We start from the raw sequence: 922,746 nt of genomic DNA, 5'->3' as shown, positions 1-922,746 counted from the left end.
AGTTTTGCAACTATCTACCATAGTTCGCTCCAGTTGCTATAGCTGTTCGAAGCGCAAGCGAGTTACAGATATAGTATGCGAAGCGGTTCAGGGCTCTTTTGACTTTTGTCACACTCTCCTTTTTTATTTGAGGAAGATTTTTTCTTTGCAGGTTTTAGTTTTAGAGGAATCTACTTTATGGAATGATTAATTAAATTTACTTAAAATCTGGGACTACAAAGGTAGTTATTATTTGTACTGGAAGAAAATGATGATATGATAGGGTATTATAAGGAGAGTGAAAACATGGAAACACTTTACAGGATTGTCGGTATCGAAAGCCAAAGCCAATATGATTGGCTGGCCCAGCAAATCCAAGACCTTAATCAGGACAAGGGCTTTGCTATTGAACTGGACAAGGATATTGTTCGTTTGAACCGCCAGGAAGAGTTACTTTACTTACGCCGCTTTTTAGCCTTTGAACAGTTCTCCTTGGTTGCCCTAGACCCAGCAGACTTGGAATTAGATAAGGCGAAGCAGCTTCGCTTTAAAAATACCCAGGAAACGGCCAAGAAGATGCGCATGGTCCTCATTTTAAATGCCTTCTTCACGGTTTTTGAGGCCTTCTTTGGTTGGACCTTAAACAGTGCGGCCATCCTATCTGACGCTGTCCACGACTCGGGCGATGTCTTAGCCATTGCCATTGCCTGGTTCTTCGAAAAGATTTCTGACCGTGAGGCTGATAACCGCTATTCCTACGGCTACCGCCGCTTTTCCCTATTAGGGGGTCTGATTACAGCAGTCTTTCTATTATTCGGATCGGCCTTTATTTTAATAACTTCAATTCCCAAGCTCTTTAACCCGGAACCGGTTCATGTGACAGGAATGTTTTGGGTAGCTGTCTTTGCGGTGGTGGTTAATGGTTACTGCTCATGGATGATGCATAAGGGCCAGTCAGCCAATGAACAATTACTCAACCTCCACCTCTTAGAAGATGTCCTCGGGTGGGTAGCCATCCTGATTCTTTCCGTGGTCCTACGCTTTACCAATTGGTATTTCCTCGACCCGCTCTTGTCGATTTTGACTGCGGCTTGGATTATCAGCCAAAGTTTCCCACGTTTTCTGAACATTTCTAAAATTTTCCTCCAAGCGGTTCCTGAAGGCATCGATCCCCAAGTCATTGGCCAACAAATCTTAGACTTAGACGATGATATTGATGGCTTATCCCACTTACATATCTGGTCAACCGATGGGGAACAGCATATGGCTAGTGTTACTGTCCTGACTTGTCGCTTAACCGCTGATGAACAAGAAGACCTCAAACAAAAAATCCGCTCCCTGGTGGCAAAATATAATATAAATCATATAACCATAGACACGGTTTACGATCCTGACCACTTTATCCAAAGAGAAAGTAGCCAGCGTAACTAGGTCAAAGCCGATGAGGTCGCTATTAGTGAATTAAATAGTTGACCTCATCCCTTTTTTTGCTTATTATTAAAGTATATTAGTCAAAGTTAGTCAATAATTAGTGAAGGAGGTGAGGACATGAGCAACCGGAATATGTCAGATATTATTGAAGCCTATCTCAAAGAGGTGCTTCAAGATACTGAACGGGTCGAAATCAGACGGAGTGAAATTGCTGACCGCTTTGAGTGCGTGCCTTCACAGATTAATTATGTGATTAATACGCGATTTACCCCCAAGCAAGGCTATCAAGTCGAAAGTAAGCGGGGTGGTGGCGGTTATATCAGAATTATGAAATTGAATATTATCGACGATGCGGACTATATTGATAATATGATTAGCCTAGTAGGGAACGACATTTCCTTGCGCGATGCTGTATCGATTCTCACCAATTTGATGAAGAATGAACTGCTCAGCGAGAGCGAGGCGGCTATCATGCACTCAGCCATTGACAAGCAAGTCATGTCTAATTTCAAATCCCCGGACCGTGTCCGCGCAGTGATACTTAGGAACATGCTAGAACATTTGAAATATCACTAATTACTCCGGTAATTAGAAAAGGAGACAATTATGAAAGACATCTATACTGAAAAAGCCAAGACCGCGATTGGATTTGCCAAAGAAGAAGCTGAATACTTCCGTCATCCAGCCATTGGTAGCGAGCATATGCTTTTGGGCTTATACCGCGAAAGTGAAGGTGTTGCTCATGCCGTCTTAAGCGACTACTTGCCAAGTTATGAGAGTCTTCGCGAAGAGATTGAATTTGTGACCGGCTACGGGACCAGCGATTCAGCCAAGAGCCAGGAAGACTATGTGCAGTTTTCCCCACGCATGCAAGAAGTCTTGAACCAAGCCAAAGACTTGGCCAAGTCTATGCAAGCTTCCTTAATTGGTACTGAGCACTTATTACTCGCACTCATTAATGAAGAAACCCTGGCCAACCGCCTGCTGAAAAATCTCGATATAGATGTTAATCGTTTGCGTAGTGATGTCTATCAGATGCTGGGCCAAAAAGAACCGGTCAGAAATCGGACCAAAAAACCGTTGGGTAAGCCAAGCAAAAGCAAGACCCCAACCTTGGATAGTATTGCTAAGGATCTGACCCAAGCCGCTAAGGACGGCAAGTTGGACCCAGTGATCGGCCGCCAGCAAGAAATGCGCCGGCTCATGCAGGTCTTAAGCCGTCGGACCAAGAATAATCCGGTCCTGGTTGGTGAACCTGGGGTCGGTAAGACTGCCATTGTCGAAGCCTTAGCTATCCAAATGAGCCAACAGCAAGTCCCAGAAAACATGCTGGATAAACGACTCATGGTCCTAGACATCGGATCTTTAGTGGCTGGGACCAAGTACCGCGGTGAATTTGAAGACCGGATGAAACACTTAATCGAAGAAATTGAAGACCAAGGCAATATTATTCTCTTTATCGATGAAATCCATACCATTATTGGGGCTGGGGGAGCTGAAGGAGCCATTGATGCTTCTAACCTTCTAAAACCTGCCTTAAGTCGGGGACAGGTCCAATTGATCGGGGCCACTACCCTCAACGAATACCAAAAATACATCGAAAAAGATGCCGCCTTGGAAAGACGTTTTGCTAAGATTTTAGTCGAAGAACCTAGCCTAGCGGAAACTGAAGAAATCTTGAAAGGGATCCGGCCCGCTTATGAAAAACACCACCAAGTGGCCATCCCTGATGAGAGTATTACCACCTGTGTGCGTTTAAGCTCCCGTTACCTGTCAGACCGCTTCCTTCCTGATAAGGCGATTGATGTCATGGATGAAGCGGCGGCAACTAAGCGCTTGGACAATCCAGTGGCCAATAGTGGGCGTCGGAAGAAATACCAAATCGAACAGGAATTGAAGCGCCTCAACCAAGAAAAGGAATACCATGTCCGTAACCAAGCCTTTCAAAAGGCAGCCGCGGTCCATGCCCAACAAGCCAACCTCGTCAGAGAACTTAGTCGCTTGGAAGTAGATGAAGGCGACCAGGACAGCCAAGAAGCTTATGACCTCAGTCTGACTAGTCAAGACGTGCAAAACTTGATTCATTCTTGGACCGGTATCCCGGTTCAAGAACTGAGTCAAAGTGATAATGAACGCTTGATCCATTTAGAGGACCGCCTCCATGACCGGGTCAAAGGTCAAGATGAAGCGGTCAATGCAGTGGCCCGGGCCATTAAACGCTCACGCAGCGGCCTTGGCCAAAGAAACAAGCCCATCGGTTCCTTTATGTTCCTTGGCCCAACCGGGGTCGGGAAAACCGAATTGGCCAAGACCTTAGCCGAAACCCTCTTTGGTTCGGAAGAGGCCCTGATTCGTCTAGATATGTCCGAATACATGGAGAAATATTCTTCCAGCCGGATGATCGGTTCAGCACCAGGTTATATTGGCTATGAAGAAGGGGGCCAACTGACTGAGAAGATCCGTCAACATCCTTACTCCATTGTCCTCTTTGATGAAATTGAAAAGGCCCATCCCGACGTCTTTGACCTCTTACTCCAAGTCCTTGATGACGGTTATATTACCGATAGTAAGGGCCGGATGGTGGACTTTAGAAATACAGTGGTCATCATGACCTCCAATATTGGGGCCACTGAATTACGGGATGAAAAACTGGTCGGCTTTGGTCAAGATAACCAACAAAAAGACTATCAAACCATGAAGAAGCGGATCTTGGAAGCCTTAAAGAAAACCTTCAGACCGGAGTTCCTTAACCGGGTGGATGAAGTGATTGTCTTCCACGCCTTAAGTCAAGACCACTTGAAGGATATTGTCCGCAAATTTACTGACCAAATTAGCCAACAAGTGGAAGAACAAGGCTTGACCTTGCGCTTTACCAATGGGGCCATTAAGCAATTGGCTAAGGAGGGTTATGACCCAGAAATGGGCGCCCGGCCAGTTCGCCGCCTCATCCAACGGCAAATTGAAGATGCCCTGAGTGATCTCTTGATTAAAGGCAAGGTCCAAGCTGGGGACAGCCTCCAAGTGGGTAGCCGCCAAGGGACTTTTTACATCCGTACTAAACATGGAGACGGTAGTGAAAGCCAGGCTGACCTGGACAAAGTCGAGGAAAGTCTGTCCCTAGGATAGTCCAAAGAAGACTTTATATCGCTTTTAGTGTATGATAAAGACAAGCTTAAAAAGAGGAGGGTTACTATGGACAAGACAACAAAATTAGTGTTAATTGGTTTAGGAACAGCTGCTGCGATTACAGCCGTTGTGGCCTTAGCAATGTATGAAGAAGACCAAAACCAAACCCTAAGCAAGGCTTGGGACGATGTTTCTAACAAGGCTCAAAAGCAAGGAAAACGTCTAGCTAAACAAGTTGATCAACTCGATTTGCCTGAATGGGTAGAACGTTTTGCCTAAACGCTCATCAGCTAGAGCCTTAAAGAGCTAAAAACGAATCCTTTACTTAAAAGCGGTGATGACTATAGACTCGGTCATGCCGCTTTTTTCTTGCGTTCTTTCATTTTACTCTTTATGAGCATTAATTGAATATGGTTTTTGGGTAGAGAGATGTGAGTAGGAGTGGCGCTTTGAATTGGGTCGTTAGCCATGAACAAGCAAGCGTAGCGAATTATGGATCGTAGGCGTCAGCCATACGAGCCGTTTGAGTCTCGCTAGGCGAGAGACCTTGCGCTCGAGTCGGTGCCATGGCTTTTTAACGACCAAAATTCAAAAGCAGAACGAATACTCATTGAGAGCATTTAATAAAGAATTTTTCATTATTAATAAAAGCTTTTTCTAAATGGCTAGATCCGTGCTACAATAGATTAAAGTAAATTTGCAAAATGTATTAGAAAATCAGTGAAGGAGGAAACACAATGAAAATTGTTATATTAGGTGCCGGTGGTATGGGTTCCCGTTTTGGGTTAATGCTAAAAAAAGCTGGCAAGGATGTGACCTTACTCGATGGTTGGGATAAGAATATTGAAGCCATTCGTGAACATGGTATCCGGGCCAACTATAACGGAGAAGAGGTCCAAGTGGATATTGACATTTATCCAATTGATGACGTTGATCCGGACTTGAAGGCAGACTTACTGATTGTCTTTACCAAGGCCATGCAATTGGAGGATGCTATCCAAGCAACTCGCTCCATTGTGACTGACCAAACCAAGGTTTTATGTCTCATGAACGGAATTGGTTACGATGATATCCTCCGTAAATATTTTGATGATGAACAAATTGTCCTAGGAAACACCATGTGGACCGCTGGTTTAGAAGGGCCTGGCCGTCCGAAATTATTCGGTAATGGCTATGTTAACCTCCTTAACCTGGGTAAGAGCGAAGAGGCGACAGCGGCTGCTAAAGACATCGTGGCTTTACTCGATGAAGTAGGCTTGAATGGGGTTTATGAAAAGGAAATTTTCTACCTGATCTACAAGAAGGTCTGCGTCAACGCCACCATGAACGGCCTCTGTACGATTTTAGAATGTAATATGGCAGACTTGGGAGATGCCCAAGCTTCCCACGACCTCATTAATCAATTAGTCAAAGAAGTGGTTGACGTGGCGAATGCAGAAGGTGTGGAAATGGACCTGGATGAAATGATTGACCACGTGGGTGAATGCTTCAACCGCGAAACCATTGGTGGCCACTTCCCTTCCATGTACCAAGACTTGATCACCAATAACCGCCTGACTGAAATCGACTATATCAATGGAGCCGTGGCTCAAAAGGGTGAAAAACTCAATGTACCAACCCCTTATAACCAATTCTTAACTAGCCTGGTTCATACCAAAGAACAATTACTCGGTGCAAAATAATCTTAATTGAAGTCCTCTTTGATCTTTTGAAAGATTGGAGGACTTTTTAGTTTATTGAAAGTTATTATATATTTGGGAAAGATATTTTAGAGCAGTAGTGGCGCTTTGAAATTAGTCGTTAGCCATGAAGCAGCAAGCGATGTGAATTACGGCTAGTTAGCGCTAGCCGTACTAGCCGTTTGAAGCTCGCTAGGTGAGGAACCTTGGTCCGAACCGGTGCCATGGCTTTTTAACGACTAAATTTTAAAAGCAGAACGAATGCATATTGATATTATTTGCTTGCCCCTGTCGATAAATATTGCTTATAATCAAGGGAAAGGAAGAGAAAGGGGGATGAGCTATGGATGAGAGGGCAGATGATTTTATGCAAGCAGCGATTGACCAGGCCAAAAAGGCCCAGGCCATCGATGAGGTGCCGATCGGGGCAGTGGCTGTCTACCAGGGCCAGGTGATTGGATGGGGCTATAACTTACGGGAGCAGAGTCAGGATGCCACTGACCATGCCGAAATGCAGGCCATCCGCCAGGCCAACCGCTACTTAAATAATTGGCGTTTGAAAGATGTTGATCTCTACGTTACCTTGGAGCCTTGTAGCATGTGCAGTGGGGCCATTGTCCTGAGTCGGATTCGTTGCCTCTACTTTGGGGCTAGCGATCCTAAGGCGGGAACGTGTGGGTCCTTGATGAACTTGGTCCAAGATCCTAGGCTCAACCACCAAGTCGACTTAGTCAGTGGCCTAAGGGGAGAGGAATGCAGTCAACTCCTCAAAAGCTTTTTTAAGGACCTGCGTAAGCGCCGCAAAGCCGCTTCCCGTAAACCCAGGCCTTAGGGTTTGACAAGTCAGGCAAAATCATGCTAGTATATAGTTTGTCGAAAGACCGTACGACAAAGGCAAGGATGTGAACCGAGTCAGATCCGGAAGGAAGCAGCTATAAGCATTGCTTGTCTTGTGTTGTACGTTATGCACTTATTCAAGGTTGGGACAGAAGTTCCAACTTTTTTATTTTCAAAAAAATGACTAAGAATTTGCCCCTAATCCCTAAGAGCTTGCCTAAAAAACTGGCTTTGACTACTTATTTGAGCGGGAACTATTTTATCTCATTCGTGGATATCTAGGGGGGATTTGGTTATAATGGTTGAGAATGAAGGAAGGGAGGCCATGATGAGTTATCAAGCTTTATACCGGAAGTGGCGGCCGCAGACCTTTGCTGATATTGTCGGCCAAGAAGCGGTTTCAAGGACCTTGAAGAACGCCATCAATCAAGATAAGACCAGCCACGCCTATTTGTTTAATGGACCGCGGGGGACAGGAAAGACCAGTGCGGCTAAAATTTTTGCTAAGGCGATTAACTGTCCCAATCAAAGTGATGGGGAACCCTGCAATCAATGCCATCTCTGCCAAGCTATTACTGAAGGCCGCTTGGCAGATGTGATTGAAATCGACGCGGCCTCTAACAATGGGGTGGAGGAAATCCGTGATATCCGCGATAAGGTCCGCTATGCGCCTACCGAAGCGAATTACAAGGTCTACATTATTGATGAAGTCCACATGCTCTCAACCGGGGCCTTTAATGCCCTGTTAAAAACCTTGGAAGAGCCACCCAGCCGGGTCATCTTCATCTTAGCGACTACTGAAGCACATAAAATTCCAGCGACAGTGATTTCACGGACCCAACGTTTTGACTTTAAGCGGCTGTCTAACCAAGCTATTAAGGACCGGATGGCCTATATCTTAGGCCAAGAAGGGGTTACTTATGAAGCTGAGGCCTTGGAATTAATTGCCCAAGATGCCAATGGGGGCATGCGGGATGCTTTGAGTTTGTTGGACCAGGTGATTTCTTTCTCCCAAGGCGAGATTACCACGGCCATGACCCGGCAAGTGACGGGGATTTTAAGCGATGAGCAAAAAATTGCCTATGTTGAAGCTCTAGGACAAGAAGATACTGACCAAGCGTTGGCCGTTCTAAGGCAGATCCTTCAAGCTGGCCGGGAAGCTAGCCGTTTTGTCGAAGAGATGCTGCTTTTTACCCGCGACCTCTTACTAGCTAAGCAAAGTCAAGGGGCTCAAGACACAGACCTGATGAAAAACTATGACCAGTCCTTCTATGACTTGGCCAAGAGCTTAGACCGTGAATTGATTTACCAAATGATGAAGGAATTTCGCTCGGTCCAAGAAGATATCCGTTTTGCCATCCAAGGTGATATTTATTTAGAAGTGGCTACTATTAAGTTAGCCGACTTGCCTACAGGGGAAAGCAGTTCCTCTAGAGCGGCTATGCAGGCTCCAAGTGATGGGGGAGTTCAGCAATTAGCTCAAATAAAGCAAGAAGTTCAAGCCTTAAAGCAAGAAATCGCCCAAGTAAAAGGGGGGCAAGACCCTTCTCCGGCAAGCCCAGCCCCTGCTAAAGAGGAAGCTAAGCCGGCGAGTGACAAGCGACCGAAAAAGCTCCAAGGCCAATTTAAGCCAGCCTATTCAGCTATCTATAAGACTCTGAGCCAGGCCACAAAGACTGATCTCAACCAGGTCATCAGTGTTTGGTCTCAAGTGGTCGAATCTCTTCCTACCGTCCAACAGGCCCTCCTCCATCAAACCGAGCCGGTCGCTGCCAGCCCTGAAGCCTTTGTCTTGAGTTTTGACTATGAGATTTTCTGCCAAAGGGTCTTTGAGGATAAAGAATTACAAGAGACCGTTGCCAAGCACTTACAAAATCAAATCAACCATCCCGGCCGGATGCTGGTGATGACAAGTGAGCAATGGCAGGAGGCTCGGGGACGCTATGTCAAGGCCTACCATGAAGGGCGCAAGGATGAACTGATCCAGTCCCAAGCCGAGAAAGAAAATAGTGATGCCAGCCAAGCAGACAAACCGGCAAGTCCAGCCCCTGCCCAAGAGCCCGATGCTCATGAAAACCAGGAAGTTGATCAGACCGCTCCACTAGCAGAGCCCAGTTCAGCTTGGCTATCACAGGAAGACCAACAATCCCAAGATCCGCTTACCCAAACCATGGCTGATCTTTTTGGGGCGGACAATGACAATATTACCCTCAGCAACGATTAATCAAAGAAGGAAAGAGGAAATTAAATGGCAAATAATATGATGAACATGCAAAAAATGCTCAAAGAAGCTAAAAAAATGCAAGCAAAATTAGAAGAGTCCCAAAAGGACTTGGAAAAACAAGTCTTTGAAGGCAAAGAACCTTCAGGGATGATTAAAGCTAAGGTAGGCGGCGACCGCCGAGTAAAGGCCATCGAAATGGACCCAGCAGTGATTGATCCTGAAGATCCTGACATGCTCAGTGACCTCCTTATTGCTGCAGTCAATGACGGTTTAAGCAAGGTGGATAGTGCTCAAGAATCGAATATGGGAAACCTTTCTAAAGGCTTTCCCGGCTTCTAGGAACTTGCTTTAAGGAGTGGGGGAGCTCAGACGCAAGCGGTCTGAAGATTTTCCCGCTTTTTTATTTAGAAGGAGTTGAAAGCATGCAATATCCCGAACCGATCGCTCGCTTGATTGATAGTTTTAAGAAATTACCTGGAATTGGAGCTAAGACCGCAGCTCGTTTAGCCTTTTTTGTCCTGGAAATGGACCAAGCCGATGTTAATGACTTTGCCGAGGCCCTAAGCCGGGTTAAGCAGGAAATGACCACTTGTTCGGTCTGCGGTAACGTTACCCAGGAAGACCCCTGTTTAATCTGCCGTGATAATGACCGAGACGGCTCAGTAGTGATGGTGGTTGAAGAGGCCCGCGATGTGATGGCTATGGAAAGAATGCAAAACTACCACGGCAAGTATCATGTCCTCCATGGGGTGCTCTCGCCTATGGATGGGACGGGGCCGGATGACTTAAACATTCGCTCGCTCTTGCAACGCTTGCAGGATACCCAGATTCAAGAAGTCATTATTGCCACTAACGCTACCGCTGAAGGGGAGGCCACGGCGACTTACCTAGCTCGTTTAATCAAACCGGCCCAAATCAAGGTCAGTCGGATTGCCTATGGTCTCTCGGTGGGGGGCGATATTGAATACGCAGATGAGATGACCCTCATGCGGGCCCTTGATGGCCGTCAGGAACTCTAAGAGGAGGATTAGAATGCCAGGTGTATTTATAAGCTTTGAAGGACCGGATGGGTCAGGAAAGACTACCCTAATTAAGGGGCTCAAGGCACGTTTGGACCAGGACTTAAAACAGGCCCCAATTTTTTCTAGGGAGCCGGGTGGTGACCGGATCGCTGAAGAAATTCGTGACATTATCCTCTCTCCAGCGAATACCGAGCTCGATGCCCGGTCAGAGGCCTTACTCTATGCGGCGAGTCGGGCTCAGCACCTGACCAAAAAGATCCGTCCTGCCTTAGCCGCTGGGAATATGGTCCTCTGTGACCGCTATGTGGATAGTTCCATTGCCTACCAAGGTTATGGCCGCAAACTAGGGGGCCAGGCCGTCAAGTTGATCAATGCATTTGCTATCGACGGCTTATTGCCCGATTTAACCCTCTACTGTGATATTTCCGCTGAGGAAGGGATCGCCCGGATAGAAGCCGGCCGGACTGATGAAATCAACCGCTTGGACCAAGAATCCATCGCCTTTCACCGCCGGGTCGTCCAAGGCTACCAAGACCTCTTGAAAGAAAACCCTGATCGGATTGTCCCTATTGATGCTAGTCAACCGGCTGAAGCCATGCAAGCGGCCGCCTATGAGTTGATTCGCCAACGTTTCCCTCAATTTTTTTCCTAGTAGAAAGGACCGCCCTAATGACGCAAGTCTTTGCCATTGAAGAAAAACAAAGCCAACTGGCCCAGTTAATGCGCCAAGTCATCCAGAATGGCCGTTTAGCCCACGCCTATTTATTTGAGGGCAATGCCGGTTCTGGTCAAGCCGACATGGCCATTTTTTTGGCAGCAGCTTTATTTTGCAGTCAAGAAGACAAGCCCTGTGGTCAGTGTGACCATTGTCAACGGGTGATCCGGGGTGACCATAGTGATGTGGAATGGCTGACTAAGGATGCCAACAGTATTAAAATTGACCAAATCCGTGAACTTCAGCACAATCTATCCCTGACCGGCTTAGAAGGCCGGGGCAAGGTCTTTGTGATTGAGGCAGCCGAATCCATGACAGTCCAAGCGGCCAATTCCTTGTTGAAATTTCTGGAAGAACCCCACCAAGATGTCTACATCTTCCTCTTAACCAATAATCGAGAAGCAATTTTACCAACTGTCCAGTCCCGCTGTCAGGTGATCCACCTCCCCTCCCTAGCGGTTGACCAAGCCGTCCGTCTCTTTGTCGATCAGGGGATTGGCAAAGCCCAGGCCCAAATCATTGCCTGGTTGACGACGGACTTGGATAGCGCCTTGGCTCTAAATGACAACCAGGTCTTCCATGACCAGTGCCAGCGCCTGGACCAGTGGCTCCAGCTCATTGTGGCTAGAGACGGGCGCGCCTTTACCATGGTAGCCACCGATTGGATGAAGCTCTCCCGCAGCCGCCAGGACAACCAGCTCCTCTTGCAGCTCTTGACTCTCTTACTCAGGGATTGTCTCTTAATTAAGAGTCAAAGTGACCAGGAGATTTTAGACCAGGTTCTCGTCCGCCCCGATCTGAAGACCAACCGCCAGGCCAAATACCAGGCCTACCCAGAGGGCTTATTTCTTGACCTGCTAAAATTAGTGACCAAGGCGCAAAAAATGATCAAGCAAAATGTCAGTCCCCAGGCCAGCTTGGAATACTTTGTCCTAGAAGCCTGGAACTTAGAGAAGAAATACCTATAAAGCAAAGAAAAAGTGCTTCCGGCAAGTTAGGAAATTTGCCAGAAGCACTTTTTTATAATTTTAGTCTTGATAGTAAAATTGCTTTTTAAAGTCCGAATCAATGGGGCGGGAGAAGGCTAATTCAAAACCTTGGCCCACAAAGCCAAGATGGTCATAGAATTTGCGGGCTTGGCTATCGGCATCACAGACTAAGATCAAGGTCTTTTCAGCTTGCTTGGCTTGAGAATAGGCCCACTCCACCAGCCAGCGGCCAATTTCTTGCTTCTGCCAGTCCTCTCTAACGGTCAGATGGTCGATTTCTAAGTAGTCCCGCGAAGCGATCACTTGCATAGCGGCGATTATTTGCCCCGAATCAAAGACAGCGACCTGGTCAATGTTTGTTTTAAGGAAGGCTTCTTGGTAGTAGCCCTGCATTTCTTCTTGGTAAGTTAAGCCATAATCCCTATCATAGTGGACTTGGAAGGCTAAAAAGGCGGGGAGGCTAGCAGCAGTAATTTCTTCTAATTCAAGCTGGTTGGGCTGGCTTTTGCCCCTAGGAGCCTGGTAGTTGCTTAGACTGACTAGTTCAGTAATCGCTAGCTGATAGCCAGCCTCAGAGAGATAGGCATAAAGTGCATCATCAACCCCTTGGTTCATGGGGAGGTGGATATTGATTTCTGGTAGGTCGAAGTCACTGGCATAGTCCATATACTGTTCCTCTAGGATCAGCCACTCGTCCAGCCCCGGGTTAAAATCCAGGGCCATGAAGTTACTGAGTGGCACATGGCGGGCTGCTTGATTGACAAAGACTTGGTAGAGGTCATTATCCTCATAGTGGCTGATCCAATGGTAGGTGGCATTAAAGTCTAACATACTGGCTCCTTTTTGCTGATTTTATCCTTAGTCTACGGGAAAAAAGCCCAAATGAGAATAGGATTGGCTCGATTTTTTCCTGCCTTTAAAAAGCCATAAAAAACTTGAGTCTCTCCCATCGAAAAAAATAGAATTATGATAAAATAGGTTTTGAGTTTAATGGTCTATCAGAATATGGAATAAGGAATGATAGTATGGAGACAAGAGATATTGTCACTCGCCTCAATACCCTCAGCGAGCAACTGGGCCAAATGCAGACCGAACTAGAGACAATTATCGATGAGTGGGGTAAAGAATTAATCAAAAATCAAGACCTACAGATGGAAAACCACTATTTAAGAGAACGGGTCAACCAATTATTAGCCAATGACCAGCCGGAAGAGAAGGAAGCCGCTCCTGAAGAAAAGGACGGACAACGCTCACCAGCCTTACAGAACCTCTTAAATATTTATGAAGATGGTTTTCATATTTGTAATATTTCCTATGGCCAAAGACGAGAAAACGCTGAGCAATGTATGTTTTGCTTGGATATTCTCTATGGTATGGAAGGTAAGCGGTAGAAAGGGGATTGGATGACGCTATTAGCTAACGAGCGCATTGATCAATTAAGCCAATTTGACCGGGAAATCATCCAAAGTGATGATACTTTTTCCCTGTCGACAGACGCCTTGTTTTTAGCCTACTTTGCCCGGGTGAGAAAGACCAAGAAGCAAAAAATTGTCGACTTCTGTTCTGGCAATGGGGCCATTCCCTTGATCTTATCCGCCATGACCCAATCGCCCATCGAAGCTATTGAAATTCAGCCAGAGTTAGCTGATATGGCCAGACGGTCGGTGGCCTTAAATCATTTAGAAGACCAGATCACTATCCATACCGGCAATATCAAATCCGCCACTAGCCTGGTTAAGCCAGAATCGGTCAATGTGATTACCTGTAACCCGCCTTATTTTAAGGTTTACCCGGACTCTTGGATTAATCCTAATGACAAAAAGGCTCTAGCCCGTCATGAAATCGCCATGACCTTGGAGGATATTTTTAAGCAGGGCAAAGCCTTACTCAAAGATCGGGGACGCTTGGTCTTAGTTCACCGGCCAGAACGTTTGACGGAAATGATCCAAGCCGGACTCAAGTACCGGTTAATTCCTAAGCGCTTGCGTTTTGTTCATCCCAAGGCCGATAAGCCGGCCAACACGCTCTTAATTGACTTCATGAAGAATGGCCAAGAAAAGGGTTTGCAAGTTCTACCGCCCCTCTATGTTTATACTAAGGACAATGTTTATACGGAAGAAGTGAAGGCTTATCTCCACTAAGGATAATAAAGAACCCTGCCACTACATGTATGTCCTTCTTTGTCACGATGATAGCCTCTATACCGGCTACACCACTGATGTCGAGCGGCGGCAAGAAGAACATAATAGTGGCAAGGGAGCCAAGTATACCCGCCCAGCCAGCCGGCGACCCTGTGCCATGGTCTTTGCCAAGGCTTTTTCTAGTCGCCAAGCTGCAACCCAGGCGGAGTATCGCTTTAAACAATTCTCCCGTCTAGAGAAAATTAAACGGCTAAAAGCTTACGGGGTGAGTGATTTCCATTACCGGCCGGGCATCCACTGTCAAAAGGTCGGTCTGGATGAAGAATGAAGGAGAGAAAGAAGGTGAATTCATGCAACAACAAAAAAGTTTTTTGGGTGAAGAGACCAAGGGGAGACTTTATTTAGTGCCTACCCCAATTGGTAACCTGGACGATATGACCTTTCGGGCCCTCAAGGTCCTCAAAACAGTGGACTTGATCCTGGCTGAAGATACCCGCCACACCCAGAAGTTATTGAATCATTTTGAAATTGATAAGCCGCAAAAGAGCTTCCATAAGTACAATACCCAGGAGCGGATCCCAGAAGTTCTCTCCCTCTTGGAAAGTGGCAAGGACCTGGCCCAGGTTAGCGATGCTGGTATGCCAGTGATCTCAGATCCGGGCAGCGAACTGGTCCAGGCTTGCCTAGAAGCGGATATCCCAGTGATTCCCCTCCCAGGCGCCAATGCGGCCTTGACCGGGCTGATAGCTTCTGGACTTAAGAGTGAAGCCTTTACTTTTATTGGTTTCCTAGCCAAGAAGGCCAAGGACCGCCGCCAGCAATTAACAGCCTACCAAAATGCTGGGGAAACACTGATCATTTATGAGTCTCCTTATCGGATCAGTCAGACTATTGATACGGCCATTGAGGTCTTTGGCCCCGATCGGCCAGCTTGTGTGGTCCGGGAATTGACCAAGTCCTATGAAGAATTTAACCGGGGAACTTTGGCTGAACTGGATGCTTATTACCAGGAAAATCCTGTCGTCAAGGGAGAAATTTGCTTCTATATTGAAGGCAATCCCCATCCTAAAACGGCATCGGAACAGTTACAGGCTGGAATTGACCACCTGCCCCTCAAAGGTCAAGTGGAATGGTGGATGGAAGAAGGGAAGTTGTCTTCCAAAGAAGCCATTAAAAAAGTGGCCAAGAATAAAGGCTTAAAGAAACAAGAAGTTTACCAGGCCTACCATGAAATTGGTGGGGAGGCCCCATGATTTTTTACCTAGGAGGTGGCCTACTTCTGGCCATCGCTTTATTACTCTTTATTCTCGCCCCGCGTAATCTATGGGACTCCTGGATTGCTAGTCTGGGACTTATCATCCTTTTTTACGCCATGGGAAAGGACCCCAACTTTGCGGAATCCCAGTGGCTGTCCTTGATCTTTCATGGGATCGAAGTCTTTGTGAATTATATTGCCCCTTCCTTACTCTTGATTTTTGGATTGGCCATGTTTACCTATGCCTTATCCCTTTTTCAAGAAGAACATAACTACCTCCAGCTGGTTATTGGACTAAGTCTGGCGGTTTTCTTAATTCTGGTGGGCCTTGTCCATTATTACGTTCGCTTCAACCCAGAATTGATGGCGGATAAGCATTGGCTGCATATTTTAGACTTTGTGGTCGCTTACTATGTCTTACTTTTGATTAATTTCCTGGTCAATTCTTTAAGACTTTGGTTGATTGAGGATGACCGCAAGCAGGATTATATTATTATCTTGGGCTGTTTATTTAATAGTGATAACACGGTGTCTAAGATGTTAAAGCTTCGCTTGGATGCCTGCTTAGCCTATGTGGGGCGTCAGAAGTTCCTCTACCACCACATTCCTATTCTCATTGTTTCTGGAGCAGCTACAGTAGCAAATAGTGACTGTTCGGAAGCTGACGTCATGGCCCAATACTTGAAAGCCCAGGGCATCCCTGAGGAAAAGATTTGGCGAGAAGACCAAGCCACGAATACCCATGGTAACTTTGCCTACAGTAAGCAACTGATCGAGAGGATCCAACCCGTTAAGAGCGCCCATATTGCTTTTATTACCAGTGCTTTCCACCTTTACCGCAGTCAACTCTACGCCAACCTGGAAGGACTCTACCAAGTCACCGGATTCGGGGCCAAAACCACCCTAAGGGAAAGCTTTAAACATGGGATTCGAGAATTCGTCGCCATCTTATTTATGCACCGCAAGCTGCATTTATTGATGACGGTGGTCATGTTTGGGATTGGTTGGCTCAATTATATTCATTTTGATTAAGATGATTTACTAAGAGAGGAGATATTGATATGCTACAAGAATTTAAAGATTTTATTGCTAAGGGTAATGTGATTGAATTAGCCGTCGGGGTTGTTATGGGGACTGCCTTCACTGCCATTGTGAACTCCCTGGTTAAAGATATTTTAACCCCATTATTAGGGATTATTTTAGGAAACATCGACTTGTCAGCTTATAGTATTGAAGTTGCCGGCGCCACATTTGGTGTAGGGAACTTTGTTAACGCTATTATTTCTTTCTTATTAATTGCCCTGGTGCTATTCTTTATTGTTAAGGCTTTTAGCCACTTCAAACATGAAGAAAAGAAAGTTGAAGAAGCTAAAGCAAGTAATGAAGAAGTCTTATTAACAGAAATCCGTGATTTATTAAAGAATAAATAGAAGCTAGGGATCAAGACGGGAAGCGATCCCTCCATTCTATTGTAGGCAAATAAAAAGCGAAGCTAGTCCAATGGCTAGTTTCGCTTTTTGTTTTATTAGAAGTTAATATAGTCTCCAACCGGGTAGTCACTAGGGTCGAGCTGTAAGCCACTGCCTGTGACCATGGCGGCGAGTTCGTGGCCGATAATCGGACCGGTGGTTAAGCCGCTTGAGCCCAGGCCAGAAGCCACATAAATATGGTCATACTTGGGCAGGGACCCGTAAAAGGGGGCAAAGTCGCTGGTATAGGCTCGGGTGCCGACCTTAATAGCTTGGTAGTCAGAGAAATCGATGGCAGGTAGTAAATCCTGAGCTGTTGTCATGATTTCCTCTAAGGCTTGGAGGTCGGGGGTCAGGTCAAAGCCTTGGTCATTTTCATGCGTAGCTCCTAAGAAGAGCCGTTGACCTTGGTGGGGGATGATGTCCGCTTGGCCTTCGGGCATAATTAGGGGCCACTGTTCAGCCTGATTGATGTGGTCATAGACCAATAATTGTCCTTTTTGGGGTCGGACATCCACACTTTCTGTGTAAGGGGCCAGAATCTCTCCTAGCCATGCGCCTGCTGCGATAATGACCCGGTCATAGCTTTGCTGTTGGATCTTGACCTCCGTCGAGCTGATGGCGTCAATGGAGACTGCTTCAGGGATGACGGTTAATCCCTTATCTTGAGCGGCGCTGAGGAGCTCCTGGCAGAGCAAGTCGCCATCAATGACGGCCGCCCCAGAATCAATTTGAATCAGGTCCTGGTCATAGGTCCACGGTTCTAGGGCAGCTTGGGCCTGGCTAGGCTTTAAGCGCCGAATTTGGCCGATGAGGGGGGCGTTTTCCTTACGCCGGTTGGCAATGGCCATGAGTTCGTCAATCATTTTTTCCCGCTTTTTCAAAAGCCAGGTGGTCCGTTTTTGGTAGGCCTTGGAAGTGATGCCGGCTGCTTGTAAATCAGCGATCAATTGGGGATAAAAATGGGCCCCGGCGTTGGCCATCCGGTACCAAGGCTTATTGCGACGCTTGGAGAACCAGGGACAGATAATACCGGCTGCCGCCTTAGTGGCCTGGCCGACCCCGCTATCGTAGAGGGTAACTTGGTGGTCTGTCTGGCTGAGATAGAAGGCGGTTACCGAACCGACAATGCCTCCACCGATGATGGCTATTTTCATGCTTAATCTTCCCCTTTCTTATCTTCGTCATTGTCTTGGTCATGTTTTGCTTGGCGGGCGGCCTTAAGCTTGGCTTCTTTTTCAGCCTTGGCCCGTTTTTTCTTTTGCGACCGGTAGGAAGCCCGACTAATGAGCGGGGTATTAAAGAGTAAGGTTTCCCAAATTCCTGTTCGATTCGTGGTATCTTCCTCAATTTCACGGTCATCAGTTTCTAAGTCATGGGCGTGTCCCTTAGCCAGACGGACATCATCATCGCTTTCTTCTTCCTGGTCATCATCCAGCTTTTGCTTGTTCTTGCCTGGGCTATTCAAGGCCTTGTCATAGACCAAGTAGCCACTGGCAGCCAGGATGAGTAGGAAGACCAGCCAAATGGGGAGCTTGATGACTAAGACTTGGTAAAGTAAGGAAAAATAAGGAACCAAGCCGATGAGGAGGAGAATGATGGTAATAATGACTAAGTAGACCCAATTATAACCTTCATTCCAAGCATCTCCGTAGTCACTGGACCGGGCGAATTGAAACACAAAAAAGATAAACATGATGGAGAGTAAAAGCTCCAATAAAAGCCCCAGGATACTTAGGGGCAGGGGCATATTGAAGGCCTGTCCTAAAGAATTATAGGCATTGAGGCCTTGGAAAAAGATTAAGAGGGCGTAAAAGCCATATGAAATGACTAGAAAGAGTAGCAGATACTTAGTCAGGGTGTGGGGTTGGTCATGGATGGTGACTAAGTGGTGTTTTCTGATAATCTTACGGGCATAAGCTTCTGCATCATTAGGAAAGAGGTATTTGGGCAAGAGATGGCGGGTTTGGGCCCCTTCCAAGCGGTCAAGGAGTTGAGTCAGGTCTTCATCAATTGTCAGTTGGGGTTCAACATGAGTGTAGAGATAGGCCTGACATTGGAAGAAGTACTGCCGCCAAGGTTGGTCGAGATCTTTGGCTCGATTTTGATTATTGTGGTAGACCTTTTTAGCTTGGTCCTTTTCTTTTTTTAGCGCTGCTTTTTCTTCACTGGTTTCAAACACGTGTATTACTCCTTTATTTAAAAGCATCATTATTAGCTATATTTTAAAGGAAGTCGGTCAAAATAGCTACTCCTCAACTAAAGCCAGGAATTTTTATATTTTCCGCCACTCCATATTTTCTATGCTATAATAATCAATAAAAATTTATAATTATTGTGTTTTCTAAAGGAAAGGAAGGATTTTTGTGAAAATTAATCATCGTTACTTAAATACAGCCCCCTCCATTATTCGCGAGTTTGCTGAAACTTTTGCCCAAATTGATGGTCTACTCCCCTTCACAATCGGGGAACCTGATCTTAACGCCCCTGAAACGGTTAAGGACGCCATCAAAAAGGCTCTAGATGAAAATAAGACCCACTATGCATCAGCTAAGGGTCTGGGAGAATTGGTCGAGGCCATCGTTGCTTATTTTAAACGAACACAAGCTCTTGATTTAAAAGCTGATAATGTGATTATTACCAATGGGGTCACCGAAGCTGTAAAAATCGCTATGGATGTTTTCATTAATGAAGGCGATAAAATTATTGTTCCTTCTCCTTTCTTTGGCCTTTATGAAATGACAGCAGCGATTGCGGGGGCAGAATTGGTAACCCTAGATACCAGCCAAACCGATTTCAAGTTAACCCCTAAGGCTTTGGAACGGAGCTTGGATGCTAACCCAGAGACGCGTTTAGTCCTCTTAAACTACCCGAATAATCCGATTGGGAATACCTATACCAAGGATGAAATTCGCGAATTAGCGGAAGTGATTAAGCGCTATGATGTCTTTGTCATTAGTGATGAAATTTATTCAGACATGATCTATGACCAAGACCATTATTCCATCTACAATGAAATTCCTAACCAAACTATCTACCTCAATGGTCCTTCCAAGAGTTACGCCATGACCGGACTTCGGATTGGTTTCATCCACATGCCTGATGGCTATGTGACTCAAGGCTTGGTTTCCCACCAAACCATGGTTACCAGCGTGTCTACCCCTGATCAACATGGGGCTATAGCTGCCTATAATGCCTGTGATGACTTTGTCGTGGAAGCCCGTGATAAATTTAAGAGTCGCCGTGACCTGCTCTTAGAAGAATTACCTAAGATTGGTTTAGAATTCGTTCACCCAGCTGGAGCCTTCTATATCTTTATCAAGGCACCAGAATCATATAATGGTGATGACAAACAATTTGCCCTTGACCTAGCTCATAAGGCCAAGGTAGGGGTGATTCCAGGCTTTGCCTTTGGTAATGCCGGTAAAGGCTATGTCCGTTTCTCCTACGCCTCTTCTTACGAATCCATTCAAGAAGGATTAAAACGTCTAAAAACCTTCGTTGACCAGCTGGACTAGAGAGTGTGACAGTCACGTCAAAGGGCGAAACCGCTACGCATACTATATCTGTAACTCGCTTCGCTTCGAACAGCTATAGCAACTGGAGGAAACTGTCATAAGCTCAGCTAGTCTGAGCGTTGGCAGTTTTTAGTTGGGTTCGACTTGGCAGACTTGGAGTGATTTCGCAAGTCAGAAACAAGCGAACATTCGCTTTTATTCTGACTTGCTCCAATCATCCAAGCCTAGGCGCCAAGTCTCACACCCTGTGTGAAGTGGACGTTCGTCCTGTGACTGGAACAGGTTTGAAAAGGATGTGAGGAAGGATCAGGGAGGGTGATTCCTTGGAGGAAAAGATGATAAGATCAGCCTGCTGATCGTTCAACTTTTCTGAAAGGACATCCCCCTCACCCTTCCGAACTCAACTATAGAGTGTGACAAGCGCTCATCATCACCATAAGTTAAAAAGCCTTCCCGCTTCAAGTAGGGAAGGCTTTTTTTTACTGGTTAAACTAATCTAAGGCCTTTAACTTACCGGTCTTGGTCATGTCATGGATAGCCTTTAAATCAGGTTCAAAGAGGCTGATCTTATCATGATTCTTCCCGTAATAGAGTTCATTTGGAAAATAGAGACGCTCGTCGCCCAGCTCTTGGCCGGTAAAGGCTCGGATCAGTTGACTGGCTTCCGACAGTTCAATGATGGTTCCGTCTTTTTCCAATAATTCAATCTGGGTCCGAGGGTTCTTTTGGCTGGGATCATAGAGGTCATAGGGCAGGTCATAGTTACTGTTATAGGCAGTATAGTAGTTAACATCGTAGCCCATTTGACTGATCTTCTCTTGGAGATCTTGGGCGGTTTCTGCCTGGCTATTGGAGTCAAAGGTAACCGACTTAAAGGGTTTGCGGTTGATGAAACGCTTGGACAAGTCAACCAGAATCGGGTCATCACTCGTTAAGATCCAGTGTTGGAAGTAGGTTTCCATCACACCGTCATCAACATGGAGATAGTCGGTGAGGGTCCATTCATTTTTCAAAAAGGGTACCAAGAGCGGTGAGTGCTTGATAAAGTACTTGGGATTGTCTTGGTAGAGGTCCTTAGCTCGTTTTAAGAGCCGGTTGAGAATCATTTCCATGGCCCGAGAAACCGGGTGGAAGTAGACCTGCATATACATTTGATAGCGGCTGACAATATAGTCTTCTACCGCATGCATACCGGCATAGTCAAACATAATCCCGCCCTGGTAAGGCCGCATGACCCGCAAGATCCGGTTGAGGTCAAAGGCCCCATATTCAGCCCCGGTAAAGTAGGAGTCTCTTAAGAGATAGTCCATCCGGTCGGCGTCGCATTGGCTCGAAATCAGTTGGACCACTTGGGGGTTGGGGTAGCTGTGGTTGATGACGGCAGCCACTTTATTGGGAAAATCAGGAGAAACTGTAGTCAAGATTCGGTTGACTTCGGTCTCAGGGGAGGTAATGATGGCCCGGGTGACCGCTTCATGGTCAGTACCGAAAAGTTTTTCAAAGGTGTGGGAGAAGGCGCCGTGGCCAATATCGTGGAGGATAGCGGCACAGAGGACCACTAAACGTTCCTGGTCATCCCATAAACCATCGCCAAGCTCTTGACTAGGATAATTGCGCTGGAACTGGTTGACAATCCGGCGGGCGATTTCATACACTCCCAGGCAGTGGGCGAAGCGGGTGTGGTCAGCCCCGTGAAAGGTAAAACTGGTCGTGCCTAATTGCTTAACCCGGCGCAGGCGTTGGAATTCCTTGGTATTAATAAGGTCTAAAAAGATTTGGTGTTGGATATGGATATAACCATGCACCGGGTCACGGAAAACTTTTTCCCGGATCCGGCGGTTAGCTTGTTCAAAAGACATAAATAACTACCTTCCTTTTGTTAAACGTCGGTTACGTTTGATCATGCGTTGGACCTGGTCGTTTAAGATACTTTGGTCTAAGGCTGCCAAGTCAATCTCTTCAAAAGAAGTCCCTAAGTCTTGGCTAATGACTCCCTCCAGGGCCTCAGTCACTTGGTTTGTGCTTTGGAGTCTGGGCAGGCTCGCCTTAAGGTTGGCCATACTGTCGGGGTTAATGATAGGGTACTTGGTTTTTGTCGCTTGGTTTTGCTTACCTAATTGGTAGAAGTTTTTCACCACTTGGCCACGGTAATCTTGTTGGCCATAGAGGGAGAGGTAAGTAAAGATCCCAATGGCCCCGCCAATCCGTCTTTGGGCAATACCGGCGATCTTTTTCCCTGCCAAGCTGACATCAAATTTACCCGGACAGTAGGAATCGCTGACTTCGCCGGTGGTCAGTTGGAGTTGGTAGGGGGCTAGTAAGTCCTGGAGGAGTTGGACCTTGATTTGGTAGGCCTGGTCAATGCTTAGCTTATCTGAATAGCTATGGGGACCCAGGTGGAGGGTATAATTCACTACCCCAGGTTCACTAATGACCGCCAAGCCCCCGGCCGGACGCACCACCGCTTGGTAGGGGGTTTTTTCTTCGACGGCTGCTAGCGCTTGGTCCAGATAGGGCAGGCGGGTGTCTTGCATACCAAGGATTAAAGTGGGGTCGGTGGTCCAGGTGTGTAAAATCAAATCGTAGGGGAGGGCTTCCTTGTTGAGACCATTTAATAGGTAGTCGTCAACAGCAAAAGGGAGTAAGGGCGTCTCCTTGGCATAGTGCACATTGAGACGGGCGATTCTGAGTCTTGGCCCTTGATGAAGATAATTCTTGATTAACATGCAATCCCTCCTCGATAATTTGCCTATATTATAGCATAAAGTGAATAAACAAAGCCCCTCTCAGTGACTAGACAACCAGGAAAAAGTCTTGACTTTATTAAAAAAATTCACCTATGCTATACTCATTGAAGAGAAATAGACTGCTTAGTAACAAACAGTGAAAGAGTAAGAGGTGGACTAATGAGCAGAATGAAGGAGACCATCCATATCCGTGGTGTCAACCACATCCAGCAAGCGGGGGAAAAGCAGGAATTGCTCATCGACCAAAAAGGCACATACTTTGCCCACCCCCACGCTTTCTTTATTGAATATGAAGAAGATTTTCAAGGGGCCAAGAGCTGGGTGCGGTTGAAGTTTGACCACAAGCAGGGCCTAACCATTAAGCGCTCGGGTCAGTCTGTCCAGGCCACGATTCCCTTAGCATTGGGGAAAAGGCAGAGCTTCCTCTACCGGATCAAGGGTTTGCCTAACTTAAGCCTAGCGAGTGAACTGGACCAGATCGAGGTAGAAGAGTTTGAAGGAGGGGGCAGGATTAACTGTCACTACCGAATTTTTGAAGACTTGGACCAAGAATTGGGTCAATATCAATTGCAATTGAAATATACTTATGATGTAGTGTAAAATAGATAGAGTATGACAAATTTTTTAGCCTGAAAGGATGACGCTTGAGTGAACTTACAACGCCTAGACCACCAAAATAAGGAGGAGCTGTCTTTATTAGAAGTGGCTTATGAAATTTTGGCTGAGAGTAATGAAGTTTATGATTTCAATCAATTATTAGCAGCTGTGCAAGAATATCTTGACTTGACCGATGACCAAGTGGCTCAACGCATGGTCACCTTCTATACCGAATTAAATACTGATGGGAGTTTCATTTCCTTGGGTGAAAACCGCTGGGGCTTACGGGCTTGGTACCCAATTGATTCTATTAACGAAGCCATTGTTTCTTCCATGGATGATGAAGATATCAAAGAAAAACATAAGACTTCCCGTCGTAAGAAAGTCAATGTCTTTGATGAAGGCAATGAGGACATGATCGACTACAATGCCGATGATCCAGAAGATGTTGATGCTTATGAAGAAGACTTTGATGATGAGGATTACGATGAAGCAGACTATGACGATGTCGACGTGGATGACGACGATGAAGATAGTGACGAAAATGACGAATTGAAAGATTACCAATCGGACTTGGATGAGTTAGGTGATGATGAAACCGAAGATGACTTAGAAGATGGTCTGGAAGGTGACTTAACCATTCTCGATGATGAGGACTTGGAAGACGAAGAGGAAGACGACCACGACTTCTAAATCTTAAAAAAAGAGTGCGACAGTCACGCTAGAGGACGAAAACACTGGAGAAAACTGTCATAAGCTCAACTGGTTTGAGCGTTGGCAGTTTTTGAAGTGGACGTTCGTCCTGTGACTGGAGCACGTTTAAACAAGTGTAGCCAAATTAAGAGGAGTCTGGGACAAAAGTTTCGGACTCCTTTTGCGTTTGTCGCACTCTAGTTGAGCTCGGACGCCAGCCTTGAAGTTGCTTCAGAAAATCCCAACGCACAGGTAGTTGAGTTCAGAAGGGGGAGGGGATGTCCTTTCAGAAAATCTGAACGATCAGCAAGCTGATCTTATCATCTTTTCCTCCAAGGAATCGCCCTCCCTGGTCCTTCCTCTCATCCTTATAGCTGTGCTTATGGTATTTTCCTCCAGCAATTCAAGTCTCTGACGGCGTCCTCACATCCTTTTCAAACCTGCTCCGGGTGCAAGGCAAGCGTCCACTTCACTAAAGGTCAACGAATTCTCTTTGAGAATTCGTTGACCTTTAGCTCCAGTTGCTATAGCTGTAGGAAGCAAAGCGACGTACAGATATAGTATGCGTAGCGGTCTTGCCTTTTGGCGCACCCGTCGCACTCTTTTTTCTTCACAAAGTCTTTTTTAGGAGGATGACTGGGATTTTCTCGATTTAGTTGCTAAAAAGGCTAAATTTTTTATTAAGAATTTTTTGGAGGCTTTTACCGGGGACTGAACTGGTGGATGTTCTTGTGATCGATTTCGTTAGTTGGAACTTATTTTGCCTGATAGGACACTAGGCTTGATAGCAAGGGCTTTTAGGAGGAGAAAGAGATTGAATCAGCTTTTATTTTTACTTTTACTAAGAAAAGGGTTTAAGCCGGAATAAGTTAAAAGCGAGAATACATCGATATAGACTGACTTGGTATTTTAGTATACAATAAATCAGTATAATTATTTTACCCCCCAATCCTCAAATCCTCACTTGTGAAAGGAATTTTATCAACGAAATGAAAAAATTTATTATCGAAGGCGGACGACCACTTAGCGGAGAAGTCTTAGTTTCTGGGGCTAAGAATAGTACAGTGGCGCTGATTCCTGCTGCTATTCTGGCAGATAGTCCTGTTGTCTTAGAGGCTGTTCCAACGATTGATGATGTTGATTCGCTGATTAGTATTTTAAGAGATTTTAATGTGAGTGCTGATTTTCAAGAGCACGTCCTACGTATTGATCCCAGCCAAATGGAAAATGTTCCCATGCCTGAAGGGAAGATTCAAAGTCTGCGGGCTTCCTACTATTTTATGGGGGCCTTACTGGCTAAATATGGCGAGGGCACCGTGGGGCTGCCGGGTGGTTGTTCCCTGGGCCCCCGTCCCATTGACCTCCATATTAAAGGTTTTGAAGCCCTAGGTGCTAAAATTGAAAGCGAAAATGGGGCTATCCACTTTTCCACCCCTAACGGCTTAACGGGAGCTGATATCTATTTAGATGTTGTCAGTGTCGGAGCGACTATTAATATTATGTTGGCGGCTGTCAAGGCTAAGGGGCAAACTGTGATCGATAACGCCGCCCGGGAGCCTGAAATTATTGACGTAGCCACCCTCTTAAATAAGATGGGGGCTAACATTAAAGGGGTAGGGACCTCAACTATCCGGATTGAAGGGGTTGACCACTTACACGGGGTCAGCCATGCCATTATCCCAGACCGGATTGAAGCGGGAACCTATCTCACTGCCGCTGCCCTGGTTGGCCAAGGGGTTTATGTGAAGAACGTGATCTTTGAACATATTGAAGGTTTAGTGGCCAAGATGGGTGAAATGGGCGTCAAGATGGATGTTTACGAAGACAAGATCTATGTCCATCCCCAAGCGGATGACCTGGAGATGGTCAATATTAAAACCGCGGCTTATCCCGGTTTTGCGACTGACCTTCAGCAACCGATAACCCCACTCTTAATTACTGCCCATGGGAGTGGCGTGATCGAGGACACCATCTATCCTAAACGGGTCAACCATGTCCCTGAATTACAACGGATGGGAGCCGATATCCATGTGGTAGACGACACCATCCATATCAAGGGTCCTAAGTCCTTAACCGGTACCAAGGTCACTGCCTCTGATCTTAGAGCAGGGGCTTGTTTGATCAATGCCGGCTTGGCTGCTTCTGGACGGACCGACCTCTACGGGGCGGAGCACATCTTACGGGGTTACGATAACATTTGTGAAAAATTACAGAAATTAGGAGCCAAGATCGACCTGGTTGATATCGATGACTAGGGGCCTTTACTCCTTTAAGAAAGGGTGCCTATGACTAAGAAGAAAGCAAAATTTGAAAAAGATGAGCTCTTAACCTGGGAAGATCTGGAAGGCCTCACCCTCAAGCAAATCTATGACTACGCCAAGGAATATAAGATTCCTTACTACAGTCAAATGAATAAAAAGGAACTGATTCTAGCCGTTATCCGGGCCCAAGAAAAAAGCCAGGGCTATTTTTCAGTGGAGGGCATTCTGGATATTACCGGTAACGAATTTGGTTTCTTGCGCCCGATTAACTATTCCCCCAGCCAAGAAGACATTTATATTTCTAATTCCCAGATGCGCCGCTTTGGCTTACGGAATGGGGATTTGGTTTCAGGGACAGCCCGGCCGCCTAAGAACAATGAACGCTATCTAGGCTTGATGCATGTCTATGGGGTTAACGGCAAGGATCCTGAAGAAGCTAAACAGCGCTCGCATTTTCCAGCCTTAACGCCTATCTATCCTGACCAGGCCTTGCGTTTGGAGTCAGCGCCTAAGCGCCTATCTACCCGGATGATTGACCTCATCGCCCCAGTCGGTTTCGGCCAAAGGGGCTTAATTGCGGCCCCTCCCAAGGCAGGCAAGACGGTTCTCTTAAAAGAAATCGCCAATGGGATTAGTGAAAACTATCCTGAGGCCGAATTAATTATTCTCTTAATCGATGAACGTCCTGAGGAAGTGACTGACCTCGAGCGCAGTGTCCAAGGGGAAGTGGTCAGCTCGACCTTTGACCAAAAACCTGATAACCATGTCCGGGTAGCGGAATTGGTCTTGGAACGGGCCCGGCGTTTGGTCGAAGATAAGCGGGATGTCATCGTCTTGATGGATTCTATTACCCGTCTGGCCCGGGCATATAACTTGATTGAGCCGCCTTCCGGTCGGACCCTATCCGGAGGTCTGGACCCGGCTGCCTTATACGGCCCCAAGCGCTTCTTCGGTTCCGCCAGAAATATTGAAGATGGTGGATCTTTGACCATCCTAGCGACGGCCTTAACCGATACCGGGTCCAGGATGGATGACATGATTTATGAAGAATTTAAGGGCACCGGCAATATGGAATTACACTTGTCCCGGCAACTGGCCGAGCGGCGGATTTTCCCAGCTATTGATATTAAGAAATCCGGCACCCGCAAGGAAGAACTGCTCTTAAGTGACCAAGCCCTAGAAGCTCTCTGGCAACTCCGTCAAGGCATGCAGGGCAATAGCCAAGAGTATACCGAGAGCTTCATCCATGAGTTATCGCAAACCCAGACTAACCAACAATTTATCGAACGCTTAGCATCTTTTGGTCAAGCCTTGAAAGAAAAATAAAAAAGTCTTGAAATCAAAAAAACTCTGTGATAGTATATTGCTGTTATGTAAAAATAATCTCTAAATTGAAAAAGATTTAGGGCGCAAAGGAGAGTAGACGACTAATGAAACAAAATATCCATCCAGATTACCATCCAGTCGTTTTTATGGACACAAGTACAGGTTTTAAATTCCTATCTGGTTCCACAAAAACTTCTGATGAAACCGTTGAATGGGAAGACGGTAACACTTATCCATTGATTCGTGTGGAAATTTCTTCCGACTCCCACCCATTCTATACCGGACGTCAAAAATTCACCCAAGCCGATGGACGTGTGGACCGTTTCAACAAGAAATACGGTTTCGCCGACGCCAACGCCAAGAAAGACTAATAAGATTACAAGAAGGAGCTTGCATTTATGCCAAGCTCTTTTTTTATACTTTGAGAGCTCCGCTCCTAAATTTTTAAGGATTTACTTAAACTTTTTCTATAAAAGTCTTTACTTCAACTTCCTGACTTGTTTTTTTATAATAAGTGGGTAATAATTAGAACGATTTCGTTATGAAGAATAAAGGAGTTATTATGAAGAAGATTAACTGGAGTCGCATATTGGGAATTCTCCTGATTCTTGTAGGAATCGGCTTTATCATTTACCAATATGTTCCCGCTGTGCAAGTGTATATTAACCAAAAAACTTATGCCCTAAGCAATGTCGACCGTGACCAAGTTCTCAAGAACCAGGAAGATAACTCAGGGAACTACGACCCTAACCAAGTGACTATGGTAACCCCTGAAATGGTCCGGGCAGCCCGGAAACGAATCCGTGAAGGCAGTGACGAACTCAATGTGATCGGAGCCTTGGCTATGCCCAAACAAAATATTTCGATTTCGGTGATGAATGGTTTAAGTGAGAGTGTCCTTTTAAGTGGAGCAGGGACCTTTTACCCCAACCAAGAGATGGGGGTCAATAATTATCCCTTGGCCAGCCATAATATGGATGCCATAGCGCCAGGCTTGTTGCTCTCCCCTATGGTGGAAAATACTTCTTTAGGGGATAAAATTTACTTGACTGATATGAAGAACATTTATGAGTATGAAACCTTCTATGCCCAAAAAACCGATCCTAGCCGGGTAGACATGGTGACGCTTGAATCCAAGGAACCGATAGTGACCCTGGTGACTTGTGAAGAATCCACTTCCGCCGCCATGCGTTATATCGTCCAAGGGAAACTGGTTAAACAATGGCCTTTTGAGAAGGCTCCTAAAGAAGTGATCGAATACTTCAGCTAAGCAGCTTCTTAACAAAAAAACTGCCTCCTGTCATATGGACAAGGGGCAGTTTTTTGATTGTCGCGATTACATAAATAAACTTCTAATTAATAATCCGATAATTAAACCCACCACAAAGATTAAAATATAGCGCAGGGTATTGTTATTATTCTCTTTCATAAGTTTTCCTCCTCTTAATGAATGGCTTTTTATTACATAATTGTTACATCCTTACCCTAACAAAAAAACAGCGCTTTCAAAGAATTTTACTCATTGAGTATTTACCTCTCCCGGCTAGTCATTAAATGAGCATAAGCCTGACTAATCTGGACTAGCGGATGAAATTTGGCATTAAACACAAGCAAAAAACACCTTAAGAAGGCTTGATTGAAGCAGTCTTCTTAAGGTGTTTTGCCGTCTGACTCGAGCGATTGTTGGTGATTTATTTCTTTTCCAAGTCTTTGAGGTAGACCTGGGCCAGGTCACGGTAACTTTCCTCTGGGTGCTGGCTAAAGTAAGTGACCCATTTTAAAAACCAGGTCTGGTTGGGATGGCGCCAGTAACGTTGGAGGAGCCTGTCTAAATCAGCCACACCATTGAGGTGGAGAAAGGCGGCGTTAGCCCGGTGGTAGCTGTCGATCGGGGGAGCGGGTAGGGGAAAGTGCCGTTTTTGTCCCAGGCCAAGAAAAGTCTCAAAGTCCTGGGCCAGTAAGAGTTTTTGCCCTGTGGCAAAATTTTGATAGTAAACTTTTGGTTCACTCCGGCTTCCCTTTAAGTCATCGGGGAAGGCCAAGTAAGCCACGGCGGCCTGGTCTTCATAGAAGATAATCTCCTGGTCGCCTAATTCCTGGGAAAATTGGAAGGCCTCTTGGTCCAAAAGGTTGGGTACCAGGTAGGGGCGGTTGACGGGCCTGGGGTAGAGACCGGCAATATAGGGAATGTAGACGGCATCTAGGGCGTCGGGGCTGGGTTTAGGACTCTTGAAATAGCCCTTAGAGCTATAGCCACCATTCACCTGGTTGACTAAATTGTGGTAGGCGATAGGGAGGTCATGGACCATGATCGCTCCTTTGATGGGGGTTTGAGAGAGATAAGTATAGTAATGTTTTTGGAAGGGGAGGGCGAGCAAGTGAATATTATGAGCGCCTTTCATAAAAAGATGTGTCACTCCTGTCTAAAGTTTGGTATCATTATATGGTACTGTGAGGAGGGAGCTGGTGGTTATGAATTATATTTATATTTTGCTTGATCCAACAAGTAATCATGTAACCAGTCGTGGTCTGGGGGTTTTGCACCTAAAAAAGGCCATGAAGAAGTTGCCCCGTAATTTAGTGCTCCTGTCTAGCCCTAAAGATATGGGCTCCTTTGATGATTATACACGTTTTGAACTGATTCGCGGAGAAAAAAGCGTTTCTGATTTCTTGATTGAACAGGAAAGCGTGGCTCATCCCCATGTCAAATGGATTGATTATGATTCTCAGGAGTTATTGCATCAGTTAGATCCCGGTGAAATTGCCGAAATGCTCTATTTGAGTCATGCCAACCGGCACTGGCATTCACCCTTCTTCTATAAATTGCAGAATAATTATGTCTGCCTACCCATGGAAAATCATCTGGTAAAGGTTTATTATCGCTATATCAATGAATTTTTCTATCAATTGGCACTTAGAATTAAAGCCTGTGTGGAAGATAGCGGGGTAGGTAAGCGGCCACTGTTTTTCTTAAGCAGCTCTTTAAGCACTAAGGAAATCCCCCTCCCCTCACTGGAAATAATAGAAGAATTACGACCCTTGCTTTATGAAGGGGCTATTTTTGATTTTTCTAAGGTGGATTGGGCCCGGCAAAGTGACCTAGTTATTCCGATTTATTTGGTAGAGGACCAAGTGGATGAAACCATCAATCGACTATCAGAGGCCAAGTTATTAGCCAAGCTGACCTATGATTCAGCTAAGGGTTGGTCGATTAAAGAACTTTCGAACGAAATATTTGGAGGCTAATTATGAAGATTGTCTTACTATACGGAGGACAAAGTGCTGAGCATGATATTTCTATTATGACGGCGCAATCAATTATTAAGCATATTAATTATCAAAAGCATACTTTGTTGCCTGTCTACATTACTCAGGCCAATCAATGGATTAAGGGGCCGGCGATTGACCAAGCTCCAGAAGCGGACCTTCCGCTCCGCTTTAACTCTGAATTGGACACTAATGACCCTGAACATGGCGACTTAGTCAGTCCTTGCCAAGTCTTTAACGGGGAAGAAGTCATTGCTTTTCCAGCCTTACACGGTCCCCACGGAGAAGATGGTAAGATTCAAGGCTTATTTGAAAGCTTGAATGTGCCTTATGTGGGCGCGGGTGTTCTCGCTAGTGCAGCGGGCATGGATAAAATTATTTCCAAACAGCTCTTCCAACAAGCGCAAATTCCCCAAGTGCCTTTTACCTCATTGACACATTTTGAATGGGACCAAGAACGGGCCAAAAGCCTCACCCGGATTGAAGGGGAATTGGTTTATCCCATCTTCGTCAAGCCCGCTAACCTCGGGTCCAGTGTGGGGATTTCCTGTGCCAATGACCGGGAAGAATTAATTCAAGCCATTGAGTTGGCCTTTAATTATGACCGGCGGGTAATTGTGGAACAAGGAGTAGAAGCCCGTGAGGTAGAAGTGGCCGTGCTCGGTAATGATGCCATTGAAACCTCAGTGGCCGGGGAAGTGGTCAAGTCTAAGAGTTTCTATAACTACGAGGAAAAATACATCAATAATACCGTAGAATTAGCCATTCCTGCTGACCTCCCTGGTGAGATTATGGATAAGATCCGTGCTTACGCTGCTAAGGCCTATGCGGCCATTGATTCTAGTGGCTTAACCCGGGTGGACTTCTTTGTCACCCATAATATGGATATTTACATCAATGAAGTCAACACCATGCCTGGCTTCACCCAATGGTCCATGTATCCATCCTTATGGGAAGCCACTGGTATTCCTTATGACCAATTGCTGGAAAGATTAATCCAATTAGGCTTAGAACGTTTTGAAACTTATAAAGGATTGAAAAATGAGCAGTGATCAGATGAAAGCATTAGCCATCAATGAGATTGTCAAAGCCGTTGGGGCCCTGGACTATGACTCAAGGTCCGCCCATGACTTGATTACATCGGTAGCCTTTAATTCTAAAGAAATAAAGCCAGGGGGCTTGTTTATCCCCCTCAAAGCGGCTCGGGATGGTCACGATTTTATCCAAGATGCCATCGACCATGGGGCCCAAGCCACCTTGTGGGCCAATGATCCCGCCGATGCGCCTAGCCAGATCCCGGTTATCCAGGTGGAAGATACCTTCACCGCCTTTGTTGATCTGGCCAAATATTATCTAGGTCTCATTGGGCCTAAGGTGATTGCCGTTACCGGTTCCGCTGGCAAGACCACGACTAAAGATATGACCGCGGCTACCTTATCAACCACCTTTAATGTCTATAAGACCCAGGGCAATTATAATAACCAGCTGGGTGTTCCCTTTACTATCCTCTCCATGCCGGAAGATACTGAAGTTTTGGTAGTCGAAATGGGGATGTCAGGACCTGGTGAAATTCGTTTCCTCGCCCAACTCTGTCCCATGGATGTTGCGGTGATTACTATGATCGGGGAGAGCCATATTGAATTTCTCGGCTCGCGGGAAAATATTGCCAAGGCCAAGCTAGAGATCCTAGAAGGCTTAAAGGAAGACGGCACCTTCATTTACCCAGGCGACGAGCCCCTGATTGACCAAGCGGTGGTCGAGATGCCGGAAATCAAAAAGATCCGGGTAGGACTGGATGACTCTGAGGATGTCTATGCCGAAAATATTGTCAATGAGCGCGAGCATACTCACTTTTATACCAACTTGTCCCCCAATGTGGAATTATCCATTCCCGTGAGTGGGGATTATAATGTGAAGAATGCCCTCATGGCCTGTGCGGTAGCTTATAGCCAAGGCTTAGCGGTGGAACAAATTAAGACACCCCTGAGTCAATTTAAGCTGACGGCTAACCGCAGTGAGTGGTTATTGGGTAAGGATGACATCCAAATTCTCAACGATACCTATAACGCCAACCCCAGTGCTATGCGGGCAGTTATCCGTAATTTCTCACAATTAGAACGTCCCGCTGTCACCAGCCATAAGGTATTGGTCTTAGGGGATATGTTAGAATTAGGTAAGTACAGCGCCAGCATGCATGCTAGCATTGCTGAGGAGATTGATAGCCCGCATATTGACGGGGTCTATCTCTATGGTCAGGAGATGCAAGCCTTGGCGAGAGCTCTAAAGGATAAGGGCTATCCCGAAGACAAAATTCATTACTATCCTGAAGATAAGGCCGCTTTAATTAAGGACTTATTAGACCAAGTTCACTCCCAAGACCAAATCCTGGTCAAAGCCAGCCACGGTATGGGACTGGCTGAAGTGGTTGCTGCCTTAAAAGCTTAAGGATAAAAAGCTTTAACCAGCAATTTTATGCAATTCGTGCTATACTAGAACAAGTGAATACACCAAGAACATAAGAGCTCGCCTTATGCAGGCGACTCTTTTTTAATAATAAGGAGGAATCTCTTCGTTAATGAAATTTGAAGAACTTAATTTAGATCCTAGACTGCTTCAAGCGGTTAAGAATATGGGCTTTGAAGAAGCCACCCCCATCCAAGCACAAACCATTCCCTACGCCTTAGAAGGACGGGATGTTTTAGGCCAAGCTCAAACCGGTACCGGAAAAACCGCTGCTTTTGGCCTCCCCCTCTTAGAAAAAATCGACCACCATACCGATCACATCCAAGCCTTGGTGATCGCCCCAACCCGGGAACTCGCCATCCAAAATGGCCAAGAACTTTATCGCCTGGGTAAGGAAAAAGGCGTTCGCACCGTTAATGTATACGGTGGGGCCAATATCCGTCGGCAAATCCACCAAATTAAAAAAGGCGCCCCTGTGGTAGTGGGAACGCCAGGCCGGTTAATTGATTTAATGAAACGCAAGGTCTTAAACCTAAACTTTATCGAAACCTTGGTTTTAGATGAAGCTGATGAGATGCTTAATATGGGCTTTATCGAAGACATTGAAACCATTATCCGCGCGACGCCGTCCAACCGGCAAACCTTGCTCTTTTCAGCCACCATGCCTAAGGAAATCCAACGCATTGGTGAGCATTTCATGCAAGATCCGGTAACGGTCAAAATCGAAGCCAAGGAAATGACCGCAGATACCATCGACCAGTACTTTACCAAGTGTCATGACCGGGAAAAATTTGATCTTTTGACTCGCTTCATTGATGTTAGCCATGCCAAACTGGCTATTGTCTTTGCTCGGACCAAACGCCGGGTCGATGAAGTCAGTCGCGGACTGATTGAACGCGGCTACCAGGCCGAAGGAATCCATGGGGACTTATCCCAGGAGAAACGCTCCAGTATTATGAAGGACTTTAAAGACGGCCGTTTGGAAATTTTAGTGGCTACTGATGTGGCGGCCCGTGGCTTAGACATTAGTAACGTAACCCATGTTTATAACTATGATATTCCCCAAGACCCTGAAAGCTATGTCCACCGGATCGGCCGGACGGGACGGGCAGGTAAGGGCGGTATGTCCATTACCTTTGTCTCAAATCATGAAATGGGTTACCTGCGTACTATTGAAAACTTAACCCATAAAAAAATGTCTCCTCTCCGTCCACCAACGGAAGAAGAAGCCTTCACTGGGCAAATCAAGCAATCTCTAGCTGCGGTGGAGGAACTCTTAGAAGAAGACCGTGATGACCAATATGAAGAAGTGGTGAACTACCTCAGCGAAAACTATACGGCTGAACAATTAGCCCTGGCTGTGGTTCGCTCACAAATGAAGGATAAAAATGATGTCAAGGTGTCCATCACGCCTGAGCGGCCTTTAGGGCGGAAACGTTCCGACAAAAACCGTGGCAAGTCCCACTCTAAGAACCGAGGCCAGCATAAGGGGAGAAATCACCACTCCAAGCCAAGACCTAAAAATAATAAGGGCCAAGGCAAGTCTAAGCACACTGGCAACAAAAAACGCAGCCAGGCTAAGAAAGGCAACAAGCCGGCTAAAAACCAATCCACTAAGCAATCATTTACCATTCGTTAAAGGACAGCCGACCATGATCAAAGGAATTGGTACCGACTTAGTTGACATCAAACGGATTGAAAAAGCGCAAAAACAGCGCCCTGATTTTGCCAATCGGGTATTAACAGCAAGTGAACGAGAGGCCATGGAAGCTAATAGCAGCTGGAAGCGTCAGATGGAATTCCTTTCGGGACGCTGGGCGGCTAAAGAGGCCTTTGCCAAGGCCTTGGGGACCGGCATTGGCCTATCCCTATCCTTCCAGGACCTGGAAATATTAAATGACCAAAAGGGCCGCCCCTGCCTGAATACCGCCGCCTATTCGGGCAAGATTTTTCTTTCGATCACCCATACCGATGACTATGCCCAAGCCTTTGTGGTCTTAGAAGAATAAAGAATGCTAGAACTACAGTCTCCGGCAGCATTTTGCCGATTGGCTGTAGTTTTTTGTTTATTCATTTTGCTTTTTTATTTATTATTTCTTTAATTACAATCTGATCTGTGCTAATTTTACTAGGAAGGAGGAAGGCTATGAATCTTTATATTTTACTGTTTATCTTTGGCATTAACTTAATTTACATTATGCTCAATACCATCCGTACCCTACTAGCCATGCGGGGCTACCGGTCCATTGCGCCCTTTATCGCCATGATTGAGGTAACCATTTATACCATCGGGCTCTCGGTGGTCATGAAATACCTGGATACCCCCATCTACCTGGTGGTCTATGCCCTAGGTTACGGGATTGGGATTTACCTGGGCATCCTCTTAGAGGATAAGATCGCTCTTGGCCACGCGGTGATTCAGATTTTTACCCAGTCGACGGATAATCATTTAGCCCAAAGTCTGCGCCAACAGGGTTATGGGGTGACCGTGCAGACCGGTTATGGTCGGGATGGTGACCGCTTAATCATGACGGTCTTAACTCCGCGGTCCAGAGAACAGCAAGTCTGCCGTACCATTGAAGCCATTGATCCCAAGGTCTTCTATATCTCTTATGATGCCAAGTATATCCACGGTGGCTTTTGGACCAAGCGTTTGCGGCCCAGTCTTCCCCATCCTAGAAAACCCATGAGGAAAAAAAGTAAAAGGCAGGGGGAGGATGAAAGCAAGGACAAGGGAGACTAAGCAATCAAAGCCACTTGCTAAGAACTTTCCTCGGACGAGGCCCGAGCTTGTGTGGGATTGGAAGAATAAAATAGTAGAAAGCATGTTTTCTGTTATATCTTAGTGAGCCCCTAGAGTCAAACTTGAAAAAGTTAAACGACTCTAGGGGTTTTCCTGTTTTCTTATGGCAATTGACAAGGAGGAAGACTCTGTATATAATCATTAAATTAATTTAAAAGTAATCAAAAATTCAGGCTCAGTGATGATTAGAAATCGATGATTAGTGGTCCAGGAAAGTGATTTCTGGTCAGTTTATTTAAACAAGCGAAAAGAGGGAATTGCTTATGGGAGGAAATAAAAAGTTAGCTTTAAGACAGGGTCTGCCTTTACTGGCAAATTACGGGGTCTCCTTAATTGGGGGATACCCTTTACTTATTTGCTATCAATTGGTTCCTCGTTTCTCAAACTCAAAATACGGCTTTATTAGGAAAAATAAATAGTATTAGCACTTCAATTTTATTGTTTTCCAATCTTCTAGTCGGCCCGCTTGTTGATCAACTGAATCGAAAAAAATTATTAATCTTTTCAGACTTAATGAGCTTTATAGCTTGCTTAGTCTGCTCTGTATTATATAAAGATTATCTTGCTGATCAATTGATATTAATTCTTACCAGTGCGATTTTGAGCCTTGCTTTGGCCATCAATTCCCCAGTCGCCAAGGTGTTCACGATTATACAAAAGCATAGCGACCAGGAGTTTTTAGGCCGAGTATTTTCATTGCTCTTTGTTTTCAGCTCTTTATTTTCACCTTTAGCTAATGTTGTATTTGGCAAGATCATTCCCCTCATCCAATGGCAGAGCTTTACTTTAGCTGGACTAGGGGTAGTTGTTGTTTCCTATAGCATCAAGAAGTTCTTTTTTGCGGGAGAATAAAGCCTTCTTTTTGAAGAAATAATTGTGTTACAATGGGGAGTGCGTTGTTCGAAACCATCCAACGTAAAAAAACTAGGAGGAAAAATACTATGCAAGAGAACAAAACCCGGCCCTTAGTGATTAATGCCCTAGTGGCGGCGATTTATGTGGTGATCTATTTTATCGCCCCTCAAATCGCCTATGGACCGATCCAATTTCGCTTATCTGAAGGGCTGAACCATTTGAATGCTTTTGACCGCCGCTATAAATGGGGTGTGGTGGCAGGTGTCTTCATTGCCAATTTCTATGGTTTTGCCAATGGTTTAGGTTGGTATGACCTGGTCTTTGGGACCTTCCATACCGTCATCAGTTTCTTAATCTGTGATTGGATCTATCCTAAGCTCCCTTCGGTTAAGGCTCGCTTAGGAGCAACGACAGTGATTTTCTCGTTGATGATTTTCATTGTGGCTTTTGAACTGAATCTAGCCTTCCAATTGCCTTTCTGGTACACTTACTTCACCTTAGTGGTCAGCGAGCTGATTGTTTTAGCGATCACAGCGCCACTAATGTACTGGATCGACCGTCAAGTCCACTTCCACGAAAAAATTGCTTAATATAATTGAATAAAGAATTTGTATTTGAAGCTAGGCTTTGTCCTAGCTTTTTTTATCCAGATTTTTAAATAGGATATATTCAAAGGGTATATAAAATCAATAAAGAAAATGAGACTAACTCTTGATGTCTTTTTCTAAAAAAGGGAATTTTTTCAAAAAAATTTGGGAAAAGACTTGCTTATTACCTAGCGTCATAAGCTAATCTACAGGCAGAAAGGAGGAAAAGCAATGCTTAATGATGAGAAGAAAGGAAGTGAACCTGTGGCAACTTATACAAGTGGTGAATTGGCTAAATTAGCGGGGGTGACTGTGAGAACGGTCCAGTACTACCACAAACGCGGTCTGGTTTTTCCAACCAGTATTTCTGAAGGGGGCCGCCGCTTATATTCCGAAGGCGACCTCAATCAAATGAAGACGATCTGTTTTTTGAAGGACCTGGGCTTTTCCTTAGACGATATCAAACAGGTCTTAGATGAGGACAATGCCCGGGACTTGATTGATTTATTAATCGACCAACAGATCCAAGCCTTGGAGCTTAAGCGCCAGCAAGAAGAAGTTCAGCTTGACCGACTTAGAGCCCTGCAAAAAAGCCTCCATTCATTTACTGATCTTTCCGCCACCGGTTTATCGAGCATTGCCAAAATGATGAATAAACGCAAACATGTTCAACAATTACATCTCTTTATCCTGTTAACGGCCCTGCCGATTAGCCTCTTAGCAGGTTTGGCGATTTTCTTACTCCTGACCCAGGGGAACTTTGCCTGGATGGCCCTTTATTTTATCCTGGCGATTCCTTATGGTTTGGGCATTAGCCGTTATTATTTCAAGCAGGTGGCCTATATTTGTCCGGAATGCCATGATGATTTTCAGCCGGACTTGAAGGCGGCCATCTTTGCTAAACATACCCCCTATACCCGGAAACTAACCTGTCCGCATTGCCACTACCATGGCTATTGCGTGGAAACTCTCGCTCAGAAAGAAGGAGACCATTATGAATAATGTGAGTGAATATTTACCCTTTTTAATTCCCGTTATCGTCTTACAAGTTGCTTTGTTAGTTTACACCCTCCACCATATCCTCACCCATAAGACCTATAAAAGAGGGGGGCGGACCTTCTGGTTGGTCGTGGTGGTCGTCTTTATGCAATTTGTTGGCCCTATTCTCTATCTACTATTTGGTAAGGAGGAGGACTGATGGCAATTTTGACCTTGGACCATGTGACCAAAAAATTCGGTGGTCATACCATCCTTGATAATTTATCCTTGACGGTTCCCCAGGGCAGTGTCTTTGGTTTTATCGGAAGAAACGGAGCGGGGAAGACCACGACCATGAAACTTATCCTAGGCTTAATGCCTGCCGACCAGGGGCAAATTTTTGTTAAAGGTGAGCGGGTCAGCTATGGCCAGACCCAAACCAACCGCTATATCGGCTACCTTCCGGACGTGCCGGCCTTTTATCCCTTTATGAATGGGGAAGAATACCTGCGCTTTTTAGGGCAAATTGCTGGTATGTCTGTCAGGGATGCCAAGAAAAGGAGCCAGGAACTTTTAGACCTGGTAGGCCTAGCCCAAGATAAGCAACGGATCAAGGGCTATTCGCGGGGAATGAAGCAGCGGCTAGGGATTGCTCAAGCCTTAATGGGACGGCCACAATTATTAATTTGTGACGAACCTACCTCCGCCTTGGATCCCTTGGGGCGGCGCGATATCTTAGCGATTCTCTCTAATATCCGTCAGGAAACCACGGTGCTTTTTTCCACCCATATCTTGTCAGACGTGGAAAAGGTCTGTAGCCATGTGGCCCTCTTAAACCAGGGGCAGATTGCCTTAGCTGGGCCGCTGGAAGCTTTGACCCATCAGGTGGGTGGACCCAGCTACCAGGTCGAACTGGATCAGGTTGAAGACCGCTTAAGCTTTCAGACGGCCTTTCCTAAGAGCCAACTCAACCAGGCAGGTAAGTTACGCTTTTCTAGCCAAGATTATCCCTTGAAAGTAGTCTTAGCCTGGTTGGCTGACCAAGATTTAGCGCTCAGGCAAGTGGAGCGGGTGGAGACGTCTTTAGATGATTTATTTCAAGAGGTGGTTCGATGAAGACATTAATGACTTTACTGAAGAAGGAGTTTTTAGCCCAGTGGCGGGGTGGCCAGCTCTTTATTTTAGTTCTGGTTTTCTTTGTCATTGGTTTAATGAATACCGCCTTGGCCTTGGCGACCCCCTGGATGCTGGAACAAATTGCTAACCAAGACAACGGTCTAGCCATCCAGGTCCAAGCGGTGGAAGTGACGGCTTCCATGGCCTGGGAGCAGTTTTTTAAGAACCTCCCCTTAGCCATGCTCTGCTTTGTCTTTTTAGAGAGTCAGCTTTTGACCAAGGAATATCAGACGGGGACCTTGATTCTGGTCTTGACCAAGGGTTTGAAACGGAGCCAATTCCTTCTCGCCAAATTTATCTTCTTGGTCACGCTTTGGACCGGGGCCTATAGCATTTGCTGGCTAACCACCTTAACTTATACCCAATATTATTTGGGCAATGTTAACCAGGACGATTTAACCCTTGCCCTCTTAGCCTGGTATGGCTTTGGGCTTTTGGTTGTCAGTCTTCTCCTCGTATCTTCCACCCTGGCAACTTCCTCTAGTGGGGTCCTAGTGACCTTATTTGCTAGTCTCTTAGTCTTTTATGTGCTGAGTGTCTTCCCACAAAGTAAGGATTATTCTCCGATCCTCTTAACGGAAGGCAAGGCCTTATTGGGAGAAGGTTTGGATTTTGAAGACTGCCGTCAAGCAATCTATACTACGGGAGGGCTGATCCTGGGCAGTCTCTGTCTCAGTTTCCCCCTCTTTAACCGCCGGCAATTGTAGCCAATCCTGTCTAGTGGTCCATTTAATTAGAAAGTGCTTTGCCCGGCTGGTCCGGGCTTTTTTATAGAAAGGCAAAATGAATCAGGGAAAAGCTAGCTTTTCCTATTATAATGCTTGAAGCAAAGTATAGACGGGTGAAAAAAATTATAATATACTAGACTAATATAAAGACATTTTTGAAGCAATGAAGGAGAAATGATATATGGAAGATCCGGGGGCCTCTTCGATCCTAGGACAAATAATTTTAATACTGGTATTAACCTTAATTAACGCTTTCTTAGCTGGGGCAGAAATGGCCTTTGTTTCTGTTAATCAAGGGAAGATCAATCAATTGGCTGAAGACGGCGACCGCCGCGCCATCAAAGTGGTCCAATTATTGGATAAGTCGGATGATTTTCTGTCGACTATTCAAGTGGGGATTACCTTTGCTGGGTTCTTATCCTCGGCATCGGCTGCCAATACCTTTGTGGGCTACATCTTGCCCTATTTAACCAATATTCCCGCTGCCGAAATTCTGGCTACAGCGATTGTTACGGTGATTTTGTCTTATATCTCCCTTGTCTTTGGGGAGCTCTTTCCTAAGCAAGTCGCCATCCAAATACCAGAGAAGTACTGCCTATTTTCGGCAGGAACAATATCATTCTTAAATAAAGTGTTCACCCCTTTCGTCTGGTTATTAACCGCCTCGACTGACGTCTTAAAGGCTATCGCACCGATCGACTTTACCCAAAGAGAAGAACGCTTGACTCGTTCTGAAATGCGGAAGTTAATTGAGAGTGGCCGCAATGACGGAATCATTGATATGGATGAATTTCGGATGATGCAAGGGGTGCTTTCTTTGGATTCCAAGCTAGCTAAGGGCGTGATGGTGCCGCGGACAGATACCTTTATGCTGGATATTGAAGATGACCGCGAGGAGAACTTGCAGCTCATTCTTCAGTCCCAATATTCCAGGATTCCGGTTTACCGGGATGACAAAGACGATATTCTAGGCATTGTTCATGCCAAGGACGTTTTACGGGAAGCTAACCGGGTAGGCTTTGAAAATATTCAAATGGAAAACATCATGCGCGAGCCCTACTTTGCACCGGAAACGGTCTTTATCGATGATTTGCTTTTAGAGTTTAAGCGTAACCACCTCCACATGGCCATCTTAAAAGATGAATACGGGGGAGTGGTCGGTTTAGTGACCTTGGAAGACTTGATTGAAGTCATTGTCGGGGACATAGAAGATGAGTACGATGAAATGTCCTTTAAATATAAGAAGGTTAGTGATGATACCTATATCATTGACGGAAGTATGCCGATTGATAAGTTTAATCAGCTGTTCAATGCCCATATCTATTCGGGCGACTCCGATACGATGGCCGGTATTATTATTGAACACCTGGGCCGCTTTCCCCAAGACACTATTAATGAAAGCATCCAAGTCGACGATTATCTCTTCACCACGACTGATGTAGATGATGGACGGATTCGTAAAATCAGAGTCCACTACCAACCTCGTGAAGAAGACGACAACGAATAAGAAAAAGCCTAAGTTGACCTTGAGCGCTTAAATACGCTGGCCACTTAGGCTTTTTTCTATTGAAGGGATGAATTATCTTGGGCTTTCTTCATAAAGCTTTCCTTATTAACTTTCACGCGGCGGTGGTCTAAACGACCAATTAATTGGCCTTGGCAATAGGCTTGCATTTGGAAATGATAATGACGATCATCGTGGTCAACCAATTCACAATGAATACGAATTTCTTCATTCAAGAGACTAGGAGCCAAATGCTCTAACTGGGCATAAGTTCCCACGGTCGTTTCGTCTTCCTCTAAGTGATCTTTCAAAAAACGTACGGCTGCATTTTCGAAATAACCTAAGAGCCAGGGGCTGGAAAGCACTTCTAAACTTCCCGAGCCGACTTGGTTAGCCAATTGGTGGGGTAAAACAGTAAAATAGGTATCCATAGTAATCCTCCTTGGGCGCATTATAAAAGTTTAAATTAATTATACCATAGCTGTTGACAATGTCTAAATAAGCTGGTAATCTATTAGAGTTGCTTGAGAGCGAATAGCTCCCCAGCAAAAAAATATTTCAGAAAGTTATTGACAAAATCTTCTGAATGATTATATAATATAGTTCCTGGCTGAGAGATTTGCCAACAAAAAAATTGAAATAAAAAATTTTTTTCAAAAAAGTTGTTGACAAACATTCAAAAGCTATGGTATACTAATTAAGTCGCTGTCACAGAAGGCAGTAAGATTAGACCTTTGAAAACTGAACAAAGAAGACGAACCAAATGTGTAGGGCATCAACATTTTGTTGATGAACCAACAATTCAAACAATAAGTCTAGACCAGACTATAACTAGTCAGCAAACAAATGAGCTATCAACGCTCATGATTCTTTCATGAGAGTTTGATCCTGGCTCAGGACGAACGCTGGCGGCGTGCCTAATACATGCAAGTCGAGCGAACCGACGAAGTGCTTGCACTTCTGACGTTAGCGGCGGACGGGTGAGTAACACGTAAGGAACCTACCGATAAGCGGGGGACAACATCCGGAAACGGGTGCTAATACCGCATAGGAAAGGTCACCGCATGGTGACCTTTGGAAAGACGGCTTTGCTGTCACTTATCGATGGCCTTGCGGTGCATTAGCTCGTTGGTGGGGTAACGGCCTACCAAGGCAATGATGCATAGCCGACCTGAGAGGGTAATCGGCCACATTGGGACTGAGACACGGCCCAAACTCCTACGGGAGGCAGCAGTAGGGAATCTTCCGCAATGGGCGCAAGCCTGACGGAGCAACGCCGCGTGAGTGAAGAAGGTTTTCGGATCGTAAAGCTCTGTTGTAAGAGAAGAACAAATTGGAGAGTAACTGCTCCAGTCTTGACGGTATCTTACCAGAAAGCCACGGCTAACTACGTGCCAGCAGCCGCGGTAATACGTAGGTGGCAAGCGTTGTCCGGATTTATTGGGCGTAAAGGGGGCGCAGGCGGTTTCTTAAGTCTGATGTGAAAGCCCACGGCTTAACCGTGGAAGTGCATTGGAAACTGGGGAACTTGAGTACAGAAGAGGAAAGTGGAACTCCATGTGTAGCGGTGGAATGCGTAGATATATGGAAGAACACCAGTGGCGAAGGCGACTTTCTGGTCTGTCACTGACGCTGAGGCCCGAAAGCGTGGGTAGCAAACAGGATTAGATACCCTGGTAGTCCACGCCGTAAACGATGAGTGCTAGGTGTTGGAGGGTTTCCACCCTTCAGTGCCGGAGTTAACGCATTAAGCACTCCGCCTGGGGAGTACGGCCGCAAGGCTGAAACTCAAAGGAATTGACGGGGACCCGCACAAGCGGTGGAGCATGTGGTTTAATTCGAAGCAACGCGAAGAACCTTACCAAGTCTTGACATCCTTTGACCACTCTAGAGATAGAGCTTTCCCTTCGGGGACAAAGTGACAGGTGGTGCATGGTTGTCGTCAGCTCGTGTCGTGAGATGTTGGGTTAAGTCCCGCAACGAGCGCAACCCTTATTGTTAGTTGCCAGCATTAAGTTGGGCACTCTAGCGAGACTGCCGGTGACAAACCGGAGGAAGGCGGGGATGACGTCAAATCATCATGCCCCTTATGACTTGGGCTACACACGTGCTACAATGGATGGTACAACGAGCAGCGACCTTGTGAAAGCAAGCGAATCTCTTAAAGCCATTCTCAGTTCGGATTGTAGTCTGCAACTCGACTACATGAAGCCGGAATCGCTAGTAATCGCGGATCAGCACGCCGCGGTGAATACGTTCCCGGGTCTTGTACACACCGCCCGTCACACCACGAGAGTTTGTAACACCTGAAGTCGGTGAGGTAACCTTTGGAGCCAGCCGCCGAAGGTGGGACAGATGATTGGGGTGAAGTCGTAACAAGGTAGCCGTAGGTGAACCTGCGGCTGGATCACCTCCTTTCTAAGGATATATTCGGAATACATATTTGAGTCTTCTTTGTTTAGTTTTGAGAGGTCTAACTCTCTATTGTTCTTTGAAAACTGAATACTATCATAACATTCCGCATTTCTATTTTTTGCGAGATAGAAATGTCAATAAACCAATTTTACCAAGCGTAAAAACCGAAAAAGAAAGAGTTTTAAAACTTTTCGCATCATACAACTTAACCGGTGGTTAAGTGAATAAGGGCGTACGGTGAATGCCTTGGCACTAGGAGCCGATGAAGGACGGGACGAACACCGATATGCTTCGGGGAGCTGTAAGTAAGCTTTGATCCGGAGATTTCCGAATGGGGGAACCTCATTGTTTTAATCGACAATGGTCCACTCAGTGAACACATAGTTGAGCGGACGGTAGACGTGGTGAACTGAAACATCTCAGTAGCCACAGGAAGAGAAAGAAAAATCGATTTCCCGAGTAGCGGCGAGCGAAACGGAAAGAGGCCAAACCAGCGTGCTTGCATGCTGGGGTTGTAGGACTGATGGACGGGAGTGAATGAGCTAGTCGAACGCCATGGAAAGGGCGATCAGAGAGGGTGACAATCCCGTAGGCGAAAGCTCAGCCACCTCATTCAGTATCCTGAGTACGGCGGTACACGTGAAATTCCGTCGGAATCCGCCAGGACCATCTGGCAAGCCTAAATACTCCCTAGTGACCGATAGTGAACCAGTACCGTGAGGGAAAGGTGAAAAGCACCCCGGAAGGGGAGTGAAAGAGTACCTGAAACCGTATGCCTACAAGCAGTCAGAGCCCGTTAAGGGGTGATGGCGTACTTTTTGTAGAACGGACCGGCGAGTGACGATAGCAAGCAAGGTTAAGCTGAAGAAGCGGAGCCACAGCGAAAGCGAGTCTGAAGAGGGCGTTGAGTTTGTTGTCGTCGACCCGAAACCAAGTGATCTACTCATGTCCAGGCTGAAGGTGTGGTAAAACACACTGGAGGGCCGAACCCACGTCTGTTGAAAAAGGCGGGGATGAGGTGTGGGTAGCGGTGAAATTCCAATCGAACTTGGAGATAGCTGGTTCTCTCCGAAATAGCTTTAGGGCTAGCCTCGGATGATGACTATTGGAGGTAGAGCACTGTTTGATCGAGGGGTCCATCCTGGATTACCGACATCTGATAAACTCCGAATGCCAAATAGTTTAGTCCGGGAGTCAGACTGCGAGTGATAAGATCCGTAGTCGAAAGGGAAAGAGCCCAGACCACCAGCTAAGGTCCCAAAGTTTCAGTTAAGTGGAAAAGGATGTGGGGTTGCTTAGACAACTAGGATGTTGGCTTAGAAGCAGCCATCATTGAAAGAGTGCGTAATAGCTCACTAGTCGAGTGACCCTGCGCCGAAAATGTACCGGGGCTAAACTGAACACCGAAGCTGTGGATCCGTAGGATGGTAGGAGAGCGTTCTATAGGCAGAGAAGCATGATCGTGAGGACATGTGGAGCGTATAGAAGTGAGAATGCCGGTATGAGTAGCGAAAGACGGGTGAGAATCCCGTCCACCGAATGACTAAGGTTTCCTGGGGAAGGCTCGTCCTCCCAGGGTTAGTCGGGACCTAAGCCGAGACCGAAAGGGATAGGCGATGGACAACAGGTTGAGATTCCTGTACTTGTTTGATTTGTTTGAGCGATGGAAGGACACAGAAGGCTAAGCGGAGCGCGGAGATGGAAAAACGCGTCCAAGCAATGAGTGAGAAGGTGAGTGAAAGGCTTGCCTCAGATTTCATGAGTTGTGACGGGGAGGGAAATAAAGTACCGAAGCCGCCGACGTCACGCTGTCAAGAAAAGTTTCTAGTGAGAATCAAACAACCCGTACCGCAAACCGACACAGGTAGTCGAGTGGAGAACACTAAGGTGAGCGAGCGAACTCTCGTTAAGGAACTCGGCAAAATGACCCCGTAACTTCGGGAGAAGGGGTGCTGACCGCAAGGTCAGCCGCAGTGAATAGGCCCAAGCGACTGTTTATCAAAAACATAGGTCTCTGCCAAATCGAAAGATGATGTATAGAGGCTGACGCCTGCCCGGTGCTGGAAGGTTAAGAGGAAGGGTTAGCGTATGCGATGCTCTGAATTGAAGCCCCAGTAAACGGCGGCCGTAACTATAACGGTCCTAAGGTAGCGAAATTCCTTGTCAGGTAAGTTCTGACCCGCACGAAAGGCGTAACGATTTGGGCACTGTCTCAACGAGAGGCTCGGTGAAATTGTAGTACCAGTGAAGATGCTGGTTACCCGCGACAGGACGGAAAGACCCCATGGAGCTTTACTGTAGGTTGATATTGAATGTTTGTGCCACATGTACAGGATAGGTAGGAGCCATCGAAGTCGGGACGCTAGTCTCGATGGAGGCACTGGTGGGATACTACCCTTGTGGGATGACCATTCTAACCCGCGACCATTAGCTGGTCGGGAGACAGTGTCAGTCAGGCAGTTTGACTGGGGCGGTCGCCTCCTAAAGTGTAACGGAGGCGCCCAAAGGTTCCCTCAGAATGGTTGGAAATCATTCGCAGAGTGTAAAGGCAGAAGGGAGCTTGACTGCGAGACCTACAAGTCGAGCAGGGACGAAAGTCGGGCTTAGTGATCCGGTGGTTCCGCATGGAAGGGCCATCGCTCAACGGATAAAAGCTACCCTGGGGATAACAGGCTTATCTCCCCCAAGAGTTCACATCGACGGGGAGGTTTGGCACCTCGATGTCGGCTCATCGCATCCTGGGGCTGAAGTCGGTCCCAAGGGTTGGGCTGTTCGCCCATTAAAGCGGTACGCGAGCTGGGTTCAGAACGTCGTGAGACAGTTCGGTCCCTATCCGTCGCGGGCGTTGGAAATTTGAGAGGAGCTGTCCTTAGTACGAGAGGACCGGGATGGACACACCGCTGGTGTACCAGTTGTTCCACCAGGAGCATGGCTGGGTAGCTATGTGTGGACGGGATAAGCGCTGAAAGCATCTAAGCGTGAAGCCCCCCTCAAGATGAGATTTCCCATACTTTAAAAGTAGTAAGACCCCTGAAAGACGATCAGGTTGATAGGTTTGGAGTGGAAGCTTAGTAATAAGTGGAGCGGACAAATACTAATCGGTCGAGGACTTATCCAAAGGATAAGGTTGTATGAAGGTTTAAGGGGATTATGATAGATTCAGTTTTGAGCGAACAAGCTCAAAAAAATAAATTGTACGGTGACGATGGCAAGAAGGACCCACCTGTATCCATCCCGAACACAGCAGTTAAGCTTCTTAGCGCCGAATGTAGTTGGGGGTTGCCCCCTGTGAGACTAGGACGTTGCCGTGCTAATAAAGAGTCATTCCAATAAGAATGGCTTTTTTTGTGTTTTTCTTTTGGAATAGCTTAAGGCTCTGTGTTTTAATAGATCATAGAATTGGTTAAACTAGGGAGAAATTGCTTATAAGGCAGTAAAAATATAATAAAAACCAGCAAGAACAGGTCTAGTGAATAAGACTTGCTTGCTGGTGGTAACTGTCTCGACCTAGCATTAAGGAGCTAGAGAGAAGTAATATTTTTGAATGCACAGCTAAGAAAGGGTTGACGCCTATGCAAAAAATTGCTGTAGATATGGACGAAGTGATTGCTGATTTTTTAGCCAAGCAAATTCGTTTGTTTAATGAAAACTATGATTTTCAAATTAAAAAAGAAGACCTCCTTGGGAAGAACTTGGATCAATTATTTCCCCAGTACCAAAAAGCACTCCATGATATGGTGGCTGATCCTAATTATTTTGCTGATCTTGGGATCATTGAGGGGGCACAAGAGGCCCTTTGGCAACTCAGTCAGGACTATGAAGTCTTTATTACTACGGCTGCAATGGAGTTTCCGACTTCTTTTACCGCTAAGTATGAGTGGTTAGCCCAGCATTTTGACTTTATCCCCGATAGTCACTATGTCTTCTGTGGGCAAAAGTCGATTTTGGGGGCTGATTATTTGATTGATGATAATAGTCGTCATTTTCAAGGTTTTAATGGTAAGGGGCTGCTCTTTTCAGCACCCCATAACTTGACGGAAAATTATCCCGACCGGCTGGATAGCTGGGAGGCAGCCCTGGACTATTTTTATGGATCTGCTGGCTTGTCTGAATAAGTCCCTCAGCAAAAAGTTTTTTTATTAGTCGTCCTCTTCAAGGTTACTTTCCTTAACCAGGTAAAGGGGACGCCTTTTACTTTCTAGAAAGGTCTTGCCAATATATTTACCCACGATACCTAGGGAAAGCATTTGTAAACCGCCCATGAGTAAAATAATAACAATGGTTGATGTCCAGCCCGAGGTGGGATTACCAAAGAGCAGGGTACGGATCATAAAGAAGGCCGCTAATCCAATAGCTACAATAAAGACAATCAGTCCTAGGATAGCGATGATATTGAGGGGAATTTGTGAAAAGGAAATAATCCCCTCTAAGGAATATACCAAGAGATTCCAAAAGCTAAAATGGCTGTGGCCAAATTGGCGTTGGTGGTTGGGAAAATCGATATAGGTCTTTTGGTAGCCGACCCAATTAAAGATCCCCTTAGAGAAACGGTTGACTTCACTGACTTTGAGGACACTATCGACCATTTGCCGAGTCATCATGCGGTAGTCTCTTTCCCCGCTGCGAATAGGCGTGTGGGATAATTGGTTAATCAGCCAGTAAAAGAGACGGGCACACTGGGAGCGAAACCAAGATTCTCCTTGCCGGTCTTGACGGCGAGTCACCACACAGTCATAGTCTTCTTCTTTGAGTTTTTGGTACATGGGGACCAATAATTCAGGCGGGTCTTGGAGGTCGACGTCCATAATCACAACATAGTCTCCATGGCTGTGTTGTAAACCAGCATAGATGCCCGCTTCCTTGCCGAAGTTCCTAGAAAAAGCTAGGTAAGTCAGCCGCGAATCTGTTTGGCTTAGAACCTTGATTTGTTGGAGTGTCTGGTCTGTGGATCCGTCATCAATAAAGAGGAGCTGCCAGTCCAATTGGTCAGGAAAGTGAGCCATGGTCTCTAACATGGCCTGGTAATAGGGACGGATGTTGTCGGCTTCATTGTAGCAAGGGATAATAATAGAAATTGACTTCAATGGGGTCACCTCATGTTTACTTTACAAGTCTGATTCTCGTGCTTACACCCTTGAGTATAGCAAAAGTCAGGACTTTTATAATTCATTTATTTTAATTTTTATGAAATTTAAGTTATTATAGAAAGGAAAGGTTGTGGAAAATATGGCTTATAGTGAAAGTGAATTTAATGAAGCTGTTGAAAAATTAAACCGGGTGAACGCCAAAGACCTGCTTTCTAATCTAGATAGTAAGGAAGAATCCTTAGTTTTCGTGGGGCGGCCAACTTGTCCTTATTGCCGCAAGTTCCTACCTAAATTAATTGAAATCATTGAAAGCGATGATTTGGAGATTGCTTACTTGGATTCAACCGCCACCGCGGAAAGTGTTGCCATTCAAGAATTTAGAGAACAAGCCCAAGTGGCAACAGTGCCTGCCCTAGTGCGTATCGGTGGGGAAAAACGCTTAGAAAACCTAGGTGTTGATTCCTCAGATTCAATCGAAAGCATTAGAGAGAAAATCGCTCAATAATTTCTCACTAGCGAAAAAATAAAATACGAGCATGTTTATCGAAAAGGTGTCAATACTGGACTGGGCACCTTTTTTCTTTTAGCTAGGCTTTTGCTATAATAGAGAAAAATGAAGTAGGTGATTATAGCAATGAAGCGGTTTTTAACTTTTCTCTTAACGGGAGTTTTAGTCTTTTGCCTAGCGGGTTGCCAAGGCTTGGACCAAGTTCTGGATCAAGTCTCCCATCAGCAGGTAGAAAACCAGGTGGAGTATGGTCAGGTTTATCGCTCTGATGAAGAGGTTAGTGCCTATCTCAATGCCTACCAGGAACTTCCGCCAAATTATATCACTAAAAAAGAAGCCCAGGTGGCTGGATGGGAAAGTGATAAGGGCAATTTATGGGAAGTGACCGATAAGAAAACCATTGGTGGCGATCATTTTGGTAACTTTGAAAAGAAGTTACCGGCTGATGAGACCTACCGGGAAGCTGATGTCAACTACTATGGGGGCTATCGGGGTGATGACCGCCTGGTATATTCCTCATCTGGCGACATCTACTATACGGATGACCATTACCAAAGCTTTAAACAGTTGTATTGAGGTGAAGGACAATGAACGGAAAAAATAAGACTAGGAAAACACAGCCATCTCCTAACCGCTACCATGGCCAGGTGAACAACAACCCCCGGGCCTATCAAGTGATTCTTGACGGTCGCTTGATCAAGGACAGCCAGGATCTCTATCGGGCCTTTGCCCAGGGGATGGATAAGAGCGTGACTTTTGCCGGTAACTTGGACGCTCTATATGATGTTTTGACCGCCAATTCTAAACCTCTCAAGCTTATCTTGAAGCACCCCGTTGACTTAAGAAGCAATTTGGCAAGTAAGGCTGAGCCTTTTTTTACTATGATTAAGGCAGCCGGGGCGGTTAACCCCCAGCTTGAAATTATTGACTAGAAAGGAAGAGTCATGTGACAGCCAGGAAGACTTTACTTTATATTGCTGGTCATTACCCTGACTTAGACAAGGCCGATTTACACTTATTATTAGAGCGGGGGATTGGGATTGTGAGCCAAATTTTTACCCCAGATCGTTTGGATTCGCCCTATGCTCTAAGTGAAGAGCAATGGCTCTTAACCTTTAACCATACGGCATCGGCCTTCTTAGCCTACCGCTTGCTCGACCAGCTTATGTATCCGATTCAGGTCAATGCCAGCATCGCTTATGGTAGCCTTGATTCGCAAGCGGGACTAGTCGCCAGTCCGGCCTACCACTATGCGAGTCAAGCCCTCTTGGAGGCCCAGTCCTTGGGAGAAGGGGTCCTACTCTATAACGCTAATTATTTAGAGGACCAGCTGACCAATATGCTGCTTTTGGCCTGGCAAGAGATCATCAAAGAACAGTCTGAGATCCAAAGAGCCCTGCGACTGTCCTATGAACTCCAATTCCCTCTGTATACCGCCTATGCCATGACCAGTGAATGGCCTTTTCAAGAGATCGAAGCCTTGGAAATCTTAAAAATGCCGGTCTATGCCATGGAGGAGAAGTTACAGGACTATCAAACTATTGACTTTCAAGCGCGAAAGCCCTTAAAAATTGTTGATTTACATGCTAAAATACAGAGTGACCATTTTTATGTGACTGGTCTCTATGAAAAGGGCTATGCTAGTGCCATAGCCAAGATGAACCAAACTAGCCGACAAAACGTGGATTATCATTTAAAGTCAGGACGCTTTGCCGCTGAACGTAATTATGCAGGAGCCATTGTTTTACAATTGGAACGTGAAGAAAATGCTCTTAGTGTTTAAGGAGTCATAAGGAGGATATACATGCAGCTGAAACTTAATCAAAGCAACCGCGAGCTTAAAGATAAGGCTAAGTCAGCCATTTCTGGCAATCGCTTATCTTTAACCGGGATGTTTTTACTGAATCTAGTCATCACTTTTGCTTTTACCAGCCTCTTGGCCTTTTTAGCCAATTGGTTGCAACCCCTTAGTGTCCAATCTTTTTCGATCAACCGGGTATTTTTAGATACGCCGGGTTTGATTGGTGAAATAATTAACCAAGTCGGACAAAGTACCGATCCCATCGCCTTAGGAATCACCCTATTGGTGACCTTCTTAATCAGCTTTTTCATGGTTCAAGTATGGGTCTTTGGCACTCCTTGGTCCTTACTCGAAATGGTTGATGGAGGAAACCATCATATTGGCCGGGTATGGTCAGCCTTTACTCATCGGCCTATCCGCCACTATATTACAAATTTCTTGGCGGCTATTGTGCGTTGGTTCTCTACCTTTGTTTTTTATTTAGTTTTAGCCACAATTTTATTCTTCTATTATGTGGTCGTCCTTTCCACCGCTCGGGCAGCCATTGGCCAGGTGACTGGAATCGTCGTCCATGTGCTCTATCTATTGATTGCGCTATTATTACTGTTTTTACTTGCCCTCTTGACCAGCTGGCTCTACTATGGTTTTAACTTTATTATGTTCCCAACTTACGATAATGAAGAAACTGGGGTTTTCCGGTCTTTGAGAATGAGCTGGCAGTTGATGCGGGGGAATAAATGGCGCCTCTTCAAGATGGGTCTAGGCTATGTTTTTACGCCCCTGATTATTGGTGGACTGGTGAGTCTCTTGATGGCTTACTTTAGAACAGCCTTCCCCCAAGCCGACTATTATTTCTGGGCCCAATTAGGCCTGGGAGCCCTGGTGATCTTATTCTTGTTTGGTAATTTGATTAAGTTCATGGTGGTTCAAGCGGTCTTTTACCGGGAACAAACCAAGCAATACGCTCTCTACCTCAATGACCATTTCCCTGGTTTTGGCGCTGAAGCCAGCGATAATATTGCTGACTTCTACCATACAGAAGACCGGCCTCAATTTACGGCAGATACTATGGCCATCGATGCTTCTGAATTAAATGCCCTAGATGGCTCTGCCTCTTCTAGTGACGACTATCTTTCCGAAGCGGCCTTTAGAGAAACCTATGGCCCAGACCAAGATGATTTTAAGGCAGGTGGTGAAGAGACAGATAGTCAAACCCAAGCCACTTATCCAGAAAATGAGAGTCCTGCTCTTGACCCCGCTTCTTTAGAAAGTCAAGCGGGCGATGATGAGATTATGGTGATGGCACCTGCTGGCAGTCAAGATGAGCCTGTTTCTTCTGATTCTCAAATGGATCATAAGTCCGATAAACCAGATGAAGGGGCCTATGACTATGCTGATCCAGGCTATGTCCTCGATGATAGTCAACAGGAAGAAGTTCTGCCCGCTTCGGATATCTTTGACCTGGCTGAAGACTATAGTCAGCCTGAAGCAAGTTCTACTAAAGAGGAAATCGCTCCAGAGCAAGTGGAAAAGCCGCGAGATAAAGAGTTTGAAGTGACAGAAAGTGACCAAGTTGAGACCAGTCCAGAGGAAGAAGAAACAAGCGCTTTTGACTTCCCAGTCCTAGAAGAATCAACCCCGTCAGAAGACCGTCCAGATTCAGTGGATAAGGCTGACCCAGCGGAAACTGTTGCAGAGGAGTCTACAGCTGCCCCAGCGGATGAAGACGTTGAGAAGAAACCTTATGACCCTTATGGCTACAACACCCCTAAGAAGACTAACTTTAAACAAGCCAAGCATAAGGACGATATCCTCCTCGCCGCTGACCGCAGCGCGCAAAGCAGTTATGACAAATCGATTGTGAATCAATCGGATTTCCTCGATGGCGATCCTTTGACTCCAGACCAAGAAGAAGACCAAGAGTCAACCGATAAGTAGTAAAAAGTGTAAAGAAAAACGGAGTAGCTTGAGGCTTACTCCGTTTTTTGCTGTTCAATTAACTATAAAAGAGGTCTAAGAACTTTTATCCTGGTCTGAGTAGGGCGACCCCTTGTGGCCTTCCCAAGCCAGCCGGTGGATGGACTCGGCCACCTGTTCAGGAATGCCCAATCCTTGGATTTCACTCAGGTCGGCCTGGCGGATGGCCTTAATGGTTTTAAAGTGACTGAGGACCTTGCGCCGGGTTTTAGGGCCCACCCCTTTGACACTATCAAGACGGGATTGGAAAGAATTCTTGTGGTGGACTTGCCGGTGGAAGGTCTTGGCATAGCGGTCGACTTCGATTTGAATTCTCTGAACCAAATGGAAGGCCTGGGACTTGGGATCTAGGGGCACAATGGCATGGTCATCGCCATAGATTAAATGGGAAGTCCGGTGCTTGTCATCTTTGACCATGCCAGCAACTGCTAGGTCGTCGAGGCCCAGTTCATTAACTAAGACATCCCGGGCGGCATTGACTTCAATACTTCCCCCATCCATGAGAACGATATCTGGTAGGTCCTTGCCTTCTTTTAAGAGTCGGCTATAGCGGCGGCGGATGACTTCTTGGGTAGCTTGGTATTCATTGGCCCCTTGGAAAGACTTGATCTTGAACTTGCGGTAAGCCTTCTTATTGGGACGGCCGTCTTCATAGACCACCATTCCACAAACATTGTCCACCCCTGATATATTGGAAAAGTCAAAGCTTTCCATCCGTCTGAGATAGGGCAGATTTAAGGCGGCACTAAGCTCTTCAACAGCTCCCCGGGTTTTCTTCTCATTCATTTCTAATAAGCGGAATTTTTGTTCATGGGCTAATTGGGCGTTCTCGGTAGCCAGGTCGAGCATATGGCGTTTATCCCCGCGTTTAGGGGTGACTACTGAGATTTCGAGAGCATCACCCAAGAGCCGGGTATCGATATTTTCCGGTACCAGTACTTCCTTAGGTAGGGTGTGGTTTTGCTCTTGGTAGAACTGAACAATATAGGAGGTCAATTCTTCTGCGGGATCGTTATAGCAGGCGAAGAGGGCCGAATCCCGTTTGATAATGGAAAATTGACGCAGGAGGAAAACTTGGATGCTGATCCAACCATGGTTGTAGTAATAGGCAAAAACGTCGCGGTTATTGTATTGCTTACTCATGACATTTTGCGGTTCAACGGTTTGCTCAATATAGTTAATTTGGTCGCGGTATTCAGCGGCTCGCTCATAGTGCATATTTTCTGAGGCTTGGGCCATTTTATTCTGAAGGTCCTCTTTAATGGTTTGGACGTCCCCATTCAAAAAGCGGGTGATCCGCTTAATCTGTTGGGCATATTCTTGGGCCGATACTTCGTGGTCACAGCAGCCAATGCATTGGCCCAGATGGTAGTAGAAGCAGGCGCGTTTTTCATTCTTGCCACATTTTCTTAAGGGATAGGTTTTTTGGAGCAGGTCCCGGGTACTGGTCGCGGCATTGACATTGGGATAAGGACCAAAATATTTGCCCCCGTCCTCTTTGACGTCAGAAGTGATGATCAGTTGGGGGTCTTCTTCATTGGTAATTTTCAGGTAGGGATACATGGTCCCATACTTGAGCATAATGTTATAGTGAGGTTTGTATTTTTTGATAAGATTAATTTCCAACAAGAGGCTTTCCTTGTTGGTGTTGGTCATAATGACTTCGAAGTCAGCAATTTCTGATACTAATTGGGCGGTTTTCCCGGTATGCTGACTGCGGAAGTAGGAATGCACCCGGTTAAAGAGATTCTTGGCTTTTCCAATATAGATAATGTGTTGGTTGCGGTCCTTCATAATGTAGCAACCTGGTTTTTTAGGAACTAATTTCAGTTTATTTTCGATCAGTTGGTTGGCCACCAAGAATCATCTCCTTTCTAATCCATAATGTTTATTTACTTTAAACTCATTTATCTATTATAGCAATCCCGCTTAAAAAATCCATCCAAGCCGCCTGGCGGGTGAGCTTAAGTGGGATAAAGCGGACGGCTTATGCTAAAATATAAGAAGTACTTAGCTCACTGAGATCATTTAGTCAAAGGGAGGCAATCATATGAGTCAAAAGAATCAATTCTTTAAGAAGGGCCTGCAATCTGCTGCTGTCATTGGTGGTAGTCTGGCCTATCTTTATTTTCAAAATTATCAACTGGGAACAACCCATTATTTAGTCGAAAGTCCTCGTTATGCTGGCGGTTTGGAAGGGGTAAAAATTGCCCACTTGTCCGACCTTAATTTTCCTGACCAAAGGGTTAAGGCTATAGACATCCTCAAGGCTGTCAAAGAGGAAGAGGTCGATCTGATTGCGATTACAGGAAACCTCATCCATCCCGAAAAGGCCTTTGACCGCCAAGAACTGGCTGTCTTTATCAAGCAATTAGCCAACTTCGCCCCAGTATTCTATGTCAGCGGCTCCAATGAAGTGAAGAGCCCGTATAGCCATTTAATGGAAGAACTCTTGAGACAAGCAGGGGTCAGGGTCTTACATGACCAAGCGGAAACCATCACGCTTCATGGGCAAGACCTGGTCGTCATGGGCCTAGCGGAAAAACCAGGCCGCCACTTCTTAAAAGGGGATGCCTTACGTTATCTCCCTCTTGAAGCGGACCAAGTAGCCTTACCTAAGATCTTACTCGCCCACCATCCAGAAGCTTTCTTACGTTACCATGAATCGATCGAGAAATCACCCGATCTGGTTCTTTCGGGCCATGCCCAAGGTGGTCAGATTCGGATACCGGGACTAGGAGGTCTTTACGCTTCTGACCAAGGCCACTTGCCTCAATATAGCGAAGGAGTTTTCCGCCTGCCGGGTGACCAATACAAGTGTCTAGTGATTTCACGGGGGATTGGGGCGCCTAAGTGGCATGTTCGTTTCAATAACCAAGCAGAACTGGTTGTGGTGCAATTAACTGCTTCTAAAGAAGCTTTCTTGGAACGGGAACTGGCGGAAACCGACCGCGAAATTGCTGCTTATGGGGGCTTGTCCTGGAAGCAAGCCAAGGCCATCCTCAATAATGAAGTCGACGAAGAATTAGCTGCCCAAAATACCCATACGGGCCTTGTCCCGGTCCAGTCAGAAATAGAGGCTGAGACATTAGCTATTACTGGCCCTGACCAGGGGCAAAGAAGCAAGTATTTAAGTGTTAACGAAGAGAGCGATGAGGTTTAACGTTGAAAGTAGAGCATGACACTTTAGTTGTTAGTCACTTAGCCCAGCCCCTTAAGGACCACTGGGAGTCACAAGGCTTTGACCAACCCACACCTGTCCAAGCCGCTGCTTGGCCCAGTATTTTAAAAGGGGAGAACCTCTTAGCCTTATCGGCAACCGGGACCGGGAAGACTCTGGCTTATCTTTTAGCCAGCTTAACTCAGGTCCAAGCCCAGGAGGGGTTACAGTTAATTATCCTGGCTCCTTCCCAGGAATTAGCCAGTCAAATTGCTAGCGTGGCCCGCCCTTGGGCCCAGTCCCTTGACCTAAATCTCCAGCTAGTCATCGGTGGAGCTAACATCAAGCGCCAGATTGACCAATTGAAGGCCAAGCCGGAAATCGTAGTGGCTAGTCCAGGGCGGATTAATGAACTCATTGAACAACGGAAATTAAAAGTCCACCAAGTGAAATATTTGGTCTGTGATGAAGTCGATGACTTGCTAAAAGCTGACAGCCTTCCTCTATTCACAGATTTAATCAAACGTCTCCCCAAACACCGGCAAAATATCGCTTTTGGGGCCACTATCACTACTGACAGTCTGGCAAAGGCTAAGGAACTCTTAGCCATCGACCAAGTGATTGACCTCAGAGATGACCTATCCAGCCAGGCTAATCTCCACCATGGCTACCTGCAAACACCCGTCCGCAAACGAGTGGACCGCCTGCGCAGCCTGGCCCAGTTAGCCGACTTTAGGGCCTTGGTCTTTGTTCGTACCAAGGCCGATGTGGATATGCTTGAGCAAAAGTTAAGCTACCATGGGTTACCTGTGGCGGCCTTGCATGCGGAAATGAGTGGTCAAGACCGGCAAAGAGTCATCCAAGCCTTTAGCCGTGGTCAGCTGCTTTATTTATTCACGACCGACCTGGCCAGCCGGGGCTTGGATCTTCCTGGTTTAGCCTGTGTGATCCAATACGACCTGGCCAAGGACCAAGCTACCTATGTCCACCGCAGTGGCCGGACTGGGCGGATGGGCCAAGAAGGTTTGGTCTTGACTTTCTGTAATAATGACCGCACCCTGAGAGAACTTAAACAAGTCTTACCAGAAGGGACCAAACTGGAAGAGTACTATCTCTACCAAGGTCTCCTGGTCAATGCCACGAGCCAGCCCAAGCCTGACCAGCCAAGCAGAAAGGCGAAAAAGCCTCAAACTTCAAAGCAGGCGACTCATTCATCTGGCCAGTTGGCTGGCAAGAGCAAGAAAAAGAAAAATCGAAAACGCCAGCAAAAGAACAAGGGCGCCCGGCGTAAAAAAGCAAAAAAGAATTGAAGCCCAAGAAAAACTTCATTAGAATAATAGAGGACTAAAAATGAAGGAGTGCATATAAAACAATGGATCGTTATGCGATTATCCTTGCTGCTGGTAAGGGAACCCGGATGAAATCAAATAAGTATAAGGTATTACATGAGGTCGCTAATAAGCCCATGGTGGCTCACGTCTTAGATAATGTTAAGGCAGCCGGCTTTAATGAGGTCATTACCATTGTCGGTTTCGGAGCCGAAGAGGTCGAAAAAGTCTTAGCAGGGCAAAGTCAATTCTGCCTCCAAGAAGAACAATTAGGGACGGGCCATGCGGTTTTACAAGCGGAAGATTTACTGGCTGACAAGGAAGGCTCTACCCTGGTGATTTGTGGAGACACGCCCCTAATTACCCAGGCTACCCTGGAAGACTTACTCGATGTCCATGAAGCTGAGGGGGCTAAGGCCAGCATCTTAACCGCTAAGGCCGAAGACCCAAGTGGCTACGGTCGAATTATCCGTAAGCAAGATGGGTCGGTGTCTAAAATTGTTGAAGAAAAGGATGCCAAGCCAGAAGAAAAGGCAGTGAAGGAAATCAACACCGGAACCTATGTCTTTGATAACCAGGCCCTTTTTGAAGCCCTCCACCAAGTGGGCAATGACAATGCCCAAGGGGAATATTACCTCCCAGATGTGATTGAAATCTTACGTAGCCAAGGCGAACGGATTTCGGCTTATCAAATGGCTGATTTTGGCGAGTCTTTGGGGGTTAATGACCGACAAGCCCTGGCCCAAGCCAACCAGCTCTACTATCAAAGAAACAACCGCTACTGGATGGATAATGGGGTAACTATCTTAGATCCCCAAACAACCAAAATCGATGCGGAAGTCTCCATCGGCCAAGACACCATTATTGAAGGTCAGGTGACCCTCTTAGGACATAGCCGTATCGGTAAGAACTGCCATATTCTAGGTAACAGCCAGATCGTGGATAGCCAAATTGGCGATGAAGTGACGGTAGATTCTTCTAAAATTGAAAGTAGTCAAGTCGGCTCTCATACCTCGATTGGTCCCATGGCCCATCTCAGACCCCAATCAGTCTTGGGAGAATACGTTCATATTGGTAACTTCGTTGAAATTAAAAACGCTAGTCTCGGGGACCACACCAAGGCCGGCCACTTAACCTATGTGGGAGACGCTGACTTAGGCAGCTATATTAACCTCAGTTGCGGGGTGATCTTCTGTAACTATGATGGTTATAGTAAGCACCGCAGTCAGGTCGGCGACTATAGCTTTATCGGTTCCAATGCCAATATTGTTGCCCCGGTTAGCCTGGCTGATCATAGTTTTGTCGCTGCCGGGTCAACCATTACTGAAGACGTTCCTAAGGAGGCCCTGGCCATCGCCCGGTCACGGCAAAGTAATAAAGAAAATTACTGGCACAAATTACCTATTTCTAAAAATAAGCCGGAAAGTTAACCCTAAAGAGCTTACATCTATGGTAAGATAGTATGGTAGGGACATAGTTTTTAAACATTTAGGTTTTAGGAGGAACTTATGACAATGTCAGAACATGAAGATAAAAACTTTAAGCTTTTCTCATTAAATTCTAACAAACCCTTGGCACAGAAGGTTGCTGATTGTTTGGGAATTGAATTGGGAAAAATAAATGTTAACCACTTTAGTGATGGTGAAATTCACATTAACATTGAAGAATCCATTCGTGGCGATAATATTTATATTTTGCAATCGACTTCTGCACCAGTCAATGAGAACTTAATGGAACTAATGATTATGATCGATGCCTGCCGCCGGGCCAGCGCTGATCAAATCAATGTGGTGATTCCTTACTTCGGCTATGCCCGCCAAGACCGTAAGGCCAAACCACGTGAACCGATTACATCCAAATTGGTCGCTAATATGATTGAAGATGCTGGAGCTACCCGAGTGCTTGCCCTCGACCTACACGCCAGCCAAATTCAAGGTTTCTTTGATATTCCGGTGGACCACTTAATGGGGGCTCCTTTACTGGCTAATTACTTCCTTGATAAAGATCTTTATCAAGGCAAAGACATTGTCGTTGTCTCTCCTGACCATGGCGGGGTAACCCGGGCTAGAAAATTGGCTGAATTCCTGGATGCGCCAATTGCTATTATCGACAAGCGTCGTCCACGTGCCAACGTTGCCGAAGTCATGAATATTGTTGGTGAAGTCAAAGGTAAAGATTGTATCATTATCGATGACATGATCGATACCGCCGGCACCATCACTGCTGCTTCCAATGCCTTAGAAGAAGCCGGCGCTGTTTCGGTGACGGTCTGCTGTACCCACCCTGTCTTATCCGGTCCAGCCATTGAACGTCTAGAAAACGCTAATATTGATGAAATTGTGGTAACCGACTCAATCAACCTCCCTGAGGAAAAGAAAATTGATAAGATCACGACAGTTTCTGTTTCTGAACTGATTGCTGAAGCCATCTATCGGATTCAAAATAACAAATCAGTGAGTCCGCTCTTCCGCGAACAATTCAAGGGTATGGAAGCCAAAGACTAGAAAAAATTAAAGAAGAATAATCTTATTGTAGAGGAAGCTTTGACTGATGTCTGAGCTTCTTTTTAATAGCATGCATTCAAAACTGTGTTCCAAGCGCAGAGCAAGCGTCCATTTCAGAAAACGGCTACGAATTCTCTTCGTGAATTCTTACGTCTTTTTCTTCCAATGATCTTGCTCTTTGGTGCACTTGTCACACTCTACTTCCATCTAGGCGAAAAAACTTGTGAGGGTAGCTTTTTTTCGCTAAAATGAAGAAAATTACTAGTAGCAAGTCATCTGTACATCCCCCTCGCTGTGGGCGGTGTACAGATTTTGTTGCGTTAAAAAGAAAAGGATGATCGATATGAAGTTAGTGGTTGGATTAGGAAATCCAGGAAAAGAATACGAAGGTACCCGCCATAATATTGGCTTTATTGTCCTTAATGAATGGGCCTATCGCCACCATGAAAGCTTTGACCGCTCGGCTTTCAATGGGGTTTATTTTAAACGCCGGGTGGCTAATGACCAGGTGATCTTTGTCAAACCCACTACTTTTATGAATCTATCCGGCCAATGTGTGTCTGGCTTTATGAATTATTACCACATCGACTTGGAAGACCTCCTAGTGGTCTATGATGATATGGACATGGAACCCGGCCGCCTCCGCCTGCGAAAAAAAGGCTCTGCGGGCGGTCATAACGGGATGAAAGATATCATTAAAATGCTTAATTCTAAAGACATTCAACGGATCAAATTAGGTGTTGGTCACCCCCAAGGCAAGGGTTCGGTCGTCAACCATGTCCTAGGGAAATTCTCTAAGGAAGACCAGGAGAAGATGTTAGCAAGTAGCCAAGCGGCCGCCGATGCCATTTCTTACTGGTTAGAAGGCAATAGCTTTGAAAACGCCATGAATCGATTTAATAACTAATAGAGAGAAAGACGTGGAAATGAACTTAGAAAATTATCTCAATGAGAAAATTATTGACAGCAAGCTAAAAAACACCTTGAGGACGGGGCAGAGTGTTCTCTACCTGGGTTTACAGGCGGCTAGTAAGGCCTATATGATTGCTGAAATTCAAGCCAGCCATCCCGATAAAAAGACCGTGGTCTTGACCAATAACCTCTTGCAGGCAGAGCGTTTTTATGAAGACCTGCAAACCTTCAATCCAGAAGCTGACCTCCACCTCTATTCCAGTCCAGAAAGTGTGGCTGAAGACTTAGCCATTCAAAGCCCGGAAGCTCTGGGGGACCGCTTGGCAACCTTAGACTGGTTACTTGATGAAGATAGTAGCGGGATCTTAATTAGTCCTATCTTCGGGTTAAAGCGTGCCCTGACTCCTGTATCTGAGTGGAAACACCTAGTTAAAAACATCCAACGGGGCCAAGAGCTGGCAGTCGACCAGTTGAAAGCAGACTTATTGCTTTTGGGGTACGAACGGGTGGAGGCCGTTTTACGACCTGGTGAAATGAGTGTCCGTGGGGATATTGTTGACCTCTTCCCACTAACTAGTCCCCAGCCCTTACGACTGTCTTTGGCCTTCGATGAAGTAGACCGCATCACGACTTTTGATGTTAACAGCCAAAAGAGCCAAGACGACTTAGAAGCAGTCACCATCTTACCGGCTAAAGACCTCTTGTTTAGCCCTGCCCGCCTAAAAGCTGGTGTGGCTCATTTAGAAAAAGTGGCCCAGGAGAAAGCTGAAAAAATCCAAGATGAAGCCATCAAAAAACAAGTCCAAGCCATCTTCCAGGATGAAATCCAAGCCTGGTCAGCTGGGGAGACGACCGAACGTACCCATTATTTTAGTCAGATCCTCTATCCAGACTCTTGCAGCCTGCTTGACTATGTGGGGCAGGGACAGACCCTAGTGCTAGATGATATGACCCGGCTGATTGAATTATCCCAGGAAATTGACCAGCGAGCCGCCCTTTATCTGCAAGGGAAGGTGGAAGCTGGCCACCTGCCTCCGATTGACCAGATCTATTTAGATAGTCACGACCAAGTGATGGCTTATTCAGGACGGAAGTTCTACCTGGCCCAGTGGCAGAAGGGTTACGGCAATATGCGCTTTGATGGTCTCTACCAATTCCAAACGCGGACGGTGACACCTTTTTACCATAATAAGGAAGCTATTAAACTGGAATTTGAAGCCTGGCTGAGAATGGGCCGGTCTTTACTGATCTTTATCGAGGAGGAAGATAAAGCCCGCGACTTAGAAAAAGAGCTCAAAGCCATGGACTTCCAGGCGGTCTTGACCCAGGCAGATCAAATTATTCCTGAGGCTATTAATATTATTGCTGGTCACTTGTCGGGAGGAATTGAATTTGTTGACAGTCAAGTGGTCCTTTTAGCCCAAAGTGACCTTTTTGACCAGGCCAAGCGTCGTCGTCGTAAAAATACCAATAACCTCTCTAACGCTGAGCGCTTAAAGAACTACCAAGAGTTAAAACCCGGCGACTATGTGGTCCATGTTAACCACGGAATTGGTCAGTTCGTTGGGGTAGAGACCATCGAGGTAGCAGGAAACCACAAGGACTATCTCAGCATCGTCTATGCCGATAATGCCTCTATCCACGTCCCCATCGACCAAATTGACTTGGTCCAAAAATATGTTTCAGCAGAGGGCAAGATCCCTAAACTCAACAAAATGGGCGGAACCGAATGGCAAAAGACCAAGCAAAGGGTCAGCAAGAAAATTGAAGATATTGCTGATGACTTGGTGGACTTGTATGCAGAAAGGGAGACCAGAAAGGGCTATGCCTTTAGTCCTGACAATGAGGACCAGGCTGCCTTTGAAGATGAATTTCCTTATCCTGAAACCGATGACCAGCTCCGCTCAATCCAGGAAATTAAAGCCGACATGGAAAAAGAAAAGCCCATGGATCGTCTCCTTGTTGGGGACGTGGGCTTTGGAAAGACTGAAGTTGCTATGCGGGCTGCCTTTAAGGCTATGCTAGATGGTAAGCAAGTCGCCTTCCTGGTGCCAACGACTGTCTTAGCCCAGCAACACTACGAAACCATGCTAGAGCGCTTTAAGGACTATCCCTTTACTATTGACTTATTGAGCCGTTTCCGGAGCCCGGCCGAACAAAAGCATGTCATTAAGTGCTTAAAAGAGGGCAGCGTCCAATTAGTGATCGGTACCCACCGACTCTTATCCAAGGACATTAAGTTCTTAGATCTCGGTTTATTGGTTGTTGATGAGGAACAACGCTTTGGGGTTAAGGCCAAGGAGAGGTTGAAGGCCTTGCGGAAAAATGTCGATGTCCTTACCCTAACGGCAACACCGATCCCTCGTACCTTGAATATGTCCATGATGGGGGTCAGGGACTTGAGTGTGATTGAAACACCACCAGCTAATCGTTTTCCGGTACAGACCTATGTCATGGAACAAAACTATGGGGCCATCCGGGATGCTATTGAACGGGAGTTAGCCCGCAATGGCCAAGTCTTTTACCTCTTTAATAATGTGCAAAATATCCAAGAAAAAGCCAACTTCATTGAGGAATTAGTCCCCCAAGCCCGGGTAGCGATTGCCCATGGCCAGATGCATGCTAATCAATTAGAGGAAGTCTTAATGGATTTCTTGGCCGGAGATGACGATGTCTTAGTCACTACCACCATTATTGAAACCGGGATTGATATGCCTAATGTCAATACTCTCTTGGTGGAGGACGCAGACCGGATGGGCTTATCGACCCTCTATCAATTACGGGGCCGGGTAGGCCGGTCCAACCGGGTAGCCTATGCTTACTTTATGTACCGGCCTGACAAGGCCTTAAATGAGGCCAGCGAAAAACGGCTGACCGCCCTCAAAGACTTTACTGAATTAGGGGCAGGGTTCAAAATCGCCATGCGCGACCTCTCCATTCGGGGAGCCGGCAACCTCCTGGGGCAAGAACAGCACGGTTTTGTCAATTCGGTGGGTTATGACCTCTTTCAACAGATGCTGGATGAAGCCATCCGTAAGAAACAAGGCAAGGCAGCTAAGCGGCCTCAGTCACCCACAGAAATTGAATTGCACATTGATGCTTATATTCCTTCAGAATATATCCAGGATGAAAATCAAAAGGTGGAAATCTACAAACGCATCAACCTGCTGGACGATGTCGATACCATGTGGGACTTGGATGACGAATTGTTGGATCGCTTTGGTGAGCCTCCGGTAGAGGTCCAATGGCTCTTAGCAGTTGGGACAATGAAGTCTTATGCTACTGCAATAGGGGTAGAGAAAATCACGCGTAAGGGGAAGGCGATTGAGCTGGTCTTTACCAAGCAACAAGACCCTAGCCAATTGACTCCGCTCATTTTCCAGGCCTTAGAAGACATCCCAATGAAATTACAAATCAAAATGGCTAATGACCAATTAGTCATGCAGTTAAACACTAAAGACCTCTCAACCGATCAGTGGCTAGACTATCTCCTTCAATTTCTAACCCAGCTCAGTAAGGATTTACAGGTAGATTCTGACCAAGTGGATGGGAGGCAGACTAGAGATGGTGTCGAGTAAAAATCGCCGCAGTCAACAAGCCCTAAAGGGAGCCAGCTTGTTGACCCTAGCCGGCATTATCGCTAAGATTCTCAGTGCGGTTTACCGAGTTCCCTTTCAAAACCTAGTGGGCGATACGGGATTCTATGTCTACCAGCAAGTTTACCCCATTTATGGGATTGGTATGACCTTTGCCCTGAGTGGCTTACCCAATTACGTGGGTAAGCAAATTTCCTGGCAGGTTGACCTGGCCCATCGCCGTCTGTTTTTACGCCGTTATAGTCTCCTAGTAGTCATTTTTTCTTTATTGTGTTTTAGCCTGACCTTTTTTCTAGCCCCGCTTTTAGCCCAGGGAATGGCTGATCCCAACTTGGCAATTGTGATTCGGAGCGTTTCCTACATGTTCCTAGCCATGCCCTTTCTCCTCCTCATCCGGGGAGCTTTTCAGGGGCGCAATGATATGAAACATACCGCCATCTCCCAAGTGATCGAGCAAGTTGTCCGGGTCGGGGTGATCTTAGGGGTGGCCACCCTTTATAGCCAGGGCTTTAGTCAGGATTGGTCCCTTTATGAGATGGGGGCCTGGGCCATGGCCTCGGCTGGGATTGCCGGCTTTACGGCAACTAGCTACCTACTCTTGGCCCTTTTTCAATCCCGGGGCACCCAGCGCCTCTTCCAAGAGTCGAAACGAAGTCGAGCCCTGGCTGAAGATCCGCCTTATCACTTGACCTGGCCCCAAATTCTGAGGACCTTTGTCACCGATGGCCTGGTGATTTGTAGTTTTTCAGCCTTATTGGTCTTCTTTCAATTGATTGATTCTTTTACCCTTTATGACGGTTTACTGGATTTTGGTTTGGATAGCGACCTGGCTAAGGTTTATAAGGGAGTCTATGATCGCGGCCAGCCCTTTGTCCAATTGGGCATGGTCTTTTCCCTGGCCTTCCAGACCTCTTACTTGCCCCTGCTTTCCCAGGCTTTTGTCAAAAAACAAAAGGCCCAATTTCGGGAAGCGGCGGTTCGTTTTAGCCGTTTGACTTTCTTTATTAGTCTCTTGGTTACGGCGGGAATAATGGCGATCTTGCCGGAACTCAATGTGATGCTCTTTAGTGATGCTAAGGGGAGTGGGGTCCTAGAGCAGTATCTATTGATGATTGTCTTGGCCAGCTGGGTATTGATCTACCATAATATTTTCCTAGGTCAGAACCAGTGGTTTTATTCGGCCCTAGCCCTGGGCTTAGCTTTATTGGTTAAGGGGGTCTTTGCCCACTTGCTGGTTAGCCGCTTTGGCCTAGTGGGAGGCGTCTGGTCCAGCTTGCTGGCCTTAATTGTGATGCTGATCTTGATGCACCACTTTATCCCCCATTCGATTAAAACCGAGAGTCAAATGGGGATTTTACTGAGAGACACTAGCCTAGTAGTTCTTCTCATGTGGCTGGCCATTATGGCTTTGCGCTGGATCTTTTGGTTGAATTTTCCTAAAAGTCGGGCCTTCGCCACTTTATTTGTGGGCTTGGCTGTCCTTTTGGGAGCAGGTGTCGTATTATTAGTAGTAAGAAGATACCCGATACTTAATCCGGCTGAGTGGCAAGAGCTTCCCTTAGCTAAATATTGGATCAAAAATAAGGAGAGTTAGGAAGAATCTATGCGAATCGATAAATTTTTAAAGGTTGCTCGAATTATCAAGCGACGTACCGTGGCCAAAGAGGCCTGTGACCAAGGCCGGGTGGCTGTCAATGGGCGGCCGGCCAAGTCCGGAACCAACTTGGAAGTTGGTGATACGGTTAAGATTGAGTTTGGCAATAAGTGGCTGACTTTGAGAGTCGATGCCCTAGAAAATTCGACTAAAAAAGAAGATGCCAGCAAGATGTACACCATTCTCGATGAGGAGTGGAAGGAAAAGGCTAGCGAACCTGAATTTTTTTAATTAAAATAGGAGCTATACTTTTTAAAAGAAGCAAGGTACAATAGGAAGGGTACTATTTTGTGAAAGGATGCTAAAGATGGGCGACCAAGGCAAGGAAAATAAGAATAAAATTACTTCCATTGCACGCTACGCTGGCAAGAAGGAGCAAGAAGATACTAAGAAACAGAAGTGGCATGACTTAATCATGCGCTCGCTCTTAGGATTTTGTTTACTAGGCTCCCTATTATGTCTGTTTGGCGTCTTCCATGCCCAAATCAAGACCCGGTCCTTAAGCGAACAAACTGAGCAGGCTAAGCAACAAAGGCAGAGTGAACAAGAAATTGTTGACTCCCTAAAGAACCAAGTGACCTTATTAAATAATGAGTCTTACTTGGCGAGCTTAGCCCGGGCCCAATATTATCTCAGCAAAGAGGGCGAAATTATTTTCTCCACTCCTGAAGATAATGATTCCATGAAGGCAAAAAGTCTTAACAAGGCATACCTAGAAGCGCAAAATAATCAAAACAAAGTAAATAATGAAAAAAATTAGGAGGATCATAAGCTTTCATGACCGTAGAAGTTGGGGAAAAAGTAACTGGTAAGGTTACAGGAATTGTTAAATTTGGTGTATTTGTCGATCTCGGTGATGGAACCAGTGGCTTAGTCCACATTTCTGAAATTTCCGATAGCTATATTAAAGATATCAACGATTATCTACAAAAAGGCGATGAGGTGACCGCGATTGTCACTAAAATTCAACCGGATGGAAAGATTGCCTTATCCATGAAGGACGCCAAGGATCACAAGCAAGCTGAGCCCAAAGCACATGCTAAGCCTGGTAATAGTGGTCCTAAGCCAGCTAAGGCCAACAATAGCCATAAGAAATTTGACCGTAAGCCACAAGCAAAAACCAGTGACTTTGACGCCATGATGAATAATTTCTTAAAGGAAAGTGATGATCGCTTAACTTCCTTGAAGCGTAATACCGAAGGCAAACGTGGTGGTCGCGGTGGCCGTCGCGGCTAATGACAAGAGATGAAGAATAGAAAAAATTACCAAGAGGTTATGACGCTGGTCACAGCCTCTTTCTTTATTTTTATGAGGAAGGTGGAACATGTCAGAGCTCAGTCAACTTGCTCAAATGATTTACCAAAAGTTAGTGGCAGAAGATAGCGACTATTTAGCCAGTCACAGACCCTATGCCCTGGCCGTTTCTGGCGGTGTGGATTCCATGGTCCTTTTAAGGTGTTTTGAGACACTGCAAGCGACTCATGGGCTAAATTTCTTTGTCATCCATATAAACCACCGCCTGCGCCAAGAGTCAGAAGCCGAGCAGGAAATGATGGTGTCCTATTGCCAAGCGCACGACTTGGACCTCAAGGTAAGTATTTGGCAGCATGGGGCCGATTTAGGCGGCAATGTTGAAGCCAAGGCCCGGGCCTTCCGTTACCATGCCTTTGGAAAAATTCTCAAAGCCCAGTCATCCTTGCGTTTGGTGACGGCTCACCATAGTGATGACCAGGTAGAGACCGGCTTAATGCGCCTGGTTCATGGCGGACATTTGGCTAGTTTTAGGGGAATGGAGGTCCTTAGCCCGCTTTACACCTATCCCAAGGCCCAAATTCTCCGACCTCTTTTAGACGTCGAAAAAGCCAGCCTGTATGACCTAGCTAGAGGTGAAGGGATTCCCTACCAGGAAGACATGACCAATTGGGATAAGCATTTCCAACGTAATCGTTTCCGTCAAGACATTATTCCTTATCTGGAGGGGGAATCTGGTAACTTCAAGGCACATTTCCGTCATTTTCAAACCGACCTCAAGGCTTTATTGAATCTAGCCCAACCCCAGCTCAACCAGCTGCTGACTAACTTATTTGACCAAGAAGTGGGTTGTTTTCGCATCGACCTGGAAGCCCTGGGTCAGTATTCTCAGGCGGAACAAGTCTTACTAATGGAAATGCTTTTCCAGCGCTTTGAGATTCCAGAACTCTTGGCCTTCACCCGGACAGGAATGGAGGAATTGGTCGCTTTCCTTAACCAGGGGGCAGCCCAAGGGCAATGGGCCTTACCGGGAAATTATGTCCTGGATAAGGTCTACCAGGCCGCCTTTGTCCGCTTGAAAACCAGCCCACCTAACTATTATCAAGTCAATCAGAACTTGTCAGAGAGTCAGCTTGAATTAGGTCAACCAGCGATTCAGCTAGAAAACTTCGCCCTAAGTTGGACTTTGGCTGGTCAAGATAAGCAAAAGGACACCAGTAAGAGTTTTTACCTGCCTCAGTCCCTAAGTGACCAAGCCCTGACTATCCGCCACCGCCAAGCTGGCGATTATCTCAAACTCCCTTCAGGAAGCCAGCAAAAAATCCGCCGCTTCTTTATTAATGAGAAGATTCCTCAAGCTGACCGACAGGCGGCATGGCTGATCGTTCGCGACCAGTCTTGGGTACTTGGAATCTTAAGTCAAAAGGGGCAATGGCTCTACCGCTATCCTCTCGAGGGGGAGGCGCTTTTTAGCCAAATTCAGCGAGTCTAAGCATTCCTTAAAAATTGTCTAAAAGGGCTGAAAATGTTGCAGACAGGTAGCTGCTTTTGCTACAATTAAGGACATAATTGAACTTATATAACACGGAGGCTATACATGAACCAAGAGATTAGCGATATCTTAATCAGTACGGAGGAAATCCAAGCCATTAATAAGCGCTTAGGCGAGGAAATTTCCAAAGATTATCAAGACCAAGACCTACTTGTGGTCGGCATCCTTAAGGGATCATTTTTATTTATGGCTGATTTAATCCGAGAAATTAATGTGCCCCTAGAAGTGGACTTTATGGCGGTTTCCTCTTACGGCAATGGCACTGAATCAGGCGGGGACGTTAAGATCCTCAAAGACTTAGAGGCTTCAGTGGCAGGCCGGCATGTCTTATTGGTAGAAGATATTGTCGATACAGGCTATACCTTGGAACACCTAGGTGAACTCTTCAAAGAACGCCAGGCTGCATCGGTTAAAATATGTGCATTTTTGAACAAAGCTGATCGCCGACAGGTAAAAGTTGAGGCTGATTACCTCGGCAAAGAAATTCCTGACGCCTTTGTAGTGGGATACGGCATGGACTATGCGCAAAAATATCGTAATCTACCTTATGTAGGGGTTTTAAAGAGCGATCAGGCTTAATCTGTGTTATACTTACCTATCTGGATAAGACCGATTTAGTTTAAAATTAGAAATGGAGCTAATGTATGCAAAGAAAAGGATCAAAGAGACCCAATAACTTTTTTTCCAGTGGTCTAATTATCATTGTCATTTTCTTGGCGCTACTAGGAATAGTGAATTTCTTCTCGTCAGGAGGAAATTCGGCTGCTTCAGAGGAAATTAACCAATCCGAATTTATTCAAAAACTAAAGGATAAAGAAATTGAAACGGTTCAAATTAAACCTCGCGCAGGCGCCTATGAGATCACCGGGAAGTACCGGGAAGACAAGGAAGGAAGCGAGTCATCAACTTCCAATAATATTCCGATATTAAATAATACTGAACTCGACCAAGCTAAGGGGTTCATTGTCCATGTATTACCTAATGACTCAACCCTCTCAGCCATCAACCAAGCGGCAGAAGATTCAGGGACCGAAGTCGTGGCCCAAGAAGAAGATCAAACCAATATGTGGATTAGCTTGATCATGAGTGCCATTCCCTTAATTTTCTTCGTCTTTATCATGTATATGATGTTCTCACAAACCCAAGGTGGGGGACGGAACAACCCTATGCAAATGGGTAAGAGCCGGGTAGAAGATGTCTCTAAGAAATCACGGGTAAAATTCTCTGACGTTGCTGGTTGTGAGGAAGAGAAGGAAGAACTGGTTGAACTGGTTGACTTCCTTCGTGCTCCCAAGAAATACCACGATATTGGTGCTCGGATCCCTAAAGGGGTCCTCTTAGAAGGCCCTCCCGGAACCGGTAAGACCTTACTAGCTAAAGCCGTAGCCGGGGAAGCTAATGTACCTTTCTACTCCATCTCGGGGTCAGAATTTGTGGAAATGTTTGTCGGTGTTGGGGCTAGCCGGGTGCGTGACCTGTTTGATACGGCCAAGAAAAATTCGCCTGCTATCATCTTCATTGATGAAATTGATGCGGTTGGTCGGCAACGGGGCGCAGCTTCAGGTAGCGGTGGCCACGATGAACGGGAACAAACCCTCAACCAACTTTTAGTTGAAATGGACGGTTTTGAAGAAAAAGACAATGTGATCGTAATTGCGGCCACCAACCGTTCTGATGTTTTAGACCCTGCTTTATTACGTCCAGGACGTTTTGACCGCCAAATCTTAGTCGGTCGTCCAGATGTGAAGGGCCGGGAAGCCATTCTGAAAGTCCACGCCCGCAACAAGCCACTAGCTCAAAATGTCGACCTCAAAGTGGTTGCCCAACAAACACCAGGCTTTACTGGGGCGGAATTAGAAAACGTCCTCAACGAAGCCGCCTTATTGGCTGCCCGTTTGGATAAGAAGAGAATCGAGATGGTAGATGTGGATGAAGCCCAAGACCGTGTGATTGCCGGTCCGGCTAAACCAAACAGCCAACCAAGCTTAGAAGAACGCCGGGTAACCGCCTTCCACGAGGCGGGACATACTGTCTGTGGCATGGTCTTAAGCGACGCCCGCGTTGTCCATAAGGTAACCATTGTTCCTCGTGGTAAAGCAGGGGGGTATGCAGTGATGCTACCTAAGGAAGATCAAACCATGCACTCCAAGAAAAACCTTCACGAACAAATTGTGGGGCTGCTTGGAGGACGTGCTTCAGAAGAAATCTTCTTCGACACCCAGACCACTGGGGCATCCAATGACTTTGAACAAGCAACCTCTTTAGCCCGTAGCATGATTACTGAATATGGAATGAGTGAGGAATTGGGCCCGATTTCTTATGAAGGAAACCACTCCATGAGAGGCACCAACCCTTACCAACAAAAATCCTATTCAGGTGAAACCGCAGCTAAAATTGACCAAGAGCTCCGCAAGGTAATGGACCAAGCTCTAGAAGAGGCTAAAGACATCTTAAGTCAGCATAAGGAGCAAGTCCGTGTGATTGCTGAACATCTCTTGAAACTAGAGACCTTAAATGCTAAACAAATTAAGAGTTTATTTGACACCGGTCATTTACCAGATGATGATGAAAGTCAACAAAGTGGTCATGAAAATGAACCGATTTCTTATGAAGAAGCCAAAGAGAACTTGAAGAAATCTCAAATTGAACGTCAAAAGAAGGTTCAAGAAGAGGTCGATGATTCCAAGGAAGAGACCATTAGCTCTCCAGAGGAAGACCGCCGTGAGGATCATGCAAATGAAACTCAACATGATAATGCCACTTCCCAAGAATCAAATGATGATGACAAAGAATAAGCTTAACTTGATCGGTTAAGTAATTGGGACTGCGCCAAAAGACGCAGTCCTTTTTTCATGAGAAATTTTATGAGAGTCTGGTACATTGCCATGGCTTTTTAACAACCCAAATTCAAAAGCAGAACGGATGCTCTGGCCATTTAGCTGTGAACCAGTAAAATCAATCATTTGCTATTGATAGGTGATTTAGGCATAATAAAAAGGCATTAAGGAAAGGAATTAAAAAATGACAGATAAATTAGTTAAAGCAATTTCTAAAGATGGTTTTGTACGTTGTAGTGTGATCGATGCCGGTGACTTAGTGGAGGACGCCCACCAACGCCATGATACCTGGAGCGCAGCCACAGCCGCTTTGGGACGGACTCTAATCGGGACTTTGCTCTTAGCTGGCGATATTAAAGACGATGCCAGAATGTCGGTTCAAATTAAGGGCAATGGCTTGGGTGGAAAAATTGTCACGACCGCTAATGGAGCGGGCGAGGTCAAAGGTTATATTGACAATCCCCATGTTTCTCTTGACTTGAATGACCAAGGCAAGTTGGATGTCCGTAAAGTGGTTGGCACTGAAGGAAGCTTTTCAGTCACTAAGGACCTGGGTTTGAAGGAACCATTTAGTGGACAAACTCCGATTGTTTCGGGTGAGATTGCCGAGGATTTCACTTATTATTTAGGGGCTTCGGAACAAATTCCTTCTGCCATTGGTCTGGGCGTCCTGGTCAATCCAGATGAATCAGTCAATAAGGCGGGCGGTTGGATGTTACAAGTCCTGCCGGGAGCGAGTGAAGAGACCATTAGCCGCTTGGAGCGCACCGTTCAAGATCTCCCTCACATCACCAAATTACTTAGTCAGCATGCCAGCCTGGAGGAAATTATTGAACGTCTCTTAGGCGAAGGCCAAGCCAATATCTTGTCTACCCATCCGATAAGCTTTACCTGTGACTGCACCAAGGAACGCTTTGCTAAGGGCTTAGTCAGCCTAGGCAGTCAGGAACTCAAAGCCATTATTGAAGAAGATGGTCAAGCAGAAACCGTTTGCCATTTCTGTAATAGTCATTACCACTACAGTAAGGACGACCTGGAGAAACTCCTCGAGGAGGCCAAGGACTAGCCCTTTACCTTTAGTTGCTTAGTTGATTATGCTAAAATAGTAATAATAAATGCCAGAAGCTGATGAAGAGGTGTGTAAAATGGTAGAAAAACTGGATAATTTGCTCTTGACCATTGGAGAGACTCCACTGATTAAATTACAGCGGTCAGTCCCTTACCAAGCAGCGGATGTTTATGTCAAATTAGAAAGGCAAAATCCAACCGGTCACATCAAGGACCGTTCCTTATTAAATTTGCTGGAAGTCTATGAAGAAAAGGGGGACCTAGCTAGCGGGGCTACTTTAGTGGTTTGTGCTGACTTTGTCACTATTCGTTCCTTGGCTTGCCTAGCGGCTATTAAGGGTTATGATGGGGACTTCTTCCTTAATGAAGTGGTCAGTGAGGCTGACTTGAAAGCCCTTCGTGAATACGGTATGACCGTTCATCCTCTCAGCGATCCTGACAAAGTCACTGAGCAAAGACAAGCTGCGATTGAGAGTGGTCAAAATGATCATGCAGTCTTGCTCCATCCTGATAGTGACTATGCCTGCACGGTGGTCCACCAGCTGACTACGGGACCGGAAATTATTGAGGCCTTAGGTGGGAAAGCGCCGAATGCCTTTGTCTCGGCGGTATCAACAGGAGCTAGTCTCTCTGGTATCGGCCGGGCCCTCAAAGACGCGTCGGAAAAGATTGCCATTTTTGCTGTGGAAGCAAGTGGTCAATCAAGCTTAAATGATCTCGACACGGCTAGTGACTTACCTCTCCTTGATACCAGTCTCTTTGCTGAGATAATCCGGGTCCAAGACGGTCGGGCTTACCAAGAACAAGAGTGGTTAAAGGTCAATGAAGGACTTGAAGTTGACTTTCAATCAGCCTTGGCCATTACCGGAGCGATTGCCATTGCTGAACGTCTAGGCCGGGGGCATAAGGTAGTCACCATAGCTAATGGCCGGTAAGATGAAGGATGTGAGGACTCCGTCAGAGACTTGAATTGGTGGAGGAAAATACCATAAGCACAGCTATAAGGATGTGAAGAAGGATCAGGGAGGGCGATTCCTTGGAGGAAAAGATGATAAGATCAGCTATAAGGATGTGAGAACGCCGCTAAAGCCTTGAATTGCTGGAGGAAAATATCATAAGCACAGCAGGACTGTGCGTTGGAATTTTCTGAAGCAACTTCAAGGCTGGCGTTCGAACTCAACTTGTTGATCGTTCATCTTTTCTGAAAGGACATCCCCTACCCCTTCCGAACTCAACTAAACTGTGCCTTGGTATTTTCTGAAGCAACTTCAAGCCTGGCGTTCGAACTCAACTGGTCTGAGCGTTGGCAGTTTTAGTTGGGTTTGACTTGGCAGACTTGGAGTGATTTCACAAGTCAGAAACAAGCGAATGTTTCGCTTTTATTATGACTTGCTCCAATCATCCAAGCCTAGGCGCCAAGTCTCACACCCTGTGCGAAATGGACGTTCGTCCTGTGACTGGAGCAGGTTTAGAGAGTATGACAGTCACATCAAAGGACGAAATCAGAGGAAGAAAAGAGCGGGGCTTTTGTCTCTGCTCTTTTCTTCTGCCGTTTTTTCTGATAGAATCATTTGGTGTGTCTATAATTAGAAAGGGAGTACTATGATCAAAATCGGCAATATTGAAATCACTAACCCCATTGCGGTCGCTCCGATGGCTGGTGTCTCTAACGCCGCCTTTCGAACCATTGTCAAAGCCCAGGGAGCGGGGCTGGTTGTTTGTGAAATGATCTCTGACCAAGGGATTCATTTTAGAAACAAAAAGACCCTATCCATGCTGCATATTGAGGATGAAGAATGGCCCCTTTCCGTGCAAATTTTTGGTAGTCAGGCTGATTCTCTAGCTGAAGCAGCTCAATTTATTGAAGCCAATACCAAGGCTGCTATCATTGATATCAACATGGGCTGCCCGGTGAATAAAGTGGTTAAGACCGATGCAGGATCCAAGGCTCTCTTAGATCCCAATGAAGTTTACAAACGGGTGAAGACGGTTGCCGATGCAGTCTCCCTTCCAGTCACAGTAAAAATGCGGACAGGTTGGGACGATGACCATATTTTGGCGGTAGAGAACGCCCTGGCTGCCCAAGAAGCTGGCGCGAAGATGATTGCTATGCACGGCAGAACCCGGGAGCAAATGTATACCGGTAAGGCTAACTGGGACATTATCAAGCAAGTTAGCCAGCATCTTTCTGTGCCTTTTTACGGCAATGGAGATATCCGGACTCCCGAAGCAGCCAAGTACGCCCTCGATAACTATGGGGTTGATGGTGTTATGGTAGGACGGGGCTGCCTAGGTAACCCTTGGGTGATTCACCGCATGGTTCATTACGTGGAGACTGGCGAACTCCTTCCTGAAAAGACTGGCCTAGAACGGATTGAAGCCTGCAAGGATCACCTGACCCGACTGGTTGACTTAAAAGGGGAAAGTGTTGGGGTCCGGGAATTTCGCTCCATGGTAGCTTATTATCTCAAAGGAATCCCTCGTTCAGCTAAGGTCAAGGTGGCCTGCACCCAGGCTGATTCCTACCAAGAAGTCGTCGACCTGTTAAACAATTTCGCTAAGGCGACTAAAGAGCGTGAAAAGGCGCCTAAACGCCAACGCTTATCGCGGGAAGAACGTTTAGCACAAAGAGAAGCTGCTAAAAACCGTTAAATAGTATAGAATAAGAGGGAAGACCAAAAAAGCATGCCTGAAGGGCTGTTTTTAATAGAATGAAATAAAATAGTATGGGAGTGTCGATAATGGCAAAGGAAAACCAACAGCATGAAGCGATGAATGACCAAATGCAAGTCCGTCGCGAAAAAGTAGATGAATTAATAGAAAATGGCTACCAACCATTTGCGAAAGGCTTTAAGCGCGATGCCCTCGCTCAAGAAATCCATGACCAATATGAAGCTTTTGACAAAGACGAACTAGCTGATAAGGCAGTCTTTGTTAATATTGCTGGCCGCCTCATGACAAAGAGAGGAAAGGGTCGGGCAGGTTTTGGTCATATTCAAGACGGGTCTGGTCAAATTCAAATTTATGTTCGTAAAGACGAAATTGGCGACAAGGATTATATGGATATCTGGAAGAAGGCTGACCTCGGTGATATTATCGCTGTTTCAGGTTATGTGATGCGGACCAATACCGGTGAATTATCGGTTAAGGCAGAAGAATTAAAACATCTAACCAAGGCGCTGCGTCCACTTCCTGACAAGTACCATGGTTTACAAGACAAGGAACAAATCTACCGTCAACGCCATTTGGACTTGATTACTAACCGGGAGAGCTATGACCGCTTTGTTACCCGGTCAAAGATCATTAGTGAAATCCGTCGTTTCCTCGACCAACGTGGCTACTTAGAAGTGGAAACCCCAGTTTTACATAACATTCCTGGGGGAGCCAATGCCCGTCCTTTCGTTACTCACCATAATGCTTTAGATATTGATTTATACCTACGCATTGCTTTGGAACTCCATCTCAAACGCTTAATCGTCGGAGGAATGGAAAAAGTTTATGAAATTGGTCGGGTTTTCAGAAATGAAGGGATTGACCACACCCACAATCCTGAGTTCACCTTGCTGGAACTCTATACTGCTTATAGCGATATGTGGGACGTGATGGACTTAGTCGAAGAATTATACCACCATATTGCTAGCCAAGTGGTGGGATCAACCACCATTCCTTATGGGGACCACCAATTAGACTTCTCTGGTCAGTGGCGCCGGGTCCACATGGTTGACGCTATTAAAGAGGCGACTGGGGTTGACTTCTGGCAAGAAATGACCGATGAAGAAGCGCGTCAATTAGCCAAAGAACATCAGGTTGAATTCAAAGACACGGATGACTTTGGTAAGGTGGTTAACGAATTCTTTGAAACTTTTGTGGAAGAGACTTTAATTCAACCAACCTTTGTTTATGGTCATCCGAAGTCAATCTCACCATTGGCACGGGCCAATGAAGAAGATAGCCGCTTCACCGACCGCTTTGAAGCCTTTATTGCCGGAGCGGAAGCAGGCAATGCCTTTACTGAATTGACCGACCCGATCGACCAACGGCAACGCTTTGAAGCTCAAGTCAAGGAAAGAGAACTCGGTGACGATGAAGCCCAACATATGGATGAGGACTTCGTGGAAGCCCTAGAAACCGGGATGCCACCAACGGGCGGTTTAGGAATTGGGATTGACCGTTTGGTAATGATATTTACCAACTCGGACTCCATCCGCGACATCCTACTTTTCCCAACCATGCGTAATAAATAAAAATAAAAGAGTGCGAGCTGACGACGAAAAGTGAAACGCTGGAAGAAATATGCGGCAATCCTTGAAAAGGATTGCCAAATATTTCTGAAGCGGAGTTCACTTTTGTCAGCGAGCAGGTTTGGGTAGAGTGCGACGGGTGCTCCAAAGAGCAAGACCATTGGAAGAAAAGGGCGTAAAAATTCTTAGAGAGATTTGTCGCCATTTTCTGAAATGGACGCTTGCTCTGCGCTTGGAGCAGGTTTTGATTAGAAAATTTTTGTTTTAAAAAGAGACTGAGTCTTTTGCACCAGCTGATCTGCCATAAGTCTTAGGCTGCTTGATTTTCACTAGAAGGAAGATGAAGCAGCCTTTTTATTGATATAATTAAGTCAAACATACTTATAGATACATAACGATGAACTGACGCCTGCAGACAAGTCACTTGAGGAGGAAAGCTTATGAAAGACGTCACCCATTCAGAAAAAGAAGACCAAAAGAAAAACAGTCAGCTGAAAAGATTGCGCTTGGGCTTACATGCTGGGGCCTTATTAATCTTATTAGGCTACTATTATTTTTACCTGCCCCCTTTGAACTATGCCTCCATGGCTTTTTGGGCCTTTCTTGGTCTGGGAGCCTTACTTTTCTTTATTGCTGAAGCGGTCTATGATAGTGAGCTAAAACGAACTCACCGTCAGAAGGCCCGGCAAGCAAATCTTGGCCAGCGTTTGCGGTCTGCCTTGAGTCAAAAAGACCGGCCTAAGCGTAAATATCGGATTCTTTTTGCTGGAGTAGGGCTGGTACTCCTTGCCTATCTGGCTATCCAGGTGATTTATAGTCCCTTATTCATGGCTGACCGCTATGCCCATATGATCGAACTGGATAAGAAAGATTTTAAGGAAGACTTTCCAGAAACCGATGTGAGTCAGATCCCCTTGATTGACCGCGATACGGCTGCCTTATTAGGAAACCGCCGTCTGGGGGAACTTTCTGAATTGGTTTCTCAGTTTGAAGCGGCTCCTGACTATACGCAAATTAATATTCAAGGCCATCCCTACCGGGTATCCCCCCTGGAATATGCTGGCTTTTTCAAGTGGTTGAATAATTTTAGACAGGGGATTCCTAACTATATCCAAGTCGATATGGTTTCAGGAGATACTAAACTAGTGGGCTTAGAGCAGACCATGAGGTACACCAATGATGATCTCTTCTTCCGCAATGCCAAACGGGTCTTGCGCCTACGCTATCCCTTTGCTATTTTTAACCAACCATCCTTTGAGGTCGACGACCAAGGCCATCCCTACTATGTGGCGACCACTTATGGGAAGCATTTTATAGTCAAGGAGCCTGAACCTACAGGAGTGGTCTTATTGGATGCGGTAAGTGGGGAGACCCAGCACTATCAATTGGACCAAGTGCCTGGCTGGATCGACCGGGTCTATTCTTCCGACATTATCCTTCACCAACTGCAGATGAACGGGAAATACCGGGGCGGCTTTTGGAATGCCTTATTTGCTAAGGCGGGAGTGACCAAGCCCACAGCAGGCTATAATTACTTGCCCATGAACGATGACATCTTCCTTTATACCGGGGTCACTTCGGTAGCCCAAGATGCCTCAAATATCGGCTTTGTCTTGGTTAATATGCGGACCAAGGAGACCAGTTTCTACCCCTTGACCGCGGCTGAGGAAATTTCAGCCATGAAGTCTTCGGAAGGCTCTGTCCAAGAAAAAGGCTACCAAGCGACTTTCCCACTCTTAATCAATTTAAAGGGCAATCCTATGTATATCTTGTCTCTAAAGGACCAGGCTGGGTTAATTAAGCAGTATGCCTTAATTGATGTCAATAACTATCAAAATGTGATCATCGCTCAGTCAGTACCTGCTTTGATTGAAGAGTATGCCAAGGCTAGTGGTGCCCATTTTGAAGAGGTCAGTCAAATGGAAGACCTTAAAACTATTGAAGGGCAATTAGACCAAATCGCTGCCGTAGTCAAAGAGGGCAATTCGGTCTATTACCTGAAGATCGATGGCAGTATCTACCAAGTCCCCATTCAACTTAATGAAGAGCTTCCCTTCCTGGTGCCCGATACGGCGGTTAAACTCCAAGTCAAAGAGGACGGCCAGGTGGAGAAAATGGAAGTCGTCGATTAGTTGATTAAATCAAGAATGAAGGAAAGCCGGATTTCCGGCTTTCTTTTTGTTTTAGCTACTTATTTTCTCTTATTTCTATCTGTAGTGATCTAAAAGAGGAATTTTTAAATGAATTTGTTGACATTAAATCCAAAGGGTGGTAGAGTATTTAAGGTGCTTTTTGTATACAGATTCCTGTAAACAAAATACAGTCGTGCTGACTGATACATCATGGCACAACATAAATCACCAATAATCGATTCACTAGGTGTCGATTATTTCTTTTTTGTAGTAGATGACACACCAGGATGTGTGGCTTTAAAATGAAAACAGAAGAATTGGAAGGAGGAATAATAGTAAATGCCTACTATTAACCAATTATTACGTAAACCTCGTAAATCTAGCAAGGCAAAATCAAATTCACCTGCTTTGAACAGAGGTTATAACTCAATGAAAAAACAACCTACCCGTACCAACTCTCCTCAGAAGCGTGGAGTATGTACCCGTGTAGGGACGATGACACCTAAGAAACCTAACTCAGCCTTACGTAAATACGCTCGTGTACGTTTATCCAACATGGTTGAAGTTACTGCTTATATTCCAGGAATTGGGCACAACCTTCAAGAACACAGTGTCGTACTTATTCGTGGTGGTCGTGTTAAGGACTTACCAGGGGTTCGTTACCACATCGTTCGTGGCGCTTTAGATACTGCTGGTGTTGAAAACCGCCGTCAAAGTCGTTCTAAATACGGAACCAAAAAACCTAGAGACTAAGATTAAATCAGAAAGGAGGGCATTGGATGCCTCGTAAAGGACATGTTGCAAAACGTGATGTATTGCCAGACCCAATTTACAATTCAAAAATGGTTACTCGCCTAATCAGCCAAATTATGGTTGACGGTAAACGTGGTAAAGCAGCAACCATCTTATACAATGCTTTTAATATTATTAAAGAAGAAACTGGAAATGACGCTATGGAAGTTTACCAAGAAGCGCTTGAAAACATTTCTCCAGTTTTAGAAGTTAAAGCGCGTCGTGTTGGGGGTGCTAACTACCAAGTGCCTATGGAAGTTCGCCCAGAACGCCGTCAAACTTTAGCTCTTCGTTGGCTCGTTCAAGCAGCTCGTAACCGTGGTGAAGGAACCATGAACGTTCGTTTAGCGCGTGAAATCATGGACGCTGCTAACAACACCGGTGCTGCCGTTAGAAAACGTGAAGAAACCCACCGTATGGCTGAAGCCAACAAAGCTTTCGCTCACTTCCGCTGGTAATAAATTTTCCTGCTTTATTAGTGGAAATTTCCTAGTACGGCAGGTATCATAAGTGAGGACAAGTTTTTATTCTATTTTAAAGTAAAGGAGAGTTATTCAAAGATGGCTAAAAGAGAATTCCCTCTTGAAAAAACAAGAAACATCGGAATTATGGCCCACATCGATGCCGGTAAGACAACGACGACTGAACGTATCTTGTACTATACCGGTAAAATCCACAAAATTGGTGAAACCCACGAAGGGGCTTCCCAAATGGACTGGATGGAACAAGAACAAGAACGTGGGATTACGATTACTTCTGCAGCGACAACTGCACAATGGAAGGGTTATCGAGTAAACATTATCGACACCCCAGGGCACGTGGACTTCACGGTTGAAGTTGAACGTTCCTTACGTGTTCTTGATGGTGCCGTAACCGTTCTTGACGCTCAATCCGGGGTAGAACCTCAAACAGAAACGGTTTGGCGTCAAGCTGATACCTACCATGTTCCACGTATCGTATTTGCTAACAAGATGGACAAGATCGGTGCTGACTTCTTATATGCTGTTGACACCATCAAAGACCGCTTAGGAGCAAATGCTCACGCAATCCAATTACCTATTGGTGCTGAAGATAATTTCACTGGAATCATTGACTTAGTTAAGATGAAAGCTGAAATTTATGAAGACGAAATGGGTCAAGTGATTGATGAAGAAGATATTCCAGAAGAATATCAAGAACTTGCTGAAAAATGGCGTACTGACCTTGTTGAAGCCGTTGCAGATACTGACGAAGACTTAATGATTGCTTACCTCGAAGGTGAAGAAATCACTGAAGACCAATTAAAAGCTGCTATCCGTAAAGCAACCTTGAACTTGGAATTCTTCCCAGTATTATGTGGATCTGCCTTCAAGAACAAAGGGGTTCAGTTAATGCTAGATGCAGTTATTGACTACTTACCTGCACCTACTGACGTTCCTCCAATTGAAGCAGAACGTGCAAACAACCCAGATGAAACCTTTGAAGTTCGTGCAAACGATGACTCACCATTCTCAGCTTTAGCCTTCAAGGTGATGACAGACCCTTATGTTGGTCGTTTAACCTTCTTCCGCGTTTACTCAGGGACTCTTGAAGCTGGTTCATACGTGCTTAACGCTACTTCTGACACCCGTGAACGTGTCGGACGTATCTTATTGATGCACGCTAACTCTCGTTCAGAAGTTGAAGAAGTCTTCTCTGGTGACATCGCTGCTGCGGTTGGTTTGAAGAACACCACAACTGGTGACACCCTCTGTGATACCAAGAACCCAATTATTTTGGAAAGAATGGAATTCCCAGAACCTGTTATCGAAGTGGCTATCGAACCAAACACCAAGGCTGACCAAGACAAGATGCAAATTGCTTTGGGTAAATTAGCTGAAGAAGATCCAACCTTCCGTGCAAGTACCGACCATGAAACTGGTCAAACCATTATTGCCGGTATGGGTGAGTTGCACTTAGATATTATCGTTGACCGTTTGAAACGTGAATTCAACGTTGAAGCAACTGTTGGTGCTCCTCAAGTGTCTTACCGTGAAACCTTCACCAAACAAACACAAGCCCAAGGTAAGTTTGTTCGTCAATCTGGTGGTAAAGGGCAATACGGGGACGTATGGATCGAATTTACCCCTAACGAAGAAGGTGCCGGTTTCGAATTCGAAGACGCTATCGTCGGTGGGGTTGTTCCTCGTGAATACATCCCTTCAGTTGAAGCTGGTTTGAAAGACGCTATGGAAAATGGTGTCCTCGCAGGCTTCCCATTAGTTGACGTGAAGGCTAAACTTTATGATGGTTCTTACCACGATGTCGACTCCAGTGAAGCAGCCTTCAAGGTTGCCGCTTCTCTTGCATTACGTAATGCAGCTAAAGATGCTGGCGCAGTAATCCTTGAGCCTGTGATGAAGGTTGATATTGTTGTTCCTGAAGATTACTTAGGCGATGTTATGGGACATGTTTCCGCACGTCGTGGCCGTATCGAAGGACAAGAACCACGCGGTAACGCTTTAACCTTACACTCATTTGTGCCACTATCTGAAATGTTTGGGTATGCAACAACCTTACGTTCAGCAACCCAAGGACGTGGGACATTTACCATGACCTTTGACCACTATGAACCGGTTCCAAAATCTGTCAGTGAAGAAATCATTGCTAAATATGGTAAAGGTTCTGAAGATTAGTCTAAAGGCTTAAAAATCAAGGAAAGATGAGGTAGAGTCCTTGACTTTATCAAGGCCTATCTCATATAATTAAACTACTGAATCTATATACATAAGATAGAAATTTAGTGTTAACTTTTAGGAGGAAAATTATACAATGGCAAAAGAACATTTTGATCGTAGTAAACCACACGTAAATATCGGTACTTTAGGTCACGTTGACCACGGTAAAACCACTTTATCAGCAGCTATCGCTACTGTTTTAGCTAAAAATGGTTTCGGTGAAGCTAAAGACTACGCTGCGATCGATAACGCACCTGAAGAACAAGAACGTGGGATTACTATTAACACTTCTCACATCGAATACGAAACAGCTAACCGTCACTACGCTCACGTTGACTGCCCAGGCCACGCGGACTACGTTAAGAACATGATCACCGGTGCTGCTCAAATGGACGGTGCGATCTTAGTTGTTGCCGCAACTGACGGTCCTATGGCTCAAACTCGTGAACACATCTTACTTGCTCGTCAAGTTGGGGTTCCTTACTTCGTTGTATTCTTAAACAAATGTGATATGGTTGACGACGAAGAATTACTTGAATTAGTTGAACTTGAAGTTCGTGACTTATTAAGTGAATATGGTTTCCCAGGAGATGACGTTCCTGTAATTAAAGGTTCTGCATTAAAAGCTCTTGAAGGCGACGCAGATGCTGAACAAGCGATCTTAGACTTAATGGAAGCTGTTGACGAATACATCCCAACTCCAGAACGTGACACTGACAAACCATTCATGATGCCAGTTGAAGACGTATTCTCAATTACCGGTCGTGGTACCGTTGCTACTGGTCGTGTTGAACGTGGTAAGATCGAAGTTGGTAAAGAAGTTGAAATCGTTGGTTTAGCTGACAAACCTGAAAAAACAACTGTTACCGGTCTTGAAATGTTCCGTAAAACACTTGACTACGCTGAAGCAGGTGACAACGTTGGTGCCTTATTACGTGGTATTACCCGTGAAAACATCGAACGTGGTCAAGTTTTAGCTGAACCAGGTACCATTACTCCACATACCGAATTCAAAGCTGAAGTTTATGTTTTAACTAAAGAAGAAGGTGGACGTCACACCCCATTCATGAACAACTACCGTCCACAATTCTACTTCCGTACAACTGACATTACCGGTGAAGTTATCTTACCAGAAGACACACCAATGGTAATGCCTGGTGACAACGTTACTATGGAAGTTAAATTAATTCACCCAATCGCTATTGAAGAAGGTACTAACTTCTCAATCCGTGAAGGTGGCCACACTGTTGGTGCCGGTGTTGTTTCTGAAATTCTTTAATTTTAGAACATTCCAGAAAAAAGAGCTCATCCGAGCTCTTTTTTTATTTTATAAATAATTTTAGAACTAAATGGTTTACAAAACAGGTAATTGTCGGTATTTTATTAATAGTTATTTACTAAATTAAGACAAATTGTTAGAGAAAAAACGAAAGCAACTTGTCGGGGAGGAAAAGATATGGCTAGTAAGCATAATGGAAAAAAGGGCTTTTTAATTGCTCTGGTAACGGTGATCAGTGTCTTAGCACTGGTCTATTTAGGAGGGAGCTATTATTATCAAGGACACTTCCTGCCAGAAACGGTGATGGCTGCAACAGATATTAGTCACCAAAGTCCGGAAGAGGCAGAAAGTCGCCTCAAGGACAAGTTATCCGACTTAGGGGTTAAGGTTACGGAAAAAGATCAAGTAATTAAGGAAGTCAAACCCCAAGATGTTGGAATTCAATTTAATATCAATTCTTCCTTAGAACAGGTCTTAGCTCAACAAAATGCTTGGACTTGGCCTTTAGCTTGGTTTAACCAAGACCATGGTGTCTTAGCCGTTGAAGAAAGTAAGAATAATGAAGCTGCCCTTAAGGGGTTGGTTAATGACTTAGCGATTAATAATGCTGAGCGCCAAGCTCCCACTAATGCCCAAGTGGTAGTGGACCAGGCCAATAACCAATTAAGCATTAAAAAAGAAAGCCATGGGAACCAAGTATCAAAGGAAAAATTAGGCCAATTGATTCAATCAGCCATCGACCAAGGGCAAGATCAGGTGAAGTTGGAGGATGCTTACTTAGAGCCTCAAGTGAAATCCGATGACCCCGAAATACAAAAGCAGATGGAGCAATTTAATAAGATTTCTTCTATGAAGCTAGCCCTTAATATCGAAGATAAAGACTATCCGATTGATCCCGCCACCATTCAAAGTTGGCTGATTGTTCAAGCGGACTCTTCGATTGATGTGGACCGGTCTAAGATTTCAGCTTACTTACAAGAGCTCAACCAAAAAGTGTCTGGCTTATTAAACCCACACGAATTTAAGTCCACCATGTCAGGGACAGTGACCATTTTCCCTGGCATTTATGGCTGGTATATTGACCGTGACCGCGCGGTAGAAGAAGTGGCCCAAGCGGTCTTAGCCGGTGAGGATAAGAGTTTTGAACCAAGTATTGCCGGTCAAGGCTACAAGGTGGATAATTTCTTTGGCGACACTTATATTGAAGTCGATATCCCTAACCAAAAACTATTCCTCTATGAAAATGGCCAACTGAGTCTGGAAACCGATGTGATTACTGGACAAGACAAGTCGCCAACCATTCCGGGTGCCAATGAAATTTGGAATATGGAGTCACCAAGTATCCTAAGAGCCAATTCACCAATCACTGGGATCCCTTATGAGCAACCAGTAGATTATTGGATGGCTTTTGACTACCATGCGGAAGGCATCCATGATGCTAAGTGGCAACCGGCCTTTGGTGGTCAACTCTACCGCAACATGGCAGGGTCCTACGGTTGTGTCAATACCTCAATCAATGTCATGCCTACCATCTTTGCTAAATCTTATGTGGGTATGCCAGTGGTCATCTTTAATGAAGAATCTCTTCATTAAATAAGCAGACTATTTATAGCAACAAAAATGAACATATAATAGTAATATAGGAGAGAAACCGAGTCTTATCAGATAGAAAGCCTCGGTTTCTTTTTGTCTATCTAAGTGAGTCCAGTCGACCAATTCAGCGGGAACTTAGACAATATAGCTCATGCCTAAAGTTATTAGGGGTAGGCTTGGAGACAAGAGGGCGGTTTAAGAAAGTTTTTGGCGATTTTTTTAAAAAAGTAGGCGGAAACCCTTGATATCACATCGACATGTCTGTATAATTGTAAGAGTGCTGTAAATTCCAGGGGTTACTATGCCCTGGGGTCAATCAGCCCAAGCTTTGAAGTATGAGGTTGCGACACACCCGGGAGCTTTGCCAAGAGGGTGGAGCCGGTCTTTCATATGGAGCTAGTCAATCGTAGAATTATGACGAGGAGGAAATATAATGGCAAAACAAAAAATTCGTATCCGCTTAAAGGCTTATGAACATCGTGCGTTAGACCAATCCGCACAAAAAATTGTAGAAACCGCTAAACGTACAGGAGCACAAGTAGCAGGGCCAATCCCACTACCAACTGAACGCTCAATCTTCACCGTGATCCGTGCAACTCACAAGTACAAAGACTCACGGGAACAATTCGAAATGCGTACACACAAACGCCTAGTGGATATTGTTAACCCAACACCTAAAACAGTCGACGCTTTAATGAAACTCGACTTACCAAGTGGTGTGGACATCGAAATCAAACTTTAATTTAGTTAACCAATTTTAAAAAAATAATTTTATGGAGGTGTAATCATGACTAAAGGAATCTTAGGTAAAAAAGTAGGTATGACTCAGTTCTTCACTGAATCTGGCGAATTAGTGCCAGTTACTGTTATCGAAGCTCAAGCTAATGTTGTTTTACAAGTGAAAACTTTGGAAAACGATGGTTACGAAGCTGTTCAATTAGGTTTCGACGACAAACGTGAAGTTCTTGCCAATAAACCTGAACAAGGTCATGTAGCAAAAGCAGAAACTACTCCTAAGCGCTTCATTCGCGAATTCAAAGATGTTGAGCTAGGAGAATACGAAGTAGGTAGCGAAGTAAAGGTGGATATTTTCCAAGAAGGCGACATCGTTGATGTAACTGGAACCTCTAAAGGTAAAGGTTTCCAAGGCGCGATCAAACGTCATGGTCAACAACGTGGTCCTATGTCTCACGGTTCTCACTACCACCGTGCTGCTGGATCAATGGGTATGGCTTCAGATGCTTCCAAAGTCTTTAAGGGTAAAAACTTACCAGGACAAATGGGTGGCAACACTGTAACCATTCAAAACTTAGAAATCGTTAAAGTGATGGCAGATAAGAATGTTATCTTAGTGAAAGGTAATGTTCCAGGTGCCAAGAAATCACTCGTTGAAATCAAGACAGCTGCTAAATCAGCTGAATAATTGAGGAAGGAGGAAGAAAATAATGGCTAAAATCAACTTATATAAACAAGATGGTTCACAAAACGGCGAAATCGAAGTAAAAGACGACATCTTCGCTATTGAACCAAACGAAACCGCAATCTTTGATGTTATTTTGATGCAACGCGCTTCCCGTCGCCAAGGAACACATTCAGTGAAAAACCGTTCCGCTGTTAGTGGTGGTGGACGTAAACCATGGCGTCAAAAAGGAACCGGTCGTGCTCGTCAAGGTTCTATCCGAGCTCCTCAATGGGTTGGTGGTGGACGCGCATTCGGTCCTACCCCACGTTCATACAGCTACAAGTTACCTCGTAAGGTACGTCGCTTAGCTTTACGTTCTGCATTATCACGTAAGGTGAGCCAAGACAACTTAGTGGTTGTTGACGCACTTAGCTTAGATGCACCAAAGACCAAAGAATTCAAAAACATTCTCGAAAACTTAAATGTTAACGAAAAAGTCTTAGTGGTTGTAGATAAAGACAACACTAACGCCCACTTATCTGCACGTAACTTAAACAACGTTACCGTAGTTGATGAAGATAACGTGAACGTTTACGATTTAGAAAACCATGTGAAAGTGCTTATGACTCAATCAGCTCTTTCTAACGTAGAGGAGGTACTTGCATAATGAGTGCTCAAGATATTATTCTACGCCCAATCATTACTGAAGCTTCAATGGAAGCTATGGATGACAACAAGTACACTTTTGAAGTAGCTACAGACGCTAACAAAACTCAAGTGAGACAAGCTGTTGAAGAACTTTTCCAAGTAAAAGTTGTTAAAGTAAACATCCTTAATGTACGTGGCAAGTTAAAACGTATGGGACGTTATGCAGGTTATACCCGCAAACGTCGCAAAGCCATTGTCGAAGTTGCCGAAGGTCAATCAATTGAAATCTTCCCAACAACTGATGAAGATTCTGAAGAATAGGAGGAATTAACGTGGCGATTAAAGTTTATAAAGCGACAACTAACGGACGTCGTAATATGTCAGGTTCTGATTTTTCCGAAATCACCAAGAAAACACCTGAAAAAAGCTTATTAGCTAAACAATCCAGAAGAGCTGGACGCAACAACCAAGGTCGTATCACTGTTCGTCACCATGGTGGTGGCCACAAACAAGCTTATCGTTTAATCGACTTCAAACGTAACAAAGATAACGTTGAAGGCGTGGTTAAGGCTATCGAATACGATCCAAACCGTTCCGCTAACATCGCATTAATCCATTATACTGACGGGGTTAAAACCTACATCATCGCACCTAAAGGCTTACAAGTAGGTACCCGGATCCAATCTGGTGCTGACGCTGATATCAAAGTAGGTAACGCTTTACCTCTTAAGAATATCCCAGTGGGTACTGTGATCCATAACATCGAAACCAAACCTGGTAAGGGTGGCCAATTAGTTCGTGCTGCTGGTACCAGTGCTCAAGTTTTAGGTAAAGAAGACAAATATGTCCTCGTAAAATTAAACTCTGGTGAAGTACGTTTTATCTTAGGGACATGCCGGGCGACAGTCGGTTCTGTTGGTAATGAACAACACGAATTGATTAACAGCGGTAAAGCTGGACGTAGTCGCTGGTTAGGTAAACGCCCAACTGTTCGTGGTTCCGTAATGAACCCTAACGATCACCCACACGGTGGTGGTGAAGGTCGTGCACCAATCGGACGTAAGGTTCAAATGACCCCATGGGGTAAACCAGCTCGTGGTATTAAGACTCGTGATAAGAACGCACGTAGCAATAAATTAATTGTACGTCACCGTAGCAAGAAACGTTAAACTAACTAGATCTTGACGAAAGGAGCCAGAGTAAATGAGCCGTAGTATTAAAAAAGGACCTTTTTGTGACGAACACTTAATGAAAAAGGTTCAAGAACAACAAGACAACGATAAAAAACAAGTAATCAAAACATGGTCCCGTCGTTCAACAATCTTTCCTAACTTCATTGGTTTAACGATTGCTGTTCACGATGGACGTAAACATGTTCCAGTTTATATTCAAGAAGACATGGTTGGACACAAATTAGGTGAATTTGTTCCTACCCGTACTTACCATGGTCATGCTGCAGACGACAAGAAGACACGTCGTTAATGCGAGAGGAGGAAAATAAATAATGGCAGAACAAGTTTTATCTGCAAAAGCTACTGCGAAAACAGTTCGAATTCCAGCCCGTAAAGCGCGCTTAGTAATTGACTTAATTCGCAACAAGAGCGTTGGCGAAGCAATCGCTATTCTAAAAAACACCCCTCGTGCAGCTAGTCCTGTGATTGAAAAGGTGTTAATGTCAGCTGTTGCTAACGCAGAACACAATTCAGACTTAGATGTAACTAAATTATATGTCAGTGAAGCCTATGTGAACGAAGGACCAACCATGAAACGCTTCCGTCCACGTGCTAAAGGCGCAGCTTCACGTATCAATAAACGCACCAGCCACATTACTGTTGTGGTAAAAGAAGCAGAGGAGGAGTAATTAGTGGGTCAAAAAATTAATCCAACCGGTTTACGTATCGGGGTCATTAAAGACTGGGATGCACGCTGGTTTGAAGAAAAAGATTATGCCAACACGTTACATGAAGACTTAGCTGTCCGTGATTATATTGAAGACGCGCTAAAAGATGCTTCAATCTCACAAGTTGAAATTGAACGTGCAGCTAACAAGGTAAACATCAATGTGCATACCGCAAAACCAGGTATGGTTATCGGTAAGGGTGGTTCTGAAGTTGAAAAACTCCGTAAAGACCTCAACCAATTAACCGGTAAACGCGTGCACATCAACGTTATCGAAGTTAAACAACCTGACTTAAGTGCAGAATTAGTCGGCGAAAACATCGCTCAACAATTAGAAAACCGTATTGCTTTCCGTCGTGCGATGAAACAAGCCATTCAACGCACCATGAAAGCAGGCGCTCAAGGTATCAAAGTCCAAGTATCTGGCCGTTTAAACGGTGCTGATATGGCTCGTACCGAAGCATTAGACGAAGGAACTGTTCCACTACATACCCTACGTGCTGACATTGATTATGCCTGGGTAGAAGCAGACACCACCTATGGTAAAATTGGTGTTAAAGTTTGGATTTGCCGTGGAGAAGTTCTTCCAACAACTAATAATCAAGAGGAGGAATAATCGTGTTAGTACCTAAACGTGTTAAACATAGACGTGAGTTCCGCGGAAAAATGCGTGGAGAAGCTAAAGGCGGTAAAGAAATCGCCTATGGTGAATATGGCTTACAAGCATTAGATTCTAAATGGATCACCAACCGCCAAATCGAAGCAGCCCGTATCGCGATGACACGTTATATGAAACGTGGAGGGAAAGTATGGATTAAAATCTTCCCTCACAAACCATACTCCGCCAAAGCCATTGGTGTTCGTATGGGTTCCGGTAAAGGTGCTCCAGAAGGCTGGGTAGCTCCTGTTAAACGCGGAAAAATTTTATTTGAAATTGCAGGGGTGCCTGAAGAAGTTGCTCGTGAAGCGCTACGTCTTGCCGCCCACAAATTACCAATTCGTTGTAAGATTGTCAAACGTGATGTAGGTGGTGAATCGAATGAATAAATTTTCTGAATTAAAAGATCTTTCCGTGGCTGAATTAAACGCAAAGGAACAAGAATACAAACAAGAGTTATTCAATTTACGATTCCAATTGGCAACCGGTCAATTAGAAAATACTGCGCGTATTAAACAAGTTCGTAAACAAATTGCTCGTATTAAAACAGCATTGCGTCAACAAGAACTCGCGTAAAACGTTAATCAGTAAAGGAGGATATTAAAGAAATGGCAGAAAAACGTAATCACCGTAAAGTTCTACAAGGACGCGTTGTTTCCGATAAAATGGATAAGACGATTGTTGTCCAAGTAGACACATTTAAATTCCATCCAACATACAAAAAACGTATTTCGTATTCCAAGAAATATAAAGTACATGATGAAAAGAATTCAGCAAAAGTAGGCGACACCGTTAAAATTATGGAAACCCGTCCACTATCTAAGGATAAATATTTCCGTCTAGTTGAAATTGTTGAAAAATCAGTTATTATTTAACGCTAACTGGAAGGAGGATACTAGAAGATGATTCAAACAGAAAGTCGCTTGAAAGTTGCTGATAACTCAGGAGCACGTGAAGTCCTATGTGTCAGCGTTTTAGGTGGTTCAGGTCGTAAAACAGCTAACATCGGTGACGTTATTGTATGTACAGTAAAACAAGCTACACCCGGTGGCGTTGTTAAAAAAGGTGATGTGGTAAAAGCTGTTATTGTTCGCTCCAAGAGTGGAACACGTCGTGCTGATGGTTCATACATCAAATTCGATGAAAATGCCTGTGTAATTATTCGTGATGACAAAACACCACGTGGAACTCGTATCTTTGGACCAGTAGCTCGTGAATTACGTGAAAACAACTATATGCGTATTATTTCACTCGCTCCAGAAGTACTTTAATCATATTGAAAGAGAGGTGTCCAAAAGATGCGTATTAAAACAGGTGATAAAGTAGAAATTATTGCTGGTAAAGACAAAGGCGTTCAAGGAACAGTTTTAAAAACTTTCCCTAAGAAAGACCGCGTACTCGTTGAAGGCGCAAACTTAGTGAAGAAACACCAACGTCCATCCCAAGCAAATCCACAAGGCGGCATCATCGAAGAAGAAGCTGCAATTCATGTATCAAATGTCCAATTAATTGATCCAGAAACCAACGAAAAGACTCGCGTTGCCATTGAAGAACGTGACGGCAAACGTGTTCGTGTCGCTAAAAAATCTGGCAAAGCCTTAGATTAATTAAGGAAGGAGGAACTAACAGATTATGGCTAATCATTTAAAAGAAAAATACAATAACGAAGTAAAGAACGCTTTAATTGAAAAGTTTAACTATACTTCCCCAATGCAAGTGCCTAAAGTTGACAAGATTGTTTTAAATATGGGTGTCGGAGACGCTGTCTCCAACTCAAAAAATCTTGAAAACGCAGTGGAAGAATTAACCAAGATCTCTGGTCAAAAACCAATTATCACCAAGGCGAAGAAATCAATCGCTGGTTTCCGCTTACGTGAAGGTATGCCTATTGGTACCAAAGTTACCTTACGTGGTGAACGTATGTATGACTTCTTAGACAAGTTAATTAATGTTTCACTTCCTCGTGTTCGTGACTTCCGCGGTATTAGCAAACGTTCCTTTGACGGACGTGGTAACTACACCTTAGGTATTCGTGAACAATTAATCTTCCCAGAAATCGACTTTGATGAAGTTGATAAAGTTCGTGGTCTAGACGTTGTTATCGTCACAACCGCAGAATCCGATGAAGAATCAAGAGAATTATTGGCACAATTAGGAATGCCATTCCAAAAATAGTACAAGGAGGCGAACGGTTTGGCTAAAAAAGCAATGATCGAAAAGAATAAACGTAAACCTAAGTATTCAACACAGGCTTACACACGTTGTGAACGCTGTGGCAGACCCCACTCTGTTTACCGTAAGTTTAAATTATGCCGTATTTGTCTTCGTGAACTTGCCCATAAAGGACAACTTCCAGGGGTCAAGAAGGCTAGTTGGTAATCAAGTAATATAAAGGAGGGTGTACTTAGATGGTCATGACAGATCCAATTGCGGACTTCCTAACTCGTATTCGTAACGCTAACTTAGTGCGTCATGAAACAGTTGAAGTTCCAGCTTCAAAAATGAAAGAAGCAATTGCTAAAATCTTAGAAGAACAAGGCTATATTAAAGGCTATGAAGTCTTAGAAGACGACAAACAAGGGATTATCCGCGTATTCATGAAATACGGTGCCGATAACCAACGTATCATCACAAACTTACGCCGTATTTCTAAACCAGGATTACGCGTTTACGCAAAAAGTGATGAAATTCCTAAAGTCTTAAACGGATTAGGAATTGCCATTGTATCAACATCTGAAGGTGTTGTTACTGACAAAGAAGCACGCCAAAAGAACATTGGTGGCGAAATTCTTGCCTACGTATGGTAAGAGAGAAATCATTATAGAAAGAGGTGCAGCCTAGATGAGTCGTATTGGTTATAAACCAGTTGCCGTACCAAGTGACGTAACCGTATCTATTGACGGTTCTACCGTTACTGTTAAAGGCCCTAAAGGTGAATTAACACGCGAATTCAATCCATTGATTAAAATCGCTCAAAACGAAGAAAATGAATATACTTTTGAACCAGTAAACCAATCAAAAGAAGCCCGTTCTATGCATGGAACGTCACGTTCATTGTTCTATAACATGGTAGTAGGAACCCACGAAGGTTTCTCCAAACAATTGGAACTATCCGGGGTTGGTTACCGTGCGCAATTACAAGGTAAAAAACTTGTCTTACAAGTGGGATTATCCCATCCAGTAGAATTTGAAGCACCAGAAGGTATTGACTTTGAGGTACCAAGCAATACAGAAATCAAAATCAACGGTGCTGACAAAGATAAAGTTGGCGAATTAGCTGCTAAAATCCGTCAAGTACGTAAACCAGAACCTTACAAGGGTAAAGGGATTAAATACGCTGGCGAACACATTATCCGTAAAGAAGGTAAAACTGGTAAGTAATCGACTTACAGTAATCTGCCTAATAAAAATAATAATTAAGAGGTGACAAAATTGATTAGCAAACCAGATAAAAATGCATTACGTCAAAAACGTCATGCACGTATTCGTCGTAATCTTTCTGGAACAGCAGAGTGCCCACGCTTGAGTGTTTACCGCTCAAATAAACACATCTACGCTCAATTAATTGATGACGTAGCGGGTGTTACGCTTGCAAGTGCCTCTGATGCCAATTCAGAATTAAACAAAGGAAGCAAAACTGAAAATGCCCAAGCAGTTGGCCAAGCCATTGCTGAACGCGGAAAAGAAGCAGGAGTGACTGCAGTAGTCTTTGACCGTGGGGGTTACCAATATCACGGCCGTGTGAAAGCCTTAGCAGAAGCCGCTCGTGAAAATGGATTAGAATTCTAAGCAAAGGAGGATACCTAAACATGGCAAAAGATTTCGTTCAAATTGATGACAAAAAAATTGAAGATCGCGTTGTTGCTATTAATCGAGTAACCAAAGTTGTTAAAGGTGGTCGCCGGATGCGCTTTGCAGCCTTAGTGGTTGTTGGTGACGGTGAAGGTCACGTAGGATTTGGTACCGGTAAAGCTTCTGAAGTGCCTGCAGCAATCAATAAAGCGATTGAAAATGGTAAGAAAAACATGATCGCGGTTCCACTTGCTGGTACAACTATTCCACATGAAGTCATTGGTAAATTCAATGGTGGTCGTGTTATGCTTAAACCTGCTAAAGTCGGTTCTGGGGTTGCCGCTGGTGGTCCAATCCGTGCCGTTGTTGAATTAGCCGGTATTGCTGATATTACTTCAAAATCTCTCGGATCCAATACACCAATTAATATGGTTCAAGCAACTATCCAAGGTCTTGCTGAATTAAAAGACCCTAAAGAAGTTGCTCAATTACGTGGTAAATCCGTACAAGAACTATTAGGTTAGGGGGACAAACCATGTCAGAAGTAAAAATTACTTTAAAGAAAAGTTTAATTGGTCGCAAAGAAGATCAAATTAGAACCGTTAAAGCACTAGGTTTAAAACATGTTGGCTACAGTGTTGTTAAGACACGCGATGAAGCAATTAATGGTATGATTAATAAAGTAGCCCACCTAGTCTCTGTTGAAGACGTAAAATAATATCTAAAGGAGGTGCAGACTAGATGGCATTACATGAATTACAACCCGCAAAAGGATCTCGTCATTCACGCAAACGTGTAGGTCGTGGATCAGGGTCAGGTTGGGGTAAAACCTCTACCCGTGGTCAAAAAGGACAATTAGCACGTTCCGGTGGACGTACTCGTCTAGGCTTCGAAGGTGGACAAACTCCACTTTACCGTCGTATCCCTAAACGTGGTTTCACCAACATTAACCGTAAAGAATATGCGATTGTTAATATCGAAGACTTAAATGTTTTTGAAGACGGCTCAGAAGTTTCAGCCAATGAATTAGCTGAAGCAGGTTTAATCAAGAAGGAAAAAGCTGGCGTTAAAATTTTAGGACAAGGTAACTTAGAACGTAAGTTAACAGTAAAAGCTGCTAAATTCTCAGCGTCTGCAAAAGAAGCTATTGAAGCCGCTGGGGGAGTTTGCGAGGTGATCTAATGTTTAGCACCTTGAAACAAGCCTTCAAGGACAAAAATATTAGAGGTCGAATCTTCTTTACTCTATGGATGTTAATTGTCTTTAGAATCGGCTCACATATTACCGTTCCTTTTGTTAATGCTGGAGCGGTATCGACTTTAGCAAATTCGGGCCTATTCGGCTTGTTAAATACCTTTGGTGGTGGAGCCTTAGCGAGTTACTCCATCTTCTCCTTAGGTGTTTCACCCTACATTACTGCTTCGATTGTTATCCAGCTCTTGCAGATGGAAATTGTTCCATCATTCACCGAGTGGTCCAAGCAAGGGGAGGTAGGGCGTCGGAAGTTAAATAAATGGACGCGTTACTTTGCAGTAGCGATCGCTTTCTTTCAATCATTAGCATTGTCATTAGGGTTTAACTCATTAGCCCAATTCGGCTTAATTCAAAACCCAAGTACGACAACTTACTTATTCATTGCCTTGATAATGACCGCTGGATCCATGTTTGTTACTTGGATTGGGGAGCAAATCACCCAATATGGGGTGGGTAACGGAACATCATTGATTATTTTTGCCGGGATCGTTTCTCGTGTCCCTACAGAAATTGTCGCTTTTGTAAGTTCCAAACTTCTCAAGGCAGAAGGCAACGCCTTGGTTCAAAATGGCTTATTGGCACTAGCCTTTATCCTGATAATGATCCTCATCATTACCTTTGTGGTCTTTATCAACCAGGCTGAACGCCGAATTCCGGTGCGTTATTCTAAACGGGCCAATAGCGCTAACCAACGTGCCCACCTACCATTGAAAATCAATTCAGCTGGTGTTATCCCAGTGATCTTTGCTAGTTCCCTAATTATGGTTCCGCAAACGATCTTGAATTTCTTTAGAGCTTCTCATGGAGAGGCTGAATGGTTTAAACTCGTCTCACGGATCTTTTCATTACAAGATCCTTTAGGAATTGCCCTATACGCGGTGACGATTATTCTGTTCACCTTCTTCTATGCCCATATTCAAATTAATCCAGAACGTGTGGCTGAGAACTTCCAAAAATCAGGTGCTTACATTCCTAGTGTTCGTCCTGGTTTAGCGACTGAACAGTTTATTTCAACGGTTCTCAATCGTTTAAGTTTCTTTGGTGCTCTGTTCTTAATGGCCATTGCCACCGCGCCTTTAGTGATTTCTTATGTTTTAGATATGTCACAAAGAGTTGCTTTAAGTGGGACTAGCTTGTTGATCGTTGTCGGAGTCGCATTAGATACCTATAAACAAATTGAAGGACGTTTAATCAAACATCGTTATATTGGATTCATTCGTGAATAGGAAATTGGGAGTGCATAAAGATGAAAAGAAATATTATTTTAATGGGTCTACCTGGTGCAGGTAAGGGAACCCAAGCTGAACGCATTGAAGCAGCTTATAAAATTCCTCATATTTCTACTGGTGATATGTTCCGCCAAGCTATGGCTGACGGTACGGAATTAGGGAAGAAGGCCAAGTCCTACATGGATTCTGGTTCTTTAGTACCTGATGAAGTAACTAACGGCATTGTCAAAGACCGCTTAGCTCAAGTCAAAGACGATGAGGGTTATATGTTAGATGGTTTCCCAAGAACCATCAACCAAGCTGAGGCTTTGGAAGAGATTACGGCAAGTATCGATCAACCCATTGATGCAGTCATTTACATTGATGTTGATCCTGAGGTGCTAAAACAACGTTTAACCGGCAGAAACATTTGTCGTTCGTGTGGGGCAACCTACAATGTGAACTCTAACCCACCAAAAGAAGAAAACACCTGTGACCGTTGTGGTAGTCATGATTTCTACCAACGTGAGGATGACAAAGCTGAAGTTGTCGAAAATCGTATCCAGGTGAACCTCGAACAAACCAAGCCTTTGGTTGAATTCTATGAAGCAAAGGGCAAACTCTACAAGGTTCCTGGCGACATTGGCATTGAAAATGTCTTTAACCGCATTTCTGAAGTTATCGAAGATTAGACTTGATAACTATTCTTTGTTGTGGTAAAATATTCGAGTTAGTCGAAAGATACACCTACTGTTTGAAGCTATTACTTGGATAGACTGGGAGGATATATTGTGGCTAAAGAAGATATGATTGAAGTTGAAGGTACTGTTACTGAATCGTTACCAAATGCAATGTTCAAAGTCGAGCTCGAAAACGGCTTTGAAGTTTTAGCGCATATTTCAGGAAAAATGCGTGTTAATTATATCCGTATTTTACCTGGCGACCGTGTAAAGGTAGAAATGTCTCCTTATGACTTAAGTAAAGGACGTATTACCTACCGATTCAAGTAATGGTGGTATAAGGAGGTAAAAGAGTGAAAGTTAGAGCATCAGTAAAACCTATTTGTGAAAAATGCAAGGTAATTCGCCGTAGTGGCCGTGTGATGGTTATTTGTGCGAACCCTAAACATAAACAACGTCAAGGTTAATTAATAGATAGGAGGGACCAGATAAATGGCACGTATTGCAGGAGTAGATATTCCTAGAGATAAACGCGTTGTTATCTCATTAACCTACATTTTCGGTATCGGTAAAGCCACTGCTGAAAAGATTTGTGAAGCTTGTGATGTTTCCGAAGATACTCGTGTTCGTGACCTCACTAACGATGAACTTGACCGCCTACGTAAAGAAGTGGACAAGATCAAAGTTGAAGGTGACTTACGCCGCGATATCAATATGGATATCAAACGCTTACAAGAAATTGGTTCATACCGTGGTATGCGTCACCGTCGTGGCTTACCAGTTCGTGGACAAAATACTAAAAACAATGCACGTACCCGTAAAGGTAAACGTGGCTTAGCAATCGCTAAGAAGAAATAATTAATTTAAAATAAAGGAGGTTAGCATACAGATGGCAAAAGCAAAACGTCAAGGATCACGTAAACGTCGTGTCAAGAAACATGTTGAGTCAGGCGTCGCACATATTCACTCAACATTCAACAATACTATTGTGATGATTACTGATGAACAAGGAAATGCGATTTCTTGGTCTTCTGCAGGGGCTCTTGGCTTTAAAGGTTCCCGTAAATCAACACCATATGCTGCACAATTAGCTTCAGAAACCGCTGCTAAAACAGCAATGGATCATGGGATGAAAACCGTAGAAGTATCGGTAAAAGGTCCTGGCTCTGGTCGTGAATCTGCTATTCGTGCACTTCAAGCTGCAGGATTAGAAGTTACTGCAATTCGTGATGTAACACCTATTCCTCATAATGGTTGTCGTCCTCCAAAACGTCGTCGTGTTTAATATTTAAAACGATTGATGCATTTGGACTTACTTAAAGGTGCAAGTTTTCACGTTTTGAAAGGGGTAAACTACTAGATGATCGAAATTGAAAAGCCAAATATCGAAACCATTGAAACCAGCGAAGATAATAAGTTTGGTAAATTCGCTGTCGAACCACTAGAGAGAGGTTATGGGACGACTTTAGGTAATTCCCTTCGTCGTGTACTTTTATCCTCATTACCAGGGACAGCTGTAACATCGATAAAGATTGAAAATGTTTTACATGAATTTTCAACTATTCCAGGAGTACGTGAAGACGTTACCCAAATTGTTCTTAATATTAAGCAACTTGCGCTTAAATTATACGATGTCGATGAAAAGGACATTGAACTTGATATTACTGGACCAGCTGAAGTGACTGTGGCAGATATTACTGCTGACGCGGACTTCGATGTTTTGAATCCAGATCTACATATTTGTTCTTTGGCTGAAGGTGCCAAAATCCATATGCTGATGCATGTTAAGAATGGACGTGGCTTTGTTCGTGCAGAAAACAACAAAACGGACGATATGCCTATTGGTGTCATTCCGGTCGATTCAATCTATACACCAATCAAGAAGGTTAACTACCAAGTAGAAAATACCCGGATTGGTGAAGTCAATGAATATGATAAATTGACTTTCGATATTTGGACGGATGGAACGATTGCCCCTAAGGAAGCTTTAAGCTTAGCGGCTAAAGTCTTAACGGAACATCTTGCGATCTTTGTTAGCCTAACTGATGAAGCTCAAGAAGCTGAAATCATGGTTGAGAAAGAAGAAACACAAAAAGAAAAAATGCTCGAAATGACCATTGAGGAATTAGACTTATCGGTACGGTCCTATAACTGCTTGAAACGGGCAGGGATTAATACCGTTGAAGAATTGACTCAAAAGACTGAAGCAGAAATGATGAAGGTCCGTAACTTAGGACGTAAATCATTAGATGAAGTCAAGGGCAAACTCGACGCATTAGACTTATCTTTAAAAGATGATGACTAATATCTTTAAGAAGGAGGAATAGAAAGAATGAGTTACCGTAAATTAGGTCGTAGTAGCTCCCAACGTAAAGCCTTATTACGTGATTTAACTACTGACTTATTAATCAACGAACGCATTACCACGACTGAAACTCGCGCTAAAGAAATTCGTAAAACTGCTGAAAAGATGATCACTTTAGGTAAAAAAGGCGATCTCGCTTCTCGTCGTCGCGCAGCAAGTTATTTACGTAATGAAGTGAGCGATGTTCGTGTTGAAGACGAAAAAATCGTTATTGAAACCGTTCTTCAAAAGTTATTCAATGACTTAGGTGAACGTTACGCTGACCGTCAAGGTGGTTATACTCGTATTTTGAAAACCGAACCACGTCGTGGCGATAACGCTCCAATGGCGATTATTGAATTAGTATAAAACTTTTGAGTGTTATGATGATGGGAAGAAGCTATTCTTCTTCCCGAGTCTAGCTCTTTCATCCCTAGGCCAAAGTCTAGGGGTGAAAAAGTTTGTTTTTTATTGAGGCATTTTATATGTCTTTTTTTTTGCGCTTTTTTAGTTTTCAATAGAGAATATTTGTTATAATAATAATGTTAATGAACATTTATAGAGAAGAGGTTTCCCCCATGCGCCAAGAACGGCTATATTTACCTCAGCTAGATACTCTGAGGCTCTTTGCCATGCTTGCCATCATTTGCTATCATTTCTTCACCAATTCCTTACCGGGTGGCTTTTTAGCGGTGGATATATTTTTGATCCTATCGGGTTATTTGGTGACCGGTCAGTTGGAGCGGCGGTTAAGGGAAGGCAAGTCCTTCAGGCTGGGCTCGCAATTCTTAAGGCGCTTGGGGAAAATGTTTTGGCCCTTGGTCTTTTTTATTATCCTCCTATTAGCGCTCTTATTGCTCTTTCAAGCAAACTTGTTAACCAATATCCGGCCGGTGGTCTTTTCCAGCTTGGCCTTTGTTAATAACTGGTATCAGATTGCCATTGGGTCTTCCTATTTTGCTGAATTTCTCCACCCCTCGCTTTTAACCCATCTTTGGTACTTGGGGGTCTACCTACAATCACTCTTGGTCTTTTATTTCATCTATGGCTTACTGCGGCGGCGCTTGTCTAAGCAGCATTTTACTTATTTCTTGATTGTTTTAGCCCTGATGTCAGCCGCCTGGATGGCCTTTCTCTTTACTCCGGGACAAGATCCTAGCCGGGCCTATTATGGGACTGATAGCCGCTTATTTTCCTTTTTATTAGGGAGCATCGCTTTCTTAATGGGGGAAGAAATCATAGGCTTCTCACATCGTCTGCTTGATAAATCTTGGACCCCTGACTTAATCGCCCTAATGACTGCTGGTATTTTAGCAGTCTTGATGAAGTTCCTGACGGATTCTTCCATATGGACCTACTACGGGGGCATGTTGGTCTTTGACCTGTTGGTAGTCTTATTTATCTTGGCCATTGTCCAAGACCAGTCCTTTATTGGTAAGACCCTTCGTTTCAAGCCCTTGGCCTATATCGGGCGGAAGAATTATTTCGTCTATCTGACCTATTATCCGATCTATATTGTCTTTACTGCCCATGCCAGTCAACAAAACTGGTTTACCATGCAACCTTGGCTACAGGTCCTAGCCATTTTTGTGATAGGCCTGCTCCTAGACGCCTTGGTTAACCAGCGCTTAGTGACAATACCGATTTATTTGCGCCCTAAAGGGGAGCCCTTGCGATTAATTACAGGCTTCCGTCAAGTCCGGTCTAAGGAGACCCCCTGGTACCAAAAACTTCTCTTTTGGGGCTTTACCCTGGTTCTAGCTTTGGCTCTCTTTGCCTTAGTGACAGCACCCAAGGGCGAAGTGGTCCTCAAGTCTGAAGCTGAAGCCCGGGAGGCCCGTGAAGCGATCGAACAAGCCAACCGGGAAAAACATACCATTGCTAGTGATAGTGACGAAGATATTGAAAAATACCGGCAATCGCTTAGCCAAGACCAACAAGCTATCGTGAGTGACTTTTCCAATGAAGTCCTTTACCAGGCTAACGGACTTAGCTTTACCTTCTTAGGGGACTCCTTAACCATCGATGTTTCTAAGGGGATTACGGCCCTCTTCCCACGGTCTAATATCTGTGCCAAGGTGGGACTCCAAGTCTACCAAGCGGGTGAACTGATCGATAGCTTTAGCGCTGAGAATGAGATCCAGGATAAAGTGGTGGTAGACTTAGGAGCCAATGGTGGCTTTACTTCCCAACAAATCAACCAATTACTGAAACGTTTTGAAGGTAAGAAGATTTACCTGGTCAATACCCACGTCAACCGGCCCTGGCGCCAACAAGTTAATGACGCCTTGAAGGCAACCGCTGAGAGTCGAAAAGACTGTCATCTAATCGATTGGTCCGGCTACTACGATCAAAATGCCCAAGCGGATTGGCTCAGTCAAGATGGGATTCATTTCTCTCAAGCAGGAGTCAAGGCTTGGACAGACTATGTGGGACGGGCATTAATTGAAGATAATAAGTGATAAATCAGTTGAAATATAGCACTGGTTCCGTTACACTAAGAAGAGATTTACAGATATCTTCGGGGCAGGGAGCGTTTCCCGACCGGCGGTAAAAGTCCGCAAGCTATCAAGGGATTGATAGGAATGAACTAGTGTAATTCTAGTACCGACAGTAAAGTCTGATAGGAGAAGAGTGAATACGATAACTATAGCCCCTCCGTTACTTTAAACGGAGGGTTTTATTTTAGAAATGGGGAGAAAACTTGGAGTCGATCATCTCTGTCAAAGATGTTAGCTTTCGCTACGATAAAGAAGAAGACAAACAAACCATCAAACAGGTTTCTTTTGATATCTTTGACCAAGAATGGGTAGCCATTATCGGTCATAATGGCTCAGGGAAATCTACCATGGCCAAACTAATTGATGGGTTATTAGAAGCGGAATCTGGCCAGATTACTGTGGCGGGGTTAGCACTCAATGAAGCCAATGTCTGGACGATCCGGCAAAATATCGGCCTGGTTTTTCAAAATCCTGACAACCAATTCGTTGGGGCCACGGTTGAAGACGATGTAGCTTTTGGCTTAGAGAATGCTGGGGTGCCACACGTTGAAATGGTCGAGCGGGTCAATTGGGCCTTAGAAGAGGTCGGCATGTCGGCTTATCGGCAATATGAGCCCAGCAACTTATCAGGAGGGCAAAAACAACGGGTAGCCATTGCTGGGATTATTGCCCTCCAGCCCCGGGTGATTATCTTGGATGAAGCTACCTCCATGCTTGATCCAGAGGGGCGCGAAGAAGTGATGGAAGTTATCCGCCGTCTGAAGGAAAAGAGCCAGCTCACCGTCTTATCGATTACCCATGACTTAAGTGAAGCAGCTAGTGCAGACCGCATCTTAGTTTTCCGCCAGGGTGAAATCGTTAATGAGGGTAAACCCGCAGAGATTTTTTCTTATGGGGATAAGTTGATCGATATGGGACTGGGCGTGCCCTTTAGTGTCCAATTAAAAAACGCCTTAGCCCAACGCGGTTTTAGCTTTGAAAAAGATTATTATACTGAAGAAGGGTTGGTGGATTACTTATGCAAATTGAATTCCAAGGCGTAAGTTATGCTTATGGGGCAGGGACTCCCTTTGAAACCTTGTCTTTGCATGATGTCAATTTAACCATTCCCGACCAAAGTTTTACGGCCTTTATTGGTCATACCGGGAGTGGTAAATCAACTGCCATCAAACACCTTAATGGCCTCTTAAAGCCAACCCAAGGGGCGGTTCAGATTGGACCGGATACCGTGACCAAGAACTCTAAGGGAGAAGTCTTACGGCGCATTCGCAGCCAAGTAGGAATTGTCTTTCAGTTTCCTGAATCGCAACTTTTTGAAGAAACCGTCCTTAAAGATGTTATGTTTGGCCCCTTAAACTACGGAGCCAGTGAAGAAGAAGCCCGTCAAAAAGCCATTGAAGCCCTTGACTTGGTCGGGCTGGCCAGCGAACTTTATGACCAATCTCCCTTTGACTTATCGGGTGGGCAAATGCGCCGGGTAGCCATTGCTGGGATTCTTGCCATGGAGCCCAAGGTCTTAGTCTTGGACGAACCCACGGCTGGTTTGGATCCTAAAGGCCACCGGGACATGATGGCCATGTTCTACCGACTCTATAAGGAACGTCAGTTGACGGTGGTCCTGGTGACCCATCAAATGAATGATGCGGCCCAATATGCTAATCATATTGTCGTGATGAATAAAGGAACCGTGGTCCGTCAAGGCTCAACAGCGGAAATCTTTTCTGACGCTGACTGGCTCAGAGACCATAGCCTGTCACTACCTGATAGTTTAGAATTTAAGGCGGTTTTAGCTGACCAAGCTGGAATTCAACTCCAAGACAATCCGCTAACCGTTGACCAACTCGCGGATAGTATTCTTAACTATTTTGAACTAGGGGAGGTTCAAGATGAAGAATAAATTTATTATGGGACGGTATTTGAACGGGGATTCCCTGGTCCACCGGATGGATCCACGGGCCAAATTGATCATTATGTTCATCTTACTGATCTTTATCTTTTTCGCCAATAATGGCCTGACTTATGGGATCTTAGGCCTCTTAGTAGTGGCCTTTGTCTGGCTGACCGGGATTTCTTTAAAAATCTTTCTCAAGGGCCTTAAGCCGATGATTCTTTTGATCCTGATTACGGTAGCCTTGCAGTTATTCTTTACCCGGACAGGGGAAGTCTACTGGCAATGGGGCTTTTTAGCCATTACCGATGAAGGCTTATGGAACGCCTTGTTTATCTTTTTACGTTTCGTTTATATTATTTTCATTTCTACTATTCTTACTTTAACGACCAAGCCCCTGGATATTACCGATGGTTTGGAAAGTTTGATGAAGCCCTTAAAGAATGTTCTCCCAGTCCATGAAATTGCCTTGATGCTATCGATTGCCCTGCGCTTTGTACCGACCTTATTAGAAGAAACTGACAAGATTATGGACGCTCAATGGGCGCGTGGAGTTGATTTTAGCGAGGGGTCATTAATGAGCCGGATTAAGGCCATTATTCCTATCTTGGTGCCTCTATTTGTCTCTGCCTTTGATCGCGCCTATGACTTATCCATTGCCATGGAAGCGCGCGGCTACCAAGGGGGCGAAGGGCGGTCCAAGTACCGTTTACTCCACTGGCACAAGCGCGATACCATGGCTATTGGCCTAGTGGCTTGCGTTTGCCTAGCAATATTAATCTTTAGGTCCTAATTGGCCAAGATAAGTAAAGAAAAAGAGTGACAAAGCTGGCAGTCAAGGCCGGCTTTTCCTATTTATTTGTGATTTAAAAGAATGAGAGAGGCGTTTGATAATTATGCAACAACGCTATAAAGCGACCATTGCCTATGATGGTACTCCCTATGTGGGTTTTCAAGTCCAACCCAATGGACCTAGCATCCAAGCGGCCCTGGAAAAGGCCCTGAAATTAATGACTAAGGGCCAAGAGATTCCCGTTTATGGGTCCGGACGTACCGATTCTGGCGTCCATGCTCTGGGACAAGTGGTGCATTTTGACTATCCTTCAGAGATTGAGACAGAAGGTTTGTTACGGGCCTTAAATAGTATCTTAGATGACGCTATTTGTGTGAAGGCGGTTGAGCCGGTGGAAAAACACTTCCACGCCCGCTACCATGCCTTGAGAAAGGCTTACTTATATAAGGTTTCCCTGGCCCCCTTTATTTCGCCTTTTGATCGCCACTATGTCCTTCACCATCCCTACCGTACTGATGTATCACGGATTCAAGAGGCCTTACCGGCTTTGATTGGGAGCCATAACTTTAAGAGCTTCTGTTCCACTAAAACGGATAAGACGGTTTTTGACCGGGAGATCTACCGGGCTGAATGTCAGCCATCAGAGGATGGACAGGCTTTGACTTTTTATTTTGAGGGCAATGGTTTTCTCTACAACATGGTAAGGATTATTGTGGGGACCTGTTTGCAGATAGGAGACGGGCTCCGTCCAGTGGAGAATCTTAGTGACTTGTTAAGCATTCAAGACCGGAACGCCGCGGGGCCCACTGCCAAGGCACATGGGCTATACCTGCACCATGTGGATTATCCAAGCCAAGAGGAACGAATCGCCAAGTCCGAAGCAAACGGCTTTTATTAGAGAAAAAACTAGGCCTTTTCTGGCATTTTTGCTATGATGATAGTACTTATTATTTGTAAAAATATTGTGAAATGCACCTTACTATAGGAAATTGAAAAATACTGTATACTGTGATCGGTAAATAATACAAGGAATTGTGGAGGGAAAGATGGTAAAGATAAGTTTCTTGCTCATAGGCTTGATCATCCTAGGCGGCTTTGCTTATTTACTGGTGCGGGCCATTCGTTTAGATAAGTTAAAGGCCACCAAACAAGTATTGGCAGTCATTACAATGATTTTATTTGTACTTAACCTGGCCCTGGCGGTCTCGATTATTCGTCAACAGGCAGCGGGGGAGAAGCAACAGATCGAGCAGATGGCTGACCAATACCTGGCTTGGCTGGATAAGGAAAGTGGAGCCAGCCAATCCAAGGCCTTGGAAAGTGCCTTACAAAGTTTAGTCAGTGACTTGTCAGAAGGACAGGTTGGAATAGCGGTTTTTAACCAAGAGGGGAAAAAGATCGTCGCTATCAATGACCAAGCTGACTTTATTACGGCTTCTACCTATAAGCCCCTTCTCGCCGCCGTTGCGCTTTACCTCTTAGAAGAAGAGGAAATTAGTACCGGGCAGGAAGAGCGGATTAAACAGCTGATTATCCCTACTATTCAGTGGTCTGACAATGACCGCGCCATTACCCTGGGTCGCGATATTGTCGACTATGATCGTTTTAATCAAGTGATGCATAACTGGGGTTTTAATTCCTTCCGAGTCGCTACCGACAGTGACTATTCCCTACATATTACTCCGGAAGACCTGGCCCGCTTTTACCAGGAACTAGAGCAGGGCAAGCTCTTGAACAGCGAACACACAGCCTTCTTGCTCGAGCAATTGCAACAATCCCAGGAACCTATTCCCTTTGACGAGGCCTTGGCTGGCGAGGATAATTATTGGAACAAGTATGGCTTACTGACTGGAATCTATAATGAAAGCGGAATTTATAAAGATGCCAATGGGAAAAGTTATTACCTAGCCGTGATGACGGCTGATTGGTTGGCCAGTGACAGTGAGAAAACGGAATGGTTTAAGCAACTCGCTGAGGTCTTTAGCCAGTACTTGTATGGGGAGTAAGGCCTTAAAGAATGTGACAAGGATTAGACAGATGAGATAGACAGAACAAGGAGCGAAGCAATGCTGATCTTTTTAGGTTTTCTAGTGGCCCTCGGTTTAATTGGGTCCTCTTACTATTTTTACAAGCAGGAAGGGCGAGGCTTCTACCTCCTTTTCGTTCTGATTGGCTTCTTACTACTGGCGGCCATGGTGGTCTTGTCGGCCTATTATTTTTTGGGCTAAGTAGGGGCTAAAAAATAAAAAAGACTTGACTTTAGGTGAAATTAAAGCTATGATATTAGACGGTATTGTTTGCCCCACGATCGGCCCCGGAAACCAATTGTGATACGCAACAATCGTAAAGTAAACGGAGGAAATAAACATGCGTCAAACTTATATGGCAAAAGCTAGCGAAGTTGAACGTAACTGGGTTGTTCTTGACGCGACTGATATTGCATTAGGTCGTTTAGCAGCTGTAGCAACAAACATGTTACGTGGTAAAAATAAACCAACTTTTACCCCTAATGTTGATACTGGTGATCACGTGATTATCATCAACGCTGACAAGGTAAAATTAACTGGTAATAAAGCCCAAGATAAGAAATACTATCACCACACTGGTTACCCAGGTGGGATTAAAGAAACCACTGCTGGTAAATTACGTGCAGAAAAACCTGAACGTTTAATTGAAACCGCAGTTCGTGGTATGTTACCTAAGAATCGTTTAGGCCGTAAACAATTTACCCACTTACATGTATACAGTGGTAGCGACCATAAACATCAAGCGCAACAACCAGAAACCATCGATATTACAGAATTAATTTAAGGAGGGAACAGCAGTGGCACAAGCAAGTTATCAAGCAACAGGACGCCGTAAGGATTCTACTGCCCGCGTACGCTTAGTACCTGGTACTGGTAATATCTTCTTTAACGGTAAAGCCATGGAAGAATACTTACCATACGCATCCTTATTCGTAATCGTTAAACAACCATTAGCCGTAACACAAACTGAAGGTCAATATGACATCCATATTAACGTTCAAGGTGGCGGTTTTGCTGGCCAATCTGGTGCAGCTCGTCACGGTATTGCCCGTGCATTATTGGAAGTAGATCCTGACTTCCGTAAACCATTAAAAGAAGCTGGTTTATTATCACGTGACCCACGTATGAAGGAACGTCGTAAACCAGGTCTTAAGAAAGCGCGTAAGGCACCTCAATTCTCCAAACGTTAGAATTGGCGTCATTACGGCATTTATAACACTTCATGGTTCACGCCATGGGGTGTTTTTTTTGGGTTTTTATCGAAATTCACGCCACTTTTCACGCAAAAATCACGCCATTAGTTTTTCAAGTCAAAGAATTGTCTCATAAAAGTAGAAAGCCTCTCAACAATTTTAACTGGTTGAGAGGCTTTTTCAGTTTTTATTTGGTCATGGTACCTAATCTGTTCCAATAATAGAAGCATAAAAGGAGCAGGATTGAGACCAGAAAGCTCATGGAGACAATGAAACTGGTTGGAAATCGATTGAGCAGCAGACCCATGACCAACAAGCAGAGCATTGAAAATAGGCGTGATACGGTTGATTTTAAAGATACTAGAGAAGAAATATTATCTTCTGAAACGGCATCGTTAAAATAGGAGTTGACCATATATTCAATAAGGAAAAAGAGAAAAACAAATATAATATAGACTGAACTAAATAAAAAGAATTGCTGGGATAGGAGTAAAAAGGGAAGAATTACCATTATCAGTATCAATAGCTGAATAGAGAAATGTCTCTTTTTGAATCGTTCTTTCACTTGGTCAATGGGGATACTATAAGCAACCATAGTGATTATTTGAAATATAACATAATAGAAAATAAAATATTCTTCTTTAACTGACTTTTCTAGTAAAAAAGCCTGCCAAAGCTGGAAATGGGTTTGAAAGAAGAGCTGACTAATCAAAGCTACACAGAATATTTTTCGCAGTTTAGCGTTATGCATGAGTTCGGAAAAACTTTCTCTTATTTGTTCTTTCATTAAGACAGTATTAAGGGAAATAAGGTCTTCATTTTTTCTAGGATTTTCTTGGTAAAGAAAGTAAACCAAGAGAATAGAAATGCCGGTTAATAGAATAGCTAGTAAATAAATAAGGATGTTTATTTTAAAGTATAAAAAACCACCCAAAACACTACCTAATAGTAAAGCTAAGGTTTGGATATTATTATCAATTGAAACAAATTGAGGAATCAGGGCACAGTCACTTTCTTTTAAGGAAACAATAATTTCTGAATCGATTGTACCACTATCAAATGCTGAGGATATGCCATAGGTAAACCAGGCAAGTGCAAGGGTCCAAAAATTTGAAGTAAATAGAACTAAACAGAACATCACTATTAATAAGACTTTAGACAATAAATATAAGGACTTTCTCGACCATAAATCAGCAATGACCCCACTAGGAAACTCGGAAAGAATCATTCCACCACTATAAGCCATTTGGATAATAGCGATTTGTGAGAGTGATACCCCCTTAGCCAGCAAAAGCACAGTTAAAATGGAATGAGGTAGAGCATATGAAACGGTGGTTAAGAAAATCGATAAAAGATAAACTCTAATATTTTTGTTTTGAAGCAGGTTCATCACTTACACCTTCTTGCTAACTATCATTTTGCTAAAATTATTTTATAAATATTAACTCTTTGAGTATAAAAGTCAAGCTGGTGATTAAATAAACATAGTCTTCGCATCTATTATGCATTGATAAGATCTCATGGCTGATATCGTGAGGCTTTTCTATGTATTCTTTTTATTTAAATTCATATATATAATAAAATAATTTACCTTTCATAAATGATCAATTTTATAGATCATGTTACATTTTTGTGACATTTATAACTAATAATAGATTATACCTGTAAAATTTTGTAAAATATTTGAGGATATAGAAGATTAGTAAGCGATTTAAAGATATAAAAGAGGTATACCTATTACTTTTTTATGTCTTCTATATATTAAAACCTTATATTCATCAAAAAGGAGGCGAATTGTTTAATTAATCGATTATTTCACTTTCATACCCTTTAACCAACAAAATATTAGAAGATTTCGATTGATTACACTTATTCTAAATAAAACGCTTCTAAGCGTTTTTTCTGTCTCTCCACTTCAATTTTAAAAAGATGGTAGTACTAGTTATCAGTAAACTTTACCACATATCATAATAACCATGTCTTGCCCTTAGTGTCTACTTTATCTCCAAGTTGAAGTGAGAGATTGATCATCATGAACGCTGCTTAGTGTCTGAATAGTCAGACTAAAAAGTATCAGTAGACGGTGTGACCGACAAGCCTTTTTCTGTAGTTACACCATAGTTCGTGGGAATGTGTAGTAATCTGACCAGAAATTCTAATAGTCGTAAATATCAATCAATAGCATGATGTTTTAAGAGGAGATTTTATGGAAAAATTTGCGAAAATTATCAACCGTAAAAAACAAGAAAGTAGTAATAAAAAAATAAGGTACGGTATTCGGAAGCTTTCAATAGGTATAGTTTCTTGCGCATTAGGTTGCTGGATATTAGCGTCTAGTGATACGGTATATGCCCAAGAAAATACTCCAAGTACAGGCAATCAAGTGAGTGCACCTGCTAATCAGAAAGCAGCTTACCCAGAAGACAAGGCTAAACTGTCAGAAAATACATCAAAAAATATGGAAGTCGATGCCGACAAGACTAAACCAGCTGAATTAACTGCTAAAGAAAATAAGTCAGTGACTCCTGAAAAGGAAAGTCAAGCTGCGGTAAAGCCAAGTTTAGATGAAGCTGTTAAAAATCCTGAAAATGTCCCTGTAAGTGTCAGTCGTAATGCTAAAAAGGAAACTCCAAAACTAGCCAGTCGAGCAAGTGAAGAATATAATAATGATCTCACTCATCGTCCTGCTAAGGAAGATGAAGTTAAGGCGACGACCTATGATGTTTCAGATAAGGATTTAGAGAATTCTGAAGAAGTCAATACCAACAAGCCGAGAGATATTAGTCGTGATGTCCCTAAGTTGGAGCTAAGTATTAACAAAGAAAATGATAGTGATACTCTCCAAGCGGTTGATGGAGAGGCATTGCCCTTTAGTGCTTTCTTTGTGACACCTAAAGGAACTAAAGAGGGCGATACATTTACCCTAACAGTATCCGACAATTATAGCTTAAAAGGGATCGAACCGAAAGTAATCAAGTTCCAGATATCGTTTCAGAGGACGCAGTAATTGCTAAAGGGAGAAAAGAAGGGAATAAAATTATCTATACCTTCACCAAAGCTATTAATGACCGACCACGAGCCTTTGCTGTATTTGCTCTGACTGGCTTTGACAATAAAAAAGTGATCAAGAATTCCAGCAATCAAACTTTTAAAATTCAAGCAGGAGATAAGAGTGCCGTTAAAAATTTGTATGTCAATTACGGTCAACCTTATCGAAAGGGTAAATTAAATATTAATAGTCAATTTACTGAATGGAATAAAGATACCGGAGAATTCACCCAAGTTTTCTATGTGAATCCTAAGTCAGAGACGATAAGAAGTGGCTTAAATGGTATCTTTGAAAATAGCGTAGGTATGGTTGTTCATAATGGCGGTCGAGAGGCTTATAATGTTTTAGCCGTGCCTAGTGATGTATTCTATGATGCAGTAAACACCAAAGTTGAAATCAAGAAAATTCAAAAAGGTGTTCAATTACCTGATGCTGTCTATGAAAATCCTGCTGAAGGCGTTACAATTAAAGATTCAGAAATTAACTACAATAATGGAAAACTATATATAAACTTCAAGAAGAGACAAATTGATTCGCCATATGTTGTCGTAGTAAAGTCAAAGGCTAAATCGCGTGATGGGATTGATTATAATCTATACTCTAGCGGGGTACTACATGGTGACGATGGAATTCCAGGAGAAGTTTATAGCTGGGTAGAAAGCCATAATGTGATCCATAATTTCAATGATAAAGCAATGGGGGGCACTAAAAATGATGGCTATTTTGTAGAACACCATATTTATTACACGAGAGTTAATGGGAAAATCGATAAGAGTCAAACCTTTGAGATGAGCTCTAATACTCTCAAGGGGGGCATAGATAATTACTATGTCACCAGCAAACAAGAGTTTGAAGATTATAAGTTCTCTCATGTGGATCGGAAGAAATTAATAAATCTACCAAGATATAATGAGAATGGTGAACCTCAAGAAGATAACTATATACCTGGCAGGAAAAAAGAAATTACCTATGTTTACTTTAGAGATATCAAACAAGAAGACAAAAATGGTAGTTTCCAAGAACATCATATTTACCGTACTGTGGATGAGGAAGGTAATGTGATTTCTACTGATGAGTCTAAAGACAATGAAGTTACAAGTGGAAAAAGCGATCAAATCTACACCACTTCAAAGCAAGACAGGGATGGTTACAAGTTAGTGTCTGTCACCCCAAGCAATGAAGAATCTAAAAAATCTGGGGTTAAATTCTCTAAAGACGGTCAAGAAACTCGAGGGAATTACTTATCAGATAAGAAACTCGAAGTGACCTACGTCTACGAACGTGTTCAAAAGACAAAAGGGAGCTTCCAAGAACACCACATTTATCGGACAGTCGATGAAGACGGTAATGTGATTTCCACTAATGAGACTAAGGATAACGAGGTAACTAGTGGAAAGACTGATCAAAGCTATACCACCTCAAAACAAGACAAGGCCGGCTACAAGTTAGTTTCAGTGTCACCAAGTAATGAGGAATCAAAGACTTTAGGCGTGAAATACGCTAAAAACGGCCAAGAAACTAAAGGTAACTATGTTTCTGATAAGAAATTAGAAGTGACCTACGTCTACGAACGTGTTCAAAAGACAAAAGGGAGCTTCCAAGAACACCACATTTATCGGACAGTCGATGAAGACGGTAATGTGATTTCCACTGATGAGACTAAGGATAACGAGGTAACTAGTGGAAAAACTGATCAAAGCTATACCACTTCAAAACAAGATAAGGCCGGCTATAAGTTAGTTTCCGTTACTCCAAGTAACGAAGAATCCAAGAATTCTGGTGTAAAATTCTCCAAAGATGGTCAAGAAACCAAAGGTAACTATGTCTCTGACAAAAAACTCGAAGTGACCTACGTTTATGAACGCGTCCAAAAAACTAAGGGTAGCTTCCAAGAGCACCATATCTACCGGACTGTGGACGAAGATGGAAATGTGATTTCAACTGACGAGACGAAGGACAATGAAGTGACAAGTGGTAAATCTGATCAAAGCTATACCACTTCGAAACAAGATAAAGATGGCTACAAGCTAGTATCCGTTACCCCAACTAATGAAGACTCCAAGAATTCTGACGTCAAGTTCTCTAAAGATGGTCAAGAAACCAAAGGTAACTATGTTTCCGATAAGAAACTCGAAGTGACCTACGTCTACGAACGCGTACAAAAGACTAAAGGCAGCTTCCAAGAACACCACATTTATCGAACTGTTGATGAAGATGGCAAAGTAATTTCAACAGATGAGACAAGAGACAACGAAGTCACAAGTGGTAAATCTAACCAAACATACACCACCTCAAAACAAGATAAGGATGGCTATAAGTTAGTTTCTGTTACTCCAAGCAATAAAGAATCGGAAACCTTAGGAGTAAAATTCTCAAAAGATGGTCAAAATACTAAAGGTAACTATGTTGCTGACAAGAAGTTAGGAGTGACCTATGTTTACGAACGGGTTCAAAAGACAAAGGGTAGCTTCCAAGAACACCACATCTACCGGACAGTAGACGAAGACGGTAACGTCATTTCAACAGATGAGACTAAGGATAATGAGGTAACTAGCGGTAAGACTGACCAAAGCTACACCACCTCGAAACAAGACAAGGATGGCTATAAATTAGTTTCCGTTATGCCAACTAACGAAGACTCTAAGAAGTCTGGTGTTAAATTCTCAAAAGATGGCCAAAAAACCAAGGGTAACTACGTCTCTGACAAGAAACTAGAAGTGACCTACGTTTATGAGCGGGTTCAAAGGACTAAAGGTAGCTTCCAAGAACATCATATTTACCGGACAGTGGACGAAGATGGTAATGTGATTTCAACTGATGAGATTAAAGACAATGAAGTCACAACTGGCAAAGTTGATCAAACTTATACCACTTCAAAACAAGACAAGGACGGCTACAAGCTGGTTTCCGTTGCTCCAAGTAACGAAGAGTCTAAGAAGTCCGGTGTGAAGTACGCTAAAGATGGTCAAGAAACTAAAGGAAATTATATTCCTGATAAGAAACTCGAAGTCACCTATATCTATGAACGCCTTCTAAAGAGTGAAAACACTATAGTAGAACACCATAGTCATCCAAAAGAGGATAAAGATAAGATGATTTCAACAAAGGAAAAGACCACTGATCACAGTCAAAAGATTGTTTTAGAACAGTCTAAAGTGTCTGTAATGAAATCAACAGCTCAAACAATTAAGCAATCGACTCTTCCAGCGTCAGCTCCAGCCACTCCAAAACTGACTACAGTAGAAGAGACAGCAGCTGGAACAAGAAAAGACACTCAAGAGTCAAGTGCTCACACCAGCCTTCCTAAGACCGGTGTTGTTGCTGAGCCAGTAGCTATTGAAGTCTTACTCGTCCTAGCTGGAGCCCTATTGGCTATTCCAATTAAACGTAAAAATAACCAATAAAAGTGACTGCAGAGACTATTTAGTATTCTTACTCCTAATCGATCTCAATCTATTTATAAGTTATAGATATGTATCGATCGTTTATAAATAATATACTGTTTTATTTGTAGAAAGATTTTCAAAACTTTTAATAACATCCGCTCTCTCCTAGCGAGTAATATTAGCTCGGAAAGGGCGGTTTTTCTTTGTTTCATCGCAAGAGTGACTACTTACTAAAAATTTCCTTATAAAGTTATAAAATAATATTTAAAAAAACAATTTTGTTTATTTACATATATTTTATTATAATTATTAAAAAGAAATTATTATAGAATATATGCTAAAAATCCTTTATAATAATAGCGCTAACATGTTAGAAAATATTATTTATTAAAAAGAGGAATGTTTATGTTAAGTAAAAATAATCAACATGAGCAGATACGTAAGCGTAGTCAACGTAACTATCACTATGCTATCAAGAATCTTAAAATAGGTGTATTTTCAGTAGCTGTATCGGTAGGATTGAGTTTTCTAGGGCAAGGAGCTATTGTCCAAGCCGCTGAACTCCAAGCTGCTGACACGCTACCAAGTTCTGCTACTGTTGTCGATGAGAATGCTAAAGAAAAGAAGAGCAGCCAAGTACAACCTGAAGCTGTCCACGCTGAAACGCCTGCTTCCAATGCACAAGCAAGCAGCAAGCCAGCTGAAGTTCAGCCAGAAGCGGTAAAACCGGCTGAAACTGGTCAAGCAGATAAGCTTCAACCAGAAGCAGCAAAACCTGCTAAAGCTGAGCCCACAACTGAAGTTCAACCAGTATCTGACGAAAAAGATAATAAAGTAAGTAGTGTAGAGAAGGCAACTTCTCCACAGGCTGAAAAATCTGTTAAAGAAGTCGCTCAACCAGAAAAAGGAGAAGAAAAGCCAGCTCCTAAACATGATGCAGCTTCCGCAGATGAAGTATCGCCAGAAGCACCAAAATTAACAGAAGCTGCGCCAACTAAGCCAGAAGAGAAGCAATCAACAGATGCCCGTACTCAGGCGGGCTATTATGATGATCGTAGTGGTTCTCCTGTGAATACTGGCACTCCTAAGCCAATTAATGAGATTGAATTTCCAGAATATGCTGGCGCCTTGTCCCACAATTTCTTTGAAGAAGGGATTAAAGGGGCTAAACTGATGGACTTTATCAAGGCCAACCCTGAGATTAAAGAAGCCTTAGAAGCTAACAACATTGACTGGTCCAGTGTCAGTTTGGAAGTTGATGATTCCGCTTTGAAAAATACGCGGATCGATCCAGTGCATGGTCCACAGATTCATTCTGTTACTTATGGTCCTAATCGTGAAGAAAGAGCTGCTGACATTTTAATACGGTTGAAATACAACAATCAAGAATCAAAACCAATCAAGCTCAAAGGAATCTATTACAAGTCACCTTATGCGATCAATGCGACTGGTGGTGGTGAGAATCCATCTAACCATACTAACCACAATGCAGGAAAATTAGTTGTGGATGATCCAGACCATATCCAATTAACAAGTGATCAAAAAGAGAAATTAGTCAATGATTTCTTAAAGGCCAATCCTAAACTCGGTCTTGATAAGTCACAGTTGTCTATGGCTGATGATGGCAATCTAACTATTACAAGCAAGGCAAATGATCCTAATCACTGGACCACTGTTGTCCCTAAGACCCAATTTATTTCAGTTATTGCTAAAGTTCCTGATGTTATCGTGTTTAAAGACCCTAAAAACTCCGGTTCTATTCCATTAACCCATCCGGTCGTTGTTGACCTAATGGATGGCGAACATATCCTCAACGCCCGTGGGAACAACGCTATCCAAGCTAATCAAAAGCTAGCGAAAAATGAATTAAACGGGATGAAATTGGAACAAAAAGATGGGAAATTAGTCATTTCAGGTAAATTGGATCGTGAAGACGGCGGGACAGGCCGCTACCTTAAAGTGTGGAGCGGTGACCAAATTCCAGATAAGAAATATGGTCCTGATGATAAAGACTATAACTATCTTTCTTCCTGGTCTAATAACTTTAAGATTCGCCAACTTTTCCCAAATGGCAATACCATTATTCGCTGTGTCGATGAAACCCCTAATCATGTCACTAAAGAGGAGTTTGATAATTCCTTAGATATCGGCTTGAGAGGATTACGTTTTGGTGGAGACAAAGGCGTTGATTTGAAGAAATTAAAGGATGATCTCAATAAGAGTCTGAAACGCGAATGGGACAAGGGGTCAGAATATAGTGATCTTATACATGAGGTTGGGACAAGAAACTTTACTGGGAAATTAGTGACACCAGAAGGTAACTATTCCGGTGAAGTAACTTCTACGGTTATTTACTATACTGAAAAACTGACTAGCGATATTCTAGTCAAGGATCCTAAGAATCTAAACCCAGAAGAGAAGGCAGACATTGCTTCTAAGGTAAAGGAATCCAGCAAACTCGCTCCTACGGATAAGGTTGAAATTGGACCAGATGGTAAAGTGACGATTACCTTTATTCGTGATGGTAAGAAACTAGGAACTAAATCCTTTAAACCATCCTTAGTAACAGCAAAATACGAACCTCAAGAAGAACTCGTTCGTGAAACCGAAGATAAGACCATTAAGGCGCCAATTAAAGGAACAAAGGCTGGAAAAGAATTTACCTTCCCAGAAGGCTCTAAATTTGAACTGCCAAAAGATGCTCCAGCAGGCGTGACTCTAGATCCTAAGACTGGTGAAATCAGCTATAAAGTTCCTAAAAATAACCAAGAGATTTCACTAGAGGGTTCAGTAAATGTGCAGCTCCCAGGCGAAAACCATATCACAAAGGTCCCTTACAAGATCAACGTTCAACGTCCAAGCTTTGCTAAGGTGAAATACGTAACCAGTGATGGTCAAGATATTGATCCTAAGTTCCGGGCAGAAGCTGAAGACAAGTATCCAACTGAGATTGAAGGCAAACGCGATAGTCGGGTAATCGAATACGCCGGGCAAAAGGACTTTGCTGCCCCTAAATTTGTTGGTTACGTCTTTGAAAGACCACAAGTTAACGGTCAAAATCAAAGCTTTAACCCACAAAAGAATGCCACCCTAGAACTTGTTTATAGAAAACTTGACGAAATCATTCCGGCTGATTCCGGACAAGGCAAGCCTGACGGATACGTTAAGGTGACCTTTAAGGATGTTGAAGGTGGGAAACTCGACCAAGCTGATGCTGATAAGGTTTACTTCGTCAATCCAAAAGCGGGCGTCAAAATTTCTGAAGATGGCGCTGACTTAGTTGGCAAGGACAAGGATGGTAAAGAACAAAAAGTTGCTCTGCCAAAAGTTTCTCCCGATGAAAAATATGAGGTCAACTATCACAAACCTTCTGCTGATGAAACCACAACCTGGGCCTATGACAAATACGACGAGGTGGGCAAGGAAATTACCGAAGACAAGGAATTTACCGCCCAAGTCGCTAAGAAAAATAGCGAAGATTATGAGCCTGAATACGGTGAAAGCAAGGGCAAACCAGGCGATACTGTATCAGTAGGAGTCCCAAGTTTTACCAAAGATGGTAAGCCAGTTGAGTCCGCTCCGGAAGGGACGAAATTTGAAGCTCCAGAGGGCGTTAAAGTTAATCCAGATGGCAGCCTCGAAGTAACCATTCCATCAGATAAGAATGATGGCGATGTGATCACTGTACCAGTGACAGTAACCTATCCAGATGGTAGTCAAGACACAGTTAACGCTGTAGTGAAAGTCGTAGACCAACACCAACAAGTTGAGCCAAAATATGGTGAAAAGGTCGCTAAACCAGGGGATAGTGTTCCTGTAGAACAACCAAGCTTTACCGATAAGAATGGTCAACCAACCAAGGCTCCAGAAGGGACCAAGTACAAACTTGGCAAGGATGCTCCACAAGGCGTGACTGTGAACCCAGACGGTAGCTTAACCGTGAAAGTTCCAGAAGGTGCCAAAGATGGTGACGTCATTACAGTTCCTGTGGAAGTAACTTACCCAGACGGGACTACAGACACGGTAAACGCCAAGGTTACTGTAAAAGACCAAAGCCAAACCGTAGAGCCTGAATACCTTCCAAAAGTTGGCAAACCAGGCCAAGAAGTACCGGTAGAGAAACCAAACTTCACCGACAAAGATGGGAATCCAACCAAGGTTCCTGAAGGGACTAAGTACGAACTTGGTAAGGACGCCCCACAAGGCGTGATCGTGAACCCAGACGGTAGTTTAACTGTGAAGGTTCCAGAAGGAGCTAAAGACGGTGATGTCATTACTGTACCTGTTAAGGTCACTTATCCAGACGGTACCACCGACACCGTTAATGCCAAAGTGACCGTCGTTGACCAAAGTCAAAAAGTTGAACCTAAGTATGACGACAAGACCGGCACCCCGGGTAAAGAAGCTAAGGTAGAAAAACCAAACTTCACCGACAAAGATGGCAACCCAACCAAAGCTCCAGAAGGCACTAAGTACGAACTTGGTAAGGACGCCCCACAAGGCGTGACTGTCAACCCAGACGGCAGCTTAACCGTTAAGGTACCAGAAGGCGCCAAAGACGGCGACGTGATTACCGTTCCTGTGAAGGTCACTTACCCAGATGGGACCACCGATACTGTTAACGCCAAAGTGACTGTCGTTGACCAAAGTCAAAAAGTTCAACCTAAGTACGACGACAAGACAGGGACTCCAGGCCAAGAAGTTCCAGTAGAGAAACCAAACTTCACCGAAAAAGACGGTAAGGAAACTCCAGCCCCAGAAGGCACCAAGTACGAACTTGGTAAGGATGCTCCTCAAGGCGTGACCGTAAATCCAGATGGTAGCTTAACCGTGAAAGTACCAGAAGGCGCCAAAGATGGTGACGTAATTACTGTTCCAGTTAAGGTAACTTATCCAGACGGGACCACAGACACGGTAAATGCCAAGGTGACTGTTAGCGATCAAAGTCAAAAGGTCGAACCTAAGTATGACGACAAGACAGGAACTCCAGGTCAAGAAGTGCCAGTGGAGACACCAAGCTTCACCGACAAAGATAATAACCCAACCAAGGCGCCAGAAGGTACCAAGTACGAACTTGGTAAGGATGCTCCACAAGGCGTGACCGTGAATCCAGATGGTAGCTTAACCGTGAAAGTACCAGAAGGTGCCAAAGATGGTGACGTAATTACTGTTCCAGTGAAGGTAACCTATCCAGACGGAACTACAGACACTGTTGAAGCCAAAGTCACTGTCAGCGATCAAAGTCAAAAAGTTCAACCTAAGTATGACGATAAGACCAGCACTCCAGGTCAAGAAGTACCGGTAGAACAACCAGCCTTCACCGATAAAGACGGCAATCCAACCACAGCTCCAGAAGGGACCAAGTACGAACTTGGTAAAGACGCGCCACAAGGTGTAACCGTCAATCCAGACGGTAGCTTAACTGTTAAAGTGCCAGAAGGTGCCAAAGATGGTGACGTGATCACGGTTCCTGTTAAGGTCACTTACCCAGATGGGACAACAGATACTGTTAATGCCAAAGTGACAGTTGTTGACCAAAGTCAAAAAGTTGAACCTAAATATGACGACAAGACAGGAACTCCAGGTCAAGAAGTGCCAGTGGAAAAACCAAACTTCACCGACAAAGATGGGAATCCAACCAAGGCTCCAGAAGGGACCAAGTACGAACTTGGTAAAGACGCGCCACAAGGTGTAACCGTCAATCCAGACGGTAGCTTGACCGTTAAGGTCCCAGAAGGCGCTAAAGATGGCGACGTCATTACTGTTCCACTCAAGGTAACCTACCCAGATGGGACCACCGATACTGTTAACGCCAAAGTAACTGTTGTTGACCAAAGTCAAAAAGTCGAACCTAAGTATGACGACAAGACAGGAACTCCAGGTCAAGAAGTTCCAGTAGAAAAACCAAACTTCACTGACAAAGACGGGAAGCCAACTACAGTTCCAGCAGGCACCAAGTACGAACTTGGAAAAGATGCCCCACAAGGTGTCACTGTTAACCCAGACGGCAGCTTAACTATTAAAGTTCCAGAAGGCGCCAAAGATGGTGACGTGATCACTGTTCCAGTTAAGGTCACTTACCCAGATGGGACCACAGATACTGTTGACGCCAAAGTGACCGTCGTTGACCAAAGTCAAAAGGTTGAACCTAAATATGGTGACAAGACCAGCACCCCAGGCCAAGAAGTACCGGTAGAAGCACCAAACTTCACCGATAAGGATGGGAACCCAACCAAGGCTCCAAAAGGCACCAAGTACGAATTAGGTAAAGACGCCCCTCAAGGTGTGACCGTTAACCCAGACGGTAGCCTAACCGTTAAAGTCCCAGAAGGCGCCAAAGATGGCGACGTGATTACTGTTCCTGTCAAGGTAACCTATCCAGATGGAACCACAGATACCGTCAACGCCAAAGTGACCGTTGTTGACCAAAGTCAAAAAGTCGAACCTAAGTATGACGACAAGACAGGAACTCCAGGTAAAGAAGCTAAGGTAGAAACACCAAACTTCACCGACAAAGACGGTAAGGAAACTCCAGCCCCAGAAGGGACCAAGTACGAACTTGGTAAAGATGCCCCACAAGGCGTGACCGTGAACCCAGACGGTAGCTTAACCGTAAAGGTTCCAGAAGGCGCTAAAGACGGCGACGTCATCACCGTTCCTGTGAAAGTGACTTATCCAGACGGGACCACCGATACTGTTGAAGCCAAAGTCACTGTCAGCGATCAAAGTCAAAAACTTCAACCTAAGTACGACGACAAGACAGGGACTCCAGGTCAAGAAGTGCCTGTAGAAAAACCAGTCTTCACCGACAAAGATGGCAATGCAACTCCGGCTCCAGAAGGCACCAAGTACGAATTAGGTAAGGACGCTCCACAAGGTGTGACCGTGAACCCAGATGGTAGCTTAACCGTTAAGGTTCCAGAAGGTGCCAAAGATGGCGACGTCATCACCGTGCCAGTGAAGGTAACTTATCCAGATGGGACCACTGATACCGTTAATGCCAAAGTGACCGTCGTTGACCAAAGTCAAAAGGTAGAACCTAAATATGGCGACAAGACCGGCACCCCAGGTCAAAAAGTTCCAGTAGAAAAACCAAACTTCACTGACAAAGACGGGAAGCCAACTACAGTTCCAGCAGGCACCAAGTACGAACTCGGTAAAGACGCTCCACAAGGTGTGACCGTGAACCCAGATGGTAGCCTTAAGGTGAAAGTACCGGAAGGCGCAAAAGATGGTGACGTCATCACCGTGCCTGTTAAGGTAACCTACCCAGATGGGACCACCGATACCGTTAATGCCAAAGTGACCGTTGTTGACCAAAGTCAAAAAGTCGAACCTAAGTATGACGACAAGACAGGAACTCCAGGTCAAGAAGTGCCAGTAGAAAAACCAAACTTCACCGACAAAGATGGCAACCCAACCGCAGCACCAGAAGGTACTAAGTATGAACTCGGTAAAGATGCGCCTCAAGGTGTGACCGTGAACCCAGACGGTAGCCTCAAGGTGAAAGTCCCAGAAGGTGCTAAAGACGGTGACGTGATTACCGTTCCTGTTAAGGTGACTTACCCAGATGGCACTAGCGACACGGTGAATGCCAAGGTAACGGTTAAAGACCAAAGTCAAACCGTGGAACCTAAGTACAAAGACAAAGTCGGTACACCAGGTTCATCAGTGAAAGTTGACCAACCAGAATTCACTGGAAAAGACGGCAAGACCACTCCAGCCCCAGACGGTACCAAGTATGAACTAGGTAAGGACGCTCCTCAAGGTGTCACCGTGAACCCAGACGGCAGCTTAACCGTTAAGGTTCCAGAAGGTGCTAAAGACGGTGACGTGATCACCGTTCCTGTTAAGGTATCTTACCCAGACGGCACCAGTGATACGGTTAACGCTAAAGTCACTGTCAGCGACCAAAGTCAAACCGTGGAACCTAAGTACAAAGACAAAGTCGGTACACCAGGTTCATCAGTGAAAGTTGACCAACCAGAATTTACTGGAAAAGATGGCAAGACTACTCCAGCACCAGAAGGTACCAAGTACGAACTCGGCAAGGATGTCCCACAAGGCGTAACCGTAAACCCAGACGGTAGCTTGACTGTTAAAGTGCCAGAAGGCGCCAAAGACGGCGACGTGATTACCGTTCCAGTGAAGGTAACTTATCCAGATGGCACCACAGATACTGTTGAAGCTAAAATCACTGTCAGCGACCAAAGTCAAAAATACACGCCTAAACCAGTGATTACCTTGGTGGATGACTTGAATAAGATCACTAAGGAAGAACAAGACCAAGCAGTCAAGTCGTTGAAAGACTTTAATAAAGACCTACCTAAAGACACGGTGATTACCATCGATAAAGACGGTAATGCGATCTTTACCTATCCAGATGGCACCACAGATCTGATCGAAAAAGATAAAGTCTTTGCTGAACGTGAAACCACCTTGCCACCGGTCTTCGATAAAGTGAAGGAAGGCGACAAGGAAATCAGCGGTAAGACGGAAGCCTTTGCTAAGGTCATTGTGACGATTCCAGGTCTAGATAAGCCAGTTGAAGTCACTGCTGATGAAGACGGCAATTTCCTTGTTTTAGTTCCTGATGGGGTTACACTGAAAGCCAAGGACAAGATTACCGCTACTGCCCAAGGCAAGGATAAGAAGGTTTCAAGACTAGGAGAAGTGCTTGTGGAAGAAATCCCAACTTCACCGCAACCTTGTCCTTCAAGTCCAGAACCAGCTAGTCCAAGCCCTGAACCTAGTCAACCTTCAGCTCCTCAGCTAGAAGACAAGGATCACCCAAGTCAAGAAAGTGATCACAGTCAAAAACCAAATCAAACAACAGAAACTGATCACTCTACTGAAACCATTGTTAAGGAAGGCACTCAAACCGCTGCTACAGCAAGTCCAAATCTAAGCCGAGTGGAAGAGAAAGAAGAATCTCAAACTGAAAAAGCCGCTCAAACTGAGAATGCCAACACCAGCCTACCTAAGACCGGTGTGGTGGCAGCACCAGTAGCCTTGGAACTCTTGTTAGTTGCTGCAGGAGCAATCCTAGCCCTTCCAAGCAAACGGAAAAATAAATAAAAGCTTTTAATCATCTCTGATACAATTCTTACCAACCAAGCACTTGATGTGAAAAAAGCTTAAAAGAAAACCGATTTCTCCTAGCTAGATTACTTACTAGATAGGGGAGATCGGTTTTTACTTTAGCCAAGAAAAAAGGTGTTGAGGAGCAGAAGGCTTTACTCAACACCATATGGCATAGTTATCTAATCGTTATCATTAAGTAAAATATTTATGGTTAAAGAAAACTAAAAAGAAGACAGCTAAGGCAAAGCCAATGGAAATCCAAAGGGTCCCATCGAGCCCGAGCGAAGCGATCGTTAAGCTCCCCAGTAAACTGGAAAGCATGATAGCTAAGTCGTAGGAAGTCGCGCTGACGGAATTGGCTAAGGCCTTGCCATGGTCAACTTGTTTGGTCGTTGCGGTTTGTAGGAGAGTCGTCATCGGTGCAAAGCCTAATCCCCAGAGGGCAAAAGCTAGATAGTTAACCAAGGGACTAGGGACGTTAACCACTAAGATAAAAATGGCGATGGCGGTTAGAGCCGAAATCGCTAGGGTTAATTTAAAGAGATAGCGGTCAATAAAGCGGGCGACAATGCCGATCGATAGGAGAGCACCGACCCCAAAGGCCGCTTGGGCAGAAGCAACGGCAATGCCTGCTGTTTGGGCAATCAGTTGGATAAAAATGTAGGAAATATATTGGGCCATCACGATCAGAATTGTTGCAAAACTGGCAATCAGAATCCCCTTATTTTTTAAGAGTTTGCCGTAGTTGTTATCAGCATTGTATTCTTCACCATCTACTGGAGGGAAGAGTTTCAAACCAAGGAGAGCGGAGGCAATAAATAAAAGCGTAATTAAAACAAATCCCATCCGCCAACCAAAGGCCTTAGCAAAAAGCGTTGCTAGAGGTAGGCCGACACTCAATCCAAAAGTCACTCCCGCCAAAACAATAGCAGTTCCACGCCCTGCTAAATGCAAGGGTAAAAAGCCAATGGGGTAAGATCCTAACATGGCCCAGAGCGCTCCCGCAGCGGCTCCAGCGATAATCCGTGCTAAAAAGGCGATCAGGAAGTTAGGAGCAAAAGCAATGCATAAATTGCTGACAGCGAAGAAGCCACAGACCCATAGCAAATAGGTTTTCCGGTTGACCTGGGAAAAGGCCCGGGTAATGGGAATACCGACTGCGGCCGACATAATGGCATAGGTCCCAATAAAGAGACTCATCCGTCCTAAAGGCACGTTAAAAGCACTGGCCATTTCTTGCAAGAATCCTGAAGGCAGTAATTCTGAAATCATAGCAATACAAGCGATAAAGGCAAGTATTAATAAGTTTTTCCAAGGAAGTTGCTTAGTACTCATAAAACAGTCCTTTCTTTTATTAATAAAATTTTATACAACCCTTGCTATCATATCACGAAAGCAGGGGGATAAAAGAAAAAGAATCGAGATTTTCTCAAAGAAAAGGGGACTAGACATCGTGTTTATTTACTTGCTTGGCTAATAAATGTTCACGATTGAACAGAAGTAAAATTCATCATTTTCTGGAAATTTTAGCGAATTTTGCTAAAATAATGTCCAAAGGAAAAAACAAAACAGGCCGTTTCTTTTTGGTTCAATAAGAATTATTAAAAACTGGCTTGCTAGCGAAAGGATACTTATTATGACTAAAAAATTAACTGATACCGTTACTTTGCGGCATGGGGCTCAATTAAAGGGCCGGATTGTCCAACCGCCAATGTTAACTAATAGTGGGTTGAGTCAAGGCTTCGTCAGTCAAGACACCCTGGATTATTATGCGGCGCGTTCAGAATCAGCTGGACTGGTGATTGTCGAATATTGCTATGTGATTAAGGATGGTGGTCCCTCTCATACCTGGGCAGCCAACAAGGAACAGTTAGGGATCCAAAGTGATGACCATATCGAAGGCTTAAGTAAAATTGCCAAGAGTCTGAAAGCAAAGGGCAACAAGGCCGTTATTCAATTAAACCACTCTGGTAGAGAATCCAACTTCCCAGCCCGCCACGGGGGTCGCGCCTTAGCACCTAGTGCCATTGACTTTTCTTTCTTAGACTATCCGGTCCAAGAAATTACCGAAGAAGAAATTGAAGCGACGATTAAGGCCTTTGGAGAAGCTACCCGCCGCGCCATTGAAGCCGGTTTTGATGGGGTAGAGATCCACGGGGCTAACCATTACCTCCACCAACAATTCTTCTCCAAATGGTCCAATCAACGGACCGATAAGTGGGGCGGTTCCTATGAAAATCGGACACGCTTTATCCGTGAAGTCAATGATGCGGTCTTTGAAGTGGTTAGAAAAGAAGCTCCCGCTGACTTTATTATTGGTTACCGGATCAGTCCAGAAGAAATTCACGGGGACAATGTGGGCTATACTTATGAAGACTCTACCCGCCTAGTGGAAGACTTGGGTAAGAATTATGACTTTGACTATATCCATGTTTCTAACTTAAACTACAAGGGTAAACCTGCCGGTCAAGACAAGACTTATTCCCAATTTTACCGCCAAGTCTTGCCTGATGAAGTGAAGTTAATTGTTGTGGGTGGCATCACTGATGAAGAAAAAGCCCAAGATGCCCTGAACTATGCTGATCTAGCAGCAGTCGGCCGGGGGACTTTGATTGATCCACAATTTGGGAAGAAGATTTTAGAAGGGCGGGGCGATGAAATCGTTACTGCCATTTCGCCAGAACAAGTGAAAATTTCAAAACTGCCACCCGCTTTGATTACCCTCTTCTCTGACCCGCAAATGCCACTGAAAATGCCAGGTCGTGAGTCGATCTACCATCTGCATGATATCTATAAGGGAGACGACTATTATCGCGAAGGCTATTAATAGTCAGCCTTAGTAAGCTGTCAAAGACTAAGAGAGAAGGACCACAACGGACTCATTAGCTAAAAAGGGGACATGACTGTGATTGAGATTATTTGCCATGAAGAGGCTGGATTAGGCCGAGGAAGGGAAGTACTAGACCAGGCCCAAGCTTATCTTGATGACCACCAGCAAGGCTATCGCGTGCATATTACTGCTTATCCGGGCCATATCTTTGACTTAGTGCCGGCACTTTTGGACAATTTTCAAAAGGATAGCCGCCTCCTAGTGATTGGTGGCGATGGGACCCTTCATGAATTGGTAGCCGTCCTCCAAGCTCAACAAGTCGATATTCCCTTGACCTATTTGCCTGCGGGCTCGGGTAATGATTTTTCACGTTATTTCCAGCAGGATAAAAGCCACTTGTCTGACTACCTAGCTCCTTTAGTGGAAGAAAGATCTCCTAAAACCCTTCCTATCTATCACTATCAATTGGGCCAACACGGGCGAAGACGATCCTTGGTCAATAGTTTAGGGTTGGGTTTTGACGGTGTGGTCATTGAACAAGCCATCAAACTCAAAGAAAGTAAGGGAATTTTTCGCAAGCCTTGGGGCAATAAATTACGTTACCTCGTGGGTCTCTTTCAAAGCTTACCCCGGCTGTCACTTTTTAATTGTCAGTTGAAAATCGATGGCAAGTCTTATCAATTTGACCGCTGTGCCTTGGTAGTCTTTATGAATAACCCCTACTTTGGCGGAGGCATTCATCTCTATCCCTTAGAAAAATTCCCGGACCGCAAAGTGTCTGCCATTGTTATTCACGATATTAAAGCTCAGGCGATATTAGACCTCCTCTACCGTATTTTTATCAGTCACCAGCAAGAGTCCTCTCCTTATATGACTCATCTAAGCGGGGAAGTGGTTGAAGTAGAGATTAACAGACCAATGATAAGCCAAGTCGATGGGGAAAGTTTAATGATTGACCAATATCCGGTCCGAGTCTGGCAAGGTCAGCAAGATTTTTATCTGTAGTAGAAGTCGATTGGCCTCTAATGAGACTAGAAACTATAAAAAGTGACTATCAAATTAAAAAAGTAGTGATTTCCTTATTGGTGGTACAAGAAAGCGAGCAGCCCCTTTGTTGGACCTGCTCGCTTTTCAATTTGGTCTTATTTTTCGCCTGCTTTAGGTAAGAGGTCTTCTTCGCTAGGATCAGGAAGGTGGAATAATTGCTCATAGGCAAAACATTGGGGATTTCTAGCGGTACAGATATAGCGGCCAAAGCGGACCAAGGCTTGGTGGGCTTGGCGCCATTGCGATTTGTCTAGTAGGTCTGTTACCCGCCTCTCGACCTCTTTAACGCTGGCGTCCTGGTCAACGATGCGGTGGTGCTTGCAGACTCTTTGGACATGGGTATCCACCGCAAAGGCGGGGACGTCATAGGCGATGCTGAGAACTACATTGGCTGTTTTACGACCGACACCAGTGATGCTTTCGATATCTTTACGGTTATTGGGGACCTGACCGTCGAAGTCTTCAATAATTTGTTGGGCGGCTTTTTGGATGTATTTGGCCTTATTCTTATAGAGACCTATGGGTTGGATATAGGGTTCTAGGTCTTTAGGGTCGGCCTGGGCCATTTTCTCGGCAGTGGGGTAGTCCCTGAATAATTTGGCAGTAACTTTATTAACGCCTTGGTCAGTAGTTTGAGCGCTGAGAATCACAGCAATCAGTAATTGAAAATTCGTCTCATAGTTTAATTCAGTGGTCACATGGGGATAAAACTTAATCATCTCTTGGAGGAGATAATAGGCATTTTTGTCAGATAACATAGAGGTCACCTTTCTTAGTGGAATTCAGCAAGCATTTCTTCCAGTTTGAGAGAAATTTTTGCTAGTAATAACTATACTTTACCATGACTTGAAGAAATTCGCTGTTTAGGTCATTGCAATAGAAAAAGCTGAGCACTTTTGTACTCAGCTTTTTGAGACTTAGGAGGTATTTTACTAAGCTTCCTGGCTAGCGTTCTTGCCGGCAATCCGTCCATAGGTAAAGATATCAGCTAAGGCGTTACCACCTAAACGGTTACCCGCATGGACACCACCAGCTACTTCACCAGCAGCGTATAAGCCTTTGATGATTTCGCCATCTTGGTTGATCACATGGGCATCGGTATCAATCTTCAAGCCACCCATGGTGTGGTGGACAGCTGGTTTACGTGGGGTAGCGTAGAATGGCGCAACTTCTACCTTCAAGTCAAAGGCGTTCTTATGGAAATCAGGGTCTTCCCCTTGGTCCACATAAGAATTATAGGTCGCTACGGTTTCTTCTAGCACACTAGGGTCAACCCCAATTTGTTCTGCTAGTTCGCCAATGGTATCCGCCCGGAAGAGGGTGCCATCTTCCACTTGTTGGTCGATTTTTTCTTGGCTGGTATTATAGGCTGTTTTCTTAATTTCATCATCAGCGATTAAGTAGAAGAGACTGCCGTTAGCGATGGCTGCCTTGGAAATTTCATCCCGGGTACCAAATTCATTAACGAAACGTTTGCCTTCTTGGTTGACCATGAGGAAGTTCGCTGGTGGAACTTGGAGACCGGTGAAGAGTGCCCCGGTTTCTGGGTCACAGGTTGGCAGCATTTGGATCATGCCCATGTCGACTAAGTCAGCGTGGACTTGTTCCCCTAATTGAATCCCGTCACCAGTGATGGCAGGGGAGTTAGAGGTTTTAATGTCGTCATCGATCCGTTCCCAGTAGGTGTTGTATTCTTGGAGCATCTTGGTGTTGGCCCCAAAACCACCAGATCCTAAGACGACGGCCTTAGCTTTAACGGTTAAGCTAGCCCCTTGGTGGTCCGCTTTCACCCCAACCACACGGTCATTTTCGACCAGTAATTCTTTGACGCGGGCTTCAGTGATAATTTGGCCGCCATTGTCTAAGATGAATTTTTCGAGGTTCTTGACATAGGCATAGCCGTTATCACTGGTTGGTTGGTGACCACGCCGCCACATGGCCCCAACTGGCATAGCAACACTTTCGTAGTTAAATTCAACCCCGATATCTTCTAACCAATGCACGGAATCTAGCACATTATCGGTGAGGGTTTTAACTAAGTCATAATTCCCGTAAACTTGATTGCCCTTGAGGTCAGTCCGTTTACCCCCAAGGTAGGTTTGGATCCGGTGAAAGAGGGTGGAGTCGAAGAGATATTCGTCCTTACCATCGACTTCCTCTAAGTAAGCCTTAATTTGTTTTCTTAGTTCACGGAAGTCTTCCAGGTATTCTTGGTCGATTTCGCTTTCATCAAGATTGTAAATTTCTTCGAGGGTGTGGTCTTCACCAGGAAGGGCTTCAAATTTATTTTGCCATTCAGGGTCAGCTGCATTCATGGGGCCACCGGTACGGACGGTATTCCCACCGATCACTGGGAATTTTTCTAACAGGATAACCTTTTTACCGCTTTGTAAACTAGCAGCAGCTGCGGATAGACCAGCACCACCACCACCAACGACTACGACATCCGTTTCCAAGTTTTCGTCTTGGGCTTTTTCTTTTTTAGGTTTAGGACGTTGGCGTAAGACTTCAGGATCGGCGCCGGCTTCTTTGACAGCGTCAGCCACCCCATCGATAATGCCGTGGCTAGATACGGTCGCACCAGAGACAGTATCTACATTTAGGGTTTGCCCAGTAATGATGTCTTGGGGCACTTCAGTAAAGACTGGGCTAGCGATTCCCTTGGTTTCCCCACTAGAATCGACCTCGATTTTTTCGATCCGGTGCTCAGACAGCTCAACTGTCATGGGGAGAGAGCCGTTATGTCCATTGGCACGCACATGATAGGTGCCTGGTTTAAAAGTTAATTCTTTAAATTCACTCATGCTGCTATTCCTTCTTTCTATTTGGTATTTCTTGACACCTTAAGAATAGCACAATTGGCCTATCTTTGTCAGCGCTTTCACTTGTTTTAATAGCTTTTAGCTATGCTTTTTAAGAGATTATTTGATGACTGAATGGTTATAAGTAAGGTTGAAAGCCATGCTTTAAAATTGCTATTTACTGTCCTTTAATTTAAGCTAATGAGAGCTTTAATACTCATCTCACTAGAAGAAAAATCAGCCAGCTAGAAGTGACAAACAAGCATAGTAAGAGGATGGATAAATGATTGCAGAATTAGGAAATATTTTTCAAGAACGCGGTAGTGACTTGCTAGCGGCGACCTGGGAACACCTGACCCTGTCCCTAACCGCCTTATTAATTGCCCTTATCATCGGGATTCCTTTAGCGATTGGACTCCGGTCCAAGCCCCGGATTGCTGAAGGGGCGCTGCAGCTTACTGGTGTCTTACAAACCATTCCTTCATTAGCGCTTTTGGGGCTTTTAATTCCCTTAGTTGGGATTGGAACGATGCCAGCCTTAATCGCCTTAGTCGTCTATGCTCTCCTGCCGATTTTTCAAAATACCTATGTGGGCCTCACGGAGATTGATGCTTCTATCGAAGAGGCGGCGGTGGCTTTTGGTATGTCACCCCTGCGTCGCCTATTAAAGGTGGAAATACCGATTGCCTTACCTGTTATTGTGTCTGGAATTCGCCAAGCCTTGGTTTTGATTATTGGAACGGCTACCCTAGCTGCCCTGATCGGTGGCGGAGGGCTTGGAAACTTTATTCTTTTAGGAATCGACCGTAACCAGCCCCTCTTAACCTTAGTAGGGGCGATCGCTTCGGCCCTCTTAGCTTTGATTTTTTCCACCTTAATAAAGTTTTTGCAGAATAAGAGTCCTTTAGTGGTAGTGACTAGTCTTTTAGGTCTTTTTCTTGTGATTGGTGGGGTGAATCTTTACCAAAATGTTCAAGCTCCTGATCAAAAAGTGGTGATCGCAGGCAAATTAGGTAGTGAGCCGGATATCTTGATCAACATGTACCAAGAGCTCATTCAAGCTGAAGATGATCAGTTTCAAGTAGAATTGAAGCCCAATTTTGGCAAGACTAGCTTTCTTTTTGAGGCGCTTTCCCACCAAGAGGTGGATGTTTATCCAGAATTTTCTGGAACTATTCTTGGCAGTCTCTTGGAAAATCAGCCATCTAGTCATCCAGGACAGCTTTCTAAGGAAGAAACCTATAACTTGGCTAAACAAGGTTTGGAGAAAGAATACCAACTTACCTTATTAGATCCCATGGCCTATGAAAATACCTATGCGATTCTGATGCGCCGTGACCAAGCTGAAGCTATGGGAATTAAGAAAATTTCCGATTTAAGCTCCTATGCGGCTGACTTAAGAGCGGGTTTCACTTTAGAGTTTATTGACCGTGAAGACGGCTACCAAGGCATCCAATCCCTCTATCAATTGCACTTTGGCCAAGTCTCCAGTATGGAACCGGCTCTACGCTACCAGGCCATTGCCCAGGGAGAGGTCGACCTGGTGGATGGTTACTCAACTGATAGTGAAATCAAAGCCTACGACCTGGTAGCTCTAGAAGATGACTTGGGCCTTTTCCCCCACTACCAGGGGGCACCGATGTTGAGAATCGACTATGCCCAGGACCATCCCCAAGTGGTCGTTGCCTTGAACCGCTTAGCCGGCATGATTACTGAAGAAGAAATGATTCAAATGAATTACCAAGTCAGTCAAGAAGGGCAGTCAGCTAAAGACGTTGCTCATCAGTTCTTGCTTGACAAAGGCTTGATTGGAGGTGGCCAATAATGGATGATTTTATCCGTTTTGAATCCGTGAGCAAGATCTACCAAGACAAGTTAGTGGTTGATCACTTGAACCTAGCTATTTCAAGCGGGGAATTCTTTGTTCTCGTAGGGCCATCAGGAAGTGGGAAGACCACCACTCTAAAAATGATTAACGGTTTAGTCCGCCCCGAAGCGGGAAGGGTTTACTTTAAGGGACAAGATATTCGTTCCTATAACTTGAATAAAATGCGCTGGCAGATGGGCTATGTCCTGCAAGATATTGCCCTCTTTCCCACCATGACTGTGGAAGAGAATATCGAAACCATCCCAGAAATGATTGGCATGGCTAAAAAAGAACGGCAGGCTAGGACCAGAGAGCTCCTCGACCAGGTCGGCTTGGATCCTAAAAAATACAGCCAGCGTTATCCCCACGAACTCTCTGGGGGTGAACAGCAGCGGGTGGGGATCTGTCGGGCCATTGCTGCTAAACCGCCTTTGATTCTTATGGACGAGCCTTTTTCCGCACTAGACCCACTTTCTAGGGAGGCCCTCCAGGAATTGTTACTGGACCTCCACCACAAAATCCAAACCACTATCGTCTTTGTTACCCACGACATGGATGAAGCCTTGCGCTTGGGAGATCGGATTGCCGTCATGCAGGCCGGGCGCTTAGTCCAAGTCGACAGCCCTAAAAATATTAAAGCCAAGCCAGCCAATGAATTTGTCCGTCACTTCTTTAAGCAGGGGAGTTTAGTAAATGATGAACCGACTGCAGTCGCTTCACTCTTACAGGCTTTGCCAACGATAAAAGGAGAAGCGGTTGGTGAAATGGCTAAAGATCTGCCCCAGATTGATAGCCAAGCTTCGCTGACTGAGCTCTACCAGGTCCTGGCTCAAGAGCAAGCGGTGCTTATTAGCTATGAGGGGGAAGTGTATGGTCCTTTAAATCGCTCGGAAGTCTTTACTTATCTGGCTGAAGAAGAAAAATAATCGGTCAGTTTTAACCCAAAAATTGTCGCAACCCTTAGCCATTGAATTTGGCCAAGGGCTTTTTTATAACTTTTTTCTGAATTATTGTTACTATATAGGTGGATATTGTTATAGAAAGGAAGTTGTTATATGACAGAAACACGATTATTGGACCAAGAAACCATTAAGAAAATGTTGACCATGGACAAGGTGAATGAAATTGTCGAAAAAACCTTCCAAGAGGTAGGGGAACGTCGGGTAAAGAACCCAACCAAGGTCACCTTAGACCTAGGGAACAATAGTGATTGGCCTGAATATGAAGGCTATATGAATGCTATGCCTGCTTATATTGGTGGTTTAGATGTGGCTGGCTTGAAATGGGTCGGTGGTTTTGATGGCAAACGGAAAGAAGCCGGCTATCCTTACATTAATGGGCTCATTCTCTTAATTGACCCTCAATTGGGGACCTTTAAAGCAGTGATGGATGGGACCTTAATTACTAACCTCAGAACTGGTGCTCAAACGGCTGTTGCCATTAAGTATTTAGGCTTTGAGAAAGGGTCTGACCTTAACTTAGCCCTCTTCGGTACCGGGATGCAAGCTTCGATGCAACTCCATGCCATTGCTGACTGGTTTAATATTAAACATGTTAACCTATGGCACTACCATGACAAAGGCGTTAAGGAATTTATCGCGGAACACGAAGACTTAGTGGATGGTGATATTGACTATGTGACTGATGTCAAGGAAGCCTGTGACGCCGATATTGTGATTACAGCAACCAAGTCACAAGAAGCCTTACTTGACTATCAAGACATTTCTGGCGACACGGTCATCATTCCAATTGGGTCTGGTCATGAGATTGGTAACCACCTGATTAACTATTCTGACCACATTGTTGTCGACCACATTGGCCAAGCCCTACACCGTGGTGCTTTAGCAGATGCAGCGACCAAGTCAATTATTGATGAAGATGATATTGATGCAACCATTGGTCAATTAGCTTCAGGCCGTTTAACCTTGCCAGGCCTACGTAAGGGAACCACTATCTGTGTACCAATTGGTATCGGTGCTTTAGACATTGCCATTGCTGGTCAATTAGCCAAAGAAGCAGAAGCCGAAAATATCGGTTCCACCTTCTCCTTCAACCCTTATTAAAATAAGCGATTAAAAAAGGCTGTCACAGTTTCGTTAGGAATTAAAACGAAGGGCTGTGCAGCCTTTTTCATTGATTAGTCTTTCAAGTTGAGGGTCAGATTGCGGAAGCTCTTATTATCGGTCTCCTTTTCCATGAAGAGTTGGGCATTAGAGTTTTGATAGTGGCGGGCAAAGTCATAGTCATTAAGCCAAGACCGGATATCTTTAGCTTGAACGAAATAGGGCATGCGGTGGTGGACTTCCTGAGCCAGCGCATTAGCCGCTTGGGTCATCAGTACCGCCCGGGGGTGATTTTGCCCAGACTTAGGCATTTGATAACAGCCTCCTACATAGAGAATGTCATTAGTGGAAAAACGGTAGCGTTCTTTGTCCTTGGTCCACTCATAGTAGCTGGACATAGGGAAGAGACAGCGACGGTAGTGAAAATCGGCTTGAAAAGTTGCCTTATCCGTGATGCTTTCCGAGCGGGCATTGATTAATAATTGCCCCTTAGTAAAGCCTGCATATCCCCACTCCATACCGCGCGCATGGATTGACTGATCTGGGTTAGCGCTCAGGGTGAGCACAACCTGGCCAGGGTAGAGGGCCCCAGTTTGGATGTCGGGATCATTGGCCCGTTGGTAGAAGTGCTTGAGTAGGGCTTCTTCCTGATTAAATTCATAACGACCACACATGCTGATTCCTCCTCAATGATTATTTTAGAAGTTTCCAAAATTTATTGCGATTTTCTAATGCTTGCCGGATTTTACTAGTGAGCGGATAGACTTCTTCAGTGGACAAGGCCTAAGCCAATTGCTAAACTTTACCATATAGTATATAAGGAGGTTTTTGGATGAACAAGCAAAACTCATTGATTGAACAACAATTGAACCACCGCACTATTCGTGAATTTACCCAAGACCAGATTAGTGACCAAGTGATTACGCAATTAGAAGAGGTAGCGATCCATACAGCCACTTCAACTGGGATGCAGTATGCCAGCGTTATCCGGGTAAAAGATCCTGATAAGAAAGCCCAAATTGCCAAAGTATGTAATCAAGACTATGTTGCCCGGGCTCCTGAGCTATGGATTTTTATTGTTGATTTGTATCGCAATACTCAAATTGCTAAAGAACATGAAGCAGATACGGCTTCTTCCCACCAATTAGAACGCTTCTTACAAGGTTATAGTGATGCCGTCTTGATGGCGCAAAACGTGAATAATGCTGTGGAATCCTTAGATATGGGAGCTGTCTTTTTGGGGAGCATTCAAAATAACATGGGGGCTATGATTGATATTCTACAGCTTCCCGAATTAACGGCACCTGTCTTAGGCTTGGCCTTTGGTTATCCTAATCAAGAACCCCAATTGAAGCCTAGAATTCCTAAGGAAATGCGAATCTTTGAAGATACCTACCACTATCCAGACAATGCTAAGGAAATCATGGATACCTATGACCAAGAGATGACCACTTACTATGATTTACGTGACTCTAACCGGCGGGTCGACTCCTTCTATGAACAAGTCGTGAAAAAATCCAACCTCCGTCAAAGTCGACGGGAAGAATTAATCGAAGACTTACGTAAACAAGGCTTTAACGTCCAACCCATTGAATAGAGAGTGCGACAGTTACAACAGAGGATGAAACCATTGGAGAAAACTGTCATAAGCTCAGCTAGTCTGAGCGTTGCAGTTTTTGAAATGGACGTTCGTCCTGTGAATGGAGCAGGTTTGAGAGAGTCTGACAAGCGCAATAAGAGGAGAGCACCTCATCACTGGGGTGCTCTTTTTTTACGTCATGAAATATCAATCTTCATCAGTTGTGAACTGGTCTTTAAATATATTCCAGGGCTGCTTATTGAAGGGTGGTGTACTGGTAAAGGTCATTTCTTCTTTTTTGGTGGGGTGGATGAGGCTTAGGTGTTGGGCCCAGAGCGCGATTTGTTGGCCTTTGTGGCTGTATTTTTGACCATATTTTTGGTCACCCCAGAGTGGATGCTGGCGGCTTTGAAATTGGACCCGAATTTGGTGAGACCGTCCGGTATGAAGGCGGACTCTGACCAGGGCAAGTTGGTTTTTCTGCTTTAGTAATTGATAGTCAAGGACAGCTTTTTTACCGCGTTTGTCGTCTTTATTAACCACGCTGACTTTGTTCTTCTTACGGTTCTTGTAGAGGTAATCGGTCCAGGTTTCTTGATCTTTTAGAGTCAAATTTTGGTCTTGCACCACAGCCAGGTAGTCGCGCTTGACCCTATGTCTTCTAAAATCATCCGACAAGCGACTAGCGGCCTTGGATGTCTTTCCAAAGGCCATCACCCCACCCACTGGACGGTCCAGGCGGTGGAGGAGGGCCAAGTAGACATTACCTGGTTTATGGTCCCTTTCCTTAATAAATGCTTTGAGTGCTGACAGTAAATCGAGGTCACCACTAGCATCTTCTTGAACCGGCATATTGATTGGCTTCTCAACAATGAGCAGGTGGTTATCTTCGTAAATAATGGGGATAGGCATGATCTTTTCCTTTCCTGTATGGTCAATTATCAGTATATACTAGATTGGCTTTTAATTCATAGAATAGAAAAAAACAAAAAGAAAGAATTTTCTGAAAATTTACCGCTTCAAAGTCAAAAAGTGTGGTATAGTATGTAACAATAAATGAAAGGAGTGATTGGATGTCACGTCATGTAGCAGTTTTTGGAATGGGAAATGTTGGGTCTACTGTTGCCCATCAATTAATCCTTAATGGCCATGTTGATGAATTGACTTTATTTGATACCAATGAAGCAAAGGTGAAGGCAGATGCCTTAGACTTTGAAGATGCCATGAGTAACTTAAACCACAGCGTCAAAATCAATGTCAATGATCAAGCAGCCCTCAAATCAGCAGAAGTTATTGTTTCTGCTTTAGGGAACATTGGCTTAATTGGTGGCGACAACCCTGACCGCTTCGGTGAGTTAAAACACAACCGTGAACAAGTGAAAAAAGTTGGCCAAACGATTAAAGAATCAGGCTTTTCTGGGGTTTTAGTTGTCATTACTAACCCTAATGACGCGATTTGTAACTTGTACCAAGAAGTTATCGGCTTAGCCAAGGAAAAGGTTATCGGAACCGGGACTTTATTGGACTCCGCACGTTTACAACGGGCTGTGGGTAAATTATTTGATGTTCATCCTAAATCAGTCCAAGGTTACAGTTTAGGGGAACACGGGGACTCCCAATTTGTGGCTTGGTCAACCGTTAAAGTCATGGGCCAAAGCATTTACAAGCTATTAGAAAAAGTCGATTTCAGTTTAGAAGATGTCGACCAAGAAACCCGTGATGGCGGTTACGTGGTCTTCTCTGGCAAAAAATATACCAACTATGGGATTACAGCAGCTGCTGACCGTTTAGTCGACGCTGTTCTCTCCGATAGTCATGAAGAATTACCTGTTTCTAACTACCGTGAAGAATATGGCACCTATCTCTCCTACCCAGCCATCGTTGGTAAGGCAGGAATTGTTAAACAAAGTCAATTAGACTTGACCGAAGAAGAGCTTGCCAAATTACAAAACTCTGCCGACACCATCAAAGAAAAATCTAAAGTCGAAGATTAATATTAGAGTGCGACAAGCACACCAAAGAGCAAGACCTCTGGAAGAAAAGGGGGTAAGAATTCTCGCAGAGAATTTGTCGTCATTTTCTGAAGAGGACGCTTGCTCTGTGCTTGAAGCACGTTTTGATAGAGTGCGACAAGCACCTTCATATTGAGAAAGAGGCTAGGACATTTGCTCCTGCCTCTCTTTTTTCACACTCAAAAGTAAGCGCTTCCCTTGATTTTTAATGGCCTTCTTGACATACTGCAAGTAGAAAATTGTAGCGGTCGATAAGAATATGGAGGGATTAAGATGAAGGAGACTTTTAAAGCTGTTGTTGTGCGTAGCGATGGCGACGAAACCTCTTATGCTTTAGAAGATTACCAATTGGGAAATCAGTCAGTAGATGAGGGCGACACGATCGTCAAGCTGGCTTATTCATCGATGAATTATAAGGATATGCTAGCCACTCAGCACCAGGGAGGCGTGATCCGTTCCTATCCACTCATTCCTGGGATCGATGCCAGCGGGGAAATTGTTGAGTCAAGTCATCCTGAGGCTGAAATTGGGCAAAAAGTGATTAATACCTGTTCACAAGCGGGAGTGACCCATAACGGCGGTTATAGCCAATACCTCAAAGTGCCCTATGAGTGGTTAGTGACTCTGCCAGAGGGATTGAGTGAAAAAGAAGCCATGATCTATGGGACGGCTGGACTAACTGCTGCTTATTCGGTCGATAGTCTATTGAAGCACGGTATGACAGTAGACCAGCAGCCTGAAATATTGGTGACCGGCGCTAGTGGTGGGGTAGGCAGTATCGCCCTAGCTATTTTGCATAAACTAGGTTTTAAAAAGATTAGTGCTTTGATAAGGAAAGATTACCAAGAGCAACTAGTCAAAAGCTTAGGAGCTAATCAGGTCATCTGGCCAGCGGATTTAGAAGGAAACAAACCCTTGAACAAACGCCGCTTTGACTTTGTCTTAGATACAGTCGGTGGTCAAGTAGCTGCCCAAGCCATGACCTTTATTCGTGAGTGGGGTTCGATGACCCTGTGTGGAAATGCTGGTGGTAATCAGCTAGAGACCACTGTTCTCCCCTTGATTCTTAGAGGGGTCAACTTGCTAGGAATTAACAGCCAAGAACTCGATATCCATTACCGGCAGGAATTATGGAATAAACTCGCCAGTGACTGGAAGGTGGTTGATGTATTGACCTATGATAGTGTAGGCTTAAACCAAATTGAAGCGACAGTTGAGGCCTTAAAAGCAGGTAAACATATGGGGCGGACCATTATTGATCTACAAGATTTTTAAGCAATAAATGGACCAGTATAGGCCAGCTTGTGATAATAAACTTTTAAAAAAAGTGAAAATAGAGTAGGATGGAAGTGTAACGATTAAATTAATGGAGGTTATGCTATGAAGAAAAAATTTACTAATGCAGTAATTTATAAGCAAGCAGATGCCAATGAATTCATGGTTGAAGACGGCAAATTTACTGCTTTTGGTAAGGATTTAGGTGAAGCGGATGAAGTGATTGACTTAGGGGGCAAGTTAGTTATCCCACCTTATGTTGATTCTCACCTGCACTTAGACTACTATTTCACCGGAAAAGCTGATAACTCTGAAAATGCGACCGGGACCCTCTATGAAGGGATTGCTCGCTGGTCTCACATTAAACTCGGGCAAAGCAAAAAAGAAGCTAAGGAACGGATGTACCAAGCAGTCCGCGACGTGATGGCATATGGGACCCAATATATTCGGGCCCAAACGGACTGTACCGATCCTGAACTAAAAAATATTGAAGCCATGTTAGAAGTCCGTGATGAATTAAAAGATAAGGTCACCATCCAAGTAGTTGCCTTCCCTCAAGAAGGGGTCTTTGCCTATAAAGATGGTAATGGTCAAGGTTTAGAATTGATGGAAGAAGCCTTGAAAATGGGGGCCGATGTTTTAGGTGGGATTCCTCACTTCGAATGGTCGCGAGAACTCGGCGAAAAATCCATCCACAAAATTGTGGAATTAGCCATGAAATATGACAAGTTGATTGACGTCCACTGTGACGAAACCGACGACCCTGAGTCTCGCTTCGTTCAATTACTCAATGCCTTGGTCTTAACAGAAGGTTATGGACCAAAAACAACGGCTAGCCATACCTGTTCCCTAGGTTCGGCAGATGACGCTTATTTCTTCCGTCTCATGCAACTCTTCCAACAATCGAAGATGAACTTTACCTCCCAACCAACGGAAAATATGTACCTACAAGGTCGGTCAGACTCCTATCCAAAACGTCGTGGCTTAACCCGGGTAGCGGAATTTTTCCACAATGATATTAATGTTTCCTTTGGGCAAGACTCCATTGTCGATCCCTGGTATCCAGCAGGAAATGGGAACATGATGAATATCTTAGATAATGGAATCCATGCTGCTCAAATCATGTCTGACGAAGACTTTGAACGGGTCTTGGATTTAATTACCTATAATGGGGCTAAAACCCTTCATATCGAAGACCAATATGGCCTAGCAGCTGATAAACCAGCTAACTTCATCGTTTTAGATGCGCCAAGTCCATTTGAAGCGGTCCGTAACCGGGTAGAATGCCTGGCTTCGGTTCGCAACGGGGAATACCTCTTCAAGAAGAAACCACGTGAATTTGAAATTGGCTTAGACATTTAATAACAATAAGACTAAAAAAGCAGACGCTCTCAAACTGGTATGCTCCCCTTAAAGTAGACACTTGAAAAAGTAAAACTACTTTAGGGGGAGTTTTTTTATGCGTTCAAATAGAAAGCATTCACCAGCAGAGTTGGCTAAATACATCCATCTTTATGAAGAAGGAACTTCCTATGCCGAGCTTTGTGATCAATATGGTCTCTCAATTGATTCATCTGTCTTTAGAGAATATTATCTCAAATATCTAGAACATGGCTTTGCAGGGCTGGAATCACAGACAAAGAATAATTCTTATAGTGAAAAGTTTAAGCAGAACGTCGTTCAAGAATACTTGAATACAGACATCTCAATTACAAAAATTGCTAGAAAATACAATATCCCTAGCTTTTCTACTGTAAGGAATTGGATTACTAAGTATACTAAAAGGGAAGAATTAAAGGGCTACCACCCTAAACCCGAGGTGTATACAATGAAAAGCCAAAAGAAAACCTATCAGGAAAAAGTTGATATTGTTAAAGATTTTCTTGAAACAGGAATGTCTTATAAAGAGACTGCTGAAAAACATAAAGTTTCCTACAATAATGTTTACTCATGGGTCCAAAAGTATAAGAAATATGGTCCCAATGGGCTCATTGATAGTAGAGGACGCCGCAAACCGATGAGTATTCAAAATGAAGAAGAGAAGTTACGTACAGAATTAGCTGCGCTTAAAGCACGTAATGAATACTTAGAAACGGAAAATGCTGCTCTAAAAAAATTGAAAGAAGTGGAAAGAGAGTTGATGTCCGACGGACAAAATATCAAGCAGAGTTCAAAACAATCGAAAAATTAAGCCAGGAAGGACACAAAATAACATTCTTATGCCATTCGCTAGGTGTCAGTAGATCTGCTTATTATAAATGGCTCAACCGAGAGCCATCCAAGACAGAACAACGTTTACAGTGGCTAATGACTTTAATTCAAGAAGCTTATGATAAATATGAGGGCATCTATGGTTATCGTCGAATCACCATTTATCTTAATCACTTTAAGAATGCGCGGGTCAATCATAAGTGTGTCTATCGTCTCATGAAATTAATGGGTTTAAAATCTGTTATTCGCCGTAGGCGATATCACTACAAAAAAAGTAAGCCTCAGCACGTTGCAGAAAATGTGTTGAACCGTGAATTTGATAAAGATTATGAACCGATGCAGGTGTTGTTGACGGATATTACAGAGTTTAAATATGGCTATAACTATAGTTACAAAGCGTATTTAAGTGCGATTCTTGATTACGGAGCCAATAAGATTATTGCTTTTAAATTATCACAAAGGAATAACAATCAACTTGTTAAAGATACGATTGTTCAAGTAGAAGAAGAACTTATCCCTACAGAAACCCTCTTGCACAGTGACCGTGGTTTCCAATATACTTCGCATTTCTTTAAGCGTTTTGTTGACGAAAAACAGTTAATTCAAAGTATGTCTCGCGTAGGAAAATGTATTGATAACGGACCAATGGAAAATTTCTGGGGCATTATTAAAGAAGAGATGTATCGGTTGAAAACTTATGAAAGCTTTGAACAACTTGAAGAAGATATTAAACGCTACATCGAATTTTATAACACCGAACGTGTCACACTGGATATGGGCCTTAAAATTCCAGCTTAAATCCAAAGGTGATTAGCCGTTTGGCTAAAAAATTTAAAATTAAATCTAGTTTTAGTTAGACTGTCTGGGCTTGTTTGGCTTGTCCATCTTTTAAAACAGCTAATAGGCTTTGTCAAGGTGGAGAGCGGAGCGGACCTTGATAAAGGCTTGAAGCTGTTTACGCTCCCTCCTTGTCAAACAAGCCTGACCGCTAAACTATCTTTCGGATTAAGTTTTATGAAACATCCTATTCACTGATAAATAATACTTTAAAATCTAAAATAAAAACCATGCATGACAAAGATCACACATGGTAAAAAATTTATTTATTTATCTGTCTACTTGACAGGGAGCAGTTCAATCAGGGCGTCTGCTTTTTCTTTGCCTATTATTGGTAATCCTTAAAGTATGAGGTGGTGTCTTGTTGGTTTAATTGGCGGAGGTCCTGCCGGGTGGCTTGGGGTAAAGAACCGCCGTAATCCATAAATTCAACTAAGTCCTTAAAAGCACCTTGAGGAATAGCCAGGTCAGCTAAGTTTTCTGGATGGAGGCTAATATCGATGGTTTCTTCTTGACCTTGGGCCAATTTGGTTACGAAGTCAGGTTCTGTAACAAATACAGAAGAGAGCCCCACCATATCGGCATGTTCTAGGGCTGCTAAGGCCTTGTCGGGAGAATTAATGCCTCCGGTAGCAATGACAGGCACTCGTCCATTGATATGGTCTTTAACCACTTGATTGACATACTCGCCTTGGTGGTTGTCGCTACGGACTTTTTCCAGGTAAATGTCGTGGCCCCAGCTGGCAATGGCATAGTATTGGATATCAGCCACATCAAGGAGACGGTCGAAATAATTATTAAATTCATCGACACTATAGCCAACTTTATTACCCCGGGTTTCTTCTGGGGTGCCGCGAAAGCCCAGGATAAAGTTCTTCACCCCGGATTCATCAATCGCCTCTTGGATGGCTTGGGTGGCCTCAACCCCAAAACGGGCCCGGTTTTCTAAACTTTGGGGGCCGTAGTGGTCCTCTCTTTGGTTAGAGAAGGGGGAGAAGAATTGTTGGGGTAAGAGCCGTTGGGCATTAGAAATTTCTACCCCATCAAAACCGGCTTCAATAGCCCGCCTAGTGGCTTCCTTATATTGTTGGATGACATGGTCAATTTTACGCTGACTCATGGCTAAGACATCATGTTCGACTGGACTCTTGAGATGCATGTAGCTAGGTCCGTAGACGACATGGTAGTCCTTTAAGGTAGCCTTAGCAAAACGCCCAGCGTGGGTCAGTTGGAGGATAGCCTTGGCGCCGTCTTTTTTCATGGCCTTGGCTAGTCGACTTAAGCCTTCAATAAAACGGTCATCGCGGACACTGGGGCCAAATTCAAATAATTGGGCATAGTCTTCAATATAGGCCGCTGTGGTGACCTGTAAGGGGGCAGACTGGCTACGTCTCTTGGCATAGTTGACGTCTTCATCGGTCACAAATCCCTCGCGAGTGGACGAATTAGTCGTCAAGGGGTTTAAGGAAAAGCGGTTAGCCAATTCAATCCCATTGGGCAAGGTCAGTGGTTGGAATAAGGCTTGGTATTTAGGGTTCAATGCTTGCTTCATAATAACCTCCTAATGATTTTATTAATTATATTCTATGGCTTTTAGCTTAAAATGCCAAGTCAAGCTAAGTGTGAATCTTCTCTAGGGTCCAGTGAATGTTCTTAGCCATGCCGTGTTATACTATAAGTGAATAAAATAAAGGAGGTCTATCGGGTGAAAGTAAGTGTTTTAGATTATGCAGTGATTGATGAAGGCGAAACAGCCAGCCAGGCCCTAGCCCATACGATTCAGTTAGCTCAAAAGGCGGAAGCCTTGGGTTATCAGCGCTTTTGGATGGCTGAACACCATAATGTTCCTGCCTTTGCCAGTTCGAGCCCTGAAGTCATTATGATGCAGTTGCTTAACCATACCCAGCGTATTCGGATTGGTTCGGGAGGCATCATGTTGCCCCATTACAGCCCCTACAAAGTGGTGGAAAACTTTAAGGTGATGGAGGCTTATTTTCCAGGGCGGATTGACTTAGGAGTTGGCAATAACATGGGGACACCAGTCGTCAGGAAGGCACTGGAACGGGCTGGCGACAAGATTCCTTCTTATGAAGAGGACTTGAGACAAGTCTATGACTATCTCACTCAAAGCGAGGATGGGCAAACTAAGATTCTAGCCAATCCTCAAGTTGAAGACTTACCGGCAATGTGGCTCTTATCCACTAGTGTTCGCCGGGCTAAGTGGGCCGCTGAAGCAGGCTGTGCCTATGTCTATGGCATCTTCCCTTATGCCAGAGAGGATGCCCTTGAAGTGGGACGGCAAGCCATTGCCACTTACCGCAAGTACTTTAAAGCCTCACAATTATTAGAGGAACCTAAGGCCATGTTTTCAGCCTTTGTGGCGACTGCTGACCAAGAAGAAGAGGCGGAAGACTTGACCCGGTCGCTGGATTTATGGCTTTTAGGTCAAGATCAATTTTCTTACTACCAACGGATGCCATCCGTCAAAACGGCCAAAACAACCGAAATCACCAGTCAGATGGCTGAAAAAATTAAGAGCAACCGTAGTCGGATGCTCCATGGTAAGGCCAGCCAAGTGGCCAGCCAGCTGAAGGACTGGATCGAGTACTTAGATGCCGACGAAGCACTGATTATGCCCCTAGTTCCAGGAATTGACAAGCGAATGCAGACGCTTGAACTTCTGGCTCGCTATTTGGGGACCAAATAGGGTTAGGAACAAAAATACTTTCTTATAATCGTAAAACATCTTTATTTAGTACAAAATATTTGTCGCTTTGTGTAAATTTTAAAGGGAAAGTTCATATTATTTTAAAATATTATTAAAGGTTGATATAATTAAGGTAATAAAAATAGTAATATTTTGTATTAGGAGGAGATTATAATGGATTTCTTACATACTTTATTAGATCCAATTATCGCAGCAGTTCCTAATATCCTAGGGACTATTCTCTTAATCCTTATTGCCTGGATTATTGCGGTAATTGTACGTAAATTGATTGTCAAAGGCCTGCGTGCCATTCATGCTGACCGCACTTTTCAAAAGTGGGGAGTGGCCAAGAATGAATCAGATGCCAAGGGTGTTATTAAAACAGTAGCCAGTGTTGGTTATTACTTGGTCTTTGTATTCTTCTTACCAGCGTTTTTAAATGGGTTAAATATCGGTGGCGTTCTCGAACCAATTACCAATATGTTCGATAAGTTCTTTGCTTTCATTCCAAATATTATTGGGTCTGGACTTATCTTGGTATTGGCTTTCTATCTCTGTGGATTTGTCCGCGACTTGGTACAAGGTTTACTGGAAAAGGTTGATATCGATGGCTGGATGAATAAACTGGTTAACAAATCTGAAGGTGCTGTTGGTGAAACTGTCAAAGACCAAGTTGACGCTGCACCAAGTGGCAATAAATTAGCCAAAGTTGGCGCAACCATTGTTTATGTTTTACTCTTCATCCCACTATTAACCGCTGCTTTAGAAGTTTTAGGTATTGAATCGATTAGCCGTCCAATTATTAATGTCTTAAATATGATGTTAGCGGCTATTCCAAATATCTTGGTAGCAGCGATCTTAATTGCTGTGGGTGGCCTAGTTTCTAAGTTAGTTGGCGACTTGATCGAAAACTTACTGGAAGCAGCTAATATCAATAAATATACCAAGTATCTTAATGCTAGTGGCGATGTCAATGTGAAATTATCAGCGATCGTTGCCAATATCGTCAAAGCAGTCATTGTCATCTTCTTCTTTGTTGAAGCTCTCAACGTCCTTCAATTAGAAGTCTTAAATACCATTGGTGCTGCAATTATTGCCTACCTACCATTAGTATTATCCGCTGTGATCATTCTGATCTTAGGGGTTGTGGGTGGAAATCTCTTATCCCAATTCCTCAAAGAATCAACCGGATCCAATATATTAGCTAATATTGTTCAATATGGTTTAATTGCTCTGGCTATCTTCATGGCTCTTGACCAATTACAATTTGCTCAAACCATTGTTAATACTGGTTTCATGTTCATTGTTGGTGGAGCAGCAGTTGCCTTTGCCTTAGCCTTTGGTTTAGGTGGACGTGACTTTGCTAAGAAGCAATTAGAACACCTTGATCGTAAATTACATGAGGGTGAAGAAGACAAGAAGGACCAAAATGGTGACCACTCTCAATTCTAAAAGTAAGCGATAAATAAAGTAAGACTGTGGCTTTTGTCACAGTCTTTTTTTGACCCTTAAAAGGAAAGGCTTATTTTTAATTAATAAAAACGATATTATTTACAAAGAAAATTATCATTTATTTAATCACTTAAAAGAGATTTAAATTTTTGGGTCTATCTCACTTCTGTGCTAGAATAGTTAAGGGTAAGTTGGGGCCAGTGATTTGCTCCAACATGAAATTTAAACAAAAGGAGAATGAAGAATGACAAAACGTGGAAATTACTTATTTGTAGAACAAAATGGCGATCTTTATACGGTATCCATGACTCCTGAACTACAAGATGATATTGGTACAGTGGGCTATGCTGAATTTGCTCAAGAAGACCAAGTTGAAAAAGATGCTGCCTTGTTAAATATTGAAGCATCAAAAACTGTGATGGAAATTCAATCCCCACTCAAGGGGACCGTGGTTGAACGCCATACTGAAGTGGTTGACCAACCATCCTTATTGAATTCTGCTAAAAGCGAAGAAAACTGGATTGTTCGCTTAAAAGATGTCGACCCAGCTGAATTTGACGCTTTAGAAGAAGCCTAGGGTGATATTGAATGATTCTGTGCTAGAGGCCAGGCCTTTAGCATAGGATTTTTTTATTGGGGGGAGTAGCTTGACATCAGAAGAATTGCTAAGGCAAATGATTGATTATTTAGAAGCCGAGCGAAGGGATAAGTACTATCTCAGAAGGAAGGTTGAAGGCAGACCTGACTATGGTGATTATTCCTTGCATGACAAGTGGCGGGCCCTGATTAATACCCGTCCCGCCTGGCCAATTAGTGAAGATTACCTGGATTTAGAAGATGACTATTTAAAGCGCTGGCGTGATCAAGAAGGGACCGTTAGCCTGGACCAATTAGAGCCAGCCTTAGACCGGATTTATCTTTGGCAAGGCGATATTTGTCGGTTAGCAGTTGATGGGATTGTCAATGCGGCGAATTCCTTTCTGTTAGGGTGTTTTATCCCTAATCACAAGTGCATTGATAATACCATCCAAACCCGCGCCGGTGTTCGTCTGCGCCTAGAGCTGAACGATATCATGGAAGACCAGGGCCACAATGAGCCGGTTGGCAAGGTCAAGACAACCTCGGCTTACCACTTGCCGGCTAAGTATATTCTTCATACCGTGGGCCCAAGAATTGAATCTGACCGGGTCAGTCCCATCCGCCAAAACCTGCTCAAGCAGTCCTATCTTTCCTGCTTAAAAGAGGCCGATCGACTGGGGTTGACGAGCTTAGCTCTCCCATGTATTTCTACGGGCGAGTTCCACTTTCCTAATGATCTCGCTGCTCAAATTGCCTTCAATACAGTAAGAGACTATTTAAAGAAAAGCGGTTCATCTTTGCAAGTGATTTTCAATGTTTATCTGGAACAAGACCTTCATTTATATCAGGACTTAATTGACAGACTAGAAGGGGAAGAGTAGATGAGTGATAAAGAAACAGTTTGGCAAGCCTTAAGCCAAAATTATAGTAATGAATCAGACCTTTTGCGGGCCTTAATGGAAGAAGCCCAGGCCATCCTGGTGGGGATCGGTGCGGGTATGTCAGCTGCTGACGGCTTTACCTATGTGGGGGAGCGCTTTGAACAGGCATTTCCTGACTTTATTGAAAAGTTTAATTTGTTTGATATGTTGCAAGCTTCCCTCTATGATTACCCCAGTTTGGAAGAATATTGGGCTTTTGCCAGTCGCTTTGCCATTATGAATGGGATTGAACAAGAAGCTGGTAAGGCCTACCAACATTTTAACCAATACCTTCAAGGTAAAAATTACTTTATTATTACCACCAATGCTGATAACGCCTTTCCTAAGGCTGGCTATGACATGGATAAGGTCCACTACTACCAAGGGAAGTATGTTCTCATGCAGTGTAAGAAGCATTGCCAGCCAGTGACCTACCGCGATGACGCCTTGCTCTACCGTATGGCTAAGGAACAAGAAAATATGCGGATTCCTAGTGAACTCGTTCCTTATTGCCCAAATTGTGGCGCCCCCTTGGAGTTAAATAAACGGACAGCGGAAAATGGCATGGTAGAGGATAAGGACTGGCAGGTTCACCAAGCAGCCTATGAAGACTTTGTTAAGAAAAATCAATATGATAAGATACTTTATTTAGAAATTGGTGTGGGAAATACCACCCCACAATTTATTCGCCAACCCTTCCAAGCCTGGACTAAGGAAAATCCAAAGGCCTTATATGTGATGATGAATCAAAAACCCTATCATATTCCACCATCCATTAAAGACCAAAGCTTACGGCTAACCGATGATATTCAAAAAACATTATGTGAACTTTAAAAGGACAAGTGAGAAAAAATGTATTTAATTGATTTAAAACGTGATGGTCAACGGATTTATGACGGGTCCCTAGCCTTGGCAGCTCAAGTCTATGCCCAAAGCCATATTTTCTTGGATGAGGACATTCTCTTTCCCTATATGTGTGATCCTAAAGTAGAAATTGGTAAATACCAAAACGCCCGGGCTGAGGTTAACCAAGACTATATTGACCAAGAAAATATTCAAGTGGTTCGCCGCGATACTGGTGGTGGTGCGGTTTACTGCGACCGCGGTGCCATCAATGTCTGCTTTCTAGCTGACCATAAATCCAATGATTTATTTGGTAACTTCGAAAAAATGTACCAACCAGGTATCAAGGCCTTAGAGGACATGGGGGTTCAAGGCTTACATACTAAGGGTCGTAATGACATGTACCTAGGTGATAAGAAGGTGTCAGGCGCTGCCATGACCTTAGTCGGTGACCGGGTCTATGGTGGTTTCTCCCTCCTCTTTGATATTGATGCTGAAGCCATGGTGAAGGCCTTAAATCCTAACCAAAAGAAAATTATTTCTAAGGGGATTAAGTCGGTTAAGAGTCGGGTAGCTCCGATTCGTCCAGCCTTAGCGCCAGAATTTCAAGTCATGTCCATGGATGAGCTCTTTGAAGCCTTAGTTTGCCGCCTCTTTGGTGTAGAGAACTTCGGACAAATTAAACAATATGAATTAACTGAGGAAGATTGGCAAGGAATTGACCAATTAGCTAAGGAAAAATATAAGAATTGGGATTGGAACTATGGCAAGGCTCCTCAATACACTTACAACCGTGATGACCACTTTGACCAAGTAGGAACGGTTGAAATTTCCATTGAGGTTGAAGAGGGTAAAATTAGCCACTGTAAGATCTGGGGCGATTTCTTTGGCCAAGCCGATATTGCTGAATTAGAAAAGCAATTAATCGGTGTGAAGATGCGTCGAGACGACCTCTTAAAGGCACTGGAAAAGGTCCAACTCGAGAATTATATCAGTCACATGACGCCTGAACTACTCGTCGATCTTATTCTCTCTTAATAAGTTAAAAGCGATTTTCTCAATAGTAAGGCTGGGACAAAAGTCTCAGCCTTTTTTTAAAACACGAACTATTTATTCAAAACGTGCTCCAGTCACAGGACGAACGTCCATTTCGCACAGGGTGTGAGACTTGGCGCCTAGGCTTGGATGATTGGAGCAAGTCAGAATAAAAGCGAAACATTCGCTTGTTTCTGACTTGTGAAATCACTCCAAGTCTGCCAAGTCAAACCCAACTAAAAACTGGTAACGCTCAGTTTAGTTGAGTTCGTACGCCAGCCTTGAAGTTGCTTCAGAAAATTCCAACGCACAGATTAGTTGAGTTCGGAAGGGGTAGGGGATGTCCTTTCAGAAAAGATGAACGATCAACAAGTTGATCTTATCATCTTTTCCTCCAAGGAATCGCCCTCCCTGATCCTTCCTCACATCCTTATATCTGAGCTTATCCCAGTTTTCTCCAGCGATTTCGTCCTTTAGTGTGACTGTCACACTCTCTTAAAGAAAATCGCTTTTTTAGTGGTTGAGAATCGTCTCGATTTCAGCGAGGGAAGAGACAAAGTGGATTTGGTCTAATTCTTCTTGGGGCATGAAGGCTTCGGCTACCATAGTCTTGAGGAGGGAGTGGAGGACGTCATAGAAGTGGTCAACGTTGTAAATAATGATGGGGGTCTGCTTCTTACCCAGGCGTTTCCATACCAAACTGTCGAAGAGTTCTTCCATGGTTCCCAAGCCCCCGGGAAAGACAATCATGGCGTCGGCTAATTCCATCAGTTTTTCTTTGCGTTGATTCATGGTATCAACGACCTCTAAGTGATGGATATCGTAATTGGCGACTTCGGCCTCGACTAGGACCAGGGGTATAATTCCGATGACTTGACTACCGCTTTGGCTGGCTGCAGTGGCAATGGTCCCCATTAAACCAGTCCGACCACCGCCATAGACCAACTGATGATTATTTTGGCCAATCCATTCGCCTAATTGCCAGATCAGGTGTTCGTAACGTTCATTGATCCCTAAATGGGAACCACAGTAAACCGTAATTTTCATTCAATAATCTCCTTTTTATCGATGAGAATAAGTGCTTTAACCAGTATAACTAAAGCCAGACCTAAAGTAAAAAAGTGAGAATTGTCTAATTAATTCACAATTGTATATTTTATTTAAATCATTAAAAAAGAATAGCTAAAAATCGCTTGACAAAGGCTTTTGCCTCTTTTAAAATTATCCATGTGAATAAGTAATCTATGCGAAATAGATTAATAATGTGAAGGTTCACACTTATGAAAGGATGAAAGTGATGACTAAGATTTATATGTATGGTGTCAGCGAACAAGAAGAAGATCTCGCTAAAAAATGGGGCGAAGACAACAATGTTGAATTAACCCTTGATGCAGATATTCTTTCTGAAGCAACTGTTGACCGTTGTGAAGGATACGATGGGGTATCTACTTACCAATATACTCCTCTAGAAGACAGCGTTTACCCAGTTTTAAAGAGCTTTGGTATTAAAAACATTGCCCAACGTATGGCTGGTTTCGACCCTTACAACCTTGAATTAGCTGCCGAAAATGACGTGATCATTTCTAATGTGCCAGCTTATTCTCCAGAATCCATTGCTGAATACACTCTAGCACAAGCCTTAAACGCTATTCGTAAATTATATACCGTTAGAGACCATTCTAACCACCATGATTTCAGAGAATCTCTCTATATCCGTGGCCAACGTTTAGGGACTAAGACTGTTGCTATCTTAGGTACGGGCCGTATTGGTCAAGCAACTGCTCGTCTTTTCAAAGGCTTCGGCTGCAAGATCCTTGGTTACGACCTCTATCCAAATGACAAATTAGGGGACTTATTGGAATACCGTGACACACCAGAAGAATGTGTGAAAGAAGCCGACATTATTTCCCTTCACTTACCTTCAACTGATGATACCTATCATTTATTTAACGCTGACTTACTCAAACAATGTAAGGAAGGCGCTGTGATTATCAATGCTGGTCGTGGAGCTTTAATTGACACTGACGCTTTACTTGACGCTCTTGATGCAGGTCATTTACAAGCTGCTATGTTAGACACCTATGAAAACGAATTCGACTATGTCAAACATGACTGGTCACATAAGGGGATTGTTGACCAAACCTTCTTACGTTTATTACATCATCCAGCAGTATCCTACACCCCACATATTGCCTACTATACTGATGAATCTGTTCAAAACATGGTCTTCCATGCCTTGAATGCGACGAAATCAGTGATTGAAACTGGCGATACTGAATTACGCGTTAACTAATTGTTAATAGATAAATATAAACAAAATAAAAAGGCTAGCCCTAGCTGTTAAAGCTATGGGGCTAGTCTTTTTTGCCTTATCAAATAGGTTGTGGGGAAGCCTGCTGTCTTATTTGATTTTAATCCTTTGACCAGGCATAAGCGCAGGCCTGGTCATGCCGTTTAAGGCCATTAACTCGTCGACCGTCATACCATGGTCTTGGGCGATGCGGTAGAGGCTATCGCCGGCTTGGACCTGATAGCTGTCTCCGTTTTGGACCTGGCTCTCTTCTGAGGGATACTCGCTGCTAGAATTTGAGCTATCTGGATCAATGGTCTCTTGTGGCAGCTTGGAATCCGCTACTTTTTCTTCCTCTGGTCGCTTGATTCTTGCAGCCCTTCTTGGGTAACGAGCCCGTTTAGACTCATACTGGGCGATTTTTTCATCGAGAATGGCTGGGTCTTGGTCCTGTTCTTTAGTGGTCAAGGCCTGGTCGGCTGGCTCCGTTTCCTCTGGCCCATGATAAATAGAGACATCGTCTTGGTCAATCTCCCAGTTATCGGCTTGGTAATGGTCTTGGCCAGCCAGTTGTGAGGATTGCGCCTTGAGATTTAAGGGATTATCACTTGTCGTACCCTGATAGCTGGGGCTTGCTAGGAAGAAGATCAGTCCAAAAATGCCAAGGGCCACTCCCCATTGGAGAGGTTTAGCCAGTTTTTGCCAGAAGCTTTTAAGAGGAGTTAAACCCGGCTGGAGTTGGCTATTGACCTTTTCTTGGACTTGACGCTTGAACGGACTGTCTTGCTCCTTGTTTTGTTTGTTGCTGTGAGGCAGGGCCTGGTCAATTCTCTTAAAAAGTGGTAGCAGGATGCGGGTCAGCTGGTCAATGAGATAATAAACTAGGCGGGCCAGCATCTTAATGAGGGATTTGAGGGTGGCTAGGATTTCCTGGACTAACTTGTGCCAGGAAAAATTGGGCCCTTGTGAATCTGACATAGGCTTTCCTTTCTTCATTTAAACAGGTTTTCTCTAGTTTAAACATTTTAGGATGAACATGCAAGCTAGCTAAGAAGCTTTCGGTAAAACTAGCGGGACTTTCTTATTAAAATCAGCCAACAAAAAAGAGCTTGCCAAAAGTGACAAACTCTTTCTTTACCCTTAATCTTCGTAACCGTTAGGGCAGGTTTCTTGCCAGTGCCAGGAATCCCGGCACATGTCAGCTAAATCTTCTTCTGCTTCCCAGCCTAGCAGTTCTTTAGCGTAGGAAGGATCCGCATAACATTCAGCCACATCGCCAGCCCGACGTTCGTCAATAACATAAGGAAGGTCAACATGGTTAACTTCTTGGAAGGTATTGACTAAGTCCAGGACGGAATAGCCTTGACCAGTGCCTAAGTTGACAATTTCAAGGCCTTGGTGTTTATTGGCATAGTCGATAGCTGCGACGTGGCCCTTAGCTAAGTCAACCACGTGGAGGTAATCGCGGACTCCAGTACCATCATGGGTATCGTAGTCATTACCAAAAACATGTAATTTTTCTAACTTACCAATGGCTACCTGGGTGATATAAGGCATGATATTATTAGGAACACCTTGAGGGTCTTCACCAATCAGACCGCTTTCGTGGGCCCCGATCGGGTTGAAGTAACGTAAGATCATAATGGACCAGTCAGGATGAGCCTTATAGGTATCTTTTAAGATTTGTTCGCCCATGACCTTACTATAGCCGTATGGATTGGTAGCACTGGTTGGCAAGTCTTCGGTTAGGGGGGAGACATTGTTCATCCCATAGACCGTGGCACTTGAAGAATAGACAAATTCCTTCACACCAAATTCCTTCATTACTTTTAACACTTGAAGGAGTCCACCCATATTATTGTGATAGTAGTCAATGGGTTTTTCAACGGATTCACCGACCGCTTTAAAGGCTGCATAGTGAATGACAGCATCGATGGATTCTTTTTCAAAGATTTGGCGTAAGGCATCTCCATCTAAGATATTGGCTTCATAGAAAGTTGGACGCTTGCCAGCAATTTTTTCGATGCGATCAAGGACGGTTGGCTTACTATTAGAGAAGTCGTCGACAATAACAACATCGTAGCCAGAGTTGATTAATTCAATAACGGTATGCGAACCAATGTAGCCCGCTCCGCCTGTAACTAAAATGGACATAAGTCTCTCCTTTATTCATTTTATTACTTGGTGAAATTCACTGATTATTCTTATTATACCATTGAAAAGAAGGGCTTCTTTCAAAGATTTTTTAAATATTATTAGAGAATAGGGATAAAAAATAGCTGAGAAAAGTCATCCCAGCTATTTAATCATTCTACTTTGTTTTTAGTGTTTTGATTTCAGGTAGAAGTAGGTTGAGAATAATCCCTACCATAGCGGCTAGGGCGGTTCCTGAAAGGGTAAAGGCACCTAATTTAAGCACTGCGCCGCCTAGACCGAGAACTAACATGGCACTAGCGATGACCAGGTTACGGACTTGGTTGAAGTTTACCCGAGCTTCAATTAAGACTTTGAGGCCGTTACTTGCAATCACCCCATAGAGGAGGATAGACATGCCACCCAGGACAGCTGATGGAATGGTTGAAATGAGGGCGGTGAATTTACCCAAGCAGCTGAGCATAATCGCCAAAAGAGCGGCATTACGGATAACGGAAACTGAAGCCACTCGGGTGAGGCCGATGACTCCGGTGTTTTCTCCGTAAGTGGTATTGGCAGGTCCTCCTAGGAAGGCAGAAACCGAAGTCGCAATCCCGTCCCCCATCAAGGTACGGTGGAGTCCAGGATTCTTGAGAAATTGACGGCCACAAATTTCACTTAAGACGGTATGGTCACCAATATGTTCAGAAATGGTGACTACCGCCACTGGTAAAATCGCAATGGCTTCTGGTCCAAAGTTAAGTTGGTAGCTGTTAAAGAATGGGGTCTTAAAAGGTAGATAGAAATCAGGAATTTCAAACCAAGCAGCGTCAGCCACTGGGCTAATATCTACTAGGCCTAGGCAGGCAGCGACAATGTAACCACCAACTAAACCGATCAAGAAAGGAATCACCCGAATAAATCCCCGACCATAAACGTTAACAAAGGCACAGATCAGAAAAGTGATTAGGGCGGTCAACATTTGTTGCCAGGTCCCGTCTGGAGTGAACCCTGCGTTGGTGACAGCAGATGAGGATAGACTCAAACCGATGACAATGATCATGGGACCGATAACAATTGGAGGCAGGAGGCGGTCAATCCAGCTGCTCCCTAACATTTTAACTAAAAGAGCCACTAAAACATAGATTCCGCCGGCTAGCATGACCCCAGTTTGAGCCGCGGAAATATCGCCACCTAACTGTTCGATAGCGTGGGCCATGGCGCCAATGAAGGCAAAGGATGAGCCCAGATAAACAGGCACCTTATTTTGGGTGGCAAAGTGGTAAATTAAGGTACCAATCCCACTACAGAAGAGAGCGACCGATACCGGTAGACCTAATATTAAGGGAACTAGAATGGTTGCGCCGAACATAGCGAAGACGTGTTGGAAACTTAGAAGCAGTCCCTCACCACGTGGGGGCCGATCCTCGATGTCATAATTCATTTTCATTAAATTTTCTGCTGATGTCATAGTATCTCCTTCCAAAAATCACAAGGGAAATCCCCTAAGCTAAAATAAAGCGGCTAATTTAGGCCAAATCTTCGAAATTATACACCAATACATTAGTCTTGGCAAGGGCTTGGGCAAGAAAATCTACCTTTAATGAATAAGAATAAGCATTTGTCCTCCTACCAATAATCTTGTATACTAGTAAAGAATGAGAATTATTGTCTATTATTGAGGAGTGGCAAGATGAAAATTGGTCAAATAATTAAAGAACAACGCGAGTTAAATAATATTTCCCAAGGACAATTGGCGAGTTATCTAAAAACCACCCAACAAACAGTGTCTAATTGGGAAAATAATAAAAGCTATCCCAACGTGGAAAACTTAATATTATTATCATCGATTTTTGATCAACCGATGGAAGAATTGTTAAATGAAGATATCCAGGATATTTCTGAAGCAACCGGCCGGGTAATTCCAACGCGTTTGGATGATGAAGAAGTGAAGCGCTTTAACTGGAGCCATCTCTTGCTGGGTTTTGGAGCAGGTTGCTTAGTGACCTATTTGCTCAGTCACTTAGGCCAAGAAGACTAGCCGTTTTGTAGCAATACAAACATTTCGATTAATTACCTTTCTAGGCCATGTCAAGTGCCTATATCTATTGGTTGGCTTTTCTATTCCCCCTATTTTCTTGACGGGTTCACTTTGCTGGGAATTTATAAATATTTGAGATAGCTCGTCCAAAGTTTATATCTATGCATTATCTTATGATTTATGTATAATATAAATATAGGATATATGTTTATTAAAAATATTATGATGAGTTGTGTGAAATATTTAGGAGGGGATGAATATGGATACGCATAGAGAAGACCTATCCCTTGATGAAAAAAATATTGCAAGACAACAAGCAAGTATTAAGGCTTCTGATGTGTTGCTAAAAATCCGTCAAGAAAAGGGGCTATCCCAGGCTCAATTAGCGGATATTTCTGGGCGTAAGCAAAGTTATATCTCACGGGTTGAATCACGTCAACAAAATATTAGTTTAGGTACCCTACAAGAAATCGTTAATGCTGTAGGCGGCCATCTCGTTGTCGATGTGCATTTCTAAAACTGATATCAAAGACGGAATCGCTAGGTGCGTAAAACCTTGAAACAACAAATAACTAGAATCTAATCTAGGGATTTGTTGTTTTTTAATATTATAAATTGATAGGGTTACTGCTTAACTATTCAATGACTACCATTAAATGCTCAAAGTGATCTCGGAAAACAGGGGACTCTTTTGTAAAAGCAGGGTAAAAATTAGGTAAAAAGGCAGATGTAAGCGCTTAAAAGAAAGCTTTGTAAATTCCTGGTAAAGAATAGATTAGTTTTAAGTAAAGATAGTCTTTACTTGAGAAATATATGCTATCTTAAAAATGGTTTCTCAAATCGAGAAATAATACGATGAAGGAGTACCAGAAATGTTGGAAAATACGTCGCTAACGTCTTGCCATATGTCCCCGTCTCAAGTGGGAGAAGATCCTACTGCTGTAAATATCAGTGAGGCCCAATCTCTAGAGTCACCAGCTAAGCCGACTCTAGCTAATGAGGTCCCAGAAGCCACTCGGTCATCTGACAATTCTTCCCTTATTTCAAATAAGGATAGTGACCACTGCCAGCACTATGCCTTGAATTTACCACATAAGTATCTTTCTTTAGTAGAGGCTGACGACCTGGTTAGAGCCTATCGGATAGCTCAGGAAGTACCGCGGACTATCGGGCATTTTCGGGAGGATACCCTCATGGTTTTAGAAGTCAAAGGCCGTCTGCTGAAAAATCACACAGATAAAGCCTATTTAAAGGGGTCTTTGATCTTAACCAGTGAGGGCCTCTTATACCGGAGTCAGTGTACTTTGGATCAATTATTAAAATCAACCCTAAAAACGCAAATGGCTGATCGACTGGTTCAAGAGCCAGTGGATCTGGGAAATACTTGGCTTAGACCTTTCTTTTTGGGAAAACATTTATTAATGCCGCTACGTTACCGAAACCAAAATTTTCACGGCTACTTAAACCTCAACTTGGTGAAATACTTTCACTTTTTCCCGGTAGGAGGCCGACCGGTAACTATTGAAACGGTTGCATCGACTTCCTTAGTTTTACCGGTTAAAAATGTACAAATCAAAGCCCAACTTGAATTTGCCTACCACTTGTGGCAGAGTTATTATCTAGACCTCCTATCGAATCCTTTAATTGAGGACCCGATAGAGAAAATGCAGTCTTATTTATTTTTCAAAGAATATTATCAGGAACAGCAAAGTGAAAAAAGTCTGAGCTAGAACAATTATTGAAATCTAGCCCAGACTAAGCGTATGGAATGGTGGAAACATGCTAGAAGATAATCAGCCAGTAAAATTAAGTGAGATCAGTCCGGAGAAAAAGTCCCGCCAAAGAAGAGTCAGAGCCCTAGCCGATGAAAGTGACCAACTGACCAGGCCGAAAAGGAATACTAAAAAAAGCGGCTATCGTCCTAGGAAATCGGTCGCTTCCTCTGGCCGAAGAGACTTAGACCATGACCAGGAGAGGGTCTTAGCAGGTAAGATTACCATGATCGAAGCTCAAAAGCGCCATAAGAAACGCTATAATGTCTACCTTGACGGTGATTTTGCTTTTGGGCTTAGTGAAGATACCCTAGTTCGTTATGCCCTGTCTAAGGGGCAGTACTTAAGCCAAGAGGAAAGCAAAAATATCCTGGCCAGCGAACGCGATAACCGGGCCTATCAGATTGCCCTAAACTATTTAAGCCATAGTTTACGGTCAAAAAAGCAAGTTAGCCAACGCTTAGCTAAGGAAGACTATTCCCAAGCGACTATTGATAAGGTCATGGGGAAATTGGAAGACTTATCCCTAGTTAACGACCTCTATTACGGTCAGTCTTATACCCGGACGGCTAAGACGATCAACCGAAAAGGTCCCAAGGTGATTGCTATGGAACTGAAGGAAAAGGGCCTTAGTGAAGACACCATTGACCAAGCCTTGCTGGAGTATAGTGAGGCTGATCAAATGGAAAATGCTCAACACTTGGCTAAAAAGAAGTTGCCTAGCTTACTTAGAAAGAATTCCAACCTAAAGGCACGGGAGAAATTACAGCAATTCCTCTATAAGAAGGGTTACAATAATGACTTAATTAGCCAAGTTTTATCCCAACTAAAAGAGTCTGACCAGCTCGACCGTGATGAGGGTGCGGCTTTAAATAAGTATTTTAAGCGCTATTGGAAGAAGTACCGGAATTTGGATGAGAAAGAACGACGTTTCAAAGTAAAAACCATGCTTTTTGGCCGTGGCTTTAAGAGTGAAGCTATCGATGCGGCTATAAGGCAGGCAGAGGAAGAAGGAGAACTGTGAGCGGAAGTAATCAAGATTTCTCCCCTAAGGATTGGCTCGGACAATCAGCCATTGTTGATTTAGGGCCGACCATTGCGGGAGTTGAAGTCTGGGGAGAACAAACCAACCAAGCTTTTCGAAAAACCTTGTTTGATTGGTATGATAGGGAGGGCCGCCACTTGCCTTGGCGGGAGAGTAAGGACCCTTACCGAATTTGGATATCAGAGATTATGTTGCAGCAAACCCAGGTCAATACTGTTATTCCTTACTACCAACGCTTTTTACAAGCCTTTCCCACCGTCGAGGACCTGGCAGCGGCAGAAGAAGATGACTTACTGAAACTTTGGGCCGGACTAGGTTATTACTCTAGAGCTAAAAACCTCCATCGGGCAGCTCAGGAGATTGCGAATGACTATGGAGGTCAATTTCCCCGAACCGCTAAGGAACTGAAGAAACTTTCCGGGATTGGACCTTATACGGCTGGCGCCATTGCTTCTATTGCATTTGGCCAGGCCGTACCCGCTATTGATGGCAATGCCATGCGAGTTTTCAGCCGCCTTTTTACTATTAATGCTGATATTAGCCGGCAAAAGAACCATGCTATTTTCCGTGAAGTAGTGACTTATGTGATGGGCAATGAGCGGCCAGGGGACTTTAACCAGGCCCTAATGGACTTGGGGAGTAGTTACGAGACCGCTAAGAAGCCTCTTAGTGATATTAGTCCCATCAAAGACTTTAACCTAGCTACCTTAACCGGAACCGAGTTGGATTATCCGGTGAAATTATCCAAGACCAAGTCCAAAACTATTCACTACCAAGCACTCTTGCTGGAGAATAGTCAAGGCCAGTACCTGATTGAAAAGCGTCCCAGCCAAGGTCTCTTGGCTAATTTGTGGACGGTTCCGCTTTTTGAAGTGGCTGACCAAGGAGCAAGTGACCAGCAAGAGGAAGAAGAGCGCCAGCCTTACCAAAACCTGGTTGCTGAAGCAGAGGCAGTTTATGATGTTAGACCAGTCGTGATGAAAAAATCGATAGGCCATGTCCGGCATGTCTTTTCTCACCGACTTTGGGAAATTGACCTCTACTATGCTAAATTATCCCCCGCAGCCGAAAAACGCTGGCAAGACCAAGAGGATAGTGACTGGGTTTTCTCGCATGACCTTAACCAGCATGCTTATCCTACCGTTCAAATGAACATTTGGCAGGGCTTAAAAGACTATCTGGCTGAATAAAAAAACGTCGACCACTCTATGGTGTCGACGTTTTTTATCAAGACTTTAACTACTTGAAAAGGTATAGCGCATCACGCTATCTGCTTAATCATCACAGTCTGATGATCTTATTACGACTGAATCCGCTTTTTCTTCTTATATTTGTAGCTTTTCTTCCGCCGTTTAAGGCGTTGGGTCAGCTGACAGTAGCGTTCGTACCAGAGATCGACATAAGGTTTTGAAAAGGGACCTCTTTCTTCCTCGATCCAACGTACTAACTCTTTGAGATGGCTTTTAATGATTATATCTAATTCTTTAGAATAATGCATTTCATGACCATGCTCTAAATACTCGTCAATATCTAACAGGCGTTTTTCCCCATCTGGGAAAATTTTAATATCTAAATCATAGTCGATATACTTCAAGGCTTCTTCATCAATGACGTAAGGAGAAGCTAGGTTACTATAATATGAGACACCGTTCTGCCTTAACATGGTGACAATATTGAACCAATATTTTTTATGAAAATAGAGTAAAGCGGGTTCACGTGTCACCCAACGGCGACCATCAGATTCGGTAACAAGAGTGTGGTCGTTACAAGCAATAATACTTTGTTCGCTTGTTTTTAAGACCAAACAGTCGCGCCATGTTCGATGGAGTGAGCCGTCATGTTTATAACTTTTGACTGTGATGAATTCTCCTTCTTTTGGATGATACATCACATGACCTACTTTCTTCACTTGGAAAAACCAAAGTCAAAAATAGTATAACATAGCTTAAGGAATAGTGTATAGGTAAAATATTTTTTTCTCGTTTTTGAATCTGTCTCATGTTACAATCTTTTAAGAAGAAGGAGAGGAGCAAGTTAGATGAACACATCTAGAGATCAACAGCGTAAGATAGCTATTATTGCGACAATAATTACTGTCCTACTAGTGGCTGCTTTTTACCTGATTGGTAAGCAAAGACAAGCAGGGCAAAGTAATGTCGCCTATGAGTCAAAAAGCCAAGCAAGTAGCCAGGTAGAAAGTCAAGCGCCCAAAGCCAGTGATCACAGTCAGGCAGCTAAGCGTTTTGAAGACAAGCGTCAAGAAGCGACTCTTAGCGATTATTTAGCCTATATTAACCAAGCCGGGACCCAAGCTAAAGTGGCTACGGTTAAGGTTCAAGGGGAAAGCGATCAATGGCTAAGTGAATATATCAAGTCCAAAGGCCAAGCAGGAGACTTGGATTTAAACGTTCAAGCTTATGACTATGCGGGCCATAGTAGCCAGTCCTTATTAACGAGCGATTTGGTTGATCAAGTGGCTAAGGAAAAACCACATTTATTAATTCTTCCCTTGACCAGTGAAGTTGACTTTGCCCAAGGGCGAAGCTTTGAAGATACCCTGGTTAATTTGAAACAAGTCTACGGCCATCTGCGGATTGCTTCCCCAGAAACTAATATTGTTTTCCTGGCTTTACCATCCTATAGTGAAGCGGCTAATGGTCAGGGCACATACGGGAGCTTCTTAGTCCGCTTAATCCAAGCCTTAGAAGAGTCTCATATAAATATCATGGACCTTAATAAGGCTTTCGAAGCGAAGAACTTTGCCCCTGAGAAGATCTATGACCAAGAGTCAGGTCTGTTCAATGACCAAGGCTTTAAAGGCTTAGCAGATCTCTTTGGTCAAGCCTTGCAGGAAGAACCCTTTGACCTAAGTCACGGCTTCCAAGGCAAAAATGATGACAAGGCTGCCTTAGAAGAATCCATGGCTAAGGAAAGTCAAAGTATTAGAGATAAGAAGCAAGCGGAGGCCCAAGAAGCCCAAGCGGCCCAAGCTGAGGCTGAAGCAGCGGCTGCTCGTCAAAGCCAAGCCGCTGAGTCACAAAGACAAGAAGAAGCCAAGCAAAGAGAAGCGGCTCAAGCGGAAGCGGACCGCCAAGCTCAAGCAGCCCAAAGGCAACAACAGCAACAGCAGTCCCAAGTGGCGCCTAACCAACAACCAGCCAATGGCCAAGGTCAGGCTCCAGCTCCTCAAGCGCCAGCTGCTGGGAATAATAATCCAGCTCCGGCCAACCCCTATGGTGGACAGGGACAATAGATTCATCGTTTAATCCTTGCCTCAGTCATTTTGAAGGAGGATTAAAACATTAGCAGTCAGCTCTTAGCTAGCAATTGCCTAAGAGCTGACTGCTTTTTTATGGTTTGTTTCAATAGCCAAGATAGCTAAATGCGCCCATCCTGGTTATAATGAAGGAGAAGATGAGTGAGTAAGAAGAATATAAAGAGGTCATTAAGTGAAAAATCAACTAGAAGAACGTTTAGATAAAGTCCTCCAGGGAATCTCTCCCCAAGGCTCCAGCTTAGACCAAGCCATGGATGACCTGGTCAGAGACCCAGAATTCGATGCCTATTTTGCTAGTCAAGCCCGGTTAGGAACTAACTACCAAGCAGAGGCGACTAGTTTTCATCTCTGGGCGCCCCTAGCCAGTGAAGTTAGCCTGCTCATTTACCAGGACTTATATAGTAATCAACAAGCCCAATATCCTATGCAACGTCAAGAACGAGGTGTTTTTAGTCTAGATCTTCCTGGTGATTGGCACAATACTGCCTACCTTTATAAGGTGTCCTTCCCTAATGGGAAGACCAATTTTACGAGAGACCCTTATGCCATTGGAGCAACTCAGAATAGCCAGCGCAGTGTGGTAGTTGATTTAGCTCGGACTAACCCCACAGGTTGGGACCAAGACCAATCGCCAGCTCTAAAGAGTCTTTCTCAAGCCGTGATTTATGAAGCGAGTGTGAGAGATTTGACTAGTGCGGATAATTCAGGCGTCAAGCCCAAGTTGCGGGGGAAATTTCTGGGCCTAAGTCAAAAAGAAACTAAAACGCCCCAAGGACAGACTACTGGCCTTGACTATCTGAAGGACTTAGGAATCAGCCACCTCCAGCTCCTGCCCATGGCTGACTTTAAGACGGTGATTGAAGGCATCGAGGATGGCGATAATTATAATTGGGGTTACGATCCTGCTGATTACAATGTTCCTGAAGGTTCTTATGCCACGGATTCTGCTGACCCCATCTGCCGGATTAAAGAAATGAAAACTATGGTCCAATCCCTCCACCAAGCGGGCATTCGTGTGATTATGGATGTGGTCTACAACCATGTCTATGATTACTTAAACCACCCCCTGCAACTAACTGTCCCTAACTATTATTTTCGTCGCGATCCCGATGGCACCATTAGTAATGGGACGGGCGTGGGGAATGATACCGCCTCAGAAAGAAGGATGATGCGAGAGTATATTGTCCGCTCGGTATGCTATTGGGCCAAGGAGTACCATATTGATGGTTTTCGCTTTGACTTAATGGGGATCCATGACGTCAAGACCATGAATAAAGTCCGCCAAGCTTTAGATGAAATTGATCCAAGCATCCTTATTTTGGGGGAAGGTTGGAACTTAGGCACTTACTTGCCTGATGAAGATAAAGCTTGCCTAGTCAATGCCTATAAAACTCCCCGGATTGCTTATTTTGACGACCATTTTCGTGACAGTGTCAAGGGGTCTGACCAAGGGGAGGGCAGGGATACCGGCTATGCTAGTGGTAAGTTTTCTGTGGAGCGGACGCTCTTAGCCAGTTTTTTAGGTGGGGAGCGGTTGAATAAGTTGGCTATTAACGTCAAATCGCCTTTGCAATTGGTTAAATATGTAGCAGCCCATGATAACTGGACATTATGGGATAAACTAGCCATTAGCCACAGCTTTGAAAGCCAAGCCAAGCGGCAAAAGCGACAACTACTCGCCAATAGCCTCGTCCTTTTAAGTCAAGGCATCCCTTTCTTGCATGCTGGCCAAGAATTCTTCCGGACTAAGCAAGGTGTCCGTAATTCCTACCGCCATGGGGACCGTATCAACCAGATTGACTGGTCCTTACGCAATAAACACCAGGATGCTGTGAACTATCTGAGTGATTTGATTCGTTTTCGCCAGGTTCACCCAGTCTTTCACCTGACTGATTTTGAAAGCATTGACCAGGCGGTGGAGGTTTTGAAGGCAGATTTTCAAATTATTGCTCTTCTTTACCATGGAGAAGACACTGATTACCTGCTGGTATTTAATGGGCAGACCAATACCATTAGTTTTACCCTGCCTGAGGGTGACTGGCAGGTTCTGGCTGAAAATTATCATTTCCGCTCTGCTGATGAAGAGAAGTCCTTATTAAGTAGTGAACATCCTCTTGTTGTTGAGGAACTTTCGCTAAGCATTTTGAAACAGCAAGGATCAGAAAAAGCTTAGCCAATTTCTTGGAAAAAAGAAAAACTCGAGCCTATCCAAGTTCGGTTATCTACCGACTGATCTGCTCGAGTCTTTTTAACTGTTTAATTTATCTTTTAGCGCGTAGTGGTCATGGTCTTCTTCGTGATGGGTATGGTAGGAACGGACTAGGGTATTGAGATGGATGAGAGAACTCTCGACCTTAATCATGGCCCCCGTGATTAAGATTAAGGAGTTGCTCTTCTCAATCCGGTAGTTCAAGGATTCTGTTTCTGGGCCTCTATTGAGGTCGGTTTCCTTGATGATATGATTCATCAACTCCTGGCGGCGAATCTTAGTCGGCTGGAAGAAGTTGACTTCAGCCGGTGAGATGCGGCCGTCAAATTTAAGGAAGATCTGCTCATGGGCGGCACAGAGGGTTTCAATTCGCTCACGTATTTGAATCCGCAGGTCATCATCAATCACAAAGAGAATATTAGTATGGGTGTGGATAGTATGGAGTAAATTAGTCATATCCAATAAAGATTGGATGAAGCTTCGATAAACCACTAGCTGTCGTTTCCTTGATACCCTGCGACTGGCAAACCAAATGGGTTCTTCTTTGGAAAGTTGGAAGAGATCGCGAATATAGTTGATCCGCTTGTAGGCCCAGTCCAAGTCTGAAGTTAGGGAAGAATACTCACCATTTTTTCTCAAGATGGCTCGTAGCCGAATCAATACTTCTGAAGAAGTGTCTGAAATTTCTTTGTAGAGGACATTGTCATACTTCGGTGGCATGATAAAGACATTCACCAAGAAGGAGATGACCACACCGAGGATGTTTTCAATCACCCGGGAAGTCGCAATACCGATTAAGTCATTGACGTTATCCACGGGCTGTAGCATGATGATAACTACGGTAATTGTGGCCAGGGAGATCACGTCTTGGAGTTGAATGGCATTCATAATAGCGATAAAAATAATGACGGTCAGACCAACCACAATGGGACTATTTCCAAAGAAGTAAGACATGACCACGGCGGTTAAACCACCTAAGAAAGCAGCGGCGCCCCGCCTAAATAGGGTATACCAGGTTTTTTTGACGGATTGTTGCAGCCCGAGAACCGCAACAAATGTCGGTTGCATAATCTCAATATGGGGTAGGAGGCTAGAGATAACCATGGCTAGCATGACGCCAATGCCGGTTTTTATCGTGCGAGCACCTAATTTCATTGGTTTTTAATCGTCCTTTTCTATTTTAATCGATACCATTAAGACCTTGAATTACTATATAGCATAGCATGATTTTCTTCAATAAGCATAAGTGAGAATTTTAACAACTTAAGGGAAAAATATGATATTTTACAGGCTTTCAATTATAATTAGCTAAAGGGCTGATGGAAAGGAAGACAACATATGGATTATGAGCAATTATATGTCGATGCGGTCGCTTATCTGCGTGAACGCCGTATTCGCCTAACCTCCCCACGAAAAAAAATACTAAAACATTTGATTGTGGCTGACCATCATCCTACTGCCGAACAAGTCTATCAAGAGCTCTCCCAGGAGGATCAATCGGTGAGCTTGGCGACTGTGTATAATACCTTGAATATCTTTACCGATATTAATCTCGTCAAGGAAGTACGTGCCAATGATGGGGCTACGCATTTCGATTTCTTCTTGAAAAAGCACTATCACATTATTTGTCAAAACTGCGGGAAAATTGTCGATGTCTATTATCCCGATGCGGCTAAAGTCGAACAAGCCCTAACTGAAGTGGAAGACTATGCGGTAGAAGCCACTCAATTTGAAATTACCGGTCACCACCTGGAGTTCTACGGCATCTGCCCTGACTGCCAAGACTTAGACTAGTTATGGGTTAGGAGCCTTGGGTTAAGAAGAAAAAGGCTATCTTGGGATAGCCTCCAGCTTACTTAACTATTGAATACTTTACTATAACTTGAAATTTAGGAGACTTGCCCGCTGGCTTACTTGCCTTTGGCTTTTTGGCAAGCAGCGATGACCGCTTCCATGGCAGCGGTTCGTAAGCCTTTTTCCTCTGCCTTACGGACGCATTCAATGGAGGTGCCAGCAGGTGAGCAGACCGCATCCTTTAGTTGGCCGGGATGTTGTCCAGTTTCTACCACCATCGCTGCAGCCCCCAGGACGGTTTGAGCAGCTAAGCTTTGGGCTTGAGACCGGGGAAGGCCTTGTTGACAGCCGGCGTCTGACATGGCTTCGATTAGCATGTAGACAATGGTGGGACTGGAACCAGACAGTCCCGTGATGGTTGCAAACTGATCTTCATGGACTTCAGCAACTAAGCCTAGACCTTGGAACAAGTCTTTAATTGCTTGACAGTCCCTAGCGGAAACCTGGTCATTAGCAGTCATAGCAATCACGCCTTGGCCGATTTTCACGGCAGTGTTTGGCATGATCCGGACGATAGCGGCTTGGTCGCCGAGAATTGCCCCTGCTTGTTCTAGACTATAACCAGCTGCTACGGTGACGATAACGGCATCCGCTTTGAGGCTGTTCTTAATTTCGTCCAACACCTGGTCCATTAGATAAGGTTTCACTGCCACAATGACGAGGTCAGCTCCTTGGACACAAGTTTGGTTATTAGTTGAGCAGCTAATGGCCAAATTTTGAGCAACTTTATCTGCGCTCGCTTGGCTAGCAGTAGCAGCCTTAATCTCTAACTGTGCTTGATGATCACTAGATTGTAAGCCAGCGATGAGGGCTTGGCCCATATTTCCAGCTCCAATAACGGCAATGGTTTTCATAGTTACGCACTCCTATCACTTACAAGTATTTTCTGAAAATATCATAGCAGAAAGGAACCCCTTCATGCGCTCTTCTTTAAAAAATATTTTAACTTCTGCCTATGTCTATCGCCAAAGACGCTCACTCAACACTTTTGGGATGGTAGTAGTCATTCTTGTCCTAAGTTTAATTTTAACCTTACCCTTTGCTTTAGGTTTTCAGGGGGTAAATAATGAGGTCTTTGACCAATCTTACCAAGAATTACTAGCTGATTTTCCCAGTCAGCGTGTTGACCAGAAGCTAAAGGACTATGCACTCCAAGAAGGGCAATTAGTCTCACGAGAGGGTTCTGAGGAGAGAGAACAAAAGCTCGATGAGCCAGCAATAAGTATTGGGTTTTTACCTGAACTGGAAGAATTAGACACTCTTTTTCTGAATAATCCCTCGGCCTTTATCTTTCTAGAAGATATGATGGTCTATCAGCCTCGGGAAGGCGATGACTTTTCCGCACCTTATAATAGAAACACACAGACCAAGCTAAGTAGTCAGGAATTGCTGGAACAGTTCTATCAAAACTATCAGAAAAATTATCGTAAGAACCAGAAATACTTATTCGTCGGCATGCGTCATATTCTCTTTTTACTGTTTCTTATCTTATATAGCCTATTAGCTGCTGTGGTTCTGAACCGCTTGCGGCTAGCTCAGCGCTTTGATTTTTATAATCTGAAGGAGTGCTACGGCGCCAGTTTACTCTCATTAATTCTACCTAGCCTCCTGGCAAGCTTATGGGGCTACTTTCACTTAAATAATCGTCTAATGGCACTTCTAGTGATCCTATTTAGTATCGGACAGCTCATTATGGCTTATCATTTTACCGGTTTTAAGGAAAAGAGCTTGCCTAAATAGGGATAGGACTAGTATTTATGTAGGATATGAATAGCTAAGAGTAATTAATTATGAAAAAAGTTGGAGAAAGTTATTGACAATCAATGGGGGACTTGGTATTCTATAAAAGTTGTTTCTCACAAGAAATGATTTGTTCCTTAAAACACTTAAGAAAATAAATCAAAAAACTTGTTGACAAACAACTTAGTAATAAGCTATAATAATTCTTGCTGGTCAAACAAAATTGATCGAAATCTTAATTCGTCCACCAGCTTTAAACGCTTCAAAAAACTTTTCAAAAAAGTTGTTGACAAACATTCAAAAGCTATGGTATACTAATTAAGTCGCTGTCACAGAAGGCAGTAAGATTAGACCTTTGAAAACTGAACAAAGAAGACGAACCAAATGTGTAGGGCATCAACATTTTGTTGATGAACCAACAATTCAAACAATAAGTCTAGACCAGACTATAACTAGTCAGCAAACAAATGAGCTATCAACGCTCATGATTCTTTCATGAGAGTTTGATCCTGGCTCAGGACGAACGCTGGCGGCGTGCCTAATACATGCAAGTCGAGCGAACCGACGAAGTGCTTGCACTTCTGACGTTAGCGGCGGACGGGTGAGTAACACGTAAGGAACCTACCGATAAGCGGGGGACAACATCCGGAAACGGGTGCTAATACCGCATAGGAAAGGTCACCGCATGGTGACCTTTGGAAAGACGGCTTTGCTGTCACTTATCGATGGCCTTGCGGTGCATTAGCTCGTTGGTGGGGTAACGGCCTACCAAGGCAATGATGCATAGCCGACCTGAGAGGGTAATCGGCCACATTGGGACTGAGACACGGCCCAAACTCCTACGGGAGGCAGCAGTAGGGAATCTTCCGCAATGGGCGCAAGCCTGACGGAGCAACGCCGCGTGAGTGAAGAAGGTTTTCGGATCGTAAAGCTCTGTTGTAAGAGAAGAACAAATTGGAGAGTAACTGCTCCAGTCTTGACGGTATCTTACCAGAAAGCCACGGCTAACTACGTGCCAGCAGCCGCGGTAATACGTAGGTGGCAAGCGTTGTCCGGATTTATTGGGCGTAAAGGGGGCGCAGGCGGTTTCTTAAGTCTGATGTGAAAGCCCACGGCTTAACCGTGGAAGTGCATTGGAAACTGGGGAACTTGAGTACAGAAGAGGAAAGTGGAACTCCATGTGTAGCGGTGGAATGCGTAGATATATGGAAGAACACCAGTGGCGAAGGCGACTTTCTGGTCTGTCACTGACGCTGAGGCCCGAAAGCGTGGGTAGCAAACAGGATTAGATACCCTGGTAGTCCACGCCGTAAACGATGAGTGCTAGGTGTTGGAGGGTTTCCACCCTTCAGTGCCGGAGTTAACGCATTAAGCACTCCGCCTGGGGAGTACGGCCGCAAGGCTGAAACTCAAAGGAATTGACGGGGACCCGCACAAGCGGTGGAGCATGTGGTTTAATTCGAAGCAACGCGAAGAACCTTACCAAGTCTTGACATCCTTTGACCACTCTAGAGATAGAGCTTTCCCTTCGGGGACAAAGTGACAGGTGGTGCATGGTTGTCGTCAGCTCGTGTCGTGAGATGTTGGGTTAAGTCCCGCAACGAGCGCAACCCTTATTGTTAGTTGCCAGCATTAAGTTGGGCACTCTAGCGAGACTGCCGGTGACAAACCGGAGGAAGGCGGGGATGACGTCAAATCATCATGCCCCTTATGACTTGGGCTACACACGTGCTACAATGGATGGTACAACGAGCAGCGACCTTGTGAAAGCAAGCGAATCTCTTAAAGCCATTCTCAGTTCGGATTGTAGTCTGCAACTCGACTACATGAAGCCGGAATCGCTAGTAATCGCGGATCAGCACGCCGCGGTGAATACGTTCCCGGGTCTTGTACACACCGCCCGTCACACCACGAGAGTTTGTAACACCTGAAGTCGGTGAGGTAACCTTTGGAGCCAGCCGCCGAAGGTGGGACAGATGATTGGGGTGAAGTCGTAACAAGGTAGCCGTAGGTGAACCTGCGGCTGGATCACCTCCTTTCTAAGGATATATTCGGAATACATATTTGAGTCTTCTTTGTTTAGTTTTGAGAGGTCTAACTCTCTATTGTTCTTTGAAAACTGAATACTATCATAACATTCCGTATTTCTATTTTTTGCGAGATAGAAATGTCAATAAACCAATTTTACCAAGCGTAAAAACCGAAAAAGAAAGAGTTTTAAAACTTTTCGCATCATACAACTTAACCGGTGGTTAAGTGAATAAGGGCGTACGGTGAATGCCTTGGCACTAGGAGCCGATGAAGGACGGGACGAACACCGATATGCTTCGGGGAGCTGTAAGTAAGCTTTGATCCGGAGATTTCCGAATGGGGGAACCTCATTGTTTTAATCGACAATGGTCCACTCAGTGAACACATAGTTGAGCGGACGGTAGACGTGGTGAACTGAAACATCTCAGTAGCCACAGGAAGAGAAAGAAAAATCGATTTCCCGAGTAGCGGCGAGCGAAACGGAAAGAGGCCAAACCAGCGTGCTTGCATGCTGGGGTTGTAGGACTGATGGACGGGAGTGAATGAGCTAGTCGAACGCCATGGAAAGGGCGATCAGAGAGGGTGACAATCCCGTAGGCGAAAGCTCAGCCACCTCATTCAGTATCCTGAGTACGGCGGTACACGTGAAATTCCGTCGGAATCCGCCAGGACCATCTGGCAAGCCTAAATACTCCCTAGTGACCGATAGTGAACCAGTACCGTGAGGGAAAGGTGAAAAGCACCCCGGAAGGGGAGTGAAAGAGTACCTGAAACCGTATGCCTACAAGCAGTCAGAGCCCGTTAAGGGGTGATGGCGTACTTTTTGTAGAACGGACCGGCGAGTGACGATAGCAAGCAAGGTTAAGCTGAAGAAGCGGAGCCACAGCGAAAGCGAGTCTGAAGAGGGCGTTGAGTTTGTTGTCGTCGACCCGAAACCAAGTGATCTACTCATGTCCAGGCTGAAGGTGTGGTAAAACACACTGGAGGGCCGAACCCACGTCTGTTGAAAAAGGCGGGGATGAGGTGTGGGTAGCGGTGAAATTCCAATCGAACTTGGAGATAGCTGGTTCTCTCCGAAATAGCTTTAGGGCTAGCCTCGGATGATGACTATTGGAGGTAGAGCACTGTTTGATCGAGGGGTCCATCCTGGATTACCGACATCTGATAAACTCCGAATGCCAAATAGTTTAGTCCGGGAGTCAGACTGCGAGTGATAAGATCCGTAGTCGAAAGGGAAAGAGCCCAGACCACCAGCTAAGGTCCCAAAGTTTCAGTTAAGTGGAAAAGGATGTGGGGTTGCTTAGACAACTAGGATGTTGGCTTAGAAGCAGCCATCATTGAAAGAGTGCGTAATAGCTCACTAGTCGAGTGACCCTGCGCCGAAAATGTACCGGGGCTAAACTGAACACCGAAGCTGTGGATCCGTAGGATGGTAGGAGAGCGTTCTATAGGCAGAGAAGCATGATCGTGAGGACATGTGGAGCGTATAGAAGTGAGAATGCCGGTATGAGTAGCGAAAGACGGGTGAGAATCCCGTCCACCGAATGACTAAGGTTTCCTGGGGAAGGCTCGTCCTCCCAGGGTTAGTCGGGACCTAAGCCGAGACCGAAAGGGATAGGCGATGGACAACAGGTTGAGATTCCTGTACTTGTTTGATTTGTTTGAGCGATGGAAGGACACAGAAGGCTAAGCGGAGCGCGGAGATGGAAAAACGCGTCCAAGCAATGAGTGAGAAGGTGAGTGAAAGGCTTGCCTCAGATTTCATGAGTTGTGACGGGGAGGGAAATAAAGTACCGAAGCCGCCGACGTCACGCTGTCAAGAAAAATTTCTAGTGAGAATCAAACAACCCGTACCGCAAACCGACACAGGTAGTCGAGTGGAGAACACTAAGGTGAGCGAGCGAACTCTCGTTAAGGAACTCGGCAAAATGACCCCGTAACTTCGGGAGAAGGGGTGCTGACCGCAAGGTCAGCCGCAGTGAATAGGCCCAAGCGACTGTTTATCAAAAACATAGGTCTCTGCCAAATCGAAAGATGATGTATAGAGGCTGACGCCTGCCCGGTGCTGGAAGGTTAAGAGGAAGGGTTAGCGTATGCGAAGCTCTGAATTGAAGCCCCAGTAAACGGCGGCCGTAACTATAACGGTCCTAAGGTAGCGAAATTCCTTGTCAGGTAAGTTCTGACCCGCACGAAAGGCGTAACGATTTGGGCACTGTCTCAACGAGAGGCTCGGTGAAATTGTAGTACCAGTGAAGATGCTGGTTACCCGCGACAGGACGGAAAGACCCCATGGAGCTTTACTGTAGGTTGATATTGAATGTTTGTGCCACATGTACAGGATAGGTAGGAGCCATCGAAGTCGGGACGCTAGTCTCGATGGAGGCACTGGTGGGATACTACCCTTGTGGGATGACCATTCTAACCCGCGACCATTAGCTGGTCGGGAGACAGTGTCAGTCAGGCAGTTTGACTGGGGCGGTCGCCTCCTAAAGTGTAACGGAGGCGCCCAAAGGTTCCCTCAGAATGGTTGGAAATCATTCGCAGAGTGTAAAGGCAGAAGGGAGCTTGACTGCGAGACCTACAAGTCGAGCAGGGACGAAAGTCGGGCTTAGTGATCCGGTGGTTCCGCATGGAAGGGCCATCGCTCAACGGATAAAAGCTACCCTGGGGATAACAGGCTTATCTCCCCCAAGAGTTCACATCGACGGGGAGGTTTGGCACCTCGATGTCGGCTCATCGCATCCTGGGGCTGAAGTCGGTCCCAAGGGTTGGGCTGTTCGCCCATTAAAGCGGTACGCGAGCTGGGTTCAGAACGTCGTGAGACAGTTCGGTCCCTATCCGTCGCGGGCGTTGGAAATTTGAGAGGAGCTGTCCTTAGTACGAGAGGACCGGGATGGACACACCGCTGGTGTACCAGTTGTTCCACCAGGAGCATGGCTGGGTAGCTATGTGTGGACGGGATAAGCGCTGAAAGCATCTAAGCGTGAAGCCCCCCTCAAGATGAGATTTCCCATACTTTTAAAGTAGTAAGACCCCTGAAAGACGATCAGGTTGATAGGTTTGGAGTGGAAGCTTAGTAATAAGTGGAGCGGATAAATACTAATCGGTCGAGGACTTATCCAAAGGATAAGGTTGTATGAAGGTTTAAGGGGATTATGATAGATTCAGTTTTGAGCGAACAAGCTCAAAAAAATAAATTGTACGGTGACGATGGCAAGAAGGACCCACCTGTATCCATCCCGAACACAGCAGTTAAGCTTCTTAGCGCCGAATGTAGTTGGGGGTTGCCCCCTGTGAGACTAGGACGTTGCCGTGCAATCTTATTTTATTCCGCAATAGCTCAGTTGGTAGTAGCGCTTGACTGTTAATCAAGATGTCGTAGGTTCGAGTCCTACTTGCGGAGTTATGGCGAGTGAGTCCTCAGGCTTTAAGCTATTGGAGAGTTGTCCGAGAGGCCGAAGGAGCACGATTGGAAATCGTGTAAACGGGAGACCGTTTCAAGGGTTCGAATCCCTTACTCTCCGTTTATATTTTGTTGGCCCGTTGGTCAAGCGGTTAAGACACCGCCCTTTCACGGCGGTAACACGGGTTCGATTCCCGTACGGGTCATTACTTTTTAAGAGTAATCAGGAGAATTAGCTCAGCTGGGAGAGCGTCTGCCTTACAAGCAGAATGTCGGGGGTTCGAGCCCCTCATTCTCCATTATTCATATATTGGTCCGGTGGTGTAGGGGTTAACATGCCTCCCTGTCACGGAGGAGATCGCGGGTTCAAATCCCGTCCGGACCGTTCTTATAATGGGGTCCGATAGCTCAGTTGGTAGAGCACTTGATTGAAGCTCAAGGTGTCGGCAGTTCGATTCTGTCTCGGACCATCCATTAGGAGGGATAGCGAAGCGGCCAAACGCAGCGGACTGTAAATCCGTTCCTTCGGGTTCAGAGGTTCGAATCCTCTTCCCTCCATAAAATGATAGCTATTCTCATTTGAGAATAGGGACATAGTTTAACGGTAAAACTACGGTCTCCAAAACCGTCGATCTGGGTTCGATTCCTAGTGTCCCTGTTAAACCTGTTATATATCATATATATGGCGAACGTGGCGAAGTGGTTAACGCATCGGATTGTGGCTCCGACACTCGGGGGTTCGATTCCCCTCGTTCGCCCTTACATTGGGGTATCGCCAAGCGGTAAGGCAACAGACTTTGACTCTGTCATGCGTTGGTTCGAATCCAGCTACCCCAGTTTAATGATTATCATGCTAGTGGTAATTGTTTAGACCTCTTCTTTTAAGAAGAGGTTAGTTTTTAATTAAATATGGCGGTATAGCCAAGGGGTAAGGCACGGGTCTGCAAAACCTTTATCGCCGGTTCAAATCCGGCTACCGCCTTTTATATATAAGCCGGCGTGGCGGAATTGGCAGACGCGCGGGACTCAAAATCCCGTGTCCTCACGGACGTGTGGGTTCGACCCCCACCGCCGGCACTAAAGAAAACGTTGTTATATCAAGCTTTTTAACAAAGTGATATAACAACGTTTTTTTGTTTTGGTAAAAAGAGTAACGAAAGGTATTCCGATGAGTTTTAAATTTGCCTGTACGATTCTTGCGTTCACGATTTTCTATAAGAGAAATATCCACAATATTTTTTATTATAGTCCTACTCCTCTTACTGACCAAAGTAGAGGGAGTAGGACTATTTTATTTTAGTTCGTCTAATAATGAGTGTTTAGAAGATGAAGATTTCTTATTGTTGTAAGTAGATTCAATTGCTTTTCTAGTACTCCAAAGCCAGTCATTATCTTCATTAAACGTTATATATACATTAAAAGTGTTTTGATCTTTATTTGAGGATAACATAATCCCTAAATTATCTATATAATCGAAACAAAGGCCTCTGTCATTTTGTATTAAGTCGTCTAATTGCTTCAATTTAGGGTAATTTAGTTCTTTAAACAAATTATAAATAAATTGTTTGTCAACATTATCAAAATCAATGCTTTTTATCTTTGTATTTTCATCCCTTGTGAGCATTTTAGCTTTATATTCAAAGTTATATTTTTTATATTTGTTTTCGCCGATCTCCTCATCAGTCACTTGAACTTGTTTAGGATTGATGTGCACAAGTTCAGCAATTCTATTTTGGGTTTCTTTAGGATCTTTTGGATCAATATGTAGCCTTAGGAAATTGCTACCGAACAATAAAGAAAATGAAAATGATACTAATGTAGCAAGCATAAATTTTTTAACGGATTTCTCTTTAGATTTATCATAAATTGCTTTGACTATAAATCCAATAGCCGTTAAAAAGAATAAGCCAGCGAGGTATGTTGCATCTTGAGTAGTAATCATAGATTACCTCCTTTAACCAAGTTATTTATATGTTATAATATATTAGTTCTTATTGAAGTGCCCTGCAAAGGGGCGCTTTTTTACATTATTATGGCAGTAGCTATAATAACTTCATTAAAATCTTAAAAGACTATATCACATTTGAGCGTTAAGAGATACTAGCTTTAGTTGATCATTTTCCAATAACCCTTTCTGTACTCTTAAATTAAATTGTATTCATGACCCTTAAGTTGCAATATACTTAGATTTAAAAGGGAAGTGAATAAAAAAAGAAGAGGTCATTAGAAGACTTCTTCTTAAAGTTCAAATTCATGCTACTACTATTCACAATAGAATTTGTAATAAAATTTAGTCACTAATCGCTTAGGAAGTGGTCCTCCTAAGTGGAAGATTAGTAATAAAAGTTTACCATTTCAGATTACGCTTTTCAAGATGGAAAGAAAGTGAAAATAATGAATAAAGAAAAATGGATAGGGTCATGGTCGCTTGTTAACGAAGAACGAGAAGACAGTCGACAAATAAAAGGCGAATTTAATTTTGGAATTATACCATCAGTATTGGTGTTTGGTTTATTAGCCTATGGTTTATTTAAGTTAATCTTTTAGTGCAAATTAGAAAAAATGAATTAAGTTCGTCTATAGTAGACACTATTGTAATTAGTTTTCCAGCTAGTTCAATAGTGTCTTTTTACTGTATATTGGCTAATAACTTCCATCACACCACCATCAATACTGCTTGATAGAGGACATTAACAACTCCTGCCATGACGATCACTAAAATGGGATTGACCTTGTAGCGGATGAGAATGGCTAAGGCGAGTCCGAAGATGACTACGGCGACCCAATTGATATTGGCTAAGGCTACGGGAGCTTCACCCCAAAAGGCGGATATTAATATTAACAAGCCAGCAGCGGCAATCATCGCTACAACGGCCGGTCGTAAGGCCACTAGAACGTTTTGTAAGAGGCTAAGGTTTCGGTATTTGAAGTAGAGGCGGGCAATGATGCTCACGATAATAATGGAAGGTAAGATCGAACCCAGAGTGGCAACCATAGCGCCCAGGGTTCCAGCTAGCTTAGTTCCTACAAAGGTTGCGGAATTGATAGCGATGGGACCAGGCGTCATTTGCGAAATAGTAATCAAGTCGGTAAATTCTTGCATGGATAGCCAAGCGTGGTTTTCAACGATTTCCTCTTGAATCAAGGGGAGGGCAGCATAACCCCCTCCGAAGCTAAAGGCTCCGACTTTTAAAAAGGAGATAAGTAATTGTAAATAAATCATGATTAGCGTCCTTTCCGTCTTTGTAGCCAGCTATAGACTAATCCCAAGCCGATACAGCTTAAAATAATATAGATGATATTAACAGAGAAGAAATAGTTGGTAATAAAGGCAGCTAGCATAATAATGACCAAGATGGGTTGTTTACGACGCCAAACATCAGCTACCATATCGATAACTACCCCGGCGATAACGGCAGCCACACCGGCTTGCATGCCTTCTAAGAGGGTTTTTACCCAGAAATTTTGGATAAATTGTTGGTAAAAGAGGGCAATCACCGAAATAATTAGCATGGGTGGTAAGATAGTCCCTAAAACAGAAACTAAGATGCCGATAAAACCAGCTAATTTGTAACCAATAACGATGGCGCCATTCACAGCAATAGCACCGGGAGAAGATTGGGCAATCGCTACCAAATCTAGCATCTCGTCCTCTTCAATCCAGCCATAATCATCCACAAAGGTCTTTTTCATGAGGGTTATGATGACGTAACCCCCACCGAAGGTGAAGGCAGAGAGGTAGAAAGTAGACCAAAAGAGTTTGACCAGCATCTGGCGCTTACTTTTTGAGTCTTTAAGCATTTTTTCGTACATTAAGCAAACTCCTTCTTTAATAGTTATCTTTAGTTTACTTTTATATGGTAGATTTAGCAAAGAAATAAGCAAAGGGTTGTGGATATCATTGGCTTATAGGAATCAATTATTATATAATTTATAATATACGATAATATTTTAGAAAGGCTGGGAGAAAATGGCAAAATTTAATCCAGGCACCTACCATGAAGAAGCTCAGGGCTTTCTAGATATGGTAGAAGTTGATGTTAAAGTAAGTGAAGATAAAATTGAAGATATCCAAGTTTCGGAAGCAGATTCAGAAAATGTGGGTAGCCTAGCCATCAAGCACTTGGTGAATCAGATCTTAGACCAACAAAGTGCGGATGTGGATGTCCTGTCAGGAGCGACTCATTCTTCTGAAGGGCTTATCAACGCAGTAAAAGAAGCCTTAAGAATTGCTGCGGGACAACCCGAACCCGATGAATTTACACCTGGCACCTACTATGGTGAAGGCGATGGTTACAAGGGTAAAGTGACCTTAGCAGTTACTGTTGACGAGAATGAAATTACCGATATCAAGTATCGGGGCATTGAAACGCCAGAACTGGGTGGCCAAGCTTCAGAAAAATTAATCCAACAAATCAAGGAAGATGGTAGCAAGCGTGAATTTGATGTGGTCTCTGGGGCAACCTATACTACTATGGGGATGCAATACGCCCTAGACCGCGCCTTAGCCTATGCTAGAGGGGATGAAGATCCTGACGCTGAACCATACTCCTTCCAAACTGATACCCGGGTAGATTTTGGAACAGGCTGGTTAACCTTGGATGAAGTCCAAGCCATCTTGGACAACTTAGAAGTGGAAATTTCCTTTGTCGATAAGCAAAACCGCTTCCTCTACTATAATAACCGTCGCCACCAAGAAGATGCGGGGACACCACGGTCTCCAGTGACCCTAGGTGGAAACGTTTCTGACTGCCATCCACCACAAATCCGTACCAAGGTAGAAGGAATTATGGAAGATCTCCATCATGGTCGTCGTCGCAGTGAGAGTATGTGGTACACCAAGGGTAATGGGAATAAGGTCTACTTACACTACCGTCCGATTTATGACCAAAAAGGCCGCTATCTCGGGGTCTTAGAAACCGTTCAAAATGGTAAACCCTTTATTGATACCGCAGAATCCTCTTGGGACCGGACCTTGCATGATCCACATGTACCAAACCCATTCCTGGGCGAAACCGCTGAAGACGTAAATCAATGGTATCAAGAGCGCTACGAAGCGGGTCTTGATGATGAACTCCAACATGCCATCGAGAAACCTTATATTGAAGCTAGCGAGGGTGGCCCAAGACCAGATACGGTAACCAAGGCAACTTCAAAAGCTAAGGATAAAGAAGAAAATGAAAGTAAGGATGCGGTGTCAGGTGCCTCACAACATGAGCATAAGATGCCTAATCCAATGCCTGAAGAAGAAATTGAAAGAGGCCGGGATAGCGTTTCTGGGCCAACCGCACCTCATTAAAGAGCTGTCAATTTAAAATAATTCACTAAAAAACCTCAAGCTAGGCTAGCATTTGCCCAGGCTTGAGGTCTTTTGTTTAAAGGATATTTTCATAGAAGAAGTCTTGCAGGTCCAACTTCACCAAACGGTAGGTCCAGCGGGGGACATAGAATTGAAATTGTCGGATGAGTTCACCTTGAGGATTATATTCTCCGAGAATATTCGTCATCCCACTGGTAGTAATATAGTTGCCTTTATAGACTTGGGCTGAGGAAACGATGGAGGAATAGGGCACTGGAAAGGCTTGCACCAGGTCGTAAGTCCCGCTCGCTTCATCTACCTGTAAATTATAAAAGTAGGAGTAAGCGTCAAGCTCTTCTGGATCAAATTCTTCGCTCATTTCCGAAGGCAGGTCGATAACTAGGTCATCTCGAGTGTCCAGACGCCAGTAGTTATTATCGAAGAGGGTCAAATTGTAAAAGCCATCATCGATAGGATTGGATTGAAAACGGACACTATGTTGGCCGCCAGTCGGTTTGAAGTCGCTGTTAGGGCTGAGCAGGTAATAGTCATAGCCCGTCCCTGCCCAAACTGCTTCAGGGCCGATAATATAGTCAACTGTCACTTGGTCAAAGACATTGGATAATTTGATCAGTGATGAGGTTTCTCTGGAAGAAAGAATTAATTCATCCCCATTGATCACATCGATAGCGTTAATATGGATCCAGTCTAAATTAGTCAAATTACCCTCTTCATCCAGAACGTTAAATCCGTCGGCAGTGTAATCGATGTCCGAATAGTCTCGGTCAGGATTTTCAGCTAAATAATTAGCAATCTCATTTTGAGCCCGGTTCTGATGGGTGGCCATTACGGGTTGGAAATAATTCGGGAAAATCGCTTTTAAGTCGATCAGTTCCTGACTTTCACCGGTACGTAAGTCAAGATAACTGATAGTATCTTCAATGGTATCGGACTGAATATTAGAGGTGAGTAAGAAGGCACCATCTTTTTTTTCATTAACAATGAAATCATGATGGACAGAAAGGTCAGGCAGTTCATAGATGCGAACGGGTTGGCCTAGTCCATTAAGAACAGCTAATTTACCATTGCTTGCTTTAATCAAGAGGTGGTGTTTATCCAGAAACTGGTAGTTTTCTAAACGGCCGCCGTCAGAGACTAATTCAGAACGAATGAGACCATTATTATCATATAAATAGGAAAACTTCGCATTATCCTGGTCGCTGCCCATACTGGCATAGAAACCATCGGTCAGTTCTTCCCTACCAGAATCATAGAGGACTTCCATTTTGGTCTCGTAGTCAGTGGCTTGGATATTGGGTGCACTAATCTGAAATTGATAGTCTGTTAACTTGTTATCATCAGCATCGTAGAGATTAACCGTTAGCTGGTTAGCTTCATTAGGGACCAGACCGATCATGGTGAATTCATAAGCTCCTGGCTCCTGACTGTAATTGACTGGTTGGAAAGTGAGGGCATCGCTAGATTCAGACTCGATGGTATAGGTCACCTTGCCAATGTCTTGATCAGGGTCAGGCAAGTAAGTATAGATGGATTGAGTGAAGGTCCCAAAGGGGTTCATAATGAAAAGCCCATCTTCATAGGACTTATGTTTGTTTTGTAGACTCCTGATCTGGTCAGAGATACTTGCTTGGACCTCTTCATCATAATAGGAGAGCTCGAGATTTTGGACTTGGTCACTCAAGCTTAGGAGATTGTCTCCTGACTCGACCCTGTCACTTACCGGTTGGTAGATTTCCTTATAATCACTGAGGGATTGGCTCGTGTGATTAGGCGGCTGACAGCCAGCTAATAAGCACAAGGCCAGTATAATAAGATATTTAATGATAAAACTCTCCTTAAATACAAAATTTAAGCGCGAATGGTTATTTTATCACAAAATGTTTATTTTTTATAGGGATAAAACCATTAAATAGTTGGGGAAATTGCTATAATAAGGTAAGTCATTTTGCAAGAATAATATCTTTAAAGAGCAAAGCTTACTCGTGAAAGGAAGTCAAATAATGAAAAGAAGATGGCTAACCGGTCTCTCTCTAGGAGCGCTTCTTGGCTTAGGATTGAGGTCCCTATACAAGCACTTGGACCACGGCCAGGCCCCGCAAGTCTCTGAACTAATTATCGTGGCCGAAGGGCCGGCAGTCGAACGGGCTGAAAAGGCGGTTCACTTACTGAAGGCTGGTTATAGTCGCGCTGAAAAAATTATAGTTTCTCCCCGCTATACTGATGTGGACGAAGATTTATTTGCTGGTTACCAGCAATTGGGAGCCGAGCGGGAGAACTTAATCGAAGAAAAGCAGGCCACTTCCACCTGGACCAACGCGACAACTTCACTAGCTCTCATGGATGATCTGGGTTATCATTCTGCCATTGTCGTGACTAGTGACTATCACATGAGGCGGACACGGCTGGCTTTTGAGCGAGCTAACCGCAACTACGGCTTCCAACTCAATTTTGTGAGCGCCTATTTTCAAGGGGAAAGCTATCCAAATCACCCCTATACCCAAAACATGGCCTTGCAAGAGTTGTATAAGTATATTGGTTATTGCTTGCATTTATATCATTGGATTGATTTGTAAAGCGGATTGATTTGTAAAGAAAAAGGCAGGACTTCCTAAATAGAGGAGGTTCTGCCTTTTTCGCTATCTATTTGTTATTTCGCATGAGCTAATACTTGCGCCTTCTCTTTAGCTTGACGTTTGCTTTCTTCACGTTGCACTTGTTCTAAGCTCTTGTAAGGGCGGCGTTGTTCGAAAAATCTTAACATAATGGTTTTCTTCCTTTCTCTTTTTTGATTTTTACCTTTTAACTAGGCCACTCATTGGCCTTATGTAAATTTTACGTAAACTATTCTAGCGTATTGTAAATTTAATGTAAAGCAAATCCCAGGGCTTTTTACATTTAATTAACATTTCCTAGGAATTTCTTAATCATTCCTTATAAAATTACTTATTAGTTAATATTTGTAAAAAGGCTCATTTTTATTTACCGAAAAAATACCTATTATTTACAAACTTTACTCAAAAGCGGCGCTAGAATTTACATTGCTTGGCTAAAATGGACAATGTACTTTAATGGAAAGGAGAATTCACATGAAGTTTTTGCATCTTTCGGATACCCATTACTTGGATAATTACCAAGGCGAGTTTGAAGTGTTTGGGATCGACTATGAACCCCATGAAAAACTTTTTCACGCTTTAGAGACTTTTGATTTTAGTAGCGTGGATTTTGTGGTGAATACAGGTGATTTGATTCATGATGGTGGCGTTGAGGATTACCAGGCCCTTGACCGAATATTGCGATCTTACATGCCTAAAGATATGCCGCTTTATTATGTATTAGGCAATCACGACAATAAGGCAGCCTTTTACCAAGCCTTGTACGGCAAGGAAGCTGATGAAGGATTGAACTATGTGGCTGATTTTCAAGGCTATCGCTTAATTATCATAGATACTGCCGAACAGAGTCGTCACCACGGTATCATTTCAAAAGAATTAGAAGCTTGGGTGGCTGATCAATTAGCAACGCCTAGTGAAAAGGGGAGCTTACTTTTCCATCACCATCCTCTACTTATTGGCTGGGAACCAGGAGTGATCGAAACTGAGATTAGTGACAGCTATCTGGATCTATTAGAACAGTCCGATGTACGGGGGATTTTTACTGGGCACCTTCATGAAAATCGCCATGCTATGGTTAGAAATATCCCGCAACACACGGCGGCTTCATTAGCTTTTGGTTTAGAACAAGTTGGAGATGTGGCTTTCTTTACTGATCAATTGGGTTATTCCGTGGTTGAAGTGAATGATGAGACCATTGATGTCTTTACGAAGACAACCAATCCCATAACGGAACGCTACAAGCAACAAAGATTATAAGTTATTGGTCACTAGTTATCGCTTAAAGGAGTAGACAAATGAAACTAAAGAAATGGTTGTTGGGTGGTTTAACCTTACTTACAGGTTTCTCACTGGCCGCTTGCGGCAATAGCTCAGGTGGTAATGAAAGTGCTGCTTCAGACGAGCCAATTGAAATTGAATATTGGCATCCTAATGGTGATACCAAGGGAGGGCCAACCGTCACTGAATTAATTAATGAGTTTAACGCGTCTCAAGACGAAGTCCATGTGACGGGTGTCTTTCAATCAGGGACCTTCCAAGGCTTAATGCAAAACTTACAAACCAATGCTGCGGCGGGGAAGACGCCGGCTCTGGTTCAAGTTGGTTGGTCTTATCGTGAATACTTTGCTAATAACTTTGAATATAGTCAGCCACAAGACATTATTGATAACTTATCAAAAGAAGATAGTAGCTTTATCACTGATAAGTTTGAAGAAAACATTTATAACCTGGCCACTGCTAATGATGGTTCGCAAGTTGGTTTACCTTATTCCTTATCGGTAGCTGTTATCTATTTAAATATGGATATTCTGAATGAGGCAGGGGTTAATAAAGACGACCTAAAGACTTGGGAAGATATCCGCCAAGCTGCTCAAACGATAAGCCAAAATACAGACCATATTGGTCTCTATATCCAAGAAGCTCAAGATAATTGGAATATTCAGGCCATGGTTGAGTCTAACGGTTCACAGGTGCTAAAAGATGGCAAAGCCGCTTTTGCTGATGAAAAGGGTAAGGAAACTTACCAGTTTTACCAAGATATGGTTGAAGAAGGAAGCGCCCTTCATGCTACTGGTGAAGAGGGGCAACAAGCCTTTATCTCTGGAAACATCGGGATGTGGCACCAATCGGTTGCTCATCGGACTAACGTGATGAAGAATGCGAATTTTGAAGCGGTAGCGATTCCTTCACCTGCTTTTGAAGGCGAAGAGAATAATAAACCGGCGGGCGGATCTATGCTAGTGGTTACCGGGCAAGATGAGGACCAACAATTAGCCGCTTGGAAATTTATGAAGTTCTTATATGAACCAGACAACATTGCCGCGTGGACTGCTGGAACAGGTTATGTGCCACCAACGAAAGATGCATCTCAAAATGAAGACTTACAAGCCTTAATTAAGGACGATAAAATCTTCCCAGCTGCCTATGCAAACTTAGAAAACATGGTCGCCTGGGCACCATTCCCTGGGGACTCCGGGATGCAAGCAGAAAAAATGCTTATTGACCTCAAAGACCGTGTCCTAAGTGGCGCTGATGTCGATACAGAGGTTACTAAGACCCAGGATGAAATTAACCAATTGATTAAATAGGAATGTTTAACATTTAGAAGCTAAGCATGTCTATAAATGTAAGATTTCTAGTGTAATTTAAGAAAAGGAGTAGAGAAATGAAACTAAAAAAATGGTTATTGAGTGGATTAACCTTATTAACAGGTTTATCACTTGCCGCATGTGGCAATAGTTCTGGCGGTGGCGGCGAAAGTGCCTCATCAGACGGCCCAGTTGAAATTGAATATTGGTATCCTAACGCTGACACCCAAGGGGGACAAACGGTTACTGAACTGATTAATGAGTTTAATGAGTCCCAAGATGAAGTCCATGTGACCGGCGTTTTCCAATCTGGGATGTACCAAGGCTTGATGCAAAATCTTCAAACCAATGCAGCCGCTGGTCAAGTTCCGGCTTTAGTCCAAATTGGTTGGTCTTACCGTGAATACTTTGCCAATAACTTTGAATATAGCCAACCCCAAGAAATTATTGACAACTTATCATCTGAAGACAGCAGCTTTATCACTGATAAATTTGAAGAAAATATCTATAGCCTAGCGACGGCCAATGATGATTCCCAAGTCGGTTTACCTTATTCCTTATCGGTACCGGTGATTTACTTAAATATGGATATCTTAAATGAGGCTGGGGTCAATAAAGACGATCTCAAGACCTGGGAAGATATCCGGGAAGCTGCTCAAACCATTAGTGAAAAGACTGACCATACCGGACTGTATATCCAAGAAGCGGAAGATAACTGGAATATCCAATCCATGGTGGAATCAAACGGTTCTCAAATGCTTAAAGACGGTAAAGCCGCTTTTGCTGACGATAAAGGGAAAGAAACCTACCAATTCTATCAAGATATGGTTGAAGAAGGCAGTGCTATCCACGCTTCAGGAGAAGATGGTCAACAAGCCTTCATCTCTGGAAATATCGGCATGTGGCACCAAACTATCGCTCAACGGACCAATGTCATGAATAATGCCAACTTTGAAGCAGTAGCGATTCCTTCACCTGCCTTTGAAGGCGAAGAAATTAACAAACCAGCTGGAGGTTCCATGTTAGTGGTGACCGCCCAAGATGATGACCAACAATTAGCTGCTTGGAAATTCATGAAGTTCCTCTATGAACCAGACAACATTGCTGCCTGGACTAAGGGAACTGGCTATGTGCCACCAACGAAAGATGCTTCTGATAACGAAGAATTACAAGCTTTAATTAAAGACGATAAGATCTTCCCTGCAGCTTATGCTAACTTAGAAAATCTGGTCCCCTGGGCACCATTCCCTGGTAACTCCGGTATGCAAGCAGAACAAATGCTCATTGACCTTAAAGACCGTGTCTTAGGTGGTGCTGACGTGGATACCGAAGTACAAAAGACCCAGGATGAAATTAACCAATTGATTAAATAACAAGGCTTGATATTTAGAAGGTGAGGAAATATGAAAGAGCGTTATAAACCGCTATGGTATCTACTACCAGCCATTCTCATTTTTGGTATATTTGTAGCTTGGCCTACACTCTATACTTTATATTTGAGTTTCTTTGAATGGAATATGGTCAGTCCTAAGAAGACATTTGTAGGCTTTGACAATTACATCACTTTGTTTACTGATCCCCTAACTTATAAGATTTTATGGAATACCGTGGTCTATATTCTTATTTTGTTAGTTGTTAACTTTGCTGTTCCTTATGTGATTGCCTTTGTGCTTCATTTCTTAATTCCAAAATTCAAAGATTTCTTTAAATCCGCATTTTTCCTACCTTCATTTATTTCAATGGTGGTTGGATCAATCGTTTATAACTGGATCCTGAACCCAACTTCAGGTCCAGTGGCTAAATTATTAGGCTTTATCGGGATTAATCTTCCTAATTGGTCAACCTCCCAAAGCCTGGTTATCTTAGTCATTTGTTACATTACGGCTTGGAAAGTTTTTGGTTATAACTTTATTACACTCTATGCGGCTATTTCAGGGATTGATAATGAAGTGATTGAAAGCGCGCGTTTGGATAAAATTCCTTCCTGGCGTGTCTTCAAGGATATTGTTGTTCCCATGTCCTCCTCAACTGGTCTATACGTATTCATTATGACTATTGTTACTGGTCTTCAATACGTCTATACCCCAATCTCAGTGATTACCTCTGGGGGACCGGATAACGCCTCATCCAACTTGATTTATGAGTCCTATAAGAATGCCTTTGTTCTTTTCCAAACGGGCTATTCGGCAGCCATGTCCATAGTGACCTTGCTACTCTTTTCTATCTTACTGTTCTTGAACTTCAAGTTCAGCGAAAGGGGTGTCTACTATGCAAACTAGGGGCAAATGGAGCGCAAGTAATGTGATTTGGACCATTGTCTTCATTCTTATCGTGATCATTTGGTTAATGCCTATTCTTTTTGCATTAGGAACCTCTTTGAGACGACTCCCGGATGTTTATGACAATGTCCTAGCCTTTATCCCTTTGCAACCGGTCTTTGATAACTACATCAAGTTGATGGACCGCTTACCACTACTTAGGATCGTGATGAATACCTTTACTATCGCCACGACTGTAACGGTGGCTAAGTTAGTGATTTCCTTCTTAGCTGCCTATGCCTTTGTCTACTTTGACTTTAGAGCGAAGAAATCATCCTATTTTCTCTTTATTTCTTCAATCTTTATTCCCTTTACGGTAACCATGATTCCCAACTACCTCATGATTAACCGGATGGGACTGGGAGACAATATTTTTGGGGTAGTCTTCCCCTTAGTTGCTGATGCCACAGGGATCTTATTGATGAACCAAGCCATGCGGAATATTCCGTATTCATTGATTGAAGTGGCCAAGTTGGATAATATCTCTGACTGGCGGATTATGAAGGACATCATTGTGCCCTTGATTCGTCCGCAATTGACCTCGACGGGGATTTGGTTCTTTATCAATTCCTGGAACGAATTTGTATGGCCATCCCTCTTCTTAAAAACCGAAGAAAACTTTACCCTACCACTGGCCTTACAACTCTTTATGTCGGCAGAAGGTGGTACTGACTTTACCGTTGCCATGGCAATATCCGTGATTACCATGAGTATCCCGCTATTACTCTATCTGGTATTCCAAAAATACATTATCGGTACCTTCACCTCAGCCGGTATTAAATAGATTAGCGACAAAGTAAGGAGTGTAAACAAGTAATGACTAGAATCTTATTAGATAACATCAAAAAAGCTTACGGCGATACTGTCATCATGGAAGACATGAGCTTCTCGGTTGAAGAGGGTGAACGTTTAGTTCTACTCGGCCCATCTGGTTGTGGGAAGTCCACCATCTTACGGATGGTTGCCGGCTTTGAAGAAATTACGGATGGTAATTTGATGTTTGACGAACAAAAAGTGAATGAAGTGGCTCCTGGAGACCGTAATGTAGCCATGGTTTTCCAAAACTATGCCCTTTATCCTCATATGAATGTTTATGACAACATCACTTATGGCCTTAAGGTTAACAAGGTCCCTAAAGACCGGATCGATAACCGGGTCAATGAAGTAGTGGATGCCTTAGACTTAGAAAAATACTTACAACGTAAACCCGCTGAATTATCTGGTGGGCAACGGCAACGGGTCGCTTTGGCTCGGGCTACGGTTAAGGATAGTGATGTCTTCCTTTTAGACGAGCCCCTATCTAACTTAGATGCTAAGTTACGGGTCTCTGCCCGGGAATCCTTAGTGGATATTCATAGACGTTATCAACAAACCATGATTTACGTGACTCACGACCAAATCGAGGCCATGACCTTTGCTGATCGGATTGCCTTACTGAACTTTGGGGAATTACAGCAAATCGATTCACCGGAAAATATTTATCATACCCCGGCTAATATCTTTACCGCCCGCTTTATTGGGAACCCACCGATGAATATCTTTGATAACAGTTCCTATAAGGATGGCCGACTCTTTATCCATGAGCAATCGGCACCACTAGCCCCTGAATGGGTAGAATATATTGAAGCAGGTAACTACCGCAACCTCAAAGTGGGGATTCGTCCAGAAGCGATCAAGGTGACTGTGAATCCTACCGAGACCACCTTCACTGGGGTAGTCAGTCATGTTGAAAACCAAGGGGCTAACTACGCTAACTATGTGGATATCGCTGGTGAAACCATGGTGGTCTTAACCCAAATCCGCCTGGCTGATCCAGGGGACCCTATTTATATGGAATTTGAAAAATATGACTTACATTTCTTTGATGTTGATACCACTAATTCCATTGGCTACCCAGAAAATATTCTTAATGCCAAGCGCTTATCTGCTGGTCAAAAACCACTACCAATCGGAGCAGAAGATCACAAAGTTCCAACAGCTAGTAAAAAATAATAATATTATATAGAAAGAGGGTTAAAGAAGGATGTCATTAAAAAATAGAATCTTCAAGGGAGCTATGGCTCTCTTGGCTGGGCTCTCCCTTGCAGCCTGTGGTAATGGTGGTTCAGAATCCGCAAGTAACAATGATGGGAGCGATGGCCCGATTGAAATTGAATATTGGCATGGTAATGCTGATACCCAAGGGGGCCAACAGGTCAAAGAACTGGTGGATAAATTCAATGAATCCCAAGATGAAGTTCACGTGACCCCTGTGTATAATGAAGGTTTATATGTTGGTTTGATGAAGAACCTCCAAACCCAAGCAGCAGCCAAGAAATACCCAGCTGTGGTTCAAATTGGTTGGGCTTACCGGGAATACTTCGATGAGAACTTTGAATCCATGAAGCCTGCTGAGTTAATTGATAACTATGCAGCTGAAGAAGATAAAGACTATATGGACACCAAGTTCCATGATGAATTCACTAACCTCGCTAAGAACTTAGAAGGGGAAGTTCTCGGATTCCCTTACTCCGCTTCCACTGCCGTGATCTTCGTCAATGAAGACTTGCTGGCAGAAGCTGGCGTGAACCCTGATGAAATCAAGACCTATGATGACTTATTTGAAGCGGCTAAAACCGTTAAAGACAAAACCGGAAAATATGGTCTAAACATCGACCAATCCAATGATAACTGGACCTCCCAACAATTAATTGAATCTAACGGGGGTAAAGTGGTAACTGACGATGGTAAGACAGCGATCGGCTCCGATGAATCCGTTGAAGCCATGGGCGCATGGGCTAAGGGGATTGAAGAAGGTTACATCTTCAATGGCCAAACCGCTGATGGACAACAATCCTTCATCACTGGTGACGTTGCTATGACTAACTCCACCATTGCCCAACGCGGAAACATAACCCGTAACGCCAGTTTCAATGCTAAAGCTATCCCACTCCCAAGCTTTGGGGACAAGGAACGTGCGATTCCTGCTGGGGGTTCTTTCTTAGCAGTGACCGCTCAAGATGAAGCTGAACAAGAAGCTTCTTGGAAATTTATTAAATTCCTCTTCGAACCAGACAATATTGCCATTTGGGACGAAGGCACTGGTTACTTACCTCCAACGACCGATGCAACAGAAAACGATACCTTGAAGAAATTAATTGAAGAAGACCAAATGTATCAAACCTCTTATGGTCAAATGGAAGACTTAGTACCGTTCTCATCCTTCCCAGGGACCAATGGCTTACAAGCTTCTGAGAAATTCAGAGATGCACGTGACCGGATCTTTACTGGCGTGTCTGCTTCTGAAGAACTGCCTAAAGCAGAAGATGAAATTAATGAATTATTAAACTAGTCTGATTAAAAGAAAGCTGGGGCAAGTGGATGCTCCAGCTTTTTTCGCTAATTAAGAAAGGGGGATAATATGGTTAAGGTCATTAAGGAATTTATCCAGGGCAAGCACCCTGACCAAGCACTTTGTGAAGACACTTATTTGATAAGCAAAGACTATGTGGCTGTGATCGATGGGGTCAGTTCGAAATCGAACTTTCACTATTATGGAAAAACCACAGGTCAACTAGCCAGCCAAATCATTAAAGAGGCGCTTGGCCAATTGCCAAAAGAAGCCCTTTTGGAAGAGATTTTAGCTACTATCAACGCCGCCATTAACAAATTCTACCAAGACGTCACTTTCGATTTAGACCGGGGAGAATATGGTCTCCAGGCCGTCATGGCCCTATACAGCCGTTATTTGGGTGAAATTTTTCTGGTGGGGGACTGCCAAGCCCGGGTTAATGGTAAGAATTATTACCAGCCCAAGCTATCCGATGAGGTCTTAAGCCAGATGCGCTCACTGGTACTAGCCATTGAATCAGACCAGGGAGCTGACCAGACTAAAGATCCGGGTCGGGAAGTGATCCTGCCTTGGATTATTCAAGCCACTTGCTTTGCTAACCAGGATGACACGCCATATGGCTATGCAGTTATTAATGGGGAATCCATCCCTGTTTCTTTAATTCAGGTCATTCCCGTTCAAGCGGGGGACCAGGTCACCTTAACGAGTGATGGTTATCCCGAGATAAAGGAAGATTTTACTGCCACTGAGTCCTACCTAGAAGCGATACTGACTAAAGATCCACAATTGTCTCGAGACTTTCTCTCTACTAAGGGGCTCAATCCTCGCTATAATAGCTTTGATGACCGGTGTTATGTCGAATTCATTGTGACTTAGGAAGGAAATACTTATGGAAATTAACAACCCGCAAGATAAATTTACCAAGACTGGCCAAGTCGTCTCTAATCCGGGCTATACGGTGATTTCCTTTGCTAATGAGGCGATGGACGACCTCGTCGCTTATGGAAAGCAGGTACAAGCAGCTTTCTCTACTTTACCACAGGGAGACCAAGATAAACTGGCCCTCTTACCTCCGTCTAGTTATCATATCACCGTCCTCGGTCTCTTTAAGGAGCGTGACCAGGGGACAGACAAATGGCCAGCTTTCTTACCCAAAACCTATTCCCGGCAAAAGATCAAACAGGCTCTCCTGCAACGCTTTAACCAGGTGGCTAAACCGCAAAATATCAAAATGAGGGTTAGCGGGCTAATTCCCCAAGCCATTCTTCTAGAGCCTAGTGATGTGGATAGCTATCATCGATTAGACAATTACCGCCGTCAACTGGCGGACGCCTTTCAACTGCCCTTGGAAGAGGATTATCAGTTTCATATGAGCTTGTCCTATCTTTTAGGAGAAGAAAGCTCGGCGATCACTGACGTCTGCCAGCAACTAGAAAGTGAGCTTTTAAAACTGGACCCCTTTCTTTTACCTCAGCCAGACCTGGCCTTCTATGAAGATATGTTAGCCTTTCACCCTTTGCTCAATAGTGAGACTTACTCAGGAGGGAACCATGCGTCAAGTGATTATTGATACTGATCCCGGTACTGATGACAGCTTAGCCATTCTACTTGCCCTTAGTCAGCCAGATGTCGAAGTTCTTGGCCTCACCACGGTCCAGGGTAACCAGTCTTTAGAGCAGATTAATGCCAATGCCACTAGCTTGGTGAATTATCTCAGTCTGGATGTTCCGATTTATTCAGGCTCTCCCCACCAGAGTCAAAATCCAGTGATTGCTAAGAGTCAGCGCCAAGCCTATCACGGAGATAGGGGAATGGGAAGTTTAGAGATCCCTCCTCGAGAAGAGCTTTTGGCTGAAGAGAGCGCGGTTGACTTTATTATCCGAGCGGTTAAGACTAATCCTAAAAAGGTGGATATTCTAACATTGGGCCCACTGACTAATTTAGCTCGTTGTTTGGAAAAAGAGCCCGACTTAGTTAATGAACTAGGTCAGGTTTATTCCATGGGAGGTGGCATTCATAAAGGCAAGCTGACTCCGGTAACGGAATTTAACTATGGCTATGATGCCCAGGCTGCCCAGAGCGTTTACCAGCAAATTGGGACTCAAATACCGATCACTATGTGTGGTTTGGATGCTACTTACCAGGCTGTTTATACGCCTGAGATTGTTCAAGCTATAGAAGATCATTTTCCAAAGATTTCTGAGCTATTCCATGCCTTATTTGATGATCAGATCAAAACCTACCAAGAGCGGGAGAGCTTACCGGGCTGTATTATCCATGATGTTATGGCCTTTATGGTCTATTATGACCCTGACTTTGTTGAAGCAGTCCCCTTAACCGCTATGACCATTGTGACCGATAGCAACTTGGTCCAGGGACTCTGTGTAGCAGACTTGGAAGGGCGTTTTAACCAAGTGACTAATGCACGAGTAGTGATGAGAGTTAATCCTGACCGCTACTTTGACCGACTGATGGAGGCTTTTATGCATTTAGAGACTCACTTGCCCTAAAAAATAGAATATATAATAATAAATCATTCCCTCTAGGTTAGAAGCTTTGCTTCAAAAACTTAGAGGTTTTTTTGTGTGTTTCAAGAAAAAAATCAAAGCTAAAAGAAAATTGTTTTTAAATAAATACAAATATGTATAAAACTGTTCCAAAATTCATCGAGTTTAGCGGCATTTTATAATAAATAAGGCAAATTTAGAGATAATTAATCATAGCTTCCCGAACGGGCACACATATAAAAATACAATAAATTGCACTTTAAACATTTACGTTTCTTAAATAAAATTTATTAAAATCACCGAAAATCCCAATATATAGGGCTTATTTAATTTATTGAAAAAAGAACAATATTGTTTAATTTAATTTTTTTAATGAAAATAATCTAAAGCTTCTAGTAATTCACAGATTTTTTTGATTTACTGACGAGGTAATATTTTTAGTGTCGCCCGAGAAAAAACATGAGTCGATGATAATTCATTCGTCATAAAGAAAGTAGTTGAAAATATGGTAGGAAAAAATAATTTTAAACTGTTGCGGGAGAAAAATAGCAATCGCTATTACCGCTACAGCATTAAACGTTTAAACATTGGGGTAGCCTCAGTCGCTGTTGCGGTTGGTTTACTCTTCATGGGAGACGCTTCAGTAGTTCGCGCTGTTGCTAATGAAACCAACGCTGAAGAAAGCTTACTTCCAACAAATTCTGCCCACGCGCTCACGGCTGATAAGAGTGCAACACTGGGAAATGAAACAAATAGTGAAAGTACGGAGAAAGTAGTTGCTCCTGGGCAAGTCACTCCTGTAAGTGATCAAGATACTTCGACAGCTATCGCTCCAGCAGCAGAAGCAACACCTGTTGAGGAAGCTCCAGCTAAGGCTGAAGAAGTAACAGAAGCGCCAGCAGCTGAAAACAAGGCTCAAGCGCCAGCTGAAGCTGACCAAGCTAAAGAAAATAAAGAAGAAAAAGCAGCTGACACTGTTTCCCCAGAAGTGGGTGAATTGTCAGACAAAGGTAAAAAAGAAGCCTCTCAAAGCCAAGCAGGAAACTATGCGGCAGTAGAAGGAGCAGAAATTCCAGGTACTTCTGCAGAAGCAGCCCGTGATGCAGGCCTCGACCGTTTAGCTAAGAGAATCTTAGGGGCAGCCAACCCTCAAGAAGCGCTGAGAACAGAGCTCAAGGACATCTACACCGACGAAGAGATCGACGGCATTGTTAAGAATGTTGATTTATCTAAAGTCAGCAACGGCCGCCAGTTGATGGAAGAAGTTTCCAAAGCCGGCGTCCAATACGCGGGCGACAAACGCCGCACAGGCTTTGCCTTCTACTCTGTTCCTGAAACCCCAAGTGAAGTGCGGGTTGGTGGAGCGCCTGTTGCCTTAGGGAATGCGAATACGCCGATTACTCATCAAGCAGATGGAACGATTTTTGGTACAGGTAATCCGAATAATGCTCATTATACCCTGAAAGCTGTTCCTAATCGGGCTGCTAATAAAGTTGATTTTGAATTAACTTATCGTTTAGATCCTAAGGCAACAGCTCAATTAGGGGGATCGGTTCAGCACCAAGCCCGCTTTGGTATTGAGCTAGGAAGTGGCTTTAACTATAATCCTACAACAGGTGTACCAGCCCAAGTTAGCATTCCAGGAAATAAAACACGCCGTCCTCAAACTATTCAATTAACCAGTGGGGCAGCTACTGGTTATACTGGTTTATCCATGGGTACTGATTATTCCTTAAGTAACAATGATGCTAAGAATGGTTATCCTGTAGTTTATAAATTCTCAGTCCCGGTTAAAGATTGGAATGGCAAGTTAGACTATAAGACGACAATTGGGATGTTCAACCAAGCTATGGGTTCAAATCCTGGAACAACTGACCCAGTAAATCGCCGTAACTATTTTTACGAAAACAATACCCAACAAGGTGACTTAAACCCAAATGCTAATTTCGGTACGCGTGAAAAGGTCGAAAAAGTACCTGTAAAATTCCAAACCATCTATAAGACGACTACTGAACTGCCTGTAGGTTCAAGTAAAGAAGTACGTCGTGGGGAAGAAGGGGTTGACCGGCTAGTTAAGACGGTTCGTACCTATAAGGGTGTCGATCTCGGAGAAATTGGTACTCTTCGTGAAGTTGAGAAACCTGTTGTTAATGCTGAAATTCTGATTGGGGTTGGACTACCAGAAGGTCAAAAACAACCAATCGAACCCCCAGTAGTGAATCCTCGTTTATCTGGTGATACTACAATTAGTGGTACAGCTGAACCAAACAAACCTGTCACTGTAACTGTGGGTGGACAAACCTATCAAACAAGTACCAATCCTGATGGTGAATTCCAAATTTCTAATGTGACCCCTTTAAACGAAGGCGATACAATTTCAGCTGTCGTTCGAGATGGCGATCGCACTAGTCGCCCAGGCAAGACCATCGTTCCCCGTGATGGACGTACTCCTAAGATTACAACTGAACGTGGGACTAAAGATGGCCGTCCAGGAACAAAGGTTACCGTAATCGATCCAGTAAGTGGTAGAACTCTTAACGAAACCTTCGTTTACGATGGTCAACAAGGGCCTAAAGGTGTAGCCGGTGCTAAGGGGGACAAAGGTGAACCTGGTGTCGCTGGTCCTCAAGGTCCAAAAGGCGAGAAGGGTGAACAAGGTGTAGCCGGCCCTAAAGGTGAGAAAGGCGAACAAGGTGTCGCTGGTCCTCAAGGTCCAAAAGGTGAGAAAGGCGAACAAGGTGTCGCTGGTCCTCAAGGTCCAAAAGGCGAGAAGGGTGAACAAGGTGTAGCCGGACCTAAAGGCGAGAAAGGCGAACAAGGTGTAGCCGGTCTTCAAGGTCCTCAAGGTCCTCAAGGTCCTCAAGGTCCCCAAGGTGAAAAAGGTGATCCAGGTGTAGCCGGACCACAAGAACCTAAGGGTGAACAAGGCGCTCAAGGTGCCAAGGGCGAAGATGGCAAGACCTATGTTCCAGTCGTTGACCGCGATGAAGCGAAGAAAGAAACCACCATTAAGTTCTACCCAGCCAAAGCTGATGGTACGGCTGACACCACTAAGAACCCTATTGCAACTGGTGTCGTTAAAGATGGTAAAGACGGCGCCCAAGGTCAAAAAGGCGACAAGGGCGAAACAGGCGCAACTGGTGCTACCGGCGCAACCGGTGCCCAAGGTGAAAAAGGTGCTGATGGTAAATCCTTCGTTCCAGTCGTAACTCGCGATGAAGCGAAGAAAGAAGCCACCATTAAGTTCTACCCAGCCAAGCCAGATGGTTCTGCTGACACCAGCCAAGAACCAGTCGCTAAAGGTACCGTTAAAGACGGTGAAAAAGGTGAACGCGGCGAAGTTGGTCCACAAGGTCCTCAAGGCGTCGCCGGTCCAAAAGGTGACCAGGGTGAACGTGGCCCTCAAGGTGAACAAGGCCTTCGAGGTGAAACCGGTGCCCAAGGTCCAAAAGGTGACCAGGGTGAACGCGGTCCACAAGGTGAGAAGGGCGAACAAGGTGCCCAAGGAGCCCCAGGTAAGGACGGCCGCGACGGCTTAACACCATTAGTTGACGTACGTCGTAATGATGCTAATGATGGTGTCCTCATCACTGTAACCCCACGCCACTATAACGCCCAAGGACAACCTGAAAACGGGACTCCAACCACTAGCGAAGTTAAAGACGGCGCACCTGGTACAGACGGCAAGACCTATGTTCCAGTCGTTGAAAAGGGCGAAAATGGCGTAACGACCATCAAGTTCTACCCAGCTGATAAGAACGGCAATGCCAACACTAATGAAAACCAGTCGCTACCGGCCAAGTTCAAGACGGGGCTAAAGGTGACCCAGGTGAACGCGGTCTCCAAGGCCCTCAAGGCGAGCGTGGTGAAAAAGGTGAAACTGGTGCAACCGGTGCCCAAGGTGAGAAGGGTAAAGATGGCGTAGATGGTAAGTCCTACGTTCCTGTTGTTGAACGTGATGACGCCAACAAACAAACCACCATCAAATTCTATCCAGCCAAGGCAGACGGTACGGCAGATAAAGATCAAAAGCCTGTCGCTGAAGGTATCGTAAAAGACGGCGAAAAGGGTGAAACCGGTGCAGCTGGTGCTCAAGGTGAGAAGGGTAAAGATGGTGTCGACGGTAAGTCCTACGTTCCAGTAGTTGAACGTGATGACGCCAACAAACAAACCACCATTAAGTTCTACCCAGCCAATGCAGAAGGTAAAGCTGATAAGACCCAAAACCCAATCGCTGAAGGTATTGTCAAAGACGGCGAGAAGGGTGAACAAGGTCTTCAAGGCCCACAAGGCGAACGCGGTGAAAAGGGTGAGACAGGTGCAACCGGAGCCCAAGGTGACCAAGGCGAAAAAGGCCAAGACGGTAAAAATGGTATTGACGGTAAGACCTATGTTCCAGTGGTTGAAAAGGGCGACGATGGGGTAACCCACATCAAGTTCTATCCAGCCAATAAGGAAGGTCAAGCAGACAAGAACCAAAATCCTATTGCTACCGGTCAAGTAACAGACGGTAAAGATGGTAAGGCCCCTCTCGTTGAAACCAGCCGGGTTGAAGACGCAGATGCGACTGTTGACGGCAAGCAACCAGGAACTAAGGTCACCATCAAAGACCCAACCACCGGTGCCGTATTGAGCGAAAGCTTTGTTAAAGACGGTGAAAAAGGTGACAAGGGTGATCCAGGTGACAAGGGCCAAGATGGTAAGAATGGCCGTGATGGCTTAACTCCATTAGTTGACGTTAAACGCAACCCAGCTAACGATGGCGTAATCATTACCCTAACTCCACGTTCCTACAATGACCAAGGTGAAATCGTTACGGGTACCCCTGTGACCAGCGAAGTCAAGGATGGCGCCAACGGTAAGACTTATGCCCCTGTGGTTAAGAAAGGCCAAGACGGTATCACAACGATCAAGTTCTACCCAGTCGATCCTAAGACCGGTAAGGCTGATGAAAACCAAGATCCAATTGCTACTGGCGAAGTCAAAGACGGTGCTAAAGGTGACAAGGGTGATCAAGGTGAACGAGGTGTTGCCGGAGCCCAAGGTGAAAAAGGCCAAGATGGCAAGAATGGTACTGACGGCAAGACCTATGTACCTGTGGTTGAAAAGGGCGCAGATGGGGTAACCCACATCAAGTTCTACCCAGCTGGTAAAGATGGTCAAGCCGATAAGACTCAAGATCCAGTAGCAACTGGCGAGGTCAAAGACGGTAAGACACCAATTGTTGAAACCGCTCGTCTCGAAGATGTTGACCCTAATACCGATGGCAATCAACCAGGGACTAAAGTCACGGTTAAAGATCCTGAAACCAATAAAGTTATCAGTGAAAGCTTTGTCAAAGATGGCACAAAAGGCGACAAGGGTGACCCTGGTAAAAATGGCACTTCCTTTGCTCCAGTAGTTGAAAAGGGTGCCGATGGTGTCACCACCATTAAATTCTACCCAGTTAACCCAGAAACCGGTAAGGCGGATACAAGTAAAAAACCAGTCGCAGAAGGTAGCGTTAAAGATGGAAAAGACGGTAAGGATGGTTTAAGTCCTAAAGTCGAAACCCGTCGTAACGATGCTAACGATGGTGTCATCATCAAGGTGACCCCACAAGTCCGCGACGGTGAAGGCAATGTCATTGACGGAACACCAAGTGAAACCGAAGTCAAAGACGGCCAAGACGGCAAGACCTTTACCCCAGTGGTTGAGAAGGGCCAAGATGGCGTTACTACCATCAAGTTCTACCCAACCGGTAAAGATGGCCAAGCTGACAAGACTCAAGATCCAGTCGCAAGCGGCGAAGTTAAAGACGGCGCCGACGGCAAGACCTTCACCCCAGTGGTTGAAAAAGGTCAAGATGGCGTAACCACTATTAAATTCTACCCAACCGATCCTAAGACTGGTCAAGCCGACAAGACTAAAGACCCAGTGGCTACTGGTGAAGTCAAAGATGGCAAGAGCCCAATTGTTGAAACCACTCGTGTAGAAGACGCAGACCCAACGACTGAAGGCAATCAACCAGGTACCAAGGTAGTTGTCAAAGATCCAGAAACTGGAAAAGTCATCAGCGAAAGCTTTGTTAAAGACGGCGAAAAAGGTCAAGATGGCGCTAAGGGTGAAAAAGGTGACAAAGGCGAAGATGGCAAAACCTACGCTCCAGTAGTTGAAAAAGGCCAAGACGGCGTCACCACCATTAAGTTCTACCCAGTAGATCCTAAGACCGGCAAGCCAGATACCAAACAAGACCCAGTCGCTACCGGCCAAGTCCAAGATGGTGCCAAAGGTGACAAGGGTGACCAAGGTGAAAAAGGTCAAGACGGTGTTGATGGTAAGACTTATGCACCTGTTGTGACTAAGGGTGCAGATGGTACCACCACGATTAAGTTCTATCCAGTAGATCCTAAGACTGGCAAGGCTGATGAAAGTCAACCAGCTGTTGCAGAAGGTTCTGTGAAAGACGGTAAGGACGCTAAGGCTCCTGTTGTTGAAACGGAACGGGTGGAAGACCTTGATCCAAACACCCCTGGTAACCAGGCAGGTACTAAGATCACCGTTAAAGATCCAGAAAACGGCAAGGTCATTAGCGAAACATTTGTGAAGGACGGCCAAGACGTCAAGTCGCCAGAAGTAACCACTAAAGACAATGGCAACGGGACCCACACTATCACCATCAAGAACCCAGATGGCACGACCACCACAACCACCGTCAAAGACGGGGCTAAGGGTGAGAAAGGTGACAAGGGTCAAGACGGCACAAATGGTGTCGACGGCAAGGCCTACGCGCCTGTAGTTGAGAAAGGCCAAGATGGTACCACAACCATCAAGTTCTACCCAGTTGATCCTAAGACTGGTAAGGCTGACACGACCAAACCTGCTGTTGCAGAAGGTGCAGTCAAGGACGGTGCAAACGGCAAGTCTGCCTACACCACTGTCGTTGAAGGACCAAATGCTGCTGGCGAGCCAGGCCGCTGGATCATCAACTACTTCGACAAGAACAACGACGGCAAGTTTACCGACGATGAAGTTGTTTCTGCCCAATTCGTTCGCGACGGTAAGGATGGTCAATCCCCAACGGTTGAAGTGAAAGACAATGGCGATGGTACCCATACCATCACAACCAAGAACCCAGACGGTACAGTAAACTCTACCACCACTGTTAAGAACGGTAAGGACGGCAAGTCGCCAGTCGTTGAAAGTACTCGGGTTGAAGATGCCGATCCAAATACTCCTGGTAACCAAGCTGGTACCAAGATTACGGTTAAAGATCCAGAAACCGGCAAAGTCATCAGCGAAAGCTTCGTTAAAGATGGCCTCAACGGTAAGGATGGTAAAGACGGTAAGAACGGTATCGATGGCAAGAGCTTTGCCCCAGTCGTAGTGAAGGGCGCAGATGGTACAACCACCATTAAGTTCTACCCAGTAGATCCTAAGACCGGCCAGCCAGATACCACTCAAGCACCTGTTGCAGAAGGTTCGGTTAAGGACGGTAAAGATGGCAAGTCTCCAGAAGTCACCACCAAGGACAATGGCGACGGGACTCACACTATTACCATCAAGAACCCAGACGGTACCACTACTACGACAACTGTTAAAGACGGTAAGGATGGCAAGACGCCAGAAGTCGGCGTGAAAGATAACGGCGACGGCAGCCATACCATTACCATCAAGAATCCAGATGGGACAACCACCACAACGACTGTCAGAGACGGTAAGAATGGTCAAAATGGTAAAGATGGCCGCGACGGTATCGACGGCAAGAGCTTTGCCCCAGTCGTTGAGAAGGGTCAAGACAGCACAACTACGATTAAGTTCTACCCAGTAGATCCTAAGACCGGCCAGCCAGATACTACGCAAGCACCTGTCGCAGAAGGCTCTGTCAAAGATGGTAAAGATGGCAAGTCCCCAGAAGTTTCCTTGAAGGACAATGGTGACGGAACCCATACGATTACCGTGAAGAATCCAGATGGTACCACTTCAACCACTACCGTGAAGAATGGTAAGGACGGCAAGTCGCCAGAAGTGACCACTACGGATAACGGCGACGGGACCCACACCATCACCATTAAGAACCCAGACGGCACGACCACAACTACAACTGTCAAAGACGGTAAGGATGGCCGTGACGGTATCGACGGTAAGACTTTTGCCCCAGTGGTTGAGAAAGGTCAAGACGGCACGACTACGATTAAGTTCTACCCAGTAGATCCTAAGACGGACAAGCCAGACACCAGTCAACCAGCTGTAGCGGAAGGTTCCGTCAAGGACGGCCGCGATGGTAAAGACGGAAAAGATGGCAAGTCGCCACAAGTTTCTATCCGAAACAATAACGACGGCAGCCACACCATTACCATCAAGAATCCAGACGGCACGACCACCACAACGACTGTCAAAGACGGTAAAGATGGTCGCGACGGCAAGGATGGAAAAGACGGTAAGGATGGCCATTCCCAACGCATCCGCACCGAAAAAGGTAAGGATAGCCAAGGCAACGAAGGCATTTGGGTCATCATTACCGACGACAAGGGCAATGAATTAAGCCGTGAATTTATCCGCGATGGCAAGACCCCATCTGTCAAGGTGGAAGAAGGCAAGAATAGCCGCGGTGAATCCGGACAATGGATTATTGTCTTCGACGGTGACGGCAATGAAGTTTCCCGTGAATTCGTCCGTGACGGTAAAGACGGCGCGTCATCAAGCCTCGAAACCGTTCCAGGCAAGAATGAAAAAGGCGAATCCGGTCTTTGGGTCATCGTTAAAGATGGCGAAGGCAAGGAATCTAGCCGCCACTTCGTCCGCGACGGTAAAGACGGCAAGGACGGTAAGGATGGCCGCAGCGTACAGAAGATCTACAACCGCCAAGGTAAACTGATCATCATCTTCTCAGACCACACCACGGAAGAGATTGAAATCCCATGCTGCAAACCATGCCCTGAGACGCCAAGAACACCTAAGCCAGAAGACCCAACACCAGAAGTTCCGAACAAACCAGAAACTCCAAAACCAGGTGAGCCTAAGGTACCAGAGAATCCAAGTCCAGAAGTACCAAATGTTCCAGGGAAACCTGAAGAACCAGGCAAGCCAGAACAACCGGAAGTACCTGAACCAGGTCAACCTAAAGTACCGGGCGACCCAACACCGGAAGTACCGAATGTGCCGGGCGAGCCAACACCAGAAGTACCGAACGTGCCAGGTGAGCCAACACCAGAAGTACCGAACGTACCGGGCGAGCCAACACCAGAAGTACCGAACGTACCGGGCGAGCCAACGCCAGAAGTACCAAACGTACCGGGTAACCCAACACCGGAAGTACCGAACGTGCCAGGTAACCCAACACCGGAAGTACCAAATGTATCGGGCAATCCAACACCTGAAATTCCAAACCAACCTAGCGATCCAGCTCCTCAAGTCCCTGGACAAGCTGATCCAGATAATTCATTCAAGAACGAGGGCAATGAATCGGTTACGAATAAAGAACAAAATGGTCAAGCCAAACAAGCGAGCTTACCAGCCACTGGTGCAGAAGTGACATCAGCTATGACAGTGATTATTGCTTCATTACTACTAAGTAGTGGTGCCTTATTAGTCAAAAATAATAAGGAAGATTAATCGCTAATTAGGATGACACTCACTTGGCCTAAAGCGCCTTAGACAAAAAGAAGCAGAACAAGACTGAAAATAATCAGTGCTTGTTCTGCTTTTTTGCATAGCTATAGATAAAAATTAGAATGTGCTTGACGCATGCTATCAAAACGTACTCCAAGCGAAAGGCAAGCGTCCACTTCAGAAAATTCCAACGCACAGTTTCCTGTGCTTGTGGTATTTTTCTTCCAGTTGCTACAGCTGTTCGAAGCGCTTATCACACTTTTTTAATCTAATAAATCATCAAAGACTACCCGATAACGGTAGACTTTACTTTGTTTAACCTTCCATTGGCCGGCAATTTTTTCGAAATAATCATCATAGTAACCATAACCAATAAAGGCCGACACCCCTAGGTTGACTACCCGGTCTTCAAAGGGAAAGTAGGCATGGGCCGTATTTTCTGAGGTGATTTCAATTTCAGGAATGTGTCCCATGTGGGCGCTTTGTACATTCTTACCCATCAAGCGTTTAGCATTTTGAATGATTTCTTCACACGACGTTGAAGGGGTAGTTTTTTGAGGGATTAGTGGATGTTGGCCCTTGATGGGGTCATGAGCTACCAGTGACGTATCAAAAGTGACATCGTCAGCAAATACCGTCCTAAGTAGGTCGAAATCCTTACTATCAATTGCCCGCCAATACCGGGCTTTACATTGTTTAATTTCTTCTATAGCAGCTAATTGGTCGATTGTTTCCATAGTGAACCTCCGTATCCATGATTCAGTAGTTATTTAGAAATAAGTCTACACCCGCTTTTTGTCTTTAACAATAGCTTAATTTTATTTCGATAAAAGTAGAATAAGTAAGGAGGGACTAGCTTTCCATAGTAATTTTTCTACCACGACTTTAGCTTTTCTTAGGCAATCCTTTAAAATTATGCGATAATGACAGTGGATATTATAAAGGAGGCGGTTGTTATTATGGGAAAGCCATTGATTTTTCATAAGGAAATTGCGGCGCAGAAGCCGGAAAACTATCGCAATGAGGGTGCTTACTGTCCCTTCTGTGATCGCGAGGCGCTCACAAATATTTTCCGTGAAGAAGATGATAAGATTTGGCTCATGAATAAATACCGCACTCTGGATGATACAGTGCAAACCCTGGTGATCGAGTCCCAGGAACATTGGGCCGATACCCCTACCTATAGTAAGGAAGAAAACCGCCAAGTTTTTCGCTTCACCTTTGATTGTTGGCTAGACATGCTAAGAGACGACCAATTTGAAAGTGTTCTCTTATTTAAAAATTATGGACCACTTTCCGGCGGGTCTTTGCGCCACCCTCACTCACAGATTGTGGGACTGAAGGATAAGGATGGCTATGAAGAAATTAGCCTGGATGCCTTTAAAGGGTTAGAAGTCGGCAAGAAGGGGGATGTTACCGTTACCCTGTCCACCCAACCAATTATGGGCATGACTGAATTTAATGTCTCGATCGCTGATCTCGACCAGCTGGATGACTTTGCGGACGCTGTCCAAAGCATAGTGACCTATATTTTGACGGATGACTTTAGTTCACGGAGCGGGTCTTACAATCTCTTTTTCTATCCCTTAGGTGGGCGCTATTATTGTAAGGTTTTCCCGCGCTTCATTGCTAGTCCTTATTTTATCGGCTTTAAGATTGGCCAGGTTTCCTACCAGGGGCACCTAGAAAAGGTAGTTGCTGAACTCCAAGACTACCTTCCTTTTTAGATAAACTAAAAATGAGCTTTCCCGAGATCGGGGTAAAGCTCATTTTTTATTTACTAGCACGTTTTGCCTTGCAGGAAGGACACAGGTAGCTGGTAATTGCGGTTAAGGTCGCTATTTGGTTCTTTAATTTTCTTAATTAATAGGTCAGCGATCAGATTGGCGTAATCTTGGATGGGTTGAACAATGGTAGAAAGTTCGGGATGGTAGTTTTGGATAAAACGGCTACCATCATAGCCAACAATTTTTAAGTCGTGGGGGACCTGGAGTCCTAAGTCTTTGGCCGCATCGAGTGTCAGTAGGGCAGTCAGGTCATCGGTACAGAAAATGCCGTCCAACTGGTCCTTTTTCAGGATACTCTGAATGTGTTGTGCGGCTATTTTAGGCGACCGCTGTTCTTGGAGCTGGTAAACATAGGGATTCAGCTTTTGGGTTTCGATAACGGAGAGATAGCCCTCCAAACGTTGGTTGGTCGGTGAGGCAGATTTTTGACTACCGGTAAAGATTCCGATCCTTTTGGCTCCGCGGAGGGCCAGCATTTCTGTCGCCATTTGTCCCCCTTGGAAGTTATCGCTACCAACAATGGGAATTTCTTCGGAAAGATAGCGGTCAAAGGAGACGACTTGTTTTTGATAGTGATGATATTCTTCTATTCCCATATTATGAGCCCCAGCCACAATACCGTCCACCTGGTTAGCAGCCAACATGCGCAAATAATGGCGCTCTTTTTCTTTATTATTAGCTGAATTACAGAGGATGGTGTAATATCCCTCTTCAAAAAAACAGCTTTCCAAGGCCTCCACTAATTCCCCATAGAAGGGGTGGGCCACACTAGGAAAGATCAGACCGATTAATTGAGTCCCCTTTCCTTGTAATGACCGCGCTAAGGCATTGGGTTGATAATTTAATTCCTCCATGGCTTGGCGGACTTTTTTAATGGTCTTCTCACTGAGATAGCCATAATTATTAATCACCCGGGAAACAGTTGTTGCTGACACCCCGGCTTTTTTAGCCACATCGGCTAAGGTAATCGCCATGTCCAGTACTCCTTTACTTGTTAATATTTTCTAGGGGATAGATCCTGCCCCCTAAACGACCACTTCCCTTTATTATAAGCTGATTTTGTCCTTTTTTGGGGAAAATTCTGCCACTAAGAACTCTATAGCCGTCTTGAACAAAAATTTCAAAGGAAGAGGCATCGATAAAGATTTGTAGCTGGAGGTCTTCTCCGCCCTTAAAGTGACTTTTCCGGACTGGGCCGTATTCGGGGTTAACGAGTTCGCCTTGCTCGGTCCGTGTTACCTTGAGTCTGCCCGCTGGAACGTCCACGTCAATGTGAAGGGCGGCAGCTTCTTTCTCATCACTCATGACTAAAAAGTCAAGCTTGGAGTCAGCGGCCAATGAACAATTTATTTCGTAGGCATTGTCTTCGGGATCATAGGTCCATGCTTGACCTGATTCTAGTGTCTCCTCGATGGCGATAGGGGTTTGGCGCAGGCTCTCCATTTCTTTGACTGGTCGTTGGTAGAGATGACCCTGGTCAAAATGGAGTTCCTTGACCAAACTCATGACGGAGGTCCAGCCCCAGTCCGCGTCGGGGTAAGTCAGGTCTGGTAAACCTAACCAAGACACGGCTAAAGCCCGACCGTCAGGCGCGTTAAAGGCCTGAGTGGCATAGACATCGAAGCCATCGTCAAGATTTTTCAAAGCACTAGGCTTAGACAGGGTCAAGTTCTCCCAATCAATGGACTCGGAGGACAAATAGGTATTGGGATAAATGTTTTGATAATTGAGTTCATCCTGGTCCAAGCCTTGCGGGCAAAAGATAAGCAGGTCTTGTCCGTCAACCTTGACATAATTAGGGCACTCCATCATATAAGCACTGTCTCCGCTGGTTAGCTGTAAGGGGCCAAGAAAGTTCCAATCCTTAAGGTCGTCACTTTGGTAGACTAGGATTTGACCTTTAAGCGCTTCGGTTTGGGCGCCCAGTATCATCAGATAGCCGTCTTGGTAGGGGAAGATCTGCGGGTCACGAAAATGATCGGTATAGCCCTCTTCAACTGTTCCAATGAGGGGTGGATCGATTTTAGTGAATTGATAGTCCTTATCCATCCAGGCCCCAACTTGGTAGGGGTGGCGTTGCCAGTTATCGTCCCTAGCGTTTCCAGTGTAAAAGATAAAGAGCTGGTTACCTACAGGGAGGGCAGAGCCTGAATAGACTCCGTGACTATCGTAGGGAGAATCAGGTTCTAGGGCAATGCCATGAGACTCCCAGTGGACCAGGTCTTTGGAGGAGAGATGGTACCAGGACTTGAGCCCGTGGACTGGTCCCATAGGATAATATTGGTAGAAGAGCTGCCAGCGGCCATTGTAGTAGGAGAAACCATTGGGATCATTGAGTAGGCCACTTTCTGGTTGGATGTGGTAGTGTTGGCGCCAGGGGCTGTGGGCAACTTTTTCTTTTAGCTGACCCAGATAGTCACTGGGCCAGTCTTCATAGCTTTGGTAGCGCAATTGCCGGGTCCATTTGGAATCTTGTGTCATGGATAGGCTTCCTTTCTTTCGAATTGATTTTAAAATCAAGTGCATATTTTACAGTAAGTATATGAAAAAGCCAGGAATATGTCAAACGCTTTCATAATGATAAGCTCAGTTAAACTGCACATAAAATATTTTTTAAATTTATTCTGTCAAACGATTGACATAAATAAAAATGCTGCTAAGATATTAAGTGTAAAAGCGTTTTCACCTGAAAGGAGACCAATCATGAATCACAAACAAGTTGCTCAAGATATTGCAGACGCACTTGGTAAGGATAACCTCCTTGCTGCTGCTCACTGTGCAACCCGCTTACGCTTAGTTTTAAAAGATAGTCAGGCCGTCGACCAAGCGGCTATTGATAATAACGAAGGGGTTAAAGGAACCTTTGAAGTGAACGGTCAGTACCAAATCATCATTGGAACTGGGGATGTGGATAAGGTTTATAAGGAACTCACTGCCATTACTGGCGTTCAAGAAGCCTCGACCGAAGATATTAAGGCTGTGGCTCAGTCCCAAGAAAAAAGTAATCCCTTTATGCAGTTGACGAAACTCTTATCGGATATCTTTGTGCCGATCTTGCCGGCCTTAGTTGCAGGGGGCTTACTTCTCGCTTTAAATAATCTGTTAACTTCACCCTTTGGAGGAGTAGCACTGGTCGAACGCTCAGCTGTTATTGCTGACCTTTCTGGAATGCTAGGGGTTATTGCTGGAGCTCCCTTTACATTCTTACCGGTTCTCCTGGGTTTCTCAGCAACCAAGCGTTTCGGCGGCAACCCTTATCTAGGAGCAGCCATTGGTATGGCCATGGTGATGCCGTCCTTAGTGAGTGGTTATGAGGTTGCCACAGTAACCGCTGCTGGGGAAATGCCCTATTGGGACATTTTTGGCTTTAAAATTGCTCAGGCAGGTTACCAAGGGCAAGTATTGCCTGTTTTAGCAGTGGCTTGGATTTTGGCTCGTTTAGAGAACTTCTTCCACGACCATATCCATCCTGCTTTTGACTTTACCTTTACTCCTATGTTAGCCATCATTATCACTGGCTTTTTAACCTTTGCTCTTGTTGGTCCGCTAATGCGGAATGTTTCTGACGCCTTAACCTATGGCTTGACCTGGCTGTATGAAGCGACGGGGGCCTTAGGTATGGGAATATTAGGACTCTTCTATTCACCAATCGTGATTACAGGTCTCCATCAAAGTTTCCCTGCCGTTGAAACCACCTTAATTGCTAACCAAGCCACAACAGGAGGCTCCTTTATCTTCCCAGTGGCATCCATGGCTAATATCGCTCAAGGGGCTGCCTGTTTAGCGGTGATGGTGATTACCCGCAATGAAAAACAAAAAGGGGTCGCTTCGTCAGCTTCAGTATCCGCCTTGCTCGGGATTACTGAACCGGCAATTTTCGGGATTAACCTTAAATTACGTTATCCTTTCTACTGTGCCATGATTGCTTCAGGAATTGCCTCAGCTTGTTTAGGTTTCTTCCACGTCTTAGCGGTTTCTTTGGGCTCAGCCGGTTTCCTTGGCATTATTTCTATTGATTCAAATTCTTGGATTCCTTTCTTAGTCGGAGTTGCTATTAGTTTTATCTCTGCTTTCTTGTTAACCTTCTTCTATGGAAAATACTCCAATAAAGAAGCTGAAAAATCAGAAGCAGTAGCTCTCCAAGCAGAAGAAGCTGCGGCAAGTAAGCCTAGCCAAGCTAATCGCTCAGGTCTTGAAGCTGATTTAATCTTATCTGCAGTGGCTAGCGGCCAAGTCAAAGCCTTAAAAGCAGTGGATGATCCTGTCTTTTCTCAGGAAATGATGGGCAAGGGGATTGCTATTGATCCTAGTGATGGCAAGGTCTATTCACCGGTTGATGGCACTCTGACAGTGGCTTACGATACCAAGCATGCCTATGGTTTAACTGGTGATAATGGGGTAGAAGTCCTGATTCATATTGGAATTGATACCGTCAACTTACAAGGTCAATATTTCACCTCCCAAGTCAGTCAAGGTCAAACCGTCAAACGCGGTGACCTCTTAGGTAGCTTTGATATTGAAGGCATTAGGTCGGCTGGCTATGATCCAACAGTGATGGAAATTATTACCAATACTGGAGAATATCAAGCCATCACAGCTGTGAGAGAAAGCGGGACGACTTTAGCCAATGAAGATCTCCTAGCGATCACTAAATCCTCTTAATTATATTTTGTCTCCCCATGAGGTTGGCTAACATTAGCCACCTCTTTTTTTGTACAGAGTGCGACGGTCACAATAAAGGACGAAAACTGGAAGACAATTTGATTAGCAAATGAGTATCTTTGAAATGAAAGTTAGAATCATCTGACAACTTATTTGCTAAGGAATTTATTTTGACGAAAGTCTGAGTAATCGTTAAAATATGGCTGTAAAAGAAAAAGATGAAATGAGAGGTAGCCATGAAAGAACAAGGCAAAAAGAAAGTTATTAAAAAAGTCAGTTCCGCTTTAAGAAAAGATATTATTATGGTGCCGGAAGTGATTGAAGAAGCACCCGGTATTCAAATCTTTGGACGTACCATAAAATCCTTACTATTTTCTACTGATGTCGCGACCATTACCTACTCTAATGCTGACGCCATCCTAGCGGTCTATCCTTTTACGCCTCACCCCAGCATTATTTCCGCGATCTTACAAGTCGCTTCTCAACCAGTTTTTGCTGGCGTGGGTGGAGGCAAGACTCAAGGCATGCGGAGCGTCGAAATTGCCTTGCTTTCAGAAGCGGAAGGGGCTTTAGGCGTGGTATGTAATGCCCCTATGCCAATCGAAACCATCCAAGCCATAGAGGATCGGATCGATTCCCCAATTATTTCTACCGTGATTTCAGAATATGACTTGCTTTCCAAGTTGAATAGCGGGGTAGATATTCTCAATGTTGCCAATGGCCGGCACACCGTGGAATTAGTCAAGCGGGTTCGTGATCAATTCCCTGATATCCCTATTATTGCCACCGGCGGAAAATCCGAAGAAAATATAAAAAGGGTCATTGAAGCTGGGGCCGACGCGATTTCTTGGACCCCACCAACAAATGCTGAACTCTTCCAAGAAGTGATGGATAATTACCGAGATAAATCGGAAGAGCGCTTTATGTCTAACCATGACGGCCTCACCCTAGACGCTTATGAGGATAAGTATAATTTATAAGAAAGTATTTGCTGAACGAAGAGAGGAGTCTTTTGATGAAAATCGTTAGTGTCCAACCTTTAAATGTAGCAAAAGAATTGATTGATGAATTGGCCCAGCCCTTAATTGAGGCCGGGCATGACTTTGTGTATTATGAAGATAAGACCACTGATCCTGAAGAGATGGCTAAGCGGGCAAAAGGGGCGGAAATCCTGATTATTGATTCTACCCCTTTCCCAGAGGAAGTGGCCTCCAGCTTAGAGGATACTCAATTAGTGGATGTGGCCTTTACCGGAGTAGACCATGTGGCTATGGATGTCCTTAAAGACAAGGGGATTATGGTTAACAATGCCTCTGGTTACGCTAACCAAGCCGTGGCTGAATTATCGCTTGGGCTAACCTTAGCACTCTACCGTCATCTCCAAGCTAATGACCAAGAAACCCGCAAAGGCAGCCAATTAAGCCAAGTATATCAAGGTAGGGAAATTGCTGGTAAAACGGTTGGGATTATCGGAACCGGCTCGATTGGTTTAGCTACGGCTGCTCTCTTTAAGGCCTTTGGCGCTAATTTGATCGCCTATAGCCGCAGTGAAAAAGAAGAAGCCAAGGCTTTAGGGATTGAATACCATAGTCTTGAAGAAGTGATGGCTGAAAGTGATATTGTTTCCATCCACCTACCGAATAATGCCCAAACCAAAGGCATGATTTCTAAGGAAATGATCGGAAAAATGAAACCATCAGCAGTTTTAATTAACGTGGCCCGGGGACCAATTGTGGATAATGAAGCTCTAGCCCAAGCCCTTAACGAAGAGAAGATTGCTGGAGCAGGCATTGATGTCTTTGATAGTGAACCACCATTGGCAGATGATTACCCACTTCTCCATGCTAAAAATATTCAACTCACTCCCCATGTGGGCTATTTAACCGATGAAGCCATGGTAAAATTAGCCAAAACTGCCTTTGATAATATTTATCGTTACCTCAAGGATGATCCGCAAAATATCGTGACCGAATAGCGGGACCGATTAGTAGCTTTGAAAAAGTGAATACAAAAAAAGAGACAGGAATTTTTCTCCTGTCTCTTTTCATTTATTTAACAACTAGTGCCCTTCGGCGAATTCGACTTTACTGTTGGCTAGAGAGGCGATCCGCACTTCTGAATAGAGGTCAACGCCGGCATCGAGGATGCGTTGGCGACCATCTTGGAAGGATTTTTCAATACAGATACCCACACCTACCACTTCAGCTTGGGCTTGGTTAACAATATCAATGAGTCCCATAGCAGCTTCACCATTGGCTAAGAAATCATCGATAATCAGAACCTTATCGTCTGGACTTAAGTATTGTTTACTGATAATCACAAAACTATCGGTATCCTTGGTGTAACTATGCACCTTACTCCCGTAAACAGCTTGGTCCTTAAGGGTAGATGGTTGTTGCTTCTTAGCGAAAACCATAGGAACCCCTAATTTTTCGGCGATGATAATCGATGGTGCGATCCCGGAAGCTTCGACGGTAACAATTTTGGTAATTTCGCGACCTTGGTAGTGAGCAATGATTTTATCAGCAATATCACTGATGACACTAGGATCAATTTGGTGGTTGAGGAATGAATCAACCTTCAATACATTGTTCGGAAATACTTTACCATCTTCAAGAATCCGTTGCTTTAAGTTTGCCACTCTTTTTCCTCCTTTGGTATTTTGAGCAATAATTAGAATAAGTTATCCCTATTCTACCCTTTATCGGGATAAAATGCGAACATTTTTTGAACATTAAGCGATTTTTTCCTGTTTCTAAGTCTTAGTTTCGTAATCATCCGGCTAGGGGTATAATGGATAGGATGAGAATATTTTGAAGAGGAGATTTTAATGACAAACCATATTGTATTATTTGAACCAGAAATTCCAGCCAATACTGGAAATATTGCCCGTACCTGTGCAGCGACTGACACCCACCTGCACTTAATCGAACCCCTGGGTTTTCAAACGGATGATAAGCACTTAAAGCGGGCGGGTCTCGACTATTGGGATGCCCTAGACATTACCTACCATGACGATTTAAAGGCCTTTATGGACTATCTGGCTGATCGACCTCTATATTTGATTAGTAAATTTGCTACGAAGAATTATACCGATATTGATTACATGGCTCATAAAGAGCGGGGCGAAGATATCTTCCTTATGTTTGGTAAGGAAACCACGGGTCTACCGGAAGCTTTTATGCATGAACATGAAGACCAATGTTTGCGTTTGCCTATGGATGATACCCACGTTCGCTGCCTCAATTTATCCAATTGTGCGGCCATTTGTATTTATGAAGTACTTCGCCAACAAGCTTTTAATGACTTAGAACTCACCCATAGCTATGACCATGACAAGCTAGCAAATTTAAAAAAAGATTAAATGATAAATAAGAAAATTTAAATATCGTTTTAAGGATAAATATTGAGGGAGAAACTGTAGTAAGATGAATTGAATACTTGAAAGGGGGCAGCGATATGAATGAGGGAGAACAGCAAGAAAGTTCGTGGTTTGACAAGGTCAAAGCCTTTCTGGGCCACTACTGGAAGAAATTTCGTCTGACGAAGTGGCTAATCTTTCTTGTCCTCTTGATCATCTTTATTTTTGAATCCTATTTAGTAGTTGGAGCAAAGATGACCAATGTTGATGACTTACAGGCCCGTCTCCAAATGACTACCGAGATTTATGATCAATCCGACCAAGCCGTTGGGGAAATGGCTGACGGACGCGGAACCTATGTGTCCTTAAATCAGATTTCACCTAATATTCAAAATGCGGTCATATCGACTGAAGATAAGCGCTTTTATCAACACCCTGGCTTCGATATTATCGGGATCGGCCGGGCCATGGTGGGCTATGTGGTTCACCGCGGAAATGTGGTTGGTGGGGGATCGACTCTGACCCAGCAATTAGTGAAGAATTCCTTCTTAACCAATGAACAGAGTCTGCTGAGAAAGTTTAAAGAACTCTTTATTGCCTTAGAAGTAGAGAAGAAATATTCTAAAGATCAAATCCTAGAAATGTACCTCAACCATACCTATTTTGGTAATGGGGTCTATGGGGTAGAAGATGCTTCCTTAAAATACTTTGGCACCCATGCTGCTGACCTTAATTTACCTAATGCGGCAGTCCTAGCCGGAGCCTTGAAGGGGCCCAGCCTCTATAATCCGATTGATAATTATGAAGAAGCTCAAGGACGCCGTAATTTGGTGCTTTCCCTGATGAGTAATAATGATTTTATCAGTGAAACTGAGGCCCAAAATGCTCAAGGCACAGTGATGCCCCAGATGAATAATCCGGTGGCTAGTGACCAATCGAAGTACCCTTATTATTTCGACAGCGTCTTAGAAGAAGCGATTAATAAGTTTGGTTTGACCGAAGAAGAGGTAATGAATGGTGGTTATAAGATTTATACCAATCTTAATCCAACTTACCAAAGTCAGTTAGAGGCTGCCTATGAGAATAAGCAACTCTTCCCAACCAATAATAGCGGTCAGGCTTCGCAAAGTGCGACCGTGGCCCTAGACCCCTATAATGGCGGTGTCTTAGCCAGTGTTGGTGGCGTGGGCGACTATCACTTCCGTGGCTTTAACCGATCTACCCAAATGAAACGGCAACCAGGTTCAACACTCAAACCTTTAAATGTTTATGTTCCAGCCTTAGAACATGGTTTTTCTAAGAATGACCAAGTGCCTGATGAAGTCCGCTCTTACGGAAGTGACAACTACCGCCCTGAAAACTGGAACCACCAGTCGAATGGCGACTTACCGCTCTGGGAAGCCTTGGCCCTAAGTAAAAACACCTCAGCAGTTTGGTTGATGGACCAAGTGGGAGTCAATACAGCCATGAAGAAACTCGATGCTTTCGGAATTCCTTATACAGATAAGGACCTCTCCTTAGCCAGTGCCTTGGGTGGCTTGACGGAAGGGGTTTCACCTTTACAATTAGCCAGTGCCTATACAGCCTTTCCTAATAATGGGAAACGTTCCGAGGCCTACTTTATCCGGAAAATTGTCGGACCGAATGGTGAAGAAGTGGTTAAGGAACAAAGTCCTAAGCAAAACACGGTGATGTCCCAAGGCGTCGCTAAGGAAATGACCAGCATGATGCTAGCGGTTTATGACGGGAACTATACCGGCTCTCAAGCTGAACCAGCGGGTTACCAAGTAGCTGGGAAGACGGGGACTGTTGAATTGACTTTAGATGATCCCAATGCAGCGGGCTATAACGATGAGTGGTTTGTCGCCTATACCCCTGATGTGGTAGTGACCTCCTGGTTCGGTTTTGACCAAACCTCTTCGGAAAATTATATTTCCGCCTACTCTGGAGTCAATTCCCACTATAGTTTCAATACCATCCTCCAAGGAATTCTTGCTAATAGTCCTGGAACTGCTTTTTCCGTGGAATCTGCGGCTAAGCAATATGGTAATCGCTTTGAATATAATAACGGGGAAGAGGCTAGTCAATCACCTCACTCCAATTCAGACAATGAAGACGTAATCAACCGAATTATTGATGGTGGACGGAATCTCTTTGATTATTTCAGAGGTTTACTCTAGGGCTAGCGCTCAGGCCTTATATCTGTCTGGGTAGTAAAATACTTTAAAAACAATCTTATCCATGGTATATTGAAAAAAACACATAAGGGAGAGATCAATTTGGCAAATATTTACGATACCATTAACCAATTAGAACGTGATATTCGCGAATTAGACGCATATGACGCCTTAAGTGAGGCGATGGATAAGCTTCTTAATGATGACGAAGCGCGTGAACTCTATATTAATTTTAGAAACTACCAAACCAATGTCCAAACTAAGATGCAATTAGGCCAAGAGTTAAGTGAAGAGGATGTTAAGAAAGCTGAAGACATGCAAAAAACCTTGGCTAACAATGCAGTCTTAAGTGAGTTAATGCAAAAGGAACAACAACTCAATCAATACGTTGAAGATGTTAACCAAGCGGTTGGCCGTCCTATTCGAGAGATCTATGACCGTGCTAACCAAGCAACCAAACTCAGTTCAGAAGATAAAGATGGCGAATAATTAAGCTTCTAGTCACCTCAAATCCTTGAGGTGGCTATTTTTTATTTTGAAAATATTTTCTGGTGAGCAATTGTCGAATTCCTATCGCCTTGAATTCGCGGATAAATCTTGCGACAAAGCCCGTTAAAATATGATAAACTAGGGAAGTATTAATAAGGGAAGGGTGCGATGACTTGTTACGCTTTGTTCATGCGGCTGACCTGCATCTCGGTCAAACAATGAAAAAAATAAAAAAACAAAACCATAAAGTGTACCAAGCCTTAAAGCAAGCGACTATTGACTCTTACAATCGGTTAATCGATATTGCTATCAATGAAGAGGTAGATTGTGTCTTATTAGCAGGGGACCTCTATGACAGTCCTGAGGGGACCTTGGCAGAACAGTTTGCCCTCGTTAAGGGCTTGGAGCGCTTGGACCAGGCGGGCATCGCCTCTTTTATTTTGTTTGGTAACCATGACTATAAGAGCCAAAAAGAAAAACACCTGGCCTTGCCAGCCTCTACCCGAGTCTTTCCTCGGCAGGTAACTACTTTAGAGTTTACTAGCGCTAGGGGGGACCAGGTGGCTATTACCGGCTTTTCCTACCCCAAACGCTGGTTAAGGGAAGATTATAGCCAATATTTTCCTAAGCGCTATAATCATGTTGATTACCATATTGGTATGTTTCATGGCCAAGAAAGACAGGGGAACAGCCAACAAGACCACTACGCCCCCTTTCAAAAAAGTCACTTACAACAGTTGGCCTATGATTACTGGGCCTTGGGGCATATTCATGCGGCCCAACAATTATCCGGGCAAACACCTATCGTCTATCCCGGCAATATCCAAGGGACCCATTTCAAAGAAACTGGTCCTAAAGGTGGTGTTCTCGTCTCACTTGAACCAGGAAAGGATCCAATCATTGAAAGCATCGAAACGACTGATTGGCAATTTAAAGTCCACCAAGCAATTGCACCTCCAATTCAAGGGGTGAGTGATTTGCAAACACTTTTCCAAAAAGCTTATCAAGACGAAGTGGACCAGGCAAGAGCAGAGGGCTTGCATTATGTCTTACGCCTTCACTATCGCCTGGATGGGTCAGACAGTGACAGCTTGGCTTTCTGGGAGGACTATGCTAAGGACTTATTCGACCAATTACAGTGGCAGTACCAGGACCAGGATGATGTTTTCCTGGCTGATTTGCGCTATGAAGTCAAAGGAGCAAAAACTTTGGACCAGGCCAGTTTATATGAACAGGCCTTGATGGAGACCCTCGACTACTATCAAGATCCAGAGGCCTTTGACCAGGCCTTAAATGAATTATTCGACCATCCACTTTGGCAGCGCCACTTGCAGCCGGCCATCTCACCAAGCCAGTTCCAAGAAGACGTCTTAGCCGCAACTAGAAATAAAATTTTACTCTCTCTCTATCAAAAATAAGCAAGCACGGAGGAATCATAACAAATGAAACTACAAGCAATCGACATCTTTGGCTATGGGAAATTTGTCCACCGCCAATTTCAATTGACGGATGACTTTAATGTTTTCCTAGGTCCAAACGGGTCGGGAAAATCCACTTTGATGAGCTTCGTTCTAAGTATCATGTTCGGTTTTCCCAACCAACGCCGTAAGGGGAGCCGTGATTTCGATACCAATGACCAAGTCCGTTTCGGGGGGCGTCTATATTTTAAGGATACCCAATGGGGCGATTGTGCCATTGAACGCACCCGGGCGAATGGTAAGCAAGTCTTAAAAATGTCTTTTGCAGGCCAAGAGGCCCAAGAAGTCGATCATTTTAAACAACTTTTTGGGGATTTGACCAGGGACACTTATTTAGCCTATTTTGGCTTTACTGAGCCTGATTTAATGCAATTTATCTGGGAATCGGAAGAAGATTTTGCCCGCAGTTTAGTCAACTTAGGTGTGACCGGTAAGCTCTCTCTCAGACAGGAAATCGACCAATTACAAGCGGACGCCGACAGCCTCTACCGGCCCCAAGGACAAAATCCTAAGCTTAATCAAGAAATGGTTGAATTAGAAAGACAAAACCAAGACTTGCTGGCTGCCCGTCAAGAGGAAGACACCTATTTTGACTTGGACCAAGAATTGTCAGAAAAAAAGGCGGCCTTGGCAGAAGTTCAGAGTGCTGAACAAAATGCTCGCCAAAGCTTAATGGACTTAGAAAAGGCTGACCAACAGAGCGCCTCTGATGAAGAGCGGGTGGCATTGGGCTTTGAACTTGCCCAATATGATGGACCACGTTTTTCAGACCAGGATGTTGACCAATGGCAAAACATTGTGAACACCAAAGACCGCTTGGTTGAGGAGTATCAGGAGCTTAACCCTGAAGGCTTTGTGATCATGGATTCTGTAGAAGCAAAGGCAGAGCCCGAAGAAGAACTGAATAGCGGAGGACAATGGATCAGCGACCATCTCGGCATTAGTGATCAAATGCTGGCAGAAGCCCGAGCTTACCGAGAACAAATTCGGCAAAATGAGAACCTCCATGATCAAATTGTCGAGAAACGTTACCAAGAAACTCGTTTACTTTCAGCTTTAGGAGCTGAATCCATCGATGAATTGCCGCGTGATTTCACCGATGAAGAGCGCGAAGAATGGCAAAAGCGCCAAAAAGCTATCGATAGCCGCCGGGTCTTCTACAAAAATACCAAAGCCGGCCTAGAAAACTTGATGGAAGACCGGGAAAGTCTTGGCCAAGAACGGCAAGAGATTTCCAGTAACTATGATGATTTCAAAGCCACTGTTTATAAATATACCCAGTCCTGGATTCGTCCGATTGGGATGACTTTATTAGCTGTTGGTCTAATTTGCTATGCGATTTCGCTCTTCCACACCAGCCCTTTCTGGCGGGGAGCAGGGATGCCAGCTTTAATACTTGGATTAATCTTTGTCTTAATTGCTTGGTTCCAAGAACGCAAAGGTAAACACTATGTTAATGAAGAAGAGAAGGCCTATCAATTAGACTTACGTGACATTGACAGTGAAACGGCTGAAATCCAACGACAAATCGATAATCAAAACCAACAAATCGCAGAACTAGAGGAAGAATCCAAGCAATTCACCGAGGATTTAGAAGCTTTCTTACGAGCTAAGGGTGGGTCTTCTTACATCATGCCCCTGGTTTGGCTACAAACCGACTATGTGAAACAAATTGAAGACCTGGAAGAGGAAATTAACCAACTAATCCATCAAAGTGGAGCAGGCGCTTTTGGTCAAGCCCACCAAGCGGAATGGTCAGATTACCGCCAAGCAAGCAATAATCAGGCCTTGTCACTGGACTCCTTATTCCAACAGTTTGAGGATGACTACCACAATTACCGGGTTTATGCGGCCAATCTTGATTATGAAGACCAAGAACAAAAAGCCAAGCAAGCCCGTCTCAGCCAGTTAGCTGACCATATTGACCAACTTGAAAAAACTGAGGAGAACTTCTTAAAACAATACAACTTAAGTGACCGTGCGGACCTAGAAAAGGCCTTGACTGCCTATGGTCAATTTAAGGACAAAGAAGCTCGCTACCAACTCTTAAACCAATATTTGGATAAAAAGGCTTCGGCTTTAAATGAAGATGAAGCGGAAGTTAGCGAACAAATTAAGGCCACAAAAGACCAAATCAATAGCTATGAAGGCCAAAGACAAGCCCTACTTGCTGATATTGCTCGGCTTGAAAATCAATTGAAGCAAATGAAAAACAGCCAAGCCTTACAAGCCATGGAACAAGACAAGCAAGAACAAGTTGACCAATCCTATGATACCGCAGTCGCTTGGGCTAGCGATACTTTGGCAGCTAAGACGATGGAGGAAGCGACTCTGGGACAAGGCCAAGATACGGTCCAACGAGTTCTTGCCCAAGCCAATCGCTATCTCTTCGATTTAACCAATACTAAATTTGAAAAGATGCGCTACACTGATGACAGTGTCGAAGTCTATCAACCCATTCAAGGCCAATGGATCAGCGTTAACCAACTCTCTCGGGGAGAGAAGGCTCTCTTATTCGTGGCTATGCGGTTTGCCTTTTTAGATGCCCAACTTGGGCACCAAGACCTACCGATTCTGATCGACGAAGGTTTTGCTCATTTAGACCAAGAATACCGGCAAAATATATATCGCTTCTTGAAAGAAAAGAGTCTATCCCGTCAAATTATTGTCTTTACCTTTGACCTAGAAATTACCCAAGGCTTACATTCCGGCCAAGTTCATCACTTAGAAGCATAGAAAGGAAGCCAACTTAATTTATGGATAAGCGCTTAATTTATGAAATCCCTCAAAATGAAAAATTTGATCTCTATATTTTGATAAAAAATGCCAATGTACGTACTGACCGCAATGGACGCGACTTCATTGCCTTTACCTTCCAAGATAAGTCGGGAACTATTGATGGCATGTATTGGAGTGCTATGGAAGATGAAGTGGAGGCCTTTCAAAGTGGTCGGGTAGTCCGGTTAAAGGGGCACCGGGAATTATATAATGGTCAACCTCAAGTGAAGATTTCGGGTTTGCGTCTAGCCCATGATGGTGAACCCAATGACCCTACCTTGTTTATTGCTGACGGACCTATGAAGGTAGAAGATATGAAGGCTGAAATTGAAGCGGGGATCAAAAGCATTATGCACCCTGTGCTCAAGAAAATTGTGGGCAGCATCATGACCGAATACGATGATATTTTCTACCAATATCCAGCTGCCAAACGCCACCACCATGCCTTTGTTGGAGGATTAGCCTTCCACACCGTTTCCATGTTACGCCTGGCTCAAGCGATTGCTAAACTTTACCCTAATGTAGATAAAAGCTTGCTTTATGCCGGGGTTATCCTCCATGATGCCGCTAAGGTGATTGAATTTGTAGATCCTTTAAGTGGAGATTATTCGATTGAGGGGAACCTTATTGGCCATATCTCTTTGATGGGACAAAAAATTTCCCTCACCGCAGAACAGCTAGGCTACCGCCAAGATGAAGAAGCAGTGGTCTTACTCAAACATATGATTCTTGCCCACCACGGGAGGAATGAATTCGGTAGTCCAGTAACACCACGCCTCTTGGAAGCTGAAATCCTTCATCGGGTGGATGACCTGGATGCAAAGATTAATATGATGACCAGTCACTTAAAGGATGTTGAGCCTGGTGAATTTACGCCAAAAATTATGGGCTTAGAAGGACGTTCTTTCTACCATCCGAGTGATGACTATTACCAAAATATTTAATGAGAATTGAAAAAGGGGATCGGGACCATTGTTCCGATCCCCTTTTTAATATATGGACTGTCTAATCAAAACGAGCTCCAGACACATGACGAACGTCCGCTTCAGAAAATGACGACAAATTCCCTTTGAGAATCCTTACGCCATTCCCTTCCAGTTGCTATAGCTGTAGGAAGCAAAGCGACGTACAGATATAGTATGTGTAGCTCTATCGATCTTTGGCGCACCCGTCGTACTTTTTTTTAACCTGCTCCAGGCGCAGAGCAAGCGTCCACTTCAGAAAATTCCAACGCACAGTTTGCTGTGCTTTTGCAATTTTCTTCCAGTGGTCTTGCTCTTTGGTGCGCCTGTCGCACTCTTTTTGTTGAGAATTTATTAAGCTTTGACTTCTTGGGCTTTAATTTATCTGGGCATGGTAAAGTAAGTTTAAGCTATTTTTCAGTCAAGGAGCTATGGAATGAACTTATTATTTGCCGTTGATGACCACTATGTGGAGCCTATGTTAACCACGCTTTACTCTATCTATAAAAACACAGCCAAGCATGACTATCAAGTCTATATCTTACAGAAGCAGCCCCTGGCGGCCCACGACAAAATCGATCGCTTTTTACAAGCTATGGGCATGACCTACCACCCGGTGCTTATTGATCCAGATATTTTTCAAGATGCACCGGTTTCTAAACGTTATCCAGAGACCATCTATTATCGCTTGCTAGCCCACTATTTCTTACCCGACCAGCTAGAAAAGATTCTCTATTTGGATGCGGATATTCTTTGCATCAATGACTTAGTGCCCTTATACGAGACCGACCTAGGCGATCATTTATATGGTGCGGCCAGCCACGCTAAACTAACTAAGATTACTGACCAGATTAATAAATTGCGCTTAGGGAATAGCCAGGCTGACCACTATTATAATTCTGGAGTTTTATTAATGAATCTTAAGGTTATCCGACAAAAGGTGAAGGCAGAGGATATTTTTGAGTTTATAAAGGAAAACCGCTATCAACTAATTCTACCTGACCAGGATGTCCTCAATGCCTTATACAGTCAGTATATTTTTGACTTACCCGACCATTTCTATAACTATGATGTCCGTTATAGCAAACTTTATGAATTGATTAGTGAAGGGGAGTGGCCTCCCGATTGGGTGGTTAACCACAGCGTTCTCTTACATTTTTGTGGGAAGAAAAAACCTTGGCAAAGTAGGCACTTAGATAACTTTGGCCTGCTTTATGCCCACTATGACCATAAACGGAAATTATTTACCCATTCCAAATAAAGTAAAAAGAGCATGCTCCGAGGAGATCCCTCGGAGCATGCTCTTTTACTGATAGACTATTTTTTATCAGATTCTGACTGACTTTGGCTATTATCTTGTTCTTTTTGACCTTGTTTTTGGTCGTCTTTATTTTCTTCTTTTTTGTCTTGGTCTTTTGATTCTTCTTTGGAATTTTTATCTGCCTTCTTGTCCTCTTCTTTAGGTTTGAATTGGTCGAGTGCAGATTTTAGGTCGGAGTCCTTAATGTCAATATTGTATTTCTTCAAGAGATCACTGGTGACTTGGAGGAGGGTGGAAGGATCTTGCATTTTCTTATTCTTCACTTGTTCAGCTAGCTTATCTTTTTCATCTTCAAAGCTACCTTTTTGACCCTTTTTATCTAATTTAATGACGTGGTAACCGTATTGAGATTTAACCGGTTCCTTGGTGTATTCGCCTTCGTTTAGTTTGAAGGCGGCATCTTCAAATTCTTTGACCATTTGGCCTTTTTCAACTTGGCCTAAAGATCCCCCTTTTTCTTTGCTGCCTGGGTCTTTACTGTGTTCTTTAGCTAAAGCACTAAAGTCGCCACCTTGGTCTAATTGTTTGATGATATCCTTGGCTTCGTTTTCATCTTCTACTAAGATATGCGAAATTTCCGCAGCAGGTTCATAGTCTTCGTAGGCTTTTTTTAATTCTTCGTCAGAAACTGGGATATTTTTCTTGAGGGCCTCTTGGGTGAGGGTGTATTGGATTAGTGATTCTTTGTAGGCTTCTTCAGAAGGCACGCCGGAACTTTTGAGGACATTTTGGAATTTGTCATTGTCACCAACTTGGGCCTTGGTTGCTGCAATTTGTTGGTCAGTTTCTTGTTCAATTTCCTTATAGCGATCCTTGCCGACTTCTTGTTTAGAGATTTCAGAAAGGATGAGTTGGCGAAGGGTTTGATCGCCGGCAACTTTCTTCATTTGGTCATTCAGTTGACCTTGGGTAATTTTAATATCATCACCGGTCGCCACAGCGCTATCATTGCTTTGACTTTGGCAAGCCGCCAGGGTGAAGGCACATAGACTGGATACTAGGCCTAGGGTGAATTTTTTCTTAAATTTCATAAATCAAACTCCTAATCATTTCATTCAATATACTCTAAAAATATAGCACAGCTCTTATTCTAACTCAATCCTAATGAAAAGAAGTCTAAGAACCTTCAAAGATTCTTAAACTTCTTTTCTCTTACTATCTTAGGACTATTCGTCGTCCTTATCGGCCCTTTCATCACTATCTGCTGACCCATTTAAGAGGGCAGAATTATCCACATCGGCCTGTAATTGGGCGACTTGCTCTTGGATACGGTTCATTTGGGGCACGGCTGTGCGTTGGAAGTCGCGGATAGCCAGTTGGATGTCGTCCCGGGCTGAGCCTAGGGTTTGCATGCCTTGGTTGGCTAAATCGCTAATGGCCACTTGGGTTTCTGCTAGAGAGCCAGTCAGGTCGGTGGCTGCTCCTGATAAACGTTTAGAATAATCTTTTAGAATGCGGCGGTTGGTTTCGCCGGAATGGGGCGTTTTTAAGAGGGCATAAGAACCCGCAAGCAGGGCGCCCAAGCCCAAACCTTTTAAAAATGCTTTTAACATCGACTACACCTCAATATTTTCGTTAATGGTTTTAGCAATTTTGGCTAAGTCTTCATCACTATAATTGTCACCGTTATTGGTAAATTTGACAGCAAAACCTTCCTCTTTTTGGTAGCGAGGAATGATGTGAATGTGAGAGTGGAAGACCGATTGATAGGCAATTTCACCGTTGTTATTTAAGATGTTAATCCCTTGAACGTCTGGGTAGGCCTTCTTAATGGCTTCGACAATAATAGGAATCCGTCTAAAAATAGCGCCAGCATCTTTGACATCGTAGTCAAAAATATCTTTTAAATGTTTTTTGGGAACGAGTAGGGTGTGCCCCTTGGTAACTTGAGAATTATCTAAGAAAGCAGTGACTACTTCGTCTTCGTAGACTAGATTAGTGGGGATTTCCCGGTTTGCAATTTTACAGAAAATGCAATCTTCCATGATATATCGTCCTCTCTAATTGACTTATTCATTTAGCTTAAGTTTATCACAAGCCTGGGTAAGTCACAATTTTTCTACGGGGATTTTTTCGGCCGTCCCTGATCGAAAAAATTCTGGATATTTGCTAAACTAGGTGTAAAATGAGGTCTTAAGATTAGATTATCAATAGCAAAGGAATTGAAAAATGACACTATCTGTAGAACATTTAAGTGGGGGTTATAGTAATTATACGGTCCTCCACGATTTAAATTTTTCCGTTCATGCTGGTGAAATTGTCGGCTTGATTGGCTTGAATGGGGCTGGAAAATCGACCACTATTAAGCATATTTTAGGTCTGCTCAAGCCGAGTGCGGGGGAAATATTGGTGAATGGCCATTCACTGGCTGAGGATAGCCAGGCCTACCGCCAAGCCCTTAGCTATATCCCCGAACAACCCATCCTCTATCCAGAGCTCACTTTGCGCGAGCATATCCAAATCATCGCCTTGGCCTACCATATTGACCCTGACCAAGCCATGGCTAATGCCAAACCGCTCTTAGAACGTTTCCGTTTGACCGAACGCTTGGATTGGTTACCCATCCATTTTTCTAAGGGCATGAAGCAAAAGGTCATGATTGTCTGTGCCATGCTGGTGGATACCATGTTGTACATTATTGATGAACCCTTTGTCGGCTTAGATCCACTAGGAATCGATGACTTTACCCAATTATTACTGAAGAAACGCCAAGCCGGGGCAGCGATTTTAATGTCAACCCATATCCTGTCCAGCGCTGAACACTACTGTGACCGCTTTATCTTCCTTCATGAGGGGCAAATTAAGGCCCAAGGGACCTTGCATGAGATCCGTCAGCGCTTCAATAAGGCAGATGCTAGCTTGGATGAACTCTATGTTGACTTAGTAAGAGGGCAGAGCCATGACCTTTAAAGAGCTCTATCCCAAACGCCGTCAAAGTCAGCAAAAACGAATATTCCGTCATTTTAAATATATTTTCAATGACCACTTTATCCTAGCTTTGGCCTTTATTTTAGCGGCCTTGGCCTTTCAATATAGTCAGTGGCTAAAGACTTTGACCAGTTTTAACCCGCTTTACCAATGGGGCTGGCTAGTCATTGCTACGGCCTTAGTTATGGGAATAGGCCACTTAGCTAGCTTCCTTCAAAAGGCGGACACGGTTTTTTTACTCGCACGGGAAGCGGACTTTAAGGATTACTTTAGCCAAGCCTTAATCTATAGTTTACTGCTGCCGACTGGGATCTATGCCTTATTTGTGGGCTTATCTTATCCCTTCTTATTCATTCATCAAGGCTTGTCAGCGAGCCAGGTACTTGCCATCTTTGTGATAATGGTCGGTTTAAAGGCTCTCCAGTTACGTTCAGTTTTAGAAAATTTTCATTTTTACAAACCTAGCCAAAGACGACTCTTGATGGTTTTGACTGCAGCTTATAGCTTTTGTCAGTTGTATTTTGCCGTGCGTGGAAAAATCTTTTTGGCCCTGGCTTTTGTTTTTGTGATGATCGTCATCTATTATCTGACCAGTAAAAACTGGCAGGGTGAAAAGCAATGGGATTGGTTAAAGATTACAAGTGAGGAAAGCCAACGCCAAGAAAGGGTTAACCAGGTTTTGAGCTTGTTTGTTGATGTTCCTACGGGTCAAAAGGCGGTTAAGCGGCGGAAATACTTAGATCCAATGCTTATGACCAGTAAGAACAATCCCTATTATTTTCTCTACCAAAGGGCCTTTTGCCGGAGTCAAGATTATTTTAATTTATGGCTCAGACTCACTGTCCTAGCGACTCTCTTGCTTTATTTCTTACCTAGTCACCTGCTGACCTACTGTTTAGGCCTTTTAATGCTTTATGCCAGTCATTTTCAAATTTTACCGCTCTACCGTCGCTATTATAAGCACCCCTTAATGAAAATCTACCCCCTAGACCAGGGTCAAGCTTTACCTGCTTTTCGTCGCTTTTTATACCTGCCGCTAGGTTTGCAGACGGGCTTACTTGCTATCAGTTTATTAATTAGCAAATCTTGGCAGGACAGTGTGATTTTCTTGATTTTAGCGGGGTTAGTGATTATCCTTTTCACCCAGGTCTATTTACCCCGTCGTTTACGAGGAAAAAATCGTCTCTTGGAAAAATTACATAGATAATTATTGACGATCCTCTAATTTCTGACTAAAATAAGAGATACTGTTTAAATATAATCGGGAGAAAGGGAGGAGAAGTTATGGAGTTCCAATTCGATAAAGAATGGACCTTGCACCCTATAGGTGGCGATACTGGCCAAGCTTTTATGGGAACACATAATCAAGAGCGGATATTTCTGAAGCGAAATTCTTCTCCTTTTTTAGCTGCCTTGTCCATGGAGGGGATTACCCCCCGCTTGATCTGGACCAAAAGAACTGCTAGCGGTGACGTCTACTCCGCCCAAGAATGGCTTTATGGACACACCCTGTCAGCCCAAGAAATCCAGCAAGGCATCGTGACTAAGTTAATGTCACGCTACCACCACTCTGACAATCTCTATAATATGTTGGTGAAGATTGGTGGGAAAACCTATAAACCAGAAGATTTCTTACACGAATTTGAAAACAATCTAAGTGAGGATTTGGACTCCTTAACCTATATTAATAGTGTGAAGGATTACCTTTATGACACCCTGTCTTTTGTGCAAAACGCTCGGCGCACTGTCTGCCATAGCGACCTCAACCGCCGTAATTTTATTTTGTCAGAAGATCATCGCTTATACTTGGTAGACTGGGAGAAGGTCTGCATTGCTGATCCCATTTTTGATATTACCCAGCTCTTAGTCCAATATATTCCCTTGGAAGATTGGGACCACTGGTTTGACCTGTATAACTTACATGTTAGCGAAGAGACTTATTTAAGAATTGAATGGTATTCTTTAATGAACTTGCTCTTTTTAATTAAGGCAGACTATCAAAAAAAACGCATCTATCATATAAATGAAAGCATTTTATTGCTCAGACATATCTATGAAAACCGCTATTTTAAAAGCAGTAACCAAGAAAAAACCATCACTTCCTGGTCTATTGACTAGACAATGATGAGCATCGGATTTGAAAAGTATTTGTCAATTAAAAAAGGTTGTGGCAAGGGTCACAACCTTTTTCTAAGTTAGGAAACAACACTAAGGAGGAAGACTATGCGTGTACGTCACAAACCCTGGGCAAAAGACCTGATCGCCCAACACCCTGAATGGGTCATTACTGACCCCTACGACCAAAAAGGCCACTGGCATGAAATATTTGCCAATGACCATCCTATCCATGTGGAAGTGGGTACCGGGAAGGGCCAATTTCTGATTGAAATGGCTAAGACCTATCCTGAAATTAATTTTATCGGCATCGAAATGATTTCTGATGTCCTAGTTATGGCTCTACAGAAAGCCATGGAAACTGAATTAAGCAACCTGCGTTTCATTCGCGGAGATGGTAACCATGTCAGCGACATGTTTGCCCATGATGAAGTTAGTGAAATTTACTTAAACTTTTCCGATCCTTGGCCCAAAAAGCGCCATGCTAAACGCCGCTTGACCCATGAAAACTTTCTCAAGCAATACCAAGACATCTTAAAAGCAGAGGGTCGCTTAATTTTCAAGACGGATAACCAAGGGCTCTTTGAGTATTCCTTAACCTCGCTCTCCCATTATGGAATGGTCTTAGATGATGTATCCTTGGACCTCCATAATAGTGGGGTGACAGATAATATCATGACCGAGTATGAGGCTAAGTTCTCTCAAAAAGGGCAGCGTATTTACCGTTTAATCGCTCATTTTAAGAATTGAGTGATAAAAGCAAAATCCTATTGATAAAAAAACCAAGCGGGCAGTCTCTTCATTTTGAGCACTTCCGGCTTGGTTTTTCTTAAGCATGATGAATTAGTCAATGGCAAAAATATCAACAATATTGCCTGTGATTGCGTCGGCATAGAATTCATATTGAACGACCTTATTATTTTCTAGACGGGAGATACCACCGTAGTAGAGTGTTTGCTCTTGGCCAAAACGATTAACATGGACCGGTTGGAGTTCAATCCAAGAGCCCTCAATGTCGCCGTCTTTTTGAAAGTGGTCCTTGACGGCCTCTAAAACTTCCATGCCGTCTTTAGCCTTATGGGCTTGGACTTGGTCATAAAGCAAAGCCGCAGCAACGCCGCCAATGACCAAGCCACAGGCAAAGAGGCTGCCTGCCAGGGCATAGCTTTGCTTTTGATCGTTAGGAAAAACGCTATTCTTCAACTGATTAATTAGGGCTTTTTTTACCATAGTGAATGTCAATCTCCTTTGTTTATTGGATAAAACGCAATATTTGCTTTAATTATAACACGCTTAAGCTTTTCTTGCAGGGAGCTAGGGAGAGGGGATATTTTGGAATTAGGCATGAATTGCCTTTTTAACGGTTTCAGTTTATAATTTACACGATACTTTGTAAAGATTTAATGACTTGCTCACAGATTTCAGTAAGGCAAGCAATATAAAGGAGAAGTTAATTATGTGGCTTAGTTTCTACAATCCTCGAGGAGTAGGCGATGTGTTGATGCTGACGTCAGCAGATCTTCCTCGTGAACTAATAGAAACTGAAACGTTGTCTGATGTGACACGTATTTATAACAAGGAAAGTAAAGAAACCATTGGTTATAATATCAATAATATTTCAACTTATATGGAAATAAAGGGAACAGGACACGTTCTCTTAGAAGATGCTCAAATTGAACAAATTAACCAATTATTTTATGAACAAGGTTTTGAAACCATCAAAATCTCAAACGAACCCCGGATTGTGGTAGGAAAGGTACTAGAGTGTGTTGACCATGAAAATTCTGACCACTTGCATGTCACCCAAACCCAAGTAGGTCCGGCGGGCGTTCAACAAATTGTTTGTGGGGCAAGTAATATTGACCAAGGGCAGACCGTAGTCGTTGCCCTGAGTGGGGCAGTCATGCCCAATGGACAGATTATCTGGCCGGGCGAATTGCGCGGGGTGAAAAGTAATGGGATGATTTGTTCCGCCTATGAATTAGGTTTAGACCCTGACCATGAACGTCAAGGCATTTTAGTGCTTGACGATGAATTGACCCCAGGAACGCCTTTTGAATCCATCAAAGACCAAGTGGATTAAAGGAGTCATTGACAGCTTCACTGAAATATTTTACCAAGAAAGGAATGAGAGGATATGGCCTTTGTCCCTTTTTATCGTAAAGAGAATACGCAGCGGATTAAGCCTAAGCACTCTGTCCTTGATTTCCCTAACTATCTAAGCCGTGACTATAGCAATTACCAGGAAAATAATGACCAGCGCATAGGCAAAGAAGCTCCGGTCAGCTTCCATATTGACGATGATCAGATGGTAATTAATAGCTCACCTTATCAAGCTAACCGAGCCTCTGTTCGTCCTGATCGTTCAGAGGCTATGCGGCGTCGCAAAGAAATTAATGATCAGCGGCAAAATAGTCCTTACCAATACAAACAAAACTCCATACGTGAGGATAAAAGAGAAAAGCAGGCCCGCTTACGGCGTGAAATTAAAGAATTTCAAATGTACCAGAGTAAAAAGCCCTTTAAACCGACTGAGCTGCCCTCAACCTGGTTGAATAGCCAGTCCAGCACCCCTGTTCAAGACAAAGGGACAAAAACGGAACTGCCTCCTCGAAGTCCAAGGAAGAAAACGGCGCCGCCAAGGACTAGTGAAAAGCAAGAGTTGGCTTCTACAAATCAGCCTAACTCGAACAAAAGCAAAGCAAGACCCAAGAAGCATTTAAACCGGGGTTTACAGTCAATTATGGCTGAGGAAAGGCCCCTCAAAGGGAATTCTTTTCTAGGACAAGATGATGGCCTAGCTAAGGACCAACCCCCTTTCAAAAAGCATCAAGATGGAAACGGAGACAAATAAGACATGGATAAAGAATTGACCTATCATTTTACCGGAATCAAAGGCACAGGCATGAGTGCTCTCGCACGCGTTCTTAAAGGAGCTGGCTACCAGGTCCAGGGTTCTGATGTCACTGATCATTTCTTTACTGAGGAAGGTTTGAAGGAAGCGGGCATTACCGTTTTACCTTTTGATCCTGACAATATCCATGAAGGCATGACGGTGATTTGTGGGAACGCCTTTAAGGATGACCACCCTGAAGTTGTCCGGGCCAAGGAATTAGGCCTGACCGTTACTCGCTATCATTATTTCTTAGGCGAACTCATTAAGAAATATACCAGTGTTGCTATCACCGGTTCCCACGGAAAAACTTCAACCACCGGTCTGATGGCCCATGTCCTGGGCAGTTTAAAGACCACCTCCTATCTGATTGGAGACGGAACCGGTAAAGGGGTGGAAGACGGCGAATACTTTGTCTTAGAAGCTGACGAATACCGGGAACATTTCTTAGCCTATGAACCTGATTATGCCATCTTTACCAACATCGACTTCGACCATCCCGATTTTTACCATAATATTGAAGAAGTCTTTGCTGCTAACCGAAAATTTGCCCACCAAGTTAAGAATAAAGTGATTGCCTATGGAAACGATCCTTACTTACAAAAATTGAAGGATGAGGTTGACGTTTGGTATTACGGCATTGACAATGATGATTTTGATATTGTCGCCAAGGATATTGTTCGCAACACCAAGGGTTCTCACTTTGATGTCTGGGTCCAAGGTAAGCATTATGGCAACTTTTCTATCCATACCTTTGGTCAACACAGCATCTTGAATAGCCTGGCAGTGATTGGTTTCTGTTATTTAGAAGGTTTTGATCCAGAGGATGTCCAAGAAGCCTTGACCAGCTTTAAGGGCGTGAAACGTCGCTTTAATGAACGTTTTGTTGAGGATATGGTGATTGTTGATGACTATGCCCATCATCCTTCAGAAATCAAAGCGACCATTGATGCCGCCCGCCAACAATATCCAGATAAAGCCGTGATTAGTGTCTTCCAACCTCATACCTATTCGCGGACCCTGGCTTTACTGGACCAATTTGCTGAGGCGCTAGACAAGTCCGATGCGGCTTATGTCTGTGATATTTTTGCTTCAGCACGGGAGACCGATCACCACCAAGTATCCAGCCAAGATGTTCTGGATCGTTTAACGGTTCCGCATGCGGCGCTTGATTTGGAGGATATGACCTCATTACTCGCCTATAAAGATGCGGTTATTCTCTTTATGGGGGCTGGTGATGTTCCTAAATATGCCAAGGCCTATGAAGCCGCCTTGTTAGAAAATGGGCACACAGATAAGGAGTTGTCAGATGATGACCATTAAGAAGGCAGTAATCCCGGCAGCAGGTTTGGGGACACGTTTTCTCCCCATTACCAAAGCTACGGCTAAAGAAATGCTTCCTTTGATGGATAAGCCGGTCATCCAATTTATTGTTGAAGAAGTGCTGGCCAGTGGAATTGAGGAAATTCTCATTGTTACTGGGCGCAACAAGCGCTCTATCGAAGACCATTTCGACTCTAATTACGAATTAGAGCAAAACCTTGCAGAAAAGGGTAAGGAAGGCTTATTGGAAATGGTACAATCCAGCACCTTGCATAATATTCAGTTCAAACGTCAACACTATCCTAAGGGGCTTGGTGACGCCATCCTACAAGCCAAGTCCTTTGTAGGCAATGAACCCTTTCTCTTAACCCTGGGGGATAATATTATGGTTTCTGATAAGCCCGCTTCTAAGCAGGTTATGGAAATTGCCGACCACTACCAAGCAACAGCGATTTTAACCCAAGCAGTCTCCAACCAGGAAGCTAAGCATTATGGGATTGTTGATGAAGCCAGTTCTCGGTCGGAGGATGTCTATGATATAAGCGGTCTAGTGGAGAAACCCACACAACCCAATTATGATCCCGCTATGGCCATTTGTGGACGTTATGTTTTAACCCCTGATATTTTTTCAGCGATTGAAGCGGTTGGCGTTAACCCTCAATCGGGAGAAATTGAACTCACCGACGCTTTAAATTTACTGGCTAAGGACCAAGCAGTCTTATCCACCCACTTCCATGGTCAATGGTATGAAGTGGGAGAACCTTTAGGACTTATCGAGGCTAGCATCCAGTATGCCTTACACCATGAAGAAACCAGCCAAGGCCTCAATGATTATTTAAAGCAAGAAATTATCCCTCGCTTAAAAGCGGAAAAATAAAGTCACCTAGTCTCCTTCAACTAGCTGAGGGAGACTTTTTCAATGGAGGAGAGCAGATTTTTGATTATTAAAGAAGCGATCTTACATATCTATGATCAAAACATTAACCAGGGAGTCATGTCTGAACTTCCCTTAGCCGTTGACAGTAATCATTTATTTAAATACATGCATGCCTTAATCGATAAGGTCTGGGTCACGGATAAGAAGAAGCGGGGGATCTTTCCAGCAGACAATGAAAAATACCAGCAATTTCAAGCGGCCTCAGCAGACTTTATTCCTAATAGCCAAGAATTGGCTAGTCAATGGTTTCAATTTATCCAATTAAACCCTGATATTCCTGCGGCTGACTTACTCTGGCTCCGTTTTTCTGATGACCAAGGTGAGGATTACCTGGCGGCCTTTAAGCTCAACCACAATGAGTCCTATACCCATAACCTGGTCTATAATGATGACAATGTTCAAAATGATCTCATTATTCATAAAAACATCCTGCCTTCTGCTAAACAGGCCATTGATGAAGGTATTGTGGTTAATTTAGCCAGTGGTCAGTATGACTTGGTAGAAAAGAAGCATGAAATTGAAAGCTTAGGGGAAAAGGCCAATTATTTTAGCGAATTGTACCTCAAGGTGCCGACTAAGCCTAGTGCCAAGGAAAGTATTCAAGCTATCAAGAAAGCCGTTGAAAAGACGGCTCACAGTTATGATGAACCGGTCTACCAATCCCTAGCCAAGGCTAAAGATATTCTCTACCATGAAATGAGTGGAGAGGAAGGTTTTTCTAATGAGCGGATTGCTGACTATCTCTACGAAGATAACCTGGCCAAGAAGCAATCCTATTTGGAAGAAACCCAGACTTTCCCTTTTGACAATGAAATGATGCAGGAAGTTGAAAGCATTCCTACAAAACTCCAAAGGCAAAAATTGAAACTGGATAATGGCATTGAAATCACCATCCCCCTCGACTTGTTCTACGATCCCGACGTCATTGAACTAAGCAATAACCCCGATGGGACCATCAGCGTAACCATCAAAAACATCGAATCCATAAAAAACATGTTTTAAGGTTGAGAGTGCGACAGTCACGCTAAAGGACGAAACCACTGGAGGAAACTGGTATAAGCTCAGCTGTGCTGAGTGTTACAAGTTTTCGAAGTGGACGTTCGTCCTGTGACTGGAACAGGTTTGGAATAGAGTGCGACAAAAGGCATAAGAGCCCTGAACCACTGGAGCTAAAGGGCGAAAGAATTCTTAAGAAGAATTCGTCGGCCTTTAGTGAAGTGGATGCTTGCCTTGCACCCAGAACACGTTTGGAATAGAGTGCGCGCTGACAAAATAAAGCTAAGGCTATCCCAGCACGAAAAAACTTAGTATACTATAAGAGAAAGCAGACTTTTGACTGCTCCTATGACTCAAATAGAGTGGGCAGTTTAACCATTGACCTGGATATGTGAAAGGATGACCCAAATTAGATGGATTATGAAGAATTTGAAAAAGATTTACCGGTCTTAGAGCGGGGCAAGTGGACCCTGGGATTAGACCATATTCGCGACCTCATGGCAGTCTTTGATAATCCCCAAGACAAATTGCCTACTGTCCATATCGCTGGCACCAATGGCAAGGGCTCAACCGCCTCAATGATAGCTAGAACCCTCCAATTAGCTGGTTATAAGGTGGGCTTGTATACCTCACCATCCTTAGTGAGTTTTAATGAGCGTATTCGGATTAACGGGGAGAATATCGCTGATGAAAAGCTGCGAGCCATGAAAGACTACATGAAGGAAAAACTTGCCGGCACTAAGATTCAATGCAGCGAGTTTGAGTTATTTACCGCCATGGCTTGGTTGATCTTTTTCCATGAAGACTGCGATATTATTGTTCTAGAAGTGGGCTTAGGTGGTCGTCTGGATGCCACCAACCTGGTAAAGAGTCCCTTAGTCAGTGTGATTACTAAGATTGCCTTAGACCATGAAAATATCCTGGGCCATACCATTTCTGAAATTGCCAAGGAAAAGGCGGGAATTATTAAGTACTACACTCCGGTGGTGGTTTATCCCTATCCTAAAGAGGCGATTGAAGTACTAAGTGCCAGCGCTGAACGTCAAGGAGCGCCCTTAAAGACCATCGATACAGCAAGTATTGAAAATATCTACTTGGAAAACCGCCAACAGGGCTTTAACTATAAGGGAGAAGACTACCAGCTTAATTTATTAGGTAAACACCAAGTGCTTAATGCTTGCTTAGCGATTGAAGCTTTAGCTGAAATCAAACGAGCTGGTTTTAATGTAGAGCTCAAGCAGATAAAAGAAGGCTTACAGACAGTTTCTTGGCCAGGACGCTTTGAATGGGTCCACCAAGATCCAGAAATTATTATTGATGGCAGTCATAATTTAGATGGGGTCCGGGCCATGCGCCATGCCGTTGAGGATTATTTCCCTAATATTCCCCGCCTAGGCATTACCGGCATGCTAAAGGATAAGGATGTTTACCGGATGTTAGGAGAGGTCGTTCACTTATTTGATGAAATTGTCACCATTACCCCTGATTCAGACCGGGCCATGACAGCCAGTGAACTCACTAAGGCCACCCATATGGTTACAGGCCTGCAAAAGGTCAACACCTATACCGCTCAGAATAATGAAGACGCTATGGCCTATGCTAGACGATGGGCTGACCAGCAAGAGGGGGACTGTCTCATCTGTGTTTTTGGCAGTCTCTATCTGGTTGGAGAATTAAGAGAGCTGGTCTTTGAATCCTTTGAAGCCAACCAATAAAAAAGCCGAATGGATCAGTGATCCTTTACACTGATTCATCCGGTTTTTATTTTTATGCAAGATCTTTTACTTTTTTAACTCATATTCCACTCGATTAATTCATAGAAACCATCATGATAGGAAACATGGGCATAGTGACCGTAGTCTAAGACATCGGCTAAGTCAAAATCAGCCAAGACCTCGTGGAGAAAGGCAGAGATCGGGGTATGGTGGGAGATGATGGCGACATTGATTTCGGGTTTCATATGGTCTAGGCGGTATTCTAAAGCCTCATCATGAACCTGCATCATCCCACTTTCTAGGCGATTCCAAAAGGTCATAAAATCTTCAGCTAAGCCTTTAGGATCACGGTGGCTAATGCCATCAATAACATTAGGCACAAATTGTGATTGAGGGATGCCTTCTTCTCGCATGTGGTGGACCATTTCCTGCAAGCTTTCGGGCCAGGCTACTTCGATGGGCTGCCCTTCCATACCGCCGTAATAAATCTCACGAAATTCTTTTAAGGGAGTGGCTATCAGGCCTTGAGGCTGACTCGATAAGAGGATTTGCGCACTCGTTTGACTCCTTGGCATATCACTGGAGTAGGCTAAATCCAAAGGAATATTTTTAAAGTGGTCAGCTAAATCGGCCATTTGTGCTCGACCTACCCGGGTTAGGGGGGTATCGGTCCAGCCTTGTACTTTTTCTTGACCGGCCAGCTTGTTCTGGTTGGCTTCGGTCTCTCCATGGCGGATAAAGTAATAATGTATGGCTTGCATCAGATCACCTCCTCTTTTTTATCTTTTATTTATTTTAGCATATATTTTTACTAAAGGTGAGCCATTGCCTGAAAGAAATTCCCAAAGATAAATAAAGTTGCTCATCAACATAAAGCGTGATACAATGACATAAGTATGAAGACGACTCAGAAGTAGTAACTTGGGCGGAATACTTAGCGAGGATGTGCTTGGTGAAAACATCTTATTCCTAACAGTGAACTCGTCTGATGATTCACACGCAACTTGTTTGCCGTCTCACCTGCGTTATGGGTAAGAAGAGAGCCAACGTAGGTGGTACCACGATCATTCGTCCTATTTATGCAAGATAACTTGTGTAAGGGGCTTTTTTTTTAGGTAAATATTTCATGTTGAAACGGAAGGGGATTACATAATGGCTTATAACCACAAGACAATCGAGAAAAAATGGCAAAAATACTGGAAAGATAATAAAAGCTTTAAAACCTTAGAGGACAAGTCCTTGCCTAAGTTTTATGCATTGGATATGTTCCCTTATCCTTCTGGTCAAGGGCTCCATGTCGGGCACCCAGAAGGTTATACGGCAACCGATATTGTTTCAAGAATGAAGCGGGCCCAAGGTTATAATGTCCTCCATCCTATGGGGTGGGACGCTTTTGGCTTACCAGCTGAACAATATGCCCTCGATACCGGTAATGACCCTGCCGAATTTACCCAAGCTAATATTGGGGTCTTCAAGAAACAAATTGAATCCCTAGGTTTTTCCTATGACTGGGACCGTGAAATTGACACCACTGACCCTGAATATTACAAGTGGACCCAATGGATCTTCACCAAACTCTTTGAAAAGGGGCTAGCCTATGAAGATGAAATCATGGTTAACTGGTGTGAAGCCTTGGGGACGGTTCTGGCTAATGAAGAAGTGATTGACGGCTTGTCTGAACGGGGTAACCATCCAGTAGTACGTCGTCCGATGAAGCAATGGGTATTGAAGATTACCGCCTATGCCGATCGGCTTTTAGATGGTTTAGATGACTTGGATTGGCCAGAGAGCATCAAGGAAATGCAAAGAAACTGGATTGGTCGCTCTGAAGGGGCCGACGTTACCTTTAAAGTGGCGGATTCTGACAAGGAATTTGAAGTCTTCACCACGCGTCCGGATACCCTCTACGGGGCCACTTACTGTGCTTTAGCCCCAGAACATCCATTAATCAAGCAAATTGTGAGCGAAGACCAAAAACAAGCGGTGGCTGACTATGTTGAAGCAGCCAGCCATAAGTCTGACTTAGAACGTACTGATCTCGCTAAGGAGAAGACTGGGGTATTTACTGGGGCCTATGCGGTTAACCCACTCAACGGGGACAAGCTCCCTATTTGGGTGGCTGACTATGTCTTGGTTTCTTATGGGAGTGGTGCGGTGATGGCTGTTCCTGCCCATGACCAAAGGGACTACGAATTTGCTAAGCAATTTGACCTTCCAATAAAAGCTGTCATCGAAGGTGGCGACCTGGAAAAAGAAGCTTACACTGGCGATGGGGTCCACATTCATTCAGAAGAATTGGATGGTTTAGGCAAGGATGAAGCCATTCAAAAAGCCATTGAAATCTTAGAAGACAAGGGCGCTGGCCAAGCTAAGACCTCTTACCGCCTCCGTGACTGGGTCTTCTCACGTCAACGCTACTGGGGTGAACCGATTCCTGTTATCCATTGGGAAGATGGGACCACCACAGCAGTTCCTGAAGCAGACTTACCGGTCTTGTTACCAGAAGGCAAAGATATTAAACCATCAGGTACTGGTGAATCCCCACTCGCCAACTTTGAAGACTGGCTTAACGTTTATGATGAAGAAACTGGCCTCCACGGCAAGCGCGAAACCAACACCATGCCACAATGGGCCGGGTCCAGCTGGTATTATATTCGCTTCTGTGATCCTAAGAATAAGGAAGCTCTTATTAGTCAAGAAGCAGCCGACTATTGGATGAATGTTGACCTTTATATTGGTGGAGCAGAACACGCCGTGCTTCACCTCCTCTATGCGCGTTTCTGGAACATGTTCCTCTATGACTTAGGGGCAGTGCCTACCGAAGAACCCTTCCAAAAACTCTTTAACCAAGGCATGATCCTCGGTGAAGGACATGAAAAAATGTCTAAATCAAAGGGGAACGTGGTCAACCCTGATGACATTGTTGAACGTTATGGTGCCGACACCTTACGTTTGTATGAGATGTTTATGGGACCTCTGGACGCCTCCATTGCTTGGAGTGAAGATGGTTTAGCGGGGGCTCGTCGCTTCCTGGAAAGAGTCTGGCGTTTATTTATCGATAGTGACGACCAATTACGGGACCGAATTACTACCATTGATACGGGTGAATTAGACAAGGTTTACAATCAAACCGTCAAGAAAGTCACTGAAGACCTGGAAAAATTACACTTCAATACGGCCATTTCGCAAATGATGGTCTTTGTTAATGAAGCTAATAAGGCAGAAAGTATTCCTTACGATTATGCCAAGGGATTTGTCCAATTACTGGCTCCAATTGCCCCTCACTTGGGTGAAGAATTGTGGCAACGTCTAACTGGTGAAGCTGGAATTTCATATGTGCCATGGCCAAGTTACGACGAAAGCCAATTGGTCGAAGAAAGTATCGAAATTGTTGTTCAAGTGAACGGTAAGATCAAGGAACGTCTCCAAGTGGCTAGTGGCCTTAGCCAAGAGGAATTGAGTCAAGCGGCCAAAGACTCTGACAAGGTCCAAGCAGCCATTGCTGGTAAGGACGTGGTGAAGGTGATTGCTGTTCCTGATAAATTAGTTAATATTGTGGTCAAATAGGAAGGAAATTGCATGAAGAATATTTTAATCGTCCATGATATTTCCTGCTACGGGAAGTGTTCTTCAACAGTTGCCTTGCCTATCTTAGCCATGATGGAATTAGCGGGGACTTTACTACCTACTTCGCTCTTGTCAACCCACACGGGGCCTGGTTTTGAAGGCTATACTTATCTAGACCTCAGTGATGAAATGGCTAAGATTGTCAATCACTGGCAATCATTTGGTTTAACATTTGATGCGGTTTATGTCGGTTATTTAGGGAGTATTGACCAAATTGACTTCTTAATTGAGAAATTACCCCAGTTAGTCAAGGCTGGTGGGAAAATTTACCTGGATCCAGTCATGGCTGACCAGGGCAAGTTTTATCCCGGCTTTGATGAAGCCTATGCCAAGGCCATGCGCAAACTATGTGATATTGCTGATGTGATCATGCCCAATCAAACCGAGGCAGCCTTTATCTATGACTTACCCTATCAAGAGGGCCTGGCGGGTTATCAAAGCGCTAAAGACTTAGCCGCTTTAATCAACCAGAACAGTGACCAGCCGACTTCACTAGTCCTTACAGGGGTAGGTTATGATGGGGAACAGCAGACCGGGGCCTACTACTATGACGCTGACAATGAGACTGAGGGCTTGATTCAGGCTGATTTTGTCGGCGGACTTTTCCATGGAACCGGTGATATCTTTGCTTCAATATTCGTTGGTGCCCGTGAAAATGGGGCCACTCTAAAAGCAAGTACCGCCTTAGCTGTGGAAACTCTGCCCAAAATTCTCCAAGCCTCTATCGATAATCCCAATATTCACCAAGATGGCCTAGACTTCGAAAAAGCCTGTCCCGACCTTAACCGTTTTGTTCAGGATTTAAAAACTAAATAAAATCAAGTAAGCGATTAACTCTAGCCTTTAAAGGCAGGAGTTAATCGCTTTTTTCCTAGGCAGATAAAAAAACTTTCAGCTCACTGAGCAATATGCTTTTTATGGGAGAAAAGTGTGTTAAAATTATTACTAACAAAAAATAAGTAAATGGAGGGAAGATTTTGCTGCGTCTAGAGAATATTCATAAAACTTTCGCTGATAAGGAAGTTTTAAAGGGGATTGACTTAACCGTCAATGACGGAGAGGTCGTTGCTATTATCGGCCCTAGTGGTACCGGTAAAACGACTCTTTTAAGAACTATTAATTTCCTTGATCCCGCTGACCATGGAAGTATCCAGCTCAATGACCTGACTGTGGCAGTTGACCAAGCCACTAAGCAAGAGATTACTGAAATCCGCCGACGGACGGCTATGGTTTTTCAAAATTATAGCCTCTTTAAAAATAAAACCGTTTTAGAGAATGTGACAGAAGGTTTAATTACCGTCCAAGGCAAGAGTGCTGAAATGGCTGAAAGAATTGCCAAGGCAGAATTAGACCAGGTGGGCATGCTGGACCATTTAGATAAGTATCCTAGCCAGTTATCAGGAGGACAGGCCCAGCGCGTAGGAATTGCCCGGGCAGTGGCTCTAAAACCCGAAATTTTACTTTTAGATGAACCAACCTCGTCATTGGATCCGGAACGGTCAGCAGAATTGCTGAAGATTCTACAAGAGATTGCCCGGACCGGGGTGACGATGTTGATTACTACCCATGAAATGGATTTTGCTAAATACGTTTCTTCCCAGGTTGTTTTTATGGAAAATGGTGAAATCGTTGAATCGGGAAGTCCCCAACAGATTTTTTCAGCAGCTAAGGAAACCCGGACGCGAGATTTTGTTAATAAGATCCAACATCCCTTTTTAACCGAAAGTGAGGAGAATGACTAATGAAAACATTAAAGACTTTAATCATTGTACTAGCGGGACTCTTTTTAGCAGCCTGCGGGAATAGCCAAGGTGGATCCGAATCCGGAGCCCAAACCGTGACTGTTGCGGTTGAGAACGCTTCAAAGCCCTTATCTTTTACCGATGAAAAGGGGAATTTAACCGGATATGAAGTGGAACTGATCCAAGCCTTAGATGAAGCCATGCCTGAATATGACATTAATATTGAAAGTGTTGACTCTGAAGCTGCCCAAGTCGGTTTGGAAACGGGACAATATGATTTTATCGGTGGAGGACTCTATAAGAATCCTGAACGTGAAGCCATGTATCTCTTTCCAGAAAAACATACTGGAGCTAGTGTGATTGAAATTTATAAACGCGCTGATGATAATTCTATTCAAAGTTTAGACGACTTAACAGATAAGAAGGTCCACCCGGTAACACCGAATGGGGGAATCTTTAACTTATTAACTGCTTATAATGAAGCTCACCCTGACAATCAAATTGATATTCAATTGGGTGAATCTGGCTCTTTTGCGGAACGTTTCCAAGCAGTTGACAAGGGCGATTCCGATGCTGTTGTGATGCCGTCCAACCTGGGCGCTGATCAAATTATCGAAGAGTTAGGCTTAAATGTGAATACAGCTGACCAACCGGTTCAAGTCAAAGCCACTTACTTTATGATTGCCCCTGACCGGGAAGATTTAAAAGAAGCTCTGGATAAGGCGATCCAACAACTAGCGGATGAAGGTAAATTACAAGAACTATCAGAGAAATGGTATGGAAAGAATATTTTCGACTATGAAATCAGTGAAGAAAAATAATAGTTGTCAGGCGACTAATCAGTTAATAACCATTAGTCGCTTTTCTTTGTAATAAAGGAGTTGCTTTATGGATTTTGGATTTATTATTAATATACTCCCCGCCCTCCTAAAGACCTTGCCGCTAACCTTGTTTGTCTTTGTAGTTGCCTTAGTTGGTTCCCTATTACTGGCTGTTATTGTGGCCAGTTTACAGGTGAAAAAGATTCCGATAGTCGATCCGCTCTTAAGGATATACACATCCTTTATGCGATCGACCCCAGGGATTATCCACCTTTTCGTGGCCTATTATGGGATACCATTTGTTTTGCGTCCCTTTCATATCTCACTAGGGACCAATAGCCAGGTGACGGCAGCTATTATAGCCTTGGTGGCTTATAATGGGGCCTTTATGGCTGAAATTATCCGCCCCGCCTATCTGGCTGTCGGCCAAGACCAAAAAGAGGCGGCCCTGAGTTTGGGGATGACTGCCAGTCAAAGGAATTGGCGGATTATTTTCCCACAAATTATCCCCATCGCCTTGCCGTCGCTAACGACAGCTGTGATCGATTTGTTAAAGGATACTTCCTTACTTTTCCTTATCGGTTTAGTTGACCTGATGGGACAGGCAGAAATTATTATTGCCAATAACTACGGTCTTTACCAGGTGGAAGTCTACTTTGCTATTGCCCTCATTTATTGGGCCATGTCATCACTATTGATCTTAATCAGTAAGTTAGTGGAAAACCGTTACGCTATGATTTGGAGAAAGGAGGACTAGGCTATGCGCTTTGATCTTAATATTTTATGGGATACTATTTTAGTTGTCTTACAGGCAGTTCCCCGGGTCCTCTTATTAGCCCTGATTGTCTTAATCTTAGGGATTGGCTTAGGGTCTTTAATTGCCTTAGTTCGGCGTCGGCGAATTCCGATTGTTGACCACTTATTAGAAATTTTTATTTCCTATATGCGGGGCGTCCCCCTAATTGTTCATTTATTTATTATCCGCTATAGCTTACCGGACCTGGCGACTAGTTTTATGAACCTGCTGGGCTTTGGTATGGAACCTAGCGATTTCCCCAATATCCTGCTCATTATTGTTGCCTTTACCTTATTAGAAGCGGCCATTGAATCGGAAAATATCCGTGGCGCCCTCAATGCGGTCAGTAAGGACCAAGTGGAGGCGGCCTTATCTATCGGAATGACAAAAAAGCAAAGCCTGCAAAGGATAGTCTTTCCCCAAGCCTTAACAGTTGCCATTCCACTCTTTTTAAACGCTTATTTGAAGGCCATAAAAATTCAGTCCCTGGCCTTCACTGTGGGTGTGGTTGACATTCTTACTCAAGCCCGCTTTGCAGCCGCCTTGTCCTACCATTATCTAGAATCTTACCTGGCAGCAGCCCTCGTTTATTGGTTAATTTGTGGCCTCTTGCAGGTCGTATTTGACCACTTGAGTCAGAAGCTTTCATTTGAGAAAGGAGTCTAGTATGACAAACAAGAAAAAACTCTTAAAAGCCTTTATGGCTAAGCAGGCCAAGGGCTATACGCCTTTTTCGGCTTGGACCCATTATCCTGAAATTGACCGAAATCCTCAGGCGATCAGTCGAGTAAGTTATGACTTTGCCCGCCAATATGACTTAGATTTTATTAAAACTATGAGCAATGGCATGTACACAGTGGAAGACTATGGGGTCGACCTCGATTTTTCTGACATTGCCAAGGGCGGGGTAGCCCAGGTCAAAACCACCCCTATCCATTCCTATCAGGATTGGCGTGAGGTTCCTGATTTAGGTGTTGACCAGGCGCCGGCTTTTCAAAGAGAGTTGGAACACTTGGAGCGCTTAGTGGAGCTGACCAAGGGAGATATTCCTGTTGTAGTCACTGTCCATAGCCCCTTAACTACGGCTAATAAGCTATGTCAGGGTCAGGTTGACCAATACATTGAAGCAGATGGGGAAGGCTACCTCTTACAAGCCTTAGAACGCTTGACACGGCCGACTATTGAATTTGTTCAATTGGCGCTCTCTAAGGGGGCAGACGGGGTTTATCTGGCCAGTCAAATGGCTTCCCATGATAAGCTAAGCCCTCAAGCCTACCAAAAATATGGGGTTCCCTTTGACTTGAAAATTATTGAAGCAGCGGATGCTGCCTGGTTAAACACCATGCATATTCACGGAACTAATATTATGTTTGACCTCATTAAGGATTACCCGCTTCCAATTATTAATTGGCATATCGGTGAGTCTAAACCCGAACTAAGGGAAGGCATCCAAGAGACCGCTAAATTCATTATGGGTGGTTTACGACGGGAAGCTATTACCCAAGCGGATTGGTCAACACTGGAAGACCAGGTAGCACAAGCCAAGGCCATTAATCAAGCAGACAACCGTATACTCTTAACGCCAGGCTGTGTAATCAGACAGCCTTTTTCCAAAGAGACTTTAGCACGGCTTAGAGATTTAATCAGAAGCTAGGAGAGCTTCTTAACTTTCAAAGTCTTTAAGTTTACTTAATGAATCCAGGCCTCAATTGAATTGGGTAAAATTATTGATTAGAATGGATTAATATGAACAAAAATTTTACGTTAGATTTGGGGTAGAACTATGAATGATAATGAGAGGAGCCAGTCTATTCTTCAGGACCAGCAATCCAAGGAGAAACTCAATGAAGGTTCGGCTTGGATGTCAATTGCAAGTGTGGTCTCTAGAATTCTTGGCGTCTTATATATAATTCCCTGGATGCATTGGATTGGAGACCCACAAGTTGGTACCGAAGCCAATGCCCTCTATGGGATTGGTTATAATTATTACTCAATATTCTTAGCCGTAGCTATCGCCGGGGTGCCAGCCGCGATCTCTAAGCAAATGACCAACTATATGGCTAGGGGCCAATACCAAACCAGCAAGCGACTCTTTAAAAGTGGGACTATCATGATGTTAGCAACCGGGATTGTAAGTGCCCTGGCGCTTTATTTCCTGGCTCCCTTTCTAGCCCAGGGAAAGCCGGCGCGAAACGTAGAAGATGTTATCTTAGTCATCCGCTCCTTAGTGCCTGCCTTGACCTTGATTCCCTTGCTATCGATTTTGCGGGGTTATTTTCAGGCCTACTTAGAAATGAAGCCCAGTGCGATTTCCCAGGTTACTGAGCAGTTTGCCCGCGTCATTTATATGTTGGCGACGGTTTATCTGATTCGTGTGGTCATGGATGGCAGTGTCGCTAAGGCGGTCAGTCACTCCACCTTTGCTGCCTTTATTGGCGCAGTCATGGCGATTATGACTTTAGCCTTTTATTACTTCAAAAACCGAGGCAAATATGCGCTTCCCGCTGGCCATGTGGACAGTGATTATGTATCCACCCGGACGCTCTTATTTGAGATAGTCCGCATAGCGATTCCCTTTGTGATTACGGGCTCGATCATCGAAATGGTCAACCTCATTGATATGAATACCTTCATGCCAATCATGCAAAGGGTGAGTGACTTAGGGAAAGGACAGTTAATTTATGAATATGGGGTATTTAATGCTAATGCCCGCCGTGTGATTCAAATTATTATTTCTTTTGCCACGGCAATTTCCTCAACTACTGTTCCGGTGGTGACTGATGCTTATACTCGAGAAGTGGCTAAGTTCCAGACTCGGTCGGCTTATGATAACTACCTGAAACCCGTTTTTGACCACACCTGTGACGTGGTCTTACACAGTATCCATCTCTTCACCTTAGTGATGGTGCCAGCAGCCATTGGCCTAGCTGTTCTCGCTGCCCCAGTCTATCAATTGCTTTACGGAATAAATGACCCCTTGGGTGAATTTTACTTACAAATTTCTTGTGTGATGGCTATTCCTATGGGGCTTTTCTATGTTTTAGTGATGACCTTACAGTCTATGGACCAACAGAAAAAAGCCATCTTTGGGATTGTTTTAGGCCTAGGAATTAAATTGTTGGTCCAGTTTCCGCTCCTGGCGGTTTGTGGCAGCCAAGGGGCCATGTATGCTTCAATACTGGCCTTTATCTTTATGTGTGCCTTTTACCTAGTATGTATTCATAAGCGGATCCAGTTTAGCTTTTCTGACTTAGCTGGACGGATCTGGCCGGCCTTAAAAGTGATCTTGATTATGGGATTAATAAGTGAAGTGACTTATCAAATCCTCCATTGGATTATTCCGGAACCCAATAAGTTAGGGGCTTTCCTGATGATTATCATTGTCGCTCTACTAGGGATTTGGGCCTATTTAATTGGCCTCATCAAGTCGCAACAGCTAGAAATTATTCTTGGACAAGATAAAACGCAAAAATTACGTCAGTTTCTACATTTATAGGATGAGAAAAAAGGCTCTGATACTGGTCAGGGCCTTTTGTCATTAAGGAAAATTTTTAACTATGGGTAAGCGGTGGTAGAGTCTGGTCAGGCTATAGAGGTCCTTGACCAAGCTGTACGTTAAGGCGGTAGCTGACATCCGCCATTGCCAGTTGCCTCCTAAGGTGGAGGGGATATTTATCCGGGCCTGGTCATCAAGATTTAAGAGGTCTTGCATGGTATAGATGACTGTTTGACTGCAAGAGGCGGCTAGGCTTCGGTTTAACATTTCTGCGACACTCTCCGCTTTCTGACGCCCACAATAGGCATCAATATAGTAGCGGCTGGCAGCGTCTTGGCCTAAATACCAGCCCAGGGCAGTTTGGTTGTCATGGGTCCCGACATAGGCAACGGAATTTTTATTGAAATTGTGGGGGAGGTCAGAAGAATCTTCACCAGAAAAGCCAAATTGCATCACATGCATACCGGGAAAACCGGTGACTTCTAGTAAATCAGCAACTTCCTGGGTCAGAAAGCCCAAGTTTTCTGCGATAATGTTGACAGATCCTAGGGCTTCCTTGATGGCTAGGAACAAGTCAAGGCCTGGGCCTTTGACCCATTTGCCACTGGCTGCAGTTGGAGCGCTAGCTGGTATCTCCCAATAGGCTTCAAAGCCCCGAAAATGATCAATTCTTACCATGTCATAGAGATTAAGGCTGGCTTGGATCCGTTTAATCCACCACTGATAATTGTCCTTAGCCATTGTCTCCCAATCATAGATCGGATTTCCCCATAATTGTCCATCAGAAGAAAAGGCGTCTGGAGGACAACCCGCGACTACTTGGGGCTGTCCACTTTGGTTAAGCTTGAAATAACGAGGCGTTTGCCACACCTCCACACTATCACTAGCCACATAAATGGGAATATCCCCAATTAGGTAAATGCCTTTTTGATTGGCGTAGTCCTTGAGGGCAAACCATTGCTTAAAGAAGAAATATTGACTGACATAGTGATAATTGAGGCTATTTTTTTCTTGGACTAGGATTGCCTCTACGGCCTCTTCATCTTTTAAACGGATGGCTTCAGGCCAGTCGCTAATTGGGCTTAGGTCATAATATTCTTTTACCGCCATAAATTCAGCGAAGGGCTGCAGCCAGTCCTGATTATCTTGGACAAAGGTCTGGTAATCAGGATCGCTGTCGGCTTGCTTAAGAAAGCTAGCGACGGCCTTTTCTAGGATGGGGCGTTTATGATAAAAGACTTTGGCATAGTCAATCTGTTCGGGATTATTGCCCCAGTCGACGCCTTGATAGTCGTCGGCTTCAATTAAACCCCAATCGACTAGTGTTTTTAAGTCAATGAAATTGGTGTTACCGGCAAAGGCAGAAAAGGATTGGTAGGGGGAATCTCCATAGCTGGTTGGGCCTAGCGGCAGGATTTGCCAATAGCTTTGCCCGGCTGCGGCTAAGAAGTCCACAAATTGATAGGCGGACTTTCCTAAGCTGCCAATGCCTTCTGCGTTAGCCAAGGAAGATATGGGTAAGAGCACACCGCTTGCACGTGTCATAGGCTTTTTCTCCTTTAATCAAGATTAAACATATTATAGCAAAAAGGTAGAAAAGAATGACTTTTTCCTTTGCTTTAAGCAAAGATTGCCTTCTTTAGGAGACCAGGATGCTCTAGATTAAGGAATAGTGATCAAGCTTGTTCTTGAATATAATTTAGTTAAAGAGAAAGAAATGTTTACTCCCTTAGCCAAGACAAAGGCTCTTGTGCTATAATGTAGCCAATTGGAGGGATGTAGAAGATGACGATTAATTGGCAAGAAGAAGTTGCTAAAGTAAAAGACGACTATCTTAACGATTTATATACTTTACTGAGAATTCCTAGCTACCGTGAAGACGATAAGGCGACGGAAGAAGTACCGCTAGGCCCTGGTCCCAAGGCAGCCTTAGATGCTTTCTTAGCTATGGTTGACCGTGACGGTTTTACCAGTAAGAATGTGGCTAACATGGCAGGGCGCTTTGAATTTGGCCAAGGCGATGAAATTTTGGGGATTATTGGCCACCTCGATGTGGTTCCTGTCGACGATTCTTGGGAAACTGATCCTTTTGAACCAACCCTCATTGATGGTAAACTCTATGCCCGCGGGGTAAGCGATGACAAGGGCCCAATGCTAGCAGCCTACTACGCCTTAAAAATTATCCGTGACTTAGATTTACCTGTATCGAAGAAAGTTCACTTTATTGTCGGAACGGATGAAGAAAGTGAATGGAAGGGCTTGACCCGTTACCTGGAAACCGAACCCCTACCTGACTTTGGCTTTTCACCAGATGCTGAATTTCCGATTATTAATGGGGAAAAAGGAATGTATTCCATTACCTTGAAATTCCCTGCCTTAGAAGGGGCGATTGAGTCCTTTGAATCTGGTATTCGGGAAAATATGGTCCCAGGGGATGCCGATGCGGTCATCAAGGGCTTTGACCTTGAAGACGTCCAAGCAGCTGCTGAAGAATTCCAAGCTAAACAACCGGTTAGCTTGACAGTGGAAGCTAGCGCTGATAATAAGATCCACCTCCACCTACATGGTCGGGTATCACATGGGGCCTTCCCTGAAGCTGGAGAGAATGCGGCGACTTACCTGGCTCTATTCTTAAAGAACCTATCCAGTGATTTAGAAGGCAATTCCTATATTAGCTTCATTGCTAACCTCTTGCACCAAGACTTCAAGGGGCAAAAGACCGGGATTGACCATCATGATGAAGTGATGGGAGACTTATCTTTAAATCCAGGTGTCTTTGGTGCCAAGGATGGTCAACAATTTGTGACCTTGAATATCCGTTTCCCTCAAGGGCAAAGTTTTGAACAATTGGATAAATCCTTTAGTCAATTAGGTGACCAATTTGGCTTCGCTCAAGAAACTGGGACTTCTAACAAAGTGCCTCACTATGTTCCTGGGGATGACCCACTTGTTGAAACCCTCTTAGAGGTTTATGAAGAACATACTGGTATGGAAGGCCATGAAGTTGTTATTGGCGGGGGAACTTACGGCCGTTTAATGGAACGGGGCGTTGCCTTTGGGGCTGAATTCCCAGATGAAGTGTCTACTATGCATGAGCCTAATGAAGTTCAACGCGTTGATCGTCTCCTCTTAACCATGGCGATTTATGCGGATGCGATTTACCGCTTGATCAAGTAATATGCTGACTTCCAAAAATAACCCAAAAATTAAGGATGCCAAAAAATTATTAAGTCGGCGGGGACGGGAAAAGGCTGGTCAATATCTTATTGAAGGCCCCCATCTTTTAGAGGCTGCCTTAGAGGCGGGGGCAGACTTGGCTGAAGTCTTTCTTACTCCCAAACATGAATCTGACTTTAAGCTGGCTAATCAAACCCTGATCAGTCCTGAAATTGCCCAAGAACTATCTGATACTCAAAGGGATCAAGGGGTCTTTGCGGTGGTCAATCGAGACCGAAAAGCCTCTTTAAAACCGGCTTCCCCTGCAGTTCTCTTACTGGATGGGGTTCAAGACCCAGGGAACCTGGGAACCTTGATCCGATCGGCAGATGCCTTTAATTATCAAGATATCTACCTAGGTAAGGGTACCGTTGATCCTTATAGCCCTAAGGTGGTTCGTTCTATGCAGGGCAGTCAATTCCATGTTCGCCTCCACCAAGTGGTTTTAGAAGAAGCCATGGCCAGTTTGAGGGCAGCAGGCTATTGTTTAGCAGCGACCGAATTAAATGACCAAGCCCAAGCTTTAGAAACTTATAACTTGAAAAAACACGAAAGATGGGGCATTATTTTAGGTAACGAAGGAAATGGTGTTCGACCGGAAATCATTGCAGCGAGTGATATTAGTCTCTATATTACCATGCTGGGTCAGGCGGAATCATTGAATGTCGCCATTGCCGGCTCGATCGCTATGCACCACTTTCTTCCTAATTGATCAGTAGGCTCTACAAAAGAAAGGACATGAACTTATTGACAGAAACTAATTACCCTTGGGAAAATGACCGTGACTATTTGGCCTTAATCGATGATATTAAAGACCATGAATTTATTACCGATTTAGGTCTGTTTCGCCAACATATTTATGGGAATCGTTTAGTTCATTCTTATTCTGTCAGTTATTATAGTTATAAAATTGCTAAGCGTTTAAACTTAGACTATCGTTCAGTCGCTCGTGCGGGTTTAATGCATGATCTTTTCTACTATGACACGAAAGAAATGACATTCTCAAAAGGCAATCATTTCACCAATCACCCTTATATTGCACTAAAAAATGCAGAAGTCTTAACCGACTTAAACGAAGTTGAACATGATATTATCATTAAACACATGTGGTTGGCTACTTGGCAACTTCCTGCTTACCCAGAGTCATTTGTGGTGACTTTTGTGGATAAATACTTAGCATCGACAGAATATTTAAGACCTGCCTCTAAGATATGGCGGGATAATTGCCAAACTTTCTGTAGTCAACGCATCCTTAATCCTCTAAACCAAACCATTAATGAGCGTTTGCTGACGCCATTTAATCGGCTGAGGAGAAAATATTTTCCAAACTTAGCAGAAAGTAATAATAAGAAAAATTAACTTTATAAAGAAAGGAAGTGACCGCTTGAGTGAACAGCACATTCCTTCTCTGTGTCGCAAATTTGAGCAAGGTTTCCAATTATTAGGAAAGAAATGGAATGGTTTAATCATTCAAAGCTTACTCAAAGGCCCACTTCGTTTTTCTGAATTACGTGACCATATTGATGGGATTTCCGACCGGGTACTGACCGAACGACTAAGAGAACTGACCTGCCTAGGAATCCTTGAGCGGGTGACACAATGTAGTGATTGCCACAAATATACTTACTATGCCCTAACTCAAAAAGGCCAAGATCTTGAAACCGTCTTAACCTCATTACACTCTTGGTCTGACGAATGGATAGAACTAGATAAGTAAAGAGTGTGACAAGCGCAAAAAGAGGAGAGACCATTGGAAGAAGTACGCAGTAAATCCTCAAAGAGGATTTGCAAGTACTTCTGAAATGGAGCTCACCTCGCGCTTGGAACACGTTTAAGAGAAAGTGTGACGGGTGCGCAAAAGATCGATTTGCGCTTGGAACACATTTTGAAAAGGGACTGGTGTTTACGCGCCAGTCTTTTTTACCTCGGCTAGATTACTTGTTGACGAAAATGACTTTAACGGCTACAATTATCCTTAATGAATACGTTGATAGAAGACGGTTCCTTATCATAGCCTGTAACAGGAAGAGAAATCACCGATTGAGAGTTTCTTACAGGTAAGCGAGGAATTTTTCACTTCTGGAGTAGGTACCGGGCGACAGCAGTCAAAAGGTATCACGACTGGGCTCGTTATCGCCTGAAATGAAGGGTTTATTCGTTTGTTTAATCAAACTGAATAAAAACTAGGGTGGTACCGCGGTCTCTCGTCCCTATTGGGAATGAGAGACTTTTTTTGTGGAAAAATTCTCACATAATCGTTATAAAAAGGAGTTTAAGCATGGATATAATTAGCAATTTACAAGCAATTGAAGGGCAAATCGCTGAAGAAATTCAAAGCATTTCTAGCCTTGATGATGTGCAAGCTATTCGCGTGAAGTACCTAGGGAAAAAGGGGCCAATCACCGAAGCTTTGCGGCACATGAAGGATATTGACCCTAGTGAACGCCCTAAAGTAGGGGCCTATGCCAATGAATTAAAAAATAAAGTGGCTAAAGAACTCGACCAAAAACAAGCTGTTTTAGAAGAAGAAGCCCTTAACCAAAAATTAATGGCGGAAACCATTGACGTGACCCTGCCTGGTAAGCAACAAAAATTAGGTAGTCAACATGTGATTAGTCAAGTCATGGAAGAAATTGAAGACCTCTTCTTAGACCTTGGTTATATCATTGTCGAAGGGCCAGAAATCGAATCGGACTATTACAACTTTAAACGGATGAATTTACCCGAAGACCATCCGGCTCGGGATATGCAAGATACCTTCTATATTGAAGAAAATAAGGTACTTTTACGGACCCACACTTCGCCAGTTCAAGCCCATGCCATGGATCAACATGATTTTTCCAAAGGGCCTTTGCAAATGATTAGTCCAGGTAAGGTTTACCGCCGGGACTCCGATGACGCGACCCACTCCCACCAATTCCACCAAATTGAGGGGCTAGTCGTTGATAAAAATATCGGCCTCTCAGACTTGAAGGGGACACTAGAACTCTTTGCCCGCCATCTCTTTGGAGGCGACCGCCAAGTGCGTCTACGTCCATCCTACTTCCCATTTACTGAACCATCTGTTGAAATTGACATCTCTTGTTTCAAGTGTGGTGGCCAAGGCTGCAACATCTGTAAGAAAACTGGCTGGATTGAAATTCTCGGTGGGGGTATGGTCCATCCTAATGTCTTAGAAATGTCAGGGATTGATAGTGAAGAATACAGTGGCTTTGCCTTTGGCCTGGGACCAGACCGGGTAGCCATGTTGAAATACGGTATTGAAGATATCCGTCATTTCTACCAAAATGATCTCCGCTTTATTCATCAATTTCAAGAAAGAGGGTAATGACTGACATGTTAGCATCACGTAATTGGTTAAATGAATTTGTAGATATTGAAGATATTCAAGATGAAGCTTTAGCAGAAGACTTATCACGGACCGGACTGGAAGTCGATGGCTTGAACCAAGACTTTTCCGGCTTGAAGAAAATTGTAGTTGGAAAGACCTTATCTGTGGAAAAACATCCGAATGCGGACAGCTTGCATGTTTGCCAAGTGGATGTCGGCCAAGAAGAGCCCTTACAAATTGTCTGTGGCGCCCCTAATGTGGCTGCGGGTCAAAAGGTTATTGTTGCTTTACATGGGGCCCGCGTTTCTGGCAACCAAAAGATTAAGAAGGGAAAATTGCGCGGACAAGAGTCCAATGGGATGCTCTGTTCTTTACAAGAGCTTGGCTTTAGCGAAAATGTGATTCCTAAAGAATTTGCTAATGGGATTATGATCTTACCGGAAGACGCTCCCGTAGGCCAAGATATTAAAGACTACTTACACTTAGAAGATACGGTCTTAGACCTCGATATCACTCCTAACCGGGCCGATGCCCTATCCATGCGGGGGGTCGCTTATGAATTAAGTGCCATCTATGACCGTCCTATTGACATCAACACTTATGATGACCAAGCCTTTGAAGCGGGAAGTGATTTAAGTGGTGAGGTCACTGTTGAAATTTCTGATAGTGATCTCTTCCCTCACTACACTGCTCATTTGGTTAAGGATGTTAAAATTCAAGCCAGCCCGATTGATGTACAAATCCGCCTGATGAAAGAAGGTATCCGTCCGATTAATAATGTGGTTGACGCGACCAACTATGTCTTATTGGAATACGGCCAACCCCTTCATGCCTTTGACTATGATAAGTTGCAATCTAAAACCATTGCTCCTCGACTAGCTAAAACCGGGGAAAAATTAGTGACCTTAGACGGTGTGGAAAGAGACTTAACGGATGATGACTTAGTCATCACTGATGGCCAAGAGCCAATTGCCCTAGCTGGAGTGATGGGGGGCTTGTCTACTGAGATTGATGACAATACCACCAATGTTTTGATTGAATCAGCCATGTTTAACTCTTCCCATATCCGCCGCACAGCTAGACGCTTAGCCCTTAGAAGTGAGTCGAGTTTGAGAAATGAACGCGGCTTAAATATCGCCACTATCGATGAAGCCGGCGCCTATGCGGCCCAATTGATGGAAGAGTGGGCTGGCGGACAAGCAGTTAAGGGCCGCGCTTGGGTATCTCACCTTGACGTTAAAAATAAAGAAGTAACGACTAATTTAGCTTATATTACCAGTCTCCTAGGTATGGAAATCAGTTTTGAAGAGGTCAAAGCATCCTTTAGACGGTTGGGTTTTCCAGTTAAAGGTGACGCTGATGAATTTACCGTGTCCGTGCCTACTCGACGTTGGGATATTTCCATTCCAGCTGACCTAGTGGAAGAAGTCGCCCGTATCTATGGTTACGATAAGATCCCTTCCCGGATTTCACCAGTCCAACCCGTCAATATTGGATTAAACGACTGGCAAAAATTTGAACGTCAAAGCCATCGGACTATGGAAGCGCTAGGCTTTGACCAAGTGATTTCTTACAGTTTAACCAGTGAGAAGAAACTTGATGTCTTACAAGCCCAAGCTCATGAAGCCGTAGCCTTGGACTTCCCAATGAGTGACGAACGCCGTTACATGCGGACTAACTTACTGACCAGTTTATTAGATATTGCCCAATACAACCTAGCTCGTAAGGTGAAGGACGTCCAAATCTATGAAATCGGCCGGGTTTTCTATGATGACGAGTTAGAAGATGATCTTCCTCGTGAAGAAAGCCATCTAGCAGCCTTATGGACGGGTGATGTTGAAGGAGATAGCTGGCAAGGGAAGGCCCAAGCGGTTGACTTTTATGATATGAAGGGGGCAGTGGAATCGCTACTGGCTTCTTACAATTTAGCCGGGCAAATTCGCTACCTACAAAGCACTGATCTACCGGATACCCATCCTGGTCGGACAGCCCTTGTACAAGTGGAGGACCAAGGAGAATGGCTAACCATTGGTTACTTAGCTCAACTCCACCCTCAAATTACTAAGGACTATGACCTCAATAACCAAAGTTTCGTGGCTGAGTTTAACTTACAAGCCATCTATGACTTGCCTGAACACCAGGTCATCCAAGAACCCCTGGCAAAATATCCAAGCATTAGCCGCGATATCGCCATGATTGTGGCTGAAGAAGTGAGCCATGCTGAAATTGTAGCTACTATTCAAGCCGCAGCGAATAGCTACCTGGTTAATGTTAAACTCTTTGATATTTACCGTGGTGAACATATCCAAGACGGGCGAAAATCGGTAGCTTATCAACTCACTTATCTGAACCCAGAAGCGACTTTGGTAGATGAAGAAGTCAATGAAGACTTTGCTAAGGTCAAAGCAGCCCTTGCTCATGAATTACAAGCAAAAATTCGGGATTAAGATTCAATCAGTTAGCTGCTAAGCAAGTGCCAAGTGTGTGGCAGTTAAGCTGACATTAGTAATAAAGACTATCTTTAAAGAACCTTGATAAGTCAAGGTTCTTTTTTTGTGAAGAGATTTAAATTTAAAACGATGTCAAAAATCATTACAAAAAACCATTGCTATTTATCGGACTTTTCGCTAATCTAGTAAGGTAAAAACTTTTAATTGATAAAAAGGAGCTGACTTCAGTGACTGAACAACTGATTAATTTTCTGACACCAATCAGCAATGTCCTTTATTACCCGATTTTAATTGTCTTGCTTTTGGGAATTGGTCTTTATTTTACCTTCCGCACTAAGGGGGTTCAAATTAGAGACTTTAAGGAAGCAATTGGGGTAATTATGGAAAAACCCGAAAAAGAAGATTCGGTTTCCTCATTCCAGGCCTTAATGGTTTCAACGGCTTCACGGGTGGGGACTGGGAATATTGTCGGTGTCTCAACAGCGATTTGTTTGGGCGGCTATGGGGCGGTCTTTTGGATGTGGCTAGTGGCTATTATTGGTGGTTCTTCGGCCTTTATTGAATCTACCCTAGCTCAAATTTACAAGAAGAAGACGCCAACTGGGGATTCTTATGGGGGCCCCTCCCATTACATTGAAACGGCCCTCCATAATCGGGGCTTAGGCATTATCTTTTCCGTGTTTTTAATTTTGACTTACGCAGTGGGTTTCAATATGCTGGCTGCCTATAATTTACAAGACTCCTTTCAAGTCTATGACTTCTATCATGCTCAATGGACGCCTTTAATTGTTGGTGGGGTCTTGGCTTTGGTGACCGGCTATTGTATCTTGGGTGGAGGCAAACGGATTATTTCCTTCACTAGTTTTTTAGTTCCCTTTATGGGGACCATTTATGTTGGGGTCGCTTTGATTATGATCCTCTTTAACTTGAATTACCTGCCCACCATCTTTACTTTAATTTTTAAGGATGCCTTTAACTTCAAGGCCATCTTTTCAGGGATTGCTGGGTCTAGTATGATGTATGGAATCAAACGTGGTCTCTTTTCTAATGAGGCAGGGATCGGTTCAGCCCCTAATGCAGCGGCCTCAGCCCATGTGTCCCATCCGGTTAAACAAGGGCTGGTACAAATGATTTCGGTCTTTATTGATACCTTGTTAATTTGTTCAGCAACCGCCTTCATGTGTTTAAGTTCAGGAATAACTCCTGCAGAAGAATTATCTGGAGCGGCTTACGTCCAAGCTTCCCTTGCTACCGTCTTTGGAAACTTTGGAAACATCTTTATTACGGTGTCACTCATGCTTTTTGGCTTTACAACTCTAATTGGGAACTTATATTACGTGGATAATAATATTGCTTATATCTTTAAAGGCACGCCAAGACCTGGGATCATGCGTCTCTTTAGAATTTTTTTCATTCTGGTGGTCTTCTTAGGAGCTTTACAAGAATCGTCTTTGGCCTGGATGACTGCAGATATTCTAATGGCCCTGATGGCTTTAATTAACTTACCGGCCATTTTACTTTTAAGTAAGCAGGCTATAGCGGCTTTAAATGATTACCATAAGCAAAGAAAGGCGGGTAAAAATCCAGTCTTTAGAGCCAAGGATATTGGTCTTGATCCACAAAAATTGGATTTCTGGCAATAATCTAGAAATAAGAGAAGGGAGCGCCTTAGTGCTGGCCTAGTCTTAAAGGACGGCCTAGACTAAGAGGCGCTCTTTTCTTTGTACTGTTTGCATATGATTATTAGAAACGCTCATTTTATGGTAAACTAAAATTAGAATCTAATAATTTATGGAGGTAGAGAAATGGCTTTATTTGATGAATTAAAAGCAAAAATTAAAGGGAAACAAACACGTATCGTTTTTCCAGAAGCTACTGATGAACGGATTCAAGGGGCTGCAGCTCGCTTAAAAGCTGATGACCTCTTAGTTCCTATTTTAGTGGGTAACCCTGATGAAATTCATTCTCAAGCTAAAGACCGCGGCATTGATTTATCTGGAATTGAAATCGTAGATCCTGATAACTATGATGCTTATGAAGAAATGGTCCAAGCTTTTGTTGAACGTCGTAAAGGCAAGGCCACTGAAGAACAAGCACGTGAAATGCTTAAAGACGTCAACTACTTTGGTACCATGTTAGTTTACATGGGTAAAAGTGACGGTTTAGTTTCAGGGGCTGCCCATGCAACTGGTGATACCGTACGTCCTGCTTTACAAATCATCAAGACTAAGGCCGGGGTAAAAAACGTCTCTGGTGCTTTCCTATTGACCCGTCCAAAAGAAGATGGCAGTGAAGAAAAATACATGATGGGGGACTGTGCCATCACCATTAGTCCAGACGCTGAAACCTTAGCGGAAATTGGACTAGTGACAGGGGAAACCGCTAAATTATTTGATGTGGAACCGGATATTGCCTTCTTGTCATTCTCAACTAAAGGTTCAGCTTCTTCTCCAGAACAAGAAAAAGCTGCCCAAGCTACGAAGATTGCTCAAGAAAATGCACCGGAAGACTTTAACGTTGACGGTGAATTACAATTTGACGCGGCTCTGGTTCCAGCTGTTGGGGAAAAGAAAGCCCCTGGTTCAAAAGTAGCTGGTCATGCTAAAGTGCTTATTTTCCCAGAAATTCAATCCGGGAATATTGGCTACAAGATTGCTCAACGCCTCGGTGGCTTTGAAGCGATTGGACCTATCCTACAAGGAATGGCTAAACCAGTAAATGACTTATCACGCGGCTGTAACGAAGAAGATGCCTACAAGTTAGCTATCGTTACTGCCTTACAAGCAGGCTTAAACGAAAACTAAGACTAAGAAGAGATCACGATAAATATGAGCCCTTGCCCCAAGGTAAGGGCTTTTTATAACTATAGGGTTAAGGAAGCTTAAAAAAGTGCTATTGGCTGACTTTTTGCTATAATGATTATCAGAAAAGAGGAAAACTATGCGACGATTTAAGAAATTTTTAGGGGTCCTAGTGATCATCTTAGGACTATTAGCCGCTGCCTTTATTGGCGGTCACTATCTCGGTAAGCAGGATAGCCAAACAGAAATTACTTCGGAATTAGTGGGTAACCGCCTAGAACAAGCTAAGGAGTTAACCACAACCAAATATTTCTACACCAATACGGCATCCTTTGAAAATCAAAGAAAATTCTATAACTGGAAGCTACCTTTTACCACGAAAAAATTTATTGTTTCCTATGACGGGGTGATCCATGTCGGAATCGATCTCAGCGCTATTGATGTCAAGGTTCAAGACCAAACTATTGATGTCACATTGCCTGAGGTGAAGATTCTCTCTCATGATATCGATAGCGATTCGGTCAAGGTCTTTGATGAAGAAGCCTCGATCTTCAATAAAATGACAGTAGATGACTATGCTAATTTCACCAATGAACAAAAGAAAGCCTCGGAAGAAGAAGCCAAAGACAAGGGCCTATTGGAAGCTGCCAAGCAAAATACCGAAAGGACCATTAAAGAAATATTAAATATGGATCCTACCATTCAGGAAAACTATACGATCAATGTTCATTAAAGACTGATGAAAAATCCAAGTGTTGTTTTTACAAGCCTTGGATTTTTTTACTTTATAGGGAGCATTTTTTCAGATCATTCAATTCAGATAAGGAGATTTGCAGACTCGGCCAGGCTTGTCTATACTAAAGCAAGAGGACAAAAATTTGGATAAAGGGGAAAATTATTTATGGAAATTAGACAGTTAAAAGTATCGGATACCCAGGCCAGCTACCAGGTGATTAAGGTGATTTTAGAGCACTTAGATGAACCTTTAATTAATGAATATGGTTGGGAGACTAGTGGCAAAATTATCGCTCAAGCCATGAAGAAACCCTATTACCGTTACGGATACGCTCACGGCTATGGGGTCTTTGAAGCCGACCAATTAGTCGCTGTAGCTTATGCTTATCCAGGCGTCTTGGATCCTATTATTGAGAGCCCCCTGGAAACCACCATGCTGGAAATGGGCTACTCCCTTGATCAAATCCCCAGAAGCTATGCTGAAACAGAAGCCTTAGTGGATGAATTCTACCTGGATTCCTTAGCGACCAAGCAGGGAGAAGAGGGCAAGGGCTATGCCCGTCGATTAATCGCCCATCTAGGCCAAGTCGGCCGTGAAAAAAATTACCACAAGCTTTCCTTAAATGTGGACTTCCATAACCAACGCGCCCTGACGCTTTACCAACGCCTAGGCTTTGAAACCATTTCGGAATTGATTATTGGGGGACATCCGCATTATCATATGATTAAGGCCATTTAAGTTTTCTAAGTAACTCAAATTGTACTTTAAGAAGGTAAATAATTGAGCCAGGGGCTGTGATTCGTTATAATAAAATTGAATTTCAAGGAGAGTCCTTGGCATTTTTATAATAGGAAGGACTATGTCATGTTTCAAGAGCGAAAAGCGATTATTGATATTGGGTCAAACACCATCCGTCTGGTTATCTACGGGATTGATGACTGGTATAATTTTGAAGAACTTCAAAACGTCAAAGTGCCGTCACAATTGAGCCAATACCTCATTGAAAAAGATGATAAAAAATATATGAGTGATACGGGTATTCAACGCTTAATTACTGCCTTAGATGACTTTGCGACCATTATCAAAAACTTTAAAGTGGATGAAATTAAAGCCCTGGCTACGGCAGCCGTCCGGCAATCGGCTAACCAAGAAGAAATTATCGACCGTGTCAAAGAAAAAACCGGCATCACTATTGGGATTATTTCTGAGGAAGAAGAAGCTCGCTTTGGCCAGTATGCCGTCATGCATGCCATTACTATTCCTGATGCGCTTACCATTGATATCGGTGGGGGATCTTGTGAGGTAACCAAGTACCAAGACAAGGCCATGGATACCTTTCATAGCTTTCCCTTCGGTGTGGTCTATATTCGTGAACGCTTTTTTAAGAATAAGGACCATAATGATGAAGAAGCTATTGAAGCGGCGAGGGATTATATCCGCAGTCAATTTAAGCAAGAACCCTGGATCAAGAAGGCTAAGTTGCCTTTAATTGGGATTGGAGGCTCAGTACGTAATGTGGCCGAAATGCATCAGCGTATGCATAATTATCCGATTGCGGGGCTCCATGGTTATCAGATGACTTTAGATGATTTAGAAGAAACCTTGGATATGGTTTTAGACACCAAGCCTAAGGATTTGGATGATATTGAAGGTTTGAGTACTGAGCGGACGGATTTGATCGTACCAGCTTTGATTGCCTTTATTGAACTCTTCAAATTGTCGAAGGCGAAAAATTTCACAGTTTCTACCCAAGGTTTGCGGGAAGGGATTATCTTAGAGGATATTAATAAGAATTATAATACCCCGATTGATACCCAGCTTATCCGCCTGCGTTCCACCAGAAAAATTGCCCATGACCTGCCCTTTAACTCAGCGGGGACCCAGCAACACGTTGATCTTTGTTTGAGTCTTTACCAACAAATGTGTGATTTGGATCAATTTACTTTTGATGATGAAGAAAGAGAAATGATCGAATTTGCGGCCTACCTCTATCGCTTTGCTAGTTTTGTCAGTCGGGAGGCCGATTCCCAACACACCTTCTACCTGCTCTCTAACACTAATCTCCTCGGCTTTTCTCATTTGGACCGGGTACGTTTAGCGCTCTTGTCTTCCTATAAGAACCGGTCGCTCTTCCAACTTTATATGACTAATTTTAAGGATTGGTTTAGTGAGGAAGAAGAAGACCACTTAATGAAAGTGGGCGGAATGATTCGCTTTGCCCAAGCCTTAAATTACTCCAAAACTGATCCAGTCAAAAAATTACGCTTAGAACGTGATGAAGATAACAATTACTTGTTGAAAATCTATCACACAGAGCCTATAATTACCGAAAAATACCGGGCCAACCGCCATAAGAAACATCTCAGCCGGGCCTTGGATGGAAGCTTAAGTTTAGAGTTTATTCCCCTGGATAGTCTTGATGAGTAAGTGTTAAAAGTTAATTTTAATTGAATAGACTAATCCTGGCTGGCTAACCTTCTTACTGGCGTCTAATCATCGATTTGACACATAATTTCTAACTGTTTTTATCGACATTGTCGTATTACTTGTGCATTAAAATGGAGGAGAGTGCAGTATGTCAACCACTAGCAATAATCAAAAAAATACCCAATCCTTGCAGGCTGAAAACTCAGCTGCTCATTATTATTATAATCGGGAGCTGAGTTGGTTAGATTTTAACTATCGTTGCGTTGAAGAAGCCAGTGATCCCAACAATCCCTTGTTAGAACAATTAAATTTTTTAGGGATTGTCAGCTCTAACTTAGATGAGTTTATTATGGTTCGTTTTGCAGGGGTTTATAATCAATACCTTGATGGCGTTCAAGTGGCTGAAAACAAAACCCAAATGTCACCTAAGCAGTTAATGCAAGGTATTCATGACCGTAATACGCGAAATGTGGAAGCCCAATATGCCCGCTACCACGACATGGTAGAATTGTTGGATGAAAAGGGTTACCACCTTAAATCAGTAGCTGATCTCAATGAAGTTCAAAAAGCACAAGTAAAAGAGCAGTTTGAAGAACTGATTTTGCCCACCTTAACGGCTATTGGTATTGATGCCTACCGACCTTTCCCACACTTGAAAAACCATGCCTTGAATATTTTAGTGGAATTAGAGAAGGATCAGAATTCCTATATTGCTGTTGTTCCTATTCCGACCCTACTCAAGCGTTATCTCACTTTAGATGATGGTGAGGGGAAGGCCTATGTTTTAGTAGAAGATGTCGTCATCCATGGACTAAATGCACTCTTCAAGGGTTACACCATTAAACGTCGGATTCCATTTCGGATTGCCCGGAACGCTGACTTTGAATTAAATGAAGATGATGTTATGGACCTCTTGGATGTGATGGAAGACCATGTTAAAAACCGCCTACACGGGAAAACCGTTCGGATTGAATGGGATACCCGCTGGGAGAGTTCGAATGACCACAATAATGAAGATTTCTTAGCGACCGTCCAACCCTATTTGAAGGTGCCAGAAGAAGGCCTTTATCCTATTAACGGTCCCCTTGATCTGACCTTCTTATTTGACCTGGTTGATGATATTAGTGAAGACCACCCCGAATGGAAGTATCCCGATTTTGAACCGGTAGAATATCCCAACTACCACGGCGAAAACCTCTACCAACTTGTTAAAAAGGGAGACTTATTCTTCCACCATCCTTACGACTCCTTCAAACCGATCTTGTCCTTTGTCGACCATGCGGCTTCGGACCCGAAAACAGTCGCTATCAAGATGACCCTCTACCGGGTATCCAAGCATTCGCCGATCGTTAAGTCCTTGAAGAAGGCAGCGGAAAATGGCAAGGAAGTCACCGTCTTGGTGGAACTGAAAGCTCGCTTTGACGAAGAGAATAATGTCCACTGGGCTAGAGAACTCGAAGATGCCGGCTGCCATGTCCTTTATGGTTTAAGTGAACTCAAAACCCACAGTAAAATTACCCTGGTGGTGAGACGGGAAGCTGGAAAAATCCAACGTTATATCCACCTAGGAACCGGGAACTACAATGACAAAACGGCTAAACAATACACGGATATGGGGATCTTATCGACTAATGAAGCCTTAACTAGCGATGGGTCCAAGTTCTTTAACTTCCTGAGCGGCTATAGTGAAGTGCCTGATTATGAGGCCCTCCATGTTTCGCCTTTTGCCATTCGGGATTCTCTGACTGATTATATCGATGAAGAGATTGAAAATCAGAAGAAATACGGTAATGGACGTATTATTGCTAAGATGAACTCACTAACCGATAAACCCCTAATCAAAAAGCTCTATGAGGCTAGCCAGGCTGGGGTGCAAATTGATTTGATTATCCGGGGAATCTGTTGTTTACGTCCCCAAGTCGAAGGCTTATCGGAAAATATTCGGGTCCGCTCGATCGTGGGCCGTTTCTTAGAACACAGCCGGATCTATTACTTCTACCGCAATGGTCAGAAACATGTCTTCCTATCTTCTGCGGATATGATGACCAGAAATATGATCCGCCGGGTGGAAATTGAATTTCCTATTATTGATCAAGATATTGAAGCCCAAATCATTCACTTCTTAGAAGTCGAATTAGCCGATAATCAAAAAGCCAGAGAACTAGGTAGTGATGGAGTCTATCGCCATGTTAAATCCGGCGATAAGGCCATTAATTCCCAAGAACAAATGATGCAAGAAGCTGAAAGTCGGCGGAACGAAAGCGTCATGCGCATCACCCCGTCTTCACCTAATTTTTTCAGACGGATGACCCGGTTTTTAACTAACCGGCATAAAGATGATTAATAGAGATAAGTAAAAAACACTTGCCGATAATCCATGATGGTCTAGCCAGTCTGGGGCTAGAGTTGGAAATCGGGCAAGTGTTTTTATTATGGAATAATTATTTTAATTGATCATTGTAGCGGGCACGTTCGCCGCCAATGAACTTCGGACGGGTACGGGCAGCGTTGACCCAGGCGGAACCGATCCGGTGATTTTCTAGGCGCAGGGGAACAGCTACCGGTTTGAGGTGCATGCCGATTAAGGTGTTCCCAATATCAATCCCTGCATCGGCTTGAATCTCTTCAATAACGATTGGATCTTGGAAGGTCTGGTAGGCAGCGGTGGAAAATGACCCGCCCGCCTTGGGTTGGGGAACTACATTTATTATTGGAGCAAAGGGACGGGCCTCTCGTTCAGTGACAATGGCCCGGTTAAGGTGCTCACAGCATTGGGTGGCGAGGTAAATTCCGGCTTGGTCTAGACTTTGGTGGATGGCGTCAAAGACCGCTTTTCCAATCTCGGGTTGTGAATCCGTCCCAATTCTTTCCCCCATAATTTCGCTAGTGGAGCAGCCAACCACTACGGTCATTCCGGACTTTAGCTTAGCCTTATCGATGAGTTCTTCAATCAGCTTTCGTGCTTGTGCTTGCACTTCTTCTTTCATGATAATCCCTTCTTTTTACTTAGTTTACGCCTATTATAGCAAAAACTATAAGGATTAAGCTTACAATATGCTGGGGAGCTGACTGCCGTGAATAAGATTGGCCCATAAGCGATGAAAAACTAGGCAGCTTTTGTTTACCATGCTAAAATGGAAGGGAGTCTATAAAAAAGAGACAAGAGAGTATTGAGGTGAAAGCATGTCAGAGATCAAATGGCATAACGAAAAGGATACCGAAAAAACCGCCCAAAAATTAGCCGACTTGGTTCAAGCAGGGGACGTTATCTGCCTAGAAGGAGACCTAGGGGCAGGTAAGACGACCTTTACGGGCTATTTTGCCCATGCTTTAGGGATTAATAAGGCGATTAAGAGTCCAACTTTTACCATTATGCGGGAATACCAAATGGGACGTCTGCCCCTCTACCACATGGATGCCTACCGTTTAGAGGAAACGGGAGCTGAAGGTTTGGGGATTGAAGAATACCTAGAGGGCGATGGTGTCACTGTGATTGAATGGCCCCAGTTCATTAAGGAAGACTTAGAAACGCCTTACCTGTGGCTGACTATTCATAAGGAATCGGCTACCGAGCGTCGGATTAGCTTAGCATATAATGGTGGGCGCGGACAGGAATTAGCAGCAGAATTATTAGAAAGTTTGGCAGAATAAGCATGAAACGTGAAGAAATACAAATTACCTTAGTCGATGCAGAGCAAAAACACGCCAAGGCCCTCTTAGACTTCTACAAGAAAGTGGGCGGCGAGTCTGATTTTATCAGTTTCACTTCCCAGGGCCTGGGCATCAACCAGGAACAAGAGCAAAGGTATTTAAAAAGTATTCAGGAAAGCTTGAATAACCGTGTCCTGATTGCTCTCTTAGATGATGAGATTATCGGGGTAGCTTCTATCGGTGCCCCAGAAGGCTCCAAGGAAGAGCATGTGGGAGAATTAGGAATTTCTATTCTCAGACGCTTTTGGAGTCTAGGTTTGAGCCATGTCTTAATGGAAGATATGTTGGGCTGGGCCAAGGAAAGTCCGATTTTGCGCTATATCCGACTGGAAGTGAATGTGAATAATGTTAGAGCCATCAAGCTCTATGAGAAATTTCATTTTGAAGAGCTGGGAGGTATTCCTGGAGGACAATATGCCCAAGGGCACTTTCAAGACACCCTGATTATGGGCTTAAGTGTCTTAAATGACCAGCAAGATGCCGATGATGCGTTGCAAGCAAGTTCAGAAGAAGAGTAATTAGTCAAATAAGAAAAAAGAGTTGCCGGTAATAGGGGCCCCAATAAGTTGGACTATGAATCCAACTTTGGGGGCCACTAGATAATGGGCAACTCTTTTTTAGCGATTTATGACATCCAAAAGACATAAACCATGATAGCGAGTAGGATGAGGTTAATGGCTACTAGGGTCCACTTGAGGCCTGCCTTCTTCTCGTTAAGGGCAAAGATAGTAGCAACAATGGGGATCAAGTGGCCCAAGAAAAGATGGTAGCCGGTCAGTTGGTCTGCCGGTTTTTGCAGTTGGTAGGTCGCATAGATTAAACTTAAGGCGGTCATTAGTAGGGCTTGTCGACGTGATTTGTTCATGGAATTTTCCTTTCTGGTAAAGCATTTAAATGAAAGCGAGGATAAGAAATGCTTAAAAGTGCTTTTGGGTCTAAATTAAAAGACTATTTTATGCTATCATAACATTTGTGATAAGAGTAAGGATTTAACCTAAAAAATGACTTACTCTGATTAAGAAGAAGCGAGGAATACAGATGGATTTTCAAGCCTTTATCGATGCTTTTAGCCCAGAACATATTAAAGTCAATGAGCCGCTGAAGGACTATGCCTATACGAAAACTGGCGGCCCGGCTGATCTCTTGGTCTTTCCCCAAAGCAGTCAAGAACTCCAAGCCATGATCAAAAAGGCCAATGAACTCCAGCTGCCCTTTATGGTGATGGGAAATTCCAGTAATGTTATCGTCCGTGATGGAGGTATTGAAGGAATCGTCTTTATGCTGACTCAAATGGCAGCCATTGAAGTGAAAGATAATAGGATCTTCGCTGAGGCGGGGGCGCGCATTATTGACGTGACCCGGGCTGCTCGTGATTCGGCTTTAACAGGACTGGAATTTGCTTGCGGGATCCCTGGTAGTGTTGGGGGAGCGATCTATATGAATGCTGGGGCCTATGATGGCGAGATTAAGGATCTTCCCTTAAGTGTCCAAGTGGTCGATAAGTATGGCGACTTAAAGACTTATACCAACGAAGAATTACAATTTTCCTATCGCCACAGTATTATCCAAGATAATGGCGACTGTGTGGTGAGTGTAGTCTTCGACCTAAAACCTGGCGACTATGAACAAATAAAGGGGAGAATGAACCACTTAACCCAACTTCGGGAATCCAAGCAACCCCTCGACTTGCCTTCTTGTGGTAGCGTCTTTAAGCGGCCCAAGGGGCACTTTACCGGCCAACTCGTTCAAGCCGCTGACCTTCAAGGTTATACGGTTGGTGGGGCTCAAGTCTCAAAAAAACATGCTGGCTTTATCGTGAACATCGATAACGCAACAGCCGCTGATTATCTGGCCGTCATCCACCACGTTCAAGAAGTGATCAAAAAAGAATTCGATGTCAGCTTGGAAACCGAAGTCCGGATTATAGGTCGCGATCCCAAGTAATATGATTTGAAGACGAAAAATTGTATAAAAGAGATAGTTTATGAAAGATAGGCTCTAGCGAATAAATGCTAGGGCCTTTTTTCTTATAAAAGAGCAAAGAGTGTATATATTGTAAGCGTTTGAAAGACTTTTATTGATGCTTTTTAGTCCGCATAGGTAAAATAGTATTATGCAAAATAAATTTTAGGGATTTTTCATAAAATATTAGGCTAAGTCCAGCTTTTGTGCTATATTTATTAGAATGATACTAGTTTATAAGAGGAGGAGTCAGCGTGTCTAGCCCGTGGATTCAGATGCGTCACTTTAGCTACCGATATCCCCGTCAATATCGGATGGCATTAAGAGATATCAACATAACCCTAAACCATGGTGAGAAAATTTTAATCCTAGGTGCCAATGAATCAGGGAAGTCAACCTTTCTCAAAGCCTTGAAGGGTGATTTACCGGAGGATGGGAAATTTTCTGGTGAAATTATTCACAGTGGTGAGTCTGCCAAGCCCGTTGACGGAACGGCAATTCGTGATGTGATTGATGAAAAAATCGATGATAATCCGAATGAATCAGTTAACCACCACAAAAAAGCGATCGAAAAACGTTGGTATGAACTGGTCGATTGCGAATTACAACCGGAAGAATACCAGGCACTTTCTCGTGGGGAAAAAGAAATCCACCGCATGTCCCACATCTTAAAAGAAGATAATGAAATCTATATTTTTGACGAACCTTTAAAGACTCTGGCTCCTAAACAACAAAAGGTCTTTATCGATATTATTGACGATTACCACGTCCATACTGACGCTACTATTATTATTTCTGAACACCAATTGGAAGCGATGATGTCTCGTCCTATTGACCGCGTCTTAGTTTTTTCAGAAGGGCGGATTGTGTTCGATGGCCAGCTCAAGGCTCTCTTGGAAAGTGGTATTTTAAATCCCTTGGGTATTCGGGAACCCTTCTATATTACTGCCATGCGCTACGCGGCTTATCCTCTAAAAGACGTTTATAATATCCAAGATGTCCACCATATTTTTGGCCCCCAACTCAGGCAAAGAATCGAAAACTGGATTATGACCCTGCCACGTTTTCGTTATCAAGAAAACAAAGAAGTTCTCCTCGAACTCGATAATGTCTCGGCCCTTGTCAATGAGAGCAATCAGCGAGGGCTCCACAATATTAACCTTAAAATCAACCAAGAAGAAATGCTGAGTGTCGTCGGTCCTAATGGCAGTGGCAAGACCCTCCTAGCTCAATTGTGTAGTGGCTCCCTAAGGCCTCAGACGGGTACGATTAAGTGGTTGGGCCAAGAACTTCCCCTGGACCAATTTGACCGCCTCCGCCATAATGTCGGTTTGATTACTAATGACGATGTGACCAATATTAGTCAGTCCCAAGCAGAAACCGTTGCAGACTACCTGGCCCAAAGTCCCGTCCTAGCGGAAGGCGATTACCAGGCTGACGAGCTCAAAGACAAGTTTAATCAAGTCTTAGCTATGGTTAACTTGGATAATCTCTTAGATTTTCCTTTAGACCATCTTTCGGAGATTTCCAAACTCCGCTTAGCCATGGCCCGGTCACTATTAAAGGAGCCTAAATTACTGGTGGTTGAAGAGATCACTGAAGGCCGCGATTTTGTACACTTCCGCGCCATTATGAATACCTTGCAAGACTTAAATAGTCAATACCAGATTGCCATTATGATGACCACCCATGACATTGAAGTCATGCTAGAGTATAGTCGCCGGACCTTGATTATGTCAGAGGGGCATTTGATTATTGATGCTTTACCGGTGGATGTGGCGACTATGCCAGCCTATCTCAATAAGGCCGGCTTACGGGAAACCAGTTTAACCACCTTTGCAAGGCAATTGGACTTGGTCGATCCCTATACCTTTATCCGTAAATTTGTCGACTACGACCGGGAAATGCAACAGAATTTAGATTAAAAAGCAATTGTTTATCGATCGATTAGCTTCTAAATAAGAATACGAAATTTTTAACCAGATAGTAAAAGGACTGTGGAATCGTGCACAGTCCTTTTTTTACTTGAGGGGATTGATACTATTTCTTAAGACGAGGACTTCCCCGACTTCTTCAAAATGAAAAATTTGGCAATTAGAAAAGGCTTGAAGAGGCTGGTTAAGATAATCCAGCATAAAGCGGTACATAATTGATCCATGGCTGACTAGGAGGATATTTTTTTGAGGATAGGCTTTAAGGGATTCATCAAGGGCTGCTTGAAAGCGGACTTTAACTGCAGTGACTGATTCGCCCCCAAATCGACAAAAATAGCGATCACTTGGAGGGTCATTGAGCTTGACGCCTTCTTCCAGTTTGCTGAGCGCTTTCCCTTCAAGACTGCCATAGCGCCATTCCGCTAGCCGTTGATCAGTCACCAGGGGGCAGGGCCTATTTCCCTGAATAATCTTTGCTGTGGCGTAGGCTCGCTTCAAAGGGGAAGATAGGATAAGGTCAATACTTATGCCTGCTTGATCAAAAAAGTTTTTCGCTTGCTCAGCTTCTTGGATGCCTCTAGGACTAAGGGGACTATCGATTTGACCTTGGATTTTCCCCTCTAAGTTATAAAGAGACTGGCCATGCCGAATAATAAAAATTTCTCTTACCATCTTGACTCCTTTGTTTATATTTTTCTTCTAAGGGTATTGATCTTTGACGCGCTTGTCGCACTCTCTAGTTGAGTTTGGAAGGGGTAGGGGATGCCCTTTCAGAAAAGTTGAACGATCAGCAAGCTGATCTTATCAGCTTTTCCTCCAAGGAATCTCCCTACCTGATCCTTCCTCACATCCTTTTTTAACGTGTTCCAGTCACAGGACGAATGTCCGCTTCAGAAAACTCCAACGACTCTGGGACAAAAATCCCAGGCTCTTTTTAAAACACGAACTATGTGCGATAGTTTTGCAACTATCTACCATAGTTCGCTCCAGTTGCTATAGCTGTTCGAAGCGATAGCGAGTTACAGATATAGTATGCGTAGCTCTTCAGGGCTTTTTTGACTTTTGTCACACTCTCTTATGGTATTTTCTTCCAGCGATTTCGTCCTTTAGCGTGACTGTCGCACTCTCCACCATTATATATGAGATTAGTTAGACAATAAATGGTCCATCCAATGCTTCAAGGCGCTTTTAATATTTATTTCACTCCCTTTATTTCTCATCAGAATTTTGATAAAGATAGTCAATTCTTGTGGCATCTGCTAAAATTATTACTAATCTGTGGGAGGTGTTAGACCGGATGAAGAATAAAAAAGGACTCACTTGGTTAAAAAAGTTGGGTATCTCATTAGCACTTGTGACGCTGATTTCCCTAGCGGCCACTTATTTTGTGGGCAATTATTTTGTCAATTATGCCCTGGTGCCTAACCAGGGGGGACAAGACCGGCAAGTTGACCAGGAAGTAAAGCCAGGTCAGAGTCAGTCAGCGGTTCAAGAAATTAGCGCCAATAAGAGCCAGGCCAAAGCGGGCGCTAAGGCTTGGTTAGACCAGGTAAGGGATAAAAAGGAAGCGGTAAGCATAAATTCCCAAGACGGGCTTACTTTAAGTGGAAATTTGTTCCATAATGATTCCGACCAGCACAAATATGCCATTATTGTCCATGGTTACCAGGGCCAAGAGGCGGATTCTTATAATATTGCGCCCGCTTTTTATCAAAAGGGCTACCAGGTTCTAACCATCTCCTTAAGGGCCCATGCGCCTAGTCAGGGCCAATATATTGGCATGGGCTATCTAGACAGCCAGGACTTACTGCAATGGGTTCAGTGGCTTACAGATCGTGATAGCCAGGCCCAAATTGTCCTCCACGGCACATCGATGGGGAGCGCTACCGTTTTAATGGCCTCAGATAAGTTGCCGTCAGCTGTCAAAGCCATTGTGGCTGACTGTGGTTATTCCAGTATCTGGAATATTTTTGCTTCTGAGTTAGATAAACGCTTTAACCTTCCCACTTTTCCCGTTCTCTATATGGCTAACACCATGGCAAGAATCCGGGCAGGCTATGATTTACGCGAGGGGAACACCTTGGAATACGTCGCTAAGTCCTCCCTACCGATTTTATTTATCCACGGCGAAGCGGATGACTTTGTTCCGGTATCGATGGCTCGAGAACTCTATGATGCTAAAACCAAGGGACCCAAGGAACTCTACATCGTTCCCGAAGCTGGCCATGCTGAAGCCAAGTACAAGGAGCCTAGCACTTATTACCAGAAGATCTTCCAATTTATCCAAGACTACGGAGATAATAAAAAAGAATAAAGAGAGATTTTTAAGGAAAATGAAAATAGGGCTTGTTCTTCGCTCAGATATCTGTTATATTACATATAACATATCAGAGAGGAGTCGCTACAATGTCACTTAAACAAATTACTACATTTTCATGGCAAATCCGCATGGTGTAGTTGTGTTTATACTGTGATCAGCATAGATACAACTTCAGCGTTTTTTTGAAGCTGTATCTGTGCGGTAGCTCGACTTAATAAGAATTCCCGCATGGACCACATGAATAGTCTGTGCGGGATTTTTTTGATCCTGCAGCTTCTAGAGTTGGAGGATTTTTTTATTGTAAAGGAGTGCCCTATGAAAAAGATTACAAGTTTTGGAGTTATATTAATTACCGCTTTAGCCGTTTTGTTCTTGGCCATGCCAACTTTAATTCAACATCGGACCGCCAGTGAAAACCAGGCAAAAACCAATGTCAGTCAAGAAGATATCAAAGACACTGACCATAAGATTCGCATCGGACTTTTACAACTAACCGAACACCCAGCCTTAGATGATATTCGTCAAGGGGTCTATGATCAACTGGCTGAGCGGGGCTATGTTGATGGTGAAAACGTTGAAATTGACTTTGCCAATGGGCAAGGGGACCAAAATAATCTGAAAATGTTATCGGATAAAATGGTTTCTGATGGGGCTGAATACTTAGTCGGTATTGCCACACCCGCGGCCCAAGCCCTAAAGAATGTGGCCAATGACCAGGTTCCTGTGGTAATGGCAGCTGTTTCCGACCCAGTTGGGGCTGGCTTAGTTAAAGATTTAGACCAACCAGGCTTCCAAGTGACTGGGGTTCGTGATGTCCCACCAGTCAAGGAACAATTTGACCTGATTAAACGAGTGATGCCAGATATTAAAACTGTTGGTATTATCTACAATTCTTCTGAAACCAATGCCCAAAATAATGTCCGCATGGCTAAAGAACATGCCAAGGAATTAGGCTTGAATGTGGTTGAGAAAACCATCACTTCGACCAACGACCTGGCCCAAGTCGCTGAACAATTGGCCCAAGAAGTGGAAGCTATCTGGGTACCTAATGACAACTCGATTGCTTCTTCAATGAACACCTTAATTTCGGTTACTGACCATTATAAAATTCCAGTCTTCCCAGTGGTTGACACCATGGTTGTTGACGGTGGGATGGCCACAGTTGGACTCAACCAATACCAATTAGGGGTTGATTCAGCCAATGTCCTTGCTGACTTGATTGAGGGTGCTGACCCAAGAAATTATTCCGTTGTTATTCCAGAGAAGAAGGCCTTAACCATTAATTCTAAGAAGGCTAATGAATTAGGCATCGAAATTCCAAGTGATGTTGTCAATGAAGCTACTGACGTGGCAAAGGAGGGTAAATAAAAATGATTGATTTAATTACTAGTGCCCTATCCGAGGGTAGTATCTGGGCTGTCATGGGACTGGGGATTTATATTTCTTTTCGGATTTTAAATGCTCCTGATATGACGACTGAAGGATCCTTTACCCTAGGGGCGGCTTTAGGCGTCCAAGCCATTCATTTTGGTATCCATCCCCTCATCGCTATCCTGATCTCTTTTTTAGGGGGGATGGCCGGAGGTGCCATTACCGGTTTATTAACCACCAAGTTAAGCATTAATCCCTTACTCGCTGGGATTATTACCATGACCGGACTTTACTCTGTCAATCTGAAGATTATGGGATCGGCCAATATTTCTCTAACGGGTCAAAAAACCTTAAAAACCTTGCTAGAACCTCTTAACCTAGGTAGAAATATCGATACCATCGTCATTGGCCTGGTGGTGTCTGCTATTGTGATTTGTTTGATGAGCCTCTTCTTCAAAACCGAAATGGGACAAGCCTTGATTGCTACCGGGGATAATCTGGTCATGGCTAAGTCCTTAGGGATTGATACCCACGAAATGACCATGCTGGGTTACATGCTAGCCAATGGATTGATTGCCGTTGCCGGTGTCTTAGTAGCCAACAGCAATGGTTATGCAGATATCTCCATGGGGATTGGGACTGTGGTGATTGGCTTAGCCGCCATCATTATTGGTGAAGTTCTCTTCCCTAATGTTAGCCTGTCCATGCGTTTAGCTACCATCGTAGCTGGTTCTATTGTCTACCGTTTACTCCTTGGTCTTGTTCTCATGCTGAATTTTGAAGCCAATGACTTTAAGCTCTTCTCAGCCATCATCGTGGGGCTTTGCTTGGCTATTCCAACGATTAGAAGCAAAATGGGAAGCGGCCGGACCAAGAATATTCGCAGTAAGGAGGCTTAATCATGAGTCAAGTATTAAAGCTTAATAACATCAATAAAACCTTTAATCCCGGAACCCTGGATGCCTTTCATGCTTTGAAAGACATTGACCTTTCAGTGAATCAGGGAGACTTCATTACCATTGTTGGGGGGAATGGTGCGGGGAAATCCACCTTACTCAATGCCATTGCGGGAACCTTTGCCTTAGATAGTGGCGAAATCTTCTTGGAGGAGAAGGATATTACCACTAAGAGTGAAGAAGAGCGGGCTGGATCGATTTCTCGTGTCTTCCAAGATCCTAAAATGGGAACAGCTCCGCGGATGACCGTCGCTGAAAACCTGGCCCTGGCTGCTAAACGAGGGCAAAAGCGGGGCTTAAGTATGGCGATTACCAATGACAAAGAGGCCTATTTCAGCCAAACTTTATCGCAAATTGGTCTGGGCCTGGAAAATCGCTTGAATGCTGAAATGGGGAAATTATCCGGTGGACAACGGCAATCCATTGCCTTATTAATGGCTACCATCGTTAAGCCCAAACTCTTATTACTGGATGAACATACAGCAGCCCTAGACCCTAAGACTTCGCGTAGGATTTTAGAGCTGACTGACCAACAAGTGCAAGAAGAAAAACTTACTGCCTTGATGATCACCCACAACTTGCAAGATGCCTTAACCTATGGGAATCGGATGATTTTACTCCATCACGGAGAAATAATCCGCGATTTCACCCAAGAAGAAAAAGAAAATCTATCCAGCCAAGACCTTTATTCGATCATGGAAGACTTGGTATAAGAAAGTGAATTCTTAAAGTCAGATAATTAAGCTAAAGAAAAAGCAGTTATGCATACAATGAACTGCTCCCTGTCAAGTAGACAGATAAATAAATAAATTTTTTACCATGTGTGATCTTTGTCATGCATGGTTTTTATTTTAGATTTTAAAGTATTATTTATCAGTGAATAGGATGTTTCATAAAACTTAATCCGAAAGATAGTTTAGCGGTCAGGCTTGTTTGACAAGGAGGGAGCGTAAACAGCTTCAAGCCTTTATCAAGGTCCGCTCCGCTCTCCACCTTGACAAAGCCTATTAGCTGTTTTAAAAGATGGACAAGCCAAACAAGCCCAGACAGTCTAACTAAAACTAGATTTAATTTTAAATTTTTTAGCCAAACGGCTAATCACCTTTGGATTTAAGCTGGAATTTTAAGGCCCATATCCAGTGTGACACGTTCGGTGTTATAAAATTCGATGTAGCGTTTAATATCTTCTTCAAGTTGTTCAAAGCTTTCATAAGTTTTCAACCGATACATCTCTTCTTTAATAATGCCCCAGAAATTTTCCATTGGTCCGTTATCAATACATTTTCCTACGCGAGACATACTTTGAATTAACTGTTTTTCGTCAACAAAACGCTTAAAGAAATGCGAAGTATATTGGAAACCACGGTCACTGTGCAAGAGGGTTTCTGTAGGGATAAGTTCTTCTTCTACTTGAACAATCGTATCTTTAACAAGTTGATTGTTATTCCTTTGTGATAATTTAAAAGCAATAATCTTATTGGCTCCGTAATCAAGAATCGCACTTAAATACGCTTTGTAACTATAGTTATAGCCATATTTAAACTCTGTAATATCCGTCAACAACACCTGCATCGGTTCATAATCTTTATCAAATTCACGGTTCAACACATTTTCTGCAACGTGCTGAGGCTTACTTTTTTTGTAGTGATATCGCCTACGGCGAATAACAGATTTTAAACCCATTAATTTCATGAGACGATAGACACACTTATGATTGACCCGCGCATTCTTAAAGTGATTAAGATAAATGGTGATTCGACGATAACCATAGATGCCCTCATATTTATCATAAGCTTCTTGAATTAAAGTCATTAGCCACTGTAAACGTTGTTCTGTCTTGGATGGCTCTCGGTTGAGCCATTTATAATAAGCAGATCTACTGACACCTAGCGAATGGCATAAGAATGTTATTTTGTGTCCTTCCTGGCTTAATTTTTCGATTGTTTTGAACTCTGCTTGATATTTTGTCCGTCGGACATCAACTCTCTTTCCACTTCTTTCAATTTTTTTAGAGCAGCATTTTCCGTTTCTAAGTATTCATTACGTGCTTTAAGCGCAGCTAATTCTGTACGTAACTTCTCTTCTTCATTTTGAATACTCATCGGTTTGCGGCGTCCTCTACTATCAATGAGCCCATTGGGACCATATTTCTTATACTTTTGGACCCATGAGTAAACATTATTGTAGGAAACTTTATGTTTTTCAGCAGTCTCTTTATAAGACATTCCTGTTTCAAGAAAATCTTTAACAATATCAACTTTTTCCTGATAGGTTTTCTTTTGGCTTTTCATTGTATACACCTCGGGTTTAGGGTGGTAGCCCTTTAATTCTTCCCTTTTAGTATACTTAGTAATCCAATTCCTTACAGTAGAAAAGCTAGGGATATTGTATTTTCTAGCAATTTTTGTAATTGAGATGTCTGTATTCAAGTATTCTTGAACGACGTTCTGCTTAAACTTTTCACTATAAGAATTATTCTTTGTCTGTGATTCCAGCCCTGCAAAGCCATGTTCTAGATATTTGAGATAATATTCTCTAAAGACAGATGAATGAATTGAGAGACCATATTGATCACAAAGCTCGGCATAGGAAGTTCCTTCTTCATAAAGATGGATATATTTAGCCAACTCTGCTGGTGAATGCTTTCTATTTGAACGCATAAAAAACTCCCCCTAAAGTAGTTTTACTTTTTCAAGTGTCTACTTTAAGGGGAGCATACCACAAAACGCATAACTGCTTTTTTAATAATTAGTTCTCTTTTTGGTGAGTTTGTTCATAGAGGTCTAAGATTTCATTGACTTTTTGGTTGACTTGACTGTTGTTTTTGATTCGGTAGGGCTCTAGGGCATGGACTTGTTCTTCTAAGCTGGCTCCAATGGCAAAGTCAAATTGAGCCTTGGGGATAGCAGCTTGATTAGGAAAGATCCCTTCTTCACTAGCTTGACTGATTGGAATCCGGTATTGGGTATTGTAAGGCCCTGTAAAGCTGCCGGGGAGTGTTCCGGTTTCTTTGACTACTTTTTGGCGGACCAGGTGTTGGGAAGGGGAGAAAGTTTCGCTGGAACCCATCATTTGTGGATCATAGTTATTCAACTGATTGAGCAGGCTCAACCAGTGTTTGGCGTGACGTTCTACCGGATTACCGAAACTGGCATTGCCGTCATCATTTAAGGTATGGCGCTGGTAAGTATTATCGTAACCAATCCATGACATGAGCGTAATCCTTGGGCTTGAGCCTCCAATCCAATGGTCATTGAAATCCTCTGAGGTCCCTGTTTTCATATAAATATCCGAAAAAGCATTCAAACCGCCACTATAGGGTTGGAAAGTCCCGGTTCGGTGGGTGTCTTTCAAGACATCAACCATGATATCACTGCTTTCTTTATCAAAGACAGGTTCTTGGTGATTTTGATGTTGATAAATTAAGTTCCCATTACTATCAGAAATGCTTTCAATGAGGTAAGGGCTGATGCTTTGGCCACCGTTAGCAAAAGTCGCAAAAGCCGCCGCTAATTCAACGACAGTCGGGCCTGTTTGGGTTCCTCCAATGGATAAGGCGACATTATCCTTGACTTCATTTTCCGTAACGGATTGGTCTAGGCCTAAACGATCCACATATTCTTGGATATCGACACCATGTTTTAAGAGGTGTTGGTAGAGATATATGGTCGGGTTATTCAAGGAATTGGCCAGGGCGTGGCGGAAGGTCACTAACTGATTGGAGATATTGTTTCCATAGTTGGACGGTTCATAGTAGGATCCATCGGCTTGTTGGATACGAATAGGAGTATCAGCGATTAGCGTACTTGGAAAGGCTAAGCCCTCTTGGATAGCCGGTCCATAAGTCAGCAGGGGTTTGAACATGGAACCTGGTGACCGTCGCATGTCAAAGGCATGGTCCACTTGGTTTTGGTCGAAGTCAATCCCTCCAACAAAGCCTAAAATTCGTCCGCTGGCATTTTCGATAAGGACGTTGCCCGTTTGGACAGGGAGGGGGATGGCTTCAGTTTCATCCGTTTCTGGATTATTTTGATAGGCCATATAAGTTTGTCCCAGGGAACCGGCTTGGTTGGCGACCGTTTGGTTGAGAAGCTGATAGATATTAGGATCAACGGTGGTCTTAACGGTTAGACCGCCATTACGGTAATAAGAATCGGCCCGTTGTTGGTATTCGCTACGGAGGTTGTCATCGGCTTGAATCTCTTCTTCACTGACTCCATCCATGGCCATAAAGCGCTGCATGAGGAGCTTAAGACTTTGCTTTTCCACTTGCTGGTAGAGATAAGTATTCTTCTGACTAGTGCTGGAGCCTGTCTCATCGACTTGACTTTCAGCTTGGATAAAATCATTTTGAATAGGGTAGTCTTTAGCTTTTTCGTAGTCTGCTTGGCTAATATAATTTTCCAAACGCATCCGGTCGAGGACTTCCTGCATCCGTTCAACACCGTAATTAAGCTCTTCTGGGGATTTTAATTGACCCTCGCTATCATAAGGAGTATAAGTATAAGGGTTTTGGGGCATCCCTACTAAAAAGGCGGCCTGGGGTAAATTGACTTGGTCGGCGCTTTTACCAAAGATACCTTCAGCAGCTGCCTCAATACCAGCAATATTTTCGCCTTTATTGTTACGACCAAAAGGAGAGGTATTAAGATAGGATTCCAGGATTTGTTCCTTAGAAAAATAATTTTCCAAGCGGTTGGCTAAGAGCATTTCTTTAGCCTTACGTTCAAAGGAAACTTCATTAGATAAGAAGCGTTGCTTGACCAATTGCTGGGTAATGGTTGAGCCCCCCGAAGAAGATCCTCCTAGGACTTGGGAGAGGACAGCACGTAGGATAGCACTAGGGACTACACCATGGTGTTTAAAAAAGTGCTCATCTTCAGTAGCCACCAGGCCGTGAACAATCTGTGGCGAAATCTCTTCTAATTGGACATTTTTTCTCACCAGGTCACTGCGGACTTCATCGATCAGGGAACCGTCATTGTAGGTGAGGGTCGAGATTTCTTCCAAGTTTTGAATTTGGCTAGTCATTTCCTCAGGGGAGGGGTTGGGAAGATCTTCGGTTAATCCTAAGAAAAATCCGCTAGCTACCCCCATAGCTAAGGATAAACTGAGTAGGCCCAGAACCAGGACATAGCCTAGCAGGCGTTTGATCACTGAAAAGAAAACATTGCTGGAAAAGAAAAATTTATCTTTCCAAGCAGGTTTTTCCTCTTGATTATTATTGTGGATAGGTGAATGTTGAGTAATAATAATCCCTCCTTATGAGCTCCTAATTATTATAGCAAAAGTCTGGGTGACTGACTATGTGGATGACTGGACCAGTCCGTGAAAGCGGAAGCTTGAACTTGCGCCATTTAGCTGTTTTTGGTAGAATTAAGAATTGTAGATTATAGACTAAAAACGAAAGAAGGTATGTTTCGTGTCGGGACATAATAAGTGGAGCAAAATTAAAAATACTAAGGGCGCTGAAGACGCAAAACGCGCTAAGATCTTCCAAAAATTATCGCGTGAAATTTATATGGCGGTAAAACAAGGTGGACCAGATGCGGATGCTAACCCATCACTTCGTATGGTTATGGACAAAGCCAAAGCAGCAAACATGCCTAAGACCAACATTGAACGGGCCATTGATAAAGGTAGTAATACCGCTGGTGGCGAAGATTACGATGAAGTCACCTATGAAGGCTACGGTCCTAATGGAATTGCTGTTTTTGTGGAAACCTTAACCGACAATACCAACCGTACCTTAACCAACGTGCGGACCATCTTTAACCGTAACGGCGGTAGCTTAGGTGAAAGTGGCTCAGTGGCTTATATGTTTGACCGCAAAGGCTATCTCGCCATTGAACGTGAAGACTTAGATGTTGATGAAGAAACCATGTTTATGGACGCCATTGACGCGGGGGCTGAAGACTTACAAACATCTGATGAAGTCTTTGAAATTTATACCGAGGCCAATGATTTTGGAGCTGTTCGTGACGCCTTGGAAGAAAAAGGCTATAAACTTGCCACTTCTGAATTAACCATGGTACCAAAAACCATGATTGACCTCCCTGAAGACAAGAAAGCCACCTTTGAAACTCTTATTGAAAAATTAGAAGACGACGATGACGTCCAAAACGTCTATTATAACACCGAACTAGACGCGTAATAATAGAGTGCGACGGATGCACCAAAGATCGATAACACTGGAACTAAAGAGCAAAAATTCTTGAAAAGAATTTCTTGCTCTTTAGTGAAGTGGAGGTCGATCTGCATCCGGAGCAGGTTTGGATAGAGTGCGACAAGCGTGGTTACTTGTCTTGCACTAGGAACATATTTTGATAAGAGCATTCTTACTTAAAAAATGGGCTGAGACTTTTGTCGCAGCCTCTTTATTTTATCCTGATATTTAGCCCAAAAAAGGGGCTGAGCAGAACCCCTAAATTATGTTATAGTGTAGGGGTAAATTTTTCAATCTAACTGATATAGAAAGAAGCGATGATTGCATGATTAATCAAGAATTAATTCAACAATTCCATGAAAAATATCATTCTGACCCTAAAAATAGTGCCAGTGAACACGCCATCCGTGAAGTCGGCATTAACAAGGCCAGTGTCAATTATCAAGTTCGCCAAGAACATGACTTTAAATTCTCTGAAGAAACCAAACGTGGTAAGATCACTAACCAAAAACAAAGTGGTCGCTGCTGGATGTTCGCAGCCCTAAATACTGCCCGGGTTTCCACCATGGAAAAATTAAACCTAGAAACTTTTGAATTCTCCCAATCTTATACTCTATTCTGGGATAAGTTAGAGAAGGCTAATTTCTTCTTAACCAGTATTATTGATACGGTTGATGAAGCCCAAGACTCTCGCTTAGTTTGGCATTTACTCCAAACGCCATGTGAAGATGGGGGCCAATGGGAAATGTTTGCGGATATCTTGAAGAAATATGGTTCCGTGCCAAAAGAAGTCATGCCTGAAACCTTCCATTCTTCTAACACCCATCTCTTGGATGAAGTCTTAGAAACCAAGCTCCGTGAATTTGCGGCCCGTTTACGTCAAATGCATGAAGCTGGCAAATCGAAGGCAGACTTAGAAGCAAAACGTGATGAACAACTTTACTTTATTTATAATGTCTTAGTAAAGGCCTTAGGGGAAGTGCCAAGTCAATTTACCTATCAATACCGTGACAAGGATGACCAATTTCATCGGATTGAAGACATTACCCCACAAGAATTCTTCCAAAAATATACCAATCTCGAGGTGAACGACATGGTCAGTCTCTTAAATGCACCAACTGCTGATAAACCTTACCATAAGACTTATACAGTGGATTATTTAGGGTCAATCGTTGAAGGTGAACCGATTAAGTATCTCAACGTACCTATTGAAGCCCTTAAAGATGCAGCCATCAAAGCTATTAAAGACGGCTATCCAGTTTGGTTTGGTTCAGATGTGGGTAAGATGAGTGAACGTGAACTTGGCTTAATGGATACCAAGATGTACCGCTACCAAGATACCTTGGGTGAAAACTATACCTTAAACAAAGCCGAACGCCTTGACTATAGTGTCAGTCTCCTAACCCATGCCATGGTTTTAGTAGGGGTTAACTTGGATAAGGAAGGCAAACCTACCCATTGGAAAGTTGAAAACTCTTGGGGTAAGAAGGTCGGAGACGAAGGAATCTTCTCCATGTCCGATGATTGGTTCGATGAATATACCTTCCAAATCACCGTTCCTAGCCGCTACGTTGATGAAAAATTATTAGAAGAATACCAACAAGAACCTGTCCACCTAAAACCTTGGGATCCAATGGGCTCTTTGGCTAAAGTTCATTAATTTAAAATCATAAATAATAACTTCATATAATAACTAACAACCGCATGCTGTATTACTGCTTGTGCTTGGAACAACTTCCAGTTCCAGCAAGCAATCTAACTGCATAGCGGTTGTTTTTTATTGGATAGAAAATAAATCGGGCATTGGCTCTTTTAAATATTCACTTTTTAGCTTTTATAAAAAATAAAATGAACGCGGTTCATTTTGCTTGCTATAGAAATATGAGGGGCGTATAATCGTCCCTGTTCGATGAAGGAGGAAGAAAAAATGTTTTTAGCTTATAAAGAAATTATACATAGCAAGGTCCGCTACTTATTAATTACGGGACTCTTGTTTTTAATTGCTTACTTGGTTTTCTTTTTAACCGGATTGTCATATGGGTTGGCCCAAGATAACCGTCTAGCCGTGGATGCTTGGTCAGCTGATCAAATTGTATTGGCAAGCGACAGTAACCATGTCTTGGGAAAATCAAATTTTGAAGCAGATTTAGCCAATGAAATTACTGCCGACCAAAAGGCACTCTTTTCGGAAATGCCGGGAGTGGTCAAATTGGATGAGGAGGGTGAGAAGATTAACGTTGCCTTATTTGGGATTCAAGGGGAAGAATTTCTCAAACCGGATATTGTTGCCGGAAAGATGTTTGATGCCCCTGGTCAAGGGGTGGTTGATATAAGTATGAAAGACCAATATGGCCTGGAACTTGGCGATAGTCTGCAAGTAGCTAATATGGACCACCCTATTAAAGTTGTTGGCTTTACTAAAAATCAACGCTTTTCTGTCGCTCCGGTTGTCTTTACTAGCTTAGAAGACCTTAAAGAGATTCGCTACAGTGGCCTAGGGCAAATACCGGAGAAAGATTTTATTAATGCCATCATAATTCGTGGCCAAGCCCACTATGTTCCTGAGGACTTGGAGGCCATAAGTATTGAAGACTTTATTCAAGATATTCCCGGTTACCGGGCTCAGGTGGTGACTTTTAACTTTATGATTGGTTTTCTGATTGTGATTGCAGCTGTGGTGGTTGGCATATTTATCTATGTCCTAACCATGCAAAAGGCGCCAATCTTTGGCGTTATGAAGGCCCAAGGCATTGCAACCAGCTATATTGCTAAGTCGGTTCTTGGCCAAAGTTTCCTCTTAGCCAGTCTTGGGGTGGCTTTCGCCTTGCTGGCAACTTTGGCTTCTGCTTATTTACTGCCAGCAGCGGTGCCCTTTGCTTTAACTTGGGAGTATTTCCTCCTAGTGGGCATTTTAATCATCATTGCAGCGGTCATGGCGGCTCTATTCTCAGTCAGAGCCATTGCTAAGGTTGACCCTCTCGAAGCCATGGCCTAAAACAGAAATTGAGTAAAGGAGTGTTTATATGAAAGCCATTGAATTAATCCATGTTTCTAAATCCTTTCAAGACGGCGATCAAATAATTGAAGCTTTAAAGCCAACTGATTTTTCCGTGAATGATGGGGAATTTGTCGCCATTGTGGGGCCTTCAGGTTCTGGAAAATCGACCTTTCTAACCCTGAGTGGAGGCTTGCAAAGTCCTAGCCAAGGTGAAGTAAGGGTGAAGGGCCAAGCCTTTTCCACTTTAAAGGAAAAGGACAGGGCAAAGCGCCGTTTCCAGGAAATTGGCTTTATCTTACAAGCTTCTAACTTAATTCCCTATTTAACGGTTAAAGATCAATTACGCTTAGTCGATAAAATCCAAGGCCACAGTCATGCAGCCTATGCCCAAGACCTATTCCAAGAACTGGGAGTGGACCACTTATTAAATAAGTATCCAGCAGACTTGTCAGGCGGGGAACGGCAAAGGGTAGCTATTGCTCGGGCTCTCTATCCTGACCCTACTATCATCCTGGCTGATGAACCAACTGCTTCATTAGATAGTCAAAGGGCTTTTGAAGTGGTTAATATATTAGCTAGAGAGAGTAAGGGAAAAAATAAGGCTATTATAATGGTCACCCATGATACCCGCTTAATCCAACACTGTGATCGGGTTTTTGAAATGCGTGATGGTGTTCTGAAGGAAAGCCGTTAATAAAAAAACAGTTGGCTGCTTTAAATTAGCCAACTGTTTTTCCTTGTTGCTTTCTTTTTTAGTCTTTAGACTGATCTAAATCAACTTTTCCGTGGAGAATATCGTCCCGGTGACGGATAAATTGAACTAGGAGGAGCAAGAAAACGAAGACACCCAAGTAACCGATAAAAGGATAAACATAGGAGACCAAACGGGTAAATCCGAAAGCAGAAAGTCCCAGTCCCACGAGAACCATTGGAATCATTAGCTTGGGGACCCGCTGAGGTTGGTTATAGGAGAAGCGTTTGGCTAAAGGATAAAACATGCCGATAGCGGTGTTGAAGATCATTCCAAAGACCACCACACCCATTACAGCGCCCAGCAGGGGATGGATATCATCGAGGACCATAAGCATGGGCATTTCATTAGTATCCAAGCGTTGAATATTACCTACAATGGTAATATAAGCTGCTGCTTGTAAGAGTGTTGTCACGAGTCCGCCGAGTATGCCACCTAGACCTGCTTCAAAGGAAGATTCTTGGTTACCCCCAATCACAATGGCCATGGAAACGCAGGTCATGATCCCTAGTGAAGTATAATTAATGGCAGATACCCACCAATTGGGGAGGGAGGTTTCTGCTTTTTGGGCCAGGTCCAAGGATTCAGAGAAGGGGATAGGGGAAGCTATCAGGGTATAGATTGAAGCCCCTATAATTAAGATTAAAACAAAGGGTGTAATGGCACCGATTAATTGAGTGACCTTGGTGGTATCCAAAAAGGCGGTTAAAATTAGTAATACTGTCAATAAAATGCTGCCTACCCAGGTGGGCAAGGAGAAGATCAGTTTTAAGTTAGTACCCGCTCCGGCAATCATTACAAAACCAATTAAAAATAAGGATAAATTGATAGCAGGGTCAATCAATTTAGCAATGATAGGGCTGGAAATTTTGTCAAAAACAATGCGGTGGTCCTCAGCTGAATAACGAAAACCATAGACTAAAAGTAAATAGCCGCCCATAGCAAAGAAAAAGCAAGATAAGATTAAAGCATAAATACCTTCACGACCAAAGGCAACATAATATTGAAAGGCTTCTTGCCCACTAGCAAATCCGGCTCCGACAATCACCCCGACATAAGCCAAGGCAATGGTAATTAAACGCATGAAACGTCCTGACTTCATATAAAATCCTCCTTACAAATAAATTAGTATCCTATGGCCAGTATAGCAGAGTGGTTTTTATTTTAAAATAAAGCGCTTTCATTAATTAGAAACAAATTTTCCTTGCCTATATTCTTTACTTCTTTATGAATTATCATCAGAAAGAGGTAAAGGATAAGCTTTAGTTAAATATTTCACTAGAAGACCTGATACATTTTTGTTTTTTTGCTTGGGTTAAAGTAAAAAGTGAAAAGTTCCTTGACAGAAAAATGATAATTATTTATGCTTAGACCAAGGAAATGAATGTCTTCCCAGGATTTACTCCTAAACCGCGCATAAGAATTGCTTATGAGCTGATGACTTCTGCAAATAAAAGCAGAAGGGCATCAGCTTTTTTGCTTGAAAAGAAAAGGAGTAGAAGTATGTTACTGTTAAGTTTTGCCTATATTTTTATTTTTGGTCTCCTGGTAGACTGCATCTGTAGGGCCTTTAAGATTCCAAGTTTGGTTGGTTTTCTATTTTTAGGGATAGTATTAGGACCCTATGCTTTCAATTTATTGGATCCGACCATCTTAGACCTTTCTGCTGATTTAAGACAGGTGGCCCTAATTATTATTCTTACCCGGGCCGGCTTATCATTGGATGTGCGCGGTCTTATCAAGGTCGGCAGGCCAGCGCTCTTGATGTGTTTTCTACCCGCAACCTTTGAAATCATAGCCACGAGTCTTTTAGCTCCAAGGATCCTAGGCATTAGTCAAGCAGATGCCATGGTTTTAGGGACAGTATTGGGAGCTGTATCACCAGCAGTGGTAGTTCCTAAAATGTTGAATTTGATTGAAAAAGGCTATGGGACCGAAAAGCAAATCCCACAAATTATCCTAGCCGGGTCGTCAGCTGATGATATCTATGTCTTGGTTCTCTTTTCTTCCTTCTTATCTGTCGCTCAAGGAGGAAGTTTCCAAGTCACCCAACTTCTGACTATCCCGCTTTCTATTATTCTAGGGCTCTTAATCGGTGGGCTTTTGGGAGCTGGCTTAAATAGCCTCTTTGATCGTTTTGCCTTGAGCACTGCCAAGCAATTAATCTTACTCTTATCCCTATCCTTTGTTTTGGTATCGGTGGAGAAAATCCTGCCAGCTATCCCATTCTCAGGAATATTAGCGGTAATGGCTATGGGGCTTGTGATCAATCGTCTAGACTCAGAAAAGGCGGTCGATCTCGGCCAATACTATAATAAATTATGGATTCCTGGTGAAATTTTGCTCTTTGTCTTAGTGGGCGCCTCTGTCAATATTTCCTATGCCTTTCAAGCAGGTTGGCAACCGGTCCTCTTGATTGCTCTAGTCTTAATCTTCCGGTCAATGGGTGTCCTACTTTCCCTAGCTAAGACTCATCTTAGTCTTAAAGAACGCTTATTTTCAGTGATTGCCTACTTGCCTAAAGCAACGGTTCAAGCAGCAATCGGTGGAGTTCCATTGGCGATGGGACTAGGAACCGGTGAAATTATATTAACGGTTTCGGTAGTTGCCATCTTAATTACTGCACCCTTAGGGGCCTTTGGAATTGACCTGACTTATCAAAGACTCTTAGAAAAAGAAGTGAAATAAGTAAAAATAGGGTTCAGCGCTAACAATAGCCTGAGCCTTGTTTTTATCACTTTGTAAAGAATGGGCTTTACTTTCAAGTGAAGAAGTCTATAATATTCACTGAGAGTAGGATTAATGCGTTAAGTGTCAGTGGACGGAATGTTGCTGCTGGACGAAGAGATTACTCGCGATGTTAATCCGCATTCGCTCAAATGCCATCGAGTGTAATGTCCCTTTTTGGGCCTCTCCAATGTATATTAGGAGGGTTTTTTTATTATGTTTAGAAAATGGTTACCTTTAGATGTCGCCTCATCACGGGTGATTACGGGTATGGGTTTATTGATGGCTTTAAACCTCTTACTCAACCAATTCCGTTTAGTTCTAGGACCAACCCTAGAAATCAGTTTTGCCTTTATACCATTAGCTATTATGGGGGCTTTTTACGGACCTATCTATGCAGGAATTGGCGCTGGTTTATGTGATGTGATTGGTTTTGTTCTGAGTCCAAGTGGCTTTTTCTTTCCTGGTTTTACCTTCAATGCGGTCTTAGCCGGTTTGATTTATGGCTTTGTCCTATTCCGTCAAGGCTATAACTTGAAACGAATTCTAATCGCTAAAGTCTTGACTACGGTATCGATCTCATTATTCTTAACGCCTTTATGGCTCAATATGATGTACCAGTCCGGTTTATTTGCCTGGGCTAGAATCATTCGTACAGCGGTACTATTTCCAGTAGATTTATTTCTTCTGATTATTATTTTCAAGATGATCGAAAGAAGTCGGGCCGTCAAGAACATGCGCAGCCAAAGTGCCCATTAATAATTTGATTTAAATGATTTAAGAGACGAGTCTTCGGACTCGTTTTTTATTGACAAAAATTTGCCCAGCTTCTTGCATTGGAGTACCATAGTGAGAAGAAAAAGAAAACAGGAGTCTATTTATGCGAGTTAAAGATGTGATATTAGAAAATAAGGGAAAAGAAATATTAGCTTTTTCCGCCAAGCTGATTGAAGCGGTCCTAGAGCTAATGGTTCCTTATGTTATGGCTGATTTGATTAATAAGGGGATTAATCCTGGCAATACGACCTATATTTGGCAGCGGGGCTTGCTTTTAGTGCTTTTGCCATTCTTAGGTTATTGTTTTGCCTTAGTGTGTCAGTGGTACGCTTCAGTGACTATGCAGACAGTAGGAACTCGATTAAGGTCGGCACTCTTTGACCAAGTTAACCAGTTGACCTTAAATCAGCTCAACCAGGTGGGAGCGGATTCCTTAGTTACCCGGGTAACCAATGACACCAATAATATTCAAGAAGCAGTGGCCAGAGCGTTACGCCTAGCCTCGCGTTCACCGGTGATTGTCATCGGGTCCATTATTATGGCTTATCTGATTAGTCCCCAGTTGTCTCCCATTTTTATTATTGCTGGCTTTATTTTGGGCCTAGCCTTTACAGGGATTACCCTCAATTCAAACCGTCGTTATCAAGGCATCCAGCATGGCTTAGACCGCTTGAGCCAAGTGGTCCGTGAAAATCTCAATGGGATTCGAGTCATCCGGGCCTTTGTTAACCAAAAAACAGAGATCCACCGCTTCCAGAAAGAAAATGACCACTTAGTCGACCAACAAATTCGGGTAGGCCAGGTCCAAGCGCTGGCGACACCCATTTCTTTATCGGTGGTTAATATTGCTATCGGACTGATTCTCTATTTTGGGGGCTGCTTAGTGAATAATGCTTATTTAATGCAGGGAGAAATTATCGCTTTAACTTCCTATATGACTAGTATCTTCTTAGCCTTGAGTGTTTTAGTGCGCTTACTAGTGGTCTTAAGCCGAGGCTTCGCTTCTGCCCGCCGGATTGATGACTTTTTAGCCTTGCCGGTAGCAGGTGAAGAACAGTCTGCTTCGGATAAAAACAGCAAAAACGACCTGGCACAATCCACCGGGCCTTTAGAAATCACTTTTGACCAGGTGAATTTTTCTTACAGTGACCGGCCTCTCCTAAGCGACCTAAGCTTTCAAATTCATGCTGGTGAATTTATCGGTATTATTGGAGGTACTGCAGCAGGCAAAACGAGCTTGGTTAACTTGATCTTAGCCTTCAACCAAAAGCAAAATGGGGACATCATGATTAACGGACAAGCGATCGAAAGTCTCTCTTTAAAAAGTTTACGCCAAGCCATTGCCTTGGTTCCTCAAAAGGCAGTCCTCTTCAAGGGAAGCTTGCGAGATAACTTGAAGATGGACCAGCCAGCTATCTCTGACGCTGACTTGTGGCAGGCCTTAGAAGATGCTCAAGCGGCTGACTTTATCAAGCAGGCCCAGGGGCTGGATACTCCGGTTGACCAAGGTGGGATGAATTTTTCTGGGGGGCAGCGGCAAAGGCTAACTATTGCCCGAGCCCTGGCCCAACCCAGCCGGGCGATTATCTTAGATGATGCGGTATCGGCCTTAGACTTTGCAACTGAAGGGCGCTTACGACAAGTGCTTTTGGAAAAAGAACAGACCCTCATCATGGTTTCCCAACGGATTTCCTCGATTTTACATGCCGATAAAATATTAGTCTTAGACCATGGGGAATTAGTTGGCTTTGCTAGCCATGAAGAGCTCTTAGCGACTTGCCCAACTTACCAAAAAATATACGCTAGCCAATATCCAAAAAGTAACGGAAAGGGGGAAGCCTAGATGCCAGTTGAAACCAGTAAACGCCTAGTTCAATATATAAAAACCTTCCCTGGCTATTTTGTGGGGATCTTAGTGGCTTCGACCCTAGCCGTACTTTTTCAAATTCTGATTCCAATTCAAATTGGTCGGTCAGTGAATTTATTAGTTGCGGCCGGGGCGGTAGATTTCTCCGCTTTGGGACGAGCTATTGGGCTGCTCATTCTCTTAGCACTTTCAGCGGCCTTGGCTTCTTACCTACAAAATGACCTAGCCAGCCGCTTATCCTATCGAATCTCTCACCAATTACGGCAAGAGGTCTTCTATAAAATTCAATCACTTCCCTTGTCTTATTTGGATCAGCATGCCTATGGGGATATTGTTAGCCGGGCTATTAACGATGTTGATTACCTCAGTAATGGCCTCTTGCAAAGTTTTACTTCCCTGTTTTCTGGCCTGGCGACGATTGTAGGGATTATCATTATGATGCTGTCGCTCAATGCCAAGATTGGCCTGATTGTGATCGTTTTGACGCCCATTTCAGTACTTGTTTCTTCCTTGATTGCCAACCGAACCTACCGTTATTTTCAAGAGCAAGTGGCCTTGCGCGGTGAATTAGGGGCCTACATGGATGAAATGGCCAACAACCAATACTTGGTAAAGAGTTTCACCTATGAAGAGCGGAGCCAAGAACGTTTTGATGCCATCAACCAGCGCTTGCATGAGAGTGGGGTAATTTCTCAATTTTACGGGGCCTTGATTAATCCTACTGCCCGGCTTTTAAATGCCATGGTTTATGCAGCAGTGGGGCTTTATGGCGCCTTTGCGGTAGTCAATGGTCAGCTAACTGTGGGACTTTATTCCTCGTTTCTCACCTATGCCAACCAATATACCCAGCCCTTTAATGAAATTTCAGCCGTCATTAACGAAATGCAAACGGCTCTAGCAGCTGCTCAGCGTATTTTTGACTTTTTAAACCAGGCGGATGCTGAGTCTGAGGGAGATCCAGTGGTTCTCAGCGACTGTCAGGGTCAAGTAACCATTCAAGATCTTTACTTTTCCTATGATCCTAATCACCCCTTGATTGAAGACTTCACTTGTCATGTCAAAGCAGGGGATACCGTGGCCATTGTAGGGCCAACCGGAGCCGGAAAAACTACCCTAATCAACTTGTTAATGCGCTTCTATGAACCCGACGCTGGACAGATTCTCATTGATAACATTGATACCCAGGACATGCCTAGGAACCAAGTCCGCCAATTGTTTGGTATGGTTCTCCAAGATGCCTGGATTTTCCAAGGGACTGTGGCTGAAAATATTGCTTACGGCAAGGCAGAGGCCAGTCAAGAAGAAATTATCCAAGCAGCCCAGGCGGCGAGTTTACACCGCTTAATTGAACAAATGCCAGAGGGCTACAACACCATACTGGAAGAGGGCGGGGCCAATATTTCCACGGGGCAAAAGCAGTTGATTTGTATTGCCCGGATCCTCCTGACTGATCCTGACATGTTAATTCTCGATGAAGCGACGAGTTCCATCGATACCGTTACGGAACAGGCTGTCCAAGCGGCCTTCGATAAACTGATGGAAGGGCGGACCAGTTTTGTTGTCGCCCACCGGCTGTCAACCATTCAAGAAGCCGATACAATCTTAGTTCTTGACCAAGGACAGGTGGTGGAACAAGGGCGGCATGAAGAATTACTTGATAAACACGGTTTTTATTACAACTTATACAATAGTCAATTCGATCGTCAGACTTAAGCGGATCTGGCTTTGGCTAATTGACTCGCCGTGTTACACTGGACCTAGATATAGGGCTTAAGTGAAGGAGGAGAGAGACTGTGCAACTTTTTGTGGATGAATCCGGGATGATTACCACCGACCATAAGAAAAATTCGCGTTACTTTGTCATGGCCTTTGCCGAGACAGGGGACCAGAAACAGGTCCGTAGTGTTTTTCGCCAGGCCAAGAAGGAATACCTAGACCAGCATCCAGAAAGTAATTTAGATATCCACCAAGAAATTAAGGGATCGATGATGCCTAATGACATGAAGGCGGCGGTATTTGATGCCATGACTAAAGAAACTGACTTGACTTTTCATTATTTAGTTATTGATAATTTTCAACTTTATGATAATTTGCTGCGGATCCCAGCCTTAACCTTTAACTATTTTATTGGTTTAGCGGTAGGGGCCATCGTTCATTCCCACCAAGACCGTCAAGAAAAACTTTATCTGATGATTGATAACCGCAACCAAGCCATCCAATCCTTGAATTCCTTAGAAGAATACCTGCAGATTAAATTCACCATTGAAAAGAGACGCTTAGCCGATGTCCAGGTGGAATACCAGGATTCCAAGGAGCGGGATATGATCCAAGTGGCGGATATCTTTGCCAATACGGTCTTTCGTATTGCCCGTAATGAAGCCAATGGGGAGGTTGACCAAGTGAGTTTAGATCTCTTGGACCATTGTCGAATTGGGGGACGGCGCTTCTTTCCTCTGGGTAAAAATAACCTCGACTTTATGAGTGAAGATTAAGCTGTCACGGATTGTTCGCGAAAGGAAGGAAAGTATGAAGACCTTAGATGATTATGCGCAAATGATTGACCACACCAATTTGCATGCTGATGCCAGTAGCCAGGCTATCCAAGCACTCTGCCAGGAGGCCATCGACTATCATTTTCGCATGGTAGCTATTAATCCGCTCCAGGTGGAGACCTGTTGCAAGTATTTAAAAGATACGGATGTTCATATCGGCGCGGCCATTGCTTTTCCCTTAGGGCAATTAAGCATTGATGCAAAACGTGTAGAGACTCAAATGGCTATTGAAGCTGGGGCTGATGAGATTGACTATGTGGTGAATTTGACCGCAGTTAAGGACCAAGACTGGGAAACCGTCAAGTCAGAGATGGAGACCATGGCAGAACTCTGTCGAGACCAAGAAGTGATAAGTAAGGTCATTTTTGAAAATTGCTATTTAAGCGACGATGAGATTAGACAGCTGGCTCAAATCGCTAGAGAAGTAAAGATTGATTTTATTAAGACTTCAACTGGTTTTGGCCCCTCAGGAGCCAAGCTGGCTGATGTCCGCCTGATGAAAGAAGTAGTTGGTGACCAGGTCAAGGTCAAGGCAGCCGGGGGGATCCGGACGGCTGAAGACTTCTTAGCCATGGTTGAGGCAGGAGCTGAGCGCATTGGGACCAGCGCTGGAGTCGAAATTATTCAAGCCTTAAAAGAAAAATTGAATTAACAAACTAATAAAGCCCTTACGGCTAGGAAAATTTTCCTAACGGTAAGGGCTTTGTTTTTATTTATAGGATGATATCAGTCGGATTAGAGACTAATCATCATCCCAATCATCGTCGTCCCAGTCATCATCCCAGTCATCGTCATCCCAGTCGTCATCGTCCCAATCATCATTACTTGGATAATATGTTGGTGGACTTTGGGGTTGAACTGGTTGAGGAGCAGGTTGAGCGGGTGCAGGGTTGCTGGGTTGGGGCGCTGGGCGGTTAGGCGCTTGACTTGGCCTTGGCTCTTCATTCCCTGCTTGGGGTTGAGTTGCTCTTGGCGCGCGTTCTCCTTGATTATTGTTTGGTTGATTTTGGCCTTTTGATTCATTGGAAAAGTCTTGGTTTTCTTCCTTCTTATTTTCTTTGTCTTCTTCTTGATCGTCTTCCTTATCCTTTTCTTCTTTATCTTGATCATCTTTTTTCTTTTCTTCATCAGCCTTGTTTTTACCTTTAATCGAGCGGAAGCTGCCATGGCCGCTGAGGCGACTAGCTTTTTCCTGGTCGGAGAGGTCATCATTTTGGTCCTTCTTCCAAATGTCAAGTTGGTACTGGTCCACTAAGTAGGAAGTAAAGGCTGTACCAGCTTCTTTGGTAGCCCGGAATTCACTGGCTTCCCCCCTTAAGAAGATCAGGTCGCCAGAATAGCCCTTGTCTTGGAAATATTTGCTAATGGCTTCTTCAATCTCACGCATAGAGTCCTCATCAGTTTTAGTCATAGCGACTAGGACGTTTTCATTTTCAGGATAATTGATACTATTCAATAGGTCATCGAGAACGTCATTTAGAGCTTGGCCCTTGAAGTCACTATCTGAATGAGGTTGGGCATTGGCGTCATAGACACCGGTGACTTGCTGGTCTCGGTTAGTTGTTACCTGAACACTTGGATTTTGCCCAACGGCTATAGCATTTTCCCGGTTCAACCATTGGCTGGCCCAAGTTCCTGTACCGATCAGTAGGAGGGCCATTGCTGCTAGGGCTAGGGCCTTCCACCAAGGCTTAGCTGTAGTTTTTCTTTTTGACCTTATCGGAACAACTTTGTCTTGACCTGTTTTTTGGATAAGGTCAGCCTCAGTAATATAGATAGTTGCGCCTACATGCATAGTCCCTTTGTTCTTAATCCGTAGAACTTGGCCAGTCCGGGTCATAGCTAAGCTATAGTCTTCTTTAACTTCGATAATAACAACTTCTTGGTACATCTCTTCACCCCCTAATCCAAGCAATTAGCTGCTGGTATTCTTTAAAGAAAATAATTATGACTGAAATGATAAAGGTTTTACTTCCTTTAATTATTTTTTCAGTTACCGAGAACATCCGGCTCATTTTCCGTATGGGAAGTCGTTTCTTAGTAAAGAGGTGGTCGGTAATGGACCTTTTCTTACTGGAAGCCTCAGAAATATCAATGGCCCGTTCTCTGGTATCCTGGTGTTTAGGAGCTTCGTCGGCTAATTTCTCTAGTGTGATGGAAAAGTCTGCCAAGTCTTCCTTCCAGGATTCGATTTCTGCCTTCATATCGAAATTACTTTGAGCCTTATCATCTTTAGGGTCAAAGCCTTGTTCATGAAGGTCATTCAGTGACTCATCCGCTTCTTGCTGGTTTTCTTGCTTTAAATGGGTTAACACCCGACTTTTTATCACTAGTTTACAAAAGGCGAGGAAGTGGCCACGGTCTTCATCATAGCGATCAATCGCTTCATCAAAGGCTAAGAGGGCTACGGAGAAGGCATCGTCATTACCCACTTCCACATAGCGTCCGGTCACTTCCGAAACAGTATTAATAATAAAACCGAAATGCTCCTTGATCAGGGCATCCCGCTGGTCTTTATCCACCATAAATTTTTCTCTCCTTATCAGCCACTCATCTAAGGAGGGGCCTGTCTACTAGATAATACAAAGCGATTATGGATTTTAGGGCCTTTTTTTATTAAAAATGACCATTTAAGCTAAAAATTCCTTTATTAAAAAATAAATCCACTTTAACTATAGCAAAAATGATTTAAGAAGTATGCTTTTAGCCCTAATCCAGTGGATTTGGTCCGGATTCCTAAAATAAAAGACCTTTTTTAAAAAATAAATCAAAAAAGGTCCCTAAAGATTTCCCCGTCCTTGTATTAAGTAGTGATAGCTGCAAAGGAATCCATTTCAGCTAATCATTATTTCAAAAATATGGAAGTGAGAAAGGAAGTATTAGAATGGAATTGAATAAGAAATTATTATTAGGGTTGAGTGCGGTAGGTTTAGGGGTCTTTGGCTTAAGTGATCAAGTGAAAGCCGATGAATATGATGATTTTGATGACTACGACGACATCTATGAAGGTTACGATTATGACGATTACGATGACTATGACAATGATGATTTCGACTACGATGATTACGACGATGATGATGACTGGGACGATGATGACGAGGTCTATTACACTCTTCCAGCTCAGCATTCATCGCCAATTCCAACTCCAGCGCCGGCTGCCTATAGCCATTACCAAGGAGAAGTTGATGACGACCATGCGGATGACTATAATGAAGTCAACCAGCAAAATCCTCAAGTCCAAGCAATTAATGGGACCACTGCCTTAGAAGCTTCCTTAGTTCACAGTGGTGTCGCTGAAGCAGAGATTAGAGACCTAGAAATTGAAGTTGATGAAGAAGACGGGCGCTTGGTTTATGAAGTTGAATTTGAGCACGGTGCCAATGAATATGAATACTTAATTGACGGCTTGAATGCAGCGGTTTTAGATTATGAATATGACTATGATGATGACTTAGATGATTATGACGATGACCAAGACGACGATAACGATGGTCTTGATGATGACCAAGATGACGACATCAATGAAGGCCATGATAAAAAGCCTCAAGGTCAAGGACAACCGTCTCAACCTAAAGAAAATCAGCGTCTAGAAAACCCTCAAGGCGACTCAAAAGCTGACCATGACCAAGAGCCGTCCAATCAAAGTCAAACCGACCAGCCAAGCGCAGAGAATACTGGTGAAAAGCAGCCTATCGCTGACCAGACTTCAACCAGTCAACCTGTCCTTGATCAAGGCGTGTCCATGGAAGAAGCTGTCGTGGCTCATTTCCATGACTTAGTCAATGCTGAGCGGCAAAGTCTTGGCCTTTCAAGCCTCTCCTATGGTAATGCTTATCAAGCAGCATCGGATATCCGTACCAAGGAAATTATCGATGTTTTCTCCCATACCCGTCCTAATGGCCAGGCTTTTAACACCGCTAGCGGTTTTGAAGGGGCTGGAAACTATGTAGGTGAGAATATCCAACAAAGTTATACTCAAGCGGGCACTAGTCCTCAAGCTATCGCCCAGGACTTATTTGATAATTGGAAGGCTAGTCCTGGTCACTATGAAAATATGATTGATCCTGGCTTTAATTCTCAAGCTGTAGGACTTGAATTTGTTCAAGATGGGGACTATATCTTAGTTTACTCCGCCCAAATTCTTGGCCAGTAAGGACGATTAAAAAGGCTTTTTCCGGTGAAAAAAGTAGCTTTCCTATATAATAAGGTTTACCAGTAATCATGAAGGAGGCCTTATTATTATGACCCCAGCAGATAAGAAAAAGACTAGTAAAAGCAATAAAAAAGTTGGCAATAAGAAAAGCCATGCAGAAAAAGTAGCCAAGGTCCAAGACCGAGCCTTGGAAGCCATGTTAAAAGAGCCTTTTAAAGAAAAGACGGTGACTGACATTCAAAAAGAAATGAAACGCCAACAGCGTTATGGGCTTAAGGTTTATGTCAGCCAGTGGGGCGACACACTGTCCCAATTAGCTCAGGCGACTAAGAAAGACGTCATGCAATTAATTGATGAGAATGACTTAGAATATGAGGACCGCTTGAATACTGGGACGGTTTTGAAGAACTTATGGTCTGTCAAGGAAGAACCTGACCAGGAAAAGGCAGAAGCTCCAGAAAATAATGAAAAGGGAAGGCCTTCAGAGGAAGAGCCCGCGTCTTCCAAACCCCAAGTGCGCTTGCTCGACCAGGGTGCTCAAACTAAACAGAATTTAGAGCCTAGCAGGGACCAAGAGAATGAAGGGGGTCTAACAATGTCATCCAACCATGCTAAAGAAAGCGAGAAAGACATGAATGATCAGTCATTTTTAGATATCGTCAATAGCGAACGAGACCATTATGGTCTAGTGCCTTTAAAGACAGTGGACCATAACCATGCCTTCTTAATCAGGGCCTTTAGTGACCAATCCCTGATCTATAGTTACCAAGATCCATCTGGGCGCGTGGTGACTGAACTAGCCTTTCTTTTGAAAGGCCAGAATAAGCCACTTACAGAAGAAGAAGTCTTTCACTTATTTTCCAGACAAGCACTCTTTTACCAGCAAATGCTTCAAGGGCTTTACCGCTACCAGGATTTTGACCTAACTTATGATAAGGTCAATAAGACCTGCCAACTTTACTATGTTTTGTTAACTGAGACTCAGACTAATTAAAAAATACAAGCAGCGATTTATTTTGGTGATTAATCGCTGCTTGTTTTTTCGCTTGCTTTGAGAAAGTCAGGCATGGAGAATTCAAATAAATCGGCCATTTCTTTGGCTTCCAGGCGCTTTTGTGTATTTAAGCGGTATTGCCAGACACTGGCCCCGCCCCGAGACCAAATGGCTAGGGCAAAGCGCTCTTTGGCATTGCTAGGCCGGTGAATATTTTTTTGATAGCGGCTCAACCAGTAGTCATAAAAGATATCAGAGACGAAATCAAAAAAGGAATTTTGCCCCCGTTCGTTTAACATGACCTGCATAAAGGTGGCATCTTCTTGGCCCATAAATAGGGAGAGACCATAGAAAATGTACCAAGGGGAATCTTGACTAGTATCTTGGAAGACCTCTTCAGCCTTTTGTCGGTAATACCAATTGGCCAGGTCAAACTTATCCTCAAAGTGACGGTAGAAGGTGGCCCGGGAAATATGAGCCGCTTGGGCAATTTCAATCACGGTGATTTTCTCAAATGGCTTGCTCTTTAATAATTTTTCTAAAGCTAAAAAAATAATGATTTTTGTATTCATTTAATTTATCCCCTTGCGACAAGAAAGGTGAAATATCTCATAATGAGACATTGGTGACTTTGTGATTATTTTCATTTAGTCTATTTTAACATATGATTAGGCTGTAAATAAAAGAAGCGCTAACATTATAAACAATAAAAGACCTCTACCTAGTCTAGGCGGAGGTCTTTTGAATAGACAAGTCTATTGAAATTTTTATGCTAAAAATCAAGAATTCAGCAAATGTTGTAAAAATATTGCCTTAGCAAAACACATTAGTCTTGTTGAGCGGCGTGTTTTCCAGCAAGTCTCCCAAAGGTTTGAGCACGACTGGCAGCTAGTCCTGGTAATCTTTCACTATAGGATCCGCAGAAGAATCCACCAGAGTCATTACCAGCTGCATAGAGGCCAGGGATTGGATCGTAATTTTTATCAATAACCTGCATATTGGTGTTAATTCTTAATCCATCCAAGGTGCAAAGATTTCTACCAGCTAAATAAACGCCATAGTATGGTCCTTGTTTTACAGGGTGAAGTCTCATTTTTTCCTTGCCAAAATCTTCATCGATGCCTTTTTCGCAACATTCATTATAACGTTCAACGGTTTGGATCAGCTTATCTTTTGGCATTTGTAGTTTTTCAGCAAGTTCTTCTAAGCTATCTGCAACTTGAACAAATCCTTTATCGATATACTTTTCAGTGTTTTCGATTAAGGCTTCTTTGCTCAGCATATATCCTGGGAATCCAATACGTGCACAGCCCACCATATGATTTTCTAAAGCGTCATCTCCATAATTAGCGTCAAAGATCATTGCATAGGCATAGTCCGGTTCGTAGGCTGCAGCATTCAAGATATACTCATAAGGAGAGGATTCGTTAGCAAATCTTTCTCCATTTTTGTTTACCTTTAAGAAGGGTTGACTGCCTAACCAGAGCCAATCTCCGAATTCTTCTGACTCTTTATAGACCTTAGTTGCCTCTTCTCCAGGCTTATACATGCCCCTATCAAAGACCAGTTGAGCAGGTTCTTCATCCTTCCAGCCACCAACTTTTATAGCTTCGACAATACCATCACCATTGGCCCTAGGGGAATCATTGGTAACATTTTTCTTAAGAGAGAGGGGATTCCATTTTTCCAAGAGTTCAGTATTGGCAGAATATCCTCCCGTACACAGGATGGTTCCTTTTTTAGCATTGATTTTGAGGTAAATCTCATTTTCAAGGTCGTAAGCGATGATTCCAGTAACTTTTCCGCTTTCTTTATTGATAGATTTCATAGCTAACTTGAAATGAATATCAACGCCGAGGTCTTTTAATTTTTCGATGAAAAATGGAGTATAGGGAGATAGTTTTCCCTTGTTATTATCAAGCTCTGGATCATTTTGAGTTGGCCAAGCTTGGTAGCGTAAATTTCTATTAAAAGCATCGGGTTCCGACCGCCAGCTCAGTCCATTGGGCTTTAAGACTTGCTCTTCTGTCCAGTCTACAGTTTCAGCAGAGTGATTGGCCCAGGTATAAATGAGTTTTTGATCCACTCGGCCTTGAGCAAAAGCAGTCATGTAATTGACTAAATCATGTTTATCAATATAATTACCAGCTCTTTTTTGCGATTTGGAACCAACAGCCGCAACTGATAAGCGTAACATATTCTCGTTTTCTTCTTTTTCAATCAGAATTGTTTTGCTACCTGCTTCAGCAGCCGCAGCTGCTGCCTGCATACCTGCATTACCAGCTCCTACAACCAACACGTCACAATCTAACTCTTTAGTAATTTTCAAGTTAGCATCCATGTTAAATCCTCCCGATCTATTCGAATTTTTCATTATGTTGTCTACAAAACTTATGATAATAGAAATTAGAATAAGAAAAAGATTCATAATTCTGAAAGTGTCTAATATTAAGACAAAAGCTGAATAATGTCTCATAGGGACTGCGTACTACTTCAGTTGGCCTTTTTGTGCTATTCTAAATGCAGATAAATGACCTAGTCGAGAGGAAAGGGTGGATATTTTGCGTTATCCCTTTAATGAAATTTGTAATTTTCGTGATATTGGTGGCTGTTATAAGGAGTCGGGCCAATGGCTTCCCCGGGGCAAGTATTTCCGATCGTCCATGCTCTTTGGCATTGATGAGGCTGACCTAGACAGGTTAAAAGACTTAAATGTTCAAGCCATTATTGACTTACGGGCCCCCAAGGAAACTGAAAAACAGCCTAATCCCTATCGAAATCTTCTCAAGGATTATCAAAATATTAACTTAAGTGGAGGCCAGGATGTGGGGCGATCAGCCCAATTGGCCAAAGAAAGTGATGATCCTTATTTTATGGCCATTCGCTATTTAGAATATTGTGATAATTACTCAGCTATTAAAGGGGTTTTTGACCAGTTATTGAGCAATAAGGCCAAGGGTTGGGGGACGGTCATCCATTGCAGTGCTGGTAAGGACCGGACTGGGGTGATTACTTATTTGATTTATAAGGCAGCTGGACTCCCCCTAGTAGATATTGTTGCCGATTACCAAGTCTCCTATGCCTATATCAAGCATGACCCTAGGATTATTAAGGAAGGCCACATTCAAAATGTGAACCGATCTTATCCAGAAATTATGGAAAATTTTAACCGTGATTTTATGACAAAATACACCTCCATTGAGAATTATTTCCGTCACTTAGGCTACCAAGATCAGGAAATTGAAGCCATAAAGAATTTGCTGTATTGATTAAGAAAATTTAAGTTGATCTGACTCTTATTTAGTCCTTGTCGTTTGGCAAGGGCCTTTTTTGTGACTAATTTTACTTTCAAGTGGGCAGGAAGATTACGTAAATAGTTGAAAGAAGAACCACTTTTTAAATTAAATATTGAAAATGCATTCACAAAAGTCTATGATTATAGGTGAAAGCGATTACAGCTGGAAAGGAGGGCAAAATGAAAAAGTTTACTGATAGCATTATTCCTTTAATTGAAGCATCTTATGAATCCTTATCCCCTGGGGAGAAAATCATTGGCGATTATTTTATCCAGGCTGATCCAGGCGAGGGGGATTTAGCGGTTGACCAACTGGGTAAGAAACTTCATGTTTCGGATTCCACCTTTACCCGCTTTGCCAAAAAATTAGGTTTCAAGGGCTATCGGGAATTTTTGTTTGAGTACCAGCAAATGCCTAGGCATCGGAGGATCGAGACTTCTAACAAACACACCATGAGGGTGCTCTCGGACTACAATGCCATCATCAATAAAAGCTATAACTTACTTGATGAAAATGATATTCATGACCTAGTGAATGCCTTGATTAATCAAGACCAGATCTATATCTATGGTATCGGCAGTTCTGGACTGGCTGCTCGTGAGTTTAGTCAACGACTGATGCGACTAGGTTTTCCTTGTCAGGCTATTACTGACTATGACTTAATCCGGGTTCATAATGTGGTAGTTAATGCCAAATCATGTGTGCTAGGCTTTTCAGTTTCAGGTCATACAGAGGTCATAAACCAAGCCCTCCATGCGGCCAAGCAAAATCAGGCCTATACTGTTCTATTTACGGCCCATAGCAATGCCAATAAGAATCAGGATTTAGATAACCTGATTAAAATTGCCAGTGTCAAAAACCTTAATTTTGGTAATCGTATTTCTCCCCAATTGCCCCTGATAGTCATGTGTGATGTGATTTATGACTATTTAATGGAAGAAGACCGCTTCAAACGTCAAGCCAACTTCCAACAAAGTTTAAAATCATTAAATGTAAATCCTGATCGCGATAATTTATATATTAAAGAAAAAAAGGAGATTGATAGCAAATGAATAAAGCAGAATTTATCGACCAAGTCTCTGGCGGCTTAATTGTTTCTTGCCAAGCCCTACCAGGCGAACCCCTCTATACCGAAGAAGGAGGCATTATGCCTTTAATGGCCAAGGCTGCTCAGGAGGCTGGAGCGGTTGGTTTACGGGCCAATTCAGTGAGAGATATTAAACAAATCCAGGAAGTTGTCGACCTCCCCATTATTGGAATTATCAAGAAAGATTACCCACCTGAAGAACCCTTCATCACGGCTACTATGGATGAAATTGACCAACTGGTTGAAACGGGTTGTGAAGTGATCGCCCTGGACCTGACTGACCGCAAACGCCATGATGGGCTAACGGTCAATGAATTTATCCACCAAATTAAGGAGAAATATCCAAAGCAATTATTTATGGCTGATATTTCAACCTTTGAAGAAGGCCTTAATGCCCACCGAGAAGGGATTGACTTTGTCGGAACGACTTTGGCAGGTTATACCGATTATAGCGAAAATATTGATGGACCCAATTATGACTTGATTAGCCAACTGGTCGAAGCCGGTTGTGATGTGATTGCTGAAGGAAAAATTCACTATCCCAGTCAAGCCAAGAAGATTCAAGACCTGGGCGCTAAAGGTATTGTTGTTGGCGGGGCGATTACCCGGCCTAAAGAAATTGCCCAACGCTTTATCCAGGCTTTGGATGAATAATAAGGAGGAACAGTCATGTTTGAAAAATTCTCTAAGTTAGGTCAGGCCTTTATGCTGCCGATTGCTATCCTGCCGGTAGCGGGGCTCTTATTGGGCCTAGGGAGCGCCTTATCTAACGATGCCGCTCTGGCTCAATTTCCCTTTTTAGCTAACGATTTTATCCAAGCGGTCTTTACCGTGATGACCATGGCGGGGAATGCAGTCTTCGCTAACTTGCCATTAATTTTCTCCATTGGGATCGCGGTGGGGCTGTCAGAAGCTGACCACGGGACGGCTGGTTTATCCGCTGGGGTGGCTTTCCTCGTCTATACAGCCACCATCAGTGCCTGGTTGCAACTCTTCTCCGAACCTGATGCGACGATTGATACCGGAGTGCTGGGCGCCTTGTTAATTGGTTTAACGGTGACCTATTTACATAACCGCTATCGTAAGATCGAACTTCCGCAATTCTTAGGTTTCTTTGGGGGTAACCGCTTTATTCCTATTGTTTCGGCCATAGCAGCCATTTTCCTAGGATCGATTATTTACGTGATCTGGCCTCCAATTCAAGAAGCCATGGTGGGCTTAGGTGAACAGATTGCAGCCATGGGAAGTATTGGTTCCTTCTTCTATGGCTTCTTCCTCCGTCTAACTGGTGCGGTGGGTCTCCACCATACCATTTATCCACTTTTCTGGTATACCTCACTGGGTGGGGTAGAGACGGTGGCTGGTCAAACCATTGAAGGGGCCCAAAATATTTACTTTGCCCAATTAGCTGACCCTAACTTTACTGGTCTCTATACTTATGGAACCCGTTTTTTTGCGGGACGTTTTGCGACCATGATGTTTGGTTTACCAGCAGCAACTCTCGCTATGTATCATTCTATCCCTAAGGAAAATCGTCCAGCCAATGCAGGTTTTTATTTCTCGAGTGGCCTGACTTCTTTTTTAACCGGGATTACTGAACCGATTGAATTTTCTTTTCTCTTTGCGGCTCCCTGGTTATATGTGATCCACGCCTTCCTTGATGGGGTGTCCTTCTATATTGCCGATATTCTCCAAATCAGGATCGGTAATACTTTCTCAGGAGGACTGATTGACTTCCTGCTCTTTGGTCCCTTCCAAGGCAACAGCCAAACCAACTGGTTCCGGGTGATTCCAATAGGGATTATCTGGGCGATTCTTTACTATATCGTCTTTAGATTCTGTATTAAGAAGTTCCATGTGACGATCCCTGGGATGGAAATGACCGCTGACCAGGCGAACAGTGGAAAGACTCGCTCGGGTCAATCATCAGGCTCTCTTCATGACAAGGCCCTTACCATTATTGAAGGCTTAGGTGGACCGGAAAATATTGACCATGTGACCGCATGTGCTACCCGCTTACGGGTATCGGTTAAAGAAAATGGCAAGGTCAATAAAGACACCCTCAAAAGTTTAGGGGCTACTGGGGTGCTCGATGTCAAGAACGGTATTCAAGCCATTTACGGAGGTAAGTCGAATATTTATAGCGCTGAAATTAATGAAATTTTAGCTGATTCCGATTTTTCCAAAGCAAGTGAAGCCATGAGTCTCTTTACACCAGTGGCGGGGTCCCTTTATAATTTAAGTGAAGTGAATGACCCAGTCTTTAGCCAAGGAACGATGGGACAAGGATTAGCCATTCGCCCTGAAAGTGACCAGGTGATTTCTCCTGTCAATGGGGTAGTGACCAGCCTATTTGAAACAGGCCATGCTATTGGTTTAACCAGTGAAGAGGGTATTGAAATCCTCATTCATATTGGCTTAGATACCGTAGAATTGAAGGGCCAAGGCTTTACCCCAACAGTTAAACAAGGCGACAAGGTAACTATTGGTGACCATCTGATCACTTTTGACCGCCAAGCCATTGAATCTGCCGGCTATGATGCTTCGGTAATTCTTGTGGTAACCAATACGAGTGACTATGATCAAATTGAAACGGTGGCTAATGGGGAAGTCGGTCCTGGAGACGAGATTATCCGCTTGCATAAGTAGCTCACTTCTTGGGGATTGGTGTGAAGGATTAGGTTTCCATTTCAAAGGAAAAGCATATTGAAAGGGTGTTAGTGATGAAATATATCAAGGCAAAGGCCATCTTATTAGCTGACCACAAGGATCAGGAGGCCTATCTCATCGTTAATGATGATGGGACTTTTGGTCAGGTGGTTAAGGCGGTTCCCGACCAGGCAGAAGTGATTGATTATAGTGATAGTATCCTAGCTCCTGGTTTAGTGGATACCCATATCCATGGCTTCCACGGTTACGATGTTATGGACAAAGACCCAGAAGGCATTGAGGCGATTTCTAAGGGGCTCTTGTCTTGTGGGGTGACCTCTTGGCTACCAACCACCTTAACCGATACCAGTGAGAACTTAACCACAGCCTGCCAAGTAATCGCTCAAAGTAAAGACCAAGTCTCCGGTGCTAAAATTCGCGGAATATTCTTTGAAGGCCCCTTCTTCACCGAAGAACATAAGGGCGCCCAAAATGAGAACTATATGTCTGACCCTGATATCGAAAAAGTAAAGACCTGGTTAGAGGCTTCTCAGGGACTCCTCAATAAATTAGCCTTAGCGCCAGAGAGGCAAGGTGTTGTAGACTTCATCCCCCAAGCTGAGGCCTTAGGAGTTCATATTTCTCTCGGACACTCGAATGCGACTTACGATCAAGCCAAAGCTGCTGTTGAAGCTGGTGCTCATTTAATTAACCATACTTATAACGGCATGAGTGGGCTCCACCACCGTGAACCCGGTTTAGTAGGAGCAGCACTGACTCTAGATAACTTATATACCGAATTAATTTGTGACGGCTTCCACGTTCAACCTGGTGCCATTAATGTCGTCTTAAAGGCTCGGAAGAAAAGCGAAGTGGTGCTAATTACAGACTGTATGCGGGCAGGCGGCATGCCAGAAGGCCCCTCAATGTTGGGTGAACTTCCGGTTATCGTTAAAGACGGGGCCGCTCGTTTAGTTAACGGCGGTAACTTAGCAGGTTCTATCCTTACCCTAGCTAAGGCCGTGGAGAATTTGGTGGCCTGGAACTTGGTTTCCTTAGAAGAAGCCGTCCAAATGGCTTCCTATAATCCTGCCAGGTCAGTAGGGATTGAAGACCAATGTGGCCAAATCAAAGCAGGGCTGGACGCGGACTTCATCGTTCTCAATGACCAAGGGCAATTACAAGCCACTTATCTCAATGGAGAAAAAGTTTATTAATCACTAGTGAATGAAAGAGAGTGTGACAAAAGTCAAAAGAGCCCTGAACCGCTTCGCATACTATATCTGTAACTCGCTTGCGCTTCGAACAGCTATAGCAACTGGAGCGAACTATGGTAGATAGTTGCAAAACTATCGGACATAGTTAGTGAAGTGGACGTCAGGGCTGACTTTTGGAGCACGTTTTGAATAGATGGTTCGTGTTTTAAAAAGAGCCTGGGACTTTTGTCCCAGGCTCTTTTTTACATAATATTTAATAGATAAAGTGACAATTGTTTATCCTTTGATCGCTTTTAGCTAAGGTTCTATACAAAAATTGTATTGGAAATCGCCTTTTTCATGAAAATAATTTACCCCCTTGACAAAATGATCTCCCGTGAAAATGCTTATCAAAATAGGCTTGGCTACTAGTGAAATTTTTCGCTTATGCTCTTGTATTTTTACATACACAATATAATGTGGATATCGACTTGTTAGCCACTATATCTTGTGCTAATTTATTCTATGCCAGATCGCATGCATGTAGTCCTGGAAAATTTTAAGTGAAAAGTGGGATAGAAATCATGACAAAAAATTATTATGATCGGTCCGTGTCGCCGGTAGAATATGCCTATTTTGATCAAAGCAAAAATATGAGAGCCATCAATTGGAACAAAATAGTCGATGAAAAAGACTTAGAAGTTTGGAATCGAGTTACCCAAAACTTCTGGTTGCCTGAAAATATACCCGTTTCTAATGACCTCCCGTCGTGGAATGAGCTCGATGATGATTGGCAACAATTAATTACCCGAACCTTCACCGGACTCACCCTGTTAGACACTGTTCAAGCCTCGGTCGGGGATGTGGCTCAGATAAAGAATTCCCTCACTGAACAAGAACAAGTGATTTATGCCAATTTTGCCTTCATGGTTGGTGTCCACGCCCGTTCTTATGGAACTATTTTCTCTACCTTATGTACCAGTGAGCAAATCGAAGAAGCCCACGAATGGGTGGTAGATAATGAAGCCCTCCAAGCCCGTCCCAAGGCTTTGATTCCTTTCTACACCGCAGATGATCCTCTAAAATCTAAAATTGCTGCTGCCTTGATGCCAGGTTTCCTACTTTATGGTGGTTTCTATCTGCCATTTTATTTGTCAGCCCGTGGAAAATTGCCTAACACTTCAGATATCATCCGTCTTATTTTGCGGGATAAAGTGATTCATAATTTCTATAGCGGTTATAAATATCAATTAAAGGTGGCTAAATTAAGTCCTGAAAAACAAGCTGAAATGAAGCAATTTGTTTTCGATCTTTTGTATAAGATGATCGATTTAGAAAAAACTTATTTACGCCAACTCTATGACGGCTTTGGTTTAGCTGATGAAGCCATTCGCTTCTCCTTATATAATGCAGGTAAATTCCTACAAAACCTAGGTTATGAATCACCATTCACCAAGGAAGAAACGCGGATTGCTCCAGAGGTCTTTGCGCAATTATCTGCACGTGCCGACGAAAATCACGACTTCTTCTCAGGAAGTGGGTCATCTTATATTATTGGAACAAGTGAAGAAACACTAGATGAGGACTGGGATTTCTAATGAAAGAATTAATTGTATATTTCTCAACGCAATCAAATAACACCCACCGTTTCGTTCAAAAATTAGACGCCGATTCCATCCGTATTCCTATAGATGAAGAAGACCGGATTAAGGTGGATGAAGACTATGTTTTAGTCGTACCTACTTATTCAGGCGGCAAAGTCACGGATGCCGGCCAGGTTGATGCCCACGGCGCCGTGCCTAAGCAGGTTATTCATTTCTTGAATGATCCAGATAATCGCAAACACTGCCTTGGGGTGATTTCCTCTGGCAATACCAACTTTGGAGATTCTTTTGCCATTGCCGGGCCAGTGATCTCCTATAAATTGAAAGTCCCGCTCTTATATCAATTTGAATTGATTGGGACTAAAGAAGATGTCGAAGAAGTTAACCGCATCATTACCGAAGCCTTTAACGCTGACCAATAAGCAAGTGTAAGCCAAGCCCGAGTGGCAATTATTGAAAGGAGCATGTCTTAATGACATTCAAGCAAGAGGAAAACTACCTGTCACTGAATGCTTTAACCCGTTTTAAAGACCAAGAAGGTCACTATAATTTTCAAGCCGATAAAGAAGCTGTAGCCGTCTATATGAGAGACTATATCCAAGCCAAGACCAAGACTTTTGCTAACTTGGATAGTAAGTTGGACTACCTTTTTGAAAATAACTATTACGAAAAGGAAGTCTTTGACCAATATTCTAAAGACTTTATCCATGAACTCTACCAATGGGCGGAGGACCAAGATTTTGCCTTTCCAAATTTAATTGGGGCCATGAAATTCTATTCCGCCTATGCCTTAAAGACGGATGATAAGGCTTATTATCTAGAAACTTATGAAGATCGGGTAATTGCCAATGCGCTCTTCTTAGCCAATGGTGATCAAGACTTAGCCAAGGATTTGGCAGCGGATATCTTGGTTAATCGCTTTCAACCGGCGACGCCAACCTTCCTCAATGCGGCTAAGAAAAGACGGGGTGAATATATTTCCTGCTATCTCTTAAGGGTAGAGGACAATATGGAATCTATCGCTCGAAGTATTGCGACCAGTCTGCAATTATCCAAAAGAGGCGGGGGCGTAGCACTCTGCCTGACTAATTTAAGAGAGACCACTGCCCCTATTAAGGGAATGGGTAACCAGGCATCTGGTGTGGTGCCCGTGATGAAGCTCTTGGAAGACTCATTTTCTTATGCCAATCAGCTGGGTCAACGGCAAGGAGCAGGGGCGGTCTATCTCCATGCCCACCACCCTGATATCTTGAAATTCCTGGACACCAAACGTGAAAATGCCGATGAAAAAATCCGGATTAAATCCCTATCCTTAGGTATCGTGATTCCAGATATTACCTTCCAACTCGCTAAGGAAAATAAGGATATGGCGCTCTTTTCTCCTTACGACATTCAAAAAGTATACGGTAAGGCCATGTCAGACATCTCCATTACCGAAAAATATGATGAATTAGTAGCTAATCCAGCCATTCATAAGGACTATATTTCGGCGAGAAAGCTTTTCCAAGTGATTGCGGAATTGCATTTTGAATCGGGTTATCCTTACTTGATGTTTGAAGATACGGTTAACCGCCGCAATCCTCATAAGAAAAAAGGACGGATCGTGATGTCCAACTTATGTTCGGAAATTACCCAGGTATCTACTCCTTCCAGCTTTAATGAAGACCTTTCCTACCGCACTATTGGAGAAGACATTTGTTGTAACCTGGGTTCGCTTAATATCGCCAAGGCTATGGATCAAGCCCCAGACTTAGGTCATCTAGTTAACCACGCCATTCAGGCCTTGGACCGGATTTCGAGAAAGTCTGACCTGGAGTCTGCTCCATCAATTAAGAAGGGTAACCAAGCCAACCATGCTGTAGGATTGGGGGCCATGAATTTACATGGTTTCTTAGCCACCAATCATATTTACTATGATTCAGAAGAAGCAGTCGATTTTACTGACATGTTCTTCTATGCACTGGCCTACCATGCCTTCAAGGCCTCACACGCTTTAGTGAAGCAACATGGGCCTTTTGCCGGCTTTGCTGAATCGGAATATGCGGATGGTTCTTACTTTAAGAAATACACTGAAGCAAGGGTTGAACCCAAGACAGAAAGAGTCCGTCAATTACTTCAAGAATACGGCTTAGAATTGCCAAGTCAAGAGGACTGGCAAGCCCTCGCTAAGGTTATTCAAGAAGAAGGTATCGCTAACGCTCATCTGCTAGCAGTCGCTCCAACTGGTTCAATTTCCTACCTGTCTTCATGCACACCGAGCTTACAACCAGTGGTTTCACCGGTAGAAACTCGCAAAGAAGGTAAATTAGGTCGGGTTTATGTTCCTGCTTATCAAATTGATAATGACAACTATGCTTATTACCAACGAGGAGCCTATGAAGTCGGTCCTCAAGCCATCATCGATATTGTGGCAGCTGCCCAAAAGCATGTGGACCAAGCTATTTCCTTGACTCTCTTTATGTCGTCGGAAGCAACGACCCGTGATTTGAACCGGGCCTATATCTATGCCTATAGCAAGGGCTGTTCCACCATTTACTATGTTCGCGTCCGTCAAGATGTTTTAGCCGGCAGTGAACATTTAGAAAGTGATGAACTGCTCTCTCCAGGTCTAACGACTCCAGATCGTCCGTCCTGCAATAGCGACTCGGAATGTGAATCCTGTATGATCTAGGCGAAAACTCCTAGTGAATTAACGGTTAAAAGCATGCAAAAAAGCAGCTCCTGTCCTGAAAAAGGAAGGAGCTGCTTTGATTTACTTAAAATTATTTTTTATGTAAGACAGTTTTATTAACGACGTTGAGGTTTTCGTCGATGTCATAAACGATTGGTTCGCCAGTTGCGATTTCAACGCCCATGATGTCGTCGTCAGAAATGTTTTCAATGTGTTTGGTTAGGGAACGTAAACTGTTACCATGAGCCACCACTAAAACATTTTTGCCGTCTTTTAGTTCTGGAGCAATGTGGTCTTCCCAGTAAGGAAGGGTACGGTCAAGGGTGTCCTTTAGACATTCACCAGCAAGCATGTGGCGGGTGTCTAAGTGGTCATAACGATGGTCAAAGGCTTGTTCGCCGCTAGCTTGTGGAGGACGTACATCGTAAGAACGACGCCAGATATGAACTTGTTCATCACCATATTTTTCAGCGGTTTCAGCTTTGTTTAAACCTTGCAAACCACCATAGTGACGTTCATTTAAACGCCAATTTTTTTCTACTGGTAAGTAGAGGCGGTCCATTTCTTCTAAAACAATGTTACAGGTTTGGATAGCACGGGTTAGTACGGAAGTATGTACGCAATCGAATTCAATACCCGTTTCTTTTAAATCTTGACCCGCTTTAGCCGCTTCTTTACGACCGTTTTCACTTAATTTTGGATCTAACCAACCGGTAAAGACATTGGCTAAGTTTAATTCACTTTCACCGTGACGAATGAATACTAATTTCATTTTTTTCCTCCTAAATAATTCTTGCAAAACACTGTGGCCTAAGCCATAATATCTCACTTTATTCTTATTTTACTTGAGAAAAGCGCAGAGGGCAATAGCTTTTAAAAGAAAGTGATTATATTCACCAAGTTAAAAGCTAGCCTGTGATTATGATAGGATCTCCTTTTTTTGCATGTGGAAGTCGTGGTCAAAATGGTAGACAATAGGAAGGGCATTGGCGATCTCAATTTGGCTGGCTTCTTTGGGATCCAAGTTTTCAATGACTAGGGTCAATGCCCGTAAGAGATTACCGTGGGAGACAATAAGGACATTTTTCCCCTGTTTAAGTTGGGGGATGACTTGGTCTTCTAGGTAAGGCAGTAAGCGGGTTTGGGTATCCTTTAAACTTTCACTTTGTGGAAGGCTTTGACTATCTAAAAAGGAATAGCGCTCGCTGAGTTGGCTATCAGTAGCCAGGGGAGGACGAACATCATAGGAACGTCGCCAGGTGTGGACTTGGTCTTTGCCGAACTTTTCCCGAGCTAAGTCTTTATTCATTCCCTCCAAAGCCCCATAATGGCGGCCATTTAGCCGCCAAGATTTTTGTAAAGGCAGGTAGAGTTGTTCCATGGCTTCCAAAACGAGGTTGCTGGTTTGGATAGCCCGGCTTAAAAGCGAGGTGTGGATAGCATCAACTTGATATCCAGCGGCTTTCAGTCGGAGCCCCGCAGCATAGGCTTGGTCCTTTCCTTTTTGGGTGAGTTTGGCATCGTACCAACCAGTAAATAAGTTATTTAAATTGGAGCTACTTTGTCCATGACGCAGTAATATAAGCATAAGCCTACTCCTTCCATTGATTTTTTCCTCTCTATTTTAAATAAAAGCTTCTTTAAAGTAAATTCTCACTCCAATCATTTTATGGGAGAAATCTTTTCACTAAGTTAAGGATAAAGCCAATAAGAAATACCAAAAATTGTACCTTGTTATTGGCCTGGTGAAGCGCTTTATTCTGCCAAAGCCAGTCTTTAACAAGCATTCTAGGGGCTTGCAATGATTGGCTAAAAAGATCATAAAAAAGATAGGCATCTTACTTGCTTTTATAATTTAATGTTAATAAAGTTAATATAGTTTAATTTTAATAAACATTATTTTAATCTAGAGAGGGAATTATTATGGCAAAAAAAGTTGTAGTTTTAGTAGGTAGTTTACGTGAGGGATCCTATGCACGCAAGATTGCTAAAAATGCGATCGACATGTTTAGTGACAACTATGACGCTGAAATTGTTGAAATTCGTGACTTGCCTCTATATGATGCGGACTATGATGATGCTGAAATGACTAATAAACCTTTACCAGAAAGCTATGTAAGCTTCCGTCAAGCCATTAGTGATGCCGCTGGAGTCTTATTTGTCACCCCCGAAAATAACCGGACTATTCCTGCCTGCCTGAAGAATGCAGTCGATGTAGCTTCAAAACCTAAGGGAGCAGTGGCTTGGACCAATACTCCTGCAGCAATTATCTCGCATTCGGTCGGTGCCATGGGGGGTTACAGTGCTAACAAGAACTTACGTCTGGCCTTATCTTACTTTGTGATGCCAACCATCCAACAACCCGAAGTTTTCTTGGGGCATTCGGCTGATCTTTTAGATGAAAACGGCAAGTTCAAACAAGAATCAACCATCAACTTTGTTCAATCCTATATTGACCAATTTGAAGACTTAATGGCTAAAAATCCTAAAAACTAAGACTTATAAGTAAAGGGACTGTGAATTTACTCACAGTCCCTTTTTGTCATAGTTTTAGAAGTTTTTAAGCAGATAAGGCTGGGTAGCGGTCAACGACTTTCTTCATTGGATAGTAGAGCAGGGTAACCAACACAGCGGTTACGGCTGCTGTAAATAGGCTGGCCGGCATACCGGTAGTGGCGATGGCCATGGCAGCTGCTAATGAATTTCCCAGTAAAACTTGGCGGAAAGTATATTTAATGAAAATGACAATGACCTTGGTCACTCCAGCGACGACTCCAATGCTGGCTAAGCGTCCGATGGTCAACTCTGAATGAAAGACCTTGCGGAAGAGTAGGCTTACGACGGCAATGACGACCAGGTTTTCTAGCACTGTGAAAATAGCCACCGAGGCATAACCATTGAGGACATCATAGAGAAAGAGACCCGCTGCGGCAGCTAAGGTACCCCGTTTTTCGCCCATTAAGAGGACTCCGAGGACCACTAGTGCATTGCCAGGATGAACAAAGCTCTTAGAAATGGCGGAGGGCATGGGAATGTGAATAAAAGTAATGGCTAAAATAATGAGAGCTGCATACATCCCCATGGCTACCCATTCAAAGAGAGAATTGTTTTTATGCATAAGCTATCGCTCCTTTTTAAATTAATTTGCTATAAATTATAACGCATATTTTTCCTGGTAAAAGAAAAATTGAGCATATTGTTCAAATTTTTTGTTCGCTTTTGTTAAAGTGATTGTGAAAAGATAATTAATTTAAAAGAAAAGAAAGGAAAGGGACAATAGAATGGCGACTATCGATGCATGGGTGGCAGGACTGCGTGTATTGGAAGACTGGGGAATTAAGAATGTTTACGGCCTTCCAGCCGGTTCGCTCAACTCTTTAATGGATGCTTTTGAAAAGGAACAGGGCAAGATTAACTTTATCCAGGTCCGTCATGAAGAAACTGGGGCCTTGGCCGCTTCCATGAGTGCTAAATTCACTGGTAAGATTGCGGCTTGTATCGGTTCAGCAGGACCAGGGGCAACCCACCTCTACAATGGTCTCTATGATGCCAAAGAGGATAACGTGCCGGTCTTAGCAATTATCGGCCAACGCCCTGAAGTGCAGTCTAACTATGACATGTTCCAAGAGTTTAACCAAAATCCTTATTTTGCCGATGTAGCTGTTTATAACCGTCGGGTGGCTTATGCTGAACAATTGCCTAAGGTCTTAGACGAAGCTATCCGTACCGCCATTGCCAGAAAAGGCGTGGCTGCAGTTGAAGTACCAGTCAGCTTTGGTTGGGAACCCCTCGAAGAAGATTCCTGGTATTCTTCCGCCAAGAGCTACCGGGACTATCCGCTAATGACACCCGGTGAAAAGGATATCGATGAAGCGGTTAAAGTCTTAGAGGCCAGTGAACGGCCAATTATCTATGCTGGTATTGGGACTCAAGGCAGTGGCCAAGAAGTGATCGAACTTTCTAAGAAAATCAAAGCCCCAGTAGTAGTGACCGGGATTAACTTTGATAACTTCGACTATGAATTTGATGCCCTCTTAGGTTCTGCCTACCGGGTGGCTTGGAAGCCTGCCAATGAAGCCTTAGAAGAAGCGGACACCATTCTCTTTGCTGGGTCTAACTTTCCTTTTGCTGAGGTTGAAGGGACCTTTGACCATGTCAAACATTTCATCCAAATCGATATCGACCAACAAAAACTTGGTAAGCGTCATGATGCTGATGTTAGCATCTTAGGAGATGCGGGAGAAGCTATCCGTCAAATCACAGAAAAAATTGAAGAAAAAACTGATAATGGCTGGTACAAGGCCAATATCGACAATGCCAAAAACTGGAAAGACTATCTCCAAAGTCTAGAACAAAGAAAGGACGGAGATTTGCAACTCTTCCAAGTTTACCATGCTATTAACCAAGTGGCTGATGAAGATGCGGTTTATTCCATTGATGTGGGGAACACTACCCAAACTTCGATCCGTCACTTACATATGACACCTAAGAACACCTGGCGGACTTCTAATATCTTCGCTACCATGGGCAATGGCCTCCCAGGCGCCATTGCTGCAAAACTGGAAATGCCAGACCGTCAAGTATGGAACTTAGCCGGCGACGGGGGCTTCTCCATGGCCATGCAAGATATTGTTACCGCAGTCAAATACAAGCTCCCCATGATTAACGTGGTCTTCACCAATGAGCGTTTCGGTTTTATCCGTGACGAACAAGAAGATACTAACGATAACTTCTATGGGATCGATATTGCCGATGTTGACTTCGCCATGATTGGTAAGGCTCAAGGCGCTGTGTCTTACACAGTGACTGAAATCAGCCAGTTAAAAGATGTCTTCACCCAAGCGGTCGCTGATGAAAAAGACGGTAAAGTGGTTGTGATTGACTGTAAGATCAGTCTGGACCGTCCAATCCCAGTGGAACACTTAGAACTCGATCCTAAACTTCATGAAGAAGAAGCCATCGCTAAGTTTAAAGAACGCTATTACGCTGAAGATCTCAAACCTTTAACCGATTACCTAGAAGCTGAAGGGGTAGAAATCCGTCAGTACCAATGGAAGGAAACCTTGTAAGGCTTCTAGCAAATCCTTAAAAATCTGAGATAAGATTCTATTAATAAATCAAGAGAGAAAATTTTTCTTTTAAATTGTGTTCCGTATACTTCATAAAGCAGCCAGTGATTGAAAGCTCCTGTCTCTGTGACTAGGATGGCTTCAGTCCCTGGCTGCTTTTTTCTTTTGCTTAATGCCTTCAATAGAAAGTTGTGGCCAGACCTTTTGCCAATTTTTTCTTCTCATGCGTGCTTGATACACTTTTAAGCGGTCACTGTTGTCGAGGAAGTAAGGGGTGGGTGATACTTTAAAGTGGATAATATCTTCAACACCGTAGGGAGCATAATATTCGACTTGATCGTCTTCATTCAAACGGGCAGCAATAGCCGTACACTTTTCAGGAAACTTGCTGACAGCATCTTGAGATGAGCTATACCTTTGTCTATGGGGGCTGTGCTTATGCATATAGTATTGGTTTCTGACTTCCCAATTATAGTGGGGGTATTTTTCTTTGATGCTTTTTTCGATGCTCAGTGTTTGCTGGTAGGAGATGTTTTCATCATAGAAGATCACATCGATATCTGAAAAATAAAGACTTTTTCTGAGGTCACCGTGGCTTAAATAGTCCCAAATATAATTTCGTAAGCTACCCGCACAGAGCCAACAATCCGGTAGTTGAAAGGATTGAATTATTTTAAGTAAGTGCATGAGTTCTGGGCTTGATTCAATGATGGCTTTAATATCAATCAATTTAGAGGATTCCTTTCTTAGTTAATGAAAAAATGACCATTATTCTTTACTTATAGATGATAATGCAAGCAGTCCTGCAGTGCTAGTAAATACTAGCCAGGTTATGGTGAGGTTCAAGGGTGATATCATATTAATAATCAAAATTTAATAACAAAAAGTAAGCTAAACACTTTTTCCCAATATCTAATCGTGGTAAAGTTAAGGAAACAGTCTAAGTACTTCCAAGTACTATTAGGGAGAAAACAAGTGATGAATCCAATACAAAACTATATCAAAAATGAAAATACTTCAGCCTTATTTCAAAATACTTCGATTGGAATCGAAAAAGAAGGCCATCGGGTAACCCCAGAAGGGCATATTGCTCAAACCCCTCATCCCAAAAAGGTGGACGGGTCCAGTGAAAACCAGTATATTCAGCGTGACTTTGCGGAGTCACAAACCGAACTCGTCTCACCACCAGTGATTGGCCGGGAAGAGGGCGTGCTCGAGTGGATGCACGCGATCTATGATGTCACCATCAGGCATCTAGACAAGGAAGAAGCGATCTGGCCTTACAGCATGCCACCAAAATTACCTAGTGATGACCAGATTAAGGTGGCCCAACTGGATGATCCTGCAGCTGTGGATTATCGGGAGTACTTAGTAGGAGCCTATGGTAAGAAATTGCAAATGATTTCAGGCCTCCACTATAACTTTGGTCTCGATCCCGACTTTATCAAGGGCTTCTACCAAGCTGGTTATAGTGACTATGGGAGCCTCTTTGACACCCAAAATGCTCTCTACTTAAAATTGGCCCGTAATTTTTTACGCCATCAATGGGTAATTGTTTATTTCTTAGGGGCTAGTCCCTATGCCCACGAGTCCTTCTTTGAACCCGGGGTGGAGCCAGTTAATCATCCGGTGCGGAGTATCCGTAATTCTGAGCACGGCTATGTTAACCATGAAGATGTCCATGTTTCTTACCACGATTTAGAAACTTACATCACCACCCTGGAAAATAATGTTAAAACTGGTCATCTTATTGCTGAGAAGGAATTTTATTCCAATGTCCGCTTACGCGGTGGAGCTAAGGTTAGAGACCTCCTCCATACTGGGATTAAATATTTAGAAGTGCGTAATACCGATATCCAAGGCGATGCCCCTTATGGGATTCGTTTAAGGGAACTTGTCTTTATTAAATACTTCTTACTCTACCTGCTTTGGATAGATGAAATGGCGGATGACCCTGAAATTGAAGAAGGGGTTAAGATGAAGACCCAAGTGGCTAATGAAGACCCCTTCAGTCGAACGGCCTACTATGACGAGGGTAAGGAAATCGCAAATGGCATGCGCGACATGCTTGCAGACCTAGCCGTGAGCCAAGACAAAGTAGACTTGATTGAGGAGGTTCTCCACCGCCTGGAAGCTCCAGATGAAACCCCAGCGGCTCAAATTGTCAAGGCTTATCCGACTGTGGAAGAATGGTTAGCATCTGGCTTAGCCATTGCGGAAAAGAACCGGAAAAATGCCCTCAAGGCCCCTTATCAATTAGGCGGCTTTACCGATATGGAATTGTCCACCCAGATCTTTATAGCTGACGCGATTCGCTCAGGGATCCAAGTGGAAATATTAGACCGAACAGATAACTTACTCCGTCTCTCGGTTGGGGACCATATTGAATATGTCAAAAATGGAAATATCACCAGTAAGGACACCTATATTTCTCACTATCTCTTAGCTAATAAAGAGGTCACCAAACAAATTATCCAAGAAGCTGGTTTTCAAGCGCCTAAATCACGGACCTATCACAGTCTGAATGAGGTTGAAGCGGCGGCCGGACTGTATCTAAATCGTCCCCTAGTGGTTAAACCGAAATCGACCAATATGGGGATTGGGATTTCTATCTTTAAACAGGGGCCTAGTCGTGAGGAACTCTTAGAAGCTTGTCGGATTGCCTTTGAAGCCGATGATAGTGTCCTCTTAGAAGACTATGTGCCAGGAGTGGAGTACCGTTTCTTTGTCCTGGATGGCAAGACCATCGCTGTTTTACTTCGGGTGCCCGCTAATGTGGTTGGTAATGGGAAGGCGACCATCGCAGAATTAGTCGCTGAGAAGAATAAAGACCCTAAGCGAGGCTTAGACCACCGCACCCCATTGGAAAAGATTCAGCTGGGCGATATTGAAGCCTTAAACCTTAAACAACAGGGCTTGACCTTCAACAGTGTCTTAGAAGAAGGGCAAAAGGCTTACTTAAGAGAAAACTCCAATATTTCCACCGGAGGCGACTCCGTCGATGTCACTGACCAAGTTCATCCGTCTTATCTAGACATCGCCAGTCAGATGGCTCAATCCTTAGGCGTTAACATTACAGGCATTGATTTAATGGTCCAAGACATTACCAAAGCTGCCCAAGTCAGTGAAGCAGGGACCAATTATGGCTTTATTGAAGCCAACTTCAACCCCATGATGATGATGCACGTCTATCCTGCCCAAGGCCAAGGCGTCCGTGTGACTGAATCCTTGCTCCACTATCTCTTCCCTGAAAAAGCGTTTTTGAAATAGAGTGCGACAAGCGCGTCAAAAGGCAAGACCGCTACGCATACTATATCTGTAACTCGCTTCGCTTCGAACAGCTATAGCAACTGGAGCTAAAGGACGTAAGAATTCTGAAAGAGAATTCGTCGACCTTTAGTGAAGTGGACGCTTGCCTTGCGCTTGGAGCAGGTTTAAATAGAGTGTGATAAAAGTTAGCAGAAAAAGGCTCAGTTTAGAAACTGGGCCTTTTTACGTGATCAATTGTATCTACAAGCTAGTCACAAAACAGGGATTTTGTGCTTAGCAGACATGCTTTCATAAGTAATGGATTATGAAAGCAATGAAAAAATTATTAGGAGTCTAGTTTACTGTTTTTTTGACCTCTTGTCAACGGTTTTATCGATCACTGCTGCATGCAGATTGCGATATCCCCACTCCTATAATTTGTTCGTTAATCAAAAGTAAATTAGGGCATTCCTTTAATAGAAGAGTGTATTTAATGAAAATTTAAAAAATATATGTTAGAGTAGGATTGACGTACGTTTGTTCGATTGTAATTGAGAGATTAATCAGTAGCTTGGGCATTGCTTATTCCTTACTGATTAGTCCCTGTTTCTTTAAGATAGGGGGATAATTAATGTCAACAATTGAATTGAAAAATGTGAGTAAACGTTATCCGGGCAATAAAAATTACTCCGTCAGAAACTTTAATTTAGATGTTGGTGACGGTGAATTTATTGTCTTTGTCGGCCCATCTGGTTGTGGTAAATCAACCACCTTGCGGATGATTGCCGGCTTGGAAGAGATTAGCCAAGGTGACTTATTAATTGATGGTGAAGTGGTGAATAATAAAGATGCCAAGGACCGCAATATTGCCATGGTCTTTCAAAATTATGCACTCTTCCCACACTTATCGGTTGCCGATAATATTGGCTTTGGCCTAAAAATTAGAAAAGTCGACAAGACTACCCGTCAAAAAGCGGTCAAAGAGGCTGCTGAATTGGTGGGCTTAAGCGACTATTTAGATAAAAAACCAGGTGCCTTATCAGGCGGTCAGATGCAACGGGTTGCCCTTGCCAGAGCCATCGTTAAGTCAGCTGGTATTTTATTGATGGATGAACCTTTGAGTAACTTGGACGCCAAGCTCCGGGTGCAGATGCGGAGTGAAATTGTTAATTTACAAAAACACCTCCATGCCACCACTGTTTACGTGACCCACGACCAAGCCGAAGCCATGACGATGGCCGACCGGATTGTCGTCATGAATCAAGGAGAAATCCAACAAATCGGAGCCCCTTGGGAGGTTTATAACAACCCTAAGAATCTATTTGTGGCAACCTTCCTAGGCACACCACCAATGAATACCATCCAAGCCCACGTCAAAGAGGGCAAGATTTTATCCAAAACGGACCGAGTCTTAGTGGACCACTTACCAGGTGATTTCGCTGAAGGCCAAGACATTGTCGTCGGATTTAGACCGGAAAAGGCCCAAGTGACGGATAATTCTGACCAGGCCCACTTTACTGGGACTATCCAGATGGTAGAACTCCTAGGCGCTGACTATGACCTCCACGTGAAGTTAGAAGTTTCACAAGTAATCATTAAAGAGGCGACTGATAAGCGTTTTGAAGCGGGCCAAGAAATTGCCTTTAATCTGGATAGTAAGGATCTCTACTACTTCGATAAGAAAAGTGGGGAAAGATTGGTGACTGAAAATGATTAAAGACATGAATAAAAAACAGTGGCTCATTTATATTTTAGTCCCACTCCTGCCTTTATTAATTTTCTGGTTCTTACCAATGTTTATTTCCCTTTTTATTTCCTTTACTAACTGGGATTATATCTCACCCACTTATGACGTTGTCGGACTAGAAAATTATACCGACCTCATCACTTCTGAAGAATTTGCTTCATCCTTGTGGAATACCGTAGTCTTTTCACTAGGAACAGTGATTCCAACCTTAGTGATCGGCTTTTTATTAGCTCTTTTATTAATTCGGCAGAAATTTATGCATAATTTCATCCAGGCCTGTCTCTTTGCTCCTTGGGTAACGCCCATGGTTGCCGTTTCCATTGTTTGGTCCTGGATGTATCAACCAGAAGGACTCATCAATAATCTTTTAGCCCATATTGGGGTTTCGGGACCTGACTGGTTGTCTTCATCAACCTTTGCCATGGTGGCAGTCATTATCGTGACCGTTTGGAAGAATGCGGGCTGGGCCATGTTGTTTTATTCCACAGCCATGTCCAGTATTTCTCCGGCCTATGATGAAGTCTGTGATATCGCTGGGGCCAGTTACTGGCAACGGATCCGGACGATTTACTTTCCTATGACCCTACCGACGACCTTGTTTTTATCGGTGATTACCTTAATTTCGTCCATCCAGGCTTATGACCAAATTAACGTCTTAACCCAAGGGGGGCCAGCTGGGGCGACGCGAACCTTGCTATACATGTTCTATCAACTGGCCTTTGAAGAGTTTAACATGGGCAAAGCCACAGCCTTGTCAGTGATTATGCTGGTCATTACTGGTCTCTTAGCCTTTGCGATCTTTAGCTTACAAGGGCACTATCGTAAGGAGGGTATGGCATGAGAAATAAAAAATGGGATAGTAAGGGGATTATTCGTTCGATCTTACTCTTATTCCTCAGCTTTTTAATGGTTTATCCCTTATTATGGATGGCGTCAAATGCCTTTAAAGAGGCAGCCACCATCCTATCTAATCCGGCTTCTTTAGCGCCAGATTTTCTTTCCTTTAAGAATTTTGCCGGCGTCTTTGAATTAGGCCCCTTTGACCTCTATATTTTCAACAGTATCTTTACGGCCTTAGTCATTGTTATTGTGCAGTTAGTTCTGAGTGCCTTGATGGCCTATGGTTTGGTATTTTTCCACTTTAAAGGGAAGAAATTCCTCTATACTTCGATCTTATTAACCTACATGTTACCGGTGGCTACCACTTATGTGCCATCCTTTGTGATCCTAGCCCAAATGGGACTCTTAGACACCTTAACCGGTCTAATCGTTTCTAATATTGCTAGCGTCTTTTCCATCTTTTACTTGGTACAGACCTTCCGCTCGGTGCCGATTGAATTAGTCGAAGCCGGCCAAGTGGAAGGGGCCAATTCCTGGCAAATTTTGTGGCGGATTATCGTTCCATATTCGCGCTCAGCGATTTTAACGACAGCTCTGATCAACTTTGTCACCCACTACAACAACTACATGTGGCCATCCTTGATCATCTCTAGTGAAGCCAAGATGCTGGTCTCCAATGGTTTGAACCAGCTCTTCACCACCCAAGGGAACTTTATCGATAACTTGCCACGGCTGATGGCAGCCAATACCCTGGTTGTCGTTCCGCTATTAATTCTCTTTATCCTCCTACAAAAATGGTTTGTTAAAGGAATTTCTGGTTCAGGGACGAAAGGATGATCAAGATGAAGAAATTTGTAAAATTTTTACTGACTCTGTTTACCGCTCTGCTCTTCCTGGGTGGATGTTCCCAACAAGCCCAGCAAGCCCTGGCTGAATATGACCGCAAACATAGCGACCAAGCAAGCGGCGACCGGGTGGAAATCGAATTTTGGTATGGTTTGGGATCGATTGCCGGGCAAACCATGGAAGAAATCATTGAAGACTTCAATAACAGCCAAGACCAAGTCCGTGTGATCGGTGTGGCTCAAGCCAATTATGATGAAACCTATCAGAAACTCCAAGCAGCTATTGCAGCTGACATTGCCCCGGCTGTGGTCTTATCGGATGACATCGTGGAACAAGCTGACTCGCAAATTCTTAAACCCCTCAACGATTTCATGGATTCTAGCATGGATCCTGATGACTTCCTGTCAGTTTTTATGGACTTAGCCATTTCTGACGGTCAGGTCTACGGATTCCCAGCCTTTGGGACCACCCAGGTCATGTATTACCGTAAGGATATCTTAGACGAGGCGGGTGTTGATCCCGAGGACATGTATGCTTCTTGGGAAAACGTGATGGCCTATTCTAAGCAACTCCAAGAGGAGGGCTATGTCGAAAATGGCCACCAGTTAATGTGGGGGACCGATAATTTGATTGACATCGCCTATAGTTCTGGCGGACAAATTATTTCTGATGATGGCACCAAGGTCCTCATTGACCAGGCCCCTTGGGTTGATTCTTGGAACTTCATCCGGGAGAATATCCATGATGGGACTAGTCCTATTGAATCTGGGGGTCAAGGTTGGGAATATTGGTACCGGACCATCGATAACGTTATGACGGGGAAATCGATTGGCTATACGGGTTCATCTGGGGATAAGGCTGACCTTGATTTTGATATTATTGGGTCAGCCGAACAACCAGGCTACAATGGCCATGAACCCCGTCCTATGTCGGAAGGATTATACTTGGCTATCCCTGACCAAGCCTCTGACCAGGAAGCAAGGGCGGCTTTTGAATGGATCAAATATTTTACCAGTCCCCAAGTCCAAGCTGACTGGACCATGGCGGTGGGTTATGTACCGGTCCGTGTTGACGAAACCATGAATAAGGTGCCTGGCTTTAGTGAATTCTTAGCTGAAAACCCGGCCTATAAGACCCCCATGGACCAATCGACCCATGCTTCATATAGCTTTACGGATCCTACCGGAGGCAAAATTTATCAAGCCCTATCTGACGCCCGTGATAAGGTGGAACTGCAAAATATTCCTGCTGAAGAAGCCCTAGCTGAAGCCCAAGAAACCGCCCAAAAGGCCCTAGACCAAGTCAAAGCTAGAGAAGATTAAGAAAAAAATGTTACAGGAAAAAGCCAAGTTAGCACAAAACTGACTTGGCTTTTTTAAGGAGTAAATTTAACAAGATTTACTAAAACTGTTTTTTCTGAGCTAGCTAGACTGCTAAGCTTTGAGTGATTTGTTACAATAGGAAGCGAACCAGGAAAAGGAGATGGGAAGCGTGACAGTAAGTATTTTTTGTGGACACCCTGACTTGGAAAATTCCAGCAGCCATCAATTTTTACGGGCCGCTTGTCCTGAAGAAATTAAATTCATCCCTGTCCCAACCAATTATAATGATGAGTTTATCCAGGAATCCCAAGAAACCCTTTTAGAGAGTGAGCGAATCTATTTACAGTTCCCCCTCTATTGGTACCAAGCCCCCGGTCATATGGTGCAATGGTTACAGGACCTGTTAAGTGATGATTTCCTAGACCAGAATGGTAAGCATCTTGTAGGAAAATCACTGGGCTTGATAGTGACTGTAGGGAGCCCCTTATCTTATTACCAGGCTGGCGGGAAGAATAATGTCAGTTTATCGACCCTCTTTAGTCCTTATCAAACCCTGTGTCAGACCTTGAAGTGGGAATTTCTACCTGCCTTTATCCTCAGTCAATACCACTATCTCAGTGAAGCGGACCGCGCCCAAAAGTATGTTGCCGTTCAATACTATCTCTTAAACCCTAAGCGGGGTAGTTTTAGTCAACGGAGTCGCTGGTTAATTGAGCATTTGAGCAAGCGGCAGGAAGACTTTTCCCCTGGACTGAGGGGGCAGGTTGATTTGTTAGTCGATGCCTGGGAAGGGCGACTGGATGAATTAGATATGCTGGAAGTTGAATTGCCAAAAACCACCCGGCATTAGGAGGTTATTATGATTGAACATGATCCATTAGGCCCCTGGGCCAAAGAGGTTCTCAAGGAGGCTAAAAAGGAAAGTCAAGACTACGGACAACGCGCCTATCTAAAGGCCTGTCAAGCAGCCATTGAAGCCCTGGACTTACGTTACCAGCAAGCCAGCGGTCAATTAGATGGTCTGTCCTGGGATAAGGAAAACTGGTAAAAACTTCTGTACTAGAAAATGAGACTAAGAACAAGCTAAAAAGCAGCGATTGATTCGCTGCTTTTTGTCTTAACGATAATAATCTTCTCTTAGAAGGCCGTAGTAGGCGGCGTCACAGAGGCCTAGGTTGTTACGGTCAGCTTGGCGGAGGGTTCCCTCATAAACTAGACCGCAATGTTCCATGACCTTACCGGAGGCTGGGTTCTTGGGGTCGTGCATGGATTCAATCCGGTTGACTCCGACTTCATCGAAGAAGAAAGGAATAATACGCTTAAAGGCTTCGGTGGTTATCCCCAAGCCCCACCATTTTTTACCGATAGCATAGCCAATATGGACGGCAGAAATTTTTTCTTTGACATCAACGGCGGAAATACTACCGATCACTTCATTACTTGCCTTTAAAACAATGGCCCATTGGTAGAAGTCCTTGTGGCTATAGTTAGAGACCCATTGGGCAATCACTTCTTTAGTCACAGCTGGAGACTGGTGGCTGGGCCAGGTTAGGTACTTGGTGACTTCTGGATCACTGGTCCAGTGCTTGAAGGCTTGGTCCACATCAATCAATTCAAAGGGCCGTAAGATGAGGCGCTTGCTTTCTAGTTGTTGGCTACCTAAATGATTCATAATAATTAACCTCCCCAAAAGTTAATTCATTATATATCATTTCCCATAAAAAAACTAGCAGCTCTATAGTGGCTGCTAGAAGGGGTTAGGAAAATAATTCTGCTTTGACGACGGCAAGGGCTTCCTGGAGTTTACTGAGGTCAACTGCCGCATCATTCAAGAGAAAGAGCTGGCGACTTTCTACCACTGGCTCCATATCATAGTCGGAAACACTCTTAATCCCGATACCCTGCTTAAGCAATCGGTCTTTTACTTCTCTATCGGACAAGGATGTCTGTAATTTTAAGACCAGATGAAGACCGGTTTCGCCTTCGATAATTTGGCACTGGTCATTGGGAAAGTGGTCTTTAATCAACTGGGTGACTTTTTCTCTTTTCTTACTATAGTGGCGGCGCATCCGGTTAATATGCTTTTCAAAATAACCTTCTCGGATAAACTGGGCTAAACTGTACTGCTCGAAGGTGGACACGGTACAGGAATAGAAGGCCAGCTCTTGATAAAAGCGATTGGCCAGTTGGGCAGGGAGCACCATGTAAGAAATTCGAATGGTCGGAGCCAGAGACTTGGAAAAGGTGTTGAGATAGATCACTTTGGCACTCGCATCAATGCTTTGCAGGGTAGGAAGGGGCTTACCGTGAAAACGAAATTCACTATCATAGTCATCTTCAATAATATAGCGGCCTTCCGCTTGATTGGCCCAGGCCAGCAATTGGTAGCGGCGACTGACCGGCATGGTAGTGCCAGTCGGAAAGTGGTGGGTGGGGTTAAGGTGGGCAATTTGGGCCTGCTGTTTCTCGAGTTCTTCCACCCTTAAGCCTTGGTTATCGATTCCCGCTAAACGACAGGCAACGCCTTGCTTGGTGTAAATTTGCCGTAGTTTGGGGTAGCCCGGATTTTCAATGCAATAGACCTTATCCCGCCCTAGGAGTTGGATCAATAAGCCATAGAGGTATTCTGTTCCTGCTCCCACAATAATCTGCTTGGGGTCGACGGCCATCCCACGAAAAGAAGCCAAGTGACTAGCAATCGCCTCTCTTAAGGCGGCCACTCCACCACCCAGGGGCGGTTTGAGCAGGTCAGCTTGGTAGTTGGCGATGGTGTCATGCATCATCCGGTTCATAATCGAAAAGGGGAAACTATCTAACTGGCTTTGCTTTTCGGAAAAGTTAAAAGTAAAGTGTTCTTCTTCAGGTAGGCGGATATGGTGGTCAATTTTTTCGCGTTCCTTGAGACTGGGAAGGCCTTGCCAATCATTGACATAATAGCCGCGTTTTTCCCGACTATAGACCAGGCCTTCTAGGATCAACTGGTCATAAGCATTTTCAACCGTAATGGTACTAACGCCTAAATTTCTGGCTAAGCTGCGCTTAGAAGGTAGTTTTTCTTCATTTTCCAGTTTGCCGGCAATGATATCGCTTTTAATGGCTTGGTATAACTGTTGATAAAGGGGGATTGGGCCTTTTTTTAGATGGTAGGTTAACATCTTTTTTTACTCCTTACTGGCTTCTTTTTTATTGTGACTTTGACTATTTGTCTATGACCACTTTTGAATTATGATATAGCTTAACAAGCGACAAGCAACAAATCAAGGAGGTCATCAGATGACAAAGACACAATATGAATTAAATCAAGCCCTGGCCCAGATGCTAAAGGGTGGGGTGATTATGGACGTTACCACACCAGAACAAGCCCGGATTGCCGAAGCCGCAGGAGCTGCAGCGGTCATGGCCTTAGAACGGATTCCCGCTGACATCCGAGCAGCCGGTGGGGTGTCGCGGATGAGTGATCCTAAGATGATCAAGGGCATCCAAGAAGCTGTCTCCATTCCCGTCATGGCCAAGGTGCGGATTGGTCACTTTGTTGAAGCGCAAATCCTAGAAGCCATTGAGATTGACTATATTGATGAATCGGAAGTTCTCTCGCCGGCTGATGATGTCTACCATATTGATAAGACCGCCTTCAAGGTGCCTTTTGTCTGTGGGGCTCGTGACCTAGGTGAAGCCTTACGTCGGATTGAAGAAGGAGCCTCCATGATTCGAACTAAGGGGGAACCAGGAACAGGCGACGTCGTCCAAGCGGTCCGTCACTTGCGGAAAATTAATGCCCAAATCCGCCAAGTCGCTTCTTTATCGACAGATGAGCTCTATGAAGCTGCCAAACAACTTAAAGTCCCTTATCATTTAGTTCAATATGTCCATGCCCATGGCAAATTACCTGTGGTTAACTTCTCTGCCGGTGGAGTAGCCACCCCAGCTGATGCCGCCTTGATGATGCAATTAGGGGCGGAAGGGGTCTTTGTCGGTTCAGGAATCTTCAAGTCAGGTGATCCAGCTAAGCGGGCTTCCGCCATCGTCCAAGCCGTTACCAACTACCAAGATGCCCAATTAATTGCCCACTTGTCTGAAGACTTGGGAGAAGCCATGGTAGGGATTAACCCGAGCGAAATTCAAATCATTATGGAAGAGCGAGGCCAGTAAGATGACAGTTGGTGTACTTGCCCTCCAAGGGGCCTTCATTGAACATGAGGATATCCTCCGCCGGCTGGGAGCTCAAGTCAAAGAAATCCGTCAACTCAAAGATCTGGATGATATTGATGGCTTGGTTCTACCTGGAGGCGAAAGTACGGTCCAGGGGCAATTGCTAGAAAAGTTAGGCCTACTAGAGCCTCTGCGCCAGTTGATTCAAGCGGGCCTACCAACCTTAGCCACTTGTGCTGGACTTATCCTCCTGGCTGATGATTTAGCCAATGACTCCCACCGTTACCTAGGAACCTTACCGGTGACGGTGAAGCGGAATGCCTATGGCCGGCAACTGGGGAGTTTTGCCACCCAAAGTCAAGTGGGTCCCCTTAGTGATTACCCGGCAATCTTTATTCGGGCGCCTTATATTGCTGACTATGGTCCAGCAGTTGAAGTCCTCTCCCAAGTGGATGGTAAGGTGGTGGGAGTTGAATATGAAAATCAAATTGGTCTCGCCTTCCATCCCGAATTAACCCAGGACTACCGAATCCACCAGTACTTTCTTCAAAAAGTAGAAGCCTTTAAGCAGGCTGCTATAAAATAAGAAAAAAAATCAGTGCTCAAAGTGGCACTGATTTTTTTGATGAGGAGCGATTTAATCGAAGAATTAAGGCTTAGTTATTTTCGTTTTTTGAGCTTTTTCTTTGGCGGCTTTTTTCTTTAAACGTCGGCGTGCCCGTTCTTGGCGTTGGCGACGGATCTGTTGTTCGGCTAAATTAACAAACATAAAACCAAAAACAATGGCTCCGGATACCTTGAAAACGTCCATTAGGTAGGAGACACTCAACTGATAATTGCCTTGTACGGCATAACGAATAAAGAGATAGGCCGCATTTCCAGGCACCAGGGGGAGAATAGCGGGGGTATTTAAAATAATTACTGGCAAACGCAATTTACGGGAGAGATAGATATAGATAATCCCAATCACAATAGCGGCCATAAAATTAGCCACAATTAAGTCACCAAACCAGGACATGAAAAAGTAATAGGTCATCCAGCCACTGGCTCCGGTTAAGCCACAATAAATTAGGGCTCGCTTGGGGACATTAATAATAGTGGAAAAAGCCACCGTTCCAAAAAAGGAGAGGGCAAATTGTTCAATAATCGTAAACATGGCCAAACTCCTTTCTAACCTAACCATTGCAGGGTGAGGGCAATACCGACACCGAGTACAATAGCAATTAAGATGGCGTTAACCGCTTGAACCATTCTCGAAATTAACTGGCGGGCGAAGAGGTCACGGAGGGCACCAGTAATGGCCAGTCCAGGAAGGAGAGGCATGATACAGCCCGTGATCAAGGAATCCAGGTTATTGACTAGGCCTAGGCGGTTTAAGGACAGGGCTAAAAAGCCGATGACGGTAGTCGCAAAAAAGTCACTGAGGAAGGTAATTTCAAATTCTACCTTGCAGTATTCAGAAATAGCAAAACCGATGATCGCAATGGCAAAGGCAAAACCAATATCCCAGTAGTTGGTTGAGTCAATCATTAACATAAAGGCAGCACTGGCGGCGCCCGCAGCTAATAATTGTACACTAAAAGGGAAGGTTTTTTCTTGCTTATCAACGGCCTGGAGCGCCTGATAGAGTTCTTCCAGACTAAGTTTCCCTTCAGCATAAGACCGGGATAGTTGGTTGGTGTCATCAATTTTGGCTAAGTCGGTGGATGTCTTTTTGACTAAGACCATCTGCATATCTGACTGTTTATTCAAACTCATAAAGACGGCAGTATTGGTGACATAGGAGGCGGTATCGAAACGATGACTATTCTGAGCGATTCGTTGCATAGTATCTTCGACCCGGTAGGATTCGGAACCAGACTCCATCATAATCCTGCCAGCCAGTAAACAAGTGGATAAAAGTAAGTGGTTTTGTTCTTCGCTGATGGCTGCCATAGTAATCTCCTTCCTGGATAATTTGTGCCAGTCATTTACTCTCATTCTAGCATAGAAAGACTTTTGCCGGTCTTATTTAAGCAATCGACGCACAAAAAATGACCCACCGATTAGTGAGTCACTCTTAATCATTTATTTTAAAGTTTTTAATCTTAGTTAAATTGGCCTTCGATAATACCGCGTTCTTGTTCGAGCCGGGCTTGGTAGAAGACGGCAGCGGCTACCTTCGAACGCAGACCGTAGTAAACGGAAACGAACACGATGAAGAGGGCGACAGCAAAGAAGAGGACTAGGCCTAAGAAATTGAGTCCAGAACCATAGCTAGTGTCGACAGCGACAATCACCCCAAAACTTACAAGGAGGGAGATGAAAATGAGCAGGTAGGCGATCCACTTATAGCTAAGCATCAAGCAGAAATATCTCCAGCGGTTGCCTCTCATTAAGCCCCAGCTGGTCGTGATGACTTGGAAAGCACCCATCTCAGGTTCTTCTTTCAACAGGATAGGGGTCATGGCTAAACTAATATTGACCCAATAAGCAATTAAGCCAATCAAAAGTCCCCCGCCAACCAGGACCACTATGAGCCAGGCATCGTCAGAGCCAAAGACTAGAGAGGCAAAAACGAGGAGGGCAAAGGCTGTTAGAAAAGAGATTAGCCAAATCACAATAATATTGACGATTTGTGCTAAGAGGCTGGTCCAAGCATTATGCCAGAAATGCTTCTTAAAAGGTTGGAACACACTCAAAGCTTGATAGGGCGTATGATTTTTTGCGGCGTCGACCAAGCCCCAGGTCATGCCATAGCTCAGCAGGGCAAAGACCAGGGTAGAAATCAAGGTGTTGACCAAATCAATGGAATTCTCAGAGAATTGAAAACGGGCAAAGGTAAAGTCAGTAATTGATGCAATGGCAGAACTAAGAATCACAATAATAGCAAAGTCAGCCAGTAAGAACTTGAGACTTTTTGGGGTAATTTCTTTTTCTGCTTGACGGATCGCCCGGTTAGGAAGCGCTAATTTATCCATAATAAACTCCTTTCCTGAGTTTAAGTGACTAATAATTTTCTTAAGTCTAGGATAACACAGCAGACTTTATTTAAAAATGAAAAAAATGAAGTTCCTCAAGTCATTAAATAGCGAATCGCTTGACTATTTTATACAAAGTGAACCATTAAAAAGGGCCGTGTCTCTTGTGGAGTCACGGCCCGATGTCGATATTTTATCTGGTTAAAAACTTAGGCTTAAACGAATTTTGTGGCAAATTCAGCGAAAGCCTTACCAGCGTTAGCTAAGAATTCTTGGGTATCTTCGGCAGTGATTTCACCGTTTTCACCGATGAAGTTTGCGGAGTTACCAATGTAGAGTTCAGGTTGTTGCATTACTGGCATATCTAAGAAGACTAAGGATTGACGAAGGGTGTGGTTAGCAATGGCCCCACCAATACCCGCTGGAGATTGTGAAGCGACAAGTGCTGGTTTACCTTCCCAAACGCTGGAACCGTATGGACGGGAACCTAGGTCAATGGCATTCTTCAAGCTTGCTGGAACACTGCGGTTGTGTTCTGGAGTCACGAAGATGATAGCATCTTGAGCTTTCACTTCTTCACGGAAACGAGTATATTCTTTCGGTTGTTCTGGCGCTTCGTCATAGTCTTGGCTATAGAGCGGAAGGTCAGCGGTTTCGATGAAGGTAACTTCAGCATCCTCAGGTAAACCTTTCACGAGCCCTTTAGCAATAGCTTCTGAAAATGAGTTTTTACGGATTGAACCTAAAACAACACCATATTTAGTCATTATAATATCTCCTACTTTCATTTTTTATTTTTTTAATTTTTAACTACATTACCTAGTTTAACGGCTTAGAAAGGCAATGACAAATTTTATGCTCACAAAAAGTAAGTACTTTTAATAAGTGAGCAAGAAGTGGCTTCATTAATCAACTTGACAAATAGAACGTATGTTCTTAAAATGAAGAAAAGTTGTTCAAGCAATCACTGAATCAGTTAGAGGATAATAGTCATGAAGCGCTACAATTATGATTTTGATTATAGTAAAGAACCCAAACACGACATCCTATGCATCGATATGAAGTCTTTTTTTGCCAGTGTGGAATGTGTGGCCCGGCAACTGGACCCCTTGACAGCAGAATTGGTGGTCATGTCACGGGGAGAAGCCAATGGTGGGCTGGTTCTTGCTGCTACCCCAACTGTCAAAGCTAAGTATGGCTTGAAAACCGGGTCCCGGCTCTTTGAATTTCCCCGCCACCACAATATTCAAATTGTCCCTCCCAATATGAGCCAATATATTGAGATTAACCTGGATATTAACGAGATTTTCTTGAACTATGTTGCTCCAGAAGATCTTCATATCTATAGTATTGACGAAAGTTTCTTGGATGTTTCTTATAGTCACAAGTTATTTGGCAGTAATGAAGCTATCGCCCGTCAGATTCAAGCCGACGTCTACCAGGCTTTTGGAATTACCGCCACGGTGGGGATTGGAGATAATCTGCTCTTAGCTAAATTATGCCTGGATAACTCGGCCAAGAAGACCCCTCCCTACATTGATTACTGGTCCTATGAATCGATCCCCGAAACGGTTTGGAAGATTGACCCACTGAGGGATTTTTGGGGCATTGCCAAGGGTTTAGAACGCCGGCTCAACCAATTAGGGATCTACAGCGTGGACGACTTGGCCCATGCGGATGTCTACCTCCTACAAAAGCGACTAGGAATTATTGGTGTGGAACTCTTTGAACATGCTAACGGGATTGACCACAGTATTATCCGTGACAAATATGTACCTTCCTCGCGGTCTTTTGGTAAGAGTCAAATTCTCCAGCGTGATTATACTGATCCGAGCCAAGTGGCGATTATTATTCGCGAGATGGGTAACGATATCGCGGCCCGCTTGCGCCAGCACCATTTGCTCGCCGGTCAAGTCTCTCTGTCAATCGGGTATTCCCACGAGGTAGTGGATCGCGGCTTCCGTCACCAAGTCCCCATTGATCCCACCGACCGTCCCGAAGATCTCAACGCCGCCTGGGTGGAGCTCTTTCGTTTGTATTATGAAGATCGGCAACCTATCCGCCAAATCGCCCTCAGCGCCAGCAAGTTTCAAGAGAAGGTAGGTATCCAGCTCAGTCTCTTTGAAGACCCTGAACGTACCTTGCAGAAAGAACGCCTCTATGACACCATGCAAAAAATCCATGACCACTATGGACCCAGCTCACTTTTCTATGCCAATAGTTTGGTGGAAGGGGCGACCGGTCTGGAGCGCAATAAGTTGATCGGCGGCCACCAGGCTTAAATCGTGATTGAGAAGCCAGCAGGGTGGCTATGGATTTGGTGTAAGGCTTATGTTTGCTATAATGGGCTTAGAAAATTAGAGAGAGGAAGATTCTGATGAAAAATACAAAGATCTTGTCAAAATTAAGTAACAATTTCCCGGCTTACTTCTTAAGTCTTCTCACTGCTCTAGCGGTATTCTTACTAGGTGATGGGACTAGTGTATTAGCGGGAACTTATTACAGCCAAAGCCTGCCACAAACTGGGGCCCAAGTGACAAGGACAGCCCTCATTGTCGGTGTCGTCCTACTGATTGTGGGCGGATTTTTCTTCTTCCGTAACCGTAAAAATAAGAAATAGAGTCTTATTTAAGTGAGGTATCGATAAAAGCGAACACTAGTGATGATAAACCGGTATCAGGCGAACACTTGCTAAGGAGCGATTCCTGGTGATAGACTAAGTACATAGTTAATTATCCATAAAATTATCCGGTGATAAGGAGAGTAAGTGTTAGCCACTTTGAAGAGAGGTTCCGTTTGGTGAGAGGAACCAGGTGAAAGGCGCTGAAGATGGCCTTTGAGGATATCTTGTCAATAAGTAGACAAGGTCGGCTGGGCTCGGTCGATAAGAAGAGCGCTAGTCTAGACACTTAGGGTCTCGGCTAGGTCGAGGGGGTTACTACAATGGTATCCATAGTAGTACTCTGAACAAAAGGTGGTAACACGATACGTCGTCCTTTGCTATTCAAGTGAATAGTAGGGGACTTTTTTTATGGAAAATATGAGGAGGTCTTTATAATGAAGAAATGGCAAAAAGTATTAGTAACAAGTGCATTAAGTATCCTCGCCTTGGCAGGGTGTGGGTCTAATAGTGGTAGTGGCAGTGAAGGCAAGCAGGAAACCACAGTCAAACTCGGTGTGGTTGGGGACGATACCCGGGACTGGGATACCGTCAAAGAACGTCTCAAAAATGAAGGAATCGACCTTGAATACGTCAAATTCTCTGACTACAACCAACCTAATAAGGCCTTGGAAGAGGGGGAAGTTGACCTCAATGCCTTCCAACACCAAGTCTTCTTAGATAAATTTAATGAACAATTCGGCACTGACTTAGTCTCCATCGGGAATACCGTGGTGGCACCATTAGGGATCTACTCCCATAAAATTAAGGACCTGTCGGAATTACAAGACGGGGCCACCGTGTCGATTCCTAACGATGTGACCAATGGTGGTCGGGCCATTATCCTCTTAGAATCTGCTGGACTCATTGAAGTGGATGACGCCGCTGGCATTACCCCAACAGTGGATGACATTACTTCAAATCCTAAAAACTTAAAGATTGAAGAAATGGATGCTGCTCAAACCCCAAGGACTTTAAACGATGTGGATATTGCCCTCATTAATAGTGGTTATGCTGTGGATGCTGGCTTAAAACCCCAAGACGCTATTTTCAAAGAACCGGTCGATGAACGGTCTAAACCTTATGTCAATATTGTGGTCGCTCGCCAAGAAGATAAGGATAACCCAACCTATAAGAAGATTGTCGATACCTATCAAACTGATGAAACCGAACAAGTCATTAAGGATAAATCAAACGGGGCTAATGTTGCGGCTTGGAAACAATTTGGCCGTAACTAGACCCTAGCCACATGCTAGCGAAAAATGAAACGAACATATGGAGAGGAAGTATGTCAAATGACCACTACCGATAAAAAAGCCCTACAAGAAACCATCAAAAACTATGTTAAGGAAAACTTGGCCACTTACCAAGACAATGCCCTAAAAATCCATGCCAAGCCAGAAACCAGTAACCATGAATACTATGCCCAAGAAATCTTAACCGATCAGCTGGAAAAGGAAGGCTTCACCGTGAAAAAAGACGTCGCTGGCCATCCTACTGGTTTTGATGCCCGTTATAAGAGCGACAAGGAAGGACCGACTCTGGTTTACTTGGCCGAATTCGATGCCTTACCCGATATCGGCCATGGCTGTGGCCACAACCTTTTTGGTAATTATTCCAGCCTGGCGGCAGCGGCCTTGAAGCAGGTCGTTGACCAAGTGGGCGGTGAAATTCGGGTCTACGGGACGCCTGGTGAAGAAGGTGGGGAGAACGGCTCAGCCAAGGAAAGCTTTGTCCGCGAAGGTTTCTTGGATGATGTCGATGCGGCTCTCTGTGTGCATCCTGGTGGTGACACCAGTCCTAGTGGCCACTTATACGCGAATGACCCTGTTGATATCGAATTCTTTGGCAAGTCAGCCCATGCTACTGCTAACCCAGAAGATGGGATTTCAGCGCTGGAACCACTAATTCTTACCTTTAACGGGATCGATGCTTTACGCCTCCACCTCCATGATGATGTCAGCATCCACGGTGTCATTCTCGATGGCGGTAAAGCTGCCAATGTGATTCCTGATTACTGCCGAGGACGTTTCTATATTCGTGCCTATAATCGTCATACTCTGGACCAGGTCAGAGAGAAAGTAAAAAGAATTGCTGAAGGAGCCGCCCATGCCACAGGTGCAGAGTTGAAGTTTGGCCTTTTCCAAAACAAGGTCGATGATATGATCATTACTCCTTCCTTTGATGATGTTTTCTTCAGTCATGCTGACGAAGTGGGCTTAGACTTAGACACAGTTAAGGAAGCGGACAGCCAAGCCCATGGGTCATCTGATGTTGGCAATATTTCTTATGTGGTGCCGACCATCCAACCCTTTCTAGCCATTTCTGAGGAGCCCGTACCCGGACACTCTAAAGCATTAGTGGCCGCAGCTAAATCAGCAAAGGGATTAGATTCCATCCGCATTGCGGCTACTCTACTGGCTTTAACCGGTTTGGATTTAATTCTTGATCCTGATAAGTTAGCCCAAATTAAGGAAGACCACCAAGCAGCCTTAGCCAAGGGCAACTAGTCTAGCCAAACACGTTAAAGAGATTCAGTTAACACTAAATACACAACAACCTCCTAAGCTCTTATCTTAGTTAATCGCTAAGCTAGGGGCTTTTTTCTTGGAAAAAGGTAAAAATTTTTGTTTTAAAGTCGTAGTCAAAGTCAGTTCTAAGAACCATTAATGACCATTTCAGCCTGACCACAATTGGATAAATATATAAATAAATACAATTTTCTAAAATAATGTTCTTTTTTGCGAAAAACAATATACTAAAGCGTATAAAATCTTAAATTTGCTTTATTTTTACAAAAAATATGAGATAATCCTAACTAAATAATGTACCTTGAGCCCTTATTGTCTCGGGTATTTTCTTATATTTTTAGTCTGATCTATGTCTTTAAATCGTTATTAAGAAGGAGTTGCATATGAGGAAATTTAGGCATGGGGATTATCTAGAAACTGAACGTAAAACACGAGTGAAGATGTACAAAGCCGGGAAGTCCTGGGTGAAATCATGTCTTTCACAATTTGGTTTACTGCGTTTCTTCGGAAAATCACCCGTAATTGAGCATATTGAATCTTCCCAAGTTGAAGAGAATTCTTCAGCGGATAAGAAGGAGTATCTATTTAAAGGACTGACTGCCTTAGGTGCCTTAGCCGGTGGTGCAGCATTAACCACACCACAAGTGAGCGCGGATGAACTACCTAAGGAAAAAGTTCTTGAAAAAGAAACCTTAGTTAATACCGATTCAGCAGCCTTAAAAGCAGTCGAATCAACGACCGAAACGGTTCAAGCAAGTGAAGTCGCGGATGAAGCTTCAGAAAATATTGAAGCAAGCGAATCGGCTTCCATTAGCGCTAGTGAATCGGAATCACTTTCTATTAGTGAGTCTGAGTCGATTAGCGAATCCGAGTCATTATCAGCTTCTGAATCAACTAGTGTGTCGAGCTCAGAGTCAGCGGCCATCAGTGGATTAGAATCGGCTGCCACTAGCGAAAATGACACGGAATCTGAATCCAATTCTAGTGAAAGTTCAGAAAGCTTAGCTGATGAAGATATTAATGTTAGTGAAGAAGAATCTGCTTCACGCATTCAAGAACCAGTAGCGGCTGATGAAAGAGAACGAGCTGTTGAAGATCGCCTGGCGGTTCAAAATGGTGCTGGCTTAAGAAGTGCCTCTAGTCCAGAAAAGCATTATGGAGTTAGCGGGGTAGAAATTCCTGAAGTGCCAGTCAACAATTTTGTGGCGAGAACTGCTAGTGATGCCGCTGATTTAGCTGGTGCAGCAGGTTTAAACAATGGAAAAACCAAAGCGGAAGCAGAACGTCAAGCTAATGACTTACAAGCAAGCCTAGAGCGATCAACCGCCCAAGAAGATGACAGCAACCATGCAGCTTACTATGCGGCTGTCAGCAATCTAGCGGGTAATAAGGCCCAAGTCAAGGAAGACTTAGAGAAAGCCTTAGCCGACAAGGCAGGAGCAAGCAGTGATTTAGCCTCTTATAAGACGCGTATCGATGCGGCAAATACCATTGAAGAAATTGGCGCGGTGGTCCAAGAAGCTCAAGCCAAGTATCCTTCCGCTAATGTCGGGCCAGAAGAGGAAACTGCTGAAGAAGAAGCGCAGAAGGAAGCGGAACTCAATCGCATCAAAGAGTCTGCTAAAGCTAGCGCCAAAACCATCCTAGACGCACGAACCCAGGCGACTAATTCGCAAGCAACTAGCGCTGACCCGGCTCATGTGGCCGCTGTTCAAGCCAAGATTGATGAGGCTAAGTCCGCTGCAGAGGTCGATAAGATTATCTCTGACCTCAACGATTCAACCACAGCGGATACTATCTTGACCCCTAAGACTGACCAAGCTGGCCGGAAATATTTTGAAGATCAGGATACGGGTAAGAAGTATTATCTGGAGCCTAACTGGGATGAGCAGTCTATTAAAGGACAGGGCCTTTCGCGTTGGCCATTAGAAGATGGTCAAGAATTACGAGTAGTTAATAATATATCAGACCCAGTTGGTTCTTATCAGCTGAACTATAAGGGATATCATGAAACTCCAGATGGCGATGTTGTTATCGATATGGTTTATTCGTTTTTCTTAAGATCAGCTAATGTCTGGAATCAAGTAAACTTGAAAGTGTCAGATGAGTTAGAAAAACGGGTTGATTGGACTAAGTCTTATTATAGTGGTAGAAATGGCATAAAACGTTTTTCTAATGGTAATTCATCAACAGATAAACTGATGCGGTTTATTGATATGGAACAAGGTACATTTGCTCAGCATACGCCAATAAAGCTGTATTTAAGAAATACCACTCGGGAAGAATTAGATAATATTGATACAACGATTCAAACTCGAATCCTTGATAGGAGAGGCAGAGTCTATACGCGCTATATGGGTGGAACTAGCGATTCAAATATAGAATTGACAGGATATGGCTCCTATACTTCCGCAGCTTCCATACCAAGATTAGACGAGACAAATTTAAAAACAGGCTTATCTCCCTACTTACAAGTAGTCAGCAGCTTCCTAGCTGACCAGGCTCCATCGTTTATATCAAGTCAAAATAATGTTTCATATAAACCTTCAGAAAATAAACTATATATCGCTACTCAGACAGTCAAAGGAGCAACTACTGCAAATGAAACGCAAAATGGTAATTCATTTGCATATCGTTTAGCTTTTGACAAGTCGCTGCTTGATGTTTTAAAAGAAGATGAGTTTGGCTATATTGGTTACGTTGAACCATCGAAAACATCTGGAGCACAAGCCGGAGTGAATCCAAATCAGACCCGAACAGGATTTACTCGAGACCAAGTAAATGTAGTTGGCAATATGGCATATGTTATTTATGCGCCTAATGATTTTGATTCTAACTCGGAAACTGGACAGGTTATTTATACTGAAGGTAACATGAATGGTTTTACAGATAACTTAGGAACCCGTGTATCTGACCAAGTTTTCACTTTAACAACATTAAATATTGATTCAGATAATCTTAAGAGTTTATATCCAACAATTAATGGCCAAGAGCCAGAAATGACTTCTATAGATGTTCATACGTCCTTTTTGTTAGAAACTCCAAAAGGTATTGATCGCTTAAGTATTCTTACTACTGATGAGGGAACTGCTATAGAAGGGGAAACGGTTGAAATTCGATTTGCCAAACCCCTTAACGAAGTAGTTAATGGAAGTGAATCAGGAGTTAACTTATCAGAAACAGCTAATAAACTAGCTATGAAACTTGGTGAAGCACCAATTTTTGGTAATTTAGGGATTTATCCTAACTCAACAGGTGGTCGTGGAGTCTATGATCGTTATGACTTTGAAGTTTCAAGTGATGGGAAAACTTATACCTATACTATGCCCTATGATACAAAAGTAAATCCAGGCACAGAAATTAAGTTATTTACAGGTCAATTAGGAAATCTAGTTAATAACTCTGGTGAAATTTATATTGGTGGCAAAAAAGTCGCTGCCTTTGGTGAAGGGCAAGCTGAGAAAAGTTTCGCTCCAAGGATGCTAATCGGTACAGAAGTTCAGTCGTCTGCACTTCTTGATCGTACTCAATATATGCCAGTAGTTAAGGATATGTATGACTTTGATAAGGTGATTACCGGTTATACCTATGTCCCTAACCAATTAGTTGAAATTTCCTATATTGATGCTAACTCTGGTCAGACTCGCTATGTCCGGACACTATCAGGCAGCACAGCAGAACCAGGTGCGACTTACACCGTTGAAGGTGACAAGACCTATCCAGAACCAGGCCAAGGTTTGTACAAGTTCGAATATGTCATTCCGGATACAGATCGCCTAGTCAAGGATTCGCCAATCATTGCAAGAGCTTTTGATTATACAACCGCTAGTGTTGAGGAAAAAGCACTTTCTGAAGATGAAGAAGCCATCCAAACAGCAGTGGGTTCGGATGCGGTTATCGCCCGCGTTCTTATCCAGGTGACTTACGACCTCAATAATCCTAACGGGACCTCCGCTCGTCGCGTGATGACTTACGCTGCGCCAGTAGAAACGAATGATGCAGCAGGTAACACGACAGCTATCGAGAACTCTGATGTTCCTCGGAACGAAGACTTCTCCAATGAAGTGGGCTACACCAATAACGGTCTCGAAGGCAACATGGCCAAGGATCCGACCTTGGAAGGTTACCGTTTCTTAGGATGGAATACCGCCCAGGACGGTTCAGGTGACTACATTACACCTGAAACTGCCTTCCAAAACTCAACTACCGTCTATGCCCAATGGGAAAAAGTTACCATGGCTGAAGAATTCGAGCCAGGCTATGACAACATTTCTGTTGAAGAAGGTCAAGCTGACACCGTCGCTGCACCGACTTTCATCAAGAACGGTCAAGTGGTCCAACCAGAAGTTAGCCAATTCACGACTAGTGTAGCGGGTGTCACCGTTAATGCTGACGGCTCAATCACTGTCCCTGCAAGCTTCACTGAAGGCAAGGCTGGCCAAAAAGTTCAAATTCCAGTCACCATTACTTATGCGGATAACACAACAGACACCGCTAATGTTTATGTTGATATTACTCGTAAGCCTGAGAATGAACTCTATGATCCAACTGTAACGCCGGTTGAGAAAGATTATGGCCAAGCAACCACTGAAGATGAGATCAAGAAGGCCGTAACTGTACCTGGTTACCAAGAGAATCCAGCTCATCCAGGTCAAACGCCAACCGTTTCGATTGACAATCCAGATGCTTTACCAGATGGCAAGAACCCAGGCAGTTATGAAGTACCTGTAACTGTTACTTATCCAGATGGGACAACAGATCCAGTGACGGTACAAGTGATTGTAGATAATCCAAACAGCGATAGCTATGAACCTACTTACCCAACTGGACAAGCAGAATCAGGTGAAAATCCAACACCAACGACTGTAAGTCCAAGCTTCAGTAGTGACCTCCCAACTGATCCAAACGATCCAACAGGTCCGAAGACCCACCAAGATAATGTGACACCACCAGCTGGTACGACCTTTACTTTTGGTGATGGAACAACGAACTGGACAGATCCGAATACGGGAGACGCAGCGACAATTGATCCTAATACCGGTGAAGTAACTTTCACTCCGGGTAAAGGACGGCCTGAAGATGGCACTCTAACGATTCCAGTTGTTGTGAATTATCCAGATGGAACCAAGGATGATACTAATGTTACTGTTAATGTGACGAAAGACAACAATAGCATTTCGCAGAGTGAATCAGCTTCCGAATCGTCAGTGAAGTCTGAGTCTGTCAGCGCTTCTCAAAGTGAATCTGCTATGATAGAATCACAATCTGAAAGTGCCAGTCAGTCAGCATCTAGCTCATTAAGTGCTAGTCAATCGGAATCTGCAAAATCAAGTGCGTCTGCATCAGAGTCCGCAAGTTCGAGTGCGTCTGCATCAGAGTCCGCAAGTTCGAGTGCGTCTGCATCAGAGTCCGCAAGCTCAAGCGCGTTGGCGTCAGAATCCGCAAGTTCGAGCGCTTCCGCGTCAGAGTCTGCAAGCTCCAGCGCTTCAGCATCCGAATCCGCAAGTTCAAGTGCGTCCGCGTCTGAATCCGCAAGCTCTAGCGCTTCAGCGTCTGAGTCCGCAAGTTCAAGTGCGTCCGCATCAGAGTCCGCAAGCTCTAGCGCTTCAGCATCCGAATCCGCAAGTTCAAGTGCGTCCGCGTCTGAATCCGCAAGCTCCAGCGCCTCAGCGTCCGACTCCGCAAGTTCAAGTGCTTCAGCGTCAGAGTCCGCAAGCTCCAGTGCCTCTGCATCAGAGTCCGCAAGTTCGAGTGCATCCGCATCTGAGTCAGCAAGTTCGAGCGCTTCAGCGTCCGAGTCTTCAAGCTCCAGTGCGTCCGCGTCTGAGTCAGCAAGTTCGAGCGCCTCAGCGTCCGAATCAGCAAGCTCAAGCGCTTCAGCGTCTGAGTCTTCAAGCTCCAGCGCTTCAGCGTCCGAGTCTTCAAGCTCCAGCGCGTCCGCATCTGAATCTGCAAGTTCAAGTGCATCCGCATCTGAGTCTTCAAGCTCCAGTGCTTCGGCATCGGAATCCTCAAGTTCGAGCGCATCGGCGTCCGAATCATCAAGCTCTAGTGCTTCAGCGTCTGCGTCCGCAAGCTCCAGCGCATCGGCATCTGAGTCTGCAAGTTCGAGCGCTTCAGCCTCAGAGTCCTCAAGTTCGAGCGCATCGGCGTCTGCGTCCGCAAGTTCGAGCGCGTCCGCGTCTGAGTCCGCAAGTTCGAGTGCTTCGGCATCTGAGTCTGCAAGCTCCAGTGCTTCGGCATCGGAATCCTCAAGTTCGAGCGCATCGGCGTCCGAATCATCAAGCTCTAGTGCTTCAGCGTCTGCGTCCGCAAGTTCGAGTGCATCGGCATCGGAATCCGCAAGTTCGAGTGCGTCCGCATCTGAGTCCTCAAGCTCCAGTGCTTCGGCATCGGAATCCGCAAGCTCCAGCGCCTCAGCATCCGAGTCATCAAGTTCGAGTGCTTCAGCCTCTGAGTCCGCAAGCTCCAGTGCCTCGGCATCGGAATCTGCAAGCAGCAGTGCTTCAGCGTCCGACTCTGCAAGCTCCAGCGCTTCAGCGTCTGCGTCCGCAAGCTCCAGTGCTTCAGCATCCGAGTCTGCAAGCAGCAGTGGGTCCGCGTCTGAATCCTCAAGTTCGAGCGCTTTAGCGTCCGACTCTGCAAGTTCGAGTGCATCGGCATCAGAATCTGCAAGCTCCAGCGCTTCAGCGTCTGAGTCCGCAAGCTCTAGCGCTTCAGCGTCCGACTCTGCAAGTTCGAGCGCATCGGCCTCAGCCTCTGCAAGCTCCAGTGCTTCGGCCTCTGACTCTGCAAGTTCGAGTGCCTCAGCCTCAGCCTCTGCAAGTTCGAGTGCGTCGGCATCGGAATCCGCAAGCTCCAGTGCTTCAGCGTCTGAGTCTGCAAGTTCGAGCGCATCGGCCTCAGCCTCTGCAAGCTCCAGTGCTTCGGCCTCTGACTCTGCAAGTTCGAGTGCCTCAGCGTCAGCCTCTGCAAGTTCGAGTGCGTCGGCATCGGAATCCGCAAGCTCCAGTGCTTCAGCGTCTGAGTCTGCAAGTTCGAGCGCATCGGCCTCAGCCTCTGCAAGCTCCAGTGCTTCAGCGTCCGACTCTGCAAGTTCGAGCGCTTCAGCGTCCGACTCTGCAAGCTCCAGTGCTTCGGCCTCTGACTCTGCAAGCTCCAGCGCTTCAGCGTCCGACTCTGCAAGCTCCAGTGCTTCGGCCTCTGACTCTGCAAGCTCCAGCGCTTCAGCGTCTGAGTCTGCAAGTTCGAGTGCATCGGCCTCAGCCTCTGCAAGTTCCAGTGCGTCCGCATCGGAATCTGCAAGTTCGAGCGCTTCAGCGTCCGACTCTGCAAGCTCCAGTGCTTCGGCCTCTGACTCTGCAAGTTCGAGTGCCTCAGCGTCAGCCTCTGCAAGTTCGAGTGCGTCGGCATCGGAATCCGCAAGCTCCAGTGCTTCAGCGTCTGAGTCTGCAAGTTCGAGCGCATCGGCCTCAGCCTCTGCAAGCTCCAGTGCATCGGCCTCAGCCTCTGCAAGTTCGAGTGCGTCGGCATCGGAATCCGCAAGCTCCAGTGCTTCAGCGTCTGACTCTGCAAGTTCGAGCGCATCGGCCTCAGCCTCTGCAAGCTCCAGTGCTTCAGCGTCCGACTCTGCAAGTTCGAGCGCATCGGCCTCAGCCTCTGCAAGCTCCAGTGCTTCAGCGTCCGACTCTGCAAGTTCGAGTGCGTCGGCATCGGAATCCGCAAGCTCCAGTGCTTCGGCCTCTGACTCTGCAAGCTCCAGCGCTTCAGCGTCTGAGTCCGCAAGTTCGAGTGCATCGGCCTCAGCCTCTGCAAGTTCCAGTGCGTCCGCATCGGAATCTGCAAGTTCGAGCGCTTCAGCGTCTGAGTCCTCAAGCAGCAGTGGGTCCGCATCGGAATCCGCAAGTTCGAGTGCCTCAGCGTCCGAATCTGCAAGCTCCAGCGCTTCAACATCAGACTCCGCAAGTTCGAGTGCTTCAGCATCCGAGTCCGCAAGCTCCAGTGCCTCGGCATCGGAATCTGCAAGCAGCAGTGCTTCAGCGTCCGACTCTGCAAGCTCCAGCGCTTCAGCGTCTGCGTCCGCAAGCTCCAGTGCTTCAGCATCCGAGTCTGCAAGCTCCAGCGCCTCTGCATCTGCGTCCGCAAGCAGCAGTGCATCGGCATCAGACTCTGCAAGCTCCAGCGCTTCAGCGTCTGCGTCCGCAAGCTCTAGCGCTTCAGCTTCAGACTCATCAAGTTCAAGTGCATCCGCATCTGAGTCTGCAAGCTCCAGTGCCTCGGTATTCGAATCGGCAAGCTCCAGTGCGTCCGCGTCTGAATCCTCAAGTTCGAGCGCTTTAGCGTCCGAGTCCTCAAGTTCGAGCGCTTTAGCGTCCGAGTCCGCAAGTTCGAGTGCCTCAGCGTCTGAATCTGCAAGTTCGAGTGCATTGGCATCAGAATCTGCAAGCTCCAGCGCTTCAGCGTCTGAGTCCGCAAGCTCTAGCGCTTCAGCGTCCGAGTCCGCAAGTTCGAGTGCTTCCGCATCCGACTCCGCAAGCAGCAGTGCATCGGCATCAGAATCTGCAAGCTCCAGCGCTTCAGCGTCCGAGTCCGCAAGCTCCAGCGCTTCAGCGTCAGACTCATCAAGTTCAAGTGCATCCGCATCTGAGTCTGCAAGTTCGAGCGCCTCAGCATCGGCATCCGCAAGCTCTAGCGCCTCGGCGTCTGAGTCCGCAAGCTCTAGCGCTTCAGCGTCCGAGTCTGCAAGCTCCAGCGCCTCAGCGTCTGAGTCCGCAAGCTCCAGTGCTTCAGCCTCTAACTCTGCAAGCAGCAGTGCTTCGGCATCCGAGTCCGTAAGCGTATCTGCTTCAGAATCAGCAAGTGTGTCTGCCTCTGAATCTGAAGATGCAGCAGCGCCAATCGACTCTAGTGAGTCTGACTCTTCAAGTTCTGAAAGTATTAGCGAAAGTCAATTAGCTTCAGAATCAGCAAGTGTCTCTGATTTGGAACCTGCTCAAGAACATGGATCTGCAAGCATTAGCTCTTCTGAAACTATCGAAGCTTCTGAATCTACATCAGAATCAAGCTCACAAAGTGCTTTGATAAGTGATCAAGATTCTCAAGTTGAAATTAAGCAATCAGGTTTCTTGCCTCAAACAGGAGCCCAAAATACTTCTGTTCTCGGCGCAGGATTAGCTGCAATCCTTGCAGGCCTAAGTGCTTTAGGTTTCAAGAGAAAGAAAGATAATGATGCATAGAATTGTTGATTTATCTTAAGCAAAGCAAAAGAGGGTAAGAATTTATATCTTACCCTCTAGCTTTGTTTTTAGGATGCTAGAGAATGGTTCTCTAACATCCTAAAGATAAAGCTTTGATATAATACAAAGTAAGGAAGTGGTTACTCTGACTATCTATAATATTAATAAGGGAATAGGCTGGGCATCGAGTGGCGTAGAGTATGCGCAGATTTACCGTTATCATATTTTTAAAGAATTATCCTTAGACTGTAAATTTATTTTTACCGATCTGATTTTGAATGAAAATATTGCTCATTTTACTGAAAATATTGGTTTTGCTAATGAGGATGTTATTTGGATGTATTTATACTTTACTGATATCCCACTTAGTCAAACAACAGTCACACTTGACCAAATTAAAGAAAAGCTATCTGATAGCCCTGAGGAAGAAAGGCTAGATAATCGCCGGGTAAAATTGACCTATGATCAAGGTAAGCAGTTTGCTATGTGTTACCTGTCAAGAGAAGGGGAAGATCTTGTTGATCGGGTAGAATATACTGCTAACAACAAATTAATTCGGAAAGATTTCTTTAATCGTTTTAAATTTTTAACTGAATACTATGCCCCAAATAATAATAAAGCTTTGCTCTATATGCGACGTTATTTTAATCAAGATGGCACCACCGCTTATGAAGAATTTATTAACCAAGGCGGTTCGACTTACCGCTTTAAAGATCGTATTATCTATTCCAAGGAAGAGTTAGTCGCTTACTTTATAGAAAAATTAGCCTTAACTGATCAAGACATTGTTTTACTAGACCGCTCCGATGGCATTGGTCAGGGCCTCCTAGACAATTTAAATGGAGCTAAGCTAGGATCAGTTGTGCATGCTGAGCATTATAATCAGCCTTTAACTAATGATCAGAATATCCTGTGGAATAATCATTATGAGTATCCTTTTATGCATTATGGACAATTTGATTTCTATATTACTTCAACCCAAGCTCAGACCCAGAAACTCATAGAGCAATTTGATCATTATTTCGGCATACAGCCGGTGGTTTATACAATTCCAGTAGGAAGTGTTGATCACTTAACGCTAGCTGATAGTCATACCAATCCTTACGCCATGATGACTGCTTCTCGTTTAGCTGGGGAGAAGAATATTGATTGGCTCATTGAAGCAGTCGTCAAGGTTCACGATCAACTTCCACAAGTGCAATTTGATATTTATGGCGAAGGTGGAAAAAGAAAGAGTTTACAGGAGCAAATCAACCGATTTAATGCAGCAGATTATATTGAACTCAAGGGTCATCAACATTTAGATGAAATTTACCCACAATATCCTCTCTATCTCACCGCCTCAACCAGTGAAGGCTTTGGATTAACTTTAGTTGAAGCACTGAGTGCAGGACAGGCTATGATTGGTTTAGATGTTCCTTATGGGAATCCAACCTTCATTGACAATAAGAAAAATGGTTATCTCTTACCTTTTAACCGTGAGATGGAGCGAGAAGAGATTATTAACTCATTTGCTCAAGCGATTATAAGTTATTTCCAAATAGCGGACCGTCCAGCTATGCGCGAATGGTCATACTCTATTGCTAAGCAATATTTACACAAGCAAGTAGAAAATGCATGGAAGCAGTTAGTGGAGGAGGTCCAAGCATGATTCAATTATTTGATAATTATGATGAAGCCACGCGGGATTTTCACCAATCCATGCTCCGTGCTGGATTTAATTTTCCCACTGTGATTTTAAATGAGGATGGATTTTTACCCCAAGGAACGACTTCTCCTTATCGCTTTTTTATGGGGGAAGAGGAAGGGAGTCCGCTATATTTTAATGAAGTGCCAGTTCCCTTAAATTGGGAGATAAAAGCAACAAATACTTCAGCCAGCGTCTGGGATTACCACCATAAGCGGGCCAATATCCATTACTTTACTAATAGTGGACAGCGTCTAGTTAAGACAGTGGATTGGTTGAATGATAAAGAGCAGATCATGTGGACGGATTGTTATAATCAGTTTGGGCGTCGCTATGCTCAAATCATTCGACATGGCCAGGATACGCACATGAAGATCTATTTTGACACTAGGGGTCATGATGTTATTGTTGATAACTTTGTGACTGGTAACGTTATCTTGGATTGGCAAGGGAAAAAGAAGATTTTTCATAATCAAAGGGAGTTTTTCCTATTTTACTTATTGAGATCTGGTCTACCTTTGGAGCGAATAATTATAAATTCATTGGCAACTCCTTTCTTAATTTCGCACACTCTTCCACGACAAGGTCAGGATATTTTAATTTGGCATGAAACTTTGTCAGAAGAGATTCCCGGTAATATGCAGCTCATTCTGAATGGGCAGACACCACGGTGTAATCAGGTCATTATTCCTGACCAGGCCACTTACCAACGTGCACTGGAATTATGTGAATTAAATCAACTACCAAGTGAGGCGATTAAACCCTTAGGCTATATTTATCCTATACTTGAGGGCAAAGAATTTGCTAAAGAAATTTTAATATTAACTAATTCTGATCAGATCGAACAATTAGATCTTTTGTTAGACAATTTGCCTGATTTTCAATTTAGGATCGGTGCCGTAACGGAAATGTCAGAGAGATTAATGGATTATGGGCAATATCCTAATGTACAACTCTATCCTAATATTTCTATGGATTTGATTCAAAAACTACTCAAACAGGCTTGTTTTTACTTAGATATTAATCATGGCAATGAAATTGTTGATGCAGTTCGCGCAGCTTTTGAGTTTCATTGCTTAAACATGGCATTTGAAGAAACCATGCACAAGAAGGCCTATATCGCCGATGAATTTATTTTTTCAATTGAAGAAGCTGCTTCCTTGTCAAATACAATCAAAATTTTAGGAAATAATCAAAAGCAATGGCAGCAAGCCATTTCCTCCCAAATTGTCCAATCCAATCATGTTGGTAAAGAAGTATACCAAGCTATATTTAATGGATAAAGAAGTTGCTAGGAAGGTAGGTTAATCGATGAGAAAGCATATTACCAATTTGCATGGTCACTCTGCTGCAAGTACAGCATTAATTTCTCAAGAGATGACAATGTCAATTGCTCAAAAATTAGATTTTAATGAATTAGCTATTTATGCCTATGAGTCTTCTTACGATTCTGATCAGGAATTAAGTAAACGCTTGGATGGCATCTTAGCTGGAGTTAGTCAAGGTGACCTAGTGGTTGTTCAATTACCAACATGGAACGATAGTCGTTTTGAAAGGGCCTTAATTGATAAAATTAAGTATACTTTCAAAGCACATCTAGCAGTGTTTATACATGATATACCACCAATCATGTTCCCTCAAAATTATTATTTGATGAGTTCTCTTATTGAAATTTACAATGAAGCTGAATTGGTAATTGTTCCTTCTCAAGAAATGTATCAACGCCTTTACTTAGAAGGGCTAACGGTCAATAAGATCTTAGTCCAAGCTATGTGGGACCATCCAACTGATTTCCAACCTAGGGATATTTCCTTTCAAAAGAGGATTCATTTTGCGGGGGATATCAACAAATTTGATTTTATCAAGCACTGGTCACTTGAGACTCCTATCGATGTTTATTCAAATCATGCTAGAGACTTGGACTTACCGCAATCGGTCACTATTAAGGGCTGGTTACCTGATTATGAACTCTTAACAAACTTATCTAAGGGCGGTTTTGGGCTGGTCTGGACTGATCAAGATTATATTCAAGACTATTTCCAAATGTGTATTACCCATAAATTGAGTACGTATTTAGCTGCAGGCATTCCTGTATTTGTTCCTGAAAGCTTATCAAATAAAAAAATTATTGAAGACAATGGCCTAGGCTTTGTCGTCAAGTCATTAGAAGAAGCTAATGAGGTTATAGAAAACATGTCAGAAAGTACTTATCAGGAACTAATCAATAGTGTTGCTAACTTTCGTCAATTGATCACCAAAGGCTACTTTACCCAACGTCTCTTAACGGCAACTGTTTTTAAAATCTTTAGTCGGGGACTTTCAGCTTTTGAAGGGGACCTCAGTCATTGTCCGTTAATGCGACAAGACCATAATATTTTTATTTTGACGGCTCAGGATTACTTATTGCATATTGATGAAATTATTCAAGCTTTACCCAATTATCAATTCCATATTGCGGCTCAAACGCAAATGTCAGATCGCTTATTGGACTTAGAAAAATATCCTAATGTGTCTCTCTATCCAGCGGCAGGAAGAGAACAGATTAATACTCTTTTATTAAAGGCTAATATTTATCTAGATATCAATTACGGGGTAGAAGTGGAAGATATAGTGACAAAAGCTAGCAATCTTGGTTTAAGGATATATTCATTTGAAGGTTATTGTCATCAGATAGATTTATTGAATCCTAATAATATCTTTGGACAAGAAAATTATCAAGATCTAATTGGTCAGATAAAATTGCAAGAGGATCGAGTAAACAAATAGAATAAATACAAGTTATTCTTATGTCACAATAGAGGCAAAGGCAATCAATTCCTTGCCTCTAATTTACTATTTACATGGTATGAAAGGTTGTTTAATTAGTGGCTATCCAAAATAAAGAAAACAGATTTCGTCTACCACTTCTTTATAAAAAGTTATTATTTACTGCCATAATTCTGATTGTCTATATCATTGGACGTTCCATTCCTTTACCCTTAGTTGATTGGCAGGCTATTCAGCAAAGTCCTTCTGGAAATGACTTTCTTTCATTAGCCCTAAGTGCAACTGGTGGTAGCTTTGAACAAGCTTCTTTATTAAGTTTAGGGCTAGGGCCATATATGTCGACTATGATCATTTGGCGTTTTATCTCCATGTCTAAATGGTATAAAGCACTGAAAGTCCCTCCTAGACTGGATAATTATTATCGCAACCTGCTGACCTTAATCCTTGCCTTAGTTCAAGCGATTACTTTAGCGGTAACTTATCCGCTGACTCCCTTACAAGGGACTATAATGTCTAGTGACTTTATGGCTTATGGGACAATTATTTTAGCTTTAGTTGCGGGGACTTTCTTTACCATTTGGCTAGGTGGACGTAACCAAGAAGCTGGGATTGGTGGCCAAACGATCATTATTTTAGCTAATATGCTTCTAAGGATGCCAAGTAATTTTGCTGCATTGAGGATTTTCTTAATTTATCGAGCGTCATTTATTGAACAAGTATTATTAATTAGTGTTTCGGTTTTTGCTTTAATGACAGCATTTACTACTATTGTAATGGATCGGGCTGAATTAAGGATTCCGATAAACCGAGTAATGATAAATAATAATTTTACTGAAAAATCTTACTTGCCGATTAAATTAAATCCGAGTGGGGGGATGGCTATCATGTATGCCATGACTTTAGCCCTCTTACCGCGATATATCATTGACTTAATACTGATATTCTTTCCTAATCTTGACTTATTGAGGAATTTACAATACCAGTTGAGTATGACTCAGCCCTTGGGCGCTTTCTTGTATGTCCTACTAATTATTGCATTAAGCCTTGGGTTTGCTTTTGTTAATGTTGATCCCGAACAATTAAGTGAAAACTTACAAAAATCTGGGGACTATATCGATGGCATCAATCCCGGTAAGCCAACTGAAAAATTTTTAAGAGGAAAAATATTAAATATGGCCATTATAGGAGCTATTTATATGACAGCTGTAGTGGGTTTTCCCATGTCTTTAGGGGTTATATTTCCAGAATATTCCCAATGGCTCAATTTGCCGGGAAGTATAGTTATTTTGGTCGCTCTATTTTTAAATATCATTGATGAAATACGGGCCTTGAGAATAAGAAATCAATATCGACCGCTATTTAATAAACATTAGAAAGGGAAAACAATGTATTACTTTATTCCATCCTGGTATACAAATAATCACTGGGGATCTGGTGAACCTTCCTATATGGACTTATATTTTGATGATACAGTTAATCAACTGCGTTTATTTCAGCGGGCTGAGGAGGCTAATAAGCTATTAATGCTTGATTATGCGCCAATGTTACGGTTGAACTTGCATGATCAAAATGTCGAGATGAATCATTATTGGTCGGTTTTTGATGCTATTCAAGGAATTCATTTAAATAAGGTAAGACCGATTACCCTAGAAGACCTATCCTTTCCGCAGTTTGCTGAATTCGTGCCTACCCCCTTTTTAATGATGGTATTTGTTCAAGACCAACATTTTGCCGATGTTCATTACCAATCAAATGGGTATATTGCTTTTATTGATTATTACCAAGATAAGCAAGTATCAAGACGCTACCTTTTTGATGATCGAGGTTTCTTATCGAGTATTATTTATCATAATGATGATCAAAGCAGTCACCAGGATTATTTAACTTTGTCTGGTCAGTGGGTTATCCGTGAATTTTTAGATAGTGGTCAAATAGAAGTGAACCAAGATCAGCCCGGAAGCAAACAATTTTCTCATCCGACTTACCAATCACTCGTTGACCTAGTAGAGGAAGTCACAAGCAAATATTTGGCTAAACATATAGGTGAAAAGGATGTTCTTGTTGTTGCTTATAACGATAAGCATAATGAATTGTTTAATCGACTTGTTGAAAGAAAGAATATTAATTTAGTCTATTCTCTTTATAGTCAGCGGTCGTTTGACTCTCAGTCAAACACTTTCCTGGAGTCGCTGGATAGGGCTAAGCTTTTGATTACGGATACTGACCAATTGAAGGATAAAGTTAACGAATATGAGAAAGCTTATTCTCTGATGACACCAATTTATCGACTATCTCCCTTTGATACTCGTTTACAGTTAGGATTGAGTCAACGGATTAAGGAATTAATTATTTACTTTGAAGTAAGCCATCTGGGGCTTAAAGAAATTAAAGAAGTTATGGAAGTTATTAAGGATAAGATGAAAAAAGACAATCGTATTCGCTTAGTTTTAGGCGCCTTTCAGATTGATCAAGCTAAAATTGAAGCGATAGAAAACTTATCAGATCGTTTAAATAAATACTTTGATCCTAACTATGGAGAAGTTGTTGAGTTTGCGGATAAGATGCCTGACGCGGAAGAAGAGCCAGTCTGTCAGGTGCAAATTAACCATAGCGAGCGGGACTTTATCCAAAGCTTGAAGTATGTGCGCTTAATGATTGATTGGACATCCCATCCCTGGGTTTACGGACAAATTGCCGGAATTAGTGCAGGAATTCCTCAGATCAACCGAGTGGAATCTGCTTACGTAGAGCATTTAAAGAATGGTTTAATTGCTAAGAACATAGATCAATTAGCTCAAGGGATTGATTATTACTTTAAGGGGCTTAAACATTGGAATGAGGCCTTGGTTTATTCTGTAGAAAAGATTAATCAATATCATAGTGGGGAATTAGTGAGTCAATGGAAAGCCTTGTTAGGAGAGGACAGCTATGACTAGAGTTTTACAAATTGGCTATAGTGACTGGTCACAGGGGGTAGCATTTAAGAATGAAGTCGACTGGACTTTTGTCCTGAATACAGAACTTGCTGATTTTTATGAAAAATCCTTAGAAGAAGATACTTTGCCTCAAAGACCTTATTCCCTTGTATTACTGACTGCTCCTATTAATGAATTACTCATAGATAAGCTACTTCCCTTTATGGAAGCTTATGCCGTAGTAATTGATCAACAATTTGAAGCTTATTACTCAGCTCCAGACTTCAAACTTTTATTTTCCATGAAAAAGGCCCAGTTTATTGAAGTGGAAAATATTGCTGAGACGGTTGTTGAATTAGCAAAAGTTTTCTTTGACGGTAATTATGGCGAAAGACGTGGCGTTCAAGATGTTTCTATTCAAGCCAATTTCCCTGGCCACTATCAATACCTAGGAAACAATTATATTCTTTTCCAAATTAAACAAACAGAACAAATGGCACCTTTGTTATATTGGCGACATCTTATTATCTCTAATATAGATCGCTATCTCGATATCTGGTTAGAGTTTATAAAAGACGAGACTGTTGATCTAAAATTGACGATTACCTTTATTCGTAGGGGAAGCTCTAATCAGGTGGTTGAGCGCATTTCCTACGATAATGAAGCAATTAAAAAGAGAATCTTATTAGATCCGCCTGAGAATTGTTATGCGAGCTTTTCCCTTTGTGTCAAAGGCTCTGGTCAACTAAGAATTGGTCCCTTACATGTTAGACATTCCCGGAGAAAGTGGGGAGACTATTTAGCAGGTGGACAAATTATAGCTGATAATAATCGTGAAGAGTTTGCTTTTTATTATAATCCTGGGAATTTAAAACCTCCTTTAAATGTTTATTTTTCTGGTTATCGTACAGCAGAAGGTTTTGAAGGCTTTCCAATGATGAAGAACTTAAAGCATCCCTTTATATTGATCAATGATTTACGTTTAGAGGGCGGGGCCTTCTATCGAGGAAGTGCCCAATTCGAGGCTACCATTGTTGCTAAGATAATAGAAGTATTAGATGAGTTAAATTTTACTAAGGATCAACTAATCCTTTCAGGTATGTCTATGGGAACCTTTGGTGCTTTGTACTATGGAAGTTTTTTAGACCCTTATGCCATAATTATGGCGCGGCCACTTGTCTATTTAGGAAATATTACCAGAAATCAACGTTTAAGGCGTCCTAATGACTCATTTAAAACATCAATGGATTTAACCTTGAAATTTGGTGACAATGATGATTTGGACACTGATTTAGATATTTTAGACAGTATGTTAATGCCTAGATTAAAACAGACTCATTATAGTCAATCTACCTTTGCAATGACTTACATGCTCAATGAAGATTATGATAATGAGGCATATTATGGATTATTGAAAAATTTGAGCGATAAGCCAATTAAAATTATTAGTAAATCCGTGATGGGACGACATAATGATAATACACCTACTGTTGCAAATTGGTTTATTAATCAATACAAGCGAATTCTCTGGGAAGATTTTGAAAGTAAGGAGATAGAAGAGTGAAAGATTACTATATTGTTCGTTGGGGCTTGATGCATGACGATATATACAGTCATGGTTCTCAAATAGAGTGGCTGTCACCGGATAAGGTATCTTTTAAAAACTCTATGGTTCACTCGGGAATAGTTATTAACCAATGGTCTTCTGAGAAATCTTATGGACTCTATTTTTCATCGCCTAATTTGCCACTTTTAACTAGTAGTAAATCTTACTTTCTTAAATTTATTGGGCAGGTTCAACCCGAAAATTCCCTCATGTTCACGGTTGAATTCTTTGATTATTACGGAGAATCCATGCAAAAGGATTTTGTTCGAACGAGTGAGGATTTTTTTACTGTACCAGATAATTATGGACACTACACTATATCTTTAGTTAATGCAGGCTGCCGCTCTATCGTTTTTAAACGCTTGATAATAGCTGAACTCATCCTAGATAAAGTGATGGCTAAAGATACATTGTTGATTGAAAATGATAAATCCTTTCAGCATTTGATTTTTGTTGAGCCAGGAATAGGGAGTATCCAAGAAGAAGTGAATAAGTTACAGCAATTGCCGGTAGTTAATCACCAGGCTAATTTGCTGGCTAGTGAATTATTAAACGCCCAGCTCTATTTATCAGAAGAAGCCATGTCTGGCGTAGAGACCTTTGTTCAGTCTAGTCAAGCGAGCAATTTTTATTTTATAGGCTATGGTCCTATTTCTAATTTAGCAGCTTCTTATTATGCTGACCGCTATCTTAATTCCCAAGCCCTATTAACAGATGATTATTTAGAGACCTATCAATATGTAAAAATTGCCCAGCAATCTCGCCTTGACGAAAAAGTTATTGATTGGCTGCAGGGAGACAGGGATCAAAGGCCAGAAAATATAAAGTGCTATTATGAAAATAGACTATCTAAAGACCTTTATTTCGGACAGAAATTATTGGACTATCACCATAATCTTTTGAAGTTAGACGGGCAAACCATCAGTTAAGGAGGATACCATGCTTAAAATTGATTTAGATAAAAAACGTTTAAGGCGACTGAATCGTATTCTTGACCAAGTCAATTCTTATGCAGGAGCTATGTCCCGCTTATCAGATGGTAGTCTCAAGGAGAAGACTAATGAATTTAAAGAACGATATCAAGCAGGTGAGTCTTTAGACGACCTCCTACCCGAAGCCTATGCTGCAGTAAGGGAAGCAGCGAAACGTGTTTTAGGGATGTATCCCTATGATGTCCAAGTGATCGGAGCTATTGTACTCCATGAGGGAAATATCGCTGAAATGAAGACCGGAGAAGGTAAGACATTGACTGCAACTATGCCCTTATACCTCAATGCTTTAACTGGTAAGGGAGTAATTCTAGTTACAGTCAACGATTATTTATCCCGCCGTGATGCCGAAGACATGGGGCCCCTTTATCGCTTTATGGGCTTATCTATTGCAATGGGAGTCCCCGAAAATTCAGACGATTTAACCGCTGAAGATAAAAGGAAAATTTATGGAGCTGATATTGTCTATACGACTCATTCTGCTCTAGGCTTCGATTATTTGGGTGATAATTTAGCTGCTGATAAAGAAGATCAATTTTTACGGAATTTTTATTATGTCATTATTGATGAAGTGGATGCAGTTTTACTTGATGGTGCGACTAGTCCTTTAGTGATTTCAGGTTCTCCAAGAGTTCAATCGAATTTCTATCAGCTAGCTAATGACTTTGTAGAAAGCCTTGAAGCAGGACGTGATTATGAAGTGACTGCTGAAAAGGATGCGGTTTGGCTTACCCAAGAGGGGATAGGACATGCAGAAAGATATTTCCGTTTAGATAAATTTTATGCCCAATCCAATCGTGAGCTGGTACGCCATGTGAGTTTAGCCCTTAAGGCCCATGAATTATTCACCAATGAGAAGGACTATGTGGTTCGTGATGGTGAGGTGGAATTATTAGATAGTCGTGACGGTCGGGTTCTAAAAGGAACACGCTTGCAGGCAGGACAGCACCAGGCTATCGAAGCCAAAGAACATGTTGAATTGACTGATGAAAATCGGTCTATGGCTTCGATTACCTATCAAAATTTATTCTTACTCTTTGACCGGATGGCAGGAATGACAGGAACAGGAAAACCGGCTGAGGACGAATTTATTGACACTTATAATATGGAAGTCATTTCGATTCCAACCAATAAGCCCGTCATTCGCAAAGACTATCCGGATGAAATTTACCGCAGTTTTCCAGAAAAACTGGCTGCTTCAATCCAATACATCGAAGAAAAACACGCTACTGGTCAACCCCTATTAATTGCGACCGGATCTGTTCAGTTATCCATGTTGTATTCAACGATTTTGCTGAATGATGGTATCCCCCATAACGTGCTCAATGCCTATAATGAAGCTAAAGAGGCGGAAATGATTAAAGAGGCTGGTCAACATGGAGCTGTGACAGTTGCGACTGCCATGGCTGGCCGCGGAACAGACATTAAGTTAGGACAGAGAGTTGCTGACTTAGGTGGCTTAGCAGTTATTGGAACCGAACGTATGGTTAGTGAACGCATTGATTTACAATTACGTGGCCGTGCAGGAAGGCAGGGAGACCCAGGAATGAGTAAGTTCTTTGTGTCCTTAGAAGACGAACTCATCCAAAAATGGGCACCAGAGCATATTCGTTATCAGTCGGATCCTGATGAAGAGATTGATGATATTAAACAGTTATCTAATTTTCGCTATGAGAAATACTTTAATCAAGCTCAAGAAGCTAGTGATGCTAGTGGGGAAAGTGCTAGAAAACAGATCATACAAATGGATGAAGATATGAGTATTCAAAGAAAACTGATTTATCAAACCCGCGATCAATTGTTAGAAGGTGAAGGATTAGAGGAAGTCAACCTTGGTCACTTAGCAGAGAAAGTCATGAAAAACCTTGTTGATAACCTTGATCCAGATAAAAGTCGTAAGGCCCAGATTGACCGCTGGATTTTTGATAATTTAACTTATAATTATGAACCTAGAAGTATCGATCATTTGTCAGACAAAGCTCTCATCGATTATTTAATGAATATTTTTTTCACTATTTTAGAATCTAAAAAAGAACATTTAGGCCATGGAGAGTATTTTGAGGATTTTGAGCGTAAGTGTATATTAAAAGCCATTGATGAAGTTTGGGTGGAGCAAGTGGACTATTTGACCCAATTTAAGCAAGTTGTTGTAACCAGGAGTTCAGCTCAGCGCAACCCCATTTACGAATACCAAAAAGAAGCGCTATGGTCTTATAATGAAATGAAGGATCGGATTTATCAAAAAATTGTCTATTATTTATCATTGAGTCGAGTTGTGGCTGATAAAAATGGTCAACCTATAATTCAATTTGCATAAAGAAGATAGCCGTATTGAGGTGAGCTTATGAAGAATAATAAGGGAAACTACGTTGATAATGAAATAAAAAAGATGATTAAAGATCAGCGAGAAGAAAAGGAATCAAAAAAAGAGGAAGACGAAAAGACTAGCACAAATAAATTACCTTATTTGATAGCTTTTCTAATGGTTATTTCTATTTTTTTAGCTTTGATTATAAGACTACTAAATATATTTTAATTGAAAGGTAATGAAAGGAAGTAGCTATGAATCCCAAAATTTCAATTATCATTCCAATCTATAAAGTTGAAAAATACCTGATTGAATGCTTAGAGTCAGTGAGAAATCAAACTTTTAAAGATTTTGAAGTGATCATGGTTAACGATGGATCTCCAGATGCTTCTCCCGTTATTGCAGATAACTATTGCCAAAGGGATGAACGCTTTAAGCTGTTTCACCAGGAGAATCAAGGCCTGTCTGCGGCACGGAATTTTGGAACGAGCCAGGCTAAGGGAGAATATATTTTCTTCTTGGATTCAGACGATAAAATTGTTGAAAATACACTAGAAATCTTACACCGCATTGCTCAGAATAAGCAGGCAGATATCGTCATCGGAGCCTGCAAATACTTTAATGATGCTGGCCATTACTGGATGATGACGACAGGGTTGCCTACGATAAGGTCCTATGATAGTCATGATGCTATTAGAAAAGATGAAGATGGGGTGATTCCCCTGTCCTTCACGACGGCATGGTGTAAGTTGGTCAAAGCAGATATTGTGCGCCAGAATTTATTTCCCATAGGGGTCTGGTATGAAGATTCAGCGACAACCTATCGCTGGTATATGGCCGCCTCGGAAATTTTTGCCATTGATTTGAATTTATATGCCTATCGGCAACATGATAGTTCAATTATGTCGACAAGTAGTCGAAATCTAGTTAAACATTTCAATGATAATATCAAGAATTTAAGTAAAAAAATCTCCGACTTGCAAAAATTTGGCTATGATCCTCATATAACTTTAAACGCTTATATTGATAAATTATATCGGGGCCAGAGCCTTTATGAACATTTTGACGATGATGTAAAATCTGCCTGGGATACAGACTATGCCAGATACTTCAGTATGAGGGACTTCTCCCAACATGCTTTCATCTTAACCCACTCAGCCGAAATAGAACAAGTTGAAGACTTAGCACGAGCTCTTCCTGACCTCTGCATCCATATTGTTGCTTATACTGTAGTGGCACCTAGTCTTATCGACTTAGCTGAAAGTCTAGAGAATATTTTCATCCATCCCTTTGCTCACAACGACCTAATCGAAGACCTACTTAACCAAGCTGACATCTACCTAGACATCAACTATTATGACGAAGTCGACGATATTGTCAGCCGCGCCCTCCAAAGGGGCTGTCCGGTGGTCGCCTTTGAATCCACCGTCCACAGACCAGACTTAGTTGATGGGGGACAGATCTTTGCTACAGATGAAGTGAGTGCCATGGTAGCTATGATAAAATCCTTACTCAAAGAGGATAGGAATTCGTCAGAATGATCTAACAACTTATTCGATTAATAATCCTTTTCCAGCCAGCTTTCTCTTCAATGAGTCACTGGCTTTTTTAGTCAAGCTTGATCGAAAATAGGAAACTGATTTTTGAAAAACTGCCAAGTTCTCATTGAATTTACTTATTAGATATTTTATATTCTTAAGTGAGTAAAAATTAATATTACTTAGGTTAATTAATAATAGTTTTTATTACTATTAAACAACTTAATTAATAAAGATGAGAGGTTATTTATGCATATTAAGAGCGGGATTAGAAAACGAGCAATTATTACCACGATTTTAGCCTGTAGTTCTTGGGGGCTAGGGGGGGTATTGAGTCAGCACCTGATGCAGACTTATAACATGTTACCCTTGCAGCTGACCATGTACCGGATGTTAACAGCAGGAATCTCGATTTTTCTTTTCCTGGCTTATAAGAAGAAGTTACCCATAGAAAAGTTAAAACAAGATAAAAGGTCTCTTTTACAAATCGCAATCTTTGGGATATGTGGGATTGTCTTTAATCAATTTTCTTATTTAATGACCATTCACTATAGTAATTCGGGGATGGCGACCATTCTCCAATTTATCGGGCCTATTTTTCTATTGGTTTATTATTGCTTGGTCGGGCGCCGTTGGCCGATTAGAAGGGAAATTGTGGCCCTCTTATTCACTATTATTGGGGTCTTCCTCTTGGTTACCCATGGTCAATTGGGCCACTTTGTTTTATCGACTGAAGCCTTCTTCTGGGGCTTGATGTCAGCTTTTGGCTTAGCGCTCTATAATATCTTACCTTTGCGGGTAATCGAGCACTACGGTTCTCTACCGGTTACTGGAATTGGGATGTTGTTTGGCGGGATTTTCCTTATCTTTTTCAATATTGAGCGTCTAGCCCCACCAGAACTTTCCCTCCACTTTTTAGCTTGGTTTACCTTAACCATTATTGTAGGGACCATTGTTCCTTATATCTTTTATCTTTCCAGTGTGACCTTTATCGGACCCTTGGCAGCTTCCCTGATTGGGTCGGTGGAGCCTTTAACGGCAACGATATTATCTGTTATGATCCTAGGTGAAAGTTTCGTCTGGATCGATTACTTAGGTATGGCCTTTATCTTATTGACGGTCTTCCTAACGGCCCATGAATAGGACTAGAATAATCGTAATATAGGAAATTAAAAAGCATGGACAGGCTTAATCTCTCAATGATTTGAGATTCAAAGCTTGTCATGCTTTTTTAGTTAATGGAGATAATGCTTTAAGCTGTCTATTTGATTTTTGGCGACTTCAACACCGTGGTCGTAGGTGGCTTGTAAGCGTTCAGGATCACGCTCTAGTCGCTTGACTTCTAGGGGATGGGCAGGTTGGAGGACAAAAGCCTGGTTCTTCTTGGCTAATGCTTCCACGCCAGTGACTTCTTGATTGTACATAGAGGTTCTCTGCTCAATCGTTTCCACCAGCTGAGGATAATTTTTACCATAGACCGCTTTAGCAAGGAAATTATTCTTGTCTGCCTTGCGGTAGCCGTAGGGTTGGGTTAAGACGATGATCAAACGGTCCACGCCCAAAGACTGCATGAAGCGGTAGGGGATAGAGTCCGCAATCCCACCATCTAAATACTGTTTACCGTCAATTGGAACAATTTTTGAAACAAAGGGCATCGAACCACTGGCCCTTAAGATATCAATTTGCTCTTCAGCATTTTGAACTAAGAGATATTCAGCCTGACCACTTTCGACATTGGTAACCACCGCATAAAAATCGCTAGAACTGGCTTCATAAGTTTCTTCGTCAAAGGGATCGAGTTCAAAGGGCACTTGGTGGTAGGCAAAATCTGTGGATACTATATTACCGGTCTTCAGCCAATTACCAAGACTAAGATAGCGCTTATCTTGGATATATTTTTTGTTATAGCGCAGGGCGCGCCCTTTTTGTTGAGAAGGGTAATTAACGCCGTAAAGAGCACCTGCTGAAACCCCGACAATCTGGTCAACCTGAATGCCTTCTGATAAAAAGACATCTAAAACTCCTGCGGTAAACAAGGCTCGCATACCGCCACCTTCAAGAACTAATCCAATCGTCAAAATGCCCACATTCCTTTCTACAAACGCTGATAATGGTATCTATTGTAACATAAGTTTTTTCCTAAGAATGGATAAAGAAAAACAGCTTATCAGCCATGAAATGATGTCTTAGTTAGGGGAGTGATTCATGACTAGATAAGCTGTTTGAATGCTTTAATTAGATGACATAGTCACCAATTCGGTTCCAGTTTTTATCATGGAGGATAATCCGAGCCGGCATGCCGACTGCTGTTGCATAGGGCGGTACATCTTCTAGGACAACCGCATTAGCTCCAATTTTACTGTGGTGGCCAATAGTAATATTGCCTAATAATTTAGCACCCGCTCCAATTTCAACATGGTCTTGTATTGTAGGGTGGCGTTTGCAGCCTTTTTCTCTACCGACACCGCCTAAAGTGACACCATGGAAGAGTTTGACATTATCACTAATCACAGCAGTTTCACCGATCACCACGCCCATGCCATGGTCAATAAAGACCGTATCGCTGAGCTTGGCACCAGGGTGAATTTCAATCCCGGTTTCTCGTCGAGATTCCTCAGCTAACTGCCGGGCCAGGTAGTAGTCGCCATTATTATAATAATGGTGGGCTTGTTCATGGGCCCGGAGCGCTTTAATGCTGGGGTAGAGGTCATAGACTTCTTGCCAGGAGTGGGCCGCGGGGTCATTATCATAGATGATTTTGGCTAGGCGGATCCACTTATCTTCATTATCTTCCATCGATTCTAGGGTATCTCTTGTGAGTGAGGAGAGAGACATACCAGGAACGGTTCGTGACTGAATTTTGATGGTTTTTTTCTCCATGTCAGAGGGAAGCTGGTCTTGACCGCTTGCCTTATTCTCCGTCATTTGAGAATGCTCCGGTAGAGAGGTAACGTTCACCGGTATCAGGAAGAACAGTTACAACATGTTTGCCAGGGCCAAGTTCCTTAGCTAGACGTTTAGCAGAAACATAGTTACCACCAGATGAGAAACCAGCGAGGATACCGTATTCATGGGCTAAATGAACAGCACCTTGGATAGCATCTTCGTTGGAAATGATATCAACTTTGTCGAGAACATTTTGGTCTAAGATCTTAGGAATGAAGTTAGCCCCGATCCCTTGAATCTTGTGTGATCCAGCTTTACCTTCGTTTAATAGTGGGGAGCCTTCAGGTTCAACACCCCAAACCACGGTGTTTTTGTCATGGGCTTTTAAGGTTTTACCAACACCAGTTACGGTACCACCAGTACCAATACCAGCCACGAAGCCATCCACTTGGTCTAAGTCGGCTAAGATTTCTTTAGCGGTGGTTTCTTCATGGGCTTGAACGTTTTCATGGCGGACAAATTGGCCAAAGATTGGCGCGTTCTTTTCTTTAGCAATTTCTGCTGCCTTTTCGCCGGCACCTTTCATCCCTTCAGAGCCTGGGGTTAAGACCAGTTCAGCCCCGTAAGCTTGGATCAAGTTACGACGTTCAACCGACATGGTTTCTGGCATCACGATAATCACATGGAGTCCGAAAGCGGCACCTAACATGGAAAGGGCAACCCCAGTATTTCCTGAGGTCGATTCAACAATTGTTCCGCCTTCTTTTAATTCGCCAGAGTCGAGTAGGCTCTTGAGAATGTATTTAACGGGGCGGTCTTTGACTGAACCACCTGGGTTACGAGATTCTAACTTCACATAAATATCAGCAGAATCCTTGTCTTCGTGTGCTAATTTAATAATTGGTGTATTACCAATTGCTTCAGAAATATTGTTATAAACCATTTTAAAATTCCTCCTTAAGCTGTGGATAGAAAGATAAATTGTCACTTACTTTTTGTTAGCAAGTAGCTAATACTATTATAACGCATAATACCTCTTCTGCAAAGCTAACCCCTTCAAAAGCTGGGAATAAATTACCAATCATTACTGATCGCTAGTTCTAGCCAATAAAAAAAGCCCTAACCATAGGCTAGGGAGCTATTAGTTAATAAGCTTATTAGTGAGAACGGTGGCTAAAGTTTTGGTAGGGCATCTGACGGGCTTGGCACCAGTCTCTCACGTGTCCTGAAATAATCAAGTCAGTCTTTTCTAGGTCGCTAAGGCTTTGGCTATTGGTTAGGACCATAAGCATGCGGACCTGGTCTTTGAATTCTTCTACCCAATCAATGGTTTCTTGAACGCCGTGATTGAGAACCAGGTGGAGGAATTGCCCACTCATCCCAACTGCCTTAGCCCCTAAGGCTAGTGACAGGGCCACATGGAGTGGGGTTTTAACGCCCCCTGAAGCGATGATGTCGACTTCATCTTTTAAGCTTTGGGCTTCGAGTAAGGAGATTGCGGTACTTTGCCCCCATTGCGTCAGGTAGTCCATATCCTTAAGACTGCGGCGCTCGTTCTCGATAGCGATAAAATTGGTTCCCCCTTGGCCACTGATATCCACGGTCTTGACACCTAGTGAGAGAAGTTCCTCAATCGTTTCACGACTCATGCCAAAGCCAACTTCCTTGACCATGACTGGGCGGTCAACCCCTTCAACAATAGCTTGGAGATTATCCCTAACGGCTTGGAAGTGGCGGTCGCCTTCTGGCATGGCCAGCTCTTGAGGGGTATTTAAATGAATAGCAAGGGCATCAGCCTCGGTAATTTCAAGCGCTCGTTTAGCTCCTGATAAGCCATGATTCATGCCCACATTAGCAATGATGAAGCCCTCAGGATTAGTTTGGCGGACAATTTGGAAACTATCGGCTGTGTCGGGATCTTTTATGGCTTGGGAGACTGACCCCGTTGCCATCATTAAGCCAGTTTCCCGGGCCACGGTAGCAAATTTTTCGTTAATGGCCTTGGTCCATTCACTGCCTCCAGTCATGGCGTTAATAAAGAAAGGAAAGGGGAATTCTTGACCGAAGAGTTGGGTATTGAGTTGGACTTGGTCAGCATCAATATGGGGCAGGGAATGGTGGACAAAGCGGATGGCATCGAAATCGGTAGCGCTTTGAGCATACTGCCAATCGGCAAGCTTAATGTGGTCATCTTTACGATTCTTCATAGAATTCTCCTTTAAACTTTAGAATAATTTGGTCAATGGCGCCTATTTGTGAGAAGTGGATGGATTACTGGATGAAGCTAGGACACAGTCCCAAGTCGAGTTGGTGGATACCGACTTCCTGCCAGGCCTGGTCAATCTGCTCCCCAATAGCTGGCTGGTCGCTAAAGGCAATAGCACAGTCCCCGCCTCCCGCTCCGGAAACCTTACTTGTTCCTCCGGCAGCTCGGGCCAAATCAATAGCTGACTTTAAAGCGGCGGTTAAGTAAGGTTTTTGTCGGTGTTTGGTATAGTTATACAATAAATGACTGTTATAAGTTAAGGCCTTAGTAAAAACAAAGTAATCTTGGTCGATAATGGCTTGGCGGATTAGAATCACGCATTGTTGACTGGCATAGCGAAAATGGCGTTCGCTAAGTGAGAACTCATGGTCCTCTGTTTTTCTTGTTGACCTACCGGCTAACATGGCTTCGGTAGAACTCGGTTTTTCTGTCCAGGCTACATGGAGCTTCCAATCTGAAGATAAAGTCAGTGGTTCGATGAGCAGGCCATCCCAGTGCATCTGGATGAGGTCTAGGAGATTCATTGGCTCCTGTTTTACCCTTTCCTTCAACCAAGTATGGTCAAAATTTTGATAGTAAATACATCCCCCAAAAGCAGAGGCTGCCAAGTCGCCAAAGGAGCCCTTGAGGTCCATTTTAATTTGAGCGATGGCTCCTAGTTGGTAGAGGAGATAGGCAAAGGCCTTCTTGGAGTGGTCTTGGTCAACCTGATAGAACTTAAGAATCGCGTCTAGGATAGCGATGCTGACTGCAGCACTGGAGCCTAGGCCATATTTTTTTCCGTCAGGACTATCCAGGTCACTGGAGATTTTTAGGTCAATATTCTTAAAGGAATCTTCCACGTGACCGCTTTCCTGTAAAAATTGATAGGCTGTTTGAATCAAGGTCTTGATTAATAAGAATTGCTTAGGGATCCCAGAGATCTCACCGTCATCACTAACTGTCCAGCTAAAAGTTTCTGGAGCCTGGTTAGTCGATAAGCGCGACTGAGCTTGGTCAAGGGGGCGCAATTCGACGGTGACATAGGCGTCAACCGCTACTAATAAAGCCCCTTGAAAGGAATGGACAATGGCGTATTCGCCAGCCAGATATAACTTCCCTGGGCGTTTACTAATAATGGTTTCCATTTACAATTCCTCCTGTGAATCATTAGGATCATGGGGGAGCCGATTTGATGGTCTAAAAAAGTTGTGAGGGGCAGAATGGTTAAAAATTTCTTCTAACTCTTCTTGTAGGGTGAGCTTTTGTTTAGCCAACCGTTTCATAAATTCTTCTTGGCTGTCCACGCCGTCTTCATTCAATTCCTCATTGACTAATTCTAACTTGTCGTCTTCACGGCTTCCTTCTGGGCTTGAGAATTGAAAATTTTTATCGCTAGCCTGATGGTCAGGTAATGCTTCTAAATATTGGATACCTGGGCCCGGACGACTGGCTATGAGTCGGTCAGCCCCAAATTCAGGAGCCAGAGCATCAATAATGGCTTGTGACTGTGAATAAGGGCAGAGAATCTTCACATTAGGTCCAGCATCCATGGTGAAGTAGGCCTTATAGCCTTGTTGGCGTAGACCTTTGACTGCTTCTATGGCCTTGAGTGATTCTGCTTCTAAATAGGTAAAGGCGGGGTTGGCAGATAGGGTAGTGGCATGCATTAACATGGCATGGCTTTCGGCAATTTCTCCCATCCAATCCAAGTCGCGGGCCTTAATAGCGGCTTTCATTTCTAGCAGTTTTTCTTCGCTCACTTGGGGCCATAATTGATAAAAGGGCGAGGTCGCCACCGTGTGCTTCATTCCTCGTCTGGAACTGATAGCCTTCTTTTTGGTGTTTAAGGTTAGGACTACCATGCCTACATCCCAATTGGCATCATCGAAAGGGACAGCTTGGGAATCATGATCGCCACTTCCCTTCTCCCATTCGACAAAGCCACCAAAAATACTGCGGGTGGCTGACCCCGATCCACGCCGGGCTAAGCGGGAGAGGGCAAGAGGGTCCAGGTCCAAGCGGAGGGCTTGGTTACAAGCACCAGCTAAGGCCGCAAAGGCAGAAGCAGATGAGGCCAGGCCTGCCGCAGTGGGCACATGGTTGTAGGAAATGACTTCGCAAGCCAGATCCACCTGGGCTAATTGACGGAAAAGATCAACGAAACGACTAATCTTTTCAACTTCACTATTGTCTTGCCACTCGCCATCGAGTTGGAAGCAGTCTTCCACGATATCCTTAGAAAAACGGACCTGGGTTTCTGAATAAAAACGGTCCAAGGTTAAAGAGAGATTACTATTCATTGGTAGGATGAGTTCATCATCACGTTTTCCCCAATATTTAATCAGGGCGATATTGGTGTGGGCTCGACAAATACCACGATATTTTTCCATAGTTTACTCCTTTTCACTTGTATTTGATTCACTTGAAAAAGGCATTAACCAGCTTTGACAGGCACTAGGACTATCAGCTAGGGCTTGGATGAGTTTTTCACCGGTTTGTCGGTCAGGAACCAGGGCATAGTAGCAGCCCCCGCCTCCGCCACCGGTTAATTTGGCGGCCACGGCCCCATGTTGGCGCATGTAATCAATCCCCCAACTCAATTCTGGACTAGAGACTTGAAGGGCAGTTAGATCATGTTGGGCCGCGTTGATTAATTTTGCAAGTTTTTCTAAGGAAGGCTGTGGGGTTTTTAAGGCCTGGGTCAGGTCAGTAGTTAAGAGTCCTAGATTTTTAATGGTTTTTTGAGTAGCGATTTGCCGGCTAGCAAAGGGGCTTTCATAGGCATCCCGGACATTTCTCACGGTTTGCTTGGTATTTCCTGAAATCCCAGTGTCAGCAATCACTAGCCAATAGGGAGTATGGAAATGGAAGGGTTGAGCTGCTTCTTCTTTTTTGAAGTAGAGGGGTTGGTTATAGGCCGTTACCCGGGCATCAAGGCCACTAGGGGTTCCGTGGCTAATGGTTTCGGCAAAGTCCGCATAATCAAGTAAGACTTCATTGGACAAATCTTTACCTAAGTAATTAAAAAAGGCACGGATAAAGGCCACCGACAAGGCCGCTGAGCTCCCTAAACCGCGTTCAACGGGAATATTACTATTCACCTTAATTAGGAAGTGGTCATGACTGCTTAAGAAATCATGGCGAAGGCGGTTAAAGAGACCGACCAAGGCATCAAGTTTCTTAGGCGCTTCTTCTACCGGACCTTCATAGATGTCACTAAATAAATAGGAATAATTACCAGCGGGCTCCAGAGTCACTTGAATGGTTACCGCTCGAAAGGGTAGGGCAATGGATGGCTGGCCATAGACCACACTGTGCTCGCCCATTAAAATTAATTTTCCATGTGATTTGCCGCAAATTTCGCGCATGATTTTCCCTCGTTTCCGCCATTTCTAATAGCCTTATCATACAATAAAAGCCCTAATTATAACAACTTTGAATTATCTCCCACAGCATTTTAATAAATACTTTATAAAAAGACAGAATTGTTAAAGGATCTCTCTTGGTATCGGTTAAATAGATAGAAAAAGGAATAAATCCGAATTAAAGGAAAGGAATACTAGAATTATGTGCGCGTTTTTGATAAAATGAGAAAGAAATTATAAGGGAAGTGAGTGATAACTTAGGATGAAAGCCTTAAAGGACCTAGAAAAGATCATCGTTCTTGACTACGGCAGCCAGTACAACCAACTGATTACCCGCCGTATTCGTGAATTGGGTGTATATTCTGAATTACAATCTCACCGGCAAACTGCTCAAGAAATTAAAGACCAGGGCCAGGTGAAGGGAATCATTCTTTCGGGAGGACCTAACTCAGTTTATGAAGAAGGCTCCTTCGATATTGACGAGGAAATTTTTAACTTAGGAATACCCGTTTTAGGAATTTGCTATGGCATGCAATTGATCACTAAGAAATTTGGTGGTGTGGTTGAAGCCTCTGACAAACGTGAATATGGTCAACAAGAAATGACCATTCAAAAGACCGATTCTAAAATCTTTAAAGATTTAGCTGAAAAAGAAACTGTCTTAATGAGCCACGGCGACCGTATTGCTGAAATTCCTGAAGGTTTTGAAATCACAGGTGTGGCTCCTCACAGCCCAGCTGCTGCTTTTGAAAACGAAGAAGCCCAAGTTTACGGTTTCCAATACCATCCTGAAGTACGCTCATCCATCCATGGCCAACAAATGTTGAAAAACTTTGTTTATGAAATTTGTGGCTGCCAGGGAGACTGGACCATGGCTGACTTCATTGACATGCAAATTAAAAGCATTCGTGACCGTGTTGGCGATAAGAAAGTTCTCCTCGGTCTTTCCGGTGGGGTAGACTCTTCTGTGGTCGGTGTCCTCTTACAAAAAGCGATCGGAGACCAATTGACCTGTATCTTTGTCGACCACGGTTTACTCCGTAAAGGCGAAGCTGACCAAGTGATGGAAACCTTAGGTGGTAAGTTTGGCTTAAACATCATCAAAGCCGATGCCCAAGAACGCTTCTTAGGTAAATTAGCTGGTGTTTCTGATCCTGAAAGCAAGCGTAAGATTATTGGTCATGAATTTGTTGCCGTATTCGATGACGAAGCGACCAAGTTAGATGGGATGGATTTCCTAGCCCAAGGGACTTTGTATACAGACGTGATTGAATCAGGGACTGAAACTGCCGAAACCATCAAGTCTCACCACAATGTTGGGGGACTACCTGAAGACATGCAATTTGAACTCATTGAGCCCCTCAATACCTTGTTCAAGGATGAAGTGCGTGCTGTGGGGACTGAATTAGGTATGCCAGATAACATTGTTTGGCGCCAACCTTTCCCAGGTCCTGGTTTAGCCATTCGTGTCATTGGCGAAGTCACCAAGGAAAAACTTCATATTGTCCGTGAATCAGATGCCATTCTCCGTGAAGAAATCGCCAATGCCGGTCTAGATCGCGACATTTGGCAATATTTCACTGTCCTCCCTGGCTTTAAGTCAGTTGGCGTTATGGGTGACAAACGGACCTATGAATACACCATTGCTATCCGTGCCATTACCTCAGTGGATGGAATGACCGCGGATTGGGCTCGGATTCCATATGATGTCCTTGACCACATCAGCCGCCGCATTGTTAATGAAGTGGATGGTATTAACCGCGTGGTCTTAGATGTCACCTCTAAGCCGCCAGCCACCGTGGAGTGGGAATAACTTAAAAGATAAAAAAACCGCTACTAGAATTTCTGGTAGCGGCTTTTGTCGTTACAATAAGTTTTTGGCTTAGTGTCTACAAATGTAGAACTGAAAATGGAGATTTTGGGCTTAAATTGGGCTTATTAGAAAAATTCAATCATTAATTTCCTATATTTTAATAGATCTAATTGTTTTCGAGTGAATTAGATTCTTTATTAAAAAAGCACCTCTATCCAAAATGAACAGAGGTGCTAGTCGTACTGGCCTCCTGAGAGATACCAGCGCTTTCTCTATACATATGGTATCAGATTAGGAAAAGTATTCAAGTAGAGAATCCCTTGTATTAGGTTTTAATTATTTTATATGATCAGGGTTAAAAAAATTTATGTTTATATATCGGCTACTGTTAAACTATCATAAACATAATCCAAAGGGTAGTGTTACTGTATATATTTCATATAAAAATTCAGTTTAATTCAATTACCATACACTACTTTATGCCTTTATATTAGCTTATATATGATATATATGATATTGATAACAAAAAATCGCTATATGCACAAAGGGAGCTCTTTTTAAAGAGCTCCCCCTGGTTGGCTGAACTTCAGCCGTTCATTTCGATTAATTTAATTTTACATTGCCTAAGTTGAGGTATCAATAAATAGATATTAATAAAATCAGTCAATTCATTAACACTCTAAGTACTTATCAGCTATTATTCCTTTTCTATTTATTTTTAAATAATTTCTTCAAAAACCAAAGTAGCTTGGATCCGGTCACCACCCAGTAAGCCTGTACTATTGGCGCTACTGGTGGCGATTGTATGTAAGCGATAACCCTTTTTAGCTTGCTGGTTAATCACAGTTTCTAATTTATCCAGGTTTTTAGAACCTGGATAAATTTTTCTTTTAAGGAAACTTGTAAGACGACGTAATTAGGAATTTTCATTTTCTTTACCTCTGTAATTCATTTTTCTTCTATTCGCCCACCATACCATCACCGTCGCGGTCGATCATATATGGATATAACCAGTGGTCGCTTCTGATTGGCATGGAGAAACCTGCCGCTCTAGCTTCTTTGATAGTAACAATGCCATTGCCATCTGTATCGATACCGGCTAACGAAGATTGTGGACCTTGGGCTTGTACTGGTTGCGGAGCTGGTGCTGGTGCAGGCGGTTGTACTGGTTCTGGGGCCGGAGCTGGACTAGGCGCTGGCTCTTGAGCGGATGCTTGATCAGCGGGCTTGTCTTCTGCTTCTGGACGAGCGGTATCTTCAGCAGCAGGACTCGGCTTTTCAGACTCCGTCTTGTTTTCAGTCTTAGCCTTGCTTTCTGACTGTGGCAGTTTTTCTAATTGGGTATCCTTTGAATATTCTTGTGGGCCAGCTGGGCCTTTACTGCTTCCATCGGCATAGTTAATTTCAACATCTTTTTGTCGGTTAGGAATGTAAATATTAAAACAGAGTCCTTTTCCTTCATCTTCGATGGAATAGCCTTCCATATAGATACCGCTAGCTAATAAATTCTTTCCTTCAAAAACTGGAGTTACCCGATATCTCACATGATTGTTGGTTTTTTCAATGTAATTAGCGACAAAGTTTTCAAAGGGGAGCATGCCTTCGTTATTAAACCAATGGGTACCGGTCATTAAATTCTTAGGGTTGGCGTTCTCGCCGGTCAATTGATAACCAATCAGATGGCAACGATTATATAACCATCCACCAGGGATATTTACATAGCGGGCTTGCTTCCAGCCTGTAGGTTTCACTTCAGAGATACTTTCTCTTACCTTATCGGGCATTAATTCTGTCCCTAATACGGCATTGGCAGCGGTAACCCGGCCTAGTTTATCTAAGTCACCGTATTTTTCATAGGCTTCACTACTCTTTAAATCATCATCAGTAAAGAAAGGCTTATTATTATTGACTTCAACATAAGCCTTATCTTGAGGCACCTCTCTGGTTTTAGATAATTCTTTTTCAGCATCGGATTGCGACTTTTTGCTTTCCGATTCGCTCTTAGCTTTTTCCTTATTGGAATCTGAACTCTTTGAAGCGCTTTGACTGACAGCAGCCTGATTAGAAGTGTTTTCTTTATGGTCAAATAGGGTAGGGGTTGCAAATAATGTCCCCAAAAGGCCGACTACTGCACAAAGAATGGCGATATTCCTATTTCTCTGATTGATTTTTCTCTTGGTAAAATAGAAGATAAAAAAGAGCGATAGGGCAAGTATAAATGGTGCCAGATAAGCAAAAAGCATAAAAATAATGCCTATGAATAAGATGGAAAGTATTATTCCTAGGCAGCCAGGATATCCCTGTATAGATTTCTTCATAAAATCTCCCCTTTAAGTGATTTTATTAGTGTATTAAAGGAAGTTAATTGAAAGGGAGCACTTGTAAAATCCAGCCTTGAATTGGATAGAAACATTTCATTTTCGGGCTGAGCATTCATAAACAAGCCAGACCAATTCTTTTAAGCTTAGCCTTTATCGGATTGCTAGTGGGACCTTTTAAGTCTTTCTCTAATACACCATATATATTTTGGGTTATTATACAAGAAAAGTAATCTGTGTAAATATAAAATAAAGTTTCAATTATTAAATAAACTTTACAAGTGAACAGATTTTTTTAATAAAAAAAGCCACTCCTGAGCAATCTAGCAGTGACTAATTTTATAAGGAAAGGCAGACTTAAGTTTTCTATAAACAATGATGCCACCTAAGGGGAGTTATCATGTCTACTAGTAATTTTATGATTTTTACTAGCTACTTATCGGTTGATAAATTTTTTTCTAAAACGCGCACAGTCCTCCCCATGTCGTCAACATCTTGGCGAAAGAAATGATAGTTCATTTTCTCATAGAGACCGACATGTTGGGTAATCGTATATAGCTTTGTATACCCAATATTTTTCGCAACTAACTCGATTTCATTTACCAATTGGTATGAAAAACCTTGCTTGCGGTAGGGAGGATTGACGTAAACCGTGCTTAAAAATGGGCCAAAATCGGCATTGGAGATGATGTCTTCTAAAAATAGGGCCGCAAAGCCGATTAATTGACCAGTTTGGTACCTACAAAAATAAATCATTTCAGTATTTTTCAAGCGCTTATTTTTTAATTTATTGGCTAGGTAGTCAGCGGCTTTCCAGTCGACATCAGCTAATAAATTGAGCCCTTGCTGAATTTCAAAGGGACTTGATTCATTAGTGATTCTTAGATAGGTATTCATTATGATTTCTTCCTCCTAATTTGCTGATTCGTGCTCAAGTAGCTAAGACTTAGTTTTCGTACTTATTCCTTTTTATTAAATCCCCAATATAATATAAATAGTAAAGAAAAAAGAAAATCCGCCATTTAAAAGCTTCTAATGGCGGATCATTTTGTAATGAAAGGCTGGCTTATAGGAAACTATTTCTTGGCATCGTCGTCGATGACCTTACCAGTATCGTCTTGAACATCAAGTTCTTCACGACGGGTGGTTTCAGAAACGGTTTCGGTATCTTGGTGAGTTTGTTTTTCAATTTCAACTTCACCAGTTACCACGGTATTCTTATTCACAGAAACTTCTTCTTCAGAGATTGGAACCACAAATTCTTCTTCTTCAAAGGCATTGTCATCCACTTCGCCTTCACTAGGGGTAACTTTCTTAATATGAATTTCTTCCCGTTGCACAGGAACTTCTACCGTCTTGGTGTCTTCAACGACATTCTTAGACACTTGAACTTCACCGAGGTCTTTTTTGTGTTTTTGAACGTCAACTTGTTCTTCGTGGAGACGGATTCTTTCGGTATCATTATCAGCTGTTTTAGCAGCGCTTGGAGGAGTTTCTTGACGGGAGCTTGCCTCACTTACTGGTCTTTGGTTATCAGTATGGACTGCTTCCTTTTCGTATTCAGGTTCAACGCTACCAGCACTTGCGCCTGCCACACCAGCGGCCGCATAGCCAGTAGCTTCTTCAGTCGCTTCAGGGCCAGTGGTGTAAGGAGAGCGTTCCAAGTTGCTTACCGCACCTTCATATTCTTGGTCGATGAGGACTAAGATATCGCCACGGTTCAAGGAAGCTTCATAACCCTTGTAGTCGATATCGTCACTTCTTGAGTCTTCTTCGTCATCAGAGAAGAAACCTAAGACATTGTCCCACCAACTTCTTTCTTCTCCTTCAATTAATTCATCAGAAGTGACCACGTCAACCTCTGAACCATATTCTTGGTCAATTGGGGCATTGGATACTAAAACGACAGCAGAACGGGGAACACCCTTGCTGATCAAGTCGCTAATCGCAGCACGGGCTTGATCATTAGTTGAAAATACATCATAGACAAAACGCTTAGTCATTATGATACACCCTTTCTAAAGACATCCAATTACAGTGATATAATTCGCACAATTCATACTTTACTTATGCTTAATTATATTTTAAATAAAAATAAAAGCGTTTTCCAACTTAAAGACTTCTAAACAGCTAATTATTTCATTTTTAAAATATAAATAATGCTATAATAAATATAATTTGTACATACAATTCAATTGTAAGGGAACTTAACAGAGGGGCTTTTAATAAGATAAAGGGTATATTCCAATTCGATACAAAAGAGCCCATGCTATTCAAAACATAGGCTCCTTTCAGTAAAATCCGCGATTTGTTATTAATAGGTCATCAGGTCGAATTGTTGGATATCTTCGAGACTTAGACGGCGGAGGAAAGTTTTAACCAGGTGGATCGTATTCAAAAAATCATCATAGGAGCAGAAGCAGGCATTAGTATGGGCGTAGCGACTGGGGATACCGATGGTGGCACAAGGGGTCCCTAGATTACCCAGGTGAATAGGACCAGCGTTGGTACCTCCTCCTTCGCGGACAGCGTGCTGACTAGGAATATTCTCAGCTCTTGCAGTTTGCTTAAAGAGGTCGATTAATTGGGTATTAGCCACATAGGAATTGTCACGGTGGCGGATTTGCGGACCCTGGCCGAGTTGCCCTTGTAGGAGCTCTTTGGAATTAGTAAAGTCATCGGCAGGGGTGCCTTCCAGGATAATCGCGATATTGGGTTTAACCCGCTTAACCGTTAGCGAAGCCCCCCGAGTGCCTACTTCTTCTTGAGCAGCAGGGGCAGCGACTAAGTTAAAGGGAAAATCGCCCACTTCATCCGCTAAATCGCGCATAATAGCGACAGCACAGGCGGTTCCAATCCGGTTGTCAAAGGCCTTGGCTAGGATGGTTCGGGTGACTTCATTATAGGAGAACTTAGTGGCTGGTACGATAGGTTGACCAATTTCAATCCCTAAGTCATTGACGACTTGTTCTCTAGAAGTAGCGCCCATGTCGATCTTAATATCGCTAATGGCGATTTTCTTCTCCCGCTCTTCAGGGGTCATAAAGTGAATGGGCTTGGTGGCTGAAATCCCTTTGTAATATTTTCCGTCACGATTACGGACATAGAAGACTTGGGCGGTTAAGTTAGAGGGGACCCAGCCGCCAATAGTTTGAATGAGGATGAGTCCATCCTTGTCAATGGCTTTCACCATGAGACCGACTTCATCGAGGTGGGAGTCTAGCATAACGGTAGGTTTAGCTGGGTCGACCTGGTCCAAGTTAAGGTAGCAGTTTTTTAAATTATCAACTTGCAGGGTATAATTGCCCTTATATTTATTAATGACTTCAATCACCTCATCTTCGAAGCCAGACATCCCTTTAGCATTGGTTAAATCTTCAATTAATTGTAAATAATCCATCATCAAACGCCCTTTCCAAAGCAGAACTTTATCTATAATTAATCATAGCTTAGCACGTTTTAAGCGAGAAGGCATAGGCTTTAGTGAAAAACGTTTTCCATACATGACAAAAAGTGCACCGGACTAGGGTGTTAAGGCTGTCTGGTGCACTTTTGCTACTATTTAATGGTAAGCTGATCACTTAGCCCTTAGTCGTGGCTCACCTTAGCATGAATACGAGCGAGGGGTTCTTGGGCGTTAAGGGGGTGGAGGTCCATGGTGACTTGGTCAAAAGCTTGACTGGGGTCATACTTGACAAAGAATTGTGAGCGAGCAATTTGGCCTTGGTCGACTGATTTGTCCCCATCTACTCGGTCGATGGCTTCTAATTGATTACCATTTTGGTCTGTGATTGTGAAGTTTTCTGGTCCAATAGCCATGGCATCCTGGGAAGCGATATTCTTATATTCAATTTCAATTGTGGCCAGGGTCTTGTGGTCATAGTTAGGGTCTTCAACCATGTCTTGGGGCAGGGCGTTGACAGTATTTGACACTTGCGTTACTTTCAATTCGGCAATTAATTTTTCTGGATCGTCAGGGCAGAAGATTGGAATGGTTTGATTGACCTGGTAGTTGGCATCTTGGTCAATATTTTCTTGCTTGGTACTATCAGCGGGATTTTCCAGGTTGTGCTGACTAGCTTCTTTATCGGCATCTTCTTTAATCGTATGGGCTTGAGACTGACTTTCGTTTTGAGCTTGAGCACTGGCTGCCTCATTGGCTTGATTTTGACAAGAGCTGAGGAGGAGACCAGTAGTTAATAGAGATAGGCTTATCAGTGAGAACTTTTGTAATTTCATCAGAGGACTCCTTTCATAGCGCTTTTACGAATTGCATTAAGTATAGCAAATCCCAAAGACAAATAAAAAACTTTGGCTAATATTTAATCAAATAATAAGTTATCTGTAACCTCGCTGAAAAATAAATTTTCCCCTTAGAGGTCGGGGCATTTATCCAGTAAAAATCCTAGTTGACGGGCAGGCTGGCCAATAAATCGTGTTATAATTGAACAAATAACAGAAGAGGAAAGGAGCGACCATGAAACAGAATTTTAAAGGCTTCCTCAAGGCTAGTCTTAGCGTTTTAGGACTTAGTAGTCTAGCGATCTTTTTACAGAGGAAGAAGCATGCCTGTCAAAGTCGAATAGCATCTCCCCTAGGAATCCAAGAAAATGTCATCATTCAAGCGGGTGGCATCCCACAGGCTCTGCAATTAAGAGGTAATCAAAGGACTAATCCAGTGATTTTATGGGTTCACGGTGGGCCAGGAATGGCTAATCCCTTTTTAACCTATGCCTATCAACCGGCCCTTGAAGAGGATTATACCTTTGCTTATTGGAGTCAGCGGGGAGCGGGACGGACTTATTACTTAAACCAAGGGCAGGTTTCCAAAATGACCTTGGCCCAAATTATTGATGATATGGATGAGGTCGTGGATTATTTAAGGGCCCGTTTTAAGCAAGAGAAAATCTTTATTATCGGCCACTCTTGGGGGAGTCAAGTGAGCAGCCTCTATATTAAGACCCACCCCCATAAGGTTAGGGCCTATCTGGGAGTGAGCCAGATTATTGATATCATTGCTTCCCAGAGAAGCCTTCTCGACCAGGCAGAAAACACTGCCCGAGCAGCAGGGAATAGGGACGGTTTACTAGAAATTCGTTCTTTAAAACGGGCCAGTGATGATCAACTCAACCATCGTCTGATTCCCGCCCAAGACTACTTAACCATTGAACAGGTAGCAGGAAAATATTTACCGGGTAACCCCATCGCAGACGCTTTAAAAGGGACATGGCTGGCCCTGACTGCCCCCGATTTTTCTTGGCTGGATTTAAGATGGTATGGACTTTTTCTCTTTCAATTGTCGCATTATATTGCCATCCAAGCGCCCTTGATGATTGTTTCCAATCAATTTAAATTGGCCCAAGGGGATAGCTACCAGGTACCGGTTTACTTTGTCTCTGGGGGAAGAGACTGGACTGCGCCTTTTAGTCAGGTCTTTAACTATTATCAGTCCCTAACCGCTCCCGATAAGGCTTTTTACTTGCTGAAAGATTGCGGTCATAGTCCTTATCTTGATGATCCTGACCGCTTTGCTGATCGTGTCAGGGCCTGTTTTGATAAGTATTAAGAGAATTGTTAATAAATAATAGGATAAGAAGGAGGCAGGTCGTTCGATGGAAATTCATCCCATAGCTCATATCCATACTCCCTTTAAGGAAAAGTTTGGCATTCCACGCCAAGGGGTTAAGGCCGAACATTCTTATGGAGAAATTATCTTTGAAAAAGAATACCGCCAGTTGGAAGCTTTTAAAGGAATTGAAGACTTTACCTATCTCTGGTTAATCTGGGGATTTTCTCAAGTCAAGGAGAGTGAAACTTTTAAAGCGACTGTCCGCCCACCTCGTTTAGGTGGCAACCAGCGCGTTGGTGTTTTTGCTTCGCGCTCACCCTTCCGTCCCAACCGTTTAGCTTTGTCAGCAGTGAAATTGGAGGGGTTAGATAGTGATAGTCCCGAGGGACCCAAGTTAATTGTGTCGGGGATCGACATGGTGGACGGCACCCCAATTTATGATATCAAACCCTATTCTAGTGAATCGGATGCGCTAAATGACGGGCAATCTGGCTTTATTGACCAGGTGGCCTTTAATACCCTCCAAGTCCACTGGCCCGAAGACTTGGCGGACCAAGTTTCTCAAGCGGAAAGAGAGGGGATTACTGAGGTCTTAGCCGCTGATCCCAGGCCTGCTTACCAAAGGCAGGAAGATCGTGAATATGGGATGCTTTATGGATCCTATAATATTCGCTTTGAAGTGAAAGACCAGACTTGTTATATTTTATCCCTTGACCCGATTAGCGACTAGGATCTAACTGGGATTCCGGAGTCACTTAGGGTAAAATAAGGGCAGAAATAATTACTGTTTATACAGATAGCCGTCAAAAAGGGAGGAAATCTAATGATTATCGCAATTGCACTTGTTGTCATTCTCGTTTTAATTGTTGTTTGGGGGATCGGTGCTTATAACCGCATGATCCAATCCAAGGAAATGATTGATAATTCCATGGGTCAAATCGCTGCTCAAGTGGAATCACGCTGGGACGCCTTGACGAATTTGATCCAAGCTACCAAGAACTACCAAAGTCATGAAGCCGACACCTTGATTAATGTGGTGAAAAACCGGCAAAAAATTAATCCTGATGCAACGGTTGAAGAAGTGGAACATGACCAAGACCTCTTCCAAAAAGCCATGCGGTCGATTGACGTCGTGGTCGAACAATATCCGGAATTGAAAGCAGCTTCTGTTTACCAAACCACTATGGACAGTGTGAACAACTATGAAAACAATGTCCGTCAAGCCCGGATGATTTTTAATGACACGGTCACTAAATATAACCGCACCATTAAAACTTTCCCTAATTCCTTAGTTGCGGGAATGACTGGTTTCTATCCTGAAGAATACTTCCGGGGTAGTGAGGAAAAACAGGAGATGCCTCAATGGTAGTCAAACGCCTATTTTCTCCATTACTAAAACTAGCCCTAGCCCTGGCTGTTATCTTTTCTTTTGATCTGGTTCGTTCAGACCAGGAGCCCGTCTTAGCGGTTGACCAGGATATCCATTCCATCACGGTGGATACTGTCCTCCAGGAAGATGGTTCGGCCAAGATTACTGAGTACTGGGATATTACTACCCATGAAGGAACCGAAATTTATAAACCCCTGGTCTTGACGGATGCCCAAGAATTATCTGACTACCAGGTCAGCATGGATGGTCAGCCCTTTAGTCCCATAAAAAATTGGGATGTGGATGCTTCTTTTAATGCCAAGGCCTATCAATTTGGTCGCAATGAAAATAGTGAGCTCAACTGGGGAATTTCTGACTATGGCCGTCACACTTACCAGGTTTCCTACCGGATCTCTAACTTTGTCATGCAGACGGCGACTAATCAAATGATCTATTGGCGCTTTATTTCCGATAATTTGGCAGACAGCCCGGAAAATATTCGGATGACCATTGCTTCTGAAAAGGAAGACTTTAACCTGGAATACAATCGGGTTTGGGGCTTTGGTTTTCGTGGACAAGTCCATATTGAAGATGGAAAAGTCGTGGCTGAATCCAAGGAAAGTCTACCTAGCTCTGGAAGCGGCATCCTCTTAGTCCGTATTCCTCAAGGAACCTACCCAACCCAGTGGACTTCGGATAAGGCCTTTGACGATTATGTCAAGGAAGCCTTTGAGGGATCTGACTATAATTGGGAAGATTATGATAGTAATGCTGCGGTTGAAGACATTACCTCCATGCCGGGTGAGGGGATGCCTAAGCTGATCAAATGGGGTCTGGTAGGACTTGGTGGACTGGGGGTAGTCGGTATCCTAGCTGGTGAGTTCCAGTACATCAAGAGAAAACGAGCTTTGAAGAAGTGGTACCCCTCTATTAAACAAAGAAGTCAAGAATTAGACGGTCAGTATTACCGTGATCTGCCTGCTGATAATATTTATTCGGATTACTTTATTTTGGACCAACTAGCTATTGATGACCTCGATAGCAACTATTTAACCGGGACCATCCTTTACTTGGTGAAAGAAGGCGGCCTCAAGTTAGGAGGCGAAACGGGTTTGTTCAAGGATAATCATTACTTTATGGTGAATTCCGCTTACCAAGCGCCAGATTTGGATCCCATTAAGGACTGGTGGCGGATCTTTAATGAAGTTGCAGATGATAAGGGCCAGTTTTCAGAGAAAGACTTCAAAAAATATTGTCAAAGCCGTACGGATCGACTAAAAGGCGTCTCCATATCTTACCGGTCTTATAGTAAAAATTATTTGCTAGGGGGCGATTTTATTCAAAGTCAGACTTATGCCAAGGCTAAGGAAGACCAAGACCAGCGTTACCTAGCGGATAGCCAGGTGACTTATCCCTTTACCGACAAAGGTCATCAATTAAGAGATAATTGGGTCAAATTCTATAACTATCTTAAGGATTTCTCCTTATTAAATGAACGTGGTGCTCAAGAAGTGGCACTGTGGGACCGCTTATTAATTTATGCAGCGGTTTTAGGAATCGCTGCAGAAGTTGCTAAAGAATTTGCCAACCTCTATCCTGATTTTGAAAAACAATCGGTTTATTCCGGTACTGGTGATATTAACTTTTGGCAGTATTACTATATTGCTAATGTTATGAACCGTTCTTATACCCAATCCATAGCTCCAGAAATGACTTCAGCCATGTCCAGTGGTGGCGGCGGATTCTCGAGTTTTGGTGGCGGGGGCGGAGCCTTCGGCGGAGGCGGAGGCGGCGGTGCCCGCTAAAATACACATTATTTTAGACTCTAGAAGAGGTGGGGCCAAGGTCCTGCCTTTTTTTGCGGCCTTATTTTGTCAACAAGGATAGAGTCACTAATATTGTTTATATTTAGGTTAAAAACATTTTAATTTATTTATTAAATAGTGAAGGTTTTGATATAATAAAAGCATTACTATAATTTAAAAAGATTGAGGACTTGTTGATGGATGCATATATAAAAAACTTTGTAGGAAAATTTTCGCGCCAGGAAGCCTTGACCCCGCGCCAGCATGCTATCCTCCAAGCAAGTATTGATTTATTTGCTGATTATGGCTACAGCAATACTTCGACGAAAGCAATCGCTGGCCGGGCTGGCGTAGGGGAAGGAACCCTCTTCAAACATTTTGGCAGCAAACAAAACTTACTCTTCGCCTGTATCTTACCTATCATTGCTGAAATGTCTAAGGAAAAATATGCCCAAGAATTTGACTTACAACGAATTAAAGATGACCAGTGGACCTTCCAAGACTTTGTCCACCATATTCTAGCCAATTGTTTCCAAGAGAATTCTGACCACTACAAGGTAATGAAAATATTTGCCCAAGAGATGCTTTACCGGGAAAATTTCTTAAAGCACTTGGCTGAATTAATTCCGTTCCATTTAAAGACGGGGTTTTTTAACATTTTAGAGTATTTTAAAGACAAGGGAGAACTGAATAACTGGCCCAATGCCCTGATTATTCGGCTCATGATTTCACCGATTTTGTCCTTTCAGTGGGTTCAATTTGAGAGTGCGAGTCAGAAAGATTTTGCTCAAGCCTTGTCTTATATTGAAGCTTTTATTGTCAGGGGACTGTGTTGCTAAAATTAATTATTGCCATTAAAAACTGATTATTATCATATTGTTTGCTCTCTAGAGGACTTAGTGTTACTGTACTTGAGATAAAAGTGAGTCCTCACTCAACCTAGTGGCTGGCCAAGAGACTGTCTTAGCCAAGCCTTTCTTAAAAAGCAAGTAAAAGTAAGGAGTAAGCATATGGCAATATTAAGCTTAAATGCCGTGAACAAATACTATTCCCTGGCTAATGGCGACCGATTTCATGCCTTAAAGGACATTAACTTGGATTTTGAAGCTGGAGAATTAGTCGCCATTGTTGGTGAATCAGGCAGCGGTAAATCCACCCTAATGAATTTAATTGGTGGTTTAGATACTGATTTTACTGGAGATATTTGTGTTGAAGGAGAGATCATCGCTAACTTCAAGGAGCGCGACTTAGTCAATTACCATAAGGATAAGATAGGATTTGTTTTTCAAAACTTTAACTTAATTTCCCATCTTTCCGTCTTAGAGAACGTGGCCCTAGCGATGAATTTATCTAATATTCCTAAAAGCAAACGGGAAAAGCAAGCCCAGGCTGTCCTTGAACAACTAGGCCTTGGTCAGCAAATCCATAAGCGGCCCAACCAGTTATCGGGTGGGCAAAAGCAAAGAGTGGCTATCGCCCGGGCCTTAGTTAATAATCCAGAAATTATTATCGCTGATGAGCCGACTGGGGCCTTAGATTCACAGACAGCTGACGCCGTCTTAGATATCTTTAAGGCCATCGCTGCCTCAGGAAAATTAGTTCTCATCGTCACCCATTCCCAAGCAGTGGCTGGGATCGCTAGCCGTTTAGTCAGGATTGGGGACGGCGAAATCGTTGCCGATGAAAGAGTTAATGAAAATCAAAGAGCACTGGCCAAGTACCAAGGCATGCGCCAGCTGCCCCAAGTGGAAAAAGCCCGATCCAATGCCTTTTCTTTCTGGTCAGCTATCCAACTGGCCTTAAAGAATATGCGGGCTAAGTGGTCGCGTAATCTTTTGATTGCCTTTGGCTTTTCAGTAGGGATCATGAGTATTATTTTGATGCTGGCCTTAGGATCGGGGGTCAATAATTATTTGACGGATACCATGGAAAGCCAGGTTAATCCCCAGGTGACTGAAGTCCGCATGCCTATGAATAATCCAGAAATGGAAGCCATGGAAGAGCGCAACCGGTCAAATGAGGGACAAAATCTTCCCCAAACCACTATCAGCCCCGATTTTCAAGACCCGGCCTTTGACCAGGAAAATATTGAAGAACTTGGGGCGATAAGGGGAGTAGAGGAACTTGAAGTTGGCTATACCAATTTCTCTTTAGGGACCGATTACCTAAAAAAAGAGGATCAGACCTACCCCTTCATGAACTTACAGACGATTTCGTCATTAATCACGCCCGCCAACCTGCCTGAAGGCCATTTATCCGAACAGGGGGAAATCTTAGTTAGTCGGGGGATTGCCGATAAGCTGGCTGAAGATACTGGTCAGTCAGCAATCGGTCAAAAGCTGACCCTCAAGTTGACTTTGAAACAAAAAGATCTCAAAGCAGATTTTACTATTTCTGGCATTTACCAAGCTGACGAAACTATGGGATCAGCTGCTATCTTTGACACCGTCTACTTAAACTATGATGACTTGGAAACGTTAGCAGCAGACCAAGACATTGAACTTAAGCCCAATGTGGTGTATTTAGTGGCTGAAGATGAGAGTCTGACTCCTCAAATCAAGGAGAACATCGCGGATATGGGTTATCGGGGCTCGGCCACCGAAAGTTTGGTCAAAACCTTTACGGAAATGATTGATATCTTCACCTTTGTCCTTATCGGTGTGGCCGGTATTTCCTTACTAGTCTCTGCGATCATGATTTTAACCGTTCTCTATATTAGTGTCGTGGAGCGGACCCAAGAAATTGGGGTTATTAAGGCCATTGGAGGACGGCGTAAGGATATTCGCCGTATCTTTATTTCTGAATCCTTCTTGATTGGTCTTTTCTCCGGACTTTTGGGAGGAGGACTGGCCATTGCCTTTGCTGGTCTGGCTAACCAGGTCTTAAACCAGCTATTCCAAGTTTCCATGTTAGATATTACTTGGCAATTCCTACTTATCGGCTTAGCGATTGCCGTGGTGATTGCTACTATCTCTGGCCTCCTGCCCGCCAACCGGGCTTCCAAACTTGACCCGGTCGAAGCCTTACGGGCAGAGTAAATGGTAGTCGGGTGAATCGGCCCACTCTTTAAAGAAAGTTTAATTTTACCGAAAAATGACCTATAAGGCTGAATTTCGGTTATAATAGTGAAATTAATGATTAATTTGGAGGCATTTTAATGACTGATTCACATAATAATGACATTGAAAATGAAGACAAAGTCTTTTCAAAGGACTGGTGGTTACGCCTAGTCAAAGGGGCTTTTGTCGGTATCGGGGGGATCCTACCGGGCTTATCCGGTGGGGTTTTGGCCGTAATTTTTGGTATTTATGACAAATTACTTAACTTCTTGGGTAATATTACCCATAAATTTTGGCAAAATGTCCGTTATTTTATCCCGGTAGGTATCGGTTTTGTCATCGGGATTATTCTCTTTTCTTTCTTCGTCATGAAGGCCTTTGGCTCTTATGAGGCCCTCTTTACCTGCCTTTTTATCGGTTTTGTGGTAGGAACTTTTCCTTCTCTCTTTAAACAAGCCGGTCAAGAAGGGCGCAGCACAGCCGATTACCTGGTCATGGGTCTGACTGCCTTGGCCTTATTTGCCTTAATGGTCTTTGGTGGCCAACATTTTTCTCACTTAACGCCTTCTTTTGGAGTCTGGTTATTTTCTGGGGCCTTGATCGGTTTAGGCGTAATTGTGCCAGGGATGAGTCCAAGTAATTTCTTGATTTACTTTGGCTTATACGAAAAGATGTCAGCAGGAATTTCTCACTTAAATATGGGCGTCATTATTCCTCTAGGTCTCGGTGCTATCCTCTGTGTCCTGGCCTTAGCTAAAGTGGCCAACTGGCTCTTTGACCACTACTATGCCAAGATGTATCACTTTATTTTAGGGACTGTGATCGGATCTTCCTTAGCCATCTTTCCGACCGTGGTCTTCCCAGCTTTTACCACAGAAGGCTTAATGGAAACAGGCTTGAGCTTTATGACGACTTTAATTCTGGCTATAGTCATGTTTGTTGCGGGAGTCATCTTCTCCTATTGGTTCAGCGGCATCGAAGAGAAATATTCACCCGATAATCGTTAAGTTTTTGAAAGAATGGATGAAACTTCCATTCTTTTTATTTACACTCTAATCCAAATCTGTTTCAGTCACAGGACGAACGTCAGCTTCAGGAAACTCCAACACACAGTCTAGTTGAGTTCGGAATGGGTAGGAGATGTCCTTTTTTGTGACTGTCACACGTTTTTAATGAATAACTAAAAAGATATTGAGATGCTTACTTTTTTCAATTATTATAAATGCTGCAGGTAATTCCGATTTTTCTTAGATAGGTGGGAAGTCGATTTATGAAACGTTTGATTAGTGCTTATCCCAGTGAAGTTAAAAAATTTACTAAGGAGGAGCTCAAAAGAAGCATTCAAGCCAGTGAAGGACGGATTATTATGGCTGAAACGGTGGTAACCGCTGCTCCTTTAATTGAGGGGGTAACCAACGCCGAAGTGATGACGGCTTTTGGTGCCGACCTCATTTGCTTGAATGAATTGGATGTTTTTCACCCTCATATCAAGGGCTTTGAAAGTAAGAAGCCTGTGATTGAAGCCATTAAGGAACTTACCGGGCGGCCCATTGGTATCAACCTGGAACCCGTTTCTGCTGACAGTCAGGTCCTCGATGAAAAAGTTGAAATTAGTCCTGGAAGACGGGCAAGCTCAAAAGCTTTTGCCGCGGCAGAAAAACTAGGCGTGGATTTTGTCATGGTAACCGCTAATCCCTCGACTGGTGTGACTAATGCCGATATCTTAGCTGCCCTAGCAACGGGACGCCAACCCTATTCTGGTTTAATTTTAGCTGGGAAAATGCATGGCGCTGGTAAACGAGAAACTTTGATTGATGCTAGTCTATTTACTCAATTTATTGAAGCAGGTGCGGACGGGGTCTTGATGCCTAGTGTCGGTACAGTGCCTGGAGTATTACTAGAAGAAGCTCATCAGGCTTGCCAAGCGGCCCAAGCCCAAGATGGCTTAGTTATGGCAACCATTGGCACCAGCCAAGAAAGCGCTAGCCCAGAAACTATTCGCGCCTTTGCCTTAAATAATAAGCAGGTTGGGGCGGATATTCATCATATTGGTGACGGCAGTTACGGACGAATGCCAGACCCCGAAAATATTATGGCCTTAAGCATTGCTGTTCGTGGTAAGCGCCACACTTATTTCAAAATGGCTCAGTCCTTGAGACGTTAAATTGTTGAATACTAAAAAGAAAAGAGATTTTATATGTTAGATTACTTACAAAAAATCGGCCGGTCCCTGATGCTGCCTGTTTCTGTATTGGTAGTGGCCTCTTTATTCATGGGAACTGGCTATGCCATCGATGCGAATGCCTTACAAGGAAGTTCCAACGTTTTAGCGACTTTCTTAGTTCAAGCGGGTTTAGTCGTGATTAATAACTTGCCGCTACTTTTTGCTTTGGGAATTTCTATGGGGATTGCTGAAGATAATAATGGGGCAGCTGCCTTGAGTGGGGCGGTTTCTTTCTTAATGATCACAACCTTATTAAGTCCGGAAATTTTAAGTGGGATTACCGGCCAAGCCATCGACCAAGTTAACCCAGCTTTTAAAGCCATCAATAATGTCTTCATAGGGATTATTTCTGGGGTCCTTGCTGGGGAAATGTATAACCGTTTCCACAATGTTAAGTTACCCCAATGGCTAGGTTTCTTCAGTGGTAAACGGGCCGTTCCTATTGTAACGGCTGCTCTGTCAGCACTTTTAGCGGTTATCCTACTCTTCCTTTGGCCCACTGTTTATGGTGGTTTAGTAGCCTTTGGAACCGGAATCGCTAACTTAGGGGATATCGGGGCTGGCATCTACGGCATTACCAACAAATTGATGATTCCCTTTGGTCTCCACCATGCCGTTAACAATGTCTTTTGGTTTGATACCATTGGGATTAATGACATTGGTAATTTCTGGTCCAGTCAAGGAGAACCTGGGGTGACAGGGCGCTATCTAGCCGGTTTCTTCCCGATTATGATGTTTGGCTTACCTGGGGCTGCTTTAGCCATGTATAAGAATGCCCGCCCAGAAAATCGGGCATCGGTTGCTTCCTTACTGATTGCTGGTTCTGTTGCAGCCTTTGTGACTGGAATTACCGAGCCCCTGGAATTTTCCTTTATGTTTGCCGCTCCAGCCCTTTATGCAGTCCATGCTTGTTTAACCGGTTTGTCCCTGTTTATTTGCTCAGCCTTACATGCAACCCTAGGCTTTTCCTTCTCAGCAGGTTTGATTGATATGGCCTTGTCTTGGCGGATGCCTATGGCTAATAACCAATGGATGATCCTTGTTCTAGGTCTAGTCATGTTTGTTATTTATTTCTTCCTCTTTGACTTCTTAATCCGCCGTTTTGATTTTAAAACGCCAGGACGGGAAGCGGTTAGTGAAGCAGACCAAACAGCAAGCAATACAGCTAAGGCTTCTAGCCAAACTGGCGATAAATACCAAGTCATGGCTGAAAATATCTACCAAGGGCTTGGGGGCAAAGACAATCTCGAAATAGTGTCTAACTGCGCTACCCGCCTACGTCTGCAATTGAAGGATAGCAATGCCATTGATGAAGCAAAAATCAAGGCTACCGGTGTCCCTGGTTTAAGAAAAGTGAACGAACATAATTTACAAATCGTAGTCGGTACTGATGTTCAGTTTGTTGCCGATGAATTAAAAGAGATTTTAGAAACAGATAAAAGCCGAGATAAAAACTAGTTTTCATAAAAATGATTAAGGGCTGGGATAACTTTCTCAGCTCTTTTTATTATTAAGGCAATGACTAGTCAAGCCCTCGTGTCAATGGTAAAATAAGGAGTAAATGTTCAGGAAAGGAGACTGTTCATGACTGAGTCGCAGCAAGAATATACCGCTCATTTTGGAAAACAAACTGTAAAAATCGTCGGCAATAAATCCGAAGAACATATTGAAGAAGTGGTTCGTCGGGTGAATATTGCCTTGAATCAAATTAAAAGCAAACCTTCGATTCTCTCTAATCAGAAAATGGCCCTCTTAGTCGCTGTCAATGCGACTTCCAATTGGTTGGAAAGTGAAGCTGAAATAGCCAGCCAAAGAGAGCAAATTGAACGTCTAAGCCGGCAAAAAGCCCGCTTAGAGTCGGAATTAGAAACCCTGAAGCAAAGCGTCCAACAACCTAATTTGACGGCTTTTTCTGAAGGGGGCAAGCTGATTCAAGCTAAAAGTCAACCTTCCTATAGCCAAGCTAGTCGAAGTTTACTTAGTGAAAGTCAGAGACAAGTCAAGGCAGCTAAGATGAGTGAAAACAAAGGGCAAAGTGGTAAAAAGACTTCCAAGTCGGCTAATCCAAGTCAAGGTAAGCAAAAAGCGGACTCTTCTGCGGTTTACTATGACCCCTTTGCAGCCAAGAAAGCCCAAGGCCTCTCCAAGACGCCCCGTGATTAGAAAGGAGGACTTGGCTTGTCTAATACCACCATTACCTTAATCTTAGTCCTGATTTTTTTTGCCTTAACTATTATGGATTATAGTCGCCGGACTTTTGGCGTGCAGCTTCTGCAGGTCCTATCCTTGGGAGTCAGCTTCTTTGTGGCTAAGGAGTACTTTTTACCTTTAGCGGAGAAGTTAGAATTGATTATCCCTTTTCCCGGCTATTCCATGACTAGTGACTTCTCATACTATCCTGATGCAGTCCTGACTAATATGGATGTAATTTACTACCGGGCCATGGCCTTTGCCCTTATTTTAGTGGGGGTCCAAGTCATTAAGAGTTTTATTCTTTACCTCTTCTCACCCTCAAAATATCGAAAAGGCCAAGGAAAAGTCCTGAGCCTGGGAGGCTTCCTTACTGGTTTTATCACTGCCTGGTTCACCTTGTTTTTTGTCTTTGCCATCCTGTCTTTATTGGGACTGGAAGGTGTGCAAGGCTTCTTAAGTCATAACAGTGTGGCAGAGTTCTTTATCCGTCGCACCCCCTTCCTTACCCATGAAGTCTTTAACTTATGGTTTGTCGGCATTGCAATCGCTATTTAGCTAAAGGAGAGTGTGACAAGTGCATTAAAGAGCAAGACCACTGGAAGAAAAGGGCGTCAAAATTCTCAATCAGGATGAGAGGACGCCGTCAAAGACTTGAATCTCTGGAAGAAAATACCATAAGCACAGCTATAAGGATGTGAGGAAGGATTAGTGAGGGAGATTCCTTGGAGGAAAAGATGATAAGATCAGCTTGCTGATCGTTCAACTTTTCTGAAAGGACATCCCCTCACCCTTCCGAACTCGACATGTCTGTGCGTTGGAATTTTCTGAAGTGACTTCAAGTCTGGTGTCCGAACTCAACTAGAGAATTTCGTGCCATTTTCTGAAGCGAATGCTTGCGCTGTACTTGGAACATATTTTGATTAGAAAGTTAGTATTTTGAAGAGAGTTAGGACTTTGTCATAGTCTCTTTTTTTATCAGATGGTCAGTTTATCGTGAAAAAGGAGCATCTCTGTGAATAAAAAAATAGAAAAAATCTTAGAATTCGATAAAATTACCGGGGGTCTCGCCAAAGAAACCGTGACGGCCCTGGGTAAAAACCTAGCTTTACAGCTTAAACCCATGACTGAACCCGAAAAAATCGAAGCCGCTTTGACTGATATTGATGAAATGCAAAGCATTGATGAAGCCCAACGCAGTTTGCCACTGGGGCAATTAGTTGATGTGGGGCCCTTGATGAAACGCTTAGATATCGGCGGCATCTTGAATGGCCAAGAACTCGCCCATGTGGGTCGGGTCTTGAAAAGTGTCAGTGAAGTCAGTCATTTCTTCAAAGAGATCGAGGACTTAGACCTTGCCGTTGAACAGATGCAAGGCTATGTGAGTGACTTTGCTAATCATAAGGACCTGGCTAAAAAGATTAACCAGGCTATTCAAGTGATGGTTCGGTCTATGATGAAGCTAGCAGCCACTTACACAGTATTCGTCAAAGCATCAAGGCGGAAGAGGCCCATATTCGGATGAGTTTGGATAATATCATTAAATCTAGCCAAGCCGACTATCTGAGTGACCAAATTGTGACTATCCGTAATGATCGCTATGTCTTACCAGTCAAGCAAGAATACCGACGCAAGTTCGGTGGCGTGGTTCATGACCAAAGTGCCTCAGGGCAGACCCTCTATATTGAACCTCAGGTCGTGATGGAGTCCAATAATAAGGTCCATAGCCTGCGGATCGAAGAGCAGGCGGAAATCGAGCGGATTTTTGCGGAATTATCAGCCAACCTGTCTCCCCATAGTCAAGAAATAAATCAAAATAACCAAATCTTGGGGCAACTTGATTTCATCCAAGCCAAGTGGCGCTATGCCAAAAAGCAGGGCGCCCATCGGCCTCTCATTGCCCAAGATCACCAGTCTTTGAACTTAGAAGAAGCCGTCCACCCCTTGTTAAATCCTAAGACGGCAGTGGCCAATACCATTAGCTTTAACGGCGACTATCGCATGTTAATCATTACCGGACCCAATACCGGTGGGAAGACCATTACTTTAAAAACAACTGGCTTATTGCAGTTAATGGGACAATCAGGTCTCTATATTACTGCCAAGGCCGATAGCCGTATTGGGGTCTTTGACCGTATCTTTGCTGATATTGGGGATGAACAATCGATTGAAGCTAACCTGTCGACTTTTTCCGGCCATATGACCAATATTATCGCAATCCTAGAGGCGATTGATGACCAGTCCTTAGTCTTGATCGATGAGTTGGGTTCAGGAACTGACCCTAAGGAAGGGGCCGCCCTGGCGATGGCGATTTTAAACCGGCTTGCTCAAGTGGGCTGTACGGTTCTGGCGACCACCCATTATCCTGAACTCAAGGCCTATGCCTTTGAAGAGCCCAATGCGATTAATGCCAGTGTTGAATTCGATGAGAAAACCCTGACGCCGACTTACCGACTATTAATCGGTCAACCGGGTCGCTCTAACGCCTTTGATATTTCCCAACGCCTAGGCTTAGACCAAGGCATCGTGGACGAGGCCCGCTATTATGTAGGAGAAGAAAGTCAGTCCTTAAACGAAATGATCGATGATTTGGATGAGAAACGTCAAGCCTACGAAAGGGATAACCAAGCCCTAAGCCATGATTTGCTAGAAGCTGATAAATTATTAACTGATTTGAAGAAGGCCTACCAAGCCCTGGAAAATGATAAGATTACTTATTTAAACCGGGCGAAGCGAGAAGCTAACGACCTGGTGGCTAAGACCCAGGAAAAGGCCGATAAGCTCTTGGGTGATATTAGAGAATGGCAGAAGAATAACCCTCAGGGCCAAAACGTCAAAGAACATGAAATGATTGACAAGCAAAAGCAAATTTCTAACTTGACCCAGGAAGAGGAACAGTTGAAAAAGAACAAGGTTCTCAAACGTCAAAAACGTAAAAAACATAAAAGTTTGGAAGTTGGTGACGAAGTCAAGGTTATTCCTTATAGTCAGATGGGAACCTTGGTGGAAGAACGAGAAGATAGACACTGGTTGGTACAAATGGGGATGCTGAAGATGGAAATCCCTGAAAAAGACTTAGAGCTCCAAGAAAAGAGCCAACCCAAGTCTAAGGGCAAGAAGGGCTCGAGTAGCGTACGTGCTAGTCAAAGTAAGAATATTAAGTCAGAACTCGATCTCCGGGGGATGCGCTATGAAGAAGCCATGACTGCCCTGGACCGTTATATCGACCAAGCTCTGTTGGCGAATTATCCCCAAGTGACGATTATCCATGGCTTCGGTACTGGAGTCATCCGGGACGGGGTACAGAAATACTTGAGAAATAATAAACGGGTCAAGTCCTTCTCCTACGCTCCCCATAACCTGGGTGGCCAGGGGGCAACTATTGTTAAATTTGGCGACTAGGAGCCTTAACTAAATAAAAGTAAGCAAAAATTTTTTGCTAAATGGGAGAACATGCTATAATTAATCCTGAAAGTGAGGGGATGGTCAATAGCAATTCCCTGCCACTTTAAAGCATTGCTCACAGAGTGACTAATTGAAATAATTTGAGGAGGAAGTTAAATGGTACAAACATTAACTGATCAAAATTTTGTAGAAGAAACTAGTGAAGGCGTCGTTTTAATCGACTTCTGGGCAACTTGGTGTGGTCCTTGTCGGATGCAATCTCCAATTGTTGACCAACTTGATGAAGAAATGGGCGACCAAGTAAAATTTGCTAAGATGGATGTGGATGAAAATCCTGAAACCCCACGTGAATTTGGTATTATGTCTATCCCAACCTTAATCGTTAAAAAAGACGGCCAAGTCGTTGAACAACTGGTTGGTTACACACCAAAAGAAAAATTGGAAAGTATCCTTGAAAACCATTTAGACTAAGCAAGAGTTAAAGGAGTGCTGCATTTAAGTGCGGCGCTTTTTTTATTATTCTGAGGATTTATTATTTAATTTTTAGTGTTACTCGCTCTAGAGACTGGCGGATTTGTTCACAAATTTAAACTTTTATCTTATAACTCTCTTTGAGACTTATGATTTTACATGGACGGATTTTTATTTATACTAAAAATATATGGGAAAGAAAACCTTAGTAAAGCTCAGAAAGCACACCAATAAGGAGATGATCCAGATGGTTAAGTTACTTCGTTTCTTAAATGCAATTCCCTTTATATATATCCTGGTCATTTTTGCCTTGTCAGGTCTGGCCTGGGTAATGTCTAGCCCCGAAATTTTAGAAGCCCTAGGAGGATTATTGCTGTCCCTGATAGTGATTTCCTACCCAGCTATCGGTTTATTTTCCATTCTCCTGCTTAGTTTAGGTCTTCTCGTTTACTTTAAGGAGGGCAGTTCTCAAGCCAAACAAGCCTTGAAGAAACACGCGCTCTTCCTTATCTTTATGAATGCGATTTATTACGCAGCCTTTCCTATTGACGACTTTTTGATGGCAAGAACCCAGTTAAATACTGATTTTGTCGTCTATGGATTATACCTTTCAGTGTTCGTCTTGTCAGGCCTATTATGTTGGAATAACCATAACTGGCGGCTGGTTGATCACTAGAAAATAAGTAAAAAAGAAAAGGTCAACTCGGATTTTCTCTTAATCGAGCAGTCTGAGTTGACCTTATTATTTTGCTTAATCTTCTTTAAGTGGGCGGTTGACGCTGCCGTGACTGAGGTTTTCGCGGATATCGCGGTTAACTTCCCCATCGGCGTAGTTCGCTCGCCAATTAATTAAACCCGCACCAAGCCCGCGGACTAGGACTTCTGCACTACCAATATTGGTGGCTAAGGGAACATTATAGACATCACAGAGACGAATCAGGGCATTCACATCGGGTTCATGGGGCATGGCTGTTAGGGGATCCCTTAAGAAGATGACGCAATCGATCTGATTTTGTGAAACTTCAGCACCAATTTGCTGGTCACCGCCTAAGGGGCCAGATTGGTAGCAATGGACCTTGAGACCAGTCGCTTGACTAATGCACTTGCCAGTGGTCCCGGTCGCCACTAAGTCATGCTGACTTAGAATATTCTGGTAGGCAGTGGTTAATTGGATCATTAATTCTTTCTTACTGTCGTGGGCAATGAGTGCTATCCGCATGGAGGTCTTCCTTTCCTGTGTAATAGAACATTGTTCATTTATATCATAAACAAATTTTTAGGGAAAAGAAAGTTAAGTGATGACTACTAACTGCCTTAAGCAATCAGATGGATGAAGCCGTAGATAGCAAAGATGTTGATAAAGTCAATAAAGAGTGCCCCTACGATAGAAACTGCAAGAAAGGCTAATGGGCTAGCGCCATATTCATGGGTGATTTGCCGCATGCAGGCCATGGCATTGGAGGAGGACCCCATCCCGAAGCCAATAAATCCTGCGGTCATCACGGCTGAGTCGTAGTTCTTACCCATCGTATAAAAGACAATATAACGAGCAAAAGCCAGAGTAACTAGTGTTTCTGCCACAATAATTAAAAGCATCGGTAGGGCCATATCAATAATGGTCCATAACTCTAATCCCACCATGGTTAGGGCCAGAAAGAGATTGAGTGAAATATCTGAAGTTACATCCAGAGCGGCATCATCAAGGATAGGCCGTTCCTTGGCGTCAGAGATATTACGAGCGGTAGCTGCCACAATCATTGGGCCAATATAAACGGGGAAGGTGATTCCTCCCACTAATTTACCCACTACGGTGTTAATAATTTCGGTGACAAAGGTTCCCACAAAAATGACGAGTAAGGTGCCATACAACATATAACCAATCCGTTCAGCGGTTAAGCGTTGGTGTTGGGGATGGCGGTGGTAGCGGTTGCTGGTATTTGCCGAGGCATTGTCATCTTTAGCGGATAGGGAGTATTTTTTGGCAATACCTGAGGCAATTGGGCCACCAGAAAGTGAGCCCAACACAATTCCCAGAGTAGCTGCAATAATCCCTACTGAGGTGGCATTGTCGTAACCCAAGTTGACAATGGTAGGGGAGACAGCTGCCGCCGTCCCTGGGCCACCGACTAAGGCTGGAGAACCGAGCAATAGGGCTAAGGGGCCAGAAATACCTAGGAATTTCCCCAGAACCAGGGCCAGAATATTTTGGATAAAGATGGCTAAAATGGCAATAAAGAGGAACTTCATCACCACACCCTTAGCCCGAGACAAGGCTTGGATACTAGCGGAAAAACCAATTGTGGTAAAGTATACCACCATAAATAGGGTAGATAAGGAAGTGTCCAAGTTAAATGTGACCAGGTTAGTCAAGCGTAGGAACATATTGACTAAGGCAAAGGCTAAGCCACCTACAATGGCAGGGGGCAGGGAATATTCTTCGAGCACCGGAAAGACATTGGTCATCCACTTACCAAAAAATAAGGCAAGCACTGCGAGGCCGAGTGTCTGAACGATATCAAAATTAATTGTAATCATATAATCGCTCCTCAATATGATTGAACATTGTATGTAAATAAGTACTTATAATTATAATACCATGTCTTATAAATTAATGTCATTAATTATGTCATTTAATATATCATATTGGTCCACTTACTAGGTAAATCATTGCCAATTAATAGCAGAGAAAAAGCGATCAAATTAAGGCTTATCGGAAGCTTACCTCTTTTAAAGACTGAAAAAAATGTAATAAAAAATAACATTAGAAATGACTCGCTTATGTTAGGTCACTGGATCTCAATATTTTTAGCTAAGGGATTACTATAATTAGAAAAACACTTTTGCTATAATAGGAGTATTGATTTGACTTTTTATTGTTAGGAGTGTCACCATGAAGCGTCCCATTGGTTTTCTCGATTCAGGAGTGGGTGGATTAACTGTTGTCAAAGAAGCTATGCGCCAGTTGCCCAATGAGTCGATAATTTATATTGGGGATAATGCCCGCTGTCCTTATGGGCCTAGGCCAGTGGCGGAAATTAACGAATTCACCCAAGAATTAGTTGATTTTCTCTTGGAGCAAAATATTAAAATGCTTGTGATTGCTTGTAATACCGCGACAGCAGTGTCACTGGAACGGATTCGTGAACGGGTGAATATTCCGGTCATCGGTGTGATCCACCCCGGTGCCCGGGCAGCAAACCGTTATAGTGAAAACGGCCATATCGGGATTTTGGCTACTGAAGCTACCATCAATAGTCATTTCTATCAAAATGTTTTACTAGACCATAACAAGCATTTAACCTTGTATCCCTTGGTCTGTTCCAAATTCGTGCCTTTAGTAGAAAGTGGCCAATATTCCTCGCCGATAGCTAAAAAAATCGTGGCCGAAAGCCTTTATGATTTGAAACAGACAGCTATCGATACCTTGATTCTGGGTTGCACCCATTATCCCTTATTAGCTCCACTGATCCAAAAATTCATGGGCCCAGAGGTACGTTTGGTCAATTCCGGAGCTGAAACCGTGAGTGATGTTTCGGCAATTCTCGACCTCTATAATCTAGCGGAATCTTCATGGAACCCGGAAGCCGCCACTTATCAGTTTTATACTACCGGAGGGGTGGCCCTGTTTAAGGACATTGCCAAAACCTGGCTGCAAAAAGACATTCCGGTCAGTCGGATTCCCCTCAGTCAATTAGAAGCAAAAAAGGAGTAGACCATGGCTAATAATGATCTTTTAATCGCCACCAAAAATCCTGGCAAGGCCAGGGAATTCCAACAATTGTTTGCCCCCTTAGGTTTTACTATCAAAACCCTCTTAGACTATCCGGACATTGATGACATTCCGGAAACGGGATCCAGCTTTTTAGAAAATGCTAGTCAAAAGGCCAGTACGGCAGCAAAACGCTTACAGGTTCCCACTATCGCTGATGACTCTGGCTTGGAAATTGTAGCCCTCAACGGGGAACCAGGAATCTATTCGGCCCGCTATGCCGGTTTAGACAAGAATGATCAAGCTAACCGGCAAAAAGTCTTATTGGCCATGGAAGCTGTTCCTGATGGCAAGCGTCAGGCCCAATTCACTTGTGCCTTGGTCTTAAGTCATTCGGATGGGCAAATCTATAAACATTATATTGGGCACTTGTCCGGAGAAATCCTAAGGGAAGAGCGGGGGAGTAACGGCTTTGGTTATGATTCAATCTTTTATGTTCCAGACTACCAAAAAACTACAGCCGAAATGGATCCTGACTTAAAAAATAAGATCAGTCACCGTGGCCAAGCCATGGCCCAACTCAAAGCCGATATTGAAGCAGGAAAGGTGGAATTGCAATGAAAATATTACTAATTTCAGATAGTCATGGGGATAGCCAAATCTTATCAGACCTGGTTGCACGCTACCAAGATCAAGTCGACCTCATGCTCCATTGCGGTGACTCTGAATTAGATCCTAGCGACAGTATTTGGAATGTGATCGAACCGGTGAAGGGCAATTGTGATTTTGGCTCCTACCAGCCTGAGCGGATTATAGACACACCAGAAGGCCGGTTGATATATACCCACGGTCATCTCTATGGCGTCAAGGCTGGGGTAGAGAAATACGCTGAATGTGCCAAGAAACAAGGCTGTCAAATTGCTGTCTATGGTCACACGCATATCATGGATGACCAGGTCCTTGATGGGGTACATTTAATTAACCCAGGTTCCGTACGTTTCCCCCGTGGCAACTATCTCATCCCCACCTATGCCATCCTAGACTGGCAAGCTGACCAAGAAGAAGTTACCTTCTACCAAAGAAACGGCGAAAAAGTCCCCGAAAAATTCCTGCCATAGATTAGAGTGCGACAGTCACAACCAAGGACGAAACCACTGGAGAAAACTGGGATAAGCTCAGCTAAGCTGAGCGTTACCAGTTTTTGAAGTGGACGTTCGTCCTGTGACTGGAGCAGGTTTGAGAAGAGTGCGACAAGCGCAAAAAGAGGGGAGACCATTGGAAGAAGTTCGCAGTAAATCCTCTAGGAGGATTTGCAAGGACTTCTGAAATGGAGCTCACCTCGCGCTTGGAACACGTTTAGTAGAGAGTGCGACAAGCGCGCCAAAAGGCAAGACCACTGGAGTGAAAAGGCGAAAGAATTCACGGAGAGGATTCGTTGACATTTCGCGAAGTGGACGTTTGCCTTGCGCTTGGAGCAGGTTTGGAATAGAGTGTGACAAGCGCAACAAGAGGGGAGAGAGCTACGCATACTATATCTGTAACTCGCTAGCGCTTCGAACAGCTATAGAAACTGGAGCCAAAGAGCAAGATCAATGGAAGTATAGATCTTGCCTAAACTAAATATATGAAAAAGGCTGGAAATTTCTCTCCAGCCTATAAGTTTGTCTAAAAAAATATCTTACTGTAGAAAGCCAGTGACGATCGTCATGGCTTTTTATTTGTCTTCGTTTTTACTTTCGGCATGTTTATAATCGACGCTGATATGAGAGACCGCTCTTTGGGAGTCAGGTTGTTCTATACCTGCTTCTCTTAGAGCATTGGTGAGCTCTTCGTAATACTTACTTTGGATATCTTCGTGGCTACCATTCACACAAAAGAAGCGGATTCGATAAATAAGTTGATGGTCAACATTGCGAGTCACTCCCAGTAAAACCGGTGGCTTAGACAGGTTCTTGTCAGGAGCCAAATCATCAAGACGTTTCTTAATGACAGCGACAAATTCATTGATATCGGTATCAGCAAAGTAAGACAGATCGACTTCACTACGGATAGGGTTTCGGGAATTATTGACTACCACTTCAATTTGGCGGTTAGGGATAAAATTCATGGTCCCGTCGAATCCACGAACAACAGTGGTTTTAATCCCAATCTTTTCCACGATCCCGCTGACTTGGTCGATCACTACAGAATCACCAACGTCTAACTGGTGTTCTAGCAGAATGAACATGCCGTTGACCATGTCGGTCACCAAGCCCTGGGCACCAATACCTACTGCAATACTGGCTATCCCAGCACCAGCTAAGAGCGTGGCAACTGGGACGCCAAGAATGGCTAGGGTAGAGTAACCAAGCAGGAAGTAGTAGACATACTGGGTAATATTTGTTAGCAAGGCTTTCATGGTTTTTGACCGGTAGTTATTGTTAGAAAAACGGGCAGTTTTATCAAAGTAGGTATTAATCAAACGCACCGTAATCCGGCGAATGATGTATAGCAAGACTACCGTGAGAACTAATTGTAAGAGGGTGGTGAGTAAGTGGGATAAAATACTTTCAATATCGATATTGCCAAGATAATTAGTGAACCATTGACTGATGAATTGCATTGAGACTTTCCTTTCTTGTTCATAGATATAGTTTATACGTTATTTCAATAAAGGTAAAGCCAAGCCACTGGAAGCGATTATATTTTGTATTATAGGTAAAAAATGGTATCATATAGGTATATTAAAAATAAGAAAGTCACTTAAAAATGTGAGGAGTGATGTATAGCATGACATGGAGTGAGATAGCGGCAATTATTGCTGCAGTATCCTTCGCTGTTTTAGTGGTTTTTCTTGTTTTATTTATCCGTCAATTGACACAAACTGTTAAAGAAGTTGTGAATACAGTTGATGAGGCCAATAAAACAATTGCCGTTCTCCGACGCGATGTCGACGGTATCTCAGTAGAAGCTCAAGGCCTACTTAATAAGACCAACCAACTACTGGAAGACGTTAACGGTAAGGTAGCTAAGGTTGATCCTTTATTCCAAGCAGTGGGAGATGTTGGAGTTTCCATTTCCGATGTGAATGATTCTACCCGCGATTTGGTATTGAATATCACCAATAAAGCGGATGAAAAAGTTGATCAAGCCAAAGCGGGTTATAAGAAAGTGCGTCAAGCCAGTGAAAATAGCCAGGTTGATCCTAAGGTTTCTGGTTTTGAAAAGATTGGAAAATCAGCTAAATTACTTAAGAAAAAACGCGACATGCGTAAGGCCCAAGAACAATCTGAAACCAAGGCATTTTAGCCTAATATAGTGAATGTGTTAAAAAGGAAAGGAAGTATATCTTATGTCAAATAAAACAGGTGCATTTTTACTCGGAGCAATTATTGGTGGATCAGCAGCAGCTGTAACAGCTTTATTATTCGCACCAAAATCTGGTAAAGAATTACGTCAAGACATCAATGACCAAGCGAACAACTTAAAGGACACAGCTATGGACTATGCTGATCTTGCTATTGAAAAAGGAAACACTATCTACGAAGCCACTTCAGATGCAGCTAACGACATCCGCGTTAACTTACAAGAAAGTGCTGACACTCTTAAAGACTCCCTACAAGAAACTGGCCGTGTAGCCAACGAACAATACCACAAGGCTAAAGACGACGTTAAGGAAGCTTACGACTACACCAAGGAATATGTCGATGAAGCTGCTCAAGACGCCAAAGACGAAGCTAAAAAAGCAGGTAAAGAAGTCGAAGAAAAATCAAAAGACGTTGCGGACACCGCTAAAAAAGAAGCTAAAGACGGCAAAGAAGAAGCCAAGAGCCAAGCTAAAAAATAAGGCTTAAGATAAATAAAAAGGAAGCTGGGATCAATCAGCTTCCTTTTTATTTTGGAGATATAAGGCAAAAAGGATAAATTAATAGACATAAAAAAGAAGCCTCTAGGGGCTTCTTTTTTATGCTTCAGACTGCATGCGTTCTTTTTGGGCTTCATCCTTGGCGGTTAAGATGCGTTTAACCACTTTAAGACGGGTGAATTCTTCTCTTTCCTTTTCTTCTAGGGCCGAGGAGATGTCTCTTTGGGCGTCTTGTAATTGCGGAATAGTGATATTCTTCAAGGCGTTAACCCGTTTTTGGGTTTTTTGGATATTTGAGGCTAGCCGGTAAGCGGCGTTTTCCACTTGGGCCAGTTGCATCTCTAAGTCCTTGACTACTTCAAAGGCAATCCGTGCTTCATCCATTATTGTGGTAGTTTGTGAGAAGGAATAGGCCGGTTGCATGGCTTCAGCTTGGTAGTCGACCTCAGGCACCTCACTGCCCATCACGCTACGGACTTTGAGACTAAGGCTATCGGATTGGGGCACATCTTGGGCCCAGTCCGCAATAGTATGTAAACCAATCTCTCTTTGGGCTTCAAAGAGGCATTCATAGGCCTTTTGATAGGCCTCCTTTAATTGCTCTTGGACCTTCTTAGCCTTTTGCACCAGGGACATGATTTCATTCATTAAAATCATCCGTTTACGGTCCATTAATTCGTGGCCGTTCTTGGATAAGCGCAAGGTTTTTTCAACCTGCATGAGATTCCCCTTGGTGGGGGTGTGGTTGACTTCCATTAGTCTTCACCGTCCTGCTTACTATCCTTATCTAGGGCATCTTTCTTGTAAGAATAAGTGGTGTTTTCATAATACTTGTCGAGTAATTGACTATCCATCCGGTTTAACTCGGTCCGTGGGAAGCTACGGAGCAGGTCCCAACCTAAGTTTAAGGTATCGGTAATGGTCCGGTTTTCATCTTGCTTTTGCCCAATAAATTCTTGTTCAAAGGCTTCCCCGAAGGCCAGGTATTTCTTATCTAAGTCAGAAAGTTCTTCTTCCCCAATAACCGATGCTAGCGAACGGGCATCAATCGCTTGGGAGTAGGCAGCAAAGAGTTGGTTAGATACCGCGTCATGGTCTTCACGCGTGTAACCGTCCCCAATCCCGTCTTTCATCAAACGGGACAGGGAAGGGAGAGGGTTAATTGGTGGGTAGATATTCTTCCCTTCAATACTCCGGTCCAATACCACCTGGCCTTCAGTAATATAACCGGTAAGGTCAGGGATCGGGTGGGTGATGTCGTCGTTAGGCATGGTTAGAATTGGAATTTGGGTCACTGAACCTTGCCGCCCTTTAACAATACCTGCCCGTTCATAGATAGTAGCTAACTCGGAATAGAGGTAGCCAGGATAACCTTTACGGGATGGAATTTCTTGCTTAGCATTAGAAACTTCACGTAAAGCTTCACAGAAGGAAGTCATATCGGTCAGAATAACCAAGACATGCTTACCTAAATCATAAGCCAAGTATTCGGCAGTGGTAAGGGCCATCCGTGGGGTAATCAAACGTTCCATCACGGGATCGTCAGCGGTATTGACGAACATGGTCACGTGTTCCATGGCGCCACTTTCTTCAAAGGACCGCTTAAAGAAGTCGGCCACATCGTGTTTAACCCCCATGGCTGCAAAGACGACCGCAAATTCGCCGTCTACGCCGTCACCGAGCTTGGCTTGCTTCGCAATTTGGGCCGCGAGTTGGTTATGGGGCATCCCATCACCGGAGAAGATCGGTAGCTTTTGCCCGCGAATTAGAGTCGTTAGTCCGTCAATGGCGGAAAAACCGGTTTCGATATAGTCACGGGGATAGATCCGTGAAACGGGGTTGAGGGGCGCTCCATTGACATCACGGCTCACTTCAGCGTGGATAGCGCCTAAGCCGTCAATGGGTTGACCGATCCCGTTAAAGGTCCGTCCTAAGATATCAGGACCTAGGCCTAATTCCATTCCCTTACCGGTAAAGTGGGTATGGGTGTTATCCAAGGACATCCCAGTAGTCGAGTCAAAAACCTGTATCAGGGCATGTTCGCCTTCAATTGTGATGATTTGACCCACTTTTTGGTCAGAACGGTTAGTACGGAAGCGGACAATATCACCGTAAGCCGCCCCTCTAACACCGTCGACCACGACAAGAGGGCCTTCAATCGAACTTAATCCTAAATATTCAATTGCCATTTATTTTCCCCCTTATCCATTTTCTTGCATTGCTTTTTCATAGAAACGATCAATATCTTCATAATAATGATTAAAAGCATCTAAGTCATCATTTGGTACATCAAACTTCATAGTAATTAATTGGTTAAAGATATCAGCCTTAGCGATGTAAGACATGGGCATCCCCCATTGGACCAATTGTTGGCAGCGGGAATGGAGATAGAGAATCACATCTAACATCTTGGCTTGCTTAGCAATCGGCACCGCTTGGTCGATTTCGTGGAAGGTGTTTTGTTGTAAGAAACCTAAACGAATAATCCGTGCGGTTTGCAGGGTTAATTTTTGCGAATCAGGTAAGATATCTGAACCAATTAATTTAACGATTTCATTTAATTCATCTTCTTCGTGGAGTAGGGCCATCATTTGTGAGCGGTTTTCCACGAAGTCTTCGGAAACTTGTTTATTATACCAAGCCGTTAAGTCATCCACGTATTGGGAATAGGAATTCATCCAGTTAATGGCTGGGTAGTGACGAGCGTGAGCTAAGTTAGCATCCAATCCCCAGAAACAACGGACGAAACGTTTGGTGTTTTGGGTGACGGGTTCAGAGAAGTCCCCACCTTGAGGGGAGACCGCCCCGATAATTGACACTGAACCATTGTCGTGGTTTAAGGTTTCCATGTCGCCGGCTCTTTCGTAGAAGGTGGCGATCCGACTAGCCAGGTAGGCAGGATAACCTTCTTCAGCTGGCATTTCTTCCAAACGCCCGGATAATTCACGTAAGGCTTCTGCCCAGCGGGAAGTGGAGTCGGCCATAATAGCCACGTCATACCCCATATCCCGGTAGTATTCAGCAATGGTTAAGCCGGTATAGATCGAAGCTTCCCGGGCTGCCACGGGCATATTGGAAGTGTTAGCGATTAAGACGGTCCGTTCCATTAATGGGGCATTAGAACGCGGGTCAATCAGTTTGGAGAAATCTTCCAAGACTTCCGTCATTTCATTACCCCGTTCCCCGCAACCAATATAGACAATGACATCGGCATCAGCAAACTTAGCGATTTGGTGTTGCATGGTGGTTTTTCCGGTACCGAATCCACCTGGGATGGCCGCTGTACCCCCCTTAGCAATCGGAAAGACAGTATCAATAATCCGTTGCCCAGTTAAAAGTGGGGTAGTACTTTCCAGCCGTTTAGCCACAGGACGTGGAGTACGGATGGGCCATTTTTGATAGGCCTTGACTTGATATTCCTCCCCATTAAACTGGCGGATAGTCGCTAGAGTTTCTTCAATGGTATAAGACCCAGGAGCCACCACATCAACGACTTCACCCACGACAGAATTAGGCACCATGATTTTATGCTTAATGGCTTGGGTTTCTTGGACTTCAGCGATGACGTCCCCAGCTGATACTTGGTCACCAACTTGAACGGTCGGGGTGATTTGCCAAGCTTTTTGGCGGTCGAGCGAGTCGACGTTGACCCCTCTTTTAATATAGAAACCACTGGCTTCAGCGATATCTTCTAGGGGCCGTTCAATCCCATCGTAGATATTGTTCAAGAGACCAGGACCCAGCTCAACCGTCATGGCAGAACCACTGCCATAGATAGGTTCGCCTGGTTTTAAGCCGGCGGTCTCTTCGTAGACTTGGATGGTGGTTTTCGCTTGGTCGATACGAATGACTTCGCCAACTAAGCGACTCTTACCGACATGGACCAATTCTTGCATGGAAAAATCGGTATTGCCCTTGACGGTAACAATGGGGCCATTAATGGCATAAATTGTATTTTCTCCCATCGATTAATCAGCCTCCTTAATGACAAAGTTTTCTTTGAGGCGGTCAAGAAAGGTTAAGAAGGAGTAGTCTACTAAGATTTGACGCTCTCTTAATACCGCCCGGATGCCGCCCATGAAGGGGCGGTCAGAGATAATGATAGGGTGGGAAGCATAACTTTCTAATTGACTTCTTAAATGACTATCATTTTCATCGATGTAGAGGTCGTATTTTTCACGACCTGCGTAGGCTTGAATATTCTTCAGCATTTTTTTCAATTGTTCAATATAAGCCTCACTCTTTTGATAGCTTTCGATTTGCTTGGTGAAGGTTTGGAAGAGAGTCAATTTCATATTCTCTTCGGTTAAGAACAATTCCCGTTGTTGGTTAATTTGAATTTGGGAAATGGCCTTATTATTTTCCTTGCGTAAGGCTTCTTTCTCGTTAACTAAGCGGTGAGCATAAGTTTCATCAGTTTGTTCTTGAAATTTTTGGTAATCGTCTTCTAGCGTTTGCCGATATTGGTTAATTTGTTGGTCAATTTCAGCTTGGCTTTGTTGGGTCACTTGATCCTTAAAATAAGCCATTTTTTCTTCAAGTTTCATACTAGGCTCCTCTCCTAAATGGATATCCCAATGGCACGCTGGATGGTGTCAGCGATTGAGGATTGTTCGGATGCATATTCACTGGGGCCTAACATCTCTACAATCAGAGGTGTTGAGCGGTTGAATCGCACCTCATCGACTAGGTCTTGGTGGTCAGCAATCAGCTGGGGCGAAATCATCAAAACACCAATATCATTTCTTTCCAAGACTGCTTGAAAAGCCTCTTCAAATGAATCTTGGTCCTTGATTAAGACGCCGTCAACGCCCACCAGTTTCATCCCGGTTAAGGAATGCACATTATCACTAATGAGATATTGTTTCATTAAAGTTGACCTAGGATAGAGAAGGAAACAATTAAACCGAAGAGGGAGATACCTTCAGCCAAACCAACAAAGATCAATGAACGACCAAAGATAGAAGCGTCTTCACTAATGGCACCAAGAGCTGCAGAAGCAGAGTTAGATACGGCAATACCAGCACCTACACAGGAGAGACCAGTAGAAAGGGCAGCACCGATAAAACCTAGGCCACGGGCTAAACCGTCACTAGCAGCGCCAGCTTCTTGACCAGCTGCAAAGGCCACTTCTGGGTGGTAGGCAATAATTAAAGCAATCGCAATTCCTGATACCAGGGCAAAGACATTCCAAGCCAAGGTTTTCTTATAACGTTCCCGACCGGCATGGCCTAAGAAGTAGTAAGCGCCTGGAAGGACAAAAGCAAGGATAAAGGTTAGGGCAATAGTTAATTTAAGCATTGTAGCAATAGACATTTTCATTCTCCTTTTTTTAAAAATTAAATTGAATTAAATCGACAACTTATGAATTATGACTTGGTTGATGACCAGACGCTCTTGAACTCAATTCCGTCGCCCTTGTAGAAGTGACTGAAGAGTTCATAGAATTCTAGCCGTAAGACTTGGATAAAGACAACCAAACCTTCGAATCCAGTGACGAAGAGGTTACCTAGGATAAAGACCAACCAGTTAGGGTTATTACCTTCTAGATTGGCAAACATTAAAACAATCCCCATCATCACGCCGTGGCTGATGGCAAAGGCACCCACCCGGACAAAGGAAATGGTATTAGAAATAAAGGATAATAAGGTTTCAAAAGCTTCAAAGAACACGGTAATTAATTGAATAACAATTCCATCTTCGTTGTCAGCTTTTTTCTTTTCAATAAAGTTAATGATTTGTTCCTTAAAACCAATGCAGAGTAGGGATATAACCATGATGGCAATGATGATTCCTAGGGCAGGTAAGGAATGACCAGTCATATAGAGGACCAAGGTCAAAACCATGAGCCCGTAGAAAATCAAGCCCATTAAACCATTGCGGTCAAAGATGGCTTCTAATTTTTCGCCTTCTTTAAGCCGTAAGACAAAATTCATCAGCATGGTTAAGAGAATTAAGAACATCCCAAAGCAAACTGACACCACAAAGACCGTGTTCAAAGTTCCAAAGAAGGGCACATTGGTCATAGCCTTACTTGGACTCAACCAGATAGGTTCAATAATCTTGTCTTCAATCCCAAACACGGAACCGTATAAGAAACCGAAAAGCATCGATGAAATACCCACTGGCAAGAACATCTTGGCCATGGCGACTTTTGGTAGATGGTAGGAGGCTAAGCCCAGTAAAAAGAGTAAGAGCCCGTGGCCCACGTCCCCAAACATAGCCCCAAACATTAAGGAATAGGTTACCGCCACTAAGGGTGTCGGGTCCATCTCTTCATAATTGGGGGTCCCATACATCTTAGTGATCATACGAAAGGGTTTGGTAAAAAAATTATTCTTCAATTTCGTGGGAGGTTCGATATTATCTTCATCACTATCGTCTTCAATATAGATGGTCACGTTAGGATCATCTTTGACGTCGTTGACTAAGGACTTGGCATCATCTTCATCCATCCAGCCGATTAAGAGATAGCGAGTTTCCTTCTTAGCAAATTCATTACGGGTAATGGCTGCATAACGGCGGACCCCAAAGGCTTTGGATAACTTATGGAGACGTTGTTTAGCCTCCAGCAAGTTGTCTCTTACGGGGAGGAGGAAGGCCTTGAGCTTGGTTTCGAGGTCAGCTTGCATCTTCTTAAGTTTTTGGATTTCGCCTTGGTAGCGGCTCAAGATTTCCTTAAAGGTCCCAGTTTCTTCTGGTAGGTAAATCCTTTGCCAAGCCAAGGAGAAATACAAAGCGTCTACCCGTTGCCGGGCTTCAGCAGGGACAAAGTAAAGGCCGTAAACATAGCCATCCTCAGTCTTAGAGGGGATGAATATAGAAGGAATCATATTATCGATATATTTTTTAAACTTGCGATAATTGGCTTCAGTAAAACGTCCAAAGCGGAACTTAATCTTTTCCATGGAAAGAATATCTGCTAAGTTATAATCGATTTCAGAAAAAGGCAGGTAGGTGTGGTAGTCAGCCTCTAACTTTTCCAGTGATTCATTGACTTCATTTAATTGCCCTTGGACATCGGAGCAATCTTTTTCGACCTCAGTCACTAGACGTTTGATATAGTCAAAGTCTAAGTCGCGACAATCGCCTTCTAATTCTTCTTCTTCATCACTCGTGATTTGTAATAAGTTATCAATCCGATCAGCCCATGGTTGGTAGGGATCAGGACTGGTATAAGGTTTTAAAGTCTGAATTTCTGATAATTCCTTTAGCGTATTTTCTAAATGAATATCATAATGACTTAAGTATTGGTCAGCCATCCGGTCGATATCATCACGGGGACCAGAGATGTTGACCATACTCATCTTTGTAATCATCCAAGGAACTCCTTTCAATTATGGAATGGCATAGTAACAGGGGATTGGTAGGCAATGGCTTCGACCTTTTCCTTGAGGAGGTCAGCTTCCAGTTCTTTGAGGCTGAGATAGTCAAAGAGAGGCAAAACCGACTGCGGTAAACTCTTAGCAAAACGGTGCTCAATGGCCTTTAACCAAGCCTTTTGTTGCTTCACGCCTACGACTTTATTCTCCCCACTCTTGAATAAATCTTGGTAGCCCAAGTTGGTCAAGAGGTTGAAGAAGCTGTTCTTGTCCTGGCTAGCCAGGAGGGCACTGATATTAGCTTCATTGAGATAGCGACCTGGGCTAAAGAGTTGGGAGCGGATAAAGTTCTCATCCACCTTATAGTAGAATTTCAAACGAAAAATGGTCCGGATATTGGCTAAGTCCATCTCACTACCAAATAACTTCTTAAAGCGGGTCAGGGCCTTATCATTAAGTACCCGACTGGCCTTTTTCCAAACCAAGACCGCACAGTATTGTTCAAAGACGGTACTGATAATGTAATGGTTGTAGTCGTGGTCATGGAAATAATCATGGTAATCGTCAAAGAATTTACCGTAATCGGTATCTCTAAAGGTATCAATCGCATCAAGGACCGATGTCTTGGTAATTAGTTCACCGATGTGAAAGTGGCGGTGATTTTCCAAGTAGTCAGTAAAGGGGTTAACGACAAAGGGAACCGACTCTTGGCGCTCCAAGCCTCTGAGCACCTTGGTGATAAATTCGCGCTCAAAACGAATCCCATAGACTGACAAGGCCGCCCGTTGTTCGAAACCAGAAAAGCGGTAGAGCTTGAGAAAGTCATAGCGCAAGCCCCGATCAATCAGTTCAATCAAGTTTTCCGCAGTGAGGTTAAGCTTATTCTGTTCGCTAGGCATCACTTGATGGTAGGAAGGCAATTGGTCGAGGACCTGGTAGAGGTCTGACAAGGTATAACCTGCTAAGCGGTCATCAATTTCTTCTGGAGTCAAGACGAGCTTGCCTTTCATGGCCCGGACCTTGGTGTTGATAGCGGTATAGTTAGTCATCGCCTGTCACTCCGAGTGCCTGTAATTGATTGAAGAAATCCTTGAGGTAGCTGTCTTGATCATGATCAACGAGCTGTTTGATTTGCTCCATTTGTCGGTTGTAGCTTGCTTGCAAGTCTTGGGTACGTTTCTCGCGTAAGTCTTGGTTACGGGCTTGAACCCTGGCTAATTCTTCGTCATATTTTGCTTGAGCTTGTTTCTTATAATCAGCTTTTTTTTGGTCATAGTTTTGACGCAAGGCTAATTTTTCTTCTTGAACGCTCTCAAGATGACGATTGGCATCAACTTCCATATGGTGCAATTGCTCTATGATTTTATCCATCTATTCCACCATCCTTCTTTTTTTATTTTATAAGCACAAAGCCAGTTTGAGCTCTGCAATTCATTATAGGACAGAAGGCAATTAAAGTCATTTTTACCCGGGATTAAATCTTGCAAAAACAGTAAAAAGTCGGCGTTCGCTGACGATTTTTGCATGGATAAAAATGATAGCGCTTTAGCTATTTGACATTTTTGGCCTCAGACGTGTGAGAGTCAGCAAACTGATTTTTAGCTTAAAAAGCTGAGAAAATTAAAAATAAAAAGTGAAGAGTTTTGCGGACCAATAAGTAGGCGGTTAACGCCTAAGCCTTTCACTGTATTTAATGAAGGAAAAGGAGGGATAATTTGCAGGAAATCACTCAAGAAATACTCAGGGAAGCCTACCAAACACGGGTGGATGATATCCATCTCTTGCCAGAAAAGGGTCTTTACCAAGTCTATTTCCGCCAAGAGGGAATCCTAAAGCCGGTGCGCCAGTTTGACTTAGATTTTGGAAGCCGCTGGATTCGCTATTTGAAGTATATCAGTCATTTAGATGTGGGTGAGCAGCGTTTACCCCAAGAAGGGGCCTTGATCTATCAATTAGACCAGGGAGAAATTGAACTTAGGTTGTCTACCTTAGCCAACTACCTCATGCAGGAATCCTTGGTGATCCGTCTGCTCTATGACCAAAGTCAGTGGCTCTACAGTGAGCGGGAGGCTGAAGACTTAGAGGAGATGAAGAAATACCTCTATCGAAAAAGTGGACTCATGCTTTTCTCTGGCCCGGTGGCCTCGGGAAAGACTTCAACCATCTATCATCTCTTAAGAGAGGTCTACCAGGAACGCGCCTGTCAGGTGATTACCATGGAGGACCCGGTCGAAATTAAGGAGGCTAATTTCTTACAAATATCAGTCAATCGCAAGGCAGGCTTAACTTATGAACGCCTGATCAAGGCTAGTCTCCGTCACCATCCCGATATCCTCTTGATCGGTGAAATCCGTGATGAAGAAACTGCTCAGATGGTGATGCGGGCAGCCTTAACCGGGCACTTGGTGATTGCCACCATCCATGCCAAGAACTGCATTGGCGTTATTGGCCGCTTGAAAGAGTTGGGACTGAGCCAAGAACAATTGCTGCAAACGCTCTTGTTTGTCGCTTCTCAGCGCCTCATCCCTGTCAAGGGAGAAGGGGCCTCGCGACAGCTCTTTTGTGAATGGATGAATGCCCGTATGTTGGCCCACTACCTCACTAAGGGAGAAGTGGCCAGTGACTTTAAGTCCTTAAATGGTAAATTGCAGGAGGCCTATACCCATGGAAAAATCCAAGCCGAACTTTTGGCGGCCTATCAGTTGGAAGAAAATTGCTAATTATGAAATTACTTCCTCTTGGAATAAAACCCTCCAAGCTGAAGTGCTTGCCTATATCGCTGATATGTTAATGGAAGGCTTTCAAATGATTGATATCTTTTCCTTCTTAGCCGCTCTTTATCCTAAGCAGGAAGAAACCTTTAAAGCTATGGAAGCCTTATTAATTGAAGGGCATTTCTTCTATGAAACCACCGCAGAGATGAAACTGGCAAAGGATATTCAATTCCAAATCCAAGTGGCTGAACGCTGGGGTGATTTTGCCCCAGGACTAAAGACGATTAGTGCCTATCTCAAGGAGAGGGCTCAGCAGCAAGCCGTTATCAGACAAAGCTTACGCTATCCGATTTTTCTGGTGGTTTTACTCTTAGTGATGCTACTGGGCATGCGGGGCTTTGTCTTACCTCAATTTGACCGCCTACAAGCCAGCCCTGACTCGGGAGTACTAGGCTTACTTTTTTGGTGCTTGGAAAACCTCCCCTTACTTTTAGGAATTTTTGTCGTGGCGCTAGTGCTTTTCTATTTGCTTTTTCGACTCTGGAAGCAAAAGGTGGGCCCCTTGGTTCAAGCCCAGACCTTGGTTAAAATTCCGATTTTAGGAAGACTCTTGAGGCTTTATTACACCTATTACTTTGCTTATGAATTCAGCCAGCTCTTCCAGGTGGGCTATTCGATTAAGCAGATAATTGACACTTTTAGCCAGCAAGAAGAAGTTCCCTTCCTCTATGACTTTGGCCACTATCTGGCCCATTCTTATGAAGAAGGCCAGGCCATTGTCGGTCAGTTGCGGAAGGTCAATATTTTTACCCGAGAATTTCCTGCCATTGTCCACCAAGGGGAGTTACTGAGTCAATTGGCGCTCAAGATGCGTCTTTACAGCCAGCGCTGTTTGAAGAATTACCAAGACCAGGTCAAGCTCCTCATGCGTTGGATTCAAAATGGCTTATTTATCGTGATTGCCCTATTTATCGTAACGATTTATCTGATGTTGATGCTACCCATGTTTAATATGATAGGAGAGATACCAGGATGATGAATGTCTTAAACTATAAAGCCAATCGAATGATGAAAAAATTAGGTGTCCATAAGCAAGAGGGCTTTACGCTTTTAGAAATGATCGTTGTCCTCTTCATTTTAGGCTTACTGATCTTACTCTTCTTACCCAATATCATGAACCAGCGAGACAATGCCCAAGAAACTGGGGATGAGGCCCTAAGGCAAACCGTAGAAACCCAAATGATTCTCTACAAAAATGACCATGACGGCCAAGAGGGGACCATTGACCAATTGGTGGCTGAAGACTATTTAAGTCGTGAACAGGCTGACCGCTTTAATGCCTTACCAGCTGAATAAGAATGAAAGTTAAGTCAGTTCAGACTAAGGCCGGGATGACCCTTTTATCCATGGTCTTAACCTTATTTATTGTGGGGGTGATCTTAACGGTGACCATGATTCAAAGTCAAAAAGTCAGTCAAAATTTAGCTGTTGAAACCTGCCTCCAGAAAATACTTCAAAGCTACGAAGCCTGTCAAAAGGAGGCCATTATCAAGGGCGAATACTACTATCTTTATTTTCTCTCTGACCAGGTGCGGATTATGCAGGCTAAGGAAGGGCAAGATCCTTATATCAAAGATATTATCCTCTTGCCTAAGAATACCCGAATTCAGTCCTACCAAAAGGTCAGCATCCAACCAGGGACCGGCTATATCCAGCCGCGAACGGTTACCCTACGCTACCCACAGGGGCGTTACATGGTGAAATTTCAGTTAGGAGTGGGCAAATATGTGGTGGAAAAACGTAAGGAATAAGACGGGATTTATGCTAGTCGAAGCTCTGGTTTCTTTATTTTTAATTGCCTCCTTTGTCTCATTATTTGTCACTATGATTCCCTTACAGATAGGGCACTTCAACCGCCAGCAAGCTGCCCTTGACCAACAGGAAGCCTTATATAATGAGATATTAGCTAGCGTCGGCCAAGAAAAAACTAGCCAAGTAGACTTTATTCGGGGGACCGCCTATGTTCCCGGTCGAGAAGAAGTGGAGGCAGTCAGCATTGAATTGGAAAGTGTGGAAAACTTGGAATAAGTCGGCCTTTACCTTAATTGAGGCAGTCCTGGCCTTAGCCTTATTCTTTATGATCCAATCCCTCTTTGTCCTGGTGGTCGAGGTGGAGATTAATCACTACCAAGCCGTCAAGGAAATCCAACAAGATGATTGGGGCGTTTTCTTGATGCAACTGCAAAGAGAGGCCCGTCATAGTCGGCTCAACTGGGCGACCGGCACTCGCTTGAACTACCAACTGGCGAGTGGTCAACGGATTCAGATGGAGTATTACAGTAACCGGGAGTCTTCCATGATCCGCCGCTTGGTCTCTGGTCGCGGCCACCAACCTTACCTGATGGGGGTGGAATGGGTAAATTTTACCATGGTCAATTCTCACCAAGTGAGGGTAAATTGCCGCTTGGCCGATCAAAAGGAATACCAGGCAGTGATTTCCTTTAGAGAGGAGGCTAGGGAAAGTGATTAAGGATAAGTCTGGCTCCATTCTCTTTTACTCCCTCTCTTTGCTCTTTATCCTGAGCTTACTATCGCTAGCCAGTCTCAAGCTCTACCAAGTCAATATCACCAATATGCGAACAGTAGCGGAAGGTTACCTGGCCCATAGCTTGGCAGAAATAGCCTACCAACATGAATACTTGAAAATTGAAGACCAGGTAGAAAGTGAAATAGAAGCCAAATATGAAGACCGTTTGGCTCAAGAAGAAAAAAGGATCGAAAAAGCGATTCAAGACAAGGAAGAAGAGGCTCAGGAAAAGAAACGAGAAGAACAAGAGGCAAGATTAAAGGACGACAAGGAAAAACAGAATCAAGACCAAGACGTGTATGAACCAATTGCTTCATTAAATAAGGAGTATTTGGCAGCTATAATCGATCAAGGTAAATTGGATATATCTGATCCTGACCAAGTTTATCTTATCCAAGTCAATACAGATTTAGACTCAGAGGAGGTCCTAGTTAATGGACCTGGTTTAGAGGAAATGCTGGAGAATGAGGATGAGGAGACAGAAATCTTACTGGTTAATGTCTATCCAAACTACGACCAGGCCCAAGAAGACCTGTCCGTTAGAAGAGCAGAAGAAGAGGTTAATAAGGAGCAAGCGGCATTAGATGAGGAAGATTTACCTGAAGAAAAAGATAAGGAGCTTTCTCCTGAAGAAGAAAAGGCCCAGGAAGAAGCTAAGAAGAAAAGAATGGTTGAGGCTAAAGAAAAAGAGCTCAGGCAAGTCAAAGCCAAACTCAAAGACCAGCAAGATAAGGAAATCAGTCAACAGATTAAAGATCAACGAGCAAATCTAAAGCTCAACAAACGTTTTTACTTTAACCTCGGCCAAGTTGAATATTACACTCAAAATGACCAGCAACACTGTCGAGTAATCATCTATGCTAGTGACAACGTTTATGATCTAAGTTATTAGAAGAAGGATGTGAAGACGCCGTCAGAGCGACCAAAATCAGCTAGAGAGTGTGACAGTCACAAAAAACAAAATCGCTGGAGTAGATTTTAATTAGAATATTTGTTTTAAAGAAGGTTGTGGTTCAATCCACAGCCTTTTTATCTTTGACTCTATAAAATTTGACCGACTTTGTGTAAAAACTACAAGTCATCTAAGAAAGAGGCATCAAATAAAGTTTATAAAATATTTTTCCCAACTTGTGGTAGAATGGAGTGTACGATTTACATTACTTACTCAGTAAATAAGGAGGAACTATTGTGAAAGAACGTATCAAAAAGCTCCAAGCGAGTTTGCAAGAAGAAAGTTTGGGCGCTTATTTAGTGACCAATTCCTATAATTTGCGCTACATGACTGGCTTTACTGGGACAAGTGGACTAGCCTTAGTAACAACCAATAATGCTTACTTTATTACGGATTTTCGTTACACCGAGCAAGCCAAACTTCAGTGTCAAGGTTATGAGGTCATTGAAGCAGGTGGTTCTGCCTCACATTCTTCCCCCTTGCGTCTGATCCAAGAATTACTCCAAGAAAATGGGGTTAGTCAACTCGGTTATGAAGAACAACATGTGACAGTCGCTCAATTTGACGACTTTGAAAATGTTTTAGAAGTTCAATTGGTGCCTGCCTCTGGAATGATTGAAGTTCTTCGTCAAGTTAAAGACGCTGACGAAATCAACAAGATCAAAAAGGCCTGTGAGATTACTGATAAGGCCTTCGAGTATATCTTAGGTTATATTAAACCGGGAATCAGTGAAATTGATATTGCCAATACCCTGGACTTTAAGATGCGCGAATTTGGTGCTAGTGGGATTTCCTTCGATACTATCGTGGCTTCTGGAAAACGCTCAGCCATGCCTCACGGGGTCGCTACCGACAAATTAATCGCCAACCATGAGTTAATTACTATTGACTTTGGTTGCTACTACCAAGGCTATTGCTCCGACATGACCCGGACCGTAGCAGTGGGGCAAGTCGACACCACTTTAGAAAAGATCTACCAAATTGTCTTTGATGCTAACCGCATGGTCCAAGACGCCTTGAAACCTGGCATGACTGGCCAAGAACTGGACGCCATCGCTAGAGACTATATTGAAAGCCAAGGTTATGGTAAGAACTTCGGGCACTCGCTGGGCCATAGTATCGGTCTTGAAGTCCATGAAGCGCCAATGGCTGGACCAAACAGCAAAAATGTCTTAAAAGCGGACCAATTTATTACCGATGAACCTGGGATCTACCTAGAAAACTTGGGTGGGGTCCGAATTGAAGACGACTTACTCATCCATGAAGATGGCAACGAATACATCACCAAATCCCCACGTGAATTGATTGTTTTGTAAAATATCAAGCAAGTTAGGGAAAAATTAGCTCGACTATGCTAAATTAGCTAGACTATGCTAAAATAGATATGATTTCAAGAAAAAAGGAGATAAAGAATGATAACAACAAATGACTTTAAAAACGGCTTAACTATCCAAGACGGTGGTAACTTATATCGGATTATTGAATTCCAACACGTGAAACCTGGTAAAGGGTCTGCCTTTGTCCGTTCTAAATTAAGAAACCTACGTTCAGGTGCCGTGACTGATAAGACCTGGCGTGCCGGTGAAAAAGTGGAAACTGCCCACATCGATTCCCAAGAAATGCAATACTTATATGCAGCAGGGGATTCCCATGTCTTCATGGACACCACAACCTTTGAACAAATTGAAATTCCAACTGAAAAAATCGAAAATGAATTAAAATATTTATTAGAAAATATGATCGTTTCTGTGGTTTCCTTTGAAGGCGAAGTCATTGGTCTAGAAGTACCTAACACTGTGGAACTTGAAGTAGCCGAAACTGAACCTTCCATCAAAGGCAATACCGCATCAGGGGGAAGCAAACCCGCTACTATGGAAACCGGCCTAGTTGTTAATGTGCCATTCTTTGTTAACAAAGGGGATAAATTAGTCATCAACACCAACGATGGCGAATACATCTCTCGCGCTTAGTTTTAAGTAAAAACTATTTTTATCATAATATATTGTTGATGATTATTTGACGAAAGTTTAGTTTGGTAAATATTTCTAAGCAAAACGAATGCTTATCAACACTATCTATTAAAGAAAATAGTAAATCCTTTTGTCTATCTCATTAAGAATGATGTCATGAAGAGAGGCGATAATATGACAACACCAACAGCAAAGGATGCTCTTTCCCATGAAGTGGATGCTAAGGGAAGTATCAATATAGCTCCAGAAGTGATTGAAACCATAGCCCGCATTGCTTGTGAGCATATCGAAGGCGCGCTACCCATCAATGAATATCAAGGATCGTTCCAGGCTTTCTTTTCCAAAGCCAACAGTGTCCGACTCTATAATGACGAGTCAGGCCAAGTCGTGGTTGAAATGGCAGTCGTTAGTGAATATGGTCGCGATATTCCTAAAACCATGCTGGCTTTGCAAAAACATGTCAAAGAAACGATCTATGAAATGACAGACATTCTGGTAGACCGGGTCAATGTTGTGGTTTGCGATCTCGCCATTTGGGAACAATAGTTAGGTGGCAATAATGAATTTAGGATTATCACAAATACGTGAACTAGCGGTACTCACTCTTTACCAAGAGGCCATGGTACCGGAAAGCACTAAGGAAGAGAGTTTTGCTTACTTATTAGCTAATCTCGGCGATCTGGAAGATCAACTAAGCTATGAAGAAATTGACCAAGAACAATTGGATCAATTGAAGAATCAGGGGCTTCCCTTGGAGAAGAGTCAGGGCGAAATGAAGACCAATAAGCGCTTCAAACAAGCACCTGTCTCAGAAGACGAAGAGCTCAGCTTACCGTCTTATTACCAAGAGCTTTTAGATGGGATTGCCTCCCACCAAGAAAGTATTGACCAAGCCATTGAAGATCACATCCAAGGCAAGTGGTCGCTTAACCGCTTAGAGGCAATGAATCTGGCTATTTTAAGGGTAGGCGTCTATGAGATTCTTTATGGGGACCATGACCGGGTACCAGGTGTCGTAGCAGTCGATGAAGCCATTCATCTAGCTCGCCGCTATTCTGATGAAGCCTCCCGGCGCTTTATCAATGGGGTTCTTTCTAGTATCTTAGCCACAGCCGAAGACAAGCAGTCAGAGGAGAATCACTGATTAAGGTCGCCGAGCCTCCCATCCATTCCTTTTGTTAACTAAATATGTGTTTTAATAGTTAGCCCTGACCACCACTTGGCCAACCATAGCAGGTAGTTTTAACTACCGGCTTGGGTTTGTCTTAGTGGTTCAGGGCTTTTTTGACCTGTTTTCCTGACTTTTGTTTTAGGGGAAATTCTTATATACTTAGAGGTAAGAGAATTTGTAAAGTGAATGGAGCGATAACATGCAAGCATTGCAAGCGAAGACGATTACAGAGCCCCTGAAGGCTGACTTGAGCCAACGGGTGCAAGCCTTAAAAGGCCAGGGCATTCAGCCGCGGATGGTGACTTTTTTAGTGGAGAGTGATGATGCCAGCGCTGCCTACGCCAAGGTCAAAGGCCGTCTAGCAGAAAAATTAGGGGTGACCTATGATTTTATCTCCCTAAAAGCATCCACTTCTACTGAGGAATTAGTCCAAGCCATTAAAGAAAAGAATGCTGATTCCAATGTTCATGGAATTATGGTGGAAATGCCCCTGCCCAAGCATATCAATGAGCAGGAAGTCATCGAAGCCATTGCCCCAGAAAAAGACTTGGATGGCCTCCACCCCTTGAACTTGGGCTACTTGTTAAAAGGAACTCCCAAAATGATTCCTAATACCGCCTTGTCTGCCTTGCGCTTAATTGAAGCCTCCGGGATTGACATTGCGGGTAAGCAAGCCGTGGTTATCGGGCGCAGTAATATCGTTGGTAAGCCCTTGTCCCAGTTACTTCTCTCTCGCCACGCCACAGTCACCGTCTGCCACTCTAAGACCCAAGATTTAACAGCCATTACTCAAGCGGCCGATATCCTTTGTGTGGCCATCGGTAAGCCCCACTTTATCCAAGCTGATATGGTTAAGGAAGGCGCGGTAGTCATTGACATTGGAACTAATTATGATGAAAACGGGAAAGTTAGTGGGGATGTGGATTTTGAAGCCTTAGAAGGTAAAGAAGGCTGGTTGACCCCTGTTCCGGGTGGCGTCGGCCCCCTAACCACTACCCTGATCTTTGACCAATTAATCCATGCCATAGAAACGAGTGTTATTGATGAATGATGCCCAAGACCAGTATCTCTCGGTCTCCCAGTTAACCAAATACATTAAGGCCAAGTTTGACCGCGACCCCTATATGCAAACCGTTCATTTGGTAGGGGAAGTGTCAGGCTTTCGAAACCGAGGTAGGAATAAGCACCAGTATTTCGGCCTCAAGGATGATGACGCTTATATTTCTGCCATTATCTTTCGGGGGACCTTTTCAAAACTCAATTTTGACTTGGAAGATGGGATGAAGGTTCAAGTCATCGGTAGACTGAGTCTCTACGAAAAAACCGGCCGCTATTCCATCATTATTGACCATATCCAGCCGGATGGGATCGGTCAATTTTATGTCCGCTTTGAACAATTGAAGCAGAAACTAGGTGAGGAAGGTCTTTTTACCTTTGAGGCCAAGCCGATTCCTAAGTACCCCAAGCGGATTGCCGTAGTGACTTCACCCTCTGGAGCTGTGATTCGGGATATTATTACAACCGCCAGACGCCGCTATCCTATTGTTCAAATTGTCCTCTATCCAACCGTGGTCCAAGGCCAAGAAGCAGCTAAGAGTATTGTGAGAAATATCGAGCGTGCGGACTCAAGTGGTGCCTATGACACCATTATTGTTGGCCGGGGTGGGGGTTCTATTGAAGACTTGTGGTGCTTTAACGAAGAGGAAGTGGTCCGGGCCATTGCTGCCTGCCAAACCCCAGTGATTTCGTCGATTGGACATGAGACCGATACGACCTTGTCGGACTATGTCAGTGACCAACGAGCAGCTACCCCAACGGCAGCAGCCGAATTAGCTACCCCAGTTCTCAATGACCTGGTCTTTACCATTAACGACTATAAACAGCGTCTGATCCAAATCCAACTTAACCGCTTAAACTATTTCCAACAACGCTTACAGCAGGTCAAGTCATCCTATTTATTTAAGCAACCGGAAAAAATGTACGACGGTTACCGGCTTAAATTGGCTGACTTGGATAGCCGTTTAAATGACCTGGTATCCAACAAAGTTTACCAAGAAGAGCGCCGACTGAGACAGGTCCAATCTGAATTACAGGGTTTGAGCCCCAAGGTCTTAGTCCTTGAAAACAAGCACAAGTTGGCCAGTCTAGGCGAGTCTTTACGTCAAGTCCAAGGCCAACTCTTGGAACGCAAGCACTACCAATTACAGCAATTGGCGGGCAAGTTAGACCTCTTATCCCCCCTCAAGCGCCTATCGGGAGGTTACGTTTACTTAAGCAAAAACCAGGTACCGGTTGAATCGGTGGACCAAGTGGCTATTGGTGATAAGGTCCAGCTCAGACTAGCCGATGGTTACTTAAACAGTCAGGTCATTGGATCCAAGAAAGAAGCCCTAAAGCCATTAGAAAATAAGGAGAATGATAATGAATAGTAAGATTGAGGAACTAAGCTTTGAAGAAGCCCTGAAGGAACTCGAAGGGATTGTGGCCCAACTACAAAACGGCGATATTCCCTTGAAAGAATCTATGGACGCCTTTCAAAGAGGGGTCAAGCTATCTAACTACTGTAGCCAAAGCTTAGAAAAAGCTGAAAAGACCATGGCTAAACTCATGAATGACCAAGATGAATTAGAAGAATTTGAAGTCGCCAAGGGAAATGAGGACCAATAATGGATTTGAAGAGCTTCCGCCAAAGCATTGATAAGGACTTAGAAGCGGCCTTAATTGCTCATTTAGGTCAGGATAGCCAGGACAGTCTCCTGGCTTCCATGCGCTATTCCTTAGAGAATGGGGGCAAGCGCCTCCGTCCTAGTCTTTTACTAGCCACACTAGCCAGTTTTGGCTATGATTATCATTTAGGTCTGGCTCCAGCTTGCGCGGTGGAATATATCCACACTTATTCACTCATCCATGACGACTTACCTGCTATGGACGATGATGACTACCGCCGGGGCCAACTGACCAACCATAAGAAGTTTGATGAGGCTACCGCTATCTTAGCGGGGGACGCCTTACTGACCCTGGCCTTTGAAGTCTTGAGCCAAAATCAGGATGACATTGACCCTCAACTTAAACTCGAATTAGTTCAACTTTTAGCCCAAGCAGCTGGTAAGTCTGGCATGGTGGACGGACAGGTTATGGATATGGCCAGTGAAGAAAAACACTTGACGATTGAAGAACTGAAAAACCTGCATGGCAAGAAGACTGGTGCCTTGATTCACTTCGCTATCATGTCAGCCGCTCTGATCATGGGCCTTGACCAAGAGGCTCAGGATGCCCTAGAAAGATATGCCCAGCATTTTGGCATCGCTTATCAAATTCAAAATGATCTCCAAGAAGTCATGTGGACGGATGAAGAGCGGGGCAAGAAGTCGCATGGAGATCAGGATAGTGATAAGAATACCTATCCTAGTCTCCTGGGTAAGGAAGGGGCTTTAGCAGCCCTAGCTAGCGAAAGGCAAGCCTGCCAAGTGGCCCTTGACAATTTAAGCAGTCAGGAAAGGAACTTCGATCCGCAATTACTGACTGACTTCCTCAATTACCTCAGCATGGATTATGGAAAGGGATAGCCATGACAAAAGAACGTGCAGATATTATGGTGGTCCGCCAAGGCCTAGCCGATTCCCGGGAAAAGGCCAAGCGTTTAATTATGGCGGGCAAGATCTATACCGAAAAACAAGAACGGATTGACAAGGCCGGGGAAAAGATCCCAGTCGAATCTGTCTTAGAAAGAAAAGGGCATGAATTGCCCTATGTATCCCGGGGTGGTTTCAAATTAGAAAAAGCCATCAAGCAATTTGATTTAGATTTTACCGGATTGAATGTTTTAGACATTGGCTCTTCTACCGGGGGCTTTACTGATGTTGCCTTACAAAACGGAGCGGTCCACTCCTATGCGCTAGACGTGGGGACTAACCAATTGGATTGGAAAATCCGTAATGATGACCGGGTGACCGTGATGGAGCAGACCAACTTCCGTTACAGTCAACCGGAAGACTTTACTGAGGGTGTTCCTGATATTGCTGTGATCGACGTTTCCTTCATCTCTCTAAAGCTCATCTTGCCGCCTCTTAAGGCCATCCTCAAAGACCAAGGCAAGGTGGTGGCCTTGATCAAACCTCAATTTGAAGCGGGCAAAGACAAGGTAGGTAAGAAAGGGTTGGTCCGAGACGGAAAAATCCATGAAGAGGTCATTGAAATGATCTTCCAGGCGGCGACCGAAATGGGCTATGATGTCTTAGACCTGACCTATTCACCCATTACTGGAGGCACGGGAAATATCGAGTTTCTCACGCTCTTAGAAAACCACCAAGAAGACCAGCAAGGAGAGATTTCTGATTCGGTTAATAGCCTGGAAGTCGTTCAGGCTGCCCACCAACAATTTCATTAGAAAGGAACAGGGGTCATGTTACAAAATATCGTCATTGAAAATTTCGCCATTATTGACCAAGTGACCATTGACTTTGATGAAGGCATGACGGTCCTGACCGGGGAAACGGGGGCAGGGAAGTCCATTATTATCGATGCCCTGGGCCTTTTAGCTGGTGGTCGGGGCTCCGTCGACTTTATCCGCTATGGGACCAAGGCCCTTAAACTACGGGGGATCTTTTACCTGCCGGATTTTTCCGATGCAGGACGAGACTTTCTTAAGGACCAGGACATTCCCTTTGAAGATGACCAACTTCTTATCACCCGGGCCCTAGACCAAAAGGGCCGCAATACCATCAAGGTCAATGGTGTGCCCTTAACGGTTTCCCTGCTCAAAGAATTGGGCGACTATTTACTTGAAATTCATGGGCAAAATGAACATCAAACCTTACTTGACCCTAAAAACCACTTGGACCTCCTCGACCAATATGCGGGGAGTCGGATTGCTCAGGAACAGGAAGCCTACGCCAAAGACTATCAAAACTACCGTCAGGCTAAAAAGGCGGTCAAGGACTTTGCCTTAAATGAGCAGGAAGTGGCCCAACGTTTGGACTTACTGAAGTTTCAGCTCAATGAAATCGAACTAGCTCAATTGGTCCCAGGTGAGGACGAAGAACTCAGTGAAGAGCGGCAAAAGCTCCAAAGCTACCAAAATATTGTCTCTTCCCTAGGCCAGGCCTTGAATGCCTTGTCAGAAGGCCAGGGCAATGCGGTTGACTTACTGAGTGAGTCTAGCCAGGCTCTAGGACAAATTGAAGATTTGGATAGCGATTATAAGGCCTATTATGAACAGGCCCAATCCGCCTACTATAGTGTTCAAGAACTGGCTTACAGTATCCGGGATAACTTGGACTCCCTATCCTATGACCCCAGACGTTTGGACCAAATTGAAGAACGCCTAGCCACAATAGACCAATTGAAACACAAGTATGGCAAGGCTATTGCTGATATCCTAGCTTATTACCAAGAAGCTCAAAAGGACTACCAGGCCTTACAAGACCGGGAAAGCCACCAAGAAGAATTGGAAGCTGATTTTAAGCAGGCCAAGCAAGCCATTTCAAAATCTGCCAAGGCCCTCCACCAAAAACGTCTTGTGGTCGCAGAGGAATTGGAGCAGGCTATTGAAGAACAGTTGGCCGACTTATATATGAAGAATACCCGCTTTGCGGTTGACTTTAAACAAAGAAAAAGCTTTGCCGCTTCTGGAGCTGATGAGGTAACCTTTTATATCCAAACTAACCCTGGCGAGCCCTTAAGACCCTTACATAAGATAGCTAGTGGCGGGGAACTGTCACGGATTATCCTAGCCATTAAGGCCATTTTACAGGCTAGCCGACCAACTTCCACAGTTATTTTTGACGAGGTGGATACCGGAGTCAGTGGCCGGGTAGCCCAGGCCATTGCCAATAAGATGTTTGAGATTGCCTTATCGGCCCAGGTGCTCTGTATTTCCCACCTGCCCCAAGTGGCGGCTATGGCTGACCATCAGTTACATATCTCTAAAGTCAGCCATGACGACCAGACCAAAACCCAGGTTAGTCGCTTGAATGACCAAGAGCGGGTAGGGGAGATTGGCCACATGACAACCGGTGAAGTGATGACTGAGGCTAGTCGTCGGGCCGCCCAAGACCAATTAAAGCAAGCCCAAGCCTACCGCAAGCAAAGAAGGCAAGATAGTAATGAAAACTAAGTTAATTTGTATCGGTGGACCTACCGCCGTGGGGAAAACGGCCCTTAGTATCGAACTGGCCCAACATTTCCAAGGGCAAGTCATTAATGGAGACGCCATGCAGGTCTACCAGGATTTAGATATCGGGACAGCTAAGGCAACAGAAAGTGAGCGCCAAGGGATTCCCCATCATTTACTTGACATCCGCCAAGTTGATGAGGCCTATACCGTAGCTGACTTTAAACGGGACGCCCAAACAGCAGTCCAAGACATTAGAGCAGTTGGAGACTTGCCGATTTTAGTGGGCGGGACCGGTCTCTATTTGGAATCCTTTCTCTTTGACCTCTCCTTGGGTGGACAGGTGGAGCCTCATCCATACTTTAGACAGCAAATGGAGGACTTTGCAGGCAGTCAGGGTAACCAGGCCCTCCACCAAAAATTGGTCGACTTAGATCCCCAGGCTGCCCAAAAGATCCATCCCAATAATGTCAAGCGGGTGATCCGGGCCTTAGAAGTGGGAACTTTTTCCGGACAGCTCTTCTCCCAAGCCAAGGAGACTCATGGTGACCATCAAAGTCCTTATGACTATTATTTCATTGGCCTTTACTGTGACCGCCAGCGTTTGTATGAGCGGATTAACCAGCGGGTTGACCTGATGGTGGACCAGGGGCTTTTAAAGGAAGCCCAGTGGCTCTTAGACCAGGACCTCGATCCAAAAAGCCAAAGCTTGCAGTCGATCGGCTATAAGGAAGTCTTTCCCTATTTAAGGGGGGAAGAGGACTTGGACACTAGCCTTAACCGTCTGAAAAGAAACTCTCGGCGCTATGCCAAACGCCAGCTGACCTGGTTGAAGAATCGGATGGACCAGGTCCACTGGTATAATTTAGTAGAAGCAGAGGATAGCTTAGCTAGCGTCATTAGTGATGTGGCGGCTTTCCTAGATAAGTAGAAAATGAAAGGAGGTTTCTATGCCAGAAAATGTATTAATTATCGGTTTACAACTTCCTCAAACCACTGACCTGCGTTTCACCATGCAAATGGATGAATTAGCGGCCTTAGTAGAAACTGCGGGCGGTCAAGTGGTTAGCCGGCAAGGTCAGAAGCGCGACCAAGAGGATGCCCGCTATCTGATTGGAAGCGGTAAGGTTAGAGAAATCCATGACTTGAGTCAGGAATTAGATATTGACTTGGTGATCTTCTACCAACAATTATCCCCGTCACAAAACCGCAACCTCCAAGAGGCTATTGATTGTCCAGTCATTGACCGAGTACAGCTAATCTTAGATATCTTTGCCAGCCGGGCAACCTCTAAGGAAGGGAAGTTGCAGGTGGCCTTGGCCCAAAATGAATATCTCTTGCCCCGACTAGCAGGGATGGGGACGGTCCTATCCCGACTTGGTGGGGGGATCGGTACCCGGGGCCCAGGGGAAACCAAGTTGGAACAAGACCGCCGTGTTCTCCGTAATGAAATCCAAAAAATCCGCCATGAATTAAAAGAAGTGGAAAAGCAGAGGGAGTTAACCCGGGAACGCCGGCAAAAGTCAGGTCTCTTTAAAATTGGCCTCTTAGGTTATACCAATGCCGGTAAGTCGACCTTGATTAACGCCTTAACCGATGCCCAAACCTACCAGGCTGACCAACTTTTCGCCACCTTAACGCCGCTCACGAGGAAGTTTTCCCTGCCCAATCATTTTGAAATTACCCTAACGGATACGGTTGGCTTTATCCAAGACTTGCCACCTATGATTATCGATGCCTTCCACTCGACCCTGGAGGAGAGTCGCAATGTGGACTTGTTGATGATCGTTGTCGATGCCTCCTCAGCTTTTGCTCTTGAACAAGAAGAAGTGGTTAATCAATTACTGGAAGACCTGGATATGCAAGACCTACCTAAGCTCTATATCTATAATAAGCGGGACCAAGTGGAAGCGGGCCAACAAGTGCTTACCCCGTCCAGCCCCCATCTTTTGATCTCGGCCCAGGATAGCCAGGACATTGAAGCCTTGCGTCAAGCCATTGTTAACCAGGTCAAGACCATCTACCAACCCTTTGCGGTTCAAGTTGCGCCGGAAGCGGCTAATGAATGGTTAGGATGGCAAAACCGTTTCTATATTGAGAAGTTTGAATTTGATAAAGATAGCGAATCCTATCAAATTATGGGCTATAAGCCTGACTATCTTCCACTACCTAAAACTGAATAAAAAATTTCGAGCATACGTTCTGCTTTTGAAGTTTGGGTCTTTAAAAGCCATGGCATCGGTTCGGGCTAAGATCCCTCACCTAGCGAGCTTCAAACGGCTAGTACGGCTAGCGCCTACTATCCGTATTTCACATCGCTTGCTTATTCATGGCTAAGACCCAACTTTCAAAGCGCCACTACTGCTCAAAGTTAATTACCAAAATAATATTTTTATTATCATAAGTCTCTTAAAATAAAAATATAGAAAAAAGCTGGCAGAGTGCATCTACCAGCTTTTTTAACTTGTCTGAGTGTATATTTTACACTCACTTATCTCGAGAGCGAGATTCGAACTCGCGACCCACGGTTTAGAAGACCGTTGCTCTATCCAGCTGAGCTACCCCGAGAACTAACAACTCTTATATTCTACTCAATTTAAGCAGACCTTGTCAAGCTTTTATGCTAATATGGGCGTTTAAATGCTAAAACCGATCTAATTAAAGAGGGAAAATTAATTTCATTGATATACTTATCCGAAATAATTATTAGATAAAAAGGAATAGTTATATTACTAATTTATATCAGGAATATAAGGTTAATATATGAAATTTACTTCATAAATCTTGTATATTAACAATATCTTTGTCATACTAAATATAGTTATGTTTAAAGGGAGACTTATATGAGAAAGGTAGAAGCTATTTATCCTATTGTTAAAACGTTTTTTAATGATGTAACTTTTAATGATAATGGATATATTTTTACTGTTGCCTACCCTAAATTACTAAAAAACAATAAATATTTTGAAGAAACTTTTTTTCAAATTTACCGTAATGTTATGCTTCTCTTTATTAATGAGGGATATCTTTTTATTAACAAGAATGATCCATTAGATAGAGATTGGGAAATTATGCTGCCAGATGCTGTTAGCGGGGAGTATAGGAGAGCAAAAATTATAAAGAAAATGATAAGTGTAAGACATGTGTATGAAATAAGAATGGATACGGCTTATCAACATTTAAGATTTTTATTTTTCCCTTGTGATAATCAATCTTTAGAGAAAGATCCTAATTTAATATTTTGCTACTCTTATATCAAAGAAAAAGGGAGAAGTGATCCGACTCAGCCGTTAACTGAATATACTCAAAAGCTACGTGACCACGTGTATGATATTAATAATAATGAAATTATTATAGGAGAGGAGTTTACGATATGATAAATAATGATATTTCAACTATTAAGAATAGTGAACAATATCCGCTATCGGAAAAAATATTAGATTTGAGATATTCATATGGTTTAACTTTAGATGAAATGAATCAAATTCTAGGTATGACTGATTCTGAATATGCTCAATTAGAATTTTGTAATACTTCTATTCCTGTATCGCGTTATGAAGAGGTAATTAACACTATTCAAGATTATATAGATAATCACTTAACTGAACAAAATAATATTGCCAATGATGAAATAGATATGAATTTTGTAATTAATAATGAATCTTTTACTAATAATGTACAATATAACTTTACATTGAAAGGCAAGAATAATATAAACATTGATAAACTTCTTGGAGGAAAAGAATGTCTCAGTTTAGCCGTTTAAGAATTATAAATAATAGAGTGACTGAATTCACAATTAATAATTATTTTATAGAACCTAATACAGAGATTAATGTAGAAATGACCCCAAATTTTTTGGGAAATGATGACCAATCCGATATCGTTACTTTAGAAATGGTTATCGTATTATCAGAAAAAGAATCCGATAATGAAAATGGCTTATATCTTCATTTGCGTCAAGAAACGGATTTTGATTGTTCTTCATTAGAAGGCGATAAGAACCAAATTATTAATGAATATGGTATTAATATGATTAGTATTGCCTTTCCTTACATTAGGTCTTATATAACATCTGTAACAGCTTTGGGTGGAGCAAATCCAGTAACCATTCCAATTATGAATATAATGAGTATTTTCAGTAATGAAGAATAAATTAAATAATACTTTTTACGAACGCTTGTTTAAAGCGTTTTTTATTTTGTTTGAAATTTTATTGATTAAAACATTCTTTTGAAAATAAATTACCAGTGTAACTCTGTTATTTTATTCACAATTGGAGTATGATGGAAGTATAAATGTAAGCGTATTCTTACGCTGACCAATAAATAAGCAACAAAGGAAGGAGATCAAAATGTTAGTGAATGAACAAACGACTTATGCGGCGGAATATGATGTGGTTGTGCTTGGTTTCGGTGGAGCGGGTGCAACAGCGGCTCGCTTTGCTAGCGATGCGGGTGCTAAGGTTCTCTTGGTCGATGCTGCGCCCAATGGTCATGAGGGCGGTAATACTCGCTACTGTGCCCAGTTAATTGGATCGGCTGATAATAAGGAAGCTATGCACAAGTACTATGATGAACTGATGGCGGGGATGGACTTAAATGAAGAAGTCAAGTCCACCTATATTGATGGCCTAGTCAATATGGAAGACTATATTCGTGACTATTTAGAGGTCGAACCATACAGTATTAAGGACCATTTTGATAAGTTCCCTCTCGAGTCAGCGGTTTACGAATATCCTGAATTTGAGGGGGTAGAAACCTATAACTTCCTTACTGTCCATGAAGGAATCTTTGACGCTGCTTTGTGGAAAGTTTTACGGCAAAAAGTTATAGAACGTTCTGATTCCATTGATGTCTGGTTCGAGTCAGCTGCCCAACATCTTCTCCAAGACCCAAGTACGAAAGCTATTGTTGGCGTCCAAATCGATCGGCAAGGGCAAACCGTCAACATTGCTGCCAAAAATGGGGTAGTTCTTTCTGTTGGTGGTTTTGAAAATAATCCGCAAATGATTAAAGACTATCTCAACGAAAGTCGTCTGGCTCCCTTAGGTGGTTTATATAATCAAGGGCATGGGGTGACCATGGCCCTTGAAGTTGGAGCTGACCTCTGGCATATGGCTAACTATGAGTCGCTTGGTATGTACCACGGGACGGCCTTTGATGTGCCTGCTGGAGAAAGGGCGACCTTACATGCCTTTGGTACCCAACCTCTGACTCATGGCAGCATTTTAGTCATTGGGGACGATGGAACGCGTTATTTTAAGGAAGATGAAGCTAACCGCCACGGCCATATTTATAACCACGGGATTTGGCGAGTTCCTCAAGGTCAAACAAGACCTTATATTGTTTTTGACCACAAGAAATATGAAGAACTCACCCAAGCTGACGGTCTCTTTGTTGATTACGCCAAAGCAGCGGTAAAAGCCAATAGCCTGGCTGAATTAGCCCAAGAACTTGACCTTGATAGTGAGGTCTTAGAAGCCACAGTTAAGGACTTCAATCATTTTGCCGAAGCAGGTAAGGATTATGCCTTTGGTCGTTCTTCCGACTCCATGACTGCTTTTGATGCGGAAGGGCCATATTACGCTATTCCGATTGTCCAAACCATGTTAAATACCCAAGGGGGACCGCGAAGAAACGCTAAGGCAGAAATTCTAGATAGCCATGGTCAAGTCATCCCTAATCTTTACGGAGCTGGTGAACTGGGTGGGATTACCCCTGGCATGTACCAAGGTGGGATGAATATCGCTGAATGTCTGATTTTTGGTAAGATTGCTGGTGAAAATGCTGCCCAAGCAAAGGAGAACTCGATAAGTCAGCTAACAGGTACACCGACAACAGAAAATAAAGTCAACTTGCAAAGTGATTTAGAAAAGGGAGTGACTACGGAAGACCTGCAATTAAAGGATAACCAATACCTGGGGACAAGTCATTCCGGGATGGGAGATGAGTTGAACGTGGTAGTAACTCTCGATGGAGATAAGTTAAGAGAAATTACTGTTCTGAATCACAATGAAAGTGAACAACAAGGTCACGAAGTCTTTTCTGAATTACCCCAAGCTATGATTGCTGCTAATTCGACTGATGTTGATGCTATTTCTGGTGCTACCTTAAGTTCTAATGCCCTTAAAGAAGCGGTAGCGGATGCCATTGCTAAGAGTAAAGAATAAACAAGTTAATAATTCTGAAAATTAAATTTACATAAACACGATAAAGGCCTGGTCTGAGACTGGGCCTTTATTTAATTTATTTGTCCAATAAGACTCTTTTATTTGGCCAAATGATAACGTTTTTATAATAATTTCATATGTTATTGCAAAAAAAGTTGTGTTATTATGAAAATTGGTAAATAGGACTAATTTTCAGCCTTATTTATTGTGTTCATATATGGTGATCAGTTAATTAAAATTTGCAAAACAACTTTTAAGGAAAGAAAGTTTATGACAGATAATTATGATAATAAAAGATCAACTCGACCTGACCGGCATTCAACTCGGGAAGACTATCGATCCCAAGTAGAAAGACCGAAAAGACGGCGGATTTGGCCTTGGGTGCTGGGCATTCTACTAGTCCTTCTTTGCATCGGGGGCTGGATTGCTTTTAAAGCATATAGTGATGTCAAAGAGACGTCTGACCAAATGTACCAAGCGGCAGATTACAAGTCCAAGCGGAATGGCCAAGTTGACCTTAGTCAAGGTAATCAAGCCTTTTCGGTTCTCTTAATGGGAATTGATACCGGTTCTCTGGGTCGAACGGAACAAGGCCGGTCCGATACCATGATGGTCATGACGGTAAACCCCAAGATGGAGCAAAGCACTTTGCTTTCCATACCTCGGGATACTTATACCACTATTCTCCCTAATGGCAACAAAGACAAGATCAACCATGCTTATGCTTATGGCGGGGCAGCGGGAGCAGTAGAAACTGTACAAAACCTGCTAGATATTCCGATTGACTACTATGTCTCTGTCAATATGCAGGGCTTGGAAGATATGATCAATGTCCTAGGTGGGGTAACGGTAACACCACCGATCAGCTTCAGTGAAGATGGCCACCAATTTATCCAAGGGCAACCGACGACTTTAAATGGGGAATCTGCTCTAGCCTATGTCCGTAACCGCTATGACGATCCGGAAGGGGACTATGGCCGCCAAGCTCGCCAACGGCAAGTGATCTTGGCCAGCCTCAAGGAAGCAGCCTCCTTATCATCCCTGCCTAACTACCAAGAAATCTTAAATACCATTGGCAGTAACGTCCAAACTAATATGCCCTTTTCGGATATGAAGGATCTCTTCACTAACTACCGGGGAGCGACCAATAAGATTAACCAGGCTCAACTGAAGGGCTCAGGGCAAATGATTGATGGGGTCTACTACGAAATGATTCCAGAAGCCAATATCAATCAAGCTTCCCAAGCCTTAAAAGCAGAATTAAATCTCTAAGACTCAAATCATAGAAAGTAATCAAATAGCGCTCTAATCCAGCGCTATTTCCATGCATAAAACAATAAATTAGGAAAGGTCGTGTTGATTAGCGATGGAAGAAGAAATTAGTTTATTAGATCTCTGGCAGATCATCAAAGAACACATTTATGTCATCTTTATCAGTAGTTTGGTAGGAGTCCTCTTAGCAGCGGGCTACGCCTTCGTCTTAGCGACGCCTATCTACCAGTCTTCTACCGAGATCTTAGTTAACCAAAGCGATAGTAAAGGGCCAAATAATACCCTCAACCAGGACATTAACGCTTCCCTGCAATTAATTAATACTTATTCTGATGTTATTCGTAACGAAGTGGTCCTGAGTCCAGTGATTGACCAACTCAATTTACAAGAAAACCCTGACCAACTCCGGGAAAAGATTTCAGTGGAAAGTAAGAACAATTCCCAAGTCTTCTCCATTATCGTCAACGACCCTAACCCTGAACGTGCCGCGACCATCGCTAACACTACCGCAGAAGTCTTCCAAAAGGCTATCCGTAAAATGATGAATATCGATAATGTGTCCATTATTTCTAAGGCCCAAGCCTCTCAGACACCAGTTTCCCCTCGTAAGGGCTTAGCCCTCTTAATCGGTTTAGTCCTAGGCATGGGGGTTGGTCTGGTGATCGCCTTTATCCATGAACTTACCGATAACACGGTTAAGGATGTTGACTTCTTGACCAAGGAAATCGGTTGGAACATGTTAGGTCGGGTCAGTGAACTGTCTGAAAATGACTTGAAAGTCACCCACCAGGCTAATGAATTACAACAAATTTACCACCCTGACCAAGACCAAGGGCAAGAGCGCCGTCGTGAACGGGTATAAGGAGGTTATTAGCTATGTTTGGTAGAAAGAAAAAAACAGAAATCAAAAAGCCAGCCGACCGTCCCGGTTTAGTGGTGGTTGATAATCCCACCTCAGCTATGGCGGAACAATTCCGGACCATCCGGACCAATATTCAGTTCTCGATGTTGGATAAGGAACTGAAGACCTTCAATATCACTTCGCCAGGCCCTTCATCAGGGAAGTCTTTCTTAGCGGCTAATATTGCTGCCGCCTTTGCCAGTGATGATAAGCGGGTTCTCTTGTTGGACGCTGATATGCGTAAGCCTACTGTTCATAAGACCTTTGGTGTCCTTAATGATCGTGGCTTAACTAATCTCTTGACCGATAACCGGCTGGAAATCCACCAAGTGATTAAGAAGTCCTATGTGCCTAACTTATTCTATTTAACCTGTGGCGCGATTCCGCCTAACCCTTCGGAGCTCTTGGCTTCCAAACGAATGCAGGAATTAATGGAACAATTGCGCAATGTCTTTGACATTATTGTCTTGGACTGCCCACCAGTCTTAGCAGCTACCGATGCCCAAGTAGTTTCAGCTCGGGCAGACGGAACGGTGGTCGTGGTGCCTTATGGTCAATGCAGCAAAGATGAAGTCAAGGAAAGCCAAGCCCTCCTAGACAAGGTCAATACCAATGTCCTTGGAGTCATTATGAACCGGACCGAAAGAACCGAAGACTACTATTACTACTACGAGGAAGAATAAACCGAGAAGGAGTAAAGTCCTGTGATTGATTTACACTGCCATATCTTAATGGGTTTGGATGACGGGCCTAAGCAAATTGAAGATTCATTAGCCCTGGCTAGGCAAGCCCAAGCTCAAGGCGTGACCCATATTGTCTGCACCCCCCACCACATGAACCGGTCCTGGATGAATCCTAGGACCAAGGTGGCCCAGGCTATCCAAGATTTCCAAGCTCTCTTAGACCGGGAAGGAATAGATCTCACACTCTTCCCCGGTCAGGAACTGCGTTTGCATGGAGAAATCCTTGATAACATCAAAAAGGGTCAGATTTGTTTCTATGATGAATTTGGCAAGTACCTTTTGATTGAATTCCCCACTGGAGGAGTTCCTCAATATACCGACCGGGTCTTCTATGAACTAGGTATTCAGGGTATTCGCCCAGTCATTGCTCATCCGGAGCGCAACAAGGCCATTCAAAAGGATCCCGAGATCTTAAAAGACTTGGTGGAAAGGGGGGCTCTAGGTCAAGTCACGGCGGCTAGCTTGAACGGTAAACTAGGCCGTCAAGTCAAGCGACTATCCCTGGACCTGATTGAAGCCAATCTCATCCATGTGGTGGCTTCAGATGCCCACCACCCCAAACGCCGTCCCTTTGACTTGGCTCCGGCCTATGATCAAGTGGAAAAGAACTTCGGTAAGGAAGTCAGCCAGCGTTTTGACCAGACTGCCCGGGACTTAGTCAATGGCGATCCCATTGATATTGGTGGGGTGAGTTCGGTTCGGAAGAAGAAGTTTTTGGGTTTGTTTTAAGTAGATGTCAACATTTAAAGGATTGATAAAGATGGAAGGTTTTAGTGAATGAAATTAACCCGAAGAAGGAAGCAGGCAACGATCATCTTATCTGATGCCCTTAGTGTCTTGCTAAGTGCAAGCTTGTCGGTCTATTTGATCCAGTTCTACGTCCATAATAATTTATTCCAATATGCGACTATTGCCAGCATCTATCTACTGGTCTATTTATTATTTTCCTTCAAGCAACATAATTTTTCAGGCATCATCCGTTTCTTTAACTTTTCGGATGCCCGTCAACTTATTCTAGCTAATATTATCGCCGGTGCAGTAGCCTTTATCACTGGCACTATGGTCTTCAGCCGGGTAAGTAACCGTTACAGTTTCCTCTTATTATTCTTTGCGACCGCCTTTATGTTACTAGCGCGGATGTTGTGGAGGACCTATGTTGACGAAAAGAACCATGTCAGAGCTAAGAGTGATACCAATGCTCCACGCTTATTATTAGTTGGGGCAGGGGATGCCGGAAACTTATTTATTGAAAGCTTCGCTAAGGCTGGCGACCGCTTTTCCATTGTAGGTTTAGTCGATGACGACCCCAACAAACAGGGCGTATATTTACGAGGTTATCCAGTTCTGGGGCAAATTGACCAAATCCCTCAAATCATAGACGCCAAACGGGTGGACCAAATTACCATCACCGCACCATCCTTACCTTCAGAAAAGGTGGAAGAAGTCATTCGCCTAGCCAATGAAAAAGACGTTTCAGTTAAGCAAATGCCGGAAGTGGAGCGGGTCATGGCCGGCGACTTGCAAGTGGCTATGCGGGACATTGAAATCAATGACCTCTTAGGTCGAGAAGAAGTTGAACTTGATGACCAAGCGGCTATTGATACCATTGGTGGGAAGACCATCCTGGTGACTGGGGCAGGGGGTTCAATCGGTTCAGAAATTTGCCGGCAACTGCTCAAATTTGGTCCCGCTAAGTTACTTTTACTGGGCCACGGAGAAAATTCGATTTATTTAATTGACCGTGAGCTCAACCACTTGAACCAAAGTGGGGTTCAAATTGTGCCGATTATCGCTGATATCCAAGACCGCAAACACATTAACGACTTAATCAAACTTTACCAACCCAATATTATCTACCACGCCGCAGCCCATAAACATGTTCCCTTGATGGAATATAACCCGACCGAAGCGGTCAAAAATAATATCTACGGAACCTATAATGTGGCCCGGGCGGCGGAAGAAAACGGGGTAGAACGCTTTGTCATGATATCCACTGATAAGGCCAATAATCCCCCCAATGTCATGGGGGCAACCAAACGGATTGCGGAAATGATTGTGACCGGGCTAAATGAAGAGAGTCAATGTACCTTCTCTGCCGTGCGTTTCGGCAATGTCTTAGGTAGTCGGGGGTCAGTGATTCCCCTCTTCAAGAAGCAAATTGCCGCTGGAGGTCCGGTGACAGTGACCCACCCGGACATGCGACGTTACTTCATGACCATCCCAGAAGCTAGCCGACTCGTCATTCAAGCCAGTGCCTTAGCTGAAGGCGGGGAATTATTTATCCTCAACATGGGTAAGGAAGTCTACATTAAGGACCTGGCCCGGAAGATGATTACCCTTAGAGGTTACAGTGAAGATGAAATTGAAATCAAATACGTGGGCATGCGTCCTGGTGAAAAACTCTATGAAACCCTGCTCTTGGATGATGAGACTACAGACCGCCAAGTGGATGACAAGATCTTTGTGGGTAAGGTCCACAATAAGAGCTTGAAAGAAATCAGATCTTTTGTAGAGAGTTTAGATCTCAGTGGCCATGATGATAAGTTAAGTGAGAAGTTGACTACTTTTGTCCATCGGGACGTTGAAGCGGAGTAAATAAAAAGGAGAAAGTAATGTATATAAAAGTAAAAAGACTTATTGATTTTATACTAGCGCTCATTGCCCTAATCATACTTTCTCCTCTATTTTTATTGATAGCACTCTGGATAAAACTGGACTCAAAAGGCCCAGTTTTCTTTAAACAAAAGCGCATTGGTAAAAATAGAGATTTTTTTTATATTTACAAGTTTCGTTCCATGCTATCGGAAACACCGGCCGATATGCCTACCCATTTATTAAAGGATCCAGCAGCCTTTATCACTAAATCAGGAGCCTTCTTGAGAAAGACTAGTCTGGATGAACTCCCCCAGCTAATTAATATCTTAAAAGGGGAGATGGCTATTATTGGTCCTCGTCCAGCTCTATGGAATCAGGATGACCTGGCTGATGAGAGGGATAAATACGGGGCCAATGATGTTCTTCCCGGTTTAAGTGGCTGGGCGCAAATTAATGGTCGTGATGAACTTCCTATTGATGTGAAAGCACGCTTAGATGGGCAGTATGTGGAGAATATGGGGCCAGTCATGGATATCAAGTGCTTCTTTGGGACGTTTGTTAGTGTTATTCGTCATGAAGGCGTCGTTGAAGGTGGCACCGGAGCTATCGAAAAGGCCAAGCAGGAGTTGGAGGAAGAAGATAAATGAAGAAAATCCTAGTTACGGGAAAACATTCTTATATCGGTAACCAATTTGAAAAATGGTTGGCACAGTGGTCGGAAGACTATGAAGTAGTTAAAGAGAGTCTCAGAGACGGCACCTGGCGACAAAGTGACTGGTCGAACTATGATGCCATCCTGCATGTGGCAGGTATCGCTCATAATTCCTCGGATCCTAAATTGGAAGACTTATATTATGAAGTTAATCGGGACCTAACCATTGAAGCAGCCAAGAAAGCAAAAGCAGAGGGCGTCGGTCATTTTGTCTTTATGAGTTCTATCATCGTTTTTGGTTCTAAGGTAAGTAAGATTACCCGAGATACGCCAACCAATTCTGATAATTTCTATGGGGATAGTAAATTACAAGCAGAAGCAGGTTTACGAGATTTAGAAGACGATCAGTTTAAAGTCGCCATTGTTCGACCCCCCATGGTTTATGGACCAGGCTCGAAGGGGAATTTTCCAAAGCTTGTCAAGCTAGCAAAAATAACGCCTATTTTCCCTGATTATGAGAATAAAAGAAGTATGATTTACGTTGATAATTTGATGGCAGAATTACAGGCTATTGTGGATAAAGAATTATCAGGATATTTTCATCCGCAGAATAGGGAGTATACTTGCACTAGTCAAATGGTTTATCAAATTGCTAATTACACAAATAATCGAATACTAAAACCGCGTTTTTTTACACCTTTAATAAATAAATTTTTAAACCTAAACATAATAAATAAAGTATTTGGCAATCTTTATTATGATGAAATGACGAATAATCGCACTCGAAATGTAAATTTAGAGACATCGATCAAATTATCGTTAAGGGACAAGGGGTAATATGGTAAAAAAGATACTAATAATTAGTCAGTACTTTTATCCCGAAGATTTTAGAATTAATGATATAGCTGTAGAACTCGCTAATAGAGGGTATGATGTGAAAGTTCTAACGGGTATTCCAAATTATCCAGAGGGAAAATTTTATAAGGGATATAATTATCGTTCAAACCGGAGAGAATTTTATAAAGGTGTTGAAATTATTAGAATTCCTTTAATATCACGTGGGAAATCTTCAGTAAGGCTAGCATTGAATTATATGTCCTTTGTAGCATCAGGTTATCATTTTGCCCGGACAACAAAGCTTAAACCTGACGTGATTTTCACCTATGAGGTAAGTCCAATGACTCAAGCATTAATCGGACCTTGGTTAGCTAAGCGATTGAACATTAAATCTTACCTCTATGTATTAGATTTATGGCCTGAAAATTTAGAAGTCGCGGCTGGGATAAAGAATCCTCCAATTATTGGTGCTGTAAAGAAAATGGTTACTTATATTTATAAAAATACAGATATTATAATGGCTTCTTCTAAAAGTTTTGTGAAATCTATTCAAAATGATTACCCTATTGATTCAAATAAGGTCAAATACTGGCCTCAATATGCTGAAGAGATTTACTATACCTTGGATAAATCTGAAGATAAATATGAATGGGTAAGAAATAGTGATCAATTGACAATAGGTTTTACTGGAAATATTGGCTATGCACAGGGCTTGCAGATCTTACCAAAAGTAGCCAGTGAGTTGAGGCAAGAAGGAGAAAAAGTCCTTTTTGTTATTGTAGGTGACGGAAGAGCAAAAGAGGATTTATTAAATAGAATAACTCAACTAGGAGTTAGAGAATATTTTCAATTTATCGAACGGCAGCCTTCCAGCAAAATATCTGGTATCTTAGCTGAGGTTGATATCGCTTTTCTTAGTTTTGACCAACACCCTATCTATAGCAAAACTATTCCAGCTAAGATGCAGACCTACATGGCTTGTGGTAAGCCATTACTAGTTAGTGCTAGCGGTGAAGTTGAAGATATAATTCATGAGAGTCAAGCAGGGTTAACCTGTAAAGCGGGAGATTATAAACAGCTTACTAAATTAATCAAAGAATTTATTAACATGGACAAGAATAAATTGAAAAAAATGTCAATTAATTCACGTAATTATTTTGAAAAGTACTTTTCTAAGGAATTATTGATGGATCAATTTGAAAAATTAATCAATGAAAGGTAGATTTCTATGTCAATTTTTAAAGATAAAACCCTTTTAATTACAGGCGGTACTGGTTCATTTGGAAATGCGGTTTTAGACCAATTCCTAAAAACGGATTTAAAGGAGATCCGTATATTTTCTCGTGATGAATTAAAACAAGACAATATGCGTCATAAATACCAACAAATTGCACCAGAATTTTCTGACAAATTGAAATTCTACATTGGTGATGTCCGTGATATTAATAGTATCAGACCGGCGGTAAGAGGTGTAGACTATATTTTCCATGCTGCAGCCTTAAAGCAAGTCCCTTCATGTGAATTCTTTCCGATTGAAGCTGTAAAGACAAACGTTCTAGGTACTGAAAATCTTTTAACTGCTGCTATTGACGCAGGTGTAAAAAAAGTTATTTGTTTATCAACTGATAAGGCTGCTTATCCTATTAATGCTATGGGCATGTCTAAGTCCTTGATGGAAAAAGTAATCGTAGCCAAATCAAAAACAGTTGATCCAGAAGAAACCATGATTTGCTGCACTCGCTACGGAAATGTTCTAGCTTCACGAGGTTCAGTCGTACCACTTTTTATTGAACAAATGAAAAAAGGGAAAACTTTAACTGTTACAGACCCAACGATGACACGATTCATTATGACTCTTGAAGAAGCAGTAGAACTAGTACTTTATGCCTTTGAAAATGCTGAATCGGGTGATATCATGGTCCAAAAAGCACCAGCATCAACGATCGGAGACTTAATGGAGGCAACACGGCAACTGTTTAACCCTGATGCTCCTAGTCAAATTATCGGTATTCGTCACGGAGAGAAAATGTATGAAACCCTCTTAACTAATGAAGAGTGCGCCCATGCTGTTGATATGGGGAATTTTTACCGAGTACCTGCTGATAAACGTGATTTGAATTATGATAAATACTTCAAAGAAGGCGATGAAGATCGCAACCTTTTAGAAGAATTTAATTCAAATAACACAATTCTAATGACTGTCGACCAAGTGAAAGAGAAGCTATTAACCGTTCCTCTTATACAAGAAGAATTGCGTAAATGGAAGGAAGAAAATTAGTAATGAAGGTATTAGTGACAGGTGCTAGGGGCTTTATCGGACAGAATCTCATTGCTCGATTAAACTATATGGATAATATTGAAATCCTAGCATACGGTTCTGAATCATCTTTAGAAGATTTGGAGACTTATACTAAAGAGGCTGACTTTGTTTTTCATTTAGCCGGAGTTAATCGCTCAAAAAATGAAGAGGACTTTAAGAAAGGTAATACCGATCTCACCCAGACTTTACTTGACTTACTGGTTAAAAATTACAATACAGTACCTGTTTTAGTGACAAGCTCTATCCAGGCTGATAGAGATAATGCCTATGGTATTAGTAAAAGGCGAGCAGAGGACTATGTGTTTTCATATGGAGAAAGTACTGAGGCTAGGGTTTATGTTTATCGCCTTTCAAATGTTTTTGGGAAATGGTCACGACCAAACTATAATACCGTAATTGCTACTTTTTGCCATAATATTGCTAGAAATTTACCTATTCAAGTCAATGATCCCAATACAGTTCTTGACCTTATTTATATCGATGACCTAGTTGATGAGTTCATAGGTGCTATGCAAGGAAAGGGTCATAGCGATGGTAAGTATTATAAAGTGCCTATTTCCTATCCTAGAACACTGGGTGAAATTGTGGAATTATTGAAAAGCTTTAGAGACTATCGTAATACTCGGATACTACCTAATCTTGATGATGATTTTACTAGTAAATTGTATGCTACTTATTTGAATTTCTTGCCTGAAGATGATTTTTCTTATCCCTTAATTATGCATGAAGATCCCCGTGGTTCTTTTACGGAGTTTTTAAAGTCACCTTATGCTGGGCAAGTCTCTATTAATGTTTCTAAGCCTGGAATTACCAGAGGAGACCATTGGCACGATACTAAAAATGAGAAATTTCTTGTGGTTTCAGGAACAGGGATTGTAAAATTTAGAAAACTAAACGACGATAAAATTATTGAATATCCTGTGTCAGGAGAAAAGTTAGAAGTTGTTGATATCCCCACAGGATATGCTCATTCGATTGTTAATACTGGTGAGACTGATCTCGTTACTGTAATGTGGGTTAATGAAATGTATGATCCGGATAATCCAGATACTCATCCATTGGAGGTTGAATAATGGAAAAATTAAAAGTGATGACTGTAGTAGGTACACGACCAGAAATTATTCGTCTGTCTGCAGTTATTCAACAATTAGAAGATTCAGAAGCAATTAATCATATTCTCGTTCACACAGGCCAAAATTATGACTATGAATTGAATGAAGTTTTCTTTGAAGACTTTGGTTTGAGAAGACCTGATTACTTCTTAAATGCTGCAGGAGATTCCCCAATGGCAACAGTAGGTCAAATCCTTGCTAACATTGATCCGATTTTAGCTGATGAAGACCCAGATGCTTTTCTTGTTTTAGGCGATACTAACTCTTGTTTGTGTGCTATTGCTGCTAAACGTCACCATATTCCTATTTTCCATATGGAAGCAGGTAACCGGTGCTTCGATCAACGAGTTCCCGAGGAAACGAACCGTAAGATCGTCGACCATATTTCTGATATTAATTTGACCTATTCAGATATTGCTAGAGAATATCTATTAGCAGAAGGACTACCAGCTGATCAGGTTATTAAGACAGGAAGTCCGATGTTTGAAGTTCTCAACAACAAGCTGGATGAAATAAAAAAAGCTGATAGTTATCAAAAACTAAACTTGGAAAAGGGTAAATACTTTGTTGTTTCGGCCCACCGTGATGAAAATATTTCATCAGAAAGAAATTTCTTAAATTTAGTTGATTCGCTTAATGCAGTGGCTGACCACTATCAATTACCGGTCATCGTTTCGACCCATCCAAGAACTCGAAAAATGATTGAAGAAAAGGATGTTCAGTTTAATGAGCTAATTCATCTCATGAAGCCAATGGGCTTTATTGACTATAATAACCTGCAATTAAATGCTAAAGCAGTTCTTAGCGACAGCGGAACAATTTCTGAAGAGTCTTCCATCTTAGGTTTTAGAGCCCTCAATTTACGTGAAGCACATGAGAGACCAGAAGCAATGGAAGAAGCTGCTGTGATGATGGTTGGCTTAAATAAGGAACGTATTCTACAAGGGCTGACTATCTTAGAAACACAAGAGCCAGGCACCCTAAGACAGGTTGCTGATTATTCAATGCCTAATGTCTCAGATAAGGTGTTGAGAATCATTGTCTCTTATACAGATTATGTGAATCGTGTGGTGTGGAGTAAGTAAAATGAAAGTTTTACAGATAAATTCAGTAATCGATTTTGGGTCTACTGGGCGTATTTGCAGAGACTTGTATGACTTTCTTGAAGCAAATGGTCACGAATGTGTCATTGCTTATGGAAGAGGAAAGTCTACTCCTGGCTATAAGACGATTAAAATCGGATCAAAGATAGATCAGGCGTTCCATGGTGTATATTCTCGACTATTTGATCGTCATGGATTTGCCTCAAGACAAGCGACTGGACAGTTAATTAAAGAAATTGAAAAATTTGATCCAGATATTATTCATCTCCACAATATACATGGCTATTATTTAAATGTTGAAATTTTATTCAATTATTTATCTACAAAAGATACGCCTATTATTTGGTTATTGCATGATCAGTGGTCAATTTCTGGCCATAGTGCCTATTTTGAATTGACAAATAATGGGGAAATACCAAGTGAATTATTAAATAGAGAAGATTTGAAAGAGTATCCTAAATCTATATTCGTATCAAACTTCGAAAAAAATTTAAAAGATAAAGAAAAACTGTTTACTTCAGTTCAAAATATGACTATAGTGACACCTTCTAATTGGTTAGGAAGTATAGTAAAAAAATCATTTTTAAATAAATATCCAATCGTGACTATCTATAACGGCGTTGATATCGATGTTTTCACAGTAGATTCTAAAAATAATGATTATATAAGAAAGCAATGGAATGCAGAAAAGAAAACTGTGATTTTGGGTGTTGCAGCTATTTGGGATTCTAGGAAAGGTTTAAAAGATTTTATAAAACTAAATCAAATGTTATCTTCTGCCGACTATCAAATCGTATTAGTAGGAATTGATGAAAAAACAAAAAATAAATTACCAAAAGAAATTATAACTATTGAAAGAACGAATTCTGTTGAAGAATTAAAGGATATTTATAATGCAAGCGATATTTTTGTTAATCCAACATATTTTGATAATTTTCCTACTGTAAACATAGAAGCCTTGGCTTGTGGAACTCCAGTAATAACTTATGATACTGGAGGAAGCGGTGAAAGTATAAATGGAAATACCGGAACTATTGTCGACCAAGGAAATTTTGATATGTTATTAAATGCTATTGAAAAGTGGGGAGGTAAAGTTCCAGCCGTTAAAAAAAGCTGTCGTAGAAGAGTACTAGAGAAGTTCAATAAACAGAAGAATTACAAACAATATTTAAATTTATATAACGAACGTTTAAATCTAAAAGGAAAAGTTAATTGTTGAATAAAGCTGTATATTTATAAATTAATTGAGGGGAGGAAAGATAGTGACGATATACGAGTGGATTTTTTTACTTATTACATTATATGCGATTGTCTGTAGTTTTATCCCTGATGACAAAATAAGTAGACTGCTCTTTACCACATTTAGTTCATTACATTTGTTTATCATCCAAGGGTTGAGAGGCACACATGTAGGTGGAGATTTACCAGGATACCAAACCTTTTATCAGGTAACTACTAATTTTTCAGATGTAATTAATGGGAAATTCGAGATTGGATATAATTTCATAAATTATATTTTTAATATTTTACAGATTAATTTCCAGACCTTTATAGGAATAATTTCATTTTTTGTTATTTTAATCTTTTCAATATATATATATAAGTACTCATATAATTTGTTCATTTCATATGGATTATATTTATTTTTTGGATTGTATGATTTTGGTTTCAGTGGGTTGAGGCAAATCATTGCAATGAGTATCTTACTTATTTCTTTTAAATTTTTAATTGAAAAAGATTTTAAAAAGTTCCTTATTTTTACTACATTGGCAACGTTAATTCACACAACAGCTATTAGCTTTTTTATCGCATATCCCTTAATTAATTCGAATTTTATACAAAAAATATATAATAAATTTTTTGTTGTGATTTTACCTTTTATTATATACTTTGGCGGATTAATCGTTTATCAGGTACTTAAATGGTTCCAGCCCCTATTACTTGTGAAATTTAATTTAATCTACAGTGAAGGATTTGGAATGGATGAAGTATTTATCATATTAATATATTTATCTGGTATATTACTACCACTCTTTAATAAAAAGATAAAAAAAGATAGACTGTATATTTCTTTACAATTATTATCTTCTATAACTCTTGGCATCCAACTTTTATCTCCATATTCATATTATTTTACAAGGTTTAATTTATACTATTATCAATTTATGGTTATATTTGTTCCTTACATATTTGAAGGTTATGCAAGGTATATTATGGGGAAAAATAAGTTTGTTTATTTGTTTTTAAGGTATTCAGCACTTCTTATATTCTTTTTTGCCATAGTATTCTTTTATCATGGGTATATCCAAACAAATCCTCATAAAATTGTGCCATATTCTTTCTTTTAGAGAGGGGGTTAGTAATTGATATGCTAGTTTCAATTATAATAGCAGCATATAATGAAGAAAAAAATATTGCTCGAATGTTAGACTGCATCATGAACCAATCGTATAGTGAGTTAGAAGTGATTATTATTGATGATGGCTCAACGGATACTACAAGTACAATTTGTAAAAAATATGCAGAAAAAGATTCAAGATTCCACTATCATTATAAAGAAAATGGTGGAGTTGCAGCAGCTAGAAATTTAGGATTAAAACTTATGACGGGGAATCTTGTAACTTTCCTTGATGGTGACGACTACATAGAAAATAATTTTATTGAAAAACTAAATGAGTATTTTCATAATAAAAAAGATATTGACTTGGCGATTTGTAGTTATTATCAAAATAATAAACTTATTAAATTTAATGAAAGTATTGAAGATAGGGAATATGTATTGTTGGATATTATACGACCAGATGGAAGTAAAGGCTATTTATGGAACAAATTATTTTCAACACATATTATTAGAGAAAATGAAATAGAATTCGATGAAAAAATTAAAGTGACAAGTGACTTACCTTTTGTTGTTGAGTATGTTTTAAATTGTAATCGAATTAAATATTTATCGAAGCCATTGATTAATTATTCAATAAATGAAGGTTCTATCTCTAACAATTTATATAATAAAAAAATTCTTACTCAAATCTATTCGTCACAGTTATGTATTGACTTGCTGAAGAGAGAAAATATTGATAATTCTATAGTACAAAAATACATAGAATCTTATTTTAGGATGTTAACAGGAACAATACTGAAGAAGAAATTTAATACAACATTAGATGAGTTGTTATATTTAAAAGACTCTTTGTATAAATATGAATTTACTAATATTGAACATAAAATTACTAGATTGAAGTTCTTTTTAGCAAAAAATAAAGTTAACTATGAAATCAAATTATCAAAATTGAAAGGATAGTAATTTCTATGCAGCCTTTAGTTTCAGTTATCATGCCAGTATATAATGTAGAAGAATATTTAGAGGATGCTATACTCTCTGTTTTTAATCAAACCTATCAAAATATTGAAATAATATTGATTAATGATGGGAGTACTGACGCTTCTCTGTCAATTGCAGAGAAGCTGAAAGAAGAAAGTGAATTTCAATTTCTTATTCATTCACAGGCTAATGGTGGACTATCGAATGCACGAAATACTGGTTTAAAGTTAGCTAAAGGAGATTATATATACTTTTTTGATAGTGATGATTTGATTGAAAAAGAGATGATAAAAACGTTAGTAAATAGTATGGAAGAGCTTAGCTTAGATGCTATTCGCTTTAATGCAGAAAGTTTTTTTGATCAAAATTTTAATAAAGAAAATTATAGTGAAACTTTGTATAACTCTGATGAACTTAAGGAGAATTATATCTACAGTACAAGTGAATTTTTTGAGTCACAAAAGATTATTCCATCATCTGTATGCATCTATCTTTTTCAATCAGATTTATTTAAAAATAATAACTTACACTTTTTAGAAGGCATTATACATGAGGATGAATTATTTACTCCAATTGTCTTATCCCATGCTAGTCGTTTAATGTTTGTAAATGAACCTTTTTTTAAAAGAAGATATCGTAATGATTCTATTATGACTAGGGCTAAGTCATCCAGACAGCATGCTATAGGGTATCTTACTGTGGTAAAAGAGCTTCACAAATATGCAAATGAGAATAGTTTAGATAAAGAAGTTAATAAATATTTTTTAAATACTATTAATCGATTAGGGTCAATGATATTTGGATCTTCTAAATTAACTTTCAAGGAAAATATGTATTTGATGAAAATAGGAATTAAGCCTGTAAATTCTATTTTAAAAAAGATTAAATCAAAATTTTGATTAGATAGCAATTCATATATTCAAGATATAATTGAATTCATCTCAATCTGTTAGAAAGTAGGAATGATATTGAACAGACTAAAAGAAGGGATTATCTACAACGCCATCGGTAAGTATTCGAATGTTGTTATACAATTACTTCTTCAAGTAATACTAGCCCGGCTGATTACTCCAGCTGAGTTTGGCATTGTAGCAATTGTTAATGTGTTCCTAGTTTTCTTCCAACTTCTGGCAGATTTTGGTATTGGTCCAGCAATAATTCAAAGAAAAGATATTGATCGCCATGAAACAAATCAAATTTATTCCTTTTCGATTTATTTTTCTTTGTTTTTAGCTATTATTTTTGCTGTTCTAGCTCAACCCATTAGCCAATTTTATAATAAACCTGAGCTTGTTCGAGCGGTTCCGGTTATGGCTGTTGCCTTGCTTTTTAATAGCTTGTGTATGGTGCCGCAAAATTTATTGTTAAAGGAAAAACGCTTTAAGCAGGTTAATTTTACGCAAGTAATGGGAAGTTTGTTTAACGGTATTTTTTCTGTGACCTTTGCCTTTATGGGTTTTTCTTTTTATTCTATTATTTTTGGTAATATTGCTAGAGCACTTATTCAATTAGTAATCTACTTATTCAGTACAAAATTGAAATTCGTATTTAAATTTTCATTGGATCCTCTTAAAAAGATATTTCCGTTTGCCAAGAACCAAATGTTGTTTAATATCATTAATTATTTTTCAAGGAATTTGGATAGTATTTTAATCGGGCGATATATGCCGGCTGATCAGTTAGGTTATTATGATAAATCTTATCAACTCACTTTATATCCCAATACTATTTTCACAGGGGTTATAACATCTGCTATTCAGCCTATTTTTTCAGATTTTCAAAACGATCTTACACAGATAAAAAATGGCTATCTTAATATATCTAAAGTATTAGCTAATTTCTCCATTCCTTTAACTATCTTTTTATTCTTCTCAGCAGAAGATATTATTTATTTTCTCTATGGAGACCAATGGGGAGAGAGTGTATTAGCCTTTCAAATTTTGAGTATTTCTGTTTGGATTCAGATGTTACAGTCAACTACTGGTGCATTTTTCCAATCAGCTAATCGAACTGACCTCTTATTGCTTTCCGGTATATTATCAACGGCATTAAACATCATCGGTATAATTATTGGTGTATACCAAGGATCAATTTATTGGGTTGCAACAATGGTAGTCATTAGCTTTAGCTTGAACTTTTTCCAAACGAACTATTTGATGTTAAATAGAGCTTTTGACAGCTCGATAGGAGAATTTTTTGCAGTACTCATTAAACCCCTTCTTGTCGGATTGGTTACCTTGATTGCTTTTATACTTTTGCCGAATTTGACTTTTAACTCATTTATCAACTTGTGTATTAAAGGAATAGTATTCTTGGTAACCATGCTTATAGGCTTGATAATTACTAATCAATTAAAAGACTTATGGAAAATGATAAGAAGTTAAGAGGCTTAGTCAAGATCCTGAAAAGACGAATCGATCGAGTTATTTTAATAATGTGGATTTAATAATATTTAAACAACAAGATTATAAACATTTTTTAGCATAGAAAAGAAAGGATCATTATGAAAATTACAGTCACTGGTACAGGATACGTGGGATTGTCCAATGCGATTTTGTTGGCACGGCATCATCAAGTTACGGCTATTGATATTGTTCAAGACAAGGTGGATTTAATTAATGCGGGTAAGTCGCCGATCGATGATAAGGAAATTATTGATTATTTAGCTAATGCTGATTTGAATTTAAAGGCAACGACCGACCACCGAGAGGCTTATAGTCAAGCGGATTTTTCCATTATTTCTACGCCGACAAACTATGATGATGAGACCAATCATTTCGATACCTCTGCGGTTGAATCAGTGATTGAGGACATTCTAGCCAGTGGCTCCAAGGCAACCATTGTCATTAAATCGACCATCCCGGTGGGTTATACGGAATCCATTCGTAAGAAATATCAAACCGACCGGATCATTTTTTCGCCGGAGTTCTTGCGCGAAGGGCGAGCTTTGTATGATAATTTGCATCCGAGCCGGATCGTTGTGGGCTCTCATGGGGAAGCCGGACAGCAATTCGCGGATTTATTAGTGGAAGGGGCCTTGGATGAGGACATTCCTGTACTATTAACCCATTCTACCGAAGCTGAAGCCATCAAATTGTTTGCGAATTCCTACTTAGCCATGCGGGTGTCTTTCTTCAATGAGTTGGATTCCTATGCTGAGATCAAGGGGCTCAATGCGGCAGAAATTATCGATGGCATTGGCTTAGATCCACGGATTGGTTCGCACTACAATAATCCTTCCTTTGGTTATGGGGGCTACTGCCTACCTAAGGACACCAAGCAGCTGCTGGCTAACTACGAAGATGTACCGCAAAATATCATTAGCGCCATTGTTCAAGCTAACCGGACCCGGAAGGACCACATTGCTAAGCAAGTCCTTAAACGACAACCACAAGTGGTGGGGATTTACCGCCTGACCATGAAGGAAGATTCCGATAACTTCCGTCAATCTGCCATTCAAGGGGTCATGAAGCGCATCATGGCTGAAGGCGTCTCTGTGATTATCTATGAACCCGTCGCTAAGGAAGATACTTTCTACAACTGTGAAGTCTATCGCAACCTAGACCAATTTAAAGCTGACGCTGATGTCATTATCGCCAACCGCTGGGATGAAGACTTAGCGGATGTTAATGATATGGTCTATACCCGGGATATTTATCATGAGAATTAGGTGGGGTGTTAGGGTACCTATCCTACTTGAGTATTGGGGATTTATAGAGTATCTGTCTATTATCTTTATTAACTTCAACATAAACAAAACAGTAAGAGCACGGTAACTTCTTACTCTTTTTCGAATAATACTTTTACCCTAGCTAATAAATCAATGAGGATATCATCTGTGACTTGTTCGATATAATTATAGTCTCTGGCATTAAAATCGATGGTAACTAACTGATCTAAGAGTACTTTTCCAGTTGTTTTTGTCTGTTCTAACTCTACATAAAAGGGATATTTTCTTTTTGTATTGCTAATCGGTGCAAAAATGGCAATATTTGAGTACTTAGTAACAATACCATGGCTCAAACAAATATAGGGCCTATAGCCTTTTTGCTCATGTCCCTGTTTTGGATCTAAATTTATTTTGATAATCGATCCTTGCTTCACTTTTACCATTTTTCATTTCCTCTTTGTTCAAATAATACGGGCTTTTCATTAACAGGAGCTCCATCATAATTTTCAAACAAATCTTTAACCGTAAGTTCAGGAACTTCGGTTATTTTTTTTATAATCAGTTGACCATCTTTCACTTGATAATCCAGTTTGTCGCCTTGGGATAAATTTAATTCTTCAAGCAACTGTTTTGGTAATCGAATAGCAGAACTATTCCCCCATTTATTAATTGTTAAAGGCATAAGAATCTCCTTTCTTAGCTACAGTAAATATACCCCACATGGGGTATAATTATGTATATACATTTTACGGGGGATGCTAGAATAATTCAAATAATTTAATTAACTATATAATTTAAGAACCAATGGTAATATTGATTGATTAGATTAGAAGGCATGGTTGAAAATCATCAATGTCTAGGGCTGTTATAAAGGTTAATTTGAGGGTGTAGTATAGCAAGTTAACGTTAGTATCGGAGTCGTAGATAAGGATCGGTTAAAACTTCTCTAATTATTCTTTTGGCTATATGATTTATTGCATAGTTAGGGTTGTCGATTAATTACTTAGCACCTGTGGAGAAATATCACGCAAAGTATGATTAGCTCTATTATTTAAGTCAACAATACTTGTATAAATTATAATACTAATCCAGTCTTTACGTGATCTATAAGAGTACTAATTTACATTTTGACCATAAAAGAAGACTATTATAACTTCTGTAATACCCTATCTAGTAGTAATGAAGGGATCATGTCTGAGGGGTTTCCTATGATTATACATAAACCGTGTTAAGGTAACTATCATCTATAACTGTGATCTCGATTAATTTATAGCTGATGCTGAATTTATTATTGCCAATTGCTGAGACAAGGGCTTATAAGAAGTGGATAATGAGATCTATACACGGGATATTTACTATGAGATTTAGGTGTGTTTTATTTATTGTGTTACTGAAGAATAAATATTGTTGGTATGAGTTTTTTTATTGAGTAAGAAGAACTGATGTTCTTGAACTGTAAGTTAAGTTTGGGTAAGATATAACATAGTAAGGAGATGTATAAAATGAAAAAACCTAAAATATTTATCTCTTTCTATCATGAAGATAATGATTTTGCGATTGAACTAAAAGATAATATTCAAAAGAATTTTCATGACGGCTTAGATATTTTTGTATCATCAGATACAGAAAGTTTAAGTTTTGGGTAGCAATTTTAATGAAGTAATATTAAATAATTTAAAGACATCTAATCTGCTAATAAGCGTATGCAGTAAAAAGTCAGTTTATAGACCATGGATAAATTTTGAATTGGGAGCAGCCTGGATGAACAAAATAAAATGTATTCCATTGTGTTGTTTAGGAATGAAGGTTGAGTCTTTGCCAAGTCCTATTAATCAATTTCAGGCATGTAATTTAAATAGGGAGCAGTTAACTGATTTATATAATGAAGTAGCAAAATTAAAGAACGAATCAAATAGAGATATTGAAGAATATGATTTTGAATCTTTATTAGAACAAAATAATATGGTTGATAAGCAATTTGCTGAAGAAATTGAAGATTTGTTGCCAGATATAGGTAAAAAAATAAATATGGCTAATTATACTGAAAGTGAGAATATTAAGGTAGTAAATAATAGTCTTTCTCAAACTGATTTTGAAAGATTGAAGAAAATATTACGTGAAAATCAAAAACTTAATATTGAGCTACAAGTAAAGAATAAGTTTATGCTACCTGGACATTTAGATGAGTTCTTTATAAATTTTGACATGTTAATTAATAAGAATGATAAAAAAGGTTTATATAAAGAAATATAACTCTTTAGTCATAAAACTTATTTCATTAATATTATAATTATTTTTTACGGTATAGCTTTTAGTAATATTCCAATTCAGTTAATAACCGCTTAGTTGGCTCTAATTCCTTTATTTAATCTTTTGATATTTTTAAATTGTATAATTTTGGGGGAGTAGTTGAAAATATTTTCTATTAGCTAATAAGGTATTTGTTAAGTATCCAGGTAGTAATTATTCTTTGTAAGAAAATATTAATGAAAAAAGAATATAGAGATTAATTTTATTTGGTTGGTTATTTATAAATTATTAGTTAGAATGGTAGAAACTTTGAAGTTACTATATAATATTATATTATTGCTTAAAAATAAAAACATGGTTTTGAAAGATTGGTATGCTCCCCTTAAAGTAGACACTTGAAAAAGTAAAACTACTTTAGGGGGAGTTTTTATGCGTTCAAATAGAAAGCATTCACCAGCAGAGTTGGCTAAATATATCCATCTTTATGAAGAAGGAACTTCCTATGCCGAGCTTTGTGATCAATATGGTCTCTCAATTCATTCATCTGTCTTTAGAGAATATTATCTCAAATATCTAGAACATGGCTTTGCAGGGCTGGAATCACAGACAAAGAATAATTCTTATAGTGAAAAGTTTAAGCAGAACGTCGTTCAAGAATACTTGAATACAGACATCTCAATTACAAAAATTGCTAGAAAATACAATATCCCTAGCTTTTCTACTGTAAGGAATTGGATTACTAAGTATACTAAAAGGGAAGAATTAAAGGGCTACCACCCTAAACCCGAGGTGTATACAATGAAAAGCCAAAAGAAAACCTATCAGGAAAAAGTTGATATTGTTAAAGATTTTCTTGAAACAGGAATGTCTTATAAAGAGACTGCTGAAAAACATAAAGTTTCCTACAATAATGTTTACTCATGGGTCCAAAAGTATAAGAAATATGGTCCCAATGGGCTCATTGATAGTAGAGGACGCCGCAAACCGATGAGTATTCAAAATGAAGAAGAGAAGTTACGTACAGAATTAGCTGCGCTTAAAGCACGTAATGAATACTTAGAAACGGAAAATGCTGCTCTAAAAAATTGAAAGAAGTGGAAAGAGAGTTGATGTCCGACGGACAAAATATCAAGCAGAGTTCAAAACAATCGAAAAATTAAGCCAGGAAGGACACAAAATAACATTCTTATGCCATTCGCTAGGTGTCAGTAGATCTGCTTATTATAAATGGCTCAACCGAGAGCCATCCAAGACAGAACAACGTTTACAGTGGCTAATGACTTTAATTCAAGAAGCTTATGATAAATATGAGGGCATCTATGGTTATCGTCGAATCACCATTTATCTTAATCACTTTAAGAATGCGCGGGTCAATCATAAGTGTGTCTATCGTCTCATGAAATTAATGGGTTTAAAATCTGTTATTCGCCGTAGGCGATATCACTACAAAAAAAGTAAGCCTCAGCACGTTGCAGAAAATGTGTTGAACCGTGAATTTGATAAAGATTATGAACCGATGCAGGTGTTGTTGACGGATATTACAGAGTTTAAATATGGCTATAACTATAGTTACAAAGCGTATTTAAGTGCGATTCTTGATTACGGAGCCAATAAGATTATTGCTTTTAAATTATCACAAAGGAATAACAATCAACTTGTTAAAGATACGATTGTTCAAGTAGAAGAAGAACTTATCCCTACAGAAACCCTCTTGCACAGTGACCGTGGTTTCCAATATACTTCGCATTTCTTTAAGCGTTTTGTTGACGAAAAACAGTTAATTCAAAGTATGTCTCGCGTAGGAAAATGTATTGATAACGGACCAATGGAAAATTTCTGGGGCATTATTAAAGAAGAGATGTATAGGTTGAAAACTTATGAAAGCTTTGAACAACTTGAAGAAGATATTAAACGCTACATCGAATTTTATAACACCGAACGTGTCACACTGGATATGGGCCTTAAAATTCCAGCTTAAATCCAAAGGTGATTAGCCGTTTGGCTAAAAAATTTAAAATTAAATCTAGTTTTAGTTAGACTGTCTGGGCTTGTTTGGCTTGTCCATCTTTTAAAACAGCTAATAGGCTTTGTCAAGGTGGAGAGCGGAGCGGACCTTGATAAAGGCTTGAAGCTGTTTACGCTCCCTCCTTGTCAAACAAGCCTGACCGCTAAACTATCTTTCGGATTAAGTTTTATGAAACATCCTATTCACTGATAAATAATACTTTAAAATCTAAAATAAAAACCATGCATGACAAAGATCACACATGGTAAAAAATTTATTTATTTATCTGTCTACTTGACAGGGAGCAGTTCAGATCGTATCATAAAAGATTCTTTATGGTTTTTCATTGGGTTAAGTATCATAGTTCTTAATTCACAAGTATATAAAGTATGATATTATCAAGAGTAATAAAAAGATCGAAAAACAAAAAATTAAACTTGTAAGAAATCATCATAATTAATGAAAAAATGTTCAGAATAAGATGAATTATATGCTGATTAGGTTACAATTTAGTTTAATTTATTTTTAAAAAAGCGCAAACTATCAAGCTAAAGGTGATACGATGAGTTATAATTCTAAACTAAAAAGCATGCATATTAATAAATTTAGAGGCTTGGAAAATATCAACATTGACTTTGGAGATAGAGTTACATTAATTTGTGGAAAAAATGGTACATCTAAATCTACTATTTTAGGAATCATTGCTCAAGTATTTAGTTTTTCAACAGACTATTCAGAAAAAGAGCCAAAGAGAAATGGGTTAAAAAAATATAAAACTCTGCTAGGGAAAAATTACGAAAGTGTATTTAGTGAACATTTCCGCTTTTCAGAAAAATATGATTTGCCAGGAACTATGGATGTCGACTTGGTTTTTTATGATGGTATATCTAAGGAGACATTAGATAATTTATCTCTTAAACTTTACGATTCAAAAGATAGAAGTAGAAGTCGTCCGGTATTAAGAGGAAATAATGATCGCAATTTAACCTATCCTTTAATCTATCTTAGTGTAAATCGTTTAACACCTATCGCTTATAGGAGTTATAAACAAACTAATGACGAGTATCTAAGAGATAATCAGGGATTAGCACTTCAACTTTCAAATCGAATTTTACTTCAAGAAAATACCCAAGTAACTGCAACTTCCGGAGATTTAGAATCAATGGCTCCACATAATGAAAGCTATGATTATCAGTCTATTTCAGTTGGTGAGGATAATGTTGGTCAACTTGTAAAGGCTATGCTATCCTTTAAAAAACTACAACAGGAATTTGAAAATTATACTGGTGGTATCCTATTGATTGATGAAGCTGATGCAGGATTATTTCCTGCTGCACAAATTGAATTTTTTCATATACTTAGAAGTTTTTCAAAAAATTATAATGTACAAGTTATAATGACTAGTCACTCACCAACTTTAATTCAAGAAGTTTTTGAACAAAAAGATAAAAAGAACTATAAAACTGTTTATCTGACTAATACATATGGTCCGATTATTGTTCAAAATGAAGCTAGTTGGGCTGATATTGATGCAGATATCCATGTAGTTACGCGAGACATAAAAAATAGTGATTTAAAACTACCGAAAATAAATGTTTATCTCGAAGATATTGAAGCAAAGAAATTTTTTGAATCTATTATAAAGAGCCGAAAACTTAAAGGGCTTTTGGATATTTTAAAAGTATCAATGGGTAGCGAACAACTAACTACATTACATGATCTAGATGTTCCTGAATTCACCTCGGATAGTATTGTTTTTTTAGATGGGGATAAAGAAGTTGATCATACTTATAAAAATTTTCTAATTCTTCCAGGAAATTTGCCTCCAGATCAGCTTTTATTTGAATATTTGTTTAACAAACTTAAAAATGATGATTATTGGAAAAATCCATATAAATTTACAAAGCCAATCTTTAATAGAGTTTATAATGAAACGGTGAATGAAAAATTATCTCAAATAATAGGTCAACCATCTGATAAATCGGATGAATCACTAATTTTAAAAGATAAGCTAAAAACTTTTAGTAAAAATGATTCAAATAAACACGGAATTATTAGAGAATCTTTTAAAAGATTCTACAAAAGTAAAGATATTCAGAAAGTTGTTAATGGAAGTGTAAAATATAACCCTTTCAGAGTTTGGGCCGAAGAACATGAAGGAGAAATAGATGATTTTAAGAAAAATATCATTGAAGTATTAAAATCTATCTATGTTAAAAAGTATAAAATTCCAAAAATAACATTAGACGAATACTTTGATAAGATTTGAGGTGAATTTAATGCCTGTTACAAAATCACCATTAAGATACCCTGGTGGAAAAACTCAGCTTTCAGGATTTTTAACCAATTTAATTAAAATAAATAATATGATAGATGTAACTTACTGTGAACCATTTTCTGGCGGCTTTGGCGCTGGACTTGAGTTACTTTTCTCAAATACTGTTAATTCTATCATTATTAATGATATAGATGTTGGAATCTATAGTATATGGTATGCGATACTATATGACGTAGATAATTTTATTAATTTAATTCGAAATACTCCGATAACTATTGAAGAGTGGAAGTATCAAAAGAATATTCATGAAGACCTAGTACATGAGAATAAATATTCACTTGAATTAGCATTTTCTACCTTTTTTCTTAATCGAACTAATCGTTCTGGTATTATCAGTGGTGGTCCCATAGGAGGTTATGAGCAAAAAGGAAAATATAAAATAGATTGCCGATTTAATAGAGAGGCTCTTATTAAAAAAATAATAAACATTAATGATCAAAAGAAAAATGTAGAATTATATAATTTAGAAGCTAATTCTTTAATTTATAATGTATTGTCTAAAAAAGATAAAAGACATCTCTTTATTTTTTTTGATCCTCCTTATTATCAACAGGGTAAAAATTTATATGCGAACTTTTTTAATCATAAAAATCATCAGGAACTATATGAATATATACAGATGTTAGATGAATATAAATGGATAGTTACTTATGACCATGAAAAGAATATTGAGGACATTTATAAAAATTATCCTGCATTAGAATATAAAATTCAATATTCTGCAAATAAGGTTCGAAAAGAAAAAGAATATTTATTTCATAGTCCTAATACTAAAGTAGAAAGCTTTGATAAAGTTATATTTCAATAAAAATTGTGAAATACGCTTTTAAAACAGTTAAATTGCTTAAAAGGGAGTAAGCGTCAAATAAGAGAATAGAATTCAAAAAAATCTTGATAAGCTAGCGAAGAGGATTTTTTAAATCCTTTGTATGCTCAACTGATCAAGATTTTTTGTTATTTAAGTAATTCTCTTTTTGATTTTTTTCGACAGATCGCTTGGATAGCGGGATGCCAGGGAAGATAATCCTCAAGCACTTTTTCACTGAGTGTCTTTTCATTCGGCATGGCACTTAATAGGAAAGTGAGATATTTTTCAGGATCAAGGCCATTGGCCTTAGCTGTTTCAATGATCGATAGAATGATTCCAGAATACTGAGCACCTTTAAAAGAGGTAGAAAACAACCAATTTTTCCTCCCTATAACGAGTGCTTTTATGCCACGCTCTGCCCGGTTATTGCTCATTTCAACCGCACCATTTTCCAAAAATGTTTTGAAATAAGCTTCATATTTTAGGGCATAGGCGATGGCTGTTCCTAATTTTCCTCCAGCAGTAGGTGATTCCTGACGAAGGCGTTCAAAAAAGTGGTCAATTTTTACTTTTAAAGTTGTCTGGCGTTTATCTAGACGTTTATATATCGATAAATCTTGCCATTTCTTTTCTAATGTGAAAAATTGGTCACATTGTTTCACTGCCCATGAGCTGAGAAATTGACCTTGATATTTTTTAGGTGGTAAGGCCTCATAAAACTTTCGTCTTAGATGCGCCCAACAACCAGCGATAGTCGCTCCATTTATTTTGGGATAGACATGCCACATATCGCAATGAATCACACCCTCATAGTCAGCCATTCCTTCGGAAAGGTCATTAAAGCTTCGTCCAGGGGAATGGTGATAGAGATAAATTTGTTGCTGAGTTTCTCGAGAAGAACACGCTAACCAGTAGTAGGTCTTTTCTTTCTCATGCTCAATGACCTTATAACTCGTTTCATCCATATGGATGACTGGCTGTTTGATTAGCTTTCCAGAAAGCAGTCGATAAAGCGGCTCAAAGTAATATTCTGCAGCTTTTTCATGCCAATTAATGAGCGTTTGACGAGAAAGCGGTAGGCCCATCTTTTCCCATTCACCTTCCTGACGGTAAGCAGGAATTTTCAGTTCATATTTTTGTTGAAGTGAGTGGGAAACAAGACTTGCGGTCGCATAGCTCCCATTAAAGACAGGTTTTGGGACATCCGCACTGATCACCATCTCTTTACCCGCTAATTCTGAACAATTCGTACATTTATAGCTATGCTGAATAACATTCTCACAACGAATTTCCGCAGGAACGTAGCGTAACTGTTGGCGAATTTTCTTTTGGCCAATTTCTGCCATTTCTTGTTGACAATTAGAGCAATTGCGATCTTCACCTTCTAATGTGTAATGAAGATCATAATCAGAAAAGTGTTCAAGCACTACTTGTTTACGACCTTTTGGTCGCTTTTTGCGACGATAGTTAATCGTTTCGATTGCTTCATCCTCTTCTTCACTGGTCAAATCACAAGCATCAATCTCAAAAAGGCTTAGCTGATTGTTATTTACTAAGTTTTCTTTTGAACGACCATAGAGTTTCTTCTTCAAATAACGAATCAATTCATCTTGATGAGCAATCGTTACTTCTTTATTTTTCAATAGTTTATTTTGATGATTTAATTCATTCTGCTTATTGTCGATGGATGACTGCTGACTGTCGATAACACGTTTTTGATGATTGATCATTTTCTTCAATACTTTAATTTCTTCAAGTAATTGCTGTTCTCGATTTAAAGTCATAGTCATCCTCCTCACTCGTTTTTCTTATTTTACCAATTGTTTTAGAGGATGGGTATTTCAATAAAATTTTTTCTTTTGTGTTTTTCGCACAGAACTTTCGATAGAAAAACCTTCAAGTAGCCATTGCCACTGTTGCTTTGAAATCTGTTTTAATTCTCTATGGCTTTTAGGCCATTGCATCTTACCATCTTCAAATCGTTTGTAGAATAACCAAAAGCCACTGCCATCCCAATAGAGTGCTTTAAAACGATCATTGCGGTTTCCACAAAATAAAAATAATGACTGACTGAACGGATCCATTTTAAAATCTTCCTGAACAATAGTTGTTAGCGAATCAATTCCTTTCCTCAAATCGGTTTTGCCGTAGGCAATGTAAATATGGTGAAGGTCATCCATATTAATAATCATATAAAAACCCTCCTAACTATTAGAAGTATAGTTTGGAGGGCTTACATTTTATAGCCGTGTTTCTATTTGACGCTTACAAAAGGGATTTTATTTATAGATAACATATTCGTTATAACTAATAATATATAATTGCTATTTATAAATCGAATTTAATATAATAAAAAGCATTACGGTATTCTGTAATTTCAAATTCAGCCCTTGCCAGCTCCACCAACAGAGCTCAACAAGGGCTTTTCTTCTGCAGTAACATCACGAAAACAGTAAAAATTTACCTAATCCTAAAAATAAATCACAATACCACTAAAACCGATCACCGTTGATCCCCTTTCCTAAGTTGACAGAAAGCCCTAGGCAGGCTAAACTATCAGTAAATCAAAACATTATTAAGGAGATTACATCATGACTTTAGTATTTATTTCTTGGCAAGGCTGGCATAGAATAAAGTGAGATAACTAAGTACGGTTAGACTCGCTTTATTTTGGTACCCCCAATTGAAGAGGAGTCTATGCCGGATGTAATCGAAGAGAATGAAGCCGCATAGATGGCAGTTAGGTGAGACTGTGAGTTTTCACACAAGTCTCCTTAACCTTTCTATGCGGCTTTTTTCTGTTCTCATCCGGAAGTATCTTGGTCATTAGTAAAGGAGAAGAGTCCATGGCAGATTTTATTCAACCCAGTCGCATAGCCCTGCAAGTCGAACTGGATAGTCCGGAAGCAGCGATTCAGTTTGGCGGCAACTTGTTAGAAGCAAGTGACTTAATCACCCAGGCTTACACCCAAGCCATGCTTGACCGCTACCATAAGCAGGGACCTTATTTTGTGATTGCGCCGGGAATAGCTTTTCCCCACGCTCGTCCGGAAGAGGGGGCTTTAGCAACGGGCTTTAGCCTGGTGACCTTCAAGACACCGATTGTCTTTTCTCATCCTAGTAATGATCCGGTTCATTTAATGCTGTGCTTGAGTGCGACTGATAGCCAAAAACACCTTGAAGCCCTTATGCGGCTAGCTGAGCTCTTGCAGTCGGAAGCCTTGAAGCAAAAGTGGTTTCAAGCCAACGATAAAGAAACGATTTTAGCTGATTTAAACGATTTAGGAGGATATGACTTATGAAATTTGTAACGGTATGTGGTGCTGGAGTAGGTTCTAGCGTAATGTTAAAAGTTTTCGCCCAAAATATTTTATCGGATGAAGGGATTGCAGGCAGTGTCGAAGCGGCTGACATTTCTTCACTCAATCCTTATGACTACGATGTCATTATTACCTCTTCAGCCTTTGCGGAACGTTTAGAGGGACAAGTTAAGCATTTAATTATCATGGATAATATGTTAGACCAAGCTTATTTAAGAAGCCAAATCTTAAGCTTAGTTAGCGAAGAGGAGGCGGTTCGATGAATCTATTACTCTATTTCATTCAAACCATATTTTCCCAGGCCGTCTTTATTATCGGTTTGGTCTGCTTAATTGGGCTCCTGATTCAAAAGAAATCCTTCGACAAGATTGTTTCCTCTGTGATTAAGGCCATGATTGGTTTTCTCTTAATTAACGAAGGTGGGAAGTTCCTAGGAATGGCCTTACTGCCACTCCAACCCATGTTTATTAAGATCTTTAATTTGAATGTCGATGTGCCTAGTCTGGACCAAGCTATGGGTGGACTTGAAGGCGTAGGTTTCGAGATGGCCTTGATCTTTGCTTTGGGTTTTGTGCTTAATATTTTAATTGCTCGTTTTACGCCTTTGAAATTTGTCCACCTCAGTGCCCATGTGTCTTTCTTCTATGCAGGTTTAATTGCGGCCCTGTTAAAATATAATACCAGCCTGCCTACCGCAGCCATTGTTTTAATCGGTGCTATTATTCTTGGTATTTACTTGACCGTAACCTGTGCCTATGTTTATCCCTTTATGAAGAACATCAAGGGTGGGGAAGGCTTTACCTTAGCTCACTCCTCTTCAGTCGGTCTCTTGATTGGGGCCTTATTAGGAAAAGTGGTTGGTAAAGGGAGCAGGGATATTGAAGAAATCCAATTTCCTAAGTCACTCGGCTTCTTGCGGGAGATGACCATTGCCTTGTCCTTAGTGATGATGGCTCTATTCTTGGGACTTTCCCTCTTAGCCGGGCCTAGTTTTGTGGTTGATCAAGTTTCTAAAGGGCAGGATATTTTCTCCTTTAGCTTAATTAATGGTTTGACTTTTGGGATGTGGATTACGGTCATTATTACTGGTGTGCGGATGCTTTTAGCTGAGATTGTGCCTGCCTTCCATGGCATTTCCGCTAAGTTAATTCCAAACGCCATTCCAGGACTCGACGTGCCTCTACTCTTTCCAAACCATCCGACGAGTGTAATTGTTGGGTTTCTGATGAGCTTATTAGCCGGTTTCTTGGGTGTCTTTGTCTTAGGTTTGATTGGTTATCCGATTCCAGTCTTTCCAGCTTTGATTCCGACCTTCTTTACCGGTGCCATCACGGCTATCTTTGGTAATAGCACTGGTGGGAGACGGGGAGCCATTGCCGCTTCCTTTACCAATGGTTTGATCCTGATTTTTGGTCAAGCCCTCCTCTTACCAATGGTCGGGGACTATGCCCAAATCATGCGGGTCTTAGCTGAAACTGACTATGCCTTCTATGGCCCCTTGTTAGGTTACCTGTTAAGACTAATAGGAATTTAAGCCCAACCACCTTTCTCTATTTCAGGAGAAGGGTGGTTTTTCTTTTCAAGTCGGAAAATTTTTCATACTATAGACTTACCACTAAGAAGACCATCTTTAGTTAATGAATAGATTGTCTAAAAAGGAGATCTTCAGTAAATGACATATAATATTTTTTCCCAAGTCCCCAGTGAATATGTTGCCTTTGATTTAGAGACAACGGGGCTAGGCTTTTCTAGTAAGATTATTCAGATTTCAGCTGTTCATTTTAAGGGAGGTGAGGAGATTGGCGCTTTTGACCAATTAATCAATCCCGAGCGTACTATTCCAGCCAAGATTACCCAGTTGACTGGGATTTCTGATGAAGATGTTTATTTATCGCCAACCATCGATCTGGTAATCCAGGATTTTATGACTTTTATTAAGGACCTGCCCCTAGCTGGATATAATAGTAAGAAATTTGACATTCCTATGCTGAGAGCCAATACTGGCATTGATCTGAGTTCGCTTCCCCATATGGATGTTTTAGAGATGGCCCGTCTCAGTCCTATTCGCACGCAAAATTATAAATTAACTACCGTCAAAGCTTATTACGGCATCCAAAACCGGGCCCACGATAGTCTCAATGATTCTCGGGCCACTGCCTTGATCTTGGAAGAATTCCGTAAGGGAAATTTCTAGGGGAATAAATTTTTGCTAGTATATTTAATTTTCATAGTCTTTAGGCGGAAAAGGATCATTTCCGTAGGAATCTTTTGAGCGTATTCTCCCATTTCTTCCATGAATTAACAATTCAGATTTTTGATTTTTGGCTACTTTCCTTCCATATTCAGCTGCTTGTGCTTGCGTGTCAAACATTTTAGTTGCACGATCATTACCTGCTCCTTTTAATTGCCATTTTTCTCCTTTTGGTGTTACATGCTGATTTTTACCCATTTTTCACTACTCCTTATCTTATTTAAGATGTAATAAAATATTTTTGTGTTTTTTCTTAGTAATAGTTTATCACTTAATTTAAATAAGTCAATATGTAGTACATGAAAACTATTTAAGCACTACATGTTGTGTGTTAACTTGAGTGTTTTAGATGAAAAATAAAAGCAAATATTTTAAAATTGTATTATTAAGTCTTTTCTTTTACTATAAAAACGTTTTCATGTTAAATTAAAAGTAATTAATACTTAGGATAAGTAAAGAAAGGACAAGATCTGCCATGGAATTTAAAGATTTTAAAGTGACAGACGGTAACTTCAGCCTGGCTGATTTTCAAACGGCTTATTTGAGTGAAGCGGAAGACGATAAATTAAAAGAGGAGATCTATGAAGATTTGGTCCCTCAATTAGTCGACTGGCATGACCGCTTGACCGCAGAGGGGACCCATGGGCTCTTAGTGACTCTCCAAGCTTTGGACGCGGCCGGTAAGGATGAATTGATCCGCTATATTTTCTCCACCTTACAGCCCCAGGCCCTCAAGGTGACTTCCTACCAGCAACCTTCAGATAATGAAATTGCCCATGATTATCTCTGGCGCATGCATGAAGGGATGCCGGAAAGGGGGACGATTGCGATTTTGAACCGGTCTTACTATGAAGATATTATCGCTCCCCAAGTTCATGATTCCCTGGATTCCGACGACCAACCCAGTGAAATTCGTAATGATCCCCAAGTCATCGAAAAGCGCTACCAGCAAATTCTTCAGTTTGAGAAATACTTGTGTGAAAATGGTTTTCCAGTGGTCAAATTCTTCTTCCATATGTCCAAAGACAAGCAGCGGGAACGCCTCTTAGAACGGATTGAAGAGCGAGAAAAGAACCATGAATTTTCTTTCTCAGATATTGAAGACCGCAAGAAGTGGGACCTCTACCAGGAAGTTTTTGAGAAGATGTTACAAAACACGGCGTGTGACTATGCGCCCTGGTACATTTTGACCGCTGACAATCCTTGGTTAGCCCGGAAGGTTGCGACGGAAGCTTTAATTGATGTCATTGAAAAAATCGACCCGCAATATCCAACTTTCTCAGACGAAGAACAAGAAAAGGCCAATCAAATCATTGAACAATTACGAAATAATGAGATATAAGTTAAAGTCGAAAAACGTCTAGCTTTAAAACTAGACGTTTTTCTTTAGGAAAGATCATCTTCAAAATAAAACATGTCCTCAAATTGACAATCTAAAGCGATACACAGGATGAGGGCTAGTTTAGCGGTGGGGTTGAATTGCCCAGTTTCAATCGATGAAATCGAGTTCCGTGAGACGCCGATCATGTCGGCTAAGGCCTGCTGACTCAGGCCTTTTTCTTTGCGGATGGCTTTGAGACGGTTGTGTAAGATTAATTCTTTATCCATTAGGCTGCCCCAAAGCTAAAATGTATAAAGCGTAAGAAAAAGGCAATATTTAGTACAGAGGTAAAGATTAAGAGGATTAAGGCAGATTTTTCTTGACTAATTTTATACCTTTTATAGAAATTCACCGATATAAAGGTAAATAAGATGACTTCAATATCAGCAATGCTCTGTCCGTTAATGGCTTTGATGGCCATCAAAATAATGGCTACCACGCACATAGCGGCGAAACCATAGTCGTCGGCTTTCTTAATCAGGTGTTGCTGATATTCATCCTGATTGTCTGAGCGATATTTAGCTAGAATGCGTTCTTTTTCTTCTTCCTTCATATTTTTCCACCTTTCTTGCCAAGTACACTTGGCGCACCTTTATGATAACATGCCAAGTATACTTGTCAAATCATATGGTTAATATGCTATTTCTTTGATCCTTTGAATATTTTAGCTAAGAAAAAAGCAGAAGCACCTTTCAATGCTCTGCTTTTATTCTTCAGTCCATGCTGGCTGGCAGACTTATTTTATTTTGTTATTTATTATTTGCGGTTTCGACACTGCTTAAAACAGCATCTTTTTCCTTCTTGATGAAGTCTACCCGGCCTTCAATGACCTTGATATCCATGCGGATTTCACGTCCTAGTCCAGGGACATCGACTTTTTCTTCGAAGAAGTCCTTGAATTCTTCTAGGCGTTCTTCAGTATTAAAGACGCCTGCGGTAACCGTGATGTAGGTGGCAAATTCCATATCGCCACCGACTTTGGCTTCTAACCAGTCCCAGTTATTCCGTAGCCAGTTCCAGGCTTTTTCTTCTCCAGCTGGGTTAGCTAAGACGCCACGATACCAAGCCCGTAAGTCTTGGGGCTTAATCACATTGGTTTCTTGGAAGTGGCCCACGATTTGGTCTAAGAAGGTTTCATCCTTAGAAGCAGTCAGAGCTTGACGGAGGTCAGCCTTGAGACTTGGATTAGCTGATTTTTGGTAGGCGGTGAGGTAGTCTTGGCAGAGGTCATCAGAACCGTAGTTAACCACTTCATTCTTCAAGAGCAGGGCACGACGGTCAGCGGGTAGTTTTTCCTTGTTTTCTCCACCACCAGAGTTTAAGTAAAGTTCATGGAGGCCCTCAATGACCATCTTGTCTTCAGCATAGAGAGAAGCGGCCAAAATCGTTGGACGACTCAATTCGTCATCCAGACTTTCGCCTACCCAAGCTTCTACGCCTAGCTTTTCAACTTGGTCATGGTAGAGTGAGCGGATATATTCCTTAATGGCTGCTTCTTCTTCACTCTTTGGACGGGCAAAGTCTTTTAATACTGATAAGATTGCAGCAATCTTTTCATGGACAATGGCTGATTCAGCCTTAGCTAATTTGTCCAATAAAGGAATAATTTTCGCGTAGGATAAGCGACCACCCTTAGCTAAGAGGTTTAAGTCTTGTAAGACTTGGAGTTGATCGATAGCGGTTAATTGGTCTAATTCATCAATGATGTCCTTTAAGAGTTCTTCATCGTAATCAACGATAAAGTGAGAGTTATTTCCGACATTGAGTCTTAAGGCTTGGTCGCCTTTTTTGAAGTTTGAAACTGTGATTTCTGACTCGGTCATGATTTCTGGCACTTGGTCGTTGTTGGCTTGGAGTGGAATTTGCCAGAGACGTCCTTGGTCTTGGCCTTGGCCAATAAAGAATTGTTCTTGGCTTAAGACTAAATCGCCGTCCACTAACTTAGCGGATACCACTGGATAGCCAGGTTGTTCTAACCAAGAATCCATAATTGCCCCAATATCTAAGCCAGAAGCTTGTGATAGAGCATACCAGAGGTCTTGGCCCTTGGCATTACCGTATTGGTGTTTTTCAAAGTAAGCCTTGAGCCCCTTACGAAGGTCGTCGTCACCTAATAAGGAACGCACCATGACTAAGAGACGGGCTCCTTTGGCATAGACAATGGCCGGGTCGAAGATGGAGTCGATTTCGGCTGGATCGTTGACCATAACATGGACCGATTGGACGCCATCTGTTGCATCACGTTCCAAAGCAGCAGGCACATCGGAAGTTTGGAAGAGTTCCCAGACCTTCCACTCTGGTTCAAGGGCATCGATAGCCGCATATTCCATCATATTGGCAAAAGATTCATTCAACCATAAGTCGTCCCACCAGTTCATGGTGACTAAGTTACCGAACCATTGGTGGGCGAGTTCGTGGGCGATCACGGTAGCCACTAATTGTTTGGTTGGTAGGGAGGCGTTATCCGGATCGATTAAGAGATAGGCTTCCCGGTAGGTTACTAGCCCCCAGTTTTCCATGGCTCCAGCAGAAAAGTCCGGTAGGCCAACTTGGTAGGAATGTTCCAGCGGGTAGGGGGTGTCGTAGAATTCTTCGAAGAATTCGATCGACCGTTTACTGATGTCTAAGGCAAAGTCAAGTTCCTTAGGAGCGTGAGCCTTAGTGGCAAAGACACCAATTTCAACTCCGGACTTAGTATGGGTAATTTTCTTTTGCAGGTCGCCAAAGACAAAGGCGATCAGGTAGCTGGACATGCGGACGGTTTCTTCGAAGTAGTGAACGCCGTTTTCACATTTGACTTCGGGTTGGTTGGCGATAATCGTTTCGCCTGCTTGTTCGTCAAATTTAATGGCTAAGGAAAAAGTAGCCTTAGCAGCGGGTTCATCCACACAAGGAAAGGCCTGGCGGGCAAACGTAGTCTCAAACTGCGTGCCGACCAACTGTTTTTCTTCACCGTCCACTTCATAATAAGAAGGATAAATTCCCATCATGGAGTCGGTGAGGTTAGCGTGGTAGGTCACTGCGACTTCTACCTGACCTTCCTTATCATTAGCAATAGTTAAGGTTTCTGCTTGGTCATCTTGTGAAAAAGAAGCTAATTCCCCATCCACAGTGACCTTTTCCGTGGTTAAATATTTTTGGTTTAACACAATGTCTTGACCCTTAGTTTGGCCACTAACGGTGGTTGTTCCACTAAAACGCTTATCTTGGCGGCTAATGTCCAAATAGATGTCATAGTGGTCAGGAACAAACTGGTCGAGTAGACGTTGATTTTCTGTCATAGAAAAACCTCCCCTAAATTGGTTTCGTTAATTATACGGATTATTCATCCCTTATAGTAGTAATTATATGGGATTTAGGCAAATTTTTCAGCTTTCTTTTCATTATTGATTATAAAAAGCCATATTCATTAAAATTAGGTCTTTACAAATGAAAAGATCAGGCGTATTCTAGTTACTGTCGTCAAGCGATGACACAATACACTGCCCGGTGGTCAAGGGGTTAAGACGCCGCGTTCTCAGCGCGGAATCACGGGTTCGAATCCCGCCCGGGTGATAATGATTTCAATAGAGGTCTCAAGAATGTTGAATTTAAAGCATTCTTGGGGCCTCTTTTTTATGTCCGCTAAAAAGTTAGTAGAAACGACTAGATTTCTAAAACAGAACGACTGCTCACTAAGTTATCGATACTTAAAAACAATGATAAAAGCATATAATTACTTAAAATCACTTACAAATACATAAAATCATGCTAGAATAAAGATAGCAAGTAAAAAGATCGCAGAAGGAGGGCCGCTATGTACCAAGAGGAACGTTTAAGATTAATAATGAAAGAATTAAAAGACAGGGGGCGGTTAACGGCTAAGGAAATGACTTCAGCTTTGGGTGTTTCTAGAGATACGATCCGCCGGGATTTTAATCTACTCGAAGACCAGGGACTCGCTCACCGCACCCATGGGGGCTTAATCTTGCCTAAGCAAGTGCCAGTCATTGCTCCTTATCAAAGTCGCTCTAAGCAATCAACCCAAGCCAAAAGAGCTATTGCTCAAGGGGCAAAGAAATTTCTTCAAAAGGGGGGCTTTTACTTCTTCGATGTCTCTACCGTCGTTAGTCAACTGGCCCAAATAAGTGAAGAATCTATGACAGTTTATTCTCATTCTTTAGATAATGCCCTCATTTTTAGTGACAAAGAAGGGGTGGACTTTAACCTCCTAGGCGGCAAGTATTACTCAAAGAATCGTTTCTTTTCCAACTTAGACACTCTCAAACAACTTGACCAGCTCTATTTTGATGTGGCTTTTATTGGCGCTGCGGGACTAAAGGATGGAAAAATCTCCTATGATGACCAAGCCGACTGCCAGGTTAAGGAGCTAGTGTTCAAAAATTCGCAAAGTATAGTTCTCTTAGCCGAAGCGGAGAAATTCCAACAAAACGGCCACTACCAAGCGGGAAGCCTGGAAGAAATCGATTATCTAATCACAACCCAAGCTCTCCCAGCGATTAAAAAGATTAATGGATTGGAAGTCATTGAAACCGACAGAAAGGAAGAAGATCATGATGCAAGCTCAGATTAAATTGGTGATCAGTGACATTGATGGAACCATTCTCGATTCTAACCACCAGGTCGATGACCAATTGAAGGATCAGGTAAAAGCTCTTCAAAAGCAAGGGATTCCCTTTGTCTTAGCTTCTGCGCGATCGCCCCGAGGCATGTATGGCTTAGCCAAGGAATTGGAACTCGACCAGAACCCAATCGCGACTTATAATGGGGCCCTAATTGTGCCAAGTAACCCGAAAAAACTCGACCAAGCCCTGGTGAACCATGTGATTGATCCTAATGAAGCCGGAAAACTGATTGACATCCTCCAAAGTCAATTTCCCACGGTTTCCATCAATCCCTATGCCGGAGCGGACTGGTATGCTAATGCTAGGAGCCCTTGGACGGATGAAGAAGCTGCGATTACCCAGGACAAACCGATTATTAAAGATCCTCAGTCTTTACTTGAAGAGGGGGTTGGCATAAATAAGTTTCTCCTGATTGACCAGCCCACTAAGATTAGTCACTTAGAAGACTATCTCAAGGCACTGGATTTCAAACATTGTGATTTCTACCTCTCTAAGGACAATTACCTAGAAGTTACCGCTAAGGGTGTCTCCAAAGAAAATGCCTTACGAGAAATTGCGGAAGTCTACCAAGTCCCGCTTGAAAATTGTTTAGCTATTGGTGATAATTTTAATGATATCCCCATGCTTCAATTAGCTGGGCTAGGAATTGCTATGGCTAACGCACCTAAGGAAGTTCAAGCGGCTGCCGATGATATTACTAGCTCTAACGATGACCATGGGGTGAGTCAGGCCCTCATTAAATGGGTACTATAAGACAATTATTAATTTCAAAGGAGCCTATTGTGACCTTAAAACAAATCCGAAACCTTGCCTTTATTGCTTTAATTCTCTTACTCGTCTTGACTTTTCCGAGTTCCGCTACTTCCTACCAAGATCAGAGTCTAATCCCACTTTTGGAGTCGGCCCTAGCCAATCATCCAGGTGAAAGTTTATTAAGTGGTCTTTCTTTTTCCTATGCCGGAGAGGAAATATCGCTTCAAGCTCGCGACTACTATGCCTTTATTGAGTTCTTTATCCGTAAGGGGGCTCACTTTGTCCTTTTTGGCAGTCTGGCTAGCCTCGCCTACCTATCCTTATTAATCGATGTCAAAAGGACAACAGTCCGTGCTCCTTTAGCGGCCTTATTGACTTTTGGCTATGCAGCTTTTGATGAATTGCGGCAGATATTTACCCCCAACCGAACCGGGCTTCTGGCTGATGTCTACCTAGATACCTGTGGCGCCTTGACTTTTATCTTGCTGACGATCTTAGTTTTTTCTTGGCTTTCGAAAAAGGGTTGGATCAAGGAAAGTCAAGGCCCAATTTAGTCCCAATGGATGCCCTTTTAAGACTTGATAGCTAGCTTGTTAGCGGCTAGAAAAGATGATAAACTTAAGGTGATTATATTGTAAGCGATTGCGCTATAGTTATGAAAAGCATAACTTGTGTCTCATCATAAAAGTTGCGTGAAGAATAGAAAGATAGGGAGCAAAATGAGTAAAGTAATTGTTGTTGGTAGCATTAATATTGATATGACCATGGTCACTGACCGCTTGCCCCGGATCGGAGAAACCATTTTAGGTGACACGGTGAATTACTTTATGGGTGGTAAGGGAGCTAACCAAGCCGTTGCTGCTGCCCGCTTAGCTAGCGATGTACGGATGGTTGGCAGTGTCGGCGACGATTCCTTTGGTGACAAGGCCCTTAAGCATCTCAAGAAGGAAGGGGTAGTTACTGACCATATCAAGGTGGAAAAGAATATTTTCACTGGAATGGCGGCTATTTTTTCCGTTCAAGCAGATAATTCTATTGTGGTTTTGCCGGGAGCTAATGGTCTAGTTGAAGTCGGTGAAGACTTTGCTGATTTGGTTGAGGAAGATGACATTGTCCTCGCTCAATTAGAAGTTCCCTTAGCCACCGTTAAGCAGGCTTTCTCAATCGCACGAGAAAAAGGGGCCAAGACCATCTTAAACCCAGCTCCCTTTGACCAAGGCATTAATGAATTTGTCGATCTGGCAGATATTGTCACTCCTAATGAAACTGAATTTGCCGGCATGTTAGGTCGAGACATCGACGATTCGGAAATCGAAGCAGCCATGTTAGAGTGGAGCCAAGCCCATGAGGCCTTATTGATTGTTACCCGGGGTTCCCAAGGAATTTCCTATGTTAAAGAGGGGCAAGTGCTTTCGATTCCAACGATTGAAGCAGATGTCAAAGATACGACTGGGGCAGGGGACACCATGAATGGGGCCTTCGCTGCTTTAATGGCTCAAGGTACTCCTCTGGAAGAGGCCCTCCGCCTGTCTTCGGTTGCCGCCACCCTATCAACCACCAAGGTAGGTGCCCAAACCGCCATGCCTTATCCTAAAGACCTTGAATCATACTCTGAGGCTTAAGTTTTTTTTCAAGGTCTAAAAATTTAGGAAATTGTAAAGATTATAGGCCGATCATCTTTGGATTAAAAGCTGTGGTAAAATAATAAGTGAAGCAGAGTGAATACGAATACACTCGACTAGGAATTGATTTATTTAAAAATAAATGAGGGATTTATTATGAATAAAAATTTAAAAGGCTTTATCGCGGTTACACTTAGCGCCGTCCTGCTAGCGGCTTGTTCCGAACAGGGCGTGTCGTTTGCCGATAAGCAGCAATCATCAGATGTCAAGACTGAACAAACTTCCAGCAGTCAAGCTAAGGAAAGCAGTAAAAAAACGGACACTGACAAGAAGCTAGAGGCTGACCAAGAAAAATCGAGTCAGTCAGACAAGGCAAGTAGCCAAGTCAAGGGTAAAACTGCTAAAGCGAATAATGAAAGTAATCAAGCAGGAACAGGTCAATCAACAAGCAAGAGCCAAGCAGAAGCTGCTGAGAAACCGGCTAGTTCAGTGACACCGTCCAATAATTCCAATGACATTATTGCTAAAGTGGTGCCTATGATCCACCAAGTCACTGACAATATTTACCGCAGCGAAGATTATAGTTTCATGCCTTCCAAGGTAGATGATAATCTTGTTCAAGTAGAAATCCGTCGCCAATCCCCTAATAACCAAATTCATACCAACCTCGTCGCTATCTACCGTTACAACAACCAAACTGGCGAATTAACCAGCATGGACTTGGTGTCCGGTCAATGGCAAAAGGTCAACTAATTTCTCAAAACCTCATTTATCACGCAGCTAACCAGAGCCAGTCGCTCTGGTTTTTTTGCTCCTCAATTTATTTCATCAATGACTTTTTATCGAATATTTTGGTAGATAGCTTTGAGCAGTAGGGGAGCTTTGAATTTAGTCGTTGGCCATGAACAAGCAAGCGATGTGAAATACGGCTAGTAGGCTTTAGCCATACTAGCCGTTTGAAGCTCGCTAGGTGAGAGACTAGGGCTCGAACCGATGCCATGGCTTTTTAACGACCAAATTCAAAAGCGAAACGAATGCTCACCAGTCTATCTTTTGAAAATCGTTTTTCGTATCTTTACTTGACTTGAAAATAGAACGCCTGTTCGATAAAATAAAATCAGGTGATAATTATGCAAGTGATCTATAAAGAAAGCCATTGTCGCAAAAATATCCGTTCCTGGTTAGAAGGCAAAGGTTATCGCTACCAGCGCGATTTTAATAAAGGGGCAATTATTCAAACCAATAAGGGCTATTATCAATTGTGGGACCTACACATTAGGGATGAGGCCCAGGGGACCTATCGCAATTATTTTTTTGCTGAAGGAATATCGGGAGACTTTGACCTTTACGTTTTTACCGTTAGAGAAACGCTTTTCTCGAGTCAAACCGCTAAGGCTTTCATTAATTCGCTATCTATTTAAAAGTAGGGTGCTTAAAAAGCTGACACCGCACCAGCTTGTTTGACACACTTAGGCGGATCTATTGTATAATGGGTAAGACATCTATCCAGATAGGAGCGAGATCCGTGAAGAAAATCAAAGAAGTCTTAGTGCCGATCGCCAGTCAGAGCGTCCAGGATGCTAGTATAGGTAGTTCAGCAGCCGAACTGGCCTATTATGCTTTGTTGGCAATTTTTCCCATGCTACTCTTAGTGGCCAATATTATTCCCTTACTCCCTTTTGATTCAGCACAGGCGGTGGAGTGGATTACTGCCATTCTCCCTAATGAAATTGAACCTTTGCTGATTCCTACTTTGGAATCCTATTTAGATTCCACCAGTGCCGGGAGTCTTTCAATTAATACCATCTTAGTAATCTGGTCATCCTCGGCCGGTTTCTCCGCCTTACAGCGGGTCTTAAACCGAGTATACGGCAATCCTGACCACAAGAATGCGGTAATTACTCGGATCGCTTCTTTCTTGATTGCCTTTCTCTTAGTCCTGAGTGTAGGCGTCTTCTCGCTCTTTTTTGTCTTTGGGGAGACCTTACTCCAGATCATTAACAATTTTGTCCCCTTACCGTTAGATTTTGTGGAATTACTACTGGGATTAAAGTGGCCAGTGCTCTTAGTTTCAGTTTTTATCTTAATGTTGTTTATTTATATCGTGGTTCCTAACCAACCCATGACCTTGAAATACGCCTTGCCTGGATCGGTGACTGCAGCCATTGTTGTTCTCTTGATTTCCAGCTTGTTTGGTGTCTATGTCCAGTTTGCCGGAGGTTCTTCGGTTCAAAATGGGACTATTGGAGTCTTCATTGCCTTAATGCTTTATCTATATTTAAATGGGATGGCGCTCATTGTTGGAGGCTTAGTCAATACCATTTATTACCGTTATAAACATGCAGATACCTATCTTGATCAACGCATTAAGTATAAGGTCAGTTTATCCCCGAATTTTCCTCACTTAAATGATAAGGAAATTGCCTATAGTCCCTTAAAACGGGCCTCCAAGGCGATCCAAGCGGAAGCTTTAGAGAAGAATAACTAAGCGTATTGTTAGCTGTTAAACTAAGGAGTGTAAGTATGGCACGTTCAAGAAGCCAACGTTTAAAAAAAGTTAGCCAAGCAAAATCCATTAATCCAACTATTATCGCGCTTTTATTAGCCTTGATGGCCATGAGTGTCGCGGTGATTTTCTCCACTACGTATTTACAATTTGGGGGTGGGGCGTTAAAGCCAACGCTGATGCAAATCTTTTGGTATGTGGTTAGTTTTATCGCCATTGCCTTTGTCATGCAGATTGACAAGAAGACCTTCTACCGATTTGTTCCTGTCTTGTACGGTTTTGGGATCTTTCTTTTGATCTTGGTCCTGTTTTTCTATGACCGTCAACAATATACCTTGTTCGGGGCTAAATCTTGGTTCACCATCGGGACCTTGTCCTTCCAACCGTCGGAAATTATGAAGTTTTTTTACATCTTAATGATGTCGCGCTTGGTCAGCGAATATAATCAAAGAACGGAAGCTTTGAATTATGATGCTTTACCGGTTTCTAAACAGTTAAAATGGGACTTTAAATTTATCGGACGCATGATTTTATGGACCGCAGTACCGGTGGTTTTGATCCTCTTACAGAATGACTTTGGGACAACCCTGGTATTTATGATGATCTTTTCGGGGATGATTTTTGCTTCGGGGGTTAACTGGCGGATTATTCTAACCATTGCTTTGATCATTGGCACCATCTTCGCCGGCTTACTCTTTTTGGTCATTTATAACCGGGACTTACTCTATCACTTAGGTTTTCAAGATTATCAATTTGCCCGGATTGATTCCTGGTTAGCTCCCTTTGAAAATACGCGGCGGGAGTCCTACCAACTGAGCCAAAGTATCAAAGCAATTGGTTCCGGCCAGTGGCTGGGTAAGGGTTTTGGTAATTTTGAGGTTTATGTTCCCGTGAGGGAGTCCGACATGATTTTTTCCACGATTGGTGAAAACTTTGGCTTTATTGGTAGCAGTCTCTTGATCCTGCTTTATTTCTTATTGATCTTAACCATGATTGCCATTGCCTACGAATCCTACGATTCCTTCTATATTGCAGGAACCGCTGGGATCGTTTCTATGATTCTTTTCCATATTGTCGAAAATATTGGCATGTCGATTGGTCTCTTGCCCCTGACAGGGATTCCATTGCCTTTTATTTCGCAAGGGGGCTCGGCCTTATTGACCAATATGCTCTGTATGGGCTTTGTCTTGTCCATCCAGTATAATGAAAACCGTAGTGAAGCAGAAATCAAACAACACTGGCTCAATCGCCTATTGCGCAAGTTAAGTGGAGGTGACCGTTTTGATCAGTTTATATGGCCTTAAGCAATGTTCTACCTCGCGGCGAGTGGAAAAAGCCTTTACTGAGGCAGGGGTTGACTATCAGTTCTATGATATTCGCGAACAAGTGCCGAGTAAAGAAGACATTAAACGGGCACTAGGAAGTAGCGACCGGCCCAAGCAAGTCTTTAACACGTCGGGCTCGGCTTACCGGGAAAAGAACCTAAAGGATAAAATTGACGATTTATCTCAAGAAGAAATCGTTAACTTATTAGCGAGTGATGGGATGTTAATTAAACGTCCCTTAGTGACCGACAAGGAAGTAGCAAGTACAGGTGCCAAAGAAGACACTGTGGCATATTGGATAGAAAAAGAAGGGAAGTAAAAATGGAGAAAGTATACACTGATAATGGTTTATGGTTAACGCAAACAGCGGATAAGCAAGTGATCATTGGCCTGTCTAAGGCTGGTCAAGAAGAATTTGGGGACATTTCCTTTATTAATTATTTAGTCGACCAAGATTTGGTGGCTGGGGAAGCCTTCGTTTCCATTGAAGCGGAAAAGGCAGTAACCGATATCTTAGCGCCTTTGTCTGGTAAGGTAGTCGGCAAAAATGAAAAAGCTGAAGGCACTCCCACTGATCTCAATTCAGATAAGGATAATTTAAACTGGTTAGTAGCTGTAGAACCCAGTTCGGCCTTTGATCCGACTGCCTTTAAGTCAGAAGAGACCAAGTAATTTTTTCGCTAACTGCTGGGAGTAAGGAAAGGGGTTTGTGTCAGACGATGCGCCGTTTATATATTAAACAGAGAATTTTTAAAATCACGGACCACTATAATATCAAAGACGACCAGGGCCAGGTCTGTTACCGGGTAGACGAAGACTTTAAGTTTTTTGGCCATAAAGTCAAAGTGTCTGATCCACAGGGGCAGCCGCTTTTTGAGATTAGTCGGAAACTTTTCAAAATTTTTTCAGAATATCAGATTAAATTTGTTGATGGCAGTCAAGTGACCATTAAAGACCGGTTGAGTTTCTTTAGAAGAAAGGTTAAAATTTCTAGTCCTGACTATAATTTGGACTTGAAGGGAAATTTCCTAGATAACAATTTTGCGCTTACCCTTGATGGTGAGAAAATTGGTTCAATTAACCATAAGATTTTTGCTATCCGGGATACCTTTGTCCTTGATGTCTATAATGAAGATTATGAAGCGGTGATGGTGGGACTAGCCATTGCCCTAGATAATATGATGGATAACGAAGAAGCTGCTGATTAAAAAAGAAAACGAGACTTCATCGAGCGTTAGAGGTAGACGATTGTCGCCTAGTCTTACTCGATTGAGTCTCGTTTTTTCTTTAGAAGTATGAGAACCATTCAAAGATGGGCATCATTTCTTCGTTATTTTGGATCATTATTTCTGGATGCCATTGAACGCCTAAGAGGGGGTGTTTTTCATTGTCATCACCAAATTGGTAGGATTCAATGACTCCATCAGCGGCCCAGGCAGTAGCTTCTAACTTAGGGGCGAGGTCACGGATGGCTTGGTGGTGGTAAGAATTCACTTGAGCTTTGTCTTTGTTACCTAGGAGTCGGTACATTTCACTACCTTCCTTAATGGTGACTGAGTGGTGGGGGTAAATCATCCGACTATGTTTTTGCACGTGCTGGATGGCCGGGCGATCCTTAACGGGATAGTAGGAAAGGTCTTGGTAAACCGTCCCTCCCAGTAAAATGTTAATCAGTTGGAAACCCCGACAAACGGCAAGGATGGGGACTTGGTACTTAAGAGCAGCTTCAAAGAGAGCTCTTTCCCAGTAATCTCTTTTCGGGTAGATATCATTTAAGCGGGGAGCAGGGTCTTCACCATACATCAAGGGGTGAACATCCTGGCCTCCGGTAAATATCAAGCCGTCAATTCGTTGGATATAGTCTTCAGCGCGTCTTAGGTCGCTATGGATAGGAATGATGATGGGAAGGTTCCCTGACCGACTGACCCCGTCGACGTAACCGTGGGGGGTATAGTCCCGGGAAAATTCATCCCATTCCCGGTCATTGAGAGTATCATTTCCCGTGATTCCGATCACTTTATCAATGCGCATGGCTAAACTCCTTCCTTGTCGATCATGCAGTCAATGCATGTAATCCGTTCTATGATATAATAACAATAAGTTTTTTTCAATTTTGAAAGGAGTTCATTTATGACAGTAGATATGTCCCAAGCAAAAGAAGACCTCTATATGGCCGTGAACGGCGAGTGGATTGACCAAGCCGAGATTCCGGAAGACAAGTCCTCAACAGGTGGTTTCATGGCCTTACGGGATGGGATTGAAGAATTATCCATGGCCGACATTGAGAAAATGGCTAGTGGAGAAATCAAGCTAGATAATCCGGAAATGGAAGAAATGATTGCTCTCTATCAATTGGCCATGGACTTTGATCGTTTGGACCAAGAGGGAGCGAATCCTATCCAAGCTGACCTAGAAAACGTGGACGCATTGACTGACTTTAGTCAAATTCAAGCCTTTTCTAAGCAATGGTTACTGGCTGGCCATGATTTCGTCTTCAACCTGGGTAACGAAGCCGACATGAAAAATACCGTAAATTATGCCCTCTATTTAAGTCGTCCCAACACTATCTTGCCTGACAAGGGCTACTACGAAGAAGATAATGGAACGGGTAAGCAATTATTAGAAATTTGGCGTCGGTCTACCGTTGACCTCTTAAAGGCTATGGGCTTTAGTGATGAATTGAGTCAACGGCATACGGACCAAGCTATCGCCTTTGATGCGCTTTTTGTTCCTTATGTGAAGTCTCAGGAAGAATTGGCGGACTATACCAAGTCCTATAATCCTAAGGGCATTGATGAAGTTGAAGGTTACTCATCTCACTATTCTCTTAAGACAATTATTAAGGAATTAATCGGTCAAGAACCAGAAACCGTCATTGTAACGGAACCGCGCTATTTTGAAGCCTTAGATGAATTTTTTAGTCCCGACCATTTTGATGAATTGAAATCTTGGATGATTGTTAATGTGGCTCGTGATGGGGCTCAGGCCATGTCAGAAGACCTGCGTCAAATTGCTAGCCAATATAGCCTGGCTTTATCCGGTAACCCTAAGACTATGAGCCGAGAAAAACATGCCTTCTACCTTACCGTAAATACTTTTGACCAAGTCTTTGGCTGCTATTATGGTAAGAAGTATTTTGGCCCAGAAGCCCGGGCCGACGTGACTGCCATGATCGAAGAAATGATTGCAGTTTATAAGGACCGGCTCAAGCACAATACCTGGCTTTCCCAACAAACTATTAAGAAGGCCATCGTTAAACTGGATGCCATCACGATTATGGCCGGTTATCCGGATAGCTACCCAGAAATTTATCAGCGCTTCAAGGTAGATAGCGATTTACCACTCTACCAAAACCTCAAAGCCTTTACCGCTGAACGGGTTAAGGACAATCTGGCTAAGTGGGGTCAAGAAGTTGACCATAGCCGCTGGCATATGTCTGCAGAGACAGTTAACGCTTACTATGATCCTTCAGCCAACAACATTTGCTTCCCAGCTGGTATCTTGCAAGCGCCTTTCTATGACTTGAAGCAAAGCCGCAGTGAAAACTACGGTGGAATTGGTGGGGTAATTGCCCACGAAATTTCCCATGCTTTTGATAACAATGGCGCTCAATTTGATGAGCAGGGGAATTTAAATAATTGGTGGTTGGATGAAGACTATGAAGTCTTTACCCAAAAAGCCCAAGCTATGATTGACCAGTTCGATGGTTTGCCTTTAGGAGATGGTGAGGTCAATGGGACCTTAACGGTGTCAGAAAATATTGCTGATGCTGGTGGTTTGCAGGCGGCTTACCAAGCCATGACTCATGAGGAGGACTACGATCCCATTGCCTTCTTCAATAATTGGGCTCGGATCTGGTGTATGAAGGCCCGCCCTCAATACCAAAACCTACTATTATCCATTGACGTTCATGCCCCTAATTACTGGCGGGCCAACCAACAAGTCAAGAACTTGGATGCCTTCCATGTCGCCTACCAAACCTCTTCAGAAAATAAAATGTACCTAGACCCAAAAGACCGCGTCGTCATCTGGTAAGGACAAGAGTGTGACAGTCACAACAGAGGACGAAATCGCTGGAGAAAACTGGGATAAGCTCAGTTATAAGGATGTGAGGACGCCGTCAAAGGCTTGAATTGCTGGAGGAAAATACCATAAGCACAGCTATAAGGATGTGAGGAAGGATCAGGGAGGGCGATTCCTTGGAGGAAAAGATGATAAGATCAACTTGTTGATCGTTCATCTTTTCTGAAAGGACATCCCCTACCCCTTCCGAACTCAACTAATCTGTGCGTTGGCATTTTCTGAAGCAACTTCAAGGCTGGCGTACGAACTCAACTAAACCGAGCGTTACCAGTTTTTAGTTGGGTTCGACTTGGCAGACTTGGAGTGATTTCACAAGTCAGAAACAAGCGAATGTTTCGCTTTTATTCTGACTTGCTCCAATCATCCAAGTCTAGGCGCCAAGTCTCACACCCTGTGTGAAGCGGATGTTCGTCCTGTGACTGGAACAGGTTTAAAGAGCGTGACAAGCGCGTCAAAGAGCAAGAGATGATTCAACTACATACTTGTGACAAAGCCTAAAGGATTAAATCTCCTCTAGGCTTTTTTAGCGCCTATTTTCACTGCTGGAAAGAAAAAATGTGCCATATAAACTGTGACTTTCTAACTATCGAAAATATAGATCAACCCTGTTGAAAAAATACTAACTAAATGTAAGTCGTTTAATTTTACTTTCATCCCCGTATTGGAGTAAGATAAGGTCATAACAATTTACTTATTAAAAGTAAGTGTGCTATAGAAAACTTTAAAAAATGCACTTAGCAAATTTACCGATAAGTAAAAATAAATGAGAAAAAGAGGTGGAAGAAATGAAGCGTTGGTATAAGCTAATCAGCTTGCTATTCATTGGAGTCTTGGTGATGGCAGGCTGTAGTAGCAGCGGAGCTGGGGCCAATAACCAGGCTGGCCAGGAAATAGCCGTCACTTCAGAAGGTGAACTGGCATCGCTAGATACGATTAAGTCTTCCGATTCACCAAGCTTGAATGTGGCTTCTAACACTATTGAAGGCCTCTACCGTCCGGCTCCGCAAGATAGTGATAATCTTAAGGAACTAGGGATGGCTGCTGAGGAACCTGAAATTAGTGAAGACGGTAAGACCTATACCTATAAAATCCGTGAAGATGCTAAGTGGTCGACTGGTGAACCGGTGACCGCCCATGACTTTGTCTATACCTACCGTAAGGCGGTGACTCCACCAGAATTATCCCAAAATGTTAACCGTTTCTTCCCGATTAACAAGGCTAAAGAAATTTCAGAAGGGAAGGAAAGCCCAGAAAATTTAGGAGTTAAAGCGCTGGATGATAAGACCCTAGAATTTACCTTAACTTCTCCTACAGCTTACTTTGAAGACTTGTTAGGGACACCAGCTTTTCTTCCTCAAAGTCAAAAGCTGGCTGAAGAAGTCGGTGATGACTACGGTTCATCTGCAGAAAAGACGGCCTTTAACGGGCCATTCCTGGTTGAAGGTTGGACCGGTACGGAAAACAGTTTTGACTTAGTCAAGAATCCGGATTACTGGGACGCTGAAAATGTACAATTGAACCGCATCAACTGGGAAGTGTCTAAAGAATTACAAACCAACTATAATCTCTTCAATTCAGGTGACGTCCAATATACGCAAACCGGGAATCCTTATGTCGAACAATTAGCCGGAGAACCTATTCTCCAAACCAGCCTGAATGGTAAGGTCGGTTACTTACAATTTAACTTTGACAAACCAATCCTGAAAAACAAGCACGTCCGTCAAGCCTTACGGTCTGGTTTCGATAAGGAAGCCTTTACCCAGGCTGTCCTTAAAGATGGTTCTCAAAGCCTTGATGGCTGGGTACCGGCAGACCATGTTTCTGATCCAGCTAGTGGTCAAGACTTTCGGGCTATGAATGGTCACTTAGGGGCCTACGACTTAGACTTTGCCCAATCTGAATGGAAACTCGCCAAGCAGGAACTTGGTCTTGACCAGATTGAATTAGAGTTATTGACCTCAGATACGGATACTTCTAAAGCCACGTCGGAATTCTTACAAGGGGAATGGCAAAATAATCTGCCAGGCTTGACCGTAACGATCCGTAACGTTCCTTTGAAGAGTCGCCAACAAATTACTAACACTGGTGAATATGACATGGTATATGGGACCTACCATCCAAGTTATGTAGATCCCACTGCTTACCTGGATTACTTCCACAGCCAAAGTGCCTTAAACAATGCTAATTTTGATTCAGAAACTTATGACTCACTCTTAGCGACAGCGCAAAATGAGTTGGGTGACCAACCCGAAGCTCGCTTCCAAAAGCTTCTAGAAGCAGAACGTTACCTAATGGAAGATGAAGCAGCATTGGGGACCATTTACCAAGGGGCCTATGCCTTCTTAGTGGATCCAAAACTCACTGGCGTTATAAACCAAACTAACGGTGTCACCAATTACTTTAGGGCGGCAACTTATCAAACAGAAAACTAATTTAGGAACAATGAGGCTGTGAGCTTAGTCACAGTCTCTTCATAAAATAAAATAGAAAGAAGCGATCTTATGAAGTTAGGTGTTAAAGGCTTAGGCTTATTATTTAGTGTTCTAGTGGCCTTAGCAGGATGTTCAGGTGGGAGCAGTAGTGCATCTTCCCAGAAAACGGAAATTACGGCGACTGCCGATGGGGAGCTAGCTTCCTTGGATAGTATTGCCTCTTCTGATATCCCTACCCAAAATGTCTTAGCCAATGTCACTGAAGGTCTTTACCGTCCTTCTATTGATGGCGGCAATGAACTAGGAATAGCAGCGGAAGAACCTGAGGTATCTGAGGATGGCTTAACTTACACCTTCAAGATTCGAGACAATGCTAATTGGTCGACTGGAGAACCAGTAACCGCCAATGACTTTGTCTTTTCTTATCGTAAAGCGGTCGATCCTAATGCAATCTCAGAAAATGTCAATAAGTTCTTTGTGATTAAGAATGCTCGGCCAATTTCAGATGGGGAGCTGCCAACCGACCAATTAGGGGTTAAGGCTATCGATGATAAGACCTTAGAGTTTACCTTAGAAGCGCCTACGCCATATTTCAAAGGCTTATTAGGAACCCCAGCTTACTTGCCTCAAAGTGAGAAGCTGGCTAAGGAAGTTGGCGATAACTATGGTTCCTCCCAAGATAACACCGCCTTCAATGGCCCCTTTGTGGTTGATGGTTGGACGGGGAACGAACAAAACTTCCAATTGAAGAAAAATGACCAATACTGGGACAAGGACAATGTCCACCTGGATACGATTAACTGGCAAGTGTCTAAAGAAATGGCGACCAACTTTAACCTTTTTGAAAACGGTAAGGTCCAATATACTAAAGTTGGAAACCCTTATGTGGAACAAGAGCAAAATAATGAAGCCTTAACCGTCGACCCATCTGGTCTAGTAGGCTACCTACAATTTAACTTTACCCGCGAACCGACAAACAATGTTCACTTACGTAAGGCCTTAGCTTCATCATTCGATAAAGAAGCCTTTGTTCAAAACGTGCTTAAAGACGGGTCAACCCCAATTGATGGCTGGATACCTAAAGAACATGACCAAGACCCAGAAACCGGCGAAGATTTCCGGGCCCAAAACGGTTCCTTATCCTCTTATAATGTCGATAAGGCCAAAGAAGAATTTGAAAAGGCTAAGGCTGACTTAGGACGAGATAAGATAAGTATTGAACTCTTAACCTCAGATACAGATGTCTCCAAATCAACCTCCGAATTCCTACAAGGGGAATGGCAAAAGAACCTGCCTGGCATTGAAGTCACCATCCGTAATGTGCCCCTCAAGAGTCGTCAAAGCATTGCCGCAAGCAAGCAATATGATATTATGCTAGGAACCTTTATTCCTTCCTATGTCGATCCAATTGCTTACCTGGAATACTTTGAATCTCATTCAACTTTGAATACTGGTTTCTATAATTCTGAAGTTTTTGATGGGCAATTAAACCAAGCCCGGACAACTTTAGCTAACCAACCCAAAGAACGTTGGGATACTTTGCTAGCTGCTGAGCGGACACTAGTTCAAGATGACCAAGCTTTGGCACCAATCTACCAAGGCGCTTTCGCTAATATGATTGATCCTAAGCTCAAAGGGGTTATTAACCAAACCAATGGGGCCCAATCCTATTTCCGTGCAGCAAGATATGGCGAGTAAAAGTTCATACAATATTACCGATAATGGGATCAGAGAATGCTTTGATCCCATTTTTACTAGAAAGAGGAAAAATGATGAATACACAACAACAGCACATTCTGGATCGTTTTATCAAATACGCTAAAGTCAACACTCGGAGTGATGAAAGTTCGCTCACTATTCCTTCAACCCCTAGCCAGAAAGAATTCACTCTCAAATTAAAAGATGAAATTGAAGCCTTAGGTTTTGAAGACTGCTTCTATAACCCCAAAGATGCCTATCTGACAGCGACTATTCCTTCCAATATTCCCGATGAAGATATCCCGACCGTAGGCTTTATTGCCCATGTGGATACTGCTGACTACAATGCCGAAAATATCCAGCCCCAAGTGATTGAAAATTATGATGGGGGAGATATTGTTCTCAATGAAAAAGAGGGGATGGTCCTCTCTCCCAAGGACTTCCCTCGCTTAAAACATGTGGTGGGACATACTGTGGTGACTACTGACGGGCGGACCTTATTAGGGGCCGATGACAAGGCGGGAATTACGTCTATCGTTACTTTTGGGGAGTATTTGATTAACCACCCTGAAATTCCCCATGGGAAAATCCGCGTGGCATTTGGTCCCGATGAAGAGATTGGGACTCGGGGAGCTAAATACTTTGATCTCGACCAATTTGGGGCAGACTTTGCCTATACCATTGATGGGGGCCGGTACGGGACTCTGACTTATGAGAACTTCTATGCTAAGCAAGCCAACGTCACTATCTCAGGACGGAGTGTCCATCCTGGGGCTGCTAAGGATTCCATGATTAATGCCCTCTTATGGGGTGCCCGTTTAGCTACTAGCCTGCCAGCTGACCAAGTGCCTGAAAAGACCAGTGGCCGGGAAGGGTTCTACTTCTTGATCCGCCAAGAAGGAACGATTGACCACCTCAACCAGTTTTATTACTTAAGGGACCACGATAAGGAAAAAATGCAAGAAAAATTGGCTTACTTTGAAGAACAAGTCGCTCGTTTAAACCAAGAAATCGGAGAAGAAAGAATTACTTATCGGATTGTCGACCAGTATGACAATATGTACGAAGTCCTAAAAGATTACCCCTGGGTAGTTGACCTGGCGAGGGACGCTTATTCGAAAAATAATGTGGAAGCTTTTGAAGCACCGATGCGCGGTGGAACCGATGGGGCTATTCTATCTCATAAGGGCCTACCAACCCCAAATCTCTTCTCAGGAGCCGAAAATACCCATGGCCCATACGAATTTGTGACAATTGAAACAATTGAACAATCGATCGCAGTCTTGATCGACATTGCCAAGAACGTCCGTCATTATAGCGCTTAAATAGTGATCATATTAACGTTTCTTCCTTTGATTGTATTTTAAGAAAATAAACAAAAAATCTTGCTCTTAAGCTATTCTCAAAAGATTGTGACTATGTTATCATGTGGTCATGGGTAAGCGATAAGTTATTATTAATAGAAATAAGAGCGACTCGCTCAAAGGAGGAAATCAAAAAATGACTGATTTTGATTCAAAAGCGTATTTAGATAAAGTGGATGCCTGGTGGCGTGCCGCTAACTATTTATCTGTGGGGCAAATGTACTTACGGGATAATCCTTTATTAGATCGTGAAGTAACGGCAGATGACGTTAAGATCACCCCAATTGGACACTGGGGAACCATTGCCGGGCAAAACTTTGTTTACGCTCATTTGAACCGTGTCATTAACAAATATGACTTAAACATGTTCTATATCGAAGGACCAGGACATGGTGGCCAAGTGATGCAAGCCAATGCTTATTTAGACGGGACCTGGAGTGAACATTATCCAGAATATCCACAAAACAAGGAAGGAATGCAAAAATTCTTTAAATACTTCTCCTTCCCAGGCGGAACCGGTTCACACGCGACCGCTGAAATTCCTGGATCCATCCATGAAGGTGGGGAACTCGGGTATTCCTTATCCCACGCAACTGGTGCCATCCTTGATAACCCTGACGTGATTGCAGCAACAGTGATTGGTGACGGGGAATCTGAAACCGGTCCTTTAGCAGCCAGCTGGTTATCTAATAGCTTCATTAACCCAGTGACTGACGGGGCAGTCTTACCAATTCTTTACTTAAACGGGGGTAAAATTGCTAACCCAACCATCTTAGAACGTAAATCTAATGAAGACTTGATTAAGTACTTCCAAGGTTTAGGTTGGGACCCAATGGTGGTTGAAGGAAACGATCCTGAAAAGGTTCACCCACTTATGGCTAAAACCTTAGACCAAGCCATTGAAAAGATTAAGTCCATCCAAGGCGAAGCACGTAAGGGTTCAGCTGAAGAGGCAACTATGGGCAACTGGCCAATGATTCTTTACCGGACACCTAAGGGCTGGACTGGTCCTAAAGCATGGGAAGGTAACGACATTGAAGGGTCCTTCAGAGCTCACCAAGTGCCAATTCCAGTGAACGCTGAGAATATGGAACACGTGGACGCTTTAGTTGATTGGTTGAAATCCTACCGTCCAGAAGAACTATTTACTGAAGATGGTCAATTACGTCCAGAAATTGCTGAAATTGCGCCTAAGGGTGACCAACGGATGGCTTCTAACCCAATTACTGACGGAGGCATCGATCCTAAACCTTTAAACTTACCAGACTGGCGTGACTATGCTCTTGATTTTGAAACACCTGGTGAACGCGATGCCCAAGACATGATTGAAATGGGTGGTTATGCAGCTGGCGTTATCGAAAAGAACCCAGACAACTTCCGTATCTTTGGGCCAGACGAAACCAAGTCTAACCGCTTGAACAAGGTCTTCGATGTGACCAAACGTCAATGGTTAGAACCAATCAAGGATAACTACGATGAATGGATGTCACCTTCTGGTCGTGTGATTGACTCACAATTGTCAGAACACCAAATGGAAGGTTTCTTAGAAGCTTATACCTTAACCGGTCGCCATGGTTTCTTTGCTAGTTACGAAGCCTTCTTACGGACAGTTGACTCCATGATCACCCAACATTTCAAATGGATGCGTGAAGCTAGCGAATACAAATGGCATAAACCTTATCAATCATTGAACTTGATTTCTTCTTCTACCGCTTTCCAACAAGACCATAACGGTTATACTCACCAAGACCCAGGTTTATTAACCCACTTGGCAGAGAAGAAGGGTGAATTTGTCCGGGCTTACCTCCCTGCAGATACCAACTCCCTATTAGCTGTGATGGACAAGGCTTTAAGTTCAGAAAACGTGATTAACTACATCGTGACTTCTAAACACCCACGTCCACAATTCTTCTCAGTTGAAGAAGCTGAAGAATTTGTTGACAAGGGCTATAAGGTCATTGACTGGGCTTCTACCGTTGAAGAAGGGGAAGAACCTGACGTAGTGATCGCTGCATCTGGTACTGAACCAACAGTAGAAACCATTGCAACCATCTCATACCTACACGAAGCCTTCCCAGAATTGAAGATTCGTTACGTGAATGTGGTTGACCTCTACCGTCTCCGTCATCCAAATATTGACCCACGTGGTTTATCTGACGAAGAATTTGATGCTGTCTTTACTAAAGACAAACCAGTCTTCTTCGGCTTCCACAGCTTCGAAGGCTTACTCAAAGACATCTTCTTCGACCGTCATAACCACAATCTCTACCCACATGGTTACCGTGAAGAAGGGGCAATTACCACACCATTCGACATGCGTGTCTTGAACGAACTTGACCGCTTCCACTTTGCGGCTCATGTTGCTGAAGTGGTATATGGCGATAAAGCTCAAGACTTCATTGACCAAATGAATGCTAAGGTGGAAGAGCACCGTGCCTACATTGTAGAATACGGTACGGACATGCCAGAAGTTAAAGAATGGAAATGGCAACCACTTGAAAAATAATTAGACTAATAGTAGAAAACGGCAGGCGAAGTCCTGTCGTTTTTTACTTGGACAAATATTTTATTTTCTAGCGTTCTACACACTGTCTTTTTTGACTTCTACCTTCAAAACAAACAAATTTATGCTAAAATAGACAGGACGCACCTTGCTAAGCCAAGGTGGAAGACTCATTAACAAAGGAGTTAAAGCATGAACATTAAACAGCATATTGCAAAAATTATCCAAGCAGAAGTCAGTGATTATTTAAGTTTAGAACAAGTGGAAGATGTCTTAGAAGTCCCTAAGCATGAAGGCCAAGGGGACCTGGCTTTTCCGGCTTTTATCTTAGCTAAATCACTTCGCCAAGCCCCTCAAAAGATTGCCAGTGAACTTGCTGAGAAACTGAGTGATGACTTAGTTGACCATGTTGAAGCAGTGGGACCCTACATTAACTTCTTCCTTAAGGCCGATAAGATCTCTGCCGCTGTCTTAGCTGATATCCTGGATAAGGAATCCGCCTATGGCCAATTAGCCATTGGGGATGGGGAGAATATCTGTATTGATATGTCTAGCCCCAATATTGCTAAACCCATGTCCATGGGCCACCTTCGTTCTACTGTTATTGGGAACGCTATTGGGAATATCGTTGAGAAAGTTGGTTTTCAACCCATCCGTATTAACCACCTTGGTGACTGGGGAACCCAATTTGGTAAACTCATCGTTGCTTACCGTAAATGGGGTGACGAAGAAACCGTTCGACAAAATCCCATTAAGGAATTAAACCGCTTGTATGTCTATTTCCACAAAATGGCTGATGAAGACGATTCTTTAAATGATGAAGCGCGCCAAGCCTTTAAAGAATTAGAGGGCGGCAACCCAGAAGAATTGGAATTATGGCAATGGATGCGAGAGAAATCATTAGAAGAATTCCAAAGTATCTATGATTTACTAGGTATCGATTTTGATTCCATGAATGGGGAAGCCTTCTATAATGACAAGATGGATGCTGTAATTGATGAGTTAGAGGAAAAGAACCTGCTCAAAGTGGACCAAGGAGCTACCCTAGTTGATTTGGAAGCCTATGACTTGATCCCAGCCTTAGTGAAGAAGTCTGATGGGGCGACCCTTTATATGACTCGTGACCTGGCAGCCGTCTTCTACCGTAAGCGGACCTACGACTTTGACCAATGCCTCTATGTGGTCGGGAATGAACAGTCTGTCCACTTCAAACAATTAAAAGCAGTCATCAAAGAAATGGGCTATGACTGGTATGAAGATATTCACCACATTCCATTCGGTTTAATTACTCAAGGGGGCAAGAAACTCTCTACCCGGAAAGGAAAAGTGGTTCTCTTAGAAGCCGTTCTTAAAGAAGCGATTCGTTTAGCTCAAGAACAAATCAACAGTAAAAACCCTGACCTTACTGATAAAGACCAGGTAGCAGAAGCCGTTGGTGTAGGGGCCGTGGTCTTCCATGACCTCAAGAATGACCGCATGAATAACTTTGACTTCCAATTAGAGGAAGTGGTTCAATTTGAAGGGGAAACTGGCCCTTATGTCCAATACGCCAATGCTCGGGCGCAATCGATCTTGCGTAAGGCCAATACCGGTAAGCCTAGTCTAGACGACTTACAACTGGCTGATGACGAGTCTTATGCGGTGGTTAAGCAATTAAATCGCTTCCCAGAAATTATTGCTAAGGCATATGAAAGCTATGAACCTAGTGTGATTGCTAAGTATACGCTGCAATTGGCCCAACGCTTTAATAAATACTATGCTCACACTCGGGTCCTTGAAGAAGATGAGCAATTGAATGCCCGCTTAGCTTTAGTTTATGCGGTGTCAGTGGTCTTGACTGAAGGGCTGAGACTCTTAGGCGTCCAAGCACCTAAAGAAATGTAATTGACCAGTAAATAAAAATTATTTGTACTTATCAAATCCTCTTAAGTCCTTTCAACTCTAGAAAGTGACTTTAAGGGGATTTTTTCTTGGACATTATTATTTAATGAGGTCTTAGATGTAAGAAAGAGACATTTTGAAGCTCGGTTTATTTAGCTATAAAAAACAAAAAATGTATAAAAGCGTGAATTATTTTTAATAAATATAAACTCATTTAATATGTTCTTTACTATGAAAACAGCTAGTAAACCGTGATTAATAAGGAATATTCCATACCAATTGCTTTTATTAATTAAATAAAGTTAATGATATAATAAATTAAATGCTTATAAAACCTCATATTAATTGAATTTACACTTAACTTTGGAGTACCATAGCCCTATCAAGTCCTTGTTTTGAAATAAACGAATTTGTATAAGTATGAGGAGGAAGAATATGGTTGGTAAGAATAACCTTAAGGTGAAAAAGGAAAAGCAAAGCAACAAATTCTACCGCTATTCGATTAGACGTCTAAGTGTTGGCGTGGCATCGGTTGCAGTAGCGGCAGGTTTGCTCTTTGCATCTGATTCAGCTGTCGCCCAAGCGGCCACCGACGAAGTCAAAGCATCAGTAGTGGAAACCACTAGTGCACCAGTTCCTGTAGCGGACCCTAAGCCGAGTGAAGTAGTGACTGCTCCAGTGGCAAGTCCAGCTGAGGATAAAACAGTTCCTACACCTGTAGCAGAAGAAGTAAAGCTTACTGAAGAAAAAGCAGAAGCTAAACCGGCTCAACCTGAAGCAGATAAGAAGTCTGAAGAAAAAACTCAAGCCGAAAAAGTTAAAGCTGAAAAGGCTGAAACTAAGAAAGCTGAAGAATCAGCTAAGTCTGAAAAACAATCTAAACCCGAAAATGTTAAGGCTGATAAAAAAACTGAAGAAAAGCCAAAAGCTAATAAAGAAGTTAAGCCTGAAGAACAACCTAAAGTAAAAAAAGCTCCAAGTCGTGCAGCTTACTATGCAGAAGATCGAAAGGGCTCTGAGGATAAAGTTAAGTCTGATGAGCTGAAGAGCGATGTTAAAAGTGAAGGCTTGTCATTCTATGCTAATGTTGATACAACAAACTCAGATAAGACCTTGGTTGGAGAGTCTGAATTACTTAAAAAATTACAAGATTCTGCTATTGATGCGACTGGTAAACAAGGGGATAAGCGATCTTATTCTGGGACTGTTTTCGTATACAGACATGGCAATAGTAACGAAGTGACTAAGGAAACTTTAGCTGGTGTTCCTGTTTATTTGCAATGGGCTTATAAAGATGGTTATGTTTCGCCAGTTTATAAAACCGTTTCAAAAGCTGATGGGACATTCACATTTACCTTTGACAAACCAGTTATCGATAAATTTGGTAATGTACATAAATGGAAATTATCTGATGGAGACCAAGAAGCCTTTGCGGTGAGAACCTGGGCCGAAAATCCAGACCCAGCCCACTTAGCTTTAATCAAGGGTGGGGACCAAATCACTGGCTTCCACAAACGTTTAACTCGTACCAATGAATCCTGGGACTTCACTGTAGGTATTGATCGTATTGTTGGTGGCCAAGTTGTATTCCAAGAAAAATTACTGAATAATGATTGGTTAGTTGGTCCTAAGAACACCTGGCGAGAATCTCCAGATCCTTCCGGCGAATGGAAACCAGCCGGAGACTATGGTAAAGTCTCTGGTAAAGTTTGGTTTGATGGTGGCGACCCTGCCGGATCAGACGCTCGTATGTGGAAGAAAGATTCCTGGGATCTTCCAGCAGCTAAGACTAAGGTAGTGGCTTCCTATGTGAATGATGAGGTAGCTCGTTTATTCGATAAATGGAAGAAAGACAATAACTACACAGGTTCTGCTGGGCAAGACAATCCGAGAATTTTAGAGTTTAGAGATGCTCAATCCCAAATCATTGCTGATTATGAAGCTAAAAATGGTAAAGGCTCTCATATTGCAGAAACGGTTGTAGGTACTGTAGATTCTAACGGAAATTACTACATTCCATTCAGAGGCCTTTATGGTGTGTCTCGAAATGAAGCAAATAGTGGGCTATCAATTTCTCATACTATTAAACCTGAAGAGTATGGCAAAGTCGTTAATGTAAAAGATGAAAACCATACGAATTTAATGGCTTGGAATGGGACAATTGGACAAAAGCACCGTCACATTAACCAAGACTATATGTATGTGGCTTCCCTAATTGACAACTATAATATTTGGTCAAATACATCACAAAATAATGTGTTTGCCCTTCTCGATGGGGCTGCTAAACCAGTTGGACCATCAAACTTGGCTTCAGGGAATATCTCAGACGTCAATTTTGCGGCAATCGTAGCTAAACCAGCTCACGCGGTTAAAACATACGATGCACAATCAAACTTTGCTCCAGCGGGTGAAAAAGTAGAAAACTCATCTGAAGGTCTCCTACCAAGTACGACTTATTTCCAAAGATGGTTTAAAGATGGGAAACCATATGGAGAAGCAACTGAATTCGTAACCACTCCAGATGGTAAAGCACCAGCTTCCATTCCAGTAAATGTCGATAAGCAACTTGGTGCACCAGCTAAATTTACTTCTGCTATTTTCTTAAATGATAATAAGAAGCATGATAATTTAACCGATGCCCTAGCTGCAGATGCCTTTATCGCAGCGCCCAAGGTTGAATATGATCCAATCGAAAAGAAAGCGGGTCAAGAAGCTAAAACAGCTGCTCCAAAATACAAGAATACCGCTGGAGAAGAATATACTCCAAATCCAAACGATGGTAAGCCAACCTTCTCCTATGAAGAAAGAAAAGAAACCGTAGATAAGAACGGCGAAACTAAGATTTCTTATGAACCGCTTAAGACAGTTAACGTTGGCGGCAAGGAAATACCTGTAACCGTTGATCCTAAGACTGGTGAAGTTACCATCAAAGCTGCTGATACAGCTAAGATTCCGGGTGAAACAGTCACTGTTCCTGTAACTCTTACCTATCCAAATGGTATGAAGATCCAAAGTAACGCTGTCATTAAAGTCTTACCTAAGGAAGAAGAAAAAGATTTAGTGGATCCTAAATACACCCCAGTCCAATCCAATGTCGGCGAAGAAGTTACCTCATCGCCTCAATTCATTGACAAGGCTGGTAAGGACACTGCTAAACCAGAAGGCGCTAAATTCGCTTTAGGCGAAAACGCTCCAGAGGGGGCTAAGGTTGATCCTAACACAGGGGTGGTTACCTACACCGCTAAGGCTGCTGACGCAGGGACCATGGTTAGCGTGCCAGTGGTTGTGACCTACAAGGATGGCTCACAAGATACCACCAATGCGCCAGTCATTGTGGCTGAACAGGACAAGATTAAAGATGTTACCGATCCAAACTCTCCTGTACCTGAGGGCTATGTGCGTCTGAAATTCAATGCGGACACCAAGGACGGTTCAGTAACTGGTAAATTTGCGGACAATGCTAAGGTGAAAGCCTTCGACGTCCTCAAGGGGACCAAGTTCAACGATCCTGAAATTCAAACGAAATTCGACCAAGTTGTACCGACCAACCCAGTTGCGGACAACCCAGCCAAGAAATGGTCATCATGGGAGCCAATCTTTGATAATGAATTAGCCAAGGATAGTTCAATCGAAGACGGTCTACTTGGCGACACCCGCGAATACCACTCCGTTTACGAAGACAAACGTTTCAACGAAGACAATGTCGGTATCGCTAAGGTTGAAATCGTTCAAGACCCAACCAAGAAGGAATATACCGAAGGCAAGGCAGGCGACAACAAGCTTGACCCAGCCGGCACTAAGGTGAAATTAACCGATGCCAATGGCGTGGAAAAAGTGGTTGAAGCAAAAGACTTCGACAAGTACGGGATTAAAGTGAGTCTCAAAGACGTGCCTAACTATACCCCAGACACACCTTTAACCAAGAAAGACCATGACGGTAAGAAGGTTGAAGTCACTGTTCCAGGTAAGAATGGCGAACTTCAAGCAGAATCTAAGACACCAATCACGGTTAAACAACAGGATAAGGATGCCTTAGAACCAAGCTATGCCCCAACTGAAGCCAATGTTGGTCAAGCAGCAAAATCGAAATCTCCAAGTTTCAAAGACAGCGCTGATAAGCCAGTAGACACACCAGCCGGCGCAACTTTCGCTCTAGGTGAAGGGGCTCCTAAGGGTGCTACAATCGATCCTAAGACAGGGGAAGTTAGCTATACACCTCAAGCTGCTGACGAAGGCAAGGATGTCAAAATCCCAGTCGTGGTAACTTACGGTGACAAGACAACCGACACGACTGAAGCTGTATTCAATGTGACTATACGGCCTGACGTTTATAATCCAACTGATCCAAATGCTCCAGTTCCAGAAGGCTACCATAAGGTAACGCTTAAAGCTGGTGAGGGGACTCAAGTTCCAGAAAAAGTTCTTCACGTAAGAGATGGTAGTGGTATTTCAGAGGATATGTATCCAAAGGCAACTATCGATCCATCTAAAGCTAAAGATTATAAAGAACCAATCACTTGGTCCGTCGCACCTGATACACCAATTAGTAAAGACGAAGTCATTGTAGCCAATGCAACTAAGAAGACAGATGCAGAAAAGAACGAACCGCAAGCTAAGGACCAAACTGTCAAAGTCGGTGAAACACCTAAGGCTGAAGATTCTATCGCCAACCTGAAAGACCTTCCACAAGGTACTAAGGTAGCCTACAAGGAACCAGTCGATACTAAGACACCAGGTGAAAAAGCAGCGACAGTTGTAGTCACTTACCCAGATGGTTCAAGTGAAGAAGTTCCTGCCAAAGTCCAAGTCAAAGACTTAACTGATGCAGAAAAGAACGAACCACAAGCTAAGGACCAAACTGTCAAAGTTGGCGAAACACCAAAAGCTGAAGATTCGATTGCAAACCTGAAAAAACTTCCACAAGGTACCAAGGTATCTTACAAGGAACCAGTTGATACTAAGACTCCAGGTGAAAAAACAGCGACAGTTGTGGTAACCTACCCAGACGGTTCAAGCGAAGAAGTTCCTGCCAAAGTCCAAGTTAAAGACTTAACTGACGCAGAAAAGAACGAACCACAAGGTCAAGATATCAACACTAAAGTTGGTCAAACACCAAACGCTAAAGATGGTATCAAGGATGCTGACAAGTTACCTCAAGGCACGAAGTTTGACTTCAAGGAACCTGTCGACACCAAGGAAGCTGGCGATAAGCCTGCTACTGTTGTGGTAACTTACCCAGACGGTAGCAAGGATGAAGTTCCAGTAACTGTTAAGGTTTCTGAAAACCCAACCCAGGCTGAAACAACTACTCCAGCCGTTCCAGCTAAGACAGAAGTTGAAGACAAGACTAAGTTAACTCCTGAAGAACAAGCTAAGGTTAAGAAGGCTATCGAAGATGCCAACAAGGACAAGTTCCCTGCTCCTAAAGACGGTCAAACTCCAACAACTGTCGAAGTAGATAAAGACGGAACCGCAACTATTACCTACCCAGACGGTTCTAAGGACACCATCCCAGGGACAGACTTAGTAGTCGAACGTCCTAAGACTACGGTTGAAGGAACTCCTAAGACCGTTAAGCCAACTGATGAGCCACAAGACACCGGCCTTGTTGTGAAGAACCAAGACGATAAGACCCCAACCAAGGTGACTGCCAAGGATGAAGACGGCAATGACGTTCCAGTAACTGTAGATCCAGAAACCGGAAAAGTTTCCGTAACTCCTGGTACCAATGTTGATGGCCCAATCACTGTCACCGTTGAAGACAAAGACTTACCAAATGGTAAACAAACATTTGAAGTGCCAGTCGAAGGCCACGAAAAGGGTCGCGACGATAACAAGTCAGGTAAGACTCAAGCAGACTTGACTGACCCAACAGTTCCAGCGAAGACTGAAGTTGAAGACAAGACTAACTTAACTCCTGAAGAAAAAGCTGAAGTTAAGAAGAAAGTCGAAGACACTAATAAAGGAAAATTCCCTGAAGCTAAACCAGGTCAAAACCCAACTAAGGTAGAAATTGGCAACGATGGTACCGCAACCATTACCTACCCAGATGGCTCAAAAGATACTATCCCAGGTACAGATTTAGTCGTTGAACGGCCTAAGACTACCGTTGAAGGTACGCCAAAGACGGTTAAACCAACCAATGATCCTCAAGACACTGGACTTGTTGTTAAGAACAAAGACGACAAGACTCCAACCAAGGTAACCGCTAAGGACGAAGACGGCCAAGATGTTCCGGTAACTGTTGACCCAGAAACTGGTAAAGTTTCCGTCACCCCAGGTACCAATGTTGACGGCCCAATCACTGTCACCGTCGAAGATAAAGACTTACCAGACGGTAAACAAAGCTTCGAAGTGCCAGTGGAAGGTCACGAAAAGGGTCGCGATGACAACAAGTCAGGTAAGACTCAAGCAGATCTAACAGACCCAACAGTTCCAGCTGAAAAGACTCCAGTAGCTGATAAGAACCACTTAACGGATGACGAAAAAGCCCAAGTTAAGAAAGCTATTGAAGACGCCAACAAGGATAAATTCCCAGCTCCTAAGGAAGACCAAAAACCAACAACTGTTACCGTGGATGACAAGGGTAATGCAACCATTACCTACCCAGATGGTTCAAAAGACATCATTCCTGGCGACCAATTAGTCCGTGAAAAGACTAATGTTGATGATTCTGCGGTTAAAGCTGTTAACCCAACAGATGAAAAACAAGGAACTGGCATTAAAGTCAACAACCAGGACAAAGACACCACAGTCACCGCTAAGGATGAAGATGGCAAGGATGTTCCTGTTGTCATCAACCCAGAAACCGGCGAAGTGGAAGTTACTCCAGGTACCAATGTTGACGGTCCAATCACTGTTACCGTAACGGACCCAGATCTTCCAGGTGGTAAGAAAGAAGACACTGTTCCTGTTAACGGACATAAAGCTGGTCGCGATGACAATGGCTCAGACAAGACTCAAGCAGACTTGACTGAACCAACTGTCCCAGCTAAGACCGAAGTTGAAGATAAGACTAACTTAACTCCTGAAGAACAAGGCAAGGTTAAGAAAGCTATCGAAGACGCCAACAAGGATAAATTCCCTGTAGCTAAGGATGGTCAAAAGCCAACAACTGTTGAAGTAGGCAAAGACGGAACTGCAACTATCACTTACCCAGACGGATCTAAGGACACCATCCCAGGTACGGACTTAGTCGTTGAACGTCCTAAGACCACCGTTGAAGGCACACCTAAGACCGTTAAGCCAACTGATGAGCCACAAGACACTGGTTTAGTTGTGAAGAACCAAGATGACAAGACCCCAACTAAGGTGACTGCCAAGGATGAGGACGGGAATAATGTTCCTGTAACGGTTGACCCAACAACTGGTAAGGTTTCTGTCACTCCAGGTACTAAGGTAGACGGCCCAATCACCGTGACTGTTGAAGATAAAGATTTACCAGAAGGCAAACAAAGCTTTGAAGTTCCAGTCGAAGGTCACAAAAAAGGTCGCGATGATAATGGTTCAGACAAGACCCAAGCAGATCTTACTGACCCAACTGTTCCTGCTGAGAAGACTCCAGTTGCTGACAAGACCAACTTAACCCAAGAAGAAAAAGATGCGGTTAAGAAAGCTATCGAAGATGCCAACAAGGATAAATTCCCAGCTCCTAAGGAAGGTCAAAACCCAACTAAGGTTGAAATCGGCAATGACGGTACTGCTACGATCACTTACCCAGATGGCTCGAAAGACACCATCCCAGGTGACCAATTAGTCCGTGAGAAGACTAATATTGACGACTCTGTGGTTACACCTGTTGACCCAACGGATGAACAACAAGGCACTGGTATCAAGGTTAACAACCCTGATAAAGACACCAAGGTAACCGCTAAGGATGAAGACGGTAAGGATGTTCCTGTAGCCATCAATCCGGAAACTGGTGAAGTTGAAGTGACTCCAGGTGCCGACGTTGATGGGCCAATCACCGTTACCGTTGAAGATCCAGACCTCCCAGGCGGCAAACAAGAAGTGACCGTTCCGGTTAAGGGACACGAAGCGGGTCGCGATGATAACGGTTCTGATGAACCTAACATACCTAGTGAAACAGTTGAAAAGACCACAGTCGATGACTCGCAAGTCAAAGAAGTTAACCCAACTGACGACCAACAAGGGACTGGTATCAAGGTCAACAACCCTGATAAGGACACCACAGTTACCGCCAAGGACGAAGACGGCAAGGACATCCCTGTTGTCATCAACCCTGAAACTGGTGAAGTGGAAGTGACCCCAGGCACCGACGTTGACGCTCCAATTATTGTCACCATCACTGACCCAGAATTACCAGGTGGTAAGAAAGTAGTCGTGGTTCCAGTCAAGGGTCATGCTGCAGATCGCGATGACAATCATTCAGAGGCAAGTCCAAAACCTGCGACTCCTAAACCTAATACGGTAAAACCAGGACAACCAGGTCACGGCAATCAAGTTGCTCAACCAGTTCATACAAACACTGCAGTACATGCAGCAACGACAAAAGCAAATCAACCATCAGCTAATAAAGCAAGCTCTGCCAAAATACAAAGTCAACTCCCTCAAACTGGTGCAGTTGCTGGTCTAGCAAGCTCATTAGCTCTCGCTCTTATCGGAGCCGGTAGTATTCTTGCTCTTGGTAAAAGAAGAAAAGAAGACTAAAACATTGATTTGACTTCATAGTCCAAAAAGCTCTCATATATAAGTATGGGAGCTTTTTTGTTCCTTCATTAAGTTAAAAAAGTAGTACTTAGCTAGGGAGGTTAGTATAAAACAAGTACAAAAACGCTTTCATTAGGTACATTAATTGTACATTTTTAGATAATAAGTCAACAGCTATTTTTATTCAATCCCGTCATGACGCTAAGAAGGGCAATTATCCCAGCCTTAAGTCAAAGTGAAAGATAAATTAAGATTTGTTCTTATAAAATATAATTATTATAATGGAGAAGTAAAGTATATAACATTTCGAATAAATACATCCAAACAGGAGGAATAATATGGTTGGGAAAAATAACCTTCAAGTTAAGAGGGGAAAACGAGCTAATAAGTTTTACCGTTACTCCATTAAACGTTTGAGTGTTGGCGTAGCATCGGTAGCTGTTGCGGCTGGCTTATTATTTGCCGGTGATGCGGCTGTAGTAGAGGTAGCTGCGGCAGAAGTCAGTGAAGAAAGCAGTGAGCTTGTCCTTAATGAAGGAGAGCCAACTGCTGAAGAGGAAAGTTCCGCTGAAAATGTTTCAGTAGCGAAAGAACTAACGGATGAAGAAGAGCCTGCTAAGGAAGAAACTGCCCCTGTTGCAGAAGAAATAGCTGAAGCCCCAGTTGAAGAAACCACTGTTCAAGCAGAAGCTGAAGAAGAAACCCCTCAAGCTCAAGCGGTGACCTATGCAGCGCCTGAGAACGCTCCTGAAGTGAATACTGGAGAAACAAGATCTGAAGGGCAAGTTAACAGTCAATATGAACCTTATGCCAGCCAAGAAGCGACTTACTATCGTTACGGCCGGGTAGGGGATGCCAAACAAGCAGTTGATAATGTGGCTGAGTTACCAGATGATGCCCAGTACGAATTTGTTGACCCTCAAGTATTCCAAACCGTTGGCCTCAAGAAAGCTGACGTTAAAGTAACTTATGCTGATGGGTCTTATGATATCGTAAAAGTGCCTATCGAAGTCAATAACGCCTATGAAAAAGATGGCCAGACTTATTCGGGTACCATGATCCAAGATTTAACCCGTCCTGAGAAGAAGAACGAAGCGGAAACGCCATTAACTGTCAGCGTTGAGGATGTAGCGAGTGCTGCAGCCCAAGATAGTAATACCTTGAACGTTGAATTTGCGACCCAGTTTATCGGTAACCAGAATGGTCGTCAAAGATATGTGTATCTAGGTTTAGACGACCGTTTAGCTTCTCACGTTACCCAAGTTGTTGGCTCCGGACCTAAATCATCAGCTGGGACCGATTTCTCAGACTACAAATTTGAATGGGAACGGGTGGCCCTGCCTAATGGGACCTTGACGAATTCTTGGCGCCGTATTATGGCAGACAAGACAACAGCCGCCTATAGAGATAATCCATCCGTCTTTAACGGAACTGAAGTATCCATTGGTCAAGTAGGTTTTGCGACTATTCATTTAGACCAAACTATTAAAGACATTATTGCCTCTGATCAAAATAAAACTTCCAATGGCGACTGGATGGTTACCGCTCATATCTTAGATAAAGATGGTAAAGTATTGGACAATACCATTAATACGGTAACTGTTAATACGGAAACCCCTCCTTATAAAGAATTAAATAATGCCACTAGGACTCAGGAAAAATGGTTCACCAACGCAGGGGGACGCTATAAGTACTTCCAAGAAGCCAATAATGGTAATGGGGGCTTAGTCTTTACCCAACATATCACTAAGAGCTCTGGTAGTACCTTAAATGGTTATGGGGCGCAGCCTAACCGAGAATGGGCTTATCGTTTTGAGATTGACAAGCGCTTGTTGCCATATATTGACTCAGTGGATGCCCACTTTATGTCTGAAGCCCAAAGTCCTGAAGTTTACCATGCTGAAGATGACCATCGCGCTCGTTTTGCCAATGAATCACAACTAGCAGGTGGGACACAGCGTGAAGGCTGGGTGGATTATGAACACCGGGTCAACTTAGGAAATGATAAGATCCAAACTTCCTATACGGGTCTAAAAGGCGGCAATGGCGAACCTCAAACTGGTATCAGTGGGTCTATGTCGCCTGTAGAGATGTTCGACAACCGTGTCGATCCTAATATGCCTGAAAAAGTTGGCGGCTATCGTTACGGTGATAGTGAACTCCAACCAGGACAAGGTTACTTCACCCTAGATACAGTTGCCTCTAATGTGGACTCTAGACAAGTTAACTTCAACCCTGGCTTCTCTTACCCAGCCGGCGTTCGGATTGTCTTGAACCTTAAAGATGGCGTGACCTTAAATGACATCCTGGCAGAGAACAAGGGCCGTGATGAAAACTTTGGTGTGATTGGTTACTTTGTCAATAGCAAGGACGAACTCATCCCTAATAGCCATGCGGATATGTTCATGAGCGTTCCTGATGTGGACGGGGACGGGGTTGTCGATGATATAGACGATAATATCGAAACGGAAACACCACAACCATCTGAAGCAGATGCTAATGCCCCAACCGGCAATAACTTGGAAACTCCACAAGATGTCACACCTGCTGCGGCAGATGGCATTGCCAATAAAGATGCTCTACCAGCTGATACCTCTTATGAATGGGAATCTCCAGTCGATGTTTCTAGTCCTGGCGAGAAAGATGCCGTTGTCATCGTTAACTACCCAGACAATTCACAAGATCGTGTGCCTATTAAGGTGACCGTTAAGGAAGCGCCAACGGAACAAGATGCAGATAAGTACGAACCAACTGCAGAGACAGTCACTAAAGACCACGGTCAAGCACCTACTGAAGAAGAAGTTAAGAATGCAGTAAGCATTCCAGACTATCCAACAGAAGGTGAACAGCCAACAGTTACAGTTGACGACCTAAGTCAATTACCAGATGGGCAAACGCCAGGTACCACTGACGTACCAGTTACTGTCATTTACCCAGATGGATCGGAAGACAAGGTAAATGTTCCTGTGACAGTGAAAGAAGCTGAGCCAGAAACTGCTCACGTTACTCATAGTATCAGAGTTGATGGCCAACCATTACTTGTTCAAGAAGGTAAGACTCCTGAAGAATCACTTCCTGAAGAATTTAGAAACATTAAAGTGACTTTAACCAGTACAGAAGATCCTTCTGTCCAATTCGAGAGTGGCTCGAAATGGATTGGAGGAATAGGATTTCCTGTAACTAAAAACTTTGACTTAGCGAAAATTCCTTTAGGTGAATACAAGGTGACTATCGACGGCTTCGATCCAACTAACTCAGATTATGAAATTGATGATACAGGATTGACTGATGGTGGCTCTCTAACGGTTACAGACAATCTCGGCAACCAATTCATCAACTTTGTGACTAAGGAAGCTGAACCTACAGAAGAAGACGCCGATAAGTACACACCAACTGCTGGTCAAGTAACTAAGGATTATGGTCAAGCACCTAACGAAGAAGAAATTAAGAACGCAGTCAATATTCCCGAATATCCATCAGAAGGCGATCAACCAACCGTTACCGTTGATGATCCAAGTCAATTACCAGACGGCCAAACTCCAGGAACCACTGAAGTCCCTGTTACTGTCACTTACCCAGACGGTTCCGAAGATAAATTAACTGTTCCTGTGACAATTGAAGAGCCTAAGACCGAAATTGGTGGCTCAGTGAAACCAGTTGACCCAACAGACGAAAAACAAGGCACCGGTATCACGGTAACCAACCCAGATGACCAAACAACAGTAACGGCGACTGACGAAGATGGTAAGAAAGTTCCAGCTGAAATTAACCCAGAAACGGGCGCAATTGAAGTGATACCTGGCACTGATGTTGATGGTCCAATCGATGTTGTAATTGAGGATGAGGACTTGCCAAATGGTAAAGCTACTATTCCAGTCCCAGTTAATGGTCATGAAGATGGACGCGATGATAATGGTTCTGAAGACAAGCCAGCTACTGAACAAACCCGTGTTGATGACAGCAAGGTTAACCCTGTCGACCCGAGCGAAGATCAACAATCAACCGGTATTGTCATTGTAAATCCTGATGATGAGACAAAAGTTTCTGCTAAGGACGAAGATGGTAAAGATGTGCCAGTAGAAGTCGTAACAGATGGACGCTTTGGTGATGTCAAAGTTACCCCAGGGACAGATGTCGACGGACCAATCACCATTACTATCGAAGATCCTGAATTGCCAGAAGGTAAACAAGAAGTAACCGTTCCAGTTAATGGCCATGAAGCAGGGCGCGATGATAATGCACCTGAGACTGAAATTGGTGGAGCTGTTAAGTCAGTGGATCCAACAGACGAAAAACAAGGCACCGGCATTACGGTTATTAACTCAGATGACACGACAACAGTAACCGCAACTGATGAAGACGGTAAGCATGTACCTGCTGAAATCAATCCAGAAACAGGGGAAGTTGAAGTTACTCCAGGGACTGATGTGGATGGTCCAATCGATGTTGTGATTGAAGATGAAGACTTGCCAAACGGTAAAGCTACTATCCCAGTTCAAGTTAATGGCCACGAAGCAGGTCGTGATGATAATACATCTGAGGAAGATGCAACTAAGACCGAAGTTGGAGGCGCGGTTAAACCAGTACATCCAAGTGATGAAAAACAAGGAACTGGTATTGTTATTACTAATCCAGATGAAACAACCACAGTGACCGCAACTGATGAAGACGGTAAGCAAGTTCCTGCCGAAATCAATCCAGAAACGGGTGAAATTGAAGTCACCCCAGGAACAGATGTGGATGGTCCAATCAAGGTAGTTATCGAAGACGAAGACCTACCAAGAGGCAGAGCCACTATTCCAGTTCAAGTTGTTGGTCATGAAGAAGGCCGAGATGATAACGGTTCTGAGGACAAACCAGCTACTGAACAAACCCAAGTTGACGACAGCAAGCTGAATCCCGTGGATCCGACTGATAACCAACAATCAACCGGTATTATGATCGTAAATCCAGATGTAGATACTAAAGTTACTGCTAAAGATGAAGATGGCAAAGAACTTCCAGTTGAAGTGGTCACAGACGGCCGCTTTGGTGATATCAAGGTAACACCAGGTACAGATGTTGATGGCCCAATTACCGTTATCATCGAAGATCCTGAATTACCAGGTGGAAAACAAGAAGTGACTCTTCCTGTTAATGGTCATGAAACCGGGCAAGACGATAATAAGCCTGAGCAAGATATAACTAAGACAGAAGTTGGTGGTGCAGTTAAACCTGTTTACCCAAGCGATGAAAAACAAGGCACTGGTATTATTATTACTAATCCAGATGAAAACACCACGGTAACAGCGACTGACGAAGATGGAAAAGAAGTACCTGCTCAAATTAACCCAGGAACAGGTGAAATCGAAGTTACCCCTGGTACTGACGTTGATGGCCCAATCAAAGTAGTTATCGAAGATGAAGACCTACCAAGAGGCAAGGCTACTATCCCAGTTCAAGTAGTTGGACACGAAGCAGGTCGTGATGATAATAAATCTGAAGACAAACTAGCGGATGAACCAACAGACGATGAGGATACTTCTCATGTTCCAGATGAAACAAGCAGTGATAACCAAGATACTGGCATTAAGGATGACAATGCTGAGGAAGATCATGAAACTGAACCAGCTTCCAATCCAGTTGTTCCAGTAAATCATAATGAAGAGGACGAACCTTCCAAAGTAGAAGAAACTGTTGAAAATACAAAGGCTTCTAAAACTGATCCTTCAAAAACATCTCATGATGTTAAGGATAATGAAGCCGTTCAATCTTCAGAGGCTAAAGTAAGCACTGCTAGAGTTCACTCCAAACTCCCTCAAACGGGGGCAGTTGCTGGTTTAGCAAGCTCATTAGCTCTAGCTCTTATCGGGGCAGGTAGCATTCTTGTTGTAGGTAAACGCAAAAAGTAGGACTAAATGGTTAATTTAACCCTATAGATTTTAAGCTCTCATACAAAGATGTATGGGAGCTTTTTTTATTTCGCTTATAAGCTGATTGAATTGAATAATGTATAGCTTTTTAAAACGAAAAATAAGAACTATAAAATAAACAATATTGTTCTTATTCAGAACAAAATAATGTTCTTTTATATGTAAACTTTTATAAATTTAAATGGACAAGAAGGCCTTCGTGACACGGCTTAGAAGCTAAATTATAGATTATATTTCCAAATAAAAGACAAATTAAGATTTGTTTTTTTAAAGTTAATTATTATACTGTAAATTAAAGGGGATAAGTCAAATGGTATTTTAAATGTAATTTAAAAACAAATATGTATATTATTTATAAATAAGGCCTATTTATAGACATCTATAAAGGGAGGTTATGGATATATAAATAGATAAAATAATAAATTATCTCTTTTAAAAATTTATATACATTGTATTTTTTTTTTTTTTAGGTACTATATCTTTACAAAGTTCTTATTTATAAAAAACAAATATGTACGAGTATAAGGAGGACACATATGGTTGGAAAAAATAACTACCAAGTGAAAAAGGAGAAGCAGAGCAATAAGTTCTACCGCTACTCCATCAAGCGCCTAAGTGTCGGCGTGGCTTCTGTAGCTGTGGCTGCGGGGCTCCTCTTTGCGGGGGATGCCGTCGTTGTTCAAGCAGCAGCTGAAGAAGCAAACACAAGTGAAGAAGTATCAACACCAGTAGGAGAAATTGAACCTTCTAAAGAGGAAGCAGCCCCTGTAAGAGAAGAAGCACCTGTCGTTGAAGAGCCAGCTTCCACAGAAGCGCCAGCTGTTGGAGAGGAAGCTCCGGCTGAAACACCAGCAGAATCAGAAGAAGTACCAGCAGTTTCTGAAGCAGCAGCTGAAGAAAATACGTCTGAAGAAGAAGCTGCCGCTCAACCAACTGATAAGGAAGAAGGAAAAGCTTCTCCAGTAACTTATGCTGCTGAAGCAAGCGATACGGAGACCCCAGCTGAAGATAAGTCTGGCGAAGACCGTGCCAACAATCAAAAGAAAGTCGATGCCATTGATGCGGACGCTATCGCTAACGGTTACATCAAATCCGCGACCGATATGTCTAACGCTGCCAATACCCTATCAGGTCGTGCTTGGATTGCCGACAAAGGGGTGCCATCTACCATGGCCAATGGCTTGACCGAAGTCGCTGAAGGTACAGATGTCTACATGCAGTGGATTGATACTGACGGTGCGGTTTCCCCGCTTTATCGGGCGCAAACGACCAATCAATTATCACAAGTTGATGGGAGTCAAGCAGGCCCAGGTTCTTTTGCTTTTGACTTAAGAGATGCTTGGATTGACGCCAATGGAGTGGAACATAAGTATTCCGCTAAGGGCGACCAATATTATCGCTTATGGATTCCCGACTACTTCGATCCGGATACCGGCAACCGGGTGACCATGTTCCGTCAAGCAGGGGGCTTCTTCCCAGGATCATTTGTGGGTTCAGCGACTAATAAAAACTTAGGTCAGTTCCCACTACTCGGAACCAACATGCAGCGGACTGGGATCTTTATGATCGAACAAGGTGGGGCTTACATGCACCGACCTGAGAGTGAATGGGTTGAAGATCCAGAAGGCCCAATCAATAACCCAGCCGTTCTCCGTCGCAGCGATAATAGTGTTTCTGGTCGAGTTTGGCTAGAGACCGGTGCGGGCGACTATGCCAATAGTGCAACCGGTCCAAATAATAATAGCCGGGATGTTGAAGCAGCTGGTTATAAGGTGGTTGCTTCCTACTTGTCTAAGGAAGGTTCAGCCGCTTATGAATCAGCTGTTAACTCTTTACCTCAAAACCAACGAGCTAAAGCAGCCGAAGACTTCTTGTTAAACAATCCGGATGCCATTCAAGAAACCAAGTATGCTTATACCAATGAAGATGGCCGTTACTCCATTCGTTTTGACAACAAAAACATGGATGAAAATAATACCGAATACATGTATATGCAGATCTTTGACCGGGATGGCAACTTGGTCAATGCCTATAATGGGTTCACAACGCCAGTCTTCAGAAGCCCGGCTGAGAATCAAAGCTTTGTGCCTCAAGCTGTTCCTGGGTCTGAGACAGCAGGTTATGTTCGTGGCCCATATGGTTGGTACAATGTCAACCATGCCGTGGTACCGAATGTCGTGATTGACCTAGAAATCACTAATTTCAATGATACCGATAAACCAGCTGGCTTGAATGACACAGCTAAGGCTGACTTACGTGGGGCACAATTACCACCAGCAGGCTTCAATAATAAGATTGTTTGGTATAACGAAGAAGGCGACGTCCTCAAAGAAACACCTGTCAATCAATTAGTGGCTGGAACTGACGATACCTACGACTTGCCTAAGACCATCGAAGAAGCTCAACAACTGAAATTGCGAGATGGGGAGATTATTCGGGCGGTCTTCGAGTCCGGTGGCAACCAATTAGCTGCGGATTCCTTTATTGTGAAATACAAGGATGCCAACTTGCACCAACCAAGCTATAAAGAAACAGCCGTTGACTTTGGCCAAGAAGCTAAGGTTGACGCCCCAAGCTTTGTAAAATTAGCTGATGATGGAACGGAAGCCCCAGTGGAAACAAATGAGGTGCCTTTGTCCAAAGACCCCGCCAAACCAGCCTTCACCATCACTACACCAACCCGTGGTGCATCCATCGATCCAAATACCGGGGCTATCACTATTCCAGCTTCGGAAACCTCTAAGACACCTGGTGAGACCATTGAAGTGCCTGTCACCGTGACTTATGAGGATGGGTCACAGGACCAAGTAACGGCTCCAGTTAAGGTGTCAGCACCAGATGTGATCGACCGGACTGGCAAGGAAGATGAAGCGACTCCGGAAGGTTACCACCGTGTGACTTTAACAGCTGGTGAAGGGGTTAATGATTTTGGCAAGAAAGCTTATGATGTCAAAGACCAAGCCCAATTATCTAATGAAAATATTCCAAGCTTGACGGCAAAGGAAAACTATGAAAACCCTCAATGGAATGAAGACCCAAGCCAAGTGATTACGGGGCCTAAGGATTTTGTGGCGACGGCGACTCCTGTCACTCCAGCCGACACTACCGCACCGACCATCACTGTTTCCGCCAAGGATATCCAAGCCACAGAAGGGCAGCCAATTGACCCTGTTTCTGTAGAGACCGATGATCCGGAAGCGACCGTGACGGTTGACGGCCTTCCAGACGGCTTAAGCTACAATCCTGAGACCAAGCAGATCGAAGGGACCGTTCCAGCGGGTACTGTAGACTGGGCGGACGACCAAGATGAGTCCCGCGACTTCCCAGCAACTGTCAAGGCAGTGGATCCATCCGGCAATGAAGCGACCGAGCCGATCAAGGTGACCGTGCTTCGCGATACGGACGGCGACGGTCAAGCCGATAAGACCGACGAAGACGATGACAACGACGGCATTCCAGATAAAGACGATGACGCGTCTAAGGTATGGGACGGCCTCGATGCCCAAACGACTGACGTCACAGCAACCAACGGCCAAGAAGTCCCAGCCAACACCCAGGTTGTGACACCAAATAAAGCTGGCGCTAAGGTGACGACACCTGTTCCAGTTGACGGTCTATCAGTGGATGAAGACGGCAACTTAGTCGGCACCCCGACCGTGGACTTCCAAGCCGGCGAAAAAGAAAAAGTCGTGGAAATCCCTGTTGAAATTACCTCAACTGGTACCGGTCAAAAGGATGCTCAAGGTCAACCAACTGACGAAGCCATCCAACGGACCGTCAAAGTGACCGTGACCAATCCAAATGCGGAAGAGGCCCCTGCTGAAACTAGCGTGGAAGTGACTCCGAAGTCACAAAACGCCCTGGAAGGTAAGGACATTACCCCAGTGACACCACAAGCGGACAATGTACCAGAAGGCGGCAGCGTTAAAGTGACTATCGATGGCCAAGACAACTATCCAGGTCTGACTGTGGATCCAGAAACGGGCCAAGTAACCGGACAACCGGAAATCACCGACTGGACACCTGAAGAAGAAACTCGGACCATTACGGTTGAAGTTTCTGTCCTAGATAAAGACGGCCAACCAGTCCGTGATGCAGACGGCAATCCTGTAACGGCTGAATCAACTATCACCGTTTACCGCGACACCGACAAGGACGGCCAACCTGACAAGGATACAGGTATGCCAGAAGATCCAAACAATCCAACTGTTCCAGGTATCGACCAAGGCGACAAGGACGACGACAACGACGGCTGGACCGACCAGGAAGAAAAAGATCGCGGCACCGATTCCAAGGATGAAGACAGCTTCCCACGTGTCACCGAACCCGGCGCTGAAAATGAGCCAGGTAAGGACACCACGACGGTAACTGGCAAGACCACGCCAAATACGGATGTGGAAGTTAAGGACAAGGATGGAAACACCATCGGCACCGGCACTTCCGACGACCAAGGCAATGTCAAGATCGACGTGCCTAAGCAAAATCCTGGCGATAAAGTCACCATCATCCCTGGCAAGAAGGATGACCAAGGTAACTTTACACCAGTCAAGGATGACCAAGGCAATCCTCAAGGTGGGGCTGAAACTGTAGTCAAGGAAACCCCACAAATCACCAACCCAGGGGCCAAGAATGAACCTGGTTCAGACAAGACCACCGTCACCGGCAAGACCAGCGTTCCAAACTCTAAGGTTGAAGTGAAGGACAAGGACGGCAAGACTATCGGCACCGGTAACTCTGACGAAAACGGCGACTTTACCATCGAAGTTCCTCGTCAAGAAGGCGGCGACAAGGTTTCTGTGATCCCATCTAAGGATTACACCAACCCAGACGGCTCGACAGAAACCCGGACCGGTGACCCTGTCGAAACGACTGTCACTGAAGATGCTCCTGCTGTAGTCAGCGTGGAAGTGACACCGAAGTCACAAAATGCTCTCGAAGGCAAGGACATTACACCTGTAACGCCTCAAGCCGATAATGTGCCAGAAGGTGGCAGCGTTAAGGTGACTATCGATGGCCAAAACAACTATCCAGGTCTGACCGTGGACCCAGAAACTGGTCAAGTAACCGGTAGTCCTGAGATTACGGACTGGGCTCCTGAAGAAGAAACTCGGACCATTACGGTTGAAGTTTCTGTCTTAGATAAGGATGGCAAGCCAATTGCCGATGCAGACGGCAATCCTGTAACGGCTGAATCAACTATCACCGTTTACCGCGACACGGACAAGGACGGTCTGCCTGACAAGGATTCCGGCATGCCAGAGGATCCAAACAATCCAAATGTTCCAGGCATCGACCAAGGTGACAAGGATGATGATAACGACGGCTGGACCGACCAGGAAGAAAAAGACCGCGGAACGGATTCCAAGGATGAAGACAGCTTCCCACGTGTCACCGAACCAGGCGCTGAAAACCAACCTGGCAAGGACACCACGACCGTGACTGGCAAGACCACGCCAAATACCGATGTGGAAGTCAAGGACAAGGATGGCAATACCATCGGCACTGGTAAGTCAGATGAAGACGGTAATATTAAGATCGATGTACCAAAACAAAATCCTGGTGACAAGATTAGTATTGTTCCTGGTAAGAAGAATGACCAAGGCAACTTCAAGCCTGTCACAGACGACCAAGGCAATCCTCAAGGTGGCGCTGAAACTGTCGTTAAGGAAACCCCACAAATTACCAACCCAGGGGCTAAGAACGAACCCGGTTCAGACAAGACCACTGTGACCGGGAAAACGACCGTTCCAAATACGACCATTGAAGTCAAAGACAAGGACGGTAATACCATAGGCACCGGCACTTCTGACGATAATGGTGACTTTACCATCGAAGTTCCTCGTCAAGGAACGGGCGACAGCATTACCATCTTCCCATCCAAGGACTACACCAATCCAGATGGTAGTGTGGAAACCCGGACCGGCACCCCTGTCGAAACTACCGTTACTGGCCATACACCAGCAAGCAAGCAAGACAAGGACATCTACGAGCCTGAATACAAACCAGGTACCGGTCAACCAGGCACCAAGGTGAAAGTCGGCGAACCGATTTTCAAGGATGAAGACGGTAAAGAGGTCAACCCACCAGCTGGCACCAGCTTCCAACCCGGCGCTGGCGAAAACGGCATCACGGTTGATCCCGAAACTGGCGCAGTCGTTGTCGAAGTTCCAGCAGATGCTAAACCAGGCGATAAGATTGACAAATCTGTCATCGTTACCTATCCTGATGGTTCAAGTGAAACGGTAACAGTTTCCGTTACGGTTGAAGAAAAAGCTGGCTCTGGTGTGACACCAGTTCCAACACCTCAACCTGAACCCCAGCCAGAAGAAAAACCTGAAGTTGAAGATGAAGCAACACCTGATCAAGAACCAGAAGCCGATGTTGACCCTGTTAAAGCAGACGACAAGACAGTTTCTGTGAAGACTCAAGATCATACCGCTGACGATAATAGTAAGACTCAATCGGCTCCTGCTAAGGCTCATTCCCAACTGCCACAAACTGGTGCAGTAGCAGGCTACGCAAGCTCATTAGCTCTTGCTTTAATCGGAGCAGGTTCCATCCTGGCTTTAGGTAAAAAGAAAAAAGAAGACTAATCGTCACTGATTAGCTCCTCTTCTAGCACCTCGCATAGCGGGGTGCTTTTTTATATTGTATTAAGGGTAATAAAAAAGGAGCTCAATCTACTGTCAGTAAATTGAGCTCCTTTTCGTGTTGAAATGATTTTCTATTGTTCTAAGTGGTTGGCTTTTTCCTTTGCGCTTTTAAGGAGATTAGGCCCTACCAATACAATGGCCATGAGTAGGCCAGCAGTTTGGATCCAAAAGATAGTAACATCTGTTAGACCGTGGATTAAAACCACACTGAGTAAACTACAAATTAAGGCCAGTTCGGGACGAATACTTGAATATCGCCGCATTTCATTGAGCATCTTTCCTAGACGGTAAAGGGGATAGACCAGAAGGCTAGACCCGATGATACCGTAAGATAAGAGCGTATCCAGAAAAATATTATGGGCATGCTGGGTATACTTGGTGGTGTATTCACTGTATACATGCATATAGGTTAAGGGACCTTGGCCAAACCAAACATTATCCTTAAAGGCCTGCCAGCCGGTTTGCCAGATGTCAAAACGGTCGGAAAAGGCATAAGCCAAGTCATCGAAGCGGGGCATAAGACCCATCCCCCAAGCAATGAGTCCTAAGATACTCAGACCTAGTAGGGAATAAATGGCGGTTTTCTTATAGCCAATTACATAAAAGAAAACATAGGAAGCACCAATAATCACGATGGCACTGGTGCGGCAACCGGTGTAAACGATGGCCAGTAAATTACAAGCAATTAAAAAGAGACAGGTTAATTTTTTAGCTAAGTGCTTAGTAGTCTTCATTCGATACATGGCGATAACAATGAAGAATTCCAGCATCATGGCGAAATAATTGGGGTTAAAAAATGTAGCCTCTACCCGGTCAGGGTGCACCTTATTCATGGCGGGAGAAATAAAGGTATAATCCCATTCTGAGATGATATTAAAGTGCTCTAAGAGGGTAAAGATAAAAATGATAATACTTGCAATTAAAGTAATATTTACGATTTCAGAAAGATATTCCGGTCGCACCTGTTTAGTGTAGTAAATCGAATAAATAAGGGCAATTAATAAACCAACTGAGATCAGTCCACCTACCCAATTTTCATGCACAATAGAGATTAAAAAGGCATAAAAAGGGAAGGAAAATAAACTTGTGATTAAAGAGTCATTTGGCCAGTGTTTGGCCGATAGCATTCCTGTTGCCAACAACAAGATAAAAACAACCCCAAAAACAACAATGGTTATATAAAATGGAAAGAACAGGCTGACCAATAAGATGGTCATCAGTATGGATTGAATTGCTCCTGGTAAGAAGGCTTTGCCATCTTCTAGCAAGTAAGTCACCTACTTTCAGAAAGAGTATCAATCCTTTAAACTTTAGCCTAAATCAGCTTAAATTACAATCATTTTAAGCATCTTTAGCTAATTTTTTAAAATTATTTATAAGTGATTGAGCGCTTTCGTTTTAGATCGACAATAAACATGCTAGAATAAACTTATATAGAAAGAGGCGAGTAGAATGACAGATTGGAAAGGCTTGGATCCCAAGGCGTTTAATCGCTATCGATCCTGGAAGAACTCTAGCAGTCCAGGAATTTGTGGATCCTACTGCTGTAGTGTGCTGGTACATTATCATACCCTCAAAGACACTGGGGTCGACTTAGATAAGGACACTTTAGTAGCAGGTTTTAAAGAAATTGTTGATGATAAGCGACCTTATCGTGGAAGTTTTATTTGGGATATCGCCTTAGCTTTATCCATGTTCTGTGACAAGATGCCTTATCAAGTCAAGGCTGGATTACTGACTGAGATTAATTTGCCTGATTTGATAGACCAAGGGTATGGTCCATTTATTGTAGGCCTACAAAAACCGCTTAAAAGTAGCTATGGCAACCATTGGATTGTGGTCTATGCCTATAGATATAATTCAGCTGGCCAACTCTTCTATTTAGCCTATGATAACCAAGGACGTAGTCAGGTTGAAGTTCCTGCTAGTCAAAGCTTGACCTACTGTTATTTAGCAGAAGAGGAGCAAGTGGCGGCGGATGTTTATATTAGTGATGCATACAAAATAAATCAACTGCAAAGAAAACAAGGCATTGACTTTATTCCAAGTCGGGCTTACCAAGCGCATCAAGCCGTTAAAGAAGCTCAAGAGAAACGTCGTTTTCTAGGAAAGGATTTTAATGAATGGAAAGATTTGATTATATAGTTATCGGTGGCGGTAGCGCTGGGATTGCTTCTGCTAACCGGGCCGCTGAATATGGAGCCAAAACCCTCATCATTGAAAAAGATGAAGTCGGCGGGACCTGTGTCAACCGGGGCTGCGTCCCTAAAAAAGGGATGTGGTATGGCGCCCATATTCTGGAATTACTAAGAGACTATGCCCCTGATTACGGAATTGATGCGCCCTTGAAGAACTTTGATTTTCAAACTTTGAAAAAACACCGGAATGAATATATTGACCGGGTTCATAATTCTTACTTCAAGGGCTTTGAAAGCCGGGGAACCCATTATAAAAAGGGTTATGCTAAGTTTGTTGAAGACCATATTGTGGAAGTCGATGGCGAACAATTTTACGGCGAACATATTAGTGTCCTCACTGGTGGCCGTCCTGCCTTACCTGAAGGCATTCCTGGCATTGACTTAGTGGATGTGAGTGATGACGTCTTTAACTGGGATGAGCTTCCAGAATCCTTACTGATTGTGGGTGCTGGCTATATCGCTGTGGAAATGGCTGGTATGCTACGAGAATTTGGGGTGGATGTGACTCTAGCCGTTCGCCATGAAACGCCTCTCCGCCAATATGAACCTAAGATCACCGAATCGCTAATGGAAAATATGAAGAAACAGGGCATTACCGTGCTCAGCAACCATAACGTGACAAAAATTGAGAAAACGGAAGATGGAACTCTTAGAACCATCTTTAAAGAAGATGATGAAGTCGTTAGTGACCGGGTCCTTTATGCTATTGGTCGCCAACCCAATACAGAGAATATCGGCCTGGAGAACACCTCTATTGAATTAACAGACAAGGGCTATATTAAGGTCGATGACTACCACAACACCACCGCTGATAAGGTCTATGCCTTTGGTGATGTGATTGGTAAGGTGGAATTAACTCCAGTAGCTATTAAGGTGGGGCGGACTCTATCAGATCATCTATTTAATGGTCAAGATCCCTTCTATTTAGACTATAATATGGTCCCTTCCATTGTTTTTGCTCACCCACCAATCATTACCATGGGCTACACCGAGGAAGCGGCTAAAGAAGCTTTTGAAGGCCAAAAAATTACCACTTACGATACCAACTTTACCTCAATGATCTCAGGAATGACCTCTAACCGGGAAAATATCTATATGAAACTGGTTTGCCTCGGTGATGAAGAAAAGATCATCGGTCTCCATGGGATTGGCTTTGGTGCTGATGAAATGTTACAAGGCTTTGCGGTTGCTATCACGATGGGGGCAACTAAGAAGCAATTTGATCAAACCATTGCCCTCCATCCAACTGGAGCGGAAGAATTTGTTACCATGCGTTAAGCCTGCTTAATGTTTTGAATCTGGCTGGGAGAAAATCCCAGCTTTTTTGTTTTTGAGTCAAGTGGGCTTAGATGGTAAAATAATGAAAACATGACATATGTTCTAGGAGAAGTGGTATATCGTGGTTAATCGTAAAGTCAGTTCAAGTCAAGAAATTTTAAAAGTTGCCTTAGAATTGGTCCAAGAAGAGGGAATCCAAGCAGTCAATATGCGCCGTTTAGCCAAGCGTTGTCAGATTTCCTTAGGGGTCTTATATAACTATTTTGAAGATAAGAATGACTTATTGTTGCAAACTGTGGCAGCGGTGTGGCGGGATATTTTAATTCCTGACCAGTCTGAACACGTGAATCGGGCGAGCCAGCCCTTATCCCAAGCCTTTTTAAACCTTTACCAGCTATTGGCTGCTGGTGCCAAGAAGTATCCTCATTTCTTCTCCCAGCATACCCTGGTATTTTCGCAAGCACAAAAAGGCCAAGCTAATGCCAAAATGGACCATTATATTAAACATTTAAAAAATTACCTCCTTCAGTGTTTAAAGGATGACCCTAATATCCGCGATCAAGCTTTTGCTAAGCACTCAGCAGAACAAGTGGTTGACTTCTTGTTTGGCATCTTTATTAATCAAATTATGCAGGGAGATCTTGATATCTTGCTCCTTACTGACTTTATCGATCGTTATCTTTATGATTAAATAAAAAAGGCGAACCCTGCTCTATGAAAGAGCAAAGTTCGCTTTTAAATTGTTCAAATTTACTTATCAAATATTATAGGGCACGGATAATGTGTGCAATACCCGCAAATAAGAAGTAAGCACCAATCAAGAAGACTACTGTAAAGTATGCGGATAGAGGATTAAAGAAGATCGAAATAGCAACGATAATCCCAACAATACCGAGGAAAATGGATAATCCTTTCCCCACAGGACTTACAAAACCAACCAGGGAACTGGAAGTTAAGAGACCGATTCCTTCAGAAATAAACCAAATGGCTACTAGAAAAGGAATGGTTAGGAAACCGATTTCCACATTGAAAAATAAAATAACCCCGATAATTAAATTTAAAATTCCCACAATTAACATGACCGTATAATTTTGGTCACTGACTTGACGTAATTGGTGGCGAGTGTAGAGATTCATGATCCCAGAGACAATTGCTCCGGCCGCATAAAAGTAAATTAAACTTACTAAACTCACTCCCGGGTTTCTAAAACTAATAATGGCTAAGATAATAAAAATAATCCCAACAATGAGGTCGCCCCATTTTACGCCTTGTTGATTTTCAGTCATTTCATCGTCTCCTTTGTCAAAATATTTTGTCAATTTATTTTTGAATATATTAACCTTATCAAAAATATACAATAAGATCAAAAAATTGGCTCATTCATATTAGAGAGAAGAGAGCAAAACATAAAAGCCAATGGTAAACTATTATTAGAATAAAAATCATTGTTAGGAGAAAGGGTGTCTTTAGATGAAAATTGGTTTTATCGGCTTAGGAGTAATGGGGAAATCCATGGCTAGTCATTTAATCCAAGCAGGGTACGATCTTAATGTTTATAACCGAACCAAGAAAAAGGCCCAGCCTTTAATTGACCTAGGGGCTCAGTGGCTTGATTCTCCAAGTCAGATCGCTGACCAATCTGATTTAGTTTTCACGATTTTAGGCTATCCTCATGATGTCGAGGAGGTTTATTTAGGAAAAACAGGCCTCTTTTCAGCTTGCCAGTCAGGGCAAATCTTTGTTGAAATGACTACTTCTAGTCCGTCTTTAGCTAAAAAACTTTACCAAGAGGGACAAAAACGTCAAGTCAGTGTTCTCGATGCCCCGGTAACGGGAGGGGATATTGGGGCTAGAGAAGGGCGCTTAACAACTTTAGTCGGTGGTGATAAAGGCGTTTTAGATCAGCTACAACCAGTCTTGGCAACTTTTTGCCAACGAATCGAATATTTCGGCTCAGCTGGTAAGGGTCAAGACGCTAAGATGGCCAACCAAATTATGATCGCTGGGACCATGACCGGCATGTGCGAAGCGTTAGCTTATGCCAAAAATAATGACCTGAATTTAGACCAAGTCATTGAAACTTTAAATAGTGGGGCAGCTGCCAATTTTTCTCTGGCTCAATACGGTCCCCGTATTCTCAAAGATGACTATAGTCCTGGCTTCTTTGTTAAACATTTTATCAAGGACTTAAGAATTGCCCTTGAAGTTGCTGAAAAAGAGGATCTTAAGCTTCCCGGAACCCAATTGGCCTATGACCTCTATCAAAAACTAGCCCATGAATTTAGTGGGGATGATGGGATTCAAGCTCTGATGAAGTTATGGTGGGGTGAAAAATAAACAATAAAAAAGGGCTATGCCTTAGACAGATATAGAAAACATAGTTCTTAATAAGGTTTCTAGTTACTGTCAACAAGGATAGCCTTTTTTTGCGGTTAAAACCCTAACTTTTCATCTTCAATGCGTTGAATTTCTTGATAGGTTTTCGCTAGGGTGAGGGTTTCATCGACTAATTGTTCTAAACGTAAGAGCACATCATCGGAAGTAATTTCGTTAAGAGTAAAGTCTCTGGCGCTAAGGTAGACATAGCGAGGGGTGACATTGGCCTTCATATAGTTAAGGATGGGTTTCAATTGCAACTCTGGAATCAAATAGTGGCGGTTAGACCCTGATGAGGCAAAGATACCCACGGTTTTATATTCCAAAGCTTTCTCTGGTAAGAGGTCAAAGACATTCTTCAAAGAGGCGGGAATGGAAGCTTGGAAGATGGGAGTCCCGATAAAGAGGACATCAGCTTCCATAACGGCTTGGGCGACTTCCAAGGTGTCTCCCTTATAATCCAGGAAATTTCTTCCATCGGCGAAATCCATTTCCTTATCTAATAGGTTAATAAATTGGACGTCATGGTCACTATACTGGTCCTTGGCTAGGATATCCAGGATAGCTTTAGCGGCTACTTCGGTTTTATGGCCCACATTGGAGCCGGATAAGACGAGTATTTTCATAATGATTTTCCTTTCTTTATGATTTATTACTGGTTGGCTGATTTTATTGGTCGGACTTGGTATATTTCTTGACTGCAGGAATGATGGTTTCGCCAAGGATATCAATCATATGAAGGATATCCTTAAAGGGGATACCCCCAAAGTCAATCTGGGCGGTGTAACGTTGGTTGTTGTAGAGTTCGTGTTGATATAGGATCTTATCAATGATCAGTTGGGGATCGCCAACCGTTAGGGCATCCCGGTAGTCTTTTCCTTGGGCGAAGAGTCGCTTATTAAAGCCAGTCCCATTAACCCGCTTCATCCCAGTGTCAAGGTGGGGATAGAATTCTTTGAAGGCGGTATCCCGGTCTTCATTGACATAGAGGAAGCCCGAAGTGGTGACTGGCATAGACTCCACATCGTAGCCCTTTTCACTGAGGATGGACCGGTAGATGTCAATCGATTGTTTAAAGTATTCTGCCGAACCGCCTAGGGTAGTGATATACATGGGCACCCCCTTAAGAGCAGCTTTGATGGCGGAGTCTGGTGGTCCACCGACTGCACGCCAAATGGGGAGGCCATTTTTAGCCCGGGGGATCACTTCAGCATCATGGAGGGGCGCGCGAAATTCTCCTTCCCAATTGACCACTTCATTTTCATTGATTTGAAGGAGGAGGTCGAATTTTTCTTCATAGAGGGCTTCATAGTCCTTAACATCGTAGCCCAAGAGTTCAAAAATTCCTAAACGCGAAGCCCGCCCAGCAACAACTTCCATACGGCCATCAGAAATTAAGTCAATAGTGGCAGCATTTTCATAGACTCTGACCGGGTCAGAAGTTGAAATAATGGTGGCAGAACTTCCAATTCCAATTGTTGAGGTGGCTTGGGCAATGGCGGATAGAATCACCATATGGGCTTGGGAAACAAAGTATTTTTGGTGGGATTCACCCAAATGGAAGATATCCACGCCAGCTTGTTCAGCGAGTTGGGCCATCTTTATAAATTGTTGGATTCGTTCTTGGGCTGAAATTTCTTCACCGGTATGGGGATTAGGCATATGGTCCCCTAAACTATAGAGACCAAACTCAATCCCTTGGCTGGTATCAATTTGAGGAATAACATGTGGGTTTCCTATCGTCATAAGTATGCTCCTTTTTAAAAGATTAGTTCTTGCTTAATTCTTGGTATATTTCTTCACTGTGGGAATGACCTTTTCTGCGAAGAGGTCGAGAGTTCGTCTGATTTCGTCAAAAGGTTGACCACCGAAATCAATTTCGCCGTTGAAACGTTGGTGACCGAATAAGTCATACTGCATCAGTAACTTATCAATGATTAATTGGGGGTCACCGACCATGGTGGCTGATTTAACATTTTGTCCTTGGGCGAAGGCGCGCTTAGGGAAGGGCTGGCCATTGACTAAGGGGAAACCGGCTTCCACATAGGGCCAGAATTCTTGATAGGCCTGCTGGGTATTTTCCCGGACATAGAGGAAACTCCCGGTTTGAACAGGAATTTCACTAGGATCATAGCCAGCTTCTTGGGCAGCCTGGCGAAAGACCTTGATGCGGTGGGCAAAGGTTTGATTGGCTCCTGAAAGGTGAGCTTGATAAATGGGCATGCCCAGTAAACCAGCGCGACGAGCCGAATCATTAGAATTACCAATCCCTCGCCAAATAGGGAGTTTTCCGGAAGGGCGCTCACTACGCGGTTGGACTTTGACCCCGTTTAGGTCAGGGCGAAACTGCCCTTGCCAATTAACAGTTTCATTGTCATTGATTTCTTTTAGGAGGGCAATTTTTTCTTCGAAGAGTTCTTCATAGTCCTTGTAGTCATAGCCAAATAATTCAAAGGCTCCTAAGCGAGAAGCCCGACCCGCAACAATTTCCATCCGCCCTTGGGATAAGAGATCAATGGTGACCGCATCTTCATAAACCCGGACAGGATCTAAAACAGACAGAGTAGTGACCGCTGAACCGAGTTTAATGGTCTTGGTTTCCCGGGCAATGGCTGAAAGAATGATCAAATTCGACTGGGAGACAAAATAGTCCTGGTGGGACTCTCCCACTTGAAAGGCATCAAAGCCGGCATCTTCGGCTAGTTTTCCCAGTTGGATGATTTCTTCAATCCGCTCTGAAGCGGCTAATTGTTTGCCAGTATGGGGGTTAGGGAGGTTATCACCTAAACTGTACAAACCAAACTCTAGCCCCTTAGGCTTCTTTTGTGCTGGATTTGCTTTGGTCATTTGTTTCTTCCTTTCTTTTTGTATGTATTTCCTATCGATTACTTATTCAGGTGGTCCTGACAAACTTTGGCTAAAAGTTGGTCGAGGGTGGCTAATTCCTCATTGTCAAGAGCATTAAAAAAGCTTCGCTGGAAGTTACTCAAGTCATAAGCAATTTCTCCGTATAGCTCTTCGCCCTTACTGGTGGGAAAGAGCCGGTGGCTTCTGCCTTGAATTTCTTTTTTGATATAGCCATTTTCCTCTAATTTATGGAGTAATTGGCTAACATTACCTTTAGTTACGCAGAGTTGAATAGCGATTTCTTGTTGATTAGTTGCCGGGTGCTCACAGATATAAGAAAGCAAGTCGAATTGGGGGACATTAATCTGACAAGAGAAATCAGCTAGGGCTTGACTGGTATCTTGTAGGTTCCGACGGTAAAGTCGTACTAAGGATTGGTAAATATTGAGGGCGTGGTTGTAATTCTCACAGCCCGATTCACTTGATGTCATTGTTCTCACCTCATTATCATTTTATAGTTTAGTTATAAACTGTTTACTACTAAACATATACTAACAGGACTTCTGCTAGACGACAAATCATCTGCTTAGACTGTAAATATATTTTTTAGACCTTCTTCATTCAAAGACGGTCTTTTTTTACTTATCGTTCGGCCATAGGGACTAATTTAGTGGAAAATTGGCCTTAAAAATAATATCAAAGCAATAATACGTATTATGAAAACGATTTTATTAAATAATATACGTAAATAAATTGTAATTTTAAAATTATATGGTATATTTTTACATGTAAACAAGTAAATCACGAATATTAAATATTTATTTTCTACAAATGTTTGTTATTTAAGGAGGCTGTCAAGTGATAAAAGTAGGGGTAGTGATGGGATCTCAATCGGATTGGCAAACCATGAGTCAAGCCTGTCAGATATTAGACCAATTTGAAGTGCCATATGAAAAACGTGTGATTTCTGCCCATCGCATGCCAGATGACATGTTTGCTTATGCCAAAAGTGCGCGTGAGCGAGGCCTAGCAGTAATTATTGCAGGAGCAGGAGGAGCAGCCCACTTGCCAGGGATGTTGGCAGCTCAAACGACATTGCCAGTCATTGGAGTTCCGGTTCAATCGCACGCTCTGAATGGATTAGATTCACTCTTATCCATCGTTCAGATGCCAGCCGGTGTTCCCGTCGCCACCACAGCGATCGGACAATCAGGAGCTAAAAATGCTGCCTTACTGGCTATTCAGATTTTAAGTATTCAAAACGAAAACTTAGCTTTAGCTCTGTCTGATTACCGTCAAGAAATGCGTCAAGCAGCCAAAGAAAGTAGTGACCAACTTGGATAAGACGATTTTACCTGGAGCAACTATCGGCATTATCGGTGGGGGCCAATTAGGACAAATGTTAGCACAATCTGCTAAGGAAATGGGCTATCGGGTAGGTATATTAGACCCGGGTCCTAATTGTTCAGCCTCTCAAGTCGCCGATTTTCATTATGAAAACGCCTATGATGACCGCCAAGCCTTAGCAGACTTTGCTTCTCAATGCGATGTATTAACTTTTGAATTTGAAAATATCGATACTGAAGCCTTACAAGTTCTAGGTGAAGGTGCCTATCTCCCTCAGGGGGTAGACCTCCTTCATACTAGCCAAGACCGCCTCTATGAAAAACAGTTTCTAGAAGCTGCGGGCGCTCAAGTCGCTCCTTATCGACCGGTCAAGACTATGGAAGATTTAGAACAAGCAGTCAGAGAATTAGGCTATCCCGCTGTATTAAAAACGCGGCGGTTTGGTTATGACGGCAAGGGCCAACGTGTCCTCCACAGTCAAAAAGATCTGCCTGAATGTGTTGACTTACTCAATGAACAAGTTTGTGTGCTGGAGCAATGGCTGCCCTTTGCTAAAGAAATGTCAGTCATGGCTATCGGCGAACAAAATGGTCATGTGGTGACTTTCCCTGTATCGGAAAATATCCATGTCCATAACATCCTCCATGAATCCATTGTTCCGGCACGAATTTCCGCTGAGGTCAGTCAAGCTGCCCAAGAATTGGGCCATAAGATCGCTAAAGCCGGTAACTTGGTCGGTGCCCTAGGAATTGAAATGTTCTTAATGGCAGATGGAAGAATATTAATTAATGAACTGGCACCTCGCCCCCATAATAGTGGGCACTACACCATTGAAGCCTGTGACTTCTCACAATTTGACCTGCACATCCGTGCTATCTGTGGCTTGCCCTTGGCTGAACCCCAATTATTAAGTCCATCCCTCATGGTGAACGTCTTAGGACAACATTTAGATAAGGTCTTAGAAGTTGCTCCCAAGCATAGCGACTGGCACTTGCATATTTACGGCAAAGACCAAGCCAAAGTCAACCGTAAAATGGGGCATATTACCTTGTTGCCAGAAGATATGAAAACTAGTCTTGAAAAGATTGGTGATAGTGGAATTTGGAAAAGGAGTAAATAATGACAGAAGAAAAGTTAATTTATAGCGGTAAGGCTAAAGATTTATACCGAACCGATGATGATAAGTATTTAAGAGTTTTTTATAAGGACCAAGCCACTGCTGGCAATGGGGCTAAAAAGGAAAATTTACCTGGAAAAGGGCGAATTAACCAAGCCATTACCCAGCTAATCTTTACCTATTTGGCTGACCATGGTATCGCTACCCACCTGGTCAAGGTACTAAATGATCGGGAGGAAATTGTTGAAAAGGCGCAAATGTTTCCCTTAGAAGTGGTTTACCGCAATTATGCTGCGGGCTCCTTTGTCAAACGCTTGGGCGTGGAGCGGGGTCTAGCTATAGAAGGCGGTATCTTGGAATTCTTTTATAAGGATGACGACTTGAATGACCCGCTGTTGAATGATGACCACGTCCTCTTTCTAAAGGCGGCTAATCTTGAAGAAATTGCAAAGATTAAAGCACTGACTAAGGAAATTAATAATTTATTAGTGAAGCTGTTTGACCAAGCAGGGCTGATTCTGGTCGATTTCAAATTAGAGTTTGGGAAGAATGCAGCGGGAGACATTATTCTGGCTGACGAATTTTCACCGGATAACGCCAGACTTTGGGATAAGGACAGCGGGGAATCCTTTGATAAGGACATCTTCCGCAATGATCAAGGCGATATGATTCCATACTACCAAGCTGTCTATCAACGTTTACAAGAAGTTATTAAAGATTAAGGACTATGATTTAGAGAAAACAGGGAGGTCACTATGTATACAGTTGAAGTATTTGTCACCTATAAGGAATCCATTCTCGACCCTCAAGGCCAAGCCATCATGCAAGGCGTCCACCAAATGGGTTATGAGGCAGTTAAAAATATTCGTCAAGGAAAGTATTTTCAAATGGAAATTGTCAAAGAGGTTGGCGATGTCGACCAAGCGGTTGCTGATATTTGTGACCGTCTCCTAGCTAATGTCAATATGGAAACTTACCGCTATACCATTAAGGAGGTCTAGCCATCATGAAATTTGCTGTGATTCAATTTCCTGGATCCAATTGCGATATGGATATGTTGACTGCTATCCGTGATGTCTTGGGCCAAGAAGCTGACTATGTTCCTGCGAGTGCGACTTCCTTAGCTGGCTATGATGCCATTATGTTACCGGGCGGCTTTTCCTTCGGGGACTACTTACGGACGGGTGCTATTGCGCGTTTTACTCCAATTATGGATGAAGTGAAACGCTTGGCTCAAAGCGGTAAATTAGTCTTGGGAACCTGCAACGGCTTTCAAATTCTCTGCGAAAGTGGTCTTTTACCAGGGTCTTTTCTCCCTAATCGGGATCTAGCCTTCATCTGTAAAAAACAAGGTCTCGTGGTGGAAAACAACCAAAGTCCCTTTTCCAGTCTCTACCAAGAAGGAGAGGAAATTACTTTACCCATTGCCCATGGGGAAGGCAATTATTACTGTGATGAGGCAACCCTAGCTGACTTAAAGGCTAACGGGCAAATTATCTTCACCTATGCCGGAAAAAATCCCAATGGTTCAACAGGAAATATCGCTGGAATCACCAATAAGGCAGGAAATGTGATTGGCTTAATGCCTCATCCTGAGCGGGCGGTTGAAGAAATCATTGCCGGTCAAGATGGGCTTAAGGTCTTCCAGTCCATGGTTAAGTATTTTGAAACAGCGGGAAAGAGAGCGTGAAGAGAGTGAGCCAAGAACTAAGTCCTCAAACAATTAAAGAAACAAAAATTTACCGGGAATGGAGCATGACGGATAAGGAATATGACATGGTTGTCGATATCCTGGGACGCTTACCCAATTACACTGAAACTGGACTATTTGCTGTCATGTGGAGTGAGCACTGTTCCTATAAAAATACCAAACCTGTTCTAAGGAAGTTCCCTTCCCAAGGCCCACAAGTCTTACAGGGACCAGGAGAGGGCGCCGGGATTATCGATATTGGTGATGGTCAGGCGGTAGTTTTTAAAGCAGAAAGCCATAACCACCCCTCAGCTGTGGAACCCTATGAAGGGGCTGCGACTGGTGTAGGAGGGATTATCCGTGACATCTTCTCCATGGGAGCCCGTCCCATTGCCTTACTGGATTCCTTGCGCTTTGGTCCACTTAGCCATCAGCGGACCAAATATCTCTTCCGTGAAATTATCAAGGGTATCGCTGGTTATGGAAACTGTATTGGGATTCCAACGGTTGGTGGGGAAATTGCTTTTGATGATTGCTACCAAGGGAACCCTCTAGTTAACGTCATGTGTGTGGGCCTAATGGACCAAAAGGATATCCAAAAAGGTCAAGCAGCCGGAGTTGGTAATACTATTATCTATGTTGGCGCAAAAACCGGACGGGATGGTATTCATGGGGCGACCTTTGCCTCAGCAGAATTTAATGATGAAGAAGAAAGTCAACGTTCTGCAGTCCAAGTAGGTGACCCCTTTATGGAGAAACTCTTATTGGAAGCCTGCCTAGAGCTTATCCAAAACTGCCCAGACGAATTGGTAGGGATCCAAGACATGGGAGCTGCTGGTTTAGTCTCTTCATCCTCGGAAATGGCCTCCAAAGCCGGGACCGGATTAGTGCTAGATCTCGACCAAGTGCCTCAAAGAGAAACTGGCATGACGCCTTATGAAATGATGCTATCAGAATCGCAAGAACGCATGCTTCTCTGTGTTAAAGCCGGACAAGAAGGAAAAATTAAAGCCATTTTTGACAAATATCAACTCGAAGCTGTGGTGATTGGTCGGGTGACTGATGACGAACGTTATCGGCTCTTCCATAAGGGCGAACTCGTGGCAGATGTCCCCGTTAACGCCTTGGCTGAGGATGCTCCTGAATATGAACATGCCGTGGTTGAACCTGCCTATTATCAAGAACAAGCTCAAGATCAATACCAAGCCCAAGAACAGGATGCCGGTCGGATCTTACAAGGGCTACTCCAACAAGCGACTATTGCTTCAAAGGCAAAAGTCTACCAAACCTATGATTCTATGGTAAGAACCTCGACCGTAATTGGTCCGGGTTCTGATGCAGCGGTTGTCCGCATTCGTGGTACTCAAAAAGCTTTGGCCATGACTACTGACTGTAATGCCCGTTATTTGCGTTTAAACCCTGAACGAGGTGGTCAACTGGCTGTGGCAGAAGCAGCTCGTAATATTGTTGCCAGTGGAGGACAACCCTTAGCTATTACCGATTGCTTAAATTTCGGAAATCCTGATGACCCTAATATTTTCTATGAAATTGCCACCGCGGCTGATGGGATTTCTGAGGCCTGTCGCCAACTGAATACACCAGTCATCTCAGGTAACGTCTCCTTAAATAATGAAAGTAACGGTCAGTCCATTTATCCGACTCCTGTTATTGGCATGGTTGGTCTGATCAAGGATTTAAGTCATGTTACCAGCCAGGACTTCAAGCATGCTGGCGACCTTATTTACCTGCTGGGAGAGATTCGCCCTGATTTTAATGGGTCTGAATTGCAAGTGATGGAAACCGGGCAAGTTTCTGGTGCCCTACTAGACTTTGACTTGGCCCAAGAAAAGGCTAACCAAGAAGCGGTTCTCGAAGCCATTCAAGCAGGCTATATCACATCAGCTCATGATATTAGTGAAGGTGGTTTAGGTGTGGCTCTCGCTGAATCCTGTTTCGGGCAAAATCTGGGGATCAAGGCTAAATGGAATAGAGCGGCCATTGATTTATTTGCTGAAAGTCCTTCTTGCTTTGTTCTATCAGTCAAGCCTGAAAAGCAAGCTGACTTTGAAGCTTCCTGCCAGACTAAGTTGACCTTATTGGGGCAGGTAACGGATGAAGATCAATTTTATTTTGAAACCCAGGACCAAAGCCTTGACCTAAGTGTGAGTGAATTGAAGGAATTATGGGAAGGAGCCTTAGCGTGTCAGTTAGAAGAACAAGCCCATTCATAAAAGACCCCGATTATGTGACGACCTATATTGACCAGGAAAGCTATGACCTTCCCCATGAAGAGTGTGGACTAATTGGGATTTGGAACCATCCTGATGCTGCTCGGCTTAGCTTTTATGGCTTGATGGCTCTCCAACACCGGGGCCAAGAAGGTGCCGGAATCACTAGTCTCAAAGACACAGGCCGGATGCATGAATTTCGTGGATTAGGTTTAGTTAGCGAGGTCTTTTCAAATCCAAACCAATTTCATGACCTAGATGGGCGGGCTGCCTTAGGTCATGTGCGCTATGCGACGGCAGGCGACCATTCCTTGAATAATATTCAACCCTTCCTTTTCCACTTTTCGGATCGTGACCTGGCCCTAGCCCATAACGGTAATCTCGTCAATGGTCAATCTTTAAAGGAAGAATTAGAAAAACAAGGAGCTATTTTTCGCTCGACTTCAGATAGTGAAGTGCTTATGCACTTAATTCGACGGAGCAAGGCGACTAATTTTAAAGACCAACTTAAAGAGGCCCTAGGTCAGATAAAGGGTGGCTTTACTTATATTTTGTTAACCAATAAGGGACTGGTAGGAGCTTGCGATCCCAATGGCTTTCGACCGTTAGTAGTGGGTCAGTTAGACAATGGAGCCTATGTGATGGCTTCAGAATCTTGCGCTTTAGACCAAATTGGAGCCAAAACTCTATTTGACGTTGAAGCCGGACAAGTGGTTTATATCACGGATGAAGGCATTGAGCGAGAATTCTACACCGAAAACCGCCAGCAAGCGATTTGTTCCATGGAATATATTTACTTCGCTCGCCCCGATTCTAATATCCAACATGTCAATGTCCATACCGCCCGTAAACGCTGTGGCGAAATCTTAGCCCAGGAAAGTCCCGCTGAGGGGGCTGATATGGTGGTGGGAGTCCCTAATTCCTCCTTATCAGCAGCAATGGGCTATGCCGAGGCTGCTGGCTTAGCCAATGAAATGGGTCTGGTAAAAAACCAGTATGTTGGTCGAACCTTTATCCAACCCAGTCAGGCGGAAAGAGAGCAGGGCGTCCGGATGAAGTTGTCAGCTGTCCGTAAGGTTGTGTCTGGTAAGAGTGTAGTTATGATTGACGATTCCATTGTCCGGGGAACGACTTCTAAACGGATTGTGGCCCTCTTACGTGAAGCGGGAGCCCGTGAGGTTCATGTTCGTATTGCCTGTCCACCTTTGAAATATCCTTGTTTTTACGGCATTGATATTTCTAATACTAGAGAATTAATTGCTGCACAAAATTCAGTTGAAGAAATTTGCCAATTGATTGGGGCTGATTCTCTGGCCTTTCTCAGTCAAGAAGGTCTGATTAAAGGCATCGATTTACAAGCCCCTGGCAAGTATCAAGGTTTATGTATGGCTTATTTCAATGGCGATTACCCGACTGAATTATATGACTATGAAAAAGAATACTTAGAGTCTTTACAGGAAGAGGAGGTTAACCATGACTAATGCCTATCAAAATGCCGGAGTGGATGTGAAAGCCGGTTACCAAGCGGTGGAACGAATAAAAAAACAAGTCGCTAAAACTTGGCGACCCGAAGTAATGGGAGCGATTGGCAGTTTTGCTGGAGCCTTTTCTTTAGCCAACTTTGACTATGAAGAGCCTTGTTTATTAGCTGGCACGGATGGTGTCGGGACAAAATTAATGTTAGCCATCCAATCTCAACGCTATGACACTATTGGAATTGATTGTGTGGCTATGTGTGTGAATGATATTCTCGCTCAAGGAGCTCAGCCCTTGTTTTTCTTAGACTATATCGCGGTGGGCAAGAACCATCCCGCCGTTATTGAGCAGATCGTCAAAGGAGTAGCTGAAGGCTGCCAGCAAGCCGGCGCTGCCTTGATCGGTGGGGAAACTGCAGAAATGCCCGGCATGTATGATAGCAAGGATTTTGACCTGGCTGGCTTTGCGGTCGGTATTGCTGAGAAGAAAAAACTCATCACTCCTCAAAAGGTTAAAGAAGGGGATATTCTCCTGGGCCTAGCCTCATCTGGCTTACATTCTAATGGCTATTCTTTAGTGCGAAAAGTCTTTTTTAAGGATAATGATTTTTCCTTAGATAGCCATTTAGAAGAACTGGGTCCCGACCGTAGTCTAATTGATGAATTACTTATTCCTACTAGGATCTATGTGAAGACTTTGCAAGGCTTAATTGATCGTTCGCTGATCCATGGCATGGCCCATATCACTGGTGGAGGATTTATTGAAAACATTCCTCGCATTCTACCAGAAGGCTATAAAGCGCAAATTCAATTAGGAACTTGGCCAGTCTTGCCAATTTTTAAGGCTTTAGAAAAGTATGGTCAGCTCGATTCGATGGAAATGCTGAATATTTTTAATATGGGGATTGGCATGGTCCTAGCCATCGATTCGGCTTATATAGATGAAGTTGAGGCTATCTTACATGACCAAGGGGAGTCAACTTACCGGATTGGTCAGGTTAAAAAAGCTAGTGATGTAAAAGAAAAAATTATATTTGAGGGGACATTATGATGCGATGTGCAATATTTGCTTCAGGACAGGGCAGTAATTTTCAAGCTTTAGTGGAAGCCTTTCAGGGCCTAAAATCTGAAATTGAGATTGCCTTTCTCTTTTGTGACCAAGCTGGAGCTTATGTTTTAAAACGAGCTCAAAATTTACACATTTCCGCCTTTCAATTTAGTCCAACTGATTTTTCCAGTCGCCAAGACTATGAAGAAGCCCTAGTCGATCTCTGTCAGAGGCATCACTTGGATTACATTTTATTGGCAGGTTATATGCGGCTGATCCACCAGCCATTACTCCAGGCTTATCCTAACCGGATTATTAATATTCATCCCTCCCTCTTGCCTAATTTTCCCGGCCGTCATGGGATTAGGGATGCTTATGATTCCGGGGTGGCTAAAACTGGGGTAACGGTCCACATTATCGATGAAAATATCGACCAAGGAAAAATTCTCGCCCAAGAAGCTGTAAGAATTGATCCAGCATGGCAGTTGGAGGACTTGGAGACAGCCATTCATACAATTGAACATCAATTATATCCTCAAGTAATTTTAGAATTAGTCAGAAAGGAAATGAATCATGGCAAGAGCATTAATTAGTGTATCTAATAAGGAAGGTTTAGTAGAACTCGCCCAAGCCTTTAAGGAGGCTGGGATAGAAATCATTTCAACCGGGGGGAGTAAAAAGCACCTAGAAGCAGCTGGTATTGAAGTCATTCCTGTTGAAGAAGTCACTGGCTTTAAGGAAATGTTAGATGGGCGAGTAAAAACCTTACATCCTAATATCCATGCTGGCATCCTCTTCCAAAGAGACGATGCTGACCATGTAAAAACCATGGCCGATAACCACTTACAAGCCATTGATTATGTGGTGGTGAACTTCTATCCCTTTAAAGAAACCATTAGTCAGAGCCAGGTTTCATTAGCTGAAGCGGTGGAAAATATTGATATTGGTGGTCCTTCCATGGTGCGTGCCGGAGCCAAAAACTACCAGGACGTCACCGTCCTTACTGATCCTAAGGACTATGCCACTGTCATCGATTCCCTTAAAGAAAAACAGGCGACGACTCTTGAAGACCGCCAACGTCTAGCAGCTAAAGCTTTCCGTTTGACAGCAGCCTATGATGCATTAATTGCCAAGTATCTCACCGACCGTTTTGAAGAGGAAAAACCTGAACGATTAACCTTAACCTATGAATTAAAAGAAGCCTTACGTTACGGGGAAAATAGCCAACAAGAAGCTGAATTTTATCAAGCGCCTTTAGCTGATGACTATAGCATTAGCCAAGCTAAACAATTAAATGGTAAAGCTTTATCCTATAACAATATCAAAGACGCCAATGCGGCCCTAGCGCTGATTGCTGAATTTGACCAACCCTGTGCGGTAGCCCTCAAACATATGAATCCTTGTGGGGTGGGTATTGGTGAATCGATTGAAGAAGCCTTTGAACGCTGCTACCAAGCTGATTCCATGTCCATTTATGGGGGGATTGTAGCGGTTAATCAAGAAGTTTCTAAAGAGTTGGCAGAAAAACTGCATAAAATTTTCCTAGAAATCGTGATTGCACCAGCCTTTAGTGAAGAGGCTTTAGCAGTGCTCAAGACCAAGAAGAACTTACGCCTATTAGAAGTGAAGGGCTTTGATCATAAGCTCTCTCCTGCTAAGGAATATGTTTCCGTAATGGGTGGTCTCTTAGTCCAAGACCAAGATATCCCTGCTTATGAAAATCACGAACACTGGCAAAAAATGGGCCAATATGATGTCGATCCCAAAGATTTGCCTGCTTTAGAATTAGCTTGGAAAGTGGTTAAACACGTTAAATCCAATGCTATTGTGGTCGCCAATGGCCATCAAACGCTAGGTATTGGGGCAGGGCAAATGAACCGGGTTGGCTCAGCCCAATTAGCCATCGATGAAGCCTTGGCTAATACCTTTGATGTCGACCGTGATCGTTTAGTTTTAGCTAGCGATGCCTACCTACCAATGGCTGATACCGCAGAATTAGCGGCCCAACATGGCATTAAAGCCATTGTTCAACCTGGTGGCTCTATCCATGACGATGATTCCATTGCTGTGGTTGACCAAGCCAAAATTCCTATGTTAAAAACTGGCATGCGGCATTTTAGACACTAATTTCAGGAGGAAAATTATGAAAATATTGGTCATTGGTTCTGGTGGACGGGAACATTCCTTAGCCCTTAAATTTAAGCAAGATGCAAAGGTTTCTGAAGTCTACTGCGCTCCTGGGAATCCTCTGATGGCTAAGGATGGCATTCACTGCCTAGACATTAGCATGGATGATTTTCCAACTTTAATTGACTTTGCTCAAAAAAATAATATCTCCTGGACCTTTGTAGGCCCTGAAATTCCTTTATTTAATGGCATTGTGGATGCCTTCCAAGCGGCTGGATTACAAATCTTTGGGCCTAGTCAATTGGCTAGTCGCTTAGAGTCATCCAAGCACTTTGCCAAAGAAGTGATGCAGGCTCAAGATGTACCAACCGCTGCTTATGTAGCCTATAATAATTTGGTCCAAGCCCAAGCAGCAGTAAAATCAGCGGACTTTCCCCTGGTGATTAAAGCAGATGGCCCTGCGGCAGGCAAAGGGGTTAAAATTGTTCAAGACTTGGCTAGCGCTCTAGACTTCTTAGAAGAAATCTTTAGTGACCATTGTTATGGCAGTCAAAATGAGGTAGTTATTGAAGAGTATCTTGAGGGAGTGGAATTTTCCTGTTTCTCCTTAATTGGAAAAGGGCAAGTCCTCCACTTACCTTTGGCCCAAGACCATAAACGGGCCTATGACCATGACCTAGGTCCTAACACGGGAGGGATGGGGGCTTATAGTCCAGTTCCTTTTGTCAGTCAATCAGTTTTTAATGAAGTGGTTAACCGAATTGTTGAACCGGTCTTAAAAGAGATGGCTGCCAGAGATTGTCCTTATTATGGGGTCTTGTATACGGGCTTAATTTTAACCCAAGAGGGGCCCAAGGTGATTGAGTTTAACACCCGCTTTGGGGACCCAGAAACTCAAGTGGTCTTGCCACTTTTAGGGGATAATTTTGCTGGGGTCATTGATGATTTGTTACATGGAAGACCAAGTCAGCTCACTGTGGAAGCAGACCAGGTGAGTCTGGGCGTTGTTCTTGCCGCTGAAGGTTACCCAGGGACTTATCAAAAGGATATGGTGCTAGATAAATTGATTACTAAGCTTCCTGATGGATTACAAATCTATGGGGCTGGGGTTGAACTTCGAGAAGGGCACTATGAAGCTATGGGTGGAAGAATTTTAATGTTGGTTGCTAAAGGGTCATCCTATGAAATTTGCCGTGATCAAGTTTATCAATTTTTAGGCCAACACCCGATAGCAGGGACTTTTTACCGCAAAGATATTGGCCATTGGGTATTAGATAAGAGAGAGGGAGTCGGATAATACATGCTAGGACGTTATACATTACCGGAAATGGGGGCTATTTGGTCCTTAGAGAACCATTATCAGGCTTGGTTGGAAGTTGAAATTTTAGCCGTTGAAGCTTGGAGTGAATTAGGTGTGATTCCTCAAGTAGATGCCCAAGCCATTCGCCAAAATGCTCGCTTCGATGTGGAACGCATCAGCGAAATTGAATCTCAAACCCGCCATGATGTGGTTGCTTTTACCCGCTGCCTGTCTGAATCCCTAGGTCCCGAAAAGAAATGGGTGCATTATGGGCTTACCTCGACTGATGTTGTCGACACTGCCCAAGCCTATCAATTAAAACAAGCTAATCGTTTAATTAAAAAAGACTTAGACCAGCTTTTAGAAATTCTAAAAGAAAAAGCTTTAACTTATAAGGACACTGTATGTATGGGGAGAACCCATGGGGTCCATGCCGAACCAACGACATTTGGTCTAAAAATGGCGCGTTATTATGCTGAAATTAAGCGAAATATCGAACGCTTTAACCACGCAGCTAGAGGTGTTGAAGCGGGTAAAATTTCTGGTGCTGTGGGCACCTATGCCAATGTCCCTACTGACATTGAAGCTTATGTCTGTGACCATTTAGGCATTCGTCAGCAAGATATTTCTACCCAAGTTTTACCACGTGACCTTCACGCAGAATACATCGCTAGCTTGGCTTTGATTGCAACCAGTGTTGAAAATATGGCCACTGAAATTCGTCACCTACAAAGATCAGAAGTCCATGAAGTAGAAGAGTCCTTTGCCAAAGGGCAAAAGGGATCGAGTGCTATGCCCCATAAGCGTAATCCCATTTCTAGTGAAAATGTTACTGGTTTAGCTCGAGTTTGTCGTGGCCATGTGGTGACTGCTTATGAAAATGTCTCCCTCTGGCATGAACGTGATATTTCTCATTCTAGTGCCGAGCGTATTATCCTAGCTGATACGACCATTCTAATAGACTATATTTTAAATCGCTTCAGCAAGGTTTTGAAAAATCTGAAAGTCTTTCCAGAGAAAATGCTGGCTAATATGCAAGCAACTCATGGCTTAATTTATAGCCAACGCTTATTATTAAAGCTAGTCGATGCTGGTCTGTCACGGGAAGCAGCTTATGATCTCGTCCAACCCTTAACCGCTAAGTCCTGGGACCAAGGTCAAGATTTTAGGAGTTTAGTAGAGGATTGTCCAGAAATTACTGACCGCCTGAATTCAGAAGCTATCGATGATGCTTTTGACTATCATTACCATTTACGCCGAGTCGATGAAATCTATAAGAGACTGGGTTTGATTTCTGCTGAGTAGAGGCGGACTCGTTAAATCGATTAAAATAAGAAAATATATACATAAGAAGAGTCTGGTACAAAAGACTTAGTTACTTTTAAAAACGCGAACTATCTATTCAAAATGTATTCCAAAAGTCAGCCCTGACGTCCACTTCACGAACTATGTGCGATAGGCTCTCGCCTATCTTCCATAGTTTGTTCCAGTTGCTATAGCTGTTCGAAGCGCAAGCGAGTTACAGATATAGTATGCGAAGCGGTTCAGGGCTTTTTTGACTTTTGTCACACTCGCTTTATTACAATATTTGCTTTGCATAGTCATATAATTTAAGGGCTATACCTAAGCGCATGTTTTCTAATTTACTGTCATACTTACGATAATTATCCAGCGATTGTGTGGCAATACCAGTGGCCTTACATATTTGATAGCTAGTAATATCGCTTTTTAGCAGTTTTTCTATTTTGTTAATGTCTATAATCATTATCAACTCTTCTTTCTATCAAATTTAAAGCAGACAAGTAGAAAACAGAATATAAATAAAATAAATTTATTCTCTCCTACTTACTCTGTTTTTTAAAACAGACTTGCTTTTTAGACTAGGCTAATGCTATACTAATGGAGTTGACTCCTTAGTCACAAGCCGAAATAGCTCAGTCGGTAGAGCAGTGCATTCGTAATGCAAAGGTCGTAGGTTCGATTCCTATTTTCGGCATTTTAAGAAAATCAGAGAATATTAAAGAAAGTCAAAACGCTGATATATCAGCGTTTTTAATTTTGGAAATATTAAGAAAACAATAGAATCTGAAATAATTTTGCACTCTAAAGGGGTCCAAAAGTGAGAGTGCAAATTTAAGTTTAACATTTTTATAAATAAAACAGCTAGATTATTTTGTATGATGGGGAAATTAAAGCACCACGTCAGGTGCTTTTTTATTATTTAGTTTGGACCATTTGTTGACTTTACACAGATTTTTACAGCTTAATGAATATAGAAGATAACCCTCTACTTTTTTAGCCGTATCTTATTATAGAAAGAAATTATTGTATTTATCATTCGTTAAAGGAAGGGCTTACATGGTATAATGGAATTAGCAATAAGTTATAAGATACTTCAAACGGCAAATAAAAGAAAAAGCAGGTGTATAGTATGAAATGGGAGGATTTACGTCGCAGTCGGAACGTCGAAGATCGCAGGGGACAGTCGACTGGTCCCAGACGGTCGAGTGGTGGCTTAGGAAACTTACTGAGTCTCTTATTCTTAACCCGAGGCGCCCCGCGTTGGCTGATTATCTTGATTTTGGCCTTTACTATTTTTGGCGGTGGCTCCCTCCTAGGGGGCGGGTTGGGTAATAGTGGCAGCTCCACCGGTTCAGAGCCTCAAACAGAAGAAGTTAGTCAGGATGGAAGTCAGCAGGCAAGTGATCAAGAAAAAGAATTCATGTCTGCGGTTTTAGGTAGTACTGAAGATTTTTGGCAGCAAAAATTTGCTGATTATGGTAAAGACTATGAACCAGCGCGTTTGGTACTCTATACTGACCATGTCCAAACTGGGGGCTGTGGTTTTGGTAGCGCTCAGGCTGGACCGTTTTATTGTTCAGGAGATAAAACCGTTTATATCGATTTGTCTTTCTATCGGGAATTAAAGAATCGTTACCATGCTCCAGGCGATTTTGCTATGGCTTACGTTTTGGCCCATGAAGTTGGCCATCACATTCAAACCGAGTTAGGAACCATGGCAAAGTATCAATCTACCATACGTCAGGCCAGTGAAGAGGAGAAGAATGCTTTATCTGTTCGTTTAGAACTTCAAGCAGATTATTACGCTGGTGTTTGGGCCCATTATGCTGAAGACCAAGGCCTACTCGAAGCGGGAGATATCGATGAGGCTATGCAAGCGGCCAATGCGGTGGGGGATGATACCCTACAAAAAGAAGCTTACGGTCGGGTAGTTCCCGATAGTTTCACCCACGGGTCAGCGGCCCAAAGGCAAGCCTGGTTCCAAAGAGGTTATCAATACGGAGACTTAGAACATGGAGATACATTTAATACACGATTAGATATCGAAAAATAATAGAGAGTGACAAGCGCGTCAGAAGGCAAGACCGCTGGAGCGAAAAGTCGAAAGAATTCACGCAGAGAATACTTCGACAGGTCGTGGTGTGGTTGCTTGTCTTGCGCTTGGAATAAGTATAAAAAAGGCAGGGCTCAAAACCCTGCCTTTCAATTGACTTAAAACTACTTAAATTACATAAATAACATTTTATCGGATCCGTAGGTACGTCCTAAAGCTTGCATTGCTAAGACGTTAATTGGATGCCATGGGCCATCAAATTCTGGTTGGAAGAAGAAGTCTTGGGCTTCAAGTTCTTCTAAAGTCATCTTATGATCAATGACAACTGACATAATGTTACCTAATTCGCCAACACTGCCTTTTGACATGAATTGGGCACCAAGCACAACATGAGATTCTTTGTCAAAGTTGATTTGCATGTAGACGGTGTTATTGTCCTCATTTAATTCAGTAAAGAAGGTTGGGCGTAAGCGGGCGGTGACATATTTACTGTCCACTTCACCATCATACCAGTCAGCATTGGAATCTTTGATCCCTGAAGTAGAGAATTCATAGTCGAATAAGTGTAGACCAGAAGTCCCTGATACTGGACGGATGGTTGCTTCTTCACCTAAAGCATTTTTAGCTGCGACAATACCTTGGCGACGAGCGGTAGAAGCTAAAGCATAGGAAACTTTCTTACCTGTTGGGCTAAATGGTACTAGGGTAGCATCCCCAGCAGCGTAAACATCTTTTACTGAAGTTTCATGTTTTTCATTGACTTCAATAAAGCCTTTTTGGTCCATATCAACTAAACCTTCTAACCATTTGGTATTAGGTTTGATACCGATAGAAACAATCACGGTGTCAGCTTCATATGTATTCTTGTCAGTAACGACTGCACTGACTTTACCATCCTTAGTTTCGAAGGATTGAACCCCTTCACCACCATGGAAAGTTAAACCGTGAGATTCAGCATTCTTGGTTAAGATATCAGTAAATTCTTCATCTAAGTAGGTGGGTAAGATGCGGTCTTGGAAGTCAATGACTGTGGTGTCAATTCCTGCTAGGGCGTAAGCTTCAGCCGCTTCAATCCCAATGTAACCACCACCGACAACAACGACTTTCTTAGCGTCTTTCATACGGTCATGAACTTTTTGTGCCCAGTCACGACCACGGAGATAAAAGACATTTTCAGCATCAACGCCGTCAACAGGTAGAGGGGTTGGGATGGCACCAGGGGAGAGGATTAACTTGTCATAGTCATCTGTCCGTTCACCTTCTGGGGTTTTAACGGTAACCGTCTTAGCGTCGCCATCAAAGGAAACGACTTCGGTATTGACCATAATATTTATGCCTTGTTCCTTATATGAAGCCTCATTAGCGTAATGTAAGTCATCTAATGATTCAGATTCGCCTTCTAAGTAGGATTGAATCCCACAGGATAAGAAGGAAGCGGTTGAACCTGCTTCATATAAATTAATTTCTGCATCTGGTTGCGCTTCAAGAATCGTTTGAGCGGCTTCATAACCAGCATGCGATGTACCAACAATAGCGTATTTCATTGATATACCTCCATTTTTTATCAGCAATTAATAGCTGATTAACTTTTTAAGTAAAATAAACTCACTCTGACGTAAAATTTTACCTACAAGTTCAGTCTATACCTAATTAGTCCATGGACTAAATGAAATGCTCATGATTCAGTTAAAAACCCAAAGTCTGCCATCATTGGGGCTAAAATGATACAAAAAATGTATTTAATTGATAAATTATGAGAGTGTGACAAAAGTCAAAAGAGCCCTGAACCACTGGAGCGAACTATGGTAGATAGTTGCAAAACTATCGCACATAGTTCGTGAAGTGGACGTCTGGGCTGACTTTTGGAGCACGTTTTGAATAGATAGTTCGTGTTTGTTCAAAAGTCAAAGAAAAAACGAGGCTTGTGATTGTTTAAAATCATAGCCTCGTTTTTATTAGTCACTTGTAAAAGTCAGATTATTGTTTTTTATTTTCTTCCCAGTTCTCTGCTAGTCCAGTGGAACGTAGAATGAATTTCACAATTTCTACGTAAACAATAATGGAGAGGGAAGCGAGAATAACTACGGTCCACATCATTGGTGCATTAGGGTCACCGACCAAATGCACGGTTCCAAAGGCGTCATTTAAACCTGGAACAAAGACGGTAATGAGTAGAAGGGCAGCAGATGCAACTGTCGCAATGTTTAACCACTTATTAGCAAATGGGTTGCTTTGGAATAGTGATTTGTGAACGGAACGACTGTTGTAGGCATGGGCTAATTGGATGAATGAAAGGGTTAAGAATGCCATGGCTTCTGCATCGGGTAAGTCAAAGCCCAGACGATATTTAGCTAGCCAGAAGACAAAGAGGGTAATTCCACCTTCGTAAATCCCTTGGTAGATAATGGCTGGTAAAACCCCACCGGACAAGAGATTAGTCTTACGTCCTCTTGGTTTATGTTCCATCACGTCAGCTTCTGGGCCTTCAAGACCTAGAGCAATGGCTGGGAAAGTATCGGTCACTAAGTTAATCCATAAGATGTGGATAGGTTCTAGAATTTGCCAGCCTAGGATAGTAGCGATGAAGAGTGTCATCACTTCTCCTAAGTTCGCTGATAGGAGGAATTGAACCGCTTTTTGAATATTAGCAAAGACCTTACGTCCTTCCTCAACAGCGGTAACAATGGTCGCAAAGTTGTCGTCAGCAAGGACCATGTCCGAAGCCCCTTTAGACACTTCAGTTCCTGTGATCCCCATACCAATACCGATATCGGCTTGTTTTAAGGAAGGCGCATCGTTAACCCCATCACCGGTCATGGCAACGACTTTATTATGGGTTTTTGATTGCCAGGCTTTAACAATTCGTACCTTATGTTCAGGAGCTACCCGGGCGTAAACAGAGAATTGTTCGACCATATCGGCTAACTCTTCATCTGAGATCGTATCTAAGTAAGCTCCGGTAGTTACAGCACTTTCATCATTGCTGTCGTCAATAATTCCTAAACGTTCAGCAATGGCTGCTGCAGTAATTTGGTGGTCACCAGTAATCATCACGGTCCGGATACCTGCGTCTTTAGCAGTAGCTATAGAAGCTTTGGCTTCTGGACGTTCAGGGTCAATTTCTCCCACCATACCAGCATAAACCAAGCCACGTTCATGCTCTTCACTGGTATATTCATCAGCTTCTTGGTCTAAGAACTTAAAGGCCATCGCTAAAACCCGAAGTGCTTGACGAGCCATACTGTCGTTGGCGTCTAAGAGTTTTTGACGGTAGTCTTCCGTCATTTCTTTAATTTCACCATTGTCATAGTAATAATCACAGTTAGCAATCAAGACATCAGGAGCCCCTTTAGTCATCACTGTAAATTGACCTCTATCTTGGTGGTCAGGGGCAGTTGGATGGACGGTGGTTGACATTTTCCGTTCTGAGTCGAATGGAATTTCACCCACCCGGGGTTGTTCATTTAATAAGGCTTTGACGTCAAAATCCTTGTCAAGGGCAAATTGAATCATAGCGGTTTCGGTTGGGTCACCAGAAAGATCGCCATTGTTGGTTAGGGTAGAGTCATTATCCATGACCATAACCTTAAAGACCGGTTCCTTGAAATCAATTTGGTCAGAAGCATCATGGAGCTCACCATTATAGAATACCTTTTCGATGGTCATCTTGTTTTGGGTTAGGGTACCGGTTTTATCGGAACAGATAACTTCGGTTCCCCCTAAGGTTTCCACTGCTGGAAGCTTTCTCACTAGGGCATTGCGGTCAGCCATTTTTTGGGTACCTAAGGCTAAAATAATGGTTGAAATCGCTGGTAAGCCTTCAGGTAGGGCAGCAACAGCAATGGAGATTGAGACCAGTAGCATTTCAACCCAGTCATAAGTTTCCATGAAGAGGCCAATTACGAAAATTAAGACAGCGATAATGACAATGGCCCAAGTTAAGAACTTGGTTAGGTCATTCATATCTTCTTTAAGTGGGGTTAATTTTTCGTCGGATTCTTCAATCATGGTTGCAATATGGCCCACTTCGGTATCCATAGCAGTCGCAACCACGATCCCTTGACCACGGCCATAAGTCACATTCGTTGATGAGAAGGCCATGTTCAATCGGTCACCTAAAGCGGCGTCTTCCGGAACGGTTTCTAGGGATTTAGTTACCGGTACCGATTCACCGGTTAGGGCAGCTTCTTCAATTTGTAAGGAATTGACTTCAGTTAAGCGCAGGTCTGCAGGAACGACATCGCCAGCTTCTAAGACGACAATATCACCGACAACGATTTCGCGTGAGTCAATCTTGATCGAGTCGCCATCACGAATCACATGGGCTTGGGGGGATGACATATCCTTTAAGGAAGCAATTGCGTCTTCCGCCTTGTTTTCTTGGATAACTCCCAAGACGGCATTAATTAATACCACTGCTAAAATAATAACAGCGTCCACCATGCCCTCAACACCTTCAAGCACAACAGATAGAGCTGCTGCAATTAAAAGGATAATAATCATGGCATCTTTGAATTGATCAAAGAATTTTTGTAGGGTGGTCCGATTTTCACCTTCTTGAATCTCATTAGGACCATTTTTTTCTAAGCGGGCTTTAGCTTCTGATGAGCTTAGCCCACTTTGCCGTGAGGTTTGCAGAGTATTTTCTACTTGGTCAACTTCTTGAACAAAGAAATTACTCTTATCACGAGTTTCTACCATTAAATTCACTCCTCCAATATAAATATTTATCATAGTAGTAAAAAAGACTTATACTACATTTCTGTAGCATAAGTCTCACCATTTAAGATAGCACCAGCAGGACCTCTGCTTGATTACTGTTGTTGATACTATCGCAGCGAACTGCTGGTTACTCCCTTATGTGCTTTTACACTAAGCTATGCAATTATTATAAGCTAAAGGCGTCCTTATTTCAATTGCCAGCTTTAGGGAAAGTTTTGAATAATTGGGTCTAATCTCTCAGTGATCGTTAGAGCTGATAAAAGCCATGGACAAGAAGGGCAAGTCAAGTTATAGTAAATAGGTTGAAAAGGGGGAGCTTTATGACTAATCAATTAATCGAAAAGTTGCAGCAAGAACTACCTGATTATAAAAGCTATCAAATTGAAAATGTAATTACGATGCTTAATGAGGGAAATACGGTACCCTTCATTGCCCGTTACCGTAAAGAAAGAACTGGTTCCTTAGATGAAGTAGCCATTCAATCGATTCAGGAGGCCTATGAATACCAAGAGCATTTAGAAGAACGTAAAGAGACTATTCTTAAAGCCATCGATGACCAGGGCAAATTAACTGATTCTTTAAGGAAAGAGATTCTTGAAGCCGACCAATTGCAGGCCTTGGAAGATTTATATTCCCCTTATAAGAAGAAACGTCGGACTAAGGCCACTAAGGCTAAAGAGCAGGGTTTAGAGCCCTTAGCGGACTGGTTGAAGACAAACCCACTCTCCGGGTCGATTGAAGAAGAAGCTGATAAATACATCAATGACCAGGTAAATTCTGGAGAAGAAGCTTTAGCAGGAGCCCACGAGATCTTGTGTGAATGGATTAGTGAAGTGGCTAAGTATCGGTCCCATAGCCGGCAATATGTCTGGGAAAAAGGCTATTTAGCTAGTAAAAAGCGGGCCCAAGCCGAAGATGAAAAAGAAACCTATGCGATTTATTATGACTTTGCTGCCCCGCTCAGTGAGCTCAAATCTTACCAGGTCCTAGCCATTAACCGGGCGGAAAAAGAAAAAGTGGTCAGCGTTTCTTTAGATATTGAGGCCGAGCCTTTGATACAAGCATTCAGTGCTGATCTAATTGTTAAAGATTCGATCGCTTCCCCGCTGTTAGAAAAGGCTATCGAAGATAGTCTGGCTCGTTTTCTTTTGCCTCAAGCTTTTCGGGCAATTCGGACTCAAGTCACAGAAACAGCGGAGGACCATGCCATTGATAATTTCAGTGAAAACTTGAAAAATTTACTGATGCAACAACCATTAAAGGGGCAAGTAGTCCTGGGATGGGACCCAGCCTATCGTACGGGCTGCAAGCTGGCCGTCTTAGATGAAACTGGTCAAGTTTTGGATAAAACGGTGGTTTATCCCACCCCGCCACACAATAAAAAGGAAGCTGCAGCAAAGGCGGTCACAGACTTGATTGAAAAATATCAAATTGGCATTATTGCGATTGGTAATGGGACAGCCAGCCGGGAATCGGAAGAATTTGTCGCCCAAATGATCCAAGACAATCAGTTAAGTTGTCGCTATACCATAGTTAGCGAAAGTGGTGCCTCAGTTTACTCAGCTAGTGAAATTGCTCGTAAAGAATTTCCTGATTATCAAGTAGAAGAACGCTCAGCAGTAAGTATTGGTCGTCGCTTGCAGGATCCTCTGGCAGAATTGGTAAAAATTGACCCTAAAGCAATCGGTGTGGGTCAGTATCAACATGACGTGAACCAGACTAAATTAAATGACCAATTAGATTTTACCGTTGAATTAGTGGTAAACCGGGTAGGTGTGGAGCTAAATACCGCTTCAGCCTCACTCTTAAGTCACGTGGCTGGTCTTACCAAGACGGTTGCTAAGAATATCGTAACCTATCGAAACGAAAACGGAAAATTTGAATCCCGTAAGGACCTACATGATGTTCCCCGTTTGGGACCAAAAGCCTTTGAACAAGCAGCCGGTTTCTTACGCATTACTGACGGAAAGAACATCCTAGATAACACCGGTATCCATCCCGAATCCTATTCTGTAACGGAAGCCATCCTAGCAGCCGATGACATTGATCCGAATGCTATTAGAGAGGATGACATCCATTTAAAAATTAAAAATTGGAATATTAACCGCCTCTGCAAAAAGTATGACATTGGTCGTGAAACCCTAAAAGACATCCAAAAAGCGCTCTTAGTTCCAGGACGAGACCCCCGTAGTCAAGTAGCGGGTCCAGTGCTGCGCCAGGATGTCGTCCAACTGGAAGACCTCAAGCCAGGCATGGCCTTACAAGGAACGGTTCGCAATGTGGTCGATTTTGGTGCCTTTGTTGATATCGGGGTCAAGCAAGATGGTTTGGTCCATATTTCAAAAATGAGTCACCGTTTTGTCAAAGATCCCCAAGCTGTCGTCTCAGTAGGGGATATCGTTGATGTATGGGTGGATTCCGTTGACGTTCAAAAAGGGCGCATTGGTCTAACGATGTTAAAGCCTCAATAACATGTTGATAGGTTAAAATATTTCTTTAAAGAATGATTCCTTACTAATCAAGAAGCCTTGTGCATCAAAAATTTTCTTAGAAAGGAAAGAACAGTGAAAGAGCAAGATTTAGAAAACTTAGTTAGAGAAATTGCGGCTCAAAATTTTGCTTTTTCCTTTCAGGGGCAGGTGACTTGGAATCAGCGTTTGCGTACGACAGGAGGGCGTTTCATTCCCCGCCAAGATCGTTTAGAATTCAATCCCAAAGTCTTAAAAGTTTTAGGAAAAGATACCTTAATAGGAATTATTAAGCATGAGCTTTGCCATTACTGTTTATTTCATTGGGGTCAGCCCTACCAGCATAAGGACAAGGTCTTTAAAGACTTACTTAAATCAGTTGGTGGCCTACGCTTTACCCCAGCTTTAGGAGATAGTGCTCCCAGATATATTTATCGCTGTAAGCGCTGCGGTCAAAAATATTATCGCCAGCGAAGGATGAATATAAATAAATACGCTTGTGGAACATGTCAAGGCCCCATAAGTCTCATCGATCGCTAAAAAAGAGCGTTGGGAAAACCCAGCGCTCTTTTAACCGCTTATTGAGTAACTACTTATCTTCTAATTTTGCAAAGGAATCTTCGATAATCTTACGCATAGCATTGGCTGAATTATCCATGAAACCTTGTTCACGTTCGGTTAATTCTAATTCAATAACTTGTTCAATCCCTTGACTACCGATAATTGCAGGTGTACCAATATAGATGTCGTCTTGGCGGTAGTTATCTTGAAGCAGGGCTGAAACGGGTAGGGTAGCTCGCTCATTATTCAAAATTGCCTGACAGATACGGTTGATACAACTACCGATCCCATAATAAGTAGCCCCTTTACCGTTAATAATGTCATAGGCTTTATTTCTGACATAGTCGGTAATTTCATCTTGACGAGCTTGTTGGTCAAGGCGGTTATCGCTGGTAGCAAATTTCTCAATGGGTTGGCCACCGACAAGAACATGAGACCATGCACCAAATTCAGTGTCCCCATGCTCACCGAGGATATAAGCAGTCACATCACGGGGATCAACATCTAGGGCCTTGGCAATTTCAACTCTAAAGCGGGCACTATCGAGTGAGGTACCGGTACCGATTACTTTTTCACTCGGGAAACCAGAGAATTTCCAAGTGGCGTAAGTTAAGATATCAACTGGATTGGAAGCAACTACAAAAATCCCATCAAAACCGGAGTCGACCACTTGACCGACCATGTCTTTGAAGATAGGTAAGTTTTTGTCGACTAAGTCGAGACGGGTTTCTCCACCTGGTTTTTGAGGAATACCAGCAGTAAAGACAACAATATCGGCATCCTTACAATCTTCATAAGTCGCTTGAAAAATGTGCTTACGTGGAGAGAAAGGCGTAGCGTCTTCTAGGTCCAGAACATCACCATGGACCTTGTCCTTATTGATATCAATGATACCTAGTTCACGACCAACACCAGTAATGACATTGTGGTAAGCAAAAGCTGAGCCGACAGAACCATCACCAATTAGAATAATTTTAGCATCATGAATTTCTGACATACAATTCCTCCTAGCATGAATTTGTGAATAATATAGCTATATATTATCTAAAAAGGGTTAACCTACACTTATAATGTAACCGTTTGCAGGAATTTTTACAAGTTTATTTAACTTTTTTATTATTCCTTCTAAGAAAAAGAAAAAATATTCCAGCAAAATTCTGATCGCTTAAGCTATAATGGCTGCCTACTTGCTAATGATTGAGCGATTACTGTTTAGGCAAAATTTCCTTTATTTTTTAGGCTGCCTTATTTGCCATTTTAAGGCCTAATCGTTATAGTAAACGTGTAGAAAAGCTTTTTTCCTAAAATTTAGGCTAATTTGCTATAAGTGATTAGCTATTGTTCTAGGAGATATTTACTAGGGCAATTCTTGTATTTATAGCAATGTAAGCGCCTATTTTATGATAAAATAAGCTTGTGTAAAATATCTAAAAAAGGAGTTCATATATGTCTAAAGTATTTGCTTTAAATGCTGGATCATCCAGTTTAAAATTTTCTATTTATGAAATACCTAGTGAGGAAGTTGTTGCTTCTGGCGTAATTGACCGTATTGGTCTAGGTGATTCCAATATTACCATTAAATATAATGGTGAAAAACACCAAGACGTCAAAGATGTGATGGATCATGACCAAGCAACTAAGACTTTATTAGATAAGTTAGAAAGCTTGAATATCATTGAAGAATACGATGAAATTGCAGGTACCGGACACCGCGTCGTATCCGGTGGTGAAAAATTCAAGGAATCAGCTCTGATTGACGAAGAAGGTCTCAAAATAATTGAAGAGGTGAGTGAATATGCACCCCTTCATAACCCCGCTGAAGCTCAAGTCATTCGTGCCTTCAAAGAATTACTTCCTGACAAACCAGCAGTCGCTGCATTTGATACTTCATTCCATACAACTATGCCTGAAAAAGCATATCTTTATGGAACTCCTTATGAATACTATGAAAAATATGGTGCGCGTCGTTATGGTGCTCACGGCACCTCACATAAATACGTTTCTCAACGTGCCGCAGAATTAATGGGTAAACCAGTGGAAGATGTTAATATCATTACCTGTCATATTGGTAATGGGGCCTCAATTACTGCTGTTCAAGGTGGAAAGTCTATTGACACTTCTATGGGCTTCACTCCAGTAGCTGGGTTTGTTATGGGAACTCGTTCAGGTGATGTGGATCCTTCCTTACTGGAATTTGTTATGCGCAAAGAAAATCTCAATATGGAAGAAATGCTTTCTGTTCTTAATAACAAATCTGGTTTATTAGGAGTATCGGGCGTATCTTCAGACATGCGTGACGTTGAAGCAGCTGCTGACCAAGGTAACGAACGAGCAAAAATTGCCTTAGAAGTTTATGTCAATGCCGTGAAACGTTATATCGGATCTTACTTATTTGAATTAAATGGGGCAGATGCTATTGTCTTTACAGCAGGTGTGGGAGAAAATTCTCCAGAATTCCGTCAAGCAGTACTAGAAAACACTGATAAACTTGGTATTGAATTAGACAAGGAACGTAACCAATCTGTTGAAGAAGGTTTAATTTCAACCGATGATTCTAAAGTGAAAGTCTTTGTCATTCCAACAGATGAAGAATTAATGATCGTTCGTGATACTGTTCGTTTAGGAAATATTAAATAAGCAAAAGGACTTGAAGCAAGTAGTGGTATGCTCCCCTTAAAGTAGACACTTGAAAAAGTAAAACTACTTTAGGGGGAGTTTTTTATGCGTTCAAATAGAAAGCATTCACCAGCAGAGTTGGCTAAATATATCCATCTTTATGAAGAAGGAACTTCCTATGCCGAGCTTTGTGATCAATATGGTCTCTCAATTCATTCATCTGTCTTTAGAGAATATTATCTCAAATATCTAGAACATGGCTTTGCAGGGCTGGAATCACAGACAAAGAATAATTCTTATAGTGAAAAGTTTAAGCAGAACGTCGTTCAAGAATACTTGAATACAGACATCTCAATTACAAAAATTGCTAGAAAATACAATATCCCTAGCTTTTCTACTGTAAGGAATTGGATTACTAAGTATACTAAAAGGGAAGAATTAAAGGGCTACCACCCTAAACCCGAGGTGTATACAATGAAAAGCCAAAAGAAAACCTATCAGGAAAAAGTTGATATTGTTAAAGATTTTCTTGAAACAGGAATGTCTTATAAAGAGACTGCTGAAAAACATAAAGTTTCCTACAATAATGTTTACTCATGGGTCCAAAAGTATAAGAAATATGGTCCCGATGGGCTCATTGATAGTAGAGGACGCCGCAAACCGATGAGTATTCAAAATGAAGAAGAGAAGTTACGTACAGAATTAGCTGCGCTTAAAGCACGTAATGAATACTTAGAAACGGAAAATGCTGCTCTAAAAAAATTGAAAGAAGTGGAAAGAGAGTTGATGTCCGACGGACAAAATATCAAGCAGAGTTCAAAACAATCGAAAAATTAAGCCAGGAAGGACACAAAATAACATTCTTATGCCATTCGCTAGGTGTCAGTAGATCTGCTTATTATAAATGGCTCGACCGAGAGCCATCCAAGACAGAACAACGTTTACAGTGGCTAATGACTTTAATTCAAGAAGCTTATGATAAATATGAGGGCATCTATGGTTATCGTCGAATCACCATTTATCTTAATCACTTTAAGAATGCGCGGGTCAATCATAAGTGTGTCTATCGTCTCATGAAATTAATGGGTTTAAAATCTGTTATTCGCCGTAGGCGATATCACTACAAAAAAAGTAAGCCTCAGCACGTTGCAGAAAATGTGTTGAACCGTGAATTTGATAAAGATTATGAACCGATGCAGGTGTTGTTGACGGATATTACAGAGTTTAAATATGGCTATAACTATAGTTACAAAGCGTATTTAAGTGCGATTCTTGATTACGGAGCCAATAAGATTATTGCTTTTAAATTATCACAAAGGAATAACAATCAACTTGTTAAAGATACGATTGTTCAAGTAGAAGAAGAACTTATCCCTACAGAAACCCTCTTGCACAGTGACCGTGGTTTCCAATATACTTCGCATTTCTTTAAGCGTTTTGTTGACGAAAAACAGTTAATTCAAAGTATGTCTCGCGTAGGAAAATGTATTGATAACGGACCAATGGAAAATTTCTGGGGCATTATTAAAGAAGAGATGTATCGGTTGAAAACTTATGAAAGCTTTGAACAACTTGAAGAAGATATTAAACGCTACATCGAATTTTATAACACCGAACGTGTCACACTGGATATGGGCCTTAAAATTCCAGCTTAAATCCAAAGGTGATTAGCCGTTTGGCTAAAAAATTTAAAATTAAATCTAGTTTTAGTTAGACTGTCTGGGCTTGTTTGGCTTGTCCATCTTTTAAAACAGCTAATAGGCTTTGTCAAGGTGGAGAGCGGAGCGGACCTTGATAAAGGCTTGAAGCTGTTTACGCTCCCTCCTTGTCAAACAAGCCTGACCGCTAAACTATCTTTCGGATTAAGTTTTATGAAACATCCTATTCACTGATAAATAATACTTTAAAATCTAAAATAAAAACCATGCATGACAAAGATCACACATGGTAAAAAATTTATTTATTTATCTGTCTACTTGACAGGGAGCAGTTCATAGCTAAGGCTGCTTGCTTTTTTATTATTGCCTGAACAAAAAAACATTATTGTTTTTAAAACTTGACTTTATAAAGCTTTTATAAGAAAAACTCGGAGATAAAAACAATTTACTGTACAAAATGTAATCGCTTTCACTATAATGACCCTAGTTGGTGTTTTCAGCTAAAAGGAGGCTGTGAAATGGAAGAATACATTTTAGCAATAGACCAGGGGACAACAAGTACACGAGCTGTGATTTATAATCACCAAGGGGAAAGTGTCGGATCCTATCAAAAGGAATTTGACCAAATCTTTCCTAAGCCTGGTTGGGTGGAACACAATGCCAACCAAATTTGGAACTCTGTCCAGTCAGTCATTGCCGGAGCATTTATTGAGACGGGAATTAAACCGCGACAAATCAAAGGGATTGGGATAACCAATCAACGGGAAACGACGGTAATTTGGGACAAGGAAACTGGGCGTCCTATTTATAACGCCATTGTCTGGCAATCGCGTCAAACTAGCAGTATAGCTGACCAACTCATCGCTGATGGCCATAAAGACATGATTCAAGAGAAAACAGGTTTGGTGGTTGACCCCTATTTTTCAGCGACTAAAATTCGTTGGATCTTAGACCAAGTCGATGGCGCTCAAGAGCGAGCAGAAAATGGAGAATTACTCTTTGGAACCATTGATACATGGATCGTCTGGAAGTTAACCGACGGTGCTGTCCATGTGACGGATTATTCCAACGCTAGTCGGACGATGTTGTTCAACGTGAAGGATTTAGAATGGGACCAGGAAATCTTAGACTTATTAAATATCCCGCGTGAACTCCTGCCTGAAGTCAAATCCAATTCAGAAGTTTACGGCAAAACGATTCCTTTCCACTTTTATGGTGCGGAGGTTCCGATTGCTGGAATGGCGGGGGACCAACAAGCTGCCTTATTTGGACAACTTGCTTTAGAGCCAGGTATGGTGAAAAATACCTACGGAACGGGTGCCTTTATCATTATGAATATGGGGTCTGATTTTCAAGTCTCAGAGAACAATCTGTTGACCACTATCGCCTACGGAATGAATGGAGAAGTCACTTATGCCCTAGAAGGGTCGATTTTTGTGGCTGGCTCAGCGATTCAATGGCTCAGAGACCAAATGGGTTTGATTGAGGACTCCCCTCAGTCAGAAGACCTGGCTAAACAATCTAAAGATGATGATGAGGTTTATGTGGTACCCGCTTTTACTGGCCTCGGAGCACCTCACTGGGATTCCAGGGCACGGGGAGCCGTATTTGGTCTCACTCGGGGAACGAACCGCAATGACTTTGTTAAGGCGACTTTGCAGTCTTTAGCCTATCAGACTCGGGATATTATCGATACCATGGAACTAGATACAGGTATTGATATTAACCTATTAAAGGTCGATGGCGGAGCTGCTATGAACGATTATCTCATGCAATTCCAAGCGGATATTCTAGGTATTGAAATTGCTCGGGCCAAAAACCTAGAAACTACTGCCTTAGGTGCTGCATATTTAGCTGGCTTAGCAGTAGACTTTTGGAAAGATACTGATGAATTGAAGAGCTTACAAAGTACTGGACAAAACTTTACCCCTTCAATGAATAATGCCCATAAAGAACAACTTTATCGTGGTTGGAAACAGGCAGTGAAAGCCACCCGCGTCTTTACAGCAGATGAAGAAGAAAGAGACTAAAGCTTATGATGGAGGTATTATCAGATGACATTTTCTGTTAAAAATAGACAACAAGCTCTGACCAAATTACAAGAACGTACCCTAGACTTATTGGTCATTGGCGGCGGAATTACCGGAGCAGGGGTTGCCTTGCAAGCAGCAGCGAGTGGGTTAGAAACCGGTTTAATTGAAATGCAAGATTTTGCGGAAGGCACCAGTAGTCGGTCCACCAAGCTAGTCCACGGTGGTATCCGCTATTTAAAAAACTTTGATGTGGAAGTGGTTGCCGATACGGTTAGTGAACGGGCAGTCGTTCAACAAATTGCCCCTCACATTCCTAAACCTGACCCCATGGTTATTCCCATCTACGATGAAGAGGGCGCTACTTTTACCATGTTTCGCTTGAAAGTAGCTATGGACCTCTATGATTCCTTAGCTGGGGTGAGCGATTCTAGCTATGCCAATACCGTTCTATCCAAAGAAGAAGTTCTCCAACATGTGCCAGGTTTAAAAGAAGAAGGCTTACAAGGTGGAGGCCAATATCTAGACTTTAACAATAGCGATATCCGTTTAGTAATTGAAAATATTAAAAGAGCCCACCAAGATGGTGCCCTAGTTGCTAGTCGAGTAGAAGCGATCGGCTATCTTTACGACCAAGAGGGCAAGATCAATGGCGTAAAGGCACTGGATCACTTGACTAATGAAAGCTTCGAAATCCACGCTCGCTATGTCATTAATACGACCGGACCATGGAGTGATGAAACCCGTAATCTCGATGAAGAAGACAACCGCATCGAAATGATGCGCCCTACTAAAGGGATTCACCTGGTTATCGATGCCAGCCGCCTAAAAGTCAGTCAGCCCGTTTACTTTGATTCGGGTTATGATGACGGACGGATGATCTTTGTCATCCCGCGGGAAGACAAGACCTATTTTGGGACGACTGATACCGACTATACAGGCGATTACAAACATCCTCAAGTAGAAGAAGATGATGTTAACTATCTCATAGGTGCTGTCAACAACCGCTTCCCTGAGGCTAAGATAAGTATCGATGATATTGAGTCATCCTGGGCCGGTTTAAGACCCCTAATTGCTGGCAACAGTGCTTCTGACTATAATGGTGGAGACTCAGGTAAAATTAATGACCAAAGCTTTGAGGATTTAATTGCTGTGGTTAAGGGTTACTTAAATGAAGAAAAAACACGAGACCAAGTGGAACGTACTGTTGCTAACTTGGAAGGTTCCCTATCAGAAGAAACCCTAGACCCTTCTCAAGTATCACGGGGGTCTAGTCTAGAACGTGATGATAACGGACTAATTACCTTGGCCGGTGGAAAAATTACCGACTACCGGAAGATGGCTGCTGGGGCTATGGAAAAAATTATTAAGCTCCTCAAAGAGGAATACGATAAATCCTTCCGTCTAATTAATTCAAAAACCTACCCTGTTTCTGGTGGGGAAATTAATCCGGCTAATATCGAAGGCGAGTTCTCCTCTTATGCTCAAATGGGGGTAAAAAGAGGTTTATCTAAGGAAGAAGCTTATTATTTAGCAGCCTTTTACGGATCTAATGTGCCTAAGGTATATGCCTTAATTGATCAAGTACCAGAGATTGAAGGCTTGTCTTTAGCTGAAACCATCATGCTCTACTATGCCCTAGAAGAGGAAATGGTTCTTACCCCCGTTGATTACTTTTTACGTCGGACCAACTACATGCTCTTCATGCGTGATCGCTTAGACCACTTACTTGAACCAGTTGTTCAAACCATGAGTGACTACTTTGACTGGGATGATCAAAGTCGTCAAGCTTATCAAAAGGAATTAGAAGAAGTACTAGCCAAGAATGACCTCGTTGACTTAAAAAAGAAGGCTAATGGATAATAAGACAACTATTTGATAGAGGAGGAAGTAGGATGGCGACAGAAGTAATCGGTGAGTTCTTAGGAACACTCATTCTGGTCCTTTTAGGGGATGGGGTTTGCGCTAATGTTAATTTAGCACGAACCAAGGGACATAATGCCGGCTGGTTAACTATAACGATTGGCTGGGGCTTAGCGGTTATGGTGGCTGCCTATGCTTCAGGTTATTTAAGCCCGGCCCATCTGAATCCAGCAGTGACCATTGCCTTTGCGATTGAAGGTTCGACACCATGGCCCTCAGTGCCCGCCTATATTATTGGGCAAATGCTAGGTGCTTTCTTAGGGGCAGTGATTTTATGGCTTCATTATCGGGATCATTTTAATGTAACAGAAGATCCTGCCATGATATTAGGAAGTTTTGCCACTGCTCCAGAGATTTATTCACCAGCTAACAATTTAATCACTGAAGCAATTGGAACTTTTATTTTAACTTTTGGAATTATGTCCTTTGCTCAAAATGACCTGGCTCCTGGTTTGTCTACTGCCTTAGTGGGGGGATTGATTGTCAGCATCGGAGCTTCCTTAGGAGGACCGACGGGTTATGCCATTAATCCAGCCCGTGATTTAGGACCTCGAATTGCTCACGCAATGTTACCAATTCCCCATAAGGGAGATTCGGATTGGTCATATGCTTGGATACCCGTTGTCGGACCAATTATTGGTAGTGTAATAGCTGCCATTGTCTTTCAATGGATACCCTAAAGATTACTAATAAGTGATAACATTTATAAGAAAAAATTTCATAAGTCGTTAAAAAGGCCTCACTCCTTGAAGTGAGGCCTTTTAATGACTGCTAGTCTTAGTTTTTATGCTTTTCTGCCTTTTTCATGTTTAACATTGTCCAAATCAGTTCTAACCACTAAGACATCACAGTTGGCGTTACGGATAACGTATTCTGAAACCGAACCAATGAAGAGACGTTCCACGGCATTAAGCCCAGTTGCACCAATCATGATTAAATCAGCATGATATTCTTTGGAAAGTTCTTTAGCAATTTGAACTTTTGGTGAACCATAATCAATGACGGTTTGGATTTCTTTTACGCCTTTTTCCGATGCATACTTCTTGTAGTCGTTAAGTAATTCTTTAGCTTGTTTGACTAATTCATCGGATAGGGTGCCTTCGTAACCAGTAGTTGTTTGAATCGAGCGTGTATCAACGATATGCGTAATGATTAATTCAGCGTCATTACGTAAGGCAACTTCTACCGCTTTTTTGAAGGCTAATTCAGCTTCATCAGAACCATCCACAGGTGTCAATATATGTTCGTAATTCTTATACATAAGGATCCCTCACTTTCTTTTTCTCTCTATAGCTATTATAGCATGAAAGCGGATAAAAAAATTAACTTTAAATAATATTCCTATTGAAAAAACCTAGGCTTTCACACCTAGGCTAAAAAATAATTCGATTATTTTTATGTAAGCCTCCAATGATACCGTGGAAATTCTATCTGTCTGAACCCGCGATATAGCAGGTGGGTTCCGGTATCCAACTTCAGTTGTCCACGTAAAAGAGGCGTAACATCCATTGGAGCTCGCAGATCCCTAGATAGTAGTTGTTCGGTCAGCACATTTAAAAGATGCACGCATATCTTAGAGAACTTACATTACTATTAATTTAGCATGTCTAAGGCTTTTTGGCAAGCAGGAAAGCTTGAAGCGACATCATCTTAAGCGGGATTTATTGCTTGATAAAAATTATTTTTGCCTTTTTCGCATTTGCCGCATTTGCTCTAAGGCTTGCTCGTATTTGCCTGTTTGGCAGGCCTGGTAGTATTGTCTATCCAACAAGGTTTCTGGTAAGTAATCTTGAGCGACCCAATGGTTGGGATAATCGTGGGGGAACTTGTAGGCAGTTCCTCTTCCCAAATCTTTTGCCCCGCTGTAGTGGGCATCACGAAGGTGTTTGGGGATGACGCCAGCTTTTCCTGAACGAATATCTGCTAAGGCTTGATCAATGGCTTGAATGGCTGAATTGGATTTAGGGGATAGAGAAAGATCTATAATGGCGTGAGCCAAAGGAATCCTGGCTTCCGGCAGTCCAATTTTCTGGGCAGCTTGGCAGGCAATGACAGCCCGTTGACAGGCTTCGGGGTTAGCCAAACCAATATCCTCATAAGCGCATACTATTAACCGCCGGCAGAGGCTGTTCAAATCTCCAGCTTCAATTAAACGGGCAGCATAATGGAGAGCAGCGTTAACATCACTGCCACGAATACTTTTCTGAAAGGCAGACACCACATCATAGTGCATGTCTCCATCTTCATCATGGTCAAAGGCTTTCTTTTGTAAACATTCCTCTGCTACGCGTAAGTCGATCAGGATTTGGCCTTCAGCATTCTCCTCAGTTGATAAAGCCGCTAGTTCTAATGCATTGAGTGCAGAGCGCAAATCCCCGTTGGAATAATTGGCTAAGTAGTCCTTAGCTTCATCACTTAATCGAATAGGATATTTGCCCAGTCCACGTTCCTCATCTTCGAGAGCACGGTCAATGGCTGTTTTGATATGGTCAGCTTCTAAGGGGTAGAGCTCAAAAATTTGTGTCCGTGACCGGATGGCAGGGTTGATATTGATATAGGGGTTTTCAGTGGTCGCCCCGATTAGAATCAGTAGGCCGCTTTCCAAATGAGGAAGGAGAAAGTCTTGTTTAGTTTTATCCAGGCGGTGAATTTCATCTAATAATAAAATAAGACCGCCGGAAAACTTTGCTTCAGCCACGACTTCTTGGAGGGCCTTTTTATTATCTGTCGCCGCATTCAATTGCCGAAAACTTAACTTAGTGGAACCAGCAATAGCGCTAGCTATGGATGTTTTACCAATACCAGGAGGCCCATATAAAATCATTGACCTTAACTGTTTCGCTTTAACCATCCGCCAGATGATTTTACCGGGTCCAACTAGGTGTTCTTGACCAACAACTTCTTCTAGGGCCTTAGGCCGCATTCTGTAGGCTAGGGGGGCTTGTTTATTCACACTGAAACTCCTTTCTAAGTGCTTGATAACGTCAATCAGTATAACACATCCGTTTCTAAAAAGAGCGCTTTTGGCTTTTCCCCTGTTGTCTAGGACCAGATAGTGATACAATAGTAAAAAATAAGGGGGTAAGCGAACAAATGATCTATCTTGATTATGCAGCAACGACACCGATGACCCAAGCAGTCATTGAGGCTATGGACCAAGCCATGCGTGAAAATTATGGCAATGCATCAAGTACCTACCGGATTGGTCGCCAATCACATGAACAATTGACTCGAGTAAGAGAGAATATAGCGGAGACAATTAATGCTCAGGCCGACGATATTATTTTTACCAGCGGGGCAACAGAATCGACTAATAGTGCCCTTATACAAACCGCAAAACGTTTAGCAAAGCAAGGCCGTCATATTATTACCACCGAAGCTGAGCACCCTTCAAGTTATAAGACGGCAAAATATCTGGAAAAACAGGGCTTTGAAGTGACTTTTCTGCCCTTCGATGAATATGGTCATATCTCAATTGAAGCCTTAAAGGATGCCATTAAAGATGATACCATCATGGTTTCAATTATCGCAGGGAATAACGAAGTTGGCTCCGTCCAAGATATCCAAGCCATTGGAGATATTTGCCAAGACCACCACTTATTCTTCTATACGGATGTGGTACAAGCCTATCTCAACGTCCCTATTGATGTTGAAGCCATGCATATCGATGGCTTATGTGTTTCGGCCCATAAATTCCATGGCCCCAAGGGGGTTGGCTTCCTCTATTACCGTAATGCAGTGAGTGATTTTACTCCTTACTTAAGAGGGGGAGGCCAAGAACATGGTCATCGGGCCGGTACTGAAAATGTTCCTGGGATTGTGGCCATGGGTAAGGCCATTGAAATAGCCTACCAGGCTAGGGATGACCATCATCAAAAATTGCTTGAGTTAAGGAAATATTTTCTTAAAGAAGCCAAAGAACGGGGCCTAGATTTCGAAATCAATGGTCCTAAGGAAGCTGAACTTGCCCATATTTTAAATGTCTACTGGCCTAATCATCCTAGTGATCAGGTCCTGATTAAATTAGATTTAAAAGACGTTTACGTATCGGCTGGGTCAGCCTGCTCAGCTGGATCGCTAGAACCGAGTCGGATTTTAGTGTCGATGTTTGGTGAAGAAAGCCCCCGAATCAGCCAAAGTATTCGCATATCATTTGGTCAGTTGACCACAATTGAAGAAATCGATGAATTCTTAAATATTTTGTTAAGCATTGCTTAGTTATAGTGTAAACAAATTAAGGAGGAATGAAATGGCTTTTAAAGAAAAAGAACAATTAAAAGGGAGTCAAAAAATCTATCAAGTTCATCCTAACTGCAAGGCATATACTTTGCGGGACTATGGATTTACTTCCACTAAGGCAGGTAATTATCAAATTGAAATTCCTATTCGTCCAGAATTTCAAGCCAGTCACTATCTCTTATTAAAAGTTCAAATTGATAAATCAGTGGATAAATTGCAAATGAACGTCACTAATAAGACGGGGCTGAAGGCGGTGAATGTTTACCAAAATTCCGATATGGCAGATTTAGCCAAACGCTTAGAGGAAATTTTAGCTGACTTAGTTGACAAGCAAGTCTTAGCAATCAGTGAAGACTAAAATTGGACATATAATCATTCTCAAAACTCAAGGACATTTGAAGATTTAATAAAAATTCAATCAAATGACTTGAGTTTTTTATGTAAATTGGTATGATTACTACCTGGATAAGGCATTTGAGGCCTATCCAAGATTATCAACACAACAAAACGTGCGACCTTCAATCGTAAATTTTGTTTAAGAAAGATGGTGATGTTGTGAATGATAAGAAAAATAAAAAAGTTGTTTTAGGCATGAGTGGGGGAGTCGATTCCAGTGTTTCCGCGCTTTTGCTGAAAGAACAGGGATATGATGTCATTGGTATTTTTATGAAGAATTGGGCTGACACTGATGAAAATGGTGTTTGTACAGCAACCGAAGATTACCGGGATGTACAAGCTGTAGCTAGTCAGATAGGTATTCCTTATTATTCAGTCAACTTTGAAAAAGAATACTGGGACCGTGTCTTCGAATACTTCCTCGATGAATATCGTCATGACCGTACCCCTAATCCAGACGTCATGTGCAATAAAGAGATTAAATTCAAGGCCTTCCTCGATTATGCTTTGGACTTAGGAGCAGATTACGTGGCTATGGGCCACTACGCTCGGGTGAGAACAAATGATCAAGGCGAAGTGGAGTTGCTTCGTGGGGTTGATAGTAATAAGGATCAAACCTACTTCTTAAACCAACTGTCACAAGAACAATTGCAACACGCGCTATTTCCCATCGGCGAATTAGAGAAGTCGGAAGTGCGACAAATTGCTGAAGACCATAATCTAAAGACGGCCCATAAAAAGGACTCAACCGGGGTTTGCTTTATTGGTGAGCGCGACTTTAATGCCTTTCTTTCCAATTATTTACCAGCTAAACCAGGTTTAATGAAAACCTTAGACGGCCAAGTAATGGCTGAGCACCATGGATTGATGTATTATACCATCGGTCAGCGGAAGGGCTTGGGAATCGGTGGAACCAAGGTAGGTAATAATGAACCTTGGTTTGTTATCGGAAAGAACCAGGCTAAAAATGAACTCTATGTTGGCCAAGGCTACCATCATCCCTTGCTCTATGCTGACTACTTATTAGCCAGTGAAGTTTCCTTTACCAGTGACCATTTTCCACGTGAAGACTTTACCTGCACTGCTAAGTTTCGCTACCGACAAAAAGATATCCCAGTGAAAGTCAGCTTCTTGTCTGATGACCAGTTAAGGGTAGACTTTGAGGAGCCAGTTCGGGCGATTACACCAGGACAGTCGGTAGTCTTCTACCAAGATGAAGTTTGTTTAGGTGGAGCAACCATTGACGCTGCCTATAAGGATGATAAAAAGTTACAATACCAATAATAAAATAGATGAATCATTTCTAAAAGCAGGCTATAAATTAGGATGATTTCAAGATACAGCTGTAACTAGTTTTTGGCTTATCCAGGAAGACCTTATCTAACTTGGAGGCTAGAAGCTAAGATACAGCTTTTTTCTTTATTAAGGGTGTGAAAGAACGAAAATGGTATAGTTAGTTTTTTAATAGAAGAAAGGCGAGCAGAAGGCAGACTGGGGGAGGATAAATCCACTGAAATTCTGTGATATAATAGCCAAAGATTATGACTAGGAGGGATAAGGGGATGACAGTAACGGAAGATTATTTCATCGGCGAAGTTGAGGCTACCTTTTTTTCTAATCCAGATAATTATTATCGGGTGATGCGGATTACGGTTGATGATACCAACACCCTTTACTCCGAAAAAAATATTGTGGTGACGGGAAATTTTGGGACTATACAGGACGGAACCACTTATCAATTCTTTGGTAACTTGGTTGACCACCCTAAGTACGGAGTACAATTCAAAGTCTCCCATTATGAAGGAATAAAAATTACCAGTAAAGATGGATTAATCAAATATTTATCCAGTGATGATTTTCCTGGAATTGGGAAAATACTGGCTGAACGTGTGGTCAATACCTTAGGTGAGAAGACTATTGACTTAATCGTCAATCAACCCGAACGTTTGAAAGAAGTTAAGGGCCTGACGAAAAATAAACAGCAAATGCTACATGAGAAAGTAAAGGCTAATCGTGGCAATGAGGATACCTTCATTCAATTATCGGAGATGGGTTTTTCCAACCATTTAGCAGGGAAGATCTATGCTAAATACCAAGATGAAGCGGTTGAATTGATTAAAGAAAATCCCTATTCACTGGTTAAAAATATTCAGGGTTTTGGTTTTCAAAAGGCTGATTTACTGGCCCAACGTTTAGACTTTGCCTATGACTCGCCTTTACGCATCCAAGGGGCGATTACTTTTTCATTAGAAACAATTTGTTATAGCAATGGGGATACTTATGTTAAGAAGGAAGAACTATTTCACCAGGTTCTCAATCTATTAAATAAAAGCCAAATGAATCTACAAATGGTTGACATCCAGCAAGTGGCTGATAGCTTGAGCGACTTGGTAGATACTAATGAAGTGATTGCGACTGAAGAGGGTTATTTTCTTCCTAGTCTCTATTATGCAGAGAAGGGGATTGTTAAACGTTTAAAACGTATCAAGAATGAACGAACTCAGCCTAAATATGAGAATGATAATTTGGCTAATGAAATAGAGGAAAGCGAAGCAAAATTAGGTATTCAATACGGACCAGCTCAAAGGAAGGCAATTACCGAAGCCCTAGAAGAGAAATTATTTATTCTTACCGGGGGACCGGGTACGGGAAAAACCACGGTTTTAGAAGGAATCATTGATATTTATTGCCGGTTAAATAATATCCGCCTAGGGGATTATGACCCGGGTGACTTCCCTATTCGTTTGGCAGCCCCAACCGGACGCGCTGCCAAGCGGATGAGTGAGACTACTGGCCTAGTAGCAACCACTATCCACCGTTTAATTGGGCTCACCGGTGAAGAAGATGAAAATAGCATCATAACTTCGGATAAAGAGACTATTGAAGGGGACTTACTGATCATTGATGAAATGTCCATGGTAGATACCTGGTTATTCTTTCAGTTATTAGAAGCGGTTCCTGATGATATGCAAATTATACTGGTGGGGGATAAAGATCAACTGCCCTCAGTTGGTCCGGGACAAGTACTGTCTGATCTCTTGAGAAGTCAAACAATCGCTTGGCGTGAGCTCGACGAAATATTTCGTCAAAATGCTAATTCAACTATCACCTTATTGGCTCATGATATTAAAAATGGGGAAATGCCTGCCGATCTTACCCAAAATAAGGCTGACCGGTCATTTTTTCGGGTGGATTATTTCCACTTAGCTGATTTTATCGCAGCGGTTGCCAAACGTGCCCTCGAAAAAGACTATGATGTTAAAGATATTCAAGTTTTGGCCCCCATGTATAAGGGTCAGGCTGGAATCGATCAGATTAACCAGAAACTGCAGGAAAGTTTAAATCCAAATAGTGATGGGAATAAACGCCAACTTAGCCACTTTAACCGTCTCTTCCGCTTAGGCGATAAGGTTTTGCAGCTGCAAAATCATGCTGAAATGAATGTCTTTAATGGGGATATGGGAGAAATCGTAGCGATATTTTATGCCAAGGAAACGACCAGCCAAAGTGATGAAATAGTGGTTGATTTCGACGGCAATGAGGTCACCTATAGTCGGCAAGATTTTAACCAATTAACCCTGGCGTATTGCGTCTCAATTCATAAATCACAGGGAAGCGAATTTCCTATCGTTATCCTCCCCTTAATCAGCCAATACCAACGCATGCTGCAACGCAATTTGCTCTATACAGCGATCACCAGAGCTAAGCAATCCTTAATTCTCTGTGGGGAAGTCCAAGCCTTTCAATCTGCTATTCAAACCCAGGCCAGTCAACGACATACTAATCTTTATCGCGCCTTACTTGAAGAAGATGAATTACTGCCTAAACTATCCTCGCCTTCAAGTGAAGAGAGCCTTAGTCAGGATCAAAGCACTCTGACCCAAGAAGACGAGTCAGAAGACCAGCAAGATAAGCTGGGTAACTCAGAAATTGATGTAAAAGTCGATTGGTTAACCTCTGCCTTACTTGAAAGTGGTCAGATTGATCCTTTAATTGGTATGGATGGCATCAGTCCTTATGATTTTTAAGCAATGAAATCAGCCGTTTATTTTTCTTCATTACTGACCAGGTGCAAAAAGTACTCAAAAAAGCCTAGTTAAAGCAGATAGAGGCTAAATTTGCTGGACCTGAGTTTATAAATACTAATAAATTTATTCAAATATTGCAAAAATCTTGTTTATTTCTTAAAATATCGATAAAATGTGAGTATTGGATTTATTTAGTTAGGCTAGAAATTTAGCTCATTTAGAAAGGACTGACGGCAATGGCTTATATTAATGGCAAGCGCCCTGAGAAAGGAATTCTAGGCCCTTTAACTTTTGATAATGTGGAGAAGAAGACAGAACTTTTTGATAAAAGTTTTTGGAGATACGCGCTAAGGAGTGTATACGCCACTTTATTCTTAACTTTTGGGACAGCAATCGCTATGATGACCGCCCAACAAGCAAACTTAGTAGCGCCAGGCTTAGGTAAATTTACTTTTGCCTTCTTTTTTGCCTGGTCATTGGTACTTATTATTTATATGAATGGTGAATTAGCGACTGCTAATATGAACTTTTTGGTAGTTGGAGCACGAAAAAAATATATCAGCTGGCAAAAGGCTTTTACGATTTTAATGGTTTGTGTTTTATTTAATTTTATCGGTGGTCTTGTTTGTGCCTATATTTTCTCAAGAACCACGATTTTCCAGGATTTACCTGCTGATCATTATTTATTTACAGCAGTTTCAGGAAAATTTGTTAAATCCGCGCTTACAATTTTTATTGAGGGGATTTTAGCTAATATTATCGTTAATAGTGCCGTGGTTGCTAGCAATCGGATGGTCAACGCTGATGGCCGGGTTTATGCGATTATCTTTATTATTTTTATTTTTGCCTTCTTAGGTTACGAACACGTGATTGCTAACTTTGTTTCCTTCCCATTAGCTTTCTTCTCCAATGGAGGCCCTGTTGACGGGATGACCCTGGCTAATGTGCTTAAGAACTTTGTCTTTACCTTCCTAGGTAACCTTGTTGGTGGTGGCTTTGTCATTGGTTATGTTTATTCTTGGTTAGGAGATAAAGAAACTTCTTATGTAGACTAGTTTTCTTATTCGCTAGGAATCATTATTAGTTGACAAATGAAATTTAAAAAGCGTATAATAAATTCGCTTAAATTTTTGAAAAGGCCATGTTTCTATTCAGCTAATAGAGAGAGTGTATTTGTGGTGAAAGCACTCATCAATAGGAATGCTCCCTTTTGACAATGCAAATGAAAATTTGCCGCTACTCGCGTTATCCAGTATTTAATGAAGACATAATATCGCACGTTGATGTTATAAATGAGGTGGTACCGTGCTACGGCGCCCTCATCTAATAACATCAAGGTGCTTTTTTATTTTATAGGAGGTTTTAACACATTATGAAGAAATTAACGGGTGAAGAGATACGCCAAATGTGGATGGATTTTTGGAAGGGCAAGGGACATGATATCTACCCTAGTGCTTCCTTAGTTCCAGACAACGATCCTACTTTACTTTGGATGAACTCTGGGGTTGCTGCCCTAAAACATTACTTAGATGGGTCAGAAGTGCCGGAAAATCCAAGAATTGCTAATGCTCAAAAATGTATTCGGACTAACGATATTGAAAATGTTGGAGTTACCGCTCGCCACCAAACCTTCTTTGAAATGCTCGGTAACTGGTCAGTAGGGGATTACTTTAAGGAAGAAGTTATTCCTTGGGCTTGGGAATTCTTAACTGATGAAAAATGGCTAGGACTGGATCCTGAGCTACTCTATATGACCTACTACCCTGATGACGATGTCTCCCATGGATTATGGCAAAAGGTGACTGGTTTATCAGAAGATCACTTTGTTTCTTTAGAAGATAACTTTTGGGATCTAGGTGCCGGTCCGTGTGGCCCAGATACGGAAATTTTCTTTGACCGGGGGAAAGCTTATCAAGATCTTGACGATGATGATCCTGAAATGTTTCCTGGTGGAGAGAATGAACGCTATTTAGAAATTTGGAACATTGTTTTCTCTGAATTTAACCACATGCCTGATGGCAGCTATGAAAAATTAAAACAACATAACGTGGATACCGGTATGGGATTGGAACGGATTGCCTCAGTTTTACAAGAAACTCCAACAAACTTTGAAACCGACCTCTTATTCCCACTGATTAAAGAAGTCGAAAAACTGTCTGACGGTAAAAAATATGGCGAAAGTAAGGAAACTGATACAGCCATGAAGGTTATTGCTGACCATATTCGCGCCGTTAGCTTTGCTGTGGGGGATAATGCCTTACCATCCAATGAAGGTCGGGGTTACATTTTACGTCGCTTAATCCGTCGTAGTGTCATGTACGGCCGTCGTCTAGGCATCCAAGGAAGCTTCTTGGCTAAATTAGTTCCAATTGTGGCTGACAAGATGGAAAAGCACTATCCAGAACTAAAAGAAAAAGAAGCCATTATTCAAGAAGTTGTTGATCGTGAGGAAAAACGTTTCCAAGAAACCATCGCTGATGGTGAAAACATTATTAAAAATAAAATCGCTGAACTAGAAGAGTCTGGTAAAAATTCACTTGACGGCCAATCAGCCTTCAAATTATACGATACTTATGGTTTTCCATTAGAACTAACTGAGGAATACCTGGCTGAAACAGGTTTTTCTGTTGATATTGATGGCTTTAATCAGGCCATGGAAGAACAAAAGGAACGGGCACGGGCGGCTAGAAAAGACCAAGGTGGCCTAGCAGTTCAATCAACAGTGCTTGGTGAAATTGATGTGCCTTCTCACTTTACCGGTTATGAAGAAGATGTTACTGAAAGTAAGATCAATGCCATTGTTTACCAAGATGAAATTAGCCAGGAAGCACCAGCTAATAGTAAGGCCTATTTCATTGCTGAAAGAACCCCATTCTACGGTGAACGTGGTGGGCAAGTTGGTGACTCAGGTAAGCTTTACAATTTAGATGGCGAATTATTAGGTTATATTCGTGATACTAAACACGCTCCTAATGACCAAAACTTACATTATATTGACACCGTTCAACCGATTAGTGTGGGCCAAGCAGTTCGCCTAGAAGTGGACAGCGCTCGTCGTCGCTTAATCCGTAATAATCACACCGCTACTCACTTGTTACACCGGGTCTTAAAAGATGTCTTAGGTGAACAAGTTAACCAAGCGGGGTCCTTACTTGATGAACATTATCTCCGTTTTGACTTCACTTATTTTGGACAAGTGAGTTCAGACCAACTTGAAGAAGTTGAAAGACGAGTTAATGAAAAAATTTGGGAACAAATCCCGGTTGAAACCATCTTTACCACGGTTAAGGCTGTTAAAGAACATGGGGCTATTGCGCTCTTCGGCGAAAAATACCTTAAATTACATGATGAAATTCGTGTAATTAATATTGATGACTGGTCCATGGAACTTTGTGGTGGGACCCACGTTAAGAATACCGGATTAATTGGCCTCTTTAAGATTATTTCCGAATCAGGAATCGGGTCTGGAGTACGTCGGATTGAAGCATTGACTTCAAAAGCTGCTTATGAATACTATGAAGCTAAGTTAGGTCTCTTAAACCAAGTTCGCGATGATTTGAAGGTTAAAAAAGCGGAAGATGTCCCACACCGTCTCCAACAATTGGAAGGTGAGCGTAAGAGCCTAGAATCTGAAGTAGAATCTCTCCATGCTAAGGCTAACCAAATGGCTGCTAGTCAAATATTTGATGCCGTTAAAGAAAGCAACGGGATACGCTACATTGCTGAAGAACTTGACCATAAAACCATGGATGATTTGCGGGCAATTAGTGATGAATGGAAACAAAATAACTATTCAGATGTCCTCGTTCTCGCTACAGCTAACGGAGATAAAGCCAACATGTTAGTTGCTGTTTCAGCTGACAAGGTTAAAAAAGGCTTAAAAGCTGGTGACATCATTAAGGAACTTGCTCCATATATTAATGGTGGCGGGGGCGGTCGTCCTGAACTTGCCCAAGCAGGTGGTAAGAACCCAGCCGGTATTCCTGATGCGCTTAAGGCTTTAGAGGAAGTTCTGAATAAATAAAGTGCTTGTTAGTCGCTAGATTTTTCGTTACAATAGATTCAAAATGATGTGGAGGTGTCTAAATGAGTGGAAAAGATGAAACAGTACTCTTTCGCTTCGATGAAAGTAAAGAAAAAGATGTAAAAGAGACACTTGAAATAGTTTACGACGCCCTAGTAAGCAAGGGCTATAATCCAATCAATCAAATTGTAGGATATTTATTATCTGGCGATCCTGCGTATATCCCACGTCACAATCAAGCTAGAAATCTTATTCGTTACCATGAACGCGATGAGTTATTAGAAGAACTTGTTAAAAGCTATATGAAGCAAAGTGGTCGAGAATAAGCATGCGTATTATGGGTTTGGATGTGGGTTCTAAAACGGTTGGCGTAGCCATAAGTGACCCTTTTGGCTGGACTGCCCAAGGAATCGAAACCATTAAAATTGACGAAGAGGCAGGGGAATTCGGGTTTTCACGCTTAAGGCAATTAATTGAAGATTATCAAGTGGAAAAGATCGTTATTGGATTGCCTAAAAATATGAATAACACAGAAGGCCCCCGAGCTGAAGCATCGCGTCACTATGGCGATATGGCTATTGAATTATTCGACTTACCAGTTTTTTATCAGGATGAACGCTTAACTACCCAGCAATCGGAACGCTTTCTGATTGAGGCGGCAGATGTGAGCCGAAAGAAACGTAAAAAGGTAATCGATAAGTTAGCTGCTGTTCTCATTTTACAGAACTATTTAGATAGTCATTCACATTAGTATGAAGGAGCATTGTATGGCTGAAGATTTAGATAATTTAATTACTTTATATGATGAAGAAGGTAATGAGCGTTTGTATAAAATTCTCTTTAGTTTCGACTCGAAAGATTTGAATAAATCTTACGTCTTAGTATACCCAGCTGAAGAGGAAGGTGAAGAATTAAACATCGAAGCCTATGCCTATGAAGAGGGCGAAGACGGAGAAGGTAGCTTATTGCCAATTGAAAGTGAAGAAGAATGGGATATGGTAGAGGAAGTGTTTAACACTTTCGTTCAAGACCCAAACTTAAATCAATAAGCCAGGTAAAGAGAATATGATATGAGGTCATATTCTCTTTTATTATTAATGGCAGTTGACATACGGGGCTGTGACTTTGGTCACCGCCTCTTTTTATGTGATGATAGGATAAATGTTTCATTCTGGTTAAATTTTTGGCTCTAAGTTTACAAATAGCATCTTTATCAGTAAAATGCATAATAGCTTATTTTGTTCAAAGCAGAGTCTTTTTATTATGAAATGAGGAAGCACGATGTTTAATGATGAAGAAAAGAAAAAAAGAGTAAAGCGAGACCAGGCTAGGGTCAATGCTTTAGAAAAACAAGAAAATGTTCAGGCTAATCGGATTATCCGCTGGATTATTATTACTTTGCTCCTTATCTGTATTGTCTTTGCTCTACTAATGGGAACCCTAGTAGCAACTGGTGGCTTTGGAGAGGAAAAAGAAACTCAGGTGACCATTCCTCAGGGAGCAAGTACTAGTCAAATAGCCCATATTCTTAACGAAAATGATGTCATTTTTAATGAAAATCTCTTTAAGATCTACCTCCGCCTATCCAATCATGATCCAATTCAGGCAGGAACCTATCAATTGAAAACCTCGTCTGGCTTTGGTGAAGTCATGAATCAACTCTCACATGCCCAAGGTCCGGCTACCCAAGCGGTCTTAGTCAAAGAGGGCATGAATGTTGAAGAAATTGCTCAAGTGATGGCAGATTATTTTGGAATCACGCAGGAAGAAGCCTTGAAGCGGATTAACTCAGAGGACTTATTGGCTGAAGAAGCGGCCAAATATCCCGAATTACTCAAAGCTGTGGTGAATAATGACCAATTACGCTATCCCTTGGAAGGTTACCTTTTCCCGGCCACCTATGAATTAACTCAATCCGATACCGTAGAAAGCTTTGTTGATAAAATGCTGGCAGCTAGTGAGACTATCCGACAAAAGTATAGTGATGCCTTAAAACAACAGAGTCTTTCTTGGCATGAAATTTTAACTCTAGCTTCAATTATTGAGAAAGAAGCTTCCACTGACGAAGATCGTAAGATGGTATCAGGAGTCTTTTATAACCGTCTAGCCGAGAATATGCCCCTACAATCGGATATTACCCTGAACTACGCCCATAATGAGCATTCTACCTATGTGACTATCGAGGATACTATGATTGATTCTCCCTATAATCTCTACCAAAATACTGGTTTAGGACCTGGTCCCTTTAATAATCCAAGTGAGAGTGCTATTCAAGCAGCTTTAAATCCAACCCCTAATGACTATATGTATTTCGTAGCTGATTTAAGCACTGGGAAGGTCTATTTCTCAAAAACTTACGAAGAACATGATCAATTAGTTCAAGAATACGTTAGTCCAGAAGATGCCAAGCTTCAAGAACAATAAAAAGCCATATTTACATTGCTAAAAAGTTAGTAATATGGTATTATTTTGTATATTTTAATCGTATGTGTTAGGAGAATGTTAGATGTCAGAACAAACTTTCCCAATGACCGTAGAAGGTAAGGAACGTTTAGAAGCGGAATTAGAAGATTTAAAATTAAATAAGCGCCCTGAAGTGATTAGCCGAATCAAGGTTGCGCGTTCATTTGGGGACTTATCAGAAAATTCAGAATATGAATCCGCTAAAAATGAACAATCCATTTTGGAAAGTCAAATTGCTAAAATCGAAAATATGATCCGTTATGCTGAAATTGTTGACCCTGATGCCTTGGGTAAGGATACGGTAAGCATTGGTAAACGGGTTAAATTTCAAGAGCTTCCTGATGGTGAAGAGGAAGAATACGAAATTGTCGGTAAAGCTGAAGCAGATCCCCTTGGTGGTAAAATTTCAAATGAGTCGCCGATAGCCAATGCCTTAATTGGAAAAAAAGTTGGCGATGAAGTGGAAATTGAAACTCCTGGTGGAGCTTTCAGTGTTAGAATTCTCGCAGTAGAAACTGCTTAATAAAGTTAATCGAAGGAGGCTGGACGAGAGGTTCAGCCTCTTTTAATTTGTGCGCATTTGAAATAAAGCCTGTCATAGAGCTGATCTGAAATATTTTAAAATGGCTGTTTTTAAATATAACTGTTCAAATCGTCCACAAGTTAGGAAATAGCTGGCCATATCATCCAAGTCTTTAGTGGCGTTTTCACATCCTTACCTTATTGTATATAAAATTATTAAATAAAAATATTTCGCTACTTAGCAAAAATGGTATAATAAAAGAATAAGTTGTTGAAGGCGACTTCTTTATAAGAAGAAGTCGCTTTTCCTATTGGTAAATTGGAAATTTAGCCTAATTAATTTATGTGAAAAACAACTTTAGATGAAATATTTTATTTGTGAATAGCGATTTTATGGGCGCTGAGATGTAGACTTTATAATAGATAATATCTGCGTATAAAAAGCGCAAATCTTTATTATTTCACAATAAATAGCGTATTATAAATTTCACATGAAATAAAAATACTAATAGATATAGGGAACTTTTAAAGCGACCTGGGCAAATCGATATGTTAAGTTTTGTCCTTAAATCAGCCTTTAGTAGGTGAATAATGCTTTTAATCGTTCTTCTTTTGACAGCTTTATATGAGTTGACGATCAGCCCTATACTTATACTGAAAGGTTTGGTTTTATGAAAAATAGGCGCTTTATTGTAGATACGATCGTGGTAGGTTTTACCTTGTTTGCTACTTTTTTTGGAGCAGGTAATTTGGTTTTTCCGCCTTATATGGGAATTATTGTAGGAGAAAATTGGTCTGCCAGTGTTATTGGTTTGGCTTTAACCGCGATATTAGTGCCGGTCTTATCGATGGTAGCTATTGTTAAAGGTGGGGGATCGGTAAAAGCAGTTTCCGAACCAATTGCTCCCTGGTTTTATAAAGTCTTTAATTGTATTACTATGTATTTAATTGCCTTATTTATTTTAATCCCACGTACTGGTGCAACGACTTATGAAGTAGGTTTTCGTTCCTTGTTCCCTTGGTTACCTAACTATGTCGTTTTAATTGTTTTCTTTATTGTGGTTTATTTCCTCACTGTTGATCAATTGGGCGTGGTTGATAAGATCGGACGCTATCTTACCCCTGCTTTGATTGCAATGGTCATTGGAATTATTATTTTTGGTATGATTAACCCAGTCAGCCCCAATATGGCGGCTGCTCAGGTCGATAATAGCTTCGGTTGGGCTTTTACCGAAGGTTATCAAATGGGGGATTTAATCACTGGTTTACTCTTTTCTAGTGTCATGATTATGACAATTAGACATAAAAAATATAACCACCAAGCAGGAATGCGGATGACTATCTGGGCATCTGTCATAGCTAGTGCCTTATTATTGTTCATTTATGGTAGTTTGTTATGGCTAGGGGCTACAGCGTCAACGATTTATAGCCCTGATATTGAAAGAACCCAGTTATTAATTGCCATTGTTGAGCAAACTATTGGTGGCGCCGGAAAAATCATTCTTTCCATCGCTATAACCTTAGCTTGCTTAACGACTGCTACGGGATTATTAGCTTCAGTAGCAAACTTTACCCAAGAGCTTACTCGTCAGAAATACCCCTATACCTTTATCGTTTTTGTTTTTTGTATTTTTTGTGTGGTACAAGGGACTGTCGGGGTAGAGAAAATTGTTGGATTGAGTGAGCCCTTGTTTGCAGTCGCTTATCCATTAGGAATCATTGTTACTTTAATCGGTTTATTTAGAAAATATATTCCTAATGACGGAACGACTAAGGGAGCAGTCTTATTAACCAGTATTTATACGGTGGTTGAAGCGCTTATTCAATTAGACTTTGCTCCTAAAATCTTCGAAGATATTGTTCGAATAGTTCCCTTTGGCCCCCAAGGTTTTGGCTGGGTGTCTATGGCACTTTTGGGAGCAGGTATCGGTACTCTGGTGTGGAAAATTCAGCATGGCAGTTACCGTGGAAAGATCATTAAAGGTTATGCAAAATAAGCGAGAAGGCTAGATTTTTTATCTGGCCTTTATTCTTTGTCGGTAAATAATAAATATATTTGCTAGGCGGTTTTTAAACTTTTTATAGATATTTAGAAATGATAATACAATATTTTCAATCGATTGTATGAATATTAGTTATTTCAAGGGCTTTTGCTTGCTTTGTTTAATACAATATTATATATTATTTTAAAAGGAGTGATTTTATGAGAAATCGTTTTAGAACCTATCTAGGTGCTAACGATGCAGAAGCCGGGTACAACTTATCCTGGGGAGCTGTATTTGCTGGCCTAGTAACTTTTATTGCTTTATTAATTACTTTTTCCTTAATTGGAAATGCCATTGGATTTGGTATGATCCAACCGAGTGCACAAAATCCGCTTGATGGTGTCGGTACCGGTGTTATGGTCTGGTCAGTTATTTCATTAGCACTATCATTTTTAGGATCAGGCTTTGTTGCTGGTGTAACTGCACGTCGAGTAGGCGCAGTCCATGGTTTTTTATCATGGGCAATTTCCCTAGTCGTAACAGTTGTCTTATTAGGACAAATTGTTGCTTCTGTTCTAGGCTTTGCAGGTAATGTTATTGGTCAAACTGCTAGTGTTGCTGGTGACGCTGTAACAAGTGTTGCTTCAAACGCTGGAGATGCTGTAAGTGAAGGCGTAAATGCTTTAGCAAACAACATTGATGTAAACGATCAAGATATTCAAAATCTTAACCAAGACGTTCAAGAAGTCTTAAGAGATACTGATATTCGTGAATTACAACCAGAATATTTATCTGACCAATTAAATGGCGCGGTAAATGATATTGCTAACGCAGCTCGTGAAGTTGTCGTTAATCCACAAAATTCTGAACAAGTATTTAATGACTTGGCAGATTCATTAACCAGCCGGGTTGACAATATTTCAGAAAACGTAGACCAAGAGGCTGTTTCTAACGCCATTGCTTCTAACACTGATTTAACTCAACAAGAAGCTGAAGAAACTACTCAAAATATTATTGATGGTTATAACCAAGCTGCTAATGAAGCACGTAACCAAATTGAAAATGCTAATAATGCCATTCAAAGTACCCAACAAGAACTTGACAGCAATATTCAACAATTACGTCAAGATGCTGATGATGTTTCAGATGGCATCTCACAAGGCTCAATCTGGGCATTTGTTGGTGTCTTATTAGGCTGTGTCCTATCATGCCTTGGTGGCTTATTAGGTACTAAATCAGTTACTGGTAAAGTTGATGAAACTAATATGTAATTCGATCTAAAGGCACCATGTCCTTAGAATAAAATTATATTAACAACTAACAGATCACTACTCCTTTATTATTAGAGGGATGGTGATCTGTTTTAAATAGTAAGCATTTAAGCTGGTTTTGTTAATTAAAGATGGCTTATGCTTAATGAATTAACAGCTATAAATTGTGCCGCAATCGATAGTATGTTAATATTATTCATATATTTAATTTCATAGCCAGCCAGCTTGTATTAGATGGGAGAGACGAGCGTATGGGTCGTAAACCAAAGATAACGGCGGAAATGCAGTCACTAGTGGAAACTGAACTTCGACGAGGAACCAGTAATTCACGGATAGCTAATTTATTAGATATGCCTTATGAACAGGCAAATGAAATCATTGATACTATTAAGGAATCTATTCGGCCTAATATAGGTGATGTTGTCAAGTTTCAATTCAGAACCTATACAATTATTGGAGAAATCGAAAAGCTTCTTACTAACTCTGCCATTTTAAAAATTGATTGGAGTCAGTCAAGTCGTCCAGCTAGAGATATCCTTGAAGAAAGAACTGTAGTCAATTTTAAAGACATTGAAGAATATGTATCGATAGCTTCTAATGAAGATGACAAATAATAATAAAAGCTATTTTTGGGGGAAATCAATTTGATTTCTCTTTTTTTATATGTTTTTTAGAAAACCTTTCTAATATAAGGTTTATTACATACAAAAATAAATGATAATTGCCAACAAATTAAATAGTATTGCTGATAAAATAGCGAAAAAGGTTTGACAATTAAATTTGTATAGCTTATTATCAATACATGTTGATCTTTGATTAACTTAAATATAAAAATTAAGAATGATGTGATTGCTATGAAAATAGTTGAAACGGTATCCGCCTTACCGCGGAAAGTTATGCCGAATGAGGACTTAGAACAGTTCGTAGATACTAGTGACGAATGGATAAGCAAAAGAACGGGGATTAAGCAACGTTATGTTGCCCTTGAGGAAACTTGTATTTCATTGGCTCAAGCAGCTGCCCAAAAATTAGTAGATAAAACTAATATTTCTCCTAAAGAAATTGGCTTAATAATTGTTGCTAGTATGTCACAAGAGCATTCTTCACCAAGTATTGCTAGTCAAGTTCAAGCTAAAATAGGGGCTACTAAGGCGGTCTGCTTTGATATTTCAGCTGCCTGTAGTGGATTTGTTCAAGCTTTCTCCCTAGCTGATAAATTAGAGGCTTATTACCAAAATGGTTATGCCATAGTCATTGGCGCGGAGAAAATGACCAATCTCATGAATTGGAAAGACCGATCAACTTGTGTTTTGTTTGGTGATGCTGCCGGAGCTATTCTGGTTCAAGCAAATGGCCATTCAGCTATTATCCAAGAATCACTCGCTTGTGATGGCAGTCAAGGAGCAGCGATTGTTGCTGGAGGCACTAGTCTAGCTCGATCAGTCAGTTCTGATTCTTATTACCAAGATCCTAGTTTAAAGATGAAGGGCAGGCAAGTTTATGACTTTGCTACTCGGCAAGTGCCAAAGCAAATAGAAGCGGTTTTGAAATCTGCCAATCTGACTATTAATGATATTGACTATTTTGCTTTACATCAGGCAAATGCAAGAATATTAAAAGTTTTCCAGCGTAAGCTTAAAATACCAGAGGAGCGCCTGGTCCAAAATATTCAAAATTATGGGAATACTTCCGCTGCATCGGTAGCCCTTGTTTTGAATGATTTACGGAAATCAGGAGCCCTTAAATTGGATGGCAGTCAGAAAGTACTATTATCAGCTTTTGGTGGTGGCCTGACTTGGGGGACTTGTATTGTCAATTGTTGAGCGACAATGTTAGTATTGAGAAAGAGACTATAAAAATAAATGGAGGAAATATAATGAGTACATTTGAAAAAATTCAAGAATTAATTTGTGACCAGTTAGATTTAGATAAGGAAGAGGTTACTCCTGAAACTAAATTTCAATCTGATTTAGATGCTGATAGCTTAGATTTATTCCAAATTATCAATGATATTGAGGACGAATTTGATGTCACTATCGATGAAGATGAATTGAATATGGAAACAGTCCAAGACCTAGTTGACTTTGTTGACAACAATAAATAATCCTTACTAATGTATTGGGATAATGAAGGAAGTGAATAGCTTTGAACAATCTATGGAAGCAAATGGGAGTTAAATATCCTATTATTCAAGGAGCCATGGCTTGGGTAGCAGATCCAGATCTGGCATCTGCCGTTTCAAATGCTGGTGGTTTAGGAGTTGTAGGGACGGGGAATGATCCTGTTGAAGTGGTGCGAGAAAAAGTCGAAACCATGAAAGCAAAAACAGATAAGCCTTTTGCAATTAATGTGATGCTACTCAATCCACATGTTGAAGAAGTTGTTGACTACCTATGTCAATCGGGTATTTCAACAGTCACTACTGGAGCAGGATCACCTGGGCGCTTTATGAAGCAATTTCGTGAAGCAAATATTAAGGTTATCCCAGTTGTTGCTTCCGTAGCACTTGCTCGACGGATGGAAAAAGAAGGCGTTGATGCAGTGGTTGTCGAAGGGACGGAATCTGGTGGACATGTGGGCAAAACCACAACCATGGCTTTACTTCCCCAAGTAGTCGATGCGGTTAATATTCCCGTAATCGCTGCAGGAGGAATCGGTGATGGCCGGGGGATGGCAGCAGCATTGATGCTTGGTGCCTGTGGGATTCAAGTGGGTACGCGCTTTGTTTGTGCTAAGGAATCCAATGCCCACCCTAATTTTAAGGAAAAGATTATTAAAGCTAAGGATATTGATACCGTCACAACAGGAGAAGCTACAGGTCATCCAGTGCGGGTCCTGCGCAATCGTTTGACCAAAGAGTATTTGCGAGTTGAGCGAATTGAAGCAGGTAAGGAAAATCCTGACTGGGAGCGCTTAGAGGCTTTGGGAAGAGGAGCTTTACGGCGAGCTGTTGTAGAAGGGGATACCCAAAATAGTTCCCTGATGGCTGGTCAGATTGCTGGCTTAATTAATAAAGAAGAGAGCTGCCAGGAAATACTCCAATCCTATATGGATGTATGCCAGGCAACCATCAGAGAAAAAGCTAGCGAATGGTTATAATTAAATAGGATGCAGTGAAGAAAATATTTTTTCACTGCTTTTTTTTACCCTAATTACTTTATTTAATGATAAAAATTAAAATCTTAACAAGGAAAGGGCAAAGAATGAAAAAAATTGCATATCTTTTTTCTGGCCAAGGGGCACAGTATTCTGGGATGGGCAAAGATTTATTTGAACATCATGCTGAAGTCATGGAGCCATATTTTGAAACGGCTGAGAAAGTTCTTGGCTACGATTTAAAAACCATGTGCTTTGAAGAAAATGACCTGCTCAATCAAACAGAGTATACCCAAGCTGCCATCTATACAGTCTCATTAGCTATTCTAGCCGTCTGGAAAAAATTATTTCCTAAGACTCCTGCCTATTTGGCTGGATTAAGTTTAGGGGAATATACTGCCTTAGCTTATAGCAGTGTCTTTTCATTTGTTGACGGGTTAAAACTATTGAGAAAACGAGGCTTATATATGAGTCAGGCAGTCGCTCCCGGTGAAGGAAAAATGCTAGCTGTCATGAAAACTGACCGTAAGTTGATTGAGAGGGTCTGTGAAAATATTATGAACCTTCATCCTGGCTATGTCTATCCGACGAATTATAACTCTCCCAAACAAATTGTCATTGGCGGAAATAGTGATTTAGTCGACCTCGCTGCGGATGAATTGAAGGAAGCGGGTGCTAAGCGCTTAATTCCTCTAAAGGTTTCCGGGCCCTTTCACACCCAGCTGATGCATCCTGCCTCTCTACGATTAGCCCAAGTACTTAAAGATGTGGAGTTTTCACCTCAAGACATTCCAGTTGTCGCTAACACAAGTGGGCAAGTTCATGAAGATGGAGAGATTAAGCAAGATTTACTTCAACAAATCCAATCACCGGTCAAATGGTCGGATTCGATTGATTACCTCATTCAAGCAGGTGTAGATACCTTTATAGAGATTGGACCTGGAAAAACACTCACCAGCTTTACCCGGCAAATCGATAAGTCGGTCACAGCCTTAAATATTGAAGATGAAGCCACATTAAATAAAGCATTGACTATTTTACAAGGAGATTAAAATGACAGAAAAACCAACAGCCATCATTACTGGCGGAAACCGTGGAATCGGAGCAGCTATAGCTAGAGAATTTGCCAATAAGGGTTACAATTTGGCCTTGGTAAGCAGGTCAGGATCCGGCCAAGATCATCTTGATGACTTAAGTGAAAGGGGTGCTAAAGTACTTGATTTGAAAGCAGAAGTCCAAGATTTTGACCAAGCTCAAGCAATCATAAACCGCTGTAAAGAAGAGTATGCTCACATTGACGTATTAGTTAATAATGCTGGGATTACCCGTGATACCTTACTCATGCGGATGAAGGAAGCTGATTTCGATGCAGTAATTGACGTTAATCTAAAAGGTTGCTTTAACCTTATCCGTCATGTGTCAAAAGTGATGTTAAAACAAAAAAGCGGCAATATTATTAACATTGCATCTTTATCTGGACAAATAGGTAATGCTGGTCAAATTAACTATGCTGCTGCTAAGGCAGGTGTGATAGCTATGACTAAGACGGCTGCGCGCGAATTAGCTAGTCGCGGCATTCGGGTCAATGCCGTTGCCCCTGGTTTTATCGCTAGTGATATGACGGATAAATTATCAGATAAGGTTAAAGAGCAGATGATTGCGCAAATTCCTTTAGGGGATTTTGGGCGAGTAGAAGATATTGCTGATGCCGTTTACTTCTTAGTCAAGAACCCATACATCACTGGAACCACTTTAAATGTTAATGGTGGTTTATATATGGAATAAATGAAAGATTGAGAAGGGTGAAGGAGGAACTTAATGAATACTAGAAGGGTAGTTGTTACGGGCTTAGGAGCGGTAACACCAATTGGAAATAATGTCAGTGATTTTTGGAAAAATTTAAAGGCAGGCAAACATGGCTTTGCTCCAATCACACAATTTGATGCCAGCGATACAGGAGTGACTTTGGCAGCTGAGGTTAAAAACTTCAATCCCAAAGACTACCTTGATCGTAAATCGGTTAAAAGAATGGATCCCTATGCTCATTATGGGGTGGTCGCTTCTATGGAAGCAGTCAAAGATGCTGGCTTAGATACTCATAATATGAACACTGAACGCTTTGGGGTATATTTTGGTACCGGCATAGGTGGTGTTCAAGAAATTGAAAGAGGGGTAAAAAAATCAGTTGAACGCGGTCCTAAACGGGTTAACCCTCTCTTTGTCCCAATGGCTATTTCCAATATGGGAGCCGCAAACATTTCCATGCAACTCGGTCTACACGGCCCAGCCTTGACCATGGTTACTGCTTGTGCCTCAGCCAATAATGCTATTGGAGAGGCCTTCCGCTATATAAAACACGGCTATGCTGACTATATGCTTGCCGGTGGAGGTGAATCCGCTATTTGTGAGATCGCCATCGCTGGATTTGCCAATTTAACGGCCTTATCCCTTTCCACAGATCCTGATCGTGCCTCCATTCCTTTTGATAAAGAACGTAATGGCTTTGTTATGGGAGAAGGTGCTGGCATGTTAGTCTTAGAAAGTTTAGAAAGTGCTCAAAAACGGGGGGCAAAAATTTACGGTGAGATTGTCGGCTATGGTCAAAGTTCTGATGCCTATCATCTTACTGCGCCTACCCCAGAAGGATTAGGAGCTAAAGCTGCTATTGAACAAGCTTTAGCTGAAGCAGATTTATCTGTGAACGATGTTGACTATATTAATGCTCATGGGACCTCAACCCCAGCTAATGACCGGGCTGAGACTATGGCCATTAAGTTAGCCTTTGGTGAAGAATTAGCCCACAAGATTCCGGTCTCCTCAACCAAATCAGCGCTAGGACACTTATTAGGAGCAGCTGGAGCAGTTGAAGCCATTGCCTGCTTGAAGGGCATGGAAGAATCATATGTCCCAGCAACCCTAAATTATCAAGTCAGTGATCCTGATTGTGATCTGGACTATGTACCTAATGAAGGACGTTCACAAGCAATCAATGTAGCGATTAGCAATACGCTCGGTTTTGGTGGCCACAACACAGTTTTATGTATGAAAAAGGTGAGTGACTAATGACCCCTGAAGAAATTAAAGAACTTATTCATTTAATTGACCAATCAAGCCTAAGAGAATTTGAATTTGTTGATGACGATTTCAAGCTTCACCTTTCTAAAAATGAGCAAGCACCACAAGTGTTTACTAATGAAACGCAGCCAGCTATTACAAAAGCAGAAAAGCCTGCTCCTGCTGATCAAGCTCAAGAATCTACCGAAGCTTGCAGCCAAGCTAATCAACAAGTCAGCCAAACTGATGAAGTTCAGGGGGAAATCGTAGAAAGTCCTCTGGTCGGGGTTGCTTATTTAGCACCAGCTCCAGATAAAGACAACTTTGTGAAAATTGGCGACCATGTTGAAAAAGGGCAAAGTCTATGCATCATTGAAGCTATGAAAATAATGAATGAAATTCACGCCACCACTTCAGGAGAAATTACTAATATTTTTGTTAATGATGGTGATGTGGTTGAATACGGCCAAAAGCTTTTTGAAATTAGCTAAAGGCTGTTCCTGTTTTAGCATATAGGCGTGATAAAGAATTTAAGGAGAGATTCTTTTTTGCCTAGTTGGTAACAACTACTAGTATAAAAGGAGAAATAAAAATGGAAAATCAAGAACCAATTTTAAGCGCCCAAGAAGTCATGGATATTATTCCTAACCGCTACCCCATGTTTTTAGTGGATGCGGTCTACGAACTTGACGTTGGCAAGCGAATTGTTGCTCGTAAAAATGTGACAATTAATGAACCTTTCTTTGTGGGGCATTTCCCAGGGGAACCGGTAATGCCAGGGGTGCTTCAAGTTGAATTAATGGCCCAAGTCGGTTCAATTGCCTTACTTAAGGGCTTAAATACTGAGGACAAGAAAATGACCGGTTATCTAGCGGCTGTAGACAAGGTAAAATTCCGTCAAAAAGTCGTGCCAGGTGACGTTTTGACTGTTGAAGTCAATATTTTAAAGATGAAAAAATCGATAGGAACCGCAAAGGCTGAAATCCGTCGCGAAGATGGTAAGGTGGTTTCTTCCTGTTTAATGACTTTTGCCGTTGGAGAAGCGAAATAGAGCTGGTGCCTTATGTTTTCAAAAATTTTAATTGCTAACCGGGGTGAGATTGCGGTTAGGGTAATTAGAACCTGTAAAGAAATGGGCATTGATACCGTGGCGGTTTATTCAACTGCTGATAAAGATGCCTTACATGTGCAATTAGCAGATGAATCTGTTTGCATAGGAGGACCTCAATCTAAGGACTCTTACCTAGATATGCAAGCAATTCTATCTGCAGCATACGTAACTAATGCTGAAGCTATTCATCCAGGTTTTGGTTTTCTCTCAGAAAATAGTAAATTTGCCAGGCTCTGTCAAGAAATGAATATCACTTTTATCGGGCCTAGTGCTGAAGTCATTGACAAAATGGGTGACAAACAACACGCCAGACAAACGATGATGGCAGCTAATGTCCCAGTTATTCCTGGCTCTAAGGATTTCATTCACAGTGCTAGTGAAGGTTTAGCTGAAGCCGATCGAGTAGGCTATCCCGTTTTACTGAAAGCCACTTCAGGTGGTGGTGGTAAGGGGATGCGTCAGGTTGATTGCCCCGAAGACTTACAAAAACAATTTGATGAAGCTAGTCGTGAAGCCCAACAAGGCTTTAACGATGCCAGGTTGTACCTAGAAAAGGTGATTCACCCAGCCCATCATATTGAGGTTCAGATTCTGGCTGACCAGAATGGTCATGTTATCCATTTGGGAGAACGTGAATGTTCCTTGCAAAGGAACCATCAAAAAGTGCTTGAAGAAACCCCAAGTCCCTTTATCAGTGATAAAACCCGCCAAGCCATTTGCCAAGCGGCTGTACGTGCCGGAGAAAATGTTCAATATACAGGGGCGGGAACCATTGAATTTTTAGTTGATGACGATGAAAACTTTTATTTTATGGAAATGAATACCAGGATTCAAGTGGAACATCCTATTACTGAATTAGTCACTGGTATTGACATTGTGGCTGAACAAATTCGAGTGGCTTATGGTTACGACTTGTCTTATCAACAAAGTGATGTCCATTTTTCAGGACATGCCATCGAATGTCGGATTAATGCTGAACAACCCGAAAAGAACTTTCTCCCTTCGATGGGCAGATTTGATTTTATCCATTGGCCGCTTGGAGGTTTAGGCTTAAGGGTCGACTCAGCGATCCTATCTGGCAGCGCTTTACCCGCCTTTTACGATAGTATGATTGCTAAGGTTATTGCTTATGGAGATGACCGCCAGTCAGCCTTATTAAGAATGAAGCGGGCTTTAGAAGAATTATGCATTGAGGGTGTCAATACTAACCAACAATTTCTCTATGATTTGTTGGCTGCTCCTGCCTTTCAGCTAGGAAATTATAATAATGAATACCTGGAAAGTCAATTTCTTCCTCAATGGTTGGCCGAAGTTCAAGCGGAGGCTAGTGAAGAAGATAGGCAAGAAAAAGTCTAGGAGGTGAGCCTTGTGCGGCTGTTAAGACGAAGAAAATATTTAAGTGTACCCGAAAAAGAAAGCAAAAATGAAAAGGATCAGACTCATAAACCCCATATTCCTGATGGGATGTGGCAGAAATGTCCTGATTGTAAGCAAACCGTTTTAAGTGCTGATTTGGCTGAGACTAAGATTTGCCCACAATGCTCTTATCATTTCCGGATTTCTCCTAAGCAACGCATTCAATTAATTTGTGATCATGGTCAGCTAGAAGAAGAACTTTTTTACCAAGATGAAATGACTAATCCAATTGATTTCCCTGACTATGAAGCTAAAAAGCGCTCCAATCAAGAACGAACGGGTTATGACGAAGCGGTCACTTGTGGGCTTGCAAAAATTAAAGGTCAACCACTTGCCTTAGGAATTATGAACCCTTTCTTTATGATGGGGTCAATGGGTAGTATAGTTGGGGAAAAAATTACGCGTTTGTTTGAATATGCCAAAGAACATGCTTTACCCGTCTTGCTTTTTACGGCCAGTGGTGGAGCCCGGATGCAGGAGGGAATCATTTCTCTGATGCAAATGACTAAAATATCAATCGCCGTCGAACGGCATAGTCAAGCGGGCTTATTTTACCTCACTGTATTAACCGATCCAACTACGGGCGGTGTTACGGCTAGTTTCGCTATGCAAGGTGATATCATTATTGCTGAACCTGGAGCGACTATAGGGTTTGCGGGCAAACGAGTTATTGAGCAAACTATCCATCAAAAGATTGAAGAAGGCTTTCAAACGGCAGAGCATCAATTGGAACATGGTTTTGTCGACCGAATTGTCCCCCGTCAGCAATTGCGAGATGAGATAGCTGATCTACTCTTACTTAATAGTCGGGAAGGGGATATTCATGACTACTAGTATTAAAAGAAATTTCTTAGCTAAGGAAATTTTAACTGAAGCACGTTCATCCGACCGTCCCACAGCACGGGAAATGTTTACTGCTTTAGCAGATGATCATAAATTTTATGAACTTCATGGTGACCGCAAATATGGCGATGATGGGGCTATATGCGGGGGGATTGGACAAATCAATGGTCAAGCGGTTAGCTTTGTCGGCACCCAAAAGGGACATGATGTTGAGGAAAATATTACGGCTAATTTTGGTTCCCCTCATGCGGAAGGTTATCGTAAGGCCGTGCGTTTGTTTAAACAGGCTGAAAAGTTCAACCGACCCATTATTACTCTTATTAATACTGCAGGAGCATTTTGTGATATTGAAGCCGAAGACCGGGGAATTGGTGAATCAATCGCCAAATCTATTCAAACTTTGGCCAGCCTTAAAGTCCCAAGTATCGCTATCTTAATGGGAGAGGGCGGTTCTGGTGGGGCTCTCGCTTTAGCTTCAACCAATCAGGTTTGGATGTTAGAAGATGCCATGTATTCAATCCTTAGTCCAGAAGGCTTTGCATCCATTCTCTGGCGCGATGCTAGCCGACGAGATGAAGCTTGCGAAGTCATGAAAATGACTGCCTATGATTTATTAGAAAATGAAGTGATCGATAAGATGATTCCTGTCTTTGAAGGGGAAGAACATTTATCTTGGCAGGCCATTATTCAAAACATCCGCCTGGAATTAGAAAAACAATTAAGCGCATGGCAAGCTATTGACAGAGAGGTACTAGTTCAAGAACGTTATGATCGCTTTAGAAAATTTTAAATCTAAATAATTAAGTAAGAAAAAACAGGCGAAAATTCGTCTGTTTTTTACTTTTATAATTTGTTACAATGATGAATGAGCTTTAGGACTGTATATGGTCTATTTTTTAGTCTCGGAAAGAGGTAATCGTATGGGGGAATCCCTATCATTTCCTAAACAAGAACAACGGTATTTACGCCTAGCTGTAGATGCTTATCTCGACGACCGCAATAACGATGCGGTCGATCTCTTTTACCAAGCGCGACAAATTGCTAATACATTGACTAACCTGCAAGAATCAGCTTTAGAAGTTTTTTGTGAAAAAGCCTGCTACCAGGAAGCTATCGATCTTTTTGATGAGATAATTATTAAGCAAGATTGTATCAATGCAACCAATAATTGGATTCAATATTTTGAGGCTCTGGCGGATAGCTATAGTGGGTTAGAAGAGGCTTATAATAATGAAAAGGCTAGTAAAATTCCTTATGAATTTTTAGATCTTTTGACATCCGCTGATTTTTCGCCTCTAGCTGATGACTTACCTATTTCCCCTGAGGAATTCGCTGAGAAAATAATGAGTACTGACTTATTAAATGCTAAAGAACAGACTTTGATCTATCAAAACTTACAGAGCTTACCCTTTGATGAAGCGAAAGAGTTGATTTATATTCTTCTTCAATCCAAACGAATTCATCTTATTTTTCAAACGGACTTAATCCATCTTTTGGTAGAAAACCATGAAAAGGGTTCTTATTATTTAAGGGACTGGCAAGGAGAAAAACGCTTAGTTGATTTTTCTGATTTAAAATTAGCCACAGAAGAGCCAGATTTTAAAGTTGGTGTTGATTATATCGATGATACTTATCAAGATGATCCATTTTTGATGGAAATTATGCACCAAGAGTGGTTACTCTTTTATTGTGCTGTTTACCCTTTTTTTGATACTTTAAACATGGAAGTCAAAGAGGTACTTAAGGGTTTAACAGAAACCATGGGACATCTTAAGGCAGTGAATGATATGAAATATCAAAAAATTCGGACAATCCGAAATTTAATTTATGACGGCATTGGAGGTCAAAATGATCCGCTTAACCATTGATGCATCTGTTGATGTAGAGACAGGGGACGCTGGTATAGGTTGTGTATGGCTCGAAAATGGTGAGCAATACCAATTAAAACATAGCTTGACGGAGAGAATGGATAATCATTTGGCTGAGTTTTACGCCTTACACTATGCCTTAAATGCTCTGCTCAAGAAGGGGAGAGAGACGGAGTGGATTCTTTGTCAAAGTGACAGCCGTATTGTGGTAGATTCGGTGAATAAACAGTATCACAAGCGCGATCCCTACAAGACTTTGCTAAAAGTTTGCTTAAAGCAAATAGATAAATTTGCAAATTTCAATTTAGTCTGGGTGCCTGAAAGCCAAACCAAGGGAGCTGACCATTTGGCCCGACAAGCCATGCGCCAGTCTAGAGACCAAAAACAGCAAATTAAATATCTTGCAGTAAAATGATAATGCTTGACATAAGTGCTAAACTCTTAACAAATCAAAAGGCGGCCAGGAATAGATTTCCCAGTCGCCTTTTGATTTGTTCCTAGTCGCGTAAAATGAGTTTAATAAAGGGTTGAAGGTGAGGAATTAGTGTCGGTTTGCTTATCGTCATTTTCTTTATCATTGCTTTGATTTTCTTCAATTTCTGCTTTTCCAGCTTGGACTTCATCTTCTTTTAAGGAGGCACTAGAGATAGTGTCTTCGTTAGGACTTGCCTTGGCTTCCTCATCTTTGCCACTCTTCTTGACAGTTGGGCTTGACATGCTATCAAGATTTTCGCCGTCCATAGCCGCCACCCGATCTAAGCGTTTTAATTCTCTTACCGTGTAATCGCGGCCAGGGTCATTTTCAACCTTAGTTGCATAGTACTCTTCTAATTCTTCTTCCGTTTCATTTAATAATTTGTTTGGAATATTTGGGTCGCCAAAGCTGCCGCGACGAACAGGTTCATCGATGGTATCAAGGATACCTTGTCCATTATAGGTCCAACCTAATAAACCAATGTATTTTCCTTGACTATCAAACAAGGCCTGGTAGGTAATAAATAATTTATCACCATTGCCGTCGACATACCAGAATGAATAACTTTTTCTTTGTCTGGTTGCTAATTCATAGGCTAGTTTTCTGGAAACACCACGGGCTTGTGGTGGGTGGCAGTCAGTGTACAACTCGCCTAGGTGAGAAGTTGAATAGGTATATGTCTTAGCATCTTCGTTAAAGTACTGGAAACGTAAGTCTGGTCCAACAAAGATCAGTTCTTCCCCAATGGCATTCAAAATAGCGTTAATTTGTTCGAGGGTCAAACTACCATTTTTAAAGTTTACCCGCATTTCATCTTTGATAGGGGATTCAGATAGGCGGTCTTCATAAGTGATATCCGAAGCGTCGGTTAAGATATGCATGGTATTTTGACGCATCTGTTGGCTCGATTGACTAGCTCCTGAAATCGAGTCAAATTCAAACTCTTGCAGATCAAGGATTTGTTGGCGCATTTTATCAATAGCCGGTTTTTGGTCCACCAATTTATCGCTAGTTAAGTCATACTGAAGGTCTTCAATGGCGTTTTTGGAGAAAGTCATGGTCACGCGCATGTCATCACTTTCAGAAGTATACTTACCTGCCTTGTATTTAGCTAAAGGTTCGCGTTGGCCACTAGCAACTTCTAAGGCAAAGTTCACGGCATTTTTAATCCCGTTTGAGGAGAGGGAAGCCCCAGAAACGCCATCAACTTCTGTTGAATTCGCCTCAAGAATCCGTTTAATGACTATTGGCATGGCTCTCCCGCCAATTTCAGCTGTATCATATTGTTGGGTAACTTCAATGTTTTCAATCGTATCTTTTGAAACAGTAACATTAACTTGAATGTGGGCTGAGAATCCCTTGGCTTCACCAGCATAGGTTCCTGGCGTATAGCTAATTTCTTTTTCCTCAATGCCCTGTGCCCGGTTTAGGGCCTTGCCCACTGCTTTTTTAAAGGCCTTAGTTGTTCCTGAAGCCCCGGAAACCCCATCAATATCCACAGAATTATTTTCTAGAGCACGCTCGATAAGAATAGGAAGTGCTTTGCCGCCAACATTAGGCGTTTCTTTTTGAATAATGACATCAATTTTTTCAATAGCCTCTTCATTGACTGTAACATTAACCTTTAGTGGCCCAGCAAAGCCCTGGGCATCACCAGAATAAACTCCTGCTTTATATTTAGCCATAATCGATTCTCCTTTTCTTAAATTATGATTTTAATCATGAAAATCACTACTTATCTATTTTTTCACAATATCTATGAATCCTTGCCCCCTAATTCTTTAGTTTACTTATAATTTATCATAAAGGGATTACTTCTTAGCGATACAAAATATTTCCTTTGTTTTTATGAGAGCTTACTTATAAAATAAAGGCTAGTGAGGGGAGAGTCCGTCAATGAAAATTAAGAATCGAATTACCAATGCTTTTCGTTATTTAATGGTTGAAAAGGGTTTTGATCATATTGTTGTTGAAGATATATTAAAAGAAGCCGGCGTTGCTCGGTCAACTTTTTACCGCCGTTTTCATGATAAGTATGATGTGATGAATTATTATTTTGTCAGAGAATTGGCTGAGAATAGTTCACCCTATGAAAAGAGTTTAGAGTTCTATGCCAGGTCAGTGGCTGAATATTATTATATTGTTGCTAAGGATCCGCTTTATTACCAGGAAGCCTTTAAAACAGTAGGACAAAATTCCTTTTCACATTTCATTTTTGAAAATTTTTATCAGTGGCTAATTAAAATGAAACAAGCAGCCAGTGGCAGTGACTATGTGTCTACTGAAGATCTCTATGCTTTTTCTTTTGCTTCAGCGGGATGTTTGGAGATGATCAGTCGTTGGGTAAAGGAAGATATGCGGATTCCAATGATCGAGATTACTCAATGGGAACTCAGGAATGCGCCTGGGGCGGTTTTAGAAATGTTTCAAGATTCTGACATGGTCAGTCGCCTATACATCACTAAAGAAAAAATTCAAAAGATTTTAAATGATGTTCAGCTAGAAGTCTCTGAACGACCGGACTACCTCAAAAGCAAGTAAATATTTTATGGTGCCCCTAATAAGTTGGGCTTTATATTTGTAGAGAGGTGGCCTTTGTGTAGTGCCCCCCAAAAGTTGGACCAAGAATTCAACTTTTGGGGGGCACTACATTTTAGTCTGGTCTTTTCTTCGCTTGGAAAACAGATAAAATAGGCCTGCTAGATTGGACGGTACAAATCTATAAATACATGCTAAACTAAGCATAAGTAGTGTGACTAATTTTTTATTGTTTAAAGGGTGAGGGCATGCATCAATTCTTAGATTATTTAAACAGTGACCAATCTGATTCCGATTTATTTGTCAAAAATGTCTTGATTTCTCTAGGACTTATATTAATCGGGTTTTTATTTATGAAAGCCTTGGGATGGTTTTTACCCCGCTTATTTAAACGCGATAGTACAGCGCAGGCCTTTATCCGAGTCACCCGTTTAATCTTGATCCTTTTAATTAGTTTTTTTATTTTAAGTATTTGGTTTACCCGAGTGGAATTATTCGGTGTAATGATTATTATCGTGGTTGGTTTTGCGGCCTTAGCGTCTAAAGACATTATCGTTGACTTGGTTGCTTATATTTATATCTATGTTCGCTCGCCCCTGAGAATAGGTAGTGCAATTGATATTAATGGCGTTTCCGGTGAAGTGGTTGATTTTGATTTTTTACAAATTAACTTGGCTGAGATCGGCAAGTTAACTGAAAAACGCTCTTATACCGGACGCTATGTTTCGGTACCTAACCGTTGGATATTTGACCACGCTGTATATAATTACAATCATGACAGCCCCTTTGTCGTGGTTGATGTCATGGTACCAGTTGATTTCAGAGAAAATACTGAAGAAGTGATGAAAATTACCGCTCGGGTAGCTTATGAACAATACAGTAAGTTTATGGATAAATGCGACGATGAATCCTTAGAAATCTTTGAACGAAAAATGGAGAGTTTAGGAGCAGATAAAAAGCCTAAGATTCGGATCGAGGTAGGAAATAGCGCCTATAAGGTTTTTGTTGAATTCTTTACCAGTTATGATGCTATTGGACAAAATAAGATGTTGATGCAGAACGCTCTTTACCAAACCTTTATGAATAAAGGCATTGAGGTGCCAATTATTCCAGTGGTTAAGGTTGAAAATTAGATTTAGACTAGTTTTTTCTTATGCCATTCTTAGTTTGCTTTAGTAGGAAAGTGCTTTCATGGTACACTAGCAATAAGAAGATTTTCCTATTAAAAAAGAAAGGGTTATGTAATTATGAGTAATAAGTTTAAAGCAGTGGTGGAGGGCTTCCATGGTCCAATTCAAGTAGAAGTAGGCATTGATCCAAAGCTAGGAAAAATCGATTCCCTTGATGTGGATTATAGTGACCAGGCCCTGGTTGGTGGTCTAGGAATTGAACAAATGAAGAAAAATATCTTAGCCAAGGGGTCTAGTAGTGTGGATGCTATCACTGGAGCCAGTTTTTCAACCCGGGCCTTGCGGTCAGCTGTCGAAAAAGCGGTTGCACTCGCTCAAGGAAAAATATCAACAACTGATGCCTTGAACCCTAGTATTTTTGCTAAGGTTGAGGATGGAATAGATGCGACTTCTTCGGCTAGCAAACAGACTAAATCCGGTCCTAAAAATACTTCTCCGGTAGAAGCGGCAACAGCCTATCGTGATGACCTTGAGCCGGTTGGGACCTATGACGTTATTGTGGTTGGGGCTGGAGGAGCGGGCCTAGCGGCGGCTGTCGAAGCCAGTCAAGCGGGGCTCAAAGTTTTAATTTGTGAAAAGGCGGGTATTGCTGGTGGAACCACCAATTATTCAGGCGGAGTCCTTCAAGCAGCAGGGACTGACCAGCAAAAAGAATTTACCGACTTCGCAGATGACACTCCCGAAAAGCATTACCGCTTGTGGCTTAAGGCGGGAGAAGAGACTGTTGATCCAGAACTGGTTAAAGATCTAGCCCAAGGCGCTCCAGAAAATATAAAATGGTTAGAAGACTTAGGTATTCATTGGACTTCGGTATATGGACATAGTCATATTCCTTATGTTGAAGAAGATCTCCATGCTGATCGTATCCATGTCTATGAAGGGGGAGGTGCCGGAGGCCAGGGGGTGGTCTTAACTCAACATCTCCTCCAAGCGGCCTTAGTAGCGGGAGCTGAGATTAAGTATAATACCACGGCAGTTTCCTTAGTTCATCAAGGGAAAAAGGTGGTAGGACTGCTTGCTAAATCGGCAGGAGAAAGACAGTTTTACCTTGCTAATCAGGGAGTTGTCTTAGCAACGGCTTCCATTGACCATAATCCAGCCTTAGCCCGTGATTTAAGCCCTCAACACTACCATGATTTAAAATATAATACCTGCCTTTCAACAGCAACCAATACGGGGGATGGAATTCTCTTAGGCCAGTCTGTAGGGGCGGCTATTGGTGGATTTGGAGGATGTATTGACTTTTGCGGGAAAACTGGTAACGCAACGGATAATCGAGTGGCTACTTTGCCAATGATTATAGTTAATGGACAAGGCAATCGTTTTGTTTGTGAAGATGCGACTTATGCTTATCACTATCGGGCAATTTTTCAAGAAGAGAAAAAATTATTCAAGCCAACTTATATGATTTTTGACCGTGGAACATTAGGCGCTCCAGGAAGTCCTTGGACTGAAGAAAATATCCAGGCAGATATTGAAGCAGGTCTTGTGATTAGTGCAGACAGCTTGGAAGAATTAGCCCAAAAACTTGATATTCCCTATGATAACTTACACGCTACCGTTGAAGAGTGGAACCGTTATGCTCAGGAAGGCTTGGATCCCTTATATGAAAGAAAAACTGGCATCCAGCCTCTTGATCAAGCGCCTTACTATGCTTATCAAAATTCAGCAAGTAATCTGGGCTCGCTTGGGGGGCTAAGAATTAATACTGATGGCCAAGTACTCGATATTTTCGGTCAAGTGATTCCTGGCTTATATGCAGCGGGGCTTAATGCCGGTGAATGGATTGGTCCTTATTATCCTGGCTCTGGTACGGCAATTTCAGGGATTATTCACCAGGGGCGTAAAGCAGCACAGTCTATGGTTAAGGCTTAATTAAGTCAACTAATACATTTTACGGGCAGAAGTGATGGTTACTTTCTGATAGCCATTAAGACTAAGGAAAGGAACGATTACTTCTGCCCTTTATTTCTAGAATGAGAAGGGATTGGTTAAGAAAATAGCGAGCAAGAATTCATCAACAAGAATTCATCAAGTAAATGAAAGAAAGCAAGCGAAAATAAGAAAGGATTTAGCAATGCAAAATCAGAAAATTAAAAATATGGTCCATATTGGGCTTGCTTATTTAGGAGTAATTATCGGTGCCGGTTTTGCTTCTGGAAAGGAAATGTTACAGTATTTTGTTTCTTTTGGTAAGTGGGGAATTGTTGGTCTCTGCCTTTCAGCGCTTCTATTTATTGTGGGTGGCGTAGTTCTCCTTCAATTTGGTTCCTACTACAAGGCTCAAGAACACAGTGAAGTCTTTAACCATATTTCTTCTCCCTTTGTTTCTAAAGTGATTGACTTTATTATTAATTTTAATCTTTTTTGTACCGGATTTGTGATGATTGCTGGGGCAGGGACTAATCTCAACCAACAGTTTGATTGGCCAATTTGGATCGGAGCTCTAGTCTTATCTATTTTAGTGATCGCAACAGCTTATTTGGACGTCGATAAGGTAACCACTTTGATTGGTGCCATAACTCCCTTTGTGATTATTTTTCTAATCGCTCTGCTCATTTATACACTGGTCCAACAACCGCTTGGCTTTGACGAAGCGATGACTATCTCTGCAGCCCAAGAAACAACCTTACCCAATTGGTTTATTTCTACTATTAATTATTCCTGTTTAGCTCTTATGCTAGCCATGTCGATGGCTATGGTCATCGGAGGTGAGCAATATAGTCCTAAACAAGCTGGGGTTGGTGGATTCTTTGGGGGAGCCTTGGTGACTTTATTACTCTTTGCCTCCTTTTTTTCTATCAGTTTAAATATTAATAGCGTTGCAAGCAGTTCTATGCCTTTACTGGAGCTATATAACAAGGTTCATCCGATTTTGGGAATGATTATGGCCTTGATCATTTTCGGTATGATTTATAACACAGCGATTGGGACCTACTATGCGCTTGCTAAAAGGGTGGTCCGTACTAAACCGCAATATTTTTCAAAAGCAATGATTATCTTAGTAGTGGTTGGCTTCGCTCTTTCATTTATCGGCTTTGAAACTCTGGTGGCTTATCTCTTCCCCTTAATTGGTTATTTAGGTATTTTTGTGATGGCGTTATTAATTATTCAATGGCTATTACGTTACCGTAAAATTCATCGAGAAAACAAAATTAGAGACCGATTGATAAAACATGAAATTGATCGTATTGATGAGGAATACGACTTTGATACTCGCGATAAGAAACATATGGAGCGCTTATATGATGAATCTAATGTTGAAAATAAACAGTTGAAAGCAGAAGTTCAAGAGCTAGGTAAAACCATCTATGAAGAAGAAAATAACACGGAGGAATAAGCCCTTAACCATTATTAAGCGAGTATAATATTTTAATGTTTTCACTTAAACTTTCAATCTTCTATCAAACTTTCATTTTTCACAAGGGGTTTTATCCTAATATTTCGAAAAGATTAAGTATAATTGGGTTGAATTTGTTGCTATTTAGGTCATTAAGGAAATGAGGCTAGGACATGAATGGAACCATGATACAGTATTTTGAATGGGAACTCCCTGATGACGGTAAACACTGGCAGCGTCTAGCTAATGATGCTAGTCATTTAGCCCAGCAAGGATTTACCCATGTGTGGATGCCGCCAGCTTGTAAGGCTACCGGGACAAATGATGTGGGCTACGGCATCTATGACTTATGTGACCTGGGTGAGTTTGATCAAAAGGGCAGTACTCGGACTAAATATGGTAGTAAAACTGATTATTTAACAGCTATTCAAGCTTTGAAAGACCAACAGATTAGTCCATTAGCTGATGTGGTTTTAAACCATAAGGCTGGGGCTGACCAGACGGAAGTTTTTCAAGCTTATGAAGTTGATCCAAACAATCGCCAAAGAAAAATTAGTCAGGCTCACGACATTGAAGGCTGGACCAAGTTCACTTTCCCAGGACGTAAAGGAAAATATAGTGACTTTACCTGGAATTGGTCACATTTTTCTGGGGTGGATTATGACCAGGCTAAGGATCAAAAGGGCATATTTATGATTAAGGGCCTTAACAAAGGTTGGTCGGATAATGAAGATGTCGATGATGAGAATGGTAATTATGACTATTTAATGTATGCAGATATTGATTATGATAATCCTGAAGTGAGAGCAGAAGTTCTAGACTGGGCCTTATGGTTTATCAAGGAAACCGGGGTTAGCGGCTTTCGTTTGGATGCCTTAAAGCATATTGATGATGATTTTATTGACAGTCTATGCGACAAAATACTTAATGAATTTCCTAATTTCTACTTTATTGGCGAGTATTGGAAGGGTGATTATCAAAGTTTAGAAAATTATTTAAAGGAAACGGAACTCAATATCGATCTCTTCGATGTTAAGCTCCATCAGAACTTTTATGCTGTCTCTACGTCTTGGGATCAATTTGATATGTCGACTATCTTGAATGATACTTTATTAGAAAACAATCCAACCTTGGCCATTTCCTTTGTCGATAATCACGATTCCCAACCTGGACAGTCTCTTGAATCATGGGTGGAAGATTGGTTCAAGCCGATCGCTTATGCGCTCATTCTCCTCCACGAAAATGGCTTACCCTGTGTTTTCTATGGCGACTATTATGGTATCCAAGGAGACCAGCCTATCCCAAATAAGCGAGCCATGTTAGATACCTTGTTAGACTTACGTCGGGATAAAGCCTATGGCAAACAAAATAACTATTTTGACCATCCCAATTGTGTTGGCTTTACCAGGCAGGGAGACCAAGACCATCCTAGTGGTTTGGCTGTATTGATGTCTAACGGGGAGGCCGGCTATAAGGAGATGGATGTAGGGGAAGAACATGCCCAGGAGCAGTGGGGACTCGTCTTTTCATCAAAGGATATGGACCAGTCTGTAGTTACTATTTCTGAAAAGGGCCTGGCTTGTTTTACCTGTCCAGCCGGAGGAGTGGCTGTTTGGAGCAGATATGAAGAAGACGAAGATAGCCAATGATCATCAAAATGAAGGAGTTTTCACTATGAATATTGACCAATTAGACCAAGAAGTAAAGTCCTGGTTCCCTGAAATTAAAGACCTCATTCAAGAAAATACCAGCTACAAAACCAAAGAAAAGCGTGATTTTCGTGACTTAGCCACTGAAATCGATATCGCTGTTCAAGAATTAATTGAAGACCATATTAAGCAATTACCTGGCCATCAGACCATTATCGGAGAAGAAACTTATGGGCAAACAGAGGTAGATCCAAAGGCTAGTCATCTATGGATTATTGACCCGATTGATGGCACGGCAAACTTTGTAAAGCAAAAAGAAAATTACGCCACGATGGTCACTTATTTTTCACATGGACAGGCTAAATTAGCTTATATTTATGATGTTTTTCGAGATGAATTATACTCTGCCAGCTTAGGGGGTGGAGTGTATTGTAATGGCAAGCGCTTAGAGCCTGTGGTTGACCTTAGTCTAAGAGAATCTCTTATTGGTATTTCTCCCCAACATAATATTAAACGCGACTATTTCTATTATATTGCTGAAAATGCCTTCGATATCCGCAATTATGGCTGCTCTTCACTAGATGGAATTAGCGTGATTAAGGGCCAATATGGTGCCTTTGTCAACCCTGGTGGGGGACCCTGGGATTATGCGCCTTTCATTTTGATGGCTCAGGAGATGGGGCTTCATTTTTCAAATTTTTCTAATCAAATGCCTGATTACACTAGGCCCTCTAATTTTATCATCGCTAGTCCAGCTTGTTTTAATGAGCTTGAGCCCCACATTCAGTCTTATACAGATACGGGCAATTATAGTATTTAAAATTATCCCTAACAGAATTCGCTCCAATAATTAAATAAAATATACTTTAAATAAAGATTCAATAGATACAATATCATCAGAGTGTACGTCCCTGGCAAATTATCAATTGAAAGTTATTGGCAAATTGCTATAGTTAAGTTAAATACATTAACAAGCAAAGGAGAATGTCCAAATGTCAGGGATAACATTAATGTTTTCTGGAATTGTTCTGATTTCCAATGGGTTAAACTACCTTGATAAGGTTGAAGATAATTCCAACGCACTAATTAATATTTTTACTGGGCTCTTGTATATCTTTCTAAATGTCATGATTTGTGTTCATGGAATTTTTGCTGAAAAAGACTCAACCTATTATTATACAGCGATTTCAGGTCTCTTATTTGGTTACACCTACTTATCTTACGGTGTCAACCGGATAAAGCAATGGGATAACAAAAATTTGGGTTACTTCTCCATATTTGTTACCTTTAACTCGATTTTCTTTGCTGTCTGGATTCTAATGGGGAATGGCGGTAATTATTGGGATGTCTTTAACTGGATTATGTGGGGTTATTTATGGGCAACCAATTACTTTAGTCATAATTTAGGCCGTAAATACGGCGATTGGTTATATTATTTGACTATTTTTGCCGGGGTAGTGACTTGCTGGATTCCAGCCTTGCTCATTCTCACCGGAAACTGGCCAAGTACTTTATAGTTTTAGAATAAAAAAGCATGGCCTGACTTTAAAAGAAAAAATTAATGGCATATAAAAAGACTGTGATTAGCAATCTTATTCACCTAGTCAATCTTACTAAGTGAAGAGAAAGCGGTAATGACAGTCTTTTTTAGTCTTTATGCTTTGTTACGAGGACGTTTTTCGCCCCAGTATTGGTAATAGTCTACCTTAAGGGCCCCATTGTAGAGCTTACGTTTTTTAGTGGCTTTTTGGCCATAGTAACTTTCGAAATTTTCATCACTGGTTAAAATATACTTACTCCAAGTTTTGAGTGGTCGGTAAATTTCTCCCATCTTTTTATAAAGCTTATGAATATAATCTTCATCATTAAGACGTTCACCGTAGGGGGGGTTGGAGATAATGATGCCATAGCTTTTTTGGGTAGTAAAATCAGCTAATTGCATTTGTTTAAAGTGGATCTGGTGGCTAACACCCGCTGCTTCAGCATTTTTCTGAGCGATCTCGATCATGCGGTGGTCAATATCGCAAGCGAGAATATCTAATTGAATGTCATGGTTAATATCAGCCCGCGCTTGGTCTCTGACTTGGTCAAAGACTTCTTTAGGAAAAATATCCCAATTTTCACACACAAAAGAGCGATTAAGACCTGGCGCAATATTCATCCCTTTCATAGCCGCTTCAATGGCGATGGTTCCAGAGCCAGTGGTCGGATCATAAAGGGGGCGGTCCGGAAACCATGTGGTTAAATCAACCAAGGCTGCAGCTAAAGTTTCCTTTAGAGGGGCGCCACCTTTTTCTTGACGGTAACCTCGTTTAAAGAGACTAGTTCCTGAACTATCCAAGGTCAGCAGGGCCTTATCCTTATGAATACTGATCTCAATGGGGTAGCGAGCACCGGTCTCTGGTAAATGACCACGACGATGGTAGACCTCACTCAAGCGGTCAACGATTGCCTTTTTAACCATACTCTGACATGTCGGCACATGGTGGAGTTTAGATTTTACTGATTTCCCTGAAACGGGGAATTCAGCGTCGAGGGGGAGGATGTCCTCCCAGGCAATGGCTTTGGTCTGTTCATAAAGTTGGTCAAAAGTGGTCGCTTTAAATTCTCCCATAACAATTTTTATCCGGTCAGCAGTTCTTAACCAAATATTGGTCTTTGCAACATCACTAAGATCACCTTGAAAGCGAATTCTGCCATTTTCATTTTGTCTTTGGTAGCCCAAATCTTTTAATTCTTTGGATACTAAGGCCTCAATCCCGCTAGCGCAGGTGGCAATTAAGGAATATTGTTTCATAATGGTCTCCTTTATTAGTTAGTCTGTTACATCTTAACATGAAAATCGCTATGATAAAAAGGCTGGAACATTGTCCCAGCCTCTTATGTTGCCTGATGTAAATTTCTATAAGCCATGTTCTGTTCACAAGTAGGTCAGGAAGCTACTTGATCGGTAATCATCTATCTGCATTACTGCCCCGACGAATTCGTTCATTTCCGATTCGTCAAGTGCCCCTACCAATGTTTGGGTTGCTCGCTCGAGGGGTTTACCGCGTTCCACTTGAATGGTTTCCCATTCAACTTCGTCACTGTGGCACTTTTCAGGATGACTCAAGCCTAGACTAAGTCCTTAGCTTTTTTGTCCGCCGTCTGAGCCTTAGCTTATGGTTTTGCTAAGCACGATCACTACAAGCCTCTCAGCTTGTGCGAGCATGGACTTTCCTCAGATACCTCTTGGTACCCGCGATTACCCGAAATTTACAATGTTCAACTCTAGAATTCTACCGTAAATACGATTAAATTGCTAGTGTTTTCTGTTGACTTTTATTCGCTACGGTAAATACGTGTTTCTTCAACAGGATCTTCCTGATAGTTCTCATTTTGTTTGCGAATGCTTTGTCCGTAGACCGTTTTTTCCAGTTTAGAAAGGCGCTTGAGTATATCGTAGTTAGTCGTTGCCGCTTGACTAGAACTCCTACTAGTGGTGTTCGTCTGTTTGCTTTCACTTTCGATATTTTGTTTTAAGCGATTATTTTCTTGGCGTAAAAAGGCTAGTTCCTTTTCATAGGATTCATAGTCACGAATAATTAAATCTAAAAACGCGTCAACTTCTTCGGTATTAAAGCCACGCAAGGCAGGTTTAAATTCTTTTTGTAGTATATCTTTGGTTGTTAAGTTACGAGCAGACATTCCAGACACCTCAAATTAGTAATAATTGTAATAAAACCATTATAGCATAAAAGAACTTTTATTAAGACTGGGTCTCTTGGGTTTAAGAAAATTATTAAGAAATTTTTTTGATTGACCAATTACTGCTATAATGGACTTAATTACAAAAAATCGCTTCCTTATCGATAAAACTTTTTATAGGGGGCAAGGGATAGTTAAAAAAGGAGATTGACATGGCAAATACACGTTTTTATTCCTTAGCAAAGTACCTTCAAGAACAACTAGAAAAAGAGCCCAACGCTTTTCCTTGGCGCCTAATTGAAGATGGCCAGCGAGGCGAACTATTATTACAATTTTTTATTGCTAACCCAGCTGGTGAATACCGTACTGCTCCAGTGACTTTTGAGGATCATTTTGGTCAATACTATAATGATCTCGATTATTATGCCCTGAGCTTTTCATTTTCCAAACATGCTAGGAAGAATGATAGTCAAAGTAACCACATTATCATTCCCGCTAATCAAGCGCCTAATGCTTTTGAAAAGTCATATATTGACGCTTGCTTACAACTTATTCACCAACTTGTTAACGAAACTGCCCACCAATTACGGGGCTTAGAAGCTAATGTACGCCAGCAAATGACAATTCATTGGTCCACTAAAGCCTTAGCAACCATTATTGATAACTTGAAGGTAGCCAATCGTTACGATGCTTCCTTACTTTGTTTCTAGATGGAGAATGAGATTATGGACTGGTTAGAAATCATTATACATTGTCAAAATATTCCCTCTGACTTAGTATCGGATTGTTTAATGGCGCTCGGTTCTAATGGGGTTGCTATCCAAGATATCGAAGATTATTTAAAGCTTCCCTCAGCCTTTGGTGTCTTTAAAACCGATGATGTCCTAGAAAAATATGGGGACTCACCCATTGTAAAAGGCTATTTTTCAGCCGAAATGGACCAATCTGCCTTAAAAGAAGCGGTTGCTGAAAAATTACAGGTACTTGATCCTGCTTGGTCCTCACAAGGACTAAGCATTAACCGCTTGGAAGACCAATCTTGGGCGTCGAACTGGCAAGACTATTATCAACCGATTCAAGTCAATCATTGGTTATCAATTATTCCGGTCTGGGAAAAAGGCAGCCATCAATCGGATACTCATGCGATTTATCTAGATCCTGGTATGGCATTTGGAACTGGGGACCATCCAACTACCCAGTTAGCCATACATTTAATGGGACTCGTCCTCAAAAAGGGCGATCGCGTGATTGACGTAGGGACAGGTTCTGGTATTTTAGCGATTACGGCAAAGCGTTTAGGCGCTCAAAGCGTTGCAGCCTATGATTATGATGAGAGTATTATCGAAACTGCTAAGGCTAATATCAACCTCAATGCTGGCATGGATCAGGTGACTGTTCAGTCTAACGATAAGCTCAACGGTATCCATGACCAGGTAGATGTGATCACTGCCAATATTTTAGCGGATATCCTTTTGCCGCTCATCCCCCAAGCCTATGACAACTTAAAAGATAATGGATCCTTTATCTTATCCGGCATCTACTATACTGAAGTTGACAAGCTAAAGGAAGCATTAATCACCAATGATTTTTATTTACCTTGGCTTATGCGAGCTGGGGATTGGTTTGGGATTTTAGCCAAGAAGGGGAGAGAGCATAAGGATAAAAATAGTCTTTAAGTAATTGCCTGCACTCATTCAGGCGGGTTATAATAGATTTAATTTACTTAGATATGTGTCTAAAAAGATCTTGTAGAATGGAGGGCTTCTTATGTCAGAAATAAAAAATAAAAGTAAAGAAGAAGTCATCGCTTCCTGTGAACAATATATGCCTGAAGATAAAGTGGCAATGATAAAAAAAGCCTGCGCTTTTGCGGAGAGGGCGCATGAAGGACAAAAACGTAAATCGGGGGAACCGTTTTTTATCCATCCCACCCAAGTGGCCAGTATTCTGGCTGACTTACAAATGGACCCGGATACTGTAGCCACTGGTTTCTTGCATGATGTTGTTGAAGATACCGGCATCACTTTGGACGATATTGAGTACTTTTTCTCAAAAACTATTGCCACCTTAGTGGATGGTGTGACGAAGTTAGGAAAGGTGAAGTATCGTTCCAAAGAGGAACAGCTAGCTGAAAACCACCAAAAGCTCCTCTTAGCCATGGCTAATGATTTACGAGTGATTGTGGTCAAACTGGCTGACCGTTTACATAACATGCGCACCTTAAAATGGCACCGCCCTGAAAAGCAAGTCAGCTTTTCCGAAGAAACCCTTGATATCTATGCGCCCTTAGCCGACCGCCTAGGGATGAGTCAAATCAAATGGGAATTAGAGGACACCTGTTTGCGCTATATTAATCCAGAGGCTTATTACCAGATCGTTCATCTGATGAACTCAAAAAGAGAAGAACGTGAAGCTTATATTGATGCGACGATTGACGTTTTAAATAAGTATGTTAAACCTATTATTGATGGCGAATACGATATCTATGGACGTCCTAAGCATATCTATTCCATCTATAAAAAGATGCACCAGCAAAAGAAAACCTTTGACGAAATTTATGACCTCCTAGCCATCCGTGTCCTGGTTCCCAGCGTGAAGGATTGCTATGCGGTCTTAGGCATTGTCCATACCAGCTGGAAGCCACTACCAGGACGCTTCAAAGACTACATCGCTATGCCTAAGGCCAATGGCTACCAATCTCTCCATACCACGGTCCTAGGTGAACATGGTCAGCCGGTAGAAATTCAGATTAGGACTTTTGATATGCATGAAGTCGCTGAGTATGGTGTGGCAGCGCACTGGGCCTACAAAAAGGGTGTTACCGACAAGGTAGAAACAGATGATTTAGATAAACAATTAGAATGGTTCCATCAAATTGAAGACTTACAAGATGATTCGGATGATGCCACTCAGTTTGTGGAAAGCGTTAAGGAAGATATCTTTAAAGACAAGGTCTATGTTTTTACCCCTAAAGGCGATGTTAGCGAATTGCCTTCCGGTGCCAGCCCGCTGGATTTTGCTTATCAAATTCACACTGAAGTCGGGCATAGTACAGTAGGAGCTAAGGTCAACGGAAAGATTGTTCCTTTGAACTATGGCCTACATACCGGTGATATTGTTGAAATCTTAACCTCTAAGAATTCTGCTGGTCCTAGTCGGGACTGGGTGAATTTCGTGGTGACCAATCGGGCTAAAAATAAGATAAAACGACATTTTAAATTATTAGACCGTGATGAAAATATTGAGCGTGGCCGCGAAGCTGTGATTAAAACCGTTAAAGAGATGGACTTTTCCTTTAATGAATTATTCAACAAAGATATGCAGGCTAAATGTTTGGAACGCTTTAATTTTTCAAGTATCGACGACTTATTTGCAGCAGTGGGCTTTGGTGAACTATCCGCTTCCGCTGTCGCCAATAAGATCACTGAAAATGAACGGAAACGCCGTGATAAAGAAGAACATCAGTCGAAACTGGAAGATTTCCTCCAAGAAGAGGAGGAGCGTAAAAATAACGGTCAGTCCAACCGAGGTGGCAAGTCCGAGCGGATGGCCGTTCGCCACAATGATGGTATTGTGGTAGAAGGTGAAGATAATGTTCTCTTCCGCCTAGCTCATTGCTGTAACCCCATACCAGGTGATGACATTATTGGTTTTATCACTATGGGACGGGGGGTAACCATTCACCGCCAAGACTGTCAAAATATCCAAAATATGAATGAGGTCCAGGCTCAACGATTGATTGAAGTCTATTGGGAAGACGCGGCTACCCATAATAATTCCTATGCGGTAGAAATTATGATTGATGGTTTTGATCGTAACGGTTTTCTTAATGATATCTTGCAGGTTATCACGCCTTTGGTAACCAATATTTCTAACGTCAATGGAAATGTTGATCATAAGACCAATAATTTGAAGGTACGCATTAGAATAGTTATTCAAAGTTTAGATCAGTTAGAGAAGATTATTGATCGTATTAAAAATGTTCCCGATGTTTATGATGTTGAACGGGTTTAGTGAATGTCTTTAAAATGTCAGCGATCGATGAGAGAATAGATGAATGATTAAAATTTATTAAATAGAAAGGGAGATTTTTTGCGAATTGTTATCCAACGCGCTAAAGAAGCGAGTGTAAGTATTGACGGCGAAACAGTCGGACACATTGACCATGGTTTCGTCCTCCTCGTGGGGGTCCATGATAGTGACTCTGAAAAGACCGTTAAATACATGGCTAAAAAGATTGCCAAAATGCGAATTTTTGCTGACGAAAACGATAAATTGAACTTGGATATTAAGCAAGTTGGCGGTAAGATCCTATCCATTTCTCAATTTACCCTCTATGCGAGAACCAAGAAGGGCAACCGGCCAAGCTTTGTTGATGCGGCAAAAGCAGACCATGGTGATGCCATTTATCAAGAACTGAATGAAGAACTTCGCAATAGCTATGGTTTAGAAGTTGAAACTGGCCAGTTTGGTGCAGATATGCAGGTTCGATTAACTAACGACGGTCCAATAACGATTATCTTAGATTCAGATGAATAGCTTGTACGATTTTATTCGGTAAAATGAAAACTCACTCAAGATTTTTAAATCCTGAGTGAGTTTTTTTCTGCCATTATTTACTTTATTCTTGGTAATTAATAATTAAGGCATTGAGTATGCTTTGGGCAACTTTTTGATAATATTCATCTTGGCTAAAGGCCTTGACATCATTTGGATTACTCATGTAGCCCAATTCAATCAGTATTGCAGGGGGTCTTGAATCACGAATGACTTGGAAATTACCGAAACGAGTGCCATTACTTGCCAGGGGCATTTTTTCCATCAATTGAGCTTGGACATTTTCGCTTAAAGGAATAGAAGCGTCATCGTAGTAGTAAACGGTGGTTCCCGATACTGTAGTTTCTTCAGCAGCGTCATAGTGAAGACTAATGAAGGCATCCGCTTGGGCTTGATTATAGATGTCTGCACGCGGCGCTAGGTCAACGAAAGTATCATCTTCCCGAGTCATCAGGACATTGACCCCATAATCTTCAAGCAGTCCCTTCACCACTTGGGCGGTTTTTAGGGTGACATTTTTTTCCTGTTTATCACCGCGGATGGCTCCTGGATCACTTCCCCCGTGACCAGGGTCTAAGACAATGGTTTTTCCTTTAATGGTTGAGGTATTGGCTAGGGATTTTGCCTTATCTTCCATGGCGGTTGAATCTGATTCCGCTAACCAGTTAGCCAGGTAACCTTCCGTACCGTCTTGGGCTTTGACATGGTAATAGGCACCATCCTGGCCAAGATAGGCAAATTTTTCATGGATTTGACCCTTATAGATAATTTCTGAATCATTACTTGCCTGGCTGCGGATATGGACACCGGCAGCGGTAGCGGTCACTGAGGCGTCATAATTAGCTAGGAAGGCGTCTGTGGCTGCTTTTTCTTCCTTAGTCTGTTGGCGTCCTGGGGCTTGGCTAATGACTCCCGGAGTGATTTCAATTTGATTTTGGGGGATCCAGCCAATGTCGTCCTTGTATTGGATATTGATCATATCACCTGACTGGTAGAGGATATTATATTTTTCATTATCATTGGCTTGGCCAATCACTTGAGAATTGGTGGAATCATCTTGATAAACGTTAACCTGGTCGGATAAAACTGTGGCAATAAATCCTGTTCCTGCCTTCGCTTCTTCTTCATTATTAGCTAAGCTATCATTAGCTAACCAATTGGGAATCCAGCCGCTTTGACCATTGTCAAGAATGATATGCTTCCAATCGTGCTTTTCCTCAAGCACCTGGTATTGACTTCCTTGGTCAATTTGTTGGGAGATATCATAAGTGATTCCAGGACCATTTCTCATATTAATAACACCAGTGGTCACTTCTTTGGTCGACTTAACTTTAACGTGATAAATCAGGGCAAAAGCAATAATGAATAAGGTCAGAATAATAATAGAGAAAACTAAATAGGTATTTTTTTTCTTATCTTTTGTTTGTGAAGGAGAATTTTTGGCCAAGAGTTGAACCTCCTTAGAACTTTCTTTTTTAGTCTAGCCAGTTTAAGAAAGACAGACTATCTGGGGGTGGGGTAAATACTGGAAAGTATACATATGACTCATTATAATAAAAATCTCAAATAAAAACAGCGGAAACTTATTAAATCAGTTGACATTTTTAAGACAATTAGGTAATCTTACTAAGGAATACCTATGACGGGGAAGCAAGTAATGCATTTGATAAGTGTGGTTTAGAGAGAGTGATATTTGCTGGGAGTCACTTCGTACACTTTTAGACAACCCCTGAGGTGGATAGTGCAAAGCTATTCCGTTATCGCGCGTTAGTCGACAAGGGTAGTAAGACTACTAAACTAAGGTGGTACCACGATTGTCATCGTCCTTATTTCTGAATAGAAATAGGGGCGTTTTTTATTACCACTAAATATTAAAAGGAGGCAGGATATGATTCAAAAACCTAAAGGGACTGTGGATATTTTACCGGGTCAAGTTGAAATTTGGCAAGCAATTGAAAAAACAGCCCGAGATATTATGGCTAAATATCGCTTTAATGAAATTCGCACGCCCATGTTTGAATCTTATGATCTTTTTGCTCGTGGTGTAGGAGAAACAACTGACGTCGTCACCAAGGAAATGTATGATTTCTATGATAAAGGTGACCGTCATATTGCTTTGAAACCTGAAGGGACAGCACCCATTGTGCGGGCCTTTATTGAAAATAAACTGTATGGCCCTGAATACATTAAGCCTTATAAGGTCTATTACATTAGTCCCATGTTTCGTTATGAGCGTCCCCAAGGTGGCCGGCAACGTCAATTTCATCAGCTAGGGGTTGAGGTTTTTGATGGGAAAACCGCCCTTAGTGATGTGGAAACCATTGCTCTAGCTTGGGAAATTCTTGAAACTCTTGGAGTTAAAGACTTGAAATTAGTGATTAATTCCTTAGGCGATAATGAAGCCCGTTTAAACTACCGTGAAGCCTTAATTAATTACTTAAAACCTTTTGAAGAGGAATTGAGTGAAGATTCTAAGACTCGTCTTTATCAAAATCCTTTGCGCGTGCTTGATAGTAAGGACCCCAAGGATAAGGAAATTGTTAAAGATGCGCCCAACATTCTTGATTATTTATCAGAAGCTTCTAAAGAGCGTTTTGAACAAGTCCAAAGCTTATTAACAGCCCTTAATATTCCTTATCAAATTGACTCTAATATGGTTCGCGGTCTCGACTATTACCAAGATACCATTTTTGAAATTATGACTAATAGTGAAGTCTTTGGTGCGGAAACTACCATTTGTGGTGGGGGTTCATATTCCGGACTAGTGAAAGAACTTTCCGAAGGTCGGGAAGATGTGCCGGGATTCGGTTTTGCGATTGGGATGGAACGCTTGATTTTATTACTGGAAGCACAAAAATCAGATTTAGCAGTTGAAAATCCTCTCGATATCTATATGGTCACCATTGGGCAAAGCGTTGTGAGGGAAGCTTTACAAATTGTTCAAGCCTTAAGACGTCAAGGCTTAAATGTTGAATTTGACCTCAACCAACGTAAGCCTAAGAAACAATTCCGTGATGCAGACCGCCATGGTGCCGCCTATACCTTAACCTTGGGCGAAAGCGAACTAGCAGAAAAAAATATTAATGTGAAGAATATGACTTCTGGTCAAGAGCATCATTTCGCTATTGATGATGTGATTGAGCACTTTGACCAGGTAAAAGAAGCAATGAAAGAAGGAAATGATTAATGAAAAGAACAAATTATTGTGGCCTCGTTTCTAATGAAATGATCGGCCAAGAAGTGACCTTAAAAGGATGGGTACAACGTCGTCGTGACTTAGGTGGAGTTATCTTTGTTGATATGCGTGACCGCGAAGGCTTTGTCCAAGTAGTATTTAATGAAGCTAACCTAGGTGACCATTTTAACCGGGCAGAAAAACTACGTTCTGAATACGTTATTGAAGTTCAAGGTCAAGTTGTCGCTCGGGCAGAAGGGGAAATTAACCCAAAAATAAAAAATGGGGATATTGAAGTGATGGCCAGTGATTTGACCATTCTCAATCGTGCTAAAACACCACCATTCCCAGTGGAAGATACTATCGATGTTAATGAAGATAAACGGATGCAATACCGCTATATCGACTTACGCCGTCAAAGAATGCAAGATAATATCCGTTTACGGTCTCAAGTGACCCACGCCATTCGTTCATTCTTAGACCAAGATGGCTTTTTAGATATTGAAACACCTTACTTATCAAAATCAACTCCAGAAGGGGCGCGTGACTATTTAGTTCCTTCCCGGGTTCATCCAGGTGAATTCTATGCCTTACCTCAATCCCCACAATTGTTAAAACAACTTTTAATGGCAAGTGGCTTTGACCGCTATTATCAAATTGTGCGTTGTTTTAGAGATGAGGACCTCCGTGGGGACCGCCAACCTGAATTTACCCAGGTCGACTTAGAAACCAGCTTCCTGAGCCAAGAAGAAATTCGGGATATCGTCGAAAACATGTTAAAAGCAGTCATGAAACAAGTTAAAGGCCTTGACATGACAGAAGATTTCCCAGTGATTTCTTATGATGAAGCCATGAGCCGCTATGGTTCTGATAAACCTGATACTCGCTTTGGCTTAGAATTGGTTGATTTATCAGATATCGTTGATCAATATGATTTTAAGGTCTTCAATATGGCCATTGAAAATGGGGGAATTGTTAAGGGAATTAACATTAAAGGAGCTGCTGATCAATACTCAAGAAAAGATCTTGATGGCTTGACTCCTTACACTAAGCCATTTGGGTCAAAAGGGATCGCTTGGATTAAAGTAACTGAAGATGGGCTAACTGGACCAATTGGTAAATTCTTTAAAGAAAACCCACAACCCTTAATGGAACGGATGAACGCTGAAGCGGGAGACATTTTAGTCTTCTCTGCAGACCAAGCTTCGGTAGTTAATGCCTCATTAGGGGAAGTCCGCTTAAAATTTGGTCGTGAATTAGACTTGATGGATAAGAATCAATTTAATTTCCTCTGGGTTGTTGACTGGCCTTTATTAGAATACAATGCTGATGAAAAACGTTATACTGCCATGCACCACCCCTTCACTATGCCAAACGAAGAAGACCTTGACCGTTTAGAAAGCGAACCTGAATCTGTCTATTCCCAAGCCTATGATATTGTCTTGAATGGTTATGAAATTGGTGGGGGTTCGATCCGTATTCACCAAAAAGAAGTTCAATTAGCTATGCTAAAAGCTTTAGGATTCTCAGAGGAAAAAGCTAACCAACAATTTGGTTTCTTATTAGATGCTTTGGATTATGGTTTCCCTCCTCATGGTGGTTTAGCGATTGGCTTAGACCGCTTAGTGATGCTCATAGCCGGAGAAGACAATATCCGTGAAGTGATGGCCTTTCCTAAGAACGGACGCGCAGTCGATGTGCTCACCGATGCTCCAAGTCCTGTTTCTGACAAGCAATTGGATGAACTTAATTTAGAAGTGACTAAAATTGACCTTGACTAATCCCTGATTGCAAGAAAATTCCTGATTAAGTAAGAAATAAATGTAACTTTTAGTCAGAGAGAAAAGGTGAGGAAAATGAATAAAAAAAGCTGGATCGTTGTCATTGTGGCAGCACTAATTCTATTCTTTGGTGTCCAAAGTGCAGCTGTACGTGAAAAAGAAGCTGATTTGGATGATGCGATCTCAAATAAATTCTTTGCTAGTGATAAAACCATCGAAGAGGGCGATAGCAATTCTCAAATTGCCGTCCTCCAGGTCAATGGGACTATCGCTGATACGGGAGATCAAAACTCTTTGTTTTCAGCTAATCAAAGTTATGATCACCAAGGAACCCTGTCTGCTATTAAAAAAATAAAAGAAGATAATAAAGTTAAAGCTTTACTTCTAGAAGTTGATTCCCCAGGTGGAGCCGTTTACGAGAGTGTTGAGCTCTACCGAGCTTTAAAGGACTTGAAGGAAAGTCGCCAAATTCCTATCTACGTCAGCATGAAGTCCATGGCAGCTAGCGGGGGATATATGATTTCAATGGCTGCAGATAAGATCTTTGCTGATACTGAAACGACTACTGGGTCAATTGGTGTCATTCTCTCCACTTTTAATATCAGTAAGTTACTAGAGGAACATGGTATTAAACCTGAAGTCTTTAAATCGGGAGACCATAAGGACCTATTATCGATGTATAGAGACCCTAGTGATGAAGATAGGGAAATTATCAATAATATTTTAAAAGAATCCTATGACCGTTTTGTAAAAATTGTGGCCGAGGGTCGGGGAATGAATGAAGATGAAGTCCGTAAATTAGCTGACGGGCGCATTTATTCAGGCCAACAAGCCTTGGATAAGCACTTGATTGATGCCATTGGTTACCGTCAAGATGCTTTAGCGGCCTTAAAGGCTGATCACGATTTAGAGGGTAGCCGGGTTTACTTAGTAAGTACTGATGAAGACCAACAACAATTTAGCAGTTTAATTCGTCGCTTTAGCCAAGCTATTCCTTTGAGTAAGTTATGGAAAGCAGATACACCAGCTAATGAAATTGAAGCGGTTAAGGAATTAACAGACCAAGCTCCACGTCCATATTATCTCTACGGAGGTGAATAAGATGTTTGGTAAAAAGAAAAAAACAGATGATAAGCAAAATATTGATATTTCTGCTTTAAATGATGAACTTTACCAAGGTAGCTTAGAAAATAAATCGGTTCCAGGAGAGGGCTATAAGACCACTTGTTTTCCTAGTTATTCTGAGTCAGTTGACCAATTGCCCCGCCAGGTTTATGGAGGTTTTTGGCAACGTTTATTGGCCTATTGCTTAGATTATCTATTTATTAAAGCCTTAGTAAGTATCCTTTTAGCACTTGCTAGTCTATTTTTAAGTAGAGACTTACTTGAACAAGGCGATTTAGTGAATTTCCTAGCGGTTAATTTTATCTGGGTTTTATACTTTACCTTGTCGACTTATCTCCTTAATGGACAAAGTTTAGGGAAATTTTTCTGTCGCTTAAGGGTTGTTAAGGCTGATGAAAGTCGCTTATCATTGGGAACCTGTCTGATACGTGAAGGTTTAGGAAAAGTCATTTTGCGCCAGTTCCCAATTTTAGCCCTAGTTATTGTTTTCACGCCTAAACGCGAAAACTTTATCGACTTTTTTACCGACACACGGGTGCTTTCGCTCAGCCAAATGGACTTAATTAATTATCCCAGTCCCTCCAAAGGGTAAGTGATAGGAAATATACCAGTCAGAATGATTGGCGAGTGTGTTACCAATTAACCCCTTGTGGGAGTATCGAAAAGAGGTTGCGATGTTTCGGTCGCAACCTCTTTTCAATCCTTATCAAAGTATATTTCCTAGAAAACTTGTCACCTTATTTTTGTTGGGGCTTGAAGTTCATGAACATAAGAATGAGGGTAGCTGTTTCTTCAATGCTACGGTCGGCAACATTGATAATGGGACATTGCAGGCGCTCATAAACCTCATTGGCATAGGCTAATTCTTTTTCAATGCGGTCATCGGCACTATAAAGCCCTGATTCATCTACCCCATAGCTTCGCATGCGTTCACGACGAAATTTATTTAGTACATTAATATCATTGGTGAGGCCGATAATTTTATTGGATTCAATTTTAAAAATTTCTTCAGGTAATTGTGCTTCCGGGACTAAAGGTAAATTTGCCACTTTATAACCTTGGAAGGCCAGATAGATACTGAGGGGAGTCTTACTGGTACGTGAAATACCTAATAGAACGATATCCGCTTCCTCAAAACGGTTAGGGTAACGCCCGTCATCATTTTGAACCGCAAATTCAAGGGCTTGAATACGTTTGTAGTATTGGTCATTTAATTTGTGCCGCTGGCCGGGTTTTTGAGTAGAAGGGGTGCCAGATTCTTCACCAATCAGTTCAATAATGGGATGAAGGACGTTATAATAAAAAAGCCCATGAGCTTGACAAAAGCGAGCAGCGGTTTGATGAAGGTCTTCCTTAACAAAACTTACTACTACATGGGCCTTGTTGTCTTTAGCCGCTTCCAAAACTGGGAGTAGCGAGTCCTCATGAAGAATGAAAGGAAAGCTCTTTATATTGATTTCAACATCAGGAAACTGTACCATTACACTATCTAAGAGATCAGTTGTTAATTGACCGACTGCATCAGATAGTAAATAAAAATCTTTAATTTGTTTTTCTTCAGTCATTATTACACATCCTATTTCATCCATTATGTTTTAAAACAAATTATAACATGGCCATAAAGCATTTGCATGCTATAATAAATTAAATTGGGAGGGGTCTCTATGTCTGAATTTGTAAAAAATGCTATGAACCAATTAAATGATTTAGGTTATAAGTATACGCAAAGACGGGCGGATATGTTAGCGGTTTTCGATCAAGATATTAATCATTTTAAATCAGCCAAGGATGTCCAACAAGCCATGAAAAAAGACCATCCTAATATAAGTTTTGATACAATTTACCGAAATTTGCGCTTATTTACTGATTATGACCTATTAGAGGAAAACGAAATTGATGGGGAGATGGTATTTCGTCAGCATTGTGATCCCATCTTAGGTCACCACCATCACTTCGTATGTAATCACTGTGGGAAAACGGTTCCTGTTCGTTTAGGCGATTTATCCTATTATAGCCAACAACTACCTGGCTATGAAATTAATGGTCATAGTTTCCAACTTTTTGGGCTCTGTCCTGACTGCTTAGCTAATAGCGAGAAGTAATCCTAATAAATGCAAAAACTCAGTCTCCATATCACTCTCTCTGCAAGTAAAGGGAGGGATTTGATAAGGGACTGAGTTTTTTTATTTTAGCAATTCTTGTTACTTATCTTTGTCTTTGCTACCCCTAAGCCACTTTATTTTGATCCGTTTCTTTAGGACGATAAAGTTTGCGGGCAATAATTGGAGTAATAATCGAGCTGATAACTACCCCAAAAGCAATTTGAGCAGTAGCCGAGGCGACAAATTCTTGATAGCTTGGTATCACTGCACCAATAATAGCAGGAACGGAAACAGACATCCCAGCAATTGAAGACATCGCTAAGGAGGTGACCCCATCTTCTTTTAAAAGGTAGCGTTCAACTAAGACCATGATAAGAACCATAGGAATATAGAAGAGGATGGTTAAGAGCACGCCTTGTGGCCCCGCTTTGATGGCGTCGATTAAATTAATGTTAGCCCCAAAAGCAAAGCCCATGAAGGGGAGGGTAATTGCTGCTCCTGGTGCTAGATAATCCCGCATTTTAGGGTCTAAATTGCCTAATACCGCTCCAACAACGACAGGGATGATGGTTGAAATAATTGGTGTCCAATTAATGGCTGTGGTTTGAGAGATAGAAAAAACTAACATGGGATAAGCTGGGGTACATAACAAGCCAACTAAACCAAAAGCGCTGATGTCATCTTTAGTCCCGTAGTCACTTTCCAAGGCTAAGAATAAAGAGGGGTTGGTGGAGGCGATAGCAGCAATATAAGCAATGGCTGATATTCCCCAAATCCCATCCATGCCAAAGAATTGAATAAACAAAAGTCCTAAAACGATATTAATAATGACCTTCACTAAGATAAGGACGCCTTCTTTTCTTAAGACCACACTTAAATGGGAGAGATCAATAGAAGCTCCCGAACAAAGGCAAGCGAATCCGATAATGTAATTTAAACCATCGGCAGTAAAGATCGCTTGGGTAGCCCCGCCAATTTCAAAAATACCAGGTGCAAAAGTGCAAAATAAGGCTGATATAAGCATAGGGACCAGTAAGAGGCCACCAGGAACTTTCTTCATAAAATCGTACATTGAATAACTCCTTATAGCTAATGATAAATAGGTTTAATTGCGCATTAAAGTCAATTATAAGCCTATTTTTTTTAATTACAAGATAATAAAAATGAAATTTACAATTAGATAATATAAAAGCGGGTCTTGATATTTATATTATGTAAAAAGCGAACTATATTAAAGATATTTAGGAATTCGTCCGTAAAAAATGTTGTTTTATGCTATAATCTGAGTTATACTTGTCTTGTAGTTAAAACGAACTTTTTATATTAGAGAGGTGCAAAATGTTCGGAAAGAATCTTAAAACTTTTGTTGTTGGTGCTTTAGCAGGTTTAGCGCTTGCTGGTTGTCAAGGTCAAAATGCCGGTGCCAGTGGATCTTCTACTAGTGACAAATCAGCTAGTGATGAATATCGTATTGCCATGGTTACTGATGGGAATGGGATAGATGACCGCTCCTTCAACCAGTCAGCTTGGGAAGGGATGGAAAAATGGGCCAAGGATCATGGCTTTTCTGAAAATGCGCGTTCATTTTATCAATCACATTCAGAAGCAGATTTCATTCCTAACTTATCGACTGCAACAGCTGATAATTACAATATCGTATTTGGTATTGGATCTTTTATGGTTGAACCTATTCAAAAAATTGCAGAAAACAATCCTGACCAACACTATGGTTTAGTCGATGGACAAGTTGATCTGCCTAATGTGGTTTCCCTATCCTTTAAAGATAACGAATCGGCTTATTTAGCTGGTGTCGCCGCTGCAAAATCGACTAAGAAAGATAAAGTTGGATTTATCGGTGGCATGAAAATTCCAGGTATTGAACGCTTTGAAGCTGGTTTTAAACAAGGGGTAAAGGATACTAAGCCTGAAGTTGAGGTAGATGTTCAATATGCGGATTCCTTTGGTGATGCTGCCCGTGGTCAACAAATTTCTTCTTCAATGTATCAAAACGGCATTGATATTATCTTTACAGCCGCAGGACAAACCGGGAATGGTGCCTTTACTGAAACCCGTAACCGCTTGGAAAATGGGGAAAAGGGCCTTTGGATTATTGGTTGTGATCGTGATCAATCGAGTGAAGGAGAATGGTCTCAAGGAAACTTTACTCTTGCTTCTACCTTAAAACTCATCGGCACGACAATTGCAAAGGTTACTGATCAATCCATGACAGGTGACTTCCCAGGTGGACAAAGTCAATTTAATGGAGTTAAAGAAGGTGCAGTTGACTTAGTGGATACGAACTTAGATGATGAAGCCAAGGCTGCTGTTAATGAAGCGCGTGAGGGCATCAAGAGCGATAAAATTTCCGTACCTGAAAAGCTTGCCGATTTAAAATAGAAGGATGAATATCGTGTCAGAACAGAATTTAGCATTAGAAATTAAAGATATCAGTAAAAAATTTGGCGATTTTACTGCAAATGATCATATTTCCTTTAATGTTAAGCAAGGTGAAATTCATGCTTTATTGGGCGAAAATGGGGCAGGAAAATCAACCTTGATGAATATTTTGACAGGTTTATTGACCCCAACTAGTGGTGAGATTCTTATCAACCAAGAACAGGTGACCATTAGCTCACCAGCTCTTGCCTATGAAAAGGGAATCGGCATGGTTCACCAACACTTCATGCTTATTGATGATTTTACTGTGACTGAAAATATTATGCTGGGTGCTGAACTCACCCAGCATGGCTTTTTAAAGAAAGATGATAGTGAAAAAATTGTCAGTGAGCTCAGTGAGAAGTATGATTTAAAAGTTGATCCAAAAGCGAAAATTAAAGACATCTCTGTAGGTATGCAACAAAGAGTAGAAATATTAAAATTACTCTACCGGGATGTTGATATTCTGATATTAGATGAACCGACTGGTGTCTTAACCCCGCAAGAAATCACTGAATTGATAAAAACTTTACGGCATTTAGCGGCTAAAGGAAAAGCAATTATTCTTATTTCTCATAAGTTAAGTGAAATTAAGGCTGCAGCGGATCGTTGCACCATTATTCGTCGTGGTAAAAAAATTGCCACCGTTGATGTGGACGAGGTCAGTGAACAAGAACTCGCTGATATGATGGTAGGTCGTAAGGTAAAAATTCATGTAAATAAAGAAGCCCCTCAACTAGGTGATGAAGTTTTAAGGATAAAAGATTTGGTTCTGGAAAAGCATCACCAACCAATCTTAAGAGGAATCAATTTAAACTTGTCTGAGGGAGAAATACTGGGAATCGCTGGTATTGATGGTAATGGTCAAAGTGAATTGATCGATGTTTTAACCGGATTAAGCGAAGCGACTCTGGGACATATTTATTTAGATGGAGAAGAAATTACCCATGATAATACACGGCAGATCGCTGAAAAGGGGATTGGACATATCCCTGAAGACCGCCATAAGCGCGGCTTAATTTTAGCAATGCCGATTTCTGATAACTTTATTTTACGCAATTACTATCAAAAACCCTTTAGTAAAAATTTATTAATGTGCTCAGATGTGATTGAAAATAACGCTAAAGACCTAGTCAATAAATACCATATTGCGGTGCCTAATATTTCAGCAAAGGCTAGTCAGTTATCTGGAGGAAACCAACAGAAAATTGTTATTGCCCGTGAACTTGAAAACCACCCCAAAGTCTTGATTGCTGCTCAGCCTACTCGAGGATTAGATATTGGCGCAGTTGAAGAGGTTCATGAAAGGTTATTGGAAGAGAGAGGTAAAGGGAAGGCTATTCTCTTAGTCAGCCAAGAATTGGATGAGTTGATGTCTTTATCTGATCGTATTGCTGTTATTCACCAAGGACAAATTACCGGTATTGTGGACAGCCAGGAGACTAATGAAACCGAATTAGGTTTATTGATGGCTGGAGAATCAATTGACAAATTAGAAAAAGTAGGTGAAAAAGGTGAATAATAGTAAAAAGATGTCCTATGCCTTAATTATTTCCTTGCTATCGATTGTTCTAGGATTTTTTGTTGGGGCCTTAATTATGCTGTTCTTCGGTTACAATCCAATCCTTGCTTACCAAGCGATGATCGGAAAAGTAATCACAGGCCCTTATTTCTTAGGAGAAGCCTTTCGTGAAGCGACCGTTTTAACTTTTACTGGTTTATCATTTGCTCTAGCTGCTAAGGCTAATTTTTTTAACATTGGTATTCCAGGTCAGTACTTATTAGGGTGGATTACTTCCGTTTGGTTTGCCTTAGCCAACCCCGATTTACCACGAATAGCCTTAGTTCCACTATGCTTTCTAGTAGGGGCTTTAGCTGGAGGTTTTTGGGGAAGTTTAGTAGGCGCTTTCAAAGCTTGGCGTGGCAGTAATGAAGTGATTACTACCATTATGCTGAATTATATTGCCCTGTATCTTACTAACTGGATTATCAGAGGTCCTTTGGGAAGCCAATTGAAAACGCCGGAAATGACTGAAAACGCTAGTTTATCTTTAAAATGGCTCAGTGAATTAAGTAATGGCTCACGGTTAAATCTAGGAATATTTATTGCTTTTGTTTTTATGGCTTTATATCACTTATATATAAATAAAACGATAAAAGGGTTTGAGACCCGGTCGATTGGCCTAAATCCGGAAGCTAGTCGTTACTCCGGAATGTCAATTAAAGAAAATATTATCTTAACCATGACTTTATCTGGCCTATGTGCAGGGGTTGGTGGTGTGATTACTGGCTTAGGAACTTTTCAAGGGATAACGATTCAAGGAACACTTCCTAGTGAAGGGTTTAATGGTATTGCTGTTGCTCTGTTAGGAATGAATCATCCATTAGGCATTTTTCTATCCGCTTTACTCTTTGGCATTCTAAATGTGGGATCGCGTTTTATGCCCAATAGTGCAGGGGTTCCTGATGAAATGGCCCAAGTGGTCATCGCATGTATAATCTTTTTTGTCGGGACAGCCTACATTGTTGATTGGGCAAAAAATAAGTTGCAAGCCCTTAAACAAGCCAAGGGAAAGGAGTAGAAAATGTCACTAATTGATATGCTACAATTATTAGTTTCTAATGCTTTGTTATACGCAGCCCCTTTAATCTTGACAGCTATTGGTGGCACTTTTTCTGAGAGATCCGGTATAGTGAACATTGGTCTAGAGGGGATTATGGTCATTGGTGCTTTTTCTGGTGCCTTAGCGAATTTCTTCCTAGCTCCTCAATTTGGCTCTTGGTCCCCGTGGATTTCTTTAATCATCGCCGGATTATTTGGCCTGATTTATTCTGCTCTCCATGCAGTAGCGACTATTCATTTGCGCGCTGACCACACCATATCAGGAACGGTGTTAAATCTGGCTGCTCCAGCCTTAACGGTCTTTTTATGCCGGGCGCTTACAGGGTCAGCACAAACCGGACCTTTGGCTGTTCCTTTTATTAATCGAACGCTTACATTACTCAGTAAAATCCCCCTAATCGGACCGATTCTTTTTGTGAATACTCCTCCAGTTGCCTGGTTTAGTTTTTTACTCGCACTTATCGCTTGGCTAGTCTTATTTAAGACACGCTTTGGCCTACGCTTACGTTCAGTAGGGGAGTCTCCTCTAACCGCTGAAAGCTTAGGGATAAATGTTTACGCGATGAAGTATGCTGGAGTTTTGATTTCAGGTTTTCTGGGAGGTATAGGTGGTGCTATCCAATCTCAGGCGATTGCTAATGAGTTTGCTGTGACGACCATTTCTGGTCAAGGTTATATGGCTTTAGCAGCCATGATTTTTGGACATTGGCATCCGATTGGCGCGACTCTCTCAGCGGTATTTTTTGGACTTGCCCAAGCTCTAGGCTATGCAAGTAACTATATTCCGGGACTATCAGGAATTCCAGACCTTTGGTTGCAAATATTACCTTATTTAATTACCTTAGTGACGGTCGTTTGCTTTATTGGTAAATCAGTTGGTCCTAAAGCCAATGGAGTAACCTATGTAAAGAGTAAATAAATGAAAAGGAGGATATGAATGCGACAAATATATTTTAATCACGACGGTGCAGTTGATGATTTAGTAGCATTATTTTTATTAAGTCAGGCTAAAGATATTGAAATCCTAGGTGTGGGTGTGGTCCCGGGTGATTGCTATTTAGAGCCTGCTATATCTGCTTCAGAGAAGATCTTAAATCGTTTTGCGCCAGGTAAAGAGATCAAGATCGCTCCCTCAGTGGCTCGACCTAAGAATCCTTTTCCAAAAGAATGGCGCGAACACGCTTTTACTGTAGATGCCTTACCCGTTTTAAATGAGTATGAAATCAGTCAAAAATTAATAGTTGATCAAGCAGCCCACCTGCAACTGGTTGATATTCTTAAATCCGCTGATCAAGCTATTGATCTTGTCTTTACAGGTCCTTTGTCTGACTTAGCCCTAGCACTAGATACTGATTCAAGTATCGCGGCTAAAATTAATAAATTATATTGGATGGGCGGCGCCTTTCAAGCAAAGGGTAATGTCCTCGAACCTGAACATGATGGTTCAGCTGAATGGAATGCTTTTTGGGATCCAGAGGCAGTCGAGCGGGTATTTCAAGAAGAATTTCCTATTGATATCGTTGCCTTAGAAAGTACCGAAAAGGTGCCTCTAACAATACCGATACGTCAGGCTTGGGCTAAAGAACGGAAAAATTTAGGTATTGATTTTCTGGGTAACTGCTATGCTTTAGTGCCGCCATTAGTTCATCAAGTGTCAAATTCGACTTATTACCTTTGGGATGTGTTGACAGCCATTTCCTATATTGATCCTTCATTGACAAAGAAGCATGCTTTAAAGGCCAAGGTTGCCACCAAGGGGATTAATCAAGGGCAGACTTATGAGGACGAAAATGGTCGTTTAGTCGATGTGGTTTATGATGTTAAACATGCGGAATTTTTCCAAACAATTTTTAATTTAGCTTGGCAATAATTAAAAAAATTTATTCTTTATGCCAATAACTTAGCTTTTGACCCTTAGTTTAATTAAAGTTAAGATTGACTGACTTTCGATTATTCGTTATAATCAACTTTGTACATTTCCTAAAGTGGAGGAAATGGTAAGGATGAAACGAGGGGAGGTATATACCATGTCAAAGACTGTAGTTCGTAAAAACGAATCTATTGATGACGCTCTTCGTCGCTTTAAACGCTCGGTTTCAAAATCCGGCACCTTACGTGAAGCACGCAAACGTGAATATTATGAAAAACCATCAGTTCGCCGGAAGAAAAAATCGGAAGCTGCTCGTAAACGTAAATTCTAATCGTGCATAACCTAAAGGACAGATTGGAGGCGCCTCATGGCAAAAATTGATCAATTAAATCAAGATATGAAAGAAGCCATGAAAGCTAAAGATAAATTCCGTTTATCCGTTATTCGCATGTTAAAGGGCGCTTTACAAAAAGCCGAAATTGACAAAGAAGAAGCGTTAACGGATGATGAAGAACTAAGTATCTTATCTAGAGAATTGAAACAAAGAAAAGATTCTGTGAATGAATTTCATGAAGCTGGAAGAGATGACTTAGCTGACCAAACCGCTAAAGAAATAGAAATCGTTGAAAACTACCTACCAAAACAACTTTCTGAAGAAGAAATTACCCAAGCAGTTAAGGAAGTTATTGATCAAGTAGGTGCCAGTTCAATGAAAGACTTCGGAAAAGTTATGGGAACAGCCGTAGCTAAACTGAAAGGTCAAGCGGATGGTAATCAAATTCAAAAAATAGCAAAAAGCTTGCTATCATAGAAGTATAGGGGAGTTGGAAAGTGGATCCAACTCCTTTTTGTATGGTCAATGCGCCTTTGATTCTTCTACTGAATGAAAGTGAAAGTTTTGTTTCATTATTCGATTTTTTAAACACCTTTTGCTATACTAATCTTATCAATTAAAAGGGGGCAGATTGCTTTTGACACAGTCACTGACTACTAAGACTATTCAATTAAAGGATCCAGCGATAGCTCTAACTTTATATGGAATCCATGACCGGCATTTGCGTTTGATCGAAGAATCCTATACTTTACAAATCAATGCCCGTGGTGATAAATTAGAACTCATTGGCGCTAGCGATACGATTGAAACAGTAGCAGAAATTATTCAATCTCTTGAAGTATTGATCAATAAGGGCAAAACGATTGGAGAACGTGACATTATTACAGCCATCAAAATGGCTAATAATGGTCAACTCGATACTTTTATCGACTTATATGACCAGGCAATTGGGAAAAGCTATGATGGCAAGATTATCCAACCTAAAACTTTTGGGCAAAAACAATATATTGATGCCATTAAGGCTAACCCACTGACATTTGGTATCGGACCTGCCGGAACGGGGAAAACCTTTTTAGCAGTAGTTATGGCCGTTTCTGCCTTAAAAAAGGGGGAGGTCAAACGTATTATACTCACCCGTCCTGCGGTTGAAGCTGGTGAGAGTTTGGGTTTTCTACCAGGGGATTTAAAAGAAAAAGTTGATCCTTACCTTAGACCTATCTATGATGCCCTATATACTATCTATGGTGCCGACCATACTGAACGATTGTTGGAGCGAGGGGTCATTGAAATTGCACCCTTAGCCTATATGCGCGGTAGAACCTTGGATGATGCTTTTGTGATATTAGACGAAGCACAAAACACGACCAAGGCGCAAATGAAAATGTTCTTGACTCGCTTAGGTTTCGGGTCAAAAATGATTGTCAACGGCGATAAAACGCAAATCGATCTCCCCAGGGGTATAAAGTCAGGACTGACTGATGCCGAAAACATTATCAAGGGTGTTGATAACATCCGCTTTGTTTATTTTGATACCGATGATGTCGTCAGACATCCAGTGGTTTCAGCAATTATTAAAGCCTATGATAAAGAAGCTGAGCAAAGAAAACATGGAGGTGAATAGGCATGTTATCTATCTTATTCAAGGATAAAACAGGAGAACTAAGCCAAAATCAAGTCGATATTATATTAGGGGTCTTAGATGCTGCAGCAAAACGACTTGAGCTGAATCGAGAAACGGAAATGTCCGCGACTATTGTCCATGATGACGAAATCCACGCCATTAACCGGGATTACCGTGGTAAAGACCGGCCAACGGACGTGATTAGTTTTGCCATCAATGATGAGAGTGAAGGCGATAGTCCTATTGCTGAGTGGCCTGAAGATTTGCCTTATGAATTAGGAGATTTGATTATTTCTTTAGACACGGCTAAACGTCAGGCAGAGGAATATAACCATTCATTAGAACGGGAGCTAGGTTTTCTAGCTTGTCATGGTTTTTTGCATTTGAACGGTTATGACCATATCGAGCCAGAAGATGAAAAAGTAATGTTTGGCCTACAAAGAGAGATTTTGGATGCCTATGGACTCAAAAGAGAATAAAGAGCTCAAGGAAGACTATAAGAATAAGCGCTTCAAAAACCGGTCTTTTATACGGTCACTCGGCTTTGCTAGTGAAGGAATCGTATTCACTTTTAAACATGAACGTAATTTTCGATTTCAAACTGCCTCACTGTTTTTAGTACTTTGTTTAGCACTCTTGCTCAAAATTAAACGCTTAGAATTTATCATTTTGCTTTTTTGTTGTCTTATGGTTATGGCTTGTGAAATGATTAATACTTGCTTTGAATGGATGGTCGATTTAACCACAAACTACCAATATCATCCGATTGCAAAACATATTAAGGATGTGGCTGCTGGTTTAGTCTTGCTCACATCTATTTTTTCGGTAGTGATTGGTATAATTATTTTCACGCCTTATTTATTAGCACTTCTCTTTTAAATTTAGAAAGGACTACTTGTGTTCAATCAAAATAATTATCATTCAGGCTTTGTAGCCATTGTAGGACGTCCCAATGTAGGGAAATCGACCCTACTTAACCATATTATTGGCCAAAAAGTAGCCATTATGAGTGACAAGGCCCAGACTACCCGCAACAAAATCCATGCCATTTATACCACCGATGAGGTTCAAATTGTCTTTATCGATACCCCAGGAATTCACAAACCTAAGCATGAATTAGGGGAATACATGGTTAAAAGTGCCTATTCTGCATTGGATGAAGTTGAAGTCATTTTAATGCTCGTCAATTCCACTGAAAAAATTGGCCCAGGTGACCGTTTCATTATGGAAAAAATTGCTGCTTACGATACGCCAAAGATCTTAGCAGTGAATAAAATCGACCAATTAGACAAGGAAGACTTGGCGGCTTATTTAGAAAGTATTCCTAATAAGGATATCTTTGATCAAATTATTCCCTTATCTGCTTTAACAGGGGATAATGTGGACCAATTGCTCAAGGAATTAACTAAGGAAATGCCACTTGGTCCGCAATATTACCCTGAAGATCAAGTCACTGACCACCCTGAATATTTTGTTGTCAGTGAAATGATTCGGGAACAAATTTTGCAATTAACCCGTGAAGAGATCCCTCATTCGGTGGCGGTAACCGTCGACAAAATGCAAAAAGATGAGTATGATAAGGTTCATGTTTATGCCAATATTATTGTTGAGCGTAAGAGCCAAAAGGGAATTATTATCGGGAAAAATGGTTCAATGATTAAGAGAATTGGATCCAATGCCCGTCGTGAGATAGAGACCTTGCTGGGTTCTAAGGCCTTTCTGGAATTATGGGTAAAAGTCCAACCCCATTGGCGTGATAAACGTAATTTACTCAATGACTTTGGCTACCGACCAAAAACCGATTACTAATAAACTTTAAGAGTAGCTAGAAAGAGTGAGAATATGACCATCAATCAAGCAACTTTTCCGGGGATTGTTCTCTATCAAAGGCCCTATAAGGAAAAAGATTTGCTGGTTAAGATTTTTACTCAACCCTATGGCAAGCGCATGTTTTTTGTTCGTAATATTCATAAACCTAATAATGTGTTGAAGCAACCTAGCTTTGCCTTTGTTAGGGCGGAATATATTGGTACGATCAATGATCGGGGCTTTTCCTTTCTTAAAGAAGTCAAGTCGATGACTTTTCCCAAGCATACCATGAGTGATTTAGAAGCGATGGCTTACGCCAGCTATCTCTGCCATTTAGTGGACGCCTCTATGCCGGATAGAGAAGTCGACCAGGTACTTTTTACTCAACTTGAACAGGCTTTAGATAAGATTGAGACAGGTTTTAATCCCGCCATTATTTCTAATATTTTAGAAGTTCAGCTCTTGGCTAAATTTGGGGTCATGCCCCAATTGCATGCCTGTCAAATCTGTCAAGAGGACCAGGGGATTTTTGATTTTTCAGTTGCTTTTGATGGGCTATTGTGCCAAAAGCATTTCGGTAGGGATCCTAGAAGACTCCATTGGCCAGCTCGAGCAGCACATTTCGTCAAGCTGTTCAGTCAAATTAACTTTGCTAAGCTAGAAAGTATTCAGTTAAATAGTCAAAGTCAAGCCGTGATTCGACGAGCAATCGATGATTTATATGATGAATATGTGGGCTTGCACCTGAAAAGCAAAAGCTTTATCGATAAGTTGGCGAATTTTTCTAATCCGCTTGACTAGCTTAGAAGTCGTGAAGTATTATAAGTATGATAATATACTAATGTGATAACTAGTAAGGAGTACATGTCTTCTATCTGCAAAGTGAGCCTTGATAGTGAGAAAAGGCCAGATAAAGCTTGGAAGGGCGTACTAGAGCATTATTAAAAAAGAGCTAGCCTGAGCTAGAAGTAGGGTGGAACCGCGAAACCATCGTCCCTATGTATACCTTTTTGTATACATAGGGTTTTTCTTTGCTAGCAAAAACCCATAAATTAGTCTATTGTCAATTTCAGATTCGAAATAAAAATGAGAGTGAGGAAGTCAGATGACAACTACTGCCAAAACCGTTCAGGAAATGATTCTTGCCTTGCATCAATTTTGGTCTAATCAAGGGTGTTTAGTGTTAAATGCCTATGATACCGAAAAAGGTGCAGGGACCATGAGTCCATATACTTTCTTAAGAGCTATTGGACCAGAACCTTGGAATGCCTGTTATGTAGAACCTTCACGGCGTCCCGACGATGGCCGTTACGGTCAAAACCCTAACCGTCTTTACCAACACCATCAATATCAAGTGGTCATGAAACCAAATCCTGATAATATTCAGGAACTCTATATCGAAAGTCTTAAGAGCTTAGGGATCGATCCTTTGAAGCATGATATTCGTTTTGTTGAAGATAACTGGGAAAACCCATCGATGGGTTGTGCTGGTTTAGGTTGGGAAGTTTGGTTAGATGGAATGGAAATCACTCAATTTACTTATTTCCAACAAGTGGGTGGTTTAGATTGTTATCCGACCACTTCTGAGCTCACTTATGGGATTGAAAGACTTGCTTCCTACCTTCAAGGAGTAGACTCCGTCTATGATTTGGAATGGTCTCGAGGTGTGAAATACGGAGAAATCTTTAAACAACCTGAATTTGAACATTCGACTTATTCCTTTGAAAAGGCGGATACACAGATGTTATTTAATAATTTTGACGCCTATGAAAGAGAGGCCAATCAACAGATCGATAACGGCCTAGTTCACCCAGCCTACGACTATATCCTTAAATGTTCACATACCTTTAATTTGTTGGATGCCCGGGGCGTTGTGTCAGTGACCGACCGTGCGGCTTACTTGGCTCGGGTTCGCCACATGGCAAGACGGGTAGCACGTCTAATGGTTGAAAAACGTAAAGAATTAGGTTTCCCCTTATTATCACGCGAAGAAGCCCAAAGCTATTTGAAGGAGGACGGTAAGCATGAATAATCACAGCTATTTAATTGAAATCGGCTTAGAAGAAATGCCAGCCCAATATGTTCGTAGCATCAGTAAGCAATTTCAAGAACGGGTCGAAAAATTTCTTGATGAAAATCGCTTAACTTATGGTTCGATTGAAACTTTTGCTACACCGAGACGTTTTGCGGTTTTAGTAAAAGAATTGGCTGACCGCCAAAGCACTTTTGAAGAAGAAGCTAAAGGACCGGCCAAACGAATTGCCCAAGATGACGCAGGGAATTGGACCAAGGCGGCCATGGGGTTTGCGCGTGGTAAGGGACTAACTGTTGATGATATCTATTTTAAAGAATTAAAAGGCGAAGACTATGCGTACGTTACCGTGCGCTCTGAAGGCCTTAATGTTGAAGAGGTATTAGCAGATATTAAAAATTGTGTCAGTGAGATGAATTTCCCTGTCTCTATGCATTGGGATTCTCACGAATTCCGCTATATCCGTCCAGTTCACTGGATCGTATCCCTATTAGATAAAGAGGTTATTCCTTTTAATGTCCTAGCGGTTGAAGCTGGCAATCTTTCTCGCGGTCATCGTTTTCTCTATAATGAAAGTGTTGAAATCAGTCATGCTAGTCTTTATGAAGAAAGCCTGGAAAAAGCAGCTGTCATTGTTAATCAAGATAAGAGAAAACAAATGATTAAGGAACAAATTGAAGCCCTTGCCAAAGAAAATAATTATCAGGTGCCACTTGATCAAGATCTACTCGAAGAAGTGACCCAAATTGTTGAATATCCAACAGCTTTTGTAGGGGATTTTGATGAAAAATATTTATCTCTTCCAGCCCCTGTCTTGATTACAAGTATGCGGGAACACCAACGCTATTTTGCGGTGGAAGACCAAGAAGGTAAGTTATTGCCTCATTTCATAGCTTTAAGAAATGGTAACCATGACCATATTGAAACCGTTAAAAATGGGAACGAAAAGGTGCTAGTGGCTCGTTTAGAAGATGCCATGTTCTTTGTAGAAGAAGACCAAAAGCATGCTATTGATGATTTCGCTCAAAAGCTAACCGATGTGACTTTCCATGCGGAGATCGGTTCTATGAAACAAAAAATGGAAAGAACCGGAAAAATTGCTCACTATCTCTATGAAAACTGGGCCATGCATGAAGTCTTTGCGGGGCAATTAGCCACTGACTTTACCCAAGAAATCGACCGTACCGCTTCTATCTATAAATTTGACCTGGTAACTCAAATCGTGGATGAATTTAGTGAATTGCAAGGAATTATTGGGGAAATTTATGCTAAAAAAGCGGGAGAAGACCCACAAGTTGCCAAAGCGATTCGTGAACACTATTTACCAAGTGGTAACGCGAGCGAACTTCCCCAAAGTCCACTAGGTCTTCTATTTGCTATTAGTGATAAATTAGAATCAATTATTTCTTTCTTTGCTATTGGAAAAATTCCTTCTGGTTCTAACGATCCCTTTGCCTTAAGACGGCAAATGATTGGTATTTTAGCGATCTTAGAAGCTGAACACTTACCTTTAGAGTGGCATCAAGCCTTGCAGGATATCTTTGAACAGGTTTATGACTTTGACCAAGATAAGCAAGTCGAATTGAGTCAGGCCATTATCCAATTCTTATCTGACCGGCTTAAGAATAACTTGGCTGACAAGGAAATTCGCTTTGATATTTCTCAAGCCGCTAGGGAAGCTAAATATATCGATGTATTAACCATTATCCAGGCTGCTGAATTATTAAATGCTCACAAAGAAGACGAAGACTATAAAGATAATGTCGAAGCATGGCAACGGATCAATAATATTATCCTTAAAGTTAGCCAAGAAGAGGTTGAACTTCCCCTCGTAAACGAAGATTTATTTGAAAGCGATTCGGAAAGTGATCTCTACCAAGCGGTGTCGGATTTAAGACTAGATGAAGGAGTAGAAGAAGCTTATGAGGAAATTACCGCTTTAACGCCAATAATTACTCAATTCTTTGAAGATAACATGGTCTTTACCGATAACCAAGACATCCGCAACAACCGCTTAGCACTCTTAAACCTAATTGACCAAGCGATCACAAAGCATTATAATGTCCAAGCCTTACAAGCTAAGTAATAATATAAAAACTTTGAAAGGAGGGGGACCATGTCAACATTTTATGATTATGCCAAAATATGGGTTAAAGCCGGCAAGGGAGGCGATGGTTTAGTTGCCTTTCTCCGTGAAAAATACCGTCCTGATGGAGGCCCCGCTGGTGGTGATGGTGGTCGTGGCGGTGATGTGATTTTCAAGGTGGATGAAGGCTTAAGAACCCTGATTGATTTCCGCTACAATCGTCACTTTAAGGCCAAGCCTGGAGAGAATGGAATGACCAAGGGCCGTTATGGACGTGGGGCAGATGACTTAGTCGTCCCAGTGCCTCCTGGAACAACAGTTCGCGACTTTGATACAGGTGACTTGATTGGCGATTTAGTGGAAGACGGTCAGGAGCTCATAGTCGCTAAGGGAGGTCGTGGCGGACGAGGTAATATCAAATTTGCCACTCATAATAATCCTGCCCCAGAAATCGCTGAAAATGGCGAGCCCGGCCAAGAGAGAACCCTGCAGCTGGAATTAAAACTTTTAGCGGATGCGGGTTTAGTCGGTTTTCCATCAGTCGGAAAATCGACCTTGCTGTCTGTTGTCAGTGCAGCAAAGCCTAAGGTAGGGGACTATCATTTCACTACTATTAATCCTAATTTAGGTGTGGTAACGACAAGAAACCATGAGGAATTTGTCTTAGCTGACCTTCCCGGCCTAATTGAGGGCGCCTCGGAAGGAATTGGCCTTGGCATGCGATTTTTGCGTCATATTGAACGAACAAAGGTAATCTTACATGTGGTTGATATGGGCGCTTATGAAAACCGGGATCCTTTTGAGGATTATGTAAAAATCAACAAGGAACTCAGCAACTACGATGAGGAGCTTATCGCTAGACCGACGATTATTGTTGCAAATAAGATGGACATTCCAGAAGCAGTCTTATACTTAGAAGAATTTAAAGAGAAGTTAAACACTTACTTTTCAGACAACTATCCTGACTTAAGCGTACCTGAAATTTATCCTATTTCTGCCTTCACCCATGCTGGGATTAACGATTTGATGGACCATACCGCTGTATTGATCGATGAAGAAACCGAACGAAGAGAAGCCCTAGAGGCAGAAAAGGCAGTAGAAGATCAAAGGGAAAGCGTCAATTATCAAATTGAGGAAGAGGAACCTTACTTCTATATTAACCGGGATAGTGACGGTACTTTTATCCTGTCCGGTAGACGCATAGAAAAAGATTTCAAGATGGCGAACTTAGAATATGATGAAAGTGCTATGCGCTTTGCTCGTCGCTTGAAAAAACAAGGTGTCGACGAAGCGTTGCGGGAAAAGGGAGCCAAATCAGGCGATATTGTGCGCTTGTTAGACTATGAATTTGAATTTTTAGATTAGGTGAATATTTATGGAGTTAACTTTTTTAGGTACTGGTGCAGGAGTACCCAGCAAGGCCCGCAATGTGTCTTGTACCCTGTTAAAATTATTAGACGAGCGCAATGAAATGTGGATGTTTGATTGTGGGGAAGGCAGTCAACAGCAGTTTCTTAAAACAACTTTGAAACCCAGAAAAGTAACTAAAATATTTATCTCCCATGTTCATGGTGACCATATGTATGGTTTACCCGGCTTCTTAAGTAGCCGAAGCTTCCAAGGTGGAGAAAATGTTCCCTTAACTATTTATGGACCCAAAGGCGTGAAAAAATATGTTCAAACGAGTTTGGGAATATCCAAAACCCGCCTAACCTATCCAATTTATTACCAGGAATTAGACCAATCTGGTATTGCTTTTGAAGACCAGCAATTTACGGTTAAATATGCAACTTTAGACCATATTGTTCCTAGTTATGGTTTTAGGGTGGAAGAAGCCGATTCAGCTGGTGAATTATTAATAGATAAGGCCCGGGAAGCAGGAGTCCCAAATGGCCCGCTCTTAGGGCAATTAAAGGCAGGCTTGACCATTCAATTGGAAGATGGTAGGGAACTTCAAGGAAAAGACTTTCTTGGGCCAGATAAGCGCGGAAAAATTGTCAGCATCTATGGGGATACCCGCTATTGCCAGGCTGGGATTGATTTAGCTCAAAACGCTGATGTTTTGGTCCACGAAGCGACTTTTGAGGCTGGTGAAGAGAAAATGGCCCATGATTATTATCATTCGACTGCTAGTCAGGCTGCCATGGTGGCTAAGAAAGCCGGAGCTAAGCAGCTCTACCTAACCCATATTTCGGCACGTTATGTCGGGGCAATGGCTAAAGAGTTGCAAAAAGGTGCCGAAAAAATATTTCCTGCTAGCAAAGTGGTGAAGGATTTTGATAGCTATGCCATTAAATGATAAGGACAGGCAAGGACAGTGGGCCTTGATTACTGGAGCTTCTAGTGGTATTGGTCGCGCTACTGCAATTGCTTTGGCTAAGGCAGGCTACTCACTCTTACTAACCGCTAGGCACCAGGAACGCTTGGAAGAAAGTAAGCAGCTATGCTTAGAGGCTGGCGCAAGAGCTGTAGATATTTTTCCAGCTGACTTAAATGATTTAGAGACAATTGATCGTCTAGTCCACTATGCTTTTGAGCGTTATTCCATAAGGATTGTCGTCCATAGTGCTGGCTTAGGCTATTTTGAACGGGTTATTCGGCAAAGTGATGCCCATACCTTGGAACAGATCAATACCAATTTGCTAAGTGCCATCTATCTTTGCCAACGCATCGCCATTGCCATGCTTGATCAAGGCTTAAGTAAGACCTATTTGGTGATTTTAGCATCAATTGCCGCGCGCATTCAAACCGCTGGCAATGCTAGCTATGCTGCATCTAAGGCTGGTTTGTTGGCTTTTGCTAATGGCTTAAGACAAGAGCTATGGTCAACACCCATTCAAGTAATGACTGTTTTACCTGGCCCAGTAAAGACCGCTTTTTTTGACCAGGCAGATCCGAGTGGACAATTTATTCAGGCAGTCGATGCATTCACAGTTGAAGCAGGAGAAGTTGCCCAAGCGATTTGCCAGGGAATAAAAAGAAACAAGATGGAAGTTGTTGTTCCTAATTACTATGCCTGCATAAACAAGGTCTTGTCGCTTTCGGTTCCCTTAGGCTACCGTTTGATTCATTGGACCATGTCTCGGATAAAATCACGTTAAGGGTAAGTGTCATCAAGATGCTAAAGAAAGGGGTTAGTTATGCTAAAGGCAAATTATGAGTGGCAATTAAAGCCAAGTTTTGATCAATCTGACCTAGAAAAAGAGCAAGTGGTTAAGGAAACTCAGTTATCGCCACTCCTGGTCGATTTACTTTTTCAGAGGGGGAAACAAAACATTCAAGAAATTAATGATTTTTTGAGTGAAAAGCCTCATTTTCACGATCCTTTTCTGCTTCATGATATGCAAAAGGCCATTGATCGTTTGCAAGAAGCCGTTAGAAATAATGAGCTCATATTAATCTATGGTGACTATGATGCCGATGGAATTACAGCAACCACGATTCTCTATGAACTTTTAGAATCCATAGGGGCTAACGTAACGTATTACCTACCAGATCGCTTTGTGGATGGCTACGGTCCTAATAAGGAAGTTTATGCCTACTACATTAAGCAAGGGGTTCAATTAATTCTAACCTGTGATAACGGTGTCGCCGGTCATGAGGCAGTGAAATATGCCGAAGAGGCTGGTGTTAATGTAATTATCACTGACCACCATGAAATTGGAAACACTTTACCTGATGCCTATGCCATTGTTCATCCCAGACATCCTGAGGGAAATTATCCTTTTGATGATTTATGTGGTGCTGGAGTCGCCTTTAAGTTAGCCCAAGCGATAACCGGTAGCTTACCAGTCGAATATTTGGATGTCTGTGCGATTGGAACAATCGCTGATCTGGTCCGCTTAGAGGATGAAAATCGTAGCATTGTTCAACAAGGCTTAAAGATTATGGCACATAGTGAAAGAATCGGTTTAATGACTTTAATGAAGAGTCAAAATATCGATTTAAACCATATCGATGAAGAAACCATTGCCTTTAACATTGCTCCACGACTTAACGCTTTAGGTCGCTTAGGCTCAGCAAAACCAGGAGTTGAACTACTCACGAGTTTCGACCCGGATTATTGCCAGGAATTAGTTAATACCATTGAAACCACCAATCAAAAACGACGAGTAATTGTAGACCAGGTTAGTCAGCAAGCGATTCAGGCAGTAGAAGAGTGGAAAGAATTACCAGAAATTATCATTTTAGCTCATCCCAATTGGCATGAGGGAGTGCTAGGCATTGTGGCAAGTCGACTGGTAGAACGCTATCAGCGGCCTAGTATCATTTTAAATTATAATGCTGAGAAGGCAGAATATAAGGGATCAGGTCGTTCAGTTGAAGGAATCAACCTCTTCAAGCTCCTCCAAGCTGCAAAGGAATATGCGCCTAAGAGTGGGGGACATGCCATGGCGGCTGGGATGACCATTGCTGAAGACCAATTTGAAGCTTGGAAAGCAGCGATCTATCAGGCGATTGAGCCCTTCAAAGAACAATTAGAAGGGAGGGTCCCCTTACCAATTGACGCCAAGATTACTGCTGATCAATTGACCTTAGAAAATATTCAGGAGCTGAATCGCTTAAAGCCATTTGGTACAGCTAATCCCAAACCTATATTTTTAATCGAAAATGAATCGATCTCTGCGCCTCAGCAATTAGGAAAAGATAAGAACACTTTAAAATTTTCTCTGACTAAGGGTAATCAGCAGTTAGAGGTTATCGGTTTTCAGAAGGGAAATCTGGCTAATTATTTACAGGCTGGCCAAAGTGTTGATCTGGTTGTCGAAGCATCCATTAATACCTGGCAGGGAAATAGTCGGCCACAAGCCATTTTGCTCGATATGGCTAGCGATCAAAAAATAATCGTTGACTGGCGGAGAGAAAAAAATCCTGACCTTATTTTTTCCCTTTCCCAAAGTTATTATTATTTTGAAAGCAAGTCCTTAATCGCTCAATATAAGGAGCAGATTCCTAGTCAATCTTGTTTAATAGGGGAAGAAGACTTGAAGCAGAGCAGGGAACATTATAGCCAGTTAGTTATTTTTGAACTACCAAAAAATTTGCAAAAGCTAAGAGACTTCGTTCATAATGAGAATATAGAAACGATCTATCTGTTTTCATATAGTCCGATATCAGCAAGAAAAATCGGTATGCCCACTCGCGATCACTTTGCTTTGCTTTATCGTTATTTTATATTCTATAAAGAACTTGATTTGACCGGGAAAAAGGCAGATTTGGCTCAGTATCTAAAGATACCGCTCCCTCTCCTTAACTTATTGCTAAAAGTTTTAGTTGAAGCAGAGCTTTTAGAACAAGATGGCCAGATTTATCGTATTCGTCCAGGCCAGAATAAGATCGATTTAAAGGAATCGACTACTCTTAAAAATTGGGCAAAGCGAATTGAAAAAGAAAACTTTCTTTTAAATGAAACCATAGATAATTTAACACGGTATTTTTTCCAGGAGGATAATTTATGAACTTAAAAGACTACATTAAGGATATTCCTAATTTCCCTGAGGAAGGCATTATTTTTAGAGATATCACGCCTTTACTCCAGGATCCTGAGGCTTTTCAATATGCAGTTAATAAAATTGCAGATTTTGCTCGTGAAAAATCAGTAGATGTGATCATTGGTCCAGAGGCTAGGGGCTTTATCGTTGGCTGTCCAGTAGCTTATGCTTTAAATAAGGGCTTCGTTCCTGCTCGCAAAAAAAATAAATTACCTCGTGAAAAAGTCAGCATTGAATATGATTTAGAATATGGAAGCAATACTATTGAAATTCATAAAGATGCTATTCAACCTGGGCAAAAAGTCCTCATTGTTGATGATCTCTTGGCCACTGGTGGGACCATTCGTGGCACTAAAAAACTCGTTGAAGAACTCGGTGGTGAAGTCGTTGGTGCTGCCTTTATTATTGAATTAGAAGGCCTTAAAGGTCGTCAATTAATTAGTGACTTAGATATTCTGTCACTCATTAATTATGGATAATGGTAATAAAGCTTACAATCCAAATAAAACCGCTCTCTAAGTCATTCACACTGACTTAGAGAGCGGTTTTTGCTTTAAAAAGTATGTTCGCGGTAAAGGCTAACGACTTTACCTAATATGGTGACCTCATCAAGAATTATTGGCTCTAAACTAGCATTCTCAGGTTGGAGGCGGAAGTGACCGTTTTCTTTGAAGAAACGTTTACAGGTAGCTTCGTCATCATCTGTCATAGCAATGACAATATCACCATTAGATGCCGAACTTTGTTGGCGAACAATGACATAGTCCCCATCAAGGATACCGGTTTCGATCATACTTTCTCCGCGAATTTGCAACATGAAATATTCGCCATCTTGACTATTAAGACTTGGTGGAGTGGGGAAATAGCCATCCACATCTTCATAGGCATCGATAGGCTGTCCGGCAGTAACCGTCCCAATAATGGGAATACCGGGTTGGTCTACGCCTAACATCTTTAGACCTTTATGAGTAATTTCTAAGGCTCTGGGTTTAGTAGAATCCTTGAATAAATAACCACCTGCTTCTAACCGGTTGAGGTGGCCATGGACTGTAGAAGTCGAAGCTAGGCCAACCTGGTCACATATTTCTCTAACTGTGGGGGGATAGCCTTGATTTTTTACACTATCATAAATGCATTGTAAGACTTGTAAGGGTCTTTCTTTCATATTGTTTCACCGAAACTTTCCATATATATTATCCGAGTCGTTTCATTCTTATACTATAAAAATGTTTCAAGCGTTTCTAATTGTTGGTTTTATTGTATCATAGCTCGAAGCTTTGTGCAAACGTGCGTTCGCTTTCCTTGCTTGGTTAAGCCTGTAAATGGGCATTGGGACTCACGAAGACTGTTTTTTGCTCAAAGTAATTAACAAAGCCAGGTTTAGCACCGTTCGGTTTCTTTACATGTTTGACTTGAGTATAGTCCACAGGGACATTGTTAGCCTGCCGGTATTTAGAAAAATAAGCGGCATAGGTCGCTGCTTCGATGATTTCCTCATCACTAGGCTGGTCAGTTTCTAAAATCACATGACTGCCTGGAATATCTTTAACGTGAAACCAGTAGTGGTTTTTGTTAGCCCGTCTCGTGGTGAGTTCATCATTTTGCGTATTGTTGCGACCAACGTATATATTATTTCCTAAGCTACTTTGATAGTGTCTCGGTTTTAAAGGTTTCTTGCGTTTATGGTGATTATGTTTTTGTTGTTTAATATAGCCTTCACGGATAAGTTCTTGACGAATATCTTCTAACTCATTGGGTTCAGCAATTTCAATTTGATCTTGAACGCTTTCTAAATAATCTAATTCTGCTTGGGCAATTTGGCTTTGTTCCTTAATATGCTGTTTTGCCGTATTTAGTTTGCGATAACGTTGGAAATATTTTTGGGCATTTTGGGAAGGTTCTAGTAAAGGATCGAGTGCAATATCGATGAGATTATTATTAGCGTAATAGTTAGGTAATTGGACACTAGTCATTCCCTTTTCCACTTGAAAGAGGTAAGTGGTCAAAATTTCACCTTTTATTTGATAGTCTTCAGCCTGTTTACTTTTTTCCATATCTTGCTTAAGATTAGCTAATTTTCGTTGATTATGCTTAATCCGTTGAGCAACAACCTGGCTAATTTGTTCACTTACCTGGTTGACCCTTGAAAAGAGGGCTTTCTTTTCATAGTAGTCATCGAGGAGCTGGGTAAAAGTTTCATAACTGGTTTGCATTCCACCTAGGCTTTGATAGGGAAAAGCTGTTGCAGTGACCTGACCATCATTTTGACTCAGGGTTGGTTGGGATTGGTCAAAAGCATTGAGAAAGGCAGTGAAAGTCGCACTTTTATCTTGGGATTCAGTCAGTCTCTGGGCTAATTCTACCGCACTATCTTTGCCAAATCCCATAAAGGTTTTCTGTATTTCTTTAGCGTCAGCCTTAAGGTCATGCTCATTGGGGTTGATAGTAAAAGGATTGACCTTATTCCCTTGAGGAGGCAGATGGTAAGTAGCTCCTGGTAGGAGGGTACGGAATCGGTTTTGGCTAATATCTATTTTTGTGATGAGGTCGGCAATTTTACCATCCTGATTAAGAACTAGGATATTACTGCGTCTACCCATGACTTCAATAATGAGTTTATAAGGTTCACTAATTCCCAATTCATTTTTGCTTTCAATATTGATAATAATTATGCGGTCGTTTTCATATTGACTGAAATCGATAATCTTTCCTCCATCAATATGTTTACGTAAAAACATACAAAAATTGGGTGGGCTATCTGGCACACTATATTGGTGATTAGTAAGCTGAACGCGGGGGGCTTGTGGCGTCGCTGCGAGTAGTAATTTATAATTTTTGCGATTTGACCGAACGGTAAGAAGAATTTCTTGGTCGTAGGGTTGTTGCACCTTTGAGATTCTTCCCCCAGCCAAGCAAGCGTTTAATTCTTGTATAAGTCCATGAATAAATAGTCCATCATAAGACATGGAATCACCTACTTTCCTAGCTTATTATTATAGCAAAGAAGCCCAAGAATTACTAAAAACCTTGATTGTAAGCCTTATCTTTTCGTTTATAACTTAATTATGCTATAATGATGATAAAGTAATGAGAAAGGAATGATTATATGGAATTAAAAGATTATATGAATGTTCTTGAAAATATTGGGGCTTGTGTATTCTCAACCGTAAATGAAGACGGAGAAGCAGATGCACGTTATGCTAATGTTGGTGTAGCCAATGAACATGGGGTATTCTTCATGACAGCTCCTACCACTAACTTCTATAAACAATTAACCAATAATCCTAAGATTGCGATTACTGGTATGTTAAAAGAAGATGGTATTGAAGTGATTCGTTTACAAGGTACTGTTCGTGAAATTGGAAAAGAACATCTTGAAGCAATCTTGAAAGACAACCCATTTGTACAAGATGTTTATCCTGATGAAGAAGAACGTGCAACCGTTCAAGCCTTCCAATTATATGAAGGAGAAGGTTCATACCAACACCTTCAAAACCACGTTAAAGAAGAATTTTCTTTTGGTGAATAATTAAGAACGTTCTAAAGGACTGTGACTGTGTCACAGTCTTTTTTATTGGACATTATCTCATCTTTTAAAATAAAATTTGAGTTCTTTTAATTTTTCTTATGGAGGATTAGCGATTGCTAGAAAATCACAATAAAGGTTCTATTACTTTTCAAGGCCCTAAGCTTTGGTATAATGAGGGTATCAAGAAATAGGGGGATAGCCATGAAGCGTATACCTTGGGATCAGTATTTTTTATCACAAGCCTTGGTTTTATCGATGCGGAGCACTTGTGACCGTTTGATGGTGGGCGCTGTGATCGTTAGAGATAATCGTGTTATTGCTGGAGGCTATAATGGTTCTGTCAGCGGAGAGACCCATTGTAGTGAAGGGGGATGTTATTTGGAAGATGGGCATTGTGTGCGCACGATCCATGCTGAAATGAATGCAATTATTCAGTGCGCTAAATTTGGCGTTTCTACTGAGGGCGCTGAAATCTATGTGACGCACTTTCCTTGCTTGCCTTGTACCAAGCAAATTATTCAAGCTGGAATAAAAAAAGTATCTTATCTCTATGACTACCATAATCATCCTTACGCCCTGGAACTCTACCAAAAAACCGGGGTAACGGTCTGGAAGAGACAGTTAGAAGATGATTTCTTCCATCAACTTCACCAACAAAATTTACTCAATTGTGAGAAGGAAAAACAGAGTAAAGAAAAGAATTCGTTTTCATAATCAGAATTGTCTGACATCTAATTCATTATCTGCTATAATCTTCATATGATTTAATCGTTCTCCATAGGAATAGGTTTTATCAGTTTATATCTATACTCAATAGAAAGTGTGAATGTAATATGAACGCAAAAGAATATCTTCAAGAAACACGTCAATTGTGGGATAAGAAGTATGAACAGGAACCAGAATTTTTACAAGTCCTTCATGAATTTGTAGATAGTGTTGAACCTGTTTTTGAAGAACATCCCGAATATATTGAGGCTAACCTATTACAAATTTTAGCTATTCCAGAACGTATCATTGAGTTTAGAGTGCCTTGGATGGATGATCAAGGTAAGGCGCGAGTTAACACCGCTTTTCGTGTTCAATTTAATTCAGCAATTGGGCCATATAAAGGTGGTCTACGTTTCCATCCAACCGTTAATAAGAGTATTTTAAAATTCTTAGGTTTTGAACAAATCTTTAAAAACAGCTTAACCGGCTTACCTATTGGCGGAGGTAAGGGTGGTTCTGACTTTGATCCTAAGGGGAAATCTGACCAAGAAATTATGCGCTTTTGTCAAAGCTTTATGACCGAATTACAAAAATATATCGGTCCTGATATGGATGTTCCAGCAGGGGATATTGGTGTGGGTGCCCGTGAAGTTGGCTACTTATACGGCCAATATAAACGTCTAAATGGTTTCCAAAATGGTGTGATTACCGGAAAACCTTTAACTTATGGAGGTTCACTCGCTCGTACCCAAGCCACTGGCTATGGGGCAGTTTACTTCTTGAATAATATGTTAGCTGCCAAGGGAGAAGCTATTGAAGGCAAACGGATTATGATCTCTGGGGCTGGTAATGTGGCTATTTATGCTGCTGAAAAGGCTCAAGAACTTGGCGCTACTGTTCTTACAGTCTCTGACTCCAATGGTTACATCGTGGATGAAGAAGGCATCGACATTGATTTACTAAAAGACGTCAAGGAAAACAGACGTGAACGTATCAAGGTTTATGCTGAGGAACGCCCAAGTGCCAGCTACTACGAAGGGGTAGTTTGGGATCACGCCATTGATGTTGATGTGGCTATGCCATGTGCTACTCAAAATGAAGTGAAAAAACCTGGCGCGGAACAAGCTGTTAAGAATGGGGTTAAATATGTTTCTGAAGGAGCCAATATGCCTTTAGATAAAGCTGCTACAGATACCCTTCTTGAAGCTGGCGTATTTGTGGGACCAGCTAAAGCAGCTAATGCCGGTGGTGTGGCCGTATCAGCCCTAGAAATGTCTCAAAATAGCCAAAGATTATCTTGGACTTTTGATGAAGTGGACCAAAAATTACAAGACATCATGGACAATATCTATCAACAAGCGACTTCAGCCGCTGAAAAATATACCAATGACCCATACAACTTAATTGCAGGGGCAAACATTGCTGGTTTTAGTAAAGTTGCTCAAGCGATGTTATCTCAAGGACTTGTTTAATCCTTTTAAAAAGAGTATATTGTTGAAAAAGAGCGATGATTAAAATCGCTCTTTTTCGTAATCAAAATATACTGGGCAAAGAGAAAGGGATGAGCAAATGGAGGAAGTTGAAATTAATAAATCTGAAATTATTCAACATTTTCCCAAGCGCCAAGCCAATTCATATAAGGGTGACTACGGCAATGTTGTTCTGATCGGAGGCAATCAGTCCATGGGTGGTGCAATTCAGATGGCCGCGATGGCTTGTGTCAATAGTGGGGCAGGACTGACGACTGTCTTTACCGATCCAGTAAACCGGCCTGCCATCCATAGCGTTTTACCTGAAGTGATGGTTAGTGATTGGCGTCGACAAGATAGCTTGAAGAAGGCCATTGAAAAGGCTGATGTGATTGGCATCGGACCAGGCTTTGGTCGCGACCATTCACGCTTTAACCAGATTATGTTACTCATTAAACAAGTTATTGCTGACAAAATATTGGTAATTGATGCTGATGCGATTTCTATTCTAAGTCAAAAAGACCAGGGCTTAGACCAATTATCCCAGGCAAAATATCTCGTTTTGACTCCACATTATGGGGAATGGGAACGCTTATCGCATGGTGAAATTTCCTATCACGATAATGAAGGAATCCAATCATTCGTTAACCAATATCAACTGAATTTGGTCCTTAAAGGAGCACCTAGCCGTTTATATTTTGCTGACCATTCAAACTTTTATCAATTAGCTATCGGCAATCCTGGTATGGCAACTGGTGGAATGGGGGATACCTTGACTGGGATGGTTTGTGGCTTTATGGGCCAATATACAGATCATGAGGCCGCTTTGAAGACAGCGACTTTTCTCCATAGTTATATTGCAGACTGTATTTACCAAGATCAATATATTGTTCGTCCTAGTCAAATCGCTGATCTCTTACCCAGAGTCATGAAAGAGATGGAGGCAGAACGTGAGTAAAAAACATAAAAAGACCAATGCTATGCGCCTCTTAGACCAGGCCAAGATCCCTTATGAAGAAGCCACCATTCCATATAGAGATGGTAGTTTTCAACTGCAAGCAGGGAAATCGTCCTACAAGACCTTGGTGGCCAGAAGCCATGACCATGAAATCGTTGTATTTGTGATACCGCTTGACCAAGAGCTTGACCTTAAGCAATGCGCCCGTATCATTAATAGTAAGCGAGTTGAATTAGTCCATGTTAAGGAGCTATTGGGCCTCACCGGCTATATGAGGGGCGGTTGTTCGCCTTTAGGTATGAAGAAAAATTATCGGACTTGGTACAATGACTCTTGTCTTAAGGAAGAGAAAATATTTGTCAGTGCTGGTGAACGGGGCAAACAAATTGGTCTGGATCCTAGAGCTCTAATAAAAGTTACTCAGGGAAAGGTTGATCATTTGATTCGCTAGTCGAAAAGAAACCACTTTCACTTATAATGTAATCTACTCTTACGTCGTAGTCATTGCAAGGAATATTTGAGCTCATTAGTTTATCAAAGTAAGGAATAATGGTGGTCCCTTTAAAATCAGCCAAGAGACGGTCATAATAGCCTCCACCATAACCTAAACGTTGCCCCTGGCGGTTACAACTTAAGCAGGGTAAAATGATGAGATCAACCTTACTAATGTCAGCTTGGGGACTATTAGCTTGAGGCTCCCAGATACCATATTTGCTTTTTTGATAAGTGGTCGATTCATCAATATAGTGCAAATCTAGTGACTTTCCCTGAACTCGGGGAAGAACAACTTGAATTCCTTGTTTAAAACAAAAATCAATCAGTTCTTGGGTATTAAATTCAAAGGGCAGACTGGCAAAGAGTAATATATGCTTAGCTTGGTTAAAAATCGAAAAGTTGACTAATTTATAGCTAATGATTTCATTTGCCCATTGATAATAAGACTGTGGGAGGCCTTGACGCTTGCTTTTTATTTTTTTGCGTAGACTAGCTTTTGCTTTATCGATTTCATCAATCATTTCGCTTTGTCTCCTTTTCTTGGTAGGGAAATAATTGCGGGTAACGATAGCATTGAGGGTTACGGGCAGTACAAATCCTCCTGCCAAAGGCAATTAAAGCATGGTGGGCATCCTTCCATTCACTAGCAGGCAGGACCTTAGTAATTCGTTTTTCCACTTCTCTTACCGTAGCATTTGGGTCGACAAAGTGATGATGTTTTGCTATGCGACTGATGTGGGTATCGACAGCAAAGGCTGGCTGGTCAAAGCCTAGACTGAGGACGACACTAGCTGTTTTTCTCCCCACACCACTTAGACTTTCTAAATCTTTACGTTGATTGGGAACTTGTCCACTATACTTGTCGATTAACTGTTGACCCATTGCATGCAAATAACGCGCCTTGCTATGATAAAGGCCTAGTTGGTTGATAAAGGGTTCAATATCCAGAGGACTGGCTTTGGCCAAGTGTTCGGGCGTAGGAAAAGTTTTAAAAAGATCAGGGGTCACTTCATTAACCTTTTTATCGGTGGATTGAGCACTGAGCATCACAGCGATGAGTAATTGGTAAACAGAATTGAAGTTTAAGCTAGGGCCAGCGTCGGGAAAGAGGACCATAATTTCTTTCAGAACGGATAAAGTTTCTGAATCATTTAAAAGCAATAAAAACACCTTTTCTATTAAATATAAGTAAATTTTTACAAAAAAAGAAGTTGGCAGGGTGGCCAGCTTCTTTTTTTGTTAAGCAGGAATTATTTAGCAATGAAAACATCACAGGCTGCATGGATCATAATATATTCAGAAACAGAGCCAATGAGTAAACGATCGAGTACACCTTTACCGGTCGAACCCATCATAATTAAATCAATTTCATGTTGGTTGGCAAAGTCAAGAATTTCTTTTCTAGGATCTCCGGGGCGGGCCTCAATGGCGATATCTTTAATTCCGGCTTCTTGAGCTTGTTTTTGGTAATTCTTTAATAATTCTTGGTAGGCGCATAATTCATGGTCATGGGCTTTTAAATTAAAGTCATCAAAATCATAGCGTAAGAAATCAGCAGCTACACTAAAAATATAGAGTTTCGCTTGATAAATATGAGCATATTCAAGGGCTTGTTCAAAGGCAGCCTTGGCGGGCTCAGAACCATCAATAGGTACCATTATTTTTTGGATAGTTTTCTTTGGCATAATTAACCTTCCTTACTAGCGTACAATGAGCACCGAAACAGGGGAGTGACGGACAACGAATTGAGAAACGGAGCCCATAAAGAGACGTTCTCTAGCGTTTTTCCCAGTTGCCCCAACAACAATCAGTTCAAAGGCGGGGTCTTCCTTCAAAAGGTGAATGATTTGTCGCTTAGGCTCGCCTACAAAGACCTCAGCATTGACTTGGTCAAAGTCAAATTGATCCTTGGCAAGTTGACGGTAATTATTGAGTAACTCTTGCCGTTGCCCAACGAGACTGTGAGAATAATCACTTTCTTCACGGTTAGATAAGATATCTTCATCGATAACAGATATCAGGTACAAGTTGGCTTCTTTAGCTTTGGCGATAGTGGCCGCTTCAACAAAAGCATCGCGAGCTTGGTCAGAGTCGTCGACAGCAACTAAAATTTTTCTTTTTATTGACATAAATATTCCTCCCTTATATAAACGTTTTCTTTATTATTATTTTAGCAATCTAAACACTTATAATCAATAATAGCCTGAGGCTCTAACTTTGACTAGTAGGAGTAAATTTTCCATGGTAAGATATTTAACAGGTTTATCTCTCATTCGATAAAAATATACATATAGGAGGATCAATTGAGTGAAAAAAGAATATCGTCAAAGTCTTAATTTAATCACTGATATTTTATTAGTTGCCATCACAGCCTGGGGGTCTTTTCAAAATGGTTGGTTTAATTTACCTAACTTAGTTTCCTGGATGGGGCTGATTGGGGTTATTGGTTTAGCTAAGAAGTGGCAAGGAAATTTTATTTTTAACGCGATTCAAAATATCTCAGCTGCTATAGTAGCTGGTCGTAATCGGATCTTTGGTGACATGTTTACCAGCATTTATTATTTATTTACCCAAATTTTTGGTTTTCAACAATGGCAACACCATAAAGATGAATCCGGGGAGCTTATTGTAGACGAAAAGACGAATTGGCGTTTAGTAGGCTTCGCTGTTTTAGTGGGGTTCTTTGGTTTGGGAACCGTTTCTTATTTTCTCGGTGGCGTATTTATCTTCTGGGATGCCTTTAATAATGCGACAGCGATCATTGCTCAATACATGCAATTGGTGCAAAGAAAACGAGCCAGCTGGATTTTGTGGTTAATCACTAATCTTATCTCCCTGTACATTTTCCTCATGCAGGGGGTACCACAAATGGCCATCATGTATTTCGTCTTTTCACTCAATGCCTGTCGTGGTTTTATTAACTGGAAAAATTAGCCCAGCATAGACAGGGGATTAGACTGTTAAATAGGCAAAATAATCTGTACAATTAAATTACAATAGTTAAAAGAGGGGGATAATGATGAGGAAGGTTATGATAATTGTCAATCCAGGATCTGGAGATAATCAAGGCGAGGAGTACGGTAAACAGCTGGCTGATTTTCTCAACGGTAAGTTTGACCAAGTCGATATAAAAAAGACTGAAGGGGACAATGATGCCTTGAAGTTTGCCCAGGAAGCCTGTCAAGACCATTATGATTCTTTATTTACTGTTGGTGGCGATGGAACCATTAATGAAGCGGTTAATGGGATCGCCGGCCAGGACTACCGACCCACTTTAGGTTTCTTCCCAGCAGGAACCAACAATACTTTTGCCCAATTATTTAATATTTCTGAAGATATTGATCAGTATATCGAGGACTTAGATTTAGAAGAAAGCCATAGCTTAGATATTGGTCGCTGTAATGATCAATATTTCAATTACTATGTTTGCTTTGGCAAGTTAATTGAAGCCACCACGGGAACCAGTTCCGAAGAGAAATCACAATTTGGCTCCTTTGCTTACCTCAAAAATATTTTATCGGCCCTTCCTAAGGATGATACCCATCCTATCAAAATAGTATCTGATAGCGAAAGTTTTGAAGGGCAAGCCAGTCATGTATTTGTGCTATTAACTAACCAAGTGGGAAACTTGGTCTTCTCTAATGAACAAAGCAATTTACAAGACGGTCAATTTCAAGTGTACATCTTAACTGATGAGTCAACCGGGGCAAAATTATCTGCCCTTAAGGATATTCTTTTTGGTCAATTAGAAGATAATGACTCGATCAAAAGCTTTGCCTGTTCCAAGTTAACCATCACGAATTCTGATGATAATGAAACCCAGGTCGATATTGATGGAAATGATGGTCCTTATCTGCCATGCGAAATTGAATTATTGCCTAAGCACATTAATTTCTATGTCCCTAAGACCCAGGCAGTTCAATAAAGGCTAATTTAAATAAATTTAAGACAATTTAATAAGGCTTTAGTGTATACTAAGGAAAAGTAATAGGAGTCTAGTATGACTCCTATTTTAATTATAAAAAAATAAAGGAACATTCTATATTATGAAAGATATTTATAATCGCTATCATAAAATTATTAAGATAGTATTTTATATTTTACTGATCTTATTTTTCGGTTATCTCATTCAGAATGAGTTACGGTCAATTAATTGGTCCTTGTTTTTTGATTCTTTAGCTGATCTACCTGCCTTTACACGCCTGGCCTTAGTCATTTTTGGATTATTAGGCTTTAGCTTTAACGGGTGGTATGACTATGTCGCTACCCGTAACTACACGGTGACTGCCCATAGCTATAAAATTTTACAAATGGGCTGGATAAGCCAAGCATTTAATGAATTTATCGGCTTAAGTGGCTTTACAGGGGCTGCTCTCAGAAATAATTTTTATCAAAAACATGGTCTGAAGCCTAAGCAAGCCTTACAAATTTCCTTAGAAACCTGGTTTGCCAGTTTCTTAGGTTTAGGCGTCTTATTATTAATTGTTTTATTATCAGGGAAAATTGATGGTTATTCACTATTACTTCCAGTAATTTATTTACTCTACCTGCCTTTGTATTTTTTCTATGATAAGTTGCCCTTAGCCAGAAAATTGGGGGAAAAATTTGGCCTAGAAGCTATCACTTGGAAGAAGAAATTTGCTTACCTATCTGCTTCGCTGTGTGACTGGGTAGCTTCTTTCACCTATTTTTATATTGTGATGTTAATTTTTATGCCGCACTTATCGCCGATATTCGCCATGATGGTTTATAGCTTCGCTAACGTCGTAGGGATTTTAAGTTTTATTCCTGGAGGTTTGGGGACCTTTGACCTGACAGTATTATTAATGATGCAAAATGCCGGTTATAATCCCGATCAAGTTTTAGCAGCCATTGTTATCCTCCGGGTATGTTACTATGTCATTCCCTGGTTATTAGCTTGTTTCTATGTTTTCCATAACTGGTTTACCAGTAAACTATTCGAAGAAGATATGAAGATAAAGGCTTGGGGAAAGTGGATTGTTCGCTTTGTTTCCTTTTTACTCTTAGTTAACGGCTTGGTTTTAATTTCTTCAGTGATTTCACCAGCTGTTCCTGAGCGGATTCATTTGCTTAAATACCTGATTCCTAGATCTTTACAGAGTGTCTCCATTCTTTTGGTGCTTTTAATTGGCTGTACTGCCTTTATTTTATCTTTTGGCTTATTCAAGCGGATTAGAAGGGCCTTATGGCTGACACTTATTCTCTTACCCCTAGGAGCCATTGCTTGTATGATCAAGGGCTTAGACTATGAAGAAGCCATTTTCTTACTCCTGTCGACTTATTTACTATATCAGTCCCGTTTTCTCTTTACTCGCAATCATTTGGCACTGAATCGTAGGAATATTTTACTCAGCTTTTTCGCCTGTGCAGGCCTTTTGTTAATCATCTTTTTAATCACTGGGCACTTTAGACATATGCCTTTCACTCGCCATGTCTATTTATTAAATCCTTTACACATTTTTTTCTATCTGGTGATTGCCAGTTTGTTGACGATTTTAGTGCTATTTAGTCGCAGTGAACGGTTGGACTTTCTACCACCTTCCCTAGATGAAATTAATCTTTATGAACAGCTTATCGCTGAATATGGGGGAAGCGAATATAGCCACTTAGTTTATTTGAAAGATAAGATGATCTTTTTTAACGCTGAACAAACTGTGGCTATTTTATACCGCCCCTCATCCGATAATTTAATTGCCTTAGGAGACCCTATTGGTAACAGTCAGGATTTTCCTAGCGCCTTAGAAGAATTTTTGGAATATGCCGAACACATGGATATGGCTGTGGGCTTTTATGAGGTTACCCCTCATTACCTTGATGCCTTTTGTAGTTTAGGCTACGCAACCTTGAAAATAGGGGAGTCAGCGATTATTGATTTGGACGAATTTACTTTTGAAGGCAAAAAAAATAAAAATCGCCGTTCCGTTCGCAATGACATGACTCGAGCCGGACTCTATTTTGAAATTTATCAACCTCCTTATAATGACGAATTTATCCATGACTTGCGACAAATTTCTGATCAGTGGCTTAATAAGCGAGAAGAAATGAGCTTTTCCATGGGGGCTTTCTATGAGGACTATCTAGCCAGAGAGCGGATTGCCGTCTTAAGAGATGAGGAGGCGATCTATGCTTTTGCAAGTATTATGCCGATATCGGAAGATATGATTTCAATTGATTTAATGCGTTATATCAGTCATGATGCCGGTGATGTTATGCAGATGCTAATTTTGCAGTTATTGCAATGGGCCAAGGACCTTGGTTACCACCGCTTTGTTTTGGGAATGGCCCCTTTGGCTAATGTCGGGACAAAATCGTATGCCAGCCCTCGGGATAAGACACTACATCTGGTATATGATTTTGGTAATCGTTTTTATGGCTTTAAAGGATTACGTGCCTACAAATCTAAATTCCGTCCTGAGTGGGAGAACCGCTACATTATTTATCCTAATCAAACCACTTTAATTAAGGTTTTAATTAGTTTATTAGACATTACTCACAAGACAAGGGATTAATGTTTATTTTTTAAGGGATTTCGATTACACTAAATAGAAACGACGATAGGAAAGGAAGCGATATCATGTCACAAACCGTTTATACCGTGTACTGGGAAAACAAACGTGATGACGTCCGTAAAGAACACGGGACCTTTGCGAGTGAAGAGGAAGCATTAGCAGGAATTAAAGCTTGGTGGGAGTTACAAAAGGACAAATATGACAATGTCCAAACTGTTCGCACGAATACCGGAGCTTTAGAAATCCAATACGAAGATGATAATTATGTCTATCGGATTGAGGAGGAACAATTAGATGGCCAGCTGCCTAAAAAATCCTATACTTTAAGGAAACCCGGTCAAATTGAGGCGGAAAGAAACAAATATGACGTCGATGACGATTATTATCTTTTTGATGAGTTAGCCGAACCTTATCGTGACCGCCTGATTGTAGCTATGAATGACAGCCAAAAGGCTCGCCAATATATCTATAACGAACGCGGACAACTCATCAAAAAATTAGGTCAATAAAATTTTAGTTAAAGGCAAAAGAGAGTCAAATCTCCATAAAAGGAGCTTGACTCTCTTTTTTTGTCCAGATATGGGTATTGGAAACGCTTTATAACAAAAGGGTTATTGAAAAGGCTTAATTTTATGATTAAACTAGTTAGGGTGTTCTTAATTGTAAATTGATAGAAGGAGGAAAAAAACAATGAAAGAGAAACTTTTTGAAAGTTTGCAACGTTTAGGAAAAACCTTTATGTTACCAATTTCAATTTTACCCTTAGCTGGTTTATTTCTAGGTATATCAGCTTCTTTTACAGGTGAAACATTTGTGAAAATGTATCACTTAGAAAATATTCTTTCGCCGGGAATGCCGCTCCATAGTATTTTAAGCGTTTTAGGAGACTGCGGAGCCGTTGTCTTTGATAACCTAGGTTTATTGTTTGCTATATCCATTGCCTTAGGTTTGGCTAAAAGCGAGAAAGGGGTGGCAGCCTTATCAGCCGTGGTGGGCTACTTTATGATGTACGCCTCACTATCTAGTTCCATCATCCACCTCCGTGGTTTAGAAGAATTGGAAAAAATACCAGGATTGATTACTTCATTACTTGGCTTTGAGCATACCATGAACCTCGGTGTCTTTGGTGGGATTATTATTGGCTGTCTAGTGGCTTGGCTACATAATCGTTATTACAAGATCGAACTCCCTGATGCCTTGTCATTTTTTGCCGGCACTCATTTTGTCCCAATTGTTTCAGCAGTTGCTGGAGTTCTTAGTGGACTTATTTTATCTTTTATCTGGCCGTATTTCGCTGCTGGAATTGCTAATCTCGGTCAGGTTATCGCTAATACTGGCCACTTAGGGACCTTCCTTTACGGTTATATTTATCGTGCCTTAATTCCATTTGGATTGCATCATATTTTTTATTTACCATTTTGGCAAACCGCTGTAGGAGGGACTGCTGTCGTTGATGGGACCACTGTTGTGGGCGCCCAAAATATTATTTTTGCCCAATTAAAGGCTGGAGAAGCTATTTCTCCCGATGCAGCTAGATTCTTTGCCTTCCAATTTCCAGAAATGATCTTTGCCTTACCAGCTGCTGCCTACGCCATGTACCGGGCCGCTAGATCAGATAAGAAGACCATGGTCAAGGGGCTATTATTTTCTGCATCCCTAACCTCAATTGTTACGGGGATTACGGAGCCGATTGAATTTACTATTTTATTTGCGTCTCCTTTACTTTATTTTGGGGTGCATTGTGTTCTCTTTGCTTTATCTACTGTCTTAGTCCATATTGCCGGAGTAGGGGTTGGACTAACTTTCTCAGGAGGTTTAATTGATTTTATTCTTTACGGCGTCTTGCCAGGCAATGCAAGAACACATTGGATTCCAGTGGTTATTATCGGTATTATTTACGCCATTGTCTATTTCTTCCTCTTCCATTGGATTATAAAGAAATTTGACTTGGATACTCCAGGAAGAAAAGCAGATACTTCATTACATACTAAAGAAGAATTCCGAAACAAAAATGCGCTTAATGGCTTGAGTGAAAATGATCAAAGAGCTTATCAAATTGTTAGCGGTTTGGGTGGTACCGATAACCTTGTCGATGTTGATAATTGTGCCACCCGTCTACGGGTAACGGTCAAAAACGGTGATGAGGTTAATAAGGAAGCCCTACAAGCCACTGGCGCAGCCGGCGTTGTGGTCCGTGGTAATAGTGTCCAAGTCATCTATGGAACTACAGTGTCAACCATTAAGACCCAAGTCACTGAATTCATCGAAAGTGGCCAAGCCCCCAAAACAGCGGCAACAGTCGTGAACGAAAACCAAGCAGAAGATCCCAAGGAATCAGCTCAAGTCGTTAATAATCAAGCGATTTTAGATGGTATCCCTGTAGAACTTTATGCGGTTGCAGATGGTGAGGTCATTAGCATTGATAAGGTTGAAGATGAGGTCTTCTCTCAAAAGATGATGGGGGACGGCTATGCTATCCAACCTAGTCAAGGCCAAGTGGTCGCGCCAGTAAGTGGGAAAATCTTAAACATCTTTCCAACTAAGCATGCCCTTGGTATCCAAAGTGATGAAGGGCTTGAAATCCTCGTTCACATGGGTTTAGACACGGTTGAACTCAAGGGAGAAGGCTTTAATATTCAAGTTGAAGAAGGACAAAGTGTTAAACCTGGGGATCCGTTAGCTCAAATGGACCTAGCAAGTATCGTAGCTAAAGGTAAAGCTTGTGACATTATGGTTGTCTTAACCAATAGTGATAAGGTTCATAGCTTCGATGTTCTTGACCAAAAACAAGTCAAAGCTGGCGAAAAGGTCGGCGAAGCCTTATTAAATAAGGAATAGTGTGTTAATTAGCATTACTTAACTAAAGGTTCTAGTAGTGGAACAAATCGTCTACTGCTAGGCCTTTTTATATACTAATCGCTCGGCAGAGTTTACCTTAAAAGTTCTAAACCATTACTTCCTTTATGAATTTACTTAATTATTTTAATAGACGAAACAAGCTTTAGGGTATACTATAAAGAGAAAGTTAGTGCAGTTATTAGGAAAGGGGTTAGACAATGGAAGCAGGTTATCAAAATACAGAAGTTAATCAAAGCTTTTACTTACAAGTGGACGATCAGCATAAATTGTATGTCGAAGACTGTGGAAACACAAAAGGGCAACCAGTTATTTTTTTACATGGAGGTCCTGGGAGTGAGATTACTCCAAGTTGCCGCTTATTTTTCGACCCTGAAAAATATCATATTATTTTATTTGACCAACGAGGGACAGGGAAGAGTAAGCCTTTTTTATCTACCGAGAATAATACACCTTTTGATAGTGTCCGCGATATGGAACTGATCCGTGAATACTATGGTTATGACAACTGGTTTGTTTTTGGTGGGTCTTATGGGTCGACCTTGGCTTTGGTCTACGCCATTTTACATCCTGAACGGGTGGAACAATTAATACTAAGAGGGATCTTTCTAGGGCGTCAAGAAGAGATTGATTGGTTGTATGAAGGTGGGGCAGCTAAATTTTATCCCGAAGCTTACGAAAAATACCTGTCTTTCTTGAGTGATGAAGAGCAAAAAAATTGCGTCCATGCTTATTACCAAAAAATCCATCAGGGAGATAAAGAAGCTCATCAAGCGGCATGTAGGTATTGGACCAAGTGGGAATCTTCCTTGTTGACTCTACTGCCTCATTTTCCCGAAGAAGACCAACTGAGTCCAAGTGAAGAAGCGACAGCCGTTTTAGAATCGCATTACTTTGAAAATCATATGTTTTTTGAAGAAGATAATTATATTTTAAATAATGTTCACCGCTTTAATGATATCCCGATGGAAATTGTCCAAGGCCGGTATGATGTCATTTGCCCACCAAATTCAGCCTATCAACTCCACCAAGCATGTCCAAAATCGAATTTACATCTGGTAGAAGCCAGTGGTCATAGCCCTTACGATCCTGAAATGTTAAAAACAATCGTAGCGATTATGGACCAATTAGCCCAATAAAATAAAAAGCACTCCTCAACATGACCTTTAAGGATAAGTGATCGTTGAAGGGTGCTTTTCTATTTAATTAAAAAAGGGATTTGTTAATTTTTCTTCAGCAATGGTAGAAGACCCGTAATGGCCTGGATAAACCAGGGTCTGGTCTGGTAAAGTAAACATTTTTCGGGGAATACTTTGCATAATCGCTTGGGTATCTCCACCCGGAAAATCGGTTCGACCGATCGTTCCTTTAAAGAGGGTATCACCAGTCATCATAAAGGGCTGGTCGCTGTTATTAAAGAATAAACAAGTACTTCCCTGAGTATGACCTGGTGTATGGATGGGGATAAAGCCAATGCTTCCTATACTTTGCTCCTGGTCATCTTGGTAGTAAGAATCTGCCGCTTGAAAAGTCAAGTGACCTAAACCAATAAAGGGACTCATGTTATACATAGGATCACTTAACCAGGGCGCCTCAGCTTGATTAATATAGCCCGGAATTTGGTAATATTGACGGATATCGTCTAGGGCACCGATATGGTCACAATGACCATGAGTAATTAAGACAGCTAGGGGTTTTAGTTGTAGCTTTTGAATTTCAGAACGAATTCTGCCCGCTGAAGAACCGGGATCAATAATTAGGGCTTCTTTATTTTGCTCGTTATAGACTAGATAGGTATTAGCTTCCAAGACCTCAGTAACGACTCGGGATACTTTGAGCATAAGTTGACCTCCTGAATATATACTAAAAATAAAAATAAAGCCATAGTTGCTGGGAATCCAACAGCTATGGCATACAGAAGTGAATGATCAATTAGTCTTCTTGTTGTTCTTTAACGAAATCAAGGAATTGATGGAAGAGCATGTCTAAGAATTTATCTGTCCCTTCATCAGTCATGCGACCGGTTTCGTCAAATTTGTTAGCAGCTTGTCCCATTAAAAATTCTGCACCTGGGAAAACTCTAGCATATAAACCTGGAGAAGTGAAAATGTTACGTAAGTTATCTTGGGCACGAACAGAACCTAGGGTACCTAATGAAGCCCCCACAATCATCACAGGTTTGTTTTGGAAAGGTTTACGAACACTTGATAACCATTCGATGACACTCTTAAGAGCGGCGGTAATAGCGTGGTCATATTCAGCTGTTGAAATAACAACGCCGTCAGCAGCTTCAATTTTGTCAGCTAATTCATTGACCACATCAGGAACATCTTGTCCCATGTAATCTGCGTTAAATAGAGGGATTTCATTAATTTCAGCAACTTCAAATTCAACTTCGTCACCGAATTTATTGGCCATATGTTCAATTAAAAGACGGTTATGAGACTTAGAAGCATTGTTACCAATAATACCGACAATTTTCAATTAAAAAAACTCCTTTCGCTAAGCCAGGGATTTCCTGTTTAACAATTTGATTATTTGATATTTAGCGTGATTAAAAATTAAACGCTTTCTTATTCATTGTAAAATGAATTTGGCAAAATGTCTACACTATTGAGAAAATAAATAGAATATAATAGTTATGGATTATTTCTTATCTTCAGGCTCTTTTACTGTTATTATAGATATAACCTATATTTTAAAGGAGCTGGTTGAATGCGTTATTTTTATCTCATTTTAGGTTGGACTTCCTTCGCTCTAGGTGCCTTGGGAACCTTTATCCCTGTATTACCAACAACTCCATTCATGCTATTAGCAGCCTGGGCCTTTGCGCGTAGCTCTAAGCGCTTTGATCAATGGCTGAAAAGTACAAAAATCTACCAATATTATGGAGCAGATTTTGAAGATGGTGGTGGGATTCCTTTAAAAAAGAAAGTACAAATTATACTCATTACCTATACCGTGATGGCTATATCCATTTATTTTGTCCCACTTAAGCCTGTAAGATTACTAATTGTTGCCATTGGTATAATATTTGGGTTATGGTTATTTCTTAAAATGCCTACTAAGAAAGAGTAAAGGCCTATTTAGCCATTACTTTTATTCTTTTCATAGTGGCGTCGACACTGTCATAATACACCTTTCCAAACTTAGCCAGGTGAAGCATGAGTAAATATAACTGATAAAAGTTTAAGCGTAATTCATAGCCTGCTGCCATAGGGTAAAGGGCTTGGTAGGTTTGATAAAAATCATGGTTAAAACCGCCAAAGACCATGGAGACCCCAATATCAAACTCACGATCGCCGTAAAAAGGGGCAGGATCAAAGATAGCCGGTCGACCATCGCTTAAAAACATAAAATTACCTGACCATAAGTCGCCATGTAGGAGGGAAGGGTGACTTTTATGCTGGCTCAAGCTATCTATAATGATGGCGCGAATTTCTTGGTAGGCATCACTTTCGTCCTGTTGCCATAGTTGGTGGTCCATCAGATAATCATGGAGGGGGTCTAGCCTTTGTTTAATGAAAAAGTCAGACCAGGAGGAACTCCAGGCATTTGAAAAAGTCAAACTCGCCCCTTGATAATCCAGTTCAAAGCCAAATTGACCATTGTCGTTGTGGACATGGTGTAAGTTACTGATTAATTCAGCCAAACGCTTTTGGTCTCCTGAAAAGCCTTCATCGAGATAAGTCAAGAGAAGATAGGCGTCACCATTAATTTCCCCCTGACTGATCACTTTTGGTGCAGTGATACCTGTCTTTTCAAAGGCCTTAAGACCAGTAACCTCACTGTCATAAAAGGAAGCCGGAGTATTCTTTTGAACCAAGAGAAAATAAGGGCCATTATTACTATCGATGCGATAAGCATCGTTGACGTCTCCACCTGAAACGGGATGAAGTTTTTGAATGTCCTTCACTGGTAATTGACTGATCCATTGACGGTTGATTTTCGTCATTAATAGGACTCCTTTCGCTTTACTTTATTCATAAATTAATTGATACTCTATAAGATATTTAAGGGGACTACTTGCTTTCTTTCCTAGCAGCTAGTACCTTTTTATAGACCTCAAGAACGCCTTGATCATTGTTGCTTTGGCTGGTTGTATAGTTGGCGTAAGATTTGACCTGGTCACTTGCGTTCTTCATGGCAAAGGAGTGAGGGGTTAAGGAGAGCATTTCCGTATCATTCCCACTATCGCCAATAACGACTAATTCACTAGGGGAGTAATTAAGTTTTTCCAGTAATTTATCTAAACCGTGACCCTTTGATTGGCCTTCCATAGTGATATCAATCCACTTTGCGCCACTAGGCATCACGGTGTAAGGAGCGGAAATTTGCTCTTGATACTCTTGGAGGTAGTCTTTATTGTCATAGTCAGGGAAATAGGCAGTGACTTTATTTACTTCAGCTTCTACTTGACCTAAGTCATCAACAAATTCGATTTTTACATAGTCACTAAAATCATTGTAGTAGGGTTTCGCTTGGCTATCAAAATAAGCCTTATCATTAGCTATTAGAGCGGGGATTCCTTTAGAGGCCCCTTTAATTAAACTAATCAGCTCCCTATAAGCTGACTGGCTAATGGTTGAATTATAAATAGTCTCTTCTTCATAGCTAACGAAGGTCCCTCCAGAGCAGACTAAGGCCATTTCTTTTATCCGATCTTTAAAGACTGCTTCTAGGGCATAATAGGGTTTCCCTGAAGCAATTCCAAAAATAACCCCTTGGTCCTGCAAGTCATCCACATAGGATTTTAGTTCCTTAGGCAATTCGCCTTGGTCACTTAAGAGGGTCCCGTCCATATCACTAGCAATTAATTTGATTTCTTTAAAGCTTTCAGTCATAATTTTTCCTTTCTTATGATTTTACTTAGATTCTCATTTAACTTAACTCTAGCACACAACCCCCATAAAAAATAATCTTAGTCACTTTAAGTTAACTTCGCTAAACACATCAATAGGAATAAGCTGGGCTTTTAGCTATAATATCCCTTAGAGATTAATGAAGAAAGAGGTTTTGAAATGGCCGATCGTACACCAGGACTAACTTATCAAGCCGTTTATAAAGGAATGAAATTACTATTAGAAGCTGAATCAGATATTGTAGTAGATATTGTTGGACACGGCGGGATCGGTAAGACGCAACTGGTACAAAATTTAGCCCAAGACTTGGGCTATGGGTTTTATGAAATGACCTGTTCCTTACTACAACCAGGAGACTTAACCATGCCTATCCCCAAAGAGGACCGCATTGAATATTATCTCAACCCCCAAATTCAAGGGGCAGTTGATGAAGCCAGAGCAAACCCTGACCGTAAGGTGATCCTATTTTTAGATGAATTTAACCGTCCCATTGCCATGGTTCAAAGCGAACTCATGAACTTGGTATTACAACGTCATCTGATGGGAATTCACTTACCCGATAATGTCATTATTATTACCGCAGAGAACCCTTCTAGCGATACAGAAGGTTTTGAAGGCAACGCTTATGCAACCAGTGCACGTGATTTAGCGATTAATGACCGGACCATGCGCATTCGGATGGGAGCTAATTTAGACCATTGGATTGAAAGCTTTGCTGACCAGGAGAATGAATCGGGTCAGACTAATATTCATCCGCTAGTCAAGAACTATCTTCAAGCAGAAGGGCGTCAATATTTCATTGTTATTGATGAAACCCGTGATAAAAACCCAACTCCTCGTGCATATGAGCGTTTATCCCACTTGCTCTATGATTATGAAGCCATAGGAATTGATCCTACACAAATTAAAGATGATGACTTACTCGCCTTCTTAGTTGAAGGGATCGACGGCTGTATTGGTGAAGAGGCTGGGCAAGTCTTCTTGTCTTATCTAGAAAATCACCAAGGAGACTACATTAGTCCTAAAGAAATTATTAATTTAGATAGTGCGGACTTACCTGAATCAATCAAAGAACGTTTTTTAAAAATGCCTGCGATTAGGAAGAAAAGAATTATTCAAGACTTAACGCAATCGCTATTGGATCATAAGGAGCTCATCAAGGATAAATATCTACTTAGCCGCTATGTTGATTTATTTTTACTTGCTGACCCCGACCTAATCTATTCCCTAGTCACTCGCTTAATGCAAGCTGAAGCAGGAAGTCCCTTGGAAGAATTAAGGGCAGGACTCAGTGAGGATAAACGCTTTATTGATAAGGCCTATGCCATTACTATGGCCAGTGGATCAAACTTAGAAGACACCAACTAATAATTCTGGGACTAAGAAAAGGAATAAAAGAGGTGAGAGCGATGAATCGAATGCAGAGCCAACCTATTCAGGAAGAAAAGGTAGATAAAAGCCATAAGACGGATCTTTTTTATGATGATATCAATCAGCTTTTTCGTGAACTAAATTATGCCTTCATCACCTATATGAATTTTGGCTGGTCGGAGGATTATGATAAATTTTCTCAGCTAATGGATGAATTTATTGGTCTTTTATGCGCTAAACTCATGGCAAATCGTTCTTATCAGGGAGCTGGAGACGTTCTTTTTGCTGGAGTTTTATTCCAGATGGACCGCAGGATGTCTGAGGACCTGGCTAAACCGCTTAACGTTAGCGTTGAGGGGACTAGCTTAACGCTGTCAGTTAATCCAGTGCTCTTTTTCATGTACTATCAGGGTCCAAAACAAATGTTAGCTGGCATCCGTCAAATTTGTTACCATATTATTTTTAATCATTTGACTGACTATGACTGGGCCTTCCTCAATGAAGAGGATGGCAAAATGATGAGTGTGGCCATGGATACTGAAGTCAATCAATACATCGATAACCTCCCAGACCACGCCGCCAGTTTAGATAGTATGAAGCAATTGCTGTCTAAAAATTCCCTTAACGAGAAACAGGGTTCATTATATTACTATCAAGAGCTGAAAGCTGCTCGCGATGACCCCAAACACCATAGCCATGATCGGGTATGGTCAACCTTTGAGAAGATGAAGGGCAGTGGGGATATGAATGATACCTATAGTCAACTCAGCAAAAATTTTGACCCCGAAAAAGCTCGGGAATTGCGGATTGAATCGGCAGAGCAATTAAATGATGAAATGAAGAAAAATCATTCCATGCAGCCTGTTATTCCCCAAAGTAAGAATAATGACTTACACCGAAAAATTATCAACGGTATTGTACGTAAGGCTTATGAAAATATGGATGAAGAAATGCGCCAACATCTCAGTGGTAATATTAAAGAAAAAGTTCAAGTTCTCTTTAAGCAACGTTCTCTGAATTGGAAGGACATTATCATGCGCGGTTTGGGTCAAGCACCAATTCCTTATCGCTATTCCAAAAACCGGGTCAATCGCCGCCAACCTTATCGAATCGACCTACCGGGAAGGACTTTAGATACTGCTGCCCAATTAGTGGCCTTCATTGATACCAGTGCTTCGCAAAATGCTGAGGCCTTAGCATACAGCTTAGCAGAGCTTGCTAATATTAATAAAACTTTAGGGACTGATATTTGGGTGGTCCAAGTAGATACCCAGGTGGTCGGTGTTAAAAAACTGGATCAAAGTAATGTCGACCAGTTCCAATTTGAGGGTCGGGGAGGAACCAGTTTTGCACCAGCTTTTGAATGGTTACATGAAAATGGGTTTAATGATAGAAATTCAGTATCTGTCTATTTTACTGATGGTTACGGCGATGACGGTTTTGAGCGTTACGGTTATCAAAACATGTACTGGGTGCTGACAACAGCTGACCCTAAGGAGCCCTCGCCACTATCTACCGATAGCGGGGGAAAATTATTATACTTACGCCAAGATGAAAAATATAATCACCGGATAATTAAGCAAAAGCGTCATAGCTAGTTATAAAGGGGAGAAAAAACTTTGTCATTAGGAGCAAGTCAAAAAAAACAACTGATCTTAAAAAGCCAATTTGGTCAGTACCTAGACCTCGTAAAAACTATTAATTATGATGAGCTAGCTCAGGCAGGGATTAGTATTGCTTTCAATTTTAAAGGGATTAGCGATGAAATTGCCTTCTACATGGTTATTCATGGCTATTTAGCTGGATTTGAAAGTGACCGGCAAAAAGAGACTCTGATACGTCAAGCCAATAATTATCGCCTAAATAATGAAGTTACTCTGGAAAACCTGGACCAATTTCTCGAAGTGGTGTGGGATGACTACCAAGTTCGTATGGAAGCAAGCAGGAATAGTGAAAATAAGCCAGATAATAATATCATTGCCCGGCACGGTAACAATAAAAAACTTTGGAATCATTTTATGGCAGAAAATATCCCTGAACTGGAAAATAAACGCCAGCGTTATCTTTCCAGTCAAGAGTGGTAGCAAAGCATATTATTTGTTCTTTATCAAATAAAAATGATATGATGATAATAGTTAAAGAGGAAAGGAGTTTTGCATATGTCAGATGAAAAAGTTGTTGTTAACATGCTTAATCAAAAAGGTGAAGATTCAGGTACCGCTACTTTTGAAGAAGGCGACGGTAAGGTAAAAGTTACTGTAGATTTTCACGGTTTACCAGAAGGTGAATTTGCAATGCACATTCACGAATATGGTGCTGCATCTCCAGAAGAAGAATTTGCTGATGCAAAAAGTCACTTCAACCCAACAGGTGTTGACCATGGTAAAAAATCAGAAAATGGTCCTCACTTAGGTGACTTACCAAACATTGAAGTACCAGCTAGTGGTGACTTTAAAGGAGTCTACGAAATTGAAGGCCTTTCTCTAAAAGAGGATGCTAAATATTCTCTTCATAATGAAGGCAACGGGACAGCCCTAATTGTTCACACTGGTGCAGATGACTATATTTCCCAACCTACAGGGGATGCTGGTGGTCGTCAATTAGGTGGCGTTATCTTCCCAGCTAAATAAGCGATTAAGTAGGTTATAGACACTGTGAGCTCATGGTTAGGCCATGAGCTCTTTTTATTTTTAGCTAGATTTTATTCATTTTAAACTATTTTTTATGTAAGAATATCTAACCAATTTTTCCTTTTTATGGTATTATTAAAAAAAATAAAGAATTTTGAATGAGAATTTGTAACATAATAAAGGAGGCATTCTTATGCTGTTTACGGATGAGGAAAAATTACAAATTTTACGCGACGTGTTAGCTATTGAAAGCGAAAATGATCAGGAGGCAGAAGTTGCTGAATATTTTAGCCGCTTACTAGCAAAGTATGGTATTGAGAGTGAGATTATTGAATACCAAACTGGGCGTTCTTCGCTTATTGCTAATATCTATGGTAGTGAAGGTAGAGAAGGAAAGGTCTTGGTCTATTCAGGACATTTTGATGTCGTATCTGCAGGCGACCATAATGACTGGACTTATCCACCTTTTGCTGGAGAAATTCATGATGGGAAAATCTACGGCCGGGGGACTTCAGACATGAAGTCTGGATTGGTTGACTTGGTCTTGGCCGCCATTGAATTAAAGGAAGCCGGTGCTAATTTTAAAGGTTGCCTACGCTTAGCACTAACGGTTGGTGAAGAAATCGGCATGTATGGGTCGAAACAATTAGTCGAATCAGGTTATTTAGATGATGCTGATGGCTTTTTAATTGCAGAACCTTCAGGCAGTGAGTCAGTGGTATATGCCCATAAGGGATCCATCCAATATGAAATTATTGCTCATGGGAAAACTGTTCACTCTTCTATGCCAGAAGTGGGCATTGATGCCTTGCAATTAATGGTGGATTATATCAACTTAAGCAATCAGCGCTTTGATGAAAGCTTTAATACAAAATCCGCATATAATACTGACCTAGGAAAAACCCTCAATGTCAATACAGTGATCGAAGGCGGAACCCAAATCAATAGTGTGGCTGGCTTAGTAAAGATGAAAGCCAATACCCGGACCGTTCCCGAAGCGGACAATGAGTTAGTTTTATCGATAATTAATGACAGTATCGAAGAGCTAAACGCTAAGACTGAGGGATATTTAGAATTAAATCTTCTCCAAAATAATCCACCAGCAACCTCAACAGAAGATAACGATCTAATAAAAGCTATCCAATCCAGTGTCAATCATGGGTTAGAGCTTACCGTTACTGGAGGAGCAACAGATGCTTCTAACTTCGGTCAAATTGGTAAAGACTATGATTTAGCGGTTTATGGACCAGGAGAACCCTCAGTTGCTCACCAAGAAAATGAATATGTTGAATTAGATAAATTCTTATCTTTCGTTGATATCTATAAAGAAACAGCCCTAAACTATCTTAAATAAAATACCCATCTAAGCTAAATGAAAGAGGACTGCCTATGAATCACTACTTAGAAATTGCTAATAGCTCAATCGTTTTCTTCCTCTGTGCTATTGTCATTTTAATTGTTAGCGTTCAGGCTATCTTGTTTATCAAGAAAGCCTATAATCGAGGACTAGAATTGGGAATGACCAAGAAAACTTTAAAAAGGGCGATGACCAATAGTGCCATGTTGTCTGTCGTTCCTTCCCTGCCGATTATTGTAATGATGCTAGCCTTATCTGTGCCTTTAGGGAAATACTTTCCTTGGCTGCGACTATCGATTGTTGGTTCAGCCGGCTATGAGGGAATGGCTGCTAATATAGCTGCTCAAAGTCAGGGACTTACTGATATTTCAGACCCTAACTTAACCCCAGAAGTCTTCATCATTATCATGTTTGTGATGACAATTGGAATCATATGGGGGATACTATTTAACATTCTCTTTATGGACAAACTAGACCAAGTCTCCCAAAAGGCTAAGGAAGAGAGTCATAATACTAACATGGTCGCTTTAGTATCTGGCGCTTTATTTACAGCAATGTTAATTACCTTATCGACACCTTATGTATTTAATACGGAAAATATCTCATCCCTAGTGGCTTTCTTAGCTGCCGGGCTGACGACTTTAATCATCGATTTCTTAGCTAAGCGCTTTGGCTGGACTAGCCTAAAAGATTATTCCCTACCCATTGCTTTGATAGTAGGGATGGGAGCCGTCATCCTACAAGCACAAATATTTTAAGGAGTTTAGCCTATGAACGATAAAAAAACACGTACTTCAAAAGAATTTTCTCAAGAAATCAACCGCCTAGGCAAGATCACCAGTATAATTGCTTTAATTGCCATGTTTATGGTGCCGATAGGGACGGCTTATTGGTATGGAGTCGGTTTATCCTTTACTAAGGCTTTAGCGGCCGGGAGTAGTTTAATCGCTATTTTTCTACCTATGGCAGTGGTAGAGAACCTGTCCTTCTATCCCATCTTTGGTTCTGGAGCCATGTATTTGAGTTCAATTACCGGGAATATAACTAACATGAAGATGCCAGTGACGGTAGCTGGACAAAAAATTGCCGGGGTCAGTCCAGGGAGCGAGAAGGGGGATGTGATTGCCATAATTTGTGTGGGGATCTCTTCACTGGTGACTATCGTAGTTTTAGCCGCAGGGGTATTTTTAATTGGATCCTGGCTAGTGCCTATCTTAAACCATCCTGTCCTTAAACCGGGTTTTGACCATATTACGCCAGCTCTTTTTGGTGCTATAACAGTCCCTCAGTTACTGAATAATAAGAAGATTGCCATTGCCCCTTTAATTTTTACGGCAGCTTTATTCTTATTTTTAGGCCCTGCAGCCTACAGTCAATATCAATCTTATATCTTAATTTCTGCCATGGTAATTTCATTTGCGGTTGCTTACTTTTTAGATAAGAATAAGCAATCATAAGCTGATGTGTTTTTATAATCCTCTTGGTTTTGAGACCAAGCATTACCAATAGATATCAAAAATATATCTGATAAGATAGGGTGTAACGATCACTAACCAAATTTTAGTCAATGACCTGTTGATTTATCAAGCTTTTACCTAATCAATAGTGATCGATCTTCCGGTCCATCTTTCTAGAATGATGATAAAGTGATTTGCCTTTAGGACAAAGCCTTGCTATGCTATAAAACAAATAAATAAATTAACTGTGATGAGAAGAGTAGCTTATTCAAAGCGTTTACAGAAAATTAGTAGGGATGAGAGCTAATGACGATGGAATCAGTGAAGATGAACTCGGAGGTTTTAGAAGGTGTCGGCTTTCTAAACGGTAGCAACCGTTACTTTGCAGCAATTGATACAGATTGTATAAGTGACTCCTTTAGCAATAGAGGAGTAATCAGGGTGGTACCACGGTTATCCCGTCCCTAGGAAAGATTATTGTTCCAGGGATGGGATTTTTTTATGACATCAATTAAAAATAAAAGGAGTGCTAATTATGCCAAAATTTACTCAGTTAAAACAATCACCGTTTCGTTATGACCATGTGGGGTCTTTTCTACGTCCCCAAGAGCTCATTGATGCAAGAGCGAAATTTGAAAACGAAGAAATTGAATATTCAGAACTTAAAACTTTAGAAGACCAAGCGATTATTGACCTGATCAAAAAAGAAGAAGCCCTTGGTTTAAAGACCATCACGGATGGTGAATTTCGCCGTAAAAGTTGGCATTTTGACTTCTTCTGGGGACTCAATGGTGTTGACCGTGTTGAAGTAGAAGCGGGAACTCAATTCTCCGGAGAACAAGTCTTTGCCGTGACCAGCCGAATTGTTGATAAAATAAATGGTGATAACCATCCTTTTGTGAATCATTTCAAATTTACCCAAGCGCATGCTTCTGATCATGTTGACGTTAAGCAAACCATTCCAGCGCCAGCTCAATTCTTGCAAGAGGTTTTACGTGACTTTAATAAGGAATATACTCAGGGGATATATAGCCAATTAGACGACTTATTAGCTGATATTACCCAAGCCTATAGCCAAGTCATTGAAGACCTCTATCAAGCAGGCTGTCGGACCATTCAATTTGATGATTGTACTTGGGGACGTTTAGCTGGGGGTAAAGATTACGATGGAAGTGAATATAGCCAAGGGAAAATCGAAGAATTAAAAGCCCTTTATGCCCGCGTCAATAATGCAGTTATCGCAAATAAACCTTCCGATTTAAGGATCAACACCCATATCTGTAGGGGAAATTTCCGCTCAACTTGGTTTGCTTCAGGAGGCTATGACACCGTACAAAGCCCCTTATTTGATCAAGAAAATGTCCATGCCTACTTCCTAGAATATGACTCTGAGCGGGCGGGAACTTTTGAACCTCTAAAGACTGTATCTGATGACAAGCATGTCGTCTTAGGCTTAGTCACAACAAAGTCAGCTGAATTAGAAAGCAAAGACGACCTAATCGCCCGGATTAAAGAAGCCAGTCAATATGTTCCCTTAGATCGTTTAAGTATTAGCCCTCAATGTGGCTTTTCTTCCAATGAAATTGGCAATAAGATCAGTGAAGAAGACCAATGGAAAAAAATAAAATTATTAATCGAAGTTGCAAAAGAAGTATGGGGCGAAGATGCCTAAGTAGCCGCTCACAAAAATTTACTAAGCCTTAGCAATTACAACAACGCTTAAGACGCTGAAGTTGATTGAAAAGTTGAAGGGGTAATTGATTTACCACAGAAGAACTTTTTAGTCAATTCCAGCTTTTTTGATTATATGAGGATTTATTTGATAGAATTGTATTCTTTTTATTTTATTGATATATTAAAACTATGAAAAATATTTACAGGAATAATAATTTAAAAAGAAGGAGATTCTATGATTGAATTTGATCAGGTTGAGAAAATTTATCCTGGTAATGTCCAGGCCTTAAAGAAATCGTCGCTAACGATTAATGATGGTGAGTTTGTTTGTTTTATCGGACGATCGGGTAGCGGGAAAACTACCGCACTCCGTATGATTAATCGGATGCATGATCCCAGTTCTGGGGACATATTAATTAATGGACAAAAGACCACCAACCTTAATCCCGTTGATTTAAGGCGTAAAATTGGTTATGTCATCCAACAAATTGGGCTCATGCCCCACATGACGATTTACGATAACATTGTTACCGTACCACGCTTACTCAAAGTTGACGAAGAAGAATGTAAAAGAATCGCCCATCGCTTATTAAAGCGAGTGGAATTACCAGAAGATTTCCTTGACCGCTATCCTTCTGAACTATCAGGAGGGCAGCAACAGCGGGTTGGGGTTATCCGCGCATTAGCTGCGAATCCAGAAATTGTTTTAATGGATGAACCCTTTGGAGCTTTGGATCCCATCACCAGAGATTCCTTACAAGAACTCGTCAAAGATTTACAAAGAGAATATGGGTCAACCTTTGTTTTTGTGACTCATGATATGGATGAGGCACTCGCATTGGCAGACCGAATTGCGATTTGGCGGGATGGCGATCTGGTTCAATATGATACTCCAGATAATATTATTCAAAATCCTGCAGACGACTACGTCCGCGATTTCTTAGGTGAAGACCGTCTCATGCAGGCTCGGGCCAATATCATCACTGTTAAGGAAATTATGAACACAAATCCCTTAACGATTAGTTTAGGCAAATCGATTAGCGATGCTATTCGAGTTATGCGCAATAACCGTGTCGATTCGCTATTTGTGATTGATGATTATCGTCATCTAATGGGAAGGATTAGCCTGGAAACCATTACTCATGAACAATCCCGTGATGCTTCTGTCAGTGCGGTAATGGACCAAAGGACTTATCCAGTCCAAGAGGATGACTTGGTCCAAGATACCATGCAACGTATCCTAAAAGGGGCTTTGCCTAATATTCCAGTTGTCAATAGTGACCGGCAATTAACCGGTATTGTCACCCGCAGTGCTTTAGTTAACTTTGTTTACGATAGTGTCTGGGGCGATGATAGTGAAGAAGATAATTCAGAAGAAACAGTCACCAGTCAAGAAGAGGGGACTGAATGAGTATGATAGAATTTTTACAACAAGAAGGCGATGAAATTTTAAGACTTTTAGGCCAGCACATTAGTATTTCCCTCATTTCCTTAGCTTTGGGAATCGCCGTTGCTATTCCTTTGGGAATCTTTCTATCTCAACATCAAAAATATGCCGGTGGTTTTATTAGTTTAGTAAGTATCTTACAAACTATTCCCACTATGGCACTTTTAGCCTTAATGATCCCTTTCTTTGGTGTGGGAAGGACACCATCGATTATAGCCTTATTCCTCTATTCCTTACTGCCCATTCTTAGAAATACTTATTTAGGAATGACTTCGGTAAGTGCTGATCTCTTAGATGCAGGTAAGGGCATGGGCTTGACCCCTTGGCAATTAATTTGGAAAGTGCAACTTCCCTTAGCTACGCCCGTGATTATGGCTGGGGTGCGTTTATCAGCGGTCTATGTGATTGCCTGGACCACGCTAGCGGCATATATCGGTGGTGGGGGCTTAGGAGAAATGATCTTTAATGGTCTAAACCTCTTTAGAGCTGACCTCATCTTTGGTGGAACGATCCCAGTAACCATACTGGCCTTAGTAGTTGATTTTATCATGGGGAAAGTTGAACAATGGTCCTCACCTCAAATGTCATCAAAAGAGGAGGCGGCTTAAGCATGAAACGTATTATTAAAAGAATTCTCACTCTCTTTAGTGTCGTCTTATTGTCTAGTTGTTCCTTACCCGGTTTATCTAATGCTGCTGATTCGGATACTATAACCATTGCCAGCTTAGGTAGTACAGAAGCTGAAATTATGGGCTTCATTGTTGAAGGCATGGTAGAACACTATATACCTATTGATGCTAATCGGATTACTAACCTCGGTTCCTCATCGATGAACCACGCCGCCCTTCAAACCGGAGATGCAAACGTGGCTTCAGTCCGTTATACAGGGACCAGCTTGACAGGTGAATTGGGCCAAGAACCGATTACAGATCCCCAACTCGCGCTTGAAAAAGTCGTTAAAGGCTTTGAAGAAGAGTTTGACCAAACCTGGTATCCTACTTATGGCTTTGCCAACACCTATGCCTTTATGGTAAGGCGAGAAGATGCGGAGGAACTAGGCCTTGAAAAGGTCAGCGATTTAGAACAATATGCCGATACCTTTAAGGTGGGAGTCGATAACTCCTGGCTCGAACGCGAAGGGGACGGCTATGATGGCTTTGTCCAAACTTACGGTTTTGACTTTGATAACCTTTACCCCATGGCCATTGGGTTGGTTTACACAGCCATAGCTAATGGAGAAATTGATGTTGCCTTAGGCTATTCAACCGACGGAAGAATTATCTCTGAAGATCTCAAGGTCTTAGAAGACGACAGACACCTATTCCCTCCTTATGACGCTAGTCCTGTAGCTACCAATGAGATACGTGCCAGATATCCTGACCTGGATAAGGTCATGGCCAAACTTGCAGGAGCGATCAGTAATGAAGAAATGCAACGGCTAAACTTTACCGCTGATAATTACTTATTAGAACCTAGTACAGTAGCTAAGGAATGGTTACTACGTAATAATTATTTTGAAAACAAAGAACCTTACTTAGAACCAGTCAGAAAAAAGGAGGTTGAATAGACATGGCTGATATCACGGATTTAAGTGTATGGCAACAATTACTCTATTATTATTCAGAAAATAGTTCTTATGTCATTAGTCAATTCTTTCAACAAATGCTAATGGCCTTGTATGGCACCATATTTGCCTGTTTATTGGCTATCCCATTAGGTTTTTACATTGCTAGACGGGAAAAACTAGCCAATGTCGTGATTAGTATCGCAAATATTATTCAAACCGTTCCAGCCTTGGCCTTATTGTCTGTATTGATGCTTTACTTAGGGCTAGGGTCAAATCTGGTGGTTTTAACCGTCTTCCTCTATTCCTTATTGCCGATTCTACGAAATACTTATACTGGGGTTAGAAATATCGATGCCGGCATCATTGATGTTGGTAAGGGCATGGGCATGACTAAGATGCAAGTGATTTTAAAAGTTGAATTTCCTTTAGCCTTCCCGGTCATTTTAGGAGGTATTCGAAATGCTTTCATTACTGCCATTGGGATTGCTACCATTGGTACCTTTGTTGGAGCAGGGGGACTAGGTTCCATTTTAACCCGGGGTGTTAACGCTTCGGAAGGGACCAGTATTATCTTAGCTGGCGTAATCCCGATCGCCTTAATGTCTATCGTGGCTGATTATCTGATGGAATTACTAGAAAGACGGCTCAGTCCTAATGCAAGTAAGAATAAATAAGTGAAAGGAGAATTGCATGACGGCTACAAATTATACTGTCCGTTATAATGTCTTTTCTGATATTCCTGTCTTAGAGGTATTTATGGAAGGACAGAGTAATAAATTAAAGGACTTTATTATTGGCTATCACGGCTGGACAAATGTCAAAGAATCAATTCTAACCCAAGCCATCGCTTTTGCTAAGGCAGGCTTTCATGTGGTTATCCCTGATGCCTATCTCCATGGACAACGGCGCCCCAATAATTACCAATATCAAATGGAAAAAGACCTGGCATCCGTTCTAAAGCATAATGTAGAAGAATTTCCACGCTTAGTTCAGGCCATAACAGAAGCTTATAGTGTTAAGCACTTGGCTATTTTTGGAACGTCAATGGGTGGGCTCACGACTGGTTTAATTATTGCTAAGAATGGCCATAAGTTAGATGGGGCAGTCCAATACATTGCTGCCATTGATGCGGTTGAACAATTAGGGCAATTATATAACCAAGACCAAGCTAGTCAAAATGTAAATGAAGACTTAGCCTTTATCCGTAGCTGGAACCTAGCCGACCATCTCGATCAGCTAGAGGGTCTTCCATTCTTTGTTTATAATGGGGGCAAGGATAACTGGATAAATACAGATATTAATCGCCAGCTTATCCCAAAAATACAAGCGGATAATAAGGGGGTTAACATCTCATACTACATTTATGAGGAAGAAGACCACTGGGTTCCTTTTGATATCATTGAGAAATCGGTCGACTTTATCCAAAAAAATTTATAATTACAATTAAAGCAGAAGAAAAGGACTTCATCATAATTAGGGTGAAGTCCTTTTTTATCGCTTTAGAAGCCTTCATTATGTTTTAAGTATTCTTCTTCCTCAGGAGTGTTTTCACGCCCTAAGTATTCATTGCGGTAGGGATAGCGACCATATTCTTTAATGATATCATAGTGCATTTTTTCATATTTTAAGCGCTGGCTCAGTCCGGGTTCAGAAGCAAAGAGATCTAGAGCTTGTTCATGTATTTTAAGCGATTCTGAATGCATAAAGGGCATATAGAAGAAGCCACGCTCTTCAACTGTCAAATCATTTAAATCAGCGTGTTCAATGCCTTCTTGGGCTAAAGCCAGGGCCATATTGTCATAAGCATAGGCCTGGCCACTATTGCGATAGATATTACGGGAGAATTGGTCTAATACAATAATTTCAGCTAGCCTACCTTTAGCATCTTGACGCCAATCTGCGTGTTCACCAGCGGCAACTTGGCTATGTAGGTCAGAGAACCTTTCTATAATTTGCTGATCCACTTGATCGCCACCGTTGAACCACTGTTTCGGGTCCAGTTCTTTAAACCAAAAGTCTAATACCTCATTATAATCCATTATTTACACCTCTCTAATAAACTGATATTTCGTTCAACTTACCATACTAGTCTCATTTTAGCGAATTAAATGAAAATTATCGAAGGAGTTGAAGTTAAATGATGGTCATATGTATAATTATAGTAACTTTAATTTGATAGAATAGTAAGTAAGATGCAAGAATAGGGGAGTATCATGAAAGAAATTGCCTTAGTTGCCTTATCTAATGGTCTAAGCAATAAAGAAAAGAAAACACTGGTAAACTTAATCAAGCTGTTAGAAAATCTTTCTGTTAAAGTACACTACCAAGCAGATGCCTTATTTAGCGACTCTAGGATTGGAGCAGTTAATGCCAAAAAACGAGCTGAAATAGTTAACCAGTATTTTAAAAATCCGGCAATTAATTTTATCTTCGATTTGTCAGGAGGAGATGTAGCTAATGAAACTATTTGCTATTTAGATTATAAAGCAATTAAAAATTCTTCCTGCAAATTATTTGGCTATTCTGATTTAACCACGGTGATTAACGCAATTTATACTCAAACCGGTAAAAGCTCAGTACTCTTTCAAGTGCGGCACTTGGTTGATAAAAGTAGTCATAGACAATTTGAAGCTTTTAGAAGTCTTATAGATGATAGGGACACAAATGATGTAGTCAACAAGTTTATCCAGGAAAATTCTAAATTTATTCAGGGAAGTGCCGTAAGTGGTCAAGTTTTAGGTGGTAACATTCGCTGTTTCCTCAAATTAGCTGGAACCGCTTATTGGCCAGATCTAAAGGGAAAATTTTTATTTTTAGAAAGTTACAGCGGTCTGGAAGGCCGTATTAGAACTTACTTCGCTCAATTACAGCAATTAGGTGTATTTGAAGACATCAGCGGCTTAATATTAGGATCTTTTACTGAATTAGATAATCAAATAGGCAGAGATTGTCTTATAGATATCGTCAGTGAATACGTCAGTCCTGAATTACCCTTAGTATCGACGGAAGCCATTGGCCACCAAAAGGATTCATTGCCTTTAATCATTGGTCAAGACCTATCATTAAAAGACTAATTGCATTAATTGATGGCTAAATCGTCTGTATTTTGAATTAGAGATTAGAGTAAGAATAAAATCGCCCAAGGAGCTAGCACAGTAGAGTACATTCTATTGTGCTTTTTTATGCTGTCCATATGGATCATTTATTAATTAACAGAAGATTTACACAGTAAAAGGACTTGAAAGTATCCATTTATTAGCTTTTTGTTACTACATTAAGTAATTATTGGCTTAACCCTTTATTTGACTAAAAAGTTATATAAGTCTTGACAAAGTTATTTTAGGGCGCCAAAATAAACCAATCAAAAATAATGGAGAAAATTATGAAAGCAATATATAGAATATTAAAAAAAAATATATTAATTTTTAGTTTCTTGACCTCTTTATTGTCTATAGCTATGGTCAGTGAAGCTTTCTTAATGCAATTTATTATAGATGCTATTAATTTAGGTAAAAGCAGATATATTATGGTGTCTTTCTTTACTATTATATTTATATTAGTTCAAACACTTATCTATTATTTTCAGCAATTATTAACTTCTGTATTAAGCAAAAAATCAGCCTATGTTTTCCGTAAGCAAATATTCAGAAAGTACCGCTTAATCTACTAACCGGGGAAAAGAACGATAAACTTTTAGCTTCGCTAACCACACAAATCGATCAAGTCGAAGCCAATTATTTTTACTCGATTTATTGGGGTGGCTATTTAATTTGTCAATTACTAGTAGCAGTGATCGTTTCATTATTCTTCAATCCAATCCTATCACTCCTATCAATTCTTTTGAGTTTACCCAATCTATTGGTGGCATTTATTTTTAAAAATACCCTTGAAGAAAAGCAAGGGGAGCTTAGCAATGAAACGAATTCATCAGTAGCCAGCATTCAAGATTTAATTAATGGGGCAGCAGACTGGCGGGTGGCCAATAAAGAATTTAGTATTTTTAAATTATTTGAAACCAAGACCTTAAAACTTTTACAGAAACAAATTCAAGTTGAAAAAGCACAATATAGGGTTGTCAGCTTGAATCAACTATTTTCCAATCTTCTTTATTTTGGGACTTGGATCATAGGCGGTTTATTTATTATATATGGTCAACTCACCCTAGGCGGAATGATTGCATTTTCGCAGTTACTAGCTAGAATAGCATTCCCAATATACAGCTCTTCTGATTTACTAGCAAAGTATATTAACGGTAAAAAGGTATTAGATTCACTTTCCCAAGAATTTACCCAGGTCGATCAAGCTACAAACACACAAAGCAAGTTTGAGGTCATTTCATTTCATAATTTTGTTTTAAAGAATAGGAAGGGGACTAAGGCGCTTAATGTCTCCTTTCATAAAAATAAGAAGTACTTATTAAAGGGAAAGAGTGGTATTGGCAAGACCACCATCTTGAAAGCTATTTTAAGAGAGCAAAATGACTATGCAGGCAGCGTAGAAATAAATGGTGTCGATATTACAACTATTAAAGAAAGTAACCTTTTTGAACACATAGGCTATGTCCCACAGCAACCCCATGTATTTAGTGCTAGTCTGAAAGATAATCTGACCTTATTTTCTAATAATTATTCCTATAAAGAGCTATTTGAAGTTTTAAGTTTTGTTGAACTAAAACAATGGGCAAACAAGGACAGTTTAAAAATGATGATTTCCAGTGAAGAAGTAACTCTTTCCGAATGAAAAATGATATTCTACTACTAGACGAATTTTCTGCTGGTATTGATTATGAAACCTTATTAAAGATTGAAAACAAACTAATTAATTTAGATAAAACAATTATTTACGTTACCCATGTCGATATTGATCGAGCAGGTAAACAATTTGATGAAGTAATTGACTTAAATCACTATTTTGCTAGCTAATACATACTTAACTAATGCTCTATAAGATTTGGCATACCCGGTTTTATTGCTTTTATTATCGAAATAAAGTAGGCTAGGGTGGAGGAAAATAGATCTATTTGAATGGTTTCATTCACCAGATAAGTAAAAAAGTTATCATAGAGATATAGTATAGATTAGGTAGTGATCAAAATGAAATATCTTAGTGGTCAATTTGCTTTAAATATTCCATGTCAATTAGACACCTATGGAGACTGGCATATTTTGGCTTTAGATTGGTCTAATCCTGATTTCAAGGAATCAAATAATAGTATTTTTGGAGATTATGGCATTGAAGCCAATAAAAAATTACCTTATCATCCAGGTACTTATTATGTAGCCGATCATTTAAGAGCTATATTAGATTTATTAGCAGATGGTCACATTAAATATTTAGTTGGCATGAAAAACGACTTTATTGGTACAGACCAATATAATCAAGACTTTTTTGACCAAGTTTATTTACTTAACAATAATAAGCATTGGCAAGAGATTTATCGACTAATGTTTCGAGAATTTGGTCTAGAATGGTACGCCTATATTTATGTGAAAGAAAGTTTAAATGATTAATTAATGAGTAATAAAAAGTCTAGGAGCCTTTTCGATACCTAGACTTTTTATTGTGATTTCAGATGAATTGAGGGCGATTTTACTGCAATTTCAGCATAAGAGCTGTAAATCTAGTGATTCCTTACATGCTATAATCTTTACAAGTCAGAGAATAAATAGTTAAAATATTGCTATAAAAGATCCTTGATAATTATATAGCGTAAAGCAAAACGAGTAAGATCGTTTTAAATCATATCTAGTCGGCTACGCTTCCCAGAGACCAGCGAGCGGATTATTCCATGAAGAAACATGGTGCTATGCTTTGAAAGATACTTATCTCCAAGCCGAGATAGACATAAGCTATTGTTGGCCAAGACCATTAATAATATGCGAGCTAACATGATACGCCACGATCTAATGAGCGACTTAAATTCACTAATTGAATTTATCGTTTCATTCAGCATTGAATCTTAATTATTGCAATCGTTTAGAGAATAATTATTTTTTATCTTTTCTAGTTAACATAATATATATTATCGATAGTAACTAAGCAATAATTTTTACCTCCTTCTTTAACTCAAGTACAATAAATAGCGTTTATTAGCTTGCTTTTGCAATTCGAGCTAATAAACGCTACTTCTAATATTTTATTGATTACGATCAATTAAGTCTTGGTACAATTCGCTTACCGTCTTTTTGTAGATGGGATGCTTTTTATTAGGAGCGATTTCTTTTAAAGGCCCTAAGACAAAGTCGCGATTGACCATGTCGATATGTGGAATCGTCAATTCTTGGCTATCCAAGACTATGTCTCCATAAAAGATAATATCAATATCTATAAGACGTGGACCCCATCGATAGGTCTCTGTCCGCCCCATTTCTTTTTCGATCTTCTTTATAGCTTTTAATAAATCCAAGGGAGCTAAATCCGTTATGATTTCGATAACCCCATTGAGAAAATCATCTTGATCAGTTACCCCGTAAGCGGCATTAGATAAATTGGCTGATCTTTTAGTGACTTTTGTGCCTTCCAGGGCATCAACGGCTTGCACAGCTTGATCTAGATTCTTGCTGAGCTCTCCTATATTAGAACCAATCGCTAAATACACTGTTGTTTTCATTTAAATAACTCCATCACGCGAACCGCGCGTAAATTTTCTTTAACATCGTGAACCCGCACCATTTCTATTCCTTTCATGGCTGCAAAACAGGAAACAGCAATTGTCCCTTCCAAACGCTGACTGGGTTCTAATCCCCCTAGACGTTGACCGATAAAGGTCTTTCTGGATACTGCCAGAAGAATAGGAAGCTGATATTTTTTCATAAAGTCGATATTCTTAATTAAACTAACATTGTGCTCATAATTTTTTCCAAAACCAATACCAGGGTCTAGAATAATCTTATCTCTTTGAACGCCGTGATCAAGGGCTAATTGAATTTGGCGATTGAAAAATCCTTCGACTTCAGTAATTAAGTCATCGTAATGCGGATCATTTTGCATGTCTTTAGGTTTGCCTTTTATATGCATAATAATTATAGGCACTTGATATTTAGCAACTACATCAGCCATTCTTTCATCAAAAGTGAGTCCAGAAATATCATTAATAATATCCGCACCGGCTAATATAGCGGCTTCCGCCGTTGTGGCCCGATAAGTGTCAATAGACAACAAGACCTTAGGATATTTTTCTCTAATCATACTTACTGCTTTTTGGATATTTTCAATTTCAGTATCTTCGTCGACTGGATCAATGCCGGGACGTGTTGATTCTGCTCCAATATCTAAAATAAGGGCACCTTCTTGAATAAACTGATCTACCCTTTGCATTAAACTTTCTTCTGAAACACGAGATTCTTTGTAAAATGAATTTTTAGTAATATTAATAATCCCCATAATTTCAGTTTGTTGAAAATCGATCTTTCTACCATCTCTTAAAACAAAACTATGCATAATTTCCCTCTCTTAACTAGCATATTCACCATTAACTCAGCATTTTTTGAATAACTACTGACTTCTAGGTATTATAAAATAATAGCATATAAAGCATATCGTTTGGAATACTTTTATAGTGTGATCGAAAAGCTAGAATTTTACCACCGAGATATTCCCCCCATACCAGGCGCACCATAGAAAAAGAAAAAGAACAGGACTTTCTAATCCTGTTCTTTAATTGGGGGCTATTTAAAGCTTGTTAAATCTTACAAGTAGAAGATTTGTGCCACAATGACAGTAACGATTAAGGATAATAAGAAGCCACCGTTACTTACAATAAATGCTTCTTTAAAACCATGTTTGAAGTCTAAGCCACTAATATTGTTAAAGGTTAAGACAACTCCTGATTGAGGAACAACTGTAATTACTCCACCACCAATAACAACGATACGGTGGATAATTTCAGCTGGAATCCCCATTGATAAGTAAGTTGGTGCTAATTGGGTAATAACTGTCCCAATGGCACCTGAAGCAGCCATAACCCCTGAAAGAATAGCAGTTGCAACCGCTAAACTCACTAATGGTGGTCCAGGAATATTAAGGATGGCTTGTTTAATCGCGTCAAAGGTTGGTGCACTGGTTAATACCGCCCCAAAGGCTACAGCACTTGCTGCCCCAAAGGAAGAGCCTACTGAGCCTGTAGCACCAGCATTTAAGACTTCTGTTTGTTTCGGTAAATAAGATTTAAATAAGAATGCAGATAATACAATGCTAATGGTTAAGGCAATTAAGATAATATTATCAACATTTGAAAAAATCATAATAGTCGCAATTAAAATAACCAAAGGAATAATACTGGTCACAAAGGATGGTAAGTCATTATCAGAATGTTCAACGACATCTTCTTCGATCTGACTCGTATCTCCTTCAAGATATGAATAGAAACCTTCCCCTTTTGCTTGACTCTTGTCGAGTTCGTATTTCATATACCATAGGCCAAAGCCCAGCATGACTACAGTAGAAATAATCCCAAGCACTGGAGCAGCCGTTAAGCTCGTGCCTAGTGTCGTTGTAGGGATAGCATTTTGTACGGACGGGGTCCCCGGAATCATGGACATGGTAAAAGTTCCGGCTCCTAAATATAATGGAATAGATAATAATTTCCAGTTAATATCTAATTTCTTAAAAATCGGTCTGGCAAGAGGAATTAGAGTAAAGAAAACCACAAAAATACTAATACCACCAAAGGTTAATAAGGCCCCGATAAAGGTTAAGGCTACCAGCACTTTATAGGCACTTTCAGTTCCGACTTTATCTAAGATAAAGTTAGCGATAGAAACAGTTGCTCCACTTTTATCCATGTATTGGCCTAAAATAGCACCAAGGATGAAAATCCCAAAGTTCTTAATTAAAAAGCCGGCCAGTCCTGCCATATAGGAATTTTCTGGACCAATTAATGATCCAAAGATATCCATTTGGTTACATAAGATAATAATTAAAGCAGATAGTGGCGCTGCCACTACCATGCTTAAACCTTTAAATGAAAGGTAAATCACGCTAATTATGGCTACAATTAGCCCAATAATACCAATAACTTCCATAAATTAATACACCTTTCCTCGTTCTAAAGACTATCGATTGCTTGCAGCGTTTTCGCCAGCAATTCTTCCGTAAGTAAAGATGTCAATTAGGGCGTTTCCACCAAGACGGTTTCCTGCGTGAATACCACCTGCAACTTCACCAGCTGCAAATAAGCCATCAATAGCTTCACCAGCTTCATTGATTACTTGGGCATTCACATTGATTTTCAAACCACCCATGGTATGATGGGTTGCAGGACTTCTTGGAGTCGCGTAGAATGGAGGAACCTCTACCTTATAGTTGAATGAACCCTTATTAAATTCAGGATCGTGTCCATCCTCAACATATTGGTTATATTTCTCAATGGTATCAACCAGAACTTCAGGATCAATATTAATTTGTTCAGCAAGTTCTTCCAAGGTATCTGCTCTAAAGCAAGCATCATTTTTAATATCATTTTCGAGTTGTTCATCAGTAGAATTGAAACGGGTTGCCGCAATATTCTTGTCAGAAATATTGTAAATCAAGCCGCCTTGGTCAAAAATTGCTTGGCAAAGTTGGTCACGAGTCCCATATTCATTAACAAAACGTTTACCTTCTAAGTTAACAAAGACGAAATCAGAAGGTGGACAGTCAATCCCACTAAAGATATTACCTGTAATAGGGTCGGCACTAGGCATTAATTGAGCAAAGCCCATATCTACTAGAGCTGCATTAACTGATAGCCCCATTGCAATACCATCACCGGTTAAGGCTGGTGAATTGGTTGTTGGGATCGTTTCAGGAAGATTACCCCAGTAATTATCATATTTTTTGACCATTTCATAGTTAGCTGAGTAGCCACCAGTAGCCATAACTACCCCACTCTTAGCGTGAACAGTTAAGTCGTTGCCGTTACTGTATTGAGCTTTCACACCAACAATTTTACCGTCTTCTACCAGTAATTCTTTAGCTTGGCAGTCAGTAATAATTTCTCCACCTTGTTGGGTAAAGTATTTTTGCAAGGGGTCAATAAAGCCGTAACCACCAGTAGGAATTGGTTCACGGGCACGACGCCAGGAAGCTCCTACAGGTTCAGTAACATGCTCTTCATCAAATTCAACACCCTTGGTTTTCATCCATTCAATGGTTTGACGACCTTTGTGGGTTAAATTAGATACTAAGTCGTAATTACCATAGGTAACATGACCATCTAAGTCTTTCCGCGTTCCTCCTAATAAGGTTTGGATACAGAAGAGGTTTTCTGAATCAAAGAGGTAATTTTCTCCTTTTTCCATATCAGCGAAGTATTTTTCTAGCTCGTCTTTTAACTCACGGAATTGTGGGCGATAGGCTTCTGGAATGTTCGCTTCATCCATTTGATAAATTCCCTTTAAGTTATTAACTTCCCCTGGAAAAGCATCAAAGCCTTTTTGCCATTCAGGGTCAGCAGAGTTAATTTGTCCCCCTGTCCGTGTGGTATTTCCGCCGAGTGAAGGGAATTTTTCAAGAAGAATGACCTTAGCTCCCTTATCAATAGCACCGATAGCTGCTGATAAACCGGCTCCACCTGAACCTAATACAACCACATCAGCACTTTTTTCATCAGGACTGTCAGCTTGATCAGCTTGGTATTTAGGGCGATTACGGAATTCTTCAGGGTCCCCACCGGCTGCTTCAATAGCGTCGGCAACACCTGCCAAAATCCCCTTACTGGTTACTGTCGCTCCACTGACGGTATCGACATTGAGGGTTTGGCCTTCAATAATTGCTTTAGGAATTCTTTCAAAGACTGGTGAAGTGATTCCCTTACTTTCACCACTAGTATCAATCTCAATACTCTTAATGCGATCGTCAGTCAGAGTGACTTCCATAGGTAAAGACCCATTGTGTCCTGCTGCTCTAACAGAATAACTACCTGGTTCAAAAAGACCTTTTGTCATCTTTATACCTCCTAAAAATAAATAGATAACCTGTGTTCGTGATAAGGATAACATATTAAGAATAGCTGTTACTATACTTTAGGAGTTAATATAAACATGTTCAATTTCAAACTAAACAAAATAGAAAATAACTTATTAGTGATTAAAGTAATCGCTATCAAGGATTATTGTAAAAATGTTATAATGTAATTTATTAATAAATATAATGAGGTAATTAAATGAAATTAGACCGTATTATCAGTAAATATCATTTAACTGACACTGAAGTTGATATTTTAAAGCATTTAATCCAATCTGATGCCAAGTTAACCATCCGCGAGCTAGCAGAAAAAGCCTATGTGTCACCTGCAACCATTATTCATCTGGCCAAGAAGATGAACTTCTCCGGTTATAGTGAATTATTATTTCAATTTAACCAAGAGCGTGAAAAAGAAATGCACGTTAGCCAACAATCAATCATCGATTGCTATGGTGATGATTTTTATAAAATGATTGAAAAATACCAGGATAAGCTATTTATTTTTATGGGTCTAGGTTTTTCATTACACTTAGCTAATTATATGTCTGACCTCTTAAATACTTTTGGTTTTCGCTCCATAAGTAATACTTACGAGGAATTCATCAATAAAACCTTTGCTGATGAAGCAGTTATTATTTTCATTAGTCATTCTGGAGAGACCGAGTACCTCGTGCGCTTAGCCCAGCTTGCCCATAAGAACGGTGTAGAATATATGGTATTTACCGGTAATCCGAGTGGTCAGCTGCAAAAAAACGCTCAATTAACCATCGATACAAAATCGTATTCTATTTTTCGTTATAAGGAATACAAGGCCCAAGTCTTTTTTGGCCTAACACTTATTTATTTTGAGGAATTAATCGCTGATTCCCTGAAAAGATTAGATAGATAACAAGCAATCAATTATTAAAAAGCCCAGTGGATTGGTTATCGATTCACTGGGCTGCTCTTTATGGGCTTCTTTTACTTCGTATTGAGTAATAATTCATCACTGACTAATTGATTACCAACACTCTTTTTAAAGAGTTCCATAAGATCTTCGACTGACAATTTGCTTTTATCATCTCCACTCACATCAACGACAATCCGTCCTTCATGCAGCATAATTAAACGGTTCCCATAACTTAAGGCATCATTCATATCATGGGTAATCATTAAACTGGTTAATTGATGTTCTGAAATTAACTGGTCCGTTAAGTCCATCACCATAGCACTGGTCCGGGGGTCCAAGGCAGCAATATGCTCATCCAGGAGTAAAAGTTCTGGCTTTTCTAGAATAGCCATCATGAGGGTTAAGACCTGACGCTGACCACCTGACAAATTAGCCGCTGGCGTGGTCAAACGGTCTTCCAGACCCAGATTCAGTCGGCTTAATTCCTTTAGAAATATTTGCCGCATATCTTCAGTTACTGCGTGAGTAAATCCTCGTTTTTTACCTCGCTTATAAGCAATAGCCAGATTCTCTTCAATGGTTAAATTACGAGCGGTCCCCATTTGAGGATCTTGAAAAACCCGACTGACCTGTCCCGCGCGTTTATAGGCAGGATCCTGTGTAATTTCCTGCCCCTTTAAAAAGATCTGCCCGGAAGTCACTGGGTGAGTGCCAGCAATAAGGTTCAAAAGAGTTGACTTTCCGGAACCGTTGGAACCAATGACACAAACAAATTCACCTTCATGAATGGTCAAATCAAGGTCTTTGATGACGTGATTTTCATTGGCACTATTAGTATTAAAGGTTTTATTTACTTTGCTTAATTTTAATAGTTCTGACATAAAAACACCTTTCTATTTATTTTGATTTTTCTTGCGGTCAATTTGACTCTTGGCATAAGGAGCAAAGAGAATAATCGCTAGGGCTAGGGAAGATAGAATTTTTATATCGCTTGGCAAGACCGGAATGATTTGCTGTTGCATAATAAAGTCAATAATTAAGCGATAAATGACTGCTCCTAAGGCGATCGTCACTAGGCGCTTACCGAAGCTTAAGTTGCGGCAAATAACCTCGCCAATAATAACTGCTGCTAAACCAATAACAATGGTTCCTGTCCCCATGGCGATATCCGCATAGCCATTATTCTGACAGATAATCGCACCGGATAAAGCGATCAAACCGTTAGAGATCATTAGACCAACTAATTTCATTTGATCTGTTCGAATCCCATTGGCTTCCGCCATTAAGGGGTTATCCCCTGTAGCCCGTAAGCTTAAACCGTATTCAGTATTCATAAATACAACTAAAATAAAAATGACCAAAACAACAAAGATAGAACTAACGATTAAAGAAGCCATCGTTGAATCCAAACCCAAGCGATAGAGAATGTCCATAAGACTAGCTTCACCCAAAAGCGGCGTATTGGCTTGCCCCATGATGCGGATGTTAACCGAATAGAGCCCGGTCATGGTTAAAATTCCCGATAGTAAGGCTGGAATATGCATCTTATTAATCATAAATCCATTGACAGCCCCGGCTAGCATACCTGCAAAAAAGGCGATTAGCGTAGCTAATATGGGATGGAAACCGGAAATAATTAGCTTGGCACAAACAGCTGCACCGAGAGGAAAACTTCCTTCAGCTGACATATCTGCAATATCTAAAATTCGGAAGCTTAAATAAACCCCAAAGGCTAAGATAGCCCACATTAAACCTTGTGAAATACTAGAAATAATGATAGCCATTATCTTACTCTCCCTTCTTCAACTGCTCGGTATCGATACCAAGGGCACTTGCCATTTCTTCATTGACTTGTAATTCGAATTCATCAGCACTTTCGACTGGCATCTTACTAATGTCAGCACCCTCTTCTAAAATTTTAATAGCCATCTCTGCGGTTTGACGCCCTAAGTTCTTGAAATTAACTCCGTAAGTAGCTAAACAACCCTCGATATGAGTACTTTCTGCGCCAATAGTTGGAACTTTTTCTTCTTTAACTACCTTACCGATAGTAGGAATGGTTTGAGCAATTGTATTATCAGTGGGTAAGCAAATGCCGTCTACCCTTTTAGCTAAAGCAGTGATTGCGGATTGTACTTCATTGGTTGTGGTTACCGTTTGAGCTTCGACTTTAAGTCCCTTGTTTTCAGCGTATTCTTTAAAAGCAGCAAATTGGATTTCTGAATTCACTTCGCTTGAATTGTAAGGCATACCGACTGTCTTAATTTCTGGGTTGAGCTTTAAGAGCAAGTCAACCGCTTTTTCAACAGGCGCCCTGTCACTGGTTCCACTAGCATTAGTATCTGGTTGCTGGTTTGATTTCACTAAATTAGCGGATTCAGGGTCAGTGACTGCAGTAAATAAAGTAGGAGTTTCCTTATCAGCATTGAGTGCTGCTTGGGCAGCAGGAGTGGCAATCGTAAAGACAAGGTCTTTTCGCCCTTTCATCCCCTGAGCAATACTATTGAGATTGGATTGGTCTGCTTGGGCATTTTGGTAGTCGACTTTGATCTTTTCGCCATCTTTTAAGCCGCCTTCCGCCAATCCTTCTAGGAAACCTTCACGGGCATCATTAAGTGCCTGGTGCTCGGCGTATTGAATGATACCAATCTCTTTTTGATCTTTCTCTTCCCCTTGACCACAGCCCATTAACCCAAGGACTAAAGCTCCTAAACTCATTATTTTTACCACTTGCTTTTTCATCATAATCTCCTCTTTCTCGTGTATAAAAACACTGATTCCTTTATTTCTTACGATATAGTCTTAAAAAAAAAAAAAAAAAGGTTCAATTAGTTTCGATAAAAACTAATTGAACCTTTTACGAGTGTATTCCAAAAGAATTCGCCTCAAGCCATTAGAATTTATCATTCCAGATGGCTTGAACACATAAAAACTGTAGCCATCATAGATACAAAAACTTGCGTTTGTTTGTACCTATGATAGTGTCACAGCTACAAACATTATCTAAAATAGCTATAGTAATATGTATTAGTGGTGATATCTAAAGATAAAACCCTATGCGAATTGAATTGGATGTTTAACATTTCTCTTACGTCCTTTTTACATAAGCAGGAAAATGATAAATGTCAACGCTTTTCTTGTTTTAATATTCAAACAATTTGAAATTTATTGAGACAAATACTAGTTTAAATCAATAAATAAGGTCATTACTATGTCAAGAAACCTCTAAATCTTGAGCTGAAGTGTCGTAAAATCTTAAAAATTTTAAGATCACAATTTCTCTAATAAAACTTTCTTTTATAAAATAGCTAGAATTATTAAAAAAGCCGGACTCTTAGTCCAGCTTCAATCCCCTACTATTAAGTTAACTTACTTCATTGTAATTAGGCAATTAGCCCTCAAATGAGTATGTTAATGGAGGAACAATTTGTTTTTTACGTGAAACAATGCCCTTCAAGGCTAATTGATGGTCGGTGACATCAACATCAAAGGCTTTTTCAAAGTTTTTAGTTAAGGAATCATCGCCAACTAAAAGTCCTTCTGAATCATTAGTTAAAATGTTGGTAATCACTAATAAGAAAGCGTCATAATTGTTGTTAATGAGTAATTCTTTCATAGCTTTAAGGACTTCATCTTTGCGTTTGATGACATCGTTAGCATCGACCACATTCACTTGGCCAATACGGACTTCTTTGCCTCCCATACTAAAGGATTTAGCATCGCCATCAGCAATTTCTTCAGCTGACTTATCATCGACATTAGCACCGGCCTTAAGCATTTCGGTTCCGTAGCTTTCATCGTCTACTCCAGCAATTTCTGCTAATTTTTTAGCGATTTCTTTATCCTTTTCGGTACAGGTTGGGGAAGAATAGAGTAAGGTGTCAGAGATAATTCCTGATAGCATTAATCCAGCAATTTGTTGAGGAATTTCGACGCCTTTTTCTTGGTAAAGGTCATAGATAACACTTTGGGTACATCCTAAGGGTTTAGCAATGTAGTAAAGTGGCGCAGAGGTTTCGAAGTTGCCTACCCGGTGGTGGTCAACCACGGCAAAGACATTAAGGTCTTTAATATCGGAAACGGATTGTTGGAATTCGTTATGGTCCACTAAAGCCACGGTATCAGTTTCATCGCCGGCTTTTTCAATCACACGCAAGCCTTCATGATTAAAATGGTCTAAGGCATATTTTGTTTCATCGTTAGCTTCTCCTAAGGCAACCGGTTCGGTTTCATAACCTAGGGTGTTTAATAAATAACTTAGGGAAATAGCACTGGTAATGGCATCCATGTCAGGATTTTGATGACCAAAAATTAAAATTTTACTCATAATAACTCCTATCTTTTAAATCTGAATAGTTTAAATAAAATATTCAAAAGAATTATTTCAAATTTATATTTAGTGTAACAAAAGCAGCTGCAATTGTTAATAGAATAAATCGTAAATCCAGGGAATTGATAGCTTATTTTTCTGGATCTTTATGGTAGAGAGGAATGACATCAAGCAATTCACCTAAACGCTCTTCGACAATAATTTGTGAGCCGTTACTATAACGTTCATGAAGAGGGACATCGACTGCTTTAATCTGACTTAATTCCCCGTTACTGGTATATAATTCATAGACTTCTTGGGTGGATTTAACTTCTAGAGCCTGAATTAGACGATGGGGTTTTGATTTAACTTCACGTAAGACCATCAGTCCCCGCTTAGCCCGGGTCATGGTTTGAATATCCCGCCAGCGAATCCGTTTCATATAGCCTCGCTGCGTAGCAAGAAGGATTTGTTGGTCTTCATCCACCTGGTCTTGGTAGACAAAATTAATCACTTGGTCTTGGTCTTTGAGGTTAATTGAAATAACACCCTTGGCACGTAAACCGACCGTATTAATCTCACTGATTTGGTAACGCAGGCTAAAACCTAAGGCAGTAAATAAGATCACTTCGCCATTTTGCTTATCGCTTTGGTTATTGACTAAATAGCAATTAACCACCTCATCCAGCGGACTGGATAAAGGCATAATTTGAGAAGCTTTATTCTTATGGCCCCGGATTTTCTTCAATTCACTGAGCTTACTTTGTTTAATCATCCCTTCTCGAGTAGCAAGGACAATCGTATCTTGACTATCCTTAGCGTAGGGATAGACTTGGATAATCTTCTCATCGGAAGCAATAGGGATGCGTTGGGAAAGGTGTTCGCCAAGGTCTTTCCAGCGGAGCTCTTGCATTTCATAAACCGGTTGGAAAACATAATTTCCTTTATTAGTAATAAGGACTAAATTATCTAAAGTTGAATGCGCGGCTAAGTATAAGACATGGTCGCCATCCCTTAAGCCTAAGTCAGAGAAATTAGAGGATTGGTAGCTTCTTAGGCTAGAGCGCTTAATATAACCGCCCCGGGTCACTACAGTAACGACCTCTTCATCAGGAATTAAAAATTCCTTCTTAATTTTTATTTCTTCTACCTCAGCTTCAATCTTAGTCAAGCGGTCAGTAGCATAAGCTTTTTTGATAGCCTTCAATTCTGATTGAATTAACTTCATCAGAATAGACTCATCGCTTAAAATGGCTTGGTATTGATTAATGGCTTCATTTAAGGATAACTTTTCTTCTTGTAAAGCTGTAATATCAGTATTAGTTAAGCGATAGAGCTGTAAGGTGACGATGGCTTCTGCTTGGGCCTGAGAAAATTGATATTCACTGATCAGATTATTTTTGGCATCCTTTTTATCAGAACTGTTGCGAATAATTGCAATCACTTGGTCAAGAATGGAAATCGCCTTAATCAAACCATCAACAATATGGCGGCGGCTTTGGGCCTTGTTTAAGTCATATTGGGTTCTGCGACTCACCACGTCTTTGCGGTGGTCGATATAGGCTTGAATAATAGCAATTAAACCAACCTGTTCCGGACGTTGCTTGTTAATGGCCACCATATTGAAATTATAGTTAATTTGTAAATTAGTATGCTTAAAGTAATACTGTAAAATCTGTCCAGCATCAGCATCTTTCTTCAATTCGACAATAATACGTAAGCCAGATCGGTCAGATTCATCACGGACTTCCAGGACCCCATCGATACTTCGGTTGAGACGTAATTCGTCCATCTTACGAACCAAATCAGCCTTATTGACCTCAAAAGGCAGCTCAGTAATCACGATTTGTTTACGCCCTGCTTTAAGCGACTCCACTTCCGTTTGTGCCCGAACTACTACCTTACCACGCCCTGTTTTATAGGCTTTAATCAGCTGATCTTTCCCTTGGATAATGCCACCTGTCGGAAAATCAGGTCCAGGAAGATATTTCATCAATGTCTCCACCTTAGCCTTGGGATGATCAATATAGTAATTTACTGCATCAATCACTTCACCTAGGTTGTGGGTGGGAATTTCAGTGGCATAACCTGCTGATATCCCCTGAGAACCGTTGACTAATAAATTGGGAAAGCCAGCAGGTAAAACAACCGGCTCTTCCTCAGTATCATCAAAGTTCAAGATAGTATCGACAGTATCCTTGTTTAAGTCCTTAAGCAGTTCATCAGCCAACTTGGATAAGCGTGCTTCAGTATAACGCATGGCTGCCGCAGGGTCGCCGTCCATGGATCCATTATTCCCATGCATATCAATCAGGGGCATGCGATTTTTCCAAGCTTGACTCATTCTAACCATAGCTTCATAAACTGAGCTATCCCCGTGAGGGTGGTAATTCCCAATCACATTCCCAACAGTTTTGGCAGACTTTCTAAAAGCATGGTCTGAAGTATTGCCATCATGGTACATGGCATATAAAATACGCCGTTGAACCGGTTTGAGTCCATCCCTGATATCCGGCAAAGCGCGATCCTGAATAATATATTTGGAATAACGACCAAAACGATCGCCCATCACTTCATCAAGGCTTAGTTCTTGAATATCAATCGCCATTCACTTCAGCTCCTTCATCAAATAAATCAATTTGCCCTTCCTGATCACTCATACTTGTGACTTGGTCCGATTGAGCGATTAACTCACTAGCTTCGATCGCATCGTTCTCTTCATGGTTGGCGTGCTCCAATAACTTATCTTCTTCATCCATGGTAAATTGGACATTATCTTCAATCCAATCCCGCCGTGGTTCAACCTTATTTCCCATCAACACAGATACCCGTTTTTCAGCTTGCGATAAGTCATCGAGGGTGACACGAATTAAGGTGCGAGTTTCAGGATTCATAGTGGTATCCCATAATTGGTCAGCATTCATTTCCCCCAAACCTTTATAACGTTGCAGGGTATAGCCCTTACCAAACTTTTTAGTTTCTTGGGCCAGTTCTTCATCGGTCCAAGCGTAAGCAATTTTTTCATTCTTGCCCTTACCTCGGGAGAGTTTATACAAAGGCGGCATGGCAATATAAACCTTGCCCGCTTCGATTAAGGGGCGCATGTAACGATAAAAGAAAGTCAAGAGTAAGACTTGAATATGGGCACCGTCAGTATCCGCATCGGTCATGATGATCACTTTATCATAGTTAGAGTCATGGATATCAAACTCTGGTCCCACACCTGCACCTACGGTATGGATAATGGTGTTTAGTTCTTCATTTTTAAGGATATCGGTTAGGCTTGCCTTTTCCGTATTTAAAACCTTTCCTCTTAACGGAAGGATAGCTTGGAATTTACGGTCCCGCCCTAGTTTAGCTGATCCGCCCGCTGAATCTCCTTCGACCAAGAAGAGCTCATTTTTCTTGGTATTTTTACTTTGTGCGGGAGTGAGTTTACCGGAAAGTAAGGTTTCTTTACTCTTACCCTTTTTGCCATGGCGACTTTCCTCCCTAGCCTTACGGGCTGCTTCTCGGGCCTGGCGCGCTTTTAAGGCCTTACGAACTAACATCTGCGCTATTTCGCCGTTCTCTAATAAATAGATCGATAAATGGGTGTTCACCATATTTTCTACGGCTAAACGCGCTTGTGGCGTCCCTAATTTCCCCTTGGTTTGTCCTTCAAACTGTAAGATTTCTTCAGGAATCCTAACAGAGATGACCGCTGTAAAGCCCTCACGAACATCTGATCCTTCTAGGTTTTTCTCCTTGGGTTTAATCAGATTAACCTTTCTAGCATACTCATTAAAGGCCTTGGTCATCCCGGTTTTTAAAGCCGTTTCATGGGTCCCACCATCTGGCGTACGCACATTGTTAACAAAGGACAAGATGGTCTCAGAATAGCCATCATTATATTGAAAGGCTAATTCCATTTCGATATTAGAACTTTTATCCTTGTCTTCAATATAAGTGACCTCTTGGAGAACTTCTTTATTTTCATTTAAATAATGAATAAATTCGACCAGACCATCTTCATAGTGAAAGCTTTCCTGGCTAGCATTTTTTTCATCAGTAAAATGAATCGCTAAACCTTTAGTTAAAAAGGCCTTTTCTCTTAATTGTTCTTTAATGGTGTCACTGTTAAATTCCGTAGCACCAAAGATCTTAGGGTCGGGGTGAAAGTGAATACTTGTTCCAGTCTGCTTACTTTTATGGCTGGTTAACTTAGGCTTATGGGGCTTACCGCCCTGACTAAAGCTTTGGTAATACTTTTTATTATCCCGGTAAACGGTGACCTCTAAGGAATCAGATAAGGCATTAACAACACTAGATCCTACTCCGTGGAGCCCTCCAGAGGTCTTATAAGCACTTTCGCTAAATTTTCCTCCCGCGTGAAGGACGGTCAGGATCACTTCAACAGTTGGTTTGCCACTACTATGTTTACCGATGGGCATTCCCCGTCCATTATCAGTTACCGTCACGCTATTATCTTCATGAATGGTCACAGAAATTTCATCACAGTAGCCTGCTAAAGCTTCATCAATAGAATTGTCTACGATCTCATAGACCAAGTGATGTAAGCCGCGATTATCGGTTGACCCGATATACATTCCTGGTCGCTTACGAACCGCTTCTAAGCCTTCTAATATTTGAATGGATGACTCATCATAAGTTGCCTTAGAATTTATTGCCATGCAGTGCATCTCCTCTAACCTATTTATATGCATATTTACCATAATACTTTAATTTCATTAAATTGCAAAATTTTTTTCTCGCTCAAACGCTCCCTTTGACTTATGCTATAATACCAATAACTGAATAGAAAGGAATCAGCTAATGATAATTAATCTTATCTTCCTATTTATTTCATATCTAATGGGCTCAATTCCATTCGGTGTGGTTATCGGTAAGTATCTTTACCACAAAGACATTCGCGGGGTGGGCTCAGGAAATATTGGTACGACCAACGCCTTCCGTGCCTTTGGTCCCAAGGGTGGCTTATTAGTATTCCTGTGCGATATGGTAAAGGGAATGCTACCGGTTCTTATCGCTAATTACAGTTCTCACTTTACTGATATTGATAGCATGCTTTTTGGTTTAGCGGCTATCTTAGGCCATACCTTTTCACTTTTTCTCCACTTCAAAGGTGGAAAAGCCGTAGCGACCAGTTTTGGCGTAGGTTTAGCTCTGGCGCCCCTGGCTTCCTTAGGAGGGATTGCGGTCTTTTTCATTGTTCTCTATCTTTTTAGAATGGTTAGTCTAGCGAGCATTATAGCCATGATCGCAGCTTCTATCATTTCTTTTCATTATGCTGTTTTGATTAGGATTTTGATCTTATTCATTACCCTTCTAATCATTTACCGCCACAAAGATAATATTAAACGCATCCTAGCCGGTAAAGAAGCTAAAGTGCCATTTGGCCTGGGCTACAAAAAAAATAAACAATAAAAAATCGCGTCATCTGGCGCGATTTTTTTGCTTTAAACTTCTTCTGCTAAACGTTTTTTCAAATACTCCAGGTTTTCTTTACTCTGAGTATCAATATGGGTCCCTTTCATCCCTAAAGAGCGGGAAGTAAATACCCCAGCAGATTCCATTTTTCGTAAGGCATTTACAATCACAGAACGGGTAATATTCTCTTCCTTAGCAATTTTAGAGGCTGTTATGCGGGTACGTGGCTCTTCTAGGTCTTTAAAAATAACATATAAGGCATTTAATTCCGAATAAGAAAGTGAGCGAATAGCTGAATCCACCACTTGTTTTTTCTGTTCTTTTTCCTCTTGACGACGGCGTTTAATAAACACCATCTCCATGGCTAGAACCGTCCCCACATATTCACCAAGAATTAGGTCATAGCAATTAAAGTCTTCATAGGGACGAGCTAGGATTAAATAGCCTAATTTGGTGGTATTACCATAGATAGGAATAATGGTGGTCATACCTTTGTTAAATTTATCACGAAATTCCAAGGCCAAGATCGTCCGGTCATCTGAAGTTGGAATGTTTGACTTGGTTTCTTGGATCGGTGAGATAATATCTAAATAATTGGGGTCGAGTTGGTGGGCTTGCATCATCGCTTCGGTCCGCTCACTATTGATTTCCTCATAAATAGCAAAATACCCCAATAGTTCTCCTTCAACAGATACTAAATAAGCGTTGGCCTCTAAATTTTCCGCTAAGTAACGGACTAACTTTTGAAAGGGAAAATCTGCCATCTCATCATCATAAATATTCCCTTCGCGGATAACCTTATTAATGTCTCTAATTTTTTCTAAAACGCTCTCTACCGATTCAGCTATCATTCTTTGTCCTCCTTATGTACATCACTATGCTTAGCTCTTGGAAAGTATTTTAAATAATTATTTCTTAAAGATTCTTTTGACATATGGGTATAAATTTGCGTACTAGATAAACTTGAGTGCCCTAATAATTCTTGTACTGTCCTTATATCGGCTCCATGGTTAAGGAGATGGGTAGCAAAAGAATGGCGTAATTTATGGGGATGAATATCCAGGTTAATGGCGCTTTTTTTGACTAAATCATTCAAAATATAAGTCACGCCTGATGGAGTCAAGGCTTCTCCCCGACTATTAACGAAAATGTACTCATGATCATGGCCCTTTAAGAGATCAGGTCGGCCAGAATCCAAGTATTCCTCCAATGCTTTTTTACAATAGGATCCAAAAGGAACATAGCGATCTTTGCTCCCCTTGCCATGCAGTAAGACAATAGAATTTTTAAGATCCACTTGCCTTATGGTCAAGTTAGTACATTCACTCACCCGAGCACCAGTCGCATATAAGAATTCTAACAGCGCTATATTTCGCTTATCCAGGGCTCGCGGCCCCTTAGCCGCCTCAAACAAGGGATCTAACTCAGCTTCATAAAAAAAATCGGGTAATTTTAGTCCCGTTTTAGCCGCTTGAACATAGGTAAACGGATTGTCATCAACCAGGCCTTGGTCAAGAAAACGATTAAAGGCGGTTCTCAAGCTACTTAAATACCGAGCTAAACTTTTACGACTCAGGCCCTTTCTTTGCAGGTGACTTAAATAGAGGCGAATATCTCGGTAACTTAACTGCTTGAAATCGCTTATTAATAGTTCATCACTAATAAAATAGATAAAGTCATCAAAATCGCTTAAATACGCCTTTAAGGTCTGATCACTATAATGTTTCTCATCTTTTATATATTCTTTTAACCTTTTTCGATAACTTTCAAAAGTCATAAAATCCCTCTTAGCTCATATAATCTACCATATTAAGGCGCTCTTTTCAAGTAATTGTCGGAATTTTCAAAACATTTATAAAGTTAATTTACCTTTTACTGAGTAAAAATAAAAACCTGTAATCCTCTTCGATTATCAGGTTTCTATTCTGTCAGCAAACGCTCTAATCATCGCCTTTTTGGACATCTTCTTTATAGTCACAATTGCTACAAATCACTTGTTTAGAGCCGCGTTTTTTCTTTTCAACCAAGTAATGGTCACATTTAGGACAGGATCGGCCCACCGGTTTATCCCAGGAGACAAAATCACAATCAGGATAACGGGAACAACCATAAAAGATCCGTTTTTTCTTCGATTTACGTTCGACAACTTGTCCTTCCTTACAGGTTGGGCAATTCACGCCGATTTCTTTAACAATGGCTTTAGTATTACGGCAATCAGGAAAATTACTACATGCATAAAACTTCCCATAACGTCCTAATTTAATTACCATTGGATGGCCACAGACGTCACAATCAAAGCCTGCTGGTTCGTCTTTAATTTCGATTTTTTCCATTTCTTGGTCAGCTTTTTCAATATCCTTACTAAAAGGTTGATAGAAAGCATCGACGACGTCTATCCAATTCTTATTACCGTCTTCCACATGGTCTAATTCATCTTCCAAGTTAGCGGTAAATTGTGGATCAACAATATCAGGGAAAAATTCAGAAATTAAACTATTAACAATCTCACCTAATTCAGTGGGTTCAAAGCGTCTAGCTTCTAATTTAACATAGTAGCGTTTAATCAAGGTTTCTAAAGTTGGTGAGTAAGTAGAAGGACGTCCAACCCCTAATTCTTCTAGAGTCTTAATTAAGCTAGCTTCAGTATAGCGAGCTGGTGGTTGGGTAAAATGTTGGTTTGGAGTTAATTCTTTACTCTTTACCTTTTCACCATTTTCTAGTTCTGGCAAGAGATTATCCTTTTCATTATTATCCGGATAAACTCTAAGGTAACCAGTAAATTTAATTTTTGATCCATTTGCCCTAAAACTCACATCATTTTGAACCAGGTCACAAGCCACCGTATCATAAACAGCCGGTGCCATTTCACTAGCCATGAAGCGGGACCAGATCAGACTATATAACTTGAACTGGTCTTTACTGAGATAAGCTTCTACGTTATCGGGATGGCGAAAGGCAGAAGTTGGACGAATAGCCTCATGGGCATCCTGAGCACCTTGCCCGCTGGCCCCACTAGTCCCCTTACCAATATATTCCTTACCGTATTTGTCTTGGATAAATTGGCCAGCTTCTTGTTTAGCACCTTCAGAGATCCGGGTAGAGTCTGTACGCATGTAGGTAATTAAACCGACTGTCCCTTCATTGCCTAATTTAATCCCTTCATAGAGCTGTTGGGCAACCATCATCGTCTTTCGCGTTCTAAAGCGTAAGCGTTTGGAAGCTTCTTGTTGGAGGGAAGAAGTCGTAAATGGCTTTTGCGGATTTCGTTTTCTTTGCTTTTTGGTCAAATTTTGAACTTCAAATTGATCACTGCTGAGGTTAGCCATTAAGGCTTTAACATCATCTTCATTTTTTAGATCAATTTTTTCACCCTTAAATTTGGAAGCATTGGCCTTGAAAGTTTCTTTTCCTTTTTGAAAGACCCCTTCAATGCTCCAATATTCTTCAGGCACAAAGTTACGGATTTCTTCTTCGCGGTCAACGACCATTTTTAAGGCAACGGATTGTACCCGTCCAGCGGATAGGCCTTTCTTGACCTTAGCCCATAAAATTGGGGACAAATTATAGCCCACCAAGCGGTCTAAGATCCGTCTTGCCTGCTGAGCGTCCACCAAGTCCTTATCGATGGCACGTGGATTGTTAATCGCTTCTTTAACCGTATCCTTGGTAATTTCATTATAAGTGACCCGGATGTCTTCTTCGGGATCTAATTTTAAAATATGGGCTAAGTGCCAAGCAATCGCTTCTCCTTCCCGGTCCGGGTCAGAAGCTAAGTAGATATTATTTGCCTTTTTAGCTTCTTTTTTAAGATCTTTGATCGTATCTCCCTTACCACGAATTGTAATATAATGGGGATCATAATTATTTTCGATATCTATTCCCATTTTACTTTTAGGAAGATCACGTAAGTGGCCCTTACTTGCCACCACTTTATATTTACGTCCTAAGTATTTCTCAATCGTTTTTGCTTTCGTTGGTGATTCGACAATCACTAAATCTTTTTTAGGTGTTTTCTTTCTTTTTGTAGCCAATAATATGCTCCTCTCTTCTTGGGAGATTTAAACGCTTCATATCATAGGCGAATTTTTTAACCTTGTCAAATATAAGATTTTTAGCTGTTAAATAAAAGAAGGATAACGATAAGTCTCTAAGATATCATCCGCTTCACTAATCAGTTTGGCCCCTGCCTGAATTAAAGCATTAGTGCCTTGGGAACGGATACTAAATATATCACCTGGAGTAGCCAAAACCTCGCGATTGGCCTGTAAGGCATAATTAGCAGTAATTAAACTGCCCGATTTTTCCTTAGCTTCAATAACCCAGGTGGCCCTGGAAAGTCCCGCAATCACTTCATTTCGGTAAGGAAAATGCCACTTTTTCACCCCGGTAAAACTAGGCAGTGGCGAGACTAGCAGGTGATTTTTAGCAATAAAATCTTGTAAAGCGCGGTGTTCTTTAGGGTAAAACTTAGCTAGACCGGTCCCTATCACAGCGATGGTTCTGCCTGAATTTTGAATACTGGCGCGGTGGGCAAGGCTGTCAACTCCACGAGCCAAACCACTCACAATAACTAAAGAGTTAACAAGATTTGGCACCAGTTTATCAATAACTTTTTGGGCATAGTTACTACAATCTCTCGCACCAACAATAGATAAACTATCGGCCTTTAACCAGGCAATATTGCCCTGACAAAATAAAACCAAAGGCGGTTTATAACTTTCTTTTAAAAGGTCTGGGTATTGAGGATCGAAGTAAGTGATGGGGAAAATTTTCTCTTTCTCATAATAGTTTTGATAAAAAGACCAAGGTCTCTGGCTCAAAAAGCGAAGGAGTTCAGGATAATATTTTCTCTCTTTTAAATACGTTCTCAGCACCCCTTGATAATCAGGATTCTCTAATAAGCCTTTAAACACCTGGACTCGATCCTCATAACCCACTATGGCAGACTCCGTTAAATGAATGAGTACTTGCCTAGCACCTTGATAATTCCTTTCATCATACATATAACCACCCTTTCATAGCCTATTCAGCCGTAAAAGGATGACAATTTCATTAAAAATAATTCTTAATTGGTGCAAAGCTTTTCCGATGGATGGGGCAAGGCCCATAAGTCTCTATTGCTTTAAGATGTTCCTTGGTCCCATAACCGACATTGCGGTCGAAGCCATAAGCTGGATATTGCTTAGCATAGTCACGCATGATTTGGTCACGATATTCTTTAGCGATAATGCTAGCAGCAGCGATTGCGCTTACCCGGTCATCCCCCTTAATGAGACTACTATGAGGGATATCTAGGGGAAGGTCGACAGCATCAATTAAAACATATTCTGCTTGCGGACTTAATTTCTTTATACTATTCATCATTGAGCGTTTGGTGGCATTTAAAATATTGTAGCGATCAATGGCCTCATTATCTTGGACATCAATAGCTATAGCGACACTATTCTCTTTAATCAAAGGAATTAAGTTTTGCCGTTGGGCTTGACTAAGTTGTTTAGAATCGCGCAAATCAAATAGGGGGCGCTTGGGTTTTAAAATGACTGCCGCAGTGACCACTGGCCCAGCTAAGGGACCACGTCCGACCTCATCTACACCGGCAATATATTGAAAGCCCTGAGCATGTAAGTCAGTTTCAATTTGGTTCATATAACGTATATGTTCTTGACGCTCTGACTCCTTAGTCAAACGGCGATCATACTGGCGTAAAGCCTTGATAACGCCCTGTCGCTGGTCTAATCGCCAGCTAGCCACTAAGTCGGTATCAATGGCTGATAGGTCCTGTTTCAAGTAGTCTTTGATCGCTTGTACGGTTAGCTTATCTTTAGTCATCAGCTGATCCTTCCTCAGCTTGTTCCAGTCGATAATCTTCATAACGATCAAGGGTCATTGGCGCAATTTTTCCACTACGAAGTTCACGAATTAGCCAGTCGCTAAAGCGCTCATAGTCATCTTTCATTCCCATTTTATTTGTCAATGACATCATTAATTCAGGATAAGGCGGTTGGGCTTCCTCTTCTGATAAATTAAAAAACTGACAAAAGTCTTCCATATAATAATCCATCATAAATTGCATGGCATAAAGAGCAATGTCATCACTATAGTAATGAGTATCTTTAATAGCTCCTGTCAGAGCGAGGTTCATCCCCACCAGTGGGTCTTCAAATTTAGGCCAGAGGATGCCAGGGGTATCCAATAAAGAAAAGTCTTTATCAATTTGTACCCATTGCTGTCCTTTGGTAACACCAGGGCGATTCCCTACTTTTGCTGATTTCTTATGAGTCAGTTGATTAATCAGGGTCGACTTACCCACGTTAGGAATCCCTAGTACCATTAAACGTATCGTTTTTTGTTTCATGCCCTTGTCTAGCCATTTTTTCCGCTCGCCACCAGTCACTTCCAAGAGGTAATGGCGGAGCTTCTTGATTTCTTTATTATTTTTACTATCGATAGCAATGGCATCGGTATCTTTGTTTCTTAAGTGATTTAGCCACAGTTTATTTTGAATAGGATCAGCTAAATCGGCTTTATTTAAGACAATTAAGCGCTTTTTATGTTGAATAATCTGATCAATTAAAGGATTTTTACTGGCTATAGGGATACGGGCATCACGAATTTCTACTACCCAATCCACACTCTTTAATTGTTCTTGAACTTGTCTTTTAGCCTTGGCCATGTGGCCAGGGAACCATTGTATTGTGCTCATTTTCTTCACCTTCCTCATAAGAAAAGGCAGCTACATCTTTGAAACTGCCTTCTCATCCATTCAATTATTCTATTACTCAATTCGACCGGCTTCATCAAAAGGCCAAATCCTCCAATTAACTTCTCCGTAAATGAGATCACCAGCTACTGGCCCAAAAGCACGGCTGTCCTTTGAAACTGGTCGATTATCTCCCATTACAAAATAGGAATCTTCGGGAACTTTTTCAATAGTAAAATTCTCAGTCACTAATTTCCCAGGATTTTCGGCTTTTAATTCATTGAGATAAGGCTCATCGTACGCTTGGTCATTAATATATAATTGATTATCACGATACTCCACCTTGTCTCCTGGCATACCTATAACTCTTTTGATATATTTATCCCCGCTATTATCCGGAGCATCTAATACAACGATATCAAAACGGTCCACATCCCCCAGGCGGCTAACGATGAGATGCTGGCCATCCTCGGTTGTGGGATTCATAGAGGCCCCTCTAACAGTAAATTGAAAACCGATGAAATGGCGAATCCCTAGATAGAGTAGGAGGGCAACCGCTACAATAATAATGATTTCTCCAATACCACTAAGAAATTTCTTCATTAATCTAAAACCTTCTTCTATTGTGCATGCTCAAGTAAATAGTCAACAGCTTTATCTTTTTGGGTATCGTGGGCTAAAATATAGTCTCTTAACACACGAGTTAAGGCTTGCGCAGTTTCATCATTCACTTGACCAGTTTTTTCAAGCTCATGATCTGCTTGGAAAGCCTTCAGGGCTATCTGAGTCTGTTCATCAAATTTTCCTTGTACTTGATCAGATTCCAGATAGCCTAATAAGGCAAGTTGCGCTTGGATATTTTTTATTTTATCAGATTCTTCCCCTAATTGGTAATTTTGACTGCCATCAACTAAGGAAAGTTCTGAATAATCAGGGAGTTTGGCTTCGATATTTGGGCTAATGCCTTGCTTATGGATCCAAGACCCATCAGGAGTTAACCAATGAGCATAAGTTATTTTTAATTGGTCCTTATCATCCAATTTGACCACTGTTTGGACGGTACCCTTACCAAAACTTTGACTGCCAATGACTGGAATATGGGCAGATTGCTGTAAGGCACCTGCTAGAATCTCAGAAGCACTTGCACTCCCCTTATCAATCAAGAGGACACTGGGTTCATCAATTTTAAAGTCCCCCATCTTGCTTTTATCGGCTTGAATCTTCTTCCGATTGCCCTGGCTATCTTCAATTTGAACAATAGTATCTCCGTCGGATAAGAAGTAATTTGAAATTTGAATTGCTGAACTGAGTAAGCCCCCAGGATTGCCACGAACATCGAAGATAAAGGATTTAACACCTTCCTCGCGCATGCTCTTAACCGTTTCCTGGACATCTTTAGCGGTAGGTTCAGAGAAAGAAGAAATTTGAATGAGACCAATTTCGGGATGGCCTTCAATTTGATGACTATAGACCGTTTGCAGGGGAATTTTTTCTCGGGTTAAGGTCATCTCTCGCTGTTTGCCAGCGCGTTCAATCACTAATTGGACCTGACTTCCCGCTTCTCCTCGGATCATATTAGCAGCTTCTTGGGCATTTTTTCCTTCCAAGGACTCACCATTAACACTTTTAATGATATCGTCGGTTTGTATGCCTGCCTTTTCAGCTGGACTGCCCTTAATGGGGCTAATAACCACAATTTGATTATCCCTTACTGTAATTTGCGCGCCAATACCTTCAAAATTAGCCTCAATGGCTTGGTCTAATTGAGAAGATTCATCGCCATGCAAGTAAGTCGTATAGGGGTCATCAACGGCTTCCGTCATTCCTTTTAAGGCACCATCAATTAATTTTTCTCGGTCAACGTCACCAATATAGCCTTCTGTAATTAATGAAAATGTTTTTTGTAGTTTATTAATTTCCTGGGTAGACATGGTATTTTGAGCGTGAATTTGCCAAGGTAATCGTCCTGTGGTCAGATAATTAGTGACAAAGAAAGTCACTAAAGCTGTTATAGCGATAGCTAATAAGGTTGATAAGAATCGCTTCCAAGATGGTTTAGTGCTAAATTGACCTTTAACGTTTAACTTATCAGGAATTTCTTCATGTTCTAGCACAATTTTCTCTTTTATTTCATGGTTTTCTTGACTTTTTGAAGTAGGGCCTGATTGACCATCTTCTGCTTTATTTATTTCATTATTATTATTGTCTTGGTTATCTGCTGGTTTTCTATTTTCATCCGTCATATTTTCACTTCCTAGTCATTAGTCATTGTTGAGATAAGCTTGCCACAATTCATCAAATAGAGAAACCCATTGAGAGTAGCGACTATTTAACTCAATGTAATTACTAATACTAGCAAAATCAGTAGCAGTTTTAGGGAAATCTCCATCAAGATAGATTAATTCAGCCAATTGGCTCTTAGGATCATGGTTAGTCCCACTGCTATTTCGATGTTTTTGGATATACTGATAAAATGGTTTCACTTTAATTATCCTCTCCCAACTGGTCTATCATTTGGCTAATTTTCTGTTCAGGAACTGCTAATTGTAAAGCAATTTGATCATTAGTCAAATCTATCGCCTCAACTTCAAATTGAATCCCCTCTTGAGCTAGTAATTCTTTTATTGAAATAATGATCGATTCTGATTCAGAATCGATCGCTAAAGGCAGGTCACTAGGAATAATCTGAGAAAGAATGGGTAAAAAGATATTTAAAGGAAGATCTAAGGATAGTATTGAGAAATTAACCACTTTCAAACTAAGATTGCCACTGGAGTGAACCTCAGGACGAGTAGTTAAGGTGTAAGGAATCGATTGGTTTAAAAGCTGAATTTTCCCTTTAATAACGATCACATCCTGATTATTTTCCAAAAGAAAAGGCAGGTCTTCTTGGTTGAGAAGACGGACCAAGTGGTCAACAGTCAGCGTCAGCTTTACTGGAACCATTGCCTGGTCAGAAGATTTGGGCTGATTCACCTGGTCCTGGTAGGTATTTGCTTGACTATTTTGATGAATATAAAAATAAGCAGAAGCAAATAAGAGCGCCAAAAAGGCAAGCAAGCTTAAAAATGCAATTTTCCATGGATTTCTTTGCTTCTTTTTATTCTCCACCGTAGAACCTCCCTAGTCTCATTTCTTTCTTTCCCAAAATTCAAACTGATAATGATATTTCGATTCGCTATTAAGATCTTGGTCAACAACCGCATAGCGTCTAAATTGGCTCAGATCAGGATTAAAGCTAGTATCCCCTTCAACATTTTCAGCGATATTAGTAATGCGAAGCTCGTCCAAATAAGGCCAGAACAAGCGGTAAATTTCTGCTCCTCCGATAACCATAACATCTTCTGCTTTAGCTAGCTCGATAATCTCATCCATCTGGTTAACGATTTGAACCTGATCCTTATTATCAGCCTTAACCCCCGGTAAGCTTTTCTTACGGGTCAAAATGTAATTTTTCCGCTCCTTTAGTGGGCGGTTTCCCATTGATTCAAAGGTTTTTCGGCCCATAACTACAGTCTTATGCAGGGTTTCTTGCTTAAAAAATTTCATATCTTCACTAATATGCCAAGGAAGTTGGTTATTTTTTCCTATGATACCATTAGCGGCATGGGCCCATATAGCTATTAACATGTTAGCCTCCTTTTATCCATTCATTTTCATTCAGACTAAATCTATACGGCCACTGGAGCCTTTATCGGTGCCTGAGGATGATAATTATTCAATACAATATCATCCTTTTCAAGGTCAAACATGGATTTGTCACTTTTAATTTCAAGCTGGGGTAATTGACCAGGTTGACGACTTAATTGTTCTTTTACTTGGTCGAAATGATTATTATAGATATGAACATCACCAAAAGTATGAACAAAGTCTCCGACTTCCAAGCCAACTTCACGAGCAATTAAATGGGTTAATAAAGCATAGGAAGTAATATTAAAAGGAACCCCTAAAAAGACATCGCCACTTCTTTGGTAGAGTTGGCAGGAAAGCTTGCCATCATTAACGTAAAATTGACTTAAGGTATGACAGGGAGGCAAGGCCATATTAGGGATATCTTCTGGATTCCAGGCGGATAAGATGATTCGACGGGAATCAGGGGTATTTTTAAGTTGCTCTAGAATATTCGCAATTTGATCGATAGAGCCCCCATCACGAGTCTCCCAATCCCGCCACTGTTTGCCATAGACATTACCTAATTCACCATATTTTTTAGCAAAATTCTCGTCATTAAGAATCCTTTGACAAAAGTCTTCTTTAACGTTCAAATATTTTGCTTTAAATTCTGGGTCCTTTTCTGCCCGCAAACCAAAATTAGTCATATCAGGCCCCTGATAGTCCTCACTATTGATCCAGTTTTCAAAGGCCCACTCATCCCAAATGTGGTTATTATTTTCTAATAGATAACGAATATTAGTGTCTCCTCTTAAAAACCAGAGAAGTTCACTCTTTATCAGTCCAAAGGCCACCTTTTTAGTCGTCAAAATAGGAAAACCTTCTCTTAGATCAAAACGCATTTGATAACCAAAAATTGAGCGCGTGCCAACACCTGTACGGTCGGACTTGTCATGTCCCCTTTCTAAAATGGTCTGTAACAAGTCTAAATATTGCTTCACTACTTTTCCCTCCAATAGTCATACTAAGGCTTTATAGTACCACAGAGTCTCCCCTAAAACTTCGTATCTTAACCTAAGGTTTCAGTTCACTCAGATAGTCCCAATATTCCATTTTTTCTAGCAAATCATTTTCTTTGCTTTCTTTTTCTTTTTGCAATTCAGATAACTTTCCGTAGTCAGATCCATTTGCCAGCATATCGTTATCTATTCTTTGGATATCACGCTCTAACTGGTCAATTTGACTCTCAATAACTTGCCAATCTTGCTTTTCTTTATAGGTCATTCTTTTCTTACTACTTTGACTAGTCTCAGAGGCATTACTTTTATGTGAATCTTCACTTTTTTGTCCTTGACTTTGTTTTGGAGAATGGCTAGATTTGTTTTTTTCCTTATACTCCCTCTCGTAGTCAGTAAAATTTCCAAAAAAAAGTTGGCAAGATTTGTCCTTATGAACAATTAATAATTTATCAACCGTTTTATCTAAAAAGTAGCGGTCATGGCTAACCGTCAACATGGCTCCTGGAAATTGAGCCAAGTAATCCTCTAAGACTGTTAAGGTATCAATATCTAAGTCGTTAGTGGGTTCGTCTAGGAATAAAACATTAGGCCGTTCCATTAATAAGCGCAATAGATACAAACGTTTCTTTTCCCCACCGGATAATTTAGCAATTAACTGTCCATGGCTTTCCCGATTAAATAAAAAAGTTTCTAACATTTGCGATGCTGACAGTTTACGTCCATCATCATAGACAATTTCTTCAGCGACTTCACTAATATAGTTAATTAGCCGCTTATCTTCTGGTAAATCAGTGGGCACTTGTTGAAAATAAGCTATCTTAACAGTAGGGCCAATGTCAATCTGACCGCTTAAAGGAGGGATGATTCCCGCAATGGTATTTAGTAAGCTGGTCTTACCGACACCATTTTCTCCAATAATACCGATGCGGTCGCGATTTTGGATTAAGAGGTCAATATCTTTAAGTAAAGGCTGGCGACCATCATAACCCACGCTCACATTCTTCAAAGAAATGACTTTTTTTCCTAGTCGTTCTTGATCAAAGTCTAGTTGAACGGACCCTTGAAGAGACCGGTGCTGATTTAAGTCCTCTTTAAGATCATTAAACCGATTAATACGGGCCTGCTGTTTGGTAGATCTGGCCTTAGCCCCTTGGCGCATCCAGGCCAACTCCTGCTTATACAATTTTTTTTGCTTCGCTTGATTAGCGGCTTCAACATCTAACTCAACAGCACGTTTGTTCAAGTAATCTTGATAATTTCCCTGGTATTCAGTCAGTTTCCCTCTATCTAAGGCAAATACCCGTTGGGCTACCGTATCTAAGAAGTAACGGTCATGAGTAACAATAACCACTGATTTTTTATAGTTATTTATATAATTTTCTAGCCACTTGACCATTTCAAAATCCATGTGGTTAGTCGGTTCATCCAATAATAAAAGATCAGGTTCATCGATCAGGACTTTGGCTAATCCCAACCGACGTTTTTGTCCTCCACTGAGATGTCCGACCTTTTGGTAGAGGTCATTGAGTTCCAACTTATTAAGGATGGTTTGAATATTAGTATCTAACTGCCACGCATCTAAACGATTCATTTCGCTCTCCCAATGTGAAAATTCCTTTTGTTTCTTTTCATCATTAGGATCTTGAGACAGAGCCTGTGTGGCTTGTTCATAGGCTTTAACTGTTTTGACTAAGGGACTATCTCCAGAATAAACCGCTTCAAAGAGGCTTTGCTGATCATCCAAATCCGGGTTTTGACTAACTAAACCGATGGAATAATCGTTACTATGTTCGATCGTTCCGCTATCCAGATGATCCTTACCGGCTAAAATTTTTAATAAGGTAGACTTCCCTGATCCATTGGGGCCGATCAAGGCAATATGGTCGCCTTCACGAATTAAAAAAGATACATCATCAAGTAACTGCTTGATGCCATAGGTTTTACTCCAATTTTTAGCTAAGTAATCTTGCAAAATAATCGCTCCTCTTTTAACTTCTGTTTCATTCTAGCACAACTCATTGACTTGGGCATAGTCAGCGAATTACTAGAAAAGTCCACTAATCTTTCCTTGATTATCAATGGACATCTTGAGAGCAGCTGGTTGCTTAGGTAAACCTGGCATGGTTAAAACATTACCCGTCAAAGCAACAATGAAGCCTGCCCCTAGCTTGGGAACTAACTCGCGAATATGCAGGGTGAATTTCTCTGGAGCGCCTAGCAATTTAGGATCATCACTCAGGGAATATTGAGTTTTTGCCATACATATCGGTAAATGATCCCAGCCGTTTTTCTTAATAGCCGCTAATTGTTTCTTAGCCTCTGCTGAATATTCAACACCCTCCCCGCCGTAAATTTTTTGATTAATTACTTGAATTTTTTCTTCAATACTCTTTTGATCAGCTTGATAAAGGGGGTGGAAGTGAGAATTTTGCTCTCCATCAATGGAGTCGATCACGGCTTGGCCAAGGTCAAGCGCCCCTTGGCCTCCTTTTTCCCAGACATCTGCCAAGTAAGAAGGCGTCTCCTCTTTTTGACAGAGCTCTTTTATCAGTTCAATCTCTTCATCAGTATCGTCCTTAAAGTGATTAATAGCTACTAAAACAGGGACTTGGTAGGATTTCATAATTTGAATATGTCGACCTAGGTTAGCGAAGCCTTTTCTAACTGCCTCGAGTCTATCCTCTAAAGCGGCATTTTTTTCCAAATCAGGATTGCCGTGATGTTTTAGAGCCCTTGCAGTAGCCACGATAACTACGGCGTCGGGAGATTTTTCTAAGATAGGAACCTTAATATCCATGAATTTTTCAGCACCTAAGTCAGCTCCAAAGCCAGCTTCAGTTATCACATAATCTGCTAAACGAAGAGCTGTATCGGTTGCAATCACTGAATTACAGCCGTGGGCAATATTAGCAAAAGGTCCTCCATGGATCAATGCTGGCGTATGTTCTAGAGTTTGCACTAAATTAGGTAAAATAGCATCCTTCATTAATAAGGCCATGGCACCAGAACAGCCTAAATCTTTTACTGTAATCGCTTCTTGGTCTCGAGTATAGCCAATCACAATTTTATCGAAGCGTTGACGTAATTCATCAAGATTTCTAGAAAGGCAAAGGATTGCCATAATCTCTGAGGCAACGGTAATATCAAAACCATCTTCGCGTACATAGCCATTACCAGGACTCCCCAGACCGACCACAATATGGCGTAGCACCCGGTCATTCATATCCATGACCCGCTTCCAAGTAATGCGTCGGCTATCGATGCCTAATTGGTTACCTTGTTGAATGTGGTTATCAATAATTGCTGATAGAAGATTATTTGCTTGGGTAATTGCGTGTAGATCACCGGTAAAATGTAAGTTAATATCTTCCATAGGCACAACTTGGGCATAGCCTCCACCAGCAGCGCCGCCTTTTAATCCCATTGTCGGTCCCAAGGAGGGTTCTCTTAGAGCAATCATGGCTTTTCTATCTAAGCGTCTTAGGGCATCGCCTAAGCCAATGGTCAAGGTCGATTTTCCCTCGCCTGCAGGGGTAGGATTAATCGATGTCACGAGAATTAACTTTCCCTTTTTATTATCTTTTAATTTTTCAAGGGCTTGATGGTTAATTTTAGCCTTGTCATGGCCATAAGGAATCAGATCTTCTTCGCTTAGGTTGACTGTTTGAGCAATCTCTTTAATAGGTAAAGACTTATTAGCTTGTGCAATTTCGATATCCGTTAACATGTTATAACCTCATTTCACTGCTTAATAGTTAAATTATACTATAGGAATTTAACTTGAGCCTTAAGAAAATAATTTTCTATTTTATAATTAAAAATTTAAGCTTTGACTATTTCTATCAGGGAATAGAGACCCTATTCTAGCTAGCGTATTAACCAAGAAAAATGGTGTCGACGAGGAGTTTTAATCCTCAATCAACACCAAAATTTCATATTCGGTTAAAGTTAGTCCGTATTGATAAGCTCATTCTCCTAATAACGTAACAAGGCATAAGTAGAGGTCTCTGTAACAGAGCTAGCAGGAACAACTGAAATCTCCCCACCATTGATAATGGTTTGATGGATTAATTCATCAATCAAACTCGCATAAGTCGACGACTCCCCATAGAATATTACTAGCTCAGCAATCCGCCCTTCTTTAGCGGCAAGCTGAATATCCTCAACTTCTTCCATAAGAAGAGAAGCTCCCCTAGCCTCTTCAATATTATCTTCTATGGCTTTAACATTGTCTTTGGCTAGTGGTGAAAGAGTCTCAGCTAAAAGCTCTTTAATTCTTTGGTGGTTTTCGCCGCTAATGGGCTGCTCAATCGCTGTATCCAAGTAAACCTTCGATGAAGATTCCTTTTTAAAGGCAGCAATATTCTCCTTGGTTCCAGCTAATAATATTTTTCTTTCCACTTCCTTAGCCAGTTTGTCAAATTCTTGATCTAGGTAGCTGAAATATTTATCACGATCTCTTTCGACTTGGGCTGATTTGCTTTGATTAGAATGAATAGACCCTTGACCCCTAGATGTCGTTTGCTTGTTTTCGGAATCATTATCATCATAAATATCGTAAAATGAACTTTTGATTTCGTCAATTTCAGTCGGTTCATAAGAATACTGGTCAGCTAAGTATAATTGGACTTGGTCTTTAGCAATATCGGCCAAAATCACATCAAAAGCTTCCTCATAGTAAGCTAATAAAGGAACCAAATGGAAATAATCTCCTACATAGGCGATTTCCTCTTGCTCTTGCCGTAATCTAAAGATCTCAATCAACTGATCACTAGCTAATATCACCAAGCCCTCTTTATTTTTTTGCCAAAAATCAACTTTTTCATCAATTAACTTGGCTAAGTGATCAAAAGTCCTTTGCCAATCTCCATCGGGATAATTAGTCTCTAATTGAGTCTTGACTTCATTGAGTAAATTTTCATAACGGATAGGATCTTGCTGATTTTCCGGAGCAGCTCGATGGGTTGGCATATACAATGAAATTTTCGGGCTCCCCTTTTCAGCATTGGCTTTAACTACACGATATAAACGTTTGTCGACAGTCATAGTAGTCTCCTTTCCCTTAAGCGCTTCTACTTCTATATCTACTATAAAATAAATATTGGCTTTTTACTAACGGAAAGGTTTACTTTAAAATAATCAAATGGTTAAAACTCAAAATTATATTGAATCAGTTGTTTAATAAGATGGAAATCTTTCTTAGACAATCTTTCGATGTATTGAATTTCTCTTCCACCCGCTTCAGTCACATCTAAAGAATACATTTGCTGGGTCATCACTTGACCTGTAGTTTGGTAACCCTTAAGTCTTAAATGAGTTTTAAGTTTCCTTTTTGTATTGGTTATCGGGCAGACAATGACAAAATGGGTGGCATAGTTGTAGTCATCGGAGGAAACGATTAAAGCTGGCCGGCGTTTTTGAATTTCGTGACCCTTGGAAGGGTTAAAATTAATCCAGACAATGTCTTTTTGCCGTGGTTGGTAGGCCATCAGTCCACCTCCTTATGATCGTAATCATCCCAGGCCTCTCCCAGGTAAAATTCCCCATCACAAGCATGACGATAAGGGTTATCTACCCGAGGGAGTAAAATAAAGCTATCTTCTTGGTCGTCATTTTCCTTTAAAGTCCATTGACTATATTCTTTAAATATTTCTTCATTTGGCAGCAGTAAAGCAGGCCCCTCTTCAGTGTGAATAATTTTTAAATCCAAAATTTAGCCTCCTCAAGTTTAATTCTTCATGTGAAAAAAGACCGCCCAAGCAGTCTTTTTTCTTTAACTCTATTTCTCATCATCCATATCCAAGATGGCCAGGAAGGCTTCCTGAGGCACTTCAACAGATCCTACTGCCTTCATGCGCTTCTTACCTTCTTTTTGTTTCTTCAACAGCTTCTGTCTTCTGGTGACGTCCCCACCGTATAACTTGGCAGTAACATCTTTTCGGTAAGCTTTGATCGTGGTACGGGCAATAATTTTATTGCCAATAGCTGCTTGAACAGGCACTTCAAACATTTGCCGGGGAATCACTTCTTTTAATTTTTCGGCTAGTTTACGCCCGCGATCATAGGCAAAATCACGGTGGACGATAGTACTCAAGGCGTCGACAGGTTCTCCGCTCAGTAAGATATCGAGTTTGACTAAATTGCTCTTTTGATAACCAATCAGTTGATAGTCAAGCGAAGCATAGCCCTTGGTGCCGGATTTTAGACGGTCAAAGAAGTCAAAAATCACTTCATTCAGGGGCATTTCATAAATAATGTTTACTCGAATATCATCCAGGTATTCCATGTTGATAAAATTCCCTCGCTTTTGTTGGGCAAGTTCCATGACATTTCCAACAAAATCCTTAGGTACCATAATTTCAGCACGGACGTAAGGCTCTTCAATCCAATCAATTTGGGTATTATCTGGCATTTCAGAAGGATTGGAGACTTCTACCATTTCCCCATCGGTTTTATAAACATGGTAAATAACCGATGGTGCAGTCATGATTAAATCAAGATTGAAATCACGTTCGAGTCGTTCTTGAGTAACATCCATATGGAGCATACCTAAGAAACCACACCGATAGCCAAAACCTAAAGCTTGAGAAGATTCCGGCTCAAAGGTTAGAGAGGCGTCATTTAATTGCAGCTTTTCTAAGGCTTCTCTAAGCGCAACATAATCAGCAGAATCTACCGGATATAGACCACTATATACCATAGGCATCATGGGACGATAACCAGGTAAAGCTTCTGCTGCAGGACGATCCGCTAAAGTCACAGTATCGCCCACCTTAGTATCTTGGATAGTCTTGATACTTGCAGTAATATAGCCAACATCCCCTGCCATTAAATAATCCCGACTAATGGGGTGAGGCGACATAATTCCTAGGTCAGTGACATCAAACTGCTTACCATTACTCATCAATTCAATGGTATCGCCAGGTTTTACTATGCCGTTTTCAATTCGCACACTCAAAACGACTCCCCGATAAGAATCATAGACGGAGTCGAAAATCAATGCCTGGAGAGGTGCTTCGATATCCCCTTGGGGAGCAGGTATTTTAGTTACAATTTGTTCCAGGATTTCCTCAATACCAATCCCAGTCTTAGCACTACACAAGACCGCCTCGCTGGCATCAATACCAATAATATCCTCAATTTCAGTTCTGACATATTCAGGATTAGCTGCAGGTAGATCGATCTTATTGATGACTGGCACTAACTCTAAATCATTATCCACTGCTAAATAAGCATTTGCCAAAGTTTGAGCTTCAATCCCCTGAGCCGCATCAACCACCAAAAGCGCCCCTTCACAGGCTTGCAGACTCCGTGATACTTCATAGGCAAAATCGACGTGTCCAGGAGTATCGATCAAATGGAAGATATATTCTTGGCCATCTTCTGCTTGGTACTCTAATTCAACGGCATTTAGTTTAATAGTGATGCCACGTTCTTGCTCTAAATCCATGGAATCTAGTAGTTGATCATGCATTTCCCGGTCAGAAACCGTCCCAGTTTTTTGCAAAATACGGTCAGCTAAGGTTGACTTACCGTGGTCAATATGGGCCACAATCGAAAAATTTCTAATGCGTTTCTGTCTTTCTTTTAAATCATTCATATCAATTGCTTTTGTCACTCGTTTGCTCACTTCCTTATCTAATCTATAAAGAGTTCACCCTTCATTATAACATATAGCCATCCAGAGATCAGATGATATCTAAAACAAAGCGTTAAAAAAGTTCTAGTAAAGCTAGAGCAAAAACCGTAACCTTCCTAGGCAGAAGATTACGGTTTTTAGATGACTAAAATCAGTTAAAAAGTTCAACCTCATTTGCTTATGAAAAGGCATCTTTAATTTTATCAAAGAAATTCTTCTCTTCTTCAGTGACATTATTCCCTGATGCCTTAGCATAGTCGCGAAGAGCTGCCTTTTGTTTGTCATTGAGATGTTTAGGTGTAATGATCTTAATATTGACCAATTGGTCTCCATTGCGGTCACGGTTTAATACTGGGGCGCCTTTGCCACGTAAACGGATGGTATCGCCACTTTGTGTACCAGCAGGAATTTTAAGGTTCACTTTGCCGTGAACGGTTGGAACCTCAACTTCATCACCCAGAGCAGCTTGGGCAAAGTTTAGAGGCAAGTCAATACTGATTTGCGACCCTTTTCTTTGGAAGATATTACTTTTAGCTACCCGGAAGACCACATAGAGGTCACCGGCTGGCCCCTTATTGTAGCCAGCTGAACCTTGTCCGGAAAGACGTATCGATTGCCCATCTTCTACACCGGCTGGAACCTTCACTTTAACCGTATGGGTCTTCTCTTCTCGACCGCTTCCTTGGCAATTAGTACATGGGTCTTCGATAATCTTACCTTCACCTTGACACTGGCTACAGGTGGTTTGACTAGCCATTTGTCCAAATGGGGTATTTCTTACTTGTTGAACTACCCCTTGGCCATTACAGGTTGGACAAGTTTTCTTGGACGTTCCCGGCTTAGCACCAGAGCCTTCACAAACCTGGCAAGCTTCTTCGCGTTTATAGGAAATGGTTTCTTCTTTACCAAAGATTGCTTCTTCAAAGCTTAAATCCATGGTGTATTGTAAGTCGTCCCCACGGCGAGGTGCAGTCCTAGACCGTTGACTAGCAGACGAGCCAAAGCCACCGAAGCCACCTTGACCACCAAAGAACTGATCAAAGATATCTTCAAAGCCAGAGAAACCTTGTCCTGAGTAAGATTGATAACTTCCATTGCCAAAGCCACCGAAGCCACCATTTGCACCAGCATGACCAAACTGATCGTATTGTTTTCGTTTGTTTTCATCACTTAAAACTTCATATGCTTCCGTTACTTCTTTATATTTTTCTTCAGCACCGGGATCATGGTTTAAGTCAGGATGGTATTTTTTTGCTAGTTTACGGTAAGCACGCTTGATATCTTTCTGGCTGGCGTCTTTACTGACACCTAAAATGTCATAGTAATCTCCTTTAGCCATATTTTACCCCCTTATCCTCGATACAATAGTTTGTCCCTGCCTTAAGACAGGGACAAGCCTACTATAGTCGATTATTTATCGTCATTTACTTCCTCGAAGTCACCTTCAACAGTACCATCATCATCATTATTATCTTGATTTTCACTTTGGCCTTCTGCTTGGTTAGCTTCGTAAAGTTTTACCGTTAATTGTTGAAGAACTTCCATTAATTCGTCCTTCTTAGCCTTCATCTCATCAGTATTTCCAGCTTCTTGAGCGGCCTTTAGTTCATCTTTTAATTGGTTGGCTTTATCAATATCTGCTTGATCCGCTTTACCTTCAACATCTTTAGTAGTTTTTTCAGTTTGATGGATGATTTGTTCAACTTCATTCTTCAATTCTGCTTCTTCTTTACGCTTGTTATCTTCTTCAGCGTTAGCTTCAGCATCTTTCATCATGCGGTCAATTTCTTCATCGGTTAAACCAGAATTGGATTGAATGGTAATCGCTTGTTCCTTACCGGTGCCTTTATCTGTGGCTGAAACATTAACGATCCCGTTTTTGTCAATATCAAATTTCACTTCAATTTGAGGGACACCACGAGGAGCTGGGTTAATATCAGTTAATTGGAAACGACCTAAAGTCTTGTTATCAGCAGCCATAGGACGTTCACCTTGTAAGACATGAATATCTACAGCAGGTTGGTTATCTGCAGCCGTTGAAAAGACTTGGGATTTAGAGGTTGGGATAGTCGTATTCCGATCAATTAATTTGGTGAAGACTCCACCCATGGTTTCAATACCTAAGGATAGTGGCGTAACATCGAGTAAGACAACGTCTTTAACGTCACCAGTAATCACACCACCTTGAATAGCAGCACCCATAGCAACCACTTCATCAGGGTTAACACCACGGTGTGGGTCTTGGCCAGTTAATTCTTTAACATGGTCAACCACTGCAGGAATACGAGTAGAACCACCAACTAAAATCACTTGGTCAATATCTGATTTGGATAAGTCAGCATCAGCTAAGGCTTGTTGAACAGGTTTAGTGGTCCGGTCAACTAAGTCATCAGTAAGTTCGTTGAATTTTGCCCGAGTTAAAGTTAATTCTAAGTGTAATGGACCACTTTCACCGGCAGAGATGAATGGTAAGCTGATTTGTGTAGAGGTAACTCCGGATAAATCTTTTTTCGCTTTTTCTGCAGCATCTTTTAGACGTTGCATAGCCATTTTGTCATTGGAAAGATCGATCCCATTATCCTTCTTAAATTCTTCAACTAAGTAATCCACAATGCGTTGGTCAAAGTCATCCCCACCTAATTTATTATCACCGGCAGTAGATAATACTTCAAAGACACCGTCACCGAGTTCTAAGACAGAAACGTCAAAGGTCCCGCCACCTAGGTCAAAGACTAGGATTTGTTCGTCTTTATCATCTTTGTCTAAACCATAAGCTAAAGCAGCTGCAGTAGGTTCGTTAACAATCCGTTCAACTTCTAAGCCGGCAATTTTACCAGCATCTTTGGTTGCTTGACGTTGGGCGTCATTAAAGTAAGCTGGAACAGTAATAACAGCTTTACTTACACTTTCTCCTAAGTAATCTTCAGCGTAGCCTTTTAGGTATTGTAAGATCATAGCAGAAATTTCTTCGGGGGTGTAATCTTTGTCATTGACATGAACCTTGTAACCGGATTCCCCCATATGACGTTTAATCGAAGCCACTGTATTTGGATTTGTCACCATTTGGCGTTTAGCGACTTCTCCTACTTGAATTTCGCCATCTTTAAAAGCTACTACAGAGGGTGAAGTACGATTGCCTTCTGGGTTAGTAATAATTACTGGTTCTCCACCTTCTAATACTGAAACGGCAGAATTTGTAGTTCCTAAGTCAATTCCTATAATTTTACTCATTATTTATTATCTCCTTTTTTATTATTGTGCAACGACTACCATAGCTGGTCTTAAGACACGGTCTTTGATGACATAGCCTTTTTGATAGACTTCAACTATAGTATCTGATTCTTGACCATCATTGGCAGGAACAGATGAAACAGATTGGTGGAAGTTAGGATCGAACTTTTCGCCTTTAGGATCAATCGCTTTAATTTCTTCATCATTAAAGGCACTTTGAATACTTTCCAATACCATTTCAATGCCGCGTTTCATACTGCGACTCGCTTCATCATCTGCTTCAATAGTCAAGGCCCGTTCTAAGTTATCAACTGCACCTAAGAGTTTTTCAGCTAAATGTTGGGAACGGTACTTCGCAGCATCTTGTCTTTCCTTATTATTTCTTCTTTGAATATTCTTAATTTCCGCAGATAAGCGAAGAATTTGATCATTTTTTTCTTCAAGTTCTTTCTTTATACTTTGAAGTTCACTATCTTTATCATTCTCATGGACTTCTTTATCTTCATCTGCGATTTTATTTTTCTCATCATCAGCCAGGTTTTCTGACTCATTATCCTTATCGACATCGGCTTTATTATTTTGATTTTGTTCCAAATCTTGAGCCTTGTTTTTATCCTGGACTGACTTTTCATCTTCATGTATATTTTCTGGGTCAACATCCTGATTGTTCTTATCATGAACTTTGCTCATCTGTTTACCCCTCCTCTTTATCATTTTTATAATATGAATCGATATAGTGATTGAGCTGTAGTCTCACACCTTGAAATAGTTGAGCCATACGCAGGTAAGACATATTTTCTGGGCCGAGAATAGCCACAGAAATCGTTTGTTGGTCATTATTACCACCAACAAAATTGGTAGCCATAATAGATAAATGATTGAGGCCATCAGCCTGCATATCCTTACCCACCTTCACTTGAATCCCTTGATCACCCGGATCAATGAGTGTATCTAATAAGTTAGGATTAGCAAATAGACGGTTTAAATTCTCTACCTGTTGATAAGCATCACTTTGATAGAGATGGTTATAAAGATTTGCCTTACCTTTAACAAAGACGCGTGAGGCATCCATTTTTTTAAGTAAATCTTCGATTATACTTCCTTCATAAAGTAAACGTCGAATTGATTCATCAAAATAGGACATATAGTTACTTTTAAGGCGTACAAGAACGCTAGGAAGACTTAAACCAATTAAATCACGGTTAATAATATTTGCCATATCCTCTAAAGCTTCCATAGATACACTGTCTGGCAAACGATAGATTTGCGTTTCCACTGTTCCTTCTTCTGTCACTAAGACAAGCATCACTTGCCGGCTAGTTACCGGTACAAAGCGAAAGCCAGCTAAATGATAATGGTAAGCGTCAGGTCCTAAAGAAATCGCCACATAGTTAGTTAGCTCAGCTAAAAGTTCAGTTGAGCGATTGACAATTTCATCTAAGGCCAAGTAAGGTGATTGAAATATTTCACTCACCTTTTCATTTTCCGCTTCACTTAATCCACTATCGATAATTCCACCGTTCTTGGGAAGAATATAATTAATGTAGAAACGATAGCCGGCTTCAGTGGGAACTCTTCCGGAAGAAGAGTGCATCTTTTTAATCAAATCAAGTTTTTCAAGTTTTGCCATATCATTTCTAATAGTTGCAGAACTTGCCTCAAGGCCAGTCAGTTTTAGAATCGATTTAGAGCCAATCGGTTCCTCACTTTGACTATAGGCGTCAATAATCGCTTTTAAAACAATAATCTGTCTTTTACTTAACATCTTATCACCTCTTTTAGCACTTGACAGCTCCTTCTGCTAACATACCTATATACTAACATGGTTAAGTGCATATGTCAATAAAAGTCAAACTGTTTTTCAAAGAATTTCCTAGTTATTCCAATTCCTATTTTGACCTTTAGCAAAACAATTTCATAGAAAAGTTAATAGATAGCCCTTACTTAGTAGTAACGCAGTGATGACTTACTAGCGACTCAACGTTTACCTTGGATCGGTCCCTAGCCTCATACAAAAATGACAAAATAAAAAAAGTTGGCAAAATTGACACCAACTTTTAGAGAATTTAATTTTGATAATTTTCATATTTTTGTAGACGACTTAGACAGTCACTTTTATCTTGATTCAACTGTTCCACCATAGCCTCTACACTGGAAAACTTCTTTTCACCTCGTAAATATTCGTACCAAAAGACCAGCATTTCTTCACCATAAATTTCTGACTCAAAATCAAACAAGTTAATTTCAATGGTCTTGTCATTATCATCACCAAAAGTGACATTATATCCAATGGAAGCCATCCCCCAGAATAGCTGATGGTTGATTTGACATTGAACCAAATAAACACCGACTTTGGGAATTAAAGTACTGACCTGGGTAAAGATATTAGCCGTTGGAAAGCCTAGGGTACGACCACGTTTAAAGCCATTAATGACTAAACCACGGAAGAAATAAGGATAGCCCAGAGCCTGGTTAGCTTCTTCCAGCGATCCCTCGGTCAGTTCCTTGCGAATATGTTTGGAAGCAATTTTATTATTATTTTCATTCAATACGGGGACTTCAATAATTTTGAAGCGATCTTCAGCATAGTCTGGTAAGTTTTTCATATTGGCTATGGCTTTAGCTCCATAGGTATAATCGAAGCCCGCAACAACTACCTTAGCATTTAAGCCAACCAGATAATTATCCACGAAAGCTTTAGGACTTTGATTAGAAAAAGCGCTGGTATAATCAACTAAGTAAACCCGGTCTACCCCAAATTTCTCAAGTAAAAGCATCTTTTCTTGATTTTGAGTCAGGTACTTCATTTGATTAGGGTGAAGGTTTTGATTAACAATTAAAGGTGAAATATTAAATGTCATCACAGCTAATGGAAGCTTGCGTTTGAAGGCTTCCTTCCTTGCAGCTTTAATCACTGCTTGATGGCCACGATGGACGCCATCAAAAAAACCCAAAGCTAAAACGATGCCCTCATTATTTTTAAGATTCTGGTCTATGGGATGATGAATGGTTATTACTTGCATAAGACACCTCATTGTTAAAGTCATCAGTTATATTAGCATTCTTAACGGTTTCATTTGTTCTTCATCACTGGGATGTTGTCCATAAATAGCTATAAGTCCTTGCTGGCCATAAAAAGCCACCGGCAATTGGTCTCGATGTTCTTCGGCCAAATTATTTTTGTTTAGAACTGCTCCATTGCTGACGAGTTTTTCTAATTGGCCACTAATCTCAATATGAGCTAAGTCTTGGATCAAAAAATCGATGGGAAAAATAAAATCATTTTTTCCTTGACTAATTTGATCTTCAATTTCAGATAAAGTAAAGCATTGTGATTGGGTAAAGGGACTAGAAGCTATGCGCGTAAGGTCGGTCATGGTCGCAGCAAAGCCTAATTTTTTCCCTAGATCAGATGCTAGGGTCCTCACATAGGTGCCCTTGCCACAGCGAACACGGAAATGAAAGGTTTGAAGTTGCTGGTCTTTGTCGTAAAGACAAGGCTCTACTAAGTCAAATTTATAAACTTGAACCTTTCTTTTAGGGCGCTCTACTTCTTCACCCTTGCGAGCATATTCATATAGCTTACGACCATTGACCTTGACAGCAGAATACATGGGAGGGACTTGAGTAATTGTGCCTAACATGCTATCCATAGCTTTTTGAATAAGCTGTCCATCGACAGCTTCTTTGACAGGTGTTTGACGAACAATTTCCCCGTCCAAATCTTCTGTTTCTGTTTGAAAGCCTAGGGTAATTTCTCCTTGATAGACCTTTTCCTTATCAGTGATCCAATTAGCCATTTTTGTCGCCTTATTCACACAAATTGGTAATACGCCGCTCACATTGGGATCCAAGGTACCGGTATGGCCCACCCGTCTGGTCTTTAACAATTTACGTAAGGCATTGACACAATCGTGACTAGTCATCCCTCTTTCCTTCCATAAAGGAATTATGCCATCCATGGCTTCACCTCCTATTATTTAATACTTACAAAATCTTCAATTAACTGACAGAAGTCATCTGCATATTTATCTGCCTTTACTGGACCTACTCCGCTAATATCAAGAAATTCCTGATAGTTCTTAGGCTTTATTTCCACCATATCAAGGAGACTCTGGTTATTAAAAATAATATAGGCAGGGACATTTTCTTCACTAGCTAAACTATAGCGTAATTCACGAAGTGCTTCAAATAATTCTTCATCTTCTGGCGATAAATGATCAGTCAGTGATTGAGCTTTCTGACTAATCTTCGTTTTATTTTCTGATCGAATATAGGCAGATTCTTTGATATAAAGGCACTTATTTCCTTTTAGAATTGGGAGCGCCTTTTCCGTAAGACTAAGTCCCTTATATTCATTAACCGCCAAGGCCCCTTCAGAAATTAATTGAGAAATAATATTCTTAATTGTTTGCACATTCATATCTTTTAATAAAGCGTAGGTTGATAATTGGTCAAAATGTTTGTCCTTAATTTTTTGAAGTTTTTTTCCTTTTAAGACATCTGTGACTAGGGTCATGCCATAAGGATAAGCCATTCTAACAATACAAGAGAGGATCATTTGTCCTTCTCGGCTGACATCAACCTTTTTGACTTGCTGCAAACAATTGGAGCAATTTTGGCAATGGTCAGGAGCTTCCTGACCGAAGTAGGCTAAAATGTGTTGTCTCAAGCAGGAAGAGGTCGTTGCATAATTAATCATATCATTTAAGCGACCTTCACTAGTGGGATCATTGCTTTGACTAATCAAAAATTTTGCGGTCAAGATATCCTTGGGGCTGTAGAGAAGAATAGCTCTAGCCGGCAAGCCGTCTCTGCCTGCCCGGCCTGCTTCTTGGTAGTAACTCTCTAAATTAGTGGGCAAGTTGTAATGGATCACCTGCCGAACATCAGGTTTATCAATTCCCATCCCAAAGGCATTGGTTGCCACAATAATATTAGTACGCTCATAGATGAAGTCATTTTGCGAAGCCATACGGTCTGCTGGACTCATTCCCGCATGATAAGCGCTCACCGGTAGGCCTTGGTCTCTTAACCATTCACTCAAACGGTCAACAGTTTTTCGAGAAGAAGCATAAATGATAGCTGCTTCTTCTTTATCTATTAAATCAATTACAGTCTTCTTCTTTGATTCTGGTTCCATAACCTCAAAGGTCAGATTGGGACGATCAAAGGAATTAATGAGGACATAGGGGTTCTCAAGAGCCAATTGATGAATAATATCCTCTTGAACCCGATTGGTAGCTGTGGCTGTAAAGGCAGAAACGACTGGCCGCTCACTTAATTGATCAATAAAAGTAGCAATTTCTCGGTAAGAGGCTCTAAAGTCGTGTCCCCATTGGGAAACACAGTGGGCTTCATCAATGGCTATTTGATCTAAGGGTAAGTCATTAGCTAATTGTAGAAAAGACTCGCTCTTTAATCTTTCTGGTGATACATAAATCAGCTTGACTTGTCCAGAGTTAATCCTATCCAGCACAGCAAAATAATCTTCACTGGATAGACTGGAGTTGAGATAAACACTATGAATACCATGCTCGTTAAGACTATCTACTTGGTCCTTCATTAATGATATTAAAGGAGAGATTACTAAAGTAATACCAGGTAAGATTAAAGCAGGTAATTGATAGCAAATTGATTTGCCCCCGCCAGTGGGTAGAATCCCCAAACTATCGCGACCAGTCAAAATACTCTCAATAAGTTCCTTTTGTCCAGGACGAAAAGTTTTATAGCCAAAATATTTTTCTAAATCTTGCTCAATCTGCATAAAGACCTCCCTCTCCATCACGTCCATTCATTATAACAAATTTTCAAGTAGCATAGGAATATTTCACGTTTTTGCTGCAAAGAAAAAAGACTAGAAGTACTAGGCCTTGTCTCTTGAACAAGTGAAGTAGCAATTTCTAGCCTTTATTGATTTAATGTTTAATTAGCTTTACTAGCTCTGCATAGATCAAGTGAGCCAATGATTAATACATTCCCGATCTGCCATCAGCGAAATTAATATAGATATTTTTCGCTTGGGTATAGGCATTGAGAATTATTTTATGGGTTTCTCGGCCAATACCTGAATCCTTATAGCCACCAAACGGTGCCCCGGCTTCAAAGCTATTATAGGTATTAATCCAAATTCGTCCTGTTCTTACTCCACGAGCTACCTTAAAGGCTGTGTCTAAGTTTTTAGTGAAAACACCGCCTGCTAAACCATAATCACTATCATTAGCAATACGGATGGCATCGTCGACATCTTTGAATTTAATCACAGTAGCAACGGGACCAAAGATTTCTTCTCGAGCCACCCGCATAGAATTATCTGCTAAGAGTAAAGTTGGTTGGAAATAATAGCCCTTTTCAAGGTCTCCTTCTGAAGCTGAATGGCCACCGGTTATAATTTCAGCTCCTTCATCTAAAGCCACTTGGATATATTCGCTCACCTTTTGATGTTGGGCTTGACTAGCTTGAGCGCCTAATTGGGTTTCTTTTTCCCAAGGTAAGCCAACTTTTACTTTCTTAAATTCTTCTTTCAAGCGACCGATAAATTCATCATAAATCGATTCTTGGACTAAAATACGCGAACCTGCTGAGCAGACTTCCCCTTGGTTGAAAAGAATTCCTAATTGAGCGCCCTCTAAGGCTTGTTCCATATCCATATCTTCAAAGAAAATATTGGCCGATTTTCCTCCTAATTCCAGGGTAGCTGGGATAAGATTTTCAGCGGCTGAAATCCCTACTTGACGGCCCACAGAGGTTGACCCAGTAAAGGCAATTTTATCAATATCTGGATGATGTTGAAGGTATTCCCCACTCTTTGAACCACTCCCAGTAATAATATTTAAAACGCCCTTGGGTAAGAGATCATTGATTAACTTAGCTAACTCTAAAATGCTTAGAGAAGTAGAAGAGGATGGTTTTAATACAATAGTATCCCCTGCTGCTAAGGCTGGCGCTATTTTCCAAGCTGCCATTAAAAAGGGAAAGTTCCAAGGGATAATCTGTCCGACAACACCAATCGGTTCCCGTAGGACCATGGATAAAGTATTGTCGTCAAGCATTTTAAAGTGATCTTCTTCGCTACGAATAACACTAGCAAAGTAACGAAAATGATCAGCCGCTAAAGGAATATCAGCTCCTTGGGTTTCTCGAATCGGCTTACCATTATCCATGGTTTCAATTAGAGCCAGACGCTCTTGGTTAGCTTCGATAAGATCAGCAATCTGATTAAGAATTTGGGCTCTTTCTTTGACATCCGTTCTTCCCCATTTAGGAAAGGCTCGGCGGGCAGCTACAACGGCTTGATTAACATCTTCCTCAGTGGCATCGGTAATTTCAGCTAATTTTTCGCCATTTGCCGGGCTATAATCTTCAATGGTCTCTTGACCACTGCCATTAGTCCATTCACCATTGATTAACAATTGATAACGCTTTTCAAGTTTAAGGTCTTTTATATCCATTGTTATCTCCCTTTCATTTCAGAATACAGTTAAAAATGTAATCTCAGTATACCTAAAAAGCGCTTTCATTAAAAGAATTTGATTTTTCTTAGTTAGCTAATAATAACTCATCATTATTAAGGCTTTCACCTACATTATGATGGAAAAGTTGTAGTAAGTCGTCAATGCTACAATTTTCTTTCTCTTCTCCAGAGATATCAACGACTACTTGACCGTCATGAAGCATGATTAAACGATTGCCATATGATAGAGCATCATTCATATCATGAGTAATCATCAGAGTAGTCAGTTGATATTGGCTGACCAAGTCTTGGGTTAAAGACATTACCATTGCACTCGTGCGAGGATCTAAGGCAGCCGTATGCTCGTCAAGAAGTAAAAGTTTTGGAGTTTGTAAAACAGCCATAAGTAAAGTTAAGACTTGGCGTTGACCCCCTGATAAGGAGCTTACCCGTTCTTGCATGCGGTTCTCTAAGCCCATACCTAGGGTGCTTAGACGAGAACGGAATTCTTCACGCATATCTTTTGTAATAGATGTTTGGAAGCTGCGCTTGTGTCCTCGCTTATAAGCAATGGCTAAGTTTTCTTCTACGCTTAAAGACTTGGCTGTTCCCATTTGTGGGTCTTGGAAGACCCGACTAATCATTTTTGCCCGTTTATAAGCTGGTAAAGTAGAAATTTCACGATCGGCTAAATAAATCTGCCCTGAGCTTAAGGGAATCGTTCCGGCAATAAGATTCATCATGGTTGATTTTCCGGCACCATTACTGCCAATAACACTGATAAAATCATTATCCTTAATCGAAAGATTTAAATCTTTAATGACTTGATGAGCTTTACTAGATTGAGTTTGAAATACCTTATTTAAATTCTTTAATTGAACTAATTCATTCATGTTAATTTTCCTTTCCTTAATGATTTAAGCTCGGGCTTTTTTTAGTCTTCCATTCTACTTGTGGTCCCCAGAGGATAATCGCTAAGACGATGGCTGATAGGATCTTAATGTCACTTGGCAAAATTGGAATATATTTCATGATCAAGTCGATAATCACCCGATAGATAATCGCTCCTAAAACAATGGATAGTAAACGTACAGGAAGCTTGACTTGTTTTAATAAAACTTCGCCGATCACAATAGCAGCTAGTCCAATAACGATCGTTCCTGTCCCCATCGATAAATCCCCGTAGCCGTTATATTGAGCAATTAAAGCTCCCGATAGAGCGATGAGGGCATTTGAAATCATATAGCCAACTAATTGAACGTGGTCTGTTCGAATCCCGTTAGCTTCAGCCATCAAAGCATTATCTCCAGTTGCTATCAAACTCAATCCGTACTCCGTTCCCATAAAAATCACAAGGATTAAAACAATAAGAACGACAGTTAATAAGCCCAGTAAGAAGGGTGACCAAGTTGTTGATAGACCCATGTTTTCCAAGAAAGTTAACAAGGTTTTTTCTCCTAGTAAGGGAGTATTGGCTTGACCCATGACTCTTAAGTTGATGGAATAAAGACCAGTCATGGTCAAGATCCCTGCTAAGAGAGCCGGAATTTTCATCTTTGTCGTCATAAAACCAGTTAAGAAACCAGCCAGAGCGCCAGCTAGAAGAGCCGCTAAAACCGCTAAAAAGGGATGAACTTGGCTAACTAATAATTTAGCACAGACTGCCGCTCCCAGAGGGAAACTTCCCTCTGCGGATAAGTCGGCTAAGCCTAAGATTCTAAAAGTAATATATACTCCAATGGCCAAAATTGACCACATCATTCCCTGTGAAACACTAGATATCATTAAATCCATTCTTTTTGCACCTCTTCTAAATATGCCTGGTCTGGCTATTGATCTTTCAATTCTTTTAATAATTATTAATTACTTTAGCTACTAGCCTTTCAAACGCGCCTTCAATTCTTCACTGTCCATGCCTAAGGCAGCAGCCATTTCATCATTTACTTTAACGACTAGGTCCTTAGACATTTCCACTGGGATGTCTTCTGGTTTTTTATTGTCCTTAAGAATTTCTACTGCCATGTTCCCTGTTTGTTGTCCTAATTTATAGTAATCTACCCCATAGGCACATAGGGAACCTTCGATAGCAGCATCGAAAGCAGCAACTGATGGCGTCTTGGTCTCCATTAGGACCTTACCAATAGTTTGAATGGTATTAGCAATGGTATTATCGGTTGGTAGGTAGATACCATCTACTTTTTCTGCTAAGATTTTAGTTGCTTGTTGCACGTCATTAGTTGATGTCACTGTCATACTTTCGACTTTTAAGCCCTTGGATTCGATATATTCTTTAGCTTGTTCATATTGGACTTCTGAGTTTACTTCACTTGAATTATATAAAATCCCAATGGTTTTAATGGATGGATCAGCCTTTAATAATAAATCAACGACATCAGCAACCGGGGCCATATCACTGGTACCGGTCATATTTTTACCCGGTTTTTCCATACTCTCGACTAATTTAGCGCCGACCGGATCAGTAACAGCCGTAAATAATTGCGGGGTCTCCTTGTCAGTGTTTAGCATAGCTTGGGCAGCAGGAGTAGCTATACTTAAAATCAGGTCCTTTTTACCCTTTAATTGTTGGGTAATGCTTTGCAAGTTGGATTGGTCGCCTTGAGAATTATGGAATTCAATCGCTAAATTCTTTCCTTCTTCATAGCCAGCTTCTTTCAGACTATCTTGGAAGCCTTCCTTAGCTCTTTGTAGGGAATCGTGTTCCATATATTGGATAATCCCCACATCGACCTTTTTAGTACTGCTTTCATTACCTTGATTGGAACAAGCGGCTAATACACATGTTAATAAACCTGCTGTAATATAACGTAAATATTTTTTCATCATTTTTCCTCCATAACACTAAATAAACACAGTTGATTTTCTATTGTTTTTGACTGTTAAACGGACCTTCCATACTACCACTCCCCCAAAAGGTATAAAAAAAGCCCACCTAGTTTGGACAAAACTAAATGGGCTTATTAATAGCATATATTAATAGTGGTATAGCCCATTTAGAATTTATCCATTCTATGAGGGCTAGACATGCTTAAGATCCTTAGCCATCATAGATACAAACTTGAGTTTGACGTTTGTATCTATGATGTTTCATAGTACAAACGCTATCTAAAATAGCTAAAGTAAAATCGTACATTTTGATAAGTAGAGCATGCGCTCTGATTGATAAGGTATTTAACTAACATGATCACATGCTCCTTTCTTAAGCTGTTGAAGTAATGTTAAACAATTTTTAAGATAAAGTCAACACTTAATTTAAAATATAAGTTTATGTTTTATAAATTTAAATTCTCATTTAATAAATAATAAGGCAAAAAGACTTATTTAAGCGTAATCTTGAAGCTTTTATTACAAAGTTGATCTGATATTTTGATCATTTGTGTTCATTAATTCAATATAAACTTTGATTTTTTAATCCACCTTGCTAGTCTTTTATTAAAATTTTATTTCTAAGTTTCAGTTTGAAATAAGAAAAGAGGCCGTACAGATATACAGCCTCTTTTCAAAATATATTTCAAGCACTGAGCAAACATTCACTTTAGAAAGTGATGGAAACTTCTCTTTGGAAATTTTGCCACCCTTTTCTTCCAGCGGTATTGCCTTTTGACGCGCTTATCAGACTCTATTCGAAGAATATCAATCTTCTTTATTTAACTGAGCCAATAACTGGTCAATACGTTGACCATATTCAATGGATTCATCACGCTTAAAAACCACTTCTGGAGTTTTATAAATACGTAAACGCTGACCTAACAACGAACGTACTAAGCCGCTGACCTTATCAAGTCCCTTTTGTACTTTTTCATGCTCACTTTGTGAATCGGATAAGGTGGAATAATAGATAGTAGCGTTTTGTAAATCACCAGTTAAATCAACATCAGTAATGGTAATATTTTTGACACGAGGATCTTTAACTTCTTTACGCAGAATCGAGTTAACTTCGCGTAAGATTTCTTGGCTAACTCGCTCTACGCGACGATTTGTAGACATAAAATCTCTCCTTGTTAACTATTAACGCTTCACTTCTACCATATGGTAGGCTTCGATTTGATCATCCACTTTAATATCGTTATAGTCTTCAATCATTAACCCACATTCATAGCCTTTGTTAACTTGTTTAACATCGTCTTGGAAACGACGTAGGGAAGATAATTGGCCTTCGTAGATAACAATATTATCGCGAATTAAACGAATTTTACTGTTTCTTTCGATATAACCATCCGTGACATAACCTCCACCGATAGTTCCTAATTTAGAAACATGGTAGGTTTCCCGAATGGTTACATAACCCGTAATTTCTTCTTTATATTCTGGATCTAACTGACCTTTCATTGCGTCTTCAACTTCTTGAAGCGCATTGTAGATCACGTTATGAAGACGAATTTCGACTTCTTCTTCTTGGGCTTGGGTCTTAGCTGTTGGCGTTGGTCTGACATTGAAACCAATAATAACTGCATTAGAAGCTGCCGCTAAGGATACATCACTCTCGTTAATAGCACCGACAGCGCCATGAATAATATCAACCTTAACACCTTCAACATCAATTTTCTTCATACTGGAGGCGATGGCTTCAACAGAGCCTTGGACATCGGCCTTAATAATAATATTAACGGTCTTCATTTCGCCTTCTTTAATCGTATCAAACAGATTATCGAGGGTCACCTTATGGGTTTGATGGCGGCGTAATTCTTGAGCTTGTTGAGCACGACGTTCACCAATATTTCTAGCAGTCTTTTCATCATCAAAGACCACAAAACGGTCGCCTGCTTGAGGGGCTTCTTGTAGACCGGTAATTTCAATTGGCGTTGAAGGACCAGCTGACTTAATTCGACGACCTTGATCGTTAGTCATCGTACGAACCCGGCCGTAAGTATCCCCTACAACAATAGCGTCTCCTTGGTGTAAAGTTCCTTCTTGAACCAAAATAGTCGCTACAGCACCACGATGGGCATCTAATTCCGCTTCAATCACAGAACCAAGGGCGTTGCGATTAGGGTTAGCTTTAAGTTCTTCAACTTCAGCCACTAAGAGAATCATTTCAAGTAATTCATCAATATTTTCACCAAACTTAGCTGAAATATTAACAAAAATGGTATCGCCACCCCACTCTTCTGGAATCAACTCATACTCGGTTAATTCTTGTTTAACACGGTCAGGGTTAGCTTGTGGTTTATCAATTTTATTAACTGCCACGATAATAGGGACTTCGGCTGCCTTTGCATGGTTAATGGCTTCAACAGTTTGTGGCATAACACCATCATCAGCTGCTACAACAATGACGACAATATCGGTGACGTCAGCTCCACGTGAACGCATAGTAGTAAAGGCCGCATGCCCCGGAGTATCTAAGAAGGTAATTTCTTTGTCATTAGCATGGACTTGGTAGGCACCAATATGTTGGGTAATGCCACCAGCTTCCCCTTCAACCACGTTGGCGTGTCTTAAGTAATCTAGTAAGGTAGTTTTCCCATGGTCAACGTGTCCCATGATGGTTACAACAGCTGGACGTTCTTCTAAATTATCTGCTTTTTCCTCTTTAGCCTCTTCGAAATAATGGTCGAAGTCAGTTGGGTCAATAATAACCTTTTCTTCAGCTTCAATGCCATATTCAGCTAAAATTAATTGAATGGTATCTGAATCCAAAGCTTGGTTTTGGTTGGCCATGACACCAAGCATCATCAAACTCTTAATGATATCAGCTGGAGATCGTTTGATTTTTTTAGCTAACTCAGCGACGGTCATGCCATCAGTAAATTCAATTTTTTCTGGACTTTCTTTTTTCTTGCGGTTGGGGGCTGAAGAATTATTATGTTGCACTTTTTTACGTTGATTATGTTTTAAATGCTTGTCTTCATATTTTGATTGCTTGTTATTTTTACGGCGATTCTTTTTATTGTTTTTCTTATTAGCCTTTTTATTAGCATTTGTTTGGCTATTCTTGCCGGATTGACCGTCTTTCTTTTTATGGTCTTGACCTTTTTCTTCTTGCTTATTCGCTGGTTTTTTCTCGCCTTTGTTAGGATTACTATGCTTTTCTTGTCTCTTACCAGCTTTTTCAGACTGAGATGGCTTATTGCCTTGTTTCTCTTGGCTAGACTCTTTTTGCTTTGGCTGACTTTTTTCCTTTTCAAAATACTTTTCCATAGTTTGGATGTCTTCATCAGTCATCGAAGACATATGGCTAGTGTAGGATAATCCAGCCTTTTTAGCGCTAGCTAATAACTCCTTACTAGAAATATTTTTTTCTTTTGCATATTCATAGACACGTTTTTTTGACATGTCATCACCTTCCTTAATCTTATCGCTTCATGATTTGTTCTCTCCTATAAGAAATATCACTTGAAACACAATCAATTAAATTTTTTAGCAAAGCCTTGGTTAGTAAAAGCGCAAACTGACCGCTTCTTACCGAGGGCTTGGCTTATCTCTGCTTGGGTAAATTCTAAACTCAAGGGAACTTGGTAAAAATCACATTTGTTCTTAATGGCTTTTAATGAACGCTCACTTAAATCTGTCGCTGCGATGACGTGACGGGCCTTGCCGTTTTGAACGGCTTCAATAACACTGCTTTCTCCACTGATCAAACCACCAGCAACCTGGGCAAGTCCTAAAAGATTTAAGCGTTTATTCATTGCCATATAGCTCTTTTCTAGCTTGCATATGGTCAGCGTAATCTTTTAATTCACTATAAAAAGCGTCATCAATAGCAACTTCCAAGTGCTTATCTAGTATGTGCTTATCCCATGCCTTTTGAACTAAGTCAGGGTCAGTAGCGACATAGGCACCTCGTCCATTCATTTTCCCACTCGGGTCAATAGCGACTTCGCCCTCTGGTGTACGGACAACCCGAATTAACTCTTTTTTTGGAAATTGCTCATTAGACACAACACACCGACGCATCGGTATTTTGCGCTTTTTCATAAATATCCCCTCTATTCTTTTTCAAGATCTTGACCTTCATCCAACAATTCATCGTAAGTCACTTCATCGGATTCCTCAACATCTGAAACAATTTCTTCCATATCATCAGGATGGATATTTTCTTCATCATAATTTTCGAAGCCAGCTTGGTCATCTGCAGAGACTTCTGATAATAAAGGATCAGTTTCCTCGCTAACAAGAGAATCACTAGCTAGAGCAGCCGGATCACTCATGAGTTCTTCCTCTACATTAACATCGTTTAAGAGGCTTTCGACTTCTTCACTTTCAGCTTCAGAATTTTGATCTTGTAAAAATTTTTCTTTGTATTCTTCAGAATCTTGATAGTCTTCATACTCGGTTTCAGACTTAATATCAATCTTATAACCCGTTAACTTAGCTGCTAGACGAGCGTTTTGCCCCCGCTTACCAATGGCTAAAGACAAATGATTATCCGGAACAACGACTACACAAGCCTGTTCATTAGGAACAAAGTGAACAGCGAGAACATCAGCAGGATTTAAAGCATTGGCAATAAGAACCGCAGGATCCTCATCCCATTCGATAATATCCATATTTTCACCCTTTAGTTCATTAACCACTGTTTGCACCCGGCTACCTCTAGGACCCACACAGGTTCCCACCGGATCCACATTAGGGTCATTAGAATAAACGGCTAGCTTGGACCGATCGCCTGCTTCTCTAGCAATTGCCCGAATTTCAACGGTTCCATCGTAAATTTCTGGCACTTCCTGCTCAAATAAGCGTTTTAGCATATTAGGATGGGTACGACTCACGTAAATTTGAGGTCCCTTTGTAGTATTTTCAACCCTTTCCACATAAACTTGGATACGGTCATGGGGTTGGAAATACTCTCCAGGGATTTGTCCCTCAGGGGTTAAAACTGCCTCAATTTTACCTAAATTCACATAGATATACCGCCGGTCTTGTCTTTCCACTGTCCCAGTTAACAAGTCATCTTCATAATCGATAAATTCTTCATAAATGATTTCACGTTCTGCTTCACGTAAACGTTGGGTAATGACCTGCTTAGCTGTTTGTGCAGCGATACGTCCAAAATCTTCTGGTGTGACTTCAAAGCGAATTTTATCACCAATTTCGTAACCACGATTGATTTCCAAGGCATCCTCTAGGGAAACTTCTAAATTAGAGTCCATCACCGTTTCCACAACTTCTTTCACTGAATAAACGTGGAAACTCCCCTTTTTATCATCAAAAACAACTTCGACATTTTGTGCCTGGTCAAAATTTCGCTTGTAGGCAAAGACCAGCGCTGATTGCACTGCGTCAATGATGGTATCCTTAGATATTCCTTTTTCTTGTTCTAACATTTCAAAGGCTTGAATTAGTTGTTTGCTCATTTCTATCCCTCTTTAAAATTCTATTGCTAAACGAATTAAAGACACGCTTTTACGCGGAAAGTCTTGAACTAACCATCGGGTCTTATCTTTTACTTCTAAAGTAAAGTATTGTTCACTAGCTTCTAAAAGACGTCCTTCAACAAATTTACTACCATCGATTTCATGATAGAAATTTAAATGAACCCATTTACCAATTGCTTGTTGGATAGCATTGTCATTATTCAAAGGACGTTCCGCTCCAGGAGAAGACACTTCTAGGTAGTAAGCTTGGGGAATAGGGTCGTCTTCGACATTATCTAAGATTTCAGAAATCTTTTCGCTCGCTTTGACACAATCAGCGATCGTTATGCCGTCATTCTTATCGATGTAGATGCGTAAATACCAATCCTTACCCTCTTTGGAAAAAGTAATATCAAATAATTGATATCCCATTTCATTAATATCAGCTTCAATTAATGCTTTCACTTGGTCAGTAACTTTAGCCATACTTCCCTCACTTTCTACTCATGAAAAAGAGTGAGCGCTAGCGCTCACTCCTTCCTTTCCTATACAACACTTTTATATTAGCATATTTTTCATTAACTAGCAATAGCTAGGCTTTTTTGCCCTGACCTATCAAGCCACTGACACTTGAGATCGGCAAGGAAAAAATTAGGCCATGGCCCGGCTCCGTAATTTTCATAGTCTCTGAAATATTATCTGTAACTTGTTTAATTTTATTAGCGGGAAGAACCATCCAAACAATTTCTTTTTCGGGTTCAATTTGAATGGAAAAAATGGTGGATTTTTCATGGGCACCACTTCCACGACCATGTAAAATCGTCGCTCCCTTAGCCCCTTCATCACGGGCAGCATCAACCACTTGATCAGCTAAATCCCTTTGTACTATGGTTACCAGGAGCTGGTCTTTGCTTCCCTGGTCTGCCTCATTAAAGAGATAGCTATGGTTTTGATTACCTAAATAAGAAGACACATCAAACGAAAATAGAACACCTGTCCCTTTTTTCTTTAATTTCAAGGCATCTTCTAAATGGGCATGAATATCCGCTTCTTTTTCTTTTGGAACAATGGTTAAAAAGATTTCACGTTCAGCTCCTTGTAAACCCAAGGACCGCAATAAGTTGCTTTGAACAGTCCCATAGGCTCTAATAATCGTTCCACCTGATGCACCAGCTTGTTTGGCACGCTTCAATAGACGGCTAGCCATACCTTCTTTAACAATGGCTAAAAATAAAACCGGTTCTTTATTCACTTTTATTCCCCTTTCTCCATCAGCGCTTATACTTAATCACTTGTCTTTGTTTGAATCTTAAATATTAATCCGAGTAATTCTACCATGATCACTGGAATCATAGCAACAAAAGCAATCACACCAAAGGCATCTAAGGCATTTGCATTGGGAAGATAGTCAGCTGCTCCTTGGGCAAAGGCTAAAATAAAAGTAGCTGTCATCGGACCAGAGGCTACCCCACCAGCATCAAAGGCGATCCCAGTAAATAGATTAGGGACTTGGTAAGACAAGAGAATTGCCAAAGCAAAACCAGGTAAGAGGAAGTGCCAGACCATTAACTGGTCACTGGAAATTCGTAACATGGATAAACCGACTGCTAGAGCCACCCCTATGGATAGCGCAATCATAAGGATTTTATTAGGAATATATCCACCCGTAACATCCTCGACTTGATCTCCCAAGACATGGACAGCAGGCTCAGCTAAAACAACCACTAGGCCGAGAATAAAGCCAGTAATTATTAACCACAGATTTCCTCTTTCAGCCATGGCTTGGCCAAGGAATTTCCCCATATCCATGAAACCTTCATGGACACCAACTAGGAAAATAGTTAAACCAATCACCGTATAAATAATTCCTTTAAAAATATCCATCAATTCTTCTTTATCAAGTTGGAAATGTCTCCAGTTCATATAAATAAATAAGAGAACAATCGGGATAAGGGCAATGATCGATTCAACTAGAGTCGGTAGAAAACTGGATACAATGGCATAAAACACATTTTGTGTCGGTTCAACCACCGATTCAGCCGGTTGAATATTACTTTGCGATAATAGAATCAGTAAAAGTGTCGCTAAGATCGGTCCAGTACTCATGGCTCCGACTAGACCAAAGGCGTTGTCTTCAGCATCTTTCCCCCCCATCCTTTGGGCAAGGGAACCTGACAAGGCTAAAATAAAGGGAGTGGTTAATGCTCCTGTTGTCGCCCCAGAAGCGTCAAATCCCATAGCAATGTTAGAGTCTTCAGAAAAAATAGCCAGTATTAAAATAATTCCGTAAACAAGTGCAAAGAAATGCTTTAAAGCAATTCGTTTCAAGAGTCGAAAAACTCCAAAAGCAATCATGATCCCCACACCAATAGAGACTGATAAGACGACTAGTTGCTGACTCAAGGCACCTGAGGTCGCCTCTTGAATTTGCAGACCCAGTATCAATAAGTCTGGCTCAGCGATAGTCACTGCAAAACCAATAATAAAACTGATCACTGCAATGACCTTAACTGAACTATTCCCGGCAACATAGTGACCTAAGTGATTTCCAATTGGGGTCATCCCCACATCAATACCAGTTAAAAAAATCGTCAATCCTAACATGAGTAAAATCGCCCCAATAATAAAAGCGAGCAACATATTAGCTGGCACATCAACCACAAAAAATGATAGCACTAATACAATAGCCACCACAGGTAATACCGAGTAAGCTGTTTCTTTAAAACTATCAATTAAAACATCCATAGACGCTCTCCTTTCTTTCAGATTTTATTCAATTTCACGCAATAAACCAGTCGTATTATTGACAGGTAGGGAAAAGGTAATTCCTGAATTTGGTGATCTCAGGTTCATTTTTTCTACAATAGCCTGGGAAATGGCACTTACCTTTTCACTATCTACCACCATTAAGACAATATCCTTTTCTTCTTCGATGGTGACATCAAAGGCGGCTTCATAATCTCTGTAACCCGCTCCACGTCCCTTAACGACAGTAGCTCCAACAGCTCCCGCTTCCCGGGCAGTTTTGATCACATCGCGACCATATTTATGGTCAACAATGGTAATAATCATTTCTTGCATCATAACAGCTCCTCTCTTCAAAAGATTCAGTCACTTTAAAAGTGAATATGAACAAATAAAAATAAGTTTACTTTGATCGTAACATAGCAATCTAGCGATTAGCTAGTAAAAGGCTCCCTACTAGAAAAGATAGAAGATACAATATAATAAAACAAGGCTGTCGAAAATAACAGCCTTGTTAAGTATTACGCCTTTCAATTGCTTATCTCTTTTAAAAATCAAATAGGGACAATTGATTTTCTTCCGGTAAGCCATTCAGTGCATTGCATTCATCTAAATGGTCGATAACTGATTGGCTGACCTTACCACGAATCTTCAGATCTTCTTTTGATAAGAAAGGAGATTCTTCTCTGGCTTTAACGACTTGTTGAGCCACGCTGACACCTAATCCAGAAACAGCACGGAATGGAGCAATTAAGGTATCCTCTCCTTCGATAACAAAGTCTTTGGCATCTGATTTATCTAAATCAACCATCTTAAATTTCAAACCACGCTCCCACATTTCATTGACTAATTCTAGCACAATTTGTAGGGCCTTTTCTTTGGCACTGGCATCATTCCCTTTAGCCTTTATCTCTTTAAGGCGGTCCTTGTTCGATTCTAAACCTCCTGCCATGGCTTTCAAATCAAAATCTTCAGCCCTGACACTGAGATAGGCACAATAGTACCAAATAGGATGGTGCACTTTGAACCAAGCTACTCGCAAGGCATTAATCACATAAGCAGCCGCATGGGCTTTAGGAAACATATACTTAATTTTTTGGCAGGAATCCATGTACCATTCTGGTACCTCATGCTCTTTCATGATCGCTTGGTGTTCAGGTGACAGCCCTTTCCCCTTTCTTACCTTTTCCATAATTTGGAAGGAATCGCTCTTAGGAACTCCCATATGAATCAAATCCATCATAATGTCGTCCCGACAACCAATAACATCCTTTAATTCCATGCCCTTTTCACTAACCAAAGTTTCCGCATTTCCCAGCCAAACATCAGTACCATGAGAAAGACCGGAAATTTGTAGTAATTCGGCAAAAGTGCTAGGGTGAGTCGCTTCTAGCATCTGTCTAACGAATGGCGTACCAAATTCAGGAATACCCAGGGTTCCGGTTTTGGAAAAAATTTGCTCTGGAGACACCCCAAGGGATTCGGTTCCATTAAATAGTTTATAAACTTCGAGATCGTCCATTGGGATATCTGTCGGCTCAATTCCCGACAGATCCTGTAATTTACGAATAACCGTAGGATCATCGTGACCCAAACAGTCTAATTTCAAGACATTGTCATGAATGGAATGGAAATCAAAGTGGGTAGTTCGCCAATCAGCCGTTTGCTCATCGGCAGGGTATTGGATCGGGGTAAAATCATAAACGTCCATGTTTTCTGGAATTACAATAATCCCACCCGGGTGTTGTCCAGTTGTCCGTTTTACCCCGGTAGCCCCTTTGGCTAGAAAATCTTTTTCGGTTTGCCTTAAGTTTAAATTATGGTCTCGGTCATAACCTAAAACATAACCAAAAGCGGTTTTATCAGCAACAGTAGAGATGGTTCCCGCTTTATAAACGTGGTCCTCCCCAAAAAGGACCTTAGTATAGTTATGGGCTTGAGCTTGATATTCTCCGGAGAAGTTAAGGTCGATATCAGGAACCTTGTCTCCATTAAAACCTAAGAAAGTTTCAAAAGGAATATCATGACCATCCTTAGACAATGGCTGACCACATTCGGGACAATCCTTATCTTCTAAGTCAAAACCAGACCCAATTTCGCCATGGATATAGAAATGACTGTAATGGCAGTTCAGGCAGACATAGTGTGGTGGAAGGGGATTAACTTCAGTAATGCCTAACATGGTGGCAGCAAAGGAAGAGCCCACCGAACCCCGAGAACCAACAATATAGCCATCTTCATTCGATTTCCACACTAACTTTTGCGCAATGTAATAGATCACCGCAAAACCGTTACCAATAATACTGTCCAATTCCCTTTCTAATCTTTCTTCGATCAGTTCAGGTAAATTCTCACCGTAAATTTCATGAGCCTTAGTAAAAGCATCATTACGAATGGACTCTTCAGCACCATCGATATGGGGTGTATACAACTTATCGTGAATAGGTTCCACAAATTCAATGGAATCAGCTATGGCATTAGAATTAGTGACGACTAATTCAAAGGCTTTCTCTTCACCCAAAAAGGCAAAATCATCGAGCATTTCTTTGGTCGTCCTGAAATGGGCTCTAGGAAAATATTTAGAGCGATTAGATTTTATCGAATTGATCAAAATTTCTCGGTAAATCTTATCTTCGGGGTTAAGATAATGCGCATCTCCTGTCGCTACCACTGTAATACCAAGTTCATCTCCAATGTCCACTAAATCGTTAATAATATTTTCTAAAGCCTCATTATTGATAATATCTTGATTACGTAAAAGAGGCTCATAAGATGCTTTGGGTTGAATTTCAAGGTAATCGTAAAACTCAGCAAATTTCTTAGCGGTTTCCTTTCCTTTCTGCATGGCAGCAGTAAAGACTTCTCCTTCTGAACAAGCGGAACCAATCAATAGATGCTCACGGTGTTCTTTTAGGAGCGAGCGAGGAATACGCGGAACCCGGTGAAAATAGTCAACATTAGAGGCACTCACTAATTTAAATAAGTCCTTAAGCCCCTTTTGATTTTTGGCTAAGATGGTCGCATGGAAGGGGCGTCCCTTTTTATAGGCATCTCCTTGACCTATATCACGGTTCAACTGATCATGGTAAACCATATCATGAGATTCTTTAGCTTCCTTAACAAAAATCCATGCCAAAGCACCCGTTGAAGTCGCATCGTAAATCGCCCGGTGGTGGTGTTCTAGAGAAACGTTAAAATGCTTGGACAAGGTGTTTAAACGGAAGGATTTCAAATGGGGGTAAAGGTAGCGAGCTAATTCCAAGGTATCAATCACAGGATTTTCTATGGTAGGTAAGCCATTTCTTTGGTAGGCAGCATCAATAAAGCCAACATCAAAGCTGGCATTATGAGCGACTAAAATCGTTCCTTGACAGAAGTCCAAGAAATCCTGCATGACTTCGGGTTCAGGACGGGCATTAGCTACCATACTGTCGGTAATGCCTGTCAATTCGGTGGTAAAACTAGATAAGTGATGGCCTGGATTTAAGAACTCAGAAAATTCTCCGACCACATTTCCTTTATGCATTTTTACCGCACCAATTTCAATAATCGTGTTATAAACTGCCGATAATCCGGTCGTCTCCACGTCAAAAATAACATAAGTCGCATTTTCTAATTCAACGTGGCCGGGATTATAGGCAATGGGGACTCCATCATCAACGACATAGGCTTCCATACCATAAATCAGCTTGACCCCAGTGTCTTTAGCTGCTTGACTAGCTTCAGGAAAAGCCTGGACATTACCATGGTCAGTAACAGCGATAGCTTTGTGCCCCCATGCGGCCGCTTGCTTGACAAAATCAGTCACAGAATTCGTAGCATCCAGGGCACTCATATTCGTGTGTAAGTGAAGCTCTACTCGTTTTTGATCTTCCGGCATGGTATCTTGACGTGGTTCCTTTTCAATGGCTTCCAGGTCACGTGCATTAACAACGAGGTCTCTAGCAAAGCGGTCATCCATTTGGATATCACCTCGAACACGTAGCCACATACCTTCCTTGATACTATTGAAGATGGCAATATCAGCGTCAGTATTAGAGAATTTTTGTACAATAAAGGCCGAGGTATAATCTGACATTTTTAAGACAAGAATGCAGCGCCCCGTTCTTAATTCCCGTATCTCAACATCAAAAACAACACCCTCCATTACAGCACGACGCTGCTCTTCAGTATAGCTTTTCATCATCTGAACTTGGTCACTAGGAATAGACCGACCGATTCGAATTTGATCTGGAGATTTAACTTGCTTAGCATTTGAAGGGGGTTGCTCACTACGCTCCTGGACAAGCTTGGCTTTTTCTTGTTCTTCCTTCTCTAGCGCTTGACGTCTAGACTGGTATTGCTCTTGCCGCTCATTCGCCCTGTCTTGATCAACAATAACCTTAAGACTTAGCTTATCGAAGCCGTGGCGCTGATAGCAATCCAGGATCGCCTGAACGTAGTTAGTTTCAACATATTCTCGAATGGGGGCATTTTCTACATAAAGGAACATCTTCCCCTGGTTAATTTTAGGAGGATTAGCATATAAAACTTGTTGAGCCATGCCATCTGACAAATTCAAGCATTCCAAAATCACTGGCCAATAAGCACTCACTTCTTGGTCACTAGCTGTACTTACTTGACTGATAATAACTTTCAATTTTACTTTGGCTATGGCTTGAAAAGTATTGGTTAACTGGGCATAAAAAAGTTGATAAGCAGAAAAAGGTAAGCGTTCTGGGAAACGAATATTGAATTGATAGCAGCGAGAGACTTGGTGAACAATCACCTCTTCAATAGATCCCTGCTTAATATTTTCATCATCACTCTGCCAATGCATTTGCCTAAGTAAAGTTTGAAACATCTCTTCGTTAGAAAGCATTTCATTCTCCCTTCAAAATAAAGAAACCCTCAAAAGGGCTTCTCTTTTTATTTAAAATAATCGTAAGATATCATTCCAGGTCACGGCAATCATTAAGACCATTAATAAGACAAAACCAATCAAATTAATAATTCCCTCTGTCCGCACACTTAAAGCTTTTCCACGTATGGCTTCAATGATATTAAGGAAGGCTTTGCCCCCATCAAGGGCTGGGAAAGGCAGGAGGTTCACTATGCCTAAATTCACAGTCAGATAAGCCATTAACTGTAGAACGGCAATAAAGCCGACTTCTACAGTTTGAGAAGTCGCTTGGTACATATAAACCGGACCACCAAAGTTATTAATATCAAAACCATTTACGACCATCGACGCTATAGCACTAATAATCCCAACGATAATCGCCCAAGTCGCTTTAAATCCATAAGCAATCTTTGCTCCAAAAGATTTATTTTGCGGTGCGCGTACACCAATTTGCCCGATTTTTTGACCTTTATTCGTTTCGACTGCTCCCACTTGAACAGCGATGGATTTTTGCTCTTGGTCACGTTCAACGGTAAAATTGACTTCTTGACCCGGGTGTTGACTGACAATTTTTTGCATATCGGTAAAGCTATCAATTTTCTCATCATTAATCTTGATGACCCGGTCTCCGCTTTCTAATCCTGCTTCTTGGGCCACTGAATTGTCAACCATTTCCCCTAAGACCGGAGCATTGCTATAAACACCACCTTGAAGAAAGGCGATAAGAATAAAGGCCAAGATCCCTAAAATAAAATTGTTGATTGGCCCCATGATATTAGTTAACAGGCGGTTAATTAAGGGTGCTGATTGGAACTGTTTGTCAAGCGGAGCAATTTTCACTAGGCTACCATTTTCTTCCAAAATATAGGCTTCTGGGCTAACAGTATATTTTTTTGATTCAGTTTCACCAAATGGAACCCCACGAATATACATAGACTCAGACAAATCACTATCCATTACTTCCAATGGGAGAGCCTCAATATCTTCCTCGTTACTGTCTAAGCAAATTAAATCAATCACTTGGTCATCATTAAAGCCGACTTTAATTTGTCGTCCTGGTTCAATGACTTCATCCATATCTTCAAGACCAGCCATACGCACATAGCCACCAATTGGTAAAAGACGTAAGGTATAAGTGGTTTCTTCTCCTTCATAATGAAAAATACGTGGTCCCATACCAATAGCAAACTCACGAACCATAATTCCTGACCGTTTAGCCATGATAAAGTGGCCAAATTCATGGAATATCACGATAACACTGAAAATAATAATAAAAACGATAATTGCTTTCATAGAAACTCCTTACTACAAAAATGCCACTAAATAATGAAACATTGGTAGAACAATCAGTAGACTATCAAATCGGTCCAGTAAGCCGCCGTGCCCTGGTAAAATTTTTCCACTATCTTTCACTTTAAAGTAACGTTTAATAGCTGATTCAATCAGGTCGCCAAACTGGCCTAAGAGACAAAGAGCAGTAGCAAGGATAATCACTGATAAAAGTGGTAAGCCCAAACTACCATCGAAAAAATTCAGGCACAAACTATAGATGATCCCTGCCAATATCCCACCGATTGAGCCTTCAATGGTTTTATTAGGTGATATCTTAGGCGCTAACTTATGGCGGCCAAAATGAACGCCCGCTAGATAAGCAAAACTATCATTAAACCATATAATACCAAAGGCAAAAATAACAGCAAAAAGGCCTAACCGTCGTGTCATAATCATATAATGATAACCAATGCCTACATAAACGGCTGAAACGGCTAAAGCACATAGGCGCTTAAAATCCATTTGTTCAGGAAAATAAACCATGGCTATAAACAAAAAAATGATACCAGCATAGAAGAGATCCATTACCGTTAGAGAATGTGGAATAAAAGATAGGACCCGGTCAGGAAGTAAGACGACCAACATCATCAACTGGGTAACCAGCCCCTCAAAAGAAAAAAGCGGGACATTCATCATTTTTAGTAATTCACTCAAACTAACGATTCCTAACAAGACAACTAAAGCTTCAAAATACCCTCCTCCAATAAATAAGAAAGGTATAAAAATTACTAAAGCGATAATTGCAGTAATCGTACGCGTCTTCATAGTCATACATCCATTCTATTTTAGGCCCCCGTAGCGTCTTTGACGGCTTTGGTATTCGCCAATACATGATAAAAAGGTTTTTTTGTCAAAATCAGGCCACTTAGTATCAATAAAATACATTTCACTATAGGCCAATTGCCAAAGTAAATAATTACTTAATCGGACTTCCCCACTCGAGCGAATTAAAAAATCAGGGTCATTGTAGGGGGCAAGTTGTTGGGTCATGAGATGATGGCTGATCGTGTCTTCATCTATCGAGTCAGGATCTAAATGCCCAAATTTAACTTCACCGGCGATTTCCTTTACCGCCTCAACTATCTCAGCTCTACTCCCATAATTAAAGGCAATATTGAGAATTAAGCCAGTGTTTTCCTTAGTCTTATCTATAGCATTGTCAATAGATTGGATAGTGTATTTAGGTACTGAGCCTTTATCCCCCATAATTTTAACCTGAACATTATTCTCTATCAATTCGGGCAAGAGTTCTGCTTCCATTAAATTAGGCAATTTCATGAGATAAGACACTTCACTACGAGGGCGTTTCCAATTTTCGGTAGAAAAGGCATATACAGTTAATATCTTGACGCCGATTTGACTGGCCGCTACAGCGACGCGGCGAATGGCTTTTAGGCCCTCATGGTGTCCATCAGTGCGCTTTAAGCCACGTTCCTTCGCCCAACGACCGTTACCATCCATGATAATTGCAACATGCTGGGGAATTTCTAAATTAGGGTCAAAAGGATGCGTTTCGTTCATAATGTTTCCACCTCAAATATAAATACTAGTTATATTGTACCGATTAGTCAGGAATTTTGTAAATCTCATTTCTCAAATTAATACCTATTTTAACATGTAAGGAGAAAGAAGCGGGGAAGAATTACTTAAAAGTATCAAGCTGGATTCTAATCGCTAACAATAGGACTAATAAAAGAAAAAGTGACTTAATATTCACCTCTTTAAAATATAAAGAAGGAATAAAAAGTCACTAATTCAAGCAATAAGTAAGGATTAACTATTTAAAATTTCATCTTCTTTATCGCTAGCAATTTTTTCCAAACGTTCAGTTACTTCATCAGTAATTTTTTGGACTTCCTTTTCATTACGACGAGCATCGTCTTCAGTGATTTCTCCGTCTTTTTCTGCTTTCTTAATGGTATCATTAGCATCACGACGAATGTTTCGAATTGCAATTTTGGCGTCTTCTAAATCACGACCAACTAACTTAGACAGTTCTTGACGACGTTCCTGAGTTAGCGCAGGAATGACTAAACGAATTTTTTCCCCATCATTAGTAGGAGCTATACCAATATCTGACATTTGAATGGCACGATCAATATTGTCTAAGGCACTCCGGTCATATGGAGTCACCATTAACATTCTTGGCTCTGGAATGGTAATTGATGCGATTTGATTTAAAGGCGTATCAACCCCATAATATTCGACATAGATACCATTCAATAAACTGGCATTGGCTACACCAGCACGAATTTTGCCGAGTTCATTTTGCAATGATTGCTCGCTCTTCTTCATACGGTTTTTTGTTTCCGTAAACAAGTTATTAATATCCATTATCCTAACCCCTTACCGTTGTTCCGATTTCTTCCCCTTCAACAACACGACGAATATTTCCACGTTCGTTAAGGTTAAAGACGACAATCGGAATATCATTATCCATACTCAAAGAACTTGCTGTTGCATCCATGACCTGTAAGCCCTTGGTAATCACTTCTGTGTGAGAAAGTTCTGAGAATTTCTCTGCATTTTGATCGACTTTTGGATCAGCTGTATAAACACCGTCTACTCCATTTTTAGCCATTAAAATAACGTCCGCTTCAATTTCTGCAGCGCGTAAGGCAGCAGCTGTGTCTGTGGAAAAATATGGGTTCCCTGTTCCGCCAGCAAAGATGACTACCCGATCTTTTTCTAAATGGCGCACGGCTTTGCGACGAATATAAGGTTCAGCAATTTGGCGCATTTCAATAGAAGTTTGGACCCGGGTAGGCACTTCTAGGTTTTCTAGGGCATCTTGCAATCCTAGGGCATTCATTATCGTCGCTAGCATACCCATATAATCTGCTTGAGCCCGTTCCATACCAATTTCTTCACCAGTTTTTCCACGCCAAATATTTCCGCCACCACAGACAATGGCTATTTCAACCCCTAATTGGTAGACATCCTTGAGTTCTTGGGCAATTTTTTTCATTGTTTTAGGGTCAATTCCAAAATTATTATCGCCTGCTAAGGCTTCCCCACTCAATTTTAAAACGATACGTTTATATTTTGTAGACATGATTCGCTCCTTAACCTTCTAATAAAAAGGCTGGGCTTAACCCAACCTATTAGTATTTTCCAACAAAGTATTGCTGGATGATTAACGCATTTGACTTTGAACTTCAGCTGCGAAATCTTCTTCTTTTCTTTCAATTCCTTCACCAACAGCGTAGCGACGGAAATCTTCTACAGAAGCATCTTCTTTGTCTAATAATTCTTTAACAGTCATGCTGTCATCGAGTAAGTAGTCTTGGTCATTTAAACAAACTTCAGCATAGAATTTGTGCATACGACCTTCAACCATTTTTTCGATAATCTTTTCAGGCTTACCTTCATTTTTAGCTTGTTCAGTCAAGACTTCACGTTCATGATCACGTTCTTCTTGGGGAATTTGCTCTTCACTAACATATTTAGGTGCAATCCCACTAACATGTAAGGCAAGATTTAAAGCTAACTGGTCATCAGAACTGTTTACTAAAACAAGTGTAGCAATTTTCCCACCCATGTGGACATATTGTCCGAATACTTGGTCATCAGTTTTTTCAAAAACAGTGAAACGACGGAAGTTAATCCGTTCACCAATAATCGCAGTCTTTTGAGTAAGGTAGTCTTCTAAGGATTCACCGTTAATTTCAACTTTTTCCTTAGCTTCTTCCATATCTTGTGGCTTATATTGTACTAAGGCATGACCAATTTCATCGATGATTTCAGTGAACTTATCATTTTTTGCAGCAAAATCAGTTTCAGTATTTACTTCTAAAATAGCTGCAGTATTGCCTTCAATATAAATCTTTGCCAAACCTTCAGCAGCAACACGATCCGCCTTCTTAGCAGCTTTCATTTGACCAGATTCACGTAAGTAGTCGACAGCCTTATCGATGTCCCCATCAGTTTCTTGAAGAGCCTTCTTAGCGTCCATCATACCCACGCCAGTTTGATCACGTAATTGTTTAACTAACTTTGCACTAATTGCCATATTTTATTTTCCTCCTAGAGTGAATTCATTTCAAAAAAATAGCTATCTCATAAGTAAAAGCTACTTGAAGCTTGAGTTACCTAAGAAGATAGCTATCTACTCTTTTATATCTTACTATTTTTAGCGTTTTACTGCAACCGATTTAGATTATTCTTGGCCTTCTGCTTCTTCGTTTTCACTAGCAAATTGGGCAGCAACTTTTTCTAAATCTTCGTCTGTTGCTAATTCTTCGCTTGCGTCTTCGTCATCTTCACCTTGGTTACCTTCAAGTACAGCATCAGCTAAAGTACTTGCAATTAGACGAATCGCACGAATGGCGTCATCGTTTGAAGGAATGACATAATCAATATCATCTGGGTCACAGTTAGTGTCGACCATAGCGATGATTGGAATGTTTAGTTTCTTAGCTTCATTGACTGCAATTTCTTCCTTACGTGGGTCTACCACAAAAATTGCATCTGGTAAGCTAGGCATATCTGCCATCCCACCAAGGTTGTTTTCTAATTTTTCACGTTCTTTATTTAATTCAGAAACTTCTTTTTTAGGTAGGACATCAAAAGTGCCGTCTTCTTCCATGCGGTCAATATCACGCATGCGTTGGATACTCTTTTGAATGGTGTCCCAGTTAGTTAATAAACCACCTAACCAACGATGGTTAACATAGTATTGTCCACAACGTAATGCTTCTTCTTCAATGGCTTGTTGAGCTTGCTTTTTGGTCCCAACAAATAGGATGTTACCACCGTTAGCGGCAATATCACGAACCACGTTGTAAGCCTTGTCTAATAATTTAACGGTTTGTTGTAAGTCAATAATATAAATGCCATTACGTTCGGTAAAAATGTAACGGTCCATTTTAGGATTCCAACGACGGGTTTGGTGACCGAAGTGAACCCCTGCTTCTAATAATTGTTTCATAGTCACTTGTGACATATCTATTACCTCCATTTGGTTATTTTTCCGCCTACGCTTCCAAGAAACGCTACTCATGCTAGAGCACCTGGCGTTTCAATCCACGCAGTGTGAAATAAATATATGTTGAACACATACTGGCCTATTATATATCATTATTGGAAATAATACAAGGGCCTAATGCTATTTTTGTTACTCATCATAACCCTCATCCTGGTTGATATAGCGAATAATCTTCGCAGGGACTCCGACTGCTAAGGCGTTGTCCGGAATATCCTTAGTGACCACGCTTCCGGCTCCAATCACTGCACCAGAACCAATACTTACTCCAGGCATCACTGAAACATTAGCTCCTAACCAACAATTTGCCCCAACTATAATTGGTAGAGCCCGCTCTAGGCCCTGGTTACGCTTTTTAATTTGTAGGTGGTGCTGTGCCGTATAGAAACCACAAAAGGGGCCAATAAAACAGTGGTCTCCTATAGTAATAGGGGCCCCGTCCATAAAGTAAGCAGAATAATTGATAAAGCAATCATCTCCGATACTAACATTAGTCCCATAGTCAACATAAAAAGGAGCCAGTAGCTGAGAATTATTCCCAAAGTGGGCAAATATTTGTCGTAAGAAGGCTTCCTTTTGCTGAGGTTCTTCAGCTACATAATCATTATATTTTTTAGCTAAGAGCTGGGCCTTTTGGCGCATAACTAATAATTCTTCATCATAATTAGCGTCATACCATTGACCAGCTTGCATTTTTTTGCGTTCAGACATTTTACCTTCCTTTTTATTCCTTAGGCCATTGTAAATTGACATGGTCAAGCGTTTCTTGGTAAGCGCGATCCACTCTAGCTTGAGTCGCATGATCTAATTGACCATAGTACTTCCCGCCTTGAACCCAATCTTCTAAGACATAAACTGTGTAGTCATATAGATCGAAGCCGTGCCCTCTTTTTCCATTGGGTGTACGATTAACCCAGGTAGGATGGGCTTGAATAGTTTCAATCTTGGTGGTGTCTCCCTGCTTAGTCAAGCTAACATCCATCAGCACCCCTCTTTCCGTCCAAGGGTTGTCAACGGTTTCGATCCGTTGATTAGAGAGGAAATTCCCCATGGAATAGATAATAAACTTATTTTCACCATTGTGGTTAACGACTTCACTTGGTTGAATGACATGAGGATGGCCCCCAAAGATGAGATCGGCCCCCCAGTCAATCATCTTATGGTAAAGCGCTTTCTGTTCTTCATTGGGTTGTAATTGATATTCGATACCCATGTGTGGCATTACAATAGTTATATCCGCATTTTCCTCAGCAAAGTTAATCTCTTCCTTCATTTTCTCTTCATCAAGGTCACTCATGGAAGCCTCATATTCTTTTTGGGACAGATTTTGTTCCATACCGTTGTAGCCATAAGCATAATTCAAAATGGCTATTTTAATGCCATTAACCTCTTTAATTAAGAGTTGATCAGTGGAGCGTGGTGCCTTGGTATAAACTCCGATAGTATCGATCCCTAAATCATTAAAGGCTTTTTGAGTTGAAGCGACTCCTTCTAACCCCATATCCAAAATATGATTATTTGCTAAAGCCATCACATCGTAGCCAGCATTCTTTATGGCTGAAGCAACTTCCACTGGAGCATTAAACATGGGATAGCCGGTTAACTCACGTCCTGGTGTGATGGTGCCTTCGTAATCTCCAATCACCAAATCTCCCTGGCCTAACCAATCTTTAACGTAACGGAAGTTATTATTAAAATCATAAGTCCCATCTCCCTGCTCAGCAGACCAATAAACGATATCGTGATAAAGTAGGTCCCCATTACAAAAAATGCGAGCAGTATTTGCTTTTGAAGAATTATTTTTAGGCTTTAAGCTAAACTCCCAACTTTGGTCATCCTTAGAATGCTTTAATTCTTGATAAAGAAATGCTCCTGAAATAACAATTAATAGGGCAAAGAAAACACCTAAAAGCGCTTTTAACAATCCTTTGATATTCATCGTCTACCTCCTCTATTTATGCTTGCTTATTCGCTTTTAACTAGCTGGCATATCTAAAATAAAGCGTAAGTCATCCATGGTTAAGTGGGAACTTTCTCCCATTTCCTCATCTTGGAAGAGTTCATCGAAAAGATGGCGCTTTTCTTCTTGTAATTCAGCAATGCGCTCTTCAATCGTTCCTTCTGTAATGAATCGGTATACCTCAACATCTTTGGTCTGACCGATTCGGTGGGCCCTGCCGATAGCTTGTTCTTCAACAGAGGGATTCCACCACAGATCATAAAGAAAGACAGTATCCGCACCGGTCAGATTAATTCCTACCCCGCCAGCTCTTAGGGAGATTAAAAAGACGGAGCCTTCACCTTGGTTGAAGCGGTTGACTTGATCTTGGCGTTTTTCTTTATTGGTTTTTCCTTCAATAATAAAATAGTTAATTCCCTCTTGGTCTAAATAATCCTGCATGATGGCTAGCATCGATGTAAATTGTGAAAAGACCAATATTCTACGATTATTACTTAAGGCCCGTTCTAACATCCGCTTGAAATATTCAAATTTTCCACTCGTTCCTTGGTAGTCAGCATTCACTAGAGCTGGATGGCAACAAATTTGTCTTAAACGAGTAATTGCTGCCAGCATTTCCATGTGTTTGTGAGAACCATTGACATCATTATCTTTTAGGCGATCGCGGATATCTTCCAAGTAAGCAAGATAAACCGCCTTTTGATTTGATTCTAAGCTAGCATAGCGATTATGGACGGACTTATCAGGCAATTCCAATTGAACTTCCTGTTTGGTTCGACGTAAGACAAAGGGGCTAACCAATTTACGAATACTTTCAATGGACATGGCTTGAAATTCTTTCTTCTGTGGTAATAGACCTGGTAAAATCATTTGCACCAAAGCCCAAAATTCATTTAAATTATTCTCTAAAGGAGTCCCCGATAATCCGATCCGCATACCACTATCTTGGTTAACGACTGATTGGTATAAAACCGTGCGTTCATTCTTGAGTGCTTGAGCTTCATCTAGAATCAAGACATCAAAATATTCTTGGTGGTAGGCTTCCTGGTCATTACGGTAGGAATGGTAAGAGCAAATCCAAATAGCCTTGGGATTTTCCTGACGGATTTTTTCTCTTTCCTCAACACTACCATCTAATACCACAACCTTCACCTCTGGTGCAAAGCGTTGAATTTCATATTTCCAATTATAGATAACAGAAGCTGGGGCTAAAATGAGCACATTGGCTTGAGGCAGTTTATCAAAGTAATCCAGCAAGAAAGCCACGGTTTGAACCGTTTTTCCTAGTCCCATTTCATCAGCTAATAGTCCACCAAGGTTATATTTAGCCAATTGACCTAACCACTGAACAGCATATTTCTGATAAGGGGCTAATTCAGTTTTTAAGCCTGGATTGCTTTGGTAATCTGACCGAGCTGGGTGAATAATATCTTGGTAGAACTGTTCAAAATCCACTGCCTGACCTAGAGCATCTGCATATTTTAGGCTCTGGTAGGCAGGAACTTGTCCACCATTTTCCCAATGTGTATTGCCAGAACGCAGCTGTTTTAACATTTTATTCTGTTGAGGAGTAATGATTTTCTTCAAATCAATAATTTTTCCACTATCTAACTGCAGGTATTGGTCGTTTTGCTCGATAGCCTTTAAAATTTCATTGACTTCATCGTCATCAACATCATCCAGGGTGAAATTAATCGTTAAGAAACGATTCTCTTCATTTTTACCAGTTTCTACTTTTAATTGCTTATCGTTATTTTGCCATTCCTCTAATTGTTGACTATAAGTCACCGTCCAATCCTTAGGGAAGAATTTCTGACAATCGTTTAACGCTTCCATGGTTTGATTAAAATTATCAAATTGACTAATAAATTGATTATCTGATTTTTCAAAGGCTAATTTGATAAGTTGTTGCTCGGATTGAATTTCGCCCTTAATATCTCTTAAGATAATGCCCTTTTCTGGCAAAATATTTTCTCCTGGAGTATCAGATAACTGGTACTGGCCATAATGATAGATTAAATCAGCTTGTAAGAAACGATCACTGACATCTAGGGATATCTCTACTTTCAATGGGCCCATTCCTGAAGCAAAACTTAACAATACAATATTATTGATAAGACCATGAGCAAGAATTTGGTAGCCAAAACAAGAAATAAACTCTTCAACCTCATCCGCACTAAGCTGCCACTGGTAGGAATGGTCAGCAAATGTCCCTTGCAACAATTCTAAGTCATCAAAATAACTTTGGTCAGCTTCAATTCTATAGAGATTGTAGCCATCGAAGATCATTTGGTAGAACTTATATAATCGCATCCTAGGATTCATGATCACTAGGTAATTTCCATCCTTGTGCTGAAGTTCAAGTAAGACTGGCCGTTTGTCTTGATAAAAGTTAAGCTCAACTAAGTCATCATCGAGATAAAATTGGATGTTGTCGCCATCTTGATTTGATTCACTGTGCTCTTGATAAAAATCTATCAACATGAACAATTGTTTCTGAGATAAGAAATCTCGTTGAGGGCTTTGGTGAGATGTAGAAATATTTAATCCTGCTTCTAGGCGGTGATTGTTATTTTCCTTAATCAAGGCTAATTGGTAAAGCAAGTCATAAGTATCAGCATTAAAGGCTTCTTTAATAAGCCAGACCGCTTTATCGTGGCGGTTGGAGAGCCTATATGAGCCCGCATTTAAAAGTTGTCGATAAAAATCCGTAAAATCTTGAACATAGTAAAGTTGATCATAGCCAACTTTTAGCCTTAAATAAAAGAGTCTTTCACTCGATAATTGATATTGGAGTCCAGTCATATCGTAAATTTCGAATTGAACCTTTAAACGATAGGTCTTGACTTGATCCTGGTCACTGAGCTGGTAATCCATTCTTTCACGGTAGGAAGTGAGTAATTTATCAATTGATGGATGCTGGTCCATCACATTTTCTGGATAATGAAATAGAGGTCGCTTGGAATATGCCATGGCACGGACCACATCATGGTCACGTAAAAACAATTCCACTGCAACAGTATGTGGGCAGTAAGATTTTTGTTGCCAGGTGATACAACGACAAATATCTTCTTCTTTACCAGTTCCATCTAAAATAACGATGTATTTTTCATCATCAAGAACTTCTGCGCGCCAAATAGCTTCATTTTCATTAGGAATCACTTTTAGTACACGGTCTTGGTTAACTAGCTGCCTACCTTCCTCAATCATTTTTGTTGGTATACTCCAACGCATAAATTCACCCACTTTTTATAAATAATTAACTTCTTTGAATTAATTTATTATACCATACCGACGTAAAAGTGAATAGAATATCCAGCCTTAACGCATATGTAGAAGTCTGCCCTTACTAATATTTAGATCCTACAAATAACAAAAACTCCTAGGAAAAGTCCCTAGGAGTTATATTTTAAGCTAACGATTAAAATTAGCCTTGGTAATAACCATTTTCAAGTAAGAGAGCAATACCTTGTCCCCCACCGATACATGCTGAAGCAATCGCATAACGGTATTCTGGATGGTTCTTGAATTCATACAATAAGGATGTAATGATACGTGCACCAGACATGCCTAATGGGTGACCTAAAGCAACTGCACCACCATGTGGGTTGAAATGATTCTTGTAGAAGTCAGTATCTTCTTCAATACCAAGCTCGATCAGACAACCAATAGTTTGAGCGGCAAAGGCTTCATTAATTTCTAAGATATCAATGTCTTCTTTAAGGTCCATTTCTTGACGGGCAAGAATGTCTTTAATGGCTTGAACTGGTCCTAATCCCATGTAAGCAGGGTCACAACCAGCAATTTGGTAGTCAACGACGCGAGCCATGATTTCTAAGCCACGTTCTTCAGCAACTGATTTGGTGGTCATAATTTCAAAAGCACCACCATCATTTAATCCAGAAGCATTACCTGCAGTAACAATACCATCTTTTTCAAAAGCTGGGCGTAATTTAGCTAATGATTCCATCGATGTTCCTGGACGTGGATGGCCGTCTTTTTCTACGACGTTAACTTTCCCCTTACGTCCTTTAACTTCTACTGGAATGATTTCTTGAGCGAAACGTCCGTTTTCCATAGCTTCTGCAGCTTTACGTTGGGATTCTACCGCAAATTGGTCAGCGCGTTCACGAGTAATTCCGTATTTACGAGCAACATTTTCTGCAGTGTTCCCCATGTGGTTAACACCAGAATCTTTACCAGAAGCAGAGCTGTGTCCTGCTAAGTTAGCATCAATTAAAGGTTTGTTGCCTCCTTTTAACCCCTCATAACGAACGGATTCTGGTAGATAGAAAGGTGCACGAGATAGAGATTCTACCCCACCAGCGGCAATGATACTTTTGTTGGATAATAGTAATTCTTGTGCAGCTGATACAGCGGATTGAATACCTGATCCACAAATGCGGTTAATGGTCATACCTGTTGCAGTATTTTTTACGCCTGCATCAATTCCGATAATGTTACCTAAATTATTGGTTGTTTGTGATCCAGTGACATGACCAACAATAACTTCTTCGATGTCTTCAACGGCAACACCAGCACGTTTAGCAGCTTCTGTAAGAGAAATCACCCCTAATTCGTCAACTGGTACAGTCTTTAAGTCGCCTAGGTAAGCACCAACAGGAGTCCGTGCGGCACCGACAAAAACAACTTCTTCATTTTTAGCTTTTAACATTCACTAAATCCTCCTTTAATTTCAAGGCCTTTATTATACAACATATCTAATTATTTTTTAGATTTTGCATCAATAATTTCTTTAAGCCCGCCCCATTCTTCTTTAAAGATATCAGGATTCATTTCTTTCAAGTCTTCGGCAATTTCAGGTTCAAATTCCATTTGATCGAGGACATCTTTTTGGAGGTCAATTCCTGGTGCAATTTCAATTAAACGAACTTTACCTTCATGTAAGTCAAAGACAGCACGTTCAGTGACGTATAAGATATTTTGATCGTTTTCTTGAGCATATTTACCAGAGAAACTTACTTGTTCTACTTCTTTTAGGAATTTAGGTCCACGACCTTGTTCATCAATGACTAATTTACCGTCTTCGATGTGGGATTTACCCCCAACAGTTAATGTACCTACAAAGACAAGGTTCTTAGTATTTTGGGAGATGTTGATGAATCCACCTGGGCCAGGAACTTTAGGCCCAAATTTTGTAACGTTATTGTTACCATATTGGTCAATTTGTCCAATCCCTAATACAGAAAGGTCTAATCCATTACCATCGTAGAAGTCAAATTGATTAGCCATAGCAATAGAAGCATCAGCATTACGTGAAGCACCAAAGTCTAAACCACCAGCAGCACTACCACCCCAGATACCCATCTCTAGAGTTGTCACATATTCGTCAGCAACGCCTTCTTCTTGGGCAACAGAGGCCACCATGTCAGGTGTACCGATACCTAAGTTAATCACAGAATCTGGTTGTAATTCCATAGCTGCACGACGACCAATGACCTTACGTGATGAAAGTGGTGCAGGTTTAACGCTGTCCACTGGAACATTGATTTTCCCAGCTAGCTCTGGGCTGTAATAGGTTCCCATGGTTTGGTAGTGATATTCAGGGTCAGCTACCACAATATAGTCAATTAAACCACCTGGTACGACAATACTCTTAGGATCTAGAGAGTTGTTTTCAACAATTTGTTTTACTTGAGCAATAACGGTACCACCTTTTTTCTTGGTAGCCATTGCTAATTCAAGTTGTTCAAGAATACAGGTCTCATCTTCAACATTCATATTTCCTTTTTCATCAGCAAATGATCCACGGATGAAGGCAACATCAATATCAAAATCTGGATATTTCAACCATTCTTCGCCACCAAATTCAGCTAATTCAATAAGTTCTTCAGTGGTTTTTTCAGTCGCTTTAGCCCCTTCTAAACGAGGGTCAACATAAGTTTGTAAACCAACTTTGGTTAAGAAAGGTTTGTTACCAGCAATAGCACGATAAAGTTGAGTAAATACACCTTGTGGTAATAAGTAGGCTTCAACTTCGTTATTAACAACCTTGTCAACCATACCAGGTGAAGAACCAACGTGACCAGCAATGATACGTTTAACCAAACCATCTGCTAATAAGTGGTCAGCTCCACGGCCAGGTTTGTTGTTACCAATGCCACATGACCACATGAAAGTGATGTCTTTAGGATGTTGTTCTTCTTCGTAACGTTCTTTAACCCCTACTAGTAAGTCTTCAGGTAAGCCCCCTAAACCAAAAGTACAAGTAGCTAATAGATCGTTATCTTTAATTAAATCAGCTGCTTCACGTCTTGAAATAACTGGTTTCTTTTTACCCATTTATCTCTCTCCTTTTCTATAAATACATTTGTTTTCTTAATATAAAATTGTTGAAGCAATTAACATAGCGATTAAGGCAAGCAAGTGACCACCATTAACCATTATAAACTGATGCATGAAAGCATTTTTTAAACTTAAGCCAGTCAAATTGTTAAATGTGATTGTCACTCCCGAATGAGGAACCACTGTAATCACAGCTGATGCAACAACTGCAATACGGTGAATCAATTCAGGCGCAATTCCCATTTCTAAATAAGTTGGTGCAAAGTTTTGCATAACGATCCCCAGAGCCCCGGAACTAGAACCTGTAATCCCGCCAAGTAAAGCAGTTGCTACAGATAGTCCAATTAAAGGGTTACCCGGGATAGACATAATCGCATCTTGAACCACACTGAAGCCAGGAGCACTGGTTAATACTGACCCAAAAGCTACTGAGCTTGAGGTAGCAAAGGCTGATGGTACAGCACTATTAGCTCCATCATTCAATAGTGAAGTTTGTTTTGGTAAATATTTTCGATATAAGAAGGCACTTAATAAGATACCCACAGTTAAAGCAATCAAAATAATATTCGGCACATCACTGAAGATTAAAATAATCGCTACTAAAGTAACCAATGGTAAGATAGCTAATAAAATTGGAGGAATATTATCTTCATCTGTTTCAGCGTCAAGGTCAGCTTCTTCTCCAACTGATTCCCCTTCACCTAAATAAGAATAGAAAGTTTCTCCTTTAGCTAGACTCCGATTTAATTGAAACTTTAAGTAGGTCAGTCCAAAAGCAACCACAGTAATAACACCAATCATACTCAACACAGGAGCTGCTGTTAAAGTAGTCCCTAAGTAAGTCGTTGGTACCGCGTTTTGAACTGAAGGTGTCCCTGGCAGCATAGACATAGTTACGGTTGCCATTCCCAAGAATAGTGGAATAGGTAATAAGGACCAATTCACATTTAATTTTTTAAAGATTGGTCGAGCTAATGGAACTAAGGCAAACATAACCACAAATAAGCTAATCCCACCATAAGTTAATATTGCTGCAATACCTGCGAATGCTACTAACACAATAAAGGGATTATCTAAACCAACTTTGGCCAAAACCCAGTTAGCGATAGAAACTGTTGCATTACTTTTTTCCATATATTGAGCCAGAACTGCACCTAATAGGAAAATCGCAAAGTTTTTAATTAAGAAACCTGCAAGACCGGTCATATAAGAAGGTGCATCACCAATTAATGACCCAAAGATGTCCATTTGGTTGGTTAGAATAACAATTAATGTGGCTAGAGGAGCAGCAATAACAATGTTTAATCCTCTAACTGATAAATAAATAATTGCGATAATCGCAAGAAATATACCGATTACGCCAAGAATTTCCATATATTTTCTCCTTGCTGTAAAAAACATGATTAAAGGAACGGTTAACCGTTCCTTTAATTTTTATGCAGCGAGCGACATTACATGTTCATACCACCGTTAACTTGTAGTAATTGACCAGTGATATAACCTGAATCTGGTGAAGCTAAGAATTTCATTGCATTGGCAATGTCTTTTGGATAACCAATACGTTTTACTGGGATACCATCAATCATATTTTGTTTGATTTCTTCTGGAATAGCATCGGTCATTGGGGTTTCAATGAAACCTGGTGCAACGGCATTAACGGTAACCCCTTTTGCAGCACCTTCACGAGCGATTGTCTTAGTCATACCAATAATACCTGCTTTTGAAGCGGAATAGTTGGTTTGACCGAAGTTACCTTCAACCCCTGCTAAGGAAGAAGCGTTTACAATACGTCCGTACCCTGCGGCAGTCATGCGAATAAATGCTGCTTTAGAATAGTTAAATACACCTGTTAAGTTAGTTGCAATAACTTGATCCCATTGTTCTTTAGTCATTTTCTTCAATGAAGCATCACGGGTAATACCAGCATTGTTGATTAAGACATCAACTTTTCCGTATTTTTCAACAACATCAGCAATAATTTCCTCTGCACGGTCGAAATCAGATACATCCGCTTGATAAGCAACTGCTTTACCATTATTTTCATTAATGGCTTCTGCTGTCTTTTGTGCCGTTTCTTCATTGAAATCAACAATGACTACTTGAGCACCATCTTGAGCGAATTCTTTAGCGATTTCAGCACCAATACCTTGGCCAGCGCCAGTAACTACAACAACTTGATCGTTAAACATTCGATCTTCCTCCTTTGAAATAGCTAATGTATTAATTTATAGTTATAACGAGCTAAGTAACTACAAACCATTTCTTTTACATACTTATTATATCGGAAAAGAAAGGTAAATAGAAATAATAGATGAAAGCGCTATCAATAACTATATTGTTATAGCTAAAAAATTATGCTATACTATACCCACCATTAAGCATGCACTGACTATTTGGAGGTTTCTAAAAATGTCTAACATAACACCCTTAGTACTCATGGAAACAATTGTCGCCGAAGGTAATATCACTGCTGCTGCAGAAAAACTCTATGTATCACAACCTTATTTAAGTAAAATGTTGAGTCGTTTAGAAGGTGAGTACGGATTAGAATTTTTCACCCGTTTACCACGTTCCGTTCAAATTACTTATGCCGGTGAACGTTACTTGGATCATTTGCGCAGGAAGCCTGAAATCGACCTTGATATGCTAAGTGAATTTGATATGATCTCAAAAAACAAAAAGGGAAAAATCAAACTTGGAATTAATCCGGCTCTAGGCAGCAGTATCTTACCTTTAATTATTCCGCCCTTTCTTGAGAAAAATCCCGAAATTAAATTTGAATTTTATGAAGAGGATGCCGATACCATTGATTCTTTAATTGAAAATCACATGATTGATATCGCTTTTGAAATGGCTCCTATGGAAAACAATGCTTTTCAACACCACTATGTCTATAGCGACCAGATGTATTTGATTGTCCCTAAAAATAACCCACTCTATCAAGAAAAATATGGAAGTGAGATCACCCATTTCCCCTATGATCTTGACAAATTAGATAATCTTCCCCTTGTCTTACTCCCCCATAATTTTGGCTTAAGACGTTTAGTGGATTTATTTTATAACCGTAAAAGGCTAAAACAACATATTATTTTGGAAACTTCTACTGTCTATTCGGCAGTCGGTTTAACAAGAAAAGGAGTAGGAGCAACCTTTGTACCGGTTACAGGCATGTCTTGGCCAACTTTTAATGATTGTAACGTCTTTGTTTTTGATAGTGATATTTTTAAGTGTGACTATGTATTCTCTCATCGTCAAGATCGTTCACTAGCGCCAACCATCGTTGAATTTATTCAATCGTCAACGGATATTCTTCGCCAACTCAGTCCTAAATTTACCTTCTCAACAAAATAAGGAAATTCAAAAGCTCCCTAACCTTATAAAAAGTTGGGGAGCTTTATCCGTTTATTTACTGTTAATCAGGTCTTACACCATTAACGATTCTTATAGTTAGGTTCACGTTTTTCTTTAAAGGCTTTAATTCCTTCAGCAGCATCTTCAGTTTTGAAGTTGTCAATGAAGACTTCGGTTTCAAAGGCTAGGGCTTCATCGATAGGTAAGTGAGCCCCATCATTAATGGCACGTTTAGCTGCTTGTAAACCTTGCGGGGAATTCTTAGCCATTTTTTCAGCAATCTTAGTTGCTTCTTCTTGCAAGCTGTCAGATGGAAAGACATTTTGAACTAAGCCAACTTCTTTAGCTTCTTCAGCTTTCAATGGTCTGCCAGTATAAATTAATGATTTCGCATTAGCAACACCAATTAAACGTTGAAGTGTTTGGGTACCGCCCCCACCAGGGATAATACCGATACCGATTTCTGGTAAGGCAATATTTAATTTTTCACCAGCAATCCGGTAGTCAGCAAAGAGTGACATTTCACAACCGCCACCGCGAACAATGCCATCATAAACATAGATTACTGGTTTTTTAGCATAGTAGAAGCAGGAGTAGTTACGTTTAGATACTTTACAGTAATTTTCAATCCCGTTTTCTTCCTCTTGAGTTGCTAGCATTTCATCGAGGTCCATACCAGCAGAAAAGATTTTTCCTTCTTTTTGCATAACCATTGTGAAATAAATAACACTTACTTCATCGTTGTTATCCATTTCATGAACGGCATCTTCAATCAATTGTAAGTGTTCCATTTCCAAGATGTTTAGCGGGTCATTTCTTAGAATAATTTTCCCCACTTTATTCTCAACTTTAGTCTCAACAACTGACATTTGAGTCACTCCTTCTAAAAATATTGTGTTTGTTTTCACAACTACATTATCTCATGGCGAAAGCCCTTTCACAAATTCCTTTTCTTTAGTATAGCGATAACTATTTCTTTATGTCAAATCTTTGCTATACTTGAGATAATAACTACTCACTAGAAAGGAATGATCGTATGTTAAACTTGTGTCCCGGACCCACTCATATCTCCCAAGCCGTTCTTAAAGCCTATAGTCAATTAAAAACTAATCCTGATATTGACCACCAGTACACCCAATATCAACGTCAGATTGAAAATAAAATATCACAGTTATTACATACCAAAGCTGTCTCTTTTTTTATGGTGGGTGAAGCCCTATTGGCTCTAGAAGCTGCTGTCAATTCTATCATCCAACCAGGAGACCGGGTTTTGGTGATTAGTAACGGGGTTTATGGTCAAGGCTTTCAAGACTTTGTCAACTTTGTTAAGGCAGGAGTTGTGCTTTATGAAAGTGACTGGCGCCGTGGGATTGATTTAAATGACTTAAAAGCCTTTCTAGAAGACGACCACGATTTTCAGGTGGCAACTTTCGTCCATTGTGAAACCCCCACTGGCATCACTAATGATATTCATGGCATCGGTCAAATCTTAAATAGCTATGATATTCTCTCTATAGTCGATTCAGTTTCCGCAATTGGCGGCGAATATATTAACTTTGACCAAGCTAAAGTGGATGTCTTACTTGGTGGTAGTCAAAAATGCTTTTCCGCTCCTGTAGGCTTGGCTAGTGTCACCCTTTCTAAACGCGCTATCGAGCATATGGAAAATCGACATTCCCCTATCCCTAGCTTTTACGCCAATTTCCAATCTTATCTCAGCTTTGACGACCCGCATTTCGACTTTCCTTATACAATGAATGAACAGGCCATTTACGCCATGGATGTAGCTATTCAACAAGCGATTGACAGTGATTTTGCCAACAAGCATCAAAAATGGGCTGAAGCTACCCGACAATTATTTAAAGAGGCCGGTTTTGAACTATATGCTAAAGACCATGCCTCAAATACATTAACCAGTGTTTTACTCCCTGAAGCAGTTGCAAGCCTGGATGTGATGAAATTAGTAAGGGACGAAGGTATTTTAATTACTAAAGGCGACGGTCCCCAAGGCGAAGGGCTGCTGCGAATTGCCCATATGGGAAGTAATATGGAAGTCAAATATTTCCAAAAAATGTACCACGCCCTAGACAAAGCCTTTCATCATTTAGGTATAAAATACCAAGGAGAACTCGAAGAAAAGTTTATGTTAAGTGACATTGCTAAAAAATATTAAAAAAACGGAGATTCACTTTTTATGGATCTCCGTTTTTTATTACATTATGTTATTAACTCTTCCCTAGCTTAACTTTTAAAGAATTACGGGAAAACCACTTGAACTAAGAACATATAAGACAGGGTTCCGCCAGCGATACTCATTAAAGAGCGGTGGGTCTTAGCCTGAAGCAGGATTGTCACAACGATAGCAATCAGCTCAGGCAAAGCATAGGGATAAGCCAAGAGGGGGCTTGATTGTAGGGAATAAACCACTAAGAGGCTGATGGCAGCGGCAGGAAGCACCTTACCTAAATAAGTGACAAAGCGAGGAGGAACTTGGTTTTTCGAAAAAACCACAAAGACAATAAAACGGGTTAAGGCAGTTCCCAAGGCCAATAGAATGACAGTTATTAACTGTTGGTTAAAGCTCATCTTTCTTCCTCCTCACGCAAAAAGACAAAAAAGAATATGGCAATAATAATTAACATTGCTGGAATCAAGAAGCTGTTGGGCCCAACAATCAATAAACAAATTATTCCAGTGGCTAGAGCAATAATTTGTGGTCTATGGTTAGCACTTTGCTGCCATTGGTCGACAAAAATACTTATAAATAATGCCGTTAAAATAAACTCAATTCCTCTTAAGCTGAAACTGATAAAATTCCCTAAGAAAATCCCCAGAACTGTTCCAACAATCCAGTAAAGCTGGTCGAGTAAACTGATCAAAAAGTAGACCCAAGACTTATCAATATGATCGGGAACATTAACCGAAGCTGTCAGCGAGAAAGTTTCATCAGACAAAGCAAAAATGCTATAGTATTTTTTCCACCCTAGGGACTGATAACTTTCTAACAGGGTAATGCCATAAAACATGTGTCTCGCATTCACCATAACAGCTAGCATAAAAGCGGCAAAGGGATCATAGGCTCCCAACAAGACATTAATACCGGCAAATTGAATCGAGCCCCCATAAATAATTAGGCTCATTAAGAGGGTTAATAAGGGGTGAATGCCTGAACTTGTCGCTAATAAACCAAAAGATAGTGACAAGAATAAGTACCCCATCATAATCGGGATGGTTTTGGGGAAGGCAAACTTAAGCGCTTCTTTCATTTCCAGACCTCTTTTCTATATTAATTGATTCTATCTTACAGGATAATATAGTTATAAGAGAAAATAAATCACAGATAACTTATCCAGTCATGATCTTTTTCAATCAGTCCTGATAGCTTTAGCTTATTTAGCCAATAAGAAAAAACTGGGACAAATTCCCAGTTCACATTATTAAGTAGAAATATATAGTTAAGAATAGACCTCTTCTTTTAAAACAGCTATATTAGGATAGTTTCTCAATTGGCCCTTATAGTCTAGACCATAACCGACCACAAACTTATCCGGAATTTCAAAGCCGATCCAATCTGCTTGAAAATCCTTTTTGCGTCGACTCGGTTTATCCAATAAAGAAACAGTTTTTATGGAAGCTGCCTGGCGGGATTTTAAGACCTTATACAGATAGCTTAAGGTTCTCCCGGTATCTACGATATCTTCAACAAATAATATATGACGCCCTTTTGCAGGGACCGATAAATCCTTTATTATTTTTACTTCGCCACTGGATTCAAAGGCATCGCCGTAACTAGAAACATCCATAAAGTCAATTTCAAGAAGGATATCCATTTGTTTCATTAAATCAGCCATAAAGGGCATGCCCCCCTTTAAGACACAAACCAGTAAAGGATTCTTATCCTGATACTCTTGGGCAATATCCTTGGCTAATTCTTCGATACGTTTTAATAATTCCGCTTGGGGAATAAGTATTTCTTCCATTAAATTATCCATTAAAAAAGCTCCTAATTCTCTAATCTCTTATTCACTCTTGTGATCTTATAATAACAGATAAAAGTTAAAGGCGCAGAAAAAGTTGAGTACTTTAGCTTTAACTGTGGCTAATTTAAGCCTTTTTCTTAGAAGAATCATAAACATTGATCCCTAGGCGTTTTTGCATTTTATAAAGCAAACCGGTTTGACGTAAGGTGACTAAGAAGAAATAAGCTAAGACACCACCAATAATTGTGGCAACTAGAAAACTAGGCACATAGAAGAGCCAAGTAATCCCTGTTTTTCCCAATAGAAGTGCCATTACTGGATAGGAAGCAATGGCCCCGATTATCCCTGTGCCGATAATTTCACCAAGCACACAAGCAAGGATAGAGCCATTAAAGAGACGATATAGTATTCCCGAAAGCACAGCACCAAAAACTTGGCCAGTGAGCGCTAACGGAGGTACCGAAAAAAGACTCATCCGGATAATTGCAGTCAGAATTGCATTTAACAAACTATACCAAGGGCCCAATAAAACCGAACAAACCACATTAACAAAGTGGGCGGTAGGGGCAAAGCCCTCTACTCGAAAGATCGGAGAAATAACCACCCCAATGGCCACAAACATTGCTACCGTTACTAAAATCAATGGACTTGATTTCCTATTCATAAAATTCCCTCCTAAAAGATAAAGGAGAGCACAAAAAAAGACTACCTACGCAAGCATTACCTTGATCAGGTTAAAGGGTCGATATAAATCCTCTCAGCCGTGGCTCCCCTAATTAATAGTATTTTACTTACTCATCATATGTCATAAATAAAAATTAAACAAGCCTTTTCAACTATTTTTTAAAAGCGACTCAATAAAGGCATTTCTTAAAACGATTGTCTTTTATTGCTAGGGCTTTTTAATGTTCTGGTGCATGGTAAATATAAATGCTCTCATCATAAATCCCCATACGGGTAAAAGTCTGATGGGTAATAATAGAAATCGCCAAAGGCACTACTACGTAGGTAAGGCAGAGAACTAGAATATTAACCAATGCATTACCATCCATAAAGTAATAGGCGTTGATTGGTCCGGATAAACCAGTGATACCAAAGCCCGCTGATTCTGTTGTCCCCTGAATATTAAATAAATAACCAAAGAAACCAACTACCCCTGCATTAATCACAATAGGCAAGGTCATTTTTAGGTTTTGTAAGTAATTGGCCATAAATAATTTTGGCCCAGCAAATAATAATGAAAAAGTAATCCCATTACTGTTAACTCGTGAAGAGGCATAGAGAAATGTAAATACAACAGCTACAATCCCTAAGTTAGCTGCACCAGCCGCTAGACCACTAATGGATACCGCGTAAGCGATAGCAACACTGGATAGAGGCGTAACGATGATAATGGCAAAGGCAATAGCGATTAATATTGCCATAATTAATGGTTGGATCTTTGTAAGATGAGCAATCCCCTGGCCTAAAAGTAAAGTCAGTTGACTAACCAGAGGTAGGATTAAGCGACCGATAAAACCAGGTAAAATTCCACCCAATAAAGGAAGAATCACAATATTGAGACTTTGCCAGCGATTGTTATAAAGTTTAATGAAAATAGCAGCAATAAATACGGTAATAATCGTGTTTATTAAGTCTCCTGTTCCCTTGAGCGCCCAAGCGCCATCAACTAAGCGAGCTGCCCCACTTCCTAAAAACGCAGCTCCTGCCATAGCAGCAATCTCCATGCCTTTCATATTTAATTGCAAGGCAGCAAAGAGTCCCACTAAAAAGGGAACAGCAAATTGAAAGGCCTGGATTGAGCCGGCAAAGTCAGCCAAAATTCCGGGTGAACTGAGCCAAGATCGGGTCAAAGCGCCCAGTATAGCACTAGGAATTAAACCAATAACAATACCAGTTGACGCCCCATTTAAAACTTGGTTAAAAATATCCTTAATTTTTAAATTCTGCATTAATTAACCTTCTTTCTTTAAAGTATTTTTAACATCTTATCATGAAAACATGATAAAATCTTGAAATTTTCAACAAATGCCTGAATATATAAAAAGATTATTTATTTTTATATTATTAGTTAACATTAAAAAGGCAGCTCTGGGCTGCCCTAATTCACATGCTACAGTTCTTATAGATATAGGCCAATACTTCTTACATAAGAAAGCGATACGCTAGGTCACCCGACTGGTCTCTTTTACAAGGATTTTTAAGCTACCTGGTCGTTTGCGGCAGGTCAGACCTTTTAACATTGCTTTGACTTTCTTCTCTTCTTGACCTCTTCTAAATTCCTCTAGTCTGGCTATTTATCTTTCATTTGTTCTAAATAATTTTATTCACTATCCTTTTAAACGCGCCTTCAATTCCTCACTGTCCATTCCCAAGGCAGCAGCCATTTCATCGTTTACCTTAATGACCATGTCCTTAGACATTTCTACTGGAATGTCCGCAGGTTTTTTATCTCCTTTAAGGATATCAACAGCCATATTTCCAGTTTGTTGACCTAATTTATAGTAGTCTACCCCATAGGCACATAGAGACCCTTCGATAGCGGCATCGAAAGCGGCTACTGACGGCGTCTTAGTTTCCATTAGGACCTTTCCAATGGTTTGAATGGTATTAGCAATGGTGTTATCTGTTGGAAGGTAGATGCCATCAACTTTTTCAGCTAAGATTTTAGTCGCTTGTTGCACATCGTTAGTTGACGTCACTGTCATACTTTCGACTTTTAAGCCCTTGGACTCAATATATTCCTTGGCTTGTTCATATTGAACTTGCGCGTTCATTTCACTTGAATTATACAAGATACCAATTGTTTTTATACTTGGATCAGCCTTTAATAATAAATTAACCACATCTCCAACAGGGGTCAAGTTACTCGTGCCGGTCATATTTTTACCTGGTTTTTCCTTACTTTCAACTAATTTAGCGCCGACAGGATCAGTAACTGCTGTAAATAATTGCGGGGTCTTCTTGTCTGTATTCAACATGGCTTGGGCAGCTGGCGTAGCAATACTTAAAATTAAATCCTTCTTCCCTTTTAATTGTTGGGTAATACTTTGCAGGTTTGACTGGTCACCTTGGGAGTTATGGAATTCAATCTCTAAATTCTTACCTTCTTCATAACCAGCTTCTTTGAGCCTATCTTGGAAACCTTCCTTAGCTTTTTGTAAGGAATCATGTTCCATGTATTGGATGATCCCCACATCAACTTTATCCTTACTACTTTCATTGCCTTGGTTGGAACAAGCGGCTAATGTACAAGTTAATAAACCAGCTGCGAGATAACGTAAATATTTTTTCATGATTTTTCCTCCATAATTCGATATAAAAACGATTAACTTGCTATTTTCTCTGATTGTTAAACGGACCTTCCATACTATCACTCCCTAAAAAGGTATAAAAAAAGCCCACCTAGTTTGGAAAAAACTAAATGGGCTGAATAATAGCATATATTAATTGTGGTATTAGCCCATTTAGAATTTATCCATTCTATGAGGGCTAGACACGCTTAAGATCCTTAGCCATCATAGATACAAACTTGAGTTTGACGTTTGTATCTATGATGCTCCATAGTACAAACGCTATCTAAAATAGCTAAAGTAAAATCGTACATTTTGATAAGTAGAGCATGCGCTCTGGTTGATAAGATATTTAACTGACATAGTCACATGCTCCTTTCTTAAGCTGTTTTAACAATCATAAACATTTTTTAAGTTAAAGTCAACTTATAATTTAAAATATAAATTTTTATTCTATAAACTAAGCTGTTTTAGTATGTGAAGAAATCATTCTCGCTATTAGATTTTTACAGCTATAGCCTGACCTAGCCATAGGAATTCTTATTTTCGATCCCGTTCTCGGATAGCTTCTTCAACATCATAGTGATAATTAGGATCAATCGCCTGGTCAATTTCTTGAAAAGCCTGCCCAATCTGCTGGTCAATTTCACTGAGTTCTTCTTTTGATAACTTCTTTCCAGCAGGCAAGTAGATGGGTTTTCCCACTCTGAACTTTACCCGATTTTTTGACTTTCTTGAAAAGAGTCCAGAAATATGAATTGGTCCTTGATAGGCAACAGGTAAAATATCTACCTTACCCATTTTTGCTAGTACGGCTGCCCCATCCTTAATTTCTGTCGAATAACGAGATCCAGTAGGAAAAAGTCCAACGTTGTCTTCACCTTTTTTAAGTTCTGTTACCGCTGTTTTTAATGAAGCCATACTTGGATTTTCCCGATCAACTGGCATAACGCCTAAGTGGTCTAAACACCAATTGACCAAAGCGGATGAGAATAGTTCCTGCTTGGCTAAGAAATGAACCGGTTTAGGTAAGGTATGGATACCGATAATTACCGGATCAAGTATGCTGCGGTGGGGCGCAACAATTAAATAGTGTTGGTCAGGATCATAGTCTTCATGATAGGAAAGTTCTGGTTTTCCATTAACAATTCGAATTAAAGCTTTAACCAAGTAAGCCATAAAGTAGTAAAACCACATCTTTGTCACCTCGCTAAGATTTTCAAGCATCAACTATGCTAGCCATTTAAAAAAAGATAAAAGAAATAGAGGCTGGAATTCCTCCAACCTCCTAAAGATTATTTTTTCGTTTTTTTCATGGAATTAATAATTTGTTGGACACGTTTTTCGGAAGGTTTTTGCCCCATTTGTGCCATCATCGTCCGAATCATATCAGCTGAAATTGGTGGGTTATCTTGGAAATAGTTCATCATATAACGACGAGCAATAAAGAAACCTAAGATCATACCGATAATCAAAGTAATAATGATAATAATAATCCAAGCAAAATTTGACATGAATGATTTCCCCCTCTATATAAACATCTTTTTAATTGTACTAAAAATTATCTGACTTGCCAAGTTTAAGAAAATTATAGCCTCCAAGGCTTCTATTCCTCCAACTGTAAATCATAGTTAGGTAGAGCCTTATCTAATATGGTCATAAAGTTCTTAGGCGGATTAACCTGAAAGCTAAGTTTTTCTTTAGTGATCGGGTGATTGAATGATATTTCATAGGCATGGAGACATTGTCCCTGCTGGCTAAAAAATCGCTGCTGATAGGCTTTGGCATAGAGTGGGTCATCGACAACAGGATGGTCCAAGTAAGCTAAGTGGGCCCTGATCTGGTGAGTACGACCAGTTTCCAAACTTAAGCGCAGCAAGGCATAGTTTTCCGCTTGAGCGATTTGCTTAAAATGGGTCACTGCTTCTTTACCTAAAGGGTCGCCCACATAACGCATCCGGTCTTTAGAATGACGACGCAAGGGAATATCAATCGTCCCCTGTTTATCCGGCAAATGACCGTAAATCAGGGCAAGATATTTTCTATCTACTTGGTGATTAGCCAAGTCTTCAAGCAAAGCTTGGTAAGCTTGGTCTGATTTGGCGACTACCATTAGGCCACTGGTATCTTTATCCAGCCGATGAACAATTCCTGGGCGATAATAGTCCCCTAAGTCACTCAATGTAAAATGATTTTTTTGGGCATAGGCTAATAAGGCATTGACTAAGGTCCCGCTTAAATGGCCCTTGGAGGGATGAACGACCATTCCTTTGGCTTTATTAATCACTAAGAGATCTTCATCTTCATAAACGATGTCTAGATCAAGCGGTTCTCCCACTATCGGAAGCTTTTGTTCTTCCTCAATCGATAAGGCGATCTTATCCATAGGGTTTAAACGGTAACTGGGCTTAACTACTTGCTTATTCACTTTCACTCGACCCGTTTTAATCCATTGGGCTATCTCACTACGGCTATAACTATCTAAACGCTGACTCAAATAACGATCCAAACGCAGGCTCTGATCATCATGATATTCATAGCTTTTCTCAAGCATGAAATCACTCCTCTTTTGATTCAAAGAATAATAAGTAAATGATAAAGATAATAACTCCCAAACTTAAACAAGTATCCGCAAAATTAAAAACGGGAAAATCCATAAACTCTAGTTTAAACATATCCACGACATAACCCAAACGAACACGGTCAATAAAATTTCCAACCGCCCCTGCAAGTAATAAGGATAAACTGGTCACATATAAGGGATGGTGGACATTGTCATGGTGGTAATAATAAATGATTAAGCCACTAACAAGTAAAGTAATGGGAATAAATAACCACATATGACCAGCAAGCATTCCCCAGGCTGCCCCACTATTTTGTAAGTAATGTAAGGATAAAAGATTGGGAATAAAAGGGATCGTTTCATTTAAGGCGATATGATTCACCGTCCACGCTTTTATCATTTGATCAATAATCACTAAGATAACGCTTAAGAGATAAAAAAACATGATTGAACTCCTTTAACTTATTTTAGTTAAGTGCACCCTTCTTAGCAAGCTGGTCAGCTATATCGTTATAATGATCGTTTGAGTGGGCCTTGACCTTAACAAAATGAATCTTAATTTCTTTTTCTTTATCTAACATAAATTGGCGGTATGACTGAGTAAATTCATTTTTAGCTTGCCATTCGCCAGTAACCCATTTTTCAATTCCTTGATAATCAAAATGAATAAGGATTGCTTTAGCTTCTAATTTAATTGCCGCTTTCACAGCCCGCATACTGGCCATCATTTCCCCAGCGACATTGCGCATTTTAACTAATTCTGGATCATCGCCACCACCAAAGAAGGTATATTCTTCGCCTTGGTAAAGGAGAATCCCACCAAAACCATATCGATTATTGGTAGTCATGAAACTACCATCAACATAAGCTAAAACCTGGTCATTAGAATCGACCCTGACAGGTTGACTACCTTGATCGCTTAAAAAGTTCTCCGCTGCTGCTTGACTGCTAAAGGATTTATAGACGGCATTGGGGTACTTATCGATGGCTTTTTTACAAGTTGGCCAATCAGTGAAAATTCCCGTTTTTCGCCCTTTTTTTACCGCATAGTATTTCACATTAACTCTCCTTTTAAATACAAATAAAAAGTGAGACAAGCTAGTCTCACTTTAATAGTCAATATAAAGCGGGTGACGAGAATCGAACTCGCGACGACAGCTTGGGAAGCTGCAGTTTTACCACTAAACTACACCCGCAGAACAAACATGCTCTTTTCAACAAAAGTTATTATAGCATGTTTATCCCCTTTAAAGCAAGATTTATTTAATTTTTATTCCACCAGGAAAGTCTCTAAAGAATCCAGGGCTATCAAGACCGCATAATCCACCGGTCGTTCTAAAATTGAAGTTAAAGCTTTTTTATAAAGTGACATTTGGACACGGTAGCGTTTCAACAGGGCTTGCCTTTGCTCTTTAGCGGGTAAATAGCCAATATGGTCGGTTTTATAGTCAAACAGCCATACCTGGTCATTTTCATCAATGAGAAATCCATCAATGATTCCGTGAATGAGGACCTTATCATTGGGGGCTAGCCCAGTAGAGGACTTTAGTTGGCGATAAGGCAGTAAATAGGAAAAAGGCTGTTCCCGGTAAACTTGGCTCTTAGGATGAATAATTCTCTTACCCATAGGTGTTTCAAAGAAAGCCAATAACTGCTTTAAATCAGCCTCACTTAAACTACTTTCTTCGAGCAGTTCCTTAGCAACTAAGTCCTTATAGCTTTCGGATAGTGAGTCGAAACTAGGCATAGCCTTTAAGTTCATGGCTTGGAGAAGTAAATGAACGGCTGAGCCATGCTCAGTAGGGCTATGTTCCGCTTGGCTCTGAATAAATTCTGGAGCGGGATAGTGACTCGGAGTAAACCGCAGACCTTGCACTGCTTCACTCTGATTATTTGAATAGCGCCACTGCATTTGACGGCCATCTTCTGGTTCCTCAAACAGCCGCTTTAATTCCGACACTGACTGATAACTACTCGTCTGACTAGCTTCCCGATAAGGATAGTCATAGTCCAAGGGCGATGAAATAATCTCTGTTTGAGCATTCTCTCCCTCAACACTTGCCTTTTCGGGCGCAAGCTGAATATTTTGAAAGGCTGTGTGGGTTAAGAGTTCTTCCTCATTGACCACCTGGATATAAAAATCCGTAGTCACGCTTTGATAGCTAGATTGTGGGACCTGGTCATAATGACTTTTATTTCTAAAATCCGGATGGCGGGCAATTGAAGTTCCGATCCATTTTTGGATATTATCGCTTTGATTAGAAATAGCGCGTAGACTCTCATCGATGACCTGATTTTTTTGACTCAAGTCGGCCCATTTAATCCATTGATCAAAAGTTTTATCTCGGGCTTCTGTCGCGCCTACTAGATAAAGTTTTTGCTCAGCCCGGGTTAAGGCCACATATAACTTACGTTGTTCCTCTGCACTAAGTTCAAGGCGCTCATAGTGTTCAGCCAGCAAACGAATCGGATTGTTATAGCTAATGCCATTGAAACGGTCTTTTACTTTAACCCCAATACCTATTTGGTCATTAATCAACAGTTCATTCTTCAGATCGTCGACATTGAATCCCTTAGCCATATTGAAGTAAAAAACAAGCGGGAATTCTAGTCCTTTACTGGCATGGACGGTCATTAATTGGACTGCATTTTGATTGAGATCGATGGTCTGTGGACTTTCTAAGTCCTTCTCGCGTTCCTGCATTTTTTCAATGAAACGAATAAACTGAAAAAGGCCCCTGAATTGCTTTTCCTCAAAATCATAGGCTCTTTTATATAAGCCGTGTAAGTTACTTTCGCGTTGTAAACCATTGGTCATCCCACTCACATAGTCTAAATAGCCTGTATCTTGGTAGATTTGCCAAATTAATTGAGCTATCGAATGCTCTTTGGTAAAACTACGCCAAAACTGGAGCCAATCGAGCAGTTGTTGGAGTTTATTAAGTAGGTCATTATCCCTTTCATTTTGGTGAGAATCAATATAAGATTGGACCGCTTCAAAATAAGTCCCCTCGCGCTCAGCCATGCGTATCTTGGCCATTTCTGGTTCAGTCAAGCCAATAATTGGTGACCGTAATACTGCTGCCAAAGGAATATCTTGATAAGGATTATCAATTAATTTCAATAGCTCTACCATGGTCATTATTTCAGTCCGTTGGAAATAATTTTGCTTTTTGTCTTGCATAATCGGTATATCGTATTGAGTTAAAATGTTTTCTAAATCCTGATAAAAAGTACGATTGCTTCCTAAAATAACAATATCACTATAGCGTAGCGGGCGCATCTTATCTTCACTAGTTGCGTCCTTATCATAAATCTTAAAGCCCTTTTGCATGAGCGAAATTATTTTTTGGGCAATCACTTCTGCTTGGAGTTCGGTTCGAGACAGTTCTTGATTGCTATCCAAGCTTTGACGGTAATCCTCATTTTCTTCAACTAATAAGACTTCCGTTTCATAGCCTTCTAGGTCTGGGTACCAAGTGGCTCCCACACTTAACTGTCCTTCAGAAAGATAATCGACTCCACCAATTGTTTCGTCCATTAATTGAGAAAACACAAAGTTGACAAAGCTTAATATCTCAGGGCGACTACGGAAATTTTCCGCTAGATTGATTCGATAAGAAGGCTCCTCAAAAGGCGACGTTTGATCGTCAAAGTTAGCATAGCGCTGGTACTTGTCCATAAATAATTTAGGGTCGGCATAGCGGAAGCGATAGATACTTTGCTTCACATCCCCTACCATAAAGCGATTATGGGAACGATCTTCTTGACTAACCGCTTGAATGATCGCCTCTTGCAGGCCATTGACGTCTTGATACTCATCGACCATGACTTCTTTAAAGCGGGACTGATAATAAAGCAGGGCTTCATTCTTGTCGGGATCAGTCAGACTTAAAATTTGATAAGTATATAATTCAATGGCTTGAAAGTCCAGCTGCTTTTCTTCAAGCATTTTTGCTTGCATGCGGTCAATGAATAACTGACACAAATGGACAATGGCGGAAGCTAAGCGGTGGCTCTCTTCCAGCATTTTATTTGTGGTCTCTTCATCAAAGGCTAGAAATTTATAAAGGTCAGTTTGGTTGATTTTAGCATTTAATTGTAAGTCTTTTAGCAGTTGACTATAAGCAGATCTTAGGGCCTTTTTTTGATCCATAGCTGGAGACTTGGCCTTAACCTTGTAGTTAATAAAAGCAAATTTGGGCCGGTTGTTAAAATACTCATAGGTTGCTTGATAGTCCTTGTTTTCTAGCAGGTCTTTTAAATGGATAAAAAACTGCTTTTGTTCTTGGATACCAGCAATTAATTTCTGAATGCCTTCGCCTCTTTCATCTCCTACTAGACCTTGACTGGGAATACTTTCTTCATAGGCAGTAAAGGCTTTGATATAGCGATTTTCCAGTAGCTGAGATAAATAAGGGACCAGCTCCTGACGGTAAAAATTGCTTTTTGAATAAGTCTCATCAGTTTGATAATACTTTAAGGCTTCTTGGAGCCAGCCCTTAGGGTTGGCGTGAGACCGTGCCTTATTATACAAATCAAAAATTAACTGGCTAAGCTTTTCATCACTGGCTTGCCGGCCATCTGAATAATTATTGCTGAGGATCACAAATTCATCATGATAATCGCCATAAATATCACTTTCACGGTCTAAAAGGTCTTCTTTTAACTTTTTCCAAACTTTCTCATAAAAAAGTAACCATTCCGTCTCATCGGTCACTAGGCGAAATTTAGGATCCAGATCAATTAGATAATAGTAGCGATTGATCACTTGCCGACAAAAAGCATCAATGGTCGAGATATTCGCTTGGGGCAGGGCTTGAACTTCTCTTTGGAGATGAAATCTTTTTTGATTATCTAGCTCACGGTTAATTTCATCTTTTAGGCTTTTCTCAATACGTTCTTTCATTTCCTTAGCAGCTAATTCGGTAAAAGTAACCACTAAGAGTTCGGATAACTTACGCCCACTTTTCACTTGATTAATAATTCTCTCAACCAAGACCCGGGTTTTTCCTGAGCCAGCTGAGGCCGAAAGTAATAAATTATGCTGGTTTAAATGAATAGCAGACCATTGTTGGTCCGTATAAGTTGCATTTTGCGGTTTAATTGGTATTTCCACCCTTATTCTTCCTCCTCACTTGTCTCATTTAATTCATTGGCGATCATTTGGAAAAAGGTTTCCTTAGAGAGCTTTAATCGGTCACGATAGTGTCTGCCTGGCTCGGTTAAATCAAACTGAGCAATACTTTTATAGGCTGTCGTCGAGGGAAGATATTTTTCATCTTCGAGGGGACGTAATTGAATATCACCACTCATGATATTTTCAGAGCTAATATAAATAATTTCTTTTATGTAGTCTAATAAGGCTTGGAATTCTTTTAAAGTCAGTATTTTTCGCGACCTATTCTTATCAAAATCACCGTCTTTTTTCAGTCCATAAGCATACAAGTCTTCCCCATCATAGCCCGCTTTCATAATGTCCTCGAGTAATTGCTGGCTAGCTAGGAAATATTCATTGCTTTTTAATTCCTGACTTAAATCGACAGTACCCCTAGCATTTTTTTCCATCATCTCAGCATATTCGCTTTGATTTTCAATCTTTTTCAAAGGAGCACTCACCTTTTGGTAAAAAGCGCCAAAGGGAATAATCTTTTTGTCGGGATTTTGGGATTGAAATTTTTCCAAACATACTAATAAATACGTATATAGCTGGATATTAGTCCCTTGGAAAATATCTCCAAGATTGATAGCCCTTGCCCCTGATTTATAATCAGTGACTTGACTAACTAAGTAATCTTGCCCCTTAAACTGCCAATTAAAAGTATCAATGCGGTCAATAATTCCCCGCAGGTGAACCCTAGTCTGATCAGAAAGACTAAAGGAATAGGATTGATCCGCCTTCATCCCAAAACTTGCTTCATTAGCATAGTTATGCCACTTGGTCTTATTCATTTTTATATCAAATTGTTTGATAAAACGATTAAGGTTAAAGTTTAATTGTTTTAATTGGTAATTATAGAACTGGTTGGCCGAAAAAATATCATAGGTTGGATCCTTTAACGTGGTGTTGAGCGCATGAGAAAATAGTTCATCAAAGGAGTCATCTGACTGTTTCTTTAGATCATAATATTCTTGCAGTACCCGGTGGAAATAACTTCCAGTCAAGCGTTCATCAATTTTAAAGATGGGCCGCTCTCTTAACTTTAAGCCATACTGTAAAAAGTAGGAAAAAGGATCCTTATTATACAATTCTAAGCTCGAGACGGATACTGCTAGTTGTGATCCGTATAGGGCTTTTGCTTCCTCTGAACTTAAATTGACCACTTTATTTTGGTGGTCTAGTCCTTGAAGTACCCTTAGGCTATAATCTCGACTCTTAGTCTCTTGGCTCAGAGCTTCTTTAAGTGCTTCCCATCGATCTGAAACCGCCAAGTGCTGACTTTTATTGCCTTGATAAACTTGGATCAAGTAATGTAATTGACTACGCCAATTTCCAAAGACTAGAGAGCCTTTCTCAGACACTGGCAAGGCTAGTGATTTTTTATCCCAAACTTGGAGGTCAAAGCGGTCAATTAAGTAAGCTAAATAGGGAGAAATATCTGTCGTTTTATCCCCTAGTTGATTATAGGGAAAAGACAAATATAAGCGCTCGCTAGCAGATAAAAAGAGTTTATAGGCAATAAATTTTTCGTTATTTGTCTTGACTTGGCTACTTAGATTCAACCCTTCATTGAAGTTAAAATAGTGATTTAAAACTTCACGATCTTCATCCGTCAGTAGGCTGTTATTTTGATAAGCCTTAGGTAAATTAGACTTGGTCAAAGCCATCACGAAGGTTACCTTTTTATGTTCTGAACGCTGGCTGTCAATCCCCCGAATCGTTACCGAATCCAAAGTTGGGGGAACCATATTATATTTTGTCTGGTTAAAAGCGCTGGCCAAAACTTCTTGAAAATCTTGAATTTTAAAACTTTGGTCCTTAAATAAACGGTCATACTGGTCAAGCACTTTGATAAAGGCTTGCCAAGCTTGTTCGTGGTGCCTTCCCTCCTCCAAGCGGTTATTTAGGGCATTATTTTGTGCCCAAAGCATTAATTGTTCAGGAATTTGATAGTGAACTAAGAATTGATAGAGTGCGACCAAGGCTTCATGGTTATTGCTTGCCTGGTCAAAAGCTGTAAAAATGCCATCCAAGGCTTCTGCAAGAAAGGCTTTAACACGATTAGCAATTTCCTGAGTTCTTTGATCTGATTCACTGGCCACCACTTGACCGTAATCATCTACCCTTAAATAGGACCAAGTGACCCCCTTCTGCCACCATTGTTTACCCTCATAGCCATTTTGTAGCACCACGTTTTCTGTGAGATCGACCTCGCGACGGAAATTTTCGACTTCAGACCAGGGATCCTCAGAATCTTGCAAGGGCAATAACAGTTCAGTTCGTAACAGATTAAAGATATCCTCATAACGCCAATCATAGCGGTAAATACGAATAAGCGCATCAATGAACAAGAATAAGGGATGATCCGCCATAGATTCACTATCGTCAAGGAAATAGGGAATATTATTCATCTTTAAATAAGGCAAAAGCTGCTCTCTTACCTGGTCAAAGTCCCTAGTCAAAATTTGGATATCCTGATAACGATAGGCTTGACAACTAACTAAATGATAAATTTGATTAGCCACTTGTTCTGCTTCAATATAAGGGGTTTGACAGGACCACACTTGGATCAAACTTTTAACTTTATCTTGCTCTTCTTTGGAAATAGCAAGGTAAGAAGCCGTTTCATTCGACCAGTCCTTGACTAGGGTCTGGTCAAGGATGTAAAAGCCTGGATCAAAATGGTCGTTGCTTTTTCCCACCCGGTCAAGCATTAAAGGACAATCTAAAGCTTGTGCTAATTGAACTAGGTTATTATAAGTTCGCCGACTCAAACTAAATAAATCTTGCCCTTTAAACTCAGTCTTCATCGACTTCTTACTATCCAGGGTTAATATTACTTCTACTTGGTCACAAGCTGCCAATAAGTCGCCAAGAATATCAAACTCATTAGAAGTAAACCGATAAAAGCCATCAACAACCACTCTAACCTGTGATAAATCGGTCTTAGACAGATAATGCTTTAATTGCTTGTAGAGGGCTTGTTCAGTAAGGATTTGATCAGATAACTTGCTTTCAAAGCTTTGATAAATAAGAATAAGTTCTCTTAATTTAGCTAATTGGTTTTCTAGTAGGGGATTTTGGCCGTCCACCTCCGCCTCTACAGTATGGTAGATTTCAATTAAACGTTGGCTACTGATATTCCCCTGGTCAAATTCCTTAAACAATTGGGTTAATTGTTCTTGAAAACCTATATAGCCACTTTCCCGGCGAAAGATAAGTAAATCTTCCTGCAAGTCATTTAAGATTTGCTTGATCAGCATCATTAGGCCAATATCATCTAATCCTGATTGAATGGGCTCTTGGTTTTGTTCTAAAAAATACCAGGCCAGTCGTTTAAAGGAAAAAACCTGTAAGCGCATCATGGCGACCCCGTCATCACTAGCAGATTTAGTTTTATAAGCTTGGATATTATCAAGAATAATTTTCTCCATATCAAACTTCATGTGTTCGGGAACTAAATAAAAGACCCGGTGATTTTGATCATCCGCTAAGAAACTTGCCATATCTGTCAGTGTGTCCTCACGGTTATCCTTAGTTTCTAAAATACGTGTGATTTGTAAACGCATGCTAACCTTCCTTTAATAGACTCCTATAAGAAATGAAAAGGATCAGTGTTGACCTCAGAAGGAAAAACAGCTAGTTCAGAAAGATTAGCTTGGCTCCATTGGGTCAACTCTTCTAGGACATAGGGAATACAAATTGCTTCCATATGGTGACCGGGATCAATTAGACTCAGGCCACTTTCATAGATATCATGGGCAGTATGGTAATCCGCATCAGCCGTAATAAAAACATCCGCCCCAGCTGCCTTGGCTGCTTGATAATAGGATGAACCGGCCCCGCCTAATACGGCTACCCGATGTACGAGAGCCTTATCATCCTTAGTCACAAAACGAATGCCTTCCAAGTGAGATACTGCTTTAATCTTTTCCACATAATCTTTAAAAGGTATTTTCTCTTTTAATTTTCCAATTCTCCCCATACCGATACTTTGATAATCATTTTTCTTCTCATAGACTTCAATGACCGGTTCTTCATAGGGATGGTATTTTTTTACCAGGTCACAAACTTTCTCTTTTTCCCTCTCCTTGACAGTTAGGGACAGAGCGACTTCCTTAAGCTCTGTGACTTGGTTTAACTCACCAATTCTTGGTTGCGCTCCATCTATAGGAATAAAACTCCCTTGACCAGTCCATTGAAAGAAGCAATGCTGGTAATTTCCAATAACAGAAAGGGGATAGGCACTAAGCGCCTCTTTGAAGGCAGGCAAGCTCTCCTTAGGTAAAAAAGTAACCAGGCGGTAATTTTTTCCCTGGTAATGAGCGGCGAAAACCTCGGCCTTTTCTATCCCATAACGTTCAGCTAACCAATCATTCATTCCTGGTTGACTACTATCAAGATTAGTATGAGCACTGTAGACGGCGATTTGGTGCCTAATCAATTTGGCATACATGGCTTGTTGGGGGTCATCCTCGCTGAGGCGCTTTGCTGGCCTAAATATTACCGGATGGTGGGAAAATATAAAGTCAACTTGTTTCGCTATAGCCTCCTCAACCACTTCCGGACGCACATCTAAAGTCACTAAAATCCGCTTGACCTCTTGATCTAAAGAACCAAAATGTAAGCCAATCGGGTCGCCTTCAAGCGCATAGACAGTGGGAAAACGATTTTCAAAATACTGGACAAGGTCACTAACGGTTACTTTATTGGTCATCACTTTCACCCTCCAAAGCTTGTTTGATCATTGCTAACTGTTGACTAAATTGCTGACGTCTTTCACTAAGTGCTTCCCCACTCATTTGTTGGAGAATACTCTCTATCTTGTGCTGACGTCGGGTCCATTTTTTCCTAAAAATAGCTGGATTGCTAGCCTGGGTATAAAGTCCTAGGTAAATTTGGCTGTCACTGAGATCAGGAGCCTTTCCGACATATTCGGCAGCAATAATTTCATAAATTTTTCCTGCGTCTTCTAAAATATCTTCTCCTACAATTTTATAGCTCTGGTCTAATAACCATTGACGCAACAGGTATTCATCAATATTTGCCTGTAAAATTAACTTGGGGTAGTCTAATTGTGACAAAATCTCTTCACCAGCAAGTAAAATTTCATGAATGAGCTTGCCCCCCATGCCTGCGATTATAACCGTATCGACTGGATCTTCTTTTTTTAAGGTAGCTAAACCATTGCCCAAGCGGCAAGATACTTGGTCGCCATAGTGATTATCAAGCACGGCTTGACACATCCGCTCATAAGGTCCTTGAGCAACCTCACTACAAATAGCCCCCTTAATCAGGCCTTGGTCTAGTAAATAAATCGGAATATGGGCGTGGTCTGAACCAATATCTGCTATAAAACTTCCCTTTTTAACATAATTTGCGATTCCTTTTAGTCGTTTGGAGAGTGTTTTGGTCATTACTTAGCTCCTCTTCTTACGGTTTTCTCGATGCCTTCTGCCAAGAGCTGGTAGCCAGCTTGAGTCAGGTGGACCCCCTCTATGGTTAGCTCAGGTCGGCAATAATTATTTACGTCGTAAAATCCATTCCAATCCCAATAAGTTAATGAATATTTTTTGTCAAATTGTCTTAACTCATTATTTAAACGATCAATGAGCACATTGGAGACCGAGGGAGCTTCCCTAAGATTTCGCATCACTAGGGATAAGATCAGCTGAGACTTAGGATAATGCTTGTTAAAATATTCGATATTCTTTTCAATCCAATAGGTCGGATTCTCGATGCCTAAGCCCTGCCATAATTCATTAATGCCGTACATTAATAAAATGGTATCATAATCTTCACTTAAATCATTATTTTTGATTAGCTTATCGTAACCTTCTTCGGCAATGCTGCCACTCACGGCCCGGTTATCAATTTTTACATTTCCAATCCGAGCAAAGGGAAATTTCGCTAAAACCGAGTGTCCATAAAATAATAGTCCAGCCATTTGCTTTATCAACCTTTCATCATAATTTCTCTATTTATCTTAGCAAACTTTGCGTATAATGATAATGATCTAAAAATTACTTTACTCTTAAGGAGGTATGAAATACAATGGGATTTCGCTTTAAAAAAGAGGAAATGGAAAGTATCGGCGACTTATTTGACCGTTTAATCCAACCAGCTAAGCCGCGTCAGGAAGATCAAACCGAAGACCAAGCTGAGGAGAAAGCAAGTATTTATTTAAGCCAAGATTTTATTAGAAAGTATACCTCTTTTGATAGCTTTGAAGAGTTTTCATTACAGGCACCGCTTCCTCTACAAGCCGCTGATCAATTAAACGAGGGAGATTCCTATTTGATGAACCAATTCGTCCGTCAACATAGTGATTTTGAAAGCTGGCAAGAACTCCTTAACCATAGATAAGAAAAAGGCCAACTCGAGTGAACAGCTTGAATTTGGCCTTTTTGTTTTGTATAGCTTTTCTCGTTACTCATTAAGGAGTTGCTGGTAAATCGTTAAATAGTCCTTAGCTGGTTTTTTCCAGCGGAAATCGCGAGTCATCGCATGTTGAATCAGATAATGCCAGGCTTCTTTTTGCTTGTAGTAAACACCGAGTGCATAGTGGACCATGTTGGAAAAATCCCCCGCATCAAAACGTTTAAAACTAAAGCCATTGCCTTCCCCAGTAAACTGATTATAAGGAATAACCGTATCCTTTAAGCCTCCTGTTTCATGAACCAGGGGTAAAGTGCCATAACGCATTGAAATCATTTGCGAAAGCCCACAAGGTTCAAAGGCACTCGGCATCAGGAAGAGGTCGCTTCCGGCATAAATTTGTTGAGCTAATTGGGTATCAAAGTCAATATAGGCACAAAAGCGTCCCTTATATTGGTCTTCAAAGTAACGGAAGGAGTGCTCGAAACGCTGATCACCTGTCCCTAAAATGAGGAATTGGGCTGAAGTGGTATGCAATAATTCTTCAGCCTTAGCTTCTAATAATTGCATGCCCTTTTGGTCGGTTAAGCGGCTCACCACAGCAAGAAGCGGCCGGTCAGGATCAACTGCTAAGCCCACCCGTTCCTGTAAGAAGGCCTTATTGGCTGCCTTCCCATCACGCACTGTATCCATGCTATAGTTTTTAGCTAAGGCAGGGTCTGTTTGAGGATTATTCAAATCATAGTCAATCCCATTAATAATGCCGCGAATTTTAAAGGCGTTGGCCCTGAGCGTGCCTTCTAAACCTTCCCCAAATTCAGGCGTTTGGATCTCCCGAGCATAGCTAGGGCTCACAGTAGTGACAATATCACTAAAATTGATTCCTCCCTTTAAATAATTGACCCGGTTATTTTGTCTGACACCGTTATCATGAAAGAGGCTATCAGTGGTATTGAAATAATTTTTTAAATTTTCTCGGTCTGTCCAGCCTTGAAAGCGCAAGTTATGAATGGTTAATACCTTGCGAATGTTCTTATAGGCTTCTACCCAATGATAGCGATCAACTAATAGAGCTGGAATCATGGCGCTTTGCCAGTCATTGACATGAATGACGTTAGGGATAAAATCAATTTTCTCCATCATTTCAATAACTGCTAAGGAGAAAAAGGCAAAACGTTCTTCATCATCCCCATAACCATAGAGGGAGTCGCGATCAAAATAGTCTAAATTATCGACAAAATAATAGCTTAGTCCTTCTAATTGTAAATATTTAATACCAACATAGGCTCTCTTCTTACCCATGTCGACAGTAAAGTGCATTAAATCGGTGACATCTTCTTTATATTTTTCTGGCATGAGCGTGTAATAAGGGAGGACGACACGAATATCTACCCCCTGGCGCTGTAATTCCTTAGGTAGGGCATAGGAAACATCCCCCAGTCCCCCTGATTTAAAAAAAGGAGCTGCTTCTGCAGAAACAAATAAAACCTTCATCATGTCCTCTTTTCTAACTCTTCCAATCACCTGACAAAAAAGTTTAGAAGTCAGATCTCTTGATAACTTCATGCTTACCAATAACAATTAAATCGTCAGGTTTTCCTTCAATAACTGCACCTGGTTCAACGGTCACATTCTTATCCAAAATAGCGTAGGAAACCTTAGCCCCTTTACCAATTTTACAGCCTTGCAGGATAATAGAGTGATTAACTTCAGCTTCAGCCTCCACCACCACCTTACGAAATAGTTGGGAATGGAATACCTTTCCAAAAATTTCACAGCCCGTGGCTAATTGGGAATGTTTAACGTCGGCTCCTTTAGCGTAAAATGTTGGAACCCCATTGTGTCCCTTGGTATAGATACTCTGTTTGTTTTGAAAGAGCTCGGTATAAGCTTCTGCCTCTAACATATCCATACTTGCTTGGTAGTAAGCATTGATCGAATCGATATTAGCAATATAGCCATGATGTTCAACCCCAACCGTCTTATAATCTGGAAGGAATTGGATCAAAATGTCATCAAGGTTTTGATTGATGTCTTGACTTTCTGCCTTTTCGATAATTTCTAACATGATTTTAGTTGGTACGATGGACATGTTCATATCATATAGGACGGTATCACCTTCAATTGGGGTAACCCCCTCAACTTGTAATTCATTAATATAGCCTGCTTCATCCAAGCTAACCAACCGCTCATTGGGATGATATTCTATCATTTCACGAGGAACACGGGTATATAGGCGGGCAATATCAGCGTCAGAATCTTCTAGGGCTTCAATTAAATTACTAATAACTACATTAGCTAAGACACGCGATCCGGCAACATAAACATAATCCGCATGCGAACGATTAATAAATGTCTCATGGTCATCATAAAAATCGCCACGGCGACTAGCTGCTTCATAAAGCGCTTGTTTATGCTCCATTTGTGAGAAAGTAAATATGCCACCCCGATAAGTGTCCAAGTCCCAAGGTTTCCCGCTACGGATATGATCATAGACAGAGCGACCTGATCGGCCGATAAAGAGGGCTGCTGAACGCATATTAGCGTAAGTGATACTAGATAGAGCAAAGTCTAATAAGCGGTAACGGCAAGCAAAAGGTAACATGGCAATAGGACGTTGCTTAGTCAATGGGTAAAGATCGTTATCATTTTCAGTTAAGTTTAATATTGCGCAAACTTTATTTTGAACCATGCTCACTACCCCCTATTATTTCTTCATATCCAGCCACCTGAATATCATGTACTTCACCAACAAAGCGTGTATTATCCATCACTTCAGCATTTTCACCCAGAATCGCATACTTAATTTCTACATTCTGGCCAATTTTTGCTCCTGACATAATCACACTATTTTCAATCAGACTTCCCTTGCCAATTGTGACATTTTGCGAAATGACTGAATTTTTAATGCTTCCACGATTAATTGTTCCATCACAAATCATTGAATCTTCGACATGACTTTCTTCTGACATGAATTGTGGAGGAGCAACCGCAACTTTCGAAAAGATGGGCCAGGTATCTTCTCGAATATTGAGCGGATGGTTAGGCTCTAAGAATTCCATATTAGCTTCCCAAAGACTGTCGATGGTCCCAACATCCTTCCAGTAACCATGGAAGGAATAAGCGTAAAGTCTTTCTTGGTTTTCAAGATAAGCAGGAATAACATCATGGCCAAAGTCTTCCATTTCCTCAGGGTCATTTACCAAATATTGGCGTAATAATTCCCAATTAAAAATATAAATTCCCATGGAAGCTAAATTATTCTTAGGCTCAGCCGGTTTCTCTTCAAATTCAACAATACGGCCGGCCTCATCCGTATTCATAATGCCAAAACGGGAAGCTTCTTCCATTGGAACGGGGATGACTCCTACCGTACAATCAGCTTCGTTCTTTATGTGCTCTTGGAGCATGGCTTCATAATTCATTTTATAAATATGGTCACCAGACAGGATGAGGACATATTTAGGTTGGTGTGAATCGACGAAGGCTACATTTTGATAAATCGCATTGGCTGTTCCCTTAAACCATTTTTCTCCTTCACTACTTGAGTAAGGCTGTAAAACAGCTGCCCCGCCATCACTAACATCCAGGCCCCAAGGCGCTCCATTACCAATATGGTCATTTAAAACAAGTGGTTCATACTGAGTCATCACTCCTACTGTCGTAATACCTGAATTCGCACAATTACTTAAGGGAAAATCAATGATACGGTATTTTCCCCCAAAAGGGACAGCAGGTTTAGCGATATCTTGGGTGAGTTTCCCTAAACGAGTCCCTTTACCACCAGCTAAAATCATAGCTAACATTTCACTTTTCATAGATTACGAGATTACTCTCGTCCCTCCTCTCTGAAATAAAAATTATTTCCCAGCCTTCTACAGCATTGTAGGGACTAGGAATTGAATTTACTTAATTGATTACTTGTTTGCTGACTATTGCCTTTAGCTGCTTTCGCTTGCGATTTGGCCAAGGCTTCTTCATCAATGGTGTCAGGTACTAGTAGTAAAAGCGATAGACTCGGCAGAACAAGTTCAATTGAATAGTCTTGTTTTTGGTGTGCCTTGTTTTCAGTCTGGAAAATCTCTTTTTGATAGAGCCAGTTACCACCAAACGCTTTCATTTCACTATTTAATAATATCCGGTAACTGCCTGGCAAAGGCACACCCAGTCGATAGTTGTGACGTTCAACCGGGGTAAAATTAAATATACAGATGACACAATCCCTTAAATCTTCCCCCTTGCGGATGAAAGCCACAATGCTTTCATCAGGATTATCTGCCTCAAGAAAAATGATTCCTTTAGCTGATAAATCATAATGATGAAGCGCTTTCTTACTTAAGTATAACTGATTTAATGTGGAAATGTAATCTTGAAATTCTGAATTATATTCCCTGGACAAGGTCTCCCATTCTAAGCCTTCATAGAAACGCCATTCTAAAAATTGGCCAATTTCATTGCCCATAAAGGCTAACTTTTTGCCAGGATACACCATCCGATAGCCTTCCATTAACCGCAAATTTGCAAACTGACGATAGCGGTTATCCCCTGGCATTTTCCCTAGTAGGGATTCTTTTCCATGGACGACCTCATCGTGGGAAAAAGGCAAGATAAAGTTTTCATCAAACATATACATGAAGGTGAAGGTAATTAAGCGGTAATTGTAGGAACGCGCGAGTGGGTCAAGCTTAAAGAATTTGAGAGTATCGTTCATCCAGCCCATATTCCACTTAAAATTAAAGCCAAGCCCTCCTTGATCAATGGATTGGGTGACTCCTGGCCAAGCTGTACTTTCCTCAGCAATCATCAAATAAGAGGGGTCACGCAGAAAAATTTCTTTATTCAAGCGGCGTATAAAATCGACGCCTTCTAAATTGACATTATTCCCATAAATATTAGGTGTCCAATCCCCTTCATCGTAGTCAAGATAAAGCATGTTAGAAACCGCGTCCACCCGTAAGCCATCAAAATGAAACTCTTCTAGCCAATAGACGGCATTGGATATGAGAAAACTTTGGACTTGATTTTTGCCCAAGTCAAAATTCAATGTCCCCCAACGAATGTTCTTGGCCCGCCTGGGGTCACTATATTCAAAAGTCGGTCCGCCATCAAAGTTAGCCATGGCATCATCATTAATCACAAAATGACCTGGCACCCAATCCATGATGACCCCAATTCCTGCTTGATGTGCTACATCCACAAAACGTTTTAGCGGATCGAAGTCATGCCCATAACGGCCAGCAATTGAGTAATAACCACTGACTTGGTAACCCCATGAGGCTTCAAGTGGATGTTCGGTCAGAGGCATAAATTCAATATGGGTATAGCCCATTTTCTTAACGTAGGGAATTAACTCCTCACGTAAATCGTCGAAACTATAGGCTTTACCATCCGAATGACGTCGCCAAGAGGACTGATGAACTTCATAGATATTAATCGGACTTTGGTAAATATTTTTTTGTCGCCTAGTCTGGAGCCATTTTTTATCATTCCAGCTATAACTCGTGGGATCCTGAATAACTGAAGCGGTTTTAGGTGGGACTTCACTAGCAAAGGCAAAAGGATCTTGTTTTTCTTTAATTAAACCATTTTTTCCTTCAATAACAAATTTGTACAAATCCCACTCAGAAGCTTCCTTAATAACTGTTGTCCAAGCCCCAGTTTCTCCGACTTGTTCTAGCGGTTGCGACTGCCAATGGTTAAAGTCACCTTCAATCGCCACCGATTTGGCCTGGGGAGCCCAAGTGGTAAAGCGATAGCCGTCTTCAAGAGATGAACCCATTTTATGGGCTCCTAAGAAGCGATAAGCATGATAATGTTTTCCTTTATTAAAGAAATACATATTGTCTTCAATATTTTTTAAACTTAATTCTTGATTAGGCATCTATCTCACCCCTATCTTTCTATACAAAAAAGGCGAGGAGAAATCTCCTCGCCTTCCCTAGACTAAGGGTTAATCAGTGTTCACATCACTCATTAACCAAGTACCTACTTCCTGTAGTGGTTTAAACAATAAACCATGTACTCTCTATAACACTACATGGACTTATCTTATGCCATGTTGATGTCGATTCATCGCATGAAATAAGTCTATCATAGAGTATCCTATTAAACAAGGAATTTATTTAAATCGTCTATAAGACTCCATCCTGAATCACTTCAATTTTATACCCATCAGGATCAGTTACAAAATAGTAGAAAGGATCCATTCCGGGTAAGCCAGAAATATCAGTCAATTCGTACCCTTTTTCTTCATGTTGGTCATGAATAGCTTTAACATCATCAACTAATAAACCAATATGACCATAGCCATTACCAAGATCATAACCATCACTGTCATAGTTATAGGTTAATTCTAAACGCCAGCTGGAGCCTGGTAAGGCCATATAACATAAGGTAAATTCATTATCCGGGAAATCCTTTTTATCAACTACTTCAAATCCGAAAGCTTCTTGATAAAAAGCAATTGAGGCTTCTAAATCCTTCACCCGCACACAAGTATGATCAACTTTCATTGCTTCCATCCCTTCTATATTTGCTACATTTATATATGCTTTAATCTTACCCTATCTCACTAAGATTTTCAAAGTAAAGCTGCTATTTAAACTGTTTACTAGGTTAAACTTAGTTTCTTTAATCCAATTCTTATATTCTCTTTCCAGGTATTAAAAAAGCGTAATCTAGCCTAAAATCTTCTAGCAGGTGTTTGGAAGCTAAATAAAATAAATATGTTTTAAAGCGAGATAAAAAGCAATAAAAAAAGCGGTACTAATTACCGCTGTTTCATTATCTTTTGTAAACCCCATGGCGTGGGCTAAAAACTTGTACGTTATTTGTACGATTTACTCTTGATTTAACTGTTTTTAAGTAATTTTAGAATACTAAAAAATGCTGATATATCAGCATTTTTAAAGCTATTTAACTTGCGTTTAAAACATTCTATGCGGCCAAGAGGACTTGAACCTCCACGGGAATTACTCCCACTACCCCCTCAAGGTAGCGCGTCTGCCGATTCCGCCATGACCGCTAAATTTGACTACCCATACATCATAACTTAATTGGCACTCTTCTGTCAAGAACTTTTTATCCTTTTCTGTAAAAGGAAAAGCCTATTAACATGACCTATCACATAGTCTTAATAAATGTAAATATTAATTGATCTCATTATATAAAAAAGAGCCGAGATTATAAACTCAGGCTCTCTGTTCCTTATTCTCCTTGTGGACGACGACATGCTAACGTTCCCATGCCAATACATCCTTGGCCGCCATGGGTTCCTAAAACGGGGGTCAAATAAGTCGTCATATAATCTAAATCAGGAAATTCAGCTAAAATTGCTTGTTCAAATTCTTTGACTTCCCCTGGGGCATTACCATGAGCAAAGGCTAATTTTAGCCCTGCAGGGTAGCGATCTTTTGCCTCTTGAACGAGTTCAATATAGCGCTTGATCACCTTGCGTTTGGTTCTAACCTTATCATATAAGACCACTTCACCTGCTTCATTGAAGTATAGAATAACAAATACTCTTAACATGGTAGACAAGGCTGCTTGGAAGGAAGTCGCTCGTCCGCCTTTAACAATATTTTTCAAGTCTTTTAACATGACATAGACACGGGAGTTATCAGCAATCCATTGCATTTCTTCCGCTATAGCTTGAGGCTGCCGCCCCTCTTCTACCATTGCCATTCCCTCTTTTAAGATGTGAAGCATTTGGATCGAAGTTCCCTTAGAGTCGATAATATAAGAGTTAAAGTGATCAGCATACTCCTCTAAAATCATATGGGCAGTCTGTAAGGTTCCACTTATTTTAGAGGAGAGGAAAATACCAAAAACCGTGTCATAGCCTTCTTCCACTAGCTGGTCACAGACCCGGTAAAACTCTACAGGCTGAGGTTGCGATGAAGTTGGGAGTTCCTCACTGGTCTCCAATTTGTTGTAAAAGCGTTTGCTTTCCGCAGTATCTGTCGTGTCGCTAAAGACCTCCCCATCAGGAAAACGTACCGATAATTCCACTTCCATGACATTGGCCAAATTCTTAATCTTATTGGGAAGTGATGCCGTACTATCAATGATAAAAGCAGCCTTCATAATTTACTCAATTTCCTCCTTATATAAAATAGGTATTTAATTATCTTATACTAGCACAAAAGAACAATTTCGATAAGTAAAGACCATTCTCTATAGGAAACTAATTAGCCAATTATTATTGATAGCTTTTAACGTCCGGCCTTAATGCCAATTGTTTCTCCACTATTCCACGATGAAATGTCTTGATCATAGGGGATACAAAACTTGCAGAAAATATGGCATTTGTTTGCGCCACCATGGCCAATCATGGGCCACATCTTCTCCCCAAGTATCAAACCAAGCAGGGATTTGCTTAAATTCAAAAGCCTCTTTTAAGCTATAAAAACTGGGTAGGCCATCTTCTTCCCAAGGGCCCAGTCCTGTACATACAATAACATCTCCCTGGCGGTAATGATCAATAAACCAGGGATCATTTTGTCCCCAAAGGAAATCGACTGGTGAGTTATGGTAAATTTCAAAGTCATCCTGGTAGCCCTTCATGAAATAACGAACATCGTATACTCCACTTAGAGCAATCACAGTATCAATCACATCTGGGTGGTTTAGAAAAGTATTAACAGCATGGTAGGCTCCCATACTGCAACCGGTTGCTCCCATAGGGTCCATCCAATTCGAAACATGCTTAATTAAAGGCAGGGCTTCTTCAATAAAATAACGATCATAAGCCTGTTGAGCTAAGGCCATATCATGACCTGATTTATTGGATAACCAGCTCTGGTCATCATAGGAGGATAAGGTAAAGAATTGCAACTTACCATTATCAATCCAGGCTTGACAGGCCTCAATCATACCAAAATCAGCATATTCATTATGAGACCCACCTGAAGAGGGAAAGACCAAAAAGGGCTTTCCAGCGTGTCCATAACGATTAATTGACATATTTCGTCCAATAGTGTGCCCATAGTGGGTATAGCTTTCAAAATTCATAACTGTCTCCTTAATATTCACCTAAGTATCAGATTAGTAGAGCGAAAATCAATGCCCTTTTACTTGCCTTAAGCATCGCTTCACTCATTAACAAAATTGCCAGCATTGCTAAGGGTAGACTTATCTGCTAAGCTAGAAGATCAGTCATTTTTTATCAGCTGGATATTTTTCCTCATAGTATAGCACATTTTAAATCGAGATTATTAGGTTTAGACAATATTTGGCAAGCAATAAATCAGTACCTGCTCATTGGGTGGAATAGTTGACAATCAGAACATATGTTCTTATATTAAGAGATAGTACCATATGATTATTTACTAGCTAATATAAGGAAATGATTCTATGCCCAAGCAAACGAAGCACAAAAAATTCCCCCATGCCTATCGATCCATGATCAAATGGCAGAGCATGTTCCTATCTGAACACCGAGAAGCCTTAAGGTCAAGGCAAAAAAATTACGGTAGAGTCCATCCCCTGGCCTTGACTAGCCAGCAAATGACTTTGACCAAACTCCGCCAGAAACTTTTTTTGGCCTTGAATAGTCAACTCCCCTGCACCATTGTTTTGAATGAGGTCGACTCAGATGGCCACTATCGATTACTACATGGTTATATACACAGCCTGGACCACGAATATTTTCTGATGAACCAAGAAACAATTCCTTTATCTCTCCTTAAATCTTGCCAAGTCATTCTAGATTAATCGGCTTATTTTATCGAATCTTAAAGGCCTAAGCGCTTTACTTGTAAATACAAGTAAAAATGATTATCATAGATAAATGGACATTTTCAAAAATAAAATGCTTAGAAAGGAGTTACTATGGAGTTTGCCAAAGACCACCTAAGTACACTACTCTTTCAGGTAGCGACTTTAGAAAAAAGCTATATCGACAAACAGGTTAAAAAAGCTAATCTAAATATCATTCAAGCCAAGAGTCTTTACTATATCCATCTCCATCCCCAGCTCATCCAAAAAGAGCTTGCAGAATATTTGGATAAACCCCATGCTACGACCAGTAATATTGTGACTAGTCTGGAAAGTAAAGGTTATCTTTATCGCAAACAAATTTCCGGGAATGAACAAAAGAAATACCTGTTCTTAACGCCACAGGGAGAAAAACTGGCTAAAGAAATCAAATTCATTTTTGACCAACTTGAAGAAATTGTGACTAACAATTTATCCTTAAATGATAAAAAAGAAATTCAAGAATTACTCAAACGTATTCACAATAATTTACAAGAACAAAAATAAGAAAGGAGTCGCCTATGTTAAAAATATTAAAACGCATCCCCATACACTTAATCTTGCTGAGTATCTTCTTTGCATTTGCCCAAGGGCTTGCTGAATTAGTCTTACCAACTTTCACCGCTGGCCTAGTTAACCAAGGGATTGTCCCTGGGGATTTTTCAGCCATTAGCCGAATTGCTATCCAGATGCTAGGTGTCACCCTAATCATTGTTGGTTCTGCCCTAGCAAATATCTGGTTTGCTTCACAAGCCTCACAAGGACTGGGAAAAGATTTACGAGATACCATCTACGCTAAAGTACAACGCTTATCGAAAGACACTTACGATCATTTTGGTGGTGCCTCTCTGATTACTCGGAGCTCAAGTGACATTATGCAAATTGAATTGACCACAATGATGGTCTTACGAATGTTTCTATTGGCTCCAGCTATGCTTATTGCTAGCTTAGTGATGGCCTACCGAGCAAGCGCCTTACTTAGTCAAACCTATCTGGTTACCATTCCCCTAGTTATTATCTCTTTAGCCTTAGTCCTCTATTTCGCCTCCCCCTTATTCCGCGCCATGCAAGCCAAGGTGGACAATATGAACCTGATCTTTAGAGAGGGACTAACTGGTATTCGCGTCATTCGCGCCTTTAATAAGAGTGACTATGAATCCAAGCGCTTTGCTAAGGCCAATGAAGACTATCGGCAAACGGCTGTTGGCGCCCAAATTCGCTTAGCTTTCCTACTCCCTGCCCTACTCTTAATTTTGAACCTAACCACGATTTATATTAACTGGTTTGGGGGGCATTTAGTCGCCAACCAACAACTCAGCATTGGAGTTATTCTTTCCTTTGTTTCCTATACATCCATTATGGGAATATCCTTTGCCTTTATCGGCATGATGTTTGTTCTCATCCCAAGAGCCCAAGTTTCAGCTGAACGGATTAATCAAGTCCTCGATGCTCCTGAAAAAATTCATTCCCCTGCTGATGGTGGCAAGACTTTTGACCCTAAGCGGCAAGCTAGACTAGATTTTGACCATGTCAATTACAGCTATCAAGGGGCAGAATCTAATGTTTTAACCGATATTAATTTCTCTATCAAAGCTGGGGAAACCTTAGGAATCATTGGCGGGACAGGTTCGGGAAAATCAACAATTGCTAACCTCATCCTGCGCTTCTATGAACGTTCTAGTGGCGACATCAAGATTAATGGCGAAAAAATTGAAAGCTATAATCTTGATGCTCTACGTGACTATATCGCCTACGTTCCTCAAAAGGCCAACCTCTTCAAAGGAAATATTCGATCTAACTTAGAATTTGGTAAGGGGCAGGCTAGTGATGAAGAAATTTGGCAAAACTTAAAGATTGCTCAAGCTGCTGACTTTGTGTCAAACTTATCCGATGGCATTGACCACCGGGTCGAGCAACGCGGTTCAAATTTCTCAGGAGGACAAAAACAACGTCTCTGCATCGCCAGAGCCCTGATGAAGGATGCGGCTATTTTGATCTTTGATGATTCCTTTTCTGCCTTAGATGCTAAAACAGATGTCAACCTAAGACAGGCACTGAGTCAGTACGCCAAGAATAAAATTACCCTTATTATTTCGCAAAAGGTCTCTACAATTAGGGATGCTGATAAAATTTTAGTCTTAGAAGACAATGGGAGTGTGGCTGGTTTAGGTAACCATGATACTTTAATGGAAACTTCGCCTTTATATGCTTCGATTGTGTCATCACAACTCAAGGAGGTGAGTGAATAATGGGAAGACGTACACCAAAATCAACTAGCAAAGCCCTTAAACGTCTTTTTAAATTTTTCGGTCACTATCAAAAATCATTCATTGCGGTTGTAATCCTTTCGGTGGCAGCAACGATAGCCGAAACCGTTGCGCCTAAAATTTTAGGACAAGCAACGACCTTGATTGCTGAAGGAGTCAACCAAGGACTACAAGAAATGAATGGACAAATGGGCTATAAGATTGACTTTACCGGGATTTTCCGTGTGCTTCTAGTGGTCGCTGCCTTATATATTGCCACTAGTATTGGCCGTTACTTCCAAAATTATTTACTGTCCCATGCCGTACAGGGAACAATTGCTAATCTCCGCCAAGCCATGCGAGATAAATTGAACAAGCTTCCAATTAGTACCATTGATCATTTATCGACCGGTGAAATTTTGAGTCGGGCTATTAATGATATTGAAAATATTGCCCGTACCCTGCAACAAAATATTGCTCAAACCATTATGAGTATTACCCAGTTAATTGGTGTAGTAACGATGATCCTCATGATCAGTCCCAAAATTGGGGGGCTTATGATATTAACTGTTCTATTTGCTGTTTTCCTGGTCAGCCGCATCACACCAATAACTCAAAGACTCTTTGCTGACCGGCAAAGAATTCAAGGAAGCATTAATGACCATATTGAGGAAGACTATAATGGTCAAATTGAAATTCGTGCTTTCAACCAACAAGGTCATAAGCGCGATCTATTTGAAGAAGAAACCGATGCTTATTATAAAACCTCACAACGGGCAGAATTCTTTTCTGGTTTTCTCTATCCCATGGTTAACTTTATCCGTAATTTAGATTACGTCCTCATTGCGTTTGTCGGGGGGATAGAGATTTTACAAGGTCGTCTACCACTTGGGGATGTCCAAGCCCTCTTGCAATACAACCCACAACTTTACCAACCCATTTCCAACCTTGCTACTATCGTTAACCAAATTCAAAGTACCCTAGCTTCCGCAGAACGGGTATTTGAATTCCTAGATCTGGAGGAAATGGAAGTAACCCATAGCGACTACTCCCTTATTGACACTGATAAAAAAGTAATCTTTAACAATGTTTATTTTGGTTATGATGACGACCATTACACTTTAAAAGATTATAATTTGGATGTTAATGAGGGCGAAACTATTGCTATCGTTGGCCCTACTGGTGCTGGTAAAACGACTCTAATTAACTTATTAGAGCGTTTCTACGACGTCGATAAAGGTAGTATTAAAATTGATGGTAAAGATATTCGTGACTATTCCCGCGAGGATGTTCGTAAACAAATGGGAATGGTCTTACAAGATACCTGGTTATTTAACGGAAGTATTTATGATAATATCGCATACGGTGATCATAACCAATCTGTTTCAGAGGAAGAAGTTTATGCTGCAGCTAAAACCGCCCATGTCGATGACTTTGTTCGGAAATTGCCTGATGGCTACGACACCATCATTAATGAAGATGCTTCAAATATTTCTCAGGGGCAAAGACAGCTCATTACGATTGCCCGTGCCCTAGTAGCCACACCAGATATCTTAATCTTAGATGAAGCGACCTCAAGTATTGACACACGCACTGAAGAATTAATTCAGAAAGCAACCGAAAAATTACTTAAAGGACGAACCAGTTTTGTGATTGCTCACCGTTTAAGTACGATTCAGGATGCTGATCAAATTATTGTTATGGACCAAGGAAGAATTATTGAAAAAGGTAACCATGAAAGTCTAATGGAAAAACGAGGCTTCTATTACGGCTTGTATAGCGCCCAATTCCAAGAAGATTAACAAAAAGCTCAGTCTCTTTTACTGCGACATAGTAAAAGATAGACTGAGCTTTTTCTATATATTATTCCCCATTAACGATATGCTTGTCTAACCAATCGTTAAATTGTGAAGTAAATTGTTTCATGTCGTCAACTGCTTTAAAATCAGGAATGTTACCAATAAGGACCTGGTCACTTTGCTTGGCCCGGTCTCCTTGTTTTTGGAGAATCAGGATACTTTTTTGCGAAAACTCATTTTGAAAAAGACTTTGGGGTAAATTAATAAAGGCTTGCAAATAAGCTGTTTCATTTATCCCATGCATCAATTGCGGTAGCGTTGGATCGGTTAAAGTAGATTTGGGGACTAAGAACAAGCCCCAAGCATTGTCCTCTAAATAATGAATCCCCTGCTCAATTAACAAATAATGGGCATAGGCATGGGAGCCTTCCTCAATAAATTTTGCCCCACTCTTAAAAGTCTGGGCGACTTGGTCTTGAGGATAATAGCCTATCGGTAAATCAGCAATAATAACCTGACAGGGATCAACCAACAAATCTCCCAAAGCATCAGCAAGGGTGAGTTTTGGACTTAAGCCAAGTAAGGCCATGGCCTTTTCACCAATAGATAGCATCAAGTCATCATTATCAACTCCGGCCCCAAGGACTTGATAGTCTTGGTCCGTAAAAGTCTTCGCCACCAGTGACCATAAATTACCGGTGCCAAAGCAGGGATCAAAAAGATTGATAGACTTTTCTAGCGAATTTCGATTCGACTCAACTAAGCGAAAGGCCAAGTAGCCGATAATTAAGGCAATGGCATCAGGAGTGGCTTGATAATTAGCCTGTATTTCTTGCTTCTTTACCCCTTCAATCAATAGCCATTGGATGATATTATGCTTGGCTTCCTGGTCTAAACCCTGCCACTGACTTTTTTGATAGAGGTTATTTAATTCCTTAATCACTTGATCGTCAGGTGCTCCGTTAATTTGCTGAGCTGATCCTAGTAATAGGTTCTGTAATGTTTCATGAATAGCCTCAACATAGGTCATTTCTAAGGCCTGAGCACTTTTTTCGGTCGCTTCATGCAAATATGTAAAGGCTGATTTAATTCCTTCGGTATCCATAACCCACTCCTTTTAAATGTCTTTATAATAAAAAAGGGCTGTGACAACTGTCTCAGCCTCTTAAGTCGTCTGCTTAAGCTTCTTGGTATACAGAAACTTGTTTGCTGTTACGACCTTTACGTTCAAATTTAACCACACCATCACATAGTGCGAATAAAGTATCGTCTCCACCGCGTCCAACGTTTACACCTGGATGAATATGGGTACCACGTTGACGGTAAAGAATTGATCCACCTGTTACAAATTGGCCATCTGCCCGTTTAGCTCCTAAACGTTTAGCTTGTGAGTCACGGCCGTTAGCTGTGGAACCGCCACCTTTTTTGTGGGCGAAAAATTGTAAATCTAATTTTAACATGTTAGGTTCCTCCTTTGTTTACTTTTTTAAAGATACCTGAAGATAGTCAGGTTGACTGGCGCTAACATCATCTTTTAAGGCATAATAGCAACTTTTAAATAAGATTTCGGCAAGCTGGGCTTGGTTATCATCCAAGTCAGCGGGAATTTCGCAATAGAGATAACCCCCATCTGGATCTAAGTCAACAATTGGAGCCACTTGTGTTAAACGCTCCAAATTATTCACCAGGGAAAAAGTTAAAGTTGACACCGCAGCACACACTAAATCATGGCCATATTCCCCTGATAAAGCGTGTCCTAGCACTGTCATACTTACAAAGCTTCCATCTTTACATTTAAACTTTGCTTGAATCATACTTAAGCCTTAATTGAATCAATTGTTACTTTAGTATAAGGTTGACGATGGCCTTGTTTAGAACGAGAGTCTTTTTTAGGACGGTATTTGAAGGTAGTCACTTTCTTTTCGCGACCTTGTTTTTCAACCGTTCCTTCAACTGAGGCACCTTCTACTAATGGTGTACCAATTTTAGTACTTTCACCACCAACAAAGACTACTTCGTCAAAGGTTACCTTATCTCCTGCTTCAGCATCTAATTTTTCAACAAAGATTACTGAACCTTCTTCAACTTTAATTTGCTTTCCACCTGTTTTAATAACAGCGTACATGCAATGCACCTCCTTATAATTACTTAGACTCGCCAAGATAAGTGATCAAATAATCATACTTGATACTTCAACTTATCGATGCGCGGTTGCAGTTCTGGTGCTTACAGAAATACAACAAGAGTAGTTTAGCAAAATTAAGCCCTAAGGTCAAGGATAAATCCTTAGATTTTGTAAGTATAGAGCCTCACTGGTTTTTTGTCGCCCTTTTTTATGCACTTCATTTTACAACTTACCGTATTTTTAATTTAAATTACTTGGATATCTGTTAAACTCGAAATACCTAATTCTGCCAAACGAGACGGTAATTCTTTAGCTAAATCAATACAAATTCCAGGATTTTTAAAGTGTTGGTAACCCACTTGGACGGCGTTAGCTCCGGCCATAAACATTTCAATCACATCATCGACCGTGCATACACCACCAACCCCGATAATAGGTAGCTGGCTTTGTTGGCGGACTTGGTGAATCATTCTTAAAGCCAAGGGTTTTAAGAGTGGGCCTGAGATTCCCCCATAGCCATTACCTAGAACTGGTCTTTTTTCTTTAATATCAATACCCATTCCGAGTAAGGTATTGATCATGGTTAGCCCATCTGCACCTGCTTCTTCCAAGGCTTGGGCCATAGCCACCACGTCATCGACATTGGGTGACAATTTAACGTATACTGGTAGGTCAACTAAGGACTTAATTTTTTCAGTTAATTCCTTAGCAAATTGAGGATCCTTACCAAAAGCTAGGCCGCCCTTTTTCACATTCGGACAAGAGATATTAATTTCAAGAGCGTTCACTAAGCCGGATTGATCAAATAATTGGGCGACTTGACAATAGTCCTCAACTGTATTTCCTCCTACGCTAGCAATGATAGGCAAGCTAGGATATTTTTCTTTGAGCTGAGGAAGTTTTTCCTTGATAACCACATCAATTCCTGGGTTTTTTAAGCCTACTGCATTAAGACTGTATTCATCATTCCACCACATCTTAGGATCAGGATTGCCTTCGCGAGCTTCCAAAGTGGTGGTTTTTATCACTAAGGCGCCTAATTGACTTAAATCGAGGTCTTGGCAATTAGAGAAATCACCATAACCAAAACTCCCACTAGCGGGCATTAAAGGGTTAGATAAGGATAAACCGGGTAATTCCACTTGGATATTATTCATTACTATTTCCTCCCTCAGCTTGATAAACAACTTTTCCATTAACTAAACAATATTCGGTTTTTCCGTATAAACTGGTGTTATTTAGAGGGCTATTGCTACTCTTTGAGGCGTAGTCACTAGCCTTGACTTGATAAGGACGGTCGAGGTTAAAAATACTAATATCAGCGGCTTGCCCTGGCCAGATTGTTCCTGCTGTCTCTAAATGGAATAATTGACGAGGTTGGTCAGTCATTAGGGCAATGAGCCTTTCTAAACTGAGTTTTCCTCGCTTAACTAATAGCGTGTATAAACTCATAAAGGCTGTTTCGCTACCAACAATTCCAAAGGGGGACTTCAAGAAACCTTGACTCTTTTCTTCTTCGGTATGGGGAGCATGGTCTGTAGCGATCAAATCAATGGTCCCGTCATTTAAGGCTTGGACTAGGGCTTCTTGGTCTGATGAGTTTCTCAATGGCGGGTTCATTTTATAATTCGCATCATCTTTTAAGATATTGCCATCATGGAAGAGAAGGTGGTGGGGAGCAACCTCACAAGTAATATTCACTCCATCCAATTTGGCTTGGCGAATCAAATTTAAACTGGCCGCCGTAGACACATGGCAGACATGGTAGTGAACCCCTGTTGCCCGAGCTAATTCAATATCTCTAGCCAATTGACTGCTTTCAGCCACTGATAAAATCCCAGGAAGTTCCAAACGCTCTGCAGCCTTACCTGCATTGATCACGCCATTATTAAATAAGGAACGATCTTCTAGGTGGGCACAAATGGCTAGGCCTTGCTCTTTGGCTGCTAGCATCGCTTGATACATGGTTGCAGCAGATTGGACGCCATGTCCATCATTACTCAAGGCAAAGGCACCCTCCTCCTTCATTGCTGGAATATCAACAACTTGGTCACTGGTTAAATCCTTGGTAATGGGAGCGTATTGATGAATCTTTACCTCACCATCACTTTGATTCTTTTGAATTAACTGACTAAGTTTTTCAGGGGTATCAGGAACGGGATTGGTGTTAGCCATGGTACATACGCTAGTAAAACCTCCGCGAGCTGCTGCCCGGCTACCACTAGCAATCGTTTCTTTGTCTTCAAAACCTGGTTCCCGGTAATGCACATGGATATCAATAAGACCTGGAGTCACCAAGCAACCTGAAGCATCAATCACTTGATCAACTTCATCTTGGTCGATCAAGTGTTGACCCAAAGCTTGGATCTTTCCTCCCTCAATAAGAATATCCATAGTCGTCAAAGAGCCCTGACTATAAACCTTACCTGCTTGAATTAGGACTTTCATTATTTCTCACCCTCAATCACACTCTTTAAGATAGCCATTCTCATATAAACGCCATTTTCCATTTGTTGCACAAAGCGACTCTTTTCTGATTCTACAAGTTCACTAGCCAGTTCAACGTCACGATTAATAGGACCTGGATGCATTAATATGGCATGGTCTTGTAGCTTTTGATAACGTTCTAAATTAATTCCATATTTCTCATGATAACGCTTAGGGTCAAAACTCTTCTCCAATGGGTCATCAGAATGTCTTTCATGTTGGACCCGTAAGAGCATCACCACATCCATTTGGTCAATTAACTGATCAATGTCTTGGTAGCTGCCATATTGGTCCATTTGAGGATCATACCATGCTTCTGGACCTGAAAAGAAAACTTGACTTCCCAATTGGTTGAGTAATTGGGCATTGCTACGAGCTACCCGTGAATTTTTAATGTCACCAATAATTGCAACCTTCAAACCATCAAAGTGCTTAAACTCCTCATAGATGGTCATCATATCTAGTAAACATTGGCTCGGATGTTGGCCACTACCATCCCCACCATTAATAAGGTGGATTTTGTGGTGGTGTTTATTAAGCTCTTTTAATAGGTCAAGATAGTACTCATTTTGAGAATGGCGAATAACTAATGCATTAGCTCCAATAGCTTCTAAAGTAATAACGGTATCATAGAGACTTTCGCCTTTATTGACCGAACTCTGACTCACTTCAAAGGGTAAGACTTGATAACCCAACCGCCGTTCTGCCTGCTCAAAACTCATATGTGTTCTAGTTGAATTTTCATAAAACAAATTAGCCATCGTAATGGATTGGGGATGAACCGCTACTGGACTATTTTTAAAAGTTTCCCCTTGTCTAATCAGCTCCATTACTTCTTCATTGCTTAAATCTTGTACACTGGTTAAATGTTCCATTCTTATCCCCCTAAAATTTTTCAAAAGTTTAACGATTTCTTGTCTATCTTATAATGCTTGAGTTGAAATACTGCGGCTTTGTAGTACCTTCAGCATGGCTAAAGCAGTATCTAAGGTGGTAAACAGTGGAATATTATGTTCAATAGCTAATTGACGAATAATTTGACCATCCTCACCAGCTTCTTTTTGTCCACCAACAGTATTGATAATGGCTTGAATCTTGCCATTTTCAATTAAATGAGGAATACTGTTTGCCTCATTACTGTTAATTTTAGCCACAGCTTTTACTTTTAGACCCTTATTGCTAAAGTATTGGCCAGTACCCGTAGTCGTTAAAATTTCATAGCCTAAGCACTTAAAGCCATTAGCCAGGGTCAGGGCTTCTTCTTTCGAAAGGTCATCAATGGTGAAAAGGATGTTTCCAAACTGTGGCAGGTGTAAGCCACTAGCCTCAAAGGCCTTGTAGAGAGCTTCTTCTAAACTACGACCACATCCGATGACTTCTCCTGTCGATTTCATTTCCGGACCTAGTAAACTATCCACTTGGGCTAATTTATTAAAGGAGAAGACCGGTGCCTTAATATAGACGCCGTCTGCTTCTTTTGGCGAACTAAGGTCGATCAAATCGCTAAGTTTTTTACCAAGAATTAACTGGGTAGCGACTTGAGCCATGGAAATATTAGTTACCTTAGATAGGAATGGCACCGTCCGACTGGCTCTTGGATTGACTTCGATTACATAGACTTTCTCGCCTTGGACGATAAATTGAATATTCATTAAGCCCACACAGTGCAAGGATTTAGCTAATTCCTGACTGTATTGAATGATAGTTGCTTGCACCGATGCACTGAGGTTTTGAGGTGGATAAGCAGCAATGGAGTCTCCCGAGTGCACTCCGGCGCGTTCAATATGTTCCATAATGCCTGGGACATAGGCATCTTCACCATCTGAGATTACATCAACTTCACACTCTATACCAAGAAGGTAATCGTCAATTAAGACAGGATGATCCTCACTAACTTCAACAGCACTTTGGATATATTTATGTAATTCAGCTTCACTATAGACAATTTCCATAGCCCGACCGCCAATGACATAGGATGGACGTACTAAAACAGGATAACCAATTTCTTTGGCCGCCTTAACCGCTTCACTTTCATTCATTACCGTTTTCCCATTAGGCTGAGGAATATTTAAAGAGTGAATCAATTGTTCAAAAAGATCACGATCTTCTGCGCGGTCAATATCTTCTACTTGGGTTCCCAGTAATTCCACTCCAGCTCTAGCCAATGGCCAAGCCAGATTAATCGCTGTTTGTCCACCGAACTGAACGATAACTCCTTTAGGGCGCTCTAAGTCAATAACATTCATCACATCTTCAAAACTTAAGGGTTCAAAATATAATTTATCCGATATCGAAAAGTCAGTGGAGACCGTTTCTGGATTACTATTAATAACTATGGCTTCATAGCCTGCATGTTTTAAAGCTTCAACACAGTGGACCGTAGCATAGTCAAATTCAACCCCTTGACCAATACGAATAGGCCCAGACCCTAAGACAATGACTTTTTCACGGTCAGAAACTTGCGATTCGTTGGCTTCTGCGTAGGTGGAATAGAAGTATGGGGTTTGCGATTCAAATTCCCCTGCACAGGTATCTACCATTTTATAACTTGGCAGAATACCAGTCTCAAGGCGATATTTTCTCACTTCTTCTGGCGTCCAATCCCATAGTTGGGCGATTTTTACATCGGAAAAGCCTTTTACCTTGGCCTTGCGCAAGCTGTACTGATCTCCTACATTTTGGCTTAGTTCTTCTTCCAATTCCGCAATAACTAAGAGCTTATCAAGGAAGAAAGGATCTATTCCAGTCCATTGGTTTAACAAATCAATATCTACCCCACGGCGGACCGCTTCAGATAAATAAAAGAAACGATCATCTTGGGGATCTTGGATCTTTTCTTCTAAAGTATCCATATCTAGATCAGAGAAATCGCTAATTTCGTTATGGATCACGCCAATTTCTAATGAACGACAAGCCTTGAGCAAGCTTTCTTCGATATTTCTACCGATTGCCATCACTTCCCCCGTTGCCTTCATTTGGGTACCTAGATGACGGTCAGCATGTTCAAACTTATCAAAAGGAAAGCGCGGCATTTTGCATACCACATAGTCTAAAGCGGGTTCAAACATGGAATAGGAAGAACCAGTGACTGGATTGATCATTTCATCGAGGGTTAGACCAACAGCTATCTTAGCAGCTAATTTAGCAATAGGGTAACCCGTAGCTTTAGAAGCCAAGGCTGAAGACCGGGAAACCCGCGGGTTAACCTCAATCACATAATAGTTAGCTGAATGAGGATCTAAGGCTAATTGGACATTACAACCACCTTCAATCCCGAGGGCGCGGATGATTTTTAAGCTCACATCTCTAAGCATTTGGCTATCCTCGTCAGAAAGGGTTTGCGATGGGGCAAAAACAATGGAATCTCCCGTGTGAATACCAACCGGGTCAAAATTTTCCATATTACATACTACCAAGGCATTGTCTTGGCTATCCCGCATCACTTCGTATTCGATTTCTTTATAGCCAGTAATCGAACGTTCAATCAAACATTGGTGAACCGGAGATAAGGATAGGCCATGTTCAGCAATTTCCGCTAACTCTTCCTCATTGTCACACAGTCCCCCACCAGTTCCTCCTAGGGTAAAAGCGGGACGAACAATTATTGGATAGCCAATTTCATTAGCAAAGGCGATAGCTTCATCAACATGGTGGACGATTTTGGATTCAGGAATCGGTTCACCTAGGCTTTCCATTAACTCCTTAAATTGTTCCCGGTCTTCAGCTTGGTTGATGGCTTTTAAGTCCGTTCCTAAGAGTTCGATTTCTAAGTCTTCTAAAACACCAGCTTGAGAAAGTTCAATAGCCATATTCAAGGCTGTTTGTCCCCCTAAGGTAGGTAAGAGGGCATCAGGATGTTCTTGGTGAAGAATTTGAGTTAAGAATTCCAATGTCAAAGGTTCCATATAAACCTTATCGGCTACTTCACGGTCAGTCATAATGGTCGCTGGATTAGAGTTCACTAAGACCACTTCATAACCTTCTTCGCGTAAGGCTAAACAAGCTTGAGTCCCTGCATAATCAAATTCTGCTGCCTGGCCAATCACAATAGGACCAGAACCAATAACCATTATTTTTTTAATATCATTACGTTTTGTCATATTTCCTCCTATTTTCTAACTCACTGATTAGATTTAAATAGATTATTTTGTTTGTTTACTTTCTTCGATTAACTTTAAGAAGCTGTCAAATAGATATCCAGCGTCATGAGGCCCAGGGCAAGCATCGGGATGATACTGAACCGAAAAGGCGGGGTACTTTTTGTGACGAAGCCCTTCGACAGTATGGTCATTAATCTCTTCATGGGTGATTTCTAGGTCTGCTGGTAAATCTTCTCGACTGACAGCATAACCGTGGTTTTGACTAGTAAAATGAATTTGACCAGTCGCAAGTTCCCTAACGGCATGGTTAAAACCACGGTGACCAAATTTCATTTTATAAGTTTTGGCCCCGTTAGCCTTTGAAAACAGTTGATGGCCCATGCAGATTCCAAATAAGGGATAACGCTTCTCTAATTCGCGGATGGTGTCTAATGCTTCAGGAAGATCATCAGGGTCACCAGGTCCATTGGATAAGACAATCCCATCAGGAGCTAGGGCGTTAATTTCCTCTAAGCTGGTATCATATGGAACCACGGTCACCTGACAATTGCGCTTGGATAATTCAGCCAAGATTGAGTGTTTTAAACCAAAGTCCATCACGATGACCCGGTAACCTTGACCAGGAATCGGATAAGCCGCTTGGGTAGAGACTTTTTGAATCAATTTTTGATCAAGCTCTGTATTTCTTAGGACTGCTAATAAATCACTCAAGGGGTCATCTTTACTGGTTAAGTAAGCCTTCATAACCCCATGCTTGCGGATTTTCTTGGTTAATAAACGAGTGTCGATACCAGCTAGGCCAGGAATTTTTTTCTGTTTTAAGAAAGTATCGAGATTCATTTGCGACTTCCAATGACTGGGTCGTCTAGCCCACTCATGAACAATGACCCCAACACATGAAGGATTTAAGGATTCATAGTTATCATAATTAATCCCATAATTACCAATCAGGGGATAAGTAAAGGTCAATAATTGACCAGCGTAAGATTGGTCGGTGATGGATTCTTGATAGCCGGACATTCCCGTATTAAAGACCAGCTCACCAATCACCTCTTTATCGTAACCAAAGCCTTCCCCTTCAAAGACACTACCATCTTCTAAAATTAATCTCTTTTTTGTCATTTCTTATCCTTTCGTTAGCTCTCACAGGAGCCTTTTAACGCCTATTTTTAGTCGATAGGAACTGAATAAGCCCTTTACTTTTTTCCATTAAAAAAGCCTCCTATGCAAGGAGGCTCGACGAAAAGACTAGTCATGTATAGACTAATCCCTTTTTTATATAAGTCTCCTTGCCTGCCTCACGGGACAGGTTTAAAGGCAAATTCAATTTTTTATACTATAGCACAATCTTGAATTACTTGGCAATCTTTTTCCAAAAAATAACAATAAGAAATTACGATGGCTTATTTAAATTCTTCAGAAGAAACAATCCGGGTACCAAAATCTTCACCAAATTGAGTATCGTGAGTAACCACTAAAATGCCCTTCCCTTGTTTAGCGATAGCTTGAACTAACTTTCCTACTTGATTAGCGGACTCGCGGTCAAGGGCTGAAGTTGGTTCATCAAAACAAATGATCTCTGGTGATAGCATCAAGGCTCTAGCAATGGCAACCCTTTGCTTTTGCCCTCCTGACAAGGTCGATGGATAGGCATCAGCCTTATCTTTTAGGCCCACACTGTCGAGTAAAAACATGGCCTGATCGAGCAATTCTGACTTGGGCGCTAATTTTTGTGCAAGTGGTGCTTCTAAGACGTTATCTAAGACCGTAAAATTGGGGAACAACTGGTAATTTTGAAAAACCATGCCAATGGCGTTTTGATAACGGCGTTGACTGGCCTTATCACTGTATTGAACCCCTTGGGAAGTCTCTTGGCAGAGGACCCGGTCACCAATGGCAATATTTCCTTGGTCACATTTTTCTAAATTATTGATTAAACGCATAAAAGTCGTTTTTCCGGTTCCAGATGGGCCCAGTAAAATAACAATTTCTCCTGGATCAATCCGGCAGTTAAATTGATCAATCACCCTATTACCGTTGTAAGCTTTTTTTAAATTAGAAACTATTAAGGCCATTAAAATCCCTCCTCTTTCATCACTGGACTACCAGCTCACCCGATATTCAATTCTACGCAAGGCAAGGGTCACAAAGGCAGTGAAGATTAAATAGAACACCCCACAGACCAAATAAGGAATAATGGTTGCATAGGTGTTAGCAGCAATCGAGCCCGCTCGTAACAATTCTCCAAGGCCAATCACATAGACTAATGAAGTATCCTTGACTAAGGCAATCACTTCATTGCCGACAGATGGTAGAGTGATTTTCATCACTTGAGGTAAAATGATGCGACGAAAACCCCTTTGCCAGCCAATCCCTAAGACTTTGATACTTTCGTATTGACCTTGGGGTACGGAAGTAATCCCACCCCGGAAAATTTCCGCAAAATAAGCGGCATAATTTATCACAAAGGCTATAAGGGCAGCGGTAAAGCGATCCAAATTAATTCCTAAATAAGGTAAACCGAAGAAAACCATCATCAGTTGTAACATGAGCGGACTCCCTCGCATAATGAAGACATAACCTTCAATTAACCATTGAATCAGTTTAGGGCTAAAGACCCGCATAATGGCGATAAGAAAACCTAATGGGAGACTAAGTGCCAGTACCAAGACAAACAAGACAAGGGTTAGTTTAAAACCACTCCACAGGGAGGGAAGGTTTTTTTGAATAATATTCTCTTGGCTAGCCACTTGGCGGTTTTCTCCAAACCATTTGGCGACAATTTCATCATATTTTCCGTTAGCCTTTACTTGGTCAAGACCTTGGTCGATCATTGTCTTAAGACCGCTAGCAGATTTTCGCATCGCGACTGCCATTTGCTCAGGCTCCTTACTGGGGTCCACGAAGGAGTCATATTTTTCTTCCCCACGAACCTCCATAATATAGTGACCATAAGTATAATCAGTGACCACAGCATCAACACGGCCGGAATCTAAATCAGCAAAAACCTCATTATAAGAGGAATAGAGAACCGGTTTTTGCGCCAATTTTTGGTAAAGTTGATTAGGCCAGTCCTTAATATCTTCAGCTGTCGTCGAGCCAGATTGGGTCGATATCGTTTTCCCGGCTAAATCGGAAAGTTCCTTGATTGGGCTTTCCTTTTTAGTAATCACGATATTAGGACTTTCAAAATAAGGCTGAGAAAAGAGCATCTGTTCTTCTCTTTCAGGAGTAATTCCGACACCATTCCAAAGTAAGTCAATATTACCACTATTCAATTCGGTTTCTTTCATTGCCCAGTCGATCGGCTGAAAGTCGAGCTCCCAGCCATAAATCTCAGCAATAGCTTGGGCTAAGTCAATGTCAAAACCAACAATTTCATTTTGCCCATTACGAAATCCCATGGGAGCAAAGGTATCATCTAGGCCGATGACAACCTTATCGCCTCTTTTTGGTCCCTCTTCAACAGATTCCATACGTTCTTGAGGAGCTGCCTCTTCAGCTTCAACATGGTGGTTTGCCACCAACCCCAAAATAGTAACTAAAGCAATAACCATAACTATCCAAGACTTTTTCAAGTCGAATCCTGCTATCATGACAAACTCCTCCTTTTCTTTTAATAAAAAATAAAACGCCCTCTTCGTTTAAAACGAAAAGGACGCTTTCGTGGTTCCACCTTTTTTCGCAACTATCTCACAATAATTGCCTCATGATGTTAGTAACATCGCGATGTAACGCTCGCTAAGCGAATAGCCTTTTAAACTATTGACTCCTGGGTGTGTAGCTAAAGTTTCTTTGTCTGTTTCCACCAGCCAGACTCTCTTTAAAAGAAAGGTTTTAGCCTCTTCCATTCACTGTCATTATGATATTAATTTTCATTATACTGATATTATTTGTATTTAGCAAGATTTATTTATTTTTAAAACCCAATAAGGATCAGCCCTTGACCCAATTGACTAAGCGATAAATCACCAGGTTGAGCAGAAAAATCATTAAACTATTAAATAATAGGGAGGGACCTAAAAAGCTAGCTAAGAACTTAAGATAAGTGTCCCCGTGAATACGTAAGATCCGATAGAGCCAATAAATCACATTGTGATATAAAAGATACATGATCACAGCCCAGACCCAGATGCTATAAAAATTCAAGGGAAAGCGATTTTTTACCTGGTAGGATAAGTAAACGACTGCTGGGAACAGAAATAAATTAATTCCTAGAATGCCGTTATAGTATGAATCATACAGAAAACCAATAATAAAAGCCATCAAGTAAATCGTTCTTGGCTGGTTATAATACAAGGGAATCAGTGTTAGGCTGATCAGTAAAAGACTGGGAATAATTTGATAGGCATAGGTATCCACACTAGCTAGTAAGACATTAACTAAAGCGCCATCCAGTAAGAAAACAAAAATTAAAAAAACGGGAAGGGTTAAATGATAGCGTATATAATCGAACATATCACTCGCTCCTCCTAATTTGCATAATGACTTGCGCCATTTTGGTTGGCTGGGGTAGTGCCCGGAACTTCTTCAGCTGCATTAGGGGTCTCTGTGTCAGGTTCACTTCTCTGTGACATAATCACAAAGACATGACGGATATCATTGAAATTAGCTGCTGGCTCGACATAGACACGTTTAGCTAAAGCGAATTCATCGTCTTCCATTTTAGCCACTTTTCCAATGATTAAGCCTTCTGGAGAAACACCACCCAGACCACTTGTGGTGACCAGATTACCCTCTTTTATTTTAGCTTCTTTAGGAATTTGATTGACAATTAAGCGGTTATGACTTGAATCGTATTGGTCAATCACCCCATAAAATATCCCATCATCAGACTGAACACCGGCAGCTATTTCCACCGCATCTTCTTGGTCTGAAGTGACTAAGCTCACTTTTGCACTTGTGGGGCCAACTTCGGAAACTCGGCCAATGAGACCTGAATCAGTCATGACCGACATGTTCTCCTTCACCCCGTTGTTAGAACCTACATCAATAGTCAACTTATCTAACCAATTTTCAGGAGCCCTAGAAATGACTGAAGATGCAATTACTGTCTTACCAACCAGGGTCGGTTTCAATTTTAAAAGATTGGTCATTTGCTTATTTTCTTCTTTTAAAATCGTATTTTGTGCTTCTAAGCTCTGTAAAGTGGACAATTGTTTTTTTAATTGCTGATTTTCCTGATAGGTATTCTGTAAATTAGTCACAGAATCCCCAAATTGCATGATGGAATTTGTTGGGGTCGATATCAGGCGGGCTACCATTGCAGTAAAGTCATTTACCCAGGTCATGGGTTGAGGTAAACTTTCCTGTCCAAAGGTGGAAAAAGCAATCAGGCTAAGTGAGCTAATAACACTCAATAGCACAACCACAAGTTTTTTATTTTCAAAAAATTGGCGCAATTTGCTCCATCCTTTCCAAGTCGTAAATCAATAGTAGTCATATTGTACCATTCATTAGCTGGATTTATAATAATTTCCTGTTTAATTATAATTTTTTTACCATCGCTTGAAAAGCAAGAATTACTAGCCTCACCCGTAAAATAAAAGAGAGGCCAGAGTAAAAACTCAGCCTCTCTTTTAAAATTGTTTCAGAACCTCACTGGGTATAGCTAACGCTCATGTCATCCAGTAACGACTTCTAACCTATTTTTTAATAGTTAGAGTACTTTTTGTAAGAAATCTTGGGTCCGTTGATGTTTGGGATGATTGAATAGGTCTTCTGGTTTACCTGACTCAACAATGTACCCTCCGTCCATAAACAAGGTACGGTCAGACACTTCTTTAGCAAAGCCCATTTCATGGGTCACAATCACCATGGTCATCCCTTGTCTAGCAAGATCTTTCATAACTTCTAACACATCACCAACCATTTCTGGGTCCAAGGCTGATGTCGGTTCGTCAAATAACATTAAGTCAGGGTCCATAGCCAAGGCCCGAGCAATGGCTACCCGTTGTTTTTGACCACCAGATAAGGAATTAGGATAGGCGTCAGCCTTTTCTTTAAGGCCGACACTATCTAATAATTCAAGGGCTTTTTGGTCAGCTTCTTCTTGACTTAATTTATTTAATTGCAGGGGTGCTAGAGTAATATTTTCTTTAACAGTCATATGCGGAAATAGGTTGAATTGTTGGAAAACCATTCCGATATTTTCACGCGCCTTGTCGATATCGATACTTTCATCTGACATATCAATACCGTCGACTACCACACTACCCCCATCAATCGTCTCTAAACGATTAATGCATCGCAATAAAGTAGATTTCCCTGAACCCGAAGGACCGATGATGCAGACCACTTCACCTTCGCTGATTTCTAAGTTGATATCTTTGAGAACTTCATTATCATCAAAACTCTTCTTTAGGTTTTGAATCACTACTTTTGCTTGAGCCATGTGAGTAACCCCTTTCATAAGTTAGGTAAATAAAAAAGACTAAAGAATTCTAATCTTTTTTATCAAAGTATTAGTAACATTTATTGTTACTTACTTTAGCCTATTCCTCCTAAGATAGCAAGCATTTTTTAAAATAAGTGATAAATCAATCCATAAATTATTTTTAGTCAAAACAAATTCGACTTCTTTAGTGGCTTCTCTGTTTATCTTTAAACCTAACAAGTGGCTTAGTCTTCTGCTTCAAAAAATTCATCATAAATTGCCCGTACGGCTTCTGCTTCTTTATTTTCCTTGATACCAAACATCACACTATTTTCGCTAGACCCCTGGTTAATCATTTCTAAATTAATGTTAGCTTGACTGAGGGCCTTAGTCGCCCGGGCGGTAATCCCGATACTTGATTGCATGGACTCACCAACGATCATTAACAGACAAAGATTTTCTCTTTTTTCGACCTTGTCAGCTGCTGTACGTGTTTGGATCGCTAAAAGCAGTTCATCTAATTCTTTTGCGGAAAGTTGCTCTTCTTTAAAGATAACATCAATATCATCGATCCCTGATACCACGTGCTCTACACTACATTCGTACTCTTCAAAGACGCTCAACACGCGACGCATGAACCCCACTTCGCGATTCATCATATATTTGGTAATATAAACAGAAGCAAATCCACCATGGCTAGCAATACCAGCAATTGGCCATTTATTTTCAGTCATTTTTTTCTCCGTAATCATTGTCCCAGGGGCTTCCGGATTATTGGTATTTTTGACTACGACGGGAATGTTTTCTGCAAAAGCAGGATACAATGCCTCGTCATGAACCACAGTAAAGCCTGCATAGGAGAGTTCACGCATTTCTCGATAGGTTAAATTGCTGATTCCAACGGGGTTATGAACGTGGGCCGGACTAGCGACAAAGATGCTATCAACATCGGTAAAGTTCTCATACATAGAAGCCCCCACTCCATTGGCAACGATAGCTCCGGTAATGTCGCTACCACCACGTGAAAAAGTGACTAGCTTACCTTCTTTGGTGTAACCAAAAAAGCCAGGAAAAACTAAAATTTCATCACGTTCTTTTAATTTTGCTAAATTGAGATAGGATTCAGCTAAAACCTTAGCATTACCGGGTTCATCACTAAGAATCAAACCTGCTTCACCAGGGTTGATGTAGCTCGCATTCAAGCCACAAGTTCTGAAATAGGCCGCGATTAATTTAGCGTTATTATCCTCCCCACTCGCTTTGAGGGCATCGATAAAGTAATCCGGTTGACTTTTATCCATATTGAGGATGTCATTTAAAGATTTTTTGATTTCATCAATGACTGGCTCTTGTATTTCTAAGGCTTCTGCCATATCGCGATACCTTTCAACGATCTCCTTGTAGGTTTGGGAGGTATCCACGCTGCCATTTAGTGTCTGTGAGGCCAACTCTATTAATAAATCGGTCACTTTTATATCCCCATCAAAACGCTTTCCAGGTGCAGAAACAATAATAATTTTTCGGTCTTTATCACTGGCGATGATATTCTTCACTTTTTTTATTTGCTTATCATTAGCTAGAGAGCTACCACCGAATTTTACTACTTTCACTAAGACATCTCTTCCTTCTAGAATGAACTAATTGATCTAAAGATAGCATGATTAATAATTGGATTCAACAGTGATCATTTTCCTTTCAATTGTGATCTATAAAAGCGAAGGATAAAATAAAGGCATTCAAGCATTGGAAAGCGATCCAACATTTGAATGCCATTACTGTTATCAGAGTTGCTTCTAGTCTTCTAGAAAATCTTTTAATTGTTTGAGACGACTTGGGTGGCGTAATTTACGTAAGGCCTTGGCTTCAATTTGACGGATTCTTTCTCGAGTCACCCCAAATTGTTGTCCAACTTGTTCTAAGGTTTTGGTTTGACCATCTTCTAAACCGAAACGAAGACGTAAGACATTTTCTTCCCGATCAGTTAAAGTATCCAGCACTTCATTGAGTTGTTCTTTTAACAATTCCTGATTGGTATATTCATCTGGCTGCATGGCATCATTGTCTTCAATAAAATCGCCAAGATGGGAATCATCTTCTTCACCAATAGGGGTTTCCAAGGAAACTGGTTCTTGTGAGATTTTCATAATGTTTCTCACTTTTTCAGTAGGTAGGTCCATTTCCGCACCAATTTCTTCTGGCGTGGGTTCGCGACCGAGTTCTTGGAGTAATTGACGTTGAATACGGACTAATTTATTAATAGTCTCCACCATATGTACCGGAATACGAATGGTACGGGCTTGGTCAGCGATCGAACGGGTAATCGCTTGACGAATCCACCAAGTGGCATAAGTGGAAAATTTGAAACCCTTGGTATAATCAAATTTTTCTACTGCCTTCATTAAGCCCATATTTCCTTCTTGGATCAGGTCCAAAAATGACATTCCTCTACCGACATAACGTTTAGCAATCGACACGACTAAACGGAGATTGGCTTCGGCCAGCTCTTGCTTGGCTACTGGGTCTCCGGCTTCAATTCTTTTGGCAAGGGCAACCTCTTCATCAGCTGTCAGTAAGTCTACTCGGCCAATTTCTTTAAGATACATACGTACAGGGTCGTTGGTTTTTACCTTTGAACTCGTTGAAGAAGCCGACTTATTAGTATCTTTTTTGTCTTTTTTATCTTTCTTCTTAGTTTTTTCTTCTTCATCTAAGATTTGATCAATATCTTTTTCAGATTCTTCATCGTCTTCTTGCATCTTAAGCGCTTCATTTTGTAACTGACGGTTGGTTGGGCCTCCATCTTCATCAACAACAGCTACGCCACCGTCTTCAAATTTTTCAATAAGCTGATCCATTTGTTCATCATTCAAAGAATAGGGTTGAGCAATTTTATCACTTAACTCAGTATATAAAATAGAGCCCAATATTTTCTTCTCATTAAGTAATTCTTGACTGGCTTGTTTTAAAGTTTTTTCCTGCTTGTCGGTCGTTTTGCTCAATTAAATCTCTCCTGACTTCTTTTTTGACAGTTTCATTTGTCGCAATATTTGTATTCTCTGTTGATTTAAATCGCTAATTTTAGCATAATCATTAATTTGCTTGGCAGCCGCTATATCCTGGTTGATCTGCCTAATTTGATCCTGATAATGACTCTTATCTTTTATTTGATAAATTAAATCATTAATTTCCTGACCAGTACACTCAGGAGGAAGATTCATTGCCTGAGCGTCTATAACGATCCGCCTATCAGCATCAGAACGAAGGGACTGATAAAAATTTCCAATATCAATGCTTTCTCCTTCACTTTGCCGGTAGGCACATAGTAAAAGATAGACACTTTCAATACTACTACTTTCGAAATGAAAGTTTCCATCAATATTTTTAATTAAATACCAAGCATTCTCAGAAGTTAGTAGGCGGTTAAGTAATTGTAACTCAAAGCGCTGTAAACTGGAATATTTTTTTAAAGGGAATTTATCCAGTTGGACTTCTGCTTCATCATGGCTAGCTTCAGAAAACTGCTCCTCTTGTTGACCTGTCTCCTGCTCAAAGTGAAGTTGGGCTTGAAGCGAACGTTTATCAACCCCAGTGTCTTCACTCAATTCCTGTAAGTAGACGTCTTGCTCAATAGTGGAGGATAAGCGGCTAATAACAGCTAGCATGGCCTTGATGTATTGGATCTTACCTTGATCATTTGCTAAAGAAAACTCTTGTTGATAAAAGTGCCGGTAGAAAGCAATCGGCGTCATGCTTTGCTCTTGGATAAATTGCTGGTAGCGTTGTTCACCATAGCGACCAATAAATTCATCAGGATCCATCCCACTTGGAAACATGAGCAGGTTAACTCGCATACTAGGACTTTGCTGGGCTATGTGTTCAAGCGCACGCTTACTTGCCTTTAAACCGGGTTTGTCACCGTCATAAGCGAGCAAAAGTTGTCGTGAGCTGCGGTAGAGGACTTGAATCTGACGATCAGTTAAACTGGTCCCCAAAGAAGCGACACCATGCTTGACCCCGGCCTGGTAGGAATGAATGACATCCATAAAGCCTTCAAAAAGAATAATTTCCTTTTCCTTGCGAATGCTATCTTGGGCTAAATCAAGGTTAAATAGAAAATTATTTTTTTGAAAAATCGGTGTTTCTGGACTGTTTAGGTATTTAGCCTGCGAATTTGCGCTATCGGTTTCAAGAATTCTTCCTGAGAAACCCAAGACATGGCCAAATTTATCACGTAAAGGAAATACAATACGTCCTCTAAATCGATCGATTTTTTCCGGACCATCACCCACAAAAATGCCACTAGCTACAATTGCTTCACTGTCATACCCCTTATTTTTTACATGGTTGAAAGTTAACTGGCCATCGTAGGGAGACCAACCAATATGATATTGGACTAGGGTTTCCGATTTTAACCCCCGGTCTTCTAAATAGGTCAAGGCTTGGTGACCAGCTTTGGTATTCATTAATAAATAATGGTATAAATTTGCCAGCTCTTCGTGGATATCGATAAGCCTTTGCTCTTCTTCATTATACTGATGGACACTGGTCCCTGGGTCTAGCTGGTCAAAATTAAAGTCCAACTTAAGATTAGCTAATTGAGCCACTTCTTTTACAGCTTGAGGAAAACTATATCCTTCTAAATCCATTAGGAAATTAAAGACATTGCCACCTTTACCACAGGAGAAGCACTTATAAAATTGCTTATTAGCTTCTACAGTAAATGAGGGCGTGTTTTCATCGTGAAAGGGACACTTACCAAAGTAATTTTTTCCTCGCTTTTGAAGATCCACAAACTGACCAATAATATCTAAAATGTCAACATTTTGGCGGACCTGATCAATAACTTCCTCCGGTATAAAGGCCATTGTATCCCCCCACTTTCTCCACTGGCTATATCAGAGTAAATTATAGTGAAGATAATTTTTGAATGCAAGATAAGAGCGAAAATATTGTCAGATATTTCTTTTCAAACAATAACTATTCGTCATAGTCTCCGTCCAATAAGGCATTGATGACTTCCCATGCCTCATCACGCCCCTCACGGTTGGCAGAAGAATAAGGTAAAATTTGATCTTCGGTCACCAGATCTAAATCTTCTTTTATAGCTTGTAGGTGGTTTTGCCATTGGTTTTTCTTTACCTTATCCGCCTTAGTCGCAATAATAAAATACGGTACCTGACACTGGTCAAGGAAATCTTTCATATTGATATCATCTTTACTGGGACGGTGTCTGAAATCTACCAAAAGAAAGACAGCTTCTAAATTTTCCCGTTGGACAAAATAATCTGCCAGTTGTTTTTGCCAGCGGCTTCGCTCTGTTTTACTTACTTTTGCGTATCCGTAGCCAGGAACGTCAACTAAGTAAAGGCTATTATCAAGATTATAATAATTTAACTGTTGGGTCTTCCCAGGCTTACTCGAAATACGAGCAATCTTTTTGTGGTTAGTCATGGTATTAATGAAACTGCTCTTTCCCACATTGGACCGACCAGCTAAAGCAATTTCTGGGCGGTCGGGAACTGGGTATTGTTTAGGACTGGCAGCGCTTAGCATAAATTCAATATTCTGTGCTTGTATCATGAGGTGCTCCTTACGTTATAAAACAGACTTAGGTGAGCTTAAGATTATTTTGTAAAAGTAAATTTTTATAATCATATTACAAGTTAAGGCGTCTTATGGATCCCTTAAATAAGGGACTGCATTGAGAAAGAGGCTGTGACTCTTGTCACAGCCCCTCTTCAATTAATTCATTAGGCAATTAACTGCCCATCTTGGTCATAGAGTTCGGGACTTGCATGATCTTTAACGACATCTTCAGTAATGATAACCTTAGAGACATCTTCACGACTAGGAATATCATACATCACTTCTAACATCGATTCTTCAATAATGGACCTTAATCCCCGCGCCCCAGTTTTACGGTCAATAGCTTTTTGCGCAATGGCTCGTAAAGAGTCATCAGTAAACTCTAACTGAACATTATCCATGGCTAATAACTGCTTATATTGCTTAATCAAAGCATTCTTAGGTTCTGTCAGGATACGTTCCAAGTCTTCCTCGTTCAATTCATCTAAACTAGCAATAATGGGTAAGCGCCCGATAAATTCCGGAATTAAGCCATATTTTTGTAAGTCCTCAGGAATCACCTGTGTCATAAGGTCATGCTTTTCAGCTTTTGTCGTCTTAGTTGCTTGAAAACCAATGACTTTATGGCCAGTACGTTCCTTAATGATATTTTCAATTCCATCGAAAGCCCCACCAACGATAAATAGAATATTAGTAGTATCGATTTGAATGAACTCTTGGTGAGGATGTTTGCGTCCACCTTGAGGAGGAACATTAGCAACCGTTCCTTCTAGAATTTTCAAGAGGGCCTGTTGAACCCCTTCACCACTGACATCGCGAGTGATAGAAACATTTTCCGCCTTGGTTGCTATTTTATCAATTTCATCAATATAGATAATACCTTGTTGAGCTTTATCCACATCAAAATCAGCTGCTTGTAGCAGTTTTAAGAGAATATTCTCAACGTCCTCTCCAACATAACCTGCTTCCGTTAAACTCGTGGCATCTGCAATCGCAAAGGGTACTTTCAATATGCGGGCTAGAGTTTGAGCTAAGTAAGTTTTCCCTGAACCAGTTGGACCAACTAGTAAGATATTACTTTTTTGTAATTCTACATTATCTTCGTCTTGATTCTTAATTTGGTTGCTATTAATACGTTTATAGTGATTATAAACGGCCACAGATAAAGCCTTTTTGGCATCTGTTTGCCCAATCACGTAATCATCCAAAATTTGACGGATTTCAGTTGGCTTAGGAGGGTTCACGATAAACTCTTGGTTATCTGATTGAACGTTTAAGTCATCTTCAATAATTTCTTGACAAAGCTTCACACATTCATCACAGATATACACATCCGGTCCTGCAATTAACTTGGTCACTTGGTCTTGTGACTTTCCACAAAAGGAACAATGGATATTGCTTTCGTTATCGTCATTAAACATTCTACGCATTCCTCCTTCTCTATCTAATGTATTGTGACAAAAAACGAGTGTGAAGTCAATTAATGCGACCTCCCACTCGATTTCTGACCTATTTTTGAAAATAGCTGTTCAGATTATTTTTCTTTTGCTGTTGAGGTAATTAAGTTCATGGCTTGTTTTAATTCAATGTCATGTTTGAGCATATCTTCAGTGACCACGTTCTTAACGGCTTCAACTTCCATATTATAGGTTTCTGCTAGGTTTTCAATTTCCTTAGCAATATCCTCTTCACTGACTTCAATGTTTTCTTCAGCAATGATTTGTTCTAATAATAAATTGGTTTTCACCCGGGTATCTGCGTCTTCAGCAAATTGTTGACGTAAGTCTTCTTCAGAAGTACCAGTTAATTGATAGAACATTTCCGGGCTAATCCCTTGACGTTGCATTTCATTTAAATAGTGGTCTAATTGGCGGTTAACTTCTTCATCGATCATTGCTTGAGGAACAGAAGAAAATTCAGCGTTATCAACGGCTTGACGGATCGCTTGGTCTTCCACTTGTTCATCAGCTTGTTGGTCTTTCGATTCTTGAAGTTGTTCACGATACTTAGCCTTCAATTCGTCTAGGCTTTCAACCTCGTCATCCACATCTTTAGCAAATTCATCATCTAATTCTGGGACTGATTTTTCTTTTACTTCATGAACCTTCACTTTAAAAATAGCGTCTTGACCAGCTAGATCTTCTGCGTGGTATTCTTCTGGGAAAGTGACTTTTACTTCTACTTCATCTCCAGATTTTGAACCCACTAATTGGTCTTCAAAGCCAGGAATAAAGGAATTTGATCCTAATTCCAAGGAGTGATTTTCTGCGCTACCCCCGGCAAAGTTTTCCCCGTCGACAGAACCTTCATAGTCAATCACAACGGTGTCGCCTTCTTGAGCTTCTCCTTCTTTAATAGAAAGTTCTGCTAAGTTTTCTTGGGCTTGTTTCAAGCGGTTGTCCACATCTTCATCAGTTACTTCACGGTCTTGTTTATCAACAGTTAAGTCCTTGTAATCGCCTAAAGAAACTGAAGGCTTGGTGGCTACTTCAGCTTTTAATTCCCAAGAACCACCCTTGTGCATTTTTTCTACATCGAATTTAGGTTGGCCTACAACATCCAAATAAGCTTCTTTTACGGCATTAGCGTAAGCTTGTGGTAAGGCATAGTTTAAAGCATCTTCATATAAGGCTTCTTCACCAATCATTTTAACAAAAACTGGATAACTCACTTTACCTTTACGGAAACCAGGGATATTAACTTTTCCTTTAACCCGGTTGTATGCTTGTTTTAAAGCTTTTTGAGCATCTTCTTTAGAAACGGTAAAGTGTAAAACACCTTCATTTGTCGCTGTTTCTTCAAATTTTACTGACATGCGGTCATTCCCCTAACTATAAATAAATTTCTAAATCAAGAATTAATCCTTAAGATTAATCTACACGTTCAGATATATTACACTAATTCCAAGGCTTTGTCCAATTTATCGCAAAATAATTCTTATCCGTTGCAATTTTACAGGCTAGTCTTTAATATCTTTAGATGCATATCAATACTGTGCATTGATAAAAAGATTGCCTATATTATAATTATATTAAATAGAGGATGTATTTCTCTTAATTATGCCAATTTTTGCTATAATAAATTAATGGTTTGAGAGGAGGTAGGTCATGTATTATCCCAATGGGAAGAAGTACCATAAGACTCTCCCGCGAAGCAAGCATTCAAAGCATCAGCCAAAGACAATTTATGCAAAAAGGGGCATGTTGCTGGAGGACATGTTAAATGACTCCAATGCCTGGTATTTATCTCATGACTTGGCAGTTATCCATAAAAAGCCAACTCCTATTCAAGTGGTCCATGTCGATTATCCCAATCGGCAACACGCTAAAATTACGGAGGCCTACTACCGCCAAGCTTCAACCACTGATTACAATGGGGTTTACCAAGGCAGGTATATTGATTTTGAAGCCAAGCAAACAAAAACAAAAACCCGTTTCCCTCTTAATAACTTCCATGACCATCAGATTAAACACATGGAAAAATGTAGTCAGCAAGGAGGTATAAGTTTTGTTATCTTACATTTCACCTCCCTGTCGCAAAGTTATCTATACCCGCTTAGTGCTTTATTAGAGGACTGGCAAGCTTTTCAAGAGGGGCAAAAAGCTTCCATCAGTCTCAAACGCATCGAAAACCAAGGTTATTTGATTAAAATTGGCTATCAGCCTCCCCTCGATTATTTAGCTGCTCTGGATAAGTATTTACAAAACAACAATTAAAAAGGAAGTGACTCTTTTGTCTACTCATTACCCCCATAATAGAAGGCGCACCTCTGGCTTAAATAAAGAGGAAAAGACACGACAAAGAAAAAATAATAATTTTAGCGATAAGCCCTTGTGGCAAAAAATATTACTGATTGGCCTTGGCGCTGTGGGCAGTCTCTTTATTATTTTAGCTATTATTGCCCTGATCTGGATTGCTCAAGCACCAGAAATTAGTGAAGGCGATTTACAAGGCTCTGTGGCCTCTGTAGTATATGATAACCAAGGAAATGAAGTTTTTGAAACCAGCCAGAATGAGCGAATTATCGTAGAAGGCGATGAAATCTCTCAAGAAACTTTTGACGCAGTGACTTCAATAGAAGATCGCCGCTTTCTCAAACATCGCGGTGTCGACCCTATCCGTATTATGGGTTCCTTATTTGCAAACCTAAGAGCAGGTGGGATTGCCCAAGGGGGGTCTACCCTTACCCAACAATTAGTGAAACTATCGGTTTTCTCTACAAATGAGTCGGATCGAACCTATAAGAGAAAGGTCCAAGAGTTATGGTTGGCTTTACAGTTAGAATCACAATTTTCTAAACAGGAAATTTTTGAATACTACATTAATAAGGTATATATGGCAAATGGTGTCTACGGTATTGGTACCGCCGCAAATATCTATTATGGCAAGCCTTTAACTGAACTGAGCCTAGATCAAACCGCGCTTTTAGCTGGGATGCCACAAGCACCAAATGAATACGATCCTTACCATAATCCCGATAAAGCCAAAGAGCGTCGTGATACCGTGCTCTACACCATGTTAGATAATGACACCATTACTCAAGAAGAGTACCAAGAAGCGATTAGCCAACCGATCGATCACGGTTTACTCCCGCTTAACGAACAGATTGATACCAATAATCAACAGAAATTGATGCTCGATTCCTATATCCAACAAGTCGCTGCCGACGTTAAAGCAGCAGGCTATGACCTTTACTCTGATGGTTTAAAAGTCTATACCCATCTAGATATGCAAGCACAAACTTTTCTACATCAAACTGCTGAAGATAACAATGGTTTACTTTTCGATAATGATAATATCCAAACGGCCGTATCCGTTCTAGATACCAGCAATAGCCATATCATTGCCCTATTTGGTGGTCGCCATTTAGAAAACCAATTGGGTCTTAACCGGGCTACCCAGTTAAATCGTAGTGTCGGTTCATCCATAAAACCCTTATCTGCCTATGGACCTGCCTTTGAATATTTAAATTATTCGCCGGGTCAAACTGAAAAAGATGAACCTTATCAATATTCAAGTGGAACCAAAGTTTATAACTGGGACCGTCAATACCAAGGAACCATGACCTTAAGAACAGCCTTGAAGAACTCAAGAAATATCCCTGCCATCAAAGTCTTCCAAGATGTTGGTCCAGAACGTGCCGATGAATTTCTAAAGAAATTAGGAATTACTTTGAATGATGGCAAAGGTCTGGTTGAATCCAATGCTATCGGTGGGGAAATGACTCCTTTACAATTAAGCGTTGCCTATGCTGCAATGGGGAATAATGGTCAATATAATGAAGCTAAAGCTGTCGATTACTTCATTACTACAGACGGAGAAGAAGTTGATGTTCAAGGTGAATCGCATGAAGCGATGAAAGACTCCACGGCCTACATGCTAACCTCTGTCTTAAAAGATACCTTTAAATCAGGTCTATCTTCCTGGATTCATAATCCTAATATTCATGAAGCCGGTAAAACTGGGACGACCAATTACACGGATGACCAAGTTCGCCAATTGAATATTCCAGCCGGAGCAGTCCCCGATCACTGGGCCAGCGGTTATACCAAAAACCATACAGTAACAGTATGGACAGGGCATGACGAGCCTTACCAGGCAAATGGTTACTTAACGACAGCTCAACAGCAAATTGCGGATCGCCTATACCGGCAAGTAATGGATCACTTAGAAAGTAGAAATCCAAGTAGCGATTGGACCCAACCTGACTCCGTCCATACAGTTGATTTAATATTTGGCTCAAAACCACTCCGCTTAGCTAATCCAGGCGCTGGTCATAGTGTACGAGACTTAGTCAATAATGAATTATATCAAGAACTTAAGCAAAATTATGGCAGACAAACTACCATCGATATTGACTCCAATTCTTACTCTGAAAGTAGCGAAGAAGTCGAAACTTACATTTCAAGAGAGAGTGAAAGTCAAGTCGAAGAAAGTAGTCATTCTGGACTGGAAGAAAGCCACTCAGATAGTGAATTATCTGAGATTGATGATTCGACCTCAGCTTATCCAAAAGAGGATACTCCTAATTCAGAACGAACTAGTGAATCTGGTTTACAAAACCCACCTAGAGAAACACCAAGCTCTCAAAGAGAGCCAAGTGTGAGTCCAGGAAACAGTCAAAGAGAAGGTTATAGTCGACGGACCATTTACAGGTCGGGAGGCAATAGTGGACTACCTAATGCCAGTTAAAGTCTAGAAACTCTAATAACGATAAAAGCCCCCAAGGTTACTTTGGGGGCTTTTTCTGACTTTTAATATTAAAGAGAATTCATCAAAAAAATATAGTGTTTTATGGCGGCTCCAATAAGTCAGACTAAGCATCTAACTATTGAAGTCATTACCTTTGAAACCAGCTCTTTTTAGCTCTTTTCTAGTAGGAAGAATAAACTGAGCCTAGGCGCGGATGTAATCTGTAATTGCTTGACGCTCGTTGTCATTGTCACATAGAATAGCAAATAACTGACTACCTAACAAATCATGGTAAACCTTAGGTAGGTCTTTAACGGCTTTAACATCATTAGCATAACGTTCTTTAATGTCAGCAACTGAATGTTGGTAATTTTTATCTGCCTGCCTAAATGTCACCACGCAATAGCGTGAATCGTTGGGGTTAGCAGGAATTTCTTTGCCTAAAACAACCTTGGCATACATATCGTATAAGTCGATACTATGGGCGTAGTCATAGGCATCATGGCCAAAGCCACCAACAGCACGGTTATTATATTCAATACCCAAATAAGAATTATCCGGCATCCGGAAGAATTCGATATGGAAGAAACGCTCCTTAATTCCAAAGGCTTTAACGACATTTTCGCCAATTTCTTTAAGTTTTGGATCTACTTCTTTTTCAATCCAGTAGACCCCATCGCGGTCACCATTGACCCAATCCAAGGTTGGTTCTTCATAGGTTAGACTTCCATACCAAACAATATTTCCTTCTTGGTCCAATAAGCCATCAAAAGTACATAACTGCCCACCTTCAATAAACTCTTCCATAAAGTAAGGCGTCGTATGGTCCCATTGGGCTTCAAACTTTTCCAAGTCATCATCATTATCAATTCGGTAAGTATTACCAGCACCTACCCCAACATCTGGTTTTAAGACAACTGGATAACCTAAGGCCTTAGCAGCCCGCTTCAGACTAACTTTAGTTTTGACTAAACGCCCCTTGGCTACTGGACACTTAGCCTTCTTAAAGTATTTTTTCATTTCTGATTTGTGTTTTATTTTCTTCAGTTCCTTAGGTTTCATCCCAACAATGTTGAATTGCTCACGTAATTGAGCATCTAGTTCTAACCAATATTCTTCTTGCGATTCTATCCGGTCGATTGGACCATATTTATGGAAGAAAAAGGCCACTGCCTTCTTCACAGCTAAAGTATCTTCTAAATTATCCACCCGATAATATTCCGTAAGGGCTTCTTTAAGAGACGCCGGTAGAATATCATAGGCTTCACTCCCAATGCCTAATACTGTTGCACCATTTTGATGAAGTTTAACAGCGAATTCTTGGAAATTTTGAGGAAAATACGGGGAAATATAGACAAAATTCATAATTATCAAACTCCTTTTAAAATGAGGATTACTACAAGTTGGCTTATTAATAGTTAAATTTACCACGAACGCCAATATTAGGCAAGGCTATTGTCTGACTAGCCTAACTTTTACCTTCTAAAAATTTTCCTATATAATAGTAGCCACAAGAGAAAGGAGTCGACCATGTACCAAGAACATTACCATTTAAAATCTTCCCACCCCGATAAACACCCCTTAGATTACTACAGCTGGACAGCTGACCATCCCAAAGCCATCATACACTACGTGCATGGGATGTCTGAAAGTGCCATCCGCTATCAGCCCATGGGAGAATGGTTTCAGTCTCAAGGCATCACATTCATTGCCCATGATCAAGTTGGGCATGGTCCTTATGCAAAAGCCCATGACTCCCTAGGCTATTTTGGACCATATAATATGAAGTTAATTCTGGTAGAAGACCTCTACCGCGTGATTTGCGATGTCAAATCAGTGAATCCCAATGTTCCTTATTTTCTGATTGGACATTCCATGGGGTCTTTTATCAGTCGGCTTTTTCTACAAAAATATAGTCACACGGTCTCTGGAGCCATTCTCTCCGGTAGCGCCGATCATTCTTTTGTAATTGATTTGGGAAAATTATTGAGCCCCCTATTAACTAAGCTCAGTCGTCCGCAAGCGACCAATTTCTTTTTGCATCGTTTCTTATTTGGTGGTCTTTTTACCCAATTTAAACGCCAGCCTAGTGAGCGCGATTTACGGATCTTGAAATATTGGTACCCTCAACCAGAAAAAGTAGACTATCCCCTGGATGGTTTTCCTTTTACTAATGATGGCTTTTGGCATTTAATTAGGTTAGTCGACTCCGCTACCAAAAAAGGTTGGGCCAAGACGATTGACCCCCATCTTCCCCTGTATTTTATGAATGGAGCCAATGATTTTCTACTAGGTCCAAGCAAAAAACTCTCTGGCACCTACCAGGAATTGAAGCAAGCTCATTTTCAAGATGTCATTTTTCAAGTTTATGAAAAACGCGGTCACGAGCTTTTTCTTTATGACAATGAAGAAGTTGTTTACCATGATATTCTGACTTGGATAAGTCAACATAGTCTGCCAAAGCAAACAAAGTCAAATAATTATTCTCTAAGGAAGTGAATCATATGACTAAGAAAAACTCCATAACCGACAGTGAACACCAGGTTCTTCGGGTGATTTGGGCTCAAGGAGCAACCACCAGTCGTTTTGTAATCGATAGCCTCAGCGAAAAGACGGGTTGGAAACCCACAACCATCAAAACCCTCTTACATCGCTTAGTCAATAAAGGCTATCTAGCGACTGAAAAAAAAGGAGGACAGTATCTCTACCATCCTCTAATTTCTGAAGCAAGTAGCCAAGCGGCCGATATTAATAATTTACTCAAGCAACATTGTCGCACCCACGCCGACCAATTAATCATTGACATGATCAAACAAAGTGACCTGGACCAAGGCATGCAAGACAATATTTTCCAAGCCTTGAGGGATAAAGACCTTGTCCCCACTGTCACTTGCCATTGCATCCCTGGCCAATGTGAGTGTCACAAAGATATTGGGTAATTTTTTTATTCACTGAGTTGCCAATTAATTGGACTTTGTCCGCTCTCAATTAAGAGTTGGTTAGCCTTGGAAAAGGGTCGGGACCCAAAGAAACCTCGGTAAGCTGATAAGGGACTAGGATGGACAGAGGTTAGAACAGCATGCTTATTTTCATCGATAAATCGTCTCTTCGACTTAGCTGCATTTCCCCATAAGATAAAGACAACTCGTTGATTACGCTTATTTAATTGTTGGATAGCAAAGTCGGTGACTTCTTCCCAACCCCGACCGCGATGTGAATGGGCCTTCCCTTGACGTACCGTTAAAACAGAGTTTAATAATAAGACCCCCTGCTCGGCCCACTCGGTTAAATTGCCATGATGAACTGGTTGAAAACCAACATCAGTACTTAGCTCCTGGTAGATATTATTTAAGGAAGGCGGAATCGCCACCCCTTTCTGTACCGAAAAGCTTAGTCCATGGGCTTGATGGGGTTCATGATAGGGGTCTTGCCCCAAAATAACGACTTTTACCTGGTCAAAAGGGGTTAACTTAAAGGCCTCATAGATATGCCACATATCTGGGTAGATCACCTGACTACGATATTCATCTTTTAGAAACTCTCTTAGTTTTTGGTAAGCAGGACTTTCAAAAACTGGATCTAAGGCCTCTTGCCATTGGTTGTTAATGATTGTATGCACGCTTGATTTCCCCTTTCCTTTATCACTTAACTTATACCTAGTCTACCATTTTTTAAAATGTTACAATAGCCATAGTTATAACGGATTTTATAAAAAAAAGGAGATTTTTATGCTGGAATTAATTGTTTCTGATATGGACGGAACACTATTGGACGAAACCATGCATATCCACCCACGCAATCGTGAGGCCATCATGCATACCTACCAATTAGGTATCCCATTTATCGTTGCTACCGGAAGAAACTTCCATGAAGCCAAGGTACTCTTAGACGAAGCCGGTATTCGTTGCCCGATTATCGGTTTAAATGGTGCCATTCTTTTTGACCGAGAAGGTGAGGTAGAGTATGAAATTGACTTAGATGACCAAGTCGCTAAAGAGATTATTCACTACGGACACGAACATGGCTATTACATGGAAGCCATGACCTCAAAGAACGTCTACTCCAATTCAAAGCACCAACGCCTTCATTACATTGCAGATATGATTCAAAGAATGTCTCCTGAATTGAGCTTTGAAGAAACCCTTAGTCGGGCCAGCCAATCGAATGAGGTTAACTCCATTGAATATATTGATGATTTAACTGACCTCATTGAAGAAGAAGGCCAGCACATCCTCAAATTAGTATTTATTCATGAAAAGGGACCGCAAGTCCTCCACCCGATTCAGCAGGAATTAAGTCAGCGCTATGATAACATTTATATCACTTCTTCCTTTAAGTCAAACTTGGAAATTTCAGCTAAGACAGCTAACAAAGGGGGAGCTGTAGCCAAGTACTGCCAAGCCCATGGCTACAATCCTAAAAATATCATGGCTATTGGGGATAATTTGAATGATCTAAAAATGCTGGAAATGGCCGGCTATAGCTTCGCTATGGCTAATGCTGATCCCGCCGTTAAAGAAATTGCAGACTATGTCACCGGTCCTCATAACGAAGGCGGTGTCGCTGATGCCATCTATAAAGCCCTGGATTTGAGTCAGACTAATACGCAATGGGATAAGGCACCTTATGGAGACTAAGTCCCCTAACTGGCAGAAGCTTAAAGAGTGGCTAAAGTCTAGCTGGCAAAAAGTATTTGCCCCAAAAGGCAAAAGCATACTTTTTGTTTGCCTGGCTAATATTTGTCGTTCCCCCTTAGCTGAAGCCTTGCTCCGTGAAAAGATTAAGCAAGCTCATTTAAACACTCCCATAAGGGTTGATTCAGCCTCCATTGAGAATTGGCGCAATGGTGATAAGGCTGACTCTCGAGTGATACAGCTGCTCAAGGAACATCAAATACCCTATCAAGGACTAAAGAGTCGCCTTCTCAAGCCCATGGATGCTAAGCGTTTTGACTTGATTATCTGTATGGATACTACCATCTATGATGCTACTAGAGAGCGTCTAGGGGAAAGTTATTTTTCCAAAATTGTCCCTTTCTCTAATTTCCTTGAGGAACAGACTGACGTTGATGATCCAATGTTAACCAAAGACTTTCAAACCACCTACCAACAAATTGACCGAGGAACTGATAAAATTATTCACTACCTCCAAAATAATACAATGCATCATTCAGCCGCTGATAGTAAAATTCAATAAACACAAAAGCGACAGGAATTAGAATCCTGTCGCTTTTGTATTAGAATTAAATAAAATATTCAGTTTAATTACATCCTATACTGCTAGTAAAGTGCTTTAGCCAGCTTATTTGACATAGTTAAGGATATCGTCTAAGCGGTCAACAATGACAAGCGCTTGCGCCTTATTTTTCTCACTAGCTGCGACTAAGTCAGGCACCATGATGGTATCAATTCCCGAACGAAAACCAGCTTCAACCCCCGCTACCGAGTCTTCAATGATTAAAGCACTATCCTTACTTTGCCCCGTCTTCTCTAAGGCCTTTAAAAAGATTTCAGGATGAGGCTTAGAATGTGTGACTTCATCCCCAGAAGTAAAACCATCGATATATGAACTAATTCCAGCTCCTTTTAACCTGGAAATCACTTCTGAGCGATTACTGGAAGAAGCCACATGGATGGTAACTTCCATGTCTTTAAGAGCCTCGATAGTCTCTAGTAAACCGGCTTTATTGTCAATACCGGATTCAGCCTCAATTTCAACAAATCTTTGCTCAGCTTCATTGAAAAGCGTTTTGGCTAAATCCTGGCTGCCCGTTTTTTCCACTAGGGCCTGTAAGCAGGCTGCTGCTGTTCGACCAGCATGCTGGTCAATGTATTCTTGATCGGTAAATTCTATTCCTCGCGCTTGAAAAACCTCTTGATAGGCCTTAAGGTAGACAGATTCGGTATCAATTAAGGTTCCATCCATATCAAAGATAACAACTGATTTCACTGGGTCACTTCCTTCATTCCATGTATTTATATAAATCGCTTACATTTTTATCATATCACACTGCCCTTATCAGGACAAATTAGAGCTTTTTCTTCTCATTTACTGTTTGCAATCAAAGTTTTAATTCGTTATGATTAGTCAGTATGAGTGACTGAAACTACTCGATCATCAAAAAAAGTGAGGAATCATCATGTTACAAGTTTCAAATGTTAGCCTACATTTTTCTGACCGCAAACTTTATGACAATGTCAATTTAAAATTTAATCCCGGGAATTGCTATGGTATCATCGGTGCCAATGGGGCCGGAAAGTCAACTTTTCTTAAAATATTATCGGGAGAAATTGCCCCTTCTACTGGTGAAGTCAGTAAAGAAGCCAACGAGCGAATTTCGGTTTTAAACCAAGACCACTTTGCCTTTGAAGAATATAGCCCAATTGATACAGTCATCATGGGAAATAAAGAACTCTACCAAATAAGAGAAGAGAAAGATGCCATTTATGCAAAAAGTGACTTCAGTGAGGAAGATGGTATTCGTGCTGGTGAACTTGAGGCACAGTTTGCTGAAATGAATGGCTGGGAAGCTGAATCTGAAGCTTCGCAATTACTCCAAGGTTTAGGGATTGCAGAAGACAAACACTATCAACTAATGAGTGACCTCGAAGAACGTGACAAAGTGAAAGTGCTCTTAGCTCAAGCTCTCTTTGGAAATCCTGATATTCTCTTACTCGATGAACCGACCAATGGTTTAGATGCAGATTCTATTGAATGGTTGGCAGAGTATATTATTAACTTCCCTAACGCAGTTATCGTGGTCTCCCATGACCGCTATTTCTTAAACCAAGTATGTACCCATATCTGTGATGTTGACTTTGGTAAAATTAAACTTTACGTGGGGAACTATGATTTTTGGAAGCAATCCAGTGAGTTAGCCGCCAAATTACAAGCCGATGCCAATGCTAAAAAGGAAGAAAAGGTCAAAGAATTAAAGGCCTTTATCGCTCGTTTCTCAGCCAATGCTTCCAAATCAAAGCAAGCAACTTCCCGTAAGAAAATGCTGGATAAGATCGAGCTCGATGATATTCAACCATCTAGCCGTAAGTATCCCTATGTTGGCTTTGAACCAGAACGTGAAATAGGTAATGACGTCTTAACCGTTGAAGGCCTCTCTAAAACAATTGATGGCGTCAAAGTGCTAGATAATATTACCTTCCATCTGAAAAACGATGATAAGGTAGCCTTTGTTAGCCGCAATGATGTGGCAGTGACTACCCTTTTCCAAATTTTAATGGGAGAAATGGAGCCTGATTCCGGTAGCTTCAAGTGGGGAGTCACCACCAGTCAAAGTTACCTGCCGCGTGATACCTCAAAAGAGTTTGATAACAGCGACCAATCAATATTAGAATGGCTCTTCCAATATGCTAAAACACCTGAAGAACAAGACAATACCTTCTTGAGAAGTTTCTTAGGACGGATGCTCTTCTCCGGTGATGACGTGAATAAACACGTTAATGTGCTATCTGGGGGCGAAAAAGTCCGCTGTATGCTCTCTAAAATGATGCTTTCCAAGGCTAACGTCCTGGTTATGGATAATCCGACTAACCATCTTGACCTGGAATCGATTTCCAGCTTGAATGATGGCTTAATCCGCTTTAAAGGCGTCCTATTATTCTCATCCCACGATAGAGAATTTCTTTCAACCATTGCAAACCGGGTGATCCATGTCAGTCCTAACGGCTTAGTTGACCGGATTGAGACCGGATATGAAGAATATCTTAATAACGAGGATACCCAAGCTCGGGTAGATGCCTTATATCAATAAGATAGCATTTCAGGCACCATTAAAGGCCCGCACTAGCTCATTGACAAAGCTAGCGCGGGCCTTTTTGGACGACATCATCTTAAAATCGATCTAAGACATTGAGAAACTTATGAACTCTTTGATTTTTCTGAGCATTAAAGAAACTGTAAGGATCGCCCTCTTCAATCACTTCTCCCTGCTCCATAAATATAATACGATCAGCAACATTCTTAGCAAAGGACATTTCATGGGTCACAACGACCATGGTAGTTCCCTTTTTCGCGAGTTCAGTCATAATATTTAAAACCCCATCGACTAATTCCGGGTCTAAAGCTGAAGTCGGTTCATCAAACAGGATGAGATCAGGACTAGGTGCGATTGCTCTAGCGATCCCCACTCTTTGTTGTTGTCCTCCGGAGAGCTGATTAGGATAGCGATCCTTGAGTTTAGCCATCCCTACCCAGTCAAGGATTTCTTCACTTCGAGCAACTGCTTCATCCTTTGCCCAGCCTCGCGCTGTAACCAGGGGTTCTAGCAGATTTTCTAATACCGTTTTATTATTAAACAAATTATAATTTTGAAACACGAAACCAATATGTTGTCTGATTTTCAAAATCTCTTTTCGAGTAATTTTGCTTAAGTCATAATGCTCTCCTAAGAGGCCAAATTCACCATGATCTGCCTTTTCTAAGAAATTTAAACACCGTAAAAGGGTGGTCTTTCCTGACCCACTAGGGCCCAGAATAGCAATCACATCTCCAGAATCAACCGTTAAATCGATTCCTTTCAATATTTTTTGACCAAGAAAGGATTTGTGGATATTTTTAACATTTAACATCATTAATCACTCCTAGGCATGGGATAAATAATACTTATTAATGACCTGACCAAGATATTGAATTAAGCCACAAAGTATTAAATAAATCACAAAGATAACAATATAAGCACTGGTAAAATTATAGGAATAGGCAGCTGCAGTCTTTGCAATAGCTGTGATATCTTGCACCGTCATCACAAAGACTAAAGAAGTTCCCTTAACTAGTTCAATAATTAAATTAATAAATGAAGGTAAGGCCACTTTAAGCAATTGGGGAAAAATAATTCTTTCAAAACTTTTCCAGGGACTTAAACCAGCACTTAAGGCTGCTTCCCATTGACCATAATCAACGGCCATTAAGGCAGACCGAAAGATCTCGGTTAAGGAAGCTAGCGCAATTAAGGAGAAGATAATATAGGCATAGATAATCGGATTAAAATTAAAGACGTCCACCTTAACATGAATTAAGTTGGTGAATTGATTTAAAAGGCTAGGCAGTAAACTGTAAAAGAACAGAATAAGAACTATTAATGGGGTAGCGCGAATGATCGCTAAGTAAACTTGAATAAACTTACTAATGACTGGCAGCTCCCTCTGTAAAGCTAAGGCAAACAATAAAGCAGGAGCGATAGAAAATATTACCGCTACCAGCATAATACTAAGGGTCACAGGAATTCCTTTTAAGGAAGCAAAAAAAGTATCAATAATAAAATCCCAATTCATCGCCCTATACCTCCCCTTTAGAAATTTCTTTTTCTAATAGATGAATAGAAACCATAATTAATCCGGCAATAATCCAATAGATAATGGCTACTGCCAAATCTGTTTCTAAGGAAAAATTCCCCATATTTCGATTAATAAATAATTGCCCTGCCCCCATGACATCAATTAATCCAATGGTATAAGCTAGGGCAGTGTTTTTTAATAAAGAAACCGTCGAGTTACCAATATTGGGTAGGGCAATCCTTAAGGCTTGAGGTAGTATGATTCTAAAGAAAGTCCTAGCTTCTGACAGGCCTAAGGCTAAGCCAGCCTCTCTTTGCCCCTTATTGACCGCATCATAACTTGCTTTGAACACAACAGAAATATTGGCTCCATATAACAAAGTTAAGGCAATAATGACAAAGACTGCTTGTGAGAAATCATGAATGTTAATCTTAAGCCACCACTTCAATAGCTGGGGTAAACCATAAAACACTAGAAATATCATCACTATCGGTGGCGTACAGCGCATAATAAATATATAAGTCTTGGTTATTTGCTGATACCATCTTTGCTTTGCCTCTAAGCCATAAGCTAGAATAACTCCTAGTAAATTGCCAAGGGTAAAGGAAATAATTAATATAAATAATGATACTGGTATAAATGGTATCAATTCCTTAAATAAAGGGAATATGGATTTTACATCAAAATTAACCATATTATCTCCTTTCTACACTAGTCAGTGAATGGCAATAGCCCTGAAACTTAGATTGAACTGACTGCTTACTCTGAAAATAATTATTCAGAAGACTTCATTTCATCTAGACTTAATCAGGGCTAAGTAACACATCCTCGTCTTACATCAGATTGCCATTTTTAATCTTTAATATAATCAAATACATTTTTATTTAAGTATTGTTGGGATAATTTTTCTAATGTACCATCTTCACGGAGTTCTTTAATCGCTTGATCATAATCCTTGACTAATTGTTCATTTTCATCAGTCCGTTCAAATAAAGGATAGATTGGAATCCCTTTATAAGTCACATAAGTCAATTGATCAGCTTTATCATGATAAGGACCATCTTCATCTTCTACAGACTTTTTATAGGATAAGTCAATAGAGAAGTAAGCATCATAACGTCCTTCAAGCACCCAACCATAGGCATCGGATAAGTCAAATTGGTCAGCAGGAACCAAATCAATAGGATGATCAGGATTCTTTTGATTATAATCTTGAATCACATCATATTGACCGTTTTGTGGCGAAATAGGAACTAATCTCCCCTTTGCCTTAGCGAAATCATCGATGTTTTTATATTTATCCTTATCTTCGGAACGAATGGTCAACCCAATCACACTCGCCCCATGATAGTTTTTAGGAATAATAAACTTCTTAGCCCGCTCATCGGTATACCAGCATCCCTTAATCCCTGCGTCATACTTGCCTGACTCTAAGCCAATGAGTAAGTCTTCATTAGAGGTGGGGACAAAGTCAAAGTGGTACTGAGGCAACTTCTTTTCAACTTCTCTAAAAACGGCAACCTCATAACCATCGGCTTCGCCCTTATCATTCACGAAATTATAGGGATAATAATTTTGCCAAAAAGCAACCTTCACATTACGTGCATTTTCTTTACTTGGTTCATTACTCCGGTTTCTGATTAAGAAGCTGGCTAATACAACGACTACCGCCACTAAAATACCGATAAATAATTTTTTATTTTTCATTTTCAGCTGCCTCCTCTATACTTGCTTGGCGAACCCATTCAAAATGTTCTCTTGGTGTATCTGCAGGAATAGTACAATCTGCGCCAATCACATAAGGCGTATCGCCAGCTTCTTTAATTAATTGCTTGGTATAAGCTTTAATTTCTTCCTCTGTCCCCTTGTAAATGAGGTCATCTGCTGTATTTTGGAAACCACCCACAACAACCTTATCTTTAAAAATCTTCTTGCCGTCTTCAATTGATAATTTTTCCGGACCAGTTGCCCAATTAACCGCACTGGCTGGATAGTCAGCAAATTTTTCTAATCGGTTATGGGCGCCTAAGTAACCACAAACATGGAGGATATGATGAGGTTTAAGTTCTTTAGCACGATTTAATAAAGCCGTATCCAATGGCTTAACCAGTTCAATGAAGTCTTTGTCAGTGAAATCATCGCTTTGTAAATCTTGGGTAGAATAATAGATGCCATCAACGGTAGTCTCTGATAAGATCCCTTCAATGACCTTTTGAATATCTCCCGCAATAACTTTTAAAATTTTTGCGAAAAGTTCAGGATCTTCCTGATAGAACCGGCTGACACGTTCATCTTGGTCATCATATAAAATTTTGAAGGTAGTTAGTGGACCGAAAATATTATAAAAACTATACAATTGGTTATTATGTAGGGCTTCGACTTCCTTGGCAAACTGAATTTGTTCTTGAATCCAAGGATCATCATTTGCTAGCGGTTCAATTTCTCCAACTTCCGATAAATGCTCAGCTTTTTGTAACTTTTCATTAGGATATTGAAAATAACCATCAGTCATTATCTTTATATAGTCAGGCTCAATGTCCTTAAGAAATTGTTGGTGGCCAGCTAAATTAGCTGGTTTGATTTGATCATCTTTCAACGCATTAGCATGGTAAACATCTTCTACAAAGTGGTGCCAGAAACCAACCGGCGTCCGCTCAGCTTGATGGCCATCAAAGACTGTTTTTACTAATTCCTTCTTACTCATTTTGTTTTCCTCCTTACTAGTAAAACTCCAATTCCCCAAATAAATAAAACTGAAGTTTAACTAATTTTTTGTAAGTTATATTTTTTATTGACTTAATATTAGTTAGGGACGACCTAAAAATCAATAGTTTTAAGTTAAAAATGATAATCTATCTTTCGATCAAATCTGATACACTCCCGCTCGATCAAATACGTTCGCCCGGTCCTTGAGTTGATTACAATAAAAAAGGTCCCAAAGTTAGGCATAATCCTAGACTGAAAGGCAGATAAATGGGGCTATCAATGTTTCTTTTTTTATTATATATTTAGTGTGAAAACAATTATTGTCTAATTTTCTATCGTCTTTTATGATGGTAAATAGTTTATCTATTGAGGGGAGTTTTTATGAAATATATTTGGTCTTATATCAAACCCTTTAAGAAAGAGTTAGTATTTATCTTCCTGGGTATGTTGATGTTTTCAGTGGTTAACCTAGGTTTACCGACCATGTTAGCAATGATTATTGATAACGCCTTAATACCAGGTGATTTATCCAACCTATACTTTTTCCTAGCAATTATGCTCTTTATTTCTTGTTTAGGCATTGCTGGACAGATTTTTGGCTCTTATTTTATTAGTAAGTTGTCAACAATGATGACAATGAATTTACGTAATGATTTATTTAAAAAGATGCTTAAGCTTTCTCATCACGAGTTTCAAGACTACGGGGTACCGTCTTTAACCAACCGGATGACTTCCGATGCCTTTATTCTCATGCAGTTTACTCAAATGACTCTTAGAACCTTGGCAACAGCACCAGTGATGATCATTATTAGTATTTATATGATTACACGAACTTCGCCCGAATTAGGTTTGTATGTTTTCCCCGTGGCACCTATGATAGTGGCCATGATTATCATTATTGCTTGGTTAACCTTACCAATTTCCCGTGCCCAACAAAAAACTTTAGATAGTATTAACCGGATTCTAAGAGAAAATATTACTGGTACTCGAGTCGTTCGTGCCTTTAACCGGGAACAATTTTTCGAAGAACGTTTTGAAGAAGTCAACCATACTTACCGGCAATACTCTAGTCGTCTGTTTAAAACTATGGCCATTACGCCCTCTCTCTTTTCATTAATCATGAATATTACTATCATATTAATCGTCTGGTTTGGTGCCGGTTTTGCCGCTAGGGGGAGTGTTCAAGTAGGGACCTTAGTTGCCTTTATTGAGTACGTATGGCTAGCCCTCTTCTCCTTAACTATTTTTGCTAATATTTTCATGATGTATCCACGAGCAGTGGTTTCGGCGGGGCGACTCGATGAAGTCATGCATACACCAATAACCGTCCCTCACCCTGAAAATCCGATTATGGAGACTGATGGTAGTGGGCGCTTAGAATTCAATCACGTCGACTTTGCTTATCCGGATGCTGATGAACCCGTCCTAAGAGATATTAGTTTCTCTTCAAAAGCTGGTGAAACCATCGCCTTTATCGGTTCTACCGGCTCAGGAAAGTCAACCATTGTTAAATTAATTCCCCGTTTTTACGATGTTTCCAGTGGTGAAATTAAGCTCGATGGTATTGATATTCGTGACTTAGATTTACAAGTATTACGTTCAAAGATTGGTTATACCCCTCAAAAGGCCAATCTCTTCTCTGGTCAGATTGCCACCAACCTCCGCTATGGTAAATTTGATGCTGACGAGGAAGATATGGACCACGCGACTTCGATCGCACAGGCTAGTGAATTTATCAATCGGCTGGCGACTCGTTACCATACCGAATTGACCGAAGGCGGCACTAATTTATCTGGGGGCCAGCGCCAACGCCTATCCATTGCCCGTTCAATTATTGGGGACCGGGAAATATATATATTTGATGATAGTTTTTCCGCTCTGGATTATAAAACTGACGCTGCTGTACGCCTGGCGCTTAAGGAAGAAACGAAAGACGCGACAACAATTATTATTGCCCAACGAGTCGGCACCATCATCAATGCTGATCAAATTATCGTTTTAGACCATGGTCAAATAGCCGCAAAAGGCACCCATAAGGAACTATTAAAGTCCTCTCCGCTATATTATGAAATTGCTTCGTCACAACTTACCAAGGAGGAATTAGAATATGGAGAATAATCGTCAATTAATGAAGAGTCTCTGGCACTTTATTTCTCCCTACCGCTTTAAGTTCAGTTTAAGTGTTATTTGTACAATCGTTCTATGTCTATCAAATGTCCTTGAACCAATTGTCCTAGGCTTAGCAATTACTGAAATCTCTAAAAATGTCTTAGACATCATGAACAATGTGCCGGGAGCTGGGATTAACTATGACTACTTATTAAAGATCATGGCCCTCTACTTTCTACGGGGGATCTTCTACCATGGTTCTTTTTACCTCAGTCAATACTGGTTAACTGATGTCGTCCAGCATTCGATTTATGATTTGCGTAATGCCATTAGCCATAAAGCAAATCGCCTACCTGTTTCCTATTTCGATAAAAATCAAACGGGCGATATTCTTAGCCGTATGACTAACGATGTGGATACCTTATCCAATGCCCTCCAGCAATCAGTTCTTCCCCTATTAACCGGCGTTTTACAAATTAGTTTTGCCTTAATCAGTATGTTTATTTTGCATTGGAAGCTGGCCTTGGTTAGTGTCATCTCGATGCCTATCACTTACTTGAGTGCAAAAACTATTTTGAATTACTCCCAGCCAATCTTTAAAAAACAAGCAGATGCTTTGGGACACCTCTTTGGCTATACTCAAGAACAATTATCCGGCTACACCGAAATAAAGGTCTATAACAAAGAAAATGAGTCGGTTGATGAATTTGAAAAACGTAATCAAAATCTGCAAGAAGTTGGCTTTAAAGCCGCATTCTTAGCTGAAATCCTCCAACCCATCCTAAGCTTTATTTCTAATTTAGCCTATATTGTAATCACGGGGCTCGGTGCTTATTTCGTCTTTATCCAACAATTAACCATTGGTAACTTACAAGCCTTTGTCCAATATGTCTGGCAAATTAACCAACCCATCCAAACCATCACCCAACTTATCGGGGTGATTCAAAGTGCCGTAGCGGCCAGTCAGCGGATCTTCACTTTCCTTGGTGAAGAAGAAGTTTACCAAAAACCAGTGGCTGAACATCTCCCTCTAACCATTAAGGGACAAATCAGCTTTGACCATGTGAAATTTGCCTATGATGAGGATAATATCTTAATGCACGATGTCTCCTTTACCGTAGAACCCGGTCAAACAGTTGCCATTGTTGGTCCCACTGGAGCAGGTAAAACCACCCTGATTAACCTACTCATGCGCTTCTACGATGTCCTGGACGGGTCAATTAATATTGATGGCATTAATATCAAGGACATCAGCCGACACGATTTGAGAAGCCATATTGGGATGGTCCTACAAGATGCCTGGCTCTATACAGATACTATCCGTGAAAATATTCGCCTTGGTGATTTAGAAGCCAGTGATTATGAAGTGATTGATGCTGCTAAGATAGCCAATGTTGATCATTTTATCCGGACACTACCTGGCGGCTATGATATGGAAATTAACGAAGAAGGAAGTAATGTTTCCCTCGGTCAAAAACAACTCATGACCATCGCCCGAGCGATCGTATCTGATCCTGATATTCTTATTCTCGATGAGGCAACTTCCTCGGTTGATACTCGTTTAGAGCAATTAATTCAATCTGCAATGGACCGTATCATGGAGAACCGGACCAGCTTCGTCATTGCCCACCGTCTATCAACCATCCGTAATGCCGACATCATACTAGTCATGAAAAATGGTGATATTATCGAACACGGTAACCATGATAGTCTCATGGCTAAAGACGGTTTCTATGCGGATCTTTACAATAGTCAATTTAACCAAGAAAGTGCCGCAGAAATTCACATGGGCTATTAGCGAATTCATTCTTTAATAACGATGACTATAAGTTTTCTTGCTGCTAGCTTTACTAAAAACCATTAAAATATTGTATAAGAAAGAGCCTGGGACAAAAGTCCCAGGCTCATTTTTAAAACACGAACTATCTATTCAAAACGTGCTCCAAAAGTCAGCCCTGACGTCCACTTCATACAGGGTGTGAGACTTGGCACCTAGGCTTGGATGATTGGAGCAAGTCAGAATAAAAGCGAAGTATTCGCTTGTTTCTGACTTGGGAAATCACTCCAAGTCTGCCAAGTCGAACCCAACTACGAACTATGTGCAATAGTTTTGCAACTATCTACCATAGTTCGCTCCAGTTGCTATAGCTGTTCGAAGCGCAAGCGAGTTACAGATATAGTATGCGAAGCGGTTCAGGGCTCTTTTGACTTTTGTCACACTCTCCTTTCTCTTATTTAGGATCAATTTCTGCGCTCCAAGTTTCAATATCTAATTCTTTCAGATCGAGTCGATGATTAATGGTGGCTGCTGTGAGTTGGTATATTACCGATACCGTAGGGACACTGAGTAACATTCCTGGTAAGCCAAAGAAGGCACCGCCGACAGTCACGGCGACCAAAGTCCACAAACCAGGTAAACCAACGCTCCCCCCAACAACACGAGGGTAAATAATATTTCCTTCCAGTTGTTGCACAACAGTTATAAAAATGATAAATAGGATCGCTTTGGTCGGACTAGTCACAACGATTAGCAAGGCCCCAGCAACTGCTCCGAAGATCGCTCCAAAAATAGGAATCAAACCCGAAGCCCCCATTATCACTGAAATAGTTAAAGCATATGGAAAATGACAAATTAACATGCCAATATAAACCATAATTCCAAGTATAAAAGCTTCAAGAACCTGGCCACTAACAAAATTAGTGAAAACATCATTGGCTAACTTTCCCACATTGACTAAGTAATTTGCCCAAGGTAAATTACAAATGGCATAGATGACTTTCTTTACTTGTCTGGTTAAAGTTTCCTTGGCCGAAACCACAGTAATCCCAAAAACCAAAGAAATAAATAAGTTAAACAGACTATTCACCAGGCCAATACCGATGGTAAAAGTTTGTGAAAGCAAATTGGTAGCTAAGGATTGCACGAAGGCGATGGCTCTTTGGGCTAAATTATTTAAATTGATATCCAACTGTTGGATATAAGTCACTAATTCAGGATGACGGTCAATAAAACGCATGACCTTCGAGATGACTTGACTGATTGTCGTAGGAACAATAGAAATAAATGAAGTGATCGTATCTTCAAAATCAGGTAGGACTAAGAAGATTAAAAAGTATATCAATAAGACGATAAGAATCAAGGAAAGGACAATGGCTAAGCCACGCAAAGTTTTTCGATGTCTTTTAAAATAATCGATTCTTTTTAAGTATTTTTCAATATAATTTACCGGAATCGATAGAATAAAGGCAATTGCTGCCCCAACTAAAAATGGACTAATTACATTTTGAATCTGGCCCATAAAATTACTGATAATATTTAAATTATTCATTATCCAAAGGGCCGCCAAAAGAATGGCTATTCCACTAAAAACTTTTATCCAATTCTTTTCAAAATTCATTTTTCATTTCTCCTAATAGCGTCGCATTCTAATTGAATCAATATAGTGATTTTCAATTTTGTGAATCACTATGTCTGCCCGATCTCGAGTGGGTAAAATATAGTCCTCCAGGTTAACTAAATTAATGTTTTCCCAAGTCCGTTTAGCTGAACGTAAAGCATCATCTAATGACATCTTACTATAACGTTGGTTGTAGTGAGCGGGATCTCTCTGGGCATTTTCACGAAGTAAAATAAAACGTTCCATATACCATTTTTCAATGAGTTCAGTATCGGCATCAACATAAATAGATAGATCGGCATATTCCCCAATAAAAAACTGGTCTGATCCAACGAATTGTAAAACATTGATCCCCTCAACAATGAGAATATGGGGCGATTTAATTTCTCGATAGGCATTAATCCGGTCATAACTCTCATGAGAATACAAGGGCACTTTGAGCCGCTGCTTGTTACTCTTGACAGCCATGAAAAACTTCTTTAATTCATGCATATCATAGCTTTCCGGAAAGCCCTTACGGTGCATTAAATCCCAATGTTCTAATTGCTCATTAGGATATAAAAAACCATCGGTAGTAATTAATTCAACATCTAGATAGGGAAAAAATTGCGATAAAAAGAGTTGCAATAAACGCGCTGTAGTACTTTTACCAACGGCAACACTTCCCGATATCCCAATAATAAAAGGCGGTATTTTATCATTGATCCCTAAAAATTGATTGCGTTCGCTAATCAACCTTTGATAATTTTTAAAGTATATACTAATTAATTGTGTGAGAGGCTGATAAATATCATTAGCATCTTCTAAAGTCAGATGGTCATTAAAAGCAAGCAAAGCCTCTAATTGCTTTTCGGTTAATTTCACATTAATATCAGATGTAATTTCGTCACGATAAGCATGCCAATCGTCACGATCAATAATATGATACATATTATTGAAAGCCATTCCCTAAACCCCTTACTAGTCTTTTCTATTCCAAGTTATTTCAACACTTGCATGAATATTGTCATCAAAGGATACTATCTTATGCTTAGTCAATAACTGCTTATCGCCGTCTTGATTGATTTCTGATTTTAACCAGCCGCGATCCCCCTCATAAAGCTCGTGCTTATAGATAATGGTCAAATCTTTCACCTGCCAGCTCTCTATCAATTCTTGACCTACTTGCCTAAATATCCAATCCAGATAGACTAAATTGTTGACATGCTTGTTCTGGTCAATCGCCTGGTGATCAACTAAGAATTCACTCAGCAAATCGGCATCTCCTGTTGGTGAAAATTTAATTTTATTCAATCGGATGCGCTTGCTAACATCAATTCCTAGCTTAGCATCTAAGGAATGCGTATCCACCCGTTCAATTTGACGACTGACAAAATCAATCAAAGTATATACCATGGTACACTTGGCTATAAGGGCTCCTTCTTGATCAACTAAAGTAAAGTTTCTTTTTACAAAGAAGGCGTTAGCCCCTGCCAACTCAGTGGTCACAGTGACAGATTCATTGTATTTGGCTAGACGGTTAATCCTTAACTGATTTTCAACGATTACCCAGATATAACGCGAGTCCAGCGACCAAAGTCCGGCCTGCTTTAGGGCTTGATCGTGGTCAGCAGAAAGGGCTAAAAAGAGAGCAATGAGGCTCTTAATCTGAATACGACCTTCTTGATCACATTGACCCTGACTGATAATAATATCTTTTTGATAAGACGCTGCCATTGAACCCCTTCTTCACAAAATTGTACTTGAACATTTAGAATATATCGACTTTCATTATAGCATTTAACACTCCTATAAATAAATAATAAAATAAGAAAAGCTTTAATAAACTCAAGCATTTGGAAGGCCAAGCCTATGACTAGTCAAGTATTCTCTTTTCATCTATAATGAAGCTAGTTTAAAAGATACAGGGGAGTGAAAATATGCAAATTCGAATTAGTGATCAGGCATTAAATTTTTTCAAAGAAGAAATGGATTTAGGTCCCGGGGATGCTGTCCGCTTCACCAGTAAAGTTTATGGAAAAACCAACATTCATGAAGGTGTATCGGTAATGGTTCAAGTCAGTCAACCGCAGAAAATACTGGTAAGTGAAACAATCGATGGCATCACCTTCTTTGCTGAAGAAGATGATGCTTGGTTTTACAATGATCACTCTCTAGAAGTCGACTACGATGAAGAAGAAGAAAAATTATTATTTACTTTTGTTGATGACTAATTAAAAGGGGTAATCAAATTATGGATAATCTAAAAAAATTATTTTTAGCTGCTGTCGGTGGAACCAGCCTAACCCTAGAGAAGGCTCAAGAAATGATCAAACAGGCTATTGATAAGGGACAAATAACCGTCCAAGAAGGTAAAGAAATGACTGAAGACTTAAAACGTAGCTTTACCGACCGAACTCATAAACAATCCCTTTCAGAACAAATCGAATCCTTGCAAGTACAAGTGGATAACTTATCTGACCAAGTGAACCAGTTATCAGAAAAATTAAATGAGATCTAAAATAACGTTTTCTGAACGCTTATCTACTAGGTAAGCGTTTTTTCATAAGGCTGGCTCGCCATAGAAAAAAATTGATTAATCAGAATTCAAGGATAAATATTTGGCTTAGGCGTCACTCAAGAGTAAATTAACTCATTGAGGACTTTTTTTCTTTTACTAGAACAAGACTGGGCCGAGTAATTATTGATACCCATCTTTTTTAGGAAGTGATCACATGGCAAGTAGTACACATCGCTTAAGTGAAATTATTCAAGTTTTAGCTAACTTTGGTTTTGGAGAAGTTTACCAGCGTAGTTTTAAAAAACTGGATATCCAGGAAAGTGCCAAAAATTTAAGACAGGCTTTTGAAGCCTTGGGGCCTTCTTTTATTAAAATCGGTCAAATACTCTCCACTCGAAATGACCTCCTCTCTGAGCCTTACATCTTGGAATTGCAAAAGCTCCAACACTCTGCCCCTCCCTTTCCCTATCAAGAGGCCGAGCAAATTATTAGAGAAGAATTGGGAGAAAATCCTGAACAGTGCTTCGCTGCTTTTGATAAAAAAGCCCTGGCTACTGGATCTATTGCCCAAATCCACCGGGCCCAATTACAAAGTGGGCAAGAAGTCGTGGTTAAAATCCAACGCCCCCAGATCAAAGAACAATTAATCTCTGATATTGATTTATTTATTCATGTCATCAATAAAATTCCTACTATTTTCACCAATATTATCTCTGACCCCGTGGCTATTCTCCAGGAAATTCGTCAGCAAAGTCTCTTAGAAATGGATTTCTTAAATGAAGCGAATAACATGCGGCGTTTTCAAAACAATCATGAAAAGCGTTCCCTAATCTGCGTGCCTACTTATTATGAGGAGTTAACCACTCATAAAGTATTAGTAATGGATTATATTGAGGGGGATTCTATTGGCAATGTTACAAAACTAAAAGAATTGGGCTATGACTTGAATAATATCGCCGAAAAGCTGGTCTATTCTTTTCTTTACCAAGTATTTGAGGATGGTTTTTACCATGCTGACCCCCATCCTGGAAACATTCTCATTAGCCAAGAAAAAATTTATTTTATTGATCTAGGCATGATGGGATCACTCTCCTCTTCTGATCAAAAGTTATTAATTAATTTATTAGAGGCCCTGGCTTTTAAGGATATTGATGAATTAGTCCGCCTCCTCCAAATCATTTGTAAAGGGCCGCGGATTACTGACCAATATAGCCTGTATAAGGATGTTCAGTGGTTATTTGATCGCTACCTTACCACCGGCTTGGAGGCTATCGATATCGGCGAAATCTTCCAAGAAGTGATGAAAACAGCTTTGAAATATAAGCTAACCTTTCCCACCAAATTCGTCCAGCTAAGTAAAACCGTGATTATCCTTGAAGGCATCTGCGAATCCTTGAATCCTGAATTTGACTTTATGTCCATTTTTATGGATTTTACCTTCCACCACTCCTTATTAGAACAAAGTCGTTTACTAAACAAGGATCACTTGCTCCGGGAATCAACTCGTTTATTGCGATCGGGTATTTCTCTCCCCCAGCAAGCTAATCAGGCCCTCTCGGAATTCATTAAGGGCCGTACGACAATAAATATTTCTATGCGAGAAATTAAAAAGTTAACCAAAGAACTTAATCAGATCATTAATCGGATTGTTACAGCCCTCATTCTGTCAGCGATAATCATCTCATCTGGCTTTATTGTTTCCCAAAACAATAGCCACTATGCTGGCAATATTGCCCTACTATTCTTTGTCATGGGAGTAGTCCTTGGGCTCTATCTGCTCTATTCCTTTGTTCGTTCAAGAAAAAAATAATAGGTAATATTAAACCAGGAGAATGGAGCTTTTGGCTCATCCCCTGGTTTTCCTCATTTATTCTTTTAACATGTCTAGTCAATCGATAAAAAATTAGTCTCACGCTCTTCGCATGAGGATTAATCTTTCATGTCTTCGACATCTTGAAAGTCTTTATCCTTCTTCCCGCGTCTTAGGCGTTTTCTAAAGTGCGTTTTCATTAGTTTATTAAGACTTTCAAGGGAAATTTCTTCGCCCTTAGCCTCCGATTCTGCAATAATGGTTAATACTTCAATATAGGACATAGCTAAGGCAGTCGTCACCATAGCAGCAGTCGAACCCGAGATAAGACCCCCTAAGGCAGATCCTAAACCTGGAATAAACTTCACCAAATTTGATGCAATGGTTCGACCGATATAAGTCGCCCCACCAGTCCCGATCACTGCCCCTAGGATACTAATGACTTGCTTACTTTGCATAGAGATGCCGAAAATAGCTGTTATCCTAGCTAGCATAGTAATTTGAATTGGCACGAGCAAAGTGGCGTCAGAGAAAGGGATCGGGGAAAAACCGACTCCAAAAGTCATGGCTACTGACTTTTTTGCCCAACGGCGAGCAGCCTTGGCCTTCCGTTTAATATCAATCCGTTGAGCATTGGTAAAAGCGGGATGAACGTTTTCTGGAATAACTAAGAAAGTTAAATTAAGTAAGTCTTCCAAGCCGAAAGCTTCAATAGTGACTTGGTCATTAATTCTGTAATCGGCTGCCATGACTGGAATGACACCCTGGATAGGTAAATTAAGACTTTCAATATAAGCCTTCATGGTATCACCCGCTTCACCAATTGATTGGGTCAAAACGACAATAACTGGCATATGGTCAGCGAGCTGCTCAATCAAGTCAATTTCCATTTCTTCAATCCGTTGAGAATTCGCATTGATACAGTAATAAGCTGCGTGCAAATGACTGCCCTCTTTAGTGAGATCAGCTTGTAAAGCATTAATTTCTTCTTTAATTTGCTTTTGCACTTCTTTTGAAAGCTCTAGTCCCCGACTATCATATAAATTGATGGGCATGTCTTCTTTACTAAGCTTTTGAATATGTTGGGTGATGGGTTTTCCTACCCCCGTTTTAGCCAGTTCTTCTCGAAAGATATTATTAATTAAAGTACTTTTACCCACACCAGTTTTTCCAACGACGAGAATTTCAATTTTTTCCATTTCATTAATAGTATCGCCGGCCTGGTTAAGTAAATCGTCTGCGAGTGAAAAATCAAAGTTTTTAGGATTAAATGCCATTCTGCTACCTCCTCAGTTCCCTACAATTATAGCAGAAGACGTTATTAAAGATAAATTAGGACGACTTTAACTCAAGCTTGCAAGACAAACTCCAGATTTTCTTCCTCCAACACCGATTAAGGACTTGTGTTATTATATAATTATAAAGTGAGCTTAATGGAAAGTAGGATGACCATGGAAAAACAACAAAACCTCTTGTTTTCAAATCCCCAGATATTGAATTCGCGGTCCTATCAAGTAACAAGTCAAATTTTTAGTGCGATTAGCCATGGCATCGGCTTACTGTTAGCCTTAATTGGTACGGGACTTTTAATTAGCAAAGCTTTCCAATTTCAAGAGCTTAACCGGCTAATGGCTTACACAATTTATGGCTTGTCGATGATTAACTTATATTTCTTCTCAACCATGTACCATGCTCTCTATTTCACCAAGGTAGCCCCAGTCTTCCGCTTTTTCGATCATTGTAGCATCTATTTCTTAATTGCTGGATCCTACACCCCCTTCTGTTTAATTGCTTTAAACAACTCCCTAGGATGGCTAATTTTCTTCATCGAGTGGTTGATTGTAGTCTTAGGCCTTTATTGTGAAATTTATAAGCGGCAATGGTTAAAAAAATACTCAACCTACATTTACCTAAGTATGGGATGGCTAGCTGTTTTTATTGTTTACCCAATCATCCAGTCGGTATCTCTGGCTGGCCTTCTCTGGCTTTTAGCCGGAGGACTTTTTTATTCGCTAGGAACTTCCTTCTATCGCTTCGATCATAAATATGTCTATTTCCATACAATTTGGCATCTATTCGTTCTATTAGGGACCGCCTGCCAATTTATATCGATTTATTTTTATGTTTAACTCGACTAATTAAGCTGGAACATGCTAGGACAACTTTATTTAGGCAAAGCTCTGTCATTATGCTAAAATAGAACAAGCGATATTGATTCAATTCCAATAAACAAGCTAATAAATACTAGAAAAGGAGAATTTTATGATATTTAAGGTGACTTATCAAGAAAAAGCTAACGAAGCACCTGTTCGTGAAAAAACTCAAGCACTCTATATCGAGTCCGATAGCATTATCGATGTACGCCAACAATTACGAGAAAATACCCCTTATCTCGTTGAACACATCCAAGCATTAGATGAAGCCCATCTGGCCTATGAACAAAAAAGCCCAGATTTTCATCTTACGGAGTTTGATAAATAATGAGTTTTGAAGTAAAAGATAATGAAGTTTATGTCTTTGCCATTGGTGGTCTTGGCGAAATTGGGAAAAATATGTACGTAGTCCAATACCAAGACGAAATCATTATTATGGATAATGGGGTTAAATTTCCTGACGATGAATTACTTGGCATCGATTATGTAATTTCAGACTATAGCTACCTCATTGAGAATAAAGATAAGGTAAAAGGAATCTTTGTATCCCATGGCCACGAAGACCATATTGGTGGAATTCCATGGTTATTAAAACAAGTGAATTTTCCTATTTATGCTGATCAATTAGCACTGGCTTTAATTCGAGGTAAATTAGAAGAACATGGTTTATTAGGTGACGCGATTTTACATGAAATCGATGACGAATCTGTCATTAATTTTGATAAAACATCCGTTTCATTCTTCACAGTAAACCACTCAATTCCTGGCGCCAAGGGAATTTTAGTTAAGACTCCCGTTGGAGCAGTTGCTTTCACAGGAGACTATAAATTCGATTTTACTCCAATTGGTAAGCATGCAGACTTGCACAAAATGGCTCGTATCGGTGATGAGGGGCTCTTACTCTTATTAGCCGATTCAACCAACTCTGAAGTTCCTGGTTGGACCATGTCTGAGCACTATGTGTCCAATTCATTAAAAGATATTATGACGCCAATCGAAGGCAGAATCATTTTTGCTTCCTTTGCTTCTAATATCTCCAGGTTAAGTGAAGCCATAGAAATAGCAGTCAACACTGGCAGAAAAATCGCTGTTTTTGGGCGCTCAATGGAGAACGCCTTCCGCAATGCCCAAGAAATTGGCTATTTTAATATTCCAGAAGGTACCTTCATTGAATCAAAAGAAATTAACGACTATCCGGATAACGAGATCATGATTATGTGTACAGGGTCTCAAGGGGAACCACTAGCTGCCCTAAGTCGGATTGCTAATGGCACCCACCGTCAAGTGACCTTACACCCAACAGATACCGTCGTATTTTCTTCTTCCCCAATACCTGGTAACTTATCCAGTGTCAATAACCTGATTAATAAGTTACTAGAATCTGGAGCTGAAGTGGTTCACGGTAAGATTAATAACGTCCACACCTCTGGACACGCTAGTCAAGAACAGCAAAAGCTATTACTTCGCTTGATGAAACCAAAATTCTTTATGCCTGTTCATGGGGAGTACCGCATGCTTTGTGTTCATGGTGAAACCGCCCAAGCTGTTGGTGTACCTGAAGAAAATGTCATCATCCATGATAATGGACAAGTTGCTGCCCTAACCCAAGACTCCTGGCGAGAAGCTGGTAAGGTACCTGCTGATGCTGTCTATGTTGATGGTAAGGGGATCGGTGATATCGGTAATATTGTCCTCCGTGACCGGCATAATCTTTCCGAGGATGGTATCGTTATCGTTGTCGTTACCGTCAACTTTGAAAATAACGAATTAGTTGCAGGTCCTGACATTGTCTCACGTGGATTTATTTATATGCGTGAATCTGGCGACTTAATTAAAGATGCCCAAAAGGTTGTTCAAACGACGGTTATTGGTCATCTCAACTCAGGAAAGGAAGTCAATGAGAAGATACTCCGTGATAGTATTCAAAATGCTCTCTATCCTTTCCTACACAAGCGTACCAAACGTAATCCAATGATTCTACCTGTTATCATGCCGGTTTAAGCCAATGGTCAAGTAAAAAAGGAGCAACTTCAGTGAATAATCTTTCACTGAAGTCGCTCCTTTTCTTTTAGTTTTTATTGAAAGAAAGCGTATAAATGGCTCCAAACTTCTTGGTTAAAGACGTTAAATAGCTGGTGGTCACTACTAATACCATAGCCAAGTAATAATCCAATTAAAAATAAAAGGACCATTCCTAAGAGGCAAATCAGCAACCACTTAAAAAGGTTTTGAAATCGACTAACTAAAAGCTCCTTATTCATGATCCAACCTCATCTAAGCGGCTTTCAATTTCTTCCTGACTATATTTATCAAGATCAAGCCGAATCACCTTAGCTCCCAAAGCTTGCAATTTTTTATCAAAATTAGCGTAGCCACGGTCGAGATACTCTAGTTTACTTACTTTAGTAATGCCTTCTGCCACTAAACCAGCAATAATAAGAGCTGCTGCTGCACGTAAATCAGTTGCCACAACTGCTGCCCCCTGTAAGTGGTTAGGCCCATCAATCGTCGCGGTATCACTGGTAATATTAAAAGAAACGTTCATCCGTCTTAATTCTTCTAAGTGCATAAAACGATTTTCAAAAACGGTCTCTTCTAATTTTGAGCTTCCATGGGCGATGGCTTGGGCAATGCTAAATTGAGCCTGCATATCTGTAGGGAAACCGGGATAAGGCATGGTTTTTATATTTGTGGCCTTTAATTTTTTCGGGCCAATAACCCGTATCCCTTCCATTTCTTCTTCAATTTGAACACCCATTTCCTTTAATTTAGAGATTAAAGGGAGATTATGTTCTGCTACCGCGTCTTTAACCAGGACATTGCCCCCAGTGACTGCTGCAGCCACCATAAATGTCCCAGCCTCAATACGATCATGGATAACGGCATGCTTGGTTCCATGCAAGGATTCCACGCCGCGGATCCGAATAATATCGGTACCAGCACCAGAAATCCTTGCTCCCATACGGTTGAGGAAATTAGCCAAGTCAACAATTTCAGGTTCCTTGGCAACATTTTCTAAAATGGTGTCCCCTTTGGCTAAAGTTGCCGCCATCATAATATTTTCAGTTGCTCCTACACTAGGGAAGTCCAGATAAATATCGGTCCCGACTAATTCATCACAACGAGCCTCAATATAACCATTTTCGGTCGTCACCTTAGCTCCCAGGGCCTCAAAGCCCTTAATGTGTAAGTCAATGGGCCGTGAGCCAATAGCACAACCACCTGGCATGGCCACTTTGACACAACCTAAGCGAGCTAATAAAGGTCCCATAACGACGACACTGGCGCGCATCTTACTGACAAATTCAAAAGGCGCTTCACTTTGGATAGCCCCACTAGCATCCACTGTTATCACTCCGGCTGCTTCATCGAAGTCCACTTGCGCATCAAGGTAATCTAAAACCTTATTCATCAAATAGACATCAGAAAATAAAGGGCAATTTTCAATAACACTTTTTCCTTCTTCAGCTAATAATGTCGCAGCCAAAATAGGAAGCACCGTGTTTTTGGCTCCATCGACTTGTACAGTTCCTTCTAAGCGCTGACCGCCTTTAACGACCATCGTTTCCATTTATTTAGACACCATCCATTTTCCTATGCTTTCTAACGAAACTTTTTCCTTAAATTAAAGGGTACCGAATAAGCGGTCACCAGCGTCCCCTAAACCAGGAACAATATAGCCATCTTCATTGAGCTTTTCGTCAAGAGCTGCTGTATAAATTTCCACTTCTGGATGAGCTGCTTGTAAAGCTTCTACCCCTTCAGGAGCAGCAACCATACATAAGAACTTAATATCGGCAGGCGAAACATTGCGTTTCATCAAGGCCTCAATGGCTAGAATAGCTGATCCACCTGTTGCTAACATGGGGTCTACAACAAGTACTTGACGTTCTTCAATGTCGCTAGGCATTTTAAAGAAATACTCGTGTGGTTCTAGAGTTTCTTCATCACGATACATACCAATATGGCCTACTTTAGCGGCTGGTGACAAAGATAGGATTCCGTCAACCATCCCTAAGCCAGCCCGAAGAATAGGAACAATGGCCATCTTTTTACCAGTAATCATTTTTTGAGTCGTTTTTGTAATCGGGGTTTCGACTTCAACTTCTTTTAATGGCAAGTCACGTGTCGCTTCATAACCAACAAAAACCGTGATTTCATCAACCAATTCACGAAAGTCCTTACTCCCTAAGTCTTTATCGCGTAAAATCGCTAATTTGTGTTGTACTAAGGGGTGGTTAACAATATGTAATCCTTCTTTGTTCATAAGAAACTCCTTCTTTTTAAATCTATTTCCCTACTTTACTCACTGAGCGGATATTTTTGGGTCAATTGCTTAACTTGTTCCTTAACCTTGGCAAGGGCTTGATCATCATCAAAATGTTTGACGACTTGGACAATCAATTGTGCCAGCAAGCGACAATCATCTGCTGTAAAGCCACGTGTCGTTATCGCTGGTGTTCCAATACGAATGCCACTGCATTGGGTTGGCGGCAAAGTTTCACCCGGAATGGTGTTCTTATTGACCGTGATATGGACTTGACCAAGCTTCTCTTCAACTGCTTTACCAGTTAAGTCAAAGTCATTGACTCTAAAAGCAATTAAGTGGTTATCCGTTCCACCAGACACCACATGAATACCAGCTTTAGTAAATTCGCTAGCCATGGCCTGGGCATTGATCACTACGTTTTCCATATAATCTTTAAAATCAGGATTTAAAGCCTCTTGAAAAGCGACCGCCTTAGCAGCAATAACATGGAGTAAGGGACCACCTTGGTTACCAGGAAAAATTCGGCTATTAATTTTTTTAGCGTAGTCAGGATTATTGGTTAGAATAATCGCTCCCCGGGGACCTCTCAGGGTTTTATGGGTAGTTGTAGTCACTACATCAGCATAGTTAACTGGATTTTCATGGATTCCAGCTGCTACCAAACCAGCAAAATGAGCCATATCGACCATTAAAAGGGCCCCGACTTCATCAGCTATTTGGCGAAAGGCTTTAAAGTCTAACTTTCTGGAGTAAGCAGAATATCCTGCCACAATCATTTTTGGCTTTGCCTCCAAGGCAGTTTGGCGAATAGCGGAATAATCCAGTTGTTCGCTTTCGGGATCGACACCATAGGAAACAAAATGGTAGCGACGTCCAGAGAAATTCACTGGAGAACCATGGGTCAAATGGCCGCCATCGGTCAGATTCATTCCTAAAACCGTATCTCCTGCTTTTAGGAGGGCATCATAAACGGCCATATTGGCTCCCGATCCGGAATAAGGCTGGACATTCACAAATTCAGCGTTAAATAATTCCCTAGCGCGGTCAATGGCTAATTGTTCAATCTTATCAACAACCTCACATCCGCCATAGTATCTTTTTCCTGGATAACCTTCCGCATACTTATTGGTTAAAATACTCCCTTGTGCGGCTAAAACATCCTTGGATACCCAGTTTTCACTAGCAATTAACTCGATACCATTTTCTTGGCGTTGTCTTTCTTGATCAATTAAGGTAAAAACTTCATCCATAATCTCACTTCTTTTCTTTCAATACAGATCGTATCTGTTGATACTAAGTCGATTTTACCATAGATCGTGATAGATGTTTACGATTCTATCTTTTTACTTGCAGCTTTTAGTAAACGATTACGATAGGCGGTGTTAACCTCTGTATCCGCCAATAATTCAACGTAGAGTCTTTTAATTTGATCATTATCATCAAAAGCCCGTAAACCCGCGAATAAAAGCTGGGTGGCTGTTGCTTCATTAGCCCCTAAACTAAAAGTAGGCAGGTCAGCATCTAAGTGACTTAAGATATCATCACTAGCGATCACCGCACTCTCAGGACATAACCCCTGCTTAGAATCAATAAGTTCAAGAAGCTTAGCAGGGCTGATGGCAATAACTTCTTGGTGGGGGCTATAGTGGCGATATTTCATTCCAGGTGCCTTGGGGTGTTCCTTAGAATCTTCAGCAATTTGCTGGGTGGCATCGATAATTCTTTGATTCGGTAAGGCATTCCGTAAGTCTTTCAAGGTGATCGCACCTGGTCTTAAAATAGCCAATTCTTCTGGATTACTAATATCTAACACCGTCGATTCAACCCCAATATGGGTAGGTTGACTATCTAATACTCCCGCGATTTTACCATCAAAATCATGTAAAACATGGTCAACCGTCGTTGGACTCGGTTTGCCTGATAAATTAGCAGATGGCCCCACAATCGGAAAACCTGTTTCTCTAATGACTGCTAAAGTGAAGTCGTGGTCGGGCATGCGGATACCCACTGTATTTAATCCCCCAGTAACGGTTGGACCAAAAATTCCAGCCTTAGTCGGAACAATCAAGGTCAAGGGCCCCGGCCAGAATTGATCAGTCAGTTTTTTTGCAATTGCAGCTTGAGCTTCGTTGGCTATATTGGAATAACGAAACAAATCTTTTTTATGGCATACATGAACAATCAGGGGGTTATCACTTGGACGCCCCTTAGCCTGATAAACAGAAGCAACTGCCCTTTCATTATTCGCAATCGCCCCCAAACCAAAGACTGTTTCCGTAGGGAAGGCAACCAATTGGCCTTGTTTTAAATATTCTGCTGCCTGAGCAGTCTGCCCAAATGTAAAGCGCTTGGTAATCATTTTATTTATCCTTCTTCCATTGCACATAGATTATTCGATCAATACCATTATAATCTTTAATCGATTTCACTTCAGCCTTAGGATTTGACTTTTTAAAGAGACTAATAATCTTAGCGGCTTGGTGACTTCCACATTCCATTAATAGGATACCGTCTGTCTTCATAAAGGACTGGATATTTCGGGCGAATTGCTTATAGTAGTAATAACCATCGTCTTTAGCGAAGAGAGCTAACTTCGGCTCATGTTTTAAGACGTCCTCCCCCATTTCATCAATTTCAGTCTCGCTGATATAGGGTGGATTAGAAATAATCAAATCAAATCTCCGCTGAGGAACCGCCTTCAACATATCCCCCTTGATCCACTCAATAGTAACTTGGTGAAAATAGGCATTTTCCTTAGCGACTGCTAGGGCTTCTGAAGAGATATCAACAGCTGTCAGTTTCAAATCAGGCAATTCTTTAGCTAAGGTCACCGCAATTGCCCCTGAACCTGTCCCTAGATCTAAGACATCGGCTTGCTTTTCTAACTGGCCGCTTTTCCTTAAAGTATGAACACAATCAATCAAACGCTCCGTATCAAAGCGAGGGATCAAAGTAGCTTCATTCACGCGAAAACGATAGCCATAGAACCATGCCTCCCCTAGTAAATACTGGTAAGGCATATCCTCATCGACGATTTTCTCCAACATTTCCTGGTAATCTTTCAAAGTCACTGGATCCATTTGATGTTGTTGCTTCCGATACCAAGTCGTTACATCCCAATCCATCATGCCTAATAACAGATGGTAGGCAATAGCTGGGTCCTTACTGTTTGATTCCAAAAAAGAAGAAGCCCATTGCTGAGCTTCTATAAATCGTAGTTGATTAGATGGTAGTTTCATTGAGTTCCTCTAATTTTTGCGCTTGATCAGCAAGAATTAAGGCGTCAATAATTTCATCTAATTCTCCGCCCATAATGCGATCTAATTTTTGTAAAGTTAAGTTGATACGATGGTCGGTTACCCGGTTTTGTGGATAATTATAGGTTCGAATTCTTTCAGAACGGTCCCCTGTTCCCACTAAATTCTTTCTTTTTTCGTCATATTCATCTTGCTCTTGGGATTGATAGTAATCATAAACCCGTGACCGCAAGATAAGCATAGCTTTTTCCCGATTTTGTTGTTGGGAACGTTGGTCCTGCATAGCTACTTGAATACCAGTAGGAATATGGGTCATCCGTACCGCTGAACTGGTCTTATTAACGTGTTGTCCACCAGCACCGGAAGCCCGGTAGATATCGGTTCTAATATCCTTCTCATCAATTTCAAAGTCTAAATCTTCCAATTCAGGCATAACACCAACCGTAGCTGTTGAAGTATGGACCCGGCCTTGGGATTCGGTTTTAGGCACTCGTTGCACCCGGTGAGCGCCACTTTCATATTTTAATTTTGAATAGACTTTATCCCCTGAAATTTGAAGAATGATTTCTTTAAAGCCCCCTAAATCATTGGATGAGGCGTCAGCGACTTCAACATGCCAGCCTTGGGATTCTGCATAGCGCGAATACATTTCAAAGAGGTCAGCCGCAAATAATTGGGCCTCATCCCCACCAGCTGCCCCACGAATTTCCATAATAATGTTCTTGTCATCATTAGGATCGCTAGGTAACATTAAAACCTTAATTTCTTCTTCTAAATCGTCACGCTCAGCTTTTAATTGATCGAGTTCACTTTTAGCGAGTTCTAGCATGTCCTCTTCAGAGGTTTCTTTAATCAATTCTTCAGTGTCTTCGATGCCTGAAACAACTTCCTTATAGTGCTTAAAAGTATCTACTTTAGGGCGTAGATCAGCTTCTTCCTTAGCTAGGTCTCGGAAGCGTTTATGATCATTAATCACATCTGGATCACTTAAAAGCTCAGCAAGCTCTTGATAACGAGCGATAAAAGTATCTAATTGCTCTTCTAACATTTAATCAACCTTCCCTTATTGGCATAATGATGCACGGTGAACTGCGATTTTCCCATCTTCTAATGGGGGGTGGTTATAATGTTTACGACATACTGGATAATAAGATTCATTACCACCAATTTGAATTTGTTCACCAGTATATACCGGTTTGTCATTATGAATTCGTAAGTTCATTGTTGCTTTTTTAGCACAGAACCAACAAATTGTTTTTACTTCTTCGATTTTATCAGCCAAAATTAACAAATAGTGGGAGCCTTCAAAAAGTTCATTTTGAAAATCATTTTTTAGGCCAAATGCCATCACTGGTATGTTTAACTGGTCGACCACTTTAGCCAAATCAAAAATATTCTGCTTACTTAAAAATTGTGCTTCATCAACTAAGACACAGTAGATTTTTTCCTTTTCATTTTCAGATTCAATATAGGAAAAAATATCAGTATCAGGATCGATACTATAGGCCTCACGGTCTTCCCCTATACGACTCGAAATCACGCCGATTGTGCCTGAGCGGTCATCGATCGCGCTAGTCATTACTTTGACAGGTTTACCTTGCTCTTCATAATTATGGGCAACTTTTAAGATTTCAAAAGATTTTCCACTATTCATTGCCCCGTATCGATAAAATAACTGTGCCATGGATTTTATACCTCACTATTCTCAATTATTTATAATAACTTTAGTCAAGTCAATAGTCAACAAACAGCTAAACTTTAAAAGCTAAAACGTATGGCCACTGAAGCTGTTTTCACTCATAAAAAAACTGGCAGATGCATTCATCCGCCAGTATCCAGCTAATGCGCTTTTTGATCGATGGCCAGATCAATCAATCTTTCAGCCAAATGGGGGTTATTAACTAATAGAGGGCCGTGAAAATAAGAGCCAAAGGTATTCTTATAAATAACCCCTTCCACCTGGTCTTCATCATTATTCCCATAGCCTTCAATCATCCGCCCCAAAGGCTCTACACCAGAAGCGAGATAGGTCCGACCGGCATGGTTCTCATAGCCTACATAGTCCTCATCAAAACGGTCACAATGCATTTTTGTGGTTCCAATCAGTCGTTCTGGATAGCTCTTAGTATAGAAATCAATGGCTCCAATACCGGGGTACTCTTCCCCATTAGTGGTCTGATAATAATTTCCCAAGAGTTGGTAGCCTCCACAAATTCCTAACAGCACCTTATTGGCTTCGATATAATCAAGCAAGGCAGCTTTCTTATTTTTCAAGTCACGGCTCACTACCGATTGCTCATAGTCTTGTCCGCCGCCAAAGAAGATAAAATCATAGCGGTCACTATCCAAGCAGTCATCAATAGAAATAATCTCTTTTTCTACCTGAAGTCCCTTTTCCTTGGCAAGGTACTGGAGCATAAGCAGGTTCCCATTATCGCCATAGGTATTCATTAAATTGCCATAGAGATGGCCAATTCTAAAGATCATGATTTCATCCGCTCCTTCACAAGATGTTGGTCAGCTAATTCTCGTCTAAAATCGAGCATGGCAGTATAGGTGGCTAAGACATAGACTTTTTGGCTGGGGACAGATGCAATCCATTGTAGAGCTCCCTGTGAATTAGAAAGTTCTTCTAAGCGGTCCTCATCAAAACCGGCCACTTGCATCCGAACTTTAAGGTCTTTTACCCGTATGCCCCCTACCGCCGTAGCTTTAATGTTAGGTAATTGGGCGATATTTTCAAACATGGCGTCCCAAATCCAGGAAATATCCTGACCATCAGCAGGATTATCATTGAGGAGAACGAGTAGAGAAAACTCTTCTTGGTCTAACTCCAATAAAGAAACGATTTGGTTAAAACCAACCGGGTTCTTAATGAGATTAATACGGGTATCCTTGCCATGAATGGTTAAGGCTTCTTGACGACCAAACATCCGCTTGGCTCCCTGCAAGCCCTCATGAATGGCTGTTTGACTTAGCCCTAAATAACGAGCAATTGAATAAGCCGCTAGGGCATTATATATATTATAAATTCCCGCGACTGGGATGGTAAAGGATTGACCCTCAATAGTAAATGTCGAAGTTTCTGGAGTTAACTTATCCACCTGGTCCACTGAATAAGTTAAGCTTGGTCGGTGAAACTGACAATTAGGACAGAAATAATCCCCTAAATTACTATAAGTAATCATATAATAGTGAAGGATATGCTCGCAGCGGGGACATAGGACCCCATCGGTATTATAATGGGCCATCTTATCAGTCGTTTTATCCGAATTACTAAAACCAAAGTAAGCCACATTATGATGAAAGTCCCGTGACGCAAAAATTGGCGCGTCACCATTCATCAAGAGCAAGCTTTTGGGACTCTTATTAGCCCCCTCTAAAATGTAATCGAAGGTCGTATAAATCTCCCCAAAGCGGTCCAACTGATCTCTAAATAGATTAGTTACTAAGATCACTTCCGGTTTAATGTATTCGGTAATGTGGCGAACGCTAGCCTCATCAACCTCAAGAACAGCTATTTTATCCCCCTGTTCTTTGGAATTAGCATTCAAGAAAGTGGATATAATCCCTTGTTCTAGGTTTGAGCCGGTATCATTGGTTAATACTTCATCAAACTTTTGGCGCAAAATATTAACGGTAAGAGCCGTGGTAACTGATTTACCATTGGTTCCGGTAATGATAACTACCCGGTAATTTTTGCCCAGTTCAGCTAAAATAGCCGGATCCAATTTTTTAGCAATTTTACCTGGCAAACTGGATCCGCCTTTGGTTAATTTCTTGAGTAAAATTTGCACCAAGCGGGCGCTATGCTTGGCAACTTGTGAACGCAATGTCATTAAAAGCTACTCTCCTCTTTTTACTTACATCTTCAAATTCATTTTCCTGTAGCTATCGAGTTAGCTCGCTTAGCTAGGAAATTTGCTTAACTTTTTCTTCGTCAATAAAAGGTTTAGACCAGGATCACTAATATTATTATTTATGGTCTTGGTCGACTAGGGGCTCCTTTAATTCCCGTTCTTGGATCAAATCTTCTTCATAGAGGCCCGAAACTTCTCGATACCATTCAAAGATATAGGTGAAAATCACCTTTAAAACGGCATAAACCGGAATAATAATGATAATTCCCACCACTCCAAAGAGGTCTCCACCAGCAATTAGTAGAAGCATAATGGTAATAGGATGAATATTCAAATTACTGCCTAAAATCAGTGGGGAAATAATCCGACTTTCAATGGTTTGTTCAATAGCAAATACGATCAGTACCTTGATAACCATAAAGGGATCTTGAACTAAACCAACAATCAAAGACGGTAGAATACCAAAGAAAGACCCGACATAGGGGATAACATTTAAAGCCCCTGCAACAACTGCTAAGATGGTCCCGTAATTTAAGCCGATAATGGCATAACCAATGGCAAACATCACTGCTACCGCGATTGCTACAAAGATTTGCCCTCTGACATAGGCTGAAATTTGCTGGTTCATATCCGCCAATAGACGCATCGTCTTATTACGAATCTTCACTGGAATAAAGGAAGCAAAATTATCCCTAAATTTCTCACCATCAGCAATCAAATAAAACAAGATAATTGGTGCTGTCACTAAGGCAATAATCACCCGGGTAATCACACCAAAAACAGAACCAATACTGGACAGGGTTGTATTCATGAGCTCGCGCCAATTAAAGTTAAATTGATTTAGATTAAAATTATTTAAGTATTCTGCTAAAGTCTCCTGACTTCTCTCGAACCAGCGACCAAAGATAATATTTTCAATTTCTGACTGGTACTGGGCCCAAATATTTGACCAATTACCGATTAAATGTTTGGCTTCATCAATTAAATTAGGAATGAATGAAATTAACCATAGAATGATTAAAACCAGCACTAGGAGCACAATTCCAGCTATCCAATAAGAATTCAAGCCCCTTTTCCTTAGAAAATTAATTAGGGGTGAAGACAAGTAGTAAAAGACCCCAGCAAAAATAATGGGCAAGATTATTGTTTGGATAAATTCAATAATTGGGGTAAAGACAAAAGCGATTTGGGTTAATAATAGGATAAATAAAGCGAATAAGATTAAAATGACTAATAGCGATACATAACGATTGTCTAGGACACGACTAACGATATCGGGCATTTTTAGCCAGGAAAAGCCTTGCTTAATTTGCTTTTTATCCTTATTTTTTATTTCTGTATTCTGCTTGTTTTGAGACATATAAACACCTACTTTTCCAAATGATTTTACCATACTTGTTCGCTAAATAAATTAACATAGTGTAAAATTTAATATATCAGAGATTGTAAAGGAGATTATTATGGAAAAAATCTATTTAGCTGGCTATACACGTCAAGACAACCAAGGCATCCATCTACTAAAATGGGATAGTCATCATGAGGAAATTAAAGGACATGAATTAATAATTTCTGAATCAAATCCAACTTACCTGGCTCTTTCTACTGATGGTAAAGAACTCTATACGCTCACTGACCAACCGAGCCCTGGAGTCAGCCATTATCGAAAAGAAGGCCAGCATTTCGTTTTTGTTGATCACTGTGCCTTCTTGGAACATAACGGCTGTTACCTAGCTCTAGATGAAGAGCGCCAATTACTACTCAATGCCAATTACCATGAAGGGACATTGGCGCTTATAAAAATACAAAGTGATGGTCAATTACAGCTCCAACAAATAATCAGCCGGACTGGCCAAGGGCCTCACCCCAACCAAGAAAGCTCTCACTGCCATTATTTTAACACTAGTCCAGATGGCAAATATTACCTAGCCTGTGACTTAGGGACAGATAGTGTGATCAGCTATCAATTTGACCAAGAGGGCCAATTACAAGAAAAAGCCTCCTACCAATGTCAAGCAGGGACTGGTCCAAGGCATTTAGTTTTTCATCCTAAAGAAGACATTCTTTATGTGATTGGTGAGCTTTCACACACCATCGATATTTTGACTTATGATGAGGGTCACTTTTCCTTTGTCGACCGGGTGAATTGTTTACCAGAGACTTATAGCGGTGAAAATAGTAGTGCTGCAATTCGTATCTCCCAAGATGGAAACTTCTTATATGTCTCCAATCGAGGTTACAACAGCCTAGAAGTATTTGAAGTTTCTAAAGAAGGTTCTCAATTAAGTCATATTCAATCCATTCCTTCTGGTGGAGACTTTCCACGTGACTTTAACTTTGACGCTAACCAAAGTCACGTCATTGTAGGACATCAAAAAGAGAAGAAAGTGACCTTCTTTAAACGTGACCACAATACCGGACAATTAAGTCCACTCAATGTCAGCTGTCCCCTCAATGAAATTGTTTGCGTCCAATAGGCTTAAGCAAATTAAAAAAAGCTAAAAATTACGCCTAGGCCTAGTCAAGACCTCGTATTTTAGCTATACTACAAAAATGCTAGTGAAAGGATGCGTTTATTTTAATGTTAGATATTATCAAAGTTTTCATCATGGGGATTGTCGAAGGAATTACCGAATGGTTGCCAATTAGTAGTACTGGCCACTTAATTTTGGTAGAAGAATTTATTTCCATGGATTTTAGACCGGAATTTTGGAATATTTTTGTATACGTTATCCAATTAGGGGCAATCTTAGCCGTTGTTTGGATCTATTTTGACCGCTTAAACCCTTTTTCAAATCAAAAAAGTGCTGAAGAGAAAAAGCAGACTTGGGAAACTTGGTTTAAGGTGGTAGTTGGCTGTATTCCCGCAGGTGTTATTGGTCTTTTATTTAACGACTTCGCTGAAGAACATTTCCAAAATTGGGTGGTAGTATCTGCTGCACTGATTATTTACGGAATTGCCTTCATCGTCGTTGAAAATCGAAATAAAAACCGCCCTGTAACCGTCCATTCAACTCAAGAATTATCTTACAAAAAAGCCTTTCAAATTGGACTCTTCCAGGCCCTATCAGTCATTCCTGGGACCTCAAGATCTGGTTCATCCATCCTAGGAGCAACGATTTTAGGAACCTCCCGCCCTACTGCTGCCGATTTTTCCTTTTTTATGAGTATTCCCATTATGTTCGGAATGACTTTCTTAAAACTAACTAAGGGATTCCTCGACGGATTTCGCTTTTCAACCGAAGAAGGCTTCCTACTAATCTTAGGAATGGTCATCGCCTACATTGTTTCGATTTTAACGATTCGCTTCTTACTACGCTATGTCCAAAAGAATGATTTTAAAGCCTTTGGTTGGTATCGGATTGCTTTAGGAATTATAGTAATTATCTTCTTTGCTATTTTTCAATAATCACTAAAATGGATAAACGAAAAGAGAGACTGTTTTCACAGCCTCTCTTTTTACTTTGCCTAAAGACTATTAGAATTTTAACTCTTTGTAATCATGTTTACTGGTTTCAGCTACATCGGCGCTAGTTAATTCACCCTTGTAGGTGTTCACCCCAGTAAATACTGTATGGTTAGCTTTAGCAGCTTCTTCAATACCTAAATTAGCAATTTGTTGAACATAAGTCATGGTAGCGTTAGTTAATGCTTCTGTGGCTGTCTTTGGTACAGCTCCTGGAATATTTGCAACGGTATAATGAACAATACCATGTTTAGTATATACAGGATCATCATGGTTCGTTGCATGATCAGAAGTTTCAAAGTTACCACCTTGGTCAATAGCAACGTCGATTAAAACAGAACCTTCTTCCATGGTCTTCACCATATCTTCCGTTACTAAAATTGGTGCCTTACGTCCAGGAATAAGAACGGAGCCAATGACTACATCAGCATCCTTTACTTCATTAGCAATGTTATAAGCATTGGACATTAATGTATTAACGCGACCTTGGAAGAGGTCATCTAATTCACCTAAACGTGCTGGATTCAAGTCAAGAATAGTTACATTAGCGCCTAAGCCAACAGCCATCCGAGCGGCATTATAACCAACATTACCGCCGCCGATAATAACCACTTTCCCGGCTTGGGTTCCTGGCACACCACCTAAGAGCTTCCCTTTACCACCATTAGTTTTTTCAAGATAGTGAGCACCGACTTGAATAGCAGTCCGTCCAGCCACTTCACTCATTGGGTTAAGTAAAGGCAATTTTCCATTTAACTCCATGGTTTCATAAGCTACACCTGTGGTTTTATTTTCAATTAAAGCATCCACCAAAGGTTCGTTATCCGCTAAATGCAGATAGGTCATCACAATTAAGTCTTCACGGAGATATTGGTATTCAGATTCAAGGGGTTCTTTAACCTTAACCACCATATCAACGTCCCATGCTTCTTTAGCAGAGCTTACGATCTTAGCTCCTACTTCTTCATATTCACTATCTTCATATGAAGAACCTACACCAGCTGAGCTTTCGATAAGCACTTCATGACCAGCTTGGACAAGGTTAAAGGCATTGGCCGGTGTCATTGCCACCCGATCTTCATGATTCTTGATTTCTTTAGGTACACCAATTCTCATTATACAAAGCCTCCATTCACATATTTGACTCAAAACAGTTAGAGAATCAGAGCTGATCCTCCCAATTTCCAACTGACTTCAGTATATCAAACATGTCATGTAAATGCTTTCTTTATGCTCAAGACCTAGAGCAATTCGTGGCGGAGTTGTGCACCAGATTTTGCAGAAAGATAAGCGGGGGCAATATCAAAGACTGTTTTAGCCCCAAATTGTTCTTCCTTAGCTAAACGGTAAGCAGCTCGCGCATAGCAAGTATTCACTGCACCGGTGAACTCAGGGTTGCTGCCTAATTGCAGAGCAAAATTATAAACTGCGTGGTGGTCAGCGCTGGTTCGTCCTTGGCGCACCACTTCACCCCCATGAGGAATCCCTTGATGGTTTTGATCTAATTCTTTTTGAGAAATAAAATGCACATCAACTTGGTCGTAGGGTGCGAAGTAATCTGGCATGGTCTTGATCGCTTTGGCAACTTGGTCTGGATCAGCGCCCTCTTCTAAAACCGCATAGACTTCACGACTATGGGCAGTCGCTTGTTGGTAATCAATAGGGTCACCAGCCTTTGCTGCCTCTAGCATGGCTTGATTAGGCACGGTATATTGAATAGCTGCCTTGACGCCATCTACCCGGCGTACTGCATCAGAATGGCCTTGGCTAACCCCTCTGCCCCAAAAAGTATAGGTTTGCCCTTGCGGTAAAATTGTTTCAGCTAATAAGCGGTTAAGTGAGAACAGACCTGGATCCCAACCCGTAGCAATCACAGAGACATGGCTATTTTCTTTAGCAAGTTGATCCATTTGATCGAAGTATTCTGGAATCTTATCGTGGTTATCGTAGGCATCCACTGTATTAAAGTTTTTCGCTAGACGAGGAGCTTGAACAGGAATATCAGATTGAGAACCACCACATAAAATTAAGACATCAATTTTGTCTTTAAAGTCAAGAATGTCATCAATTTGATAGGCTGGGCTCTTTGTATCTAATTTCTCAGGCTGGCGTCTAGTAAAAATTCCTAGCAATTCCATATCTTCCGCTGCATTAACTGCAATTTCCACGCCCTTACCTAAATTACCATAGCCAACAATACCAACTTTTATCATTTTTGTTTCCTCCTTTAAATTCTAATAAAACTAATCTTCTTTATTCTTATAATTATAGTCGTTTCTGAGCAAATCTTGGTAGCTTTCTCGTTTGACAGCCAAATAAGATTGCCCATCCTCGACAAAGACCAGGGCTGGACGTCCCAGACGATTATAATTCGAACTCATTGTATAAGTATAAGCCCCTACTCGAGGAATCACCAAGAGGTCCCCGATCCGAGCCTCTGGCAAGGGAGCATCTTGAACCAACTGGTCACCAGTTTCACACAATTTTCCGGCTACGCGGTACTCCCCTTCGACCTCATCATTCATCCGATTAGCTAAGGCCGCTTCATATTTGGCTTGATACAGGGCTGGGCGAATATTGTCTGACATCCCACCATCGACAAAGACAAAGGGTTTACCAGCCAGGGTATGTTTGACACCCCCAACGCTATAAAGAGCTGTCCCGAAATCATTAATTAAAGCCCGTCCCGGCTCAATGCTTACGGTATCGACATGCTCTAAGCCATATTGATCAATTGCTGCTTCAATGACCTGAATGTAGCTTTGTAAAAATTTCTCATAATCAAAAGGACGATCTGCTTGGCTATAGTACACACCAAAACCGCCGCCCAGGTTAATCTCTCTTACCTGGCAGCCGGTTTCTTCTTCCATTTGCCGACAGAATCCCAACATTAAATCGGCTTCTTCAAAAAAGAATCTTTCTTCTAATATTTGTGAGCCGATATGGCAATGGAAACCGGCAAAGTCGAGCCAATCGCTCTTAACCATCTCTTTAACCAAAGTCACCGTATCCTCATCATGGCTACTCATACCAAATTTAGAATCATCGCGGCTGGTTTGAATATATTTATGGGTGCTTGCTTCAATCCCAGGATTAATTCTTAAGAGGACTTTTGCCTCTTTATTGAGAGATTTAGCGATTTTTTCTACTTTATAAAAATCAGTCTGGCTATCAATAACAAATGTTCCAATCCCTTGCTCAAAAGCTAGAATGATCTCTGACTCTGTTTTATTATTGCCATGGAAATATATTTTTTCTCCTGGAACACCAGCTGCCAAGAGTGTATATATCTCCCCACCACTAACGGCATCAAGATAGCAGCCCTGTTCATTGATTAGTTGAGCGATATAAAGGTTTAAAAAGGCCTTGGAGGCATAGATAATATGAGTAGTAAACTTTTTAGAATGGAAGCCATTGATAAATGTTTTCGCTTGATCTTTAATCCCCTTTTGATCATAAATATAAAGCGGAGTTCCGTACTCTTCCTTTAGACGAGAAACAGGAATATCGGCAATGTTTAATTCATTATTAACCACTTGCATATGTTGCGTCAGTTTCATATTTTGCCTCCTAGATATTTTTCATGATACTAACTATTTTACCCTAAAAACTGCTTTTAGTGATCAAATTGTCAGTCTACTCATTAAATTTATTGAAAGATTAGCAATATATAAGCTAAAAGTCAACAAATAATATATTACGGAAAAGAAGCCAATATTAGAAACAATTTTTAACTTTTATTAAAAAGCTATCACTTTTAAACAATAATTATTCAGAACATTCATGTTAAAATAAAGATACGAAAATGAGTATTCCAGTAATCAATAATATTGTAAGGGCTTCCTTTTACTTTATGAGTGGATTATGGTAAAATACTATTTCTATATAAGATATCGGGGAGTGAGTTTTTAATGAAAAAGACACAACTAAGAAAAGCCTTTGTCGAAGAATTAAAGACCTTAGATGGTCAATTTACACGTATGGGAATCGATACTACTAAAGCTATTGAAGAAGCTGTTGATGCGCTTCTCAACCATGATAATGAAGCCGCTGAAAAAGTGATTAAAAATGACGAAAAGATTAATGCTTATGAAGTGGCCATTGATAAGGAATGTTTCCGACTAATTTCCCTACAAAGCCCTATCGGCGATGAATTACGCTTTATTATTTCCATCATTAAAGCCAGCGCTGACCTTGAAAGAATGGGTGACCATGCCGTCTCTATTGCAAAAGGAGCTCTACGGATCGCAGATGAACCCCGTTTAGAAAACATTGAATCTGACCTCGAAATAATGACTGATACGGTCATTGAAATGGCCGAGCTGGCTGTTAACGCCTTTGTTACTCGCAATGACCAACAAGCTAAGGCAGCAGCGGAAATGGATGCCAAAGTTGACCACTACTTTGATAAATTAATCCCACAAGTCGTGTCAGATATGAAGAAAGATAACAGCTTAGTGGTAACCGGGGCTTCATATATTTCCATGATTTCTAACTTAGAACGCATGGGTGACTACGTGACCAACCTCTGCGAACGTATTATCTATTTAGATGAAGGCAAGGTTGTCGATCTTAACGGCTAAATAAGAAAATATAATTTTCACTTTATTAGGTGCTGATGAACATTATGGTTCATCAGCACCTTTTATTATTGACGGGCATAAGAATTAGTGAAAAACAAAAAAGCTGTGAAAATCACAGCCTTTGTCTTAGCCACACCGATCTCAATACGGTTTGGTTATTTATCATTGACTTGGTAAGCCTCTAATAACCTATAGGCTTTCTATGAATAACTCCTATTTATTGGGCATAAACCTTTTTAAAAGATTTTTGCTTGATCCCAGGAATGGTTAACATAACCACAAAAGAGAAGATATAAAGACATGATAGGAAGAGCATGACCATGGTCACATTACCATGTTCCATAATGATCCCAATAATCATTGAAGAAAATCCACCTACTGCTCGTCCAACGTTTAAGATTAAGTTATTGGCCATACTTTGGACGGACTTAGGGTATAGGTAAGAAACCGTTGCTCCATATCCCGGGAACATCCCATTGACAAAGAATCCCATCATGGCTCCCCCAAATAGCATTCCAAGTGGTGAGGTAATTTGGCTAAACAAGTAGACACCAAACGCTGATGCAAGTAAGAAAGCACCAAACATTAGCCGAGGGCCAAATTGGTCAAATAGTCGGCCAAAGGCAACCATCCCTAAGGACATGCCCACAATGGTACTAATCATCCATAATGATGAACCTTGCACACTGAGACCGGCTTGTTCTTGCATAATGGTTGGCAACCAATTCATCATGCCAAAGTAGCCAGCAATTTGAACCGTACACATTAACATGAGGGCAATGGTTTGGTAACTGGTCCGCAAGTCTTTAAATAAAACAGCAAAATTAATTTTTTCACTTTTATCGAGAGCTGAATCATTTTTTACCGGGTAAAATTCTTTTTCATCTTTAATAGCTACTTGCATGTATAATACAAGGAGTAAAGGAGCGAGACCAAATAAGAACAATCCGCGCCAACCTAGGTGACTCAAGAATAATCCCGCTAGAGCAGCTGAAGTAATCGAGCCGACTTGGCCAGCTACCCCATTTAAAGCAGAAATCCGTCCCATTTTATGGACGGGGACTATTTGTGCCATGATTCCTAAAGCGATTCCGTACTCACCACCGACACCAATACCGGCAATGAAACGTAAGATATAAAGCATAGTGATCGAAGGCGCAAAAGCAATTGCTCCTGAGGCTAAAGAAAAGATAAGCAGGGTTATCTTTAAGATGTTTAGCTTATGGTAACGGTCACCGAGATATCCAAAAATTAGCCCACCTAATAACATCCCTAAGTTAGTTACCGTAGCGATAGCGCCAGCTTGGGCACCAGATAGTGAAAACTCAGTGATAATGCTTGCCATTGAAAAGGATAGAAACATTACGTTGAGGTCATCGGTACCTGAGGCGATGATACTTGAAATAACAGCTTTTTTCTTATTTTCCATTTTTACACTCCTTAAACAAATACTCACAGGTATTTATTATTTAACTCTTTTGACTGTTAGCAGTCACTTTTACTCATTGGAAGACTGGTTCAGTTGACGGTGCCAATCCAAGATATTGTCCATGTCTGCTTGGCTAAAGTCATGTTTTTCTTTGGCTACTTCTAATAAACTATGGAAATCGCTCAGTACGGCTAGAGGAATATCAGCAGCTTGGAAGTTTTTCTTGGCCCGATCCAACTCATAGGTGAAAATTGCAGCTACTCCAATCACTGAGCACTCTTTAGCAACTGGTTGACAGGCTTCTAAGACGCTTCCGCCTGTTGAAATTAAGTCATCAATCAATACGACTTGGTCATCGGCATCTAGGTGCCCTTCGATTTGAGATTGGCGGCCGTGATCCTTAGCCTTAGAACGGACATACACCATAGGTAGGTCTAAAATTTCACTCACCCAGGCTGCATGAGGGATTCCAGCTGTAGCAGTCCCAGCGATGCAGGTCACATTTGGATATTTTTCTTTGATCATATCAGCTAAGGCTTGGGCTACTAACTTACGAGCCTTTGGATAACTCATTAATTGACGATTATCACAATAAATGGGGCTCTTAATCCCACTGGCCCAGGTAAACCAATCCTCATTACGGATAATCACGGCTTCATGATCTAATAATGCTTCAGCAACTTGGCGTTTAATATTTTGACTCATCTATTTACCCTCCCAATGTTCTTTCATTTCTTCATAGGCTCTCACTGGATCGTCAGCTTGAATAATCGGACGGCCCACTACAATGTAATCAGCACCGTTGGCTCGGGCTTCTTCTGGGCTAGCAATTCTTTCTTGGTCATCGTGAGCATTCTTATTCAAACGAATCCCTGGTGTTAAACTAAGTAATTGCCCTTTGGAAACTTCCTTAATCATTTTACTTTCTTGGACCGAAGAAACTAGGCCATCCACGCCACTGTCTAAGGCTAAGCGGGTCAAATGTTCGACCGATTCAGCGACCGTGCCAGGAATTTGTAATTGATTATTTAACATTTCTTGATTAGTTGAGGTCAGTTGGGTGATTGCAAGAACTTTGGGTTGATGTTTGCCTTCTTGAACCCCTTTAACCGCAGCTCGCATCATTTCTTTACCACCCATGGCATGGATGGTCACGAGTTCAATCGGTAATTGACTAAGCTGTAACATAGCTAGGTAAACCGTATTAGGAATATCATGGCACTTCAAATCAAGAAAGACTTCATGTCCCATATCACATAAGCGCTCAATGATACTTGGCCCTGACATGTAAAATTGCGACATCCCAACTTTGACCCCGATTTGGCGACCTTCAAATAATTTTAGAAAATCAAAGGTTTCTGCTTCTGTTTTAAAATCTAACGCCACATATAATGTTTCCATTTTTTCACCTCTTTAACGAAAAAAGACCTAGACAATTCTGTCTAGGCCCTTAAAGTCATCATAATTAACTATAAGTATGCACACTTATAGGTATTCTTATCATCACTTTTCGTGCCTCTCTGGACAGAATTAAAGTATAGAGTCTCGCTCTAAATCACAAGTATTGTAGCAAGGACACTAGCTGATGTCAACACAAAAAGTAAAAATATTTCATATGAAAGCAAAAAGTTAAAATTGCTTGGTTTCGTGCAAGCTTGAATAGATAAGCAATAAGCTTCAATACATATTCCCCATTATTACCTATATATCTATTATTGGCTAACTAATAAATCTAACCAGGAAACACTATGTTAAATAATCTAGAAATAATTCATACTAAATTACTGAGAGTAGCAGAAAAACTATGTTGTTAAAACTTTATTCATTTATTATAATCATTTTATAGGCTTATTTTCTAATAATATTTATTAAATAAATATATAATTTACTATTTAGGAATCAAAAAATATCAAACCTATATTCTTATTTTATTTTTTATTTAGTATTGAAATTGAGGAAAAGTAAATAAAAAGCGCTTCTCTAGGAGAGCGCTCGATTGGACAAAAACATTATACCATAGGAGGAGAAAAATATGGCCAAGAAATTGTATGACGAAAATGGGAACGAAGTGAAACGTGGTGGATGTTTGAAGTGGATTGGTATTGGAATAATTGCCCTTATCGCTCTTTTCATTATAGGATCGCTTTTTAGTGGTGGTAAAAAATCTGTAAACACTGAATCTAGTGAAAGCCAAACCAGCGAGAATCAATCTTCAAATAAGAAAGAAAATAAAAAATTAGCAGTAGGTGATGCTGCTGAAATTGATGACATAAAATTTAAAGTAAATAAGGTTGAATTTACTAATGAAAGAAATCAATTCGCTGAATCAAATCCTGAACGCGTCATTAAGATTAGCTATACTTTAGAAAATGGTCAAGATAAAGACTACGCTTTCGGCGCCGATACTCAGCTTTATGTAGATGGTAAGAAAGCTAAGACCTATCCATTAAGCGGTTCTGATGGTGATATTGGTTTTGGTTCAGTATCAGCAGGTAGAACTGTTGATAGCACCGTTTATTACGGTGTAGACGGAAAAGATATTGAGCTAGAATGGCAACCATTATTTAGTGTTGGTAAAAAAGCAATTTGGAAACTAAGTGAATAATCCATTATTGGTGTCGATAAGAAATATATTTTCTTCATCAACACCTTTTTTTATATACATATTGTAAAAGCAAAAAAACGGCCGCTGACGACCGCTAATGCTTAGTATTTATGGAGATGAGGGGATTCGAACCCCTGTCCAGACACCCCGCTAATACAGCTTTTACACTCATAGTTTATTGTTGATTAAGCGCACTAGAGGTCAATAAACAAACCTGCTAGCTTGCGTACCTGATTGTTCTCTTTCTTTTGCTCCAGGCGGAAGCGCAAGACGTATCCCACTTCAATGAGACCTGTAACTAATACATGGGCGATACTAGGCAGATCTTAGCATGCTGCTAGGCAGCGAATGCTAAAGATTGACTTTCGTTTTTGTCAATTAAATTTAAGTTAACGTTTGTGACGGAGTCGTAACCTCCGAAATGTAGCTGTACCCCGGTCTGATGCCTGTCGAATCCAAAAAACATCCCCAAAAGGATACCTTTTTAATATAACAAACATCTCACCAAAAAGTCAAGATTTACGCTTCATTCAAAACTTCGACTTCATTATTCTTATAGTTAACTTGATCCCCGTAATTTGTCAAAGGTCTTGCTGAGACTTATTCTTTTCTTTCCCGGTCCTTATTCACATCATCAATTTTTTCCTCTAAAGCAAAATGATCGGTTTGATTATAGGCTTCCAAATGGTAAAAACCATCTTGATACCTAACAATAGATACACTAGCATTATCTAAGGGTTCCCCTAGAGAAAATTCTGGGATTAGTTCATGGATCATATTGCGAATCGTCATGCCATGACTCACAATCAGAATATTTTGATCAGTTTCACGATGGGCGGTAATCACATCGATCAAGCCTAATTCAACCCGTAGCCAGAATGTCATAAAATCCTCGGCATCATGGGTGGGATCTAATTCATGGAAAGTATCCATTTCTACCTTCACGCGGTCATTGGTAGTTAACAAGTCCTGCTTTTCATTCTCGATATAGTCAGAGACTTTTCCCCAGATCCGTTCAACTTCTAGCCCTTCAAAGCTCCCAAAGAACTGTTCCCGAAAGGCTTTACGTTTATTAATTGGAAGGTTGGAACCAGCATGGTAATTATATTTTAAAATAATCTCCGCTGTAGCTACCGTCCGTTGCAAATCACTGGTATACACAGCCGAGAAATTAACATCACGTAAACCAATGGCGCTCCTTTGGGCATCGCGTTTACCTTTCTCTGTTAAAGGCGCATCCGCCCAACCTTGGATCCGATGATAGTGGTTGAGGTAGGTTTGGCCATGACGCATAAAATAAATTGTTACACCTTTACTCATTTCTTTCAACCTCGCATTCATACTGATAAACCTGAAACTATCATAACAAAAAATGCCCATTTTAGCGAAACATATCAAATTATAAAACGTTTATTAAAGCTTTTCTGATATAATTTATTTAGATATAAAAAGATATTTCTATTCTTAAGTCTAGAAAGAGGAAGATTTCCTATGGAACGTGAGCAACTCGTTAGAAACCGTCTTCTTCAACTTGAACTTCATTTTAAAAGTATACGTTACTTTGACCGCACAAAGGATAAGCAATTAGAAGCGTCCCTACTCTTTAGCGATCAGAGACCAAATGAATTAATCATTATTTACTGTAAAGAAGGCTTTCTAACTATAAATTCTGATGATAAAAATTATATTATGGATAATAACAGCTATTGTATTATTAATAACAGAGCCCATTTAAAGGCCCAAGATATCGATACGGTAGCTTTAGAAAAGTGGTATGAATTATCTATTATCAGTCTGGTAGGCCGTAATCAAAGTTTTAAACTATCGCATGAAAACATTGCTTGCTGTCAAGATAAGCACAATGCCATTGAAAATTATTTACAATTAATTGACTACGAAGATAAAAAAAGTGAGCTTGCAGAGGACGAAAAAGAAACTATCTTACAGATGCTTATCCAAATGTTATTTACTCGGATATATTTTCAGCAAAAAAATTTATTTGCCTTAAAAAGTGAATTTACCAATGAGGAAAAAATCCACTGGCTGAAGAAGTATATTGATAATTATTATACCAAGGATATTAGTTTGGACCATCTCAGTAATTTAATAAGTATGAATAAATACTATATGATTCGTCTATTTTCAGAGGCCTTTTCCGCGTCTCCAATCGATTATTTAATTAAAGTAAGAATCGATAAAACCAAACAACTACTGAAAGCCACCAATTTTAGTATTAGTCATGTCGGTAAATTAGTAGGCTTTGGCTCAGCTTCATACTTCTCAAAAATGTTTAAAAGACTAAATGGCATCTCACCTAGTCAATATCGGAAAGAACATAGTCAAGATAATAAAGCAAGCAATTAATAACTCACAGCAGCAAAACAACTGATTTGTTATATCTCTTCTCTACCGACCTACTACCCATTTTAAATAATTAAAAGGACTACGACCTGGAACAACTCCCAAAAGTTGTGCTTTTAGGGGCACCATTACTTGTCATAGTCCTTTTTTAATCTATATTCTTTTATTAAACACGCAATAGGCTTTTAATATTTTTCTTTCATTGCTCGTTTAATGTCACGCTTCATGTCTTTTTCTTTTAAGGCTTGGCGCTTATCGTATTTTTTCTTTCCTTTACCAATGCCGATAAGTAATTTAGCAAAACCTCTTTTAATATACATCCGTAGTGGGATAATCGCATAACCTTCCTGGCTCACATGCTTAGCTAAGCGATTGATTTCGCGTTTCTTTAATAATAATTTTCTTGGTCGCATAGGATCCTGGTTAAAACGGTTGCCTTGTTCAAAAGGACTCACATGCATCCCATAGACCCATACCTGGCCATTTTCTACCCGGGCAAAGGAATCCTTTAAGTTGACCTTCCCCTTACGAATTGATTTAATTTCTGTTCCAGTTAAGACAAGACCAGCTTCAATTGTATCTTCGATGATATAATCATGATTCGCTTTGCGATTTGTCGCTACCACATTGTCTTGCTTCTTCTTTGTCACACAGTTTCTCCCCTTTTGTTATCATTTAGCCTTTCGAATAACAAAATTCTTCTTATTTTTCTGCTTCTTATGCTTTTTCTTATGTTTATTCTTTTTACCTTTTTTAGAATGCTTCTTGTGTCCTTGAGTATTTTTTTCTTTATGGTCTGTTTTCTTAGGCTTGGAATTATTTTTCTTAGTCTTTTTCTCTGGATTAATGATTTCAAAATCAACTTGTCTAGAGTCTACATCGGCCTTAACCAGTTTAACTCGTACTTTATCTCCTATACGATAAATATTTCCCGTATGCTCCCCGACTAAGATCATATGTTTATCCACATAGTTATAATAATCATCATCCAAATTAGAGATATGGACCAATCCTTCAACCGTATTAGCGAGTTGAACGAAGATACCAAACTTGGTCACGGAAGAAATAATACCATCGAATTCTTCACCTACCTTATCAACCATAAATTCAGTTTTCTTAAGGCTCTCGGTTTCTCTTTCGGCATCTACACTGCGCCGTTCTGTTTTTGAAGCTTGGTCGGCAGTAACTTCAATGCTTTGACTGAGCTCATCCTTCTTGGCAGGATTTGGCTTGTGGGTGAGATAATAACGGATGAGGCGATGGGCTAAGAGGTCAGGGTAACGACGAATTGGTGAAGTAAAATGGGTATAGTCCTTGGCAGCTAGGCCGTAGTGACCAATTGGCTGGAGGTCATACTTAGCCTGTTGCATACTCCGTAAGGCCATCACTTGGACAACGGGAGCATAACTTTCACCTGCTGCTTCTTCCAGGGTATTTTGCAAATCTTTAGGGCTTACTTTGCCGTCTGTTTTTTTCACATGAACCCCTAAGGTTTGAGCAAATTCAATAAAGGTCTTCATCCGCTCATCATCAGGCGATTCGTGGATACGATAAATGAAAGGTAGGTGGCGCTTAGTAAATTCATGAGCCACGGTTTCATTAGCAGCTAGCATAAAAGATTCAATCATCCGTTCAGCTGTTCCACGTTCCCTAACCACAATATCAAGGGGATGGCCTTCTTTATCAACAATGATTTCAGCTTCAGGCGTATCAAAATCAATCGCCCCTCTGTGATGGCGTTTATCGCTTAAAGACTGGTGGAGTGCAGCCATGTCATTAAGCATAGGTAAAAGTTCAGCGTATTTTTCACTTAATTGTTTATCTTTACCCTCTAATAATTTATTAACGTCATCATAAACCATCCGATAGTCCGATTGGATGATGCTTGGCCCAATATGATAATTTATAACCTTGGCTGATTTAGGATCAATTTCCATCAAGCATGACATAGTTAAACGGTCCTGGTTAGCCTGTAAGGAACAAATCCCGTTGGATAAGCGTTGAGGTAGCATAGGAACCACGCGATCAGTTAAATATACACTCGTCCCACGTTTCCAGGCTTCCTTATCAATAGCGCTTCCTGCGGTAACATAATAGGAAACATCGGCAATATGAACACCTAACTCCAGATGCCCATTGCCAAGTTTTCTTAAGGAAATCGCATCGTCCAAGTCTTTAGCATCAGCCCCATCGATGGTAATCGTAAGTAAGGAACGATAATCATCACGTTTTTGAGCCTCCCCTGGGTCAATTTGCTCAGGGACTTCCTCCGCTTCATCAAGAACCTCCTCAGGAAATTCATGAGGAATATCAAACATATTTAAGATAGCGAGAATATCGACCCCAGGAGCATTCTTATGACCAATGGTTTGGATGACACGGCCAGTCATTTGTAAGGGCTGGTCGAGGGAAGGATATTCTGCAATTTCTGCGATGACAATTTCCCCCTCCACTGGGTGTAGTCCATCACTCAAGACAAAGCAAGTCATCATTTCTTCGCCCTTATTTTGAATCCTTATCCCACCAATATAACCGGATTCGGCTTTTAACTTGTCATTATAGGGAACAAATTCACCGGTCACTCGACTCAAGGCTCTTTCTAGTACCTCTGTAATCGTTCCTTCATCTTTTTGTTCTCCCCGGTTACGTTTAGTCAATTGAACCGCCACTTGGTCGCCATTCATTGCACCACCAGTTTCACCACGGGGGATAAAAATATCATCATCAAAACCTTCAATGGAAACAAAACCAAAGCCTTTTTGGTTTAAAGAGAAGTTCCCTTGATAATGTTTGTCTGATTTTTTAGAAACTAAGCCCCCGTTATCAAGAATTTCGATGTCACCATTCCTTTGTAACTGGGCAACTAATTTTATAAATTCAGGATAGTCATCACTGCTATTGCAATTAAACCTCTGACTCCATTCTTGTATCGTTAAGGGGGTCGCTTCTTTTTTCACTGCAGCGACCAATTGCTGACTGACTTGGTCTATATTCATATATGTTTTACACCACCTGGTTGAGAAATTCGATTAGTGCTTGTTCAAATGCTTGATGGGCTTTGCCAACGGTAATCACATGACCACTATTTTCAAAATAAGCTAGGGTCACCTGAGCATTAGGCATAGCTTCTTTCAATAGACGACCGCTGCTATCGCCAACGAGTTCATCTTGACCGGCTTCGGCGATGAAGTAAGGTTTAGTGATTGCCCCTAGTTGGCTATGCATGGAATTGTTAAAACGATTGATCTTCTCTAGGGAAAGAGATAGGTCCGATTCAATGTCCTTTAATTCCGCTTCCAGAGCCTCCCCACTAAAGACTTCCTTTTCTTTGACATTTCTAGCCATGGCCATAAAAGCCTTTCCTACATTCGTTTCTTCAATGTTTGTCGTCATAATAGGCGTACAGAAAGAGCCGGCTGTTATAAATTGACTCTCTTCTTCAATAAATAACTTGGTGGCAATAGAACCACCCAAAGACAAACCAAAGACCGCTAGCTTGTCATAGCCTTGGCTTTTGATAAAGGCTAAAGCTTGGCGAGCATCCTCGATCCAATCACTTGGATCTGCTGCTAAAATATCTTCTACGCGTCCAGTGCCATGACCGGTTAAATTATGACAATAGACAGTATAGCCTTCACGATTCAAAGCCCGCCCTGTCATTCTTACATCAGCTGTGGTTCCTGTATAAGCATGAAATAAGAGGACAGCTACTTCATTATCGCCGGTAAAATAAAATGATTCTTGCTTTTGCATAGAGGTCCCTGATCTTTCTAAGCTTGACATTTTTCTATAAAAAAAGCTGGGATAAGCCCAGCACTTTCCTAAAACTAGGAAGATAATTTTGCTAAAACGACAGCAATTATCATAAAGGCAAATCCTAGGATGCTAATAATGCGATCCATTGCCGCGTCAAAACCGCGGGCCTTTTTTCCATTCATTCCTTGGTCCATTGCGCCTGTGATATTGGCACTGGAACTTGTTTTGGCTGGGGAAATAATCACTGCTAATATCAATAAAATACTAATTACAATTATTGAAATAAGTAATATATTTTTCAAAAGTTTCCCTCGTCTCTTCTACTAGGTTTCTTAGCAATAGTAACATAATAATCATAGGGACTCAAGGAAAAAACTATTTCGTCTCAGTAGGACAGCTAATCATTATTTACTATGAGGATTTTGAATCATACGAATCTTTTTAATCCCTTTAACACTCATCACATCTTCCATAAAGGTATTGACCTTGCTTAAGAGATCATCCCCACTCACATCGACTAAGGTATAAGCATAATTTCCTCGACTCTTATTGATAATTTTTTCGATGTTAATATCTTCATCTGCTAGGTAACGAGATATCCCAGCCACCATATTAGGAATGTTTTCATTAATAATGGACAGACGTAATGGCGCATTGAAGGTCATTTCCACATTGGGGAAGTTGACAGAATTCTTGATTTCGCCACTTTCCAGGTAATGATTTACTTCTTGGGCCACCATCAAGGCACACTTTTCTTCAGATTGTTCGGTGCTTGCGCCTAAGTGAGGAGTCATAATAAAGTCCTCCCTACCTGCCAATTCTTCAAAATAGAAATCACTAGCAAAGTATTTCACCATGCCATTTTCTAAAAAGGTAAGCATGGCTTGGGGATCAACTATTTCTTGACGTGAATAGTTAAGAATAATCGCTCCTGTTTTAACTAGAGAGAGGTTTTCAAAGCCAATTAAATGGTGGGTTTCTTCGGTATATGGGGTGTGAATGGTAATGTAGTCGGCCTGTTGGAAAATATCTTTCACATCATCACAATAAGACACTTTTTGGTTAATTTGCCAAGCGTTTTTTACGGAGATATAGTTATCATAGCCAATGACATCCATACCTAGTTCAATCCCCGCATTGGCGACCCGAGCGCCGACATTACCTAGACCAATAACCCCTAAGGTCTTGCCCATGAGCTCTTGGCCACGGAACATCTTCTTTCCAGCTTCAACTTGTTTATGGACATCTTCCCCTTCTAAGCGGTTGATCCAGTGTTCTGCTTGAAAGACATTGCGGGAGAGATTAATCATCATAGCAATAACCAGTTCCTTAACTGAATTGGCGTTAGCCCCCGGTGCATTAAAGACAACAATCCCCTTCTCACTACATTCATCAACAGGAATATTATTTACCCCCACGCCTGAGCGCCCGATCGCTTTTAGTTGGGAAGAAAAGTTGTAGTTATGAATATCGCTACTGCGTAAGATAAGAGCATCGGGGTCTTGGTCATTATTAATTAAGTAGCCTTGTTTACGTAAATAATTAAGCCCGGTTTCAGCGATGTTATCTAAAGTATTAATTTTTTTCATGTTTAACCTCACTTTCAAAATCCTTCATGAATTCCACTAAGGCCTCCACACCTGCTTCAGGAAAGGCATTATAGATGCTTGCGCGCATCCCGCCTACAGAACGGTGACCCTTCAAATTAATAAATCCCTTCTCCTTGGCTGCTTGGATAAACTCTTGGTCGATATCAGCATCTTGGCTGGTAAAAGGAATATTCATGAGTGAGCGATCTGATGGAAGGACCGGGTTAATAAAGATTTCTGATTGATCAATGGCTTGGTAGAGTTTTGCGGCTTTTCTTTGATTGATTTGGTCAATAGCAGCTAGGCCCCCCTGGTTTTTAATCCACTCTAGAACTAAACGCATCACATAAATAGAGAAGGTTGGTGGGGTGTTATACAAGGAATGCTTGCTGGCATGGGTTTTATAATCTAAATAAGTCGGAATTACTTGACCATTATCCTCTAATAAATCATCACGAATAATAACCACACTGACCCCAGCTGGTCCAACATTCTTTTGGGCTCCTGCATAGATTAAAGCAAACCGAGAAACATCCACGGGGTGGCTAAGAAAGTCTGATGACATATCAGCGACTAAGTTGGGACTTTTAGCATCAGGATATTTTCGGTATTGGGTTCCCTCAATCGTATTGTTACTGGTGATATGAATGTAATCATAGTCACTGGAATTAAAATCGGTTAAGACGGGTAATTTTTGGTATTGATCGTCTTTAGAAGAGGCTAAAATAGTCGCCTTAGCGGTTAATTTATCAGCCTCTTTGTAGGCTTTTTCGCCCCAACTACCGCCAATAAGATATCCCGCTTTACCGTTTTTCAATAAGTTTAATGGAAGTGCTGAAAATTGCAAGGTCGCACCCCCTTGCATAAATAACACTTGATAATTGGAAGGAACATCTAAAAGTTCTCGTATTAAGGCTTCCGCCCCTTCGATAACCTCTTGAAAAGAGTCTGATCGGTGACTCATTTCCAAAACGGATAAGCCTTGACCATGATAATCAACTAGATTCTCCTGTACATTTTCCAATACTTCTAAGGGTAAAGTTGCCGGTCCAGCAGAGAAATTCCACACACGAGTCATTTTCAACACGCCTTCCTATATAAACTCTATGATTGTTTCAAGATTTTTCTTACCTATAAGTATAGCAAAGACCAGAAAAAAAGCCTATTTAATATTTAAAGTAAAAATAAAAACCAGCCTACTTTTCGAGACTAGTTTTTCCTAGACGATAAAAATAATAAAAAACGCCCTCAACCAGAACCACCACTAAAATAAAGCAAGCCAAGAAGAAAGTCTCTGGCAAGATTTCAATCACTGGGTCGAGCTTGGGATCAAACAACCAAGCATCATTATTGAATAAAACTTGGTGAAATAAAACAAATACTTGATCAAAGAATAAGAGAAAGAGAGGTATTAATAGTAAAGGTAAGACCATTAATCCCTTCATGGGCCGATATAAATAGAAGTAAGCCTGATTATTTTTTAATTTTTTTAGGAAGCGAGCGGATAGCAGACCACTGGTAAATAATAAGATATATAGGCCTTGAAATAGCCGCTTCACTTCATAAAAATGGAAGGCTCCTTTAGGACTCATAAAAAAGTGCTGTAAGGACAAATGTTCAATCCAAGGAAAATTGAGATAAGCAATAATACGATGATAGTCCTGGAAAATCTCCAACCACGTTAAGTCAACGACTTGATTGACCTCTTCAAGATAGGCACTCAGATAATAGAGTGGGGTAAACCAAATCGTGAAGGTAATCGCTCCACACAATATAAAAAGCACCAGGCTGCTAAATCCTAGGTAAAATCGGATATTTCTTGCCATAATTTTCCTAATTCCTCATAATCTTTAACGATATAGTCAGGTCGACCCGAAAAATGCTCCAAGTCTTCCTTGTGATGGACACCGGTCTCAATTAATATCGCCGGCATATCCATACGATTTGCCGCTAGGATATCAGTCGTTAAGTTATCCCCCAACATAGCCACTTCATCGACTTGAAGACCTAACTTAGCTAAGGCTCCGGACATAATCAATTTTTCTGGTTTGCCACAAACCATCGGACGCGTCCGACTTACCTCACTAATCATACGACCTAGTGAGCCAGCACCGGGCACAAATCCTCGTTCATCCGGAAATTGTATATCCGGGTTAGTTAAGTAAAAATCTGCCCCTCTTTGGACTGCAATAGCTGCTTGAGCGAGCTGGTCATAAAAAACACTTTGATTCAGGCCTACGACTACTAGGTCAATCTGCTGATCAATATTTGTTCTTAGTTCAAAGCCTAAGTCACTGACACTCTTTTTAAGAATTTCACTACCAATAATATAAGCGGCCTGTTGGTGATTGACCTGGTGGTAAGCGTCTTTCAGTGCATAAACTAAGGCATCTACACTACTATAAACCCTTTCTGGATCAACCAAGATATGATGTTCTTTTTCTAGGAAAGCTTGGACTTCTTGGTGGGACCTCATGGAATTATTGGTTAAAAATAAAAAGGGCGTTTGACTAGTAATGAGTTTTTCAATAAATGCTTTAGCTCCCTTAATGGGACTTTTCCCACGATAAACCGTTCCATCCAAATCAATCAATAAGCCTTTTATCTTCTTAGCTTTTCTCATCACTTTTTCCTTATTTTAAACGTTTTTTTATCAGTTACTTTAACAGCATTGGCTTTACGACTGGAATTTTTCTTTTTCACCGAGAAGCGCTTACCCACTGTCTTCGTTTGTTTTTTAGGACCTGACTTATGACTTCTTCCTTGGTCATTATGACGGCTTTTCCGCCTCTTCTTGCGCTTAGAATTTTGATTATTCCGTTTACTCTTCAATTGGCGGTTACGTTCATTGATTTCTTCTTCATTACGCAGGTGCTTTAAAACAAAATAATCACAGCCAAAACTACAATATTCATACAAATAATCATCTAAAAAAGAAATTTGCTGGTCAATACTGGTGTGGGGTAATTTATCTTCATAAAAGCCCTTCAAACGCAATTGTTGGAAACTCCAATCGCCCACCACATAGTCATAGCTATCCAAAATATCCATATAGCGGTTAGCTAACTCCTGCTTATCGATGCCCGCTTCAGCATCCTTAACCACTTGAAAAGCTTGGCCATTGATTAAATAGCGATCATCAGCCTGTTGGATGACATCAGCAAAAATATAATTGTCGCTCTTACGTTGTTCTATCCAAGCTTGGCGGTCTTCTGTTTGAGACATTTAATCCCTCCTTATCTCTTGGAATCATTAATTTCTATCTTAGCACACTTTATTTAACACGAAAAGTCTCTTAGTTTTCAAGAAATCCTTCCTCATTAAGTAAAAATAAAAAGGTGGGAGCGACCCACCTTCAATTGATTAAAAACGTTTTTAATTTTTACTTATTAGATTATTTGCTTAAGTTGTAGAATGCATGGATTCCTTGGTATTCAGCAGTTTCACCAAGTTGGTCTTCAATACGTAGTAATTGGTTGTATTTAGCCATCCGGTCAGTACGTGATAAGGAACCAGTCTTAATTTGACCAGCGTTGGTTGATACAGCAATGTCAGCGATGGTTGCATCTTCGGTTTCACCAGAACGGTGGGAAACAACGGCAGTGTAGTTAGCACGTTTAGCCATTTCGATGGCGTTGAAGGTTTCTGTTAAAGTACCAATTTGGTTAACCTTAATTAAGATTGAGTTTGCAATGCCTTCTTCAATACCACGTTTCAAGTAGTCAGTATTAGTTACATAGAGGTCATCACCAACTAATTGTACTTTATCACCAATACGTTCAGTTAATAATTTGAAACCTTCCCAGTCATTTTCATCCATACCATCTTCAACAGAGATGATTGGGTATTTGTTAACTAATTCTTCGATGTATTCAACTTGTTCAGCAGCAGAGCGAACAGCAGCGCCTTCACCTTCGAATTTGGTGTAGTCATATTTTCCATCGATGTAGAATTCAGAAGAAGCACAGTCTAAAGCGATAAAGATGTCTTCACCGGCTTTACGTCCAGCAGCTTCGATCGCGTCAATGATGGTTTGTAAAGCGTCTTCAGTACCTTCAAAGCGAGGAGCAAAACCACCTTCGTCACCAACGGAAGTTTCTAAACCGCGGCCTTTAAGAATGCCTTTCAAAGCGTGGAAGGTTTCAGCACCCCAACGTAAAGCTTCTCTAAATGAAGGAGCCCCTGCAGGCACAATCATAAATTCTTGGAAGGCAATTGGTGCGTCTGAGTGAGAACCACCGTTAACAATATTCATCATTGGAGTAGGTAAAACATGGGCGTTGAATCCACCTAAGTAGTTATACAATGGCACGTCTAATTCATCAGCAGCAGCATGAGCAGCAGCAAGAGAAACACCTAAGATAGCATTAGCCCCTAATTTACCTTTGTTCTTGGTACCGTCTAAAGCGATCATAGCTTCATCAATACCTACTTGGTCAGTAACTTCCATACCAACAATAGCTTCAGCAATCACTGTATTAACATTTTCAACAGCTTTTAGGACACCCTTACCTTCATAACGATCTTTGTCGCCATCACGAAGTTCAACCGCTTCATGTTCACCAGTTGAAGCACCAGAAGGTACTAAACCACGGCCGAATGCGCCTAATTCAGTATATAATTCTACTTCAACGGTTGGGTTACCACGGGAGTCCAAAATTTCACGGGCATGGATGTTAGTAATTAATGACATAGATTTTATCTCCTTTTATCTAATTAATTTTATAATCTATTTGATGAATTATTCTGCAGCATTAACCAAGGCAAGAAAATCGTCGACTTGAAGACTAGCTCCCCCGACTAAGGCGCCATCAATATTTTCTTGGGCTAAAATATCTTTTACATTAGCTGGTTTCACTGAGCCACCGTAAAGGATACGGACAGCATCGCTAGCTTCTTGACCAGCAACTTCAAAAACAACGTCACGGATGTGGCTACAAATTTCTTCAGCGTCTTCTGGAGAGGCGGTTTTACCGGTACCAATTGCCCAGATTGGTTCATAAGCAATGACACTTTTGGCAATTTCCTCTTGGCTAAGTTCCTGTAAAGCTGCCTTAATTTGTCCAGTGATCCACTCTTTAGCAATGCCTTCTTCACGTTGGTCTAAAGTTTCCCCACAACAAATAATTGGGGTCATGCCATTATCGAAGATTGCTTTAGCTTTCTTAGCAACATCTTCATCAGATTCACTAAATAATTCACGACGTTCAGAGTGACCGATAACCACATAGCTCGCTCCTAGATCAGCTAAAGCTAAAGGTGAAATTTCTCCAGTGAAAGCCCCACTATTTTCATAGTAGCAGTTTTGAGCACCAACTTTAATGTTAGTGCCTTGACTTTCAGAGAGTAAGCTTTGAACGTATAGAGCTGGTGGGCAAACCAAAACTTCAGCCTTTTCGTTACCACTTAATTTAGCTTTCAAGTCTTCAATAAAAGCTTTTGCTTCACTAGCGGTTTTATTTAATTTCCAGTTTCCGGCAATTAAAACTTGTCTCACTTTGTTCATCCTTCCTTATTTTTCACTTAACGCTTCAACACCTGGTAGAGGATTACCTTCTAAGAATTGTAAAGAAGCTCCCCCACCGGTAGAAATGTGTGAGAATTTTTCTGCAAAGCCTGAATTCTTAGCAGCTGATGCAGAATCCCCACCACCAACAATAGTAATGGCATCGTCAAGGTCAGCAACCGCTTTACATACGGCATTGGTACCAACGGCAAATTTTTCCATTTCAAAGACACCCATTGGGCCGTTCCATACGACCGTCTTGGCATCTTCTAATTGTTTAGCGAATAATTCATTGGTCTTAGGACCGGAATCCAATCCTTCCCAACCTTCAGGAATGGCATCAGCAGCCACTACTTGCGTATTAGCGTCATTTGAAAAGTCATCGGCAACGACAACATCTACTGGCAGGTAGAGTTTGTCCCCCGCTTTTTCCATGATTTCTTTGGCTAATGAAACGCGGTCTTCTTCCAACAAGGAGTTCCCCACTTCATAACCCTTTGCTTTTAAGAAGGTATAAGCCATACCCCCACCAATAAGGACTTTATCAGCCTTATTAAGCAAAGATTCAATCACGGCAATTTTATCGGATACCTTAGCCCCACCTAGGATAGCTACAAATGGCCGCTTAGGATTATTGACGGCATCCCCTAAGAAGTTTAATTCCTTTTCCATCAAGAAGCCAGCTACTGCATGGTCAACATTGGCAGAAATACCGACATTCGATGCATGGGCGCGGTGAGCAGTCCCAAAGGCGTCGTTAACAAAAATACCATCGCCTAATGAAGCCCAGTATTTGCCTAATTCAGGATCATTACCTGATTCTTTCTTGCCATCAACATCTTCAAAACGGGTGTTTTCAAAGAGTAAAACTTCCCCATCATTTAATTGGTCGATAGCTTCTTCTAACTCTTGTCCTCGAGTAGCAGGAACAAAGACTACTTTTTGCCCTAAGAGTTCTTCTAAGTGTTTAGCGACTGGAGCAAGAGACTTGTCTTTTTTGTCTTCTTCACTTTTGACTTTGCCTAAGTGAGAAAATAAGATCAATTTTCCGCCTTGTTCAATCACATATTTAATCGTTGGTAGGGCTTGGACCATACGATTATCATCGGTAATCTCTCCATCCTTCATAGGGACATTGAAGTCAACCCGCATTAAAATCTTTTTGCCTTGGACATTAACATCTTTTACAGTTTCTTTTGCCATATTCATTTCTCCTTTTTCTATCACTTAGAAAAAAGGCAGGGAGCGTCTGACTCCCCGCCTTTACATGGATAGACGCTTTTATTAAACGTTAGCGTTTATTATAACTTAGCGAAGTATTCTAAGGTACGTACTAATTGTGAAGTATATGACATTTCGTTGTCATACCATGCAGCAGTCTTCACTAATTGCTTACCGTCAACGTCCATAACTTTAGTTAAGGTTGCATCGAATAAGGAACCATAAGTCATACCTACAATATCTGAAGAAACGATTTCATCTTCGTTGTAACCGAAGGATTCATTTGAAGTAGCCTTCATAGCAGCGTTAACTTCTTCAACGGTAACATTCTTTTCAAGAACGGTGAAGAATTCAGTAATAGAACCAGATTTAACAGGTACACGTTGTGCGGAACCATCTAATTTACCATTTAATTCTGGTAACACTTGACCAACAGCTTTTGCAGCACCGGTAGTGTTAGGAATAATGTTTTCTGCAGCGGCACGTGCACGACGGAAGTCTCCCTTACGGTGTGGAGCATCCAAGGTGTTTTGGTCCCCTGTATAAGCATGGATAGTAGACATTAAACCTTCAACAATACCAAAGCTCTTGTTTAAAGCATCTGCTAAAGGTGCTAAACAGTTAGTGGTACATGAAGCACCAGAAATAACAGTTTCATCCCCTGTTAAGATTTCGTGGTTGGTGTTGTAAACGATAGTTGGAATATCTGCTCCACCTGGTGCAGTAATAACAACTTTCTTAGCGCCACCTTTTAAGTGTAGTTCAGCTTTTTCTTTTGATGCAAAGAAACCAGTAGCTTCTAGAACAACTTCTACACCTAAGTCACCCCAAGGAATTTCAGCTGGGTCTGGATGAGACATAACTTTAACTTCTTTACCGTTTACTTTGAAGGCGTCATCTAGGACTTCAATTTCACCATTGAAACGACCATGAGTGGTATCATATTTCAATAAGTGAGCTAACATTTTTGAGTCAGTTAAATCATTGATTGCAACTACTTCTAAACCTTCAACATCTTGGATACGACGGAAAGCTAAACGTCCGATACGTCCAAAACCATTAATACCTACTTTTACCATATTAATAATTTTCCTCCTTCGGAAATAAAAATATTTTTAATGAGTTTCCTCATTTAAAACCTGATTACTTACCCCTAAATCCGTCACTAAGACAAAATTAAAGGGTGCGAGTTTTGCAAAAGCTTGAATGGCTTTTGCTTTAGCACGTCCGCCAGCAATTAGAATGGGATATTGAATATCCTTTATTTGATCTAATTGTAAACCAATACGGGGCATTTGATAAACTATTTCCCCCTCTTTGGTGTAAAAACACCCGAATGCTTCCCCAATAGCTCCTTTAGCAAGGATTTTATCAATCAATTCTGATGAAAATCCCCGTCTTTGGGCCATGATTTTAGCATCGCCAACACTAAATAATAAAGCATCAGTCCGCTTTAAAATATTTAATGTTTCTTGAATGGAGGGCTCTTTTACCAATAAGTCTCTCGTTTCTTCAGTAAGAACATCAGGAACGTAGAGAGAATTAGTGGTCCCGTTTAAGCGGTGTGCGAGTTGGTCACTAATTGTATTTGCCTGAATTGCCACCGAATCGCCCATGCCACCACGGGCAGGAACTATCGTAAAATGCCGATTCTTAGTTAAAACTTTACGGTTTAAGCTTTTAGCAACCTCGAGTATTGTCGAGCCGCCTGAAACAGCCACCGTAATGTATCCTTCTGGCAAAGTATTGGCTAAATAGTTAGATAGGAAAACCCCTATTTGCGCCAAGGTACTATTTTCTTCATCAAGATTACTCTCAATAATATGTACCTCATCGATACCTAGTTGCTTTTCTAAGCGTTGTTCCTTAGCAAATAAACTAGAATCTTCATGGAGCATTTCACGAGCAAAAGCTAAAGCTTCCTCACCCTTAGCGGTGATAACCATTCCATTTCTAGTGGAATCTAGTAACCCTTCTTTTTTAAGGATATTCGTTTCACGCCGGAGTGGTCGCTCAGTCATGTCTAACTTCTTTGCCAAAATTTGGCGACCAATAGGTTGAAAGCGTAAGACCATTTGTAAAATTTGCATCCTTTTTTTAAAGAGGTCTTCCAATTCAGGAACCACTTTAAGGATTCTACTGTAAACGGCTTTCATGACATTCAACTTTCTATTGCATGGACTTTTATTGTCCGTCATGCCTTTTTTTGACCAACATAGTGCAAAAAAATTTGAGCAGTTCTATCTGCTATTCATTTTTCTACACTAGTAGTATAACAAGAATATCATGCAGCCGCAAGCATTTTGCAGTGAAAATCCAAATTTTATAAAAACCGAGTGTACTTACTTAAGCTACACTCGGTAATCATTCTGTATATGTCTTGCAAGGCTTTAAGATACTATTCTTGACCTTTTAGTCCTTGGTTAGAAGCCATGATTTCATCAATGATGCCATAGTCCTTAGCTTCTTTGGCAGTCATCCAGTAATCACGGTCCATATCTTTTTCTACTTTATCGATATCTTGACCAGAACGTTCAGCAATAATTTCTTTTAAGGTTTGCTTGGTTTGTAAGATATGACGAGCTGAGATTTCAATTTCAGTGGCTTGACCTTGAACGCCACCTAGAGGTTGGTGAATAAGCACTTCAGAATGCGGTAGGGCATAACGTTTTCCTTTTGTGCCGCCAATTAATAGGATTGAGCCCATAGAAGCTGCTAGACCAGTAACTATGGTGACAACATCGGCATTAACAAATTGCATGGTGTCGTAAATTGCCATTCCTGCAGTTACTGATCCCCCTGGACTATTAATGTAAATATAGATATCTTTTTCATTATCTTGAGCATCTAAGAAAAGTAATTGGGCAATAACACTGTTTGCCATATCATCATTAACTTCTCCACTGAGCATAATAATACGGTCTTTCAATAAGCGTGAATAAATATCATAAGCGCGTTCGCCACGAGGTGATTGTTCAATCACTGTAGGTACTAAATTCATTTCATTTCCTCCTTTTTCAACTTCCTAATCATTATAACCTTAATAGTCAATATAGGTCAATAGATAAACTTATGGCACTTTTCCTGGGGAATATTTGGAGATATTTATTATAACTTGCCATTAACGCCCTTCAAAGCAGGAGTAAGCTAGCTTTTTACTAGTCTTTATCTGATTTTGCGAGTGAGGCTACTATAGTAAGAAATCATTGATATCAATAATACTTTTTTCAAGAAAGTTCTTAACAAGAGCATGCTATTTGTGCTATAATACATTTATTGCTTGCACCCATAGTGTAATGGATATCACGTAAGATTCCGGTTCTTGAGATGGGGGTTCGATTCCCTCTGGGTGCGTTTCGTAAAACCAGTGAAGTCTAAAAATGACTATTGTTGATTTTACAGTGTATCTAGAACTAACTAAAACTTAGTAAAGTCTAATATTAGCTAGTTTTTGCTCGAAATTCTATAACTTTTCTATATCAAGAATATTGTCATACCAGCACGTAGCGCCCCTCTGGGTGCTTTTTTTTATAGCATTCTTATCTCTATTAGTGCACAAATAATTTATAGTTACCTATTTCTCTGCTCTATTATCTCTTCTATATAACCTTCTTCAATTGATTCCGCTTTGAACTTTTCTTTATAAGATTAAAGTATCCTATCAAAGTTTAACCAATTAATTATGGTGTAAGTAGCTCCCCTCTCCTCATCTTTGTTTATTTTTTATAAGATATATATTCAAAGTAAAATAATTTTAAAATAATAATATTTACTTAATACGAAATTTTATTTATTTTTATTTTACGACCTAATATAATTATTGTTAACAAATTTAAGGAGGGAAAAAATGAAAAATAATCATAAAAATGCATTTGGAGGGATAAGTTTAATAATATTTATTATTATAATCCTATTTATTGGATCATATTCGGACCATAAAGACAAAAAAGATACATCAGCATCTCAATCTAGCCATACATCTGAATCTTCTAAAAAATATAGCGAATCTCATTCAAAATCAAGCGAATCTCACACGTACAAAACAGAAAGTTCAGAGTCTAAATTAAAGGATAATACTCCTCAAGAATATAAAAACGCATTGCAAAAAGCCACGAGTTATTCAAATCATTTCTACATGTCAAAAAGTGGGCTTTATGATCAGCTAACTTCCGAACATGGAGAGCATTTTTCTCCTGAAGCGGCTAATTATGCTATTACTAATGTAAAAGCTTCCTGGAAAAATAACGCTTTAGAAAAAGCTAAGAGCTATAGTTCTCATATGTCTTTGTCAAAGCTGGGCCTCTACCAGCAACTAGTTTCAGAGCATGGGGAAAAATTCACTCCCGAGGAAGCTCAATATGCTATTGATAACGTTCAAGCCAATTGGGAAAGAAACGCTTTAGAAAAAGCTAAAAGTTACTATACAAATATGTCCATGTCAAAGGCAGCAGTCTATGATCAGTTAGTATCGCAATATGGAGAACAATTTACTCCGGAAGAAGCTCAATATGCTATAAACCATTTGCCAAACTAAAATATATATAAGGAGGTAATCTATGATAAGCACTTCTACGTCAATAACATTGGCGACAATGTCATTGCTTTTTACCGTTGCTTTACTAGGAATTGCTATTTACGAAAAGATTAAAGGTAATCCTGTCAAAAGAATATTACTCGTTGCTCTAATCCCATTTATCCTTTTGTTGGTATTCTCTAGTAAACGTCTAAGCCCACGGATACTCAAGGATAATCCTGCTCAAACAACACGAAGAGTATGTGAATTGACGGGATATGACCCTAAAGGCGTGGAGAAAGAAGACGGTGATATTAGTGAAACCCCAAAAAGAGATAAATTTAAACTATACAGATTGAAAGACCATGGTGTGATAAATGTCACCGACGATGAGAAAAGAGTGAATAGTTTCTCTATTTATAATGTCGATAAAGGGTTCATCCTTGAATTATTTAAAGAACTTGACTATCCAATAACCGATCAATTTAGTGAAGTAAACGAATCTGAAACGATGTCATTTGACAATACAGATAATATAGGAACACTTTTAATTTATAATAAAGACAATAATAATTATTCTATATCAATTATGTATAATTCTAATGAATTTAAAGAGATGAAAGGTATGGTTGACTTTTTACGCAGATCAACTATACGAAAGAAAACATCATTAACTGACGATGATTATTGGAATAGTGATCTGTGGTCTTATGATTTAGACTAACAAAAAGTCCACTCTTAAATCTTAGCGAAACGGGATATTGCCCAAACCTTCTCACACACGGTTTATAATAAAGCAAAGACCCATCCGCTATCTGGGCATGTCCTCAGATAGGGATAGGTCTTTTTTAATTATTTTTGGCTTTCCCAAATTGGAATACTTGAGCCATTACTTTTTTCATCGATAATTTTAGCGACTTCAGGGGTTTGGTAGTACTTCACAATCTTCTTATAAGTTTCATTATCCTTATTCTTTTCATCAACGGCAATAACATTCCAATACGGCTTAGAACTATCGGTAGCCTTTTCTAAATAAATGGAATCCTTGGTTGGCACAAAGCCTGCGTCAGCGGCCATATCGTTATTAATGCAAGAAATCGTCACGTCGTTTAAAGCACTAGCTGTTTGGTTAGAATCCAAGGTAATGAATTCCAAATTCTTGGGATTTTCAGTGATATCCTCAACGGTTGGCATGAGCCCTTTATCTGGGTTTAACTTAATTAGTCCTGCTTCTTGAAGCAATAACAGTGCCCGGCTTTCATTAGAGACATCATTCGGTACTGCTACCTTGTCCCCCTCTTTGACTTGATCGATGCTTTCAATCTTATTGGAGAAGACTCCCATGGGGTTAAGGGTGGTATATCCAATCGTGGTGTTGTGGTAACCAGATTCTTTATTCATATTGTCCATATAAATTTCAGTTAAGGCAGCGTGCATATCAATTTCATTATGCTCTAAGGCTTCAATGGGCATCCGATAATCAGTAAATTTTACCAATTCAAGGTCAATGCCTTCCTTTTCCTTCAATTCATCTTTTAAGTAATCCCATTCGTCATTTTTCTCACCAACGACCCCTACTTTTACCGTTTTATCACTATCAGTATTGCCTGATTGACAAGCCACTAGGGTAAAAGCAGCTAATAGGGCCATCAATCGTAAAATCCATTTCTTCATTGCAATTCCTCCTACTATTTTACTCATAATGAGTTGACCCTTTTATTCTACTAATTAAAGCCTGATATGACAATGTTCTTCCCCTTATTTAAAAGTATTCATTGCTGATCTATAATAGCTATCATTAGACAATAAAAAAGCTGCACATTCCGTGCAGCGACTTAAAGATTCTTAAATATAACTGAGTTGAGTTGTGTAAAAAAGTTATTAAGAAGGTAAGAATCTTCAATAGATAAAAGTATATCATAGATGAAAACGAGCGCCAACCAGGCTTTTCATAAATTAAGCAATTCATAAAAAAGTCCCTGTGCACTACACAAGGACTCATTTAAGTTATTCAGCTTTTTGCGCTTCTTCGCTAGTTTTGGCACGATTTAAGAAAACGTTTAGTAAGATTCCTGCAATTGCCCCACCGATTAACCATGAGAGCAAGAACATTAAGCCATTGGTTACCCCACCGGCTAAGACTGCGAATACACCACCATGAGGAACATAGGAAACACAGCCAAAGAACATGCTTAAGGCTCCAGCAATTCCGGAACCAAGAGCTAGCGGTGGAATCACGTGTAGCGGGTCTTTAGCAGCGAAAGGAATCGCTCCTTCAGTAATAAAGGCAGCTCCCATCACATAATTGACATAGGCACTATTCCGTTCATCTACGGTCCAGAGACTCTTTTGCAAGGTAGCAGAGATAGCAATGGCTAATGGAGGCACCATTCCCCCACACATAACGGCTGCCATCACGTTAGATCCTGCACCAGCAGATGCGGTAACTAAGGCAGTACCGGTAACATAGGCGGCTTTATTAATCGGACCACCCATATCGATCGACATCATCGCTCCAACCACAAAACCTAAAATAATGGTCATGGAAGGTGGAATACTATTGATAAGGCTCATTAAGCCGTTCATCACTGCACCCATTGGTCCATTGATGACAAAGAGCATTAAGAAGCCCATAATCAATACCCCAAGGACTGGGTATAGGAAGATCGATTTCATCCCGTTTAAGGATTTAGGTAGCCAGGCAAACAATTTTTCTAATAGCCAAACAATACCGCCGGCTAAGAAACCAGCAACCAAGGCGCCAAGGAAACCAGAGGAAACCGAATTTTCAAAAATCCCAACCCCAGTAAAGGCAGCAAATTTACTTGGTTCCGCACAGATACCACCAATAACCCCGATCACTAAACCGATACGGTCTGCCATGGAATGACCGATAAAACCAGCCAACATAGGTAGCATCATCGCAAAGGATAAGTTACCTACTGTATTTAAGGCTTGGGCGATTTGGTTGTAATCATCAGCAGCTGGATCAGCGGAAGTAATTCCCCAGAAGAAGGACAAGGCAATTAAGATACCACCAGCAACAACGAATGGTAACATATGAGAAACACCATTCATTAAGTGCTTATAAGCTAAACGGCCTAATGTTTCGCCATCTGAGCTCTCTTCTTCTTCAGCATTTTGGCCTTTCTTAGCATGATAGATGGGTAGCTTGTCATTGGCTGCCCGTTCCACTAATTGGTCAGCCTTGTTGACACCATCACCAACCGGAACAATAATAATTGGTTTGCCGTCGAAACGAGCCATTTCAACTTGTTTATCGGCAGCAACAATGACAGCAGTTGCTTCTTCGATATCTTTTTTGGTTAAACGATTTTCTACCCCACTTTGACCATTAGTTTCAACCTTAATCCGGTAACCAGCGGCTTTTCCGGCTTTTTTCAAGCGTTCTTCCGCCATATAGGTATGGGCGATCCCAGTTGGACAAGCGGTCACGGCAACGATATATACATCATTATCAGTACTATCAGTCTTATCCGCTTCAACTGGTGCAGCTTTGGCTTCACTCTTTTCTTCCGCTGCCTCTTCACTTTCATCATGAGCCTTGATAATTTCTAGGACTTCATCAGGACTTTCTGCTTTTAATAAAGCATCTTTGACTCCGTCTTTTAACAAGACTTTAGACAATTGCGCTAAGGCCTTCAGGTGTTCACCACCGCCCCCTTCTGGAGCAGCAATCATAAAGATTAATTTAGCCGGTTGACCGTCAAAGGATTCCCATTCAATTCCTTCAGCGCTCCGAGCAAAAATAATAGCAGCTTCTTTGATTGATTCATGTTGGGCATGAGGAATGGCAATTTCATCACCAACGCCAGTAGTAGATTGAGCTTCCCTGGCTTCTAATTTTTCCACATAAGCTTGGGCATCACTGACGCCTCCACAATCTGAGAAACGCTTAGCTAGATGGACTAGGGTATCTTTTTTACTATCAGTTTGTAAATTGAGATCCATAGCCTCTTTGACAAATAAATCAGATAATTTCATTGCTTTGAATCCTCCTTTTTAATTTTCTTTCTTAACGACAATTTGATCAACTAATTCTTCAACTAAGTCCTTCGTCGTAATTCCAACGGAAAAGGCTGTTCCTGATCCAGTAGCTGCAGCGATTTTTAATGATTCGGCATAGTCCTTACTTTCAACGTAAGCACTGATAAAGCCAGACAACATGGAATCGCCAGCTCCTACAGAGTTTATAACCTTCCCAGTAGGCACATTGGCCCGGTAGATATCTCCCGCTTCAGTCAACAGTAAGCTCCCATCACCACCTAGGGATACTAAGACATTTAAAGCCCCAGCTTCCTGTAAGGCCTTGGCATATTTAATTAAATCAGCATCTGATTCAATCTGAGTTTCGAATAGTTCACCAAGTTCTTCGCGGTTTGGTTTAATAATAAAAGGTTTATATTCTAAACAGGCTTTTAATAATTGCTTATTAGAATCTAAAACAAAATTAACTTTTTTCTCTAAGCATAATTTAGCAATACGGATATAAGCTTCCTCATCCAATCCAGGAGCGGCATTTCCTGCTAGAAAGACAGTATCATTTTCTGTCAGTTCTTCATTCAAGTAAGTCATTAATTCTTGGAATTTATCAGCATCGACTCTTGGTCCTTGGGCATTAATTTCGGTTTCTTGTGGGCCTTTGAGCTTCACATTAATCCGAGTAGGCTGGTCGAGTTCAATAAAATGGGTATTGACCCCTTCAGCTTCTAATTCATCAATAATGAATTGACCGGAAAATCCACCAATAAAACCAGTGGCAATATTTTCTTTCCCTAAACGCTGGAAGACGACTGATGCATTAATCCCTTTACCACCTGCCACATAGTGGTCTTCATGGGATCGGTTTAGGTCACCTAATTTTATATCATCAACTTGCATTACTAAATCCACAGCGGGATTAAAGGTAATGGTATAAATCATTGAGATACCTCCATAATTTTCATATAGTTTTCATATTTTGAATTGCTCTCATTAGTTAATAAAACAGCTCGGTCTAAGTCACAGACGTGACAGAAAGTACTTTGGTCAAATTTACTTGCATCAGCCAAGATATAACGGTAACGACTATGGTCAATTGCCGCTTTCTTAATTTGTGCTTCCTCTATGTCAGGTGTGGTATATCCGGTATCAAGATCAATGCCATTCATTCCTATAAAAGCTTTATCAAAGTTAAAAGATTGAACCTGAGATAAGGCTATGCCACCGATCAAGGTTCCCGTACTTTCTTTAATTTCACCGCCCACAACAATGGTATGGATCTGTGATTGATAGAGAGCTTGGGCAACTTCCAGGCCATTAGTCACAACAATAATTTCCTTATTAATAATCCAGGGAATCATTTCAATCGTCGTGGTACCAGAATCAAGATAAATCGTATCATGATCAGCAACCATTTCTCCGGCTAATTTTCCAATGAGTTGTTTTTCTAAAACATTCACTTGGCTTTTCTCGGATAAGGAAGCTTCCATATTACGTTGCTGAACTCTTTTGGCTCCACCATGAATACGTTCTAATTTCCCCGCCTTTTCCAAACTATCAAAATCTCTTCTAATAGTTGATTCAGAAACAGCTAACTGTTTTGATACCTCTTGAAGATTTAAGATAGGGACTTTGGTTAAGGCTTCCATAATATACTTTTGCCTTTCTTCGGTAAGCATAATCTACCTCCCTCCATTAATTGAAATCGTTTTCTCTTTTAACATAGGATATTATAAAGGAAATCCAGCTGTTAATCAATCATTTTCTTTCATATTCTATCAAAAAGGGCCAATTTTTGACAGATTTTGCAGAATAAAGTGTATTTTATCTATCATATTGAACAAAGTCAGAAAATATATTTAGACAAATAAAAAAGCAACCCTTTATAGAGTTGCTTAAATATGACCCGTACGGGAATCGAACCCGTGTTACCGCCGTGAAAGGGCGGTGTCTTAACCGCTTGACCAACGGGCCAAAATATATTTTTTATGGTCCGAGACAGAATCGAACTGCCGACACCTTGAGCTTCAATCAAGTGCTCTACCAACTGAGCTATCGGACCTTAAAAATGAAACGGTCCGGACGGGATTTGAACCCGCGATCTCCTCCGTGACAGGGAGGCATGTTAACCCCTACACCACCGGACCTGAAAAATTTAGGTAAAATAAAATTGCGGAGACAGGATTCGAACCTGTGACCTCCGGGTTATGAGCCCGACGAGCTGCCAGCTGCTCTACTCCGCGATGTCAATATCTCCATTAGGATAATACCTAAATATGACCCGTACGGGAATCGAACCCGTGTTACCGCCGTGAAAGGGCGGTGTCTTAACCGCTTGACCAACGGGCCATTGGATAACGGAGGATAAGGGATTCGAACCCTTGCGTCAGTTTCCCGACCTAACGATTTAGCAAACCGTCCTCTTCGGCCTCTTGAGTAATCCTCCACAAATTATAAATGGGCCTGAATGGACTCGAACCATCGACCTCACCCTTATCAGGGGTGCGCTCTAACCAGCTGAGCTACAGGCCCATATAATGTAAGCGGGTGACGAGAATCGAACTCGCGACAACAGCTTGGAAGGCTGTGGTTTTACCACTAAACTACACCCGCATACGGTCCGGACGGGATTTGAACCCGCGATCTCCTCCGTGACAGGGAGGCATGTTAACCCCTACACCACCGGACCTATTCAATTTTGAATAATTGCGGAGGCAGGATTCGAACCTGCGACCTCCGGGTTATGAGCCCGACGAGCTACCAGCTGCTCTACTCCGCGATAATAAGTAAAGGAGGATAAGGGATTCGAACCCTTGCGCGGTTTGACCCGCCTGACGGTTTTCAAGACCGTTCCCTTCAGCCAGACTTGGGTAATCCTCCATAATATAATTAACAAGATGGACCTTGTAGGACTCGAACCTACGGCCGGACGGTTATGAGCCGTCTGCTCTAACCAACTGAGCTAAAGGTCCGAACATTAATAGCGGCGGAGGGGATCGAACCCCCGACCTCCCGGGTATGAACCGGACGCTCTAGCCAGCTGAGCTACACCGCCAAATTATAATGTAATGGAGGATAGCGGGATCGAACCGCTGACCTCCTGCTTGCAAAGCAGGCGCTCTCCCAGCTGAGCTAATCCCCCCAAAGTCGGGAAAACAGGATTCGAACCTGCGACCCCTTGGTCCCAAACCAAGTGCTCTACCAAGCTGAGCTATTTCCCGATAATGCACCCAGCAGGATTCGAACCTGCAACCGCCTGATTCGTAGTCAGGTACTCTATCCAGTTGAGCCATGGGTGCCTATTTATAAAAAACTTATGCCGAGGACCGGAATCGAACCGGTACGGTGTTTAACCACCGCGGGATTTTAAGTCCCGTGCGTCTGCCTGTTCCGCCACCCCGGCATAATAATATTTAATTTTAAGCCATTTGGCTAAGCGGAAGACGGGATTCGAACCCGCGACCCCCACCTTGGCAAGGTGATGTTCTACCACTGAACTACTTCCGCATGAGATATAATGCCGGCTAAAGGACTTGAACCCTCGACCCCCTGATTACAAATCAGATGCTCTACCAACTGAGCTAAGCCGGCTTTTATATTAGTGCGGGTGAAGGGACTTGAACCCCCACGCCTCTCGGCGCCAGATCCTAAATCTGGTGCGTCTGCCAATTCCGCCACACCCGCATGTAAATGATCCGTGGGAGGCTCGAACTCCCGACCCTCTGATTAAAAGTCAGATGCTCTACCAACTGAGCTAACGAATCATAATGGAGAATGAGGGGCTCGAACCCCCGACATTCTGCTTGTAAGGCAGACGCTCTCCCAGCTGAGCTAATTCTCCATAAAATATTGCACGGCAACGTCCTAGTCTCACAGGGGGCAACCCCCAACTACATTCGGCGCTAAGAAGCTTAACTGCTGTGTTCGGGATGGATACAGGTGGGTCCTTCTTGCCATCGTCACCGTACAATTTATTTTTTTGAGCTTGTTCGCTCAAAACTGAATCTATCATGCCTTCCTTAAACCTTCATACAACCTTATCCTTTGGATAAGTCCTCGACCAATTAGTATTTGTCCGCTCCACTTATTACTAAGCTTCCACTCCAAACCTATCAACCTGATCGTCTTTCAGGGGTCTTACTACTTTTAAAGTATGGGAAATCTCATCTTGAGGGGGGCTTCACGCTTAGATGCTTTCAGCGCTTATCCCGTCCACACATAGCTACCCAGCCATGCTCCTGGTGGAACAACTGGTACACCAGCGGTGTGTCCATCCCGGTCCTCTCGTACTAAGGACAGCTCCTCTCAAATTTCCAACGCCCGCGACGGATAGGGACCGAACTGTCTCACGACGTTCTGAACCCAGCTCGCGTACCGCTTTAATGGGCGAACAGCCCAACCCTTGGGACCGACTTCAGCCCCAGGATGCGATGAGCCGACATCGAGGTGCCAAACCTCCCCGTCGATGTGAACTCTTGGGGGAGATAAGCCTGTTATCCCCAGGGTAGCTTTTATCCGTTGAGCGATGGCCCTTCCATGCGGAACCACCGGATCACTAAGCCCGACTTTCGTCCCTGCTCGACTTGTAGGTCTCGCAGTCAAGCTCCCTTCTGCCTTTACACTCTGCGAATGATTTCCAACCATTCTGAGGGAACCTTTGGGCGCCTCCGTTACACTTTAGGAGGCGACCGCCCCAGTCAAACTGCCTGACTGACACTGTCTCCCGACCAGCTAATGGTCGCGGGTTAGAATGGTCATCCCACAAGGGTAGTATCCCACCAGTGCCTCCATCGAGACTAGCGTCCCGACTTCGATGGCTCCTACCTATCCTGTACATGTGGCACAAACATTCAATATCAACCTACAGTAAAGCTCCATGGGGTCTTTCCGTCCTGTCGCGGGTAACCAGCATCTTCACTGGTACTACAATTTCACCGAGCCTCTCGTTGAGACAGTGCCCAAATCGTTACGCCTTTCGTGCGGGTCAGAACTTACCTGACAAGGAATTTCGCTACCTTAGGACCGTTATAGTTACGGCCGCCGTTTACTGGGGCTTCAATTCAGAGCTTCGCATACGCTAACCCTTCCTCTTAACCTTCCAGCACCGGGCAGGCGTCAGCCTCTATACATCATCTTTCGATTTGGCAGAGACCTATGTTTTTGATAAACAGTCGCTTGGGCCTATTCACTGCGGCTGACCTTGCGGTCAGCACCCCTTCTCCCGAAGTTACGGGGTCATTTTGCCGAGTTCCTTAACGAGAGTTCGCTCGCTCACCTTAGTGTTCTCCACTCGACTACCTGTGTCGGTTTGCGGTACGGGTTGTTTGATTCTCACTAGAAACTTTTCTTGACAGCGTGACGTCGGCGGCTTCGGTACTTTATTTCCCTCCCCGTCACAACTCATGAAGTCTGAGGCAAGCCTTTCACTCACCTTCTCACTCATTGCTTGGACGCGTTTTTCCATCTCCGCGCTCCGCTTAGCCTTCTGTGTCCTTCCATCGCTCAAACAAATCAAACAAGTACAGGAATCTCAACCTGTTGTCCATCGCCTATCCCTTTCGGTCTCGGCTTAGGTCCCGACTAACCCTGGGAGGACGAGCCTTCCCCAGGAAACCTTAGTCATTCGGTGGACGGGATTCTCACCCGTCTTTCGCTACTCATACCGGCATTCTCACTTCTATACGCTCCACATGTCCTCACGATCATGCTTCTCTGCCTATAGAACGCTCTCCTACCATCCTACGGATCCACAGCTTCGGTGTTCAGTTTAGCCCCGGTACATTTTCGGCGCAGGGTCACTCGACTAGTGAGCTATTACGCACTCTTTCAATGATGGCTGCTTCTAAGCCAACATCCTAGTTGTCTAAGCAACCCCACATCCTTTTCCACTTAACTGAAACTTTGGGACCTTAGCTGGTGGTCTGGGCTCTTTCCCTTTCGACTACGGATCTTATCACTCGCAGTCTGACTCCCGGACTAAACTATTTGGCATTCGGAGTTTATCAGATGTCGGTAATCCAGGATGGACCCCTCGATCAAACAGTGCTCTACCTCCAATAGTCATCATCCGAGGCTAGCCCTAAAGCTATTTCGGAGAGAACCAGCTATCTCCAAGTTCGATTGGAATTTCACCGCTACCCACACCTCATCCCCGCCTTTTTCAACAGACGTGGGTTCGGCCCTCCAGTGTGTTTTACCACACCTTCAGCCTGGACATGAGTAGATCACTTGGTTTCGGGTCGACGACAACAAACTCAACGCCCTCTTCAGACTCGCTTTCGCTGTGGCTCCGCTTCTTCAGCTTAACCTTGCTTGCTATCGTCACTCGCCGGTCCGTTCTACAAAAAGTACGCCATCACCCCTTAACGGGCTCTGACTGCTTGTAGGCATACGGTTTCAGGTACTCTTTCACTCCCCTTCCGGGGTGCTTTTCACCTTTCCCTCACGGTACTGGTTCACTATCGGTCACTAGGGAGTATTTAGGCTTGCCAGATGGTCCTGGCGGATTCCGACGGAATTTCACGTGTACCGCCGTACTCAGGATACTGAATGAGGTGGCTGAGCTTTCGCCTACGGGATTGTCACCCTCTCTGATCGCCCTTTCCATGGCGTTCGACTAGCTCATTCACTCCCGTCCATCAGTCCTACAACCCCAGCATGCAAGCACGCTGGTTTGGCCTCTTTCCGTTTCGCTCGCCGCTACTCGGGAAATCGATTTTTCTTTCTCTTCCTGTGGCTACTGAGATGTTTCAGTTCACCACGTCTACCGTCCGCTCAACTATGTGTTCACTGAGTGGACCATTGTCGATTAAAACAATGAGGTTCCCCCATTCGGAAATCTCCGGATCAAAGCTTACTTACAGCTCCCCGAAGCATATCGGTGTTCGTCCCGTCCTTCATCGGCTCCTAGTGCCAAGGCATTCACCGTACGCCCTTATTCACTTAACCACCGGTTAAGTTGTATGATGCGAAAAGTTTTAAAACTCTTTCTTTTTCGGTTTTTACGCTTGGTAAAATTGGTTTATTGACATTTCTATCTCGCAAAAAATAGAAATGCGGAATGTTATGATAGTATTCAGTTTTCAAAGAACAATCTGCAACGTTTCCGTTGCAATGGAGGATAGCGGGATCGAACCGCTGACCTCCTGCTTGCAAAGCAGGCGCTCTCCCAGCTGAGCTAATCCCCCGGGTATGAGTTATGGTCATTTAATAAACATGTAATGGGCCTGAATGGACTCGAACCATCGACCTCACCCTTATCAGGGGTGCGCTCTAACCAGCTGAGCTACAGGCCCGGTTAAATCCATCAACCATGTGAATAGACCTCTCAAAACTAAACAAAGAAGACTCAAATATGCATTCCGAATATATCCTTAGAAAGGAGGTGATCCAGCCGCAGGTTCACCTACGGCTACCTTGTTACGACTTCACCCCAATCATCTGTCCCACCTTCGGCGGCTGGCTCCAAAGGTTACCTCACCGACTTCAGGTGTTACAAACTCTCGTGGTGTGACGGGCGGTGTGTACAAGACCCGGGAACGTATTCACCGCGGCGTGCTGATCCGCGATTACTAGCGATTCCGGCTTCATGTAGTCGAGTTGCAGACTACAATCCGAACTGAGAATGGCTTTAAGAGATTCGCTTGCTTTCACAAGGTCGCTGCTCGTTGTACCATCCATTGTAGCACGTGTGTAGCCCAAGTCATAAGGGGCATGATGATTTGACGTCATCCCCGCCTTCCTCCGGTTTGTCACCGGCAGTCTCGCTAGAGTGCCCAACTGAATGCTGGCAACTAACAATAAGGGTTGCGCTCGTTGCGGGACTTAACCCAACATCTCACGACACGAGCTGACGACAACCATGCACCACCTGTCACTTTGTCCCCGAAGGGAAAGCTCTATCTCTAGAGTGGTCAAAGGATGTCAAGACTTGGTAAGGTTCTTCGCGTTGCTTCGAATTAAACCACATGCTCCACCGCTTGTGCGGGTCCCCGTCAATTCCTTTGAGTTTCAGCCTTGCGGCCGTACTCCCCAGGCGGAGTGCTTAATGCGTTAACTCCGGCACTGAAGGGTGGAAACCCTCCAACACCTAGCACTCATCGTTTACGGCGTGGACTACCAGGGTATCTAATCCTGTTTGCTACCCACGCTTTCGGGCCTCAGCGTCAGTGACAGACCAGAAAGTCGCCTTCGCCACTGGTGTTCTTCCATATATCTACGCATTCCACCGCTACACATGGAGTTCCACTTTCCTCTTCTGTACTCAAGTTCCCCAGTTTCCAATGCACTTCCACGGTTAAGCCGTGGGCTTTCACATCAGACTTAAGAAACCGCCTGCGCCCCCTTTACGCCCAATAAATCCGGACAACGCTTGCCACCTACGTATTACCGCGGCTGCTGGCACGTAGTTAGCCGTGGCTTTCTGGTAAGATACCGTCAAGACTGGAGCAGTTACTCTCCAATTTGTTCTTCTCTTACAACAGAGCTTTACGATCCGAAAACCTTCTTCACTCACGCGGCGTTGCTCCGTCAGGCTTGCGCCCATTGCGGAAGATTCCCTACTGCTGCCTCCCGTAGGAGTTTGGGCCGTGTCTCAGTCCCAATGTGGCCGATTACCCTCTCAGGTCGGCTATGCATCATTGCCTTGGTAGGCCGTTACCCCACCAACGAGCTAATGCACCGCAAGGCCATCGATAAGTGACAGCAAAGCCGTCTTTCCAAACACCACCATGAGGTGGTGTTTCCTATGCGGTATTAGCACCCGTTTCCGGATGTTGTCCCCCGCTTATCGGTAGGTTCCTTACGTGTTACTCACCCGTCCGCCGCTAACGTCAGAAGTGCAAGCACTTCGTCGGTTCGCTCGACTTGCATGTATTAGGCACGCCGCCAGCGTTCGTCCTGAGCCAGGATCAAACTCTCATGAAAGAATCATGAGCGTTGATAGCTCATTTGTTTGCTGACTAGTTATAGTCTGGTCTAGACTTATTGTTTAAATTGTTGGTTCATCAACAAAATGTTGATGCCCTACACATTTGGTTCGTCTTCTTTGTTCAGTTTTCAAAGGTCTATATCGCTTGTTGCGACTTTAATATCATACCGCAACTGTCACCTCTTTGTCAAGAACTTTTTAAAATTTATTTTTTTGTTGAACTTTCTCTCAAAATGAAGAAATAAATTTTGTTGGTTCTTTGAGAACGAGCGAAGATTTAACAACTGTGTTTTGCTCCGCTCATCAGCGACAAGAAATATAATATAATGTTTTGCTATCAAAGTCAATAGATTTTTCCAAAAAAGTTTGAAATACATAAAAAAAGAGAAGCTTCTTAATGAAACTCCTCTTCTAAAAGCCTGATTTTTCAGTTTTTATAGCCTATTAGTTTAATTAATAAAAGTGATTATTAGTTTTAAATTAATCTAAGCGTTGGTTAAGTTCATCCGCTAAATCCTCGAATCCTGGTTTTCCGAGTAAAGCAAACATATTTTTCTTATATGCTTCTACGCCAGGTTGGTTAAATGGATTAACGCCGTTGAGATAACCACTCATCCCTACTGTCAATTCAAAGAAGTAAATCATGTAACCTAAATGATAAGCATCCATTTCTTCAATATGGATAACAAAGTTAGGTACGCGACCGTCCGTATGGGCTAACAAGGTTCCTTGAAAAGCCTTAGTATTTACATAATCCAAGTCCTTGCCTTCTAGGTAGGAAAGTCCATCTAAGTCACTGTCTAAGCGAGGAATATCAATATTTCTTTCAGGTGTATCAACTTTGATAACAGTTTCCATCAGGTTCCGTTTTCCGTCTTGGATAGATTGCCCAATCGAATGCAAGTCGGTAGAGAAGTTAGCAGAAGATGGATAAATCCCTTTTTGGTCTTTTCCTTCAGATTCACCGAATAATTGTTTCCACCACTCTGCAAAGTATTGCATCTTGGGTTCATAGTTCACTAAGATTTCTGTGTCATAACCTTTACGGTGAAGAATGTTTCTTAGGCCTGCATATTGATAGGCACTATTTTTCTTTAAGTCTGCGTCTGATAGGTCTTCCATGGCTTGCTTAGCCCCTTCAAGGAGGGCATCTGTATCAGCACCACTCACCGCAATTGGTAAAAGACCAACGGGAGTTAAAACCGTAAAACGACCCCCAACCCCGTCAGGAATAATAAAGGTCTCATAGCCTTCTTTATCGGCTTCTTCTCGTAAGGCACCTTTTGCTTTATCAGTTGTCGCATAAATCCGTTGTTTAGCAGCTTCTTTGCCATATTTATCTTCTAGTAATTGCTTAAAGATTCTAAAGGCAATGGCTGTTTCAGTAGTAGTTCCTGATTTACTAATAACATTGACTGAGAAATCACGGTCACCAATCACTTCAATTAATTCGCTAAGGTAAGTTGAGCTTAAACTGTTACCGGCAAATAAAATTTGAGGATAGTCTCTTTTATCAGCTGGGAAGTAGTTAATAAATTGATGACTTAAAAAGTCAATGGCTGCTTTAGCTCCTAAATAAGAGCCCCCAATACCAAGAACCACTAAAACATCTGAGTCGGCCTGGATTCGTTTGGCAGCTGCTTTTAGACGGGCATATTCTTCTTTGTCATAGTCTGCTGGAAGAGTTACCCAATCCGTAAAATCAGCACCTTGTCCTGTCTTTTCACGTAGCATTTTGTCTGCTACGCTCACAAAGGGTTGTAGGTAGTCTAATTCATGTTCTTGAATAAAATGTTGTGTTTTTGAATAATCAAAAGTTAATGTAGACAATGTTATTCCTCCAATCGATAATCTTTAATCTTACCTGATCGAATATCCGCTAACGAGTTTTCAATCCACTCAGGCATTTTTTTATTGATTGTTTTAAAACCTATTTGTGGTGTGTGACGCCGCTTGGGTTTCTTTATCCGCGCTGGAAAATTTGGGGTGTTGGTTGCTTTAAGGGCCCGAATCGATAAACTGATTTTCTTGGTGTATTCATCGATATCGATGATTTTTACTTTGACCTGGTCACCAATCGAAAAACGTTCTTCGAGATTGGTGACATAGCCATGGTCAACTTCAGAAATATGAACCAAGCCATGACAATGAGAGTCCAATTTAATGAATAAACCATAGGATTGAATGCCAGTCACTGTTCCATTAAGAATATCGCCAATCCGATAGTTTTCTTGACGCTCCATTACTGATCAAGGCCTTCAATATCAATCGTAACAATTGAGACGTCTTCTAAGGGTTTATCATGGCTGTCTCGCTCGACTGCTTCGATCTGATAGACAACATCCATCCCATCGACTACTTGACCAAATACCGTATGTTTGTGATCGAGCCAAGGGGTTCCACCCTTTTGTGCATAGTTCTCAATAACCTCTTCAGGCCAAGAGAGTGCCTTCATCTGGTCTAACATGGCTTGGGGCACTTCTTGAGCAGAGACGATAAAGAATTGCGAGCCATTGGTATTTGGCCCAGCGTTAGCCATGGAGAGAGCTCCGTTAAAGTTGAAGACTTGATTAGAAAACTCATCTTCAAATGCACTGCCGTAGATACTTTCTCCCCCTCTACCCGTTCCGGTTGGGTCGCCACCCTGAATCATAAAGTTTGGAATGACCCGGTGGAAAATAACCCCGTCATAATACCCAGATTGACTCAGTTCAATAAAGTTTTTCACTGTCTTGGGCGCTACCTGAGGGTATAAAATGAGGGTAATATCCCCTAAAGTGGTTTTAATTGTTGCAGTAGGATTCTGATCATTGCTTTCCAGTTGTAGATAGTTCATTATTTACCTCCTTAGTTTAATTGTACCAAGATCGCAAATTTTTGTATAGAAGACTTTCAATAGCAGCAAACTTTCTCAGGATCCTAAAAAACTTTTCTAGCCTCCTAATTCATGATAAGATTACACTAGTTAATATTAGAGAGGAAACATTCCAGTGAAAAATTTCCCCTTAACTGCCACGATTGTAGCAATTATTTTCACCCAAATAATTAAATACCCGATTGCCTATCTCTTTATGGGAAAAAAGGAAACCAAACTTTCTATTATCCATACGACCGGTGGCATGCCCAGTTCACATACCGCCGCGGTAACCGCCTTAATCACTTCCCTCATCCTTCAAGAAGGCTTTTTGTCTCCCTACGTTGCCATAGCAACGGCCTATGGGCTGATCGTTATGTTCGACGCCATGGGGGTAAGAAGACAAAGTGGTGAACAAGGCATTCTGATTAGAGAGTTATTGGCCGTATTACGCGAACACTATGTTAGTGAAGAGGATGGTCAAATCAATGAGAAGTTAGATCAGATTGATGACCAAAATATGGTTATCGATGATTATCTTGGGCATAAACCTTCGGAAGTCTTTGGGGGCTTTGTCGCTGGGGTCGGTGTTGCCTTTTTTATTCGCTTTATCTTTTTTTATTTTGATTGGATGATTTAATGACAGAAAAAAACATCAAAGATTTAACTATTATTGGCGCTGGACCCAGTGGTTTATTCGCCGCCTTTTATGCAGGAATGCGTCAGCTTTCTGTACAAATTATTGATAGTCTTGCTCAAGTTGGCGGACAGCCCCACGCCTTGTATCCAGACAAGGCGATTTTTGATATTGGGGCCCTTCCGCAAATTACCGGTAAGGAACTCAGTCAAGCGCTGATGGAACAAGTGAAACCCTTTGCTTCGACCACTAGCTTTCACTTTAACCATGACATCACTGAAATCAATGATGAAGGGGATTATTTTTCCTTAAGAAGTCAAAAGGCATGCTTTTATAGCCGAGCTGTCTTAATTGCCGCTGGGGGTGGCGCTTTTAGACCACGTTCGGCAAATATTAAAAATGAAGCTGAATTTGAAGGGGACAAGTTATTTTACACCGTTAACCAGGCTCAAAATTTTCAAGGTCAAGTAGTCGCTATTTTAGGGGGAGGCGACACGGCTTTAGATAACGCTCTATTAGTTAGCCAGTATGCCAAGAAGCTTTATCTGGTCCACCGCCGAGATAAATTTCGTGGCCATGAATTTAGCCAAGCCCAGTTGAAAGCAAAAAGCAATGTTGAAATCCTCACTCCCTACCAAGCTAAAGCCATCCGTTCCCTCGAGGGGGGCCAGCAGGTAGAACTCCTTTTAGGCAAAAGTCGTAGCCAGGAAAGCATTGTTCTCCAGCTAGACAGTATTATTTCTTCTTATGGTTTTCAAGCAAACATCAATGCCTTTAAATCATGGCCTATCGAGTCTCTCGGCCAACGTATTCCTGTTAATGAACACATGCAAACGAGCCTGGCAGGGGTCTATGCCATTGGTGATATTTGTACTTATACAGGTAAAACCCAGCTAATCGCTAGTGGCTTCGGTGAGGCCCCAACAGCCATCAACGCCATCACTCACTACCTCTACCCCGAGGAAAAGCTAGCCCCACTTCATAGCACCACTTACTTTAAAAAATAAAATCCATAAACAAAACCGCAGCTAATAATTGCCTGCGGTTTTCTTATGTTATAGTTGATCATTCTCAACGCCATCACTCATCATCAGGTGTGTGAATAATTTTAGTCATTGGGACTGGAGGAAGGTCATTATTTTGCTGACGAATTTTGGCATTACGGTAATTCAAGCTAGTTTCAACATTACCTCTTTTATTTTGCTTTTGCCAGTTGATTAGTATGCGGTCAATGTAGCGCAAATTTAATACGCCATTCAAAACCGCTTCTTTAATGGCTGCCTTTACCGTTACCACATCATAGTGGTCTTCACTAAACCAAGCCGCCACTTGCTGGTATTCGATTGGCGATAAGGGACGACCAAATTCTTGTTCAATAATTTGAAAGATCGATCCTTCAGCCTTCTCTTCCGCTTGTTTTTCTTTTTTGGCATGGTTTTCTTCAAATAAACGCTCTAATTTTTGATAAAGCAAGTCTAGGCTATAGTATTCAATCTGCTGACCCTGGTCACTTTCTTCGCTCTCAATTGATAAGAATTTTTTATCAATCAAATTCTGAATCATATCATAAGTTTCACCCTGGCTATAGCCCATACGCTTTTGTAAGGCTTGAATCGGTGGAAAATCGTCTTGCATTTGCTGAAAGCTGACAATATGAATGAGAAACATCACTTCCTCATTGCTCAAAGAGAGCGCTTGATAGTTTTCTAATAAGCTGGTCTGTAAAACCGTATATTGTTTTCTTTCAACCACTAAAGTCCACCCTCTTAATTCATTTTTTCTTGCATAAAGCGACTAATCCGCTCAATCGCCTCTAAGAATAAGTTCTCGTCAGTCGCATAAGATAACCGTACATGTTCTGGCATTCCAAAGGCAGAACCCGCTACCAAGGCAACGTGGGCTTCTTCTAGAATCGCCATGACAAAATCATCGACACTATCATAACCACAGCTTAAAGCAGCTTGCTGGCATTTTGGAAATAGATAAAAGGCCCCTTGGGGTTTATTAGCTAGTTCAAAACCTGGTAAATTGATTACGGCTTCATAACCTTTATTTAGACGCTCTTCATAGGTTGAACGCATGGATTCAACCAATTCTGGACCGCTCTTGAAGGCCCCTAAAGCCGCGTATTGGCTCACACCAGCCGCATTACCACTGATTTGACCCGCTAATTTGTTGAGCATTTTTATAATCTTTTGATCAGCCAAACAATACCCTAAGCGCCAACCTGTCATCGCATAACTCTTTGACATACCATTCACCACAATGGTATTGGCACGAGCCTCTGGGCTTATAGCAGCAAGAGAGTAAAACTGGTTGCCGTTATAAACTAACTGGCTATAAATTTCATCAGCAATCATCAATAGATTGTGCTTCAAACAGTAGTCAGCAATAGCCGCTAACTCTTCCTTACTTAAAACCGTTCCGGTCGGATTAGCCGGCGAATTAATCAGCAAAATCTTTGTTTTTGGAGTGAGGTATTGGTCAATAATTTCAGGCGTTAAGCGGAAATCACTGTCAGCATCAGTTTGAGCTAAAACTGCCTTGGCCCCAGTTAGGCGTATCTGTTCTTCATAGCTCACCCAATAAGGGCTTGGCACAATCACTTCATCGCCTGGATCTAAAAGAATTTGAAACAAATCATAAAGGACTAACTTGCTGCCGTTAGCAATAAAAACTTGCTCAGCCGTATATGGAACACCATCCTTCTTTTGGTGGAAGTTAGCGATGGCTTCTCTAACTTCTAAAAGGCCTCCAGCCGGCGTATAATGATGACCCTTTCCTTGGTCTAATGCTGCTTTTGCATAATCCACAATGGGACGGGGAGTGGGAAAATCCGGTTCCCCTAAGGTTAAACTAATAATATCCTTGCCTTGAGCTTTTAATTGTTTGGCTCGATCACTGGCTTTAAGGGTACTTGATTCTTTTAATTCTAAAGCGCGTTGCGAAAACATGCTAGCTTTCCTCCTATAATTTATCTATGGTTTCATACCAATGACCACTCGCTGCATTAATGTAATGATAGCCCAAGTGTCCATCTTGGTTAATAAAGGAAACTTCCCATACCAATTGGTCATCTTCAATTCCAATCCGAGCTTCTTTGACCTCTTGGGTATTCACATTATTTAAGGTCAATGATTTAGCTTCTTGTTCATTGACTAATTCATTCACCTTACCGGTTATTTTTTTATCGGTTTCCGGTTGATAGGCATAATAAATAGGCTCACCTTGGTCATTCTCGCCTTGGATGGTATAAGTCGTATGATCCTTATTTAAAATATAAAATTTCCCCATATTTTTTAAACCAATATCTTCCCGAGCCATAGTCATTAACTGTTTTTCCTCTTGAATAATTGGTTTTTGTGAATTGAAGAAAATCGTAAATAAGCCAAAATTAATAATAATTAAACACACAAGAAATGCATTTGCTAATCTTCTTGTCATAGGTCTCTCCTTTAGTCAGACTTGAGAATAGCGTCTAAACTGACTTCTTCTACTCTTAGTTCATCTCCAAGCACCTTATCAATCATATCCTTATAAGAACTGTAAAAGATCCGCTTATCTAAAACAATAAAGGCGGCCGGGAATCGATCACTCAGCATACGTCCTAAACTCTGCTTTAAGCGTAAGAGCATTTGAGGTAGGGATTCTTGGTAGAAATAACTCTGATTACGCTCCTGCCAGTAGTCACGACGGGCTTGTTCCCTCACTTCATCTGGCGAGCGAAAAGGTAATCTCGCTAGTAGGTAATAGTCACTATGAGTAGGTAAATGCAGGCCCTCAGTCAAGGCTTGCAATCCGATCAGGAGGCCATGGTGACTATCATTATAGCGACTGATGGCATCTTGGTGGCCATATTTTTTCCCCTGAATAAAAGTGACAGCGATGAGTTCTTCCGGCCAAGATTCTTGAATAAAATGATTTAAGGCAGCCAATAGCTGTTTGGAATTGAGCATGAGATAAATTTTCTTATCCCCGTTAATCAATAGCGCCTGTAAAATCTCTGCTAAATAGTGGATCGATTCCGTCTCCGATAAATCATGGAGTGAGGGGTAATCGCTAAGAATATACAAGCCTTTATTGGCATAAATCGTCTGATCAATTGGATAAGTATAGAGATGATATTTTTTTACCCCATACATGCTTTCCAGACTCCGTCGACTTTCCGGCAAGTTAACTGTAGCCGATAGGAATAGCACCTGACTCGGACACTTTTCCCAAATTTCACTCATAAAGTCTGCTACCGCCTTAGGATAAGCGCTAACTCGAGGATAATTTTCTGGATAGCTAATTATATAATAATAATCATTCTTATTGGTAAACAGTTTCTGAATATCTTCGATAATTTTTTGACCCAACCCCAAGGCTTGTAGCCATTTTTGTATGTGATTTTGCTTTAATAATTTTTCTTTTTGCGCCATCGCTAAACTAGTGCCATAGACTCTTTGAACCCCTTTGAGATCTTCCCACAATTGGGCAAAAAGTAAATAAGTATTATATAAACGAGGATCAGTTCCAGAAAAATAAACGGCTTCATGACTGTCATGATTCAATAATTCATCCAGGACATGGTCAAAGGTTTTAAGAGCATTTTGCAGCTGGTCTTGCCAAGTGTATAGGACTTCTTCAATTACTCGGTTACTGGTATCAAGATAATACTTGTCCGTTAACTGACCAAAAAAATGCTCTTGTTGGTTTAAGTAATCATTGATATCTGCCAAATTCTGATGAACAGCGAGATCTTTTTCGATAATTTGTGGGAGCTGGTGGCACTCATCAATAATCAGGTCGCTTGCCTTAGTCCACAATCCATTAGCGACTAAGTCCTCTTTATGGCGAATTAAGTAGGCGTGGTTGGTCCAAATAATATCAGCCTTTTTGGCTAAGTGTAATTGGTGTTGGTAATAATTCCACTGCATAGGCATCTGGTCACTATGATAATGATTCTGATAGAGTGCCAGATTATCCCACTGTTCCCAGAGGGGAGATTGTCTCAAGCCATGATTTAATTCCGCTAAATCTCCTGTTTGCGTCTCACTTACCCAAAGTAATAAGGACAAGGTAAACATACTTTCATTTTTAGAAACATGATTTTCCTTAGCCTTCAGGTAATTGATATAAACTTGGAAGGTGTTTAAATCGAGATAATGGTCCTTACTTTTTAAGACCGCCACTTGTATCCTTCGCCCCAATTGATTCACCAATTCTTGCAGGTGGTCTTCTTGCCATTGTCTGATCATGACATTATTGGGAAAAGATACGATTAAATGTTTTCCAGTCTTAGAAGCAACTTGTAATTGACCTAAGATACTGTTATAGGTTTTTCCTTGGCCCGAATTGGCTTTCAAAAAGGCAAATTGGTCACTATTTTGGTCAAAGAAATTCATTACATCCTCTTGGATATTCAGATGACCACTATCTTGGTCTTCTTCTGTACCAGCTAGCGGCCTGTATAGACCCACATTAATTTCAGGATTAAGGGTAAATGATCCACGGATCAGGCCCTTATTTCTCTGACAATGGGCCTGATTATACCAATAGCTGAAATATTTTCCAGTTTGGCGTATGAAAAATTTTAACCCGGGCTGCATTGCTTGATATAAAGATTCAGGGAGGCTGGCCACTTTATCCATGACTTGGACTAGTAATTGAGCAGTTGCCCGGGCGTCTTCAATAGCAGTATGGGCCTTCACTAGATTAATGCCATGGTCAAGAGAAAAATCTCCTAGCTTATAGCTGTCTGCCTGGGGATATAGGACGCGGATTAATTCCACTGTATCGATCCCCTCTAGATCAAGTGCCGGTAAGCCTACGCCTTCAAAGGAAGCACTAAGAAATTTATAATCAAAATTAATGTTGTGGGCCACAAAGACACAATCTTGTAATTGTTGAAAGAGGTCTGGAGCAATGTCTTCAAATAGGGGGGCATCCCGTAAATCTTCAGTCTGGATACCAGTTAAATCGCTAATATTTTTAGGAACAGGGATGAGTGGCTGGATGTTGCTTTTAAATTCACCAATCTTTTTCTGCCCTTCTAAAAAAACAACCCCAATTTGAATAATGCGGTCGCCACGGTTATATTTGGTACCGGTAGTCTCTAAATCAACCACGGCATATTTAACAGGCATCTACCGTACACTCCTTCTATTTTGAGTTCATTGATTGGCTTTCAAATAGGCTAGTAAGTCGTCCTTGCTATTAGGACATTGTTCATTAACCACAGCTGCTTCAGCCTGATTAAGATACTGGCCAATAAGGCGTTTATCATTCGGGGCTAAGTCAGCAATAATATCGCGGCCATTAAGGGCTAAGTCTTTACGGCTATGGATAGGCAGCGCTTCCCATATGGCTTCCACTTGCCCGGCTTTTCCTTTAGGGAAATGGCGAGCAAATTCACTCTTAGCCTGGCCTTCTCTTTGAATGAAATTTTCCACTGTTTGAGCTGTGTTTAAGCCAAAACGATAGAGTAATTGCGCTGTCCAAGCAGACTGACTTTCTTGACGGGCGGTTAAGGCTAGGAAATATTCCTTAATTAATCGGTTCTGTTTATTCGACATTTTCCAAGCTCGGGTAAAGTCATCAATAAATTGCAAGTCACACTTAGCCAGGAAAAAATAAACTGCCCAAGCAAAAGTATCACTAGGAAAAACCTGCTCAGGACTCAAGACATCCAACATTTTTTGGAAGCTTGCCTGTCCATTTTCCGTTAAAGGGCAGTAACGATAGAGCTGTAAATCAATAAAATCGGTCAGGCCGGCTTGCCAGTGTTGGCCTTGCCATAATTTAGCCATCTCTGTCTCTATCCGCTCCACAGCAATTTTTTCAAGTAAGGGTGCTGATTCCTTGATGGCTTGGGCAGTATCAGTCTCAAGTTCAAAGCCTAATTGACTGGCAAAGCGCACTGCCCGCATCATCCTTAGAGCATCCTCTTGAAAGCGGTCATGGGCCTTTCCTACCGCTCGTAACCGTCCTGCTTTTAAATCTTCTTGACCCTGAAAATAATCAATTAACTGCCCTTCAGTACCCATGGCCATTGCGTTAATCGTAAAATCACGGCGAAGAAGGTCTTCCTCTAGGGAGCGAACAAAAGTTACCTCTTTAGGTCTGCGGTAATCTTCGTATTCAGATTCCGTTCTAAAGGTAGTGATTTCATAGGTGTCTCCATTGAAATAAGCCATAACCGTTCCATGTTCTAGGCCTACATCAAAATGTTTGGGGAAGATTGCCTGAATTTCTTCGGGGAAAGCGCTGGTGGCGATGTCGACATCATGGCTAGCCAATCCCAATAAAGCATCACGGATACAGCCTCCGACAAAGTAGGCTTGGTAACCGAAAGTCTCTATTTTCTTTAAAACCGGTAAGGCTTTTTGAAATTCTCTATTATCAATAATCATAAAATGTGTTCCAATCCGTAGACAAATTCCTCTAATTGTTCACAAACCTTTAGAGCAAGAGTAACACCATGCATATAAGATTCACGGTTATAGGAGTCTTGGCGGATGGTCAAACCTTCTCCTGGCGCACCAAATTGAACAATTTGATGAGAATTTAAGCCAGGCAAACGGACACTATGAATAGGAATCCCCTTATAATCAGCCCCACGAGCCCCAGCTAAAGATTCATTACGGTTAACAACAATATCCTCTTTTTGCTTTTGACTTTCATGGATTAAATCCGCTGTCTTAATGGCGGTACCACTAGGCGCATCCGCTTTTTGCGCATGGTGCAATTCAATAATTTCGACATGGTCCAAATATTTGGCTGCTTCTTGACTAAATAGTTGCATGAGGACGGATGAAATCGCAAAGTTAGGTGCAATCACTCCACCTAGTTTCTTTACACTGGCTAGAGCTTGTAAGCGGTTTATTTCATCGCTTTCTAAACCTGAAGTCCCAATGATAGGATGGATATTATGTTCAATATAAGTTTTACAATGATCAAATACCACACTTGGATGGGTAAAGTCAACCACAGCATCAACTTCAACCTCCCCTAAGGCTTCTTCCACACTAGAGTAAATTGGCGCCAAGCCTTTAAAAGTTTCCAAGTCGTCTTGATGTTGGTCTAAATGATGGTTAACGAGGGCTGCTAGCGTAAAGTCGTCACTTTCATTAATCATATTGACAGTCGTCTGTCCCATTTTTCCTAAAAAACCAGTAACCATTACCTTCATCTTGATCGCTTCCTTTCACTATCAATCTTCATATGCACCATTATAGCATGACTTAAAGCTCCTGTTCCCAGTCTTTTACTTGGTCGATAACTGAGCTAAGCGCTGAGGATTGCTTGAGTTCTGGTTTATCAGCTAATAGTTTGACAATTTTTCTAAATTGACCCTCTTCCCTTAAGAAATAAATATAATCCACTAAGAAGTCATTGTCATCTTTTAAATCGCGACTAGCCAGGTCATAATATTTTCGGGCTTGATCATAATTTTCCGTTTGATTATAGAACTGGGCCATTAACCAGTGACTATTTCCATCACTGATCCCCTTATCCTTTATGGCCTCAATAAGTTCTTGAGCCCTATCCTCATTATCAGAGTCTAAAGCCAAACGTAATAATTGTTGATAAGCTCTGATATTATCCTCATCAGCTTCTAGGACCTTCTCATAGTCTGCTTGGGCCCGCTTGAATTCCTTAAGGTAGAAATAGAAATTTGCTCTTTCCATGTATAAGACGCTGGCATAAGGGTCCTTACTAATGGCTTCATTAATGACTCTTAGAGCCTGATCGCTTTCATGAAGCTCCCATTTACACTTGGATAAAAGTAGGTAATAGGAAGGATCTAGCAAATTATTTTCATAGAGAGGACTCAGTAATTGGTCGCAATAGCTATAATCCTGGTCATGGTAAGCCAGAAAAGCTAGTTGTTCCTTCTCAGCCTGGCTCAGTGCGCTGTTTTCTTTACTAGAAAGCAGCTGAGCCGCCTTGTCATATTGACCGGTAGCAACTAGGGCATACTGATAGTTATCTTTCACTTCTTCTCCAATTTCAGGGCTCAGACCCTCCTTTTGACTCAGGTCATGGTAAAGTTTAAGGGCTTCTTTGAAGTCCCCCATAGTAAAGACTAATTGAGCCATACCAAATTCTATCGCCTCTTGACCAGGAGCCAGTTGGTTGGCTTCCTTCAATTTAGCCAGACTAACTTCAGGTAGACTGAGCATTTGATAAGCGTCAGCTTCCAATAGCAAGGCTTCCAGATATAAATCATCATTTGGATCAATACTGAGTAGGTAATCCAAGCCCTCTTCATAGCGGCCATCGTCCATAGCCAATTCTCCCAATAGCAAAGGCCAGGTGGCTTCGCCGGGATAGCACTTAGCGGCTTCCTGATAAATTGCCTTGGCATAGGGAATAAAGCCAAGTTGTTGGAAATTATAGCCCAGCTGAGCAAAATCTTCCTTACTTCCCCTTTTAATCAGTTGGTTAAGCAAGACCGCTAATTTTTCTTGGGCTTGGTCATATTTTTCTTGAACAATCAATTCTGTGATTTCTTCATATAATTCCTTCATGCTAACCTCCATATTTGTTTATTTTAGCATAGATATAAAGCTTAACCCTACCGATAAGTAATAAATAAAAACTGCCAAGTCCTTCTGAGAACTTGGCAGTTTCAAGTTAAGGAAGATTAGCCCTTAACAACGTCTTTTAAACCTTTACCTGCTTTAAATGCAGGTACTTTACTTGCTGGAATTTGAATTTCGTCACCTGTTTGTGGGTTACGTCCCTTACGAGCGGCACGTTCACGTACTTCAAAATTACCAAAACCGATAATTTGAACATTTTCCCCATCAGCTAAAAAGTTTTCAATTGAAGAAAATACTGCATCAACGACTGGTTGAACATTTTTCTTCGATTCACCAGTTGATTCAGCTACTTTTTGTACTAAGTCAGCTTTATTAGCCATTTTTACACCTCCAAAAATATTTCCATTCTTCTCGTGAATGGAGAATTATCATCAATGACAATTCTCTATAAATATACCACAGAAAGCACGTCATAACAACATTTATACCTTATATTTCAATGTTTTACCGTCGATTTCTGCTAATAATATGTAGGGGGGTTCCACTAAAATCAAAGGCTTGCCGAATTTGGTTAGCTAGGAAGCGCTCATAGGAAAAATGCATGAGATCAGTATCGTTGACCATCACGACAAAGGTCGGTGGCCCGACACTCACCTGAGTCATATAGTAAACCCGTAACTTTTTCCCTTTATCTGAAGGCGCTGGATTAATGCGGATAGCATCCGCCAAGACTTGATTAAGTAGGGAGGATTGAATCCGACGGTTAAAGTTTTCATGAACTTGGATAATAAGATCTGGAATCTTATCTAAACGCTGCTTACTTTTCGCAGAGACAAAAAGGATAGGTGCATAGGATAGAAATTGGAATTGAGCGCGGATATTATCTTCAAATTCCTTCATGGTGTGGCTGTCTTTTTTTAGGGCATCCCATTTGTTAACTATAATAATAATTCCCTTCCCTGCCTCATGAGCGTAGCCAGCTACGGTCTTATCTTGATCACGGATCCCTTCTTCGGCATTGAGGACGAGCAAGACAACAGATGCCTGTTCAATCGCAGACATCGACCGCATGACACTATATTTTTCAGTTGATTCAGAGACTCTCCCTTTTCGGCGAATCCCTGCAGTGTCAATAATTTTAAAACTGCGCTCATTATATGAAAAGTAAGTATCCACTGCATCTCGGGTGGTGCCAGCAATATCAGAAACAATCACACGGTTCTCACCCAAAATCGCATTTACTAAGGAGGATTTCCCCACATTTGGCCGTCCAATTAAGGCAAAAGAAATCGTTTCCTCATCTTCGCTATCCTCATCTTCTAAAGGAAAGAGACGGTAGATTTCTGCCAAGAGATCCCCAATTCCTAAGCCATGGGCACCTGAGATAGGATAGGGATCATTAAGGCCTAGTCGGTAAAAATCGTAAATTTCTGCTTGTAATTCGGGATTATCCACCTTATTTACCGCTAAGAGGACAGGCTTATCAGACTTTTGCAGTAGACGGGCGATCATTTCATCGGTTTCTGTAACCCCATCAACTACACTAGTCATCATAATAATTAAATCAGCCTCTTCCACTGCAATTTCTGCTTGCAGGCGGATTTGTTCGACAAAGGGTTCGTCGTTAAATTCAATCCCCCCAGTGTCAATTAAACGTAGCTTCCGCCCCAGCCACTCTCCTTGGGCATAGACACGGTCACGGGTTACTCCAGGAACATCTTCAACGATGCTGATTCTTTGCCCGGCAATCCGGTTAAAAATTGTCGATTTCCCCACATTAGGTCGTCCGACAATGGCGATATTTAGGGTTTTCATCCATAACCCCCTCCTTCTAGGCGAATAAATATTCCAATCGGATTAAACAAAAATAGGGCCGGGATAGCTCCCAGCCCTTATTAATCTTTACTAATCTTCTGAAGAATCGTCAAGATTTAAGTCTTTTAGTTGGTCACCTAAAAGATCAGCAAATGAGAAGCCTGTGTCTTCGTCATTGCTACTTTGAGATGCTTGTGAACGTTTTGCTTGTGCCGGTTTGTTACGACGGTTATTGGCTTGGCCCTTACGTTCGCGACGTGGAGCTTTTTGTTCGTCTTTGTCAGACTCAGAACGTTCTGGAGCTTCTTCAAGTGCTTTGATTGATAAAGATAGACGGTGTTCTTCTGGATTAACATCAAGAACTTTGACTTTAATATCTTGGCCTTCTTCAAGTTTATCAGAAGGATGGTTGACATGTTCATGAGAAATTTGTGAAATGTGAACTAAACCTTCAACGCCAGGGAAGACTTCTACGAAAGCACCAAAGTCTACGATACGGCGTACTACACCATCAAGTTCAGCGCCTTTAGGAGCTTTTTCTTCAATATCTTCCCAAGGACTTGGAGTAGCTGCCTTAGTAGATAAGGAGATACGATCACGATCTTCATCGATTGATAAGATCTTCACCTTAACTGTTTGGCCAACTTCTAATTCATCAGAAGGATGGTTAACATGGTGGTGAGCAATTTGTGAAATGTGAACTAAACCATCGATACCACCTAAGTCAACAAAAGCACCAAAGTTAGCTAAGCGAGCAACAGTACCTTCAACAACTTCGCCTTCTTCAAATTGTGCTAATTTTTCAGCACGTTCAGCTTCAGCTTGTTCACGAGCAATTTCTTTATGGGAAAGAATTAAACGGTTTTCTTGAGGATTAATTTCCACAATTTTCACTTCTAATTCTTTGCCTTTATATGGTGTGAAGTCACGTACAAAGTGGTCTTCAACCATAGAAGCTGGGATGAAACCACGAACGCCAGCATCAACCACTAAACCGCCCTTAACAACTTTTGTTACTGGAACAGTAATGGTTTCTTCATTTTCAGCTTTTTCTTCTAATTCTTTCCAAACTTTCTTTTGTTCTAAACGACGACGAGAAAGTAAGAAAGTTCCGTTTTCTTTATCTTTAATGTGTTTTACAACCACTAATTCGAGAGTATCACCAACATTAGCGATTTCAGTGACATCGTCAACATGGGAAGATGACAATTCACGGAAAGGTACGACCCCTTCAACACCAGCGCCTTCAATACCAACAATTAATTGATTGTTTTCATCAATGGTTAATACTTCTCCTGTTACCGTATCACCAATTTTCACTTCTTTTGTTTCTGCAAGCATATCCTCCATAGAAGGCATTTCTTCATTTGCCTCTACTTCGTTATTTGCTTGTTGTTCAAACTCATTTGTCATAAACTTATATCCTCTCCTGTAAATAAAAGTACTAACCATCGACACTTTGGTCAATGAATACCCTTCGATTATAACATGTTAATTTAAATAAGACAAATTTCTTAAAGCTTTTTTTAGATTTATCTTATTTATTTATTCTTTTTCCTCAATTAGACTCAATACCTTTTCTTCAACCTGGTCTAAATTCAAATCAGAACTATCAATAACAATAGCATCCCCAGCTGCTTTTAAGGGGCTATTTTCACGATGGGCATCGTAGTAATCCCGAGCTTCAATTGCCTCAGTTAATTCTTCAATGGTTTGTTCAGATAGTCCTTTAGCCTGATTTTCTAAAAAGCGTCTCTTCGCTCTAACTGCTGCTGAAGCGGTAAGAAAGATCTTAAGATCAGCATCAGGCAACACCACAGTTCCAATATCGCGTCCATCCATCACTAAGCCGGAATGGTTTCTAGCCCAACTTTGTTGCCGTTCAACCATAGCCTGGCGAACTCGGTCGATAGCAGAATAGGCAGAAACCGCTTGGGTAACATGGTCTTGGCGGATAGCCTTAGTCACATCTCGGCCATTAAGCATGATCTTTTGGCCTTCAGAGTCCGTCTCAAATTGAATATCGATGCTTTCTAATAGCTCATTAAGTGCTGGTGAGTTTTCAGCTTCAACCTGTCCTTTTAAGGCCAAAAGAGTCACACAGCGGTACATGGCACCCGTATCCAAGTAAACATAGTTTAAACGTTCAGCCAATCGTTTAGCGATGGTACTCTTTCCCGAAGAAGCGGGGCCGTCAATAGCAATGTTAATTTTTTTCATTTTCTACTCCTCAATTACCCAACCTTCGCGCCTATTGGTAGACCCGAAGAACCGTACCCGGTGCGATCGGTGAATTAGCATGTAAGCCGTTTAATTCCAGTAATTGATTCAGAGTCATTCCATGGTTAACCGCTATCCGATAAAGGTTATCCCCCGCAGAAACTTGATAGCTTCCTACATTTTGATTTTGATTGGTATTTTGTTGATTTTGATTTCGACTCGCTTGTTGACGGGATTGCTCTTGGGCAGCTGCTTGTTGTTGGGATTGTTGGACAGCTTGGGATTGTTCCGCTGCTTGACGGGCTTCCTGAGCCGCTTGTTGAGAAGCTTGAGCCGCTTGTTGACTCTCCTCTTGTTTTTTACTTTCTTCTGCTTGTTTAGATTCCTCCGCCTTCTTGCTTTCCTCTTCGGCTTGTTTTTGGGAATCATTTTCAGACTTAGACACCATCACTTGGTCCACATTCATGCTTTCTGGTTGTTTTTGTTGGTTGCCGTAAATAACGTAGGCTGCATAAGGGATCAAAATAAACAAGAGTCCTAGAGCAATCAAGACCTTGACCGTTGGGGATACACCCTTTTCCTTTTTATTTCTGGAAGACCGTGAATATTGACGGTTCTTCAAATTTTCGTACTCATCGGCCGAACTCGCCTCTGGTCCTGCTTCAACTTCCTCTTCTAAGTTAGCATTTTCTTTCTCAACCGCTGGCTCTTCTTTTTTCCATTTGTTTTTTATCTGATTCCAATTGTCCTTGAATGCCATGATTATTCCTCCTTTATTACTAGAAAATTGTAGCATTTATTAGGCAAAATGTCAGTATTTTCCTCAGCCAATCCATTCTTAACTAGGAAATAAGACATTAAGTCGTGCCCGCCAATCCTTCAACACTTTTTCTTTGGGATTCACTAAGCGCTTAGGGGCCAAGGTCAGATATTCCTTAAAAGTTGCCGTATCTTCAAAGTCAGCCTGACAATGCGAGCAACAAAAGCCATTAGTACTTATCCTTTCCTTGGAAAAATGGCTTAGTAAGTAACGGCGGTAACAGCTATTTAGGTTGAGGTATTGAACCATTTGTTCGATTTCATTTTTCTTTATCCTTTGATAGCTTTGAAAGTCACGCTGAATCTGCTCCTTATCCTTGGGCGAATAATTATAGTAAAAATAGGTGATTAAATTTTGGATTTGCTCCTCAAATGCTAAGAAAGTCTGACTTTGCAAAAAATCAGCCCGCTGATAAGCCTGATTTAAACCATGATAAAAAGGCGAAGCTTGAGCGTCAATTTGCTCTTTAAAATAATTTAAACGGCTAATTTCTTGGGGATTAGAATAAAGTAATACCAAAGCTTCTTGGCCGTCACGACCACATCGGCCACTCTCTTGCAGATAGTCAGCTAATGATTGCGGAGCATGATAGTGAATAACAAAACGTACATTGGCCTGGTTAATCCCCATGCCAAAAGCAGATGTGGCTAAAATCGCGTCAAGATATCCCTTTTGAAATTGCTCTTGGACTTGCAAGCGCTCCTCACTAGTCTTGTCAGCATGGTAGCTGGCGAGCTTTAGCTGGCCGCTCGCTTTTAAATCTTGGTAAAGTTCTTCCAACTCCATTTTATTGTGGACATAAATGATTCCCGGCTTCGGTAAGGTCTCAAGCAAGGAATTAAGATGGTGAAACTTGTCCTTTTCATTAAGCTTCAATTGACCATAGAACAAATTGGGCCGGTCTAAGGAGCATTGGACTTGCTGATAGCTTTCACGCTCATCAAACAAATGCTGGGCAATCTCTGTTACTGTATTTTGACTAGCGCTACCGCTCAGGGCTAAGGTCAAAGGATGATTTAGGGCTTGGCGAAATTGTTTGAGGGCACTGTACTCCAGCCGAAAATCATAGCCCCATTGAGAAATACAGTGCGCTTCATCAATGACCATCAGTTTGATAGCAATTTGCTTTAAGCGCCGTAAGACAGCGGGTTGGGAAAGCATTTCCGGTGACATAATAATAAATTGAAAGTCATGGAGATGATTAAGTAACCAGTTTTTTTCTTGTTTACTTAATTGACTAGTTATTGCCACACTTGCTTTAAAACCAAGTGCCTGCAGCTGACTGACCTGGTCTTCCATCAATGCCAGCAAAGGGGAGATAAGCAAAATAGGTCCGGGATTTAAATACTGGTAGATCTGATAAATCAATGACTTGCCGCCAGCAGTGGGTAAAATACCTATCACATTTTCTCGCTTTTGTAAATGAAGTAAAATTTCCTTTTGCCCGGGGCGAAAAGACTGGTAACCAAAGTGAGTCGCTAAGAGATCTTCTAACATCTTACTTGCTCCTTTCTGGTTTCTTTCACTTGCATCACTTGATAATAACGGTAAAGCCAATAAGGCGCTTTAGGAAAAGCTTTCTGAAAACTTTCAAAATTATTATAAAGAAGCGACCAATCAATCTTCTTTAAATCTGCGCCAAGCAAGTGACTGGCTTCCTGGGCTAAAACTTCTGGGCGAGAAAGCATAATGTCCACATAATGATCAGCGATGGTAGAGACCTTTAAATGGCGCTTCTTAGCAATTTTTTCTAATGAATAGCCCTGTTTAATATAGTAATAGCTCACATTAGCAGAATCAGACCAAGGGGGATAAATAGCAATAAAGCTTTCAAAAAAGCTCTTTAGGAGAGGGTAAGTATCCGCTGATAGCACTGTGACCATGAGGCGGTCAATTAAACTACTATAGTACAAATGGCATTGGTCTAAAGTAAAATGATAATGACTGGCTAATTCTTCATAAGTCAGCGCTGGCAGGTCAACATAACCCATCCGTGCCAATAACATATCGGCTTGCTCCGGTGGCCAAGCAGCTAAAATGGCTGCTAATTCCTGCCCTAGTATAGTCGCTAACTCCTTTTTACGATACTTTTTTTGCGTCCAAGCAAAGAAGCACTTGACCTGGTATTGAATTTGAGCACTTTGTGTAAGGGGTTGGTAGCTTTTTTCACCATGGCTAGCATTAGCTAGAGCTTGAAAGAATAAGAGTAGACTAGTCTGTATAACCTGGTGGTTAGCTTTTGGAAATAGCCCCTGCCGGTATTTTAGACCAGCCAGTAAAGTTTGCATATCAGTCTCTGGCTCATGGTCAACCTGGCCTAACTTTTTCCAGCTTAACTTGGATAATTGGGGGCATAGGTTAAATACAAATAAGAGCTGATGACTATAGGCGTAGAACAAGCTTGAGGGTGTGCGTTTACCAATCAGAATCTGATAAAGTGTATTTTGATTCAAATCTGCTGTGTATTTTTTGACTTCAGCTAAGAGTTCTAACATCTTTTTCCCCCCCTCATTGTCTATTTTCACATTCATTATAGCGAAGACCTACGGAAAAGGAAAAAGAAGAGGCAGATGAAAGGCCAATCGAAATAAAGCCTATTAATTTTATCTATTTAACTCACCATTACTGATCAATACGACTTTATCATTCTTCCTAAGTCTGATCTCAATAATTTAGCCTTTATTTATTTTTTGGGATAGCTATCCCAAGGATTGTATATTAAAAATCAAATTCTTATGTTTTAATGTAATAAGACTATTTGTTTTTACGCATCAAGACTGCATGTGTATCATAACTGTTTTTCTAAAAAGCAAGCCCACTATTTAAAAAGACATTTACTATCAACATGATTGAGATTAAAAACAAAAAGGACGACTGGATAATTTTCCAAGTCGTCTTTAATTTTTCTTACAGAAGGGAGTAATATTTTAATGGATACATCAACAGACCAAACGTAAGCGTCAAATAGAAACACGGCTATAAAATGTAAGCCCTCCAAACTATACTTCTAATAGTTAGGAGGGTTTTTATATGATTATTAATATGGATGACCTTCACCATATTTACATTGCCTACGGCAAAACCGATTTGAGGAAAGGAATTGATTCGCTAACAACTATTGTTCAGGAAGATTTTAAAATGGATCCGTTCAGTCAGTCATTATTTTTATTTTGTGGAAACCGCAATGATCGTTTTAAAGCACTCTATTGGGATGGCAGTGGCTTTTGGTTATTCTACAAACGATTTGAAGATGGTAAGATGCAATGGCCTAAAAGCCATAGAGAATTAAAACAGATTTCAAAGCAACAGTGGCAATGGCTACTTGAAGGTTTTTCTATCGAAAGTTCTGTGCGAAAAACACAAAAGAAAAAATTTTATTGAAATACCCATCCTCTAAAACAATTGGTAAAATAAGAAAAACGAGTGAGGAGGATGACTATGACTTTAAATCGAGAACAGCAATTACTTGAAGAAATTAAAGTATTGAAGAAAATGATCAATCATCAAAAACGTGTTATCGACAGTCAGCAGTCATCCATCGACAATAAGCAGAATGAATTAAATCATCAAAATAAACTATTGAAAAATAAAGAAGTAACGATTGCTCATCAAGATGAATTGATTCGTTATTTGAAGAAGAAACTCTATGGTCGTTCAAAAGAAAACTTAGTAAATAACAATCAGCTAAGCCTTTTTGAGATTGATGCTTGTGATTTGACCAGTGAAGAAGAGGATGAAGCAATCGAAACGATTAACTATCGTCGCAAAAAGCGACCAAAAGGTCGTAAACAAGTAGTGCTTGAACACTTTTCTGATTATGATCTTCATTACACATTAGAAGGTGAAGATCGCAATTGCTCTAATTGTCAACAAGAAATGGCAGAAATTGGCCAAAAGAAAATTCGCCAACAGTTACGCTACGTTCCTGCGGAAATTCGTTGTGAGAATGTTATTCAGCATAGCTATAAATGTACGAATTGTTCAGAATTAGCGGGTAAAGAGATGGTGATCAGTGCGGATGTCCCAAAACCTGTCTTTAATGGGAGCTATGCGACCGCAAGTCTTGTTTCCCACTCACTTCAACAAAAATATGAACTGAAAATTCCTGCTTACCGTCAGGAAGGTGAATGGGAAAAGATGGGCCTACCGCTTTCTCGTCAAACGCTCATTAATTGGCATGAAAAAGCTGCAGAATATTACTTTGAGCCGCTTTATCGACTGCTTTCTGGAAAGCTAATCAAACAGCCAGTCATCCATATGGATGAAACGAGTTATAAGGTCATTGAGCATGAGAAAGAAAAGACCTACTACTGGTTAGCGTGTTCTTCTCGAGAAACTCAGCAACAAATTTATCTCTATCACCATTCCCCTGGACGAAGCTTTAATGACCTTTCCGAAGGAATGGCTGACTATGAGGGTGTGATTCATTGCGATATGTGGCATGTCTATCCCAAAATAAATGGAGCGACTATCGCTGGTTGTTGGGCGCATCTAAGACGAAAGTTTTATGAGGCCTTACCACCTAAAAAATATCAAGGTCAATTTCTCAGCTCATGGGCAGTGAAACAATGTGACCAATTTTTCACATTAGAAAAGAAATGGCAAGATTTATCGATATATAAACGTCTAGATAAACGCCAGACAACTTTAAAAGTAAAAATTGACCACTTTTTTGAACGCCTTCGTCAGGAATCACCTACTGCTGGAGGAAAATTAGGAACAGCCATCGCCTATGCCCTAAAATATGAAGCTTATTTCAAAACATTTTTGGAAAATGGTGCGGTTGAAATGAGCAATAACCGGGCAGAGCGTGGCATAAAAGCACTCGTTATAGGGAGGAAAAATTGGTTGTTTTCTACCTCTTTTAAAGGTGCTCAGTATTCTGGAATCATTCTATCGATCATTGAAACAGCTAAGGCCAATGGCCTTGATCCTGAAAAATATCTCACTTTCCTATTAAGTGCCATGCCGAATGAAAAGACACTCAGTGAAAAAGTGCTTGAGGATTATCTTCCCTGGCATCCCGCTATCCAAGCGATCTGTCGAAAAAAATCAAAAAGAGAATTACTTAAATAACAAAAAATCTTGATCAGTTGAGCATACAAAGGATTTAAAAAATCCTCTTCGCTAGCTTATCAAGATTTTTTTGAATTCTATTCTCTTATTTGACGCTTACGACCAAACAATGGCCAAGCTACTGAGTAAATTAGACCAGCGGCGCTTAAATATTATCAAATACCTCATTAGCAGTGACCAAGAAATGGCGGCCATCAAAGAATTAAAGAACCATTTTAATTGTTCATCACAGACAATAATTTCTGACTTAAAGCAGCTCATTCTAATTTTTCCTGACAAACTACAGTTTGAAATGAAATATAAATACATCAAATTAGTAGGTTCTACTCCGACTCAGGTCAATGCGTTTTATCCTTACTTTTTTAGCAATAGTATTTATTTCATCTTAATACGGACGATTTTCAGTCAAAAAATTTACTATATTTCTTATATGTGCGAAAAGTTATTCGTTAGTCGTTCGACTCTTTATCGCATCATTGATTCCATTAACCAATTTTTTACCAGTTATTATCCAAGTCTCAGTCTCACCATGAACCCCTTTACTATTGAGGGACCCGAACGCGAGGTAAGGAAATTTTATTACGATTTTTTTGAATTTGGTTACCAGTTAACCCAATGGCCTTTTAATGAGGTGAGTCATCAGGACATTAACAAAATCTCCCTCTACTTAAGGCACTCCATGCCTAGCCTAGGACTTTATAGTAGTCACCCCATGTTCCCCATTATTCTTGCCATCAATTTAATTCGTTATAAGCATAAAGACCTGGTCCAAGACAGTTACTTACCAAGGGACCTATCGAGCTTACAAGAATCCTTAACCGCCACAAAAGCCCAATTTACTATCTTTGATATCGAGTATCGACTAAAGGTATCCATCAATTCTGAAGCCGTCCGTCAACTCTTAGTCGGTCTAGCACCACACACCACCTACTTATCTATCCAAGCCTTACAGGAAGAAATCCATTCTTCACATGATCATTCTCAAGCCGTTTCTAACTTCTTTGAAGATTTGGATCAACTAACAACCAGCCAGCGATTAAATCCTTTAGACCAAGATAAGAAGGATTTGTTGCTTTTATTACTCTATAATTGTTGTCAGGATAAGCTTGATTTAAAAGAAAATGAAAATTACTCTAAGATGCAGTTGACTGCTTTAGAAATCGATAATCTAAAAGAAAAATGGGGACTCATCCTTCCCGGCTTTAACGCCCGTCTACAGCCAATTCTAGAAAGTTTTCAATCCCATTTCAGTAAAGAGCTCATTGCCAAACGCACAGCCATAATGTTTTCTTATGTCTATTCTTTTTATCCCTTAACTATCAATCATTTTTATAAGGACTATAAACGCCTACATATTGCGGTTTATACCAGTCGTTCTTACTCTACTGATGAAATTTGTGGTAAGCTCCATCTGTTTTTTGGCTCATTAATTGAGGTCACCCCCATCACAGATACTTACTTTATGGAAGAACTAGACCATTCAAGAATTGATATTTTATTAACCACCTACCCCTTGTTCAATCTTAAAGGCATAACCATCCATACAATCAAAGATGATCTAACGACTGAAGATTTAGGTTGGATTTACCAAATGATTAACCAACTCAAATTTTCTCAAGGCCAAAAAGAAGAATGGCATCTCCACAAAAAATAAGTAAATAAAAAAACCAGCTTAATGAGCCAAGTAAATATTAGCTTCTCATTAAGCTGGTCTCTTTTTTATTTCAATGGCAAGGGATTTATCTAGCTAATAATAAGACCCCTAAACTAAACGCCGCTTAGCCACAGGTAAGGCAGCTGATAGAACAATAAAGTTAGCTATCGAAATAATCAGGCCCTTGAGTAAATTAAAGGGTACTATGCCATAAAGAATATATTCTTGCATGTTAGGAATTTCAAAATTCATCACAGCCATATAGAAGGGAGTAATGACATAGTAGTTAGCCAAGGAAAGGACAATCGTCATTAATACGCTCCCGATTGCAAAAGCAAAGCAGACTTTGACATAGTACTTAGCCGTTTCAACTTGTTTGCTCAAACGAAGATCATAATTACGCAAAATATAGTAAATTGGCAAGCAATAAGAAAGAGTAGCTATGAAAGAAGCCATATCTCCGATTGGGTAACCCGCATTGCCACCTGTTTGCATATAGTGTAAAAAGTTCCGTACAAAAGCAGCCCCTGCACCACTCCATGGTCCAAACAAAAAGGTGGTGAATAGGATCGGAACATCAGAAAAATCGACCTTTAAGAAAGGTATAGCAGGCAATATCGGAAAAGAAAACATCATAAGGATAAAGGCAATAGCCCCCATAACTGCGGTAACAATTAACTGACGTGTACTTGTTTTCATAACAATTTCCCCTTTCTTCTTCTCAGTCAGGGTTAGTTGTTATTTCTTGAAAATAAAAAATTCCTTTCACCGAAAGTCTTCAATGAAAAGAATTAATTAGTAAGTATTTACTATCTTCTCCCATTCTGACTTTACAGTCGGTACTAGAATTTCACTAGTTCTATCAGCTCACTGATTCGCGGACTATCACCGCCGATCGGGAATCTAACCCTGCCCCGAAGATTTCATTTATTTAATTTTACAAATAGATTATAACCCCATTATAGGAGAAATGCAAGCGTTTTATTTTTGTAAGGCATATTGTTTTAAGCGCTCAACTTCAGCTTTTAATAATGGCCGGTATTCACCCACTCCTAGACCTTCAGTCGTTAAAAAGCCATAGCGTTCGCGGTTCAAACGTTTTACGGGATGGCCAACTGCTTCAAGCATCTTACGAACTTGACGATTACGTCCTTCATGAATTGTCAACTCAACGGTTGCATTTTCCTTAGCAGCCTTATTTTTCCGAATGCGTGCCCTAGCCTTAGCGGTTTTCTGCCCGTCTATCACTAGACCTTCTTCTAAGCGCTTAAGGGCATCGGGGCTAGGATAGCCCTTTACCTTAGCCACGTAAACCTTATCAATTTCGTAACGAGGATGCATTAATAAATTGGCAAATTCCCCATCATTGGTTAAAAGTAAGACCCCAGTCGTATGATAATCTAAGCGCCCGATAGGATAAATACGTTGAGGGATCTCTTTAAAATAATCAACCACTACTTTTCTCCCTTTGTCATCAGCAACAGAAGAAATGACCCCATCCGGCTTATTGAATAAGTAGTAAACGGGTTCTTCTTTATATATAGGTACTTGGTCAACTTCAACCAGGTCCTTCTTTGTGACCTTAGTGCCGAGTTCAGTAACCACCTGGCCGTTGACCTGCACCCGACCTGCAAGGATTAATTTTTCAGCATCACGTCTAGAAGCCACACCAGCATGGGCAATGACCTTTTGTAATCTTTCCATTATTTATCTCCTTCTTCATCAAATAAGCCCTTATCTTCCTCATCTTCAGGTAAAAGCGATGATATATCAGGGAGGTCAGCTATTGAATTCAATCCAAAATATTGATAAAAATAATTAGTTACTTGGTAAAGAATCGGACGTCCAGGTCCCTCTTTTCGCCCCGCTTCTTCAATCAAGTCATGCAATAAGAGGCGTTTAATCATGGCTTGCGATTGAACTCCCCTGATTTCATCAATTTCTAATCGGGTAATTGGGCCTTGGTAGGCAATCACTGCCAAGGTTTCCAAGGCTTGTTGAGACAGCTTCAAAGCAAAAGGACTGACTGCATATTTTTGGATTAAGTCAGCATAGATTTTTTGAGTCAGTAATTGATAGCGCCCCCCTAGACATACTAATTCTAGCCCCCGCTGACTATCAGTTTTTAATTTTTTGTCTAAGTTCCATAAACTATACTGGACCTTTTCTTTAGAAAGATCTAAAAGATTAGCTAGTTCCTCTAGGCTAAGGCCTTCCTCACCAGCAACGAATAATAAACTTTCGCAAGCACCCTCAATGGTCAATCCCCATCATCCTTCTTTTGTATGCTTATATCTGCAGCAATTTGATCTTGCTGGATAAGTAATTTTCCTTGTTTAACTAATTGTAACAGAGCCAGAAAATAAGTCACCACTTTCTCTCTGTTAGGCTGATTCGAACTCAGCAAAGAAAAAAAGGACAAGTGGTCTGACTCTTGGTCCAAGGCTTCTTCGATACTCGTAATCGCCTCATCAATAGTAAAAGTTTCCCCTTTTACAGTTCTTTCAAGGGGTTGTTCCTGCCTCAAGCGTAAAAACATTTTTTTAAAGGCCGATAAGAGGTCTTCACTGCTTACTTCGTTTTCAGGCAAAGGCACAACGGCTTGTAAATCCGAGAGGTCACTGGCCTCTTTAGAGTAACTCAAAGACCGGTCAGCTTGTTTTTCTTCTAAGATCGCTGAGACAGCCTTATATTGCTTATAGGTTAGTAATTGTTGGACTAAATCGGCTCGTGGATCGTCTTCCTCCTCTTTTTCCATGGCTTTTTTGGGCAGGAGTAATTTAGTCTTAATTTCAATTAAACTGGCCGCCATAATCAAGTAGTCACTGGCTAGTTCCAAGTCCCTTTTTTGGTGGCGGTGAATCGTTTCTAGGTATTGGTTGGTGATATCAACAATGGGAATATCAAAAATATCAACTTCCATCTGCTTAATTAAGTGCAAAAGCAAATCTAGCGGCCCCTCAAAAGCCGCTAGATCGATGTGTAATTCATCATTAGAAGTTTCAGTGTTTTCTTGCTTAGTTTTATTCATAAACCTTCCCCATCGTGATGAATAATATGTGGCATGGTACGTTGTTCATGTAAGGCCCATCCTTTTAAGATATCAGACATAGCTAGTGAGCCGCTAATGGTATACATAGGAAATTCCTGGGTTAGAGCAGTCAACATGGCATAGATAATCTCATTTTGGTCGAAAGAAGGATTAACTGAGCTATAACGTACTAATACTAATTCTTTTTCCTCATCTTGGTCAAAACCAATAATACCGACAATATTATCGGTTTCTTCATCACGCCATAAGTAAAGTTGACGCTTACCTGCTTTTATACGCTTCATTTCTGCCATCAAGTCATCCATAGACTTATAGGCATCTAGATAAGATAACAAACCCATAACTACTTTCTCATAATTTGAAATGTATGGAATTAGCATAACTCACCTAACCTCTCTTAAAGATTCTATGGTTCATAGACTATCACAAACGCTCCAAAAAGAAAATACTCACTTTTCTAAGCAAATATCCAATACCATAAAAATAGAAAACTTTTTGTAAAAACATCTTAAATATCTAAGGCCTTAAATACTTTGGTTAAGGAATCCTCAAAGACCAACGTATCTTTTCTATCCACTTGAATCTTTGTTTTATTAATGACTGCTAAATAAGAGCCATTAAAATAATCAATTAACCCAGCGGCAGGATAGACTCTTAAAGAAGTTCCAGCAACGATCATCAAGTCCGCTTGCTCAATGGCTCTAACTGCCCCTAATATCTCTTTTTGATCGAGTGCCTCTTCGTAAAGAACGACATTAGGACGTACGATATCCTGGTCAAAGCTGCATCGTGGGATCCCTTGCTCATCTTTTTCTAAGTCTTCTGTCCGATAGTGTCGTTTACATTTTAGACAGTAATTATCCCAGACATTGCCATGCAATTCATAGACCTTTTGACTGCCCGCTTCTTGGTGAAGGCCATCGATATTTTGAGTGACAATGGCAACTTCTTTTCCTTTAGCTTCTAAATCAGCTAAATAACGGTGACAGGCATTGGGTTTAGCGTCTGGATAGACTAAATGATCAAAGTAATAGTCAAAAAATATTTGGGGATATTTCTCAAAGAAAGAGTGTGAAATAATTTCTTCTGCACTGACCTGATATCCAGAATCTTGCATAAATAAACCATCCGCAGAACGAAAATCAGGAATGCCACTTGCTGTGGATACTCCTGCTCCTCCAAAGAAGACGATCCGATCACTTTCATAAATCATATTTTTTAAAGTTTCGATCTTATTCATTACCAGCCCTCCTATAGTTCTATTGTATCAAAGTTTAGCATGATCTTCGAACGGCTTTTCCTTTCAATTCTTTTCTATGCCTATTAAAGTAATGATATAATAATATCAACTTCAATGTAGAAAGGACCAATTTAATGAAGCCATTCAAGAAAATTATTGCCTTGGCCTGCCTCTGTGCGACCATATTCTTTCTAAGTGCTTGTTCTTCGCAAAACAAAACCGATGACCTATTTTTTAGTGATCTCTTTACCACCTGGCAAAAGAAACAGGAAGCAGCTAGCCAAGTCGATAAAAATAGTGACAATGCAGGTAGTCAAGCCCTCATCAATTCCTTCAATACTGAGTGGGAGGAAATGAAAAAGTATCAAGACCAAAGCTTTAAAGATAAAGATTTAGGAAATAAAGTGAAGGACTACTTAAATGAATTAAAAGCTTGTGTAGATGCTCTAAACCAAGAGCCGGCTACCATCGATAGTCAGACTGCTTTTAATGATCATTACCGGAAGCGAATTGATATCCTGAAAGACTTATCCCAAGATTCACGCTTTATCATTCAAGCAGAAGCTTTGGAAGAAATTGACGCAGATAAAAATTCCAAAGCCCTTGAAGATGCTAAAGAAAATCTTGACTTCCGTAAAGCAGCCTATTCTCAACTTGAAGAGGATTTAAATAATTTACAGTTCACTGTTGACCAAGCGGCAAGTACTGACCAAAGCATTGTAATGACGGGGACATTAACTAACCATGCCAAAGCTGACTTAGTGAATTTGGGGATAACCTTTAAATTTGTCGATGCTGACCAAAAAGAGTTAGCTTCTGATACTTGGAAGACTGACCGACTCAAACAAGGTGAAAGTCAAACTGTAACCATTAGGAATACCGCTCCTCAAGCAGCTCACATTCAAATCGAATTGAATGACGGCCTGTCTATTGAAAAATAATATCAATCTAAGAGGATAAGTGAATGTTTATAGGCCTATCTAGGATACTTAGTGAAGTCATTTTACAAGAGTCATCAATCGAGTAGGACTCTGTCCGTTAGTCGGACAGAGGACCTCTCACACCACCGTACGTACGGTTCCGTATACGGCGGTTCAATATCTTAAATAGGCAGACTTCGCCAGGAGGGTTAATGATTTTAATCCCCACTGACGGAGTCTTTTTGTTGTCAGAGCGTAGTGCACCTCCGGTGTCTTGGATAGGCGCCAATATTTCTTGCGTGAGAAAGCAATACGCTTCGCGCTATCACTATCCAATCCCAACCGCATGAGGCGTATAATCTTCGTTCGACAGTTTTTCCATCGCTTCAAAATGAGTTGCCTTAGGCGATGGTTTAACCATTGTTCTATATCTTCAATATAGGTTTTAATATAACCTAATCCAAAATAGTTGATCCAGCCTTGTGTGACTTGGTTGATCTCTTTTACAATGGTTTTAAAGGGACCTGGTCGCTTTCGACTTGTCAGACGTTTTAACTTTGCTTTGAATTTCTTCTTCGCTTCATTCGTCGGACGAAAACGACAACCCTTTCGGGTAGGCATGATAAGGCAACCCAAGAATTTTAAACGGGTTGGCGAACCCACTTGACTTTTCTCATGGTTAACGGTTAATCGAAGATCTTTTTCAATGTAAGTAGTAATACTTTTTATCACACGTTCTCCTGCTCGCTTAGATTTTACGAAAATCGCAAAGTCATCTGCGTAACGCACAAAACGATGTCCACGACGTTCTAATTCTCTATCCAATTCATTTAAATAAACATTACATAGAAGCGGTGAAATGACACCCCCTTGAGGGGTGCCCGTATGACTGTTAATCAATTGACCCATCAGATCAATAACACCTGCACTCATAAAACGTCTAAGAATACGTGATATCGCTGGATCTTTTACCATTTGTTCCAAGTAATGAATCATTTTATCTTGATTAAAATTATCAAAACAATTCTTCAGATCACAATCAACCACAACTTTATAGCCTGTTTCGTAATAGTCGACACATTGTTTCAGTGCACTATGTGCACTCTTGCCTTTACGAAAACCATGACTATAAGGTGATAGTTGAGGATCTATGATTGGTTCAATCACTTGTCGAATGGCTTGTTGAACAATGCGATCCCTGACAACAGGAATACCTAATCGACGAACTCCTCCATTGGCCTTAGGGATTTCTACCCGCTTGACCGGTTGAGGTTTATATGTTGCATTCATCAGTTTCTGTTGTAAAGGTTTGAGGTACTTTCTTACTTCGGCTTCCGCATCTTTTGCGGAAACACCATCAATGCCTGCTGCTCCTTTGTTCTTTCGAACCGATTGAGCCGCACGCATGAGGTTTTCTTCTCTGACAACGAGACTCATTAGAGACCCATCATGTCTTTTCATATATTCAATAGCTCTACTACTAAGCACACCTGCATACTTTTCAGGTTCCACCTTATTTCTCTGTAGGCTGCGTTGCTTTCGCAACTTTTCTGCTTTTCCCATAATTGAGCTACCTCCCATCTAAATAAACATGGATATTGTTCAGTCCTTCGTTTCCTCTGGAAACTACTATGACTTCGGCTGACTTCTCACAGTAAACCTTTTTCGACCGGCTTCTTATAAGGGGACTCCTGCGCCGTCTGTGAGATCTCCCTGGGTAAGAACGACAACTTTCTACTCATGTCACTGCTTCATCTACTGTCTCAGATTCGTGCAGTATTGGACTTCACTTTGTTAGGCAAGCTCATCCATCTTTTGACAGCCTTTCTTTATGAAGTTTCTGTACGTCAGTGCAAGTATTTGCCTCCAACTTCCTTCAGATTCCACCTCACGGTGGACACCCTTGTCTTTGGCTAACAGTTCCTACTGCAAAGGCCTGTAGTGGACTTTCACCACCGAGTTGTCGCCCATGCCAGGCGCACATACAGAAAGAGGTTGGAAAAAACTTCCAACCTCTTTTTTCTATGCTCTTGGGAAAGTTTTTTTATAAATTTCGCGCATATGTTGCGAATGGATGTGGGTATAAATTTGCGTGGTAGAAATGTCAGCATGACCCAGAAGTTCTTGAACCACTCTTAAGTCTGCCCCATTTTCCAATAAGTGGGTTGCAAATGAGTGCCGCAAGGTATGGGGGCTGACTTCTTTTGTTATCCCAGCCGCTTGGATATATTGCTTGAGCTTCTTCCAAACCCCTTGCCGACTAAGGGGACGTCCGTGATGGTTCAAATAAATCATCCCTTGAGATTGGTCATTTTCTCCCAAGAGTTTGAGGCGGCTCTCTTTGAGATAAGTCTGTAGCCAATCTTTGGCCACTTCTCCAAGAGGAATGATGCGCTCCTTGTTGCCCTTACCAATCGTTTGGAGAAAGCCGAGATCTTCGTGAAAATCACTGATTTTTAAATGGACCAATTCGCTTACCCGCAGCCCACTCGCGTAAAGTAACTCTAATAAACTACGATCTCGCAAGCCAAGAGTCGAATTGACGTCCGGTATGTCTAACAAACGATCAACTTCTTCAACACTTAGCACTTGAGGGAGCTGCTGTTTCTTCTTAGGCAAGGAAATATTTTCCACCGGGTTCTCTTCAATCACTGAGTCTAAAATCAAATATTTAAAGAAGTGACGTAGGGTCGATAAATATTGACTCATGGTTGAGACTGCCCGACCCTTTTGGTTTAACTTTTCTAGCTGTTGGATAATATCCTGGCGTTTGACGGCTTGAATATCCTCAATCCCCGCTTCAGACAAAATCATTTGAAATTGTTTCAAGACATTGTGGTAAGTTTTAATGGTATTTTCCGAAAGGCCTTGTTCTACCCGTAAAGCAATTAAAAAATCCTCAATCAAATCATTGATAGTCAAAAAATCACTTATCCTTTAAAGTTATCCCATCTTCATTTTGTTCAATTCGCTGAGTTTTCATCAGGTGGCCCAAGGCACGTTTAAATTGAGCCTTGGAAATATTAAAGGCTGATCGAATCGCATTGGGGTCACTCTTATCGTTATAAGGCAAAAAGCCCTCAGGAGTACGTTTTAAAACTTGATAAATCATTTCCGCGTCATCATTGATCACTTCAAAAGCACGTGGCTTTAAGGATAAGTTCAGATTCCCATTTTGTCCGATACCAATAACCCGAGCTTCTACCTCTTCTCCGAGACGGGGCTCTACTTCCCATTCACTAGGGTGAATAAAAGCCAAGTAGTAATCCTCTGTGATTAAGTGGCTCCCATTCAATTTACACTGATAGACCCGGGCTTTCTTAACTTGATTGACCCAGCGTTTTTCATTCCCCTTAACTTTCCTGGTTAAAGACTGGACGACCACAGAATCGGCTAGATTAGCCCACTGCCGGCCCTTACGATCCACGGATAATTTCACATAAAGCTTATCGCCTTTTTTGGGCCAAAGCCCTGTTTCGCTGGGCAACTCATCCAAAGACAAGACCATATCCTTATCTGGAAGACCAATATCTAAAAAGACACCTAGATCATGGCGTACTTGGGTAACCTCAGACCAACCATAGGTATTTTGTCGACAATCTGGGAAATCTAGAGTCGCTTTAGCTTGATTTTTTTGATTGGTATAGATAAACACCAGTATTTCTTGTCCAATATTCAGTGATTTTATCTTATCGCTGGGATTTAATTCAAAAGTCTTCCCCGCGAACTGGACGTAATAGTTCTTTGCATTATAGTCACTCACTTTAGCAGAGACTACACTTGCTAGTTCTTTCATTTGCTGATCTCCTTCATATTGATTTCTTTAAGTATAGCATAGACATAGGCCTCCCCAAATGAATTGCCAGAAGTACAATAAGGAAAAATAAAAAAAGCCAGTACCTAATAGGCACTGACTTTGTCTCGTTCAAGCTTAGATAGTGGTTGTAGCACCATCATAAACCATACCGCGACGTGCATCCAAGGTAATTAATTGGCCTTCTTCAAGAATGTTCATCGCATCTTTAGCATTAACGATAACCGGTGTTCCAGTGTTGACACTCATTACGGCAGCATGACTGGTTAGGGTTGCATTTTCTACAATAACAGCTCCTGCCTTCTTAATGGCTTCATTATAGCGTTCATCAGTTGTGGAAACCACTAAGATGTTATCATGGTTAGCTTTTTCAATGGCTTCTTCTGGGCTTTGGGCTTTAACCACGTGTCCAATGACTGATTGATTTCCTAACCCTTGCGCTTCAATTAAACGTTCACCGATCATTTGGATCTTCATTAAGTTGGTGGTGCCTGTTTCCCCAACCGGCACACCAGCGGTAATGAGGATAAGATCGCCATCTTTAGCGTAGTCTTCTTCTTTAGCAATTTGGGTGGCAAGTAAGGTCATTTCATCGGTAGATGCTGGTTTTTCAATGACCATTGGAACCACACCACGGCTAAGTAATAACTTATGGGCACGACTTTCAGAGAAGGTAAGCGCTAAGATCATGGCATTAGGACGGTACTTAGAAATTAAACGAGCAGTATGACCTGAATTTGTTGCAGCAACGATGGTTTGAATATTCAAATTACGCGCTGTATGGGCAACAGATTGGGCAATTGCTTCAGAAACATCACTGTTTTGATATTCTTTAAGGGCTTGTTGGGCTTGACCACGTAATTCGCTTTCACGTTCAGTAGTCATAGCGATACGGGTCATGGTCTTAACGGCTTCAAGTGGGTAGTCACCAGCAGCTGTTTCACCGGATAACATAATCGCATCAGTACCGTCTAGAATCGCATTAGCAACGTCAGAAGCTTCAGCCCGGGTTGGACGTGGGTTGCGTTGCATAGAATCTAACATTTGGGTAGCAGTAATAACTGGTTTACCAGCCGCATTACACTTACGGATTAATTCTTTTTGAACAACTGGCACCATTTCAGTTGGAATTTCTACCCCTAGGTCACCACGAGCAACCATTAAACCATCAGAAACTTGCAAAATCCCGTCAATATTATCTACCCCTTCTTGGGTTTCAATTTTAGGGATAATTTGAACGGTTTCGTTCCCGGTTTCTTCTAAAATTTCGCGAATCTCTAAAACATCTTCTGGCTTACGAACAAAGGAAGCAGCGATAATGTCAATTCCATTTTCTAGACCAAAACGAATGTCGGCTTCATCTTTTTCAGTGATACCAGGTAGGGATACGGAAACGCCAGGGATATTAACCCCCTTCTTGTCTTTGATTAAACCACTATTTTCCACAACAGTGGTAACAATTCCCTTATCAAAGTCAATGTCAGTAACACGTAAATCAACTAAACCATCATCAATGAGAATATGAGAATCAACATGAACATCATTAATTAATTGAGGATAAGTGACTGAAATCATGTCTTGGGTTCCTTCAACTTCAGTCATGGAAATCTTAACGGTTTTACCCTTTTCTAAGAAAACCGGAGCATGGTCCTTCATGTTATGGGTACGAATTTCAGGACCCTTGGTATCTAGCATAACCGCAATCCGTTTTCCAGCTTCACGTTCCACTTGGCGAATGGCTTTGATGCGGGCTAAGTGTTCATCGTGGTCACCGTGAGAAAAGTTCATCCGGGCAACGTCCATACCTGCTTTAGCCAGTTCGACTAGGGTTTCTGGATCTTCTGAAGCAGGTCCAATCGTACATACAACTTTGGTTTTCTTTAATAATTTCATATCAAATGGCATTTCATTTTCTCCTTTTATTTTTAAGACCAAACTGAGGTTTCTTGGTTAAGATCATAGAGATATTTATTGAGCGTATTACGTTTTTGACGGTCGTCTTTTTTCTCTAGGGCATTTTCAATGTCGGTATAGACAATTTTATTATCTACAATTCCCATACATACTCCAGATTGACCCTTAGCTAAAGCTTCAACCGCTGCATGTCCTAAAGAAGTTGCTAACATACGGTCTTTAGCGCTTGGTGATCCTCCACGCTGAACGTGTCCTAATACGGTAGTCCGAATGTGGTAATTTCCATATTCATCCAATAAATCAGCAAATTTATAGCCTGGCATAACGCCTTCAGCTAAAACAATGAGGGTATGCTTCTTACCCTTTTCACGTCCTTGATTAATTTGGTCAACGACCTCTTGGATATCAAAATTAATTTCTGGAATAATCACTTGGTCAGCACCACATCCAATGCCAGACCATAAGGCGATATCTCCAGCATGCCGCCCCATTACTTCAACCACAAAAGTCCGCATGTGGCTTTTGGCGGTATCTCTTAACTTATCCAAAGCTTCTAGGGCAGTGTTGCATGCCGTATCAAAACCGATGGTAAAGTCAGTACCAGGAATATCATTATCGATTGTTCCAGGAATACCAACCGTTGGAAAGCCACGTCGTGACAAGGCTAAAGCCCCTTGGTAGGACCCGTCTCCGCCAATGACAACCAAGCCGTCAATTTCATGACGTTTTAATTGTTCTAAGGCTTTGAGTTGGCCTTCTTCCTCTGCAAATTCAGGGTAGCGGGCTGTAAACAGAATCGTTCCGCCACGCGAAGATAGGGTGGAAACATCAGCAGCAGTCATTTGGAAAATATCTCCATCTGCTAAGCCACGGAATCCATAACGTACCCCATAAGCTTCGTTACCATCAAAAATGATCTTACGTACGATTGCGCGGATCGCAGCATTCATGCCGGGAGCATCGCCACCGCTTGTTAAGACCGCAATTTTTTTTGCCATATAAATCTTATCCTTTCTTTTCCCTTCACGTCATATAATATCATGTTTCTAAGCTGATTACTAAGGGTTTTCCTATTAAAACGATTTCATTAATAAAGAACATTCTCAGAGCCGTAAATTTTTCTTAATTCTTGAATGACTTCGGGGCGGGCTTGAACAGCAAAGCGCTCACCCAATTGATATTTTTTCTGTTCTTTGGCCATGGTGAAAGTTAATTTAACCCTGCCGTGATACTGGTTGATAAGAGCAAGGAGGTCTGCCTTTTTCTCACTGGCCAGCTGGCTACTTGCCACACGAATAGTTATTGATTGAATTGCGTTCAGCCGTTTTCTTTCCAATTCAGTGAGCAATTGATTATTTAAGGGATGACACTGGTCTAAAATCACTTGCAAGCCTTGTTTTCTGGTCTGAGTTTTGCCTTGGGCAAGGATTTGCTGGCCTTCCCTTAAATAGGCAGCGAAATCAATATAAGCTTTAGGAAAAGCAATCACCTCGACTTCACTATGCTCATCACGCAAAGTTAAGAAAGCCATGGGCTGATTCTTCTTAGTTTGAATTCTTTTCACCTTGACAATTTCTCCAATAATCGTCACCTGACTTTTATCACTTATCTTATTGATGGGTTGAATTTGACCACTTTGGTAGTAAGGACGATAGTCACTGTATAATTCAACGCTAATAGACTGACCCAGGGTTTCTTGCTCCCCCTCCAAAAGAAGGCGATCATCATATTCATTCAATTGCTTAATTTCAGGCGCATAGAGCTCTCGATTCTCCTGATTGAACAAGGAAAGCTGCTGGTTGTTGCTTCCGCCAAATAAGTTCACCGCTTCTAGTAACTTTGGCAGAGCCTCTTCTATTAAGGTGCGGCGGTTATAGCCAAAGCTGTCCAAGGCTCCCGCAAGCGCCAATTTTTCCAGGTTCTCTGCCTTTAAATAGTTTTTTGGAAGACGTTGGATAAAGTCTCCTAACGACCGAAACTGTCCCCCATTGAGCCGTTCCTGGACAACGGCTGTGGTAAAGTTTCGCATCAGGCCGCGAATATCAGTTAGACCTAGTAAAATATGATGGTCATCAACTACCTGCATGGTGGTATAGGAGCGGTTTACATCGGGGAGTTGGAGCTTAACTTGACAGAGACCGGCCTCATAGGTCAATTGCTGACCCTTAGTCTCATAAATCTTATGTTGCAAGAGATTCCCATAGTAAAAGGCCGCCGGATAATGAACCTTTAGCCAGGCCATCTCATAAGCCAAATAGGAATAAGCATAGGCATGTGACTTGTTAAATCCATAATCAGCAAAAGCTTCAATGTAGGAATAAATTTTTTGGGCAACGCTTTGGCTGTAGCCCTTAGCAACAGCTTGACGAATAAATTTCGCCTGTAAGCGGTCCATGGTTGCCTTATCTTTCTTGCTGATCGTCCGCCGTAAGATATCAGCTTCTCCCAATGAAAATCCCGCAATTTTTTGGGCAACTTGCATGACTTGTTCCTGGTAGACAATGATGCCATAAGTTTCCTTCAAGATACCTTCTAAGTCCGGATGAGGGTAAGTAATCGGCTCCTTACCATGTTTACGATTGACAAAGTGATTAATTTGTTGCATAGGTCCTGGGCGGTAGAGGGCATTTACTGCTGCTAGGTCCGCCATTGAGCTGGGTTTAACCCGCCTCAAGACACGGCGAATCCCATTAGATTCAAATTGAAAGACTCCCAGGGTATTGGCTTGACTAAAGACACGATAGACCGATTGATCATTACGTGGAAAGTCTATCGGACGTAAGCGCCTTTTGCTGATTTTTTCCGCTGCTCTGACACTATTGGCTAAAATCGTTAAGTTACTTAAACTCAAAAAGTCAATTTTTAATAAACCAATCCGCTCAATTTCATGCATGGTGTATTGGGACTGGTGAATGGAATGGTTAAGGGCAGCCTGTAAGGGGATAAAATCGGTCAAGTCTTGGTCACTGAGAATAACCCCTGCCGCATGGGTAGAAACGTGGCGAGGCAAGCCTTCAATCTTCTTAGCGGTCTGAAACCAGAGCTGGCCATCCTCCTCTTCTGCTATATATTGTTGGAGTTGGCTGGAACTTTGATAAGCTTCTTCAAGAGTCTGATTTTGCGAGCTAATGGTATTGGCCCAACGGCTCATGGTCGCTTGACTCTTATTAAAAGCATTACCAACGTCCCTGATGGCCTTGCGGGCAGCAAAGGTACCAAAGGTAGAAATTTGAGCCACGTGGTCACTACCATATTTGTGATAGACATAATTCAAAATATCCTGGCGCTTATCATCAGGAAAGTCCAAATCAATATCCGGCATCGACTGGCGTTCAGGATTAAGAAAACGCTCAAAAAGTAAATGATTTCTTATAGGGTCTACATCGGTAATAAAAAGACAATAAGCTACCAAGGAACCCGCAGCAGATCCTCGACCTGGTCCGGTCATAATATGCTTCTTATGAGCATAATCCATCACGTCCCAAACAATGAGAAAATAATCATTGAAGCCCATTTGATCAATAATAGAAAGTTCGTAATCCAAGCGTTCTCGGTAGCTTTGCTCATTACCCACCCGCTTAGACAGACCTTGATAGGCTAAATCTTTGAGAAATTCCTTACTACTTTGCCCTGATTCAATGGGATACTTGGGCAAAAGCGCTTGGTCAAAGTGAATGTCTAAATGAACCCCATCAAAAGCCTCTGACACTTGGTCAAAAGCCTTAGCTAGTCCCTTGTTTTGGTAGGATTCTTGATAAGACGCTAGGCTCCTTAAATAAAACTGTCCTTCTGCCCCAGCTTTTTCGCGGTAATTATCTAGGGACTGATTAGCTTCGATAGCAGCTAATACTTCCTGGGTAAAGACATCCTTTGTTGACAAATAAGCCAACTTTGACTGGGCGATCAAGGGAATCTGACTTTTCTTAGCTAGGTCTTCTAAGGCTTCTTGATGGTAGAGATAAGATTCATCAATACCCATATATAAGTCAGAAGCCTTGAAGATTTCCCGTAATTTATCTAAGAAGGCAGCAGCCTCTTCTTGGCGCTGTTGCTTAAGAAAATGCATATGCGGACCGTTATTAGCTTCTAAAATAGTGATCCAATCTTGGTGGTTATTAAAGATAAAATCTCTAACCGCCTGATAATCAATGGGCTCTTGGCTTTTAATTAAGGAACTTAAGCGCATAAGAGAGCGGTAGCCTTGATCATTTTTAGCATAAATCAGCCACTCTTCTTGGTCATGCTGGTCAGGACGTTGAATTGAAACGGTCATTCCAATTAAGGGATTGATGTCATAATGTTTACAATAATTATAAAAATCAATTACCCCATACATCACATTGATATCACTAATCGCTAAGTTTTTATAACCTAAGGCTTTGGCCGCTTCGACATAATCCTTTACCGGCATGGGACTCTTTAAAAGCGTATAGGATGTATTCACATTTAAAGGCGTAAACACGATAGACCAACTCCTTTTAACATGATAAAAACCATCAGTTTAGCCAGCTTATTTACATATAGTCACCGCTTACTGATGGTAAAGACACTTATTTTTCTATGTATTGCGGGCCGCGGACAAACATGGCATCCCCAAAAGAAAAGAATTGATACTTCTCCTCGACCGCATGCCGATAGGCGTTAAGCACATGGTCTCTTCCAGCAAAAGCAGCCACCAACATCACTAGGGTTGATTTAGGTAAATGGAAGTTGGTAATGAAATGATCCACCACAGTAAACTTAAAACCTGGATAAATGAAAATATCAGTCCAGCCAGAATCAGCTTTCACTTGGCCATCAAATTTTTGACCAATAGTCTCTAAAGTACGAATACAGGTTGTCCCGCAAGCAATGACATGGTGGCCATTTGCTTGGGCTTGACTAATCATTTCAGCATTTTCTGGATCTAAGCGATAAAATTCTGAATGCATTTGGTGGTCACTCAGATCTTCTTCATTCACTGGTCGAAAAGTTCCCAAACCGACATGGAGGGTCAGATAAGCAATCTTAACTCCTTTTTCCTGTAGGCTCTTTAGATAGTCCTCAGTAAAGTGTAAACCCGCTGTCGGGGCTGCTGCCGAGCCATTCACTTTAGCATAAACTGTTTGATAACGGTCTGGATCAGTTAATTTGTTCTTAATGTAAGGTGGTAGAGGCATCTCTCCTAGACTCTCTAAAATCTCTAAGAAAATCCCATCATAATAAAATTCCAGCAGGCGACCACCACCATAGTCAAGTGTTTCTTTGATTTCAGCCTTCAAACGCCCATCGCCAAAGCTAAGCTTGGTGCCGGCTTTCAAGCGTCGTCCTGGTTTAACCAGGGTCTCCCAAAGGTCGCCTTCCACATTGTTTAAGAGTAATACTTCAACGTGGCCACCGGTCTCCTCTTTTTCGCCGTAAAGACGGGCCGGTAAGACCCGAGTATTATTTAAGACTAAGACATCCCCTGCTTCAAACTCCTCTTTAATAGCTGAAAACATCTTATCCTGGTAGTGGCCATCTTTAGCATTCAAGCATAAAAGTCGACAGTTTAAGCGATCCTTAGTGGGACTTTGGGCAATGAGTTCTTCGGGTAAATCATAATCATAATCTGTCGTTTTTAAGGTCATCCTCGTTCTCCTCTTTATCAATTCCTAAATGTTGGTAGGCCTTAGCCGTGGCCATACGCCCTCTAGGGGTACGTTGTAAAAAACCCATTTGAATTAAATAAGGTTCATACATATCTTCAATGGTTTCTTTTTCTTCTGATAAATTAGCCGCAATAGTGGATAAGCCTACCGGGCCACCTTGATAATAGAAAATAATAGTCTCTAAGATGCGTCGGTCAAGATCATCTAAACCAGCCTTATCAATTTTTAAAATACTTAGGGCTCTTTCAGTGATTGCTAAATCAATGATTGCATTGGTATTATATATCTGAGCAAAGTCTCTGACCCGCTTCAATAAGCGGTTGGCAATCCGAGGGGTTCCACGCGACCGTAAGGCAATTTCATAACTTGCTTCATCTTCGATGGTTACCTCAAAGATTTGGCTACTTCGCTTAACGATTTCTTGTAATTCATCCACCTTATAATAGCGCATATGCTGGATGATACCGAAGCGGTCCCTTAAAGGAGCAGATAAGCTCCCAGCCCTAGTCGTGGCTCCTACCAAGGTAAATGGAGGCAGATCAAATTGAACCGCGTGGGCTGAACTCTCTTGGCCAACAATAATATCAACACGAAAGTCCTCCATAGCACTGTAGAGCATTTCTTCGACATTGCGGGGCAGGCGGTGGATTTCATCGATAAATAAGACATCTCCAGGGGCCAGTTCGTTGAGTAAAATTAAAAGATCACCCGTTTTTTCAATGGCTGGACCGCTACTGGTCTGCATATTGACCTGCATTTCATTACTAATGACATTGGCTAAGGTGGTTTTTCCTAATCCCGGTGGGCCGTATAACAAGACATGGTCTAAGGATTCCGTTCGCTGTCTAGCAGCATGGATATAAACCGATAGTTCGTGCTTGGTTTCTTCCTGACCAATGTAGTCTTTGAGAAGTTGCGGCCTTAAGCTAGCCTCCATGTCTTCTTCTTCAAAAAATTCTTCACCGCTTTGAAGCCTTTTTTCACTAGACATACTTATAACTCCTCACTACTTATTTTAAGGTTATGTATCTTAAGGCGACTCGGATAGCATCTGCAGTATTATCGACCTCTGAAAAATCGCCTTTTTTGATCACTTGATCAATCTCCCGCTTAGCGTAACCTAGACTGTTTAGGGCTGCTTCTAATTCAATCATCATCTGACTTGACTCTGATTGATCAGAAATGACTTCTTGGTCAGCTGGAAGCGCTTCGGATTTAAG

At 41.7% G+C, this 922,746-nt stretch carries 796 protein-coding genes, 42 tRNA genes, 9 rRNA genes, 4 other RNA genes, 3 pseudogenes, 6 riboswitches and 4 other annotated features (1 of these 864 cut by a window edge); of the genes and pseudogenes, 512 read left to right on the top strand and 342 right to left on the bottom strand.

Translation table 11 applies throughout. From position 1 onward, the window contains the following. Nucleotides 1-285: 285 nt before the first annotated feature. The 12 genes from AWM73_RS07375 (at nucleotide 286) to holB (ending at nucleotide 11,981) form a co-directional block, all read left to right on the top strand. Complete coding sequence (locus AWM73_RS07375; RefSeq protein ID WP_060778741.1) at nucleotides 286-1,410, top strand: cation diffusion facilitator family transporter; 1,125 nt, start codon at nucleotides 286-288, stop codon at nucleotides 1,408-1,410. Between the two features lie 117 nt (nucleotides 1,411-1,527). Further along, nucleotides 1,528-1,986 carry a CtsR family transcriptional regulator gene (locus tag AWM73_RS07370; protein WP_013668701.1) on the top strand — a complete coding sequence of 153 codons (459 nt, stop codon included), beginning with the start codon at nucleotides 1,528-1,530 and terminating at the stop codon, nucleotides 1,984-1,986. Between the two features lie 30 nt (nucleotides 1,987-2,016). Next, nucleotides 2,017-4,536 (top strand): ATP-dependent Clp protease ATP-binding subunit, encoded by a 2,520-nt coding sequence (locus AWM73_RS07365; RefSeq protein WP_060778740.1) that lies wholly within the window; start codon nucleotides 2,017-2,019, stop codon nucleotides 4,534-4,536. 66 nt (nucleotides 4,537-4,602) lie between these two features. Further along, a complete protein-coding gene (locus AWM73_RS07360; protein WP_013669259.1) occupies nucleotides 4,603-4,815 on the top strand; it encodes a hypothetical protein in 213 nt (70 codons plus the stop codon). Between the two features lie 458 nt (nucleotides 4,816-5,273). Next, nucleotides 5,274-6,218 carry a 2-dehydropantoate 2-reductase gene (locus AWM73_RS07355; RefSeq protein WP_060778739.1) on the top strand — a complete coding sequence of 315 codons (945 nt, stop codon included), beginning with the start codon at nucleotides 5,274-5,276 and terminating at the stop codon, nucleotides 6,216-6,218. A 340-nt stretch (nucleotides 6,219-6,558) separates the two neighbouring features. Beyond that, entirely contained in the window at nucleotides 6,559-7,047 is a 489-nt protein-coding gene (gene tadA / locus AWM73_RS07350) for a tRNA adenosine(34) deaminase TadA (RefSeq protein WP_060778738.1), read from the top strand. A 48-nt stretch (nucleotides 7,048-7,095) separates the two neighbouring features. Beyond that, an RNA gene (gene ffs / locus AWM73_RS07345) (signal recognition particle sRNA small type) lies at nucleotides 7,096-7,182 on the top strand. Between the two features lie 198 nt (nucleotides 7,183-7,380). Then, nucleotides 7,381-9,276 (top strand): DNA polymerase III subunit gamma/tau, encoded by a 1,896-nt coding sequence (dnaX, locus tag AWM73_RS07340; RefSeq protein WP_230083405.1) that lies wholly within the window; start codon nucleotides 7,381-7,383, stop codon nucleotides 9,274-9,276. A 24-nt stretch (nucleotides 9,277-9,300) separates the two neighbouring features. Then, nucleotides 9,301-9,615, top strand: coding sequence for a YbaB/EbfC family nucleoid-associated protein (locus AWM73_RS07335; protein ID WP_060778736.1), 315 nt, complete (start codon nucleotides 9,301-9,303; stop codon nucleotides 9,613-9,615). Nucleotides 9,616-9,698: 83 nt separating this feature from the next. Further along, nucleotides 9,699-10,295, top strand: coding sequence for a recombination mediator RecR (gene recR, locus AWM73_RS07330; protein WP_060778735.1), 597 nt, complete (start codon nucleotides 9,699-9,701; stop codon nucleotides 10,293-10,295). Between the two features lie 13 nt (nucleotides 10,296-10,308). Continuing rightward, complete coding sequence (gene tmk / locus AWM73_RS07325; protein ID WP_060778734.1) at nucleotides 10,309-10,950, top strand: dTMP kinase; 642 nt, start codon at nucleotides 10,309-10,311, stop codon at nucleotides 10,948-10,950. 17 nt (nucleotides 10,951-10,967) lie between these two features. Then, entirely contained in the window at nucleotides 10,968-11,981 is a 1,014-nt protein-coding gene (gene holB / locus AWM73_RS07320; protein ID WP_060778733.1) for a DNA polymerase III subunit delta', read from the top strand. 60 nt (nucleotides 11,982-12,041) lie between these two features. On the opposite strand, the gene AWM73_RS07315 is transcribed toward holB, so the two are convergent. Further along, nucleotides 12,042-12,833, bottom strand: a complete 792-nt coding sequence (locus AWM73_RS07315) for a GNAT family N-acetyltransferase (RefSeq protein ID WP_060778732.1) — start codon at nucleotides 12,831-12,833, stop codon at nucleotides 12,042-12,044. A gap of 194 nt (nucleotides 12,834-13,027) precedes the next feature. Here AWM73_RS07315 and AWM73_RS07310 point away from each other — a divergent pair, with 194 nt between their 5' ends. The 6 genes from AWM73_RS07310 to mscL are packed head-to-tail and all read left to right on the top strand — an operon-like array spanning nucleotide 13,028 to nucleotide 16,828. Then, entirely contained in the window at nucleotides 13,028-13,393 is a 366-nt protein-coding gene (locus AWM73_RS07310) for a DNA replication initiation control protein YabA (RefSeq protein ID WP_060778731.1), read from the top strand. A 12-nt stretch (nucleotides 13,394-13,405) separates the two neighbouring features. Then, nucleotides 13,406-14,143, top strand: coding sequence for a tRNA1(Val) (adenine(37)-N6)-methyltransferase (locus AWM73_RS07305; protein WP_060778730.1), 738 nt, complete (start codon nucleotides 13,406-13,408; stop codon nucleotides 14,141-14,143). A gap of 25 nt (nucleotides 14,144-14,168) precedes the next feature. Next, nucleotides 14,169-14,471, top strand: coding sequence for a GIY-YIG nuclease family protein (locus tag AWM73_RS07300; protein ID WP_060778729.1), 303 nt, complete (start codon nucleotides 14,169-14,171; stop codon nucleotides 14,469-14,471). A gap of 22 nt (nucleotides 14,472-14,493) precedes the next feature. Then, entirely contained in the window at nucleotides 14,494-15,396 is a 903-nt protein-coding gene (gene rsmI, locus AWM73_RS07295; RefSeq protein WP_060779091.1) for a 16S rRNA (cytidine(1402)-2'-O)-methyltransferase, read from the top strand. Beyond that, a complete protein-coding gene (locus AWM73_RS07290) occupies nucleotides 15,393-16,430 on the top strand; it encodes a YdcF family protein (protein ID WP_060778728.1) in 1,038 nt (345 codons plus the stop codon). The genes rsmI and AWM73_RS07290 overlap by 4 nt, the downstream gene beginning before the upstream one ends. Nucleotides 16,431-16,459: 29 nt before the next feature. Continuing rightward, complete coding sequence (gene mscL, locus AWM73_RS07285; RefSeq protein ID WP_060778727.1) at nucleotides 16,460-16,828, top strand: large conductance mechanosensitive channel protein MscL; 369 nt, start codon at nucleotides 16,460-16,462, stop codon at nucleotides 16,826-16,828. A gap of 95 nt (nucleotides 16,829-16,923) precedes the next feature. On the opposite strand, the gene AWM73_RS07280 is transcribed toward mscL, so the two are convergent. Next, the gene (locus AWM73_RS07280) at nucleotides 16,924-18,024 is read right to left on the bottom strand and encodes an NAD(P)/FAD-dependent oxidoreductase (RefSeq protein ID WP_060778726.1); all 1,101 of its coding nucleotides are present in this window, start codon (nucleotides 18,022-18,024) and stop codon (nucleotides 16,924-16,926) included. Between the two features lie 2 nt (nucleotides 18,025-18,026). Then, entirely contained in the window at nucleotides 18,027-19,049 is a 1,023-nt protein-coding gene (locus AWM73_RS07275) for a hypothetical protein (protein WP_060778725.1), read from the bottom strand. A 184-nt stretch (nucleotides 19,050-19,233) separates the two neighbouring features. Between AWM73_RS07275 and AWM73_RS07270 the strand changes: the two genes are divergently transcribed. Next, nucleotides 19,234-20,385, top strand: a complete 1,152-nt coding sequence (locus tag AWM73_RS07270; protein ID WP_060778724.1) for a pyridoxal phosphate-dependent aminotransferase — start codon at nucleotides 19,234-19,236, stop codon at nucleotides 20,383-20,385. Nucleotides 20,386-20,876: 491 nt separating this feature from the next. On the opposite strand, the gene AWM73_RS07265 is transcribed toward AWM73_RS07270, so the two are convergent. Both AWM73_RS07265 and AWM73_RS07260 read right to left on the bottom strand, forming a co-directional pair. Next, a complete protein-coding gene (locus AWM73_RS07265) occupies nucleotides 20,877-22,244 on the bottom strand; it encodes an HD domain-containing protein (protein WP_060778723.1) in 1,368 nt (455 codons plus the stop codon). Nucleotides 22,245-22,250: 6 nt separating this feature from the next. Further along, nucleotides 22,251-23,111, bottom strand: a complete 861-nt coding sequence (locus AWM73_RS07260; protein WP_060778722.1) for a lipoyl protein ligase domain-containing protein — start codon at nucleotides 23,109-23,111, stop codon at nucleotides 22,251-22,253. A 180-nt stretch (nucleotides 23,112-23,291) separates the two neighbouring features. On the opposite strand from AWM73_RS07260, the gene AWM73_RS07255 reads away from it, so the two are divergent. From AWM73_RS07255 to AWM73_RS07230, 6 genes are all read left to right on the top strand, one after another. After that, nucleotides 23,292-23,732 (top strand): DUF1934 domain-containing protein, encoded by a 441-nt coding sequence (locus AWM73_RS07255; protein ID WP_060778721.1) that lies wholly within the window; start codon nucleotides 23,292-23,294, stop codon nucleotides 23,730-23,732. A gap of 48 nt (nucleotides 23,733-23,780) precedes the next feature. After that, nucleotides 23,781-24,422: a DNA-directed RNA polymerase subunit delta gene (gene rpoE, locus AWM73_RS07250; protein WP_060778720.1), complete on the top strand. Its 642-nt coding sequence runs from the start codon at nucleotides 23,781-23,783 to the stop codon at nucleotides 24,420-24,422. Nucleotides 24,423-25,411: 989 nt separating this feature from the next. Beyond that, nucleotides 25,412-26,677: a UDP-N-acetylglucosamine 1-carboxyvinyltransferase gene (locus tag AWM73_RS07245; RefSeq protein WP_060778719.1), complete on the top strand. Its 1,266-nt coding sequence runs from the start codon at nucleotides 25,412-25,414 to the stop codon at nucleotides 26,675-26,677. A gap of 30 nt (nucleotides 26,678-26,707) precedes the next feature. Next, complete coding sequence (rho, locus tag AWM73_RS07240) at nucleotides 26,708-28,009, top strand: transcription termination factor Rho (RefSeq protein ID WP_060778718.1); 1,302 nt, start codon at nucleotides 26,708-26,710, stop codon at nucleotides 28,007-28,009. A 104-nt stretch (nucleotides 28,010-28,113) separates the two neighbouring features. Continuing rightward, entirely contained in the window at nucleotides 28,114-28,380 is a 267-nt protein-coding gene (locus AWM73_RS07235) for a type B 50S ribosomal protein L31 (protein ID WP_013669986.1), read from the top strand. Between the two features lie 191 nt (nucleotides 28,381-28,571). Next, complete coding sequence (locus AWM73_RS07230) at nucleotides 28,572-29,279, top strand: class A sortase (RefSeq protein WP_013670108.1); 708 nt, start codon at nucleotides 28,572-28,574, stop codon at nucleotides 29,277-29,279. A gap of 421 nt (nucleotides 29,280-29,700) precedes the next feature. On the opposite strand, the gene AWM73_RS07225 is transcribed toward AWM73_RS07230, so the two are convergent. Then, complete coding sequence (locus AWM73_RS07225) at nucleotides 29,701-30,411, bottom strand: hypothetical protein (RefSeq protein WP_060778717.1); 711 nt, start codon at nucleotides 30,409-30,411, stop codon at nucleotides 29,701-29,703. Between the two features lie 70 nt (nucleotides 30,412-30,481). Here AWM73_RS07225 and AWM73_RS07220 point away from each other — a divergent pair, with 70 nt between their 5' ends. The 13 genes from AWM73_RS07220 to AWM73_RS07160 all read left to right on the top strand — a co-directional run bounded on the left by AWM73_RS07220 (nucleotide 30,482) and on the right by AWM73_RS07160 (nucleotide 42,373). Next, entirely contained in the window at nucleotides 30,482-31,255 is a 774-nt protein-coding gene (locus tag AWM73_RS07220; RefSeq protein WP_060778716.1) for a hypothetical protein, read from the top strand. A 2-nt stretch (nucleotides 31,256-31,257) separates the two neighbouring features. After that, on the top strand, nucleotides 31,258-32,328 hold the full coding sequence (locus tag AWM73_RS07215; protein WP_060778715.1) for a D-alanine--D-alanine ligase: 1,071 nt from the start codon (nucleotides 31,258-31,260) through the stop codon (nucleotides 32,326-32,328). Next, the gene (locus tag AWM73_RS07210; protein ID WP_230080710.1) at nucleotides 32,318-33,721 is read left to right on the top strand and encodes a UDP-N-acetylmuramoyl-tripeptide--D-alanyl-D-alanine ligase; all 1,404 of its coding nucleotides are present in this window, start codon (nucleotides 32,318-32,320) and stop codon (nucleotides 33,719-33,721) included. Before AWM73_RS07215 ends, AWM73_RS07210 begins: the two co-directional genes overlap by 11 nt. A 130-nt stretch (nucleotides 33,722-33,851) precedes the next feature. Next, nucleotides 33,852-35,378: a DEAD/DEAH box helicase gene (locus AWM73_RS07205; protein WP_060778714.1), complete on the top strand. Its 1,527-nt coding sequence runs from the start codon at nucleotides 33,852-33,854 to the stop codon at nucleotides 35,376-35,378. Between the two features lie 13 nt (nucleotides 35,379-35,391). Next, nucleotides 35,392-35,748, top strand: a complete 357-nt coding sequence (gene acpS, locus AWM73_RS07200; protein ID WP_060778713.1) for a holo-ACP synthase — start codon at nucleotides 35,392-35,394, stop codon at nucleotides 35,746-35,748. A gap of 137 nt (nucleotides 35,749-35,885) precedes the next feature. Further along, on the top strand, nucleotides 35,886-36,482 hold the full coding sequence (locus AWM73_RS07195; RefSeq protein WP_060778712.1) for a DUF2179 domain-containing protein: 597 nt from the start codon (nucleotides 35,886-35,888) through the stop codon (nucleotides 36,480-36,482). Between the two features lie 393 nt (nucleotides 36,483-36,875). After that, nucleotides 36,876-37,394 (top strand): MFS transporter, encoded by a 519-nt coding sequence (locus AWM73_RS07190; RefSeq protein ID WP_060778711.1) that lies wholly within the window; start codon nucleotides 36,876-36,878, stop codon nucleotides 37,392-37,394. A 37-nt stretch (nucleotides 37,395-37,431) separates the two neighbouring features. After that, nucleotides 37,432-37,476, top strand: a riboswitch (PreQ1 riboswitch). 7 nt (nucleotides 37,477-37,483) lie between these two features. After that, nucleotides 37,484-37,987 (top strand): QueT transporter family protein, encoded by a 504-nt coding sequence (locus tag AWM73_RS07185; RefSeq protein WP_060778710.1) that lies wholly within the window; start codon nucleotides 37,484-37,486, stop codon nucleotides 37,985-37,987. Between the two features lie 261 nt (nucleotides 37,988-38,248). Next, nucleotides 38,249-38,986 carry a MerR family transcriptional regulator gene (locus AWM73_RS07180; protein ID WP_076340269.1) on the top strand — a complete coding sequence of 246 codons (738 nt, stop codon included), beginning with the start codon at nucleotides 38,249-38,251 and terminating at the stop codon, nucleotides 38,984-38,986. Further along, nucleotides 38,979-39,182 carry a PLDc N-terminal domain-containing protein gene (locus tag AWM73_RS07175; RefSeq protein ID WP_060778708.1) on the top strand — a complete coding sequence of 68 codons (204 nt, stop codon included), beginning with the start codon at nucleotides 38,979-38,981 and terminating at the stop codon, nucleotides 39,180-39,182. The genes AWM73_RS07180 and AWM73_RS07175 overlap by 8 nt, the downstream gene beginning before the upstream one ends. Then, a complete protein-coding gene (locus AWM73_RS07170) occupies nucleotides 39,182-40,078 on the top strand; it encodes an ABC transporter ATP-binding protein (protein WP_060778707.1) in 897 nt (298 codons plus the stop codon). The genes AWM73_RS07175 and AWM73_RS07170 overlap by 1 nt, the downstream gene beginning before the upstream one ends. Beyond that, on the top strand, nucleotides 40,075-40,845 hold the full coding sequence (locus AWM73_RS07165; RefSeq protein WP_060778706.1) for an ABC transporter permease subunit: 771 nt from the start codon (nucleotides 40,075-40,077) through the stop codon (nucleotides 40,843-40,845). Before AWM73_RS07170 ends, AWM73_RS07165 begins: the two co-directional genes overlap by 4 nt. A 202-nt stretch (nucleotides 40,846-41,047) precedes the next feature. Then, complete coding sequence (locus AWM73_RS07160; RefSeq protein WP_060778705.1) at nucleotides 41,048-42,373, top strand: hemolysin family protein; 1,326 nt, start codon at nucleotides 41,048-41,050, stop codon at nucleotides 42,371-42,373. A gap of 56 nt (nucleotides 42,374-42,429) precedes the next feature. Here the strand turns inward: AWM73_RS07160 and AWM73_RS07155 are convergent, their stop codons facing one another. Next, on the bottom strand, nucleotides 42,430-42,801 hold the full coding sequence (locus AWM73_RS07155; protein ID WP_060778704.1) for a thioesterase family protein: 372 nt from the start codon (nucleotides 42,799-42,801) through the stop codon (nucleotides 42,430-42,432). 439 nt (nucleotides 42,802-43,240) lie between these two features. Here AWM73_RS07155 and AWM73_RS07150 point away from each other — a divergent pair. The 4 genes from AWM73_RS07150 (at nucleotide 43,241) to AWM73_RS07135 (ending at nucleotide 48,900) form a co-directional block, all read left to right on the top strand. Next, nucleotides 43,241-44,788 (top strand): 16S ribosomal RNA (locus tag AWM73_RS07150). 211 nt (nucleotides 44,789-44,999) lie between these two features. Further along, nucleotides 45,000-47,903 (top strand): 23S ribosomal RNA (locus AWM73_RS07145). A gap of 77 nt (nucleotides 47,904-47,980) precedes the next feature. Next, nucleotides 47,981-48,096 (top strand): 5S ribosomal RNA (gene rrf, locus AWM73_RS07140). Between the two features lie 261 nt (nucleotides 48,097-48,357). After that, complete coding sequence (locus AWM73_RS07135) at nucleotides 48,358-48,900, top strand: 5' nucleotidase, NT5C type (protein ID WP_060778703.1); 543 nt, start codon at nucleotides 48,358-48,360, stop codon at nucleotides 48,898-48,900. Nucleotides 48,901-48,924: 24 nt separating this feature from the next. Here AWM73_RS07135 and AWM73_RS07130 read toward each other — a convergent pair whose 3' ends face one another. After that, nucleotides 48,925-49,869 (bottom strand): glycosyltransferase family 2 protein, encoded by a 945-nt coding sequence (locus AWM73_RS07130; RefSeq protein WP_060778702.1) that lies wholly within the window; start codon nucleotides 49,867-49,869, stop codon nucleotides 48,925-48,927. A gap of 142 nt (nucleotides 49,870-50,011) precedes the next feature. Here AWM73_RS07130 and AWM73_RS07125 point away from each other — a divergent pair, with 142 nt between their 5' ends. The 5 genes from AWM73_RS07125 (at nucleotide 50,012) to AWM73_RS07105 (ending at nucleotide 54,119) form a co-directional block, all read left to right on the top strand. Next, nucleotides 50,012-50,377 carry a thioredoxin domain-containing protein gene (locus AWM73_RS07125; protein WP_076340268.1) on the top strand — a complete coding sequence of 122 codons (366 nt, stop codon included), beginning with the start codon at nucleotides 50,012-50,014 and terminating at the stop codon, nucleotides 50,375-50,377. A gap of 129 nt (nucleotides 50,378-50,506) precedes the next feature. Beyond that, entirely contained in the window at nucleotides 50,507-50,956 is a 450-nt protein-coding gene (locus tag AWM73_RS07120) for a ribonuclease domain-containing protein (protein WP_060778700.1), read from the top strand. A gap of 11 nt (nucleotides 50,957-50,967) precedes the next feature. After that, nucleotides 50,968-51,312: a barstar family protein gene (locus AWM73_RS07115; RefSeq protein WP_060778699.1), complete on the top strand. Its 345-nt coding sequence runs from the start codon at nucleotides 50,968-50,970 to the stop codon at nucleotides 51,310-51,312. Nucleotides 51,313-51,326: 14 nt separating this feature from the next. Then, nucleotides 51,327-52,163: a hypothetical protein gene (locus tag AWM73_RS07110; RefSeq protein ID WP_060778698.1), complete on the top strand. Its 837-nt coding sequence runs from the start codon at nucleotides 51,327-51,329 to the stop codon at nucleotides 52,161-52,163. Nucleotides 52,164-52,184: 21 nt separating this feature from the next. Then, the gene (locus tag AWM73_RS07105) at nucleotides 52,185-54,119 is read left to right on the top strand and encodes a DUF975 family protein (RefSeq protein ID WP_060778697.1); all 1,935 of its coding nucleotides are present in this window, start codon (nucleotides 52,185-52,187) and stop codon (nucleotides 54,117-54,119) included. A gap of 75 nt (nucleotides 54,120-54,194) precedes the next feature. On the opposite strand, the gene uvrC is transcribed toward AWM73_RS07105, so the two are convergent. Beyond that, on the bottom strand, nucleotides 54,195-56,015 hold the full coding sequence (uvrC, locus tag AWM73_RS07100; protein WP_060779089.1) for an excinuclease ABC subunit UvrC: 1,821 nt from the start codon (nucleotides 56,013-56,015) through the stop codon (nucleotides 54,195-54,197). A 193-nt stretch (nucleotides 56,016-56,208) separates the two neighbouring features. Between uvrC and AWM73_RS07095 the strand changes: the two genes are divergently transcribed. From AWM73_RS07095 to rpsI, 61 genes are all read left to right on the top strand, one after another. Continuing rightward, the gene (locus AWM73_RS07095; protein ID WP_060778696.1) at nucleotides 56,209-57,321 is read left to right on the top strand and encodes a metallophosphoesterase; all 1,113 of its coding nucleotides are present in this window, start codon (nucleotides 56,209-56,211) and stop codon (nucleotides 57,319-57,321) included. 2 nt (nucleotides 57,322-57,323) lie between these two features. Beyond that, the gene (locus AWM73_RS07090) at nucleotides 57,324-58,628 is read left to right on the top strand and encodes a DEAD/DEAH box helicase (RefSeq protein ID WP_060778695.1); all 1,305 of its coding nucleotides are present in this window, start codon (nucleotides 57,324-57,326) and stop codon (nucleotides 58,626-58,628) included. A 62-nt stretch (nucleotides 58,629-58,690) separates the two neighbouring features. Further along, entirely contained in the window at nucleotides 58,691-60,076 is a 1,386-nt protein-coding gene (gene glmU / locus AWM73_RS07085) for a bifunctional UDP-N-acetylglucosamine diphosphorylase/glucosamine-1-phosphate N-acetyltransferase GlmU (protein ID WP_060778694.1), read from the top strand. An 84-nt stretch (nucleotides 60,077-60,160) separates the two neighbouring features. Then, nucleotides 60,161-61,150: a ribose-phosphate diphosphokinase gene (locus tag AWM73_RS07080; RefSeq protein ID WP_060778693.1), complete on the top strand. Its 990-nt coding sequence runs from the start codon at nucleotides 60,161-60,163 to the stop codon at nucleotides 61,148-61,150. Between the two features lie 343 nt (nucleotides 61,151-61,493). Then, nucleotides 61,494-62,057, top strand: coding sequence for an aminoacyl-tRNA hydrolase (gene pth / locus AWM73_RS07075; protein WP_060778692.1), 564 nt, complete (start codon nucleotides 61,494-61,496; stop codon nucleotides 62,055-62,057). A 19-nt stretch (nucleotides 62,058-62,076) separates the two neighbouring features. Next, nucleotides 62,077-65,640, top strand: coding sequence for a transcription-repair coupling factor (gene mfd / locus AWM73_RS07070; protein WP_076340229.1), 3,564 nt, complete (start codon nucleotides 62,077-62,079; stop codon nucleotides 65,638-65,640). Further along, nucleotides 65,627-67,252, top strand: coding sequence for a putative polysaccharide biosynthesis protein (locus tag AWM73_RS07065; protein ID WP_060778690.1), 1,626 nt, complete (start codon nucleotides 65,627-65,629; stop codon nucleotides 67,250-67,252). Before mfd ends, AWM73_RS07065 begins: the two co-directional genes overlap by 14 nt. Nucleotides 67,253-67,261: 9 nt before the next feature. Then, nucleotides 67,262-67,543 (top strand): RNA-binding S4 domain-containing protein, encoded by a 282-nt coding sequence (locus AWM73_RS07060; RefSeq protein ID WP_013669260.1) that lies wholly within the window; start codon nucleotides 67,262-67,264, stop codon nucleotides 67,541-67,543. Between the two features lie 76 nt (nucleotides 67,544-67,619). Then, nucleotides 67,620-68,072, top strand: coding sequence for an FtsB family cell division protein (locus AWM73_RS07055; protein WP_060778689.1), 453 nt, complete (start codon nucleotides 67,620-67,622; stop codon nucleotides 68,070-68,072). A 17-nt stretch (nucleotides 68,073-68,089) separates the two neighbouring features. Further along, nucleotides 68,090-68,548: a S1 domain-containing RNA-binding protein gene (locus AWM73_RS07050; RefSeq protein WP_060778688.1), complete on the top strand. Its 459-nt coding sequence runs from the start codon at nucleotides 68,090-68,092 to the stop codon at nucleotides 68,546-68,548. An 88-nt stretch (nucleotides 68,549-68,636) separates the two neighbouring features. After that, the gene (gene tilS / locus AWM73_RS07045) at nucleotides 68,637-70,055 is read left to right on the top strand and encodes a tRNA lysidine(34) synthetase TilS (protein WP_060778687.1); all 1,419 of its coding nucleotides are present in this window, start codon (nucleotides 68,637-68,639) and stop codon (nucleotides 70,053-70,055) included. 105 nt (nucleotides 70,056-70,160) lie between these two features. Then, complete coding sequence (gene hpt, locus AWM73_RS07040; RefSeq protein WP_060778686.1) at nucleotides 70,161-70,694, top strand: hypoxanthine phosphoribosyltransferase; 534 nt, start codon at nucleotides 70,161-70,163, stop codon at nucleotides 70,692-70,694. Nucleotides 70,695-70,759: 65 nt separating this feature from the next. Next, complete coding sequence (gene ftsH / locus AWM73_RS07035; protein ID WP_060778685.1) at nucleotides 70,760-72,910, top strand: ATP-dependent zinc metalloprotease FtsH; 2,151 nt, start codon at nucleotides 70,760-70,762, stop codon at nucleotides 72,908-72,910. A 226-nt stretch (nucleotides 72,911-73,136) separates the two neighbouring features. Then, the gene (gene hslO, locus AWM73_RS07030; protein WP_060778684.1) at nucleotides 73,137-74,018 is read left to right on the top strand and encodes an Hsp33 family molecular chaperone HslO; all 882 of its coding nucleotides are present in this window, start codon (nucleotides 73,137-73,139) and stop codon (nucleotides 74,016-74,018) included. Nucleotides 74,019-74,097: 79 nt separating this feature from the next. Further along, nucleotides 74,098-74,955 carry a pyridoxal-phosphate dependent enzyme gene (locus AWM73_RS07025; RefSeq protein WP_060778683.1) on the top strand — a complete coding sequence of 286 codons (858 nt, stop codon included), beginning with the start codon at nucleotides 74,098-74,100 and terminating at the stop codon, nucleotides 74,953-74,955. A gap of 667 nt (nucleotides 74,956-75,622) precedes the next feature. Further along, on the top strand, nucleotides 75,623-76,672 hold the full coding sequence (gene dusB, locus AWM73_RS07020; protein WP_060778682.1) for a tRNA dihydrouridine synthase DusB: 1,050 nt from the start codon (nucleotides 75,623-75,625) through the stop codon (nucleotides 76,670-76,672). Nucleotides 76,673-76,761: 89 nt separating this feature from the next. Next, nucleotides 76,762-78,264, top strand: a complete 1,503-nt coding sequence (gene lysS / locus AWM73_RS07015) for a lysine--tRNA ligase (protein ID WP_060778681.1) — start codon at nucleotides 76,762-76,764, stop codon at nucleotides 78,262-78,264. A 437-nt stretch (nucleotides 78,265-78,701) separates the two neighbouring features. Beyond that, entirely contained in the window at nucleotides 78,702-80,393 is a 1,692-nt protein-coding gene (locus AWM73_RS07010; protein ID WP_060778680.1) for a hypothetical protein, read from the top strand. A gap of 339 nt (nucleotides 80,394-80,732) precedes the next feature. Beyond that, on the top strand, nucleotides 80,733-81,146 hold the full coding sequence (gene rpsL, locus AWM73_RS07005; RefSeq protein WP_013669654.1) for a 30S ribosomal protein S12: 414 nt from the start codon (nucleotides 80,733-80,735) through the stop codon (nucleotides 81,144-81,146). A gap of 26 nt (nucleotides 81,147-81,172) precedes the next feature. Further along, nucleotides 81,173-81,643 (top strand): 30S ribosomal protein S7, encoded by a 471-nt coding sequence (rpsG, locus tag AWM73_RS07000; RefSeq protein ID WP_060778679.1) that lies wholly within the window; start codon nucleotides 81,173-81,175, stop codon nucleotides 81,641-81,643. Nucleotides 81,644-81,745: 102 nt separating this feature from the next. After that, nucleotides 81,746-83,839 carry an elongation factor G gene (gene fusA, locus AWM73_RS06995; protein ID WP_060778678.1) on the top strand — a complete coding sequence of 698 codons (2,094 nt, stop codon included), beginning with the start codon at nucleotides 81,746-81,748 and terminating at the stop codon, nucleotides 83,837-83,839. Nucleotides 83,840-83,975: 136 nt separating this feature from the next. Next, nucleotides 83,976-85,160 carry an elongation factor Tu gene (gene tuf / locus AWM73_RS06990; RefSeq protein ID WP_060778677.1) on the top strand — a complete coding sequence of 395 codons (1,185 nt, stop codon included), beginning with the start codon at nucleotides 83,976-83,978 and terminating at the stop codon, nucleotides 85,158-85,160. Between the two features lie 177 nt (nucleotides 85,161-85,337). After that, on the top strand, nucleotides 85,338-86,753 hold the full coding sequence (locus AWM73_RS06985) for a L,D-transpeptidase family protein (protein ID WP_060778676.1): 1,416 nt from the start codon (nucleotides 85,338-85,340) through the stop codon (nucleotides 86,751-86,753). Between the two features lie 433 nt (nucleotides 86,754-87,186). Next, nucleotides 87,187-87,495, top strand: a complete 309-nt coding sequence (gene rpsJ, locus AWM73_RS06980; protein ID WP_060778675.1) for a 30S ribosomal protein S10 — start codon at nucleotides 87,187-87,189, stop codon at nucleotides 87,493-87,495. 45 nt (nucleotides 87,496-87,540) lie between these two features. Continuing rightward, nucleotides 87,541-88,176: a 50S ribosomal protein L3 gene (rplC, locus tag AWM73_RS06975; RefSeq protein WP_013669423.1), complete on the top strand. Its 636-nt coding sequence runs from the start codon at nucleotides 87,541-87,543 to the stop codon at nucleotides 88,174-88,176. Between the two features lie 22 nt (nucleotides 88,177-88,198). Continuing rightward, nucleotides 88,199-88,822 carry a 50S ribosomal protein L4 gene (gene rplD, locus AWM73_RS06970; RefSeq protein WP_060778674.1) on the top strand — a complete coding sequence of 208 codons (624 nt, stop codon included), beginning with the start codon at nucleotides 88,199-88,201 and terminating at the stop codon, nucleotides 88,820-88,822. Further along, nucleotides 88,822-89,124 carry a 50S ribosomal protein L23 gene (gene rplW, locus AWM73_RS06965; protein WP_060778673.1) on the top strand — a complete coding sequence of 101 codons (303 nt, stop codon included), beginning with the start codon at nucleotides 88,822-88,824 and terminating at the stop codon, nucleotides 89,122-89,124. Before rplD ends, rplW begins: the two co-directional genes overlap by 1 nt. 11 nt (nucleotides 89,125-89,135) lie before the next feature. Further along, nucleotides 89,136-89,972, top strand: coding sequence for a 50S ribosomal protein L2 (gene rplB, locus AWM73_RS06960; RefSeq protein ID WP_013670129.1), 837 nt, complete (start codon nucleotides 89,136-89,138; stop codon nucleotides 89,970-89,972). A 34-nt stretch (nucleotides 89,973-90,006) separates the two neighbouring features. Continuing rightward, nucleotides 90,007-90,285, top strand: a complete 279-nt coding sequence (rpsS, locus tag AWM73_RS06955) for a 30S ribosomal protein S19 (protein WP_013668682.1) — start codon at nucleotides 90,007-90,009, stop codon at nucleotides 90,283-90,285. Nucleotides 90,286-90,307: 22 nt separating this feature from the next. Continuing rightward, nucleotides 90,308-90,664 (top strand): 50S ribosomal protein L22, encoded by a 357-nt coding sequence (gene rplV / locus AWM73_RS06950; RefSeq protein ID WP_013669907.1) that lies wholly within the window; start codon nucleotides 90,308-90,310, stop codon nucleotides 90,662-90,664. Nucleotides 90,665-90,667: 3 nt separating this feature from the next. Further along, nucleotides 90,668-91,318 (top strand): 30S ribosomal protein S3, encoded by a 651-nt coding sequence (gene rpsC, locus AWM73_RS06945; protein ID WP_013668835.1) that lies wholly within the window; start codon nucleotides 90,668-90,670, stop codon nucleotides 91,316-91,318. 2 nt (nucleotides 91,319-91,320) lie between these two features. Next, nucleotides 91,321-91,749 carry a 50S ribosomal protein L16 gene (rplP, locus tag AWM73_RS06940; protein WP_013669835.1) on the top strand — a complete coding sequence of 143 codons (429 nt, stop codon included), beginning with the start codon at nucleotides 91,321-91,323 and terminating at the stop codon, nucleotides 91,747-91,749. Next, entirely contained in the window at nucleotides 91,742-91,936 is a 195-nt protein-coding gene (gene rpmC, locus AWM73_RS06935; protein ID WP_013670083.1) for a 50S ribosomal protein L29, read from the top strand. Before rplP ends, rpmC begins: the two co-directional genes overlap by 8 nt. A 32-nt stretch (nucleotides 91,937-91,968) precedes the next feature. Further along, a complete protein-coding gene (gene rpsQ / locus AWM73_RS06930) occupies nucleotides 91,969-92,235 on the top strand; it encodes a 30S ribosomal protein S17 (RefSeq protein ID WP_013668808.1) in 267 nt (88 codons plus the stop codon). Between the two features lie 27 nt (nucleotides 92,236-92,262). After that, nucleotides 92,263-92,631: a 50S ribosomal protein L14 gene (gene rplN / locus AWM73_RS06925; protein WP_013669368.1), complete on the top strand. Its 369-nt coding sequence runs from the start codon at nucleotides 92,263-92,265 to the stop codon at nucleotides 92,629-92,631. 27 nt (nucleotides 92,632-92,658) lie between these two features. Further along, complete coding sequence (gene rplX, locus AWM73_RS06920; protein WP_060778672.1) at nucleotides 92,659-92,967, top strand: 50S ribosomal protein L24; 309 nt, start codon at nucleotides 92,659-92,661, stop codon at nucleotides 92,965-92,967. Between the two features lie 25 nt (nucleotides 92,968-92,992). Further along, on the top strand, nucleotides 92,993-93,535 hold the full coding sequence (rplE, locus tag AWM73_RS06915; protein ID WP_013669078.1) for a 50S ribosomal protein L5: 543 nt from the start codon (nucleotides 92,993-92,995) through the stop codon (nucleotides 93,533-93,535). Nucleotides 93,536-93,553: 18 nt separating this feature from the next. Continuing rightward, nucleotides 93,554-93,739, top strand: coding sequence for a type Z 30S ribosomal protein S14 (locus AWM73_RS06910; protein ID WP_041705886.1), 186 nt, complete (start codon nucleotides 93,554-93,556; stop codon nucleotides 93,737-93,739). 29 nt (nucleotides 93,740-93,768) lie between these two features. Further along, complete coding sequence (rpsH, locus tag AWM73_RS06905; protein WP_060778671.1) at nucleotides 93,769-94,167, top strand: 30S ribosomal protein S8; 399 nt, start codon at nucleotides 93,769-93,771, stop codon at nucleotides 94,165-94,167. Between the two features lie 34 nt (nucleotides 94,168-94,201). Continuing rightward, on the top strand, nucleotides 94,202-94,741 hold the full coding sequence (rplF, locus tag AWM73_RS06900) for a 50S ribosomal protein L6 (protein WP_060778670.1): 540 nt from the start codon (nucleotides 94,202-94,204) through the stop codon (nucleotides 94,739-94,741). A 42-nt stretch (nucleotides 94,742-94,783) separates the two neighbouring features. Beyond that, entirely contained in the window at nucleotides 94,784-95,149 is a 366-nt protein-coding gene (gene rplR / locus AWM73_RS06895) for a 50S ribosomal protein L18 (RefSeq protein WP_013669422.1), read from the top strand. 20 nt (nucleotides 95,150-95,169) lie between these two features. After that, nucleotides 95,170-95,676, top strand: a complete 507-nt coding sequence (gene rpsE / locus AWM73_RS06890) for a 30S ribosomal protein S5 (protein ID WP_013668649.1) — start codon at nucleotides 95,170-95,172, stop codon at nucleotides 95,674-95,676. Between the two features lie 11 nt (nucleotides 95,677-95,687). Further along, a complete protein-coding gene (gene rpmD / locus AWM73_RS06885) occupies nucleotides 95,688-95,870 on the top strand; it encodes a 50S ribosomal protein L30 (RefSeq protein ID WP_013669956.1) in 183 nt (60 codons plus the stop codon). A 23-nt stretch (nucleotides 95,871-95,893) separates the two neighbouring features. Further along, complete coding sequence (gene rplO / locus AWM73_RS06880) at nucleotides 95,894-96,334, top strand: 50S ribosomal protein L15 (protein WP_013669395.1); 441 nt, start codon at nucleotides 95,894-95,896, stop codon at nucleotides 96,332-96,334. Then, nucleotides 96,334-97,632, top strand: coding sequence for a preprotein translocase subunit SecY (gene secY, locus AWM73_RS06875; protein ID WP_060778669.1), 1,299 nt, complete (start codon nucleotides 96,334-96,336; stop codon nucleotides 97,630-97,632). The genes rplO and secY overlap by 1 nt, the downstream gene beginning before the upstream one ends. Nucleotides 97,633-97,652: 20 nt before the next feature. Next, a complete protein-coding gene (locus tag AWM73_RS06870) occupies nucleotides 97,653-98,306 on the top strand; it encodes an adenylate kinase (protein WP_060778668.1) in 654 nt (217 codons plus the stop codon). A 99-nt stretch (nucleotides 98,307-98,405) separates the two neighbouring features. Then, nucleotides 98,406-98,624: a translation initiation factor IF-1 gene (gene infA, locus AWM73_RS06865; protein WP_013669764.1), complete on the top strand. Its 219-nt coding sequence runs from the start codon at nucleotides 98,406-98,408 to the stop codon at nucleotides 98,622-98,624. A gap of 23 nt (nucleotides 98,625-98,647) precedes the next feature. After that, nucleotides 98,648-98,761, top strand: coding sequence for a 50S ribosomal protein L36 (gene rpmJ / locus AWM73_RS09010; protein WP_013669541.1), 114 nt, complete (start codon nucleotides 98,648-98,650; stop codon nucleotides 98,759-98,761). Between the two features lie 25 nt (nucleotides 98,762-98,786). After that, nucleotides 98,787-99,152, top strand: coding sequence for a 30S ribosomal protein S13 (rpsM, locus tag AWM73_RS06860; RefSeq protein WP_060778667.1), 366 nt, complete (start codon nucleotides 98,787-98,789; stop codon nucleotides 99,150-99,152). A gap of 31 nt (nucleotides 99,153-99,183) precedes the next feature. Beyond that, the gene (rpsK, locus tag AWM73_RS06855) at nucleotides 99,184-99,579 is read left to right on the top strand and encodes a 30S ribosomal protein S11 (RefSeq protein ID WP_013669034.1); all 396 of its coding nucleotides are present in this window, start codon (nucleotides 99,184-99,186) and stop codon (nucleotides 99,577-99,579) included. Between the two features lie 75 nt (nucleotides 99,580-99,654). Continuing rightward, on the top strand, nucleotides 99,655-100,599 hold the full coding sequence (locus AWM73_RS06850) for a DNA-directed RNA polymerase subunit alpha (RefSeq protein ID WP_060778666.1): 945 nt from the start codon (nucleotides 99,655-99,657) through the stop codon (nucleotides 100,597-100,599). Nucleotides 100,600-100,626: 27 nt separating this feature from the next. Beyond that, entirely contained in the window at nucleotides 100,627-101,007 is a 381-nt protein-coding gene (gene rplQ / locus AWM73_RS06845; RefSeq protein ID WP_013669270.1) for a 50S ribosomal protein L17, read from the top strand. Between the two features lie 209 nt (nucleotides 101,008-101,216). Next, entirely contained in the window at nucleotides 101,217-103,100 is a 1,884-nt protein-coding gene (locus tag AWM73_RS06840) for an acyltransferase family protein (protein WP_060778665.1), read from the top strand. A gap of 51 nt (nucleotides 103,101-103,151) precedes the next feature. After that, a riboswitch (FMN riboswitch) is annotated at nucleotides 103,152-103,277 on the top strand. 65 nt (nucleotides 103,278-103,342) lie between these two features. After that, nucleotides 103,343-104,182 carry an energy-coupling factor ABC transporter ATP-binding protein gene (locus AWM73_RS06835; RefSeq protein WP_060778664.1) on the top strand — a complete coding sequence of 280 codons (840 nt, stop codon included), beginning with the start codon at nucleotides 103,343-103,345 and terminating at the stop codon, nucleotides 104,180-104,182. Next, nucleotides 104,158-105,036: an energy-coupling factor ABC transporter ATP-binding protein gene (locus AWM73_RS06830; RefSeq protein WP_060778663.1), complete on the top strand. Its 879-nt coding sequence runs from the start codon at nucleotides 104,158-104,160 to the stop codon at nucleotides 105,034-105,036. Before AWM73_RS06835 ends, AWM73_RS06830 begins: the two co-directional genes overlap by 25 nt. After that, nucleotides 105,026-105,820 (top strand): energy-coupling factor transporter transmembrane component T family protein, encoded by a 795-nt coding sequence (locus tag AWM73_RS06825; RefSeq protein ID WP_060778662.1) that lies wholly within the window; start codon nucleotides 105,026-105,028, stop codon nucleotides 105,818-105,820. Before AWM73_RS06830 ends, AWM73_RS06825 begins: the two co-directional genes overlap by 11 nt. A gap of 103 nt (nucleotides 105,821-105,923) precedes the next feature. Then, complete coding sequence (gene truA, locus AWM73_RS06820) at nucleotides 105,924-106,718, top strand: tRNA pseudouridine(38-40) synthase TruA (RefSeq protein WP_060778661.1); 795 nt, start codon at nucleotides 105,924-105,926, stop codon at nucleotides 106,716-106,718. Between the two features lie 148 nt (nucleotides 106,719-106,866). Then, a complete protein-coding gene (locus tag AWM73_RS06815) occupies nucleotides 106,867-107,826 on the top strand; it encodes a serine hydrolase (RefSeq protein ID WP_060778660.1) in 960 nt (319 codons plus the stop codon). A 60-nt stretch (nucleotides 107,827-107,886) separates the two neighbouring features. Further along, entirely contained in the window at nucleotides 107,887-108,048 is a 162-nt protein-coding gene (locus AWM73_RS09065; RefSeq protein ID WP_156417360.1) for a hypothetical protein, read from the top strand. Nucleotides 108,049-108,187: 139 nt separating this feature from the next. Then, on the top strand, nucleotides 108,188-108,631 hold the full coding sequence (gene rplM / locus AWM73_RS06810) for a 50S ribosomal protein L13 (RefSeq protein ID WP_013669478.1): 444 nt from the start codon (nucleotides 108,188-108,190) through the stop codon (nucleotides 108,629-108,631). Nucleotides 108,632-108,644: 13 nt separating this feature from the next. Further along, a complete protein-coding gene (gene rpsI / locus AWM73_RS06805) occupies nucleotides 108,645-109,037 on the top strand; it encodes a 30S ribosomal protein S9 (RefSeq protein ID WP_013668580.1) in 393 nt (130 codons plus the stop codon). Nucleotides 109,038-109,227: 190 nt separating this feature from the next. Here the strand turns inward: rpsI and AWM73_RS06800 are convergent, their stop codons facing one another. Beyond that, the gene (locus AWM73_RS06800) at nucleotides 109,228-110,430 is read right to left on the bottom strand and encodes an MFS transporter (protein ID WP_060778659.1); all 1,203 of its coding nucleotides are present in this window, start codon (nucleotides 110,428-110,430) and stop codon (nucleotides 109,228-109,230) included. 816 nt (nucleotides 110,431-111,246) lie between these two features. On the opposite strand from AWM73_RS06800, the gene AWM73_RS06795 reads away from it, so the two are divergent. The 3 genes from AWM73_RS06795 (at nucleotide 111,247) to AWM73_RS06785 (ending at nucleotide 124,553) form a co-directional block, all read left to right on the top strand. Further along, nucleotides 111,247-112,047 carry a YSIRK-type signal peptide-containing protein gene (locus tag AWM73_RS06795; protein ID WP_060778658.1) on the top strand — a complete coding sequence of 267 codons (801 nt, stop codon included), beginning with the start codon at nucleotides 111,247-111,249 and terminating at the stop codon, nucleotides 112,045-112,047. 113 nt (nucleotides 112,048-112,160) lie between these two features. Next, entirely contained in the window at nucleotides 112,161-115,493 is a 3,333-nt protein-coding gene (locus AWM73_RS06790; protein ID WP_144435193.1) for a MucBP domain-containing protein, read from the top strand. A 387-nt stretch (nucleotides 115,494-115,880) separates the two neighbouring features. Beyond that, nucleotides 115,881-124,553 carry a YPDG domain-containing protein gene (locus AWM73_RS06785; RefSeq protein WP_060778656.1) on the top strand — a complete coding sequence of 2,891 codons (8,673 nt, stop codon included), beginning with the start codon at nucleotides 115,881-115,883 and terminating at the stop codon, nucleotides 124,551-124,553. A gap of 198 nt (nucleotides 124,554-124,751) precedes the next feature. Here the strand turns inward: AWM73_RS06785 and AWM73_RS06780 are convergent, their stop codons facing one another. Continuing rightward, entirely contained in the window at nucleotides 124,752-125,894 is a 1,143-nt protein-coding gene (locus AWM73_RS06780) for an MFS transporter (RefSeq protein ID WP_060778655.1), read from the bottom strand. Nucleotides 125,895-126,195: 301 nt separating this feature from the next. Between AWM73_RS06780 and AWM73_RS06775 the strand changes: the two genes are divergently transcribed. Beyond that, complete coding sequence (locus tag AWM73_RS06775; protein WP_060778654.1) at nucleotides 126,196-127,386, top strand: oxidoreductase; 1,191 nt, start codon at nucleotides 126,196-126,198, stop codon at nucleotides 127,384-127,386. 78 nt (nucleotides 127,387-127,464) lie between these two features. After that, nucleotides 127,465-128,394 carry a diacylglycerol/lipid kinase family protein gene (locus tag AWM73_RS06770; RefSeq protein WP_060785034.1) on the top strand — a complete coding sequence of 310 codons (930 nt, stop codon included), beginning with the start codon at nucleotides 127,465-127,467 and terminating at the stop codon, nucleotides 128,392-128,394. 137 nt (nucleotides 128,395-128,531) lie between these two features. On the opposite strand, the gene nth (AWM73_RS06765) is transcribed toward AWM73_RS06770, so the two are convergent. Beyond that, the gene (gene nth / locus AWM73_RS06765) at nucleotides 128,532-129,194 is read right to left on the bottom strand and encodes an endonuclease III (RefSeq protein WP_060778652.1); all 663 of its coding nucleotides are present in this window, start codon (nucleotides 129,192-129,194) and stop codon (nucleotides 128,532-128,534) included. Between the two features lie 174 nt (nucleotides 129,195-129,368). Then, the gene (locus AWM73_RS06760; protein ID WP_060778651.1) at nucleotides 129,369-131,240 is read right to left on the bottom strand and encodes a flavocytochrome c; all 1,872 of its coding nucleotides are present in this window, start codon (nucleotides 131,238-131,240) and stop codon (nucleotides 129,369-129,371) included. A 280-nt stretch (nucleotides 131,241-131,520) separates the two neighbouring features. On the opposite strand from AWM73_RS06760, the gene AWM73_RS06755 reads away from it, so the two are divergent. From AWM73_RS06755 to AWM73_RS06745, 3 genes are all read left to right on the top strand, one after another. After that, complete coding sequence (locus AWM73_RS06755) at nucleotides 131,521-133,062, top strand: ABC transporter permease/substrate-binding protein (RefSeq protein ID WP_060778650.1); 1,542 nt, start codon at nucleotides 131,521-131,523, stop codon at nucleotides 133,060-133,062. Continuing rightward, nucleotides 133,062-134,030 (top strand): ABC transporter ATP-binding protein, encoded by a 969-nt coding sequence (locus AWM73_RS06750; RefSeq protein WP_060778649.1) that lies wholly within the window; start codon nucleotides 133,062-133,064, stop codon nucleotides 134,028-134,030. The genes AWM73_RS06755 and AWM73_RS06750 overlap by 1 nt, the downstream gene beginning before the upstream one ends. A 129-nt stretch (nucleotides 134,031-134,159) precedes the next feature. After that, nucleotides 134,160-135,167, top strand: coding sequence for an ornithine cyclodeaminase family protein (locus tag AWM73_RS06745; protein ID WP_060778648.1), 1,008 nt, complete (start codon nucleotides 134,160-134,162; stop codon nucleotides 135,165-135,167). A 74-nt stretch (nucleotides 135,168-135,241) separates the two neighbouring features. Here AWM73_RS06745 and AWM73_RS06740 read toward each other — a convergent pair whose 3' ends face one another. Continuing rightward, a complete protein-coding gene (locus AWM73_RS06740) occupies nucleotides 135,242-135,841 on the bottom strand; it encodes an SOS response-associated peptidase (RefSeq protein ID WP_060778647.1) in 600 nt (199 codons plus the stop codon). 158 nt (nucleotides 135,842-135,999) lie between these two features. Here AWM73_RS06740 and AWM73_RS06735 point away from each other — a divergent pair, with 158 nt between their 5' ends. Continuing rightward, nucleotides 136,000-136,764, top strand: a complete 765-nt coding sequence (locus AWM73_RS06735; RefSeq protein ID WP_060778646.1) for an NADPH-dependent oxidoreductase — start codon at nucleotides 136,000-136,002, stop codon at nucleotides 136,762-136,764. Between the two features lie 189 nt (nucleotides 136,765-136,953). On the opposite strand, the gene AWM73_RS06730 is transcribed toward AWM73_RS06735, so the two are convergent. Further along, nucleotides 136,954-137,658 (bottom strand): RluA family pseudouridine synthase, encoded by a 705-nt coding sequence (locus AWM73_RS06730; RefSeq protein ID WP_060778645.1) that lies wholly within the window; start codon nucleotides 137,656-137,658, stop codon nucleotides 136,954-136,956. Between the two features lie 161 nt (nucleotides 137,659-137,819). On the opposite strand from AWM73_RS06730, the gene AWM73_RS06725 reads away from it, so the two are divergent. From AWM73_RS06725 to AWM73_RS06705, 5 genes are all read left to right on the top strand, one after another. Further along, nucleotides 137,820-138,740, top strand: a complete 921-nt coding sequence (locus AWM73_RS06725; protein WP_060778644.1) for an L-lactate dehydrogenase — start codon at nucleotides 137,820-137,822, stop codon at nucleotides 138,738-138,740. Nucleotides 138,741-139,031: 291 nt separating this feature from the next. Next, a complete protein-coding gene (locus AWM73_RS06720; protein WP_060778643.1) occupies nucleotides 139,032-140,033 on the top strand; it encodes a YhdH/YhfP family quinone oxidoreductase in 1,002 nt (333 codons plus the stop codon). Between the two features lie 105 nt (nucleotides 140,034-140,138). Then, nucleotides 140,139-141,395, top strand: a complete 1,257-nt coding sequence (locus AWM73_RS06715) for an amidohydrolase family protein (RefSeq protein WP_060778642.1) — start codon at nucleotides 140,139-140,141, stop codon at nucleotides 141,393-141,395. A 97-nt stretch (nucleotides 141,396-141,492) separates the two neighbouring features. Next, nucleotides 141,493-142,224 (top strand): helix-turn-helix domain-containing protein, encoded by a 732-nt coding sequence (locus AWM73_RS06710; protein WP_060778641.1) that lies wholly within the window; start codon nucleotides 141,493-141,495, stop codon nucleotides 142,222-142,224. After that, nucleotides 142,116-143,042, top strand: a complete 927-nt coding sequence (locus AWM73_RS06705; protein WP_111818076.1) for an IS3 family transposase — start codon at nucleotides 142,116-142,118, stop codon at nucleotides 143,040-143,042. Before AWM73_RS06710 ends, AWM73_RS06705 begins: the two co-directional genes overlap by 109 nt. A 367-nt stretch (nucleotides 143,043-143,409) precedes the next feature. Here AWM73_RS06705 and AWM73_RS06700 read toward each other — a convergent pair whose 3' ends face one another. Then, nucleotides 143,410-144,633, bottom strand: coding sequence for an NADH-dependent flavin oxidoreductase (locus AWM73_RS06700; RefSeq protein ID WP_060778640.1), 1,224 nt, complete (start codon nucleotides 144,631-144,633; stop codon nucleotides 143,410-143,412). Nucleotides 144,634-144,786: 153 nt separating this feature from the next. Here AWM73_RS06700 and AWM73_RS06695 point away from each other — a divergent pair, with 153 nt between their 5' ends. The 6 genes from AWM73_RS06695 (at nucleotide 144,787) to AWM73_RS06670 (ending at nucleotide 150,620) form a co-directional block, all read left to right on the top strand. After that, nucleotides 144,787-145,788 carry an LLM class flavin-dependent oxidoreductase gene (locus AWM73_RS06695; protein WP_060778639.1) on the top strand — a complete coding sequence of 334 codons (1,002 nt, stop codon included), beginning with the start codon at nucleotides 144,787-144,789 and terminating at the stop codon, nucleotides 145,786-145,788. A 174-nt stretch (nucleotides 145,789-145,962) separates the two neighbouring features. Further along, the gene (locus tag AWM73_RS06690) at nucleotides 145,963-147,240 is read left to right on the top strand and encodes a mechanosensitive ion channel (RefSeq protein ID WP_060778638.1); all 1,278 of its coding nucleotides are present in this window, start codon (nucleotides 145,963-145,965) and stop codon (nucleotides 147,238-147,240) included. A gap of 244 nt (nucleotides 147,241-147,484) precedes the next feature. Further along, nucleotides 147,485-147,817: a glycine cleavage system protein H gene (locus AWM73_RS06685; RefSeq protein ID WP_060778637.1), complete on the top strand. Its 333-nt coding sequence runs from the start codon at nucleotides 147,485-147,487 to the stop codon at nucleotides 147,815-147,817. Between the two features lie 70 nt (nucleotides 147,818-147,887). Then, nucleotides 147,888-148,700: a protein-ADP-ribose hydrolase gene (locus AWM73_RS06680; protein WP_060778636.1), complete on the top strand. Its 813-nt coding sequence runs from the start codon at nucleotides 147,888-147,890 to the stop codon at nucleotides 148,698-148,700. After that, nucleotides 148,701-149,573 (top strand): SIR2 family NAD-dependent protein deacylase, encoded by an 873-nt coding sequence (locus tag AWM73_RS06675; protein WP_060778635.1) that lies wholly within the window; start codon nucleotides 148,701-148,703, stop codon nucleotides 149,571-149,573. An 18-nt stretch (nucleotides 149,574-149,591) separates the two neighbouring features. After that, nucleotides 149,592-150,620: a lipoate--protein ligase gene (locus AWM73_RS06670; protein ID WP_060778634.1), complete on the top strand. Its 1,029-nt coding sequence runs from the start codon at nucleotides 149,592-149,594 to the stop codon at nucleotides 150,618-150,620. 510 nt (nucleotides 150,621-151,130) lie between these two features. Here AWM73_RS06670 and AWM73_RS06665 read toward each other — a convergent pair. Then, nucleotides 151,131-151,664: an LOG family protein gene (locus AWM73_RS06665; protein ID WP_060778633.1), complete on the bottom strand. Its 534-nt coding sequence runs from the start codon at nucleotides 151,662-151,664 to the stop codon at nucleotides 151,131-151,133. A 250-nt stretch (nucleotides 151,665-151,914) separates the two neighbouring features. Here AWM73_RS06665 and AWM73_RS06660 point away from each other — a divergent pair, with 250 nt between their 5' ends. Next, nucleotides 151,915-152,910, top strand: a complete 996-nt coding sequence (locus tag AWM73_RS06660; RefSeq protein WP_013669562.1) for a D-2-hydroxyacid dehydrogenase — start codon at nucleotides 151,915-151,917, stop codon at nucleotides 152,908-152,910. Between the two features lie 108 nt (nucleotides 152,911-153,018). Here AWM73_RS06660 and AWM73_RS06655 read toward each other — a convergent pair whose 3' ends face one another. The 3 genes from AWM73_RS06655 to AWM73_RS06645 form a co-directional block, all read right to left on the bottom strand. Next, nucleotides 153,019-153,885, bottom strand: coding sequence for a LysM peptidoglycan-binding domain-containing protein (locus AWM73_RS06655; RefSeq protein ID WP_060778632.1), 867 nt, complete (start codon nucleotides 153,883-153,885; stop codon nucleotides 153,019-153,021). A 162-nt stretch (nucleotides 153,886-154,047) separates the two neighbouring features. Further along, nucleotides 154,048-155,061, bottom strand: a complete 1,014-nt coding sequence (galE, locus tag AWM73_RS06650) for a UDP-glucose 4-epimerase GalE (protein ID WP_060778631.1) — start codon at nucleotides 155,059-155,061, stop codon at nucleotides 154,048-154,050. 157 nt (nucleotides 155,062-155,218) lie between these two features. After that, nucleotides 155,219-156,490, bottom strand: a complete 1,272-nt coding sequence (locus tag AWM73_RS06645; protein ID WP_370664341.1) for a uracil-xanthine permease family protein — start codon at nucleotides 156,488-156,490, stop codon at nucleotides 155,219-155,221. A gap of 243 nt (nucleotides 156,491-156,733) precedes the next feature. On the opposite strand from AWM73_RS06645, the gene AWM73_RS06640 reads away from it, so the two are divergent. The 5 genes from AWM73_RS06640 (at nucleotide 156,734) to mutY (ending at nucleotide 161,088) form a co-directional block, all read left to right on the top strand. Then, nucleotides 156,734-157,081 carry a helix-turn-helix transcriptional regulator gene (locus tag AWM73_RS06640; protein WP_060778629.1) on the top strand — a complete coding sequence of 116 codons (348 nt, stop codon included), beginning with the start codon at nucleotides 156,734-156,736 and terminating at the stop codon, nucleotides 157,079-157,081. Nucleotides 157,082-157,340: 259 nt separating this feature from the next. Then, nucleotides 157,341-157,598, top strand: a complete 258-nt coding sequence (locus AWM73_RS06635; protein ID WP_013669101.1) for a helix-turn-helix domain-containing protein — start codon at nucleotides 157,341-157,343, stop codon at nucleotides 157,596-157,598. 355 nt (nucleotides 157,599-157,953) lie between these two features. Next, on the top strand, nucleotides 157,954-158,811 hold the full coding sequence (locus AWM73_RS06630; protein WP_060778628.1) for a hypothetical protein: 858 nt from the start codon (nucleotides 157,954-157,956) through the stop codon (nucleotides 158,809-158,811). A 49-nt stretch (nucleotides 158,812-158,860) separates the two neighbouring features. Continuing rightward, nucleotides 158,861-159,877: a RecX family transcriptional regulator gene (locus AWM73_RS06625; RefSeq protein WP_060778627.1), complete on the top strand. Its 1,017-nt coding sequence runs from the start codon at nucleotides 158,861-158,863 to the stop codon at nucleotides 159,875-159,877. Next, nucleotides 159,874-161,088 (top strand): A/G-specific adenine glycosylase, encoded by a 1,215-nt coding sequence (gene mutY, locus AWM73_RS06620; protein ID WP_082702879.1) that lies wholly within the window; start codon nucleotides 159,874-159,876, stop codon nucleotides 161,086-161,088. Before AWM73_RS06625 ends, mutY begins: the two co-directional genes overlap by 4 nt. A gap of 110 nt (nucleotides 161,089-161,198) precedes the next feature. Here the strand turns inward: mutY and AWM73_RS06615 are convergent, their stop codons facing one another. Further along, nucleotides 161,199-161,786, bottom strand: a complete 588-nt coding sequence (locus tag AWM73_RS06615) for a DUF402 domain-containing protein (protein ID WP_060778626.1) — start codon at nucleotides 161,784-161,786, stop codon at nucleotides 161,199-161,201. Between the two features lie 150 nt (nucleotides 161,787-161,936). On the opposite strand from AWM73_RS06615, the gene AWM73_RS06610 reads away from it, so the two are divergent. Together AWM73_RS06610 and pulA are read left to right on the top strand one after the other, a co-directional pair. Continuing rightward, complete coding sequence (locus AWM73_RS06610) at nucleotides 161,937-163,151, top strand: hypothetical protein (protein ID WP_060778625.1); 1,215 nt, start codon at nucleotides 161,937-161,939, stop codon at nucleotides 163,149-163,151. 196 nt (nucleotides 163,152-163,347) lie between these two features. Beyond that, nucleotides 163,348-165,348: a type I pullulanase gene (pulA, locus tag AWM73_RS06605; RefSeq protein WP_060778624.1), complete on the top strand. Its 2,001-nt coding sequence runs from the start codon at nucleotides 163,348-163,350 to the stop codon at nucleotides 165,346-165,348. 75 nt (nucleotides 165,349-165,423) lie between these two features. Here pulA and AWM73_RS06600 read toward each other — a convergent pair whose 3' ends face one another. Then, the gene (locus AWM73_RS06600; RefSeq protein WP_060778623.1) at nucleotides 165,424-166,539 is read right to left on the bottom strand and encodes an FUSC family protein; all 1,116 of its coding nucleotides are present in this window, start codon (nucleotides 166,537-166,539) and stop codon (nucleotides 165,424-165,426) included. Nucleotides 166,540-166,722: 183 nt separating this feature from the next. On the opposite strand from AWM73_RS06600, the gene AWM73_RS06595 reads away from it, so the two are divergent. Beyond that, entirely contained in the window at nucleotides 166,723-167,178 is a 456-nt protein-coding gene (locus AWM73_RS06595; protein ID WP_060778622.1) for a Fur family transcriptional regulator, read from the top strand. Between the two features lie 116 nt (nucleotides 167,179-167,294). On the opposite strand, the gene proC is transcribed toward AWM73_RS06595, so the two are convergent. Next, complete coding sequence (gene proC, locus AWM73_RS06590) at nucleotides 167,295-168,092, bottom strand: pyrroline-5-carboxylate reductase (protein ID WP_060778621.1); 798 nt, start codon at nucleotides 168,090-168,092, stop codon at nucleotides 167,295-167,297. A gap of 64 nt (nucleotides 168,093-168,156) precedes the next feature. Between proC and AWM73_RS06585 the strand changes: the two genes are divergently transcribed. From AWM73_RS06585 to AWM73_RS06510, 16 genes are all read left to right on the top strand, one after another. Next, entirely contained in the window at nucleotides 168,157-168,978 is an 822-nt protein-coding gene (locus AWM73_RS06585; RefSeq protein ID WP_060778620.1) for a DUF1189 family protein, read from the top strand. Nucleotides 168,979-169,469: 491 nt separating this feature from the next. After that, nucleotides 169,470-171,017, top strand: a 16S ribosomal RNA gene (locus tag AWM73_RS06580). A gap of 211 nt (nucleotides 171,018-171,228) precedes the next feature. After that, nucleotides 171,229-174,132, top strand: a 23S ribosomal RNA gene (locus AWM73_RS06575). A 77-nt stretch (nucleotides 174,133-174,209) separates the two neighbouring features. Continuing rightward, nucleotides 174,210-174,325, top strand: a 5S ribosomal RNA gene (rrf, locus tag AWM73_RS06570). A 13-nt stretch (nucleotides 174,326-174,338) separates the two neighbouring features. Further along, nucleotides 174,339-174,412 (top strand) — tRNA-Asn (locus tag AWM73_RS06565). A 34-nt stretch (nucleotides 174,413-174,446) separates the two neighbouring features. Further along, nucleotides 174,447-174,533 (top strand) — tRNA-Ser (locus AWM73_RS06560). 13 nt (nucleotides 174,534-174,546) lie between these two features. Then, nucleotides 174,547-174,618: transfer RNA gene (locus tag AWM73_RS06555), tRNA-Glu, on the top strand. Nucleotides 174,619-174,638: 20 nt separating this feature from the next. Then, nucleotides 174,639-174,711 (top strand) — tRNA-Val (locus tag AWM73_RS06550). Nucleotides 174,712-174,724: 13 nt separating this feature from the next. Then, nucleotides 174,725-174,797 (top strand) — tRNA-Asp (locus tag AWM73_RS06545). Nucleotides 174,798-174,809: 12 nt separating this feature from the next. Beyond that, nucleotides 174,810-174,882: transfer RNA gene (locus AWM73_RS06540), tRNA-Phe, on the top strand. Nucleotides 174,883-174,889: 7 nt separating this feature from the next. Next, nucleotides 174,890-174,970, top strand: a tRNA-Tyr gene (locus AWM73_RS06535). Between the two features lie 29 nt (nucleotides 174,971-174,999). After that, nucleotides 175,000-175,070, top strand: a tRNA-Trp gene (locus tag AWM73_RS06530). A 27-nt stretch (nucleotides 175,071-175,097) separates the two neighbouring features. Further along, nucleotides 175,098-175,170 (top strand) — tRNA-His (locus AWM73_RS06525). Between the two features lie 7 nt (nucleotides 175,171-175,177). After that, nucleotides 175,178-175,249, top strand: a tRNA-Gln gene (locus tag AWM73_RS06520). 74 nt (nucleotides 175,250-175,323) lie between these two features. After that, a tRNA-Cys gene (locus AWM73_RS06515) sits at nucleotides 175,324-175,394 on the top strand. 11 nt (nucleotides 175,395-175,405) lie between these two features. Further along, nucleotides 175,406-175,489 (top strand) — tRNA-Leu (locus AWM73_RS06510). 214 nt (nucleotides 175,490-175,703) lie between these two features. Here the strand turns inward: AWM73_RS06510 and AWM73_RS06505 are convergent. Continuing rightward, nucleotides 175,704-176,354 carry a hypothetical protein gene (locus tag AWM73_RS06505; protein ID WP_060778619.1) on the bottom strand — a complete coding sequence of 217 codons (651 nt, stop codon included), beginning with the start codon at nucleotides 176,352-176,354 and terminating at the stop codon, nucleotides 175,704-175,706. A 452-nt stretch (nucleotides 176,355-176,806) separates the two neighbouring features. Between AWM73_RS06505 and AWM73_RS09080 the strand changes: the two genes are divergently transcribed. Beyond that, the gene (locus tag AWM73_RS09080; RefSeq protein ID WP_167550485.1) at nucleotides 176,807-176,959 is read left to right on the top strand and encodes a hypothetical protein; all 153 of its coding nucleotides are present in this window, start codon (nucleotides 176,807-176,809) and stop codon (nucleotides 176,957-176,959) included. Nucleotides 176,960-177,068: 109 nt separating this feature from the next. Here the strand turns inward: AWM73_RS09080 and AWM73_RS06500 are convergent, their stop codons facing one another. Together AWM73_RS06500 and AWM73_RS06495 are read right to left on the bottom strand one after the other, a co-directional pair. After that, entirely contained in the window at nucleotides 177,069-177,635 is a 567-nt protein-coding gene (locus AWM73_RS06500; protein WP_060778618.1) for a chromate transporter, read from the bottom strand. A gap of 2 nt (nucleotides 177,636-177,637) precedes the next feature. Next, entirely contained in the window at nucleotides 177,638-178,225 is a 588-nt protein-coding gene (locus AWM73_RS06495) for a chromate transporter (protein WP_082702878.1), read from the bottom strand. 157 nt (nucleotides 178,226-178,382) lie between these two features. Here AWM73_RS06495 and AWM73_RS06490 point away from each other — a divergent pair, with 157 nt between their 5' ends. Next, the gene (locus AWM73_RS06490) at nucleotides 178,383-179,711 is read left to right on the top strand and encodes an FMN-binding protein (protein WP_060778617.1); all 1,329 of its coding nucleotides are present in this window, start codon (nucleotides 178,383-178,385) and stop codon (nucleotides 179,709-179,711) included. 76 nt (nucleotides 179,712-179,787) lie between these two features. Here AWM73_RS06490 and AWM73_RS06485 read toward each other — a convergent pair whose 3' ends face one another. Next, nucleotides 179,788-181,413, bottom strand: coding sequence for an aryl-sulfate sulfotransferase (locus tag AWM73_RS06485; RefSeq protein WP_144435192.1), 1,626 nt, complete (start codon nucleotides 181,411-181,413; stop codon nucleotides 179,788-179,790). A gap of 319 nt (nucleotides 181,414-181,732) precedes the next feature. Here AWM73_RS06485 and AWM73_RS06480 point away from each other — a divergent pair, with 319 nt between their 5' ends. The 13 genes from AWM73_RS06480 (at nucleotide 181,733) to AWM73_RS06415 (ending at nucleotide 202,682) form a co-directional block, all read left to right on the top strand. Continuing rightward, nucleotides 181,733-182,305, top strand: coding sequence for a YdcF family protein (locus AWM73_RS06480; protein WP_060778615.1), 573 nt, complete (start codon nucleotides 181,733-181,735; stop codon nucleotides 182,303-182,305). 513 nt (nucleotides 182,306-182,818) lie between these two features. Then, nucleotides 182,819-183,601 (top strand): metallophosphoesterase family protein, encoded by a 783-nt coding sequence (locus AWM73_RS06475; RefSeq protein WP_060778614.1) that lies wholly within the window; start codon nucleotides 182,819-182,821, stop codon nucleotides 183,599-183,601. A gap of 38 nt (nucleotides 183,602-183,639) precedes the next feature. After that, complete coding sequence (locus AWM73_RS06470; RefSeq protein ID WP_060778613.1) at nucleotides 183,640-184,932, top strand: ABC transporter substrate-binding protein; 1,293 nt, start codon at nucleotides 183,640-183,642, stop codon at nucleotides 184,930-184,932. 77 nt (nucleotides 184,933-185,009) lie between these two features. Then, nucleotides 185,010-186,305 (top strand): ABC transporter substrate-binding protein, encoded by a 1,296-nt coding sequence (locus tag AWM73_RS06465; protein WP_060778612.1) that lies wholly within the window; start codon nucleotides 185,010-185,012, stop codon nucleotides 186,303-186,305. Between the two features lie 30 nt (nucleotides 186,306-186,335). Next, nucleotides 186,336-187,211 (top strand): carbohydrate ABC transporter permease, encoded by an 876-nt coding sequence (locus tag AWM73_RS06460; protein ID WP_060778611.1) that lies wholly within the window; start codon nucleotides 186,336-186,338, stop codon nucleotides 187,209-187,211. Further along, on the top strand, nucleotides 187,201-188,034 hold the full coding sequence (locus AWM73_RS06455; RefSeq protein WP_013668872.1) for a carbohydrate ABC transporter permease: 834 nt from the start codon (nucleotides 187,201-187,203) through the stop codon (nucleotides 188,032-188,034). Before AWM73_RS06460 ends, AWM73_RS06455 begins: the two co-directional genes overlap by 11 nt. Before the next feature lie 32 nt (nucleotides 188,035-188,066). Then, on the top strand, nucleotides 188,067-189,242 hold the full coding sequence (locus AWM73_RS06450) for an ABC transporter ATP-binding protein (RefSeq protein ID WP_060778610.1): 1,176 nt from the start codon (nucleotides 188,067-188,069) through the stop codon (nucleotides 189,240-189,242). A gap of 31 nt (nucleotides 189,243-189,273) precedes the next feature. Beyond that, the gene (locus AWM73_RS06445) at nucleotides 189,274-190,581 is read left to right on the top strand and encodes an ABC transporter substrate-binding protein (protein WP_060778609.1); all 1,308 of its coding nucleotides are present in this window, start codon (nucleotides 189,274-189,276) and stop codon (nucleotides 190,579-190,581) included. Between the two features lie 69 nt (nucleotides 190,582-190,650). After that, nucleotides 190,651-191,457, top strand: a complete 807-nt coding sequence (locus AWM73_RS06440; protein ID WP_060778608.1) for a hypothetical protein — start codon at nucleotides 190,651-190,653, stop codon at nucleotides 191,455-191,457. Between the two features lie 13 nt (nucleotides 191,458-191,470). Further along, on the top strand, nucleotides 191,471-192,151 hold the full coding sequence (locus tag AWM73_RS06435; RefSeq protein ID WP_060778607.1) for a DUF1868 domain-containing protein: 681 nt from the start codon (nucleotides 191,471-191,473) through the stop codon (nucleotides 192,149-192,151). Then, on the top strand, nucleotides 192,132-193,091 hold the full coding sequence (locus tag AWM73_RS06430) for a nucleoside hydrolase (RefSeq protein ID WP_060778606.1): 960 nt from the start codon (nucleotides 192,132-192,134) through the stop codon (nucleotides 193,089-193,091). The genes AWM73_RS06435 and AWM73_RS06430 overlap by 20 nt, the downstream gene beginning before the upstream one ends. Before the next feature lie 502 nt (nucleotides 193,092-193,593). Further along, on the top strand, nucleotides 193,594-197,013 hold the full coding sequence (locus AWM73_RS06425; RefSeq protein WP_060778605.1) for a YSIRK-type signal peptide-containing protein: 3,420 nt from the start codon (nucleotides 193,594-193,596) through the stop codon (nucleotides 197,011-197,013). Between the two features lie 473 nt (nucleotides 197,014-197,486). Then, nucleotides 197,487-202,682, top strand: coding sequence for a collagen-flanked surface repeat-containing protein (locus AWM73_RS06415; protein WP_060778603.1), 5,196 nt, complete (start codon nucleotides 197,487-197,489; stop codon nucleotides 202,680-202,682). A gap of 260 nt (nucleotides 202,683-202,942) precedes the next feature. Here AWM73_RS06415 and AWM73_RS06410 read toward each other — a convergent pair whose 3' ends face one another. After that, nucleotides 202,943-203,416 carry a nuclear transport factor 2 family protein gene (locus tag AWM73_RS06410; protein WP_060778602.1) on the bottom strand — a complete coding sequence of 158 codons (474 nt, stop codon included), beginning with the start codon at nucleotides 203,414-203,416 and terminating at the stop codon, nucleotides 202,943-202,945. A gap of 222 nt (nucleotides 203,417-203,638) precedes the next feature. Between AWM73_RS06410 and AWM73_RS06405 the strand changes: the two genes are divergently transcribed. Next, a complete protein-coding gene (locus AWM73_RS06405; RefSeq protein ID WP_060778601.1) occupies nucleotides 203,639-204,406 on the top strand; it encodes a DUF4931 domain-containing protein in 768 nt (255 codons plus the stop codon). 53 nt (nucleotides 204,407-204,459) lie between these two features. Here the strand turns inward: AWM73_RS06405 and AWM73_RS06400 are convergent, their stop codons facing one another. Both AWM73_RS06400 and AWM73_RS06395 read right to left on the bottom strand, forming a co-directional pair. Beyond that, nucleotides 204,460-205,440 (bottom strand): LacI family DNA-binding transcriptional regulator, encoded by a 981-nt coding sequence (locus AWM73_RS06400; RefSeq protein WP_060778600.1) that lies wholly within the window; start codon nucleotides 205,438-205,440, stop codon nucleotides 204,460-204,462. A gap of 13 nt (nucleotides 205,441-205,453) precedes the next feature. Then, on the bottom strand, nucleotides 205,454-206,947 hold the full coding sequence (locus AWM73_RS06395) for a sucrose-6-phosphate hydrolase (RefSeq protein ID WP_060778599.1): 1,494 nt from the start codon (nucleotides 206,945-206,947) through the stop codon (nucleotides 205,454-205,456). A 222-nt stretch (nucleotides 206,948-207,169) separates the two neighbouring features. Between AWM73_RS06395 and AWM73_RS06390 the strand changes: the two genes are divergently transcribed. From AWM73_RS06390 to AWM73_RS06380, 3 genes are all read left to right on the top strand, one after another. After that, on the top strand, nucleotides 207,170-209,128 hold the full coding sequence (locus AWM73_RS06390) for a sucrose-specific PTS transporter subunit IIBC (RefSeq protein ID WP_060778598.1): 1,959 nt from the start codon (nucleotides 207,170-207,172) through the stop codon (nucleotides 209,126-209,128). Nucleotides 209,129-209,364: 236 nt separating this feature from the next. Next, nucleotides 209,365-210,108: a nitronate monooxygenase family protein gene (locus tag AWM73_RS06385; protein ID WP_060778597.1), complete on the top strand. Its 744-nt coding sequence runs from the start codon at nucleotides 209,365-209,367 to the stop codon at nucleotides 210,106-210,108. Between the two features lie 35 nt (nucleotides 210,109-210,143). Continuing rightward, entirely contained in the window at nucleotides 210,144-211,103 is a 960-nt protein-coding gene (locus AWM73_RS06380; protein ID WP_060778596.1) for a 2-hydroxyacid dehydrogenase, read from the top strand. Between the two features lie 84 nt (nucleotides 211,104-211,187). Here AWM73_RS06380 and AWM73_RS06375 read toward each other — a convergent pair whose 3' ends face one another. Next, nucleotides 211,188-211,769 (bottom strand): xanthine phosphoribosyltransferase, encoded by a 582-nt coding sequence (locus tag AWM73_RS06375; protein WP_060778595.1) that lies wholly within the window; start codon nucleotides 211,767-211,769, stop codon nucleotides 211,188-211,190. A 189-nt stretch (nucleotides 211,770-211,958) separates the two neighbouring features. Between AWM73_RS06375 and trmL the strand changes: the two genes are divergently transcribed. The 7 genes from trmL to AWM73_RS06340 all read left to right on the top strand — a co-directional run bounded on the left by trmL (nucleotide 211,959) and on the right by AWM73_RS06340 (nucleotide 221,634). Further along, complete coding sequence (gene trmL / locus AWM73_RS06370; RefSeq protein ID WP_060778594.1) at nucleotides 211,959-212,492, top strand: tRNA (uridine(34)/cytosine(34)/5-carboxymethylaminomethyluridine(34)-2'-O)-methyltransferase TrmL; 534 nt, start codon at nucleotides 211,959-211,961, stop codon at nucleotides 212,490-212,492. A 95-nt stretch (nucleotides 212,493-212,587) separates the two neighbouring features. Continuing rightward, on the top strand, nucleotides 212,588-214,669 hold the full coding sequence (locus tag AWM73_RS06365; RefSeq protein ID WP_060778593.1) for a transglycosylase domain-containing protein: 2,082 nt from the start codon (nucleotides 212,588-212,590) through the stop codon (nucleotides 214,667-214,669). A gap of 99 nt (nucleotides 214,670-214,768) precedes the next feature. Beyond that, nucleotides 214,769-215,155: a YlbF family regulator gene (locus AWM73_RS06360; protein WP_060778592.1), complete on the top strand. Its 387-nt coding sequence runs from the start codon at nucleotides 214,769-214,771 to the stop codon at nucleotides 215,153-215,155. A gap of 173 nt (nucleotides 215,156-215,328) precedes the next feature. Next, nucleotides 215,329-216,573 (top strand): metallophosphoesterase family protein, encoded by a 1,245-nt coding sequence (locus AWM73_RS06355; RefSeq protein WP_060778591.1) that lies wholly within the window; start codon nucleotides 215,329-215,331, stop codon nucleotides 216,571-216,573. Between the two features lie 24 nt (nucleotides 216,574-216,597). After that, entirely contained in the window at nucleotides 216,598-219,369 is a 2,772-nt protein-coding gene (locus AWM73_RS06350; RefSeq protein ID WP_060778590.1) for an ATP-binding protein, read from the top strand. Nucleotides 219,370-219,389: 20 nt separating this feature from the next. Next, on the top strand, nucleotides 219,390-220,355 hold the full coding sequence (locus AWM73_RS06345; protein WP_060778589.1) for a 3'-5' exoribonuclease YhaM family protein: 966 nt from the start codon (nucleotides 219,390-219,392) through the stop codon (nucleotides 220,353-220,355). A gap of 454 nt (nucleotides 220,356-220,809) precedes the next feature. Continuing rightward, entirely contained in the window at nucleotides 220,810-221,634 is an 825-nt protein-coding gene (locus tag AWM73_RS06340) for a glycosyltransferase family 8 protein (protein ID WP_060778588.1), read from the top strand. 56 nt (nucleotides 221,635-221,690) lie between these two features. On the opposite strand, the gene AWM73_RS06335 is transcribed toward AWM73_RS06340, so the two are convergent. The 3 genes from AWM73_RS06335 to AWM73_RS06325 all read right to left on the bottom strand — a co-directional run bounded on the left by AWM73_RS06335 (nucleotide 221,691) and on the right by AWM73_RS06325 (nucleotide 223,679). Further along, nucleotides 221,691-222,725, bottom strand: coding sequence for a peptidylprolyl isomerase (locus AWM73_RS06335; RefSeq protein WP_060778587.1), 1,035 nt, complete (start codon nucleotides 222,723-222,725; stop codon nucleotides 221,691-221,693). Nucleotides 222,726-222,860: 135 nt separating this feature from the next. Continuing rightward, a complete protein-coding gene (locus AWM73_RS06330; RefSeq protein ID WP_076340227.1) occupies nucleotides 222,861-223,247 on the bottom strand; it encodes a hypothetical protein in 387 nt (128 codons plus the stop codon). A gap of 3 nt (nucleotides 223,248-223,250) precedes the next feature. Continuing rightward, nucleotides 223,251-223,679, bottom strand: a complete 429-nt coding sequence (locus tag AWM73_RS06325; protein WP_060778586.1) for an HIT family protein — start codon at nucleotides 223,677-223,679, stop codon at nucleotides 223,251-223,253. Between the two features lie 184 nt (nucleotides 223,680-223,863). Here AWM73_RS06325 and AWM73_RS06320 point away from each other — a divergent pair, with 184 nt between their 5' ends. The 4 genes from AWM73_RS06320 to trmB all read left to right on the top strand — a co-directional run bounded on the left by AWM73_RS06320 (nucleotide 223,864) and on the right by trmB (nucleotide 227,487). After that, nucleotides 223,864-224,604, top strand: a complete 741-nt coding sequence (locus AWM73_RS06320; RefSeq protein ID WP_060778585.1) for an ABC transporter ATP-binding protein — start codon at nucleotides 223,864-223,866, stop codon at nucleotides 224,602-224,604. Further along, on the top strand, nucleotides 224,594-225,829 hold the full coding sequence (locus tag AWM73_RS06315) for an ABC transporter permease (RefSeq protein ID WP_060778584.1): 1,236 nt from the start codon (nucleotides 224,594-224,596) through the stop codon (nucleotides 225,827-225,829). Before AWM73_RS06320 ends, AWM73_RS06315 begins: the two co-directional genes overlap by 11 nt. 77 nt (nucleotides 225,830-225,906) lie before the next feature. Next, nucleotides 225,907-226,740 (top strand): phosphotransferase family protein, encoded by an 834-nt coding sequence (locus tag AWM73_RS06310; RefSeq protein ID WP_060778583.1) that lies wholly within the window; start codon nucleotides 225,907-225,909, stop codon nucleotides 226,738-226,740. 105 nt (nucleotides 226,741-226,845) lie between these two features. Beyond that, a complete protein-coding gene (gene trmB, locus AWM73_RS06305; protein WP_060778582.1) occupies nucleotides 226,846-227,487 on the top strand; it encodes a tRNA (guanosine(46)-N7)-methyltransferase TrmB in 642 nt (213 codons plus the stop codon). 93 nt (nucleotides 227,488-227,580) lie between these two features. Here trmB and AWM73_RS06300 read toward each other — a convergent pair whose 3' ends face one another. After that, nucleotides 227,581-227,967, bottom strand: a complete 387-nt coding sequence (locus AWM73_RS06300) for a hypothetical protein (RefSeq protein WP_082702876.1) — start codon at nucleotides 227,965-227,967, stop codon at nucleotides 227,581-227,583. Nucleotides 227,968-228,193: 226 nt separating this feature from the next. Between AWM73_RS06300 and ytpR the strand changes: the two genes are divergently transcribed. The 6 genes from ytpR (at nucleotide 228,194) to AWM73_RS06270 (ending at nucleotide 234,601) form a co-directional block, all read left to right on the top strand. After that, nucleotides 228,194-228,820, top strand: coding sequence for a YtpR family tRNA-binding protein (gene ytpR / locus AWM73_RS06295; RefSeq protein WP_060778581.1), 627 nt, complete (start codon nucleotides 228,194-228,196; stop codon nucleotides 228,818-228,820). 54 nt (nucleotides 228,821-228,874) lie between these two features. Then, a complete protein-coding gene (locus AWM73_RS06290; protein ID WP_060778580.1) occupies nucleotides 228,875-229,591 on the top strand; it encodes a hypothetical protein in 717 nt (238 codons plus the stop codon). Nucleotides 229,592-229,594: 3 nt separating this feature from the next. After that, nucleotides 229,595-230,953 (top strand): UDP-N-acetylmuramate--L-alanine ligase, encoded by a 1,359-nt coding sequence (murC, locus tag AWM73_RS06285; protein WP_060778579.1) that lies wholly within the window; start codon nucleotides 229,595-229,597, stop codon nucleotides 230,951-230,953. Then, nucleotides 230,943-231,830: a UTP--glucose-1-phosphate uridylyltransferase gene (locus AWM73_RS06280; protein ID WP_082702908.1), complete on the top strand. Its 888-nt coding sequence runs from the start codon at nucleotides 230,943-230,945 to the stop codon at nucleotides 231,828-231,830. Before murC ends, AWM73_RS06280 begins: the two co-directional genes overlap by 11 nt. A 60-nt stretch (nucleotides 231,831-231,890) precedes the next feature. Further along, nucleotides 231,891-232,892: a nucleoid-associated protein gene (locus AWM73_RS06275; protein ID WP_060778577.1), complete on the top strand. Its 1,002-nt coding sequence runs from the start codon at nucleotides 231,891-231,893 to the stop codon at nucleotides 232,890-232,892. A gap of 407 nt (nucleotides 232,893-233,299) precedes the next feature. Next, nucleotides 233,300-234,601: a bifunctional folylpolyglutamate synthase/dihydrofolate synthase gene (locus AWM73_RS06270; protein WP_060778576.1), complete on the top strand. Its 1,302-nt coding sequence runs from the start codon at nucleotides 233,300-233,302 to the stop codon at nucleotides 234,599-234,601. Nucleotides 234,602-234,675: 74 nt separating this feature from the next. On the opposite strand, the gene AWM73_RS06265 is transcribed toward AWM73_RS06270, so the two are convergent. Then, the gene (locus tag AWM73_RS06265) at nucleotides 234,676-235,362 is read right to left on the bottom strand and encodes a histidine phosphatase family protein (protein ID WP_060778575.1); all 687 of its coding nucleotides are present in this window, start codon (nucleotides 235,360-235,362) and stop codon (nucleotides 234,676-234,678) included. A gap of 391 nt (nucleotides 235,363-235,753) precedes the next feature. Here AWM73_RS06265 and leuS point away from each other — a divergent pair, with 391 nt between their 5' ends. The 8 genes from leuS to AWM73_RS06225 all read left to right on the top strand — a co-directional run bounded on the left by leuS (nucleotide 235,754) and on the right by AWM73_RS06225 (nucleotide 245,083). Continuing rightward, nucleotides 235,754-238,168 (top strand): leucine--tRNA ligase, encoded by a 2,415-nt coding sequence (gene leuS / locus AWM73_RS06260; protein WP_060778574.1) that lies wholly within the window; start codon nucleotides 235,754-235,756, stop codon nucleotides 238,166-238,168. Between the two features lie 12 nt (nucleotides 238,169-238,180). Further along, nucleotides 238,181-239,044 carry a pyridoxamine kinase gene (locus tag AWM73_RS06255; protein WP_060778573.1) on the top strand — a complete coding sequence of 288 codons (864 nt, stop codon included), beginning with the start codon at nucleotides 238,181-238,183 and terminating at the stop codon, nucleotides 239,042-239,044. A gap of 161 nt (nucleotides 239,045-239,205) precedes the next feature. Further along, on the top strand, nucleotides 239,206-239,970 hold the full coding sequence (locus AWM73_RS06250) for an amino acid ABC transporter ATP-binding protein (RefSeq protein ID WP_060778572.1): 765 nt from the start codon (nucleotides 239,206-239,208) through the stop codon (nucleotides 239,968-239,970). After that, entirely contained in the window at nucleotides 239,970-240,791 is an 822-nt protein-coding gene (locus tag AWM73_RS06245; protein WP_060778571.1) for a transporter substrate-binding domain-containing protein, read from the top strand. The genes AWM73_RS06250 and AWM73_RS06245 overlap by 1 nt, the downstream gene beginning before the upstream one ends. A 67-nt stretch (nucleotides 240,792-240,858) precedes the next feature. Then, nucleotides 240,859-241,548, top strand: a complete 690-nt coding sequence (locus AWM73_RS06240; RefSeq protein ID WP_060778570.1) for an amino acid ABC transporter permease — start codon at nucleotides 240,859-240,861, stop codon at nucleotides 241,546-241,548. A 3-nt stretch (nucleotides 241,549-241,551) separates the two neighbouring features. Then, nucleotides 241,552-242,253 carry an amino acid ABC transporter permease gene (locus AWM73_RS06235; RefSeq protein ID WP_060778569.1) on the top strand — a complete coding sequence of 234 codons (702 nt, stop codon included), beginning with the start codon at nucleotides 241,552-241,554 and terminating at the stop codon, nucleotides 242,251-242,253. Between the two features lies 1 nt (nucleotide 242,254). After that, on the top strand, nucleotides 242,255-243,241 hold the full coding sequence (locus tag AWM73_RS06230) for a uroporphyrinogen decarboxylase family protein (protein ID WP_060778568.1): 987 nt from the start codon (nucleotides 242,255-242,257) through the stop codon (nucleotides 243,239-243,241). A gap of 129 nt (nucleotides 243,242-243,370) precedes the next feature. Beyond that, on the top strand, nucleotides 243,371-245,083 hold the full coding sequence (locus AWM73_RS06225; protein ID WP_060778567.1) for a putative polysaccharide biosynthesis protein: 1,713 nt from the start codon (nucleotides 243,371-243,373) through the stop codon (nucleotides 245,081-245,083). Between the two features lie 42 nt (nucleotides 245,084-245,125). Here the strand turns inward: AWM73_RS06225 and malQ are convergent, their stop codons facing one another. Beyond that, complete coding sequence (gene malQ, locus AWM73_RS06220; RefSeq protein WP_060778566.1) at nucleotides 245,126-246,628, bottom strand: 4-alpha-glucanotransferase; 1,503 nt, start codon at nucleotides 246,626-246,628, stop codon at nucleotides 245,126-245,128. Nucleotides 246,629-246,868: 240 nt separating this feature from the next. Between malQ and pepV the strand changes: the two genes are divergently transcribed. The 12 genes from pepV to AWM73_RS06160 all read left to right on the top strand — a co-directional run bounded on the left by pepV (nucleotide 246,869) and on the right by AWM73_RS06160 (nucleotide 262,388). Continuing rightward, the gene (gene pepV / locus AWM73_RS06215) at nucleotides 246,869-248,260 is read left to right on the top strand and encodes a dipeptidase PepV (protein WP_060778565.1); all 1,392 of its coding nucleotides are present in this window, start codon (nucleotides 246,869-246,871) and stop codon (nucleotides 248,258-248,260) included. A 1-nt stretch (nucleotide 248,261) separates the two neighbouring features. Continuing rightward, complete coding sequence (locus AWM73_RS06210) at nucleotides 248,262-249,011, top strand: TrmH family RNA methyltransferase (RefSeq protein WP_060778564.1); 750 nt, start codon at nucleotides 248,262-248,264, stop codon at nucleotides 249,009-249,011. A 26-nt stretch (nucleotides 249,012-249,037) separates the two neighbouring features. After that, nucleotides 249,038-249,658: an HD domain-containing protein gene (locus tag AWM73_RS06205; RefSeq protein ID WP_060778563.1), complete on the top strand. Its 621-nt coding sequence runs from the start codon at nucleotides 249,038-249,040 to the stop codon at nucleotides 249,656-249,658. 25 nt (nucleotides 249,659-249,683) lie between these two features. Beyond that, a complete protein-coding gene (locus AWM73_RS06200; protein ID WP_060778562.1) occupies nucleotides 249,684-250,016 on the top strand; it encodes a winged helix-turn-helix transcriptional regulator in 333 nt (110 codons plus the stop codon). Nucleotides 250,017-250,577: 561 nt separating this feature from the next. After that, nucleotides 250,578-251,627, top strand: coding sequence for a phenylalanine--tRNA ligase subunit alpha (gene pheS / locus AWM73_RS06195; RefSeq protein ID WP_060778561.1), 1,050 nt, complete (start codon nucleotides 250,578-250,580; stop codon nucleotides 251,625-251,627). Nucleotides 251,628-251,635: 8 nt separating this feature from the next. Next, complete coding sequence (pheT, locus tag AWM73_RS06190) at nucleotides 251,636-254,077, top strand: phenylalanine--tRNA ligase subunit beta (RefSeq protein WP_060779085.1); 2,442 nt, start codon at nucleotides 251,636-251,638, stop codon at nucleotides 254,075-254,077. A gap of 230 nt (nucleotides 254,078-254,307) precedes the next feature. Then, on the top strand, nucleotides 254,308-255,723 hold the full coding sequence (locus tag AWM73_RS06185; RefSeq protein ID WP_060778560.1) for an alanine/glycine:cation symporter family protein: 1,416 nt from the start codon (nucleotides 254,308-254,310) through the stop codon (nucleotides 255,721-255,723). Nucleotides 255,724-255,885: 162 nt separating this feature from the next. Continuing rightward, the gene (gene pta / locus AWM73_RS06180) at nucleotides 255,886-256,884 is read left to right on the top strand and encodes a phosphate acetyltransferase (protein ID WP_060778559.1); all 999 of its coding nucleotides are present in this window, start codon (nucleotides 255,886-255,888) and stop codon (nucleotides 256,882-256,884) included. A gap of 136 nt (nucleotides 256,885-257,020) precedes the next feature. Then, the gene (locus AWM73_RS06175; protein ID WP_060778558.1) at nucleotides 257,021-257,614 is read left to right on the top strand and encodes a DUF4230 domain-containing protein; all 594 of its coding nucleotides are present in this window, start codon (nucleotides 257,021-257,023) and stop codon (nucleotides 257,612-257,614) included. Between the two features lie 168 nt (nucleotides 257,615-257,782). Then, nucleotides 257,783-258,355: a GNAT family N-acetyltransferase gene (locus AWM73_RS06170; RefSeq protein ID WP_060778557.1), complete on the top strand. Its 573-nt coding sequence runs from the start codon at nucleotides 257,783-257,785 to the stop codon at nucleotides 258,353-258,355. 126 nt (nucleotides 258,356-258,481) lie between these two features. Further along, on the top strand, nucleotides 258,482-260,044 hold the full coding sequence (locus AWM73_RS06165) for a Ppx/GppA family phosphatase (RefSeq protein ID WP_060778556.1): 1,563 nt from the start codon (nucleotides 258,482-258,484) through the stop codon (nucleotides 260,042-260,044). Nucleotides 260,045-260,192: 148 nt separating this feature from the next. Beyond that, nucleotides 260,193-262,388, top strand: coding sequence for an RNA degradosome polyphosphate kinase (locus AWM73_RS06160; protein WP_060778555.1), 2,196 nt, complete (start codon nucleotides 260,193-260,195; stop codon nucleotides 262,386-262,388). 97 nt (nucleotides 262,389-262,485) lie between these two features. Here AWM73_RS06160 and AWM73_RS06155 read toward each other — a convergent pair whose 3' ends face one another. After that, on the bottom strand, nucleotides 262,486-263,031 hold the full coding sequence (locus AWM73_RS06155; protein WP_060778554.1) for a TIGR01440 family protein: 546 nt from the start codon (nucleotides 263,029-263,031) through the stop codon (nucleotides 262,486-262,488). Nucleotides 263,032-263,227: 196 nt separating this feature from the next. On the opposite strand from AWM73_RS06155, the gene tsaE reads away from it, so the two are divergent. Continuing rightward, entirely contained in the window at nucleotides 263,228-263,695 is a 468-nt protein-coding gene (gene tsaE, locus AWM73_RS06150; RefSeq protein WP_060778553.1) for a tRNA (adenosine(37)-N6)-threonylcarbamoyltransferase complex ATPase subunit type 1 TsaE, read from the top strand. A 2-nt stretch (nucleotides 263,696-263,697) separates the two neighbouring features. Continuing rightward, on the top strand, nucleotides 263,698-264,273 hold the full coding sequence (locus AWM73_RS06145; protein WP_060778552.1) for a GNAT family N-acetyltransferase: 576 nt from the start codon (nucleotides 263,698-263,700) through the stop codon (nucleotides 264,271-264,273). A gap of 107 nt (nucleotides 264,274-264,380) precedes the next feature. Here the strand turns inward: AWM73_RS06145 and AWM73_RS06140 are convergent, their stop codons facing one another. Then, nucleotides 264,381-264,620 (bottom strand): hypothetical protein, encoded by a 240-nt coding sequence (locus AWM73_RS06140; protein WP_060778551.1) that lies wholly within the window; start codon nucleotides 264,618-264,620, stop codon nucleotides 264,381-264,383. Nucleotides 264,621-264,793: 173 nt separating this feature from the next. Between AWM73_RS06140 and murB the strand changes: the two genes are divergently transcribed. After that, nucleotides 264,794-265,699, top strand: a complete 906-nt coding sequence (gene murB / locus AWM73_RS06135; RefSeq protein ID WP_060778550.1) for a UDP-N-acetylmuramate dehydrogenase — start codon at nucleotides 264,794-264,796, stop codon at nucleotides 265,697-265,699. A gap of 272 nt (nucleotides 265,700-265,971) precedes the next feature. Then, a complete protein-coding gene (locus AWM73_RS06130; RefSeq protein WP_143238444.1) occupies nucleotides 265,972-267,642 on the top strand; it encodes a DUF3744 domain-containing protein in 1,671 nt (556 codons plus the stop codon). Between the two features lie 96 nt (nucleotides 267,643-267,738). Here the strand turns inward: AWM73_RS06130 and AWM73_RS06125 are convergent, their stop codons facing one another. Next, nucleotides 267,739-268,323, bottom strand: coding sequence for a histidine phosphatase family protein (locus AWM73_RS06125; RefSeq protein WP_060778548.1), 585 nt, complete (start codon nucleotides 268,321-268,323; stop codon nucleotides 267,739-267,741). Between the two features lie 625 nt (nucleotides 268,324-268,948). Between AWM73_RS06125 and AWM73_RS06120 the strand changes: the two genes are divergently transcribed. From AWM73_RS06120 to AWM73_RS06105, 4 genes are all read left to right on the top strand, one after another. Next, nucleotides 268,949-269,965 (top strand): alpha/beta hydrolase, encoded by a 1,017-nt coding sequence (locus AWM73_RS06120; RefSeq protein ID WP_060778547.1) that lies wholly within the window; start codon nucleotides 268,949-268,951, stop codon nucleotides 269,963-269,965. A 321-nt stretch (nucleotides 269,966-270,286) separates the two neighbouring features. Then, nucleotides 270,287-271,339 carry a tryptophan ABC transporter substrate-binding protein gene (trpX, locus tag AWM73_RS06115; RefSeq protein ID WP_060778546.1) on the top strand — a complete coding sequence of 351 codons (1,053 nt, stop codon included), beginning with the start codon at nucleotides 270,287-270,289 and terminating at the stop codon, nucleotides 271,337-271,339. Between the two features lie 5 nt (nucleotides 271,340-271,344). Continuing rightward, the gene (locus AWM73_RS06110; RefSeq protein ID WP_060779084.1) at nucleotides 271,345-272,241 is read left to right on the top strand and encodes an ABC transporter permease; all 897 of its coding nucleotides are present in this window, start codon (nucleotides 271,345-271,347) and stop codon (nucleotides 272,239-272,241) included. Between the two features lie 2 nt (nucleotides 272,242-272,243). After that, nucleotides 272,244-273,011 carry an ABC transporter ATP-binding protein gene (locus tag AWM73_RS06105; protein ID WP_060778545.1) on the top strand — a complete coding sequence of 256 codons (768 nt, stop codon included), beginning with the start codon at nucleotides 272,244-272,246 and terminating at the stop codon, nucleotides 273,009-273,011. Between the two features lie 397 nt (nucleotides 273,012-273,408). Here the strand turns inward: AWM73_RS06105 and AWM73_RS06100 are convergent, their stop codons facing one another. From AWM73_RS06100 to AWM73_RS06090, 3 genes are all read right to left on the bottom strand, one after another. Next, a complete protein-coding gene (locus tag AWM73_RS06100; RefSeq protein WP_082702862.1) occupies nucleotides 273,409-274,209 on the bottom strand; it encodes an IS3 family transposase in 801 nt (266 codons plus the stop codon). Between the two features lie 17 nt (nucleotides 274,210-274,226). Further along, nucleotides 274,227-274,958 carry a helix-turn-helix domain-containing protein gene (locus AWM73_RS06095; protein ID WP_060778544.1) on the bottom strand — a complete coding sequence of 244 codons (732 nt, stop codon included), beginning with the start codon at nucleotides 274,956-274,958 and terminating at the stop codon, nucleotides 274,227-274,229. Between the two features lie 88 nt (nucleotides 274,959-275,046). Continuing rightward, nucleotides 275,047-277,455: a transglycosylase domain-containing protein gene (locus AWM73_RS06090; protein WP_060778543.1), complete on the bottom strand. Its 2,409-nt coding sequence runs from the start codon at nucleotides 277,453-277,455 to the stop codon at nucleotides 275,047-275,049. Nucleotides 277,456-277,720: 265 nt separating this feature from the next. Between AWM73_RS06090 and AWM73_RS06085 the strand changes: the two genes are divergently transcribed. The 4 genes from AWM73_RS06085 (at nucleotide 277,721) to AWM73_RS06070 (ending at nucleotide 282,156) form a co-directional block, all read left to right on the top strand. Further along, on the top strand, nucleotides 277,721-278,452 hold the full coding sequence (locus AWM73_RS06085) for a YebC/PmpR family DNA-binding transcriptional regulator (RefSeq protein ID WP_060778542.1): 732 nt from the start codon (nucleotides 277,721-277,723) through the stop codon (nucleotides 278,450-278,452). A gap of 337 nt (nucleotides 278,453-278,789) precedes the next feature. Next, nucleotides 278,790-280,124 carry a C1 family peptidase gene (locus AWM73_RS06080; RefSeq protein WP_060778541.1) on the top strand — a complete coding sequence of 445 codons (1,335 nt, stop codon included), beginning with the start codon at nucleotides 278,790-278,792 and terminating at the stop codon, nucleotides 280,122-280,124. Nucleotides 280,125-280,391: 267 nt separating this feature from the next. Then, nucleotides 280,392-281,459 (top strand): ABC transporter permease, encoded by a 1,068-nt coding sequence (locus tag AWM73_RS06075; RefSeq protein ID WP_060778540.1) that lies wholly within the window; start codon nucleotides 280,392-280,394, stop codon nucleotides 281,457-281,459. 28 nt (nucleotides 281,460-281,487) lie between these two features. Beyond that, nucleotides 281,488-282,156, top strand: a complete 669-nt coding sequence (locus tag AWM73_RS06070; RefSeq protein WP_060778539.1) for an ABC transporter ATP-binding protein — start codon at nucleotides 281,488-281,490, stop codon at nucleotides 282,154-282,156. 58 nt (nucleotides 282,157-282,214) lie between these two features. Here AWM73_RS06070 and AWM73_RS06065 read toward each other — a convergent pair whose 3' ends face one another. Continuing rightward, nucleotides 282,215-283,315, bottom strand: coding sequence for a YkvI family membrane protein (locus AWM73_RS06065; RefSeq protein WP_060778538.1), 1,101 nt, complete (start codon nucleotides 283,313-283,315; stop codon nucleotides 282,215-282,217). A gap of 265 nt (nucleotides 283,316-283,580) precedes the next feature. Then, nucleotides 283,581-283,667: riboswitch (Fluoride riboswitch) on the top strand. Between the two features lie 49 nt (nucleotides 283,668-283,716). On the opposite strand from AWM73_RS06065, the gene AWM73_RS06060 reads away from it, so the two are divergent. The 6 genes from AWM73_RS06060 (at nucleotide 283,717) to deoC (ending at nucleotide 290,788) form a co-directional block, all read left to right on the top strand. After that, a complete protein-coding gene (locus tag AWM73_RS06060; RefSeq protein ID WP_060778537.1) occupies nucleotides 283,717-284,901 on the top strand; it encodes a cation:proton antiporter domain-containing protein in 1,185 nt (394 codons plus the stop codon). Between the two features lie 99 nt (nucleotides 284,902-285,000). Next, nucleotides 285,001-285,092, top strand: a riboswitch (THF riboswitch). A 64-nt stretch (nucleotides 285,093-285,156) separates the two neighbouring features. After that, entirely contained in the window at nucleotides 285,157-285,699 is a 543-nt protein-coding gene (locus tag AWM73_RS06055) for a folate family ECF transporter S component (RefSeq protein WP_060778536.1), read from the top strand. 121 nt (nucleotides 285,700-285,820) lie between these two features. After that, a complete protein-coding gene (locus AWM73_RS06050) occupies nucleotides 285,821-287,560 on the top strand; it encodes an ABC transporter ATP-binding protein (protein ID WP_060778535.1) in 1,740 nt (579 codons plus the stop codon). After that, the gene (locus tag AWM73_RS06045) at nucleotides 287,561-289,297 is read left to right on the top strand and encodes an ABC transporter ATP-binding protein (protein WP_060778534.1); all 1,737 of its coding nucleotides are present in this window, start codon (nucleotides 287,561-287,563) and stop codon (nucleotides 289,295-289,297) included. Between the two features lie 80 nt (nucleotides 289,298-289,377). Further along, a complete protein-coding gene (locus tag AWM73_RS06040) occupies nucleotides 289,378-290,076 on the top strand; it encodes a DUF3800 domain-containing protein (protein ID WP_060778533.1) in 699 nt (232 codons plus the stop codon). Nucleotides 290,077-290,110: 34 nt separating this feature from the next. Further along, nucleotides 290,111-290,788 carry a deoxyribose-phosphate aldolase gene (deoC, locus tag AWM73_RS06035; RefSeq protein WP_060778532.1) on the top strand — a complete coding sequence of 226 codons (678 nt, stop codon included), beginning with the start codon at nucleotides 290,111-290,113 and terminating at the stop codon, nucleotides 290,786-290,788. Nucleotides 290,789-290,878: 90 nt separating this feature from the next. Here the strand turns inward: deoC and AWM73_RS06030 are convergent, their stop codons facing one another. Together AWM73_RS06030 and AWM73_RS06025 are read right to left on the bottom strand one after the other, a co-directional pair. Next, on the bottom strand, nucleotides 290,879-292,027 hold the full coding sequence (locus tag AWM73_RS06030) for an anti-sigma factor domain-containing protein (RefSeq protein WP_060778531.1): 1,149 nt from the start codon (nucleotides 292,025-292,027) through the stop codon (nucleotides 290,879-290,881). 4 nt (nucleotides 292,028-292,031) lie between these two features. Further along, nucleotides 292,032-292,661, bottom strand: a complete 630-nt coding sequence (locus tag AWM73_RS06025; protein ID WP_060778530.1) for a sigma factor — start codon at nucleotides 292,659-292,661, stop codon at nucleotides 292,032-292,034. Between the two features lie 359 nt (nucleotides 292,662-293,020). On the opposite strand from AWM73_RS06025, the gene AWM73_RS06020 reads away from it, so the two are divergent. After that, a complete protein-coding gene (locus AWM73_RS06020) occupies nucleotides 293,021-294,289 on the top strand; it encodes a CAP domain-containing protein (protein WP_060778529.1) in 1,269 nt (422 codons plus the stop codon). Nucleotides 294,290-294,377: 88 nt separating this feature from the next. After that, nucleotides 294,378-295,283: a LysM peptidoglycan-binding domain-containing protein gene (locus tag AWM73_RS06015; RefSeq protein WP_060778528.1), complete on the top strand. Its 906-nt coding sequence runs from the start codon at nucleotides 294,378-294,380 to the stop codon at nucleotides 295,281-295,283. Nucleotides 295,284-295,312: 29 nt separating this feature from the next. Here AWM73_RS06015 and AWM73_RS06010 read toward each other — a convergent pair whose 3' ends face one another. Together AWM73_RS06010 and AWM73_RS06005 are read right to left on the bottom strand one after the other, a co-directional pair. Continuing rightward, nucleotides 295,313-295,855 carry a TetR/AcrR family transcriptional regulator gene (locus AWM73_RS06010; RefSeq protein ID WP_060778527.1) on the bottom strand — a complete coding sequence of 181 codons (543 nt, stop codon included), beginning with the start codon at nucleotides 295,853-295,855 and terminating at the stop codon, nucleotides 295,313-295,315. A 254-nt stretch (nucleotides 295,856-296,109) separates the two neighbouring features. Beyond that, entirely contained in the window at nucleotides 296,110-297,624 is a 1,515-nt protein-coding gene (locus AWM73_RS06005) for an FAD-dependent oxidoreductase (protein ID WP_082702875.1), read from the bottom strand. 211 nt (nucleotides 297,625-297,835) lie between these two features. Here AWM73_RS06005 and AWM73_RS06000 point away from each other — a divergent pair, with 211 nt between their 5' ends. The 8 genes from AWM73_RS06000 (at nucleotide 297,836) to nrdE (ending at nucleotide 307,786) form a co-directional block, all read left to right on the top strand. Then, nucleotides 297,836-298,552 carry a tyrosine-protein phosphatase gene (locus AWM73_RS06000; RefSeq protein ID WP_060778526.1) on the top strand — a complete coding sequence of 239 codons (717 nt, stop codon included), beginning with the start codon at nucleotides 297,836-297,838 and terminating at the stop codon, nucleotides 298,550-298,552. Between the two features lie 206 nt (nucleotides 298,553-298,758). Continuing rightward, a complete protein-coding gene (locus tag AWM73_RS05995) occupies nucleotides 298,759-299,631 on the top strand; it encodes a MurR/RpiR family transcriptional regulator (protein ID WP_060778525.1) in 873 nt (290 codons plus the stop codon). Then, a complete protein-coding gene (locus tag AWM73_RS05990; RefSeq protein ID WP_060778524.1) occupies nucleotides 299,628-300,320 on the top strand; it encodes an N-acetylmannosamine-6-phosphate 2-epimerase in 693 nt (230 codons plus the stop codon). Before AWM73_RS05995 ends, AWM73_RS05990 begins: the two co-directional genes overlap by 4 nt. Nucleotides 300,321-300,335: 15 nt before the next feature. Beyond that, nucleotides 300,336-302,315 (top strand): PTS transporter subunit IIABC, encoded by a 1,980-nt coding sequence (locus tag AWM73_RS05985; RefSeq protein ID WP_060778523.1) that lies wholly within the window; start codon nucleotides 300,336-300,338, stop codon nucleotides 302,313-302,315. A gap of 71 nt (nucleotides 302,316-302,386) precedes the next feature. Continuing rightward, complete coding sequence (gene nagA, locus AWM73_RS05980) at nucleotides 302,387-303,532, top strand: N-acetylglucosamine-6-phosphate deacetylase (protein WP_060779082.1); 1,146 nt, start codon at nucleotides 302,387-302,389, stop codon at nucleotides 303,530-303,532. A gap of 563 nt (nucleotides 303,533-304,095) precedes the next feature. Further along, nucleotides 304,096-305,109, top strand: coding sequence for a class 1b ribonucleoside-diphosphate reductase subunit beta (gene nrdF / locus AWM73_RS05975; RefSeq protein WP_060779081.1), 1,014 nt, complete (start codon nucleotides 304,096-304,098; stop codon nucleotides 305,107-305,109). After that, nucleotides 305,109-305,537: a class Ib ribonucleoside-diphosphate reductase assembly flavoprotein NrdI gene (nrdI, locus tag AWM73_RS05970; protein ID WP_060778522.1), complete on the top strand. Its 429-nt coding sequence runs from the start codon at nucleotides 305,109-305,111 to the stop codon at nucleotides 305,535-305,537. The genes nrdF and nrdI overlap by 1 nt, the downstream gene beginning before the upstream one ends. Nucleotides 305,538-305,587: 50 nt before the next feature. Beyond that, nucleotides 305,588-307,786: a class 1b ribonucleoside-diphosphate reductase subunit alpha gene (nrdE, locus tag AWM73_RS05965; protein ID WP_060778521.1), complete on the top strand. Its 2,199-nt coding sequence runs from the start codon at nucleotides 305,588-305,590 to the stop codon at nucleotides 307,784-307,786. A gap of 91 nt (nucleotides 307,787-307,877) precedes the next feature. On the opposite strand, the gene gpmA is transcribed toward nrdE, so the two are convergent. Both gpmA and AWM73_RS05955 read right to left on the bottom strand, forming a co-directional pair. Next, nucleotides 307,878-308,558 (bottom strand): 2,3-diphosphoglycerate-dependent phosphoglycerate mutase, encoded by a 681-nt coding sequence (gene gpmA, locus AWM73_RS05960; protein ID WP_060778520.1) that lies wholly within the window; start codon nucleotides 308,556-308,558, stop codon nucleotides 307,878-307,880. 147 nt (nucleotides 308,559-308,705) lie between these two features. After that, on the bottom strand, nucleotides 308,706-309,374 hold the full coding sequence (locus AWM73_RS05955; RefSeq protein ID WP_060778519.1) for a 2,3-bisphosphoglycerate-dependent phosphoglycerate mutase: 669 nt from the start codon (nucleotides 309,372-309,374) through the stop codon (nucleotides 308,706-308,708). Between the two features lie 335 nt (nucleotides 309,375-309,709). Between AWM73_RS05955 and AWM73_RS05950 the strand changes: the two genes are divergently transcribed. Beyond that, complete coding sequence (locus AWM73_RS05950; protein ID WP_060778518.1) at nucleotides 309,710-310,282, top strand: NADPH-dependent FMN reductase; 573 nt, start codon at nucleotides 309,710-309,712, stop codon at nucleotides 310,280-310,282. A gap of 64 nt (nucleotides 310,283-310,346) precedes the next feature. Here AWM73_RS05950 and AWM73_RS05945 read toward each other — a convergent pair whose 3' ends face one another. Then, a complete protein-coding gene (locus tag AWM73_RS05945; RefSeq protein WP_060778517.1) occupies nucleotides 310,347-310,904 on the bottom strand; it encodes an ECF transporter S component in 558 nt (185 codons plus the stop codon). A 163-nt stretch (nucleotides 310,905-311,067) separates the two neighbouring features. Between AWM73_RS05945 and spxB the strand changes: the two genes are divergently transcribed. Then, on the top strand, nucleotides 311,068-312,855 hold the full coding sequence (gene spxB, locus AWM73_RS05940; protein WP_060778516.1) for a pyruvate oxidase: 1,788 nt from the start codon (nucleotides 311,068-311,070) through the stop codon (nucleotides 312,853-312,855). 141 nt (nucleotides 312,856-312,996) lie between these two features. Here spxB and AWM73_RS05935 read toward each other — a convergent pair whose 3' ends face one another. Next, nucleotides 312,997-313,584 carry a nucleotidyltransferase family protein gene (locus AWM73_RS05935; protein WP_060778515.1) on the bottom strand — a complete coding sequence of 196 codons (588 nt, stop codon included), beginning with the start codon at nucleotides 313,582-313,584 and terminating at the stop codon, nucleotides 312,997-312,999. 249 nt (nucleotides 313,585-313,833) lie between these two features. On the opposite strand from AWM73_RS05935, the gene gshAB reads away from it, so the two are divergent. The 7 genes from gshAB to AWM73_RS05900 all read left to right on the top strand — a co-directional run bounded on the left by gshAB (nucleotide 313,834) and on the right by AWM73_RS05900 (nucleotide 321,907). Continuing rightward, complete coding sequence (gene gshAB, locus AWM73_RS05930) at nucleotides 313,834-316,125, top strand: bifunctional glutamate--cysteine ligase GshA/glutathione synthetase GshB (protein WP_060778514.1); 2,292 nt, start codon at nucleotides 313,834-313,836, stop codon at nucleotides 316,123-316,125. A gap of 610 nt (nucleotides 316,126-316,735) precedes the next feature. Then, nucleotides 316,736-317,821 carry an ABC transporter ATP-binding protein gene (locus tag AWM73_RS05925; protein WP_060778513.1) on the top strand — a complete coding sequence of 362 codons (1,086 nt, stop codon included), beginning with the start codon at nucleotides 316,736-316,738 and terminating at the stop codon, nucleotides 317,819-317,821. Further along, entirely contained in the window at nucleotides 317,814-318,692 is an 879-nt protein-coding gene (locus AWM73_RS05920) for a carbohydrate ABC transporter permease (RefSeq protein ID WP_060778512.1), read from the top strand. The genes AWM73_RS05925 and AWM73_RS05920 overlap by 8 nt, the downstream gene beginning before the upstream one ends. Continuing rightward, nucleotides 318,689-319,528, top strand: coding sequence for a carbohydrate ABC transporter permease (locus AWM73_RS05915; RefSeq protein WP_060778511.1), 840 nt, complete (start codon nucleotides 318,689-318,691; stop codon nucleotides 319,526-319,528). Before AWM73_RS05920 ends, AWM73_RS05915 begins: the two co-directional genes overlap by 4 nt. A 5-nt stretch (nucleotides 319,529-319,533) precedes the next feature. After that, nucleotides 319,534-320,859: an extracellular solute-binding protein gene (locus tag AWM73_RS05910; protein WP_060778510.1), complete on the top strand. Its 1,326-nt coding sequence runs from the start codon at nucleotides 319,534-319,536 to the stop codon at nucleotides 320,857-320,859. Nucleotides 320,860-321,028: 169 nt separating this feature from the next. Beyond that, complete coding sequence (locus AWM73_RS05905) at nucleotides 321,029-321,709, top strand: NAD(P)H-dependent oxidoreductase (protein ID WP_060778509.1); 681 nt, start codon at nucleotides 321,029-321,031, stop codon at nucleotides 321,707-321,709. A gap of 9 nt (nucleotides 321,710-321,718) precedes the next feature. After that, nucleotides 321,719-321,907 (top strand): hypothetical protein, encoded by a 189-nt coding sequence (locus AWM73_RS05900; RefSeq protein ID WP_060778508.1) that lies wholly within the window; start codon nucleotides 321,719-321,721, stop codon nucleotides 321,905-321,907. Between the two features lie 69 nt (nucleotides 321,908-321,976). On the opposite strand, the gene AWM73_RS05895 is transcribed toward AWM73_RS05900, so the two are convergent. Beyond that, nucleotides 321,977-322,531 carry a GNAT family N-acetyltransferase gene (locus AWM73_RS05895; RefSeq protein ID WP_060778507.1) on the bottom strand — a complete coding sequence of 185 codons (555 nt, stop codon included), beginning with the start codon at nucleotides 322,529-322,531 and terminating at the stop codon, nucleotides 321,977-321,979. Between the two features lie 85 nt (nucleotides 322,532-322,616). Continuing rightward, nucleotides 322,617-324,014 carry a MocR-like pyridoxine biosynthesis transcription factor PdxR gene (gene pdxR / locus AWM73_RS05890; RefSeq protein ID WP_060778506.1) on the bottom strand — a complete coding sequence of 466 codons (1,398 nt, stop codon included), beginning with the start codon at nucleotides 324,012-324,014 and terminating at the stop codon, nucleotides 322,617-322,619. Nucleotides 324,015-324,132: 118 nt separating this feature from the next. Here pdxR and pdxS point away from each other — a divergent pair, with 118 nt between their 5' ends. Both pdxS and pdxT read left to right on the top strand, forming a co-directional pair. Then, entirely contained in the window at nucleotides 324,133-325,008 is an 876-nt protein-coding gene (gene pdxS, locus AWM73_RS05885; protein WP_060778505.1) for a pyridoxal 5'-phosphate synthase lyase subunit PdxS, read from the top strand. Nucleotide 325,009: 1 nt separating this feature from the next. Further along, complete coding sequence (gene pdxT / locus AWM73_RS05880) at nucleotides 325,010-325,594, top strand: pyridoxal 5'-phosphate synthase glutaminase subunit PdxT (RefSeq protein ID WP_060778504.1); 585 nt, start codon at nucleotides 325,010-325,012, stop codon at nucleotides 325,592-325,594. Nucleotides 325,595-325,657: 63 nt separating this feature from the next. Here pdxT and AWM73_RS05875 read toward each other — a convergent pair whose 3' ends face one another. From AWM73_RS05875 to AWM73_RS05860, 4 genes are all read right to left on the bottom strand, one after another. Further along, nucleotides 325,658-326,164, bottom strand: a complete 507-nt coding sequence (locus tag AWM73_RS05875) for a threonine/serine exporter family protein (protein ID WP_060778503.1) — start codon at nucleotides 326,162-326,164, stop codon at nucleotides 325,658-325,660. A 14-nt stretch (nucleotides 326,165-326,178) separates the two neighbouring features. Next, nucleotides 326,179-326,943, bottom strand: a complete 765-nt coding sequence (locus AWM73_RS05870; protein WP_060778502.1) for a threonine/serine exporter family protein — start codon at nucleotides 326,941-326,943, stop codon at nucleotides 326,179-326,181. 152 nt (nucleotides 326,944-327,095) lie between these two features. Beyond that, on the bottom strand, nucleotides 327,096-327,968 hold the full coding sequence (locus AWM73_RS05865; RefSeq protein ID WP_060778501.1) for a DUF975 family protein: 873 nt from the start codon (nucleotides 327,966-327,968) through the stop codon (nucleotides 327,096-327,098). Between the two features lie 215 nt (nucleotides 327,969-328,183). Further along, nucleotides 328,184-328,735, bottom strand: a complete 552-nt coding sequence (locus AWM73_RS05860) for an NADPH-dependent FMN reductase (protein WP_060778500.1) — start codon at nucleotides 328,733-328,735, stop codon at nucleotides 328,184-328,186. Nucleotides 328,736-328,960: 225 nt separating this feature from the next. On the opposite strand from AWM73_RS05860, the gene AWM73_RS05855 reads away from it, so the two are divergent. The 16 genes from AWM73_RS05855 to AWM73_RS05780 all read left to right on the top strand — a co-directional run bounded on the left by AWM73_RS05855 (nucleotide 328,961) and on the right by AWM73_RS05780 (nucleotide 357,346). Beyond that, nucleotides 328,961-330,250 (top strand): Y-family DNA polymerase, encoded by a 1,290-nt coding sequence (locus tag AWM73_RS05855; RefSeq protein WP_060778499.1) that lies wholly within the window; start codon nucleotides 328,961-328,963, stop codon nucleotides 330,248-330,250. Nucleotides 330,251-330,345: 95 nt separating this feature from the next. After that, the gene (locus AWM73_RS05850; RefSeq protein WP_060778498.1) at nucleotides 330,346-330,588 is read left to right on the top strand and encodes an LPXTG cell wall anchor domain-containing protein; all 243 of its coding nucleotides are present in this window, start codon (nucleotides 330,346-330,348) and stop codon (nucleotides 330,586-330,588) included. A gap of 122 nt (nucleotides 330,589-330,710) precedes the next feature. Further along, nucleotides 330,711-330,969 (top strand) — a binding site (T-box leader). A 56-nt stretch (nucleotides 330,970-331,025) separates the two neighbouring features. Further along, nucleotides 331,026-331,865 (top strand): MetQ/NlpA family ABC transporter substrate-binding protein, encoded by an 840-nt coding sequence (locus AWM73_RS05845; RefSeq protein ID WP_060778497.1) that lies wholly within the window; start codon nucleotides 331,026-331,028, stop codon nucleotides 331,863-331,865. A gap of 57 nt (nucleotides 331,866-331,922) precedes the next feature. Then, complete coding sequence (locus AWM73_RS05840; RefSeq protein WP_060778496.1) at nucleotides 331,923-333,137, top strand: M20 family metallopeptidase; 1,215 nt, start codon at nucleotides 331,923-331,925, stop codon at nucleotides 333,135-333,137. Nucleotides 333,138-333,541: 404 nt separating this feature from the next. Further along, on the top strand, nucleotides 333,542-342,394 hold the full coding sequence (locus AWM73_RS09170; protein WP_060778495.1) for an accessory Sec-dependent serine-rich glycoprotein adhesin: 8,853 nt from the start codon (nucleotides 333,542-333,544) through the stop codon (nucleotides 342,392-342,394). Nucleotides 342,395-342,530: 136 nt separating this feature from the next. Continuing rightward, nucleotides 342,531-344,045: an accessory Sec system glycosyltransferase GtfA gene (gene gtfA, locus AWM73_RS05830; protein WP_230080699.1), complete on the top strand. Its 1,515-nt coding sequence runs from the start codon at nucleotides 342,531-342,533 to the stop codon at nucleotides 344,043-344,045. After that, nucleotides 344,042-345,364, top strand: a complete 1,323-nt coding sequence (gtfB, locus tag AWM73_RS05825) for an accessory Sec system glycosylation chaperone GtfB (RefSeq protein WP_060778494.1) — start codon at nucleotides 344,042-344,044, stop codon at nucleotides 345,362-345,364. The genes gtfA and gtfB overlap by 4 nt, the downstream gene beginning before the upstream one ends. Before the next feature lie 28 nt (nucleotides 345,365-345,392). Next, nucleotides 345,393-346,847 carry a hypothetical protein gene (locus tag AWM73_RS05820; protein ID WP_060778493.1) on the top strand — a complete coding sequence of 485 codons (1,455 nt, stop codon included), beginning with the start codon at nucleotides 345,393-345,395 and terminating at the stop codon, nucleotides 346,845-346,847. Between the two features lie 98 nt (nucleotides 346,848-346,945). Then, nucleotides 346,946-348,220, top strand: a complete 1,275-nt coding sequence (secY2, locus tag AWM73_RS05815; protein ID WP_060778492.1) for an accessory Sec system protein translocase subunit SecY2 — start codon at nucleotides 346,946-346,948, stop codon at nucleotides 348,218-348,220. 12 nt (nucleotides 348,221-348,232) lie between these two features. Beyond that, the gene (gene asp1 / locus AWM73_RS05810; RefSeq protein WP_060778491.1) at nucleotides 348,233-349,783 is read left to right on the top strand and encodes an accessory Sec system protein Asp1; all 1,551 of its coding nucleotides are present in this window, start codon (nucleotides 348,233-348,235) and stop codon (nucleotides 349,781-349,783) included. Then, nucleotides 349,776-351,326 (top strand): accessory Sec system protein Asp2, encoded by a 1,551-nt coding sequence (gene asp2 / locus AWM73_RS05805; RefSeq protein ID WP_060778490.1) that lies wholly within the window; start codon nucleotides 349,776-349,778, stop codon nucleotides 351,324-351,326. The genes asp1 and asp2 overlap by 8 nt, the downstream gene beginning before the upstream one ends. Continuing rightward, nucleotides 351,323-352,297: an accessory Sec system protein Asp3 gene (gene asp3 / locus AWM73_RS05800; protein ID WP_060778489.1), complete on the top strand. Its 975-nt coding sequence runs from the start codon at nucleotides 351,323-351,325 to the stop codon at nucleotides 352,295-352,297. Before asp2 ends, asp3 begins: the two co-directional genes overlap by 4 nt. Before the next feature lie 10 nt (nucleotides 352,298-352,307). Next, a complete protein-coding gene (gene secA2, locus AWM73_RS05795; RefSeq protein WP_060778488.1) occupies nucleotides 352,308-354,674 on the top strand; it encodes an accessory Sec system translocase SecA2 in 2,367 nt (788 codons plus the stop codon). 27 nt (nucleotides 354,675-354,701) lie between these two features. Further along, a complete protein-coding gene (locus AWM73_RS05790; protein ID WP_060778487.1) occupies nucleotides 354,702-354,893 on the top strand; it encodes a hypothetical protein in 192 nt (63 codons plus the stop codon). Nucleotides 354,894-354,919: 26 nt separating this feature from the next. Continuing rightward, nucleotides 354,920-356,206, top strand: coding sequence for a glycosyltransferase (locus AWM73_RS05785; protein WP_060778486.1), 1,287 nt, complete (start codon nucleotides 354,920-354,922; stop codon nucleotides 356,204-356,206). 246 nt (nucleotides 356,207-356,452) lie between these two features. Next, a complete protein-coding gene (locus AWM73_RS05780; protein WP_060778485.1) occupies nucleotides 356,453-357,346 on the top strand; it encodes a DMT family transporter in 894 nt (297 codons plus the stop codon). Between the two features lie 92 nt (nucleotides 357,347-357,438). On the opposite strand, the gene AWM73_RS05775 is transcribed toward AWM73_RS05780, so the two are convergent. From AWM73_RS05775 to mvk, 7 genes and pseudogenes are all read right to left on the bottom strand, one after another. Further along, nucleotides 357,439-358,281 (bottom strand): patatin-like phospholipase family protein, encoded by an 843-nt coding sequence (locus AWM73_RS05775; protein WP_060779079.1) that lies wholly within the window; start codon nucleotides 358,279-358,281, stop codon nucleotides 357,439-357,441. Between the two features lie 157 nt (nucleotides 358,282-358,438). Then, entirely contained in the window at nucleotides 358,439-358,999 is a 561-nt protein-coding gene (gene epsC / locus AWM73_RS05770) for a serine O-acetyltransferase EpsC (RefSeq protein ID WP_060779078.1), read from the bottom strand. Nucleotides 359,000-359,114: 115 nt separating this feature from the next. Beyond that, entirely contained in the window at nucleotides 359,115-360,032 is a 918-nt protein-coding gene (cysK, locus tag AWM73_RS05765) for a cysteine synthase A (protein ID WP_060778484.1), read from the bottom strand. A gap of 214 nt (nucleotides 360,033-360,246) precedes the next feature. Next, nucleotides 360,247-361,296, bottom strand: coding sequence for a type 2 isopentenyl-diphosphate Delta-isomerase (gene fni, locus AWM73_RS05760; protein WP_060778483.1), 1,050 nt, complete (start codon nucleotides 361,294-361,296; stop codon nucleotides 360,247-360,249). A gap of 64 nt (nucleotides 361,297-361,360) precedes the next feature. Further along, nucleotides 361,361-362,482: a phosphomevalonate kinase gene (locus tag AWM73_RS05755; protein ID WP_060778482.1), complete on the bottom strand. Its 1,122-nt coding sequence runs from the start codon at nucleotides 362,480-362,482 to the stop codon at nucleotides 361,361-361,363. 231 nt (nucleotides 362,483-362,713) lie between these two features. Next, a pseudogene (gene mvaD / locus AWM73_RS05750) lies at nucleotides 362,714-363,727 on the bottom strand (diphosphomevalonate decarboxylase); the annotation flags it as partial. Between the two features lie 3 nt (nucleotides 363,728-363,730). Beyond that, nucleotides 363,731-364,705 carry a mevalonate kinase gene (mvk, locus tag AWM73_RS05745; protein WP_060778480.1) on the bottom strand — a complete coding sequence of 325 codons (975 nt, stop codon included), beginning with the start codon at nucleotides 364,703-364,705 and terminating at the stop codon, nucleotides 363,731-363,733. Nucleotides 364,706-364,964: 259 nt separating this feature from the next. Between mvk and guaA the strand changes: the two genes are divergently transcribed. Continuing rightward, nucleotides 364,965-366,515 (top strand): glutamine-hydrolyzing GMP synthase, encoded by a 1,551-nt coding sequence (guaA, locus tag AWM73_RS05740; RefSeq protein WP_060778479.1) that lies wholly within the window; start codon nucleotides 364,965-364,967, stop codon nucleotides 366,513-366,515. A gap of 718 nt (nucleotides 366,516-367,233) precedes the next feature. On the opposite strand, the pseudogene AWM73_RS05735 reads toward guaA, so the two are convergent. The 6 genes and pseudogenes from AWM73_RS05735 to AWM73_RS05710 all read right to left on the bottom strand — a co-directional run bounded on the left by AWM73_RS05735 (nucleotide 367,234) and on the right by AWM73_RS05710 (nucleotide 373,072). After that, nucleotides 367,234-367,445 (bottom strand): annotated as a pseudogene (locus AWM73_RS05735) (DUF4177 domain-containing protein). Between the two features lie 29 nt (nucleotides 367,446-367,474). Next, the gene (locus tag AWM73_RS09090) at nucleotides 367,475-368,833 is read right to left on the bottom strand and encodes a DNA/RNA non-specific endonuclease (RefSeq protein WP_198434948.1); all 1,359 of its coding nucleotides are present in this window, start codon (nucleotides 368,831-368,833) and stop codon (nucleotides 367,475-367,477) included. 432 nt (nucleotides 368,834-369,265) lie between these two features. Then, nucleotides 369,266-369,730, bottom strand: a complete 465-nt coding sequence (locus tag AWM73_RS05725; protein WP_060778477.1) for a GNAT family N-acetyltransferase — start codon at nucleotides 369,728-369,730, stop codon at nucleotides 369,266-369,268. 179 nt (nucleotides 369,731-369,909) lie between these two features. Then, nucleotides 369,910-370,836: a YsnF/AvaK domain-containing protein gene (locus AWM73_RS05720; protein ID WP_060778476.1), complete on the bottom strand. Its 927-nt coding sequence runs from the start codon at nucleotides 370,834-370,836 to the stop codon at nucleotides 369,910-369,912. Between the two features lie 311 nt (nucleotides 370,837-371,147). Beyond that, complete coding sequence (locus AWM73_RS05715; RefSeq protein ID WP_060779077.1) at nucleotides 371,148-372,233, bottom strand: M42 family metallopeptidase; 1,086 nt, start codon at nucleotides 372,231-372,233, stop codon at nucleotides 371,148-371,150. 188 nt (nucleotides 372,234-372,421) lie between these two features. After that, nucleotides 372,422-373,072 (bottom strand): hypothetical protein, encoded by a 651-nt coding sequence (locus AWM73_RS05710; protein WP_060778475.1) that lies wholly within the window; start codon nucleotides 373,070-373,072, stop codon nucleotides 372,422-372,424. 238 nt (nucleotides 373,073-373,310) lie between these two features. Between AWM73_RS05710 and AWM73_RS05705 the strand changes: the two genes are divergently transcribed. From AWM73_RS05705 to AWM73_RS05640, 14 genes and pseudogenes are all read left to right on the top strand, one after another. Beyond that, entirely contained in the window at nucleotides 373,311-374,399 is a 1,089-nt protein-coding gene (locus AWM73_RS05705) for an alpha/beta fold hydrolase (protein ID WP_060778474.1), read from the top strand. A gap of 46 nt (nucleotides 374,400-374,445) precedes the next feature. Next, entirely contained in the window at nucleotides 374,446-375,132 is a 687-nt protein-coding gene (gene tsaA, locus AWM73_RS05700) for a tRNA (N6-threonylcarbamoyladenosine(37)-N6)-methyltransferase TrmO (protein ID WP_060778473.1), read from the top strand. Between the two features lie 93 nt (nucleotides 375,133-375,225). Then, nucleotides 375,226-375,771: a LemA family protein gene (locus AWM73_RS05695; RefSeq protein WP_060778472.1), complete on the top strand. Its 546-nt coding sequence runs from the start codon at nucleotides 375,226-375,228 to the stop codon at nucleotides 375,769-375,771. Beyond that, nucleotides 375,765-377,576: a DUF2207 family protein gene (locus AWM73_RS05690; RefSeq protein ID WP_060778471.1), complete on the top strand. Its 1,812-nt coding sequence runs from the start codon at nucleotides 375,765-375,767 to the stop codon at nucleotides 377,574-377,576. Before AWM73_RS05695 ends, AWM73_RS05690 begins: the two co-directional genes overlap by 7 nt. 197 nt (nucleotides 377,577-377,773) lie before the next feature. Continuing rightward, nucleotides 377,774-378,415, top strand: coding sequence for a TetR/AcrR family transcriptional regulator (locus AWM73_RS05685; RefSeq protein WP_060778470.1), 642 nt, complete (start codon nucleotides 377,774-377,776; stop codon nucleotides 378,413-378,415). 171 nt (nucleotides 378,416-378,586) lie between these two features. Continuing rightward, nucleotides 378,587-380,614 carry an ABC transporter ATP-binding protein/permease gene (locus AWM73_RS05680; protein ID WP_060778469.1) on the top strand — a complete coding sequence of 676 codons (2,028 nt, stop codon included), beginning with the start codon at nucleotides 378,587-378,589 and terminating at the stop codon, nucleotides 380,612-380,614. 119 nt (nucleotides 380,615-380,733) lie between these two features. After that, complete coding sequence (locus AWM73_RS05675; protein ID WP_060778468.1) at nucleotides 380,734-381,642, top strand: DUF368 domain-containing protein; 909 nt, start codon at nucleotides 380,734-380,736, stop codon at nucleotides 381,640-381,642. A gap of 263 nt (nucleotides 381,643-381,905) precedes the next feature. Next, nucleotides 381,906-382,799: a DUF7916 family protein gene (locus AWM73_RS05670; protein WP_060778467.1), complete on the top strand. Its 894-nt coding sequence runs from the start codon at nucleotides 381,906-381,908 to the stop codon at nucleotides 382,797-382,799. Nucleotides 382,800-382,832: 33 nt separating this feature from the next. Beyond that, complete coding sequence (nagE, locus tag AWM73_RS05665) at nucleotides 382,833-384,317, top strand: N-acetylglucosamine-specific PTS transporter subunit IIBC (protein WP_060778466.1); 1,485 nt, start codon at nucleotides 382,833-382,835, stop codon at nucleotides 384,315-384,317. A gap of 126 nt (nucleotides 384,318-384,443) precedes the next feature. Continuing rightward, complete coding sequence (locus AWM73_RS05660; RefSeq protein ID WP_060778465.1) at nucleotides 384,444-385,022, top strand: cell division protein ZapA; 579 nt, start codon at nucleotides 384,444-384,446, stop codon at nucleotides 385,020-385,022. Between the two features lie 15 nt (nucleotides 385,023-385,037). Further along, nucleotides 385,038-385,607, top strand: coding sequence for a CvpA family protein (locus tag AWM73_RS05655; RefSeq protein ID WP_060778464.1), 570 nt, complete (start codon nucleotides 385,038-385,040; stop codon nucleotides 385,605-385,607). Between the two features lie 457 nt (nucleotides 385,608-386,064). Next, a pseudogene (locus AWM73_RS05650) lies at nucleotides 386,065-388,451 on the top strand (endonuclease MutS2). A 159-nt stretch (nucleotides 388,452-388,610) separates the two neighbouring features. Then, the gene (gene trxA / locus AWM73_RS05645) at nucleotides 388,611-388,925 is read left to right on the top strand and encodes a thioredoxin (protein WP_060778463.1); all 315 of its coding nucleotides are present in this window, start codon (nucleotides 388,611-388,613) and stop codon (nucleotides 388,923-388,925) included. A 247-nt stretch (nucleotides 388,926-389,172) separates the two neighbouring features. Continuing rightward, nucleotides 389,173-389,601, top strand: a complete 429-nt coding sequence (locus AWM73_RS05640; RefSeq protein WP_060778462.1) for a hypothetical protein — start codon at nucleotides 389,173-389,175, stop codon at nucleotides 389,599-389,601. Nucleotides 389,602-389,676: 75 nt separating this feature from the next. On the opposite strand, the gene mgsA is transcribed toward AWM73_RS05640, so the two are convergent. Next, complete coding sequence (gene mgsA, locus AWM73_RS05635; RefSeq protein WP_060778461.1) at nucleotides 389,677-390,144, bottom strand: methylglyoxal synthase; 468 nt, start codon at nucleotides 390,142-390,144, stop codon at nucleotides 389,677-389,679. Nucleotides 390,145-390,239: 95 nt separating this feature from the next. Further along, nucleotides 390,240-391,460: a sodium/glutamate symporter gene (locus AWM73_RS05630; RefSeq protein WP_060778460.1), complete on the bottom strand. Its 1,221-nt coding sequence runs from the start codon at nucleotides 391,458-391,460 to the stop codon at nucleotides 390,240-390,242. A 355-nt stretch (nucleotides 391,461-391,815) separates the two neighbouring features. Between AWM73_RS05630 and racE the strand changes: the two genes are divergently transcribed. The 3 genes from racE to AWM73_RS05615 are packed head-to-tail and all read left to right on the top strand — an operon-like array spanning nucleotide 391,816 to nucleotide 393,752. Continuing rightward, the gene (gene racE / locus AWM73_RS05625; protein ID WP_060778459.1) at nucleotides 391,816-392,637 is read left to right on the top strand and encodes a glutamate racemase; all 822 of its coding nucleotides are present in this window, start codon (nucleotides 391,816-391,818) and stop codon (nucleotides 392,635-392,637) included. A gap of 3 nt (nucleotides 392,638-392,640) precedes the next feature. Continuing rightward, nucleotides 392,641-393,255, top strand: a complete 615-nt coding sequence (locus tag AWM73_RS05620; RefSeq protein WP_060778458.1) for an XTP/dITP diphosphatase — start codon at nucleotides 392,641-392,643, stop codon at nucleotides 393,253-393,255. Continuing rightward, nucleotides 393,252-393,752 (top strand): metallophosphoesterase, encoded by a 501-nt coding sequence (locus AWM73_RS05615; RefSeq protein ID WP_060778457.1) that lies wholly within the window; start codon nucleotides 393,252-393,254, stop codon nucleotides 393,750-393,752. The genes AWM73_RS05620 and AWM73_RS05615 overlap by 4 nt, the downstream gene beginning before the upstream one ends. Nucleotides 393,753-394,348: 596 nt before the next feature. Here the strand turns inward: AWM73_RS05615 and AWM73_RS05610 are convergent. Continuing rightward, nucleotides 394,349-395,236 carry a mechanosensitive ion channel family protein gene (locus AWM73_RS05610; protein WP_060778456.1) on the bottom strand — a complete coding sequence of 296 codons (888 nt, stop codon included), beginning with the start codon at nucleotides 395,234-395,236 and terminating at the stop codon, nucleotides 394,349-394,351. A 167-nt stretch (nucleotides 395,237-395,403) separates the two neighbouring features. Between AWM73_RS05610 and AWM73_RS05605 the strand changes: the two genes are divergently transcribed. Beyond that, nucleotides 395,404-395,922 (top strand): DUF948 domain-containing protein, encoded by a 519-nt coding sequence (locus AWM73_RS05605; RefSeq protein ID WP_013668516.1) that lies wholly within the window; start codon nucleotides 395,404-395,406, stop codon nucleotides 395,920-395,922. 43 nt (nucleotides 395,923-395,965) lie between these two features. Continuing rightward, a complete protein-coding gene (locus AWM73_RS05600) occupies nucleotides 395,966-396,460 on the top strand; it encodes a YtxH domain-containing protein (RefSeq protein WP_013670128.1) in 495 nt (164 codons plus the stop codon). A 117-nt stretch (nucleotides 396,461-396,577) separates the two neighbouring features. Here the strand turns inward: AWM73_RS05600 and AWM73_RS05595 are convergent, their stop codons facing one another. Genes AWM73_RS05595 through AWM73_RS05555 form a run of 9 tightly spaced genes read right to left on the bottom strand, consistent with a single transcriptional unit; the run spans nucleotide 396,578 to nucleotide 405,171 of the window. Then, complete coding sequence (locus AWM73_RS05595; protein ID WP_060778455.1) at nucleotides 396,578-397,234, bottom strand: V-type ATP synthase subunit D; 657 nt, start codon at nucleotides 397,232-397,234, stop codon at nucleotides 396,578-396,580. Further along, nucleotides 397,234-398,667 carry a V-type ATP synthase subunit B gene (locus AWM73_RS05590; protein WP_060778454.1) on the bottom strand — a complete coding sequence of 478 codons (1,434 nt, stop codon included), beginning with the start codon at nucleotides 398,665-398,667 and terminating at the stop codon, nucleotides 397,234-397,236. Before AWM73_RS05590 ends, AWM73_RS05595 begins: the two co-directional genes overlap by 1 nt. Nucleotides 398,668-398,679: 12 nt before the next feature. After that, nucleotides 398,680-400,443, bottom strand: coding sequence for a V-type ATP synthase subunit A (locus AWM73_RS05585; RefSeq protein WP_060778453.1), 1,764 nt, complete (start codon nucleotides 400,441-400,443; stop codon nucleotides 398,680-398,682). Nucleotides 400,444-400,446: 3 nt separating this feature from the next. Next, the gene (locus AWM73_RS05580) at nucleotides 400,447-401,025 is read right to left on the bottom strand and encodes a V-type ATP synthase subunit E (RefSeq protein WP_060778452.1); all 579 of its coding nucleotides are present in this window, start codon (nucleotides 401,023-401,025) and stop codon (nucleotides 400,447-400,449) included. A gap of 14 nt (nucleotides 401,026-401,039) precedes the next feature. Next, entirely contained in the window at nucleotides 401,040-401,348 is a 309-nt protein-coding gene (locus AWM73_RS05575; protein WP_060778451.1) for a V-type ATP synthase subunit F, read from the bottom strand. Continuing rightward, a complete protein-coding gene (locus AWM73_RS05570; protein WP_082702867.1) occupies nucleotides 401,348-401,794 on the bottom strand; it encodes an ATP synthase subunit C in 447 nt (148 codons plus the stop codon). The genes AWM73_RS05575 and AWM73_RS05570 overlap by 1 nt, the downstream gene beginning before the upstream one ends. Nucleotides 401,795-401,847: 53 nt before the next feature. Next, nucleotides 401,848-403,797, bottom strand: a complete 1,950-nt coding sequence (locus AWM73_RS05565) for a V-type ATP synthase subunit I (RefSeq protein WP_060778450.1) — start codon at nucleotides 403,795-403,797, stop codon at nucleotides 401,848-401,850. 14 nt (nucleotides 403,798-403,811) lie between these two features. Next, complete coding sequence (locus AWM73_RS05560; protein WP_060778449.1) at nucleotides 403,812-404,849, bottom strand: V-type ATPase subunit; 1,038 nt, start codon at nucleotides 404,847-404,849, stop codon at nucleotides 403,812-403,814. Beyond that, nucleotides 404,842-405,171, bottom strand: coding sequence for a hypothetical protein (locus AWM73_RS05555; protein WP_060778448.1), 330 nt, complete (start codon nucleotides 405,169-405,171; stop codon nucleotides 404,842-404,844). The genes AWM73_RS05560 and AWM73_RS05555 overlap by 8 nt, the downstream gene beginning before the upstream one ends. A gap of 344 nt (nucleotides 405,172-405,515) precedes the next feature. On the opposite strand from AWM73_RS05555, the gene comGA reads away from it, so the two are divergent. The 19 genes from comGA (at nucleotide 405,516) to hflX (ending at nucleotide 421,489) form a co-directional block, all read left to right on the top strand. After that, nucleotides 405,516-406,520, top strand: coding sequence for a competence type IV pilus ATPase ComGA (comGA, locus tag AWM73_RS05550; RefSeq protein ID WP_060778447.1), 1,005 nt, complete (start codon nucleotides 405,516-405,518; stop codon nucleotides 406,518-406,520). Then, on the top strand, nucleotides 406,465-407,550 hold the full coding sequence (gene comGB, locus AWM73_RS05545) for a competence type IV pilus assembly protein ComGB (RefSeq protein WP_060778446.1): 1,086 nt from the start codon (nucleotides 406,465-406,467) through the stop codon (nucleotides 407,548-407,550). The genes comGA and comGB overlap by 56 nt, the downstream gene beginning before the upstream one ends. Further along, nucleotides 407,547-407,870, top strand: coding sequence for a competence type IV pilus major pilin ComGC (gene comGC / locus AWM73_RS05540; protein WP_230080697.1), 324 nt, complete (start codon nucleotides 407,547-407,549; stop codon nucleotides 407,868-407,870). The genes comGB and comGC overlap by 4 nt, the downstream gene beginning before the upstream one ends. Before the next feature lie 2 nt (nucleotides 407,871-407,872). Further along, a complete protein-coding gene (locus AWM73_RS05535; RefSeq protein WP_060778445.1) occupies nucleotides 407,873-408,325 on the top strand; it encodes a type II secretion system protein in 453 nt (150 codons plus the stop codon). Beyond that, a complete protein-coding gene (locus tag AWM73_RS05530; protein ID WP_143238440.1) occupies nucleotides 408,300-408,602 on the top strand; it encodes a hypothetical protein in 303 nt (100 codons plus the stop codon). The genes AWM73_RS05535 and AWM73_RS05530 overlap by 26 nt, the downstream gene beginning before the upstream one ends. Further along, nucleotides 408,571-409,044 (top strand): competence type IV pilus minor pilin ComGF, encoded by a 474-nt coding sequence (gene comGF, locus AWM73_RS05525; protein ID WP_060778443.1) that lies wholly within the window; start codon nucleotides 408,571-408,573, stop codon nucleotides 409,042-409,044. Before AWM73_RS05530 ends, comGF begins: the two co-directional genes overlap by 32 nt. Next, on the top strand, nucleotides 409,037-409,993 hold the full coding sequence (locus AWM73_RS05520) for a hypothetical protein (RefSeq protein ID WP_060778442.1): 957 nt from the start codon (nucleotides 409,037-409,039) through the stop codon (nucleotides 409,991-409,993). Before comGF ends, AWM73_RS05520 begins: the two co-directional genes overlap by 8 nt. Nucleotides 409,994-410,289: 296 nt before the next feature. Continuing rightward, complete coding sequence (locus AWM73_RS05515) at nucleotides 410,290-411,369, top strand: M24 family metallopeptidase (protein ID WP_060778441.1); 1,080 nt, start codon at nucleotides 410,290-410,292, stop codon at nucleotides 411,367-411,369. Nucleotides 411,370-411,465: 96 nt separating this feature from the next. Beyond that, on the top strand, nucleotides 411,466-412,023 hold the full coding sequence (efp, locus tag AWM73_RS05510; protein WP_013668769.1) for an elongation factor P: 558 nt from the start codon (nucleotides 411,466-411,468) through the stop codon (nucleotides 412,021-412,023). A 174-nt stretch (nucleotides 412,024-412,197) separates the two neighbouring features. Next, nucleotides 412,198-412,569: an Asp23/Gls24 family envelope stress response protein gene (locus AWM73_RS05505; protein ID WP_060778440.1), complete on the top strand. Its 372-nt coding sequence runs from the start codon at nucleotides 412,198-412,200 to the stop codon at nucleotides 412,567-412,569. 13 nt (nucleotides 412,570-412,582) lie between these two features. Then, nucleotides 412,583-413,167 carry a transcription antitermination factor NusB gene (gene nusB, locus AWM73_RS05500; protein ID WP_060778439.1) on the top strand — a complete coding sequence of 195 codons (585 nt, stop codon included), beginning with the start codon at nucleotides 412,583-412,585 and terminating at the stop codon, nucleotides 413,165-413,167. 226 nt (nucleotides 413,168-413,393) lie between these two features. Then, nucleotides 413,394-414,245 carry a bifunctional 5,10-methylenetetrahydrofolate dehydrogenase/5,10-methenyltetrahydrofolate cyclohydrolase gene (locus AWM73_RS05495; RefSeq protein WP_060778438.1) on the top strand — a complete coding sequence of 284 codons (852 nt, stop codon included), beginning with the start codon at nucleotides 413,394-413,396 and terminating at the stop codon, nucleotides 414,243-414,245. Further along, the gene (gene xseA, locus AWM73_RS05490; protein WP_060778437.1) at nucleotides 414,238-415,623 is read left to right on the top strand and encodes an exodeoxyribonuclease VII large subunit; all 1,386 of its coding nucleotides are present in this window, start codon (nucleotides 414,238-414,240) and stop codon (nucleotides 415,621-415,623) included. Before AWM73_RS05495 ends, xseA begins: the two co-directional genes overlap by 8 nt. Then, entirely contained in the window at nucleotides 415,616-415,861 is a 246-nt protein-coding gene (locus AWM73_RS05485; RefSeq protein WP_013669827.1) for an exodeoxyribonuclease VII small subunit, read from the top strand. Before xseA ends, AWM73_RS05485 begins: the two co-directional genes overlap by 8 nt. Continuing rightward, entirely contained in the window at nucleotides 415,861-416,760 is a 900-nt protein-coding gene (locus AWM73_RS05480) for a polyprenyl synthetase family protein (RefSeq protein ID WP_060778436.1), read from the top strand. Before AWM73_RS05485 ends, AWM73_RS05480 begins: the two co-directional genes overlap by 1 nt. A 2-nt stretch (nucleotides 416,761-416,762) precedes the next feature. After that, entirely contained in the window at nucleotides 416,763-417,581 is an 819-nt protein-coding gene (locus AWM73_RS05475) for a TlyA family RNA methyltransferase (RefSeq protein ID WP_060778435.1), read from the top strand. Nucleotides 417,582-417,596: 15 nt separating this feature from the next. Further along, entirely contained in the window at nucleotides 417,597-419,309 is a 1,713-nt protein-coding gene (recN, locus tag AWM73_RS05470) for a DNA repair protein RecN (RefSeq protein ID WP_060778434.1), read from the top strand. After that, nucleotides 419,299-420,237: a tRNA (adenosine(37)-N6)-dimethylallyltransferase MiaA gene (miaA, locus tag AWM73_RS05465; RefSeq protein ID WP_060778433.1), complete on the top strand. Its 939-nt coding sequence runs from the start codon at nucleotides 419,299-419,301 to the stop codon at nucleotides 420,235-420,237. The genes recN and miaA overlap by 11 nt, the downstream gene beginning before the upstream one ends. Nucleotides 420,238-420,256: 19 nt before the next feature. Next, entirely contained in the window at nucleotides 420,257-421,489 is a 1,233-nt protein-coding gene (gene hflX / locus AWM73_RS05460) for a GTPase HflX (RefSeq protein WP_060778432.1), read from the top strand. 311 nt (nucleotides 421,490-421,800) lie between these two features. Here the strand turns inward: hflX and AWM73_RS05455 are convergent. Beyond that, nucleotides 421,801-421,874 (bottom strand) — tRNA-Arg (locus AWM73_RS05455). A 275-nt stretch (nucleotides 421,875-422,149) separates the two neighbouring features. On the opposite strand from AWM73_RS05455, the gene AWM73_RS05450 reads away from it, so the two are divergent. From AWM73_RS05450 to AWM73_RS05350, 21 genes are all read left to right on the top strand, one after another. Then, entirely contained in the window at nucleotides 422,150-422,683 is a 534-nt protein-coding gene (locus tag AWM73_RS05450; protein ID WP_060778431.1) for a hypothetical protein, read from the top strand. Next, on the top strand, nucleotides 422,680-423,072 hold the full coding sequence (locus AWM73_RS05445; RefSeq protein ID WP_060778430.1) for a hypothetical protein: 393 nt from the start codon (nucleotides 422,680-422,682) through the stop codon (nucleotides 423,070-423,072). The genes AWM73_RS05450 and AWM73_RS05445 overlap by 4 nt, the downstream gene beginning before the upstream one ends. Beyond that, nucleotides 423,051-423,461, top strand: coding sequence for a protein-export chaperone SecB (locus tag AWM73_RS05440; RefSeq protein ID WP_060778429.1), 411 nt, complete (start codon nucleotides 423,051-423,053; stop codon nucleotides 423,459-423,461). The genes AWM73_RS05445 and AWM73_RS05440 overlap by 22 nt, the downstream gene beginning before the upstream one ends. Before the next feature lie 199 nt (nucleotides 423,462-423,660). After that, on the top strand, nucleotides 423,661-425,478 hold the full coding sequence (locus AWM73_RS05435) for an FAD-binding protein (protein ID WP_060778428.1): 1,818 nt from the start codon (nucleotides 423,661-423,663) through the stop codon (nucleotides 425,476-425,478). Between the two features lie 270 nt (nucleotides 425,479-425,748). Continuing rightward, nucleotides 425,749-426,750, top strand: coding sequence for an LCP family glycopolymer transferase (locus tag AWM73_RS05430; protein WP_230080696.1), 1,002 nt, complete (start codon nucleotides 425,749-425,751; stop codon nucleotides 426,748-426,750). A gap of 94 nt (nucleotides 426,751-426,844) precedes the next feature. Continuing rightward, complete coding sequence (locus AWM73_RS05425; RefSeq protein ID WP_060778427.1) at nucleotides 426,845-427,612, top strand: YveK family protein; 768 nt, start codon at nucleotides 426,845-426,847, stop codon at nucleotides 427,610-427,612. Between the two features lie 14 nt (nucleotides 427,613-427,626). Beyond that, on the top strand, nucleotides 427,627-428,334 hold the full coding sequence (locus AWM73_RS05420) for a CpsD/CapB family tyrosine-protein kinase (RefSeq protein WP_060778426.1): 708 nt from the start codon (nucleotides 427,627-427,629) through the stop codon (nucleotides 428,332-428,334). Between the two features lie 21 nt (nucleotides 428,335-428,355). Beyond that, on the top strand, nucleotides 428,356-429,123 hold the full coding sequence (locus AWM73_RS05415; protein WP_060778425.1) for a tyrosine-protein phosphatase: 768 nt from the start codon (nucleotides 428,356-428,358) through the stop codon (nucleotides 429,121-429,123). A gap of 48 nt (nucleotides 429,124-429,171) precedes the next feature. Continuing rightward, nucleotides 429,172-430,989 (top strand): polysaccharide biosynthesis protein, encoded by a 1,818-nt coding sequence (locus AWM73_RS05410; protein WP_060778424.1) that lies wholly within the window; start codon nucleotides 429,172-429,174, stop codon nucleotides 430,987-430,989. A 17-nt stretch (nucleotides 430,990-431,006) separates the two neighbouring features. Next, a complete protein-coding gene (locus AWM73_RS05405; RefSeq protein ID WP_060778423.1) occupies nucleotides 431,007-431,636 on the top strand; it encodes a sugar transferase in 630 nt (209 codons plus the stop codon). Beyond that, entirely contained in the window at nucleotides 431,633-432,478 is an 846-nt protein-coding gene (locus AWM73_RS05400; RefSeq protein ID WP_060778422.1) for an NAD-dependent epimerase/dehydratase family protein, read from the top strand. Before AWM73_RS05405 ends, AWM73_RS05400 begins: the two co-directional genes overlap by 4 nt. Before the next feature lies 1 nt (nucleotide 432,479). Continuing rightward, on the top strand, nucleotides 432,480-433,700 hold the full coding sequence (locus AWM73_RS05395; protein ID WP_060778421.1) for a glycosyltransferase family 4 protein: 1,221 nt from the start codon (nucleotides 432,480-432,482) through the stop codon (nucleotides 433,698-433,700). A 12-nt stretch (nucleotides 433,701-433,712) separates the two neighbouring features. After that, nucleotides 433,713-434,756: a polysaccharide biosynthesis protein gene (locus AWM73_RS05390; RefSeq protein WP_174519270.1), complete on the top strand. Its 1,044-nt coding sequence runs from the start codon at nucleotides 433,713-433,715 to the stop codon at nucleotides 434,754-434,756. A gap of 2 nt (nucleotides 434,757-434,758) precedes the next feature. Beyond that, nucleotides 434,759-435,871 carry a polysaccharide biosynthesis C-terminal domain-containing protein gene (locus tag AWM73_RS05385; RefSeq protein ID WP_060778419.1) on the top strand — a complete coding sequence of 371 codons (1,113 nt, stop codon included), beginning with the start codon at nucleotides 434,759-434,761 and terminating at the stop codon, nucleotides 435,869-435,871. Beyond that, nucleotides 435,871-436,995, top strand: a complete 1,125-nt coding sequence (wecB, locus tag AWM73_RS05380) for a non-hydrolyzing UDP-N-acetylglucosamine 2-epimerase (RefSeq protein ID WP_060778418.1) — start codon at nucleotides 435,871-435,873, stop codon at nucleotides 436,993-436,995. The genes AWM73_RS05385 and wecB overlap by 1 nt, the downstream gene beginning before the upstream one ends. A gap of 1 nt (nucleotide 436,996) precedes the next feature. Next, nucleotides 436,997-438,232, top strand: coding sequence for a glycosyltransferase (locus AWM73_RS05375; RefSeq protein ID WP_060778417.1), 1,236 nt, complete (start codon nucleotides 436,997-436,999; stop codon nucleotides 438,230-438,232). Between the two features lie 43 nt (nucleotides 438,233-438,275). Next, nucleotides 438,276-439,361, top strand: coding sequence for an EpsG family protein (locus AWM73_RS05370; RefSeq protein ID WP_060778416.1), 1,086 nt, complete (start codon nucleotides 438,276-438,278; stop codon nucleotides 439,359-439,361). Nucleotides 439,362-439,381: 20 nt separating this feature from the next. After that, nucleotides 439,382-440,314: a glycosyltransferase family 2 protein gene (locus AWM73_RS05365; RefSeq protein ID WP_060778415.1), complete on the top strand. Its 933-nt coding sequence runs from the start codon at nucleotides 439,382-439,384 to the stop codon at nucleotides 440,312-440,314. An 8-nt stretch (nucleotides 440,315-440,322) separates the two neighbouring features. Then, nucleotides 440,323-441,234 carry a glycosyltransferase family 2 protein gene (locus AWM73_RS05360; protein WP_060778414.1) on the top strand — a complete coding sequence of 304 codons (912 nt, stop codon included), beginning with the start codon at nucleotides 440,323-440,325 and terminating at the stop codon, nucleotides 441,232-441,234. Nucleotides 441,235-441,297: 63 nt separating this feature from the next. Further along, nucleotides 441,298-442,719, top strand: a complete 1,422-nt coding sequence (locus AWM73_RS05355; protein WP_060778413.1) for a lipopolysaccharide biosynthesis protein — start codon at nucleotides 441,298-441,300, stop codon at nucleotides 442,717-442,719. A 119-nt stretch (nucleotides 442,720-442,838) separates the two neighbouring features. Continuing rightward, nucleotides 442,839-444,005, top strand: coding sequence for a nucleotide sugar dehydrogenase (locus AWM73_RS05350; protein WP_060778412.1), 1,167 nt, complete (start codon nucleotides 442,839-442,841; stop codon nucleotides 444,003-444,005). A gap of 110 nt (nucleotides 444,006-444,115) precedes the next feature. Here the strand turns inward: AWM73_RS05350 and AWM73_RS05345 are convergent, their stop codons facing one another. After that, entirely contained in the window at nucleotides 444,116-444,448 is a 333-nt protein-coding gene (locus tag AWM73_RS05345) for a type II toxin-antitoxin system PemK/MazF family toxin (protein ID WP_060778411.1), read from the bottom strand. Further along, the gene (locus tag AWM73_RS05340; RefSeq protein ID WP_060778410.1) at nucleotides 444,442-444,687 is read right to left on the bottom strand and encodes an AbrB/MazE/SpoVT family DNA-binding domain-containing protein; all 246 of its coding nucleotides are present in this window, start codon (nucleotides 444,685-444,687) and stop codon (nucleotides 444,442-444,444) included. Before AWM73_RS05340 ends, AWM73_RS05345 begins: the two co-directional genes overlap by 7 nt. An 820-nt stretch (nucleotides 444,688-445,507) precedes the next feature. Here AWM73_RS05340 and AWM73_RS09060 point away from each other — a divergent pair. From AWM73_RS09060 to AWM73_RS05315, 6 genes are all read left to right on the top strand, one after another. Next, nucleotides 445,508-445,651 (top strand): hypothetical protein, encoded by a 144-nt coding sequence (locus AWM73_RS09060; RefSeq protein WP_156417358.1) that lies wholly within the window; start codon nucleotides 445,508-445,510, stop codon nucleotides 445,649-445,651. Between the two features lie 115 nt (nucleotides 445,652-445,766). Further along, nucleotides 445,767-446,258 carry a hypothetical protein gene (locus AWM73_RS05335; protein WP_060785031.1) on the top strand — a complete coding sequence of 164 codons (492 nt, stop codon included), beginning with the start codon at nucleotides 445,767-445,769 and terminating at the stop codon, nucleotides 446,256-446,258. 426 nt (nucleotides 446,259-446,684) lie between these two features. After that, nucleotides 446,685-447,344 (top strand): helix-turn-helix domain-containing protein, encoded by a 660-nt coding sequence (locus tag AWM73_RS05330; protein ID WP_144435191.1) that lies wholly within the window; start codon nucleotides 446,685-446,687, stop codon nucleotides 447,342-447,344. Next, entirely contained in the window at nucleotides 447,340-448,233 is an 894-nt protein-coding gene (locus AWM73_RS05325; RefSeq protein ID WP_144435190.1) for an IS3 family transposase, read from the top strand. The genes AWM73_RS05330 and AWM73_RS05325 overlap by 5 nt, the downstream gene beginning before the upstream one ends. Before the next feature lie 589 nt (nucleotides 448,234-448,822). Beyond that, entirely contained in the window at nucleotides 448,823-450,529 is a 1,707-nt protein-coding gene (locus AWM73_RS05320; protein ID WP_060778408.1) for an ATP-dependent nuclease, read from the top strand. A 10-nt stretch (nucleotides 450,530-450,539) separates the two neighbouring features. Continuing rightward, complete coding sequence (locus AWM73_RS05315) at nucleotides 450,540-451,406, top strand: DNA adenine methylase (protein ID WP_060778407.1); 867 nt, start codon at nucleotides 450,540-450,542, stop codon at nucleotides 451,404-451,406. A 146-nt stretch (nucleotides 451,407-451,552) separates the two neighbouring features. On the opposite strand, the gene tnpC (AWM73_RS05310) is transcribed toward AWM73_RS05315, so the two are convergent. Further along, the gene (gene tnpC / locus AWM73_RS05310; protein WP_060778063.1) at nucleotides 451,553-453,190 is read right to left on the bottom strand and encodes an IS66 family transposase; all 1,638 of its coding nucleotides are present in this window, start codon (nucleotides 453,188-453,190) and stop codon (nucleotides 451,553-451,555) included. A 57-nt stretch (nucleotides 453,191-453,247) separates the two neighbouring features. Next, complete coding sequence (tnpB, locus tag AWM73_RS05305; RefSeq protein WP_060778064.1) at nucleotides 453,248-453,598, bottom strand: IS66 family insertion sequence element accessory protein TnpB; 351 nt, start codon at nucleotides 453,596-453,598, stop codon at nucleotides 453,248-453,250. 654 nt (nucleotides 453,599-454,252) lie between these two features. Here tnpB (AWM73_RS05305) and AWM73_RS05300 point away from each other — a divergent pair. The 4 genes from AWM73_RS05300 to AWM73_RS05285 all read left to right on the top strand — a co-directional run bounded on the left by AWM73_RS05300 (nucleotide 454,253) and on the right by AWM73_RS05285 (nucleotide 456,920). Beyond that, nucleotides 454,253-454,708, top strand: coding sequence for a PTS sugar transporter subunit IIA (locus AWM73_RS05300; RefSeq protein WP_060778406.1), 456 nt, complete (start codon nucleotides 454,253-454,255; stop codon nucleotides 454,706-454,708). Next, nucleotides 454,705-454,989: a PTS sugar transporter subunit IIB gene (locus AWM73_RS05295; RefSeq protein WP_060778405.1), complete on the top strand. Its 285-nt coding sequence runs from the start codon at nucleotides 454,705-454,707 to the stop codon at nucleotides 454,987-454,989. The genes AWM73_RS05300 and AWM73_RS05295 overlap by 4 nt, the downstream gene beginning before the upstream one ends. Further along, on the top strand, nucleotides 454,986-456,260 hold the full coding sequence (locus AWM73_RS05290) for a PTS ascorbate transporter subunit IIC (RefSeq protein WP_060778404.1): 1,275 nt from the start codon (nucleotides 454,986-454,988) through the stop codon (nucleotides 456,258-456,260). Before AWM73_RS05295 ends, AWM73_RS05290 begins: the two co-directional genes overlap by 4 nt. A gap of 138 nt (nucleotides 456,261-456,398) precedes the next feature. Then, the gene (locus AWM73_RS05285; RefSeq protein ID WP_060778403.1) at nucleotides 456,399-456,920 is read left to right on the top strand and encodes a 3'-5' exonuclease; all 522 of its coding nucleotides are present in this window, start codon (nucleotides 456,399-456,401) and stop codon (nucleotides 456,918-456,920) included. A gap of 24 nt (nucleotides 456,921-456,944) precedes the next feature. Here AWM73_RS05285 and AWM73_RS05280 read toward each other — a convergent pair whose 3' ends face one another. Further along, nucleotides 456,945-457,175: a DUF2188 domain-containing protein gene (locus tag AWM73_RS05280; protein WP_060778402.1), complete on the bottom strand. Its 231-nt coding sequence runs from the start codon at nucleotides 457,173-457,175 to the stop codon at nucleotides 456,945-456,947. A gap of 277 nt (nucleotides 457,176-457,452) precedes the next feature. Here AWM73_RS05280 and AWM73_RS05275 point away from each other — a divergent pair, with 277 nt between their 5' ends. Further along, complete coding sequence (locus AWM73_RS05275; protein WP_060778401.1) at nucleotides 457,453-458,319, top strand: PPK2 family polyphosphate kinase; 867 nt, start codon at nucleotides 457,453-457,455, stop codon at nucleotides 458,317-458,319. 44 nt (nucleotides 458,320-458,363) lie between these two features. Here the strand turns inward: AWM73_RS05275 and AWM73_RS05270 are convergent, their stop codons facing one another. The 3 genes from AWM73_RS05270 to AWM73_RS05260 form a co-directional block, all read right to left on the bottom strand. After that, a complete protein-coding gene (locus tag AWM73_RS05270; protein ID WP_060778400.1) occupies nucleotides 458,364-458,585 on the bottom strand; it encodes a helix-turn-helix transcriptional regulator in 222 nt (73 codons plus the stop codon). Continuing rightward, nucleotides 458,585-458,911, bottom strand: coding sequence for a DUF6442 family protein (locus AWM73_RS05265; RefSeq protein ID WP_060778399.1), 327 nt, complete (start codon nucleotides 458,909-458,911; stop codon nucleotides 458,585-458,587). The genes AWM73_RS05270 and AWM73_RS05265 overlap by 1 nt, the downstream gene beginning before the upstream one ends. Before the next feature lie 196 nt (nucleotides 458,912-459,107). Beyond that, on the bottom strand, nucleotides 459,108-461,639 hold the full coding sequence (locus AWM73_RS05260) for a M1 family metallopeptidase (RefSeq protein ID WP_060778398.1): 2,532 nt from the start codon (nucleotides 461,637-461,639) through the stop codon (nucleotides 459,108-459,110). 202 nt (nucleotides 461,640-461,841) lie between these two features. Here AWM73_RS05260 and AWM73_RS05255 point away from each other — a divergent pair. The 12 genes from AWM73_RS05255 (at nucleotide 461,842) to AWM73_RS05200 (ending at nucleotide 470,397) form a co-directional block, all read left to right on the top strand. Further along, nucleotides 461,842-461,913 (top strand) — tRNA-Glu (locus AWM73_RS05255). Nucleotides 461,914-462,154: 241 nt separating this feature from the next. After that, nucleotides 462,155-462,931, top strand: coding sequence for a DeoR/GlpR family DNA-binding transcription regulator (locus AWM73_RS05250; protein WP_060778397.1), 777 nt, complete (start codon nucleotides 462,155-462,157; stop codon nucleotides 462,929-462,931). Further along, nucleotides 462,912-463,736: an HAD family hydrolase gene (locus AWM73_RS05245; RefSeq protein ID WP_060778396.1), complete on the top strand. Its 825-nt coding sequence runs from the start codon at nucleotides 462,912-462,914 to the stop codon at nucleotides 463,734-463,736. Before AWM73_RS05250 ends, AWM73_RS05245 begins: the two co-directional genes overlap by 20 nt. A 29-nt stretch (nucleotides 463,737-463,765) precedes the next feature. Next, a complete protein-coding gene (locus AWM73_RS05240) occupies nucleotides 463,766-464,290 on the top strand; it encodes a VanZ family protein (RefSeq protein WP_060778395.1) in 525 nt (174 codons plus the stop codon). A 165-nt stretch (nucleotides 464,291-464,455) separates the two neighbouring features. Next, nucleotides 464,456-465,358, top strand: a complete 903-nt coding sequence (locus AWM73_RS05235) for a ribokinase (protein WP_060778394.1) — start codon at nucleotides 464,456-464,458, stop codon at nucleotides 465,356-465,358. Nucleotides 465,359-465,514: 156 nt separating this feature from the next. Further along, nucleotides 465,515-466,111, top strand: coding sequence for a hypothetical protein (locus AWM73_RS05230; RefSeq protein WP_060778393.1), 597 nt, complete (start codon nucleotides 465,515-465,517; stop codon nucleotides 466,109-466,111). A 377-nt stretch (nucleotides 466,112-466,488) separates the two neighbouring features. After that, the gene (locus AWM73_RS05225; RefSeq protein ID WP_060778392.1) at nucleotides 466,489-466,779 is read left to right on the top strand and encodes a hypothetical protein; all 291 of its coding nucleotides are present in this window, start codon (nucleotides 466,489-466,491) and stop codon (nucleotides 466,777-466,779) included. A 104-nt stretch (nucleotides 466,780-466,883) separates the two neighbouring features. After that, nucleotides 466,884-467,846, top strand: coding sequence for a YihY/virulence factor BrkB family protein (locus AWM73_RS05220; protein WP_060778391.1), 963 nt, complete (start codon nucleotides 466,884-466,886; stop codon nucleotides 467,844-467,846). Between the two features lie 35 nt (nucleotides 467,847-467,881). Beyond that, nucleotides 467,882-469,168 (top strand): FtsW/RodA/SpoVE family cell cycle protein, encoded by a 1,287-nt coding sequence (locus tag AWM73_RS05215; RefSeq protein ID WP_060778390.1) that lies wholly within the window; start codon nucleotides 467,882-467,884, stop codon nucleotides 469,166-469,168. After that, on the top strand, nucleotides 469,146-469,508 hold the full coding sequence (locus tag AWM73_RS05210; protein WP_060778389.1) for a Spx/MgsR family RNA polymerase-binding regulatory protein: 363 nt from the start codon (nucleotides 469,146-469,148) through the stop codon (nucleotides 469,506-469,508). The genes AWM73_RS05215 and AWM73_RS05210 overlap by 23 nt, the downstream gene beginning before the upstream one ends. Before the next feature lie 2 nt (nucleotides 469,509-469,510). Beyond that, a complete protein-coding gene (locus tag AWM73_RS05205; protein WP_060778388.1) occupies nucleotides 469,511-469,861 on the top strand; it encodes a glycine cleavage system protein H in 351 nt (116 codons plus the stop codon). A 47-nt stretch (nucleotides 469,862-469,908) separates the two neighbouring features. Then, the gene (locus tag AWM73_RS05200; RefSeq protein WP_060778387.1) at nucleotides 469,909-470,397 is read left to right on the top strand and encodes an LURP-one-related/scramblase family protein; all 489 of its coding nucleotides are present in this window, start codon (nucleotides 469,909-469,911) and stop codon (nucleotides 470,395-470,397) included. Nucleotides 470,398-470,476: 79 nt separating this feature from the next. Here AWM73_RS05200 and AWM73_RS05195 read toward each other — a convergent pair whose 3' ends face one another. After that, nucleotides 470,477-471,220, bottom strand: coding sequence for a gamma-glutamyl-gamma-aminobutyrate hydrolase family protein (locus AWM73_RS05195; RefSeq protein WP_013669318.1), 744 nt, complete (start codon nucleotides 471,218-471,220; stop codon nucleotides 470,477-470,479). 99 nt (nucleotides 471,221-471,319) lie between these two features. Between AWM73_RS05195 and AWM73_RS05190 the strand changes: the two genes are divergently transcribed. The 9 genes from AWM73_RS05190 (at nucleotide 471,320) to AWM73_RS05150 (ending at nucleotide 504,325) form a co-directional block, all read left to right on the top strand. Beyond that, nucleotides 471,320-473,224 carry a M13 family metallopeptidase gene (locus tag AWM73_RS05190; protein WP_060778386.1) on the top strand — a complete coding sequence of 635 codons (1,905 nt, stop codon included), beginning with the start codon at nucleotides 471,320-471,322 and terminating at the stop codon, nucleotides 473,222-473,224. An 833-nt stretch (nucleotides 473,225-474,057) separates the two neighbouring features. After that, nucleotides 474,058-475,704 carry a peptide ABC transporter substrate-binding protein gene (locus AWM73_RS05185; protein WP_060778385.1) on the top strand — a complete coding sequence of 549 codons (1,647 nt, stop codon included), beginning with the start codon at nucleotides 474,058-474,060 and terminating at the stop codon, nucleotides 475,702-475,704. Between the two features lie 69 nt (nucleotides 475,705-475,773). Next, nucleotides 475,774-477,402 (top strand): peptide ABC transporter substrate-binding protein, encoded by a 1,629-nt coding sequence (locus AWM73_RS05180; protein WP_060778384.1) that lies wholly within the window; start codon nucleotides 475,774-475,776, stop codon nucleotides 477,400-477,402. A 74-nt stretch (nucleotides 477,403-477,476) separates the two neighbouring features. After that, a complete protein-coding gene (gene pepT / locus AWM73_RS05175; RefSeq protein ID WP_082702861.1) occupies nucleotides 477,477-478,727 on the top strand; it encodes a peptidase T in 1,251 nt (416 codons plus the stop codon). Nucleotides 478,728-478,902: 175 nt separating this feature from the next. Further along, complete coding sequence (locus AWM73_RS05170) at nucleotides 478,903-481,272, top strand: phosphoketolase family protein (protein ID WP_060778382.1); 2,370 nt, start codon at nucleotides 478,903-478,905, stop codon at nucleotides 481,270-481,272. Between the two features lie 189 nt (nucleotides 481,273-481,461). Next, nucleotides 481,462-483,153: an arginine--tRNA ligase gene (gene argS / locus AWM73_RS05165; protein WP_060778381.1), complete on the top strand. Its 1,692-nt coding sequence runs from the start codon at nucleotides 481,462-481,464 to the stop codon at nucleotides 483,151-483,153. A gap of 432 nt (nucleotides 483,154-483,585) precedes the next feature. Beyond that, nucleotides 483,586-491,820 carry a Rib/alpha-like domain-containing protein gene (locus AWM73_RS05160; RefSeq protein ID WP_060778380.1) on the top strand — a complete coding sequence of 2,745 codons (8,235 nt, stop codon included), beginning with the start codon at nucleotides 483,586-483,588 and terminating at the stop codon, nucleotides 491,818-491,820. Nucleotides 491,821-492,158: 338 nt separating this feature from the next. Then, nucleotides 492,159-497,711 (top strand): Rib/alpha-like domain-containing protein, encoded by a 5,553-nt coding sequence (locus AWM73_RS05155; protein WP_060778379.1) that lies wholly within the window; start codon nucleotides 492,159-492,161, stop codon nucleotides 497,709-497,711. 557 nt (nucleotides 497,712-498,268) lie between these two features. Continuing rightward, nucleotides 498,269-504,325 (top strand): Ig-like domain-containing protein, encoded by a 6,057-nt coding sequence (locus AWM73_RS05150; protein WP_060778378.1) that lies wholly within the window; start codon nucleotides 498,269-498,271, stop codon nucleotides 504,323-504,325. Nucleotides 504,326-504,456: 131 nt separating this feature from the next. Here the strand turns inward: AWM73_RS05150 and AWM73_RS05145 are convergent, their stop codons facing one another. Continuing rightward, nucleotides 504,457-505,662: an O-antigen ligase family protein gene (locus AWM73_RS05145; protein ID WP_230080914.1), complete on the bottom strand. Its 1,206-nt coding sequence runs from the start codon at nucleotides 505,660-505,662 to the stop codon at nucleotides 504,457-504,459. 175 nt (nucleotides 505,663-505,837) lie between these two features. On the opposite strand from AWM73_RS05145, the gene AWM73_RS05140 reads away from it, so the two are divergent. From AWM73_RS05140 to AWM73_RS05130, 3 genes are all read left to right on the top strand, one after another. Beyond that, entirely contained in the window at nucleotides 505,838-506,530 is a 693-nt protein-coding gene (locus tag AWM73_RS05140; protein WP_060778376.1) for a hypothetical protein, read from the top strand. Then, nucleotides 506,509-507,861: a glutathione-disulfide reductase gene (gorA, locus tag AWM73_RS05135; protein WP_060778375.1), complete on the top strand. Its 1,353-nt coding sequence runs from the start codon at nucleotides 506,509-506,511 to the stop codon at nucleotides 507,859-507,861. The genes AWM73_RS05140 and gorA overlap by 22 nt, the downstream gene beginning before the upstream one ends. 121 nt (nucleotides 507,862-507,982) lie before the next feature. Continuing rightward, nucleotides 507,983-508,552, top strand: coding sequence for a TetR/AcrR family transcriptional regulator (locus AWM73_RS05130; protein WP_060778374.1), 570 nt, complete (start codon nucleotides 507,983-507,985; stop codon nucleotides 508,550-508,552). Between the two features lie 73 nt (nucleotides 508,553-508,625). Here AWM73_RS05130 and AWM73_RS05125 read toward each other — a convergent pair whose 3' ends face one another. Beyond that, a complete protein-coding gene (locus AWM73_RS05125) occupies nucleotides 508,626-509,147 on the bottom strand; it encodes an HdeD family acid-resistance protein (protein ID WP_060778373.1) in 522 nt (173 codons plus the stop codon). 184 nt (nucleotides 509,148-509,331) lie between these two features. Here AWM73_RS05125 and AWM73_RS05120 point away from each other — a divergent pair, with 184 nt between their 5' ends. After that, on the top strand, nucleotides 509,332-510,198 hold the full coding sequence (locus AWM73_RS05120; protein ID WP_060778372.1) for an NAD(P)-dependent oxidoreductase: 867 nt from the start codon (nucleotides 509,332-509,334) through the stop codon (nucleotides 510,196-510,198). A gap of 95 nt (nucleotides 510,199-510,293) precedes the next feature. Here AWM73_RS05120 and AWM73_RS05115 read toward each other — a convergent pair whose 3' ends face one another. The 4 genes from AWM73_RS05115 to AWM73_RS05100 are packed head-to-tail and all read right to left on the bottom strand — an operon-like array spanning nucleotide 510,294 to nucleotide 513,575. Then, nucleotides 510,294-510,863: an NADPH-dependent FMN reductase gene (locus AWM73_RS05115; RefSeq protein WP_060778371.1), complete on the bottom strand. Its 570-nt coding sequence runs from the start codon at nucleotides 510,861-510,863 to the stop codon at nucleotides 510,294-510,296. 43 nt (nucleotides 510,864-510,906) lie between these two features. Next, nucleotides 510,907-511,983 (bottom strand): LLM class flavin-dependent oxidoreductase, encoded by a 1,077-nt coding sequence (locus tag AWM73_RS05110; RefSeq protein ID WP_060778370.1) that lies wholly within the window; start codon nucleotides 511,981-511,983, stop codon nucleotides 510,907-510,909. 33 nt (nucleotides 511,984-512,016) lie between these two features. After that, nucleotides 512,017-513,084: an LLM class flavin-dependent oxidoreductase gene (locus AWM73_RS05105; protein ID WP_060778369.1), complete on the bottom strand. Its 1,068-nt coding sequence runs from the start codon at nucleotides 513,082-513,084 to the stop codon at nucleotides 512,017-512,019. A 38-nt stretch (nucleotides 513,085-513,122) separates the two neighbouring features. Beyond that, complete coding sequence (locus tag AWM73_RS05100; protein WP_060778368.1) at nucleotides 513,123-513,575, bottom strand: MarR family winged helix-turn-helix transcriptional regulator; 453 nt, start codon at nucleotides 513,573-513,575, stop codon at nucleotides 513,123-513,125. Nucleotides 513,576-513,963: 388 nt separating this feature from the next. On the opposite strand from AWM73_RS05100, the gene purE reads away from it, so the two are divergent. From purE to purB, 12 genes are all read left to right on the top strand, one after another. Beyond that, nucleotides 513,964-514,428 carry a 5-(carboxyamino)imidazole ribonucleotide mutase gene (gene purE, locus AWM73_RS05095; protein WP_060779073.1) on the top strand — a complete coding sequence of 155 codons (465 nt, stop codon included), beginning with the start codon at nucleotides 513,964-513,966 and terminating at the stop codon, nucleotides 514,426-514,428. Continuing rightward, nucleotides 514,412-515,551, top strand: a complete 1,140-nt coding sequence (purK, locus tag AWM73_RS05090) for a 5-(carboxyamino)imidazole ribonucleotide synthase (RefSeq protein ID WP_060785035.1) — start codon at nucleotides 514,412-514,414, stop codon at nucleotides 515,549-515,551. The genes purE and purK overlap by 17 nt, the downstream gene beginning before the upstream one ends. After that, complete coding sequence (purC, locus tag AWM73_RS05085) at nucleotides 515,551-516,270, top strand: phosphoribosylaminoimidazolesuccinocarboxamide synthase (protein ID WP_060778366.1); 720 nt, start codon at nucleotides 515,551-515,553, stop codon at nucleotides 516,268-516,270. The genes purK and purC overlap by 1 nt, the downstream gene beginning before the upstream one ends. A gap of 33 nt (nucleotides 516,271-516,303) precedes the next feature. After that, nucleotides 516,304-516,549: a phosphoribosylformylglycinamidine synthase subunit PurS gene (gene purS / locus AWM73_RS05080; RefSeq protein ID WP_060778365.1), complete on the top strand. Its 246-nt coding sequence runs from the start codon at nucleotides 516,304-516,306 to the stop codon at nucleotides 516,547-516,549. A 5-nt stretch (nucleotides 516,550-516,554) separates the two neighbouring features. Then, the gene (gene purQ, locus AWM73_RS05075) at nucleotides 516,555-517,238 is read left to right on the top strand and encodes a phosphoribosylformylglycinamidine synthase subunit PurQ (protein ID WP_060778364.1); all 684 of its coding nucleotides are present in this window, start codon (nucleotides 516,555-516,557) and stop codon (nucleotides 517,236-517,238) included. Between the two features lie 65 nt (nucleotides 517,239-517,303). Next, a complete protein-coding gene (gene purL / locus AWM73_RS05070) occupies nucleotides 517,304-519,469 on the top strand; it encodes a phosphoribosylformylglycinamidine synthase subunit PurL (RefSeq protein WP_230080678.1) in 2,166 nt (721 codons plus the stop codon). A gap of 14 nt (nucleotides 519,470-519,483) precedes the next feature. Then, complete coding sequence (gene purF, locus AWM73_RS05065; protein WP_082702906.1) at nucleotides 519,484-520,947, top strand: amidophosphoribosyltransferase; 1,464 nt, start codon at nucleotides 519,484-519,486, stop codon at nucleotides 520,945-520,947. After that, complete coding sequence (gene purM / locus AWM73_RS05060) at nucleotides 520,940-521,992, top strand: phosphoribosylformylglycinamidine cyclo-ligase (RefSeq protein ID WP_060778362.1); 1,053 nt, start codon at nucleotides 520,940-520,942, stop codon at nucleotides 521,990-521,992. Before purF ends, purM begins: the two co-directional genes overlap by 8 nt. Then, on the top strand, nucleotides 521,989-522,582 hold the full coding sequence (gene purN, locus AWM73_RS05055; RefSeq protein WP_306460346.1) for a phosphoribosylglycinamide formyltransferase: 594 nt from the start codon (nucleotides 521,989-521,991) through the stop codon (nucleotides 522,580-522,582). The genes purM and purN overlap by 4 nt, the downstream gene beginning before the upstream one ends. Continuing rightward, complete coding sequence (purH, locus tag AWM73_RS05050) at nucleotides 522,563-524,116, top strand: bifunctional phosphoribosylaminoimidazolecarboxamide formyltransferase/IMP cyclohydrolase (RefSeq protein WP_060778360.1); 1,554 nt, start codon at nucleotides 522,563-522,565, stop codon at nucleotides 524,114-524,116. Before purN ends, purH begins: the two co-directional genes overlap by 20 nt. Before the next feature lie 16 nt (nucleotides 524,117-524,132). Next, nucleotides 524,133-525,413 carry a phosphoribosylamine--glycine ligase gene (gene purD, locus AWM73_RS05045; RefSeq protein ID WP_060778359.1) on the top strand — a complete coding sequence of 427 codons (1,281 nt, stop codon included), beginning with the start codon at nucleotides 524,133-524,135 and terminating at the stop codon, nucleotides 525,411-525,413. A gap of 3 nt (nucleotides 525,414-525,416) precedes the next feature. After that, nucleotides 525,417-526,721 carry an adenylosuccinate lyase gene (gene purB, locus AWM73_RS05040; RefSeq protein WP_060778358.1) on the top strand — a complete coding sequence of 435 codons (1,305 nt, stop codon included), beginning with the start codon at nucleotides 525,417-525,419 and terminating at the stop codon, nucleotides 526,719-526,721. A gap of 274 nt (nucleotides 526,722-526,995) precedes the next feature. Here purB and AWM73_RS05035 read toward each other — a convergent pair whose 3' ends face one another. Further along, on the bottom strand, nucleotides 526,996-527,181 hold the full coding sequence (locus AWM73_RS05035; protein WP_060778357.1) for a hypothetical protein: 186 nt from the start codon (nucleotides 527,179-527,181) through the stop codon (nucleotides 526,996-526,998). Between the two features lie 158 nt (nucleotides 527,182-527,339). Here AWM73_RS05035 and AWM73_RS05030 point away from each other — a divergent pair. Continuing rightward, a tRNA-Thr gene (locus AWM73_RS05030) sits at nucleotides 527,340-527,412 on the top strand. Nucleotides 527,413-527,847: 435 nt separating this feature from the next. After that, entirely contained in the window at nucleotides 527,848-528,771 is a 924-nt protein-coding gene (ypfJ, locus tag AWM73_RS05025) for a KPN_02809 family neutral zinc metallopeptidase (RefSeq protein ID WP_060778356.1), read from the top strand. Nucleotides 528,772-528,944: 173 nt separating this feature from the next. Here ypfJ and AWM73_RS05020 read toward each other — a convergent pair whose 3' ends face one another. Next, nucleotides 528,945-530,315 carry an FAD-dependent oxidoreductase gene (locus AWM73_RS05020; RefSeq protein WP_060778355.1) on the bottom strand — a complete coding sequence of 457 codons (1,371 nt, stop codon included), beginning with the start codon at nucleotides 530,313-530,315 and terminating at the stop codon, nucleotides 528,945-528,947. A 433-nt stretch (nucleotides 530,316-530,748) separates the two neighbouring features. Next, nucleotides 530,749-533,472, bottom strand: coding sequence for a cation-translocating P-type ATPase (locus tag AWM73_RS05015; RefSeq protein WP_060778354.1), 2,724 nt, complete (start codon nucleotides 533,470-533,472; stop codon nucleotides 530,749-530,751). 341 nt (nucleotides 533,473-533,813) lie between these two features. Between AWM73_RS05015 and AWM73_RS05010 the strand changes: the two genes are divergently transcribed. Together AWM73_RS05010 and AWM73_RS05005 are read left to right on the top strand one after the other, a co-directional pair. Continuing rightward, nucleotides 533,814-535,964, top strand: a complete 2,151-nt coding sequence (locus AWM73_RS05010) for a Tex family protein (RefSeq protein ID WP_060778353.1) — start codon at nucleotides 533,814-533,816, stop codon at nucleotides 535,962-535,964. Nucleotides 535,965-536,057: 93 nt separating this feature from the next. Further along, on the top strand, nucleotides 536,058-536,501 hold the full coding sequence (locus AWM73_RS05005; protein ID WP_060778352.1) for a SprT family protein: 444 nt from the start codon (nucleotides 536,058-536,060) through the stop codon (nucleotides 536,499-536,501). 49 nt (nucleotides 536,502-536,550) lie between these two features. Here the strand turns inward: AWM73_RS05005 and AWM73_RS05000 are convergent, their stop codons facing one another. Further along, nucleotides 536,551-537,519, bottom strand: a complete 969-nt coding sequence (locus tag AWM73_RS05000; protein ID WP_082702858.1) for an L-lactate dehydrogenase — start codon at nucleotides 537,517-537,519, stop codon at nucleotides 536,551-536,553. A gap of 449 nt (nucleotides 537,520-537,968) precedes the next feature. On the opposite strand from AWM73_RS05000, the gene AWM73_RS04995 reads away from it, so the two are divergent. From AWM73_RS04995 to AWM73_RS04970, 6 genes are all read left to right on the top strand, one after another. Beyond that, on the top strand, nucleotides 537,969-539,159 hold the full coding sequence (locus AWM73_RS04995; RefSeq protein WP_060778351.1) for an acetate/propionate family kinase: 1,191 nt from the start codon (nucleotides 537,969-537,971) through the stop codon (nucleotides 539,157-539,159). Nucleotides 539,160-539,243: 84 nt separating this feature from the next. Then, the gene (locus AWM73_RS04990; RefSeq protein WP_060778350.1) at nucleotides 539,244-539,975 is read left to right on the top strand and encodes a helix-turn-helix domain-containing protein; all 732 of its coding nucleotides are present in this window, start codon (nucleotides 539,244-539,246) and stop codon (nucleotides 539,973-539,975) included. Beyond that, on the top strand, nucleotides 539,867-540,793 hold the full coding sequence (locus AWM73_RS04985; protein WP_111853630.1) for an IS3 family transposase: 927 nt from the start codon (nucleotides 539,867-539,869) through the stop codon (nucleotides 540,791-540,793). The genes AWM73_RS04990 and AWM73_RS04985 overlap by 109 nt, the downstream gene beginning before the upstream one ends. Before the next feature lie 521 nt (nucleotides 540,794-541,314). Next, nucleotides 541,315-542,826 (top strand): glycerol kinase GlpK, encoded by a 1,512-nt coding sequence (gene glpK, locus AWM73_RS04980; protein WP_060778348.1) that lies wholly within the window; start codon nucleotides 541,315-541,317, stop codon nucleotides 542,824-542,826. A 24-nt stretch (nucleotides 542,827-542,850) separates the two neighbouring features. Further along, nucleotides 542,851-544,689, top strand: a complete 1,839-nt coding sequence (gene glpO / locus AWM73_RS04975) for a type 1 glycerol-3-phosphate oxidase (protein WP_060778347.1) — start codon at nucleotides 542,851-542,853, stop codon at nucleotides 544,687-544,689. A gap of 32 nt (nucleotides 544,690-544,721) precedes the next feature. Further along, nucleotides 544,722-545,429, top strand: a complete 708-nt coding sequence (locus tag AWM73_RS04970; RefSeq protein ID WP_060778346.1) for an MIP/aquaporin family protein — start codon at nucleotides 544,722-544,724, stop codon at nucleotides 545,427-545,429. 104 nt (nucleotides 545,430-545,533) lie between these two features. Here AWM73_RS04970 and AWM73_RS04965 read toward each other — a convergent pair whose 3' ends face one another. The 3 genes from AWM73_RS04965 to AWM73_RS04955 form a co-directional block, all read right to left on the bottom strand. Next, nucleotides 545,534-546,010 (bottom strand): universal stress protein, encoded by a 477-nt coding sequence (locus AWM73_RS04965; RefSeq protein WP_060778345.1) that lies wholly within the window; start codon nucleotides 546,008-546,010, stop codon nucleotides 545,534-545,536. 139 nt (nucleotides 546,011-546,149) lie between these two features. Then, nucleotides 546,150-546,332, bottom strand: a non-coding RNA gene (gene ssrS / locus AWM73_RS04960) — 6S RNA. A 95-nt stretch (nucleotides 546,333-546,427) separates the two neighbouring features. Further along, on the bottom strand, nucleotides 546,428-547,672 hold the full coding sequence (locus tag AWM73_RS04955; RefSeq protein ID WP_060779070.1) for a replication-associated recombination protein A: 1,245 nt from the start codon (nucleotides 547,670-547,672) through the stop codon (nucleotides 546,428-546,430). A 170-nt stretch (nucleotides 547,673-547,842) separates the two neighbouring features. Between AWM73_RS04955 and AWM73_RS04950 the strand changes: the two genes are divergently transcribed. From AWM73_RS04950 to AWM73_RS04820, 27 genes are all read left to right on the top strand, one after another. Next, nucleotides 547,843-548,967 carry a cysteine desulfurase family protein gene (locus tag AWM73_RS04950; protein ID WP_060778344.1) on the top strand — a complete coding sequence of 375 codons (1,125 nt, stop codon included), beginning with the start codon at nucleotides 547,843-547,845 and terminating at the stop codon, nucleotides 548,965-548,967. A gap of 31 nt (nucleotides 548,968-548,998) precedes the next feature. Beyond that, a complete protein-coding gene (locus AWM73_RS04945; RefSeq protein WP_060778343.1) occupies nucleotides 548,999-549,346 on the top strand; it encodes a DUF1831 domain-containing protein in 348 nt (115 codons plus the stop codon). A 197-nt stretch (nucleotides 549,347-549,543) separates the two neighbouring features. Next, the gene (gene mnmA / locus AWM73_RS04940; protein WP_076340218.1) at nucleotides 549,544-550,668 is read left to right on the top strand and encodes a tRNA 2-thiouridine(34) synthase MnmA; all 1,125 of its coding nucleotides are present in this window, start codon (nucleotides 549,544-549,546) and stop codon (nucleotides 550,666-550,668) included. A gap of 278 nt (nucleotides 550,669-550,946) precedes the next feature. Then, nucleotides 550,947-553,412 (top strand): SF1B family DNA helicase RecD2, encoded by a 2,466-nt coding sequence (recD2, locus tag AWM73_RS04935; RefSeq protein ID WP_060778342.1) that lies wholly within the window; start codon nucleotides 550,947-550,949, stop codon nucleotides 553,410-553,412. A gap of 236 nt (nucleotides 553,413-553,648) precedes the next feature. After that, the gene (locus AWM73_RS04930; RefSeq protein WP_060778341.1) at nucleotides 553,649-554,467 is read left to right on the top strand and encodes a formate/nitrite transporter family protein; all 819 of its coding nucleotides are present in this window, start codon (nucleotides 553,649-553,651) and stop codon (nucleotides 554,465-554,467) included. Nucleotides 554,468-554,784: 317 nt separating this feature from the next. Beyond that, nucleotides 554,785-557,436, top strand: a complete 2,652-nt coding sequence (gene alaS, locus AWM73_RS04925) for an alanine--tRNA ligase (protein ID WP_060778340.1) — start codon at nucleotides 554,785-554,787, stop codon at nucleotides 557,434-557,436. Between the two features lie 62 nt (nucleotides 557,437-557,498). Then, nucleotides 557,499-557,762 carry an IreB family regulatory phosphoprotein gene (locus AWM73_RS04920; RefSeq protein WP_013669229.1) on the top strand — a complete coding sequence of 88 codons (264 nt, stop codon included), beginning with the start codon at nucleotides 557,499-557,501 and terminating at the stop codon, nucleotides 557,760-557,762. 2 nt (nucleotides 557,763-557,764) lie between these two features. Next, nucleotides 557,765-558,187, top strand: coding sequence for a Holliday junction resolvase RuvX (gene ruvX / locus AWM73_RS04915; RefSeq protein ID WP_060778339.1), 423 nt, complete (start codon nucleotides 557,765-557,767; stop codon nucleotides 558,185-558,187). A gap of 1 nt (nucleotide 558,188) precedes the next feature. Continuing rightward, entirely contained in the window at nucleotides 558,189-558,485 is a 297-nt protein-coding gene (locus tag AWM73_RS04910) for a DUF1292 domain-containing protein (RefSeq protein WP_049776749.1), read from the top strand. A 232-nt stretch (nucleotides 558,486-558,717) separates the two neighbouring features. After that, the gene (gene mltG, locus AWM73_RS04905; protein WP_076340217.1) at nucleotides 558,718-559,860 is read left to right on the top strand and encodes an endolytic transglycosylase MltG; all 1,143 of its coding nucleotides are present in this window, start codon (nucleotides 558,718-558,720) and stop codon (nucleotides 559,858-559,860) included. Between the two features lie 82 nt (nucleotides 559,861-559,942). Continuing rightward, nucleotides 559,943-560,422 (top strand): transcription elongation factor GreA, encoded by a 480-nt coding sequence (gene greA, locus AWM73_RS04900; RefSeq protein ID WP_060778338.1) that lies wholly within the window; start codon nucleotides 559,943-559,945, stop codon nucleotides 560,420-560,422. Nucleotides 560,423-561,092: 670 nt separating this feature from the next. Then, nucleotides 561,093-562,418: a branched-chain amino acid transport system II carrier protein gene (brnQ, locus tag AWM73_RS04895; protein WP_060778337.1), complete on the top strand. Its 1,326-nt coding sequence runs from the start codon at nucleotides 561,093-561,095 to the stop codon at nucleotides 562,416-562,418. A 206-nt stretch (nucleotides 562,419-562,624) separates the two neighbouring features. Then, nucleotides 562,625-563,677 carry a type III secretion system translocon subunit SctE gene (gene sctE / locus AWM73_RS04890; RefSeq protein WP_060778336.1) on the top strand — a complete coding sequence of 351 codons (1,053 nt, stop codon included), beginning with the start codon at nucleotides 562,625-562,627 and terminating at the stop codon, nucleotides 563,675-563,677. Nucleotides 563,678-563,928: 251 nt separating this feature from the next. Further along, entirely contained in the window at nucleotides 563,929-564,291 is a 363-nt protein-coding gene (locus AWM73_RS04885; protein ID WP_060778335.1) for a DUF2187 domain-containing protein, read from the top strand. 240 nt (nucleotides 564,292-564,531) lie between these two features. Beyond that, nucleotides 564,532-565,500 (top strand): beta-ketoacyl-ACP synthase III, encoded by a 969-nt coding sequence (locus AWM73_RS04880; RefSeq protein WP_060778334.1) that lies wholly within the window; start codon nucleotides 564,532-564,534, stop codon nucleotides 565,498-565,500. Nucleotides 565,501-565,553: 53 nt separating this feature from the next. After that, the gene (locus AWM73_RS04875) at nucleotides 565,554-565,781 is read left to right on the top strand and encodes an acyl carrier protein (RefSeq protein ID WP_013668481.1); all 228 of its coding nucleotides are present in this window, start codon (nucleotides 565,554-565,556) and stop codon (nucleotides 565,779-565,781) included. Between the two features lie 62 nt (nucleotides 565,782-565,843). Further along, on the top strand, nucleotides 565,844-566,776 hold the full coding sequence (fabK, locus tag AWM73_RS04870) for an enoyl-[acyl-carrier-protein] reductase FabK (protein ID WP_060778333.1): 933 nt from the start codon (nucleotides 565,844-565,846) through the stop codon (nucleotides 566,774-566,776). Between the two features lie 104 nt (nucleotides 566,777-566,880). After that, entirely contained in the window at nucleotides 566,881-567,825 is a 945-nt protein-coding gene (gene fabD / locus AWM73_RS04865) for an ACP S-malonyltransferase (protein WP_060778332.1), read from the top strand. Nucleotide 567,826: 1 nt separating this feature from the next. Further along, the gene (gene fabG, locus AWM73_RS04860) at nucleotides 567,827-568,558 is read left to right on the top strand and encodes a 3-oxoacyl-[acyl-carrier-protein] reductase (protein WP_060778331.1); all 732 of its coding nucleotides are present in this window, start codon (nucleotides 567,827-567,829) and stop codon (nucleotides 568,556-568,558) included. Nucleotides 568,559-568,591: 33 nt separating this feature from the next. Further along, nucleotides 568,592-569,836 (top strand): beta-ketoacyl-ACP synthase II, encoded by a 1,245-nt coding sequence (fabF, locus tag AWM73_RS04855; RefSeq protein ID WP_060778330.1) that lies wholly within the window; start codon nucleotides 568,592-568,594, stop codon nucleotides 569,834-569,836. Then, a complete protein-coding gene (gene accB / locus AWM73_RS04850; protein ID WP_060778329.1) occupies nucleotides 569,836-570,318 on the top strand; it encodes an acetyl-CoA carboxylase biotin carboxyl carrier protein in 483 nt (160 codons plus the stop codon). Before fabF ends, accB begins: the two co-directional genes overlap by 1 nt. 101 nt (nucleotides 570,319-570,419) lie before the next feature. After that, on the top strand, nucleotides 570,420-570,878 hold the full coding sequence (fabZ, locus tag AWM73_RS04845) for a 3-hydroxyacyl-ACP dehydratase FabZ (RefSeq protein ID WP_060778328.1): 459 nt from the start codon (nucleotides 570,420-570,422) through the stop codon (nucleotides 570,876-570,878). A 12-nt stretch (nucleotides 570,879-570,890) separates the two neighbouring features. Beyond that, nucleotides 570,891-572,294, top strand: a complete 1,404-nt coding sequence (gene accC, locus AWM73_RS04840; RefSeq protein ID WP_060778327.1) for an acetyl-CoA carboxylase biotin carboxylase subunit — start codon at nucleotides 570,891-570,893, stop codon at nucleotides 572,292-572,294. 12 nt (nucleotides 572,295-572,306) lie between these two features. Further along, the gene (gene accD / locus AWM73_RS04835; protein ID WP_060778326.1) at nucleotides 572,307-573,188 is read left to right on the top strand and encodes an acetyl-CoA carboxylase, carboxyltransferase subunit beta; all 882 of its coding nucleotides are present in this window, start codon (nucleotides 572,307-572,309) and stop codon (nucleotides 573,186-573,188) included. Next, a complete protein-coding gene (gene accA / locus AWM73_RS04830; protein WP_060778325.1) occupies nucleotides 573,178-573,987 on the top strand; it encodes an acetyl-CoA carboxylase carboxyltransferase subunit alpha in 810 nt (269 codons plus the stop codon). Before accD ends, accA begins: the two co-directional genes overlap by 11 nt. Nucleotides 573,988-574,117: 130 nt before the next feature. Then, a complete protein-coding gene (locus tag AWM73_RS04825; RefSeq protein WP_060778324.1) occupies nucleotides 574,118-575,065 on the top strand; it encodes a hypothetical protein in 948 nt (315 codons plus the stop codon). Continuing rightward, nucleotides 575,046-575,480, top strand: a complete 435-nt coding sequence (locus AWM73_RS04820; protein ID WP_060778323.1) for a ribonuclease HI family protein — start codon at nucleotides 575,046-575,048, stop codon at nucleotides 575,478-575,480. The genes AWM73_RS04825 and AWM73_RS04820 overlap by 20 nt, the downstream gene beginning before the upstream one ends. Before the next feature lie 101 nt (nucleotides 575,481-575,581). Here AWM73_RS04820 and AWM73_RS04815 read toward each other — a convergent pair whose 3' ends face one another. Next, entirely contained in the window at nucleotides 575,582-577,225 is a 1,644-nt protein-coding gene (locus AWM73_RS04815; protein WP_060778322.1) for an FMN-binding protein, read from the bottom strand. 211 nt (nucleotides 577,226-577,436) lie between these two features. Here AWM73_RS04815 and AWM73_RS04810 point away from each other — a divergent pair, with 211 nt between their 5' ends. The 7 genes from AWM73_RS04810 to AWM73_RS04780 all read left to right on the top strand — a co-directional run bounded on the left by AWM73_RS04810 (nucleotide 577,437) and on the right by AWM73_RS04780 (nucleotide 585,774). Then, entirely contained in the window at nucleotides 577,437-578,081 is a 645-nt protein-coding gene (locus AWM73_RS04810) for a TetR/AcrR family transcriptional regulator C-terminal domain-containing protein (protein ID WP_060778321.1), read from the top strand. A gap of 245 nt (nucleotides 578,082-578,326) precedes the next feature. Then, entirely contained in the window at nucleotides 578,327-579,211 is an 885-nt protein-coding gene (locus AWM73_RS04805) for a mechanosensitive ion channel family protein (RefSeq protein WP_060778320.1), read from the top strand. A 114-nt stretch (nucleotides 579,212-579,325) separates the two neighbouring features. Beyond that, nucleotides 579,326-581,143: an FAD-dependent oxidoreductase gene (locus AWM73_RS04800; RefSeq protein WP_060778319.1), complete on the top strand. Its 1,818-nt coding sequence runs from the start codon at nucleotides 579,326-579,328 to the stop codon at nucleotides 581,141-581,143. A 202-nt stretch (nucleotides 581,144-581,345) separates the two neighbouring features. Beyond that, nucleotides 581,346-582,608: a YkvI family membrane protein gene (locus AWM73_RS04795; protein WP_060778318.1), complete on the top strand. Its 1,263-nt coding sequence runs from the start codon at nucleotides 581,346-581,348 to the stop codon at nucleotides 582,606-582,608. A gap of 173 nt (nucleotides 582,609-582,781) precedes the next feature. Further along, the gene (locus AWM73_RS04790; RefSeq protein ID WP_060778317.1) at nucleotides 582,782-584,257 is read left to right on the top strand and encodes an alpha-amylase; all 1,476 of its coding nucleotides are present in this window, start codon (nucleotides 582,782-582,784) and stop codon (nucleotides 584,255-584,257) included. 25 nt (nucleotides 584,258-584,282) lie between these two features. Further along, on the top strand, nucleotides 584,283-585,077 hold the full coding sequence (locus tag AWM73_RS04785) for an inositol monophosphatase family protein (protein ID WP_060778316.1): 795 nt from the start codon (nucleotides 584,283-584,285) through the stop codon (nucleotides 585,075-585,077). A 172-nt stretch (nucleotides 585,078-585,249) separates the two neighbouring features. Then, on the top strand, nucleotides 585,250-585,774 hold the full coding sequence (locus tag AWM73_RS04780) for an AmiS/UreI family transporter (RefSeq protein ID WP_060778315.1): 525 nt from the start codon (nucleotides 585,250-585,252) through the stop codon (nucleotides 585,772-585,774). A 137-nt stretch (nucleotides 585,775-585,911) separates the two neighbouring features. On the opposite strand, the gene AWM73_RS04775 is transcribed toward AWM73_RS04780, so the two are convergent. The 3 genes from AWM73_RS04775 to gpsB all read right to left on the bottom strand — a co-directional run bounded on the left by AWM73_RS04775 (nucleotide 585,912) and on the right by gpsB (nucleotide 587,944). Next, nucleotides 585,912-587,054 carry a THUMP domain-containing class I SAM-dependent RNA methyltransferase gene (locus AWM73_RS04775; RefSeq protein ID WP_060778314.1) on the bottom strand — a complete coding sequence of 381 codons (1,143 nt, stop codon included), beginning with the start codon at nucleotides 587,052-587,054 and terminating at the stop codon, nucleotides 585,912-585,914. A gap of 103 nt (nucleotides 587,055-587,157) precedes the next feature. Further along, nucleotides 587,158-587,513, bottom strand: an RNA gene (gene rnpB / locus AWM73_RS04770) — RNase P RNA component class B. 65 nt (nucleotides 587,514-587,578) lie between these two features. After that, nucleotides 587,579-587,944, bottom strand: a complete 366-nt coding sequence (gpsB, locus tag AWM73_RS04765) for a cell division regulator GpsB (protein ID WP_060778313.1) — start codon at nucleotides 587,942-587,944, stop codon at nucleotides 587,579-587,581. Nucleotides 587,945-588,156: 212 nt separating this feature from the next. Here gpsB and AWM73_RS04760 point away from each other — a divergent pair, with 212 nt between their 5' ends. The 4 genes from AWM73_RS04760 (at nucleotide 588,157) to dtd (ending at nucleotide 592,483) form a co-directional block, all read left to right on the top strand. After that, the gene (locus AWM73_RS04760) at nucleotides 588,157-588,654 is read left to right on the top strand and encodes a hypothetical protein (RefSeq protein ID WP_060778312.1); all 498 of its coding nucleotides are present in this window, start codon (nucleotides 588,157-588,159) and stop codon (nucleotides 588,652-588,654) included. 15 nt (nucleotides 588,655-588,669) lie between these two features. Then, nucleotides 588,670-589,620 carry a 50S ribosomal protein L11 methyltransferase gene (gene prmA / locus AWM73_RS04755; RefSeq protein ID WP_060778311.1) on the top strand — a complete coding sequence of 317 codons (951 nt, stop codon included), beginning with the start codon at nucleotides 588,670-588,672 and terminating at the stop codon, nucleotides 589,618-589,620. A gap of 91 nt (nucleotides 589,621-589,711) precedes the next feature. After that, nucleotides 589,712-591,958, top strand: a complete 2,247-nt coding sequence (locus tag AWM73_RS04750) for a RelA/SpoT family protein (RefSeq protein WP_060778310.1) — start codon at nucleotides 589,712-589,714, stop codon at nucleotides 591,956-591,958. A gap of 78 nt (nucleotides 591,959-592,036) precedes the next feature. Beyond that, on the top strand, nucleotides 592,037-592,483 hold the full coding sequence (dtd, locus tag AWM73_RS04745) for a D-aminoacyl-tRNA deacylase (RefSeq protein WP_060778309.1): 447 nt from the start codon (nucleotides 592,037-592,039) through the stop codon (nucleotides 592,481-592,483). An 82-nt stretch (nucleotides 592,484-592,565) separates the two neighbouring features. Here the strand turns inward: dtd and AWM73_RS04740 are convergent, their stop codons facing one another. Beyond that, the gene (locus tag AWM73_RS04740) at nucleotides 592,566-593,948 is read right to left on the bottom strand and encodes an N-acetylmuramoyl-L-alanine amidase (RefSeq protein WP_230080669.1); all 1,383 of its coding nucleotides are present in this window, start codon (nucleotides 593,946-593,948) and stop codon (nucleotides 592,566-592,568) included. A 441-nt stretch (nucleotides 593,949-594,389) separates the two neighbouring features. Here AWM73_RS04740 and hisS point away from each other — a divergent pair, with 441 nt between their 5' ends. From hisS to AWM73_RS04720, 4 genes are all read left to right on the top strand, one after another. Then, nucleotides 594,390-595,688, top strand: coding sequence for a histidine--tRNA ligase (gene hisS, locus AWM73_RS04735; protein WP_060778308.1), 1,299 nt, complete (start codon nucleotides 594,390-594,392; stop codon nucleotides 595,686-595,688). Then, entirely contained in the window at nucleotides 595,688-597,457 is a 1,770-nt protein-coding gene (gene aspS, locus AWM73_RS04730) for an aspartate--tRNA ligase (protein WP_060778307.1), read from the top strand. The genes hisS and aspS overlap by 1 nt, the downstream gene beginning before the upstream one ends. A gap of 75 nt (nucleotides 597,458-597,532) precedes the next feature. Further along, nucleotides 597,533-598,558 (top strand): signal peptide peptidase SppA, encoded by a 1,026-nt coding sequence (gene sppA, locus AWM73_RS04725; RefSeq protein WP_060778306.1) that lies wholly within the window; start codon nucleotides 597,533-597,535, stop codon nucleotides 598,556-598,558. Nucleotide 598,559: 1 nt separating this feature from the next. After that, nucleotides 598,560-599,174: an RDD family protein gene (locus tag AWM73_RS04720; RefSeq protein ID WP_060778305.1), complete on the top strand. Its 615-nt coding sequence runs from the start codon at nucleotides 598,560-598,562 to the stop codon at nucleotides 599,172-599,174. Nucleotides 599,175-599,319: 145 nt separating this feature from the next. Here AWM73_RS04720 and AWM73_RS04715 read toward each other — a convergent pair whose 3' ends face one another. Next, a complete protein-coding gene (locus AWM73_RS04715) occupies nucleotides 599,320-600,147 on the bottom strand; it encodes a pyruvate, water dikinase regulatory protein (protein WP_060778304.1) in 828 nt (275 codons plus the stop codon). Nucleotides 600,148-600,246: 99 nt separating this feature from the next. Between AWM73_RS04715 and AWM73_RS04710 the strand changes: the two genes are divergently transcribed. After that, a complete protein-coding gene (locus AWM73_RS04710) occupies nucleotides 600,247-600,684 on the top strand; it encodes a Fur family transcriptional regulator (RefSeq protein WP_060778303.1) in 438 nt (145 codons plus the stop codon). 124 nt (nucleotides 600,685-600,808) lie between these two features. On the opposite strand, the gene AWM73_RS04705 is transcribed toward AWM73_RS04710, so the two are convergent. Beyond that, nucleotides 600,809-601,756, bottom strand: a complete 948-nt coding sequence (locus AWM73_RS04705) for a 2-keto-3-deoxygluconate permease (RefSeq protein ID WP_060778302.1) — start codon at nucleotides 601,754-601,756, stop codon at nucleotides 600,809-600,811. 266 nt (nucleotides 601,757-602,022) lie between these two features. Between AWM73_RS04705 and AWM73_RS04700 the strand changes: the two genes are divergently transcribed. The 19 genes from AWM73_RS04700 (at nucleotide 602,023) to AWM73_RS04610 (ending at nucleotide 621,466) form a co-directional block, all read left to right on the top strand. Further along, nucleotides 602,023-603,081, top strand: a complete 1,059-nt coding sequence (locus AWM73_RS04700; protein WP_060778301.1) for a BMP family lipoprotein — start codon at nucleotides 602,023-602,025, stop codon at nucleotides 603,079-603,081. A 13-nt stretch (nucleotides 603,082-603,094) separates the two neighbouring features. Beyond that, on the top strand, nucleotides 603,095-604,642 hold the full coding sequence (locus tag AWM73_RS04695; protein WP_060778300.1) for an ABC transporter ATP-binding protein: 1,548 nt from the start codon (nucleotides 603,095-603,097) through the stop codon (nucleotides 604,640-604,642). Beyond that, the gene (locus AWM73_RS04690; RefSeq protein WP_230080670.1) at nucleotides 604,635-605,702 is read left to right on the top strand and encodes an ABC transporter permease; all 1,068 of its coding nucleotides are present in this window, start codon (nucleotides 604,635-604,637) and stop codon (nucleotides 605,700-605,702) included. Before AWM73_RS04695 ends, AWM73_RS04690 begins: the two co-directional genes overlap by 8 nt. Before the next feature lie 3 nt (nucleotides 605,703-605,705). Continuing rightward, a complete protein-coding gene (locus AWM73_RS04685) occupies nucleotides 605,706-606,662 on the top strand; it encodes an ABC transporter permease (protein ID WP_060778299.1) in 957 nt (318 codons plus the stop codon). 18 nt (nucleotides 606,663-606,680) lie between these two features. Then, nucleotides 606,681-607,613, top strand: coding sequence for a nucleoside hydrolase (locus AWM73_RS04680; RefSeq protein WP_060778298.1), 933 nt, complete (start codon nucleotides 606,681-606,683; stop codon nucleotides 607,611-607,613). 157 nt (nucleotides 607,614-607,770) lie between these two features. Continuing rightward, nucleotides 607,771-607,944 (top strand): 30S ribosomal protein S21, encoded by a 174-nt coding sequence (rpsU, locus tag AWM73_RS04675; RefSeq protein ID WP_060778297.1) that lies wholly within the window; start codon nucleotides 607,771-607,773, stop codon nucleotides 607,942-607,944. 36 nt (nucleotides 607,945-607,980) lie between these two features. Beyond that, nucleotides 607,981-608,424, top strand: coding sequence for a GatB/YqeY domain-containing protein (locus AWM73_RS04670; protein ID WP_013668809.1), 444 nt, complete (start codon nucleotides 607,981-607,983; stop codon nucleotides 608,422-608,424). A 154-nt stretch (nucleotides 608,425-608,578) separates the two neighbouring features. After that, nucleotides 608,579-609,568, top strand: a complete 990-nt coding sequence (locus AWM73_RS04665; RefSeq protein WP_111818056.1) for a PhoH family protein — start codon at nucleotides 608,579-608,581, stop codon at nucleotides 609,566-609,568. A gap of 2 nt (nucleotides 609,569-609,570) precedes the next feature. Further along, a complete protein-coding gene (ybeY, locus tag AWM73_RS04660) occupies nucleotides 609,571-610,047 on the top strand; it encodes an rRNA maturation RNase YbeY (protein WP_060778295.1) in 477 nt (158 codons plus the stop codon). After that, the gene (locus AWM73_RS04655; protein WP_060778294.1) at nucleotides 610,022-610,447 is read left to right on the top strand and encodes a diacylglycerol kinase family protein; all 426 of its coding nucleotides are present in this window, start codon (nucleotides 610,022-610,024) and stop codon (nucleotides 610,445-610,447) included. The genes ybeY and AWM73_RS04655 overlap by 26 nt, the downstream gene beginning before the upstream one ends. Before the next feature lie 18 nt (nucleotides 610,448-610,465). Next, on the top strand, nucleotides 610,466-611,377 hold the full coding sequence (gene era / locus AWM73_RS04650) for a GTPase Era (RefSeq protein WP_060778293.1): 912 nt from the start codon (nucleotides 610,466-610,468) through the stop codon (nucleotides 611,375-611,377). A 33-nt stretch (nucleotides 611,378-611,410) separates the two neighbouring features. After that, complete coding sequence (gene recO, locus AWM73_RS04645) at nucleotides 611,411-612,178, top strand: DNA repair protein RecO (protein WP_060778292.1); 768 nt, start codon at nucleotides 611,411-611,413, stop codon at nucleotides 612,176-612,178. A gap of 304 nt (nucleotides 612,179-612,482) precedes the next feature. Continuing rightward, nucleotides 612,483-613,409 (top strand): glycine--tRNA ligase subunit alpha, encoded by a 927-nt coding sequence (glyQ, locus tag AWM73_RS04640; RefSeq protein WP_060778291.1) that lies wholly within the window; start codon nucleotides 612,483-612,485, stop codon nucleotides 613,407-613,409. Next, entirely contained in the window at nucleotides 613,402-615,495 is a 2,094-nt protein-coding gene (gene glyS, locus AWM73_RS04635) for a glycine--tRNA ligase subunit beta (RefSeq protein ID WP_060778290.1), read from the top strand. Before glyQ ends, glyS begins: the two co-directional genes overlap by 8 nt. 30 nt (nucleotides 615,496-615,525) lie before the next feature. After that, entirely contained in the window at nucleotides 615,526-616,860 is a 1,335-nt protein-coding gene (gene obgE / locus AWM73_RS04630) for a GTPase ObgE (protein WP_060778289.1), read from the top strand. A gap of 10 nt (nucleotides 616,861-616,870) precedes the next feature. Beyond that, entirely contained in the window at nucleotides 616,871-617,794 is a 924-nt protein-coding gene (rnz, locus tag AWM73_RS04625) for a ribonuclease Z (RefSeq protein ID WP_060778288.1), read from the top strand. Beyond that, nucleotides 617,781-618,596 carry an SDR family NAD(P)-dependent oxidoreductase gene (locus tag AWM73_RS04620; protein ID WP_060778287.1) on the top strand — a complete coding sequence of 272 codons (816 nt, stop codon included), beginning with the start codon at nucleotides 617,781-617,783 and terminating at the stop codon, nucleotides 618,594-618,596. The genes rnz and AWM73_RS04620 overlap by 14 nt, the downstream gene beginning before the upstream one ends. Before the next feature lie 39 nt (nucleotides 618,597-618,635). After that, nucleotides 618,636-620,954, top strand: a complete 2,319-nt coding sequence (gene recJ, locus AWM73_RS04615) for a single-stranded-DNA-specific exonuclease RecJ (protein ID WP_060778286.1) — start codon at nucleotides 618,636-618,638, stop codon at nucleotides 620,952-620,954. After that, the gene (locus AWM73_RS04610; RefSeq protein ID WP_060778285.1) at nucleotides 620,951-621,466 is read left to right on the top strand and encodes an adenine phosphoribosyltransferase; all 516 of its coding nucleotides are present in this window, start codon (nucleotides 620,951-620,953) and stop codon (nucleotides 621,464-621,466) included. Before recJ ends, AWM73_RS04610 begins: the two co-directional genes overlap by 4 nt. Nucleotides 621,467-621,540: 74 nt before the next feature. Here the strand turns inward: AWM73_RS04610 and lexA are convergent, their stop codons facing one another. Then, entirely contained in the window at nucleotides 621,541-622,152 is a 612-nt protein-coding gene (gene lexA / locus AWM73_RS04605) for a transcriptional repressor LexA (RefSeq protein ID WP_060778284.1), read from the bottom strand. 145 nt (nucleotides 622,153-622,297) lie between these two features. Continuing rightward, on the bottom strand, nucleotides 622,298-623,953 hold the full coding sequence (locus AWM73_RS04600; protein WP_060778283.1) for an Rqc2 family fibronectin-binding protein: 1,656 nt from the start codon (nucleotides 623,951-623,953) through the stop codon (nucleotides 622,298-622,300). 158 nt (nucleotides 623,954-624,111) lie between these two features. Here AWM73_RS04600 and AWM73_RS04595 point away from each other — a divergent pair, with 158 nt between their 5' ends. The 5 genes from AWM73_RS04595 to AWM73_RS04575 all read left to right on the top strand — a co-directional run bounded on the left by AWM73_RS04595 (nucleotide 624,112) and on the right by AWM73_RS04575 (nucleotide 628,102). Beyond that, on the top strand, nucleotides 624,112-624,516 hold the full coding sequence (locus AWM73_RS04595) for a pyridoxamine 5'-phosphate oxidase family protein (RefSeq protein ID WP_370664338.1): 405 nt from the start codon (nucleotides 624,112-624,114) through the stop codon (nucleotides 624,514-624,516). A gap of 201 nt (nucleotides 624,517-624,717) precedes the next feature. Beyond that, nucleotides 624,718-625,230, top strand: a complete 513-nt coding sequence (locus AWM73_RS04590) for a ComE operon protein 2 (RefSeq protein ID WP_013668568.1) — start codon at nucleotides 624,718-624,720, stop codon at nucleotides 625,228-625,230. A 119-nt stretch (nucleotides 625,231-625,349) separates the two neighbouring features. Next, nucleotides 625,350-626,696 (top strand): NADP-specific glutamate dehydrogenase, encoded by a 1,347-nt coding sequence (gdhA, locus tag AWM73_RS04585; RefSeq protein ID WP_060778281.1) that lies wholly within the window; start codon nucleotides 625,350-625,352, stop codon nucleotides 626,694-626,696. Between the two features lie 97 nt (nucleotides 626,697-626,793). Beyond that, nucleotides 626,794-627,651 (top strand): NAD(P)H-hydrate dehydratase, encoded by an 858-nt coding sequence (locus AWM73_RS04580; protein ID WP_060778280.1) that lies wholly within the window; start codon nucleotides 626,794-626,796, stop codon nucleotides 627,649-627,651. Continuing rightward, nucleotides 627,644-628,102: an aminoacyl-tRNA deacylase gene (locus AWM73_RS04575; protein ID WP_060778279.1), complete on the top strand. Its 459-nt coding sequence runs from the start codon at nucleotides 627,644-627,646 to the stop codon at nucleotides 628,100-628,102. Before AWM73_RS04580 ends, AWM73_RS04575 begins: the two co-directional genes overlap by 8 nt. Here the strand turns inward: AWM73_RS04575 and AWM73_RS04570 are convergent. From AWM73_RS04570 to AWM73_RS04555, 4 genes are all read right to left on the bottom strand, one after another. Next, nucleotides 628,068-628,667: a 5-formyltetrahydrofolate cyclo-ligase gene (locus AWM73_RS04570; RefSeq protein ID WP_060778278.1), complete on the bottom strand. Its 600-nt coding sequence runs from the start codon at nucleotides 628,665-628,667 to the stop codon at nucleotides 628,068-628,070. The genes AWM73_RS04575 and AWM73_RS04570 overlap by 35 nt on opposite strands. Next, complete coding sequence (nth, locus tag AWM73_RS04565) at nucleotides 628,660-629,307, bottom strand: endonuclease III (protein ID WP_060778277.1); 648 nt, start codon at nucleotides 629,305-629,307, stop codon at nucleotides 628,660-628,662. The genes AWM73_RS04570 and nth (AWM73_RS04565) overlap by 8 nt, the downstream gene beginning before the upstream one ends. Before the next feature lie 89 nt (nucleotides 629,308-629,396). Beyond that, nucleotides 629,397-629,831 carry a universal stress protein gene (locus tag AWM73_RS04560; RefSeq protein ID WP_060778276.1) on the bottom strand — a complete coding sequence of 145 codons (435 nt, stop codon included), beginning with the start codon at nucleotides 629,829-629,831 and terminating at the stop codon, nucleotides 629,397-629,399. Between the two features lie 15 nt (nucleotides 629,832-629,846). After that, nucleotides 629,847-630,275, bottom strand: a complete 429-nt coding sequence (locus tag AWM73_RS04555) for a universal stress protein (protein WP_060778275.1) — start codon at nucleotides 630,273-630,275, stop codon at nucleotides 629,847-629,849. Between the two features lie 178 nt (nucleotides 630,276-630,453). Between AWM73_RS04555 and pnuC the strand changes: the two genes are divergently transcribed. From pnuC to pip, 6 genes are all read left to right on the top strand, one after another. Further along, entirely contained in the window at nucleotides 630,454-631,080 is a 627-nt protein-coding gene (gene pnuC, locus AWM73_RS04550) for a nicotinamide riboside transporter PnuC (RefSeq protein ID WP_013669740.1), read from the top strand. Nucleotides 631,081-631,177: 97 nt separating this feature from the next. Next, nucleotides 631,178-632,071 carry a diacylglycerol/lipid kinase family protein gene (locus AWM73_RS04545; RefSeq protein ID WP_230080671.1) on the top strand — a complete coding sequence of 298 codons (894 nt, stop codon included), beginning with the start codon at nucleotides 631,178-631,180 and terminating at the stop codon, nucleotides 632,069-632,071. A 121-nt stretch (nucleotides 632,072-632,192) separates the two neighbouring features. Next, complete coding sequence (mprF, locus tag AWM73_RS04540; RefSeq protein ID WP_060778273.1) at nucleotides 632,193-634,676, top strand: bifunctional lysylphosphatidylglycerol flippase/synthetase MprF; 2,484 nt, start codon at nucleotides 632,193-632,195, stop codon at nucleotides 634,674-634,676. A gap of 65 nt (nucleotides 634,677-634,741) precedes the next feature. Further along, nucleotides 634,742-635,185 carry a hypothetical protein gene (locus AWM73_RS04535; protein ID WP_060778272.1) on the top strand — a complete coding sequence of 148 codons (444 nt, stop codon included), beginning with the start codon at nucleotides 634,742-634,744 and terminating at the stop codon, nucleotides 635,183-635,185. Between the two features lie 181 nt (nucleotides 635,186-635,366). Beyond that, entirely contained in the window at nucleotides 635,367-637,514 is a 2,148-nt protein-coding gene (locus tag AWM73_RS04530; RefSeq protein ID WP_060778271.1) for a PTS transporter subunit IIABC, read from the top strand. A gap of 218 nt (nucleotides 637,515-637,732) precedes the next feature. Further along, nucleotides 637,733-638,671, top strand: coding sequence for a prolyl aminopeptidase (gene pip, locus AWM73_RS04525; protein ID WP_060778270.1), 939 nt, complete (start codon nucleotides 637,733-637,735; stop codon nucleotides 638,669-638,671). A gap of 63 nt (nucleotides 638,672-638,734) precedes the next feature. On the opposite strand, the gene AWM73_RS04520 is transcribed toward pip, so the two are convergent. Both AWM73_RS04520 and AWM73_RS04515 read right to left on the bottom strand, forming a co-directional pair. Next, nucleotides 638,735-639,373, bottom strand: a complete 639-nt coding sequence (locus AWM73_RS04520; RefSeq protein WP_060778269.1) for an MBL fold metallo-hydrolase — start codon at nucleotides 639,371-639,373, stop codon at nucleotides 638,735-638,737. A gap of 91 nt (nucleotides 639,374-639,464) precedes the next feature. Next, the gene (locus AWM73_RS04515) at nucleotides 639,465-640,016 is read right to left on the bottom strand and encodes an NADPH-dependent FMN reductase (RefSeq protein ID WP_060778268.1); all 552 of its coding nucleotides are present in this window, start codon (nucleotides 640,014-640,016) and stop codon (nucleotides 639,465-639,467) included. Nucleotides 640,017-640,247: 231 nt separating this feature from the next. Between AWM73_RS04515 and AWM73_RS04510 the strand changes: the two genes are divergently transcribed. Continuing rightward, nucleotides 640,248-640,610 carry a YbaN family protein gene (locus tag AWM73_RS04510; protein ID WP_060778267.1) on the top strand — a complete coding sequence of 121 codons (363 nt, stop codon included), beginning with the start codon at nucleotides 640,248-640,250 and terminating at the stop codon, nucleotides 640,608-640,610. Nucleotides 640,611-640,614: 4 nt separating this feature from the next. Here the strand turns inward: AWM73_RS04510 and AWM73_RS04505 are convergent, their stop codons facing one another. Next, a complete protein-coding gene (locus tag AWM73_RS04505; RefSeq protein WP_060778266.1) occupies nucleotides 640,615-641,487 on the bottom strand; it encodes a fructosamine kinase family protein in 873 nt (290 codons plus the stop codon). 67 nt (nucleotides 641,488-641,554) lie between these two features. Further along, nucleotides 641,555-642,376: an HAD family hydrolase gene (locus AWM73_RS04500; protein ID WP_060778265.1), complete on the bottom strand. Its 822-nt coding sequence runs from the start codon at nucleotides 642,374-642,376 to the stop codon at nucleotides 641,555-641,557. Nucleotides 642,377-642,553: 177 nt separating this feature from the next. On the opposite strand from AWM73_RS04500, the gene AWM73_RS04495 reads away from it, so the two are divergent. The 13 genes from AWM73_RS04495 to AWM73_RS04435 all read left to right on the top strand — a co-directional run bounded on the left by AWM73_RS04495 (nucleotide 642,554) and on the right by AWM73_RS04435 (nucleotide 655,334). Continuing rightward, on the top strand, nucleotides 642,554-643,762 hold the full coding sequence (locus AWM73_RS04495; protein ID WP_060778264.1) for an ATP-binding protein: 1,209 nt from the start codon (nucleotides 642,554-642,556) through the stop codon (nucleotides 643,760-643,762). Between the two features lie 41 nt (nucleotides 643,763-643,803). Next, the gene (locus AWM73_RS04490; protein WP_060778263.1) at nucleotides 643,804-645,363 is read left to right on the top strand and encodes a vWA domain-containing protein; all 1,560 of its coding nucleotides are present in this window, start codon (nucleotides 643,804-643,806) and stop codon (nucleotides 645,361-645,363) included. Nucleotides 645,364-645,384: 21 nt separating this feature from the next. Further along, nucleotides 645,385-645,849 (top strand): glycerol-3-phosphate dehydrogenase/oxidase, encoded by a 465-nt coding sequence (locus AWM73_RS04485; RefSeq protein ID WP_060778262.1) that lies wholly within the window; start codon nucleotides 645,385-645,387, stop codon nucleotides 645,847-645,849. A 75-nt stretch (nucleotides 645,850-645,924) separates the two neighbouring features. Then, on the top strand, nucleotides 645,925-646,395 hold the full coding sequence (locus AWM73_RS04480) for a superoxide dismutase family protein (protein ID WP_013669735.1): 471 nt from the start codon (nucleotides 645,925-645,927) through the stop codon (nucleotides 646,393-646,395). Between the two features lie 193 nt (nucleotides 646,396-646,588). Further along, a complete protein-coding gene (locus AWM73_RS04475) occupies nucleotides 646,589-647,749 on the top strand; it encodes an ArgE/DapE family deacylase (protein WP_076340216.1) in 1,161 nt (386 codons plus the stop codon). A gap of 35 nt (nucleotides 647,750-647,784) precedes the next feature. Next, nucleotides 647,785-648,510 carry a DUF5058 family protein gene (locus AWM73_RS04470; protein WP_060778261.1) on the top strand — a complete coding sequence of 242 codons (726 nt, stop codon included), beginning with the start codon at nucleotides 647,785-647,787 and terminating at the stop codon, nucleotides 648,508-648,510. Nucleotides 648,511-648,522: 12 nt separating this feature from the next. Beyond that, nucleotides 648,523-649,209 (top strand): hypothetical protein, encoded by a 687-nt coding sequence (locus AWM73_RS04465; protein WP_060778260.1) that lies wholly within the window; start codon nucleotides 648,523-648,525, stop codon nucleotides 649,207-649,209. Between the two features lie 238 nt (nucleotides 649,210-649,447). Then, nucleotides 649,448-649,678: a binding site (T-box leader), on the top strand. Nucleotides 649,679-649,744: 66 nt separating this feature from the next. Then, nucleotides 649,745-650,881 (top strand): 5-methyltetrahydropteroyltriglutamate--homocysteine S-methyltransferase, encoded by a 1,137-nt coding sequence (locus AWM73_RS04460; protein ID WP_060778259.1) that lies wholly within the window; start codon nucleotides 649,745-649,747, stop codon nucleotides 650,879-650,881. A 237-nt stretch (nucleotides 650,882-651,118) separates the two neighbouring features. Then, nucleotides 651,119-652,294 (top strand): ABC transporter ATP-binding protein, encoded by a 1,176-nt coding sequence (locus AWM73_RS04455; RefSeq protein ID WP_060778258.1) that lies wholly within the window; start codon nucleotides 651,119-651,121, stop codon nucleotides 652,292-652,294. Between the two features lie 2 nt (nucleotides 652,295-652,296). Continuing rightward, nucleotides 652,297-652,938, top strand: coding sequence for an ABC transporter permease (locus AWM73_RS04450; RefSeq protein ID WP_060779064.1), 642 nt, complete (start codon nucleotides 652,297-652,299; stop codon nucleotides 652,936-652,938). Between the two features lie 2 nt (nucleotides 652,939-652,940). After that, nucleotides 652,941-653,897, top strand: coding sequence for an osmoprotectant ABC transporter substrate-binding protein (locus tag AWM73_RS04445; RefSeq protein ID WP_060778257.1), 957 nt, complete (start codon nucleotides 652,941-652,943; stop codon nucleotides 653,895-653,897). Nucleotides 653,898-653,899: 2 nt separating this feature from the next. Further along, the gene (locus AWM73_RS04440; RefSeq protein ID WP_013669043.1) at nucleotides 653,900-654,571 is read left to right on the top strand and encodes an ABC transporter permease; all 672 of its coding nucleotides are present in this window, start codon (nucleotides 653,900-653,902) and stop codon (nucleotides 654,569-654,571) included. A gap of 16 nt (nucleotides 654,572-654,587) precedes the next feature. Beyond that, on the top strand, nucleotides 654,588-655,334 hold the full coding sequence (locus AWM73_RS04435; protein ID WP_060778256.1) for an alpha/beta hydrolase family protein: 747 nt from the start codon (nucleotides 654,588-654,590) through the stop codon (nucleotides 655,332-655,334). Nucleotides 655,335-655,396: 62 nt separating this feature from the next. Here the strand turns inward: AWM73_RS04435 and AWM73_RS04430 are convergent, their stop codons facing one another. Beyond that, nucleotides 655,397-655,936, bottom strand: a complete 540-nt coding sequence (locus AWM73_RS04430; RefSeq protein WP_060778255.1) for a DUF924 family protein — start codon at nucleotides 655,934-655,936, stop codon at nucleotides 655,397-655,399. Between the two features lie 174 nt (nucleotides 655,937-656,110). Between AWM73_RS04430 and AWM73_RS04425 the strand changes: the two genes are divergently transcribed. From AWM73_RS04425 to AWM73_RS04415, 5 genes are all read left to right on the top strand, one after another. Beyond that, nucleotides 656,111-656,971, top strand: coding sequence for an LD-carboxypeptidase (locus AWM73_RS04425; protein WP_060778254.1), 861 nt, complete (start codon nucleotides 656,111-656,113; stop codon nucleotides 656,969-656,971). Nucleotides 656,972-657,279: 308 nt separating this feature from the next. Next, entirely contained in the window at nucleotides 657,280-657,567 is a 288-nt protein-coding gene (locus AWM73_RS09130) for a hypothetical protein (RefSeq protein WP_230080900.1), read from the top strand. Next, nucleotides 657,540-658,637 carry an ATP-binding cassette domain-containing protein gene (locus AWM73_RS04420; RefSeq protein ID WP_306301624.1) on the top strand — a complete coding sequence of 366 codons (1,098 nt, stop codon included), beginning with the start codon at nucleotides 657,540-657,542 and terminating at the stop codon, nucleotides 658,635-658,637. The genes AWM73_RS09130 and AWM73_RS04420 overlap by 28 nt, the downstream gene beginning before the upstream one ends. Next, entirely contained in the window at nucleotides 658,634-658,819 is a 186-nt protein-coding gene (locus tag AWM73_RS09125) for an ATP-binding cassette domain-containing protein (protein WP_230080673.1), read from the top strand. Before AWM73_RS04420 ends, AWM73_RS09125 begins: the two co-directional genes overlap by 4 nt. A gap of 171 nt (nucleotides 658,820-658,990) precedes the next feature. Further along, nucleotides 658,991-659,407: a hypothetical protein gene (locus tag AWM73_RS04415; protein WP_060778253.1), complete on the top strand. Its 417-nt coding sequence runs from the start codon at nucleotides 658,991-658,993 to the stop codon at nucleotides 659,405-659,407. Nucleotides 659,408-660,033: 626 nt separating this feature from the next. Here AWM73_RS04415 and folK read toward each other — a convergent pair. From folK to AWM73_RS04395, 4 genes are all read right to left on the bottom strand, one after another. Then, nucleotides 660,034-660,507 (bottom strand): 2-amino-4-hydroxy-6-hydroxymethyldihydropteridine diphosphokinase, encoded by a 474-nt coding sequence (gene folK / locus AWM73_RS04410; RefSeq protein ID WP_060778252.1) that lies wholly within the window; start codon nucleotides 660,505-660,507, stop codon nucleotides 660,034-660,036. Further along, a complete protein-coding gene (folP, locus tag AWM73_RS04405; RefSeq protein ID WP_060778251.1) occupies nucleotides 660,504-661,337 on the bottom strand; it encodes a dihydropteroate synthase in 834 nt (277 codons plus the stop codon). Before folP ends, folK begins: the two co-directional genes overlap by 4 nt. Before the next feature lie 248 nt (nucleotides 661,338-661,585). Continuing rightward, on the bottom strand, nucleotides 661,586-662,920 hold the full coding sequence (locus AWM73_RS04400; protein ID WP_060778250.1) for a GntP family permease: 1,335 nt from the start codon (nucleotides 662,918-662,920) through the stop codon (nucleotides 661,586-661,588). A 30-nt stretch (nucleotides 662,921-662,950) separates the two neighbouring features. After that, nucleotides 662,951-664,822: an FAD-dependent oxidoreductase gene (locus AWM73_RS04395; protein ID WP_060778249.1), complete on the bottom strand. Its 1,872-nt coding sequence runs from the start codon at nucleotides 664,820-664,822 to the stop codon at nucleotides 662,951-662,953. A 218-nt stretch (nucleotides 664,823-665,040) separates the two neighbouring features. On the opposite strand from AWM73_RS04395, the gene AWM73_RS04390 reads away from it, so the two are divergent. After that, a complete protein-coding gene (locus AWM73_RS04390; RefSeq protein WP_060778248.1) occupies nucleotides 665,041-665,730 on the top strand; it encodes a MurR/RpiR family transcriptional regulator in 690 nt (229 codons plus the stop codon). Nucleotides 665,731-665,801: 71 nt separating this feature from the next. On the opposite strand, the gene AWM73_RS04385 is transcribed toward AWM73_RS04390, so the two are convergent. From AWM73_RS04385 to parE, 6 genes are all read right to left on the bottom strand, one after another. After that, nucleotides 665,802-666,611 carry an ABC transporter ATP-binding protein gene (locus tag AWM73_RS04385; protein WP_060778247.1) on the bottom strand — a complete coding sequence of 270 codons (810 nt, stop codon included), beginning with the start codon at nucleotides 666,609-666,611 and terminating at the stop codon, nucleotides 665,802-665,804. A gap of 12 nt (nucleotides 666,612-666,623) precedes the next feature. Next, nucleotides 666,624-667,514 (bottom strand): ABC transporter permease, encoded by an 891-nt coding sequence (locus tag AWM73_RS04380; protein WP_060778246.1) that lies wholly within the window; start codon nucleotides 667,512-667,514, stop codon nucleotides 666,624-666,626. Nucleotides 667,515-667,518: 4 nt separating this feature from the next. Then, on the bottom strand, nucleotides 667,519-668,475 hold the full coding sequence (locus tag AWM73_RS04375; RefSeq protein ID WP_060778245.1) for an ABC transporter substrate-binding protein: 957 nt from the start codon (nucleotides 668,473-668,475) through the stop codon (nucleotides 667,519-667,521). A 646-nt stretch (nucleotides 668,476-669,121) separates the two neighbouring features. Then, nucleotides 669,122-670,057, bottom strand: a complete 936-nt coding sequence (locus AWM73_RS04370; protein WP_060778244.1) for a manganese-dependent inorganic pyrophosphatase — start codon at nucleotides 670,055-670,057, stop codon at nucleotides 669,122-669,124. Nucleotides 670,058-670,190: 133 nt separating this feature from the next. Continuing rightward, complete coding sequence (parC, locus tag AWM73_RS04365; RefSeq protein WP_060778243.1) at nucleotides 670,191-672,647, bottom strand: DNA topoisomerase IV subunit A; 2,457 nt, start codon at nucleotides 672,645-672,647, stop codon at nucleotides 670,191-670,193. Further along, the gene (gene parE / locus AWM73_RS04360) at nucleotides 672,637-674,712 is read right to left on the bottom strand and encodes a DNA topoisomerase IV subunit B (protein ID WP_060778242.1); all 2,076 of its coding nucleotides are present in this window, start codon (nucleotides 674,710-674,712) and stop codon (nucleotides 672,637-672,639) included. The genes parC and parE overlap by 11 nt, the downstream gene beginning before the upstream one ends. A 142-nt stretch (nucleotides 674,713-674,854) precedes the next feature. On the opposite strand from parE, the gene plsY reads away from it, so the two are divergent. After that, the gene (plsY, locus tag AWM73_RS04355; protein WP_060778241.1) at nucleotides 674,855-675,466 is read left to right on the top strand and encodes a glycerol-3-phosphate 1-O-acyltransferase PlsY; all 612 of its coding nucleotides are present in this window, start codon (nucleotides 674,855-674,857) and stop codon (nucleotides 675,464-675,466) included. 32 nt (nucleotides 675,467-675,498) lie between these two features. Here the strand turns inward: plsY and AWM73_RS04350 are convergent, their stop codons facing one another. The 53 genes from AWM73_RS04350 to fabG (AWM73_RS04090) all read right to left on the bottom strand — a co-directional run bounded on the left by AWM73_RS04350 (nucleotide 675,499) and on the right by fabG (AWM73_RS04090) (nucleotide 737,836). After that, a complete protein-coding gene (locus AWM73_RS04350; protein WP_060778240.1) occupies nucleotides 675,499-676,320 on the bottom strand; it encodes a GTP-sensing pleiotropic transcriptional regulator CodY in 822 nt (273 codons plus the stop codon). After that, a complete protein-coding gene (locus AWM73_RS04345) occupies nucleotides 676,317-677,246 on the bottom strand; it encodes a tyrosine-type recombinase/integrase (protein WP_060778239.1) in 930 nt (309 codons plus the stop codon). The genes AWM73_RS04350 and AWM73_RS04345 overlap by 4 nt, the downstream gene beginning before the upstream one ends. 163 nt (nucleotides 677,247-677,409) lie before the next feature. After that, on the bottom strand, nucleotides 677,410-679,500 hold the full coding sequence (topA, locus tag AWM73_RS04340; protein ID WP_060778238.1) for a type I DNA topoisomerase: 2,091 nt from the start codon (nucleotides 679,498-679,500) through the stop codon (nucleotides 677,410-677,412). A gap of 87 nt (nucleotides 679,501-679,587) precedes the next feature. After that, nucleotides 679,588-680,472, bottom strand: a complete 885-nt coding sequence (gene dprA, locus AWM73_RS04335) for a DNA-processing protein DprA (protein ID WP_060778237.1) — start codon at nucleotides 680,470-680,472, stop codon at nucleotides 679,588-679,590. A 49-nt stretch (nucleotides 680,473-680,521) separates the two neighbouring features. Beyond that, nucleotides 680,522-681,298 (bottom strand): ribonuclease HII, encoded by a 777-nt coding sequence (locus AWM73_RS04330; protein WP_060778236.1) that lies wholly within the window; start codon nucleotides 681,296-681,298, stop codon nucleotides 680,522-680,524. Further along, entirely contained in the window at nucleotides 681,291-682,172 is an 882-nt protein-coding gene (gene ylqF, locus AWM73_RS04325; RefSeq protein WP_060778235.1) for a ribosome biogenesis GTPase YlqF, read from the bottom strand. Before ylqF ends, AWM73_RS04330 begins: the two co-directional genes overlap by 8 nt. Nucleotides 682,173-682,244: 72 nt before the next feature. Further along, entirely contained in the window at nucleotides 682,245-682,772 is a 528-nt protein-coding gene (gene lepB / locus AWM73_RS04320; RefSeq protein WP_013669657.1) for a signal peptidase I, read from the bottom strand. Between the two features lie 17 nt (nucleotides 682,773-682,789). Further along, nucleotides 682,790-684,412: a S41 family peptidase gene (locus AWM73_RS04315; protein ID WP_230080674.1), complete on the bottom strand. Its 1,623-nt coding sequence runs from the start codon at nucleotides 684,410-684,412 to the stop codon at nucleotides 682,790-682,792. An 18-nt stretch (nucleotides 684,413-684,430) separates the two neighbouring features. Continuing rightward, nucleotides 684,431-684,652 (bottom strand): YozE family protein, encoded by a 222-nt coding sequence (locus tag AWM73_RS04310; protein ID WP_060778234.1) that lies wholly within the window; start codon nucleotides 684,650-684,652, stop codon nucleotides 684,431-684,433. Nucleotide 684,653: 1 nt separating this feature from the next. Next, nucleotides 684,654-685,280: a DUF2140 family protein gene (locus AWM73_RS04305; protein ID WP_060778233.1), complete on the bottom strand. Its 627-nt coding sequence runs from the start codon at nucleotides 685,278-685,280 to the stop codon at nucleotides 684,654-684,656. A gap of 18 nt (nucleotides 685,281-685,298) precedes the next feature. Continuing rightward, nucleotides 685,299-685,799 (bottom strand): dihydrofolate reductase, encoded by a 501-nt coding sequence (locus AWM73_RS04300; RefSeq protein WP_060778232.1) that lies wholly within the window; start codon nucleotides 685,797-685,799, stop codon nucleotides 685,299-685,301. Between the two features lie 41 nt (nucleotides 685,800-685,840). Beyond that, the gene (locus AWM73_RS04295) at nucleotides 685,841-686,782 is read right to left on the bottom strand and encodes a thymidylate synthase (RefSeq protein WP_111818054.1); all 942 of its coding nucleotides are present in this window, start codon (nucleotides 686,780-686,782) and stop codon (nucleotides 685,841-685,843) included. A 73-nt stretch (nucleotides 686,783-686,855) separates the two neighbouring features. Further along, nucleotides 686,856-688,772: an ABC-F family ATP-binding cassette domain-containing protein gene (locus tag AWM73_RS04290; protein ID WP_060778230.1), complete on the bottom strand. Its 1,917-nt coding sequence runs from the start codon at nucleotides 688,770-688,772 to the stop codon at nucleotides 686,856-686,858. A 72-nt stretch (nucleotides 688,773-688,844) separates the two neighbouring features. Beyond that, entirely contained in the window at nucleotides 688,845-690,527 is a 1,683-nt protein-coding gene (locus tag AWM73_RS04285) for a formate--tetrahydrofolate ligase (protein WP_060778229.1), read from the bottom strand. 248 nt (nucleotides 690,528-690,775) lie between these two features. Next, nucleotides 690,776-691,846: a baeRF3 domain-containing protein gene (locus tag AWM73_RS04280; RefSeq protein WP_060778228.1), complete on the bottom strand. Its 1,071-nt coding sequence runs from the start codon at nucleotides 691,844-691,846 to the stop codon at nucleotides 690,776-690,778. 101 nt (nucleotides 691,847-691,947) lie between these two features. Continuing rightward, complete coding sequence (locus tag AWM73_RS04275; RefSeq protein WP_060778227.1) at nucleotides 691,948-692,289, bottom strand: type II toxin-antitoxin system PemK/MazF family toxin; 342 nt, start codon at nucleotides 692,287-692,289, stop codon at nucleotides 691,948-691,950. Continuing rightward, nucleotides 692,289-692,510 (bottom strand): type 2 periplasmic-binding domain-containing protein, encoded by a 222-nt coding sequence (locus tag AWM73_RS04270; protein WP_060778226.1) that lies wholly within the window; start codon nucleotides 692,508-692,510, stop codon nucleotides 692,289-692,291. Before AWM73_RS04270 ends, AWM73_RS04275 begins: the two co-directional genes overlap by 1 nt. A gap of 69 nt (nucleotides 692,511-692,579) precedes the next feature. Further along, nucleotides 692,580-694,400, bottom strand: coding sequence for a translation elongation factor 4 (lepA, locus tag AWM73_RS04265; RefSeq protein WP_174519259.1), 1,821 nt, complete (start codon nucleotides 694,398-694,400; stop codon nucleotides 692,580-692,582). A gap of 217 nt (nucleotides 694,401-694,617) precedes the next feature. Continuing rightward, nucleotides 694,618-695,778 carry a molecular chaperone DnaJ gene (dnaJ, locus tag AWM73_RS04260; RefSeq protein WP_060778225.1) on the bottom strand — a complete coding sequence of 387 codons (1,161 nt, stop codon included), beginning with the start codon at nucleotides 695,776-695,778 and terminating at the stop codon, nucleotides 694,618-694,620. Between the two features lie 71 nt (nucleotides 695,779-695,849). Next, complete coding sequence (gene dnaK, locus AWM73_RS04255) at nucleotides 695,850-697,670, bottom strand: molecular chaperone DnaK (protein WP_060778224.1); 1,821 nt, start codon at nucleotides 697,668-697,670, stop codon at nucleotides 695,850-695,852. Between the two features lie 21 nt (nucleotides 697,671-697,691). After that, on the bottom strand, nucleotides 697,692-698,360 hold the full coding sequence (gene grpE / locus AWM73_RS04250) for a nucleotide exchange factor GrpE (RefSeq protein ID WP_082702854.1): 669 nt from the start codon (nucleotides 698,358-698,360) through the stop codon (nucleotides 697,692-697,694). 4 nt (nucleotides 698,361-698,364) lie between these two features. Then, nucleotides 698,365-699,435 carry a heat-inducible transcriptional repressor HrcA gene (hrcA, locus tag AWM73_RS04245; RefSeq protein ID WP_060778223.1) on the bottom strand — a complete coding sequence of 357 codons (1,071 nt, stop codon included), beginning with the start codon at nucleotides 699,433-699,435 and terminating at the stop codon, nucleotides 698,365-698,367. Between the two features lie 301 nt (nucleotides 699,436-699,736). Beyond that, nucleotides 699,737-700,693 carry a riboflavin biosynthesis protein RibF gene (gene ribF / locus AWM73_RS04240; protein ID WP_060778222.1) on the bottom strand — a complete coding sequence of 319 codons (957 nt, stop codon included), beginning with the start codon at nucleotides 700,691-700,693 and terminating at the stop codon, nucleotides 699,737-699,739. A gap of 27 nt (nucleotides 700,694-700,720) precedes the next feature. Beyond that, nucleotides 700,721-701,632, bottom strand: coding sequence for a tRNA pseudouridine(55) synthase TruB (gene truB, locus AWM73_RS04235; protein ID WP_060778221.1), 912 nt, complete (start codon nucleotides 701,630-701,632; stop codon nucleotides 700,721-700,723). Nucleotides 701,633-701,646: 14 nt separating this feature from the next. After that, nucleotides 701,647-703,437, bottom strand: a complete 1,791-nt coding sequence (recQ, locus tag AWM73_RS04230) for a DNA helicase RecQ (RefSeq protein WP_060778220.1) — start codon at nucleotides 703,435-703,437, stop codon at nucleotides 701,647-701,649. A 202-nt stretch (nucleotides 703,438-703,639) separates the two neighbouring features. Continuing rightward, on the bottom strand, nucleotides 703,640-705,121 hold the full coding sequence (locus AWM73_RS04225; RefSeq protein ID WP_060778219.1) for an aldehyde dehydrogenase family protein: 1,482 nt from the start codon (nucleotides 705,119-705,121) through the stop codon (nucleotides 703,640-703,642). An 88-nt stretch (nucleotides 705,122-705,209) separates the two neighbouring features. Beyond that, nucleotides 705,210-706,016 (bottom strand): ABC transporter ATP-binding protein, encoded by an 807-nt coding sequence (locus AWM73_RS04220; RefSeq protein ID WP_060778218.1) that lies wholly within the window; start codon nucleotides 706,014-706,016, stop codon nucleotides 705,210-705,212. Between the two features lie 16 nt (nucleotides 706,017-706,032). After that, nucleotides 706,033-706,917: an ABC transporter permease gene (locus tag AWM73_RS04215; protein WP_060778217.1), complete on the bottom strand. Its 885-nt coding sequence runs from the start codon at nucleotides 706,915-706,917 to the stop codon at nucleotides 706,033-706,035. Nucleotides 706,918-706,998: 81 nt separating this feature from the next. Continuing rightward, on the bottom strand, nucleotides 706,999-707,967 hold the full coding sequence (locus AWM73_RS04210; RefSeq protein ID WP_060778216.1) for an ABC transporter substrate-binding protein: 969 nt from the start codon (nucleotides 707,965-707,967) through the stop codon (nucleotides 706,999-707,001). Nucleotides 707,968-708,774: 807 nt separating this feature from the next. After that, nucleotides 708,775-709,128: a 30S ribosome-binding factor RbfA gene (rbfA, locus tag AWM73_RS04205; protein WP_013669767.1), complete on the bottom strand. Its 354-nt coding sequence runs from the start codon at nucleotides 709,126-709,128 to the stop codon at nucleotides 708,775-708,777. A gap of 21 nt (nucleotides 709,129-709,149) precedes the next feature. After that, a complete protein-coding gene (gene infB / locus AWM73_RS04200; protein ID WP_060778215.1) occupies nucleotides 709,150-711,417 on the bottom strand; it encodes a translation initiation factor IF-2 in 2,268 nt (755 codons plus the stop codon). 71 nt (nucleotides 711,418-711,488) lie between these two features. After that, on the bottom strand, nucleotides 711,489-711,770 hold the full coding sequence (locus tag AWM73_RS04195) for a L7Ae/L30e/S12e/Gadd45 family ribosomal protein (protein WP_060778214.1): 282 nt from the start codon (nucleotides 711,768-711,770) through the stop codon (nucleotides 711,489-711,491). Beyond that, a complete protein-coding gene (gene rnpM, locus AWM73_RS04190; RefSeq protein WP_060778213.1) occupies nucleotides 711,763-712,059 on the bottom strand; it encodes an RNase P modulator RnpM in 297 nt (98 codons plus the stop codon). Before rnpM ends, AWM73_RS04195 begins: the two co-directional genes overlap by 8 nt. A gap of 11 nt (nucleotides 712,060-712,070) precedes the next feature. Then, on the bottom strand, nucleotides 712,071-713,438 hold the full coding sequence (nusA, locus tag AWM73_RS04185; RefSeq protein ID WP_060778212.1) for a transcription termination factor NusA: 1,368 nt from the start codon (nucleotides 713,436-713,438) through the stop codon (nucleotides 712,071-712,073). 12 nt (nucleotides 713,439-713,450) lie between these two features. Next, entirely contained in the window at nucleotides 713,451-713,924 is a 474-nt protein-coding gene (gene rimP, locus AWM73_RS04180; protein ID WP_060778211.1) for a ribosome maturation factor RimP, read from the bottom strand. 106 nt (nucleotides 713,925-714,030) lie between these two features. Continuing rightward, on the bottom strand, nucleotides 714,031-714,690 hold the full coding sequence (locus AWM73_RS04175) for a P-II family nitrogen regulator (RefSeq protein WP_230080676.1): 660 nt from the start codon (nucleotides 714,688-714,690) through the stop codon (nucleotides 714,031-714,033). Nucleotides 714,691-714,722: 32 nt separating this feature from the next. Further along, nucleotides 714,723-716,183: a DUF1538 domain-containing protein gene (locus AWM73_RS04170; protein ID WP_060778210.1), complete on the bottom strand. Its 1,461-nt coding sequence runs from the start codon at nucleotides 716,181-716,183 to the stop codon at nucleotides 714,723-714,725. A gap of 24 nt (nucleotides 716,184-716,207) precedes the next feature. Then, nucleotides 716,208-716,519, bottom strand: a complete 312-nt coding sequence (locus tag AWM73_RS04165) for a P-II family nitrogen regulator (protein ID WP_060778209.1) — start codon at nucleotides 716,517-716,519, stop codon at nucleotides 716,208-716,210. A gap of 211 nt (nucleotides 716,520-716,730) precedes the next feature. After that, nucleotides 716,731-721,044 (bottom strand): PolC-type DNA polymerase III, encoded by a 4,314-nt coding sequence (locus AWM73_RS04160; RefSeq protein WP_060778208.1) that lies wholly within the window; start codon nucleotides 721,042-721,044, stop codon nucleotides 716,731-716,733. Between the two features lie 51 nt (nucleotides 721,045-721,095). Further along, complete coding sequence (gene rseP, locus AWM73_RS04155) at nucleotides 721,096-722,358, bottom strand: RIP metalloprotease RseP (RefSeq protein WP_060778207.1); 1,263 nt, start codon at nucleotides 722,356-722,358, stop codon at nucleotides 721,096-721,098. A 12-nt stretch (nucleotides 722,359-722,370) separates the two neighbouring features. Further along, nucleotides 722,371-723,162, bottom strand: coding sequence for a phosphatidate cytidylyltransferase (locus AWM73_RS04150; protein WP_060778206.1), 792 nt, complete (start codon nucleotides 723,160-723,162; stop codon nucleotides 722,371-722,373). A 15-nt stretch (nucleotides 723,163-723,177) separates the two neighbouring features. Beyond that, entirely contained in the window at nucleotides 723,178-723,918 is a 741-nt protein-coding gene (locus AWM73_RS04145) for an isoprenyl transferase (protein WP_060778205.1), read from the bottom strand. Nucleotides 723,919-724,170: 252 nt separating this feature from the next. Further along, nucleotides 724,171-724,731 (bottom strand): ribosome recycling factor, encoded by a 561-nt coding sequence (gene frr / locus AWM73_RS04140; protein ID WP_013669985.1) that lies wholly within the window; start codon nucleotides 724,729-724,731, stop codon nucleotides 724,171-724,173. Nucleotides 724,732-724,735: 4 nt separating this feature from the next. Beyond that, nucleotides 724,736-725,452: a UMP kinase gene (gene pyrH, locus AWM73_RS04135; RefSeq protein ID WP_013669226.1), complete on the bottom strand. Its 717-nt coding sequence runs from the start codon at nucleotides 725,450-725,452 to the stop codon at nucleotides 724,736-724,738. Nucleotides 725,453-725,533: 81 nt separating this feature from the next. After that, nucleotides 725,534-726,409, bottom strand: a complete 876-nt coding sequence (gene tsf, locus AWM73_RS04130; protein ID WP_060778204.1) for a translation elongation factor Ts — start codon at nucleotides 726,407-726,409, stop codon at nucleotides 725,534-725,536. A 147-nt stretch (nucleotides 726,410-726,556) separates the two neighbouring features. Further along, nucleotides 726,557-727,342 (bottom strand): 30S ribosomal protein S2, encoded by a 786-nt coding sequence (rpsB, locus tag AWM73_RS04125; RefSeq protein WP_060778203.1) that lies wholly within the window; start codon nucleotides 727,340-727,342, stop codon nucleotides 726,557-726,559. Between the two features lie 171 nt (nucleotides 727,343-727,513). Next, nucleotides 727,514-728,092: a sugar O-acetyltransferase gene (locus tag AWM73_RS04120; RefSeq protein WP_060778202.1), complete on the bottom strand. Its 579-nt coding sequence runs from the start codon at nucleotides 728,090-728,092 to the stop codon at nucleotides 727,514-727,516. Nucleotides 728,093-728,105: 13 nt separating this feature from the next. After that, the gene (locus tag AWM73_RS04115; protein ID WP_060778201.1) at nucleotides 728,106-729,320 is read right to left on the bottom strand and encodes a CapA family protein; all 1,215 of its coding nucleotides are present in this window, start codon (nucleotides 729,318-729,320) and stop codon (nucleotides 728,106-728,108) included. A gap of 36 nt (nucleotides 729,321-729,356) precedes the next feature. Next, on the bottom strand, nucleotides 729,357-732,575 hold the full coding sequence (locus AWM73_RS04110; protein WP_076340214.1) for a DEAD/DEAH box helicase: 3,219 nt from the start codon (nucleotides 732,573-732,575) through the stop codon (nucleotides 729,357-729,359). A gap of 193 nt (nucleotides 732,576-732,768) precedes the next feature. Next, nucleotides 732,769-734,016: a thiolase family protein gene (locus tag AWM73_RS04105; RefSeq protein ID WP_060778199.1), complete on the bottom strand. Its 1,248-nt coding sequence runs from the start codon at nucleotides 734,014-734,016 to the stop codon at nucleotides 732,769-732,771. A gap of 50 nt (nucleotides 734,017-734,066) precedes the next feature. Next, nucleotides 734,067-735,644 (bottom strand): acyl CoA:acetate/3-ketoacid CoA transferase, encoded by a 1,578-nt coding sequence (locus AWM73_RS04100; RefSeq protein ID WP_013669534.1) that lies wholly within the window; start codon nucleotides 735,642-735,644, stop codon nucleotides 734,067-734,069. 36 nt (nucleotides 735,645-735,680) lie between these two features. After that, nucleotides 735,681-737,021, bottom strand: coding sequence for a GntP family permease (locus AWM73_RS04095; RefSeq protein ID WP_060778198.1), 1,341 nt, complete (start codon nucleotides 737,019-737,021; stop codon nucleotides 735,681-735,683). A 77-nt stretch (nucleotides 737,022-737,098) separates the two neighbouring features. Further along, complete coding sequence (gene fabG / locus AWM73_RS04090; protein ID WP_013669418.1) at nucleotides 737,099-737,836, bottom strand: 3-oxoacyl-ACP reductase FabG; 738 nt, start codon at nucleotides 737,834-737,836, stop codon at nucleotides 737,099-737,101. Between the two features lie 220 nt (nucleotides 737,837-738,056). Between fabG (AWM73_RS04090) and AWM73_RS04085 the strand changes: the two genes are divergently transcribed. Further along, the gene (locus tag AWM73_RS04085; protein ID WP_060778197.1) at nucleotides 738,057-738,998 is read left to right on the top strand and encodes a LysR family transcriptional regulator; all 942 of its coding nucleotides are present in this window, start codon (nucleotides 738,057-738,059) and stop codon (nucleotides 738,996-738,998) included. Between the two features lie 80 nt (nucleotides 738,999-739,078). On the opposite strand, the gene AWM73_RS04080 is transcribed toward AWM73_RS04085, so the two are convergent. After that, complete coding sequence (locus tag AWM73_RS04080) at nucleotides 739,079-739,867, bottom strand: enoyl-CoA hydratase/isomerase family protein (RefSeq protein WP_060778196.1); 789 nt, start codon at nucleotides 739,865-739,867, stop codon at nucleotides 739,079-739,081. Nucleotides 739,868-740,034: 167 nt separating this feature from the next. On the opposite strand from AWM73_RS04080, the gene AWM73_RS04075 reads away from it, so the two are divergent. Beyond that, nucleotides 740,035-741,171, top strand: coding sequence for a pyridoxal-phosphate-dependent aminotransferase family protein (locus AWM73_RS04075; RefSeq protein ID WP_060778195.1), 1,137 nt, complete (start codon nucleotides 740,035-740,037; stop codon nucleotides 741,169-741,171). Nucleotides 741,172-741,254: 83 nt separating this feature from the next. On the opposite strand, the gene AWM73_RS04070 is transcribed toward AWM73_RS04075, so the two are convergent. The 17 genes from AWM73_RS04070 to AWM73_RS03990 form a co-directional block, all read right to left on the bottom strand. Next, nucleotides 741,255-741,584, bottom strand: a complete 330-nt coding sequence (locus AWM73_RS04070) for a branched-chain amino acid transporter permease (RefSeq protein ID WP_060778194.1) — start codon at nucleotides 741,582-741,584, stop codon at nucleotides 741,255-741,257. After that, nucleotides 741,581-742,264, bottom strand: a complete 684-nt coding sequence (locus AWM73_RS04065; protein ID WP_060778193.1) for an AzlC family ABC transporter permease — start codon at nucleotides 742,262-742,264, stop codon at nucleotides 741,581-741,583. The genes AWM73_RS04070 and AWM73_RS04065 overlap by 4 nt, the downstream gene beginning before the upstream one ends. Nucleotides 742,265-742,453: 189 nt before the next feature. Beyond that, nucleotides 742,454-742,990, bottom strand: coding sequence for a hypoxanthine phosphoribosyltransferase (hpt, locus tag AWM73_RS04060; protein ID WP_060778192.1), 537 nt, complete (start codon nucleotides 742,988-742,990; stop codon nucleotides 742,454-742,456). Between the two features lie 112 nt (nucleotides 742,991-743,102). Then, a complete protein-coding gene (thiW, locus tag AWM73_RS04055; protein WP_060778191.1) occupies nucleotides 743,103-743,642 on the bottom strand; it encodes an energy coupling factor transporter S component ThiW in 540 nt (179 codons plus the stop codon). A gap of 25 nt (nucleotides 743,643-743,667) precedes the next feature. Continuing rightward, nucleotides 743,668-743,762: riboswitch (TPP riboswitch) on the bottom strand. A 118-nt stretch (nucleotides 743,763-743,880) separates the two neighbouring features. Further along, complete coding sequence (locus tag AWM73_RS04050; protein ID WP_060778190.1) at nucleotides 743,881-744,930, bottom strand: PTS transporter subunit IIC; 1,050 nt, start codon at nucleotides 744,928-744,930, stop codon at nucleotides 743,881-743,883. A gap of 378 nt (nucleotides 744,931-745,308) precedes the next feature. Then, entirely contained in the window at nucleotides 745,309-746,274 is a 966-nt protein-coding gene (locus AWM73_RS04045) for an ABC transporter substrate-binding protein (protein WP_060778189.1), read from the bottom strand. A gap of 537 nt (nucleotides 746,275-746,811) precedes the next feature. After that, nucleotides 746,812-747,468 carry a lysophospholipid acyltransferase family protein gene (locus AWM73_RS04040; RefSeq protein ID WP_060778188.1) on the bottom strand — a complete coding sequence of 219 codons (657 nt, stop codon included), beginning with the start codon at nucleotides 747,466-747,468 and terminating at the stop codon, nucleotides 746,812-746,814. A 98-nt stretch (nucleotides 747,469-747,566) separates the two neighbouring features. Beyond that, entirely contained in the window at nucleotides 747,567-747,785 is a 219-nt protein-coding gene (locus AWM73_RS04035) for a YneF family protein (RefSeq protein WP_013669734.1), read from the bottom strand. A gap of 92 nt (nucleotides 747,786-747,877) precedes the next feature. Next, a complete protein-coding gene (locus AWM73_RS04030) occupies nucleotides 747,878-748,825 on the bottom strand; it encodes an RluA family pseudouridine synthase (RefSeq protein ID WP_060778187.1) in 948 nt (315 codons plus the stop codon). Between the two features lie 4 nt (nucleotides 748,826-748,829). Continuing rightward, on the bottom strand, nucleotides 748,830-749,279 hold the full coding sequence (gene lspA, locus AWM73_RS04025; protein ID WP_082702853.1) for a signal peptidase II: 450 nt from the start codon (nucleotides 749,277-749,279) through the stop codon (nucleotides 748,830-748,832). Nucleotides 749,280-749,301: 22 nt separating this feature from the next. Then, nucleotides 749,302-749,892 carry a ribonuclease H1 domain-containing protein gene (locus AWM73_RS04020; protein WP_060778185.1) on the bottom strand — a complete coding sequence of 197 codons (591 nt, stop codon included), beginning with the start codon at nucleotides 749,890-749,892 and terminating at the stop codon, nucleotides 749,302-749,304. Nucleotides 749,893-749,959: 67 nt separating this feature from the next. After that, nucleotides 749,960-750,030, bottom strand: a tRNA-Gly gene (locus AWM73_RS04015). A gap of 74 nt (nucleotides 750,031-750,104) precedes the next feature. Next, nucleotides 750,105-753,953, bottom strand: coding sequence for a helicase-exonuclease AddAB subunit AddA (gene addA, locus AWM73_RS04010; protein WP_060778184.1), 3,849 nt, complete (start codon nucleotides 753,951-753,953; stop codon nucleotides 750,105-750,107). A 2-nt stretch (nucleotides 753,954-753,955) separates the two neighbouring features. Further along, a complete protein-coding gene (locus AWM73_RS04005; protein WP_060778183.1) occupies nucleotides 753,956-757,564 on the bottom strand; it encodes a PD-(D/E)XK nuclease family protein in 3,609 nt (1,202 codons plus the stop codon). A 23-nt stretch (nucleotides 757,565-757,587) separates the two neighbouring features. Beyond that, nucleotides 757,588-758,712: a Nif3-like dinuclear metal center hexameric protein gene (locus tag AWM73_RS04000; RefSeq protein WP_060778182.1), complete on the bottom strand. Its 1,125-nt coding sequence runs from the start codon at nucleotides 758,710-758,712 to the stop codon at nucleotides 757,588-757,590. Continuing rightward, nucleotides 758,702-759,412 carry a tRNA (adenine(22)-N(1))-methyltransferase gene (locus tag AWM73_RS03995; protein ID WP_060778181.1) on the bottom strand — a complete coding sequence of 237 codons (711 nt, stop codon included), beginning with the start codon at nucleotides 759,410-759,412 and terminating at the stop codon, nucleotides 758,702-758,704. Before AWM73_RS03995 ends, AWM73_RS04000 begins: the two co-directional genes overlap by 11 nt. After that, nucleotides 759,412-759,942 carry a GDSL-type esterase/lipase family protein gene (locus AWM73_RS03990; RefSeq protein ID WP_060778180.1) on the bottom strand — a complete coding sequence of 177 codons (531 nt, stop codon included), beginning with the start codon at nucleotides 759,940-759,942 and terminating at the stop codon, nucleotides 759,412-759,414. Before AWM73_RS03990 ends, AWM73_RS03995 begins: the two co-directional genes overlap by 1 nt. A gap of 107 nt (nucleotides 759,943-760,049) precedes the next feature. Between AWM73_RS03990 and AWM73_RS03985 the strand changes: the two genes are divergently transcribed. After that, nucleotides 760,050-760,361, top strand: a complete 312-nt coding sequence (locus tag AWM73_RS03985) for a hypothetical protein (RefSeq protein WP_060778179.1) — start codon at nucleotides 760,050-760,052, stop codon at nucleotides 760,359-760,361. A gap of 63 nt (nucleotides 760,362-760,424) precedes the next feature. Here the strand turns inward: AWM73_RS03985 and glgA are convergent, their stop codons facing one another. The 8 genes from glgA to AWM73_RS03945 all read right to left on the bottom strand — a co-directional run bounded on the left by glgA (nucleotide 760,425) and on the right by AWM73_RS03945 (nucleotide 769,385). After that, the gene (gene glgA / locus AWM73_RS03980) at nucleotides 760,425-761,867 is read right to left on the bottom strand and encodes a glycogen synthase GlgA (RefSeq protein ID WP_060778178.1); all 1,443 of its coding nucleotides are present in this window, start codon (nucleotides 761,865-761,867) and stop codon (nucleotides 760,425-760,427) included. A 43-nt stretch (nucleotides 761,868-761,910) separates the two neighbouring features. Beyond that, nucleotides 761,911-763,065 (bottom strand): glucose-1-phosphate adenylyltransferase subunit GlgD, encoded by a 1,155-nt coding sequence (gene glgD / locus AWM73_RS03975; protein WP_060778177.1) that lies wholly within the window; start codon nucleotides 763,063-763,065, stop codon nucleotides 761,911-761,913. After that, on the bottom strand, nucleotides 763,052-764,191 hold the full coding sequence (locus AWM73_RS03970; RefSeq protein WP_060778176.1) for a glucose-1-phosphate adenylyltransferase: 1,140 nt from the start codon (nucleotides 764,189-764,191) through the stop codon (nucleotides 763,052-763,054). Before AWM73_RS03970 ends, glgD begins: the two co-directional genes overlap by 14 nt. Nucleotides 764,192-764,265: 74 nt before the next feature. Beyond that, on the bottom strand, nucleotides 764,266-766,254 hold the full coding sequence (glgB, locus tag AWM73_RS03965) for a 1,4-alpha-glucan branching protein GlgB (RefSeq protein ID WP_060778175.1): 1,989 nt from the start codon (nucleotides 766,252-766,254) through the stop codon (nucleotides 764,266-764,268). A 250-nt stretch (nucleotides 766,255-766,504) separates the two neighbouring features. Beyond that, nucleotides 766,505-766,885, bottom strand: a complete 381-nt coding sequence (gene gloA / locus AWM73_RS03960; protein ID WP_060778174.1) for a lactoylglutathione lyase — start codon at nucleotides 766,883-766,885, stop codon at nucleotides 766,505-766,507. A gap of 427 nt (nucleotides 766,886-767,312) precedes the next feature. Continuing rightward, nucleotides 767,313-767,397: transfer RNA gene (locus AWM73_RS03955), tRNA-Leu, on the bottom strand. A 182-nt stretch (nucleotides 767,398-767,579) separates the two neighbouring features. Continuing rightward, nucleotides 767,580-768,458 carry a DegV family protein gene (locus AWM73_RS03950; protein WP_060778173.1) on the bottom strand — a complete coding sequence of 293 codons (879 nt, stop codon included), beginning with the start codon at nucleotides 768,456-768,458 and terminating at the stop codon, nucleotides 767,580-767,582. Nucleotides 768,459-768,644: 186 nt separating this feature from the next. Next, a complete protein-coding gene (locus tag AWM73_RS03945; RefSeq protein WP_060778172.1) occupies nucleotides 768,645-769,385 on the bottom strand; it encodes an esterase family protein in 741 nt (246 codons plus the stop codon). A gap of 342 nt (nucleotides 769,386-769,727) precedes the next feature. On the opposite strand from AWM73_RS03945, the gene AWM73_RS03940 reads away from it, so the two are divergent. From AWM73_RS03940 to AWM73_RS03925, 4 genes are all read left to right on the top strand, one after another. Then, nucleotides 769,728-770,087, top strand: coding sequence for a YolD-like family protein (locus AWM73_RS03940; RefSeq protein ID WP_060778171.1), 360 nt, complete (start codon nucleotides 769,728-769,730; stop codon nucleotides 770,085-770,087). Nucleotides 770,088-770,204: 117 nt separating this feature from the next. After that, on the top strand, nucleotides 770,205-770,636 hold the full coding sequence (locus AWM73_RS03935; protein ID WP_060778170.1) for a MarR family winged helix-turn-helix transcriptional regulator: 432 nt from the start codon (nucleotides 770,205-770,207) through the stop codon (nucleotides 770,634-770,636). Nucleotides 770,637-770,650: 14 nt separating this feature from the next. Further along, nucleotides 770,651-772,378, top strand: a complete 1,728-nt coding sequence (locus tag AWM73_RS03930; protein ID WP_060778169.1) for an ABC transporter ATP-binding protein — start codon at nucleotides 770,651-770,653, stop codon at nucleotides 772,376-772,378. Then, entirely contained in the window at nucleotides 772,378-774,177 is a 1,800-nt protein-coding gene (locus AWM73_RS03925) for an ABC transporter ATP-binding protein (protein WP_060778168.1), read from the top strand. The genes AWM73_RS03930 and AWM73_RS03925 overlap by 1 nt, the downstream gene beginning before the upstream one ends. 61 nt (nucleotides 774,178-774,238) lie before the next feature. On the opposite strand, the gene AWM73_RS03920 is transcribed toward AWM73_RS03925, so the two are convergent. The 20 genes from AWM73_RS03920 to tig all read right to left on the bottom strand — a co-directional run bounded on the left by AWM73_RS03920 (nucleotide 774,239) and on the right by tig (nucleotide 797,663). Further along, nucleotides 774,239-775,279 carry a class I SAM-dependent methyltransferase gene (locus AWM73_RS03920; RefSeq protein WP_060778167.1) on the bottom strand — a complete coding sequence of 347 codons (1,041 nt, stop codon included), beginning with the start codon at nucleotides 775,277-775,279 and terminating at the stop codon, nucleotides 774,239-774,241. 73 nt (nucleotides 775,280-775,352) lie between these two features. After that, complete coding sequence (rpmA, locus tag AWM73_RS03915; protein WP_013669098.1) at nucleotides 775,353-775,634, bottom strand: 50S ribosomal protein L27; 282 nt, start codon at nucleotides 775,632-775,634, stop codon at nucleotides 775,353-775,355. Between the two features lie 18 nt (nucleotides 775,635-775,652). Further along, nucleotides 775,653-775,988: a ribosomal-processing cysteine protease Prp gene (locus AWM73_RS03910; RefSeq protein WP_060778166.1), complete on the bottom strand. Its 336-nt coding sequence runs from the start codon at nucleotides 775,986-775,988 to the stop codon at nucleotides 775,653-775,655. A 2-nt stretch (nucleotides 775,989-775,990) separates the two neighbouring features. Then, a complete protein-coding gene (gene rplU, locus AWM73_RS03905; RefSeq protein WP_013668659.1) occupies nucleotides 775,991-776,299 on the bottom strand; it encodes a 50S ribosomal protein L21 in 309 nt (102 codons plus the stop codon). A 15-nt stretch (nucleotides 776,300-776,314) separates the two neighbouring features. Further along, nucleotides 776,315-776,397: a sequence feature (ribosomal protein L21 leader region), on the bottom strand. 147 nt (nucleotides 776,398-776,544) lie between these two features. Next, nucleotides 776,545-777,456: a dihydroorotate dehydrogenase gene (locus tag AWM73_RS03900; protein WP_060778165.1), complete on the bottom strand. Its 912-nt coding sequence runs from the start codon at nucleotides 777,454-777,456 to the stop codon at nucleotides 776,545-776,547. Beyond that, nucleotides 777,449-778,747 (bottom strand): dihydroorotase, encoded by a 1,299-nt coding sequence (locus AWM73_RS03895; protein ID WP_060778164.1) that lies wholly within the window; start codon nucleotides 778,745-778,747, stop codon nucleotides 777,449-777,451. Before AWM73_RS03895 ends, AWM73_RS03900 begins: the two co-directional genes overlap by 8 nt. Beyond that, nucleotides 778,747-779,685 (bottom strand): aspartate carbamoyltransferase catalytic subunit, encoded by a 939-nt coding sequence (locus AWM73_RS03890; protein ID WP_060778163.1) that lies wholly within the window; start codon nucleotides 779,683-779,685, stop codon nucleotides 778,747-778,749. Before AWM73_RS03890 ends, AWM73_RS03895 begins: the two co-directional genes overlap by 1 nt. A gap of 24 nt (nucleotides 779,686-779,709) precedes the next feature. After that, nucleotides 779,710-782,886, bottom strand: a complete 3,177-nt coding sequence (gene carB / locus AWM73_RS03885) for a carbamoyl-phosphate synthase large subunit (protein ID WP_060778162.1) — start codon at nucleotides 782,884-782,886, stop codon at nucleotides 779,710-779,712. A gap of 42 nt (nucleotides 782,887-782,928) precedes the next feature. Beyond that, nucleotides 782,929-784,008 carry a carbamoyl phosphate synthase small subunit gene (locus AWM73_RS03880; protein ID WP_060778161.1) on the bottom strand — a complete coding sequence of 360 codons (1,080 nt, stop codon included), beginning with the start codon at nucleotides 784,006-784,008 and terminating at the stop codon, nucleotides 782,929-782,931. Nucleotides 784,009-784,289: 281 nt separating this feature from the next. Continuing rightward, on the bottom strand, nucleotides 784,290-784,961 hold the full coding sequence (locus AWM73_RS03875; RefSeq protein ID WP_060778160.1) for an amino acid ABC transporter ATP-binding protein: 672 nt from the start codon (nucleotides 784,959-784,961) through the stop codon (nucleotides 784,290-784,292). A 27-nt stretch (nucleotides 784,962-784,988) separates the two neighbouring features. After that, entirely contained in the window at nucleotides 784,989-786,482 is a 1,494-nt protein-coding gene (locus AWM73_RS08995) for an ABC transporter permease subunit (RefSeq protein ID WP_076340212.1), read from the bottom strand. Nucleotides 786,483-786,537: 55 nt separating this feature from the next. Continuing rightward, nucleotides 786,538-786,750 (bottom strand) — a binding site (T-box leader). 72 nt (nucleotides 786,751-786,822) lie between these two features. Continuing rightward, on the bottom strand, nucleotides 786,823-787,344 hold the full coding sequence (gene mreD / locus AWM73_RS03865; RefSeq protein WP_060778159.1) for a rod shape-determining protein MreD: 522 nt from the start codon (nucleotides 787,342-787,344) through the stop codon (nucleotides 786,823-786,825). Between the two features lie 14 nt (nucleotides 787,345-787,358). Further along, a complete protein-coding gene (gene mreC, locus AWM73_RS03860; RefSeq protein WP_060778158.1) occupies nucleotides 787,359-788,288 on the bottom strand; it encodes a rod shape-determining protein MreC in 930 nt (309 codons plus the stop codon). Nucleotides 788,289-788,545: 257 nt separating this feature from the next. Then, nucleotides 788,546-789,280: an amino acid ABC transporter ATP-binding protein gene (locus AWM73_RS03855; protein ID WP_111818053.1), complete on the bottom strand. Its 735-nt coding sequence runs from the start codon at nucleotides 789,278-789,280 to the stop codon at nucleotides 788,546-788,548. Between the two features lie 227 nt (nucleotides 789,281-789,507). Next, nucleotides 789,508-790,872, bottom strand: a complete 1,365-nt coding sequence (locus AWM73_RS03850) for an aspartate kinase (protein ID WP_060778156.1) — start codon at nucleotides 790,870-790,872, stop codon at nucleotides 789,508-789,510. Nucleotides 790,873-791,055: 183 nt separating this feature from the next. Then, nucleotides 791,056-792,261, bottom strand: coding sequence for an RNA polymerase sigma factor RpoD (gene rpoD, locus AWM73_RS03845; protein WP_013669912.1), 1,206 nt, complete (start codon nucleotides 792,259-792,261; stop codon nucleotides 791,056-791,058). Continuing rightward, a complete protein-coding gene (gene dnaG, locus AWM73_RS03840) occupies nucleotides 792,262-794,127 on the bottom strand; it encodes a DNA primase (RefSeq protein ID WP_060778155.1) in 1,866 nt (621 codons plus the stop codon). Nucleotides 794,128-794,239: 112 nt separating this feature from the next. Beyond that, nucleotides 794,240-794,842 (bottom strand): ribosome biogenesis GTP-binding protein YihA/YsxC, encoded by a 603-nt coding sequence (yihA, locus tag AWM73_RS03835; protein WP_082702851.1) that lies wholly within the window; start codon nucleotides 794,840-794,842, stop codon nucleotides 794,240-794,242. Between the two features lie 170 nt (nucleotides 794,843-795,012). Beyond that, nucleotides 795,013-796,269, bottom strand: coding sequence for an ATP-dependent Clp protease ATP-binding subunit ClpX (gene clpX / locus AWM73_RS03830; RefSeq protein ID WP_060778154.1), 1,257 nt, complete (start codon nucleotides 796,267-796,269; stop codon nucleotides 795,013-795,015). 113 nt (nucleotides 796,270-796,382) lie between these two features. Continuing rightward, nucleotides 796,383-797,663 (bottom strand): trigger factor, encoded by a 1,281-nt coding sequence (gene tig / locus AWM73_RS03825; RefSeq protein ID WP_060778153.1) that lies wholly within the window; start codon nucleotides 797,661-797,663, stop codon nucleotides 796,383-796,385. Nucleotides 797,664-797,955: 292 nt separating this feature from the next. On the opposite strand from tig, the gene recU reads away from it, so the two are divergent. Continuing rightward, nucleotides 797,956-798,564 (top strand): Holliday junction resolvase RecU, encoded by a 609-nt coding sequence (gene recU / locus AWM73_RS03820; RefSeq protein ID WP_060778152.1) that lies wholly within the window; start codon nucleotides 797,956-797,958, stop codon nucleotides 798,562-798,564. Between the two features lie 7 nt (nucleotides 798,565-798,571). Further along, nucleotides 798,572-801,040, top strand: coding sequence for a transglycosylase domain-containing protein (locus tag AWM73_RS03815; RefSeq protein WP_060778151.1), 2,469 nt, complete (start codon nucleotides 798,572-798,574; stop codon nucleotides 801,038-801,040). 204 nt (nucleotides 801,041-801,244) lie between these two features. Here AWM73_RS03815 and AWM73_RS03810 read toward each other — a convergent pair whose 3' ends face one another. Beyond that, nucleotides 801,245-802,405, bottom strand: a complete 1,161-nt coding sequence (locus AWM73_RS03810; protein WP_060778150.1) for an ATP-grasp domain-containing protein — start codon at nucleotides 802,403-802,405, stop codon at nucleotides 801,245-801,247. Nucleotides 802,406-802,570: 165 nt separating this feature from the next. On the opposite strand from AWM73_RS03810, the gene AWM73_RS03805 reads away from it, so the two are divergent. Further along, nucleotides 802,571-803,539, top strand: coding sequence for an alpha/beta hydrolase (locus AWM73_RS03805; RefSeq protein ID WP_060778149.1), 969 nt, complete (start codon nucleotides 802,571-802,573; stop codon nucleotides 803,537-803,539). Between the two features lie 5 nt (nucleotides 803,540-803,544). Further along, nucleotides 803,545-803,979 carry a BlaI/MecI/CopY family transcriptional regulator gene (locus AWM73_RS03800; protein WP_060778148.1) on the top strand — a complete coding sequence of 145 codons (435 nt, stop codon included), beginning with the start codon at nucleotides 803,545-803,547 and terminating at the stop codon, nucleotides 803,977-803,979. A 5-nt stretch (nucleotides 803,980-803,984) separates the two neighbouring features. On the opposite strand, the gene AWM73_RS03795 is transcribed toward AWM73_RS03800, so the two are convergent. Then, nucleotides 803,985-804,659, bottom strand: coding sequence for a uracil-DNA glycosylase (locus AWM73_RS03795; RefSeq protein ID WP_060778147.1), 675 nt, complete (start codon nucleotides 804,657-804,659; stop codon nucleotides 803,985-803,987). A gap of 109 nt (nucleotides 804,660-804,768) precedes the next feature. On the opposite strand from AWM73_RS03795, the gene AWM73_RS03790 reads away from it, so the two are divergent. Together AWM73_RS03790 and AWM73_RS03785 are read left to right on the top strand one after the other, a co-directional pair. Next, a complete protein-coding gene (locus tag AWM73_RS03790; RefSeq protein ID WP_060778146.1) occupies nucleotides 804,769-805,677 on the top strand; it encodes a Cof-type HAD-IIB family hydrolase in 909 nt (302 codons plus the stop codon). Then, nucleotides 805,667-806,236, top strand: coding sequence for a low molecular weight protein-tyrosine-phosphatase (locus tag AWM73_RS03785; RefSeq protein ID WP_060778145.1), 570 nt, complete (start codon nucleotides 805,667-805,669; stop codon nucleotides 806,234-806,236). The genes AWM73_RS03790 and AWM73_RS03785 overlap by 11 nt, the downstream gene beginning before the upstream one ends. Before the next feature lie 105 nt (nucleotides 806,237-806,341). Here the strand turns inward: AWM73_RS03785 and AWM73_RS03780 are convergent, their stop codons facing one another. Further along, nucleotides 806,342-806,989: an HAD family hydrolase gene (locus tag AWM73_RS03780; RefSeq protein WP_060778144.1), complete on the bottom strand. Its 648-nt coding sequence runs from the start codon at nucleotides 806,987-806,989 to the stop codon at nucleotides 806,342-806,344. A gap of 190 nt (nucleotides 806,990-807,179) precedes the next feature. On the opposite strand from AWM73_RS03780, the gene AWM73_RS03775 reads away from it, so the two are divergent. Further along, entirely contained in the window at nucleotides 807,180-808,808 is a 1,629-nt protein-coding gene (locus AWM73_RS03775) for an ABC-F family ATP-binding cassette domain-containing protein (RefSeq protein ID WP_060778143.1), read from the top strand. A 79-nt stretch (nucleotides 808,809-808,887) separates the two neighbouring features. Here AWM73_RS03775 and AWM73_RS03770 read toward each other — a convergent pair whose 3' ends face one another. The 5 genes from AWM73_RS03770 to AWM73_RS03750 all read right to left on the bottom strand — a co-directional run bounded on the left by AWM73_RS03770 (nucleotide 808,888) and on the right by AWM73_RS03750 (nucleotide 813,034). Beyond that, nucleotides 808,888-809,625 carry an amino acid ABC transporter ATP-binding protein gene (locus AWM73_RS03770; protein WP_060778142.1) on the bottom strand — a complete coding sequence of 246 codons (738 nt, stop codon included), beginning with the start codon at nucleotides 809,623-809,625 and terminating at the stop codon, nucleotides 808,888-808,890. A 12-nt stretch (nucleotides 809,626-809,637) separates the two neighbouring features. After that, nucleotides 809,638-810,327, bottom strand: a complete 690-nt coding sequence (locus tag AWM73_RS03765) for an amino acid ABC transporter permease (protein WP_060778141.1) — start codon at nucleotides 810,325-810,327, stop codon at nucleotides 809,638-809,640. Nucleotides 810,328-810,331: 4 nt separating this feature from the next. Beyond that, the gene (locus AWM73_RS03760) at nucleotides 810,332-811,024 is read right to left on the bottom strand and encodes an amino acid ABC transporter permease (protein WP_060778140.1); all 693 of its coding nucleotides are present in this window, start codon (nucleotides 811,022-811,024) and stop codon (nucleotides 810,332-810,334) included. 158 nt (nucleotides 811,025-811,182) lie between these two features. Further along, nucleotides 811,183-812,037, bottom strand: a complete 855-nt coding sequence (locus tag AWM73_RS03755) for a transporter substrate-binding domain-containing protein (protein ID WP_060778139.1) — start codon at nucleotides 812,035-812,037, stop codon at nucleotides 811,183-811,185. Beyond that, nucleotides 812,027-813,034, bottom strand: a complete 1,008-nt coding sequence (locus AWM73_RS03750; RefSeq protein WP_060778138.1) for a uroporphyrinogen decarboxylase family protein — start codon at nucleotides 813,032-813,034, stop codon at nucleotides 812,027-812,029. Before AWM73_RS03750 ends, AWM73_RS03755 begins: the two co-directional genes overlap by 11 nt. A 383-nt stretch (nucleotides 813,035-813,417) precedes the next feature. Here AWM73_RS03750 and AWM73_RS03745 point away from each other — a divergent pair, with 383 nt between their 5' ends. Beyond that, complete coding sequence (locus AWM73_RS03745) at nucleotides 813,418-815,154, top strand: ABC transporter ATP-binding protein (RefSeq protein ID WP_060778137.1); 1,737 nt, start codon at nucleotides 813,418-813,420, stop codon at nucleotides 815,152-815,154. Continuing rightward, a complete protein-coding gene (locus AWM73_RS03740) occupies nucleotides 815,144-816,943 on the top strand; it encodes an ABC transporter ATP-binding protein (RefSeq protein ID WP_060778136.1) in 1,800 nt (599 codons plus the stop codon). The genes AWM73_RS03745 and AWM73_RS03740 overlap by 11 nt, the downstream gene beginning before the upstream one ends. A 433-nt stretch (nucleotides 816,944-817,376) precedes the next feature. On the opposite strand, the gene AWM73_RS03735 is transcribed toward AWM73_RS03740, so the two are convergent. The 3 genes from AWM73_RS03735 to AWM73_RS03725 are packed head-to-tail and all read right to left on the bottom strand — an operon-like array spanning nucleotide 817,377 to nucleotide 820,259. Next, entirely contained in the window at nucleotides 817,377-818,543 is a 1,167-nt protein-coding gene (locus AWM73_RS03735; RefSeq protein ID WP_060778135.1) for an AI-2E family transporter, read from the bottom strand. 12 nt (nucleotides 818,544-818,555) lie between these two features. Then, entirely contained in the window at nucleotides 818,556-819,488 is a 933-nt protein-coding gene (gene coaA, locus AWM73_RS03730) for a type I pantothenate kinase (RefSeq protein WP_060778134.1), read from the bottom strand. 15 nt (nucleotides 819,489-819,503) lie between these two features. Beyond that, complete coding sequence (locus AWM73_RS03725) at nucleotides 819,504-820,259, bottom strand: acyl-[acyl-carrier-protein] thioesterase (RefSeq protein WP_060778133.1); 756 nt, start codon at nucleotides 820,257-820,259, stop codon at nucleotides 819,504-819,506. Nucleotides 820,260-820,462: 203 nt separating this feature from the next. Here AWM73_RS03725 and AWM73_RS03720 point away from each other — a divergent pair, with 203 nt between their 5' ends. The 3 genes from AWM73_RS03720 (at nucleotide 820,463) to AWM73_RS03710 (ending at nucleotide 822,853) form a co-directional block, all read left to right on the top strand. Further along, nucleotides 820,463-820,756 (top strand): HesB/YadR/YfhF family protein, encoded by a 294-nt coding sequence (locus AWM73_RS03720; protein WP_060778132.1) that lies wholly within the window; start codon nucleotides 820,463-820,465, stop codon nucleotides 820,754-820,756. A 20-nt stretch (nucleotides 820,757-820,776) separates the two neighbouring features. Further along, on the top strand, nucleotides 820,777-821,043 hold the full coding sequence (locus tag AWM73_RS03715) for an MbeD/MobD family mobilization/exclusion protein (protein ID WP_060778131.1): 267 nt from the start codon (nucleotides 820,777-820,779) through the stop codon (nucleotides 821,041-821,043). Nucleotides 821,044-821,257: 214 nt separating this feature from the next. Beyond that, a complete protein-coding gene (locus AWM73_RS03710; RefSeq protein WP_060778130.1) occupies nucleotides 821,258-822,853 on the top strand; it encodes an ABC1 kinase family protein in 1,596 nt (531 codons plus the stop codon). A 119-nt stretch (nucleotides 822,854-822,972) separates the two neighbouring features. Here AWM73_RS03710 and AWM73_RS03705 read toward each other — a convergent pair whose 3' ends face one another. Further along, nucleotides 822,973-824,130, bottom strand: coding sequence for a YcjF family protein (locus AWM73_RS03705; protein ID WP_060778129.1), 1,158 nt, complete (start codon nucleotides 824,128-824,130; stop codon nucleotides 822,973-822,975). A 174-nt stretch (nucleotides 824,131-824,304) separates the two neighbouring features. Here AWM73_RS03705 and trhA point away from each other — a divergent pair, with 174 nt between their 5' ends. From trhA to rnjA, 3 genes are all read left to right on the top strand, one after another. Beyond that, nucleotides 824,305-824,982, top strand: coding sequence for a PAQR family membrane homeostasis protein TrhA (gene trhA, locus AWM73_RS03700; RefSeq protein WP_060778128.1), 678 nt, complete (start codon nucleotides 824,305-824,307; stop codon nucleotides 824,980-824,982). 133 nt (nucleotides 824,983-825,115) lie between these two features. Then, the gene (locus AWM73_RS03695) at nucleotides 825,116-825,334 is read left to right on the top strand and encodes a DNA-dependent RNA polymerase subunit epsilon (RefSeq protein ID WP_060778127.1); all 219 of its coding nucleotides are present in this window, start codon (nucleotides 825,116-825,118) and stop codon (nucleotides 825,332-825,334) included. Next, entirely contained in the window at nucleotides 825,334-827,007 is a 1,674-nt protein-coding gene (gene rnjA / locus AWM73_RS03690) for a ribonuclease J1 (RefSeq protein ID WP_060778126.1), read from the top strand. Before AWM73_RS03695 ends, rnjA begins: the two co-directional genes overlap by 1 nt. Nucleotides 827,008-827,081: 74 nt before the next feature. On the opposite strand, the gene AWM73_RS09180 is transcribed toward rnjA, so the two are convergent. From AWM73_RS09180 to AWM73_RS03635, 11 genes are all read right to left on the bottom strand, one after another. Then, nucleotides 827,082-827,267: a DNA-directed RNA polymerase subunit beta gene (locus tag AWM73_RS09180; protein ID WP_060778125.1), complete on the bottom strand. Its 186-nt coding sequence runs from the start codon at nucleotides 827,265-827,267 to the stop codon at nucleotides 827,082-827,084. Beyond that, on the bottom strand, nucleotides 827,264-828,577 hold the full coding sequence (gene murA / locus AWM73_RS03680; protein ID WP_060778124.1) for a UDP-N-acetylglucosamine 1-carboxyvinyltransferase: 1,314 nt from the start codon (nucleotides 828,575-828,577) through the stop codon (nucleotides 827,264-827,266). The genes AWM73_RS09180 and murA overlap by 4 nt, the downstream gene beginning before the upstream one ends. Nucleotides 828,578-828,631: 54 nt before the next feature. Further along, entirely contained in the window at nucleotides 828,632-829,273 is a 642-nt protein-coding gene (gene upp / locus AWM73_RS03675; protein ID WP_060778123.1) for a uracil phosphoribosyltransferase, read from the bottom strand. 35 nt (nucleotides 829,274-829,308) lie between these two features. Further along, nucleotides 829,309-830,526 carry a serine hydroxymethyltransferase gene (gene glyA / locus AWM73_RS03670; RefSeq protein ID WP_060778122.1) on the bottom strand — a complete coding sequence of 406 codons (1,218 nt, stop codon included), beginning with the start codon at nucleotides 830,524-830,526 and terminating at the stop codon, nucleotides 829,309-829,311. A gap of 77 nt (nucleotides 830,527-830,603) precedes the next feature. Next, the gene (locus tag AWM73_RS03665) at nucleotides 830,604-831,635 is read right to left on the bottom strand and encodes an L-threonylcarbamoyladenylate synthase (RefSeq protein ID WP_060778121.1); all 1,032 of its coding nucleotides are present in this window, start codon (nucleotides 831,633-831,635) and stop codon (nucleotides 830,604-830,606) included. Nucleotide 831,636: 1 nt separating this feature from the next. Next, nucleotides 831,637-832,515 carry a peptide chain release factor N(5)-glutamine methyltransferase gene (gene prmC, locus AWM73_RS03660; RefSeq protein WP_060778120.1) on the bottom strand — a complete coding sequence of 293 codons (879 nt, stop codon included), beginning with the start codon at nucleotides 832,513-832,515 and terminating at the stop codon, nucleotides 831,637-831,639. Further along, complete coding sequence (prfA, locus tag AWM73_RS03655; protein ID WP_060778119.1) at nucleotides 832,499-833,581, bottom strand: peptide chain release factor 1; 1,083 nt, start codon at nucleotides 833,579-833,581, stop codon at nucleotides 832,499-832,501. The genes prmC and prfA overlap by 17 nt, the downstream gene beginning before the upstream one ends. 15 nt (nucleotides 833,582-833,596) lie before the next feature. Further along, on the bottom strand, nucleotides 833,597-834,217 hold the full coding sequence (locus tag AWM73_RS03650) for a thymidine kinase (protein ID WP_060778118.1): 621 nt from the start codon (nucleotides 834,215-834,217) through the stop codon (nucleotides 833,597-833,599). A 155-nt stretch (nucleotides 834,218-834,372) separates the two neighbouring features. Continuing rightward, nucleotides 834,373-835,020, bottom strand: a complete 648-nt coding sequence (locus AWM73_RS03645; protein ID WP_060778117.1) for a type 1 glutamine amidotransferase — start codon at nucleotides 835,018-835,020, stop codon at nucleotides 834,373-834,375. After that, nucleotides 835,017-836,372, bottom strand: coding sequence for a Mur ligase family protein (locus tag AWM73_RS03640; protein WP_060778116.1), 1,356 nt, complete (start codon nucleotides 836,370-836,372; stop codon nucleotides 835,017-835,019). The genes AWM73_RS03645 and AWM73_RS03640 overlap by 4 nt, the downstream gene beginning before the upstream one ends. 136 nt (nucleotides 836,373-836,508) lie before the next feature. Beyond that, entirely contained in the window at nucleotides 836,509-837,753 is a 1,245-nt protein-coding gene (locus tag AWM73_RS03635) for an AI-2E family transporter (protein WP_060778115.1), read from the bottom strand. Nucleotides 837,754-837,853: 100 nt separating this feature from the next. Between AWM73_RS03635 and AWM73_RS03630 the strand changes: the two genes are divergently transcribed. Together AWM73_RS03630 and AWM73_RS03625 are read left to right on the top strand one after the other, a co-directional pair. After that, nucleotides 837,854-838,867 (top strand): lactonase family protein, encoded by a 1,014-nt coding sequence (locus AWM73_RS03630; protein WP_060778114.1) that lies wholly within the window; start codon nucleotides 837,854-837,856, stop codon nucleotides 838,865-838,867. 104 nt (nucleotides 838,868-838,971) lie between these two features. Further along, nucleotides 838,972-839,799: an undecaprenyl-diphosphate phosphatase gene (locus AWM73_RS03625; protein WP_060778113.1), complete on the top strand. Its 828-nt coding sequence runs from the start codon at nucleotides 838,972-838,974 to the stop codon at nucleotides 839,797-839,799. 69 nt (nucleotides 839,800-839,868) lie between these two features. On the opposite strand, the gene ald is transcribed toward AWM73_RS03625, so the two are convergent. From ald to lysA, 3 genes are all read right to left on the bottom strand, one after another. Continuing rightward, the gene (ald, locus tag AWM73_RS03620) at nucleotides 839,869-840,972 is read right to left on the bottom strand and encodes an alanine dehydrogenase (RefSeq protein WP_060778112.1); all 1,104 of its coding nucleotides are present in this window, start codon (nucleotides 840,970-840,972) and stop codon (nucleotides 839,869-839,871) included. 125 nt (nucleotides 840,973-841,097) lie between these two features. Then, the gene (locus AWM73_RS03615; protein WP_060778111.1) at nucleotides 841,098-842,069 is read right to left on the bottom strand and encodes a diaminopimelate dehydrogenase; all 972 of its coding nucleotides are present in this window, start codon (nucleotides 842,067-842,069) and stop codon (nucleotides 841,098-841,100) included. A gap of 30 nt (nucleotides 842,070-842,099) precedes the next feature. Further along, entirely contained in the window at nucleotides 842,100-843,416 is a 1,317-nt protein-coding gene (gene lysA / locus AWM73_RS03610; RefSeq protein ID WP_060778110.1) for a diaminopimelate decarboxylase, read from the bottom strand. Nucleotides 843,417-843,767: 351 nt separating this feature from the next. Here lysA and phoU point away from each other — a divergent pair, with 351 nt between their 5' ends. After that, nucleotides 843,768-844,439, top strand: coding sequence for a phosphate signaling complex protein PhoU (gene phoU / locus AWM73_RS03605; RefSeq protein ID WP_013669817.1), 672 nt, complete (start codon nucleotides 843,768-843,770; stop codon nucleotides 844,437-844,439). Nucleotides 844,440-844,656: 217 nt separating this feature from the next. On the opposite strand, the gene AWM73_RS03600 is transcribed toward phoU, so the two are convergent. The 3 genes from AWM73_RS03600 to pyrF all read right to left on the bottom strand — a co-directional run bounded on the left by AWM73_RS03600 (nucleotide 844,657) and on the right by pyrF (nucleotide 847,269). Then, nucleotides 844,657-845,868 (bottom strand): MFS transporter, encoded by a 1,212-nt coding sequence (locus AWM73_RS03600; protein ID WP_060778109.1) that lies wholly within the window; start codon nucleotides 845,866-845,868, stop codon nucleotides 844,657-844,659. Between the two features lie 69 nt (nucleotides 845,869-845,937). Beyond that, nucleotides 845,938-846,573 (bottom strand): orotate phosphoribosyltransferase, encoded by a 636-nt coding sequence (pyrE, locus tag AWM73_RS03595; protein WP_060778108.1) that lies wholly within the window; start codon nucleotides 846,571-846,573, stop codon nucleotides 845,938-845,940. Then, nucleotides 846,574-847,269 (bottom strand): orotidine-5'-phosphate decarboxylase, encoded by a 696-nt coding sequence (gene pyrF, locus AWM73_RS03590; protein WP_060778107.1) that lies wholly within the window; start codon nucleotides 847,267-847,269, stop codon nucleotides 846,574-846,576. Between the two features lie 631 nt (nucleotides 847,270-847,900). Between pyrF and AWM73_RS03585 the strand changes: the two genes are divergently transcribed. Next, nucleotides 847,901-848,473, top strand: a complete 573-nt coding sequence (locus AWM73_RS03585; RefSeq protein ID WP_060778106.1) for a DUF4352 domain-containing protein — start codon at nucleotides 847,901-847,903, stop codon at nucleotides 848,471-848,473. 108 nt (nucleotides 848,474-848,581) lie between these two features. On the opposite strand, the gene ssrA is transcribed toward AWM73_RS03585, so the two are convergent. Together ssrA and AWM73_RS03575 are read right to left on the bottom strand one after the other, a co-directional pair. Then, nucleotides 848,582-848,943, bottom strand: a transfer-messenger RNA (tmRNA) gene (gene ssrA, locus AWM73_RS03580). A 130-nt stretch (nucleotides 848,944-849,073) separates the two neighbouring features. Next, on the bottom strand, nucleotides 849,074-849,793 hold the full coding sequence (locus tag AWM73_RS03575; protein WP_060778105.1) for a histidine phosphatase family protein: 720 nt from the start codon (nucleotides 849,791-849,793) through the stop codon (nucleotides 849,074-849,076). A gap of 171 nt (nucleotides 849,794-849,964) precedes the next feature. On the opposite strand from AWM73_RS03575, the gene AWM73_RS03570 reads away from it, so the two are divergent. Then, on the top strand, nucleotides 849,965-850,837 hold the full coding sequence (locus AWM73_RS03570) for a helix-turn-helix transcriptional regulator (protein ID WP_060778104.1): 873 nt from the start codon (nucleotides 849,965-849,967) through the stop codon (nucleotides 850,835-850,837). Nucleotides 850,838-851,019: 182 nt separating this feature from the next. On the opposite strand, the gene smpB is transcribed toward AWM73_RS03570, so the two are convergent. The 15 genes from smpB to clpP form a co-directional block, all read right to left on the bottom strand. Then, nucleotides 851,020-851,484, bottom strand: a complete 465-nt coding sequence (gene smpB, locus AWM73_RS03565) for an SsrA-binding protein SmpB (protein ID WP_060778103.1) — start codon at nucleotides 851,482-851,484, stop codon at nucleotides 851,020-851,022. Nucleotides 851,485-851,505: 21 nt separating this feature from the next. Beyond that, complete coding sequence (gene rnr, locus AWM73_RS03560) at nucleotides 851,506-853,830, bottom strand: ribonuclease R (RefSeq protein ID WP_060778102.1); 2,325 nt, start codon at nucleotides 853,828-853,830, stop codon at nucleotides 851,506-851,508. 7 nt (nucleotides 853,831-853,837) lie between these two features. After that, complete coding sequence (locus AWM73_RS03555; protein WP_060778101.1) at nucleotides 853,838-854,587, bottom strand: alpha/beta hydrolase; 750 nt, start codon at nucleotides 854,585-854,587, stop codon at nucleotides 853,838-853,840. 74 nt (nucleotides 854,588-854,661) lie between these two features. Further along, nucleotides 854,662-854,892 (bottom strand): preprotein translocase subunit SecG, encoded by a 231-nt coding sequence (gene secG, locus AWM73_RS03550; protein WP_060778100.1) that lies wholly within the window; start codon nucleotides 854,890-854,892, stop codon nucleotides 854,662-854,664. A gap of 102 nt (nucleotides 854,893-854,994) precedes the next feature. Continuing rightward, nucleotides 854,995-856,179, bottom strand: coding sequence for a 3-phosphoglycerate dehydrogenase family protein (locus AWM73_RS03545; RefSeq protein WP_060778099.1), 1,185 nt, complete (start codon nucleotides 856,177-856,179; stop codon nucleotides 854,995-854,997). Further along, on the bottom strand, nucleotides 856,166-857,257 hold the full coding sequence (gene serC / locus AWM73_RS03540) for a 3-phosphoserine/phosphohydroxythreonine transaminase (protein WP_060778098.1): 1,092 nt from the start codon (nucleotides 857,255-857,257) through the stop codon (nucleotides 856,166-856,168). The genes AWM73_RS03545 and serC overlap by 14 nt, the downstream gene beginning before the upstream one ends. 118 nt (nucleotides 857,258-857,375) lie before the next feature. Then, nucleotides 857,376-858,005: a TIGR01906 family membrane protein gene (locus tag AWM73_RS03535; RefSeq protein ID WP_060784997.1), complete on the bottom strand. Its 630-nt coding sequence runs from the start codon at nucleotides 858,003-858,005 to the stop codon at nucleotides 857,376-857,378. Then, nucleotides 857,978-858,802 carry an HAD-IIA family hydrolase gene (locus AWM73_RS03530; protein ID WP_060778096.1) on the bottom strand — a complete coding sequence of 275 codons (825 nt, stop codon included), beginning with the start codon at nucleotides 858,800-858,802 and terminating at the stop codon, nucleotides 857,978-857,980. Before AWM73_RS03530 ends, AWM73_RS03535 begins: the two co-directional genes overlap by 28 nt. After that, on the bottom strand, nucleotides 858,802-859,404 hold the full coding sequence (locus AWM73_RS03525) for a YutD family protein (protein ID WP_060778095.1): 603 nt from the start codon (nucleotides 859,402-859,404) through the stop codon (nucleotides 858,802-858,804). The genes AWM73_RS03530 and AWM73_RS03525 overlap by 1 nt, the downstream gene beginning before the upstream one ends. Before the next feature lie 169 nt (nucleotides 859,405-859,573). Further along, on the bottom strand, nucleotides 859,574-860,872 hold the full coding sequence (eno, locus tag AWM73_RS03520; protein ID WP_060778094.1) for a phosphopyruvate hydratase: 1,299 nt from the start codon (nucleotides 860,870-860,872) through the stop codon (nucleotides 859,574-859,576). Nucleotides 860,873-860,920: 48 nt separating this feature from the next. Further along, nucleotides 860,921-861,676 (bottom strand): triose-phosphate isomerase, encoded by a 756-nt coding sequence (gene tpiA / locus AWM73_RS03515; protein WP_060778093.1) that lies wholly within the window; start codon nucleotides 861,674-861,676, stop codon nucleotides 860,921-860,923. 15 nt (nucleotides 861,677-861,691) lie between these two features. After that, nucleotides 861,692-862,888 (bottom strand): phosphoglycerate kinase, encoded by a 1,197-nt coding sequence (locus AWM73_RS03510; RefSeq protein WP_013668894.1) that lies wholly within the window; start codon nucleotides 862,886-862,888, stop codon nucleotides 861,692-861,694. A 98-nt stretch (nucleotides 862,889-862,986) separates the two neighbouring features. Next, nucleotides 862,987-863,985: a type I glyceraldehyde-3-phosphate dehydrogenase gene (gene gap, locus AWM73_RS03505; protein ID WP_060778092.1), complete on the bottom strand. Its 999-nt coding sequence runs from the start codon at nucleotides 863,983-863,985 to the stop codon at nucleotides 862,987-862,989. A 36-nt stretch (nucleotides 863,986-864,021) separates the two neighbouring features. Continuing rightward, nucleotides 864,022-865,062: a sugar-binding transcriptional regulator gene (locus AWM73_RS03500; RefSeq protein ID WP_060778091.1), complete on the bottom strand. Its 1,041-nt coding sequence runs from the start codon at nucleotides 865,060-865,062 to the stop codon at nucleotides 864,022-864,024. Between the two features lie 242 nt (nucleotides 865,063-865,304). Beyond that, nucleotides 865,305-865,907, bottom strand: coding sequence for an ATP-dependent Clp endopeptidase proteolytic subunit ClpP (clpP, locus tag AWM73_RS03495; RefSeq protein ID WP_060778090.1), 603 nt, complete (start codon nucleotides 865,905-865,907; stop codon nucleotides 865,305-865,307). A gap of 281 nt (nucleotides 865,908-866,188) precedes the next feature. Between clpP and AWM73_RS03490 the strand changes: the two genes are divergently transcribed. The 3 genes from AWM73_RS03490 (at nucleotide 866,189) to AWM73_RS03480 (ending at nucleotide 868,143) form a co-directional block, all read left to right on the top strand. Beyond that, nucleotides 866,189-866,260, top strand: a tRNA-Arg gene (locus AWM73_RS03490). A 493-nt stretch (nucleotides 866,261-866,753) separates the two neighbouring features. Further along, nucleotides 866,754-867,440 (top strand): Ltp family lipoprotein, encoded by a 687-nt coding sequence (locus tag AWM73_RS03485; RefSeq protein ID WP_060778089.1) that lies wholly within the window; start codon nucleotides 866,754-866,756, stop codon nucleotides 867,438-867,440. 22 nt (nucleotides 867,441-867,462) lie between these two features. After that, complete coding sequence (locus AWM73_RS03480) at nucleotides 867,463-868,143, top strand: hypothetical protein (RefSeq protein WP_060778088.1); 681 nt, start codon at nucleotides 867,463-867,465, stop codon at nucleotides 868,141-868,143. Between the two features lie 128 nt (nucleotides 868,144-868,271). Here AWM73_RS03480 and AWM73_RS03475 read toward each other — a convergent pair whose 3' ends face one another. From AWM73_RS03475 to AWM73_RS03305, 34 genes are all read right to left on the bottom strand, one after another. Then, a complete protein-coding gene (locus AWM73_RS03475) occupies nucleotides 868,272-869,093 on the bottom strand; it encodes a MetQ/NlpA family ABC transporter substrate-binding protein (protein WP_060778087.1) in 822 nt (273 codons plus the stop codon). A gap of 333 nt (nucleotides 869,094-869,426) precedes the next feature. After that, on the bottom strand, nucleotides 869,427-871,424 hold the full coding sequence (locus tag AWM73_RS03470) for a PTS fructose transporter subunit IIABC (protein WP_060778086.1): 1,998 nt from the start codon (nucleotides 871,422-871,424) through the stop codon (nucleotides 869,427-869,429). Nucleotides 871,425-871,442: 18 nt separating this feature from the next. Continuing rightward, entirely contained in the window at nucleotides 871,443-872,363 is a 921-nt protein-coding gene (gene pfkB, locus AWM73_RS03465; protein WP_060778085.1) for a 1-phosphofructokinase, read from the bottom strand. Beyond that, nucleotides 872,360-873,100 (bottom strand): DeoR/GlpR family DNA-binding transcription regulator, encoded by a 741-nt coding sequence (locus tag AWM73_RS03460; protein ID WP_060778084.1) that lies wholly within the window; start codon nucleotides 873,098-873,100, stop codon nucleotides 872,360-872,362. Before AWM73_RS03460 ends, pfkB begins: the two co-directional genes overlap by 4 nt. Before the next feature lie 223 nt (nucleotides 873,101-873,323). Continuing rightward, nucleotides 873,324-873,395, bottom strand: a tRNA-Glu gene (locus AWM73_RS03455). Nucleotides 873,396-873,410: 15 nt separating this feature from the next. Then, nucleotides 873,411-873,483, bottom strand: a tRNA-Phe gene (locus AWM73_RS03450). 12 nt (nucleotides 873,484-873,495) lie between these two features. After that, nucleotides 873,496-873,568 (bottom strand) — tRNA-Asp (locus tag AWM73_RS03445). A gap of 23 nt (nucleotides 873,569-873,591) precedes the next feature. Next, a tRNA-Met gene (locus AWM73_RS03440) sits at nucleotides 873,592-873,664 on the bottom strand. 34 nt (nucleotides 873,665-873,698) lie between these two features. Continuing rightward, nucleotides 873,699-873,770, bottom strand: a tRNA-Glu gene (locus AWM73_RS03435). 9 nt (nucleotides 873,771-873,779) lie between these two features. Then, a tRNA-Ser gene (locus AWM73_RS03430) sits at nucleotides 873,780-873,867 on the bottom strand. Nucleotides 873,868-873,879: 12 nt separating this feature from the next. Next, a tRNA-Ile gene (locus AWM73_RS03425) sits at nucleotides 873,880-873,953 on the bottom strand. 10 nt (nucleotides 873,954-873,963) lie between these two features. Next, nucleotides 873,964-874,034, bottom strand: a tRNA-Gly gene (locus tag AWM73_RS03420). A gap of 3 nt (nucleotides 874,035-874,037) precedes the next feature. After that, nucleotides 874,038-874,110: transfer RNA gene (locus tag AWM73_RS03415), tRNA-Asp, on the bottom strand. Nucleotides 874,111-874,127: 17 nt separating this feature from the next. Further along, nucleotides 874,128-874,200 (bottom strand) — tRNA-Met (locus AWM73_RS03410). Nucleotides 874,201-874,211: 11 nt separating this feature from the next. Beyond that, nucleotides 874,212-874,301 (bottom strand) — tRNA-Ser (locus AWM73_RS03405). A gap of 18 nt (nucleotides 874,302-874,319) precedes the next feature. Beyond that, nucleotides 874,320-874,393: transfer RNA gene (locus tag AWM73_RS03400), tRNA-Ile, on the bottom strand. A gap of 9 nt (nucleotides 874,394-874,402) precedes the next feature. Next, nucleotides 874,403-874,476, bottom strand: a tRNA-Met gene (locus AWM73_RS03395). Between the two features lie 14 nt (nucleotides 874,477-874,490). After that, a tRNA-Ala gene (locus AWM73_RS03390) sits at nucleotides 874,491-874,563 on the bottom strand. A 5-nt stretch (nucleotides 874,564-874,568) separates the two neighbouring features. Continuing rightward, nucleotides 874,569-874,642, bottom strand: a tRNA-Pro gene (locus tag AWM73_RS03385). A gap of 4 nt (nucleotides 874,643-874,646) precedes the next feature. Continuing rightward, nucleotides 874,647-874,720 (bottom strand) — tRNA-Arg (locus AWM73_RS03380). 18 nt (nucleotides 874,721-874,738) lie between these two features. After that, nucleotides 874,739-874,824: transfer RNA gene (locus AWM73_RS03375), tRNA-Leu, on the bottom strand. A 32-nt stretch (nucleotides 874,825-874,856) separates the two neighbouring features. Further along, nucleotides 874,857-874,928 (bottom strand) — tRNA-Gly (locus AWM73_RS03370). Nucleotides 874,929-874,939: 11 nt separating this feature from the next. After that, nucleotides 874,940-875,012: transfer RNA gene (locus tag AWM73_RS03365), tRNA-Thr, on the bottom strand. 11 nt (nucleotides 875,013-875,023) lie between these two features. Then, a tRNA-Leu gene (locus AWM73_RS03360) sits at nucleotides 875,024-875,105 on the bottom strand. Between the two features lie 7 nt (nucleotides 875,106-875,112). Further along, a tRNA-Lys gene (locus tag AWM73_RS03355) sits at nucleotides 875,113-875,185 on the bottom strand. Nucleotides 875,186-875,189: 4 nt separating this feature from the next. Next, nucleotides 875,190-875,262, bottom strand: a tRNA-Val gene (locus AWM73_RS03350). A gap of 10 nt (nucleotides 875,263-875,272) precedes the next feature. Next, nucleotides 875,273-875,388 (bottom strand): 5S ribosomal RNA (rrf, locus tag AWM73_RS03345). Between the two features lie 77 nt (nucleotides 875,389-875,465). Beyond that, nucleotides 875,466-878,369 (bottom strand): 23S ribosomal RNA (locus AWM73_RS03340). A gap of 166 nt (nucleotides 878,370-878,535) precedes the next feature. Continuing rightward, a tRNA-Ala gene (locus AWM73_RS03335) sits at nucleotides 878,536-878,608 on the bottom strand. A gap of 34 nt (nucleotides 878,609-878,642) precedes the next feature. Further along, nucleotides 878,643-878,716: transfer RNA gene (locus tag AWM73_RS03330), tRNA-Ile, on the bottom strand. Nucleotides 878,717-878,798: 82 nt separating this feature from the next. Then, nucleotides 878,799-880,346 (bottom strand): 16S ribosomal RNA (locus tag AWM73_RS03325). A gap of 484 nt (nucleotides 880,347-880,830) precedes the next feature. Continuing rightward, a complete protein-coding gene (locus tag AWM73_RS03315) occupies nucleotides 880,831-882,180 on the bottom strand; it encodes a glucose-6-phosphate isomerase (RefSeq protein WP_060778082.1) in 1,350 nt (449 codons plus the stop codon). 2 nt (nucleotides 882,181-882,182) lie between these two features. Beyond that, nucleotides 882,183-882,593 carry a CvfD/Ygs/GSP13 family RNA-binding post-transcriptional regulator gene (locus AWM73_RS03310; protein WP_060778081.1) on the bottom strand — a complete coding sequence of 137 codons (411 nt, stop codon included), beginning with the start codon at nucleotides 882,591-882,593 and terminating at the stop codon, nucleotides 882,183-882,185. Further along, nucleotides 882,593-883,186, bottom strand: coding sequence for a peptidylprolyl isomerase (locus tag AWM73_RS03305; RefSeq protein WP_060778080.1), 594 nt, complete (start codon nucleotides 883,184-883,186; stop codon nucleotides 882,593-882,595). The genes AWM73_RS03310 and AWM73_RS03305 overlap by 1 nt, the downstream gene beginning before the upstream one ends. Nucleotides 883,187-883,340: 154 nt before the next feature. On the opposite strand from AWM73_RS03305, the gene AWM73_RS03300 reads away from it, so the two are divergent. Next, entirely contained in the window at nucleotides 883,341-883,844 is a 504-nt protein-coding gene (locus AWM73_RS03300; RefSeq protein WP_060778079.1) for a divergent PAP2 family protein, read from the top strand. Next, a complete protein-coding gene (locus tag AWM73_RS03295) occupies nucleotides 883,844-884,848 on the top strand; it encodes an NAD(P)/FAD-dependent oxidoreductase (protein WP_060778078.1) in 1,005 nt (334 codons plus the stop codon). The genes AWM73_RS03300 and AWM73_RS03295 overlap by 1 nt, the downstream gene beginning before the upstream one ends. 73 nt (nucleotides 884,849-884,921) lie before the next feature. Here AWM73_RS03295 and AWM73_RS03290 read toward each other — a convergent pair whose 3' ends face one another. The 14 genes from AWM73_RS03290 to AWM73_RS03225 form a co-directional block, all read right to left on the bottom strand. Further along, complete coding sequence (locus AWM73_RS03290; RefSeq protein WP_060778077.1) at nucleotides 884,922-885,593, bottom strand: DnaD domain-containing protein; 672 nt, start codon at nucleotides 885,591-885,593, stop codon at nucleotides 884,922-884,924. A 14-nt stretch (nucleotides 885,594-885,607) separates the two neighbouring features. Then, nucleotides 885,608-886,795, bottom strand: a complete 1,188-nt coding sequence (locus tag AWM73_RS03285) for a pyridoxal phosphate-dependent aminotransferase (protein ID WP_060778076.1) — start codon at nucleotides 886,793-886,795, stop codon at nucleotides 885,608-885,610. A 13-nt stretch (nucleotides 886,796-886,808) separates the two neighbouring features. After that, on the bottom strand, nucleotides 886,809-887,285 hold the full coding sequence (locus AWM73_RS03280; protein WP_060778075.1) for a cell wall elongation regulator TseB-like domain-containing protein: 477 nt from the start codon (nucleotides 887,283-887,285) through the stop codon (nucleotides 886,809-886,811). 11 nt (nucleotides 887,286-887,296) lie between these two features. Continuing rightward, nucleotides 887,297-889,969 carry an exonuclease domain-containing protein gene (locus AWM73_RS03275; RefSeq protein WP_060778074.1) on the bottom strand — a complete coding sequence of 891 codons (2,673 nt, stop codon included), beginning with the start codon at nucleotides 889,967-889,969 and terminating at the stop codon, nucleotides 887,297-887,299. A gap of 27 nt (nucleotides 889,970-889,996) precedes the next feature. Beyond that, nucleotides 889,997-891,235 carry a CCA tRNA nucleotidyltransferase gene (locus AWM73_RS03270; RefSeq protein WP_076340209.1) on the bottom strand — a complete coding sequence of 413 codons (1,239 nt, stop codon included), beginning with the start codon at nucleotides 891,233-891,235 and terminating at the stop codon, nucleotides 889,997-889,999. Then, complete coding sequence (dapB, locus tag AWM73_RS03265) at nucleotides 891,232-892,014, bottom strand: 4-hydroxy-tetrahydrodipicolinate reductase (protein WP_060778073.1); 783 nt, start codon at nucleotides 892,012-892,014, stop codon at nucleotides 891,232-891,234. Before dapB ends, AWM73_RS03270 begins: the two co-directional genes overlap by 4 nt. Nucleotides 892,015-892,066: 52 nt before the next feature. Beyond that, nucleotides 892,067-893,356, bottom strand: coding sequence for a tetratricopeptide repeat protein (locus AWM73_RS03260; RefSeq protein ID WP_060778072.1), 1,290 nt, complete (start codon nucleotides 893,354-893,356; stop codon nucleotides 892,067-892,069). Between the two features lie 116 nt (nucleotides 893,357-893,472). Further along, nucleotides 893,473-893,751, bottom strand: a complete 279-nt coding sequence (locus tag AWM73_RS03255) for an HU family DNA-binding protein (RefSeq protein WP_060778071.1) — start codon at nucleotides 893,749-893,751, stop codon at nucleotides 893,473-893,475. A 124-nt stretch (nucleotides 893,752-893,875) separates the two neighbouring features. Beyond that, nucleotides 893,876-895,186 (bottom strand): ribosome biogenesis GTPase Der, encoded by a 1,311-nt coding sequence (gene der / locus AWM73_RS03250; RefSeq protein WP_060778070.1) that lies wholly within the window; start codon nucleotides 895,184-895,186, stop codon nucleotides 893,876-893,878. Nucleotides 895,187-895,276: 90 nt separating this feature from the next. Continuing rightward, nucleotides 895,277-896,599, bottom strand: a complete 1,323-nt coding sequence (rpsA, locus tag AWM73_RS03245) for a 30S ribosomal protein S1 (RefSeq protein ID WP_060778069.1) — start codon at nucleotides 896,597-896,599, stop codon at nucleotides 895,277-895,279. Nucleotides 896,600-896,731: 132 nt separating this feature from the next. Next, nucleotides 896,732-897,406 carry a (d)CMP kinase gene (gene cmk, locus AWM73_RS03240; RefSeq protein WP_060778068.1) on the bottom strand — a complete coding sequence of 225 codons (675 nt, stop codon included), beginning with the start codon at nucleotides 897,404-897,406 and terminating at the stop codon, nucleotides 896,732-896,734. 31 nt (nucleotides 897,407-897,437) lie between these two features. Continuing rightward, nucleotides 897,438-898,166 carry a LysM peptidoglycan-binding domain-containing protein gene (locus AWM73_RS03235; protein ID WP_060778067.1) on the bottom strand — a complete coding sequence of 243 codons (729 nt, stop codon included), beginning with the start codon at nucleotides 898,164-898,166 and terminating at the stop codon, nucleotides 897,438-897,440. Between the two features lie 78 nt (nucleotides 898,167-898,244). Beyond that, nucleotides 898,245-899,723, bottom strand: coding sequence for a RecQ family ATP-dependent DNA helicase (locus AWM73_RS03230; RefSeq protein ID WP_060778066.1), 1,479 nt, complete (start codon nucleotides 899,721-899,723; stop codon nucleotides 898,245-898,247). After that, entirely contained in the window at nucleotides 899,717-900,721 is a 1,005-nt protein-coding gene (locus AWM73_RS03225; protein ID WP_060778065.1) for a helix-turn-helix domain-containing protein, read from the bottom strand. The genes AWM73_RS03230 and AWM73_RS03225 overlap by 7 nt, the downstream gene beginning before the upstream one ends. A gap of 535 nt (nucleotides 900,722-901,256) precedes the next feature. Between AWM73_RS03225 and tnpB (AWM73_RS03220) the strand changes: the two genes are divergently transcribed. The 3 genes from tnpB (AWM73_RS03220) to AWM73_RS03210 all read left to right on the top strand — a co-directional run bounded on the left by tnpB (AWM73_RS03220) (nucleotide 901,257) and on the right by AWM73_RS03210 (nucleotide 904,956). Then, nucleotides 901,257-901,607, top strand: a complete 351-nt coding sequence (gene tnpB / locus AWM73_RS03220) for an IS66 family insertion sequence element accessory protein TnpB (protein ID WP_060778064.1) — start codon at nucleotides 901,257-901,259, stop codon at nucleotides 901,605-901,607. Between the two features lie 57 nt (nucleotides 901,608-901,664). After that, nucleotides 901,665-903,302 carry an IS66 family transposase gene (gene tnpC / locus AWM73_RS03215; RefSeq protein ID WP_060778063.1) on the top strand — a complete coding sequence of 546 codons (1,638 nt, stop codon included), beginning with the start codon at nucleotides 901,665-901,667 and terminating at the stop codon, nucleotides 903,300-903,302. 109 nt (nucleotides 903,303-903,411) lie between these two features. Beyond that, a complete protein-coding gene (locus AWM73_RS03210) occupies nucleotides 903,412-904,956 on the top strand; it encodes a helix-turn-helix domain-containing protein (RefSeq protein WP_060785043.1) in 1,545 nt (514 codons plus the stop codon). A gap of 108 nt (nucleotides 904,957-905,064) precedes the next feature. Here AWM73_RS03210 and AWM73_RS03205 read toward each other — a convergent pair whose 3' ends face one another. From AWM73_RS03205 to AWM73_RS03180, 6 genes are all read right to left on the bottom strand, one after another. After that, nucleotides 905,065-905,655, bottom strand: a complete 591-nt coding sequence (locus tag AWM73_RS03205; RefSeq protein WP_060778061.1) for an ECF transporter S component — start codon at nucleotides 905,653-905,655, stop codon at nucleotides 905,065-905,067. A 108-nt stretch (nucleotides 905,656-905,763) separates the two neighbouring features. Beyond that, a riboswitch (FMN riboswitch) is annotated at nucleotides 905,764-905,882 on the bottom strand. Nucleotides 905,883-905,937: 55 nt separating this feature from the next. Next, nucleotides 905,938-906,660, bottom strand: coding sequence for a pseudouridine synthase (locus AWM73_RS03200; RefSeq protein WP_060778060.1), 723 nt, complete (start codon nucleotides 906,658-906,660; stop codon nucleotides 905,938-905,940). Next, the gene (gene scpB / locus AWM73_RS03195) at nucleotides 906,660-907,220 is read right to left on the bottom strand and encodes an SMC-Scp complex subunit ScpB (RefSeq protein WP_060778059.1); all 561 of its coding nucleotides are present in this window, start codon (nucleotides 907,218-907,220) and stop codon (nucleotides 906,660-906,662) included. Before scpB ends, AWM73_RS03200 begins: the two co-directional genes overlap by 1 nt. Next, complete coding sequence (locus tag AWM73_RS03190; protein WP_060778058.1) at nucleotides 907,217-907,987, bottom strand: segregation and condensation protein A; 771 nt, start codon at nucleotides 907,985-907,987, stop codon at nucleotides 907,217-907,219. Before AWM73_RS03190 ends, scpB begins: the two co-directional genes overlap by 4 nt. Continuing rightward, nucleotides 907,984-908,349 (bottom strand): hypothetical protein, encoded by a 366-nt coding sequence (locus tag AWM73_RS03185; protein WP_060778057.1) that lies wholly within the window; start codon nucleotides 908,347-908,349, stop codon nucleotides 907,984-907,986. Before AWM73_RS03185 ends, AWM73_RS03190 begins: the two co-directional genes overlap by 4 nt. A gap of 167 nt (nucleotides 908,350-908,516) precedes the next feature. Beyond that, complete coding sequence (locus AWM73_RS03180; protein WP_060778056.1) at nucleotides 908,517-909,248, bottom strand: NAD-dependent protein deacylase; 732 nt, start codon at nucleotides 909,246-909,248, stop codon at nucleotides 908,517-908,519. 134 nt (nucleotides 909,249-909,382) lie between these two features. Here AWM73_RS03180 and AWM73_RS03175 point away from each other — a divergent pair, with 134 nt between their 5' ends. Further along, the gene (locus tag AWM73_RS03175; RefSeq protein WP_060778055.1) at nucleotides 909,383-910,189 is read left to right on the top strand and encodes an FxLYD domain-containing protein; all 807 of its coding nucleotides are present in this window, start codon (nucleotides 909,383-909,385) and stop codon (nucleotides 910,187-910,189) included. A gap of 153 nt (nucleotides 910,190-910,342) precedes the next feature. Here AWM73_RS03175 and ltrA read toward each other — a convergent pair whose 3' ends face one another. From ltrA to ruvA, 9 genes are all read right to left on the bottom strand, one after another. Beyond that, a complete protein-coding gene (ltrA, locus tag AWM73_RS03170; RefSeq protein ID WP_060779056.1) occupies nucleotides 910,343-911,629 on the bottom strand; it encodes a group II intron reverse transcriptase/maturase in 1,287 nt (428 codons plus the stop codon). A 561-nt stretch (nucleotides 911,630-912,190) separates the two neighbouring features. Then, nucleotides 912,191-913,090: a site-specific tyrosine recombinase XerD gene (gene xerD / locus AWM73_RS03165; RefSeq protein ID WP_174519275.1), complete on the bottom strand. Its 900-nt coding sequence runs from the start codon at nucleotides 913,088-913,090 to the stop codon at nucleotides 912,191-912,193. A 4-nt stretch (nucleotides 913,091-913,094) separates the two neighbouring features. Continuing rightward, nucleotides 913,095-913,964 (bottom strand): CvfB family protein, encoded by an 870-nt coding sequence (locus AWM73_RS03160; RefSeq protein ID WP_060778054.1) that lies wholly within the window; start codon nucleotides 913,962-913,964, stop codon nucleotides 913,095-913,097. A 135-nt stretch (nucleotides 913,965-914,099) separates the two neighbouring features. After that, nucleotides 914,100-915,887, bottom strand: coding sequence for a pyruvate kinase (gene pyk / locus AWM73_RS03155; RefSeq protein ID WP_111853576.1), 1,788 nt, complete (start codon nucleotides 915,885-915,887; stop codon nucleotides 914,100-914,102). A gap of 20 nt (nucleotides 915,888-915,907) precedes the next feature. Beyond that, the gene (gene pfkA, locus AWM73_RS03150; protein ID WP_060778053.1) at nucleotides 915,908-916,894 is read right to left on the bottom strand and encodes a 6-phosphofructokinase; all 987 of its coding nucleotides are present in this window, start codon (nucleotides 916,892-916,894) and stop codon (nucleotides 915,908-915,910) included. Nucleotides 916,895-916,983: 89 nt separating this feature from the next. Then, nucleotides 916,984-920,358 carry a DNA polymerase III subunit alpha gene (locus AWM73_RS03145; protein ID WP_060778052.1) on the bottom strand — a complete coding sequence of 1,125 codons (3,375 nt, stop codon included), beginning with the start codon at nucleotides 920,356-920,358 and terminating at the stop codon, nucleotides 916,984-916,986. Nucleotides 920,359-920,446: 88 nt separating this feature from the next. Then, a complete protein-coding gene (queA, locus tag AWM73_RS03140; RefSeq protein WP_060778051.1) occupies nucleotides 920,447-921,505 on the bottom strand; it encodes a tRNA preQ1(34) S-adenosylmethionine ribosyltransferase-isomerase QueA in 1,059 nt (352 codons plus the stop codon). Next, a complete protein-coding gene (gene ruvB, locus AWM73_RS03135; protein WP_060778050.1) occupies nucleotides 921,480-922,517 on the bottom strand; it encodes a Holliday junction branch migration DNA helicase RuvB in 1,038 nt (345 codons plus the stop codon). The genes queA and ruvB overlap by 26 nt, the downstream gene beginning before the upstream one ends. Before the next feature lie 19 nt (nucleotides 922,518-922,536). Then, nucleotides 922,537-922,746: the 3' portion of a Holliday junction branch migration protein RuvA gene (gene ruvA / locus AWM73_RS03130; protein WP_041706144.1), read on the bottom strand. It continues 399 nt past the right edge of the window; only the last 210 of its 609 coding nucleotides appear in the window; the start codon falls outside the window, past its right edge; its stop codon occupies nucleotides 922,537-922,539.

The organism is Aerococcus urinae, from assembly GCF_001543175.1.
Lineage (GTDB): Bacteria > Bacillota > Bacilli > Lactobacillales > Aerococcaceae > Aerococcus > Aerococcus urinae.
This window is presented reverse-complemented; position numbering and strand designations above follow the sequence as displayed.

Bases quoted from the DNA above. Each gene is read 5' to 3' on its own strand.
- AWM73_RS07375 (WP_060778741.1), top strand. From the start codon at position 286: ATGGAAACACTTTACAGGATTGTCGGTATCGAAAGCCAAAGCCAATAT.
- AWM73_RS07370 (WP_013668701.1), top strand. From the start codon at position 1,528: ATGAGCAACCGGAATATGTCAGATATTATTGAAGCCTATCTCAAAGAG.
- AWM73_RS07365 (WP_060778740.1), top strand. From the start codon at position 2,017: ATGAAAGACATCTATACTGAAAAAGCCAAGACCGCGATTGGATTTGCC.
- AWM73_RS07360 (WP_013669259.1), top strand. From the start codon at position 4,603: ATGGACAAGACAACAAAATTAGTGTTAATTGGTTTAGGAACAGCTGCT.
- AWM73_RS07355 (WP_060778739.1), top strand. From the start codon at position 5,274: ATGAAAATTGTTATATTAGGTGCCGGTGGTATGGGTTCCCGTTTTGGG.
- tadA (WP_060778738.1), top strand. From the start codon at position 6,559: ATGGATGAGAGGGCAGATGATTTTATGCAAGCAGCGATTGACCAGGCC.
- dnaX (WP_230083405.1), top strand. From the start codon at position 7,381: ATGAGTTATCAAGCTTTATACCGGAAGTGGCGGCCGCAGACCTTTGCT.
- AWM73_RS07335 (WP_060778736.1), top strand. From the start codon at position 9,301: ATGGCAAATAATATGATGAACATGCAAAAAATGCTCAAAGAAGCTAAA.
- recR (WP_060778735.1), top strand. From the start codon at position 9,699: ATGCAATATCCCGAACCGATCGCTCGCTTGATTGATAGTTTTAAGAAA.
- tmk (WP_060778734.1), top strand. From the start codon at position 10,309: ATGCCAGGTGTATTTATAAGCTTTGAAGGACCGGATGGGTCAGGAAAG.
- holB (WP_060778733.1), top strand. From the start codon at position 10,968: ATGACGCAAGTCTTTGCCATTGAAGAAAAACAAAGCCAACTGGCCCAG.
- AWM73_RS07315 (WP_060778732.1), bottom strand. From the start codon at position 12,833: ATGTTAGACTTTAATGCCACCTACCATTGGATCAGCCACTATGAGGAT.
- AWM73_RS07310 (WP_060778731.1), top strand. From the start codon at position 13,028: ATGGAGACAAGAGATATTGTCACTCGCCTCAATACCCTCAGCGAGCAA.
- AWM73_RS07305 (WP_060778730.1), top strand. From the start codon at position 13,406: ATGACGCTATTAGCTAACGAGCGCATTGATCAATTAAGCCAATTTGAC.
- AWM73_RS07300 (WP_060778729.1), top strand. From the start codon at position 14,169: ATGTATGTCCTTCTTTGTCACGATGATAGCCTCTATACCGGCTACACC.
- rsmI (WP_060779091.1), top strand. From the start codon at position 14,494: ATGCAACAACAAAAAAGTTTTTTGGGTGAAGAGACCAAGGGGAGACTT.
- AWM73_RS07290 (WP_060778728.1), top strand. From the start codon at position 15,393: ATGATTTTTTACCTAGGAGGTGGCCTACTTCTGGCCATCGCTTTATTA.
- mscL (WP_060778727.1), top strand. From the start codon at position 16,460: ATGCTACAAGAATTTAAAGATTTTATTGCTAAGGGTAATGTGATTGAA.
- AWM73_RS07280 (WP_060778726.1), bottom strand. From the start codon at position 18,024: ATGAAAATAGCCATCATCGGTGGAGGCATTGTCGGTTCGGTAACCGCC.
- AWM73_RS07265 (WP_060778723.1), bottom strand. From the start codon at position 22,244: ATGTCTTTTGAACAAGCTAACCGCCGGATCCGGGAAAAAGTTTTCCGT.
- AWM73_RS07260 (WP_060778722.1), bottom strand. From the start codon at position 23,111: ATGTTAATCAAGAATTATCTTCATCAAGGGCCAAGACTCAGAATCGCC.
- AWM73_RS07255 (WP_060778721.1), top strand. From the start codon at position 23,292: ATGAGCAGAATGAAGGAGACCATCCATATCCGTGGTGTCAACCACATC.
- AWM73_RS07245 (WP_060778719.1), top strand. From the start codon at position 25,412: ATGAAAAAATTTATTATCGAAGGCGGACGACCACTTAGCGGAGAAGTC.
- rho (WP_060778718.1), top strand. From the start codon at position 26,708: ATGACTAAGAAGAAAGCAAAATTTGAAAAAGATGAGCTCTTAACCTGG.
- AWM73_RS07235 (WP_013669986.1), top strand. From the start codon at position 28,114: ATGAAACAAAATATCCATCCAGATTACCATCCAGTCGTTTTTATGGAC.
- AWM73_RS07230 (WP_013670108.1), top strand. From the start codon at position 28,572: ATGAAGAAGATTAACTGGAGTCGCATATTGGGAATTCTCCTGATTCTT.
- AWM73_RS07225 (WP_060778717.1), bottom strand. From the start codon at position 30,411: ATGAAAGGCGCTCATAATATTCACTTGCTCGCCCTCCCCTTCCAAAAA.
- AWM73_RS07220 (WP_060778716.1), top strand. From the start codon at position 30,482: ATGAATTATATTTATATTTTGCTTGATCCAACAAGTAATCATGTAACC.
- AWM73_RS07215 (WP_060778715.1), top strand. From the start codon at position 31,258: ATGAAGATTGTCTTACTATACGGAGGACAAAGTGCTGAGCATGATATT.
- AWM73_RS07210 (WP_230080710.1), top strand. From the start codon at position 32,318: ATGAGCAGTGATCAGATGAAAGCATTAGCCATCAATGAGATTGTCAAA.
- AWM73_RS07205 (WP_060778714.1), top strand. From the start codon at position 33,852: ATGAAATTTGAAGAACTTAATTTAGATCCTAGACTGCTTCAAGCGGTT.
- acpS (WP_060778713.1), top strand. From the start codon at position 35,392: ATGATCAAAGGAATTGGTACCGACTTAGTTGACATCAAACGGATTGAA.
- AWM73_RS07195 (WP_060778712.1), top strand. From the start codon at position 35,886: ATGAATCTTTATATTTTACTGTTTATCTTTGGCATTAACTTAATTTAC.
- AWM73_RS07185 (WP_060778710.1), top strand. From the start codon at position 37,484: ATGCAAGAGAACAAAACCCGGCCCTTAGTGATTAATGCCCTAGTGGCG.
- AWM73_RS07175 (WP_060778708.1), top strand. From the start codon at position 38,979: ATGAATAATGTGAGTGAATATTTACCCTTTTTAATTCCCGTTATCGTC.
- AWM73_RS07170 (WP_060778707.1), top strand. From the start codon at position 39,182: ATGGCAATTTTGACCTTGGACCATGTGACCAAAAAATTCGGTGGTCAT.
- AWM73_RS07165 (WP_060778706.1), top strand. From the start codon at position 40,075: ATGAAGACATTAATGACTTTACTGAAGAAGGAGTTTTTAGCCCAGTGG.
- AWM73_RS07160 (WP_060778705.1), top strand. From the start codon at position 41,048: ATGGAAGATCCGGGGGCCTCTTCGATCCTAGGACAAATAATTTTAATA.
- AWM73_RS07155 (WP_060778704.1), bottom strand. From the start codon at position 42,801: ATGGATACCTATTTTACTGTTTTACCCCACCAATTGGCTAACCAAGTC.
- AWM73_RS07135 (WP_060778703.1), top strand. From the start codon at position 48,358: ATGCAAAAAATTGCTGTAGATATGGACGAAGTGATTGCTGATTTTTTA.
- AWM73_RS07125 (WP_076340268.1), top strand. From the start codon at position 50,012: ATGGCTTATAGTGAAAGTGAATTTAATGAAGCTGTTGAAAAATTAAAC.
- AWM73_RS07120 (WP_060778700.1), top strand. From the start codon at position 50,507: ATGAAGCGGTTTTTAACTTTTCTCTTAACGGGAGTTTTAGTCTTTTGC.
- AWM73_RS07115 (WP_060778699.1), top strand. From the start codon at position 50,968: ATGAACGGAAAAAATAAGACTAGGAAAACACAGCCATCTCCTAACCGC.
- AWM73_RS07105 (WP_060778697.1), top strand. From the start codon at position 52,185: ATGCAGCTGAAACTTAATCAAAGCAACCGCGAGCTTAAAGATAAGGCT.
- AWM73_RS07095 (WP_060778696.1), top strand. From the start codon at position 56,209: ATGAGTCAAAAGAATCAATTCTTTAAGAAGGGCCTGCAATCTGCTGCT.
- glmU (WP_060778694.1), top strand. From the start codon at position 58,691: ATGGATCGTTATGCGATTATCCTTGCTGCTGGTAAGGGAACCCGGATG.
- AWM73_RS07080 (WP_060778693.1), top strand. From the start codon at position 60,161: ATGTCAGAACATGAAGATAAAAACTTTAAGCTTTTCTCATTAAATTCT.
- pth (WP_060778692.1), top strand. From the start codon at position 61,494: ATGAAGTTAGTGGTTGGATTAGGAAATCCAGGAAAAGAATACGAAGGT.
- mfd (WP_076340229.1), top strand. From the start codon at position 62,077: ATGAACTTAGAAAATTATCTCAATGAGAAAATTATTGACAGCAAGCTA.
- AWM73_RS07065 (WP_060778690.1), top strand. From the start codon at position 65,627: ATGGTGTCGAGTAAAAATCGCCGCAGTCAACAAGCCCTAAAGGGAGCC.
- AWM73_RS07060 (WP_013669260.1), top strand. From the start codon at position 67,262: ATGCGAATCGATAAATTTTTAAAGGTTGCTCGAATTATCAAGCGACGT.
- AWM73_RS07055 (WP_060778689.1), top strand. From the start codon at position 67,620: ATGGGCGACCAAGGCAAGGAAAATAAGAATAAAATTACTTCCATTGCA.
- AWM73_RS07050 (WP_060778688.1), top strand. From the start codon at position 68,090: ATGACCGTAGAAGTTGGGGAAAAAGTAACTGGTAAGGTTACAGGAATT.
- tilS (WP_060778687.1), top strand. From the start codon at position 68,637: ATGTCAGAGCTCAGTCAACTTGCTCAAATGATTTACCAAAAGTTAGTG.
- hpt (WP_060778686.1), top strand. From the start codon at position 70,161: ATGAACCAAGAGATTAGCGATATCTTAATCAGTACGGAGGAAATCCAA.
- ftsH (WP_060778685.1), top strand. From the start codon at position 70,760: ATGCAAAGAAAAGGATCAAAGAGACCCAATAACTTTTTTTCCAGTGGT.
- hslO (WP_060778684.1), top strand. From the start codon at position 73,137: ATGACAGATAAATTAGTTAAAGCAATTTCTAAAGATGGTTTTGTACGT.
- AWM73_RS07025 (WP_060778683.1), top strand. From the start codon at position 74,098: ATGGTAGAAAAACTGGATAATTTGCTCTTGACCATTGGAGAGACTCCA.
- dusB (WP_060778682.1), top strand. From the start codon at position 75,623: ATGATCAAAATCGGCAATATTGAAATCACTAACCCCATTGCGGTCGCT.
- lysS (WP_060778681.1), top strand. From the start codon at position 76,762: ATGGCAAAGGAAAACCAACAGCATGAAGCGATGAATGACCAAATGCAA.
- AWM73_RS07010 (WP_060778680.1), top strand. From the start codon at position 78,702: ATGAAAGACGTCACCCATTCAGAAAAAGAAGACCAAAAGAAAAACAGT.
- rpsL (WP_013669654.1), top strand. From the start codon at position 80,733: ATGCCTACTATTAACCAATTATTACGTAAACCTCGTAAATCTAGCAAG.
- rpsG (WP_060778679.1), top strand. From the start codon at position 81,173: ATGCCTCGTAAAGGACATGTTGCAAAACGTGATGTATTGCCAGACCCA.
- fusA (WP_060778678.1), top strand. From the start codon at position 81,746: ATGGCTAAAAGAGAATTCCCTCTTGAAAAAACAAGAAACATCGGAATT.
- tuf (WP_060778677.1), top strand. From the start codon at position 83,976: ATGGCAAAAGAACATTTTGATCGTAGTAAACCACACGTAAATATCGGT.
- AWM73_RS06985 (WP_060778676.1), top strand. From the start codon at position 85,338: ATGGCTAGTAAGCATAATGGAAAAAAGGGCTTTTTAATTGCTCTGGTA.
- rpsJ (WP_060778675.1), top strand. From the start codon at position 87,187: ATGGCAAAACAAAAAATTCGTATCCGCTTAAAGGCTTATGAACATCGT.
- rplC (WP_013669423.1), top strand. From the start codon at position 87,541: ATGACTAAAGGAATCTTAGGTAAAAAAGTAGGTATGACTCAGTTCTTC.
- rplD (WP_060778674.1), top strand. From the start codon at position 88,199: ATGGCTAAAATCAACTTATATAAACAAGATGGTTCACAAAACGGCGAA.
- rplW (WP_060778673.1), top strand. From the start codon at position 88,822: ATGAGTGCTCAAGATATTATTCTACGCCCAATCATTACTGAAGCTTCA.
- rpsS (WP_013668682.1), top strand. From the start codon at position 90,007: ATGAGCCGTAGTATTAAAAAAGGACCTTTTTGTGACGAACACTTAATG.
- rplV (WP_013669907.1), top strand. From the start codon at position 90,308: ATGGCAGAACAAGTTTTATCTGCAAAAGCTACTGCGAAAACAGTTCGA.
- rpmC (WP_013670083.1), top strand. From the start codon at position 91,742: ATGAATAAATTTTCTGAATTAAAAGATCTTTCCGTGGCTGAATTAAAC.
- rpsQ (WP_013668808.1), top strand. From the start codon at position 91,969: ATGGCAGAAAAACGTAATCACCGTAAAGTTCTACAAGGACGCGTTGTT.
- rplN (WP_013669368.1), top strand. From the start codon at position 92,263: ATGATTCAAACAGAAAGTCGCTTGAAAGTTGCTGATAACTCAGGAGCA.
- rplX (WP_060778672.1), top strand. From the start codon at position 92,659: ATGCGTATTAAAACAGGTGATAAAGTAGAAATTATTGCTGGTAAAGAC.
- rplE (WP_013669078.1), top strand. From the start codon at position 92,993: ATGGCTAATCATTTAAAAGAAAAATACAATAACGAAGTAAAGAACGCT.
- rpsH (WP_060778671.1), top strand. From the start codon at position 93,769: ATGGTCATGACAGATCCAATTGCGGACTTCCTAACTCGTATTCGTAAC.
- rplF (WP_060778670.1), top strand. From the start codon at position 94,202: ATGAGTCGTATTGGTTATAAACCAGTTGCCGTACCAAGTGACGTAACC.
- rpsE (WP_013668649.1), top strand. From the start codon at position 95,170: ATGGCAAAAGATTTCGTTCAAATTGATGACAAAAAAATTGAAGATCGC.
- rpmD (WP_013669956.1), top strand. From the start codon at position 95,688: ATGTCAGAAGTAAAAATTACTTTAAAGAAAAGTTTAATTGGTCGCAAA.
- rplO (WP_013669395.1), top strand. From the start codon at position 95,894: ATGGCATTACATGAATTACAACCCGCAAAAGGATCTCGTCATTCACGC.
- secY (WP_060778669.1), top strand. From the start codon at position 96,334: ATGTTTAGCACCTTGAAACAAGCCTTCAAGGACAAAAATATTAGAGGT.
- AWM73_RS06870 (WP_060778668.1), top strand. From the start codon at position 97,653: ATGAAAAGAAATATTATTTTAATGGGTCTACCTGGTGCAGGTAAGGGA.
- rpsM (WP_060778667.1), top strand. From the start codon at position 98,787: ATGGCACGTATTGCAGGAGTAGATATTCCTAGAGATAAACGCGTTGTT.
- rpsK (WP_013669034.1), top strand. From the start codon at position 99,184: ATGGCAAAAGCAAAACGTCAAGGATCACGTAAACGTCGTGTCAAGAAA.
- AWM73_RS06850 (WP_060778666.1), top strand. From the start codon at position 99,655: ATGATCGAAATTGAAAAGCCAAATATCGAAACCATTGAAACCAGCGAA.
- rplQ (WP_013669270.1), top strand. From the start codon at position 100,627: ATGAGTTACCGTAAATTAGGTCGTAGTAGCTCCCAACGTAAAGCCTTA.
- AWM73_RS06840 (WP_060778665.1), top strand. From the start codon at position 101,217: ATGCGCCAAGAACGGCTATATTTACCTCAGCTAGATACTCTGAGGCTC.
- AWM73_RS06830 (WP_060778663.1), top strand. From the start codon at position 104,158: ATGCAAATTGAATTCCAAGGCGTAAGTTATGCTTATGGGGCAGGGACT.
- AWM73_RS06825 (WP_060778662.1), top strand. From the start codon at position 105,026: ATGAAGAATAAATTTATTATGGGACGGTATTTGAACGGGGATTCCCTG.
- truA (WP_060778661.1), top strand. From the start codon at position 105,924: ATGCAACAACGCTATAAAGCGACCATTGCCTATGATGGTACTCCCTAT.
- AWM73_RS06815 (WP_060778660.1), top strand. From the start codon at position 106,867: ATGGTAAAGATAAGTTTCTTGCTCATAGGCTTGATCATCCTAGGCGGC.
- AWM73_RS09065 (WP_156417360.1), top strand. From the start codon at position 107,887: ATGCTGATCTTTTTAGGTTTTCTAGTGGCCCTCGGTTTAATTGGGTCC.
- rplM (WP_013669478.1), top strand. From the start codon at position 108,188: ATGCGTCAAACTTATATGGCAAAAGCTAGCGAAGTTGAACGTAACTGG.
- AWM73_RS06800 (WP_060778659.1), bottom strand. From the start codon at position 110,430: ATGAACCTGCTTCAAAACAAAAATATTAGAGTTTATCTTTTATCGATT.
- AWM73_RS06795 (WP_060778658.1), top strand. From the start codon at position 111,247: ATGGAAAAATTTGCGAAAATTATCAACCGTAAAAAACAAGAAAGTAGT.
- AWM73_RS06785 (WP_060778656.1), top strand. From the start codon at position 115,881: ATGTTAAGTAAAAATAATCAACATGAGCAGATACGTAAGCGTAGTCAA.
- AWM73_RS06780 (WP_060778655.1), bottom strand. From the start codon at position 125,894: ATGAGTACTAAGCAACTTCCTTGGAAAAACTTATTAATACTTGCCTTT.
- AWM73_RS06775 (WP_060778654.1), top strand. From the start codon at position 126,196: ATGACTAAAAAATTAACTGATACCGTTACTTTGCGGCATGGGGCTCAA.
- nth (WP_060778652.1), bottom strand. From the start codon at position 129,194: ATGTTATCTGACAAAAATGCCTATTATCTCCTCCAAGAGATGATTAAG.
- AWM73_RS06760 (WP_060778651.1), bottom strand. From the start codon at position 131,240: ATGAGTGAATTTAAAGAATTAACTTTTAAACCAGGCACCTATCATGTG.
- AWM73_RS06755 (WP_060778650.1), top strand. From the start codon at position 131,521: ATGATTGCAGAATTAGGAAATATTTTTCAAGAACGCGGTAGTGACTTG.
- AWM73_RS06750 (WP_060778649.1), top strand. From the start codon at position 133,062: ATGGATGATTTTATCCGTTTTGAATCCGTGAGCAAGATCTACCAAGAC.
- AWM73_RS06745 (WP_060778648.1), top strand. From the start codon at position 134,160: ATGACAGAAACACGATTATTGGACCAAGAAACCATTAAGAAAATGTTG.
- AWM73_RS06740 (WP_060778647.1), bottom strand. From the start codon at position 135,841: ATGTGTGGTCGTTATGAATTTAATCAGGAAGAAGCCCTACTCAAGCAC.
- AWM73_RS06735 (WP_060778646.1), top strand. From the start codon at position 136,000: ATGAACAAGCAAAACTCATTGATTGAACAACAATTGAACCACCGCACT.
- AWM73_RS06730 (WP_060778645.1), bottom strand. From the start codon at position 137,658: ATGCCTATCCCCATTATTTACGAAGATAACCACCTGCTCATTGTTGAG.
- AWM73_RS06725 (WP_060778644.1), top strand. From the start codon at position 137,820: ATGTCACGTCATGTAGCAGTTTTTGGAATGGGAAATGTTGGGTCTACT.
- AWM73_RS06720 (WP_060778643.1), top strand. From the start codon at position 139,032: ATGAAGGAGACTTTTAAAGCTGTTGTTGTGCGTAGCGATGGCGACGAA.
- AWM73_RS06715 (WP_060778642.1), top strand. From the start codon at position 140,139: ATGAAGAAAAAATTTACTAATGCAGTAATTTATAAGCAAGCAGATGCC.
- AWM73_RS06710 (WP_060778641.1), top strand. From the start codon at position 141,493: ATGCGTTCAAATAGAAAGCATTCACCAGCAGAGTTGGCTAAATACATC.
- AWM73_RS06700 (WP_060778640.1), bottom strand. From the start codon at position 144,633: ATGAAGCAAGCATTGAACCCTAAATACCAAGCCTTATTCCAACCACTG.
- AWM73_RS06690 (WP_060778638.1), top strand. From the start codon at position 145,963: ATGGATTTCTTACATACTTTATTAGATCCAATTATCGCAGCAGTTCCT.
- AWM73_RS06685 (WP_060778637.1), top strand. From the start codon at position 147,485: ATGACAAAACGTGGAAATTACTTATTTGTAGAACAAAATGGCGATCTT.
- AWM73_RS06675 (WP_060778635.1), top strand. From the start codon at position 148,701: ATGAGTGATAAAGAAACAGTTTGGCAAGCCTTAAGCCAAAATTATAGT.
- AWM73_RS06670 (WP_060778634.1), top strand. From the start codon at position 149,592: ATGTATTTAATTGATTTAAAACGTGATGGTCAACGGATTTATGACGGG.
- AWM73_RS06665 (WP_060778633.1), bottom strand. From the start codon at position 151,664: ATGAAAATTACGGTTTACTGTGGTTCCCATTTAGGGATCAATGAACGT.
- AWM73_RS06660 (WP_013669562.1), top strand. From the start codon at position 151,915: ATGACTAAGATTTATATGTATGGTGTCAGCGAACAAGAAGAAGATCTC.
- AWM73_RS06655 (WP_060778632.1), bottom strand. From the start codon at position 153,885: ATGTCAGATTCACAAGGGCCCAATTTTTCCTGGCACAAGTTAGTCCAG.
- galE (WP_060778631.1), bottom strand. From the start codon at position 155,061: ATGTCCATTTTAGTTACAGGCGGAGCGGGCTACATTGGTTCGCATACC.
- AWM73_RS06645 (WP_370664341.1), bottom strand. From the start codon at position 156,490: ATGAAAATGAATTATGACATCGAGGATCGGCCCCCACGTGGTGAGGGA.
- AWM73_RS06640 (WP_060778629.1), top strand. From the start codon at position 156,734: ATGAAAATTGGTCAAATAATTAAAGAACAACGCGAGTTAAATAATATT.
- AWM73_RS06635 (WP_013669101.1), top strand. From the start codon at position 157,341: ATGGATACGCATAGAGAAGACCTATCCCTTGATGAAAAAAATATTGCA.
- AWM73_RS06630 (WP_060778628.1), top strand. From the start codon at position 157,954: ATGTTGGAAAATACGTCGCTAACGTCTTGCCATATGTCCCCGTCTCAA.
- AWM73_RS06625 (WP_060778627.1), top strand. From the start codon at position 158,861: ATGCTAGAAGATAATCAGCCAGTAAAATTAAGTGAGATCAGTCCGGAG.
- AWM73_RS06615 (WP_060778626.1), bottom strand. From the start codon at position 161,786: ATGTATCATCCAAAAGAAGGAGAATTCATCACAGTCAAAAGTTATAAA.
- AWM73_RS06610 (WP_060778625.1), top strand. From the start codon at position 161,937: ATGAACACATCTAGAGATCAACAGCGTAAGATAGCTATTATTGCGACA.
- AWM73_RS06600 (WP_060778623.1), bottom strand. From the start codon at position 166,539: ATGAAATTAGGTGCTCGCACGATAAAAACCGGCATTGGCGTCATGCTA.
- AWM73_RS06595 (WP_060778622.1), top strand. From the start codon at position 166,723: ATGGATTATGAGCAATTATATGTCGATGCGGTCGCTTATCTGCGTGAA.
- proC (WP_060778621.1), bottom strand. From the start codon at position 168,092: ATGAAAACCATTGCCGTTATTGGAGCTGGAAATATGGGCCAAGCCCTC.
- AWM73_RS06585 (WP_060778620.1), top strand. From the start codon at position 168,157: ATGCGCTCTTCTTTAAAAAATATTTTAACTTCTGCCTATGTCTATCGC.
- AWM73_RS06505 (WP_060778619.1), bottom strand. From the start codon at position 176,354: ATGATTACTACTCAAGATGCAACATACCTCGCTGGCTTATTCTTTTTA.
- AWM73_RS09080 (WP_167550485.1), top strand. From the start codon at position 176,807: ATGAATAAAGAAAAATGGATAGGGTCATGGTCGCTTGTTAACGAAGAA.
- AWM73_RS06500 (WP_060778618.1), bottom strand. From the start codon at position 177,635: ATGATTTATTTACAATTACTTATCTCCTTTTTAAAAGTCGGAGCCTTT.
- AWM73_RS06495 (WP_082702878.1), bottom strand. From the start codon at position 178,225: ATGTACGAAAAAATGCTTAAAGACTCAAAAAGTAAGCGCCAGATGCTG.
- AWM73_RS06490 (WP_060778617.1), top strand. From the start codon at position 178,383: ATGGCAAAATTTAATCCAGGCACCTACCATGAAGAAGCTCAGGGCTTT.
- AWM73_RS06480 (WP_060778615.1), top strand. From the start codon at position 181,733: ATGAAAAGAAGATGGCTAACCGGTCTCTCTCTAGGAGCGCTTCTTGGC.
- AWM73_RS06475 (WP_060778614.1), top strand. From the start codon at position 182,819: ATGAAGTTTTTGCATCTTTCGGATACCCATTACTTGGATAATTACCAA.
- AWM73_RS06470 (WP_060778613.1), top strand. From the start codon at position 183,640: ATGAAACTAAAGAAATGGTTGTTGGGTGGTTTAACCTTACTTACAGGT.
- AWM73_RS06465 (WP_060778612.1), top strand. From the start codon at position 185,010: ATGAAACTAAAAAAATGGTTATTGAGTGGATTAACCTTATTAACAGGT.
- AWM73_RS06460 (WP_060778611.1), top strand. From the start codon at position 186,336: ATGAAAGAGCGTTATAAACCGCTATGGTATCTACTACCAGCCATTCTC.
- AWM73_RS06455 (WP_013668872.1), top strand. From the start codon at position 187,201: ATGCAAACTAGGGGCAAATGGAGCGCAAGTAATGTGATTTGGACCATT.
- AWM73_RS06450 (WP_060778610.1), top strand. From the start codon at position 188,067: ATGACTAGAATCTTATTAGATAACATCAAAAAAGCTTACGGCGATACT.
- AWM73_RS06445 (WP_060778609.1), top strand. From the start codon at position 189,274: ATGTCATTAAAAAATAGAATCTTCAAGGGAGCTATGGCTCTCTTGGCT.
- AWM73_RS06440 (WP_060778608.1), top strand. From the start codon at position 190,651: ATGGTTAAGGTCATTAAGGAATTTATCCAGGGCAAGCACCCTGACCAA.
- AWM73_RS06435 (WP_060778607.1), top strand. From the start codon at position 191,471: ATGGAAATTAACAACCCGCAAGATAAATTTACCAAGACTGGCCAAGTC.
- AWM73_RS06430 (WP_060778606.1), top strand. From the start codon at position 192,132: ATGCGTCAAGTGATTATTGATACTGATCCCGGTACTGATGACAGCTTA.
- AWM73_RS06425 (WP_060778605.1), top strand. From the start codon at position 193,594: ATGGTAGGAAAAAATAATTTTAAACTGTTGCGGGAGAAAAATAGCAAT.
- AWM73_RS06410 (WP_060778602.1), bottom strand. From the start codon at position 203,416: ATGGAAACAATCGACCAATTAGCTGCTATAGAAGAAATTAAACAATGT.
- AWM73_RS06405 (WP_060778601.1), top strand. From the start codon at position 203,639: ATGGGAAAGCCATTGATTTTTCATAAGGAAATTGCGGCGCAGAAGCCG.
- AWM73_RS06400 (WP_060778600.1), bottom strand. From the start codon at position 205,440: ATGGCGATTACCTTAGCCGATGTGGCTAAAAAAGCCGGGGTGTCAGCA.
- AWM73_RS06395 (WP_060778599.1), bottom strand. From the start codon at position 206,947: ATGACACAAGATTCCAAATGGACCCGGCAATTGCGCTACCAAAGCTAT.
- AWM73_RS06390 (WP_060778598.1), top strand. From the start codon at position 207,170: ATGAATCACAAACAAGTTGCTCAAGATATTGCAGACGCACTTGGTAAG.
- AWM73_RS06385 (WP_060778597.1), top strand. From the start codon at position 209,365: ATGAAAGAACAAGGCAAAAAGAAAGTTATTAAAAAAGTCAGTTCCGCT.
- AWM73_RS06380 (WP_060778596.1), top strand. From the start codon at position 210,144: ATGAAAATCGTTAGTGTCCAACCTTTAAATGTAGCAAAAGAATTGATT.
- trmL (WP_060778594.1), top strand. From the start codon at position 211,959: ATGACAAACCATATTGTATTATTTGAACCAGAAATTCCAGCCAATACT.
- AWM73_RS06365 (WP_060778593.1), top strand. From the start codon at position 212,588: ATGAATGAGGGAGAACAGCAAGAAAGTTCGTGGTTTGACAAGGTCAAA.
- AWM73_RS06350 (WP_060778590.1), top strand. From the start codon at position 216,598: ATGAAACTACAAGCAATCGACATCTTTGGCTATGGGAAATTTGTCCAC.
- AWM73_RS06345 (WP_060778589.1), top strand. From the start codon at position 219,390: ATGGATAAGCGCTTAATTTATGAAATCCCTCAAAATGAAAAATTTGAT.
- AWM73_RS06340 (WP_060778588.1), top strand. From the start codon at position 220,810: ATGAACTTATTATTTGCCGTTGATGACCACTATGTGGAGCCTATGTTA.
- AWM73_RS06335 (WP_060778587.1), bottom strand. From the start codon at position 222,725: ATGAAATTTAAGAAAAAATTCACCCTAGGCCTAGTATCCAGTCTATGT.
- AWM73_RS06330 (WP_076340227.1), bottom strand. From the start codon at position 223,247: ATGTTAAAAGCATTTTTAAAAGGTTTGGGCTTGGGCGCCCTGCTTGCG.
- AWM73_RS06325 (WP_060778586.1), bottom strand. From the start codon at position 223,679: ATGGAAGATTGCATTTTCTGTAAAATTGCAAACCGGGAAATCCCCACT.
- AWM73_RS06320 (WP_060778585.1), top strand. From the start codon at position 223,864: ATGACACTATCTGTAGAACATTTAAGTGGGGGTTATAGTAATTATACG.
- AWM73_RS06315 (WP_060778584.1), top strand. From the start codon at position 224,594: ATGACCTTTAAAGAGCTCTATCCCAAACGCCGTCAAAGTCAGCAAAAA.
- AWM73_RS06310 (WP_060778583.1), top strand. From the start codon at position 225,907: ATGGAGTTCCAATTCGATAAAGAATGGACCTTGCACCCTATAGGTGGC.
- trmB (WP_060778582.1), top strand. From the start codon at position 226,846: ATGCGTGTACGTCACAAACCCTGGGCAAAAGACCTGATCGCCCAACAC.
- AWM73_RS06300 (WP_082702876.1), bottom strand. From the start codon at position 227,967: ATGGTAAAAAAAGCCCTAATTAATCAGTTGAAGAATAGCGTTTTTCCT.
- ytpR (WP_060778581.1), top strand. From the start codon at position 228,194: ATGTGGCTTAGTTTCTACAATCCTCGAGGAGTAGGCGATGTGTTGATG.
- AWM73_RS06290 (WP_060778580.1), top strand. From the start codon at position 228,875: ATGGCCTTTGTCCCTTTTTATCGTAAAGAGAATACGCAGCGGATTAAG.
- murC (WP_060778579.1), top strand. From the start codon at position 229,595: ATGGATAAAGAATTGACCTATCATTTTACCGGAATCAAAGGCACAGGC.
- AWM73_RS06280 (WP_082702908.1), top strand. From the start codon at position 230,943: ATGACCATTAAGAAGGCAGTAATCCCGGCAGCAGGTTTGGGGACACGT.
- AWM73_RS06270 (WP_060778576.1), top strand. From the start codon at position 233,300: ATGGATTATGAAGAATTTGAAAAAGATTTACCGGTCTTAGAGCGGGGC.
- AWM73_RS06265 (WP_060778575.1), bottom strand. From the start codon at position 235,362: ATGCAAGCCATACATTATTACTTTATCCGCCATGGAGAGACCGAAGCC.
- leuS (WP_060778574.1), top strand. From the start codon at position 235,754: ATGGCTTATAACCACAAGACAATCGAGAAAAAATGGCAAAAATACTGG.
- AWM73_RS06255 (WP_060778573.1), top strand. From the start codon at position 238,181: ATGAAGAATATTTTAATCGTCCATGATATTTCCTGCTACGGGAAGTGT.
- AWM73_RS06245 (WP_060778571.1), top strand. From the start codon at position 239,970: ATGAAAACATTAAAGACTTTAATCATTGTACTAGCGGGACTCTTTTTA.
- AWM73_RS06240 (WP_060778570.1), top strand. From the start codon at position 240,859: ATGGATTTTGGATTTATTATTAATATACTCCCCGCCCTCCTAAAGACC.
- AWM73_RS06235 (WP_060778569.1), top strand. From the start codon at position 241,552: ATGCGCTTTGATCTTAATATTTTATGGGATACTATTTTAGTTGTCTTA.
- AWM73_RS06230 (WP_060778568.1), top strand. From the start codon at position 242,255: ATGACAAACAAGAAAAAACTCTTAAAAGCCTTTATGGCTAAGCAGGCC.
- AWM73_RS06225 (WP_060778567.1), top strand. From the start codon at position 243,371: ATGAATGATAATGAGAGGAGCCAGTCTATTCTTCAGGACCAGCAATCC.
- malQ (WP_060778566.1), bottom strand. From the start codon at position 246,628: ATGACACGTGCAAGCGGTGTGCTCTTACCCATATCTTCCTTGGCTAAC.
- pepV (WP_060778565.1), top strand. From the start codon at position 246,869: ATGACGATTAATTGGCAAGAAGAAGTTGCTAAAGTAAAAGACGACTAT.
- AWM73_RS06210 (WP_060778564.1), top strand. From the start codon at position 248,262: ATGCTGACTTCCAAAAATAACCCAAAAATTAAGGATGCCAAAAAATTA.
- AWM73_RS06205 (WP_060778563.1), top strand. From the start codon at position 249,038: ATGAACTTATTGACAGAAACTAATTACCCTTGGGAAAATGACCGTGAC.
- pheS (WP_060778561.1), top strand. From the start codon at position 250,578: ATGGATATAATTAGCAATTTACAAGCAATTGAAGGGCAAATCGCTGAA.
- pheT (WP_060779085.1), top strand. From the start codon at position 251,636: ATGTTAGCATCACGTAATTGGTTAAATGAATTTGTAGATATTGAAGAT.
- pta (WP_060778559.1), top strand. From the start codon at position 255,886: ATGGCTTTATTTGATGAATTAAAAGCAAAAATTAAAGGGAAACAAACA.
- AWM73_RS06175 (WP_060778558.1), top strand. From the start codon at position 257,021: ATGCGACGATTTAAGAAATTTTTAGGGGTCCTAGTGATCATCTTAGGA.
- AWM73_RS06170 (WP_060778557.1), top strand. From the start codon at position 257,783: ATGGAAATTAGACAGTTAAAAGTATCGGATACCCAGGCCAGCTACCAG.
- AWM73_RS06165 (WP_060778556.1), top strand. From the start codon at position 258,482: ATGTTTCAAGAGCGAAAAGCGATTATTGATATTGGGTCAAACACCATC.
- AWM73_RS06160 (WP_060778555.1), top strand. From the start codon at position 260,193: ATGTCAACCACTAGCAATAATCAAAAAAATACCCAATCCTTGCAGGCT.
- AWM73_RS06155 (WP_060778554.1), bottom strand. From the start codon at position 263,031: ATGAAAGAAGAAGTGCAAGCACAAGCACGAAAGCTGATTGAAGAACTC.
- tsaE (WP_060778553.1), top strand. From the start codon at position 263,228: ATGTCAGAGATCAAATGGCATAACGAAAAGGATACCGAAAAAACCGCC.
- AWM73_RS06145 (WP_060778552.1), top strand. From the start codon at position 263,698: ATGAAACGTGAAGAAATACAAATTACCTTAGTCGATGCAGAGCAAAAA.
- AWM73_RS06140 (WP_060778551.1), bottom strand. From the start codon at position 264,620: ATGAACAAATCACGTCGACAAGCCCTACTAATGACCGCCTTAAGTTTA.
- murB (WP_060778550.1), top strand. From the start codon at position 264,794: ATGGATTTTCAAGCCTTTATCGATGCTTTTAGCCCAGAACATATTAAA.
- AWM73_RS06125 (WP_060778548.1), bottom strand. From the start codon at position 268,323: ATGGTAAGAGAAATTTTTATTATTCGGCATGGCCAGTCTCTTTATAAC.
- AWM73_RS06120 (WP_060778547.1), top strand. From the start codon at position 268,949: ATGAAGAATAAAAAAGGACTCACTTGGTTAAAAAAGTTGGGTATCTCA.
- trpX (WP_060778546.1), top strand. From the start codon at position 270,287: ATGAAAAAGATTACAAGTTTTGGAGTTATATTAATTACCGCTTTAGCC.
- AWM73_RS06105 (WP_060778545.1), top strand. From the start codon at position 272,244: ATGAGTCAAGTATTAAAGCTTAATAACATCAATAAAACCTTTAATCCC.
- AWM73_RS06095 (WP_060778544.1), bottom strand. From the start codon at position 274,958: ATGCGTTCAAATAGAAAGCATTCACCAGCAGAGTTGGCTAAATATATC.
- AWM73_RS06080 (WP_060778541.1), top strand. From the start codon at position 278,790: ATGATTAATCAAGAATTAATTCAACAATTCCATGAAAAATATCATTCT.
- AWM73_RS06075 (WP_060778540.1), top strand. From the start codon at position 280,392: ATGTTTTTAGCTTATAAAGAAATTATACATAGCAAGGTCCGCTACTTA.
- AWM73_RS06070 (WP_060778539.1), top strand. From the start codon at position 281,488: ATGAAAGCCATTGAATTAATCCATGTTTCTAAATCCTTTCAAGACGGC.
- AWM73_RS06065 (WP_060778538.1), bottom strand. From the start codon at position 283,315: ATGAAGTCAGGACGTTTCATGCGTTTAATTACCATTGCCTTGGCTTAT.
- AWM73_RS06060 (WP_060778537.1), top strand. From the start codon at position 283,717: ATGTTACTGTTAAGTTTTGCCTATATTTTTATTTTTGGTCTCCTGGTA.
- AWM73_RS06055 (WP_060778536.1), top strand. From the start codon at position 285,157: ATGTTTAGAAAATGGTTACCTTTAGATGTCGCCTCATCACGGGTGATT.
- AWM73_RS06050 (WP_060778535.1), top strand. From the start codon at position 285,821: ATGCGAGTTAAAGATGTGATATTAGAAAATAAGGGAAAAGAAATATTA.
- AWM73_RS06045 (WP_060778534.1), top strand. From the start codon at position 287,561: ATGCCAGTTGAAACCAGTAAACGCCTAGTTCAATATATAAAAACCTTC.
- deoC (WP_060778532.1), top strand. From the start codon at position 290,111: ATGAAGACCTTAGATGATTATGCGCAAATGATTGACCACACCAATTTG.
- AWM73_RS06030 (WP_060778531.1), bottom strand. From the start codon at position 292,027: ATGTACCAAGAAGTTGTTATTATCGAAGTTAAAGAAGACTATAGCTTA.
- AWM73_RS06025 (WP_060778530.1), bottom strand. From the start codon at position 292,661: ATGGTGGATAAAGACCAGCGGGATGCCCTGATCAAGGAGCATTTCGGT.
- AWM73_RS06020 (WP_060778529.1), top strand. From the start codon at position 293,021: ATGGAATTGAATAAGAAATTATTATTAGGGTTGAGTGCGGTAGGTTTA.
- AWM73_RS06015 (WP_060778528.1), top strand. From the start codon at position 294,378: ATGACCCCAGCAGATAAGAAAAAGACTAGTAAAAGCAATAAAAAAGTT.
- AWM73_RS06010 (WP_060778527.1), bottom strand. From the start codon at position 295,855: ATGAATACAAAAATCATTATTTTTTTAGCTTTAGAAAAATTATTAAAG.
- AWM73_RS06005 (WP_082702875.1), bottom strand. From the start codon at position 297,624: ATGGATGCTAACTTGAAAATTACTAAAGAGTTAGATTGTGACGTGTTG.
- AWM73_RS05995 (WP_060778525.1), top strand. From the start codon at position 298,759: ATGAAAAAGTTTACTGATAGCATTATTCCTTTAATTGAAGCATCTTAT.
- AWM73_RS05990 (WP_060778524.1), top strand. From the start codon at position 299,628: ATGAATAAAGCAGAATTTATCGACCAAGTCTCTGGCGGCTTAATTGTT.
- AWM73_RS05985 (WP_060778523.1), top strand. From the start codon at position 300,336: ATGTTTGAAAAATTCTCTAAGTTAGGTCAGGCCTTTATGCTGCCGATT.
- nrdF (WP_060779081.1), top strand. From the start codon at position 304,096: ATGACAAAAAATTATTATGATCGGTCCGTGTCGCCGGTAGAATATGCC.
- nrdI (WP_060778522.1), top strand. From the start codon at position 305,109: ATGAAAGAATTAATTGTATATTTCTCAACGCAATCAAATAACACCCAC.
- nrdE (WP_060778521.1), top strand. From the start codon at position 305,588: ATGACATTCAAGCAAGAGGAAAACTACCTGTCACTGAATGCTTTAACC.
- gpmA (WP_060778520.1), bottom strand. From the start codon at position 308,558: ATGAAATTAGTATTCATTCGTCACGGTGAAAGTGAATTAAACTTAGCC.
- AWM73_RS05955 (WP_060778519.1), bottom strand. From the start codon at position 309,374: ATGCTTATATTACTGCGTCATGGACAAAGTAGCTCCAATTTAAATAAC.
- AWM73_RS05950 (WP_060778518.1), top strand. From the start codon at position 309,710: ATGGCAAAAAAAGTTGTAGTTTTAGTAGGTAGTTTACGTGAGGGATCC.
- AWM73_RS05945 (WP_060778517.1), bottom strand. From the start codon at position 310,904: ATGCATAAAAACAATTCTCTCTTTGAATGGGTAGCCATGGGGATGTAT.
- spxB (WP_060778516.1), top strand. From the start codon at position 311,068: ATGGCGACTATCGATGCATGGGTGGCAGGACTGCGTGTATTGGAAGAC.
- gshAB (WP_060778514.1), top strand. From the start codon at position 313,834: ATGAATCCAATACAAAACTATATCAAAAATGAAAATACTTCAGCCTTA.
- AWM73_RS05925 (WP_060778513.1), top strand. From the start codon at position 316,736: ATGTCAACAATTGAATTGAAAAATGTGAGTAAACGTTATCCGGGCAAT.
- AWM73_RS05920 (WP_060778512.1), top strand. From the start codon at position 317,814: ATGATTAAAGACATGAATAAAAAACAGTGGCTCATTTATATTTTAGTC.
- AWM73_RS05915 (WP_060778511.1), top strand. From the start codon at position 318,689: ATGAGAAATAAAAAATGGGATAGTAAGGGGATTATTCGTTCGATCTTA.
- AWM73_RS05910 (WP_060778510.1), top strand. From the start codon at position 319,534: ATGAAGAAATTTGTAAAATTTTTACTGACTCTGTTTACCGCTCTGCTC.
- AWM73_RS05900 (WP_060778508.1), top strand. From the start codon at position 321,719: ATGATTGAACATGATCCATTAGGCCCCTGGGCCAAAGAGGTTCTCAAG.
- AWM73_RS05895 (WP_060778507.1), bottom strand. From the start codon at position 322,531: ATGAATCATTTAGGTAGCCAACAACTAGAAAGCAAGCGCCTCATCTTA.
- pdxR (WP_060778506.1), bottom strand. From the start codon at position 324,014: ATGTTAACCTACCATCTAAAAAAAGGCCCAATCCCCCTTTATCAACAG.
- pdxS (WP_060778505.1), top strand. From the start codon at position 324,133: ATGACAAAGACACAATATGAATTAAATCAAGCCCTGGCCCAGATGCTA.
- pdxT (WP_060778504.1), top strand. From the start codon at position 325,010: ATGACAGTTGGTGTACTTGCCCTCCAAGGGGCCTTCATTGAACATGAG.
- AWM73_RS05875 (WP_060778503.1), bottom strand. From the start codon at position 326,164: ATGTTTACGATTATTGAACAATTTGCCCTCTCCTTTTTTGGAACGGTG.
- AWM73_RS05870 (WP_060778502.1), bottom strand. From the start codon at position 326,943: ATGGCAGCCATCAGCGAAGAACAAAACCACTTACTTTTATCCACTTGT.
- AWM73_RS05865 (WP_060778501.1), bottom strand. From the start codon at position 327,968: ATGGATAAATTAGCGCTTCCTAACCGGGCGATCCGTCAAGCAGAAAAA.
- AWM73_RS05860 (WP_060778500.1), bottom strand. From the start codon at position 328,735: ATGACTAAATATGGTGTTGTTTTAGGTTCAATCCGTAAAAACTCATTT.
- AWM73_RS05855 (WP_060778499.1), top strand. From the start codon at position 328,961: ATGAAGCGCTACAATTATGATTTTGATTATAGTAAAGAACCCAAACAC.
- AWM73_RS05850 (WP_060778498.1), top strand. From the start codon at position 330,346: ATGAAAAATACAAAGATCTTGTCAAAATTAAGTAACAATTTCCCGGCT.
- AWM73_RS05845 (WP_060778497.1), top strand. From the start codon at position 331,026: ATGAAGAAATGGCAAAAAGTATTAGTAACAAGTGCATTAAGTATCCTC.
- AWM73_RS05840 (WP_060778496.1), top strand. From the start codon at position 331,923: ATGACCACTACCGATAAAAAAGCCCTACAAGAAACCATCAAAAACTAT.
- AWM73_RS09170 (WP_060778495.1), top strand. From the start codon at position 333,542: ATGAGGAAATTTAGGCATGGGGATTATCTAGAAACTGAACGTAAAACA.
- gtfB (WP_060778494.1), top strand. From the start codon at position 344,042: ATGATTCAATTATTTGATAATTATGATGAAGCCACGCGGGATTTTCAC.
- AWM73_RS05820 (WP_060778493.1), top strand. From the start codon at position 345,393: ATGAGAAAGCATATTACCAATTTGCATGGTCACTCTGCTGCAAGTACA.
- asp1 (WP_060778491.1), top strand. From the start codon at position 348,233: ATGTATTACTTTATTCCATCCTGGTATACAAATAATCACTGGGGATCT.
- asp2 (WP_060778490.1), top strand. From the start codon at position 349,776: ATGACTAGAGTTTTACAAATTGGCTATAGTGACTGGTCACAGGGGGTA.
- secA2 (WP_060778488.1), top strand. From the start codon at position 352,308: ATGCTTAAAATTGATTTAGATAAAAAACGTTTAAGGCGACTGAATCGT.
- AWM73_RS05790 (WP_060778487.1), top strand. From the start codon at position 354,702: ATGAAGAATAATAAGGGAAACTACGTTGATAATGAAATAAAAAAGATG.
- AWM73_RS05785 (WP_060778486.1), top strand. From the start codon at position 354,920: ATGAATCCCAAAATTTCAATTATCATTCCAATCTATAAAGTTGAAAAA.
- AWM73_RS05780 (WP_060778485.1), top strand. From the start codon at position 356,453: ATGCATATTAAGAGCGGGATTAGAAAACGAGCAATTATTACCACGATT.
- epsC (WP_060779078.1), bottom strand. From the start codon at position 358,999: ATGGAAGATAATGAAGATAAGTGGATCCGCCTAGCCAAAATCATCTAT.
- cysK (WP_060778484.1), bottom strand. From the start codon at position 360,032: ATGGTTTATAACAATATTTCTGAAGCAATTGGTAATACACCAATTATT.
- fni (WP_060778483.1), bottom strand. From the start codon at position 361,296: ATGAAGAATCGTAAAGATGACCACATTAAGCTTGCCGATTGGCAGTAT.
- AWM73_RS05755 (WP_060778482.1), bottom strand. From the start codon at position 362,482: ATGGAAACCATTATTAGTAAACGCCCAGGGAAGTTATATCTGGCTGGC.
- mvk (WP_060778480.1), bottom strand. From the start codon at position 364,705: ATGCGCGAAATTTGCGGCAAATCACATGGAAAATTAATTTTAATGGGC.
- guaA (WP_060778479.1), top strand. From the start codon at position 364,965: ATGAAAGCCTTAAAGGACCTAGAAAAGATCATCGTTCTTGACTACGGC.
- AWM73_RS09090 (WP_198434948.1), bottom strand. From the start codon at position 368,833: ATGAAGAAATCTATACAGGGATATCCTGGCTGCCTAGGAATAATACTT.
- AWM73_RS05725 (WP_060778477.1), bottom strand. From the start codon at position 369,730: ATGAATACCTATCTAAGAATCACTAATGAATCAAGTCCCTTTGAAATT.
- AWM73_RS05720 (WP_060778476.1), bottom strand. From the start codon at position 370,836: ATGACTAAGCGTTTTGTCTATGATGTATTTTCAACTAATGATCAAGCC.
- AWM73_RS05715 (WP_060779077.1), bottom strand. From the start codon at position 372,233: ATGGATTATTTACAATTAATTGAAGATTTAACCAATGCTAAAGGGATG.
- AWM73_RS05710 (WP_060778475.1), bottom strand. From the start codon at position 373,072: ATGAAATTACAAAAGTTCTCACTGATAAGCCTATCTCTATTAACTACT.
- AWM73_RS05705 (WP_060778474.1), top strand. From the start codon at position 373,311: ATGAAACAGAATTTTAAAGGCTTCCTCAAGGCTAGTCTTAGCGTTTTA.
- tsaA (WP_060778473.1), top strand. From the start codon at position 374,446: ATGGAAATTCATCCCATAGCTCATATCCATACTCCCTTTAAGGAAAAG.
- AWM73_RS05695 (WP_060778472.1), top strand. From the start codon at position 375,226: ATGATTATCGCAATTGCACTTGTTGTCATTCTCGTTTTAATTGTTGTT.
- AWM73_RS05690 (WP_060778471.1), top strand. From the start codon at position 375,765: ATGGTAGTCAAACGCCTATTTTCTCCATTACTAAAACTAGCCCTAGCC.
- AWM73_RS05685 (WP_060778470.1), top strand. From the start codon at position 377,774: ATGGATGCATATATAAAAAACTTTGTAGGAAAATTTTCGCGCCAGGAA.
- AWM73_RS05680 (WP_060778469.1), top strand. From the start codon at position 378,587: ATGGCAATATTAAGCTTAAATGCCGTGAACAAATACTATTCCCTGGCT.
- AWM73_RS05675 (WP_060778468.1), top strand. From the start codon at position 380,734: ATGACTGATTCACATAATAATGACATTGAAAATGAAGACAAAGTCTTT.
- AWM73_RS05670 (WP_060778467.1), top strand. From the start codon at position 381,906: ATGAAACGTTTGATTAGTGCTTATCCCAGTGAAGTTAAAAAATTTACT.
- nagE (WP_060778466.1), top strand. From the start codon at position 382,833: ATGTTAGATTACTTACAAAAAATCGGCCGGTCCCTGATGCTGCCTGTT.
- AWM73_RS05660 (WP_060778465.1), top strand. From the start codon at position 384,444: ATGACTGAGTCGCAGCAAGAATATACCGCTCATTTTGGAAAACAAACT.
- trxA (WP_060778463.1), top strand. From the start codon at position 388,611: ATGGTACAAACATTAACTGATCAAAATTTTGTAGAAGAAACTAGTGAA.
- AWM73_RS05640 (WP_060778462.1), top strand. From the start codon at position 389,173: ATGGTTAAGTTACTTCGTTTCTTAAATGCAATTCCCTTTATATATATC.
- mgsA (WP_060778461.1), bottom strand. From the start codon at position 390,144: ATGCGGATAGCACTCATTGCCCACGACAGTAAGAAAGAATTAATGATC.
- AWM73_RS05630 (WP_060778460.1), bottom strand. From the start codon at position 391,460: ATGATTACAATTAATTTTGATATCGTTCAGACACTCGGCCTCGCAGTG.
- racE (WP_060778459.1), top strand. From the start codon at position 391,816: ATGAAGCGTCCCATTGGTTTTCTCGATTCAGGAGTGGGTGGATTAACT.
- AWM73_RS05620 (WP_060778458.1), top strand. From the start codon at position 392,641: ATGGCTAATAATGATCTTTTAATCGCCACCAAAAATCCTGGCAAGGCC.
- AWM73_RS05615 (WP_060778457.1), top strand. From the start codon at position 393,252: ATGAAAATATTACTAATTTCAGATAGTCATGGGGATAGCCAAATCTTA.
- AWM73_RS05610 (WP_060778456.1), bottom strand. From the start codon at position 395,236: ATGCAATTCATCAGTCAATGGTTCACTAATTATCTTGGCAATATCGAT.
- AWM73_RS05605 (WP_013668516.1), top strand. From the start codon at position 395,404: ATGACATGGAGTGAGATAGCGGCAATTATTGCTGCAGTATCCTTCGCT.
- AWM73_RS05600 (WP_013670128.1), top strand. From the start codon at position 395,966: ATGTCAAATAAAACAGGTGCATTTTTACTCGGAGCAATTATTGGTGGA.
- AWM73_RS05595 (WP_060778455.1), bottom strand. From the start codon at position 397,234: ATGGAAGTCAACCACACCCCCACCAAGGGGAATCTCATGCAGGTTGAA.
- AWM73_RS05590 (WP_060778454.1), bottom strand. From the start codon at position 398,667: ATGGCAATTGAATATTTAGGATTAAGTTCGATTGAAGGCCCTCTTGTC.
- AWM73_RS05585 (WP_060778453.1), bottom strand. From the start codon at position 400,443: ATGGGAGAAAATACAATTTATGCCATTAATGGCCCCATTGTTACCGTC.
- AWM73_RS05580 (WP_060778452.1), bottom strand. From the start codon at position 401,025: ATGAAACTTGAAGAAAAAATGGCTTATTTTAAGGATCAAGTGACCCAA.
- AWM73_RS05575 (WP_060778451.1), bottom strand. From the start codon at position 401,348: ATGAAACAATATCTCATTAGTGATAATGTGCATTCCTTAACCGGGATG.
- AWM73_RS05570 (WP_082702867.1), bottom strand. From the start codon at position 401,794: ATGTCTATTGCTACAATGCTTAAATTAACTATTGCCCTAACCTTTATC.
- AWM73_RS05565 (WP_060778450.1), bottom strand. From the start codon at position 403,797: ATGATTACAAAGATGAGTATGGTCAACATCTCTGGTCCCCGTGATGAT.
- AWM73_RS05560 (WP_060778449.1), bottom strand. From the start codon at position 404,849: ATGACTAACTATACCGCTATCAACACCAAGGTCCGGGCCATGAAAGGC.
- AWM73_RS05555 (WP_060778448.1), bottom strand. From the start codon at position 405,171: ATGGATAAAATCATAGAGCAATTGCACCATATGGAAGTTGATGCCAAT.
- comGB (WP_060778446.1), top strand. From the start codon at position 406,465: ATGGAAAAATCCAAGCCGAACTTTTGGCGGCCTATCAGTTGGAAGAAA.
- comGC (WP_230080697.1), top strand. From the start codon at position 407,547: ATGATGAATGTCTTAAACTATAAAGCCAATCGAATGATGAAAAAATTA.
- AWM73_RS05535 (WP_060778445.1), top strand. From the start codon at position 407,873: ATGAAAGTTAAGTCAGTTCAGACTAAGGCCGGGATGACCCTTTTATCC.
- AWM73_RS05530 (WP_143238440.1), top strand. From the start codon at position 408,300: ATGTGGTGGAAAAACGTAAGGAATAAGACGGGATTTATGCTAGTCGAA.
- efp (WP_013668769.1), top strand. From the start codon at position 411,466: ATGATAACAACAAATGACTTTAAAAACGGCTTAACTATCCAAGACGGT.
- AWM73_RS05505 (WP_060778440.1), top strand. From the start codon at position 412,198: ATGACAACACCAACAGCAAAGGATGCTCTTTCCCATGAAGTGGATGCT.
- nusB (WP_060778439.1), top strand. From the start codon at position 412,583: ATGAATTTAGGATTATCACAAATACGTGAACTAGCGGTACTCACTCTT.
- AWM73_RS05495 (WP_060778438.1), top strand. From the start codon at position 413,394: ATGCAAGCATTGCAAGCGAAGACGATTACAGAGCCCCTGAAGGCTGAC.
- xseA (WP_060778437.1), top strand. From the start codon at position 414,238: ATGAATGATGCCCAAGACCAGTATCTCTCGGTCTCCCAGTTAACCAAA.
- AWM73_RS05485 (WP_013669827.1), top strand. From the start codon at position 415,616: ATGAATAGTAAGATTGAGGAACTAAGCTTTGAAGAAGCCCTGAAGGAA.
- AWM73_RS05480 (WP_060778436.1), top strand. From the start codon at position 415,861: ATGGATTTGAAGAGCTTCCGCCAAAGCATTGATAAGGACTTAGAAGCG.
- AWM73_RS05475 (WP_060778435.1), top strand. From the start codon at position 416,763: ATGACAAAAGAACGTGCAGATATTATGGTGGTCCGCCAAGGCCTAGCC.
- recN (WP_060778434.1), top strand. From the start codon at position 417,597: ATGTTACAAAATATCGTCATTGAAAATTTCGCCATTATTGACCAAGTG.
- miaA (WP_060778433.1), top strand. From the start codon at position 419,299: ATGAAAACTAAGTTAATTTGTATCGGTGGACCTACCGCCGTGGGGAAA.
- hflX (WP_060778432.1), top strand. From the start codon at position 420,257: ATGCCAGAAAATGTATTAATTATCGGTTTACAACTTCCTCAAACCACT.
- AWM73_RS05450 (WP_060778431.1), top strand. From the start codon at position 422,150: ATGAGAAAGGTAGAAGCTATTTATCCTATTGTTAAAACGTTTTTTAAT.
- AWM73_RS05445 (WP_060778430.1), top strand. From the start codon at position 422,680: ATGATAAATAATGATATTTCAACTATTAAGAATAGTGAACAATATCCG.
- AWM73_RS05440 (WP_060778429.1), top strand. From the start codon at position 423,051: ATGTCTCAGTTTAGCCGTTTAAGAATTATAAATAATAGAGTGACTGAA.
- AWM73_RS05435 (WP_060778428.1), top strand. From the start codon at position 423,661: ATGTTAGTGAATGAACAAACGACTTATGCGGCGGAATATGATGTGGTT.
- AWM73_RS05430 (WP_230080696.1), top strand. From the start codon at position 425,749: ATGACAGATAATTATGATAATAAAAGATCAACTCGACCTGACCGGCAT.
- AWM73_RS05425 (WP_060778427.1), top strand. From the start codon at position 426,845: ATGGAAGAAGAAATTAGTTTATTAGATCTCTGGCAGATCATCAAAGAA.
- AWM73_RS05420 (WP_060778426.1), top strand. From the start codon at position 427,627: ATGTTTGGTAGAAAGAAAAAAACAGAAATCAAAAAGCCAGCCGACCGT.
- AWM73_RS05410 (WP_060778424.1), top strand. From the start codon at position 429,172: ATGAAATTAACCCGAAGAAGGAAGCAGGCAACGATCATCTTATCTGAT.
- AWM73_RS05405 (WP_060778423.1), top strand. From the start codon at position 431,007: ATGTATATAAAAGTAAAAAGACTTATTGATTTTATACTAGCGCTCATT.
- AWM73_RS05400 (WP_060778422.1), top strand. From the start codon at position 431,633: ATGAAGAAAATCCTAGTTACGGGAAAACATTCTTATATCGGTAACCAA.
- AWM73_RS05395 (WP_060778421.1), top strand. From the start codon at position 432,480: ATGGTAAAAAAGATACTAATAATTAGTCAGTACTTTTATCCCGAAGAT.
- AWM73_RS05385 (WP_060778419.1), top strand. From the start codon at position 434,759: ATGAAGGTATTAGTGACAGGTGCTAGGGGCTTTATCGGACAGAATCTC.
- wecB (WP_060778418.1), top strand. From the start codon at position 435,871: ATGGAAAAATTAAAAGTGATGACTGTAGTAGGTACACGACCAGAAATT.
- AWM73_RS05375 (WP_060778417.1), top strand. From the start codon at position 436,997: ATGAAAGTTTTACAGATAAATTCAGTAATCGATTTTGGGTCTACTGGG.
- AWM73_RS05365 (WP_060778415.1), top strand. From the start codon at position 439,382: ATGCTAGTTTCAATTATAATAGCAGCATATAATGAAGAAAAAAATATT.
- AWM73_RS05360 (WP_060778414.1), top strand. From the start codon at position 440,323: ATGCAGCCTTTAGTTTCAGTTATCATGCCAGTATATAATGTAGAAGAA.
- AWM73_RS05355 (WP_060778413.1), top strand. From the start codon at position 441,298: ATGATATTGAACAGACTAAAAGAAGGGATTATCTACAACGCCATCGGT.
- AWM73_RS05350 (WP_060778412.1), top strand. From the start codon at position 442,839: ATGAAAATTACAGTCACTGGTACAGGATACGTGGGATTGTCCAATGCG.
- AWM73_RS05345 (WP_060778411.1), bottom strand. From the start codon at position 444,448: ATGGTAAAAGTGAAGCAAGGATCGATTATCAAAATAAATTTAGATCCA.
- AWM73_RS05340 (WP_060778410.1), bottom strand. From the start codon at position 444,687: ATGCCTTTAACAATTAATAAATGGGGGAATAGTTCTGCTATTCGATTA.
- AWM73_RS09060 (WP_156417358.1), top strand. From the start codon at position 445,508: ATGAAAAAACCTAAAATATTTATCTCTTTCTATCATGAAGATAATGAT.
- AWM73_RS05335 (WP_060785031.1), top strand. From the start codon at position 445,767: ATGAACAAAATAAAATGTATTCCATTGTGTTGTTTAGGAATGAAGGTT.
- AWM73_RS05330 (WP_144435191.1), top strand. From the start codon at position 446,685: ATGCGTTCAAATAGAAAGCATTCACCAGCAGAGTTGGCTAAATATATC.
- AWM73_RS05320 (WP_060778408.1), top strand. From the start codon at position 448,823: ATGAGTTATAATTCTAAACTAAAAAGCATGCATATTAATAAATTTAGA.
- AWM73_RS05315 (WP_060778407.1), top strand. From the start codon at position 450,540: ATGCCTGTTACAAAATCACCATTAAGATACCCTGGTGGAAAAACTCAG.
- tnpC (WP_060778063.1), bottom strand. From the start codon at position 453,190: ATGACTTTAAATCGAGAACAGCAATTACTTGAAGAAATTAAAGTATTG.
- tnpB (WP_060778064.1), bottom strand. From the start codon at position 453,598: ATGATTATTAATATGGATGACCTTCACCATATTTACATTGCCTACGGC.
- AWM73_RS05300 (WP_060778406.1), top strand. From the start codon at position 454,253: ATGGCAGATTTTATTCAACCCAGTCGCATAGCCCTGCAAGTCGAACTG.
- AWM73_RS05295 (WP_060778405.1), top strand. From the start codon at position 454,705: ATGAAATTTGTAACGGTATGTGGTGCTGGAGTAGGTTCTAGCGTAATG.
- AWM73_RS05290 (WP_060778404.1), top strand. From the start codon at position 454,986: ATGAATCTATTACTCTATTTCATTCAAACCATATTTTCCCAGGCCGTC.
- AWM73_RS05285 (WP_060778403.1), top strand. From the start codon at position 456,399: ATGACATATAATATTTTTTCCCAAGTCCCCAGTGAATATGTTGCCTTT.
- AWM73_RS05280 (WP_060778402.1), bottom strand. From the start codon at position 457,175: ATGGGTAAAAATCAGCATGTAACACCAAAAGGAGAAAAATGGCAATTA.
- AWM73_RS05275 (WP_060778401.1), top strand. From the start codon at position 457,453: ATGGAATTTAAAGATTTTAAAGTGACAGACGGTAACTTCAGCCTGGCT.
- AWM73_RS05270 (WP_060778400.1), bottom strand. From the start codon at position 458,585: ATGGATAAAGAATTAATCTTACACAACCGTCTCAAAGCCATCCGCAAA.
- AWM73_RS05265 (WP_060778399.1), bottom strand. From the start codon at position 458,911: ATGAAGGAAGAAGAAAAAGAACGCATTCTAGCTAAATATCGCTCAGAC.
- AWM73_RS05260 (WP_060778398.1), bottom strand. From the start codon at position 461,639: ATGACAGAAAATCAACGTCTACTCGACCAGTTTGTTCCTGACCACTAT.
- AWM73_RS05250 (WP_060778397.1), top strand. From the start codon at position 462,155: ATGTACCAAGAGGAACGTTTAAGATTAATAATGAAAGAATTAAAAGAC.
- AWM73_RS05245 (WP_060778396.1), top strand. From the start codon at position 462,912: ATGATGCAAGCTCAGATTAAATTGGTGATCAGTGACATTGATGGAACC.
- AWM73_RS05235 (WP_060778394.1), top strand. From the start codon at position 464,456: ATGAGTAAAGTAATTGTTGTTGGTAGCATTAATATTGATATGACCATG.
- AWM73_RS05230 (WP_060778393.1), top strand. From the start codon at position 465,515: ATGAATAAAAATTTAAAAGGCTTTATCGCGGTTACACTTAGCGCCGTC.
- AWM73_RS05225 (WP_060778392.1), top strand. From the start codon at position 466,489: ATGCAAGTGATCTATAAAGAAAGCCATTGTCGCAAAAATATCCGTTCC.
- AWM73_RS05215 (WP_060778390.1), top strand. From the start codon at position 467,882: ATGGCACGTTCAAGAAGCCAACGTTTAAAAAAAGTTAGCCAAGCAAAA.
- AWM73_RS05205 (WP_060778388.1), top strand. From the start codon at position 469,511: ATGGAGAAAGTATACACTGATAATGGTTTATGGTTAACGCAAACAGCG.
- AWM73_RS05200 (WP_060778387.1), top strand. From the start codon at position 469,909: ATGCGCCGTTTATATATTAAACAGAGAATTTTTAAAATCACGGACCAC.
- AWM73_RS05195 (WP_013669318.1), bottom strand. From the start codon at position 471,220: ATGCGCATTGATAAAGTGATCGGAATCACGGGAAATGATACTCTCAAT.
- AWM73_RS05190 (WP_060778386.1), top strand. From the start codon at position 471,320: ATGACAGTAGATATGTCCCAAGCAAAAGAAGACCTCTATATGGCCGTG.
- AWM73_RS05185 (WP_060778385.1), top strand. From the start codon at position 474,058: ATGAAGCGTTGGTATAAGCTAATCAGCTTGCTATTCATTGGAGTCTTG.
- AWM73_RS05180 (WP_060778384.1), top strand. From the start codon at position 475,774: ATGAAGTTAGGTGTTAAAGGCTTAGGCTTATTATTTAGTGTTCTAGTG.
- pepT (WP_082702861.1), top strand. From the start codon at position 477,477: ATGAATACACAACAACAGCACATTCTGGATCGTTTTATCAAATACGCT.
- AWM73_RS05170 (WP_060778382.1), top strand. From the start codon at position 478,903: ATGACTGATTTTGATTCAAAAGCGTATTTAGATAAAGTGGATGCCTGG.
- argS (WP_060778381.1), top strand. From the start codon at position 481,462: ATGAACATTAAACAGCATATTGCAAAAATTATCCAAGCAGAAGTCAGT.
- AWM73_RS05160 (WP_060778380.1), top strand. From the start codon at position 483,586: ATGGTTGGTAAGAATAACCTTAAGGTGAAAAAGGAAAAGCAAAGCAAC.
- AWM73_RS05155 (WP_060778379.1), top strand. From the start codon at position 492,159: ATGGTTGGGAAAAATAACCTTCAAGTTAAGAGGGGAAAACGAGCTAAT.
- AWM73_RS05150 (WP_060778378.1), top strand. From the start codon at position 498,269: ATGGTTGGAAAAAATAACTACCAAGTGAAAAAGGAGAAGCAGAGCAAT.
- AWM73_RS05140 (WP_060778376.1), top strand. From the start codon at position 505,838: ATGACAGATTGGAAAGGCTTGGATCCCAAGGCGTTTAATCGCTATCGA.
- gorA (WP_060778375.1), top strand. From the start codon at position 506,509: ATGGAAAGATTTGATTATATAGTTATCGGTGGCGGTAGCGCTGGGATT.
- AWM73_RS05125 (WP_060778373.1), bottom strand. From the start codon at position 509,147: ATGACTGAAAATCAACAAGGCGTAAAATGGGGCGACCTCATTGTTGGG.
- AWM73_RS05120 (WP_060778372.1), top strand. From the start codon at position 509,332: ATGAAAATTGGTTTTATCGGCTTAGGAGTAATGGGGAAATCCATGGCT.
- AWM73_RS05115 (WP_060778371.1), bottom strand. From the start codon at position 510,863: ATGAAAATACTCGTCTTATCCGGCTCCAATGTGGGCCATAAAACCGAA.
- AWM73_RS05110 (WP_060778370.1), bottom strand. From the start codon at position 511,983: ATGACGATAGGAAACCCACATGTTATTCCTCAAATTGATACCAGCCAA.
- AWM73_RS05105 (WP_060778369.1), bottom strand. From the start codon at position 513,084: ATGACCAAAGCAAATCCAGCACAAAAGAAGCCTAAGGGGCTAGAGTTT.
- AWM73_RS05100 (WP_060778368.1), bottom strand. From the start codon at position 513,575: ATGACATCAAGTGAATCGGGCTGTGAGAATTACAACCACGCCCTCAAT.
- purE (WP_060779073.1), top strand. From the start codon at position 513,964: ATGGGATCTCAATCGGATTGGCAAACCATGAGTCAAGCCTGTCAGATA.
- purC (WP_060778366.1), top strand. From the start codon at position 515,551: ATGACAGAAGAAAAGTTAATTTATAGCGGTAAGGCTAAAGATTTATAC.
- purS (WP_060778365.1), top strand. From the start codon at position 516,304: ATGTATACAGTTGAAGTATTTGTCACCTATAAGGAATCCATTCTCGAC.
- purQ (WP_060778364.1), top strand. From the start codon at position 516,555: ATGAAATTTGCTGTGATTCAATTTCCTGGATCCAATTGCGATATGGAT.
- purL (WP_230080678.1), top strand. From the start codon at position 517,304: ATGACGGATAAGGAATATGACATGGTTGTCGATATCCTGGGACGCTTA.
- purM (WP_060778362.1), top strand. From the start codon at position 520,940: ATGACTAATGCCTATCAAAATGCCGGAGTGGATGTGAAAGCCGGTTAC.
- purN (WP_306460346.1), top strand. From the start codon at position 521,989: ATGATGCGATGTGCAATATTTGCTTCAGGACAGGGCAGTAATTTTCAA.
- purH (WP_060778360.1), top strand. From the start codon at position 522,563: ATGGCAAGAGCATTAATTAGTGTATCTAATAAGGAAGGTTTAGTAGAA.
- purD (WP_060778359.1), top strand. From the start codon at position 524,133: ATGAAAATATTGGTCATTGGTTCTGGTGGACGGGAACATTCCTTAGCC.
- purB (WP_060778358.1), top strand. From the start codon at position 525,417: ATGCTAGGACGTTATACATTACCGGAAATGGGGGCTATTTGGTCCTTA.
- AWM73_RS05035 (WP_060778357.1), bottom strand. From the start codon at position 527,181: ATGATTATAGACATTAACAAAATAGAAAAACTGCTAAAAAGCGATATT.
- ypfJ (WP_060778356.1), top strand. From the start codon at position 527,848: ATGAAATGGGAGGATTTACGTCGCAGTCGGAACGTCGAAGATCGCAGG.
- AWM73_RS05020 (WP_060778355.1), bottom strand. From the start codon at position 530,315: ATGAAATACGCTATTGTTGGTACATCGCATGCTGGTTATGAAGCCGCT.
- AWM73_RS05015 (WP_060778354.1), bottom strand. From the start codon at position 533,472: ATGGTAGAAACTCGTGATAAGAGTAATTTCTTTGTTCAAGAAGTTGAC.
- AWM73_RS05010 (WP_060778353.1), top strand. From the start codon at position 533,814: ATGACTAATCAATTAATCGAAAAGTTGCAGCAAGAACTACCTGATTAT.
- AWM73_RS05000 (WP_082702858.1), bottom strand. From the start codon at position 537,519: ATGTCAGAAATTCATGATGCTAAAATTATTCTAATTGGTGATGGTTCT.
- AWM73_RS04995 (WP_060778351.1), top strand. From the start codon at position 537,969: ATGTCTAAAGTATTTGCTTTAAATGCTGGATCATCCAGTTTAAAATTT.
- AWM73_RS04990 (WP_060778350.1), top strand. From the start codon at position 539,244: ATGCGTTCAAATAGAAAGCATTCACCAGCAGAGTTGGCTAAATATATC.
- glpK (WP_060778348.1), top strand. From the start codon at position 541,315: ATGGAAGAATACATTTTAGCAATAGACCAGGGGACAACAAGTACACGA.
- glpO (WP_060778347.1), top strand. From the start codon at position 542,851: ATGACATTTTCTGTTAAAAATAGACAACAAGCTCTGACCAAATTACAA.
- AWM73_RS04970 (WP_060778346.1), top strand. From the start codon at position 544,722: ATGGCGACAGAAGTAATCGGTGAGTTCTTAGGAACACTCATTCTGGTC.
- AWM73_RS04965 (WP_060778345.1), bottom strand. From the start codon at position 546,010: ATGTATAAGAATTACGAACATATATTGACACCTGTGGATGGTTCTGAT.
- AWM73_RS04955 (WP_060779070.1), bottom strand. From the start codon at position 547,672: ATGCGGCCTAAGGCCCTAGAAGAAGTTGTTGGTCAAGAACACCTAGTT.
- AWM73_RS04950 (WP_060778344.1), top strand. From the start codon at position 547,843: ATGATCTATCTTGATTATGCAGCAACGACACCGATGACCCAAGCAGTC.
- AWM73_RS04945 (WP_060778343.1), top strand. From the start codon at position 548,999: ATGGCTTTTAAAGAAAAAGAACAATTAAAAGGGAGTCAAAAAATCTAT.
- recD2 (WP_060778342.1), top strand. From the start codon at position 550,947: ATGACAGTAACGGAAGATTATTTCATCGGCGAAGTTGAGGCTACCTTT.
- AWM73_RS04930 (WP_060778341.1), top strand. From the start codon at position 553,649: ATGGCTTATATTAATGGCAAGCGCCCTGAGAAAGGAATTCTAGGCCCT.
- alaS (WP_060778340.1), top strand. From the start codon at position 554,785: ATGAAGAAATTAACGGGTGAAGAGATACGCCAAATGTGGATGGATTTT.
- AWM73_RS04920 (WP_013669229.1), top strand. From the start codon at position 557,499: ATGAGTGGAAAAGATGAAACAGTACTCTTTCGCTTCGATGAAAGTAAA.
- ruvX (WP_060778339.1), top strand. From the start codon at position 557,765: ATGCGTATTATGGGTTTGGATGTGGGTTCTAAAACGGTTGGCGTAGCC.
- AWM73_RS04910 (WP_049776749.1), top strand. From the start codon at position 558,189: ATGAAGGAGCATTGTATGGCTGAAGATTTAGATAATTTAATTACTTTA.
- mltG (WP_076340217.1), top strand. From the start codon at position 558,718: ATGTTTAATGATGAAGAAAAGAAAAAAAGAGTAAAGCGAGACCAGGCT.
- greA (WP_060778338.1), top strand. From the start codon at position 559,943: ATGTCAGAACAAACTTTCCCAATGACCGTAGAAGGTAAGGAACGTTTA.
- brnQ (WP_060778337.1), top strand. From the start codon at position 561,093: ATGAAAAATAGGCGCTTTATTGTAGATACGATCGTGGTAGGTTTTACC.
- sctE (WP_060778336.1), top strand. From the start codon at position 562,625: ATGAGAAATCGTTTTAGAACCTATCTAGGTGCTAACGATGCAGAAGCC.
- AWM73_RS04885 (WP_060778335.1), top strand. From the start codon at position 563,929: ATGGGTCGTAAACCAAAGATAACGGCGGAAATGCAGTCACTAGTGGAA.
- AWM73_RS04880 (WP_060778334.1), top strand. From the start codon at position 564,532: ATGAAAATAGTTGAAACGGTATCCGCCTTACCGCGGAAAGTTATGCCG.
- AWM73_RS04875 (WP_013668481.1), top strand. From the start codon at position 565,554: ATGAGTACATTTGAAAAAATTCAAGAATTAATTTGTGACCAGTTAGAT.
- fabK (WP_060778333.1), top strand. From the start codon at position 565,844: ATGGGAGTTAAATATCCTATTATTCAAGGAGCCATGGCTTGGGTAGCA.
- fabD (WP_060778332.1), top strand. From the start codon at position 566,881: ATGAAAAAAATTGCATATCTTTTTTCTGGCCAAGGGGCACAGTATTCT.
- fabG (WP_060778331.1), top strand. From the start codon at position 567,827: ATGACAGAAAAACCAACAGCCATCATTACTGGCGGAAACCGTGGAATC.
- fabF (WP_060778330.1), top strand. From the start codon at position 568,592: ATGAATACTAGAAGGGTAGTTGTTACGGGCTTAGGAGCGGTAACACCA.
- accB (WP_060778329.1), top strand. From the start codon at position 569,836: ATGACCCCTGAAGAAATTAAAGAACTTATTCATTTAATTGACCAATCA.
- fabZ (WP_060778328.1), top strand. From the start codon at position 570,420: ATGGAAAATCAAGAACCAATTTTAAGCGCCCAAGAAGTCATGGATATT.
- accC (WP_060778327.1), top strand. From the start codon at position 570,891: ATGTTTTCAAAAATTTTAATTGCTAACCGGGGTGAGATTGCGGTTAGG.
- accA (WP_060778325.1), top strand. From the start codon at position 573,178: ATGACTACTAGTATTAAAAGAAATTTCTTAGCTAAGGAAATTTTAACT.
- AWM73_RS04825 (WP_060778324.1), top strand. From the start codon at position 574,118: ATGGGGGAATCCCTATCATTTCCTAAACAAGAACAACGGTATTTACGC.
- AWM73_RS04820 (WP_060778323.1), top strand. From the start codon at position 575,046: ATGATCCGCTTAACCATTGATGCATCTGTTGATGTAGAGACAGGGGAC.
- AWM73_RS04815 (WP_060778322.1), bottom strand. From the start codon at position 577,225: ATGGCTAAATATAAAGCAGGAGTTTATTCTGGTGATGCCCAGGGCTTT.
- AWM73_RS04810 (WP_060778321.1), top strand. From the start codon at position 577,437: ATGAAAATTAAGAATCGAATTACCAATGCTTTTCGTTATTTAATGGTT.
- AWM73_RS04805 (WP_060778320.1), top strand. From the start codon at position 578,327: ATGCATCAATTCTTAGATTATTTAAACAGTGACCAATCTGATTCCGAT.
- AWM73_RS04800 (WP_060778319.1), top strand. From the start codon at position 579,326: ATGAGTAATAAGTTTAAAGCAGTGGTGGAGGGCTTCCATGGTCCAATT.
- AWM73_RS04795 (WP_060778318.1), top strand. From the start codon at position 581,346: ATGCAAAATCAGAAAATTAAAAATATGGTCCATATTGGGCTTGCTTAT.
- AWM73_RS04790 (WP_060778317.1), top strand. From the start codon at position 582,782: ATGAATGGAACCATGATACAGTATTTTGAATGGGAACTCCCTGATGAC.
- AWM73_RS04785 (WP_060778316.1), top strand. From the start codon at position 584,283: ATGAATATTGACCAATTAGACCAAGAAGTAAAGTCCTGGTTCCCTGAA.
- AWM73_RS04780 (WP_060778315.1), top strand. From the start codon at position 585,250: ATGTCAGGGATAACATTAATGTTTTCTGGAATTGTTCTGATTTCCAAT.
- AWM73_RS04775 (WP_060778314.1), bottom strand. From the start codon at position 587,054: ATGAAACAATATTCCTTAATTGCCACCTGCGCTAGCGGGATTGAGGCC.
- gpsB (WP_060778313.1), bottom strand. From the start codon at position 587,944: ATGTCTGCTCGTAACTTAACAACCAAAGATATACTACAAAAAGAATTT.
- AWM73_RS04760 (WP_060778312.1), top strand. From the start codon at position 588,157: ATGGCAAATACACGTTTTTATTCCTTAGCAAAGTACCTTCAAGAACAA.
- prmA (WP_060778311.1), top strand. From the start codon at position 588,670: ATGGACTGGTTAGAAATCATTATACATTGTCAAAATATTCCCTCTGAC.
- AWM73_RS04750 (WP_060778310.1), top strand. From the start codon at position 589,712: ATGTCAGAAATAAAAAATAAAAGTAAAGAAGAAGTCATCGCTTCCTGT.
- hisS (WP_060778308.1), top strand. From the start codon at position 594,390: ATGATTCAAAAACCTAAAGGGACTGTGGATATTTTACCGGGTCAAGTT.
- aspS (WP_060778307.1), top strand. From the start codon at position 595,688: ATGAAAAGAACAAATTATTGTGGCCTCGTTTCTAATGAAATGATCGGC.
- sppA (WP_060778306.1), top strand. From the start codon at position 597,533: ATGAATAAAAAAAGCTGGATCGTTGTCATTGTGGCAGCACTAATTCTA.
- AWM73_RS04720 (WP_060778305.1), top strand. From the start codon at position 598,560: ATGTTTGGTAAAAAGAAAAAAACAGATGATAAGCAAAATATTGATATT.
- AWM73_RS04715 (WP_060778304.1), bottom strand. From the start codon at position 600,147: ATGACTGAAGAAAAACAAATTAAAGATTTTTATTTACTATCTGATGCA.
- AWM73_RS04710 (WP_060778303.1), top strand. From the start codon at position 600,247: ATGTCTGAATTTGTAAAAAATGCTATGAACCAATTAAATGATTTAGGT.
- AWM73_RS04705 (WP_060778302.1), bottom strand. From the start codon at position 601,756: ATGTACGATTTTATGAAGAAAGTTCCTGGTGGCCTCTTACTGGTCCCT.
- AWM73_RS04700 (WP_060778301.1), top strand. From the start codon at position 602,023: ATGTTCGGAAAGAATCTTAAAACTTTTGTTGTTGGTGCTTTAGCAGGT.
- AWM73_RS04685 (WP_060778299.1), top strand. From the start codon at position 605,706: ATGTCACTAATTGATATGCTACAATTATTAGTTTCTAATGCTTTGTTA.
- AWM73_RS04680 (WP_060778298.1), top strand. From the start codon at position 606,681: ATGCGACAAATATATTTTAATCACGACGGTGCAGTTGATGATTTAGTA.
- rpsU (WP_060778297.1), top strand. From the start codon at position 607,771: ATGTCAAAGACTGTAGTTCGTAAAAACGAATCTATTGATGACGCTCTT.
- AWM73_RS04670 (WP_013668809.1), top strand. From the start codon at position 607,981: ATGGCAAAAATTGATCAATTAAATCAAGATATGAAAGAAGCCATGAAA.
- ybeY (WP_060778295.1), top strand. From the start codon at position 609,571: ATGTTATCTATCTTATTCAAGGATAAAACAGGAGAACTAAGCCAAAAT.
- AWM73_RS04655 (WP_060778294.1), top strand. From the start codon at position 610,022: ATGCCTATGGACTCAAAAGAGAATAAAGAGCTCAAGGAAGACTATAAG.
- recO (WP_060778292.1), top strand. From the start codon at position 611,411: ATGACCATCAATCAAGCAACTTTTCCGGGGATTGTTCTCTATCAAAGG.
- glyQ (WP_060778291.1), top strand. From the start codon at position 612,483: ATGACAACTACTGCCAAAACCGTTCAGGAAATGATTCTTGCCTTGCAT.
- glyS (WP_060778290.1), top strand. From the start codon at position 613,402: ATGAATAATCACAGCTATTTAATTGAAATCGGCTTAGAAGAAATGCCA.
- obgE (WP_060778289.1), top strand. From the start codon at position 615,526: ATGTCAACATTTTATGATTATGCCAAAATATGGGTTAAAGCCGGCAAG.
- rnz (WP_060778288.1), top strand. From the start codon at position 616,871: ATGGAGTTAACTTTTTTAGGTACTGGTGCAGGAGTACCCAGCAAGGCC.
- AWM73_RS04620 (WP_060778287.1), top strand. From the start codon at position 617,781: ATGCCATTAAATGATAAGGACAGGCAAGGACAGTGGGCCTTGATTACT.
- recJ (WP_060778286.1), top strand. From the start codon at position 618,636: ATGCTAAAGGCAAATTATGAGTGGCAATTAAAGCCAAGTTTTGATCAA.
- AWM73_RS04610 (WP_060778285.1), top strand. From the start codon at position 620,951: ATGAACTTAAAAGACTACATTAAGGATATTCCTAATTTCCCTGAGGAA.
- lexA (WP_060778284.1), bottom strand. From the start codon at position 622,152: ATGAAAGAAAGACCCTTACAAGTCTTACAATGCATTTATGATAGTGTA.
- AWM73_RS04600 (WP_060778283.1), bottom strand. From the start codon at position 623,953: ATGTCTTATGATGGACTATTTATTCATGGACTTATACAAGAATTAAAC.
- AWM73_RS04595 (WP_370664338.1), top strand. From the start codon at position 624,112: ATGAATGTTCTTGAAAATATTGGGGCTTGTGTATTCTCAACCGTAAAT.
- AWM73_RS04590 (WP_013668568.1), top strand. From the start codon at position 624,718: ATGAAGCGTATACCTTGGGATCAGTATTTTTTATCACAAGCCTTGGTT.
- gdhA (WP_060778281.1), top strand. From the start codon at position 625,350: ATGAACGCAAAAGAATATCTTCAAGAAACACGTCAATTGTGGGATAAG.
- AWM73_RS04580 (WP_060778280.1), top strand. From the start codon at position 626,794: ATGGAGGAAGTTGAAATTAATAAATCTGAAATTATTCAACATTTTCCC.
- AWM73_RS04570 (WP_060778278.1), bottom strand. From the start codon at position 628,667: ATGATTGATGAAATCGATAAAGCAAAAGCTAGTCTACGCAAAAAAATA.
- AWM73_RS04560 (WP_060778276.1), bottom strand. From the start codon at position 629,831: ATGCCAAAGAAAACTATCCAAAAAATAATGGTACCTATTGATGGTTCT.
- AWM73_RS04555 (WP_060778275.1), bottom strand. From the start codon at position 630,275: ATGTCAATAAAAAGAAAAATTTTAGTTGCTGTCGACGACTCTGACCAA.
- AWM73_RS04545 (WP_230080671.1), top strand. From the start codon at position 631,178: ATGATAATTGTCAATCCAGGATCTGGAGATAATCAAGGCGAGGAGTAC.
- mprF (WP_060778273.1), top strand. From the start codon at position 632,193: ATGAAAGATATTTATAATCGCTATCATAAAATTATTAAGATAGTATTT.
- AWM73_RS04535 (WP_060778272.1), top strand. From the start codon at position 634,742: ATGTCACAAACCGTTTATACCGTGTACTGGGAAAACAAACGTGATGAC.
- AWM73_RS04530 (WP_060778271.1), top strand. From the start codon at position 635,367: ATGAAAGAGAAACTTTTTGAAAGTTTGCAACGTTTAGGAAAAACCTTT.
- pip (WP_060778270.1), top strand. From the start codon at position 637,733: ATGGAAGCAGGTTATCAAAATACAGAAGTTAATCAAAGCTTTTACTTA.
- AWM73_RS04520 (WP_060778269.1), bottom strand. From the start codon at position 639,373: ATGCTCAAAGTATCCCGAGTCGTTACTGAGGTCTTGGAAGCTAATACC.
- AWM73_RS04510 (WP_060778267.1), top strand. From the start codon at position 640,248: ATGCGTTATTTTTATCTCATTTTAGGTTGGACTTCCTTCGCTCTAGGT.
- AWM73_RS04505 (WP_060778266.1), bottom strand. From the start codon at position 641,487: ATGACGAAAATCAACCGTCAATGGATCAGTCAATTACCAGTGAAGGAC.
- AWM73_RS04500 (WP_060778265.1), bottom strand. From the start codon at position 642,376: ATGACTGAAAGCTTTAAAGAAATCAAATTAATTGCTAGTGATATGGAC.
- AWM73_RS04495 (WP_060778264.1), top strand. From the start codon at position 642,554: ATGGCCGATCGTACACCAGGACTAACTTATCAAGCCGTTTATAAAGGA.
- AWM73_RS04490 (WP_060778263.1), top strand. From the start codon at position 643,804: ATGAATCGAATGCAGAGCCAACCTATTCAGGAAGAAAAGGTAGATAAA.
- AWM73_RS04480 (WP_013669735.1), top strand. From the start codon at position 645,925: ATGTCAGATGAAAAAGTTGTTGTTAACATGCTTAATCAAAAAGGTGAA.
- AWM73_RS04475 (WP_076340216.1), top strand. From the start codon at position 646,589: ATGCTGTTTACGGATGAGGAAAAATTACAAATTTTACGCGACGTGTTA.
- AWM73_RS04470 (WP_060778261.1), top strand. From the start codon at position 647,785: ATGAATCACTACTTAGAAATTGCTAATAGCTCAATCGTTTTCTTCCTC.
- AWM73_RS04465 (WP_060778260.1), top strand. From the start codon at position 648,523: ATGAACGATAAAAAAACACGTACTTCAAAAGAATTTTCTCAAGAAATC.
- AWM73_RS04460 (WP_060778259.1), top strand. From the start codon at position 649,745: ATGCCAAAATTTACTCAGTTAAAACAATCACCGTTTCGTTATGACCAT.
- AWM73_RS04455 (WP_060778258.1), top strand. From the start codon at position 651,119: ATGATTGAATTTGATCAGGTTGAGAAAATTTATCCTGGTAATGTCCAG.
- AWM73_RS04450 (WP_060779064.1), top strand. From the start codon at position 652,297: ATGATAGAATTTTTACAACAAGAAGGCGATGAAATTTTAAGACTTTTA.
- AWM73_RS04445 (WP_060778257.1), top strand. From the start codon at position 652,941: ATGAAACGTATTATTAAAAGAATTCTCACTCTCTTTAGTGTCGTCTTA.
- AWM73_RS04440 (WP_013669043.1), top strand. From the start codon at position 653,900: ATGGCTGATATCACGGATTTAAGTGTATGGCAACAATTACTCTATTAT.
- AWM73_RS04435 (WP_060778256.1), top strand. From the start codon at position 654,588: ATGACGGCTACAAATTATACTGTCCGTTATAATGTCTTTTCTGATATT.
- AWM73_RS04430 (WP_060778255.1), bottom strand. From the start codon at position 655,936: ATGGATTATAATGAGGTATTAGACTTTTGGTTTAAAGAACTGGACCCG.
- AWM73_RS04425 (WP_060778254.1), top strand. From the start codon at position 656,111: ATGAAAGAAATTGCCTTAGTTGCCTTATCTAATGGTCTAAGCAATAAA.
- AWM73_RS09130 (WP_230080900.1), top strand. From the start codon at position 657,280: ATGAAAGCAATATATAGAATATTAAAAAAAAATATATTAATTTTTAGT.
- AWM73_RS09125 (WP_230080673.1), top strand. From the start codon at position 658,634: ATGAAAAATGATATTCTACTACTAGACGAATTTTCTGCTGGTATTGAT.
- AWM73_RS04415 (WP_060778253.1), top strand. From the start codon at position 658,991: ATGAAATATCTTAGTGGTCAATTTGCTTTAAATATTCCATGTCAATTA.
- folK (WP_060778252.1), bottom strand. From the start codon at position 660,507: ATGAAAACAACAGTGTATTTAGCGATTGGTTCTAATATAGGAGAGCTC.
- folP (WP_060778251.1), bottom strand. From the start codon at position 661,337: ATGCATAGTTTTGTTTTAAGAGATGGTAGAAAGATCGATTTTCAACAA.
- AWM73_RS04400 (WP_060778250.1), bottom strand. From the start codon at position 662,920: ATGGAAGTTATTGGTATTATTGGGCTAATTGTAGCCATAATTAGCGTG.
- AWM73_RS04395 (WP_060778249.1), bottom strand. From the start codon at position 664,822: ATGACAAAAGGTCTTTTTGAACCAGGTAGTTATTCTGTTAGAGCAGCA.
- AWM73_RS04390 (WP_060778248.1), top strand. From the start codon at position 665,041: ATGAAATTAGACCGTATTATCAGTAAATATCATTTAACTGACACTGAA.
- AWM73_RS04385 (WP_060778247.1), bottom strand. From the start codon at position 666,611: ATGTCAGAACTATTAAAATTAAGCAAAGTAAATAAAACCTTTAATACT.
- AWM73_RS04380 (WP_060778246.1), bottom strand. From the start codon at position 667,514: ATGGCTATCATTATTTCTAGTATTTCACAAGGTTTAATGTGGGCTATC.
- AWM73_RS04375 (WP_060778245.1), bottom strand. From the start codon at position 668,475: ATGATGAAAAAGCAAGTGGTAAAAATAATGAGTTTAGGAGCTTTAGTC.
- AWM73_RS04370 (WP_060778244.1), bottom strand. From the start codon at position 670,057: ATGAGTAAAATTTTAATTTTTGGTCATCAAAATCCTGACATGGATGCC.
- parC (WP_060778243.1), bottom strand. From the start codon at position 672,647: ATGGCGATTGATATTCAAGAACTAAGCCTTGATGAAGTGATGGGCGAT.
- parE (WP_060778242.1), bottom strand. From the start codon at position 674,712: ATGGCAATAAATTCTAAGGCAACTTATGATGAGTCATCCATTCAAATA.
- plsY (WP_060778241.1), top strand. From the start codon at position 674,855: ATGATAATTAATCTTATCTTCCTATTTATTTCATATCTAATGGGCTCA.
- AWM73_RS04350 (WP_060778240.1), bottom strand. From the start codon at position 676,320: ATGATAGCTGAATCGGTAGAGAGCGTTTTAGAAAAAATTAGAGACATT.
- AWM73_RS04345 (WP_060778239.1), bottom strand. From the start codon at position 677,246: ATGACTTTTGAAAGTTATCGAAAAAGGTTAAAAGAATATATAAAAGAT.
- dprA (WP_060778237.1), bottom strand. From the start codon at position 680,472: ATGTATGATGAAAGGAATTATCAAGGTGCTAGGCAAGTACTCATTCAT.
- AWM73_RS04330 (WP_060778236.1), bottom strand. From the start codon at position 681,298: ATGACTAAAGATAAGCTAACCGTACAAGCGATCAAAGACTACTTGAAA.
- ylqF (WP_060778235.1), bottom strand. From the start codon at position 682,172: ATGAGCACAATACAATGGTTCCCTGGCCACATGGCCAAGGCTAAAAGA.
- lepB (WP_013669657.1), bottom strand. From the start codon at position 682,772: ATGAAGAAATTTCTTAGTGGTATTGGAGAAATCATTATTATTGTAGCG.
- AWM73_RS04315 (WP_230080674.1), bottom strand. From the start codon at position 684,412: ATGACGGATGAAAATAGAAAACCAGCAGATAACCAAGACAATAATAAT.
- AWM73_RS04300 (WP_060778232.1), bottom strand. From the start codon at position 685,799: ATGTTAATAGCTATATGGGCCCATGCCGCTAATGGTATCATAGGAAAA.
- AWM73_RS04285 (WP_060778229.1), bottom strand. From the start codon at position 690,527: ATGTTAACGGATATCGAAATTGCACAAGCTAATAAGTCTTTACCTATT.
- AWM73_RS04280 (WP_060778228.1), bottom strand. From the start codon at position 691,846: ATGACTGTCGACAAACGTTTATATCGTGTAGTTAAAGCCAATGCTGAA.
- AWM73_RS04275 (WP_060778227.1), bottom strand. From the start codon at position 692,289: ATGGCCTACCAACCACGGCAAAAAGACATTGTCTGGATTAATTTTAAC.
- lepA (WP_174519259.1), bottom strand. From the start codon at position 694,400: ATGAATGATTTAAAAGAAAGACAGAAACGCATTAGAAATTTTTCGATT.
- dnaJ (WP_060778225.1), bottom strand. From the start codon at position 695,778: ATGGCTAAAGGAGATTACTATGACATTTTAGGTGTCAGTAAAGACGCC.
- dnaK (WP_060778224.1), bottom strand. From the start codon at position 697,670: ATGAGTAAAATTATAGGAATTGACTTAGGAACTACAAATTCTGCCGTT.
- grpE (WP_082702854.1), bottom strand. From the start codon at position 698,360: ATGAGCAAAGTTCATGATAAGAACAATCAGGATGTTGACCCAGAAAAT.
- hrcA (WP_060778223.1), bottom strand. From the start codon at position 699,435: ATGTTAAGTAAAAGACAGATTATTGTTTTAAAAGCGATTATTGACGCC.
- ribF (WP_060778222.1), bottom strand. From the start codon at position 700,693: ATGCAAGTAATAACCATTCATCATCCCATAGACCAGAATCTTAAAAAT.
- truB (WP_060778221.1), bottom strand. From the start codon at position 701,632: ATGGATGGCATAATTCCTTTATGGAAGGAAAGAGGGATGACTAGTCAC.
- recQ (WP_060778220.1), bottom strand. From the start codon at position 703,437: ATGCAGATTGAGCAAGATTTAGAAAAATATTTTGGCTATAAAACTTTT.
- AWM73_RS04225 (WP_060778219.1), bottom strand. From the start codon at position 705,121: ATGGATATAAAAGACCTTAAACTTGAAAAGCGTTATCAATTGTTAATC.
- AWM73_RS04220 (WP_060778218.1), bottom strand. From the start codon at position 706,016: ATGAATGAATTAGTTCAATTAAAGAATTTAAATAAGGTATTTCAAACT.
- AWM73_RS04215 (WP_060778217.1), bottom strand. From the start codon at position 706,917: ATGGATTTAATGATATCTAGTGTTTCACAGGGAATGATGTGGTCAATT.
- AWM73_RS04210 (WP_060778216.1), bottom strand. From the start codon at position 707,967: ATGATGAAAAAATATTTACGTTATATTACAGCAGGTTTATTAACATGT.
- rbfA (WP_013669767.1), bottom strand. From the start codon at position 709,128: ATGTCTACAAATCGTCGCGTAGAGCGAGTTAGCCAAGAAATCTTACGC.
- infB (WP_060778215.1), bottom strand. From the start codon at position 711,417: ATGTCAAAAAAACGTGTCTATGAATATGCAAAAGAAAAAAATATTTCT.
- AWM73_RS04195 (WP_060778214.1), bottom strand. From the start codon at position 711,770: ATGAATAAACGCTTAAATCTTTTAGGACTTGCCCAGGTTGCTGGTGGT.
- rnpM (WP_060778213.1), bottom strand. From the start codon at position 712,059: ATGAAAAAGCGCAAAATACCGATGCGTCGGTGTGTTGTGTCTAATGAG.
- nusA (WP_060778212.1), bottom strand. From the start codon at position 713,438: ATGAGCAAACAACTAATTCAAGCCTTTGAAATGTTAGAACAAGAAAAA.
- rimP (WP_060778211.1), bottom strand. From the start codon at position 713,924: ATGGCTAAAGTTACTGACCAAGTGAAAGCATTAATTGAAGCTGATATT.
- AWM73_RS04170 (WP_060778210.1), bottom strand. From the start codon at position 716,183: ATGGATGTTTTAATTGATAGTTTTAAAGAAACAGCTTACTCGGTATTA.
- AWM73_RS04165 (WP_060778209.1), bottom strand. From the start codon at position 716,519: ATGCAAGAAATGATTATTACCATTGTTGACCATAAATATGGTCGCGAT.
- AWM73_RS04160 (WP_060778208.1), bottom strand. From the start codon at position 721,044: ATGCTTTCTAACGAAGAGATGTTTCAAACTTTACTTAGGCAAATGCAT.
- rseP (WP_060778207.1), bottom strand. From the start codon at position 722,358: ATGAAAGCAATTATCGTTTTTATTATTATTTTCAGTGTTATCGTGATA.
- AWM73_RS04150 (WP_060778206.1), bottom strand. From the start codon at position 723,162: ATGAAGACGCGTACGATTACTGCAATTATCGCTTTAGTAATTTTTATA.
- AWM73_RS04145 (WP_060778205.1), bottom strand. From the start codon at position 723,918: ATGAACGAAACGCATCCTTTTGACCCTAATTTAGAAATTCCCCAGCAT.
- frr (WP_013669985.1), bottom strand. From the start codon at position 724,731: ATGGATATTAATAACTTGTTTACGGAAACAAAAAACCGTATGAAGAAG.
- pyrH (WP_013669226.1), bottom strand. From the start codon at position 725,452: ATGTCTACAAAATATAAACGTATCGTTTTAAAATTGAGTGGGGAAGCC.
- tsf (WP_060778204.1), bottom strand. From the start codon at position 726,409: ATGGCAATTAGTGCAAAGTTAGTTAAACAATTACGTGATCAAACTGGC.
- rpsB (WP_060778203.1), bottom strand. From the start codon at position 727,342: ATGTCACAAGTGACTATGAAACAATTATTAGAAGCAGGGGTTCACTTC.
- AWM73_RS04120 (WP_060778202.1), bottom strand. From the start codon at position 728,092: ATGTCTGAACGCAAAAAAATGCAAGCTGGTCAATGGTATGACGCTAAT.
- AWM73_RS04115 (WP_060778201.1), bottom strand. From the start codon at position 729,320: ATGAATATCAAAGGATTGTTAAAAGCGCTTTTAGGTGTTTTCTTTGCC.
- AWM73_RS04110 (WP_076340214.1), bottom strand. From the start codon at position 732,575: ATGCGTTGGAGTATACCAACAAAAATGATTGAGGAAGGTAGGCAGCTA.
- AWM73_RS04105 (WP_060778199.1), bottom strand. From the start codon at position 734,016: ATGTTAAAAGCTAAAAATGAAGAAGTTGTTTTTGTCGGTGCCGCACGG.
- AWM73_RS04100 (WP_013669534.1), bottom strand. From the start codon at position 735,644: ATGGGTAAAAAGAAACCAGTTATTTCAAGACGTGAAGCAGCTGATTTA.
- AWM73_RS04095 (WP_060778198.1), bottom strand. From the start codon at position 737,021: ATGGAAATTCTTGGCGTAATCGGTATATTTCTTGCGATTATCGCAATT.
- fabG (WP_013669418.1), bottom strand. From the start codon at position 737,836: ATGTTTAACGATCAAGTTGTTGTAGTTACTGGCGCTGGCCAAGGTATT.
- AWM73_RS04085 (WP_060778197.1), top strand. From the start codon at position 738,057: ATGTCTAACATAACACCCTTAGTACTCATGGAAACAATTGTCGCCGAA.
- AWM73_RS04080 (WP_060778196.1), bottom strand. From the start codon at position 739,867: ATGTCAGTTGTTGAGACTAAAGTTGAGAATAAAGTGGGGAAAATTATT.
- AWM73_RS04075 (WP_060778195.1), top strand. From the start codon at position 740,035: ATGTTAAACTTGTGTCCCGGACCCACTCATATCTCCCAAGCCGTTCTT.
- AWM73_RS04070 (WP_060778194.1), bottom strand. From the start codon at position 741,584: ATGAGCTTTAACCAACAGTTAATAACTGTCATTCTATTGGCCTTGGGA.
- AWM73_RS04065 (WP_060778193.1), bottom strand. From the start codon at position 742,264: ATGAAAGAAGCGCTTAAGTTTGCCTTCCCCAAAACCATCCCGATTATG.
- hpt (WP_060778192.1), bottom strand. From the start codon at position 742,990: ATGGATAATTTAATGGAAGAAATACTTATTCCCCAAGCGGAATTATTA.
- thiW (WP_060778191.1), bottom strand. From the start codon at position 743,642: ATGAATAGGAAATCAAGTCCATTGATTTTAGTAACGGTAGCAATGTTT.
- AWM73_RS04050 (WP_060778190.1), bottom strand. From the start codon at position 744,930: ATGCAGAATTTAAAAATTAAGGATATTTTTAACCAAGTTTTAAATGGG.
- AWM73_RS04045 (WP_060778189.1), bottom strand. From the start codon at position 746,274: ATGAAAAAATATTTACGTTATCTCGCAGCTGGTTTATTAACTTGTACA.
- AWM73_RS04040 (WP_060778188.1), bottom strand. From the start codon at position 747,468: ATGTGGTTTTACTACTTTATGGCTTACTTGGTTAAAGCTTTAATTCGA.
- AWM73_RS04035 (WP_013669734.1), bottom strand. From the start codon at position 747,785: ATGTCAAATTTTGCTTGGATTATTATTATCATTATTACTTTGATTATC.
- AWM73_RS04030 (WP_060778187.1), bottom strand. From the start codon at position 748,825: ATGCTTGAGAAAAGCTATGAATATCATGATGATCAGAGCCTGCGTTTG.
- lspA (WP_082702853.1), bottom strand. From the start codon at position 749,279: ATGTTTTTTTATCTCTTAAGCGTTATCTTAGTGATTATTGATCAAATG.
- AWM73_RS04005 (WP_060778183.1), bottom strand. From the start codon at position 757,564: ATGCGTTTACAAATCACACGTATTTTAGAAACTAAGGATAACCGTGAG.
- AWM73_RS04000 (WP_060778182.1), bottom strand. From the start codon at position 758,712: ATGACCAATAAAGTAACCGTTAGTGACCTTGTCCAGTATTTTGAAAAT.
- AWM73_RS03995 (WP_060778181.1), bottom strand. From the start codon at position 759,412: ATGACCAAAACACTCTCCAAACGACTAAAAGGAATCGCAAATTATGTT.
- AWM73_RS03990 (WP_060778180.1), bottom strand. From the start codon at position 759,942: ATGGCTGGACTATTATTTTATGGACACTCGGTTTTAGCGAAATTTCCC.
- AWM73_RS03985 (WP_060778179.1), top strand. From the start codon at position 760,050: ATGGGATTTCGCTTTAAAAAAGAGGAAATGGAAAGTATCGGCGACTTA.
- glgA (WP_060778178.1), bottom strand. From the start codon at position 761,867: ATGAAGGTTTTATTTGTTTCTGCAGAAGCAGCTCCTTTTTTTAAATCA.
- glgD (WP_060778177.1), bottom strand. From the start codon at position 763,065: ATGGTTCAAAATAAAGTTTGCGCAATATTAAACTTAACTGAAAATGAT.
- AWM73_RS03970 (WP_060778176.1), bottom strand. From the start codon at position 764,191: ATGAAAAGTGAAATGTTAGCTATGATTTTAGCTGGTGGTAAAGGGACT.
- glgB (WP_060778175.1), bottom strand. From the start codon at position 766,254: ATGCCTAATCAAGAATTAAGTTTAAAAAATATTGAAGACAATATGTAT.
- gloA (WP_060778174.1), bottom strand. From the start codon at position 766,885: ATGAAAGTTGATCATACTTGTGTGCGGGTGAAGGATTTAGAAGCCTCA.
- AWM73_RS03950 (WP_060778173.1), bottom strand. From the start codon at position 768,458: ATGAAGGCTGCTTTTATCATTGATAGTACGGCATCACTTCCCAATAAG.
- AWM73_RS03945 (WP_060778172.1), bottom strand. From the start codon at position 769,385: ATGAATTTTGAAAGCTATACCCACTATGGGCACACTATTGGACGAAAT.
- AWM73_RS03940 (WP_060778171.1), top strand. From the start codon at position 769,728: ATGCCCAAGCAAACGAAGCACAAAAAATTCCCCCATGCCTATCGATCC.
- AWM73_RS03935 (WP_060778170.1), top strand. From the start codon at position 770,205: ATGGAGTTTGCCAAAGACCACCTAAGTACACTACTCTTTCAGGTAGCG.
- AWM73_RS03930 (WP_060778169.1), top strand. From the start codon at position 770,651: ATGTTAAAAATATTAAAACGCATCCCCATACACTTAATCTTGCTGAGT.
- AWM73_RS03925 (WP_060778168.1), top strand. From the start codon at position 772,378: ATGGGAAGACGTACACCAAAATCAACTAGCAAAGCCCTTAAACGTCTT.
- AWM73_RS03920 (WP_060778167.1), bottom strand. From the start codon at position 775,279: ATGGATACCGAAGGAATTAAATCAGCCTTTACATATTTGCATGAAGCG.
- rpmA (WP_013669098.1), bottom strand. From the start codon at position 775,634: ATGTTAAAATTAGATTTACAATTTTTCGCCCACAAAAAAGGTGGCGGT.
- AWM73_RS03910 (WP_060778166.1), bottom strand. From the start codon at position 775,988: ATGATTCAAGCAAAGTTTAAATGTAAAGATGGAAGCTTTGTAAGTATG.
- rplU (WP_013668659.1), bottom strand. From the start codon at position 776,299: ATGTACGCTGTTATTAAAACAGGTGGAAAGCAAATTAAAGTTGAAGAA.
- AWM73_RS03900 (WP_060778165.1), bottom strand. From the start codon at position 777,456: ATGAATAATATCCAAGTGGAATTACCCGGTTTATCCTTATCTAACCCT.
- AWM73_RS03895 (WP_060778164.1), bottom strand. From the start codon at position 778,747: ATGAAAGTCCTAATTCAAGCAGGTAAGGTTTATAGTCAGGGCTCTTTG.
- carB (WP_060778162.1), bottom strand. From the start codon at position 782,886: ATGACAAAACGTAATGATATTAAAAAAATAATGGTTATTGGTTCTGGT.
- AWM73_RS03880 (WP_060778161.1), bottom strand. From the start codon at position 784,008: ATGACAAAAAAGAGATTAATTTTAGAAGATGGTAGTGTCTTTGAAGGG.
- AWM73_RS03875 (WP_060778160.1), bottom strand. From the start codon at position 784,961: ATGGCCTTAATAGTTTCTAATTTAAAAAAAGCTTACAACGGTAATAGG.
- AWM73_RS08995 (WP_076340212.1), bottom strand. From the start codon at position 786,482: ATGATAGCAGGATTCGACTTGAAAAAGTCTTGGATAGTTATGGTTATT.
- mreD (WP_060778159.1), bottom strand. From the start codon at position 787,344: ATGTTCGATTATATACGCTATCATTTAACCCTTCCCGTTTTTTTAATT.
- AWM73_RS03855 (WP_111818053.1), bottom strand. From the start codon at position 789,280: ATGGCTCAAGCAAAAGTAGTGATTCAAAACCTAAAGAAGAGTTTTGAT.
- dnaG (WP_060778155.1), bottom strand. From the start codon at position 794,127: ATGGCCTTTATACCGGAGGAAGTTATTGATCAGGTCCGCCAAAATGTT.
- yihA (WP_082702851.1), bottom strand. From the start codon at position 794,842: ATGATACAAGCACAGAATATTGAATTTATGCTAAGCGCTGCCAGTCCT.
- clpX (WP_060778154.1), bottom strand. From the start codon at position 796,269: ATGTTTAATGACGATAACGAAAGCAATATCCATTGTTCCTTTTGTGGA.
- tig (WP_060778153.1), bottom strand. From the start codon at position 797,663: ATGTCAGTAAAATTTGAAGAAACAGCGACAAATGAAGGTGTTTTACAC.
- recU (WP_060778152.1), top strand. From the start codon at position 797,956: ATGTATTATCCCAATGGGAAGAAGTACCATAAGACTCTCCCGCGAAGC.
- AWM73_RS03810 (WP_060778150.1), bottom strand. From the start codon at position 802,405: ATGAATTTTGTCTATATTTCCCCGTATTTTCCTCAAAATTTCCAAGAA.
- AWM73_RS03805 (WP_060778149.1), top strand. From the start codon at position 802,571: ATGTACCAAGAACATTACCATTTAAAATCTTCCCACCCCGATAAACAC.
- AWM73_RS03800 (WP_060778148.1), top strand. From the start codon at position 803,545: ATGACTAAGAAAAACTCCATAACCGACAGTGAACACCAGGTTCTTCGG.
- AWM73_RS03790 (WP_060778146.1), top strand. From the start codon at position 804,769: ATGCTGGAATTAATTGTTTCTGATATGGACGGAACACTATTGGACGAA.
- AWM73_RS03785 (WP_060778145.1), top strand. From the start codon at position 805,667: ATGGAGACTAAGTCCCCTAACTGGCAGAAGCTTAAAGAGTGGCTAAAG.
- AWM73_RS03775 (WP_060778143.1), top strand. From the start codon at position 807,180: ATGTTACAAGTTTCAAATGTTAGCCTACATTTTTCTGACCGCAAACTT.
- AWM73_RS03770 (WP_060778142.1), bottom strand. From the start codon at position 809,625: ATGTTAAATGTTAAAAATATCCACAAATCCTTTCTTGGTCAAAAAATA.
- AWM73_RS03765 (WP_060778141.1), bottom strand. From the start codon at position 810,327: ATGAATTGGGATTTTATTATTGATACTTTTTTTGCTTCCTTAAAAGGA.
- AWM73_RS03760 (WP_060778140.1), bottom strand. From the start codon at position 811,024: ATGGTTAATTTTGATGTAAAATCCATATTCCCTTTATTTAAGGAATTG.
- AWM73_RS03755 (WP_060778139.1), bottom strand. From the start codon at position 812,037: ATGAAAAATAAAAAATTATTTATCGGTATTTTAGTGGCGGTAGTCGTT.
- AWM73_RS03750 (WP_060778138.1), bottom strand. From the start codon at position 813,034: ATGAGTAAGAAGGAATTAGTAAAAACAGTCTTTGATGGCCATCAAGCT.
- AWM73_RS03745 (WP_060778137.1), top strand. From the start codon at position 813,418: ATGAAATATATTTGGTCTTATATCAAACCCTTTAAGAAAGAGTTAGTA.
- AWM73_RS03740 (WP_060778136.1), top strand. From the start codon at position 815,144: ATGGAGAATAATCGTCAATTAATGAAGAGTCTCTGGCACTTTATTTCT.
- AWM73_RS03735 (WP_060778135.1), bottom strand. From the start codon at position 818,543: ATGAATTTTGAAAAGAATTGGATAAAAGTTTTTAGTGGAATAGCCATT.
- coaA (WP_060778134.1), bottom strand. From the start codon at position 819,488: ATGGCTTTCAATAATATGTATCATATTATTGATCGTGACGATTGGCAT.
- AWM73_RS03725 (WP_060778133.1), bottom strand. From the start codon at position 820,259: ATGGCAGCGTCTTATCAAAAAGATATTATTATCAGTCAGGGTCAATGT.
- AWM73_RS03720 (WP_060778132.1), top strand. From the start codon at position 820,463: ATGCAAATTCGAATTAGTGATCAGGCATTAAATTTTTTCAAAGAAGAA.
- AWM73_RS03715 (WP_060778131.1), top strand. From the start codon at position 820,777: ATGGATAATCTAAAAAAATTATTTTTAGCTGCTGTCGGTGGAACCAGC.
- AWM73_RS03710 (WP_060778130.1), top strand. From the start codon at position 821,258: ATGGCAAGTAGTACACATCGCTTAAGTGAAATTATTCAAGTTTTAGCT.
- AWM73_RS03705 (WP_060778129.1), bottom strand. From the start codon at position 824,130: ATGGCATTTAATCCTAAAAACTTTGATTTTTCACTCGCAGACGATTTA.
- trhA (WP_060778128.1), top strand. From the start codon at position 824,305: ATGGAAAAACAACAAAACCTCTTGTTTTCAAATCCCCAGATATTGAAT.
- AWM73_RS03695 (WP_060778127.1), top strand. From the start codon at position 825,116: ATGATATTTAAGGTGACTTATCAAGAAAAAGCTAACGAAGCACCTGTT.
- rnjA (WP_060778126.1), top strand. From the start codon at position 825,334: ATGAGTTTTGAAGTAAAAGATAATGAAGTTTATGTCTTTGCCATTGGT.
- AWM73_RS09180 (WP_060778125.1), bottom strand. From the start codon at position 827,267: ATGAATAAGGAGCTTTTAGTTAGTCGATTTCAAAACCTTTTTAAGTGG.
- murA (WP_060778124.1), bottom strand. From the start codon at position 828,577: ATGGAAACGATGGTCGTTAAAGGCGGTCAGCGCTTAGAAGGAACTGTA.
- upp (WP_060778123.1), bottom strand. From the start codon at position 829,273: ATGAACAAAGAAGGATTACATATTGTTAACCACCCCTTAGTACAACAC.
- glyA (WP_060778122.1), bottom strand. From the start codon at position 830,526: ATGGATGAAGTTTTTACCTTAATTGATCAAGAAAGACAACGCCAAGAA.
- AWM73_RS03665 (WP_060778121.1), bottom strand. From the start codon at position 831,635: ATGATTACCAAGCGCTTTACATTTGGGCAGACTGCTCAGGCAGCAGAA.
- prmC (WP_060778120.1), bottom strand. From the start codon at position 832,515: ATGAAACTACCATCTAATCAACTACGATTTATAGAAGCTCAGCAATGG.
- prfA (WP_060778119.1), bottom strand. From the start codon at position 833,581: ATGTTAGAAGAGCAATTAGATACTTTTATCGCTCGTTATCAAGAGCTT.
- AWM73_RS03650 (WP_060778118.1), bottom strand. From the start codon at position 834,217: ATGGCACAGTTATTTTATCGATACGGGGCAATGAATAGTGGAAAATCT.
- AWM73_RS03645 (WP_060778117.1), bottom strand. From the start codon at position 835,020: ATGATCTTTAGAATTGGCCATCTCTATGGCAATTTAATGAATACCTAT.
- AWM73_RS03640 (WP_060778116.1), bottom strand. From the start codon at position 836,372: ATGACATTGCGTTCACAAGTTGCCAAGCATAGCGCCCGCTTGGTGCAA.
- AWM73_RS03635 (WP_060778115.1), bottom strand. From the start codon at position 837,753: ATGTCTCAAAACAAGCAGAATACAGAAATAAAAAATAAGGATAAAAAG.
- AWM73_RS03630 (WP_060778114.1), top strand. From the start codon at position 837,854: ATGGAAAAAATCTATTTAGCTGGCTATACACGTCAAGACAACCAAGGC.
- AWM73_RS03625 (WP_060778113.1), top strand. From the start codon at position 838,972: ATGTTAGATATTATCAAAGTTTTCATCATGGGGATTGTCGAAGGAATT.
- ald (WP_060778112.1), bottom strand. From the start codon at position 840,972: ATGAGAATTGGTGTACCTAAAGAAATCAAGAATCATGAAGATCGGGTG.
- AWM73_RS03615 (WP_060778111.1), bottom strand. From the start codon at position 842,069: ATGATAAAAGTTGGTATTGTTGGCTATGGTAATTTAGGTAAGGGCGTG.
- lysA (WP_060778110.1), bottom strand. From the start codon at position 843,416: ATGAAACTGACGCAACATATGCAAGTGGTTAATAATGAATTAAACATT.
- phoU (WP_013669817.1), top strand. From the start codon at position 843,768: ATGAAAAAGACACAACTAAGAAAAGCCTTTGTCGAAGAATTAAAGACC.
- AWM73_RS03600 (WP_060778109.1), bottom strand. From the start codon at position 845,868: ATGGAAAATAAGAAAAAAGCTGTTATTTCAAGTATCATCGCCTCAGGT.
- pyrE (WP_060778108.1), bottom strand. From the start codon at position 846,573: ATGAGTCAAAATATTAAACGCCAAGTTGCTGAAGCATTATTAGATCAT.
- pyrF (WP_060778107.1), bottom strand. From the start codon at position 847,269: ATGGAAACATTATATGTGGCGTTAGATTTTAAAACAGAAGCAGAAACC.
- AWM73_RS03585 (WP_060778106.1), top strand. From the start codon at position 847,901: ATGGCCAAGAAATTGTATGACGAAAATGGGAACGAAGTGAAACGTGGT.
- AWM73_RS03575 (WP_060778105.1), bottom strand. From the start codon at position 849,793: ATGAGTAAAGGTGTAACAATTTATTTTATGCGTCATGGCCAAACCTAC.
- AWM73_RS03570 (WP_060778104.1), top strand. From the start codon at position 849,965: ATGGAACGTGAGCAACTCGTTAGAAACCGTCTTCTTCAACTTGAACTT.
- rnr (WP_060778102.1), bottom strand. From the start codon at position 853,830: ATGAATATAGACCAAGTCAGTCAGCAATTGGTCGCTGCAGTGAAAAAA.
- AWM73_RS03555 (WP_060778101.1), bottom strand. From the start codon at position 854,587: ATGCAAAAGCAAGAATCATTTTATTTTACCGGCGATAATGAAGTAGCT.
- AWM73_RS03545 (WP_060778099.1), bottom strand. From the start codon at position 856,179: ATGAAAAAAATTAATACTTTAGATAACATCGCTGAAACCGGGCTTAAT.
- serC (WP_060778098.1), bottom strand. From the start codon at position 857,257: ATGACTCGTGTGTGGAATTTCTCTGCTGGACCGGCAACTTTACCCTTA.
- AWM73_RS03535 (WP_060784997.1), bottom strand. From the start codon at position 858,005: ATGGCAAGAAATATCCGATTTTACCTAGGATTTAGCAGCCTGGTGCTT.
- AWM73_RS03530 (WP_060778096.1), bottom strand. From the start codon at position 858,802: ATGAGAAAAGCTAAGAAGATAAAAGGCTTATTGATTGATTTGGATGGA.
- AWM73_RS03525 (WP_060778095.1), bottom strand. From the start codon at position 859,404: ATGTCTCAAACAGAAGACCGCCAAGCTTGGATAGAACAACGTAAGAGC.
- eno (WP_060778094.1), bottom strand. From the start codon at position 860,872: ATGTCATTAATTACTAACATCCATGCCCGTGAAATTTTGGACTCCCGT.
- AWM73_RS03510 (WP_013668894.1), bottom strand. From the start codon at position 862,888: ATGGCAAAAGAAACTGTAAAAGATGTTAATGTCCAAGGCAAAAAGATT.
- gap (WP_060778092.1), bottom strand. From the start codon at position 863,985: ATGGTAAAAGTAGGTATTAATGGTTTTGGACGTATCGGACGTTTAGCT.
- AWM73_RS03500 (WP_060778091.1), bottom strand. From the start codon at position 865,062: ATGAAAGCCGTTTACAGTAGAATCCTTAAAGTGGTTCCTGAATTGGAA.
- clpP (WP_060778090.1), bottom strand. From the start codon at position 865,907: ATGAATTTAGTACCTACAGTGATTGAACAATCACCTCGTGGCGAACGC.
- AWM73_RS03485 (WP_060778089.1), top strand. From the start codon at position 866,754: ATGAAAAATAATCATAAAAATGCATTTGGAGGGATAAGTTTAATAATA.
- AWM73_RS03480 (WP_060778088.1), top strand. From the start codon at position 867,463: ATGATAAGCACTTCTACGTCAATAACATTGGCGACAATGTCATTGCTT.
- AWM73_RS03475 (WP_060778087.1), bottom strand. From the start codon at position 869,093: ATGAAGAAATGGATTTTACGATTGATGGCCCTATTAGCTGCTTTTACC.
- AWM73_RS03470 (WP_060778086.1), bottom strand. From the start codon at position 871,424: ATGAAATTATCTGATTTATTTGTCAAAGAGGCTATGGATCTCAATTTA.
- pfkB (WP_060778085.1), bottom strand. From the start codon at position 872,363: ATGATTTATACCATTACCTTTAATCCCGCTGTGGATTTAGTAATGCAA.
- AWM73_RS03460 (WP_060778084.1), bottom strand. From the start codon at position 873,100: ATGCTTACCGAAGAAAGGCAAAAGTATATTATGGAAGCCTTAACCAAA.
- AWM73_RS03310 (WP_060778081.1), bottom strand. From the start codon at position 882,593: ATGGAGCGTCAAGAAAACTATCGGATTGGCGATATTCTTAATGGAACA.
- AWM73_RS03305 (WP_060778080.1), bottom strand. From the start codon at position 883,186: ATGAACTATCTACAACTGGAAAGCAATGATCAGAATCCTACTGCAACA.
- AWM73_RS03295 (WP_060778078.1), top strand. From the start codon at position 883,844: ATGACAGAAAAAAACATCAAAGATTTAACTATTATTGGCGCTGGACCC.
- AWM73_RS03285 (WP_060778076.1), bottom strand. From the start codon at position 886,795: ATGTTTTCGCAACGCGCTTTAGAATTAAAAGAATCAAGTACCCTTAAA.
- AWM73_RS03280 (WP_060778075.1), bottom strand. From the start codon at position 887,285: ATGACAAGAAGATTAGCAAATGCATTTCTTGTGTGTTTAATTATTATT.
- AWM73_RS03275 (WP_060778074.1), bottom strand. From the start codon at position 889,969: ATGCCTGTTAAATATGCCGTGGTTGATTTAGAGACTACCGGTACCAAA.
- AWM73_RS03270 (WP_076340209.1), bottom strand. From the start codon at position 891,235: ATGATTATTGATAATAGAGAATTTCAAAAAGCCTTACCGGTTTTAAAG.
- dapB (WP_060778073.1), bottom strand. From the start codon at position 892,014: ATGAAGGTAATGGTTACTGGTTTTTTAGGAAAAATGGGACAGACGACT.
- AWM73_RS03260 (WP_060778072.1), bottom strand. From the start codon at position 893,356: ATGAAGGAATTATATGAAGAAATCACAGAATTGATTGTTCAAGAAAAA.
- AWM73_RS03255 (WP_060778071.1), bottom strand. From the start codon at position 893,751: ATGGCTAATAAAGCTGACTTAGTACAAAAAGTAGCTGAATCAACTGGT.
- der (WP_060778070.1), bottom strand. From the start codon at position 895,186: ATGAAAACCCTAAATATCGCCATTGTCGGACGACCTAATGTGGGGAAA.
- rpsA (WP_060778069.1), bottom strand. From the start codon at position 896,599: ATGACAAATGAGTTTGAACAACAAGCAAATAACGAAGTAGAGGCAAAT.
- cmk (WP_060778068.1), bottom strand. From the start codon at position 897,406: ATGAAAAAAATTAACATTGCTATTGACGGCCCCGCTTCTTCGGGAAAG.
- AWM73_RS03235 (WP_060778067.1), bottom strand. From the start codon at position 898,166: ATGGCATTCAAGGACAATTGGAATCAGATAAAAAACAAATGGAAAAAA.
- AWM73_RS03230 (WP_060778066.1), bottom strand. From the start codon at position 899,723: ATGTTAGAAGATCTCTTAGCGACTCACTTTGGTTACCAGTCTTTTCGC.
- AWM73_RS03225 (WP_060778065.1), bottom strand. From the start codon at position 900,721: ATGTTAGAACTCTTAGCTGAAGTCAAAAAATACACAGCAGATTTGAAT.
- tnpB (WP_060778064.1), top strand. From the start codon at position 901,257: ATGATTATTAATATGGATGACCTTCACCATATTTACATTGCCTACGGC.
- tnpC (WP_060778063.1), top strand. From the start codon at position 901,665: ATGACTTTAAATCGAGAACAGCAATTACTTGAAGAAATTAAAGTATTG.
- AWM73_RS03210 (WP_060785043.1), top strand. From the start codon at position 903,412: ATGGCCAAGCTACTGAGTAAATTAGACCAGCGGCGCTTAAATATTATC.
- AWM73_RS03205 (WP_060778061.1), bottom strand. From the start codon at position 905,655: ATGAAAACAAGTACACGTCAGTTAATTGTTACCGCAGTTATGGGGGCT.
- AWM73_RS03200 (WP_060778060.1), bottom strand. From the start codon at position 906,660: ATGGAAAGATTACAAAAGGTCATTGCCCATGCTGGTGTGGCTTCTAGA.
- AWM73_RS03190 (WP_060778058.1), bottom strand. From the start codon at position 907,987: ATGAATAAAACTAAGCAAGAAAACACTGAAACTTCTAATGATGAATTA.
- AWM73_RS03185 (WP_060778057.1), bottom strand. From the start codon at position 908,349: ATGGGTTTGTTATCTTATCTAGATGCCTATAAGTCTATGGATGACTTG.
- AWM73_RS03180 (WP_060778056.1), bottom strand. From the start codon at position 909,248: ATGAATAAGATCGAAACTTTAAAAAATATGATTTATGAAAGTGATCGG.
- AWM73_RS03175 (WP_060778055.1), top strand. From the start codon at position 909,383: ATGAAGCCATTCAAGAAAATTATTGCCTTGGCCTGCCTCTGTGCGACC.
- ltrA (WP_060779056.1), bottom strand. From the start codon at position 911,629: ATGAAAAGACATGATGGGTCTCTAATGAGTCTCGTTGTCAGAGAAGAA.
- AWM73_RS03160 (WP_060778054.1), bottom strand. From the start codon at position 913,964: ATGAAAGAACTAGCAAGTGTAGTCTCTGCTAAAGTGAGTGACTATAAT.
- pyk (WP_111853576.1), bottom strand. From the start codon at position 915,887: ATGCCATTTGATATGAAATTATTAAAGAAAACCAAAGTTGTATGTACG.
- pfkA (WP_060778053.1), bottom strand. From the start codon at position 916,894: ATGGCAAAAAAAATTGCGGTCTTAACAAGCGGTGGCGATGCTCCCGGC.
- queA (WP_060778051.1), bottom strand. From the start codon at position 921,505: ATGACCTTAAAAACGACAGATTATGATTATGATTTACCCGAAGAACTC.
- ruvB (WP_060778050.1), bottom strand. From the start codon at position 922,517: ATGTCTAGTGAAAAAAGGCTTCAAAGCGGTGAAGAATTTTTTGAAGAA.